The sequence below is a fragment of the Saccharothrix coeruleofusca genome (assembly GCF_017876325.1).
Taxonomy (GTDB): Bacteria; Actinomycetota; Actinomycetes; order Mycobacteriales; family Pseudonocardiaceae; genus Actinosynnema; species Actinosynnema coeruleofuscum.
This window is the reverse complement of the sequence record NZ_JAGINV010000001.1, coordinates 5,528,828-6,430,995: the sequence shown is the minus strand read 5'-3', so window position 1 is coordinate 6,430,995 and position 902,168 is coordinate 5,528,828. Positions and strand designations below refer to the sequence as shown.

894 protein-coding genes, 10 tRNA genes, 6 pseudogenes and 1 riboswitch (2 of these 911 running past the window's edge) are annotated in these 902,168 nt (G+C 72.6%); of the genes and pseudogenes, 548 read left to right on the top strand and 362 right to left on the bottom strand.

All coding sequences use genetic code 11. From position 1 onward, the window contains the following. Window positions 1-201, bottom strand: the 5' portion of a protein-coding gene (locus JOF41_RS29475; protein ID WP_189226966.1) for a hypothetical protein. The gene continues 51 nt to the left of window position 1, outside the view; only the first 201 of its 252 coding nucleotides appear in the window; it begins with the start codon at window positions 199-201; its stop codon lies off the left edge, out of view. Window positions 202-278: 77 nt separating this feature from the next. After that, window positions 279-950, bottom strand: a complete 672-nt coding sequence (locus JOF41_RS29470; RefSeq protein ID WP_209623328.1) for a hypothetical protein — start codon at window positions 948-950, stop codon at window positions 279-281. Window positions 951-1,018: 68 nt separating this feature from the next. Between JOF41_RS29470 and JOF41_RS29465 the strand changes: the two genes are divergently transcribed. The 6 genes from JOF41_RS29465 to JOF41_RS29445 all read left to right on the top strand — a co-directional run bounded on the left by JOF41_RS29465 (window position 1,019) and on the right by JOF41_RS29445 (window position 6,129). After that, the gene (locus JOF41_RS29465; RefSeq protein ID WP_189226968.1) at window positions 1,019-2,308 is read left to right on the top strand and encodes an adenylosuccinate synthase; all 1,290 of its coding nucleotides are present in this window, start codon (window positions 1,019-1,021) and stop codon (window positions 2,306-2,308) included. A gap of 75 nt (window positions 2,309-2,383) precedes the next feature. After that, the gene (locus tag JOF41_RS38700; protein WP_372448534.1) at window positions 2,384-2,464 is read left to right on the top strand and encodes a putative leader peptide; all 81 of its coding nucleotides are present in this window, start codon (window positions 2,384-2,386) and stop codon (window positions 2,462-2,464) included. Between the two features lie 45 nt (window positions 2,465-2,509). Continuing rightward, window positions 2,510-3,334: an ABC transporter permease gene (locus JOF41_RS29460; RefSeq protein WP_189226969.1), complete on the top strand. Its 825-nt coding sequence runs from the start codon at window positions 2,510-2,512 to the stop codon at window positions 3,332-3,334. Beyond that, a complete protein-coding gene (locus tag JOF41_RS29455) occupies window positions 3,319-4,059 on the top strand; it encodes an ABC transporter ATP-binding protein (protein ID WP_307867563.1) in 741 nt (246 codons plus the stop codon). The genes JOF41_RS29460 and JOF41_RS29455 overlap by 16 nt, the downstream gene beginning before the upstream one ends. Beyond that, complete coding sequence (locus tag JOF41_RS29450) at window positions 4,043-4,996, top strand: ABC transporter substrate-binding protein (protein WP_189226970.1); 954 nt, start codon at window positions 4,043-4,045, stop codon at window positions 4,994-4,996. The genes JOF41_RS29455 and JOF41_RS29450 overlap by 17 nt, the downstream gene beginning before the upstream one ends. Next, window positions 4,993-6,129 carry an LLM class flavin-dependent oxidoreductase gene (locus JOF41_RS29445; RefSeq protein WP_189226971.1) on the top strand — a complete coding sequence of 379 codons (1,137 nt, stop codon included), beginning with the start codon at window positions 4,993-4,995 and terminating at the stop codon, window positions 6,127-6,129. Before JOF41_RS29450 ends, JOF41_RS29445 begins: the two co-directional genes overlap by 4 nt. On the opposite strand, the gene JOF41_RS29440 is transcribed toward JOF41_RS29445, so the two are convergent. Beyond that, window positions 6,118-7,227 (bottom strand): glycerophosphodiester phosphodiesterase, encoded by a 1,110-nt coding sequence (locus JOF41_RS29440; protein WP_209623326.1) that lies wholly within the window; start codon window positions 7,225-7,227, stop codon window positions 6,118-6,120. The two genes, JOF41_RS29445 and JOF41_RS29440, sit on opposite strands and share 12 nt — an antisense overlap. 113 nt (window positions 7,228-7,340) lie before the next feature. Continuing rightward, window positions 7,341-8,894 carry a Na+/H+ antiporter gene (locus JOF41_RS29435; protein WP_209623324.1) on the bottom strand — a complete coding sequence of 518 codons (1,554 nt, stop codon included), beginning with the start codon at window positions 8,892-8,894 and terminating at the stop codon, window positions 7,341-7,343. A gap of 28 nt (window positions 8,895-8,922) precedes the next feature. Between JOF41_RS29435 and JOF41_RS29430 the strand changes: the two genes are divergently transcribed. The 4 genes from JOF41_RS29430 (at window position 8,923) to purD (ending at window position 13,541) form a co-directional block, all read left to right on the top strand. Then, a complete protein-coding gene (locus tag JOF41_RS29430) occupies window positions 8,923-9,186 on the top strand; it encodes a UBP-type zinc finger domain-containing protein (protein ID WP_189226974.1) in 264 nt (87 codons plus the stop codon). 99 nt (window positions 9,187-9,285) lie between these two features. After that, window positions 9,286-11,277, top strand: coding sequence for a TRAP transporter permease (locus JOF41_RS29425; RefSeq protein WP_189226975.1), 1,992 nt, complete (start codon window positions 9,286-9,288; stop codon window positions 11,275-11,277). Next, window positions 11,270-12,256 (top strand): TAXI family TRAP transporter solute-binding subunit, encoded by a 987-nt coding sequence (locus JOF41_RS29420; RefSeq protein ID WP_209623322.1) that lies wholly within the window; start codon window positions 11,270-11,272, stop codon window positions 12,254-12,256. Before JOF41_RS29425 ends, JOF41_RS29420 begins: the two co-directional genes overlap by 8 nt. Before the next feature lie 28 nt (window positions 12,257-12,284). Continuing rightward, a complete protein-coding gene (gene purD / locus JOF41_RS29415; protein ID WP_189226977.1) occupies window positions 12,285-13,541 on the top strand; it encodes a phosphoribosylamine--glycine ligase in 1,257 nt (418 codons plus the stop codon). A 456-nt stretch (window positions 13,542-13,997) separates the two neighbouring features. On the opposite strand, the gene JOF41_RS29410 is transcribed toward purD, so the two are convergent. Both JOF41_RS29410 and JOF41_RS29405 read right to left on the bottom strand, forming a co-directional pair. Then, window positions 13,998-15,239, bottom strand: coding sequence for a hypothetical protein (locus JOF41_RS29410; RefSeq protein ID WP_209623321.1), 1,242 nt, complete (start codon window positions 15,237-15,239; stop codon window positions 13,998-14,000). A gap of 16 nt (window positions 15,240-15,255) precedes the next feature. Further along, window positions 15,256-15,501, bottom strand: a complete 246-nt coding sequence (locus JOF41_RS29405; RefSeq protein ID WP_209623319.1) for a hypothetical protein — start codon at window positions 15,499-15,501, stop codon at window positions 15,256-15,258. 122 nt (window positions 15,502-15,623) lie between these two features. On the opposite strand from JOF41_RS29405, the gene JOF41_RS29400 reads away from it, so the two are divergent. The 11 genes from JOF41_RS29400 to JOF41_RS29350 all read left to right on the top strand — a co-directional run bounded on the left by JOF41_RS29400 (window position 15,624) and on the right by JOF41_RS29350 (window position 23,383). Continuing rightward, entirely contained in the window at window positions 15,624-16,475 is an 852-nt protein-coding gene (locus JOF41_RS29400; protein ID WP_209623317.1) for a helix-turn-helix domain-containing protein, read from the top strand. Beyond that, window positions 16,472-16,678, top strand: coding sequence for a DUF397 domain-containing protein (locus JOF41_RS29395; protein ID WP_307867562.1), 207 nt, complete (start codon window positions 16,472-16,474; stop codon window positions 16,676-16,678). The genes JOF41_RS29400 and JOF41_RS29395 overlap by 4 nt, the downstream gene beginning before the upstream one ends. 47 nt (window positions 16,679-16,725) lie before the next feature. Beyond that, window positions 16,726-17,319 (top strand): DUF3558 domain-containing protein, encoded by a 594-nt coding sequence (locus JOF41_RS29390; RefSeq protein ID WP_209623315.1) that lies wholly within the window; start codon window positions 16,726-16,728, stop codon window positions 17,317-17,319. A gap of 66 nt (window positions 17,320-17,385) precedes the next feature. Next, on the top strand, window positions 17,386-17,958 hold the full coding sequence (locus JOF41_RS29385; RefSeq protein ID WP_209623313.1) for a DUF3558 domain-containing protein: 573 nt from the start codon (window positions 17,386-17,388) through the stop codon (window positions 17,956-17,958). A gap of 358 nt (window positions 17,959-18,316) precedes the next feature. Continuing rightward, on the top strand, window positions 18,317-18,766 hold the full coding sequence (locus JOF41_RS29380; protein ID WP_209623311.1) for a hypothetical protein: 450 nt from the start codon (window positions 18,317-18,319) through the stop codon (window positions 18,764-18,766). Then, complete coding sequence (locus JOF41_RS29375) at window positions 18,714-19,355, top strand: DUF3558 domain-containing protein (RefSeq protein ID WP_244989725.1); 642 nt, start codon at window positions 18,714-18,716, stop codon at window positions 19,353-19,355. Before JOF41_RS29380 ends, JOF41_RS29375 begins: the two co-directional genes overlap by 53 nt. Before the next feature lie 10 nt (window positions 19,356-19,365). Next, window positions 19,366-20,661, top strand: a complete 1,296-nt coding sequence (locus JOF41_RS29370) for a PPE domain-containing protein (RefSeq protein ID WP_189226986.1) — start codon at window positions 19,366-19,368, stop codon at window positions 20,659-20,661. After that, window positions 20,658-21,419 carry an ESX secretion-associated protein EspG gene (locus tag JOF41_RS29365; protein ID WP_209623307.1) on the top strand — a complete coding sequence of 254 codons (762 nt, stop codon included), beginning with the start codon at window positions 20,658-20,660 and terminating at the stop codon, window positions 21,417-21,419. The genes JOF41_RS29370 and JOF41_RS29365 overlap by 4 nt, the downstream gene beginning before the upstream one ends. A 75-nt stretch (window positions 21,420-21,494) precedes the next feature. Then, window positions 21,495-22,025, top strand: a complete 531-nt coding sequence (locus JOF41_RS29360) for an ESX secretion-associated protein EspG (RefSeq protein ID WP_209623305.1) — start codon at window positions 21,495-21,497, stop codon at window positions 22,023-22,025. Window positions 22,026-22,051: 26 nt separating this feature from the next. Then, the gene (locus JOF41_RS29355) at window positions 22,052-23,221 is read left to right on the top strand and encodes a pyridoxal phosphate-dependent aminotransferase (protein WP_209623303.1); all 1,170 of its coding nucleotides are present in this window, start codon (window positions 22,052-22,054) and stop codon (window positions 23,219-23,221) included. A gap of 6 nt (window positions 23,222-23,227) precedes the next feature. Beyond that, window positions 23,228-23,383, top strand: a complete 156-nt coding sequence (locus JOF41_RS29350) for a hypothetical protein (RefSeq protein WP_189226990.1) — start codon at window positions 23,228-23,230, stop codon at window positions 23,381-23,383. On the opposite strand, the gene JOF41_RS29345 is transcribed toward JOF41_RS29350, so the two are convergent. Continuing rightward, on the bottom strand, window positions 23,380-23,985 hold the full coding sequence (locus JOF41_RS29345; protein ID WP_189226991.1) for an HAD family hydrolase: 606 nt from the start codon (window positions 23,983-23,985) through the stop codon (window positions 23,380-23,382). The genes JOF41_RS29350 and JOF41_RS29345 overlap by 4 nt on opposite strands. Before the next feature lie 12 nt (window positions 23,986-23,997). Further along, complete coding sequence (locus JOF41_RS29340) at window positions 23,998-25,017, bottom strand: threonine aldolase family protein (RefSeq protein WP_189226992.1); 1,020 nt, start codon at window positions 25,015-25,017, stop codon at window positions 23,998-24,000. Window positions 25,018-25,169: 152 nt separating this feature from the next. Between JOF41_RS29340 and JOF41_RS29335 the strand changes: the two genes are divergently transcribed. From JOF41_RS29335 to purB, 6 genes are read left to right on the top strand one after another with little or no spacing between them, the layout of a single operon-like run. Next, the gene (locus JOF41_RS29335; protein WP_209623301.1) at window positions 25,170-25,688 is read left to right on the top strand and encodes a SigE family RNA polymerase sigma factor; all 519 of its coding nucleotides are present in this window, start codon (window positions 25,170-25,172) and stop codon (window positions 25,686-25,688) included. Between the two features lie 17 nt (window positions 25,689-25,705). Beyond that, window positions 25,706-26,470 (top strand): hypothetical protein, encoded by a 765-nt coding sequence (locus JOF41_RS29330; protein WP_189226994.1) that lies wholly within the window; start codon window positions 25,706-25,708, stop codon window positions 26,468-26,470. A 23-nt stretch (window positions 26,471-26,493) separates the two neighbouring features. After that, entirely contained in the window at window positions 26,494-27,081 is a 588-nt protein-coding gene (locus tag JOF41_RS29325; RefSeq protein WP_189226995.1) for a TetR/AcrR family transcriptional regulator, read from the top strand. Between the two features lie 44 nt (window positions 27,082-27,125). Beyond that, window positions 27,126-27,656: an RNA polymerase sigma factor gene (locus JOF41_RS29320; protein WP_189226996.1), complete on the top strand. Its 531-nt coding sequence runs from the start codon at window positions 27,126-27,128 to the stop codon at window positions 27,654-27,656. Next, window positions 27,653-28,450: a hypothetical protein gene (locus tag JOF41_RS29315; protein ID WP_209623298.1), complete on the top strand. Its 798-nt coding sequence runs from the start codon at window positions 27,653-27,655 to the stop codon at window positions 28,448-28,450. Before JOF41_RS29320 ends, JOF41_RS29315 begins: the two co-directional genes overlap by 4 nt. 13 nt (window positions 28,451-28,463) lie before the next feature. Next, complete coding sequence (gene purB / locus JOF41_RS29310) at window positions 28,464-29,894, top strand: adenylosuccinate lyase (RefSeq protein WP_189226998.1); 1,431 nt, start codon at window positions 28,464-28,466, stop codon at window positions 29,892-29,894. A gap of 356 nt (window positions 29,895-30,250) precedes the next feature. On the opposite strand, the gene JOF41_RS29305 is transcribed toward purB, so the two are convergent. From JOF41_RS29305 to JOF41_RS29290, 4 genes are all read right to left on the bottom strand, one after another. Then, entirely contained in the window at window positions 30,251-30,700 is a 450-nt protein-coding gene (locus tag JOF41_RS29305) for a hypothetical protein (RefSeq protein WP_189226999.1), read from the bottom strand. Between the two features lie 65 nt (window positions 30,701-30,765). Continuing rightward, window positions 30,766-31,515, bottom strand: coding sequence for an amino acid ABC transporter ATP-binding protein (locus JOF41_RS29300; RefSeq protein ID WP_209623292.1), 750 nt, complete (start codon window positions 31,513-31,515; stop codon window positions 30,766-30,768). After that, window positions 31,512-32,366 carry an amino acid ABC transporter permease gene (locus tag JOF41_RS29295; protein ID WP_189227001.1) on the bottom strand — a complete coding sequence of 285 codons (855 nt, stop codon included), beginning with the start codon at window positions 32,364-32,366 and terminating at the stop codon, window positions 31,512-31,514. The genes JOF41_RS29300 and JOF41_RS29295 overlap by 4 nt, the downstream gene beginning before the upstream one ends. Then, entirely contained in the window at window positions 32,363-33,217 is an 855-nt protein-coding gene (locus tag JOF41_RS29290; RefSeq protein WP_189227002.1) for an ABC transporter substrate-binding protein, read from the bottom strand. The genes JOF41_RS29295 and JOF41_RS29290 overlap by 4 nt, the downstream gene beginning before the upstream one ends. 61 nt (window positions 33,218-33,278) lie before the next feature. Here JOF41_RS29290 and JOF41_RS29285 point away from each other — a divergent pair, with 61 nt between their 5' ends. Further along, a complete protein-coding gene (locus tag JOF41_RS29285; RefSeq protein WP_189227003.1) occupies window positions 33,279-34,163 on the top strand; it encodes a phosphoribosylaminoimidazolesuccinocarboxamide synthase in 885 nt (294 codons plus the stop codon). A gap of 75 nt (window positions 34,164-34,238) precedes the next feature. Continuing rightward, window positions 34,239-34,928 carry a DUF2334 domain-containing protein gene (locus tag JOF41_RS29280; RefSeq protein WP_209623290.1) on the top strand — a complete coding sequence of 230 codons (690 nt, stop codon included), beginning with the start codon at window positions 34,239-34,241 and terminating at the stop codon, window positions 34,926-34,928. Here JOF41_RS29280 and JOF41_RS29275 read toward each other — a convergent pair. Further along, a complete protein-coding gene (locus JOF41_RS29275) occupies window positions 34,891-35,520 on the bottom strand; it encodes an MBL fold metallo-hydrolase (RefSeq protein WP_209623288.1) in 630 nt (209 codons plus the stop codon). The genes JOF41_RS29280 and JOF41_RS29275 overlap by 38 nt on opposite strands. A gap of 42 nt (window positions 35,521-35,562) precedes the next feature. Beyond that, window positions 35,563-35,769, bottom strand: a complete 207-nt coding sequence (locus JOF41_RS29270) for a hypothetical protein (protein WP_209623285.1) — start codon at window positions 35,767-35,769, stop codon at window positions 35,563-35,565. Window positions 35,770-35,844: 75 nt separating this feature from the next. Between JOF41_RS29270 and JOF41_RS29265 the strand changes: the two genes are divergently transcribed. The 4 genes from JOF41_RS29265 (at window position 35,845) to purL (ending at window position 39,785) form a co-directional block, all read left to right on the top strand. Further along, on the top strand, window positions 35,845-36,387 hold the full coding sequence (locus JOF41_RS29265; protein ID WP_189227007.1) for a hypothetical protein: 543 nt from the start codon (window positions 35,845-35,847) through the stop codon (window positions 36,385-36,387). 229 nt (window positions 36,388-36,616) lie between these two features. After that, entirely contained in the window at window positions 36,617-36,856 is a 240-nt protein-coding gene (gene purS, locus JOF41_RS29260) for a phosphoribosylformylglycinamidine synthase subunit PurS (protein WP_189227008.1), read from the top strand. After that, a complete protein-coding gene (gene purQ, locus JOF41_RS29255) occupies window positions 36,853-37,524 on the top strand; it encodes a phosphoribosylformylglycinamidine synthase subunit PurQ (protein ID WP_189227009.1) in 672 nt (223 codons plus the stop codon). Before purS ends, purQ begins: the two co-directional genes overlap by 4 nt. Continuing rightward, a complete protein-coding gene (gene purL, locus JOF41_RS29250; protein WP_209623283.1) occupies window positions 37,521-39,785 on the top strand; it encodes a phosphoribosylformylglycinamidine synthase subunit PurL in 2,265 nt (754 codons plus the stop codon). Before purQ ends, purL begins: the two co-directional genes overlap by 4 nt. Window positions 39,786-39,866: 81 nt before the next feature. On the opposite strand, the gene JOF41_RS29245 is transcribed toward purL, so the two are convergent. From JOF41_RS29245 to JOF41_RS29230, 4 genes are all read right to left on the bottom strand, one after another. Beyond that, a complete protein-coding gene (locus tag JOF41_RS29245; RefSeq protein ID WP_189227011.1) occupies window positions 39,867-40,658 on the bottom strand; it encodes a lysozyme in 792 nt (263 codons plus the stop codon). A 368-nt stretch (window positions 40,659-41,026) separates the two neighbouring features. Next, window positions 41,027-41,875, bottom strand: coding sequence for an aldo/keto reductase (locus JOF41_RS29240; RefSeq protein ID WP_209623282.1), 849 nt, complete (start codon window positions 41,873-41,875; stop codon window positions 41,027-41,029). A gap of 68 nt (window positions 41,876-41,943) precedes the next feature. Beyond that, window positions 41,944-42,852 carry a pentapeptide repeat-containing protein gene (locus tag JOF41_RS29235; protein WP_209623280.1) on the bottom strand — a complete coding sequence of 303 codons (909 nt, stop codon included), beginning with the start codon at window positions 42,850-42,852 and terminating at the stop codon, window positions 41,944-41,946. A gap of 1 nt (window position 42,853) precedes the next feature. After that, a complete protein-coding gene (locus JOF41_RS29230; RefSeq protein WP_229796281.1) occupies window positions 42,854-44,017 on the bottom strand; it encodes a pentapeptide repeat-containing protein in 1,164 nt (387 codons plus the stop codon). Window positions 44,018-44,111: 94 nt separating this feature from the next. Here JOF41_RS29230 and JOF41_RS29225 point away from each other — a divergent pair, with 94 nt between their 5' ends. After that, window positions 44,112-44,927 carry an SAM-dependent methyltransferase gene (locus JOF41_RS29225; RefSeq protein ID WP_209623278.1) on the top strand — a complete coding sequence of 272 codons (816 nt, stop codon included), beginning with the start codon at window positions 44,112-44,114 and terminating at the stop codon, window positions 44,925-44,927. A 61-nt stretch (window positions 44,928-44,988) separates the two neighbouring features. Next, window positions 44,989-47,145: a putative bifunctional diguanylate cyclase/phosphodiesterase gene (locus JOF41_RS29220; RefSeq protein ID WP_189227016.1), complete on the top strand. Its 2,157-nt coding sequence runs from the start codon at window positions 44,989-44,991 to the stop codon at window positions 47,143-47,145. A gap of 68 nt (window positions 47,146-47,213) precedes the next feature. Here the strand turns inward: JOF41_RS29220 and JOF41_RS29215 are convergent, their stop codons facing one another. The 3 genes from JOF41_RS29215 to JOF41_RS29205 all read right to left on the bottom strand — a co-directional run bounded on the left by JOF41_RS29215 (window position 47,214) and on the right by JOF41_RS29205 (window position 51,736). Then, on the bottom strand, window positions 47,214-49,334 hold the full coding sequence (locus JOF41_RS29215; RefSeq protein ID WP_189227017.1) for an amylo-alpha-1,6-glucosidase: 2,121 nt from the start codon (window positions 49,332-49,334) through the stop codon (window positions 47,214-47,216). Beyond that, window positions 49,331-50,551 (bottom strand): glycosyltransferase family 4 protein, encoded by a 1,221-nt coding sequence (locus JOF41_RS29210; protein ID WP_209623276.1) that lies wholly within the window; start codon window positions 50,549-50,551, stop codon window positions 49,331-49,333. The genes JOF41_RS29215 and JOF41_RS29210 overlap by 4 nt, the downstream gene beginning before the upstream one ends. Before the next feature lie 123 nt (window positions 50,552-50,674). Next, window positions 50,675-51,736 (bottom strand): glucose 1-dehydrogenase, encoded by a 1,062-nt coding sequence (locus tag JOF41_RS29205; protein WP_307867561.1) that lies wholly within the window; start codon window positions 51,734-51,736, stop codon window positions 50,675-50,677. A gap of 50 nt (window positions 51,737-51,786) precedes the next feature. On the opposite strand from JOF41_RS29205, the gene JOF41_RS29200 reads away from it, so the two are divergent. The 7 genes from JOF41_RS29200 to JOF41_RS29170 all read left to right on the top strand — a co-directional run bounded on the left by JOF41_RS29200 (window position 51,787) and on the right by JOF41_RS29170 (window position 58,255). Beyond that, complete coding sequence (locus tag JOF41_RS29200) at window positions 51,787-53,844, top strand: glycoside hydrolase family 15 protein (RefSeq protein WP_209623274.1); 2,058 nt, start codon at window positions 51,787-51,789, stop codon at window positions 53,842-53,844. Between the two features lie 167 nt (window positions 53,845-54,011). Further along, entirely contained in the window at window positions 54,012-54,626 is a 615-nt protein-coding gene (locus tag JOF41_RS29195) for a DUF3558 domain-containing protein (protein ID WP_209623273.1), read from the top strand. 104 nt (window positions 54,627-54,730) lie between these two features. After that, window positions 54,731-55,120, top strand: coding sequence for a transcriptional regulator (locus tag JOF41_RS29190; protein ID WP_209623270.1), 390 nt, complete (start codon window positions 54,731-54,733; stop codon window positions 55,118-55,120). A 16-nt stretch (window positions 55,121-55,136) separates the two neighbouring features. Further along, entirely contained in the window at window positions 55,137-56,516 is a 1,380-nt protein-coding gene (locus JOF41_RS29185) for a PPE domain-containing protein (RefSeq protein ID WP_209623268.1), read from the top strand. 82 nt (window positions 56,517-56,598) lie between these two features. Further along, window positions 56,599-57,405 (top strand): ESX secretion-associated protein EspG, encoded by an 807-nt coding sequence (locus JOF41_RS29180; RefSeq protein ID WP_189227022.1) that lies wholly within the window; start codon window positions 56,599-56,601, stop codon window positions 57,403-57,405. A 50-nt stretch (window positions 57,406-57,455) separates the two neighbouring features. Further along, a complete protein-coding gene (locus tag JOF41_RS29175; protein WP_189227023.1) occupies window positions 57,456-57,833 on the top strand; it encodes a sterol carrier family protein in 378 nt (125 codons plus the stop codon). 89 nt (window positions 57,834-57,922) lie between these two features. Next, entirely contained in the window at window positions 57,923-58,255 is a 333-nt protein-coding gene (locus tag JOF41_RS29170) for a hypothetical protein (RefSeq protein WP_189227024.1), read from the top strand. Here the strand turns inward: JOF41_RS29170 and JOF41_RS38430 are convergent. Both JOF41_RS38430 and JOF41_RS29160 read right to left on the bottom strand, forming a co-directional pair. Continuing rightward, window positions 58,252-60,231, bottom strand: a complete 1,980-nt coding sequence (locus JOF41_RS38430) for an alpha/beta hydrolase (RefSeq protein ID WP_307867560.1) — start codon at window positions 60,229-60,231, stop codon at window positions 58,252-58,254. The two genes, JOF41_RS29170 and JOF41_RS38430, sit on opposite strands and share 4 nt — an antisense overlap. Then, entirely contained in the window at window positions 60,228-60,554 is a 327-nt protein-coding gene (locus JOF41_RS29160) for a DUF2563 family protein (protein ID WP_209623266.1), read from the bottom strand. The genes JOF41_RS38430 and JOF41_RS29160 overlap by 4 nt, the downstream gene beginning before the upstream one ends. Before the next feature lie 107 nt (window positions 60,555-60,661). On the opposite strand from JOF41_RS29160, the gene JOF41_RS29155 reads away from it, so the two are divergent. The 3 genes from JOF41_RS29155 to purM all read left to right on the top strand — a co-directional run bounded on the left by JOF41_RS29155 (window position 60,662) and on the right by purM (window position 64,143). After that, window positions 60,662-61,420 (top strand): maleylpyruvate isomerase N-terminal domain-containing protein, encoded by a 759-nt coding sequence (locus tag JOF41_RS29155; RefSeq protein ID WP_244989724.1) that lies wholly within the window; start codon window positions 60,662-60,664, stop codon window positions 61,418-61,420. Between the two features lie 103 nt (window positions 61,421-61,523). Continuing rightward, window positions 61,524-63,053 carry an amidophosphoribosyltransferase gene (gene purF / locus JOF41_RS29150; RefSeq protein ID WP_189227026.1) on the top strand — a complete coding sequence of 510 codons (1,530 nt, stop codon included), beginning with the start codon at window positions 61,524-61,526 and terminating at the stop codon, window positions 63,051-63,053. A gap of 16 nt (window positions 63,054-63,069) precedes the next feature. Next, a complete protein-coding gene (gene purM, locus JOF41_RS29145; protein ID WP_244989723.1) occupies window positions 63,070-64,143 on the top strand; it encodes a phosphoribosylformylglycinamidine cyclo-ligase in 1,074 nt (357 codons plus the stop codon). A gap of 55 nt (window positions 64,144-64,198) precedes the next feature. Here the strand turns inward: purM and JOF41_RS29140 are convergent, their stop codons facing one another. Beyond that, window positions 64,199-64,621 (bottom strand): ester cyclase, encoded by a 423-nt coding sequence (locus JOF41_RS29140; RefSeq protein WP_189227028.1) that lies wholly within the window; start codon window positions 64,619-64,621, stop codon window positions 64,199-64,201. Window positions 64,622-64,740: 119 nt separating this feature from the next. Between JOF41_RS29140 and JOF41_RS29135 the strand changes: the two genes are divergently transcribed. Beyond that, complete coding sequence (locus JOF41_RS29135) at window positions 64,741-65,445, top strand: TetR/AcrR family transcriptional regulator (RefSeq protein ID WP_307867559.1); 705 nt, start codon at window positions 64,741-64,743, stop codon at window positions 65,443-65,445. Window positions 65,446-65,460: 15 nt separating this feature from the next. Here JOF41_RS29135 and JOF41_RS37970 read toward each other — a convergent pair whose 3' ends face one another. After that, on the bottom strand, window positions 65,461-65,595 hold the full coding sequence (locus JOF41_RS37970) for a hypothetical protein (RefSeq protein ID WP_276515720.1): 135 nt from the start codon (window positions 65,593-65,595) through the stop codon (window positions 65,461-65,463). Between the two features lie 118 nt (window positions 65,596-65,713). Between JOF41_RS37970 and JOF41_RS29130 the strand changes: the two genes are divergently transcribed. Genes JOF41_RS29130 through arfB form a run of 5 tightly spaced genes read left to right on the top strand, consistent with a single transcriptional unit; the run spans window position 65,714 to window position 68,545 of the window. Further along, a complete protein-coding gene (locus tag JOF41_RS29130; RefSeq protein WP_209623264.1) occupies window positions 65,714-66,559 on the top strand; it encodes a helix-turn-helix domain-containing protein in 846 nt (281 codons plus the stop codon). Then, window positions 66,556-66,726 carry a DUF397 domain-containing protein gene (locus tag JOF41_RS29125; protein ID WP_209623262.1) on the top strand — a complete coding sequence of 57 codons (171 nt, stop codon included), beginning with the start codon at window positions 66,556-66,558 and terminating at the stop codon, window positions 66,724-66,726. Before JOF41_RS29130 ends, JOF41_RS29125 begins: the two co-directional genes overlap by 4 nt. 52 nt (window positions 66,727-66,778) lie before the next feature. Beyond that, window positions 66,779-67,273, top strand: a complete 495-nt coding sequence (locus tag JOF41_RS29120; RefSeq protein WP_189227031.1) for a SigE family RNA polymerase sigma factor — start codon at window positions 66,779-66,781, stop codon at window positions 67,271-67,273. Then, on the top strand, window positions 67,270-68,106 hold the full coding sequence (locus tag JOF41_RS29115) for a hypothetical protein (RefSeq protein ID WP_209623260.1): 837 nt from the start codon (window positions 67,270-67,272) through the stop codon (window positions 68,104-68,106). Before JOF41_RS29120 ends, JOF41_RS29115 begins: the two co-directional genes overlap by 4 nt. A 10-nt stretch (window positions 68,107-68,116) precedes the next feature. Continuing rightward, window positions 68,117-68,545: an alternative ribosome rescue aminoacyl-tRNA hydrolase ArfB gene (arfB, locus tag JOF41_RS29110; protein WP_189227033.1), complete on the top strand. Its 429-nt coding sequence runs from the start codon at window positions 68,117-68,119 to the stop codon at window positions 68,543-68,545. A 59-nt stretch (window positions 68,546-68,604) separates the two neighbouring features. On the opposite strand, the gene JOF41_RS29105 is transcribed toward arfB, so the two are convergent. Next, window positions 68,605-69,741, bottom strand: a complete 1,137-nt coding sequence (locus tag JOF41_RS29105) for a sensor histidine kinase (RefSeq protein WP_307867558.1) — start codon at window positions 69,739-69,741, stop codon at window positions 68,605-68,607. Window positions 69,742-69,923: 182 nt separating this feature from the next. Continuing rightward, a complete protein-coding gene (locus tag JOF41_RS29100) occupies window positions 69,924-70,928 on the bottom strand; it encodes a LacI family DNA-binding transcriptional regulator (RefSeq protein WP_209623256.1) in 1,005 nt (334 codons plus the stop codon). Window positions 70,929-71,044: 116 nt separating this feature from the next. Between JOF41_RS29100 and JOF41_RS29095 the strand changes: the two genes are divergently transcribed. Genes JOF41_RS29095 through iolD form a run of 8 tightly spaced genes read left to right on the top strand, consistent with a single transcriptional unit; the run spans window position 71,045 to window position 79,350 of the window. Beyond that, window positions 71,045-72,049: a Gfo/Idh/MocA family protein gene (locus JOF41_RS29095; protein WP_189227036.1), complete on the top strand. Its 1,005-nt coding sequence runs from the start codon at window positions 71,045-71,047 to the stop codon at window positions 72,047-72,049. Then, entirely contained in the window at window positions 72,046-72,912 is an 867-nt protein-coding gene (locus JOF41_RS29090) for a TIM barrel protein (protein WP_209623254.1), read from the top strand. Before JOF41_RS29095 ends, JOF41_RS29090 begins: the two co-directional genes overlap by 4 nt. After that, complete coding sequence (locus tag JOF41_RS29085; protein ID WP_189227038.1) at window positions 72,909-73,883, top strand: sugar ABC transporter substrate-binding protein; 975 nt, start codon at window positions 72,909-72,911, stop codon at window positions 73,881-73,883. The genes JOF41_RS29090 and JOF41_RS29085 overlap by 4 nt, the downstream gene beginning before the upstream one ends. Window positions 73,884-73,900: 17 nt before the next feature. Next, window positions 73,901-74,929: an ABC transporter permease gene (locus tag JOF41_RS29080; protein ID WP_209624504.1), complete on the top strand. Its 1,029-nt coding sequence runs from the start codon at window positions 73,901-73,903 to the stop codon at window positions 74,927-74,929. After that, entirely contained in the window at window positions 74,926-75,693 is a 768-nt protein-coding gene (locus JOF41_RS29075; protein ID WP_209623252.1) for an ATP-binding cassette domain-containing protein, read from the top strand. Before JOF41_RS29080 ends, JOF41_RS29075 begins: the two co-directional genes overlap by 4 nt. Continuing rightward, window positions 75,693-76,631, top strand: coding sequence for a 5-dehydro-2-deoxygluconokinase (iolC, locus tag JOF41_RS29070; protein ID WP_209623250.1), 939 nt, complete (start codon window positions 75,693-75,695; stop codon window positions 76,629-76,631). Before JOF41_RS29075 ends, iolC begins: the two co-directional genes overlap by 1 nt. After that, window positions 76,628-77,536, top strand: a complete 909-nt coding sequence (iolB, locus tag JOF41_RS29065; RefSeq protein ID WP_189227042.1) for a 5-deoxy-glucuronate isomerase — start codon at window positions 76,628-76,630, stop codon at window positions 77,534-77,536. Before iolC ends, iolB begins: the two co-directional genes overlap by 4 nt. After that, window positions 77,533-79,350: a 3D-(3,5/4)-trihydroxycyclohexane-1,2-dione acylhydrolase (decyclizing) gene (gene iolD / locus JOF41_RS29060; protein WP_209623248.1), complete on the top strand. Its 1,818-nt coding sequence runs from the start codon at window positions 77,533-77,535 to the stop codon at window positions 79,348-79,350. Before iolB ends, iolD begins: the two co-directional genes overlap by 4 nt. Before the next feature lie 15 nt (window positions 79,351-79,365). Here the strand turns inward: iolD and JOF41_RS29055 are convergent, their stop codons facing one another. Together JOF41_RS29055 and JOF41_RS29050 are read right to left on the bottom strand one after the other, a co-directional pair. Then, window positions 79,366-80,160: a hypothetical protein gene (locus JOF41_RS29055; protein WP_209623246.1), complete on the bottom strand. Its 795-nt coding sequence runs from the start codon at window positions 80,158-80,160 to the stop codon at window positions 79,366-79,368. 91 nt (window positions 80,161-80,251) lie between these two features. Beyond that, window positions 80,252-80,959, bottom strand: coding sequence for a Crp/Fnr family transcriptional regulator (locus JOF41_RS29050; RefSeq protein WP_189227045.1), 708 nt, complete (start codon window positions 80,957-80,959; stop codon window positions 80,252-80,254). A gap of 309 nt (window positions 80,960-81,268) precedes the next feature. On the opposite strand from JOF41_RS29050, the gene JOF41_RS29045 reads away from it, so the two are divergent. After that, window positions 81,269-82,333 (top strand): NADH:flavin oxidoreductase/NADH oxidase, encoded by a 1,065-nt coding sequence (locus JOF41_RS29045; RefSeq protein WP_189227046.1) that lies wholly within the window; start codon window positions 81,269-81,271, stop codon window positions 82,331-82,333. A gap of 72 nt (window positions 82,334-82,405) precedes the next feature. Here the strand turns inward: JOF41_RS29045 and JOF41_RS29040 are convergent, their stop codons facing one another. Continuing rightward, the gene (locus JOF41_RS29040) at window positions 82,406-82,588 is read right to left on the bottom strand and encodes a DUF3073 domain-containing protein (RefSeq protein ID WP_189227047.1); all 183 of its coding nucleotides are present in this window, start codon (window positions 82,586-82,588) and stop codon (window positions 82,406-82,408) included. A 162-nt stretch (window positions 82,589-82,750) separates the two neighbouring features. Between JOF41_RS29040 and JOF41_RS29035 the strand changes: the two genes are divergently transcribed. Further along, entirely contained in the window at window positions 82,751-83,632 is an 882-nt protein-coding gene (locus JOF41_RS29035; RefSeq protein ID WP_209623244.1) for a DUF8083 family protein, read from the top strand. 33 nt (window positions 83,633-83,665) lie between these two features. On the opposite strand, the gene JOF41_RS29030 is transcribed toward JOF41_RS29035, so the two are convergent. From JOF41_RS29030 to JOF41_RS29010, 5 genes are read right to left on the bottom strand one after another with little or no spacing between them, the layout of a single operon-like run. Then, window positions 83,666-84,823: an MFS transporter gene (locus JOF41_RS29030; protein ID WP_209623242.1), complete on the bottom strand. Its 1,158-nt coding sequence runs from the start codon at window positions 84,821-84,823 to the stop codon at window positions 83,666-83,668. Between the two features lie 43 nt (window positions 84,824-84,866). Further along, window positions 84,867-85,448, bottom strand: a complete 582-nt coding sequence (locus JOF41_RS29025) for an RsiG family protein (RefSeq protein ID WP_209623240.1) — start codon at window positions 85,446-85,448, stop codon at window positions 84,867-84,869. Between the two features lie 60 nt (window positions 85,449-85,508). Then, window positions 85,509-86,357 carry a beta-keto acid cleavage family enzyme gene (locus JOF41_RS29020; RefSeq protein WP_209623238.1) on the bottom strand — a complete coding sequence of 283 codons (849 nt, stop codon included), beginning with the start codon at window positions 86,355-86,357 and terminating at the stop codon, window positions 85,509-85,511. 36 nt (window positions 86,358-86,393) lie between these two features. Beyond that, the gene (ygfZ, locus tag JOF41_RS29015; protein ID WP_189227052.1) at window positions 86,394-87,488 is read right to left on the bottom strand and encodes a CAF17-like 4Fe-4S cluster assembly/insertion protein YgfZ; all 1,095 of its coding nucleotides are present in this window, start codon (window positions 87,486-87,488) and stop codon (window positions 86,394-86,396) included. Continuing rightward, a complete protein-coding gene (locus JOF41_RS29010; protein WP_189227075.1) occupies window positions 87,485-87,865 on the bottom strand; it encodes a Fur family transcriptional regulator in 381 nt (126 codons plus the stop codon). The genes ygfZ and JOF41_RS29010 overlap by 4 nt, the downstream gene beginning before the upstream one ends. Before the next feature lie 89 nt (window positions 87,866-87,954). On the opposite strand from JOF41_RS29010, the gene JOF41_RS29005 reads away from it, so the two are divergent. Continuing rightward, entirely contained in the window at window positions 87,955-88,797 is an 843-nt protein-coding gene (locus JOF41_RS29005) for an aminodeoxychorismate lyase (RefSeq protein ID WP_209623236.1), read from the top strand. A 66-nt stretch (window positions 88,798-88,863) separates the two neighbouring features. On the opposite strand, the gene JOF41_RS29000 is transcribed toward JOF41_RS29005, so the two are convergent. The 9 genes from JOF41_RS29000 to JOF41_RS28960 form a co-directional block, all read right to left on the bottom strand. Further along, a complete protein-coding gene (locus tag JOF41_RS29000; protein WP_209624502.1) occupies window positions 88,864-89,742 on the bottom strand; it encodes a 5-oxoprolinase subunit C family protein in 879 nt (292 codons plus the stop codon). A 23-nt stretch (window positions 89,743-89,765) separates the two neighbouring features. Next, on the bottom strand, window positions 89,766-90,371 hold the full coding sequence (gene pxpB / locus JOF41_RS28995; RefSeq protein ID WP_189227054.1) for a 5-oxoprolinase subunit PxpB: 606 nt from the start codon (window positions 90,369-90,371) through the stop codon (window positions 89,766-89,768). Between the two features lie 80 nt (window positions 90,372-90,451). Continuing rightward, on the bottom strand, window positions 90,452-91,087 hold the full coding sequence (locus JOF41_RS28990; RefSeq protein ID WP_189227055.1) for a heme-binding beta-barrel domain-containing protein: 636 nt from the start codon (window positions 91,085-91,087) through the stop codon (window positions 90,452-90,454). A 183-nt stretch (window positions 91,088-91,270) separates the two neighbouring features. Beyond that, complete coding sequence (locus JOF41_RS28985) at window positions 91,271-91,573, bottom strand: DUF1416 domain-containing protein (protein ID WP_189227056.1); 303 nt, start codon at window positions 91,571-91,573, stop codon at window positions 91,271-91,273. A gap of 1 nt (window position 91,574) precedes the next feature. After that, window positions 91,575-92,420, bottom strand: coding sequence for a sulfurtransferase (locus JOF41_RS28980; protein ID WP_189227057.1), 846 nt, complete (start codon window positions 92,418-92,420; stop codon window positions 91,575-91,577). 26 nt (window positions 92,421-92,446) lie between these two features. Continuing rightward, the gene (locus JOF41_RS28975; protein WP_209623234.1) at window positions 92,447-92,884 is read right to left on the bottom strand and encodes a DUF4395 domain-containing protein; all 438 of its coding nucleotides are present in this window, start codon (window positions 92,882-92,884) and stop codon (window positions 92,447-92,449) included. A gap of 245 nt (window positions 92,885-93,129) precedes the next feature. Beyond that, window positions 93,130-93,561: a TlpA family protein disulfide reductase gene (locus JOF41_RS28970; RefSeq protein ID WP_209623232.1), complete on the bottom strand. Its 432-nt coding sequence runs from the start codon at window positions 93,559-93,561 to the stop codon at window positions 93,130-93,132. After that, window positions 93,558-94,355: an LmeA family phospholipid-binding protein gene (locus tag JOF41_RS28965; protein ID WP_189227060.1), complete on the bottom strand. Its 798-nt coding sequence runs from the start codon at window positions 94,353-94,355 to the stop codon at window positions 93,558-93,560. Before JOF41_RS28965 ends, JOF41_RS28970 begins: the two co-directional genes overlap by 4 nt. Next, window positions 94,352-95,119, bottom strand: coding sequence for an alpha/beta hydrolase family protein (locus tag JOF41_RS28960; protein WP_229796290.1), 768 nt, complete (start codon window positions 95,117-95,119; stop codon window positions 94,352-94,354). The genes JOF41_RS28965 and JOF41_RS28960 overlap by 4 nt, the downstream gene beginning before the upstream one ends. 175 nt (window positions 95,120-95,294) lie before the next feature. On the opposite strand from JOF41_RS28960, the gene JOF41_RS28955 reads away from it, so the two are divergent. The 9 genes from JOF41_RS28955 (at window position 95,295) to JOF41_RS28915 (ending at window position 103,838) form a co-directional block, all read left to right on the top strand. Then, a complete protein-coding gene (locus tag JOF41_RS28955; protein WP_244989720.1) occupies window positions 95,295-96,056 on the top strand; it encodes a winged helix-turn-helix domain-containing protein in 762 nt (253 codons plus the stop codon). A gap of 233 nt (window positions 96,057-96,289) precedes the next feature. Continuing rightward, a complete protein-coding gene (gene mshD / locus JOF41_RS28950; protein WP_189223940.1) occupies window positions 96,290-97,171 on the top strand; it encodes a mycothiol synthase in 882 nt (293 codons plus the stop codon). A gap of 194 nt (window positions 97,172-97,365) precedes the next feature. Next, on the top strand, window positions 97,366-98,478 hold the full coding sequence (gene pstS / locus JOF41_RS28945) for a phosphate ABC transporter substrate-binding protein PstS (protein WP_189223941.1): 1,113 nt from the start codon (window positions 97,366-97,368) through the stop codon (window positions 98,476-98,478). A 36-nt stretch (window positions 98,479-98,514) separates the two neighbouring features. Next, complete coding sequence (gene pstC, locus JOF41_RS28940) at window positions 98,515-99,570, top strand: phosphate ABC transporter permease subunit PstC (RefSeq protein WP_189223942.1); 1,056 nt, start codon at window positions 98,515-98,517, stop codon at window positions 99,568-99,570. Next, window positions 99,567-100,484 (top strand): phosphate ABC transporter permease PstA, encoded by a 918-nt coding sequence (gene pstA, locus JOF41_RS28935; protein ID WP_189223943.1) that lies wholly within the window; start codon window positions 99,567-99,569, stop codon window positions 100,482-100,484. The genes pstC and pstA overlap by 4 nt, the downstream gene beginning before the upstream one ends. Before the next feature lie 10 nt (window positions 100,485-100,494). Then, window positions 100,495-101,271, top strand: coding sequence for a phosphate ABC transporter ATP-binding protein PstB (gene pstB, locus JOF41_RS28930; RefSeq protein ID WP_189223944.1), 777 nt, complete (start codon window positions 100,495-100,497; stop codon window positions 101,269-101,271). A gap of 211 nt (window positions 101,272-101,482) precedes the next feature. After that, window positions 101,483-101,851, top strand: coding sequence for a hypothetical protein (locus tag JOF41_RS28925; RefSeq protein ID WP_244989719.1), 369 nt, complete (start codon window positions 101,483-101,485; stop codon window positions 101,849-101,851). 11 nt (window positions 101,852-101,862) lie between these two features. Continuing rightward, the gene (locus JOF41_RS28920) at window positions 101,863-102,426 is read left to right on the top strand and encodes a DUF3558 domain-containing protein (protein WP_209623228.1); all 564 of its coding nucleotides are present in this window, start codon (window positions 101,863-101,865) and stop codon (window positions 102,424-102,426) included. Between the two features lie 752 nt (window positions 102,427-103,178). After that, window positions 103,179-103,838 (top strand): hypothetical protein, encoded by a 660-nt coding sequence (locus tag JOF41_RS28915; RefSeq protein ID WP_209623226.1) that lies wholly within the window; start codon window positions 103,179-103,181, stop codon window positions 103,836-103,838. 682 nt (window positions 103,839-104,520) lie between these two features. Here the strand turns inward: JOF41_RS28915 and JOF41_RS28910 are convergent. After that, window positions 104,521-104,946 carry a hypothetical protein gene (locus JOF41_RS28910; RefSeq protein WP_209623224.1) on the bottom strand — a complete coding sequence of 142 codons (426 nt, stop codon included), beginning with the start codon at window positions 104,944-104,946 and terminating at the stop codon, window positions 104,521-104,523. A 267-nt stretch (window positions 104,947-105,213) separates the two neighbouring features. On the opposite strand from JOF41_RS28910, the gene JOF41_RS28905 reads away from it, so the two are divergent. The 8 genes from JOF41_RS28905 to JOF41_RS28865 all read left to right on the top strand — a co-directional run bounded on the left by JOF41_RS28905 (window position 105,214) and on the right by JOF41_RS28865 (window position 112,520). Then, window positions 105,214-105,780 (top strand): DUF3558 domain-containing protein, encoded by a 567-nt coding sequence (locus JOF41_RS28905; RefSeq protein WP_209623222.1) that lies wholly within the window; start codon window positions 105,214-105,216, stop codon window positions 105,778-105,780. A 996-nt stretch (window positions 105,781-106,776) separates the two neighbouring features. Beyond that, on the top strand, window positions 106,777-107,178 hold the full coding sequence (locus tag JOF41_RS28895) for a DUF3558 domain-containing protein (protein WP_209623220.1): 402 nt from the start codon (window positions 106,777-106,779) through the stop codon (window positions 107,176-107,178). Between the two features lie 678 nt (window positions 107,179-107,856). After that, window positions 107,857-108,075, top strand: coding sequence for a hypothetical protein (locus tag JOF41_RS37450; protein WP_244989718.1), 219 nt, complete (start codon window positions 107,857-107,859; stop codon window positions 108,073-108,075). After that, a complete protein-coding gene (locus JOF41_RS28885) occupies window positions 107,993-108,637 on the top strand; it encodes a DUF3558 family protein (protein ID WP_244989717.1) in 645 nt (214 codons plus the stop codon). Before JOF41_RS37450 ends, JOF41_RS28885 begins: the two co-directional genes overlap by 83 nt. A gap of 521 nt (window positions 108,638-109,158) precedes the next feature. Further along, the gene (locus tag JOF41_RS28880) at window positions 109,159-109,560 is read left to right on the top strand and encodes a hypothetical protein (RefSeq protein WP_307867556.1); all 402 of its coding nucleotides are present in this window, start codon (window positions 109,159-109,161) and stop codon (window positions 109,558-109,560) included. Between the two features lie 52 nt (window positions 109,561-109,612). After that, window positions 109,613-110,125 carry a DUF3558 domain-containing protein gene (locus JOF41_RS28875; RefSeq protein ID WP_209623216.1) on the top strand — a complete coding sequence of 171 codons (513 nt, stop codon included), beginning with the start codon at window positions 109,613-109,615 and terminating at the stop codon, window positions 110,123-110,125. Between the two features lie 17 nt (window positions 110,126-110,142). Further along, window positions 110,143-111,726 carry a hypothetical protein gene (locus tag JOF41_RS28870; RefSeq protein WP_209623214.1) on the top strand — a complete coding sequence of 528 codons (1,584 nt, stop codon included), beginning with the start codon at window positions 110,143-110,145 and terminating at the stop codon, window positions 111,724-111,726. Then, window positions 111,723-112,520: an ESX secretion-associated protein EspG gene (locus tag JOF41_RS28865; RefSeq protein ID WP_189223951.1), complete on the top strand. Its 798-nt coding sequence runs from the start codon at window positions 111,723-111,725 to the stop codon at window positions 112,518-112,520. The genes JOF41_RS28870 and JOF41_RS28865 overlap by 4 nt, the downstream gene beginning before the upstream one ends. On the opposite strand, the gene phoU is transcribed toward JOF41_RS28865, so the two are convergent. From phoU to JOF41_RS28815, 10 genes are all read right to left on the bottom strand, one after another. Then, on the bottom strand, window positions 112,517-113,179 hold the full coding sequence (phoU, locus tag JOF41_RS28860) for a phosphate signaling complex protein PhoU (RefSeq protein ID WP_189223952.1): 663 nt from the start codon (window positions 113,177-113,179) through the stop codon (window positions 112,517-112,519). The genes JOF41_RS28865 and phoU overlap by 4 nt on opposite strands. A 123-nt stretch (window positions 113,180-113,302) precedes the next feature. Next, window positions 113,303-116,458, bottom strand: coding sequence for an LCP family protein (locus JOF41_RS38425; protein WP_209623212.1), 3,156 nt, complete (start codon window positions 116,456-116,458; stop codon window positions 113,303-113,305). 210 nt (window positions 116,459-116,668) lie between these two features. Beyond that, window positions 116,669-117,526, bottom strand: a complete 858-nt coding sequence (locus JOF41_RS28850) for a GGDEF domain-containing protein (protein ID WP_189223954.1) — start codon at window positions 117,524-117,526, stop codon at window positions 116,669-116,671. A gap of 160 nt (window positions 117,527-117,686) precedes the next feature. Continuing rightward, complete coding sequence (locus tag JOF41_RS28845) at window positions 117,687-118,148, bottom strand: hypothetical protein (protein ID WP_229795743.1); 462 nt, start codon at window positions 118,146-118,148, stop codon at window positions 117,687-117,689. Continuing rightward, window positions 118,141-119,277, bottom strand: a complete 1,137-nt coding sequence (gene dusB, locus JOF41_RS28840) for a tRNA dihydrouridine synthase DusB (protein ID WP_229795744.1) — start codon at window positions 119,275-119,277, stop codon at window positions 118,141-118,143. The genes JOF41_RS28845 and dusB overlap by 8 nt, the downstream gene beginning before the upstream one ends. 107 nt (window positions 119,278-119,384) lie before the next feature. Further along, entirely contained in the window at window positions 119,385-119,858 is a 474-nt protein-coding gene (locus JOF41_RS28835; RefSeq protein ID WP_189223955.1) for a GNAT family N-acetyltransferase, read from the bottom strand. A gap of 33 nt (window positions 119,859-119,891) precedes the next feature. After that, the gene (locus tag JOF41_RS28830; RefSeq protein ID WP_189223956.1) at window positions 119,892-120,371 is read right to left on the bottom strand and encodes a superoxide dismutase; all 480 of its coding nucleotides are present in this window, start codon (window positions 120,369-120,371) and stop codon (window positions 119,892-119,894) included. 100 nt (window positions 120,372-120,471) lie between these two features. Further along, window positions 120,472-120,547: transfer RNA gene (locus JOF41_RS28825), tRNA-Lys, on the bottom strand. A gap of 133 nt (window positions 120,548-120,680) precedes the next feature. Beyond that, on the bottom strand, window positions 120,681-121,049 hold the full coding sequence (locus JOF41_RS28820) for an SDR family NAD(P)-dependent oxidoreductase (RefSeq protein WP_209623210.1): 369 nt from the start codon (window positions 121,047-121,049) through the stop codon (window positions 120,681-120,683). A 96-nt stretch (window positions 121,050-121,145) separates the two neighbouring features. Then, window positions 121,146-121,985, bottom strand: coding sequence for an SDR family oxidoreductase (locus JOF41_RS28815; protein WP_189223958.1), 840 nt, complete (start codon window positions 121,983-121,985; stop codon window positions 121,146-121,148). A 90-nt stretch (window positions 121,986-122,075) separates the two neighbouring features. Here JOF41_RS28815 and JOF41_RS28810 point away from each other — a divergent pair, with 90 nt between their 5' ends. Next, window positions 122,076-122,645 (top strand): TetR/AcrR family transcriptional regulator, encoded by a 570-nt coding sequence (locus tag JOF41_RS28810; protein ID WP_189223959.1) that lies wholly within the window; start codon window positions 122,076-122,078, stop codon window positions 122,643-122,645. A 21-nt stretch (window positions 122,646-122,666) separates the two neighbouring features. Here the strand turns inward: JOF41_RS28810 and JOF41_RS28805 are convergent, their stop codons facing one another. Beyond that, window positions 122,667-123,212 (bottom strand): hypothetical protein, encoded by a 546-nt coding sequence (locus tag JOF41_RS28805; protein ID WP_209623206.1) that lies wholly within the window; start codon window positions 123,210-123,212, stop codon window positions 122,667-122,669. A gap of 79 nt (window positions 123,213-123,291) precedes the next feature. After that, entirely contained in the window at window positions 123,292-123,702 is a 411-nt protein-coding gene (locus JOF41_RS28800) for a PPOX class F420-dependent oxidoreductase (protein ID WP_189223961.1), read from the bottom strand. Between the two features lie 210 nt (window positions 123,703-123,912). Between JOF41_RS28800 and JOF41_RS28795 the strand changes: the two genes are divergently transcribed. Beyond that, on the top strand, window positions 123,913-124,740 hold the full coding sequence (locus tag JOF41_RS28795; RefSeq protein WP_189223962.1) for a glutamate ABC transporter substrate-binding protein: 828 nt from the start codon (window positions 123,913-123,915) through the stop codon (window positions 124,738-124,740). A gap of 203 nt (window positions 124,741-124,943) precedes the next feature. Then, window positions 124,944-125,147, top strand: a complete 204-nt coding sequence (locus JOF41_RS28790; protein ID WP_189223963.1) for a cold-shock protein — start codon at window positions 124,944-124,946, stop codon at window positions 125,145-125,147. Between the two features lie 64 nt (window positions 125,148-125,211). Here the strand turns inward: JOF41_RS28790 and JOF41_RS28785 are convergent, their stop codons facing one another. The 3 genes from JOF41_RS28785 to JOF41_RS28775 form a co-directional block, all read right to left on the bottom strand. Next, complete coding sequence (locus JOF41_RS28785; protein WP_189223964.1) at window positions 125,212-125,523, bottom strand: hypothetical protein; 312 nt, start codon at window positions 125,521-125,523, stop codon at window positions 125,212-125,214. A 378-nt stretch (window positions 125,524-125,901) separates the two neighbouring features. Continuing rightward, window positions 125,902-126,108: a heavy-metal-associated domain-containing protein gene (locus JOF41_RS28780; protein WP_189223965.1), complete on the bottom strand. Its 207-nt coding sequence runs from the start codon at window positions 126,106-126,108 to the stop codon at window positions 125,902-125,904. A 55-nt stretch (window positions 126,109-126,163) separates the two neighbouring features. Beyond that, the gene (locus tag JOF41_RS28775) at window positions 126,164-126,415 is read right to left on the bottom strand and encodes a hypothetical protein (protein ID WP_189223966.1); all 252 of its coding nucleotides are present in this window, start codon (window positions 126,413-126,415) and stop codon (window positions 126,164-126,166) included. Window positions 126,416-126,580: 165 nt separating this feature from the next. Between JOF41_RS28775 and JOF41_RS28770 the strand changes: the two genes are divergently transcribed. The 6 genes from JOF41_RS28770 (at window position 126,581) to JOF41_RS28745 (ending at window position 128,313) form a co-directional block, all read left to right on the top strand. Further along, window positions 126,581-126,826 carry a hypothetical protein gene (locus JOF41_RS28770; RefSeq protein WP_189223967.1) on the top strand — a complete coding sequence of 82 codons (246 nt, stop codon included), beginning with the start codon at window positions 126,581-126,583 and terminating at the stop codon, window positions 126,824-126,826. A gap of 239 nt (window positions 126,827-127,065) precedes the next feature. Further along, window positions 127,066-127,138: transfer RNA gene (locus JOF41_RS28765), tRNA-Glu, on the top strand. A 21-nt stretch (window positions 127,139-127,159) separates the two neighbouring features. Next, a tRNA-Asp gene (locus JOF41_RS28760) sits at window positions 127,160-127,233 on the top strand. 33 nt (window positions 127,234-127,266) lie between these two features. Beyond that, a tRNA-Phe gene (locus JOF41_RS28755) sits at window positions 127,267-127,343 on the top strand. A 233-nt stretch (window positions 127,344-127,576) separates the two neighbouring features. After that, the gene (locus tag JOF41_RS28750) at window positions 127,577-127,789 is read left to right on the top strand and encodes a helix-turn-helix domain-containing protein (protein WP_189223968.1); all 213 of its coding nucleotides are present in this window, start codon (window positions 127,577-127,579) and stop codon (window positions 127,787-127,789) included. Then, window positions 127,786-128,313: a Clp protease N-terminal domain-containing protein gene (locus tag JOF41_RS28745; RefSeq protein ID WP_189223969.1), complete on the top strand. Its 528-nt coding sequence runs from the start codon at window positions 127,786-127,788 to the stop codon at window positions 128,311-128,313. Before JOF41_RS28750 ends, JOF41_RS28745 begins: the two co-directional genes overlap by 4 nt. Here the strand turns inward: JOF41_RS28745 and yczE are convergent. Then, window positions 128,282-128,911, bottom strand: coding sequence for a membrane protein YczE (gene yczE / locus JOF41_RS28740; RefSeq protein ID WP_209623203.1), 630 nt, complete (start codon window positions 128,909-128,911; stop codon window positions 128,282-128,284). The two genes, JOF41_RS28745 and yczE, sit on opposite strands and share 32 nt — an antisense overlap. Before the next feature lie 61 nt (window positions 128,912-128,972). Here yczE and yczR point away from each other — a divergent pair, with 61 nt between their 5' ends. Then, on the top strand, window positions 128,973-130,433 hold the full coding sequence (gene yczR / locus JOF41_RS28735) for a MocR-like transcription factor YczR (protein WP_189223971.1): 1,461 nt from the start codon (window positions 128,973-128,975) through the stop codon (window positions 130,431-130,433). 368 nt (window positions 130,434-130,801) lie between these two features. Here the strand turns inward: yczR and JOF41_RS28730 are convergent, their stop codons facing one another. Continuing rightward, entirely contained in the window at window positions 130,802-131,680 is an 879-nt protein-coding gene (locus JOF41_RS28730) for a hypothetical protein (RefSeq protein WP_209623201.1), read from the bottom strand. Window positions 131,681-132,043: 363 nt separating this feature from the next. Here JOF41_RS28730 and JOF41_RS28725 point away from each other — a divergent pair, with 363 nt between their 5' ends. Then, window positions 132,044-133,021 (top strand): S8 family peptidase, encoded by a 978-nt coding sequence (locus tag JOF41_RS28725; RefSeq protein WP_244989716.1) that lies wholly within the window; start codon window positions 132,044-132,046, stop codon window positions 133,019-133,021. Here JOF41_RS28725 and JOF41_RS38420 read toward each other — a convergent pair. The 7 genes from JOF41_RS38420 to JOF41_RS28690 all read right to left on the bottom strand — a co-directional run bounded on the left by JOF41_RS38420 (window position 132,999) and on the right by JOF41_RS28690 (window position 141,907). After that, window positions 132,999-135,161, bottom strand: a complete 2,163-nt coding sequence (locus tag JOF41_RS38420; protein ID WP_209623199.1) for a CHAT domain-containing protein — start codon at window positions 135,159-135,161, stop codon at window positions 132,999-133,001. The genes JOF41_RS28725 and JOF41_RS38420 overlap by 23 nt on opposite strands. Beyond that, window positions 135,158-135,580, bottom strand: a complete 423-nt coding sequence (locus tag JOF41_RS28715) for a hypothetical protein (protein WP_189223974.1) — start codon at window positions 135,578-135,580, stop codon at window positions 135,158-135,160. The genes JOF41_RS38420 and JOF41_RS28715 overlap by 4 nt, the downstream gene beginning before the upstream one ends. Beyond that, window positions 135,577-136,116: an RNA polymerase sigma factor gene (locus tag JOF41_RS28710; RefSeq protein ID WP_209623197.1), complete on the bottom strand. Its 540-nt coding sequence runs from the start codon at window positions 136,114-136,116 to the stop codon at window positions 135,577-135,579. Before JOF41_RS28710 ends, JOF41_RS28715 begins: the two co-directional genes overlap by 4 nt. Window positions 136,117-136,207: 91 nt before the next feature. After that, window positions 136,208-138,433, bottom strand: coding sequence for an FtsX-like permease family protein (locus JOF41_RS28705; RefSeq protein ID WP_209623196.1), 2,226 nt, complete (start codon window positions 138,431-138,433; stop codon window positions 136,208-136,210). Beyond that, a complete protein-coding gene (locus tag JOF41_RS37965) occupies window positions 138,430-140,712 on the bottom strand; it encodes an ABC transporter permease (RefSeq protein ID WP_209623194.1) in 2,283 nt (760 codons plus the stop codon). Before JOF41_RS37965 ends, JOF41_RS28705 begins: the two co-directional genes overlap by 4 nt. After that, complete coding sequence (locus tag JOF41_RS28695; RefSeq protein ID WP_189223978.1) at window positions 140,709-141,386, bottom strand: ABC transporter ATP-binding protein; 678 nt, start codon at window positions 141,384-141,386, stop codon at window positions 140,709-140,711. The genes JOF41_RS37965 and JOF41_RS28695 overlap by 4 nt, the downstream gene beginning before the upstream one ends. Then, entirely contained in the window at window positions 141,383-141,907 is a 525-nt protein-coding gene (locus JOF41_RS28690) for a PadR family transcriptional regulator (protein ID WP_189223979.1), read from the bottom strand. Before JOF41_RS28690 ends, JOF41_RS28695 begins: the two co-directional genes overlap by 4 nt. A gap of 178 nt (window positions 141,908-142,085) precedes the next feature. On the opposite strand from JOF41_RS28690, the gene JOF41_RS28685 reads away from it, so the two are divergent. After that, window positions 142,086-142,553, top strand: a complete 468-nt coding sequence (locus JOF41_RS28685; RefSeq protein ID WP_229795753.1) for a CGNR zinc finger domain-containing protein — start codon at window positions 142,086-142,088, stop codon at window positions 142,551-142,553. Between the two features lie 60 nt (window positions 142,554-142,613). Here JOF41_RS28685 and JOF41_RS28680 read toward each other — a convergent pair whose 3' ends face one another. Beyond that, window positions 142,614-143,819, bottom strand: coding sequence for a DUF445 domain-containing protein (locus tag JOF41_RS28680; RefSeq protein WP_189224292.1), 1,206 nt, complete (start codon window positions 143,817-143,819; stop codon window positions 142,614-142,616). Window positions 143,820-143,899: 80 nt separating this feature from the next. Here JOF41_RS28680 and JOF41_RS28675 point away from each other — a divergent pair, with 80 nt between their 5' ends. Then, window positions 143,900-145,072 carry a pyridoxal phosphate-dependent aminotransferase gene (locus tag JOF41_RS28675; protein ID WP_209623192.1) on the top strand — a complete coding sequence of 391 codons (1,173 nt, stop codon included), beginning with the start codon at window positions 143,900-143,902 and terminating at the stop codon, window positions 145,070-145,072. On the opposite strand, the gene JOF41_RS28670 is transcribed toward JOF41_RS28675, so the two are convergent. After that, complete coding sequence (locus tag JOF41_RS28670; protein ID WP_307867555.1) at window positions 145,061-147,028, bottom strand: NACHT domain-containing protein; 1,968 nt, start codon at window positions 147,026-147,028, stop codon at window positions 145,061-145,063. The two genes, JOF41_RS28675 and JOF41_RS28670, sit on opposite strands and share 12 nt — an antisense overlap. 85 nt (window positions 147,029-147,113) lie before the next feature. On the opposite strand from JOF41_RS28670, the gene JOF41_RS28665 reads away from it, so the two are divergent. Next, complete coding sequence (locus JOF41_RS28665) at window positions 147,114-147,494, top strand: TFIIB-type zinc ribbon-containing protein (RefSeq protein ID WP_209623188.1); 381 nt, start codon at window positions 147,114-147,116, stop codon at window positions 147,492-147,494. 20 nt (window positions 147,495-147,514) lie between these two features. Here the strand turns inward: JOF41_RS28665 and JOF41_RS28660 are convergent, their stop codons facing one another. Beyond that, entirely contained in the window at window positions 147,515-148,642 is a 1,128-nt protein-coding gene (locus JOF41_RS28660; protein ID WP_209623186.1) for a methyltransferase domain-containing protein, read from the bottom strand. Window positions 148,643-148,753: 111 nt separating this feature from the next. Here JOF41_RS28660 and JOF41_RS28655 point away from each other — a divergent pair, with 111 nt between their 5' ends. The 5 genes from JOF41_RS28655 to JOF41_RS28635 all read left to right on the top strand — a co-directional run bounded on the left by JOF41_RS28655 (window position 148,754) and on the right by JOF41_RS28635 (window position 151,375). Continuing rightward, window positions 148,754-149,137: a helix-turn-helix domain-containing protein gene (locus JOF41_RS28655; RefSeq protein ID WP_189223985.1), complete on the top strand. Its 384-nt coding sequence runs from the start codon at window positions 148,754-148,756 to the stop codon at window positions 149,135-149,137. 5 nt (window positions 149,138-149,142) lie between these two features. Continuing rightward, the gene (locus JOF41_RS28650; RefSeq protein WP_189223986.1) at window positions 149,143-149,748 is read left to right on the top strand and encodes a hypothetical protein; all 606 of its coding nucleotides are present in this window, start codon (window positions 149,143-149,145) and stop codon (window positions 149,746-149,748) included. Window positions 149,749-149,856: 108 nt separating this feature from the next. Continuing rightward, the gene (locus JOF41_RS28645; RefSeq protein ID WP_189224293.1) at window positions 149,857-150,150 is read left to right on the top strand and encodes a DUF2516 family protein; all 294 of its coding nucleotides are present in this window, start codon (window positions 149,857-149,859) and stop codon (window positions 150,148-150,150) included. A 10-nt stretch (window positions 150,151-150,160) separates the two neighbouring features. Beyond that, entirely contained in the window at window positions 150,161-150,820 is a 660-nt protein-coding gene (locus JOF41_RS28640; RefSeq protein WP_189223987.1) for an alpha/beta fold hydrolase, read from the top strand. 9 nt (window positions 150,821-150,829) lie between these two features. Continuing rightward, on the top strand, window positions 150,830-151,375 hold the full coding sequence (locus JOF41_RS28635; protein WP_189223988.1) for a type 1 glutamine amidotransferase domain-containing protein: 546 nt from the start codon (window positions 150,830-150,832) through the stop codon (window positions 151,373-151,375). Between the two features lie 54 nt (window positions 151,376-151,429). On the opposite strand, the gene JOF41_RS28630 is transcribed toward JOF41_RS28635, so the two are convergent. Next, window positions 151,430-152,188 (bottom strand): MerR family transcriptional regulator, encoded by a 759-nt coding sequence (locus JOF41_RS28630; RefSeq protein WP_189223989.1) that lies wholly within the window; start codon window positions 152,186-152,188, stop codon window positions 151,430-151,432. Window positions 152,189-152,254: 66 nt separating this feature from the next. Between JOF41_RS28630 and JOF41_RS28625 the strand changes: the two genes are divergently transcribed. Next, window positions 152,255-152,809, top strand: coding sequence for a YbaK/EbsC family protein (locus tag JOF41_RS28625; RefSeq protein WP_189223990.1), 555 nt, complete (start codon window positions 152,255-152,257; stop codon window positions 152,807-152,809). A gap of 476 nt (window positions 152,810-153,285) precedes the next feature. Here the strand turns inward: JOF41_RS28625 and JOF41_RS28620 are convergent, their stop codons facing one another. The 8 genes from JOF41_RS28620 to JOF41_RS28585 form a co-directional block, all read right to left on the bottom strand. After that, window positions 153,286-154,356: an LOG family protein gene (locus tag JOF41_RS28620; protein WP_209623184.1), complete on the bottom strand. Its 1,071-nt coding sequence runs from the start codon at window positions 154,354-154,356 to the stop codon at window positions 153,286-153,288. A gap of 9 nt (window positions 154,357-154,365) precedes the next feature. Then, a complete protein-coding gene (locus tag JOF41_RS28615) occupies window positions 154,366-155,724 on the bottom strand; it encodes a neutral zinc metallopeptidase (RefSeq protein WP_209623181.1) in 1,359 nt (452 codons plus the stop codon). A gap of 1 nt (window position 155,725) precedes the next feature. After that, window positions 155,726-156,643, bottom strand: coding sequence for a hypothetical protein (locus JOF41_RS28610; RefSeq protein ID WP_209623180.1), 918 nt, complete (start codon window positions 156,641-156,643; stop codon window positions 155,726-155,728). 103 nt (window positions 156,644-156,746) lie between these two features. After that, window positions 156,747-157,622, bottom strand: coding sequence for a formyltetrahydrofolate deformylase (purU, locus tag JOF41_RS28605; protein WP_189223996.1), 876 nt, complete (start codon window positions 157,620-157,622; stop codon window positions 156,747-156,749). Window positions 157,623-157,646: 24 nt separating this feature from the next. After that, window positions 157,647-158,381 carry a maleylpyruvate isomerase family mycothiol-dependent enzyme gene (locus JOF41_RS28600; RefSeq protein WP_209623178.1) on the bottom strand — a complete coding sequence of 245 codons (735 nt, stop codon included), beginning with the start codon at window positions 158,379-158,381 and terminating at the stop codon, window positions 157,647-157,649. Between the two features lie 18 nt (window positions 158,382-158,399). Beyond that, complete coding sequence (locus JOF41_RS28595; RefSeq protein WP_209623176.1) at window positions 158,400-158,573, bottom strand: DUF397 domain-containing protein; 174 nt, start codon at window positions 158,571-158,573, stop codon at window positions 158,400-158,402. 28 nt (window positions 158,574-158,601) lie between these two features. Beyond that, window positions 158,602-158,775: a DUF397 domain-containing protein gene (locus JOF41_RS28590; protein ID WP_209623174.1), complete on the bottom strand. Its 174-nt coding sequence runs from the start codon at window positions 158,773-158,775 to the stop codon at window positions 158,602-158,604. Window positions 158,776-158,786: 11 nt separating this feature from the next. Further along, window positions 158,787-159,647 (bottom strand): helix-turn-helix domain-containing protein, encoded by an 861-nt coding sequence (locus tag JOF41_RS28585; RefSeq protein ID WP_189223999.1) that lies wholly within the window; start codon window positions 159,645-159,647, stop codon window positions 158,787-158,789. Between the two features lie 111 nt (window positions 159,648-159,758). Here JOF41_RS28585 and JOF41_RS28580 point away from each other — a divergent pair, with 111 nt between their 5' ends. Further along, window positions 159,759-160,031, top strand: coding sequence for a hypothetical protein (locus JOF41_RS28580; protein ID WP_209623173.1), 273 nt, complete (start codon window positions 159,759-159,761; stop codon window positions 160,029-160,031). 108 nt (window positions 160,032-160,139) lie between these two features. Here JOF41_RS28580 and JOF41_RS28575 read toward each other — a convergent pair whose 3' ends face one another. Together JOF41_RS28575 and JOF41_RS28570 are read right to left on the bottom strand one after the other, a co-directional pair. Beyond that, window positions 160,140-160,937: a class I SAM-dependent methyltransferase gene (locus JOF41_RS28575; protein ID WP_209623171.1), complete on the bottom strand. Its 798-nt coding sequence runs from the start codon at window positions 160,935-160,937 to the stop codon at window positions 160,140-160,142. Next, window positions 160,916-161,410: a DUF2505 domain-containing protein gene (locus JOF41_RS28570; RefSeq protein WP_189224002.1), complete on the bottom strand. Its 495-nt coding sequence runs from the start codon at window positions 161,408-161,410 to the stop codon at window positions 160,916-160,918. Before JOF41_RS28570 ends, JOF41_RS28575 begins: the two co-directional genes overlap by 22 nt. Between JOF41_RS28570 and JOF41_RS28565 the strand changes: the two genes are divergently transcribed. Continuing rightward, on the top strand, window positions 161,397-162,527 hold the full coding sequence (locus JOF41_RS28565; protein ID WP_189224003.1) for a UDP-N-acetylmuramate dehydrogenase: 1,131 nt from the start codon (window positions 161,397-161,399) through the stop codon (window positions 162,525-162,527). The genes JOF41_RS28570 and JOF41_RS28565 overlap by 14 nt on opposite strands. A 114-nt stretch (window positions 162,528-162,641) precedes the next feature. Next, a complete protein-coding gene (locus JOF41_RS28560) occupies window positions 162,642-163,637 on the top strand; it encodes a chymotrypsin family serine protease (protein WP_209623168.1) in 996 nt (331 codons plus the stop codon). Here the strand turns inward: JOF41_RS28560 and JOF41_RS28555 are convergent. Beyond that, window positions 163,591-164,322, bottom strand: a complete 732-nt coding sequence (locus tag JOF41_RS28555) for an SDR family NAD(P)-dependent oxidoreductase (protein ID WP_209623166.1) — start codon at window positions 164,320-164,322, stop codon at window positions 163,591-163,593. The two genes, JOF41_RS28560 and JOF41_RS28555, sit on opposite strands and share 47 nt — an antisense overlap. Before the next feature lie 79 nt (window positions 164,323-164,401). Here JOF41_RS28555 and JOF41_RS28550 point away from each other — a divergent pair, with 79 nt between their 5' ends. The 8 genes from JOF41_RS28550 to JOF41_RS28515 all read left to right on the top strand — a co-directional run bounded on the left by JOF41_RS28550 (window position 164,402) and on the right by JOF41_RS28515 (window position 172,462). Continuing rightward, entirely contained in the window at window positions 164,402-165,547 is a 1,146-nt protein-coding gene (locus JOF41_RS28550) for a L,D-transpeptidase (RefSeq protein ID WP_209623164.1), read from the top strand. A 79-nt stretch (window positions 165,548-165,626) separates the two neighbouring features. Further along, a complete protein-coding gene (locus JOF41_RS28545; RefSeq protein WP_209623162.1) occupies window positions 165,627-166,430 on the top strand; it encodes an alpha/beta fold hydrolase in 804 nt (267 codons plus the stop codon). Beyond that, window positions 166,427-167,680, top strand: coding sequence for a D-inositol-3-phosphate glycosyltransferase (gene mshA, locus JOF41_RS28540; protein WP_209623160.1), 1,254 nt, complete (start codon window positions 166,427-166,429; stop codon window positions 167,678-167,680). The genes JOF41_RS28545 and mshA overlap by 4 nt, the downstream gene beginning before the upstream one ends. Beyond that, window positions 167,677-168,177: a type III secretion system chaperone family protein gene (locus tag JOF41_RS28535; RefSeq protein ID WP_189224008.1), complete on the top strand. Its 501-nt coding sequence runs from the start codon at window positions 167,677-167,679 to the stop codon at window positions 168,175-168,177. The genes mshA and JOF41_RS28535 overlap by 4 nt, the downstream gene beginning before the upstream one ends. A 78-nt stretch (window positions 168,178-168,255) precedes the next feature. Continuing rightward, a complete protein-coding gene (locus tag JOF41_RS28530) occupies window positions 168,256-169,128 on the top strand; it encodes a DUF4349 domain-containing protein (RefSeq protein WP_209623158.1) in 873 nt (290 codons plus the stop codon). A 400-nt stretch (window positions 169,129-169,528) separates the two neighbouring features. Continuing rightward, window positions 169,529-171,091 (top strand): 4-coumarate--CoA ligase family protein, encoded by a 1,563-nt coding sequence (locus JOF41_RS28525; protein ID WP_209623156.1) that lies wholly within the window; start codon window positions 169,529-169,531, stop codon window positions 171,089-171,091. Between the two features lie 182 nt (window positions 171,092-171,273). Next, window positions 171,274-171,918, top strand: coding sequence for an SMI1/KNR4 family protein (locus JOF41_RS28520; RefSeq protein ID WP_209623155.1), 645 nt, complete (start codon window positions 171,274-171,276; stop codon window positions 171,916-171,918). Between the two features lie 64 nt (window positions 171,919-171,982). Next, complete coding sequence (locus JOF41_RS28515; RefSeq protein WP_209623153.1) at window positions 171,983-172,462, top strand: hypothetical protein; 480 nt, start codon at window positions 171,983-171,985, stop codon at window positions 172,460-172,462. Between the two features lie 4 nt (window positions 172,463-172,466). Here JOF41_RS28515 and JOF41_RS38415 read toward each other — a convergent pair whose 3' ends face one another. Next, window positions 172,467-172,601 carry a VOC family protein gene (locus JOF41_RS38415; RefSeq protein ID WP_307867554.1) on the bottom strand — a complete coding sequence of 45 codons (135 nt, stop codon included), beginning with the start codon at window positions 172,599-172,601 and terminating at the stop codon, window positions 172,467-172,469. On the opposite strand from JOF41_RS38415, the gene JOF41_RS38820 reads away from it, so the two are divergent. Then, window positions 172,589-172,870, top strand: a complete 282-nt coding sequence (locus tag JOF41_RS38820) for a hypothetical protein (protein WP_307867553.1) — start codon at window positions 172,589-172,591, stop codon at window positions 172,868-172,870. The two genes, JOF41_RS38415 and JOF41_RS38820, sit on opposite strands and share 13 nt — an antisense overlap. On the opposite strand, the pseudogene JOF41_RS38815 reads toward JOF41_RS38820, so the two are convergent. Next, a pseudogene (locus JOF41_RS38815) lies at window positions 172,798-172,947 on the bottom strand (VOC family protein); the annotation flags it as partial. The gene JOF41_RS38820 and the pseudogene JOF41_RS38815 overlap by 73 nt on opposite strands. Before the next feature lie 96 nt (window positions 172,948-173,043). Between JOF41_RS38815 and JOF41_RS28505 the strand changes: the two are divergent. Further along, window positions 173,044-173,790: a phosphoglyceromutase gene (locus JOF41_RS28505; protein ID WP_209623151.1), complete on the top strand. Its 747-nt coding sequence runs from the start codon at window positions 173,044-173,046 to the stop codon at window positions 173,788-173,790. A gap of 117 nt (window positions 173,791-173,907) precedes the next feature. On the opposite strand, the gene JOF41_RS28500 is transcribed toward JOF41_RS28505, so the two are convergent. Beyond that, the gene (locus JOF41_RS28500; RefSeq protein ID WP_209623149.1) at window positions 173,908-174,540 is read right to left on the bottom strand and encodes a helix-turn-helix domain-containing protein; all 633 of its coding nucleotides are present in this window, start codon (window positions 174,538-174,540) and stop codon (window positions 173,908-173,910) included. Between the two features lie 68 nt (window positions 174,541-174,608). Here JOF41_RS28500 and JOF41_RS28495 point away from each other — a divergent pair, with 68 nt between their 5' ends. The 13 genes from JOF41_RS28495 (at window position 174,609) to JOF41_RS28435 (ending at window position 185,260) form a co-directional block, all read left to right on the top strand. Then, window positions 174,609-175,430, top strand: a complete 822-nt coding sequence (locus tag JOF41_RS28495; RefSeq protein ID WP_209623148.1) for an oxidoreductase — start codon at window positions 174,609-174,611, stop codon at window positions 175,428-175,430. 108 nt (window positions 175,431-175,538) lie between these two features. Continuing rightward, a complete protein-coding gene (locus tag JOF41_RS28490; RefSeq protein WP_372448499.1) occupies window positions 175,539-176,714 on the top strand; it encodes a sensor histidine kinase in 1,176 nt (391 codons plus the stop codon). Continuing rightward, on the top strand, window positions 176,711-177,391 hold the full coding sequence (locus JOF41_RS28485; RefSeq protein WP_189224018.1) for a response regulator: 681 nt from the start codon (window positions 176,711-176,713) through the stop codon (window positions 177,389-177,391). The genes JOF41_RS28490 and JOF41_RS28485 overlap by 4 nt, the downstream gene beginning before the upstream one ends. A gap of 27 nt (window positions 177,392-177,418) precedes the next feature. Beyond that, window positions 177,419-178,429, top strand: coding sequence for a Ppx/GppA family phosphatase (locus JOF41_RS28480; RefSeq protein WP_209623146.1), 1,011 nt, complete (start codon window positions 177,419-177,421; stop codon window positions 178,427-178,429). Beyond that, complete coding sequence (locus tag JOF41_RS28475; protein WP_209623144.1) at window positions 178,429-179,760, top strand: Rv0497 family membrane protein; 1,332 nt, start codon at window positions 178,429-178,431, stop codon at window positions 179,758-179,760. The genes JOF41_RS28480 and JOF41_RS28475 overlap by 1 nt, the downstream gene beginning before the upstream one ends. Next, entirely contained in the window at window positions 179,757-180,557 is an 801-nt protein-coding gene (locus JOF41_RS28470) for a sugar phosphate isomerase/epimerase family protein (RefSeq protein ID WP_189224021.1), read from the top strand. The genes JOF41_RS28475 and JOF41_RS28470 overlap by 4 nt, the downstream gene beginning before the upstream one ends. A 136-nt stretch (window positions 180,558-180,693) precedes the next feature. Beyond that, window positions 180,694-180,837: a hypothetical protein gene (locus JOF41_RS28465; protein ID WP_209623142.1), complete on the top strand. Its 144-nt coding sequence runs from the start codon at window positions 180,694-180,696 to the stop codon at window positions 180,835-180,837. A gap of 8 nt (window positions 180,838-180,845) precedes the next feature. Then, window positions 180,846-181,658, top strand: coding sequence for a thioesterase family protein (locus JOF41_RS28460; RefSeq protein WP_209623140.1), 813 nt, complete (start codon window positions 180,846-180,848; stop codon window positions 181,656-181,658). A gap of 34 nt (window positions 181,659-181,692) precedes the next feature. Then, window positions 181,693-182,505, top strand: coding sequence for a pyrroline-5-carboxylate reductase (gene proC / locus JOF41_RS28455; RefSeq protein ID WP_209623138.1), 813 nt, complete (start codon window positions 181,693-181,695; stop codon window positions 182,503-182,505). A gap of 120 nt (window positions 182,506-182,625) precedes the next feature. Next, window positions 182,626-182,838 carry a helix-turn-helix domain-containing protein gene (locus tag JOF41_RS28450; RefSeq protein ID WP_189224025.1) on the top strand — a complete coding sequence of 71 codons (213 nt, stop codon included), beginning with the start codon at window positions 182,626-182,628 and terminating at the stop codon, window positions 182,836-182,838. 123 nt (window positions 182,839-182,961) lie between these two features. Next, complete coding sequence (locus JOF41_RS28445) at window positions 182,962-183,063, top strand: 30S ribosomal protein bS22 (protein WP_015105422.1); 102 nt, start codon at window positions 182,962-182,964, stop codon at window positions 183,061-183,063. Between the two features lie 188 nt (window positions 183,064-183,251). After that, window positions 183,252-184,289, top strand: a complete 1,038-nt coding sequence (locus tag JOF41_RS28440) for an NAD-dependent epimerase/dehydratase family protein (RefSeq protein ID WP_189224026.1) — start codon at window positions 183,252-183,254, stop codon at window positions 184,287-184,289. A gap of 17 nt (window positions 184,290-184,306) precedes the next feature. Continuing rightward, a complete protein-coding gene (locus JOF41_RS28435) occupies window positions 184,307-185,260 on the top strand; it encodes a lysophospholipid acyltransferase family protein (protein WP_307867552.1) in 954 nt (317 codons plus the stop codon). Between the two features lie 360 nt (window positions 185,261-185,620). Here the strand turns inward: JOF41_RS28435 and JOF41_RS28430 are convergent, their stop codons facing one another. From JOF41_RS28430 to JOF41_RS28420, 3 genes are all read right to left on the bottom strand, one after another. Continuing rightward, window positions 185,621-186,508, bottom strand: a complete 888-nt coding sequence (locus JOF41_RS28430; RefSeq protein WP_189224027.1) for an HAD family hydrolase — start codon at window positions 186,506-186,508, stop codon at window positions 185,621-185,623. A gap of 40 nt (window positions 186,509-186,548) precedes the next feature. Next, window positions 186,549-187,676 carry a DUF5667 domain-containing protein gene (locus tag JOF41_RS28425; protein WP_209623136.1) on the bottom strand — a complete coding sequence of 376 codons (1,128 nt, stop codon included), beginning with the start codon at window positions 187,674-187,676 and terminating at the stop codon, window positions 186,549-186,551. 83 nt (window positions 187,677-187,759) lie between these two features. Further along, window positions 187,760-188,413 carry a sigma-70 family RNA polymerase sigma factor gene (locus JOF41_RS28420; protein WP_189224029.1) on the bottom strand — a complete coding sequence of 218 codons (654 nt, stop codon included), beginning with the start codon at window positions 188,411-188,413 and terminating at the stop codon, window positions 187,760-187,762. A gap of 170 nt (window positions 188,414-188,583) precedes the next feature. On the opposite strand from JOF41_RS28420, the gene JOF41_RS28415 reads away from it, so the two are divergent. The 18 genes from JOF41_RS28415 (at window position 188,584) to JOF41_RS28330 (ending at window position 204,285) form a co-directional block, all read left to right on the top strand. Further along, window positions 188,584-190,053 (top strand): AMP-binding protein, encoded by a 1,470-nt coding sequence (locus JOF41_RS28415; RefSeq protein ID WP_189224030.1) that lies wholly within the window; start codon window positions 188,584-188,586, stop codon window positions 190,051-190,053. Between the two features lie 154 nt (window positions 190,054-190,207). Next, the gene (locus tag JOF41_RS28410; protein ID WP_189224031.1) at window positions 190,208-190,444 is read left to right on the top strand and encodes a glutaredoxin family protein; all 237 of its coding nucleotides are present in this window, start codon (window positions 190,208-190,210) and stop codon (window positions 190,442-190,444) included. Between the two features lie 56 nt (window positions 190,445-190,500). Further along, complete coding sequence (locus JOF41_RS28405; protein WP_209623134.1) at window positions 190,501-191,994, top strand: molybdopterin-dependent oxidoreductase; 1,494 nt, start codon at window positions 190,501-190,503, stop codon at window positions 191,992-191,994. A 198-nt stretch (window positions 191,995-192,192) separates the two neighbouring features. Beyond that, window positions 192,193-192,924: a redox-sensing transcriptional repressor Rex gene (locus JOF41_RS28400; protein ID WP_229795838.1), complete on the top strand. Its 732-nt coding sequence runs from the start codon at window positions 192,193-192,195 to the stop codon at window positions 192,922-192,924. A 34-nt stretch (window positions 192,925-192,958) separates the two neighbouring features. Next, window positions 192,959-194,296, top strand: coding sequence for a glutamyl-tRNA reductase (locus JOF41_RS28395; RefSeq protein ID WP_189224034.1), 1,338 nt, complete (start codon window positions 192,959-192,961; stop codon window positions 194,294-194,296). Next, window positions 194,293-195,234, top strand: coding sequence for a hydroxymethylbilane synthase (hemC, locus tag JOF41_RS28390; RefSeq protein ID WP_189224035.1), 942 nt, complete (start codon window positions 194,293-194,295; stop codon window positions 195,232-195,234). Before JOF41_RS28395 ends, hemC begins: the two co-directional genes overlap by 4 nt. A gap of 14 nt (window positions 195,235-195,248) precedes the next feature. Further along, entirely contained in the window at window positions 195,249-196,781 is a 1,533-nt protein-coding gene (locus tag JOF41_RS28385) for a bifunctional uroporphyrinogen-III C-methyltransferase/uroporphyrinogen-III synthase (RefSeq protein ID WP_189224036.1), read from the top strand. Window positions 196,782-196,842: 61 nt separating this feature from the next. Beyond that, window positions 196,843-197,820 (top strand): porphobilinogen synthase, encoded by a 978-nt coding sequence (gene hemB, locus JOF41_RS28380; protein ID WP_189224037.1) that lies wholly within the window; start codon window positions 196,843-196,845, stop codon window positions 197,818-197,820. Then, on the top strand, window positions 197,817-198,389 hold the full coding sequence (locus JOF41_RS28375; RefSeq protein WP_189224038.1) for a hypothetical protein: 573 nt from the start codon (window positions 197,817-197,819) through the stop codon (window positions 198,387-198,389). Before hemB ends, JOF41_RS28375 begins: the two co-directional genes overlap by 4 nt. Before the next feature lie 43 nt (window positions 198,390-198,432). Then, complete coding sequence (locus JOF41_RS28370; RefSeq protein ID WP_209623132.1) at window positions 198,433-199,095, top strand: hypothetical protein; 663 nt, start codon at window positions 198,433-198,435, stop codon at window positions 199,093-199,095. 70 nt (window positions 199,096-199,165) lie between these two features. Next, the gene (locus tag JOF41_RS28365) at window positions 199,166-199,705 is read left to right on the top strand and encodes a hypothetical protein (protein ID WP_189224040.1); all 540 of its coding nucleotides are present in this window, start codon (window positions 199,166-199,168) and stop codon (window positions 199,703-199,705) included. Between the two features lie 96 nt (window positions 199,706-199,801). After that, the gene (locus JOF41_RS28360) at window positions 199,802-200,410 is read left to right on the top strand and encodes a hypothetical protein (RefSeq protein ID WP_209623130.1); all 609 of its coding nucleotides are present in this window, start codon (window positions 199,802-199,804) and stop codon (window positions 200,408-200,410) included. Continuing rightward, a complete protein-coding gene (locus JOF41_RS28355) occupies window positions 200,407-200,946 on the top strand; it encodes a hypothetical protein (protein WP_209623128.1) in 540 nt (179 codons plus the stop codon). Before JOF41_RS28360 ends, JOF41_RS28355 begins: the two co-directional genes overlap by 4 nt. Before the next feature lies 1 nt (window position 200,947). Continuing rightward, window positions 200,948-201,391: a transport-regulating membrane protein Mce1N gene (mce1N, locus tag JOF41_RS28350; RefSeq protein WP_209623126.1), complete on the top strand. Its 444-nt coding sequence runs from the start codon at window positions 200,948-200,950 to the stop codon at window positions 201,389-201,391. 20 nt (window positions 201,392-201,411) lie between these two features. Next, the gene (locus tag JOF41_RS28345) at window positions 201,412-201,780 is read left to right on the top strand and encodes a hypothetical protein (RefSeq protein WP_209623124.1); all 369 of its coding nucleotides are present in this window, start codon (window positions 201,412-201,414) and stop codon (window positions 201,778-201,780) included. An 11-nt stretch (window positions 201,781-201,791) separates the two neighbouring features. Continuing rightward, window positions 201,792-203,087: a glutamate-1-semialdehyde 2,1-aminomutase gene (gene hemL / locus JOF41_RS28340; RefSeq protein WP_189224045.1), complete on the top strand. Its 1,296-nt coding sequence runs from the start codon at window positions 201,792-201,794 to the stop codon at window positions 203,085-203,087. Then, window positions 203,084-203,713, top strand: a complete 630-nt coding sequence (locus tag JOF41_RS28335; protein WP_209623122.1) for a histidine phosphatase family protein — start codon at window positions 203,084-203,086, stop codon at window positions 203,711-203,713. The genes hemL and JOF41_RS28335 overlap by 4 nt, the downstream gene beginning before the upstream one ends. After that, a complete protein-coding gene (locus tag JOF41_RS28330) occupies window positions 203,710-204,285 on the top strand; it encodes a TlpA disulfide reductase family protein (protein WP_209623120.1) in 576 nt (191 codons plus the stop codon). Before JOF41_RS28335 ends, JOF41_RS28330 begins: the two co-directional genes overlap by 4 nt. A gap of 332 nt (window positions 204,286-204,617) precedes the next feature. Here the strand turns inward: JOF41_RS28330 and JOF41_RS28325 are convergent, their stop codons facing one another. Continuing rightward, window positions 204,618-205,574: a M64 family metallopeptidase gene (locus JOF41_RS28325; protein WP_209623118.1), complete on the bottom strand. Its 957-nt coding sequence runs from the start codon at window positions 205,572-205,574 to the stop codon at window positions 204,618-204,620. Window positions 205,575-205,784: 210 nt separating this feature from the next. Between JOF41_RS28325 and JOF41_RS28320 the strand changes: the two genes are divergently transcribed. The 4 genes from JOF41_RS28320 to JOF41_RS28305 all read left to right on the top strand — a co-directional run bounded on the left by JOF41_RS28320 (window position 205,785) and on the right by JOF41_RS28305 (window position 210,550). After that, window positions 205,785-206,561 carry a cytochrome c biogenesis CcdA family protein gene (locus JOF41_RS28320; protein ID WP_209623116.1) on the top strand — a complete coding sequence of 259 codons (777 nt, stop codon included), beginning with the start codon at window positions 205,785-205,787 and terminating at the stop codon, window positions 206,559-206,561. A gap of 50 nt (window positions 206,562-206,611) precedes the next feature. Beyond that, on the top strand, window positions 206,612-208,105 hold the full coding sequence (resB, locus tag JOF41_RS28315; RefSeq protein ID WP_209624492.1) for a cytochrome c biogenesis protein ResB: 1,494 nt from the start codon (window positions 206,612-206,614) through the stop codon (window positions 208,103-208,105). Continuing rightward, window positions 208,105-209,091, top strand: coding sequence for a c-type cytochrome biogenesis protein CcsB (gene ccsB / locus JOF41_RS28310; RefSeq protein ID WP_209623114.1), 987 nt, complete (start codon window positions 208,105-208,107; stop codon window positions 209,089-209,091). The genes resB and ccsB overlap by 1 nt, the downstream gene beginning before the upstream one ends. A gap of 97 nt (window positions 209,092-209,188) precedes the next feature. Next, on the top strand, window positions 209,189-210,550 hold the full coding sequence (locus JOF41_RS28305) for an AAA family ATPase (RefSeq protein WP_209623112.1): 1,362 nt from the start codon (window positions 209,189-209,191) through the stop codon (window positions 210,548-210,550). 63 nt (window positions 210,551-210,613) lie between these two features. Here the strand turns inward: JOF41_RS28305 and JOF41_RS28300 are convergent, their stop codons facing one another. Both JOF41_RS28300 and JOF41_RS28295 read right to left on the bottom strand, forming a co-directional pair. After that, complete coding sequence (locus JOF41_RS28300; RefSeq protein WP_189224052.1) at window positions 210,614-210,793, bottom strand: hypothetical protein; 180 nt, start codon at window positions 210,791-210,793, stop codon at window positions 210,614-210,616. Between the two features lie 52 nt (window positions 210,794-210,845). After that, on the bottom strand, window positions 210,846-211,058 hold the full coding sequence (locus JOF41_RS28295; RefSeq protein WP_189224053.1) for a BldC family transcriptional regulator: 213 nt from the start codon (window positions 211,056-211,058) through the stop codon (window positions 210,846-210,848). Between the two features lie 306 nt (window positions 211,059-211,364). Between JOF41_RS28295 and JOF41_RS28290 the strand changes: the two genes are divergently transcribed. Further along, on the top strand, window positions 211,365-211,832 hold the full coding sequence (locus JOF41_RS28290) for an Lrp/AsnC family transcriptional regulator (protein ID WP_189224054.1): 468 nt from the start codon (window positions 211,365-211,367) through the stop codon (window positions 211,830-211,832). Between the two features lie 5 nt (window positions 211,833-211,837). After that, complete coding sequence (locus tag JOF41_RS28285) at window positions 211,838-212,098, top strand: DUF4229 domain-containing protein (protein ID WP_268248732.1); 261 nt, start codon at window positions 211,838-211,840, stop codon at window positions 212,096-212,098. Between the two features lie 21 nt (window positions 212,099-212,119). On the opposite strand, the gene JOF41_RS28280 is transcribed toward JOF41_RS28285, so the two are convergent. From JOF41_RS28280 to JOF41_RS28270, 3 genes are read right to left on the bottom strand one after another with little or no spacing between them, the layout of a single operon-like run. Continuing rightward, window positions 212,120-212,422 (bottom strand): hypothetical protein, encoded by a 303-nt coding sequence (locus tag JOF41_RS28280; RefSeq protein WP_189224055.1) that lies wholly within the window; start codon window positions 212,420-212,422, stop codon window positions 212,120-212,122. After that, window positions 212,422-212,736, bottom strand: a complete 315-nt coding sequence (locus JOF41_RS28275) for a PadR family transcriptional regulator (protein WP_209623111.1) — start codon at window positions 212,734-212,736, stop codon at window positions 212,422-212,424. Before JOF41_RS28275 ends, JOF41_RS28280 begins: the two co-directional genes overlap by 1 nt. 57 nt (window positions 212,737-212,793) lie before the next feature. Further along, window positions 212,794-213,771: an ADP-ribosylglycohydrolase family protein gene (locus tag JOF41_RS28270; protein WP_229795770.1), complete on the bottom strand. Its 978-nt coding sequence runs from the start codon at window positions 213,769-213,771 to the stop codon at window positions 212,794-212,796. Between the two features lie 22 nt (window positions 213,772-213,793). On the opposite strand from JOF41_RS28270, the gene cds1 reads away from it, so the two are divergent. Beyond that, window positions 213,794-214,888, top strand: a complete 1,095-nt coding sequence (gene cds1, locus JOF41_RS28265; RefSeq protein ID WP_189224058.1) for an L-cysteine desulfhydrase Cds1 — start codon at window positions 213,794-213,796, stop codon at window positions 214,886-214,888. Between the two features lie 78 nt (window positions 214,889-214,966). Continuing rightward, on the top strand, window positions 214,967-215,362 hold the full coding sequence (locus JOF41_RS28260) for a hypothetical protein (RefSeq protein WP_189224059.1): 396 nt from the start codon (window positions 214,967-214,969) through the stop codon (window positions 215,360-215,362). Window positions 215,363-215,365: 3 nt separating this feature from the next. On the opposite strand, the gene JOF41_RS28255 is transcribed toward JOF41_RS28260, so the two are convergent. From JOF41_RS28255 to JOF41_RS28245, 3 genes are read right to left on the bottom strand one after another with little or no spacing between them, the layout of a single operon-like run. Continuing rightward, complete coding sequence (locus JOF41_RS28255) at window positions 215,366-216,238, bottom strand: 1,4-dihydroxy-2-naphthoate polyprenyltransferase (protein ID WP_189224060.1); 873 nt, start codon at window positions 216,236-216,238, stop codon at window positions 215,366-215,368. 48 nt (window positions 216,239-216,286) lie between these two features. Beyond that, window positions 216,287-217,426 carry an o-succinylbenzoate--CoA ligase gene (menE, locus tag JOF41_RS28250; RefSeq protein ID WP_209623109.1) on the bottom strand — a complete coding sequence of 380 codons (1,140 nt, stop codon included), beginning with the start codon at window positions 217,424-217,426 and terminating at the stop codon, window positions 216,287-216,289. Between the two features lie 5 nt (window positions 217,427-217,431). Next, window positions 217,432-218,343, bottom strand: coding sequence for a 1,4-dihydroxy-2-naphthoyl-CoA synthase (locus JOF41_RS28245; protein WP_189224062.1), 912 nt, complete (start codon window positions 218,341-218,343; stop codon window positions 217,432-217,434). A gap of 133 nt (window positions 218,344-218,476) precedes the next feature. Between JOF41_RS28245 and menD the strand changes: the two genes are divergently transcribed. Together menD and JOF41_RS28235 are read left to right on the top strand one after the other, a co-directional pair. Beyond that, the gene (menD, locus tag JOF41_RS28240) at window positions 218,477-220,117 is read left to right on the top strand and encodes a 2-succinyl-5-enolpyruvyl-6-hydroxy-3-cyclohexene-1-carboxylic-acid synthase (RefSeq protein WP_209623107.1); all 1,641 of its coding nucleotides are present in this window, start codon (window positions 218,477-218,479) and stop codon (window positions 220,115-220,117) included. Window positions 220,118-220,173: 56 nt separating this feature from the next. Further along, window positions 220,174-221,667 (top strand): M1 family metallopeptidase, encoded by a 1,494-nt coding sequence (locus JOF41_RS28235; RefSeq protein ID WP_189224064.1) that lies wholly within the window; start codon window positions 220,174-220,176, stop codon window positions 221,665-221,667. 56 nt (window positions 221,668-221,723) lie between these two features. Here the strand turns inward: JOF41_RS28235 and JOF41_RS28230 are convergent, their stop codons facing one another. After that, the gene (locus tag JOF41_RS28230) at window positions 221,724-221,930 is read right to left on the bottom strand and encodes a hypothetical protein (RefSeq protein ID WP_189224065.1); all 207 of its coding nucleotides are present in this window, start codon (window positions 221,928-221,930) and stop codon (window positions 221,724-221,726) included. Between the two features lie 85 nt (window positions 221,931-222,015). Between JOF41_RS28230 and JOF41_RS38690 the strand changes: the two are divergent. From JOF41_RS38690 to JOF41_RS28220, 3 genes and pseudogenes are all read left to right on the top strand, one after another. Continuing rightward, window positions 222,016-222,318, top strand: a pseudogene (locus tag JOF41_RS38690) (helix-turn-helix domain-containing protein); the annotation flags it as partial. Window positions 222,319-222,478: 160 nt separating this feature from the next. Further along, entirely contained in the window at window positions 222,479-222,844 is a 366-nt protein-coding gene (locus tag JOF41_RS37430) for a Scr1 family TA system antitoxin-like transcriptional regulator (protein WP_307867551.1), read from the top strand. 3 nt (window positions 222,845-222,847) lie between these two features. After that, window positions 222,848-223,033 carry a DUF397 domain-containing protein gene (locus JOF41_RS28220; protein WP_209623103.1) on the top strand — a complete coding sequence of 62 codons (186 nt, stop codon included), beginning with the start codon at window positions 222,848-222,850 and terminating at the stop codon, window positions 223,031-223,033. Between the two features lie 7 nt (window positions 223,034-223,040). On the opposite strand, the gene JOF41_RS28215 is transcribed toward JOF41_RS28220, so the two are convergent. Beyond that, window positions 223,041-224,273 carry an isochorismate synthase gene (locus JOF41_RS28215; RefSeq protein ID WP_209623101.1) on the bottom strand — a complete coding sequence of 411 codons (1,233 nt, stop codon included), beginning with the start codon at window positions 224,271-224,273 and terminating at the stop codon, window positions 223,041-223,043. 11 nt (window positions 224,274-224,284) lie between these two features. Between JOF41_RS28215 and JOF41_RS28210 the strand changes: the two genes are divergently transcribed. The 7 genes from JOF41_RS28210 to JOF41_RS28180 all read left to right on the top strand — a co-directional run bounded on the left by JOF41_RS28210 (window position 224,285) and on the right by JOF41_RS28180 (window position 229,028). Beyond that, a complete protein-coding gene (locus JOF41_RS28210) occupies window positions 224,285-224,773 on the top strand; it encodes a DUF3592 domain-containing protein (protein ID WP_229795774.1) in 489 nt (162 codons plus the stop codon). A gap of 42 nt (window positions 224,774-224,815) precedes the next feature. After that, a complete protein-coding gene (gene paaA, locus JOF41_RS28205) occupies window positions 224,816-225,751 on the top strand; it encodes a 1,2-phenylacetyl-CoA epoxidase subunit PaaA (RefSeq protein ID WP_209623099.1) in 936 nt (311 codons plus the stop codon). Continuing rightward, the gene (paaB, locus tag JOF41_RS28200) at window positions 225,748-226,032 is read left to right on the top strand and encodes a 1,2-phenylacetyl-CoA epoxidase subunit PaaB (protein ID WP_189224070.1); all 285 of its coding nucleotides are present in this window, start codon (window positions 225,748-225,750) and stop codon (window positions 226,030-226,032) included. Before paaA ends, paaB begins: the two co-directional genes overlap by 4 nt. Then, window positions 226,029-226,916 carry a 1,2-phenylacetyl-CoA epoxidase subunit PaaC gene (gene paaC / locus JOF41_RS28195; RefSeq protein ID WP_209623097.1) on the top strand — a complete coding sequence of 296 codons (888 nt, stop codon included), beginning with the start codon at window positions 226,029-226,031 and terminating at the stop codon, window positions 226,914-226,916. The genes paaB and paaC overlap by 4 nt, the downstream gene beginning before the upstream one ends. Then, window positions 226,910-227,416 (top strand): 1,2-phenylacetyl-CoA epoxidase subunit PaaD, encoded by a 507-nt coding sequence (paaD, locus tag JOF41_RS28190; protein WP_209623096.1) that lies wholly within the window; start codon window positions 226,910-226,912, stop codon window positions 227,414-227,416. The genes paaC and paaD overlap by 7 nt, the downstream gene beginning before the upstream one ends. Further along, on the top strand, window positions 227,416-228,450 hold the full coding sequence (gene paaE / locus JOF41_RS28185) for a 1,2-phenylacetyl-CoA epoxidase subunit PaaE (RefSeq protein ID WP_209623094.1): 1,035 nt from the start codon (window positions 227,416-227,418) through the stop codon (window positions 228,448-228,450). The genes paaD and paaE overlap by 1 nt, the downstream gene beginning before the upstream one ends. A 107-nt stretch (window positions 228,451-228,557) precedes the next feature. Next, a complete protein-coding gene (locus JOF41_RS28180; protein WP_209623093.1) occupies window positions 228,558-229,028 on the top strand; it encodes a hypothetical protein in 471 nt (156 codons plus the stop codon). Between the two features lie 106 nt (window positions 229,029-229,134). Here the strand turns inward: JOF41_RS28180 and JOF41_RS28175 are convergent, their stop codons facing one another. Then, window positions 229,135-229,962, bottom strand: a complete 828-nt coding sequence (locus JOF41_RS28175) for an inositol monophosphatase family protein (RefSeq protein WP_189224075.1) — start codon at window positions 229,960-229,962, stop codon at window positions 229,135-229,137. 236 nt (window positions 229,963-230,198) lie between these two features. On the opposite strand from JOF41_RS28175, the gene JOF41_RS28170 reads away from it, so the two are divergent. From JOF41_RS28170 to JOF41_RS28090, 17 genes are all read left to right on the top strand, one after another. After that, window positions 230,199-230,885 carry a demethylmenaquinone methyltransferase gene (locus JOF41_RS28170; protein WP_189224076.1) on the top strand — a complete coding sequence of 229 codons (687 nt, stop codon included), beginning with the start codon at window positions 230,199-230,201 and terminating at the stop codon, window positions 230,883-230,885. A gap of 216 nt (window positions 230,886-231,101) precedes the next feature. Further along, entirely contained in the window at window positions 231,102-232,382 is a 1,281-nt protein-coding gene (locus JOF41_RS28165; RefSeq protein WP_189224077.1) for a geranylgeranyl reductase family protein, read from the top strand. A gap of 617 nt (window positions 232,383-232,999) precedes the next feature. Further along, window positions 233,000-233,365, top strand: a complete 366-nt coding sequence (locus JOF41_RS28160; RefSeq protein WP_189224078.1) for an NADH-quinone oxidoreductase subunit A — start codon at window positions 233,000-233,002, stop codon at window positions 233,363-233,365. A gap of 7 nt (window positions 233,366-233,372) precedes the next feature. Then, window positions 233,373-233,921: a NuoB/complex I 20 kDa subunit family protein gene (locus JOF41_RS28155; RefSeq protein ID WP_189224079.1), complete on the top strand. Its 549-nt coding sequence runs from the start codon at window positions 233,373-233,375 to the stop codon at window positions 233,919-233,921. Between the two features lie 53 nt (window positions 233,922-233,974). Beyond that, complete coding sequence (locus tag JOF41_RS28150; protein WP_229795842.1) at window positions 233,975-234,673, top strand: NADH-quinone oxidoreductase subunit C; 699 nt, start codon at window positions 233,975-233,977, stop codon at window positions 234,671-234,673. Next, window positions 234,670-236,064: an NADH-quinone oxidoreductase subunit D gene (locus JOF41_RS28145; protein ID WP_189224081.1), complete on the top strand. Its 1,395-nt coding sequence runs from the start codon at window positions 234,670-234,672 to the stop codon at window positions 236,062-236,064. Before JOF41_RS28150 ends, JOF41_RS28145 begins: the two co-directional genes overlap by 4 nt. Continuing rightward, window positions 236,061-236,861 carry an NADH-quinone oxidoreductase subunit NuoE gene (gene nuoE, locus JOF41_RS28140; protein WP_229795777.1) on the top strand — a complete coding sequence of 267 codons (801 nt, stop codon included), beginning with the start codon at window positions 236,061-236,063 and terminating at the stop codon, window positions 236,859-236,861. Before JOF41_RS28145 ends, nuoE begins: the two co-directional genes overlap by 4 nt. 11 nt (window positions 236,862-236,872) lie before the next feature. Next, entirely contained in the window at window positions 236,873-238,165 is a 1,293-nt protein-coding gene (nuoF, locus tag JOF41_RS28135; protein WP_189224082.1) for an NADH-quinone oxidoreductase subunit NuoF, read from the top strand. After that, the gene (locus JOF41_RS28130) at window positions 238,162-240,612 is read left to right on the top strand and encodes an NADH-quinone oxidoreductase subunit G (RefSeq protein ID WP_209623090.1); all 2,451 of its coding nucleotides are present in this window, start codon (window positions 238,162-238,164) and stop codon (window positions 240,610-240,612) included. The genes nuoF and JOF41_RS28130 overlap by 4 nt, the downstream gene beginning before the upstream one ends. Next, entirely contained in the window at window positions 240,609-241,919 is a 1,311-nt protein-coding gene (gene nuoH, locus JOF41_RS28125) for an NADH-quinone oxidoreductase subunit NuoH (protein WP_189224083.1), read from the top strand. The genes JOF41_RS28130 and nuoH overlap by 4 nt, the downstream gene beginning before the upstream one ends. Beyond that, complete coding sequence (gene nuoI / locus JOF41_RS28120) at window positions 241,906-242,472, top strand: NADH-quinone oxidoreductase subunit NuoI (protein ID WP_189224084.1); 567 nt, start codon at window positions 241,906-241,908, stop codon at window positions 242,470-242,472. Before nuoH ends, nuoI begins: the two co-directional genes overlap by 14 nt. After that, a complete protein-coding gene (locus tag JOF41_RS28115) occupies window positions 242,469-243,302 on the top strand; it encodes an NADH-quinone oxidoreductase subunit J (RefSeq protein WP_229795785.1) in 834 nt (277 codons plus the stop codon). Before nuoI ends, JOF41_RS28115 begins: the two co-directional genes overlap by 4 nt. Further along, window positions 243,299-243,598 carry an NADH-quinone oxidoreductase subunit NuoK gene (gene nuoK / locus JOF41_RS28110; RefSeq protein WP_189224085.1) on the top strand — a complete coding sequence of 100 codons (300 nt, stop codon included), beginning with the start codon at window positions 243,299-243,301 and terminating at the stop codon, window positions 243,596-243,598. Before JOF41_RS28115 ends, nuoK begins: the two co-directional genes overlap by 4 nt. Window positions 243,599-243,608: 10 nt before the next feature. Continuing rightward, window positions 243,609-245,543 carry an NADH-quinone oxidoreductase subunit L gene (gene nuoL, locus JOF41_RS28105; protein ID WP_372448498.1) on the top strand — a complete coding sequence of 645 codons (1,935 nt, stop codon included), beginning with the start codon at window positions 243,609-243,611 and terminating at the stop codon, window positions 245,541-245,543. Continuing rightward, window positions 245,540-247,102, top strand: coding sequence for an NADH-quinone oxidoreductase subunit M (locus JOF41_RS28100; RefSeq protein ID WP_189224086.1), 1,563 nt, complete (start codon window positions 245,540-245,542; stop codon window positions 247,100-247,102). The genes nuoL and JOF41_RS28100 overlap by 4 nt, the downstream gene beginning before the upstream one ends. 1 nt (window position 247,103) lies before the next feature. Further along, window positions 247,104-248,669 carry an NADH-quinone oxidoreductase subunit NuoN gene (gene nuoN, locus JOF41_RS28095; protein WP_209623088.1) on the top strand — a complete coding sequence of 522 codons (1,566 nt, stop codon included), beginning with the start codon at window positions 247,104-247,106 and terminating at the stop codon, window positions 248,667-248,669. A gap of 21 nt (window positions 248,670-248,690) precedes the next feature. Next, window positions 248,691-249,692 carry a polyprenyl synthetase family protein gene (locus JOF41_RS28090; protein WP_189224087.1) on the top strand — a complete coding sequence of 334 codons (1,002 nt, stop codon included), beginning with the start codon at window positions 248,691-248,693 and terminating at the stop codon, window positions 249,690-249,692. Window positions 249,693-249,750: 58 nt separating this feature from the next. Here JOF41_RS28090 and rarD read toward each other — a convergent pair whose 3' ends face one another. Beyond that, entirely contained in the window at window positions 249,751-250,680 is a 930-nt protein-coding gene (rarD, locus tag JOF41_RS28085; RefSeq protein ID WP_209623086.1) for an EamA family transporter RarD, read from the bottom strand. Between the two features lie 290 nt (window positions 250,681-250,970). On the opposite strand from rarD, the gene JOF41_RS28080 reads away from it, so the two are divergent. The 3 genes from JOF41_RS28080 to JOF41_RS28070 all read left to right on the top strand — a co-directional run bounded on the left by JOF41_RS28080 (window position 250,971) and on the right by JOF41_RS28070 (window position 254,701). Beyond that, entirely contained in the window at window positions 250,971-253,274 is a 2,304-nt protein-coding gene (locus JOF41_RS28080) for a sunset domain-containing protein (protein ID WP_209623084.1), read from the top strand. A 108-nt stretch (window positions 253,275-253,382) separates the two neighbouring features. Further along, window positions 253,383-253,850 carry a helix-turn-helix domain-containing protein gene (locus JOF41_RS37425; protein ID WP_244989712.1) on the top strand — a complete coding sequence of 156 codons (468 nt, stop codon included), beginning with the start codon at window positions 253,383-253,385 and terminating at the stop codon, window positions 253,848-253,850. Continuing rightward, on the top strand, window positions 253,847-254,701 hold the full coding sequence (locus JOF41_RS28070) for an IS3 family transposase (RefSeq protein ID WP_307867550.1): 855 nt from the start codon (window positions 253,847-253,849) through the stop codon (window positions 254,699-254,701). The genes JOF41_RS37425 and JOF41_RS28070 overlap by 4 nt, the downstream gene beginning before the upstream one ends. Window positions 254,702-254,770: 69 nt before the next feature. On the opposite strand, the gene JOF41_RS28065 is transcribed toward JOF41_RS28070, so the two are convergent. From JOF41_RS28065 to JOF41_RS28050, 4 genes are all read right to left on the bottom strand, one after another. Continuing rightward, on the bottom strand, window positions 254,771-255,826 hold the full coding sequence (locus tag JOF41_RS28065; RefSeq protein ID WP_189224090.1) for a 2-oxoacid:ferredoxin oxidoreductase subunit beta: 1,056 nt from the start codon (window positions 255,824-255,826) through the stop codon (window positions 254,771-254,773). Beyond that, complete coding sequence (locus tag JOF41_RS28060; RefSeq protein WP_189224091.1) at window positions 255,823-257,706, bottom strand: 2-oxoacid:acceptor oxidoreductase subunit alpha; 1,884 nt, start codon at window positions 257,704-257,706, stop codon at window positions 255,823-255,825. Before JOF41_RS28060 ends, JOF41_RS28065 begins: the two co-directional genes overlap by 4 nt. A 211-nt stretch (window positions 257,707-257,917) precedes the next feature. Then, window positions 257,918-258,679, bottom strand: a complete 762-nt coding sequence (locus JOF41_RS28055) for an enoyl-CoA hydratase (RefSeq protein WP_209623082.1) — start codon at window positions 258,677-258,679, stop codon at window positions 257,918-257,920. Window positions 258,680-258,688: 9 nt separating this feature from the next. Next, window positions 258,689-259,129 carry an Lrp/AsnC family transcriptional regulator gene (locus JOF41_RS28050; RefSeq protein WP_189224093.1) on the bottom strand — a complete coding sequence of 147 codons (441 nt, stop codon included), beginning with the start codon at window positions 259,127-259,129 and terminating at the stop codon, window positions 258,689-258,691. 75 nt (window positions 259,130-259,204) lie between these two features. Here JOF41_RS28050 and ddaH point away from each other — a divergent pair, with 75 nt between their 5' ends. The 3 genes from ddaH to JOF41_RS28035 all read left to right on the top strand — a co-directional run bounded on the left by ddaH (window position 259,205) and on the right by JOF41_RS28035 (window position 262,089). Beyond that, the gene (ddaH, locus tag JOF41_RS28045; RefSeq protein WP_209623080.1) at window positions 259,205-260,080 is read left to right on the top strand and encodes a dimethylargininase; all 876 of its coding nucleotides are present in this window, start codon (window positions 259,205-259,207) and stop codon (window positions 260,078-260,080) included. A gap of 392 nt (window positions 260,081-260,472) precedes the next feature. Further along, window positions 260,473-261,834: a hypothetical protein gene (locus JOF41_RS28040; RefSeq protein WP_189224095.1), complete on the top strand. Its 1,362-nt coding sequence runs from the start codon at window positions 260,473-260,475 to the stop codon at window positions 261,832-261,834. A gap of 114 nt (window positions 261,835-261,948) precedes the next feature. Beyond that, complete coding sequence (locus JOF41_RS28035) at window positions 261,949-262,089, top strand: hypothetical protein (RefSeq protein WP_209623078.1); 141 nt, start codon at window positions 261,949-261,951, stop codon at window positions 262,087-262,089. Here the strand turns inward: JOF41_RS28035 and JOF41_RS28030 are convergent. Beyond that, the gene (locus JOF41_RS28030; RefSeq protein WP_209623076.1) at window positions 262,086-263,123 is read right to left on the bottom strand and encodes a LysR family transcriptional regulator; all 1,038 of its coding nucleotides are present in this window, start codon (window positions 263,121-263,123) and stop codon (window positions 262,086-262,088) included. The genes JOF41_RS28035 and JOF41_RS28030 overlap by 4 nt on opposite strands. 248 nt (window positions 263,124-263,371) lie before the next feature. Here JOF41_RS28030 and JOF41_RS28025 point away from each other — a divergent pair, with 248 nt between their 5' ends. The 4 genes from JOF41_RS28025 to htpX are packed head-to-tail and all read left to right on the top strand — an operon-like array spanning window position 263,372 to window position 265,718. Then, complete coding sequence (locus JOF41_RS28025; protein ID WP_189224098.1) at window positions 263,372-263,791, top strand: NADH-quinone oxidoreductase subunit B; 420 nt, start codon at window positions 263,372-263,374, stop codon at window positions 263,789-263,791. Next, complete coding sequence (locus JOF41_RS28020; RefSeq protein ID WP_189224099.1) at window positions 263,791-264,369, top strand: NADH-quinone oxidoreductase subunit C; 579 nt, start codon at window positions 263,791-263,793, stop codon at window positions 264,367-264,369. The genes JOF41_RS28025 and JOF41_RS28020 overlap by 1 nt, the downstream gene beginning before the upstream one ends. Next, window positions 264,362-264,838 (top strand): 4Fe-4S binding protein, encoded by a 477-nt coding sequence (locus tag JOF41_RS28015; RefSeq protein ID WP_189224100.1) that lies wholly within the window; start codon window positions 264,362-264,364, stop codon window positions 264,836-264,838. Before JOF41_RS28020 ends, JOF41_RS28015 begins: the two co-directional genes overlap by 8 nt. Before the next feature lie 19 nt (window positions 264,839-264,857). Beyond that, window positions 264,858-265,718, top strand: a complete 861-nt coding sequence (gene htpX, locus JOF41_RS28010) for a zinc metalloprotease HtpX (protein ID WP_189224101.1) — start codon at window positions 264,858-264,860, stop codon at window positions 265,716-265,718. A gap of 47 nt (window positions 265,719-265,765) precedes the next feature. Here htpX and rfbA read toward each other — a convergent pair whose 3' ends face one another. Then, complete coding sequence (gene rfbA / locus JOF41_RS28005; protein ID WP_209623074.1) at window positions 265,766-266,650, bottom strand: glucose-1-phosphate thymidylyltransferase RfbA; 885 nt, start codon at window positions 266,648-266,650, stop codon at window positions 265,766-265,768. Further along, window positions 266,647-267,138, bottom strand: coding sequence for a YajQ family cyclic di-GMP-binding protein (locus JOF41_RS28000; RefSeq protein ID WP_189224103.1), 492 nt, complete (start codon window positions 267,136-267,138; stop codon window positions 266,647-266,649). Before JOF41_RS28000 ends, rfbA begins: the two co-directional genes overlap by 4 nt. A gap of 123 nt (window positions 267,139-267,261) precedes the next feature. Here JOF41_RS28000 and JOF41_RS27995 point away from each other — a divergent pair. Continuing rightward, window positions 267,262-267,342 (top strand) — tRNA-Tyr (locus tag JOF41_RS27995). 24 nt (window positions 267,343-267,366) lie between these two features. On the opposite strand, the gene JOF41_RS27990 is transcribed toward JOF41_RS27995, so the two are convergent. Further along, the gene (locus tag JOF41_RS27990; protein ID WP_307867549.1) at window positions 267,367-268,020 is read right to left on the bottom strand and encodes a TetR/AcrR family transcriptional regulator; all 654 of its coding nucleotides are present in this window, start codon (window positions 268,018-268,020) and stop codon (window positions 267,367-267,369) included. Window positions 268,021-268,081: 61 nt separating this feature from the next. On the opposite strand from JOF41_RS27990, the gene JOF41_RS27985 reads away from it, so the two are divergent. Continuing rightward, window positions 268,082-269,032 (top strand): NADP-dependent oxidoreductase, encoded by a 951-nt coding sequence (locus tag JOF41_RS27985; RefSeq protein ID WP_209623070.1) that lies wholly within the window; start codon window positions 268,082-268,084, stop codon window positions 269,030-269,032. A 156-nt stretch (window positions 269,033-269,188) separates the two neighbouring features. Continuing rightward, on the top strand, window positions 269,189-269,806 hold the full coding sequence (locus JOF41_RS27980; RefSeq protein WP_209623068.1) for a hypothetical protein: 618 nt from the start codon (window positions 269,189-269,191) through the stop codon (window positions 269,804-269,806). 97 nt (window positions 269,807-269,903) lie between these two features. Here the strand turns inward: JOF41_RS27980 and JOF41_RS27975 are convergent, their stop codons facing one another. Together JOF41_RS27975 and JOF41_RS27970 are read right to left on the bottom strand one after the other, a co-directional pair. After that, window positions 269,904-270,158 carry a hypothetical protein gene (locus JOF41_RS27975; RefSeq protein WP_189224106.1) on the bottom strand — a complete coding sequence of 85 codons (255 nt, stop codon included), beginning with the start codon at window positions 270,156-270,158 and terminating at the stop codon, window positions 269,904-269,906. Window positions 270,159-270,228: 70 nt separating this feature from the next. Beyond that, complete coding sequence (locus tag JOF41_RS27970; RefSeq protein ID WP_209623066.1) at window positions 270,229-271,032, bottom strand: GNAT family N-acetyltransferase; 804 nt, start codon at window positions 271,030-271,032, stop codon at window positions 270,229-270,231. A gap of 22 nt (window positions 271,033-271,054) precedes the next feature. Here JOF41_RS27970 and JOF41_RS27965 point away from each other — a divergent pair, with 22 nt between their 5' ends. From JOF41_RS27965 to JOF41_RS27935, 7 genes are all read left to right on the top strand, one after another. Continuing rightward, the gene (locus tag JOF41_RS27965) at window positions 271,055-271,825 is read left to right on the top strand and encodes a PhzF family phenazine biosynthesis protein (RefSeq protein ID WP_209623065.1); all 771 of its coding nucleotides are present in this window, start codon (window positions 271,055-271,057) and stop codon (window positions 271,823-271,825) included. A 175-nt stretch (window positions 271,826-272,000) separates the two neighbouring features. After that, window positions 272,001-274,610, top strand: coding sequence for a putative bifunctional diguanylate cyclase/phosphodiesterase (locus tag JOF41_RS27960; RefSeq protein WP_189224109.1), 2,610 nt, complete (start codon window positions 272,001-272,003; stop codon window positions 274,608-274,610). A 65-nt stretch (window positions 274,611-274,675) separates the two neighbouring features. Continuing rightward, a tRNA-Thr gene (locus JOF41_RS27955) sits at window positions 274,676-274,751 on the top strand. 42 nt (window positions 274,752-274,793) lie between these two features. After that, window positions 274,794-274,866 (top strand) — tRNA-Met (locus tag JOF41_RS27950). A 221-nt stretch (window positions 274,867-275,087) separates the two neighbouring features. Next, on the top strand, window positions 275,088-275,252 hold the full coding sequence (gene rpmG, locus JOF41_RS27945) for a 50S ribosomal protein L33 (RefSeq protein ID WP_189224110.1): 165 nt from the start codon (window positions 275,088-275,090) through the stop codon (window positions 275,250-275,252). 75 nt (window positions 275,253-275,327) lie between these two features. Next, window positions 275,328-275,777 (top strand): MaoC family dehydratase N-terminal domain-containing protein, encoded by a 450-nt coding sequence (locus tag JOF41_RS27940; protein WP_189224111.1) that lies wholly within the window; start codon window positions 275,328-275,330, stop codon window positions 275,775-275,777. Then, window positions 275,777-276,199, top strand: a complete 423-nt coding sequence (locus JOF41_RS27935) for a MaoC family dehydratase (protein ID WP_189224304.1) — start codon at window positions 275,777-275,779, stop codon at window positions 276,197-276,199. The genes JOF41_RS27940 and JOF41_RS27935 overlap by 1 nt, the downstream gene beginning before the upstream one ends. Window positions 276,200-276,287: 88 nt before the next feature. Here JOF41_RS27935 and JOF41_RS27930 read toward each other — a convergent pair whose 3' ends face one another. Beyond that, window positions 276,288-277,529 (bottom strand): pyridoxal phosphate-dependent aminotransferase, encoded by a 1,242-nt coding sequence (locus tag JOF41_RS27930; protein ID WP_189224112.1) that lies wholly within the window; start codon window positions 277,527-277,529, stop codon window positions 276,288-276,290. A 181-nt stretch (window positions 277,530-277,710) separates the two neighbouring features. On the opposite strand from JOF41_RS27930, the gene JOF41_RS27925 reads away from it, so the two are divergent. The 5 genes from JOF41_RS27925 to rplA all read left to right on the top strand — a co-directional run bounded on the left by JOF41_RS27925 (window position 277,711) and on the right by rplA (window position 280,385). After that, window positions 277,711-277,783: transfer RNA gene (locus JOF41_RS27925), tRNA-Trp, on the top strand. 31 nt (window positions 277,784-277,814) lie between these two features. Then, window positions 277,815-278,237 carry a preprotein translocase subunit SecE gene (secE, locus tag JOF41_RS27920; protein WP_189224113.1) on the top strand — a complete coding sequence of 141 codons (423 nt, stop codon included), beginning with the start codon at window positions 277,815-277,817 and terminating at the stop codon, window positions 278,235-278,237. 70 nt (window positions 278,238-278,307) lie between these two features. Further along, window positions 278,308-279,078 carry a transcription termination/antitermination protein NusG gene (nusG, locus tag JOF41_RS27915; RefSeq protein ID WP_209623062.1) on the top strand — a complete coding sequence of 257 codons (771 nt, stop codon included), beginning with the start codon at window positions 278,308-278,310 and terminating at the stop codon, window positions 279,076-279,078. A gap of 82 nt (window positions 279,079-279,160) precedes the next feature. Further along, window positions 279,161-279,595, top strand: coding sequence for a 50S ribosomal protein L11 (gene rplK, locus JOF41_RS27910; RefSeq protein ID WP_189224115.1), 435 nt, complete (start codon window positions 279,161-279,163; stop codon window positions 279,593-279,595). Window positions 279,596-279,668: 73 nt separating this feature from the next. Then, complete coding sequence (gene rplA, locus JOF41_RS27905; protein WP_189224116.1) at window positions 279,669-280,385, top strand: 50S ribosomal protein L1; 717 nt, start codon at window positions 279,669-279,671, stop codon at window positions 280,383-280,385. A 55-nt stretch (window positions 280,386-280,440) separates the two neighbouring features. Here rplA and JOF41_RS27900 read toward each other — a convergent pair whose 3' ends face one another. Beyond that, complete coding sequence (locus tag JOF41_RS27900) at window positions 280,441-281,157, bottom strand: hypothetical protein (protein ID WP_189224117.1); 717 nt, start codon at window positions 281,155-281,157, stop codon at window positions 280,441-280,443. Between the two features lie 273 nt (window positions 281,158-281,430). On the opposite strand from JOF41_RS27900, the gene rplJ reads away from it, so the two are divergent. From rplJ to JOF41_RS27825, 15 genes are all read left to right on the top strand, one after another. After that, a complete protein-coding gene (gene rplJ / locus JOF41_RS27895; RefSeq protein WP_189224118.1) occupies window positions 281,431-281,988 on the top strand; it encodes a 50S ribosomal protein L10 in 558 nt (185 codons plus the stop codon). A gap of 64 nt (window positions 281,989-282,052) precedes the next feature. Next, window positions 282,053-282,442, top strand: coding sequence for a 50S ribosomal protein L7/L12 (gene rplL / locus JOF41_RS27890; protein ID WP_189224119.1), 390 nt, complete (start codon window positions 282,053-282,055; stop codon window positions 282,440-282,442). 195 nt (window positions 282,443-282,637) lie between these two features. Continuing rightward, a complete protein-coding gene (locus JOF41_RS27885; RefSeq protein WP_209623060.1) occupies window positions 282,638-283,669 on the top strand; it encodes an ABC transporter ATP-binding protein in 1,032 nt (343 codons plus the stop codon). Continuing rightward, window positions 283,666-284,451 (top strand): MlaE family ABC transporter permease, encoded by a 786-nt coding sequence (locus tag JOF41_RS27880; RefSeq protein ID WP_209623058.1) that lies wholly within the window; start codon window positions 283,666-283,668, stop codon window positions 284,449-284,451. The genes JOF41_RS27885 and JOF41_RS27880 overlap by 4 nt, the downstream gene beginning before the upstream one ends. Window position 284,452: 1 nt before the next feature. After that, entirely contained in the window at window positions 284,453-285,292 is an 840-nt protein-coding gene (locus JOF41_RS27875) for an MlaE family ABC transporter permease (protein ID WP_189224121.1), read from the top strand. Further along, window positions 285,289-286,617, top strand: coding sequence for an MCE family protein (locus JOF41_RS27870; protein ID WP_209623056.1), 1,329 nt, complete (start codon window positions 285,289-285,291; stop codon window positions 286,615-286,617). Before JOF41_RS27875 ends, JOF41_RS27870 begins: the two co-directional genes overlap by 4 nt. Continuing rightward, complete coding sequence (locus JOF41_RS27865; RefSeq protein WP_209623054.1) at window positions 286,614-287,645, top strand: MCE family protein; 1,032 nt, start codon at window positions 286,614-286,616, stop codon at window positions 287,643-287,645. The genes JOF41_RS27870 and JOF41_RS27865 overlap by 4 nt, the downstream gene beginning before the upstream one ends. Next, window positions 287,642-288,661, top strand: coding sequence for an MCE family protein (locus tag JOF41_RS27860; RefSeq protein ID WP_189224124.1), 1,020 nt, complete (start codon window positions 287,642-287,644; stop codon window positions 288,659-288,661). The genes JOF41_RS27865 and JOF41_RS27860 overlap by 4 nt, the downstream gene beginning before the upstream one ends. Further along, entirely contained in the window at window positions 288,661-289,830 is a 1,170-nt protein-coding gene (locus JOF41_RS27855; RefSeq protein ID WP_209623052.1) for an MCE family protein, read from the top strand. The genes JOF41_RS27860 and JOF41_RS27855 overlap by 1 nt, the downstream gene beginning before the upstream one ends. 11 nt (window positions 289,831-289,841) lie before the next feature. Further along, window positions 289,842-291,038, top strand: coding sequence for an MCE family protein (locus JOF41_RS27850; protein ID WP_209623050.1), 1,197 nt, complete (start codon window positions 289,842-289,844; stop codon window positions 291,036-291,038). Next, window positions 291,035-292,261: an MCE family protein gene (locus tag JOF41_RS27845; protein WP_209623042.1), complete on the top strand. Its 1,227-nt coding sequence runs from the start codon at window positions 291,035-291,037 to the stop codon at window positions 292,259-292,261. Before JOF41_RS27850 ends, JOF41_RS27845 begins: the two co-directional genes overlap by 4 nt. A 17-nt stretch (window positions 292,262-292,278) precedes the next feature. After that, complete coding sequence (locus tag JOF41_RS27840; protein ID WP_209623040.1) at window positions 292,279-292,797, top strand: Rv1363c family protein; 519 nt, start codon at window positions 292,279-292,281, stop codon at window positions 292,795-292,797. 24 nt (window positions 292,798-292,821) lie between these two features. Continuing rightward, window positions 292,822-293,652, top strand: coding sequence for a hypothetical protein (locus tag JOF41_RS27835; protein ID WP_209623038.1), 831 nt, complete (start codon window positions 292,822-292,824; stop codon window positions 293,650-293,652). A gap of 409 nt (window positions 293,653-294,061) precedes the next feature. Then, window positions 294,062-297,544: a DNA-directed RNA polymerase subunit beta gene (gene rpoB, locus JOF41_RS27830; protein WP_189224130.1), complete on the top strand. Its 3,483-nt coding sequence runs from the start codon at window positions 294,062-294,064 to the stop codon at window positions 297,542-297,544. 97 nt (window positions 297,545-297,641) lie between these two features. Further along, a complete protein-coding gene (locus JOF41_RS27825; RefSeq protein WP_189224131.1) occupies window positions 297,642-301,538 on the top strand; it encodes a DNA-directed RNA polymerase subunit beta' in 3,897 nt (1,298 codons plus the stop codon). Window positions 301,539-301,651: 113 nt separating this feature from the next. Here JOF41_RS27825 and JOF41_RS27820 read toward each other — a convergent pair whose 3' ends face one another. The 6 genes from JOF41_RS27820 to JOF41_RS37950 are packed head-to-tail and all read right to left on the bottom strand — an operon-like array spanning window position 301,652 to window position 305,489. Continuing rightward, on the bottom strand, window positions 301,652-301,927 hold the full coding sequence (locus JOF41_RS27820) for a TFIIB-type zinc ribbon-containing protein (protein WP_189224132.1): 276 nt from the start codon (window positions 301,925-301,927) through the stop codon (window positions 301,652-301,654). A gap of 39 nt (window positions 301,928-301,966) precedes the next feature. Next, a complete protein-coding gene (locus JOF41_RS27815; protein WP_307867548.1) occupies window positions 301,967-302,839 on the bottom strand; it encodes a phosphotransferase in 873 nt (290 codons plus the stop codon). Window positions 302,840-302,869: 30 nt separating this feature from the next. Then, window positions 302,870-303,442 (bottom strand): LppU/SCO3897 family protein, encoded by a 573-nt coding sequence (locus JOF41_RS27810; RefSeq protein ID WP_209623035.1) that lies wholly within the window; start codon window positions 303,440-303,442, stop codon window positions 302,870-302,872. A 12-nt stretch (window positions 303,443-303,454) separates the two neighbouring features. Then, window positions 303,455-304,537 carry a WXG100 family type VII secretion target gene (locus JOF41_RS27805; protein ID WP_189224134.1) on the bottom strand — a complete coding sequence of 361 codons (1,083 nt, stop codon included), beginning with the start codon at window positions 304,535-304,537 and terminating at the stop codon, window positions 303,455-303,457. 1 nt (window position 304,538) lies between these two features. Next, window positions 304,539-304,889, bottom strand: coding sequence for a hypothetical protein (locus JOF41_RS27800; protein WP_189224135.1), 351 nt, complete (start codon window positions 304,887-304,889; stop codon window positions 304,539-304,541). Window positions 304,890-304,922: 33 nt separating this feature from the next. Continuing rightward, window positions 304,923-305,489 carry a YbaB/EbfC family nucleoid-associated protein gene (locus JOF41_RS37950; RefSeq protein ID WP_189224136.1) on the bottom strand — a complete coding sequence of 189 codons (567 nt, stop codon included), beginning with the start codon at window positions 305,487-305,489 and terminating at the stop codon, window positions 304,923-304,925. 463 nt (window positions 305,490-305,952) lie between these two features. Between JOF41_RS37950 and rpsL the strand changes: the two genes are divergently transcribed. The 40 genes from rpsL to JOF41_RS27595 all read left to right on the top strand — a co-directional run bounded on the left by rpsL (window position 305,953) and on the right by JOF41_RS27595 (window position 330,997). Next, on the top strand, window positions 305,953-306,327 hold the full coding sequence (gene rpsL, locus JOF41_RS27790) for a 30S ribosomal protein S12 (RefSeq protein WP_030473471.1): 375 nt from the start codon (window positions 305,953-305,955) through the stop codon (window positions 306,325-306,327). After that, complete coding sequence (gene rpsG, locus JOF41_RS27785) at window positions 306,327-306,797, top strand: 30S ribosomal protein S7 (RefSeq protein WP_189224137.1); 471 nt, start codon at window positions 306,327-306,329, stop codon at window positions 306,795-306,797. The genes rpsL and rpsG overlap by 1 nt, the downstream gene beginning before the upstream one ends. A gap of 87 nt (window positions 306,798-306,884) precedes the next feature. Continuing rightward, complete coding sequence (fusA, locus tag JOF41_RS27780; protein WP_189224138.1) at window positions 306,885-308,987, top strand: elongation factor G; 2,103 nt, start codon at window positions 306,885-306,887, stop codon at window positions 308,985-308,987. Between the two features lie 138 nt (window positions 308,988-309,125). Further along, a complete protein-coding gene (tuf, locus tag JOF41_RS27775) occupies window positions 309,126-310,319 on the top strand; it encodes an elongation factor Tu (RefSeq protein WP_189224139.1) in 1,194 nt (397 codons plus the stop codon). Window positions 310,320-310,641: 322 nt separating this feature from the next. Beyond that, a complete protein-coding gene (rpsJ, locus tag JOF41_RS27770; RefSeq protein ID WP_003938093.1) occupies window positions 310,642-310,947 on the top strand; it encodes a 30S ribosomal protein S10 in 306 nt (101 codons plus the stop codon). A 52-nt stretch (window positions 310,948-310,999) separates the two neighbouring features. Continuing rightward, window positions 311,000-311,650: a 50S ribosomal protein L3 gene (gene rplC, locus JOF41_RS27765; protein ID WP_189224140.1), complete on the top strand. Its 651-nt coding sequence runs from the start codon at window positions 311,000-311,002 to the stop codon at window positions 311,648-311,650. Window positions 311,651-311,652: 2 nt separating this feature from the next. Further along, on the top strand, window positions 311,653-312,345 hold the full coding sequence (rplD, locus tag JOF41_RS27760; RefSeq protein ID WP_189224141.1) for a 50S ribosomal protein L4: 693 nt from the start codon (window positions 311,653-311,655) through the stop codon (window positions 312,343-312,345). Continuing rightward, a complete protein-coding gene (rplW, locus tag JOF41_RS27755) occupies window positions 312,342-312,641 on the top strand; it encodes a 50S ribosomal protein L23 (protein ID WP_189224142.1) in 300 nt (99 codons plus the stop codon). The genes rplD and rplW overlap by 4 nt, the downstream gene beginning before the upstream one ends. 22 nt (window positions 312,642-312,663) lie before the next feature. Then, entirely contained in the window at window positions 312,664-313,497 is an 834-nt protein-coding gene (gene rplB, locus JOF41_RS27750; protein WP_189224143.1) for a 50S ribosomal protein L2, read from the top strand. Between the two features lie 18 nt (window positions 313,498-313,515). Further along, on the top strand, window positions 313,516-313,797 hold the full coding sequence (gene rpsS, locus JOF41_RS27745; protein WP_015105260.1) for a 30S ribosomal protein S19: 282 nt from the start codon (window positions 313,516-313,518) through the stop codon (window positions 313,795-313,797). Between the two features lie 35 nt (window positions 313,798-313,832). Beyond that, on the top strand, window positions 313,833-314,231 hold the full coding sequence (gene rplV / locus JOF41_RS27740; protein WP_037330377.1) for a 50S ribosomal protein L22: 399 nt from the start codon (window positions 313,833-313,835) through the stop codon (window positions 314,229-314,231). Further along, window positions 314,231-315,073: a 30S ribosomal protein S3 gene (rpsC, locus tag JOF41_RS27735; protein WP_189224144.1), complete on the top strand. Its 843-nt coding sequence runs from the start codon at window positions 314,231-314,233 to the stop codon at window positions 315,071-315,073. Before rplV ends, rpsC begins: the two co-directional genes overlap by 1 nt. A 3-nt stretch (window positions 315,074-315,076) precedes the next feature. Further along, window positions 315,077-315,496, top strand: coding sequence for a 50S ribosomal protein L16 (gene rplP / locus JOF41_RS27730; RefSeq protein WP_053715230.1), 420 nt, complete (start codon window positions 315,077-315,079; stop codon window positions 315,494-315,496). Next, entirely contained in the window at window positions 315,496-315,744 is a 249-nt protein-coding gene (rpmC, locus tag JOF41_RS27725; protein ID WP_189224145.1) for a 50S ribosomal protein L29, read from the top strand. Before rplP ends, rpmC begins: the two co-directional genes overlap by 1 nt. Then, window positions 315,741-316,019: a 30S ribosomal protein S17 gene (gene rpsQ, locus JOF41_RS27720; RefSeq protein ID WP_189224146.1), complete on the top strand. Its 279-nt coding sequence runs from the start codon at window positions 315,741-315,743 to the stop codon at window positions 316,017-316,019. Before rpmC ends, rpsQ begins: the two co-directional genes overlap by 4 nt. A gap of 61 nt (window positions 316,020-316,080) precedes the next feature. Next, a complete protein-coding gene (rplN, locus tag JOF41_RS27715) occupies window positions 316,081-316,449 on the top strand; it encodes a 50S ribosomal protein L14 (RefSeq protein ID WP_015805282.1) in 369 nt (122 codons plus the stop codon). After that, window positions 316,449-316,763, top strand: a complete 315-nt coding sequence (gene rplX / locus JOF41_RS27710; protein ID WP_121224914.1) for a 50S ribosomal protein L24 — start codon at window positions 316,449-316,451, stop codon at window positions 316,761-316,763. Before rplN ends, rplX begins: the two co-directional genes overlap by 1 nt. Window position 316,764: 1 nt before the next feature. Then, window positions 316,765-317,328, top strand: a complete 564-nt coding sequence (gene rplE, locus JOF41_RS27705) for a 50S ribosomal protein L5 (RefSeq protein WP_189224147.1) — start codon at window positions 316,765-316,767, stop codon at window positions 317,326-317,328. Continuing rightward, the gene (locus tag JOF41_RS27700) at window positions 317,328-317,513 is read left to right on the top strand and encodes a type Z 30S ribosomal protein S14 (protein WP_141980309.1); all 186 of its coding nucleotides are present in this window, start codon (window positions 317,328-317,330) and stop codon (window positions 317,511-317,513) included. Before rplE ends, JOF41_RS27700 begins: the two co-directional genes overlap by 1 nt. 108 nt (window positions 317,514-317,621) lie before the next feature. Beyond that, a complete protein-coding gene (gene rpsH / locus JOF41_RS27695; protein ID WP_189224148.1) occupies window positions 317,622-318,020 on the top strand; it encodes a 30S ribosomal protein S8 in 399 nt (132 codons plus the stop codon). A gap of 16 nt (window positions 318,021-318,036) precedes the next feature. Beyond that, window positions 318,037-318,576 (top strand): 50S ribosomal protein L6, encoded by a 540-nt coding sequence (gene rplF, locus JOF41_RS27690; protein ID WP_189224149.1) that lies wholly within the window; start codon window positions 318,037-318,039, stop codon window positions 318,574-318,576. Window position 318,577: 1 nt separating this feature from the next. Then, window positions 318,578-318,976, top strand: a complete 399-nt coding sequence (gene rplR / locus JOF41_RS27685) for a 50S ribosomal protein L18 (protein WP_229795804.1) — start codon at window positions 318,578-318,580, stop codon at window positions 318,974-318,976. Between the two features lie 34 nt (window positions 318,977-319,010). After that, on the top strand, window positions 319,011-319,619 hold the full coding sequence (gene rpsE, locus JOF41_RS27680) for a 30S ribosomal protein S5 (protein WP_189224150.1): 609 nt from the start codon (window positions 319,011-319,013) through the stop codon (window positions 319,617-319,619). 1 nt (window position 319,620) lies between these two features. Further along, on the top strand, window positions 319,621-319,806 hold the full coding sequence (rpmD, locus tag JOF41_RS27675; RefSeq protein ID WP_033428588.1) for a 50S ribosomal protein L30: 186 nt from the start codon (window positions 319,621-319,623) through the stop codon (window positions 319,804-319,806). Then, a complete protein-coding gene (gene rplO / locus JOF41_RS27670; RefSeq protein ID WP_189224151.1) occupies window positions 319,803-320,246 on the top strand; it encodes a 50S ribosomal protein L15 in 444 nt (147 codons plus the stop codon). Before rpmD ends, rplO begins: the two co-directional genes overlap by 4 nt. 130 nt (window positions 320,247-320,376) lie before the next feature. Next, window positions 320,377-320,985 carry a LysE family translocator gene (locus tag JOF41_RS27665; protein ID WP_189224152.1) on the top strand — a complete coding sequence of 203 codons (609 nt, stop codon included), beginning with the start codon at window positions 320,377-320,379 and terminating at the stop codon, window positions 320,983-320,985. Window positions 320,986-321,209: 224 nt separating this feature from the next. Beyond that, window positions 321,210-322,517, top strand: a complete 1,308-nt coding sequence (gene secY / locus JOF41_RS27660) for a preprotein translocase subunit SecY (RefSeq protein ID WP_189224153.1) — start codon at window positions 321,210-321,212, stop codon at window positions 322,515-322,517. Then, entirely contained in the window at window positions 322,517-323,074 is a 558-nt protein-coding gene (locus tag JOF41_RS27655; protein WP_189224154.1) for an adenylate kinase, read from the top strand. The genes secY and JOF41_RS27655 overlap by 1 nt, the downstream gene beginning before the upstream one ends. 53 nt (window positions 323,075-323,127) lie before the next feature. Beyond that, window positions 323,128-323,901 carry a type I methionyl aminopeptidase gene (gene map, locus JOF41_RS27650; protein ID WP_189224155.1) on the top strand — a complete coding sequence of 258 codons (774 nt, stop codon included), beginning with the start codon at window positions 323,128-323,130 and terminating at the stop codon, window positions 323,899-323,901. Window positions 323,902-323,976: 75 nt separating this feature from the next. Further along, a complete protein-coding gene (locus tag JOF41_RS27645; RefSeq protein ID WP_209623033.1) occupies window positions 323,977-324,423 on the top strand; it encodes a DUF1707 SHOCT-like domain-containing protein in 447 nt (148 codons plus the stop codon). Beyond that, on the top strand, window positions 324,420-324,797 hold the full coding sequence (locus JOF41_RS27640) for a DUF1707 SHOCT-like domain-containing protein (protein WP_209623031.1): 378 nt from the start codon (window positions 324,420-324,422) through the stop codon (window positions 324,795-324,797). The genes JOF41_RS27645 and JOF41_RS27640 overlap by 4 nt, the downstream gene beginning before the upstream one ends. A 163-nt stretch (window positions 324,798-324,960) precedes the next feature. Next, window positions 324,961-325,182: a translation initiation factor IF-1 gene (gene infA, locus JOF41_RS27635; protein ID WP_005166804.1), complete on the top strand. Its 222-nt coding sequence runs from the start codon at window positions 324,961-324,963 to the stop codon at window positions 325,180-325,182. Between the two features lie 59 nt (window positions 325,183-325,241). After that, window positions 325,242-325,355 carry a 50S ribosomal protein L36 gene (gene rpmJ / locus JOF41_RS27630; RefSeq protein WP_010148647.1) on the top strand — a complete coding sequence of 38 codons (114 nt, stop codon included), beginning with the start codon at window positions 325,242-325,244 and terminating at the stop codon, window positions 325,353-325,355. Window positions 325,356-325,565: 210 nt separating this feature from the next. After that, on the top strand, window positions 325,566-325,946 hold the full coding sequence (rpsM, locus tag JOF41_RS27625; RefSeq protein ID WP_189224158.1) for a 30S ribosomal protein S13: 381 nt from the start codon (window positions 325,566-325,568) through the stop codon (window positions 325,944-325,946). A gap of 33 nt (window positions 325,947-325,979) precedes the next feature. Then, the gene (gene rpsK / locus JOF41_RS27620) at window positions 325,980-326,387 is read left to right on the top strand and encodes a 30S ribosomal protein S11 (RefSeq protein ID WP_033428592.1); all 408 of its coding nucleotides are present in this window, start codon (window positions 325,980-325,982) and stop codon (window positions 326,385-326,387) included. Between the two features lie 23 nt (window positions 326,388-326,410). After that, complete coding sequence (gene rpsD, locus JOF41_RS27615; protein WP_189224159.1) at window positions 326,411-327,016, top strand: 30S ribosomal protein S4; 606 nt, start codon at window positions 326,411-326,413, stop codon at window positions 327,014-327,016. A gap of 145 nt (window positions 327,017-327,161) precedes the next feature. Beyond that, window positions 327,162-328,214, top strand: coding sequence for a DNA-directed RNA polymerase subunit alpha (locus JOF41_RS27610; RefSeq protein ID WP_189224160.1), 1,053 nt, complete (start codon window positions 327,162-327,164; stop codon window positions 328,212-328,214). A gap of 58 nt (window positions 328,215-328,272) precedes the next feature. Continuing rightward, the gene (rplQ, locus tag JOF41_RS27605; RefSeq protein WP_189224161.1) at window positions 328,273-328,854 is read left to right on the top strand and encodes a 50S ribosomal protein L17; all 582 of its coding nucleotides are present in this window, start codon (window positions 328,273-328,275) and stop codon (window positions 328,852-328,854) included. Window positions 328,855-328,913: 59 nt separating this feature from the next. Beyond that, window positions 328,914-329,702 carry a tRNA pseudouridine(38-40) synthase TruA gene (gene truA, locus JOF41_RS27600; protein WP_209623029.1) on the top strand — a complete coding sequence of 263 codons (789 nt, stop codon included), beginning with the start codon at window positions 328,914-328,916 and terminating at the stop codon, window positions 329,700-329,702. A gap of 53 nt (window positions 329,703-329,755) precedes the next feature. Further along, complete coding sequence (locus tag JOF41_RS27595; protein WP_209623027.1) at window positions 329,756-330,997, top strand: HNH endonuclease signature motif containing protein; 1,242 nt, start codon at window positions 329,756-329,758, stop codon at window positions 330,995-330,997. Here JOF41_RS27595 and JOF41_RS27590 read toward each other — a convergent pair. The 3 genes from JOF41_RS27590 to eccE form a co-directional block, all read right to left on the bottom strand. Then, the gene (locus JOF41_RS27590; protein WP_189224164.1) at window positions 330,967-332,529 is read right to left on the bottom strand and encodes a S8 family peptidase; all 1,563 of its coding nucleotides are present in this window, start codon (window positions 332,527-332,529) and stop codon (window positions 330,967-330,969) included. The two genes, JOF41_RS27595 and JOF41_RS27590, sit on opposite strands and share 31 nt — an antisense overlap. A gap of 241 nt (window positions 332,530-332,770) precedes the next feature. After that, window positions 332,771-333,499: a hypothetical protein gene (locus tag JOF41_RS27585; RefSeq protein WP_189224165.1), complete on the bottom strand. Its 729-nt coding sequence runs from the start codon at window positions 333,497-333,499 to the stop codon at window positions 332,771-332,773. Beyond that, window positions 333,496-334,833: a type VII secretion protein EccE gene (eccE, locus tag JOF41_RS27580; protein WP_189224166.1), complete on the bottom strand. Its 1,338-nt coding sequence runs from the start codon at window positions 334,831-334,833 to the stop codon at window positions 333,496-333,498. The genes JOF41_RS27585 and eccE overlap by 4 nt, the downstream gene beginning before the upstream one ends. Before the next feature lie 163 nt (window positions 334,834-334,996). Between eccE and eccB the strand changes: the two genes are divergently transcribed. The 3 genes from eccB to JOF41_RS27565 all read left to right on the top strand — a co-directional run bounded on the left by eccB (window position 334,997) and on the right by JOF41_RS27565 (window position 338,215). Then, window positions 334,997-336,643: a type VII secretion protein EccB gene (gene eccB / locus JOF41_RS27575; RefSeq protein ID WP_189224167.1), complete on the top strand. Its 1,647-nt coding sequence runs from the start codon at window positions 334,997-334,999 to the stop codon at window positions 336,641-336,643. Window positions 336,644-336,737: 94 nt separating this feature from the next. Next, a complete protein-coding gene (locus tag JOF41_RS27570; RefSeq protein WP_229795807.1) occupies window positions 336,738-337,067 on the top strand; it encodes a DUF2563 family protein in 330 nt (109 codons plus the stop codon). Between the two features lie 8 nt (window positions 337,068-337,075). Beyond that, window positions 337,076-338,215, top strand: a complete 1,140-nt coding sequence (locus tag JOF41_RS27565; protein ID WP_209623025.1) for a WXG100 family type VII secretion target — start codon at window positions 337,076-337,078, stop codon at window positions 338,213-338,215. 66 nt (window positions 338,216-338,281) lie between these two features. Here the strand turns inward: JOF41_RS27565 and mycP are convergent, their stop codons facing one another. Both mycP and eccD read right to left on the bottom strand, forming a co-directional pair. Continuing rightward, on the bottom strand, window positions 338,282-339,712 hold the full coding sequence (mycP, locus tag JOF41_RS27560) for a type VII secretion-associated serine protease mycosin (RefSeq protein ID WP_209623023.1): 1,431 nt from the start codon (window positions 339,710-339,712) through the stop codon (window positions 338,282-338,284). Between the two features lie 13 nt (window positions 339,713-339,725). Next, the gene (eccD, locus tag JOF41_RS27555) at window positions 339,726-341,120 is read right to left on the bottom strand and encodes a type VII secretion integral membrane protein EccD (protein ID WP_189224170.1); all 1,395 of its coding nucleotides are present in this window, start codon (window positions 341,118-341,120) and stop codon (window positions 339,726-339,728) included. A 263-nt stretch (window positions 341,121-341,383) separates the two neighbouring features. On the opposite strand from eccD, the gene eccCa reads away from it, so the two are divergent. From eccCa to JOF41_RS27500, 11 genes are all read left to right on the top strand, one after another. After that, the gene (gene eccCa, locus JOF41_RS27550) at window positions 341,384-345,382 is read left to right on the top strand and encodes a type VII secretion protein EccCa (RefSeq protein WP_209623021.1); all 3,999 of its coding nucleotides are present in this window, start codon (window positions 341,384-341,386) and stop codon (window positions 345,380-345,382) included. Window positions 345,383-345,564: 182 nt separating this feature from the next. Continuing rightward, a complete protein-coding gene (locus tag JOF41_RS27545; RefSeq protein ID WP_209623020.1) occupies window positions 345,565-347,367 on the top strand; it encodes a type VII secretion-associated protein in 1,803 nt (600 codons plus the stop codon). 14 nt (window positions 347,368-347,381) lie between these two features. After that, a complete protein-coding gene (locus tag JOF41_RS27540) occupies window positions 347,382-347,798 on the top strand; it encodes a hypothetical protein (protein ID WP_189224175.1) in 417 nt (138 codons plus the stop codon). Window positions 347,799-347,949: 151 nt separating this feature from the next. Beyond that, window positions 347,950-348,267 carry a WXG100 family type VII secretion target gene (locus JOF41_RS27535; RefSeq protein WP_189224176.1) on the top strand — a complete coding sequence of 106 codons (318 nt, stop codon included), beginning with the start codon at window positions 347,950-347,952 and terminating at the stop codon, window positions 348,265-348,267. A gap of 84 nt (window positions 348,268-348,351) precedes the next feature. Next, window positions 348,352-348,639 (top strand): WXG100 family type VII secretion target, encoded by a 288-nt coding sequence (locus JOF41_RS27530; RefSeq protein WP_209623018.1) that lies wholly within the window; start codon window positions 348,352-348,354, stop codon window positions 348,637-348,639. A gap of 243 nt (window positions 348,640-348,882) precedes the next feature. Continuing rightward, window positions 348,883-349,326 carry a 50S ribosomal protein L13 gene (rplM, locus tag JOF41_RS27525; protein ID WP_189224178.1) on the top strand — a complete coding sequence of 148 codons (444 nt, stop codon included), beginning with the start codon at window positions 348,883-348,885 and terminating at the stop codon, window positions 349,324-349,326. A 26-nt stretch (window positions 349,327-349,352) separates the two neighbouring features. Further along, the gene (gene rpsI, locus JOF41_RS27520; RefSeq protein ID WP_189224179.1) at window positions 349,353-349,886 is read left to right on the top strand and encodes a 30S ribosomal protein S9; all 534 of its coding nucleotides are present in this window, start codon (window positions 349,353-349,355) and stop codon (window positions 349,884-349,886) included. A gap of 115 nt (window positions 349,887-350,001) precedes the next feature. Further along, window positions 350,002-351,336, top strand: coding sequence for a phosphoglucosamine mutase (gene glmM / locus JOF41_RS27515; protein ID WP_209623016.1), 1,335 nt, complete (start codon window positions 350,002-350,004; stop codon window positions 351,334-351,336). Between the two features lie 128 nt (window positions 351,337-351,464). Beyond that, the gene (locus tag JOF41_RS27510) at window positions 351,465-351,758 is read left to right on the top strand and encodes a WXG100 family type VII secretion target (protein WP_189224181.1); all 294 of its coding nucleotides are present in this window, start codon (window positions 351,465-351,467) and stop codon (window positions 351,756-351,758) included. A gap of 5 nt (window positions 351,759-351,763) precedes the next feature. Beyond that, window positions 351,764-354,535, top strand: a complete 2,772-nt coding sequence (locus JOF41_RS27505; RefSeq protein WP_209623014.1) for a hypothetical protein — start codon at window positions 351,764-351,766, stop codon at window positions 354,533-354,535. Between the two features lie 2 nt (window positions 354,536-354,537). After that, window positions 354,538-354,942 (top strand): hypothetical protein, encoded by a 405-nt coding sequence (locus tag JOF41_RS27500; RefSeq protein WP_189224183.1) that lies wholly within the window; start codon window positions 354,538-354,540, stop codon window positions 354,940-354,942. 16 nt (window positions 354,943-354,958) lie between these two features. Here JOF41_RS27500 and JOF41_RS27495 read toward each other — a convergent pair whose 3' ends face one another. Continuing rightward, a complete protein-coding gene (locus JOF41_RS27495; protein ID WP_209623012.1) occupies window positions 354,959-355,792 on the bottom strand; it encodes a dienelactone hydrolase family protein in 834 nt (277 codons plus the stop codon). 123 nt (window positions 355,793-355,915) lie between these two features. Between JOF41_RS27495 and glmS the strand changes: the two genes are divergently transcribed. From glmS to tsaE, 5 genes are read left to right on the top strand one after another with little or no spacing between them, the layout of a single operon-like run. Continuing rightward, window positions 355,916-357,778: a glutamine--fructose-6-phosphate transaminase (isomerizing) gene (gene glmS, locus JOF41_RS27490; RefSeq protein ID WP_209623010.1), complete on the top strand. Its 1,863-nt coding sequence runs from the start codon at window positions 355,916-355,918 to the stop codon at window positions 357,776-357,778. Window positions 357,779-357,794: 16 nt separating this feature from the next. Next, entirely contained in the window at window positions 357,795-359,189 is a 1,395-nt protein-coding gene (locus JOF41_RS27485; protein ID WP_209623008.1) for an NAD(P)H-hydrate dehydratase, read from the top strand. A gap of 27 nt (window positions 359,190-359,216) precedes the next feature. Further along, a complete protein-coding gene (gene alr, locus JOF41_RS27480; protein ID WP_209623006.1) occupies window positions 359,217-360,317 on the top strand; it encodes an alanine racemase in 1,101 nt (366 codons plus the stop codon). Then, entirely contained in the window at window positions 360,314-361,417 is a 1,104-nt protein-coding gene (locus JOF41_RS27475; RefSeq protein WP_189224188.1) for an alpha/beta fold hydrolase, read from the top strand. The genes alr and JOF41_RS27475 overlap by 4 nt, the downstream gene beginning before the upstream one ends. Continuing rightward, complete coding sequence (tsaE, locus tag JOF41_RS27470; protein ID WP_209623004.1) at window positions 361,399-361,866, top strand: tRNA (adenosine(37)-N6)-threonylcarbamoyltransferase complex ATPase subunit type 1 TsaE; 468 nt, start codon at window positions 361,399-361,401, stop codon at window positions 361,864-361,866. Before JOF41_RS27475 ends, tsaE begins: the two co-directional genes overlap by 19 nt. On the opposite strand, the gene JOF41_RS27465 is transcribed toward tsaE, so the two are convergent. From JOF41_RS27465 to JOF41_RS27450, 4 genes are read right to left on the bottom strand one after another with little or no spacing between them, the layout of a single operon-like run. After that, the gene (locus JOF41_RS27465; RefSeq protein ID WP_209622994.1) at window positions 361,855-363,081 is read right to left on the bottom strand and encodes a carboxyl transferase domain-containing protein; all 1,227 of its coding nucleotides are present in this window, start codon (window positions 363,079-363,081) and stop codon (window positions 361,855-361,857) included. The two genes, tsaE and JOF41_RS27465, sit on opposite strands and share 12 nt — an antisense overlap. After that, window positions 363,078-364,409, bottom strand: a complete 1,332-nt coding sequence (locus JOF41_RS27460; RefSeq protein ID WP_209622993.1) for an acyl-CoA synthetase — start codon at window positions 364,407-364,409, stop codon at window positions 363,078-363,080. The genes JOF41_RS27465 and JOF41_RS27460 overlap by 4 nt, the downstream gene beginning before the upstream one ends. A gap of 46 nt (window positions 364,410-364,455) precedes the next feature. Next, window positions 364,456-364,764, bottom strand: coding sequence for a thioredoxin family protein (locus JOF41_RS27455; protein WP_209622991.1), 309 nt, complete (start codon window positions 364,762-364,764; stop codon window positions 364,456-364,458). Beyond that, complete coding sequence (locus JOF41_RS27450) at window positions 364,752-365,123, bottom strand: MerR family transcriptional regulator (protein ID WP_189224193.1); 372 nt, start codon at window positions 365,121-365,123, stop codon at window positions 364,752-364,754. Before JOF41_RS27450 ends, JOF41_RS27455 begins: the two co-directional genes overlap by 13 nt. A gap of 72 nt (window positions 365,124-365,195) precedes the next feature. Here JOF41_RS27450 and tsaB point away from each other — a divergent pair, with 72 nt between their 5' ends. Genes tsaB through tsaD form a run of 3 tightly spaced genes read left to right on the top strand, consistent with a single transcriptional unit; the run spans window position 365,196 to window position 367,370 of the window. Beyond that, window positions 365,196-365,870 carry a tRNA (adenosine(37)-N6)-threonylcarbamoyltransferase complex dimerization subunit type 1 TsaB gene (gene tsaB, locus JOF41_RS27445; RefSeq protein ID WP_189224194.1) on the top strand — a complete coding sequence of 225 codons (675 nt, stop codon included), beginning with the start codon at window positions 365,196-365,198 and terminating at the stop codon, window positions 365,868-365,870. Next, the gene (gene rimI, locus JOF41_RS27440; RefSeq protein ID WP_189224195.1) at window positions 365,867-366,325 is read left to right on the top strand and encodes a ribosomal protein S18-alanine N-acetyltransferase; all 459 of its coding nucleotides are present in this window, start codon (window positions 365,867-365,869) and stop codon (window positions 366,323-366,325) included. Before tsaB ends, rimI begins: the two co-directional genes overlap by 4 nt. After that, window positions 366,318-367,370, top strand: coding sequence for a tRNA (adenosine(37)-N6)-threonylcarbamoyltransferase complex transferase subunit TsaD (gene tsaD, locus JOF41_RS27435; RefSeq protein ID WP_209622989.1), 1,053 nt, complete (start codon window positions 366,318-366,320; stop codon window positions 367,368-367,370). The genes rimI and tsaD overlap by 8 nt, the downstream gene beginning before the upstream one ends. A 73-nt stretch (window positions 367,371-367,443) precedes the next feature. Here tsaD and JOF41_RS27430 read toward each other — a convergent pair whose 3' ends face one another. Beyond that, window positions 367,444-370,506 carry an AfsR/SARP family transcriptional regulator gene (locus JOF41_RS27430; RefSeq protein WP_209622987.1) on the bottom strand — a complete coding sequence of 1,021 codons (3,063 nt, stop codon included), beginning with the start codon at window positions 370,504-370,506 and terminating at the stop codon, window positions 367,444-367,446. Window positions 370,507-370,609: 103 nt separating this feature from the next. Here JOF41_RS27430 and JOF41_RS27425 point away from each other — a divergent pair, with 103 nt between their 5' ends. Further along, window positions 370,610-371,476 carry an NAD(P)-dependent oxidoreductase gene (locus JOF41_RS27425; protein ID WP_209622985.1) on the top strand — a complete coding sequence of 289 codons (867 nt, stop codon included), beginning with the start codon at window positions 370,610-370,612 and terminating at the stop codon, window positions 371,474-371,476. A 58-nt stretch (window positions 371,477-371,534) separates the two neighbouring features. Here the strand turns inward: JOF41_RS27425 and JOF41_RS27420 are convergent, their stop codons facing one another. Continuing rightward, complete coding sequence (locus tag JOF41_RS27420) at window positions 371,535-373,055, bottom strand: alkaline phosphatase D family protein (protein ID WP_209622982.1); 1,521 nt, start codon at window positions 373,053-373,055, stop codon at window positions 371,535-371,537. Window positions 373,056-373,291: 236 nt separating this feature from the next. Here JOF41_RS27420 and groES point away from each other — a divergent pair, with 236 nt between their 5' ends. Then, complete coding sequence (gene groES / locus JOF41_RS27415; protein WP_033428811.1) at window positions 373,292-373,585, top strand: co-chaperone GroES; 294 nt, start codon at window positions 373,292-373,294, stop codon at window positions 373,583-373,585. 77 nt (window positions 373,586-373,662) lie between these two features. Continuing rightward, window positions 373,663-375,285, top strand: a complete 1,623-nt coding sequence (groL, locus tag JOF41_RS27410; RefSeq protein WP_209622980.1) for a chaperonin GroEL — start codon at window positions 373,663-373,665, stop codon at window positions 375,283-375,285. A 96-nt stretch (window positions 375,286-375,381) separates the two neighbouring features. On the opposite strand, the gene JOF41_RS27405 is transcribed toward groL, so the two are convergent. Continuing rightward, entirely contained in the window at window positions 375,382-375,678 is a 297-nt protein-coding gene (locus JOF41_RS27405) for a WhiB family transcriptional regulator (protein WP_276515716.1), read from the bottom strand. A gap of 261 nt (window positions 375,679-375,939) precedes the next feature. On the opposite strand from JOF41_RS27405, the gene JOF41_RS27400 reads away from it, so the two are divergent. From JOF41_RS27400 to JOF41_RS27380, 5 genes are all read left to right on the top strand, one after another. Beyond that, the gene (locus tag JOF41_RS27400) at window positions 375,940-376,875 is read left to right on the top strand and encodes a MerR family transcriptional regulator (RefSeq protein WP_229795846.1); all 936 of its coding nucleotides are present in this window, start codon (window positions 375,940-375,942) and stop codon (window positions 376,873-376,875) included. Window positions 376,876-376,955: 80 nt separating this feature from the next. Further along, window positions 376,956-377,858 (top strand): hypothetical protein, encoded by a 903-nt coding sequence (locus JOF41_RS27395; protein WP_189224200.1) that lies wholly within the window; start codon window positions 376,956-376,958, stop codon window positions 377,856-377,858. 80 nt (window positions 377,859-377,938) lie between these two features. Continuing rightward, window positions 377,939-378,535: a response regulator transcription factor gene (locus JOF41_RS27390; RefSeq protein ID WP_015805222.1), complete on the top strand. Its 597-nt coding sequence runs from the start codon at window positions 377,939-377,941 to the stop codon at window positions 378,533-378,535. A 225-nt stretch (window positions 378,536-378,760) separates the two neighbouring features. Further along, complete coding sequence (locus tag JOF41_RS27385; RefSeq protein WP_189224201.1) at window positions 378,761-379,333, top strand: sigma-70 family RNA polymerase sigma factor; 573 nt, start codon at window positions 378,761-378,763, stop codon at window positions 379,331-379,333. Then, window positions 379,334-380,239: an anti-sigma-D factor RsdA gene (locus JOF41_RS27380; RefSeq protein WP_189224202.1), complete on the top strand. Its 906-nt coding sequence runs from the start codon at window positions 379,334-379,336 to the stop codon at window positions 380,237-380,239. Window positions 380,240-380,367: 128 nt separating this feature from the next. Here JOF41_RS27380 and JOF41_RS27375 read toward each other — a convergent pair whose 3' ends face one another. After that, entirely contained in the window at window positions 380,368-380,757 is a 390-nt protein-coding gene (locus JOF41_RS27375) for a DUF5319 domain-containing protein (protein WP_189224203.1), read from the bottom strand. Window positions 380,758-380,883: 126 nt separating this feature from the next. Here JOF41_RS27375 and guaB point away from each other — a divergent pair, with 126 nt between their 5' ends. The 6 genes from guaB to JOF41_RS27345 all read left to right on the top strand — a co-directional run bounded on the left by guaB (window position 380,884) and on the right by JOF41_RS27345 (window position 387,005). Next, window positions 380,884-382,395 carry an IMP dehydrogenase gene (gene guaB / locus JOF41_RS27370; RefSeq protein ID WP_189224204.1) on the top strand — a complete coding sequence of 504 codons (1,512 nt, stop codon included), beginning with the start codon at window positions 380,884-380,886 and terminating at the stop codon, window positions 382,393-382,395. Between the two features lie 39 nt (window positions 382,396-382,434). After that, window positions 382,435-383,568 (top strand): GuaB3 family IMP dehydrogenase-related protein, encoded by a 1,134-nt coding sequence (locus JOF41_RS27365; protein ID WP_189224205.1) that lies wholly within the window; start codon window positions 382,435-382,437, stop codon window positions 383,566-383,568. A 5-nt stretch (window positions 383,569-383,573) separates the two neighbouring features. After that, on the top strand, window positions 383,574-383,744 hold the full coding sequence (locus JOF41_RS27360) for a hypothetical protein (RefSeq protein WP_189224206.1): 171 nt from the start codon (window positions 383,574-383,576) through the stop codon (window positions 383,742-383,744). Between the two features lie 49 nt (window positions 383,745-383,793). Beyond that, window positions 383,794-385,524, top strand: a complete 1,731-nt coding sequence (locus JOF41_RS27355) for a GMC family oxidoreductase (RefSeq protein WP_209622979.1) — start codon at window positions 383,794-383,796, stop codon at window positions 385,522-385,524. 514 nt (window positions 385,525-386,038) lie between these two features. Then, window positions 386,039-386,440, top strand: a complete 402-nt coding sequence (locus tag JOF41_RS27350; RefSeq protein WP_307867547.1) for a hypothetical protein — start codon at window positions 386,039-386,041, stop codon at window positions 386,438-386,440. Window positions 386,441-386,453: 13 nt separating this feature from the next. Beyond that, window positions 386,454-387,005, top strand: a complete 552-nt coding sequence (locus JOF41_RS27345; protein ID WP_209622977.1) for a DUF3558 family protein — start codon at window positions 386,454-386,456, stop codon at window positions 387,003-387,005. A gap of 93 nt (window positions 387,006-387,098) precedes the next feature. Here JOF41_RS27345 and JOF41_RS27340 read toward each other — a convergent pair whose 3' ends face one another. The 3 genes from JOF41_RS27340 to JOF41_RS27330 form a co-directional block, all read right to left on the bottom strand. Then, the gene (locus JOF41_RS27340; protein ID WP_189224210.1) at window positions 387,099-387,272 is read right to left on the bottom strand and encodes a hypothetical protein; all 174 of its coding nucleotides are present in this window, start codon (window positions 387,270-387,272) and stop codon (window positions 387,099-387,101) included. Window positions 387,273-387,361: 89 nt separating this feature from the next. Then, a complete protein-coding gene (locus JOF41_RS27335; RefSeq protein WP_209622975.1) occupies window positions 387,362-388,807 on the bottom strand; it encodes an aldehyde dehydrogenase family protein in 1,446 nt (481 codons plus the stop codon). Window positions 388,808-388,842: 35 nt separating this feature from the next. Then, on the bottom strand, window positions 388,843-389,553 hold the full coding sequence (locus JOF41_RS27330; RefSeq protein ID WP_209622973.1) for a phosphotransferase: 711 nt from the start codon (window positions 389,551-389,553) through the stop codon (window positions 388,843-388,845). 52 nt (window positions 389,554-389,605) lie between these two features. Between JOF41_RS27330 and guaA the strand changes: the two genes are divergently transcribed. Continuing rightward, window positions 389,606-391,165, top strand: a complete 1,560-nt coding sequence (gene guaA / locus JOF41_RS27325) for a glutamine-hydrolyzing GMP synthase (protein ID WP_189224212.1) — start codon at window positions 389,606-389,608, stop codon at window positions 391,163-391,165. A gap of 82 nt (window positions 391,166-391,247) precedes the next feature. On the opposite strand, the gene JOF41_RS27320 is transcribed toward guaA, so the two are convergent. Together JOF41_RS27320 and JOF41_RS27315 are read right to left on the bottom strand one after the other, a co-directional pair. After that, entirely contained in the window at window positions 391,248-391,451 is a 204-nt protein-coding gene (locus JOF41_RS27320) for a hypothetical protein (protein ID WP_189224213.1), read from the bottom strand. After that, window positions 391,444-392,685, bottom strand: coding sequence for a PspC domain-containing protein (locus JOF41_RS27315; protein ID WP_229795815.1), 1,242 nt, complete (start codon window positions 392,683-392,685; stop codon window positions 391,444-391,446). The genes JOF41_RS27320 and JOF41_RS27315 overlap by 8 nt, the downstream gene beginning before the upstream one ends. A gap of 111 nt (window positions 392,686-392,796) precedes the next feature. Here JOF41_RS27315 and JOF41_RS27310 point away from each other — a divergent pair, with 111 nt between their 5' ends. Continuing rightward, window positions 392,797-394,029 carry an ATP-binding protein gene (locus tag JOF41_RS27310; RefSeq protein WP_229795817.1) on the top strand — a complete coding sequence of 411 codons (1,233 nt, stop codon included), beginning with the start codon at window positions 392,797-392,799 and terminating at the stop codon, window positions 394,027-394,029. Then, complete coding sequence (locus tag JOF41_RS27305; RefSeq protein ID WP_189224214.1) at window positions 394,026-394,676, top strand: response regulator; 651 nt, start codon at window positions 394,026-394,028, stop codon at window positions 394,674-394,676. Before JOF41_RS27310 ends, JOF41_RS27305 begins: the two co-directional genes overlap by 4 nt. 5 nt (window positions 394,677-394,681) lie before the next feature. On the opposite strand, the gene JOF41_RS37945 is transcribed toward JOF41_RS27305, so the two are convergent. The 3 genes from JOF41_RS37945 to JOF41_RS27290 all read right to left on the bottom strand — a co-directional run bounded on the left by JOF41_RS37945 (window position 394,682) and on the right by JOF41_RS27290 (window position 397,630). Further along, a complete protein-coding gene (locus JOF41_RS37945; protein WP_268248743.1) occupies window positions 394,682-396,121 on the bottom strand; it encodes a serine/threonine-protein kinase in 1,440 nt (479 codons plus the stop codon). Between the two features lie 22 nt (window positions 396,122-396,143). Next, window positions 396,144-396,554 carry an SsgA family sporulation/cell division regulator gene (locus JOF41_RS27295; RefSeq protein ID WP_189224215.1) on the bottom strand — a complete coding sequence of 137 codons (411 nt, stop codon included), beginning with the start codon at window positions 396,552-396,554 and terminating at the stop codon, window positions 396,144-396,146. Between the two features lie 179 nt (window positions 396,555-396,733). Further along, window positions 396,734-397,630, bottom strand: a complete 897-nt coding sequence (locus JOF41_RS27290) for a DMT family transporter (RefSeq protein WP_209624486.1) — start codon at window positions 397,628-397,630, stop codon at window positions 396,734-396,736. A 109-nt stretch (window positions 397,631-397,739) separates the two neighbouring features. On the opposite strand from JOF41_RS27290, the gene JOF41_RS27285 reads away from it, so the two are divergent. Continuing rightward, window positions 397,740-398,630: a LysR family transcriptional regulator gene (locus tag JOF41_RS27285; protein WP_189224216.1), complete on the top strand. Its 891-nt coding sequence runs from the start codon at window positions 397,740-397,742 to the stop codon at window positions 398,628-398,630. On the opposite strand, the gene JOF41_RS27280 is transcribed toward JOF41_RS27285, so the two are convergent. The 6 genes from JOF41_RS27280 to JOF41_RS27255 all read right to left on the bottom strand — a co-directional run bounded on the left by JOF41_RS27280 (window position 398,631) and on the right by JOF41_RS27255 (window position 405,234). Then, on the bottom strand, window positions 398,631-400,259 hold the full coding sequence (locus JOF41_RS27280; RefSeq protein ID WP_189224217.1) for a serine/threonine-protein kinase: 1,629 nt from the start codon (window positions 400,257-400,259) through the stop codon (window positions 398,631-398,633). It abuts the gene before it with no gap. Window positions 400,260-400,369: 110 nt separating this feature from the next. After that, entirely contained in the window at window positions 400,370-401,725 is a 1,356-nt protein-coding gene (locus tag JOF41_RS27275; RefSeq protein WP_209622971.1) for a serine/threonine-protein kinase, read from the bottom strand. A 283-nt stretch (window positions 401,726-402,008) separates the two neighbouring features. Continuing rightward, window positions 402,009-402,896, bottom strand: a complete 888-nt coding sequence (locus tag JOF41_RS27270) for a hypothetical protein (RefSeq protein WP_209622969.1) — start codon at window positions 402,894-402,896, stop codon at window positions 402,009-402,011. A 165-nt stretch (window positions 402,897-403,061) separates the two neighbouring features. Next, window positions 403,062-403,832, bottom strand: coding sequence for a hypothetical protein (locus JOF41_RS27265; RefSeq protein ID WP_209622967.1), 771 nt, complete (start codon window positions 403,830-403,832; stop codon window positions 403,062-403,064). Window positions 403,833-404,027: 195 nt separating this feature from the next. Next, on the bottom strand, window positions 404,028-404,717 hold the full coding sequence (locus JOF41_RS27260) for a hypothetical protein (protein ID WP_209622965.1): 690 nt from the start codon (window positions 404,715-404,717) through the stop codon (window positions 404,028-404,030). Between the two features lie 199 nt (window positions 404,718-404,916). Then, window positions 404,917-405,234 (bottom strand): hypothetical protein, encoded by a 318-nt coding sequence (locus JOF41_RS27255; RefSeq protein WP_189224222.1) that lies wholly within the window; start codon window positions 405,232-405,234, stop codon window positions 404,917-404,919. Between the two features lie 64 nt (window positions 405,235-405,298). Here JOF41_RS27255 and JOF41_RS27250 point away from each other — a divergent pair, with 64 nt between their 5' ends. After that, entirely contained in the window at window positions 405,299-406,381 is a 1,083-nt protein-coding gene (locus JOF41_RS27250) for an arginase family protein (RefSeq protein ID WP_229795821.1), read from the top strand. A gap of 26 nt (window positions 406,382-406,407) precedes the next feature. Here JOF41_RS27250 and JOF41_RS27245 read toward each other — a convergent pair whose 3' ends face one another. Then, window positions 406,408-406,734, bottom strand: a complete 327-nt coding sequence (locus JOF41_RS27245) for a chorismate mutase (RefSeq protein ID WP_209622962.1) — start codon at window positions 406,732-406,734, stop codon at window positions 406,408-406,410. 216 nt (window positions 406,735-406,950) lie between these two features. On the opposite strand from JOF41_RS27245, the gene pcrA reads away from it, so the two are divergent. Continuing rightward, window positions 406,951-409,263, top strand: a complete 2,313-nt coding sequence (gene pcrA / locus JOF41_RS27240) for a DNA helicase PcrA (protein WP_189224224.1) — start codon at window positions 406,951-406,953, stop codon at window positions 409,261-409,263. 447 nt (window positions 409,264-409,710) lie between these two features. Here pcrA and JOF41_RS27235 read toward each other — a convergent pair whose 3' ends face one another. Beyond that, a complete protein-coding gene (locus JOF41_RS27235; protein ID WP_229795824.1) occupies window positions 409,711-410,463 on the bottom strand; it encodes a M23 family metallopeptidase in 753 nt (250 codons plus the stop codon). A gap of 226 nt (window positions 410,464-410,689) precedes the next feature. Continuing rightward, window positions 410,690-411,706 (bottom strand): alpha/beta fold hydrolase, encoded by a 1,017-nt coding sequence (locus tag JOF41_RS27230; protein ID WP_229795827.1) that lies wholly within the window; start codon window positions 411,704-411,706, stop codon window positions 410,690-410,692. 243 nt (window positions 411,707-411,949) lie between these two features. Between JOF41_RS27230 and JOF41_RS27225 the strand changes: the two genes are divergently transcribed. The 11 genes from JOF41_RS27225 (at window position 411,950) to JOF41_RS27175 (ending at window position 426,649) form a co-directional block, all read left to right on the top strand. Then, window positions 411,950-413,584, top strand: coding sequence for a hypothetical protein (locus JOF41_RS27225; protein ID WP_209622960.1), 1,635 nt, complete (start codon window positions 411,950-411,952; stop codon window positions 413,582-413,584). Window positions 413,585-413,830: 246 nt separating this feature from the next. After that, a complete protein-coding gene (sucC, locus tag JOF41_RS27220) occupies window positions 413,831-415,000 on the top strand; it encodes an ADP-forming succinate--CoA ligase subunit beta (RefSeq protein WP_189224227.1) in 1,170 nt (389 codons plus the stop codon). 2 nt (window positions 415,001-415,002) lie between these two features. Further along, the gene (gene sucD, locus JOF41_RS27215) at window positions 415,003-415,893 is read left to right on the top strand and encodes a succinate--CoA ligase subunit alpha (protein WP_189224228.1); all 891 of its coding nucleotides are present in this window, start codon (window positions 415,003-415,005) and stop codon (window positions 415,891-415,893) included. A 178-nt stretch (window positions 415,894-416,071) separates the two neighbouring features. After that, window positions 416,072-416,761, top strand: coding sequence for a DUF5336 domain-containing protein (locus JOF41_RS27210; RefSeq protein ID WP_189224229.1), 690 nt, complete (start codon window positions 416,072-416,074; stop codon window positions 416,759-416,761). A 109-nt stretch (window positions 416,762-416,870) separates the two neighbouring features. Then, window positions 416,871-418,286, top strand: coding sequence for a cell division protein PerM (locus JOF41_RS27205; RefSeq protein ID WP_209622958.1), 1,416 nt, complete (start codon window positions 416,871-416,873; stop codon window positions 418,284-418,286). A 57-nt stretch (window positions 418,287-418,343) separates the two neighbouring features. Then, window positions 418,344-418,979 (top strand): phosphoribosylglycinamide formyltransferase, encoded by a 636-nt coding sequence (gene purN, locus JOF41_RS27200; RefSeq protein WP_189224317.1) that lies wholly within the window; start codon window positions 418,344-418,346, stop codon window positions 418,977-418,979. Continuing rightward, window positions 418,976-420,553: a bifunctional phosphoribosylaminoimidazolecarboxamide formyltransferase/IMP cyclohydrolase gene (gene purH / locus JOF41_RS27195; protein WP_209622956.1), complete on the top strand. Its 1,578-nt coding sequence runs from the start codon at window positions 418,976-418,978 to the stop codon at window positions 420,551-420,553. Before purN ends, purH begins: the two co-directional genes overlap by 4 nt. A gap of 213 nt (window positions 420,554-420,766) precedes the next feature. After that, window positions 420,767-421,588, top strand: coding sequence for a DnaE2-dependent mutagenesis accessory factor ImuA' (gene imuA', locus JOF41_RS27190; protein ID WP_209622954.1), 822 nt, complete (start codon window positions 420,767-420,769; stop codon window positions 421,586-421,588). Continuing rightward, window positions 421,588-423,273 (top strand): DNA polymerase Y family protein, encoded by a 1,686-nt coding sequence (locus JOF41_RS27185; RefSeq protein ID WP_209622952.1) that lies wholly within the window; start codon window positions 421,588-421,590, stop codon window positions 423,271-423,273. The genes imuA' and JOF41_RS27185 overlap by 1 nt, the downstream gene beginning before the upstream one ends. Further along, complete coding sequence (locus JOF41_RS27180; RefSeq protein ID WP_209622950.1) at window positions 423,273-423,446, top strand: hypothetical protein; 174 nt, start codon at window positions 423,273-423,275, stop codon at window positions 423,444-423,446. Before JOF41_RS27185 ends, JOF41_RS27180 begins: the two co-directional genes overlap by 1 nt. After that, complete coding sequence (locus JOF41_RS27175; RefSeq protein ID WP_209622948.1) at window positions 423,446-426,649, top strand: error-prone DNA polymerase; 3,204 nt, start codon at window positions 423,446-423,448, stop codon at window positions 426,647-426,649. Before JOF41_RS27180 ends, JOF41_RS27175 begins: the two co-directional genes overlap by 1 nt. A 96-nt stretch (window positions 426,650-426,745) precedes the next feature. Here JOF41_RS27175 and JOF41_RS27170 read toward each other — a convergent pair whose 3' ends face one another. Next, window positions 426,746-427,306: a dihydrofolate reductase family protein gene (locus JOF41_RS27170; RefSeq protein WP_189224236.1), complete on the bottom strand. Its 561-nt coding sequence runs from the start codon at window positions 427,304-427,306 to the stop codon at window positions 426,746-426,748. Window positions 427,307-427,372: 66 nt separating this feature from the next. On the opposite strand from JOF41_RS27170, the gene JOF41_RS27165 reads away from it, so the two are divergent. Further along, window positions 427,373-427,993, top strand: coding sequence for a TetR/AcrR family transcriptional regulator (locus tag JOF41_RS27165; protein WP_189224237.1), 621 nt, complete (start codon window positions 427,373-427,375; stop codon window positions 427,991-427,993). 249 nt (window positions 427,994-428,242) lie between these two features. Here JOF41_RS27165 and JOF41_RS27160 read toward each other — a convergent pair whose 3' ends face one another. From JOF41_RS27160 to JOF41_RS27145, 4 genes are read right to left on the bottom strand one after another with little or no spacing between them, the layout of a single operon-like run. Then, window positions 428,243-428,536 (bottom strand): DUF3017 domain-containing protein, encoded by a 294-nt coding sequence (locus tag JOF41_RS27160; RefSeq protein ID WP_189224318.1) that lies wholly within the window; start codon window positions 428,534-428,536, stop codon window positions 428,243-428,245. A 19-nt stretch (window positions 428,537-428,555) separates the two neighbouring features. Next, a complete protein-coding gene (locus tag JOF41_RS27155) occupies window positions 428,556-429,413 on the bottom strand; it encodes a bifunctional methylenetetrahydrofolate dehydrogenase/methenyltetrahydrofolate cyclohydrolase (protein WP_209622947.1) in 858 nt (285 codons plus the stop codon). Between the two features lie 16 nt (window positions 429,414-429,429). Then, entirely contained in the window at window positions 429,430-430,389 is a 960-nt protein-coding gene (locus JOF41_RS27150) for a DMT family transporter (protein ID WP_307867546.1), read from the bottom strand. Next, complete coding sequence (locus JOF41_RS27145; protein WP_209622946.1) at window positions 430,376-431,596, bottom strand: MFS transporter; 1,221 nt, start codon at window positions 431,594-431,596, stop codon at window positions 430,376-430,378. The genes JOF41_RS27150 and JOF41_RS27145 overlap by 14 nt, the downstream gene beginning before the upstream one ends. A 108-nt stretch (window positions 431,597-431,704) precedes the next feature. Here JOF41_RS27145 and JOF41_RS27140 point away from each other — a divergent pair, with 108 nt between their 5' ends. The 6 genes from JOF41_RS27140 to JOF41_RS37400 all read left to right on the top strand — a co-directional run bounded on the left by JOF41_RS27140 (window position 431,705) and on the right by JOF41_RS37400 (window position 443,330). Then, window positions 431,705-432,217 carry a YbaB/EbfC family nucleoid-associated protein gene (locus JOF41_RS27140; RefSeq protein WP_189224241.1) on the top strand — a complete coding sequence of 171 codons (513 nt, stop codon included), beginning with the start codon at window positions 431,705-431,707 and terminating at the stop codon, window positions 432,215-432,217. Further along, a complete protein-coding gene (locus JOF41_RS27135; RefSeq protein WP_189224242.1) occupies window positions 432,214-432,525 on the top strand; it encodes a WXG100 family type VII secretion target in 312 nt (103 codons plus the stop codon). The genes JOF41_RS27140 and JOF41_RS27135 overlap by 4 nt, the downstream gene beginning before the upstream one ends. Before the next feature lie 11 nt (window positions 432,526-432,536). Next, window positions 432,537-438,506 (top strand): WXG100-like domain-containing protein, encoded by a 5,970-nt coding sequence (locus JOF41_RS38405; protein ID WP_209622945.1) that lies wholly within the window; start codon window positions 432,537-432,539, stop codon window positions 438,504-438,506. Beyond that, entirely contained in the window at window positions 438,469-438,939 is a 471-nt protein-coding gene (locus tag JOF41_RS27125; protein ID WP_209622944.1) for a hypothetical protein, read from the top strand. Before JOF41_RS38405 ends, JOF41_RS27125 begins: the two co-directional genes overlap by 38 nt. Further along, window positions 438,936-440,468, top strand: a complete 1,533-nt coding sequence (locus JOF41_RS27120) for a TNT domain-containing protein (protein ID WP_189224245.1) — start codon at window positions 438,936-438,938, stop codon at window positions 440,466-440,468. The genes JOF41_RS27125 and JOF41_RS27120 overlap by 4 nt, the downstream gene beginning before the upstream one ends. A gap of 72 nt (window positions 440,469-440,540) precedes the next feature. After that, a complete protein-coding gene (locus tag JOF41_RS37400; protein ID WP_244989706.1) occupies window positions 440,541-443,330 on the top strand; it encodes a TNT domain-containing protein in 2,790 nt (929 codons plus the stop codon). 1 nt (window position 443,331) lies between these two features. Here JOF41_RS37400 and JOF41_RS27110 read toward each other — a convergent pair whose 3' ends face one another. Continuing rightward, window positions 443,332-443,934 carry a pentapeptide repeat-containing protein gene (locus JOF41_RS27110; protein WP_209622943.1) on the bottom strand — a complete coding sequence of 201 codons (603 nt, stop codon included), beginning with the start codon at window positions 443,932-443,934 and terminating at the stop codon, window positions 443,332-443,334. Window positions 443,935-444,094: 160 nt separating this feature from the next. On the opposite strand from JOF41_RS27110, the gene JOF41_RS27105 reads away from it, so the two are divergent. Together JOF41_RS27105 and JOF41_RS27100 are read left to right on the top strand one after the other, a co-directional pair. Continuing rightward, window positions 444,095-445,084: a malate dehydrogenase gene (locus JOF41_RS27105; RefSeq protein ID WP_189224247.1), complete on the top strand. Its 990-nt coding sequence runs from the start codon at window positions 444,095-444,097 to the stop codon at window positions 445,082-445,084. A gap of 63 nt (window positions 445,085-445,147) precedes the next feature. Beyond that, entirely contained in the window at window positions 445,148-445,963 is an 816-nt protein-coding gene (locus JOF41_RS27100) for an inositol monophosphatase family protein (RefSeq protein WP_307867545.1), read from the top strand. 123 nt (window positions 445,964-446,086) lie between these two features. Here JOF41_RS27100 and JOF41_RS27095 read toward each other — a convergent pair whose 3' ends face one another. The 6 genes from JOF41_RS27095 to JOF41_RS27070 all read right to left on the bottom strand — a co-directional run bounded on the left by JOF41_RS27095 (window position 446,087) and on the right by JOF41_RS27070 (window position 449,661). Beyond that, window positions 446,087-446,278: a DUF1918 domain-containing protein gene (locus JOF41_RS27095; protein WP_189224249.1), complete on the bottom strand. Its 192-nt coding sequence runs from the start codon at window positions 446,276-446,278 to the stop codon at window positions 446,087-446,089. Between the two features lie 70 nt (window positions 446,279-446,348). Then, window positions 446,349-446,744, bottom strand: a complete 396-nt coding sequence (locus tag JOF41_RS27090; RefSeq protein ID WP_189224250.1) for a bacteriophage spanin2 family protein — start codon at window positions 446,742-446,744, stop codon at window positions 446,349-446,351. A 38-nt stretch (window positions 446,745-446,782) separates the two neighbouring features. Further along, complete coding sequence (locus JOF41_RS27085) at window positions 446,783-447,742, bottom strand: ABC transporter ATP-binding protein (RefSeq protein ID WP_209622941.1); 960 nt, start codon at window positions 447,740-447,742, stop codon at window positions 446,783-446,785. Next, window positions 447,739-448,536: an ABC transporter permease gene (locus tag JOF41_RS27080; RefSeq protein WP_189224252.1), complete on the bottom strand. Its 798-nt coding sequence runs from the start codon at window positions 448,534-448,536 to the stop codon at window positions 447,739-447,741. Before JOF41_RS27080 ends, JOF41_RS27085 begins: the two co-directional genes overlap by 4 nt. Continuing rightward, entirely contained in the window at window positions 448,529-449,245 is a 717-nt protein-coding gene (locus JOF41_RS27075; RefSeq protein ID WP_244989705.1) for an ABC transporter permease, read from the bottom strand. Before JOF41_RS27075 ends, JOF41_RS27080 begins: the two co-directional genes overlap by 8 nt. A 110-nt stretch (window positions 449,246-449,355) precedes the next feature. Next, entirely contained in the window at window positions 449,356-449,661 is a 306-nt protein-coding gene (locus tag JOF41_RS27070; protein WP_189224254.1) for an ArsR/SmtB family transcription factor, read from the bottom strand. An 82-nt stretch (window positions 449,662-449,743) separates the two neighbouring features. On the opposite strand from JOF41_RS27070, the gene JOF41_RS27065 reads away from it, so the two are divergent. Next, window positions 449,744-450,940 (top strand): MFS transporter, encoded by a 1,197-nt coding sequence (locus tag JOF41_RS27065; protein WP_209622939.1) that lies wholly within the window; start codon window positions 449,744-449,746, stop codon window positions 450,938-450,940. Here JOF41_RS27065 and JOF41_RS27060 read toward each other — a convergent pair. The 4 genes from JOF41_RS27060 to JOF41_RS27045 all read right to left on the bottom strand — a co-directional run bounded on the left by JOF41_RS27060 (window position 450,874) and on the right by JOF41_RS27045 (window position 455,293). Then, complete coding sequence (locus tag JOF41_RS27060) at window positions 450,874-452,262, bottom strand: serine/threonine-protein kinase (RefSeq protein ID WP_209622938.1); 1,389 nt, start codon at window positions 452,260-452,262, stop codon at window positions 450,874-450,876. The two genes, JOF41_RS27065 and JOF41_RS27060, sit on opposite strands and share 67 nt — an antisense overlap. Window positions 452,263-452,271: 9 nt before the next feature. Next, complete coding sequence (locus JOF41_RS27055) at window positions 452,272-452,841, bottom strand: HhH-GPD-type base excision DNA repair protein (protein WP_189224257.1); 570 nt, start codon at window positions 452,839-452,841, stop codon at window positions 452,272-452,274. A gap of 584 nt (window positions 452,842-453,425) precedes the next feature. After that, window positions 453,426-454,256: a hypothetical protein gene (locus JOF41_RS27050; RefSeq protein ID WP_189224258.1), complete on the bottom strand. Its 831-nt coding sequence runs from the start codon at window positions 454,254-454,256 to the stop codon at window positions 453,426-453,428. 158 nt (window positions 454,257-454,414) lie between these two features. Beyond that, window positions 454,415-455,293 carry a hypothetical protein gene (locus tag JOF41_RS27045; protein ID WP_209622937.1) on the bottom strand — a complete coding sequence of 293 codons (879 nt, stop codon included), beginning with the start codon at window positions 455,291-455,293 and terminating at the stop codon, window positions 454,415-454,417. A 298-nt stretch (window positions 455,294-455,591) separates the two neighbouring features. Here JOF41_RS27045 and JOF41_RS27040 point away from each other — a divergent pair, with 298 nt between their 5' ends. Next, window positions 455,592-455,999 (top strand): hypothetical protein, encoded by a 408-nt coding sequence (locus JOF41_RS27040; protein WP_209622936.1) that lies wholly within the window; start codon window positions 455,592-455,594, stop codon window positions 455,997-455,999. A gap of 427 nt (window positions 456,000-456,426) precedes the next feature. Here JOF41_RS27040 and JOF41_RS27035 read toward each other — a convergent pair whose 3' ends face one another. Next, window positions 456,427-457,248, bottom strand: coding sequence for a type IV toxin-antitoxin system AbiEi family antitoxin domain-containing protein (locus JOF41_RS27035; RefSeq protein WP_209622935.1), 822 nt, complete (start codon window positions 457,246-457,248; stop codon window positions 456,427-456,429). A 153-nt stretch (window positions 457,249-457,401) separates the two neighbouring features. Between JOF41_RS27035 and JOF41_RS27030 the strand changes: the two genes are divergently transcribed. Beyond that, window positions 457,402-457,644 (top strand): hypothetical protein, encoded by a 243-nt coding sequence (locus JOF41_RS27030; protein ID WP_209622934.1) that lies wholly within the window; start codon window positions 457,402-457,404, stop codon window positions 457,642-457,644. Beyond that, the gene (locus tag JOF41_RS27025) at window positions 457,644-458,405 is read left to right on the top strand and encodes a hypothetical protein (RefSeq protein ID WP_209622933.1); all 762 of its coding nucleotides are present in this window, start codon (window positions 457,644-457,646) and stop codon (window positions 458,403-458,405) included. Before JOF41_RS27030 ends, JOF41_RS27025 begins: the two co-directional genes overlap by 1 nt. A 19-nt stretch (window positions 458,406-458,424) precedes the next feature. On the opposite strand, the gene JOF41_RS27020 is transcribed toward JOF41_RS27025, so the two are convergent. Then, window positions 458,425-459,534, bottom strand: coding sequence for a J domain-containing protein (locus JOF41_RS27020; protein ID WP_189224261.1), 1,110 nt, complete (start codon window positions 459,532-459,534; stop codon window positions 458,425-458,427). Window positions 459,535-459,603: 69 nt separating this feature from the next. Between JOF41_RS27020 and JOF41_RS27015 the strand changes: the two genes are divergently transcribed. The 3 genes from JOF41_RS27015 to JOF41_RS27005 all read left to right on the top strand — a co-directional run bounded on the left by JOF41_RS27015 (window position 459,604) and on the right by JOF41_RS27005 (window position 460,099). Then, a tRNA-OTHER gene (locus JOF41_RS27015) sits at window positions 459,604-459,677 on the top strand. Continuing rightward, a tRNA-His gene (locus tag JOF41_RS27010) sits at window positions 459,678-459,756 on the top strand. A 79-nt stretch (window positions 459,757-459,835) separates the two neighbouring features. Beyond that, entirely contained in the window at window positions 459,836-460,099 is a 264-nt protein-coding gene (locus tag JOF41_RS27005; RefSeq protein WP_189224262.1) for a metallothionein, read from the top strand. Here JOF41_RS27005 and JOF41_RS27000 read toward each other — a convergent pair. Together JOF41_RS27000 and JOF41_RS26995 are read right to left on the bottom strand one after the other, a co-directional pair. Then, the gene (locus JOF41_RS27000) at window positions 460,087-460,575 is read right to left on the bottom strand and encodes a hypothetical protein (protein ID WP_189224263.1); all 489 of its coding nucleotides are present in this window, start codon (window positions 460,573-460,575) and stop codon (window positions 460,087-460,089) included. The two genes, JOF41_RS27005 and JOF41_RS27000, sit on opposite strands and share 13 nt — an antisense overlap. A gap of 139 nt (window positions 460,576-460,714) precedes the next feature. Continuing rightward, window positions 460,715-461,521: a metal-dependent hydrolase gene (locus JOF41_RS26995; protein ID WP_189224264.1), complete on the bottom strand. Its 807-nt coding sequence runs from the start codon at window positions 461,519-461,521 to the stop codon at window positions 460,715-460,717. A 138-nt stretch (window positions 461,522-461,659) separates the two neighbouring features. Between JOF41_RS26995 and JOF41_RS26990 the strand changes: the two genes are divergently transcribed. From JOF41_RS26990 to JOF41_RS26960, 7 genes are all read left to right on the top strand, one after another. Further along, on the top strand, window positions 461,660-462,880 hold the full coding sequence (locus JOF41_RS26990) for an NADP-dependent isocitrate dehydrogenase (protein ID WP_189224265.1): 1,221 nt from the start codon (window positions 461,660-461,662) through the stop codon (window positions 462,878-462,880). A 179-nt stretch (window positions 462,881-463,059) separates the two neighbouring features. Further along, complete coding sequence (locus JOF41_RS26985; protein ID WP_189224266.1) at window positions 463,060-463,371, top strand: SH3 domain-containing protein; 312 nt, start codon at window positions 463,060-463,062, stop codon at window positions 463,369-463,371. A 59-nt stretch (window positions 463,372-463,430) separates the two neighbouring features. Next, window positions 463,431-464,753: a cytochrome P450 gene (locus JOF41_RS26980; protein WP_209622932.1), complete on the top strand. Its 1,323-nt coding sequence runs from the start codon at window positions 463,431-463,433 to the stop codon at window positions 464,751-464,753. Window positions 464,754-464,760: 7 nt separating this feature from the next. Next, window positions 464,761-464,973 (top strand): hypothetical protein, encoded by a 213-nt coding sequence (locus JOF41_RS26975; RefSeq protein ID WP_189224268.1) that lies wholly within the window; start codon window positions 464,761-464,763, stop codon window positions 464,971-464,973. Between the two features lie 9 nt (window positions 464,974-464,982). Then, window positions 464,983-465,777: an exodeoxyribonuclease III gene (locus tag JOF41_RS26970; protein ID WP_189224269.1), complete on the top strand. Its 795-nt coding sequence runs from the start codon at window positions 464,983-464,985 to the stop codon at window positions 465,775-465,777. A gap of 1 nt (window position 465,778) precedes the next feature. Continuing rightward, window positions 465,779-466,123, top strand: coding sequence for a nucleotidyltransferase family protein (locus JOF41_RS26965; RefSeq protein ID WP_209622931.1), 345 nt, complete (start codon window positions 465,779-465,781; stop codon window positions 466,121-466,123). Window positions 466,124-466,982: 859 nt separating this feature from the next. Continuing rightward, window positions 466,983-469,502, top strand: a complete 2,520-nt coding sequence (locus JOF41_RS26960; protein ID WP_209622929.1) for a bifunctional FO biosynthesis protein CofGH — start codon at window positions 466,983-466,985, stop codon at window positions 469,500-469,502. Window positions 469,503-469,595: 93 nt separating this feature from the next. On the opposite strand, the gene JOF41_RS26955 is transcribed toward JOF41_RS26960, so the two are convergent. Then, window positions 469,596-470,327, bottom strand: a complete 732-nt coding sequence (locus tag JOF41_RS26955) for a TetR/AcrR family transcriptional regulator (protein ID WP_209622927.1) — start codon at window positions 470,325-470,327, stop codon at window positions 469,596-469,598. A 76-nt stretch (window positions 470,328-470,403) separates the two neighbouring features. Then, a complete protein-coding gene (locus tag JOF41_RS26950) occupies window positions 470,404-471,345 on the bottom strand; it encodes an alpha/beta hydrolase family protein (protein WP_209622925.1) in 942 nt (313 codons plus the stop codon). Between the two features lie 288 nt (window positions 471,346-471,633). Between JOF41_RS26950 and JOF41_RS26945 the strand changes: the two genes are divergently transcribed. The 3 genes from JOF41_RS26945 to yhjD all read left to right on the top strand — a co-directional run bounded on the left by JOF41_RS26945 (window position 471,634) and on the right by yhjD (window position 474,003). Next, complete coding sequence (locus tag JOF41_RS26945) at window positions 471,634-471,897, top strand: hypothetical protein (protein ID WP_189224274.1); 264 nt, start codon at window positions 471,634-471,636, stop codon at window positions 471,895-471,897. 95 nt (window positions 471,898-471,992) lie between these two features. Continuing rightward, on the top strand, window positions 471,993-472,976 hold the full coding sequence (gene trpS / locus JOF41_RS26940) for a tryptophan--tRNA ligase (RefSeq protein WP_189224275.1): 984 nt from the start codon (window positions 471,993-471,995) through the stop codon (window positions 472,974-472,976). A 25-nt stretch (window positions 472,977-473,001) separates the two neighbouring features. After that, entirely contained in the window at window positions 473,002-474,003 is a 1,002-nt protein-coding gene (gene yhjD / locus JOF41_RS26935) for an inner membrane protein YhjD (RefSeq protein ID WP_189224276.1), read from the top strand. Window positions 474,004-474,126: 123 nt separating this feature from the next. Here the strand turns inward: yhjD and JOF41_RS26930 are convergent, their stop codons facing one another. After that, complete coding sequence (locus JOF41_RS26930; protein WP_209622923.1) at window positions 474,127-475,419, bottom strand: D-alanyl-D-alanine carboxypeptidase family protein; 1,293 nt, start codon at window positions 475,417-475,419, stop codon at window positions 474,127-474,129. A 60-nt stretch (window positions 475,420-475,479) separates the two neighbouring features. Here JOF41_RS26930 and JOF41_RS26925 point away from each other — a divergent pair, with 60 nt between their 5' ends. Both JOF41_RS26925 and JOF41_RS26920 read left to right on the top strand, forming a co-directional pair. Continuing rightward, entirely contained in the window at window positions 475,480-475,707 is a 228-nt protein-coding gene (locus JOF41_RS26925) for an SCO4848 family membrane protein (protein WP_189224278.1), read from the top strand. Between the two features lie 24 nt (window positions 475,708-475,731). After that, on the top strand, window positions 475,732-476,079 hold the full coding sequence (locus JOF41_RS26920) for a hypothetical protein (protein WP_189224279.1): 348 nt from the start codon (window positions 475,732-475,734) through the stop codon (window positions 476,077-476,079). A gap of 33 nt (window positions 476,080-476,112) precedes the next feature. Here the strand turns inward: JOF41_RS26920 and JOF41_RS26915 are convergent, their stop codons facing one another. From JOF41_RS26915 to JOF41_RS26870, 10 genes are all read right to left on the bottom strand, one after another. After that, on the bottom strand, window positions 476,113-477,561 hold the full coding sequence (locus JOF41_RS26915; RefSeq protein WP_209622922.1) for a hypothetical protein: 1,449 nt from the start codon (window positions 477,559-477,561) through the stop codon (window positions 476,113-476,115). A gap of 5 nt (window positions 477,562-477,566) precedes the next feature. Next, window positions 477,567-478,856, bottom strand: coding sequence for a KGGVGR-motif variant AAA ATPase (locus JOF41_RS26910; protein ID WP_189224281.1), 1,290 nt, complete (start codon window positions 478,854-478,856; stop codon window positions 477,567-477,569). Further along, window positions 478,853-479,056: a hypothetical protein gene (locus tag JOF41_RS26905; RefSeq protein WP_209622920.1), complete on the bottom strand. Its 204-nt coding sequence runs from the start codon at window positions 479,054-479,056 to the stop codon at window positions 478,853-478,855. The genes JOF41_RS26910 and JOF41_RS26905 overlap by 4 nt, the downstream gene beginning before the upstream one ends. 326 nt (window positions 479,057-479,382) lie before the next feature. Continuing rightward, complete coding sequence (locus tag JOF41_RS26900; protein ID WP_189224283.1) at window positions 479,383-480,165, bottom strand: succinate dehydrogenase iron-sulfur subunit; 783 nt, start codon at window positions 480,163-480,165, stop codon at window positions 479,383-479,385. Next, entirely contained in the window at window positions 480,165-481,916 is a 1,752-nt protein-coding gene (sdhA, locus tag JOF41_RS26895; protein WP_189224284.1) for a succinate dehydrogenase flavoprotein subunit, read from the bottom strand. Before sdhA ends, JOF41_RS26900 begins: the two co-directional genes overlap by 1 nt. Before the next feature lie 22 nt (window positions 481,917-481,938). Continuing rightward, window positions 481,939-482,349 carry a succinate dehydrogenase hydrophobic membrane anchor subunit gene (locus tag JOF41_RS26890; RefSeq protein ID WP_189224285.1) on the bottom strand — a complete coding sequence of 137 codons (411 nt, stop codon included), beginning with the start codon at window positions 482,347-482,349 and terminating at the stop codon, window positions 481,939-481,941. A gap of 2 nt (window positions 482,350-482,351) precedes the next feature. Beyond that, window positions 482,352-482,777: a succinate dehydrogenase, cytochrome b556 subunit gene (sdhC, locus tag JOF41_RS26885; RefSeq protein ID WP_189224286.1), complete on the bottom strand. Its 426-nt coding sequence runs from the start codon at window positions 482,775-482,777 to the stop codon at window positions 482,352-482,354. A gap of 205 nt (window positions 482,778-482,982) precedes the next feature. Continuing rightward, window positions 482,983-503,826 carry a hypothetical protein gene (locus tag JOF41_RS26880; protein WP_209622918.1) on the bottom strand — a complete coding sequence of 6,948 codons (20,844 nt, stop codon included), beginning with the start codon at window positions 503,824-503,826 and terminating at the stop codon, window positions 482,983-482,985. 52 nt (window positions 503,827-503,878) lie between these two features. Next, window positions 503,879-505,468, bottom strand: coding sequence for a hypothetical protein (locus tag JOF41_RS37390; protein ID WP_244989704.1), 1,590 nt, complete (start codon window positions 505,466-505,468; stop codon window positions 503,879-503,881). 55 nt (window positions 505,469-505,523) lie between these two features. Then, window positions 505,524-506,018 carry a YbaB/EbfC family nucleoid-associated protein gene (locus tag JOF41_RS26870; protein ID WP_189225724.1) on the bottom strand — a complete coding sequence of 165 codons (495 nt, stop codon included), beginning with the start codon at window positions 506,016-506,018 and terminating at the stop codon, window positions 505,524-505,526. A gap of 444 nt (window positions 506,019-506,462) precedes the next feature. Between JOF41_RS26870 and JOF41_RS26865 the strand changes: the two genes are divergently transcribed. The 6 genes from JOF41_RS26865 (at window position 506,463) to JOF41_RS26840 (ending at window position 513,300) form a co-directional block, all read left to right on the top strand. After that, window positions 506,463-507,608 (top strand): BMP family lipoprotein, encoded by a 1,146-nt coding sequence (locus tag JOF41_RS26865; protein WP_189225751.1) that lies wholly within the window; start codon window positions 506,463-506,465, stop codon window positions 507,606-507,608. 93 nt (window positions 507,609-507,701) lie between these two features. Then, a complete protein-coding gene (locus JOF41_RS26860; RefSeq protein ID WP_209622916.1) occupies window positions 507,702-509,261 on the top strand; it encodes an ABC transporter ATP-binding protein in 1,560 nt (519 codons plus the stop codon). Then, window positions 509,261-510,325: an ABC transporter permease gene (locus JOF41_RS26855; protein ID WP_189225722.1), complete on the top strand. Its 1,065-nt coding sequence runs from the start codon at window positions 509,261-509,263 to the stop codon at window positions 510,323-510,325. The genes JOF41_RS26860 and JOF41_RS26855 overlap by 1 nt, the downstream gene beginning before the upstream one ends. Then, window positions 510,322-511,587, top strand: coding sequence for an ABC transporter permease (locus JOF41_RS26850; RefSeq protein ID WP_372448497.1), 1,266 nt, complete (start codon window positions 510,322-510,324; stop codon window positions 511,585-511,587). The genes JOF41_RS26855 and JOF41_RS26850 overlap by 4 nt, the downstream gene beginning before the upstream one ends. Further along, window positions 511,580-512,005, top strand: coding sequence for a cytidine deaminase (locus JOF41_RS26845; protein ID WP_307867544.1), 426 nt, complete (start codon window positions 511,580-511,582; stop codon window positions 512,003-512,005). The genes JOF41_RS26850 and JOF41_RS26845 overlap by 8 nt, the downstream gene beginning before the upstream one ends. A gap of 20 nt (window positions 512,006-512,025) precedes the next feature. Beyond that, window positions 512,026-513,300, top strand: a complete 1,275-nt coding sequence (locus tag JOF41_RS26840) for a thymidine phosphorylase (protein ID WP_189225749.1) — start codon at window positions 512,026-512,028, stop codon at window positions 513,298-513,300. A 450-nt stretch (window positions 513,301-513,750) separates the two neighbouring features. Here the strand turns inward: JOF41_RS26840 and JOF41_RS26835 are convergent, their stop codons facing one another. Then, window positions 513,751-514,950 (bottom strand): hypothetical protein, encoded by a 1,200-nt coding sequence (locus JOF41_RS26835; protein ID WP_209624478.1) that lies wholly within the window; start codon window positions 514,948-514,950, stop codon window positions 513,751-513,753. Window positions 514,951-515,260: 310 nt separating this feature from the next. On the opposite strand from JOF41_RS26835, the gene JOF41_RS26830 reads away from it, so the two are divergent. Further along, the gene (locus tag JOF41_RS26830; protein ID WP_189225719.1) at window positions 515,261-516,325 is read left to right on the top strand and encodes an adenosine deaminase; all 1,065 of its coding nucleotides are present in this window, start codon (window positions 515,261-515,263) and stop codon (window positions 516,323-516,325) included. A 55-nt stretch (window positions 516,326-516,380) separates the two neighbouring features. Here JOF41_RS26830 and JOF41_RS26825 read toward each other — a convergent pair whose 3' ends face one another. The 5 genes from JOF41_RS26825 to JOF41_RS26805 form a co-directional block, all read right to left on the bottom strand. Continuing rightward, window positions 516,381-517,595, bottom strand: coding sequence for a SatS C-terminal domain-containing protein (locus JOF41_RS26825; RefSeq protein ID WP_189225718.1), 1,215 nt, complete (start codon window positions 517,593-517,595; stop codon window positions 516,381-516,383). A 63-nt stretch (window positions 517,596-517,658) separates the two neighbouring features. Continuing rightward, window positions 517,659-518,108 carry a YbaB/EbfC family nucleoid-associated protein gene (locus JOF41_RS26820; RefSeq protein ID WP_209622914.1) on the bottom strand — a complete coding sequence of 150 codons (450 nt, stop codon included), beginning with the start codon at window positions 518,106-518,108 and terminating at the stop codon, window positions 517,659-517,661. Beyond that, entirely contained in the window at window positions 518,105-518,482 is a 378-nt protein-coding gene (locus JOF41_RS26815) for a hypothetical protein (protein ID WP_209622912.1), read from the bottom strand. Before JOF41_RS26815 ends, JOF41_RS26820 begins: the two co-directional genes overlap by 4 nt. Window positions 518,483-518,486: 4 nt before the next feature. Next, window positions 518,487-519,656 (bottom strand): C40 family peptidase, encoded by a 1,170-nt coding sequence (locus JOF41_RS26810; RefSeq protein WP_229796053.1) that lies wholly within the window; start codon window positions 519,654-519,656, stop codon window positions 518,487-518,489. 2 nt (window positions 519,657-519,658) lie between these two features. Beyond that, window positions 519,659-519,982 carry a hypothetical protein gene (locus tag JOF41_RS26805; RefSeq protein ID WP_189225715.1) on the bottom strand — a complete coding sequence of 108 codons (324 nt, stop codon included), beginning with the start codon at window positions 519,980-519,982 and terminating at the stop codon, window positions 519,659-519,661. A 157-nt stretch (window positions 519,983-520,139) separates the two neighbouring features. On the opposite strand from JOF41_RS26805, the gene JOF41_RS26800 reads away from it, so the two are divergent. The 7 genes from JOF41_RS26800 to JOF41_RS26770 all read left to right on the top strand — a co-directional run bounded on the left by JOF41_RS26800 (window position 520,140) and on the right by JOF41_RS26770 (window position 525,298). Beyond that, the gene (locus JOF41_RS26800; protein ID WP_189225714.1) at window positions 520,140-520,676 is read left to right on the top strand and encodes an SMI1/KNR4 family protein; all 537 of its coding nucleotides are present in this window, start codon (window positions 520,140-520,142) and stop codon (window positions 520,674-520,676) included. 58 nt (window positions 520,677-520,734) lie between these two features. Further along, on the top strand, window positions 520,735-521,076 hold the full coding sequence (locus JOF41_RS26795; RefSeq protein ID WP_209622910.1) for an SRPBCC family protein: 342 nt from the start codon (window positions 520,735-520,737) through the stop codon (window positions 521,074-521,076). A gap of 60 nt (window positions 521,077-521,136) precedes the next feature. Then, on the top strand, window positions 521,137-521,661 hold the full coding sequence (locus JOF41_RS26790; RefSeq protein ID WP_189225712.1) for an RNA polymerase sigma factor: 525 nt from the start codon (window positions 521,137-521,139) through the stop codon (window positions 521,659-521,661). Then, window positions 521,658-522,458, top strand: a complete 801-nt coding sequence (locus JOF41_RS26785) for a cupin domain-containing protein (protein WP_189225711.1) — start codon at window positions 521,658-521,660, stop codon at window positions 522,456-522,458. Before JOF41_RS26790 ends, JOF41_RS26785 begins: the two co-directional genes overlap by 4 nt. A gap of 17 nt (window positions 522,459-522,475) precedes the next feature. After that, window positions 522,476-523,294, top strand: a complete 819-nt coding sequence (locus tag JOF41_RS26780; protein ID WP_189225710.1) for an ATP-binding cassette domain-containing protein — start codon at window positions 522,476-522,478, stop codon at window positions 523,292-523,294. Then, a complete protein-coding gene (locus JOF41_RS26775) occupies window positions 523,288-524,655 on the top strand; it encodes a hypothetical protein (protein WP_209622906.1) in 1,368 nt (455 codons plus the stop codon). The genes JOF41_RS26780 and JOF41_RS26775 overlap by 7 nt, the downstream gene beginning before the upstream one ends. A 91-nt stretch (window positions 524,656-524,746) precedes the next feature. After that, window positions 524,747-525,298 carry a hypothetical protein gene (locus JOF41_RS26770; protein WP_209622904.1) on the top strand — a complete coding sequence of 184 codons (552 nt, stop codon included), beginning with the start codon at window positions 524,747-524,749 and terminating at the stop codon, window positions 525,296-525,298. A gap of 123 nt (window positions 525,299-525,421) precedes the next feature. On the opposite strand, the gene JOF41_RS26765 is transcribed toward JOF41_RS26770, so the two are convergent. From JOF41_RS26765 to deoC, 3 genes are read right to left on the bottom strand one after another with little or no spacing between them, the layout of a single operon-like run. Then, a complete protein-coding gene (locus JOF41_RS26765; protein ID WP_189225707.1) occupies window positions 525,422-526,288 on the bottom strand; it encodes an aldehyde dehydrogenase family protein in 867 nt (288 codons plus the stop codon). Further along, complete coding sequence (locus JOF41_RS26760; RefSeq protein ID WP_189225706.1) at window positions 526,281-527,708, bottom strand: aldehyde dehydrogenase family protein; 1,428 nt, start codon at window positions 527,706-527,708, stop codon at window positions 526,281-526,283. Before JOF41_RS26760 ends, JOF41_RS26765 begins: the two co-directional genes overlap by 8 nt. Before the next feature lie 3 nt (window positions 527,709-527,711). Beyond that, the gene (gene deoC, locus JOF41_RS26755; protein WP_209622902.1) at window positions 527,712-528,677 is read right to left on the bottom strand and encodes a deoxyribose-phosphate aldolase; all 966 of its coding nucleotides are present in this window, start codon (window positions 528,675-528,677) and stop codon (window positions 527,712-527,714) included. A gap of 239 nt (window positions 528,678-528,916) precedes the next feature. Here deoC and JOF41_RS26750 point away from each other — a divergent pair, with 239 nt between their 5' ends. After that, window positions 528,917-529,438 carry an RICIN domain-containing protein gene (locus tag JOF41_RS26750; protein ID WP_209622893.1) on the top strand — a complete coding sequence of 174 codons (522 nt, stop codon included), beginning with the start codon at window positions 528,917-528,919 and terminating at the stop codon, window positions 529,436-529,438. Between the two features lie 3 nt (window positions 529,439-529,441). Here JOF41_RS26750 and JOF41_RS26745 read toward each other — a convergent pair whose 3' ends face one another. From JOF41_RS26745 to JOF41_RS26735, 3 genes are read right to left on the bottom strand one after another with little or no spacing between them, the layout of a single operon-like run. After that, window positions 529,442-530,080, bottom strand: a complete 639-nt coding sequence (locus tag JOF41_RS26745; protein WP_229796046.1) for a DUF1707 SHOCT-like domain-containing protein — start codon at window positions 530,078-530,080, stop codon at window positions 529,442-529,444. Window positions 530,081-530,134: 54 nt separating this feature from the next. Then, window positions 530,135-530,302 (bottom strand): DUF397 domain-containing protein, encoded by a 168-nt coding sequence (locus tag JOF41_RS26740; RefSeq protein WP_189225703.1) that lies wholly within the window; start codon window positions 530,300-530,302, stop codon window positions 530,135-530,137. 17 nt (window positions 530,303-530,319) lie between these two features. Further along, window positions 530,320-531,156 (bottom strand): helix-turn-helix domain-containing protein, encoded by an 837-nt coding sequence (locus tag JOF41_RS26735; protein WP_189225702.1) that lies wholly within the window; start codon window positions 531,154-531,156, stop codon window positions 530,320-530,322. A gap of 96 nt (window positions 531,157-531,252) precedes the next feature. On the opposite strand from JOF41_RS26735, the gene JOF41_RS26730 reads away from it, so the two are divergent. Together JOF41_RS26730 and upp are read left to right on the top strand one after the other, a co-directional pair. Continuing rightward, complete coding sequence (locus JOF41_RS26730) at window positions 531,253-531,441, top strand: hypothetical protein (RefSeq protein ID WP_189225701.1); 189 nt, start codon at window positions 531,253-531,255, stop codon at window positions 531,439-531,441. A 49-nt stretch (window positions 531,442-531,490) separates the two neighbouring features. Then, on the top strand, window positions 531,491-532,114 hold the full coding sequence (upp, locus tag JOF41_RS26725) for a uracil phosphoribosyltransferase (RefSeq protein WP_189225700.1): 624 nt from the start codon (window positions 531,491-531,493) through the stop codon (window positions 532,112-532,114). Window positions 532,115-532,165: 51 nt separating this feature from the next. Here upp and JOF41_RS26720 read toward each other — a convergent pair whose 3' ends face one another. Further along, complete coding sequence (locus JOF41_RS26720) at window positions 532,166-532,786, bottom strand: DUF4352 domain-containing protein (protein ID WP_209622890.1); 621 nt, start codon at window positions 532,784-532,786, stop codon at window positions 532,166-532,168. A gap of 193 nt (window positions 532,787-532,979) precedes the next feature. Further along, window positions 532,980-533,807, bottom strand: coding sequence for an SDR family oxidoreductase (locus JOF41_RS26715; RefSeq protein WP_209622888.1), 828 nt, complete (start codon window positions 533,805-533,807; stop codon window positions 532,980-532,982). Between the two features lie 207 nt (window positions 533,808-534,014). Between JOF41_RS26715 and JOF41_RS26710 the strand changes: the two genes are divergently transcribed. After that, window positions 534,015-535,271 (top strand): glycoside hydrolase family 18 protein, encoded by a 1,257-nt coding sequence (locus JOF41_RS26710; RefSeq protein ID WP_307867543.1) that lies wholly within the window; start codon window positions 534,015-534,017, stop codon window positions 535,269-535,271. Between the two features lie 101 nt (window positions 535,272-535,372). Here the strand turns inward: JOF41_RS26710 and JOF41_RS26705 are convergent, their stop codons facing one another. Continuing rightward, the gene (locus JOF41_RS26705; RefSeq protein ID WP_189225696.1) at window positions 535,373-535,966 is read right to left on the bottom strand and encodes a TetR/AcrR family transcriptional regulator; all 594 of its coding nucleotides are present in this window, start codon (window positions 535,964-535,966) and stop codon (window positions 535,373-535,375) included. A gap of 80 nt (window positions 535,967-536,046) precedes the next feature. Between JOF41_RS26705 and JOF41_RS26700 the strand changes: the two genes are divergently transcribed. From JOF41_RS26700 to JOF41_RS26685, 4 genes are read left to right on the top strand one after another with little or no spacing between them, the layout of a single operon-like run. Then, complete coding sequence (locus JOF41_RS26700; protein ID WP_229796045.1) at window positions 536,047-536,247, top strand: type II toxin-antitoxin system VapB family antitoxin; 201 nt, start codon at window positions 536,047-536,049, stop codon at window positions 536,245-536,247. 40 nt (window positions 536,248-536,287) lie between these two features. Further along, window positions 536,288-536,683: a type II toxin-antitoxin system death-on-curing family toxin gene (locus JOF41_RS26695; protein WP_189225694.1), complete on the top strand. Its 396-nt coding sequence runs from the start codon at window positions 536,288-536,290 to the stop codon at window positions 536,681-536,683. Between the two features lie 43 nt (window positions 536,684-536,726). Continuing rightward, window positions 536,727-537,110, top strand: coding sequence for a MerR family transcriptional regulator (locus JOF41_RS26690; protein ID WP_189225693.1), 384 nt, complete (start codon window positions 536,727-536,729; stop codon window positions 537,108-537,110). 44 nt (window positions 537,111-537,154) lie between these two features. Next, complete coding sequence (locus JOF41_RS26685) at window positions 537,155-538,063, top strand: aldo/keto reductase (RefSeq protein WP_189225746.1); 909 nt, start codon at window positions 537,155-537,157, stop codon at window positions 538,061-538,063. A gap of 419 nt (window positions 538,064-538,482) precedes the next feature. Here JOF41_RS26685 and JOF41_RS26680 read toward each other — a convergent pair whose 3' ends face one another. Next, window positions 538,483-538,926: a flavodoxin family protein gene (locus JOF41_RS26680; RefSeq protein ID WP_209622884.1), complete on the bottom strand. Its 444-nt coding sequence runs from the start codon at window positions 538,924-538,926 to the stop codon at window positions 538,483-538,485. A gap of 49 nt (window positions 538,927-538,975) precedes the next feature. On the opposite strand from JOF41_RS26680, the gene JOF41_RS26675 reads away from it, so the two are divergent. Further along, on the top strand, window positions 538,976-539,296 hold the full coding sequence (locus JOF41_RS26675) for a hypothetical protein (RefSeq protein ID WP_189225691.1): 321 nt from the start codon (window positions 538,976-538,978) through the stop codon (window positions 539,294-539,296). Here JOF41_RS26675 and JOF41_RS26670 read toward each other — a convergent pair. The 3 genes from JOF41_RS26670 to JOF41_RS26660 all read right to left on the bottom strand — a co-directional run bounded on the left by JOF41_RS26670 (window position 539,289) and on the right by JOF41_RS26660 (window position 543,465). Further along, a complete protein-coding gene (locus tag JOF41_RS26670; protein ID WP_209622882.1) occupies window positions 539,289-540,911 on the bottom strand; it encodes a phospho-sugar mutase in 1,623 nt (540 codons plus the stop codon). The two genes, JOF41_RS26675 and JOF41_RS26670, sit on opposite strands and share 8 nt — an antisense overlap. Next, window positions 540,908-541,720: a purine-nucleoside phosphorylase gene (locus JOF41_RS26665; protein WP_209622880.1), complete on the bottom strand. Its 813-nt coding sequence runs from the start codon at window positions 541,718-541,720 to the stop codon at window positions 540,908-540,910. The genes JOF41_RS26670 and JOF41_RS26665 overlap by 4 nt, the downstream gene beginning before the upstream one ends. Window positions 541,721-541,791: 71 nt before the next feature. Next, window positions 541,792-543,465, bottom strand: a complete 1,674-nt coding sequence (locus JOF41_RS26660; protein ID WP_209622878.1) for a serine/threonine-protein kinase — start codon at window positions 543,463-543,465, stop codon at window positions 541,792-541,794. A 120-nt stretch (window positions 543,466-543,585) separates the two neighbouring features. On the opposite strand from JOF41_RS26660, the gene JOF41_RS26655 reads away from it, so the two are divergent. From JOF41_RS26655 to JOF41_RS26630, 6 genes are all read left to right on the top strand, one after another. Continuing rightward, window positions 543,586-545,391: a methylmalonyl-CoA mutase family protein gene (locus JOF41_RS26655; RefSeq protein ID WP_244989703.1), complete on the top strand. Its 1,806-nt coding sequence runs from the start codon at window positions 543,586-543,588 to the stop codon at window positions 545,389-545,391. After that, window positions 545,388-547,604, top strand: coding sequence for a methylmalonyl-CoA mutase (scpA, locus tag JOF41_RS26650; RefSeq protein ID WP_189225687.1), 2,217 nt, complete (start codon window positions 545,388-545,390; stop codon window positions 547,602-547,604). Before JOF41_RS26655 ends, scpA begins: the two co-directional genes overlap by 4 nt. After that, entirely contained in the window at window positions 547,597-548,607 is a 1,011-nt protein-coding gene (meaB, locus tag JOF41_RS26645) for a methylmalonyl Co-A mutase-associated GTPase MeaB (protein WP_189225686.1), read from the top strand. The genes scpA and meaB overlap by 8 nt, the downstream gene beginning before the upstream one ends. A gap of 40 nt (window positions 548,608-548,647) precedes the next feature. Beyond that, complete coding sequence (locus JOF41_RS26640; RefSeq protein WP_189225685.1) at window positions 548,648-548,947, top strand: hypothetical protein; 300 nt, start codon at window positions 548,648-548,650, stop codon at window positions 548,945-548,947. A 195-nt stretch (window positions 548,948-549,142) separates the two neighbouring features. Next, complete coding sequence (locus JOF41_RS26635; protein ID WP_209622876.1) at window positions 549,143-550,318, top strand: M20 family metallopeptidase; 1,176 nt, start codon at window positions 549,143-549,145, stop codon at window positions 550,316-550,318. Then, window positions 550,315-551,586: a M20 family metallopeptidase gene (locus JOF41_RS26630; RefSeq protein WP_189225683.1), complete on the top strand. Its 1,272-nt coding sequence runs from the start codon at window positions 550,315-550,317 to the stop codon at window positions 551,584-551,586. Before JOF41_RS26635 ends, JOF41_RS26630 begins: the two co-directional genes overlap by 4 nt. 124 nt (window positions 551,587-551,710) lie before the next feature. Here the strand turns inward: JOF41_RS26630 and JOF41_RS26625 are convergent, their stop codons facing one another. Then, window positions 551,711-553,450, bottom strand: coding sequence for a glycerol-3-phosphate dehydrogenase/oxidase (locus JOF41_RS26625; protein ID WP_189225682.1), 1,740 nt, complete (start codon window positions 553,448-553,450; stop codon window positions 551,711-551,713). Window positions 553,451-553,635: 185 nt separating this feature from the next. Between JOF41_RS26625 and JOF41_RS26620 the strand changes: the two genes are divergently transcribed. Next, window positions 553,636-554,376: an MIP/aquaporin family protein gene (locus tag JOF41_RS26620; protein ID WP_209622874.1), complete on the top strand. Its 741-nt coding sequence runs from the start codon at window positions 553,636-553,638 to the stop codon at window positions 554,374-554,376. A 16-nt stretch (window positions 554,377-554,392) separates the two neighbouring features. Next, window positions 554,393-555,907 (top strand): glycerol kinase GlpK, encoded by a 1,515-nt coding sequence (gene glpK / locus JOF41_RS26615; RefSeq protein WP_209622872.1) that lies wholly within the window; start codon window positions 554,393-554,395, stop codon window positions 555,905-555,907. A 60-nt stretch (window positions 555,908-555,967) separates the two neighbouring features. Here glpK and JOF41_RS26610 read toward each other — a convergent pair whose 3' ends face one another. Continuing rightward, window positions 555,968-557,371 carry an NAD(P)H-quinone dehydrogenase gene (locus JOF41_RS26610; RefSeq protein WP_189225679.1) on the bottom strand — a complete coding sequence of 468 codons (1,404 nt, stop codon included), beginning with the start codon at window positions 557,369-557,371 and terminating at the stop codon, window positions 555,968-555,970. Window positions 557,372-557,486: 115 nt separating this feature from the next. Here JOF41_RS26610 and JOF41_RS26605 point away from each other — a divergent pair, with 115 nt between their 5' ends. Continuing rightward, entirely contained in the window at window positions 557,487-557,936 is a 450-nt protein-coding gene (locus JOF41_RS26605) for a gamma-glutamylcyclotransferase family protein (protein ID WP_189225678.1), read from the top strand. Between the two features lie 18 nt (window positions 557,937-557,954). On the opposite strand, the gene JOF41_RS26600 is transcribed toward JOF41_RS26605, so the two are convergent. The 9 genes from JOF41_RS26600 to JOF41_RS26560 form a co-directional block, all read right to left on the bottom strand. Continuing rightward, window positions 557,955-558,863, bottom strand: a complete 909-nt coding sequence (locus JOF41_RS26600; RefSeq protein ID WP_209622871.1) for a DUF559 domain-containing protein — start codon at window positions 558,861-558,863, stop codon at window positions 557,955-557,957. A 78-nt stretch (window positions 558,864-558,941) separates the two neighbouring features. After that, window positions 558,942-559,754, bottom strand: coding sequence for an ESX secretion-associated protein EspG (locus tag JOF41_RS26595; protein WP_209622869.1), 813 nt, complete (start codon window positions 559,752-559,754; stop codon window positions 558,942-558,944). Beyond that, window positions 559,754-561,061 carry a PPE domain-containing protein gene (locus JOF41_RS26590; protein WP_209622867.1) on the bottom strand — a complete coding sequence of 436 codons (1,308 nt, stop codon included), beginning with the start codon at window positions 561,059-561,061 and terminating at the stop codon, window positions 559,754-559,756. The genes JOF41_RS26595 and JOF41_RS26590 overlap by 1 nt, the downstream gene beginning before the upstream one ends. Window positions 561,062-561,086: 25 nt before the next feature. After that, window positions 561,087-561,395 (bottom strand): transcriptional regulator, encoded by a 309-nt coding sequence (locus tag JOF41_RS26585; protein ID WP_229796043.1) that lies wholly within the window; start codon window positions 561,393-561,395, stop codon window positions 561,087-561,089. Between the two features lie 158 nt (window positions 561,396-561,553). After that, window positions 561,554-562,144, bottom strand: a complete 591-nt coding sequence (locus tag JOF41_RS26580) for a DUF3558 domain-containing protein (RefSeq protein WP_189225673.1) — start codon at window positions 562,142-562,144, stop codon at window positions 561,554-561,556. A gap of 6 nt (window positions 562,145-562,150) precedes the next feature. Then, window positions 562,151-562,591 (bottom strand): GNAT family N-acetyltransferase, encoded by a 441-nt coding sequence (locus tag JOF41_RS26575; RefSeq protein ID WP_189225672.1) that lies wholly within the window; start codon window positions 562,589-562,591, stop codon window positions 562,151-562,153. A 100-nt stretch (window positions 562,592-562,691) separates the two neighbouring features. Beyond that, a complete protein-coding gene (locus JOF41_RS26570; protein WP_189225671.1) occupies window positions 562,692-563,546 on the bottom strand; it encodes an HAD-IA family hydrolase in 855 nt (284 codons plus the stop codon). Further along, the gene (locus JOF41_RS26565; RefSeq protein WP_209622865.1) at window positions 563,543-563,923 is read right to left on the bottom strand and encodes a DUF1707 SHOCT-like domain-containing protein; all 381 of its coding nucleotides are present in this window, start codon (window positions 563,921-563,923) and stop codon (window positions 563,543-563,545) included. Before JOF41_RS26565 ends, JOF41_RS26570 begins: the two co-directional genes overlap by 4 nt. A gap of 10 nt (window positions 563,924-563,933) precedes the next feature. After that, window positions 563,934-565,700, bottom strand: a complete 1,767-nt coding sequence (locus JOF41_RS26560) for an acetyl/propionyl/methylcrotonyl-CoA carboxylase subunit alpha (protein WP_189225669.1) — start codon at window positions 565,698-565,700, stop codon at window positions 563,934-563,936. A 108-nt stretch (window positions 565,701-565,808) separates the two neighbouring features. Between JOF41_RS26560 and JOF41_RS26555 the strand changes: the two genes are divergently transcribed. Further along, a complete protein-coding gene (locus JOF41_RS26555) occupies window positions 565,809-566,477 on the top strand; it encodes a hypothetical protein (RefSeq protein ID WP_209622863.1) in 669 nt (222 codons plus the stop codon). A 6-nt stretch (window positions 566,478-566,483) separates the two neighbouring features. Here JOF41_RS26555 and JOF41_RS26550 read toward each other — a convergent pair whose 3' ends face one another. Further along, window positions 566,484-567,812: a dicarboxylate/amino acid:cation symporter gene (locus JOF41_RS26550; protein ID WP_189225667.1), complete on the bottom strand. Its 1,329-nt coding sequence runs from the start codon at window positions 567,810-567,812 to the stop codon at window positions 566,484-566,486. Window positions 567,813-567,994: 182 nt separating this feature from the next. Beyond that, window positions 567,995-568,600, bottom strand: a complete 606-nt coding sequence (locus tag JOF41_RS26545; protein ID WP_189225666.1) for a Maf family protein — start codon at window positions 568,598-568,600, stop codon at window positions 567,995-567,997. A gap of 88 nt (window positions 568,601-568,688) precedes the next feature. On the opposite strand from JOF41_RS26545, the gene JOF41_RS26540 reads away from it, so the two are divergent. Then, the gene (locus tag JOF41_RS26540; protein ID WP_209622861.1) at window positions 568,689-569,102 is read left to right on the top strand and encodes a hypothetical protein; all 414 of its coding nucleotides are present in this window, start codon (window positions 568,689-568,691) and stop codon (window positions 569,100-569,102) included. A 31-nt stretch (window positions 569,103-569,133) separates the two neighbouring features. Here the strand turns inward: JOF41_RS26540 and JOF41_RS26535 are convergent, their stop codons facing one another. Both JOF41_RS26535 and JOF41_RS26530 read right to left on the bottom strand, forming a co-directional pair. After that, the gene (locus JOF41_RS26535; protein ID WP_209622859.1) at window positions 569,134-569,346 is read right to left on the bottom strand and encodes an acyl-CoA carboxylase subunit epsilon; all 213 of its coding nucleotides are present in this window, start codon (window positions 569,344-569,346) and stop codon (window positions 569,134-569,136) included. Further along, window positions 569,343-570,974, bottom strand: a complete 1,632-nt coding sequence (locus tag JOF41_RS26530; protein WP_189225662.1) for an acyl-CoA carboxylase subunit beta — start codon at window positions 570,972-570,974, stop codon at window positions 569,343-569,345. The genes JOF41_RS26535 and JOF41_RS26530 overlap by 4 nt, the downstream gene beginning before the upstream one ends. A gap of 193 nt (window positions 570,975-571,167) precedes the next feature. On the opposite strand from JOF41_RS26530, the gene JOF41_RS26525 reads away from it, so the two are divergent. From JOF41_RS26525 to JOF41_RS26495, 7 genes are all read left to right on the top strand, one after another. Beyond that, window positions 571,168-571,959 carry a biotin--[acetyl-CoA-carboxylase] ligase gene (locus JOF41_RS26525; RefSeq protein WP_307867729.1) on the top strand — a complete coding sequence of 264 codons (792 nt, stop codon included), beginning with the start codon at window positions 571,168-571,170 and terminating at the stop codon, window positions 571,957-571,959. 33 nt (window positions 571,960-571,992) lie between these two features. Beyond that, the gene (locus JOF41_RS26520) at window positions 571,993-572,547 is read left to right on the top strand and encodes a PH domain-containing protein (protein WP_209622855.1); all 555 of its coding nucleotides are present in this window, start codon (window positions 571,993-571,995) and stop codon (window positions 572,545-572,547) included. Then, window positions 572,534-573,463 carry a hydroxymethylglutaryl-CoA lyase gene (locus JOF41_RS26515; RefSeq protein WP_189225659.1) on the top strand — a complete coding sequence of 310 codons (930 nt, stop codon included), beginning with the start codon at window positions 572,534-572,536 and terminating at the stop codon, window positions 573,461-573,463. Before JOF41_RS26520 ends, JOF41_RS26515 begins: the two co-directional genes overlap by 14 nt. Window positions 573,464-573,546: 83 nt before the next feature. Then, complete coding sequence (locus tag JOF41_RS26510; RefSeq protein ID WP_372448496.1) at window positions 573,547-574,011, top strand: YbaB/EbfC family nucleoid-associated protein; 465 nt, start codon at window positions 573,547-573,549, stop codon at window positions 574,009-574,011. Next, window positions 574,008-574,340, top strand: a complete 333-nt coding sequence (locus JOF41_RS26505; RefSeq protein WP_209622853.1) for a WXG100 family type VII secretion target — start codon at window positions 574,008-574,010, stop codon at window positions 574,338-574,340. Before JOF41_RS26510 ends, JOF41_RS26505 begins: the two co-directional genes overlap by 4 nt. 12 nt (window positions 574,341-574,352) lie before the next feature. Further along, window positions 574,353-576,701 carry a TNT domain-containing protein gene (locus JOF41_RS26500; RefSeq protein WP_209622851.1) on the top strand — a complete coding sequence of 783 codons (2,349 nt, stop codon included), beginning with the start codon at window positions 574,353-574,355 and terminating at the stop codon, window positions 576,699-576,701. Further along, window positions 576,698-577,006: a hypothetical protein gene (locus JOF41_RS26495; RefSeq protein ID WP_209622849.1), complete on the top strand. Its 309-nt coding sequence runs from the start codon at window positions 576,698-576,700 to the stop codon at window positions 577,004-577,006. The genes JOF41_RS26500 and JOF41_RS26495 overlap by 4 nt, the downstream gene beginning before the upstream one ends. Here the strand turns inward: JOF41_RS26495 and JOF41_RS26490 are convergent. Next, the gene (locus JOF41_RS26490; protein WP_189225655.1) at window positions 576,993-578,267 is read right to left on the bottom strand and encodes an ATP-binding protein; all 1,275 of its coding nucleotides are present in this window, start codon (window positions 578,265-578,267) and stop codon (window positions 576,993-576,995) included. The two genes, JOF41_RS26495 and JOF41_RS26490, sit on opposite strands and share 14 nt — an antisense overlap. Beyond that, the gene (locus JOF41_RS26485; RefSeq protein WP_189225743.1) at window positions 578,267-578,932 is read right to left on the bottom strand and encodes a response regulator transcription factor; all 666 of its coding nucleotides are present in this window, start codon (window positions 578,930-578,932) and stop codon (window positions 578,267-578,269) included. Before JOF41_RS26485 ends, JOF41_RS26490 begins: the two co-directional genes overlap by 1 nt. Window positions 578,933-578,970: 38 nt before the next feature. Here JOF41_RS26485 and hisN point away from each other — a divergent pair, with 38 nt between their 5' ends. Continuing rightward, window positions 578,971-579,813: a histidinol-phosphatase gene (gene hisN / locus JOF41_RS26480; protein ID WP_209622847.1), complete on the top strand. Its 843-nt coding sequence runs from the start codon at window positions 578,971-578,973 to the stop codon at window positions 579,811-579,813. A gap of 76 nt (window positions 579,814-579,889) precedes the next feature. Here the strand turns inward: hisN and JOF41_RS26475 are convergent, their stop codons facing one another. The 3 genes from JOF41_RS26475 to JOF41_RS26465 are packed head-to-tail and all read right to left on the bottom strand — an operon-like array spanning window position 579,890 to window position 583,318. Next, a complete protein-coding gene (locus tag JOF41_RS26475; protein WP_189225653.1) occupies window positions 579,890-580,438 on the bottom strand; it encodes a GtrA family protein in 549 nt (182 codons plus the stop codon). Between the two features lie 35 nt (window positions 580,439-580,473). Next, window positions 580,474-580,989 carry a GtrA family protein gene (locus JOF41_RS26470; RefSeq protein WP_244992113.1) on the bottom strand — a complete coding sequence of 172 codons (516 nt, stop codon included), beginning with the start codon at window positions 580,987-580,989 and terminating at the stop codon, window positions 580,474-580,476. Between the two features lie 34 nt (window positions 580,990-581,023). Then, window positions 581,024-583,318, bottom strand: coding sequence for a sigma-70 family RNA polymerase sigma factor (locus tag JOF41_RS26465; protein ID WP_209622845.1), 2,295 nt, complete (start codon window positions 583,316-583,318; stop codon window positions 581,024-581,026). A gap of 149 nt (window positions 583,319-583,467) precedes the next feature. Here JOF41_RS26465 and JOF41_RS26460 point away from each other — a divergent pair, with 149 nt between their 5' ends. The 7 genes from JOF41_RS26460 to JOF41_RS26430 all read left to right on the top strand — a co-directional run bounded on the left by JOF41_RS26460 (window position 583,468) and on the right by JOF41_RS26430 (window position 589,610). Then, window positions 583,468-584,265, top strand: coding sequence for a GGDEF domain-containing protein (locus tag JOF41_RS26460; protein WP_189225651.1), 798 nt, complete (start codon window positions 583,468-583,470; stop codon window positions 584,263-584,265). Window positions 584,266-584,372: 107 nt separating this feature from the next. Then, complete coding sequence (locus tag JOF41_RS26455) at window positions 584,373-584,765, top strand: GntR family transcriptional regulator (protein ID WP_189225650.1); 393 nt, start codon at window positions 584,373-584,375, stop codon at window positions 584,763-584,765. Next, window positions 584,762-585,634, top strand: a complete 873-nt coding sequence (locus JOF41_RS26450) for an ABC transporter ATP-binding protein (RefSeq protein WP_189225649.1) — start codon at window positions 584,762-584,764, stop codon at window positions 585,632-585,634. Before JOF41_RS26455 ends, JOF41_RS26450 begins: the two co-directional genes overlap by 4 nt. Beyond that, window positions 585,631-586,641, top strand: coding sequence for an ABC-2 membrane transporter-related protein (locus JOF41_RS26445; RefSeq protein ID WP_209622843.1), 1,011 nt, complete (start codon window positions 585,631-585,633; stop codon window positions 586,639-586,641). The genes JOF41_RS26450 and JOF41_RS26445 overlap by 4 nt, the downstream gene beginning before the upstream one ends. Window positions 586,642-586,702: 61 nt before the next feature. Then, window positions 586,703-587,893 (top strand): 5-(carboxyamino)imidazole ribonucleotide synthase, encoded by a 1,191-nt coding sequence (locus JOF41_RS26440; protein WP_189225647.1) that lies wholly within the window; start codon window positions 586,703-586,705, stop codon window positions 587,891-587,893. A 17-nt stretch (window positions 587,894-587,910) separates the two neighbouring features. Next, window positions 587,911-588,411, top strand: coding sequence for a 5-(carboxyamino)imidazole ribonucleotide mutase (purE, locus tag JOF41_RS26435; RefSeq protein ID WP_209624472.1), 501 nt, complete (start codon window positions 587,911-587,913; stop codon window positions 588,409-588,411). Window positions 588,412-588,446: 35 nt separating this feature from the next. Continuing rightward, complete coding sequence (locus JOF41_RS26430; protein ID WP_209622841.1) at window positions 588,447-589,610, top strand: acyl-CoA dehydrogenase; 1,164 nt, start codon at window positions 588,447-588,449, stop codon at window positions 589,608-589,610. A gap of 353 nt (window positions 589,611-589,963) precedes the next feature. Here JOF41_RS26430 and JOF41_RS26425 read toward each other — a convergent pair whose 3' ends face one another. After that, entirely contained in the window at window positions 589,964-590,302 is a 339-nt protein-coding gene (locus JOF41_RS26425) for an ArsR/SmtB family transcription factor (RefSeq protein WP_209622839.1), read from the bottom strand. Between the two features lie 130 nt (window positions 590,303-590,432). On the opposite strand from JOF41_RS26425, the gene JOF41_RS26420 reads away from it, so the two are divergent. After that, entirely contained in the window at window positions 590,433-590,846 is a 414-nt protein-coding gene (locus JOF41_RS26420) for a DoxX family protein (RefSeq protein ID WP_189225642.1), read from the top strand. Here the strand turns inward: JOF41_RS26420 and JOF41_RS26415 are convergent. From JOF41_RS26415 to JOF41_RS26405, 3 genes are all read right to left on the bottom strand, one after another. Further along, the gene (locus JOF41_RS26415; protein WP_189225641.1) at window positions 590,843-591,535 is read right to left on the bottom strand and encodes a TIGR03089 family protein; all 693 of its coding nucleotides are present in this window, start codon (window positions 591,533-591,535) and stop codon (window positions 590,843-590,845) included. The two genes, JOF41_RS26420 and JOF41_RS26415, sit on opposite strands and share 4 nt — an antisense overlap. 13 nt (window positions 591,536-591,548) lie before the next feature. Further along, complete coding sequence (locus JOF41_RS26410; protein ID WP_209622837.1) at window positions 591,549-592,742, bottom strand: LCP family protein; 1,194 nt, start codon at window positions 592,740-592,742, stop codon at window positions 591,549-591,551. 76 nt (window positions 592,743-592,818) lie between these two features. Beyond that, a complete protein-coding gene (locus tag JOF41_RS26405; RefSeq protein ID WP_209622835.1) occupies window positions 592,819-594,342 on the bottom strand; it encodes an LCP family protein in 1,524 nt (507 codons plus the stop codon). 169 nt (window positions 594,343-594,511) lie between these two features. Between JOF41_RS26405 and rfbB the strand changes: the two genes are divergently transcribed. The 3 genes from rfbB to JOF41_RS26390 all read left to right on the top strand — a co-directional run bounded on the left by rfbB (window position 594,512) and on the right by JOF41_RS26390 (window position 597,757). Then, complete coding sequence (gene rfbB / locus JOF41_RS26400; protein WP_209622833.1) at window positions 594,512-595,501, top strand: dTDP-glucose 4,6-dehydratase; 990 nt, start codon at window positions 594,512-594,514, stop codon at window positions 595,499-595,501. Then, a complete protein-coding gene (gene rfbD / locus JOF41_RS26395) occupies window positions 595,501-596,397 on the top strand; it encodes a dTDP-4-dehydrorhamnose reductase (protein ID WP_209622831.1) in 897 nt (298 codons plus the stop codon). Before rfbB ends, rfbD begins: the two co-directional genes overlap by 1 nt. Window positions 596,398-596,608: 211 nt before the next feature. Continuing rightward, window positions 596,609-597,757, top strand: coding sequence for a pyridoxal phosphate-dependent aminotransferase (locus JOF41_RS26390; protein WP_209622829.1), 1,149 nt, complete (start codon window positions 596,609-596,611; stop codon window positions 597,755-597,757). 136 nt (window positions 597,758-597,893) lie between these two features. Here JOF41_RS26390 and JOF41_RS26385 read toward each other — a convergent pair whose 3' ends face one another. The 3 genes from JOF41_RS26385 to JOF41_RS26375 all read right to left on the bottom strand — a co-directional run bounded on the left by JOF41_RS26385 (window position 597,894) and on the right by JOF41_RS26375 (window position 599,764). Next, window positions 597,894-598,334, bottom strand: coding sequence for an Imm1 family immunity protein (locus JOF41_RS26385; protein ID WP_209622827.1), 441 nt, complete (start codon window positions 598,332-598,334; stop codon window positions 597,894-597,896). Between the two features lie 354 nt (window positions 598,335-598,688). Beyond that, window positions 598,689-598,925: a DUF397 domain-containing protein gene (locus JOF41_RS26380; RefSeq protein WP_209622825.1), complete on the bottom strand. Its 237-nt coding sequence runs from the start codon at window positions 598,923-598,925 to the stop codon at window positions 598,689-598,691. Then, the gene (locus JOF41_RS26375; RefSeq protein ID WP_209622823.1) at window positions 598,907-599,764 is read right to left on the bottom strand and encodes a helix-turn-helix domain-containing protein; all 858 of its coding nucleotides are present in this window, start codon (window positions 599,762-599,764) and stop codon (window positions 598,907-598,909) included. Before JOF41_RS26375 ends, JOF41_RS26380 begins: the two co-directional genes overlap by 19 nt. A 109-nt stretch (window positions 599,765-599,873) precedes the next feature. Here JOF41_RS26375 and JOF41_RS26370 point away from each other — a divergent pair, with 109 nt between their 5' ends. Then, complete coding sequence (locus JOF41_RS26370; protein ID WP_189225632.1) at window positions 599,874-600,152, top strand: hypothetical protein; 279 nt, start codon at window positions 599,874-599,876, stop codon at window positions 600,150-600,152. Here JOF41_RS26370 and JOF41_RS26365 read toward each other — a convergent pair. From JOF41_RS26365 to JOF41_RS26355, 3 genes are all read right to left on the bottom strand, one after another. After that, window positions 600,128-601,213, bottom strand: coding sequence for a glycosyltransferase family 4 protein (locus tag JOF41_RS26365; protein ID WP_209622821.1), 1,086 nt, complete (start codon window positions 601,211-601,213; stop codon window positions 600,128-600,130). The two genes, JOF41_RS26370 and JOF41_RS26365, sit on opposite strands and share 25 nt — an antisense overlap. Next, window positions 601,206-603,674, bottom strand: coding sequence for a glycosyltransferase (locus tag JOF41_RS26360; RefSeq protein WP_307867542.1), 2,469 nt, complete (start codon window positions 603,672-603,674; stop codon window positions 601,206-601,208). Before JOF41_RS26360 ends, JOF41_RS26365 begins: the two co-directional genes overlap by 8 nt. Before the next feature lie 164 nt (window positions 603,675-603,838). Continuing rightward, window positions 603,839-604,759 carry a glycosyltransferase family 2 protein gene (locus JOF41_RS26355; RefSeq protein WP_307867541.1) on the bottom strand — a complete coding sequence of 307 codons (921 nt, stop codon included), beginning with the start codon at window positions 604,757-604,759 and terminating at the stop codon, window positions 603,839-603,841. 20 nt (window positions 604,760-604,779) lie between these two features. Between JOF41_RS26355 and JOF41_RS26350 the strand changes: the two genes are divergently transcribed. The 4 genes from JOF41_RS26350 to JOF41_RS26335 all read left to right on the top strand — a co-directional run bounded on the left by JOF41_RS26350 (window position 604,780) and on the right by JOF41_RS26335 (window position 608,397). Beyond that, complete coding sequence (locus JOF41_RS26350; RefSeq protein WP_189225629.1) at window positions 604,780-605,814, top strand: glycosyltransferase family 4 protein; 1,035 nt, start codon at window positions 604,780-604,782, stop codon at window positions 605,812-605,814. Between the two features lie 79 nt (window positions 605,815-605,893). Next, window positions 605,894-607,018, top strand: coding sequence for a glycosyltransferase family 4 protein (locus JOF41_RS26345; protein WP_209624468.1), 1,125 nt, complete (start codon window positions 605,894-605,896; stop codon window positions 607,016-607,018). A 67-nt stretch (window positions 607,019-607,085) separates the two neighbouring features. Then, window positions 607,086-607,529 (top strand): DUF4396 domain-containing protein, encoded by a 444-nt coding sequence (locus JOF41_RS26340; RefSeq protein WP_209622817.1) that lies wholly within the window; start codon window positions 607,086-607,088, stop codon window positions 607,527-607,529. Window positions 607,530-607,539: 10 nt separating this feature from the next. Next, a complete protein-coding gene (locus JOF41_RS26335) occupies window positions 607,540-608,397 on the top strand; it encodes a glycosyltransferase family 2 protein (protein WP_209622815.1) in 858 nt (285 codons plus the stop codon). Window positions 608,398-608,568: 171 nt separating this feature from the next. Here JOF41_RS26335 and JOF41_RS26330 read toward each other — a convergent pair whose 3' ends face one another. Continuing rightward, complete coding sequence (locus tag JOF41_RS26330) at window positions 608,569-608,973, bottom strand: hypothetical protein (RefSeq protein WP_189225626.1); 405 nt, start codon at window positions 608,971-608,973, stop codon at window positions 608,569-608,571. A gap of 153 nt (window positions 608,974-609,126) precedes the next feature. On the opposite strand from JOF41_RS26330, the gene manB reads away from it, so the two are divergent. After that, window positions 609,127-610,206 carry a mannose-1-phosphate guanylyltransferase gene (gene manB, locus JOF41_RS26325; RefSeq protein WP_209622813.1) on the top strand — a complete coding sequence of 360 codons (1,080 nt, stop codon included), beginning with the start codon at window positions 609,127-609,129 and terminating at the stop codon, window positions 610,204-610,206. Beyond that, window positions 610,199-611,098 carry a DNA-3-methyladenine glycosylase family protein gene (locus tag JOF41_RS26320; protein WP_209622811.1) on the top strand — a complete coding sequence of 300 codons (900 nt, stop codon included), beginning with the start codon at window positions 610,199-610,201 and terminating at the stop codon, window positions 611,096-611,098. Before manB ends, JOF41_RS26320 begins: the two co-directional genes overlap by 8 nt. On the opposite strand, the gene JOF41_RS26315 is transcribed toward JOF41_RS26320, so the two are convergent. Genes JOF41_RS26315 through JOF41_RS26300 form a run of 4 tightly spaced genes read right to left on the bottom strand, consistent with a single transcriptional unit; the run spans window position 611,095 to window position 614,694 of the window. After that, window positions 611,095-611,637: an NUDIX hydrolase gene (locus tag JOF41_RS26315; RefSeq protein WP_189225623.1), complete on the bottom strand. Its 543-nt coding sequence runs from the start codon at window positions 611,635-611,637 to the stop codon at window positions 611,095-611,097. The two genes, JOF41_RS26320 and JOF41_RS26315, sit on opposite strands and share 4 nt — an antisense overlap. Next, the gene (locus JOF41_RS26310; protein ID WP_209622809.1) at window positions 611,634-613,019 is read right to left on the bottom strand and encodes a coenzyme F420-0:L-glutamate ligase; all 1,386 of its coding nucleotides are present in this window, start codon (window positions 613,017-613,019) and stop codon (window positions 611,634-611,636) included. Before JOF41_RS26310 ends, JOF41_RS26315 begins: the two co-directional genes overlap by 4 nt. Next, window positions 612,955-613,920: a 2-phospho-L-lactate transferase gene (gene cofD, locus JOF41_RS26305; RefSeq protein ID WP_189225621.1), complete on the bottom strand. Its 966-nt coding sequence runs from the start codon at window positions 613,918-613,920 to the stop codon at window positions 612,955-612,957. Before cofD ends, JOF41_RS26310 begins: the two co-directional genes overlap by 65 nt. Window positions 613,921-613,944: 24 nt before the next feature. Then, on the bottom strand, window positions 613,945-614,694 hold the full coding sequence (locus tag JOF41_RS26300; RefSeq protein ID WP_189225620.1) for a site-2 protease family protein: 750 nt from the start codon (window positions 614,692-614,694) through the stop codon (window positions 613,945-613,947). 297 nt (window positions 614,695-614,991) lie between these two features. Between JOF41_RS26300 and JOF41_RS26295 the strand changes: the two genes are divergently transcribed. Then, a complete protein-coding gene (locus JOF41_RS26295) occupies window positions 614,992-615,261 on the top strand; it encodes a WhiB family transcriptional regulator (RefSeq protein WP_189225739.1) in 270 nt (89 codons plus the stop codon). A 68-nt stretch (window positions 615,262-615,329) separates the two neighbouring features. After that, window positions 615,330-618,716, top strand: coding sequence for a glycosyltransferase family 2 protein (locus tag JOF41_RS26290; protein ID WP_209622807.1), 3,387 nt, complete (start codon window positions 615,330-615,332; stop codon window positions 618,714-618,716). Window positions 618,717-618,951: 235 nt separating this feature from the next. Here the strand turns inward: JOF41_RS26290 and JOF41_RS26285 are convergent, their stop codons facing one another. Then, window positions 618,952-619,398 carry a metallopeptidase family protein gene (locus tag JOF41_RS26285; protein ID WP_189225618.1) on the bottom strand — a complete coding sequence of 149 codons (447 nt, stop codon included), beginning with the start codon at window positions 619,396-619,398 and terminating at the stop codon, window positions 618,952-618,954. 147 nt (window positions 619,399-619,545) lie between these two features. On the opposite strand from JOF41_RS26285, the gene JOF41_RS26280 reads away from it, so the two are divergent. The 7 genes from JOF41_RS26280 (at window position 619,546) to JOF41_RS26250 (ending at window position 626,505) form a co-directional block, all read left to right on the top strand. Beyond that, on the top strand, window positions 619,546-619,905 hold the full coding sequence (locus JOF41_RS26280; protein WP_209622805.1) for a DUF3499 domain-containing protein: 360 nt from the start codon (window positions 619,546-619,548) through the stop codon (window positions 619,903-619,905). 91 nt (window positions 619,906-619,996) lie between these two features. Continuing rightward, window positions 619,997-621,349 (top strand): phosphomannomutase/phosphoglucomutase, encoded by a 1,353-nt coding sequence (locus JOF41_RS26275; RefSeq protein WP_209622803.1) that lies wholly within the window; start codon window positions 619,997-619,999, stop codon window positions 621,347-621,349. A gap of 4 nt (window positions 621,350-621,353) precedes the next feature. Continuing rightward, window positions 621,354-621,551, top strand: coding sequence for a Trm112 family protein (locus JOF41_RS26270; RefSeq protein ID WP_189225616.1), 198 nt, complete (start codon window positions 621,354-621,356; stop codon window positions 621,549-621,551). Between the two features lie 6 nt (window positions 621,552-621,557). Continuing rightward, complete coding sequence (locus JOF41_RS26265) at window positions 621,558-622,634, top strand: SIS domain-containing protein (protein WP_209622800.1); 1,077 nt, start codon at window positions 621,558-621,560, stop codon at window positions 622,632-622,634. A gap of 16 nt (window positions 622,635-622,650) precedes the next feature. Then, window positions 622,651-623,865 (top strand): mannose-6-phosphate isomerase, class I, encoded by a 1,215-nt coding sequence (gene manA, locus JOF41_RS26260; RefSeq protein ID WP_189225737.1) that lies wholly within the window; start codon window positions 622,651-622,653, stop codon window positions 623,863-623,865. Between the two features lie 142 nt (window positions 623,866-624,007). Beyond that, complete coding sequence (locus JOF41_RS26255; protein ID WP_209622798.1) at window positions 624,008-624,928, top strand: cation diffusion facilitator family transporter; 921 nt, start codon at window positions 624,008-624,010, stop codon at window positions 624,926-624,928. 56 nt (window positions 624,929-624,984) lie between these two features. Next, a complete protein-coding gene (locus tag JOF41_RS26250) occupies window positions 624,985-626,505 on the top strand; it encodes an amino acid permease (protein ID WP_189225613.1) in 1,521 nt (506 codons plus the stop codon). Window positions 626,506-626,554: 49 nt separating this feature from the next. Here the strand turns inward: JOF41_RS26250 and JOF41_RS26245 are convergent, their stop codons facing one another. Next, window positions 626,555-627,412 carry an AraC family transcriptional regulator gene (locus JOF41_RS26245; protein WP_189225612.1) on the bottom strand — a complete coding sequence of 286 codons (858 nt, stop codon included), beginning with the start codon at window positions 627,410-627,412 and terminating at the stop codon, window positions 626,555-626,557. A gap of 106 nt (window positions 627,413-627,518) precedes the next feature. On the opposite strand from JOF41_RS26245, the gene JOF41_RS26240 reads away from it, so the two are divergent. Next, window positions 627,519-628,805 carry a glutamate mutase L gene (locus JOF41_RS26240; RefSeq protein ID WP_209622795.1) on the top strand — a complete coding sequence of 429 codons (1,287 nt, stop codon included), beginning with the start codon at window positions 627,519-627,521 and terminating at the stop codon, window positions 628,803-628,805. 12 nt (window positions 628,806-628,817) lie between these two features. Here the strand turns inward: JOF41_RS26240 and JOF41_RS26235 are convergent, their stop codons facing one another. Then, the gene (locus JOF41_RS26235) at window positions 628,818-631,199 is read right to left on the bottom strand and encodes a hypothetical protein (RefSeq protein WP_209622792.1); all 2,382 of its coding nucleotides are present in this window, start codon (window positions 631,197-631,199) and stop codon (window positions 628,818-628,820) included. Between the two features lie 128 nt (window positions 631,200-631,327). Between JOF41_RS26235 and ahcY the strand changes: the two genes are divergently transcribed. Further along, complete coding sequence (gene ahcY / locus JOF41_RS26230) at window positions 631,328-632,791, top strand: adenosylhomocysteinase (protein WP_209622789.1); 1,464 nt, start codon at window positions 631,328-631,330, stop codon at window positions 632,789-632,791. A gap of 328 nt (window positions 632,792-633,119) precedes the next feature. Here the strand turns inward: ahcY and JOF41_RS26225 are convergent, their stop codons facing one another. Beyond that, on the bottom strand, window positions 633,120-634,106 hold the full coding sequence (locus JOF41_RS26225; protein ID WP_209622786.1) for a hypothetical protein: 987 nt from the start codon (window positions 634,104-634,106) through the stop codon (window positions 633,120-633,122). A 142-nt stretch (window positions 634,107-634,248) separates the two neighbouring features. Between JOF41_RS26225 and JOF41_RS26220 the strand changes: the two genes are divergently transcribed. The 7 genes from JOF41_RS26220 to secA all read left to right on the top strand — a co-directional run bounded on the left by JOF41_RS26220 (window position 634,249) and on the right by secA (window position 644,471). Then, entirely contained in the window at window positions 634,249-634,890 is a 642-nt protein-coding gene (locus JOF41_RS26220) for a dTMP kinase (RefSeq protein WP_209622782.1), read from the top strand. A gap of 196 nt (window positions 634,891-635,086) precedes the next feature. Next, window positions 635,087-635,764, top strand: coding sequence for an MtrAB system response regulator MtrA (gene mtrA, locus JOF41_RS26215; RefSeq protein ID WP_121009184.1), 678 nt, complete (start codon window positions 635,087-635,089; stop codon window positions 635,762-635,764). A gap of 16 nt (window positions 635,765-635,780) precedes the next feature. Further along, entirely contained in the window at window positions 635,781-637,505 is a 1,725-nt protein-coding gene (gene mtrB / locus JOF41_RS26210; RefSeq protein ID WP_189225606.1) for an MtrAB system histidine kinase MtrB, read from the top strand. Next, window positions 637,502-639,259, top strand: coding sequence for an LpqB family beta-propeller domain-containing protein (locus JOF41_RS26205; protein ID WP_229796040.1), 1,758 nt, complete (start codon window positions 637,502-637,504; stop codon window positions 639,257-639,259). The genes mtrB and JOF41_RS26205 overlap by 4 nt, the downstream gene beginning before the upstream one ends. Window positions 639,260-639,512: 253 nt before the next feature. After that, window positions 639,513-640,013: a ComF family protein gene (locus tag JOF41_RS26200; RefSeq protein ID WP_307867540.1), complete on the top strand. Its 501-nt coding sequence runs from the start codon at window positions 639,513-639,515 to the stop codon at window positions 640,011-640,013. A 429-nt stretch (window positions 640,014-640,442) separates the two neighbouring features. Beyond that, on the top strand, window positions 640,443-641,126 hold the full coding sequence (gene hpf, locus JOF41_RS26195; RefSeq protein ID WP_189225604.1) for a ribosome hibernation-promoting factor, HPF/YfiA family: 684 nt from the start codon (window positions 640,443-640,445) through the stop codon (window positions 641,124-641,126). Between the two features lie 471 nt (window positions 641,127-641,597). Continuing rightward, entirely contained in the window at window positions 641,598-644,471 is a 2,874-nt protein-coding gene (secA, locus tag JOF41_RS26190; RefSeq protein WP_189225603.1) for a preprotein translocase subunit SecA, read from the top strand. A 102-nt stretch (window positions 644,472-644,573) separates the two neighbouring features. On the opposite strand, the gene JOF41_RS26185 is transcribed toward secA, so the two are convergent. Then, window positions 644,574-644,954 carry an Rv3235 family protein gene (locus JOF41_RS26185; protein WP_209622779.1) on the bottom strand — a complete coding sequence of 127 codons (381 nt, stop codon included), beginning with the start codon at window positions 644,952-644,954 and terminating at the stop codon, window positions 644,574-644,576. 71 nt (window positions 644,955-645,025) lie between these two features. Here JOF41_RS26185 and JOF41_RS26180 point away from each other — a divergent pair, with 71 nt between their 5' ends. Further along, complete coding sequence (locus JOF41_RS26180) at window positions 645,026-645,415, top strand: HAD-IA family hydrolase (protein ID WP_189225601.1); 390 nt, start codon at window positions 645,026-645,028, stop codon at window positions 645,413-645,415. Window positions 645,416-645,618: 203 nt separating this feature from the next. Here the strand turns inward: JOF41_RS26180 and JOF41_RS26175 are convergent, their stop codons facing one another. Next, window positions 645,619-646,362, bottom strand: a complete 744-nt coding sequence (locus tag JOF41_RS26175; protein ID WP_209624466.1) for a TrmH family RNA methyltransferase — start codon at window positions 646,360-646,362, stop codon at window positions 645,619-645,621. A 63-nt stretch (window positions 646,363-646,425) separates the two neighbouring features. Here JOF41_RS26175 and JOF41_RS26170 point away from each other — a divergent pair, with 63 nt between their 5' ends. The 3 genes from JOF41_RS26170 to JOF41_RS26160 are packed head-to-tail and all read left to right on the top strand — an operon-like array spanning window position 646,426 to window position 648,996. Then, a complete protein-coding gene (locus JOF41_RS26170; RefSeq protein ID WP_189225600.1) occupies window positions 646,426-647,094 on the top strand; it encodes a phosphotransferase in 669 nt (222 codons plus the stop codon). Window positions 647,095-647,104: 10 nt separating this feature from the next. Continuing rightward, on the top strand, window positions 647,105-648,496 hold the full coding sequence (locus JOF41_RS26165; protein WP_209622774.1) for a WS/DGAT/MGAT family O-acyltransferase: 1,392 nt from the start codon (window positions 647,105-647,107) through the stop codon (window positions 648,494-648,496). After that, entirely contained in the window at window positions 648,493-648,996 is a 504-nt protein-coding gene (locus JOF41_RS26160; protein ID WP_189225598.1) for a DUF6912 family protein, read from the top strand. Before JOF41_RS26165 ends, JOF41_RS26160 begins: the two co-directional genes overlap by 4 nt. A gap of 13 nt (window positions 648,997-649,009) precedes the next feature. On the opposite strand, the gene JOF41_RS26155 is transcribed toward JOF41_RS26160, so the two are convergent. The 3 genes from JOF41_RS26155 to aroA all read right to left on the bottom strand — a co-directional run bounded on the left by JOF41_RS26155 (window position 649,010) and on the right by aroA (window position 651,884). Then, the gene (locus tag JOF41_RS26155) at window positions 649,010-649,396 is read right to left on the bottom strand and encodes a VOC family protein (RefSeq protein WP_209622771.1); all 387 of its coding nucleotides are present in this window, start codon (window positions 649,394-649,396) and stop codon (window positions 649,010-649,012) included. 210 nt (window positions 649,397-649,606) lie between these two features. Then, the gene (gene rsgA, locus JOF41_RS26150) at window positions 649,607-650,617 is read right to left on the bottom strand and encodes a ribosome small subunit-dependent GTPase A (protein WP_209622768.1); all 1,011 of its coding nucleotides are present in this window, start codon (window positions 650,615-650,617) and stop codon (window positions 649,607-649,609) included. 1 nt (window position 650,618) lies between these two features. After that, on the bottom strand, window positions 650,619-651,884 hold the full coding sequence (gene aroA, locus JOF41_RS26145) for a 3-phosphoshikimate 1-carboxyvinyltransferase (RefSeq protein ID WP_209624463.1): 1,266 nt from the start codon (window positions 651,882-651,884) through the stop codon (window positions 650,619-650,621). A gap of 95 nt (window positions 651,885-651,979) precedes the next feature. Between aroA and JOF41_RS26140 the strand changes: the two genes are divergently transcribed. After that, on the top strand, window positions 651,980-652,741 hold the full coding sequence (locus tag JOF41_RS26140) for an SOS response-associated peptidase (RefSeq protein ID WP_209622765.1): 762 nt from the start codon (window positions 651,980-651,982) through the stop codon (window positions 652,739-652,741). A gap of 36 nt (window positions 652,742-652,777) precedes the next feature. Further along, entirely contained in the window at window positions 652,778-653,395 is a 618-nt protein-coding gene (locus tag JOF41_RS26135; protein ID WP_209622763.1) for an alpha/beta hydrolase family protein, read from the top strand. 4 nt (window positions 653,396-653,399) lie between these two features. On the opposite strand, the gene ybaK is transcribed toward JOF41_RS26135, so the two are convergent. Next, a complete protein-coding gene (gene ybaK / locus JOF41_RS26130) occupies window positions 653,400-653,876 on the bottom strand; it encodes a Cys-tRNA(Pro) deacylase (RefSeq protein WP_189225593.1) in 477 nt (158 codons plus the stop codon). 191 nt (window positions 653,877-654,067) lie between these two features. On the opposite strand from ybaK, the gene JOF41_RS26125 reads away from it, so the two are divergent. Together JOF41_RS26125 and rsrA are read left to right on the top strand one after the other, a co-directional pair. After that, window positions 654,068-654,694, top strand: coding sequence for a sigma-70 family RNA polymerase sigma factor (locus JOF41_RS26125; protein WP_189225592.1), 627 nt, complete (start codon window positions 654,068-654,070; stop codon window positions 654,692-654,694). Continuing rightward, window positions 654,691-655,005, top strand: a complete 315-nt coding sequence (rsrA, locus tag JOF41_RS26120; RefSeq protein ID WP_189225591.1) for a mycothiol system anti-sigma-R factor — start codon at window positions 654,691-654,693, stop codon at window positions 655,003-655,005. The genes JOF41_RS26125 and rsrA overlap by 4 nt, the downstream gene beginning before the upstream one ends. Window positions 655,006-655,065: 60 nt before the next feature. Here the strand turns inward: rsrA and JOF41_RS38685 are convergent, their stop codons facing one another. Further along, a complete protein-coding gene (locus JOF41_RS38685; protein ID WP_369299106.1) occupies window positions 655,066-655,140 on the bottom strand; it encodes a 50S ribosomal protein bL37 in 75 nt (24 codons plus the stop codon). Between the two features lie 180 nt (window positions 655,141-655,320). Here JOF41_RS38685 and JOF41_RS26115 point away from each other — a divergent pair, with 180 nt between their 5' ends. Continuing rightward, the gene (locus tag JOF41_RS26115; RefSeq protein ID WP_189225732.1) at window positions 655,321-656,799 is read left to right on the top strand and encodes a PAS domain-containing sensor histidine kinase; all 1,479 of its coding nucleotides are present in this window, start codon (window positions 655,321-655,323) and stop codon (window positions 656,797-656,799) included. Between the two features lie 133 nt (window positions 656,800-656,932). Here the strand turns inward: JOF41_RS26115 and JOF41_RS26110 are convergent, their stop codons facing one another. Both JOF41_RS26110 and JOF41_RS26105 read right to left on the bottom strand, forming a co-directional pair. Then, the gene (locus JOF41_RS26110; protein ID WP_053719541.1) at window positions 656,933-657,187 is read right to left on the bottom strand and encodes a WhiB family transcriptional regulator; all 255 of its coding nucleotides are present in this window, start codon (window positions 657,185-657,187) and stop codon (window positions 656,933-656,935) included. A gap of 250 nt (window positions 657,188-657,437) precedes the next feature. Then, window positions 657,438-658,382, bottom strand: a complete 945-nt coding sequence (locus JOF41_RS26105) for a diacylglycerol/lipid kinase family protein (RefSeq protein ID WP_189225590.1) — start codon at window positions 658,380-658,382, stop codon at window positions 657,438-657,440. A 279-nt stretch (window positions 658,383-658,661) separates the two neighbouring features. On the opposite strand from JOF41_RS26105, the gene JOF41_RS26100 reads away from it, so the two are divergent. The 3 genes from JOF41_RS26100 (at window position 658,662) to JOF41_RS26090 (ending at window position 660,893) form a co-directional block, all read left to right on the top strand. Continuing rightward, complete coding sequence (locus JOF41_RS26100) at window positions 658,662-659,057, top strand: hypothetical protein (protein ID WP_209624462.1); 396 nt, start codon at window positions 658,662-658,664, stop codon at window positions 659,055-659,057. Window positions 659,058-659,170: 113 nt separating this feature from the next. Beyond that, the gene (locus JOF41_RS26095; protein ID WP_209622760.1) at window positions 659,171-659,911 is read left to right on the top strand and encodes a S1 family peptidase; all 741 of its coding nucleotides are present in this window, start codon (window positions 659,171-659,173) and stop codon (window positions 659,909-659,911) included. Window positions 659,912-660,095: 184 nt separating this feature from the next. Continuing rightward, the gene (locus JOF41_RS26090; protein ID WP_229796039.1) at window positions 660,096-660,893 is read left to right on the top strand and encodes an SAM-dependent methyltransferase; all 798 of its coding nucleotides are present in this window, start codon (window positions 660,096-660,098) and stop codon (window positions 660,891-660,893) included. A 40-nt stretch (window positions 660,894-660,933) separates the two neighbouring features. On the opposite strand, the gene JOF41_RS26085 is transcribed toward JOF41_RS26090, so the two are convergent. Further along, window positions 660,934-661,371, bottom strand: a complete 438-nt coding sequence (locus JOF41_RS26085; RefSeq protein WP_189225587.1) for a MarR family winged helix-turn-helix transcriptional regulator — start codon at window positions 661,369-661,371, stop codon at window positions 660,934-660,936. Window positions 661,372-661,439: 68 nt separating this feature from the next. Between JOF41_RS26085 and JOF41_RS26080 the strand changes: the two genes are divergently transcribed. Next, a complete protein-coding gene (locus JOF41_RS26080) occupies window positions 661,440-661,937 on the top strand; it encodes a hypothetical protein (RefSeq protein ID WP_209622757.1) in 498 nt (165 codons plus the stop codon). A gap of 6 nt (window positions 661,938-661,943) precedes the next feature. On the opposite strand, the gene JOF41_RS37385 is transcribed toward JOF41_RS26080, so the two are convergent. The 4 genes from JOF41_RS37385 to JOF41_RS26060 form a co-directional block, all read right to left on the bottom strand. After that, window positions 661,944-662,315, bottom strand: a complete 372-nt coding sequence (locus tag JOF41_RS37385; protein WP_189225585.1) for a DUF5684 domain-containing protein — start codon at window positions 662,313-662,315, stop codon at window positions 661,944-661,946. A 67-nt stretch (window positions 662,316-662,382) separates the two neighbouring features. After that, the gene (locus JOF41_RS26070) at window positions 662,383-662,871 is read right to left on the bottom strand and encodes a GNAT family N-acetyltransferase (protein ID WP_209622753.1); all 489 of its coding nucleotides are present in this window, start codon (window positions 662,869-662,871) and stop codon (window positions 662,383-662,385) included. Beyond that, window positions 662,864-663,466: a histidine phosphatase family protein gene (locus tag JOF41_RS26065; RefSeq protein WP_189225583.1), complete on the bottom strand. Its 603-nt coding sequence runs from the start codon at window positions 663,464-663,466 to the stop codon at window positions 662,864-662,866. The genes JOF41_RS26070 and JOF41_RS26065 overlap by 8 nt, the downstream gene beginning before the upstream one ends. 27 nt (window positions 663,467-663,493) lie before the next feature. Next, window positions 663,494-664,372, bottom strand: a complete 879-nt coding sequence (locus JOF41_RS26060; protein ID WP_209622749.1) for a cyclase family protein — start codon at window positions 664,370-664,372, stop codon at window positions 663,494-663,496. Window positions 664,373-664,503: 131 nt separating this feature from the next. Here JOF41_RS26060 and JOF41_RS26055 point away from each other — a divergent pair, with 131 nt between their 5' ends. Next, window positions 664,504-667,191: an AAA family ATPase gene (locus JOF41_RS26055; protein WP_209622746.1), complete on the top strand. Its 2,688-nt coding sequence runs from the start codon at window positions 664,504-664,506 to the stop codon at window positions 667,189-667,191. A gap of 34 nt (window positions 667,192-667,225) precedes the next feature. Here JOF41_RS26055 and JOF41_RS26050 read toward each other — a convergent pair whose 3' ends face one another. The 15 genes from JOF41_RS26050 to JOF41_RS25980 form a co-directional block, all read right to left on the bottom strand. Beyond that, window positions 667,226-667,621 carry a DUF5313 family protein gene (locus JOF41_RS26050; RefSeq protein WP_189225580.1) on the bottom strand — a complete coding sequence of 132 codons (396 nt, stop codon included), beginning with the start codon at window positions 667,619-667,621 and terminating at the stop codon, window positions 667,226-667,228. Then, window positions 667,618-668,073, bottom strand: a complete 456-nt coding sequence (locus JOF41_RS26045; protein WP_189225579.1) for a MarR family winged helix-turn-helix transcriptional regulator — start codon at window positions 668,071-668,073, stop codon at window positions 667,618-667,620. The genes JOF41_RS26050 and JOF41_RS26045 overlap by 4 nt, the downstream gene beginning before the upstream one ends. Window positions 668,074-668,248: 175 nt before the next feature. Beyond that, complete coding sequence (locus JOF41_RS26040; RefSeq protein ID WP_209622744.1) at window positions 668,249-668,677, bottom strand: hypothetical protein; 429 nt, start codon at window positions 668,675-668,677, stop codon at window positions 668,249-668,251. Window positions 668,678-668,990: 313 nt separating this feature from the next. Further along, entirely contained in the window at window positions 668,991-669,290 is a 300-nt protein-coding gene (locus tag JOF41_RS26035) for a type II toxin-antitoxin system Phd/YefM family antitoxin (protein WP_209622728.1), read from the bottom strand. Between the two features lie 495 nt (window positions 669,291-669,785). Beyond that, window positions 669,786-670,106: a type II toxin-antitoxin system PemK/MazF family toxin gene (locus tag JOF41_RS26030; RefSeq protein ID WP_307867539.1), complete on the bottom strand. Its 321-nt coding sequence runs from the start codon at window positions 670,104-670,106 to the stop codon at window positions 669,786-669,788. Next, entirely contained in the window at window positions 670,103-670,417 is a 315-nt protein-coding gene (locus tag JOF41_RS26025; protein ID WP_209622725.1) for a hypothetical protein, read from the bottom strand. Before JOF41_RS26025 ends, JOF41_RS26030 begins: the two co-directional genes overlap by 4 nt. 466 nt (window positions 670,418-670,883) lie before the next feature. Beyond that, window positions 670,884-672,146 (bottom strand): tyrosine-type recombinase/integrase, encoded by a 1,263-nt coding sequence (locus JOF41_RS26020; protein WP_209622723.1) that lies wholly within the window; start codon window positions 672,144-672,146, stop codon window positions 670,884-670,886. Then, window positions 672,146-672,325, bottom strand: coding sequence for a helix-turn-helix transcriptional regulator (locus tag JOF41_RS26015; RefSeq protein ID WP_209622707.1), 180 nt, complete (start codon window positions 672,323-672,325; stop codon window positions 672,146-672,148). Before JOF41_RS26015 ends, JOF41_RS26020 begins: the two co-directional genes overlap by 1 nt. Continuing rightward, window positions 672,322-673,668 carry a replication initiator gene (locus JOF41_RS26010; protein ID WP_209622703.1) on the bottom strand — a complete coding sequence of 449 codons (1,347 nt, stop codon included), beginning with the start codon at window positions 673,666-673,668 and terminating at the stop codon, window positions 672,322-672,324. Before JOF41_RS26010 ends, JOF41_RS26015 begins: the two co-directional genes overlap by 4 nt. 86 nt (window positions 673,669-673,754) lie before the next feature. Then, on the bottom strand, window positions 673,755-674,492 hold the full coding sequence (locus JOF41_RS26005) for a hypothetical protein (protein WP_307867538.1): 738 nt from the start codon (window positions 674,490-674,492) through the stop codon (window positions 673,755-673,757). A 44-nt stretch (window positions 674,493-674,536) separates the two neighbouring features. After that, complete coding sequence (locus tag JOF41_RS26000; RefSeq protein ID WP_209622700.1) at window positions 674,537-674,998, bottom strand: hypothetical protein; 462 nt, start codon at window positions 674,996-674,998, stop codon at window positions 674,537-674,539. 33 nt (window positions 674,999-675,031) lie between these two features. After that, entirely contained in the window at window positions 675,032-676,414 is a 1,383-nt protein-coding gene (locus JOF41_RS25995; protein ID WP_209622698.1) for a P-loop NTPase family protein, read from the bottom strand. 86 nt (window positions 676,415-676,500) lie between these two features. Continuing rightward, on the bottom strand, window positions 676,501-676,722 hold the full coding sequence (locus JOF41_RS25990; RefSeq protein WP_209622696.1) for a hypothetical protein: 222 nt from the start codon (window positions 676,720-676,722) through the stop codon (window positions 676,501-676,503). A 6-nt stretch (window positions 676,723-676,728) separates the two neighbouring features. Continuing rightward, on the bottom strand, window positions 676,729-676,989 hold the full coding sequence (locus tag JOF41_RS25985) for a hypothetical protein (RefSeq protein ID WP_209622694.1): 261 nt from the start codon (window positions 676,987-676,989) through the stop codon (window positions 676,729-676,731). A gap of 387 nt (window positions 676,990-677,376) precedes the next feature. After that, the gene (locus JOF41_RS25980) at window positions 677,377-677,769 is read right to left on the bottom strand and encodes a hypothetical protein (RefSeq protein ID WP_209622691.1); all 393 of its coding nucleotides are present in this window, start codon (window positions 677,767-677,769) and stop codon (window positions 677,377-677,379) included. A 134-nt stretch (window positions 677,770-677,903) separates the two neighbouring features. Between JOF41_RS25980 and JOF41_RS25975 the strand changes: the two genes are divergently transcribed. Continuing rightward, on the top strand, window positions 677,904-678,305 hold the full coding sequence (locus JOF41_RS25975) for a GntR family transcriptional regulator (RefSeq protein WP_209622688.1): 402 nt from the start codon (window positions 677,904-677,906) through the stop codon (window positions 678,303-678,305). Between the two features lie 218 nt (window positions 678,306-678,523). Here the strand turns inward: JOF41_RS25975 and JOF41_RS25970 are convergent, their stop codons facing one another. Next, a complete protein-coding gene (locus JOF41_RS25970) occupies window positions 678,524-678,976 on the bottom strand; it encodes a hypothetical protein (protein ID WP_307867537.1) in 453 nt (150 codons plus the stop codon). Window positions 678,977-679,219: 243 nt separating this feature from the next. Here JOF41_RS25970 and JOF41_RS25965 point away from each other — a divergent pair, with 243 nt between their 5' ends. Continuing rightward, window positions 679,220-680,557: a helix-turn-helix domain-containing protein gene (locus JOF41_RS25965; RefSeq protein WP_209622686.1), complete on the top strand. Its 1,338-nt coding sequence runs from the start codon at window positions 679,220-679,222 to the stop codon at window positions 680,555-680,557. A gap of 7 nt (window positions 680,558-680,564) precedes the next feature. On the opposite strand, the gene JOF41_RS25960 is transcribed toward JOF41_RS25965, so the two are convergent. The 3 genes from JOF41_RS25960 to sodN all read right to left on the bottom strand — a co-directional run bounded on the left by JOF41_RS25960 (window position 680,565) and on the right by sodN (window position 686,489). Continuing rightward, window positions 680,565-681,212, bottom strand: a complete 648-nt coding sequence (locus JOF41_RS25960) for an HAD family hydrolase (protein WP_209622683.1) — start codon at window positions 681,210-681,212, stop codon at window positions 680,565-680,567. 608 nt (window positions 681,213-681,820) lie between these two features. Next, window positions 681,821-685,621, bottom strand: a complete 3,801-nt coding sequence (locus tag JOF41_RS25955; RefSeq protein ID WP_209622680.1) for an NACHT domain-containing protein — start codon at window positions 685,619-685,621, stop codon at window positions 681,821-681,823. Between the two features lie 448 nt (window positions 685,622-686,069). Further along, window positions 686,070-686,489, bottom strand: a complete 420-nt coding sequence (gene sodN / locus JOF41_RS25950) for a superoxide dismutase, Ni (protein ID WP_189225575.1) — start codon at window positions 686,487-686,489, stop codon at window positions 686,070-686,072. Window positions 686,490-686,566: 77 nt separating this feature from the next. Here sodN and JOF41_RS25945 point away from each other — a divergent pair, with 77 nt between their 5' ends. Beyond that, window positions 686,567-686,860 (top strand): S24 family peptidase, encoded by a 294-nt coding sequence (locus tag JOF41_RS25945; RefSeq protein WP_189225574.1) that lies wholly within the window; start codon window positions 686,567-686,569, stop codon window positions 686,858-686,860. Between the two features lie 78 nt (window positions 686,861-686,938). Here the strand turns inward: JOF41_RS25945 and JOF41_RS25940 are convergent, their stop codons facing one another. Further along, window positions 686,939-687,529, bottom strand: coding sequence for a dTDP-4-dehydrorhamnose 3,5-epimerase family protein (locus JOF41_RS25940; RefSeq protein ID WP_189225573.1), 591 nt, complete (start codon window positions 687,527-687,529; stop codon window positions 686,939-686,941). A gap of 302 nt (window positions 687,530-687,831) precedes the next feature. Here JOF41_RS25940 and JOF41_RS25935 point away from each other — a divergent pair, with 302 nt between their 5' ends. The 8 genes from JOF41_RS25935 to JOF41_RS25900 all read left to right on the top strand — a co-directional run bounded on the left by JOF41_RS25935 (window position 687,832) and on the right by JOF41_RS25900 (window position 695,889). Further along, window positions 687,832-689,010 (top strand): NAD(P)-dependent malic enzyme, encoded by a 1,179-nt coding sequence (locus JOF41_RS25935; protein ID WP_189225572.1) that lies wholly within the window; start codon window positions 687,832-687,834, stop codon window positions 689,008-689,010. 222 nt (window positions 689,011-689,232) lie between these two features. Beyond that, a complete protein-coding gene (locus JOF41_RS25930; protein WP_209622677.1) occupies window positions 689,233-692,400 on the top strand; it encodes a sensor domain-containing protein in 3,168 nt (1,055 codons plus the stop codon). Window positions 692,401-692,484: 84 nt separating this feature from the next. After that, the gene (locus JOF41_RS25925; protein WP_307867536.1) at window positions 692,485-692,997 is read left to right on the top strand and encodes a YbaB/EbfC family nucleoid-associated protein; all 513 of its coding nucleotides are present in this window, start codon (window positions 692,485-692,487) and stop codon (window positions 692,995-692,997) included. After that, the gene (locus JOF41_RS25920; protein ID WP_189225570.1) at window positions 692,994-693,299 is read left to right on the top strand and encodes a type VII secretion target; all 306 of its coding nucleotides are present in this window, start codon (window positions 692,994-692,996) and stop codon (window positions 693,297-693,299) included. Before JOF41_RS25925 ends, JOF41_RS25920 begins: the two co-directional genes overlap by 4 nt. Next, window positions 693,296-694,588, top strand: a complete 1,293-nt coding sequence (locus JOF41_RS25915) for a WXG100 family type VII secretion target (protein ID WP_209622672.1) — start codon at window positions 693,296-693,298, stop codon at window positions 694,586-694,588. The genes JOF41_RS25920 and JOF41_RS25915 overlap by 4 nt, the downstream gene beginning before the upstream one ends. Next, on the top strand, window positions 694,585-695,172 hold the full coding sequence (locus JOF41_RS25910; protein WP_209622669.1) for a hypothetical protein: 588 nt from the start codon (window positions 694,585-694,587) through the stop codon (window positions 695,170-695,172). Before JOF41_RS25915 ends, JOF41_RS25910 begins: the two co-directional genes overlap by 4 nt. A 34-nt stretch (window positions 695,173-695,206) precedes the next feature. Continuing rightward, window positions 695,207-695,755: a hypothetical protein gene (locus tag JOF41_RS25905; RefSeq protein WP_209622667.1), complete on the top strand. Its 549-nt coding sequence runs from the start codon at window positions 695,207-695,209 to the stop codon at window positions 695,753-695,755. Then, on the top strand, window positions 695,752-695,889 hold the full coding sequence (locus JOF41_RS25900) for a hypothetical protein (protein ID WP_209622664.1): 138 nt from the start codon (window positions 695,752-695,754) through the stop codon (window positions 695,887-695,889). The genes JOF41_RS25905 and JOF41_RS25900 overlap by 4 nt, the downstream gene beginning before the upstream one ends. Here the strand turns inward: JOF41_RS25900 and JOF41_RS25895 are convergent. Next, window positions 695,884-697,452, bottom strand: a complete 1,569-nt coding sequence (locus JOF41_RS25895) for a bis-aminopropyl spermidine synthase family protein (protein ID WP_189225565.1) — start codon at window positions 697,450-697,452, stop codon at window positions 695,884-695,886. The two genes, JOF41_RS25900 and JOF41_RS25895, sit on opposite strands and share 6 nt — an antisense overlap. A 202-nt stretch (window positions 697,453-697,654) precedes the next feature. Here JOF41_RS25895 and JOF41_RS25890 point away from each other — a divergent pair, with 202 nt between their 5' ends. From JOF41_RS25890 to JOF41_RS25875, 4 genes are read left to right on the top strand one after another with little or no spacing between them, the layout of a single operon-like run. Continuing rightward, the gene (locus JOF41_RS25890) at window positions 697,655-698,710 is read left to right on the top strand and encodes an ABC transporter ATP-binding protein (protein WP_189225564.1); all 1,056 of its coding nucleotides are present in this window, start codon (window positions 697,655-697,657) and stop codon (window positions 698,708-698,710) included. Window positions 698,711-698,759: 49 nt separating this feature from the next. Then, a complete protein-coding gene (locus JOF41_RS25885; protein WP_189225729.1) occupies window positions 698,760-699,362 on the top strand; it encodes an ABC transporter permease in 603 nt (200 codons plus the stop codon). Then, entirely contained in the window at window positions 699,359-700,093 is a 735-nt protein-coding gene (locus tag JOF41_RS25880) for an ABC transporter permease (protein WP_189225563.1), read from the top strand. The genes JOF41_RS25885 and JOF41_RS25880 overlap by 4 nt, the downstream gene beginning before the upstream one ends. Beyond that, window positions 700,090-700,974 (top strand): ABC transporter substrate-binding protein, encoded by an 885-nt coding sequence (locus JOF41_RS25875; protein WP_209622661.1) that lies wholly within the window; start codon window positions 700,090-700,092, stop codon window positions 700,972-700,974. Before JOF41_RS25880 ends, JOF41_RS25875 begins: the two co-directional genes overlap by 4 nt. Before the next feature lie 127 nt (window positions 700,975-701,101). Here JOF41_RS25875 and JOF41_RS25870 read toward each other — a convergent pair whose 3' ends face one another. Then, window positions 701,102-701,905, bottom strand: a complete 804-nt coding sequence (locus JOF41_RS25870; protein ID WP_209622659.1) for an IclR family transcriptional regulator — start codon at window positions 701,903-701,905, stop codon at window positions 701,102-701,104. A 44-nt stretch (window positions 701,906-701,949) separates the two neighbouring features. On the opposite strand from JOF41_RS25870, the gene JOF41_RS25865 reads away from it, so the two are divergent. Then, complete coding sequence (locus JOF41_RS25865) at window positions 701,950-702,429, top strand: SigE family RNA polymerase sigma factor (RefSeq protein ID WP_189225560.1); 480 nt, start codon at window positions 701,950-701,952, stop codon at window positions 702,427-702,429. Continuing rightward, the gene (locus JOF41_RS25860; RefSeq protein ID WP_209622656.1) at window positions 702,429-703,388 is read left to right on the top strand and encodes a hypothetical protein; all 960 of its coding nucleotides are present in this window, start codon (window positions 702,429-702,431) and stop codon (window positions 703,386-703,388) included. Before JOF41_RS25865 ends, JOF41_RS25860 begins: the two co-directional genes overlap by 1 nt. Before the next feature lie 43 nt (window positions 703,389-703,431). Here the strand turns inward: JOF41_RS25860 and JOF41_RS25855 are convergent, their stop codons facing one another. Further along, a complete protein-coding gene (locus JOF41_RS25855; RefSeq protein WP_189225558.1) occupies window positions 703,432-704,130 on the bottom strand; it encodes a CPBP family intramembrane glutamic endopeptidase in 699 nt (232 codons plus the stop codon). A gap of 112 nt (window positions 704,131-704,242) precedes the next feature. Here JOF41_RS25855 and JOF41_RS25850 point away from each other — a divergent pair, with 112 nt between their 5' ends. From JOF41_RS25850 to hutI, 9 genes are all read left to right on the top strand, one after another. After that, the gene (locus tag JOF41_RS25850) at window positions 704,243-704,827 is read left to right on the top strand and encodes a TetR family transcriptional regulator C-terminal domain-containing protein (protein WP_189225557.1); all 585 of its coding nucleotides are present in this window, start codon (window positions 704,243-704,245) and stop codon (window positions 704,825-704,827) included. 100 nt (window positions 704,828-704,927) lie between these two features. After that, window positions 704,928-706,433: a histidine ammonia-lyase gene (hutH, locus tag JOF41_RS25845; RefSeq protein WP_189225556.1), complete on the top strand. Its 1,506-nt coding sequence runs from the start codon at window positions 704,928-704,930 to the stop codon at window positions 706,431-706,433. After that, window positions 706,434-708,077, top strand: coding sequence for a urocanate hydratase (gene hutU, locus JOF41_RS25840; protein WP_189225555.1), 1,644 nt, complete (start codon window positions 706,434-706,436; stop codon window positions 708,075-708,077). Next, window positions 708,070-709,245, top strand: a complete 1,176-nt coding sequence (locus JOF41_RS25835; protein ID WP_209622653.1) for an allantoate amidohydrolase — start codon at window positions 708,070-708,072, stop codon at window positions 709,243-709,245. Before hutU ends, JOF41_RS25835 begins: the two co-directional genes overlap by 8 nt. Next, window positions 709,242-710,510: a formimidoylglutamate deiminase gene (locus JOF41_RS25830; RefSeq protein ID WP_209622650.1), complete on the top strand. Its 1,269-nt coding sequence runs from the start codon at window positions 709,242-709,244 to the stop codon at window positions 710,508-710,510. Before JOF41_RS25835 ends, JOF41_RS25830 begins: the two co-directional genes overlap by 4 nt. A gap of 52 nt (window positions 710,511-710,562) precedes the next feature. Continuing rightward, window positions 710,563-711,390: a helix-turn-helix domain-containing protein gene (locus tag JOF41_RS25825; RefSeq protein ID WP_244989699.1), complete on the top strand. Its 828-nt coding sequence runs from the start codon at window positions 710,563-710,565 to the stop codon at window positions 711,388-711,390. Between the two features lie 11 nt (window positions 711,391-711,401). Further along, window positions 711,402-711,644: a DUF397 domain-containing protein gene (locus JOF41_RS25820; RefSeq protein ID WP_209622645.1), complete on the top strand. Its 243-nt coding sequence runs from the start codon at window positions 711,402-711,404 to the stop codon at window positions 711,642-711,644. Between the two features lie 366 nt (window positions 711,645-712,010). Beyond that, entirely contained in the window at window positions 712,011-712,835 is an 825-nt protein-coding gene (locus JOF41_RS25815) for a hypothetical protein (protein WP_209622642.1), read from the top strand. Window positions 712,836-712,920: 85 nt separating this feature from the next. Next, window positions 712,921-714,069, top strand: a complete 1,149-nt coding sequence (gene hutI / locus JOF41_RS25810; RefSeq protein ID WP_209622639.1) for an imidazolonepropionase — start codon at window positions 712,921-712,923, stop codon at window positions 714,067-714,069. 3 nt (window positions 714,070-714,072) lie between these two features. Here hutI and JOF41_RS25805 read toward each other — a convergent pair whose 3' ends face one another. Beyond that, window positions 714,073-715,023: a hypothetical protein gene (locus JOF41_RS25805; RefSeq protein ID WP_209622636.1), complete on the bottom strand. Its 951-nt coding sequence runs from the start codon at window positions 715,021-715,023 to the stop codon at window positions 714,073-714,075. Window positions 715,024-715,307: 284 nt separating this feature from the next. Here JOF41_RS25805 and JOF41_RS38810 point away from each other — a divergent pair, with 284 nt between their 5' ends. Further along, window positions 715,308-715,829 (top strand): SMODS-associated NUDIX domain-containing protein, encoded by a 522-nt coding sequence (locus JOF41_RS38810; RefSeq protein ID WP_504739841.1) that lies wholly within the window; start codon window positions 715,308-715,310, stop codon window positions 715,827-715,829. Here JOF41_RS38810 and JOF41_RS25800 read toward each other — a convergent pair. The 3 genes from JOF41_RS25800 to JOF41_RS25790 form a co-directional block, all read right to left on the bottom strand. Then, complete coding sequence (locus JOF41_RS25800) at window positions 715,814-715,975, bottom strand: hypothetical protein (RefSeq protein ID WP_209622633.1); 162 nt, start codon at window positions 715,973-715,975, stop codon at window positions 715,814-715,816. The two genes, JOF41_RS38810 and JOF41_RS25800, sit on opposite strands and share 16 nt — an antisense overlap. A 212-nt stretch (window positions 715,976-716,187) precedes the next feature. Next, entirely contained in the window at window positions 716,188-716,937 is a 750-nt protein-coding gene (locus JOF41_RS25795) for a uroporphyrinogen-III synthase (RefSeq protein WP_209622630.1), read from the bottom strand. A gap of 70 nt (window positions 716,938-717,007) precedes the next feature. After that, entirely contained in the window at window positions 717,008-717,208 is a 201-nt protein-coding gene (locus tag JOF41_RS25790; RefSeq protein ID WP_209622628.1) for a hypothetical protein, read from the bottom strand. A 267-nt stretch (window positions 717,209-717,475) separates the two neighbouring features. Here JOF41_RS25790 and JOF41_RS25785 point away from each other — a divergent pair, with 267 nt between their 5' ends. The 13 genes from JOF41_RS25785 (at window position 717,476) to JOF41_RS25725 (ending at window position 729,549) form a co-directional block, all read left to right on the top strand. Then, window positions 717,476-717,979 (top strand): GNAT family N-acetyltransferase, encoded by a 504-nt coding sequence (locus JOF41_RS25785; protein ID WP_209622625.1) that lies wholly within the window; start codon window positions 717,476-717,478, stop codon window positions 717,977-717,979. 233 nt (window positions 717,980-718,212) lie between these two features. Continuing rightward, window positions 718,213-718,476, top strand: coding sequence for a hypothetical protein (locus JOF41_RS25780; protein ID WP_189225546.1), 264 nt, complete (start codon window positions 718,213-718,215; stop codon window positions 718,474-718,476). Next, complete coding sequence (locus JOF41_RS25775) at window positions 718,476-719,066, top strand: DUF6879 family protein (protein WP_189225545.1); 591 nt, start codon at window positions 718,476-718,478, stop codon at window positions 719,064-719,066. The genes JOF41_RS25780 and JOF41_RS25775 overlap by 1 nt, the downstream gene beginning before the upstream one ends. Before the next feature lie 68 nt (window positions 719,067-719,134). Continuing rightward, on the top strand, window positions 719,135-721,429 hold the full coding sequence (locus JOF41_RS25770; protein ID WP_307867535.1) for an ATP-binding protein: 2,295 nt from the start codon (window positions 719,135-719,137) through the stop codon (window positions 721,427-721,429). A 189-nt stretch (window positions 721,430-721,618) separates the two neighbouring features. Next, a complete protein-coding gene (locus JOF41_RS25765) occupies window positions 721,619-721,918 on the top strand; it encodes a hypothetical protein (protein WP_307867534.1) in 300 nt (99 codons plus the stop codon). Beyond that, entirely contained in the window at window positions 721,915-722,517 is a 603-nt protein-coding gene (locus tag JOF41_RS25760; RefSeq protein WP_189225544.1) for a DUF6879 family protein, read from the top strand. The genes JOF41_RS25765 and JOF41_RS25760 overlap by 4 nt, the downstream gene beginning before the upstream one ends. An 81-nt stretch (window positions 722,518-722,598) precedes the next feature. Beyond that, on the top strand, window positions 722,599-724,881 hold the full coding sequence (locus tag JOF41_RS25755; RefSeq protein WP_307867533.1) for an ATP-binding protein: 2,283 nt from the start codon (window positions 722,599-722,601) through the stop codon (window positions 724,879-724,881). An 82-nt stretch (window positions 724,882-724,963) separates the two neighbouring features. Beyond that, window positions 724,964-725,536, top strand: coding sequence for a hypothetical protein (locus JOF41_RS25750; protein ID WP_209622622.1), 573 nt, complete (start codon window positions 724,964-724,966; stop codon window positions 725,534-725,536). A gap of 11 nt (window positions 725,537-725,547) precedes the next feature. Beyond that, the gene (locus JOF41_RS25745) at window positions 725,548-726,660 is read left to right on the top strand and encodes a sensor histidine kinase (protein ID WP_209622620.1); all 1,113 of its coding nucleotides are present in this window, start codon (window positions 725,548-725,550) and stop codon (window positions 726,658-726,660) included. Continuing rightward, entirely contained in the window at window positions 726,657-727,340 is a 684-nt protein-coding gene (locus JOF41_RS25740) for a response regulator (protein ID WP_189225541.1), read from the top strand. The genes JOF41_RS25745 and JOF41_RS25740 overlap by 4 nt, the downstream gene beginning before the upstream one ends. Before the next feature lie 88 nt (window positions 727,341-727,428). Then, window positions 727,429-728,421, top strand: coding sequence for an aldo/keto reductase (locus tag JOF41_RS25735; RefSeq protein ID WP_209622617.1), 993 nt, complete (start codon window positions 727,429-727,431; stop codon window positions 728,419-728,421). 66 nt (window positions 728,422-728,487) lie between these two features. After that, a complete protein-coding gene (locus tag JOF41_RS25730; protein ID WP_244989698.1) occupies window positions 728,488-728,994 on the top strand; it encodes an excisionase family DNA-binding protein in 507 nt (168 codons plus the stop codon). Window positions 728,995-728,997: 3 nt separating this feature from the next. Then, on the top strand, window positions 728,998-729,549 hold the full coding sequence (locus JOF41_RS25725; RefSeq protein ID WP_209622614.1) for a PIN domain-containing protein: 552 nt from the start codon (window positions 728,998-729,000) through the stop codon (window positions 729,547-729,549). Window positions 729,550-729,621: 72 nt separating this feature from the next. On the opposite strand, the gene JOF41_RS25720 is transcribed toward JOF41_RS25725, so the two are convergent. Then, entirely contained in the window at window positions 729,622-730,467 is an 846-nt protein-coding gene (locus JOF41_RS25720) for a helix-turn-helix transcriptional regulator (protein ID WP_209622611.1), read from the bottom strand. A gap of 145 nt (window positions 730,468-730,612) precedes the next feature. Here JOF41_RS25720 and JOF41_RS25715 point away from each other — a divergent pair, with 145 nt between their 5' ends. Beyond that, window positions 730,613-731,545 (top strand): NADP-dependent oxidoreductase, encoded by a 933-nt coding sequence (locus tag JOF41_RS25715; RefSeq protein WP_209622608.1) that lies wholly within the window; start codon window positions 730,613-730,615, stop codon window positions 731,543-731,545. Window positions 731,546-731,765: 220 nt separating this feature from the next. Here the strand turns inward: JOF41_RS25715 and JOF41_RS25710 are convergent, their stop codons facing one another. The 8 genes from JOF41_RS25710 to ald all read right to left on the bottom strand — a co-directional run bounded on the left by JOF41_RS25710 (window position 731,766) and on the right by ald (window position 744,360). Further along, a complete protein-coding gene (locus JOF41_RS25710; protein WP_189227356.1) occupies window positions 731,766-731,948 on the bottom strand; it encodes a DUF6104 family protein in 183 nt (60 codons plus the stop codon). A gap of 6 nt (window positions 731,949-731,954) precedes the next feature. Beyond that, window positions 731,955-735,707 carry a multifunctional oxoglutarate decarboxylase/oxoglutarate dehydrogenase thiamine pyrophosphate-binding subunit/dihydrolipoyllysine-residue succinyltransferase subunit gene (locus JOF41_RS25705; protein ID WP_209622605.1) on the bottom strand — a complete coding sequence of 1,251 codons (3,753 nt, stop codon included), beginning with the start codon at window positions 735,705-735,707 and terminating at the stop codon, window positions 731,955-731,957. A 454-nt stretch (window positions 735,708-736,161) separates the two neighbouring features. Next, window positions 736,162-739,947, bottom strand: a complete 3,786-nt coding sequence (locus JOF41_RS25700) for an ABC transporter ATP-binding protein (protein WP_372448495.1) — start codon at window positions 739,945-739,947, stop codon at window positions 736,162-736,164. A 104-nt stretch (window positions 739,948-740,051) separates the two neighbouring features. Beyond that, on the bottom strand, window positions 740,052-740,993 hold the full coding sequence (locus JOF41_RS25695) for an ABC-2 transporter permease (protein ID WP_229796348.1): 942 nt from the start codon (window positions 740,991-740,993) through the stop codon (window positions 740,052-740,054). Beyond that, window positions 740,990-742,186, bottom strand: a complete 1,197-nt coding sequence (locus tag JOF41_RS25690; RefSeq protein ID WP_189227353.1) for an ATP-binding cassette domain-containing protein — start codon at window positions 742,184-742,186, stop codon at window positions 740,990-740,992. The genes JOF41_RS25695 and JOF41_RS25690 overlap by 4 nt, the downstream gene beginning before the upstream one ends. A 47-nt stretch (window positions 742,187-742,233) precedes the next feature. After that, window positions 742,234-742,701 (bottom strand): hypothetical protein, encoded by a 468-nt coding sequence (locus tag JOF41_RS25685; protein WP_307867532.1) that lies wholly within the window; start codon window positions 742,699-742,701, stop codon window positions 742,234-742,236. Next, a complete protein-coding gene (locus tag JOF41_RS25680; RefSeq protein WP_189227352.1) occupies window positions 742,698-742,880 on the bottom strand; it encodes a hypothetical protein in 183 nt (60 codons plus the stop codon). Before JOF41_RS25680 ends, JOF41_RS25685 begins: the two co-directional genes overlap by 4 nt. Window positions 742,881-743,253: 373 nt before the next feature. After that, window positions 743,254-744,360, bottom strand: coding sequence for an alanine dehydrogenase (gene ald, locus JOF41_RS25675; RefSeq protein WP_209622599.1), 1,107 nt, complete (start codon window positions 744,358-744,360; stop codon window positions 743,254-743,256). Window positions 744,361-744,563: 203 nt separating this feature from the next. Further along, window positions 744,564-744,655, top strand: a riboswitch (glycine riboswitch). A gap of 116 nt (window positions 744,656-744,771) precedes the next feature. Here ald and gcvH point away from each other — a divergent pair. Both gcvH and JOF41_RS25665 read left to right on the top strand, forming a co-directional pair. Then, the gene (gcvH, locus tag JOF41_RS25670; protein WP_209622596.1) at window positions 744,772-745,149 is read left to right on the top strand and encodes a glycine cleavage system protein GcvH; all 378 of its coding nucleotides are present in this window, start codon (window positions 744,772-744,774) and stop codon (window positions 745,147-745,149) included. 4 nt (window positions 745,150-745,153) lie between these two features. Further along, entirely contained in the window at window positions 745,154-746,524 is a 1,371-nt protein-coding gene (locus JOF41_RS25665; protein ID WP_189227350.1) for an L-serine ammonia-lyase, read from the top strand. 400 nt (window positions 746,525-746,924) lie between these two features. Here the strand turns inward: JOF41_RS25665 and JOF41_RS25660 are convergent, their stop codons facing one another. Both JOF41_RS25660 and JOF41_RS25655 read right to left on the bottom strand, forming a co-directional pair. Further along, window positions 746,925-747,413: a glutathione peroxidase gene (locus JOF41_RS25660; RefSeq protein ID WP_189227349.1), complete on the bottom strand. Its 489-nt coding sequence runs from the start codon at window positions 747,411-747,413 to the stop codon at window positions 746,925-746,927. A gap of 67 nt (window positions 747,414-747,480) precedes the next feature. Further along, a complete protein-coding gene (locus JOF41_RS25655; protein ID WP_209622594.1) occupies window positions 747,481-747,831 on the bottom strand; it encodes an SSI family serine proteinase inhibitor in 351 nt (116 codons plus the stop codon). Between the two features lie 130 nt (window positions 747,832-747,961). Here JOF41_RS25655 and JOF41_RS25650 point away from each other — a divergent pair, with 130 nt between their 5' ends. Beyond that, the gene (locus JOF41_RS25650) at window positions 747,962-749,275 is read left to right on the top strand and encodes an MFS transporter (RefSeq protein ID WP_189227347.1); all 1,314 of its coding nucleotides are present in this window, start codon (window positions 747,962-747,964) and stop codon (window positions 749,273-749,275) included. Here the strand turns inward: JOF41_RS25650 and rdmE are convergent. Together rdmE and JOF41_RS25640 are read right to left on the bottom strand one after the other, a co-directional pair. After that, entirely contained in the window at window positions 749,244-750,764 is a 1,521-nt protein-coding gene (rdmE, locus tag JOF41_RS25645) for an aklavinone 12-hydroxylase RdmE (protein ID WP_209622591.1), read from the bottom strand. The two genes, JOF41_RS25650 and rdmE, sit on opposite strands and share 32 nt — an antisense overlap. Window positions 750,765-750,824: 60 nt before the next feature. Then, complete coding sequence (locus JOF41_RS25640; protein ID WP_209622588.1) at window positions 750,825-751,832, bottom strand: Gfo/Idh/MocA family protein; 1,008 nt, start codon at window positions 751,830-751,832, stop codon at window positions 750,825-750,827. A 192-nt stretch (window positions 751,833-752,024) separates the two neighbouring features. On the opposite strand from JOF41_RS25640, the gene JOF41_RS25635 reads away from it, so the two are divergent. Continuing rightward, complete coding sequence (locus tag JOF41_RS25635) at window positions 752,025-753,314, top strand: bifunctional o-acetylhomoserine/o-acetylserine sulfhydrylase (protein WP_189227344.1); 1,290 nt, start codon at window positions 752,025-752,027, stop codon at window positions 753,312-753,314. A gap of 17 nt (window positions 753,315-753,331) precedes the next feature. Continuing rightward, window positions 753,332-754,435 carry a homoserine O-acetyltransferase MetX gene (gene metX, locus JOF41_RS25630; protein ID WP_209622585.1) on the top strand — a complete coding sequence of 368 codons (1,104 nt, stop codon included), beginning with the start codon at window positions 753,332-753,334 and terminating at the stop codon, window positions 754,433-754,435. Between the two features lie 7 nt (window positions 754,436-754,442). Here metX and JOF41_RS25625 read toward each other — a convergent pair whose 3' ends face one another. Beyond that, window positions 754,443-754,943 carry a hypothetical protein gene (locus JOF41_RS25625; protein WP_189227342.1) on the bottom strand — a complete coding sequence of 167 codons (501 nt, stop codon included), beginning with the start codon at window positions 754,941-754,943 and terminating at the stop codon, window positions 754,443-754,445. A 166-nt stretch (window positions 754,944-755,109) separates the two neighbouring features. Between JOF41_RS25625 and JOF41_RS25620 the strand changes: the two genes are divergently transcribed. The 4 genes and pseudogenes from JOF41_RS25620 to JOF41_RS38680 all read left to right on the top strand — a co-directional run. After that, entirely contained in the window at window positions 755,110-756,237 is a 1,128-nt protein-coding gene (locus JOF41_RS25620; RefSeq protein WP_189227341.1) for a sensor histidine kinase, read from the top strand. Further along, window positions 756,234-756,881 carry a response regulator transcription factor gene (locus JOF41_RS25615; RefSeq protein ID WP_209622582.1) on the top strand — a complete coding sequence of 216 codons (648 nt, stop codon included), beginning with the start codon at window positions 756,234-756,236 and terminating at the stop codon, window positions 756,879-756,881. The genes JOF41_RS25620 and JOF41_RS25615 overlap by 4 nt, the downstream gene beginning before the upstream one ends. A gap of 656 nt (window positions 756,882-757,537) precedes the next feature. Then, on the top strand, window positions 757,538-758,227 hold the full coding sequence (locus tag JOF41_RS25610; RefSeq protein WP_209622579.1) for an alpha/beta hydrolase: 690 nt from the start codon (window positions 757,538-757,540) through the stop codon (window positions 758,225-758,227). Beyond that, a pseudogene (locus tag JOF41_RS38680) lies at window positions 758,224-759,060 on the top strand (acyltransferase family protein); the annotation flags it as partial. The gene JOF41_RS25610 and the pseudogene JOF41_RS38680, both read left to right, overlap by 4 nt. Before the next feature lie 15 nt (window positions 759,061-759,075). On the opposite strand, the gene JOF41_RS25605 reads toward JOF41_RS38680, so the two are convergent. Continuing rightward, window positions 759,076-761,262 carry a phospholipase A2 gene (locus JOF41_RS25605; protein ID WP_209622576.1) on the bottom strand — a complete coding sequence of 729 codons (2,187 nt, stop codon included), beginning with the start codon at window positions 761,260-761,262 and terminating at the stop codon, window positions 759,076-759,078. Between the two features lie 63 nt (window positions 761,263-761,325). Continuing rightward, window positions 761,326-761,928 carry an SACE_7040 family transcriptional regulator gene (locus JOF41_RS25600; protein ID WP_189227337.1) on the bottom strand — a complete coding sequence of 201 codons (603 nt, stop codon included), beginning with the start codon at window positions 761,926-761,928 and terminating at the stop codon, window positions 761,326-761,328. Window positions 761,929-762,132: 204 nt separating this feature from the next. Here JOF41_RS25600 and JOF41_RS25595 point away from each other — a divergent pair, with 204 nt between their 5' ends. From JOF41_RS25595 to JOF41_RS25575, 5 genes are all read left to right on the top strand, one after another. Beyond that, the gene (locus JOF41_RS25595; protein ID WP_209622573.1) at window positions 762,133-762,921 is read left to right on the top strand and encodes an SGNH/GDSL hydrolase family protein; all 789 of its coding nucleotides are present in this window, start codon (window positions 762,133-762,135) and stop codon (window positions 762,919-762,921) included. 128 nt (window positions 762,922-763,049) lie between these two features. Further along, window positions 763,050-764,654, top strand: a complete 1,605-nt coding sequence (locus JOF41_RS25590) for a carboxyl transferase domain-containing protein (protein WP_189227335.1) — start codon at window positions 763,050-763,052, stop codon at window positions 764,652-764,654. Between the two features lie 5 nt (window positions 764,655-764,659). Further along, complete coding sequence (locus tag JOF41_RS25585; protein ID WP_276515715.1) at window positions 764,660-766,579, top strand: acetyl/propionyl/methylcrotonyl-CoA carboxylase subunit alpha; 1,920 nt, start codon at window positions 764,660-764,662, stop codon at window positions 766,577-766,579. A 3-nt stretch (window positions 766,580-766,582) separates the two neighbouring features. Continuing rightward, entirely contained in the window at window positions 766,583-767,734 is a 1,152-nt protein-coding gene (locus JOF41_RS25580; RefSeq protein ID WP_209622568.1) for an acyl-CoA dehydrogenase family protein, read from the top strand. A gap of 123 nt (window positions 767,735-767,857) precedes the next feature. Next, window positions 767,858-768,367, top strand: coding sequence for a hypothetical protein (locus tag JOF41_RS25575; RefSeq protein WP_209622566.1), 510 nt, complete (start codon window positions 767,858-767,860; stop codon window positions 768,365-768,367). A 91-nt stretch (window positions 768,368-768,458) separates the two neighbouring features. Here JOF41_RS25575 and JOF41_RS25570 read toward each other — a convergent pair whose 3' ends face one another. Both JOF41_RS25570 and JOF41_RS25565 read right to left on the bottom strand, forming a co-directional pair. Beyond that, window positions 768,459-769,217, bottom strand: a complete 759-nt coding sequence (locus tag JOF41_RS25570; RefSeq protein WP_189227331.1) for a crotonase/enoyl-CoA hydratase family protein — start codon at window positions 769,215-769,217, stop codon at window positions 768,459-768,461. Further along, window positions 769,214-770,806 carry an acyl-CoA dehydrogenase family protein gene (locus JOF41_RS25565; RefSeq protein ID WP_209622563.1) on the bottom strand — a complete coding sequence of 531 codons (1,593 nt, stop codon included), beginning with the start codon at window positions 770,804-770,806 and terminating at the stop codon, window positions 769,214-769,216. Before JOF41_RS25565 ends, JOF41_RS25570 begins: the two co-directional genes overlap by 4 nt. Before the next feature lie 137 nt (window positions 770,807-770,943). On the opposite strand from JOF41_RS25565, the gene JOF41_RS25560 reads away from it, so the two are divergent. Continuing rightward, complete coding sequence (locus JOF41_RS25560; RefSeq protein WP_244992050.1) at window positions 770,944-772,236, top strand: FAD-binding oxidoreductase; 1,293 nt, start codon at window positions 770,944-770,946, stop codon at window positions 772,234-772,236. Between the two features lie 13 nt (window positions 772,237-772,249). Beyond that, window positions 772,250-773,482: an SAM-dependent methyltransferase gene (locus JOF41_RS25555; RefSeq protein WP_189227329.1), complete on the top strand. Its 1,233-nt coding sequence runs from the start codon at window positions 772,250-772,252 to the stop codon at window positions 773,480-773,482. 121 nt (window positions 773,483-773,603) lie between these two features. Here the strand turns inward: JOF41_RS25555 and JOF41_RS25550 are convergent, their stop codons facing one another. From JOF41_RS25550 to JOF41_RS25535, 4 genes are all read right to left on the bottom strand, one after another. Further along, on the bottom strand, window positions 773,604-775,754 hold the full coding sequence (locus tag JOF41_RS25550) for a putative bifunctional diguanylate cyclase/phosphodiesterase (RefSeq protein WP_209622558.1): 2,151 nt from the start codon (window positions 775,752-775,754) through the stop codon (window positions 773,604-773,606). A gap of 358 nt (window positions 775,755-776,112) precedes the next feature. Further along, window positions 776,113-776,880 carry an ESX secretion-associated protein EspG gene (locus JOF41_RS25545; protein ID WP_209622555.1) on the bottom strand — a complete coding sequence of 256 codons (768 nt, stop codon included), beginning with the start codon at window positions 776,878-776,880 and terminating at the stop codon, window positions 776,113-776,115. Beyond that, on the bottom strand, window positions 776,877-778,604 hold the full coding sequence (locus JOF41_RS37935; RefSeq protein WP_209622552.1) for a WXG100 family type VII secretion target: 1,728 nt from the start codon (window positions 778,602-778,604) through the stop codon (window positions 776,877-776,879). Before JOF41_RS37935 ends, JOF41_RS25545 begins: the two co-directional genes overlap by 4 nt. A 14-nt stretch (window positions 778,605-778,618) precedes the next feature. After that, complete coding sequence (locus JOF41_RS25535; RefSeq protein ID WP_189227325.1) at window positions 778,619-779,071, bottom strand: hypothetical protein; 453 nt, start codon at window positions 779,069-779,071, stop codon at window positions 778,619-778,621. Between the two features lie 237 nt (window positions 779,072-779,308). On the opposite strand from JOF41_RS25535, the gene JOF41_RS25530 reads away from it, so the two are divergent. Together JOF41_RS25530 and JOF41_RS25525 are read left to right on the top strand one after the other, a co-directional pair. Continuing rightward, the gene (locus tag JOF41_RS25530; protein WP_307867530.1) at window positions 779,309-782,035 is read left to right on the top strand and encodes an AfsR/SARP family transcriptional regulator; all 2,727 of its coding nucleotides are present in this window, start codon (window positions 779,309-779,311) and stop codon (window positions 782,033-782,035) included. A 337-nt stretch (window positions 782,036-782,372) separates the two neighbouring features. Continuing rightward, window positions 782,373-783,152: a transposase family protein gene (locus tag JOF41_RS25525; protein ID WP_209622548.1), complete on the top strand. Its 780-nt coding sequence runs from the start codon at window positions 782,373-782,375 to the stop codon at window positions 783,150-783,152. A 25-nt stretch (window positions 783,153-783,177) separates the two neighbouring features. Here JOF41_RS25525 and JOF41_RS25520 read toward each other — a convergent pair whose 3' ends face one another. Further along, on the bottom strand, window positions 783,178-784,830 hold the full coding sequence (locus JOF41_RS25520; RefSeq protein ID WP_189227323.1) for an FAD-binding dehydrogenase: 1,653 nt from the start codon (window positions 784,828-784,830) through the stop codon (window positions 783,178-783,180). A gap of 252 nt (window positions 784,831-785,082) precedes the next feature. Then, a complete protein-coding gene (locus JOF41_RS25515) occupies window positions 785,083-785,913 on the bottom strand; it encodes a hypothetical protein (RefSeq protein WP_209622545.1) in 831 nt (276 codons plus the stop codon). Window positions 785,914-786,170: 257 nt separating this feature from the next. Between JOF41_RS25515 and JOF41_RS25510 the strand changes: the two genes are divergently transcribed. Then, on the top strand, window positions 786,171-789,410 hold the full coding sequence (locus JOF41_RS25510) for a S8 family serine peptidase (protein ID WP_209622542.1): 3,240 nt from the start codon (window positions 786,171-786,173) through the stop codon (window positions 789,408-789,410). Between the two features lie 57 nt (window positions 789,411-789,467). On the opposite strand, the gene JOF41_RS25505 is transcribed toward JOF41_RS25510, so the two are convergent. Both JOF41_RS25505 and JOF41_RS25500 read right to left on the bottom strand, forming a co-directional pair. After that, entirely contained in the window at window positions 789,468-789,878 is a 411-nt protein-coding gene (locus tag JOF41_RS25505) for a flagellar basal body L-ring protein FlgH (protein ID WP_189227320.1), read from the bottom strand. 41 nt (window positions 789,879-789,919) lie between these two features. Beyond that, window positions 789,920-791,059: a mechanosensitive ion channel family protein gene (locus tag JOF41_RS25500; RefSeq protein WP_189227319.1), complete on the bottom strand. Its 1,140-nt coding sequence runs from the start codon at window positions 791,057-791,059 to the stop codon at window positions 789,920-789,922. A gap of 723 nt (window positions 791,060-791,782) precedes the next feature. Between JOF41_RS25500 and recD2 the strand changes: the two genes are divergently transcribed. Next, a complete protein-coding gene (gene recD2, locus JOF41_RS25495) occupies window positions 791,783-793,966 on the top strand; it encodes an SF1B family DNA helicase RecD2 (protein WP_307867529.1) in 2,184 nt (727 codons plus the stop codon). On the opposite strand, the gene JOF41_RS25490 is transcribed toward recD2, so the two are convergent. Both JOF41_RS25490 and JOF41_RS25485 read right to left on the bottom strand, forming a co-directional pair. Next, the gene (locus JOF41_RS25490) at window positions 793,963-794,790 is read right to left on the bottom strand and encodes a MerR family transcriptional regulator (protein ID WP_189227318.1); all 828 of its coding nucleotides are present in this window, start codon (window positions 794,788-794,790) and stop codon (window positions 793,963-793,965) included. The genes recD2 and JOF41_RS25490 overlap by 4 nt on opposite strands. Window positions 794,791-794,856: 66 nt before the next feature. Continuing rightward, the gene (locus JOF41_RS25485; protein WP_189227317.1) at window positions 794,857-795,099 is read right to left on the bottom strand and encodes a DUF2630 family protein; all 243 of its coding nucleotides are present in this window, start codon (window positions 795,097-795,099) and stop codon (window positions 794,857-794,859) included. A 141-nt stretch (window positions 795,100-795,240) separates the two neighbouring features. Here JOF41_RS25485 and JOF41_RS25480 point away from each other — a divergent pair, with 141 nt between their 5' ends. Beyond that, window positions 795,241-796,995: a M14 family zinc carboxypeptidase gene (locus JOF41_RS25480; RefSeq protein ID WP_307867528.1), complete on the top strand. Its 1,755-nt coding sequence runs from the start codon at window positions 795,241-795,243 to the stop codon at window positions 796,993-796,995. 73 nt (window positions 796,996-797,068) lie between these two features. Here JOF41_RS25480 and JOF41_RS25475 read toward each other — a convergent pair whose 3' ends face one another. Next, the gene (locus JOF41_RS25475) at window positions 797,069-798,685 is read right to left on the bottom strand and encodes a glycosyl hydrolase family 18 protein (RefSeq protein ID WP_209622538.1); all 1,617 of its coding nucleotides are present in this window, start codon (window positions 798,683-798,685) and stop codon (window positions 797,069-797,071) included. A 293-nt stretch (window positions 798,686-798,978) separates the two neighbouring features. Here JOF41_RS25475 and JOF41_RS25470 point away from each other — a divergent pair, with 293 nt between their 5' ends. Next, window positions 798,979-800,100 (top strand): serine hydrolase domain-containing protein, encoded by a 1,122-nt coding sequence (locus JOF41_RS25470; RefSeq protein WP_209622535.1) that lies wholly within the window; start codon window positions 798,979-798,981, stop codon window positions 800,098-800,100. Between the two features lie 38 nt (window positions 800,101-800,138). Here the strand turns inward: JOF41_RS25470 and JOF41_RS25465 are convergent, their stop codons facing one another. Further along, entirely contained in the window at window positions 800,139-800,603 is a 465-nt protein-coding gene (locus tag JOF41_RS25465; protein ID WP_189227314.1) for a heme-degrading domain-containing protein, read from the bottom strand. Continuing rightward, window positions 800,600-801,619, bottom strand: a complete 1,020-nt coding sequence (locus tag JOF41_RS25460) for a Gfo/Idh/MocA family protein (RefSeq protein ID WP_209622532.1) — start codon at window positions 801,617-801,619, stop codon at window positions 800,600-800,602. Before JOF41_RS25460 ends, JOF41_RS25465 begins: the two co-directional genes overlap by 4 nt. 54 nt (window positions 801,620-801,673) lie before the next feature. On the opposite strand from JOF41_RS25460, the gene JOF41_RS25455 reads away from it, so the two are divergent. Next, window positions 801,674-802,726, top strand: coding sequence for an ROK family transcriptional regulator (locus JOF41_RS25455; RefSeq protein ID WP_189227312.1), 1,053 nt, complete (start codon window positions 801,674-801,676; stop codon window positions 802,724-802,726). A 56-nt stretch (window positions 802,727-802,782) separates the two neighbouring features. Beyond that, window positions 802,783-803,496 carry a PP2C family protein-serine/threonine phosphatase gene (locus JOF41_RS25450; RefSeq protein ID WP_189227311.1) on the top strand — a complete coding sequence of 238 codons (714 nt, stop codon included), beginning with the start codon at window positions 802,783-802,785 and terminating at the stop codon, window positions 803,494-803,496. A 1-nt stretch (window position 803,497) separates the two neighbouring features. Here the strand turns inward: JOF41_RS25450 and JOF41_RS25445 are convergent, their stop codons facing one another. After that, window positions 803,498-804,169 (bottom strand): ArsR/SmtB family transcription factor, encoded by a 672-nt coding sequence (locus tag JOF41_RS25445; protein WP_209622529.1) that lies wholly within the window; start codon window positions 804,167-804,169, stop codon window positions 803,498-803,500. Window positions 804,170-804,234: 65 nt separating this feature from the next. Between JOF41_RS25445 and JOF41_RS25440 the strand changes: the two genes are divergently transcribed. The 4 genes from JOF41_RS25440 to JOF41_RS25425 all read left to right on the top strand — a co-directional run bounded on the left by JOF41_RS25440 (window position 804,235) and on the right by JOF41_RS25425 (window position 810,592). Then, a complete protein-coding gene (locus JOF41_RS25440; protein WP_209622527.1) occupies window positions 804,235-805,503 on the top strand; it encodes an isocitrate lyase/PEP mutase family protein in 1,269 nt (422 codons plus the stop codon). A gap of 529 nt (window positions 805,504-806,032) precedes the next feature. Next, a complete protein-coding gene (locus JOF41_RS25435) occupies window positions 806,033-808,708 on the top strand; it encodes a helix-turn-helix transcriptional regulator (RefSeq protein WP_209622524.1) in 2,676 nt (891 codons plus the stop codon). A 144-nt stretch (window positions 808,709-808,852) separates the two neighbouring features. Next, window positions 808,853-809,284: a YciI family protein gene (locus JOF41_RS25430; RefSeq protein WP_189227308.1), complete on the top strand. Its 432-nt coding sequence runs from the start codon at window positions 808,853-808,855 to the stop codon at window positions 809,282-809,284. A gap of 48 nt (window positions 809,285-809,332) precedes the next feature. After that, the gene (locus JOF41_RS25425; RefSeq protein ID WP_189227307.1) at window positions 809,333-810,592 is read left to right on the top strand and encodes an RNA polymerase sigma factor; all 1,260 of its coding nucleotides are present in this window, start codon (window positions 809,333-809,335) and stop codon (window positions 810,590-810,592) included. Window positions 810,593-810,601: 9 nt separating this feature from the next. Here the strand turns inward: JOF41_RS25425 and JOF41_RS25420 are convergent, their stop codons facing one another. Next, window positions 810,602-811,834, bottom strand: coding sequence for an erythromycin esterase family protein (locus JOF41_RS25420; RefSeq protein WP_209622521.1), 1,233 nt, complete (start codon window positions 811,832-811,834; stop codon window positions 810,602-810,604). A 124-nt stretch (window positions 811,835-811,958) separates the two neighbouring features. Here JOF41_RS25420 and JOF41_RS25415 point away from each other — a divergent pair, with 124 nt between their 5' ends. Together JOF41_RS25415 and JOF41_RS25410 are read left to right on the top strand one after the other, a co-directional pair. Continuing rightward, window positions 811,959-812,675, top strand: a complete 717-nt coding sequence (locus tag JOF41_RS25415; protein WP_209622520.1) for a TioE family transcriptional regulator — start codon at window positions 811,959-811,961, stop codon at window positions 812,673-812,675. A gap of 175 nt (window positions 812,676-812,850) precedes the next feature. Continuing rightward, complete coding sequence (locus JOF41_RS25410; RefSeq protein ID WP_189227304.1) at window positions 812,851-813,621, top strand: putative protein N(5)-glutamine methyltransferase; 771 nt, start codon at window positions 812,851-812,853, stop codon at window positions 813,619-813,621. A gap of 6 nt (window positions 813,622-813,627) precedes the next feature. Here JOF41_RS25410 and JOF41_RS25405 read toward each other — a convergent pair whose 3' ends face one another. From JOF41_RS25405 to JOF41_RS25385, 5 genes and pseudogenes are all read right to left on the bottom strand, one after another. After that, the gene (locus JOF41_RS25405) at window positions 813,628-814,053 is read right to left on the bottom strand and encodes a DoxX family protein (protein WP_209622518.1); all 426 of its coding nucleotides are present in this window, start codon (window positions 814,051-814,053) and stop codon (window positions 813,628-813,630) included. Between the two features lie 328 nt (window positions 814,054-814,381). Then, window positions 814,382-814,813: pseudogene (locus JOF41_RS38675) on the bottom strand (MSMEG_6728 family protein); the annotation flags it as partial. A 115-nt stretch (window positions 814,814-814,928) separates the two neighbouring features. Then, window positions 814,929-815,123 carry a DUF397 domain-containing protein gene (locus JOF41_RS25395; RefSeq protein WP_209622512.1) on the bottom strand — a complete coding sequence of 65 codons (195 nt, stop codon included), beginning with the start codon at window positions 815,121-815,123 and terminating at the stop codon, window positions 814,929-814,931. A 157-nt stretch (window positions 815,124-815,280) separates the two neighbouring features. Then, window positions 815,281-815,475, bottom strand: coding sequence for a DUF397 domain-containing protein (locus tag JOF41_RS25390; protein WP_209622509.1), 195 nt, complete (start codon window positions 815,473-815,475; stop codon window positions 815,281-815,283). Between the two features lie 20 nt (window positions 815,476-815,495). Continuing rightward, window positions 815,496-816,350: a helix-turn-helix domain-containing protein gene (locus JOF41_RS25385; protein WP_268248880.1), complete on the bottom strand. Its 855-nt coding sequence runs from the start codon at window positions 816,348-816,350 to the stop codon at window positions 815,496-815,498. A 255-nt stretch (window positions 816,351-816,605) separates the two neighbouring features. On the opposite strand from JOF41_RS25385, the gene JOF41_RS25380 reads away from it, so the two are divergent. From JOF41_RS25380 to JOF41_RS25370, 3 genes are all read left to right on the top strand, one after another. Continuing rightward, window positions 816,606-816,806: a hypothetical protein gene (locus JOF41_RS25380; protein ID WP_209622505.1), complete on the top strand. Its 201-nt coding sequence runs from the start codon at window positions 816,606-816,608 to the stop codon at window positions 816,804-816,806. 23 nt (window positions 816,807-816,829) lie between these two features. Then, entirely contained in the window at window positions 816,830-817,123 is a 294-nt protein-coding gene (locus JOF41_RS25375) for a Rossmann-fold NAD(P)-binding domain-containing protein (protein ID WP_229796343.1), read from the top strand. A gap of 87 nt (window positions 817,124-817,210) precedes the next feature. Beyond that, on the top strand, window positions 817,211-817,843 hold the full coding sequence (locus JOF41_RS25370) for a ThuA domain-containing protein (RefSeq protein WP_209622502.1): 633 nt from the start codon (window positions 817,211-817,213) through the stop codon (window positions 817,841-817,843). Window positions 817,844-818,394: 551 nt separating this feature from the next. Here JOF41_RS25370 and JOF41_RS25365 read toward each other — a convergent pair. After that, complete coding sequence (locus JOF41_RS25365) at window positions 818,395-819,606, bottom strand: ROK family transcriptional regulator (RefSeq protein WP_209622501.1); 1,212 nt, start codon at window positions 819,604-819,606, stop codon at window positions 818,395-818,397. 177 nt (window positions 819,607-819,783) lie between these two features. Here JOF41_RS25365 and JOF41_RS25360 point away from each other — a divergent pair, with 177 nt between their 5' ends. The 5 genes from JOF41_RS25360 (at window position 819,784) to JOF41_RS25340 (ending at window position 825,963) form a co-directional block, all read left to right on the top strand. Next, window positions 819,784-821,466 carry an ABC transporter substrate-binding protein gene (locus JOF41_RS25360; protein WP_209622499.1) on the top strand — a complete coding sequence of 561 codons (1,683 nt, stop codon included), beginning with the start codon at window positions 819,784-819,786 and terminating at the stop codon, window positions 821,464-821,466. 16 nt (window positions 821,467-821,482) lie between these two features. Continuing rightward, window positions 821,483-822,472, top strand: a complete 990-nt coding sequence (locus tag JOF41_RS25355) for an ABC transporter permease (protein WP_189227613.1) — start codon at window positions 821,483-821,485, stop codon at window positions 822,470-822,472. Window positions 822,473-822,482: 10 nt separating this feature from the next. Continuing rightward, window positions 822,483-824,279, top strand: coding sequence for a dipeptide/oligopeptide/nickel ABC transporter permease/ATP-binding protein (locus JOF41_RS25350; RefSeq protein ID WP_307867527.1), 1,797 nt, complete (start codon window positions 822,483-822,485; stop codon window positions 824,277-824,279). Next, window positions 824,276-825,157, top strand: a complete 882-nt coding sequence (locus JOF41_RS25345; protein WP_209622496.1) for an ABC transporter ATP-binding protein — start codon at window positions 824,276-824,278, stop codon at window positions 825,155-825,157. The genes JOF41_RS25350 and JOF41_RS25345 overlap by 4 nt, the downstream gene beginning before the upstream one ends. Window positions 825,158-825,309: 152 nt before the next feature. After that, window positions 825,310-825,963 carry a DUF3159 domain-containing protein gene (locus tag JOF41_RS25340; protein WP_209622493.1) on the top strand — a complete coding sequence of 218 codons (654 nt, stop codon included), beginning with the start codon at window positions 825,310-825,312 and terminating at the stop codon, window positions 825,961-825,963. Window positions 825,964-826,015: 52 nt separating this feature from the next. Here JOF41_RS25340 and JOF41_RS25335 read toward each other — a convergent pair whose 3' ends face one another. Continuing rightward, window positions 826,016-828,160, bottom strand: a complete 2,145-nt coding sequence (locus JOF41_RS25335) for an alpha-galactosidase (RefSeq protein ID WP_209622490.1) — start codon at window positions 828,158-828,160, stop codon at window positions 826,016-826,018. Between the two features lie 118 nt (window positions 828,161-828,278). Between JOF41_RS25335 and JOF41_RS25330 the strand changes: the two genes are divergently transcribed. From JOF41_RS25330 to JOF41_RS25315, 4 genes are all read left to right on the top strand, one after another. Beyond that, window positions 828,279-830,723 carry a glycoside hydrolase family 2 protein gene (locus tag JOF41_RS25330; protein WP_209622487.1) on the top strand — a complete coding sequence of 815 codons (2,445 nt, stop codon included), beginning with the start codon at window positions 828,279-828,281 and terminating at the stop codon, window positions 830,721-830,723. Further along, window positions 830,720-831,556, top strand: a complete 837-nt coding sequence (locus JOF41_RS25325) for a LacI family DNA-binding transcriptional regulator (protein ID WP_189227608.1) — start codon at window positions 830,720-830,722, stop codon at window positions 831,554-831,556. The genes JOF41_RS25330 and JOF41_RS25325 overlap by 4 nt, the downstream gene beginning before the upstream one ends. Window positions 831,557-831,574: 18 nt before the next feature. Beyond that, window positions 831,575-832,555: an L-glyceraldehyde 3-phosphate reductase gene (gene mgrA, locus JOF41_RS25320; protein ID WP_189227607.1), complete on the top strand. Its 981-nt coding sequence runs from the start codon at window positions 831,575-831,577 to the stop codon at window positions 832,553-832,555. Between the two features lie 95 nt (window positions 832,556-832,650). Continuing rightward, window positions 832,651-833,613, top strand: coding sequence for an ROK family protein (locus JOF41_RS25315; RefSeq protein ID WP_189227606.1), 963 nt, complete (start codon window positions 832,651-832,653; stop codon window positions 833,611-833,613). Window positions 833,614-833,647: 34 nt separating this feature from the next. On the opposite strand, the gene JOF41_RS25310 is transcribed toward JOF41_RS25315, so the two are convergent. Further along, a complete protein-coding gene (locus JOF41_RS25310; protein WP_307867526.1) occupies window positions 833,648-834,322 on the bottom strand; it encodes a lytic polysaccharide monooxygenase auxiliary activity family 9 protein in 675 nt (224 codons plus the stop codon). A 105-nt stretch (window positions 834,323-834,427) separates the two neighbouring features. Further along, window positions 834,428-835,315 carry a bis(hydroxyethyl) terephthalate hydrolase gene (gene bdeA, locus JOF41_RS25305; protein ID WP_209624437.1) on the bottom strand — a complete coding sequence of 296 codons (888 nt, stop codon included), beginning with the start codon at window positions 835,313-835,315 and terminating at the stop codon, window positions 834,428-834,430. Between the two features lie 402 nt (window positions 835,316-835,717). Here bdeA and rsgA (JOF41_RS25300) point away from each other — a divergent pair, with 402 nt between their 5' ends. The 4 genes from rsgA (JOF41_RS25300) (at window position 835,718) to JOF41_RS25285 (ending at window position 839,858) form a co-directional block, all read left to right on the top strand. Continuing rightward, window positions 835,718-836,770 carry a ribosome small subunit-dependent GTPase A gene (gene rsgA, locus JOF41_RS25300; RefSeq protein ID WP_229796395.1) on the top strand — a complete coding sequence of 351 codons (1,053 nt, stop codon included), beginning with the start codon at window positions 835,718-835,720 and terminating at the stop codon, window positions 836,768-836,770. Then, a complete protein-coding gene (locus tag JOF41_RS25295) occupies window positions 836,767-837,498 on the top strand; it encodes a class I SAM-dependent methyltransferase (RefSeq protein ID WP_209622484.1) in 732 nt (243 codons plus the stop codon). Before rsgA (JOF41_RS25300) ends, JOF41_RS25295 begins: the two co-directional genes overlap by 4 nt. 227 nt (window positions 837,499-837,725) lie before the next feature. Beyond that, entirely contained in the window at window positions 837,726-839,108 is a 1,383-nt protein-coding gene (locus JOF41_RS25290) for a pyridoxal phosphate-dependent decarboxylase family protein (RefSeq protein WP_209622480.1), read from the top strand. A 60-nt stretch (window positions 839,109-839,168) separates the two neighbouring features. Next, entirely contained in the window at window positions 839,169-839,858 is a 690-nt protein-coding gene (locus tag JOF41_RS25285; RefSeq protein WP_307867525.1) for a DUF1062 domain-containing protein, read from the top strand. Between the two features lie 106 nt (window positions 839,859-839,964). Here JOF41_RS25285 and JOF41_RS25280 read toward each other — a convergent pair whose 3' ends face one another. Together JOF41_RS25280 and JOF41_RS25275 are read right to left on the bottom strand one after the other, a co-directional pair. Next, window positions 839,965-840,825 carry an LLM class flavin-dependent oxidoreductase gene (locus JOF41_RS25280; RefSeq protein ID WP_189227600.1) on the bottom strand — a complete coding sequence of 287 codons (861 nt, stop codon included), beginning with the start codon at window positions 840,823-840,825 and terminating at the stop codon, window positions 839,965-839,967. Window positions 840,826-840,932: 107 nt separating this feature from the next. Beyond that, window positions 840,933-842,429 (bottom strand): FAD-dependent monooxygenase, encoded by a 1,497-nt coding sequence (locus tag JOF41_RS25275; protein ID WP_209622474.1) that lies wholly within the window; start codon window positions 842,427-842,429, stop codon window positions 840,933-840,935. A 498-nt stretch (window positions 842,430-842,927) separates the two neighbouring features. Between JOF41_RS25275 and JOF41_RS25270 the strand changes: the two genes are divergently transcribed. Further along, window positions 842,928-843,410 carry an SRPBCC family protein gene (locus tag JOF41_RS25270; protein WP_189227598.1) on the top strand — a complete coding sequence of 161 codons (483 nt, stop codon included), beginning with the start codon at window positions 842,928-842,930 and terminating at the stop codon, window positions 843,408-843,410. Between the two features lie 31 nt (window positions 843,411-843,441). On the opposite strand, the gene JOF41_RS25265 is transcribed toward JOF41_RS25270, so the two are convergent. From JOF41_RS25265 to JOF41_RS25255, 3 genes are all read right to left on the bottom strand, one after another. Continuing rightward, window positions 843,442-844,440: an LCP family protein gene (locus tag JOF41_RS25265; RefSeq protein ID WP_189227597.1), complete on the bottom strand. Its 999-nt coding sequence runs from the start codon at window positions 844,438-844,440 to the stop codon at window positions 843,442-843,444. Continuing rightward, window positions 844,437-844,952, bottom strand: a complete 516-nt coding sequence (locus JOF41_RS25260; protein ID WP_189227596.1) for a SigE family RNA polymerase sigma factor — start codon at window positions 844,950-844,952, stop codon at window positions 844,437-844,439. Before JOF41_RS25260 ends, JOF41_RS25265 begins: the two co-directional genes overlap by 4 nt. 141 nt (window positions 844,953-845,093) lie before the next feature. Further along, entirely contained in the window at window positions 845,094-846,152 is a 1,059-nt protein-coding gene (locus JOF41_RS25255) for a medium chain dehydrogenase/reductase family protein (RefSeq protein WP_372448494.1), read from the bottom strand. Between the two features lie 188 nt (window positions 846,153-846,340). Here JOF41_RS25255 and JOF41_RS25250 point away from each other — a divergent pair, with 188 nt between their 5' ends. From JOF41_RS25250 to JOF41_RS37370, 3 genes and pseudogenes are all read left to right on the top strand, one after another. After that, entirely contained in the window at window positions 846,341-846,988 is a 648-nt protein-coding gene (locus JOF41_RS25250; protein ID WP_209622471.1) for a hypothetical protein, read from the top strand. Window positions 846,989-847,039: 51 nt separating this feature from the next. Beyond that, the gene (locus JOF41_RS25245) at window positions 847,040-847,765 is read left to right on the top strand and encodes an NUDIX hydrolase (protein ID WP_189227595.1); all 726 of its coding nucleotides are present in this window, start codon (window positions 847,040-847,042) and stop codon (window positions 847,763-847,765) included. A 123-nt stretch (window positions 847,766-847,888) separates the two neighbouring features. Beyond that, window positions 847,889-848,266 (top strand): annotated as a pseudogene (locus tag JOF41_RS37370) (NUDIX domain-containing protein); the annotation flags it as partial. A 61-nt stretch (window positions 848,267-848,327) separates the two neighbouring features. Here the strand turns inward: JOF41_RS37370 and JOF41_RS25240 are convergent. Beyond that, window positions 848,328-849,104 (bottom strand): NUDIX hydrolase, encoded by a 777-nt coding sequence (locus JOF41_RS25240; RefSeq protein ID WP_307867523.1) that lies wholly within the window; start codon window positions 849,102-849,104, stop codon window positions 848,328-848,330. Window positions 849,105-849,353: 249 nt separating this feature from the next. Here JOF41_RS25240 and JOF41_RS25235 point away from each other — a divergent pair, with 249 nt between their 5' ends. Together JOF41_RS25235 and JOF41_RS25230 are read left to right on the top strand one after the other, a co-directional pair. Beyond that, complete coding sequence (locus tag JOF41_RS25235; RefSeq protein ID WP_189227594.1) at window positions 849,354-850,229, top strand: 5'-methylthioadenosine/S-adenosylhomocysteine nucleosidase family protein; 876 nt, start codon at window positions 849,354-849,356, stop codon at window positions 850,227-850,229. 5 nt (window positions 850,230-850,234) lie between these two features. Beyond that, window positions 850,235-852,283, top strand: coding sequence for a hypothetical protein (locus tag JOF41_RS25230; RefSeq protein ID WP_189227593.1), 2,049 nt, complete (start codon window positions 850,235-850,237; stop codon window positions 852,281-852,283). An 86-nt stretch (window positions 852,284-852,369) separates the two neighbouring features. Here the strand turns inward: JOF41_RS25230 and JOF41_RS25225 are convergent, their stop codons facing one another. Together JOF41_RS25225 and JOF41_RS25220 are read right to left on the bottom strand one after the other, a co-directional pair. Then, entirely contained in the window at window positions 852,370-853,179 is an 810-nt protein-coding gene (locus JOF41_RS25225) for an aminoglycoside adenylyltransferase domain-containing protein (RefSeq protein ID WP_189227592.1), read from the bottom strand. A 131-nt stretch (window positions 853,180-853,310) separates the two neighbouring features. Then, window positions 853,311-853,676, bottom strand: coding sequence for an RNA-binding S4 domain-containing protein (locus JOF41_RS25220; RefSeq protein ID WP_189227591.1), 366 nt, complete (start codon window positions 853,674-853,676; stop codon window positions 853,311-853,313). 95 nt (window positions 853,677-853,771) lie between these two features. On the opposite strand from JOF41_RS25220, the gene JOF41_RS25215 reads away from it, so the two are divergent. After that, window positions 853,772-854,206, top strand: coding sequence for a nuclear transport factor 2 family protein (locus tag JOF41_RS25215; RefSeq protein WP_189227590.1), 435 nt, complete (start codon window positions 853,772-853,774; stop codon window positions 854,204-854,206). Here JOF41_RS25215 and JOF41_RS25210 read toward each other — a convergent pair. Continuing rightward, the gene (locus tag JOF41_RS25210) at window positions 854,196-855,071 is read right to left on the bottom strand and encodes an alpha/beta fold hydrolase (RefSeq protein WP_209622468.1); all 876 of its coding nucleotides are present in this window, start codon (window positions 855,069-855,071) and stop codon (window positions 854,196-854,198) included. The genes JOF41_RS25215 and JOF41_RS25210 overlap by 11 nt on opposite strands. A gap of 104 nt (window positions 855,072-855,175) precedes the next feature. On the opposite strand from JOF41_RS25210, the gene JOF41_RS25205 reads away from it, so the two are divergent. Next, window positions 855,176-858,328 carry an ATP-binding protein gene (locus JOF41_RS25205; protein ID WP_209622465.1) on the top strand — a complete coding sequence of 1,051 codons (3,153 nt, stop codon included), beginning with the start codon at window positions 855,176-855,178 and terminating at the stop codon, window positions 858,326-858,328. A gap of 138 nt (window positions 858,329-858,466) precedes the next feature. Next, the gene (locus JOF41_RS25200) at window positions 858,467-859,618 is read left to right on the top strand and encodes an alpha/beta hydrolase family protein (RefSeq protein ID WP_307867522.1); all 1,152 of its coding nucleotides are present in this window, start codon (window positions 858,467-858,469) and stop codon (window positions 859,616-859,618) included. Window positions 859,619-859,673: 55 nt separating this feature from the next. On the opposite strand, the gene JOF41_RS38670 is transcribed toward JOF41_RS25200, so the two are convergent. The 3 genes and pseudogenes from JOF41_RS38670 to JOF41_RS25185 form a co-directional block, all read right to left on the bottom strand. Further along, a complete protein-coding gene (locus JOF41_RS38670; RefSeq protein ID WP_443705755.1) occupies window positions 859,674-860,057 on the bottom strand; it encodes a cellulose binding domain-containing protein in 384 nt (127 codons plus the stop codon). 189 nt (window positions 860,058-860,246) lie between these two features. Then, window positions 860,247-861,695, bottom strand: a pseudogene (locus JOF41_RS25190) (endo-1,4-beta-xylanase); the annotation flags it as partial. 343 nt (window positions 861,696-862,038) lie between these two features. Then, a complete protein-coding gene (locus JOF41_RS25185) occupies window positions 862,039-862,311 on the bottom strand; it encodes a ribbon-helix-helix domain-containing protein (RefSeq protein WP_209622460.1) in 273 nt (90 codons plus the stop codon). Window positions 862,312-862,645: 334 nt separating this feature from the next. Between JOF41_RS25185 and JOF41_RS25180 the strand changes: the two genes are divergently transcribed. Together JOF41_RS25180 and JOF41_RS25175 are read left to right on the top strand one after the other, a co-directional pair. Further along, entirely contained in the window at window positions 862,646-862,849 is a 204-nt protein-coding gene (locus tag JOF41_RS25180) for a hypothetical protein (RefSeq protein ID WP_189227702.1), read from the top strand. Next, window positions 862,846-863,172 (top strand): hypothetical protein, encoded by a 327-nt coding sequence (locus JOF41_RS25175; protein ID WP_189227701.1) that lies wholly within the window; start codon window positions 862,846-862,848, stop codon window positions 863,170-863,172. The genes JOF41_RS25180 and JOF41_RS25175 overlap by 4 nt, the downstream gene beginning before the upstream one ends. A 24-nt stretch (window positions 863,173-863,196) precedes the next feature. On the opposite strand, the gene JOF41_RS25170 is transcribed toward JOF41_RS25175, so the two are convergent. After that, window positions 863,197-863,802, bottom strand: coding sequence for a TetR/AcrR family transcriptional regulator C-terminal domain-containing protein (locus JOF41_RS25170; RefSeq protein WP_307867521.1), 606 nt, complete (start codon window positions 863,800-863,802; stop codon window positions 863,197-863,199). Window positions 863,803-863,894: 92 nt separating this feature from the next. Then, a complete protein-coding gene (locus tag JOF41_RS25165) occupies window positions 863,895-864,764 on the bottom strand; it encodes an NAD(P)-dependent oxidoreductase (RefSeq protein ID WP_189227700.1) in 870 nt (289 codons plus the stop codon). Window positions 864,765-864,934: 170 nt separating this feature from the next. Between JOF41_RS25165 and JOF41_RS25160 the strand changes: the two genes are divergently transcribed. After that, window positions 864,935-865,249 carry a winged helix-turn-helix transcriptional regulator gene (locus JOF41_RS25160; RefSeq protein WP_229796414.1) on the top strand — a complete coding sequence of 105 codons (315 nt, stop codon included), beginning with the start codon at window positions 864,935-864,937 and terminating at the stop codon, window positions 865,247-865,249. Window positions 865,250-865,316: 67 nt separating this feature from the next. On the opposite strand, the gene JOF41_RS25155 is transcribed toward JOF41_RS25160, so the two are convergent. The 4 genes from JOF41_RS25155 to gdhA form a co-directional block, all read right to left on the bottom strand. Continuing rightward, entirely contained in the window at window positions 865,317-866,006 is a 690-nt protein-coding gene (locus JOF41_RS25155) for a dihydrofolate reductase family protein (RefSeq protein ID WP_209622458.1), read from the bottom strand. Window positions 866,007-866,082: 76 nt separating this feature from the next. Further along, window positions 866,083-867,354, bottom strand: coding sequence for an RNA polymerase sigma factor (locus JOF41_RS25150; protein ID WP_307867520.1), 1,272 nt, complete (start codon window positions 867,352-867,354; stop codon window positions 866,083-866,085). Next, window positions 867,351-867,722 carry a YciI family protein gene (locus JOF41_RS25145; protein ID WP_209622456.1) on the bottom strand — a complete coding sequence of 124 codons (372 nt, stop codon included), beginning with the start codon at window positions 867,720-867,722 and terminating at the stop codon, window positions 867,351-867,353. The genes JOF41_RS25150 and JOF41_RS25145 overlap by 4 nt, the downstream gene beginning before the upstream one ends. A 10-nt stretch (window positions 867,723-867,732) precedes the next feature. Beyond that, on the bottom strand, window positions 867,733-869,076 hold the full coding sequence (gene gdhA / locus JOF41_RS25140; protein WP_209624425.1) for an NADP-specific glutamate dehydrogenase: 1,344 nt from the start codon (window positions 869,074-869,076) through the stop codon (window positions 867,733-867,735). A 178-nt stretch (window positions 869,077-869,254) separates the two neighbouring features. Here gdhA and JOF41_RS25135 point away from each other — a divergent pair, with 178 nt between their 5' ends. The 5 genes from JOF41_RS25135 (at window position 869,255) to JOF41_RS25115 (ending at window position 874,124) form a co-directional block, all read left to right on the top strand. Further along, window positions 869,255-870,583: a sugar ABC transporter substrate-binding protein gene (locus tag JOF41_RS25135; protein ID WP_209622454.1), complete on the top strand. Its 1,329-nt coding sequence runs from the start codon at window positions 869,255-869,257 to the stop codon at window positions 870,581-870,583. A 24-nt stretch (window positions 870,584-870,607) separates the two neighbouring features. Then, a complete protein-coding gene (locus tag JOF41_RS25130) occupies window positions 870,608-871,510 on the top strand; it encodes a carbohydrate ABC transporter permease (protein WP_209622452.1) in 903 nt (300 codons plus the stop codon). 1 nt (window position 871,511) lies between these two features. Continuing rightward, on the top strand, window positions 871,512-872,351 hold the full coding sequence (locus JOF41_RS37360) for a carbohydrate ABC transporter permease (RefSeq protein ID WP_209622450.1): 840 nt from the start codon (window positions 871,512-871,514) through the stop codon (window positions 872,349-872,351). A 97-nt stretch (window positions 872,352-872,448) separates the two neighbouring features. Then, window positions 872,449-872,868: a YciI family protein gene (locus tag JOF41_RS25120; RefSeq protein WP_189227692.1), complete on the top strand. Its 420-nt coding sequence runs from the start codon at window positions 872,449-872,451 to the stop codon at window positions 872,866-872,868. Continuing rightward, a complete protein-coding gene (locus JOF41_RS25115; protein WP_209624423.1) occupies window positions 872,865-874,124 on the top strand; it encodes an RNA polymerase sigma factor in 1,260 nt (419 codons plus the stop codon). Before JOF41_RS25120 ends, JOF41_RS25115 begins: the two co-directional genes overlap by 4 nt. Before the next feature lie 46 nt (window positions 874,125-874,170). Here the strand turns inward: JOF41_RS25115 and JOF41_RS25110 are convergent, their stop codons facing one another. The 9 genes from JOF41_RS25110 to JOF41_RS25070 all read right to left on the bottom strand — a co-directional run bounded on the left by JOF41_RS25110 (window position 874,171) and on the right by JOF41_RS25070 (window position 883,263). After that, window positions 874,171-874,983, bottom strand: a complete 813-nt coding sequence (locus JOF41_RS25110) for a DUF1963 domain-containing protein (RefSeq protein WP_189227689.1) — start codon at window positions 874,981-874,983, stop codon at window positions 874,171-874,173. Window positions 874,984-875,041: 58 nt separating this feature from the next. Beyond that, complete coding sequence (locus JOF41_RS25105) at window positions 875,042-875,845, bottom strand: DUF1963 domain-containing protein (RefSeq protein WP_209622447.1); 804 nt, start codon at window positions 875,843-875,845, stop codon at window positions 875,042-875,044. 470 nt (window positions 875,846-876,315) lie between these two features. After that, window positions 876,316-877,371 carry an alpha/beta hydrolase family protein gene (locus JOF41_RS25100; protein ID WP_209622444.1) on the bottom strand — a complete coding sequence of 352 codons (1,056 nt, stop codon included), beginning with the start codon at window positions 877,369-877,371 and terminating at the stop codon, window positions 876,316-876,318. Between the two features lie 27 nt (window positions 877,372-877,398). After that, window positions 877,399-878,919 (bottom strand): alpha/beta fold hydrolase, encoded by a 1,521-nt coding sequence (locus tag JOF41_RS25095; RefSeq protein WP_209622441.1) that lies wholly within the window; start codon window positions 878,917-878,919, stop codon window positions 877,399-877,401. Next, window positions 878,916-879,527: a hypothetical protein gene (locus tag JOF41_RS25090; RefSeq protein WP_209622438.1), complete on the bottom strand. Its 612-nt coding sequence runs from the start codon at window positions 879,525-879,527 to the stop codon at window positions 878,916-878,918. The genes JOF41_RS25095 and JOF41_RS25090 overlap by 4 nt, the downstream gene beginning before the upstream one ends. 47 nt (window positions 879,528-879,574) lie before the next feature. Continuing rightward, the gene (locus JOF41_RS25085) at window positions 879,575-881,326 is read right to left on the bottom strand and encodes a sensor histidine kinase (RefSeq protein WP_209622436.1); all 1,752 of its coding nucleotides are present in this window, start codon (window positions 881,324-881,326) and stop codon (window positions 879,575-879,577) included. Continuing rightward, entirely contained in the window at window positions 881,316-882,020 is a 705-nt protein-coding gene (locus JOF41_RS25080) for a response regulator transcription factor (RefSeq protein ID WP_189227682.1), read from the bottom strand. Before JOF41_RS25080 ends, JOF41_RS25085 begins: the two co-directional genes overlap by 11 nt. 99 nt (window positions 882,021-882,119) lie before the next feature. Further along, window positions 882,120-882,923, bottom strand: coding sequence for a DUF1963 domain-containing protein (locus JOF41_RS25075; protein WP_209622432.1), 804 nt, complete (start codon window positions 882,921-882,923; stop codon window positions 882,120-882,122). A gap of 70 nt (window positions 882,924-882,993) precedes the next feature. Next, window positions 882,994-883,263, bottom strand: coding sequence for a DnaJ-like cysteine-rich domain-containing protein (locus tag JOF41_RS25070; protein WP_209624669.1), 270 nt, complete (start codon window positions 883,261-883,263; stop codon window positions 882,994-882,996). A gap of 937 nt (window positions 883,264-884,200) precedes the next feature. Here JOF41_RS25070 and JOF41_RS25065 point away from each other — a divergent pair. Further along, window positions 884,201-885,034 (top strand): helix-turn-helix domain-containing protein, encoded by an 834-nt coding sequence (locus JOF41_RS25065; RefSeq protein WP_209622429.1) that lies wholly within the window; start codon window positions 884,201-884,203, stop codon window positions 885,032-885,034. A 9-nt stretch (window positions 885,035-885,043) separates the two neighbouring features. Beyond that, window positions 885,044-885,226, top strand: a complete 183-nt coding sequence (locus JOF41_RS25060; protein ID WP_209622426.1) for a DUF397 domain-containing protein — start codon at window positions 885,044-885,046, stop codon at window positions 885,224-885,226. Window positions 885,227-885,314: 88 nt separating this feature from the next. Here the strand turns inward: JOF41_RS25060 and JOF41_RS25055 are convergent, their stop codons facing one another. Beyond that, entirely contained in the window at window positions 885,315-887,099 is a 1,785-nt protein-coding gene (locus JOF41_RS25055) for a CocE/NonD family hydrolase (RefSeq protein ID WP_209622422.1), read from the bottom strand. Window positions 887,100-887,568: 469 nt separating this feature from the next. On the opposite strand from JOF41_RS25055, the gene JOF41_RS25050 reads away from it, so the two are divergent. Further along, window positions 887,569-887,844, top strand: a complete 276-nt coding sequence (locus JOF41_RS25050) for a hypothetical protein (RefSeq protein WP_189227552.1) — start codon at window positions 887,569-887,571, stop codon at window positions 887,842-887,844. Between the two features lie 152 nt (window positions 887,845-887,996). Beyond that, window positions 887,997-889,133 (top strand): serine hydrolase domain-containing protein, encoded by a 1,137-nt coding sequence (locus JOF41_RS25045; RefSeq protein WP_209622419.1) that lies wholly within the window; start codon window positions 887,997-887,999, stop codon window positions 889,131-889,133. Here JOF41_RS25045 and JOF41_RS25040 read toward each other — a convergent pair. Next, window positions 889,115-889,705 (bottom strand): TetR/AcrR family transcriptional regulator, encoded by a 591-nt coding sequence (locus JOF41_RS25040; RefSeq protein ID WP_189227554.1) that lies wholly within the window; start codon window positions 889,703-889,705, stop codon window positions 889,115-889,117. The two genes, JOF41_RS25045 and JOF41_RS25040, sit on opposite strands and share 19 nt — an antisense overlap. A gap of 103 nt (window positions 889,706-889,808) precedes the next feature. On the opposite strand from JOF41_RS25040, the gene JOF41_RS25035 reads away from it, so the two are divergent. Continuing rightward, a complete protein-coding gene (locus tag JOF41_RS25035) occupies window positions 889,809-890,744 on the top strand; it encodes an NmrA family NAD(P)-binding protein (protein ID WP_209622416.1) in 936 nt (311 codons plus the stop codon). Then, window positions 890,741-892,012 (top strand): alpha/beta hydrolase-fold protein, encoded by a 1,272-nt coding sequence (locus JOF41_RS25030; RefSeq protein WP_209622413.1) that lies wholly within the window; start codon window positions 890,741-890,743, stop codon window positions 892,010-892,012. The genes JOF41_RS25035 and JOF41_RS25030 overlap by 4 nt, the downstream gene beginning before the upstream one ends. Window positions 892,013-892,024: 12 nt before the next feature. On the opposite strand, the gene JOF41_RS25025 is transcribed toward JOF41_RS25030, so the two are convergent. Together JOF41_RS25025 and JOF41_RS25020 are read right to left on the bottom strand one after the other, a co-directional pair. Beyond that, window positions 892,025-892,600: a TetR/AcrR family transcriptional regulator gene (locus JOF41_RS25025; protein WP_209622409.1), complete on the bottom strand. Its 576-nt coding sequence runs from the start codon at window positions 892,598-892,600 to the stop codon at window positions 892,025-892,027. Beyond that, window positions 892,597-893,469 carry a helix-turn-helix domain-containing protein gene (locus JOF41_RS25020; protein ID WP_189227558.1) on the bottom strand — a complete coding sequence of 291 codons (873 nt, stop codon included), beginning with the start codon at window positions 893,467-893,469 and terminating at the stop codon, window positions 892,597-892,599. The genes JOF41_RS25025 and JOF41_RS25020 overlap by 4 nt, the downstream gene beginning before the upstream one ends. Before the next feature lie 148 nt (window positions 893,470-893,617). On the opposite strand from JOF41_RS25020, the gene JOF41_RS25015 reads away from it, so the two are divergent. Next, window positions 893,618-894,559 carry an MBL fold metallo-hydrolase gene (locus tag JOF41_RS25015; protein WP_209622406.1) on the top strand — a complete coding sequence of 314 codons (942 nt, stop codon included), beginning with the start codon at window positions 893,618-893,620 and terminating at the stop codon, window positions 894,557-894,559. Between the two features lie 5 nt (window positions 894,560-894,564). Then, window positions 894,565-895,974: a carboxylesterase/lipase family protein gene (locus JOF41_RS25010; protein WP_209622403.1), complete on the top strand. Its 1,410-nt coding sequence runs from the start codon at window positions 894,565-894,567 to the stop codon at window positions 895,972-895,974. Between the two features lie 72 nt (window positions 895,975-896,046). Here the strand turns inward: JOF41_RS25010 and JOF41_RS25005 are convergent, their stop codons facing one another. Continuing rightward, complete coding sequence (locus tag JOF41_RS25005) at window positions 896,047-897,312, bottom strand: lipase family protein (protein WP_209622401.1); 1,266 nt, start codon at window positions 897,310-897,312, stop codon at window positions 896,047-896,049. A gap of 130 nt (window positions 897,313-897,442) precedes the next feature. Between JOF41_RS25005 and JOF41_RS25000 the strand changes: the two genes are divergently transcribed. Continuing rightward, the gene (locus tag JOF41_RS25000; protein WP_189227561.1) at window positions 897,443-898,348 is read left to right on the top strand and encodes a helix-turn-helix transcriptional regulator; all 906 of its coding nucleotides are present in this window, start codon (window positions 897,443-897,445) and stop codon (window positions 898,346-898,348) included. Here the strand turns inward: JOF41_RS25000 and JOF41_RS24995 are convergent. Then, window positions 898,297-899,088 (bottom strand): MmyB family transcriptional regulator, encoded by a 792-nt coding sequence (locus JOF41_RS24995; protein WP_209622399.1) that lies wholly within the window; start codon window positions 899,086-899,088, stop codon window positions 898,297-898,299. The genes JOF41_RS25000 and JOF41_RS24995 overlap by 52 nt on opposite strands. Before the next feature lie 119 nt (window positions 899,089-899,207). Here JOF41_RS24995 and JOF41_RS24990 point away from each other — a divergent pair, with 119 nt between their 5' ends. Further along, window positions 899,208-899,630, top strand: coding sequence for a hypothetical protein (locus JOF41_RS24990; RefSeq protein WP_209622396.1), 423 nt, complete (start codon window positions 899,208-899,210; stop codon window positions 899,628-899,630). A gap of 46 nt (window positions 899,631-899,676) precedes the next feature. On the opposite strand, the gene JOF41_RS24985 is transcribed toward JOF41_RS24990, so the two are convergent. Further along, window positions 899,677-899,886, bottom strand: a complete 210-nt coding sequence (locus tag JOF41_RS24985; RefSeq protein WP_189227564.1) for a 4-oxalocrotonate tautomerase family protein — start codon at window positions 899,884-899,886, stop codon at window positions 899,677-899,679. A 47-nt stretch (window positions 899,887-899,933) separates the two neighbouring features. Then, entirely contained in the window at window positions 899,934-900,692 is a 759-nt protein-coding gene (locus tag JOF41_RS24980) for an SDR family oxidoreductase (protein ID WP_209622394.1), read from the bottom strand. An 86-nt stretch (window positions 900,693-900,778) separates the two neighbouring features. Here JOF41_RS24980 and JOF41_RS24975 point away from each other — a divergent pair, with 86 nt between their 5' ends. Continuing rightward, window positions 900,779-901,639 carry a helix-turn-helix transcriptional regulator gene (locus tag JOF41_RS24975; RefSeq protein WP_209622392.1) on the top strand — a complete coding sequence of 287 codons (861 nt, stop codon included), beginning with the start codon at window positions 900,779-900,781 and terminating at the stop codon, window positions 901,637-901,639. Between the two features lie 19 nt (window positions 901,640-901,658). Here the strand turns inward: JOF41_RS24975 and JOF41_RS24970 are convergent, their stop codons facing one another. After that, window positions 901,659-902,168 carry the 3' portion of an FAD-dependent monooxygenase gene (locus tag JOF41_RS24970; protein WP_209622378.1) on the bottom strand. Its footprint extends 1,005 nt past the window's final position, so the window shows 510 of its 1,515 coding nt (coding positions 1,006-1,515); the start codon falls outside the window, past its right edge; its stop codon occupies window positions 901,659-901,661.

The window sequence follows — 902,168 nt, the reverse complement described above, 5'->3', positions numbered from 1 at the left end:
GTGGTCCTCCGGGGCCACGAGCGCGCACGCGCCGCCGGTCACCCGGTACCACTCGTCCGCGCCCTCGTAGCGCACCCAGGCGGTGAGCACGCACTCCTCGTCGACGGTGGTGCGCAGCTCCAGCGCCCCGGTGACCACGCCGACCTCGTCGGTCATGACGCCGCCCGGTCCGGCCGTGAAGGGCGACGAGTGTTCGGCCATCAGCACCTCCTCACCCTGTCGTGCGACGGTCTTCTCCGCGAGGGGTGCGGCCAAACCCGCCTCAGGCCGAACGCGCCTCAGGCCAGGCCGCGGACCAGCCGCAGGTCCTCGGTGTGCCGGTACCAGGTCCACTTGCCCATCGGCCGGGGGTGCGCGTGGCCGTCGGAGGTCACCTCGACCGGCAGGCAGCCCAGCTGGAACGCCCGCCCGGCGGTGACCTCGACCTTCCGGCGCAGCAGCCGCTTCTGGATCACCCGCACGACCAGGCCGAGGCCGCCGTCGGGGTCCGGGGTCACCTCCAGGCGGCCCGCCTGGCCGCGCAGCACCACGGTGTCGTCGCAGTAGCCGACCCCGCGCACCGGCCCCAGCGAGCCCAGCCCGACCAGCACGCCGCCCACGTCGTCGCGCACCAGCGGCACCCGGTCGGCCTCGCCGGAGCGGGCGAGGTCGAGGGCGTGGCCGGGATCGGTGGGCAGCCCCCAGAGCCGGGCCACCTCCGAGCGCGGTTCCACCGGCACGTAGCCCACCGCCACCTCGGTCAGGCGGTCGGTGCGCAGCAGGCGCAGCACCACCGCGTTGAGGTCCGCGTCGGTGCCCACGACGACGAGACGTCCATCACCCACATCGGTCAGAACCGGGTCGACCTCGGCCTTTCCGGGACGTGGGGGCACGGTCCGCACCGCAAAACCGTCACCCTCGGTGATCAATGGCGACTGCGAGTTTCCGCAGGCCAACACGATTCCGCGCACCTTCATCTCCTGGTCTACCCTCAAGCACCGGCATTCGCTCTTACCCGTCCAACCGCTTGGAGTTTCACATGCCGGCCGTAGTGCTGATCGGTGCCCAGTGGGGCGATGAGGGCAAGGGCAAGGCCACAGACCTGCTCGGTGAGCGCGTCCAGTGGGTGGTGCGCTACCAGGGCGGCAACAACGCCGGGCACACCGTGGTGCTGCCCGACGGCAAGAAGTTCGCCCTGCACCTGATCCCCTCGGGCATCCTCACCCCCGGCGTCACCAGCGTCATCGGCAACGGCGTCGTGGTGGACCCCGGCGTGCTGCTGGAGGAGCTGGACGGCCTGGAGCGGCAGGGCGTGGACACCAGCGGCCTGCTCGTCTCCGCCGACGCGCACCTGATCATGCCCTACCACGTGGCGATCGATAAGGTCACCGAGCGGTACCTGGGCAAGGCCAAGATCGGCACCACCGGCCGCGGCATCGGCCCCTGCTACCAGGACAAGATCGCCCGCGTCGGGGTGCGCGCCCAGGACCTGCTGGACGAGAAGATCCTGCGGCAGAAGGTGGAGGCCGCGCTGGACTTCAAGAACCAGGTGCTGGTCAAGGTCTACAACCGCAAGGCGCTGGACCCCGACCAGGTGGTGGACACCGTGCTGGAGCACGGCGCCAAGTTCGCCTCGCGCATCGCCGACACCCGGCTGCTGCTCAACCAGGCGCTGGAGCGCGGCGAGACGGTGCTGCTGGAGGGCTCGCAGGGCACCCTGCTCGACGTCGACCACGGCACCTACCCGTTCGTCACCTCGTCGAACCCCACCTCGGGCGGCGCCAGCGCGGGCTCGGGCATCGGCCCCACCCGGATCACCACGGTGATCGGCATCCTCAAGGCGTACACCACCCGCGTGGGCTCGGGCCCGTTCCCGACCGAGCTGCACGACGACATGGGCGAGCACCTGCGCAAGACCGGCGGCGAGTTCGGCGTGACCACCGGCCGCTCGCGGCGCACCGGCTGGTTCGACGCGGTGATCGCCCGCTACGCGGCGCGGGTCAACGGCATCACCGACTACTTCCTGACCAAGCTGGACGTGCTGTCCGGCCTGGAGAAGGTGCCGGTGTGCGTGGGCTACGAGATCGACGGCACGCGCGTGGACGACATGCCGATGACGCAGACCGACGTGCACCACGCCGTGCCGGTGTACGAGGAGCTGCCGGGCTGGTTCGAGGACATCAGCGAGTGCCGCACCTTCGAGGAGCTGCCCGCCAACGCCCAGGCCTACGTCCGGCACCTGGAGGAGATCTCCGGGGCGCGGATGTCCGCCATCGGCGTCGGTCCGGGCCGCGACCAGACCATCGTGCGCCACGACATGCTCGGCTGAAATATCGCTGACCGATAGATTGTCAGCATTCGGGAACCGTTGACTTCCCCCAGCGGGGCACCAAAACTCAGGCTCATGAGTGAGCGCGAAACCCTCGTCGCTCGCCTGCACGTCGACCTCCGGCGGCAGGCGAGCGCGATCTGTCGCACGCGCTGATCCACCGCTCTCACCCCCTGTTTCCGGTGTCCGCTGGGAGAAATCGTGTCGATTTCCACCGCGGGTGTTGTCGCGCGCCCAGAATCGCTCACGCCGACGCGCGCACCCGCAGCCAAGAAACGAAGAGCCCCCGATCTCCGCCGCTGGATCAGCCCCATCGGGCTGGTGCTGCTGTGGCAGGCGGCGAGCAGCACGGGCGTGCTGCCCGAGGACAAGCTCGCCTCGCCGCTGACCGTCTTCGCCACCGCCTACGACCTGATCGCCGACGGCCAGTTGACCGACGCCTTCCTGGTGTCGCTGGGCCGGGTGGCGGTCGGCTTCCTGATCGGCGCCGCCGTCGGCGGCGCGCTGGGCCTGGTGTCCGGCCTGTCCCGGTGGGGCGAGCGGCTGCTCGACCCGCCGGTGCAGATGCTGCGCACGCTGCCCCACCTGGGCCTGATCCCGCTGTTCATCCTGTGGTTCGGCATCGGCGAGGAGCCCAAGCTCGCGCTGGTGGCGGCCGGCGTGGCGTTCCCGCTGTACCTGAACCTGCACTCCGGCATCCGGCAGACCGACCCCGCGCTGCTGGAGGCCGTGCGGGTGCTGGGGTTCAGCCGGGTCGAGCGGGTGGTGCACGTGGTGCTGCCCTCGGCGGTGCCGCAGACCCTGGTCGGGCTGCGCATCGCGCTGGGCACGGCGTGGCTGTCGCTGATCGTCGGCGAGCAGGTCAACGCCGACGCGGGCATCGGCTACCTGATCAACAACGCGCGCGAGTTCCTGCGCACCGACATCGTCGTGGTCGGCCTGCTGGTCTACGCCCTGCTCGGGCTGACCACCGACGCGCTGGTCCGCGCCCTGGAGAGGAGGGTGCTGCGGTGGCGAACCCGGTGAGGAGCGCGGCGGAGAACGCGGTGAGCACGAAGGGGCTGGTCAAGGAGTTCGGCTCGCGGCGGGTGCTCGACGGGCTGGACCTGGAGGTGCGGGCGGGCGAGTTCGTGGCGCTGCTGGGTCGCAGCGGCTGCGGCAAGTCCACGCTGCTGCGCGTCCTGGCGGGCCTGGACACCGAGGTGGGCGGCGAGTTCTCCGTCCCCGGCACGGTCTCGGTCGCCTTCCAGCAGCCCAGGCTGCTGCCGTGGCGCAAGGTGTGGCGCAACGTCTCCCTGGGGCTCAAGGGAGTCGACCGCCCGAAGAACTGGCAGCGCGCGGTCGCCGAGAAGGCGCTGGCCGAGGTGCGGCTGGCCGACCACGCCGACGCCTGGCCGCTGACCCTGTCCGGCGGCGAGGCGCAGCGGGTGTCGCTGGCGCGGGCGCTGGTGCGCGAACCCGACCTGCTGCTGCTGGACGAGCCGTTCGGCGCGCTGGACGCGCTGACCCGCGCGGCCATGCACCGGCTGGTGGAGCAGCTGTGGCGGGAGCACCGACCGGCGGTGCTGTTCGTGACCCACGACGTGGACGAGGCCCTGCTGCTGGCCGACCGCGTCCTGGTGCTCGACACCGGGCGGATCGTCGCCGAGCACGTCGTGGACCAGCCGCGCCCGCGGCGGCGGAAGTCCTTGGTGGACCTGCGGGGCAAGGTGCTGTCGGACCTGGGAGTGGACGATGCCGAAGCTGCTTAGCGCACTGGTCGCGGCGACCCTGGTGCTGACCGGGTGCGGCGCGGCGGCGCAGGAGTCCGGTGGCGCGGTCGTGCTGAAGGTCGGCGACCAGAAGGGCGGCTCCAAGTCGCTGCTGACCGCCGCCGGCCTGCTGGAGGACTTCCCCTACGAGATCGAGTGGTCGACGTTCACCTCGGGGCCGCCGCTGCTGGAGGCGGCGTCGGCGGGCGCGATCGACGTCGGCGGCGTCGGCAACACGCCGCCGATCTTCGCCGCCGCCGCCAACGCCCGGATCGCCGCGGTCTACGTGGCCAAGGGCAACGTGGAGAGCGACACGATCCTGGTGCCGCCCGACTCGCCGCTGAAGGAGGTGGCCGACCTCAGGGGCAGGAGCATCGCCGTGGCCAAGGGCAGCTCCGCGCACGGCCAGGTGCTGCTGACGCTGCACGCGGCAGGTCTGTCCACGAAGGACGTCACGCTGAACTTCCTCCAGCCCGCCGACGCCTACTCGGCGTTCACCCAGAAGCGGGTGGACGCGTGGGCGGTGTGGGACCCCTACACCTCGCAGGCCGAGCAGGAGGCGGGCGCCCGCGTGCTCACCGACGGCCGGGGCAAGTCCAACGGCTACACCTTCCAGGTGGCGGGCCGGGCAGCCCTGGACGACGCGGGCAAGAGCGCGGCGATCAAGGAGTTCCTGATCCGCGTGAGCAAAGCGCAGCGCTGGGCCGACACCCACCGCGAGGAGTGGGCCCAGACCTGGGCCGCCGAGACCGGGTTGAAGCTCGACGTGGCCCGCGCGTCCGTGGCGCGCGGCCCCGACCTGCCCACCGCGCTCGACGACGCGGTGGTCGCGTCGGAGCAGGAGCTGGCCGACGCGTTCACGCGGGACGGGGCGCTGCCGGGCAGGGTCGACTTCGCCGAGTTCGTGGACACCCGCTTCCAGGGAGACCTCTCATGAGCGTCGTGACGCACTGGTTCCTGCCCACCTCCGGCGACGGCCGGACCGTCGTGGAGCGGTTCCACGCCAACAAGTCCCAGGGCGCGCCCGCGCAGCGCGACCCGGACATCGACTACCTGGCCGAGATCGCCCAGGCCGCCGAGCGCAACGGCTTCCACGGCGTGCTCACCCCCACCGGCACGTGGTGCGAGGACGCCTGGCTGACCACCGCCGCGCTGATCGCCCGCACCCGGCGGCTGAAGTTCCTGGTGGCGTTCCGGCCCGGCGTCATCTCGCCGACCCTGGCCGCCCAGATGGCCTCCACCTACCAGCGGATCTCGCGGGGCAGGCTGCTGCTCAACGTGGTCACCGGCGGCGACGAGGTCGAGCAGCGCCGGTTCGGCGACTGGCTCGACCACGACCAGCGTTACGCCCGCACCGACGAGTTCCTGCACGTCGTGCGCGCGGTCTGGTCCGGCACGCCGGTGGACTTCACGGGCGAGCACTACCGGGTTGAGGGCGCGACCGCGCTGGCCGCCCCCGACCCGGTGCCGCCGATCTACTTCGGCGGCTCGTCCCCGGCCGCCCTGCCGGTCGCGGCCCGCCGCGCGGACGTCTACCTGACCTGGGGCGAACCCCCGGCGCAGGTGGCGGAGAAGATCGCGCGGGTGCGCGAGCTGGCGGGCGACCGCCCGATCCGGTTCGGCATCCGGCTGCACACCATCAGCCGGGACACCTCGGCCGAGGCGTGGGCGGAGGCGGCCAAGCTGCTCGACGCGCTGCACCCGGAGCAGGTGCGCAAGGCGCAGGAGCAGCTGCGGCAGAGCCAGTCCACCGGCCAGCAGCGGATGCTGGCCCTGCACGGCGGCGACCTCAGCCGGGGCGTGCGCGGGCTGGAGGTGCACCCCGGCCTGTGGGCCGGGATCGGCCTGGTGCGCGGCGGCGCGGGCACCGCGCTGGTGGGCAGCCACGCCGAGGTCGCCGACCTGGTCGAGGAGTACCACGCGCTGGGCGTGGAGGAGTTCGTGCTCTCCGGCTACCCGCACCTGGAGGAGGCGTACTGGTTCGGCGAGGGCGTGCGGCCGGAGCTGGCCCGGCGCGGCCTGCTGGCGGAGCCGCAGGCCGCGCCCGAGGAGCTGGTCTCAGCGCGCTGAGCGCGCCTCCACCGCGGTGTCCGGGTTGTCGGCGAACACGCCGTCCAGCCCGGTCGCGAAGAACACCTCGTACTCGGCGAAGGCCCGGCCGTACGCGGCCGGGTCGGTCGAGCCGCGGAAGTCGGCGGGCAGGAAGGTGTTCTCGTTGCGGAACGTCCACGCGTGCACGACCAGGCCGCGCGCGTGGGCGTCGCGCACCACCGAGGTCGGCTGCCGCAGGCGGCCCGCCTCGTCGCGCGGGATGATCACGTTCTTGGCCAGCCCGACGCCCGCCGCGTACCCCGCGATCTCCTTGAGCCCGGCCGGGGTGACCAGGTCGCGGTAGGTGCGCTTGTCACCGGCCTTGACGAAGTCGTAGGGCGCGCCGGAGGCGTCGACGAGCTGCACCAGCGGCACGCGCAGCCGGTCCTTCAACGACTTCAGGTTGGCGACCTCGAAGGACTGCACGAACACGTTGGCGTCGCGCCGGTTGAGGCCGTTGCGGTTGAGCACCTCGACCAGCTTGGGCTCCAGCGCCAGGCCGATGTCCTGGAAGTAGGTGGGGTGCTTGGTCTCCGGGTAGACGCCGATGTCGCGGCCCAGCTCGCGCGACAACCTGCGGCTGAGGTCGATGACCTCCTGCAGCGTCGGCACCTCGTAGCGGCCGTCGTAGAGGCTGTTGCGGGGCCGGATCTCCGGGATGCGCTCCTTGGCGCGCAACGTCTTCAGCTCGGCGAGGGTGAAGTCCTCGGTGAACCAGCCGGTGATGGGGGCGCCGTCCACGACCTTGGTGGTCCTGCGGGAGGCGAACTCCGGGCGCGCGGCCACGTCGGTGGTGCCGCCGATCTCGTTCTCGTGCCGGGCGACCAGCGCGCCGTCCTTGGTGGGCACCAGGTCGGGCTCGATGTAGTCCGCGCCCATCCGCGCGGCCAGCTCGTACGCCGCGAGCGTGTGCTCGGGCCGGTAGCCCGACGCGCCCCGGTGCCCGATGACCAGCGGCCCCTTCGGCTTGTGGGCCTTGGCCCCGGCGTCACCGGCCGCCGAAGCCGAGGGCAGCAGCACCGCCCCGGCCACCGCCAGCGCCGCGAGCGCCGCCCCGACGATCCTCGTCCGCACCATCGTCGCCTCCTCAGTAGCGAACAGACGCGCGGCAGCCTCGTCGCGCACCGCGACGTCCCGGCCACCGTAGGGCGAACCGGGGACTGCGGAGAAGTGAACGGTGCGCTGGAGAGCTACTCGCGGGACAGCGCGGCCTCCTCCAGGTCCAGCTCGCGCAGCACGCGGACCAGCACCTCGTCGTCGATGCGGCCCTCGTCCCGAGCCTCGACGAACACCGCGCGCTCGGCTTCGAGCATGGTGCGCCGCAACCGCCGGTAGGCGGCGGCCGGGCTCTCCCGCTCCTGCCGCCCCAACCGCTCCCACGCCGCGTTGCCCCGGTGCTCGGCGATGATCCGCAGCCGCTCCACGATGTGCTCGGGGGTCCCGTCCCCCTCCTCGACCAGCGAGTCCAGCCGCTGCACGGCGGCCTGCGCGGCGGCGTGCTGCACCTGCGCCTCGGCCAGCGCGTCGGTGCGCTCCTCGTCGCCGCGGAAGCCCAGCTTGCGGATCACCCACGGCAGCGTCAGACCTTGCAGCAGCAGCGTGCCGACGGTGACCACGAAGGCGCAGAACACGATCACGTCCCGGCCGGGCAGGTCCAGCGGCAGCGCGGAGGCCGCGGCCAGCGACACCACCCCGCGCATCCCGGCCCAGGAGATCACCGTGGTGCCGCGCCACCCCGGCGACGGCTCCCGCTCCCGGATGCGCTTGAACAGCAACCGGGGCAGGTAGGCCGCCGGGTACATCCACAGGAACCGCACCGCGATGGTCGCCGCGAGCACCGCCAGCGCCGCCCACACCAGCCCGGAGGTGATCTGCACGGCGTGCGCGGTGGTCTTGAGCTGCAAGCCGATCAGCGCGAACACGAACGACTCCAGCAGCACGTCCACCGCCCGCCACACGGCGGTGTCCTGCAACCGCGTGTAGTACGAGGTGCGCGGCGAGTTGTGCCCGATGTAGAGGCCGGCGACCACCACGGCCAGCACGCCGGACGCGCCGAACTCCTCGGCCAGCAGGTACGCGCCGAACGGCACCAGCAGGCCCAGCGCGCTCTCCAGCACGCCGTCGCCCAGCCGCAGCCGGATCGCCTGCACGGCCACGCCCACGACCAGCCCGACCAGCGCGCCGCCGCCCGCCGCCACCGCGAACGTCCAGGCGCTGCCGCCCCACGACGCGGTCGCGCCCAGCGTGGCGGCCACCGCGACCTTGTAGGCGGTCAGCGCGGTGGCGTCGTTGATCAGGCTCTCGCCGGTCAGCAGCGTCATGGTGCGGCGCGGCAGGTTCAGCCTGCGGCCGATGGCCACCGCGGCCACCGCGTCCGGCGGCGCGACCACCGCGCCCAGCACCAGCGCGGCGGGCACCGACAGACCCGGCAGCACCGCGTGCGCGACCAGGCCGACGGCGACCGTGGTGGCCAGCACCAGCCCCACCGCGAGCAGCCCGATGGGCCGCAGGTTGGCCTTGAAGTTGTGGTAGGAGCTGTCCAGCGCGGCCGAGTACAGCAGCGGCGGCAGCACCAGGACCAGGATCAGCTCCGGTTCCAGGGCGAACTCGGGCAGGCCGGGCAGGAAGGAGACCGCCAGGCCCACGCCGACCAGCACCAGCGGGGCCGACCAGTTCAACCGCCGGGCCACGGCGGTGACCAGGAGGGCGCCGAGCAGCAACAGCAGCAGTTCCGGTCCGTGCATGGGGCAATCTTGCGCCACGATGGTCGCCATGACCTGCCCCCACACCGCCGACCTGCCCGCCACCGAGGTCGCCCCGGACAGCGCCGAGGGGTGCGCGGACTGCCTGGCGCTCGGCGAGCACAACTGGTCCCACCTGCGCAAGTGCCTGACCTGCGGGCACGTGGCCTGCTGCGACTCCAGCCCGCGCAGGCACGCCACCGCGCACTTCCAGGCCACCGAGCACCCGGTGATGCGCTCGGTGGAGCCGGGCGAGCAGTGGCGCTGGTGCTACCTGGACGACCGCATCGTGTGAGGTCTTTACAGTCCCTTTAGAAAGTCGGGCTACCCCTGTGACCGGCGGCACAACTAGCGTCCTGCTCACCTGATCAACGCCGCACGAGGAGGTGCGCGGGTGAGCAGTCCGACCAGACCACCGGAGCCGGTCCTGGGCCGTGAGGCCGACGTCGCCGAGCTGATCGCCGAGTACGACGAGGAACGCCCGTCGCGGCGGCTGTCGCGCCGCTGGGAGCTGGGCGTGTGGGCGGCCTGCCTGGCGGTCGCCGCCCTCGTGCTCAAGCAGGTGTTCTTCCCGTTCGCCCAGGGCAACCAGTTCTACCTGGTGGTCTTCCTCGCCACGACGCTGCCGCTGGTGTTCCTGTGCTACCGGCCGCGCCGCGGCGCCGCCGACGACCCCGGCCCGCTGGACTGGGCGCTGGCCGCGCTGGCCCTGGCGGTCGCCTGCTACCCGCTGCTCGGCGGCTTCGACGCCTTCCTCGACCGGCAGGGCCAGCTCACCCCGCTCGACGTGACCGCCGGGGCGGTGCTGCTGGTCCTGGTGCTGGAAGCGGCCCGGCGCACCACCGGCCTGGTGCTGCCCGTCGTGTGCCTGGCGTTCGTGGCGTTCGCCTACTACGGCGGCTACCTGCCGCCGAGCTGGGCCATCGCGCACGCGGGGGTGGACTTCAGCCAGATCATCAACGGCTTCTTCAACGACGCCACCGGCTTCTACGGCACCCCGCTGGACGTCGCCGCCACCTACATCGTGCTGTTCACCATCTACGGCGCGGTGCTCAACGCCTCCGGCGCGGGCGCGTTCTTCGTGGACTTCAGCTTCGCCGCGTTCCGCCGCTCGCGCACCGCGCCCGGCCGCACCGCCGCCACCGCCGGGTTCCTGCTCGGCACGGTCTCCGGCTCCGGCACCGCCACTGCGGTCAGCCTCGGCGCGGTGGCCTGGCCGGTGCTGCGCAAGGCGGGCTACCCCAGGGAGAGCGCGGGCGGCCTGCTCGCCGCGTCCGGCATCGGCGCCATCCTGTCCCCGCCCACGCTGGGCGCGGCGGCGTTCATCATCGCCGAGTACCTGGAGACCTCCTACTTCCAGGTGCTGCTGTGGGCGCTGCTGCCGACCCTGCTCTACTACCTGGGCATCGCGCTGGCCGTGGAGGTCGACGCGCGCAAGTTCGGCGCCAAGCCGGTGGAGGTCGACGCGCCCGGCGCGTGGACCGTGCTCAAGCGCGGCGGCTACCACTTCCTGTCCCTGGCGGTGATCGTCGCCTTCCTGGCGATGGACATCCCGGTGCAGTCCGCCGTCGTCTACGCCACCGGCATCGCCGCCCTGTTCGCCCTGCTCGCCCACCGCGACGACCCGCGCGGCTGGCTCAAGCTGGTCGCCGACTCGCTGTCCTCGGGCGTGCGCGGGGCGCTGCCGGTGATCGCGGTGTGCGCGGCGGCGGGCGTGATCACCTCCACCATCACCAAGACCGGACTGGGGCAGGAACTGGCCTCGGCGCTGGTCGACCTGGCCTCGGCGGTGTCGTCCAACCCCGTGGTGGTGCTGGGCGTGACCGCCGTGCTGGCCGCGCTCGCGGTGAGCGTCCTCGGCCTGGCCGTGCCGGTCACCGCGTCGTTCATCATCTCGTGGGTCGTGATCGGACCCGCGCTGGTCGAGCTGGGCGTGGCCCCCGCCGAAGCGGCCATGTTCATCTTCTACTACGCGGTGCTGTCCGAGGTGACCCCGCCGACCGCGCTGGCCGCCGTCGCCGCGGCGGCCATCACCGGCGGCGACGTGGTCAAGACGATGTGGCGCACGTGGAAGTACACGCTGCCCGCGTTCCTCGTGCCGCTGGCGTTCGTGCTCACCGACAACGGCGCGGCACTGCTGCTGCGGGCGCCCCTGACGGACGTGCTGTGGGTGTTCGCCGCGTCCGCGCTGGGCGTGGCCGCGCTGGCCGTGGTCACCGGCGGCTGGATCGTCCGCCGCGCGGGCTGGGTGGAGCGCGCCCTGTGCGTGCCCGCCGCGCTCGCGCTGCTCTACCTGCAACCGGTCGCCGTGGCCGTGGGAGCGGGCTTCCTGCTCCTCGCGGTGGCCGCGCACCTGGTCTTGAGGAGGAGGGATCACCATGCGTAACTGGCAGAAGGTCGCCGCGGCGGCGCTCGCGGTCGGACTGGTCGCCACCGGGTGCGGCGGCAAGCGCACCACGTCCGAAGCGGGCGGGGGCGGCAGCGCGGCGTGCGAGGCGGGCGACGGGCGGATCACCATCGCCACCGGCAACTCCGGCGGCGTCTACTACGTCATGGGCGGCGGCCTGGCCAAGCTGATCAGCGACAACACCAAGCTCAAGGCCACCGCGGCGGAGACCGGCGCGTCGGTGCAGAACATCCAGCAGCTCGTCGCGGGCGACTACGACATGGCGTTCTCGCTGGCCGACACCGCCGCCGACGCCGTCGCGGGCAAGGGCGCCTTCGACGGCAAGCCGCAGAAGGTCAAGGCGCTGACCCGGCTCTACCCCAACTACACGCAGGTGCTGGTGCGGACGGGCAGCGGCATCGAGTCCATCCGGGACATGAAGGGCAAGCGGATCTCCACCGGCTCCCCCAAGTCCGGCACCGAGGTCATCGCCCACCGGCTGCTGGAAGCCGCCGGACTCGACCCCGAGACCGACGTGCAGGCGCAGCGGCTCGACCTGGCCAAGACCGCCGACGGCATGAAGGACGGCAGCCTCGACGGCCTGGTCTGGTCCGGCGGCCTGCCCACCGCGCAGATCACCGACATCACCACCTCGCTCAAGGGCGAGGTGAAGTTCATCGACATCACCCCGCAGCTCGGCGCGCTGAAGGAGGTCAACCCCGTCTACGACCAGGGCACCATCCCCGCCGCCACCTACGGCCAGCCCGCCGACACCCCCACCGTCGTGGTGCCCAACGTGCTGCTGGTGCGCGACGACTTCCCCGAAGGCGACGCCTGCGCGGTGACCAAGCTGATCCACGACAAGAAGGCCGACCTGGAGCGCGTGCACCCGGCCGCCCGCGACATCCTGCGCGAGCAGGCCGACAGGACCGATCCGGTGCCCGTGCACCCCGGATCGGAGGACGCCCTGGGCGGATGAGCGCCCCGGTCATCTAGGCTGGCCCACCGTGCGCGTCCTGGTCATCGGGTCCGGAGCCCGTGAACATGCCCTAGTCCTCGCGTTGTCCCGCGACCCCTCCGTGGTCGCGCTGGCGTGCGCCCCCGGCAACGCGGGCATCGCCGGCGTCGCGGAGACCTACGGTGTCAACGTCGACGACGCGGGCGCCGTCGCCGCGCTGGCCAAGGAGTGGAACGCCGACCTGGTCGTGATCGGGCCGGAGCAGCCGCTGGTGGTGGGCGCGGCGGACGCCGTCCGCGCCCTCGGCATCCCCTGCTTCGGCCCCTCGGCGGCGGCCGCCCGCATCGAGGGCTCCAAGGCGTTCGCCAAGGACGTCATGGCCGCCGCGCAGGTGCCCACCGCCACCTCCGAGGTCGTGGACAACCCGGCCCGCCTGGACTCGGCGCTGGGCCGCTTCGGCCCCACCTGGGTGGTCAAGGACGACGGCCTCGCCGCGGGCAAGGGCGTCGTGGTCACCGCCGACCGCGCGGTGGCCCGCGCCCACGCCATGACCCTGCTCGACGGCGGCCACCCGGTGCTGCTGGAGAGCTTCCTCGACGGCCCCGAGGTGTCCCTGTTCTGCCTGGTCGACGGGGCGACCGTGGTGCCGCTGCTGCCCGCCCAGGACTTCAAGCGCGTCGGCGACGGCGACGCGGGCCCCAACACCGGCGGCATGGGCGCCTACTCCCCGCTGCCCTGGGCCCCCGAAGGGCTCGTGGACGACATCGTCACCCGCTGCGTGCAGCCCGTGGTCGACGAGCTGGCGCGCCGCGGCACCCCGTTCACCGGCCTGCTCTACGCGGGGCTCGCGCTGACCTCGTCCGGCCCGCAGGTGATCGAGTTCAACTGCCGGTTCGGCGACCCGGAGACCCAGGCCGTGCTGGCGCTGCTGCGCAGCCCGCTGGGCAAGCTGTTCCACGCCGCCGCCACCGGTTCCCTGGCCTCGTTCGGGCCGCTGGAGTGGGCCGACGGCTACGCGGTGACCGTGGTCGTCGCCGCCGAGGGTTACCCCGGCCGCCCCCGCACCGGCGACGTCGTGGCGGGCTCCGAGGCGGAGGGCGTGCTGCACGCGGGCACCCGGCGGCGCGAGGACGGCGCGGTGGTCTCCACCGGCGGGCGCGTCCTGTCCGTGGTCGGCACCGGGGAAACCCTGGCCGCCGCGCGCGACGACGCCTACGAGCGGGTGGCGCGGGTCCACCTGACTGGCTCCCACCACCGCACCGACATCGCCCTCCGCGCCGTCAACCACGGCATCCTCCTCCCCTGACCCCGCGAGTCGAACGCTCAGGTACCGCGAGTCGAACGCTCAGGACCCTTGAGTTCGTCACTCAGGACCTCTGAGCCCGTCGTTGAGGGTGGGTCAAGGGCGTGCGCTCGCCGCGCGGCAGGTCGCCAAGGACGGCGCTCGCGGGCACCTCGCTGCGCGCGCTCCGCGCGCCCCTCTGGTGCGTCGGCAAGTACTACCGGACGGGTGTGTGGGGGCCGGTAACTACTACCCGGCGCGTGGGAAGCGCGGTCCGGAGCGCAAAAGTGCGGGTGGGGTGTCCGAACGCTCGGTTCGTGGTGTCCGGGCGCGCGACTTGCGGGGCGACAGGCCCACAGGTGGGTGATGCCGGGGGCGATATGCCCGACACGCCCATAGGTGGGTGATGCCGGGGGCGGGCGTGGTGGTTCTGAGCGTTGAATTCGGGGGTCCTGAGCGTTCGACTCGCGCGGGCGGGGGTTAGAAGGCGCGGCGGACGTGGTCGGCGAGGGTTGTGGCGGTGGGGGCGAACTCGCGGGCGAAGCTGTCCGGGTCCGCGCCCGCCCAAGGCTCGTTGGGCATCATGCTGACCTCAGTGCGGCCCACCAGGAACACGTAGTTGAGGTAGCCGATCGACCGCACGCACGGCTTGCCGTCGCCGATTTCCTTGTCGACCGGAACCGGCTCCCCGAGGATCGCGCCCGCCGGGTTCTGCGGATCGCAGCCCCAGGCGTGGGCGTCGCGGGCCTGCTGTTCGGTGCGGAAGGTCTCGAACTTCACCCGGAGGGTCCGTGACTGGTCGCTGTTCCCGTACTGGTCGGTGGAACCGCGACCGCACTCCTGCTCCACGGCCTGGAGCGTGCCCAGGCCGGGGTAGTCCCGGCTGGCCTCGTGCGCCCGCGTCTCAGTGGTCTCGACCAATCCCGAGTCCTGCTTGCCGGTCAGCTCGGTGAACAACTCCGCGGTGAGCACGTCGCAGGCGAACGGGACGCCCTCGTAGCGGCCGGTGAACGCGTAGGAGCTGTGGGAGTCCGGCCCCTTGGCCAGCTTCGCGGCGGCCAGGTCGACCAGGTTGGCGAACACCTGGTGCGCGGGCACGCCGTTGACGTCGCTGGTGATCCGGCCCATGTCCAGCCTGGCGAAGAAGTTCGAGTCCTCGTTGCCGATCTCGGAGAAGAACTGGTCCCCCTCTCTCCGAGTCGACACCTTCAGACCGGAACTCACCCGCTCCTCGTCACCCCGGTGACGAACGCGCAGCTCGTTGAACGGCCGCTGCGCGATGTCGAGCACCACGTAGGCGTCGTCCGCGTCTTTGGCGTTGATCCAATAACCGCAGGTGGTCATCGGGTTGAGCTCGCTGACCTTGCTGACGGTGGCGGGAACGGTCGTCGGCAGGTAGGTCAGCTCGCGGTAGTTGATGGTGTCCTCCGGGAACCCCACCCGGGCGAGGCCGGTGCGGGGGAGCACCGCGCAGGCGTCGAAGGCCGGTGTCGACCCGTAGTTGAGCGGTCCGCTCTCGATCTTCTGGACCAGCACGTTCTTCGCAGGGGGAGCGGTGTCCTCCGGCGTCGTGGCCTTCACGGCCCGACCGCTGATGTCGGACCGGGTGAGCGCGGCAGCGGTGACCGCGACTGCCGCGACCAGCACGGTCGACAGGACGATGGCGACCTTCCCCGTCTTCTTCCTGCGGACCGGGCGTGGCTGCTGGTACTGCGTGTTCATCGAATCCCTACTGCGGTCAGGCGCTCGGTGCCGCCGGGTGCGTCCACGACGGCTCCGCATCCTCTTCGAAGACGGGCGCGTCCCGCAGGGCTTTGGCGCAAAGATCGCGGAATCGGGTTAGCGTGCTCTCGCTCATGCTGAGGCTGATCTCGAACGAGCCGAAGAACGTGACCTCCGCTCCGTTGCCGTCGGGCTCGGGCTTGATCTTGATTCGACTTTCATCGCCCAGTACTGCCCACATGCCGCCGTGGACCACGTCCATGCTTTGCCTCCTTTGGGTTGATTTGGAAGCTACTAAGTGGATATCCAGGAGCGCTATGCCACGATCGAGTGGTCATGATCGACGTGGTTACTGTGTCCCACAGGCCACCAAGGAGGATCACCGTGCCGTATCAGACGACGCGCAAGCGGCGCGTGGGATCCTTGCTGCGACAGTTCCGCGAGCGATCCGGACTCTCGGCCGAGGACGCCGCCCGCCGTATCCGCAAGGCGCAGTCGACGGTCAGCCGCGTGGAGGCTGGGCAGACCTTGCCGAGCATGGCTGAGATGGAAGTTCTGCTGGCCTACTACAACGCCTCCGACGCGGAACGCGAGCAGGCGTTGCAAAAGTGGGAGGACGCCAAGCAGGACAGCACCCGGCTGCCGATGGCGGGTGCTGTGCCGAAAAAGTTTCAGGCGTACCTGAGGATGGAGACGGAGGCCGCCGCGATCGACCTGATCACCACGACGCTGGTCCCCGGCCTGCTCCAAACGCCCGAATACGCGCTCGCGATCACCGAGAACGGTGCCGCGATCGGCGGCGTCGTCGAACCCGCCAAGTTCGTCGCGTCCCGGCTGGAGCGGCAGAAGCGGGTCACCGCGCCGGACCCGCTGGTGGTGCACGCCGTGCTGGACGAGGCGGTCGTGCGTCGGGTGGTCGGCGGGGCGGGGGTGATGGTCGAGCAGATCAGCCACCTGCTCGCGCTGATGGAACGGGACAACATCACGATCCAGGTGCTGCCGTTCGGCGCGGGCGAGTACCCGACCATAGCCGGGGCGATCAGCATTCTTCACTTCGCCGACCCCTTGGACGCGCCCTTTGTCGGTCTGGAATACGTGGGCGGCGACTCCATAGTTGATGACCCGAGTGATGTCAGAAGGCTCCAATCGGCGTTCGCTGAAACTGCGCGGCAAGCGTTGTCGCCGAACGCGACGGTGAATTTGTTGTGTGCTGTCCGACGAGAGCTGGGAGAGTGAGGAACGACATGTTCACCGAGTGGCGGAAGAGCAGCCGCAGCGGCGGGGCGAACCAGTGCGTCGAGTGCTCGGCCGCACCGGGAACCTGGGGAGTTCGGGACAGCAAGGTGCCGGGTGGTCCGGTGGTGATCGTGACGTCCGGCGCGTTCGCGCGGATGGTCGACGCGGTGAAGCACGGCCGCCTCGATGCTCCGGAGAGGTGACTGGCACCTTCGAAGAGTGAGAGTAACCACTGCTTTAGGAGCTGTGAGTGCGTTTGATCAGTGCGACGGTCCTGATGATCGTCGTGGTGAACGTATTGGGCGGTTGCGCGATCGGTGAGGACGGCACGCCGCGGCCTGTCACGTCGAGCGCAGGCATGAGTGGTTCCACCGAGTCGGTGACAAGAGCTCCCCGCCCGGAGGAACTCAAGGTCGAGGGTGTGGACCCATGTGCCACGCTGACTTCCGCGCAGCAGTCCGAACTCAAGATCGACGAAGCGCTGAGCCAGCCTCTTGATGTGCTGAACAACGGTAAGCCGGCGCCGACCTGTCGGTACCATTCCAATGGCAGGACGCTTTTCAGCTACAACATCTCGCTCGTGTCCGGCGAAGGCGTCGATTATTGGGAAGGTTCCAGCAACCTGGAAGTACGATCTGAATCCGTTAGTGGCTTCAGTGCTTACCGGTACAAGTTGAGCGGGACCTTCCAGGCGTACTGCTCATACGCTGTCGACGTGGCGGATGATCAGCAATTGGTCGTCCAGTTCCTGCCGATCGGTGAAGGCTTCAGTCAGGATCGGATGTGCCAGAACTCGGCCAGGGGTGCGGAGTTGGCGCTCGCGACATTGCAGACCTTGAAGTGAGGATCATGGCGCAATTGATAGGAGTGGTTGGTGCGGGTCGCTAAAGCCTCGTCCGCAGTCTGCATAATGGCCGTCGTCTTGATGGGCTGTTCGTCCCAGGAGTCGGGGCGGCCGACTCCGGAGCGGTCCGCGAGTGGATCGCAGAGTGATGTGCCGACGACCGGGGTTGGTTCGGATGCCCCTGTGCGTCCGGGCGACGTCGAGATCGATGACGTCGATCCTTGTGCGCTGCTGACCGCAGAGCAGCAAGCGGAGTTGAAGACCGTCAAGGTTCAGAACAACCCCTCGGAAGTCGTCAAGGGCATTACCTCGCCGTCCTGCTCATACCGGACGGCGTCCGGCGTCGAGCCCTCCTACTCGTACCGCGTCACGCTGATTTCCGGTGAAGGAGTCGACTACTGGAAAGCGCCGGGAAACCTGGATGTCTCGCCGAAGGAGGTCTCCGGTTTTCCCGCCCTTGAGGTCAGGTTGGCCGGGGTGTCCACTGCGGAGTGCTCGATGGCGGTCGATGTGGCGGATTCCCGGCAGTTGTTCGTTCAATTCCTTCCGATCAGCAGGAATTTCACCCGGGGCCAGTTGTGTCGGAACGCCGTCAGGGGAGCGGAGTTGTCACTCGCGACATTGCGGGCCTTGAAGTGAGAGATCGGTAATGAAGGTTGCCGGTTCGACGGCACACGCGGCACTGGTTGACCGACTGTCCGCCGGTGTGGGTGAGGCGTTGCGCGTCGGGCTGAGGATGCTTGGCGTCGAGCGGCAGGGTGCGACGGCCTGGAACCGGGATGGGTGATGGCCGTGTCCACTGTTCGGGTGTGGACGTGGACGCGACCGTGTCGGCGTACGAGGAGCAGGTGGTCCCGATGGCCGCCGACTACGACGTCTGGGCTTGACGGAACCGCAGAGGGGCGATCTTCGTCCAACCACAGACCTGGTTCACGTGGTCGTTGGTAGCCTGCGAACCGGGATCGAGCTGTTACCGACCGTACGGGGGTAGGACGTCGTGGCAGAGGAGAACGGCCTGCTAGGAGCCGTCGCCGCCGCCGGTGGAGCCATCGGACGAGCGGTCGGCGAGGTGTTCGCGGCGGAGAAGCGCCTCGCTGAGGCGACGTCCGCAGGTCCCGGAGGCGGGCAGAAGTTCGAGGTCTCCAGGGACACCGTTCTGCAGGCGGCCAAGATCATCCAAGATCAGGCGGGCATTCTCAGCAAGAAGTTGAACAGGGCTGGCCGGCACCTCCACGTGGAGCTGTCCCCTGGTGCCGACGACGTCAACCAGGAAATCGCCGCTGCTTGGAATTCCCGGTTGATCGGGGGCGAACACACCTACACCGGGCGCATCGAGCAGTACATCACCAGTCTGGACAACCTCTGCAACCAGCTGCGTGAAGTGGCCAAGCAATATGGGTTCACCGAAGAAGAGATCACCGCGTCGCTCGGAGCCAAGGGTGCGTAAGACAATCAGTCGTTCTCTGGGCTTGGTGGCGCTGGTGGGAGCCTTGTCCCTGGCGTGCACCAGTCAAGAACCGGGTAACCCCGGTCCTGCCGATACGGGGGCAGCACCTTCGAAGACGTCCTCGACAGCGCCAGTCGAGTCGACGCGACCGAAAGAGATCAAGCTTGACGGAATCGATCCGTGCAAGGTTCTGACCACGGATCAGATGAAGCAGTTGTCGGTCGTCCAGGCCGACCGCAACGACAGTGACCTGGTCGACACCGGTGACGTCCCGGTGTGCGACTACTCCACGAACGGCTCTCCCCGCTTTTCGTACGGCGTGGGTTTGGTGACCGCCAAGGGCATCGAATATTGGCGCGGCAGCGGTAACGTCGACGTGCGCCGGACTGACGTGGGCGATTACAACGCCGTCGAACTGACGCTGTCCGGAACCGAGAACAGTTGCGCCGTGTCGGTCGACGTGGCCGAGGGACAGCAGCTCTACGTCGATTACCGGCCCATCGGGCAGAAGCCCTCGCAAGAGCAGATGTGCCAGAACGCGAAGAAGGCGGCTGAGTTCGCGCTCGTCACCTTGCCGACTTTGGCGTGAGGAAGAAGTGATGACCGGGTACCAGCAGATCAGCGATCACCGCTTCGAGGGTTACGACAACCAGGCTCTAGCGGCGCTCGTCCAGAAGTTCCAGCAGGGGGACGCCGCGCAGAGGTTCTCCGAGGCTTCGTTCGCCCTGCGTGAGCTGGCCGCCAGCCTCGCCGAAGCCGACGAGGTGCTGCGACAGGAGTTGGGCAAGCTCGGCATCGAGTGGCAGGGCGCGGCGGGTGAGAACGCCGGGAAGACGATCACCGCCCAGGCCGACTACGCGGGTGAGGCGGACGAGGCGGCGCGGCAGAACGCCAAGGCCACGTCCGAGCAGAGCGCCAACTACAGCCAGTCGCGCAACGCGATGCCGGAGCCGCAGAAGTTGCGCGGTGACACCGACACCAACTTCATCGACGACGTGGGCGGGTTCTTCGGGTACGAGACCGACCACGCCAAGGAGGTGAAGGAGACCCAGGCGGCGCGCGAGCAGACGATCCGCAACCTCAACCAGTACACCGAGGCCAGTCGGGACGCGCTCAACCAGTTCCAGGGCATGGAGAAGCCGCCGAACTTCGAGGTCACCACGGTGTCGAGCGTGCAGACGCCGGTGCCGTCGGTGCAGCAGCCGGGTATCGGGGTCGGCGGTGTGCCCGGTGGGGTCGGGGGCGGTGTGCCGGGGTCGCTGGCGGGCGGCACGGCGGGTGGCACGGTCGGGGGTTTCCCCGGTCTGCCGGGTGGTTTCCCCGGTGGGGGCACGGTTGGCGGGCCGCAGTTGCCGGGTGGCTCGACGACGGGGCTCGCGCCGCTGGGTGGTGGGGTGCAGTCCAACCCGTTCACCGGGCCGGGGCTGGCCAAGCCGCCGGGGTCGAACTTCGGGCTGGGTCTGGGGTTGGGCCTGGCGGCGGGCACTGGGCTGGGCTTGGCGGCCACGACGGCGCGTGGCGCGCGGGTGGTGCGCGGCGGCGGTGGTCTTCCGGGGGGCGGCGGTCCCGCGGGCGGCGGTCCGGCGGGCGGTTCCGCGGAGGGCAAGGGGGCCGGTGCCAAGCCGGGCAACGTGGTGGGCAAGCCCGGTGTGTCGGCCACGATCGGCGCGCTGGAGGGTGAGGAGCGGGCGGCGAACCGCGCCGCGCCGGTGAAGAGCGCCGCGGGCAAGATCGGGGCGTCTTCGATGTTGCAGCCCGCCGCTACCGCCAGGGGCGGTCAGGACGAGGAGGACGCGGAGCACATCCGCAAGTACGGCGTCGACTCCGACGACGTCTTCGGGGATGAGCGGATGGTCGTGCAGTCGGTCATCGGTGACGAGTCCGAGCGCAAGTGACCGTCGTCCTTTCCACGCTGGAGTTCGACGTCGCCTGGGAGGCTGAGCGGCTGACCAGGCGCAACGTCGCGCTCGACGTTCCCAGCCCCGGTGTCACGCACACCGAGCGCGCCCGGCTGGTGGACCAGGCCTGGGAGTCGTTGCAGGCGCGCGGGCTGGCCGCGAGGCGGCGGCTCGACCCGGAGTTGGCCGACGCGTTCGCGCTGCTGGCCAACCCGCAGGTCTCGGTGGACATCTGGATCTGGGTGGACCGCCGCAAGATCAAGGGGCTGGCGGCGGCGTCCGGGGAGGACGCGGTGCTCGGGGTGGTCGACGGCGACGAGGTGTGGCTGATCGAGGCCCGTGCGAGCGCGTTGGCCGAGGCGGCGGTGTCGGTGGCGGGGGAGGTGCCCGCTGGCTACGGGCGGTCCATCAGCCTGCCCAACGACTTGCTGCGGGCCGCCGCCGACGAGGCGGGGCGCAACGCGGACAAGCTGGTCCTGGCGCTGGAGCGGCGTGGGTTGCCGCTGCACGAGGCGCAGGAGCTGGCGGCGATGTGCGACGGGATGGGCACGCGCGGCCAGTTCGGGGCCGAACGGGCTCGCGCGGGTGGGCCGCCTGCCCGTGCGGGGCGGGTGGTCGCCTGGCACGACACGCCTTCGGGGCGCTACCTGCACCAGGTTCGCCCGAGTTCGGACGGGCGGAGTTGGAGCACCATCACGCCGATCGACAACGCCCGCCTCGCGGGGTGCGTGTGGGAGCTGCTGGAGGAAGTCTGAGGGGAACCGGCGGGTGCGGTCGGGCGTCAACTGGGTGCCCGAGCAACACCCGCCGTCCCCGTGGAGTGACATCCGGTGACCACCGCGACTTTCCGCGCCGCCGCTTTCCGCGCCGTGTGGCAGCACCTCGACTTGGGGGCCATGCCGCTAGTCCTGCACGTCGAGGACGCTCCGGCGCCGTGGGACGAGCTGGTGCGGGGCGGTCTGGCGCGGGGCGGTGAGGTGGACCCGTGGCTGGTGGGGGCGTGCAAGCTGCTGGCCAACCCGCCGCGCTCGGCGGACCTGCGGCTGGGCATCGGCAGTTCGGCGGTGCGCGCGCTGGCCGCGTCGGCGGGGTCGGGGGTGGTGCTGGCGGTGTTGCGGGGTGACGCGGTCACGGTCCGCGAGCTGCCCCGCGCGGAGGTGCCCTCCGCACTGGTGGGGCTGTTGCCGCGAGAGGGCGACCGGGTGGGGGCGGCCGAGCTGCGCGGCCGGTTCGGCGCGGCGGTGCTGGACGCGAGCGGGCGCAGGCGTCGGGCGCGGGACGTGGTGGACTTCCACGGGCTGGTCGGCGCGGACGCGCTGCGGGCCCGCCTGGCGGCTCTGCTGGATGGGCTGTCCGGCTGACCCGTTCGGGTGTTTAGCCTGGTGTCATGGTTTCTGCTCGGGCGGACGTCCCGCCGTTCCACGTGATGGACGTGCTCTCCGCGGCGGCGGCGCGGCAGCGCTCGCACGGGGACGTGGTGTCGCTGGCCGCCGGTCAGCCGTCGAGCCGCGCGCCCCGGCTGGTGCTGGAGGCGGCCGAGCGCGCGTTGCGGGAGCAGCCGCTGGGCTACACCGAGCAGCTGGGCATCCCGGAGCTGCGGACCGCGCTGGCCGGGCACTACGAGCGGCAGTACGGGCTGGACGTCTCGCCCGAGGACGTGGTGGTGACCACGGGGTCGTCCGGCGCGTTCCTGCTGGCGTTCCTGGCGAGCTTCGACGCGGGCGACCGGGTGGCGCTGGCCCGGCCGGGCTACCCCGCCTACCGCAACATCCTGCGGGCGCTGGGCTGCGAGGTGGTCGAGCTGCCCTGCGGCCCGGACACCCGGTTCCAGCCCACGGTGGAGATGCTGGAGGAGGCGGGGCCGCTGGACGGCCTGGTGGTGGCCAGCCCGGCCAACCCGACCGGCACCGTGCTCGACCCCGGCGAGCTGGCCGCGCTCGCCGAGTGGTGCGCGGCCGGGGGAACCCGTCTGGTCAGCGACGAGATCTACCACGGCATCAGCTACGGCAGGCCGCTGGCGTGCGCCTGGGAGACCTCGCGCGAGGCGATCGTGGTCAACTCCTTCTCCAAGGCGTTCGCGATGACCGGGTGGCGGCTGGGCTGGATGCTGCTGCCGCCGGACCTTCGCCGCGCCGCCGACCGGCTGACCGGCAACTTCACCCTGTGCCCGCCCGCGCTGCCGCAGCACGCCGCGGTGGCCGCGTTCGAGCCGGAGTCCTACGCGGAGATGGCCGCGCTGGTCGACGGCTACCGGGTGAACCGGGAGGTGCTGCTCAAGGGCTTGGCCGAGCTCGGGATCGACCGGGTGGCCCCGGCGGACGGCGCGTTCTACGCCTACGCCGACGTCTCGCACCTCACCGGCGACTCGATGGCGTTCTGCCGCGCGCTGCTGGACGCCAAGGGCGTGGCGATCGTGCCGGGCGTCGACTTCGACCCGGTGCGCGGGCACGAGTTCGTGCGGCTGTCGTTCGCGGGCTCGCTGGCGGAGGTGGAGGAGGCGCTGCGACGGCTGGGCGAGTGGCTGCCGGGGGAACCGGCGGCCCGCGCCGGTCGTTGACCGGGCATGTTCCGGATCATCGCGGCGCTGCTGGTCGTCTGGTTGGCGCTGACCGTGCTGGGCGCCCTGGTCAAGGGCGTGTTCTGGCTGGTGGTCGTGGGCGGCGCGCTGTTCCTGGGCACCGCCGCCTACGGCGCGCTCAAGTCGCGGTCGAAGACCTAGCCGCCGAGCACGCTCAGCCGCACCAGCTCGTCGCGCGCCGGGGCGCTGCCGCGCCACAGCACGCCCGCCATGCCCGCCGCCACCGCGCCGTCGACGTTGACCTGCCGGTCGTCGAGGAACACGCAGTCCTCCGGTCGCGCGTCCAGCCGCCGCGCCAGCTCCCGCCAGATCCGCTCGTCCGGCTTGCCCACGCCCAGGTCGCCGGAGAACACCAGGTGCCGGAAGTGCCTGGTCCACGCCTGCCGCTCGGCCACCCGGCCGAACGACGAGGGCGCGTTGGACAGCAGCGCCAGCGGCACGCCCGCCTCGTCCAGCTCGGCCAGCAGCGCCAGCGTCGCGGGCTCGGGGTGCATCCACCCGGCCACGTCCACCTCGGTGAGCCGGGCCGCCAGCTCTTCGTCGACGGGCACCGCCGAGCCCGCGTCGGCGGCGACGACCCGCCAGTACTCCGCGTCGGGCAGGCCCAGGTCGTAGGAGTGCCGGTGCGCCCAGTAGGCGGGCGAGAGGGCTTCGGCGGTGACGCCGAGCAGACCGGCCAGGGTGGGCAGCGCCTCGGTGGGCTTGCTGATCACCTCGCCGTAGTCGAACACGATCCAGCGCACTGAGCAGCCCCTTCAGCTGGCCGACGAGATCCTGCGCAACGCCTCGGCGACGTCGTCCGCGCCCACGTCCCGGTGCGTCACGAACCGCACCTTGCCCGCCATCGACGAGGCGTGGACGCCCAGGTGGCGCAGGCCGGCCAGGGTGACCTCCAGGTCGGGCACCTCGGCCAGCACGATGTTGGTCTGCGGCTCCACCACCTCCCAGCCCAGCTCGACCAGCCCGGCGGCGAGCGCGCGGGCGTTGGCGTGGTCGGCGGCCAGGTCGTCGATCCGCTCCAGGCCGACCAGGCCCGCCGCGGCCAGCACGCCGCCCTGCCGGACGCCGCCGCCGAGCATCTTGCGCACCCGCCGGGCCTCCTCGACGAAGGTCTGCGTGCCCGCCACCACGGACCCGACCGGCGCGCCGAGGCCCTTGCTCAGGCACACCTGCACGGTGTCCACGCCCACGGTCAGCGCGGCGGGCGGCAGGCCCAGCGCCACGGCCGCGTTCCACAGCCGCGCCCCGTCCAGGTGCACCCGCAGCCCGGTCTCGCGCGCGGCGGAGACCAGCAGCGCGTGCTCGTCCGGCGGGGTCACCGTGCCGCCCGCCGCGTTGTGCGTGTTCTCCAGGCACAGCAGCCGCGAGGTCAGCGTGTAGTACGGGCCGGCGGTGCCCGCGATGGCGCGCACCGCGTCCGCCGAGACGCGGCCGGGACCGGCGTCCCACTCCAGCGGCCGGGGCATCCCGCCCGCCAGCCACGCGGCGGTGCCCAGCTCGGCGTCGAGCACGTGCGCGCCGCGCGGGGCCAGGAACTGGTCGCCCCGGCGCAGGTGCAGCACCAGGGCGATCAGGTTGCCCATGGAGCCCGACGGCACCCACAGCGCGGCGTCCACGCCGAGCAGCTCGGCGACCCGCTCCTCCAGCAGTCTCATGGTCGGGTCGTGGTCCAGCACGTCGTCGCCGACCTCGGCGGCCGACATGGCCAGACGCATCTTCTCGTCCGGCTGGGTCACGGTGTCCGAGCGGAAGTCAATGGGTGCCAGCTGGGTCACGAACGGATGACACCACACCGAGCGGCCCCTGGCCTACTCCGCGGTGCGGTACCACGATGGGGGTGACGCAAGTCTCGGTGTCCCGCCGTGCAACCGTGGGGCACCGCAGTCCCGTCCGGTAGGTGCAAGCACGACGAGCGGAGAGAGTCCGCGTGGACCAGCACGACGAGCAGGAGTTCGCGGAGTACTTCGCAGCTCGCCGGGAGGCCGTGCGCCGAACGGCGTTCCTGATGTGCGGTGACTGGCACCGGGCGGACGACCTCGCGCAGACCGCGTTCGTCGCGCTGCACCGCAAGTGGCGCAAGATCCGGGACAAGGGCGCCCTGGACGCCTACGTGCGCCGCAGCGTGGTGCGCGCGGTGATCGACGAGTCGCGGCGGCCGTGGCGGCGGGAGCGCTTCGTGGACCAGGTGCCCGACACCCCGGTCCCCGACGGCGAGGTCGGCGACGCGGTGGCCACGCGGCAGGCGCTGGTCGCGGGCTTGCGGCGGGTGCCGCCCCGGCAGCGGGCGGTGCTCGTGCTGAGGTTCCTGGAGGGCCTCGACGTGGCGGCCGCGGCGCAGGTGCTCGGCTGCTCGGAGGGGACCGTGAAGAGCCAGACCTCACGGGGTCTGGAGGCGCTGCGCGCCGCGCTGGGCGACGCGATCGACGACCTGCGACCCGCTTCGTGACCGGGAGGAGGAGGTAGGTGGACGAGCAGAAGCTCGCTGAGCTGTTCCGCGAGGCGGCCTCCGACGCGCCGCCCGCGTCCTTCGACGTGGCGGGCGTGCGGGGGGCGTCGCACCGGGCGACCGCCCGCCGGAGGGCGGCCGTCGCGCTGGGCTCCGGCCTGGCCGTGGTGGTGGGCCTGGGCGGTGTGGTGGCGGGCCTGGGCGGCGTGGCGCGGGAGGAGGGCGCGCGGCCCGCCGTGGCGGGTTCCGCTGACCGCCCGCCGTCCCCTACCCTCAGCCCGTTCGGAGCGCCTGTCGAGCCCCGGATCGACGACGGCGGGCGGGTGCCCGAGCTGAGCGGCGGAATGCCGCCCAAGAGCATCCCCGAGGACTCGTCTACGCAGGGGGACGAGCCGACGGGGAGTGCCAGCCCTCGGGCTGGCGGCACCCCTGGCGGGTGCGCAGAGGTGGACCGGGAACTCGCCGTCGCCCTCGCCGACGAGTTCCCGGTCGCCCAGGGGACGCAGCCGTCCCCGGCCGCCGCGACCTGCCCGGACGGGGCGCGCGGCGCGAGCTACCTGGTGCGCGACGGCAACGCCGTGGGCACGGTCTCGGTGATCGTGGTCCCGCCGGACGTGCTGGCCGCGGCGACGCTGGGATCGCCGCAGGCCCGCGAGTCGCGCAAGCCCGCGCGCGGCGGCGGCACCGTGCACGTGATCAGCGAACCCGCCACCGGCGCCACCACCCCGCCCTTCGCCGACCGGGTGGACGACGCCGCCACCGCGCTGGCCGGGGAGCTCTAGCCGCACCTAGTAATTTCTTCTCGGTGACAGCCGCTACCCCGAAGGGCGAGCGCCGACGGCAGGCGCTGGTGGAAGCCGCCGCGGACCTGCTGGCCGACGGCGGTTTCGACGCGCTGCGGCACCGCGCGGTGGCCGAGCGCGCGGGCCTGCCGCTGGCCTCCACCACCTACTACTTCGCCTCGCTGGACGAGCTGGTCACCGCCGCGCTGGAGCACCACGGCAACGCGGAGCTGGCCTACGGCAAGGCCCGGCTGGCCGAGCTGGACCAGGACGAGTGCGGCGGCGAGGCGTTCATCGACCTGGTGCTGGACCTGCTGCTGGGGCCGCCCGCGGGTGAGCGCGACGCCGAGGCGGTGCTGCTGCGCTACGAGCGCCTGGTGGCCACCGGCAGGCGCCCCTACCTGCGGCCGCTGATGCGCCGGATGGCGGGTGAGCTGCACGCCCTGCTGCTGGAGATCTTCGCCAAGGCGGGCCAGCCGGTCGACCTGGAGCGGGTGCGGGAGCTGATCGCCCTGGTCGACGGGGCGGTGGTGAACGCGCTGATCGAGGTCAGCCCGGACCCGCGCGGGGCGGCGCGGAAGATGCTCGGCAAGGCCATGCAACCCCGGTGACCCCCACCGCGTGAGAGGAGTGGGAGGGGCCGGAAGGGGCATGGATGCGCGAGGCGGACGAACAGGGGTTCCGCGACTTCGCCGTGCGGCAGGCCGGAGTGCTTCGGCGCACCGCCTACCTGTTCTGCGGTGACTGGCACACGGCCGAGGACCTGATGCAGGCCAGCCTGCTCAAGCTGTACCAGGCGTGGCACCGGGTCCACTGGCGGGAGAACGCGAACGCGTACGCCCGCAAGGTCCTGCTGCGCACGTGGCTGGACGAGAAGCGCAGACCGTGGCGGCGCGCGGAGCAGCGCGACGGCGAGCTGCCCGACGTCGCGGACGCCTCCGCCGACCCGGAGCTGGCGAGCAGGCAGCTGTGGGCGCGCGAGCTGGTGCGCGCGGCGCTGCTGGAGGTGCCGCCGAGGCAGCGGGCGGTGCTGGTGCTGCGCTACTTCGAGGACCTGCCGGTCAACGAGGTGGCGTTGGCGATGGGGTGCACGGAGGGCACGGTCAAGAGTCAGACGGCGCGCGGCCTGGTCGCGCTGCGCGCCGCGGTGGAGCGGTTGGAGGCGGGGACGGTGGTGGCGTCGTGAGCGAAGCGGAGTTGCGGGAGTGCCTGCGGGACGCGGTCGCCGACGAGCCGCCGCTGGACTTCGACCCGGACGCGCTGATCGAGCGGGGCGAGCACCTGCGCAAGCGCAGGCGGGCGCTGGTCGCGGTCGGCGTGGCCACCCTCGCGCTGACCGCCACCGTGCTGACGCTGCCCGGCGTCCTCGGCGGGCAGCGCTCGGCGCAGGTGGCGGGGCCGCCGCTGATCACCACGGCCGAGTCGGCCCCGTCCAGCGCGGTGGAGGTGCCCCAGGTCACGCCGACTGGTATCCCCGGTGACGCGGCCAAGACCGCGCGCGCCGAGGTGCTGTCCTCCCGCCTGCGGGTGACGTTCGCCAAGTTCTTCCCACGGACGAAGGTGGTGGAGATCGACGTCAAGGAGGTCGAGGAGCCCGCCGCCGGGCAGCGGGCGGCCATGCCCATGATGTTCGGCACGGTGGTGTTCATCGACGACTACGGTCGCGCCGAGCTGAACATCGCCATCAGCGAGCAGACCCCGATGCGCGACCCGGTCCAGTTCTGCGCGGACACGGCCTGCGAGAAGAGGCTGCCCCAGCAGGACGGCAGCACGGTGACCCTCGGCACGATCATCGACGAAGCCAGCGGGCGCATCACGGTCACGGCCGCGCACTTCCGCCGGGACGGCGTGCTCGTCCAGGTCAACGCCCACAACTTCGACCCGGCCCAGGGCACCGCCAAGGCGACCCGCCCCGGTCCCGCGGCGGACTACGACCAGCTGCTGCTGCTGGCCACCGACCGGGCGCTGACCACCTGGTGACTATCCTGACCCGGTGAGCAAGCCCCGCATCGCCAACGTCCTCGCAGGTCGCTACGCCTCCACCGAGCTGGTCACGCTGTGGTCGGCCGAGCACAAGATCGTGCTGGAGCGCCAGCTGTGGCTGGCGGTGCTGCGCGCGCAGGCCGAGCTGGGCGTGGACGTGCCCGAGGGGGCCGTCGCCGACTACGAGCGGGTGCTGGAGCGGGTCGACCTGGCCTCGATCGCCGAGCGCGAGCGGGTGACCCGGCACGACGTGAAGGCGCGCATCGAGGAGTTCAACGCGCTGGCCGGGCACGAGCACGTGCACAAGGGCATGACCTCGCGCGACCTGACCGAGAACGTGGAGCAGCTGCAGGTGCTGCGCTCGCTGGAGCACGTGCGCGGCAAGGCGGCGGCGGTGCTGGCGCGGCTGGCCAGGCTGGCCGCCGAGCACACCGACCTGGTGATGGCGGGCCGCTCGCACAACGTGGCCGCGCAGGCCACCACCCTGGGCAAGCGCTTCGCCACCGCGGCCGACGAGCTGCTGGTGGCGTTCCGCCGGGTCGACGAGCTGATCGCGCGCTACCCGCTGCGCGGCGTCAAGGGTCCGGTGGGCACCGCCCAGGACATGCTGGACCTGCTGGGCGGCGACCGGGCCAAGCTGGTCGAGCTGGAGCACCGCGTGGCCGGGCACCTCGGCTTCGAGAAGGTGCTCACCAGCGTCGGGCAGGTCTACCCCAGGTCGCTGGACTTCGACGTGCTCTCCGCCCTGGTGCAGCTGGCCGCCGCGCCGTCGTCGCTGGCCAGGACCATCCGGCTGATGGCCGGGCACGAGCTGGTCACCGAGGGCTTCCAGCCCGGCCAGGTGGGGTCCAGCGCCATGCCGCACAAGATGAACACCCGGTCCTGCGAGCGGGTCAACGGCTTCGCGGTGATCCTGCGCGGCTACCTGTCGATGGTCGGCGAGCTGGCGGGCGACCAGTGGAACGAGGGCGACGTGTCCTGCTCGGTGGTGCGCCGGGTCGCGCTGCCGGACGCGTTCTTCGCGCTGGACGGGCTGCTGGAGACGTTCCTGACGGTGCTGGACGAGTTCGGCGCCTACCCGGCCGTGGTGGCCCGCGAGCTGGACCGGTACCTGCCGTTCCTGGCCACCACGAAGGTGCTGATGGCGGCCGTGCGGGCCGGGGTGGGGCGGGAGACCGCGCACGAGGCGATCAAGGAGCACGCGGTGGCCGTGGCGCTGGCCATGCGCGAGCAGGGCCTGGCCGAGAACGACCTGCTGGACCGCCTGGCCGCCGACCCGCGCATCCCGCTGGACCGCGCCGCCCTGGACGCCCTCCTCGCCGACCGCCTGTCCTTCACCGGCGTCGCCGCCGACCAGGTCGCCGCCGTCATCGCCGAGGTCGAGGACCTCCTCACCCACCACCCCACCGCCGCCACCTACACCCCCGCCCCCATCCTCTGACCCCCACCACGCCCGCGTCCGGTGTCGCCCGGTTGCGGGCGTGTTGGGCGTGTCGCCCCCGCGAGTCGAACCTCCAGACACCACGAACTCAACATTCGCGCACCCAAGCCGCACTTCCGCGTCCCGCGCCGCGCTTCCGCCGCACCTCGGGTAGTAGCTAGCGGCCTTCGCGGCCCCGTCGGGTAGTACTTGCCGACGCACCAGGGGCGCGGAGCGGACCCGCCGTGAGCCGCCGTGAGTCGCCATCCTTGGCGACCTGCCGCGCGGCGAGCGCGCTTTTCAGCTCTCGACGACGAACTCAGAGGTCCTGAGTGACGAACTCAGGGGTTCTGAGCGTTCGACTCGCGGGGGTGGGGTCAGGCGCGGGCCCAGCGGAGGCGGCCGAGGCGGGACTCCTGGCACACCAGCGGCCGACCGGCCGGGTCGGTCGCGGTGTCCCCCTGCTGCTTGCACGGGAAGCCCTCGATGGCGACCTGCCCCCGCGTGGGCTGGGTCGACGGGGGCGGCGGCTCGACGGCGGTCGGCTGCGCGGGCGCGGGCTGGACGGGCGGCGGTTGGTTGGTCGCCGCCGGGGGCGGGGGCGCGGTGGTGCCCGCGACGGTGGGTGGTGGCGTGGTCGGAGCGGGTCGCACCGAGATGTTCTCCACCGGGGGAACGGGCGCGCTGACCGTCGTCGTGACGGTCGTGGTGCTGGGCGCGGGGGGCGGTGCGGGCGACGCCTCGGGGCCGCCGCACGCGGTGGCCAGGAGCAGCACGAGCAGCCCGCCGCTGGCGGCGGGGGTCCAGAGCGCCTTCCGTTCGACCACGGGGTGCAGAGTAAGCGCCGCACCCCGGATACCCAAGCGCCCGACCGCCACCCGCGGCTCCCGCCCTACAGCCTCCCGGCGTCGATGACCCGCCGCAGGAACTGCCGCGTCCGCTCGTGCACCGGGTCGCCCAGCACCTGCTCCGGCGGCCCGGACTCCACCAGCCTGCCGCCGTCCAGGAAGCACACCCGGTCGGCCACCTGCCGGGCGAAGCCCATCTCGTGGGTGGCCATCAGGATGGTCCGCCCCTGCCCGGCCAGCTCCCTGACCAGCGCCAGCACCTCGCCGACCAGTTCGGGGTCGAGCGCGCTGGTGATCTCGTCGAGCAGCAGCAGCCTCGGTTCGTGCGCCAGCGCCCGCGCGATGGCCACCCGCTGCTGCTGCCCGCCGGAGAGCCGGTCCGGGTAGGCCGTCGCGTGCTCGGCCAGCCCCACCCTGGTCAGCAGTTCGCGCGCCCGCCGCTCGGCCTGCTCGCGCGGCACGCCGTGCACCACGCGCGAGGCGAGCGTCACGTTGTCCAGCACGCTCATGTGCGGGAACAGGTTGAACGCCTGGAACACCACGCCCATCGCGCGCCGCGCCACGTCGGCGTCCACGCGCGGGTCGGACACGTCCCGGCCGTCGAGCAGCACCTGCCCGTCGTCCAGCTCCTCCAGCAGGTCCACGCAGCGCAGCAGGGTCGACTTGCCCGAGCCCGACGACCCGATCAGCACGACCACCTCGTGCTCGCGCACGTCCAGGTCCACGCCGTCCAGCACGGTCCGCTCGCCGTAGCGCTTGACCAGTCCGCGCACGCTGAGCACCGGCTCGCTCATCGCGCCCCCTGCCGGTCGGCGACCCGCCGCGACAGCGCGTCGGCGAGCCTGCCCGACGGGATCGCCAGCAGCACGAACAGCAGCGCGGCGACCACGTACGGGGTGAAGTTGAACGACTGCGCCTGCTGGATCTGCGCCGCCCGCACCGCGTCCACCGCGCCCAGCACCGAGATCAGCCCGCAGTCCTTCTGCAGCGCCACGAAGTCGTTGAGCAGCGCGGGCAGCACGCGCCGCACCGCCTGCGGCAGCACCACCAGCCGCATGGTCTTGCGGTAGCCCAGGCCCAGCGACCGCGCCGCGGCCACCTGGGAGGGGTGCACCGACTCGATGCCCGCGCGGAACACCTCGGCCACGTACGCGGTGTAGGTCAGCACCAGCGCGATGCCGCCGAGCACCACCGGGTCGTTGGGCACGCCGGTCAGCCGCAGGCCGGGCAGGCCGAAGCCGACCAGGTACAGCAGGATGATCAGCGGCAGGCCGCGGAACAGGTCGACGTAGCCGGTGGCCAGCGCCCGCACCGGGAACCACACCGGTCCGCGCAGCGTGCGCAGCGCCGCCACGCCCACCGCGAGCACCAGGATCAGGACTTCGCACACCACCAGCACGCGCAGGTTGAGCCACAGCCCGTCCAGCACGGCGGGCAGCGCGCGCCACGCCGTCGCGGGGTCGAAGAACGACTGGCGCACGCGCGGCCAGCCGGGTGAGCCGGTGACCGCCACCCACACCAGCGCGGCGAAGACGACCGTGGAGACCAGGGCGATCGCGGTGGACCGCCGGGACCGGGAACGCCGGTAGGCCAGCCGTTCCCGGTGCAGCTCGCTGACCACTCCGGCGCGGACCACCCCGGTCACTTCAGCTCGGGCGCGGTGCCCGCGCCCGCCAGCCACTCCCGCTCCAGCTCGGCGAGCTTGCCGTTCTCCTTGAGCCGGGTGACCGCCAGCGACACGCAGCCGGTGAGCGGGCTGCCCTTGTCCAGCACGATGCCGAACTGCTCGGGCTTGCCGTCGCCGGGCGGGATCTGGCCGACGATCTTGCCGCCCTCCAGCTCGGCGGAGGTGATGAAGAACGCCGTCGGCAGGTCCACCACCAGCGCGTCGACCTGGCCCGCCCGCAGCGCGGCCTTGGCGTCGTCGTTGGTGTTGTAGACCGCCACGGGCTGCTCGGGCTGCAGCCGCTGCGCGGCGTTGTAGCTGGTGGTGCCCACCTGGGCGCCGACCTTGACCTTGCGCAGGTCGGCCAGCGTGGTCGCGGTCGCCGCCTTGGACGAGGCCAGGGTGACCACCGCCTGGCCCACGTCGTAGTAGGGCGCGGAGAAGTCGACCGCCTGCTTGCGCTCCTCGGTGATGGAGAACTCGTTGAGGTCGAGGTCGTAGGACTTCCGGCCGGGCTGGATGGCGGCGTTGAACGGCACGCGCGTCCACGTCACGTCTTCCTTGGCGTAGCCCAGTTCCCCGGCCACCGCGTAGGCCACGGCGGACTCGAAGCCCTTGCCGTTGGACGGGTCGTCGTCCACGAACCACGGCTCGTACACGGGCTGGTCGGTGCCGAAGGTGAGCTTGCCCGGCTGCAGGGTCTTCAGCTCCGCCTTGGTGCACGCGGCGCCGTCGACCTGGTTCGGCGCGGGCTGCTGGGGCTGGTCCGCGGGCGCGCAGGCGCTGGCGGCGAACGCGGTGGCGGTGAGGATCAGAGCGGCGGAACGCATGGCGCAATCTTGCCCCGGGCGGCGAGCCGTGCCCATGAGCTGGGACAAGTAGGCTGCGCGCGTGCCTGAGCTCGCTGATTACCCCGTGGTCGCCACCGGCAAGGTCCGCTCGGTCCACGCGGTCGACGACGACCTGCTGCTGTTCGTGGCGTCGGACCGGATCTCCGCCTACGACCACGTGCTGAGCACGCCCATCCCGGACAAGGGGCGGGTGCTCACCGCGATGAGCGTGTTCTGGTTCGAGCGGTTCGCCGACCTGGTGCCCAACCACCTGGTGGCCTGGGACGACCCGCGCATCCCGGCGTCGGTGCGGGGGCGGGCGCTGCTGGTGCGGCGGCTGGAGATGCTGCCGGTGGAGTGCGTCGCGCGCGGCTACCTGACCGGGTCGGGCATGGCCGAGTACCGGGAGACCGGGGCGGTGTGCGGGGTCCGGCTGCCCGAGGGCCTGGTGGAGGCGTCCGAGCTGGAGTCCCCGATCTTCACCCCCGCCACCAAGGCGGAGATCGGCGCGCACGACGAGAACGTCAGCTTCGAGCACGTCCAGGCGCAGGTCGGCGAGGAGCTGGCCGCCGCGCTGCGCGAGGCCACGCTGCGGGTGTACTCGGCGGGGCGCGAGTTCGCCCGGTCGCGCGGGGTGATCCTGGCCGACACCAAGTTCGAGTTCGGCCTTGGCCCGGACGGCGAGCTGGTGCTGGGCGACGAGGTGCTCACGCCGGACTCGTCCCGCTACTGGCCCGCCGAGGGCTACCGGGCCGGGCACGTGCAGCCGTCGTTCGACAAGCAGTTCGTGCGCGACTGGCTGACCTCGCCCGCCTCCGGCTGGGACCGCGCGGGCGACACCCCGCCCCCGCCGCTGCCCGACGACGTGGTGGCCGCGACCAGGGCGCGCTACGTCGAGGCGTACGAGCGGATCACCGGCCTGTCGTTCGCGGACTGGATCGCCTAGGGAATTCGCCAGGTCCGCACCGGGGAGCCACCTGGCCGTCAGCTCGACGACACCGCGGTGCGGCGCACTGGTGGCATGGCTGCGCGCCTCGTGGTCTCGCTGTCCGGCATCGGGCCGAGCACGCTCGCCCGGTGCGTCGAGCTGGCCGCCGACCTGGACCGCCGGTCGGTGCCGCTGTCGCTGCTGCTGGCGCCGCGCCGGGCGGTGGAGGGGGAGGCGCTGGACTGGGTGCGGCTGCGGCTGCGCGCAGGCGACGCGCTGGTCCAGCACGGCAGCGACCTGCGGGCCGACCCGTTCTCACCGCGCAGGCGGGCCGAGTTCGCCGCGCTGCCCGCGCACGAGGCCGGGTTGCGGCTGATCGCGGCGCGGGCGGCGTTCGCCCGGCTCGGCCTGGCGACCGACCTGTTCGCGCCGCCCGGCTGGGCGGTCTCGGCGGGCGCGCTGGTGGCGCTGGCCCGGCACCGGTTCGCGCTGTGCGCGGACGCGGCGGGCGTGCGCGACCTGCGCGCCGGCGCGGTGCTGCCGGGGCGGGTGCGCCGGGTCGGCGGCGACCACTGGCGGTACCTGCTGGGCGTGCGGCGGGCGCTGCGCCGGGGCGCGCTGGTCCGGGTCGCGGTCGACGCCGCCGACCTGGACCGCCTCGGCCCCCGGCAGGCGGTCCTGGACGCGGTCGACCTGGCGCTGGCGCACGCCGCCGAGCCCACCACCTACCGCCTGCTGCTTGCGGTCACAGCTCGATCGACTCACCGCGCGGCAGCACCCTGAACTCCACGCCCTCCGGCGCGGTACCCGCCAGCACGCGGTAGTGCAGCTCCGGCACCGCCAGCACGGCCTCGTGGATGGGGATGGCCACGCGCGGGCCGACCGCCGCGAGGAAGTCCGCGCCCTCCGACACCTTCATCCACGGCCCGGCGGCGGGCAGGCCCAGCACGTCGATTCGCTGCTCGGGCACGGCCAGCGAGTCGCCGGGGTGGTAGAACGCGCCGTGGTCGACCAGGTAGCCGACGTTGGGCGGCACCGGAACGGCCGGGTGGATGGGCGCGTGGTCGGCGGCGAGCACGTGCACGGTCGCGCCCGCCAGCTCCAGCACGTCGCCCGGCCGCGCCACCAGCGGGCCCAGGTCCTCGTGCGGCTCCGCCGAGCCGTGGTCGAGCACCAGCCGCGCGCCGGGGTTGGCCGCCAGCAGCGCGGGCAGGCGCTCGGGGTCGAGGTGGTCCGGGTGCTGGTGGGTGACCAGCACCGCGTCCAGCTCCTCCACCACCTCGAAGCCGGAGGAGTACCCGCCGGGGTCGAACAGCAGGCGTGCCGAGCCGGTGTCCACCAGGAGGCACGAGTGCCCGAAGTGCGTTATCCGCATGGTCGGAGTTCTACGCCCGTGCGGGCGAGCCGCAACACGGGCTCAGCCCATCGCGGCGTGGCCGCGCGGCAGCCACAGCGGCAGCCACAGCGGCAGCCAAAGCGGCAGCGACTTCGGCCCCGACCACGGGCTGACGCCGTGGCGCGCCAGCACCTCGACCGCCACCGCCTTGCCGAGGAAGACCGTCCCGCCCAGCACCGGGGTCCGCATGACCCCGCCCTGCGGGCCGTCGCGAGGTCCCGCCACCACGTCAGCCGATGGTGAACACCACCCGATCGTGGGTATCAAGTTCGGGGGGAACGGCGTGGTGCCGATTGACCACGTGTGAGTACCCACGCGTTTGTCGACGAGTCGATCCGCAACGGCACCTACTTGCTGGCTGCGGCGATCGTCGACCCGAAGGATCTGGCACTCCTTCGCGGCGCACTGCGCACGCTGCTGCTGCCGGGACAAGCCGAACTGCACTTCAAGAAGGAAACGCCCGCCCGCAGGCGGTTGATCATGGCGAGGTTGTGCGCCGAGGGTGCGCGCGTGCGCATCTACCGGCGAACCTGCGGCAAGCACAGCGAAGTCGCTCGGCAGGAGTGCCTGGCGGCGTTGACCCGTGACCTGCTCGACTCGGGTGCCGTGCGATTGGTGCTCGACACCAGGGAGGACCGTGACATCAACGACGTGCACACCATTCGCACGGCGCTGGGCAAGCTGCCGAAGGAATCGCAGATGACCTACGAGCACATGGTCAGCACGCAGGAGCGACTGCTGTGGATCGCCGACGCGGTCGCGTGGTCCTACGGAGCCGGAGGGGACTGGCTGCGGCGTGCTCAGCGGGTGATCGCCGATGTGGTCGACCTGGACGACTGGTCCTAGAAAGCGCGAAACCCAGCCGTCGACCGTCCGGACGTTGGCTGGGTCCACTTCCTCGGCCTACGGGGCCTTGGCAAGACTTACTCTAACAAAACCCCTCCCCGGACCACCTCCTCACGATCGGGTGATTTCCGGTGAACGTGGGCCGCCCCACACCTGTGAAGTTGATGAACACCCAGCTCAGGTAGGCTTCGGCAGTACCGCCAGCCCTCCTACCTTGGAGCAGCCTGTCGTGGCCCGAGTCGTCGTCGACGTCATGCCGAAGCCCGAGATCCTCGACCCGCAAGGACAGGCGGTGGCCAACGCGCTGCCCCGCCTCGGCTTTGCCGGTGTCACCAGCGTCCGCCAGGGCAAGCACTTCGAGCTGGAGGTCGCCGACGACGTCGACGACGCCACGCTCGCCAAGATCGCGGAGAACTTCCTCGCCAACCCGGTCATCGAGGACTGGGTGGTTCGGCGGGTGGAGGCATGAGGGTCGGGGTCATCACCTTCCCCGGCACGCTCGACGACGTCGACGCGTCGCGCGCGGTGGCCTACGCGGGCGGTGAGGCGGTCGCCCTCTGGCACGCCGACGCCGACCTCAAGGGCGTGGACGCGGTCGTCGTGCCCGGCGGCTTCTCCTACGGCGACTACCTGCGCGCGGGCGCCATCGCCCGGTTCGCGCCGGTCATGGGCGAGGTCGTGGAGGCGGCCAAGCGGGGGATGCCGGTGCTGGGCATCTGCAACGGCTTCCAGATCCTGTGCGAGGCGCACCTGCTGCCCGGCGCGCTGACCCGCAACGACAAGCTGCACTTCGTGTGCCGCGACCAGTGGCTCAAGGTCGAGAACAACGAGACCGCGTGGACCACGCGCTACGACGAGGGCGCGGAGATCCTGGTGCCGCTCAAGTCCGGTGAGGGCGGCTACCAGGCCGACCAGGCCACCCTGGACGAGCTGGAGGGCGAGGGCCGGGTGGTGTTCCGCTACGCGGGCGGCAACCCCAACGGCTCGCGCAACGACATCGCGGGCATCACCAGCGCCAACGGCCGGGTGGTCGGGCTCATGCCGCACCCCGAGCACGCCATCGACGCCCTGACCGGGCCCAGCGACGACGGCCTCGGCATCTTCCTGTCCCTGCTGGACGCGGTGGTGAGCGCGTGAACCAGGTCGACACCGTCAAGAACGCCGAGGCCACGCCCGAGGTCGAGCAGCCCTACCGCGAGCTGGGCCTGAAGGACGACGAGTACGCCCGCATCCGGGAGATCCTGGGCCGCAGGCCCACGGACGCCGAGCTGGCCATGTACTCGGTGATGTGGAGCGAGCACTGCTCCTACAAGTCGTCCAAGGTGCACCTGAAGTACTTCGGCGAGACCACCACCGACGAGATGCGCGAGAAGATGCTCGCGGGCATCGGTGAGAACGCGGGCGTGGTGGACATCGGCGACGGCTGGGCGGTCACCTTCAAGGTGGAGAGCCACAACCACCCGTCCTACGTCGAGCCCTACCAGGGCGCGGCGACCGGTGTCGGCGGCATCGTGCGCGACATCCTGGCGATGGGCGCGCGTCCGCTGGCCGTGATGGACCCGCTGCGGTTCGGCCCGGCCGACGCGCCGGACACCCGCCGGGTGCTGCCGGGCATCGTGGCCGGCGTCGGCGGCTACGGCAACTGCCTCGGCCTGCCCAACATCGGCGGCGAGGTCGTCTTCGACCCGTCCTACGCGGGCAACCCGCTGGTCAACGCCCTGTGCGTGGGCGCGATGCGGGTGGAGGACCTGCACCTGGCGCACGCATCGGGCGCGGGCAACAAGGTCATCCTCTACGGCGCGCGCACCGGCCTGGACGGCATCGGCGGCGTGTCGGTGCTGGCCAGCGAGACCTTCGACGACAGCGCGGGCAAGCGCAAGAAGCTGCCCAGCGTGCAGGTGGGCGACCCGTTCACGGAGAAGGTGCTGATCGAGTGCTCGCTGGAGCTGTTCGGGTCCGGCCTCGTGGTGGGCATCCAGGACCTGGGCGGCGCGGGCCTGTCCTGCGCGACCAGCGAGCTGGCCAGCGCCGGTGACGGCGGCATGCGGGTGTGGCTGGACCGGGTGCCGCTGCGCGCCACCGGCATGACGCCCGCCGAGGTGCTCTCCAGCGAGTCGCAGGAGCGCATGTGCGCGGTGGTGCGGCCGGAGGACGTGGACGCCTTCATGGCGGTCTGCGCCAAGTGGGACGTCATCGCCACCGAGATCGGCGAGGTGACCGAGGGCGACCGGCTGGTCATCACCTGGCACGACGAGGTCGTGGTGGACGTGCCGCCGCGCACCGTGGCGCACGAGGGTCCGGTCTACCAGCGGCCCGTCCAGCGGCCCGCCGACCAGGACCAGCTGCGGGCCAACACCCCGGACGCGCTGCCCCGGCCCGCCAGGGAAGAGCTGCTGGAGCTGGTCAAGACCATGGCCGCGTCGCCGAACCTGGCCTCGCGCCGCTGGGTCACCCAGCAGTACGACCGGTACGTGCGCGGCGGCACGGTGCTGGCGCAGCCGTCGGACTCGGGCATGATCCGGATCGACGAGTCGACCCAGCGCGGCGTGGCGCTGGCCACCGACTGCAACGGCCGCTACACCAGGCTGGACCCGTACGCGGGCGCGCAGCTGGCGCTGGCCGAGGCGTACCGGAACGTGGCCACCTCGGGCGCGACGCCGGTCGCGGTGACCAACTGCCTGAACTTCGGCTCGCCCGAGGACCCGGCGGTGATGTGGCAGTTCGAGCAGGCCGTGAAGGGCCTCGCGGACGGCTGCGCGGAGCTGGGCATCCCGGTCACCGGCGGCAACGTCAGCTTCTACAACCAGACCGGCTCGACGGCGATCCTGCCGACGCCGGTGGTGGGCGTGCTGGGCGTGATCGACGACGTGCGGCGGCGCATCCCGACCGGGATCGGCGCCGAGGCGGGCGAGACGCTGCTGCTGCTGGGCGAGACGCGCGAGGAGTTCGGCGGCTCGGAGTGGGCCCACCACGTGCACGGCCACCTGGGCGGGCTGCCGCCGAAGGTGGACCTGGCGCGGGAGAAGCTGCTGGGCGAGATCCTGGTGGCGGGTTCGCGGGACGGGATGCTGTCCGCCGCGCACGACCTGTCCGAGGGCGGTCTGGCGCAGGCGCTGGTGGAGGCGTGCCTGATCGGTGAGACCGGGGCGCGGGTCTTCCTGGAGGGCGACCTGTTCACCGAGCTGTTCAGCGAGTCCGCGGGCCGGGTGCTGGTGGCCGTGCCGCGCACCGAGGAGCTGCGGTTCACCGACATGTGCACCGCGCGCGGCCTGCCGTGGCGCAAGGTGGGCGTGGTGGACCCGGAGTCGAAGGCCCTGGAGATCCAGGGGCTGGGCGAGCTGGGCCTGGACGAGCTGCGCGCCGCCTGGGAGGGCACCCTCCCGGCCCTGTTCGACTGACGCTGTTCGACTGACGCTGTTCCACTGACGGCAAAGGGGCTCCTCGGCGCGGATGCGCCGGGGAGCCCCTTCGCCGTCGGATCAGCCGTTGGCCAGTGCCTGGAGCCGGTCGTAGGCCCCGTTGAACTCGTTCTGGTCGATGGGCGTGGACGAGTACTGCCAGATCGTGTAGACGCTCCACCCTCGGGGCAGCGTGCCGACGGTGGAGGCGTAGCGGGCGACCCACAGCGGGTTGGTGCTGCTGAAGTCGCCGTTGACGCACTGGTTCCACCAGGTGGTGGAGGTGTAGATGACCGGCCAGCGCCCGGTGCGCGCGTGGTAGGTGTCGCTGAACGCGAGTATCCATCCGGTCATCGCCGACGCGGACAGGCCGTAGCAGGTGCTGCCGTACGGGTTGTACTCCACGTCCAGCGCGCCGGGCAGCGTCTTGCCGTCGCCGGACCAGCCGCCGCCGTTGTCGACGAAGTAGTTGGCCTGGGCAGCGCCCCCGGAGCGGTCGGGCAGCGCGAAGTGGTAGGCGCCGCGGATCATGCCGATGTTGTAGGACCCGTTGTACTGCTGGGCGAAGTACGGGTTGGTGTAGCCGGTGCCCTCGGTGGCCTTGACGTAGGCGAACCGCTTGCCCGCGTGCCACTGGGCGGCCCAGTCGACGTTGCCCTGGTGGCCGCTGACGTCGATGCCGTAGACCGCGGCCTGGGCGTCGGGGTCGGTGTCGATGGCGATGCGCTGGTCGCCGTGCCCCTCGTGCTTGGCGATCTGCGAGCCCATCGGGTGGTCCTCTTCGAGGCCCGCGTGGGCCGGGACGACCGCGGTGAGCAGGGCGGTGGTGGTGGTCGCGACCACCAGGGCGGCGCAGCGAAAGAGCGTTCTCATCGTGCGACTCCTCGGGTCGAGCCAGTGCAGGGGGGTGACTCGAGGCAGCAGTGTGCTGCATTCCTAACGAGATGGCCAGGGTTCGTGTTAATTGGTCACGAGGACGGAGCAATGGCGACCGGGCACGGGTGGCCATCGAGCAGGTGAAGTCCCCCTTGGTGGCTGCGCGCGCGACGAGGGGGTGGGCCGCGACACGGCCCACCCCCTCGTGGTCGGGAGTGCCGGACCTCGCGCAGCGGCCCGCCCGTGCGGGCGGACCGCGAACGCGGACGGGTGTGCGAGGTCATCGACTCCCCGTTCGGTCGGCGGCGCTGGTACTCCCGGTCTAGAGCGTCCGGTCTTTCCGCCGCCGCCGCATCCGGGGGGCGTCACCCGTCCAGGCGGTCCAGCTCTTCCTTGGTCAACTCCACCTCGGCCGCCGAGGCGGAGTCGGTGATGCTCGCGGCCCGCGAAGCGCCGGGGATCGGCACGACCTGCGGGGCCTTGGCGAGCATCCACGCCAGGCAGACCCGCTGCGGGCTGATCCCGCGCTCCCGGCCCACCTCGGCGAACGCGGTGAACCGCGAGCCCAGCTCGCCCGCCGCGCCCATGCCGCCCAGCGGGCTCCACGGCAGGAACGCGATGTCCAGCTCGGCGCACAGCTCCAGCTCCGGCTCGCTGGAGCGGAAGGCCGGGGAGAACTGGTTCTGCACCGAGGCCAGGCGCCCGCCGAGCACCTCGTTGGCCTCCCTGATCTGCGCGGGGTCGAAGTTGGACACGCCCGCCAGCTTGATCTTGCCCTCATCCAGCAGCTCGGCCAGCGCGCCGACGGACTCGGCGATCGGCACGTCCGGGTCGGGCCGGTGGAACTGGTAGAGGTCGATGGCCTCCACCCCCAGCCTGCGCAGCGACGCCTCGCACGCCGACTTCAGGTAGTCGGGGCGGCCGTTGAGGCCCCAGCCGCCGCCGGGGGTGCGGGTGTGGCCGCCCTTGGTGGCGACCATGACCCGCGCGTCCAGCCCGCGCAGCGCCTCGGCGACCAGCTCCTCGTTGTGCCCGAAGTCCCGGTCGTCGGCCGAGTAGGCGTCGGCGGTGTCGATCAGGGTGACGCCCGCCTCCACCGCCGCCCGGATGGTGCCGATCGACCGCTCGCGGTCGGGGCGTCCGTCCAGCGACATCGGCATCGCGCCCAGGCCGATGGCGCTGACCTCGACTCCTCCGATTCGGCGAGTCCGCATGTGTGGTTACCTCCGTTGGTAGTGCTGTGGGCTCCAGCCTCCGCTCGCCCCACCGCGCTGTCCAACGCTCAGCGTGTGATCAGCGCCCACCCCGTTTTCGGCCCTTTCACGTTCGTCCCCGGCAGCACCGCCAGCTCCCCGACCCGGCGCTCCGGCGGGGCGGTGTTGAGGTCGAGGAACGCGCCCACCTCGGCCCCGCTGAAGTCGACCTCGTGGTGGAACTCCGCGCTCTCGAAGGAGATCCCGCCGGTGAACCTCCCCTCGCGCAGGGCCACCCGGCCGTGGAACCGCGCGCCGGTGAACAGCGCGGGCTTGGACAGGTCGACCTCGGCGAACGCGGTGATGCCGTAGAACCGGGTGCGCCGGGCGACCAGCCTGCCCACCCGGCGGCCCTCCAGGCGCAGGTACTCCACGCTCGCGCCGGTCAGGTCCAGGTGGTAGCGGTTGGGGTCGGGGTCGCGGCCCCACGGCAGCAGGTCGGCGATCAGCCGCTGCGCGGTCAGCCGCACCTGGCGCTCGCGGTCCTCCTCCCCGACGTGCTCCCCGTCCGACCGCGCGGGGTCGGCGGCCTCCTTCGCGTAGCTGGGGTGCGAGAACGGTCGGCGCAGGTAGGCGCACAGCACGTCGAGCACGGTCTGCTTGTAGCGCGGGGTGGTGCGGGCCAGGCTGGCCAGCGCGTGCAGCGCGCCGACCCGGACCTGGTCGGCCTCGTCGCCCAGCAGCTCCACGGCGCGCGCGAACCGCTCGTCGGCGACCTTGTCGCTCTCCAGCTCGTGCCGGGCCTCCTCGGTGCGGCGGCGGCGGTCGTTGAGCCACAGCGCGTACAGCGCCACCACCGAGCCCCCGGCCAGCCCGCCGGTCTTGACCGCCTCGGCCTTGGACAGCTTCGGCTCCACCAGCAGCAGCACCGCCGTGGTCGCCGCGGTCACCAGCACCGCGGCGAGCACGCTGACCGCGAGCAGCCACCGTCCCCGCACGTCAGCTCCTCACCAGGCCGGTGCCGTCGTCCCGCCGGTCGACCACCCAGCCCTCGGGCAGCAGGTTCTCCTCGTCGGTCGCCACGTACATGGCGTGGGTGCGGGCGATGGTCGGCGTGGCGGGCCGCAGGTCGACACCCCCGAGGAAGCGGGCCTCGCTGAAATCGATCGGCTGGGTGAAAACGCAGTTCTCGAACGTGGTGGCCTCCCGGAACTCCACGCCCGCGAACTTGTGCGGGCCGAGGAAGCGGGTCCGGGAGAAGTCCGCGCGCCTGCGGCAGCGGAACCGGCTGAACCACGCCTTGCCGTGGAACACCGCGTCGTGCAGGTGGATCTTGCCGTGGCTGTAGGCGTCGGTGAACCACGCGCCGCCGCGCACCACGACGTGGTGGAACGAGTTCGACTCGTGCAGCCGCGCCGCGCGCAGCACCAGGTTGCCGACCTGCCGGTGGGACAGGTCGAAGAAGCTCAGGTAAGCCCTGGTCAGGTCCAGGTTGTAGACGGGGGCGTCGGCCTGGTCGGCGCGCGGCAGCAGGTCGGCGACCAGCCGCTGGGCGGTCAGCCGGACCTCCAGCTCCCGCTCGTCCACCCGCTCGTCCACCGGGGCCGGGCCGTCCTCGCCGGACGGCCCGAACGGCCGCCGCAGGTAGGCGCACAGCACGTCGAGCACGGTCTGCGCGTACTCCTCGCGCGACCGCGCCAGGCCCGCCAGCGCGTGCATCGCGCCCACCCGGACCTGTTCCGCCTCGTGCCCCAGCAGTTCCACCGAACGGGCGAATCTCTCGTGGGCCACCCGCGACCGGTCGTGCTCCGCCCGCGCGTCCTCCAACTGCTGCCGCTTGACCTCGATGTCCTGCCGCGCCTCGTCGGTGCGCCGCCGCCGGTCGTTGAGCCACAGCGCGTACAGCGCCACCACCGAGCCGCCCGCCAGACCGCCGGTCTTGATGGCCTCGTTCTTCGTGGTGCCGGGGTCCAGGACGAACAACCAGCCCGCCACCAGCACGAACGCCCCCACCGACCCCACCAGGGCGGGCAGCAGTAGGCTCTGCCCGCGCCGCTGTTGCACCACCAGCAGCGCGAACGCCGCCGCTACCACCACCGCGCCCACGATCCACAGGTAGTCCACAAGGGCGGCATTCTTCCGGGTGCACGACGCGGCGGTCACCGAAACGCACCTGGTAGCAACACAGCGGTGTGCTAACTCACCGGGTTGGCCCATGATGTGTGGGTCACGCGACTGCGCGAGTCGGGAGAGCCAAGTGGACGAGCGGCCGAACTGGGCACCGGGCGACATCGACCTGGAGCGTCCGAGCATCGCGCGGGTCTACGACTACTGGCTCGGCGGGGCGCACAACTTCGCGGCCGACCGCGCGGTCGCCAACAAGGTCCTCGCGGACGCGCCGATCGTGCGCGACGTGGTGCTCAACCACCGCGCGTTCCTGCGCCGCGCGGTGCGCTACCTGCTCGACCAGGGCGTGCGGCAGTTCCTCGACCTGGGCTCGGGCATCCCGACCGTGGGCAACGTGCACGAGATCGCCCAGTCGGTGGACCCGGCCGCGCGCGTGGTCTACGTCGACGTCGACGCCGTGGCGGTCGCCCACAGCCGCGCCATCCTCGCCGGGAACCCGCTGGTCAACGTGCTGCAGACGGACGTGCGCGACGTGCCGTCGGTGCTCAAGTCGCCCGAGGTGGCCGAGCTGCTCGACTTCGACCGGCCGGTGGGCGTGCTGATGGTCGCCCTGCTGCACTTCATGCCCGACGATCAGGACCCGCACGGCATGGTCGCCGCCTACCGCGACGCCGTGCCACCGGGCAGCTACCTGGCCATGTCGCACGCGGGCTACGAGGAGGGCGAGTGGGACCCGGCCTGGGACGAGGCCCGCGGCGAGTACGACCGCGGCGTCACCCGGCTGACCTACCGCACGCGGCACGAGGTGGAGGCGCTGTTCGACGGCTTCGAGCTGGTCGAGCCGGGGGTGGCCCGGCTGCCGCTGTGGCGGCCGGACTCGCCCGACGACCTCGACGACAACGCCGCCCACTTCCTGGGCTTCGGCGGCGTGGGACGGAAGTCCTGATGGTCGACTGCGCGCGGCGACCGGTCGTATCCTCTCGGTTCGTGGCGGTAGGCCGGCGGACATGACGGAACAGGTTGACCACCGGGTGGCGGCAGGACGATCGAACTTCGACCCGACCCTGCTGGCCGGGGCGGAGTCCTTCGCGCGCACGTGGGCCACGGCCGTCATCGGCAGCAGCTACGTCCCGATGACCAGGGCGGAAGTCGCCGAGCACCTGCGGGCGCTGACCGAGGTGCTGGTGCGGGCGCTGCACGCCAACCCGTTCCGCACCGCCCCCGGCTACGAGATCGGCGCCCGCCTGGTGGAGGCGCACTTCACCGGCACCGACACGCTGGGCCGCACCGTGCAGCTGCTGGGCGACGACCTGCTGGCCGCGCTGGGCATCCCCGCCGACGAGCTGATGCGCTCCCGGCTGGCCGCGTTGCAGGGCGCGCTGTCCGCCGGCTACGCGCGGGCGCTGCGCGAGCGCACGCTGGCCGAGCAGGAGGCCATCCGGGCGGCCGTGCTGGACGCCCGCGACCAGGCCGAGGCGGCGCTGCGGGCCAGCGAGGCGCGGTTCCGGGCGATGTTCACCGAGGCCGCGATCGGCATCGGCATCGCCGACATCGAGGGCCGCATCCTGGACGTGAACCAGGCGTTGCAGGACATGCTCGGGTTCAGCGTCGAGGAGATGCGCCAGTACAACATCCGCGACCTGATGCACCCGGAGGACGGCGGCGCGGCCTGGCGGCTCTACGACCAGCTCACCGCGGGCGAGTGCGACCACTACCGGGCGGAGAAGCGGTTCCGCCGGGCCGACGGCGAGCAGGTGTGGACGCACCTGACGCTGTCGCTGGTGCGTGACGACCACGGCGAGCCGCAGTACCAGGTGGCGATGATCGAGGACGTCACCGACCGGCACCTGCTGCAGAACCGGCTGCGCTACCAGGCGCTGCACGACCCGCTGACCGGCCTGCCCAACCGGGCGCTGTTCCTGGAGCGGCTCGGCCGGGTGTTCAACAACAAGCAGCGCCGCCGGGCGGGCCTGTGCTACCTGGACCTGGACGGGTTCAAGGTGATCAACGACAGCCTCGGCCACGACACCGGCGACCAGCTGCTGGTGGAGGTGGGCCGCAGGCTGGACCACTCGGTCTCCGGCGAGGGCAAGCTGGTCGCGCGGATGGGCGGCGACGAGTTCGTGATCCTGGTGGAGGGCTCGTCGGGCACCCGCGACATCGTGGAGGTCGCCGACCGGGTGCTGCGCGAGCTGGAGTCGCCGATCCGCATCGGCGGGCACGAGCTGACCGTGTCGGCGTCGATCGGCATCGTGGAGCGGGAGCTGTCCGGCACCACGGCGGCGGACCTGATGCGCGACGCGGACATCACGCTGTACTGGGCCAAGGCGGACGGCAAGTCCCGCTGGGCGCTGTACAACCCGGAGCGCAACGCCAAGGAGGTCGCCCGCTTCACGCTGTCCGCGACCATGCCCGCGGCGCTGGAGCGCGACGAGTTCTACGTGGACTACCAGCCGCTGGTGCGGCTGGAGGACGCCACCGTGGTCGGCGTCGAGGCGCTGGTGCGCTGGCAGCACCCGGAGTTCGGCAGGCTCGCCCCGGACCGGTTCATCGAGCTGGCCGAGGAGACCGGGCTGATCGTGCCGCTGGGCCGGTGGGTGCTGCGCCGGGCCTGCGAGCAGGGGCGGCGCTGGCTGGACGAGTTCGGCGACGCCGCGCCGTTCGTCAGCGTGAACCTGGCCGTGCGGCAGTCCCGCGACCCGGAGCTGGTGCGCGACGTCAAGCGCATCCTCGACGAGTCCGGCCTGCCCCCGCACCACCTGCAGCTGGAGCTGACCGAGAGCGCCATCATGGGCACCGCCGACGAGCCGCTGGAGGCGCTGCGGGCGCTGTCGGAGATGGGCGTGCGCATCGCCATCGACGACTTCGGCACCGGCTACTCGAACCTGGCCTACCTCAAGCACCTGCCGGTGCACGAGCTGAAGATCGCGGGCTCGTTCATGGAGGGCCTGCGCGCGGCGGACGAGGAGGACCCGGTGGACGCGCAGATCGTGTCCACCCTGGTCCAGCTCGCCCACGCGCTGCGGCTGGGCGTCACCGCCGAGGGCGTGGAGACCCCGGCGCAGGCCAAGCGCCTGCACCGGATCGGCTGCGACACCGGTCAGGGCTGGTTCTTCGCCAAGCCCATGAAGCCCCACGAGATCGACGAGCTCCTCCGCTCCTGACGCGGGCAAGTACTACCCGGCCCGCTCGCGCGGGCCGGTAACTACCACCCGACGCCGCCGGGCGCGGCTCAGCCCACCCGCGCCCGCCACGAGTCGGGCAGGCCGCGCAGCTCCGCGTCGGTCCCCCGCGCCGAGACGTCCACCACCACCTGCCCCAGCCGCAGCTCGGACAGCCGCAGCGAACCCCAGCGCGCGGGCACGTGCGGGCGCAGCGCCACCTCCCGCCGGGGCACGTCCGGCTCCAGCCCCAGGAACGCGCGCACCAGCAGCAGCGGCGCGGCGCTGGCCCACGCCTGCGGCGAGCACGAGGTGGGGTAGGGCACCGGCGGGGAGAACCGGTCGCGGGCGAACCCGCAGAACAGCTCCGGCAGCCGCCCGCCGAACGCGCCCGCCGCGTCCAGCAGGCCGCCCGCCAGCCGCTCGGCCAGCTCCACCGCGCCGGGCAGGTGGGCGTAGCGCAGCAGGCCCGCCACGGCGATGGCCGTGTCGTGCGGCCAGATCGAGCCGTTGTGGTAGCTCATCGGGTTGTACGCGCCCATCTCCGCGCTCAGCGTGCGCAGCCCGTAGCCGCTGTCCATGCTCGCGTCGGCCAGCCGCTCCACCAGCACCGCGGCGTGCTCGTCCAGCGCGATGCCCGACCACAGCGCGTGGGCGGCGTTGCTGGTCAGCGCGTCCACCTTGGCCTTGCCGCCGTCCAGGGCCACGGCGTACCAGCCGCGCTCGGGCAGCCAGAACGCCTCGGCGAACCGCTCGCGCAGCCGCGCGGCCAGCTCGCGCTGGCGGGCCGCGGTCGCCGGGTCGTCGAAGGTCTCGGCCAGCTCGGCGCGGGCCAGCCGCGCGGCGTAGACGTAGCCCTGCACCTCGCACAGCGCGATGGGACCGGTGGCCAGCCGCCCGTCGGCGTGGTTGATGCCGTCGAAGCTGTCCTTCCAGCCCTGGTTGAGCAGGCCCCGGTCGGTGGCGCGCTGGTACTCCACGAACCCGTCGCCGTCCCGGTCGCCGTGCCGGTCCACCCAGGCCAGCGCGGCGTCGGCGGCGGGCAGCAGCGCCCGCACGGCGTCGGCGTCCGCGCCCCACCGCAGGCACTCGGCCAGCAGCGCGACGAACAGCGGGGTGGCGTCGGCGGTGCCGTAGTAGTGGTTGCCGCCCAGCACCCGGCCGCTGTCCGGGCCCAGCCGCAGCTCGTGCAGGATGCGGCCGGGCTCCTCCTCGGTCAGCGGGTCGGTGGTGCGGCCCTGCGCCTCGGCCAGCGTCTGCAGCGTGCCCAGCGCCAGGCCCACGTCCAGCGGCAGCGTCATCCACGCGGTGAGCAGGCTGTCCCGGCCGAACAGGGTCATGAACCACGGCGCGCCCGCCGCGACGAACGGGCGCCCGCCCCGGCTGGGGTCGTGGATCTGCAACGCCCCCAGGTCGCTCTCGGTGCGCCGGAGCACCGCGGTCAGCGCCGGGTCGTCGGCCGCGACGGTGGTGCTGGCCCGCCGCCACGCCTTGATCTTGCGCGCCGGGCCGCTGCTCTCCACCCGCTCGCCCCGGCGGAACTGCGGCTCCACCCGGCGGTCGGCCACCCTCGGCGAGGCGATGATCTCGGTCGACCAGCGCCCGCGCGCGGGCACCACCACCCGCCAGCTCAGCGCGCCCGGCGCCACCAGCGGGTCGCCGGTGGCGGAGACCACCAGGCCGCGCGCGGCGTCGCCCCGGTCGCGCAGCAGCAGGTCCGAGCCCGCCGCGGTGGCCTCCGCCGACGAGCCGCCCACCCGGCCCTCCTTGACCGCGAACAGGTCGGCGAAATCGCCGTCCACGTGCAGCACCAGGGTCACCGCGGTGGCCTCGCGGCCGAGGTTGTCCAGCGTGATGGTCTCCCGCAGGCCGTCGCCGACCAGGCGCTCCCGCACCACCAGCAGGGTGCTGTCGGCCAGGCCGCCCTTGGGCGGCCTGCGCAGCACGAACCGGGCGGCGAACGCCTCCGGCCCGGTCACCGACAGCGGGTGCGGCGCGTGCCCGTCCACCCGCAGCTCCCAGCGCGAGAGCAGCCGGGCGTCGCGGAAGTAGAACCCGTGGGTGCTGCCCGGCTGGATGTCGCCGGTGCTCGCGGACAGGCAGAACGTGCTGCCCTCGACCAGGGTGACCGTGCCGCCCGCGTCCGCGGCCAGCGCGGGCTCGCCCGCGTTGAACGGCTCCGGCGCGCTCATGCCCGGTCTCCCGACGCGGCCTCCAGCCCGGTGTGGTCCAGCCCGGTGTGGTCCAGTGCCGTGTCGTCCAGCGCCGAGTCCAGCGCGGCGTAGTCGCGGCGCAGCAGGTCCAGGCTGCCCGCCGGGGACATCCGGTGCGCCTGCACGGCCTTGCGGAACGCGGCCTCGTAGCCCGCCGCCAGGTTGTCCACGTCGAAGTGCGCGGCCACGTGCGCCCGGCAGGCGTCCGGGTCCAGGTCGCGCACGTCCGCCAGCGCCCGGGGCAGTTCGCCGGGATCGTCGCAGATCAAGCCGGTGACCCCGTGCGCGACGACCTCGGGCACCGCGCCCGCCCGCAGCGCCACCACCGGGGTGCCGCACGCCATGGCCTCGATCATGACCATGCCGAACGGCTCCTCCCAGCGGATCGGGAACAGCAGGCAGCGCGCCTTGCGCAGCAGCTCGCGCTTGGCGGTGGCGTCGGCGACGCCGAAGACGTGGTCGCGCTCGGTGAGCCGGGGACGCACCTCGCGCTCGAAGTACTCCTTCTCGATCGGCTCGGCGCACTTGCCCGCCAGCACCAGCGGCAGGCCGGCGGCGTGCGCGGCCTCCAGCGCCAGGTGCGGCGCCTTCTGCGGGTGGAACCGGCCCAGGAACAGCGCGTAGTCCTCCTTCTGCCGCTGGAAGGGCCAGTCGGCCAGGCGCAGCGCGTTGTGCACGGTGGCGGTCCAGTTCAGGTCCGGGGCCAGTTCGCGCTGCCGGTCGCTGATCGCGACCAGGTGCACGTCCTGGCCGAGGCCCCGGTAGAGCCTGCCCAGGTCGTCGTCGACCGGGCCGTGCACGGTGACCACGGTGGGCACGCCCGCCGCGGCGTAACCGGCGGCGTTGAGCGGGCCGGACAGGGTGTGGTCGTGCACCACGTCCAGACCCTCGGTGCGGATCAGGTCCTCGACCGCGCGGCGGGTGGCCAGCGCGTGCATCACCTCGGGGAACGGCTCACCCAGCCGTTCGGGGACGGTGCGGTCCCACACGGGGACGAACCGGGCGGCGGTGCCGTCACGGCCCGCGCCGACGAGGGTGACCCGGTGACCGCGCGCCACCAGCGCGTCGGCCAGGTCGGCCACCACGGCCTCGACGCCGCCGTAGGCGCTGGGCGGGACGTCGAAGTAGGGGGGAGCGACCAGCGCGATCCGCAGCGGATCGGCGGTGCGCGGGGAGTGGGACGAGTCGCGACCCACCGGAACCTCCAGCAGCTCTGCACCTCGAACGTTTGGCACTCTTGCAAGGAGAGTGCTAACAAGATGATCAGGCGTTCGGCAAGGAGGTCGCCAGGCAGCGTGGCGGAGATCACCGCCCGTGGATCACCGCAGGTCCACGACCACCTTCACGTCGTCCTCGTGCTTCTCGAACGCCTCGGTGAAGCGGTCCAGCGGCACCCGCCGGGTGATCAGCCCGGACAGCCAGGAGTGGTCCGCGCGGGCCAGCGCGGCGGCGGCGGTGCGGTAGTCGCGCGGCCCGGCGTTGACCGTGCCCACGACGGCCTTGTTGCCCATGACGATGCCGTCGAACACCTGTCGCGACAGCGCCGCCGTCTGCTCGTCGCCGGAGATGCCCGCCAGCACCGCCACCGACGCGCGGGACACGCACTCCCAGGCCAGTTCGGCCACCCCGGTGCACTCGATCGCCACGTCCACCTCGGCGGCGACCCGGTCCAGCGACGGGTGGTAGGAAGCGCCCAGCGCCCGCACCAGGTCCGGCTTCACCCCGTCGGTGACCCGGTCGACCACGTGCACGTCCAGCCCGCGCTGCACGCCCAGCATGGCCGCCAGCAGGCCGATCGGCCCCGCCCCGACCACCAGCGCCGAGCGGGCGGGCACGAACGCGCGGGAGCACAGCAGCTCCACCTGCGCCCACGCCTTGGCCACCACGGAAGCGGGCTCCAGCAGCACGCCCGCGTCACCCAGCGAGGCGTCCAGCGGCACCGCGAACTCCGGCGGCACGCTCCACCGCTGCATCCCGTACCCGTCCAGCTCCTTGATGCCGCGCTCCCGGTACCGGCCGTTGCGGCAGAAGTCCCAGGCGTCGGCCGCGCACGCGGGGCACGGCTCCGGGTCGGGCCGCCGCACCACCCCGGCCACCAGGTCGCCCGGCGCGAACCCGGAGCCCTCCGGGGCGGACAGCACCCGGCCCAGCGACTCGTGGAACAGCACCAGCCCGTCCCGGCCGGGCGGCGGGGAGCCGAAGCCGTCCTCGACGATCTCCACGTCGGTGCCGCAGACCCCGACCAGCAGACCCTCCACCAGCACCTCGTCCGGGCGCTCCGGGACGGCCAGCTCCACCACGGCCGACTCGTCGGGCTCGCCGGGCACCACCCGCGCCGCCTTCACCCGGCCACCCCCGTCCACATCGGACTCCACGGTCACCCGGTCGAGCCTACGGTTTGGCCGCCCCCGCCGCTGAGCACCCAGTGGGCATGACCCCACTGTCGTTGGTCACGGTGATGCTGGCGAGCACCCTGGCGGCGGCCCCCGGAGCACCCGGCGCCCCCGCGGTCTACACACCCGCCGACAAGCAGGGCTTCGGCACCGCGAGGAGCGCGGACAGCCCGGTGTGGTTCACCATCGGGCGCACGGGCCTGAACGAGGTCTTCTACCCCGACCTGAGCACCCCGGCCACGCGGGAGCTCCAGTTAGTCGTCACCGACGGGCGCACGTTCGTCGAGCGCACGGGTGACGCGCGCACCACGCCCGTCGGGAACCTGAGGTACCGCCAGGAGTTCCGCGGCACCGGGTGGCGGGCGCGGGTGGAGTACACCACCGACCCGGCCGGGGCCGCCGTGCTGGCGGACGTGGCGGTCGAGGCGGAGCGGCCGGTGAAGGTGTACGCGGTGCACGACCCGGCGCTGTCGCGGGAAGGCGCGGACGACTCGGCGCGCACCGAGGGCGGCGCGCTCGTCGCCACCGACGCCGCAGGCGCGAGCGCGCTGGTCGCCCGAGGTGGTTTCGCCGCCACCTCCAACGGTTTCCGCGACACCAGCGACGGCTGGACCGACCTGGCCGACAAGCGGCTGGACTGGACCTACCCGGAGGCGGGACCGGGCAACGTGGTGCAGACCGGCGAACTCCGCGTGGACGGCGTGCGACACCGCGACACCACGCTGGCACTGGGATTCGGCGGCACCGGGGCCGAAGCCGCGCGCACCGCCCGCGCCTCGCTGGAGTCGGGCTTCTCCCGCGCCGCCCGCGCCTACGACCGGGGCTGGACCGACTACCTCAAGACCCTCAAGCGCCCGGAGGTCGCCGACCGGGCGTTGTACGACACGTCGCTGATGGTTCTGGCGGCGACGGAGGACAAGCGCCACCCCGGCGCGTTCGTGGCCTCGCCGAGCTTCCCGTGGGCGTTCGGCTTCGACCGGACCATCGCCCCGGAGTTCGGCTCCTACGCCCTGGTCTGGCCGCGCGACCAGTACCAGGTCGCGACCGCGCTGATCGCCGCCGGTGACCGCGCCGCCGCCGACCGCGCGCTGGACTACATGCTGCGCGTGCAGCAGCAGCCGGACGGCCACCTGCCGCAGAACACCAGGGTCGACGGAACCCCGTACTGGACCAACGTCCAGCAGGACGAGCAGGCCGCGCCCATGCTGCTGGCCTGGCTGCTCGGTCGCACCGATCCGTCCACACTGGACGGTCTGCGGCGGGCGGCGGAGTTCATGGTGAACTACCCCAACGCCCCCTTCACCGAGCAGGAGCGCTGGGAGAACCAGAGCGGCTACTCGCCCGCGACCATCGCCGCCGAGGTCGCGGGCCTGGTGTGCCTGGCCGACCTGCTGCGCGCGGCGGGCGACACCACCGCCGCCGACCGGTACCTCGCCGTCGCCGACCAGTGGGAGGCCCGGATCGAGTCGTGGACCGCGACGAACACCGGCCCGTACGGACCGAAGCCGTACTACCTGCGGCTGACCAAGGACGGGCAGCCGGACGCGGGCACCGCGTACAACCTCGGCGACAACAACCCCGGCGAGATCGACCAGCGGGCCGTGGTGGACCCCAGCTTCCTGGAACTGGTGCGGCTGGGCCTGCGCGCCCCGGACGACCCGGTGGTGCGCAACACCGTGGCCGTGGTCGACCGGCAGCTGCGCAACGGCCCGTTCTGGTACCGGTTCACCGGTGACGGCTTCGGCGAGCGCGCCGACGGCGGCCCGTGGAACCTCGGCCAGGGACGCACCTACGGCCGGTTGTGGCCGATCTTCTCCGGTGAGCGCGGGGAGTACGAGCTGCTGCTGGGCGACCGGCGGGCGGCCCGGCAGCGGTTGGCCGACATCGCCTCCACCGCCAACAGCGGGCGGATGCTGCCCGAGCAGGTCTGGGACGACCGCGCGCCGCACCGGCGCTACGGCACGGGCACCGGCTCGGCGACCCCGCTGGCGTGGACCCACGCCCAGTACGTCCGCCTGGCCTGGTCGATCGAGGCGGGTGCCCCGGTGGAACGCCCCGCCGTCGTCGCCTGCCGCTACACCGCCACTTCCTGCTGACCCGCGCCTGCAAGTACCACCCGGCGTCCTCATCGGGGCCGGTATCTACTACCCGACCCCGTGGGCCGGGTAGTAGATACCGGCCCCGTGCGGAGGGGCGGGTAGTACTTGCAGGCGCTGGGCGGAATGGGGCGTCCGGCGGGCGCTGATCCGATACGTTTACCCCCATGCGGAGTTCCTGGCACCGTGCCGCGGCCGTGCTGGCCGCCGTGACCGTCCCCGCCGCCGTGCTCGCGGGCTGCTCCGAGACCACCGGTGGCAACGCCTCCGCCGGGTCGAGCACCGGGCGGACGGAGACGAGCACGCCGGAGTCGGACGCGCCGTCGAGCACGTCCAAGGCCCCCGCCGACCGACCCAAGACGATCAACCTGCGCGACGTGGACCCGTGCACCCTGCTCACCGAGCAGCAGCGGGCGCAGCTCGGCCTGAACCGGCCCCCGCTCAAGAGCACCAACAGCGTGTACGACTCGCCCGTGTGCAACATCAGCCGCGAGGACCGGCAGTACTGGGTCGGCATCACCACGGCGACCACCGCCGGCGTCGAGTGGTACACCGACGGCAGCTTCCTCGGCGACGCGCAGAACCTCCAGGTCGGCGGCTTCCCCGCCGTGGTCGGCACCTCGAAGGACGACCAGTACGTCTGCTTCCTCGGCATCGATGTCTCCGATGGCCAGATGGTCGCCGTGCAGACGAACAGCGGGGGCGAGACGGGCCAGGCGCAGCTGTGCCAGGTCGCGCAGCAGATCGCGGGCGCGGCGATCGAGACCCTGATGAGCAGGTAGTCCGATTTCTCCTGACGGGAACCACCCGTTCGCGTCATGCATCGGAGTTACAGTCATCCCACAAGCACACGCTGGGGCAAGTGCAGCACTGAGGAGGGTGTGCCGTGTTCATCGCGGATGGTGGTGGGGGGTCCACGCGGGCTCCGCTCCCCGAGTACAGCGGGTCGCAGCAGAAGCTGAGCGTCGACCCCTCGGCGATCCCCGCCGCCCGGAAGGTGTTCACCGACGCGCTGGACCGGTTGGAGACGCAGCTGGGCGACGCCAAAGTGGCGCTGCGGGCGCGCGAGTGGGCGGAAGACCCGGTCAGCAAGGAGACCGCTCAGAAGTTCAACCAGGACACCTTCGAAGCCGGTGACAGCGCCGCGCTGACCGCGATCTTGGCCTACCGCGACCAGTTGCAGGGCGTGGTGGACCAGCTCACCCAGATCGAGAACACCTACCGCCGGGTCGAAGGCGACAACTCCGCGGTCTGGGGCCGCATCAACAACAACTGAGAGGGGGCCGTAGACCATGGGGGACCACCGCTGGCGCGGGTACGCCCACCCGGAGCTGTACAAGATGATCAACAGCGGTCCGGGCGTGGCCGCCTCCCGGCCCGTCGAGGACAAGTGGAAGGCGCTGTCCGAGGCCCTGGGCGAGATCGACACCTCCATCCACGAAGGTCTGGAGAAGATCGGCGCCAACTGGCAGGGCAGCACCGCCGACGCCACGCAGGCCGCGCTGTCGCCGCTGGCCCAGTGGGCTTCCGACGCGCAGCAGGGCTCGGACACCATGAAGGCGTCCGCGCAGCTGCAGGCGGAGTACATCGCCGACGCGCGCAAGGAGATGCCCGAGCCCGTCCCGGTCACCACCGAGGCGCCGTCCACCGGTGAGAAGGTGCTCGGCGCGCTCACCGGACCGTTCGGCATGATGCACGTCATCCAGCAGCAGAAGGACCACGAGGCCCAGGAAGCCGCTCAGGACAACGCTGAGCAGAAGGCCATCGCGGTCATGAACACCTACCAGTCCAACAGCGAGTGGAACAGCAACACGCTGGGCCAGTTCGTGCCGCCGCCGCAGGTCGTGATCGACACGCCCGCCCCCGGCGGCCCCGGCAGCTTCAACGACACCAGCGCGGGCTACACCAGCAAGCCCACCTGGACCGCGCCGTCGGACAGCAGCGGCACCACGAGCACCTCGTGGGCCACGCCCACGCCGACCGGCCCGGCGGTCAACCCGTCCGGCTACACCCCGCCGCCCGGCGGCGGTGGCGGCACCACCACCCCGACGTGGGCCCAGCCCACGCCTGCCCCGCCGGTCAACCAGCCGGTGCTGCCCAACCCGCAGCCCGGCCCGGTCAAGCCGCCGATGAACCCGCCGGTGTTCCCGCCGTCGTGGGCCCCGCCGCCGCCCAACGGCGGCACGAAGCCCCCGGCGACCGGTCCCCGGCCGGGTCTGCCGCCGAACACCCGCGTGCCCGGCGGCCCCGGTGGTCCTCGTCCCGGTGTGCCCGGCGGCCCCGGCATGGGCCGTCCCGGCATGCCGGGGATGCCCGGTGTGCCCGGCGGTCCTGGCGGCCCCGGTGGCATGAACCGGCCGGGGATGCCCGCGATGCCGGGGATGCCGGGCGGCGTGCCCGGTGCTCCGGGCGGTCCCGGCGTGCCGGGGATGCCCGGTCGCGGCGGCTCCACCGGCGTGGGCGCCTTCGGCCCCGGCGCGCCGGGCGTGGGCGGTCCCGGTGGCGCGGCCGGTGGTCGTGGCGGCGCGGGCATGGCGGGCGGCGCGGCCCCCGGCGCCCACGGCAACGGCGAGGAGGACCTGGAGCACAAGGCGGCCGACTACCTGGTCGAGACCGAGGACGTCTTCGGTGACGACCGCCTGGTGGCCCCGCCCGTGATCGGCGAGGTCTGAGTCCTGTCGAGTTGACCGCGTCCGCGAGCACCACCCGGTGCTCGCGGACGCGAGTTCGTTGGAGCGGAGGAAGACCGCAGAGGTGAACTACTTCGGGGGACCGGTGGAGCGGGAGCCGATCACTCTCTCCGCCGAGGAGTTCGACGTGCTTTGGGAGCGCCTCGGCGCTGGGCCCATGCCGCTGGTCATCAAGGTGCCCTCACCGGGCAAGACGCACCAGGAGCGGGCCGAGCTGGAGCGCCGGGTGTGGCACGCGGTGGGCAGCCGGGGCCTGGGTGGCCCGACCGGGCTGCACCCGGAGCTGGACCACCTGCTGCGGTTGTTCGTGCGGCCCGAGCGCGAGGTCGACGGCCGGTTGTGGGTCGGCAAGAGCGTCCGGGTGCTGGCCGTGGCCAACGGCGACGACGGCGCGCTGGCCACGTTGACCGACGGGCAGATCACGTTCCGCCGGGCGGCGGGCAGCGGCCTGCCCACGGCGGTGCTGTCCGCGCTGCCCGCCCACCCGGCGGGCACCGGTCATTCGGTGACCATGCCCAGCGCCGACCTGGAAGCCGCCGTGAAGGGCTCCGACGGCACGCCCAAGGGCCTGGAGTCGGCGCTGCGCGAGCGCGGTGTGCGGCAGGAGGACGCGGCCACGCTGGCGAAGATGTTCACCGGCCTGGTGCACACCGGGAACTTCGGCGCGGCGGTCCGCGACCGGTACGGCAAGCGCTGCCGCCCGGACCGGGTGGTCGCCTTCTTCGACACCGAGGAGGGCCGCTACCTCCAGCAGCGGCGGGCTTCCGGCGGCACGGAGCCGTGGAGCACCTTCACGCCCACCGACGCCCGCAGGCTCGGCCACCAGCTCGACGAGCTGCTGGCCGAGGCCGTCCGCGACGCCAAGCGCTGAAGCCGGGCGCTGAGGCCAAGCGCTGAAGCGGCCGGGGTTAGGGTGGTCGAGTGCCGTCCAAGCCCGTCGACCCCCGCGAGGCCCGCGCCGCCGTCGAAGCCGTGCTGCCCTGGTTGGCGGGTGAGGCCGACCAGCCGGAGCGCCCGGTGCTGGCCGCCGCGGTGCGGTTGAGCCTGCGCACCCTGGAGCAGGTGGCGCCGGGCCGCAGCGTGGAGGTCCGGGTGCCGCCGTTCGCCGCGGTGCAGTGCGTCGCGGGCCCCCGGCACACCCGCGGCACCCCGCCGAACGTGGTGGAGACCGATCCCCGGACGTGGCTGGAGCTGGCCACCGGCCGCCTGGACTGGGCCGCCGCGCTGGACGACGCCCGCGTCACCGCCTCCGGCAGCCGGGCCGACCTGTCCCCCCTCCTCCCCGTCCTGCGCTTCTGATCCGCGCGAATCGCACCTCCGGGTAGTGGTTACCGGCCCTCGCGAGTTCGTCGGGTAGTACTTGCAGGTGGGGCGCTACCCTCGACCGGGTGAAGAGGGTGTGCGTCGTGGTGCTCGCGCTCGGCTTTGCGCTCGCCGGGTGCGGCAGCGAGTGGGAGGGCGAGGTGCGGTTCGAGGTCACCCGGATCGCCCCGCCCTACGAGTCCATGGGCGAGCGGAAGCCCGAGCACGTCGTGCTGGCGCTGGACCAGGAAGTGCCCGACTCGGTGCGCGGCCTGCAGACCACCGGGGCCGACATCGACCAGTTCCCGGAGGGCGTCGCGGTCGGTGACCGGGTGCTCTGCCGGGTGCGGCAGAGCGACGACAACGGCCTGGACGGCGTGGACCCCACGACGACCGTCGGCCCCTGCCGCGAGGCCTAGAACCAAGAACCGACCGTGCTGTCCCAGAGGCCGCCCGCGCCCTCGACCACGTCGCGGCCGAACTCCACCACGTCGCCGACCGCGCCCACGGCCACGTCGCCCACGTCGCTCAGCGCCTCCTTGCCGGTGCTGAGCAGCCCTCCGCCCGCTTCCGACCACCGGCCCGCGACGGCGTCCCGGCCCGCCTCCCACAGGCCGCCGCCGAGGTCGCCCACCAGGTCGGCGGCGCCCGCCGCGGTGCCGCTGACCACGTCCAGCACCGGGCCGACCACCGGGACGCCCGAGCCGGGCAGCGCCGGGCCGAGCGGGCTGTCGTGCCACTCCTGCCCGGTGACCGAGCCGCCGTCGCCGTTGGCGATCCTGGCCAGGTTCTCCAGCGACTCGGTGCCCCGGTCGTAGTAGGCCGAGTGGGCGTGCTCGATCGAGGACCGGTCGGCGGTGCCGAAGGTCTTCGCGCCGAACGCCGGGTCGTACGGGCCGGTGGAGGAGCCGTCCTCGGTGAACCAGTCCGAGCTGGTGCCCTGCACGACCGGGTCGTGCTCGGTCGCGCCGACGTAGACGTGGCCGCGCCCGGCGGAGAGCTGGTCGACGCTGGACGCGCCCACGCCGGGCGAGCCGACGAACGCGATGTCGTCGGCGGCCAGGCCGTTCATGCCGGCGTAGCCGACGGTGGTGGAGCCGTAGGAGTGCCCGATCACGGTCAGGTGCTGGCCGGGCGCGCCCGCCGCGCGGTAGCCGTCCACGTCGGCGACGAGGTTCGCGCCGCCCTCCTTGGCCTGCGCGGGGTCGTCGACCTCGCCGACGGCCCAGCCGGGCGCGTCGTAGCCGAGCCACTGGATGGTGGCGCTGCCTTCAGCTCCCATCTGCGCGCGCAGGTTGCCCGCCTGGGAGACCGAGAAGCCGTCCAGCGTGGACCCGGTGCCGGGCACGCAGACGGCCAGGTTCCGCGCGGTGTCCGGGTTGCCGTAGGCGATGGCGGTCGCGCCGTCGCCGCGCGGGCCGTACGGGTCCCACGCCATGATCCGCACGTCCGGTTCGCCGCGCTCGTTGAACCACCCCTCGCGGCGGGCGATGGTCTCGGCCTCCTCGATGCTCTCGCGCACGGCGGCGGCGTTGTCGGCCTTGGTCGCGGCCTCCTGCCGCCGCTCCATCAGCGAGGCGTACTCGGGGTCGTTGAGCAGGGCGGTCTGCCCCGCCGACGAGTTCGGGTCCAGGCCCAGCTCGCGCGCCCGCGCGGCCAGCTGGGCGTCCAGGCGGTCGCGCTCGGCGGAGAAGCGCTGCGCGTCGTCCGCGATGCGGGCCCGGTTGGCCTGGTCCAGCACCGCCGACGGCAGCCCGCGCAGCTGCCCCAGCTCCTGGAACCGGGTGCGCAGCAGCTCGTCCTGCTGCTCCTTGCTCAGCGACTTCCACCACGCCGCGACCCGCTGGGGGTCCGTGCCCGGCCCCGGCACGGCGGGGGTGGCGCGCAGCTGCGCGTTCACGCTGTCCCAGCCCGCGTCGCCTGCGGCGACCTCGGCGAAGCCGGGTTTCACCTTGCCCAGCGCGGCGGCGTAGGAGCGCAGCACCCGCTCGTAGCCGTCCTTGACGTTGGTCAGCGACTCGTTGACGCGCGCCGCGAGCTCGGCGGTCTGCGCTTGGTCCAGCATCGGCGAGCGGCTGCGCCAGACCGCGATGACCTGGTCGGCGCTGCCGCGCATCCGCGTGTACGCCTGCGCGGCGGCCCGCACCACCTCCGCGCCGACGCCCAGCCGCTCCTGCGCGACGGTCGCCGAGCGCGCCGACAGCTCGGCGCGCTTGCCGAACCGCTCCGCCGAGGCGCCGGTCCACGACGCCGTCGCGGTGGAGCCGCCGGACGAGACCGCCTGTCCCGCGCGGCTCATCGCGCTCATCGCGCCGCTGATGGGGTCGGCCGCGGCGGCGACCCGCCCCGCGTCACCGGCGGCGAGCTGCCCGTAGAGGACCTCGGGGTCGATCACGCCGCACCCCCGTCGAACGCGCGGTGGATGGCGGTGAAGCCCCGCGTGGAGTCGTCGTCGGCCCGTGCGTAGGAGTCGGCGTTCTCGGCCAGGCCGTCGCCCGCGTCCCGGTACCAGGCCGAGCCCCGGCGCAGGTCCTCGGACTGCTCACCGGCGAACCGGGCCAGCGCGTCGGCGAACTCGGCGGCGGCGGGAACCCGGCCGAGCGCCTCCGCGTCAAGGCTGAGCATGGAGACCAGGTCGGCCCCGTCGCCTGCCGCGTCCGCGCCGTCGTGGAACTGCCGCGAGGCCGTCCGCAACGTCTCTGGCTGAACACCGAACACGATTCCCACCCTTCGCGCGCTGACCGGGCAGGACTGCGACGCGCGCGGCGCAGCGGCGGTTCCCGGTGTCGCGGGGAACCGCTGCGGGGGACATGCGGTGGGGCACGATGACCACGAGGAAACAGGAGGACGCCGTGTCACGAGGATGGACGACCCAGCGGTGGACCGCGGTGTTCACCGAGCAGGCGCGGATGTTCCGCGCGGCGGTCGGCCGGGCCGACCCGGCGGCCCCGGTGCCCAGCTGCCCAGCCTGGACGTTCACCGAGCTGGCGCTGCACGTGGCGCGGTTCCTGGAGACCTCGCTGGAGTACCTGCGCAGCGGCAGCCCGGTGCGGCTCAAGCTGCCGCCCGCGCCGGTCGGCGCGGTCCCGCTGGAGTACCTGGACGCCCAGCTCGCGGCGGCGGCCGAGGTGCTGCCCGAGGTGCCCGGCAACCGCGCCGCGTGGACGTTCTCGCCCGCCGCGCCGGACCTGGCGTGGGTGTGGCACCGGCGCATCGCGCACGAGCTGGACCTGCGGCGGTGGGACGCGCAGGCGGCGCTGCGCGAGCTGGTCGCCGGTGACACCGACTTCGCCGTGGACGGCGTCGACGAGGCGCTGGGCACGCTGCTGGCCGCCAAGTACGCCACCGACGTGCCGCCGACCGCCAAGGGCACCGCGCTGGTCCAGCTCACCGACGTGCCCGAGGCGTGGCTGGTCCGGTTCACCCCCGGCGAGGTGCCCGAGGTCCGGGCGGCCTGGCCGGGCGAGGAGGTGGACCTCACCATCCGGGGCGAGGCCCAGCTCGTCCACTACGGGCTGTGGGGGCGGCTGCCGCTGCGCGCGGAGGGCGACCAGGGCCTGCTGCGGGCGGTCCGACTGGACTGAACAGTGCGTTTGGTCACGTCCGGGGGGTCTTGAGGGGGGTGGTTCACCCGGCGGGGACCGTACACTCGGGAGGCAGCCCGCCTTCGTCGCTAGGGAGCACTCGGTGGTCACCGACCAATCTGACGCCGGCCGCACCGAATCCGAAAAGCCCGAACCCGAACCCCGCGAAGAGTGCGGGGTTTTTGGTGTGTGGGCGCCGGGTGAGGAAGTCGCCAAGCTGACCTACTACGGGCTGTACGCGCTGCAGCACCGCGGTCAGGAGGCGGCGGGCATCTCCGTCGGGGACGGCAGCCAGGTGGTGGTCTTCAAGGACCTCGGCCTGGTCTCGCAGGTCTTCGACGAGCAGGTGCTGTCCTCCCTGCGCGGCCACGTCGCCGTCGGCCACTGCCGCTACTCCACCACCGGGTCCACGACCTGGGAGAACGCGCAGCCGACGTTCCGCACCACGGCCACCGGCTCCGGCCTGTCGCTGGGCCACAACGGCAACCTGGTCAACACCGCCGAGCTGCTGGCCAGGGCCCGCGAGGCGGGCGTGGACACCGGTCAGGGCGCCACCACGGACTCCGACCTGGTCTGCGGCCTGCTCGCGGCCGCCGCCGCCGACGTGGGCATCGAGCAGGCCGCGCTGGAGCTGCTGCCCACCCTGCGCGGCGCGTTCTGCCTGACCTTCTCCGACGAGTCCACGCTGTACGCGGCGCGCGACCCGCACGGCGTGCGCCCGCTGGTGCTGGGCCGCCTCGAGCGCGGCTGGGTGGTGGCCAGCGAGACCGCCGCGCTGGACATCGTGGGCGCGTCGTTCGTCCGCGAGGTCGAGCCGGGCGAGCTGATCGCCATCGACGAGAACGGGCTGCGGTCCAGCCGGTTCGCCAACCCCGAGCCCAAGGGCTGCATCTTCGAGTACGTCTACCTGGCCCGCCCGGACACCACGATCGCGGGCCGCGGCGTGCACGCCACCCGCGTGGAGATCGGCCGCAGGCTGGCCAAGGAGCACCCGGCCGAGGCCGACCTGGTCATCCCGGTGCCCGAGTCCGGCACGCCCGCCGCCATCGGCTACGCGCAGGCCTCCGGCATCCCGTACGGGTCGGGCCTGGTCAAGAACGCCTACGTGGGGCGGACCTTCATCCAGCCCTCGCAGACCATCCGCCAGCTCGGCATCCGGCTCAAGCTCAACCCGCTGCGCGACGTCATCCGCGGCAAGCGCCTGGTGGTCGTGGACGACTCGATCGTGCGCGGCAACACCCAGCGCGCCCTGGTGCGGATGCTGCGCGAAGCGGGCGCGGTCGAGGTGCACGTGCGGATCGCGTCGCCGCCGGTGAAGTGGCCGTGCTTCTACGGCATCGACTTCGCCTCGCGCGCCGAGCTGATCGCCAACGGCCTGGACCTGGACGGCATCCGCCGCTCGGTGGGCGCGGACACGCTGGGCTACGTGTCGCTGGAGGAGCTGGTCGCGGCCAGCGAGCAGCCCAAGACCCGGCTGTGCACGGCCTGCTTCGACGGCGAGTACCCGATCCCGCTGCCCGAGGACGCGCTGATCGGCAAGCACCTGCTGGAGGGCGTGCGCGGTGTCGCGGGCTCGGCGACCCCGGTGTTGGTCAACGGGTACGGTGCCGAGGACGCCCTGCAGAGGCCCTGAGCAGCGGCCCCGATAGATGGAGCAAGGTGACGTGACGGACAGCGCCAAGGCGACCTACGCCGCAGCGGGTGTGAGCATCGAGGCCGGCGACGAGGCGGTGGAGAAGCTCAAGCCGTGGGCGGCGCGGGCGCAGCGGCCCGAGGTGCTCGGCGGCATCGGCGGCTTCGCCGGCCTGTTCCAGCTCAAGCTGGACCGGTGGAAGGAGCCGGTGCTGGCCTCCTCCACCGACGGCGTGGGCACCAAGATCGCCGTCGCCCAGGCGTTGGACAAGCACGACACCGTCGGCATCGACCTGGTCGCGATGGTGGTGGACGACCTGGTGGTGTGCGGCGCGGAGCCGCTGTTCATGCAGGACTACATCGCCATCGGCAAGGTCGTCCCGGACAAGGTGGCCGCGCTGGTCAAGGGCATCTCCGAGGGCTGCGTGCGGGCCGGGTGCGCGCTGCTGGGCGGCGAGACCGCCGAGCACCCCGGCCTGATGGCCTCCAGCGACTACGACATCTCCGGCACCGGGGTCGGCGTGGTCGAGGCGTCGGCGATGCTGGGCCCGGAGCGGGTCCGCGACGGCGACGTGGTGATCGCCATGGGCTCCTCCGGCCTGCACTCCAACGGCTACTCGCTGGCCAGGCACGTGCTGCTGGAGATCGCCAGGATGCCGCTGGAGGGCCACGTCGAGGAGTTCGGCCGCACCCTGGGCGAGGAGCTGCTGGAGCCCACCCGCATCTACGCCAAGGACTGCCTGGCGCTGGCCGCCGAGGCCGAGGTGCGCACCTTCGCGCACGTCACCGGCGGCGGCCTGGCGGCCAACCTGGCCCGCGTGCTGCCCAAGGGCCTGCGCGCCAGGCTCGACCGGGGCACCTGGACGCCCGCCCCGGTGTTCGCCCTGATCGCCCAGCGCGGCCGGGTCGAGCGCGCGGAGATGGAGAAGACGTTCAACATGGGCGTCGGCATGGTCGCCGTGGTCTCGCCCGAGGACGTGGACCGCGCGCTGGCCGTGCTGACCGCGCGGCACGTGCCCGCGTGGGTGCTCGGTGAGATCGAGCCGTCGGAGGAGCCGACCGCCCTGGTCGGCGACCACCCCAGGTTCTAGAGCCGGTGACGACGTCGGCGCGGCCCCTCGGCGCGGGGGCCGCGCCGACGTCGTTTCAGGCCGAGATCTTGAGCTGGGCCAGCATGACGTGCAGGTCGGAGTTGATCCAGTACTCGGCGAACTTGCCGTCGACCACCCGCAGGATGTCCATCCCGGTGAAGGCCACCTTCGCGCCCCGCTCGGCGGCGGCGCCGGGGATTCCACCGCCGTAGACGCCCGCGGCGGACCAGCGCATGGCGACCAGGTCGTCCTCCACGACGGGGCCGACCTCCAGGGCGTAGTCGAGGGTGGTGAACGCCGAGCGGGCGCCCCCGACCCAGCCCGTCAGCTCCTCGCGGCCGACGAGCGGGAGTTCGCCGCCGTCCAGCTTCGTGGCGTGCACGCGGATGTCCGGCGTGGCGACGTCCTCGACGAGGGCGAGGTCGCCGTTCCACATGCGGAACCACTTGTCGACGAGCGGGGAAACGTTCGTGGTCATGTCGGTCTCTCTGTGTTCGCTGATCGGGAAGCGGCCGCGAGACGACCATAACGACCATCAACAGAAGTGAGCAGTGCCAGTTTTGCCTAACAGTGTGAAGCGGTGTTTACACTGCTCGGGTGACAGTGCCGCTCCGCCAGCGCCGCCGCGCCGCCGCGATCCGCGAAATCCTCGACGCCGCCCGCGACGACATCGCCGCGCACGGCCCGGCCGGACTCTCCCTGCGCTCGGTCGCCCGCGACCTCGGCATGACGGTCCAAGCCCTCTACCACTACTTCCCCAGCCGCGACGAGCTGATCACGGCCCTGATCACGGAGGCGTACCACGCGCTGGCCGACGCCGTGGAGTCGGCGCTCGACGCCGCGCCGGACAGCGGGCTGCCGGGGTTCGTCGTCGCCGCGGAGGGCTTCCGGACGTGGGCGATCGAGCACCCGGCCCAGTTCCAGCTCATCTACGGCACCCCGCTGCCGCACTACCAGGCCCCCGCCGACGGCCGCACCACGGCGGGAGCCCGCCGCTTCGGCGGCCTGTTCGTGCGCGAGCTGTTCGCCGAGTTCACCGAGGAGCAGCTGACCCGCGTCGAGTTCCCGCCGCTGAGCCCGGAGCTGGGCACGCACCTGGCCGCGCTCCCGCAGGAGGCGGCGGGCGGGCTGCCGCCCTCCGCCGTCGCCGCGTTCGTCAGCGCGTGGGGGCACATGCACGGCCTCGTGGTGCTGGAGGTCTTCGGGCACACCGCGTTCATCGGCCCTGGGCAGGCGGAGATCTTCCGGGGAGCCATGCTGAACCTGGTCGCCGACCTGCGCCGCCGCGTCCCGGCGGGCTGACGCCTACTCGGCCGCCTACTCGGCGCGGGCCAGCGCGCGCGGGACCTCGCCCTCGGGCGTGATCGCCACCCAGCGGATCACCTCGGGTTCGCCCGGCCAGTCGCCCACCAGTTCGGGCAGACCGGGGGCGCGGACCGCGATATCGCTCATTCGTGTTTCTCCTCCACCTGACACACTCAGAACCGGTTCTGCATTTCAGAGCTGGTTATCGGCAGAACATGTAATTCGAGTGATTCCCCGATCGGGTGGGAGGTGGGCGGGAGTGCGGGTGGCTTTCGGTCCGAGGGTGGCCAGGCGCGTGCTCCAGTACGAACTGGAGCGGCTGCGCGAGCAGGCGGGCGTGACCCACGCCCGAGCCGGTGAGCGGCTGGGCATCTCCCGCGTCGGCTTCACCCACCTGACCAGCGGCCGCAACCTGCCGAGCAAACCCGCCGTGGAAGTCCTGATGGACTTGTTCGGCTGCCCGGACCGGGTGCCGATGATGCTGGAACTGCTGTCCAGGGCCAAGCAGCGCACCGACGGCACCGGCGCCCCGATCAGCAGCATGAACGACTTCGAGCTGGCGATCGGGCTGGAAGCCGTGGCCACCGACATCGAGGCGTTCGAGTCGATGTCGGTCACCGGCCTGCTCCAGACCGAGGCGTACGCACGAGCGCTGATCGGCTACCACGCGTCGATCACGCCTGGTGTGGACGTCGAGCAGAGCGTCGCCCTGCGGGTGCAGCGGCAGTCGGTGATCACGCGGGAGACCGCCCCGGCGCGACTCTGGTGCGTCCTCGAAGAACAGGCGCTGCGCCGCCCCGTCGCCAATGCCGAGGTGATGCGCGAGCAGTTCGAGCACCTGCTGGACATGACGGAACGGCAGAACGTCACTTTGCAGGTGATGCCACGCGAAGTGGGATTGCACCCCGCCTTGAAAGGCCCTTTCTTCCTGCTGCGCTTCGAAGATGACTGGCGAGTCGCCTACGAGGAGACCCGCCACCACGCCTACTACTACGACTCCGCTGATGCGGTAGAGGACTACGCGCAGGTGATGAATCATCTTCGTCATCTGGCCCTGAACCCGCAGCGGTCGCGGGCCTTCCTCGAGCGGTTGAGAAAGGAAGCGCAGTGATCACCAACTGGCGCAAGTCCTCGCGCAGCGTCGACAACTCCACATGCGTCGAGGTGGGCTGGACCGGGGAAGTGGTCGGCTACCGGGACAGCAAGAACCCCCGCCCCACCCTGATCTTCAGCAGGCGTGCCGCTGCCGCGTTCGTCGCGAACATCAAGCGATCCTGAGGCAACGCCCGGCGCTCGTCGCTCCGTACCAAGCGGCGACCGAGGAGGGTGAGTGAATCGCGATCGCGAGTTCGGTGAGTTCGTCGACGCCCGTGCGCTGGTGATGCGCAGGACCGCGTACCTGCTGTGCGGGGACTGGCACCGCGCCGAAGACCTGGTCCAGACCGCGCTGACCAAGCTCTACGTGGCCTGGCCGCGCGTGCGCCGGGACGGGGCGGTGGACGCCTACGCCCGCAAGATCCTGGTGCGCGCGGCGATCGACGAGGGCAGGCGCGGCTTCCGCCGCAGGGAGACGGTCGTCGACACGCCGCCCGACACCCCGGTGTCGGCGGCCGAACCCGGCGACCCGGCGGTGCGGCGGGCGCTGGCCGCGCTCCCGCCCGGCCAGCGCGCCGTCGTGGTGCTCCGCTACTGGGAGGACCTCAGCCTCACCGAAACCGCCCGCTTGCTCGGTCGCACCGAGGGAACCGTGAAGAGCCAGGCCGCCAAGGGGTTGGCGAAGCTGCGCGAACTTCTCGGCTCCCACGTCCTGGAGGAGCAGCGATGAGCGACATCAAGGAAATCCTGGGCACCGCGTTCGGCGACGAGCCGCCGTTGCGCGTCGACCGGGAAGCGATCGTGAAGTCCGGGCGGCGCAGGCTGGCGGTGCGCAGCGCGGCCACCGGCATGGCGGTGTTCGCCGCCGTGGCCGCGGTGACCGTCCCCGTCCTGCTGGGCGGTCGCGGTGGCGGCATCGGGATCGGCGGCGCACCGTCGTCGAGCGCACCCCCGCTCACCAGCACGACCGCAGGCGGGCCGTCGACCACGCTGGGCAGCACGCCGCCGAGCACGCACTACTCGTCCGCGCCCGCCAGCGCGGACCCCTCCGGAGGGCTGGAGGTGAGCGCCACCTCCAAGCCCGCGGACCCGAACCGGCCCCGGCCGCCCAAGCCGGTCACCGCCGAGCGCGCCGCCGCGCTGACCTCGCTGGTGACCTCCTCGGGCGTGCTGCCCCAGGGGCAGTACACGCCGATCCCGGCCGGGCAGCTGGAGATGCGGCCCACCCCCGACGGCTACCAGCTGGCCGCTGACGTCACCACGGCCACCGGCAGCGGTCAGCTGCGGCTGTCCCTGCGCATGGAGCGGCAGGTGGGCTGCGCGGACTCCTCGTCCATCCCCGGTCTGCAGTGCTGGGAACGCCAGGTGGACGGCAAGCGGATCATCGTGGAGGACCACCAGCTCGGCGGCGACCGCAGGCTCGCCGTGACCTACCAGCACGCCGACGGCACGCTGTTCCAGGCCAGCGCCACGGACCACACCCAGGCCGGGCCCGCCGGTCCGATGCCGCTGACGTGGGAGCAGCTGGCAAAGATCGCGACTCTGCCGGGGGTCGCGTTCTAACCTTGTCCTCGTGGCCGACGACTTGACCGTGACGCGCACGCTGGTGATCCCGGCGGGTGAGCTGCGCGAGCGCTTCTCCCGGTCGTCCGGCCCCGGCGGCCAGGGCGTGAACACGGCGGACAGCCGGGTCGAGCTCTCGTTCGACCTGGCTGCCTCGCCGTCCGTGCCGGACTGGCTGCGCACCCGGATGCTCGGCAGGTTGCACAACCGCCTCACCGGCGGTGTGGTCACCGTCGTGGCCAGCGAGCACCGCGCCCAGCTGCAGAACCGCCAGGCCGCCCGCGAGCGCCTGGCCCGCCTGCTGCGCGACGCCGCCGCCGCGCCCCCGGCGGTGCGCCGCGCCACCAAGCCCACCAAGGGCTCCCAGGAACGCCGCATCGCCGCCAAGAAGCAGCGCTCCCGGACCAAGCAGTCCCGCCGCCCCTCCAGCTGGGACTGACCCCCCGAGTTCACCCTCCAGGCCACGCGAACCGAGCGTTGGGGCCTGCCCGGTAGTAGTTACCGGCCCCCTGGGGCGCACCGGGTAGTACTTGCCGATGTGGGGAGGTGGGCGGTGAAGACGGCGCCGCCGTCGTTGTGCACGCGCACCGAACCGCCGCGGCGCAGGCAGGTCTGCCGGGTCAGGGCGAGCCCCAGGCCGCGCGCCCCCTGCTGGCCCGCCTTGGTGGTGAACCCGTGCCGGAACACCTCGTCGGCCAGCTCCGGGGCCACGCCGGGCCCGGAGTCCCGCACCACCACGAGCACCTCGTCGTCGTCCTCGCGCACGGACACCTCGACCCACCCACCGGAGCTGCCCAGCGCGTCCACGGCGTTGTCGACCAGGTTGCCCAGCACGGTCACCAGGTCCGTGGACAGCGCCTCGTCCACCTCGCCCAGCGCGCTGCCCGGCGACAGCCGCAGCCCGACGCCGCGCTCCCCGGCCAGGCCGGACTTGGCGATCAGCAGCGCCGCCACGGCCGGGTCGGCGATGTGCTCGCGGACCTCGGCGTGCCACCGGCCCTGCGCGCCGCCGATCCGCTCGATGAACCCGCGCACCTCGTCGAACCGGCCCATCTCCACCAGGCCCGCGATGGCGTGCAGGCGGTTGCTGAACTCGTGGGCCTGCGCGCGCAGCGCGTCGGTGGCGCGGCGGCAGGCGTCCAGCTCCTGCCGCAGGGCGGTCAGCTCGGTGCGGTCCCTGACCGTCACCACCGCGCTGTGCGCGTCCAGCGGCACGTGGGTCAGCACGACCACCCGGCCGCGGCCGAGCAGCAGCTGGTCCGGCCGGGGGGACCGGCCGGTGAGCGCGTCGCGGACCCGCTCGTCGAAGCCCAGCTCGTGCACCGACCGGCCGACGCAGTCGGCGGGCAGCGCCAGCAGCTCCCGTGCCCGGTCGTTGACCAGGGTGATCCGGTGCCGGGGGTCGAGCGCGAGCACGCCTTCCTCGACGCCGCGCAGCAGCGCCTCGCGGTAGCGCACCAGGGCGGTGAGCTCACCCGACCGCAGGCCGTGGTTCCGCGCGCGCGCCCAGAGGGCCAGCAGCGCGCCGACCACCAGCGCCACGCCGAGCGGCAGCGCGTGACCGGGGAAGGTGGACACGGCTAATACCGCGCCCGTCGACGCGACGACCACCAGCTGCCACGCGAGCCCACTCACTGGCACCTCCAGGACGACCACGACCGGAACCCCTGGCGCGGGAGCGGGATGTCTCCGCGCACGGGAGCGCCACGTCCGACCACGCGGATCGGGAGGTGAGGACCACAGTGCGGACCAGGCACTGATCACCTCCGGGCGAGACTACGACGACGGCGCGCGGAGGTGTGCTCCGGTCCCATTGGTCAGGAATGGTTCGGGGTTCCGCCCGGTGGCGCGGTGGTCGCGCGGACCACCAGCGACGGGCGCAGCAGGTGCCGCACGGGTTCGGCCCGCTCGCCCCGCACCCGTTGCAGCAGCGCTTGCGCCGCGAGCCTGCCGAACTCCTCGCGCGGCTGGTCGACCGTGGTCAGCGACACGTGCCGCAGCGCCGCCAGCGAGGTGTTGTCGTAGCCGACCACGGACACGTCGCGCGGCACCCGGAACCCGGCCTCCACCAACGCCGAGATCACGCCGACGGCGTTGAAGTCGTTGCAGGACACGATTCCCGTCGGCATGTCGGGCGCCAGTTCCCGCACCGCCCGCGCGCCCGCGGCGTCGGTGTACTCGCTAGCCACCACGCGCGGCGCGAGCCCGTGCCGCGCCATGGCGGCGAGGTAGCCGCGACGGCGGATCGCCGCCTGGCTGCCGCGTCCGCCGTCGAGGTGGGCGATCCGCTTGTGCCCCAACGACACCAGGTGGTCCACGGCCAGTCCGATGCCGCGCTCGCCGTCGTCGTTGACCGTGTCCACAGTGGACAAGCGGGAGGATCGTGCCACCAGTGCGACGGCGGTCTGGTCGGCCGCGCGGCCGATGGCCGACATCGGCACCACCGGGGACAGCAGGGCCAGTCCCGCCGGGCGGAACGACAGCAGGCTCTCCAGCGCGCGCCGCTCGCGCGCGGGCGACCGCCCGCCGGTGTTGATGATCAGGTCGAAGCCCTGGCTCCGCGCCACCTCGTCGATGCCGTCGACGACCTCGGCGAAGAAGGCGTTGTGCAGGTCCGACAGCATCACGCCGAGCACGCGGGAGGTGCGGCTGGCCAGCGAGCGGGCCATGGCGTGCGGCGAGTAGCCCAGCTCCTGGGCAGCCTTGAGCACCGCCGCGCGGCGCTGGGGGCTCACCTTGGGGGATTCCCGCATCACCAGCGACACCAGCGCGCGGGAGACCCCGGCCCGCCGCGCCACGTCCTCCATCGTCGGTCTGGCCACCCGGACCTCCGCGGGACGCCGCCTTGACACCAGTGTGACGCAGGTTACAGCATGAGGTGTTCCCGCAGTAGAGCGCTCTACCGAATCGGCCCTCCCACCAGGACGGAGACCAGCGGATGCGGATCGGGGTTGCCGGAGTCGGTCGGATCGGCACGATGCACGCGACCAACCTCGCGGGGTTGCCGGAGGTCGACGAGGTGCTGCTGTTCGACCCGGCGCCCGGCCGGGCGGAAGCGGCGTCGGCCCGCCTGCCGGGCACCAGGGCGGTGGGCGACCTGGACACCCTGCTCGCCGCCTGCGACGGCGTGCTGCTCGCGACGCCGACCACCACGCACCCCGCGCTGCTGCGCGCGGCGCTCGCGGCGGGCGTGCCGACGCTGTGCGAGAAGCCGATCGCCGCCCACGTCGACGAGATGCGGGCGCTGATCGCGGAGGTGGAGGCGTCCGGCGTCGAGGTGCTGGTGGGGTTCCAGCGGCGGTTCGACCCCGCCGTGGCGGAGCTGCGCCGCAGGCTGCGCGCGGGCGAGGTCGGTGAGGTGTACCTGGTGCGGGCGCTGGGCAACGACGCCAGACCGCCGGACCCCGCCTACCTGCCGCGGTCCGGTGGCATCTTCCGCGACCTGCTGATCCACGACCTGGACGCGGTGCCGTGGCTGGTCGGCGAGCCGGTGGTGGAGGTCTACGCCTCCGGCTCGGTGCTGGTGGACCGCGCCTTCGCCGACGCCGACGACGTGGACAACGCCGTGGTGCTGCTGAGGTTCGCGGGCGGCGCGCACGCCACGCTGGCGGGCGGCAGGCACGACCCGCTGGGCTACGACCACCGCATCGAGGTGCTGGGCAGCCGCGACTGCCTGGCCGTGGGGCTGGACGAGCGGACCCCGCTGACCTCGCTGGAGCCCGGCGGCCCGCAGGCGGGGCCGCACGCCTACTCCGGGTTCCCGGAGCGCTTCCACCGCGCCTACCTCAACGAGGTGGCGGTCTTCGCCGGTGTGGTCGCGGGCGGGGTGGCGAATCCGTCGCCCGCGCGGGAGAGTTTGATCAGCCTCCGGCTCGCGGAGGCGTGCGAGGCGTCCCGGCGCTGCGGCGCCCCGGTGCGGCTGAACGCGGAGGTGCCTGCGTGAGGATCGCGGGAGCGCCGATCTCCTGGGGCGTCTGCGAGGTGCCCGGCTGGGGCCGGGTGCTCGACCCCGCGACCGTGCTGGCGGGCATGGCCTCCCTCGGCCTGGCCGCCACCGAGCTGGGCCCGCCGGGCTACCTGCCGTCCGATCCCGCCGCACTCGGAGCGCTGCTGGACGAGCACGGGCTCGCGCTGGTCGGCGGTTTCCTCGCGGTCACCCTGCACGATCGGTCCACAGTGGACGAAGCGGCGGAGGTGGCCCACCGGCTCGCCGCGGCGGGCGGCGAGGTGCTGGTGCTGGCCGCCGCCACCGGCCTGGACGGCTACGACGAGCGGCCCGAGCTGACCGGCGCGCAGTGGCGCGAGCTGGTCGACAACGCGGCGCGGGTCCGCGACCGGGCGGCCCGGCACGGCCTGCGCGCGGTGCTGCACCCGCACGTGGGCACGCACGTCGAGCGCGCCGACGAGGTCGAGCGCTTCCTCGCCGACTCGGACCTGCCGCTGTGCCTGGACACCGGCCACCTGCTCATCGGCGGCGCGGACCCGGTGGAGCTGGCCCACCGCTTCCCCGACCGGATCGGGCACGTGCACCTCAAGGACGTGCGCGCCGACCTCGCCGCCGCCGTGCGCGCCGGGCGGACCGGCTACGCCGAGGCGGTGCGGCAGCGGATGTACGTGCCGCTCGGCGACGGCGACGTGGACGTGCGGGGACTGGTGGAACTGCTGCGCGACAACGGTTACAGCGGCTGGCTGGTGCTGGAGCAGGACACCGCGCTGACCGAGGGCGACGCGGTGGACGAGCCGGTGCGGGACACCGCGCGCAGCCTGGCCCACCTCACCCGGTTCACCGGACAGGAGAGACGATGACCCCTACCGGCAAGCTGGCCACCGCGGTCGCGGCCACCGCGCTGCTGGTCGCGTGCAGCGGCCCCGCCGCGGTGGACGGCACCACCACGGACGCGGCCACCGCCCCGGACGGGCAGCTGCGCGTCGCGGTGATCACCCACGGCACGGCGGGCGACGCGTTCTGGAACGTGGTCAAGAACGGCGCCACGGCCGCCGGGGAGCAGCTGGGCGTGGTGGTGGACTACAACTCCGACGGCGACCCCGGCAAGCAGGCCACCCTGGTCGACAACGCGGTCTCCCAACAGGTCGGCGGCATCGTGGTGTCGATGGCCAACCCGGACGCGCTGGAGACCTCGGTGCGCAACGCGGTCCGGGCGGGCATCCCGGTGGTCACCATCAACTCCGGTGGCGACCGCAGCGCCGCGTTCGGCGCGCTCGCCCACGTCGGCCAGGAGGAGGCGCTGGCCGGTGAGCAGGCCGGGCGCAAGCTCAGGGACGCGGGCCGGGGCAAGCTGCTGTGCGTGATCCACGAGGCGGGCAACATCGGCCTCAACCAGCGCTGCGACGGCGCGCGGGCCGGGTTCGGCGGCACGGTCGCCACGCTCCAGGTGGACATCAACAACCCCACCGACACCGAGGCGCGCATCAAGGGCGCGCTGCAGACCGACACCGCGGTGGACGCGGTGCTCGCGCTGAACCCGCAGGTGGCGGTGCACGCGGTCAGCGCGGTCGAGGGGGCGTCGGCGGAGGCGGCGGTGGCCACCTTCGACCTCAACCCGGACGTGGCCGAGGCGATCAAGGCCGGTGACGTGCTGTTCGCCGTGGACCAGCAGCAGTACCAGCAGGGCTACCTGCCGATCGTGATGCTCAAGCTGTACCGGGACAACGCCAACACCCTGGGCGGCGGCAGGCCCGTGCTCACCGGCCCCGGCTTCGTCGACCGGGACAACGTGGACAGGGTCGCCGAGTACGCCAAGCGCGGCACGCGGTGACGCCGGTGGTGGCGAAGGTGTCCGGCGCCGACGAGCGGCTGCGCGCGTCCGGGCTGCTGGACCGGCTGGTGCCGCGGCCGGAGGTCGGCGCGCTGCTGGGCGCGCTGGTGGTGTTCGCGTTCTTCTCGGTGGCGACCGAGCGGTTCCTCAGCCCGGCGGGCGTGGCGACCTGGCTGGACGACGCCTCCACGCTGGGCGTCGTGGCGGTGGCCGTGGCGCTGCTGATGATCGGCGGCGAGTTCGACCTGTCGGCGGGCGTGATGACCGCGTCCACCGCGCTGGTCACCGCCGTGCTGGCCACCAGGCTGGGCTGGAACGTGTGGTGGGCGCTGCTGGCGTCGCTGCTGTTCGCGCTGGCCGTGGGGGCGCTCAACGGGTGGCTGGTGGTGCGCACCGGGCTGCCCAGCTTCATCGTCACGCTGGGCACCTTCCTGGCGCTGCAGGGGCTGAACCTGGGCGTGACGCGGCTGGTGACCGGCACCGTGCAGGTCTCCGGGATGCGCGCCGCGCCCGGCTACGAGTCGGCGGGCTTCGTGTTCGCCTCGACGTTCTCGCTGGGCGGCACCAGGTTCCCCGTCTCCGTCGTGTGGTGGCTGGTGGCCACCGCGGTGGCCTCGGTGGTGCTGCTGCGGACCAGGTTCGGCAACTGGGTGTTCGCGGTGGGCGGCTCGGCGGCTGTCTCGCGCGCGGTCGGCGTGCCGGTGCGGCGGACCAAGGTGGTGCTGTTCACCGCCACGGCGGGCGCGGCCTGGCTGGTCGGCTCGATCAACATCCTGCGGTTCACCAGCGTGCAGGCCAACCAGGGCATCGGGCTGGAGTTCCAGTTCATCATCGCCGCGGTGATCGGCGGCTGCCTGCTCACCGGCGGCTTCGGCTCGGCGGTGGGCGCGGCGGTCGGCGCGCTGATCTTCGGCATGGCCCGCCAGGGCATCGTCTACGCCAACTGGAACAGCGACTGGTTCCAGCTGTTCCTCGGCGTGATGCTGCTGGCCGCCGTGCTGGTCAACAACGCGCTGCGGCGGCGGGTGGAGAGGGTGCGGCGATGACTCCCCTCATCGAGGTCAGGGGCGTGGGCAAGACCTACGGCAGCGTCGTCGCGCTGCGCGGCGTGTCCGCGGTGGTCAACGCGGGCGAGGTCACCTGCGTGCTGGGCGACAACGGCGCGGGCAAGTCCACGCTGATCAAGGTGCTGGCCGGGGTGCACCGGCACGACGAGGGCGAGTTGCTGGTGGACGGGCGGCCGGTCCGGTTCTCCTCGCCCCGCGACGCGCTGGACCGGGGCATCGCCACGGTCCACCAGGACCTGGCCGTGGTGCCGCTGATGAGCGTGTGGCGCAACTTCTTCCTCGGCTCCGAACCGCGCAGGGGGCCGTTCCTGGACCGGGGGAAGGCCCGCGAGGTCACCCGCCGCGCGCTGGCCGACATGGGCATCGACCTGCGCGACGTGGAGCAGCCGGTGGGCACGCTGTCCGGCGGCGAGCGGCAGTGCGTGGCCATCGCGCGGGCGGTGCACTTCGGCGCGCGGGTGCTGATCCTGGACGAGCCGACCGCCGCGCTGGGCGTGAAGCAGGCCGGGCTGGTGCTCAGGCACGTGGCGCGGGCCCGCGACCGGGGGCTGGGCGTCGTGCTGATCACCCACAACCCGCACCACGCCTACCCGGTCGGCGACCGGTTCCTGCTGCTCAAGCGGGGGCGGGCGCTGGGCTGCCACGACAAGTCCGAGATCGGCGTGGAGGAGCTGACCCGGCAGATGGCGGGCGGCGCGGAGCTGGCGGAGCTGGCCCACGAGCTGCGGGGCGTGGACCCGTGATGCCCGAGGTGCTGGCCATCGGCCGGGTGGGGGTGGACCTGTACCCGGAGCAGAGCGGCGTGCCGCTGGCCGGGGTGCGCACGTTCGCCAAGTCGCTGGGCGGCACGGCGACCAACGTCGCGGTGGCCGCCGCCCGGCTGGGCCGCCGGGCGGCGGTGCTGACCAAGGTCGGGCCGGACGGGTTCGGCCCGTACGTGCGCTCGGCGCTGGCGGGCTTCGGCGTGTCGCCGGAGTTCGTGGGCACCGCCGAGGGGTTGCGGACGCCGGTGGTGTTCTGCGCGCTGGACCCGCCGGAGGACCCGCCGCTGCTGTTCTACCGCGCCCCGCTCGCCCCGGACCTGGCGCTGGAGGACGCGGACGTGCCGTGGGACGTGGTGGCCGAGGTGCCGCTGCTGTGGGTCACCGGCACCGGGGTGTGCGCCGAACCGGCCCGCAGCACCCAGCGCCGGGTGCTGGAGCACCGGGCCCGCCGCGCGCACACCGTGCTCGACCTGGACCACCGACCGGTGTTCTGGCCGGACGCGGCCACCGCGCGCCGCGAGATCGGCTGGATGCTCGACCACGTGACGGTGGCCGTGGGCAACCGCGCCGAGGTCGAGGTGGTGGTGGGCACGGCGGACCCCGAGGAGGCCGCCGCCCGGCTGCTCGACCGGGGTGTTCGGCTGGCGGTGGTGAAGCGGGGCGCGGAAGGTGTCCTGGTGGCCACCGCCGAGGGTTCCCGCACCGTGCCGCCGCACCGGGTGGAGGTGGTGTGCGGGCTGGGCGCGGGCGACGCGTTCGGCGGGGCGCTGGCGCACGGCCTGCTGGCGGGCTGGGACGCGGTGCGCGCCGCCCGCTACGCCAACGCGGCGGGCGCGCTGGTCGCCTCGCGGCTGGCCTGCGCGGACGCCATGCCGACCCCGGCCGAGGTCGAGCGGCTGCTGGAGGTGGCCGGGTGATGCGCCTGCACCGACCGCTCGGGACGCTGGCCGACGGCGCGGACGCGGTGCGCCTGTCCCCCGACGACGCCGGGTGGGCCCGCGTCGGGCTGCGGGTGCTGCTGCTGCGCCCCGGCGTGCCGCGCACGATCCGCACCGGCGTGTTCGAGGCGTTCGTGCTGCCGCTGTCGGGTGGTTGCGCGGTCGAGGTGGACGGCGAGCGGTTCGAGCTGGCGGGCCGGGACAGCGTGTTCACCCGCGTCACCGACTTCGCCTACGTGCCCAGGGACGCCACGGTCACGCTGTCCGCGAAGGACGGTGCGGGGGGCGGCGCGGAGGACGGGGCGGAGGTCGCCCTGCCGATGGCGCGCTGCGAGCGCAGGCTGCCCGCGCGGTACGGCCCGGCGGAGGGCGTGCCGGTCGAGGTGCGCGGCGCGGGCAACGCCACCCGGCAGGTCACCAACTTCGGCGTGCCCGGCGCGTGGGACCACGCGGACCGGCTCATGGCCTGCGAGCTGATCACCCCGGACGGCAACTGGTCGTCCTACCCGCCGCACAAGCACGACGAGACCTGCCCGGTGGCCAACGAGGAGGTCTACTACTTCCGCGTGGCCGGGCGGGACGGCGTGACCCCCTCCCGCGAGGGTTTCGCGCTGCACCGCACCTACGCCGACGACGGCGCGATCGACGAGGACGTGGTGGTGCGCGACGGCGACGTTTTCCTGGTCCCGCGCGGCTACCACGGGCCGTGCGTGGCCGCCCCCGGCTACCCCCTGTACTACCTGAACGTGCTGGCCGGGTCGGGCGCCGAGCGGTCGATGGCGTTCCGCGACGACCCCGCGCACAGCTGGGTCCGGGACACCTGGGCCGGGCGGGCGGCCGACCCGCGCTGCCCGGTGACGACCGCTGGAGGGCGGGCGGGATGAGGCTCACCACGGCTCAGGCGCTGGTCCGCTGGCTGCTGGCGCAGCGCGCCGAGCTCCCCGACGGCTCCGAGGGACCGCTGTTCCCCGGCGTGTTCGCCATCTTCGGGCACGGCAACGTGCTCGGCGTGGGCGCCGCGCTGGCGGAAGTGCGCGACCGGCTGCCGGTGTGGCGCGGGCACACCGAGCAGGGCATGGCGCTGGCCGCCGTGGGCGTGGCCAAGGCCACCCACCGCCGCCAGGTGGGCGTGGCCACGTCCTCGATCGGGCCGGGCGCGCTGAACATGGTGACGGCGGCGGGCGTCGCGCACGCCAACCGGCTGCCGCTGTTGCTGCTGCCCGGCGACGTGTTCGCCAGCCGCGCCCCGGACCCGGTGCTGCAGCAGGTCGAGCACTTCGGCGACGCGACCGCGACGGCCAACGACGCCTTCCGCGCGGTGAGCCGCTACTTCGACCGGATCACCAGGCCCGAGCAGCTGGTGGCCGCGCTGCCGCAGGTGGCGCGGGTGCTGACCGACCCGGCCGACTGCGGCCCGGTGGTGCTGGCGCTGCCGCAGGACGTGCAGGCCGAGTCGCACGACTTCCCGGACGCGCTGTTCGCGCCGGTGCTGCACCGCCCGCCGCGCCCCCGCCCGGACACCGCGGCGCTGGGCCGGGCGGCCGAGGTGCTGCGCGCGGCCCGCAAGCCGCTGCTGCTGCTCGGCGGCGGCGTCCGCTACTCCGGCGCGGCCGGGCGGGCGGTGCGGTTCGCCGAGCGGCACCTGCTGCCGGTGGCCGAGACGACGGCGGGCCGCACGCTGGTCCCGCACGACCACCCGCTGCACGTCGGACCGCTGGGCGTCACCGGCTCCGCGTCGGCCAACACCCTGGCCGGTGCCGCGGACGTGGTGCTGGCGGTCGGCACCCGGTTGCAGGACTTCACCACCGCGTCGTGGACGGTGTTCTCGCCGGAGGTGCGGCTGGTGGCGGTGAACGCGGCCCGGTTCGACGCGGTGAAGCACGGGGCGCTGTCCGTGGTCGGCGACGCGGACGAGGCGCTGCGGGAGCTGACCGACCTGCTCGGCGACTGGCGCGCGGACAAGGCGTGGTCGGCCCGCGCCGCCGTGGAGCGCGCCGCGTGGGACTGCTACGTCGACTCGCTGCGCGAGCCCAAGCCGGGGCTGCCGACGTACGCGCAGGTCGTCGGCGTGGTCAACGAGCTGTCCGAGGCGGCGGACTACGTGATGACCGCTTCCGGCGGGCTGCCCGGCGAGCTGGTCGGCGGCTGGCGGGCGGTCGGGGCGGCCACCATGGACGTCGAGTACGGGTTCTCGTGCATGGGCTATGAGCTGGCCGGGGCGTGGGGCGCGGCGATCGCCCGGCCCGAGGGCGTGGTGACCACCCTGCTGGGTGACGGGTCGTACCTGATGCTGAACTCGGAGCTGTTCTCGGCGGCGTTCGCGGGCCACGGGTTCGTGGCGGTGGTGTGCGACAACGACGGCTACGCGGTCATCCACCGGTTGCAGAACCAGCACGGCGCGGCGGGTTTCAACAACCTGTACCCGGACTGCCGGACCGCGCACGCCGACCCGCCGCGCGCCGACTTCGCCGCGCACGCCGCGTCACTGGGCTGCGCCGTGTTCCCCGCAGCCGACCTGGACGCGCTGCCCGCCGCCTACCGCGCGGCCCGCGAGGCGGCCCGCACCCAGCGCCGCCCGGCCGTCGTGGTGGTCCGCACCCACCCGTCCGCCTGGACCGAGGCGGGCGCCCGCTGGGAGGTCGGCGTCGCCGACCCCGCCCTCAAGGCCCACCAGCTCGGCTACCTCACCCCGCCCTGACCCGCGCGTCCCGCGTCAGCCGCCGTCCCGGCCCGCGCCGTAGACCGGTCCGAAGTGCGAACCGCGCTGGTCGTTGCGGTCGAAGTGCTGGACCACGTCGGCGCGCTGGGTGGGCATGTGGGCGTCCCGCCCGGCCTGCACCACGGTCGAGCCGCCGCTGGCGGTGGCGTGCTGGACCACCGAGGGCGAGCTCGGCGGGGGCGCGGGCTCCTCCAGCCGCAGGGCGTGCGCGTTCCCGCTGGGCAGCCACAGCCAGGCGTGCCCGGTGAAGTCCTTCACCGACACCGCGACGCGCCGGAACGCGGCGGGGTCGAGCGTGGTGCGGCCCGCCCGCACCGGCGAGTCGTAGACCACCTCGGACAGCACCACGACCAGGTCCGCGTCGGGGGCCTGCTCCAGCGCCCGCTTGGCGACCGGGCTGTCGAGCAGCCTGCTGACCAGCACCGCGTCCTGGCCGGGGAAGCCGTTGGCGCCCTGCGCGGTCACGCCGAAGTGGACGGCCAGGCGCATCCGCAGCTTGGCCTCGGGCACCCGGTAGCGGTTGACCGAGCGCAGCTCGGCGTCCAGCTCCCGCACGTACCGGTCGACCACCAGCGGCTCGGGCGTGTCCGGCGGCAGCACGGCCCACTCCTCGTCGCCCTTGGGCTGGCGCACCCACCGGGCGCGGTCCAGGCCCGCCGCGCGCCCCGCTCTGTCCAGGCTCTGCACCAGCAGTTCCTGCAGCGCCCGCTGCAGGTGGTCGTCGGCTGCGCTGTAGCGCCGCAGGTCGCAGCAGACCAGCAGGCTGCGCCGGAACGCGGCATCGCTCATGGTCGGGCCCTTCCGCCGGGTGGGTGCGGGTTCGCACGGCCAGCGTGGGGCACCACCGCGCACACCGAGCCGTAGGAGTGCGGATTCGCGGTCAGAAGCCGGCGAATTTCCGCAGCGCTTCCAGGTCGGGCACCAGCACGTCCCGCCGCAGGTGGCTGAGCACCACCCCGGCTTTGCGCAGATCGCTGAACGCCTTCTCCGCGGTGCGCGGCTTCATCCCGGCGATGGAGGCGAGTTCCACCTTGGTGAGCGGAATTCCCAGCACCCAACCGTTCTGCTCTTCCTTGCCGTACGTCTGCACCAATTCCACCAGCACTCGCGCCACCCGTTCCGCGGCGGGGTAGGAGAGGAAATCGCGGCGGCGCTGGTTCGCCCAGCGCAACCGGTCGTTGATCATGCCGATCAATTCGACGAAGACGTCGTTGCGGCGGTGCAGGAAGCCCACCAGCTCGCCGCTGGTGATGAGTTTCGCGGTCACCTCGCCGCAGGTGACGACGGTGGCCGAGCGCGGTTTCTGGTCCAGCGCGGCCATCTCGCCGACCAGGTCGCCCGCGACCCGGATGGCCAGCAGCGCGGTGTCCCCGGTCTCGTCGGTGGTCTGCACCTTGACCACGCCTTCGAGCAGCAGGAGGACGTGGGTGTCCTTCGCGTCCTGTTCGATGACTTCGCGGTCGGCGGCGTACCGGACGCTGGTGCCCAGGCCGAGCAGCTCTTGTCGGGTCTGCTCGCGCAGACGGCCCAGCAGGCTGTTGCGGGGCCACACGGGTTCGGGCGTCGTGGTGGTCGGCATGGGCAGCATGTGGGTCCTGTTACTGTGAGACCGGCGGGAACTGAATTGAGCGGCGACCGGCGGCGGGCAAGTGATGCTCTCCCCGAACGTGATCCGGACAGTACACCCGATTGGGCGTAACTCGCGCTCTACCGATCGGCGTTTTGCCGGGTTCGCCCGCCCCCAAGATCACGTGCGAATGCACGGGCAATACCTATTCGAATGGAATGTGCCTGCTCCCGCGCAGTGGGACGGTCGTCACGACCGGGAACACCTGTCCGATCCGGGACCTTGGACCTGTAGAAGGCAACCAAAGACCCGAACTTGGAGGAGCGCTCGGTGAGTCACCTGTTCGCGCCCTTGACCATCCGCGGCACCACCCTGCCCAACCGCATCGGGGTCAGCCCCATGTGCCAGTACTCCGCGCGGGACGGCCTGCCCGACCAGTGGCACCTGGTGCACCTGGGCTCCCGCGCCATCGGCGGCGCGGGCCTGGTGCTGGCCGAGGCCACCGCGGTGCAGGCCGTCGGCCGGATCTCGCCCCAGGACACCGGCCTGTGGAACGACGAGCAGGCCGCCGCCTGGCGGCCGATCACCGAGTTCATCCGCGCCCACGGCGCGGTGGCGGGCGTGCAGCTGGCGCACGCCGGTCGCAAGGGCTCGACCTACTCGCCGTTCGCCGACGAGGACGGCGGCGTGCCCGACGAGGAGGGCGGCTGGACCCCGGTCGCGCCCAGCGCGCTGGCGTTCCACGAGACCTACCGCGAACCGGTCGCCCTGGACGAGGCGGGCATCGCCGAGGTCGTCGCGGACTTCGCCGCCGCCGCCGAGCGGGCCGTCGCCGCGGGCTTCCAGGTCGTCGAGGTGCACGCGGCGCACGGCTACCTGCTGCACCAGTTCCTGTCGCCGCTGAGCAACCGGCGCACCGACGGCTACGGCGGCGACTTCGCCGGTCGCACCCGGCTGACGCGCGAGGTCACCGCGGCGGTGCGCGCCGCCGTGGGCGAGGACGTGCCCGTTTTCGTGCGCGTCTCGGCCACGGACTGGGTCGAGGGCGGCTGGACCGCCGAGGACACCGTGCGCCTCGCCCGTGACCTGGCCGAGGTCGGCGCCGACCTGGTGGACGTCTCCACGGGGGGCAACGTCCCCACGGCCGACATCCCGGTCGGCCCCGGTTACCAGGTGCCGTTCGCGGAGGCCGTGCGCCGCAAGGCGGACGTGCCGACCGCCGCGGTCGGTCTGATCACCGAGGCGCGCCAAGCCGAGCAGGTGCTCGCCGACGGCGCGGCCGACCTGGTGCTGCTCGGGCGGGAGCTGCTCCGCGACCCGTACTGGCCGCTGCACGCGGCAGCGCAGCTCGGGGCGCGGATCACCCCGCCGAAGCAGTACGCCAGGGCGATGTGATGTGAGGCCGCGTCATAGGTCGGGCTGCCGGTGAGCACCGGCAGCCCGACCTACGACGCGGGTGTGGATTCGTCAGCGACGGTAGTCGTCGTAATCGTCGTCCGACGGATCATCGAAGCGGTCTTCGGTACGGCGACCGCTATCGGAATCGCCGGACAACTCGCGTTGCAAGGCCTCGAAGTCGGTGTTGTGAGAGCTGTACTTCAGCTCCCTCGCCACCTTCGTCTGCTTGGCCTTAGCTCGGCCGCGCCCCATGGCTCGACCCCCTCGCACAGGGACGGGGGCGGCCGGGGGAACGGCGGCCCCACTCGTCTCGACAACTAGTTCCTGGTAACTACCGTACCGTGTCGAAGGGGTTCCCCGCGACGCGGTAGGCGTGACACGTGCCGCCAAATCTCCGCGTGGGAGGATGCACAGGTGCCTCGACCGTTCGTCGCCTACCTCAGGGTGTACGAACCGCTGTCGGCCCTTGACGCACAGTTGGCGGCGCGAGTGCGAAAAGCACTGGAAGCGGGCCCTTTGAGCCGTGCGGAGGCAGGCGAGCGGGAACGTGAGCTGTGGTTGCGATCACAGTTGGCCCGTCCGCCCCGGCTGCTGCCCGGTGAGCGGTCCGACGGGGGCGTCGCCCCCGACGCCCCCTTCGACGTGCTGGCGCTGTCCCCGGCCGAGGTGCCGGGGGAGGTGGGCGAGGGCCCGCTGGTGTGCCCGCTGGACCTGAGGCCCCGCTCGGCGGTGGCGCTGATCGGCTTCCTGGCCACTGCGAGCGGCCCGCTGCGCGACCAGGCGCTGACCGTGGAGCCGGAGACGGTCCGCGCGCGGGCCACGTCGGTGATGGCGGAGCTGACCTCGGGCGCGGTGCACGTCATCTCCACCACGTGGACCGTGCCGCTGCCCTGGTTCACCCTGGTCGACCCGAACGCCCGGCGGGTGGTGCTGGCCCCGCGCGAGGACCCCGAGCGGCAGGTGTCGTGGCGGGCGTCCATGGCGGACGCCCGGCAGCGGGTGGCGCGGGCGCTGCGCGTGGTGCGGGAGTCCATCGGCGACGACGGTCCGGCCAAGGTGCTCGCCGACACCGGCCGCTGGCTGGACCACTTCGACCCGGCATCGGCGGTGGAGCTGGACTACGGCGGCCTGGTGCAGCTCATCGCCGACGAGGACCTGCTGGAGGACACCTCCGCGCAGGACGTGAACGCCATCGTGGACGCGCTGGAGGCGGGCGACGCCGAGGAGGTCGCCCTGCGCTACGAGAGCCTGCGGGAGTTCTGGGGCGAGCTGGCCCGCCGGGAGCGCCACGGGTAGCGCTCACCCGGCAGGCGTTCACCCCGCAGGCGCTCACACCACCAGCGGCGTGCCCAGCCGGTGGTCCAGCAGCAGCCGGGCCGCCACCGCCGCCACGGCGGCCAGCAGCAGCGCCACCGGCCACCCCAGGCTCACCGCCACCCACCCGGCCACCGGCGGGGTCAGCGCGGCGCCGAGGTAGTTCGCCGTGTTCTGCATCCCCAGCGCCGTCCCGCCGCGCCCCTCCGGCGCCAGCTCGCCCGCCGCGGTCACCGCCAGCCCGTTCCAGCACAGCGCCAGCGCCGCGGTCGGCAGCAGCGCCGCGCACAGCAGCCACACCGGGGCCCGGTCCAGCGCCGCGCACAGCCCGAAGCCCACCGCGACCGCCACGCTGACCAGCCGCAGCGGCCCCAGCCTGCTGGCCACCCGGTCCGACCACACGCCCACCGCGAGCCTGCCCAGCCCGCCCGCGACCTGGGCCACCGCGAACAGCCCGGCCGCCACCCCGACCGCGACGCCGCGGTGCTCGTGCAGCAGCTCCACCACCAGCGACGCGGCGGTGAACTGCGGCACCACCAGCAGGCCGCTGGCCGCGCTCAGCCGGATCAGCCTGCGGTCGGCCAGCACCACGCCGTGCCCGTGCCGGGAGCGCACCGCGCCCGGCGGCTCCCGCACCCACAGCGCCACGGCCACCGCCACCAGCGCGGTGACCCCGGCCAGCGCCAGGAACGCGGCGGGCACGCCCGCCGCGACCGCCACGGCGGGCAGCGCCACGGCGGTCAGCGCGGCGCCCAGCGGGGTCGCGGTCTGCCGGATGCCCATGGCGAAGCCGCGCCGGTCGGCGGGGAACCAGGTCATCACGGCCCGCCCGCTGGCCGCGTTCACGCTCGCGCCGAACAGGCCGACGGCCACCAGCGCCAGGCCCGCCACCACCGGGCCGTCCAGCCCGGCCAGCGCCAGGCAGCCCGCCGCGCCGAACCCGCCGACCGCCATCACCACGCGCTCGCCGCGCCGGTCGGCGACCGCCCCCCAGGGCACCAGGGCCAGCATGGTGCCCAGGTTCACCGCGCCGAGCAGCAGGCCGACCTGCGGCAGGCTCAGCCCGAAGTGGTCGCGCAGCTGCGGGGTGATCGCGGGCAGCCCGAGGAACACCGCCGCGTTGACGCCCTGCGCCACCGCGCCCACAGCCAGCACGACCCAGCGGTAGCCCATGCGGCCACGCTAGGTCGTGCGTTCACATCCTGGGAGTGTGATCTCAGCTCTTGGTACGTCCGGGGTTGGTGGGCCAGCCGCGCTCGGCCGCCAGCAGCTCGTCCACCGACGCGCTGCCGTTCTGGTAGCGGTCGGCGATCTCGGCGTTGAGCCGGTCCACCACGGCCTGCACCTCGCGCCGCCTGCCGGAGACCGACGCCTCCTCGCTGACGAAGGTGCGCAGCGCCAGGTCCAGCTTCCCGTCCGACAGCGCGCCCACGTCGGACAGGTCCACGTCCGCCACCAGCGCCTCGACGTGCCGCTGGTGCGCGTCCGCCCGCGAGGGCTCCTGGATCTGGTAGCGGCCCCGCCCGGTGGCCGGGCCGACCGCGTTGCTGGCCAGGATGGTCGCCAGCTGGTCGACCACCGCCGAGCCGCCCTCGGCCCGCCGCTGCCGCTCGGCCCGCAGGATGTCGATCCGGGCGTGCAGCAGCCGCCTCAGGTAGGAGAGGTCGGTCTCCTCCTGGGCGGCTTCGTCGCGCAGGGCGCGCACCGCGGCGAGCGGGAGCCGCTCGATGCCGTCGGTGTAGTCGGGGGCGAGCACCCGGTCAATTCGGCGGCGCCCGCCAGGACGCACCTCGATCACGTACTCATCCTGAGGTAGTTCCTGCCCACCCGCCAACACAAACCTGCTTCCAAAGTTGTCTCAAACCCGTACCGGACTGCCCACGCCCAAAAGTGCACGTGCATCTGCAACGGAGAGCGGCGGGCGCTGCGCGATTCGCGCCAATCCGGCGGCCCTGGCCACCAATTGCGCGTTGTCCCGCACCGGCTGCCCCTTCGCGTAGCTGAGGGTGTCCTCCATGCCCACCCTCAGGTGACCGCCCGCCGCCAACGCCGTCAGCATCACCGGCAGCGACGTCCGCCCGATGCCGGTGGCGGAGAAGGAAGCCCCTTCGGGCAGCAGCCGCAGCGCGGCCACCACGGTCTCCGCGTCGCCCGGCATCCCGCCCGGCACGCCCATCACCAGGTCCACGTGCACCTTGCCGCCCGCGGGCAGGCCGTGCTTGTCCAGCAGCCTGCGCAGCGTGGCGAGCTGGCCCAGGTCGAAGATCTCGTACTCCGGCACGATGCCGCGCTCCTGCATCCCCTTGTGCAGCGCGACGATGAACTCCCAGCGGTTCATGAACACGTCGTCGCCGAAGTTCACCGTGCCCATGGTGCAGGACGCCGAGTCCGGCATGGCGTCGAGCACCCGCAGGCGGTCGGCCTCCGGGTCGGTCACCGCGCCGCCGGTGGACAGCTGCACGACCAGGCCGGTGCGCTCGCGCAGCGCGGCCACGGTCTCCTTGAGCAGCCCCAGGTCCAGCGTCGGCCTGGTGTCGGCGTCGCGGATGTGCACGTGCACCATCGCCGCGCCCACCTGCTCACACGCCTCGGCGGTGCGGACCAGCTCCTCCAGGGTGACGGGGAGCGCGGGGACGTCGGCCTTCGCGTGCTCGGCCCCGGTGGGGGCGACGGTGAGCAGCGTGCCGTGCGAACCGGGTCTGGACATGCCGTGATAGTGGCACAGAACCCGAATCCGCAGCTCCTACCGGCCGAGCTTGCGCGCCGCCTCCCGGCCCAGTCCGGGGGTGTCCGGCGGCACCGAGTCCGGGTCCGCCTTGGCCTGCACGACCCGGTCCTCCGCGCCGACCAGCAGCTCGGCATCCACCGGCACCGACCGCTTGACCAGCGCCAGCGCCACCGGCCCCAGCTCGTGGTGCAGCGCCACGCTGCCCACCCGGCCGACCACCCGGTCGCCGAACACCACCGGGTCGCCGGTCTCCGGCTGCACCTCGCGCGAGCCGTCCAGGTGCAGCAGCAGCATCCGCCGCGGCGGGCGGCCCACGTTGTGCACCTTCGACACCGTCTCCTGGCCCCGGTAGCAGCCCTTGTCCAGGTGCACCGCCGAGCCGATCCAGTTCACCTCGTGCGGGATGGTGCGCTCGTCGGTGTCCACGCCCAGCCGGGGGCGCAGCGACTCCACCCGCAGCGCCTCGAACGCCCAGCTGCCCGCCGGTCGCGCGCCCGCGCCGGTCAGCCGGGACCACCAGTCGGCCAGCGCCCCGCGCGGCACCACCAGGTCCACCGCGTCCTGACCGGGCCACGGCACCCGCCGGGCGAACCCGCCCTCGGGCAGCGCCACCACGTCCAGCGCTCCGGCGGGCACCGGCAGCCCCAGCGCGGTCAGCGGCGCGGTCGCCTCGGGGCCGACCAGGGTCAGCACGGCCAGCTCGGCGGTCGCGTCGCGCGGCTCCACCTTGGACCAGAACACCATCTTGGTCAGGTACGACAGCAGCGGCGCCGCCGTCTCGGCCTCGGTGTCGAGGTAGACCACGCCGTCCAGGTTCGCCACCGCGGCGTGGTGCTCGACCCGGCCCTGCACGTCCAGGATCAGCATCTCGGTGGCCCGGCCCTCGCCCAGCGCGGTGAAGTGCTGGCTGGTCAGCGAGTGCAGCCAGGCCAGCCGGTCCGCGCCGGGCACCGCCAGCACCGCCCGGTTCGAGCGGTCCACCACCACCACCGACCTGGCCGCCGAGCGCTGCTCGGCGAACGGGTCGCCGAAGTGCCACGGCACGCCCTGGTCGGGGTTGCCGTCGAACGGCGCGACGGCGCCTGGCGTGGTCAACGTCGGTGACGTCACGGGGTCTCCTTCGAGCACTCGCGGCAGCTGCCGGACAGCGCGAGGTGGCTGGCATCCAGTTCGAACCCGTAGCGGTCCCGCAGTGTTCCCCCGACCGGCGCGAGCACCTCGCACGGCACCTCCTCCACCCGCCCGCAGCGGTGGCAGACCAGGTGCACGTGCTCGTGCTCGTCGACCGAGTAGTTGGGGGCGCCGTGACCCAGGTGGGTGTGCCGGACCAGGCCGAGCCGGTCCAGCAGGTCCAGCGTGCGGTAGACCGTGGTGATGTTGACCGCGGGCGCGGTGAGCTGCACGTGCTGGCAGATCTGCTCCGGCGTGGCGTGCCCCAGCTCGCGCACCGCGTCCAGGACGAGCTGGCGCTGCGGGGTCATCCTCATGCCGCGTTCGTGCAGGGTCCTGCGCAGTGCCTGTTGGCCGCCCACGGTCTCCACCGCTCCGATGGTAGGCCGTGAGTAGGCTCGCCGTTATGCGCCTGCTCGCACTGCTGGACGGAACGCTGGCCGACCCCGACGCCCCGCTGGTCCGGGTCGACGACCTGGGCCTGCTGCGCGGCGACGGGATCTTCGAGACGATCCTGGCCGTCGACGGCAAGCCCCGCGAGCTGGGTCCGCACCTGGACCGCCTGGCGCGGTCGGCGGCCATGCTGGACATGCCCGAGCCGGACCGCGCGGCGTTCGAGCGCGCCGTGCGGGTGGTGCTGGACAACTGGACCGGTGGCGCGGAAGTCGCCCTGAAGGCGGTCCTCACGCGGGGGATCGAGGGCGGCGACGGCACGCCCACCGGGTTCGTCATGGGGATGGAGATCTCCGCCAAGGCGCTCGCCCAGCGCGCCGAGGGCCTGGCCGCGGTGACCCTGGAGCGGGGCATCGAGCCCGGTCTGGCCGAGCGGGCCCCGTGGCTGCTGCTGGGCGCGAAGTCGCTGTCCTACGCGGTCAACATGGCGGCGCTGCGGGAGGCCGAGCGGCGCGGCGCGGACGAGGTCGTGTTCACCACCTCGTCCGGCTCGGTGCTGGAGGGGCCGACCTCGACGCTGATCGCGGCGCGCGGCCGGACGCTGACCACGCCGCCGTCGACGCTGGGCATCCTGCCCGGCACCACGCAGGCGGCGCTGTTCCAGGCGGCCGAGCGGGCCGGGTGGACCGTCGAGGTCGAGCCGATCGCGGTGGACGACCTCTACACCGCCGACGGCGTGTTCCTGGCCTCCAGCGTCCGCAAGATCACCCGCGTGCACACCCTGGACGGCAAGTCCCTGCCCGACTCCACCGCCCTGCACACCACCCTCACCACCCTCTACGAGTCCCACTACTGACGCAGGCAAGTACTACCGGGGTGGCTTTTCCCAGCGCATAACTACTACCCGTGTCCGCGCGGGTAGTTAGGCCGGGTAGTAGTCAACGGCCCGTTCCGGCGGGGCGGGTAGTACTTGCAGGCGCAGGGGGGTGCCGGGGCGGGCCTGGGCCAGGGCGGGGAGCGCGGGCTCGGGCACCACGCCGATCACCGGGTAGCCGCCGGTGGTGGGGTGGTCGGCGAGGAAGACCACCGGCTGCCCGTCGGCGGGCACCTGCACCGCGCCGGTCACCAGGCCCTCGCTGGGCAGCTCCCGGCCAAGGTGCTCCGGCGCGCGGCGCAGCGCCGTGCCGTCCAGCCGCAGGCCGACCCGGTTGCCGCGGTCCGACACCACCCACCGGCCCGCCGCGAGCTGCCGCGCCGCGCCGTCGAACCAGTCGTCGCGCGGACCGAGCACCACCGGCACGACCAGCTCGTCCGGCACGTGCGCGGGCACCAGCACGTCCACCCCGACCGGCGGCCCCACCGGGTCGCCCAGCGGCAGCTCGTCGCCGTCGCGCAGCGGGTCCGGGCCGATGCCCGACAGCAGGTCCGTGGCGCGGCTGCCCAGCTCGGCGGGCACCGCGACACCCCCGGACAGCGCCACGTAGCAGCGCAACCCCGCCTCGGGCGCGCCCACGGCCAGCTCGTCACCCGGCGCCAGGTGGCACGGCGAGTCCCGGTGCACGCCGTTGACCAGCACCGGCGCCCACGGGCCGGTCACCGCGACCGTGCACGACGTGTTCGCCCGCAGCACCAGCCCGCCCAGCAGCACCTCCAGGCCCGCCGCGCCCTCGGGGTTGCCCACCAGCCGGTTGGCCAGCGCCAGCGACGGCCGGTCCAGCGCGCCCGACGGCGGCACGCCCAGGTGCGCGTGCCCCGGCCTGCCCAGGTCCTGCACCAGCGCCTGCGGGCCGGTCCGCAGCACGGTGACCGACCTCGCGACCGCGTTCACGCGACGACCTCGAACCGCACCCGGTCACCCGGCGCGAGCAGCGCGGGCTCGGCGCGGCGCGGGTCGAACAGCGGCGCGTCCGTGCGCCCGATCAGCCGCCAGCCGCCGGGCGTGGCCCTCGGGTAGGCGGCGGTGTACTCGCCCGCCACGCCCACGGAACCGGCCGGGACCTTCGTGCGCGGGGAATCAAGGCGCGGCTGCCGCAGCGGCTCGGGCAGCCCGACCAGGTAGCCGAAGCCGGGCGCGAACCCGCAGAACGCCACCGTGTACCGCGCCGACGAGTGCAGCCGCACCACCTCGTCCACCGGCACCCCGGCGGTCGAGGCCACCAGCTCCAGGTCCGGGCCGTCGTAGCGGACCGGGATGACCACCTCGCGGGCCGCCACCGGGGCGCGGCGCGCCGGGTCGACCGCGTCGAGCACCCGCCGCACGGCCGCCAGCCCGCCGGGGCGGGTGGTCACCAGCACCGTGCGCGCGGCCGGGACCAGCTCCACCACCTCCGGCAGCGCGGCGGCGGCCACCGCGGCGCGCACCGCCTCCACCTCGTCGAGGGAGTCCACCTCGACCAGCACCGCGTCGGTGCCGCAACGCCGCAGCCGCATGGCCCCCACTGTAGGGCAAGTCGAAGGATTGTTGAACAATCCTCGGGTGCCGTGTCCCGCCCACCGGACGGGACGACGACTCAGCCGACGACGCGCTTGAGGTGCGCGGAGGTGTGCGGCTGGAGCGGCTGGCCCACCATGGCCCGCTCCTCCACGTACGCCAGGTCGCCGTTGTTGACGATGCCGTACAGCCGCTGCGCCCCGACGACCTCCTTGGCGGTCGCCGTGCGCACCACCGCGTCGGTGCCGAACTCCCACGACGTCTGGGTGCGCGGCTTGCCGTAGAACAGCTCCACGATCCCGGTGTTGTGCGTCAGCAGCACCTCGATCGTGTCATCGGCCTGCGGACGCCAGAAGCCGGTCTCGCGCGCGGCCGGGCGGATCACCGCGCCCTTGTCGTCCAGCAGCCACGACCGCGCCTCGTAGAACAGGAACGGGCGCCCGTCGTGGGCGAAGGTGATCTGCTGGCCGAACCGGTACGGGCCGTCGATCGTCGGGTAGACGACCTCGCCCTCACCGCGCCACACGCCCACCAGCGGCAGCAGCGACAGGCACGCGTCGTGCAGCGACGGGCCCTCGCGCAGGTTCGCGGTGTCGGCCGGGATCGGCAGGTCGTCGAACTGCGGCAGGTTGCGCGACCGGGTGGTCTCGGCGCGCTCGGCGGCAGCCCGCACCGCCGCGTCGCCGCTGCCCGGTGCGGGGGTGTTCTCGGCCATCACCGCTGGTCGGAGAACAGCCGGTAGACGACGTACACGGAGAACCACACGACGAGCAAGGACACGAGGACCAGTAGCCCGGTGAAGAAGTGTTCCACCAGCCGAGTTTATCGCCCCGGACCGCGACGCACCGGACCCCGGTGGCGAACGCCACCGGGGTCCGGGCGGAACTCGTCGGGCCGGTCAGGCCACCGCGACCTCGACCGGGTGCACTCCCGGCCCGTCCGCGCTGACCGACGCCTGGCCGTTGCCGGAGCGGTGCAGCGCCCGGACCGTCCACGTGCCCGGCGCCGCGTAGAAGCGGAAGTCGCCCTCCGGGGAGGACACCACCTCGGCGGTGAACTCGCCCGCGGCGTCCAGCAGCCGCACGAACGCGCCGCCCACCGGCTGACCCCCGGCGCTGACCCTGCCGGTCAGCACCACCTCGTCGGGACCGACCGCCAGGTCGACGCCCTGCTGCGGCGCGCCGCAACCGTCCAGGCTCATCTCAGTCCTCCTTGCCGGAACCCAGCTCGACCGGCACGCCGATCAGCGAGCCGTACTCGGTCCAGGACCCGTCGTAGTTCTTCACGTCCTCGTGCCCGAGCAGCTCGTGCAGCACGAACCAGCTGTGCGAGGAGCGCTCGCCGATGCGGCAGTAGGCGATGGTCTTCTTCGAGCCGTCCAGCCCGGCCTCGCCGTAGATGCGGGCCAGCTCCTCGTCGGACTTGAACGTGCCGTCCTCGTTGGCCGCCTTGCTCCACGGCACGTTGATCGCCGTGGGGATGTGGCCGCCGCGCTGCGCCTGCTCCTGCGGCAGGTGGGCGGGGGCCAGCAGCTTGCCGGAGAACTCGTCCGGCGAGCGCACGTCGACCAGGTTCTTGTTCCCGATGGCCTCGACGACCTCGTCGCGGAACGCGCGGATCGACAGGTCCTGCTCCTGCGCGGTGTACTGGGTGGCCGGGCGCTCGACCTGCTCCTTGTCCAGCGGGCGGCCGTCCAGCTCCCACTTCTTGCGCCCGCCGTCGAGCAGCTTCACCGACTGGTGGCCGTAGAGCTTGAAGTACCAGTAGGCGTAGGCGGCGAACCAGTTGTTGTTGCCGCCGTAGAGCACCACCGTGTCGTCGTTGGCGATGCCCCTGGCCGACAGGAGCGCCTCGAAGCCCGCGCGGTCGACGAAGTCGCGGCGGACCGGGTCCTGGAGGTCCTTCTTCCAGTCGATCTTCACCGCGCCGGGGATGTGGCCCCCGTCGTAGGCGGTGGTGTCCTCGTCGACCTCGACGAACACCACGCCGGGCGTCTTGAGGTTCTCCTCGGCCCACGCGGCCGAGACCAGGACGTCTTCACGGCTCATCGAGCTGCTCCAATTCGGGGTGTTTCCTACTGCGGACGTGCGAGGGACGGGACGCGGCGGCGCAGGAGCAGGAAGACCTCGCAGCCCAGGCACAGGCCGACCGCGGCGTTGAGCAGCGCGGCGACCAGTGCGGCGGAGGTGGCGACCACTCCCAGCGCGGTGAGGCCGGTGGCGTAGCCGATGGTGCCGACCAGCGCGAAGACGAAGCCGACGCCCTGCGCGAACCGCAGCGGGGCGGGCTCCTCGCGCTCGGCGGTCGGCTTGACCCTGGGCTGGACGGCGTACCGGTAGAGGTGGCCCCACGGGTTGAGCTTGAGCGAGATGAACGCGCACAGGCCGAACAGCACCGCCTGCGCCGCCAGCAGCCGCCACGAACCCGTGAGCAGCACCGCGGCGAGGACGGCCGAGGTGATCCACGCGCTGAAGCGCGGACCCCGCGGGTCTACCGGGACGTCTTTCGGCACGACGACCTCCTGCTGTGGACGTGTTTGTCAGCCCGTCAGAGGCGGTCGTAGGGGTGGCGCGGACGCGCGTCAAGGCGCGTCAGCCGTCGGGGGACCGCCCGATCAGCTCGTCGCGCGACACAGGCTGCTGCGCACGCGGCACAGGTCCACCGCGAGTCGCTTGGTCAGCAGCGTGGTCATGGTCCGAGCGTAGCCGCTCGTCCCTTCAGCCGGGAATGGCGTCCAGCAGGTGGGAGATGCCAGGTTCACCCGTTCGTGTGGGGCAGGTGTGGGCGCAGCGCCTCCAGCAGCACGTCCCGCTTCGGCACCCCGCCGACCCGCAGCACCTCCGCCCCGGAGGCGTCCAGCGCCAGCGTCGTCGGGGTGCGCAGCACCCCCAGCCGGGTCGCCACCTCCGGCTGGTTCGTCACGTCCAGCTCGACGTGGCGCAGTCCGTCCACCCGCCCGGCCAGGTCGGCCAGCAGCACGCGGGTGTGCCTGCACGGCGCGCAGAACGTCGTCGACAGCTGCACCAGCGTCACCGCCGCACCGGGATCGAGCGCCGCCCGCACCGCTGACGGCAGCTCCGGACCGCTGTCCCCGCTCACCCGAACCCTGCCCTCCCGCCACCTCAGCAGCACCCCGACGACCGCGGTGACGACCACCGCGGCCACCACCGCCCAAGCTCCCGCGCTCATCCCTGGTCCAGCGGGATGTCGTCCACGGTGCCCTCCACGGTCAGCGCCCCGCTCTCCACCCGGACCGCCGTGGGGGTCACGGTGAACGGCAGCACACCGGGGTCGATCTTCACGGCCAGCGCCTGCCGCACCGCGCCCAGCGCGTCGCCCAGCGACGCCAGCGAGGTGTCGTCCAGCTGGACGTCGCTGACCGCGATCTCGACCAGCCCGCCGACCAGCGACACCGAGCCGTACGCGGTGACCCGCAGCTTGCGGCCCGCCAGCGTGGTGTTGCCGCTGAGCTTCACCGCCGCCGTGGTGGGGCCCGCCTGCGCGGGCACGTCCTCGCGGGTGTCCGGCTCGATGGCCATGTCGGTGAACGGCGTGACCTGGTTGACCAGCCGGTTCAGGTCCGCCGCGTTGATCTTCACGCTGCCCCGGACCTGGTCGATCTTCGCCCCCCTGGTGTTGCCCGCGAGCAGGTCGGACAGGGCGATCCGGGTGTGGTAGAGGTTCGCCCTGACCTCCAGCTCGCGCAGCTGGTCGCGCACCGGCACGCCGGTCGCGCTGATCTCGATGTCCCGGTAGTCCCCGGCCAGCGCCTGGGTGATGAACGGGAAGCCGTTGATGCGCACCGACGGGTCCTCGCTGAGCGAGAGCTTGTCGCGCATCTTCTGCGCCACCTGGTACTCGCCCGCCGCGGCCAGGCCGAAGTCGGCGGCGACCAGCAGCGCGCCGAGCACCAGCACGGCGACGACGAGCTTGCGCCCCCTGCTCGGGCGGCGGGTCACGGGCGCGGGTCGGGTAGCGGTCATCGCCCTCTCCTGCTCTGCTCACTGGCACTGCGCTGACTGGCACCGGAGAGCCAGGTCGCGATCCGGTCTACCAGAGCGGGCGTCATCGCGGACTCGGCGTGCCGGGTGCCCGGCTCCAGCCACAGCTCGGCGTTCCCGCCCGCGGCCCGGTGCAGCGCGGTGGCGTGCGCCGGCCCGAAGTAGTGGTCGTCCTCGCCGTGCACGATCAGCAGCGGCGTGGGCGCGATGCGGTGCACCACCTCCAGCGGGCTCTCCGGCACGGTGGCCCACGGCGGCCCCAGCCGCACGCCCAGCGCGCGGGCTGCCAGCCTGCCGTGCGGCTGCTCCAGCAGCCAGTGCACCCGGCGCATGGCCGCGGTCTCCCGCACCCACCAGCGCGACGGGCTGCTCACCGCGGCGACCGCGTCCGGCCGGTCCTCGTGCAGCGCGGCGTGCCGCAGCGCGATCGACGCGCCCATGGAGAACCCGACCGTCACCACGCGCCGGTACCCCAGGTCGCGGGCCAGCGAAACCCCGGCGGCCAGGTCGTGCACCTCGTCACCGCCGACCGTGGAGCGGCCCCCGGAGCGGCCGTGGCCGCGGAAGTCCAGCGCGACCACCCCGCCGTGCCGGGCGAAGCGCTCCAGCACCCTGGCCACCCACGGCTTGCGCACGTGGTTGGTGAAGCCGTGGCCCACCACGAAAGCCAGGTCCTCGTGGGTCCGCACGGCCACACCACGTGACCTCACGTGCACGCCCCGCAGCAGCACGGAATCGTGTGACATGGATGTAACAGGCGTGACGCTTGTGGAAACAACTGTGACTCCCACCTGCTGACCTGGGTATTTCGCCGTGCGCACCGGTATCGTCTCCGTCATCCGCAGGCAACGGGGCCCGGTCACCGTACTTCGCCGCGAGCTGGTCCGGTGACCAGCCACGGCCGAACAGGAGGGCGCCGCGATGAGCATCGACGTGCTGCTGCTGACCACCGACTCCGACCCAGAAGCCGTTCTCCCCGCCCTGTCCCTGCTGCCGCACGAGGTCCGCCCCCTGCGCCCGGAGGTCTCGGCGCTGCTGGAAGCCGGTCCGCACGACGTCGTCCTGGTCGACGCCAGGACCGACCTGGTCGGCGCGCGCAGCCTGTGCAAGCTGCTGGACTCCAGCGGCGTGGACGTCCCCGTCGTCGCCGTGGTCACCGAGGGCGGCCTGGTCGCGGTCAACTCGGACTGGAACGTCGACGAGATCCTGCTGCCCACCTCCGGCCCGGCCGAGGTGGACGCCCGGCTGCGGCTGGTCCGCTCCCGCCGGGGCAACGCCCAGTCGGGCGGCGACGGCTCCCTGCAGCTGGGCGAGCTGGTCATCGACGAGGCCACCTACACCGCCCGGCTGCGCGGCCGCCCGCTCGACCTGACCTACAAGGAGTTCGAGCTGCTCAAGTACCTGGCGCAGCACGCGGGCCGGGTGTTCACCCGCGCGCAGCTGCTCCAGGAGGTCTGGGGCTACGACTTCTTCGGCGGCACCCGCACGGTGGACGTGCACGTCCGACGCCTGCGCGCCAAGCTCGGCCCCGAGCACGAGTCGCTGATCGGCACCGTGCGCAACGTGGGCTACAAGTTCGTCCGCCCGCCGCGCCCCGGCGGCATCCGCCGAGGCATCGAGCACCTGGCCGAGCCCGCCGACAACAACAACCCCCTCGACGAAGCCGAGCTGTACAGGGTCTGATTGACCCGGCTCCGCCGGGTCGGCTCGGCCGCCCGGAAGTCGGCTGTATCGATGGCCGCTGCTCCGCAGACGGCGGCTCGGCCGCCCGGAAGTCGGCCCATCGGCACGCGTTTCGCGGAAAATCGAAGAGCGTGATTTTCCGCGAAAGGCATCCCGACAGGCCGACGCGGCCTCGCGTGGTGGTTGGGCGTGGTGGTTGGGCGTGGTGGTCAGGGGCGAGGACAATCGGTTCCGTGGATCTGACCTGGTACGACGAGTTGACCGACGAGCGGGCGGGCGCGGTGTCCGACCTGCTCGCCGAAGCCGAGCGCGCTGACGGTGTCGCCCCGGTGGGCGAGGCCGTGCGGCTGCGGATGCGCCCCGGTGCTCGCGGCAGCGCCCACCTGCTCGCCCGCTCCGACGACGGCGCGCTGGTCGGCTACGCGCACGTCGACCTCCACGGCGACGCCGACGGCAACAAGGTCGCCGAGCTGGCCGTGCACCCCGCCCACCGCCGCCGGGGCGTGGGCACCGCGCTGGCGCGGGCCGTCGCCGAGCGCGCCGAGCCGCTGCGCGTCTGGGCCCACGGCGACCAGGTCGCCGCGCGGGAGCTCGCCGCCGCGCTGGGCTTCCGCAAGGTGCGGGAGCTGCGGCGGATGCGCATGTCGCTGGAGGCCGAGCTGCCCGCGCCGCGGCTGCCCGATGGCGTCCGGCTGCGCGCGTTCGAGCCCGGCCGTGACGAGGCGGCCGTGGTGCACGTCAACCACCGGGCGTTCTCCTGGCACCCGGAGCAGGGCGCGATGAGCGTCGAGGACCTCCAGCGCAAGCAGGAGGAGCCGTGGTTCGACGCCAAGGGCTTCCTGCTGGCCGTGGACGCCGAGGACCGGCTGCTCGGGTTCCACTGGACCAAGGCGCACGACCAGCGGCTCGGCGAGGTCTACGTGGTGGGCGTGGACCCGGACGCCCAGGGCGGCGGGCTGGGCCGGGCGCTGACCCTGGCCGGGCTGGCGCACCTGCGCGATTCCGGGCTGCGCGAGGTGATGCTGTACGTGGAGTCCGACAACGCCCCGGCGGTGCGCGTCTACACCAAGCTGGGCTTCACGGTCTGGGACGCGGACGTCCAATACGCCCAGTAGTGACGAACCCATCACGTGATGCAAACGCCCAGGTCACGTAGTCACCCGTACGGGGGTGGAGCCGGTCACCTCCCGTGTGGTGTTCACCTCCCGTTCACCCTGTTCTGGGCGGCTGTCCACCATGCCTACCTACCGTCCGTGCCGAGCGGCGTTGGTGCGCCGCGCAAACCGCTTCCGTTAGGTGGAGGACCCAGGTGAAGACCAAGCGGCACGGCGCCGTCATCGGCCTGATCGCGGCCGGCGCGCTTCTGCTCACCGCATGTGGCAGCGACAACAACGCCCCCGCGGGCGGCTCGGCGGCCACCGGCACGTCGTCCACGCCCGTCGAGTGCGGCGGCAAGAGCAAGCTCAACGCCGAGGGCTCCACCGCGCAGAAGAACGCCATCGACACGTTCATCCAGGCCTACCAGCAGCGCTGCCCCGGCTCGGACGTGGCCTACAACGCCTCCGGCTCCGGCGCGGGCGTGAAGAACTTCAACGGCGGCCAGGTGGACTTCGGCGGCTCCGACTCCCCGCTGAAGGCGGACGAGGTCACCAAGGCCGCCGAGCGCTGTCAGGGCAACCCGGCCTGGCACCTGCCGCTGGTCTTCGGCCCGGTCGCCATCGGCTACAAGCTCGAGGGCGTGACCGACCTGGTGCTCAACGGCGAGGTCACCGCCAAGATCTTCAACGGCGCCGTCAAGAAGTGGAACGACCCGGCCATCGCCGCCCTCAACAGCGGCGCGTCCCTGCCCGACAAGGACATCAAGGTCGTCTACCGCTCGGACGAGTCCGGCACCACCGACAACTTCCAGCTGTACCTGCAGGCCGCCTCGAAGGGCGCCTGGACCCAGGGCGCGGGCAAGCAGTTCAAGGGCGGTGTCGGCGAGGGCAAGGAGAAGTCCGCCGGTGTCGCGCAGGCCGCCGGTTCGGTCGACGGCGCCATCACCTACGTCGAGCTGTCCTCCGCGCAGGACAACAAGCTGTCCATGGCCAGGATCGACACCGGCTCCGGCCCGGTCGAGCTGACCACCGAGACCGTCGGCAAGGCCATCGACGGCGCCACCGTCAAGGGCTCCGGCAACGACATCGTGCTGGACCTGAACTCCATCTACGCCACCACCGCCTCCGGCGCCTACCCGCTGCTGCTGGCCACCTACGAGATCGTCTGCTCCAAGGGCTACGACGCCGACACCGCCAAGGCCGTGAAGGCGTTCCTCACCGTCGCGGCCACCGACGGCCAGGCGGGTCTGGCGGACGCGGGCTACGCCCCGGTGCCCAAGCCCTTCCAGGACAAGCTGCTGACGGCCATCAAGGCGATCGCCTGACCAGGCCGCCCACCCTTCCAGCGACACGTTGACGCGATGAACGAACGCATCGTGGCCAAGCGCCCCGCGGACACCGACACCGGTGCCCGTCGGGGCGTTCCGGCTGCTCGACCCGCCCCGGAGGCTCCGATTCCCCCGACCACGGAAGCCGAGAAGAAAGCACCGCACGTTCGGCCGGGCGACCGGATCTTCCGCGGCCTCGCGACGGGATCCGGCGTCTTCATCGTGGTCCTCATCGGGGCCATCGGCCTGTTCCTGCTGATCCAGGCCATCCCGTCGCTGGCCCTGGACAAGGTCAACTTCCTGACCAGCCGCGAGTGGTCCACCGGCGACGTCAACAACATGCGCTACGGCATCCTGGACCTGCTCCTGGTCACCGTGGTGTCCTCAGCGTTCGCCCTGCTCATCGCGATGCCGATCGCGCTGGGCATCGCGCTGTTCCTCACCCAGTACGCCCCGCGCAGGCTGGCCAGGCCCTTCGCCTACGTGATCGACCTGCTGGCCGCCGTGCCGTCGATCATCTACGGCCTGTGGGGCCTGTTCGTACTCGGGCCCGTGCTCACCCCGATCGGCCAGTGGCTGACCTCCACCCTCGGCTTCATCCCGCTGTTCGCCGAGGGCAACGTGAGCATCGAGTTCGGCGGCACGATCTTCACGGCGGGCATCGTGCTGGCGGTGATGATCCTGCCGATCATCACCGCGGTCACCCGCGAGGTGTTCGACCGCACGCCGCCCGCGCACGTCGAAGGCGCCATCGCGCTCGGCGCCACCAAGTGGGAGGTCGTGCGCACCACCGTGCTGCCCTTCGGCAAGGCGGGCTACGTCAGCGCGTCGATGCTGGGCCTGGGCCGCGCGCTGGGCGAGACGATCGCGCTGACCATCATCCTCAGCGCCACCGGCACCGCGTTCGGCTGGAGCCTGTTCGACGGCGGCGCCACGTTCGCCTCCAAGATCGCGCTGGCCGCGCCGGAGTTCAACGACCCCCGGTCGGCGGGCGCCTACATCGCGGCGGGCCTGGTGCTGTTCGTGCTGACCTTCCTGGTCAACGCCGCCGCCCGGAGCATCGTCGCGGGTCACAAGGAGTACGAATGACCACCACGCAGACGGCGGACCTCAACCGCCTGGCGACGCCTCCGACGTTCCAGAGCGTCAGCACCGCGCGCAAGATCAAGAACGGCGTCGCCACCGCGCTGGTCTACCTCGCGTTCCTGATCGCCGTCGTGCCGCTGGTGTGGGTGCTCTACACGGTCATCCAGCGCGGCTTCCCGGTCATCCTGGACATCGACTGGTGGCAGAAGTCCCTGTCCGGCCTGCTGTCCCGGCAGCAGGGCGGCGGCGTCTACCACGCCATCTACGGCACCCTCGTGCAGGGCCTCGTGTGCGGCCTGATCTCGGTGCCGATCGGCCTGTTCGTCGCGGTGTACCTGGTGGAGTACGGCGGGCGGTCCAAGCTCGCCAAGGCGACCACCTTCATGGTCGACATCCTCACCGGCGTGCCCTCCATCGTCGCCGCGCTGTTCATCTACTCGCTGTGGATCACCACGTTCGGCTTCGGCCGCAGCGGTTTCGCGGTGTCGCTCGCGCTGGTGCTGCTCATGGTGCCGGTGATCGTGCGGACCACCGAGGAAATGCTCAAGATCGTCCCGGACGAGCTGCGCGAGGCCTCCTACGCGCTGGGCGTGCCCAAGTGGAAGACCATCGTCAAGATCGTCATCCCGACCGCCCTGTCCGGCATCCTCACCGGCGTCATGCTGGCGCTGGCCAGGGTCATGGGCGAAACCGCGCCGGTGCTGGTGCTCGCCGCGTACGCGCCGTTCATCAACTACAACCTCTTCGACGGCCCGATGGCGTCGCTGCCGCTGCTGATGACCGCGGAGCGCAACAACCCCACGCAGGCGGGCTTCGAGCGGATCTGGGGTGCGGCGATCACCCTGGTCCTGATCATCACGCTGTTCAACCTGCTGGCGACCGTGATCTCGCGGTGGCTGGCCCCGAAGACCAAGTGAGCGGGCGACCATGGCCAAGCGCATCGACGTCAAGGACCTCAACCTCTTCTACGGCAAGTTCCACGCCGTGGACGGGGTCTCGCTCGCCGTGCCCCCGCGCAGCGTGACCGCGTTCATCGGCCCCTCCGGCTGCGGCAAGTCCACCGTGCTGCGCTCCCTGAACCGGATGCACGAAGTGGCGCCCGGAGCCCGCGTCGAGGGCAAGGTGCTGCTCGACGGCGAGGACATCTACGCCTCGTCGATCGACCCCGTGCAGGTGCGGCGGACCATCGGCATGGTCTTCCAGCGCCCCAACCCCTTCCCCACCATGTCCATCCGCGACAACGTCGTGGCCGGGCTGAAGCTGGCCGGGGTCAAGAACAAGAAGAAGCTCGACGAGGTGGCCGAGCGCTCGCTGCGCGGCGCGAACCTGTGGAACGAGGTCAAGGACCGCCTCGACCGCCCCGGTGGCGGCCTGTCGGGCGGCCAGCAGCAGCGCCTGTGCATCGCGCGGGCGATCGCGGTGCAGCCCGACGTGCTGCTGATGGACGAGCCGTGCTCGGCGCTGGACCCGATCTCCACGCTGGCGATCGAGGACCTGATCACGGAGCTGAAGAAGGAGTACACGATCGTGATCGTGACTCACAACATGCAGCAGGCGGCGCGGGTCAGCGACCAGACGGCGTTCTTCAACCTGCTGGGAGTCGGTCAGCCTGGGCGGTTGATCGAGGTGGACGACACGGAGAAGATCTTCTCCAACCCGAGCCAGAAGGCGACCGAGGACTACATCTCGGGCCGCTTCGGCTGACCTGTTCACCCTTTCGGGGCCCTTCCGCGTCGTGTCGCGGGAGGGCCCCTTCGTGTTACTTACTGGTACTGACGAGGCTTGCGGGGATCATCTGCTTCCGGCATGTGTCATGTCGCGTACAGCAACGGGTCGATAGCGGTACGGTGTCAGACCAAAGACCTGACCAGCGGGGGTAGTGGTGGCGTTAGAGGGCGCGTGGAGCGCGCAGTCGATGCAGGCCATGGCGTCGAGCATGCGGGGACTGAAGCAGGCTGCCGAGTCCGGCTCGTTCGCGATCAGCGAGTCCGGTGCCCAGGCGTACATCAAGGCCATCGAGGCCGCGCAGTTCGACCTCACCGACCTCGACTCGAAAATTGCCCTCATCCGGCAGGAGACGAAGCTCGGTACGAGTCCTGACGGTCGGGCGATGAGTCGCTACAACGTGGACAGTGCGCTCGGCGGAACGGGTACGACGGGCATCATTCCGGCCATTGACCAGTTGAAGACCGCCCTGGAAGACGCGAAGACGGCTCTTCAGAAGGCGATCGAGAACTACCGCGAGGTCGATGACAACGCGGCCAACACCTACAAGCATTACTGAGGGTCTTTGAAATGGGGAGCCAGTTGCCCAGGAGTCCGCTGATCCGATCAGTCCTGCCGATCGTTGTGCTCGGCTTGGTGCTGGTGGGTTGTTCACAGGAGGAGCCCGGCGCGCCTCAACCCACTAGAGGTGCTGCACCCGAGTCGGAAACGGCAGGCCGAACGACGACTGCGACGACTTCCCTCGGTGGCGGCCTGCTTGCTGACTTCGACCCCTGCGTCGAGATGAACGCCGTTGCCGCTCAGGTGGGTTTGACCGCTATCGAGGAAGACGGCACGCAGGAATGCAAGGGCAGGTACGCGGGTACCGTCTCGGTCCGGGTGAAGGCGTTCCCGGAACTGGGGATCGAGGACTACGTTCCGGGTGGCAGCTCTGAAATTTCGGAAATTGCGCTGGGTGCCCACAAGGCGAAACGTGTGACGAAACCGGCGTCGAGCACCTCGTGTGCGGTTACCGTCGAGGTGACCACCTCATCCAGGGTTGACGTGGTGGCCTCCGCAAATGCGTCACTGGACGAAGCTTGCAAGGCGGCGACAGATGTCGCTGCTGCCGTCGAACCGAAGCTCCCGAAGTAGGTGCTTACTTCCGGTAGTGCTCGACGAAGGCTATCCATGAGAGCCGGAGCCGGAGGTGACCACTTCCCATGCTGAAATTTTTACAACGCTTGAAAATTACGCTGGTTGGCGGTTGCTGCGCAGTATCGAGCCGTTGTCGGCGGGAACATGAGTGCTTACCGGAACTGCCAACCGAGGGAACTGGCTAATGAGCACTTCAACGGCTCGCTCCACACTATTGCTCGCAGTGTTGGGACTTACCCTTGTCGGTTGTTTCGGTGGGGGCGAAGGAGGTTCGCCGTCACGGCAATGACCACGACGTCAACCAGGGTCACGGGTACGTCGCGGTCATCCTCCACGATATCGCATGGGAGGAACGTGATCGTTGATTTCGATTCTTGTAAGGTGCTTGAGTCGATTGTCGGGAACTTCGGTCTTGTCGAAATCGAAGAGGTGGGCACTCAAGAGTGCCAAACCGAGTACTCGCCAGGGGCGGAGTTGCTTTGAAAGCCTGACCTGAACTCGGCATCGCGGAGGCCAAAGGAGATCCGAATGCTGAAATTTCGGATATCCAAGTCAACGGCCGCAAGGCCAAGTTGGTCGAGAAGGCGTACACCAGCAGTGCCTGCATGATCGCTACTAAGGTCGGTGTCACCTCGCGCGTGGACGTGATCACATCGGCTGACATGTCGCCGGATGTGGCTTGTGACGCGGCGACCAAGGTCGCTAGTGCTACTGAACCGGAGTTGCCCAGGTAAGCACCAAGGCGGAAATTGGAGACGGCCTTCGTCGATGTCAAAGCGGCGATGGGAAAGCGGTGGGAAAATACCGCACGATTAACGACGACCACTCGAACAACCTTCGGAGTTGCTGAGGTGAAGGTGAACTTGATCAGGGTTACTGTGGCTCGGCTGGCTTTGTCGGCTGTACTCGTGGCGTTGGCACTGACGTCGTGTAGCGCTGAACCCGGCGATCCGTCCGCCGAGACGGCGACAACCACCACTGCAAGAAGCACGGTGGAGACGACATCTGCTTCGGCGGAGGGAAGTTCATCACTGGCGGACTTCAAGCCCTGTCCAGTGTTCGAGTCGATCGCCTCTCAATTCGGGTTGACGAAGATCGAAGAGGGCGACAGCACCAGTTGCGATGCGGTGTACTCCGATTCGGTCAGCGTTCGGCTCGACATCTACCCGGACGCGGGCTTGGCAGACTACTCACCGGGGCTCAGTTCGGCGATCTCCGATACGAGCGTCCGTGGTAGGAAGGCGAAACTGGTGGAAAAGGCGCTTACCTCCTCGTCTTGTGCCGTTGCCGTCGAGGTGAGCACGTCGTCCAGAGTTGACATCGCAGCTTCTGCGGACGCTTCACTGGATGAGGCTTGTGATGCTGCGACCGAGGTCGCAGCCGCCGTTGAACCGAAGCTTCCAAGGTAGGTACTAGGGAGTTGGCTGTGGCGTCGCCGAACCCACAGTCGTCGTAGGGGGTGATCCTCTCGGCGGGTGCCTGCGCGGGTCAACGCGACGAGTGGTTGAGCAGATCACGAGTACGAGTGATTGGCCTAGTTTTCGCGATGCGGATGATGCTGCGGTGAGCATCCTACGCCGCAAGGCGGCAGGGACTGCTGCCACGAGTTGTGGTGCCGATTTGTAGAATCCGCAAGTCCCGGCCGGAGGTTCATCCGATGAGCCGCGTCGTCGATTGCTGCCTGAAGTGGGGTTTGCAGCGCAGGGAACCTAAGAGTTGATACGGGTCGCTTTGGAAGGCATTCTCCCTGCAAAGCGGCAATCTGCAGAGAACTGCCGGTTGGCAGATGATGGCAACGCAGGCGCGTGCAACCGTTACCGAGGTGAGGAACTTACCGATGAGGACTTCTGCGGCTCGACTCGTATTGCCGCTTTCCACGCTGGGACTCGTGCTCGCAGCGTGTTCTACTAGCGGTGAAGGGGGTGTAGCTTCACCTGAATCTCAGGCTGCGACAACCATCGCGAGGAGCGGGGCGACCATGACGTCTCCTTCTGTGGTGTCCAAAAAATCGCTAGCTGATTTCGACTCGTGTGCAGTTCTGAATTCGGTGGCCGGGCAGTTTGGTCTCATAGATGTCGAAGATGTGGGGAATCAACAATGTAACGCAGAGTACCCGCCGTCGGTGTCTCTTGGGTTGAAAGTGCATCCGTCTTCGGGGTTGAAGGATGTGACCGGGGTTTTCCACTCGGTGATCTCGGACACCGCAATTGGGGCGAGTAAGGCCAAGTTGGTCGAGAAGGCCTTTTCAAGCAGTGCTTGTCTCATCGCAGTCGAAGTCAGTTCAACGTCTAGAGTTGACGTCATCGCTTCCGCCAACGCATCGTTGGAGGAGGCATGCAAGGCGGCGCGGGATATCGCTGCCGCTGTTGAACCGAAGTTGCCCAGGTGAGCACCATGGGCGGTAGTCATGCTGTCGTGGCAGGCTATGGCGTCGAGCATGCTGAGTCCGAAGCAGGCGGCCGAGGCCGGTTCGTTCGCGATCAGCGAGTCTGGCGCCCAGGATTGCCGCAAAGTCATTAATTACGCCCAGGACGATTTCCGCAAACTGGACCACCGAGTGCGAGCGCACTACCTCCAGCAGAAGACGAAGTCGGATACCATCCCGGACAGTCGATCGATGAGCCGCTACAACCTGGGGAGCGCTGCGGGGGGCGCAAGCATCTTGCTGGCGATCGATCAACTCAAGGCTGCCCTCGCTGACGCTAGTGCGGCCAGGCGGAAAGCCTATGGACAACTACCGCGCTGTTAATGATGACCATGCAAGCGCCGTGAGGAGCGACCGAGGTGAGGGGCCAATTGATCATGATTGATGCGGGTCGCGGTGTCGTGCCACTTGTACTTCTGGGGGCGGTGCTGTCGGGCTGCGCCAGCGGTGAGACCGGCGGTGCATCACCCGCGGTTACTACCACTACCGTTGACGCTGGCACCGGGAGCGCAGTTAAGTCGACAACAAAGCAATCGATTGGCTCGTCTTTGGTAGATTTGAAGCCGTGCCCTGTTCTTGCGTCCATCGGGGAGCAGTTCGGGCTGACCGAGATCGAGGAAGACGGCACTGAAAGCTGTAATGCGGTGTATTCCGACTCCGTCTCCGTACGGCTGGATGTTCACGCTGACAAAGGACTGGCGGATTACGTACCGGGCCCGGATGCGGAGATCACCGAGACCAACATTGGTTCCCGCGACGCCAAGCTGGTGAAGAAGTCGGCCTCAACTACAGCTTGCGCTGTTGCCGTCGAGGTGAGCGCGTCGTCCAGAGTCGACATCGCAGCCTCTGCAGACACCTCGCTGGACGAGGCTTGTGACGCGGCGACCAAGGTCGCTGCTGCCGTTGGTCCAAAGCTGGCCAAGTAGGTGTCAAGGAGTCAGTTGTGGCATCGCCGACCTCGCGCAACCGTCATAGGTCGGCGACCTCTGCTGGTGACTCCGAAGTGGTGAGTCTGCAAGCCTTACTTGACTGGACGTTCATCCGGACAGCAGCATCATCGGCTGCGGGTGGCTGCCCAGGGGGAGATGCCAGAGCGAGGGGGCCTTGGGGCGATGTGGGTGAAGACGTCTCCCCCGTGTGGTGGTCGGTGAGATGGTTGCATCGTCATGACGTCAACGTCGTGACCTCCGTTGGTGCCGCTTGGCGAGTCGCTGTCGCTCAACCGTGGTGATCCAGTCCTGCGCTAGGGTCGGAACCGACCGCGCATGACTGGCGTCGAAGTGGGGACGTGGCGGGTCCGGTGGCGGTACCGTGCTGGGTTGAGGATGGGTGTGTGATCCGCAGGGGGTAGTGGTGGCTCTAGAGGGTGCGTGGAGCGCGCAGTCCATGCAGGCCATGACGTCGAGCATGCGGGGCTTGAAGTAGGCGGCCGAGTCGGGCTCGTTCGCGATCAGCGAGTTCGGGGCCCAGGCGTACATCAAGGCCATCGAGGATGCCAGCAGGAAATCCGCCAACTTGAACGTCACATGGTGGTCCTTCAGCAGCCGACCAGGCTCGGTGCGTCGCCGGACGGGCAGCGGATGAGCGATTACAACATGGAAAGCCGGCCGGAGGTGCTGGAACCACTGGCATCGTTCCCGCCTTGAAACAGCTCAAGATCTGCCTCGAGGATGCACGCTTGGCGATGCAGAAGGCCGTCGAGAACTACCGCGCCGTTGACGACGCGAGCGCGAGCACCTACCAGCGCTATTAACCGAGGGAACTAGTTGATGAGGATTTCGGCGACTCGCTTCACGCTGCCGTTCGTAGTATCTGGGCTCATTCTTGCGGGTTGCTCCGGCGGTGGCGAGGGAGGCTCACCGTCACCTGAAACAACTACAACGCCAAGCAGGACCACTGAAACGTCGCAGTCGTCCACCTCCGTGGCACCAGACGGTGGGGACACGCTTGCCGACTTCGACTCCTGCAAAGTGCTCGAGTCGGTTGCCGGGCAATTCGGCCTTACAGAGATCGAAGAGGTGGGCACTCAAGAGTGTCAAGCGGAGTACTCCACCAGTACCGGAGTGACCTTGAAAGCATGGCCTGAGCTCGGCATCGCGGAGGCCAAGGGCGGTCCGAATGCCGAGATCTCGGACACCCGAATTAACGGTCGCAAGGCCAAGTTGGTTGAGAAGGCGTTCACCAGCAGTGCCTGCATGATCGCTCTCGAGGTCGATGCTAAGTCACGTGTGGATGTGATCACTTCGGCCAATGTGTCACTAGACGAGGCTTGTGATGCGGCGACGAAGATCGCTGCTGCTGTTGAACCGAAGCTGCCCAAGTAGGTATTAAAGGGGCAGTCGTGGTATCGCTGGGCCCGTGGCCGTTGTAGAGTGGCGACCTCTGCTCGACGGATGCTTACGTGGGGTTGTGCAGGACCATGGGGACTGCTGTCACGAGTTGTGGCGCTGAAGCTATGGAAGCCGCAAGCCCTGGCTGGACATTCAGCCGGACAGTTGCGTCGCCGATTGTGGTTTGTCTCCGAGGTGGGGGAGATGTTCTCCTGCTGTGTTGTAGTCAGCGAGATGACCGCATCCTCATGACGCCAACGTCGTGGTCTCCGCTGATACTTCTTGGCGAGGCGTGAGGCGCGGTGATGGAGGTAGATAGCCTTTCGCGTCAGGAGTGCCTTGGCGAGTCGCTGTCGCTCAACCGTGGTGATCCAGTCCTGCGCTAGGGTCGGGAACCGGTCGCGTGCGACTGGCGTCGAAGTGGGGATGTGGCGGGTCCGGGAGCGGTACCGTGCTGGGTTGAGGGTGTGTGGTCGGCAGGGGGTAGTGGTGGCGCTGAAGGGTGCGTGGAGCGCGCAGTCCATGCAGGCCATGACGTCGAGCATGCGGGGCTTGAAGTAGGCGGCCGAGTCGGGCTCGTTCGCGATCAGCGAGTCCGGCGCCTGGGCGTACATCAAGGCCATCGATGACGCCCAAATGGATCTTCGCAGGATCGAGAGCAGTACTCACGACTTGAAGCAGGAGACCAAGCTTGGGACCAGTCCCGATGCCGTGGCAATGAGCCGCTACAACTTGGAAAGTGCTATGGGCGGAGTTGGGACCACCGGCATCATTCCCGCGATCGAGCAACTCAAGACCGCTCTTGAGGATGCCAGGGCGGCGATGCAGAAAGCGGTGGAGAACTACCGCGCTGTGGACGACGACCACGCGAACAACTTCCGGAGCTACTGAGGTGTGGGTGCACTTGATCAGGACCGCCGCAGTTCGGACTACCGCGTCGCTACTGCTGGCAGGGCTGGCGCTTGCATCGTGCTCCGATATCGAAGTCGGGGATGCGTCACCGGTGAGCACCACTACCACCACTGACGCGCCTGGGACGACTCAGTCGACTTCGAAATCGGCAGCAGGCATCACTCTGGAAAGCGTTGATCCTTGTGAGGTACTGAGCTCTATTGCGTCTCAGTTCAACCTCATCGAGATCGAGGAGGATGACAGCGACAGTTGTTCCGCTGTCTACTCGAAGACAGTGACGGTCCAGTTCGACATTCACGCGGACCGGCGCCTTGCTGATTACAGGCCGGAACCCACCTCCGAACTTTCGGACACAAGTGTCGGTGGTCGGAAGGCGAAACTGGTGAAGAAAGCCCTTACTTCGTCCTCCTGCGCGGTGGCCGTCGAAGTGAGCGCGACGTCGCGTTTCGACGTGTTCGCCTCTGCGAACGCCTCGCTGGACGAGGCTTGTGATGCGGCGACCAAGGTCGCCGTCGCCGTTGAACCGAAGCTGCCCAAGTAAGTACCGGGGAGTCAGCCGTGGCATCGCCGAACCCGCAGTCGTCGTAGGGTGGCGACCACTGTTCGACGGGTGCTTGTGTGGATCATGAGTGTGAGCGGTCCGCCTGGTTTTCGCGGTGCCGACGATGCTGCGGTGAGCACCCCGCAGCGCGGGGGGCGCAGGGCCTGGTGTCTCGAGTTGTGGAATCTGTAAGCCGTGGTTGGGCGTTCAGCTGGACAGTCGTGTCGCTGACCGTGGGGTGCGGTCCGACTTGGGATATTCCAGGACAGGGCGAGCCTTGAGTCGACGTGGGTAGAGGCGCCTCCTGCGCGGTAGTTGGCGAGATGACTGCATCTTCGTGACGTCAACGTTGTGAACTCCGTTGGTGCGGCTTGGCGAGTCGCTGTCGCTCAACCGTGGTGATCCAGTCCTGCGCTAGGGTCGGGAACCGGTCGCGTGCGACTGGCGTCGAAGTGGGGACGTGGCAGGTCCGGGAGCGGTACCGTGCTGGGTTGAGGGTGTGTGATCCGCAGGGGGTAGTGGTGGCGCTAGAGGGCGCGTGGAGCGCGCAGTCCATGCAGGCCATGACGTCGAGCATGCGGGGCCTGAAGCAGGCGGCCGAGTCGGGCTCGTTCGCGATCAGCGAGTCCGGCGCCCAGGCGTACATCAAGGCCATCGAGGATGCCCAGCAGGACCTGCGGAAGCTGAACAACCATCTGAACGACCTTCAGCAGGAGACCAAGCTGGGCACCAGCCCCGATGCCAAGGCCATGAGTCGCTACAACATTGAAAGCGCTAAGGGGGGGCCGGGTACTACCGGAATCGTGCCCGCGATAGAGCAGCTCAGAACCGCACTCGAAGACGCGCGGCTGGCCATGCAGAAGGCTGTGGAAAATTACCGCGCTGTTGATGATGACCACTCGAATAGCTTTCAACGCTACTGAGGTGAGGGTGCAGTTGATGAGGACCACTGTAGTTCGGGCTGCCGTGTCGTTCATGCTGCTCGGCGTGGGACTGGCCGGATGTGGTGGCGAGCAGGGGAATCCATCCGCTGCGAGCACGACTGCGGTGACCGGAACCAGCACCAACGCCAGTATCCCCTCGGTCAGTTCCACGTCAGGTGGCACGTCCTTGGCGGGGTTCGATCCATGCGGTCCATTCAATGATGTGGCGGGTCGGTTCGGACTCACTGAAATCGAGGAGGCCGACAGCACGAGTTGTGATGCCGAGTACTCCAAGTCGGTGTCCATTCGACTTGACGTACACCTGGACAGTGGCATTGCCGATTACAACCTGCTACCCGATGCGGAACCGTCCGACACCCAGGTCGGTTCCCGCAAGGCAAAGCTGGTAAAGAAGACGCTTTCCGCCTCGTCCTGCGCGGTGGCGATGGAGGTGACAACGTCGTCCAGGATTGACGTTGTGGCCACCGCCAACGTGTCACTGGACGAGGCTTGTGACGCGGTGACGAAGGTCGCTGCCGCCGTTGAACCGAAGCTGCCCAAGTAAGTACCAGGGAGTCAGCCGTGACATCGCCGAACTCGCAGCCGTCGCAAGGGGACAACCACCACGCGACGAGGGTCACCTACGCAGGCCAGAACGAGGCCGAGCTGCGCGCGGAGTACGAGCGCGAGCGCGATGCCAACGGTCCGTTCGGTGTCCTCACCACGTTCGACGACTACATCCGGTACAAGCAGCAGTCGGCGCAGTACCACCAGCAGCAGGAGCAGAACCTCGAGCAGGTAGTGGAGAGCTACCGCCCGCCGATGTCGCCCGCCGGGTCGTTCTACATGGGCTACGACCACAAGGCTCTCAAGTCCATGGTCACGGAGAACATGGACCCGGCCTCCGCCAACGAGCAGGGCGAGGCGTGGACCAAGATCGGCAACACGCTGGTCGACCTGCAGAACAACCTGACCAAGGCCACGGAGACCAGCAAGGGCGCGTGGCAGGGGCAGGCGGCCGAGGCGGCGCAGGGGTACTTCACCAGTGTCGCGGCTTGGTCGGGCAACGCCGCGCAGGCGGCGCAGCTGACGGGCAACAAGCTCTACAGCCAGCGCACCGCGGCCGAGACGGCGAAGAACTCGATGCCCGAGCCGGTGGAGTTCAGCACCGCCGACGCCTACAAGATGTTCTTCTCCGAGCCCAACCCGTTCAAGTGGGCCGAGACGATCGACAAGATCGAGCAGAAGTTCGAGGAGAAGCAGCAGGCCCACGAGCGGGCGGCCGAGGTCATGACGACCATGTCGACCTCCTTCCAGGAGGCGGGTTCGACGATGCCCGCGTTCGCCCCACCGCCTCCGATGCAGGGCACGGGCGGCAGCGGTGAGAGCGTCGGCACCGGCACCGGGGAGATCAGCGGCAGGCCGACGATGCCCAGCAGCGTCGGGACCGGCACCGGGACCGGCACCGGTACGGGTGCCGACCTGTCGAGCAGCGGTAGCGGTTTCGGCTCCGGGTTCACCGGCGGCAGCGGCACCGGCGGGACGGGCGGCAACACCAACCAGTCCTGGACGCCCGGCACGGGCGGCGGCGGCACGGGTGGCACCGGCGGCGGTGGCGGTGGTGGCGGCGGCACGGGTGGTGGCGGTGGTTACCCCGGTCCCGGTGGCTGGGTGCCTCCCGTTCCGCCCGGTCCCGGTCAGGGGCGGCCCGGTCCGGGCACGCCGACCGGACGTCCGCCGGGCCTGGGTGGGCCCGGTCGTGGTGGTCCTGGCGGCGGTGGCCTGCCCGGCGGCGGTCGCGGTGGTCTGGGCGGTGCCGGAGGCGGTGGTCTCGGCGGGCCCGGTGGCATGGCCGCGGCGGGTGGTCGTGGTGGCTTCGGTCCCGGTGGCCTGGGTGGCGCGCCCGGTGCGGGTGTGCTCGGCGATGCCGGGCGTTCCGGCGCGGCGGGTTTCGGGCCCACGGGTTCAGGGCCTGCCGGTGGTTTCGGGCCCGCGGGCGCGGGTCGCGGTGGTCCCGGTGGCATGGCCGCGGGTGGCATGGGCGGTGCGCCCGCCAGGGGCCAGGGCGACGAGGACAAGGAGCACAAGTCCGCGTCCTACCTGGTGGAGACCGAGGACGTCTTCGGGGACGGCACGATGGTCGCGCCTCCCGTCATCGGCGGGTGAGCGTGTTCTCGTTCGCCTTGTCCCACGCGGCGGCCGACGTGCTGTGGGAGGACCTCAAGCTCGGCAGCCGTCCCTACCCGTTCGACTTCCCCTACCTCGGCCAGACGCTCGACGAGCGGCGCGGCATCCGCAACGCGGTCTACCGCGACCTGGAGTCGCGCGGCCTGGCCGCGCGCGGTCGGGTGTCGGCCGAGGTGGAGGAGGCGCTCACCATGTTGGTGCGCTTCGACTTCTCGCTCAACGCGGTCGCTTCGCTGGACGCCCGCAACGTGGAGCGCCAGCTGCTGGTCCGCGCGGGCGCGCGGGGTGAGGCGGCCGCGCTGGCGACGTTGGACGAGCGGCAGCTGAAGGTCCAGGTGCTGCGCTCGGCCGGGCTGGTGCGCGCGGTGGTGGACCTGGTGCCTCCGGGCAGGCCGGGTCCGGGCCAGTCGGTGACGGTCGCGGTGCCGTCGGCCGCGCCGCCGCCCCCGCCGCGGCGGGACGAGGACTTCGGCCAGAGCACGTTCACCCGCGCGGTGGCACCGCACTCCACGGGCTCCGCGCAGGTGCGGGCGCTGGAGGCGGTGTTCGAGCGGCCGAAGCTGCGCGCGGGCCAGTTCGGCGTCACGGTGCGCGGCAGGCACGGCCGGGAGCAGCGCGCGCCGCAGATCGCCTGGTTCGACAACGACCAGGGCCGCTACATGTCGCAGACGCGGCAGGGGCAGGACGGCCAGAAGTGGCTCACCCACGCCCCCGCCGACAACGCGCGCATCGCCGCCCAGCTCACCCAGGAGCTGAACGGTCTGCTGAACTAGGCGTCGTCGCCGCCGTAGCCGGGCATCTTGCCGGTGACCACGAAGACGGTGCGCTTGGCCACGGACACCGCGTGGTCGGCGAACCGCTCGTAGAAGCGGCCCAGCAGGGTGGTGTCGACCGCGGACGGCACGCCGTGCGGCCAGTCCTTGTCCATCAGCACGGTGAACAGGTGGCGGTGCAGGTCGTCCATGGCGTCGTCCGCGTCCTCCAGCGAGCGGGCGCGGTCGACGTCCTGGGTGCGGATGATGTCGGTGGCCTCGCGCGCCAGCTCGACGGCGATGCGGCCCATCTCCGCGAAGTACGGCCGCACGGTGTCGGCCAGCACCGGGTTGGGGTGCCTGCGCCGGGCGGCCTTGGCCACGTGCAGCGCCAGGTCGCCCATGCGCTCGACGCTCTCGGCGGCGTGGATCACCGCGAGCACGGTGCGCAGGTCGGTGGCGACCGGGGCTTGGAGCGCGAGCAGCGCGTACGCCTGCTCCTCGATGCTGGCGCGCACGTCGTCGATCTTGACGTCGTCGCCGATCACCTGCTCGGCGAGACCGAGATCGGTCTCCAGCAGTGCCCTGGTGGCGTTCTGCATCGCCTCGCCCGCCATGCCGCACATGTCGGCGAGCCGGTCCGCGAGTTGTCCGAGCTGGTCGTGGTAGGCCTCACGCATGGGGGCAGCCTACGTCCCGGCGGTCGCGCGGGCGACATGCGCCGGTGAACCGGAGGTGAACCCGGAACATCCAGTCCGTGGTGGGATCGGCCCCTTGGAGCTGGGGCGATCCCACCACGTGCGCTAGGCGCAGGGGTCGGCGTTGCCGTTCACGACGGGCAGGTTCGACGGCAGGGCGTTCTCGCCGGGGTCGGCGCCCTGCTGGCCCTGCTGCGGCTGCTGGATCACCTCGTCCCAGTCGGGGCCGATGACGAAGGCCACCGCGCCGCCCATGCTCTCGTCGACCTCGAGCTGGGCGCCGGGCACCGCGGCCTTGAGGGTGGCCGCCGCGTCCTCGTTGCCGGTGGCGTACTTGATGACGGTCTTGTCGGACGAGCCCCTGCTCGCGTTGACGACGGTGAAGCCCAGGTTCTTCAGGTTGTTCGCGGTGCGGGTGGGCGTCGCGTTGTTGGCCCTGTCGCCGTTGATGACCTGGATCTTGATCGTCTTCGGGTCGACGACCTTGCCCTCCTGCTTGGTGGGCGCGGCCTTCTGCTCGGTGGCGGGCGGGGTGGACCCGGCGTCCGGGGTCTCGCCGGGCAGCGGGGTGCCGTCGATGATGGCCTGGAACAGCTTGCGGGCGTCTTCCTCCTGCAGCATCTCCAGGTTGTCGCCGGTGTCGAGGGTCGGGCCCTCGTCGGTGTAGTGCGGGACGGTGACGAAGCTGACCCGCCCGGCTTCCAGGCCCTGCAGGGACTGGCCCAGCATCAGCATGTCCTCGACGCCGATGTTCTGGCCGACGGTCGACGCGGCGAACGCGTTGAGGAAGGCGTTGAGCTTGCTGGGGTTGAGCAGCATCTCCTTGGACAGCGCCTCGCGCAGCAGCGCGGACAGGAACATCTGCTGGCGCTTGATGCGGTCGAAGTCACCGTTGGGCTCGGTCTTGACGTACCGGGCGCGCACGTAGTCCAGCGCCTTCTGGCCGTCGAGCTGGTACTTGCCCGGCTTGTCGAAGATCATGCCCAGCTCGCCGTCGTCCATCACGTGGGGGACGCAGACCTCGACCTTGCCGACCGCGTCGACCATGCCCTTGAAGCCGTTGAAGTCGACGCTGATGAAGTGGTTGATGGTCAGCCCGGTCAGCTCGGTCATGAACTTGCTGACGCACTTCGGGCCACCGTCCGCATAGGACTGGTTGGCCAGCACGCCTTCCGCGGGCTCCAGCATGGTGCCGGTGTAGGTGTTGGTGTTGGGGTCCCACTGCTCGCACGCGGGCCGGGTGACCCGCAGGTCGCGCGGCACGGAGACGATCACCACGCGCTTCCGGTCGGCCGGGATGTGGGCCAGCATCAGCACGTCCGAGCGCGCGCCCTGGGTGTTCTGCGCGTCGCCGACGCCGTCCTGCGGCTTGGCGCCCGCGCGGGTGTCCGAGCCGACGATGAGGAAGTTCTCGTCGCCGAGCTGCTTCTCGGCCTGGTGCACCGCCTGGCTGTTGGCGCCCAGGGCGTCGATCTCGGTGAACTTGCTGTCCACGTAGAGCATCGCGCCCCAGCCGAGGCCGGTGGCGATGAACACGATCGCCGAGGCGGACAGCGACAGGCCCTTGATGATGCGGACGATCTTGCTGTGCTTGGGCGTGCGGCCGCGCCTGCGCGGGGTGTCCGGGTCGTCCGGGTCGTCGTCCTCGACGGGCGCGGCGTACTCGGTGGCGTCCTCGTCGTGCTCGGCCTTCCACGGCATGAGCTTCTGCCTGCGCTCCTTGCGCAGCCGCTCCTGCTCGGCCAGCTCGTCGTGGACGGCGGAGAACCGGGCGAGGGTGTGGTCCACCTCGCGCCGCTTCTTCACGTCCTCGCTGATGGCCTCCATCTCGGTGGTGAGGCTCATCGGGTCGATCTGCTCGCGTGGTTCGGGGCCGGGCCGCGCGCCCAGGGCGGGTTCGCCTGCTGGCGGACCGGGGGGCGGCACGGGGCGCGGCTGCCGGGTGCCGGTGCCCTCGGGAGCGCCCGCGTCGCCGGGGACGGGGCGTGGGGTGCGGTTGCCGGTGGCCTCGGGTGCCAGCCTGCGGGGGCCCTCGGGCTCACCGGGGACGGGGCGTGGCGTGCGTGCGCCGGTGGCGTCGGGTGCCAGCCTGCGGGGGCCCTCGGGCTCACCGGGGACCGGACGGGGTGTGCGTGCGCCGGTCGCTTCGGGCGCGAGCCTGCGGGGGCCCCCGGGCTCACCGGGAATGGGGCGTGGGGTGCGGTTGCCGGTGGCCTCGGGCGCGAGCCTGCGCGGACCTTCGGGCTCGCCGGGGATGGGGCGTGGCGTGCGTGCGCCGGTGGGCTCGCCGGGGACCGGGCGCGGATGGCGTGCGCCGGTGGGCTCGGGGGCGAGCCTGCGGGGGCCGTCTGGTTCGCCGGGAATGGGGCGTGGCGTGCGGTTGCCGGTGGCCTCGGGTGCCTGCCTGCGCGGACCGCCCTCGGCGGCGGGGAGGTCGTGCTCGGGGCCGTCCTCGCCCGGAGCCAGGCGACGGGGGCGGCGCGCGGCGTCCTCGCCCGGCGGCACGGGGCGCGGCTGCCGCTGGCTCGGCTCACCCGCGAGGCGGCGGGCGGCGTCACTCGGCGGGACGGGCCTGGGCTGGCGGTTGCCGGTGGCCTCGGGGGCGCTGCGGCGCGGGGGCTCCTCGTCCGGCAGCGCGCGGCGGGCGCGGCGGCCGGTCTCCTCGGGGCGGCCCGTGTGCGGGGGGCTGTCGGGGCGCGCGCGCCTGCCCGTGGGTTCCCCGGCGGGTTCCTCGGGACGGGCGCGGCGGCCCGTGGGCTCACCGGGGGCGGGCGGACGGGGACGGGTGCCGGTGGCGTCCGGCGCCTGCCTGCGCGGGCCGGGCTCCGGGGGGTAGGGCTCACCGCTCGCGGGCGGGGTGGGGCGTGGGCGCGCGGCGCGGCGGCCGGTCTCGTCCGGTCGCGGGGGCGCGGGGGGCCGCTGCGCGCTGCCGGGAACCGGGTGCGGACCGGCTTCGCGCGGCGGCGCGGGTCTGCGTCCGGGGTCGGCGGGCGGTGCCGCGGGGGGCGGGGCGGCGCGGCGACCGGTGGGCTCGGCGGCCGGAGGCGGGGTCGGGGCGGCGCGCCGCCCGGTGCCGGGCTCGGGCTGGGCGGGCGGAACGGGCCTGGGGATGTTCGTGCGGCTGTGCCGCTCCACCAGGTCGGACACGCTCAGCCCGCCACCGGTCTCCAGCGACCTGCGGCGACGGCCGGTCGGCTGGTCGTCCTGCGGCGTCTGCTCGCCTCGGGGTCCGGTGCCGCCACGGCGGGGCTCGTCGGGCACCCGATCTCCCTTCAGCGTCGGTCATTAGCGGGTCGTCATCACGAGTTGACGACATCAAGGACACAGTGGTTGCACCAACGGCGTGTCACTTGCGCACGCGATACTACGGATGAGCGCCAGTCCTGACGACCACTGCCGGTGATACAGGGGTCGTCAGTAGCCAAGTACGCGCAGCAGGCTACGCCCGAATGGGTGAGTTGTCCTCGTTGCTCAGTAACCAACGACGCGGGATTCGGCGATTCCCCGTCGCCCAGAAGCGGGACCGGCGAGACGCACCCGACCGCCCTCCCGGTACGCCACGGCGTTCCGCCCGGACTGCTTCGCGGTGTAGAGCAGGCTGTCTGCCCGCAACAACTGCTGCTCCGGTGCCACCGGGGGCCGCGACACCGCGTCCCCGGCGGGCGGCTCGTAGGCCAGGCCGATGCTGACGGTCACCCGCAACCCCGGCGCGAGCGAAGCCCAGGCGTGACGCTCGACACGCATCCTCGCCGCTTCGGTGATCTCCACCGCGCTCGCCGGGTCGACGTCGGGCAGCACGAGGACGAACTCCTCGCCGCCGTAGCGGGCGCAGAACCCGCCCTCGGGCAGGTCTTCCTGCAGCAGTTCGACCACGCGCTGGAGCACGCGGTCGCCCAGCAGGTGCCCGAAGGTGTCGTTGACCTGCTTGAACCAGTCCAGGTCGATCAGCGCGATGGCCAGCCCGCCGCGGGTGGCGCCGCGCTCGCTGACCATGGCCACCAGCCGCTGGTCGAGGTAGCGGCGGTTGTAGCTGTCGGTGAGGCTGTCCCGCAGGCTCTGCTCGCGCGCCTCGGCGTGCTCGCGGCGCAGCCGGTCGACCTCGCGGCGCAGCTGCTCGGGGATCTGCGGCTCCTCCTCCTGGTCGGCGCAGACCAGGTCGAACGCGGACCGCAGGTGCTGGTACGCCTGGCGCCACTGGCCTCGGGAGGCGAGCAGCGCGGCGATGGACTCGTGCAGCTGCACCAGGTCCGTGCCCCCGGACGCCGATGGCGCCCCGTCGGGCTGGCGGGCGCGGTCGGATTCGGCGACCTCTGGTCGCAATGCGGTCATCGTGCTCACCTCCCTACTTGCCAAGGTGTCGTCCCTCATGAGTCGGCGCTTGAGCCGGCGGGACGCGTCACAGGTTGATTTCCCTCGACTGGCTGACTGTGCACTGCCCCGAAACGGTGACGTTCGATGATCGAGTTGGCGGAGCGTGATCGCCGGTTGCTCAGCCCGCGCAGGGCGCGAAGCCGTACGCCTTGCCGTTGAGCAGCACGACGTGCTGGGAACCGATCTGACTGCCCAGCTCAGCGCCGTCCTGCAGCAGGGTGACGGTCACCGCGACCACCAGGACCACCCCGCGTGGGTGCTCGTCCTCCCCCGGTGGTGTCCAGTCCGCGTCCAACCGCAGCGTGGACATGGTCGGCTGGACCCTGAGCGTGCCGCTGGGCAGCTCGCACTCGTCCTCCCGGAAGTCCGGGTGCTGGGTGTCGCGCAGCAGCTCGCGCTGCTCGGCCATGCCCTGCCCGCCCGCCTCGTTGAGGTCGGTGAAGTAGCCCTCGACCAGTTGGCGCTCGACGTCGGTGACCCGCAGCGGGCGGGCCGCGCCCGGCACGGCCGAGCCGCACCCGGCCAGCAGCAGCGCGCAGACGGTCAGCAACGCGCCCCGCAAGCGGCCTCTGTCACCCACCCGAGTGCATCTCTTCGGTGTCGGGGACCATGGCGTCCTCCGGGTCGTCCAGCCAGCCCTCCGGCAGCACGACCTTCGCGGGCGAGCCCTGCCGCCCGCGCGGCCCCTCGGCGTCCTGCGGGTAGGGCGCGGTCGGGTCCAGCTGGCCGATCAGGTCCTCCAGCTCCGCCACGGTGCTCACCATCGCCAGGGACCGGCGCAGCTCCGCCCCCACCGGGAAGCCCTTCAGGTACCACGCCATGTGCTTGCGCAGGTCGCGGATGCCCTTGTCCTCACCGAGGAACGCCGCGAGCAGCACGCCGTGCCGCCGCAGCACCTCGGCGACCACGCCCAGGTCCGGCCCGGCCGGGACCGGCTCGCCCCGGAACGCCGCCTGCAGCTCGCCGAACAGCCACGGCCGTCCCAGGCAGCCGCGCCCGACCACCACGCCGTCGCAGCCGGTCTCGGCGACCATGCGCAGCGCGTCGGCGGCGCTGAAGATGTCGCCGTTGCCCAGCACCGGGACGCTGGTCACGGCTTCCTTCAGCCGTGCGATGGCCGACCAGTCCGCCTGGCCCGAGTACCGCTGGGAGGCCGTGCGCGCGTGCAGCGCAACCGCTTGCGCGCCCTCCTCCTCGGCGATGCGACCCGCGTCGAGGTAGGTGTGGTGCTCGTCGTCGATGCCGATGCGGAACTTCACCGTCACCGGCACCCCGGCGGGTTCGGCGGCGCGCACCGCCGCGCGCACGATCCGGCGGAAGAGCTGCCGCTTGTAGGGCAGCGCCGCGCCACCTCCCTTCCTGGTCACCTTGGGCACGGGGCAGCCGAAGTTCATGTCGATGTGGTCGGCGCGGTCCTCGCCCACGATGAACCGCACCGCCTCGGCCATCGACGCGGGGTCGACGCCGTAGAGCTGCATCGAGCGCGGGTGCTCACCCTCGCCGAAGGTGATCATCTGCATGGTCTTGGGGTCGCGCTCGACGATCGCCCGAGCGGTGATCATCTCGCACACGTACAGCGAGCCCGCGCTGCCGAACTCCCGGCACAGCTGCCGGAACGCCACGTTCGTGATGCCCGCCATGGGCGCGAGCACGACCGGCGGGTCGACCGCGTACGGGCCGATCTTGAGCGGGGGGATCGCAGGAGCCACGCTCCCAGGCTAGCCGCTGCGCACCCGGTGAAAGGCCGTTGTGCGCGGCGCTACCCGAACCCCGTGCGCGCAGGCGGGGCGGGTGCTGCTCGGGGCGCTCACCCGGCTCATCCGGCCACCACCCAGTCGTTGCAGCGGATGGGGTTGCCCGGCGGGTACTCGAAGTCGCACTCGCCGAGCAGGGTGAAGCCCGCCTTGCGGCACACCGCGTTCGACGCCGGGTGGTCGACGCGCGGGAAGGCGTGCACCGGTCTGCCGCCCGCGCGCCGCACCACGGCCTCGGCGGCGGCCGAGGCCACGCCCCGGCCCTGGAACGCGGGCAGGACGCTCCAGCCCACCTCGTGGACCTCCGCGTCGTGCCGGCTGCGCGGCCAGTACCCGACGCAGCCCGCCTGCTCACCCCCGACGCTGACCCGGTACATCCGGCCCCCGGTCAGCGCCAGGTAGCGCCGGTGCCGGGCGAGGACCTGCTCCGCTGTCTCGGGGCCGCCCAGCTGCGCCGTCAGCTCGGGCGCGTTGAGCAGGCGGAGGAGGTCGACGTCGCCCTCGGACCAGGGCAGGAGTTCGATCTTCGCGGTCATGGCGGACACCCTGCCCGAGGGGTGCGACAGTTCTCAGAAGCGGACCGTCAGGCAGCCCAGCCGGGCGCCCGCCGTGCCCGCGTGACCGGGCTCGGTGTGGGTGCGCTCCGCGTGCAGGACGATCGAGTTCGCCCGCCGATCGGTGAACTGCCACGGCACGACCGTGTGAGCGATGCCGCGACCGCGACCGTCCGTGGTGAAGTCGAGCCAGATCTCGTTGCGCGGGTTCGCGAACGAGGGATCTGTGGAAGGGCTCACCGGATCGGGGACGTTCTGGTAGTGCGGGCCCGCGTCCTCGGGCTTGGGGCCGCACGGGTTGACGTGCGCGTGCGTGCCGTAGTCGCGGTGCGGCAGCAGGCCGGTCACGCGCAGCGCCACCGCCGTGCGGCCCGCGACCGGCAGGACCATGACGGTCGCCCGCGCGCCCGCGGGGACCCGCTCGTCGTAGCTGATCAGCTCGCCGGGAGCGGGCGCGAACGAGGCGGCGAGCGCGAACGCCATCAACAGGTGCATGGTTCCTCCCTAGTGGGCAGCGGGGCCGCTCACCAGCGGTGCCACCCGTTCCGGTGGGGTGGCACCGCGCCGAATGCGTCCGTTCCGGCGGAAGGGGCTTTGGTGGGCCGCCAGGGACTCGAACCCTGAACCCGAAGATTAAAAGTCTCCTGCTCTGCCAATTGAGCTAGCAGCCCTCGGCCACAGCTTACCGAGGCAGCGGACCGCCGTGGGGGAGCGGTGGTCGGCGGGTGGATGTGGTCGCGGTCACGTGCCCGGCCCGCGCCGTCGAGCGCGAGTCCACTGTGGATGGTCCGAGCCGGTGCGCGGTCAGGACATGGGACCGAGCCCGAAGCCGCCGTCGGCGACGATCTCGGAGCCGGTGGCGAAGCGCGCCCGCTCGGAGGCGGCGAACAGGATGAAGTCGGCGATCTCGTCCGGGGAGGCCATGCGGGGGATGGCGAAGTCGTCGACCGGGACCAGTTCCCGGCCATCGGGGCCGTAGGCCGGTGGCGTGTCGATGATGCCGGGGTGCACGGCGTTGACGCGGATGCCGTCGGGGGCCAGTTCCTTGGCGGCCGTGCGGGTCAGGCCGCGCAGCGCCCACTTGCTGCTGCTGTAGGCGGCCAGGCCGGGCGCGGCGGTGAGCCCGGCGATGGAGTTGACGTCGACGATCGCGCCACCGCCCGCCTTGCGCATCGAGGGGCCGCGGCGCGGATGCCCACCAGCGCGCCGGGGGCGCCGGTGACGAGGACGGTCTTGCCGGTGAAGTCGAACACGGCTCCGCTCCTCGGTTCAGCTGTCGGCGTCGGTGGAGTGGGCCAGCTCCCGCTGGGCCTCCAGGGCGCGCAGGCGGTTCCCCAGCGCGTCGGTGGCCAGCGCGTAGGCGTCGGAGCCCAGCGTCAGGCGCAGCGGTCCGCCCGCCTGGTCGGCGCGGGCGATGATGGCGGCGGCGATCTTGGCTGGGTCGCCGGGCGCGGGCAGCGGGGGCAGTTCCCCGGCGGCCATGCGGCGCAGCTGACCCGAGGGGCCGTCGGCGTACTCGGGCAGCGGCGGGCCGAGCACCGAGCCGCCCGCGCCGAAGTTGGTGCGGGACACGCCGGGCTCGACGATGGTCACGTCGATGCCGAACGGCGCGAGCTCGGCGGCGGCGGACTCCCAGAAGCCCTCGATCCCCCACTTGGTGGCGTGGTAGAGGCTCATCGCGGGGAAGGCGATCTGGCCGCCGACGCTGGCGATCTGGACGAACCGCCCGCCGCCCTGGCGGCGCAGGTGCGGGGTGGCGGCGCGGGCGAGCTGGATGGAGGCGGTGAGGTTGGTCGCGATCTGGCGGTCGATCTGCTCGTCGGTGAGCTCCTCGGCCGCGCCGAACAGCCCGTAGCCCGCGTTGGAGACCACGACGTCGATCCGGCCGAGTTCGGCGAAGGCGCGGTCGACGACCTCGCGCAGCGCGGTGGTGTCGGTGATGTCCAGGGCGGCGCGCCAGAGCTGGTCGCCGTGGCGGGCGGCGAGGTCGTCGAGGGTGTGCGGGCGGCGCGCGGTGGCGGCGACGCGGTCGCCGCGGCGCAGCAGCTGCTCGGTGAGCTCGCGGCCGAAGCCGGAGGACGTGCCGGTGATGAACCAGGTGCGGGTCATGTGCGCTCCCCTGTAGGTAACTAACTAGATACATTCGTACACGAACGCGCCGCCTCTGTAAACATCTGGATGGTTATGTACGGTGACCCCATGCCACCTGACGCCACCGAGACCAAGCGGCGACTGCTCAGGGCGGCGGTCGAGGAGTTCGCCACCCACGGCCTGGCGGGCGCGCGCGTCGACCGCATCGCCGAGACCGCCGCGGCCAACAAGCGGTCGATCTACATGCACTTCGGGACCAAGGAAGAGCTGTTCGACAGGGTCGTGGCGGAGAGCATGACCGAGCTGGCGGAGGCGGTCGCGATCGACGCGGGCGACCTGCCCGCCTACGCGGGCGCGCTGTACGACCGGCTGCGGCAGCGGCCGCACATCACCCGGCTGTACCTGTGGGCGGGGCTGGAGCGGCAGCGGCCGGTCGAGGCCGAGGCGGCGGAGTACCGGCGCAACATCGCCGCCGTCGAGGCCGCCCAGCGGGCGGGCCGGGTCCGCGCCGACATCCCGGCGGTGGAGCTGATGGCCATGGTGATCGCGCTGGTGATCAGCTGGGACACCGCCTCCTGGTCGCTGAAGGCGCTGCCGGGGGCGGCCGGTCGGGAGCCTGCCCCCGAGCACCGGGCCGCGGTGCTCGCCGCCGTGGCCGCGCTCGTCCGACCGCTCTGAGCGCGCCGCCCGCCGGGACGGCTAGCGCGGGGCGCAGCCCACGCCGTCGCGGTTGGTGTCGAGGTGGTGCCGGTCGCGGCCGGGCACCTCGACGCGCGTGATGCCCTGCTCCCGCAACCACAGGCAGGTCCACCACACGTGCCGGGGGAACTCCCACGGGACGCACCCGGTGTTGGTGACGTAAGCGTGGTCGCACCCGTCCGACCCTTCCGGCGGCGCCTGCTGGACCTCGGAGGACGGCGGGGCGGTGGTCGTGGTGGGCGGCGGCGCCGTCGTGGTGGTGGTCACGGTGACCGGGTGCGGCGGCGTGGTGACCGCGGGCGGCTGGGCGGGCAGCGGCGCGGGGAACGACCGGGGGAGCGGTGGTGGCGCCACCTCGGTGGAGCGGACGGCCTGGACGCTGGTGGCCAACGTGGCGCTCAGCACGTCCGGCCCGGTCGGACCGGTGTCCACCCGCCGCACGTCCACCGGCCGCGGTTGGCCGCCGTTGACCAGCACGACCAGCAGTGCGCTCGCCGCCAGTGCCGCTACCGAGCCCACCACCAGGGCATGTCTGCCACTGCTCATCTCGCGCACCTGCTCCGCCGCATCCCCAAGTGTCACCTGGAATCGTTCGACGAACCGGGGGCGTTACCGCGCGACCCGGTCAGCCGCTGCGGTCGGGGCCCGCCCGGTGCGGTTCCACGCGCAGCAGGACGCGCCGCTCGGCGACCATCGACGCCCGGTAGTCGGCCCAGTCCCGGTGCTCGCCGGAAATGGCGCGGTAGTAGGAGATCAGCCCGTCCATCGCCGCCGGGAGCGACACCACCTCCGCGATCCCGTCGACCTGTATCCACCGGCCGAAGAACTGGTCGGGCAGCACGCACAGCCAGACGCGCGGGTCGTTGCGCACCTGCCGCACCTTGTAAGCGGTTTCCCGAGTGCTGATCACGATCCTGCCCCCGTCGTCGAGGGCGGCGAGCACCGGTGACATCTGGGGCGTGCCGTCCGACCGCATGGTGGCCAGCACCGCCCGGTGCTGCTTCCTGATGACGTCGCGCGCGTGATCCAGGTCCATCGGCCCATCATCCCGGCGGGGCCGGTGAACGGCTCGGTGCGCGATCGTGACCACGCGGTTACGTGGGCGCCCACCTCCGCCGCGCCGGGCCGGAATTGCGACGCATCCCACGCTTGACCGTGCAAGTAGGCCCTTTTTCGCTGCTTAGCATGTTGGCGCTCGGTGCGCAGATCCGCACCACGACACCCACCATCGAGAGGTGCGCAGCTGATGCTGTTCCGACGACTGCTGCCCGCGACCGCCGCGGTCGCCGCCCTGGTGCTCACCACCGCCTGCGGCGGGGCGGACGAGAACACCCTGGAGGGCCGGGCCCAGGACGGGAAGCTGACCATCGGCATCCGGTTCGACCAGCCCGGCATGGCGCAGCGCAGGCTCGACGGCAAGTACGTCGGGTTCGACGTCGACGTGGCCAAGTACGTCGCGGGCGAGCTCGGCGTGCCCGAGAACGGCATCACCTGGGTGGAGGCCCGCTCCGCCGACCGGGAGAGGCTGATCACCACCGGCGCGGTCGACTTCGTCGTGGCCACCTACTCCATCACCGACAAGCGCAAGGAGCAGATCGCCTTCGCCGGTCCGTACTTCGAGACCGGGCAGGGCCTGCTGGTCCGCTTCACCGAGGAGGCGATCAAGGGCCCGGAGACGCTCAACGGCAAGCGGCTGTGCTCGGTCACCGCGTCGACCTCGGCGCAGAAGGTCAAGGACCAGTTCGCGCGGGACGTGACGCTGGTGGAGTACGGCCAGTACTCCGACTGCGTGGTGGCGCTGCTGGCGGGCAACGTCGACGCGGTCACCACCGACCAGGCGATCCTGGCCGGGTACGTCGCGGAGAACCCCGAGCTGCTCAAGCTGGTGGGGCAGAAGTTCACCACCGAGCGCTACGGCATCGGCCTGGCCAAGGACGACCAGGCCGGGCGGGCCAAGATCAACCAGGCCATCGAGAAGATGGTCGACAGCGGCGCGTGGCGCGGCGCGCTGGAGCGCAACCTCGGCGAGGCCGAGGTCGAGCTGCCGGAGCCGCCCGAGATCACGGAGAAGTGAGCCGACCGCCCGTCAGCGGTAGTGCTCGCTGTGATCAACCGATACGCTCGGCCACGCAGGCCGTGGTTTCTGTGTTCGTGTCTCACGCTCGCGGAACGACACGCGGGCGTGCTGTCTCCCGCCCCACCGGTGGGGGGAAACGCCCCGGGACGGCCGGGGCTGCACGGTGCAGCCCCAAGCTTTCCTGCGATGGAGGCAGGCAGATGGCAGAGGGCACTGTGAAGTGGTTCAACTCCGAGAAGGGCTTCGGCTTCATCGCCCAGGCCAACGGGGGGCCTGACGTCTTCGTGCACTACTCGGAGATCCAGGGTTCCGGCTTCCGCACCCTGGAGGAGAACCAGAAGGTCGAGTTCGAGATCGGGCAGGGCACCAAGGGGCCGCAGGCCCAGAACGTGCGCGCGGTCTGATCCAAGGCGTGGCGCAGGCCCCCGACCGCTCACCGCGGTCGGGGGCCTGCTCGCGTGCGGGGGACTAGTAGCCGCGCTGGCGGGCTTCCCACTCCAGCCGCTGCATGACCCACTCGGTGGCCAGCGCCTGGGGGGAGGTCTGCCGCTCCGCGGCCAGCTCCTTGAGCTGCTCGTTGGCCATGAGCTGCAGGCGGAGCTGGTAGACCTGCGCGTTGCCGAAGCTGCTGCCCGAACCCGTCGTCTCCGGGTCGGCCGTCTCGGGGGCCAGCGCCGCCAGGTAGGACTGCAGCTCCTCGTCGGGAACCAGTTCTTCCTGTTCGCGGGCGGGGGGCCGGTGACGGCCGGACTTCGAGCGTCCAAGGGGACCTAGAGGCACCGCGTCACGATAACGGTTGGATTGCGGAAGACCGCAAAGTGTGGCGCTGGTCACAGGTGTGTGCATGGAGAGGCCCCCGCGCCAGGGGGAGGAACGCGGGGGCCTGGAGGGGATCTCCACAGGCGCTGACCGGGGGTGTGTCAGCAAATCGGATTCTTGCACGCGCGGCAGGGCGGCGGGAGTGGGTTGAGGGGAAATCTTGGACCCGCGGTGGCGCGGGGGCGCGCCACCGCAGGTCGCGGGTCGTCCGGGCGGCGTCGGACCGGACCTCGGCGTGCCCCGTGAGCACGGCTTTCGGCATTTCGCGGGGTCGCGGCGGCAAATCCGCCACGGTGCGCGCCCGTGTCGGGAAAACATTTCCCCGACGCGGGCGCGAGGTCAGCCCGCCAGTTCGTAACCCGCCTCGGTGACCGCCGCCTTGACCTCGTCCAGGCCCAGCTCGCGGGTGCTGGTCACGGTGACCGCCCCGGTCTCCAGCCGCACGTCCACGCCTGTGACGCCCTCCAGGGCGGTCAGCTCCTCGGTGACCGAGCTGACGCAGTGGCCGCAGGTCATGCCGGTGACGGTGTAGGTGGTGACTGCCATGTGCCCTCGTTTCCTCGTGACTGGTCAGTCCGAGGATACCCGTGGGGGGTAAGGGTTACGCGGGCGGCTCATCGGGCAGGTCCTCCAGTTGGCTGATCTCGCCCTCCAGCCGGTCGACGAGCTGCTCCAGGCCCGCGAGCATCCCGTCGAGCTCGCCCATCTTCTCGTTCATCAGCGCGTCGAGGTCGGCCTCGAAGGCGGCCATCGACGGGGCCGGGGGCGGTTCCGCGCCCGCGGCGGGCGGGGTCTGCCCAAGGGGCTGCTCAGGCGTCTGCCCAGGGGTGGGGTCGGGTTGGGGCTGCGTCATGGGTGCGCGTCCTTCCTGTTCGCCACAAGCACATCACGCCCCACTTGACACCGGGGTACCTGCACGGAAAGTGACACTCCGTCGGCTTCGAATCACTCTCCGGGGGGCTGCGGTACTTCGCAGGGCTCACTTAATCTCGCGCCAACCTCAAGTCGGGGAGGCGTCATGAGCGGGTCCCTAGAAGTTCGCCAGTTCCTGTGGAACCAGGACGACATCGTGTCCAGGCCGGGCAGCGGAGGCGTGCCCGCGCAACGAACCGGGGAGCCCTCGCGCATCTCCGACGAGCAGGTCCACCGGGCTCGGCTGTCCGTGGCGCGCGGCGCCACCAGCGCCGAGGACTGCCGGCTGCTGCTCGACATGCTCGGCCTGGTGCCGGGCGAGGACGGCGGGGTCCCGCCCGTCCAGCGGTAGGCGCGCCAGTGGCGGCCCACCCCGGACGCGCCCCCGAGGTGCGTCCGGGGTGGGCCGCTCGCCACCAGCCCGGTGGGGGCGACGGCCGTCCGGGGGTGGAGAAATTGCAGGTCAGAAAGTTTTGACCCCCCCGTTTTGGAGTATCGGGGGGACGTGTCATATGCTTACGATGCTTCCACCGGACAGCGGTTGGAGGGCCTGGGAAGAAGGTGGCCCACACGGGCTGCTGGAGGAACGAGGTCCCCATCGTCTAGCGGCCTAGGACCCCGCCCTTTCAAGGCGGTAGCGCGGGTTCGAATCCCGTTGGGGGCACGTAGTACTGTAAGAGAGCAAGGCCCAGTGGCGCAGTTGGTTAGCGCGTCGCCCTGTCACGGCGAAGGTCGCGGGTTCAAGTCCCGTCTGGGTCGCAAGGCTGTTCGGCTGAGGCCGGGCCGCTACCTGGCCAGGTAGCTCAGTTGGTACGAGCGACCGCCTGAAAAGCGGTAGGTCGGCGGTTCGACCCCGCCCCTGGCCACCAGCACGTGGAAAGCCCCACTCGCCTCCGGCGGTGGGGCTTTCGCCATTTCCGGGTTCGCCACCAATCCAGGCCCCCACCTTTCCACGTGATGTGCGCCACTTCCCGCCAATCGCCGCGCCCGAATTCCTTGATCCGCCCGGCAGGCCACTCGCCGGAGGGGTGAAGCGGCCCGATGGGTGGAATCGTGTCAACCTGGGTTGACACGAGGGCTGTTGTCAACCAAAGTTGACGTCATGGCGGAGGCAACGGAACTGGCGGTCGCGGCGGGCGACCAGGACCCCCGCGTCGGGCTCCGGGCGGTCAGCGCGCTGCGCAGGCTGCTCGAACAGCTCGAAGCGGTGCAGGTCCGCAACGCCCGCGCGCGTGGGTGGTCGTGGCAGGAGATCGCCGCCGAACTGGGTGTGAGCAGGCAGGCGGTGCACAAGAAGCACGGGGGAAGCCGATGATCGCGGAGCGGTTCACCAGGCAGGCGCGGCAGGCGGTGCGGGAGGCGGTCCGCGAGGCGGAACGCCGGGACGCGGACCGGATCGAGCCGGAGGACCTGCTGCTGGCGGTGCTGGACACACCGGTGCTGGCGGAGTTCGGGCTGGCGCGCGCGGAGGTCGAGGCGGCCTTCGAGCGGGCCCGGCGCAAGGGCGGGCTCAGCGACGCCGACACCGAGGCGCTGCGCGGCCTGGGCATCGACGTGGACCAGGTCGTCGACTCGGTCGAGGCGGCGCTGGGGGAGGGCGCGCTGGCGCGACGCCCCCGGCGCGGGCGGGCGCTGTTCGGCCTGCCCTTCGACGCGGCGGCCAAGCAGGCGCTGGCCCGCTGCCTGGTGGAGGCCAAGGACCTCGGCCACCGCACCCTCGACCGGGAGCACCTGGTGCTGGCGCTGCTGTCCGGGCGGGGACTGGTGGCCGAGGTGCTGGCCGGGCTCGGCGTGGACTACACCGAGGTCAGGCGGCGGGTCGTGGCCGCACCCAGGTGACCGGGGGCAGGAACGCCTGGGTGAGCGGCCCGATGGCCAGCGCGTAGAGGACCGTGCCGACGCCGACGGTGCCGCCCAGCAGCCAGCCCGCGGCCAGCACGATCACCTCCACCGCGGTGCGCACCAGGCGCAGCGAGGTCCCGGTCCGCGCGCAGAACCCGGTCGTCAGGCCGTCGCGCGGGCCGGGGCCGAGCCGGGCGCCGATGTAGACGGCGGCGGCCAGGCCGTTGAGCACGACGCCCCCGGCCAGCAACAGCACGCGCACCGCCAACCCGGTGGGCGCGGGCAGCAGGGCCAGCGTCACGTCCACCGCGACGCCGATGACCAGCACGTTGCTCACCGTGCCCACCCCTGGGCGCTGGCGCAGCGGCAGCCAGCACAGCAGCACCAGCACGCCGACCAGCGCGGTCACCGTGCCGAAGCTCAGCCCGGTGCGCTCGGCCAGTCCCTCGTGCAGCACGTCCCACGGGTTCAGGCCCAGCGCGGCGCGGATCTGCAGCGCCATGCTCGCGCCGTAGAGCCACAGGCCCACCAGAAGTTGGATGATCCGACGTGTAGGTGCGATGGTGACCGGGACCGGCGTGAGAGCGGCAAGCACTTGGCCATCTTGAGCGCCCTTTGGCTTCCTTATCCATGACCAATACTCAATAATTGGCCTTGTGGAGCTAGGTTTCCCAGCAAGTGGACGTATTTCCGGGTTCCGGCTCGCCCGGCTGCTCGGCGAGTGGCGGCGGCGCGGCGCCCGCCAGGGCTCGGCCGACCTCGCCGCGGCCATCCGGATGCTGATCCTGGACGGCAGGCTCCCGGCGGGCACCCGGCTGCCCGCCGAGCGGGAGATGGCCGACGCGCTGCCGGTCAGCCGGACGATGATCACCGCCGCGCTGGACCAGCTGCGCGCCGAGGGCCTGGTGGCCAGCAGGCGCGGCGCGGGCACCTGGGTCAGCCTGCCCACCGGCCACCTCGGGATCGCGCCGGACACCCCGCTGGTCGGGCACAGCATGGTCGACTTCGCCCGCGCCGCCCCGCCCGCGATCCCCAGCACGCTCGCCGCGTTCGACGCGGTGCGGCTGCGGATGCCCGAGCGGCTGGCCGACCACGGCTACTACGAGCACGGCCTGCCCGACCTGCGGCAGCGCATCGCAGCCCGGTACGAGGCGCGCGGCCTGCCCACCTCGCCGGAGCAGATCCTGGTCACCAGCGGCGCGCAGCACGCGCTGGCGCTGGTGCTGCGGCTGCTGACCGGGCCGGGCGACCGGGTGCTGGTGGAGCAGCCCAGCTACCCCAACGCGCTGGACGCGATCAAGGCCGTGTCGGCGATCCCGGTGCCGGTGGCGATGACCGAGACCGGCTGGGACCTGCCCGGCATCGCCGCCGCGCTGCGCCAGGCCGCGCCGAGGATGGCGTACCTGGTGGTCGACTTCCACAACCCCACCGCGCACCGCATGGGCGCGGCCGAACGCGCCGAGCTGGTGGAACTGGCCCGGCGCGCACGCACCCCGCTGGTGGTCGACGAGACCGTGGTGGAGCTGGACCTCGACGGCGACCCGCTGGACGGCCCGCCGCCGGTCGCCTCGTTCGGCGAGGACCTGGTGATCACCCTGGGCTCGGCGAGCAAGTCGCACTGGGGCGGTCTGCGGATCGGCTGGATCCGCGCCACGCCGGAGGTGGTGCACCGGCTGGTGGCGGGCCGCACCGCGCTGGACCTCGGCTCCGCGGTGCTCGACCAGATGGTGCTGGCCGAGCTGCTGGCCGACCCGGAGCCCGCGCTGGCCGCGCGCCGCGCGCAGCTGGCCGACCAGCGCGACGTGCTGATGGCGGGCCTGCGGGAGCACTGCCCCCGGTGGCGCTTCCGCAGGCCGTCGGGCGGGCTGAGCGTGTGGTGCGAGCTGGACGCGCCGGTGAGCACGCGGGTCGCGGTGGTGGCGCAGAACCACGGCATCCGGCTGGTGCCCGGCTCGCGGTTCGGCGCGCACGGGGGCTTCGAGCGCTGGCTGCGGCTGCCGTACGTGCTGCCCGCCGAAGTGCTGCGGGACGCGGTGCGCAGGCTCGGGCTGGTCGCCGCGACCGTGTCCGGCACGGGCGTGGAGGGCGACGCGGAGGTGGACGTCCCGGTCGCGTGACCCCCGGTCGCGTGACCCCCGGTCGCGTGACCCCTGGTCGGGTGGTCGCTGCCGCCGGACCCCGGCGCAGCCCCTCGATGGGCCGGGGTCCGGCGGCGCGCGGACCGGAGACCTGCGGCGGAACGCTCCAGGGAGGGCGTTCCGCCGCAGGCTTCGGCGTGGTCCCAGCGCCACGGGGGCAGCGTGGCGACGGGACCTGCCCCGTTCCTGCCGGGGCGCGGTCGGCAGGACGGGAGTGCGAGGTCGTGCCGGTACTGCGGGTGGGTGCTACCGCGAGACGACTGCCGCGGTGTGCCCGGAGGAGTGCCGGAGGTGCGCGCAGGGGTGTCCTCGGGGCACACGGGTGCCGCGGCACCCGGTCGGGTCGCTCAGTCGGGTGAGGTGCTCGGCAGGCCGGGAACGCTGCCGGGGGACCGCCAGTCGTCGCGCCGCTCGACCGACCACGCGGTGGCGGGCTGGAGGGCGGACTGGGCGGTCAGCAGGGCGACGGTGCCGCCGCCGCGGTGGCCGTTCGAGCTGTCGTGCGTGCTCGACGAGGCGATGGGCGCGCTGGGCGCGGCCGGGGCGTGCTGCGAGGCCGGAGAAGGAGCGCCGGGCTCCGGGTTCTCCCAGGTCAGATCAGGTGTCGCAGGTGTATCCGGCACGGCCGGGACGGCCGGGGCCACGGGGGCCGCCGGGGCGGGTTCGGCGGGCGCGGTGCGCACCGGGGCGGCGGGTGGGGCGTGCGCGGGCGGAGGTGGCGGGACGGGGGCGGTCGCCTCGGGCACCGGCGGCGCCAGCGCCAGCGCGGCCTCCGCCCGCGCGGCCACCTTGGCCTGGTACACCTCCGGGGGCACGGTGTTGGACACCGCGCCGGTGCGGCCGGACACCTGGAGGTTCCCCGAGTGGAGGCCGACCGAGTGGAAGCCCGCCGCGACGGGTTCCCACTCCGGCTCGGCGGGGTCGGCGGGATGCTCGACCGGCACCACCTGCTCGGTGGGCACGACCTCCAGCACCGCCAGCCGCGGCGGACCGGGCAGCCGCTGGTCGAGCAGCGCGGCGATCAGCTCGTCCTGGTGCGCCGCCTGCTCCTGGTGCGCCGCCTGCCGCACGGCGTCCAGCGCCGCCCGCACCTCGTCCGCCGGGTCGTCCGAGACCGCTGCCGCGACCCCCGACCCGAGCAGCCACGCGGCGCCCGCGAACCCGCCCACGGCCGCGGCCCGCAGCAGCAGCGACCCGGTGCGGCGCACGGCGTTGCTGATGGCCACGGGATCACCACCGTTCGGGACTGCGGCGAACGGGCGGACCGTTCGGAGGGGCGACGTGGTGCTATGTCTAGCACTGGTCACCGCTTTTGCGAACGCCGCGAGCCCTAACCCACTCGGAAGGGCGGTCTGTTGCGGCTGTCCGGGGCGCGGGCGGGGAACTCGAACACCGTCCGTCGTGGTCACCGCATCAGGTGACTACCCGGGACGTCCGCTGTGGACGGAGCGCGAACCCGGCACCCTGTCCGCTGTGGACATTGGACTAGCGCAGGGTGCGGGCCTGGAACCGGTCGTCGAGCTGGTGGACCGCTGGCGCCGGGAACGGCCCGACCTGCTGGTGCACGACCCGGCGGACCGACGGAGTGCTTGGTCCGTTCAGGTGAGGTACTGATACCTCCGGATGGACTCCCGGAGGCGGTCGACCGGCTGCGCCGGTGGGTGGACCGGCTGGCCGAACCCGCGGCCTCCGGGTTCACCCGCGTCCGGCTCCGCCCCGCCGAGCGGGACCAGCCGGTGCGCATCGCGCGCGAGGTGGGCCTGGGCATCGCCCCGAACCACGTGCACGTGGGCAGCCCGATCATGATCGGCACGGCGCACCCGCTGCCCGCCTCGGCCGCCCCGCCCGCGCCGCCGTCGGACGAGGCCTGGGCGGTCACCGCCGCGGTGCTGGACACCGGGCTGGACCCGCACCCGTGGTTCGCCCACCGGGCGTGGTTCGCCGAGGGCGGCCACCCGCCGGAGGTGCTGGACGCCGACGGCCGCCCCGGCCAGGACCGCCAGGCCGGGCACGGCACGTTCGTCACCGGCGTGCTGGTCCGGCACGCGCCGGGGGTGCGCGTGCGGCACCGCCGGGTGCTGTCCTCGCTCGGCCTGTCCGACGACGTCACCGTCGCGCGTGGACTGAGGTCGGTGCGCGGGGCCGACGTGGTGGTGCTGAGCTCGGGCTGCCGGACCGCCGACGACACCTGCCCGCCGGTGCTGCGGCACGCGGTGGCGCGGCTGGCCGGGTCGGTGGTGGTCGCCGCGGCGGGCAACGGCGCGAGCGAGCGGCCGACGTGGCCCGCGGCGCTGCCCCGGGTGGTGGCGGTGGGCGCGGACGCGCCGTTCAGCAACCGGGGGGACTGGGTGGACGCGGTGGCGCCGGGGGTGGACGTGGTGAGCAGCTTCGTCCGGCTCGTCCCCGGCTCGGCGGCGCGCGAGTACGGGTTCGCGCGGTGGAGCGGCACGTCGTTCGCCGCGCCGAGGGTGGCCGCCGAGGTGGCCCGCCTCCGCCACGCCGGGGAGCCCGCCGAGCGGGCCCGCGCGGCGGCGGTGCGGCGGTTCAGCCCGCGCCGAAGCAGCTGAACCCGAGATCGCCGTGCTCGGCCTGGGCGTCGGCGAGCGCCTGGGCCGGGCCGGTGCCCAGCGCGGCGTGCAGGGTGGCCATCAGCGCGGGCGCTCGGGCGTCGGGCACGTCGCGGACGCAGGCGATCACGGCCCGCGCGCCGCGCCGCAGCAGCAGCGGGGCCAGTCCGGAGTGGCACGCCGACAGCACCACCACCGCCGGAGCCCGCTCCAGGCGGTCCAGGTCGTGGCCGTGCAGCGGGCCGTCGGCCAGGCGCAGGTGGGAGAACAGCGGACTGCCCGCGCGGAACTCGCCGTGCGCGGCGATGTGCGCGACGTCGGCGCGGGCCAGCGCGTCCAGTGTGGACTCCACGGTGGAGCGCTGGGCGCCGCCGTGCCGCCGCCGCAGCGCGCGGACCTCGGCGACCGCGTGCCGCAGGCCCGGCCCCGCGACCCACAGGCGGCGGTCGAGCGCCAGCGGTGTGCGCGCCGCGCGCAGCCAGCACGCCGCAGAGGGGGCGACGGAGACGGCGCGGCCCCGGCACGAGGGCAGCGCCGCCCACGGCAGGCGCTCCAGCTCGGGGCTGGGCACGACGACCAGCGGGCGGTCGCCAGCCGGTGCGGTGAGGCCGTCCAGCTCGCGGATCGCGGTCGCGTTGCGGCCCAGGGCCAGCGCCCGGACGTGGTGGTCGAACCGGCGCGCGTCGCCCGCGTCGCGCAGGCGGACCCGGCCCGCCACGACCGACACCGCGACCAGGCGGCCCCGGTGGCTGGTGAAGTGGAGCAGGGCCCGCTCGCCCAGCGCCGCCGGGTCGGGGAACGCGCGGTGCCGCCGGTCGGTGCCCGCCGCCAGCGACAGCCTGCGGATCTCCCGCTCCAGCCGGACGATCCCGTCGTGGTCGTCGCGGGCGCGGGCCAGGCGCAGCTCGGCGGAGGGGCGGGCGGTGGCGGGGACCGGTGCGGGCGGGTCGGCGCGGCGGTGCTCGGCCCAGCGGACCACCGCCATGGCGTCACCGGCCGCCAGCGCGTGGTCCAGGGCGATGGCGACCAGCTCGGGGCCGGGGTGCTGGTCCGGTGGCTGGAGGGCCAGCCCGGCGCGGCACGCGGCGACCGCCGCCCGGCGGTCGCCCGCCAGCCGGGCGCGGGCCAGCCAGCCGAGCGCCCGCGCGCGGGCGGTGCCCCGGTGCCTGCGCGCGGCGGCCTCGACCAGGGCCCCGGTGGCCAGCCGCAGCTCGGCGGCGTCCTCGTGGTGGCCGTGGGCGTCGCACGCCGCGGCGATCTCGACAGCGGTCTCGACGGCCTGGGCACCGGCCCGCAGCGCCACCGCCGTCGCGGCGGGCACCCAGGCCGCCCGCCCCTGCGCGCGGAACATCGTCGCAGCCCGCGCCGCCAGGTCGCGGGCCGCCGCCGGGTCGTCGTCGCGCAGCGCGCAGCGCCCGGCGAGCAGCAGCGCCTCGGGCAGCCGTGAACCCCGGTCGCACCGGTCCAGCAGCGCCACGGCGGGCCGCAGCACCTCGCGCGCCTCGGCCACCAGACCGGCCGCGAGCAGCGCCTGCGCCCGGTCCACCAGCGCTTCCGGCTTGCTCGCCACGCGCAGCCCCTCCCTCGCGGCCCGCTCGTAGTGCCGCAGCGCGGCCGGGTGGTCGCCCGCGAGCACCGCCGCGAAGCCCCGGTTGTGCAGCGCCATCGCCGCCCGCTCCGGCTCGCCGATGGACAGCAGCAGCGCCCGCGCGGCGGCGAAGTCGGCGTCCGCCTCGGCCGGGCGCACCGCGTAGCACCGCGCGATCCCGCGCCCGATCAGGGCGTTGGCCTGCCAGCGGTGGTCGCCCCGCAGCCGCCGCACCGCCGCGGTCAGCGCCTTGACCGCCAGCCGGGGGTCGGCCTGCTGGCACAGCAGCAGCCCGCGCAGGCAGCGCGCCCGAGCCAGGTGCCGCACCGTCGCCCCGGCCTCGGCCGCCACCGCGTCCAGGTGCCGCGCGCACGCCGCCGGGTCGCCCCGGTCCAGCGCGATCCAGGCCAGGGTGAGCCGGAAACCGGCCCTGTCCCCGCCCGCGTCCCCATCCGCGTCCCCGCTCGCCGCGCGCAGCCCCTCCTCGGCCACCCGCTGGGCCCGCGCCAGCTGGCCGGACTCGACCAGCGCCAGGCAGTCGTCGTGGCTCACGCGACGAACCACCCGGTGCCCCGGTCCGCCCGCCCCGGCCCGCGCAGCACGAACGCCACCGGCCCGCACGGCACCCCCTCGAACTGGAACCACCCCCGCTCGGCGGCCGCCCACGCGCCCCCGCCCGGCCAGCGCACCACCGCGTCGGCCGCCTCCCGCGCCCGCCCGACGACGTGCACGGCCCGCCGCCCGCGCGGTTCCAGGCGCAGGTCGAGGTCGGCGAACCGCAGCGTCCGCGCGCCGCCGACGCCGCGCACGCCCTCGGGGTCCTCCAGCGCGGAGTCGGCGATCAGCGGCAGCGGCACGGCCGGGTCCAGCCGCTGCGCCAGCGCCGCCGCCGCGGCGTCGGCCAGCGGCGCGGGCACGGGGTCGACCCGGTTGAGCAGGTCGGCCAGGTCGGCCAGCAGGTCGCGGGTCATCCGACCAGCTCCGGCACCAGGCGGCGGCGCAGGGTGGCCAGGCAGCGGCTGCGCATGGGGCCGAGGCTGCCGGTGGGCACGCCCAGCGCCGAGGACACCTCGGCGTAGGACAGCTCCGGGGCGTGCGCCACCAGGCGCAGCACCTGCCTGCACCGGTCGGTCAGCGAGGAGTACGCGGCCCACAGCGCCCGCGCGCGGTCGTTGTCCAGCGCCACGTCCTCCGGCGTGGGGTCCGGCGGCCCCCACAGGTCCACCGGCTCCTGCCTGCCGCGCAGGGCCAGCACCCGCACGGACTCGTGACGGGCCGTGATCACCAGCCAGGCGCTGAGCTTCTCCGGTTCGCGGATGCGGAACAGGTGCTGCGCCAGCGCCAGCCAGGTCGCCTGGCAGACGTCCGAGGCGTCCTCCGGGGCCAGCCGGTGCGCCCGCGCCACGCCCCACACCAGCCGCTCGTACCCGCGCACGATCCGCCGCCACGCGCCCGCGTCGCCCGCCCGCGCCATGGCCAGCAGCTCCGCGTTGAGTTGATCTCGCATGACGGCTGGGAGGGGCAGCGGGCCGGTCCGGCTCCCCAGGTCACACGATCGTGCGGCCGGGAGGACCGGTCAGGGGAGCGGAGGGCCCGCCTCACTCGGTGCGCAGGGCGCTCGGGCGGATCGCCGAGCGCAGCGCGGGCAGCGTGCACAGCGACACCGCCAGCACCACCACCGCGGCCGTCCCGACGGTGACCACCACCTCGCTCCAGTCCACCCGGAACCGCTCGGAGGGCACCAGCAGCCACGCGGTGCCCAGACCCAGCGGGGTGGCCAGGGCCAGGCCCAGCGCGGTCGGCACCGCCGCCTGCCACGCCGCGGCCGCCGCCAGCGTCCGCCTCGGCACGCCGTTGGCGGCCAGCACCGCGACCGGGCGGCGGCGCTCCCACACCTGGTCCACCGCCGCGGCGGCCAGCCCGACCACGGCCAGCAGGGTCAGCAGCACCGACGCGCCGATCACGCCGCTGCGCAGCGAGGTGAACAGCTCCACCTGCGCGCTCTGCCCCGTCGACAGCCGCACGGCCCGGTCGACGCGGCCGGTGGCGGCCAGCAGCCGATCGGCGAACGCCGCGTCCGGGTCGCCCTCGACCACCAGCTGGTAGGGGCGCAGCGCGCTCAGCACGGGGTCCGCGCCGCCCGCCACCAGGAGCCCCGCGGGCAGCCGGGAGTCGGAGGGGGTGTCGATGAGCACCTGGTAGTCGGGGATGGTCCAGTCCCGGCCCGCCAGGACCGTCCGGGTGCCCGGACGCGGCGCGTCGCGCCCGTCGTGCACCCAGTAGGCCCGGCCCGGCGCGCAGTCCCGCACGCCCAGCATGTGCGCCAGCTCGGCGCAGTCGGTGCTGACCACCCCGTGCGGCTTCCCGCCCGTGGTGGCGCCCCAGCGCACCTCGCTGATCCGGCGCACCCCGCCCACCAGGGCGATGGCCTCCTCCAGCTCGCGCAACGGGGTCGGCTCGGACAGCGCCAGCGTCCAGCGGCCGGTGCCCTCGTCGGCGGTGCCCGCGCCGAAGCTGTCCGCGGTGAAGTCCGCCGCCGCGGACAGCAGCACCTGCAGGGTCAGCGAACCGGTCAGCACGACCACCACGCCCGCCAGCACGCGCGGGGTGTTCCGGTCGTGGCGCAGGCCGCGCAGCGCCAGCATCGGCGCGATGCCCTCCACCTGCCCGCGCGAGACCCGGCCGACCAGCCACGGCAGCACCGCGCCGGTGCCCACCAGCACCAGCCCGATGCCCGCGCCCAGCGCCAGCGTCACGACGGGATCGGTCATCACGCTCCAGAAGTCGCTGGTCAGCGAGATCGACACGAGCACCAGCGCGCCCGCGCCGACCAGCGCGAACCGCCACCAGCCCCGGCGCGCGGGCACCTCGGTGCGACGGCTCAGGCCCAGCGGGCCGATGTCCACCGCGCGCAGCCCCAGCAGCGCCGAGCCGACCGCCACCACCGGCACGCCCACCGCGATCAGCACCCCCAGCAGCGGGTCGGGCAGCAGGTCGGTGGGGAAGAAGCCGACCCCCTCCACCTCGATGAAGCGGGCCAGCGGCCGGGCCGCGAAGTACAGCGCCACGCCCACCAGCAGCCCGAGCAGCGCCCCGGCCAGCGTCTCCCCGCTGGCGATCCGGTGCACCTGCGCGCGGCTGCCGCCCGCCAGCCGGATCGCCGCCAGCCGCTGCTCCCGGCCGGTCGCGCCGAGCCGGGTCGCCACCATCACGAAGATCGCCAGCGGCACCAGCAGCGCCACGATCGCGGCCACCACGAGCAGCCCGTAGACCAGGGGCCACTGCTGCCGGTAGTACTCGCCGCCGAAGCCCAGGGCGGGCGCGGCCGCGGCGGTGTCCGCCAGGCCCGCGTAGAACAGCAGCGACTTGGGGCGCGGCAGGCCGACCTCGCCGATCACGCCGATCACCCGCTCGGGGAACCGGGCGCGCGCGGAGTCGTCGGCCGCCATCAGCTCCAGCAGCTCGGGCGAGACGACCACCTCGCCGGGCAGCGGGAGGCGCCCGACCCCCGGCGGCGGCGCGGCGCCCTGGCCGACCGCCGCCACCTCGACGCCGGAGATCTTCCGGCCCTGCCAGTCCACGAACACCTGCCGCACCCGCAGCGGCGCGGACTCGTCCTGGACGTAGGACGGCGCGGTGGCCGCGACCCGCGCGGACTTCGCCTCGCGGGCCGGGCCGATCGACGCCGCCAGCAGCAGGACCGTCACCCCCAGCCCCACCCCGGCGGCGGTGAGCGCCAACCTGGCCCACGACGTCCGGCCGCCCCCGACAGCCAGCCGCACGCCGAGGACCAGGTCGGCGGCCCACCGCATCCGCGCGCTCATTCCGAGCGCAGCCCCAGCGCGCCCGTGGCCCGGCGCAGGGACGGCAGCGTCAGCGCCGTCACCACCAGGCCCAACCCCGCCGCGGCGGCGCTGAGCAGGCCGATGCCGCCCCAGTCGAGCGCGACCGGCAGGTCGAGCACGCGCAGCAGCAGCGCCGCCAGACCGGTGCCCACCGCCGTCGACACCACCAGCGCCAGCAGCAGCGGCACCGCGTTCTGCCACAGCAGCGACCGGCCCAGCGCGCCGCGCGGCACGCCGCTGGCGGCCAGCACGGCCAGTGGCCGCCTGCGCTCGCGCACCTGCTCCAGCGCGAGCACCAGCAGGCTGGCCCCGGCCAGCAGCAGGGTGATCAGCGAACCCGCGAGCAGGGCTTGGCGCACGCTCATGAACTGCACCACCCGATCCGCCATGTCGATCTCCCCCACGAAGCTGACGAACGTCCGCCAGGTTAGCGGTGCGACCGCGTTGCGCACGTGCTCGACGGCGTCGGCCTTGCTCTGGTCGAGTTCGACCATGATCTGGGTCCGGCCTGGCGGCAGGTCCGCGCCGCGCACCGCGGCGGGCGTGAGGAACAAGCCCGACGTGTTGCGCGTCACGATCTCGGCCCGCACCAACTCGTACCGCGGGACGGTCCAGCTCTTCGTGATCTCCTCGTCCTCGCTGAAGGCGGTGACGGTGGTGCCCGGTGCGACGGCAGGGTTCCCGGTGGCCGCCTGGTTGACGACCATGAAGGCGTCGCCGTCCTGGCAGTCCGGCAGGGCGGTCAAGGCGGTCATCGCCTCGCACGTGCCGATGGTGATCCCCTGGTAGTTGCGGGTGTCCGTGCGGTAGGCGAGCGACTGCGTCGTGTGCACCCGCTTGACGCCCTCGGCCCGCTCCAGCATGCCCACCGCCTGCGGGGCCAGGTCCTGCGGCTCCTGGCGCAGGCTGACGTGCACCTTGCCGCGGTCGGCCTCGGACAGCGGCTCCTCGATGATCTTGGCGGACACGCTGGTCAGCACCGACTGGAGGGCGATCGCGCCCGCCAGCACCACCGCGACCCCGCCGACGACCCGCGCCGCCGTGCCGCTCTCCAGCTGCAGCCTGCGGATGGCCAGCTGCCACGACGGCGCGCCGCCGCGCAGCCTGCTCACCGAGCGCTCGACCACCCACGGCAGCATCGTGGGGATGCCCAGCAGCAGCAGGACGATCCCGCCGATCAGCACCTCCTGGTTGCCCGCGCCGCCGGAGGACTCGCCCATCGAACCGGCCTGGGTCAGCAGCGCGACCGCGCCCAGCGCGATCGGCACCAGGCGCCACCACAGCACCCTGCGCACCGGCTTGGTGTGGCGCACCACGCCCAGCGGCTCCACCACCGTGCGGCGCATCGCCAGCACCGAGGTGACCACGGCCAGCACCGGGACCAGCGCGCTGATCAGCACCGCCAGCCACGGCACGGGGGTCAGGTCGCCGGTGAACACGCTGAGCCCCAGCAGCCGCACGTCCTCGACGAACCGCCTGCTGATCATGAACAGGCCGGTGCCCACCGCCAGCCCGATGACGGCGCCCAGCAGCGCCTCGCCCGCGGCGATCCGGCGCACCCGCTGGGCGCCCGCGCCGACCAGCCGCAGCGCGGCCAGCCTGCGGTCGCGCTGGGCCCCGGCCAGCCGGGTGCTGATGCCGACGAAGACCAGGATGGGGAACAGCAGGACGACGCAGCCCACGATGACCAGCAGCGTCAGCAACGGGCCGAGGTCCTGCGCCTGCGTGGGGCCGCCGAACCTGGCGATGGGGTCGGCGGAGTCCCGAGGCATCCTCGGATCGCCCACCATGGCCACCAGGTCGTGCGGCGCGGTGAGGGCGTTGTCGCCGATGCTGCCGATGACCTTCTGCGGGAAGCGCTCGCGCAGCAGCTCGCCCTCGGGCGAGTCCAGCAGCTCCCGCAAGGCGGGGGAGACGTACATCTCGCCGTCGCCGGGCACGGCGGGGATGCCCGGCGGCACCGGCGCCTGCGGCCCGCCCGCCATCATGTACCGGACGTCGACCGTCTCGGCGCGGTACTCGGTTATCCACCACCTGAGGTACAGGGCGCGGTCGTCCGCCTCGCCGGGGATGGCCGCCTGCTGTGAGCTGCGCTCGGCGCGCTCGGCGAAGATCGTGGGCACCGACGACGCGGCGAGCAGCACGGCCACGCCCAGCCCGATGCCCGCGCCGGTCAGCACGAGCCGCACCCACGAGGTCCGGCCGCCGCCCAGCGCCAGCCGCACGCCGAGGGCGAGGTCGGAGAACCAGCGCTTCACCTCGCGGGCTCCACTTCGCGGGACTTGCCGTCGCGCACCACGACCTCGCGGTCGGAGTACGCGGCCACCCGCGCCTCGTGGGTGACCAGCACGACCGCCGCGTTGGTCTCCCTGGCCGCGGCGGTCAGCAGCTGCATCACCCGCTCGCCGTTGAGCGAGTCCAGCGCGCCGGTCGGCTCGTCGGCGAACACCACGCTCGGCCCGGTGACCAGCGCGCGGGCCACCGCGACCCGCTGCCCCTGGCCGCCGGAGGTCTCGCCGGGGCGCTTGTCGGCGACGCCGGTGACCTCCAGCCGCTCCAGCCACTCGCGGGCGCGGGACTCGGCCGCGCGGCGCTTGATCCCGCCCAGCCGCAGCGGCAGGGCGACGTTCTCCAGGCAGCTCAGCTCGGGCACCAGCTGGCCGAACTGGAACACGAAGCCGAAGTCGGTGCGGCGCAGCTCGCTGCGCTGGGCGTCGGGCATCGAGCTGAGCTCGGCGTCCCGGTAGCGCACGGTGCCCGAGTCGGGCTGGAGGATGCCCGCCAGGCAGTGCAGCAGCGTCGACTTGCCCGAGCCGGACGGCCCCATGACCGCCACGACCTCGCCCGCCCGCACGGACAGGCCCGCGCCGTCCAGCGCGGGCGTCGGCCCGAACGACTTGCGCAGGTTGGTGGCTTCCAGCAGCGCCCTCATCGGACGACCTCCGTCTTGAGCCGGTCCAGCCGGGCGGCGGTGAGCTCCAGCCACCGCAGGTCGGCTTCCAGGTGGAACAGGGCGTGATCGCAGATCAGCTGGTCGGCGAGGTCACCGGCGGCCTTGCGCTTGGTCAGCTCGCGCATGGTGACCAGGTGCGCCGAGCGCTGGGTGTCCAGCACGTCGCCCGCGTCGCGACCGGACAGCAGGGCCAGCACGACCTTGGAGTAGAGCGTGTTCTGCAGGTAGGGCTCGGGCTTCTCGGGCGTGCTCAGCCACTTCTCGACGTCGGTGACGCCCGCGTCGGTGATGGCGTACCGCTTGCGCTCGGGACCGTCGCCCGCCTCCACCCCCGCTTCCTCGACCAGGCCGTTGCGCAGCAGTCGGGACAGCGTTGTGTAGACCTGCCCGTAGTGCAGCGGGCGGTCCTGCCCGAAGCGCTCGTCATAGGCCCGCTTGAGGTCGTAGCCGTGTCTTGGGCCCTTTTCGAGCAAGCCCAGCAGGGTGTGTCCGATCGACATGGGCGCCACTATACACACGGGGTATACACACTATGTATACGCAGGTCAGAGCGTATGTGAGGTGAGGTCGCGACACGAGGTCGCGGCGACGCCTACAGTGGTAAGGGTGACTGGTCTGGCGGCCGGCTTGGACCACGCTGCTATGGCGCACGGTCGAGTCAGCGATGCGGAACACGATGTGGAACTGCTGCTCGCCTTCCTCAACACCCGAGATCCGGGACTCGGCACGGACGTGCTGGACAGCGCGGCCTCGTGGCGCGCGTGGGTCGCCGAGCGCGACCTGGGCGAGGCGGGGGACCTCGACGAGGTCCGCGCCGTGCGCGCGGCGCTGCGGCACTCGCTCGGCGAACCCAGGGAGCGGCCCGACCCGCTGCCCGCCACCGGCGTGATCACCGTCGACCTCAGCCACGGGGTGCCGACCCTGGCCAGCGCGGAAGCGGTCGGCGCGGTGCTCGGCGCGGCGGCCAGGCTGGCCGTGCTGGGCTCGTGGGAGCGGTTCAAGCTCTGCCAGGCGGAGGGCTGCGGCTCGGCCTTCTACGACCGCTCCCGCAACCGCTCGCGCACCTGGTGCTCGATGCAGGTCTGCGGCAACCGCGAGAAGGCCCGCAACTGGCGCGAGCGCGCCAGGGCGCTGAGCATCACCTGACCCGCGAACCGAGCGCTCGGAGACCGCGAACCGAGCGCTCGGACACCGCGAGTCGCGCGTTCAGACCAGCAGTTGGCCGATCGAGTAGATGACCAGCCCGGCCAGCGCGCCCACCACCGTGCCGTTGATCCGGATGAACTGCAGGTCCCGCCCGACCTGCAGCTCGATCTTGCGCGAGGTCTCCTCGGCGTCCCAGCGCTCGACGGTGTCCGTGATCAGCGTGGTGATCTCGTCCCGGTAGTTGCTCACCACGTAGCCCGCCGCGCTCTCCAGCCAGCCGTCGACCTTGGCCCGCATCGCCTCGTCGGACACCAGCCGCGCGCCGAAGGACACCAGCCCCTCGCGCACCCGCTTGCGCAGCTCGCTGGACGGGTCCTCGGCCGCGTCCAGCAGCATCCGCTTGGCCGTGCCCCACGCCGAGCCGATCACCCGCTGCACGTCCGGGTGGTCGATCACCTGCTGCTTGACCTGGTCGGCCCGCCGCATGGTGGCCGGGTCGTGCTGCAGGTCCGCGGCGAACTCGATCAGGAAGTGGTCCACCGCCTGCCGCATCGGGTGGTTGACGTCGGTCTTCACCGCCCACGCGAAGTTCAGCAGCTCGCTGTAGACCTTGTCCGCCAGCAGCGAGTCCACGAACTTCGGCGACCACGTCGGCGCGCGGTTGGACACCACGTCCATGACCCGCTGGTGGTTGTCCCGCACCCAGTCGTAGGACCGGTCGCACACCAGGTCCACCAGCTTGTGGTGCGCGCCGTCGACCAGCACCTGGCCCAGCAGCTTGCCCAGCGGCGGCCCCCACGGCCGGTCCACCAGCCGGTGCACCACCGCCTGCTCGACGATCGCCTGCACGTCGTCGTCGCGCAGCACGGTCACCGCGGCCTTGGCCACGTTGGCCACCTCCGAGGTGACCCGCTCGGCGTTGTCCTCCTGGGCCAGCCACCCGCCGAGCCGCCGCGCGATGCCCACCCGGCGCAGCTTGTCCCGCACCACGTCCTCGGCCAGGAAGTTCTGGCCGACGAACGTGCCCAGCGCGTCGCCGAAGCTGTCCTTGCGGGTCGGGATGATCGCGGTGTGCGGGATCGGCAGCCCCAGCGGCCTGCGGAACAGCGCGGTCACCGCGAACCAGTCGGCCAGCGCGCCCACCATGCCCGCCTCCGCGGCGGCGCGCACGTAGCCCACCCAGGCCGGGCCGTCGTCCTCGAACAGCAGGGACACCAGGAACACCACCGTGGCCGCCAGGAAGAACAGCGTGGCCACGATTTTCATCCGGCGCAGGTCGCGCCGCTTGAGCTGGTCAGCCGCCGTCAGTTGCTCCACCCCGCCATTGTCCGTGAAGATTCCCGGTTGTGCGGGTACCAGCGCTTGTCCCCAGATTGCGGCCGTTCACCTCGACGATCTTCGCGGAGATGACCGCGTTGGCCACCCGCACCGGGGCGGTGAACCTGGGCCAGGGCTTCCCGGACACCGACGGCCCGGCCGGGATGCTCCAGGCCGCCAAGGACGCCATCGACGCGGGCGCGAACCAGTACCCGCCCGGCCCCGGCGTGCCCGAGCTGCGGCAGGCCGTCGCCGAGCACCGCACCCGCTACGGCACCCACTACGACCCGGACACCGAGGTCCTGGTCACCGTCGGCGCGACCGAGGCCATCGCGGCCACCCTGCTGGCGCTGGTCGAGCCGGGCGACGAGGTGCTGCTCGTCGAGCCGTACTACGACTCCTACGCGGCGTGCGTGGCCATGGCGGGCGCGACCCGGCGCGCGGTGGGCCTGGTGGAGGACCCGGAGACCGGCAGGCTCGGCCTGGACGTCGCCGCGCTGCGGGCCGCGATCGGCCCGCGCACCAGGGCGCTGCTGCTGAACTCCCCGCACAACCCGACCGGCACCGTGCTCACCCGCGCGGAGCTGGCCGAGGTGGCGCGGCTGTGCGTCGAGCACGACCTGGTCGCGATCACCGACGAGGTCTACGAGCACCTGGTCTTCGACGCCCACGAGCACGTGCCGCTGGCCACCCTGCCCGGCATGGCCGAGCGGACCGTGACGATCTCCAGCGCGGGCAAGACGTTCAACTGCACCGGGTGGAAGATCGGCTGGGTCTGCGGGCCCGCCGAGCTGGTCGCCGCGGTGCGCGCGGCCAAGCAGTTCCTCACCTTCGTGGGCGGCGCGCCGTTCCAGCCCGCCGTGGCGCACGCGCTGCGGCACGAGCTGGCGTGGGTCGAGGGGCTGCGCACCTCGTTGCAGGACAAGCGGTCCCGGCTGGCCGAGGGGCTCACCGAGGCGGGCTTCGCGGTGCGGCCGTGCGAGGGCACCTACTTCATCACCGCCGACGTGCGCCCGCTGGGCTTCACCGACGGCGCGCGGCTGTGCCGGGAGCTGCCCGAGCGGATCGGCGTGGCCGCCGTGCCGGTGCAGGTGTTCACCGACCACCCCGACCGCTGGCGGCACCTGGTCCGGTTCGCGTTCTGCAAGCGGGACGAGGTGCTGGACGAGGCGCTGCGCAGGCTGGCGCGGCTAAGCCTGTGACCGCACCGGTTCCCGCGCGCCCGCCAGCCGGTCCTGGACCAGGGCGTGCCGGAACTGGTAGCAGGCGCCCGCCTGGCGCAGCACGCCGAGCTTGCGGGCGTCGTCCAGGAACACCATCAGCTCCCACGGCAGCTTCCCGCGCAGCGCCAACCAGATCCGCGCCACGGTGAACCACCACCAGCGCAGGTGCAGCACGCTCAGCGCGAAGCCCAGCAGCAGCCCGGAGGCCAGCCCCAGGCCCACCATCCCGCTCTGGTGCGGCCCGAACACCAGCCCCGCCGCCGCGCCGAACACCACGGCCAGCACCAGCGACCCGGTCCAGGTGGCCACCCGGTCCCGCGCCATCGTCCACTTCGGACTCGACGGCTGGGTCAGCTCGGCCGCGCTGCCCAGCGCGAAGCGCAGCGCGGTGGCCACGGCCAGCCCCAGCCCGACGACCAGGCCCGCGGACAGCCCGTAGAGCGCGCCGAACACCAGCCCCGCCGCCGTGCCCAGCACGGCGCTGGTCAGCAGCAGGCTGCGCCACGCGCCCAGCCGGGGCTTGGCGGTGCGCTGGCGGGACGCGGACAGCGCGGCGGCGGCCACCAGCAGGCCCGCGACCAGCCCGGTCAGCGGCGCCAGGTCCGGCGTGCTCGCGTAGGCCATCAGCCAGGCCACCCCGAACCCGCCGATGGAGCCCAGCGCCAGCGCCCCCAGCAGCGCCAGCCACGTGCGGCCCACCGCCCGCCGCAGCTCCCACCAGGCCAGCTCGCGGATGCCGCGCGCGTGCAGGTGGGTGGCCAGGAAGGTCAGCCAGCGGTGCGCCTTGTCGCGCGGCCAGACCTGGCTGGCGCGCACGTCGTGGGCCACCGCGCGGTCGCCGAACGCGCCGGAGACCAGCGCGTCCACCAGGTGGTGCTCGACGGCCCTGCGGTCCGGGAAGCGGTTGCGGTCCAGCAGCTCGCTGGGCTCGCCGGAGCCGTAGACGACGCCTGCCAGCCACACCGCCAGCGGCGTGGACAGCGCCTCGGCCAGCCGCCCGTCCGGCTCGGCGCGCAGGTGCAGGAAGATCGGCTCCCAGCGGGCGGCGTGCAGCGGGTCGGTGGAGGCGCGCAGGTAGCCCGCGATCTCCTCGTGGTCCAGCGGGTGCAGCTGCACCACGTCGGCCCCGGCCACCGGACCGGCCGCGGCCACCGCGTCGGCGAACTCCGCCACCCGGCTGGTCAGCACCAGCGGCGTGGCGGGCGGGAACGCCCGGTTCAGCCGCGCCAGCGCGTCCGCGCGCTTGGCCGCCGGGAGCTGGTCCAGCCCGTCGAGCACCGGGAACACCAGCCGCTGCTCCACCAGCAGGTCGGCCGCGTAGCTGCCGTACAGCTCGGTGTTGCGCAGGGCCGGGTGGTCCTCGTAGAGCCGCCGGGTCATCCAGGTCCGCACGTCCTCGGCGTCGGGGTCCCAGGTGGACAGCGGCAGCAGCACCGGCACCGGGCCGTCGCCCCGCCGCTCCAGCAGCCCGATGGTCAGCAGCAGGGCCGTGGTGCTCTTGCCCGCCCCGGCCTCGCCCAGCACGACCAGGCGTCCGCGCGGCTGCCGCTCGAACGCCTCGACCACCGCGTCGCTGCGTCCCGGCGGCGCGGCGGGCTGGTCGCCCAGCGGCGGCTCCGGTGCGCTCCAGTGCAGGTCCAGCAGCTCGCCCCGGCGCAGCCCCCTGGCGGTGAACTCCTCGGTCCACTGGCCGCGCAGCGCCGTGGCGAGCGCGGCGCGCGCGGCGGCCAGGTTGGCGTCGGTGGCCAGGCCCGCGGCCTTGCGGCGGTGCAGCCAGGGGTCCAGGGCGGCGAGGAAGAGCACGAACCCCAGGGCCAGCACGATCAGCCAGAGGTCGGGGTCGATGCCGTAGTCGGTGGCGAACAGGCCGGCCGCCGCGAGGAGGGCGGCCAGCACGCACCCCGCGAGCACGGCGCGCTGGCGAAAACTGGACACCCCGGCATCATGGCTCACCGGTCACCGCCGGTGTCGACGCGGCTACCCCTGTGTCGCGCCCCGCGCCGTGCGTACCCTCGATCGCGTGATCTGCCCGAAGTGCCAGGACCTGATGCGCACGCTCACCCGTGGAGCGGTCCACATCGAGCAGTGCGACAACTGCCACGGCGTGTTCCTCGACGGCGGCGAGCTGGAACAGATCATCGCCGCCGAGCGGGAGCACTACGCCCAGCCGCCCGCCGCGCCAGCCCCGACGGCCACCCTGCCCGTCGACGCCCCGCCACCAGGCGCCCCGCCCGCTGGTGCCCCGCCCGCGTACCAGCCACCGCCGCCGTACCAGCCGCCGCCGGGCACGCCTCCCCCCGGAGTGCCCGCCCCGTCGCCGTACGGGGGCGGTCACCCCGGCTACCCCGGCCACTACGGGCACCCGCGCAGGCGCAGCTTCCTGGAAGAGCTGTTCGACTGACGCCGCGCGGGTGGAGCGGGTCAGAGCGGCCAGCGGTGCGGTGAGTCCGGGGCGTCGAGCCAGAACCACTGCGCGTCGGGCGTGACGGTGATGCCGAAGCGCTGCCTGCGGGGCCGGTCCAGGGCGCGCCACCGGCGGTACCCCTCCTCGGCCAGGTCCCACAGCCGCCGGGGACCGCCCTGCTCGACCACGCCGTGCCGGTGGCGCGCCCACGACCCGTCCGGGTGCGCCAGGCGCACCGGGTCGAACCCCACCACCACGTCCCCCAGCACCAGCCCGGCGAAGAACTCGAACCCGCTGGACGCCTCCACCACCGACCGCGCCGACAGCTCCGTGGTCCGCGAGTCCTCCGGCGGCGCGGTGCGGGCGTGCTCCAGGGCGGCGCGGGACCAGGTCGGGGCGTGCGCCCGCAGCGGCATGAACCGCCCGTCCTCCCGCAGCACCCGCCCGACCCCGCCGCCCGCCCCGTCCGACTCGACCCGGACCAGCCCGGCCCCCAGCGCCCGGTTGAGCGTGGTGACGACCAGCCCGCCGGGCCGGGTCTGGGCCAGCCAGGCCGTCGGCACGCGGGACACCGCGCAGGTCCCCAGCACCCGGTCGTAGGGGGCCCGCTCGGGGCAGCCCCGCTCGCCGTCGCCCAGCACGCAGGCGGGCCGGTACCCGGCGAGCGCGAGGTGGCGGGCGGCCCGCGCGAGCACGCCGGGGTCCACGTCGACCGTGGTGACCCGCTCCTGCCCGAGGAAGTGGCACAGCAGGGCGGCGTTGTAGCCGGTGCCCGCCCCGATCTCCAGGACGCGGTGGCCCTCGTCCAGCTCCAGCGCCTCCAGCATGATCGCCATGATCGTCGGCATGCTCGACGAGCTGGTGGGCACGCCGACCGCGCCGCCGCGCCGGGCCCGCTCCCAGGCCGAGTCGTCACCGTCGAGCTGGGTCACGCACACCTGGTTGCGGTACACCGCCGTCAGCCAGTCGGGTGAGTCCGGGGTCATCGCGGACCAGGTGCCGTCGTGCCGCTGGACGAAGAAGCCCGGCAGGAACACGTCGCGCGGGACCTCGCGGAACGCCCGCACCCAGCGGGGATCGCGCAGCACCCCGGCGTCCACCAGGGAGTCGACCAGCCGTGCGCGCAGCTCCGTCGCCAAGTCCACGCCCCCACCGTAACGCCGGTGTGGTCGAGCACACGCCGAGGTTGCAAGCACTCCGCTTGCAGCTGCTAGCACCTCGCCGTACCGTGGAAGTCGGACCGAGGAGGTGCGCGAGTGGACAAGCCGCTGGACAAGGCCGTCGCGGACCTCGGCCGCGACATCGGCGAGTACATCCGCCAGCAGCGCAGCACCGCCAAGATCTCGCTGCGCCAGCTGGCCAAGCTCGCGGGCGTGTCCAACCCCTACCTCAGCCAGATCGAGCGGGGCCTGCGCAAACCCAGCGCGGAGATCCTCCAGCAGATCGCCAAGGGGCTGCGGATCTCGGCCGAGGCGCTCTACGTCCAAGCGGGCTTCCTGGAGCAGCGCGAGGGCGGCGCGCTGGCCGACGCCATCGCCACCGCACCCGACCTGACCGAGCGGCAGAAGCAGGTGCTGCTCGACGTCTACGAGTCGTTCCGGCGGGAGAACACCGCCACCCAACCCAAGCCCGAGGAGTGAGCTCCATGCCGAACCTGCCCACCACCGAAGAGCTGCGCAAGGCGGGCGAGCAGGTGGCCGCCGCCGCCCGCACCCCGCTGCTGGCCGCGCTGGGCGCGGGCGACCTGGCCGCCAAGGCCGTCATCGACGCGCTGGCCAAGGCCAAGGAGCGCGCCGAGGCCGCCCGCACCGCGGGCCGCGACCTGCCGACCGAGCTGAAGGACCTCAAGGAGAAGTTCGACCCGGCCGAGCTGCGCAAGATCGTCGACGCCTACACCCAGTCGGCGCTCAACCTCTACCAGTACCTGGCCCAGCACGGCGAGCAGGCGCTGGAGAAGATCAAGACCCAGCCGCAGGTCCAGGAGGCGCTGCGGCAGGTCGACACCGCGACCGACGAGGTCCGCGACGCCGCCGACGACGTGCTCGGCAAGGTCACCCGCCGCACCCGCGAGGTCGGCGAGAAGGTGGCCGACCAGGTCGACGACGCCACCGAGAAGCTGGCCGTCAAGGTCGAGGAGGTCGGCGGCGACGTGGCGCAGGAAGTGCGCACCACCACCCGCAAGGCCGCTCCCCGCAAGACGACGGGCACCGCCCGCGCCACGGCCAAGAAGGCCACCGACACCGCCGAGTGAGCCCACCGGAACGGGGCGTCCCACCAGGGACGCCCCGTTTCGGGTGTACCCCGCGCGCCCGGCGCACGTAGTCTGGAACCCGTGTTGCTCTTGCCCCCACCGCTCAGCCTGGAGTACCTCGACTTCTGGGTCCTCTTCTTCGTGCACTACGCCGGGCTGTTCACCGGCGTGTTCGCGTTCGCGCACGCGCTGTCGCAGCGGGCGGACGCGTACACGGCGGCGGAGCGCCTGACCAAACCCGCGTGGCTGGGCATCACCGGCGGCGGCACGTTCGCCCTGCTGCTGTTCCACCTCTACGGCGCGGGCGGCATGTTCTGGCTGGCCGGGCTGGTCGCGGTCACCGTCTACATCGTCGACGTCCGGCCAAGGCTGATCGAGGTCCAGCGCGGCCCCAGGTGGTGACCGCGAGGTGGTGACCTGGCACCGCCACGGCACCGGCTCGCCGGTCACCCTGGTGGGCCACGGCCTCGGCGCGACCCCCGGCGAGGCCCGCCTGCCCACCTCCGGCGTGCCGGGGACCAGGGTCGTGGTCACCCTGCCGGGGCACGGCGACGAACCCGACCCCGAACCGGACTACTGGACCTACCCCCGCATCGCCGCCGACCTGCGCGCCGCCGCCGCCGGGACGGGGGCCACCCGCGCCGTCGGCGTCTCGCTGACCTCCGGCGCGCTGCTGTCCCTGCTGGCCGACCAGCCGGACGCCTTCGAGCGCGTCGTGCTCCTCCTGCCCGCCGTGCTGGACACCCCGCGCCCCGCGCTGCCGCGCGAGGAGGCCATCACCGCCGTCGGCGGGCCACCCGAGTACCAGGCCCAGCGCCGCGCCGCGTTCGCCCGCCTCGACCACGCCCTCGCCCGGCTCCCCGGCCAGACCGCGGTGCCCGACCGCGCGCTCCTGGCCCGCGTGCGCGCCCCCGTGCTCGTGATCGGCGCGACCGAGGACCCGCTGCACCCGGAGGAGGTCGCCAAGGAGGTCGCGGCGGCGTTCCCGCGCGGGCGGCTGGAGCTGGTGCCCTCCTGGCTGGCGCACCGCGCGCCGGTCCGGCGGTGGTTGACCGACTTCCTGGCCGGGTAGCCGACCGGCATGGCCGAACAGAAGAAGATCGCGTTCCTGGTCGACACGGAGGGCATCGAGCAGGTCGAGCTGACCGACCCCTGGCAGCAGGTGGAGAAGGCGGGCGGCCTGCCCCGGCTCATCGCGCCGCAGCTCGGAGAGGTGCGGGGCTTCCACCACCTGACCCCGGCGGACACCTTCGAGGTGGACCTGGCCTACGCCGACGCCGACCCCGCCGACTACGACGGCGTCGTGATCCCCGGCGGCGTGGCCAACGCGGATTTCCTGCGGATGAACGCCGACGCCGTGCGGTTCGTGCAGGAGGTCACCCGCTCGGGCAAGCCGGTGGCGGCGATCTGCCACGGCCCGTGGCTGCTGGTCGAGGCGGACGTGATCCGGGGCAAGGCGCTGACCTCGTTCCAGAGCCTGGCCACCGACATCCGCAACGCGGGCGGCCAGTGGGCCGACGAGGAAGTCCGGGTCTGCCCGGCCAACGGCTACACGCTGGTCACCAGCCGCACGCCCGACGACCTGCCCGCGTTCAACCGCGAGGCGTTGACGGCCTTCGGCCTGTGACAGCCGGCCCGTGCCACCCGGCTGCGGGGATCTGCAGCTCCCCGCAGCCGAGTGTCACAGCCGAACCCGCGCGTACGCCGCGATGGCGTCGCGCGCGTACTCGGCGACCCCCTCGGCGTGGGCGTCGAGCTGGGCCCTGAACTCGGGCTCGTCGACGTAGAGCCTGCCCAGGCCGGTGTAGGACTCCCGGTCGGGCGTCCAGCTGCGGCAGATCCACCGGTAGTGCCGGTCGGTCAGCTCCAGCGCCCTCGGCGCGTCCACCGCGACGCCCGCGCCGGACAGCTCCGCGTAAGCCCTGGTGATGTCCTCCCACTCGGCCAGGTACGCGCTCGCGTCCGCCTTGGTCCAGCCGCGCATCCGGCGCCTGCCCTCGTCGATGTGCTGCCGCGCGCCCTCGCCGAAGCGCTCGACCAGCTGGGCCTCGTACCGGGCCTGCCGGTCGGCGTCGATGCCGTCGAACAGCTCCGCCATGTCCACTTCCGCACCTCCTTCCACTTCCTCGATGGTCCGGGCGACGGTGCTCGCCAGCCGGGCCAGCCGCTCCTGTTCGGCGCGCAGCCACGCGTGGTGGGCGCGCAGCACGTCCACCACGCGGTGCCGCCCGTCCAGGACCTCGGCCACGGCGTCGAGGCCGAGGCCCAGGTCGCGCAGCAGCAGGATCTGCTGCAACCTGAGCAGCTGCTCGCGCTCGTAGTAGCGGTAGCCGTTGCTGCCGACGTGGGCGGGCGTGAGCAGGCCGATCGCGTCGTAGTGCCGCAGCGTCCGCGACGTCACCTTGGACATCCGCGCCACCTCGGTGATCGACCAGGCCATCCCGCCTCCTCCGCCTGTTCGACGGTAGAGCTTGACGCTGCGTCAACGTCAAGGCGAGCCGGCAGGATGGGTGTCGTGTGGAGCATCGCTGGATCGCTGACGCCCGTCCCCGCGCTGGACCGGTTGGACCTGGTGGCCGAGCCGGTGGCCGCCGCGCTGCGCGCCCTCGACCCGGCCGACGCGGCCCGGCTCGCGGTCACCGGGATCGACCCCTCGCTGGCCGACACGGCGGAGTTCTGCGCCCACTACGGCTCGCCGCTGTCGGCGTCGGCCAACTGCGTGGTCGTCGCGGGCAAGCGGGGTGACGCGGTGCGCTACGCGGCGTGCGTGGTGCTGGCCACCACGCGGGCCGACGTCAACGGCGTGGTGCGGCGCAGGCTGGACGCGCGCAAGGCGTCGTTCGCGCCGATGGACGACGCGGTGACGCTGACCGGCATGGAGTACGGCGGCATCACCCCCGTCGGCCTGCCCGCCGAGTGGCCGGTGCTGCTGTCGCCCGAGGTGGCGGCCGCGCCGGAGCTGGTCATCGGCTCGGGCGTGCGGGGCAGCAAGATCCTCATCCCCGGCGAGGTGCTGGCCAAGCTCCCCGGCGCCGAGGTCGTCGAAGCCCTCGCCCGCTGACCCGCGAGTCGAACGCTCAGGTACCGCGAGTCGAACGCTCAGGTGCCCTGAGTTCGACGTTCGTGTCGGGTTATCCAGCACAAAGGTGCGCTCGCCGCGCGGCAGGTCGCCCAGGACGGCGGGTCGCGCCGCCCCCGCTGCGCGCGCTTCGCGCGCGCCTGGTGCGTCGGCAAGTACTACCCGACGGGGTTGGGAAGGCCGGTACCTACTACCCGACGTGGGCGGGTCGGTGGTGCGTCGGCAAGTACTACCGGAGGCCGCCGCGAGCGCCGGTACCTACTACCCGAGGTGCGGCGGAAGGGCGTGTCAGGGGGCGAAAGTGCGGGTCGGGTGCGCGAATGTTGAGTTCGGGGTGTCTGAGCGTTCGACTCGCGGGGGCGGCATGCCCGACACGCCCATAGGTGGGTGACGCCGGGGGCGGGCGTGGCTGTCCTGAGCGTTGAACTCGGGGGTTCTGAGCGTTCGACTCGCGGGCGTCAGAGGGTGCTGGCGTAGTCGGTGAGGAAGGCGACGGCTTCGGCCACGTCGTCGGTGACCAGGACCCACCGCTCGGCCTCGCGCCCGCGCGCCAGCTGCTGCACCAGCGGCGCGGCGGGGATCTCGTCGACCCAGAACTCCTTGCCCAGGAACACCATCGGCGCGGCGGGGCCCACCGAGCCGTAGTGGTTCTGGGTGTAGTCCTGGAAGACCTCCTGCACGGTCCCGGCGCTGCCCGGCGTGTAGATGATGCCGCCGGTGGCCACGGTCAGCAGGCCCTCCTCGCGCACGGAGTTGGCGAAGTACTTGGCGTGCAGCTCGCACGCCGGGGTGGGCGGCTCGTGGCCGTAGAACCAGGTCGGGATGCCGATGGTGCGCGGCCGGTCGAACTCGGGCAGCGGCGGGCAGGCGGCGATCCAGCGGCCGATGGACTCGGCGTCGTGGCCGAACCCCGGCACGCGCGCCAGGTCGCGCAGCACGGACTCGTCCACGCCCGCCCGCACGCCCAGCGGCACGGCCTCCATCGCGCCCGGTCCGCCGCCGGTCAGCACGGTGAACCCGGCTTCGCCCAGCGCCGCGCCCAGCGCCACCGCGCGCCGGTAGCCGGGGGTGTCCCGGCCCAGGGCGTGCCCGCCCATCACCGCCACCGGCGACCCGGTGAGCGCGTCGCCCAGCGCCTCGGTGATGGCGTGGTCGTGCAGCCGCTCGGCCAGCGCGTGCAGCGGGTCCGGGTGGTGGCCCTGCTGCTTGCTGTGCCGGTAGGCGCGGGCGTCCAGGGTGTCGCCGTAGGACTCCGGCCGGGCCGGGTCGAAGCCGTCGAACAGCTCGGCCGGGGTGTACAGCCGCGACCGGTACACCTCGTAGGGCAGGTCGGGGATGGCGGGGAAGACCAGCGCGCCTGCCGCTTCCGCGCGCCGCCGGGTCAGCGGGCTGAGCGCGCAGCCGAGGAACAGCGCGCCGTCCAGCGGCACGCGCAGGTCGACACCGCTGAGGTCCAGTCCGACGAGCACCGCGCCGCGCAGGTCGCCCGCTTCGCGGGCCTGGTCGACGTCGAGGATCTGGGTGCGCACCGGCGCAGCCTACGTGGGCCGGAACCGGGTGGCGCAGGTGTCGGCGGAACCGGTGAGGAACCCCTCGCGGAACGCCTCCACCCTGGCGAAACCGGACGGGATGGTCTGCCCGCGCACGTCGCCCGCGATGAGGCTGTTCCGGCTGAGCAGCTCGACCACGGCCTCGTCCAGGTCACCCGGCGACAGCTCCAGCGCCGCGCCCTTGCCGCGCACGATCGTCGAGGCCCACAGGCCGGTCAGGCACGCGGTGCGCTGGCCCGCCACCAGACCTTCGACGGGCAGCCCGGCGGCGTCCTGCACGGCCAGCGCGTACCGGGACGCCACCGCGCCGAACGCGGCGAAGTCGCCGATCCGGCTCACCCCGACCAGGGCCCTGAGGTCCACGCCCACCGCGCCCTGGCAGTACGCGGCGGGCGAGGTGCCCCGGCAGGAGGCGTCGAAGCGCACCGGCACGTCCGGGAACGCGGCGGCCAGGCTGTCGCGCAGGTCGGCCAGCGCCTGCTGGTCGTCGACCTTGATGTTGCCCCGGCCGAAGCCCTGGTCCTTGTCGGCCTCGCCGAACGCCTGCTGCGTGCTGCGCCGCTGGATCTCCGCGAAGTCGATCTCCGCGCACCGCCCCGGCTCCTCGGCGAAGCCGAACTGGAACGCGGTCACCCGGTCGAACGCGGTGCCGTGCGCGCCGGCGGAGTCGAAGGTGGTGCCCGCCGAGTCCCGGATGGCGAACAGGGTGGCCAGGATCTGGTTCAGCCCCGGCCCGGTGGACAGCTGGAACCGCTGGGACTTCCCCTCGGCGACCCAGCGGAAGTAGTTGCCGGTGTAGCAGTCGGCCTGCTGCTCCTTGACGATGGTCGGGGTCTGCCCGTCCACGCCCAGCCGGAACTGCACCGCGTGGCCGATCTCGTGCGCCAGCACGGCGACCACGGAGATGTCGTCCAGCGACGGCAGCAGCTCGCCGCGGTCCCAGGCCACCAGGTCCTGCTCGCCGGAGCAGTAGAAGGCGTTGACCAGGCCCGCCGTGTCGGTGCCGCACAGCCGCTGGTTCGGGCCGCGCGAGTCGTAGGACACCAGCCTGCCGACCGGGGCGAAGTCCTCGTCGAAGACCTCGGGGAAGCGCTTGCCCCAGTACTGCTCGACGTCGGCGACGGCGGCGGTGGCGAGCTGGTCGATCCGGCCGCCGTCGGAGTTCTGGGCCTGCCGGTCCGGTGCGGGCGCGCCGGGCTTGAGGCCGCTGTCGCCGGTGGTGATGGCCAGGCCCGCCACCTTGGTGGGGTCCAGCCGGGGGGAGTCGACGGCCGTGCCGGGCACGCTCTGCGGAGCGCACCCGGCCAGCGCCGCGGCGGCGACCGCCGCCACAACCGCGGTCTTCACGTCAGCCCGCGAAGCGGACGGACTTCGGGCCGTTGGGGAAGCCCAGGGCGGTCAGGTCGCGGGCGTCGTCGTCGACGACCACCGAGGTGCCCTTGCAGCCGGGCTCGGCCCACAGCTTCACCGGGCCGGACGGGACGGCGGACAGGAACGTGCCGCGGATGTCCTTGCAGCCGGGGCCGGTGATGCCGGTGGCGAAGTTGTTGCCGCTGAAGTCGTCGAAGTCCTTGCCGGTGAACAGGGTCACCTGGTCGCCGAGCTCGGCGTCGTCGGCGGGCGGCGCGCTGCTCGGGGCCGTGGCCGGGGTGCTGGGCTTGGCCGCGTCACCGGCCTTCTGGCCGTCCGGGCGCACGCCGAACCACGTGCCGCCCACGCCCTGGCCGTTGGTGTCGCCGGGCTTGGCGTCCTTGTTGAACCGGTAGACCGGCCACCCCTTGACGGTGAGCTGGAGCTGGCCGTCGTCACGGGTGACCGCGCCGATGTCGGCCTTCTTGATGCCGCTGAAGAACACCTTGCCGCCCTTGGCGATGGTCACCGGCGGCCAGGTCTTGGCGCAGTCGCCGTTGCAGGTGGACTTCGAGGGGTTGGCCGTGTCCTTGTCGAAGCGGTACAGCGTGAATCCCGCGCCATTCACCACGACGGGATTCAGCTCGCCCGCTTGGGCGGCCCGCAGCTGCACCCACTTGTTCTTCACTTCCCGGGGTGCGGAATCCGGCGCGAGATCGCCCGCCTGCTCGTCGGCCTTGTTCGACCTGGCTGTGCCCGACAGCAGCGACACGTCCCCGGAGCTGCCGGTTTCCTGCTGCTGCGAGGGCGATGACGACGGCGACGGCTGGGCCGAGCCAGTGGTGCCGCAGGCGGACAACGCGAGCGCACCGGCGGCCAGGAGAGCAGCGAGGGGCGCGACATGCTTGCGCAGCATGGGATTTACTCCGTGGGGTTGTTTGCCGATCGTGAGGACACCGGGAGCACGAGCGCGGTCCCGGATCGGTTCGAACTTTTTTCCAGCGGAGTGAAATCGCAGGTCAGAAGATGACGGTCTGGTTTCCGTGCACCAGCACCCGGTCCTCCAGGTGCCAGCGCAGCCCGCGCGCCAGCACAACCTTCTCGATGTCGCGGCCCTTGCGCACCATGTCGGCCACCGAGTCGGCGTGGTCGACCCGGATCACGTCCTGCTCCACGATCGGCCCGGCGTCCAGGTCGGCGGTGACGTAGTGGCAGGTCGCGCCGACCAGCTTCACGCCCCGGCGGCGGGCCTGGTGGTAGGGCCGCGCGCCGACGAACGAGGGCAGGAAGCTGTGGTGGATGTTCAGCGCCCGGCCCGCCCACTCCTGGCACAGCTCCGGCGGCAGGATCTGCATGAACTTGGCCAGCACCACGGCGTGCGGCTGGTGCTCGGCGACCAGCTCGCGCACCCGCGCGAACGCGGCCTGCTTGGCCGCCGGGTCGTCGGCCGGGAACGGCACGTGGTGGAACGGGATGCCGTGCGCCCTGGTGATGCCCGCCAGGTCGGCGTGGTTGCCGACCACGGCGGACACGTCCACGTCCAGCTCCCGCGAGGTCACCCGGCCGAGCAGGTCGTACAGGCAGTGCGCCTCCTTGGACACCAGGATGACCACGCGCCTGCGCTCGCCGGTGTCGGTGACCCGCCAGTTGGCCTGGCCGCCCAGCTCCTCGACCACCTCGGCGAACCGCGCGCGCAGCTCGTCGGCGTCGAACGGCAGCGAGTCCGCGCGCACCTCCTGGCGGGTGAAGAACCAGTTGGTGTCCGGGTCGGTGTGGTAGGCCGCTTCGACGATCCAGCCGCCGTGCTCGGCCAGGAAGGACGAGATCCTGGCCACGATGCCGGTGCGGTCGGGGCAGCCGAAGGTGATCACGTAGCGGCGTTCAGGCTGGGGCACCCAGGCAGTATCCCCCGGTGCCCGCTACGCGCGCGGCAGGGACTCGAACAGCGACCGGTCGCCGGTGACGACGGCCCCGCTGGGCCTGCCCCACACCGCCCGGTAGACCGCGTCGGCGGTGCCCGCGACCGTGACGTCCTCGGCGGTGCCGGAGTCCACCACCGGGCCGACGCGCGGGGCCTCGCCCGGCGCCAGCTCCACCTGCCAGGTCCGCTGGGCGTCGGCGGCGTGGAACAGCAGGCGGCCCCCGCGCTCGACGGGCTTGCGCTCGGCGGCGCGCACGAGCATCCGCGTCAGGTACTCGTCCACCCCGTCGGCGGCGAAGGCGGTGTCGAACAGCAGCGTGGGCACCTCGGGTCCGCGCAGCGCGTGCTCGGCGTCCAAGCGGTGGATGGCGGTCTCGTGCGCCAGCCTGCGTGCCCAGAAACCAGCGTTGTTCGGGCCGGTGAACGTCCAGGAGGGCTTGAGCGGGCTCTCGGTGGCGAGGGTGTCCTCCAGCTCCTGGAACGTGAACTGCCACCACTTGAGCAGCTCGTCCCAGTCGCGGGGGCGTTCCTCGGGCTTGGGCCGCTCCGCGTCCGGGGCGGTCCGCACGGCCTTGAGCGCCCAGGCGTGCGTGCCCGCGAGGTGGTGGCACAGGTCGAGCACCGTCCACTCCGGGCAGGTGGGCACCCGCGCCTCGGGGCCCGCCGAGCGCGCGGCGGTGAGCAGGGCGTCGTACTGGGTCCGGAGCTGTCGCACGAAGTCCGCGTGTTCCACGGAAAGCAGCCTAGGGACTCAGCGCTGCGCGCGGAGGAAATCCGTCCAGGCGGAGCGGGGGAAGTCCAGGGTGGGGGTGGGGTTCTTGGAGTCGCGGACGCCGACGCGGGTGGTGGTGACCGCGCATTCGACGCACTCACCCTGGTTCTGACTGCGGCTGGATTTGCGCCAGGTCGTTCCTGTTGACGTCATGGTGTCCTCCGCTGCTTCAGTCGGGTGGTCAGCGCTGTGCGCGGAGGAAATCCGTCCAGGTGGAGCGGGGGAAGTCCAGGGTGGGGGTGGGGTTCTTGGAGTCGCGGACGCCGACGCGGGTGGTGGTGACTGCGCATTCGACGCAAGCGCCCTGGTTCTGGCTGCGGCTGGATTTGCGCCAGGTCATCGGGGTGGGCGTCATGGTGTCCTCCGCTACTTCAGTTGGGCGATCAGCTTCCTGATGAACTCGGCCGAGCGGTGTTCGTCCAGTGCCTTGGTCTGAAGTTCTTTCGCGATCATCATATAGGTGGACGCCAGTTCCGGGGCCTCCACGTCGTAGCGAGCGCCGACCACGGGCGGGTGTTCCAAGTAGACGCCGGGGTTGTAGTCGGCGAACTCCAGCACGATGAAGTTGTTGGCGGCCATGCCCGAGTGCGCGCCGACCTCGGTCAGGATCACCTGCACGCCTACGTTGGGCAGCTCGCCCATGATCAGCAGGTGTTCCAGTTGCGCGCGTCGCACCGCGGGGCTGCCGATCGGGCGGCGCAGGGCGGTCTCCTCGACCACTGCGGTCAGGGCCAGCGGCTCGTCCTCGTGCAGTCGCCGCTGCCTGGCCAGCCGCAGGTCGACGACCTTCTGGCGGTCCCTCATGCGCACGGTGTTGCTGGCTTCGGTCACGGCCTCGGCGTACTCGGGGGTCTGCAGCAGGCCGGGGATGACCTGCTGCTCGTAGTTGAACTCGCGAATGGCCTCGCCCTCGGACCCGAGGAAGAACGCGAACCAGTCCTCCACGACCTCGGCGTACGGCTCCCACCAGCTCGGCAGCGCGGAGTCCTTCGCCATGCCGACCAGGCGCTCGACTTCCTCCGGTGGCGCGCCGTAGAACAGCAGGAGGTCGCGCACGTCGCGGAAGTGGAGCCGGTAGAAGCCGATCTCCATCTGGCTGATCTTCCCGCGTGAACAGCCCAGCTCCTCGGCCGCCTCGTGGGCCGAGCGCTTGGCCAGGTAGCGGTGCCTCTTCAATTCCGTGCCGATTCTCTTGCGCAGGGCGATGGGGTCCGGCTTGGTCGCCAAGGTGTCGCCTCCAGATCGGGGATGCGGCGAGTCTGCCGTTCCTAGCCGACGGATGACATCACCCGATCGTTTAATTCCCTGGGATAGCAGCTAGCCGATACGTTGCCGTCCATGGATGAGAACACGCGGTATTGGACCCTGGACGGCGCGGAGCGCGCGGTGATCGGTGAACTGGCCGCGCCAAGGCTGTTCGCGGTGTGCGAGTTGGAGCGCGACGACATGGGCGAATTGCTCAGCGGCACGGTGCAGGCGTGGGGAATGGAATTCCCCGACCGCGTCCTGTGGGCGAGTCCGAGCGGGACCGAACAGGGCGTTTCCGAGTCGGTCGACGCGGCGGTGCGCCGCTGGTCGGCCACCGCTGAAGTGGGTCTCGTCTGGCCGTGACCGCAGGACATGCGTAAGGCCAGGGTCCCGGTCTGCCCCAGGTGCACCTGGCCTTGCGACTCGCTCGGCACCCGCGGTGCCGAACTTCGACACCAGGGTAGGGGATGGTCAGGGGGCCACGGAGTCCCACGGGACGGTGACCTCGCCCAGGCGCCAGCGCTTGCGGTCGTCCAGGACGGGCCAGCGGGCCGACAGCAGGCGCACGGCCTCCACCCACCGGGCTCGCGGGCCGAAGGGGGCGAACGGGGCGGCGGTGGCCCAGCAGGCGTCCAACTCGGACAGCAGCGCGTGCACCCGCTCGCCCGGCACGTTGCGGTGGATCAGCGCCTTGGGCAGCCGCTCGGCCAGGTCGCCGGGGGTGTCCAGGTCGGCGGGCAGGCACGACAGGGTGAAGGTCCGCGGCCCCTCGGCGGTCAGCGACACCCACGAGCACCGGCGGCCGATCTCGTCGCAGGTGCCCTCGACCAGCACCCCGCCGGGCGCGAGCCTGCCGAGCATGGTCGTCCACGCCTCCAGGGCCTGCTCCTCGGTGTACTGCCGCAGCACGTTGAACGCCCGCAGCAGCACCGGCCTGGCCCCGGCCAGCTCGAACCCGCCGCGCCGGAACTCCAGCCACGGCGGGTCGGCCACGGCCTTGCCCGCCTCGACGCGCTCGGTGTCCAGCTCCAGCCCGAGCACCCGGACCTCCGGGCACACCGCGCGCAGCCGCGCGGCCATCTCCACCGTGGTCACCGGCGACGACCCGTAGCCCAGGTCGACCACGAGGGGGGAGCCGCGCAGCAGGTCGCGGTGCGCGGAGACCACCCACCGGTCCACTCGGCGCAGCCGGTTGGGGTTGGTGGTGCCCCGTGTGGGCAGGCCGAGCGCGCGGGCCCGGCCCGCCGCTAGGCGTGGCGCGCGAGCCATGCGGAGGTGAACTCGTTCTCGCGGTCGAGCAGCTTCACCACCTGCTCGGCGATCATCGCCTCGATCTTCCCGCCGACCAGCGGGATGCTCACCTTGATCTGGCCGGTCAGCGTCAGCGCGCAGCCCTCGCCCCGGTCGGCGACGGTCAGGGTGCCGTCGAGCCTGCCGGGCACGCCGTCGATGGTCACCTCGGCGGTGCCGGTGCGGCCCGCCTCGGTCCACGCCTCGGCCCGGTGGATGACCAGGTCGCCGCCGAGCACGCCGCGCGCCATCGACGGCAGCTGCTCGGCGGACAGGCCCTGCCGCAGCTGGTAGGACGTGGTCCCGCCCGCCGAGGTGTACGCCTCCAGGGCGGCGTCCTTGCCGCCCAGGACCTCCAGGCGCTCGCGCAGGTAGTCCTCGTCGACCAGCGCGGCGAAGACGTCCCGCGCGGGCCAACTCGACGTGGTCAGGTGCTCGATGCGGCGTGCCATGTCGCGGAGGCTACCGTTGACGCCCGTGACCACCCCGCTGTCCAGTGCCCAGGTGCGCGCCCGCGTGCCGCTCGCCGAGCGCACCACGCTACGGCTCGGTGGCCCGGCGGCGCGGTTCCTGCGCGCCACCTCGGCCGCCGAGCTGGTCGACGCCGTCCGCGAGGTGGACGCCGCCGGTGAACCCCTGCTGCTGCTGGGCGGCGGGTCCAACCTGGTCGTGTCCGACGCGGGCTTCCCCGGCACCGTCGTGCAGGTCGGCACGCTGGGCCGGAGCGCGGAGCCGCTGGGCGACGGCCTGGTGCAGCTGACCGTCGAGGCGGGCGAGGACTGGGACTCGGTGGTGGCCGAGGCGGTGGCGCAGGGCCTGGGCGGCCTGGAGTGCCTGTCCGGCATCCCCGGCCTGGTCGGCGCGACGCCGGTGCAGAACGTCGGCGCGTACGGCGTGGAGATCTCGCAGGTGCTGACCTCTGTGGACCTGCTGGACCGGCGCACCGGCCGGGTCCGCCAGATGCCCGCCGAGGAGCTGGGCCTGGCCTACCGGACCAGCGTGCTCAAGGGCACCGACCGGGCGGTGGTGCTGCGCGCCCGGTTCGCGCTGACCTCCGGCGGCCAGTCCGCGCCGATCCGCTACGCCGAGCTGGCCCGCGTGCTGGGCGTGGCGCAGGGCGCGCGGGTGCCCGCCGACGCCGCCCGCGAGGCCGTGCTGGAGCTGCGCCGGGGCAAGGGCATGGTGCTGGACGCGGCCGACCATGACACCTGGAGCGCGGGCTCGTTCTTCACCAACCCGATGCTGGACGAGTCGACGCTGGCGGGCGTGCTGATCCGCATCGCCGAGCGGCTGGGCAGGCACGTGGACGTGCCGACCTACCCGGCCGGGCCGGGGTACCGCAAGCTGTCGGCGGCGTGGCTGATCGAGCGGGCGGGCTTCGGCCGCGGCCACCGGGGGCCGGGCGGGCGGGTGTCGCTGTCCACCAAGCACACCCTGGCGCTGACCAACCGGGGCGGGGCGTCCACGGAGGACCTGCTGGACCTGGCCCGCGAGGTGCGCGACGGCGTGCGCGGGGCGTTCGGCGTCGAGCTGCACCCGGAACCGGTGCTGGTGGGCTGCGAGCTGTAGCGAACCTACCGCCGGGTCGTTACCCGCAATCCGAACGGCCGTTCGGGTGACTCGGTGTGACGAATCCTCACTCCGCGCGTTTCATGGAGTTGAGGGATTCCCGCGGAGGTCGTCATGGCCCATCCCGACCACGAGAGAGCATCGATCAGACCGGTCAAGCAGCTGGTCGAGGACGACTTCCTGAGCAGGCCGGGAGTCGTCGGAGTCGACATCGGGGAGAAGGTCGCGGGCGGTGAGCCCACCGGCAGGCTCGCCATCGTCGTCTACGTGACCGAGAAGCGCGGCGCGGGCCGGTTCGGCGTGCCGCCGGACGTGCTGGGCGTGCCCACCGACGTGGTGGAGGACGTCTTCGTGCCGCACCACACGCTGGCCTCGCCGGGCGGCGTGTCCGGCGCGGAGCGGCACGACCCGGTGGTGGGCGGCATCGGCGTCGGGCCCAGCCGGGCCATCCGGTTCGTGCCGCCGGACGTGCCCACCGCCGACGACTACCTGGTCGCGGGCACCCTGGGCGCGCTGGTCCGGCCGCGCGGCAACTGCCAGGTCATGGCGCTGACCGCGTTCCACGTGGCCTGTGTGGACGACGCGTGGGCGGTCGGCGACCCGATGGTGCACCCGTCCAGGGTGGACGGCGGGCACCCGGTGCGCGACCGGGTGGGCTCGCTGGCCCGCGCGGCGCTGTCCAGCCGGGTGGACGCCGCCGCGCTGCTGCTGCACACCCGGCACGTGCGGCCCGAGGTGGTCGACCTGGGCCCGGTGACCGGGCACGCCGAGGCGCGGGTGGGCGCCAGGGTGCGCAAGCGCGGGCGCACCACCGGGCTCACCGAGGGCGTGGTGGCCTCCACGGACGCGGCGATCACGCTCGACTTCGGCGTGGGCATCGGCGTGCGCACGCTGCACGACCAGATCCGGGTGGAGACCGCGCGCTTCGGCGACCACGGCGACTCCGGCGCGGTGCTGCTCGACGACGCCAACCGCGTGGTCGGCCTCTACTGCGCGGGTTCGGCCTCGCGGGTGTTCGCCAATCCCATCGGGCCGGTGCTCGACCAGCTCGACGTGGACGTGCTCACCCCCGGTGCACCCGACTCGCAGACGCTTGGGCGCGGGGCTTGAGCACGATCTGGTCCAGGTTCACGTGGGAGGGGCGGGTCACCGCGAAGGCGATCACGTCCGCGACGTCGTCGGCGGTCAGCGGCGTCACGCCCTGGTAGACCGCGGCGGCGCGCTCGGCGTCGCCGTCGAACCGGTTGACCGAGAAGTCGGTCTCCACCATGCCGGGCAGCACCTCGGTGATCCGCACCGGCTGCCCCAGCAGCTCGCCGCGCAGGGTGCGGTGCAGCGCGGACTGCGCGTGCTTGGCGGAGGTGTAGCCGGAGCCGTTGTCGTAGGCCTCGAACGCGGCGATCGAGGTGACCGTGACCACGTGCCCGTCACCGGAGGCGATCAGCGCGGGCAGCAGGGCCTTGGTGACCCGCAGCGTGCCCAGCACGTTGGTCTCCCACATCCACCGCCACTGCTCCTCGTCGGCCTCCAGCACGGGGTCCAGGCCGCGCGCGCCGCCCGCGTTGTTGACCAGCACGCGGGCGCCGTCGATCGCGGCGACGAATTCCGTCACGGACCGCGCGTCGGTGACGTCCAACTCGATCGCGGTTGCGTCGATCTCGGCGGCGATAGCCTTGATTCGGTCCAGGCGTCGTGCGCCGAGCACGACGTGGAAACCCTCGGCGGCGAGCCTGCGGGCGGTGGCTTCACCGATTCCCGCGCTGGCCCCGGTGACGACTGCGGTGGGACGGTTCACGCCGCGATCCTAGGCGTGTGACAGGGCTCACCCGCACCGGTCGTCGTTCAGCACGTCTCTTGGTCGGGAGGTCGACAACGTGCGCAGGAAATTGGTGGTTCTGCTGCTCGGCGGTGCGCTGCTGGCGGGGTGCTCGGCGAACGGCGAAGCGGGCAGCCCCGCGCCGGTCGGCGGGGACGCCCCGCCCGCGGCGAAGGTCACCACCGCGCCGGCGGACGGCGCGAAGGACGTTCCGGTCAACGTGCCGGTCCAGGTCACCGTGACCGACGGCACCATCGACCAGGTCAGCCTGACCAACTCGGAGGGCAAGGCCGTCGCGGGCGCGGTCGCCGAGGACAAGAAGTCGTGGTCGAGCACCGAACCGCTGGGCTTCGGCAAGAGCTACACCTACTCCGGCCGCGCCACCGGCGCCGACGGCAAGCCCGTCGAGCTGACCGGCGCGTTCACCACGGTGACCCCGGCCAGCCAGGTGCGCGCGACGCTGTTCCCCGACGACAACCAGACCGTCGGCGTCGCCATGCCGATCATGATCAAGTTCGAGGCCGACGTGGCCGACCGGGCCGCGGCGGAGAAGGCGCTCAGCGTCACCAACTCGGCCAACGTGCAGGGCAGGTGGGCCTGGCTGAACTCGCGCGAGGTGCACTACCGGCCGGAGACCTACTGGCCCGCCAACACCCAGGTGCGCGTGGAGGCCAAGCTCTACGGCGTCCACTACGGCAACGGCGCGTACGGCCGTGCCGACGTCACCAGCGACTTCACCATCGGCCGCAACCAGGTCGTGAAGATCCACACGCCGTCGCACCAGCTCGTGGTGCAGCGCGACGGGGCGACCGTGGCCACCTACCCGGCCAGCTTCGGCAAGGACGACGACTCGGAGCTGACCACGCCGAACGGCACGTTCGTGGTGATGCAGAAGAACGAGCAGTTCAGCTTCGACAACCCCCGCTACGGCTACACCAACGTGCTGAAGAAGTGGGCCGTGCGGTTCTCCAACCACGGCGAGTTCATCCACGAGAACAACGACAACGCGGCCAACATCGGCCGGAACAACACCTCCCACGGCTGCGCCAACCTGCTGGAGGCCGACGCCAAGGCGTACTACGACAGCGCGCTGGTGGGCGACCCGGTCGAGGTGACCGGCTCGATCACCACGCTGCCGCCGCAGTACGACTGGTACGACTGGCAGATCCCGTGGTCCCAGTGGCAGACCATGTCCGCCCTCTGACCCGACCAACGGCAAGGGGTTGACGGGATCACCTGCCCATAAGGGAAGCGTTGGTGCCCTCGGCGCGTTGAGGTAGGTCGTGCAGACATCTCTCCTCACCGCCGAGGGCGTGCGGCTGTCGCTCCGCGAGTCCGGCGGCGACGGTCCCGCCGTGGTCCTGGTCCACGGGTGGGCCCAGTCCGGGGAGGTGTGGACCCACCAGCTCGCCGTCCCGCCGTTCCGCGCCACCGCGCCGGACCTGCGCGGCCACGGCGACTCCGAGGTCACCGAGGACGGCTACCGCGACCCGGCCGCGTGGGCGGCGGACCTCAAGGCCGTGCTCGACCGCGTCGGCGGACCCGCCGTGCTGGTCGGCTGGTCCTACGGCGGCCTGGTGGTCACCGACTACCTGCGCGTGCACGGCACCGCCGCGGTCGCCGGGCTGGTGCTGGTCGGCGCGATCACCGAGATCGGCCGCGACCGGCCGGGCGGGGCGACCGGGCCGCTGATGCGGCGGGCGCTGCCCGACGCGCTGTCGGAGGACCCGGCGGTGGCCGTGCCCGCGCTGACCCGCTTCATCACCGACCAGGCCCCCGGCCTGGACGGAGCCGTCGCGCAGCGGATGATCGGCGCCGCGCTGCGGGTGCCGCCCTGGGTGCGCCGCGAGCTGTTCCGCCGCGACGTGGGCAGCGCCGACGTCCTGCGGTCGGTGGACCGGCCGACCCTGGTGCTGCACGGAACCGCCGACCAGGTGGTCGACCCCGCCGCGGGCGAGTACGCCGCGGCCCTGATCCCCGGAGCGCGGTCGCACCGCTACCCGGACGTCGGGCACGCGCCGTTCCTGGAGCGCCCCGAGCGGTTCACGGCCGACCTGGCCGCGTTCGCGCGCGAGGTCGCCCGGTGAAGCGCGTGGCGGTGCTCTCGGTGCACACCTCGCCGCTGGAGCAGCCCGGCACCGGCGACGCGGGCGGCATGAACGTCTACATCGTGCAGACCGCGACCCGGATGGCCCGCCGCGGCGTCGAGGTCGAGATCTTCACCAGGGCCACCTCCTCCGAGCTGCCGCCGGTCGCCGAGCTGGCGCCGGGGGTGAAGGTGCGGCACGTGGTCGCCGGGCCGTTCGAGGGCCTGGGCAAGGAGGAGCTGCCCGGCCAGCTGTGCGCGTTCACCGCGGGCGTGCTGCGCGCCGAGGCCCGCCACGACCCCGGCCACTACGACGTGGTGCACTCGCACTACTGGCTGTCCGGTCAGGTCGGCTGGCTGGCGCGGGAGCGCTGGGGGGTGCCGCTGGTGCACACCGCGCACACCCTGGCCAAGGTCAAGAACCTGGCGCTGGCCGAGTGCGACACCCCCGAGCCGAGGATGCGCGTCATCGGCGAGGAGCAGGTGGTCGCCGAGGCCGACCGGCTGGTGGCCAACACCGACGTGGAGGCGGGCGAGCTGATCAAGCTCTACGCCGCCGACCCGGACAAGGTGCTGGTGGTGCCGCCGGGCGTGGACCTGGAGCGGTTCACCCCCGGCGACCGCGCCGCCGCCCGCGCCGCGCTGGGGCTGCGGCCGGACGCGGCGGTGCTCGTGTTCGTGGGTCGCATCCAGCCGCTGAAAGCGCCGGACGTGCTGGTCAAGGCCGCCGCCGAGCTGCTGGTGCGCGATCCGGGGCTGCGCTCCCGGCTGGTCGTGCTGATCGTGGGCGGGCCGTCCGGGTCCGGCATGGAGACCCCGCGCAAGCTGGTGGAGCTGGCCGCGCAGCTGGGCGTGTCCGACGTGGTGCGGTTCCTGCCGCCGCAGGGCGGCGACGCGCTGGCGCGCGTCTACCGGGCCGCCGACGTGGTGGCCGTGCCCAGCCACAACGAGTCGTTCGGCCTGGTCGCCCTGGAAGCACAGGCGTGCGGCACGCCGGTGGCCGCCGCGGCGGTCGGCGGCCTGCCGATGGCGGTGCGCGACGGCGTGTCCGGCGTGCTGGTCGACGGCCACGACCCGGCCGCGTGGGCGCGCGCGCTGGGCGAGGTGGCGCTGCGCCCCGCCTACCGGGAGGAGTTGGCGAGCAACGCGGTCGGACATGCGCGAAGGTTCTCCTGGGACCGCACGACCGACGCGCTGCTGGCCGGGTACGAGCAGGCGCGGCAGAAGTTCCGCGAGGAGGTTTTCGCTTGAGCTCGGACCTGGACGCCGACCTGGACACCGTCATCCGCTCGACCCTGGACGACCGGGAGCTGGCCTACGAGAGCAAGGAGCCGGGCAAGTTCTTCGTGACCCTGCCGGGCACCAAGAAGCTGCAGACCAACTGCTGGGTGGTGGTCGGCAGGCACGCCGTGGTGGTCGAGGCGTTCGTCTGCCGCAGGCCCGACGAGGCGCACGAGGAGGTCTACCGCTTCCTGCTGCGCCGCAACGCCAAGCTCTACGGCGTGCACTACACGATCGACACGCAGGGCGACATCTACCTGGTCGGCCGCGTCGCCCCGCACGCGGTGACGCCGGAGGAGCTGGACCGGGTGCTGGGCCAGGTCGTCGAGGCCGCCGACGGCGACTTCAACACCCTGCTGGAGATCGGCTTCGCCAACGCCATCCGGCGCGAGTGGGACTGGCGGGTCTCGCGCGGCGAGTCGCTGGCCAACCTGAAGGCGTTCCAGCACCTGGTGTCCGAGTCCTGATCGTGATCGCGGCCGGGCAACTGGCCCGCCCGCCCCTCCCGTCCTAGCCGTGACGCGACCACGGGAGGGGGAGGCGGCATGGTTCGGCGATGGGGTGCGGCGGTCGTCGTGGCCGGTCTGGTCTCGCTGGCGGGGTGCACCGCCGGGAGCGGCGGCACGGCCGACAGCGGGGCGGCGGCGCGCGTGGCGGAACCCCCGCCGCGGTCCGCCCCGGAACAGTCCGCCCCGGAGCAGCCCGCTCGCGAGCAGGGCTCGGCCAAGGCCGGTGAGGTGGACCCCGCCGCGCGGAACCGGCAGCTGGTGCGCACCGCCAGGGTCGACCTGCGGGCGGGGGACGTGGCGGACGCGCTGGCGCGGGTCAAGGACGTGGGCGCGGCGCAGGGCGGGTTCGCCGAGCGGGAGGACTCCTCGCGCGACCGCGCCTCGGTGACCCTGCGCGTGCCCGCCGACCGGCTGGACGCGGCGCTGAAGGCGGTCGACGAGCTCGGCGTCGAGGTGACCCGGCGCGAAGTGCGCACCGAGGACGTGACCGACCAGGTGGTCGACGTGGAGGCCCGACTGGCGAGTCAGCGGGCCGGCGTGGACCGGGTGCGGGCGCTGCTGGAGCGGGCGGGCAGCACCGCGGAGATCACCCAGGTCGAGGGCGAGCTGACCCGGCGGCAGAGCGAGCTGGAGTCGCTGCAGCGCCGCTACGACGCGCTCAAGGGCCAGGTGGCGCTGTCCACCTTGACGATCTCGATCAGCCGCGCCGAGGCGACCGCGGGGCCGGTGGCGGAGGACCGCCCGGACTTCCTGACGGCGCTGGCGGGCGGCTGGGGCGCGCTGGTCGACGTGGCGGCGCTGCTGCTGGCCGCGCTGGGCGCGGTGCTGCCGTTCGCCGTGGTGCTCGGCGTGCCCGGAGGGGTGTGGCTGTGGCTGCGGCGCAAGCGCAAGGCCGCCACGACCGGCTGACGCCTGTTCGGGGGAACGCCTGCGCGGAGTGATCTCCGAGGGGAGCGCGGGGCGGCTTGGGAGAGAGGGGGAGTCGCGAGCTCAAGCCGCCCCACGTCAGTCCCCGCTGAGGTGGATCAGGGTGGGGGGAACCCTGGAATCCGAGCGGGCCCGCGGTTCGACGGGGGGAGTGCGCACCGCGGGTTCGCCGCTCGGGTCGGCGGAGTGCGTGGGAGCCGACCCGTTCGGCCCTGCCAACTTGGCAGATCGGTATTGATCACCACAAGAGCCGTTACTACTCCGTTCGAGTGTTCTTGCTCCGGATGAGTAACGCCTGCCCGGACACCTGGAGTGCCTTGACCTCCACTGTGGCGTGACTCACGATGGCGTGATCACAGCCGCCGAGCGAATGAGGCAAGGCATGGTCTTCCGCAGTCCGTTCCCCGACGTCGAGGTCCCGGACGTTCCGCTGCACGAGCTGTTGTTCGCCGACCTGGGGGAACGGGCGGACCGCACCGCGCTCGTGGACGGCATGACCGGCGCCGCCATGACCTACGCGCAACTCGCGGGCGCCATCGACCGCACCGCCGCCGCACTGGCCGAGCGCGGCATCGGCAAGGGCGACGTGGTGGGCATCCTCAGCCCCAACACGCCCTACTACGCCGTCGTGTTCCACGGCATCCTGCGCGCGGGCGCGACCGCCACCACCATCAACGCCCTCTACACCCCCGACGAGGTCGCCCACCAGCTCTCCGACGCGGGCGCGAAGATGCTGTTCACCGTCTCCGCCCTGCTGCCCAACGCGGCGCCGGGCGCGGAGAAGGCGGGCGTCCGCGACGTCGTCCTGCTCGACGCCGCCGAGGGCTACCCCAGCCTCGGCGAGCTGCTCACCACCACCGCGCCCACCCCCGAGGTCACCATCGACCCGGCCGAGGACGTGGCCGTGCTGCCCTACTCCTCCGGCACCACCGGCCGCGCCAAGGGCGTCATGCTCACCCACCGCAACCTGGTCGCCAACGTCGTGCAGTGCATGCCCATGCTCGACGTGCACCAGGACACCCGCATCCTCGCCGTGCTCCCGTTCTTCCACATCTACGGGATGCAGGTGCTCATGAACATGGGCCTCAACGTCGGCGCGCGCGTGGTCACCCTGCCCAAGTTCGACCTCGCCGAGTTCCTGCGCGTCATCGCCGAGCACCGCACCAACCGCGTCTACATCGCGCCCCCGGTGGCCGTGGCGCTGGCCAAGCACCCGCTGGTCGACCAGTACGACCTGTCCCCGCTGGAAGTCCTGTTCTCCGGTGCCGCGCCGCTGGACGCGGACCTGGCCGAAGTCGTGCGCGAGCGCCTGGGCTGCCGCGTCGCGCAGGGCTACGGCATGACCGAGATGAGCCCGGTCAGCCACACCATCCCCGACTCCATGCCGGAGATCCCCGTCGGCACCGTCGGCGTCATCGTGCCCAACATGGAGTGCCGCCTCATCGACCCCGCCACCGGCCAGGACGTCGGCGTCGGCGAGCGCGGCGAGCTGTGGTGCCGGGGGCCGAACGTGATGAAGGGCTACCTGAACAACCCCGAAGCCACCGCCGCCACCCTGGACGACGAGGGCTGGCTGCACACCGGCGACGTGGCCACCATCGACGAGAACGGCTACGTGAGCATCGTCGACCGGGTCAAGGAGCTGATCAAGTACAAGGGCTACCAGGTGCCGCCCGCCGAGCTGGAAGCCGTGCTGCTGACCCACCCGCAGATCGCCGACGCGGCCGTGGTGGGCGTGCGCGACCAGGACGGCGAGGAGGTGCCCAAGGCGTTCGTGGTCCGGCAGGCCGGGGTGGAGCTGGACGAGACGGGCGTGATGTCGTTCGTGGCGGAGCGGGTCGCGCCGCACAAGAAGGTGCGCGTGGTGGAGTTCATCGAGGCGATCCCGAAGTCGGCCTCGGGGAAGATCCTGCGCAAGGACCTGCGGGCGCGCGAGACCCTGTGATCCCGGTTCCAACGGTTCCCTTGGGCCGTTCGCGGGTGGGGTCCTGGCGGTCGTCGCCGTCGGGACCCCGCCGTTCGCGGCGTCGCACGGCCGCCCCTCCGGTGCGCCCGTCATCCCTGTCCATAGGGGCAGGTCCGGCGAACGGCCCAACGCGGACGTCCTCTCGGCGCTAAGTTGCGATCATGACCGGAGATCCACTGGCCGAGTTGAAAGACCTGGTCCCGCCGCCCGACGACGTCGGCTTAGGCTCGCTGACCTGGGAAGAGCTGCACGAGGCGCTGGGCACCGCGCTGCCTTCGGACTACGCGGCGCTGATGCGCGCCTACGGCGCGAGCCCGCCCGGCGCGCAGGGCTGGCTGCGCTTCCCCGATCCGCTCGCCCCGAGGGGCGGGCTGCTGGACGCGTGGCGGCGCAGCGCCCCCGGTTTCCAGCGCTTCCACCTCAAGCACCCCGACGCCTGCCCCCGCCCGATGTTCCCCGAGCCGGGCGGCATGCTCTTCTGCGCCGACACCATCGACGGCGACCAGCTCGGCTGGGTCACCGAGGGCGCGCCCGACGAGTGGCCCGTGGTGGTCTGGCCGCGTCACACCGACGGCATCCGGGAGCTACCCGGACCGCTGACCTCCGTGCTGCTGCGCTGGTGGCGGGGCGAGGTGGACCTGCCGGGGCTGAGCCGCGAGGCGGCGGCGGAGACCCGCGCGCAGCACGCCGAGCACGGCGTCGGGCCGGGGCGGTGGTCGCTGCCCGAGCCGACGAGCGGGGCCACGTCCGCGATCGTGGGGTGGGCGGAGAGCCAGGGGCTGCGGGTCACCAGGGCCGTGGACTGAACGAGTACGGCCCATCGGGCGAACGGCCTGGTCGCCAGCCCGTCGGTCGGTGCCACCATGGGGTATGGCCGGGTGGAGCGATGACACGTCCGAGCGGGACCGGTTCGCCGTCATGCGGGACCGGCCCGCCGAGACGCGGGACCGGGCGGCGGAGGCGCGCGACCAGGCGGCGGACCGGAGGGACCGGTCGGCCGAGGCGCGGGACCACGCCGCCGAGGACGGCGACGAGATCGCCGAGGCCATGCACGAGAGCGCGCTGGCCGAGCTCGCCGCCGTGTCCGAGCGCCTGCGGGCCGCCGACGCCCGTGGGCGGCCCGACCACGAGGCGGACGCGGCCGACCGGAAGGCGATGCGGGACTACCTGGCCTCCGTCTCCGCAGGCTGGAACACCGCGATGCGCGACCGGCGTTCGGCGGCCCACGACCGGGAGGCCGCCGCGCGCGACCGGCACGCCGCCGAGGACGACCGGACCGCGGCCGCCGTCGCACGCGACCAGGCGGCCGTGGAGCGGGCCATGGCGCACCCCGACGAAGAGCGGCGGTGAGCGGTCAGATCACGCAGAACTCGTTGCCCTCCGGATCGGCCATCAGCACGCGGTCGGGCTTGCCGCCCATGTCGTACTGGCGGATGACCGCGCCACCCGCCCTTGCCGCCCATGTCGTACTGGCGGATGACCGCGCCACCCGCCGCGACGAGGCGTTCGACGGCTTCGAGGACGCGCGGCCAGCGCACCTCCCACGGCGTCTCCCGGCCGCCGCCGACCTGGACGTCCAGGTGCAGCCGGTTCTTCACCACCTTGGCCTCCGGCACCCGCATGAACGAGATGCGCGGCCCGCGCCCGTCCGGGTCGGCCAGGAACGCGACGTCGCCCCACTTGGACTCGGGCACGCCGCGGGCGGTGAACCACTCCGCCCAACTGGCCGCGCCGCCGGGCGGCGGCTGCTCGACGTAGCCCAGCGCCTGCGCCCAGAACGCCGCCAGTTCGGCGGGGTGGGCGCAGTCGACGGCCAAGTCCCAGGTGACGGCCACGGAGTCCTCCTTCGCGAGCAGCGGGTCCGGTGCGGTTCTACACCGATTCAGCCCCGGCGTCGCGAGCGATCCGGCGTCATCTGGCAGGCTGACCGCATGGCTGTCGGAACCCTGGTGCTGCTCCGCCACGGCGAGAGCGTGTGGAACGCGGAGAACCTGTTCACCGGTTGGGTGGACGTCCCCCTGTCGGAGAAGGGCGTGCGGGAGGCCCAGCGCGGCGGTGTGCTGCTGCGCGAGGCGGGCCTGCTGCCCGACGTGGTGCACACCTCGCTGCTGCGCCGCGCGATCTCGACGGCGAACCTGGCCCTGGACGCCGCCGACCGGCACTGGATCCCGGTGCGCCGCGACTGGCGGCTCAACGAGCGGCACTACGGCGCGTTGCAGGGCAAGAACAAGAAGCAGACGCTGGAGCAGTTCGGCGAGGAGCAGTTCATGCTCTGGCGCCGCTCCTACGACACCCCGCCGCCGCCCATCGAGCCGGGCAGCGAGTACAGCCAGGACGCCGACGCGCGCTACGCGGACCTGGGTGCGCAGATGCCGCTGACCGAGTGCCTGCTGGACGTGGTGAAGCGGATGGTCCCGTACTGGGAGTCGGCGATCGTCCCGGACCTGCGGGCCGGTCGGACGGTGCTGGTGGCCGCGCACGGCAACTCGCTGCGCGCGCTGGTCAAGCACCTGGACGGGATCTCGGACGAGGCCATCGCGGGGCTGAACATCCCGACCGGCATCCCGCTGCGCTACGACCTGGACGAGTCGCTGAAGCCGGTCACGGCGGGTGGCACCTACCTGGACCCGGATGCCGCCGCGGACGCCATCAAGGCCGTCGCCAACCAGGGCCGCTGACCACGTCTGCAAGTACTACCCGACCCGTCCGGGGTGGCCGGTAACTACTACCCGGCCGCCCCGGCTCGGGTAGTAGTTGAATGCCCGCGCGGGTGGCACGGGTAGTACTTGCAGACGTCAGATCAGGCCGAGGTCGCGGGCGCGGGCGCCCGCCTGGAAGCGGGAGGACGCGCCCAGCGCGGTCATCAGCTCCGCCACGCGGCGGCGGTAGGTGCGCAGCGACATGTCCAGCCGCCGGGCCGCCGTCTCGTCGGTCCAGCCCTGGTTGAGCGCGTCGAGGACCACCGGCACGAACGGCCGCAGCTCGTCCATCCCCGCCTCGTGCACGGCCAGTTCCGTGCCCGCCCGCCACGCGGCCTCGAACAGCGAGCTGATGCCGTGCACCACCTCGGGCTGGGTGATCACGCTGTAGCCGCGCGGCCCGTGCGACTGGTCGCCCGCCAGGATCGCCACCCGCCCGTCGAACACGATCGTCTCGTTCACCTCGTGCGCGCTGATCCGCACGTGCGCGCCGTGCGAGGCGACCAGCCGCGCGTGCTCGCCCCAGTGCGGGTCGAGCAGGGCGCTTAGCCGGAACAGCTTGCGCATCCGCACCCCCGGCCTCCGCCCCAGGGCGCGGGCGTGGGGGTTGGCGTGCACCCACGCGCTCAGCGCGTTGGCGGCGCACGCCAGGTCGGTGGTGGACGCGAACAGGTGCGCGGTGCGCTCGAACAGCTCCGCCTCGCCGCGCACGACGGTCACGGTGTCCATGCCGCCGAGCATGGCAGCTAACTGCCAATCCGAGCGCCGCCGACCGCCGGGGCGCGATCGTCGACGCCATGCTGAACCTGAACCGCGTCGGCTACGGCGCGATGCAGCTGGCCGGTCCCGGCGTCTACGGCCCGCCCGCCGACCCGGACAACGCCAAGGCGGTCCTGCGGCGGGCCGTCGAGCTGGGCGTGGACCACCTCGACACCAGCGACTTCTACGGCCCGCACGTGGTCAACCAGCTCATCAAGGAGGCGCTGCACCCCTACCCCGAGAACCTGGTGATCGTCACCAAGATCGGCTTCCTGCGGACCCCGGACAAGGCGTGGGTGCCCGCGCACGAGCCGAGGCAGCTGCGCGACGCCGTCCACGACAACCTGCGCAACCTGGGCCTGGACCGCCTCCAGGTGGTCAACCTGCGCCTGGACCCGGCCGAGGGGCCGAGGGAGCGCGACATCGAGCGCGAGTTCACCGCGCTGGCGGAACTGCGCGAGCAGGGCCTGGTCGAGCACCTGGGCCTGAGCAACGCCACCCGCGCGCAGCTGGACCAGGCCAGGGCGATCGCACCGGTGGTCTGCGTGCAGAACATGTTCAACATCGCCGACCGGCGGGACTCCGAGCTGGTGGACCACACCGCCGAGGAGGGGATCGCCTACGTGCCGTTCTTCCCGCTGGGCGGCTTCGGCCCGCTCCAGCACGCGGCCCTGGCGGAGGTGGCCGCGCGGCACGGCGCCACCGAGCGGCAGGTCGCCCTCGCGTGGCTGCTCCAGCGGTCACCCAACGTGCTGCTCATCCCCGGCACGTCGTCGGTCCGTCACCTGGAGGAGAACCTGTTGGCCCGCGAATTGCGGCTGTCCGATCAGGACCTGACTCAATTGGACACGAGTGGGTGAACGGCGGTCGTCCGGCGGGAGAACATGTGCCCGTTGTGGTGTCGCAGGCATCACGAACCACGCGAGCGGGCTAGGCCCCACCGGGTCTGAGCTGCTTACGATGCGCCCGTGACCGCATGGGGTTACCTCGTCGCGTCGATCGGCGTCCTGCTGATCGGCGCCGGGGCGTTCTTCGCGGGCCGGACGACCGCGCGCCGCCGCGCGGACCGGCCCGCCGGGCTGACCGTGGCCGACCTGATGGGCATGGTGGTGCAGTCCTCCCACGACGGGATCGCGGTGCTCAACGGCTTCGGCGACGTCGTGCTGCACAACCCGCGCGCCGAGGAGCTCGGCGTGGTGCGCAACAACCGGGTCGACGACCGGGCCCGCCGGGCCGCCGAGCTGGCCCGGCGCGACGGCGGCCTGGTCCAGGTGGACCTGTCGCCGCTGGAGGTCAAGGGGCGCCAGCCGGAGGCGGTGCACGCCGAGGTCCGGGTGCTGGTGGAGAACTTCGTGGTGGTGGCCGCCTCGGACGAGTCCGAGGCGGTCCGCCTGGAGGCCACCCGGCGCGACTTCGTGGCCAACGTCAGCCACGAGCTCAAGACCCCGGTGGGCGCGCTGGCGCTGCTGGCCGAGGCGGTGCTGGACGCCGCCGACGACCGGGAGGAGGTCCGCCGGTTCAGCGCCAAGATCATGCAGGAGGCCACCCGGCTGGGCACCCTGGTCACCGAGCTGATCGCGCTGTCCCGCCTGCAGGGCGCGGAGAAGCTGCCCGTGCTCGACACCGTGGACGTGGACGTGGTGGTCACCGAGGCGCTGGGCCGCTCCAAGCTGGCCGCCGAGAGCGCCGACATCGAGATCACCACCGACGAGCCCAGCGGTCTGCAGGTGGAGGGCGACCGGACGCTGCTGGTCACCGCGCTGAGCAACCTGCTGGACAACGCGGTGGCCTACTCGCCGCCGGGCAGCCCGGTCACGGTCAGCCGCAAGCTGGTCGACGGGTTCGTGGAGATCGCGGTCACCGACCGCGGCATCGGCATCGCCGAGGACCAGCAGACGCGGGTGTTCGAGCGCTTCTACCGGGTCGACAAGGCCCGCTCGCGGGCCACCGGGGGCACCGGCCTCGGCCTGGCCATCGTCAAGCACGTGGCCGCCAACCACGGCGGCGAGGTCAAGCTGTGGAGCCTGCCGGGCACCGGCTCGACCTTCACGCTGCGCATCCCGGCGCACCCGGACCGGGACGCGCCGACTCCCGACCCCGCCCAGCAGGAGCTGGCGGCGACCCCCCTCGGAGGAGAGCTGTGACCAGGGTGCTGATCGTGGAGGACGAGGAGTCGTTCGCCGATCCGCTGGCCTTCCTGCTGCGCAAGGAGGGCTTCACCGCCGCGCTGGCGGCCACCGGGCAGGAGGCGCTGGAGGAGTTCGACCGCAACGGCGCCGACATCGTGCTGCTGGACCTGATGCTGCCCGGCATGAGCGGCACCGACGTGTGCAGGCAGCTGCGCCAGCGCTCGGCCGTGCCCGTGATCATGGTCACGGCGCGGGACAGCGAGATCGACAAGGTGGTCGGCCTGGAGCTGGGCGCGGACGACTACGTCACCAAGCCCTACTCGGCGCGCGAGCTGATCGCCCGCATCCGCGCGGTGCTGCGCCGCGGCGGCGAGTCCGAGGAGCTGCTGCCGCAGGTCCTGGAGGCGGGCCCGGTGCGGCTGGACGTCGAGCGGCACGTGGTCACCGTCGACGGCGCCGAGGTCAGCCTGCCGCTGAAGGAGTTCGACCTGCTGGAGTACCTGCTGCGCAACGTGGGCCGGGTGCTCACCCGCGGCCAGCTCATCGACCGGGTGTGGGGCGCGGACTACGTCGGCGACACCAAGACCCTGGACGTGCACGTCAAGCGGCTGCGCTCGAAGATCGAGCCGGACCCCTCGGCGCCCCGCCACCTGGTCACCGTGCGCGGTCTGGGATACAAGTTCGAGTCGTGATCCCCCCGACCGGGTACGGTGCACCGCGTGCGCCTAGGGGTGCTTGATGTCGGGTCCAACACCGTCCACCTACTGGTGGTGGACGCCCATCGGGGTGCCCACCCCACGCCCGCCAGCTCGGACAAGACCGTGCTGCGGCTGGCCGAGCAGCTGGACGGGCAGGGGCGGCTGAGCCGCGCGGGCGCGGACCAGCTGGTCCGCGCGGTCGCCGCGGCCAAGGCCGCGTCGGTGGAGCTGGAGTGCGAGGAGCTCATGGCCTTCGCCACCTCGGCGGTGCGCGAGGCGGCCAACTCCGCCGAGGTGCTGGGGCGGGTGCGCGCCGAGACCGGCGTGGACCTGCGGGTGCTCAGCGGCGAGGACGAGGCCCGCTACACGTTCCTGGCCGCCCGCCGCTGGTACGGCTGGTCGGCGGGCAGGCTGCTGTGCCTGGACATCGGCGGCGGGTCGCTGGAGCTGGCCACGGGCGTGGACGAGGTGCCCGAGCTGGCCGCGTCGGTGCCGCTGGGCGCGGGCCGGGTGACCCGCACCCGGTTCCGCGCGGACCCGCCCGGCCGCGCCGAGGTGCGCGCCACCGCCGAGTGGCTGGACGAGCAGCTCGCCCCGGTGGTCCAGCGGTTCCGCCGCGACGGCACCCCGGACCGGGTGGTGGGGACCTCGAAGACCTTCCGCACGCTGGCCCGCCTCACCGGCGCCGCGCCGTCCTCGGCCGGGCCGCGCGCCCGCCGGGTGCTCACCGCCGCGGGGCTGCGCCAGCTGATCGCGTTCATCTCGCGGATGCCCTCCGCCGACCTGGCCGAGCTGGAGGGGGTCAGCCCGGCCAGGGCGCCCCAGCTCGTGGCGGGCGCCCTGGTGGCGGAGGCCACGATGCGAGCCCTGTCACTCGGTGAGCTGGAGATTTGCCCTTGGGCCCTCCGGGAAGGTGTCATCCTGCGTCGTCTGGACCACACTGATGGCCCGGATCACAGCACCCCTAACACTGCCTCCGAGCGGTCGGGTGACACTGGACGGACTGGCCGCCACGGGGCACGGTGGAGTTGATGAGTCGAGAAAGCGAGTCGGAGCAGACCCAGCGCACCGTCGCGGAGTTGCTCGCCCAATACGGCGGGGGTTCCGGTGAGGTGGCGCCGCGTCGGCGTCGCCGGCGCGCGGAGGACGTCTCGGAGACCGCTCCGCAGGCGATCATCGACCGGGTCAACTCGGACAGCGGCAGGCTCCTGCCGGTCCGCGACGAACCCCCTCCCGCGGAGCCCTCCGGGCCTCCCCCCGCGCCTCCTGTGGCGCCCCCTGCGGCACCTCCGGTGACGCCCCCCTCGGCGTCCCCTTCGGCGTCCCCGCCGCTGCCGTCCCGCTCCGCGCGCGCGGCCAAGCGCGCGGCGGCGGAGGTCGAGGCCGAGCGCACCGCCTACGCGCCGCCCCCGGTAGCCCCGCCCCCGGTGGCCCCGCCCCCGGCGACCCCGCCCGCGCCGCCGCTGCCGACGCGCCCGTCGCGCGCCGCCGAGGCCGAGCGGACGACCTATGCGCCCGCGGTGGACCCGGCCGAGGAGACCCGCGTGGTCCCGCCGATCACCGACGACCGCGCGGGCGAGCCGTCCCGGCCGCAGGTCCGCCCGGTGGTGGACCGGCCCTCCGGCGAGCACCCGGTGCCCGAGCCGCCGCGCTCGCCGCTGACCGAGCCCACCCGCGTGGGCATCGACCCGAGCAGGCTCAACCCGGACGCCGCCCAGGCCACCCGCGTGGTGCGCCCGGCCGTCCCGCCGCCCACCCGCGAGCCGGTCACCGAGGTGCTGCCGAGGATCAGCGACCAGCTCACCCCGAACGTGCCGCTGGAAGCGCTGCCGACCGAGTCGGTGCTGATCGTGCCGCCCGCCCCGCCCGCGCTGCCCGCGCCGCTGCCCGACCAGACCCCGGAGGACTGGTTCGGCGAGGACGAGGAGCCGGAGGAGGAGCGGCCCGCCGGGGAGAGCACCCAGTTCCACCCCTACGTCGACCTCGACGAGGAGGACGAGGAGGAGGACTACCCGCCGCCGCGCCGCCTGGAGGACGACGAGGAGCCCGCCGGACTGGCCGACATCGGTCAGGACGACGAGGACGAACCCGCCGAGCGCTCGCCCGGCCGCGAGTGGCTGATCATGATCGGCCAGCTCGCCGTCGGCGTCGTCGGCGGCGCCGCGCTGTGGCTGGGCTTCAGCTTCCTGTGGCGCACCCTCGCGCCCGCCGCGCTGGTGGTGGCGCTGGCGGTGACCGTGGGCCTGGTCATGCTGGTGCGCCGCATCCGCCGCGCGGACGACCTGCAGACCACCGTGCTCGCCGTGCTCGTCGGCCTGATCGTCACCGTGTCACCAGCGGCGATGCTGCTGGTGAAGTCTTGACCCCGGCTATCCCGGTCGGCCTGTCCACCGCCGCGGTGTGGCCGCAGCCCGCGGGCGCGGCGTTCGAGGTCGCCGGGGAGCTGGGCTACGACGGCGTCGAGGTCATGGTGTGGGCCGACCCGGTCAGCCAGGACGTGCGCGCCCTGGGCAGGCTGGCCGAGCGCACCGGCGTGCCGGTGCTCGCCGTGCACGCCCCCTGCCTGCTGATCAGCCAGCGGGTCTGGTCGCCCGACCCGGCCGAGCGGCTGCGCCGCAGCGTGCGCGCGGCGGCCGACCTGGGCGCGCGGACCGTGGTGCTGCACCCGCCGTTCCTGTGGCAGCGCCGCTACGCCGAGGGCTTCGCCGAGCTGGTGGCGCGGCTGGAGGACGACAGCGGCATCGCCATCGCCGTGGAGAACATGTTCCCGGTCCGCCGCGAGCTGGGCCGTGGTCGATCGGTGCAGGTCACCGCCTTCCGCCCGTCGATCGACCCCACCGACGTCGGGCACCGGCACTACACGCTGGACCTGTCGCACACCGCCGCCGCGTCGATGGACGCGCTGGAGCTGGCCAAGCGGATGGGCGACGGCCTGACCCACGTGCACCTGGCCGACGGCAGCGGCGCCCCCAAGGACGAGCACCTGGTGCCCGGTCGCGGCGGCCAGCCGTGCGCCCGGCTGTGCGAGAGCCTGGCGCGCGGCGGGTTCCGGGGGCAGGTGGTGCTGGAGGTCAACACCCGCAAGGCCCGCACGGCCGCCGCCCGCGCCGAGATGCTCGCCGAGTCGCTGCGCTTCGCCCGGTCGCACCTGCGCGCCTGAAGTCCCGGTGTCCCGCGCGACACCACCGGACCCCTCTGGGACGGCAAGGAGTCGGAGACGGTTCGCCCGCCTTCCTCAACGCGCTCAAGGACTCCGCGCGGCCGGGGCCCGCGTAGGCGCGGGTAGGGTCGTTCCCGTGAACCCGTTGCGGACGCCGGTCCTCGCCGCCGCGGGCACCGACGCGACGCGCCGGGCGGGGATCGTCGGCGGACCGGTGCGCGCCCCCGAGCGCCCAGCCGACGTCGCGTCCTCCCCGCGTCCGCCGGTCCGCCGTTCCTGAGGAGCCCTGTGTCGTTCTCCCTCGCCAGTGCCGTGCGCCCGCTCGGTGATGGCACCTACACCGCCACCCTGCCCGCCGAGTGGACCGTCGGCCCCAAGCCGCACGGCGGCTTCCTGCTGGTGATCCTGGCCAGGGCCGCCGTGGACGGCGCCGCTCGGGCCATGCCCGGCGCCGAGGGCCTGGCCCCGCTGGCGGTCAGCGCCCAGTTCCTGCGCGCCCCGGAGGTGGGGCCGGTGCTGCTGCGCACCGAGGTGCGCAAGACCGGCCGCACGGCCACCGTGGTGGCCGCCTCGCTGGAGCAGCGCGGGCGCTGCTGCGTCGAAGCCTCGGTGACCGTGGGCCGGATGCCGTCCCAGGAGCCGCACTACGCGGACCTGCCCGACGTCCAGGCCGCGCCGCCCGCCGACGCGGTCGACCTGGCCTCGCTGCACTCGGACGGGGTCTACAAGCTGGGCGCGGTGTGCGACGTCCGGCTGGACCCGCGCGGCGCCGGGTTCCTCACCGGCCGGGTCGGCGACCCGCTGGAGCTGCGGCTGTGGGCCCGCCCGATCGGCGAGCGGCCGGACCCGTACTTCGCGCTGCTGGCCGGGGACCTCTCCATGCCGGTGACGATGAACCTGGGCCGGTTCGGGTGGTCGCCGACGGTGCAGCTGACCGCGCTGCTGCGGGCCGACCCGGCGCCGGGCTGGCTGCGGATGCGGGTCTCGGCCAGCGCGGTGCACGGGCAGTGGTTCGACGAGGACGCCACCGTCATCGACGCCGCGGGCAGGCTGGTCTGCCAGGCCCGCCAGCTCGCCCTCACCCCGGCCGCCCGCGGGTGATTCCCGGTTGCGGACCCGTGGCAGGCTTGGCCGCATGACGACCATCGCCGTGCTGGGGGCTGGCAGGATCGGTGAGGCGCTGCTGTCCGGCCTCCTCCAAGGGGGCCGCCCGGCGGCCGAGCTGGTGTTCACCGAGAAGCACCCGGAGCGCGCCGCCGCGCTGAGCGAGCGGTACGGCGTGCGGGGGCTGAGCGTCCCCGACGCCGCCGCGCGCGCCGACGTGCTGGTGGTCGCGGTCAAGCCGCAGGACATCGAGCCGCTGCTGGACGAGCTGGCGCCGGTGGTCGAGCCGAGCACCCTGGTGGTGTCGCTGTGCGCCGGGCTGCCCACGTCGCTGTTCGAGAAGCGGCTGCCCGAGGGCACCCCGGTGGTGCGGGTGATGCCGAACACGCCCATGCTGGTCGGCCAGGCCATGAGCGCGGTGTCCGCGGGCAGCCACGCGGGCCCCGAGCACCTGGACCTGGTGGAGGAGCTGCTGTCGCCGGTCGGCAAGGTGGCGCGCGTGCCCGAGTCGCAGCAGGACGCGGTGACCGCGCTGTCCGGCTCCGGCCCCGCCTACTTCTTCTACCTGGTCGAGGCGATGATCGACGCGGGCATCCTGCTGGGCATCCCGCGCGACCTGGCCGGGCAGCTGATCATCCAGTCCGCGGTGGGCGCGGCGGCCATGCTCGCCGAGGGCGGCCAGCACCCGGTGATCCTGCGCGAGGCGGTCACCTCGCCCGGCGGCACCACCATCATGGCCATCCGGGAGCTGGAGAAGCACGGCGTGCGCGCCGCGATGCTCGCCGCGATCGAGGCCGCGCGCGACCGTTCGGTGGAGCTCGGACGCGCCCATGAGGACCACTGATCCCGCTGTTGGCCGTCGCAGGAGTCCCACTGGTCCCGTTACCCTCGGAGCAGCACGTGCGTGTCGAACCGTCGGTGGGGAAGCCGACGGCACGACGCGTGTCGAAGGACGCGGTGGCTCATGCCTGCGGAGGAGAACGAACGCGCCGGACCGGCACAGGTGAAGTTCCTGACGGTGGCCGAAGTGGCGCTGATCATGCGCGTGTCGAAGATGACGGTGTACCGGCTGGTGCACTCCAAGGCGCTCGCCGCGGTGCGGGTGGGCAAGTCGTTCCGGGTGCCCGAGCGGGCGGTGCAGGAGTACCTGAACAACGCCTACTTCGACGCCGGGTGAGGGCGGGTCCGACCAGCCGGGTAAACTCATAGGCCGTTCGTGCCTGGGGTTGGCGTGCCCTCGTGACGGGTGTGCCGCCGGCGCATGGAGCAGCACCCACTGTCTAGTAGCTAAGGAACCCGCATGGGCTCGGTCATCAAGAAGCGCCGCAAGCGCATGTCGAAGAAGAAGCACCGCAAGCTGCTGCGCAAGACCCGCGTCCAGCGTCGCAAGCGCGGCAAGTAGCCCCTGCGGGGTTCTGACGGCGCGCACCGCCGGTCCTGTGCTGGACCGGCGGTGCTCTGCTTCACCCCGCCATCCGGGTGATTCCCCGGTGGAACGCCTGTGACCTGCGTCGGAGCCGCGTTCCCCGGCGATCGCGCACCCGGTGCGCTGGGTAGCATCCAACCGTCGCAGCACCCGCAGGGAGTCGCATGGCGCCGAAGGTCGTCCTCGTCACCGGTTGCAGCCGCTACCTCGGCGGCCACCTCGCCGCGCGGTTCGCCGCCAACCCCGATGTCGAGCGCGTGCTCGGGGTGGACACCGAACCGCCGTCGCGCGACCTGCGGCGCAGGATGGGCCGGGCCGAGTTCGTGCGCGCCGACATCCGCAACCCCCTCATCGCCAAGGTCATCGCCACCGCGGGCGTCGACACGGTCGTGCACGCCTCGGTGTCGGCCAACCCGGCGGGCCCGTCCGGCCGCACGGCGATGAAGGAGATGAACGTCATCGGCACGATGCAGCTGCTGGCCGCGTGCCAGAAGTCGCCGCACGTGCGCAAGCTGGTGGTCAAGTCCACCAGCGCGGTGTACGGCTCCAGCTCCCGCGACCCGGCGGTGTTCACCGAGGAGATGGGCCCCAAGGACCTGCCCTCCAGCGGCTACGCCAAGGACGCCGTGGAGGTCGAGGGCTACCTGCGCGGCTTCTGCCGCCGCCGCCCGGACGTGTCGGTCACCACGCTGCGGTTCACCAACTTCATCGGCCCGCGCATCGACAGCGTGCTGACCAGGTACTTCGCCCTGCCGGTGGTGCCGACCGTGCTCGGCTACGACGCCCGCGTGCAGCTGCTGCACTCCGAGGACGCGCTGGCCGTGCTGGAGCGGGCCACCATGCACGACCTGCCCGGCGTGTTCAACGTGGGCGCGGACGGCGTGCTGCTGCTGTCCCAGGCCATCCGCCGCGCGGGCAAGCTGCCGCTGCCGGTGCCCAGCGGCGCGGTGCCGGGAGTGGGCAGGCTGTTCCGCAGCGCCCGCCTGGTGGACTTCTCGCCCGACCAGATGCGGTTCCTCAACTGGGGCCGGGTGGTCGACACGACCAGGCTCAAGCGCGACTTCGGCTTCACCCCCCGGTGGACCACCCAGCAGGCGTTCGACGACTACGTGAGCGGGCGCGGGATGCGCCCGGTCATCGACCCCGAGCTGGTGACCTCGGTCGAGCGCGGCGTGCTCGACCTGGCCGCCCGGCTCCGCTGATCCCCGAGGAGGCGCACGTGGCGGAAGCGCGGGTCATCCCGCTGCACGGCCCGGACGGGGAGCGGTCGCGCCCCCGGCCGCGGGCCGTTCCGGACCCCGAGCCTGGGTCCGAGTCCGGGGCACCCGCCGCCGAGTGGGAGCGCAGGCTGGCCGACCTGCTGGCGTTCGTGCGCAGGCGCATCGAGGGCGACTACCAGGTCGACGAGTTCGGCTTCGACCCGGACCTGACCGACCACGTGATCATGCCGCCGCTGCGCCCGCTGTACGAGAAGTGGTTCCGGGTGGAGACCATCGGCCTGCACCACGTGCCCGCCGAGGGCGGCGCGCTGATCGTGGCCAACCACTCCGGCACGCTGCCGCTGGACTCGGTGATGACCGCCTACGCGGTGCGCGCCGAGCACCCGGCGCACCGGCACCTGCGGATGCTGGGCGCGGACCTGGTGTTCCGCACCCCCGTGCTGGGCGCGCTGGCCCGCAAGTCCGGGCAGACCCTGGCGTGCAACCCCGACGCCGAGCGGCTGCTGCGCTCCGGCGAGCTGGTCGGCGTGTGGCCGGAGGGGTTCAAGGGCATCGGCAAGCCGTTCAAGGACCGCTACAAGCTCCAGCGGTTCGGCCGGGGCGGGTTCGTCTCCGCCGCGCTGAACACCGGCGTTCCGATCATCCCCTGCTCGATCGTGGGCGCGGAGGAGATCTACCCCAAGATCGGCGACCTCAAGGCGCTGGCCAGGCTGTTCGGCTTCCCCTACTTCCCGATCACGCCGCTGTTCCCGTGGCTGGGGCCGCTGGGGGCCATCCCGCTGCCGTCGAAGTGGTACATCGAGTTCGGCGAGCCGATCACCACCGACGGCTACGGCGAGCACGCCGCCGACGACCCCATGCTGGTGTTCAACCTGACCGACCAGGTGCGCGAGACCATCCAGCAGACCCTCTACCGCCTGCTCATCCAACGCCGCAACGTCTTCCTCGGCTGACCCCCACCCCTCCTCCGCGAGTCGAACGCTCAGGACCCCTGAGTTCGTCGTTGAGGGTGGAAGAGCGTGCGCTCGCCGCGCGGCAGGTCGCCAAGGACGGCGCTCGCGCGCGCCCCGTCTCTGGTGCGTGGGCAAGTACTACCCGGCGGGGTTGTGAGGGCCGGTAAGTACCGCCCGAGGTGGGTGAGAGCGCGGGCCAAGGCGCGAAAGTGCAGGTCGGGGTGCGTGAACGCTCGGTTCGTGGTGTCGGAACGCGCGACACGCCCAACACGCCCATGAGTGGGTGACGCCGGGAGCGGGCGTGGCTGTTCTGAGCGTTGAACTCGGGGGTGCTGAGCGTTCGACTCGCGGAAGAGAGGGTCAGCCGAGCCAGCGCTTGCGCCAGGAGAGGCCGAGGGCCACCGCGCCCGCCAGGGCGCCCGCGCCCAGCACCGAGGGCACGCCGATGCGGGCGGCCTTGCGGCCGGTGCGGAAGTCGCGGATCTCCCAGCCGCGCTTGCGGGCGGTCTCGCGCAGGCCGGAGTCCGGGTTGACCGCGACCGCCGTGCCGACCACCGACAGCATCGGCACGTCGTTGACCGAGTCCGAGTAGGCGGTGCAGCGCCGCAGGTCCAGGCCCTCCTTGGCGGCCAGCGCGCGGACCGCGTGCGCCTTGGCCCTGCCGTGCAGCAGGTCACCGACCAGCCTGCCGGTGTAGATGCCGTTCTCGCTCTCCGACACGGTGCCCAGCGCGCCGGTCAGGCCGAGCCGCCGGGCGATGATCGAGGCCAGCTCCACCGGGGTGGCGGTGACCAGCCACACCCGCTGCCCGGCGTCGAGGTGCATCTGGGCCAGCGCCTGGGTGCCCGCCCAGATCTTGTCCGCCATCAGCTCGTCGTAGATCTCCTCACCGAGGTTGATCAGCTCGGCCACGCTGCGGCCCGCCACGAACGACAGCGCCTGCTCGCGGCTGGCCTTGACGCTCTGCGGGTCCTCCCGGCCGCCGACCCGGAACTTGATCTGCTGCCAGGCGAAGCCCGCCAGGTCGGAGTTGCGGAAGTACTTGCGCGCGGCCAGGCCGCGGGCGAAGTGGAAGATCGACGCGCCCATCATCATGGTGTTGTCCACGTCGAAGAACGCGGCCGCGGTGAGGTCGGACGGCACCGACAGCGGGGACGTGGCCAACGCGGCGCGGGCCGAGGCCTCACCTGCCAGTTCGGCGAGCCGTTCCCGCTCGGCCGAGCTCTCCACCACACGCCTTGCCGCCACGCCAGCGCCTCCCGCCAGTCCGATGGGACCAGGGTAGCGATCAGCCGCCGAGCCGGAGGCCGGGCAGTCCGGGCAGGGGCAGCGGGAGCGGCAGCTGCGGTTGCTGCGTGCTCGGTTGCGGCAGCAGCGAGGTGATCGGGGGCAGGGGCAGCGGCAGCGTCGGCAGGCCCGGCGCGGTGCCGGTGGGCGCGGGCTGAGGGTGGGTGGGCTGCGGCTGGGTGGGGACGGGGGCTGGGTTCGGGGTGGGCTGGGGCGCCGCGGTCGTGGCGGGCGGGGGCTGCTGGGTGGTCGGCGCGGTCGTGGTCAGCTCGGTCACCGAGCCGGTCGGGCCGGGCTGCGGCGAGGTGCACTCGCCGGTGGCGGGCAGGGGGCCGATGTCGTCGGACTGCCCGGAGGTGATCGCGGTGCAGCCCGAGCGGGCCCGCAGGTCGGTGGCGCGCCGCTCGATCCGGTCGAGCAGCTCCAGCGAACCCCCGGCGCGCTCGGCGGCCTGGGCGGGCAGGTCGTCGCGCAGGTCGGTGAGCCGGGCGCGCTGCGCGCCCGCCCAGTCCACCAGCGACGTCAGCGCGCGCTGGTCGGAGTTCACGCCGAACGCGGTCAGGGCGCGCGAGCCCGCCGCGGCGTCGGCGTCGTGGTCGGCCAGCGCGGTCAGGTAGCCGCTGACGGGGCCGCCGTCGGAACCCCGGTGGCGGTGCGCCAGCGTCTCCAGCTCGGTGAGCCGGGCCGCGGCGAACTCCAGCCGCTTGAAGCCCTTGGACTCCTCGCCGAAGGTGAGGCCGAGGCTGGCGTCCTCGGCGGTGCGCTTGACGCCGTACAGCGCGTCGCCGGGCAGCGCGTCCCTGCTCAGCAGCAGGCTCATGCCCGCGAGGGAGAACACCAGGCACAGCGCGGCGGCCAGCGCCACCACCAACCGGCCGCGCGCCCCGCCGCGGCGCGAGTCGGGCTCGCCGACCGGGGCGGCCCGCGCGCCGAGCACGCGCTCGCGCATCCGCGCCCTGGTGGCGTCGTCCGGGCCGCTGGTGCGGGCGGCTTCCCGCAGCAGCGCCACGACGGCCAGCTCGTCGGCGAAGCGGGGGTCCGGGTCGTTCGCGGGCAGCGCGTCCACGGCGCGGGCGAACTGCTCGCGCTGCCTGTGGCGCCCTAGTGGCGTGATCCCTCTGCCCACCATTTCCGCACCGTCTCGAAACGGACCTCACCCGGAGCAACGAACCGGTGCGCTCCGGGTTACGCGGGTGGGCGGTGCGACGGCGGTCACCGCAGCCAGGGCGGCAGCAGTTGGGCCAACCGGCGCACCGCCCTGTGCTGCAGGGCCTTGATCGCGCCCTCGTTGCGCCCCATCTTCGCGGCGGTCTCCGCCACGGACAAGCCCTGGATGAAGCGCAGCGTGATGCACTCGCGCTGGTCATCGCCCAGTTGGCGGACGCAGCGCAGCAGTTCCTCGTTGGTGGCGTGGGTCAGCACCTCCTGCTCCGGCCCGCTGGTGACCTCGCGGTTGTCGGCCGGTTCGGCGGTGGTGACCTCCAGCCGGTAGCGGCTGGACTTCACGTGGTCCAGGACGATGTTGCGGGCGATGGTGACGAACCACGCGCCCACGTCGCGGCCCTGGTAGCTGATGGAGCCGATGCCGCGCAGCGCGCGGAGGAAGGTCTCGCTGGTGACGTCCTCGGCCAGGGTGCGGTCGCCCACGCGGAACAGCACGTACCGGTAGACGACGTCGACGTACTTGTCGTACAGCGCGCCGAACGCGTCCGTGTCGCCCTCCTGGGCGGCACGGACCAGGTCCCACGGCTCGTCCGCCGCGTCGTTGCCCACGTTGCCGATCGTGCTCGAACGCCCTCCGGTGCTCCACACCCCGCGGAGGCCCCGACGGGGTCGGGTGGTGCTCTCTCGTGCCCTGTCGGTCATCGGCCTGCGGCACCTCCACAGAGTCGACGTCCAGGCAGCATACGTGTTGTTACTCCGTAGTAGGTAGCGGCATCCGGCCGCCTGCCGACCGGGCTTTCGGACGCACTGCCCGACGCCGTCCGCGCGTGACAGACTGCGCGGGAGTACGCCGGGTCAGCCAGGAGGTCGCCTTGCCCTCTCCCGCACGCAACGTCGCCGACCTGGTGCGCGCCTCCGCGCACCGGGGACCTCAGCACGTCGCGCTGGTGGACGTCGCCACACGGACGAGCTTCACCTGGTCGGAGCTGGACGCGGCGGCGGACGCCGAGGCGCGCAGGCTGACCGCGGCGGGCCTGCGCCCCGGCGACCGGGTCGTGGTGCGGCTGCCCACCGGCCCGGAGTTCTGCGCGGCCGTGTTCGGCGTGCTGCGCGCGGGCGGCGTGCTGGTGCCCGCCGGGCCCGGTCAGCCCGAGCGGGAACTGGGGCGGCTGCTGGCCGACAGCGGCGCGCGGCTGCTCGTCGGCGACGGTGGCGGTGCGGATGTCGACACGCTGCCCGCCCCGGCGTTGGCTCCCGGTGAGGCGGGCGGGGAGCCGTTCGAGGCGGTCACCGGGGGTGAGGACCTGGCCGTGCTCAGCTACACCTCCGGCACCTCGGGCGTCCCGCGCGGGGTGATGCTGTCGCACCGGGCCCTGCTGGCCAACGTGGCCCAGTGCGCGGCGCTGCGCCCCGCGCCGGTCACGGCGGGCGACCGGGTGCTGCTGGCGCTGCCGCTGTTCCACGTCTACGGGCTGGGGCCGGGCCTGTTCCAGGTGGCGGGCGCGGGCGCGACGGCGGTGCTGCTGGAGCGCTTCGACCCGGACGCGGCGCTGGACGCCGTCCGCGAGCACCGGGTGACCGCGCTGGCGGGCGTGCCGCCGATGTACCGGGCGCTGCTGACCCGGCCGATCGAGAAGCTGCGCGAGGACCTGGCCACGGTGCGCCTGTTCACCTCGGGCGCGGCCCCGCTGCCCGCCGCAGTGCAGGCCGCCGTGCGGCAGGCCGTCGGCCTGCCCGTGTACGAGGGGTACGGCCTCACCGAGACCGGTCCGGTGCTGACCTCGACGCTGGTCGGCGGCCTGCCCAAGCCGGGGTCGGTGGGCCGCCCGCTGCCCGGCGTGCGGGTGCGCCTGGTGGACAGCGACGGCAGGCCGCTGGACGTGGACGAGGACGAGCCGGGCACCGGCCTGGTGGCGGCCAAGGGCGACAACCTGTTCAGCGGCTACTGGCCGGACGGGGCGCACGGCCCCGACGCGGACGGCTGGTTCCGCACCGGTGACGTGGGCTACCTCGACGAGGACGGCGACCTGCACCTGGTGGACCGGGCGGGGGACCTGATCATCGTCAACGGCTTCAACGTCTACCCGCACGAGGTGGAGCGGGTGGTGGGGGAGCTGGACGGGGTCGCCGAGGTCGCGGCGGTGGGCGTGCCGGACGAGCGGACCGGCGAGGCGGTGAAGGTCGTGCTGGTGCTGGAGGAGGGCGCGGAGCTGACCGAGGAGCGGGTGCGGGAGCACTGCGCCCAGCGGCTGGCGAAGTTCAAGGTGCCCGCGGTGGTCGAGTTCGCGCAGGTCCTGCCGCACTCGCCGACCGGCAAGCTGGCCCGTGCCCTCCTGCGCTGACCCCGCGCCTGCAAGTACTACCCGACCCCCCTGTGGACGCCGGTAACTACTACCCGCCCGGTGACAGCCGCCGACCCCAGTCGGGGCGGGTAGTAGTCATGCGCTCGGAAGTGGGCCACGGGTAGTACTTGCCGGTGCGGTTTAGGGTGGTGGGGTGAGTCACCGCGTCACTCTCATCACCAGGGTCGACTGCCACGCGTGCGAGCGGGCCGCGGCCGACCTGGAGCGCATCTGCGGCGAGCTGGGGGTGCCCTGGGAGACCCAGGACGTCGACTCGGACCGGGAGCTGCGGGCCGAGTACGGCGACCGGGTGCCGGTGATCCTGGTGGACGGCGAGGAGCACGGCTACTGGTCGGTCGAGGAGGACCGGCTGCGCGCCGCCCTGGCCTGATTACCAGGTGCTTACGGTTCGGTCCGCCGAACCCGATCGGGTGTGGAATCGGGGGCATGAACCGCTGGACCGCCGCCCTCGTCGGACTGCTCGGCCTGGCCGCCGCCCTCGCGGCCGGTCACCTGGTGGCGGCTCTCGTCGGCCCGTCCGCCTCGCCGTACCTGGCGGTGGGCGACGCCGCGATCGACCTCACGCCGCAGGCGGTGAAGGACTTCGCGATCAGCGCCTTCGGCACCCACGACAAGCTGGTGCTGCTGCTGGGCATGGCGGTGGTCCTGGCCGCGTCGGCGGCCGCCGCCGGGCTGCTGTCGCGCCGCAGCCCCCTGCCGGGCACGGTGGTCGCGGTGGTGCTGGGCGCGCTCGGCGTCGTGGCCGTCCTCAGCCGCCCCGACCTGGGGCAACTGGGTGTCCTGGCACCGGCCGCGAGCCTGCTGGTCGGCGTGTTCGCCTTCCGCCTGCTGCACGGCCTGGCCACGCGCGGGAGCACACCGCCCGACGACGCCCGGCGCGGGTTCCTGATCACCGCCGGCGCCGCCGCGGCGGCCGGGGTGGCGGGCCAACTCGTGGGCGGCCGGGTGGACGTGGAGGCGTCCCGCCGCGCCGTGGGCGAGCTGACCCCCGCCCGACCGGCCCCCGCCATCCCGGCGGGCGCGGACTTCGCCGCCGACGGCACCCCGACGTTCATCACCCCGAACGCCGACTTCTACCGCATCGACACCGCGCTGAGCGTGCCCCGGCTGCGCGCCGAGGACTGGTCGCTGAGGGTGCACGGCATGGTCGAGCGGGAGCTCCGGCTGAGCTACCGGGACCTGCGCGAACGGGACCTGGTCGAGCGCACCGTCACCATGACCTGCGTCTCCAACGAGGTCGGCGGCCCCTACGTCTCCACGGCGGACTTCGTCGGCGTGCCGCTGCGCGACGTGCTGCTGGAGGCGGGTGTGCGGCCCGGCGCCGACCAGCTGCTGTCCACCAGCTCCGACGGCTGGACCGCGGGCACCCCGGTGGACGTGGTGCTGGAGCCGGACCGGGGCGCGCTGATCGCGCTGGGCATGAACGGCGAGCCGCTGCCGGTGGAGCACGGCTTCCCGGCCCGCCTGGTCGTCCCCGGCCTCTACGGCTACGTCTCGGCCACCAAGTGGGTGGTGGACCTGGAGCTGACCACGTTCGCCGCCAGGCGCGCCTACTGGCTGGAGCGCGGCTGGGCGGAGCGGGCCCCGGTCAAGACCATGTCCCGGATCGACAGCCCGCGCCACCGGTCGACCGTCGGGGCCAGGCCGGTGGTGGCCGGGGTGGCGTGGGCGCAGCCGCACGGGGTGGCCGGGGTGGAGGTCCGCGCGGACGGTGGCCCGTGGCGGGTCGCGGAGCTGTCCGCCGAGGTCAGCGGGTCGACGTGGCGGATGTGGCGGGTCGAGCTGGACCTGCCGCCGGGCGGCCACACCGTCGAGGTGCGGGCCACCGACCGCGCCGGGCGCACGCAGCCGCAGGCCCGGCTGGCGCCCGTGCCGGACGGGGCGACCGGGTGGCACTCGGTGTTCTTCACGGTGGCGTGAACCCGCCGCGTGGCGGGATTCACCCGAAGGTGAGTTCCGTCCCACTGGAGCGCCCCGGTGGAATTCCGCCGACTTTGTGCAAGCGTTCACAAGCGGTACGGTGGGCGCATCACTCCGCTGGTGGCGGCACCCGGCGGTCAAGTGCGGCGAACGTCGAGGAGTACCAGCGTGGCGGCTCAGCGGGGCGAGGGTGACGCGGTGGTGGCCACTCCCAGGAACCCCGCGGACGCGGAGGTCCGGGAGCGCGCCCGCGCCATCCCCGAGGCGGCGGTCGCCCGGCTCGCGGTCTACCTGCGCGTGCTGTCGGGCATGGTCGACCAGGGCGTGACCACCATCTCCAGCGAGGAGCTCTCCAGCGCCGCCGGGGTCAACTCGGCCAAGCTGCGCAAGGACCTGTCCTACATCGGCTCGTACGGCACCAGGGGCGTCGGCTACGACGTCGAGGTGCTCGTGAGCCACATCGAGCGCATCCTCGGGCTCACCCGCAAGCACAGCGTCGCGGTGGTCGGGATCGGTAATCTTGGTCACGCGCTGGCCAACTACGGCGGCTTCCCCAGCCGGGGTTTCCCGGTCGCCGCGCTGTTCGACATCGACCCCGACCTCACCGGAGTGCCGGTAGGCGGCATACCCGTCAACCACATCGACGACATCGCGACCGTCTGCGCCGAGCGCGAGGTCTCCATCGGCGTCATCGCCACGCCCCCGCAGGCGGCGCAGGCCGTCTGCGACCGTTTGGTATCCGCCGGAGTCCAGTGCATCCTGAACTTCGCACCCGTCGTCCTCCAGGTCCCGGACAACGTCGAGGTGCGCAAGGTCGACCTGGCGGTCGAGATGCAGATCCTGTCGTTCCACGTCGCGCGACGGGCTGACGAGGCCGCCGGGGAAGTGGTCAACGGAGTCGGCGTGGACGGGGTGGTGATTCGCCCGTGATCGTGCGGGTAGTGGAGTGGGGCGTGGTGCCGGCATGAGCCTGCTCGCCGTCGGTCTGTCCCACCGCACCACACCGGTCCCCGTGCTGGAGCGCGCCGCCGTCGCCGAGGCCGACCTCGGCAAGGTGCTCGACCAGCTGCTGTCCGCCCCGAGCGTCTCCGAGGCCGTGCTGCTGTCGACCTGCAACCGGGTCGAGGTCTACGCCGTCGTCGAGACCTTCCACGGCGGTGTCAACGAAGTCGTCGAGGTGCTCGCGCGCCAGGCGGGCGCGGAGCCCGCCGAGCTGCACGAGCACCTGTACGTGCACTACGCCGCCGCCGCGGTCGAGCACCTGTTCTCCGTCGCGGGCGGGCTGGACTCGATGGTGGTCGGCGAGGCGCAGATCCTCGGCCAGCTGCGGTCGGCCTACGCCGCCGCGGACGCCGCCGGCGTGGTCGGCCGCACCCTGCACGAGCTGGTCCAGCAGGCGCTGCGGGTCGGCAAGCGGGTGCACACCGACACCGGCATCGACCACGCGGGCGCGTCGGTGGTGTCCGAGGCGCTGGCCGACGCCGAGCGCGCCCTCGGCGGCCTGACCGGCCGCCGCGCGCTGGTCGTCGGCGCGGGCTCGATGGGCGGGCTGGCCGTGGCGCACCTGCGCCGCGCGGGCATCGGCGAGGTGGTGATCGCCAACCGCACCGCGAGCAACGGCGCCCGGCTGGCCGCCGCGCTGCGCGCCGACGGCGTGCCCGCCCGGTCGGTGGGCCTGGACGTGCTGGCCGACGAGGTCGAGCGCGCGGACGTGCTGTTCGCGTGCACCGGCTCGGTGGACACCGTGGTCGGCGCGGAGCTGATCGGCGACCGCGCCCCGGACCGCCCGCTGGTGGTCTGCGACCTGGGCCTGCCCAAGGACGTGGACCCGGCCGCCGCGCTGCTCGCGGGCGTGCGCGTGGTGGACCTGGAGACCCTGCAGCGCAGGCTGTCCGACGCCCCCACCGGGCAGGACGCCGCGCGCGCGGCGGAGATCGTGGCTGAGGAGGTGCGCGGCTACCTGGCCGGGCAGCGCTCGGCCGAGGTCACCCCGACCGTCACCGCGCTGCGCAAGCGCGCCGCCGAGGTGGTGGACACCGAGCTGCTGCGGCTGGACTCGCGGCTGCCCGAGCTGGACGCCGCGGTGCGCGACGAGCTGGCCAACACCGTGCGGCGGGTGGTGGACAAGCTGCTGCACACGCCGACCGTGCGGGTCAAGCAGCTGGCCGCCGCGCCGGGCGGCGCGGGCTACGCCGAGGCGCTGCGCGAGCTGTTCGGCCTCGACCCGCAGGCGCCCACCGCCGTGAGCGCGCCCGCCACCGGCATTCCCCCTCTGACTCAACCCGAAGGTGACAAGCGGTGAACCGCACCCTCAGGATCGGCACCCGCGGCAGCGCGCTGGCGCTGACGCAGACCGGTCACGTGGCCGACGCGCTGCGCGCGGCGGGCGCCGAAGTGGAGATCGTCACGATCGCCACGCCCGGCGACCGCTCGCACGCGCCCATCGCCGAGATCGGGATCGGGGTGTTCACCTCCGCCCTGCGCGACGCGCTGGCAGGCGGCGAGGTGGACGTCGCCGTCCACTCCTACAAGGACCTGCCCACCGCCCCGGACCCGCGGCTGTCGCTGGCCGCGGTGCCGCCGAGGGAGGACCCGCGAGACGCGCTGATCGCCCGCGACGGGCTGACCCTGGGCGAGCTGCCGCCGGGCTCGCGGGTGGGCACCGGCGCGCCGCGCCGGGTGGCGCAGCTGGCGGCGCTCGGGCTGGGCATCGAGCTGGTGCCGCTGCGCGGCAACGTGGACTCCCGCATCCGCAAGGTCCGCGACGGCGAGCTGGACGCGGTGGTGCTGGCCCGCGCGGGCATCGCCCGGCTGGGTCGCACCGAGGAGATCACCGAGACCCTGGACCCGATCCAGATGCTCCCCGCGCCCGCGCAGGGCGCCTTGGCGGTGGAGTGCCGGGTCGACGACGTCGACACCGAGCACCTGCTGCAGTCCGTTCTTGACGACTCGGCCAGTCGGGCCGCGGTAGCCGCCGAGCGCGCCATGCTGGCCGCGCTGGAAGCGGGCTGCAGCGCGCCGGTCGGCGCACTGGCCGATGTGGTGGAAGACCTCGACGACGACGGCGCGGTCGTGCTGCGCCTGTCCCTGCGCGGGGTCATGGCGACGGAGGACGGCGACCTCCTCCGGGCGTCCGCCACCGGTGACTTGACCGCAGCAGAGGAACTCGGCCGCGCGCTGGCCGCCGAGTTGCTCGACCTCTCCGGCCTCGCCCCCGCGCGGTCGGAGGGGCGTAGTTGATGGGGAGTGCCCTGATGACCCGCGTGCGCAAGACCCCCGGCCGCGTCGCCTTCGTGGGCTCCGGCCCCGGTGACACCGGGCTTCTCACGGTCCGGGCTCGCGACCTGCTCGCCAAGGCGGAGCTGGTGGTGACCGACCCGGACGTACCGGCCGAGGTGGTGGCGCTGGTACCCGAAGGGGTCGAGGTGCGCCCCGCTGTCGGCGACCCGGCCGACGTGGCGAAGGACCTGGTGGCCGAGGCCAAGAACGGGGCCGCCGTGGTCCGGCTGGTCGCGGGCGACCCGCTGACCCTGGACTCGGTGGTCAAGGAGGCCCACGCGGTCTCGCGCACCACGATCGCCTTCGACGTGGTGCCCGGCGTGCCCGCGGGCACCGCGGTGCCCGCCTACGCGGGCGTGGCGCTGGGCGCCGTGCACACCGAGGCCGACGTGCGCGGCGCGGTGGACTGGGCGGCGCTGGCCGCCGCGCCGGGCACCCTGGTGCTGCACGCCACCGGCGGCCACCTCGCCGAGGCGGCCTCGTCGCTGGTGGAGCACGGCCTGGCCCCGCAGACGCCGGTCGCGGTGACCGCCGACGGCACCGGCTTCGGCCAGCGCACCGTGGACACCACGCTGGCCTCGCTGGCGCAGGACGCGGGCGAGCTGGGCGGCCCGCTGGTGGTCACCGTCGGCAGCGCCGTCGCGGGCCGGACCAAGCTGTCCTGGTGGGAGTCGCGCGCCCTGTACGGCTGGCGCGTGCTGGTGCCGCGCACCAAGGAGCAGGCGGGCGCGATGAGCGACCGGCTGCACTCGCACGGCGCGATCCCGGTGGAGGTGCCGACCATCTCGGTCGAGCCGCCGCGCAGCCCGGCGCAGATGGAGCGCTCGGTCAAGGGCCTGGTCGACGGCCGCTACCAGTGGGTGGTGTTCACCTCCACCAACGCGGTGCGCGCGGTGTGGGAGAAGTTCCGCGAGTTCGGCCTGGACGCGCGGGCGTTCTCCGGGGTGAAGATCGCCTGCGTCGGCGAGTCGACCGCGGCGAAGGTGCGCGGCTTCGGCATCATCCCGGAGCTGGTGCCCAGCGGCGAGCAGTCCAGCGAGGGCCTGCTGGCCGACTTCCCGCCCTACGACGACATCCTCGACCCGGTGGACCGGGTGCTGCTGCCCCGCGCCGACATCGCCACCGAGACCCTGGCGGCGGGCCTGCGCGAGCGCGGCTGGGAGATCGACGACGTGACCGCCTACCGGACCGTGCGGGCGGCCCCGCCGCCCGCCGACACCCGCGAGATGATCAAGTCGGGCGGGTTCGACGCGGTGTGCTTCACCTCCTCGTCCACCGTGCGCAACCTGGTCGGCATCGCGGGCAAGCCGCACGCCCGGACCCTGGTCGCCTGCATCGGCCCGCAGACCGCGGAGACCGCGCGGGAGTTCGGCCTGCGGGTGGACGTGCAGCCCGAGGACGCCAACGTGCCCGCGCTGGTGGACGCGCTGGCGCAGCACGCGGCGAGGCTGCGCGCGGAGGGCGCGCTGCCGCCTCCCCGCAAGACCAAGCGCCTGCGGCGTTCCTGAGTCGAAAGCCCAGGTCGGGACCACCTCGCGTGGTCCCGACCACGTCAGGGAGTGCATCACCGTGTTTCCCGCCCACCGGCCCCGCCGACTGCGCACCACCCCCGCGATGCGGCGGCTGGTCAGCGAGACCGAGGTCCGGCCGCGCCAGCTCGTGCTGCCGATGTTCGTCAAGGAAGGCGCGTCGTCGCCGGTCGGGATCAAGTCCATGCCGGGCGTGGTCCAGCACACCCGCGACTCGCTGCGCGCGGCCGCCGTCGAGGCGGTGCAGGCGGGCGTGGGCGGCATCATGCTGTTCGGCGTCCCGGCCGAGCGCGACGCCGTGGGCTCCGGGGCCACCGACCCCAAGGGCGTGCTCAACGCCGCGCTGGCCGACCTGCGCGCCGAGCTGGGCGACAGCACCGTGCTGATGGCCGACACCTGCCTGGACGAGTTCACCGACCACGGCCACTGCGGGCTGCTGGCCGCCGACGGCACCGTGGACAACGACGCCACGCTGGAGGTCTACGGCGAGATGGCGGTGGCCCAGGCGCAGGCGGGCGCGCACGTGCTGGGCCCCAGCGGGATGATGGACGGTCAGATCGGGTTCATCCGCGCGGCGCTGGACGAGGCCGGGTTCACCGACACCGGCCTGCTCGCCTACAGCGCCAAGTACGCCAGCGCGCTCTACGGCCCGTTCCGGGAGGCGGTGGAGTCGCAGCTGCAGGGCGACCGCAAGACCTACCAGCAGGACCCGGCCAACGCCCGCGAGGCGCTGCGGGAGGTCCAGCAGGACCTCGCCGAGGGCGCGGACATGGTCATGGTCAAGCCCGCCCTGCCCTACCTGGACGTGCTGCGGGCGGTGGCCGAGATCTCCGACGTGCCGGTGGCCGCCTACCAGATCTCCGGCGAGTACGCGATGGTCGAAGCCGCCGCGGCCAACGGCTGGATCGAGCGCGAGCGCACCATCCTGGAGACGCTGACCTCGATCCGCCGGGCGGGCGCGGACATCGTGCTCACCTACTGGGCGGTCGAGGCCGCGGCGTGGCTGGACCGGGGATGACCCGGCCCACCCGGTCCGGCCCCGGACAGCCGGGGTTCGGACAGCCGAAGCAGCCCCAGCCCGCACCGCCCCGCTGGGTCGACCTGTCCCGGTGGCTGTGGATCACCAGCGCGCTGGTGGGCGCCGCCCGGTTCCTGGTGGAGCTGGCCGACCGGGGCAGGCTGATCGACGAGCTGCGCAGGCAGCAGCCCGGCCTCGGCCAGGACGAGCTGGACGCCGCCGCCACCGGCGGGGTGACCTTCGGCGTGCTGCTGGGCGTCACGATGGTGCTGCTCTACGCGCTGCTGGCGAACCGGATGGCGGGCGGGCGCAACTGGGCGCGGGTGGTGCTGACCGTGCTCGGCGGCGCGGGCATCCTGTTCGGGGTGTTCCGGCTGATCGTCGTCGCCTCCGGGGTCGGGGCGATGTTCGGCCTGGTCGTCAGCCCGGTGGAGGTGCTGTTCGGGATCGCCACGATGCTGCTGGACGCGGTGGCGCTGACCCTGATGTACCTGCCGTCGGTGGCCGGGCACTTCCGCGCGCGGCGATCCGTCAGCGGTCCACCACCACGGGTAGCTAACGGATTGTGATTTCCGGTCGACTGCGGCCCCGCGTCCTCCTACCGTCCGCCGCATGACCACTCCGAACGGTCCCCAGAACCAGCCGCCCGGTGGGTATCCGCAGCAGGGCGGCTATCCGCAGCAGCCCGGCGGGTACCCCCAGCAGGGCGGCTACCCCCAGCAAGGTGGCTACCCGCAGCAGGGTGGCTACCCGCAGGGCGGCGGCTACCCGCCCCAGGCCCCGCCGCTGAGCCCCGGCGAGCTCAACCGCCCGCCCCGGCCCAAGTCCGTCGACACCGCCTTCCTGCTGTGGCTGGTGGCCGCGGGCGTCAGCATCGTGTCCAACATCTTCGGGATGCTGACCGCGCAGGCGATCTACGACAAGACCGTCGAGCAGCTCGGCGGCGACCTCGGTCCGGAGTTCCAGCGCGCGCTGGCCGACACCGGCCCCAGCTACACCAGCTACTTCGTCTCCTTCGCGCTGTCCGCGGTGTGGATCGCCGTGGTGTTCATGATGCGCAACGGCGCCAACTGGGCGCGCATCCTGCTCACCGTCCTGGGCGGCCTGGCCGTCCTGCTGGGGCTGTTCGGCCTGCTCGCCATCGGGGTGCTGTTCAGCATCGGCGTGCTGGGCGCGATCCAGGCGCTGCTGAGCCTGGTCGCCCTGGTCGCGGAGATCGGCGCGATCATCTTCATGTTCAAGTCGGACGCCAACTACTACTTCAAGGCGAGCTGACTGCGCCGGGTGCGCTGTCCACGTCCGCCCCGGTGGACAGCGCACCCGCGCGGTTCTAGCGTTTTCGATCGTGACCACGCCACAGGACCCGTACCAGGGCCAGCAGCCTCACGGGCAGCAGCAGCCCTACGTGCCCGCGCCGCCGCCGCTGAGCGAGTCGGAGGTGCGCGGCCTCGACCGCCCGCCCGCCCCCAAAGAGGTGCAGATCTCGTTCTGGATCTGGATCACCGGGGCGGTGCTGTCGGCGCTGGGCTCGCTGCTCGCGCTGACCGAGCGCGACGCGCTGGTGGACCAGCTGCGCAGGACCGGCCAGGGCAACGGGCTGTCCGAGGAGGAGTTGCAGTCGGTGGCCACCGCGAGCCTGATGTTCGCGGTCGTGCTGGGCCTGCTCTTCGCGGGCCTGTACGTGCTGTTCGCGTTCAAGGCGCGGGCGGGCCGCAACTGGGCGCGGCTGGTGCTGACCGTGCTCACCGGCCTGAACCTGCTGGTGCTGCTGCTCGGCGCGTCGTGGCTGGGTCTGCTCACCGCGCTGATCAGCGTCGTCGCCGTGGTCCTGCTCTACACGCCCAACGCCAAGAGCTACTTCGACGCGGTGAAGCGGCAGGGCTGACCGCGACGCGGGTGGTGTCCACCCGGCGGCGCGGTGCGGCAGAGTGGTCGGCGCGGCGGTAACCCCCGCCGCGCCCGCCCCACCGCCGGAGTCCCGATGTCCGAACCCGACCCGTTCGCCTCCCCGTTCCACCCGGTGCACCTGCCGGGGGAGCCCAGCGGGCCCGTCCCGGCGGGCTACGGCTACCCCGCGCCGATGCCCGCCGCCCAGCCGGGGCCGCTGGCGCAGCGACCCGTCACCACCACCGCCTCGTTCTGGTCCTGGATCGCGGGCGCGCTGCTCACCGTGCTGGTCCTGCCGGGGCTGTACTACCTGAGGCTGGACCTGCTCGGCGCGGACCTGCACGCGGAATCGCAACTCGACCCGACCCCGCTGACCAGGGCCGAGGCGGACCTGCTCGCGGCGTTCCTGCCGCTGATCTACGGCGCGGGCCTGGCGGTGGCGTCCGTGCCGTTCGTCGTCGCCGCGTTCAAGATCCGCTCCGGCCGCAACTGGGCGCGCGTCACGCTGGCCGTGCTCGGCGGCGTGGCGATCGTGTTCGGCCTGCTCATGCTGGGCCTGTTCGCGTCGGGGACGATCACCTACGTGCCCTGGCTGGTCGGCGTCGCGTGGTCGCTGGCCTTCCTCGCCTCGGTGCTGCTGGGCATCGTGGCCATGTTCCTGCCCGCGTCCAACGCCTACGTGAGATCGGTGTACCCGAGATGACCCAGCCACCGCCCCCGCACGACCCCTACCAGGGCCAGGTGCGGCCCGTGCAGCCCCAGCAGTTCGACCAGCGGTTCGGCGGCCAGTTCCCCGGCTTCCCCGGCCAGATGCGCGGCGTCGACCAGTACACGACCTCGGTGCCCCGGCCGGGCGCGGTCGTGGCGGCGTTCGCGCTGTGGCTGCTGGCCGCCCTGTCCTGGCCGCTGGGCACGGTCGTGCGCGCGCTCGCCGAGGGCGACGCGCTGACCGGCTTCGGCCCGGTGATGACCCTGTTCGGCACCTCCTGCCTGGCCGTGGGCGGCGTCTGGGGCGCGGTCGCCTTCCTCAGGGGCGGCTACCAGGCCCGGCTGGGGCTGTGCGGCGGCGCGCTGGTGACCGGCTTCCTGACCGTGGGCGCGGTGGTGCTGGCCGCGCGCGACGGGGCCGAGCCGCTGTCCTGGGTGGTGATCGTGCTGCGCCTGGTGCTGCCCGCCGTCGCGGCGGTGCTGAGCTTCCTGCCCGGCACGCGCGCCTACTTCGCGGGGAACCTCGGCTGACGTGGAGCAGCCCACCCTGTACTCCGAACCCGGCGCGTCCTGGTGGCCGCTGCTGTGGGGCCCCGCCTTCGGCCTGGCGGGCTTCCTGCTGGAGGCGCTGACCGGCGCGGCCCACGCGGGGCTGTGGGCGGCGGTCGCCGCGGGCCTGTTCCTGCCCACGCTGCTGTGGGTGCAGGCCCGGCGGCGCCTCTACGAGGTCCGGCTCACCCCGGTGGCCCTGCACCAGGGCCGCGAGGAGCTGCAGCTGCGCGACATCGCCGAGGTCGAGGGCGTCGAGCCGAGGGCGGGTGCGCGCGTCCTGGGCGGCGGCTGGACGCTGCCGCGCGGCCGGGCGGAGGTGCCCATCAAGCTCGTCGACGGCATGGTCGTGGTCGGCTGGGCGCGCGACCCGGAGGCGCTCGGCACCGCCCTGGGAGAGCTGCTGCGGCGACGACCGCTAGCGTGACCGCCGTAAGCTTCACCACCGTGACGACGATCGCCCCGGAACCCGCGCTGCACCGGCCGAAGCGCGCCCTGGTCGCGGCGGGCGAGGTGGCGCTGGCGGTGCTGCTCGGGCTCGCCGCGGCGTGGTGCTGGAACCGGGGCGTGCTGCGGCTGAGCTACCCGGTGCCCGACCACCCGCCGCTGCGGGCCACCCGCTACCTGGGCAACTGGATCGGCACCTCGATCGCGCTGGGCACCGCGGCGGGCGCGCTGCTGATCGACGCGGTGCGGCAGACGGTGCTCGCGGTGCGCGCCCGCGCCAGCGCCCCCGCCGGTGCCCCCGCCGGTGTCCCGGCCGGCGCCCCCGCCGGTGCCCCCGGTCCCGAGGAACCCGCCGAAACGGACGTGTGAGACTGGACGGCGTGACAGCTACGCGATCCCAGGCGCTGTTCGAGCGCGCGGCGGCGGTGACCCCCGGTGGCGTGAACTCCCCGGTCCGGGCCTTCCACTCGGTCGGCGGCACGCCGAGGTTCATGGTGCGCGCCGCCGGGCCGCACCTGTGGGACGCCGACGGCAACCGGTACGTCGACCTGGTCTCCTCGTGGGGGCCGATGATCCTCGGCCACGCCCACCCCGACGTGGTGGAAGCGGTCCGCTCGGCCGCCGTGCACGGCCTGTCCTTCGGCACCCCCACCGAGGGCGAGATCGAGCTGGCCGAGGAGATCATCGACCGGGTCGCCCCGGTCAACCAGGTGCGGTTGGTCAACTCCGGCACCGAGGCAACCATGAGCGCCATCCGGCTGGCCAGGGGCTTCACCGAGCGCCGCAAGGTGGTCAAGTTCGCGGGCTGCTACCACGGCCACGTCGACGCGCTGCTGGCCCAGGCCGGGTCCGGGGTGGCCACCCTGGGCCTGCCCACCACCCCCGGCGTGACCGGCGCGCAGGCCGCGGACACCCTGGTGCTGCCCTACAACGACATCGACGCCGTGCGCGCCGCGTTCGCCGCCAACCCCGGCGAGATCGCCTGCGTGATCACCGAGGCCGCGGCGGGCAACATGGGCGCGGTCGCGCCCAAGCCCGGCTTCAACGCCGCGCTGCGCGACCTGTGCCACGCCGAGGGCGCGCTGCTCGTCGTCGACGAGGTGATGACCGGCTTCCGGGTCTCCCGCGCGGGCTGGTTCGGCCTGGAGAACGTCGCGGGCGACCTGTACACCTTCGGCAAGGTCATGTCCGGCGGCCTGCCCGCGGCGGCGTTCGGCGGGCGCGCCGAGGTGATGGCGAAGCTGGCCCCGTCCGGCCCGGTCTACCAGGCGGGCACGCTGTCCGGGAACCCGGTCGCGGTCGCCGCGGGCCTGGCCACGCTGCGCGCCGCCACCGACGAGGTCTACCGCACCCTGGACGCCAACGCGACCAGGCTGGGCGCGCTGCTCACCACCGCGCTCAGCGAAGCGGACGTGCCGCACCGGGTGCAGTTCGCGGGCAACCTGGTCAGCGTGTTCTTCACCGAGGACGAGGTCACCGACTACGCGGGCGCGCAAGCCGCGCAGACGTGGCGCTTCCCGCCGTTCTTCCACGCGCTGCTGGAGCGCGGCGTGTACCCGCCGCCCAGCGCGTTCGAGGCGTGGTTCGTCAACGCCGCCATGACCGAGGAGGACTTCGACCTGATCGCCGACGCCCTCCCGCACGCCGCCCGCGCCGCCAAGGAGGCGCAGCGGTGAGCCGCACCGTCGTCCACCTGCTGCGGCACGGCGAGGTGCACAACCCCACCGGCATCCTCTACGGCAGGCTCCCCGGCTTCCGGCTGTCCGACCGGGGCAGGCAGCAGGCGCTGGTCGTGGCCGAGCACCTGGCCGACCACGACGTGGTGCACGTGGTGGCCTCCCCGCTGGAGCGCGCCCAGCAGACCGCCACCCCGATCGCCGACTCGCACCGGCTGGACCTGGCCACCGACGCCCGGCTCATCGAGGCGGACAACCAGTTCGAGGGCCTGAGGGTCGCCGTCGGCGACGGCGCGCTGCGCTCGCCCCGGCACTGGCCCAAGCTGGTCAACCCGTTCCGGCCGTCGTGGGGCGAGCCGTACCTGGAGATCGCGCACCGGATGCTGGGCGCGGTGCAGCGGGCCCGCGCCGCCGCCGAGGGCCACGAGGCGGTGTGCGTGTCGCACCAGCTGCCGATCTGGACGCTGCGCCGGTTCCTGGAGGGCAAGCGGATGTGGCACGACCCGCGCCGCCGCGAGTGCTCGCTGGCGTCGCTGACCAGCCTGGTGTTCGACGGCGAGGAGCTGGTCCGGCTGGTCTACACCGAGCCGGCCGGCGCGACCAACCCGAGGGTGACCGGGGCATGAGGACCGTCGCGCTGCTGCTCGCCGGGCTGGCCCTGCTCACGGGGTGCAGCACCGGCTCGGACGCCGTGGTCACCGGCTCGGAGTTCGAGTTCGTCGCGCCCGGCGGGCAGCTGCGCATCCGGTACGAGGGCGACGACCGCAAGGTGGTGCGCGGGCTGTCCGGGCCGAGCCTGATGGAGGACGGCAAGACCGTCTCGCTGGAGGACTTCGCGGGCAAGGTGGTCGTGGTCAGCGTGTGGGGCTCGTGGTGCCCGCCGTGCCGCACCGAGGCGCCCGAGCTGCAGCGGGTCCAGGACGAGACCGGGCCGCTGGGCGTGCAGGTGCTGGGCGTGGACGTGAAGGACCCGGTGATCGAGGCGCCGCGCGACTTCGTGCGCGACCGGGGGCTGACCTACCCGTCGATCCACGACGACGCGGGGCGGGCGATGCTGGCCTTCCGCGGCTACCCGCCCAACGCCGTGCCGTCCACCATCGTGCTGGACAAGCAGCACCGGGTGGCGGCGGTCTTCCTGGTCTCCGTCATCGCCTCCGACCTGCTCCCCCTGGTCAAGGACCTGGCCGCTGAATCCTGACCCCTCCCCGCGAGTCGAACACCCAGGTACCGCGAGTCGAACACCCAGGACCCCTGAGTTCAACGCTCAGGTTGGGTTGTCCAGCAAGAGGTGCGCTCGCCGCGCGGCAGGTCGCCAAGGACGGCGGGTCGCGCCGTCTCTGGTGCGTGGGCAAGTACTACCGGACGGGTGTGTGGGGGCCGGTAAGTACCGCCCGAGGTGGGCGAGAGCAGGGGCGGGGTGCGCGAATGTTGAATTCGTGGTGCCTGGAGGTTCGACTCGCGGGGGCGACACGCCCAACACGCCCGTAGGTGGGTGACGCTGGGAGCGGGCGTGGTGGGCGTGTCGGGTGGTCAGCGGAGTTCGGGGATCTTGGCCTTGAAGGCGTTGACCATCACGTCGCGGCCGATCGAGTTGAACTCGCGGCCCAGGGTGCGCATGATCGAGTCCTCGGTCGGGCGGTAGAGGCCGTACTTGTAGTACCGGGCGCCCTGGTAGACACCGACCACGCCGCCGTCCGGGGACGGCTGCCCCAGGTAGGCCGACCACTTCGCGCCGGTCGGGTCGGCGGTGACGTTGGGCTCGCGCGGCTCGGCGCCGGTGTAGGTCTCGTACGGGTAGTCGTACTCGTCGGCCAGCCCGCCGATGGAGTGGCCCAGCTCGTGCACCGCGATCTGCCCCGCCAGCGCGTTCGCGCCCGCCGCGGTGGCCACGCCGCCGCCCGCGCCGCCGTACTTGGCGGTGTTGCCCAGGGCGATCACCTGGTCGGCCTGCGGGGCCAGCGCGGCGAACTGGTTGGCCTTGGTCTGGTTCACGCACAGCAGGCGCTCGGTCTGGGTGTCCCGGCCCTGGCACCAGAACCCCATGTCCAGGGCGGTGTCGCGGTTGACGCCCAGCGCGGGGTCGTTGTCCACGCCGGACTCGGCGGAGACCACGTTGACCTGCCAGACGTTGAAGTACTGCTTGTAGGACCGGAAGGGCTCCACGGCGGAGAGCTCCTCCCACTTGGACACCACGTGCTGGTGGTAGGAGGCCAGCTCGGCGGAGGTGTAGCCGTCGCCGACGAAGACGAGGTCGAACCGCGCGTCGGGAGCGCCGGTCTCCTGCACGGGGACCACGTCGGCGGCCACCGCTTCCGGGGACGCCTGCGCCTCCACCGTCGTGGGGACGAGGACCTGGGTGATCGTGCCGTCCGGGGAGAAGACCTCGCGCCACTCCGCGGGCGCGTCCCCGACCGCGCCGCCTGCCGGCGGGGCGACCAGGGTGAGGAGCACTGCCAGCACGGGCAGGGTGAGCCGGTGAGCGCGCATGGAGTCACGTAAGCAGCCGTCCGGGGCCCTCACAAGCGTGCTTTCGTCGGTACCGCGTGGGCTTTTCGCCGGTCAGCGGCAGATCACCCGTCTGGCAACGGTGAATCGCGCCTTCGGGAACGCCGGGTGGCGGATTCGGTGGTGTGACCCCGGTCGCGACTAGGGGAGTCCGGTGACGAGGCGGTCGGTGGGGGTACCTACCCTGAATTCGTGAACCCGACCGACCTGGCCATCTCGGGACCGCTGGTGCTGGCCGTCGGCGTGGCCGTGCTGGCGGGGGCGATCTCGTTCGCCTCGCCGTGCGTGGTCCCGCTGGTGCCCGGCTACCTCGCCTACCTGGCGGGCCTGGTGGGCGCGGAAGCCCCCGCCGTGGTGGAGGGCGAGGCGCGCCGGGGCGGGCGCTGGCGGGTCGCGGGGGCGGCCGGGCTGTTCGTGCTCGGCTTCACCGTCGTGTTCGCGCTGACCTCGTTCCTGGTGCTGGGTCTGAGCGACGTGCTGTTCTTCAACGCCGACGTGCTCCAGCGCATCGGCGGGGTCATCACCATCGCGATGGGCCTGGTGTTCCTCGGGCTGGTGCCCGCGCTCCAGCGGGACGTGCGGCTGCACCGCACCCCGCGCGCCGGGCTGGTCGGCGCGCCGCTGCTGGGCGCGGTCTTCGCGCTGGGCTGGACGCCGTGCGTCGGCCCCACGCTCGGGGGCGTGCTGGCGCTGGCGCGCGGCACGGAGATCGGCTCGGCCACCGCCCGCGGGGTGGTCCTGGTGTTGGCCTACTGCCTCGGCCTCGGCCTGCCGTTCGTGCTGATCGCGCTGGGCGCGCGGTGGGCGGTGCGGGTGACCGGCTGGCTGCGCGCCAACGTCCGCCGGGTGCAGCTGTTCGGCGGCGGGCTGCTGATCGCCGTGGGCATCGCCCTGGTCACCGGGATCTGGGGCGACTTCGTCGCGTGGATGCAGATCGCCGTGATCAACGACCTAGAACTGCCGTTGTAGTGCGCGCCGCCCTCGCCTTCCTGCGCAACACCTGGCGCGGTCTGACCGCGATGCGCACCGCGCTGACGCTGCTGTTCCTGCTGGCGCTGGGCGCGCTGCCGGGCGCGCTGCTGCCGCAGCGGTCGCTGAACCAGCAGAAGGTCGTCGAGTACATCGAAGAGCACGGCTGGTGGGGTCGGCTGCTGAACCGGCTGCAGTTCTTCGACGTCTACGCCAGCACCTGGTTCGCCGCGATCTACGTGCTGCTGTTCGTGTCACTGGTGGGCTGCCTGCTGCCGCGCACCTGGGAGTACGCCAAGCAGATGCGGGCCAAGCCCGTGCTCACCCCGCGCAACCTGGCCCGCATGCCGCACCACGGCACCGCCGAGACCGGCGAGTCCGTCGAGGACGTGATGGCGCGGACCCGCGAGCGGCTGCGCGGGTGGCGGCTGGTGGAGCGGGAGGAGGCCGACGGGGCGCGCAGCGTCAGCGCCGAGCGCGGGTTCCTGCGCGAGACCGGCAACCTGGTGTTCCACTTCGCCCTGCTGGGCCTGCTGATCGCGTTCGCGCTGGGCAAGATGTTCGGCTACGAGGGCCAGGTCATCGTGCAGGCGGGCGGCGGCCAGTTCTGCAACTCCGGGGTGTTCAACTACGACTCGTTCCGGCCCGGCCTGCGGGTCGACGGCACGCGGCTGACCCCGTTCTGCGTCAAGGTCGACCGGTTCCACGCCACCTACCTGGACAACGGGCAGGCGGAGAGCTTCCAGGCCGACATCCAGTACCAGTCCGGCGCGGACCTGGAGTCCGGCACCTGGCGGCCGTACCCGCTGCGGGTCAACTCCCCGCTGCGCACCGCGGGTGACCGCCTCTACCTGCTGGGCCACGGCTACACGCCGCTGTTCACGGTCACCTTCCCCAACGGGGAGACGCGCACCGGGGCGACCCAGTGGCAGCCGGTCAACCAGGTCACCCTGGCCTCGGAGGGGGCCACCAAGTTCGACCCGCCGGGGGTCACCGACGCCGAGCGGCGCCGCCGCGAGCAGCTGGCCATCACCGGCCTGCTCGCGCCGACCGCGGCGTTCCACGGCGAGCTGCTGGACTCCGGCTTCCCCGAGGCGCGCGACCCGGCCGTGGCCGTCGACGTCTACCGCGGCGACCTGGGCACCGACTCCGGGCGCGGGCAGTCCATCTTCTCCATCGACCAGAAGCAGGTGCGGGACGGCAAGCTGGTGAAGGTGGCCAGGCAGAACCTGCGCCAGGGCGAGCAGCTGACCCTCGACGACGGCACCGTGATCCGGTTCGACGGGGTGCGCGACTGGGTGTCCCTGCAGGTCTCGCACGACCCCGCGCAGGTGTGGGTGCTGGTGTTCGCCGTGCTGGTCATCCTGGGGCTGCTGGTGTCGCTGAGCGTCAAGCGCCGCCGCGTCTGGGTGCGCGCGAAACCGTCGGGGGACGGGCGTACCGTCATCGAGGTCGGCGGCCTGGCCCGCACCGATCAAGCCGGGTACGGCGCCGAGTTCACCGCGCTGTCCCGAGACCTGCTCGCGCACGAGGAGAAGAGCTGATGCCGGTCAACCAGGCGCTCGCCACCTACAGCGACTGGACCTACGCCGCCGCCGTCGTGGTCTACGTCGTCGCGGCCGTGCTGTACCTGTGCGAGCAGGCGTTCAGCCGGGCCAAGGCGCCACGGCGGGAAGCGGTGGCCGCCGGTGTCGGGGCCGGCGTCGGGGCGGGTGCCGGGGGCGATGTGCGGGTCGCGGGCACCGGCGCGGACGGCACGTGGACGCCGGGCCGGGTCGTCGCCGCGCCCCGGCCGTCGCGCGCGGAGCGGCTGGGCCGCATGGGGTTGGCGCTCAACGTGCTCGGCGCGCTGCTGCACCTGGCGTCGCTGGTGCTGCGCGGGCTGTCCACCGGGCGCGCGCCGTGGGGCAACATGTACGAGTACGGCTCGCTGCTGACGCTGGCGGCCGTGGTGACGTGGCTGATCCTGGTGCGGTCGCTGCCGGTGCGCAGGCTCGGCGGGTTCGTGCTCGTGCCGGTGGTCGTGCTGATGTTCATGGGCGGCACCGTGCTCTACGCCGACGCGGGCCCGGTGACGCCGCCGCTGCAGTCGTACTGGCTGGCCATCCACGTCTCGATCATCGCGGTGGGCAGCGGCGTGCTGCTGGTGCCGGGCGTGGCCAGCGTGCTGTACCTGCTCAAGTCCTCGGGCCGGGCGCGGTTCGCCAGGCTGCCCGACGCCGACGCGCTGGACCGGGTGGCCTACCGCAGCACCGTGTTCGCGTTCCCGCTGTTCACCATCGGCATCATCTGCGGCGCGATCTGGGCCGAGGCGGCGTGGGGCCGGTTCTGGGGCTGGGACCCCAAGGAGACGGTGGCGTTCGTGTCCTGGGTGGTCTACGCGGCCTACCTGCACGCGCGGGCGACCGCCGGGTGGCGGGGCAGGCCCGCCGCGTGGATCAACACCCTGGGCTTCGCGCTGACCGTGTTCAACCTGTTCTTCATCAACCTGGTCACGACGGGGTTGCACTCTTACGCGGGAGTGAGCTGATCCACGACCCAGTGTCGTGGAACCGAGGGTTCCCGGCTACCGTCCCAGCAGGGGGTCGGGGAGGTCTCGATCCGCATCCTCAGGGAGGACCCCAGCGGTGACCGGTCGCTACGAGAACCCCGATCCGTCGTGGCAGCCACAGGCCGGGGCGGAGGGGCAGCCGCAGCCCAACCCGAACCAGTCCGGCGGCTACCAGGTGGACCCCGGCTCGGGCGGCTACGCCGAGCCGAACACGGTCTACCTCGATCCGACGACCTCGGGGCCGCTGCCGGTCAGCGGCGGCGCCTCGGGTCCGTACCCGGTGAGCGGTCCGCCATCGGGGCCGTACCCGGTCGGCGGTGGCCCGTCCGGCCCGTACCCGGTGGGCGGCGGCCCTTCGGGGCCGTACCCGGTCGCGGGCCAGCCGCAGTACGGCGACCCGGCCGCGTCCGGGCCGCACCAGTACCAGGGCGGTTTCCCCAACAACTTCCCGCAGAGCGTCGTGCCGCAGGCCCCGCAGCCGGGCCCGCAGCCCGGTCCGCAGCAGCGCAACCGGCAGGGCAACGCCAACGAGGTCACCTCGCAGCAGCTGATCAAGCGCGCGAAGCGGCCCCCGCAGTCCGGCTGGCGCAAGACCCTGCACTCGCTCAGCGGTGGCCTGATCAACCTCGGCGAGAGCCCGGCCGACCTGCGCCGCCGCGAGCTGATCACGCGGATCAACCAGCCGCTGCGCGGCTGCTACAAGATCGCCATGCTCAGCCTCAAGGGCGGCGTGGGCAAGACGACCACGACCACCACGCTGGGCTCGACGTTCTCGTCGCTGCGCGGTGACCGGGTGATCGCGGTCGACGCCAACCCCGACCGCGGCACGCTGGCGCTGAAGGTGCCCAGGGAGACCACGGCGACCGTGCGGCACCTGCTGCGCGACGTGTCCAGGATCACCAAGTACAGCGATGTGCGCGCCTACACCTCGCAGTCGCCGAGCAGGCTGGAGATCCTCGCCTCCGAGCAGGACCCGGCGGTGTCCGAGGCGTTCAGCGACCAGGACTACCTGCGCACCGTGACGCTGCTGGAGCACTTCTACAACATCGTGCTCACCGACTGCGGCACCGGCCTGATGCACTCGGCGATGAAGGGCGTGCTGGACACCGCGGACTCGCTGGTGCTGGTGTCCTCCGGCTCGGTGGACGGCGCGCAGACCTCGGCGGCCACGCTGGACTGGCTGGAGGCGCACGGCTACCGCGACCTGGTGGCGCGGTCCGTGGCGGTGATCAACTCGGTGCGACCCGGCTCGGGCAAGGTCGACCTGGACAAGCTGGCCGCGCACTTCGCGCAGCGCTGCCGCTCGGTGGTGCGCATCCCGTTCGACGCGCACCTGGAGGAGGGAGCCGAGATCGAGCTGGACAAGCTCGGCCCGGAAACCCGCCTGGCGCTGCTGGAGCTGGCCGCCACGGTCGCGGACGACTTCCCCAACCACTGACCGGTCCCGGACGAACGCGCGGGGGCCTCCCGACGAGGCCCCCGTCCGCTACCACCCGCCGGGTTACTCGTCCTCCGGGCGCTTCTGCTTGCGCTGCTCACTGAGCTTGCGCAGGAATTCCGGGTCGTCGTCCGGTGCGACGAACCGGCCGCTCGGAGCGGTGCCGACCCGATCTGGCCCGAACGCGCGCCACAGCAGCACGGCGATGGTGAGGGCACCGATCACCGCGAGCACGTACAGCATGGCCGCCACCTCCTTTGCAACGAGATTACCCGTGTCGTGGAGGTGTACGGGCTCACTGCCGCACGGGTTCGGTCGCCTCGGTGGTCAACTGCGAGAGCAGCGCCTGCACCTCGGACTCGCGGAAGCGGCGGTGACCACCGGGCGTGCGGATGGAACCGATGCGGCCCGCCGTGGCCCAGCGGGTCACGGTCTTCGGGTCGACGCGGAAGAGGCTGGCGACCTCGCCGGGCGTCAACAGCCGTTCGCCCTGGTGTACCTGCGTCACAGTGTGCCTCCCTGGCGATCAGACGTACCGGACGCATCGTGGCATCCCGACCATCGGGTACTCGAACACTTGGCTGATGGTAAAGAGGTAGTAAGGGACGAAGCGGACAGTGTTGGATTGCCGCGCCTGCGGCGCGGCGGGCGAGGCCGCCTCGGAAGTCGGCCCATCGGCACGCGTTTCGCGGAAAATCACGCTCTTCGATTTTCCGCGAAACGCGTGCCGACAGACCGACGCGGCCTCGCGTGTGGGGCGCGGGGGAGGCAGGGGCCGACGTGGGGGTTGTGGGCACGGCCTAGGCTTGGGGCGGTGGACGCTCTTGATCGTCAGATCATCGCCGCCCTGCGGGTGAACGGCCGGGCCACCTACGCCGACCTGGGGCGCAAGGTCGGGCTCTCGGCTTCCGCCGTGCACGAGCGGGTCGGCAAGCTCGAAGCCACCGGGGTCATCGTGGGCTACCACGCCGTGGTGGACCCGAGCGCGGTCGGCCTGGGGGTGACGGCGCTGGTGAGCATCCACCCCACCGACACCGCGGACGACGACGAGTTGGCCGACGCGCTGGCCGAGCTGGTCGAGGTCGAGTCGTGCTACCGGGTGGCGGGCGACGAGTCGTTCATCGTCAAGGTCAGGGTGGCGACCGTCGACGACCTGGAGCGGGCGCTGGGCAGGTTGCGGCGCATCGAGGGCGTGGCGCGCACCCGCACCACGGTGGTGCTGTCCACCCGCTTCGAGGGCAGGCCCAACACCGCGGCGGTGGACCCGGCGGACGGCGCGTAACCTGGGTGACCGTGCACTTGGGTCGTGATGTGGCGCTGTACGTCGGAGCGCGGTTGGGCATGGTCGCGGTGGTCACCGCGCTGCTCATGCTGGTGAACGTGCCCCTGCTGGTCGCGCTGGCGGTCGGCGTGGTCGTCGCGCTGCCGCTGTCGCTGTTCGTGCTGCGCGGGCTGCGCACGCGCGTGGCGCGCGGGCTGGAGGAGCGGCAGGCGGCGCGCAACGCCGAGCGGGAGAAGCTGCGCGCGCAGCTGCGCGGCGAGAGCTGACGGTCCGGGTGATCCGGGCGGTCAGGTCACGAACAGCAGCGCGGTGCCGCCCAGCTGGGCGATGAGCAGGACCGCGAACACCGCGCCGACGTGCCTGCTCTCACGCAGCCGCAGGGCCAGGGCGAGCACCCCGACCGGCGGCCAGAGGGGTTTCTTCAGGCGGAACGCGGTGCGGGCCGCGCCGAGGGCAACGCCCAGCGGCGACAGCCCCAGTTCCGCCGCGCCGAGCACGTCGGCGCGCCACTGCTCCAGGTAGCGGGCGCGATCGGCGGGCCACAGCAGCGCGGCGGCGCACCGCACGAGCATCAGGGCGAGGCGGGGCATCAGACCTCCCGTGGTCGCGGCGCCGCCCGGCGCCCGGTCTCGGTGGACTTGCGGGCGCACACCTTGGCCGCTTCCACCGCGCCGTCGGGCGTGAGCCGGTACAACCGCCGCCGGGGGCCGCGGCGCTCGCTGTCGTCGTCCCACGACGAGGTGACCCACCCGGCCCGCTCCAGCCGGTCCAGCAGCGGGTAGACGCTGCCCGACGGCCTGCCGGTGAGCTTGATGACCTCCAGGCCCCAGCGCGGCCGGTCGGCGTCGAGCAGCACCGCCAGCACGTCCGCGGTGGCGCGGCCGATCCTCCCGAGCGGTTCCACGCGCTCAAGCTACCTATGTAGATTAAGCCGGGTCAAGCGGGCCCGACCCGGTTCCCACTACCGGCCGAACACCTCCACGGCCTCGTCGGCCAGCCTGCGCACCACCTCGGCCAGCTCCAGCTCCTCCAGCCAGTGCTCGGGAATGGCCTCGACGCCGTCGCGCGCGCCGAGCAGGTTCCCGCACAGCGCGCCGGTGGAGTCGCTGTCCCCGGAGTGGTTGACCGCCAGCAGCAGCCCGTCCGCCAGGTCGCGCGCGGCCAGCGCGGTCAGCACCGCGATGGCCAGCGCCTCCTCGCCCACCCAGCCGCCGCCCAGCACGGTCTCGATCAGCTCCGGCGTCGGCCGCCGGTCGCTGCCGCCCAGGCCCACCGCCAGGTCCAGCAGCGCCAACTGCTCCTCGTGCCCGTCCCAGCCGACCAGCTCGGCCCGCGCCACCTCCACCGCGGCCACCAGGTCCGCGCCCGCCAGCACCTGCTGCACCAGCACCGCCAGCACGCCCGCCGACAGGTAGCCGCTGGGGTGGCCGTGGGTGATCGCGCCCGTCGCCGCCGCCAGCGCGAACACCTCGTGCACGTCGTCGGACCACAGCGCCACGGGCGCGGCGCGCATCACCGCGCCGCAGCCCTTGGAGTCGTTGACCGGGTTCTCCAGCGTCCCCGGACCGCCCGCGTGCAGGGCGGTGAGGCAGGTGTTGCCCGGAGCGCGCTGCGCGTGCAGCTCCGGCACGTCCAGCAGCCACCCGTCCGAGGGAACTTCCGGACCGCCCTGCGTGCGCAGCCAGCGCCCGTAGGCCGCGCGCACCTCGTCCAGCGGGTCGCTGCCCCGCCGCCGCGCCAGCACCAGCCCTTCGAGGGTGAACAGGGTCATCTGGGTGTCGTCGGTGATGGCACCCGACCTGCCGTAGGCGGGCGCGTAGTCGGTCAGCCCCGATGGGCCGAACCGGCCGCGGATGCGGTCGATCCGGTCGAACTCGATCGCGGCGCCCAGCGCGTCGCCGACGGCGCCCGCGAGCAAACTGCCCGGAAGTGAGGTCACGGCGCAGAAGTATCGTGCCGGCGTGACCACTTCGGTAGACCGATGTTGCTCCCGCACCAGGGAATGGGTCTGCGAGGCCGTCCGCATCATCGAAGCGGACGCCAATCGCAGCGCCGACACGCACCTGCTGCACTTCCCGCTCCCGCCGGAGTGGGGCATCGACCTGTACCTCAAGGACGAGTCGACCCACCCCACCGGCTCGCTCAAGCACCGCTTGGCGCGCTCGCTGTTCCTCTACGCCATCTGCAACGGCTGGGTGGTCGGCGGCACCCCGGTGATCGAGGCGTCCTCGGGGTCCACGGCGGTCTCCGAGGCGTACTTCGCGCGCCTGCTCGGCCTGCCGTTCATCGCCGTCATGCCCCGATCCACCAGCCGCGAGAAGGTCGCGCTGATCGAGCGGCAGGGCGGCCAGTGCCACTTCGTCGACGAGCCCGGCGCGATCTACGACGAGTCCCGCAGGCTGGCCGCCGAGCTGGGCGGGCACTTCATGGACCAGTTCACCCACGCCGAGCGGGCCACCGACTGGCGCGGCAACAACAACATCGCCGAGTCGATCTTCCAGCAGATGGCGCTGGAGGCCGCGCCCGAACCGGACTGGATCGTGGTCGGCGCGGGCACCGGCGGCACCAGCGCCACCATCGGCCGCTACATCCACTACCGCAAGCTGCGCTCCCGGCTGGCCGTGGTCGACCCCGAGCACTCGGTGTTCTTCGACGCCTGGCGCGCGGGCGACCCCACCCTGGTCGGCACCGAGGGCTCGCGGATCGAGGGCATCGGCAGGCCGCGCGTGGAGCCGTCGTTCATCGGCCAGGTCATCGACCGGATGATCAAGGTGCCCGACGCGGCGTCCGTGGCCACCATCCGGCACGTCGAGCAGCTGCTCGGGCGGCGCGTCGGCGGCTCGACCGGCACCAACCTGTGGGGTGCCTTCCAGCTCATCGCCGAGATGCGGGCCTCCCGCCAGCGCGGCAGCGTGGTCACCCTGCTGTGCGACGGCGGCGAGCGCTACTCCAACACCTACTACGACGACGACTGGGTGGCCGGGCAGGGCATGGACCTGTCGCCGCACCTGGCGACGCTGACCCGGTTCCGCGCCACCGGCACCTGGTCGGGCTGACCGGGAACCCGCGGGAACGCCGACCGGGGCCGCCGCGTCGAACCGGGATCGACGTGTCGGTGTCGGAAGGGGTGGCACGTGAGCGCGTGGCGCACTGCGGAGGTGCTGACCGCGGAGGAGGTGCTGGCCAGGGCCGCCGCGGACGCCGAGCGGTCCGTGCGGGAAGCCGCCCGCCGCCTGGTCCGCGAGCCCTCGGCCGAGGACGTCCGCCGGGTGATGGCGTTCGCCAAGTCCAATGAGGCCTCGCCCGCGTTGCAGGCGTTGCAGCGGCGCATCGCCCGAGGCGAGCTGAGCTGGCGGCAGGTGCTGATGGGCGAGGCGGCGGGCGACCAGGGCGTGCGGGCCGCCCTGGAAGCCGACCGCGACCGGCTGGCCGCGCTGTGCCGGGGCGAGCAGCCCGAGCCCGCGCGGCGACCCGAGCCCCGGCGCGCCGACGACGAGGAGCCGATGTCGTTCACCGAGGACGCCTGGTAGGCGCTACCCCAGCGCCAGGGCGACGGCGACCACGACCGCCCACAGCAGCATCGCCAGCCCGGTGTCGCGCAGCACCGGGATCAGCTCCCGGCCCTTGCCGCCCCTGGCGACCCGGCGCGCTCCCAGCGCGGTCAGCGGCAGGGCCAGCAGGCCCAGCAGGGCCAGCGGCTCGCGCAGGCCGAAGGCCAGCGTGATCAGGAACGGCACGGCCACCAGCGCCAGGTAGAGCCTGCGGGTGTCCCGGTCGCCCAGCACCACGGCCAGCGTGCGCTTGCCCGAGACCGCGTCGGTCGGGATGTCCCGCAGGTTGTTGGCGACCAGCACGGCGGTGGAGAACGCGCCCATCGCGATGGCCCCGCCGATGCCGATGCCGGTGACCTCGCCGGTCTGCACGTAGAGCGTGCCCAGCACGGCGGCGGGACCGAAGAACAGGAACACGGCGACCTCGCCCAGCCCCGCGTACCCGTAGGGCTTGCTGCCGCCGGTGTAGAACCACGCCGCCGCGATGCACACCGCGCCGAACGCGATCAGCCACCAGTACCCCGACAGCGCCACCAGCACCAGGCCCACCACGGCCCCCGCGCCCAGCGCCGCGAACGCCGCGGTGCGCACCGCCTTGGGGTTGGCGGCCCCCGACCCGACCAGCCGGAACGGGCCCACCCGGTCGGCGTCGGTGCCGCGGATTCCGTCGGAGTAGTCGTTGGCGTAGTTCACGCCGATCTGGAGCGCGACCGACACCAGCAGCGCCAGCGCGGACCGGAGCGGGTCGAACTCGTCGATGTGGTGCGCGGCGGCCGCGCCGACCAGCACGGGGGCGATGGAGTTGGGCAGGGTGCGCGGGCGGGTCCCCGAGATCCACTGGGCGAGCGTGGCCATGCCGCTCATCCTCCGACATGGCCCGCGACGCCCCGCCCGCAGGTGGGGTCAGGGCTGGGGGTGGTGGGCCGTGGCCGGGGTGGTGGTCAGGGCGGTGGCCACGGCCGTGCGGTCGACCTTGCCGGGGCCGCGCAGCGGCAGGCGCGGCAGGAACGCCACGGACTTGGGCGCGGCGGAGCGCCCCACCGCCGCCCGCACGGCCTCCCGCAGCCCGTCCGGGTCCGGCGGCGCGGCCGGGTCGGCGGGCACCACCGCGGCGGCGACCACCTGCCCCCACTCCGGGTGCGGCAACCCGACCACGCAGACCTCCAGCACCCCCGGCTGGGCGGTGAGCACCCGCTCCACCAGCACCGGCGGCACCTTCTCCCCGCCGGTGACGATGACGTCGTCCGCGCGCCCCAACACCTCCAGCGCCCCGTCCGGGCCGAGCCTGCCCAGGTCACCGGTGCGGAACCACTCGCCGAACCGCTCCCCGCCCCGGTAGCCCAGCGCCAGCACCGGACCCGCCAGCTCGACCCGACCCCCGTCCAGGCGCACCCGGACACCGTCCAGCGGCACCCCGTCGTAGACGCAGCCGCCCGCCGTCTCGCTCATGCCGTACGTCGTCACGACGTTCACCCCGAGCCCGCGCGCCCGCGCCAGCAGCGAAGGCGGGGTGGCCGCGCCGCCGATGAGCACCGCGTCGAACCGCCGCAACGCCGCCAGACCCGGCCCGTCGGCGGCGACCAGCCGGGCGAGCTGGGTCGGCACGAGCGCGGTGTAGTGCCTGCCCGGCACGGCCAGCACCGGCTGCGCGGCGGCGGCGAACCCGGTGGCCCGGAAACCGGGGCTCAGGTCCATGACGCCCGGCTCGGTGCCCGCGACCAGCGAGCGGACCAGGACCTGCACGCCCGCGATGTGGGTGGTGGGCAGCGCGAGCAGCCAGGTGCCGGGACCGCCCAGCCTGCGGTGGGTCAGCTCGGCCGAAGCCCGCAAGGCGTCGGCCGAGAGCAGGACCGCCTTGGCCTCCCCGGTGGAGCCGGAGGTCGGCACGGCCAAGGCGGCGTGCCGTTCCCACTCCCGGTCGCCGGTGGGCTCCCGGTCGCCGGTGGGCGGCACCGCCCCGTCCGCCTGCGAGGGCGGGGCGGCCGTGAGGTCCACGACGGTGTGGCCCGCCAGGGCGGCGCGGAGGTCGTCGAGGGTCGCCATGGCGGTCAGTAGTGGTAGGGGTAGTTCGACCAGTCGGGAGCGCGCTTCTCCAGGAATGCGTCCCGCCCTTCGACCGCCTCGTCGGTCATGTACGCCAGCCGCGTTGTTTCGCCCGCGAACAACTGCTGGCCCACCAAACCGTCGTCGATCAGGTTGAAGGCGTACTTCAGCATTCGCTGCGCGGTCGGGGACTTGCCATTGATCTCCTTCGCCCACTGCAGGGCGGTCGATTCGAGTTCGGCGTGGGGCACGACCGCGTTCACCGCGCCCATGCGGTGCATTTCCTCCGCGCTGTAGGTCCGGCCGAGGAAGAAGATCTCCCTGGCGAACTTCTGCCCGACCTGCCGCGCCAGGTACGCGCTGCCGTAACCGCCGTCGAAGCTGCCCACGTCCGCGTCGGTCTGCTTGAACTTGGCGTGCTCCTCACTGGCCAGCGTGAGATCGCACACCACGTGCAGGCTGTGGCCGCCACCCGCCGCCCAGCCCGGCACCACGGCGATGACCACCTTCGGCATGAACCGGATCAGCCGCTGGCACTCCAGGATGTGCAGCCTGCCCGCCCGCGCCGGGTCGATGGTGTCGGCCGTGTCGCCGGAGGCGTACTGGTAGCCGCTGCGACCGCGAATGCGCTGATCGCCGCCCGAGCAGAACGCCCAGCCGCCGTCCCGAGGGGAAGGGCCGTTGCCGGTCAGCAGCACGCACCCCACGTCGGAGCTCATCCGCGCGTGGTCCAGCGCGCGGTAGAGCTCGTCCACGGTGTGCGGGCGGAAGGCGTTGCGCACTTCGGGGCGGTTGAACGCGATGCGCACCGTGCCCTGGTCCACCGCCCGGTGGTAGGTGATGTCGGTGAAGTCGAAGCCCGCCACCGGCTGCCACGCGGACGGGTCGAACAGCTCGGAAACTGCCTGGTCTGCCACGGTACGGACAATATGCCCGCGAAGGCTTCGGAGCGGTCCGAGGGCGCTGTGTCGGTGTCATGAACCCATTCTTCGAACACCTGTTCGAAGGCGCAAGGGAAGTCACCTGGTCGTGTTGGGTGACAATGGCGAGGTGAACCCGTCCACCGCGCAGGCGAGGGTGCTCGTCGACGAGCTGATCCGCAACGACGTCAGGCACGTCGTGCTGAGCCCCGGATCGCGCAACGCCCCGCTGTCCTTCGCCCTGCACGAGGCCGCGGTCGCCGGACGGCTCACCCTGCACGTGCGCGTCGACGAGCGCAGCGCGGGCTTCCTGGCCCTCGGCCTGGCCAGGGGCAGCGGCCAGGTCACCGCCGTGACCTGCACCTCCGGCACCGCCGTGGCCAACCTCCACCCCGCCGTGCTGGAGGCGAGGCACGCGGGCGTCCCGCTCATCGCGCTCACCGCCGACCGCCCCGTCGAGCTGCACCGCACCGGCGCCAGCCAGACCGTGGACCAGCACGGCATCTTCGGCGTGGACACCCTCGACCTGCCCGTCGCCGAGCGCCGCGCGGGCCAGAACGCGCTGTGGCGCTCCCTGGTCTGCCGCGCCGTCGCCGCCGCCCGCGAGAACGCCCCGGTGCACGTCAACGTGCCGCTGAGGGAGCCGCTGGTGCCCGAACCCGGCGACTGGGTGGAACCGCTGGAGGGCCGCCCGTTCGGGATGCCCTGGACGCGCGTGGCCACCCGCGCCACCTCCTCGCTGCACCCCGCCGACCACCTCGGCCCGCGCACCCTGGTCGTGCTGGGCGACACCGACGACCGCGAGGTGGCCGAGCTGGCCGAACGGGCGGGCTGGCCGGTGGTGGCCGAGCCGACCGCCGCCGTCCGTGGCCTCGCGCACGGCTCACTGCTGCTCAACGCGGGCGAGCTGCCGGAAAGGCTCAAGCCCGACGCCGTGGTGGTGGTGGGCCGCGCCACCCTCTCCAGGGGCGTGCAGCGCCTGATCGCCGCCACCCCCGTGGTGCACGTCATCTCCCAGGACCCGAACTGGCCGGATCCGCAGTTCGCCGCCACGCACGCCTCCACCGCGCTCGCGCTGGGCGAGCACGAGGTGGACCCGGACTGGCTGGCGGGCTGGCGGCTGGCCGAGAAGACCGCCGTCGCCGCGGTGGCCGACCTGCTGGCCGAGCGGTCGTGGCCGACCGGCCTGCACGTGGCCCGCGACCTGGTGGCGCTCCTGCGGCCGGGCACCAACCTGTTCGTCGGCTCCTCGAACCCCATCCGGGACGTCGACCTCGCCGCCACGGCCGGGCCGCACCTGAGGACCTACGCCAACCGCGGCACCGCGGGCATCGACGGCAGCGTCTCCACCGCCGTGGGCATCGCGCTGACCGCGGGCCCGACCTGTGCGCTGATCGGCGACTTGACGTTCCTGCACGACACCAACGGTCTGCTCATCGGCCCCGACGAGCCGCGCCCCGACCTGACCGTGGTGGTGCTCAACGACGACGGCGGCGGCATCTTCGCGCTGCTGGAGCAGGGCGGCCCCGAGCACGCCGCGAGCTTCGAGCGCGTCTTCGGCACCCCCCACGGCGTCGACCTGGCCGCCTTGTGCGCCGCGCACCACGTGCCGCACGCGCTGGTCGACAACGCCGCCGCATTGGGGCGCGAACTCGCGCACGCGGGCGGAATCAAGGTCGTGGAAATTCGGGCGGAACGTACCGGATTGCGCGATCTCCACGCGCGGTTGAAGTCGGCCGTGTCAAGCGCTTTGTCGGCCGCGTTCCAATAACCAGGAACCTACTGACGGGGGTACAGCGCCGCGCATTCCGTGGTTAGCGTCCCCCCATGTCCCTGAGAGCGAAGCTCACGACCGGCACCGCCGCCGCGGCATCCCTGCTGCTGCTCGCCGGCACCGCCGCAGCCAAGCAGCCCGGAGCGCCGGGGATCGGCGACCCGTACTACCCGAACGCGGGCAACGGCGGGTACGACGTGTCCCACTACGACATCCGGCTGAACTACCAGCCCGCCACCGACAACCTGTCCGGCACGACCACGATCCTGGCCAGGAGCACCCAGGACCTGAACCGGTTCAACCTGGACTTCGTGCTCAAGGCCAGCTCGGTGCGGGTCAACAACAAGGTCGCCTCCTTCACCCAGGCCGACGGCGAGCTGGTCGTCGACCCGAAGGGCACCCTGCGCGAGGGCAGCGACCTGACGATCGTGGTGACCTACTCCGACGTCCCGTCGAGCCGCTCGCTGGGCGGCTTCACCGCCTGGAAGCGCATCCCGGACGGCGCGCTGGCCATCGACGAGCCCGACATCGCGCCGTGGTGGTTCCCGAGCAACAACCACCCGACCGACAAGGCCACCTTCGACGTGTCGGTGGCCGTGCCGGACGGCGTGGAGGTGCTGTCCAACGGCATCTTCAACGGCACCACCAAGCAGATCAACGGCTGGACCCGCTGGTGGTGGCGCAGCCTGAAGCCGCAGACCACCTACCTGGCGTTCATCGCGATCGGCCAGTTCGAGATCCGGCGCTCCACCGCGCCCAACGGGCAGCCGGTGATCAACGCCTACTCCGAGCGGCTGGGCGAGGACGCCGGAGCGGCCAAGGCCAGCGTCGAGCGCACGTCCGAGGTCGTGGAGTTCCTGGAGGAGAAGTTCGGGCCCTACCCGTTCGAGGCGCAGGGCGGCGTGGTCACGCCGGGCATCGGCTTCGCGCTGGAGAACCAGACCCGCTCCACCTACGACCCCGCGTTCTTCCGGCGCGGCACGAACACCTACGTCGTGGCGCACGAGAACGCGCACCAGTGGTTCGGCGACTCGGTGTCGGTGCACGGATGGAAGGACATCTGGCTCAACGAGGGCTTCGCCAGCTACGCGGAATTCCTGTGGTCGGAGCACGTCGGTGAGGGCACCGCGCAGGAGAACGCCGAGTTCATCTACGACCTCTACGCCGCGGATCACCCGTTCTGGACCGTCCTGCCGGGCGACCCCGGTCCGGAGAACCAGTTCGACGGCGCGGTGTACGACCGGGGCGCGCTGGCCGTGCACGCGCTGCGCGTGGCCGTGGGCGACGAGGACTTCTTCTCGATCCTGAAGGGCTGGACCGCCCACAAGCGGTACGGCAACGCCAGCGTCGAGGAGTTCATCGCGTTCGCCGAGAAGGTGTCCGGGGAGCAGTTGGACGAGCTGTTCAAGACCTGGCTGTTCACCCCGAGCAAGCCCGCCGCCGCGCCGGGGCGCGACGGTGAGTTCTCCGCGCGGGCCGCGGTGGCCGAGCCCAAGTCGCGGCAGAAGATCAAGGAGACCCACGAGCTGCTGGCCGCGGGTCACTGAGCGACTGCACGGGGGCCACTTCGCCGCGGCGAAGTGGCCCCCGTGCCGTTTGCGGCTCAGCTGCTCCGCATGGTGCGCAGTGCCTGCTGCGCCGTGCGGACCAGGTCTTCCAGTGCGTCCTCGGTGAAGAGCACTTCCAGCGCGAACGACTGCTCGGAGCCGAACCGGACCTGCGCCCGGCTGTCGCCGACGTCGCAGGTGATCGGGCAGCTCCCGGTCACCGACACCCACGCCTCGACGCTGGTCCCGTTGCTCTTGATCACGTTCGACTCCTCGGCGTCCGGAGCCCTCGCCAGGTCCGGATGGCGGGTCTCTATGCTCCACCTGCTGTAGTTGATCGGCTACCGAATGGCAGATGGGCGAAGCCTAAGAGGAAACTTCTCTTCGAGGCAGCCGCCAGATCGAGTGGATCACTTCCCGCAGCACGCGACCACGTGGAGGCTTCGACTCATGGGCGCTCGGCAGACCTTGGAGCGACGACAGCTCGGCTTGTCGCTCAAGCGCTACCGGAGCCTCAAGGGCGTCTCGCAAGCCGAAGTGGGCGCGACGATCGGCCGCAGCGACTCGCGGATCAGCAAGGTCGAAGACGGCGTCGCCACGCTCAGCGCCGACGAGTTGTCGCGCGTCATGGACTACCTCGACGTGCCCGACGCCGAGCGCGCCACCATCCTGAAACTCGGCGCACGAGCGCGGAAGCGCTTGCGCCGCAGCGCGGCCGATCCGCAGCCCTGCACCGACACGCTGCCCGGCTCGTTCCAACGGCTCGCGGACCTGGAAGCGGACGCGGTGGCGATCCGCTCGTACGAGCCGGGTGTGGTGCCGGACTCCTCCAGTCCCCCGGCTGCATCCGGTCCATCATGGCCGGCGGCGCGGGTGTGTTCTGGGAGTCGGAGGTCGAGACGCGAGATCGGTGTGCGTTCTGCGGGGAGCGCCAAACCCGAGTGCTGGGTGCCGACGAACCCAAGCGGTTGGAGTTCGTCACGGCGGGTTGACCGTGCTGGATTTCGGTGGCACCGCATCCGATGTCGCCTTCGCCCCGACCACCTACGGACCGTCGACCTACTTCGACGACAAGGCCGACACGGCGACCCTGTCGCGGGCTTTCAAGAAGGTCCAGGGGCTCGCCCGCGACCACGAGGCTTCACTCGACCTCATTCGAGGCAAACCGGAGGGCTGATCGATGAACGACACCGGTTGGTTCAAGAGCAGCCGCAGCAACGCGGGCGGTGATCAGTGCGTGGAGTGCCGGATCGTCGCCGGACACGGCGTGGGTGTGCGGGATTCGAAGAACCCCGGCGGTGGTGTGCTCCGGGTGGGTCCGGTGGCGTGGTCGTCTTTCGTCACCGCCCTGAGGAACGGGCGGTGACCAGGGCTCACACGCCTTCCAGGGCCTCCCGGACCGGCAGCATCTTGGCGTGCGCCTCGCGCACCTCGGTGTCCGGGTCGGACTCGGCCACCAGGCCGCAGCCCGCGAACAGCCGCGCGGTGCGGCCGTCGACCTGGGCGCAGCGCAGCGCGATGCCGAGTTCGCCGTCGCCGTTGCCGTCGATCCAGCCGACCGGGCCCGCGTAGCGGCCCCGGTCCATGCCCTCCAGGGCGCGGATCAGCGCCACGGCTTCGGCGCGCGGTGTGCCGCCGACGGCGGCCGTGGGGTGCAGCGCCTCGCCCAGGCGCAGCAGCGACGGGTCGCCGCGCAGCGTGCCGATCACGTCGCTGGACAGGTGCGACACGTTCGGCAGCCGCAGCACCGACGGGCCGTCGACCGACATGGTGGTGCAGAACGGGCTCAGCGTGTCCACCAGCGACGCCACCGCGTACTCGTGCTCGTCGCGGTTCTTGCCCGACGACAGCAGCGCCCGCGCCAGTTCGTCGTCGCCCACGCCGTCGTGCGGCCAGGTGGTGCCCGCCAGCACGCGCGAGTCGACCATCGGGCCGGTGCGCCGCAGCAGCAGTTCCGGGGTGGCCCCGATCAGCCCGTCCACCGCGTACACCCAGCACTCCGGGTACCGCCTGGCCAGGCCGTTGAGCACGAACCGGTGGTCGATGGCGGTGTCGGCCACGGCCAGCAGGTCGTGCGCCAGCACGACTTTGGCCAGTTCGCCCGCGCGCATCCGGGCCACCGCTTCGCGGACCGCTTCCCGGTAGGCGGTCACCGGCAGCTGCCCGTCGGCGTAGCGGACGGTGGACGGGCGCGTGACGGGCGACACCACCGGCGTCTCCTCGCCCTCGCCGATGGTGGTCACCCAGGCGCGGCCGTCGCGGCGGCCGACCACCACTCGCGGCACCACCAGCACCGAGCGCCCCGGCTCGTCGGCGAAGGCCATGCTGGCGAACGCGACCGGCCCGCTGCCCGGCACGCCCAGCTCGTCGGCGACGTCCAGCTCGGCGGTGAACTCCCGCCACCAGCGGTCGGCCTCGGCGAACCGGTCGGGGCCGGAGACCTCGAACCGCGCCGCCTCTCCCCAGCCGACCAGCCCTTCGCCGTCGCGGACCCAGGCCAGCGCGCGTTGCGGGTCGGGCAGCCTGCGCAGCAGGCCGCCGCCCGTGACCGGTCGGGTGCGCACGCGCAGCCGCTGGCGAATCCGGGAGGCAGGAGCTGAGGTCACGGGTCGAGGGTATGGAGTCGAGGCTGAGATTCCGCCGCCGGCCAGCCCTAGACTCCTCAGTTGTGGTGGACAACGCAGTGCGGACCGGGGTGGCCGGGCGGGTGCGTCGGCTGGCCGCTCGGGCGCTGCTGGTCGTCGGCGGGGTGATCACGCTCGTCGGCGTGCTGCTGCTGGTGGCCTGCTGGCGGGACGACCAGGCCATCGAGGCGCGGCTGGGCCGGGCCACCGCGGAGGTGGTGTCGGTCTCGCTGCAGCGCACGGTGGTGCGCTTCGCCACGCCGGACGGCGCGGTGCACAGCCCGTCGCAGGGCGTGCTCTACCCGGAGGGGTTGGCTCCGGGGCAGCTGGTGCGCATCGAGTACGACACCGACAACACCGAGTTGGCGCGGGTGGCGGGCCGCACGGCGCGGTTGGCGCTGCTGCCGGTGGGGACGTTCCTGCTGGCGGTGTGGGCGGTGCTGGGGCCGCTGGTGTGGTGGCTCCGCCGACGTCCTTTGTGACAGTTATCCCGCGAACGGCGTCTCGGGTGTAACATCGGCCTCATGGACCTGGAGGCCGAGTTCGAGCGCGCCGTCGCCGCCGAGCGGCGCGTCGAGCCGAGGGACTGGATGCCCGACGGCTACCGCAGGACGCTGATCCGGCAGATCGCCCAGCACGCCCACTCCGAGATCATCGGGATGCAGCCGGAGGGCAACTGGATCAGCCGCGCGCCCTCGCTGCGGCGCAAGGCGATCCTGCTGGCCAAGGTCCAGGACGAGGCGGGCCACGGCCTCTACCTCTACGCCGCCGCCGAGACCCTGGGCGCCGACCGCGGCGAGCTGACCGACAAGCTCATCGACGGCAAGCAGAAGTACTCGTCGATCTTCAACTACCCGACGCTGTCCTACGCCGACGTCGGCGTGATCGGCTGGCTGGTCGACGGCGCGGCCATCTGCAACCAGGTGCCGCTGTGCCGGACCTCCTACGGCCCCTACGCGCGGGCCATGATCCGCATCTGCAAGGAGGAGTCCTTCCACCAGCGGCAGGGCTACGAGCTGCTGATGACGATGATGTCCGGCACCGACGCGCAGCGCGCCATGGTGCAGGAGTCGGTGGACCGCTGGTGGTGGCCGTCGCTGATGATGTTCGGCCCGCCGGACGCGGAGAGCGCCAACACCGAGCGGTCGATGGCGTGGCGGATCAAGCGCAACACCAACGACGAGCTGCGGCAGAAGTTCGTCGACATGACCGTGCCGCAGGCGGAGAAGCTGGGCGTCACGCTGCCCGACCCCGAGCTGCGGTGGAACGCCGAGCGCGGCCACTACGACTTCGGCCAGCCGGACTGGCGGGAGTTCTGGCAGGTGGTCGGCGGCAACGGGCCGTGCAACGCGCAGCGCCTCGCGCACCGGCGCAAGGCCCACGAGGACGGCGAGTGGGTGCGGCAGGCCGCCGCGGCGCACGCCGCCAAGCGGGCAGGCAGGCGGGAGGAGGTCGCGTGAGCTCTTCATGGCCGCTGTGGGAGGTCTTCGTCCGCGGCAAGCGCGGGCTCAACCACGTGCACGTCGGCTCGCTGCACGCGCCCGACGCCGAGATGGCCCTGCGCAACGCGCGCGACGTCTACACCCGGCGCAACGAGGGCGTGTCGATCTGGGTCGTGCCCGCCGAGGCGATCACCGCGTCGTCACCGGACGAGAAGGACCCGTTCTTCCAGCCCAGCGGCGACAAGGTCTACCGGCACCCCACGTTCTACGCGATCCCCGAGGACGTGCCGCACCTATGAACGCCGACAGCGTTTACGACGGGCTGGTCGACCAGGAGGACGCGCACTGGGCGTTCGGCACGGGCTTCCACGAACCGCTGGCGGGCGTGGACCGCGCCGTCCCCGACGTGGACCGGGCCGATCTCACCGCGTACTGCCTGATGCTGGGCGACGACGCGCTGGTGCTGTCCCAGCGGCTGGCCGAGTGGTGCTCGCGCGCCCCCGAACTGGAGGAGGACGTGGCGCTGGCCAACATCGCGCTCGACCTGCTCGGGCAGGCGCGGCTGCTGCTGACCCGCGCGGGCGAGGTCGAGGGCGCGGGGCGGGACGAGGACGCCCTGGCCTACCTGCGCGACGAGCGCGAGTTCCGCAACGTGCACCTGGCCGAGATCGAGTGCGGCCCGTTCGCGGGCGGCGACTTCGCCACCACCATCGCGCGGCTGCTGGTGTTCTCGTCGTGGAAGCTCGCCCAGTACTCGCGGCTGCGCGGCAGCGCCGACCCGGTGCTGGCGGCGGTCGCCGCCAAGGGGCTCAAAGAGCTGGCCTACCACCGCGACCACGCGGCGCAGTGGACCGTGCGGCTCGGCGACGGCACGGAGGAGTCGCACCGCCGGATGCGCGCCGGGCTGCACCGGGTGTGGCCGTTCCTGGACGAGCTGTTCACCGCGCACCCCGTGGAGCTGCGGCTGCCGGGCGTGGCCGTGGACCCGGCCGGGTTGCGCTCCGAGGTGGAGGACGTGCTGGCCGAGGTGTGCCGGGCGGCCGGGCTGGAGCTGCCCGACCCCGTGCCCGCCGCGCGGGTGGCGGGCAAGGCCGGGCGCGACGGCGTGCACACCGAGGCGATGGGCTACCTGCTCGCCGAGATGCAGCACCTGCACCGGTCGCTGCCGGGGGCGAAGTGGTGACCGCGCCGGAGATCACGGCCCTGGAGGTCGCGGCGCGGGTGCGCGACCCCGAGCTGCCCGTGTTGACCCTGGCCGACCTGGGCGTGCTGCGCGAGGTGGTGGAGCGGGACGGCCGGGTCGTGGTGACCATCACCCCCACCTACTCCGGCTGCCCGGCAGTCGAGGAGATGGGCGCGGACCTGCGCCGCGCGCTGCGCCGGGCGGGCTTCGCCGAGGTCGAGGTGCGCACGTCGCTGCACCCGGCGTGGACCACCGACTGGATCACCGAGGACGGGCTGCGCAAGCTGCGCGAGGCGGGCATCGCGCCGCCGTCGCGCCTGGGGCCCCGCGCCGCCGGACCGGTGCCGCTGAACCTGGCGCCGCCGTCGCGGCGGGTGCCGTGCCCGCGCTGCGGGTCGCCGCGCACCACCGAGCTGTCCCGGTTCGGCGCCACCGCGTGCAAGGCCCTGCGCCGCTGCGAGGACTGCGCGGAGCCGTTCGAGCACGTCAAGGAGATCTGATGGCGCGCAACGAGTTCCACAAGCTGACCGTGGCCCGCGTCGACCGGCTCTGCGACGACGCCGCGGCGATCACCTTCGACGTGCCGCCCGAGCTGGCCGGGCAGTTCGCGTTCCGGGCGGGCCAGCACGTGACCCTGCGCAGCGGCGACGAGCGCCGGTCGTACTCGATCTGCGCGCCCGTCGGCGCACCGCTGCGGATCGGCGTGCGGCGGGTGGAGGGCGGGCTGTTCTCGGTGCACCTGGTGGACCGCGTGCAACCCGGCGACGTGCTGGAGGTGCAGCCCCCGCAAGGCCGCTTCACGCCGTCCTCCGGCGACCACCACGGCCTGGTGGTCGCGGGTTCGGGCATCACCCCCGCGCTGTCCATCGCGGGCACCGCGTTGGCCCAGGGGGCGCGCGTGACGCTGCTGTACGGCAACCGGCGCACGGACACGGTGATGTTCGCCGAGGAGCTGGCGGACCTGAAGGACCGCTACCCGGCGCGGTTCCAGCTCGTGCACGTGCTCTCCCGCGAGCCGCGCGACGTGGAGCTGTTCAGCGGTCGCCTGGACGCGGCGAAGCTGTCGGCGCTGCTGGACACCGTGGTGCCCGCGGCCGACGTCGACCACTGGTGGCTGTGCGGGCCGTACGGGCTGGTCCGGGACGCGCAGTCGGTGCTGGCCGCGCGCGGGGTCGACCCGTCGCGCGTGCACCACGAGCTGTTCTACGTCGACGAGCCGCCGCCCCCGCCGCGCAGGCCCGAGCGCGTGCTGGAGGCCGCCTCGCAGGGCACGGTCGTGCTGGACGGCCGCAGCACCCCGGTGCCGCTGCCCGCCGACGTGCCGATCCTCGACGCGGCCCAGCGGGTCCGCTCGGACCTGCCGTTCGCCTGCAAGGGCGGGGTGTGCGGGACGTGCCGGGCGCTGGTCACCGAGGGCGCGGTGGACATGCGGCGCAACTACGCGCTGGAGCCGGGGGAGGTCGCGGCGGGCTTTGTGCTGACCTGCCAGTCGGTGCCCGCCACCCCACGGGTGACGGTCGACTTCGACGCCTGATTGAGCCGAATGGAGTATGCGAATGCTCCTAAGGGATCATCTTCGGCATGTCTTGGCACGCTTTCCTCGACGAGTCCCGTCGGGGCTCCACCTACCTGGTCGCGGTCGTGATCGTTCCGATCAGGAAGCTCGACGTCACGCGGTGCGCGATGCGGCGGCTGACCAAGCCCGGACAACGCCGGGTCCACTTCAACGACGAGGGGGATCGCCGTCGTCGCGAGGTGCTCAGCAGGATCGAGGATTTCGGTTTGCGAGGACTGATCTGGCACTGCCGCGAGAGCAACGACGTGCGGGCGCGACAGGTGTGTCTCACCGACGTGGTGCCCCACCTGGTCGATCCCGGGGTGTCCCGGCTGGTCCTCGAAAGCTGCCAGCATCAGGACGCCGAGGACCGGAGAGTCCTCGCGGGTGCTGTTCGGAAAGCGGGCGGTGGGTTGAGCTACGCGCACTTCAAGCCTGCTGAAGACCCCGTGTTGTGGATCAGCGACGCGCTCGCCTGGTGCTACGGGGCAGGCGGTGATTGGCGGCGTCGGGTGAGCGGCCTGCTCGACGGGGTGATCGACCTGAATCGGTCCTAGACAGCGCGAAACCCGGCAACCGGTCGTCCGGCCGGTGAACCGGGTTCACTTCCAGCCCCTATTGGGGCTGGCGAGGATCACTGTAGTGCATTCGGAGCAGCGCTGTCTACCGGCTCGTCGAGGACTGCCACCAGCCCAGCACCTCCTCGGCCACCTCCGGCATGGCCACCAGCAGCCCGTCCACCGGCAGCGGCGCGTCCGCGCCCCGCCGGTCCAGGACCGTCGCGCCCGACTCCACGGCCAGCGCCACCGCTCCGGCGACGTCCCACTCGTGGTAGGTGTGCAGCACGGCCGCCGCCGCGTGCCCCAGCGCCACCTGGGCCACGGCCAGCGCCTTGGACCCCAGCACGCGCACCCAGGTGCCCGCCGCCGCCGCGTGGGAGATGAACTCGCCCATCCCCGGCCACGGCCCGGTGCGCGTCATCTCGGTGCACACGATCGAGCTGCGCGCCCGGTCGGGCAGCTTCACCGGCATCCCGTTGGCGCGCATCCCGCGCCCCCGCGCCGCCGCGTAGATCTGCGCCCGGTACGGGTCGGCCACCACGCCGACCACCGGCCCCCAGCGGTCCACCAGCGCCAGGCTGTAGGCGCACCAGGGCATCCCGGCCACGTAGTTCGCGCCGCCGTCCACCGGGTCGACCACCCAGCGGTACTCGGCGTCCCCGGTCACCCCGGCGTCGGAGTCCTCGCAGAACACCGGGATGGTGGGGAACTCCTTGGCCAGCACGCGCCGGGTGTGCCGCTCCAGGGTGCGGTCGGTGTCGGTGACCCAGTCGAACGGCGAGCCGTCCTCGGCGCCCGGCCTGGCGCCTCGGCCCGCGGTGGCCATGATGACGTCGGAGGCGTCGTTGGCCAGACCTCCCGCGACTTCGAGCGCTATCGACACCAGCGCGGGGTCGACGGGCTGGACGGGTCGGGACGACAAGACGGTCATGCCGCATTAGTGTCACCGCCCTCGGTGTCCGAGACACGTCCTCCAGGTGAAGCGGGGACCAACGTCGCCCCTGACGCGCGGATTTGGGCGGCCGTTCCCCGAGTTGTCACGCCCGCGTGGACTCATCATCCCGTGAATCGCGCGTTCCGGCACCGATCGGGGACGCGGCTCGCCGTGCTCGGGCGCGTGACGCGCGCGGTGTGCCGGGCTCGCGGGGTGTCACCTAGTCTTCCCCCATGGCGCGTGCAGGTCTGGACAAGAACCCCCGCGAGGTCGCCGAGATGTTCGACGGCGTGGCCAAGGGCTACGACCGGACGAACTCGGTCATGACACTGGGGTTCGACCGGCGCTGGCGGGAGTGGAGCAGGCGGGTGCTGGACACCCGGCCGGGGGAGAAGGTGCTGGACCTGGCGGCGGGCACGGCCGTGTCGACGGTCGAGTACGCGTCCTCGGGCGCGTGGTGCGTGGCCGCTGACTTCTCGCTGGGGATGCTGCGGGGCGGGGCGCACCGGCCGGTGCCGAAGGTGGCCGCCGACGCGCTGCACCTGCCCTTCGCCGACGGCGCGTTCGACGCGGTCACGGTGTCCTTCGGGCTGCGCAACTTCTCCGACACGGAGGCCGCGCTGCGCGAGATGGCCCGCGTGGTGCGGCCCGGCGGGCGGTTGATGATCTGCGAGGTCTCCACGCCCACGTTCCGCCCGTTCCGGTACGTCTACATGCGCTACCTGCTGCGCATCCTGCCCTTCATCGGCCGGTTCGTGTCGTCCAACCCGGAGGCGTACCACTACCTGGCCGAGTCGATGCGCGCGTGGCCGGACCAGCGGGCCCTCGGCGAGATCATCGCCAAGGCGGGCTGGGAGGACGTGGCCTGGTTCAACCTCACCGGCGGCATGGTCGCGCTGCACCGCGCCACGAAGCCCTGATCGCCGCGCCGCCGGGGCGGCCTCGCGGGGTGGTCCCGGGGTGCGTCACCTGATCCGGTGGGACGGGTGGGGGTCGGGTGGTGGATAGCGGCCCCCGGAGGGGGTGTCGGGTAGTACTTGCAGGCGCCTTGGAGTGGGCGTGAGCAGGTGGGTGGTGTTATCGGGCGCAAGTAGACTCGCGCCTGGACTTTGTGAACACGTGCACAAGGAGCGGGGATGACGACTCCCAGCCGCCGCAAGGCAGGCGAGGACGCCGAGGTGATCGTGGTGGGCGCGGGCCCGGCGGGCTCCACCGCGGCCACCTACTTGGCTCGCGCGGGCCTGGACGTGCTGCTGCTGGAGAAGGGCAGCTTCCCCCGCGAGAAGGTCTGCGGCGACGGGCTCACCCCGCGCGGCGTCAAGCAGCTCATCGACCTGGGCATCGACACCCGCGAGGAGGCGGGCTGGCTGCACAACCGCGGCCTGCGGGTGGTCGGCGGCGGCGTCACGCTGGAGCTGGACTGGCCGGAGCTGGCCACGTTCCCGCCCTACGGCGTGGTGCGCCCGCGCCAGGACTTCGACGAGATGCTGGCCCGCACCGCGCAGCAGGCGGGCGCCCGGCTGCTGGAGCAGACCAACGTCACCGGCGCGGTGGTCGAGCGCGGCCGGGTGGTCGGCGTCACCGCCAAGGTCGGCCCCGACCGCAAGCCGGTGACCTACCGCGCGCCGCTGGTGCTGGGCTGCGACGGGGTGTCCGCGCGGCTGGCGCTGTCGGTGGGCATCCAGAAGGACGACGCCAAGCCGATGGGCGTGGCGGTCCGCCGCTACTACGCCAGCCCGCGCACCAAGGACGACTACCTGGAGTCGCACCTGGAGCTGTGGGACCGCGCCAACGACGTGCTGCTGCCCGGCTACGGCTGGATCTTCGGCATGGGCGACGGCACGGTCAACGTCGGCCTGGGCATCCTGTCCACGTCCAAGGCGTACGGCACCACCGACTACCGCGCGCTGCTGCGGTCGTGGTTGGACGGCACCCCGGAGGAGTGGGGTTTCCGCGAGGAGAACGCGACCAGCCGGATCGGCGGCGCGGCGCTGCCGATGGGCCTGAACCGCAAGCCGCACTACCGCGACGGCCTGCTGCTGGTGGGCGACGCGGGCGGCATGGTCAACCCGTTCAACGGCGAGGGCATCGGCTACGCGATGGAGTCGGCCAGGATCGCCGCGGAGAGCGTCGTGCAGGCGCTGGCCAGGCCGGAGGGCGCGAGCCGGGAGCGGGCGCTGCACGGCTACCCGGTGCGCATCGAGCAGGCGCTGGGCAGCTACTACCGGCTGGGCAACATCTTCAGCAAGCTGATCGGCAACCCCACCATCATGCGCACCGCCACCAAGTACGGGCTGCCGCGCAAGACGCTGATGCGGCTGGTGCTCAAGCTGCTGGCGGGGCTGTACGACCCGAAGGACGGCGACGCGTTCGACCGCGTCATCACCGCCGCGACGAAGCTGGCCCCCACGGCCTGAGCGGGACCGCGCGACCGGACCGGTGGCCCGCCTGAGCGGACCACCGGTCCGGTCGATCTTTTTTGACCGATCCTCACGTTCCGCAGTCGTTTCGGACGTGTCCCAGGCCACTCGGCACCGCCTTCGCCCTGGTGATCCACCACACCTTCGCGCAGGCCGTTGAGCTGCGCAGACGTGCCTCTCGGCGGCATCGTCCGGGAATTCGCCATTTTCGACAATCACCAGATAAACGGGCTGCGGATACCGCTGCGAAATGAGACGCGGACCGACTGGCGTGCTCACCTGAACGGACTAATGCCGGCGCACTGGTGGTGATCATCGTCGCGACCGGCGGGCGGGAGCGTCCGGGGGCCGCTGTGAGCCCCGTCGCACACCGTTGAACCCGCAGGTCAGGCACATAGCCGGGGGTGTGCGTCAGGCCTCTGTGTGACGTTCTACACTAGCTGGCGGTCTTGTGAATCACTTCACAACCGAGTGGGATGGCTTGTGAAGTGTTTCACAAGCGACCTGCGGATTGTTAGGCCCGCCTAACTTCCGGAGGCGGCAAGAACACCCTTTAGGGTGCGCAACAGTCAGCGGTTCACAGCGCCGTGACAGCGAGGAAAGGACGACGGAGCGTGCTTGACCCCTACCTCCCCCTCGTACTGATGTTCGCCCTCGCCGCGGCGTTCGCGCTGTTCTCGGTGACGGCCGCGCCCTACATCGGCCCCCGCCGCTACAACCGGGCCAAGCTCGACGCCTACGAGTGCGGGATCGAGCCGTCGCCGCAGCCGATCGTGGGCGGCGGCCGGATGCCGGTCGCCTACTACCTGACGGCGATGCTGTTCATCCTGTTCGACATCGAGATGGTGTTCCTCTACCCCTTCGCGGTCTCCGCGAACCGGCTCGGCCTGTTCGGCCTGGTGGAGATCGCCCTGTTCATCGCGACGGTCGGCTTCGCCTACGCCTACGTGTGGCGTCGCGGCGGCCTGGACTGGAACTGAGGGAATCATGGGTCTCGAGGAGAAGCTCCCCAACGGCATCCTGCTGACCAGCGTCGAGAAGCTGGTCAACTGGACCCGCAAGTCCTCGCTGTGGCCTGCCACCTTCGGCCTGGCCTGCTGCGCGATCGAGATGATGACCACCGGCGGCCCGCGCTACGACCTCGCGCGGTTCGGCATGGAGGTCTTCCGCGCCTCGCCGCGCCAGGCCGACCTGATGATCGTCGCGGGCCGGGTGACCAACAAGATGGCGCCGGTGCTGCGCCAGATCTACGACCAGATGCCCGAGCCGCGCTGGGTGCTCGCCATGGGCGTGTGCGCCTCCAGCGGCGGCATGTTCAACAACTACGCGGTCGTGCAGGGCGTGGACCACGTCGTGCCGGTCGACATGTACCTGCCGGGCTGCCCGCCGCGGCCGGAGATGCTGATGGACGCGATCCTCAAGATCCACGCGAAGATCATGGACGAGCCGCTGGGGCCGACCAGGGCCGCGCTGCTGGCCGAGCAGGGCCACCGCACCGAGCTCATCCCGTCCTCCCAGCGCTTTGCGAAGAAGTGAGCGGCATGGCTGACGACGACAACAAGCACCCCGAGGCGCTCAGCTCGGCGAGCATGGGCGAGGCCGAGCACGAGGAGCACCTGGAGCGCGGCGGCGTGGTCGCGGGGCGCAACCGCACCGGCATGTTCGGCGTGTCCGGCAGCGGCGACACCTCCGGCTTCGGCGGCCTGAAGCTGCCCGCGCACGTGGCCGCGCCCTCGGAGCGCCCCTACGGCGGCTGGTTCGACGAGGTCGCCGACGAGCTGCTGGCCGCGATCCGGGAGCGGGGCCTGCCCGCCGACACGGTCCAGCAGATCACCGTCGACCGCGGCGAGATCACCTTCTACCTGCGTCGCGAGCACCTGGTCGAGGTCGCCCGCATCCTGCGCGACGACCCGGCGCTGCGGTTCGAGCTGTGCAGCTCGGTCTCCGGCGTGGACTACGGCCCCGAGGCCCCGCAGCGGCTGCACTCGGTCTACCACCTGACCTCGATGACCTACCGCAGGCGCATCCGGCTGGAGGTCGCGGTCGAGCTGGACGACCCGCACGTGCCCAGCGTGGTCGCGGTCTACCCGACGGCGGACTGGCAGGAGCGCGAGGCCTGGGACATGTTCGGCATCGTCTACGACGGCCACCCTGGGCTGACCCGCATCCTCATGCCGGACGACTGGGACGGCCACCCGCAGCGCAAGGACTACCCGCTCGGCGGCATCCCGGTGGAGTACAAGGGCGCGGAGATCCCCCCGCCAGACCAGAGGCGGTCCTACTCATGAGCGAACGGCTTTCCGACGTCACCACGGGCACCGACACCAGCGGTCCCGGCCGTGACAGCGACTCGTACGACGCCAACCAGGGCGGCGACCCCTACGCCGAGTCCCGCGAGACCACCGAGGGCCGGGTCTACACGGTCACCGGCGGCGACTGGGACGAGGTGCTGGCCGAGGCGGCGGGCGACGAGCGCATCGTCATGAACCTGGGCCCGCAGCACCCGTCCACGCACGGCGTGCTGCGGCTGGTGCTGGAGCTGGAGGGCGAGACCGTCACCCAGGCCCGCAGCGTCATCGGCTACCTGCACACCGGCATCGAGAAGAACTGCGAGTACCGCACCTGGACCCAGGGCGTCACGTTCGTGACGCGCATGGACTACCTGGCGCCGCTGCACAACGAGGCCGCGTACTGCCTGGCGGTGGAGAAGCTGCTGGGCGTGACCGCGCCGCAGCGCGCCCAGGTCATCCGGGTGCTGCTGATGGAGCTCAACCGGATCAGCTCGCACCTGGTGGCGCTGGCCACCGGCGGCATGGAGCTGGGCGCGCTGACCGGCATGACCGCCGGCTTCCGCGAGCGCGAGGAAGTGCTGCACCTGCTGGAGTTCCTGACCGGCCTGCGGATGAACCACGCCTTCATCCGCCCCGGCGGCGTGGCGCAGGACCTGCCGCAGGGCGCCGAGGACCGCATCCGCGAGTTCATCCGGGTGATGGACTCCCGGCTGCCGGACTACGACAAGCTGCTCACCGGCCAGCCGATCTGGCGCAACCGCCTGGCGGGCGTGGGCTACCTGCCGGTGGACGCCTGCCTGGCGCTGGGCGTGACCGGTCCGGTGCTGCGCTCCGCGGGCCTGCCGTGGGACCTGCGCAAGGTCGAGCCGTACTCGGGCTACGAGCAGTACGAGTTCGAGGTGCCCACGGCCACCGAGGCCGACTCGTTCGCCCGCTACCGGCTGCGGGTGGAGGAGATCCACCAGTCGCTCAAGATCATCCGGCAGGCGGTGGACAAGCTGGCCCCCGGCCCGGTCATGGTGGAGGACGCCAAGATCGCCTGGCCCGCGCAGCTGACCATCGGCCCGGACGGCATGGGCAACTCGCTGGAGCACGTGCGCAAGATCATGGGTCAGTCCATGGAGTCCCTGATCCACCACTTCAAGCTGGTCACCGAGGGCTTCCGGGTCCCGCCGGGCCAGGTGTACGTGCCGATCGAGTCGCCGCGCGGCGAGCTGGGCTACCACCTGGTCTCCGACGGCGGCACCCGGCCGATGCGCGTGCACGTGCGCGAACCCAGCTTCGTGAACCTCCAGTCGATGCCCGCGATGTGCGAGGGCGGCATGGTCGCCGACGTCATCGCGTCGGTGGCCTCTATCGACCCGGTGATGGGTGGTTGTGACCGATGAGCACTTCCGAAGAGGTCTACGCGGCCTCGCCGCTGGACCCCGTCGAGACGCAGCGGCTGGTCCAGGAGACCCCCGCCGACACCAGCGTGTTCGACGAGCTGACCGAGCAGCGCGCGCGGGAGATCATCGCGCGCTACCCGGTGCCGCGCTCGGCGCTGCTGCCGATGCTGCACCTGGTGCAGTCGGTGGAGGGCCACGTCAGCCAGGCGGGCATCGCGTTCTGCGCGGACCTGCTGGACCTGACCGCGGCCGAGGTCAGCGCGGTGGCCACCTTCTACACCATGTACAAGCGCCGCCCCTGCGGCGAGCACCTGGTCAGCGTGTGCACCAACACGCTGTGCGCGGCGCTGGGCGGTGACGCCATCTACGCCAAGCTGCGCGAGCACCTGGGCAGCGACGGCAAGCCGCTGGGCCACGAGGAGACCTCGGGCGAGCCGGGCGCGCCCGGCTCGATCACCCTGGAGCACGCCGAGTGCCTGGCCGCGTGCGACCTGGGGCCGGTGCTGCAGGTCAACTACGAGTTCTTCGACAACCAGACGCCGGAGAAGGCGCTGGAGCTGGTCAAGGCGCTGCAGGCGGGGGAGAAGCCGAACCCCACCCGCGGTGCGCCGCTGACCGACTTCCGGCAGGCCGAGCTCCAGCTCGCGGGCTTCTTCGAGGGGCGGGAGGCGGACCTGGACGGCCCGTCGGCCGCGCCGGAGACCGTTCGCGGGGCCAGGATCGCCGCCGAGCGCGGGTGGACCGCCCCGGCCATGCCGGACCACGCGGAGTTCCCGCCGCTGCCGGAGAAGAAGTAGGGGAGGGTGACGTGGTCGACCAACTGACTCCCGTCCTGACCAAGCGCTGGCTGTCGCCGCGCTCGTGGACGCTGAAGACCTACGAGCAGCTGGAGGGGTACACGGCGCTGCGCAAGGCGCTGGCCGCCCACCCCGACCAGATCATCCAGCAGTGCAAGGACTCCGGGCTGCGCGGTCGCGGCGGCGCGGGCTTCCCCACCGGCATGAAGTGGGGCTTCATCCCGCAGGGCGACGGCAAGCCGCACTACCTCGTCATCAACGCCGACGAGGGCGAGCCGGGCACCTGCAAGGACATCCCGCTGATGATGGCCGACCCGCACTCGCTGATCGAGGGCATCATCATCACCTCGTACGCGATCCGGGCGAACTTCGCCGCGATCTACGTGCGCGGCGAGGTGCTGCACTGCATCCGCAGGCTCAACGCGGCGGTCAAGGAGGCCTACGCGGCGGGCTACCTGGGCAAGGACATCCTGGGCAGCGGCTTCGACCTCGACGTGGTGGTGCACGCGGGCGCGGGCGCCTACATCTGCGGCGAGGAGACCGCGCTGCTGGACTCGCTGGAGGGCCGCCGGGGCCAGCCCCGGCTCAAGCCGCCGTTCCCGGCCACCGCGGGCCTGTACGCCTCGCCGACCGTGGTCAACAACGTGGAGACCATCGCCAGCGTCCCCTACATCGTCAACGGCGGCGCGGACTGGTTCCGCACCATGGGCCGCGAGCGCTCGCCCGGGCCGAAGATCTACTCGATCTCCGGCCACGTGGAGAAGCCCGGCCAGTACGAGGCGCCGATGGGCACCACGCTGCGGCAGCTGCTGGAGCTGGCGGGCGGCATGAAGGACGGCATCCCGCTGAAGTTCTGGACGCCGGGCGGCTCGTCCACCCCGCTGTTCACCGCCGAGCACCTGGACGTGCCGCTGGACTTCGAGGGCGCGGCCGAGGCGGGCTCGATGCTGGGCACCACCGCCGTGCAGGTGTTCAACGAGACCGTGTCCGTGCCGTGGGCGGTCATGAAGTGGACCGAGTTCTACAAGCACGAGTCGTGCGGCAAGTGCACCCCGTGCCGCGAGGGCACCTACTGGCTGGTGCAGATCCTGCAGCGGATGGTGCGCGGCGAGGGCACCCCCAGCGACATCGACACGCTGCTCGACGTCTGCGACAACATCCTGGGTCGCTCGTTCTGCGCCCTGGGTGACGGCGCGGTCAGCCCGATCACCAGCGGCATCAAGTACTTCAAGGACGAGTTCCTGGCCTTGTGCGACCAGAACGCCAAGTACGAGGCCACCGAACTGGCGGGAGCAAGCGCATGACGATCGCCCCTGACAAGAGCTCGGAGGTCGTGGTCCCCGAGGGCCACGTGAAGCTCGTCATCGACGGCGTGGAGGTCGTCGCGCCCAAGGGCGAGCTGCTCATCCGGACCGCCGAGCGGCTGGGCATCGTGGTGCCGCGGTTCTGCGACCACCCGCTGCTGGACCCGGCGGGCGCGTGCAGGCAGTGCCTGGTCGAGGTGGAGATGGGCGGGCGGCCCATGCCCAAGCCGCAGGCCTCCTGCACCATGACCGTGGCCGACGGCATGGTGGTCAAGACCCAGCTGACCTCGCCGGTGGCGGACAAGGCGCAGCAGGGCGTGATGGAGCTGCTGCTGATCAACCACCCGCTGGACTGCCCGATCTGCGACAAGGGCGGCGAGTGCCCGCTGCAGAACCAGGCGATGAAGCACGGCCGGGCGGACTCCCGCTTCCACGAGCGCAAGCGGACCTTCCCCAAGCCCATCCCGATCTCCACGCAGGTGCTGCTCGACCGCGAGCGGTGCGTGCTGTGCCAGCGCTGCACCCGGTTCTCCGCGCAGGTCGCGGGCGACCCGTTCATCGAGCTGCTGGAGCGCGGCGCGCAGCAGCAGATCGGCGTGGCGCAGGAGAAGCCGTTCCAGAGCTACTTCTCCGGCAACACCATCCAGATCTGCCCGGTGGGCGCGCTGACCAGCGCCGCGTACCGGTTCCGGGCGCGGCCGTTCGACCTGGTGTCCACGCCCAGCGTGTGCGAGCACTGCGCGTCGGGCTGCTCGACCCGCACCGACTGGCGGCGCGGCAAGGTGCAGCGCAGGCTGGCGGGCGACGAGCCCGAGGTCAACGAGGAGTGGACCTGCGACAAGGGCCGCTTCGCGTTCCGCTACGCCACCGCCGCCGACCGGATCACCCGGCCGCTGGTGCGCGACCGGGAGTCCGGCGAGCTGCGCGAGTCGTCCTGGACCGAGGCGCTGCAGGTGGCCGCCGAGGGGCTGGCCAAGGCCCGCGACGGCCGGGGCGCGGCGGTGCTGGCGGGCGGCAGGCTGACCGTCGAGGACGCCTACGCCTACTCGAAGTTCGCCCGGATCGCGCTGCGCACCAACGACGTCGACTTCCGCGCCCGGCCGCACTCGGCCGAGGAGCTGGAGTTCCTCACCAGCTCGGTGCTGGGCGCCACGCCGGACAACGGCGGGGTGACCTACAAGGGCGTCGAGGCGGCCCCGGCCGCCCTGCTGGTGGCCTTCGAGCCGGAGGAGGAGTCGCCGATCGTCTTCCTGCGGCTGCGCAAGGCCGTGCGCAAGCACCGCGCCAAGGTCTTCCACCTGGGCCAGTTCACCACCCCCGCGGTGGAGAAGACCAACGGCACGCTGCTGGCGTGCGTGCCCGGCGGCGAGCCCGCCGCGCTGAACGCGCTGCCCGAGCACGCCCCCGACGTGGTCGAGGAGCTGGCCAAGCCCGGCTCGGTGATCCTGGTCGGCGAGCGCGCCGCCGAGGTGCCCGGCCTGTTCTCCGCGGTCGCGGCGCTGGCCGGGCGGACCGGCGCGCGGGTCGCCTGGGTGCCCCGCCGCGCGGGCGAGCGCGGCGCGCTGGAGACCGGCCTGCTGCCCACCCTGCTGCCGGGCGCCCGCCTGGTCACCGACGCGGACGCGCGGGCGCACGTGGAGCGGTCGTGGGGCCTGGAGCCGGGCGCGCTGCCCGCCGCGCCGGGCCGCGACACCACCGGCATCCTCACCGCCGCCGCGAGCGGCGAGCTGGACGCGCTGGTCGTGGGCGCGGTCGACCCGTTCGACCTGCCCGACCCGGCGCTGGCCGAGCGGGCGCTGTCGCGGGCGCCGTTCGTGGTCAGCCTGGAGATCCGGCACAGCGCGGTCACCGCGCACGCCGACGTGGTGCTGCCGGTCGCCCCGGCGGTGGAGAAGTCCGGCAGCTACCTCAACTGGGAGGGCCGCCGCCGCCCGTTCGCCACCACCCTGGAGGGCACCGGCGCGCTGCCCGACGGCCGGGTGCTGGACACCCTGGCCGTGGAGATGGACGCCGACCTGTTCACCCAGACCCCGGCCGCCGCGGCGGCCGACCTGGAGCGGCTGGGCGCGGCCACCGTGCGGGCCGCCGCGCCGACCGTGCCCGCGCCGCTGCTGAGCCAGCCCAAGGCCGGGCAGGCCGTGCTGGCCACCTGGCGGCGGCTGCTGGACAACGGGTCGCTGCAGGACGACGAGCCGAACCTGGCGGGCACCGCCCGGCCGGTGGTGGCCAAGCTGTCCGAGGCCACCGCCCAGTCGCTGGGCGTGGTGCTGGGCGGTGAGATCACCGTCGCCACCGAGCGCGGCGCGGTGGTGCTGCCGGTCGAGGCGGCCGACCTGCCCGACGGCGTCGTGTGGCTGCCCGGCAACTCGGGCGCGGTCGCGGTGCGGCGCTCCCTGGCCGCGGGCCACGGCTCGGTGGTGGCTGTTTCCCCCGGAGGCAACGCATGAGCAAGACAGCGGAACTGCTCGCGGACGACCCGCTCTGGCTGATCATCGTCAAGGTCGTGGGGATCTTCGCGTTCCTCGTGGTGATGACCCTGTTCATGATCAACTGGGAGCGCAAGGTCGTCGCGCGGATGCAGCAGCGGCCCGGCCCCAACCGGGTCGGCCCCGGCGGCTGGCTGCAGTCGCTGGCCGACGGGCTGAAGCTGGCGTTCAAGGAGGACATCCGGCCGGTACTGGCCGACAAGTGGGTCTACTTCCTGGCCCCGGTGATCTCCTGCGTGCCCGCGTTCCTGGCCTTCGCGGTCATCCCGATCGGCGGCGAGGTCTCCATCTTCGGCGAGCGCACCGCGCTGCAGCTGGTCGACCTGCCGGTGGGCGTGCTGGTGGTGCTGGCCTGCTCCTCGGTCGGCGTCTACGGCATCGTGCTGTCCGGCTGGGCCTCCGGCTCGCCCTACCCGCTGCTGGGCGCGCTGCGCTCGGCCGCGCAGGTGATCTCCTACGAGATCGCGATGGGCCTGTCGATCGTGGCCGTGGTGATGAACTCCGCCTCGCTGTCCACCGCCGACATCGTCGAGGCCCAGGCGGGCGGCTGGTACTTCTACCTGCTGCCGGTCAGCTTCGCGATCTACGTGATCTCCATGGTCGGCGAGACCAACCGCGCCCCCTTCGACCTGCCCGAGGCCGAGTCGGAGCTGGTCGGCGGCTTCCACACGGAGTACAGCTCGCTGAAGTTCGCGCTGTTCTTCCTCGCCGAGTACATCAACATGGTCACCGTCTCGGCGCTGGCCACCACGCTGTTCCTGGGCGGCTGGCGCTTCCCGTTCGTCGGCGACGACCACCTGCTCAACAGCGGCTGGTTCGGCCTGCTGTGGTTCGTGCTCAAGACGCTGGCCTTCCTGTTCCTGTTCATCTGGCTGCGCGGCACGCTGCCCCGCCTGCGCTACGACCAGTTCATGCGGCTGGGCTGGAAGTTCCTGGTCCCGATCGCGCTGGTGTGGTTCGTGGCGGTGGCCTTCGCCCGCTACGTCCGCCAGGAGATCGAGGCGGGCGGCCTGGCCACCGGCACGGTGCTGGCGGTGTTCGGCGCGGTGCTGGCCGCCGTGCTGCTGATCGCCTTCCTGCTGCCGGACCGGCGCGAGGAGCGCGACCCCAACGCGGTGCCGGTCACCGGCGGCGGCTTCCCCGTGCCGCCGCTGGACCTGGCCGTGCCCAAGGCGCCCCCGCGCCGCCGCGACGTCGAAGTGGCGCGGCTGCCCAAGGAACCCGCTGCAGTAACCACCGGCAAGGAGGCTGGCGATGGGGATGCTTGATCCCGTCAAGGGCTTCGGCGTGACCTTCGGGACGATGTTCAAGAAGGTCGTCACCGAGGAGTACCCCGAGGTCAAGAAGGTCACCGCGCCGCGGTTCCACGGCCGCCACCAGCTCAACCGGCACCCGGACGGGCTGGAGAAGTGCGTCGGCTGCGAGCTGTGCGCCTGGGCCTGCCCGGCGGACGCGATCTTCGTCGAGGGCGGCGACAACACCGAGGACGAGCGCTACTCGCCCGGTGAGCGCTACGGCGCCGACTACCAGATCAACTACCTGCGCTGCATCGGCTGCGGCCTGTGCATCGAGGCCTGCCCGACCCGCTCGCTGACCATGACCAACGAGTACGAGCTGGCCGACGACAGCAGGCAGAAGCTGATCTTCACCAAGGAGGACCTGCTCGCCCCGCTGCTGCCCGGCATGGAGCAGCCGCCGCACCCCATGCGGCTGGGCGAGAACGAGCAGGACTACTACGTCAACGGCCCGGCGCTGGCGCGCGAGGCCGGGGTGCCCAAGGGCGCGACGGTGGAGACCGGGTCAGAGGAGGCGCGCAAGTGAGCCTCACGCTCCTGGCCCAGCCGGGGATCACCCAGCAGGTGGCCGACACCGTCACCACCGGCGAGGCGGTCGCGTTCTGGGTCCTCGGACCGCTCGCGCTGGCGGGCGCGCTGGGGATGCTGTTCGCCCGCAACGCGGTGCACTCGGCGCTGTGGCTGGTGCTGACCATGCTCAGCCTCGGCGTGCTCTACATGGTCCAGCAGGCGCCGTTCCTCGGCTTCGTGCAGATCATCGTCTACACCGGCGCGATCATGATGCTGTTCCTGTTCGTGCTGATGCTGGTCGGCCGGGACAGCTCCGACTCGGTGGTGGAGGTGCTGCGCGGCCAGCGGTTCGCCGCCACGGTGCTGGGCATCGGCTTCGCGGGCCTGGTGGTGGGCGCGCTGGGCCGCGCGCTCACCGACGTCACCCCGGTCGGCCTGGTCACCCCGAACACCACCAACGGCGGCAACGTGGCCAACATCGGCCAGCTGCTGTTCACCGACTACCTGTTCCCCTTCGAGCTGACCTCGGCGCTGCTGATCACCGCCGCGATCGGCGCGATGGTGCTGGCGTTCGCCTCGCGCGCCAAGCAGACCCGCAAGACCCAGCGCGAGCTGGTCGAGGAGCGCTTCCGGGGCGAGCGCCCCGGCTCGCTGCCCGGCCCCGGCGTGTTCGCCACCGCCAACTCGGTGGCCACGCCCGCGCTGCTGCCCGACGGCTCGGTGGCGCGCGAGTCGCTGTCCGAGATCGTCGAGCCGACCGCGAAGGAGCGCCTGGACGACGACGTCGCCGAGGTCTCCGGCACCGGTCACCGGCCCGACGCGCGCGCGCTCAAGGGAGAGTCGTGACCCCTACCTACTACCTGCTGCTGTCCGCGCTGCTGTTCAGCCTCGGCGCGGTCGGTGTCCTGGTGCGGCGCAACGCCATCGTGGTGTTCATGTGCGTGGAGCTGATGCTCAACGCGGTGAACCTCAGCCTGGTCACGTTCGCCCGCATCAACGGCGAGCTGGACGGCCAGGTCATGGCGTTCTTCGTGATGGTCGTGGCCGCGGCCGAGGTCGTGGTCGGCCTGGCGATCATCATGGCGATCTTCAAGACGCGTCGCTCGGCCTCGGTCGACGACTCCAACCTGCTGAAGTACTGAGGGGTCACCGGTGACGGAACCTGTTGCCGCCAGCGGGATCGCGGGTCTCGCCTGGCTGTTGCTCGCCCTGCCCGCGCTCGGCGCGGCGGTGCTGCTGCTCGGTGGCAAGCGCACCGACCGGTGGGGACACCTGCTGGGCTGCGCCACGGTCATCGCCACGTTCGTCTACGGCGCCGCGCTGTTCTTCACCACGCTGGGGCAGAGCCCCGAGGCGCGCACCAGCGAGCTGCACCTGTTCGACTGGGTGCCGGTCAACGCGCTCACCGTGGAGTTCGCGCTGCGGCTGGACCCGCTGTCGCTGACCTTCGTCCTGCTGATCACCGGTGTCGGGTCCCTGATCCACATCTACTCGATCGGCTACATGGCGCACGAGGCGGGCAGGCGGCGGTTCTTCGCCTACCTCAACCTCTTCGTCGCCGCGATGCTGCTGCTGGTGCTGGGCAACGGCTTCGTGACGCTGTACTTCGGCTGGGAGGGCGTGGGCCTGGCCTCCTACCTGCTCATCGGCTGGTACCAGCACAAGCCGGAGGCCGCCTCGGCGGCGAAGAAGGCGTTCCTGATGAACCGGGTCGGCGACCTGGGCCTGGCGATCGCCATCTTCATCATGTTCAAGGAGCTGGGCACCACCCAGTACACCGAGGTCTTCGCCCGCGTCGGCGAGCTGTCCTCGGCCGAGGTGCTGGCGATCACCTTGCTGCTGCTGCTCGGCGCGTGCGGCAAGTCCGGCCAGTTCCCGCTGCAGGCGTGGCTGCCCGACGCGATGGCCGGTCCCACGCCGGTCTCCGCGCTGATCCACGCGGCCACCATGGTCACCGCGGGCGTGTACCTCATCGCCCGCTCGAACCCGATCTACAACCTCAGCGCCGACGGCCGCCTGGTCGTCATGATCATCGGCGCGTTCACGCTGCTGATCGGGTGCGTCATCGGCTGCGCCTACGACGACTTCAAGAAGGTCCTGGCCTACTCCACGGTCAGCCAGATCGGCTACATGATCCTGGCCGTGGGCCTGGGGCCGCTGGGCTACGCGCTGGGCATCATGCACCTGCTGACCCACGGCTTCTTCAAGGCCGGGCTGTTCCTCGGCGCCGGTTCGGTCATGCACGGCATGAACGACGAGGGCAACATCCGCCGGATGGGCGGGCTGGCCAAGCTCATGCCGATCACCTTCGTCACCTGGACGCTGGGCTACCTGGCGCTGATCGGCTTCCCGTTCCTGTCCGGCTACTTCTCCAAGGACGCCATCATCGCCGCGGCGTTCTCCCAGGAGGGCTGGCGCGGCTGGGTCTTCGGCGGCGTGGCCGCGCTGGGCGCGGCGATCACCGCGTTCTACATGACCCGCCTGCTGCTGCTGGTGTTCCTGGGGCAGCCGCGCTGGAAGGAGCTCAAGTCCGAGGACGGCCGCGAGTACCACCCGCACGAGTCGCCGCTGAGCATGACGGTGCCGATGATCGTGCTGGCGTTCGGCTCGGTCGGCGCGGGCTTCTTCTTCTCCTCCGGCGACAACCTGGCGGGCTGGCTGGCCCCGTCGCTGGGCGAGCTGCAGGAGCAGCACGGCGTGCTGGGCCACACCGCGGTCAACTTCCTGACCCTGGGCCTGTCCGCGCTGGGCGTGCTGGTGGCGTGGCTGCTGTTCGGCCGCAAGCCCCAGCCGGTGCGGCGACCCGAGCGGGTGTCGTTCCCGGTCCGCGCCGCGCGCGCCGACCTGTACGGCAACGCGCTCAACGAGGCGCTGTTCGCGCGGCCGGGCACCTGGCTCACCCGCGCGCTGGTGTTCGTGGACAACAAGGGCGTCGACGGCCTGGTCAACGGGACCGCGGCGCTGCTGGGCGGTAGCTCGGGCCGGCTGCGCCGGTTGCAGACCGGGTTCGTGCGCTCGTACGCGCTCTCCATGCTCCTGGGCGCGATCTGCGTCCTGGGCGCGCTGCTGATGGTGAGGTTCTCGTGAGCTGGACGCTGATCGCGCTGCTCCTGCTGCCGCTGGCCGGCAGCCTGGTGGTGGCCTTCCTGCGGGGCAACGACCGGCTCGCCAAGCTGGTCGCGCTCGCGGTCTCCTTGGTGGAGCTGGTGTTCGCGGTGCTGGCCTGGGTCGCCTACGACCCGGACGGCGCCCGCCTGCAGCTGACCAGCTCGGTGGAGTGGATCCCCGCCTTCGGCGTGCGCCTGTCGCTGGGCGTGGACGGCATCGCGCTGGTGATGATCGCGCTCATCGCGTTCCTGGTGCCGGTGGTCATCGGCGGCTCGTGGGCGGACAAGCTGCCCGAGGGCCGCAGCGCGGGCGGGTTCTTCGCGCTGCTGCTGGCCATGCAGACCGGCATGGTCGGCGTGTTCGCGGCCACCGACGTGTTCCTGTTCTACGTGTTCTTCGAGGCCGTGCTGGTCCCGATGTACTTCCTGATCGGCCGCTTCGGCGGGCCGAACCGGCAGTACGCGGCGATGAAGTTCTTCCTCTACTCGCTGCTGGGCGGCCTGGTGATGCTGGCGTCGGTGATCGGCGTCTACGTCGCCGCCGCCGACAAGCTCGGCGAGGGCACGATGGACTGGGCCACCCTGGTCACGGTGACCCGCGACCTGCCGCTGTCCACCCAGATCTGGCTGTTCCTGGGCTTCTTCGCGGCGTTCGCGATCAAGGCGCCGCTGGTGCCGCTGCACACCTGGCTGCCCGACGCGGGCGCCGAGGCGCCGGTGGGCGCGGGCGTGCTGCTGGTCGGCATCCTGGACAAGATCGGCACGTTCGGCTTCCTGCGCTACTGCCTGCCGCTGTTCCCGCTGGCCAGCCAGGAGCTCGCGCCGCTGGTGCTGGTGCTGGCCGTGATCGGCATCCTGTACGGCTCGCTGCTGGCGGTTGGCCAGTCGGACATGAAGCGGTTCGTGGCCTACACCTCGATCGCCCACTTCGGCTTCATCGCGCTGGGCATCTTCGCGTTCAGCTCGCAGGCGGGCGCGGGCGCGGTGCTCTACATGGTCAACCACGGCATCTCCACCGGCATGCTGTTCCTGGTCGTCGGCATGGTGATGGCACGGGGCGGGTCGCGCCTGATCGAGGACTACGGCGGCATGGCGAAGCTGACCCCGGTGCTGGCGGGCCTGTTCTTCGTGGCCGGTCTGTCGTCGCTGGCGCTGCCCGGCACCAACTCGTTCGTCAGCGAGTTCCTGGTGCTGGTCGGCTCCTTCCCCAACGAGCCGGTGTTCACCGTGCTGGCCGCGGTGGGCATGGTGCTGGCCGCGCTGTACGTGCTGTGGCTGTACCAGCGGGTCTTCCAGGGCCCGGTGCGCGGCACCGCGCTGGTCGACGCCACCGGCGGCCCCGGCGCGGCGGTCGACCCGGAGCGGGCCGCCCTGCCCGACCTGGGCAAGCGCGAGCTGGCCGTGCTGGCCCCGCTCGTAGCGCTGATCTTGGTGCTCGGCTTCTACCCGAAGCCGGTGTTGGACGTGATCACCCCGTCGGTCGGGGCGACGCTCAGCGAGGTCGGGGTGGCCGACCCGGTCGCGCAGGAAGGCAAGTGACGTGACGATCCTCGCCCAGGCAGAACGGCTGCAAGCGCCGGAGATCGACTACGCGGCGGTCGCGCCGGTGCTGATCGTGCTCGGCGCGGCCTGCCTCAGCGTGCTGCTGGAGGCGTTCCTGCCCAAGGCGCAGCGGTGGGCGGCCCAGGTCGTGCTCACCCTGCTCACGCTCGCCGCGGCGGGCGCCTCGCTGATCGGCTACGCGGCAGCGGAGGACAACCCCGAGCGCGGCACGGTGACCTTCGCGGGCACCATCGCGGTGGACCGGCCGGTGCTGTTCCTGTGGGCCACCCTGCTGGTGCTGGGGCTGGGCGCGGTGCTGCTCATCGCCGACCGCTCGGTCGAGCCCGGCGGCGCGTTCGTCTCCGACGCGGCGGTGCCGCCCGGCACGCCGCAGGACCGCGCGCGGGCGGGCCGGTTCGGGATGCAGACCGAGGTCTTCCCGCTGACCCTGTTCGCGCTCGGCGGCATGCTGGTCTTCGTCGCGGCGAACGACCTGCTGACCATGTTCATCGCGCTGGAAGTGCTGTCCCTGCCGCTGTACCTGCTGTGCGGCCTGGCCCGCCGTCGCCGCCTGCTGTCGCAGGAGGCCGCGGTGAAGTACTTCCTGCTCGGCGCGTTCGCGTCGGCGTTCTTCCTCTACGGCGTGGCGCTGCTGTACGGCTACTCGGGCTCGGTGAAGCTGGCCGACATCGCCACCGCCACCGCGGGCACCGACCGGTCGGACACGCTGCTGTACGCGGGCTTCGGCCTGCTGGTGGTGGGCCTGCTGTTCAAGGCGTCGGTCGGCCCGTTCCACGCCTGGACCCCGGACGTCTACCAGGGCGCGCCCACGCCGGTGACCGCGTTCATGGCCGCCTGCACCAAGGTGGCCGCGTTCGGCGGCATCCTGCGGGTGCTGTTCGTGGCCTTCGAGCGCTCCAGCTGGGAGTGGAACGGCGTGCTGTGGGGCGTGGCCATCGCGTCCATGGTGATCGGCGCGGTGCTGGGCCTGACCCAGACCGACGTGAAGCGGATGATCGCCTACTCCTCGGTGGCGCACGCGGGCTTCCTGCTGGTCGGCTCCATCACGCTGTCCGACGAGGGCCTGTCCGGCACGATGTTCTACCTGCTGGCCTACGGCTTCACCACGATCGCCGCGTTCGGCGTGGTCAGCCTGGTGCGCACGGGCGAGGGCGAGGCCACCCACCTGTCCCAGTGGGCGGGGCTGGCCAAGCGGTCGCCGGTGGTCGCGGGCGTGTTCACGTTCCTCCTGCTCGCCCTCGCGGGCATCCCGCTCACCAGCGGCTTCGTCGGCAAGTTCGTGGTGTTCGCGGCGGCGGTGCAGCAGGGCATGGCGCCGCTGGTGGTGATCGCGCTGGTGGCCAGCGCGGTGGCCGCGTTCTTCTACCTGCGGGTGATCGTGCTGATGTACTTCAGCGAGCCCGCGGCCGACGGCCCCACGGTCAGCGTGCCGGGCGCGTTCACCACGGTCGCCATCACCCTCGGCGCGGCGATGACGCTGCTGCTGGGCGTCTACCCGGCTTTCGCCCTCGATTGGGCGGGGTCCGGCCAGTTCGTCTTCTAGCCGGTACGTAGGCTTTCGGCTGTGACCAGTAGCGAGCGGGCGGGGACGGGGTTCCGGTTTGCGGACCCCGTGCTCGCGGAGTTGGTTGAGGGCGGGCTGTCCGAGGTGGAGGAGCTGCTGCGCAAGGCCGTGCGCAGCGAGTTCCACCCGGTCGTGGAGACGTCCCTGCACTTGGTGGACGCGGGCGGCAAGCGCATCCGCCCGCTGTTCACGATCCTCTCCGCGCAGTTCGGCACCACCTGGGACCGGGAGAGCGTGCTCAAGGCGGCGGCCGTGGTGGAGCTGACCCACCTGGCCACGCTCTACCACGACGACGTGATGGACGAGGCCACCATGCGCCGCGGCGCGGCCTCGGCCAACGCCAAGTGGGACAACAGCATCGCCATCCTCACCGGCGACTACCTGTTCGCGCACGCCTCGGCGCTGGTGGCGGACCTGGGCACGGACGCGGCCCGGATCATCGCCGAGACCTTCAGCGAGCTGGTCACCGGCCAGATGCGCGAAACCGTGGGCCCGCGCGAGGGCGAGGACCCGGTCGAGCACTACCTGACCACGATCGCGGAGAAGACCGGCTCGCTGATCGCCACCGCCGCCCGCTTCGGCGCGATGTTCTCCGACGCCACCCCCGAGCAGGTCGAGGCGCTCAGCGCGTACGGCGAGGTGATCGGCGCGGCGTTCCAGATCTCCGACGACGTCATCGACATCGCCTCGCCGTCGGAGGAGTCCGGCAAGACGCCCGGCACCGACCTGCGCGAGGGCGTGAAGACGCTGCCGATGCTCTACGCGCTGCAGGACGAGCCGGACTCGCGGCTGGCCGCCCTGCTGGCGGGTCCGATCACCGACGACGCGGAGGTCGTCGAGGCGCTGGAGCTGCTGCGCGCCTCGTCCGGCCTGCGGCGGGCCCGCCACACCCTGGACGAGTACGCCGACCGGGCTCGCGCCCTGCTCGCGCCGCTGCCCGAGGGCACCGCGCGGGACGCCCTCGAATCCGTCAGCGAGTACGTCGTCACCCGCACCCACTGACGCCTGCAAGTACTACCCGACGCCCCCGCCGGGGCCGGTAACCACCACCCGACGCGCGCTACTCCACCGACGCGAGCAGGTGCGGCTTGCGCCTGCGCGAGCGCAGGGCGTCGGTGGTGAACACGGCCAGGGCCACCCACACCAGGGCGAAGCCGAACCAGCGGGACGCGGGCATCGGCTCGTGCTTGACGAACACGCCCCAGGCGAACTGGAGGACCGGCGCGAGGTACTGCAGCATGCCCATGGTGATCAGCGGGACGCGCCGGGCGCCCGCGCCGAACAGCATCAGCGGGATCGCGGTCACCAGGCCTGCGGAGGCCAGCAGCAGCGCGTGCCCGGCACCCAGGTCGAGGAACGTGCCCGCCGGTCCGAGCCAGACCAGGTAGCCCACGGCGACGGGGGCCAGCACGACGCTCTCGGCGGTCAGGCTGGCCGTCGAGTCCAGCGGCACGGTCTTCTTGATCAACCCGTACACGCCGAACGAGCAGGCCAGGACCAGCGACATCCACGGCAGCCGCCCGTAGTCCACGGCCAGCACCACGACCGCCAGCACGGCGATCGCGATCGCCGCACCCTGGAGCGCCCGCAGGCGCTCGCGCAGCACGACCACCCCCAGCAGCACGCTCACCAGCGGGTTGATGAAGTACCCGAGCGCGGCCTCGACCACGTGGCCGGTGTTGACCGCGTGGATGTAGACGCCCCAGTTCACCGCGATCAGCGCCGACGCCGCCGCCACCATGCCCCAACCGCGCCACGACAGCCCGCGCAGCGCGCGCCACCGCCGCAGCACGGCGGTGATCAGCAGCATGAACGCCAGTGACCAGGCGATGCGGTGGGCCAGGATCTCCACCGGACCCGCCGGTTGCAGCAGGGGCCAGAAGGCGGGCACGAGGCCCCACAGGACGTACGCTCCGGCCCCGTAGACGACGCCCCGATTCGGTGAGCGGACGTCTGCTGGGGACGTGGTGGAGGAGGTCAAGGGGGGCACGGAGCAACTGTACGCGGCCCACTACACCGATCGGGTTAACCAACCGGGGTGGCCATCCTCTCCCGCGAGTTGAACCTCCGGAACCCCTGAGTTCGCCGTTCGCGCGCATCCGGCGGCCATCCGACCGGGCGACACGGCCTAGTATTCGATCGCGGCCGGACGTCCGGACGGCCGGGCGCACCCGGCCGCGTGGTCAGGGTAGTTTGGCACCGCTTGGCCGACCGGGGAGCCCGGCGCTGGCGGAGCGTGTCGGGGTGTACGCGGTCTTGGCGGTGGGAGGGTCTCCCGTGGTGTCGCTGTTCGGACAGGTGTGGCTGTGGAGCCTGCTGTCGTTCCTGGCGGGCGTCCTGCTCACCTGGCTGGTGCTGGTCCGCCCGGCCAAGCGCGAGCTGCAGGACCTGGAGCAGCGCCTGCTGCTCTCGCCGCGCCCGGAAGCCGAGCGCGCCCAGGCCGAGCGCACCCAGGTCGAGGTGGCCGCCCCGGCGACCGTCGCGCCCGCCGACGACTTCGACGACTGGACCACCTCCTCCCGCGCCGAGGTGCTGACCCGGCCCGCGCGCCAGGCCCCGCCCCTGTACGACGTGTCCGGCATGCGGCTGGACGACCGCGACTCGCTGCTGGAAGAGCTGGACGACGAGCACCGCCCGCTGTCGGACTTCGAGGAGGAGCACGACTTCCCCGAGTTCGAGCCCGAGGAGCCGCGCTCCCGGTTCGAGCTGCTCAACCCCACCGAGCGGGCCCGCACCCAGGACGCGGTTCGGGGCAATGTCACCCCGGAGGCGGCGGGCGAGGAGAAGGCAGCCCCGGAGAAGGCGGCGGTCCCGGAGAAGACCGGTCCGGAGAAGGCCGGTCCGGAGAAGACCAACCTGCTGCCGCCGGTGGCCGAGGTCGCCCGCGTGCCCGAGGCGCCGACCGCGCCGCCGGAGGTCCCCCCGTTCCAGCCGCGCGAGGTGTGGCGCGGCGAACCCGTGGCGGAGGAGGAGCCGGTCGAGCGCGAGGCTCCGCGTCCCGCGCCGCCCTCGGCGTCCGAGGAGACCACCCTCATCCCGGCGACCGCGCTGGCCGAGGCCATCGCCGAGGTCGACCGGCACCCGCGCGACGAGCAGGCGTGGCCCGACCACGACCTGACCGGCGAGTACCCGGCGGTGCGCGACGAGGACCACGCGCCGACCGAGATCACCCCGGCGGTCCGCGACGAGGACCACGCGCCCACCCAGATCACCCCGCCGGTCGAGGTTCCCGCGCCCCCGGCCCGGTCCGACCGCGCCCGTGCCGACGACGCCGCGTTCGAGCAGTTCCTGGCCGAGCAGCGGCGCTCCGGTGAAGTCGAGCGGCCCGCGGCGGCCCCGCGGCACGAGGTCGAGCCGGAGGAGTCGGAAGCCGAGCGCACCGAGGTGGCCGGACTGGCCCCGGTCGTGCCGCCCGCGTCCGAGCAGGACACCGCTGTCCAGCCCGCGCTGCCCGCCGACACCGCGCCCCTGCACGGCGAGGTCGAGGCGGAAGCCGAACCCCGTCACGCCGAGCCGGAGCCCGTCGAGAGCGAGCCCGAGCCCGCTGAGCCCGAGCCCGCTGGGCCCGAACAGGTGGTGCCCGCGCAGGCCGCACCCGAGCAGGGCACGTCCGAGCAGTCGCCCATGGCGTCCAACCTGGCGGATTTCTGGCGCGAGGCGGCCAAGGACGTGGAGGGGGCGGAGCCCAAGCCGATCAGGTCGTGGCAGGCCAAGCCCGAGCCCGTCCAGGCCGCGCCCGTCCAGGCCGCGCCCGTTCCGCCCGCGCCCGCCGAGCGGCCCGAAGTGGTCGAGGCCGCGCCCGCCGAGCCGACGCCGGAGCCCGATCCGGTCGCCGAGACCAGGCCCCAGCCCAAGGTCGAGGCCGCACCCGTCCAGGCCGCTGCCGCCGAACCCGAGCCCGCGCCCAAGCCCAGGCCCGAGCCCAGGCCCGAGGTCAAGCCCAAGCCCAAGCCGGAGAAGAAGGCCGACAAGAAGCCCGAGCCCGCCCGCTCCCGGTCGCTGTTCGAGCCGCTGGTCAACCCGGAGGACGAGGCGGAGGCCGAGCAGCTGTCCTCGGTCACCAAGCCCACCCCGCCCCCGACCAACGACCAGCCGTTCGTGCCCAAGCTGGCCCCGGAGCTGCTGGCCTCCTCCGGCAACGGCCTGCCGCAGCGCCCGACCCGCCAGCCGGGCAGCAAGCGCGTGCCGCCCACGCCGACCGCGCCGCCCACCGCATCTCCCGCCGCGCCGCCGACCGCGCCGTCCAGCCCCGCGCCCTCGGCCAAGCCCGCCACGCCGCCCCTGCCGCGCCCGGTGCGGCCGAGGCCGGTCGGGTTCAGCCCGAGCACCGGCGGCCGCCCGGTGCCCAGCACCACGCGCTTCCAGCAGCCCGAGGGCTTCAACCCGCGCTCGCCGTTCGGGCCGGGCTCGGTGCTGCCCAAGTCCGACGGCAAGGCGCCCGCCCCGGAGTTCCAGATCAAGGCCACGCTGACCGGCCGCCGCTACTTCACCGCCGAGTCGGCGAACTTCCGGGAGACCAGGGCGGACGTCTGGTTCCGCACCACCGCCGACGCCGAGAAGGCCGGGTTCCGCCCCGCCCCGTGACGCGGGTGCGAAAAAGGGGCTCCCCGTGGCTGAACCGCTCCCCGGAAGTTGGACTGGAAATTCAGTTCCGACTCTCCGGGGAGCGGTTTGGTGCATCCAGGAAGTTCGTTGTCCGAGCGGCAGCGGGAGACCGCTGTGGCGTTGTTCGAGGCCGGGTATGGCGCGAAGGCCGTGGCGACCCGGTTGGGCGTGTCCAGGACCGCGGTGCGACGCTTGCATGATCGTTGGAGGCTGTGGAGCGCGGGAGCGCTGATGGACAAGCCGGGCAAGCGGTCGTTCACGTTCGAGTTCAAGCTCGGGGTCGTGCGCCGGTTTGTGGGCGGTGAGGCGACCGCGGCCGAGTTGGCGCGCGAGCATGATCTGTCCTCGCCCAAGCTGGTGGAGAACTGGGTGCGGGCGTATCGGCGTGAGGGCGAGGACGCCTTGCGGCCCAAGCCGAAAGGTCGTCCGGCGGCAGCCCCGGACCCGTCCGGGCCCAGTGAGCTGGAGCGGTTGCGGGCCGAGAACCTGCGGCTGTCCGCGAAGGTGGCCTACCTGGAAAAATTGCGGGCCTTGAGGGAACAGGGGCGAGGGTGAAAGCACAGGTCGTCGCCACTCTCAAGGCCGAGTATCCGCTGGCGGTGCTGCTGGAGGTCGCGGGCCTGGCCCGGTCGACGTTCTTCTACCACCAGGCCCGGCTCACACGACCCGATCCGCACGCCGACCTCAAGACCGCGATCACGGAGGTGTTCGAGCAGGCCCGTGGCCGCTACGGGCATCGGCGGGTGCACACGGTGCTGACCCGTCAAGGCCGGCGGGTGGCCAAGAAGACCGTGCTGAAACTGATGAACGTCCTCGGCCTGGTCTGCAAGGTGCGGCGTCGGCGGCGGTACCGGTCCTGGCTCGGGCAGACCGGCACGGTCGCCGAGAACGTGCTGAACCGCCGGTTCGGCGCCGAGGCACCGGACACGAAGTGGGTCACCGACGTGACCGAGTTCCGCATCGGGGACCGCAAGGTCTACCTGTCACCGGTGATCGACCTGTTCGACCGGTCCGTGGTGGCCTATTCGCACGGCCCGTCCCCGACGCTGGAGCTGACGAACTCCTCGCTGCGCGGGGCCATCGCCACCCTGCCCGCCGGCAGGACTCCCCTCGTGCACTCCGACCAGGGCTTCCAGTACCAGCACTCCTCCTGGCGCATTCTGCTCGACGACGCGGGCCTGACGCAGTCGATGTCCCGCCGGGCCAACTGCCTGGACAACTCGATCGCCGAAAACTTCTTCGGCCACGTGAAGGAGGAGCTGTTCCACCACACCAGGTTCGACACCGTCGAGGAGTTCACCACAGCCCTGGACGACTACCTCGCCTGGTACAACACCACCCGCATCTCCACCACGCTCGAGGGCCTGAGCCCGGTCGAATACCGAGCCCAGGCCCTCGCGGCCTAACCTTCAGTTAGCCAGTCCAACTTCCGAGGACCAGTTCACAGGCGGGGAGCCCCTTTTTTCGCGCTGGGATCAGCCCGCCACGGTCCAGGTGTCGTTGCCGTGCAGCAGCTTCGCCAGGTCCGGCGTCTTGGCCTCGCGGGCCTGCGCCACCTGGGCGCGTGCCGCGTCGTCGTACGTGGTCCGCGCGACGTTGCGGAACACGCCGGTGACGGTGTGCTGGAGGTCCTGCGTCGACAGCCGCGACAGCGCGAACGCCAGGTTCAGGTCCGAAGCGTCGTGCACCACGACGTCCTCGGGCGCGACGTCGGCCGTCTTGGCCACGGTCAGCCCGAACCCGTCGCGCACCACGGCCAGCTCGCCGCCGCCGAAGGTGATCGGCTCGCCGTCGACCACGTTGATGATCCGCCGCGCCGCCGAGTCCGCGTCCTTGAGCACGTCGAACGCGCCGTCGTTGAAGATCGGGCAGTTCTGGTAGATCTCCACCAGCGCCGACCCCCGGTGCTCGGCGGCCTGCCGCAGCACCGAGGTCAGCCCGGCCCGGTCGGAGTCGACCGCGCGCCCGACGAACGTGGCCTCCGCGCCCAGCGCCAGCGACACCGGGTTGAACGGGTGGTCCAGCGACCCGAACGGCGTGGACTTGGTGACCTTGCCCTCCTCGGAGGTGGGCGAGTACTGGCCCTTGGTCAGCCCGTAGATCCGGTTGTTGAACAGCAGGATCTTGAGGTTGACGTTGCGCCGCAGCGTGTGGATCAGGTGGTTGCCGCCGATGGACAGCGCGTCGCCGTCACCGGTGACCACCCACACCGACAGGTCCGGCCGGGCCACCGCGAGACCGGTGGCGATGGCCGGGGCGCGCCCGTGGATCGAGTGCATCCCGTAGGTGTTCATGTAGTACGGGAACCGCGACGAGCAGCCGATCCCCGAGACGAACACGATGTTCTCGCGCTTGAGGCCGAGCGTGGGCAGGAACGACTGGACGGCGTTGAGCACGACGTAGTCGCCGCAGCCGGGACACCACCGGACCTCCTGGTCCGACTTGTAGTCCTTGGCCTTCTGCGGCTGGTCGGCCGTCGGCACCCCGTCCAGGCCCCCCAGGCCCGGCAGACCCAGATCGATCGCCGTCACGCGGGCACTCCCTTGATCACGTCGGTGAGCACGTCCTGCAGCTCCTCCGCCTTGAAGGGGAGGCCCTGCACCTTGGTGTAGGAGATGGCGTCGACCAGGTACTTGGCCCTCAACAGCAACGCCAGCTGCCCGAGGTTCATCTCCGGCACGATCACCCGCTCGTACCGGCTGAGCACGTCGCCCAGGTTCTTGGGGAACGGGTTGAGGTGCCGCAGGTGCGCGTGCGCCACGGGCATCCCCTGCTTGCGCACCCGGCGCGCGGCGGCGCCGATCGGGCCGTAGGAGGAGCCCCAGCCCACCACCAGCACCCGCGCCTGGCCGGACGGGTCGTCCACCACGACGTCGGGCACCTCGATGCCGTCGACCTTGCGCTGCCGCAGCCGCACCATGAAGTCGTGGTTGGCCGGGTCGTAGGAGATGTTGCCGGTGCCGTCGGCCTTCTCCAGCCCGCCGATGCGGTGCTGCAGCCCCGGCGTGCCCGGCACCGCCCAGGCCCGCGCCAGCGTCTCCTGGTCGCGCAGGTAGGGCCAGAACGCGCCGTCCGGGCCGTTGGGCTCGGTGGCGAAGTCCACCCGCAGGTCCGGCAGGCTGTCCACGTCCGGGATCAGCCACGGCTCGGAGCCGTTGGCGATGGCCCCGTCGGACAGCAGCAGCACCGGGGTGCGGTAGGTCAGCGCGATGCGCACCGCGTCCAGCGCCGCGTCGAAGCAGTCGGCGGGCGACTGGGGGGCCACCACCGGGACCGGGGACTCGCCGTTGCGGCCGAACATGGCCTGCAGCAGGTCGGCCTGCTCGGTCTTGGTGGGCAGGCCGGTGGACGGGCCGCCGCGCTGCACGTCGATGATCACCAGCGGCAGCTCGGTCATCACGGCAAGGCCGATGGTCTCGGACTTGAGCGCGATGCCGGGGCCGGAGGTGGAGGTCACGCCCAGCGCGCCGCCGTAGGAGGCGCCCAGCGCCGCGCCGATGCCCGCGATCTCGTCCTCGGCCTGCAGCGTGGTGATGCCGAAGTGCTTGTGCTTGGACAGCTCGTGCAGGATGTCCGAGGCGGGCGTGATCGGGTAGGTGCCCAGCACCACGGGCAGCTCGGCGCGCTGGCCCGCGGCCACGATCCCGTACGCCAGCGCGGTGTTGCCGGTGATCTGCCGGTAGGTGCCCAGCGGCAGCTTGGCCGGGGCGACCTCGAAGGTCACCGCGAACGACTCGGTGGTCTCGCCGTAGTTCCAGCCCGCGCGGAAGGCGAGCACGTTGGCCTCGGCGATCTCGGGCTTGCGGGCGAACTTTTCGCGCAGGAACCGCTCGGTGCCCTCGGTCGGCCGGTGGTACATCCACGACAGCAGGCCCAGCGCGAACATGTTCTTGGCCCGCTCGGCGTCCTTCTTGCCCAGGCCGGTGTGCTCCAGCGCGCCGATGGTCAGCGTGGCCATGGCGACCTTGTGCACCTGGTAGGCGTCGAGGGAGCCGTCCTCCAGCGGGTCGCCGTCGTAGCCGACCTTGGTCAGGTTGCGCTTGGTGAACTCGTCGGTGTTGACGATCAGCGTGCCGCCGTGCGGCAGGTCGCCGATGTTGGCCTTGAGCGCCGCCGGGTTCATCGCCACCAGCACGTCCGGCCGGTCGCCGGGGGTCAGGATGTCGTAGTCGGCGAAGTGCAGCTGGAAGCTGGACACACCGGGCAGGGTGCCCTGGGGCGCCCGGATCTCGGCCGGGAAGTTGGGCAGTGTCGCGAGGTCGTTGCCGAAGGCCGCGGCCTCGGAGGTGAAGCGGTCGCCGGTCAGCTGCATCCCGTCGCCGGAGTCGCCAGCGAACCGGATCACCACCCGATCCAGCTTGCGGATCTCGACGCCCTCCGCCGAGGCGCCGTTACCCAGGTCGGTAGTCATCTCCTACGCCGATCCCTCTCTTCACGAAGGAGCGAGCTGCTGCCTGCCCCTAGGCGAGGGTAGTCGTGGACGCGGTGGGGCCGGTTCTCCCCATACCACTGTGCGGGATGATCCGTTCCACTCCACGTCGTGGCGGGAAGTGCGAGGAAAGTCTCACCGCCGACCGGTAACTGCTGCTTCACGTCGTGTCCTTCGGGCGGTGGCGGCCAGGTCAGCCGCGACCGCTGATGCGGGCCTTCATGGCCTGGAGTTTCGCCGCGAACTCCGGTGTCGCGATCGAGGCGACCTGGGGGACCAATTCGGTGTCCACGGCCTGTGCACGACTGGTCAACGCTGCGGTGGTCCGCATAGTGCCCTTGGAGGTGCGCAGCAGTTCGCGGGGCGCTTCCGCGGCGGCGCGGGCCAGCGCCACGGCCGCGGCGACCAGCTCGTCGTGCCCGCCGTCCACCCGTTCCCAGGCCAGCCCGCGCCGCACCGCCGCGTCGGCGTCGAGGGCCTGGCCGAGCAGCGTCATCGCGGCCGCGGTCTGCGGGCCGACCAGGCGCTGCAGCATCCAGGTCATGCCGCCGCCGGGGTGGATGCCCAGTTGCAGGAACCGCGCGTCGAACCGCGCCCGAGGGCCCGCCAGCCGCACGTCGCAGGCCAGCGCCAGGTTCAGGCCCGCGCCCACCGCCGCGCCGCCCACGGCCGCGATGGTGGGCAGCGAGCAGTCCGCCACGGCCAGGAACCCGGCGTAGATCCGGCGCAGCCCCTCCTCGCGGGCCTCGCCGAGCGCGGTGAGGTCGGCGCCCGCGCAGAACGCCGGGGGAGCGCCGGTGACCACGACGGCGTTGACCTCCTCGTCCCGCTCGCACGCGCGCACCGCGTCGGCCAGCCGGTCGGACAGGTCCGGGGTCAGCGCGTTGCGCCGGTCCGGGTCGTGCACGGTGATCACGGCGACGCGGTCGGAGCGGTCCAGCAGCACCTCGGGCATGGCGCGACTCTACGGAGCGGGCGGCCGGTCCAGCAGGCGGGACAGCACCACGGTGGAGACGGTGCGGTCGATGATCTCCACCGCGCGCAGCCGCTCCAGCGCGGTCTCCAGGTGGTGGATGCTGCCCGCGCGCAGGTGCACGATCGCGTCGGCCGCGCCGGAGACCGTGTAGGCGGCCATGACCTCGGCCATCGGCTCCAGCCGCGACTGGATGTCGTGCGGCGCGACGTTGCCCTTGCAGTGCACCTCCACGAACGCCTCGGTGCCCCAGCCCAGCTGCTCCGGGTCGACCACCGCGGTGAACCCGCGCAGCACGCCGGTGTCCAGCAGCTTGTCCACCCGCCGCTTCACCGCGGGCGCGGACAGGCCCACCTCCTTGCCGATGTCGGCGTAGCTGGAGCGGGCGTTGGCCATCAGGCACGAAATGATCCGCTGGTCGATCGAGTCCACACGCAACATTCTGCACCAGCCAACGCAAGACTGCGGCGTTGTTCGCTGGTCAGGCGCTCATTTACATTTCGATCCATGACTTCGGTGTCCATCTTGGGCGGTGCGGAGCCGGTCGTGCTCGACGTCGCCGCCCCCGCAGCGCCCGCCCGCGTGCCGACCGCCCGCCGGTACCTGATGTGCGAGCCGGAGCACTTCACGGTCGAGTACCGGATCAACCCGTGGATGGACCCGAGCAGGCCGGTCGACACCGGCTTGGCGGTCGAGCAGTGGACGGCGCTGAAGGAGACCTACGAGCGCCTCGGCCACCGGGTCGACCTGATCGACCCGGTGCCCGGCCTGCCCGACATGGTCTTCGCCGCCAACTCCGGCACCGTGGTGGACGGCCGCGTGCTGGGTGCCCGCTTCCGGGCCCCGCAGCGGGCCGCCGAGGCCGAGCACTTCCGCCGCTGGTTCCTGGCCAACGGCTACCGGGACGTGGTGATGCCGTCGCGGATCAACGAGGCCGAGGGCGACTTCGCGTGGACCGGGTCGCTGCTGCTGGCGGGCACCGGGTTCCGCACCGACCCGCAGGCGCACGCCGAGGCCCAGGAGGTGCTGGGCGTCCCCGTGGTGTCGCTGCAACTGGTGGACCCCCGGTACTACCACTTGGACGTGGCGCTGGTCGTGCTGTCGGAGGACCTGGTGGCGTACTACCCCGAGGCGTTCTCGCCGGGGTCGCGGCGGGTGCTGCGGCGGCTGTACCCCGACGCGGTGCTGGCGACCGCCGACGACGCCGCCTGCCTGGGGCTCAACGCCGTCTCCGACGGGCGCAACGTGGTGCTGCCGGTGGAGGCGACGCATTTGGCCGAGCAGGTCGCGCGGCGCGGTTTCGAGCCGATTCCGGTGGACATCTCGGAACTGCGCAAGTCCGGCGGCGGCCCCAAGTGCTGCACGCTGGAAATCCGGGACTGAACCGGTTCACCCGCAGCTCCGCCGCACTGCTTTCCAAAATGCCCATCCTTCCGCCCAGGCCCGCGTGGACCTGGGCGGAAGTGTGCGGTGCGGCGGACTGAACGCTACTGAACGGAGAGTAAGGATTCCTGATTTCGTCGGCACTCTGCCGAATGAGGGATTTCACTCGCGAAGCTTTTCGAAAGCTTTCGACAGTCGTTGACAACTCATTGCGCCAGTCGAACACTGATCGCGCAGGCAGAGTGTGAGTGACTCTGCTGACCTGGTCATCCGCCGCGCCCGGTCCGTCCGGTCGCCGACCGCCCGAAGACCGGCCGAACCGCCCCTTGCGTGACCGCGCAGTGCCCCGCGCCGCCATCCAGACACCGGTCACACCTCGTGGAGGGCATGTGATGCACGTTCGACCACACCGGTCCCGCTTACTGTCAATAGCGGCGATCACCGCGCTGGCGGTCGGCGGCGGGGTCGTCGGGGCCAGCGCCGCCCCGCCCGCCGACAACCCGGACTGGGGCAGGGCGCTGCCCCCGGCGTCCGCGCCGACCAGCATGGCCTACGACCTGATCACCAAGGCGGACGGCAACGGCTACACCCCGCGCGGCAACGAGTGCTCGCGGGAGGTCCACGCGCGCTACTGGACCTACGGGCCCGACGGCAAGGTCTACCCGACCTGGCACCCGGCGCGCGACCCGAGCGGCTGCTCCTTCGGCCACGAGCACGGCGACGACCCGCGCTCCTCGGAGCTGTTCTCCACGGTGAAGTGGCCCACCTTCGGCTACACCAGCGAAGTGATGATGACCAGCAAGCCCGGCGGCGTGCACCGGCACGAGGACCACGTCGGCCACAAGGTGCTCGCGGTCAACAACTCCAACGTCATCCAGGGCGACAACGGCTTCAGCTTCTTCCCGCCCAACGGCCCCACCATCGCCGTCTGCGACGTCCTGCTGAAGTTCCACCAGGGCACCCACTCGCCCGACGCGTTCACCAACAACGCGCACGAGCTGGTCTACAACAACCGCTGCACGCACAACAGCAACGGCCAGGTCAGCGAGGCCCGGTTCACCGCGCTGATCCCCAGCGGACGCCCCGGCGGCTTCGGCAGCACCGACTGCCCCGGCCCCAACCTGGGCGGCAAGTTCACCTCGGTGGGCCAGGCCGTGCCGCCGGACTCCCCGTCGGACACCCGCTCGCTGGGCAGGCTGATCACCGACCCGAGCTGCGTCCAGGCGATCCGCGAGGGCAAGACGCACTACGAGGTGATCACCGGCCGGGAGGTGCCGTTCGACACCAACGACCTGCACGAGTTCTGGTTCTCCGACGTCACGGTGAGCAACTCGCAGCTGTCGTTCACCGTCGCGCCGCTGTTCTACGTGCTCAACCCGAGCCGCTACTACAACGCCTCGGCGCCGGACAAGCTGTCCCGCCAGGTCGACCTGTGCTACGAGGGCATCCGCGGCGCGTACTGCGACCAGGTCCGCCAGATCACCCAGCAGACCGGGCAGCGGGTGGCCTGGGACGACACGCGGTCGCCGTTCAAGGGCACGCTGCGCGAGTTCCGGCCCGGCACGTTCAGCGTGCGCAACAGCGGACCGGCGAAGGTCTACACCGACGTGTACGGCCGCAACCCGTCGACGACGCCGTTCACCGGCTCGATCGAGCAGTACTTCTCCGGCAACCAGAACACGCAGATGTACGTCCGGGGCGCTACGCGGGACTACAACGCCAATCCGGCGGACGGCATCCACGCCCCGAACTGATCTACCACCGATCCGCCGAAGGATGTCACCCAACCGGCTGAGCGGTCTAGCGCCCACGCCCCCGCAGTGCTCGGATCGACGGCGACCCGCTGTCGAACAGGTAGGGAGCGTGCCGTGAACGACCTCGACGCCCAGCGCTCGGCGCCTCAACCGCGGCAGGAGGCACGCGAGGAGGACCGCAAGGTCGCCCCGCGGCCGCCGAGCGGGCTGGAGTGGCTGGTCCGCCAGGCCCAGCGGCAGAGGCACCCGCGCTAGTCGGGCACCTCCCGCTGGAAGGCGGCCCACAGCAGGTTCAACGGGTGGTCGGTCGGGAACTTCGCCCGCTCCTCCTTGCGGGCGAAGACCCCGACCAACCGCTCCAGCCTCGGCTCGCGGTCGTCGGCCAGCTCCACCACGCGCAGCCCGGAGCCCTCGCGCAGCTCGTTGTTGGCCGCCACCACGCCCAGCCCGGACGTGACGATCATGCAGCCCTCCACCAGCCCGGACCGCAGCAGCGACATGCCGTACTGGATCTCGTCGATCTCCGCGGCGATGTCGAGCTCGTTGCGGTAGTCCGGGCCGAACCAGCCGCGCAGGAACTCCGCGATCAGCCCGTCCGAGGGCACCACCAGCGGCAGCTCCGGCAGGTCCCCGGTGGCCGCGCGGGGGCCCAGCCGGTGCTCGGGCAGGTTGGTCAGCAGCGCCAGGCCGCCGCGCCGCCACTCGATCACGTCGAACTCCTCGAAGCCGCCGCTACGGCCTGCGGGCGTGACCACGCTGCCGCAGACGATGTCGACCTCCTTGCTGGCCAGCTTGCGCCAGATGTCCTTGGTGCGGATGTGCACCACCTTCAGCTCCACGTCGCGCCGCCGGAAGTCGTCGGCGACGTGGTGCCACGCCTTGGCCAGCGAGTCGAGCATGAACCGCGTCGTGCCCACGGTGAGCGTGGTGCCCAGCTTGCGGCGGCACTCGTGAATCGAATCCAGCCACTCGCGCAGCGTGGTGCGCGCCAATGCGACCAGCGCTTCACCGGTGGGCGTGATCAGCACGTCTTTTCCGCGTCCCTGCTTGACCACCAGCGGTTCCCCGCACAACTGCTTGAAGTTGCGGTTGAGCGTGTCGATCTGCTTCTGCACGCTGGACTGCTCGCGGCCCAGTACCCGCGCCGCGCGCAGCGCGGACTTCGTCTCGTACACCGCGATCAGCGTCCTGAGCTGGTCGAACGTGGTGTCCAGCAGCACTGGCGATGCGTGCAGCAACCGGCTGAGCGGGTTGCCCGCGGGGAGGAGCAGCTGGGCCGAAGCGGACATGAGTGCCTCTCGGGTCGGCGAGCCTGCACGGTCGATGATCTACCGATTAGTTGTACTGAACTTGACCACAGTTCACGATGAAATTATCCGAAGATCTTTGCGCATTCGTCTGGACTGCACACCCGATCCGTTGGAGACTCGTCACGCGACCGGGGGCGAGTTCACCGGAAGCAATGAGGGGGGTTTGGGGGGTTGGGGGCCCGCCGGGCGGCAGCCGGGCGGGCCCCCACGTATTAACCTCATCGGTCGTGACGGTTTCCACGCTCGACTGGGGCACGACGTACCGGGTCACCGTGCTCGACCTCGGCCTGGCCTGCTGCGGCGTCGAGGTGATGACCGCGCTGGAGGGCCACCGCCCCGAGGACCTGGCCAGGCTCGGCGTCGACCCGGTGCACGCCGCGGGGGAGGCCCACGTGCTCGTCGTGTCCGGAACGGTCACCGACGTGATGCTGCCCGCCGTGCTCGCCACCTACCGGGAGATGCCCGAACCGCGCTACGTGCTCTCGGTCGGCGCGTGCAGCAACACCGGCGGCCCGTACTGGGACTCCTACAGCGTCACCAAGGGCATCGACCAGGTGCTGCCCGTGCACGTCGCCGTCCCCGGCTGCCCGCCGCGCCCCGAGGCCCTGCTGGAGGGCCTGGCCGCGCTGCACCGGCTGGTGTCCTGATGGGCGCCGCGTCCGCCGAGCTGGCGCAGCGGGTGCCCGGCGCGCAGACCAGGACGGCCTTCGGGCAGACCACCGCGCACGTGCCGCTGGACGGCTGGGTGGCCGCCGCCCGGTTCGCCCGCGACGAGCTGGGCTGCGCGGCCTTCGACTGGCTGGGCGTCGAGGACGCGGGCAGGCCGGGGGCCAGCGGCAGCAGGCACGCCGTCCTGCTGCACGTGCTGCACCCGGAGACCAAGGACGGCCTGCTGCTGCGCACCGAGGTCGCCGACGGCGAGGAGCTGCCCAGCGTCGCCGGGCTGTGGGCGGGCGCCGCCTGGCACGAGCGGGAGGCCGCCGAGATGTTCGGCCTCGCGCTGGCCGGTCAGCGGCCCGCGCGCCTGCTGCTGCCCGACTCGTTCGCGGGCCACCCGCTGCGCAAGGACTTCGTGCTCGCCTCCCGCGTGGTGCGGCCGTGGCCGGGCCGCCTGGAACCGGGGGAGGACGGCACGTCCGCCCCCAGCCGCCGCCGCGCCGCCCCGCCCGGCGTGCCCGACCCGTCGTGGGGACCACGACCCGAACAGGAGGACGACCGTGGCTGAGCTGCCGCCGCGCAGCCGCGGGGTCATCGCGCTGCTGGAGGCCAACTGCACCGTGTGCATGATCTGCGCGCGCGAGTGCCCGGACTGGTGCATCCACATCGACTCGCACACCGAGGTCGAGCAGCAGCCCGGATCGGCCCGCCCGCGCGCCCGCAACGTGCTCGACCGGTTCGCCATCGACTACGGCCAGTGCCTGTACTGCGGCATCTGCGTCGAGGCGTGCCCGTTCGACGCGCTGCACTGGGCCCCCGACTTCTCCTACCCCGGCACCGGCTCGCCCGACGGCTCCGGCGCGGTCGCCGAACTCGTCCACGAGCGCGACGTGCTGGGCACCTGGGTCGCCCAGGTGCCGCCGCCCCCGCCGCTGGACCCGCGGGCCGAGCCCGCCCCGGAGAGCACCGCCACACGCCCGGCACGCGGCGGTGCCGGAACCCCGCGCAGGCCGGGGACGTTGAGGGAGAGGACTTAACGACCGGAGGCGAAGCGACGTGCACAAGCACTACAACGGGGTGAAGACCGCGTTGCTGCTCGGTGCGATGAGCGCGCTGATCGTGGCGATCAGCTCGTTCTTCGGCCGCACGGCCCTGGTCATCGGCCTGCTGGTGGCGCTCGGTGTCAACGCCCACGCCTACTTCAACTCCGACAAGCTCGCGCTGCGGGCCATGCGCGCGCGGCCGGTGTCGGAGGTCGAGCAGCCCGCGATGCACCGCATCGTCCGCGAGCTGGCCATGGCCGCCCGCCAGCCCATGCCCCGGCTCTACCTCAGCCCCACCATCGCGCCCAACGCGTTCGCGACCGGGCGCAACCCCCGCAACGCGGCCGTGTGCTGCACCACCGGCATCCTGGACCTGCTCGACGAGCGGGAGCTGCGCGCCGTGCTCGGGCACGAGCTGTCGCACGTCTACAACCGCGACATCCTCATCTCGTGCGTGGCGGGCGCGCTGGCGGGCGTGATCAGCGCGCTGGCCAACCTGGCCCTGTTCGCGGGCATCTTCGGCGGCGACGACGAGGACCGCCCCAACCCGCTGGCGGTGCTGCTCACCGCGGTCCTCGGCCCGGTGGCCGCGAGCGTGGTGCGGATGGCGGTCAGCCGCTCCCGCGAGTACCAGGCCGACGCCTCCGGGGCGGAGCTCACCGGCGACCCGCTGGCGCTGGCCTCGGCTCTGCGCAAGATCGAGGACGGCGCCAAGGCCGCCCCGCTGGCCCCCGAACCGGCCGTCGTGGCCCAGTCGCACCTGCTGATCGCCAGCCCGTTCCGGCCGGGCGAGCAGCTCGCGCGGCTGTTCTCCACCCACCCGCCGATCGCCGACCGCGTGCGCCGCCTCGAAGAACTGGCCCGCCGCCCCTGACCGCGCCCGCAAGTACCACCCGACCCCCGCCCAGGGGCCGGTAACCACTACCCGGCGCGGCCGCCGACCTCTCGGGCGACGTTCATCAGGTACTGGCCGTAGCCGGACTTGGCCAGCTTCTCGCCCAGCGTGTAGCACTCGTCGGGGGTGATGAAGCCCATCCGCAGCGCGATCTCCTCCGGGCACGCGATGCGCACGCCCTGCCGGTGCTCCAGCACCTGCACGAACTGGCCCGCCTCCAGCATCGAGTCGTGCGTGCCGGTGTCCAGCCAGGCGAACCCGCGCCCCAGGTCGACCAGCCGCGCCCGGCCCCGCCGCAGGTAGTGCAGGTTGACGTCGGTGATCTCCAGCTCGCCCCGCGCCGAGGGCTGAAGCCCTCGGGCGATCTCCACCACCTCGTTGTCGTAGAAGTACAGCCCGGTGATCGCCTTGTTCGACTTGGGCCGGGCGGGCTTTTCCTCGATGCTGACCAGCCTGCCGTCCGCGTCCACCTCGCCCACCCCGTAGCGCTCGGGGTCCTTGACCGGGTAGCCGAACAGCACGCAGCCCTCCAGCGTGGCGGCGTGGTGCTGGAGCAGCCTGGAGAAGCCCTGGCCGTAGAAGATGTTGTCGCCCAGCACCAGCGCCACGTCGTCGTCGCCGATGAAGTCCGCGCCGATCACGAACGCCTCAGCCAGCCCGTTCGGCGCGGCCTGCTCGGCGTACTCGACGCGCAGGCCGAACTGCCCGCCGTCGCCCAGCAGGCGGCGGAACAGCGGCAGGTCGGTCGGCGTGGAGATGACCAGCACCTCGCGGATGCCCGCCAGCATGAGCACCGACAGCGGGTAGTACACCATCGGCTTGTCGTAGACCGGCAGCAGCTGCTTGGACACCGCCTGCGTGATCGGGTGCAGCCGCGTGCCGCTGCCACCCGCCAGGATGATGCCCTTCATCGGTAGTTGGTGAACTGCAGCGCGATCCCGAAGTCGGAGTTCTTGAGCAGGGCGATGACGTCCTGCAGGTGGTCCTTCTTCTTGCCGGAGATGCGCAGCTGGTCGCCCTGGATCTGCGCCTGCACGCCCTTGGGGCCCTCGTCGCGGACCTTCTTGGCGATCTCCTTGGCCTTCTCCGAGGAGATGCCCTGCACCAGCGTGCCGGTCACCTTGTAGACCTTGCCCGACACGGCCGGGTCGCCCACCTCGAACGCCTTCATCGAGATGCCGCGCTTGACCAGCTTCTCCTGGAACACGTCGATCGCGGCGCGGCAGCGCTCCTCGGTCTCGGCCTGGAAGGAGATGGCCTCCTCGCCCGCCCAGGCCACCTGCGCGCCCGTGCCGCGGAAGTCGAACCGGGTGCTCAGCTCCTTGGCCGCCTGGTTGAGCGCGTTGTCGACCTCCTGGCGGTCGACCTTGCTCACCACGTCGAACGACGGGTCTGCCACGTGCCTGAACCTCCGCGTGCGCTGGGTCTGGTGCCACCCGAGAGCCTACTGGGGTAACCCGGTTGCAGGGGGCCGCACGGGCTTATGTATTGTTCCCACCGCACCCGGCACCACCGGGAGCGGGGCGGGTTGCCCGAGCGGCCAATGGGAGCGGACTGTAAATCCGTCGCGAAAGCTACAGAGGTTCGAATCCTCTACCCGCCACGCGAGCCAGAACACCCCCTCGACCTAGAACAGGTCGAGGGGGTGTTCTCGTCTTGTCCTTTCGGGACCGGCGGGTCGCAGTGGCAACCGGACAGCCGGTGGGAGCGGTGCCCGCTCCGGTCCAGCCCGGAATGACTGGATCATCAGCGCCGCTAAGCGGCGGGCGGCGGCCTGGCGGTCGTCGGGTGATCCGGCTCGCATCCCCCGGTTCGCCATCAGCGCCAGGATCAGGTCCTCCAGGACGAAGTCGGCCCGCAGTTCCCCTGTTCTGCGCGCGCGGCGGACGAGTTCGGCGAGCATCCGCAGCGTCCGGGCGTGGTCGGCGGCGAAGCCCGCTTCCGGTGGAAGCCGGGGGACGAGGGCGCGGATGAAGTCCCGGCCGGAGGCGTGTGCCCGCACGAGTTCCTCCAGCACCAGGCGGAAGCCGAGCCAGGCGTCGGGCTGGGCCAGGCCCTCCTCGACCACCGCCGAGCACAGGACCGGCTGCGCGGCGAACGCCTCGGCCAGCAGCGCGTCCTTGTCGGGGAAGTGCCGGTAGACGGTGGCGACGCCGATCCGCGCGCGTCGTGCGATCTCCCGGATCGGCACGTCGGGGCCGTCGGTGGCGACCGCCAGGCGGGCGACAGCCAGGATGCGCTCCCGGTTGTCGCGCGCGTCCGAACGCCGCGGTCGTCCCACTTCGGCCCTCCTCGCTCTCACTTCAGTCAACCGGACCGCACGCTCCGTTACGGTCCGGCCCATGAGAGCTGTCGTGTTCACCGGGTTCGGGTCGCCCGATGTGGTGCGCGTGGTCGAGGTCGAGGCCCCGCACGCCGGGCCGGGGGAGATCCGCGTCGCCGCGCGGGCGTCCGGGCTGTCGACGGGGGAGGTGCTCATCCGCTCCGGCGCGCTGGGCGACGCGGTGCCCGTCACGTTCCCGCACCGGACCGGCTTCGATGCGACGGGCGTGGTGGACGAGGTCGGCGAGGGCGTCACCGGCGTCGCCGTCGGTGACGAGGTGTTCGGCATGGCTTCGACGGCCACGCGCGGTGCCAACGCCGATCACGTGGTGCTGAGCGCGTGGGCGGCCAAGCCCGCGGCGTGGAGCTGGCCGGAGGCGGGCGGGGCGGCGGGCGGCGTGGAGACGGCCACGCGCGTCCTGGACCGGCTCGGGGTCACGGCGGGGCAGACAGTGCTGGTGAACGGCGCGGCGGGCGCGGTCGGCGGCGTCGCCGTCCAGTTCGCGGCTGCTCGCGGTGCCGTGGTCATCGGCACGGCGAGCGAGCGCAACCACGACTTCCTGCGGTCGCTGGGCGCGGTGCCGACGACGTACGGTCCGGGGTTGCCCGGCCGGGTTCGGGAGCTGGCGCCGCGCGGGGTCGACGCGGTGTTCGACTGCGCTGGGGGAGCGCTGCCCGACCTGATCGCCATCGCGGGGGACGCGGCGCGCGTGGTGACGATCGCCGACTTCGACGCCGCCGCCCACGGCGTCCACATGTCGCACGGCGCCCCGGCGGAGCGGACCGGCGATGCCGTGGGGTCCGGTGCCGATCCGCTCGCGGTGCACGGTCTCGACATCGCGGTCCGCTTGGCCGAGGCGGGCGGGCTGCGGATTCCCGTCGCGGCGACGTTCCCCCTCACCGAGGCCGCCGCCGCGCACGAGTTGAGCGAGACCCGCCATGCGCCGGGGAGGATCGTCCTGGTCAACTGAGGCCAACTGCTGTGATCTCGATCACTGAAAACGAACGTGGCTGATCCACTTCACGTCACTCAGGGTGACGCCGATCGCGTCGATCCAGCCACGGCCCGGCGCCACACCGCGCGGGGCCTGTGATCAGGGGAAGCCGCAGTTATGAAGAAGTTTCGCGTGCCTTTGCTCGTGCTCCTCGCCGCCGCGTCCGCGCTGCTGGGGACGGCCCCCGCGAGCGCGACCGCCCAACCCGCCGCCACGGGAGCGGACGTCAACGGCGACGGGGTCGAGGACCAGGTCGTGCTCCAGCGGGTCGAGGACGAGCCCGAGAACCAGGAACTGGTCGTCACCGTGAACGGCGAGCGGCTCGTCGCCAAGCTCCCCGTCGACCCCCACGTCGGCGTGCGGCCCCCGCGCGTCGTCGACCTGGACGGCAACGGCAGCCACGAGATCGCGGTGGTCGAGCAGGCGAGCGGTGACGTGCTGGCGTTCAGCGTCTGGGGCCTGTTCGACGGGCTGCGGGCGGTCAGCCTGGCCGACGGCACCAAGCTCTACGCCTTCGAGGGCGGCGGCGCGAGCGCCCTCAACGGCTACGGCTGCGCGCAGGGGCCGGGCGGGCGCGAGTTCGTCACCGCGGGCGGCTGGCTCCGGGACTGGAACGAGCCGAGGGTCTACGAGGGCGACCGCACCACCTACGCCGTGCGGGACGGCATCGCCACGCGCCTGTCCGCGACCCCGGTCGTGGGCGAGCCAGGCGCCCCCGGCTACCAGGTCGACCCGGCGGCCTGCGACTGAGATCGCCGCACGGGTGGGGCCGACGCGCAAGTGCTTCCTCTCACTTGCGTGCCGGCCCCATGTGCAGCATAACCTATCTCGAACACATGTTCGAGGGTCAGCTGAGAGCGGCTTTCCCGGCCTCGGTGAGCTCGGCGTCCGCTCGTTCCCCCAACCCCACCACCGCGCGTGCCCGCAGCAGGCCCGCGTGCACCAGGTCGTGCGTGACCATCTGGTCGCAGCAGGGCAGCCCGTCGACGTAGAGATCGGGCTCCCGTCCCCCGGACAGCTCCGCCCGACCCGCCGCGACCGCCCGCAGCATGGCCCTCGCCCTTCCCGACAGCTGGCCCACCGGTTCGCTCACCGTTGTCATGGCGACCCCCTTCGCCCGTTTACCGCTAAGAGGCGCTTCGCGGGCGTCGAGTACCTGTCGCCCCCGCGGTTCACCCGGCCGGGCGACGTCCGCCGGAGCGCGTCCACGTCGTCCACAGGGGTCGGTAGCCGTGGGAGTACCAGAACGGGGTGGACAGCGGGTTGAGCGGCGCGTGGTGCAGCAGCGTCACCGCCACCCCCGCGCCGTCCAGCAGACCGTGGACGTGGCGCACCAGAGCGCTGCCGACGCCCGTGCCGCGCGCCTCGGAGCGCACCCCCAGCATCGGGATGTAGGCGGCGGGCGCGAGCGAGGTGCGGTCGGCGATCCAGTCGGAGTGCCCCGGCCAGTCCAGGTACAGCGCCCCGAGCACGTCGCCGCCGCGGTGCGCCACCCACGCGCACGGCCGGTCCCGCTCCAGCAGCGACGCGACGCGCTCGCGCAGCCGGGCCGCGCTGCTCGGCCGCTCGGTGACCATGCCGAAGCGGCTGTCGTACCGGACGACCTCCAGGTTCAGCTCGGTCACCACGTCCACGTCGGCCCCGGCCAGCTCCCGGACGGCCACCTCCGACGGCCGCGCGGGACCTCGGCCCGCCCGGCGGGCGGCGATCACCACCGAGGGCGCGAAGCCGTGCGCCCGCAGCGTCCGGGGCGCGTCGGCGGCCCGGCTCGGCACGACCACCACGGCGGCGGTGTCGGGGTCGTCCGCGCCGCTGAGCGGCCAGCGCCGCAGCAGGTCGTCCAGGTCGGCGTCGGGGTGCCAGGTCAGGGAGTGCACGCGCAGCGCGCCCCAGGTGGCGTTCAGCTCGTCGGGGGACAGCTCCGTTAAGGAGTACCGGGCTTCCACGTCGTGGAAAGGGGGCAGCAGGTCGTCCATGCCTGACCGTAGCCTCTGGGCCGTGGAAGTCCAGGTGGTCGACGCGTTCACCGACCGGGCGTTCGCGGGCAACCCCGCGGGCGTCGTGCTGCTCACCGCCCCCGCCGACGAGGCGTGGATGCAGGCCGTCGCGGCCGAGATGAAGCACGCCGAGACGGCGTTCGTCGAACTGCGCGACGACGACGAGCCGCTGGGCCTGCGCTGGTTCACCCCGGTCCGCGAGGTCGACCTGTGCGGGCACGCGACCCTGGCCGCCGCGCACGTGCTGGGCGGCGACCGCCGGTTCCGCACCCGCAGCGGCGTGCTCACCTGCGCCGCCCGCGACGGCTGGGTGGAGATGGACTTCCCGGCCGACCCCGCCGAACCCGCCGAGGTCACCGCCGAGCTGCGCGCCGGACTGCCCGGCGTCACCGTCGAGGCGGTCGGCCGCGCGGTGTCCGACGTGCTGGTGCAGGTCGCGTCGGCGGCGCAGGTGCGCGCGCTGGAGCCGGACCTGGCCGCGCTGGCCGCGGTGCCCGGCCGGGGCGTCATCGTCACCGCCCCCGGCGACCGGCCGGGCCTGGACGTGGTCAGCCGCTGCTTCTACCCCTCCTACGGCGTCCAGGAGGACCCCGTCACCGGCTCCGCGCACTGCACGCTGGCGTCCTGGTGGGCACCCCGGCTGGGCAAGCCCGAGCTGTTCGCCGAGCAGTGCTCGCCGCGCGGCGGGCAGGTCCGGGCGACCCTGGTGGGCGACCGCGTGCGGCTGGCCGGACGGGCCGTTACGGTGCTGCGCGGGCGGCTGATCGTGTGAGCGGCTGCGTTACTTGTGGTGGCAATTGCCCGCGCGACCTGCCATTTCGTCGCCCAACCGGGGTACATTGAGACCGCTCGAGGGGTCTCGGTCGGTGTTCGAGACCCCTCTGTCACGCCAGGAGCTCGTAGGCCGCGACCCGGCCCACCGCGACCACGGCCGACGAGGAGGCTGGATGTCCGACCACGTGTCGGCCACGGCGCCCAACGCCCCGACCCGGTCCACCAACCGCGCTTTCAGCACCTTCGCGGGCGCGCTGCTCGCGGCGGGCGTGCTGTCGGCGATCGCCGTCGGCTGGTGGCTGCCCGAGGACCCGGCCGAGCCGCGGCTGCTGTGGACCGGTCCGCTGCTGGTGATCGGCTTCCTGCTGGCCGAGCAGCTGGCCATCAACGTCGACGTGCGCAGCGGTGTCGCGTGGACCATCTCCTTCACCGAGATACCGCTGGTGCTGGGCCTGCTGGTCGCGCCGTTCGAGGTGGTGCTGGCCGCGCACGTGGTCGCGGGCGTGGGCACGCTGCTGGGCAGGCGCGTGCTCGACCGCGCCGTCTACAACGCGGGCCTGATGTTCATGGAGATCTCGGTGGCCTTCGCCGCCGCGGAGGCCGTCAAGCGGCTCATCGGCGACGTCGGCCCCGTCTGGGCGGGCGCGTTCGTCGGCACCATCGCGGTGCCGCTGCTGGCCAGCGTGCTCGGCCTGACCGCGCTGCGGCTGATGGGCAAGGGCATGCGGGTCGCCCCGAGCGTCCGGCTGGTGCTGCAGACCCTGGTCGTCGCGCTGCTGAACACCTCGGCGGGCCTGGCGGGCTACGAGATCGCCAGCCGGGGCCTGTGGGGCATGGTGCTGATCGCGCTGGTCTTCGCCGGCATCACCGCCATCTACCTGGCCTACTCCGGCCTGCTGCGCGAGCAGCGCGACCTGGAGGCGCTCAGCGAGGTCTCGCTGCGGGTGGCCCGCTCCGGCAGGCACGCCACCGGCCCGCGCGGCCCCGCGCCGGACAGCGCCGACGGCCGCGCCGAGGACGACGACGACGAGTGGCAGCTGATCGCCGAGCGCATCCGCGAGCAGCTCAACGCCAACCGGGTCGTGCTGCGGCTGCGCACCGACCCGCAGGCGCCCATGCGCACCCTGGTCGCGGGCGAGCCCCTGCCCTCGTCACTGCGCCGCGACGAGCAGCGCCTGCCGCGCGAGGACGCCATGCTCCAGCTGCCCGGCACCCAGGTGCGCTACTTCCGCGCGGCGGAGGCGGGCGAGGAGGTCGCCGAGGCGCTGGTCCGCCGCGACGCGCAGGAAGCGCTGGTGGTGCCGCTGCGCGGGGCCACCCAGCTGCTCGGCGCGGTCGAGGTGCACGACCGGCTCAGCCGGTGGCGCGGCTTCGGCCGGGCCGACATCCAGCTGCTGGGCACGCTGGCCAGCCACCTGTCCACCGCGGTGGACAACCGCAGGCTGCTGGCCCGGCTGCGGCACGACGCCTACCACGACCCGCTGACCGGGCTGCTCAACCGCACCGGCTTCCGGGAGGCCGCGGCCGAGCCGCTGCGCGAGTCCGACACCGCCGCGGTGGTGCGCGTCGACCTGGACGTGCTGTCCACCGTGCTGGACGCGCTGGGGCAGGCGTGGGGCAACCGGATGGTGGTCGCCGCGGGCCGCAGGCTGCGCGACGAGCTGGGCCCGGAGGTGCCGCTGGCCAGGCTGGAGGGCGGCGCGTTCGCCGCGCTGCTGGTCGACCGCCAGGCCGAGCGCATCCGCGAGATCGCCGAGCGGCTGCGGGCCTCGCTGTCGGTGCCCTACCCGGTGGACCGGCTCACCGTGGAGGCGGGCGCGGTGGTGGGCTGGGCCTCGACCACCGACGTCGAGGCGGAGGACCCGGACGCGGACGCGCTGCTGCAGGGCGCGGACGTGGCGGTGCGGGCGACCAACGAGAACGAGCCGCTGCGCGCCTACGCGCCCAGCATGGGCCAGATCTTCCTGCGCCGCTTCCAGCTGGTCACCCAGTTCCGCTCGGCGCTGGAGAGCGGCCAGATCTCGGTGCACTACCAGCCCAAGGTGGCGCTGCCCAGCAAGCAGGTGATCGGCGCGGAGTCGCTGGTGCGCTGGAAGCACCCCGAGTTCGGCCGGGTCGACCCCGACGAGTTCGTGCCCGCCGTGGAGGCCACCGGCCTGGTCGACGTGCTCACCGACTTCGTCATGGACAAGGCGCTGGAGCGGGTCCGCCGGTGGATCGACCGCGGCCTGCGCATGTCCATCGCGGTCAACCTGTCGGTGCGCACGCTGGCCGACGAGGAGTTCCCCGACCGCGTGGCCGCCGCGCTGGCCCGCCACGACGTGCCGCCGGAGCTGCTGACCTTCGAGCTGACCGAGTCCGGCGTGATGGCCGACCCGGAGCGGGCGCTGCCGGTGCTGCGGCGGCTGCACCAGATGGGCGTGGTGCTCGCGGTGGACGACTTCGGCACCGGCTACTCGTCGCTGGCCTACCTGCGCCAGCTGCCGGTGGACGAGGTCAAGATCGACAAGAGCTTCGTCCTCGGCATGGGCACCGACCTGGGCGACATGGCGGTGGTCCGCTCCATCGTGGAGCTGGGCCACTCGCTGGGCCTGACGGTGGTTGCCGAGGGCGTGGAGGACGACGCCGCGCGCGACCAGCTGGTGGGCATGGGCTGCGACGTGGCGCAGGGCTACCTGATCTCCAGGCCGCTGTCCGAAGATCGCTTCGAGGCTTGGTTGCACGCACGAACCGTGCAGGTCAGGGGTGCGCGGGATGAGACGGTGCTCACTCTTGTGCACTGAACCCACCCCCCGATTTCACTCTTCGGCCGGGAGTGTGTAGAGTTCACCTCGCTCCGCAAGAGCAAGCCCCTTTAGCTCAGTCGGCAGAGCGTCTCCATGGTAAGGAGAAGGTCTACGGTTCGATTCCGTAAAGGGGCTCCACAACTGGCCGCGGTGCGTGAGCATCGCGGCCGTGTTGTGTGAAGCGGTGTAGCTCAGTTGGCAGAGCAAGCGGCTCATAATCGCTGTGTCGCCGGTTCAAGTCCGGCCACCGCTACGCGAGTGGGCGAGGCATGTCCGCGGAAAGCGCGGACCGGGCTCGCTCCGCATCACACCGGGGGCGCAGCCCCCGGACCCCGCCCGGGGAGGGCTTCGCCCCCCTGGACCCCCTGATCCGGTGGTTGGGTCGGGTGGTGCCGGCGGGGTTGCTTTATCCCGCCGGGGTGGTAAGCCTGCCTCGGGTTTTCGGGGCCACCGAGCTCTAGAAAGGCAAGGACCGTGGCTGCTACCGACGTACGCCCCAAGATCACCCTCGCGTGCGAGGTGTGCAAGCACCGGAACTACATCACCAGGAAGAACCGGCGCAACGACCCGGACCGCCTGGAGATCAAGAAGTTCTGCCCGAACTGCAAGACGCACCGGGCGCACAAGGAGACCCGCTGAGGGTCGTCCGATCCCTGGTTCGCGCGAGGCCCGTCCCCCGGTGGGGGCGGGCCTCGTTGCGTATAGCCTGCTGCGGTGGCTCTTGACTTGTCGTTCGTCGGACGGACCTACCCGGCTGCGGAGCCCTACGAGGTGGGGCGGGAGAAGATCCGGGAGTTCGCCGACGCGGTGGGGGCGGGCAGCGCCGTGCACCGGGATGTCGAGGCGGCTCGGGCCGCCGGGTACCAGGACGTGATCGCGCCCCCCACGTTCGCGACCATCCTGTCGATGAAGGCCAGCGACCAGCTGATCGGCGACCCCGCGCTGGGCCTGGACTACAGCCGGGTGGTGCACGGGGACCAGTCGTTCGTGCACCACCGGCCGATCCGGGCCGGGGACCGGCTGTCGGTGGTGCTGCACGTCGACGGGATCACCTCCCGCATGGGCAACGACATGGTGTCGCTGCGGGCCGAGATCACGGCCGAGGACGGGGAACTGGTGACCACCGGGCGGTCCACGCTCGTGGTGCGCGGGGAGGGTGCGTGATGGTGCTCGCAGCTGCTGACGTGTCCGTGGGGGACGAGCTGCCGCCCGTGTCGCTGCGGATCACCCGCGCCGACCTGGTCCGGTACGCGGGGGCCTCGCTGGACTTCAACCCGATTCACTGGAACGAGCGGTTCGCCCGCGAGGTGGGGCTGCCCGGCGTGATCGCGCACGGGATGCTGACCATGGGGATGGCCGCGCGGATCGTCACCGAGTGGGCGGGCGACCCCGGAGCCGTCGTGGAGTACGGCGTGCGGTTCGGCAGGCCCGTACCGGTGCCTGACGACGACGAGGGCGCTCTCGTGGAGGTCACCGGGAAGGTGACCAAGGTCCTGGAGGACGGCACGTTCAAGGTGAACGTGACGGCCTCGTTCGAGGGCAAGTCGGTCCTGGGCGGCGCCTTCGCCCGCGTCCGCCTCCCCTGACCGCGCCTGCAAGTACTACCCGGCACCCGCTCAAGGGCCGGTTACTACCACCCGGCCGCCCCGATGGAACCGGGGCGGCCGGGTGGGGTCAGCTCACCTCGCGGAGGAGTTCACCCATGCGGGTGACGCCGGTCTTCAGGTCGTCGTCGCCCAGGGCGTAGGACAGGCGCAGGTAGCCGGGCGTGCCGAAGGCCTCGCCGGGCACCACGGCGACCTCGGCGTGCTCCAGGATCAGCGCGGCCAGCGTGACCGTGTCGGTGATGGTGGTGCCGCGCAGCCGCTTGCCGATCAGCTCCTTGACCGAGGGGTACACGTAGAACGCGCCCTTCGGCGTGGGGCAGGTCACACCGGGGATCGCGGACAGCAGCTCGACGATGGTGCGCCGCCTGCGGTCGAACGCCTCGCGCATCTCGTGCGCGGCGTCCAGCGGGCCCGACACCGCCTCCAGCGCGGCGCGCTGGGAGACGTTGGCCACGTTCGAGGTCAGGTGCGACTGGAGGTTGGCCGCGGCCTTGACCACGTCGGCCGGGCCGATCAGCCAGCCGACCCGCCAGCCGGTCATCGCGTAGGTCTTGGCCACGCCGTTGAGCACGATCGTGCGGTCGGCCATCTCGGGCACCGCCACCGGCAGCGACACCGACTCGGCGCCGTCGTAGACCAGGTGCTCGTAGATCTCGTCGGTGATCACCCACAGGCCGTTGGCCAGCGCCCACTGGCCGATCGCGGTGATCTGCTCGCGGCTGTAGACCGAACCGGTGGGGTTGGACGGCGAGCACAGCAGCAGCACCTTCGCGCGCGGCGTGCGGGCCGCCTCCAGCTGCTCGACGGTCACCAGGTAGTCGGTCGACTCGTCCGCGGTGACCTGCACCGGGACGCCGCCCGCGAGGGTGATCGCCTCGGGGTAGGTGGTCCAGTACGGGGCGGGCAGCAGCACCTCGTCGCCGGGGTCGACGATGGTGGCGAACGCCTGGTAGACGGCCTGCTTGCCGCCGTTGGTGATGAGCACCTGGCTCGCGGGGACCCGGTAGCCGGAGTCGCGCAGGGTCTTGGCGGCCACCGCCTCGCGCAGCTCGGGCAGGCCCGCGGCGGGCGTGTAGCGGTGGTTGCGCGGGTCGGCGCACGCGGCCTGCGCGGCGGCCACGATCGCCTCGGGCGTGGGGAAGTCCGGCTCCCCCGCGCCGAAGCCGATCACCGGCCGCCCGGCGGCCTTGAGCGCCTTGGCCTTCGCGTCCACCGCGAGGGTCGCGGACTCGGCGATGCCGCCGATCCGCTTGGAGATCCTCGGGAAGTCGGGGGTGCCGGTCGCGGGGGTCGTCTCAGGCGTAGCCATGCCGCCAATCGTGGCAGACGACACCACCGGTTTTGCCGCCGGCACCCCCGCTGACCGGGCCAGTTGGAAGAGTGCCCCCGCTGTGCCGTATGCTTCCGGTCTTGGGACGCCATGCCGCTGCCTCACGAGCCACGTGAGGAGGGTGCAAGACGTCCGCAGCCAGGGAGTCCGAGGGCTCCAAAGGGGTGTAGCTCAACTGGCAGAGCAGCGGTCTCCAAAACCGCAGGTTGCAGGTTCAAGTCCTGTCGCCCCTGCGTCGAATCGCGATGGTGAGCGGAGGACGGCATGAGCGAGGGCCGCGAGCAGGACCAGCCGGACGAGCGCGAGCGCGCCTCCCGGCCGGTCACCGCCGCCGCGCGCCGCGAGCGCCGTGGTTCCGCGCGTCCGGCGGGCCGCAAGGACGCCGCGCGCTCCGCCGAGGCGAAGCCGTCGAAGGAGGCCGCCAAGGCCGACTCCGACGCGGAGGCCACCCGCAAGGGCAAGCCGACCAGGGCGCGCGAAGACCGGGAGAAGCGCCCCTCGATCTTCGCGCGGCTCATCCGCTACGTCCGCGAGGTGGTCAGCGAGCTGCGGAAGGTCATCTGGCCGACCCGCAAGCAGATGGTCACCTACACCTCGGTCGTGTTGGTCTTCGTGGCCTTCATGGTGGCGTTGGTGTTCGGCTTGGACGCCGCCTTCGCCTGGGGCGTGTTCAGGCTGTTCGGCTGAGGCCGGACCGGCTGACCCGCTCGCGGGCGGGGGCTGGACACGTGATGCACGAAAGGAAGCGAGACCCACAGTGACCTCCGAGAACGGCGTCGACGCCCAGGAGCTGGACGACCTGACCGACGAGCGGGAGCTCACCGCCGAGCAGGACGGTGACGACACCGGGGACGTCGAGGTCGCGACGCCGGAGGACACCGACGGGACCGCGGTGGCCGAGGACGTGGCGGTCGACGAGGACGAGGTCGACCCGGCCGCGGAGATGCGCGAGGCGCTGCGCCGCGCGCCCGGCGACTGGTACGTCGTGCACTCGTACGCGGGCTACGAGAACAAGGTCAAGACCAACCTCGAGACGCGCATCCAGACCCTGGACATGGAGGACTACATCTTCCAGGTCGAGGTGCCGACCGAGGAAGTCACCGAGATCAAGAACGGCCAGCGCAAGCAGGTGCAGCGCAAGGTGCTGCCCGGCTACATCCTGGTCCGGATGGAGCTCAACGACGCCTCGTGGAGCGCGGTGCGCAACACGCCGGGCGTGACCGGGTTCGTCGGCGCGACCTCCAAGCCGTCGCCGCTGACCATCGACGAGGTGCTCAAGTTCCTGCTGCCGCAGGTCGAGCAGAAGCCGGCCGCCGGGAAGAAAGCGGCCGCCGCACCGGTTAAGTCCACCGTCGAGGTCGACTTCGAGGTCGGCGAGTCGGTCACCGTCATGGACGGCCCGTTCGCCACGCTGCCCGCGACGATCAGCGAGGTCAACGCGGACGGCCAGAAGCTGAAGGTCCTGGTGTCGATCTTCGGCCGCGAGACCCCGGTCGAGCTGTCGTTCAGCCAGGTCTCCAAGATCTGATCCGGCTTCCTCCGGGGAGCCGGGCAGCCACGCTGCGGCTGGCAGGGCCGCGCGCGGATACCGCGATAGAGGAAGCACGGACATGCCACCCAAGAAGAAGAAGCTCGCAGCTGTCATCAAGCTGCAGATCAAGGCCGGGGCCGCGAACCCCGCGCCGCCCGTCGGCCCCGCCCTGGGCCAGCACGGCGTCAACATCATGGAGTTCTGCAAGCAGTACAACGCCGCGACCGAGTCGCAGCGGGGCACTGTCGTGCCGGTCGAGATCTCCGTGTACGAAGACCGCTCGTTCGACTTCAAGCTCAAGACCCCGCCCGCCGCGAAGCTGATCCTCAAGGCCGCGGGTGTGGAGAAGGGCAGCGGCGAGCCGCACCGCGCCAAGGTCGGCAAGGTCACCATGGACCAGGTCCGCGAGATCGCGCAGACCAAGATGGTCGACCTCAACGCCAACGACGTCGACCAGGCCGCGAAGATCATCGCCGGCACCGCCCGCTCCATGGGCATCACGGTCGAGGGCTGACCACTTCCCGCAGCACGTGGGAGAGCCACGCGCTGGCTCGCACCACAACTGATCCACATCGAAGGACAGAAGCATGAAGCGCAGCAAGGCGTACAAGAACGCCGCCGAGCTGGTGGACCGGGAGCGGCTGTACTCGCCGCTGGAGGCCGCCAAGCTCGCCAAGGAGACCTCCAAGGTGAAGCTGGACGCGACCGTCGAGGTCGCCATCCGGCTGGGCGTCGACCCGCGCAAGGCCGACCAGATGGTCCGCGGCACCGTGAACCTGCCGCACGGTACGGGCAAGACCGCCCGCGTGATCGTCTTCGCCACCGGTGACAAGGCCGCCGAGGCCGAGGCCGCCGGTGCCGACGCGGTCGGCTCCGAGGACCTGATCGAGCGCATCCAGGGTGGCTGGCTCGACTTCGACGCCGCGATCGCGACGCCGGACCAGATGGCCAAGGTGGGCCGCATCGCCCGCATCCTCGGCCCGCGCGGCCTGATGCCGAACCCGAAGACCGGCACCGTGACGCCCGATGTCACCAAGGCCGTCTCGGACATCAAGGGCGGTAAGATCAACTTCCGCGTCGACAAGCAGGCCAACCTGCACCTGGTCATCGGCAAGGTGTCGTTCGAGCCGGAGAAGCTGGTCGAGAACTACGCCGCGGCGCTGGACGAGATCCTGCGCGCCAAGCCGTCCGCGGCCAAGGGCCGGTACCTGAAGAAGGTCACCGTCTCCACCACCATGGGCCCCGGCATCCCGGTCGACCCGAACCGCACGCGCAACCTGCTCGTCGACGAGGCCGCTGTCTGACGCCTCGCCCCGAGCGACGAAGAGCCCCCGGCCTCCCGCCGGGGGCTCTTCGCGTTCACCGGCCCGCGCAGGTCTCGGCCCGGTAGCCGCTGATCACCCAGGCGCCGCTGGGGGAGAGCTTGGTGAGGGTGAAGCGGCCCAGTCGCGGCCCGCCCGCCACGGCCAGCTCGCACGAGCTGACCTCGGTGGTGCCGCCCGGCGGCGTGCCGAGCATGTGCTGGGGGAACTGCGGCTGCTCGTACTGGGCCACGTTGGTGACCTGCTCGTGCAGCCGGGCGACGGCGGCCTTGCAGTCGGCGGCGCCGACGGAGGCGGTGAACGCCTCGCGCGCCACCCCGTCCTCGGCGAACAGCCTGCACGCCTCGTCCTGGTTGTCCAGCGCCACGTGCCCGTAGAGCTTGGCCACCGTGCCCAGGTTGCCCCACGGGGTCTGCGGGGCGATCGGGTTGTTGGTCACGCCGCCGCTGTCCACGGCCACGTCGCCGGGGTCGTCGCCGCCGAAGTACCGCTCGTAGAAGTACATGCCGACGAGCAGGGCGATCAGCAGGTACACCAGCCTGCGGACCAGCTTGCTGCCCAGCAGGACCTGCCACAGGGGTTTGCGCGCGGGGGCGGGTGGCGGGGCGGGTTGGCCCGGTGGGAGGGCCTGACCGGGTGGCAGGGCGGTGCCCTGCGCCTGCTGGAAGCGCTGGAACTCCTGGAAGCGCTGGAACTCCTGGAACTGCCGCAGCTGTTCGGGGTCGAGGTCCGGGGGCCGCTGCTCGTCGGTCACGGATCACATCATGGCCGATTTTGCGGTCGGAATGCGGTCGGCTACGCTGGGGGTGTTCCACCAAAGACCGCTGGTCTCCTCACGCCCTCGTGGCGGGGGGACGAAGGTCCCGCGAGCACCGCGGGCGGCCCGCGCAGGAGGACGAGGAGAGCTTGGCGCGTTCGCACGCGCCTGTCCGCCCTTGTGCTGCTGCGCAGGGGCGTTTTTCGTGCCTGGACGCGGAACCTCTCGGCTCGACCGGCGTCACCTCGAAGCCCTAGAGAGGAGGCGATCATGGCGAAGCCCAGCAAGGTTTCGGCCGTCGCCGAGCTCACGGACAAGTTCCGGGGCAGCTCGGCCGCTGTCGTCACCGAGTACCGTGGCCTCTCCATGGCGCAGCTCACCACGCTGCGTCGCGCTCTCGGCGCGGGCACCACGTACACCGTTGCGAAGAACACGCTGGTCAAGCGTGCCGCTGAGGACGCGGGCGTCGCGGGTCTGGAAGACCTGCTCGTCGGTCCGACCGCCATCGCCTTCGTCGAAGGCGAGCCGGTCGACGCGGCGAAGGCCCTGCGCGACTTCGCGAAGGACAACAAGGCCCTGGTCATCAAGGGCGGCTTCATGGACGGCCGCCCCCTCACGGTCGAAGAGGTCACCGCGATCGCGGACCTCGAGACCCGCGAGGTGCTGCTCGCCAAGCTGGCGGGCGCGATGAAGGGCAACCTGGCCAAGGCCGCGGGGCTGTTCAACGCCCCGGCTTCCCAGGTCGCTCGCCTGGCCGCCGCTCTGCAGGAGAAGAAGCAGTCCGCCGAGGGCGCCGACGCTCCCGCCGCAGAGCCCGCCGAGAGCTGATCAACACCCGACCACACTCCGCGTCCGGCCGCAGTACGGGCGTTGACTAGAAAGGACCGCCACCATGGCGAAGCTCAGCACCGACGAGCTGCTCGACGCGTTCAAGGAGATGACCCTCCTGGAGCTGTCGGCGTTCGTGAAGCAGTTCGAGGAGACCTTCGAGGTCACCGCCGCGGCTCCGGTCGCCGTGGCCGCCGCCCCGGCCGCCGGTGGCGCCGCTGCCGCCGCCGAGGAGGAGAAGGACGAGTTCACCGTCGTCCTCGAGGGCGCTGGCGACAAGAAGATCCAGGTCATCAAGGTCGTCCGCGAGGTCGTCTCGGGCCTGGGCCTGAAGGAGGCCAAGGAGCTGGTCGAGTCCGCTCCGAAGCCGCTGCTGGAGAACGTGGCGAAGGACGTCGCCGACGCCGCCAAGGAGAAGCTCGAGGCCGCCGGCGCGAAGATCTCGCTGAAGTGAGCCGAGGCCCTCAGGGCCTCTGACCAGGGCGGGCACCCATCGGGTGCCCGCCCTGGCGCTGTTTCCGGGGACCGTTACTGGTCTGCAACCCCGCGAACCCGACTGGCCAGTAACCACGGCGTCGCGGGCTCGTTGCACCGTCATGACACCCGTCACGCGGGCGTCGCGGCGAGGTGGCCGGGAGCGGGAGGTGCGATGGGCGTCGAGGTGGTCGTCGAGGGCCTGACCAAGTCCTTCGGCAAGCAGACCATCTGGCGGGACCTGACCCTCACCCTGCCCGCGGGCGAGGTCAGCGTGATGCTGGGGCCGTCCGGCACGGGCAAGTCGGTGTTCCTGAAGTCCCTGGTCGGCCTGCTCAAGCCGGAGCGGGGCAGGATCGTCATCAACGGCGTGGACCTGCTGCGCTGCTCCGAGCACAAGCTCTACGAGATCCGCAAGCTGTTCGGCGTGCTGTTCCAGGACGGCGCCCTGTTCGGCTCCATGAACCTGTTCGACAACGTGGCGTTCCCGCTGCGCGAGCACACCCGCAAGACCGAGGCCGAGGTCCGGCGGATCGTGCTGGAGAAGATGGAGATGGTCGGCCTCGTCGGCGCGGAGAAGAAGCTCCCCGGCGAGATCTCCGGCGGGATGCGCAAGCGCGCCGGGCTGGCCCGCGCGCTGGTGCTGGACCCCGAGATCATCCTGTGCGACGAGCCGGACTCCGGGCTGGACCCGGTGCGCACCGCCTACCTCAGCCAACTGCTGATCGACCTGAACTCGCAGATCGACGCGACCATCCTGATCGTCACGCACAACATCACCGTGGCTCGCACGGTCCCGGACAACCTGGGCATGCTGTTCCGCCGCGAGCTGGTCATGTTCGGCCCCCGCGAGGTGCTGCTGACCAGCGACGAGCCGGTGGTGGAGCAGTTCCTCAACGGCCGCAGGCTCGGCCCGATCGGCATGTCCGAGGAGAAGGACCAGGCCACCATGGCCGCCGAGCTGGCGCACAAGCAGGCCGGGCACTCCGACGGCTCGCCGGACGAGGACGTGCGCGGCGTGGTGCCGCAGCTGGAGCCGACGCCCGGCCTGCCGCCGCGCGGGGCGGTGCGCCGCCGCAAGGACCGGGTGATGAAGATCCTGCACACCCTGCCGCCGCAGGCCAGGGAGGGCATCATCGCCAGCCTCACCCCCGAGGAGCGGCAGCGCTACGGCGTGTCCGCCGGGCAGCCCGAAGGGGTGCGGTGAGCGGGCGGGCGGCCTTCCCCGGCGCGGGCGCGCTGCGGGAGGCGGGGCAGCTGTTCGGGCTGGGCGCGGACGTGGTGCGCAACACCTTCCGCCGCCCGTTCCAGCTGCGCGAGTTCATCCAGCAGTGCTGGTTCGTGGTCAGCGTGACGGTGCTGCCCACCGCGCTGGTGTCCATCCCGTTCGGCGCCGTGATCGCGCTCCAGATCGGGTCGCTGACCAGGCAGATCGGCGCCCAGTCGTTCACCGGCGCGGCCAGCGTGCTGGCGATCATCCAGCAGGCCAGCCCGATCGTGACCGCGCTGCTGATCGCGGGCGCGGGCGGCTCGGCGATCTGCGCGGACCTGGGCTCGCGCAAGATCCGCGAGGAGATCGACGCGATGGAGGTGCTGGGGGTCTCGCCGATCCAGCGCCTGGTGGTGCCCAGGGTGCTGGCCGCGATGCTGGTCAGCGTGCTGCTCAACGGCATGGTCAGCGTGGTCGGCGTGATGGGCGGCTACTTCTTCAACGTGATCCTGCAGGACGGCACGCCCGGCGCGTACCTGGCCAGCTTCTCCGCCCTGGCGCAGCTGCCGGACCTGTGGATCAGCGAGATCAAGGCGCTGGTCTTCGGCTTCATCGCGGGCATCGTGGCCGCCTACCGGGGGCTCAACCCGGCGGGCGGGCCCAAGGGCGTCGGCGACGCGGTCAACCAGGCCGTGGTGATCACGTTCCTGCTGCTGTTCTTCGTGAACTTCGTGCTCACCACGATCTACCTGCAGGTCGTGCCCGCGAAGGGGAGCTGACGTGGCCACGATCAACGACCGGCTGCGCCGCGTCGCCCGCCGCCCGCTGGAGGTCCTGGACACCCTCGGCGACCAGCTGTGGTTCTACCTGCGCGCGCTGCTGTGGACGCCGCGCACGCTGACCCGCTACCTGCGCGAGACGCTGCGGCTGCTGGCCGAGGTCAGCTTCGGCAGCGGCGCGCTGGCGGTCATCGGCGGCACCATCGGCGTGATGGTCGGCCTGTCGGTGTTCACCGGCACGGTGGTGGGCCTGCAGGGCTTCACCGCGCTCAACCAGCTCGGCACCTCGGCGTTCGCGGGTTTCGTCTCGGCCTACTTCAACACCCGCGAGATCGCGCCGCTGGTGGCGGGCCTGGCGCTGTCGGCCACGGTGGGCTCGGGGTTCACCGCGCAGCTGGGCGCGATGCGGATCTCCGAGGAGATCGACGCGCTGGAGGTCATGGGCATCCCCAGCCTGCCGTTCCTGGTGACCACCCGGATCATCGCGGGCTTCGTGGCGATCGTGCCGCTGTACGTGATCGGCCTGCTGACCTCGTACCTGGCCGCGCGGACCATCACGGTGGAGTTCTACGGCCAGTCCGCGGGCACCTACGACCACTACTTCACCCTGTTCCTGCCACCGGTCGACGTGCTGTGGTCGTTCGGCAAGGTGCTGGTGTTCTCGGTGGTGATCATCCTGACGCACTGCTACTACGGCTACCGCGCCAGCGGCGGCCCGGCGGGCGTGGGCGTGGCGGTCGGCCGCGCGGTGCGCACCGCGATCGTGACGACGAGCCTGCTGGACTTCTTCCTCAGCATGGCGATCTGGGGCACCACGACCACGGTGAGGATCGCGGGATGACGATTCGGCGCAGGCTCCTCGGCGTCACCCTGCTGGTGGTGATCGCCCTGTTCCTCACCTTCACGGTGGCGCTCTACAACGACGCGTTCACCGAGGTCGTGAAGGTGACGCTGAAGACCGACCGGGTGGGCAACCAGCTCCAGCCCTCCTCCGACGTGAAGGTGCGCGGCGTGGTGGTGGGCGAGGTCCGCGCCATCCGCACCACCGGGGACGGCGCGGAGCTGGAGCTGGCGCTGCACCCCGACAAGGTCGAGCGCATCCCCGCCGACGTGTCCGCGCGGCTGCTGCCCAAGACGCTGTTCGGCGAGCGGTACGTCAGCCTGGTGCCGCCCCGCGCCACCACGGCCGCCCCGCTGGCCGAGGGCGCGGTGATCGAGCAGGACCGCTCCAGCGGCGCGGTCGAGCTGGAGCGGGTGCTCGACGACCTGATGCCGGTGCTGCGGGCGGTGCAGCCGGAGAAGCTGGCGACCACGCTCACCGCGGTGTCGCAGGCGCTGGAGAACCGGGGCGAGCCGCTGGGGGAGACCCTGGTGGCGCTGGACGACTACCTCGGCGAGTTCAACCCGCAGCTGCCCGCGCTCAAGGCGGGCATCAGCAGGCTGGCCGACGTGTCCGACGTCTACGCCGACGCCGCGCCCGACCTGGTGCGGGCGCTGGGCGACGCCACCACCACCAGCCGCACCCTGGTCGAGCAGCGCGACAACCTGCTGACCATGTACGGCTCGCTCACCACCACCTCGCTGGACCTGCACAGCTTCCTGGCGGTGAACAAGAACAACATGATCCAGCTGGCCGACTCCAGCAGGCCGACGCTGGAGCTGATGGCCAAGTACGCGCCCGAGTACCCCTGCCTGCTCGACGGGCTGGCCAGGTTCAAGCCGGTCATGGACGAGGTGTTCGGCAAGGGCACCGACGAGCCCGGCCTGCACATCACGCTGGAGGTCACCGCCGACCGCGGCAAGTACGTGCCGAACCAGGACGAGCCGGAGTACGCCGACAAGCGCGGCCCGCGCTGCTACGACATCACGCCGAGGCCGACCCCGTTCCCGCAGTACCCGCCGGAGGGGCCGGTGCGGGACGGGGCGGTCGCGCCGCCCGCCGGGCGCAGCACCGGCGACGGCGTGCTGCCGCCGACCGCGGCCCAGGGCACCACCTCGCCCTCGGCGGTGGCGTCGACGCCCAGCCTGGCCAACTCGCCGGAGGAGCAGGCGTTCCTCGCCGCGCTGCTGGCGCCGCGCTTCGGCGTGCCCGCCGAGCAGATGCCCGGCTTCACCGCGCTGCTGCTGGGCCCGCTGTACCGGGGGGCGGAGGTGGAGCTGCGATGAGGGACCTGGCCGCGCCGCTGGTGAAGCTGCTGGTCTTCGCCGCGGTCACCATCACGGCGACCGCCCTGCTGGCGGTGACCATCTCCAACGCGAGCTTCACCGACGCCACCGCCTACACCGCGCGGTTCACCGACGCGACCGCGCTGCACGAGGGCGACGACGTGCGCATCGCGGGCGTGCGGGTCGGCCAGGTCGAGGAGGTCCGGGTGGTCGACCGCCGGGTGGCCGAGGTGGAGTTCTCCCTCGACGGCGAGCGCGTGCTGCCCGCGTCGGTGACCGCGACGATCAAGTACCGCAACCTGGTCGGCCAGCGCTACGTCGCGCTGGAGCAGGGCGTGGGCCAGGCCAACGCGGTGCTGCCGCCGGGCGGGGTGATCCCGCTGGAGCGCACCAAGCCCGCGCTGGACCTGACCGTGCTGTTCAACGGGTTCAAGCCGCTGTTCCAGGCGCTGAACCCGGAGGACGTCAACAAGCTCTCGTACGAGATCATCCAGGTGCTCCAGGGCGAGGCGGGCACCGTGGACAGCCTGCTGCGGCACACCGCCTCGCTGACCTCCGCGCTGGCCGCCCGCGACCAGGTCATCGGCGAGGTGGTGGACAACCTCAACGCCGTGCTGGACACGGTGAACTCCCGCGGCGAGCAGGTCACCCAGCTGGTGGACACCCTGCAGCGGCTGACCAGCGGCCTGGCGGGCGACCGGGAGCCGATCGGCGAGGCGATCAGCGCGCTGGGCGAGCTGACCGGCACCACGGCGGGCCTGCTGGAGGACGCGCGGGCGCCGCTGAAGGAGGACATCGCCCAGCTCGGCCTGGTGTCGCGGACCCTGGCCGACCACGAGGCGGTGGTCGAGGGCGTGTTGAACAACTTCCCGCGCAAGCTGGAGACGCTGTCGCGGACCGCCTCCTACGGCTCGTGGTTCAACTTCTTCCTGTGCGAGGGCACCGGGCAGGTGGCCGTGCCGCCGGTCATCCGCGACCCCGTCCCGATCACCGCCCTGCCCGTCACCCAGCCGAGGTGCCGCCCGTGAAGCCCCAGCGCAACCCGGTGACCACCGGACTGGTCGGCCTGACCGTGATCGCCCTGCTGCTGCTGGCCGCCTTCCACTCCGACGACCTGCCGGTGATCGGCGGCGGCACCACCTACGCGGCCGAGTTCAGCGAGGCCGCGGGCCTGGTGCCGGGCAACGAGGTGCGGGTGGCGGGGGTCAAGGTCGGCGCGGTGACCAAGGTCCGGCTCGACGGCGACCGGGTGCGGGTGTCGTTCAAGGTCAAGGACGCCTGGGTGGGCGACCGCTCCACCGCGGCCATCCGGATCAAGACGCTGCTGGGCCAGAAGTTCCTGGCGCTGGACCCGCAGGGCGGGCAGCCGCTGGACCCCGGCACGCCGATCCCCAAGGAGCGCACGCTGGCCCCTTACGACGTGCAGGAGGCGTTCAACGGGCTGGCCGCCACGGTCGGTCAGATCGACACCAAGCAGCTGGCGGACAGCTTCCAGGTGCTGACCGAGACCTTCGAGGGCTCGGCGGAGAGCGTGCGCGGCGCACTGGACGGCCTGTCCGCGCTGTCGAAGACGATCTCCTCCCGCGACGAGCAGCTGGCCCGCCTGCTCGACGGCACCAGGCAGCTCAGCGGCACCCTGGTCGACCGCAACGAGCAGTTCGAGAAGCTGCTCGCCGACGGCAACCTGCTGCTGGCCGAGCTGCGCAAGCGGCGGGACGCCATCAGCGCGCTGCTCACCGGCACCCGCGAGCTGGCCGAGCAGCTCGGCGGGCTGGTCGCGGACAACAGCGAGCAGCTGCGGCCCGCGCTGGAGCAGCTGGACCGGGTGGCCGCGGTGCTCCAGCGCAACCAGGACGACCTCGACCGGGGGCTGGCGCTGATGGCGCCGTTCTTCCGGGTGTTCGCCAACACCCTGGGCAACGGCCGCTGGTTCGACGTCTACATCTGCGGCCTGCTGCCGCCGTCGGTGAACCTCGGCGCGGTGGGCTTCAACGAGGAGGGCTGCCTGCCGCCCGGTGTGCGGCGCAGCGGAGGTGGGGGCTGATGGCCACCAGTCGGATCGGCCGCGACCTGACCCGCGCGGTGGTGATCGCGATCGTGCTCGCCCTGGTCGCCGCGACCGCGATGTGGTGGGCGTTCAGCGGCGCGGGCAGCCGCCGGGTGACCGCGCTGTTCGGCTCCGCGGTCGGCGTCTACCCCGGCTCGGACGTGCGGGTGCTGGGCGTGCGGATCGGCTCGATCGACCGGGTCGAGCCGCAGGGCACCGCGGTGCGGGTGGTCATGTCGATCGACCGCACCGTGAAGGTCCCGGCGAACGCGCAGGCCGTGGTGGTCGCGCCGAGCGTGGTCAGCGACCGCTACGTGCAGCTGGCCCCGGTCTACCGCACCGGCCCGACGCTGGGGGAGAACGCGCTGATCCCGCGCGAGCGCACCGCGACCCCCGTGGAGCTGGACGAGCTGTACGACAGCCTCAACCGGCTCACCGCCGCGCTCGGCCCCAACGGGGCGAACCGGGACGGCGCGCTGTCGGACCTGCTGGACAGCTCCGCGCGGGTGCTCCAGGGCAACGGCAAGGCGCTGGGCGAGACGATCGAGCGGCTCGGCGACGCCACCCGCACGCTGTCCGGCTCGCGGGAGGACCTATTCGCCACGGTGGACAACCTCTCCGGGTTCACCGCCATGCTGGCCGCCAACGACAGCCAGGTGCGCGACCTCAACCGGCAGCTGGCCGAGGTGGCCGGGTTCCTCGCCGACGAGCGGGAGGACCTGGGCGCGGCGCTGGCCGAGCTGGCCACCGCGCTGGGCCAGGTGCGGGACTTCATCCGGGACAACCGCGCCGCGATCAAGGCCAACGTGGACAAGCTCACCGGCATCACGCAGGTGCTGGTGGACCAGCGGGCCGCGCTGGCCGAGGCGCTGGACGTGGCCCCGCTGGCCCTGGGCAACCTGCAGAACACCTACAACGCCGCCTCCGGCACGCTGGACACCCGCGCGAACATCAACGAGCTCAACCAGCCGCCGATCGTGCTGGTCTGCAAGCTGCTCCAGCAGGTCGAGCCGGGCACCGCGCCGCAGGCGCTGGCGCGGGTCTGCGACCAGCTCGGCCCGGTGCTCAGCGGCGCGGTGCCGCTGCCCACGCCCGCCGACGTGATCGGCGACCTCAACCAGGGCAAGCTGCCGCTGCCCCTGCCGCTCGCGGGGGTGCCCCAGTGATGAGGCCAGTGATGAGGCCGGTGACGGGCTTGGCCGTCGTGGGGGCGCTGCTGGCGGGCTGCGGGTCCGGCGGGTTCAACGGCGTGCACACCCTGCCGCTGCCCGGCGGCGCGGACCTCGGCGACCACCCCTACCGGGTGACGGTGCGGTTCGCGGACGTGCTGGACCTGGTGCCGCAGGCCGGGGTGAAGGTCGACGACGTGCCGGTGGGCCGGGTGGAGCGCATCGCGCTGGCCCCGGACGGCTGGACCGCGGAGGTGGTCGTCGCGGTCAACGGCGGGGTGTCGCTGCCCGCCAACGCGGTGGCCCGGCTGCGCCAGTCCGCCCTGCTCGGCGAGAAGTACGTGGAGCTGGACGGTCCCGCCGAGGGCCGCGCCGAGGGCGCGCTGGCCGACGGCGCGGTCATCCCGGTGGAGCGGACCAACCGCAACCCCGAGGTCGAAGAGGTGTTCGGCGCGCTGTCGATGCTGCTCAACGGCGGTGGCGTGGCCCAGCTCCAGGACATCAGCCGGGAGCTCAGCGCCGCGCTGGAGGGCAACGAGGCGCAGGTCAAGTCCCTGCTGGGCAGGTTGAACGCGCTGGTCGCCGACCTGGACTCGCACAAGGCCGAGATCACCAGGGCGTTGGACGGGCTCAACCGGCTCGGCGGCGTGCTGGCCGCCCAGCGCGACCAGGTGGGCGTGGTGCTCGACGACCTGGAGCCGGGGCTGCGGGTGCTCAGCGAGCAGCGCACCCAGCTGGTGACGCTGCTGCAGTCGCTGGACGCGCTGTCCGACGTGGCGGTGGACACCGTCAACCGCAGCCGCGACGACCTGGTGGCCGACCTCCAGGCGCTGGTCCCGACGCTGCGCGCGCTCGCGGAGGCGGGCGCCAACCTGCCCAACGCGCTGGAGCTGCTGCTGACCTACCCGTTCCCGGACTCGGCGGTGGCCGGCGTCAAGGGCGACTACACCAACCTCTACGCCGACATCGACCTGAACCTGGGCACGATCGTGGAGAACCTGGGCCGGTCCCGGCAGAGCCCGCTGCCGGGCGCGGCGCTGCCCGGCATGGGCCAGACCGCACCGAGCCTGCCGCTGCCGCTGCCCAATCAACCGCTGCCCGCCCAACCGCTGCCCGTGCCGTCCCCGTCCGCCCCGCTGCCCGGCGGCGCCACCGGCGGCGGGTTGGGCGGCCTGCTGGGTTCACTGCTGGGAGGTGGCCGGTGATCCCCCGCGCGACGAAGGTCCGGATCGGCGCGTTCGTGCTGATCGCCCTGCTGGGCGTCAGCTACGTGGGCGCGGAGTACGCCGGGCTGGGCCGGGTGTTCGGCTCGACCGGGTACGTGGTGACGATGCGGCTGGCCGAGTCCGGCGGGATCTTCACCAACGCCGAGGTCACCTACCGCGGTGTCACCGTGGGCCGGGTGGGGCAGCTGCGGCTGACCGCCGACGGCGTGGAGGTGGACCTGGCCGTCGACCCCGACGCGCCGCCCATCCCGGCTGACCTGGAGGCGGTGGTGGCCAACCGGTCCGCGGTCGGCGAGCAGTACGTGGACCTGCGCCCGCGCCGCGAGGACGGCCCGCACCTGGGCGAGGGCTCGGTCATCCCGCGCACCGCGACCAAGGTGCCGCCGCCGGTGGACGGCCTGCTGACCAACCTGGACGAGTTCGCCCGGTCGGTGCCCGAGGACTCGCTGCGGACCGTGGTGGACGAGCTGCACCTGGCCTTCGACGGCGCCGGGCCGGACCTGCGAGCGCTGCTGGACGGCACCCGCTCGGTCACCGACGCCGCCACCCGGCACCTGCCGCAGACCAGGGCGCTGATCGACAACGGCCTGGTGGTGCTCACCACGCAGGCGGAGCAGGGCGGCGCGATCCGCTCGTTCAGCGGCGACCTCAGGGCGCTGGCCGAGCAGCTCAAGAGCTCCGACGGGGACCTGCGCAGGCTGATCGGGGTGTCCCCGCAGGCGGCCGAGCAGGTCTCGGCGCTGCTCGCGGAGAGCGGCCCCGGCTTGGGCGTGCTGTTCGCCAACCTGCTGACCACGGCGAACATCCTGGTGACGCGGCGGGACGGCCTGGAGCAGATCGCGGTGACCTACCCGCTGGTGGTGGGCGGCGGGTTCACCGTCGCACCGGGTGACGGGCGGGCCCACTTCGGGCTGGCGCTGAACGTGTTCGACCCGCCGCCGTGCACCGTCGGTTACGAGGGCACCACGATCAGGCAGGGCACCGACACCTCGGCGGCGCCGCTGAACACCGGGGCTTACTGTGCGTTGGCCAGGGGCAGTGCCACCAGCGTGCGCGGCGCGCAGAACGCGCCCTTCGGCGGCGTGCCGAGCACGCCGACCGGGAACGCGACGGTCCAGCCGGGCCAGGAGCGCTCCGGCGGCCAGGCCGCCGGGGTGCCGGTGCTGACCAGCCTGGGACAGCTGCTCGGCCTGCCGGGCTGAGCGGGGCGGAGGAGAAGATGGGCACGGGTGTGCGGCGCTGGGCGCTGCCGGTGGCCGCGGTGCTGGCGGTGCTGGCCGCCGGGTACGCGGTGTGGGCGGGTGTGTCCTGGTGGGGCGCCTCGAACAGCGACTCGGTGGCCTACGCGCGCGAGCGCGACGAGGTGCTGCGGGTCGGCCAGGTCGGCATCGCCAACTTCACCACGCTGGACTACCGCGAGGTGGACCGGGACCTCGACCGCTGGCTGGACACCTCGACCGGCGCGCTGCGCTCGGAGATCGAGTCGGACCGGGCCGTCCGCGCCAAGCAGCTGGCGGACGCCAGGACGGTCACCGAGAGCCGGGTGCTCGACGCGGCCGTCACCGAGCTGGACGACCGCGCGGGCCGGGCACGGGTGATCGCCGTGGTGGAGACCTCGGTGATGCCCGAAGGCGGGCAGTCGGTGAAGAAGGTCGACCGCTATCAGACCGAGCTAACCCGCACCGACGCCGGTTGGAAGCTCAGCGCGCTGGGGCCGGTCCGAGCCGGCGGCGCGTGATCCACGACAGGATTGGACAAGCCCGTGCCCCCCATCCGCCGCCGCCCGGTCCCCACCCCGCCGACCACCCGTCCTCGGGTCGCGGGCCTGCGCAAGCGCACCGCCCCGCAGCACGTGGTCGAGCCCGAGCCCGCCGTTGAGCTTCCCGCCGAGGTCCCCGCCGAGCCGACCGCCGTCGAACCCGCGAATGACGCGCAAGCGTTTGCGGACCCCGCCGGGCCCGCTGAGCCCACTGAGCCCGTGGAGCCCGTCGAGCCGGAGGAGGAGCCCGCTCCCCGCGTCGCCGAGGACGAGCGGGCGGACGGGGAGTCCTCCGCGAGGCGGTCCGGCTGGGCGCTGCCGGTCGCCCTGGTCGTGCTGGCCGCGCTGCTGGTGGGCCTGGGCGCGTGGTTCCAGACCCGCGCGGGCCAGGTCTCCTACAACCGGGCGCTGGTCGACAGCGCGGCCACCACCGAGGTGGCGGGCGTGGCCCGCGAGGCCGTGGAGAAGTCCTTCTCCTACAACTTCGCCGACGTCGCGGCCACCGAGAAGGCCGCGGCCGAGCTGCTCACCGGCAAGGCCCAGTGCCAGTACAGCGCGATCTTCGAGCCGGTCCGCGCGCTGGCCCCGGAGCAGAAGCTGGTGGTCACCGTGAAGGTGGTCAGCAGCGGCGTCACCTCGCTGGAGGGCGACCGGGCCACCGCGCTGCTGTTCGTGGACCAGGTCACCACCCGGACCACGGACAACCAGAGCGGCGGCGGCATGGCGATGATGCGGGTCGGGGCCCGGCGGGTGGACGACCGGTGGAAGATCGACAACATGGAGATGTTCGGCCAGGGCGGGGACCGGTCGGCCGAGCTGGCGGAGTGCCGCTAGCAAGCCTTGTGAACGTGATGTCGGTCACACTTTCTGGTAAGTCACTTAACGGAACCGCGGAGGTCGTCCTTCGGCGCCTGGACACCCGCCTGCGGTTCACCGCTGCTTGCACCGGTGTATTTCTCCTGGTCAAGGCCGTTACATCGAGTAAACGGGGCTTGCGCCACAGGGGTGATCGCCGTGTGGCATCTTGACTGGGAGCGTCGTCCGGGTCACTCTGTCGGTGAGCACGAGAAAGGTCCTTCCAGGTGCCTCTCGACAGTTGCTGCGCGCGTGGCTAGACTGCCCCTTTGCGCTGCCCTCTTTCCGTTTGCCCTTCGCCGAGAGCTGGATTGCCGGGCATCGCCGCACCCTTGACAGCCGTGCTAGTCCGCTGCTAGCCAGCTACCTGTCCCTGGAAGGACGCATCTTGGCGATCTCTCGCGCGACCAAGGCCACTGCTGCGACCAACTCCACGTCGGGGATTCCCGGAGCGCCGAAGCGAGTCTCTTTCGCGAAGATCCACGAGCCGCTTCAGACGCCCAACCTGCTCGACCTGCAGATCCAGTCCTTCGAATGGCTCACCGGCGACGAGGCGTGGTTCCAGCGCCGCGTCGACGAAGGTGACGAGGCGCCGACGGGCGGCCTCGAAGAGGTGCTCAACGAGATCTCGCCGATCGAGGACTTCTCCGGCTCGATGTCCCTGTCCTTCTCCGACCCGCGCTTCGACGAGGTCAAGGCCTCGACCGAGGAGTGCAAGGACAAGGACATGACGTACGCGGCCCCGCTGTTCGTCACGGCGGAGTTCACCAACCACACCACCGGCGAGATCAAGAGCCAGACGGTGTTCATGGGTGACTTCCCGATGATGACGGACAAGGGCACGTTCATCATCAACGGCACCGAGCGCGTCGTGGTGTCCCAGCTCGTCCGCTCGCCCGGTGTCTACTTCGACACGGCGATCGACAAGACGACCGACAAGGACGTCTTCAGCGTCAAGATCATCCCCTCCCGGGGTGCCTGGCTGGAGTTCGACGTCGACAAGCGCGACACCGTCGGTGTGCGCATCGACCGCAAGCGCCGCCAGCCGGTGACCGTGCTGCTCAAGGCCCTGGGCTGGAGCGCCGAGCGGATCCGCGAGCGGTTCTCGTTCAGCGAGACGCTGCTGACCACGCTGGAGAAGGACCACACCGCGGGCACCGACGAGGCGTTGCTGGACATCTACCGCAAGCTGCGTCCGGGCGAGCCGCCGACGAAGGAGTCCGCGCAGGCCCTGCTGGAGAACCTGTTCTTCAAGGACAAGCGCTACGACCTGGCCAAGGTGGGCCGCTACAAGGTCAACAAGAAGCTGGGCCTGGACATCCCGATCACCACGGGCGTGCTGACCGAGGACGACATCGTCACGACGATCGAGTACCTGGTCCGCCTGCACGCGGGCGAGACGACCATGAAGCCGGGCGAGACCGAGGTGCCGGTCGAGGTCGACGACATCGACCACTTCGGCAACCGCCGCCTGCGCACCGTGGGCGAGCTGATCCAGAACCAGATCCGGGTCGGCCTGTCCCGCATGGAGCGCGTCGTGCGCGAGCGCATGACGACCCAGGACGTCGAGGCGATCACGCCGCAGACCCTGATCAACATCCGCCCGGTGGTGGCGGCGATCAAGGAGTTCTTCGGCACCTCCCAGCTGTCCCAGTTCATGGACCAGATCAACCCGCTCGCGGGGCTGACCCACAAGCGCCGCCTGTCGGCGCTGGGTCCGGGCGGTCTGTCCCGTGAGCGGGCGGGCATGGAGGTCCGCGACGTCCACCCGTCGCACTACGGCCGCATGTGCCCGATCGAGACGCCGGAAGGCCCGAACATCGGCCTGATCGGCTCGCTGTCCTCCTTCGCGCGGGTCAACCCGTTCGGCTTCATCGAGACGCCGTACCGCAAGGTCGTCGACGGCCGGGTCACCGACCAGATCGACTACCTGACCGCCGACGAGGAGGACCGGTACGTCAAGGCGCAGGCCAACGCCAAGATCGACGAGGACGGCAACTTCACCGAGGACCGCGTCCTGGTCCGCAAGAAGGGCGGCGAGGTCGAGTTCATCGACCCGCGCGACGTCGACTACATGGACGTCTCGCCGCGCCAGATGGTGTCCGCGGCGACCGCGCTCATCCCGTTCCTGGAGCACGACGACGCCAACCGCGCCCTGATGGGCGCGAACATGCAGCGCCAGGCGGTGCCGCTGCTGCGCAGCGAGTCGCCGCTGGTGGGCACCGGCATGGAGCTGCGCGTCGCGGTCGACGCGGGCGACGTCGTGGTGGCCAAGAAGGCGGGTGTGGTCGAGGAGATCTCCGCCGACTACATCACCGTCATGGCCGACGACGCCTCGCGGCAGACCTACGCGCTGCACAAGTTCCGCCGGTCCAACCAGGGCAGCTGCATCAACCAGAAGCCCATCGTCAACGAGGGTGACCGGGTCGAGGTCGGCCAGGTCATCGCCGACGGGCCGTGCACCGAGAACGGCGAGATGGCGCTGGGCAAGAACCTGCTCGTCGCGATCATGCCGTGGGAGGGCCACAACTACGAGGACGCGATCATCCTCTCCCAGCGGATCGTCCAGGACGACGTCCTGACCTCGATCCACATCGAGGAGCACGAGATCGACGCCCGCGACACCAAGCTGGGCGCCGAGGAGATCACCAGGGACATCCCGAACGTCTCCGAGGAGGTGCTGGCCGACCTCGACGAGCGCGGCATCATCCGCATCGGCGCCGAGGTCCAGCCGGGCGACATCCTGGTCGGCAAGGTCACCCCCAAGGGCGAGACCGAGCTGACCCCGGAGGAGCGCCTGCTGCGCGCGATCTTCGGCGAGAAGGCCCGCGAGGTGCGCGACACGTCGCTGAAGGTGCCGCACGGCGAGTACGGCAAGGTCATCGGCATCCGCGTGTTCAGCCGCGAGGACGACGACGAGCTGCCCCCCGGCGTGAACGAGCTGGTCCGCGTCTACGTCGCCCAGAAGCGCAAGATCCAGGACGGCGACAAGCTGGCCGGCCGGCACGGCAACAAGGGCGTCATCGGCAAGATCCTGCCGGTCGAGGACATGCCGTTCCTGGAGGACGGCACCCCGGTCGACATCGTGCTGAACACGCACGGCGTGCCGCGTCGTATGAACATCGGCCAGGTGCTGGAGACCCACCTCGGGTGGATCGCCAAGCAGGGCTGGAGCATCAACGGCGACCCGGACTGGGCGAAGAACCTGCCCGCCGACCTGTACGAGGTGGAGCCGGGCACGAAGACCGCCACGCCGGTGTTCGACGGCGCGCGCGAGGACGAGCTGATGGGCCTGCTCGGCTCGACGCTGCCCAACCGCGACGGCGAGCGCATGGTGAAGGAGGACGGCAAGGCGGTGCTCCTGGACGGGCGCAGCGGCGAGCCGTTCCCGTTCCCGGTGTCGGTCGGCTACATGTACATCCTCAAGCTCGGCCACCTGGTGGACGACAAGATCCACGCGCGGTCGACCGGCCCGTACTCGATGATCACGCAGCAGCCGCTGGGCGGTAAGGCGCAGTTCGGCGGTCAGCGCTTCGGTGAGATGGAGTGCTGGGCGATGCAGGCCTACGGCGCCGCCTACACCCTGCAGGAGCTGCTGACCATCAAGTCCGACGACGTGCTGGGTCGCGTGAAGGTCTACGAGGCCATCGTCAAGGGCGAGAACATCCCGGAGCCGGGTATCCCGGAGTCCTTCAAGGTGCTGCTCAAGGAGCTGCAGTCGCTGTGCCTCAACGTCGAGGTGCTGTCCTCGGACGGCGCCGCGATCGAGATGCGCGACGGCGACGACGAAGACCTGGAGCGCGCGGCCGCGAACCTCGGCATCAACCTGTCGAGGACCGAGTCGCCGTCCGTGGACGACGTCGTCAACTGACCCTCGCCGGTCACCGGGGGGCGCCTCCCGCGCCCCCCGGTGACCCCGCCACCAGCTCCTCCCAAGCACCGATTCGAAAAAGGGGAAGAGAGTAGACGTGCTCGACGTCAACTTCTTCGATGAGCTCCGCATCGGTCTCGCGACCGCGGACGACATCCGCCAGTGGTCCTACGGCGAGGTCAAGAAGCCCGAGACCATCAACTACCGCACGCTCAAGCCGGAGAAGGACGGCTTGTTCTGCGAGAAGATCTTCGGTCCCACCAGGGACTGGGAGTGCTACTGCGGCAAGTACAAGCGCGTCCGCTTCAAGGGCATCATCTGCGAGCGCTGTGGCGTCGAGGTGACCCGCGCCAAGGTGCGCCGCGAGCGGATGGGCCACATCGAACTGGCCGCGCCCGTCACGCACATCTGGTACTTCAAGGGCGTCCCCAGCCGGTTGGGCTACCTGCTCGACCTGGCCCCCAAGGACCTCGAGAAGATCATCTACTTCGCCGCCTACGTCATCGTGGGCGTCAACACCGAGCTGCGCCACAACGACCTGCCCACGCTGGAGAGCGAGATGCAGGTCGAGCGCAAGCGCGTGGAGAACCGCCGCGACGCCGACGTGGAGGCGCGCGCGCAGAAGCTGGAAGCCGACCTGGCCGAGCTGGAGGCGGAGGGCGCCAAGTCCGACGTCCGGCGCAAGGTCAAGGAGGGCGGCGAGCGCGAGATGCGCCAGATCCGCGACCGGGCCCAGCGCGAGCTGGACCGCCTGGACGAGATCTGGAGCACCTTCACCAAGCTGGAGAAGGCCCAGCTGATCGCCGACGAGCTGCTCTACCGCGAGCTCTACGACCGCTACGGCGACTACTTCACCGGCGCCATGGGCGCCGAGGCCATCCAGAAGCTGCTGGGTGACTACGACGTGGACGCCGAGGCCGACGTGCTGCGGGAGACCATCCGCAGCGGCAAGGGTCAGAAGAAGCTGCGCGCCCTCAAGCGGCTCAAGGTCGTGGCCGCCTTCCAGGCGACCCGCAACAACCCGCAGGGCATGGTCCTGGACTGCGTCCCGGTCATCCCGCCGGACCTGCGCCCGATGGTGCAGCTCGACGGTGGCCGCTTCGCCACCTCGGACCTCAACGACCTGTACCGCCGGGTCATCAACCGCAACAACCGCCTCAAGAGGCTGATCGACCTCGGCGCGCCCGAGATCATCGTCAACAACGAGAAGCGGATGCTGCAGGAGGCCGTCGACGCGCTGTTCGACAACGGCCGCCGCGGCCGTCCGGTCACCGGTCCGGGCAACCGGCCGCTGAAGTCGCTGTCCGACCTGCTCAAGGGCAAGCAGGGCCGGTTCCGCCAGAACCTGCTCGGCAAGCGCGTGGACTACTCTGGCCGCTCGGTCATCGTGGTCGGCCCGCAGCTGAAGCTGCACCAGTGCGGCCTGCCCAAGCAGATGGCGCTGGAGCTGTTCAAGCCGTTCGTGATGAAGCGGCTGGTGGACCTCAACCACGCGCAGAACATCAAGTCCGCCAAGCGCATGGTCGAGCGCGCCCGCCCGGCCGTGTGGGACGTGCTGGAAGAGGTCATCACCGAGCACCCGGTGCTGCTCAACCGCGCGCCCACGCTGCACCGGCTGGGCATCCAGGCGTTCGAGCCGCAGCTGGTCGAGGGCAAGGCCATCCAGCTGCACCCGCTGGTCTGCGAGGCGTTCAACGCCGACTTCGACGGTGACCAGATGGCGGTGCACCTGCCGCTGTCGGCCGAGGCGCAGGCCGAGGCGCGCGTGCTGATGCTGTCGTCGAACAACATCCTCTCGCCCGCGTCGGGCAAGCCGCTGGCCATGCCCCGCCTGGACATGGTGACCGGCCTGTACCACCTGACCCGGCACAAGGAGGGCGACCTCGGCGAGGGCCTGGCGTTCTCCTCGCCCGCCGAGGCGCAGATGGCCTTCGACCGCAAGGTCCTCGGCCTGCAGGCGATGGCCAAGATCCGCATCTCGGACAAGAACCCGCCGAAGGGGCAGGAGCCGGAGGGCTGGGAGCCCGGTCAGCCGTGGCTGGCCGAGACCACCCTGGGCCGGGTGCTGTTCAACGAGATCCTGCCGCAGGACTACCCCTTCATCAACGAGGTCATGCCCAAGAAGCGGCAGGCCACGATCATCAACGACCTCGCCGAGCGGTACCCGATGGTCACCGTCGCCCGGACGCTGGACAAGCTGAAGGACGCCGGTTTCCACTGGGCCACCCGCTCCGGCGTGACCGTGGCGATCTCCGACGTGCTGATGCCCGCCGCCAAGCAGAGCATCCTCGACGAGTACGAGAAGCTCGCCGACGCGGTGGAGAAGCGCTACCAGCGCGGTCAGCTCTCCTACACCGAGCGCAACAACGAGCTGGTCAAGGTGTGGACCAAGGCGACCGAGGAGGTCGCCGAGGCGATGGAGGCCAACTTCCCCGAGGACAACTCGATCCGCATGATCGTGAAGTCCGGGGCGGCGGGCAACATGACCCAGGTCCGCTCGCTGGCCGGTATGCGCGGTCTGGTGACCAACCCGAAGGGCGAGTACATCCCGCGGCCGATCAAGAACTCGTTCCGCGAGGGCCTGTCGGTGCTGGAGTACTTCATCGCCACGCACGGCGCCCGCAAGGGTCTGGCCGACACCGCGCTGCGCACCGCCGACTCGGGTTACCTGACCCGTCGTCTGGTGGACGTCTCCCAGGACGTCATCATCCGCGAGGTCGACTGCGGCACCAGCCGCGGTGTGAACATGACCGTGGGCGAGCGCCAGGGCGACAAGGTGGTGCTGGCCGAGTTCGCGCAGACCAGCGTGTACGCCAGGACGCTGGCCGAGGACATCACCGACGCGAACGGCAACCTCGTGCTCAACCGCGGTGACGACCTGGGCGACCCGGCGCTGGCCACGCTGGTCGAGGCGGGCGTGACCCGCGTCAAGGTCCGCTCGGTGCTGACCTGCGAGTCGGCGGTCGGCGTGTGCGCGTCCTGCTACGGCCGCTCGATGGCGACCGGCAAGCTGGTCGACGTCGGCGAGGCCGTGGGCATCGTCGCCGCCCAGTCGATCGGTGAGCCCGGCACGCAGCTGACCATGCGCACCTTCCACCAGGGTGGTGTCGCCGGTGACGACATCACCACGGGTCTGCCCCGCGTGCAGGAGCTGTTCGAGGCTCGGGTGCCCAAGGGCAAGGCGCCCATCGCGGACGTCGACGGCCGGGTGCGGATCGAGGACAACGACCGCTTCTGGAAGATCACCCTCATCCCGGACGACGGGTCCGAGGAGATCGTCTTCGACAAGCTGTCCAAGCGCCAGCGCCTGGCCAACACCCCCACGGGCCCGCTGCAGGACGGCGACCACGTGGCCGTCGGCCAGCAGCTGCTGGAGGGCACGCCCGACCCGCACGAGGTGCTGCGCATCATGGGTCCGCGCGAGGCCCAGCTGCACCTGGTGCAGGAGGTCCAGAAGGTCTACCGGGCCCAGGGCGTGGCGATCCACGACAAGCACATCGAGGTCATCGTGCGGCAGATGCTGCGCCGCGTGACGATCATCGACTCGGGCGCGACGGAGTTCCTGCCCGGCTCGCTCGTGGAGCGCGCGGAGTTCGAGTCCGGCAACCGCCAGGTCGTGGCCGAGGGCGGCGAGCCCGCCGCCGGTCGCCCGGTCCTGATGGGCATCACGAAGGCGTCGCTGGCGACGGACTCGTGGCTGTCCGCGGCCTCCTTCCAGGAGACGACGCGCGTGCTGACCGACGCCGCCATCAACGGCCGGTCGGACAAGCTCATCGGCCTGAAGGAGAACGTGATCATCGGCAAGCTGATCCCGGCGGGCACCGGCATCAACCGGTACCGGAACATCCAGGTCCAGCCGACCGAGGAAGCGCGCGCCGCGGCCTACGCCATCCCGAGCTACGACGACGGCTACTACACGCCGGACGTCTTCGGCACGGGCACCGGCGCGGCCGTGCCGCTGGACGACTACGACTTCGGCCGCGACTACCGCTGACCGGAGCCAGTCACGGGAAAGGCCCCCGGAGCACCTGCTCCGGGGGCCTTTCCCCTACTCCGAACACCCCACCCGGCGCGGTCGGGCGTCCCCGACGCCGCCTGCGCGGCGATTCAGGACGAGAAGAACAGGCCACCGAGGCCGCGGTGCTTGCGGTGGCCGTAGTGGCCGCCGTAGTGCGGCTGCGCGCCCCAGCCGGGCTGGGCGTAGCCGGGGGCCGGAGCGGCGGGCGGCGGGGGCGGCGGAACGGCCATCTGGGTCTCCAGCCGGGTGATGGCCTCCAGCTCGCCGTAGTCCAGGAAGACCCCTCGGCAGCCGTCGCACTGTTCGATGTGCACGCCCATGCGGTCGTAGGTGCGCATGTTCGCATGACACTTGGGACACTGCATCGTGTTGAGCCTCCTGCTCTCGGTGCGGTATGCGCGATATTAGCCACGTTGGCCGATGCCGGTGGCGGAGATGATCCGTCCGCAGGCGTCGATCAGGGCTTCCTGCTCGTCGGTCAACGCCGTGCCGTCGCGGTCCGCGGCGGCGAGGGCACGTGCTGCCATCTGCACCACCAACGCGCGGGCCGGGACGTCCAGTTCCGCCCACGGGTCGTGCGGTGACACGCCGGTCCCGCCCGCGGCGAGGTAGGCGTCCAGCAGCCGCCCCCACAGCTCCGGGTCCAGCACGCCCGCCGCGTGCAGGGCGGCGGGGCGGGCCAGGTCCCACGCCGGGTCGCCGGTGCCGAGGTCGTCCACGTCGATCAGCCGCCACCCGCCGTCCCGGCGCACGAGCTGGCCCAGGTGCCAGTCGCCGTGGATGAGGGTGGTCGCCGCGGTGTCCAGCGGGGGCAGCGTGGCGAAGGCGCGCAGCACCCGCCGGGCCGCCGCGGAGCCGCGCGGCAGTTCCCGCACCGCGCGCTCCAGCCGGGGCCGCGCGCCCGAGGGGGGCAGCGGTCCGGCGAAGTCCGCGGCGGTGAAGCGGTGCAGCGCGGCCAGCATCGCGCCCGCTTCTTCCAGCGGCACCGCGTCGGGGTCGCGCGGCGGCACCGGTTGCCCCAGCGGCCACGCGGTCACCACCCGCCCGGCGACCACGGCCGGGGCCGCGCGGGGGGCGAGCAGCAGCCCGCCCAGCCGCGGGTCCCCGGCCAGCCGCAGCCGGGCGGACAGCGCGCCGAGGTCGGTGCCCGCCTCGTGCGCCTTGAGCACCACGTCGCCCACCCGCACCACCACGACGTCCCCGCGCACCGCGAGGACGACGGGCTCGGCGTCGGCCGCGACCAGCGCGGCCATGCCCGCGACGAGATCGGAGTTCACCCGATCAGTGTGACCGGGCCCGGACCGCGCTCAGGTGGCGGTCAGGCACACGGTCGTGGCGGGCTCCGAGTAGACGCGCGGCGTGGCCGGGGCCGCGCACGCCGTGGCGTCCGCCTTGCCGCGCACCACCTTGGTGACCTTCTCCACCGACGGCCCGCAGGCCACCTTCGAGTACAGCTTGGCGGCGCGGTAGGTGTCGAGCTTGAGGCACTCGCCCTCGTTGACGTTGAGCATGAAGCACTTGCGCAGCTTCCGGGTGGACTTGCGGCCCGACCGGCCGGTGTCGGCGAAGTAGTCGCCGTCCGGGCAGCGCGGGTTCGCCGAGGTCTCGCTGTAGCCGACCTTGTAGGCCGCCTTCGGCGCGGCGCAGTCCACCTTCACCAGGTCGTAGTCGTCGCGCGACTTGCTCCTGGGCTCCGCGCAGTCGCCCACGCCCGGCGAGGTGCGGGAGATGAAGAAGAACATCGCGCCGATGGCCACCACGACGACCGACGCCACCACGATCCCCAGCTTGGTGGCCCGGCGGCGCTTGTCCGGCGGTGTGCGCATGTGCGCCTGCCACTCCGGCGGTATGGGGTGGCTGCTGCTGGTCACTCCGGTCACGGGTGTCCCCCCTCAGATGGACAGCTTGCGGTCGACGTCCGCGGCGTTGGGCGGTTCGTCGGCAAGCATGTCGTAGACGTCCTTGCCGCCCGCCTTGGCGTTGTCCACCAGCGTGGTCCCCGCGTTGGTCAGCGCGTCCCGGCCGAACTGCTGCGCGGAGCCCTTCCAGCCGCCGGGCCCGAGCACGTTCCCGGCGGCGTCGCGCCCGCGGAAGACGTCCATGGCGTCCTTGCCCGCGAACTTCTCCGCGGTGGTGCGCCACCACTTGGGGCCCGCCAGCCTGCCGCTGAGCACCTTCAGCGCCTTGCTGATCTTCTGCAGGATGGCGGTGACCTTCTGCACGATCCGCGTGACGCGGGAGGTGGCCACCGCGATCTCGGCGGTGGTGGCCGCCGCGGCGGCGACCTCGGAGGCGCCCAGCGTGGGCACGGCCGCCGCCTGCGCGGCCAGCCAGGTGATGATCAGCCACTCGACCAGGCTGGCGATCAGGTCCATGACCAGGTCGTAGGCGGTCTTCATGAGCGCTTTGCTGCCGTTGAGGATGTCCACCACGCCGGCGGCCTCGCCGCTGGTGCCCATGATCCCCTCGGCGAACTCGGCCAGCCGCTCGCGACTGGCCCCCGACGCCGCGCCCTGCCAGGACTCCAGGCCGGTCTCCACGGTGGTGGCGAACTTCTTCGCCAGCCCCTCCAGGTCCTTGCTGACCTTGTCGAACTTCTCCGCGGCGATGCCCAGCTGCTCCTCGTCGCCGGTGACCAGCTTGAGCGCGTCGTCCAGCGGCTTGATCAGGTCGACCAGGAAGCCGAGCCCGAAGGTGAGCAGGGTGTGCAGCGGGTCGACGACCAGACCCGCGATGGGCAGCTCGGCGACGAAGCCCTGGATCTCGCCGACCGCCGCGTGCACCTCGGCGGGGTTGCCGCTGGTCAGGTCGCCGAGGGCGGACCAGGCCTTCTGCCCGCTCTCGTAGAGCCCGCTCTCCTGCAGGGTGCCGACGAACCCCTCGCCCTTGAGGAAGCCGTCGCCGCCGTCCTCGCTGGTCCAGTAGTTGTCGTCGCGAACTTCCTGCTCGGTGCTGACCGTCTTCTCCTCGGTCACCTCACGCCCCCGATCCGACCGAGGGCGGCTTGGCCGCGCCGCCGAGCTGCCTGCCGATGTCCTCCAGCGCGTCCGCGACGGCCTGGTTCACGTCGCGGTAGTGCTCACCGGACAGCGACAGCTGGTCGCCCAGGTCGGTCATCCGCTCGACCATCTTGTCCATGTGGTCCATGAAGGTGTTGGTCAGCTCGACGTAGTCGCCGTAGGTCAGCGCCTGGCCCAGCAGGCCCCAGGAGATCTCCGGCACCACGGCCGCGCTCGCCTCCTGCTTGATCTTCTCCGCGTCGGCGGCCAGTGCGGTCACGTCCCTGCCGCACTTGGTCACCGCCGCCGCGTCCACTCCGAATGCCATCGGTGCTCCTCCTCAGTGGGATTCCGGCGGGTCTCAGCGCAGGATCGGGCCGAAGCCCTCGTCGGGGTCCTCCTCGTGCGGCGGCGCCGGTCGGCGCGGCGGCGCGGGTGGCTGGACCCGAGGGGGGAAGTGCGGCGCCTGCGGCGGTGGCGGCGGCGCGACCGGTGGGCGGGCGCCCGCCTGCTGGAGGAACGTCGCGCCCGGCGCGGGCGGGGGAGGGGGCGGCGGGGCCTGCTCGGCGGGGTTGACGCCGAAGACCTCCTCCTGCACCTTGTTCACCCGCGCGGCGATGTCGATCTGGTCGCCCGCGAACTGCTGCACCAGCTCCGCCGAGCGGCGTGCCGAGTCGGCGACGGCGGTCCGGATGGTGCTCATGATCGTGCGGGACAGCGCGGGCGGTGGCATGCGCTGCGCCTCCGGGCCGAGCTGGAGGTCCAGGACCGCGCCGCCCGGACCAGCCACCACGGTGACCGCCCGATCGGGTGAGATAGCGGTCACGCGCAGTTGTGCCATCTGCTCTTTCATCTGCTGGTAACCCGCGAGCCGCTGCTCGGCCTTGCGGCCTGCCTCGGCGATCTCGCGGACGCGCTGGTCGGACACCTGGCCCCCGTGGTAGGTCGTGCGATTGCCCGCTCTGTCTACTGCATTCGGCCGCTCGTGGGAGTAGTTTTGATCGCGGACGGCGCTGTGAGTTGGACTGGTCCGGGTGCGTGACGGACCGCGCGGAAAGCGCAGGCAGCGGGCCCGACTCGGGCCAAGCCCGGCGGTGGTGACCCCGTTTTGACCAGTGAGAGCGGCGGGGGGTATCTTTGGTACTCGTGCCCGACCCATGTCGGGCCGCTCCGCGTGCCTACGCGCCAGTGGTGCTGGAGAGCCGGCCGCGGTGACCTCCACTCGTAGGGGCATCCTGGGATGTCGCCTGCGGACCCGGGGACACAGTGCTCGGCCGCCTCGGCTTTCGGCGAGGGGCGCGACACGCCCGACCTCGGGTGCAGAGAGGGACCAAGTAAACAGTGCTCGGCCGCCCCGCGGGCGAGACGTGAACGGAAGAAGCAGCCGGCGTATGCCAACGATCCAGCAGCTGGTCCGAAAGGGCCGCCAGGACAAGGTCGCCAAGCAGAAGACCGCGGCGCTCAAGGGCAGCCCGCAGCGGCGCGGTGTGTGCACCCGCGTCTACACCACGACGCCCAAGAAGCCGAACTCGGCGCTGCGCAAGGTCGCCCGCGTGAAGCTGACCAGCGGCATCGAGGTCACGGCTTACATCCCGGGTGAGGGTCACAACCTGCAGGAGCACTCGATGGTGCTCGTGCGCGGTGGCCGTGTGAAGGACCTCCCCGGCGTCCGTTACAAGATCATCCGCGGCTCGCTCGACACGCAGGGCGTGAAGAACCGCAAGCAGGCTCGCAGCCGCTACGGCGCGAAGAAGGAGAAGAGCTGATGCCCCGCAAGGGACCGGCCCCGAAGCGGCCGCTGATCTCCGACCCGGTCTACAGCTCTCCGCTGGTGACCCAGCTCATCAACAAGGTGCTGGTCGACGGCAAGCGCTCCGTGGCCGAGCGGATCGTGTACGGCGCCCTGGAGGGTGCCCGCGAGAAGACCGGCACCGACCCGGTGGTGACGCTCAAGCGCGCCCTGGACAACGTCAAGCCCGCGCTGGAGGTCAAGAGCCGCCGCGTCGGTGGCGCGACCTACCAGGTGCCCGTCGAGGTGAAGCCGGGTCGCTCGACCACGCTCGCCCTGCGCTGGCTGATCACCTTCTCCCGGCAGCGCCGTGAGAAGACCATGGTCGAGCGCCTGATGAACGAGCTGCTCGACGCGAGCAACGGCCTGGGCGCGAGCGTCAAGCGCCGCGAGGACACGCACAAGATGGCCGAGTCGAACAAGGCCTTCGCCCACTACCGCTGGTGATCCGACGCCCGGCCGGGGAACACCCGGCCGGGCTCTCCCAGCCCTAGTGAGCCTGCTACCAGCTAGCTCAAGACAGGGGAAACACCCGTGGCACAGGACGTGCTCACCGACCTGGCCAAGGTCCGCAACATCGGGATCATGGCCCACATCGACGCGGGCAAGACCACGACGACCGAGCGGATCCTCTTCTACACGGGGATCAACTACAAGATCGGCGAGGTCCACGACGGCGCCGCGACGATGGACTGGATGGAGCAGGAGCAGGAGCGCGGCATCACCATCACGTCCGCCGCGACGACCTGCTACTGGAAGAACCACCAGATCAACCTCATCGACACGCCCGGCCACGTCGACTTCACCGTCGAGGTGGAGCGCAACCTCCGCGTGCTCGACGGTGCCGTGGCGGTGTTCGACGGCAAGGAAGGCGTCGAGCCCCAGTCCGAGCAGGTCTGGCGGCAGGCGAGCAAGTACGACGTGCCGCGCATCTGCTTCGTCAACAAGATGGACAAGCTCGGTGCGGACTTCTACTTCACCGTGCGCACCATCTCCGAGCGCCTCGGCGCCAAGCCGCTGCCGATCCAGCTGCCGATCGGCGCCGAGAGCGACTTCATCGGCGTCGTCGACCTGGTCGAGATGCGGGCGCTGACCTGGCGCGGCGAGGTCCAGAAGGGCGAGGACTACGCGGTCGAGGAGATCCCGGCCGACCTGGTCGACCGGGCCAACGAGTACCGCGAGCAGCTCATCGAGGCCGTCGCGGAGACCGACGACGCCCTGATGGAGGCCTACCTCGGTGGCGAGGAGCTGACCGTCGAGCAGATCAAGGCGGGCATCCGCAAGATCGTCAACGACGGCACTGCCTACCCGGTGCTGTGCGGCTCGGCGTTCAAGAACAAGGGCGTGCAGCCCATGCTCGACGCGGTGATCGACTACCTGCCGTCGCCGCTGGACCTGCCGCCGGTCGAGGGCACGCTGCAGGACGGGGAGACCCCGGCCACCCGCCGCGCCGCCAGCGACGAGCCGTTCTCGGCCCTGGCGTTCAAGATCGCCGCGCACCCCTTCTTCGGCAAGCTGACCTACATCCGGGTGTACTCGGGTCGGGTCGCCTCCGGCACCCAGGTCATCAACTCGACCAAGGACCGCAAGGAGCGCATCGGGAAGATCTTCCAGATGCACGCCAACAAGGAGAACCCGGTCGACGAGGCCATCGCGGGCCACATCTACGCCGTGATCGGCCTGAAGGACACCACCACCGGTGAGACGCTGAGCGACCCGCAGTCGCCCATCGTGCTGGAGTCGATGACCTTCCCCGAGCCGGTCATCCAGGTGGCGATCGAGCCCAAGACGAAGGCCGACCAGGAGAAGCTGGGCACCGCGATCCAGAAGCTCGCCGAGGAGGACCCGACCTTCCGGGTCAACCTGGACGAGGAGACCGGGCAGACCATCATCGCGGGCATGGGCGAGCTGCACCTGGACATCCTGGTGGACCGGATGCGCCGCGAGTTCAAGGTCGAGGCGAACATCGGCAAGCCGCAGGTGGCCTACCGGGAGACCATCCGCCGCAAGGTGGAGAAGTACTCCTACACCCACAAGAAGCAGACCGGTGGTTCGGGCCAGTTCGCGAAGGTCCTGATCGACATCGAGCCGCTGGAGAAGAACGCCGAGGGCGCGCTCTACGAGTTCGTCAACGCGGTCACCGGTGGTCGCATCCCGCGGGAGTACATCCCGTCGGTCGACGCCGGTGCCCAGGACGCGATGCAGTACGGCGTGCTGGCGGGCTACCCGCTGGTCGGCATCAAGGTGACGCTGGTCGACGGCGCCTACCACGAGGTCGACTCCTCCGAGATGGCGTTCAAGATCGCCGGTTCGATGGCGCTCAAGGAAGCCGCTCGCAAGGCCGACCCGGCACTGCTCGAGCCGATGATGGCGGTCGAGGTGACCACGCCCGAGGAGTACATGGGCGACGTCATCGGCGACCTGAACTCCCGCCGTGGCCAGATCCAGGCCATGGAGGAGCGCAGCGGCACCCGCGTCGTCAAGGCGCTGGTCCCGCTGTCGGAGATGTTCGGGTACGTCGGCGACCTGCGGTCCAAGACCCAGGGTCGCGCGAACTACTCGATGACGTTCGACTCCTACGCCGAGGTTCCCACGAACGTCGCGAAGGAGATCATCGCGAAGGCGACGGGCGAGTAACCCCAACCGGAGCACCGCAGCACCACGCGGGCTCTCCGGGGTCTCTCGTCCCTGGGGTCCGCAAAACCCTGACGTGACGCCCGGCGGGTGGCCGACCACCCGCCGGGCACAGCACCAGAAGTCCAGGAGGACAATCCAGTGGCGAAGGCGAAGTTCGAGCGGACGAAGCCGCACGTCAACATCGGCACCATCGGTCACATCGACCACGGCAAGACGACGCTGACCGCGGCGATCTCCAAGGTCCTGCACGACAAGTACCCGGACCTGAACCCCTTCACGCCGTTCGACCAGATCGACAAGGCGCCGGAGGAGAAGCAGCGCGGCATCACCATCTCGATCGCGCACATCGAGTACCAGACCGACAAGCGCCACTACGCGCACGTCGACTGCCCCGGTCACGCCGACTACATCAAGAACATGATCACCGGTGCGGCGCAGATGGACGGCGCCATCCTGGTGGTCGCGGCGACCGACGGCCCGATGCCGCAGACCAAGGAGCACGTCCTCCTGGCCCGCCAGGTCGGTGTGCCCTACATCGTGGTGGCCCTGAACAAGGCCGACATGGTGGACGACGAGGAGATCCTGGAGCTCGTCGAGCTCGAGGTCCGCGAGCTGCTCTCCGAGTACGAGTTCCCCGGTGACGACCTGCCCGTCGTCCGCGTCTCCGCGCTGAAGGCGCTGGAGGGCGACGCCGAGTGGGGCGAGAAGCTCATCGGCCTGATGGACGCCGTGGACGAGAACATCCCGGAGCCGGAGCGCGAGGTCGACCGGCCGTTCCTGATGCCGGTCGAGGACGTCTTCACCATCACCGGCCGCGGCACCGTGGTCACCGGCCGCATCGAGCGCGGCATCATCAAGGTCAACGAGGAAGTCGAGATCGTCGGCATCAAGGACCAGTCGCGCAAGACGACTGTCACCTCGATCGAGATGTTCAAGAAGTTCCTCGACGAGGGCCAGGCGGGCGACAACGCCGCCCTGCTGCTGCGCGGCATCAAGCGCGAGGAGGTGGAGCGCGGCATGGTGATCGTGAAGCCGGGCACCACCACCCCGCACACCGAGTTCGAGGCGCAGGTCTACATCCTGTCCAAGGACGAGGGCGGCCGCCACACGCCGTTCTTCAACAACTACCGCCCGCAGTTCTACTTCCGCACCACCGACGTGACCGGCGTGGTGACCCTCCCCGAGGGCACCGAGATGGTCATGCCGGGCGACACCACCTCCATGTCCGTGAAGCTGATCCAGCCGATCGCGATGGACGAGGGCCTGCGGTTCGCCATCCGCGAGGGTGGCCGCACCGTCGGCGCGGGCTCGGTCACCAAGATCATCAAGTGATCTAGCTCTACAACTCCACCCCGGATTTGGCGCACGCGCTGGCGTGTGCGACCATTGACGGGTTGCTCGTCGGGGCGGCCGGTTCGAGTTCGGAACTCGGCCGCCCCGCCACGAGCGGGGTTTGGCAAGACAATCCCACAAGCTGCATCAGTGGGACTGGTCTGTGCGGGCGGCGCGACACGCCCGACCGCGTGGACCGGGCACCGTGACACCGCTCGGTGTCAGTCCTGAATAGGGGGCGGAGCGCGCCGGGGGTACCCAGTTGCCCCGCCAGAGGCACCGCACCGCGGCGGTACTACAAGCAGAGGAACGGCAAGCCATCATGGCGGGACAGAAGATCCGCATCCGGCTCAAGGCCTACGACCACGAGGCGATCGACGCGTCCGCGCGCAAGATCGTCGAGACCGTGACGCGCACCGGCGCTCGGGTCGTCGGGCCTGTGCCGCTGCCCACTGAGAAGAACGTTTACTGCGTCATCCGCTCGCCGCACAAGTACAAGGACTCGCGCGAGCACTTCGAGATGCGCACGCACAAGCGTCTGATCGACATCCTCGACCCGACGCCGAAGACGGTGGACGCGCTCATGCGCATCGACCTGCCGGCGAGCGTCGACGTCAACATCCAGTAAGCGTTGGACGCGGCAGTGTTGATCCCATTTGGGGCGGAGAGCAAAGAGACCCATGTCTGACAGGCAGGTAAAGGGCCTCCTGGGCACCAAGCTCGGCATGACTCAGGTCTTCGACGAGAACAACCGGATCGTCCCGGTGACCGTCGTCAAGGCCGAGCCGAACGTGGTCACCCAGGTTCGGACCCAGGAGAACGACGGCTACTCGGCCGTGCAGCTGGCCTTCGGCGCGATCGACCCGCGCAAGGTCAACAAGCCCGTTGCGGGCCACTTCGCCAAGGCGGGCGTCACGCCCCGCCGTCACCTGGCGGAGCTGCGCACCACGGACGCCGCCGAGTACCAGGTCGGCCAGGAAGTCACCGCTGAGGTGTTCGAGGCCGGCGCGGTTGTCGACGTGGTCGGCACCAGCAAGGGCAAGGGCACCGCGGGTGTCATGAAGCGCCACGGCTTCGGCGGCCTCGGGGCCAGCCACGGCACGCAGCGCAAGCACCGCTCGCCCGGCTCCATCGGCGGGTGCGCCACGCCCGGCCGCGTGTTCAAGGGCCTGCGCATGGCGGGTCGCATGGGCCACGTGCGCGTGACCACCCAGAACCTCAAGGTGCACAAGGTCGACGCCGAGTCGGGCCTGCTGCTCATCAAGGGCGCGGTTCCCGGTCCCAAGGGCGGCCTCGTGTTCGTCAAGACCGCTGCGAAGGGTGGTGCCTGATCATGACCTCCGTTGAGGTCCGCACCCCGGACGGCAAGACCGACGGCACCGTCGAGCTGCCCGCCGCCGTCTTCGACGCCCAGGCCAACGTCGCGCTGCTGCACCAGGTCGTCGTGGCCCAGCAGGCCGCGGCCCGCCAGGGCACGCACAAGGCGAAGACCCGCGGCGAGGTCTCCGGCGGCGGCAAGAAGCCCTACCGCCAGAAGGGCACCGGCCGCGCCCGCCAGGGCTCGACCCGCGCCCCGCAGTTCGCGGGCGGCGGCACCGTGCACGGTCCCGTGCCGCGCGACTACAGCCAGCGCACCCCCAAGAAGATGAAGGCCGCCGCCCTGCGCGGTGCCCTCTCCGACCGGGCGCGCGCGGGCCAGGTGCACGTGGTGAGCGGCTTCGTCGAGGGCGACGCCCCGTCGACCAAGACCGCCCGCAAGGTGCTGGAGTCGGTCACGCAGGCCCGCCGCGTGCTGGCCGTGCTGCTGCGCACCGACGAGGTCTCGTGGGTCAGCCTGCGCAACCTGCCGCACGTGCACATCATCGCCCCCGACCAGCTGAACACCTACGACGTGCTGGTCAACGACGACGTGGTGTTCACCAAGGACGCACTGGACGTGTTCCTGGCGAGCAAGGCCCAGCAGGGCAAGGGCTCCGCCGAGGCCACCGCCACGTCGTCCGCAGTGGACGAGGAGGCCGCGAAGTGATCCCCGACCACAGGGACGTCCTGCTCGCACCGGTCATCTCCGAGAAGTCCTACGGGCTGCTCGAGGAGAACAAGTACACCTTCGTGGTGGCGCCGGGCGCGAACAAGACCCAGATCAAGATTGCCGTGGAGAAGGTCTTCGGCGTCAAGGTCGTCAGCGTCAACACGATCAACCGCCAGGGCAAGCGCAAGCGCACCCGGACGGGCTTCGGCAAGCGCAAGGACACCAAGCGCGCCATCGTGACGCTGTCCGCCGAGAGCAAGCCGATCGAGATCTTCGGCGGCCCGGCCGCCTGATGACGACGAGGACTGCGTAGAGATGGGCATTCGCAAGTACAAGCCGACGACCCCCGGTCGTCGCGGTGCGAGCGTCTCCGACTTCGCCGAGATCACTCGGTCGACGCCGGAGAAGTCGCTGATCCGCCCGCTGCACGGCCGCGGTGGCCGCAACGCGTCGGGCAAGATCACGACGCGGCACAAGGGTGGCGGTCACAAGCGGGCCTACCGCCTGATCGACTTCCGCCGCACCGACAAGGACGGCGTGCCCGCCAAGGTCGCGCACATCGAGTACGACCCCAACCGCACGGCGCGCATCGCGCTGCTGCACTACGCCGACGGCGAGAAGCGCTACATCATCGCGCCGTCGAAGCTGCAGCAGGGTGACCGGATCGAGAACGGCCCCAAGGCCGACATCAAGCCGGGCAACAACCTGCCGCTGCGCAACATCCCGGTCGGCACCGTGATCCACGCGATCGAGCTCCGCCCCGGCGGCGGCGCCAAGATCGCCCGCTCGGCCGGTGCCAGCGTCCAGCTCGTCGCCAAGGACGGCCCCTACGCCCAGCTGCGGATGCCCTCGGGCGAGATCCGCAACGTGGACGTGCGCTGCCGCGCCACGGTCGGCGAGGTCGGCAACGCCGAGCACCAGAACATCAACTGGGGCAAGGCAGGCCGCATGCGGTGGAAGGGCAAGAAGCCCACCGTCCGCGGTGTCGCCATGAACCCGGTCGACCACCCCCACGGCGGTGGTGAGGGCAAGACCTCCGGTGGTCGCCACCCGGTCAACCCGGCTGGTAAGCCCGAAGGCCGCACCCGCCGCCGCAAGGCAAGCGACAAGCTCATCGTCCGGCGTCGTCGCACCGGTAAGAAGCGCTGAGCAGGGAGGGAGTGAAGGATGCCTCGCAGCCTTAAGAAGGGCCCCTTCGTGGACGACCACCTGCTCAAGAAGGTGGACGTCCTCAACGAGTCGGGCAAGAAGACCGTCATCAAGACCTGGTCCCGCCGGTCGACGATCATCCCCGACATGCTGGGCCACACGATCGCGGTGCACGACGGCCGCAAGCACGTGCCGGTGTTCGTGACGGAGGCGATGGTCGGGCACAAGCTCGGCGAGTTCGCCCCGACCCGCACGTTCAAGGGTCACATCAAGGACGACCGGAAGTCGCGCCGCCGCTAGGCGACGAACTAGGAAAAGAGCAAGGGGAAGCAGCGATGAACGCCCGCAACGAAGCCGAAGCGCCGGAGTACCCGCGCGCCGTGGCTCGGGCTCGCTACGTCCGCGACACGCCCATGAAGGTGCGCCGCGTCGTCGAGCTCATCAGGGGTCGTAGCGCCAGCGAGGCCCTGGCCGTGCTCCAGTTCGCGCCGCAGGCGGCAAGTGAGCCGGTCCGCAAGGTGCTCGCGAGCGCCGTGGCCAACGCCGAGAACAACCTGTCCCTCGACCCGGACACCCTGTGGGTGTCCAAGGTCTACGTGGACGAGGGTCCGACCCTCAAGCGGTTCCGCCCGCGGGCCCAGGGCCGCGCGTACCGGATCCGCAAGCGGACGAGCCACATCACCGTCGAGGTGGAGTCGCGTCCGAAGAAGACCAGCGCGAAGGGGAACCGGTAGTGGGCCAGAAGATCAACCCGCACGGCTTCCGGCTGGGGATCACCACCGACTGGAAGTCCCGCTGGTACGCCGACAAGCAGTACGCCGAGTACGTGGCCGAGGATGTCAAGATCCGCAAGCTGCTCTCGCGTGGCATGGAGCGTGCCGGCATTTCCAAGGTGGAGATCGAGCGCACCCGCGACCGGGTCCGCGTCGACATCCACACCGCCCGGCCGGGCATCGTCATCGGCCGCCGCGGCGCCGAGGCCGACCGCATCCGCGGTGAGCTGGAGAAGCTCACCAAGAAGCAGGTGCAGCTGAACATCCTCGAGGTCAAGAGCCCCGAGTCGGACGCCCAGCTCGTCGCGCAGGGCGTGGCCGAGCAGCTGTCCAACCGCGTCGCCTTCCGCCGCGCGATGCGCAAGGCCATCCAGTCGGCCATGCGCTCGCCGCAGGTCAAGGGCATCCGCGTGCAGTGCGGTGGTCGTCTCGGCGGCGCCGAGATGTCCCGCTCGGAGCACTACCGCGACGGCCGCGTGCCGCTGCACACGCTGCGCGCCGACATCGACTACGGCTTCTTCGAGGCCCGCACCACGTTCGGCCGGATCGGCGTGAAGGTGTGGATCTACAAGGGTGACGTGGTCGGCGGCCTCAGCGCCAAGCGCGAGCGCGACGCCGCCCCGGCGCCCGACCGCGGCGCCCCGCGCCGCGACCGCGGCGACCGCCCGAACCGCGCCCGTCGCTCCGGTGCCAGCGGCACCACCGCGACCAGCACCGAGGCGGGTCGGGCCGCCCAGAGCGACCAGACGACCGGCGACGTTGCCACCGACAACGCCCCGGCCGTCGCGAAGACGGAGGGCTGAGTAGTGCTCATCCCGCGCAGGGTCAAGCACCGCAAGCAGCACCACCCCGGCCGGTCCGGTGCTGCCAAGGGCGGCACGAGGGTCACCTTCGGCGAGTACGGCATCCAGGCCCTGGAGCCCGCCTACGTGACCAACCGGCAGATCGAGTCGGCTCGTATCGCCATCACCAGGCACATCCGCCGTGGTGGCAAGGTCTGGATCAACATCTTCCCGGACCGCCCGCTGACCAAGAAGCCCGCCGAGACCCGCATGGGTTCGGGTAAGGGTTCGCCGGAGTGGTGGGTCGCCAACATCAAGCCGGGCCGCGTGCTCTTCGAGATGAGCTTCCCGAACGAGGCGGTGGCCCGCGAGGCGCTGCGTCGCGCGATCCACAAGCTCCCGATGAAGTGCCGCATCGTTACGCGTGAGGGTGGTGAGTTCTGATGGCAGCGGGTACCACCGCTTCCGAGCTGCGTGAGCTCACCGAGGAAGAGCTCGTGCTGCGCCTGAGGGAGGCGAAGGAGGAGCTGTTCAACCTCCGCTTCCAGATGGCCACCGGGCAGCTGGACAACAACCGCCGCCTGCGCACGGTCCGGAACGAGATCGCCCGGATCTACACCGTGATGCGGGAGCGGGAGCTGGGTCTCTCCGCCTCCCCGGACGCGGTTTCCACTGGTGAGGGTGCGGCATGACCGAGAGCAACGAAGTGACTGAGACTCGAAACGACCGCAAGGTCCGCGAGGGCTACGTCGTGTCCGACAAGATGGACAAGACGATCGTGGTGGCGGTCGAGGACCGCAAGAAGCACCGCCGCTACTCCAAGGTCATGCGCTCCACCACCAAGGTGAAGGCGCACGACGAGCAGAACACCGCCGGTGTCGGCGACCGCGTCCTGCTGATGGAGACCCGGCCGCTGTCGGCCACCAAGCGCTGGCGCCTCGTCGAGATCCTCGAAAAGGCCAAGTAGTTCAGACCGAGCCCGTCAGGTCGGAAATCTGGCGGGCCAGGAATGGTCAGGAGACAGGTAAGTGATCCAGCAGGAGTCGCGGCTGCGCGTCGCCGACAACACCGGTGCGAAGGAGATCCTCTGCATCCGTGTTCTCGGTGGCTCGGGCCGCCGCTACGCGGGCATCGGGGACATCATCGTCGCCACGGTGAAGCAGGCCATCCCCGGCGCCGGTGTGAAGAAGGGTGACGTCGTCAAGGCGGTCGTCGTCCGCACCGTCAAGGAGAAGCGCCGTCCCGACGGCTCTTACATCCGGTTCGACGAGAACGCCGCGGTGCTCATCAAGAACGACAACGAGCCGCGGGGCACCCGCATCTTCGGCCCGGTCGGTCGTGAGCTGCGCGACAAGAAGTTCATGAAGATCATCTCGTTGGCGCCGGAGGTGCTCTGATGAAGGTGAAGAAGGGCGACACCGTCGTCGTTATCGCCGGCAAGGACAAGGGCGCGCGCGGCAAGGTCATCCAGGCCTACCCCGCCGAGAACCGCGTCCTGGTCGAAGGCGTCAACCGCATCAAGAAGCACACCCGGATCACGCAGACCCAGCGCGGCGCGCAGTCGGGCGGCATCGTGACCCAGGAGGCGCCCATCCACGTGTCCAACGTGATGGTGGTCGACTCCGACGGCAAGCCGACCCGTGTGGGCTACCGGACGAACGACGAGGGCAAGCGGGTCCGCATTTCCCGTCGCAACGGGAAGGACATCTGAGATGACGACCGCAGAGAAGATCGCGCCGCGGCTGAAGACCCGCTACCGCGAGGAGATCGTGGCCGAGCTGCGCAAGCAGTTCGACTACGCGAACGTGATGCAGATCCCCGGCGTCGTGAAGGTCGTCGTCAACATGGGCGTCGGCGACGCCGCCCGTGACGGCAAGCTGATCGAGGGCGCCGTTCGGGACCTGTCCATCATCACCGGCCAGCGCCCCGAGGTCCGTCGGGCCCGCAAGTCCATCGCGCAGTTCAAGCTGCGCGAGGGCATGCCCATCGGTGCGCGCGTGACGCTGCGCGGCGACCGCATGTGGGAGTTCCTGGACCGGCTGCTGACCATCGCGCTGCCCCGCATCCGCGACTTCCGCGGCCTGTCGGGCAAGCAGTTCGACGGCAACGGGAACTACACGTTCGGCCTCAACGAGCAGTCGATGTTCCACGAGATCGACCCGGACGCCATCGACCGCCCGCGCGGCATGGACATCACGGTCGTCACCACCGCCACCAACGACGAGGAGGGCCGGGCGCTGCTCAAGCACCTGGGCTTCCCGTTCAAGGAGAACTGATGGCCAAGAAGGCGCTGATCAACAAGGCCGCGGCCAAGCCGAAGTTCAAGGTGCGGGCCTACACCCGCTGCCAGCGCTGCGGGCGCCCGCACTCGGTGTTCCGCAAGTTCGGCCTGTGCCGGATCTGCCTCCGCGAGATGGCCCACCGGGGCGAGCTGCCCGGTGTGAACAAGTCCAGCTGGTAGTACCGGCTCGGCGGCAGGTTTTTCAAAATCCACTTCGCTGTAGGCCCGCTCACGACCGATCCGGACCCTGACTGGGGAACCGCAGCGAGAAAGGTTGACCAGGTCACCATGACGATGACCGACCCGATCGCAGACATGCTGACGCGTCTGCGGAACGCGAACTCGGCTTACCACGACAAGGTCGTGATGCCGCACTCCAAGCTGAAGGCCAACATCGCCGAGATCCTCAAGCGCGAGGGTTACATCGCGGGCTACCGCGACGAGCAGGGCGACGTGGCCAAGAACCTGGTCATCGAGCTGAAGTACGGCCCGAACCGGGAGCGCAGCATCGCCGGCCTGCGCCGCGTGTCCAAGCCCGGTCTGCGGGTGTACGCGAAGTCGACCAACCTGCCGAAGGTGCTCGGCGGTCTGGGCGTGGCGATCATCTCGACCTCTGGCGGTCTGCTGACCGACCGCCAGGCCAACAAGCAGGGCGTGGGCGGAGAAGTCCTCGCCTACGTCTGGTGAGGAAGGGGGACTAGGCATGTCGCGCATCGGAAAGCTGCCGATCACCGTCCCCGCCGGGGTCGACGTGAACATCGCCGGCCGGGACGTCAGCGTGAAGGGCCCGAAGGGCACCCTGTCGCTGACGATCGCCGAGCCGATCATCATCGAGAAGGCCGAGGACGGCACTCTCGAGGTCAAGCGCCCGAACGACGAGCGTCGCAGCCGTTCGCTGCACGGGTTGTCCCGCACGCTGGTGCAGAACATGGTCATCGGCGTGACCCAGGGCTACGAGAAGAAGATGGAGATCCACGGCGTCGGCTACCGCGTGGCGCTCAAGGGCTCCGACCTGGAGTTCGCGCTGGGCTACAGCCACCCGGTGAAGGTCGAGGCCCCCGAGGGCATCACCTTCGCGGTGGAGACCCCCACCAGGTTCTCCGTCTCCGGCATCGACAAGCAGCTCGTCGGCGAGGTCGCCGCCAACATCCGCAAGCTGCGCAAGCCCGACCCGTACAAGGGCAAGGGCGTGCGTTACGCGGGCGAGAAGATCCGCCGCAAGGTCGGAAAGACGGGTAAGTGACATGAGCGAGACTGCAACGAAGCGCAAGCCGGTGGGCAAGGACATCTCGACCACTCGCCGCATCGCCAAGACCCGCCGTCACTTCCGCCTCCGCAAGAAGGTCAGCGGCACTCCCGAGCGCCCGCGCCTGGTGGTGCACCGCTCGTCGAAGCACATCACCGTGCAGATCATCGACGACCTGGCCGGTCACACGCTGGCCGCGGCGTCCTCCGTCGAGGCGGACGTCCGCGCGGTCGAGGGCGACAAGAAGGCCAAGGCCGCGAAGGTCGGCCAGCTGGCCGCCGCCCGCGCCAAGGAAGCGGGCATCAGCAAGGTCGTGTTCGACCGCGGTGGCAACGCCTACCACGGCCGGATCGCGGCTCTGGCCGACGCCGCTCGCGAGGCGGGGCTGGAGTTCTGACAATGATCATCACTGGAATTGAGAGGGACGCCTGATGCCAGGACGCACGCGTCGCGAAGGCGGCGGGGGCGAGCGCGGAGAGCGTCGCGACCGTCGTGACGGCGGCCGCGGCGGCGCGGCCCAGGAGAAGACCCCGCACCTGGAGCGCGTGGTTGCCATCAACCGCGTCTCCAAGGTCGTGAAGGGTGGTCGTCGGTTCAGCTTCACCGCCCTGGTCGTGGTCGGCGACGGCGACGGCATGGTCGGCGTCGGCTACGGCAAGGCCAAGGAAGTGCCCGCGGCCATCGCCAAGGGTGTGGAGGAGGCGAAGAAGAACTTCTTCCGCGTCCCCCGCATCGCGGGCACGATCCCTCACCCGGTGCAGGGCGAGAAGGCGGCGGGCGTCGTCCTGCTGCGCCCGGCCTCGGCCGGTACCGGTGTCATCGCCGGTGGTGCGGTCCGCGCGGTGCTGGAGTGCGCCGGTGTCCACGACGTGCTGAGCAAGTCGCTGGGCTCGGACAACGCCATCAACATCGTGCACGCCACCGTGGAGGCCCTGAAGGGCCTGCAGCGTCCGGAGGAGGTCGCGGCGCGTCGCGGCCTGCCGCTGGAGGACGTGGCCCCCGTCGGCATGCTCCGCGCTCGCGCGGGCCAGGGGGTGTGACGTGGCGCAGCTCAAGGTGACCCAGGTCAAGAGCAGCATCGGTACCAAGCACAACCACCGGGAGTCCCTGCGGACCCTGGGGTTGCGCAAGATCCGCCAGTCGGTGGTCCGTGAGGACACGCCGCAGGTGCGCGGCCTGATCCACGCCGTGCGCCACCTGGTGGTCGTCGAGGAGGTCCAGTCGTGACCATCAAGATCCACCACCTGCGTCCGGCCCCCGGCGCCAAGACCGCGAAGACCCGCGTGGGTCGCGGTGAGGGCTCCAAGGGCAAGACCGCGGGTCGCGGTACCAAGGGCACCGGAGCGCGGAAGAACGTCTCGCCGCGCTTCGAGGGTGGCCAGATGCCGCTGCACATGCGGCTGCCGAAGCTGAAGGGCTTCCGCAACCCGTTCCGCACCGAGTACCAGGTCGTCAACGTCGGCGACATCGCGCGGGTCTTCCCCGACGGTGGCCGCGTCGACGTCGAGGCCCTGGTCAAGGCGGGCCTGGTCCGCAAGGGCCAGCTCGTCAAGGTGCTGGGCAACGGCGACCTCGCGGGCGTCAAGCTGGAGGTCGTCGCCAACAAGTTCTCGGGCAGCGCGGTGGAGAAGATCGCCGCCGCCGGTGGCACCACCACCGTGCTCTGAGTTCACGGCACGTCCGAAAGGGCCCCGGAGCACCCGCTCCGGGGCCCTTTCGACGTTCCGCGCGCCCACGAGTTGAGACGTGTTCTCGCAGGGCGTAAATCCGCTTGGGCGGCGGGTTAGCGTTCCTGGCATGTGGCTCGTGGTCTTCTTCGGCGCCGCCGTCCTGGTGGCACTCACGCCTGGCGCCAACAACCTGCTGGGGATGCACCACGCGGTGCGGCACGGCCCCGCGCGGGCCGCCACGGCCCTCCTGGGGCGCTTGGCGGCCTTCTCCCTGATGGTGGCGGCGGTGGTGGCCGGGCTGGGTCCGCTGCTGGCCGCCTCCCAGGTGGCGCTGACCGTCATCAAGTGGCTCGGCGTCGCCTACCTGGTCTACCTCGGCGTGCGCATCCTGCTGTCCGCCAGGACCGCCGCGGACTCCGGGGACGAGGCGCCACCAGCGGGTTCCCCGCTGCGCAAGGAGTTCATGGTGGCCATCACCAACCCCAAGGCGCTGCTCATCTTCACCGCCTTCGTGCCCCAGTTCGTCGACCCGGACCGGGGGCCGGTGGCCGCCCAGCTCGCCCTGCTCGGCGCGGTCTACCTGGTCGCCGAGGCGCTGGCGGGGACCGGCTACGTGGTGGTCGGCGCGGTGATCCGGGCGGTCCGGCTCAGCGGGCGCGCGCGGCGCGGGCTGGACCGGGGGACCGGTGTGCTGCTGCTGGGCATGGCGGGTCTGCTGGCGACCAGCCGAACTTGATCCGTTCGGCGGATTGCGAACATGAAAGCCCGAACGGGTGTGAACGGACAACGGTGACTGGCTACGGCGATGAGGCCCTTGGCTGTTAAAGTCGCGGGCTGAACCCGGATGTCCTCCGGGTCGATCGCGGTTACCCGCCGCGAACGATGCCACCGTGCCGGCAACACTGCCGGTACCGCACGGATGCCGACCCCTCGCGGGCGGCAACGCTTCAGGAGGTTCGCGTGCTCGGCGCATTCCGCTCGGCTCTCGCGACGCCGGACCTGCGCAAGAAGATCCTCTTCACACTGGGGATCGTCGTGGTGTACCGGTTGGGCGCGACCATGCCCGCGCCGGGCGTCTCCTTCGTGAACGTCAAAAAGTGCGTCGAGCAGGTCGACCAGCAGGGCATCTACTCGCTGATCAACCTGTTCAGCGGCGGTGCGCTGCTGAACCTCTCGATCTTCGCGCTGGGCATCATGCCCTACATCACCGCCAGCATCATCATCCAGCTCCTCACCGTGGTCATCCCCCGGTTCGAGCAGCTGAAGAAGGAAGGCCAGGCGGGCCAGGGCAAGCTCACCCAGTACACGCGCTACCTGACGATCGCGCTCGCGGTCCTGCAGTCCACCGGCATCATCGCGCTGGCCGTGCGCGGCCAGCTGTTCCAGAACTGCGACGTCCCCGTCATCCCCGACGACAGCATCTTCTCCCTGGTCGTCCTGGTCATCGCGATGACCGCGGGCACCAGCGTGATCATGTGGCTCGGTGAGATCATCACCGAGAAGGGGATCGGCAACGGCATGTCGCTGCTGATCTTCACCGGCATCGCGGCCCGCATCCCGGCCGAGGGCCAGATCATCCTCAGCCGCGGCGGCCTGACCTTCTTCCTGGTCTGCGTGGCGGCTCTGCTGATCATCGCCAGCGTCATCTACGTGGAGCAGGCCCAGCGCCGCATCCCGGTCCAGTACGCCAAGCGCATGATCGGCCGCCGGATGTACGGCGGCACGTCGACCTACCTGCCGCTGAAGGTGAACCAGGCCGGTGTCATCCCGGTCATCTTCGCCTCGTCGCTGCTGTACCTGCCCGACCTCATCTCCCGGCTGACCGCCTCCACCGACGGCACGCCGAGCTGGTGGGAGACCTTCGTGCAGACGCACCTGGTGTCGCAGTCCAGCCCGGTGCACATCTCGCTGTACTTCCTGCTGATCGTCTTCTTCACCTACTTCTACGTCGGCATCACGTTCAACCCGGACGAGCGCGCCGACGAGATGAAGAAGTTCGGTGGGTTCATCCCCGGCATCCGACCGGGGCGGCCCACCGCCGAGTACCTCCGCTTCGTCCTGGGGCGGATCACGCTGCCCGGCTCGCTCTACCTCGGCATCGTGGCGATCCTGCCGAACCTGTTCCTCGACCTGACCGGTCAGGGCCAGAACCAGAACTTCCCGTTCGGCGGCACCGCCGTGCTGATCATGGTCGGTGTCGGCCTCGACACCGTGAAGCAGATCGAGAGCCAGCTCATGCAGCGCAATTACGAAGGGTTCCTCCGCTAGTGCGACTCGTTCTCGTCGGCCCGCCCGGAGCGGGCAAGGGCACCCAGGCCGCGATCCTCCGGGACAAGCTGGGCGTGCCGCACATCTCCACCGGGGACCTCTTCCGCGCCCACATCAGCCAGCAGACCGAGCTCGGCAAGGAGGTCCAGGAGTACCTGGACTCCGGCGAGCTGGTGCCCGACGCGGTCACCAACGAGATGGTCCGGACCCGCCTGGCCGAGGCGGACGCCGCGGGCGGCTTCCTGCTCGACGGCTTCCCCCGCAACGTCGCCCAGGCGGGCGTGCTGGGCGAGATCCTGGCCCAGCACGGCCACCGGCTCGACGCGGTGCTGGAGTTCCGCATCCCCGAGGACGTGGTGGTCGAGCGCCTGCTGGCCCGCGGCCGCACCGACGACAAGGAGGAGGTGATCCGGCACCGGCAGCAGGTCTACCGCACGGAGACCGCGCCCCTGCTGGACCACTACTCCGACATCGTGCTGACCATCGACGCGGTCGGCGAGGTCGACGAGATCAGCGAGCGCGCGCTCACGGCGCTGCGCGCGCTTGGCGAGAAGTGACCGGAGGACTGCTCGATGCTGTTCGCCGTGTCGTGCCGGGCGGTCGCGACCGCATGATCGAGATCAAGAGCCGCGGCCAGCTGGAGGCCATGCGGGCCGCAGGCCTGGTCGTGGCCAAGGCGCTGACCCTGATGGCAGGCCACGCCAAGGCCGGGGTCAGCACCGCCGAGCTGGACGAGCTGGCCGAGCAGACCATCCGCGACGCGGGCGCGATCCCGTCGTTCAAGGGCTACCACGGCTTCCCGGCCAGCATCTGCGCGTCGGTCAACGAGCAGGTGGTCCACGGCATCCCCAGCCGCACGCAGGTGCTCGCCGAGGGTGACCTGGTCTCCATCGACTGCGGGGCCATCCTGGACGGCTGGCACGGCGACTCGGCCATCACCCTGCCCGTGGGGACGGTGACCGAGGCCGAGCTGAAGCTGTCCGAGGCCACCCGCGAGTCGATGCTCGCGGGCATCGAGGCCGCCGTGCCCGGCGCGCGGCTGACCGACATCTCGTTCGCCATCGAGTCGGCCACCATCGCGGCGGGCGAGCGCGACGGTGTCGAGTACGGCATCGTCGACGGCTACGGCGGCCACGGCATCGGCACCAAGATGCACATGGACCCGTTCCTGCCGAACTACGGCAAGCCCGGCAAGGGCCCGAGGCTCAAGGTCGGCATGGCCATCGCCATCGAGCCGATGCTGACCCTGGGCAGCGAGCGCACGGTCGAGCTGGACGACGGCTGGACCGTCATCACCGCCGACGGCTCGCGCGCCGCCCACTGGGAGCACAGCGTGGCCATCACCGACGACGGCCCCTGGGTGCTCACCGCGCCGGAGGCGTGACCCGGACACCAGGTGCAGTCCCATCCGGGGGCTAGCCCCATGTCCGTCGGGCCCTGGGCGGGTCACCATGGGGTGGTGACCCAGCCTGTGCGGCCCGAGGACATCCGGGCCTCAGACGTCGAACGGGAGCTGGTGCAGCAGCGACTGCACGGGGCGCACGCCGACGGCCGACTCGACCTCGCGGAGTTCGACGCCCGAGTGGTGCGCACCTGGCAGGCCAAGACCCGCGGCGAGCTGGCCGCCCTGGTGGCCGACCTGCCCGAGACGCCACTGGCGGGCCCCCTGACGGCGCCGGTGCCCGCTTCCGCCGCCGAACCCGTGGTAACCATCCGATCGGGTGGTCGGACCGCCCTGCGGGTGCTCACCGCGATCTGGCTGAGCGTGAGCGCGCTGAACTTCGCCATCTGGCTGCTGGTGAGCCTGCTGGGCGGTGGGGGCCTGGTGTACCCGTGGTTCCTGTGGGTCGCCCTGCCCAGCGGGTCCGTGCTGGGCGCGGTCTGGTTGGCCACCAAGCCGCGGTGAGCGGGTTCGAGCGGGCGGTGGAGCGCGACCGGGCGGCGGTCGCCGAGGAGCTGCGCCGGGCACTGGCCGAGGGGCGTATCACCCGAGCGGAGTACGACCAGCGTGTCGCCGTCGTCCCGACCGCCGCCTCCTACGCCGAGTTGGCGGCTTTGGTCGCCGATCTGCCCACGGACGTCCCGGCGCGGGCGGCCGAGCGCCCCCGCAGGCGGGTGCTGCGGGCGTTCACGCTGCTCTGGCTGGTCGCGAGCGTGGTCAACTTCGCGGTGTGGGGTGTCATCGCCCTGGTCGACGAGCCCCCGTACCCCTGGTGGCTGTGGGTGGCGGGCCCTTGGGGTGTGCTGCTGCTGGCGGCCCGATTTGGGCGTTCGGGCTGAGGTGCGTACTATGGAACGGTGGCGCACGTCGCGCCGGTTCCGTCATGCGCATGCGTAGGCAAGCCTTCCGCGGGTGACACGGGGTTCGCAAGGGCCTCCCAGGAGTCGGGGTGCCGCGTGCCCGCGAATCCGGAAGCACCCACCGTCACGAAACGCGGAGGACATGGGCAAGAAGGACGGGGCCATTGAGGTCGAGGGCCGCGTAGTCGAGCCGCTCCCCAACGCGATGTTCCGCGTCGAGTTGGAGAACGGGCACAAGGTCCTGGCACACATCAGCGGCAAGATGCGTCAGCACTACATCCGCATCCTCCCAGAGGACCGGGTTGTCGTGGAGCTCTCGCCCTACGACCTGTCCCGCGGGCGCATCGTCTACCGCTACAAGTGACCTCCACGGTGCCGGGGGCAGCCGCCCCTGGCACTCGGTTGAAGCAGGAGAGCTCAGGCGTGAAGGTCCAGCCGAGCGTCAAGAAGATCTGCGACAAGTGCAAGGTGATCCGCCGCCACGGCCGGGTCATGGTGATCTGCGAGAACCTGCGCCACAAGCAGCGCCAGGGCTGAGCAGGGCACTAGTCGCGGAGGCTTCGCCGACGCAGACGTGAAGCAAGTCTCCTCGCACCTGCCCAGCCCACCGGCTGGGCCTACCCCCGGACTCCAGGCCGGGGCCGGGACACCGCGCCGCGAGAGCGGCCGGAACGACACAGCGAGTCGGTCTCGGAACCGGGCGAGGAGCAGACCTGGAGCGACACCACCGTTAGGAGCAAGCGCCGTATGGCACGACTCGCTGGCGTCGACCTCCCCCGCGACAAGCGGATGGAGATCGCGCTCACCTACATCTTCGGCATCGGCCGCACCCGGTCCAAGGAGCTGCTGACCGCCACTGGCGTCAGCCCCGACCTCCGGGTGAGGGACTTGAGCGACGACGACCTCGCCAAGCTGAGGGACTACGTCGAGAACAACTTCAAGGTCGAGGGTGACCTCCGCCGCGAGGTTCAGGCCGACATCCGTCGCAAGATGGAGATCGGCACCTACCAGGGCCTGCGCCACCGTCGCAACCTGCCCGTCCGCGGGCAGCGCACGAAGACGAACGCGCGCACCCGCAAGGGTCCGAAGAAGACCGTGGCGGGCAAGAAGAAGGCCGGCAAGAAGTAAGACCTCGCGTACCCAAGTAGGAGATCACCCAGAATGCCACCCAAGTCCCGCCAGGGCGCCGGGGTCAAGAAGGTCCGGCGCAAGGAGAAGAAGAACGTCTCCCACGGCCAGGCCCACATCAAGAGCACGTTCAACAACACCATCGTGTCCATCACGGACCCGATGGGCAACGTGATCAGCTGGGCTTCCGCAGGCCACGTCGGTTTCAAGGGCTCCCGCAAGTCGACGCCCTTCGCCGCCCAGATGGCCGCCGAGAACGCCGCCCGCAAGGCCGCCGAGCACGGCATGCGCAAGGTGGACGTGTTCGTGAAGGGCCCCGGCTCCGGCCGGGAGACCGCGATCCGTTCGCTGCAGGCCGCAGGCCTCGAGGTCGGCACCATCCAGGACGTGACCCCGCAGCCCCACAACGGCTGCCGCCCGCCCAAGCGGCGCCGGGTCTGAGGCACGGGGAGGAGTAAGAACACATGGCTCGCTACACCGGACCGGCCACCCGCATCTCGCGGCGCCTCAAGGTCGACCTCGTCGGCGGGGACCAGGCGTTCGAGCGCCGTCCCTACCCGCCCGGCCAGCACGGCCGCGGTCGGATCAAGGAGTCGGAGTACCTGCTCCAGCTCCAGGAGAAGCAGAAGGCCCGCTACACCTACGGCGTGCTGGAGAAGCAGTTCCGCCGGTACTACGAGGAAGCGGTCCGCCGCACCGGCAAGACCGGTGAGAACCTGCTGCAGATCCTGGAGTCCCGCCTGGACAACGTGGTGTACCGCGCGGGTCTCGCGCGCACCCGCCGCCAGGCGCGCCAGCTCGTCAGCCACGGGCACTTCCTGGTCAACGGCCAGAAGGTGAACATCCCCAGCTACCGGGTGTCGAAGTTCGACATCATCGACGTCAAGCCGAAGTCGCTGCCGACGCTGCCCTTCGAGGCCGCCCGCGCGTCCTTCGGTGAGCGGCCGATCCCGGCCTGGCTGCAGGTGGTCCCGTCGACCCTGCGGATCCTGGTGCACCAGCTCCCGGAGCGGGCGCAGATCGACACGCCCGTGACCGAGCAGCTCATCGTCGAGCTCTACTCGAAGTGATCCTCCTGGAGGGGCCGCCGCCGGTGGCCCCTCCAGTCGGGTCCCGCGGCGGCACGAAGGGTGTGCCGCACGCGTTCGCCGGTCTCCGCGACCGGTGTTCTGACGACGTCATATGGCGGGCGTCGTGTAGGAGAGGAAGAACCCAGTGCTGATTTCCCAGCGCCCCTCGCTCAGCGAGGAAGCGGTCAACGAGACCCGCTCCCGGTTCGTCATCGAGCCGCTGGAGCCGGGCTTCGGCTACACCCTCGGCAACTCCATCCGCCGCACCCTGCTGTCGTCCATCCCCGGCGCGGCCGTGACCAGCATCCGCATCGACGGTGTGCTGCACGAGTTCACGACCGTCCCCGGTGTGAAGGAAGACGTCACCGACATCATCCTCAACCTCAAGGAGCTGGTCGTCAGCTCCGAGGAGGACGAGCCGGTGACCATGTACCTGCGCAAGCAGGGGCCCGGTGCGGTGACCGCAGGCGACATCGTGCCCCCGGCCGGTGTCACCGTGCACAACCCCGACCTGCACATCGCGACCCTGAACGGCAAGGGCAAGCTGGAGATCGAGCTCGTGGTCGAGCGCGGTCGCGGCTACGTCCCGGCTGTGCAGAACAAGCAGGCGGGCGCCGAGATCGGCCGCATCCCCGTCGACTCGATCTACTCGCCCGTCATGAAGGTGACCTACAAGGTCGAGGCCACCCGTGTCGAGCAGCGGACCGACTTCGACAAGCTGATCCTCGACGTGGAGACCAAGCCCTCGATCACGCCGCGTGACGCGGTGGCGTCGGCGGGCAAGACCCTGGTGGAGCTGTTCGGTCTCGCCCGCGAGCTGAACGTCGACGCCGAGGGCATCGAGATCGGCCCCTCGCCCGCCGAGGCGGACACCATCGCGGCGTTCGCGATGCCGATCGAGGACCTGGACCTCACCGTCCGGTCCTACAACTGCCTCAAGCGCGAGGGCATCCACACGGTGGGCGAGCTGGTCTCGCGCAGCGAGGCGGACCTGCTGGACATCCGCAACTTCGGCGCCAAGTCGATCGACGAGGTCAAGATGAAGCTCGTCGGCCTCGGCCTCGCGCTCAAGGACAGCCCCCCTGGGTTCGACCCGTCGGCTGCCGCGTCCGACTACCCCGCCGAGGGCTGGGGTGCGGACACGGGCGTGGACTCCCACGACGACGGCCAGGACTACGCGGAGACCGAGCAGCTCTGAGGCCGCTTAGCGGCCGGGCCGGAGCAGAGGATCAGAAAGCAATCCGAGGAGCAATTCGATGCCCACCCCCACCAAGGGACCCCGTCTCGGTGGCTCGCCGGCCCACGAGCGGCTCATGCTGGCCAACCTGGCCACGTCGCTGTTCACCCACGGTCGGATCACCACGACCGAGGCGAAGGCGAAGCGGCTGCGCCCGTACGCCGAGAAGCTGATCAGCAAGGCCAAGGTCGGTGACCTGCACAACCGTCGCGAGATCATGAAGGTGATCCGCGACAAGGACGTCGTGCACAAGCTGATCGCCGAGATCGGTCCGTTCTTCAGCGACCGCCAGGGCGGCTACACCCGCATCACCAAGACGCTGCCGCGCAAGGGCGACAACGCCCCCATGGCCGTGATCGAGCTGGTGCAGGAGAAGACGGTCACCTCCGAGGCCGAGCGCGCCCGCAAGACCAAGTTCGCCAAGGACGAGGCGCCCAAGGCGGCTGAGGCCACCGAGGAGACCAAGTCCGAGGAGGTCGTCGACCAGGACGCCGAGGCGCCCGAGTCGGCCACCAAGGACGCCACCGACGAGCCCGCCGAGGGTGCCGACGACGAGTCCGCCGAGCCCACCAAGGCCGAGGACAAGAAGGACGAGTCCTGACGGACGAGTACTTCGCCGACGAGCCCGCCGCTCCCCTCGGGGACGGCGGGCTCGTCCGTGTGCGTTTGGACCTGGCCTACGACGGCACCGACTTCTCGGGTTGGGCGCGTCAGCCCGGCCGTCGCACGGTGTGCGGGGTGCTGGAGGACACCATGTCCACGGTGCTGCGCGAGGACGTGACGCTCACGGTGGCGGGCCGCACGGACGCGGGCGTGCACGCCGCGGGCCAGGTGGCGCACGTCGACCTCCCGTCCTCGGTGGACGTCGAGGGGCTGCCGAAGCGGTTGGCGCGGGCTCTGCCCCCCGACGTGCGGGTGTTCGCCGCGCGAGTGGTGCCCGCCGCGTTCGACGCCCGGTTCTCTGCGTTGCGCAGGCACTACGAGTACCGCGTCTCCGACGCCCCGCACGGTGCGCACCCGCTGCGGCGCCTGGACACCCTGTCCTGGCCGCGCCCGCTGGACCTGACCGCGTTGAACGAGGCTTCCGCGCTGCTGCTGGGCGAGCACGACTTCTGCGCCTTCTGCCGTCGCAGGGAGGGTGCCACGACCATCCGCGAACTGCAGCGGCTGGAGTGGGCACGTGACGGCGATGTGCTGACCGCTTTCGTCTCAGCGGACGCGTTCTGTCACTCGATGGTGCGCAGTCTGGTGGGTGCCCTGCTGGCCGTCGGGGAGGGCCGCAAGCCGCCTTCCTGGCCGGCGTCGCTGCTGTCGCTGACGGCGCGTTCCAGCCAGGTGACGGTGGCCCCGCCGCACGGCCTGTCGTTGGTCCGGGTCGACTACCCGGCCGACGACGAGTTGGCCGCGCGCGCGGAAGTCACGAGAAACGTTCGGGTGAAGACGATCTAGCACCAGTCGTTCGAGTGACGACTTCGAACCACGGTTCGAATACCGTCGCGATCATGACATCACTCCCCGCACTGCTGTCCGACAACGAGGTCCTCGCCGCCTTCTCGGAGGTCGAGGCCGCCATGCGATCGCTGCACCGCCGCCGCCTCGACCTGCTGGCCGAAGTGCTGCGGCGCGGCCTGGACGTCGAATCCTGCCGCCGGGCCGTCCGCGTCGACTCGGCGGTGATGAAGCGCTGGATCACGCAGGTGAAGTGGTTCCTGCCCGGACGAAGTCCGACCGGGCAGCCGCTGGGGCCTGCGCATCCGGCGGTCTCGGCGGCGCTGGCGGAGCTGTCCGAGGAGCACCTGGTGGAGCTGTCGCGGGCCATCAGGCGGCGGCTGCCGCAGGGCGCCGAAGAGGCATTGGTGCGGACCGCGGTGTCGGCGGAGCCCAAGGCGGTCAAGGAGTTGGCCCGCAGCCTCCGCGACCGCGCCGCGTCCGCTACCGGCCAGGGGGACGTGCTGCGCCTGCGGAACCTGGCCGACGGCAGGCTGGAGTTGCGGGGCAGGCTGTCGGTGGAGGCGGGAGCGGAGTTCCGCGCCGCGCTGGAGCCGCTGTCCCGGCCACGCGCGGGCGACACGCGACCACTGGCCCAGCGCCAAGGGGAGGCGTTCGGTGAACTGCTGGGCCTGGCGCTGCGGTCCGCCGAGCTGCCGTCGGAGGCGGGGGAGCGCCCGCACGTGAACATCACCCTCGACTACGCCGCGCTGCGCCGGGGCGTGGGACGCGCGGCACTGGACGGCGGGCGGCAGCTGTCGGCCGCGCAGGTGCGCCGGATCGCGTGTGACGCGAAGGTGGTGCCGGTGGTTCTCGGCGGCCGATCGGAAGTGCTCGACGTCGGGCGCGCCAAGCGGGTGCTGACCCTGGCCCAGCGTAGGGCGCTGCACGCCCGCGACGGCGGCTGCGCGTTCCCCGGCTGTGATCGTCCGCCGAAGTGGTGCGAGGTCCACCACGTGGTCCACTGGGTCGACGGCGGCCAGACCGACGTGGCGAACCTGGTGCTGTTGTGCAAGAAGCACCACGCGCTGGCGCACGGCTCGCAGTGGCGGATCGTCATGGACGGCGGGGTGCCGTTCTTCGTGCCGCCGCGCCAGGAGGACCCGCGACGGCACCCGCGACGCACCCCCGGCCGTCGGACGCCGGTCATCGGGGCGCGACACGCACGGCGGCCCCCACCGCGCAGGATGGGGGCCGCCGGAAGCGCGCTACCTCACAGAGGAGCTCAGAGGTCGAGGGTCCAGCTGTCGATGTAGCCGGTGTCCTGGTTGTACCAGTCGCGGACCCGCAGCTGCCAGTTGCCGTTGGCGTCCTCGGTGGACAGGTTCACCGTGTAGGTGGCATCCAGGTTGTCCGTGCCGTCCGAACCCGACTGGGCCCTGAGCTGGCGCACCGCGCCGCTCGGGGTGACCAGGTGCACGGACAGGTCACCGCGGTAGGTGTGCTTGACGTGCACCTCGATGGTGACCGCCGTGCTCGCCTTGCCCGCGCAGTCGGTCACCGCGATGGTGCTGACACCAGTCCCCAGGTCGGGCACGGCCACGTCGGCGTCGTTGGTCTTGGCCGGGCAGCCGATGGGCTGCGGGCCGGTGCCCCCGACCACGCGCAGCAGCTTGTTCGGCGAGCCGTTGCCGGGGCTGGTCACCACGTCCGAGGTGGCCCCGTCCACCAGGCCGTCGCGGACCTGCTGCGGGGTCGCGGTCGGGTTGGCGGCCAGGAACAGCGCCGCGGCGCCGACCACGTGCGGGGTCGCCATCGAGGTGCCGCTGATGGTGTTGGTGGCCGTGTCGCCGGTGTGCCACGCGGAGGTGATGTTCGAACCGGGCGCGAAGATGTCGAGGCAGGTGCCGATGTTGGAGAACGACGAGCGGGCGTCGGTGTTGGTGGTGGAGCCGACCGTGATCGCCTCCGGGGTGCGGGCGGGTGAGAACCCGCAGGCGTCCGCGCCGCTGCTGTTGCCACCCGCGAGGCCGTAGGTCACGCCCGAGGCGATGGAGTTGCGCACCGCCTGGTCGACCGTGGCGTCCGCCCCGCCGCCGAGGCTCATGTTGGCCACGGCGGGCTTGACCGCGTTGGCGGTGACCCAGTCGATGCCCGCGATGACACCCGCGTAGGTGCCGGAGCCGGAGCAGTTCAGCACCCGGACGCCGACCAGCTTCACCTTCTTGGCCACGCCGTAGGTGCTGCCGCCGACGGTGCCCGCCACGTGCGTGCCGTGGCCGTTGCAGTCGGTGGAGTCGTCGTCGTTGTCCACGGTGTCGCGACCGGAGCTGGCGCGGCCCGCGAAGTCGCTGTGGGAGAACCGGATGCCCGTGTCGATGATGTAGGCGGTGACGCCCTCACCCTCGTTCGGGTAGGTGTAGGAGTTGTCCAGCGGCAGCGCGGCCTGGTCGATGCGGTCCAGACCCCATGAGGGGGTCGGCGCCTGTGTGGCGGAGATGCTGACCTCGGCGTCCTGCTGGACGTAGGCCACCGCCGGGTCCGCGGCCAGCTTGCGGGCCTGCGCTTCGGACATGGTGGCCGAGAAGCCGTGGAGGGCGCGCGTGTAGGTGTGCTTGACCGTCGCCTGGTATTTGGCGCTCAACGAACTGGCGCTGGCGGTGCTGACGTCCTTGAGCACCACGATGTAGCTGTCCTTGACCGCCTTCTCCGTACCCAGGCCGCGGATTTCGCCCTCGGCGGCGGAGGAGGTGAAGGTGGTCAGCGCGGCGGTGACCGCGAAGGCCGTGCCGGTGGCCAGCCCGACACCGGCCAGCCGTCTCGTCCAGGAAGTGCGAAGTTCTGCCATAGCGGAGGTCTCCTCTTCGCAGGGTCTGCGCCGGTGGTGCAGCCCCGAACCCCCGGTCGCGTGACTCGTTCTTAGTTAGCTCCGCAGGTGGCGCGCAACGATTTGCGCGGACAATGCGGCATTCGGCTCCTCAACAGTTTTTGTTCGCGCTGTCAACGAAGTGCTTCGGTGGACGCCTGGACGGGCGCAAAGAAACGTGCCCCGGACCGGGGTCCGGGGCACGATCTTGCGGTGGTGGTCTTCAGTCGCCTCGGCGCACCGCGCCCAGGATCTGCTGCTCTCCCGGTGTGGTCACCAACCGCAGCGGGCGCCACAGGTTGGCGCCCAGCGCGATCACCTGGTCGTCCTTGAGCGTGGTCAGCTGGTGGGCCATCTGGGGCGGCAGCCGCCAGATCTGGCTCGCCAGCTGGGCCTGGCCGACCGGCAGGCGCTGGAGCAGCACCAGGTCGGCGGAGTTCGCCGTGGCCGCCGCCTGCGGGTGCAGGTAGGGCAGCACGTACATGGTGGTCTGCCACGGCGAGCGCGGCGGGAACAGCTCCTGCGGCACGTGGCCGCCGTCGTGCACGACCAGCAGCGGGCTGTCCTCGGACGGTCGGGGCAGCTCCACCGGGCTGAGCCTGCGCAGCTGCACCAGCGGCGAGGGACGCCCGTCCGGGCCCGCGCCCGCCGCCCGCACCACCGGCTGCCACGCGGCGGGGCGGCCGGTGGCGATGGTGATCCACGCGCCGGTCGCCATGGCGCGCAGCGCGATCTGGCGGGCCAGGTACAGGCCGCCGACCACGACCATGCGGGTCGGCGTGGAGCGCAGCACCGAGATGGTCAGTGGCTCGCCCTGCAGTCCGGAGCCGAGCACCATGCCGCCGCGGTCGCCCGACGGGCTGACCACGTCCAGCAGTTGCGGGTCGACCAGGAACTCGGGGGCGACGCCCTTGTTGTGGCCCTGCGCGTCCATCAGGCGGGAGGCGCTCATGCCACACCTCCCAGCGGCAGCGTGGCGGCCAGGCCGGAGACCTGCAGGCCGTTGAGCGGGGTCAGGGTGATGTCCAGCTTGTCCGCCAGCGCCTTGAGCCGGTCGTCGGCGCGGTCCAGCTCGGTGGGGGTGCGGGCGCTGACCCGCACCAGTCCGCGCAGGCCGACCTGGCCCTGCTCGCCGCTGGGGGAGATGGACATCGCCAGCGTGGAGGACAGCGCGCGCACGCCGGTGAGGGCGTTGAGGTTGTTGCGCATGCCCTTGGCGGGCCAGCCGGTGATCGCGTAGCTGGCGTGCCCGACGCCGCCCGCGGTCACCCCGGACCACTTCTCCCGCAGCGACACCGCCTTGTTCGAGCCTGCCACGGAGGTCAGCTCGGCCGCGGAGATGCCCGCGCGGATGAGCTCGTCGGAGTCCAGCGGCCGGATCGACACGCCCGCGGACTCCAGGGCGTTGCGCACCCGCGACAGGGCGCCGATCAGGGCGCGGTGCGCGCCCACCACACCGCCGCCGCGCTCGCGGATCGCCGCGGCGCAGCGCCGGGGGTCCAGCCGCACCGCGATCCACGTGGTGCGCCGCGCCGCCGCGGGCAGCGGGCCGAGCACTTCCAGGTACGAGTTGAGCGCGGGCGAGTTCGAGGGCAGCGCCGCGCTGCCGGGGTAGCAGTGCCAGATCACCGAGATGGCGTCGAGCACCACGCCGCGGTCCTCCAGGCACGGCGCGAGGGCGCCCAGGGGCAGGCTCGGCGCGCTGCCGACCGCGTTGATCAGGCCGGGCGCCGGGTCGACCAGCAGCACGGCGGTCCACGCGCCCTGGTGCCAGGCCATGCCCAGCGGCCTGCGCTCGTGGTCCACGCCCTTGGCCACCACCAGGTCCGGCACGGCCAGCCGCAGCAGCGCCACCCGCGGGTCGTCCGGGCCGATCACGGAGGCGTCCTCCTCCGACGGCGGCTTCATCTCCACCGGGCCCGCGCTCTTGGCGGTGCGGCTGTGGGAGCGGAAGTTGTAGCGGACCACCAGGGTGATCCACTGGGTCAGCCAGCGGCCCCTGGACCGGGTGAACGCCAGGATCAACGCGATCAGCACGATGCCGCCCGCGATGTACAGCGGCACGGGCGCGATGGAGTCGCCGGTCGCGCCGACCGCTATCAGGATCAGCGCTATCGCGACACCGGTTTCCAGGACGACCAGGTTCGCGACGGGCAGCGCGCCGAGGCTGGCCCCGGCGGTGCGCCTGCGGGCCCGCAGCGCGGCGGCGCGCACCGCGCCCGCGGCGGCTTGGGCGCGCGCCATCGCGGGGTTGGGCTGGCCAGGGTGTGGGGTGGTGACGGCCATACCGATTCGGTCTCTTTCCCCTCGGTGTTCGGTGCGCCTCGGGCGGCGAGGAGGATGCGCGGCGGGGGGAGGTCCCTCGGGTCTGCGGAACCCGCACACGGACCACCCGCCGTCCGGCTATCGTGCAGAACCGTACCGCGACTGGGAGAGCAGCGAGCCGATAATGGCATCAACACCCACCACCAAGTCACAGGTCCAGGCCTACCGCTTCGTGCTGCGCAGGATGCAGTCCGCGCTGGTGCGCAGAGACGCAGTGATGCTGCACGACCCGATGCGCACGCACACGCGCGCCACAGCGGTCGGTGTCATCCTCGGTGTGATCGGCCTGATCGGCTTCCTGGTGTTCGGTTTCTTCTCGCCGGATCCGCAGGTCGACCAGAACACCCAGATCGCGATCAGCAAGGAGACCGGCCAGGTCTACGTGGTGCGGCGCAACCCGACCCAGCTGATCCCGATGACGAACCTGGCCTCCGCGCGGCTGCTGCTGTTGCAGCAGCAGAACCCGGACAAGAGCCAAGGCGCGCAGGAGGGCGGTGACGCGGCGGCGGGTTCGATCGCCACGCAGGGCGCTCCGCAGGTCGCGGGCGGCGAGCCCAAGCTGGTGACCGAGAAGGCGCTGGCCAAGCTGCCCAAGGGGCGGCTGACCGGCATCCCGGACGGGCCGGACGTGCTGCCCACCAACCCGGAGGACCGGATCGGCGCGGAGTGGTCGGTGTGCGACAAGATCGAGATCGACGAGTCGCTGCCCAACAGCACGGCCAAGGGCAAGTTCACCACCACCGTGCTGGCGGGTGTCAGCGGCGGTGGGCAGCCGCTCGACGGCAACAAGGCGCTGCTGGTGCAGGCGGGCACGGACGCCAAGGACACCTACCTGATCTACAAGGCCCCGGTGAACTCGAAGATCACCTCGACCAGCACGGTGCGGGCCAAGGTGGACCTGACCCGCAACGAGGTGGTCACCGCGCTGAACCTGCGCGGCAAGACCGTGCGGGCGATCAGCGCGGGTCTGCTCAACGCGATCCCGGAGGCCAAGCCGCTGCGCGCGCCGACCATCCCCGGCCAGGGCGACCGGGTGAACTACATCACCGGCGAGAACCTCAAGGTCGGTGACGTGATCGAGGTGGAGCGCACCGGTTCGGTCGAGGTGTTCTACGTGGTGCTGGAGGACGGCCTGCAGGAGGTCAGCCGCGCGGCGGGCGACCTGATCCGGGCCGCCTACGCGCAGGGCGCGGAGCCCAAGAAGGTCGACATCGCGCGGATCAACGACACCCAGAAGCCCGCCCAGCCGCTGGACCTGGCCGACTACCCGACCGAGGTGCCGGACACCCTGCAGCCCAACCAGAACAACGTGGTCGTGTGCCTGGGCTGGCGGGCGGAGAACGTCACCGCGGACAACAAGTCCCAGCACACCCAGGTGACCATCGCGCCGTCGCTGCCGATGCCCGCCGAAGCGGTGCCGGTGACCATCAACCAGGTCGGCGCCACGGGCGAGGTGGTCAGCCAGTTCATCATGGCCTCGGGCAAGTCGGCCGTGGTGCGCTCGGCGACGTCCACCCAGGACTTCGCCAGCGGCCCGATCCACTTGATCACCGGTCGCGGCGTGAAGTACGGCATTCCGGACACCCTGACCAGCGCCGCGCTCGGCTTGGGCGACGGCGGCTTCGTGCCGGGGCCGGAGTCGATCCTGCGGCTGCTGCCCAACGGGCCGCAGCTCAACCGCAACGACGCGACGCGCAGTTGGGACTCGATCCCGACGCCGAAGGAGCTGGGCGTGCTGCCGGAGGACACCCGGCAGGCGCAGGGCGGCTGACCCGGGCGGAACCGGCCAGGGCCCGGCGTCGTCTACAGCGTCGTCTGAAGCACCGTTCGCGGGACGGGTGGCCGGACGGTTGGGAGGTGCCGGGGTGAACCAGGTCGGGGCGGGGCGGATCGAGGTCGATCCGCGATGGCTGGAGCTGTACGCGCGGCGCGTCGAGGAGTCGGCCGAGGAGCTGTCCTCGGCGCGCGCCGAGCTGCGCCGGGCGTCGGTGCGGCCGCAGAGCTTCGGCGAGCTGGGTCGGGCGCTGCGCAGCGCGGAGGCGTACGGCCGCGCGGCCGAGCTGCTGCACCAGCAGCTCGACCGCGCGTGCCAGGTGCTGTCCGCGGCGGCGTCGGGGCTGCGTGACGTGGCCGAGCACTACGGCGCCCAGGACGAGGACGCGGTGGCGCTGATCGAGCGCGCCGGTCGGCGCTAGGGGGTCCGGTGCGCGAGGACGGTCGGCGGATCGCCGCCGAGGTGGAGCCGGAGCTGGCGTACCTGTCCGGTGTCAGCCGCAGGCTCGGTGTGCGGGACCTGGTGCGGGACTGCTTCACCCCGCTGGTGGGCGAGTGGAACGACCTGCACGACGAGGCCGAGCGGTGGCGCCGGGCCGGGGTAGCGGCCGAGCAGGTGACCCGCGACCTGACCGGGCCGCTGGGCAAGCTGGACTCGGCGTGGCAGGGCCGGGACGCGGATTCCTTCGTCGAGCACATGCGGCAGGTCGGGTTGGCCGGGCACGACATGTCCGACGCCATGCACGCCATGGCGGAGGCGCTGGAGCTGACCGCGGAGGGCGTGCGCGGGATCGTGGCGGACATGGCCCGGCTGCTGGCCGACGCGGCGGAGGTGGTGTCCGGGGCGGCGGCACTGCCGCTGGACGGCGACCGGCGGGTGGTCGAGGCGCTGGAGGAGCTGCGCGACCCGGTGGAGGAGCTGCACGAGTCGGCGCGGGACGTGCTGGAGGCGTTCCTGCGGCTGTGCGAGGGCGTGTCGGGGGCCGACGGGTTCGCCGCGGTGCGGATGGAGCACCGCTATCCCGAGCGGGATTGGGAGTTCACCGAGCCCGGCACGACTTCGCCCGTGGGCGTCATGGGTGTTTCCGCCCAGCAGGACGCCGTGAAGGGCGCTGAGGAGCCCGCTGTGGCGGTTGCCGCGTCCGGTGGTGGTGCTGCGGTGGGTGGCCTGCCCGGTGGCGCTGGCGCGCCTTCTGGCGGTTCACCGGGAGCGGCTGCCGGGGGTGCCGCTGGCGGTGCTGTCGGGGGTGCTGTCGGGGGTGCCGGCAACGGCGTCGAGCAGGCGGAGCGGTTGCAGCCGGGTGGGTCGACCGCGGTGCAGGAGCCCCGGCACGTCGAGGCGCCCGCGCGCCCGGCCGCCGCGACGCAGGCGGCGGGCCATACCGGTGGCATGACCGGCGGGATGGTCGGCGGCATGGGCATGGTCGGCGGGGGCGTGATGGGCGCTCCCGGTGGTGGTCAGCAGGGCGGCGACAAGGAGCACAAGGCCAAGGTCCGCGTCACCACCACGACCGAGGACGTGTTCGGCAAGCCCAAGAGGACAGTCCCGCCGGTGCTGGGCGAGGACTGATCAGGGGACTGACCGGGGAACTGGCCCTGATGCGTGAAGGGCCGCCCAGTGGGGCGGCCCTTCACGTCACATCGCCGGGCGTCTGACCGGCGTGCCGCGCTTCTCGCGGTTGCGGTTGACCGTGCGCACCACGAACAGGGTCAGCAGCAGCAGGCCGATGCCCACGCCGGTGCCCGACAGCGCCACGATCAGCGGCGTGTTGTCCGGCGGGTTGATCGGGTCGAGGTCGGTCATCAGCTGCTCGGGCTCGACGGGCTTGGCGCCCGGCTGCTCCGAGGGCAGCTCGGCGGTCAGCGCGGCCACCGGGTTGATCATGCCCGCGCCGACCTTGTGGTCGCGGCCCTCCGGGTTGCCGGGGTGCTGGGCCGTGGCCTTGATCCGCTCCATGACCTGCCGCGCGGTCAGGTCCGGGAACCGCTCGCGCACCAGGGCGACCACGCCCGCCACGTAGGGCGAGGCGAAGCTGGTGCCCTGGATCAGGGTCAGCGCGCCGCGTTCGTCGGCGTTGGCGTTGGTCAGCCCGGTGCCCGCCGGGTCCAGCGTCACGATGTCCTCGCCCGGCGCGGCTACGCTGACCCACGGTCCCCACACCGAGAACGACGACACCGCGCCGACCCGGTTCATCGACGCCACCGACAGCACGTCGTCGGCGTACCAGGGCGGCGACGCCACGACGTTGACGTTCTCCGGGTTCTGGTTGTCGTTCTGCGTGGCGCAGCCGCTCTCCGGCGTGCCGAGGTTGCCCGCCGCGGTGACGACCACGACGTTGCGCTCGTTGACCGCCCAGTGGATCGCCGCCTGCAGCGCGCGCTCCTGGTCGCTGGGGGGCTTGGGCGGTTCGCAGGCGGTCAGCGAGATGTTGATGACCTTCGCGCCGCCTTCGACCGCCATCACGATCGCCTGCGCCAGCGTGCCGACCTTGCCCGCGGTGGCGCGGTTGTCGCGGCCCGTCGGGTCCTTGAACTCGAAGTGGTCGCTGGTCTGCCGGAAGGCCAGGATCTCCGCGTCCGGGGCGGCGCCGACGAAACCGGTGGCCTCGTCCCGGCTGGCCGCCGCGACGCCCGCGACCTCGGTGCCGTGGCCGTCGCAGTCGACCACGCCGCCCTTGCCGTCCTCCACGTAGTCGCCGCCGGGCTTGACCCGGCCCTTCAGCCGCGGGTGGTTGGCGTTGACGCCGGTGTCGATGATGGCCAGCCGGATGCCCTTGCCGGTGGCGAAGCGGTGCGCCTCCTCCAGGCGCAGCTGCATCTGCCCCCACGGCCGCTCGGCGATGGTGCGGTTGCCCGTGTTGGAGGTGATGCACCCCTTCTTCGGTTTGTAGGGCACGTCCGGCTTCGGCGTGGCCGGGGCGGGCCGAAGCGCCGGGTTCACCGGCGGCGGCTCGGAGTTGGGCCGCGTCGGCGCGGGGTTGCCGCTGGGCTGCGCGTAGCCCAGCGGCGAGGTCACCAGGGTCAGCGCGACGGCGACCAGCGCGGCGGCTTTCCGTGTCCTGCGCATCGCTTCCGCCGCCTCAGGCCGGGATCAGCTGGCGCATGACCACGTAGAGGTCCATCACCGCCAGCGCCAGCGGCAGCACCACGGCGATGAGGATGGCCTCCAGCACGTCCACCGTGCGGCGCAGCACCGGCGAGAACTTCTGGTGCGGGAAGATCACACCCAGCACCAGGGCCACCGCGCCGAGCAGCACGAGCGCGCCGAAGACGTAGAGCAGCCGCTCGGTCGGGCTCGACGAGACCAGCCAGCCGATGAGCACCCCCGCCGCCGCGACCATGCCGCTCACCAGCAGCGCCACCGCCTGCGCGCCGTTGGCGTAGGCCCGGCCGCGCAGCATCAGCACCAGCGACACCACGATCGCCAGGATGGGGCCGAAGATCGAGCCGTCGCCCGCCGCGATCACCGCGAACAGCGCCGCGATGCCGCCGCAGCCGATGATCATGCCGGTGAGGTACTCGTGCGCGTTGGCGGTGCGCCGCTCGATGACCGCGTACTCCGGGAAACCGGTGTCCTCCTTGAGGTCCTCGGCGCTGCCCGGCACGGTCGGCAGCGGCAGCTTGGCCAGCTGGATGGTCAGCCGGGGCAGCGCCGACAGCGCCGCCAGCGACACCGCTGCGGTGGCCGCCGCGATGCCCTGCACCGGGTGGTCGACGAAGATGCCGATCAGGAACGCCACCGCGGTCAGCGCGCCCGCCGTGGCGGCCGCGATGAACACCGTGATGCCGCGGCCGATCAGCATGATCGCGGCCGAGGCGAAGATGAGCACCAGCACGCTGGCCAGCAGCAGGTTGGGGCGCTCGATCGGGCCGGGCACGATGTACAGGCCCGCCACGTAGGCCATCGGCAGGCTGCCCGCCGCGGTGATCAGCACACCGGTGTCGGTCGCGCCGTAGGCCCGCGCCACCACCGCGCCCGCGGCCAGCGCCGCGACCGCCGTGACACCCGCGCAGATCGCCGGGGCCAGGCTCGAGCCGCCGGTCAGCGGACCCGCCATGAGCACCGCCACGGCCGCCGCCAGCAGCGCCAGCGCGCCCGCCAGGTGCCCGTACTTGCGCGCGGTGTCCTTGGTCCACGGGCGGAAGCTGTCCGGGTCCGACTCGGCGATCGCGTCGACCACGTCGTCGTACAGCGGCGGCGGAGGGTTCTCGTTCCGCTTGCGCAGCTGCAGCAGCTCGCCGTCGACCACGCCGAGCGAGGCGAGCGTGCGGCTGGGGTCCAGCGGGCTGTCGCCCAGCTTGGCCAGGCACCACCCGCCGTGCCGCACACCACCGTCCGGAGTGGCCTCCTTGGCCATGTCCAGCAGCATCGGCAGCAGGTCGGCCACCGACACGTCGGCGGGCAGCGCGACGTCGATACGCGTTCGCGGCGCAACCACCGTGACCCGGCTGAACACCGTCGTACCGGTCGCCACCAGCGCCCCCTAAGTCGAGAGATGAATCAGTGCTTGTGGACGCCGCGACCCTATTGGGCCGTCCGTTCGTCCAGTGGGCGGCCCCAAGTATGGCCGCAGCGGGGCCGCCGCAGGGCTGAACCGGGGAAGCTGTTGCGCGATGTTTTCCCGACCCACCGTCGCGCGCTCGCACGATGCGCCATAGTGTCGGTTGCTACTGCCGGCGCACGCCCGCCTGCGCCGCGGGATGTTTCTGACGAGTTGGGTGAAGAGGTGCCTGTTCGGTGAGCACGCTGCAGTTCAAGCGCACGGCACGCCTTGCTGCTCCCCGTCCGCCCGGCGGCGAGGTCCACTTGGAGCCGCCGCCCGAGGTGCCTCGGGTGATCCCCGGCAACATCATGATGAAGGCGATGCCCGTCGTCATGATCGTGTCGTCCGTGGGCATGATGGTGCTGATGTTCAGCTACAGCGGGCGCAGCCCCGCTGCGATGATCATGCCCGGCATGATGCTGGTCTCGACCATCGGCATGATGGCCGGCGGCATGGGCGGGGGCAAGGGCCAGAAGAAGGCCGAGATGAACGAGGACCGCAAGGACTACCTGCGGTACCTGGGCCAGATGCGCGACCGCGCCCGCGAGGCGGCCAACGAGCAGCGCGCCGAGCGCGAGTGGGTGCACCCGGACCCGCAGATGCTGTGGTCGCTGGCCACCACCCGGCGCATGTGGGAGCGCCGTCAGAACGACCCCGACTTCTGCCACCTGCGCGCGGGCCGCGGCTCGCAGCGGCTGGCCACCCGGCTGGTGCCGCCGCAGACCGGGCCGGTGGAGGAGCTGGAGCCCATCGCGACGCTGGCGCTGCGCCGCTTCGTGCGCGCCCACTCGCTGGTGCCCGACCTGCCGATCTCCATCGCGCTGCGCGGGTTCGCCGCGGTGGGCCTGATCGGCGAGACCGAGGCCAAGCGCGGCCTGGCCCGCGCGCTGGTCGCGCAGATGGCGACCTTCCACTCCCCGGACGACCTGCTGATCGCGGTGGTCACCACCGGCCGCACCAAGGCCGAGTGGGAGTGGGCGAAGTGGCTGCCGCACGTGCAGCACCCGACGATCGTCGACGGCATCGGCCAGATGCGCATGATGGCGAGTTCGCTGGCCGAGGTGGAGCAGATGCTCGACGAGCAGCTGCGTGAGCGCCAGCGGTTCACCCGCAACGCGCCGCCGCCCACCGACCAGCCGCACGTCGTGATCATCATCGACGACGGCGACGTGACCAGGGAAGAGCAGATCATCCTCGAAGAGGGCCTGGTCGGGGTGACCCTGCTGGACCTGTCGGAGTCGCTGGGCAACCTGACCGCGCGGCGCGGCCTGCGGCTGGTGATCGAGGACGGCAAGCTCGGCGCGCGCAGCGCCAGCGGCGTGGAGTGGTTCGGCAGCCCGGACTGGCTGAGCCTAGTGGAGGCCGAGGCGCTGGCCCGCCGCCTGTCGCCGTACCGGGTCGGCGGTGTGGCCTCGGGCGGCAGCGACGAGGACCCGCTGTCGTCCAACCCGGCGCTGCTGGAGCTGCTGGGCATCCCCGGCGACCCGATGACCTTCGACATCCAGCAGGCGTGGCGGCCCCGCCCGGTGCGCGACCGCTACCGGGTGCCGTTCGGCATCGGCGAGTTCGGCCAGCCGGTGGAGCTGGACATCAAGGAAGCGGCGATGGAGGGCATGGGCCCGCACGGCCTGTGCATCGGCGCGACCGGTTCCGGCAAGTCGGAGTTCCTGCGCACGCTGGTGCTCGGGATGCTGGCCACGCACTCGTCGACCACGCTGAACATGATCCTGGTCGACTTCAAGGGTGGTGCGACGTTCCTCGGCCTGGACGCCGCGCCGCACGTGGCCGCCACCATCACCAACCTGGCGGGCGACCTGACCCTGGTCGACCGCATGAAGGACGCCATCGCGGGCGAGGTGGCGCGGCGGCAGGAAGTGCTGGCCAAGGGCAACTACAAGAACGTGTGGGACTACGAGAAGGCCCGTGAGAACGGCGCCGACCTCGACCCGCTGCCCGCGCTGTTCATCTGCATCGACGAGTTCTCCGAGATGCTGACCGCCAAGCCGGACTTCATCGACATCTTCCTGCAGATCGGCCGCGTCGGCCGCTCGCTGCAGATGCACATGCTGCTGGCCTCGCAGCGCCTGGAGGAGGGCAAGCTGCGCGGTCTGGACACGTTCCTGTCCTACCGGATCGGTCTGAAGACGTTCTCCGCGGCCGAGTCGCGGGCCGCGATCGGCGTGCCCGACGCCTACGAGCTGCCGCCCATCCCCGGCTCGGGTTACCTGGGTGTGCAGGGCTCACCGCTGACCCGGTTCAAGGCGCTGTACGTCTCCGGCCCGTACCGGCCCGCGGGCATGCAGGTCTCCGGCCCGGCCGCGCCGGTGAGCAGCGACAAGCGGCCCCGGTTCTTCGTGCCGGACTACATCGAGATCCCCAAGGAGCCGGTGCGGCCCGCCGAGCCGGTCCCGCAGCAGAAGAAGGAGGAGGACAGCAACGAGCCCAGCGAGCTGGAGGTCATCGTCAGCAGGCTGGTGGGCCAGGGCCCGCCCGCGCACGAGGTGTGGCTGCCCCCGCTGAACGAGCCCCCGTCGCTGGACACGCTGCTGCCCCCGCTGCAGCAGACCGACGACCGCGGCCTGTGCTCGCCGGGCTTCTTCGCCAACGGCAAGCTGCAGGTGCCGCTGGGCGTGGTGGACAAGCCGTTCGAGCAGCGCCGCGACCTGCTGTGGGCGGACTTCTCCGGCGCCGCGGGCCACGGCGCGATCGTGGGCGGCCCGCAGTCGGGCAAGTCGATGATGCTGCGCACGCTGATCACCGCGATGGCGCTGACCCACACGCCGGAGGAGGCGCAGTTCTACTGCCTCGACCTCGGCGGCGGCACGCTGGCCGCGCTGGAGCACCTGCCGCACGTCGGTGGGTTCGCCAGCAGGCTGGACGTGGACAAGGCGCGCCGCATGGTCGCCGAGCTGAGCGGGTTGATCTCCGAGCGGGAGCAGCGCTTCCGCGCGCAGGGCATCGACTCGATGGTGGAGTTCCGCAACCGCAAGCGGCGCGGCGAGATCCGCGACGACGACTTCGGCGACGCGTTCCTCATCGTCGACGGCTGGATGAACTTCCGGCAGGAGTTCGAGGCGCTGGAGCCGCAGGTGCAGGCGCTCACCGCGCAGGGCCTGTCCTACGGCGTGCACGTGATCGTGGCGGCCAACCGGTGGGCGGAGATCCGGCCCGCGATGAAGGACCTGCTGGGCACCCGGTTCGAGCTGCGGCTGGGTGACCCCAGCGAGTCCGATGTGGACCGCAAGGTCGCGGTGAACGTGCCCGCCGGCCGCCCCGGCCGCGGTCTGTCGCCGCAGAAGCTGCACTTCCTGACCGCGCTGCCGCGCATCGACGCGTCCTCGGACGCGGAGAACGTGGCCGCGGGCGTGCAGGACATGATCACCAAGGTGCGCGGTTCCTGGCGCGGCAGGCAGGCGCCGGCCGTGCGCCTGCTGCCCGACCTGCTGCCGCACCAGGAGCTGATGACGGCGGTCGCCACCACCAACCCCAACCGGGGCCACCTGGTGCCGATCGGCGTCAACGAGGACGAGCTCGCCCCGGTGTACCTGGACTTCGACGCCGACCCGCACTTCATGTGCCTGGCCGACGGCGAGTCCGGCAAGACCAACCTGCTGCGCACCATCGTGCGCGGCATCATGACCAGCTACACCTCCAGCGAGGCGCTGATCATGCTGGTCGACTACCGGCGCACCATGCTCGGCTACATCGAGACCGACCACCTGCTGTCCTACGCGGTCTCGTCGGCGCAGCTGACCGACATGATCAAGGACGTGCGCGGTTCGATGGCGGGCCGCCTGCCCGGCCCGGACGTCACCCAGGAGCAGCTGAAGAACCGCTCCTGGTGGAAGGGCCCGGAGCTGTTCGTCGTGGTCGACGACTACGACCTGGTGGCCCCGCAGGGCGGCACGAACCCGCTGCAGCCGCTGGCGGAGTTCATCCCGCAGGCCAAGGACGTCGGCCTGCACATCGTGGTGGTGCGCCGCATGGGTGGCGCGTCGCGGGCGATGTACGACCCGATCCTGGGCAAGCTCAAGGAGATCTCGGCGCCGATCATGATCGGCAGCGGCTCGAAGGAGGAGGGCGCCATCGTGGGCAACCTCAAGCCGTCGCCGCAGCCGCCGGGCCGGGGCACGCTGGTCACCCGCAAGCTGGGGCAGCAGCGCATCCAGGTCGCCTGGATCCAGCCGGACTGAGGCCGCTGGTGGAGCACGGGCGAAGGGGTTCCCCCCGCTGGGGGAGCCCCTTCGCCTTTCGGGCGAGTCGTCCGCCTCGGGGTGTGAAGCGGGGCGTTGACCTGGTGAGTCCTCGCTCTGCCGCGGCGGCGATCGGGTATGCATATGCGGGCAGGCGACCCCGGCCGACGAGGGGATGACGGATGAGCTTGCACGTCGCGGTCGACTTCGGCACGTCCAGCACCTGCGTCGCGATCTCGCTGCACGGGCGGGAGCCGCAGGTCGTCGTGGTGGACGGTCAGCCGATCATGCCCTCGGCGGTGTTCGCGGCGGCGGACGGGACGCTGTTCGTCGGGCAGGAGGCCGAGCGGCAGGCCGCGGTGGACCCGTCGCGGTACGAGCCGCACCCCAAGCGCCGGGTGGACGAGGGCGAGCTGCTGCTGGGCACCAGCGTGCTGCCGGTGCCGGACGTGGTGCGCGCGGTGCTCACCCGCGCGGTGGACGAGGCGCGTCGGGTGGCCGGTGGCGCGCGGGTCGACCTGCTGGTGCTGACCCACCCGGCGGACTGGGGCGCGCTGCGCACCCGCGTGCTGCTGCAGGCCGCGCAGGGGCTGGGGCGGGAGGTGCGGCTGCTGCCCGAGCCGGTGGCCGCGGCGGTGTTCCACTCGGCGACCCGCTCGCTGGCCGAGGGTGCCGCGCTGGCCGTGCTGGACCTGGGCGGCGGCACCGCGGACGCCAGCGTGGTGGTGCGGCAGGGCGGGACGTTCCGGGTGCTGGCCACCAAGGGCGATCCGGGGTTCGGCGGGGCGGACATCGACCAGGCGCTGCTGGAGCACGTCGGCTCGCTGGTCTCCGGTGAGGACCCGGAGGCGTGGCGGCAGCTGGTGGAGGGGCGCGAGCTGGCCGACCGGCGCAAGCGCCGCGTGCTGCGGCAGGACGTGCGGGGCGCGAAGGAGACGCTGTCCCGGCACTCCTACACCGACGTGCCGATGCCGCCGCCGTTCCCCGACGCGCACGTGACCCGCACCGACCTGGAGCGGCTGGTCAGCGCCCCGCTGACGCGCGCGGCCGGGCTGGTGGCGGCCGCGGTGCGGGAGGCCGGGGTGGACCCGCGGGCGCTGGCCGGGGTGTTCCTGGTGGGCGGCACCAGCCGGGTGCCGCTGGTGGCGCGGCTGGTGCTCGAGCAGGTGGGGGTGCTGCCGACCAGCATCGACCAGCCGGAGACGGTGGTGGCCCGCGGCGCGCTGCGGGCGGTGGGCGGTGATCCGCTGCGCGCAGGCGCGCTGCCCGGCCAGGACGAGGTCACCCGCAAGATCGACGACCGGGACACCCGCAGGATCACCCGGCGGATGACGCCGCCCGCCCCGCTGCCGGGGCGTCCGCCGCCCGCGTTCTTCCCACCGCCGCAGCAGCAGGCCGCCCCGCCGCCGCGCAAGCGGCGCACCGGTGTGGTGGTCGGCGTGGTCGTGCTGCTGCTGGCCGCCGTGGGCGGGTCGGTGGCTTATGCGCTGATCAGGGGTGATGACCGGGACGGCGGGCGAGCGACGTCGACGCGGACTTCGGCGGCGGTGCCGGGCCGGACGGTCGCGCAGTACGACTACAGCTTCACCGCGCCGGAGGACTGGGAGCAGACGGGCAGCGACGCGCCGACGCGGAAGGTGCAGCTGCGGCCGAGCCCCGTCGATCCGGCGGGGGACGACCTCATCGTCGTGCAGGAGCAGAAGCTCGCCTACGACGCCACCGAGGACCGGTCCCGCGCGGAGGCGGAGTTGCGCGCGCTCTACCAGAAGGGCGCGAACCTGTCCGATTTCGACACCTCCGTCGACTTCGCGGGCAAGAATGTCGTCCACTACCGCGAAGCGGTGAACTCGGCGACCGTCGACTGGTACGTGCTGTTCCAGGGGGACGTGCAGGTCAGCGTCGGCTGCCAGTACACCGGGGCGGGCAGCGGGCGGGTCCGCCCGGCGTGCGACCAGGTGGTGCGCACGATGACCGTGAACAGCTGATTTCGGGGACGACGATGACCGGCACGCAGGACGCCTTCGCCCGGTTCCGCGCCGATGTCGAGGCCGCCGTGACCAGGGGCCGTCGCGCCGCCGCCGAGGGCGGTGCGCGCGCCGCGGCCCTGCGCGGTGGCAACCGGGAGCTGGCCGAGCGCGCCAGGGGCGGGCGGGTGCCCGCGGAGCGGCACGCGGCCACCTCGGCGGACCTCCAGCGCGTCGCCGCCGGGTTCCGGGCCGCGCGGGGGCTGCCGGTGGAGCGGCTGCCCGCCGCCGAGGAACTGCTCGCGCCGCCCGCGGAATCGCAAGAGCAAACGCGCGCGAATGCAAATCCGGTCGCGCCGCTCGGTTCTCGTCCACCGGCTGGCCCAAAGGGGCAACTACCCCTCAACAGCGACGATGACGAGGACTTTTCGCAAGCGCGAATCCTCTACTGACGTTCGCGGTCGCGGCGCGGGCATTTACTAGCGCAACTACTTCGCGGAAGTCCGCGACAACGGGGGAACCGGTCTGGCAAGGTCTGCGTCGGAAGAGGCGTACGGACCCAGTACGGCACGCCTGATCTCTACGACCTAGGGGGTCGCACCCATGGCTGGTTACGCAACCGGAACTCCGCAGCTGCAGCAGGCTGCGAAGGACATCACCAACACCAACGCCAACGTCCAGGGCATCCTGGGCCAGCTGCGGTCCACTGTGGACGGCCTGGCCGGCGTGTGGGTGGGCACCGCGGCCGACTCGTTCAACAAGCTGATCGAGCGCTTCAACGAGGACGCCCGCAAGCTGAACGAGGCGCTGCTGGCCATCGCGGGTCAGATGGACGAGACCGCCGTCACCTACATCCAGCAGGAAGAGGAGCAGGCGCAGGAGATGTCGAAGATCGCCGGGCGTCTCGCGGGCGGCTTCTGATTCACCGGGAATCCACTTCCCGCATTTCTCCGCTTCACCTGCCAGTCCATTCCCGCTTTCTGACCAGACCTCCAAGGGGAGACCATGAACGACCAGATCAAGGTTGACTTCGCGCAGCTGAGCGGCGCCGCGGGCGACATCTCCGGCCACGCCGCCAAGGTGCAGTCCGAGCTCGACGAGCTGAAGTCCCGCATCGCGCCCGTCGTGGCCCAGTGGGAAGGTGGCTCCTCGGGCGCCTACCAGGAGGCCCAGGCCAAGTGGGACACCTCCGCCGCCGACCTGCAGCAGGTGCTGGCCTCCATCGGCTCGGCCGTCGCCGCCGCCACCGAGGCCTACCAGGCCGCGGAGCAGAAGAACACCAACCGCTGGTGACCAGCGCTTCCGGGTGACCCTCGCGGGCCCCGCGACCTCCCCGGTCGCGGGGCCCGCGTACGTCCCACCACCGGTTGACGGGCCCCGTTTTGACCCGCTAGGCACCGACCCGGTATCTTCCTACGTTGTTGTGCGGTACTCGGCATGCTCATGCGTGCCTAGTGTTCTGGTCTTCGCCCACTGGGGTCCGGCCTGAGCAACCGCCGCAATGACCCCAGACGCAAGTGACGACGAGGTAGACCCGTGCGCACGTACAGCCCGAAGCCCGGCGAGGTGACCCGCGCCTGGCACGTGATCGACGCCCAGGACGTGGTGCTCGGCCGGCTCGCCACCCAGGCCGCGACGCTGCTGCGCGGCAAGCACAAGCCGACTTACGCACCCCACGTGGACACCGGCGACTTCGTCGTGGTGATCAACGCGGACAAGGTGGCGCTGACCGGCAAGAAGCGCGACCAGGAGTTCGTCTACCGGCACTCCGGCTTCCCCGGCGGCCTGCGCCAGCAGTCCTTCGGCGACGTGCTGGACACCCGTGCGGACCGGCTGGTCGAGAAGGCGATCAAGGGCATGCTGCCCAAGAACCGCCTCGGCCGGGCCATGGCGGCCAAGCTCAAGGTCTACACCGGCCCGAACCACCCGCACGCGGCCCAGCAGCCGCAGCCGTTCGAGATCAAGAAGGTCGCGCAGTGACCGAGCCGTACACCGAGGAAGACTCCGTGAGCACCCCTGAGGCCGTCGAGGCCGAGTTCGACGCCGTCGAGGCGGAGGCCACCGAGACCGACGTCGCCGACACCTTCGAGGGCGACGACGAGGCCGCGCAGGACGAGGCCGCGCCCGTCGTGCGGCACCAGCTGAACGGCGCCCACCACCTGGCGCAGACCGTCGGCCGCCGCAAGGAGGCCATCGTCCGGGTGCGCCTGCTGCCCGGCACCGGCAAGTTCACCCTGAACGGGAAGTCGCTGGAGCAGTACTTCCCGAACAAGGTGCACCAGCAGCTCATCCGCGAGCCCCTGGTGACCACCGAGAAGCCCGAGACCTTCGACGTCGTGGCCAACCTGCGCGGCGGCGGCACCACCGGCCAGGCCGGTGCGCTGCGCCTGGCGATCGCCCGCGCGCTGGTGGCGGTCGACTCCGAGGACCGCCCGGTGCTGAAGAAGGCCGGCTTCCTCACCCGCGACCCCAGGGTCAAGGAGCGGAAGAAGTACGGTCTGAAGAAGGCCCGCAAGGCGCCTCAGTACAGCAAGCGCTGACCCTCACCCGGTCCAGCGAGCAACACCCTGCGGGAGCAGCAGTTCAACGCGAACTGCTGCTCCCGCAGTGCATTGTGCGATCGATCACCCGGTTGACCACGGAGGCGCCCACATCATGGCCCGGCTGTTCGGCACCGACGGCGTGCGCGGTCTCGCGAACGCCGACCTGACCCCGGAACTCGCCCTGTCGGTGGCCGCCTCGGCGGCGCGGGTGCTCGCCGAGCACGACCGCTCGCACCGCCCGGTCGCGGTGGTCGGCCGGGACCCGAGGGCCAGCGGCGAGATGCTGGAGGCCGCCGTGGTGGCCGGGTTGGCCTCGGCGGGCGCGGACGTGCTGCGCGTCGGCGTGCTGCCCACTCCCGCGGTGGCGCACCTGGTGGGCGCGCTGGGCGCGGACGTGGGCGTGATGATCTCCGCCTCGCACAACCCGATGCCCGACAACGGCGTGAAGCTGTTCGCCGCGGGCGGGCACAAGCTGCCCGACGCGGTCGAGGACGAGATCGAGCAGAAGCTGGCCGCCCCCGCGCACCGCCCCACCGGCGCGGCGATCGGCCGGGTCCGCGACGTCGCGGACGCGGAGGTCCGCTACGTCGACCACCTGCTCAAGATCACGCCGCACCGGCTGGACGGCATCAAGGTCGTGGTGGACTGCGCCAACGGCGCCGCCTCGGTGGCCGCGCCGGACGCCTACCGGCGCGCGGGCGCCGAGGTGGTCGAGCTGCACACCGCGCCGGACGGGCTCAACATCAACGACGGCTGCGGCTCGACCCACCTCGACCAGGTGCGCGCGGGCGTGCTGGCCCACGGCGCCGACCTGGGCATCGCGCACGACGGCGACGCGGACCGCTGCCTGGCGGTGGACGCGCAGGGCAACGACGTCGACGGCGACCAGATCATGGCGGTGCTGGCGCTGGCCATGAAGGAGTCCGGCGAGCTGGTCGAGGACACCCTGGTCGCCACCGTGATGAGCAACCTCGGCCTGCACCTGGCCATGCGCGAGGCGGGCATCGCCCTGCGCACGACCGCGGTGGGTGACCGGTACGTGCTGGAGGAGCTGCGCGCGGGCGGGTACTCGCTGGGCGGCGAGCAGTCCGGGCACGTGGTGCTGCCCGCGCACGCCACCACCGGCGACGGCCTGCTGACCGCGCTGCGGCTGATGGCGCGGATGGCCGAGACGGGCAGGTCCCTGGCCGACCTGGCGGGCGTGATGCGGCGGCTGCCGCAGGTGCTGGTCAACGTCACGGTCGCGGACAAGGCGGCGGTGGCGCGGGCCGAGGCGGTCAACGAGGCGGTCGCCGCGGTCAGCGCGGAGCTGGGCGACACCGGCCGGGTGCTGCTGCGCCCCTCCGGCACCGAGCAACTCGTGCGGGTGATGGTCGAGGCGTCGACCCACGAGCTGGCCGAGTCGGCCGCGCGTCGACTGGCGGGTGTGGTCTCCTCGGTGCGGTGATCCGGTGTTTGCTTAGGCACCGCGATCCGGCGTTCGGCCCCCTCGCGGCTTCCGCAGCCGGCACCCTGTCCGGCGGAACCCAGGGGTGCCGCCGAGCGTCGGACCGGGGACCAGGGGAGGCGGAGGCGATGGCAGGCTTCGGCGTAGGGCCGGGCGAGCTGCAGAACGTGGCCAAGCAGTACGAGGACCACAGCGCGGACATCACCGGGCTGAAGAGCACCGTGACCCCCGCGGTGGGCGCGGGCCAGGTCGGGCGCAAGTTCCGGGGCACCGAGACCAAGTACAAGGTCTACTTCGACCGCCTGCAGGCGAGCGTGGAGACCTTCGGCCGTGAGACCGGCAACGTGGCCCTGCGGCTCAACGACGTCGCCAAGTCGTACGAGAGCAACGAAGCCGCCACCGCCGACCAGTTCAAGGGGTGACGGGCGTGGCCGACCAGAACGAGATCAAGCAGCTCCTCGACGACCCCAACGTCACCGCGGACACCAAGAAGGAGCTGGTCCGCGCGCTGGCGGGGGCGGGTGGCAGCGAGGAGGACGTGCGCCGCTACGCGGAGGCCAACGGCGTCGACGTCCCCAACGACCCCGGTTTCTGGCAGCACGCGGGCGGCGCGCTGCTGGCTCCCGTCACCGGTGGCGCGAGCGTGGCCTTCAACGTCGGCCAGGAGGTGCGGCACGGCGCCTGGACGATGGAGGGCGAGACCGCCGACAAGCTGGTGAACAAGGCCAAGGAGGAGCGCGAGCTCGGCAGCACCCAGAAGGTGCTCAACGAGACCGGCGACTTCCGCACCTCCGACGAGCTGCTCGACGCCGGTTCCCCCGGACTGCGCTTCTTCGAGAAGTTCATCCCGATCTACCAGGAGGCGGCGCCGCTGGCGGGCCACGGCGGCCGCGCGCCCGACCTCAACGGCGAGATCTACAAGAACTACGACGAGGTCCGCGAGATCGACCTCGGCAAGTTCCGCGAGGACGCCGATAAGATCAACAAGCTGGTCGCCGAGCTGGACAACCACGAGAACGGCCTGGGCACCGCGTGGAACGCGCTGGGCGCCTGGGAGGGCGAGGCGGCGCAGGCGGCCAACCAGTACAACGGCAAGTTCCTCAACACCGCGGGCGCCTTCATCCAGGACGCGAAGGGCGCGCCCGGCACCATCACCGCGGGCGCGAGCACCATCCAGCAGCAGGTCAAGGAGTTCGCCCAGCACGTCCACGACCTGTACTCCGAGCAGTGCGGCGGCCTGTCGGTGGACGAGGCCAAGAAGCAGATCCGGATGGCGCGCGGGGACATCAACCAGAGCGACTTCAGCCTCGGCGACTGGTTCTCCGGCATCCCGGACATGCTGGTGGGCGGTGCGATCGGCATCGTGGTGGGCGGCCCGGTGGGCGGTCTGATCGGCAACTTCATGGGGTGGGCCGACCACGCCAAGGAGGTCCGCCAGCGCCTGATGGAGGAGGCCAAGCAGAAGCTGCAGGTCCTGTGCCAGGAGTTCGACAGCAAGAAGCAGGCCTTCGACGGGTACTGCCAGGCCGTGCAGACCGGTGTGCAGAGCACCTACGACACGATGTTCGGCCAGTTGGAGGGGCAGCTCAAGGACAAGCCGTTCGGCCAGGTCGGCGACCCGCCGCCGTTCACCGGCGAGCAGGGCGGCCGGGAGAAGGCCAAGCAGCCGCCCGGTGGCGGTGGTGACCAGCCCGGCGGTGGCGGCGGCACGCCCGGCGGTGGTGGCGGCACTCCGGGTGGGGGCGGCGGCGCGCCGGAGATCCCCAAGCCGGAGAACCCGCTGGACAAGGATGGCGACGGCAAGCCCGACGTGCCCGGCGACACCGACGGCGACGGCAAGCCCGACGACCTCGACGGCGACGGCAAGCCCGACGACCAGACCAAGCCGGACGGGCTCAAGGGCGAGGAGCAGCCCGAGGTCGTCACCATCCGCAGCGGCGAGAACGAGATCCAGGTCACCGAGCCGGATGCCAACGGCCACGTCCAGATCACCGTGGACACGCCGACTGGCGAGCCGAAGACCTACGACGTCGACTTCAGCAAGAACCCCGACGCCTACAACGCCCTGGTGGGTCAGAACGGCGGCGGGGCAGCGCTGGCGGGCGCGCTGGCGGGCGCGGCCCCCGCGGCGGCCGGTGCCGCACCCGGCTCCGGTGCCGCACCCGGTGCCGGCGCCGCCCCGGCGGCGGGTGGCGCGATCCCGATCCAGGCGGGTGAGGACGGCAAGGCGCTGATCGAGGCGGACGGGCTGGCCATCACCGCCCAGGTCGACCCGCTCACCGGTGAGATCACCCTGTCGGTGGACAACGGGGACGGCACGCCCGAGGAGTACGGCGTGGCCTTCGGCGAGGACGAGGCGGACCGCACGCCGAGCATCCCCGGCATGGACGACGCGGTGTCGCGGCCCGCCGCGGCCGAGCCGTCCTTCACCACGATGCCCGCGCCGGATTCCGGTGTGTTCCAGCCGGAGCAGCCCGTGACGACGATGCCCGCGCCGGATTCCGGCGTTTTCCAGCCCGAGCCGCCCGTGACGACGATGCCCGCCGCGGACACCAGCGGGTTCCGGCCGGAGCCCCCGGCGGGCTTCACCGCGCCCGCCGCCGCGGCACCCACGCCCGCGTTCGGCGTCGAGCAGCCGCAGTTCGGCCAGCAGCAGTTCGCGCAGCAGCAGCAGTTCGGCCCGGCCCAGTTCGGCCAGCAGCAGTTCGCCCAACAGTTGCAGTTCGGTCAGCCCCCGGTCGACTCGGCGTTCGCGGCCTCGTCCACCGGGGGCACCACCAGCACGTCGGGCGCGTCGCTGTTCGGCGGCGGTGGCGGCGGCTTCGACGGGGCCGACTCGGTGCTCGGCGGCAAGCCGGACAGCGGGGCGGGCGACAGCCCGTGGAGCAGCCCCGGCTCGGCCTCGGCCGACCAGAGCCTGGCCGACACCAACGCCTCGCAGGCGGGCCAGCCCGGCTCCGCGACCCTGCCGTCCATGCAGGACGGCGCGCACTCCGGTGGTTCGCCCGCAGGCGGCGGCATGATGGGCGGCGGGATGATGGGCGGCGGCATGGCCGGTGGCATGGCGGGCGGCGGTCAGCAGCAGGGCGGGGACACCGAGCGCAGCCCGAGCCAGTGGCGCACCACCGGTTCGCTGTTCGACGACGACCTGAGCCTGAGCCGGGTGCAGGGCGTGCTGGGCGATGAGGGGAGCCGGTAGCCGTGAGCGTCATCGAGGTCGACCCGAGGGTCCAGGCGGCGTTCGACGAGCGGGTCGCCGCCGCCCGGCGGGCCAACGCCGAGGTCGCGGGCACCCTGCAGGCGAGCCGGGAGCGGTTGGCCGCCGAGGCGCGCGAGCGCGAGGAGCGCTTCGCGGCCGAGCGCGCGCGGATGCGGGAGAAGTCGCAGCGGTTGGTGGCGGAGGCGGAGAAGCCGCAGCGGCCGCAGTGGGAGCGCCCGCAGAGCTCGGGCGAGCTGGCGTTCGGGCCGGAGGAGGACGACGCGCCCCCGCCGCCCGCCGCCGCGCCGACCCCGGTCTACGCGCCGCCGCCCGCCCGGCCCGCGCCGCGGCGTCCCGCGCCGGTGGACGACGACGAGGACTTCGGCACCCAGAGCTGGCTGACCTGATCGGCGCTCCGGCGGGTCAGACCTCGCTGATCCCGCCGGAGCGGGCCAGCGCCGCGCGCCGGTAGGTCAGCGCGGCGCCCTTGACGTCGCTGTCCAGCAGCGAGTCCCACTGCCGCTCGCCCTTGAGGACGCGCAGCAGGAAGGCGGTCACCAGGCCGCGGGCCAGCCGCTGCGCGTCCCGCTCGCCCTTGCCGTCGAGCAGCAGCTCGCTCCAGTGCCTGCCCTCGGCGAAGCCCAGGTGGGACGCCTTGGGCAGGGACCGCAGCTGCACCGGCCCCTGCCACGCCTCGGCGATGGCCTCCGCGTGCCCGACCGGCGGGGCGATGCGGTCCTCGCCCGCCGCCAGGTGCAGGCCGGGGACGGTCACCCGGCGGGCGGCGTCCAGTGCGGACGGACGGGTCTCGGTCGCGGCCAGCGTGACCACCGCGCGCACCCGCTCGTCCTCGGCGGCGGCCAGCACCGCCGCGCCGCCGCCCATGGAGTGGCCCGCGACCGCCAGCCGCTCGGGGTCGACGCTGATGCCGCCGTCGCCCAGCCGCACGCCGGTGCACACGTCCAGCGTGGTGCGCAGGTTGCCCGCGAGCAGCCGCGCGGACATCAGCGGTCCGCGCTGGGTGCCCGGCGCCGCCGCGACGATGCCCCACGAGGCCAGGTGGCGCAGCAGCGCCCGGTAGCGGGTCACCGGCTGCAGCCAGCCGTGGCCGAACGCCACGGCGGGCAGGCCGAGTCCGGAGGCGGGGGTGTAGACGAGGCCGGGCAGGCCCACCAGGGCCAGGTCGCCGCGCAGGACCTGGTGCCCGCCGGGCCTGCTGAGCTGGTCGAGCACCTGCTTCGCCGGGATGCCGCTCACCGGGGCAACGGTAGTCGATCGCGCACTCCCTCCGCACACCTCGATTGGTCTACACCAAAGTGGGGTGTGACCAGCGCAAACGTGCGGTCGAAGCACCGCCCTGGTCTGGTTACGCTGTGCCCCGTGTGCGGAATCGTGGGATACGTGGGCCACCGCCCGGCGCTGGACGTCGTCCTGAACGGGCTGCGGCGGCTGGAGTACCGGGGGTACGACTCGGCGGGCGTCGCGGTGCTCGACGGCGCGGGCGGCCTGGCCGTCGAGCGCAAGGCGGGCAGGCTGGCCAACCTGGAGGAGCTGCTGGACCAGGTCGGCCGCGAGTCCTTCGCGGGAACGGCGGGCATGGGCCACACCCGGTGGGCCACGCACGGCGCCCCGGTCGACCGCAACTCCCACCCGCACCGCGACGCCACCGGCCGCGTCGCCGTGGTGCACAACGGGATCATCGAGAACTTCGCCGCGCTGCGCGCCGAGCTGGAGGCGCTGGGCGTGGAGATGTCCAGCGACACCGACACCGAGACCACCGCGCACCTGATCGCCATGGCCTACGCCGAGGGGGAGACCAGCGGCGACCTGGCGGCCAGCGTGCGCGCCGTGGTGCGCCGCCTGGAGGGCGCGTTCACCCTCGTGGTGACCCACGCCGACCAGCCCGACCTGGTGGTGGCCGCGCGCCGCTCCTCGCCGCTGGTGGTCGGCGTCGGCGTCGGCGAGACGTTCGTGGCCTCGGACGTGGCGGCGTTCATCGAGCACACCCGCGAGGCCGTCGAGCTGGGCCAGGACCAGGTGGTGGTGATCACCAGGGACGGCTACCGGGTCACCGACTTCGACGGCGCGGACGCCGCCGCCAAGCCGTTCACGGTCAACTGGGACCTGTCGGCCGCCGAGAAGGGCGGCCACGAGTACTTCATGCTCAAGGAGATCGAGGAGCAGCCCGAGGCGCTGGCCAACACGCTGCGCGGGCACTTCCGCGACGGCCGGGTGGTGCTGGACGAGCAGCGGCTGTCCGACCAGGACCTGCGCGACGTGGACAAGGTGTTCGTGGTGGCTTGCGGCTCGGCCTACCACTCCGGCCTGGTCGCCAAGTACGCCATCGAGCACTGGACGCGGCTGCCCGTCGAGGTGGAGCTGGCCAGCGAGTTCCGCTACCGCGACCCGGTGCTGGACCGCGACACCCTGGTGGTGGCGGTGTCCCAGTCCGGGGAGACCGCCGACACGCTGGAGGCGGTGCGGCACGCGCGGGCGCAGAAGGCGCGCGTGCTGGCGGTGTGCAACACCAACGGCGCGCAGATCCCGCGCGAGTCCGACGCGGTGCTCTACACCCACGCGGGCCCGGAGATCGGCGTGGCCTCGACCAAGGCGTTCCTGGCCCAGATCGCGGCCAACTACCTGGTGGGCCTGGCGCTGGCGCAGGCGCGCGGCACCAAGTACCCCGACGAGGTGGCGCGCGAGTTCCAGGAGCTGGAGGCCATGCCCGCCGCCGTGGAGCGGGTGCTGGCCACGGTGGAGCAGGTGCGCGCGCTGGGCCGCGAGCTGGCCGACTCCAAGGCGGTGCTGTTCCTTGGCCGCCACGTGGGCTACCCGGTGGCCCTGGAGGGCGCGCTCAAGCTCAAGGAGCTGGCGTACATGCACGCCGAGGGCTTCGCGGCGGGCGAGCTCAAGCACGGTCCGATCGCGCTGATCGAGCAGGGCCTGCCGGTCGTGGTGGTGATGCCCTCGCCGAAGGGCCGCGCGGTGCTGCACTCCAAGCTGGTCTCCAACATCAGCGAGATCCAGGCGCGCGGCGCGCGGACCATCGTCATCGCCGAGGAGGGCGACGAGACGGTGCGGCCGTTCGCCGACCACCTCATCGAGGTGCCCGCGGTGTCCACGCTGCTGCAGCCGCTGATCTCCACGGTGCCGCTGCAGGTGCTGGCGGCGGAGATCGCCCGCAGCCGCGGCTACGACGTGGACAAGCCGCGCAACCTGGCCAAGTCCGTCACCGTCGAGTAGGGCAGGCTTGATCCCCATGCGGGGTCTGTGGACGACGGCACGGGTCAGGGCGGCCGAGGAGCGGGTGATGGCCCGCGTGCCCGCCGGGTCGCTGATGCGGCGGGCGGCGTTCGGCGTGGCCACCGCGGCGCTGGAGCTGCTGGGCGGCAAGCGCCGGGTGGGGCTGCTGGTGGGCGCGGGCAACAACGGCGGCGACGCGCTGTGGGCGGGGTACTACCTGCGCAGGCGCGGCGTCGCGGTCCGGGCGGTGCTGCTCGCCCCGGAGAAGGCGCACGCCGAGGGGCTGGCCGCGTTCCGCCGGGTCGGCGGCCGGGTGGTGGACCGGCTGGGCGAGGTCGACCTGGTGGTGGACGGCATCGTCGGGCTGTCCGCGCGCGGCCCGCTGCGGCCCGACGCCGCCGAGCACGTGGCGCACCTGGACGCGCCGGTGCTGGCGGTGGACCTGCCCAGCGGCATCGACCCGGACACCGGCGCGATCACCGGCCCGGCGGTGCGCGCCGCGATGACGGTGACCTTCGGCTGCCTCAAGCCGGTGCACGCGCTGGCCGACTGCGGCGAGGTGCGGCTGGTGGACATCGGGCTGGGCCCGGAGCTGGCGGGCCCGGACCTGGCCGAGCTGGACGACGCGGAGGTCGGCGCGCACTGGCCGGTGCCCGGCCCGCAGGACGACAAGTACACCCAGGGCGTGACCGGGGTCGCCGCCGGTTCGGCGACCTACCCCGGCGCGGCGGTGCTGGCCACCGGGGCCGCGCTGCTGGCCACCTCGGGCATGGTGCGCTACGCGGGCGCGGCGGCCGACGGGGTGCGGGCGCGCTGGCCGGAGGCGATCTGCACCGGCTCGATCACCGACGCGGGCCGGGTGCAGGCGTGGGTGGCGGGTCCGGGCCTGGGCACCGGCCTGAGCGCGGAGGCGGTGCTGCGCACCGTGCTGGAGGCGGGCGTGCCGGTGTGCCTGGACGCGGACGCGATCACCATGCTGGCCAACAACCCGGACCTGTGGGACGCGCGCGACCCGGACACCCCGGTGGTGCTGACCCCGCACGACCGGGAGTACGAGCGGCTGGCGGGCGAGGTCGGCCACGACCGGGTGGCGGCGGCGCGGCGGGCGGCGGAGAAGTTCCGCGCCGTGGTGCTGCTCAAGGGCCACGTCACGGTCGTCGCCGGGCCGGACGGCCGGGTGCTGGTCAACCGGGCGTCGGGCTCGTGGGCGGCCACCGCGGGCTCGGGCGACGTGCTGTCCGGGCTGATCGGCGCGCTGCTGGCGGCGCGGCTGGACCCGGTGCTGGCGGCCGGGTGCGCGGCCCGGCTGCACGCGGTGGCCGCCGAGCGGGCCTCCGGCGGCGCGCCCATCCCGGCTTCGGCGCTGCTGGCGGCCGTGCCGGACGCCATCCGGGCACTGCGGTCCGGGTGATCCCCGCTGTGCCACCATGGGGGCGTTATGGCTGCTCCTCGCGCTGAGGTCGTGATCGACCTCGACAACCTCCGGCACAACACCGCCTACCTGGCCGCCCTCGCGCCGGGCGCGGCGGTGATGGCCGTGGTCAAGGCCGACGGCTACGGGCACGGCGCGGTGGAGGTGGCCAGGGCGGCGCTGGAGGCGGGCGCGTCGTGGCTGGGCTCCTGCTCGCTGGCCGAGGCGCTGGCGCTGCGCGCGGCGGGCGTGACCGCGCCGGTGCTGGCGTGGCTGGACCCGCCGGGCACCGACTTCGCCCCAGGGCTGGAGGCGGGGGTGGACCTGTCGGTGGCCTCCTCGCGCGCCCTGGACGAGGTGGTGGACGCGGCGCGGCGCACCGGCAGGCGCGCGGCCGTGCACCTGAAGATCGACACCGGGCTGTCCCGCAACGGCTGCCCGCCCGAGGACTGGCCCGCGCTGGTCGAGCGCGCCGCGAGCACGCCCGAGGTCGAGGTGCGCGCGGTGTGGTCGCACCTGGCGTGCGCCGACGAACCGGGCCACCCGGCCACCGACGCGCAGGCCGCCCGGTTCGCCGAGGCGCACGCCGCCGCGGTGGCCGCCGGGCTGTCGCCGCGCAGGCACATCGCCAACTCGGCGGCCCTGCTCACCCGCCCCGACCTGCACTTCGACCTGGTCCGGCCGGGCATCGCCCTCTACGGGCTCAACCCGGTGCCGGTCGAGCACGACCTGCGCCCGGTGATGACGTTCCGCTCGTCGGTGGTGCTGACCAAGCGGGTGCGCGCGGGCACGTCGGTGTCCTACGGGCACACCTGGACCGCCAAGGCCGACACCACGCTGGCGCTGGTCCCGGTCGGCTACGCCGACGGCGTGCCGCGCGCGCTGTCCAACCGGATGCACGTGTGGCTGGCGGGCGCGCGGCGCCCCGTGGTCGGCCGGGTCTGCATGGACCAGGTGGTGGTGGACTGCGGTGACGACGCGGTGGCCGAGGGCGCGGAGGTCGTGCTGTTCGGCGACGGCGCGCACGGCGCCCCCACCGCCCGCGAGTGGGCCGACACCACCGGCACCATCGACTACGAGATCGTCACCGGGATGTACCGGCCGAGGGTGACCAGGACCTACCGGTGAAGACGCTGTGGAAGGCCGTCGGCGTGGTCGGCGGCGTGCTGGGGGCCGCCGCCACGGGCGTCGCGGTCGGCGTGGCCGCCAACCACAAGAAGGTCTCCCACGACCGGCGGGAGATCGACCCGCTGGCCGACGAGCCGCTGGGCAGGCTGGTGCCCGACCGCGAGTCGACGGTGGCCGCCGACGACGGCGTGCCGCTGTCGGTGGAGGAGGTCGACCCGGCCGACGGCGGCGCGCCGGAGCTGACCGTGGTGCTGGTGCACGGGTTCGCGCTGGACCGCCGCTGCTGGCACTTCCAGCGCCGCGACCTGGCCGAGCTCACCGGGCCGAGGGTCCGCCAGGTGCTCTACGACCAGCGCAGCCACGGCCGCTCCGGCCGCTCGGCCGCCGAGTCCAGCACCATCGAGCAGTGCGCGAAGGACCTGGACGCGGTGCTGCGCGCGATGGCCCCGGAGGGGCCGCTGGTGCTGGTCGGGCACTCCATGGGCGGCATGACGATCATGGCGCTGGCCGAGCAGCGGCCGGAGCTGTTCGCCCAGCGGGTGCGCGGCGTGGCGCTGGTGGGCACCGCGGCGGGCGCGGTCGGCGGCGCGGGCCTGCCCAGGTCGGTGCTGTCCCGGTACAACCCGGTGACCATGGGCGTTGGCAGGCTGGCCGGGTTCCAGCCGGGCGTGGTGGAGTGGGTGCGCCGCCGCGCGGGCACGCTGACCTGGAGCGGCATCCGGCTGCTGGCCTTCGGCGACCGCGCGGTCAGCACCTCGCTGGTGGACCTGATGGACCGGATGATCGGCGGCGTCACGGTGCGGGCGCTGACCGAGTTCCTGGAGACCCTGGGCACCCACGACCGGTACAAGGCGCTGGCCGGGCTCAAGCACTGCGAGGTGCTGGTGATCAGCGGCGACGCGGACAAGCTGACGCCCTTCTCGCACGCCGAGCGGATGGCCGAGGAGATGCCGCACGGCGAGCTGGTCCGCGTGCCCGGCGCGGGCCACATGGTGATGATGGAGCGGCCCGAGGTGGTGACCGGGCACGTGATCGGTCTGATTCGGCGCAGTGCCGCCGAACGAGGCGGAGGCAGGCGGCGGTGGTATCGACGAGCGTGAAGCTGCCCACGGTGGCGGACACCGAGGGGTTCGGGCGCAGGCTGGGCGGGCTGGTGCGGGGCGGTGACCTGCTGCTGCTGGCCGGGCCGTTGGGCGCGGGCAAGACGGCGCTGGTGCGCGGCCTGGCCGAGGGCCTGGGGGTGACCGGCCGGGTCAGCTCGCCGACGTTCGTCATCGCGCGGGTGCACGAGCCCGCGCCGGGCGGGCGGGGCGTGCCGCTGGTGCACGTCGACGCCTACCGGCTGGGCGGGCACCTCGACGAGCTGGACGACCTGGACCTGGACACCGACCTGGTGGACGCGGTGGTCGCGGTCGAGTGGGGTGAGGGCGTGGCCGAGCGGCTGTCCGAGGACCACCTGCTGATCCGGCTGGAGCGGCAGGACGACGACGTGCGGGTGGCGCACCTGGTCCCGCACGGCGCGTGGGCGGAGCGGGAGCTACCGAGCTGAGCTGTCCCCGGCGATCCCCCGCACCACGCCCAGCTCGACCAGGTCCTGCGGGCGCAGCTTGAGGTCCTCGGCGAGCGCGCGCACGTCGTCGCGCTTGAGGATCGCGGCGGCCGGTTCCGGGGCGATGACCGAGAAGTAGGCGTCGGGCGCGATCCAGGTGTGCTCGGGCGCGGACAGCGCGAGCGCCCCGCCCGAGCCGCCCTCGCCGATGACCAGGGTGGTGATCGGCACGCGCGCCTCGGCGACCGCGGCGAACAGCCCGGCGATGGCCGAGCCGACGCCCGCGCGCTCGGCGGCCGGGTCGTTGGCCGCGCCGGGGGTGTCCACCAGGGTCAGCACCGGCAGCGCGAACCGCTCGGCCAGCCGGATCAGCCTGGTCGCGGTGCGGAACCCGGCGGGCGTGGTGGCCGAGCCGGTCTGCGCGGCGTAGGCGATGGCCCGCCCGCCGCGCCGCCCCAACCCGCACAGCATCCCGGGGTCGACGCCGCCCGCGCGGTCGCCGCTGAGCGCGACCCGCTCGTCGAAGTAGTCGTCGAGGTAGGCGGCGGCGCGCGGCCGTCGCGGGGACCTGGCCCGCAGCACCGCGTCCCAGCCGGTCGCGGGCAGATCGGTGGCGCCCAGCGGCCGGGGCACCTCGGCGGGCACCGCGTCGCCTCGGGTGAGCAGGTCCAGCACGCGGGCCAGCACGGCGTCCAGCTCGTCCGGCGGCACGACCGCGTCCACGGCGCCCGCGGCGAACTGGCCCTCGGCGGTGTAGGCCGGGTCGTCGACCGGGCGGACCCGGCTGCCCGCGAAGCCGACCTGCGCGCCGGGCAGCGCGAGCACCACGTCCGCGCCCGCGCCCAGCGACGCCCACACCCCGCCGGTGGTCGGGTCGCGCAGCACCGCCACGTGCGGCAGCCCGGCGGCCCGGTGCGCCGCGCACAGCCGCGCCACCCGCTGCAGCTGGCGCAGCGACAGCATCCCCTCCTGCATCCGGCTGCCCCCGGTGGCGATCAGCGACACCAGCGGCAGCCCGGCCGCGCGGGCCTGGCCGAACGCCTCCTCGACGAGCGCGCCGGTGGCGGTGCCGACCGAGCCGCCGAGGAACCGGAAGTCGAAGGAGAGCACCACCGCGTGCTGCTCCCGCCGCCAGGACACCGACTCCGGGCCACCGGTGCGCTCGCGCGCCCGCGCGAGCTGCGCCTCGTAGCCGGGCCAGCCCAGCGGGTTCACCGCAGTTCCCGCTTGAGCACCTTGCCCATCTCGTTGCGCGGCAGCGACTCCACGTACCGCACGACGCGGGGCCGCTTGTGCGGGGCGAGCAGGCGGGCCACGTGGTCGCTGAGCTCACCTTCGGGCGCGGGCTCGCCCGAGGGCACCACCCACGCCACGATCCGCTCGCCGAGGTCGTCGTCCGGCTCGCCCACCACCGCCACCTCGGCCACCGCCGGGTGCTCCAGCAGCGCGTTCTCGATCTCGCCCGCGCCGATCTTGTAGCCGCCGCTCTTGATCAGGTCGGTGGCGCGGCGACCGACGATGCGCAGGTAGCCGTCGGGTTCGAGCACGGCCAGGTCACCGGTGCGGAACCAGCCGTCGCGGAACGCCTCCCGCGTCGCGTCGGGCCGGTTGAGGTACTCCAGGAACAGGTTCGGCCCGCGCACCTCGACCTCGCCGATCTCGCCAGGCTCGGCCACCACCCGCACCTCGACCCCGTCCAGCGGGAGCCCGACCGTGCCGGGGCGGCGGTCGCCGGAGGCGCGCACGCTGGTGTTCATCAGCGTCTCGGTCATGCCGTAGCGCTCCACCACGCGCTGCCCGGTGAGCCGCTCGATGCGCTCGTGCACGGTCGCGGGCAGCGCCGCCGACCCGGACACCAGCAGCCGGGCGCGGCCGAACGCCGCGGCGTGCTCGGGCGCGGCGGCGATCCGGTGGTACATGGTCGGCACGCCGAACACCACCGTCCCGCCCTCGTCCAGCGCCTCGGCCGCCGCGGCGACGCTGAACGAGCCGAGGTGGCGCACGGTCCCGCCGCGCCGCAGCGGCCCCAGCACGCCGACGACCAGGCCGTGCACGTGGAACAGCGGCAGCCCGTGGACCACCACGTCGTCGGCGGTCCACTCCCACGCGGCGGCCAGCGCGTCCAGGTTGGACGCCAGCGCGCGGCGCGGCAGCACCACGCCCTTGGGCGGCCCGGTCGTGCCGGAGGTGTAGACGACCAGGGCGGGGACCTCGCCGTCGGGCTCGGGCAGCTCCACCGGCTCACCGGCGGGCAGCTCGTCGTCGATCACCAGGTCGGGGGCGCTGTCGGAGAGGATGTGCGCCAGCTCGCGCTCGCCGATCCGGGGGTTGAGCGGCACCACGGCCGCGCCCGCCAGCAGCGCGCCAACCACCGCGACGCAGGTCCGGGCGTCCGGCCGGGCCCACACCGCGACCCGCCGCCTGCCGACCAGGCCGTGCGCGACCGCGCGGGCCTCGTCGGCCAGCTCCCGGTAGGTCAGTTCCCGGTCGGGGAAGCGCAGGGCCGTGCGGTCGGACGGGGAAGCCAGCGCGGGCAGCAGCATGACCTCACTGTGTCCGACGCTGTGTCCGACCGCACGGTCGCGCGCGTCACAAGTGCGGTTCGAGCCACGCCATCAGCTGGGTCCTCGGCCGGGCCCCCACCAGCTGCGCGACCAGCTCGCCGCCCCGGTAGAGCTGGAGGGTGGGCACGGACATGATCCGCTGGTCCCGCGCGGTCCCCGGCGAGGCGTCGGTGTCGACCTTGACCACGGTGAGCTGGGGCAGCTCCCGGTCCAGCTCGGCGAGCACCGGCTCGACCATCCGGCACGGGCCGCACCAGTCGGCGCGGAACTCCACCAGCACGGCGGGCTCCGCGCCCACCACTTCGGCGAACGTCTCATCGGTCAGCGTTTGCACGGCCTGCTCCTCCGCTCGGCGTCGTCCAGCTGCGCGCGCACCCGGTCGCGGGCGGCCGTGAGCCGCCCGATGAACTCCTCCAGCTCGGCGAGCTTGCGCCGGTAGACCGCCACCGACGCCGGGCAGGCGTCCCCGCTGGCGTGCCCGGTCCGCAGGCACTCCACGAACGGGCGGGTGTCCTCCAGCGCGAACCCGATGTCGGTCAGCGAGCGGATCTGCGCCACCAGCCGCAGGTCGGACTCGTCGTACTCGCGCTGGCCGTTGGCGGAGCGCCGCGCGGTCAGCAGCCCGAGGGACTCGTAGTAGCGCAGCGCCCTGGTGGTCGTGCCACAGCGCTGGGCCAGTTCTCCGATGCGCACGACGCCGATCCTCCACGTTGACGTGGACGTCAAGTCCAGGGCGAGTTGGCCGACGCCGTACCCTTGTCCGTTGTGCTCGTGCTCGCAGTGGACACCGCCACCCCCGCCGTGACGGCCGGTGTCGTGGACCTGACGCCCGGTTCGCCGCCCCGCCTGCTCGCCGAGCGGGTGACGGTCAACGCCAAGGCCCACGGCGAGCTGCTGACCCCGCACGTCCAGGAGGCGCTGGCGCGGGCGGGCAAGCGGCTGGCCGATCTGGACGCCGTCGTGTGCGGCTCGGGGCCCGGCCCGTTCACCGGGCTGCGGGTCGGCCTGGTCACCGCCGCCGCGCTGGGGCAGGCGCTCAACCGGCCGGTCTACCCGGTGCCCACCCCCGACGCGATCGCCCTGGACGCGCGCACCGGCAAGCCACTGCTGGTGGCCACCGACGCGCGCCGCCGCGAGGTGTACTGGGCCGCCTACGACGCGGCGGGCAGGCGCACCGACGGCCCGCACGTGGACCGGCCCGCCGACCTGGCCGCGAAGCTGCCCGCCGTGGCCTCGGCGGCGGGCGAGGGCGCGGAGATCTACGCCGAGGTGCTGGGGCTGCCGGTGGTCGAGGCCCGCTACCCCTCGCCGGTGTCCCTGGTCGCCGCGGCGGCCGAGGAGCTGCTGGCGGGCGCCCGCCCGGCCGCGCTGACCCCGCTGTACCTGCGCAGGCCCGACGCGGTGGAGCCGGTCGGGCGCAAGAGGGTGACCAAGGGGTGAGCGCGGGCACGGTCACCATCGCGCCGCTGCGGCACGAGGACGTGCCGCGGTGCGTCGAGATCGAGCGGGAGCTGTTCCCCGGCGACGACCCGTGGAGCGAGAACGCCTTCCGCGGCGAGCTGGACAGCGGCCACTTCTACGTCGGCGCCCACCTCGACGGCCACCTGATCGGCTACGCGGGGCTGGCGCTGACCACGTTCGAGGCCAGCGTGCACACCATCGCCGTGGACAAGCAGCACCAGGGCCTCGGCGTGGGCAAGCTGCTGCTGCGCACCCTGCTGGCCAGGGCCGACGAGCACGGCGTGCCGGTGTTCCTGGAAGTCCGCACGGACAACGCCCCGGCCATCGCCCTGTACCTGGCGCACGGCTTCGAGCACCTGGGCCTGCGCCGCCGCTACTACCAGCCGTCGGGCGCCGACGCGTACACGATGGGAAGGCCCGCGAACCGTGACTGACCGGCTCATCCTCGGGATCGAGAGCAGCTGCGACGAGACCGGCGTCGGCATCGTCCGGCTCGGTCCGGACGGCGCGCTGGAGCTGCTGGCCGACGAGGTCGCCTCCAGCGTCGAGGAGCACGCCCGCTTCGGCGGCGTCGTGCCGGAGGTGGCCAGCCGCGCCCACCTGGAGGCGATGGTGCCCACCATGCGCCGGGCGCTGGAGAAGGCCGACGTCGAGCTGTCCGACATCCACTCCATCGCGGTCACCGCGGGGCCCGGCCTGGCCGGGGCGCTGCTGGTGGGCGTCTCGGCGGCCAAGGCGTACGCGGCGGCGCTGGACAAGCCGCTGCTGGGCGTGAACCACCTGGCGGGCCACGTCGCCGCGGACACCCTGGAGCACGGGCCGCTGCCGAAGCGCTGCCTTGCCCTGCTGGTCTCCGGCGGCCACTCGCAGCTGCTGCTGGTGGAGGGCCTGGCCGAGCGGATCACCGAGATCGGCTCGACCGTGGACGACGCGGCGGGCGAGGCCTACGACAAGGTGGCCCGGCTGCTGGACCTGCCCTACCCCGGTGGTCCGCCCATCGACAAGCTGGCCAAGCAGGGCAACGGGTGCGCCATCGCGTTCCCGCGCGGCCTGACCGGTCCGCGCGACGCCAAGTACGACTTCTCCTTCTCCGGGCTGAAGACCGCCGTGGCGCGGTGGGTGGAGCGGCAGGAGCGGGCGGGCGAGGAGATCCCGCTGGCCGACGTGGCGGCGTCGTTCCAGGAGGCCGTGGCGGACGTGCTGACCGCCAAGGCGGTCCGGGCGTGCAAGGACCTCGGGGTGGACACGCTGGTGATCTCCGGCGGGGTGGCGGCGAACTCCCGGCTGTCCGGGCTGGCCGCCGAGCGCTGCGCGGAGGCGGGCATCCAGCTGCGCGTGCCCCGGCCCCGGCTGTGCACCGACAACGGCGCGATGATCGCCGCGCTGGGCGCCCACCTGGTCGCCGCGGGCGCGAAGCCGTCCCCGCTGGACCTGTCCACCACCCCCGGCCTCCCCGTGAGCACCGTCCAGGTCTTCTGACCGCGTCGGCAAGTACTACCCGTGCGCCGTTTCCGGGCAGCTTGCCACTACCCGCCCCGGCGCCGGGTAGTGGCTAACCGCTCTCGGGAACGGGGCGGGTAGTACTTGCCGACGCGGGGGTGAGGCGGTGGATGGCAGCGGTGATGCGGTCCACGTCGTGGCGCTCGGCGGCGGGCAGCGGCACGCCGACGGACTCGCGCAGGGCCGCCGCCTCGGCCAGCAGGCGGGCGGCTTCGACGGGATCGCCCTCCAGGACGCGGACCCCTGCGGTGCCCTCCAGCGCGAGCGCGACGGCGCGCGGGTCGCCCACCTCGCGGGCCAGGGCGAGCCCCTCGGCGTGCCAGGCGCGGGCGGCGTCCAGGTCGCCGCGCAGCTCGGCGACGAAACCCAGCTCGGCCAGCGCCAGCGTGCTGCCCGCCGCGAAGCCGACGGAGCGGTGCCAGCGCAGCACCCGCAGCAGGTGGCGCTCGGCGGCGTCCAGGTCGCCCCGCCTGCGCGCGCCCAGCGCCAGGCCGGTCTCGGCGTACACCTCGCCCGGCCCGAAGCCCAGCTCGGCGGCCAGCCGCCGGGCGCGCTCGTGGAAGTCCCGCGCCCGGTCGTGGTCGCCGCGCAGCAGCGAGACCCGGCCCAGCCAGGACAGCGTGTACGACACCTCCGGCCACGACTCCAGCTCCTCGGCCAGCCGCAGGCCCTCCCGGTGCACCCGCGCGGCCCGCTCGTAGTCGCCGCCGATCTGGGCCAGCGTGCCCAGCGCGAACGACGCCTGCAACCGGCCCCAGCGGTCGCCCAGCTCGGTGAACAGCCGGTCGCTGTGCTCGGCGGAGCGGTGCGCCACGTCCAACCTGCCCTGGGTGAGGGCCTGGCTCACCCGGTCGCTGAGCGCGGCGGCCTCGCCCCAGCGGTCGCCCAGCCGCCGGAACCCGGCCAGCGCCAGGTCGGTGAGCCGCTCGCCCGCGGCCATGTCGCCGATGGTGGTCAGCACGTAGCCGAGGAACCAGTGGGCGCGGGCCCGCGCCGCCGGGTCGGCGATGGCGCTCGCGCCGTCGACCGCGGCCTGGTCGACGGGTTCGCCCGCGAGCACCCCGAACCCGGCGTGCCAGGCGGCGGCCTCCGCGCCCGGCGCGGCCCGCAGCGCCCGCCTGGCCTCGGTGATCCGCCCGCGCAGGAACCAGTACCAGGTCAGGGCGCGGGTCAGGCGGGCGGCGGCGTCGCCGTCGAGCACGTCCAGCGCGGCCCGCAGGTTCGCCGTGTCGGCGTCCAGCCTGCGCAGCCACTCCAGCTGCCGGTGGCCGCGCAGCTCCGGGTCGGCGCGCTCGGCCAGCGCCAGGTGGAACGCGGCGTGCCCGCGCCGGATGGCCTCCTGCTCGCCCGCCTGCCGCAGCCGCTCCCGCCCGTACTCGGCGATCGACTCCAGCAGCCGGTAGCGCGGCCCGCCCGGCCCGTGGTCGGCCACCACCAGCGACCGGTTGACCAGCCGGTCCAGCGCGTCGAGCACCTCGTCGGCGGGCACGCCCGGCCCCGCGCACACCGCCTCGGCCGCGTCCAGCGGGCAGCCGTCGACGTGCGCGGACAGCCTGCGCAGCACCACCCGCTCCCGCTCGGCCAGCAGGTCCCAGCTCCAGTCGACGACCGCCCGCAGCGTGCGCTGGCGGGCGGGCGCGTCGCGGTGCCCGCCCGCCAGCAGCCGGAACCGGTCGTCCAGCCGCTCCAGCAGGCCCGCCACGCCCAGCGCGCGCACCCTGGTCGCGGCCAGCTCCAGCGCCAGCGGCAGCCCGTCGAGCCTGCGGCACACCGCCGCCACGGTGCGAGCGTCGTCCGGGCCGGGGGTGAAGCCCGCGGCCCGTGCCCGCGCCACGAACAGCCGCACCGCGCCGCTGGCGCCGGTGTCGTCGTCCGGACCGGGCACGTCCAGCGGCGGCACCGCCCACAGCGCCTCGGCGGCCAGCCCGAGCGGTTCCCGACTGGTCGCCAGCACGCGCAGCCCCGGCGCGGCGGCGAGCAGCCGCGACACCAGCGCGGCCACCGGCTCGACCACCTGCTCGCAGTTGTCCAGCACCAGCAGCAGCTCGCGGGCGCGCAGCGCCTCCGCCACCCAGTCCGCCAGGTCGTCGAACGCGCCGGGCAGGTCCTCCCGCACGCCCAGCACGGCGGCCACCGCGGCCACCACCCGCTCGGCGCGGTCCGCGCCCGCCAGCTCGACCAGCAGCACCGTGCCCGGCACGCCCCTGGCCACCTCGACGGCCAGCCGGGTCTTGCCCACCCCGCCCGGCCCGGTCAGCGTCACCAGCCGCGACCGGGCCAGCAGCTCGCGCACCTCGCGCAGCGCGTCCGCGCGACCGACCAGCTCGGTCACCGGGGCGGGCAGGTTGGTCCGGGGCCGCCCCGCCCAGGCGGCCTCGACGCGCCGCCCGCCCACCTCGTGCTTGAGGATCGACTCGTGCAGCGCGGCCAGCTCCGGGCTGGGTGACAGGCCGAGTTCCTCGTTCAAGGCCCGGCGCAGCGCCGTGTACGCCTCCAGCGCCTCGACCTGCCTGCCCGCCCGGTACAGCGCGCGCATGTGCAGTCCGACCAGCCGTTCCCGCAGCGGGTGGCGGACGACCTCGGCGGTGAGGTCGTCGGGCTGCTCGCCCAGCGCCAGCAGGGCTTCGGCCCGGTCCTCCACGGCGGCCAGCCGCTCCTCGGCCAGCCGCCGCGCGAACGGCGCGGCGAACGGCTCGTCGGCGAAGTCGGCCAGCGGCTCGCCGCGCCACAGCGCCAGTGCCGCGCCGAGCAGCGACGCCCGCGCGCGGGGGTCGGCGGTCCGGGCCCGCGCCACCAGGTCGCGGAACTCCAGCAGGTCCAGCGCGTCCGCCCGCAGCAGGTAGCCCGCGGGCCCGCGGCGGACCAGCGCGCGACCGCCGGGCTGCCCGGCCTCCAGCGCCCGGCGCAGCTGGGAGACCTTGGTCTGCAGGGTGTTCACCGGGTTGCCCGGCGGCCTGCCCGCCCACAGGTCCTCGGCGAGCCGGTCCGCCGACACCGGTTGCCCGTGGTGCACCAGCAGGTCCGCGAGCAGCGCGCGGACCTTCGCCTCGGGCACCCGGACCGGCTCGCCGCCGTCGGTCCACACCGCCAGCGGCCCCAACACGCCGAATCGCACGATTCGAACGTAGCGGTGATCACCGGCGCCGTGCGCGAACCCCCAGCGGACCGTGCGCGGGCACGCGCACCGTGGGGTGATCCGAGCGGAACGGAGAGAGCGCATGACTGGGGAGAAGACGCCGCTGACCCTGATCGGCCTCGGGCCGATGGGGCGGGGGATGGTGGCGAAGTTCCTGGAGCACGGCCACCCGGTGACGGTGTGGAACCGCACCGCGAGCCGGGCGGACGAGCTGGTGGCCAAGGGGGCGGTCCGGGCGGAGACGGCCGCGGCGGCGGTCGGGGCCAACCGGCTGGTGCTGCTGAGCCTGACCGACTACGCGGCGATGTACGAGATCCTCGACGGCACGCCGCTGGCGGGGCGCGTGGTGGTCAACCTCAGCTCGGACACCCCCGAGGAGACGGTGCGGGCGGCGGCCTGGCTGGCCGAGCGCGGCGCCGAGCTGATCACCGGCGGGGTGATGGTGCCCGCGCCGCTGATCGGCACGGAGTCGGCCTACGTGTTCTACAGCGGCCCGCGCGAGGTGCTGGAGCCCTACGAGCCGACGCTGTCGGTCATCGGCAGGCCGGAGTACGTCGGCGCGGAGCACTCGCTGGCGCAGCTGTTCTACCAGGCGCAGCTGGACGCGTTCCTGACCGGCCTGGCGGGCATCCTGCACGCGTTCGCGCTGGTCGGCACGGCGGGCGTGCCCGCGCGGGACTTCGTCCGGTACCTGGCGGACAACGTCGACTCGCTGGGCCTGTACCTGGACGAGACGGTCCGCCACCTCGACGAGGGCAACCACCCCGGTGACGAGGCCAACGTGCTGATGATGGGGGCCACGGCGCGGCACGTGGTGGGCGCCAGCGAGGCGGGCGGCATCGACGCCGAGCTGCCGCGCGCGGTCCAGTCGCTCTACGACCGTGCCATCGCGGCCGGGCACGGCAGGGAGAGCTGGACCTCGCTGATCGAGGTGATCCGGAAGCGGTGAACCCCACGGGGTGAACCGGGGGTGCGGCGCCGCGCGGTCGCGGCGCCGCACCGGCCGGTCAGACCGGGTTGAGGCCGGGGTTGCGGTCCTCGACCACGAACGACTTGAGCGTGCTCGCCTCCGCGCCCGGCGTGCTCACCCGGGGCAGCACCCGGAAGTCCGCCCGCATCTCGCGCGCGGTGAACTTCGTGCGCACGTAGCCGCGACGGCGGCTGTGCAGCTTGATGTGCGGGTTGAGCCGCAGCTGCACCTCGTCCACGGTGTCGTTGCCGTCGCGCCCGGAGGTCACCGAGGTGCACACCAGTTCGGTGCCCACGGTCCTGGACGACGCGGGGTCGTTCCAGTCCTGCTTGATGTCGGCCGCGTAGTGCGCGTGCACGTCGCCGGTGAGCACCACGGCGTTGCGCACCTTGGCGTCCACCCAGCCGCGTGTCACCCGGTCGCGGGAGGCCAGGTAGCCGTCCCAGGAGTCCATGGACAGCTCCTTGTCGGGGCCGTCCTTGCGGTCCCGCTCGGCGAAGAACACCTGCTGGCCGAGCACGTCCCAGCGCGAGCGGGACCGCCGGAACCCGTCGAGCAGCCACGCCTCCTGCTCGGCGCCGGTGATGGTGCGGGTCGCCGAGCTGGTGTCGGAGCAGGTCTTCCACCCGTCGCCGCACGCCTGGTCGTCCCGGTACTGCCGGGTGTCGAGCATGTGGAAGGTGGCCAGGCCGCCCCACCGCACCCGCCGGTACAGCCGCATGTCGCCGCCGTCCGGGCGCGCGGCGCGGCGCAGCGGCATGTTCTCGTAGTAGGCCTGGAACGCCGCCGCCCGCCGATCGGGGAACGCCGGATCGGGTTGTTCGGGCGTGTCGTCGGCCCAGTTGTTCTCGATCTCGTGGTCGTCCCACACCACCAGCCACGGCGCGACCGAGTGGGCCAGCTGGAGGTCCGCGTCGGTCTTGTACTGCGCGTGCCGCAGCCGGTAGTCCGCCAGGGTGCGGGTCTCCGGGCCGACGACCTGGCGCACGTCGCCCGCCTTGGCGGCGTACTCGTACTGGTAGTCGCCCAGGTGCAGGACCAGGTCCGGGTGGTCCTCGGCCAGCCGCCGGTAGGCGGTGAAGTAGCCCTCGCCGAAGTGCGCGCAGGAGGCGAAGCACATGGTCAGGTCGGTGCTGAGCACGCCGGGCGCGGGCGCGGTCCTGGTGCGGCCGACCGGCGAGAGGTGCCCCTCGGCCCTGAACCGGTAGTAGTACTCGCGACCGGGGCGCAGGCCGAACGGCTCCACGTGCACGCTGTGCCCGGACTCCGGCCGGGCGACCTGCGTGCCGCGCCGCACCACGTGCCGGAACCGCTCGTCCTCGGCCAGCTCCCAGTGCACCGGGACGGGCCGGTCGGGCATGCCGCCGAGGCCGTCCTCGTTGAGCGGACGGGGGGCCAGCCGCGTCCACAGCACCACTCCGTCGGGGGTCGGGTCGCCCGAGGCGACACCGAGCGTGAAGGGGTCGGTGAGCCTGGCCCACCCGGCGCCCGCCGTGGTCCCCGCCGCGGCGAGGGCCATGCCGCCGATGATCAGCGATCGTCGCGTCACCCTGGTCATGGGGCACCACCGTGGTCCACGATCGTGGACACCGGGTGAACCGCGGGCGGACGGCGGACGTGGGGTGGGCGACCCTGTGGGGTGGTCCTCCGGGGGCTCGTTGAAGCGTTGGCACTCGCATGGGTAGAGTGCTAGATGCACGGCACCAGCAACCGCCCCGACCCCCGCGACGGCGGGGTGGCAGGAGCCGTAAACGCAACCTGCCAACGCTTTCGACGACCGTGGAGGTCAGCCCGGTGAGCGTGAACATCAAGCCGCTCGAGGACAAGATCGTCGTCCAGGCCAGCGAGGCCGAGACCACGACCGCTTCCGGCCTCGTGATCCCGGACACCGCGAAGGAGAAGCCCCAGGAGGGCAAGGTCCTCGCGGTCGGCCCCGGCCGGATCGACGACAAGGGCAACCGCGTTCCGGTGGACGTGGCTGTCGGCGACGTCGTCATCTACTCGAAGTACGGCGGCACCGAGGTCAAGTACAACGGCGAGGAGTACCTGATCCTCTCCGCCCGCGACGTGCTGGCCGTCATCAACTGACGTTCGGCTGACACGCAGAGCGCCCCGGCGACCCCTTCCGGGGCCTTCCGGGGCGTTTCGCACCAGAGAGGTTGGGTATGGCCAAGCAGATCAGCTTCGACGAGGACGCTCGTCGGGCGCTCGAGCGCGGCGTGAACAAGCTCGCGGACACGGTCAAGGTGACCCTGGGTCCGCGCGGCCGCCACGTCGTGCTGGACAAGAAGTTCGGCGGGCCGACGGTCACCAACGACGGTGTGACCATCGCCCGCGAGATCGAGCTGGAGGACGCCTTCGAGAACCTGGGCGCCCAGCTGGCCAAGAGCGTGGCCACCAAGACCAACGACGTGGCCGGTGACGGCACCACCACCGCCACCGTGCTGGCCCAGGCGATGGTCCGGGTCGGCCTGCGCAACGTGGCGGCCGGTGCCAACCCGACCGCGCTGGGCCGGGGCATCCAGGCCGCCGCCGACGCGGTGGTCGACGCCCTCAAGGCCAAGGCCACCCCGGTCAAGGGCCGCGACAACATCGCCCAGGTCGGCACGGTGTCCTCGCGCGACGAGTCGATCGGCTCGCTGCTGGGCGAGGCCATCGAGAAGGTCGGCGAGGACGGTGTGATCACCGTCGAGGAGTCCTCGACGCTGGCCACCGAGCTGCAGATCACCGAGGGCGTGCAGTTCGACAAGGGCTACATCTCGGCGCACTTCGCCACCGACCTGGAGGCCCAGGAAGCGGTGTTCGAGGACGCCCGCATCCTGCTGCACCGGGAGAAGATCTCGGCGCTGGCCGACCTGCTGCCGCTGCTGGAGAAGGTCGCCGAGGCGGGCAAGCCGCTGGTGATCATCGCCGAGGACGTCGAGGGCGAGGCGCTGTCCACCCTGGTGGTCAACGCCCTGCGCAAGACCCTGCGCGTGGTCGCGGTCAAGGCGCCGTACTTCGGCGACCGCCGCAAGGCGTTCCTGGACGACCTGGCCGTGGTCACCGGCGCGAAGGTGATCTCCGCCGAGGTGGGCCTGAAGCTGTCCGAGTCCGGCCTGGACGTGCTGGGCACCGCGCGCCGCGTGGTGGTCGGCAAGGACGACACCACGATCGTCGACGGCGGCGGCACCAAGGCCGACATCGCCGCCCGCGCGGAGCAGCTGCGCCGCGAGATCGAGGCGACCGACTCCGACTGGGACCGCGAGAAGCTGCAGGAGCGGCTGGCCAAGCTGTCCGGCGGCATCGCCGTGATCAAGGTCGGCGCGGCCACCGAGACCGAGCTCAAGGAGCGCAAGCACCGCATCGAGGACGCGGTGTCGGCGACCAAGGCCGCGGTCGAGGAGGGCATCGTGCCCGGCGGCGGTTCGGCGCTGGTGCACGCCTCCAAGGTGCTCGACGGCGACCTGGACCTGACCGGCGACGAGGCCACCGGTGTCGCGGTGGTCCGCGAGGCGCTGGGCGCCGCGCTGTTCTGGATCGCCGCGAACGCGGGCCTGGAAGGCGCGGTCGTGGTGAACAAGGTCCGCGAGCAGGACTGGGGCTTCGGCCTCAACGCCGCCACGCTGCAGTACGGCGACCTGCTCGACGCGGGCATCATCGACCCGGTCAAGGTCACCCGCTCCGCGGTGGCCAACGCCGCTTCCATCGCCCGCATGGTGCTCACCACGGAGAGCGCCGTCGTGGAGAAGAAGGAAGAGGAGCCCGCGGCCGCGGGTCACGGGCACGGCCACGGTCACGGCCACTGAGCCGAGCCGCTGAACCGAGCCGCTGAGCCGGACTGCTGAGCCGGAGGCGAGTCGATCCAGGGGGCGGTACCCGAACGGGTGCCGCCCCCGGCGCGTTCAGGTGAGGGTGTACTGCCGCTTGCGGGCCCGGATGATGCCGTCCCGCTCCGATTCCGACAGCCCGCCCCAGATGCCGTACGGCTCCTGCACGGCTAGGGCGTGCTTGCGGCACATCTCCAGCACCGGGCAGGTCTGGCAGACCGCTTTGGCCCTGGCCTCCCGCCTGGCCCTGGCGGGGCCGCGCTCACCGTCCGGGTGGAAGAAGAACGCGCTGTCCATTCCGCGGCACGAGCCGCGCATCTGCCAGTCCCACAGGTCGGCGTTGGGACCGGGAAGCCTTCGGGTGTCCGCCATCGAACCGCCTCCTTGGCCGACTGCACTGCTCCGTTCGGCGTAGCGATGATCCACCGTAAAACCGCGTCAAAGCTTGTTCAAGGGGTCGGGGAGCGCTTCCGTGTCAATTCAGCCCATGGGCTGGTACCGGTCCACCGACCCGGATTTGCCGGTGACCGCAGGTGAACGGACCATGTCTGCGTGACGACCCCCCGCGAGCACCCCCTCCCGCACCTCGGCGGTGAGCGGGAAACCGTTGTGCCACAAGAAGAGTCACCGCACCTGGTGCTGCTCTCGGTGGCCGCGGTGGCACGCAGGCTGGGGGTGGCCCCGGCTACTCTGCGCACCTGGGACCGGCGTTACGGACTGGGGCCCAGCAATCACACTTCCGGGCGACACCGGAAATACGCGCCGGGTGACGTGGCGCGGCTGGAGCTGATGCAGCGGGCACTGCAGCGCGGCGCCTCGTCGGCCGAAGCGGCCAAGTACGCGCTGACCGCGCCCCGCGAGTCCGCCGCGGCGCCGCTGCTGACCGGCGGCGAGTTCGCCCCGGCCGGTTCGTCCCCCGGTGAGCCCTCCTCCGATGGGCGCGACCTGCGGATGTCCGGCGCGGGCCGCCGGGCGCGTGGGCTGGGCCGCGCGGCGCTGGCCATGGACGCCACCGCCGCGCAGCGGCTGCTGGCGGACTCGATCGAGGCCGACGGCGTGATCGCGACCTGGGACGAGGTGGTCCGCCCCGTGCTGGCCGCGGTGGCGGCCCGGTGGGCGCACTCGGGCGCGGGCGTGGAGGTCTCGCACCTGCTGGACGAGTGCGTGCTGGCTGCGATGGTGCGCGCCACGCCGCTGGTGACCGAGCCGCGCAACCACCGCCCGGTGCTGCTGGCGTGCCTGCCCGAGGAGCGGCACGTGCTGCCGCTGTACCCGCTGGCCGCGGTGCTGGCGCGGCGCGGGATCGGGGTGCGGCACCTGGGGGCGGCGCTGCCGCTGGACGCGCTGACCTCGGCGGTGCGGCGCACCGCGCCCTCGGCGGTGGTGCTGTGGGCGCAGCTGCCGCGCTACGCCGATCCGGGCGCGGTGTCGGCGCTGCCCAGGACGCGGCAGCAGGTGCGGGTGTTCGCGGCCGGTCCTGGCTGGGAGCGCGGCGTGGTGCCCGCGCCCGCCGAGCGGGTCAACGACCTGAGCTCGGCGGCGGACGCGGTCGAGCGCGCGGTCTGCTGAAGCGGTCCGCCGGAGCCGTTTGCCGGAGCCGTTTGCTGAAGCCGGGCGCGTTCGACGCACGGGGCGGCTAGGTTCAGCGCGTGGACGAGGGGCGGTTGCGCGAAGCCGCGTTCGGGGGTGATCCCGGCGCCGAGGTGTGGGCTGGGCTGCGCGGCACCCGGACCGAGCGCTGGCTGGCCGCCGTGGTGCTGGGGGCGCGGGGCCACTACGCGGCGGCCGCCGCCGCGCTGGGCGAGCTGCTGCGCGGCGACGACCTCGTGGCCTCGCTGGCGGCCAGCGCGCTGGCCTCGCACCGCCGCCAGCTCGGCGCCCACGCGGCGGCCCGGCGGCTGGACGCGGTGGCGCTGGCCAAGGCCCCCGGCGGGGCGGGCGGCGACCCGCACGGCGTGGACCCGGCGGGCGCCAGGGCCGACGCGCTGCTCGGGCTGGCCGCCGACGCGCTGGGCGCGGGCAGGCTGGGGGAGGCGCGGCGGCTGCACGCGGCGGTCGAGCCCGTGGGGTGGCGGGCGCGGGTGCGGCACGGCTGGGTGGCGGCCGAGATCGAGCTGGCGAGCGGTCGCCCGGAGGCGGCGGAGCCGTTCGCCGGACTGGCCGTCGAGGCGGCCGAGCGGGCGGGCGCGACCCGGCACCTGCTCAAGTCCCGGCTCGTCCTGGGCACCGCGCTGGTCGTCCGGGGGACCCCGGAAAGCGTCCGCGCGGGTCTCGAAGTGCTATCGTGTGACCTAAATCACACCACTGATCTCGGGCTCCTCTCGTTGGTCTGGCCGACGGCGCTGGTCTTGGCAGAGGGAACCGCGGGCCGCAACATTGCGGAGAGTGAACAAGTCCGTGAACACGCCGTCAACGCGCTGAGCTGCGTGTTACGCAGAGCTGACCCGATCAGCCGACGATGGGCGGTCGCTTCCCCTTGGATCCCGACGGCGCTGCTCCGTTCCGGGGAACCCCCGAACGCAGACGCTGAGACGAACTTCTTGACGGATTAAGCACCAGATCGTGTCAAGGTTCGGCCGCTAGCGTCCGATAGGGGAAGTGGAACGTCACTCGGCTGCAGGAAGGAGTCCCCGTGACCACGGTCCTTATTTGCGACGACCGGCGCAGTGTGCGGGAGGGTCTCACCCGTGTGATGTCGGCTGTCCCCGGGGTTAGCCGCATCGACTGCGTAGCGCACGGTGACGAGTTGTTGGCTCGCTTCTCCAGGCAGCCGGTCGACGTCGTACTGGTGGGTACCCAGCGCGCCGTTCCGACCGGGGTCGAAGCGACCCGGCGGCTCGTCTCGGCCAACCCCCAGGCCAACGTCATAGTCTTCGGCGCCCCCGACGACGCGGGCAGCATCGCCGCCGCCATCGCGGGCGGCGCCCGCGGCTACCTCCGCTGGGACGCCTCGCGCCCCGAGCTGGTGGCCGCGCTGGCGCACACCCTGGCGAGCACGTCGGTGCCCGCGCCGCGCCAGCCCTCCGATCCGGGGGTCCAGCTCACCGAGCGGGAGCTGCAGGTCCTGCGGGGCATGAGCCAGGGCAAGAGCAACGGCCAGATCGGCCGCGAGCTCTACCTGTCCGAGGACACGGTGAAGACGCACGCGCGCAGGCTGTTCCGCAAGCTCGGCGTGCGCGACCGCGCGCAGGCCGTGGCGCACGGCTTCCGCCGCGGCCTCGTGTCCTGACCCGGCGGCGTCGACGGGTGCTCCTTCCTCGACCGGTCCGGTGACACCACTGTCACCGGGCCGTTTCGCCGTCCCGGCGTGTCGCCAGGTCAGAGACCTTGTTCACACCCGTCGCGCCCAGGCGCGACGCCCTACCGGTACGGTGGGGCACCGGCGCGGGCGTCGATCGTCCCGTGCCGTTCCTTGCTGGTAAGCCAACTCGTAACGCCAGGGCTGTTGTCTGCGATGAGCAACTTGGGGGACGGACTGGATGCCGATGTGGGCGCAGCTGTCGATGGCGACCGCCACGCGATCGAGCGGCTGCTGGCCTCCGTCCGACCCCTCGTGGTGCGGTACTGCCGCGCCCGCGTAGGCAGGCAGGAGAGGTCATTCGCTTCGGCAGACGACGTGGCCCAGGAGGTGTGTCTCGCCGTGCTGACGGCGTTGCCCAGCTACCGAGACCAGGGTCGGCCGTTCTTGGCGTTCGTGTACGGCATCGCGGCGCACAAGGTGGCCGACGCCCACCGGTCGTCGGCCCGGAACCGGTCGGAGCCGGTCCCGGAGATCCCGGACGCGCCGGAGACCGAGGCGGGCCCGGAGCAGCGCGCGATGCAGGGCGAGCTGTCGGAGCGGATGGCGCACCTGCTCAAAGTCCTGCCGGACAAGCAGCGGGAGATCCTGCTGCTTCGAGTAGTGGTCGGCCTGTCGGCCGAGGAGACCGCCGAAGCGGTGGGCTCCACGCCCGGCGCGGTGCGGGTCGCCCAGCACCGTGCCCTCGCCCGCCTCCGCAAGACGCTGGCAGCGGAGGAGGTGGTCTGAGTGGCCGACCAGCACGAGAAGGGCAACGGAGAAATCGTGCGCGGAAAAGACGGGAGACCCCCGCTCACCTCGGATGATCCAGCGGTTGAGCCAGGGGACGACCTCGCGGGCATCAGAGCGGATGACGCGCTGCTCGACGCACTCGGCGGACGTGCCGGTGAGCAGCCCGACTCCCTCGCAGACGACGAGCTGAACGCGCTGCTGCTGGCGTGGCGGCGCGAGGTGGACAGCCGCCCGGTGGGCGAGCTGGTGGACACCGACACCGCGGTGGCGACGATCGCCGCCGCCCGGCCGGTGCCGCGCAGGCACCGGTTCCTGATCCCGCTGGCGAGCGCCGCCGCCGTGCTGGCGATCGCCTTCACCGGCGTCAGCCTGGTGGCCCGCGACGCCCGGCCGGGCGACACGCTGTGGGGCCTGACCAGGGTGCTGTACTCCGACCACGCGCGATCGGTGGAAGCCGCCGTCGCGGTGCGCACGGACCTGGACACCGCCCGCGCGGCACTGCGCGAGGGCAAGCTGGAGGAGGCCAGGGACGCGCTGCTCAAGGCGGGCATCGCGCTGCCGGAGGTCTCCACCGACGACGGCAAGGAAGCGCTCGTGGAGACCCACGAGTCGCTGCTGGAGGAGCTGACCAGCACCCCGGCCCCTGCCGGGACCCCGTCTGCGGGCGCTCCGGCCCCCACGACCACGACACTGGCGCAGAGCACCACGCTCCCCACCACCACCGAGCCGACCAAGGCCACCACGGAGCCGAGCACCGCCCCGCCGCCGACCACGACGACGGAGCAGAGCGGCCAGGTCACCGAGGAGCCGCCCCCGCCCGCCCTGCCGACGACCGGCGGCGAGTCGCGCGGGCAGGCCGAGAAGCCGGCCACCGAGACGAACTCCGAGACCGCGGCGAGCTAGCTGACGCGCGGGGTGTGACGAAGCCCGCTCCCGCACCGGGGGCGGGCTTCGTCGCGCCTGCAAGTACTACCCGGCGCCCGCCAGCGGGCCGGTTGCTACCACCCGACCGCGCGGTCCGCGAGGCGGGGCTAGCGGGCGCTCTCGGTGGCGGTCACGCCGTCCGCGTAGCCGCGGCAGTACTCCCAGCTCACATAGGCGGCCGGGTCCGGGTCGTAGGCGGGTTCGTGCGGGCGCATCCGGCCGTCCGACAGCAGCTGCTCCAGGCTGGACCGCAGCAGCGCCCAGTCGTGGTAGTGCGGCTCGTCGCACTCGCCGCAGTCGACCACGATCCCGCGCACCCCGCGGGGTTCCAGCAGCGCCTGGTAGACGGCCAGGTCGCTGAGGTCCCCGACGAGCTCGGCGCGTTCGACGTCGTCCATCGGCGGGTGGTCGTGGTCGTGGTCGGGCTCGCCGAGCTCCCTGGCCGGGTCCTCGGGGTCGCCCGCGAACGGGTCTGGTGGCAAGGCGTCGTGCGGCACGACCCCGCACGGTACCGGGCGGACCCCCGAAGCCGTCCAGATACCATGGGTGGAACCCGTCGCCGACTGCGGAAACCACCTCCGCAGCGGCGGGATCACCGCACGACGGAAGGCAAGCCTGCTGCCATGACCAGCGAGCTCAACGCTGACGGAGTCCCGAGCAAGTTCGCGATGCTGGGACTGACCTTCGACGACGTCCTGCTGCTGCCCGCTGAGTCCGAGATCGTGCCCAGCGGTGTCGACACCAGCACCAGGCTGTCCCGCAACATCACCCTGCGCGTGCCGCTGGCCTCCGCCGCGATGGACACTGTCACCGAGGCCAGGATGGCCATCTCCATGGCCCGCCAGGGCGGTATCGGCGTGCTGCACCGCAACCTGTCCGTCGAGGAGCAGGCCCGCCAGGCCGAGACCGTCAAGCGGTCCGAGGCGGGCATGGTCAGCGACCCGGTCACCTGCTCCCCGGACGACACGATCGCCCACGTCGACGAGCTGTGCGCGCGCTACCGCATCTCCGGCGTCCCGGTGACCGACGCGGACGGCAAGCTGGTGGGCATCATCACCAACCGCGACATGCGCTTCGAGGTCGACCACAGCCGCCCGGTGCGCGAGGTGATGACCAACGGCCCGCTGGTCACCGCGCAGGTGGGCGTGTCCGCCGAGGCCGCGCTGGGCCTGCTGCGCAGGCACAAGGTGGAGAAGCTGCCGATCATCGACGGCGACGGCAAGCTGCGCGGCCTGATCACGGTCAAGGACTTCGTCAAGACCGAGCAGTACCCCAACGCCTCCAAGGACCCCGACGGCAGGCTGCTGTGCGCCGCCGCGATCGGCGTCGGCGAGGACAGCTTCACCCGCGCGATGGCGCTGGCCGACGCGGGCATCGACGTGATCATGGTCGACACCGCGCACGGCCACCAGCGCAACGTGCTGGAGATGGTGGCGCGGGTGAAGAAGGAGCTGGGCGACGAGGTCGACGTGGTCGGCGGCAACGTGGCCACCCGCGCGGGCGCGCAGGCGCTGGTGGACGCGGGCGCGGACGGCGTGAAGGTCGGCGTCGGCCCCGGCTCGATCTGCACCACCCGCGTGGTGGCGGGCGTGGGCGTGCCGCAGATCAGCGCGATCTACGAGGCGAACCTGGCCTGCGCCCCGGCGGGCGTGCCGGTGATCGGCGACGGCGGCATCCAGTACTCCGGCGACATCGCCAAGGCCATCGCCGCGGGCGCCAGCGTGGTCATGCTGGGCAGCCTGCTGGCGGGCACCGCCGAGGCGCCGGGCGAGCTGATCCTGGTCAACGGCAAGCAGTTCAAGACCTACCGGGGCATGGGCTCGCTGGGCGCGCTGCGCGGTCGCGGCCAGGGCAAGTCCTACTCCAAGGACCGCTACTTCCAGGACGACGTGCTGTCCGAGGACAAGCTGGTGCCCGAGGGCATCGAGGGCCGCATCCCGTTCCGCGGCCCGCTGGCCCAGGTGGTGCACCAGCTCAACGGCGGCCTGCGCTCCGCGATGGGCTACACCGGTTCGAAGACGATCGCGGAACTGCAGCAGGCGCAGCTGGTGCGGATCACGGCGGCGGGCCTGAAGGAGAGCCACCCGCACGACGTCACCATGACCGTCGAAGCCCCGAACTACACCACCCGCTGACCCAGCTGCTTCGCTGATTCGCTGAGAAGAGGACAACAAGTGCGCGATCTGGTCGAGATCGGCATGGGCCGGACCGCCAGGCGGGCCTACGAGCTGGACGACGTCGAGATCATCCCGTCCCGCCGGACCCGCTCGTCCAAGGACGTCTCGACGGCGTGGCAGATCGACGCCTACCGGTTCGAGATCCCGCTGATCACCCACCCCACCGACGCGATCGTCTCGCCGGGCACGGCGGTGGCGGTCGGCGAGCTGGGCGGGTTGGGCGTGCTCAACGCCGAGGGCCTGTGGGCGCGTCACGCCGACGTCGACGAGGCGCTGTTCCGGCTGGTGCAGGCGGTGGAGGACACCGACGACCCCGGTGCGCCGGTGCGGGTGCTGCAGGAGCTGCACTCCGCCCCGGTGCGCATCGACCTGATCGCCGAGGCGATCAAGCAGGTGCGCGAGTCGGGCGTCACGGTGGCGGTGCGGGTCAGCCCGCAGCGGGCGGCCGAGCTGACCCCGGACCTGCTCGCGGCGGGCGTGGAGATCCTGGTCGTGCAGGGCACGATCATCTCCGCCGAGCACGTCTCGCGCGACGGCGAGCCGCTGAACCTCAAGTCGTTCATCGCCGACCTGGACATCCCGGTGATCGCGGGCGGCGTGGGCGACTACCGCACGGCCATGCACCTGATGCGGACCGGCGCGGCGGGCGTGATCGTCGGCTACGGCTACACGCCGGGGGTGACCACGACGGACTCGGTGCTGGGCATCGGCGTGCCGATGGCGACCGCGATCGCCGACGCCGCCGCGGCGCGGCGGGACTACCTGGACGAGACCGGTGGCCGCTATGTGCACGTCATCGCCGACGGCGGCGTGCTGACCAGCGGCGACGTGGCCAAGTCGATCGCGTGCGGGGCGGACGCGGTGATGCTGGGCGAGCCGCTGGCCGCCGCCGCGGAGGCGCCCGCCCAGGGCCTGTACTGGACCGCGGCCTCGGCGCACCCGTCGGTGCCGCGCAGCCACGTGTCCACCGGCGTGGACCAGGTGGTGGACCTGCGCAGCCTGCTGTTCGGGCCGTCGGTGGACCCGAGGGGCGTCACCAACCTGTTCGGCTCGCTGCGGCGGGCCATGGCCAAGACGGGGTACTCCGACCTCAAGGAGTTCCAGAAGGTCGGCCTGACCATCCGGGGGTAGTGGGCGTGGGAGTCGAGGAGTTCTTCGACAGCGACGTGGCGGACGAGGCCGAGGCGGCGCCGGGGGGAGCGGGCACGCGGAAGCAGGCGCCCCGGTGGGCGCACCCGGCGGTGCTGGTCTCGGCGGGTCTGGTGGTCGCGGCGCTGATCTTCACGGTGGGTGTCCTGCTGGTCTGAACCGGTCGAGGACTAGGCGTTACCGGAAGTTACATCTACTGTCGTGCGCATGGGTGAACTCGCCGGTAACAAGCAGGCGGCGGACTACGACGTCGTGGTGGTCGGCTCCGGGTTCGGCGGCAGCGTGGCCGCCCTCCGGCTGACCGAGAAGGGCTACCGGGTCGCCGTGGTGGAGGCCGGGCGCCGGTTCGCCGACCACGAGTTCGCCAGGACGTCCTGGGACCTGCGCCGCTACCTGTGGGCGCCGCTGCTGGGCTGCTACGGCATCCAGCGCATCCACGCGCTGCGCAACGTGGTGGTCCTGGCGGGCGCGGGCGTCGGTGGCGGGTCGCTGGTCTACGCCAACACGCTGTACCGGCCGCTCAAGCCCTTCTACCGGGACCGGCAGTGGGCGCACATCACCGACTGGGAAGCCGAGCTGGCCCCGTTCTACGACCAGGCCAGTCGGATGCTGGGAGTGGTGGAGAACCCGACCACCACCCCGTCCGACGAGGTGATGCGCGCCGTCGCCGAGGACATGGGCGTGGCCGACAGCTACCACCCCACCCCGGTCGGCGTGTTCTTCGGCGAACCGGGCCAGCCCGCCGAGGACCCCTACTTCGGCGGCGCGGGACCGGCCCGCACCGGCTGCACCGAGTGCGGCTCGTGCATGTCCGGCTGCCGCGTCGGCGCGAAGAACACGCTGGTCAAGAACTACCTGTACCTGGCGGAGCGCAACGGCGCGCGGGTGCTGCCGCTGACCACGGTGACCGACCTGCGGCAGGCCCCGGACGGCACCTGGGCGGTCACCACCCGGCGCACCGGCGGCCTGCGCCGGGGCACCCGCGTGCTCACCGCGGGCCAGGTCGTGCTGGCTGCGGGCACCTGGGGCACCCAGCGACTGCTGCATCGGATGCGGGACGAGGGCGCGCTGCCCCGGCTCTCACCCCGGCTGGGCGAGCTGACCCGCACCAACTCCGAGGCGATCATCGGCGCGGGCCGCTTCACCGTCGACCCGGAGCGCGACTTCACCAGGGGTGTGGCCATCACCTCGTCGATTCACCCGGACGAGACCACGCACATCGAGCCGGTCCGCTACGGCAAGGGCAGCAACGCCATGGGCCTGCTCCAGACGCTGGCCACCGACGGCGCGAAGGCCACGCCGAGGCTGGTGCAGTTCCTGGTCCAGGCGGTCCGCCACCCGCTGCGGCTGGCCAGGGTGCTGTCGGTGCACCGGTGGAGCGAGCGCACGGTGATCCTGCTGGTGATGCAGAGCCTGGACAACTCCATCACCACCTTCACCCGCCGGAGCAGGTTCGGCAGGCGCAAGCTGACCTCCAAGCAGGGCCACGGGCAGCCCAACCCGACGTTCATCCCGGCGGGCCACCGGGCGAACCTGCTGGCCGCCCGGCACATCGGCGGCGTCCCCGGCGGCACGTGGGGCGAGCTGTTCAACATCCCGCTGACCGCGCACTTCATCGGCGGCTGCCCGATCGGCGAGGACGCCTCGACCGGTGTCATCGACCCCTACCACCGGGTGCACGGCTACCCCGGCCTGTCCGTGGTGGACGGCTCGGCGATCTCGGCGAACCTGGGCGTGAACCCGTCGCTGACCATCACCGCCCAGGCCGAGCGCGCGTTCGCCGCGTGGCCGAACAAGGGCGAGGCCGACCCCCGGCCCGAGCAGGGCGCGCCCTACCGGCGCGTCCCACCCGTGCCGCCGGTCAAGCCCGCCGTGCCCGCCTCCGCGCCCGGCGCGCTGCGGCTGCCGATCGTGGAGATCAGGACCGCCGACCGCTGAGCCCCGGCGTCAGGCGATCGGGCCGACCTGACGCGGTTCGCGGACCAGGTCGTGAGGTTCGGGGGAGTGACACCTCGGTGTTCATCCCGCGGTAGGCGTCAGCGGCCGTTCTCAAGTGCTCGTGCTCAATGGGAGTCACCCGGGTGGACGCGTTGTTGTGGCCGCCTGCTTGCTGGCGGGGTTGCTGCGTTCATTCCACTTGGCGTGTCCCCGAACCGGGAACTCGGGATTGCTCATGAGCTCGAACGTGAAGGGCTTCGAGATTTTCATCGGTGCGCGAGGTGAAGTTCGTCGGTGTGGCGCTGGAGGCGAGTGGTCCGGTGCTGTGATGAGGATGGCTGTCGCTAACACGTCTGGGTTGATCTGATGCGCTGATCGTGGCGTTCTGCTTGGTCGTGGTCTGAACTGCGCTATGGTCGGAATCCAGCTGTGCGTTGCCTGCGTCGAAGCGGAAACGTAGCGGTCCGCCGGCAATGCCATGTCGAGTTGAGGGGGTGATCGGCAGGGAGTAGGAGTGGCGGTAGAGGGCGCGTGGAGCGCGCAGTCCATGCAGGCGATGACAGCCAATGCGCAGGGCTTGAAGCAGGCGGCGGAGTCCGGTTCATTCGCGATCAGCGAGTCGGGTGCTCAGGCGTACATCAAAGCCATCGACGATGCTCAGAGCGAATTGCGCATTATCGAGTCGCAGGTGTTCTACCTCCAGCAGGAGACCAAGCTCGGCACAAGCCCTGACGCCAGAGCGATGAGTCGTTACAACCTGGAAAGCGCCACCGGGGGAGCAGGCACGATCGGTATCGTGCCTGCGATCGAGCAACTCAGAGCGGCGCTCGCTGACGCCGAGGCGGCCATGCGGAAAGCGGTGGAGAACTACCGCGCTGTTGACGACGATCACGCTGACAACTTCCAGAGCTGCTGAGGTGAGGATTCACTTGATCAAGTCGATCGTGGCTCGGACCGCCGCACTGCTCACGTTCGCTGGACTGGTACTGGCGTCGTGCGGCAGTGGTGAGCACGGGAACCCGTCGCCCGCGAGCACTACCACTGCGGTGAGTGCGGCGGACGCGCCTGAATCGGCATCGACTTCACCTGCCGGCGGTGCGTCGTTGGTCGGGTTCGAGCCGTGTTCGGTGTTCACTTCCATCACCGCTCAATTCGGCTTGACGGGGATAAAAGAGGACGGCAGCGCCAGTTGTCTCGCCGTGTACTCCGACGGCGTGACGGCCCGGCTCGACGTCCGTCCCAGCAGGGGCCTCGACGACTTCGTGCCGGGGGCGAACTCCGAAATTTCCGAGACTTCAGTCGGAAGTCGGCAGGCCAAGTTGGTCAAGAAGCCCGTCACCTCGACTTCCTGTGCGGTGGCGATCGAGGTGAGCGTGACGTCCAGGGTGGACGTCTTCGCCACATCGGACACGTCGCTGGACGAATCGTGCAAGGCGGCGACCGACATCGCCGCTGCCGTTGAACCGGAGCTGCCCGAGTGAGCAGCGGGGAGTCGGTGGTGACATCGCCGAACTCACGGTCGCCGGGTAGTAGTTACCGGCCCTGGGGAGCGGGGCGGGTAGTACTTGCAGGCGTCAGGTGGTGAGGTGCTGGAGGAAGGTGGCGAGGGCGTCGGCGGCCCGGCTCAGCAGCACCAGGGCTTCCCGCGCGAACGCCAACGCCTGGTCCGGGTGCTGGTGGGCGTAAGCCACGAAGCCCACCAGCACCAGCACCGTCACGCAGCCGCCGATTCCCCCGCGCGTGGACATGGCACCCTCCCTGGTTCGCCGCGACAACGGTCGCCGCACCAGCGTGCGCGCCGTCGGCCGAGGCGAACAGGGAGAAATGCGGGTTCGAGCTAGAGAGCGATACCGGTGAGCACCATGGTGCGCTCCTCGGTGAAGTCCTCCATCGCCGATCGCACGCCCTCACGCCCGGTGCCCGAGCCCTTGACCCCGCCGTAGGGCATCTGGTCGGCCCGGTAGGACGGCACGTCGCCGATGATCACGCCGCCGACCTCCAGCTCGGCCGCCGCCTCGAACGCCACCCCCACGTCACGGGTGAACACGCCCGCCTGCAGGCCGTAGTCGGTGGCGTTGGCCTGCTCGAACGCCGCGGCCACGCTGTCCACCACGGACACCACCAGCACCGGCCCGAACACCTCCTGGCGCCACAGGTTCGCCTCCGGCGGCACGTCCTGGACCACGGTGGGCTCCACCGAGGTGCCCGTGCGCCCGCCGCCCACGTGCAGCGTCGCGCCCGCCGACACCGCCTCGGCCACCCACTCCTGGACCCGCTTGGCGTTGTCCTCGTCGATCAGGGGCCCGACCTCGACCTCCGGGTCGTGCGGGTCGCCGGTGCGCAGGGCGCGCACCTTCTCCACCAGCTTCGGCACGAACTCCCCGGCCACGTCCCGGTGCACCAGCACCCGCTGCACCGCGATGCAGGACTGGCCCGCCTGGTAGTTGCCGAACGTGGCGATGCGCGCGGCGGCCTGGTCCAGGTCCGGCCAGTCCGGGCAGACGATGGCCGCGCTGTTGCTGCCCAGCTCCATCACCACGTGCTTGCGCGGCGCGGCCTCGGCCAGCGACCAGCCGACCGAGGTGGAGCCGGTGAACGAGATGACCGGCAACCGCTCGTCGGTGACCAGCGACTTCATGTCCGCGCCGCGCACCGGCAGCACGGAGAACGCGCCCTCGGGCAGGTCGGTCTCGGCCAGCAGCTCGCCCAGCAGCAGCGCCGACAGCGGCGTGGCCGAGGCGGGCTTGACGATCACCGGGGCGCCCACCGCGAGCGCGGGCGCGACCTTGTGCGCCACCAGGTTCAGCGGGAAGTTGAACGGGGCCACGGCCAGCACCGGGCCGCGCGGCACCCGCCGGACCACTGCCAGCCTGCCCTCCCCGTTGGCGTCGGTGTCCAGCCGCTGGAGCTCGCCGGTGAACCGGCGGGCCTCCTCGGCGGCGAACCGGAAGGTGTTGACCGCGCGGGTCACCTCGATGTTCGCCCACTTCAGCGGCTTGCCGTTCTCGGCGGTGATGGTCTCGGCGATCTCCTCGGCCCGCTCGGCCAGCGCGGCCGAGACCCGCATCAGCGCCTCGGCCCGCAGGTGCGCCGGGGTGCGCCGGAACGGCTTGGCCGCCGCCGCGGCGGCGGCGACGGCCCGTTCCACCTGGTCGGGTCCGGGCACAGCGACCGAGGCGACCTCGGTGCCGTCGAAGGGGTGGAACACGGTGGTGGCCTCGGCGCCTTGTTCGGCGCGTCCGGCGATCCAGCAGGGCCTCGGCTGCGGGGTGAACGCGTCCATGTCACCCACCGTAGGCCGCCGGGGGCCGGTTGGCTTTACCGATCTTGGAAGTGCGCGCGCACGTACTCCGCGTGGCGCGAATACAGCAGGTCGTGACCCTCCTCGCGCTGCCGGTGGAACTCCGGGAGTTCGCGGATCATCCGGACCATGTCGTCCAACCGGGCGAGGACGTGGCGGCCCAGCCCCTCGGCGGTGGTGCCGTAGGCGGCGCAGAACAGCTCGGCCCGCCGCCACTGCTCGTCGGGGGTGCCGAACTCCGGCGACAGCGGCGCCAGGCAGTAGGCGGTGTAGGCCAGGTCCCACCAGCGCGGGCCGGGGCGCGCGGTGTCGAAGTCGATCAGGCCGACCGGCTCGGCGCCGTCGAAGACCACGTTGTAGGGCGCGAGGTCGTTGTGGCAGATGACCTCCACCGGCTCGATCGCGGGGAACCGCCAGCCGTCGCGCTGGTCGGCCAGCTCGGCGGTGGCGTCGTGCAGCACGCGGACCAGCTTCGCCACGGCGACGAGGGTGTCGTCGCCGCGCAGGTGCTCGGGGATCGGCGGGTGACCCACCTCTCCCTCCAGGTAGGTGAGCACCTCGCGGCCCTCGTCGTCGAACCCGTGCACCAGGGGCGCTATGCCCAGCGGCGCCAGGTGGTCCAGCAGTCGGTGCACCATCGGCGTCCACGGGCCGGTGGGGCGGCGGACCGTGCCGCCGACCCGAACCACCTGGTTGAGCCCGCCTCCGGTGAGCAGTTCCTCTTCCACGTCTGCGATTCTTTAACAGCGCGGACTCGCCCCTACAGGAGGTTTGCCCCCAGTGGCCGACAGCAGCAACCGCCCCGTTCTGGTCATCGACTTCGGCGCGCAGTACGCGCAGCTGATCGCCCGCCGCGTGCGCGAGGCGCAGGTGTACTCCGAGGTCGTCCCGCACACCGCGTCGGTGGCGGAGCTGCTGGACAAGGACCCGGCGGCGATCGTGCTGTCCGGTGGTCCGTCCAGCGTCTACGAGCCGGGTGCGCCGCAGGTGGACCCGAAGCTGTTCGACGCGGGCGTGCCGGTGTTCGGCATCTGCTACGGCTTCCAGGCCATGGCGGGCGCGCTCGGCGGCACCGTCGAGCACACCGGCACCCGCGAGTACGGCCGCACCGAGCTGGGCGTGCGGCAGGGCGGTGGCCTGCTGCACGACGAGCTGCCCGACACCCACCCGGTGTGGATGAGCCACGGCGACTGCGTCACCAAGGCCCCCGACGGCTTCACGGTGACCGCGACCAGCGACGGCGCCCCGGTGGCCGCGTTCGAGGACCCGGAGCGCCGGTTCGCGGGCGTGCAGTACCACCCGGAGGTCGGCCACTCGCCGCACGGCCAGGAGGTGCTGCGCCGCTTCCTGCACGAGATCGCGGGCCTGCGCCCGCAGTGGACCACCTCCTCGATCGTGGACGAGCAGGTCGCGCGCATCCGCGAGCAGGTCGGGGACGGCAAGGCCATCTGCGGCCTGTCCGGCGGGGTGGACTCGGCGGTGGCCGCGGCCCTCGTGCAGCGCGCCATCGGCGACCGGCTGACCTGCGTGTTCGTCGACCACGGCCTGCTGCGCGCCGGTGAGCGGGCGCAGGTGGAGCGCGATTTCGTGGCCGCGACCGGCGTCAACCTGGTGACCGTGGACGCGCGGGAGCGGTTCCTGACCGCGCTGGCCGGGGTCACCGACCCGGAGCAGAAGCGCAAGATCATCGGCCGGGAGTTCATCCGGGTCTTCGAGCAGGCCGAGCGCGACCTCAAGGCCGAGGGCGACTACCGGTTCCTGGTGCAGGGCACCCTCTACCCCGACGTGGTGGAGTCCGGCGGCGGCGCGGGCGCGGCCAACATCAAGAGCCACCACAACGTCGGCGGCCTGCCGGAGGACCTGCAGTTCACGCTGGTCGAGCCGCTGCGCGCGCTGTTCAAGGACGAGGTGCGCCGGGTCGGCACCGAGCTGGGGCTGCCGGAGACGATCGTGCAGCGCCAGCCGTTCCCCGGTCCCGGCCTGGGCATCCGGATCATCGGCGAGGTCACCGCGGAGCGGCTGGAGATCCTGCGCAAGGCCGACGCCATCGCCCGCGAGGAGCTGACCGCCGCCGGGCTGGACCGGCAGATCTGGCAGTGCCCGGTGGTGCTGCTGGCCGACGTGCGCAGCGTCGGCGTCCAGGGCGACGGCCGCACCTACGGTCACCCGGTGGTGCTGCGGCCGGTGTCCAGCGAGGACGCGATGACCGCGGACTGGACCCGGCTGCCCTACGAGGTGCTGGAGCGCATCTCCACCCGGATCACCAACGAGGTGGCGGAGGTCAACCGGGTCGTGCTCGACGTGACGAGCAAGCCGCCGGGCACCATCGAGTGGGAGTGAGGACGTGAAGAGGGCCACCCCCGCGGGGGTGGCCCTCTTCACGTCTCCGGCGCCGTCTCCGGCGTCGTTCTCAGCGTCGTCCTCAGCGCCTGCGCCGCATCGACCCGGCGAGCAGCCCGATCCCGATCACCATGGCGCCGCCCGCGAGCAGCAGCCGCAGGTCCAGGAAGTCGGGCCAGATCCGCCCGTCGGTCAGCATGTAGGCGGAGGCGAGCAGGGTGCCGATGCCGAACACCAGCCCCACCACGTCCACCCCGCGCTTGTCCCGCAGTTCCGACTCAGCCACGGAGCACCTCCACGCTGCCGACGTTGGTCCGCACCTCGAGCTCCACCTTCGGCCCGCCTTCCCCGTCGGGGCCGTTGTCCTCGGCCCGCACCGACCCCTTGGGGCCGTCGTGCTGCTCACCGAGGCACTCGATCGACCCGAGCCCGTTCTCGCAGCTGACCTCCACGTCGGCGTTCGCGGGCACCCGGATGACCGCGCTGCCCACGCCCACCCGCACCTCGGTCCTCACCTCGCTGGTGGCGGGCAGCGCGGTCAGGTCTAGCTCGACCTGCCCCGCCTTGGTGTGGTACTCGTCCAGCACCGCCTCGGCGGTCGTCGGCCGGGCGCTGATGTCGCCCATCCGGTCGCTGTTGTCGAAGTCGTCGAACCCCGCCGTGGTCAGCACCAGGCCGATCGCGCTCAGCGGCACGGCGAGCCAGATCAGCCCGCGTCCCGCGTTGCCGCGCAGCGCGCCCGCCACCAGCCCCAGCCCCAGCACGGCCACCACCAGGCCGAGCGTGTGCTCGGCGGTGAACCAGTCGCCGTAGGCGGAGTCGAAGTCCGCGGAGATCACCGCGCCGCCCAGCACCAGCAGGGCCAGCGCGAACGTCGCCGCACCCACCCGCGACCGGGGCCGCCGGGGCCGGTGCGCGGGCTGCTCGGGCGCGGGCGGCGGACCGCTCGGCTCGGGCAGGTCCCACGCGAAGGGCGCCGCGCCCAGCGGGTCCCAGGCGGGCGGCGTCACCCGCTCGGTCTGCTGTTCCGATCCCGTCACACCAACCCCCGTGGTGAAGTCGCCCGTCAGGCCCCCGGTGGGCCGCGGGCGGTTGAGCTGGCCCCTGCCGCGGTGCAGCAGGTAGACCGCGCCGACCGACAGCAGCACTCCGCCGACCATGGTGAAGCCGCCGTCGATGAAGAAACCGCTGGTGGGCAGCAGGCCCAGGCACAGCAGCACGGTGAGCGGGGCGGGCGTGGCGCTGCGGCCCCGGCCGAACAGCGACTCCACCGCGGAGACCTCGTCATCCTCTTGGGCGAAGCACAACCACCCCAGCAGGTACATGAGGATGCCCGCGCCGTTGCACAGCGCCATGGCCACGAACGCCACCCGCACGATCACCGGGTCGATCTGGTACCGCTGCGCGATACCGGCGGCGACACCGGCGACCTTGCGCCCGCCGTGCGGCCGACGGGGCCTGCTGGCCCAGAAGTCCTTGAGCGTCTCCTCGACGCCCGCTGCGCTCACGTTCCCGCTCACGGTGATGAGGATGCGCCGCCGGGCCCGCCCGGCACATCGGGGGCGCACCCTGAACCGGGCATCGGGTGGAACCCTGATGACCGGGCCCCGCCCGCGTGTGACGATTCCGGGGTGGGTTCGCAGGTGGAGACGGTCTCGGACCGGACGGTGGAGCCGGTGCGCAGGCGCCGCGGCGGGCGCGTGGTGGCGGGCGTGGCCGGGGGCGTCGCCGAGCACCTCGGCGTCGAGGTGTTCTGGGTGCGGGCGGTGTTCGCCGCGCTCACCGCGCTCAACGGCGTCGGCGTGATCGCCTACGGGCTGCTGTGGCTGTTCGTGCCGCAGCGCCCGGTCGGCTCGCCGGAGCCCGACGAGCAGCCCAGGGAGCGCCAGCAGGCGCTGGGCCTGGTGGCGCTGGGCATCGCCGCGGCCGCGCTCAGCGGCCTGCTGACGGGCCCGCTCAGCGGCTGGATCGCGGGGCCGCTGGCGGTGGCGCTGGTCGGCGCGGCGGTGGTGTGGCGCGAGGCGGACGAGGCGCAGCGCAGGCGGTGGCGCGACGGCGCCCGCAGCGGCTTCCTGGGGGCGGGCCGCACCGGGCTGATCCGGGTGGTCGCGGGCGTGGCGCTGGTGGCCGTCGGCATCGGCGTGCTGCTGATCAACAGCTACGGCCTCGACCAGATCCGGTTCGCGCTGCTGGCGGTGGTGGCCACGCTGGGCGGTGTGGCGGTGCTCACCGTGCCGCTGTGGATCAAGCTGATCAACGACCTCGGCGAGGAGCGCCGGGTGCGCATCCGCACCGAGGAGCGCGCGGAGATCGCCGCGCACCTGCACGACTCGGTGCTGCAGACGCTCGCGCTGATCCAGAAGCAGGCCGAGCAGCCGCGCGAGGTGCGCAGGCTGGCCAGGGGGCAGGAGCGGCAGCTGCGCGACTGGCTGTACGGCCGGGAGGTGGGGGAGGCGGGCAAGCCGACGACGCTGTCCGCGGCCGTCGCGCGGGCCGCGGGCGAGGTGGAGGACACCTTCGCGCTGACCGTGTCGCAGGTCGTGGTGGGCGACTGCGACCTGGACCACAACCTGCTGGCGATGGTGCAGGCCGCGCGGGAGGCGATGGTCAACGCGGCCAAGCACGCGGGCGTGGCCGAGATCAGCGTCTACGGCGAGGTGGAGCCCGAGCAGGTGGCGGTCTTCGTCCGCGACCGGGGCAAGGGCTTCGACCCCGACCTGGTTTCCGCCGACCGGCATGGCCTCGCCGACTCCATCCGGGGGAGGATGGACCGGCACGGTGGGGAGGTCCGGCTGCGCACGGCCCCCGGTGAGGGCACCGAGGTGCAGCTGAGGATGCCGAGGAAGACGGAGGCGGGGACGTGACGGTTCGGGTGTTCCTGGTGGACGACCACGCGCTGTTCCGGGCGGGGGTGCGGGCCGAGCTGGACTCGATCACCGACGAGATCGAGGTGGTCGGCGAGGCGGGCTCGGTGGGCGAGGCGGTGGCGGGCATCGCGCGGCACCGGCCGGACGTGGTGCTGCTGGACGTCCACATGCCCGACGGCGGCGGGGCGGAGGTGCTGCGGCAGGTCCGCACGGCGCTGCCCGAGGTGGTGTTCCTCGCGCTGTCGGTGTCCGACGCCGCCGAGGACGTGATCGCGGTCATCCGGGCGGGCGCGCGCGGCTACGTGACCAAGACGATCTCCAGCCAGGAGCTGGTGCGCGCGGTGGTCCGGGTGGCCGAGGGCGACGCGGTGTTCTCGCCGCGGCTGGCGGGCTTCGTGCTCGACGCGTTCGCCGACCGGCCGGGCGCGGCCCCGATCAGCGACCCCGAGCTGGACCTGCTGACCCCGCGCGAGCGGGACGTGCTGCGCCTGCTGGCCCGCGGCTACGCCTACAAGGAGATCGCCTCCGAGCTGTTCATCTCGGTGAAGACGGTGGAGACGCACGTGTCCAGCGTCCTGCGCAAGACGCAGCTGTCCAACCGCTACGAGCTGTCCCGCTGGGCCTCGGACCGCAGGCTGGTCTAGCCGGTTCAGACGCGCGTGGAGCTGGTGATCAGCAGGCCGCCCGCCGGGTTGTCGCGCAGGGTGAGCCGGTAGCGCTCCACGGTCTTGCCGCCGCCCTGCGCGAAGATCAGGTCCACCAGCGCGACGTACTGCCCGCCGTGGTGGCCGACCTCCACCGCGTCGGGCTGGACCAGGTCGTACTGCTTCCAGAACGCCACGTACTCGTCGAAGCTGGGCCGCATCCGCTCGTCCAGGTGACGCCAGGCGGCCTCCGGGTCGGTGTCGATCTCCAGGTAGTGGTTGGTGACGAACTCGGCGACCTGGTCGGTGGTGTGCGCGCTGCCGGGCGGGGCCGACGGGTAGCCGGAGGACGACCCCGTCGCCGGGGTCGTCAGCGGGGCAGGCTCGGTGAGCTCCGGGCCGTCCGGCCGGACCAGCGAGAAGGCGGTGACCGCGGCGGCGGCGACCACCAGGATCGCGGTGGCCACGGCGGGGGCCAGCCAGCCGCGCCGGGACCGGGGGCGGGCGGCCTCGGCGGGGAGCGGCTCGGCGGATGCCCCGGCGGACACCTCGGCAGGTGCCTCGGCGGAGGGCTCGGGCGCCGTCTCGGGAGGGGCCTCGGGAGTGGTCGAGTCGACCGCGGGGACCGTTCCGGGAGCCGTTTCGGGAGGCAGGTCGGCCAGCAGCCGCACGACGTGCTCGGCGGTGGGGCGCGCGGCGGGGTCGACGGCGAGCAGCTCGCCGAGCGGGCCGGTCAGCGCGCCGGAGCGGACGGGCGGCTGGATCCGCCCGCTGGCCGCCCTGAACAGCAGGCCGAAGCTGTTCTCGCTGGACCCGAACGGCGGCTGCCCCTCGGTCGCCGCGTACAGCGTCGCGCCGAGGGAGAACACGTCGGAGGCCGCCGAGGGGTCCTCCCCGCGCGCCACTTCCGGGGCCAGGTAGGCGGGCGTGCCCGCGATCATGCCGCTGCCGGTGAGGGTGCCGTCGTCGAGCGCGCGGGAGATGCCGAAGTCGGTGAGCTTCACGGTCCCGTCGTGGCCGATCAGGACGTTGGACGGCTTGACGTCCCGGTGCACCAGGCCCGCCGCGTGGGCCGCCGCCAGCGCCGCCGCCACGCGTCCGCCGATCCGCGCGGCCTCGTGCGGGGGCAGGGGGCCGTGGTCGGCCACGACCTGCGCCAGGCTCCGCGCGGCCAGGTGTTCCATGACCAGCCAGTGCTGGTCGTCCTCGACGACCACGTCGAACACGGTGATCGCGTCGGGGTGGTGCAGCCGGGCGGCGTTGCGCGCCTCGCGCATCGCCCGCGCCCTGGCCAGCCGCGCCCGCTCCGGGTCCAGGTCGGGCAGCCGGAGCTGCTTGACGGCCACCTCGCGGCCCAGCAGCGCGTCCCGCGCACGCCAGACCACGCCCATCGCGCCGCTGCCGATGCGCTCCACGAGCTGGTATCGACCGCCGACCGTGCGCACGGTGCGAGGGTAGGCGACCCGATCAGTTGGTGGACACCAGCTTGGCCAGTTCGCGGTCGAAGTCGATCCACAGGTCCTCCTCGCCGGGCTGGACCACGTCGTAGGTCAGGTCCAGGAACTCGGCGACGTGCTCGGCCACGGCCGACAGGATCGCGAACCCGGTCGGCGCGTTGAGCTCCAGCAGGACCCGCTCCGGGTCGTCGGCGGCCGGGCGGACCAGGATGTCGCCCTGGCCGGACGGGGTCAGCAGCCCGTCCGCCAGCAGGTCGCGGGCGAAGATCCACTCCACCTTGCCCTGCCCGGTGTGGAACAGGACGGCGACCGCGTACGGGTCCTCCGGCTCGTAGTGCAGCTCGGCTTCCACGGGCGCTGGAGCGACGCCTGGGGCCAGCAGGTGGAACGTCGTCGCGGTGGTGATGCTCTCGGTGCTCATCTCTAAGACCTTCCCGATTCGGCGGTTCTCATGTGAGCAGACGTCCGAGAAGCCCGATCGGGACGTGGATTGGGAGAAGACCACGCGTTCGGGGGAGACGTGGATCCCATCTCCACCCGTTTGCCCAGGTGAGCTGTCTCAACTGGGCGGAACCGCCTATCACCCTCCGTTACTGAAGGTCACTTGAGGGTAGTGGCAGGCTCTCGCTCAGGGGTGGTCGGGACGAGCGCGGTCGCGGGTTGGCGTCGGGTCAGCGCGACACCCACGAGGACCACGACCATGCCCAGCGCCACCCGCGCGGTCAGCGCCTCGTCCAGGAAAGCGGCGCCCAGCAGCACCGAGACGACCGGCAGCAGGTAGCCCACCGTCGTCGCGTTGGTCGGCCCCTCGTCCTCGATCAGGCGATAGTTGAGGATGAAAGCCACGCCGGTGCCGAACACGCCCAGGATCGCCACCGCCAGCAGCGGCGGCCAGCCCAGGTGCACCGGCTGGAGCCCGCCGACCGGCACCACCAGGGCGGTCAACCCGGTGGCGGTCACCAGCTGCGCCGAGGACAGCTGGAACGGCGACAGCCCGCGCCCGGACAGCTTGCGGCCGATGTAGGTGTAGCTGACCGCGTAGGACGCCGCCGCGGCCAGGCACGCGGCCGCGCCCCAGCTGACCAGCCCGGCCTGCTCCCAGGGCGCGAAGATCAGCAGGGTGCCCGCGAAGCCGAGCACCAGGCCCGCCAGCCGGGCGGGGTTGCGCTGCCGCTCGGTGCCCAGCGCCAGGCCGATGAGCAGCGCCCACAGCGGCGTGGTGGCGTTGAGCACCCCGGCCACGCCCGAGTCCACGGTCTGCTCGCCCACCGCGAACAGCACGAACGGGATCACGTTGCCGAACACCGCGGCCACCGCCAGGTGCCCCCAGGCGGCCGGGTCGCGCGGCAGCCGCTGACCCCGCCCGTAGGCCAGGGCCACCAGCACGGCGGCGCCGAGGACGGTGCGGACCGTGGCGATCTGGACCGGTGAGAGGCCGGTGAGCGCGATCTTGATCCACAGGAAGCTGGAGCCCCAGAGCAGGGCGAGGAAACCCATTCTGATCAGCGTGCCTGGCTTGTTCACGAAGACCACCTTGCGCCGCTCGAAGCGACAGCACAAGTGAATAGAACTGCACGACGTTTAAGCAGAACTGTAAGATCGGGGCATGTTGGACGTGCGACGGATGCAGGTGCTCCGAGCCGTGGTCACCACCGGCTCCATCACGGCCGCGGCCACCAACCTCGGCTACACCCCCTCCGCCATCAGCCAGCAGGTGGCCTCGCTGGAGAAGCAGGCGGGCCTGCCGCTGCTGGAGCGGGTGGGCCGGGGCGTGCGACCCACCCTCGCGGGCAGGCTGCTCACCGAGCACGCCGCGCACATCACCGAGCGGCTGGCCGAGGCCGAGGCGGCGCTGGCCGACCTGCGCGCGGGCCGCACCGGCCGGCTGCGGGTGCGCTACTTCGCCACCGCGGGCGCGGCGCTGGTGCCGCCCGCCGTGGCCGCCTTCCGCGCCCGGCACCCCGACGTGCGGCTGGACCTCAAGCTGACCGAGCCCGACGACCCGGTGGTCGAGGTCGAGGCGGGCCGCGCGGACGTCGCCGTCGTGGTGGTCCACGACGCCGAGCTCGCCCGCGGCGTGCACCTGGTGCACCTGCTCGACGACCCGTACCTGGCGGTCCTGCCGCGCGGCCACGAGCTGGCCCGCAAGCGGGTGCTGGACCTGGCCGACCTGGCCGACGAGCCCTGGGTGGACGCGGCGGTCCCGCCCGGCCCGTGCCAGGCCATCGTGCTTGACGCCTGCGCCGCCGCGGGCTTCTCGCCCGGCTACGTGGTCCAGGCCGACGACTACCCGACCGCGCAGGGCTTCGTGGCCGCCGGGCTGGGCGTGGCCATCGTGCCCAAGCTCGGCCTCGGGGTGGTCAACCCCGGTGTGGTGGTGCGGCGGCTGCGCCACCCCGAACCCGTCCGCACGATCTGCGCGGCCGTGCGGGAGGAGGGCATGGGCACGCCCGCCGTGGTGAGCCTGCTGGAGGCGCTCAAGACCGCCGCCGGGTGATCACGGCTTGGCCAGCGGCTGCTCCCGCTGGAGGAGCAGGTGCGGGCCCTGCCACTTCAGCACGATGAGCTTGCGCTCCTGGCTGGTCGCGCCGCTCTTCATGCGGTAGTTGAGGTCGACCACGTAGGCGAAGTCGTCGTTCTGGCTGATGCTGCTGACCTCGACCGACTCCACGCTGCTCCACCAGCCCGCGTAGCTGGAGTACCCGCCGCTGGCGCTCTGCATCTCCGGCAGCAGGCGCTGGAACCCCTCCTGAGGGGCGCCGGGCAGCAGCGCGAAGTAGTCCCGGATGGCCTGTTCCTGCTGCTGCTGGGTCGGGTGCGCGGTGTAGGTGACCGGTGGCTTGACCGGCGTCGAGGAGGTCGTGGAGGGGGCTTGGCCGCCGCCGTCGACCGGCTGCGCGGAGGTGGGGCCGCCCGCGAGGTCGTTGCGGTTCTCGTCGCCGCCGCTGGACAGCACGCTGGCCAGCAGGATGCCCACCACGGCGGCGGCCACGATGGCCAGGGCGGTGACCACGGTCGACCGCTTGCTGCCGACGGCCTGGGCGGCAGCGGCGGCGGGCTTGCGGAACGCGGCGGGGCGGTAGGCCGCGGGTCTGGACGGCGGCGCGGGCGCGGCGGGCCGGGCGGAGGCCGGGGCGGCGGAGGCCGCGCGCGAGTCCACCCGCGTGGCGTTCGGCGGCGCGGGCGCGGCGGCCGGGGGCATCGCGCGGGTGGCGTTGGGCGGCGGGGGCGGCGGCGTGACCGGGGTGCCCTGCCACGACGGCGGGTGCGTCTGCGAGACCTTGATCGGGAACTCCGGCGCGGAGTGGCCCGCGGCCACCGCGGCCAGCGCCTCGCGCGCCTCGGCCATGGTGGGCCGGTCCTCGGGCTCGGCGCGCAGCAGCCGCATCAGCAGCGCGGTCAGCGGGCCCGCCTGCTTGGGCGGGGTGACCTTGCCGGAGGCGACCTGGTGCAGCAGCGCGATGGTGTTCTCGTTCAGGCCGAACGGGGGCATCCCCTCGATCGCCGCGTACAGCGTCGAGCCCAGCGAGAACACGTCCGAGGGCGGGCCTGGGTCGTAGCCCTTGGCCACCTCCGGCGCCAGGTAGGCGGGCGTGCCCGCGAGCATCCCGGTGGCGGTGACGGTGACGTCGCCGGTGGCCCGCGAGATGCCGAAGTCGGTGATCTTGACGGTGCCGTCGTTGCCGAGCAGCACGTTGCCGGGCTTGATGTCCCGGTGCACGATGCCCGCGTTGTGCGCGGCGGCCAGGGCGGAGGCCACCTGCGAGCCGATCGAGGCGACGTCGCGCGGCGGCAGCGTGCCGCGCTCGGAGAGCACGGTGGACAGGCTGCGCGAGGGCAGGTACTCCATCACCAGCCACGGCTGGCCGTCGTCCTCGGCCACGTCGTAGACCGCGATCGCGTGCGGGTGCTGCAGGCGCGCGGCGATGCGGCCCTCCCGCATGGCGCGGCGCTTGGCCTCGTCGGTGTCCGATTCGGCCAACCCCGGCTGCAGCAGCAGCTGCTTCACGGCGACGGTGCGGTGCAGGCGCTCGTCGTGCGCCTGCCAGACGATGCCCATCGCTCCGCTGCCGATCCGTTGGCCGAGTCGGTAACGGCCGGCGATCAGGCGGCCATCGTCGGTCACGGCTGCTCCCAGTGCTGCTCTCGCTTCTTCAGTGGCGAACACCGGAGACATCGCCACTAGGACAAGAATGTTGCGTCACCCGAACGGGTCGGGGTCCACCTTACGAGGTCTCACTGCCCCACGGTCGGCTCGGTCGCCGATGACGGCGGGACGCTGGGCCTCGTCGTCGTGGTGGTCGTGGTCGTCGTGGTGGTGGTCGTCGTTGTTGTCGTGGTCGTCGTGGTGGTCGTCGTGGTCGTGGTGGTGCGCTCGGTCGTCGGCGGCGGCTGCTGCGCCTCCGTCGTCCGCACCGGGGCCTCGCTCGTGGTCACCTGCTGCGACGTGGTCGTCGGCGCGGGCGAGCTGGGCGGGGTGCTGCTCGTCGTCGGCGTGACCTGCCGGTTGCTGTCGAAGACGTCCAGCGCGACCAGCAGCGTGCCGATCAGCAGGATGAGGCCCAGCGCCACGGCGGCGATGGCCAGCGGGCGGGTGTTGCTCCGCGGCGGCGGGGCCACCGGCGGCGCGGTGCCCGTGCCGGTGCGCGGACCGGGCCGCACCACGCGGGTGCGGTCGGCCGACTCCGCGGGCTCCACGACCGTGGTCGCGCCCGCCACCGGCAGCAGGCCCGCCGCGGTCGCGGGCCGCAGGCCGGTCAGGCTGGGGCTGCGCCCGGTCGCCACGGCGTGCAGCATGTCGCGGGTCTGCGCCATGGTCGGCCGGTCGGCGGCGTCGTAGGACAGCATCCGCAGCAGCACGTCGGTCAGCGGGTGCTCGACGGTGGGCGGGTTGATCCGCCCGGCCGCGACCGCGTGCAGCACGCCGAGGGTGTTCTCGCTCAGACCGAACGGCGGCTCGCCCTCGGCCGCGGCGTACAGCGTCGAGCCGAGGGAGAACACGTCCGAGGCGGGCGTGGGGTCCTGGCCGCGGGCGATCTCCGGGGCCAGGTAGGCCGGGGTGCCCGCGATCAGGCCGGTCTTGGTGACCGTCACGTCGTCGCTGGCCCGCGAGATGCCGAAGTCGGTGATCTTGACCAGGCCGTTGTCGGCCAGCAGCACGTTGCCCGGCTTGACGTCGCGGTGCACGATGCCCGCCGCGTGCGCGGCGGCCAGCGCCGCCGCGGCCTGCGCGCCGATCTGCGCGACCTCGACCGGGTCCAGCGGGCCGTGCTCGGCCATGGTGTCGGCCAGGCTGTAGGAGGGCAGGTACTCCATGACCAGGCACGGGGCGCCGTTCTCCTCCACCACGTCGTAGACCGCGATGGCGTTGGGGTGGTGCAGCTTGGCCGCGATGCGGCCCTCCCGCATGGCGCGCTGGATCGCCTCGTCCTGCTCCCTGGCGTCCAGGCTGGGCTGCAGCAGCAGCTGCTTGACCGCCACGATCCGGCCGAGGCGCTCGTCCTGGGCGCGCCAGACCACGCCCATGGCGCCGCTGCCGATCCGGTCCAGGAAGCGGTACCGCTCGGCGATCAGCCGACCGTCAGTGCTCACCCGGACACCTCGCCGGGGCGCTGCGCGACCGCGGCAACGGCAGCTGGTCTCACGCTCGGGGCTCCTCGTCGTGCGGATCGGTGCGGGGCAGGGCTGGGCCACTGGACGGGCCGTTGGCCGGGCCACTGCACGCCCGCAGAGCCTACCCCGGAGGTGACGACGGCTTTCGAACCGTCACGCGGCCGGTCGCCGCGGGTCACCGCTGCCCGCCGAGGACGCCGAGACTCGTCCTTTCGGACGCGCACTGCCTGATCCTGGGCCGTCCGTCCGGCCTGCGCGGCCCTCAGGACGCCGGGGAGAAGAAGTCGAAGCCGCCGATCGGCCGCAGCACGCCGCCCAGGTCGAGCCCGATGCCGATGCCGACGCCGCCCTGCTCGCCCGAGGTGGGCGGGGTGGAGGTGCCGGAGGAGGGCGTGGAAGAAGGCGGGGTGGCGGGCGGGGTGGAGGTCGAGGGGGTGGCGCTCCCGCTGCTCGACGGGGGCGTGGTCGTCCCGGCCGACGGCGGCGTGGTGGCCGGCTGGCCGGTGCTGCTGCTCGGCGGCTGCTCGGTGGTGCTCGGCGGCTGCTGCTCCGTAGTAGTAGTGGTCGTCGTCGTAGTGCGCGGTGCCTGCTGTCCTGCCTGAGGAGCCTTCTGGGCGGTCCGGGACGGGGTCGTCGTCTCGGGCGCCGCCTGAGCCCGCTGTTCCGGCGTCCGCTGCTCCGAGGTCTGCTCGCCCTGGGGGGCCTGCGCCTGCTGGCGGGCGGCCGCGGCGGCGGCCAGGCCGTCGGTCAGCGCGTTGCCGTTGCGCGCGGCCGGGCGGGTGTCGAAGCGGACCTCGGCCAGCGGGCGCTCGTCGGGGGAGGACAGCCACTGCGTCGCGCCGAAGGCGACCGAACCGCACAGCACGACGCCGCCGCTGGCCATCGCGACCAGCTTGGGCACGGACACCCCGCCCGCGACGGCCTCCTCGGCCGGGCGGCCCTCGCGGCGCAGCAGCTCGGTGATGTGCAGCTCGTGGCCGGAGAGGTTGGTGTCGGGGCGCGGGAAGCGGACGGTCTGCTCGTCGGGGACGACCTCGTCGGTGATCCGGGGGATCGGCTGGGTCTCCGCTTCGCGCCGGGCGAGCAGCTCGGCGACGGAGAGCTGAGCCGTGGAGCCATCCCGTCGACGGCGATTGTCCTCGTTCGGCACCGCGGGTCACCTTTCCGGAGAGCGCGTTTGCTGCTGACCGGGATCATGGATACCGAATCGTGACCGAGCGCGTAACCCCTTTGGGGGAACTTTTCCTTTTAATACTACTCACATTGAACGCTGGGTAGCGATCACGGGAACATTTCGCTACGCACCGTGAAAATTTCAGCTGCGCTGGGCGGACAGCACTTCGGAGCCGACGATGCGCGGCGTGGTCGTGTCGGTCAGCCGGAACAGCTGCTCGACCCGCATCCAGCGCCCGTCCGCCTCCTGCACCGACACCACCGCCAGCACCGAGCCGTCCGGTCGCAGCGAGGCCGACTCGACGCGGACCGCGCGGACGCGGCTCCACGCCGCGGCGAAGTCGGCGGTGCTGCCGCCGACCAGCTCCGCCGACAGCAGCCCGGCCGCCGCGGCAGGCTCGGCGGGCAGCAGCTCGTAGAACCGGCGCACCACGTCGACCTGCGGCTTCGGGCCGGTGACCAGGTCGGGCGGGGGCGTGATCCGCGACGGGCCCGCCTGCCCGGTCGGACGCGCCGCCCCGGCCGACCCCGGTGCGTCCGCGCCGGGGCCGCCCAGCTCCGCGCTGAGCAGGTCCGGTCGCAGCGCGGCCGAGCCGTCGATGTCCACCGGCGGCTCGGCGCTGGGCGGCACCGGACCCGCCGCGCGGTGGCCCGCCAGCACGGAGACGATCGCGACCACGGCCAGCAGCGCCAGCGCCCCGCCGACCAGGCCCACCGCCCTGGCGGCCCGGTTGACCCGGTGGGGCGGCGGCTCCGGCGGGTCCTCGCCGAGCAGCTCCGCGAGCAGCGCCTCGGTGGCGGCCCGCTCCCCGGACGGCAGGCGGGGCGGGGTCGGCTGCTTGCGGATCAGCTCGGCCACGCTGACCGACCCTGCGCGGTCACGCCTGCGACCGCTCGTCGTGGGACGCTGCACGGGAGACTCCTCGGTACCGTCGTCGCGTGCACTCGTACCGCGCCTGACCGGCGGTAATCCAGCACCGCGGCGCCGAGTTCACCCCTTCGAGGCGGCAGGCGGTCGCCCGCTGTCACCCGACCGGAGCAAGGTGTACGCGCCGTGCGCGCCGCCTACCGCTGCGCCCGCCACGGGCCGCTGCCGGTGGCGCCGTCCTCAGCGGGTGATCCGCAGCGTGCCCGCCGGGTCGACCGCAGGGTCGACCGCCACATCGGCGACCCGGACCCGCGACACCTCGACGAACCGCTGCCGCAGCAGCGCCCCCGCGCCCGCGCGGAAGTCGTCGGTGGCCAGCGCCAGCGCGGTGTCGGCGTCGGCGACCACCCCGGCGTAGAACCGCTCGGTGCGGGTGGCGATGGCCTTCCCGTCCACCACCGGCGACGCGCCGGACGGCCTGACGGCCGCCACCGGGGTCGGCGCGGCCACGCCGGGCGGTTCGACGGGCGCGCCGCGAACCGGCGCCCCGTCCGACGGACCCGCCGCCTCGGCGCCCGCCGCCGGGGTCTGGTCGTGCCGCCGGTCGCGGAGCTGGTCGGGGAACCGCCCGGCGGCCGGGCCCGCGAGCCCGCCGGTGAGCCTGCCCGCGATCCCCGGCAGGTGGACCGCGGGCGGCGGCGTGCTGGTGGTCAAGACGGGCAGCAGCGGCCCCTCCGGGGGGTAGCCCGGCAGCGCGATCCGCTCGTCCGGGCCGGAGCTGACCAGCTCCGCGGCGGCCACGGCCAGCCCGACCAGCACGGCCGCCGAGGACAGCACCGCGAACCAGGCCGCGCGCCTCCAGGTCTTCGGCGGCGTCACCGACGCGGGCACCAGGCCGATGTTGAACTTGCCGAGGCCCACGGCTGCCAAGTCCGGGTCCTGGTCCACCTCGGGCGGCCCTCCGCACGCGGGCCGGTGCCTGTCAGGTCGTGGTGCTCCCGCCTCGTTGCCCATGCTGCGCAGCCCTCTCCACCCCTACGGTCGGACGCCCGCTCAGATTAGGTCGGACGAGGGGGAACAGCGCCTCGGATCAGCCTTGTGACGCGGAGTGACACACCTCCGTGTGAATTCAGCCCCCGCTGTTCAGCCGCTTGCGGGTGCCCTGCAGCGCGTTGGTGGCGGCCAGCCCGGCGCCGCCCGCGACCAGCGCGCCGATGATGTCGGCCGAGACCGTCTCACCGGAGTTGATCAGCAGGCCGAGCAGCGCCGCGGCCGTGGTCACCCCGGCGACGGTCCAGCGCCCGCGCACGTACTGCGCGATCGGGGCGCCCGCCGCCCGCTTGGCCTTGGCGGCCGACCCGAGCATGGCCAGGTAGCCGTCGTGCGCCAAGGCGGCGAGCACGCCCACGATGGCGATGAGTGCGGTGATCAGGCCGATGACGTCCATGCGACCAGTGTGCCCCGCCCGGAACCCGCTGGACCATCCGTGATCGCCCTGATATCCCGTCCCGGTGGAACTGTTCTGGCACGACGCCTGCCTGGCGCACGACACCGGGACCGGGCTGTGGGAGCTGCCCGGCCGGTGGGAGTGGCTGGACCTGCCGGAGCCGCACCCGGAGAACGCCGCCCGCCTGCGCACCTTCCGGCACGCGCTGCGGCACGGCCCGGTCGCCCCGCACCTGACCTGGTGCGCCGGTCGCCTGGCCACCGACGAGGAGCTGCGGCGCGTGCACACCCCCGCCTACCTGGCCGCCCTGGAGGCCGCCTGCGCGGGCCCGGACCCGGTGGCGCTGGAGGTCAACACCGTCGTCGGCCCCGGCTCCTGGGACGCCGTGCGCGCCGCCGCGGGCACCGCGCTGGCCGCCTGGGAGGCGGTGGCCGACGGCCGCACCCGGCTGGCCTACGCGCTGGTCCGCCCGCCCGGCCACCACGCCCAGCCCGCCGCGGCCGACGGGTACTGCCTGGTCAACAACGCCGCGCTGGTCGCCGAGACGGCCCGGCGCGCGGGCCGCCGGGTGGCCGTCCTGGACTGGGACGTGCACCACGGCAACGGCACCCAGGAGGTCTTCCGCGCCGACCCGGACGTGCTCACCGCGTCGATCCACATGCGGCACGGGCCGTGGGGCGAGAACCACCGGCAGACCGGCGCCCCCGAGGAGGAGGCCGAGGCCAACATCAACGTCGAGCTGTCGCTGGGCGCGGGCGACCGCGCGTACGCGCGCGCGTTGGACGAGGTCGTCGTCCCGGCGCTGCGCGAGTTCGGCGCGGACTTCCTGGTGTGCGCCTCGGGATTCGACGGGTCGGCGTTCGACCCCAACGGCAGGCACAACCTCACCGCGGGCGGCTACCGGGCGATCGGCCGCCGGGTCGCGGCGCTCGACCTGCCCACCGTGCTCACCCAGGAGGGCGGCTACCTGCGCGGGTACGCGGCGCTGTGCCTGCACGCCCTGGTCGAGGGCCTGCTGGGGCTGGAGCTGCTGGAGGACCCGCTGGCCTACGTGCCCGACGACACCCAGCTGGTGGACCGCGACCTGGCGCGGGTGCGGGCCGCGCTGGCCGGGCGGTGGCGCTTCGCCAGGGCGCCCCGGAGCTGAGGGGCGCCCTGGCCGCGGCGCGGCCCCTACCGGCCCAGCGCGCCGCGGCCGAGGCGGAGCAGGATCAGCGCCAGGTCGCGCCCCTCCGGACCGAGGTCCTTGTAGCGGTTGATGACGTCGATCTCCCGGTTGTGCACGATCTTGGGGCCGCCCGCGGCCATCCGGGCGGCGCCGATCAGCTTGGAGACCTCGACGCGGCGCTTCACCAGGCGCAGCAGCTCCGCGTCCAGGTGGTCGATCTCCCGGCGCAGCGCGTCGATGTCCTGGGCGGGGGCGCTGTCCCCGGTGTTGCCCGCGGCGTTCTCGGTGGCGCTCTCGGCGGCGCTCTCCGGGGCGGTGTCGGTGCTGTTCATCGTGACCTCTCGACTCTGCTGGGGGAGTCCCTGGTCCGGAAGCGGCGAAGCCCCGGGTCCGAGGACTCCGGGGCTTCGTGGTGGCTTGATCGCGCTAGCGGGCCACGGGAGCCGGAGTCCGGTTCCCGTAGAAAAAGTCGAATGCGGCCGCGAGCACGACGCCATCATGCCACAAGCGCTCGGGGCGGCGCGGTCAACCGGTAACGTGGAACCACGATGAGCGCCTTGTTCGACTTGCCCGCAAGTCCCCCCTCCCCCCGGTCCGGTCGGCTGCTGGAGGACCTCAACCCGGCCCAGCGCAGGGCGGTCGAGCACGCCGGTTCGCCGCTGCTGGTCGTCGCGGGCGCGGGGTCCGGCAAGACCCGCGTGCTCACCCGCCGCATCGCCTACCTGCTCGCCGAGCGCGGCGCGCACCCCGGCGAGATCATGGCCATCACGTTCACCAACAAGGCCGCCGCGGAGATGAAGGAGCGGGTGGCCGACCTGGTGGGGCCGCGCGCCCGGTCGATGTGGGTCTCCACGTTCCACTCGATGTGCGTGCGGATCATGCGCCGCGAGGCCAAGACCCTGGGCATGTCGTCGAGCTTCTCCATCTACGACTCCGACGACACCCGCAGGCTGATCACGCTGGTGGCCCGCGACCTGGACCTGGACCCCAAGCGCTACCCGGCGCGCACGCTGGCCGTGCAGATCTCGAACCTGAAGAACGAGCTGGTCGACGCCGAGACCGCGCGCGAGCGCGCCACCAACGACCTGGAGCGCCGGGTCGCCGAGGTGTACGCGAGCTACCAGCGCAGGCTGGTCGAGTCCAACTCGCTGGACTTCGACGACCTGATCATGCGCACGGTCGAGCTGCTGCAGGTCTTCCCGGACGTGGCCGAGCACTACCGCCGCCGCTTCCGGCACGTGCTGGTCGACGAGTACCAGGACACCAACCACGCCCAGTACACGCTGGTCCGCGAGCTGGTCGGCACCGGAGCGGGCGGCGTCCCGCCCGCCGAGCTGTGCGTGGTGGGCGACGCCGACCAGTCGATCTACGCCTTCCGGGGCGCGACGATCCGCAACATCGTGGAGTTCGAGCGCGACTACCCGCAGGCGACCACCATCCTGCTGGAGCAGAACTACCGGTCCACGCAGACCATCCTGACCGCCGCCAACGCGGTCATCTCGCGCAACCCGGACCGGCGCGACAAGCGGCTGTGGAGCGACCTGGGCGACGGCGAGAAGATCGTCGGCTACGTCGCCGACAACGAGCACGACGAGGCCGCGTTCGTGGCCGGGGAGATCGACCGGCTGGTCGACAGCGGCGAGGTGGCCAACGGCGAGATCGCCGTGTTCTACCGGACCAACAACCAGTCCCGCGTGTTCGAGGAGATCTTCATCCGGCTGGGCCTGCCCTACCGGGTGGTCGGCGGTGTCCGCTTCTACGAGCGGCGCGAGGTCCGCGACGCGCTGGCCTACCTGCGGGTGCTGGCCAACCCGGAGGACACGGTGTCGCTGCGGCGGGTGCTCAACGTGCCCAAGCGCGGCATCGGCGACCGGGCCGAGGCGTGCGTGTCGACCTACGCCGAGCGCGAGCGGATCAGCTTCGCCCAGGCGCTGCGCGAGGCCGTGCGCGGCAGGGTGCCGCTGCTCAACCCGCGCTCGCAGCGCGCCATCGCCGGGTTCGTCGAGCTGCTGGACGAGCTGGGCGCGATGGTCGAGCGCGGCGACGACGTGGCCGACGTGCTGGAGGCGGTGCTCGACCGCACCGCCTACCGGGCCGAGCTGGAGGCCAGCGACGACCCCCAGGACCACACCCGCGTGGAGAACCTGAACGAGCTGGTCACCGTGGCCCGCGAGTTCGGCGACCTGAGCGCGGCGGTCCCGGTGCCCGACGAGGACGAGGGGCTGCCGCGAGAGGGCTCGCTGGCGGCGTTCCTGGAGCGGGTGTCGCTGGTGGCCGACGCGGACTCGGTGCCGGACGCGGAGTCCGACGGGGTGGTCACGCTGATGACCCTGCACACCGCCAAGGGCCTGGAGTACCCGGTGGTGTTCTGCACCGGGTGGGAGGACGGCGTCTTCCCGCACCTGCGGGCGCTGGGCGACCCGGCGGAGCTGTCGGAGGAGCGCAGGCTGGCCTACGTGGGCATCACGCGGGCCCAGCGGCGGCTGTACCTGTCGCGGGCGCTGGTGCGCTCGGCGTGGGGCCAGCCGTCGGCCAACCCGGCGTCGCGGTTCCTGGACGAGATCCCGGCCGACCTGGTGGAGTGGCGGCGGGTGGAGCCGAGGCGCTCCGCCCCCTCGACGGCCACCACGTGGACCCGCCGCGCCGAGCCGACGCGCCCCGCCCCGTCGGCGAAGGGCTGGCAGGACACCCCGGCGATCAAGCTGGAGGTGGGCGACCGGGTCAGCCACGACAAGTACGGGCTGGGCTCGGTGGTGGCGGTGGACGGCTCAGGGCCGCGCGCCACGGCCACCATCGACTTCGGCTCCTCCGGCACGGTGCGGCTGATGCTGATCGGCGGCGTCCCCCTGGTGAAGCTCTAGCCCCGGACCCGCGCGTCCGGGCAGGCCGGGCGGTGTTCACGGGCACTTTCCGACGACCACGCAACCTCCGCGGCACCCGCGCGTCTGTAGGGGTGTTCCAAGCGGGTTGGCCGGCGTGTTCGGGGCGCGCCGGTCAGGGGGCCGGTTGGGGCGTCGAGGGGGAGGCGGGCACCGCGCGGGGGCGGGGTCCGCGACGAGAGGGGATGACCCCAGGGGGGACCGCGCAGGAGGGTCCACAGGGGTTGGGGCCGGGTCGCATCGCGACCCGGCCCCTTTCGCTGTCCCGGAATTGTCGTACCCCTCTGCTTTGATGGCGATCAAGGGGAACGACGGGGGTGTGCGGTGTGGACGACGTGGTGGCCGGGCTCGGGGGAGGCGGGCCGATCACGTGGTCCGCACGCGCGTGGGGGCCGCACCGGGTCGGTGCGGCCCCCACGCGGGCGCTTGTCAGACGCTGATGCCCTTGGAGTTCAGCCAGGTCAGCGGGTTGATCCGCCTGCTGTCCGCGTCCCAGACCTCGAAGTGCAGGTGCGGGCCGGTGGAGAAGCCGCGGTTGCCCATCCTGGCGATCTGCTGGCCCGCCTGGACCCGCTGGCCCTTGCGGACGGAGTAGGTGTCCATGTGGCCGTACACGGTGACCATGCCGTCGTCGTGCTGGATCTTGACCCACAGGCCGTATCCGCTGGCCTCGCCCGCCTCGATGACGACGCCGTCGGCGGCGGCGTAGAGGGGGGTGCCGATGGGGCCGGCGATGTCGATGCCGTAGTGCATCTCGCCCCAGCGGCCGCCGTAGCCGGAGGTGTACGAGCCCTTGGCGGGCAGCGCGTACTTGGGGCGGCGGGCCTCGGCCTCGGCGGCCTCGCGGGCCTCGCTGATGCGCTGGCTCTTGGCGAGCTTCTGGGCTTCCACGGCCGAGTCCACCGTCTTGGCGACGGGGAGCACCTGGGGCGCGGCGGCGCCGGAGCCGCCGACGCCGAACGCGGCGGCGCCCTCCTTGGCGTTGGCCAGCGGGGTGACCTCGTCGGTGGAGGAGGAAGGGGTGCCCAGCGCCTGCAGCGTCTGCGCGGCGCCCGCCGCGGCGAACGCGCCTACCGCGACGGCGGCGACGACGATGCGGCCGCGCAGGGCCGACGGAGGCGGCGGCAGCCGGTGCGTGGCGACAGCGCGCGTGGACGCGCGGTCGACCGCCTCGTCGAGCACTTCCGAACCTGCCTGGCCGCCGGGGGAGCGGTGTCGGGACAAAACCTGGCCTTCCGTCTTCGGGGAGTCCGGTCGGGGGGACACCGGGCGGGGGATCCCGGTTGAGCCGGTCGGGGTACCGACTCGTTGTCCAGCTCGTGACCAGACCGTGACAACGGACCGGGGGAAGATAACGGGACGGAAGCCCGGAGAGCAATCCCCTGTGCCGATGTCTACCGAATAGCCGTCATACGGATGGCCCAGTGGCGACGGCGTGACCGCCCGTCGATCCCTTAGGGGTAAACCCCGTGGGTACAGGCACGATGGGGTGCGGTTCGACGTCGTCCGGACGGGTGATGGCGGTCACCACTGCGTGCACGGTGCGGCTGTCGACAGGCAGCGAAAGGTGACCCGAATCACGTATCTGGTGCTCCTCGACGTGCAACGCCGGGTGCTCCAACCGGGCGTTGCGCTGCGGGATGATCACCTGGTCCATCTCGCTCCACACCACGACGAACCGCGTGCGGCACGGCCGGGTGCACTCGGCCAGCTCCCGCAGCAGTTCCGACCCCGGCCTGAGCTGCCTGGTCAGCGAGGTGGGGAACAGGTAGGCGGCCAGCGTCCCGCCGTGCGGCGACCCCAGGGTCACCAGCGTCTTCACCCGCGCGTCGCCACGCAGGCGCTGCACGTAGTAGCGGGCGATGAGCCCGCCCAGCGAGTGCCCGACCACGTGCACCCGGTCGGCGCCCGTCTGCTCGCAGACGCGCTCGACGTGCTCGCCCAGCAGCGCGGCCGCGCGCCGGACGTCACCGGTCAACGCGGTGAGCACGCTGTAGTTCACCGCGTGGACCACCCCGAAGCCCCGCCTCCGCAGCGCTCCCGACAGCACCGCGAAGGCGGAGCGGTTGTCCCCGATACCGTGCACCAGCACGATGGGGGTGCCCGCCGCGTCCATGGCCGAAACGACCAGGCCCCGCTGGCGCGGCGGCAGCCGGTCGGTCCGGTAGTGCCGGAGGGGTCCCTCCGGACGCAGTCGCTCCTCCAGCGCTCCCCACGGGTAGAGCACCGAGTGGGCCGCCAGCCACGCCGCCTCGACCGCGACACCGCGCAGCCCACCAGGCGATACGACGGTCCGGAAGATCGACGCGGCTTTGTCCGCCGCCGCCAGCGCGACCTTCGCCCCGAGCCCGGCACGGGCCCGGACCTCGCCCAGGCCGCGCAGCCCGATACCACCCGTACGGGTGAAAGTAGGTGACGGTTCCACGAACAGCGGATACCCGCCGCCAAACCTCGACCCCCGTCGCGGCGCCCCCCGGCGCCACCGCTCCTCCCGCCCCTCGCCAGTCCTGCCGAGCACCGCCAGGCCGGTGCTCCCCCGATGTGGAATTTCCCCGTTCCACCCCGCCCAACGAGCCGTCGCGGCGATCCATTCCCACCGGCGGGGGGACTTTCGGGCAAGGTTTCCGGGGGGATTCCACGGGACCGCCGCTTTGCTAGCGTCGGGCCGATGATCGGAACCGCTGAGCCGGTGTCCCCGGCCACCACCCGGCTCCGCGCGGCCCTCGCCACGAGCGTCGCGGGCGCGCTGCTGACCGCGCTGGGCCCGGTGCTGCGCGTGGTCGACCCGAGCGCCCCGCCCGCCTTCACCGCGTGGCCGCTGCTCGCCCCGCTGGCACTGGCCCCGGTCGCCGCCGCCGCGCTGCTGCTCTCCAGGGGGCGGACCAGCGCCGCCGCGGCGGCACTGGTGGCCATCGGCGCCTTCGCCCCCGGCGCGGCGCTGCGCGACCTCCAGCTCGCGGTGGCCCCGACCGGCGCGGCCCGCCCCGAGCTGTTCCGCCAGACCAGCCTGACCGCCCCCACCCCGACCACCGGCCTGTGGCTGCTGCTCGCGGGCCACGCCCTGATCCTCGTCGCGGCGCTGCTCGCGGCCACCGCGCCGGGCGAGCCGGACGGCGGCGCGGGCCGCGCCCGGTTCGGCCGCACCGCGACCGCGGGCGTGATCGCGGCGGTCGGCCTGCTCATGGCCCCCTTCACGGCCACCGACGCGCTGATCCCGGTGCGGGGCGCGCTGGACTCGCCCGCGCTGGTCATGGCGGGCGGCGCGCTGCTGGCCGCGGCGGCCGCCCTGGTGGGCGTGGTGGCGGCCAGCGCGGCCGACGCCGAGCGGCGGCGCGGCGCGCTGCTGGGCGGGGCCGCGGTCCTGCTGGGCCTGGCGCTGCCCCCGGTCGCGGCCGGGCTGCTGGTGGACGGCCTCGGCCTGGCGGCGGGCCCGTTCCTGGTGCTGGTGGGCGCGGTGGTCTTCGCGTGGCCGGAGACCGAGCGGCCCGACCGCGCGGTGGAGCTGCCCGGCGGGCGCCGCCTGCACCGGGTCGCCGCCGGGCTGGGACTGCTGGCCGCCGCGGCCGCCGCGGCGGGCGCCGCCGCGCCGCAGCTGACCCTGCCCGAGGGGCTGGCCCAGCCCAACGACTACGCCGCCCGCCCGCTGTGGCCCGCCGCCGCGCTGGTCGCCGCGCTGGCCCTGGCCCTGCTCGCGCGCACCGCCGTCCGCCCGGCGTTCGCGGTCGCCCTGGTCGTGCTGCCGATGACCGCGGCGGGCGCGCTGGACGCGGCGTTCGCCGCCACGCGGGTGCAGTCGGTCCAGCCCGGTCCCGGCGTGTGGTTCACCGCGCTGTCGGTCCTGGTCGCCGCGGTCGCCGCGGTCGCCGCCGCGGTGGCGGGCTCGGTCGAGCGCGACGAGGACGGCGCGGCACCACGGGGCCAGGTCCCGCTGCCGCCGCTGGCCGCCACCCTGATCGCCGCGCTGCTGGCCGTGGGCGCGTTCGTCCTGCCCGTGCTGCGCGCGGCCGACTTCGTCGCCATCGGCGCGCTCGACCTGCGGATCGGCTCGTGGGGGCTGCTGCTGGCGCTGGCCACCGTGCTGGCCGCGGCGGCGGTGGCGCCGCGAGCCCGACCGGGGCGCGGCGCGGCCGTGCTGCTGGGCGCGGCGCTGGTGCTGGCCGTGCGCGCCCTGGAGTACCCGCTGACCGCCGCCCGCGCCCAGGACGCCACCCCCGGACCGGGGCTGTGGCTGGCACTGGCGGGCGCGCTGGCGTTCACGGCCGCCTGCGCGCTGAACACGACCCGGCGCACGACCTCACGCTGATCTGAACCGGTGTGGTGATCGACCTCACCACCCGTTATGACCCACCTCACGGGCAGCGGATGCGGCTGGGTCCGGCCCGGTCGATAGTGTCTTGCGCAGCCGCGTCGAGCCGGTCCCCACCACGGCTATGCCGGCGTTCCAGGTGATGCCTGGTACGTGTGGGCACCAGGCTCCAGCCTGGAGCGCCGGACCAGCGAGGACCGCACCCGGACGCGGCGTCCGACACCGACGTCGCAGGAGACCCGAGTGGACCTGTACGAGTACCAGGCGAAGGACCTCTTCGCCGCCCACGACGTCCCGGTACTTCCGGGCGACGTGGCGAGCACCCCCGCCGAGGCCAAGGCCATCGCCGAGCGCTTCGGCCAGACCGTCGTGGTCAAGGCCCAGGTCAAGACGGGTGGCCGGGGCAAGGCGGGTGGCGTCAAGCTCGCCGAGACCCCGGACGAGACCGAGGCCAAGGCCGAGGCCATCCTCGGGCTGGACATCAAGGGCCACGTCGTGCACCGCGTGCTGGTGACGCCCGCGTCCGACATCGCCGAGGAGTACTACTTCTCCTTCCTGCTCGACCGCGCCAACCGGACCTTCCTGGCGATGGCCTCGGTCGAGGGCGGCATGGACATCGAGGAGGTCGCCGCCACCAAGCCCGAGGCGCTGGCCAAGGTCCCGGTGGACGCCGCCAAGGGCGTCGACCTGGCCAAGGCCCAGGAGATCGTGGCCGCGGCCAAGTTCCCCGCCGAGGTCGCCGACCAGGTGGCCGAGGTCATCGTGAAGCTCTGGGACACCTTCGTGTCCGAGGACGCCACGCTGGTCGAGGTCAACCCGCTGGTGCGCGACCCCGAGGGCAAGATCGTCGCCCTGGACGGCAAGGTGACGCTGGACGACAACGCGTCCTTCCGCCACCCCGCGCACGCGGACCTGGTCGACAAGCAGACCGAGGACCCGCTGGAGGCCAAGGCCAAGGCCAAGGACCTCAACTACGTCAAGCTCGACGGCCAGGTCGGCATCATCGGCAACGGCGCCGGTCTGGTCATGTCCACCCTCGACGTGGTGGCCTACGCGGGCGAGAAGCACAAGGGCGTCAAGCCCGCGAACTTCCTCGACATCGGCGGCGGCGCGTCCGCCGAGGTCATGGCCAACGGCCTGGACATCATCCTGGGCGACCCGGACGTGCGCAGCGTGTTCGTCAACGTCTTCGGCGGCATCACCGCCTGCGACGCGGTGGCCAACGGCATCGTCAAGGCCCTGGAGATGCTGGGCGACGAGGCGAGCAAGCCGCTGGTCGTGCGCCTGGACGGCAACAACGTGGAGGAGGGCCGCCGCATCCTGGCCGAGGCCAACCACCCGCTGGTGACCGTGGTGGACACTATGGACAACGCGGCCGACAAGGCCGCCGAGCTCGCGGCTGCGGGGGTCTGACGATGGCGATCTTCATCAACAAGGACAGCAAGGTCATCGTCCAGGGCATGACCGGCGCCGAGGGCACCAAGCACACCAAGCGGATGCTGGCCTCGGGCACCACCATCGTCGGCGGCGTGAACCCGCGCAAGGCGGGCGAGAAGGTCGACTTCGACGGCACCGTGCTGCCGGTGTTCGGCACCGTGGCCGAGGCCATGGAGGCCACCGGCGCGGACGTGACCGTGATCTTCGTGCCGCCCGCGTTCGCCAAGGCCGCGGTGATCGAGGCCATCGACGCGGGCATCGGCCTGGCCGTGGTGATCACCGAGGGCATCCCGGTGCACGACACCGCCGCCTTCTGGGCGCACGCCGTGGCCACCGGCAACAAGACCCGGATCATCGGCCCGAACTGCCCCGGCCTGATCAGCCCCGGCCAGTCCAACGCGGGCATCATCCCGGCCAACATCTCCGGGCCGGGCAAGATCGGCCTGGTGTCCAAGTCGGGCACGCTGACCTACCAGATGATGTACGAGCTGCGCGACTTCGGCTTCTCCACCGCCATCGGCATCGGCGGCGACCCGATCATCGGCACCACCCACATCGACGCCCTCAAGGCCTTCCAGGAGGACCCGGAGACCGAGGCGATCGTGATGATCGGCGAGATCGGCGGCGACGCCGAGGAGCGGGCCGCGGCCTACATCAAGGACAACGTGACCAAGCCCGTCGTGGGCTACGTCGCCGGCTTCACCGCCCCCGAGGGCAAGACCATGGGCCACGCGGGCGCCATCGTCTCCGGCTCGGCGGGCACCGCCCAGGCCAAGAAGGAGGCCCTGGAGGCGGCCGGCGTCAAGGTCGGCAAGACGCCCAGCGAGACCGCCGCGCTCATGCGCGAGATCATGAGCTCGATCGGCTGATCGCAGCCCAGCGCTGACCGCAGGGGCCGTTCCCACCGGGAGCGGCCCCTGTCGTCGTGATCACCCGAAGTGTCCGGGGCCGGGGGGAACCAACCAGGTCCGGTCATCGTCGGAGAGTGCGCATCGGCTAGCGTTCTGCCGTCGCTAGTAGTCCGTCGGTGGAGGAGGAGACCTCACCATGTCCGTGCCGTACGGCGCCCCTCAGCAGCAGCCGGGTCCGGCGCAGCCGGCGGTGGGCCTGAACCTGAACCTGATCCTCCCGCTGGTCGGCGCGGGCTTCGGCGCCATCGCCTACCTGCTCGCGTTCGCCGATGACGCGCGCGGGCTCGGCGGCCTCGAGTTCCTGCTCGCCGCGGCCGTGCTGGCGGGCCTGTCGGTGCTGCCCAAGGCCCCCCGGCTGCTGCCCGCCGCCGCGGTGCTGTCCGTGGTGCCGACGCTGCTGCTCCTGCAGGGCCTGATCGCCAGCGAGCTGGACGTCAAGGGCATGCAGATCGTCATGCTGATCGTGGCGCTGCTGGAGAGCGCGGCGATCGTGCTCGCCCTGCTGATGGACGCGGGCGTGGTGAAGTTCGAGCCCAAGCCCGCCAACCCGTACGGCGGTCAGCCGGGTGGGTGGAACCCGCAGTCCGGTGGCTTCCCGCAGCAGGGGCAGCCCGCCCCGCAGCAGTACGGCCCGCCGTCGGGCCAGTTCGGCCAGCAGCAGCCGCCGCAGCCGCAGGCCCCGCAGCAGGCCCAGGCCCCGCAGCCGACCTCGTACATGCCGCAGCCGGGCCAGTTCGCCCAGCCCACCCAGCAGCCGGGCCAGCAGCAGCCGGGCCAGCAGCCGGGCACGCCGCCCGGTGGGTTCGGCGGTCAGCAGCAGAGCTGAGACCGGGCATGTGAGCCGGGAGAGGGGTGGCACCGCGTCGGTGCCACCCCTCTCCGCGTTTCCGGCGTGCCTCACCCGAACGGCCCATCGCGACTGAGACAGTGAGAAGATGTCGGTGCTGCAACCCACCTCGCACGGCGCCGTGACCGATTCCGTCCGGCCGCCCGAGTTCTCCCGCGCCGAGCACGCGCGGGTGCTCGCCACGACCGCGGCGGGTTCGGTGGTCGTCGGCTACGCCGCGGTCGCCGCGCTGCTGGCCCTGGTCTCCTCCACCGCCGCGCACGCCTCCTTCTCCACCACCGGGGTGCTGGCCGCCGCCGCCCCCGGCTGGCTGGTCGCCCACCACATCCCGGTGCGCTTCGACGGCGGCCAGCTGGGCGTGCTGCCGCTGCTGCCGACCGCGCTGGTGATGCTGCTGGTGTCCCGCGCGGCGGCGGGCGCGGCGGACCGGCTGGGGCTGTTCGAGCCGCTGCAGGCCAGGTCGGTGGTGTTCACCATCTCCGGCGCGCACGCCGTGGTGGGCGGGCTGATCGCGTTCCTGATGGGCGAGGCGGGGCCGGTGCGGGCGACGCCCGCGGTGGCGTTCTTCGGCTGCGCGGCGGTGTCCGGGGTCGCGGCGGTGGCGGGCGTGGCGCAGCGCTGCGGCCTGGTCGAGGTGCTGTTCGACCGGGTCGACCCGGTGGCCCGGCGCGGCTTGCGGGCGGGCGCGCTGGCGCTGTTCGCGCTGGCCGCGGCGGGCGCGCTGCTGCTGGCGGTGGGCCTGGCCACGTCGTGGCCGACCACCAGCGCGCTGTTCGACCAGGGCGGCGGCACGGTGGGCTCCGGCCTGGGGATCTGGCTGCTGTGCCTGGGCTACCTGCCCAACGCGGTGGTCGGCGCGATGTCGCTGACCACCGGCGCCGGGTTCTCCCTCGGTGCGGTGGTGGTCAGCCCGACGGCGTTCAGCGGTGGACCGGTGCCCGCCATCCCGCTGCTGGCCGCGCTGCCCGAGCAGCAGCTGGGCCTGCTGCCCGCGGTGTTCGCGCTGCCCGGCGCGATCGGCGTGCTGGTGGGGCTGGCGCTGCGCACCGCGGCGAAGAGCCCGGCCACGCGGGTGCGGGCGGTGCTGGTGGCGGCGATGACCGCGGGTGTGGGGATGCTGGTGCTGGCCGCGGTCGCGGGCGGCAACCTCGGCAGCGGGGCGTTCACCCCGGTGACCGTCCCGGCGGGGCTGGCCGCGGTGCTCACCCTGGCCTGGATCGGCCTGCCCGGCGCGCTGGTGGCCTGGCTGGCGGGTCCGCGCCCGGCCGCCCCGCCCGCTCCGGTGCAGCCGCCCGTCGTCGTCGCCGCTGAAGCGGACGAGGACGACGAGGACGACGAAGACGACGAGGTGGAGTACGAGGAGGACGCCGAAGAGCTCGAAGAGGTCGCCGAGGAGGAGGAGGACGACTTCGACGAGCCCGACGGCGAGCCCGACAGCGAGCCCGCAGCCCCGGAGGACGATGAGGCGCGGGACGACCCGCCCCTGGCGGACAAGCCCGACTAGGCAACGCCTAGGCTGCTTCCTGAGCTGCTGTGACAGTCCCCAGCAAGGAGAAGCACGCTGAGCGCCGCGACCACACTCCGGCTTCCCGTCCCCGCGAGGGTCGTCGTCCTCGTCTCCGGCTCCGGCACCCTGCTGCAGGCGCTGCTGGACGCCGCGGCCGACCCCGGCTACCCGGTCGAGGTGGTCGCCGTCGGCGCGGACCGCGACGGCATCGAGGGCCTGGCCCGCGCCGAGCGCGCCGGGGTGCCCGGCTTCGCGGTGAAGCTGCGCGACCACGCCGACCGCGCCGCGTGGGACGCCGCGCTGGCCGAGGCGGTCGCCGCCCACGAACCCGACCTGGTGGTCTCCGCCGGGTTCATGAAGATCCTCGGACCGGCCTTCCTGGCCCGCTTCGGCGGCCGGATGGTCAACACCCACCCCGCCCTGCTGCCCGCCTTCCCCGGCGCGCACGGCGTCCGCGACGCGCTGGCCTACGGCGTCAAGGTCACCGGCGCGACCGTGCACCTGGTCGACGGCGGCGTGGACACCGGGCCGATCCTGGCCCAGGAGGCGGTGGTCGTCGGCCCCGAGGACGATGTCGAAAGCCTGCACGAGCGCATCAAGGTGGTGGAGCGGCGGCTGCTGGTCGAGGTGGTCGCGCGCCTGGCCCGCGAGGGCTGCACCGTGGACGGACGAAAGGTGAGCATCCCGTGACCACTCCTGCCGAGAGGCGACCGGTTCGTCGGGCCCTGATCGGGGTGTCCGACAAGTCGGGGCTGCTGGAACTGGCCGCGGGCCTGCACGCGGCCGGAGTCGAGGTCGTGTCCACCGGCGGCACCGCCAAGGCGCTGGCCGACGCGGGCGTGCCGGTGACCTCGGTGGAGCGGGTGACCGGCTTCCCGGAGGCGCTGGACGGCCGGGTCAAGACGCTGCACCCCAACGTGCACGCGGGCCTGCTGGCCGACACGCGGCGGCCCGAGCACGTCGCGCAGCTGGAGTCGCTGGGCATCGCGCCGTTCGACCTGCTGGTGGTCAACCTGTACCCGTTCGCGCGCACGGTCGCCTCCGGCGCGTCGCCCGACGAGTGCGTGGAGCAGATCGACATCGGCGGCCCGGCGATGGTGCGGGCGTCGGCCAAGAACCACGCCAGCGTCGCGGTCGTGGTCGACCCCAGCCGGTACGACTGGGTGCTGGAGCAGGTCAGGGCGGGCGGTTTCACGCTGGCCGACCGGCAGCGCCTGGCCGTGGACGCCTTCCGGCACACCGCGTCCTACGACGTGGCCGTGGCGTCCTGGATGGGCGACGTGCTCACCCCCGACGAGTCGGGCCTGCCCGGCTGGGTCGGGGCGACGTGGCAGCGCAAGCAGGTGCTGCGCTACGGCGAGAACCCGCACCAGCTGGCCGCCCTCTACACCGGCGGCGACGGCCGGGGCGGACTGGCGACCGCGGAGCAGCTGCACGGCAAGGAGATGTCCTACAACAACTACATCGACTCCGACGCGGCGTGGCGGGCCGCCTGGGACCACGAGCTGCCCTGCGTGGCGATCATCAAGCACGCCAACCCGTGCGGCATCGCGGTGTCCTCTTTGGATGGTGCCGCGGCGATCGCCGAGGCGCACCGCAAGGCGCACGCGTGCGACCCGGTGAGCGCGTTCGGCGGGGTGATCGCGGCCAACCGCGAGGTCACCGTGGAGATGGCCGAGCAGGTCGCCGAGGTGTTCACCGAGGTGATCATCGCCCCGTCCTACGCCGACGGCGCGGTGGACGTGCTGATGCGCAAGAAGAACGTGCGCATCCTGGTCGCGCCGGAGCCCGTGCGCGGCGGCGCGGAGATGCGCGCGGTGTCGGGCGGCCTGCTGGTGCAGACCGCGGACACCATCGAGGCCGACGGCGACGACCCGGCCAAGTGGACGCTGGCCTGCGGCACGGCGCTGGACGAGCGGGAGCTGGCCGACCTGGCGTTCGCCTGGCGGGCCTGCCGCGCGGTGAAGTCCAACGCGATCCTGCTGGCGCACGACGGCGCGACCGTCGGCGCGGGCATGGGCCAGGTCAACCGGGTGGACGCGGCCAGGCTCGCGGTGGCGCGGGCCGGTGACCGGGCGCGCGGCGCGGTGGCCGCGTCGGACGCGTTCTTCCCGTTCCCGGACGGGCTGGAAGTGCTGCTGGAGGCCGGTGTGCGGGCGGTCGTGCAGCCGGGCGGCTCGGTGCGCGACGCGGAGGTCATCGCGGCGGCCGAGGCGGCGGGCGCGACGGTGTACCTGACGGGCACGCGGCACTTCGCGCACTGAGGACAGCGGGCGTCGGTGGGGATCGCCTGCGGCGGTCCCCACTTCCGCGTGCGCGTACGGATCACCCGGTCCGGGGCATTGACACCCGGCGGGTGCTCCGCGATACGATCATCACGTCGTTCGAACACGTGTTCGACAAGACAGGTCGCCGGACTTCCCACGGCGGTCCGCGCACAGGGGTGCGCGCGGACTCGTTGGGGAGGGAGGGGCCGGGTGTCCAGGTCGGCAACGGCGACGCTGTCCGCGCTCGGGGTAGGCGCGGCCGGCGAGCTGACCGCGGACCCGGCCGGGGTCCTGCCGGTTCGCGGGGAACTGGCGGACCTTCTCCCTCGGGGCGGCCTGCGGCGGGGCAGCACGGTGTCGGTGCGCGGGTCGACATCGTTGCTGCTCGCGCTGCTGGCCGAGGCGACCGCCGCAGGGTGCTGGGCGGCCATCGCCGGTCTGCCGCGGTGCGGTGCGCTCGCGGCGGCCGAGTTGGGGGTGGCCGTGCACCGACTGGCTCTGGTCCCACGTCCAGGGAGGGACCAGAGCCAGGTCGGGCGCACCGTGGCGGCCCTGCTGGACGGCTTCGACCTGGTGGCCGTCGGCAGCCCGGTGTCCCCCTCGGCGGCCCGCAAGCTGTCCGCGCGGGCACGCCACCGCAGGAGCGTCCTGCTGCCGCTGACCGACTGGCCCGGCGCCGACCTCGCCCTGCACGCCGAGTCGGGCTCCTGGACCGGGCTGGGCCGTGGTCACGGCCTGCTGCGCGAGCGCGAGCTCGTCGTGCGAGCCACCGGGCGCGGCACCGCGGCCCGTCCCCGGCGCACCACCCTCCTGCTGCCCGCCCGCGACGGCGGTGTCGCCGCCCACGTCGCGGAATCGCGCCACGTCGCGGAGCCGGGCCATGTCGCGGAGCCGGGCCATGTCGCGGAGCCGGGCCACGGCTTAACCCGCCGCCCGCCCACCCGCGGTCCGGCCCGCTCCTCCGCGCCGTCCCGCGCCCCCGCCCCAAAACCCCTGCGGCGCAACGCGCGCCTCGCCGTGCACCGCGCCTGATGGCAGGTCCCGCCTCCCGGCGCAGTCCCCGAACCGGCCCCGTGGCGTCCCGGCGGCCCGGCGAACCGGAGGTCCGCTTGAGCTCCTACACCCTGGTCGTGTGGTGCGCCGACTGGCCCGTCGTGGCGGCGTCCGCGCAAGCCGCCCTGCCGCCGCACGTGCCCGCCGCGGTGGTGCGCGGTGGCGAGGTCGTCGCCTGCTCCGCCACGGCGCGGGCGCAGGGCGTGCGACGCGGGCAGCGCAAGCGGGCCGCCCAGGGGCGGTGCCCCGAACTGGTGCTGTTCGACCACGACGACGCGCGCGACGCGCGGGCGTTCGAACCGGTGGCCCAGGCCGTGGAAGAGCTGGCTCCCGGCATCGAAGTGGTCCGCCCCGGCCTGATCGCCCTCGACGCGCGCGGCCCGGTCGGCTACCACGGCTCGCCCGAGCGGGCCGCCGAACTCCTCGTCGACCACGTCGCGGCCCGCGTCGGAGTGGAAGCCCAGGTCGGCTTCGCCGACGGGTTGTTCGCCGCGACCCTCGCCGCGCACCGCGGCGTGGTCGTGCCGCCTGGGGGCGCCGCCGAGTTCCTCGCGCCGCTGGGCGTGCACGAACTGGACCAGCCCGCCGAGCACCGCGCGGACCGCGCCGAACTGGTCGACCTGCTGCGCCGGTTGGGCCTGCGGACGCTGGGCGCGTTCGCGGCCGTGCCGGAGCGCGACGTGGCCTCCCGCTTCGGGCGGCAGGCCGTGCTCGCCCACCGGATGGCCCGCGGCTTGGAGGAACGGCCGCGAGCACGCCGCACCCCGTCGGTGGAGCTGGCGGTCACCGGCTCCTTCGACCCGCCCGTGGACCGGGTCGACGCGGCGGCCTTCGCGGCCAGGGGACTGGCCGAGGAGCTGCACGCGCGCCTGGTCGACCGCGGCCTGGCGTGCACCCGGCTGGGCATCCTGGCCACCACCGAAGCGGGCGAGGAGCTGCGCCGGGTGTGGCGGTGCGCGCACCCGCTGACCCCGCAGGGCATCGCGGACCGGGTGCGCTGGCAGCTCGACGGCTGGCTGACCGGCGCGGCCCCCACCACAGGCCCCACCGCGAGTCCTACTGCGAGTCCTACTGCGGGCGTCCACCTGCTCCGGCTCGACCCGGAGGAGGTGGTCGACGCCACCGCGCTGCAACCGGGTCTGTGGCCCGGCGCGGGGCAGGAGGGCGGCGAGTCGGCCGAGCGCGCGGCCCGCGCCGCGGTGCACGTCCAGGGCCTGCTCGGGGCGCAAGCCGTCCTCACCCCGGTCCCCCGCGGCGGCCGGGGCCCGGTGGAGCGGATGCGGCTGGTGCCCTGGGGCGACGAGCCGACGCCCACCGACGACCCGGACCTGCCGTGGCCGGGCAGGCTGCCCGCGCCGTCACCCGCGACCGTGTTCGCCGAACCGGAACCGGTGGCGCTGCTGGACGGCTCCGGCGGTGACGTCGGTGTCACCGGCTACGCCGAGCTGACCGTGCCGCCGAGTCGGATCGTGCACGCGGGCCGGACGCGGCGGGTGCTGGCCTGGGCGGGACCGTGGCCGGTGGACGAGCGGTGGTGGGACGGGCATACCGCGGTGCGCGCCGCGCGTTTGCAAGTGCTGGGGGCCACCTCGAACGGGGAAGAGCTGGCGTTCCTGCTGATCCGCACGGGCGGTCGGTGGGCGGTGGAAGGGGTTTACGACTGATGGCGACATCCGACGACTTCCGGGGACTGGCCGACTGGTGGGCCGGGTTCGAGGCGCCCGAGCGGGCGGGCGAGCCTGCGTACTCGGCCAACTTCGGGTGGCTGCCCTCGCCGGTGCAGGCGCTGCCCTCGCTGATCCCACGGCCGCGCGGGGCTCGCGACGACACGCTCTGATGGGGCGGCGCGAGCGCTACGCCCCGCCGCCGGAGCTCGCCGTCAAGGTCGACGAGCTGGGTGCGACGCGCGCCCGCGTGCCCTACGTGGAACTGCACTGCCACTCCAACTTCAGCTTCCTCGACGGCGCGAGCCACCCGGAGGAGCTGGTGGAGGTCGCGCGGCAGCTGGGGCTGGACGGCTTGGCGCTCACCGACCACGACGGCATGTACGGGGTGGTCCGGTTCGCCGAAGCGGCCGGGGAGCTGGGCGTGCGCACGGTGTTCGGCACCGAGCTGGGGCTCGGCCCGGTCGAGCCGCGCACCGGTTCCCCGGACCCCGGCGGCGAACACCTCCTGCTGCTGGCGACCGGCGCGGACGGCTACCACGCGCTGTGCCGCACGATCACCACCGGCCAGCTCGCCGAGGGAGCGGAGAAGGGCCGCCCGGTCTACCGGCTGGAGGAGGTCGTCGCCGACACCCGCGACGAGTGCGTGGTGCTCACCGGCTGCCGCAAGGGCGCGGTGCGCCGGGCGCTGACGCGGCACGGCCCCGAAGCCGCGTTCGCCGAACTGCGTCGCCTGACCGGGTTGTTCGGCGCGGACCGCGTGTTCGTGGAGCTGACCGACCACGGCTACCCGGAGGATGGCCCGCGCAACGACCTGCTGTGGGGGATGGCCCACGAGCTGGGGCTGCCGACGGTGGCGACCAACGCGGTGCACTACGCGGTCCCCGCGCGCGGCAGGCTGGCCGCGGTGATGGCGGCGGTGCGCGCACGTCGCGGCCTGGACGAGATGGCCGGGTGGTTGCCGCCCGGCCGCACGGCGTGCCTGCGCTCGGGGGAGGAGATGGCGCGCCGGTTCGCCCGCTTCCCCGGCGCGGTGCACCGCGCCGCCGTGCTGGGCCTGCAGTGCCAGTTCGACCTGCGCCTCATCGCGCCCCGGCTGCCCCCGTTCGACGTGCCGCCCGGCCAGGACGAGAACAGCCACCTGCGCGAGCTGACCTACCGGGGAGCGGCCCGGCGCTACCGCTCACCCGACGAGAACCCCAAGGCCTACCAGCAGATCGAGCGCGAGCTGAAGGTCATCGAAGAGCTGGGTTTCCCCGGCTACTTCCTGGTGGTGCACGACATCGTGCGGTTCTGCCGCGAGAACGGCATCCTCTGCCAGGGCCGCGGTTCGGCGGCGAACTCCGCGGTCTGCTTCGCGCTGGGCATCACCAACGTCGACGCGGTGCGCTTCGACCTGCTCTTCGAGCGCTTCCTGGCCCCGGCCCGCGACGGACCGCCGGACATCGACCTCGACATCGAGTCCGACCGGCGCGAGGAGGTCATCCAGTACGTCTACCGCAAGTACGGGCGCAGGCACGCCGCCCAAGTCGCCAACGTCATCAGCTACCGCGCCCGCTCGGCGGTGCGGGACGTGGCGCGGGCGCTGGGTCACTCGGCGGGTCAGCAGGACGCGTGGACCAAGCAGATCGAGCGCTGGGGTCCGCTGCGGTCCACCGTCGAGGACCACGACATCCCCCGCCCGGTGCTGGAGCTGGCCGCGCAGCTGGAGAACACCCCGCGACACCTGGGCATCCACTCCGGCGGCATGGTCATCTGCGACCGCCCGGTCAGCGAGGTGTGCCCGGTCGAGCGCGGTCGGATGGCGGACCGCACGGTGTTGCAGTGGGACAAGGACGACTGCGCCGCCATCGGCTTGGTGAAGTTCGACCTGCTGGGACTGGGCATGCTCTCCGCGCTGCACCACGCGATCGACCTGGTGCGCGAGCACGAGGGGATCGAGGTCGACCTGGGCGCGCTCGACCTCGAAGACCCCCGCGTCTACGAGATGCTGCGGCGTGCCGACTCCATCGGCGTGTTCCAGGTGGAGAGCCGCGCCCAGATGGCGACCCTGCCCCGGCTCAAGCCCAGGCGGTTCTACGACCTCGTGGTCGAGGTCGCGCTGATCCGCCCCGGCCCCATCCAGGGCGGCTCGGTGCACCCGTACATCCGCCGCCGCAACGGGCAGGAGCGGTGGCGGCACGACCACCCGCTGCTGGCGAGATCCCTCGGCAAGACCTGCGGCGTCCCGCTGTTCCAGGAACAGCTGATGCAGATCGCCGTGGACGTCGCCGACTTCACCCCCGCCGAGGCCGACGAGCTGCGCCGCGCCCTGGGCGCCAAGCGCTCCGCATACCGGGTGGAGCGCCTGCGCGAGCGCTTCTACCGCGGCGCGGCGGCCAACGGCATCGGCGAGGAGCTGGCCGGACGCATCTACGCGAAGCTGCTCGCGTTCGCCGACTTCGGCTTCCCCGAGAGCCACGCGCTGAGCTTCGCGCACCTGGTGTTCGCCAGCGCCTGGTTCAAGCTCTACCACCCGGCGGCGTTCTGCGCCGCGCTGCTGCGGGCGCAGCCCATGGGGTTCTACTCGCCGCAGTCCCTGGTCGCCGACGCGCGCAGGCACGGCGTGCGGGTGCTCGGCCCCGACGTCAACGCCAGCCTCCCGCACGCCACAGTCGAACGGGTCGACGGCGTGCAGGCGGTCCGCATCGGCCTGGCAGGCGTGCGCACCATCGGCGTCCGCGTCGCGGAAACCGTGGTGGCGCACCGCGAAGCCCACGGTCCCTTCCGGGACATGGCCGACTTCGGCGCACGGGCACGCCTGACCACCCCGCAGGTGGAGGCCCTCGCCACGGCAGGCGCGTTCGGCTGCTTTGGCGTGGACCGCCGCGCGGCCCTGTGGGCGGCGGGCCCGGTCGCGAAGGCGCGGCCGGACCGCCTGCCCGGCACGGTCGTCGGCACCGCCGCCCCGCCCCTACCCGGCATGGACGAGGTCGAACTCGCTGCCGCCGACGTCTGGGCGATGGGCCTGTCCCCGGACAGCTTCCCGACGCAGTTCCTCCGCGACCGGCTGACCGCGCTGGGCGCGCTGCCCATCGCGGCACTGGTCACCGTGCCCCACGGCCGCCGGGTGCTGATCGGCGGCGCGGTCACCCACCGCCAGCGCCCCGGAACCGCGGGCGGCGTCACGTTCCTCAACATCGAGGACGAGACGGGCATGGTCAACGTCGTGTGCACGACCGGTCTCTGGGCGCGCTACCGCCGAGTCGCCAGGACGAGCCCCGCACTGCTCGTCCGCGGCGTGGTCGAGTCGGCCGACGGAGTGGTCAGCCTCCGCGCGGACCGCTTGCAGCACTTGGACTTGCGCATCCCCTCCCGTTCTCGTGATTTCCGCTGACGGCGGCGCGTCGAGCGCCGCGGAGGCGGTGGCCATCCGCTCCGCGAGCAGCTCGTACCGCGCCGCTACCCGGCGATCCGGCTTTTCCGGACCACCTCAGGGCCGCGTGTAGACCATGGACACCACGCCGCTGGTGAACGGTCTGCTCGCGACGTGCCGGAACCGGGTCATCGGGAACGCCCCGTCGAACAGCGGGATGCCCTGGCCCAACACGATCGGGTGGACCTTGAGGTAGAGGTCGTCGATCTCCGGCAGGATGGCGGCGGCGAGCTTCCCGCCGCCGCACAGCCAGATGCCCAACCCGTCCTCGGCCTTCAGGGCGCGCACCTCCTCCAGCACGTCGCCCCGGATCACCGACACGTCGTCGGGGGTGTCGGTGATCGTCCTGGACACGACGTACTGGCGCAGGTGCGGGTACGGGCTCGGCAGTCCGTCCGGAACCTGGTAGGTGGCCCGCCCCATGAGCACCGTGTCGAAGTTCCGGTTGGGCACGTCGATGCCCAGCGCTTCGCGCCCCTGCGCGGGCAGCGTGTCGGGGAACTTCTCGATCAGGGCCGTCATGTGGTCGCCCTCGAACAGGAAGTCGCCGAAGCCGCCGTCCGGGTCCGCGATGAACCCGTCCAACGAGGTGGCGACGAAGTAGGTCAGTTTTCGCATGGTTCCCTCTCCCCTAGACCACGACAACTGTAGTACTATGGCTGTAGTGGTTGTCAAGGAGGCAGCATGACCAGGAATCCGGCCAGGCGAATCTCGCTGGTCAACGCCGCGATCGAGGTGTTGGCCCGCGATGGCGCGCGCGGTCTGACCTTCCGCGCGGTCGACGCCGAGGCGGGCGTGCCCACCGGCACGGCGTCGAACTACTTCGCCAACCGCGACGACCTGCTGCGGCAGGTCGGCGAGCACATCCACGTGCGCTTCACGCCCGACCCGGCGAAGGTGGCGGACACCATGCGGGCGCCCGCCGATCGCGGGCTGCTCGTCACCCTGATGAAGGACCTGCTCGACAGGTTGAGGAAGGACCGCGCGGCGTACCTGGCCCTGCTGGAACTGCGGCTGGAGGCGACCCGCCGTCCCGAGCTGCAGGCCGCGCTGACCAAGACGATCAGCGACACCCTGGAAGACAACGTGCGCTTCCACGTCGACTACGGGCTGCCCGGTGACCGCACCACCGTGGTTTCGCTCTACCTGGCGATGAGTGGGCTCGTGGTGGAACACCTCACCCTGCCGGAGGTGCTGCCGGAGTCCTCGTTGGAAGGTCTGGTCGAGGCGCTGGTCGACCGCACCCAGGCGTCGGCCGGGGGCGCGGGCGGCGGGACGGGGAAGGAGGTGGTGCGGGAGCCGTAGGCGAGCGCCGGGAAGGCGCGGCGCGCGGAGACGGCACGCGCGGAGGCAGCCTGCGTGGAAGCAGCCGGCGGTCGCCCTGGCGGTAGTCGACTCGGCGGTAGTCGACTCGGTGGTAGTCGACTCGGTGGTAGTCGACTCGGTGGTAGTCGACTCGGCAGCGGTCGGGCCGGTGCCGAGTCGGCCTGGTACCGATGGGCTCCGGTATGGGTGGGCTCTGGTAGCGGTGGGCTCGGGTGGTGGCTGGACCTGCTAGCGGTCCAGCGGCCCGCCGATGATCGTCATGGCCACGACGATCACGGCGAACCCGAAACCGGAGTACAGCAGCGCGTCGATGCTGCGGCTGCGGATCGCGATCAACCCGGCCTGCTCGTCGGTCACCAGGACCCGCAGCAGCGCGGCGATCAGCAGCGCCAAGCCGATCAGCACGACGCCCTGCCGCCAGTGGTACTGCACGATCCGCACCAGGCCCAGCACCGTCACGCCGAGCACCAGGGCGAACGGCAGGTGCTGGCCCGCCGCGGACCGCCAGCGCTGCTCCGGCATCGTCTCCACCGCTCTGCCCTCAGCCGTTCGCGAGGTCGCGCTCAGCCGCCTCGACCGTGTTGGTCAGCAGCATGGCGATGGTCATCGGGCCCGCGCCACCGGGAATCGGGGCGAGGTACCCCGCGACCTCGGCCACGTCCGGGTGAACGTCGCCCACGAGGCCCTGGTCGGTGCGGGTGATGCCGACGTCGACCACGGCCGCGCCGGGCTTGACCATGTCGGCGGTGATCAGGCCGGGGCTGCCCGCGCCCGCCACGACGATGTCCGCGCGGCGGACCTCGGCGGCCAGGTCCTTGGTGCCGGTGTGGCACAGGGTCACGGTGGCGTTCTCGCTGCGGCGGGTCAGCAGCAGACCGATGGGCCTGCCGACGGTCACGCCGCGGCCGACGACGGTGACGTTCGCGCCCGCGAGCGGCACGTCGTAGCGGCGCAGCAGTTCCACCACGCCGCGCGGCGTGGCGGGCAGCGGGGCCTCGTCGCCGAGGACGAGCTTGCCCAGGTTGACCGGGTGCAGGCCGTCGCCGTCCTTGCGCGGGTCGATCCGCTCCAGGATCGGGTTCGGGTCGAGGTGCTTCGGCAGCGGCAGCTGCACGATGTAGGCGGTGCAGGCCGGGTCGGCGTTGAGCTCGTCGATGACGGCTTCGAGCTGCTCCTGCGTGGTGTCGGCGGGCAGGTCGCGGCGGATGGAGGTGATGCCGACCTTCTCGCACGCCTTGTGCTTGCCGCGCACGTAGGAGTGCGAGCCGGGGTCGTCGCCGACCAGCACGGTGGCCAGGCCGGGCGTCACGCCCCGCTCGGCCAGCGCGGCGACCCGCGCGCGCAGGTCGTCGAAGATCGCGTCCCTGGTGGCCCTGCCGTTGAGGATCGTCGCCGTCACGCGCCCCATCTTCGCATCACCGCCTGCCGGGCAGCGCGGCGACCACCACCGCCGCCAGGGTCAGCGCGGTGCCCAGCACGGTCACCGGCGCGAGCTGCTGACCTGCGGCGGGGACGACCAGGTCGACCGCGAGCGCGCCGACCAGCTGTCCCGCGACCTGGCACAGGCCGACCAGCAGCACCCCGATCCAGCGGACCGCGAGGACCGCCGTGCTGATGGTGACCACGCCCAGCGCGCCGCCCAGGTACAGCCACGGCTGGTCCGGCGCGGTCGCGGGCAGGCCGCGGGCGAGCAGGTCGACCGCGCACACCGCGAGCAGCACCGCGGTGCCGGTGGCGAAGTTGACCGCGGTGGTGACCGGTGTGCTGCCCGACGCCTCGCGCACCAGGCCGTTGACCGCCTGCTGCCAGCCGAGGCCGATGCCCGCCAGCGCGGGCAGCAGGGCGGGCCACAGCGCCGACGGCGAGCCGAGGTCGTCCGACACCGCCACGCCCACCGACAGCACGGCGAGCAGGGCCCCGGCCACCCTCGGCGCGGTCAGCGCCCGCGGTCCGGCCGGGCCGATGCCCGCCCGGTCGACCAGCAGGCTGCTGGTCGCCTGCGCGGCCACCACCGCGACGGTGAACACCGCGACGCCCAGCGCGGCGACCGTCAAGCCTTGCGTGGCCACGAAGAACGCCCCGCACGCCCCGCCGACGCACTGCCACCAGCGGATGCGGTGTTCCCGCAGCGCCGTGCGCAGCGCCCGGAAGCCCGCGCGCCCCCGCCGGGTCGTCGGCACGGCCAGGAGCAGCAGCACCAGGCCGCCGCCGAAGGACACCAGCGCGGCGAGGAAGCCGTCCCCGAGCACGTGCCCGAGTTCGCCGTTGATCCGCCCCTGCGCGGCCAGGAACACGCCGCCCGCGAACGCCACGCCCGCGCCCAGCGCCTGGCGGGCCACGGCGGGACGGGCCGGATGAGCTTCAGTTGATCGCACCGTCCACCTGTTCCGCTCGCGGTTCGCGCACCAGCGCGGCCACCAGTGTGCCCAGCAGCGCGGCGGCGGTCGCCGCGCCCGCCGCCGCGGCCGGGCCGACGTGGTCGAGCAGCCACCCGGTCATCGGCAGCGCCGAGGTCGCGCCCGCCGTGGTGAAGGTGCTCATCCAGCCGAACGCCTCGGCGGTGCGGCCGTCCGGGGCCAGCGCGGCGATCCGCGTGTTGCCCGCGGCGATGGCGGGTGCGATCGCCACCCCGCCCACCACCAGCACCCCGCCGATCAGCCACACCGACGAGGGCTGGGTGAGCGGCGGCAGCACGGGCACCACGGCCGCCACCCCGAGGGTCAGCAGCAGCATCCGCCGGGCGAACCGGGCCTGCCCGGTCAGCCCGCCCACCACCAGGCCGCCCACCGTCGAGCCGATGCCCCACAGCGCGGCCAGCACCCCCGCCATGGCCGGGGTGCCCTGGTCGCGGGCCCAGGCGACGATCACCATGTCGATCGACGCGAGCGCCGCGACCAGGCACAGCGCCGCGCTCAGCGCGAGCACCAGCGACCGGTCGGCCAGCAGGGTGCGCCCGCCGTGGCGGCGCGGGACGGTGGCGGGCTCGTCGAGGCAGGCCCGGCGCACCGCGTGCCGGAACCCGAGCGCGCCCAGCACCGCGAGCGCCCCGCTCAGCCACGTCGCGGTCGGCGCGCCCGCCACCGCCACCGCGGTCGCCGCCAGCGCCGGGCCGACGATGTAGAGGACTTCCTGCATGGACGCCTCGACGGTGAACACCGCCTGGTGCGCGGGACCGGTCGCCAGGCGGGGGAAGGCCGCCCTGCCCAGCTGCGTCACCGGGGGCGTGCTCAGTCCGGTCAGGAACGCCACCGCCGCCGCGAGCGGCCACGCCGCGCCGGGCAGCAGCACCGGCAGCAGCCCCAGCGCCGTGATGCCCGTGCCGTAGCCCGCGGCGGTCGCCAGCAGCAGCCTGCCCGCCGGGCTGCGGTCCGCCGCCCGGCCGCGCAGCGGGCCCGACACGCCCATGCCCAGGGTCAGCGCGCCGCCCACGACACCCGCCGGTCCGTACGACCCGGTCCACCCCGCGATCAGGAACGACACCGCCAGCGGTGTGCCCGGCAGGTGGACGCGTCCCAGCAGCGACCAGAGCAGCAGCCGGGGCAGGTGCGGGACGGCGGCGAGTTCGCGGTAGGGGCGGAGCACGGGACCACTCTGCCCCGTGACCTCGCCGCGGCTTGCCGAATATCCATGGGAACCGGGAGGCCCGGGTTAGCGTCAGCACCTCCGAGACGCACGAGCGAGGGGTGCACTGTGACCGATCCGAGCGGACGCCGGGCGGAGCTGGAGGCGCGCAACGCGGCCATGCGCGAGCAGGTCGACTCGCTGCTGTCCGAGTTGCGGAAGAAGACGGCCGAGCTGCACGAGACCGCCGCGCGTGCGCAGGCGATCACGGCCAGCGTGACGTCGCCGGACGGTTCGGTGCGCGCGTCGGTGGACTCCACCGGGGCGCTGACCGCGCTGGAGTTCTCGCCCAACGCCTTCCAGCGCGGCGCCACGCCGGAGAAGCTGGCCCGCGTCACGCTGGAGACGATCCAGCAGGCCGTGGCCAAGTCGCGCACCGAGCTGAACGACGTGCTGCGCCCCGCCCAGCAGGGCGCGAGCGTCGACCTGTCGGAGTTGCTGCCCGGCGTGCCGTCGCTGTCCGACCTCATCCCCAAGCCGCCCGTCGTCCCGCAGCCGCCGTCGGCGCCCCCGCGCCGCGCGCCCGCGCGGGACGACGACGAGGAGGGCGGCGGCAGCATCATGGAGAGGAGCAGCTGGTGAGCGGCTTCGAGGTGGACGTCCCCGGCCTGCGCCGGGGTGCCGCCCAGTTCGGCGCGTCGAGCGATTCCCTGGACGCGGTGTTCCAGGCGCTGAACTCGGCGCTGCAGGCGGAGGGCCAGTGCTGGGGCGGTGACGAGTCCGGCCAGGCCTTCGCCAAGGAGTACGTGCCCAACTCCACGGCGACCCTGGACGCCTTCCGGAACCTGACCAAGGCGCTGGACGACATCAGGGCGGGCGTCGAGCAGTCCGCCGACGAGTACGAGGGCACCGATCAGGGCAACGCTTCCGGGATCTCCCGGGTCTACTGAGGGGCGCGGGCGTGGGAATCGAGATCCCGAGCGAGGTCACCTGGCTGTTCCCGATCGTGGTCGGGCAGAGCTGGCCGGAGGGCGACGAGACGGCCTTGCGCCGGATGGCCGACGCCTACCGCACGGCCGCGCAGGGCGTGAAGGCGGTCATCGACGAGGGCGGCGGCGCCGCGTCGACGGTGACCGCCAGCCAGACCGGCGAGGCGGCCAGGCACTTCCAGGAGTACTGGGACAAGTTCGCCGCGGGGGACGACTCCTACCTGCCCAAGCTGCAGAAGATCTGCGAGCAGCTGGCCGAGAGCTGCGACAACACCGCCCTGGAGGTGGAGTACACCAAGCTGTCGATCATCGCGTCGCTGATCATGCTGGCGATCGAGATCGCCGCGCTGGTCGCCGCGGCGTTCGGCACCTTCGGCGCGTCCACGGCGGGCATCCCGATCGCCCAGCAGGCGACCCGGTTGATCGTGCAGTTCACCTTCCGCCAGCTGGTCATCGCGATCCTGCGCGAGGTCGCCATCTCGGTCGGCATCGACGTGGCGATCCAGGCGGTGCAGGTCGCCCGCGGCGACCGGAAGGACTGGGACTGGGGCAAGACCGGCGAGGCGGCCGTGTCCGGCGCGGTGTCCGGAGTGGTCGGCGGCTTGTCCGGCGGGCTGAAGTTCGAGGGCGGCGGGCTGGCGGGACAGGTGGCGGCGGGCGCCACCCGAGGCGCGGTCGAGGGCGCGGTCAGCACCGTGGGCACGGCCGCGGTGATGGGCCAGGACATCAGCGCGAAGGACGTGCTGTTCGGGGCCACCTCCGGGGCCGTGTCGGGTGGTGTCGGCGGGGCGAAGGACGGCCTGACCGTCGAAGCGCCGCGGGTGACCGCGGGCGGCCCGGACGGCGGCCCGCCCGACCTGGGCGGCCCGGTGAGCAGGCCGCCGGACGTCGGGCCCGCAGGCGGCGGCACGCCGGGAGGCACACCAGGGGGCACACCGGGGGGCACACCGGGTGGTGCGCCCGCTGGGCCGAGCGTGAGCCGCGACGGGTTCGAGCGGGTGGGCGGCTCGTCCGGCACCACCGCGACCTCCGCCGTGGCCGCGCCGCCCGCGCCGGGCACGGTGGCCGCTCCGCCGCCGTCGGTGGGCGGCGGTGACCACGGGCCCGCCGGGACTCCGACGGGTGGTTCGCTACCCACGACGACCACGGGCGGTGGCGGCTCCTCGATCACCGGCCGCCTGGGTGCGGCGCCCAACGGCACCACTCCCAGCGGGACCACGCCGAGCGGCAACGCGCCGAGCAGCACCCCGTCGAGCAACACCTCATCGGGTGGCCGCGCCCCCGGTGGGTTCCCCGGTGGCGGCCCGACGCCGGGCGGTGCTCCGGCCGGGGCCACGCCGGGTGGCGCGCCCGCTCCCACGCCCGGTGGGCGTGCTCCGGCGATGACGCCCACCGGATTGGTGGGCGGCCCGACGCACGCGGGTGGACTGCCCGGTCCCACCCCCGGTGGTCCCACCCCTGGTGGTGCCGTGCCGGGTGGTCCGGGAGCGGGCAGCCCCGCGCACGCGGGCTCGGCTCCGACCGGTTCGGCTCCGGCTGGCTCGCCCGCAGGCGGCCCCGCTCAGGGGACGACCGCACCTGGCGGTCCAGCGGGAGGTGCGCTGCGGCCGGGTGGTCCGATCCCCGGCAGCCCGTTCCCCGGCGGCCCCCTGCCCGGTGGACCGGTGCCCGGTGGACCGACTGCGGGTGGACCGACTCCTGGCGGGATGCCTTCGGGTGCACCACTGCCCGGTGGAATGCCTCCCGGTGGAATGCCTCCCGGTGGAATGCCACCCGGTGGTTCGCTGCCCGGTGGTTCGATCCCCGGCGGTTCGGTCCCCGGTGGGCCGATCCCCGGTGGCTCGCCCGCCGGCGGGCCGGTGCCCGGCGTCCTGCCCACCGCTGGTGGGCCCGCACCCGCTGCGGGCGTCGTGCCCCCGGCCGCGCACAGCGCCCCGACCGCCGTGCCGCCCTCGGGTGGTCACGCGCCTTCCGGTGGCATGGGCGGACCCGTCCCCGGTGGCGGTGGGCTCATGCCCCCGCCCGGCGGGATGCCCGCGCCGAGCGGGGGTGGCCGTGGCCCGTCGATGCCCACCAGCGGCGGTTTCTTCACCGACGACCACGCAGGCGGGCACAACCGTCCGGTTCAGGGCACCGACGCGGTCGCCGCCAGTTCGACCACCGGGACGCCGGTCCAGCCGGTTCGCGACGTCGGTCCCGCGCCGCAGCACAGCGCGCCGGTCATGCCCGAGCAGCGCGGTCCCGTCGCGCCCCCGGCGGGCGGGTTCGGTCCCCAGCCGGGGTTCGGTCCCCAGCCGGGGTTCGGTCCGCAGCCCGGCGGTTTCGGTCCGCAGCCGGGTGCTCCCGCGCCGCTGCGTCCGGACGGGCCGGTCGCCCGTGGTGCCGACACGGCCCCGCCGCGCCCGGACGCTCCCGTCGCTCGCGGCACCGACACGCGCCCCGACACGCGCCCCGACACGCGCCCCGACACGCGCCCCGACAGCCCGGTCCGGCGTCCCGAGGCACCTCCGGTCGCCACCGGTCCCGCTCCGGCGGCACGTGGCTCGGACGGCCCGACGCCGCCCCCGGCTCCGACGCCGAACGGCTCCACACCGGACGGTCCCGCGCCGAACCCCCCTGCCGACACCACCGGCGCACCGGGGGACGAGCACACGCCCGCAGCCAGCCACGAGTGGCCGCAGGACACCACGCCGACCACTCCGGACACCACCACTGCGGACACCAGCACGCCGGACACCACCCCGGCGACCGACTCGGCGACCGACTCGGCGGCGGACCCGTTCCCGCACCGCAACGGCTGGGGCCAGCCGGACGGCGTGGTCCCCGGCTTCTCCCAGGACGGCCCGTACCACTCCGTCCACGAGAGCACCGGCCCCACCGACCGCGAGGTGGGCACCTACGACCAGCGCGCCGCCGCCCTGGTCGAGCCCACCTACCAGCCCTACGGCCCGCACGGTGGCTACGAGCCGTTCATCCAGGCCCACAGCACCCCGGACGGCAACATCGCCTGGCCGCCGAACCAGGGCGCGGACGGCCCGCGCGTGGTCGTCGAGCTCCCGGCGGGCACGGTCCTGGACCGCTTCGGCAGCCCTTACGGCAACTTCCTGTCGCCGCTGCGCCCGGACGGCCAGCCCTACGGCTTCGGGCAGCGCGCGATCCTGCCCGACAGCCTGGGCAAGGGCTACCACGTCTACGTCCTGGACGCGCCGCTCACCGTGGAGCTGGCCTCGGTCGCCCCGGCGTTCGACCAGCCCGGTGGCGCGCGTCAGCTCCAGCCGGTGTTCGACGCGGACCTGGCGGACCCGACCACGGGCCAGATCAGCGTCCAGCGCCTGATCGACCTGGGCGTGATGCGCGAGGTCGCCACCCCGCCCGCGGACGGCCGGGTGCTGCCGCCGGACTTCGGCACGTTCGACGCCAACGGCAACGTGCGCACGCCGGAGACGGCGTCGGTGGCCGAGGCGCAGGCGGGCGCGTTCGACGGCTACACCAGCGGGGACGGGCCGGGGGACCTGGCGCCGAACCCGGACCTGGGGCCGGTCAGCCACACCGGGCCGATCCCGCTGGGCGAGGTGTCCCAGCGGGTGGACCAGGCGATCCGCAACAGCCAGGTCACCGACGCGGGTGTCGCGCTGCACACCGAGGACCGGCTGCGCGAGCTGTCCGGCCGCATCCCGGCCAGCGACGGCCAGGTGGTGCTGGACGTGCACACCGACGGCGACGGCGTGCGGATCGGCGGCACCCACTACAGCCGCGCCGAGCTGGTCGAGCTGATCAACAACCACCCGAACCTGGCCGACCGGACGATCGTGTTCGTCGGCTGCGAGGCGGGCGCGGGCGGCGAGAACAGCCTCGCCGCGCACGTGGCCCGCGAGACCGGGCAGCGGGTGATCGCGCCGGACGCGCTGGCGTGGTCGGACCAGCACGGCAACGTCTACGCCAGCACGCGCGACGACAGCGGCGGCCCGCGCATCCCGCCGGACGGCGGCTGGCACGCCTTCGGCCCGGACGGCACGATCACGCCGACCGGCGAGCACGGGATGCCGCCGGGCCACGAGCCCAGGGGCGACCTGGCGGGCGCGGACGACTCCGCGCACCGGGCCACCAGCGACTTGGAGCCGCAGCGCCAGACGCCGTGGGCCGAGCCGTCGACCACGCACCGGCAGACCGTGCAGCTGCCCGAGCACCAGCCCCTGTTCGACGGCCGGGACCTGCCCCGCGACACCCGCATCGAGGTGCGCAACCCCGATGGCCAGGTGCGCAGCGTGGTGCACGTGGACGCGCAGGGCCGGATCTTCGTCGACGCGGTCGCGCCGAACACGCGGCACGGTGTCAACCCGGAGGTCTCCTTCCCGCCGCGCGGCGAGGCGCACTACCGGGTGCAGGTCGGCAACCGCAACGACGTGTTCGTGGCCAACGCCGACGGCACCCGCCAGTACCAGGCCGACCGGGTCAGGGTGGGCAGCCGGACCATCACGGTCAACCGCCTGGTCACCATCGACGACGTGGTGCCGCCCGCCAACGGCAGGCAGACCGTCGGGGCCGACCACCCGATGGCGCCGCGACCGGGGGAGGCGTTCACCCAGCGCACCGACCTGCCGCCGAACACGCGGATGGAGGTCACCGACACCGAGGGCAACTACCGCGGCACGGTGCAGACCGACGGCGACGGCAGGCCGAAGTGGATCAGCGCGCCCGACTACATCGGCGACCGGCCGAACCCGGAGCTGACCACGCCGATCCACGGCGCGAACTACAACGTCGACCGGGGTCCGCACTACCAGGAGTACCGCACGGACTCCGACGGCCACCCCGAGCCGGGCGTGGCCGCCGTGGTCCCGCCGACCACGGGCGAGCCGATCCGGGTCGACGACGTGCGGCAGGGCAAGCCGTTCGCGACCGACCCGAGGCGGACGTTCGAGCCCAACCGCGAGTACCTGGTCACCGAGAACAACGGCCAGTACCGGGGCCGGTTCATCACCGGCGACGACGGCAGGGTGATCTACCAGGAGTCGTACTCGGGCCAGCGCGGCCGGACCAACCCGGAGGTCACGCACGCCCCCGACGGCGCGAACGTCACCACCGACGGCTTCTACGGCACGCGCAGGCAGCTGGACCCCGGCTGGCCCGCCCCGCCCAACGGCGAGGTGCGGGTGGTGCAGGAGGTCAGCGGCAACCCGCCCACGCGCACGGTGCGCGTCGAGGGCGACACCAGCGGGTGGACGCCGCAGCAGTTGGCCGAGGTGGAGCGCCCGGTGGGCAACCGCACGCCGTTCGCGGGTCGCGACCTGCCGCCGGGCACCCGGTTCACGCTGGTGGACGAGGAGGGGCGCGGTTACGGCACGTTCCAGACCGACGAGTCCGGCGCGGCGCGGCTGATCCACACCTACAACCCGTTCAACCCGGACATGAACAACGCGCCGCCGAACGCGGTGATCGTCGCCGACGACGGCATGTGGCGGGGGCGCACGGACTCCAACGGCCGCGCGGTGGCCGCGACGGGCGTGCCGGACTTCGAGGCGGGCGGCGAGATCCGCCGCGACACCAAGGCGCAGACCGACGAGGGTTCCTACGGCGGCAAGGGCCCGGACGGCAAGAACCTCTCCGACGGCGGTCACCTGCTGGGCAACGAGGCGGGCTTCCCCGCCGAGGGGGCCAACATCGCCGACCAGCAGCGGGACCAGAACCAGGGCAACCAGCGACCGGCGTTCCTGCCGGAGGAGACCTGGTACCAGATGGAGCGGGACCGAGCCGAGTTCGTCCGCGGCGGTGGCGGTACGGTCGAGTTGATCGACACCTTCGCGCTGCGGGAACCGGGTCAGCTGCACCCGCACACCTACCAGACCCGCTGGCGCGAGACGCTCGCCGACGGCACCACCAGGATTCACGTCAGGAGCTACCCGAATGACCACAACGCAGCCCTCTGGCCCGCCGACTTCTGAGCAGCGCCACCAGGAGCTGATGCAGCGGATCGGCGGGATGCTGCTGGACGTGGCCCCCGAGGGGTTCCGCCGCGTCGACGTGGTGGTGCGGATGAACGTCGCGGTGCAGGACGTGACGATCACCGTCTACATGCCCGACGGCTCGACGCCGGAGGTGTTCCCGCCGGAGGGGCTGGTGCCCGCCTTCGCCGAGCTGCGGCAGGTGGTGCACGCGCCCGGCCGCGGCACGTGGTTCTCCGCGCGGTGCGTGATCAACGCCCCGACCCGCATCGACATCAGCTACAACATGGACCACGACCCGCAGTGGAACCCGCCGATCCCGGCCGCGCACTTCGCGCGCGACCTGGAGGTCTTCCCCCGTGACGAGGCGTTCGTCCCGGACTGGCTGCGCGAGAAGCTCGCCGAGGCACGCAACGAGGAGCAGAACGGATGACCGCGCCGCAGCAGCTCGGCCTGGACGAGCAGAACGTCGTGCTGGGGTCGGTGACCACGCTGCTGGTGCACCGGCTGCCGGGGGACTGGGAGCGGCTGTTCCTGGACCTGCGGGTGGTGGGCGGCTACCTGGAGGCGCCGACCTCGGTGCTGACCATCTTCGGCCAGTCGGTGGAGTGGGAGCTGCCGCCGGAGGCGCTGCCGTTCTTCCTGCACCTGCGCCAGGGCATGTACGACCCGGACAAGGGCACCTGGTACTCGATGAAGTACCAGCTGACCCACCCCAACCAGTACTCGGTGGAGTACGAGTGGGACGCCGAGCCGGACTGGACGCACCGGCCCCCGGAGCGCTTCTACCTGGAGGAGCTGGACTCCTTCCCGCGCCCCGACGACGCGATCCCGCGGTGGCTGCGCGAGCGCGCGGGCCTGCCGTCGCCGGACGCGCTGTTCGAGGCCCCGGTGTTCGACGGCGCGGACGCGCAGGGCAGGCCGGTGCACGACCGGCCCCCGGTGCACCCGCAGGAGCGCGACGACGTGCTGGCCTACCTGGAGAGCGCGCCGGTCGTGCTGTCCGCGCGCAGCTTCGGCCAGGACGCGCTGGCCCCGGACGCGCCCGCCGACGTGCCGCTGACCTACCACACCGACGGCACCTGGGTGTGGTCCGGCGCGGTCGCGCACTACCTGCGCAAGCACCACGTGCCGCCGGTGCCGCAGCTGGTGCAGCACATCCGGGACAACGACTACCGGGTTCCCGAGGTGGGGACGGCGGCGGAGAACGCGGCTTCGGCGGTGGCGATGGGGCAGGCCGAGTCCGCCCCGCTGCCGGAGTACCGGCCGCCGGTGGTCTCCGAGGCCGACCGGCGCGCGCTGGAGCACCTGCGCGGCAGGCTGGAGCACTTCGGGGTGCTGCCCGCCGAGTACGGCATCGGCGAGCCGAAGCCGGACGCGCTGGTGGTCGAGCCCGCGCCGGGCGGGCGTGGCTGGCAGGTGCAGTTCTGGGACGCCAACCGGGGGCCGCAGGGCAGGCCGAGGGTCTACGAGCACGCGGTGGACGCGGGCAAGGCGCTGCTGGCGGAGCTGCTGTGGCGCGACGACATGGACCAGGCGCGCGGGCAGCGCCCGGCCCCCGTGGACGCCTCGCCCGCCACGGGTCCGGTTCGGACGGTCGCGGAGATCCAGCCGCTGCCCGACGAGCCGCCGCTGTCGCTGTTCCGCGACCGCGAGCCGGTGGTGCTGCCGGTCGGGGCGGAGATCGACCGGTTCGGGGCGGAGGAGGGCAACCTCGTCTACGCGGCGCGCACGATGTACGGCAACCGCTCCCTCCCACCCGATTGGCTGAACCGCCGCTACCACGTCTACCGGGTGCAGCGTCCGGTCCCCGCGCTCAAGGGCATCGCGGTGCCCTGGTTCGGGCAGGTCGGCGGCGGCACGGGTTTCTTCCTGGCCAGGTCGGTGCGGGAGTTCCTGGCCGACGGCAGCCTGGTGGAGATCCAGGAGGCGACCACGGAGCCGCCCGCGCCGCAGCTCTGACGCCCTCACTCGAACGATTGGACCGTTCGGGGTAACGGGGGCGTGTGCGGGCACCCGGTGTCGCGGGGGAAGATGGTGCACGTGTCCGAGCCGAAGCCGCTGAACCCGACCGAGCAGGACGCCCTGGTCAAGCAGATCGGCCTCACGCTGATGCGGGCTGCCCCGGAGGACTGGCAGCACGTGACGGCGGAGTACCGCGCGACCGGCCGGTACTTCGAGCTGTCCGCCGAGGTCCGCTCGGCGGACGGCGACGTCCGCGCCTGGTCCCCACCGCAGGAGGTGGCCGGGCTGTTCGCCCGGTTGCGCGCGGGCATGTACCGGGACGGCCGGGGCACCTGGTCCAACGCCCGCTACCAGCTGGACCACCCGTCCAGCTACAACCTGGACTTCGACCGCGCGGAGCCGTCCTGGCACACGCCTCCGCCGCCGCAGGCGTACCTGGACGAGGTGCGGTTCTTCCCGCGCACCGACGAGAACCTGCCGGACTGGTTGCGGCGCAGGCTCCAGGCCGTGCAGCCCCAGCCGCCCACGCCGCCCGCCGTGGTGCCCACCGCGGCGACCGCGGTGGTGCCGTCGGTGCTGCCCCCGGTGTCACCCGGCGCGGTGACCGCCCTGGTGCCCGCCGCGGTGGTCACCGCGGCGACCACCGGCGCGACCCCCGTGCCGACGCCGGTGCCCGCTCCTGCGCCCGCTCCTGCGCCCGCCCCGGTGCCGCAGGGCTACCGGACCGCGCGGGTGTTCGACGGCGCGGGGCCCGGTGGCCGCCCGGCGGTGAACCGCCCGCCGGTGCCGGAGGACGAGCGCGAGCTGCTGCTGTCCTACTTGGACCGCGCGCCGGTGGTGGTGTCGGGCCGCGGCTTCGACGCCGACGTGCTGGACCCGGACCTGCCGCAGGTGGTGCCGGTGGCGTTCCAGACCGACGGGCACTGGATCTGGCCCGCCGCGGTCGGCTACTACCTGCGCGCCTACGGCGTGCCGCCGGAGCCGGAGCTGGTCGAGCGGGCCCGCGCGCACGACTTCGTGGTGCCGGAGGTGACCGAGGAGGCCCGCGTGGCCGCCGCGGCCAACCTCGGGGCCGCCGCCGCGCCCCGCGACACCCCGCTGCCCCGCCCCCCGGCACCCGCAGGCCCCGCCGAGGACTACGCCGAGGACTACGCCGAGGACTACGCGGACGACCACGCGGACGAGCCCCCGGTGGAGCCCGTGGACGTGCGGGCCGCCGAGCCGGAGCGGCAGCCCGCCGCGGTCCAGGAGACGGTGAGCCTGGCGACGCCGGGCTCCACCGCGCTGAACTACCAGGGCGGCCCGCCGTACCGGGTGACCTTCGACGAGGACGGCCCGGTGATCGACGACCGGTACCGCCGCGAGTCCTACGGGGAGGACGTGGACCTGTTCGCGCCGCCCAGGTACGACCGCGACGCGCAGGACACCCAGGCGTGGAGCCCGTTCTCCGACGATGAGCCGGAGGAGGCGGAGCGCACCGCCGAGCAGCCGCGCGCGACCGAGCCCGCGCCACCGGAGCCGCAGGGCGGGCTGGGGCTGGAGGAGCGCCGCTTCGGCTCCGCCGAACCCCGTGCCGAATCGCGCGCCGAGCGCTTCGAGGAGGAGCGGCACCAGGAGGAGCGCTTCGAGGACGACCGGTACGAGGAGGACGAGGAGGAAGAGGACGAGCCGCTGCGCTCGGCCCAGGAGACCCAGATCCTCGAACCGGAGCCCGCGCCCTCCACCGCCCAGGACACCCAGGTCTTCGACCCCGTCGAGCACTTCGAGGACGAGCGCTTCGAGGACGAGCGCTTCGAGGACGACCGCGCCGAAGCCGAGCCGCACCCCGAACCGGAGCCGGAACCCGAACCGCACCCGGAGCCCCGCCCGGAGCCCCACCCCGAGCCGAGGGCCGAGGCGCCGCAGGGCGACGACCCGGCGGAGACCGAGGAGACCACCGAGTTCGAGGTCGATCAGGACGAGCTGTACGCGCCGGAACCCCCGGCGCAGGCTCCGGCTCCCGCACCGGTTCCAGCACCGGTTCCCGCACCGGTTCCCGCGCAGGCTCCCGCGCCGCCGCCCGAGCCGCGCAAGGTCACCCCGGAGGAGGAGCGCGAGCTGGTGGGCGTGCGCCGCGCGCTGGACGAGCTGGACGTGCCGCCCAGCGCCTACCGCTTCGGCGAGCCCGCCGACCGCACCTGGGTGCTGCGCACCGAGGGCCAGGACTGGGAGGTGGCCTGGTTCGACCACGGGCCCGCCCACCCGGTCCGCTTCGATCGCCTGGAGGACGCCGCGGCCTACCTGGTCGGCAAGCTGGTGCTGACCGGCAGGCGGGTGCCCCGCCCGCTCCCGCCGCCTCCGCCGCCCCGACCGCAGCAGCCGCGCCCGCCGATGGTCGGCAACGGCTTCCGCGAGGAGCAGCGCCGCCCGCTGCCGCCGCCGCGCCCCACGGCGGGGCCCGCACCGGCACCGGCGCCCGCGCCGGAACCGGTGGCCGCCGAGGCGGGCGGCGCGAAGGCCGCCCGCGGCTGGCCGATCAGCCCGATGAGCGGCGAGCCGCCGCTGACCCTGTTCCGGCACAAGAAGATGGTCGAGCTGCCCGCCGGGGTGGAGGTGGACCGCTTCGGCGACGGCTCGGGCAACCTGGTCTACGCGGCGGGCACGCCGTTCGCCGAGCGCTCGCTGGTGCCCTCGTGGATCAACCGCCCGTACCGGGTCTACCGGCTGCGCAGGCCGGTGGAGGCGCTGACCGGGGTGGCCGTGCCGTGGTTCGAGCAGCCCGGCGGCGGGACGGCGTACCTGCTGCCCAAGGCCATCGACGAGATGCTGGCCGACGGCGTGCTGGTGGAGGTCGCCAACCAGGAGGCCCCCACCCGCTGAGTCACCCCACGACGAGGCCGTGCGCGGCGGCGAAGGCGACCGCGGTGTCGAGGTCGACCTTCGCCCCGAACAGGGACGCCTGGACCAGCGCGTTGGCGTCCAGCCGCGCCCCGCGCAGGTCCGCGCCCGCCAGCCGGGCGCCGGTCAGCCGCGCCCCGGTCAGGTCGGCCTCGCGCAGGTCCGCGTCGCGCAGGTCGGCGTCGGTGAGGTTGGCCTCGCGCAGCCGCAGTCCGCGCAGCGCGGCCTTGGCCAGCTCCGCGCCGCTCAGGCTCACCAGGGTCAGGTCGGTCTCGACCAGGGTGAGCGAGCGCAGCCCGCACTCGGCGAACCGGGAGCCCAGCAGCGAGCACGAGGTGAACGACGCGCTGCCGAGCACCGCGCCCTCGAACCGGCACGACCGGAACGCCGAGGCGGTGTGCTCGGAGTCGCCGAGGTCGGTGCGCGCGAAGACGCACTCGGTGAACGTGCAGCCGCGGGTCACCAGGCCCCGCATGTCCGCCTCGGAGAAGTCGCAGCCCACGAACGACCTGCGCTCCCACACCTGTCCGCGCAGCACCGCGTCGGCGTAGTCCTCGCCGGTGATCTCGCCGGTGGGGTTGTCCACTGTCACACCTTGCCGCCGTTCGTCAGTTGGTAACCTCCGACCTGCCGGGCAACCGCCCGGTGCGCGGTCCCGGTGTAGAGACCGCCGCTGACAGGTCAGTCCTGCCTAGTGGTCGTGCGCCCGAGGATCGAGGCCCAAGGATCGTCATTCGGGAAGGCTCATGACCCGCACGCCCGTGAATGTCACCGTAACCGGTGCGGCCGGCCAGATCGGCTACGCACTGCTGTTCCGCATCGCCTCCGGTCAGCTGCTGGGCCCCGACGTCCCGGTGCGGCTGCGCCTGCTGGAGATCCCGCAGGCGGTCAAGGCCGCCGAGGGCACCGCCATGGAGCTGGACGACTGCGCGTTCCCGCTGCTGGACGGCATCGACATCACCGACGACGCGAAGACCGCGTTCGACGGGGTCAACGTGGCACTGCTGGTCGGCGCCCGCCCGCGCACCAAGGGCATGGAGCGCGGCGACCTGCTGGAGGCCAACGGCGGCATCTTCAAGCCGCAGGGCGAGGCGATCAACGCGGGCGCGGCCGACGACGTGCGCGTGCTGGTGGTCGGCAACCCGGCCAACACCAACGCCCTGATCGCGCAGCGGCACGCGCCGGACGTCCCGGCCGAGCGCTTCACCGCGATGACCCGGCTGGACCACAACCGGGCGCTGTCGCAGCTGGCCAAGAAGCTGGGCGTCAGCGTGACCGACATCAAGAAGCTGACCATCTGGGGCAACCACTCGGCCACCCAGTACCCCGACCTGTTCCACGCCGAGGTCAACGGGCGCAACGCGGCCGAGGCCGTGGGCGACCAGGCGTGGCTGGAGAACGAGTTCATCCCGACCGTGGCCAAGCGCGGCGCGGCGATCATCGAGGCGCGCGGCGCGTCCTCGGCGGCGTCGGCGGCCAACGCGGCGATCGACCACGTCCACGACTGGGTCAACGGCACCGCCGAGGGCGACTGGGTGTCCATGGCCGTGCCGTCGGACGGCTCCTACGGCGTGCCGGAGGGCCTGATCTCGTCCTTCCCGGTGACCGTGCGGGACGGCAAGTACTCCATCGTGCAGGGCCTGGAGATCGACGAGTTCTCCCGCGCCCGCATCGACGCCTCGGTCGCCGAGCTGGTCGAGGAGCGCGACGCGGTGCAGGCCCTCGGCCTGATCTGAGCGTGAACCCCAACGGGGGAGGCGGCCCTTCGCGGCCGCCTCCCCCGTGGCATGTTGGGGGTCGTGACCGTGAACCCGTGGCCCGTGCCCGATCCCGACCTGCCCGCCGACGTCCACCCGGCGCTCGCGCTGACCGCCCGCGCCGCCGCCCGCGCCTACGGCACCGCGCGCGCCCGGCACACCCGAGCCGAGCTGCGCGAGGAGATCGCCGACGGCGCGGACGGGACGCCCACCATGCGGGTGGACCGCTACGTCGAGGACGCCATCGCGAGCGCGGCCGCGCGGGCGGGGGTGAACCTGCTGTCCGAGGAGGCCGGGTTCGTCGACAACGGCTCGGCGACGACGCTGGTGGTGGACCCGGTGGACGGCTCGGCGAACGCGGCGCTGGGCGTGCCGCTGTCCTGCTTCGCGGGCGCGCTGGTGCTCGACGAGGAGCCCAGGGAGGCGTTGACGGTCTGGTTCGACACCGGCCGCGCCTGGCACGCCAAGGCTGACGTGCCCACGCCGTTCCGGACCACCGGCCGCACCGGGCTGCGCGGGGCAAACGTTTGCCTCATGCGTCCCAAGCGGGGCACCGAGGAGGCGTGGCTGCGGGTGGCGAACCAGGCCGACCGCGTGCGCGTGCTGTGCACGACCTGCCTGGAGGCCGTGCTGGTGGCGGAGGGTTCGGTGGACGCGTTCGCCGACCCCGGCTCGGACACCCACCGGTTGATGGACCTGATGGCCGCGCTGGTGACCGTGCCCGCGGCGGGCGGCGCGCTGCTGGACCTGCGCGGGCGCCCGCTGACCTTCGGCCTGGACCTGTCCCGCCGGTGGTCCGGCATCGCCGCCGCCACGCCCGAGCTGGCCGACGAGCTGATCGCCACGATCCTGGGCTGACGGTCCAGGGCTGACGGTCCCAGGCTGACGGTTCCGCGCTGGACCCCGCCGGAAAATCACTCGATCGAGTGACAGCCTCGCCGCACCGCGGCGCGCCCGCGCCGCGGTGCCCGGGGGTGGCGGTCAGTCGCCCTTGCGGGGCTCGACCAGGCTGTCCGGGCCGGGGAAGACCAGCCCCTCGTGGCCGTCGGGGAAGCGGACCAGGTAAGGGGGAGCGCCCTCCTGGCCGCGCACTTCGAGGATTTCGCCGACGCGGTCCTCAAGGCCCACCGCGCGGCTGTGGATGTGCAGCCGGTCGCCTGCTGTCGCGTGCATACCGCAAACACCTCCCGGTGCGTCACAGCGTAGGACGCTTCAGAAGGTACCGAGACCGCGGCGTTTCCGCTCAGGAGCAGGCTTGGGAGAGCTTGGCGACCTGGTCCAGCTTCTGCTGCGTCCAGGTGGCCAGCGACTGCGGGTCGAGGTCCTGCAGGGTCACCTGGCTCATCGTGGTGGACACGCCCTGGATGGCGTCCTTGAGCGTGGTGTCGCCCGCCTTGGCGGCCAGGTCGTTGAGCTCCTGGGCCTTCTTCTGGGTCTCCTCCAGCGCGGCCTGCGGGTTGGCCGTGTCCGGGGTGTACCCGGCCAGCTGGAGGGCCTGGACGCACAGCTGCGCCTTGTCCGCGGCCTGCCCGACCTGGTTGGCCGTGTCGGAGGCCTGCTGCACGGCCTCGCAGCCGGACACCGCCCCGATCAGCCCCAGCGCCAGCAGTGCGGTGGCCACCGGACGACCTGCGCGCATCGCCTACCCCGATCTGTCGTTGCCCGTTTCGCCCGACTCTACCGACGCGCGTAGAGGCGACGCACCACTTCGTCGATCTCGGGTTCCTCCACCGACAGGTCGTGCACCGCGGCCCGCCCGGCCACCGCCGCGATCAGCGCGGCGGCGGTGGTGTCGGCCCGGCGGAACGACAGGTGCTGGCGCAGCCCGCCCAGCTCGGCGCGCACCGACACCACGCCGGGCAGGTCGTCCAGCGGCGCGGCGGGCGGCCGTTCCAGGTCCACCACCAGCACCCGCTCCGGGCTGACCTCGGCGCGCAGCGCGTCCAGCGGCCCGTCGGCCAGCACCCGGCCCCGGTCGATCACCACCAGGCGCGGGCACAGCCGCTCGATGTCGTCCAGGTCGTGCGTGGTCAGCAGCAGGGTGGTGCCGCGCGAGGTGTGCAGCTCGGCCAGGAACTCCCGCAGCCGCTCCTTGGACTCCAGGTCCAGCCCGATCGTCGGCTCGTCGAGCACCAGCAGCTCCGGCCCGTGCAGCAGCGCGGCGGTGATCTCCCCGCGCATCCGCTGCCCCAGCGAGAGCTGGCGGACCGGGGTGGCCAGGAACGGGCCCAGCTCCAGCAGTTCGACGCACTCGGCGCGGCGGCGCGCGTAGTCGGCGGCGGGCACCCGGTAGACGGCGCGCAGCAGGTCGAAGCTCTCCGCCAGCGGCAGGTCCCACCACAGCTGGCTGCGCTGGCCGAACACCACGCCGATGCGCCTGGCCAGCTCGCGCCGCTGCCGCGCCGGGTCCACCCCGCACACCCGCACGTGCCCGGAGGTGGGCACCAGCACGCCGGTGAGCACCTTGATCGTGGTGGACTTCCCGGCCCCGTTCGGCCCGACGTAGCCGACCGCCTCGCCCGCCGCCACGGCGAGGTCGACCCCGTCCACGGCGACCACCCTGGTCCGCTCGCGCCGGAACCGGCCCAGCTTGCGGGTCCGCGTGAACTCCCGGCGCAGGTCGCGCACCTCGATCATGATCCAGTCCCCCGGTAGTGCCGCACGGCCCACCGCCACACCAGGCCCGCCGCGCAGGCGGCGGCCAGTGCGACCAGTGGCGAGATCCAGCCCAGCCACGCGGGGCCGCCCAGCGGGTCCGGGCGGCCCAGCAGCGCCAGGCCGGGGTAGTACGAGACGAAGGCCAGCGGCACCACGAAGGCCATCAGCCTGCGCGTCCAGTCGCCGTAGACGGTGATCGGGTAGGAGGCGAAGGCGCTGCCGCCGTAGGTGAACGAGTTGGTCAGCTCCTGGCCGTTGACGAGCCAGAAGCACGCCGCGCCGCCCACCACCCACACCGAGCCGAACAGCACCGCGCCCGCCAGCGGCGCCACCGCCGCGAGCACCGCGGTCCACGGCGACCAGGCGATGTCGTTGCGCGCCAGCGCGTAGCCCAGCAGCGCCAGGCCCGCGACCACCCGCCCCAGCTTGCGCAGCTGGATGTCGGACACCGCCAGCTGCGGCAGGGTGCCCAGCGGGCGCAGCAGCAGCGCGTCGAAGGAACCGCTGAGCAGGTAGGTCGGCAGGCGCTCCAGCTGCCCCGCGACCGCGTCGGCGAGGCCGAACGCGAGGCTGGTCAGCGCGTAGAGCAGCAGCACCTCCTCCACGGAGAACCCGCCCAGCGCGCGGACCCGGTGGAACAGCACCAGGATCACGGCCAGCTCGCTGACCTGCGCCAGCGCCTGGGCGAGGCAGTCGAGGACGAAGGAGAGCCGGTAGGACATCTGGCCGCGCAGCCGGGCGGCCACCAGCTTGGCGTAGACCCGCTCAGCCACCCTGCACCACCACCTTGCGCATCGCCCGCAGCAGCACGAAGTAGCCCAGCGCGGCCAGCGCGGCGGCCCAGAACGCCTGGTGCGCCAGCACCGCCCACGGCGACCCGCGCTCCAGGAAGACGTCGATCGGGGCCTGGATCATCGCCGGGAAGGGCGTGGACCACAGCGCGTCGCGGGCCCAGCCGGGGAAGAAGTCCAGCGGCACGGCCAGCCCGCACAGCACCGGGGTGAGCACGTTGTACACGCTGAGCAAACCCCGGTTCTCCAGCAGCCAGAACGTGCTGGCGTTGAGCAGGAAGCGCACGGCGAAGCTGGTGGCCAGCGCCAGCACCGCGCTCACCGCGAACAGCGGCAGCACCACGGCGTCGGGCCAGCGGAAGGGGAACAGCAGGGCACCCAGCGCCACCGGCGGGACCAGCCGGACCAGCACCGCGAACCCGGCGCGGCCCACGTCCTCGGCGAACAGCGCGGCCTGCAGGTGCCACGGCCGGTAGAGGTCCACCACCACGTCGCCGGTGCGCACCCGCTCGGCCAGGTGGGTGTCACCCCACAGCACGACGAACGCCAACAACCCCTGCCCCAACCACACGTAGACCGCGCTGGTGGCCGTGTCGTAGCCGGCGATCGGGCCCGCGGCGGACACCGCGGCGACCAGGACGGTCATCCGGATCACGCCGAAGACGACGTTGGTGGCCAGTCCGGCGAACATGGCCCCGCGATAGATGGAGTGACGTCGGAAACCGGCCAGCGCTAAGCGGGCGTAGGCGCGCACGTCTACCCACCCTAGGAAGACGGGCAACCGGTTTTTACCCCGGTCGTTCAGCGGGGGGCGGCCAGGATGCCGCCGAGCAGGCCGGGGTAGAGGGCCTCCAGGTCGTCGCGGCGCAGCGTGCTGATCCGCGCCGTGCCCTGCGGGTGCACCCGCACCACGCCGGCCTCGCGCAGCGTCCGCACGTGGTGGGTGAGCGTGGACTTGGTGATGCCCAGGTCCATCGCGCCGCACTGCAGGCCGGTGTCCGCCGCGGCCAGTTCGCGCACGATGCGCAGGCGGACCGGGTCGGCCAGCGCCTGGAGCACCAGCTCGATCCGGATCTCGTCCCGCTCCGGGTGGGGCAGCGTGGTCATGGGTCCATAGTACGAAACCTGTCGAAGTTTGATGATTTTCGTAGTACGGTCACCGTCGAACTTTCGTCTACTGGGGGAGCCCATGCCCACCCGCACCCACCTGCTCGCCGCGGGCACCTTCGCCGTCGGCACCAGCGGCTACATCGTCTCCGGCGTGCTGCCCGCCGTCAGCCGCGAGCTGCACGTCTCCAGCGCGACCGCCGGGCAGCTGCTGACCGCCTTCGCCATCGCCTACGCGCTGTCCTCACCCGTCCTCGCCGTCGTCACCGGCCGGTGGGAGCGGCGCGACCTGCTCGTGGCCGCCCTGGCGGTCTCCGCCGTCGGCAACGCGCTGGCCGCCGTCGCGCCCAACTACCCGCTGCTGCTGGCCTCCCGCGTGCTCAGCGCCCTCGGCGCGGCCGTCTACACCCCCGCCGCGACCATGGTCGCCACCGTCCTCACCCCACCCGAGCGGCGCGGACGCGCCGTGGCGCTGGTGTTCGGCGGGCTGACGTTCTCCCTGGTCCTCGGCGTGCCGCTGGGCAACCTGCTCGGCGAACCGCTGGGCTACCGGGGCGTCTTCGCGCTCATCGCCGCGGTGACCGCGCTGGCCGCTGTGGCCGTGCGGGCGGGCCTGCCCCGCGTGGCCGCCCCGCCCGTCGTCGGGCTGCGCGAGCGCCTGGCGGTGGCGGCCGACCGGCGCGTGCTCACCGTCCTGGCGCTGACCGTGCTGGCCTGCCTCGCGGTGTTCGCGGTGTTCAACTACATCGCGCCGCTGCTCACCGCCACCGCCGGTGTGCGCGGACCGGTGATCAGCGCGCTGCTCGTCGCCTACGGCCTCGGCAGCGTCACCGGCAACTGGGTCGCCGGCCGGCTGGCCGACCGGTTCGCGGCGCGGCGGCTGCTCATCGTGCAGTTCACCCTGTTCACCGCGGTGCTGGCGACCCTGCCGCTGACCACCACCACGGTGCCCGGCGCGGCGCTGGCGCTGTTCGCCTGGGGCGCGCTGACCTGGTCGGCCAACCCGCCCATCCAGAGCTGGCTGATCGCGCTGGCACCGGCGAACAGCGGCCTGCTGCTCTCGCTCAACGCCTCCGCGATCTACCTCGGCGTCGGCCTGTCCGGCGTGTTCGGCGGCGTGGTGATCAGCACCGTCGGCCTGCTGCCGCTGGCCCCGATCGCGTCCGTGCTGGCACTGGTCGCCCTCGGGCTGCTGGTCTTCGCGCTGCGACCTCAGGAACCGAAGGCGCTGGTCGTCGTCTCCCCGACCTCGGGGTCGCTGGCCAAGCAGTGGAAGTAACTCTGATCGCCCTCGGTGACGCCGATGGCGGTGATCTCCCACGATGAGGTGTCCACGGTCGGGCGAGTGTTGGCCTTCATCGCCTCGACCGTGCACACCCCCGCCACCTCCGGGGCCTTGGCCAGCTCGTCGTTGTCCACCTTCGGCACCGGCCCCGACAGCCAGCCGCCCGCGAACGCCTCCCAGTAGTGCTGCACCGAGCAGTCGGCGGTCCGCCGCGCGGTCGCGGCCATGCCGCCGATGGACGTGATGCCCCGGTAGCAGGTCGGCTCGGCCACGCAGTAGCCCGTGGGGCACGCCTTCAACCCCGGCGGCGGGAGCGCATCCTCCTTGGCGCCGTCCTGCCGGGGAGCTTCCTGCTGGGGAGCCTCCTGCTGGGGCAGCTGCGCGTTCGTCGCGGCGGTCGTGTCACGGTTCCACCACCACAGACCCGCCCCCGCGACGACCAGCAGGACCGCCGCCACCGCCGCCGCCAGCCGCACCTTCCGCTTCGGCCGCTGTTCCCGCTGCGGTTCCGCCGGTCGTGTCTCGTGCGCCAGCTCGTCCCGGAATTGCGCCGCGCTCGGCGTGCGGTGCGCGGCGTCCGGGTGCAGCGCCCGCTCCAGCGCGGCGTGCAGGTACGGCGACACACCGGCCACCGGCGGCACCGGCGACCGCAGCACCGCCGCCAGGTGGTCGAACGACTCGATCGGCCACGGCACCGGCCGCGGCGGCTTGCCCGCCATCAGGTCGTACAGCGTCGCCGCCAGCGCGTACACGTCGGCCGCGGCGGTCGGCTGGGCCATCGCGAACGCCTCCGGCGGCGCGTAGCTCGGGCTCAGCGCGTCGCGCGTGACCGTGCTGCCGCCCTCGGCGTCCAGCAGCGCCGCCAACCCGAAATCCGCCAGCTTGGGCGTGCCGTAGCGGTCCAGCAGGATGTTGCCCGGCTTGATGTCCCGGTGCAGCACCCCCTCCGCGTGCGCCGCCGCCAGCGCGTCGGCCAGCTGGACGCCCAGCCGCCGCACCCGCTCCGGGGGCAGCGGACCCTCCCGCTTGGCCAGATCCGCCAGCGACCCGCCCGTGCACAGCTCCATCACCAGGTAGGGCGTGCCCTCCGGGGTGACGCCCGCGTCGTGCACCGACACCACGTGCGGGTGCCCCGACAGCCGCGCGGCGGCGTGCGCCTCCCGCAGGAACCGCCGCCGATCGCGCTCGTCGCGCAGCACCAGGTTGTTGACCTTCACCGCGACGTCGCGGTCCAACCGCACCTGCCGCGCGCGGTACACCGTCGCGAAACCGCCCTGGCCCAACGGCGTGAGGTCGACCAACCCAGGCAACTGCACGCCGGGACTCTAGCCCGGCGCACCGACAGCCTTGGCCGCCTTCTTGAAGGCCCGCACGGCGTCCAAACTGGCCGAGTCCACCACGTCCGCGACGCTGCGCGTCGCCCCCTCCTCGCCGTAGTGCCCCGCCGCTTCACGCCACCCGTCCGGCTGAACGCCGAACTGCTTGCCCAGCAGGGCGAGGAAGATCCGCGCCTTCTGCTCCCCGAAACCCGGCAGCGCCTTCAGCCGCTTGAGCACCTCCTCGCCGTCCCCGTCGGCCCAGATGCCCTCGGGACGGCCGTCGTAGTGCTCGACCAGGTAGCGCGCCAACTCCTGGAGGCGCTTGGCCATCGAACCGGGGAAGCGGTGGACCGCCGGCTTCCGGGCGACGACCGCGGCGAACTCCTCCGCGTCGGCCTCGGCGATGCGGTGCACGTCCAGGCCGCCCATGCGGTCGGCGATGTCCCTCGGCCCCTTGAACGCCTTCTCCATGGGAATTTGTTGATCAAGCATCATGCCCAGGAGCAGGGCGAACATGTCCGTGGCCAGCAGTTCGTCGGCTCGGGGATCCTGGGCGAGGCACACGGTGCGCTTCATGGGCACATGATGACGTGTGGCGCAGGGCTTGGCCGCAGCAGTCGGAGGCAGCTTGCCGGGCTCACTCCGGAGCGGCTGCGCTGTCGTATGGCGTCGTTCAGCATCTAGCCATGTTCAACCGGGATGAACATGGCGGTTTTTGAACAACGGCGGGATCGGGTGAACTTGTCGTTGACCGGCGGTTCGCCTGGTCAGGTCCTGACATGACGCCTCTTGCGGATCGAGACGCCCTGTCGGCGGTTCCGCGCGATGCCCGCTCGTGATCGTCAGGTGTTGTGGGAACGTTGGTGTCGACAGCACGAACAGGCGGGGACACCATGGCTCGGCGCACGCTGTCGCCGGAGGACGGCATGGGGCGCGGGGTGGAGCAGCACGCCGAGGCGTCGGAGTGGGGGTTGGTCCAGCAGGCCGGACGGGACATCCACAACACCTGGTACCCGGCGGTGGTGGCTCGGTGTGCTGGTGCCCAGGGCGTTGGTCTGCGGCGCGCTCTGGTGGGTCTCCGCTTCCTTGCTCTGAGCGGTGGCGGGCGTGGGTCCTCCAGTCAGGGGCGTCGATCACGCGACCGGCGGATTCGGGCGGCGTCAGGTGATGCGCAGCGCGATGGCGGCGTGGTCGGACATCCACCCGTCGTGAACGCCAGAGGAGCCGTCGTAGTCCATCGTGTTGGCGTACGCCGTCGGAACCGGGGCGGGGACACCGTTGTCGACCAGCGGTGTCCGCAGGTTCGGGTCGATGTCGGCGAACCAGTAGTCGTACAGGCTTCCTCGGAACGTCGTGCCGGAGGGGACGGTGCCGTGGAAGAACGCGGGTCCCGCGACGCGCGCGGAGTAAGGCCAGATCTCGTGCTGCCGGTCGCCCGTGGACCGGCGGCGGGGTTTGACGTTGAAATCACCTCCGAGGTACACGTGGCTCACCGCGACGCCATTCGCCGCCATCGCCGCCACGGCTGCCGGGAGGGTCTGCATGAAGACGTCGTTGGTGTTCAGCGTGTACGTGTTGTGGACGAAACCCACGGCTATGGTCGGGCCGACGGCGCCCGCGACGGGAATCCGCACCTTGACGTAGACGATTCCCCGGTAGTCGGCGATGGAAGTCTCGGGCAGGTTCTCCTGCCACGGCGGCCGGAGCAGCGGGGGCGGTGGCACGGCGACCGCCGTCTCCTCGCAGATCTGAGTGGAGTGGTATCCGGCGGTGATCCGGCCGACGGCCAGCACGGTCGCGCCGTTCACCGCGATCGCGACGTACTCCTTGCCGAGCAGCGCGCTGCTGTACGACTTGATGACGGAGCGAGTGGTGGGTGCCGCGCCGAAGATGGTGGTGAAGATGGGCAGCACCGCGCCCGCGGCGGTCGCGCTGTTCGTGATCTCCGTCAGGCCCGCCACGCACACGGTGCCCGGTAGCCCCCCGATCATCGGGGCGAAACCGTTCGCCGGAGGAGGAGTGCCACGCCAGGTCGCCGGGCGCGGGTCCGGTAGGGGCCCAGTGCCGGTGAAGGCGTTGTTCCGCTCCGACTGGGAACCGCCGTAGACGCGCATGTTCTGGTGCAGGAGGTAGAGGGGAGGCACGGGATCTACCCCTGCAGCAGTTCGGTCCGCGTGTGTCCCCCCGGCGAGTCGACGCTGGGCGCCCGCTCCCGCTCCTCCGCGGTCATCCGGGACCTCCGCCGCGGCTCCGCGAGCTGGTCGGGGTGGTAGGCGTACGCCAGGATCGGCTGCAACCCGGTGATCGAGGACGCCTGCGGCACCAACGAGTCGTTGGAGTCCTTGGCGAACACGGTGATCACCTCGGTGAGCTGCCAGTACAGCGTCGTCCTCGCCTCGCTGGCCGGTTCGAGGGTGCGGGACACGAACGTCGTCTGCTGGCTGGACAACGTCACCTGCTGGAACGTGGACGTGTTGCTGCTCAACGAGGCGGACACGCTCGCTGACACCGGGCCCCACCCGGCGGTGGCCGAGACGTTCAGCGACTGCGCCAGGGACTGCTGCTCCGATGTCGTGGACTCCATGCCGGAGGTCTGGGTGTAGCTGACCGTGCGCGTCTCGTCGGGGCCGATCGAGTAGGAATCCGGGGCCAGCCGCCAGAACTGCTCGCGCACGATCACGTTCGGCAGGCCCTGCGCCATGCCGCAGCCGACGACGACCCTGGGGGAGTCGGGTGGGATCGGCCGGGCGCTGTCCGGCACCGGGATCGGGCCGACGTCACCGGGGTCGAGGAAGTCGGCACAGGTCATGGTGGCTCCACCCTGGTGGTCGCTGTCCCTGGCGAACACCCCGGCCAGCCCGCCGGACGGCGACATGGCGATGAAGTAGTTGTCGAGTTCCGAATATATTTCGATTCCGCCGTTGCCCGGCAGCGCGATTCCGGGATAGCCCTCCTCGAAGTTGTTCGTGTCCGGGTTCAGGCCGGCGTGCGCGCCTCCGGGGGTGATCCAGTACAGCACAACGCTCATGCAGGTGTCGTTTCGGAAAATCCACTTCTCGGTGGGTTCTCGGGGATTTGATCGGAGGGTGCCCGACAGTGCCTTGAAATAGAGTTCGGTATTTGCCATGTGACCGAGGGTACCGCCGCCGTTTAAAGCCGGGGACGCTCGAGGGGGTGAGAGCATAGTGCTGGCGGGTGATGGTCGTGGCTTGATGTCGTCCGCAAACACCACTCGAACGAGGACCTGCTCGGTGATCGGCGCTCCCGGAGCCGTGGGGGGCGAGTCGCGGTACTCGATGGGCGGACGGCCCTGCTCACCTCATTGAGTGAGGCTCGGCGCTCGATGGGCGGGCGTCGTTGTCGAACTATTGCGGCGAGTCATTTCGCTGGGCATGCTCGGCCTCGTCGCCTTGCGGGACCGACCGGCTGCGGGAGTGGATATGCCGAACGTGACGAACATTATCTGCGGTATTGTCAACCCGGACGGCTCGATCTACTCCGGTTCCGGCTTCCAGGTGGAGAAGCGAAGTAACGGGCAGTATCTGATCACCTTCTCGGTCGCCTACGCGAAAGTCCCGGCCGTGGTGGCCAGCACCTGCACCTTCTCGACTCTGTGGAATGGCCTGGACGTGTCGAGCGTGGCTCACCCGTCCACCTCGTCCTGCACGGTGCTGACTCACGACAACGTCGGGAACCTCGCGGATCGGCCCTTCACGTTCATGGCGGCGGGGTGACCTGTCGTGCCCGACGCGGTCCGATCAGGGCCGCACGACGGGCACGACCTGGCGGAGGATGAGGCGCAGCGCCTCCCGGTCGACCGTGGCCGGGTCCTCGGCCAGCCAGTCGCCGATCTCCTCGACGAACTGGGCGGGCGTCATCGGCGGCACCACGGCGTCGGCGTCGTCCTCGGTGGTGACCTCGCCCGCCCGGCTGGGGTAGATCAGCAGGGCGGTGCGGGGCGGCCCGGAGGTCGCTCCCGGACAAGGGTTCGAGTTGGGCGGTCAAGACCAGGCCCACAGGATCGCGGTATCGGTGCTCGCTCCTTGTGGCGTTCGTAGAACCTGCTGAGCAGGTCGCCAGGCGGCCTCCCGGTGCTGGTACTTTCGCGTTTGGTGCGATCCCGAAGTGCCCGGCTCAGTGCCTGATGCGATGAGTGAACCACTATCCGAATTCCGTTTCGGATTGGTTCTCGTTCGGCGCGGTTATCGCCAGTTCCACTGCCTTTTTCATCATTTCCAACTGGTCCGGGTCCATTCCGGCGAGCTGGGAAGCGATGGCGTGGACGGTTGCCGTCGCTTCGCCTTTCGCCTGGACGGGGGGCGCATGTTCCGTTCCGATATTCGGCTGGTCCAACAGGTGTTGGACCAGCCGGCGTCCGCTACCGAGGGCCAGGCCGTAGGCAGGCGCGTAGATCGCCGCGGTCGCCGCCAGGCGGTCCGGGTCCACCAGGTGGCGGCGCAGCGCATCGGCGAGGACTCCGCCGAGATGGCCTCCGTCGACCTGATCGGCCAGCAGGTCCTCGATGGTGCGTTCGACCGTTGTCACGGGCAGGCCGTCCCGCGTCGTGGTGATCTCATCCGCGGCCAGTTCCGCCCGGTGCAGACGTATGCCCGTGATGCGCGTGGTGCGACGCCGAGGCACTGTGATCTCGACTTGGGGGGCGGGCACGTCGCCGAGTTCGTGCAGGAGGCAAGCGGTGCGGTGGGAGAAGACCCCGTTGTCCTCGTCGGTGGCGCGTCGCTCCCGGGCTCGACGTGCAGGTGAAAGACGGAGCCAGGCCGCTCGTTCCTCCAGGTTGGTCGGCGTTCCCGCTGCCACGACGAGGTGAACTCCACGGGAGACCTGCTCGATCAGGCCCGCTGAGGCCAGTCGGGTCAGCGTGGTGCGGTCGACGCCTTCAGCTTCTGCCTGTGCTGTCGTGAACAGCCCCCACTGGTCGGAGGCGATATCACCTACGACCTGGAGGGCGCGCACTCGCTCCACGCGGCGGATGCTACTTCGGTACAGCGTTTGCTACGTCTAGGAGGTTGCAAATGCTGCGCTGGCGAGGTGTAGAACCCGCCGCCGTTGACGACGTCTGGTACCCGAGTACCCTGAGGTACCAGGAGGTGTGCCGTGGCAGTTCACTCTGCTCCAGTGAAGGTCGACCAGGAAACGCATACTTTGATCACCCATGCGGCTACCGCGCTGCACATGTCGCAGAAGGACCTCCTCGCCGCAGCGGTCCGTGAGTACGTGGGTGCTCGACGGGACGAGATCAACGCGGCGCTGCGTCGGGCGATGCAGGTGATCGACGGTACGGAGGCCAGCCAGGTGGCTGCCTTGACGGGCATGTCCAGAGAACGTCTCGACGAACTCGGGGGAATCCGAGAGCTCTGATGACCGTTCGCCCCACGCTGCGGTGTCTGCGTGAAGACCTGGGTGTTCCGCTACCGCCGATCGATGATCCCCTGGACGAAATCGACCATCCGCTGGTCAGAAAAGCCAACGAGCAGTTCGCGTCGCGGACCGGCCCTCGTGAGCGCATTCGCGCGATAGACGACGAGGTCGTGTTCAAGGTCAAGGCGCAGCGTTGGCGAGGGGCTGTGGTCGAGACGGGTGAGCCCAGTTGGCTGGTAGCGGCGGGAGTGCGGGAGGAGGGTAGTCGGGACGACTTCTACGAGGCGCTCGCAGCCACCGCAGCGGCGGCCCGTGCCCGTTACAACGCCGAGCACAGGACGCCTTTGAAGTCGGAGACGTTCTGCGGCCAGTGGCTTCCCCGCGAGGACGACCGCGATCGCTATCGCGCGGAGGCGGCGGTGCGGACCTTGCGCGCGATGCGCGCCACCGTGCACCGGTTGGTGTGCGCCTCGCTGCTCGACGGCCACGAGCACATCGGCGCAGCAGCGGGCGTCGAACTCGGCGTTCTGGTCCAAGGGGCGGAAGAACGCGGAACCTACGTGGCCCTGCGGATCGTCGGCTCGGTCGCGGACAACATCGTCGTCGTGGTGCTCAGCCTCGTGCCCGGCTGCGACCGGGACGGCTGGTACCCGGAGTTCGCCATGCCGGGCAGGCTGCTGCGCCCAGGTGAGCAGGTGTACTCGAACCTCATGGACCCCGTCGAGGCGGCACGACTGCTCGAAAGCCAGGAGCCGGTCTGATCATGCCGACGCGGTCCGATCAGGGCCGCACGACGGGCACGACCTGGCGGAGGATGAGGCGCAGCGCCTCCCGGTCGACCGTGGCCGGGTCCTCGGCCAGCCAGTCGCCGATCTCCTCGACGAACTGGGCGGGCGTCATCGGCGGCACCACGGCGTCGGCGTCGTCCTCGGTGGTGACCTCGCCCGCCCGGCTGGGGTAGATCAGCAGGGCGGTGCGGATCTCCAGCCACGGCAGCAGTTTGCGGTACACCGCGAGGCTGCGCGGCAGCCGCATCCCGCCGCCGCGGAACGGGTGGCCGTTGCGCCACAGGGTGCCGTCGTCGTCGGCCGCGTAGTGGCCGGGCAGCCAGGACTTGGACTCGATCAGCACCAGCCGCCGCCCGCACAGCACGGCGTGGTCGACGTCGGCGAACACCGAGCCGGGCCAGGCCAGGCCGTGGAAGATCCGCGCGCCGGGCAGCCGGGTCAGGTAGCGGCTGAGCAGGTCGGCGGTCAGCCGCTCGCACACCCGGTCGTCGACCGTGCCGCGCACGACCTGCTGGTCGTACTCGGCGGCGAACGCCCGGTCCGCGCGCACGGCGGTCAGGTACCGCTTGACGACCTTGAACGCCGCCGCCGCGGCGGCGGCCACGACGGCCAGCCAGACGCCGAGCGCCAGCGGTGAGAAGTCGACCGCGACGACGGGCAGCAGGAGCAGGAACCAGGCGAGCACGGCGGCCAGCGCGGGTGCGTGGCCGGGGCCGCCGGACGGGGCGTAGCGGACCCGCTGCGCCCGGTCGACCAGGTGCCACCAGCTGACGCCGTCCAGGTCGACGGTGGGCTTCGGAGGTACGAAGTCGGGATCGTCGCCGAGGTCGCGCACCCGGCCGGTGCGCGCGGAGCGCGGTGGGCGGGTCGGCGTGCTCGGCCGGGACGCGGGGCGGGGGGAGGACCAGCCGCGGTCGTACTCGCGGCGCCGGACCGGATCCCGCAGCGTGTCATATGCCTCCTGCAGGATGCGGAAGGTGCCGGATGACCCCCCGGCGTCGGGGTGCATGACCTTGGCCAGCGACCGGTATGCGGATTTGATCTCCGCCGTGGACGCGTTGCGGCCCACCCCGAGGAGCTCGTAGAAGTCGACCCCGCGCACGCGGCTGACCTTATTCGTCCCCCTGCGGACCTGTCTCGACAGGTGGGGTCGTGGTTACTGTTGTGGCGGGAGCCTGGTAGCGCAGTGGTTGTCGCGCCCCCCGCCTCGGGGGGAGGACGTCGGTTCGAATCCGGCCCGGCTCGGGACCTGTAGCGCAGCGGTTGACGCGCCCCAAACCCTCGTGGTGGCGGGAGGACGCCGGTTCGAATCCGGCCTGGTCCGCTCCCGCGACGTGCTCGGGCGCGACCGGATCGGGCTAGGTCGAGTTGCCCGCCCCACCGCCCCGGCGCAGGCTGCGCCCATGGCGACATGCGACGTCTGCGGCAACGACTACTGGATGGCCTTCGAGGTGCGCACGGTCAGCGGCGACGTGCACACCTTCGACAGCTTCGAGTGCGCGATCCAGCGCTTGGCGCCCCGGTGCGAGCACTGCGACTGCCGCATCCTGGGGCACGGGGTGGAGGTCGAGGGCCGGTTCTTCTGCTGCGCGCACTGCGCCCGGCAGGGCGCGGAGGGCGGGCTGGGTTCGCAGATCAAGGACACCGTGGGCGCTCACCCCGGCTGAGCGCAGGTCAGCACCAGCCGTCCGTCGCGGAAGGACGGCTGGAGGTCGCCGCGCGCGTCGACGCTCTTGACGCCGTGCGGCAGGACTTCGTCGATCTCGCTGAAGGCGAGGATGTCCGACACCCCGTACCGGCCGCGCAGCACGCGCTGGCCGGGGAACCGCAGCGCCCGCCCCTCGCGGCGGTCGCGGTGGGCCAGCGCGGCCCGCAGCGCGCCCCGGTGCAGCTCCTCCGGCCCCGCCAGCCGCCGCAGGTCGCCGTTGTGCACGGCGACGCCGTAGCCGCGCTCGATCAACGTGGACAGGGTGTTCTCCGACGGGGCCGCGTCCAGCCGGAACGACAGCGCGTGGTGCTGGTCGACCACGTGCACGCACACCACGGTGGCGTCGTAGAGCAGCGACTCGTGCAGCGCCAGGGCGACCGCGTCCGCGGTGGCGGGGTCCTCGTGCCCCGCGTCCAGGCCCAGCCAGGTGGTCATGCGGTCGCCCGGACGGCCAGGGCGGGCGTGCGGTGGGCCACGGGTCCTCCTCAACGCGGGTCGGCGTGCGGCGGCGGTGCGTGGAGACTAGTCCGATCGGGTGATATCGAGGTAGTCGTCGGGTGGCGGCACCGCGAATCTACAGCGGCAGCAGGTCGAAACCGCCGAGGAACGGCAGCGTGCCCGCGTTCTGCAGCGCGGCGGCCGACAGCCACACCGACAGGATGGTGATCAGCGGCCCGACCACGGTCATCTCCACCTTGCCGCCGGTCTGCATCCGCATGATCTTCGGCGGCGCGATCGGGTACCAGGTCTTGCCCGCCAGCGGGATCGGCCACAGGATCGGGCAGCCCTGCTCGGTGATGGCGTCGCCGAGGTAGTGGGCCACGCAGCCGATGCCCACCGCCACCCCGCAGGCCGCCGCGCTGGCCGGGGTCTGGTCGATCCAGGCCAGGCACACGGCGGTGACCGCCGCGGACACCACCGTGATGAGCAGCGCGTCCCGCTTGGGGCACCAGTCGTTCATGATCCCGCGCACGGCCAGGCCCGCGAACACGAACACCAGCGCGGGCAGCGCCCACTTCTGGGACTGCTGCACCACCGCGGTCGTGCCCAGGGCGGCGCTGAGCGCGAACACCAGGGTGTGGGTCAGCGCGCGGTGCCCGCCCTCCCGCTTGGAGTCGCGGCGGGTGCGCGTGGCGCGGTAGACCGCCGAGCTGATGGTGCTCACCGCGCCGGACACGCCCTGGCTGACCGGCCCGAACGCGCGGGCGATGGTCGAGGACGGGTGGTCCAGGTCGGGCAGCAGCGCCGCGCCGGTCGCCAGCACCGCCCCGACCGCCCAGCTCTGCGGGGTGAGCTGACCGATGGGATGGTTGTCGGCGAGCGCGGTCACCGCCGCCCAGGCCAGCAGACCGCTCATGGCGTGCGTGGGTCCGGTCGACAAGGTGCCCCCCTCCGAGATCGCACCCGGAGGCTAGGGCATTGTGACCCCGTTCCCTTTTTTCCGTGCGGTGAGCACACGCAGCCGGACATAGCAGTACGCTTGTCTTGCTTGCACTGTCGCGAGAGGAGCGCCCTGAGTATGGGCAAGATCAAGGTTCAGGGGACGGTCGTCGAGCTCGACGGCGACGAGATGACCCGGATCATCTGGCAGTTCATCAAGGACAAGCTGATCCACCCGTACCTGGACGTCAACCTCGAGTACTACGACCTGGGCATCCAGCACCGGGACGCCACCGACGACCAGGTCACCATCGACGCCGCGCACGCCATCAAGCAGCACGGCGTGGGTGTGAAGTGCGCCACCATCACCCCCGACGAGGCGCGCGTCGAGGAGTTCGGCCTGAAGAAGATGTGGGTCTCGCCCAACGGCACGATCCGCAACATCCTCGGCGGCGTGGTGTTCCGCGAGCCGATCATCATCTCCAACATCCCGCGGCTGGTGCCGGGCTGGACCAAGCCGATCATCATCGGCCGCCACGCCCACGGCGACCAGTACAAGGCCACCAACTTCAAGGTGCCCGGCGCGGGCAAGCTGACGGTGACCTTCACGCCCGAGGACGGCTCCGAGCCGATCGAGCACGTCGTGGCCAACTACGGCCCCGACGGCGGCGTGGCCATGGGCATGTACAACTTCAACAAGTCGATCGAGGACTTCGCGCGGGCCTCGTTCTCCTACGGCCTGCAGCGCAACTACCCGGTCTACATGTCGACCAAGAACACCATCCTCAAGGCGTACGACGGCGCCTTCAAGGACATCTTCCAGAAGGTGTTCGAGGAGGAGTTCAAGGCCGAGTTCGACGCCAAGGGCCTGACCTACGAGCACCGCCTGATCGACGACATGGTCGCCGCGGCGCTGAAGTGGGAGGGCGGCTACGTCTGGGCCTGCAAGAACTACGACGGCGACGTGCAGTCCGACACCGTGGCGCAGGGCTTCGGCTCGCTGGGCCTGATGACCTCGGTGCTGATGACCCCGGACGGCAGCACCGTCGAGGCCGAGGCCGCGCACGGCACGGTGACCCGGCACTACCGCCAGCACCAGGCGGGCAAGCCGACCTCCACCAACCCGATCGCCTCGATCTACGCCTGGACCGGCGGCCTCAAGCACCGCGGCAAGCTGGACAGCACCCCCGAGGTCACCGGCTTCGCCGAGACCCTGGAGAAGGTCGTCGTCGAGACCGTCGAGAGCGGCAAGATGACCAAGGACCTGGCGCTGCTGGTCGGCCCCGAGCAGGAGTGGCTGACCACCGAGGACTTCCTCGGCACGCTGGACGAGAACCTGCAGAAGCGGATGGCGGGCTGACGCCGCGCCGACGCGCCCGACGTGAAGGGGACCGCCTCCGGGCGGTCCCCTCTCGCGTTCGGTGACCACCCGCCGCCCCCGCGGTGTCCCGGTCGGGTGGAAAACCGCTGCTCGACCGCCGTCGCGCCGGTCGCGGCGCTATACCTGCACCCCAGGGCGGTCTGCGGGAGGTGCGGGCGATGTGGGGCATCCCGACTCGGGGCGTCATCGTGCTGGGCGTGCTGGCGACGGCGGGCGCGATGTACGTGGCCAACGGCGGCGAGCGGCTGGGCACCCGGCCCGCGCCCGAGGGCTGCCGGGTGGTCGTGATCACCGACACCCTCGACGTGCGCTCGGGCCCCGCCCGCACCCAGCCCATCGTGTCCACCCTGCGCCGCGGCACCGTCGTGCCCGCGGGCGCGGCGGTGCACAACGGGTTCCGGCGGCTGGCCGAGGGCAAGTGGGTGGCCGACGAGTTCGTCACGCCGACCGAGGACAGCGCCTGCGGGTAGTCCCCCGGATGACGCGACTGGCGGTGCACCGGTCGCGGCCGCGCTGCCACCGTGGGGGAATGGACCGATTTCCTCCGCCAGTCTCCGGTGCCCTGCCGTTAGCGGGGCACCTGGTCGAGTTCATCCGCGAACCGGTCGAGCTGATCCGGCGCGGCCACCGCGAGGTCGGCAAGCTGTTCTCGCTGCGCATGCCCGGCCGCCGGGCCGTGGTGCTGCTGGGCAACGAGCACAACCGGTTCTTCTTCGCCGAGACCGACAAGAAGCTGTCCATCCGCACCGCGTACCCGTTCTTCGTGCGCATGTTCTCGCCCGAGTTCTTCTTCTTCGCCGAGATGGACGAGTACCAGCGGCAGCGCAAGCTCGTCCTGCCCCGGTTCCAGGGCGCCCAGCTCGACGGGTACGTCACCACCATGCGCGAGGAGACCGCCGAGTTCCAGCGGCGGCTGGGCGACTCCGGCGAGTTCGACCTGATCTCGGAGTTCGGCCCGCTGGTCATGCGGATCGCGGCCCGCTGCTTCCTGGGGCCGGACTTCGGCACGCGCATGGACCGCGACTTCTTCGCCGAGTTCCGCCGCTTCTCCGCGGGCATGAACCCGGTCGTGCCCGCCGGTCTCCCGCTGCCGTCGGTGATCCGCAGCAACCGGGCGCGAGACCGGCTGCGCGCCGTGCTGGGCGGCATGATCCGCGCCCGCCGCGAGCACCCCGTCGACCCGCCGGACTTCCTGCAGGCGCTGGCCGGGGCGACCTACGAGGACGGCACGCCGGTGCCGGACCTGATCCTGATCAACCTGATCCTGCTGTTCACCTGGGCGGGGCACGAGACCACCGCCGGGCACATCTCGTGGGCCATGGTGGACCTGCTCAGCAACCCCGCCGAGCTGGCGCGGGTGCGCGCCGAGACCGCTGAGGGGCCGATCGACATGGCCGCCGTGAGGCGGCTGTCGCACCTGGACGACTGCCTGCACGAGAGCGAGCGGCTGCACCCCGTGGCGCACGTGCTGCTCCGGCAGGCCGCGGAGACCTTCGAGCTGGACGGGCACGTCATCCCCGAGGGCACCGTGGTGTTCGCCGCGCCGTCGGTCAGCCACCGGCTGCCCGAGGAGCACAGTCACCCGGACGAGTTCCGGCCGTCGCGCTACGCCGAGGGCCGCGAGGGCAAGCTGGAGCGGCAGGCGCTGATCGGCTTCGGCGGCGGCCTGCACCGCTGCCTCGGCGTGCACTTCGCCTACCTGGAGATGAAGGTCGTCCTGGCCACGCTGCTGCGCGACTACGACTTCGAGCTGCTCGACCCCGACCCGCGCCCGGTGCCGGGTCCGCACACCAAGTGGCCCGACTCGCCCTGCCGGGTCCGCTACACCCGCAAGGTGCCCGCGGTGGTGTGATGGGCGCATGTTCTTCAGGTGGCGGTCCGGCCGCGGGGCCGTGACGACGTGCGCGTGCGAGCCCGAGTGGCCGGGCCTGCGGGCCTCGCTGGACGGGCACGAGGTGGTGGGCGTGCCCTCGCCCGAGGGCTCCAGCCCGATGGTGCACATGCTGGGCCTGGTCGCGCGCTGCTCCGGGTGCGGCGCGCACTACCCGCACGGCTGGGTGGTCGCCGGATAGGCTCGGCGGGTGCTGACCGTCTCCACCGTCAACGTCAACGGCCTGCGCGCCGCCGCCAAGAAGGGCTACCTGGAGTGGCTCGCCGCCACCCCGGCGGACGTGGTGTGCCTGCAGGAGGTGCGCGCCGAGCCGGGCCAGCTGCCCGACGAGGTGCGCTCCCCCGAGGGCTGGCACGTCGCGCACGCCCACAGCGAGGTCAAGGGCCGCAACGGCGTCGCCGTGCTGACCAGGGCGGCGCCCACCGCGGTGCGCGTCGGCTTCGGCGCGCCGGAGTTCGAGCACTCCGGGCGCTACGTGGAGGTGGAGCTGCCGAACCTGGTGGTGGCCAGCCTGTACCTGCCCAGCGGCGACGTGGGCACGCCCCGGCAGGACGAGAAGGACCGCTTCATGGCGGCGTTCCTGCCGTACCTGGTGGAGCTGCGCGACAAGGCCGCGGCGGGCGGGCGCGAGGTGCTGGTGTGCGGCGACTGGAACATCGCCCACCGCGAGGTCGACCTGAAGGCGTGGAAGACCAACCAGAAGTCGTCCGGGTTCCTGCCGTCGGAGCGGGCCTGGCTGGACCGGGTGTTCGGCGAGGCGCGGTACGTGGACGTGGTGCGGTCGCTGCACCCGGACGCGGTCGGGCCGTACACCTGGTGGTCCTACCGGGGGAAGGCGTTCGACAACGACTCCGGCTGGCGGATCGACTACCAGGTGGCGACCGAGGGGCTGGCGGCGCGGGCCACCTCGGCGGTGGTGGAGCGGGCGGCCACGTACGCCGAGCGCTGGTCGGACCACGCCCCGGTGACGATCACCTACGCCTGAGGTGCACGAGCTCATCGCGGCCGAGCTGCCCGGAATCGGAGAGCTGTGCCGTTCGCTGGGGGTTCGCCGCCTCGACCTGTTCGGGTCCGCGGTGGATGACTCCTTCCACATCGCGTCCAGCGATGTGGACGTTCTCGTGGAGTTCGACGTCCCACCGGACTTCGACCGCTTCTTTGCCCTGAAGGAGGGGTTGGAGCGAATCCTGGGCCGACCGGTCGACCTCGTGAGCGGTTCGAGCATCCGCAACCCGTACTTCCGGCAGCGGGTGATGGAGACCAGGGACAGCTGTACGCGGCCTGACCCTCGTGCCTACCTCTGGGGTGTGTTGAACGCCGTGGACTGCTGAGCCGGTTCAGCGCGGGCAAGTCGTTCGCGGACTGCTCGATCAGGCGGGTGACTGATGGGACGGCCCATCCCGGTGAATTCCGCTTCTCTTGTCGAGTCGTGCTCGGCAGGAGATCTGTCGGGGTCGATATCGGTTCGAATCAGTCAATGCGCTGATCGGGCTGAGGCGTGTCCTCCCCGATAGCGCTCGGCGGGACGGCGGCGTGCCGCGAAATACGTCTGTAGCCATCATGTTTGACTGATCTGCCGGTGGCTGACATGGTCGTGGCGTGGAGAGCCGCTGCACCAGGTGCGACCTGCTGATCGGTCAGTGCGAGCACACCCGCGCCGCTCCGCCCCGACGTGCTCGCACCTACGACCTGGTCCTGATCAGCCCGGCTTCGGTCGCCCACCTGCCTGATTGTCCGCACAACACCGAATCGGACATTCCGAGGTACTGGGGAGAGATTTCCGGCGACCCGAGGGCGTGGGAGCGGGTCGGCAACGGGATTCCCGTCCCCGCGAACGGGGGTGGCAATCCGGCGTTGGTGGCCAAGAGGCGGTGTTCGGACTGCGAGGCCAGGAGCTGACCCGGTGTCCGGCGCCATTCGCAGGCGGGGCGCCGCCTCGACCTGTTCGGGTCCGCGGTCGGTGACTCCACCTGATCCGCTCCGGTCGTCCACGTCCGAGTGACGCGGACGCGGGGCCGGGGTGCTTGAGCGCGGGGTTCGGGGTGCGCGAACGCGCAGTTCAGAGTGCCTGAACGCCGGGTTCGGGGTGCGCGAACGCGCAGGTCGTGGTGCCTGGGGGTTCGACTCGCGGGGTGGGGGGAACGTCACGGTTGCGGGTGGGCGGAATTTCCTCGCTCTAGGGTCGTTGACGTGGCCGTGGACATCTCGATCACCCCGCCGGAGCCCGCACCGTCCCCGTCGGCGATGCGGCGCGCGTTGCGCCGCGCCGCGGACGGGGCCGTCTTGGACGCGACCGAGGCGGCGGTGCTGCTGCACGCGCGCGGGGAGGACCTGGACGCGCTGCTGGCCGCCGCGGGCCGGGTGCGCGACGCGCACCTGCTCGCCGAGGGGCGGCCGGGGGTGGTCACCTACAGCCGCAACGCGTTCATCCCGCTGACCAGGCTGTGCCGGGACCGCTGCCACTACTGCACGTTCGCGACCGTCCCGCACAAGCTGCCCGCCGCGTTCCTGGAGCGCGACGAGGTGCTCGACATCGCCCGCCGGGCCGCCGCGCAGGGGTGCAAGGAGGCGCTGTTCACCCTCGGCGACCGGCCGGAGGAGCGCTGGCCCGCGGCGCGGGAGTGGCTGGAGGCGCGCGGCTACTCGTCCACCCTGGACTACGTCCGGGCCTGCGCGATCGCGGTGCTGGAGGAGACCGGGCTGCTGCCGCACCTCAACCCCGGCGTGCTGAGCTGGGAGGAGCTGCAGCGGCTGCGGCCGGTGGCGGCCAGCATGGGGATGATGCTGGAGACCACGGCGGAGCGGCTGTGGAGCGAGAAGGGCGGCCCGCACTACGGCAGCCCGGACAAGGAGCCCGCGGTCCGGCTGCGGGTGCTCACCGACGCGGGCCGGGTGAACGTCCCGTTCACCACGGGCGTGCTGATCGGCATCGGCGAGACCCTGGCCGAGCGCGCCGACTCGCTGCTGGCCATGCGCGCGGTCGCCCGCCAGTACGGGCACGTGCAGGAGGTGATCATCCAGAACTTCCGGGCCAAGCCGGACACCGCGATGCGCGGGATGCCCGACGCCGACCTGCGCGAGCTGGCCGCCACGATCGCCGTGGCGCGGCTGGTGATGCCGTCGTCGGTGAGCGTGCAGGCCCCGCCGAACCTGGTCGGCGAGGAGTTCGGGCTGATGCTGCGCGCCGGGATCGACGACTGGGGCGGGGTGTCCCCGGTGACCCCCGACCACGTCAACCCGGAGCGGCCGTGGCCGCAGGTCGACCGGCTGGCCGAGGTGACCGCCGAGGCGGGCTTCGAGCTGCGCGAGCGGCTGGCGGTCTACCCGCGCTACGTCCGCGCCGCGGCGGGCCAGTGGATCGACGCCCGGCTGACCGCCCACGTGTCCGCGCTGGCCCGCGAGGACGGCCTGGCCGACCCGGACGCCGAGGTGGTCGGCCGCGAGTGGCAGGAGCCCGACGGCGGCCTGGACACCTACGGCCGCGCCGACCTGCACACCGCGATCGACACCGAGGGCCGCACCGGGGACCGCCGCGGTGACTTCGACAGCGTCTACGGCGACTGGAGCGCGCTGAGCGTGCCCAAGGCGGTGGAGCGGCTGCCGGGGGACGCCGTCCGCGCGCTCAAGCTGGCCGCGGACGACCCGGCCGGGCTGCTGGAGGACACCGACGCGGCGATGGCGCTGCTGACCGCGGACGGCGCCGCGCTGGAGGCGATGACCCGGCTGGCCGACGAGCTGCGCGCCGAGGTGGTCGGCGACGACGTGACCTACGTGGTCAACCGCAACATCAACTTCTCCAACGTCTGCTACGTCGGCTGCCGGTTCTGCGCGTTCGCCCAGCGGGAGCGCGACGCCGACGCGTTCCGGCTGTCCGTGGAGGAGGTGGCCGACCGCGCCCAGGAGGCGTGGGACGCGGGTGCCACCGAGGTGTGCATGCAGGGCGGCATCGACCCGAAGCTGCCGGTCACCTACTACGCCGACGTGGTGCGGGCGATCAAGCGGCGGGTGCCGGGCATGCACGTCCACGCGTTCAGCCCGATGGAGGTGGTCAGCGCGGCGGCCAAGGCGGGCGTGAGCGTGCGCGAGTGGCTGACCGAGCTGCGCGCGGCCGGGCTGGACACCATCCCCGGCACCGCGGCGGAGATCCTGGACGACGACGTGCGCTGGGTGCTGACCAAGGGCAAGCTGCCCGCCGCCACCTGGCTGGAGGTCGTGGCCACCGCGCACGAGGTGGGCATCCGCTCGTCGTCGACGATGATGTACGGGCACGTCGACCACCCCGGCCACTGGCTGGGGCACTTCCGGACCCTGGCGAAGCTGCAGGACCGCACCGGCGGCCTGACCGAGTTCGTGGGCCTGCCGTTCGTGCACCGCAACGCGCCGATCTACCTGGCGGGCGTGGCGCGGCCGGGGCCGACCCGGCGGGACAACCGCGCGGTGCACGCCTTCGCCCGGCTCGCCCTGCACGGCCGGGTGGACAACATCCAGTGCTCGTGGGTGAAGCTGGGCGACGAGGGCACCGCGGAGGTGCTCCGGGGCGGCGCGAACGACCTGGGCGGGACGCTGATGGAGGAGACCATCAGCCGGATGGCCGGGTCCGAGCACGGCTCGGCGCGGACCGTCGCGCAGCTGGCCGCCACCGCCGCGCTGGCGGGCAGGCCCGCCCGCCAGCGCACCACCACCTACGGCCGGGTGGACCCCCAGCGCTAGCACCACGGCGCCTGCAAGTACTACCCGAGGGTCGCCCCAGGGCCGGTAACTACTACCGGGGTGCGTGAACGCTCGGTTCGGGGTGCTTGGCGCTCAGTTCGGGGTGTCCGGCGCGGCGGTGGTGATGCGCGAGAGCCAGTCGCGCAGCAGCGCGAGCTCCTGGTCGCTCAGCCCCGGCACGCCGGTGTCGGGCAGGGCGCCGAGCAGCTGGCGGGCGGCGGGCCCGTGCCCGAGCTGCCCGTCCTCGCGGGTGGTGCCCGTGAGCCGCGCGATCACCGCGTCCCTGAGCTGCCGCGCGTGCGGCGCGTCGGAGCCGCCGCCGTGCCGGATGAGGTGGAGGGTGGCGCCGGTCGCGGCGGCTTCCAGCAGGGCGACCGCCTCGTCCACCGGGACGACGAGCAGCCCCGCGTCCCGCAGGGCGAGCAGGCTCGACCGCAGCTCCTCGCGCGCCATCCGGGCGGCGGGCACCTCGCGCCGAGGCTCGGCGGGGGCGTACATGAGGCGGTACAGGACGGGCTGGTCGAGGCCGAACCCGACGTGCAGGTCCCAGCCGACCCGCAGCGTGCTCAGCGGGCTCAGACCCGCCACCGACTCGCGCTTCTCGGCGAGGTAGCGGGCGAAGGCGTCCTCGATGACCGCCTCGACGAGCCCGGTCTTGTCCTTGAAGTGGTGGTAGAGCGTCGGCGCGGTGACCCCGGCCAGGCGCTGGACCTCCCTGGTCGAGACGTCGGTGGTGGCGGACCGCTCGAACAGCGTCGCGGCCGCGCGCAGGATGCGCTGCCGCGGTGGCAGCTGGTCCAGGGGGGTGCTGTCGGGGGCGGTCATCTCGCGGGCCAGTGTAAGGGCGGCGCCCCCGGCGGCCGTGTGGGCGAGTCCGGGGGCGCGACCCGTGGCGGCACCGTCAGCCCATGTGCTCGGCGAACCAGGCGAGCATGGGCTCCGGGTTGCGCTGGAACTCCAGGTAGCCGTCCCAGCGGGCGGTGGTGCCCTCGATCCACATCAGCCGCTTCTCCGCGATCGGGATGGCGTCGAAGATCGTCTGCACGTCGTCGGGCGTGGTCATCAGGTCGTCGCGCACCTGGTACAGGAAGGTCGGCACGCGCACCGAGGCGGCGGCCGGGATCGGCGTGGTCACCTCGCGGGTCAGGCCGCTCACGAGCTGGATCTCGCGCTCCAGCTGGGCCAGCCGGTCCGGGATGCCCATCGCCTCCAGCGCGCGGGCGAGGGTCGCGTGCACCGACAGCGGCTGCGGGGCGACCATGCACCGGACGTCGTCGAACTGCTCGGGCAGGCGGTGCATCGCGTACATCGAGGCGTTCGCGCCCTGGCAGCGGCTGAACAGGCCGATGGTCAGCCCCCTGGTGCGCGGGTCGGACCGCGCGAACAGCAGGGAGCCGACGACGTCGCGCGCCATGAACCCCTGCCCGCCGAGGCCGCCGTTGGCCTGCCCGGACTGCCCCTGGTTGCGGAAGTCGTAGGTCAGGACGTGGTAGCCGGCGTCGTGCAGGATGCGGTAGTCCGCCATGTAGTCCACCTCGAAGGTGTTGCCGCCCGCCGCGCCGAACGCCTGCCAGCGCTCCAGGTGCGACGGGTAGCCGTAGCGGTTGAAGTTGAGCGGGTGGTTGGCGATGACCAGCTTGTCCGAGCCCTCGCACGGGATGTACCAGGCTTCCAGCGGAATCCCGTCGGCCGAGGGGAAGGTGACCTCCTCGTAGTCGAGCCCGACGTCCTCCGGCGTGCGGAGCACGGGGGAGCGCTGCGGGTAGGCGACCTGCGTCGCCAGCTGCGTGAGCAGCTCGGCGATCTGATCCTCGGACAGCCGGGTCGCGGTGTCGGTCGTCATGGTGGTCCTCCTCGTTGACTTCTATAGCCATGCTATACCCGCTTCGGTGTCATGTCTAGCGGTGCTATAGAGATGCCGGGCGCGCCCGTGCGACCGGCACTGAGCCGCAGTTCGGCGGAGAGAGGTGGCCCCGGAGGACGCGGGATGATCGGGCACGGCTAGTCTCTGCGCCCGGTCGCGGTTTACCTGAAATGAACACGACAGCCCATCAGCTTCGATAGGTTCGCGGCCGTCCGTCAACAAGGTTCACCCCAAGCGGTGACGCGATGTTGGTGAGGAGGCTGGGCGGTGCGCGGTCCTGGGGCAGCACTGGGTCTGGTCGTGGGAACGACGTCGGCGCTGGCGGCGCCGGGCGTCGCGGTCGCGGCGGACGGCACGGTCGCGGCGGGCCTCGGCCCGCTCAACGCGCCGGTCGGTCTGGCCGCGGTGACCTTCGGCGCGGTGGGCATGGTCGCGGGCCTGGTCCGCAGGCGCCGCGCGGTGCTGCGCGCGGCGGAGGTCCGGACGTCCGAGCCGCAGCCGGAGACCCAGCCCGCCGCCAGCCAGGTCTGACCGCCTGGGAGAATCCCGGCGTGGCCGCAGAGACCGAGAACCCAGCAGCGTCCCCGGCAGCGACTCCCGCAGCGCCGCCCGCCAGCCGACCGCGCGTGCTGTCCGGCATCCAGCCGACGGCGAGCTCGTTCCACCTGGGCAACTACCTCGGCGCGCTGCGGCAGTGGGTTCCGCTGCAGGACACGCACGACGCGTTCTACTCCGTGGTCGACCTGCACGCGATCACCGTCGAGCAGGACCCCAAGGTGCTGCGGCAGAACACCCGGCTGTCCGCCGCCCAGCTGCTCGCCCTGGGCATCGACCCGGACCGGGCGACGCTGTTCGTGCAGAGCCACGTGCCCGAGCACGCCCAGCTGAGCTGGGTGCTCCAGTGCATCACCGGCTTCGGCGAGGCCAGCCGGATGACCCAGTTCAAGGACAAGTCGGCGCGGCAGGAGACCCAGGTCGGCGTCGGCCTGTTCACCTACCCGATCCTGCAGGCCGCCGACATCCTGCTCTACCAGGCGCACCACGTGCCCGTCGGCGAGGACCAGCGCCAGCACCTGGAGCTGACCCGCGACCTGGCGCAGCGGTTCAACACCCGCTTCGGCAAGACCTTCCGGCTGCCCGAGCCGCACATCGTCAAGGACACCGCCAAGATCTACGACCTGCAGGACCCGACGTCGAAGATGAGCAAGTCGGTGCCCGCGGGCGTGGTGGAGCTGCTGGAGGACCCGAAGCGGTCGGCCAAGAAGATCCGCTCCGCGGTCACCGACACCGGCCGCGAGATCGTCTACGACCCGGAGAACAAGGCGGGCGTCAGCAACCTGCTGGTGATCTACTCCGCGCTCAGCGGCCGGAGCGTCGACGAGCTGGTGGCCTCGTACGAGGGCAAGGGCTACGGCGACCTGAAGAAGGACCTCGGCGAGGTGTTCACCGAGTTCGTCACGCCGATCCAAGCGCGCGTGCGGGAGTACCTGGACGACCCGGCCGAGCTGGACAAGGTGCTCGCCAAGGGCGCGGAGCGGGCCAGGCAGGTGGCGTCGGTGACGCTGCGGCGCGTCTACGAGCGCGTCGGCTTCCTGTCGAGTGGCGAGTGATCACCTCCCGCACTAACTTCTGCACGTGGCGGAATCGAAGCTCGCCCGACTGAGGGCCGAGCACAGGTGGTTCGATCACCTGATCAGGGCGGGCTCGCGGTACACCGAGCAGTACGGCGCGCACTACGCAGCGGCCGTGACCTACTTCAGCGTGCTGTCGCTGGTGCCGCTGCTGATGATCGGCTTCGCCATCGCGGGCATCGTGCTGACCTCGCAGCCGGGACTGCTGGCCGAGCTGCAGGCGGGCATCGCCGAGGCGGTGCCCGGCCCGCTCGGCGACACCATCAACGACGTGGTCAAGCAGGCCATCGACTCCAAGGGCACGGTCGGCGTGTTCGGCCTGCTCGCCGCCGTGTACTCCGGGATGGGGTGGATCACCAACCTCCGCGACGCGCTGACCGCCCAGTGGGGGCACGCCAAGGCGGACCTGCCGCTGCTGAAGACCACGCTGAAGGACCTGCTGGCGCTGCTGGGGCTGGGCGTCGCGCTGGTGGTCTCGTTCGGCATCACCGCGGCGGGCGGCTGGTTCGCGCACGAGGTGCTGGAGTTCGTCGGCCTGGCGGGCGCGTGGTGGGCGCAGGTGCTGCTCAAGGCCAGCAGCATCCTGGTCGGCCTGGTGGCCAACTGGCTGGTGTTCCTGTGGGTGCTGGCCAAGCTGCCGCGCAAGCCCGTGTCGTGGCGCAGCGCGGTCAAGGGCGCGGCGGCGGCCTCGGTCGGGTTCGAGGTGCTCAAGCAGGCCGGGTCGCTGTACCTGTCGACCGTGACGACCTCACCGGCGGGCGCGGCGTTCGGGCCGGTCATCGGCGTGCTGTTCTTCGCCAACCTGGTGGCGCAGTTCCTGCTGTTCATCACCGCGTGGACCGCCACGGCCAGGGAGAACGCGCTGCGCGACCCGCCGAGGCCGCCGCCCCCGGCGATCATCAGCCCGGTGGTGGAGGTCCGCTCCGGCCCGAACCCGCGCACCGCGCTGGGCCTGGTCGGCACCGGTCTGCTGCTCGGCGCGCTGTTCCGCCGCCGTTCCCGCTGACCGGCCGCGCGCTCGGGTAGTGGTCACCGGCCCCAGGGAGCGGGTCGGGTAGTACTTGCGGACGCGGTCGGGGGCCTGGGCGCGTGAGCGGCCAGGCCCCCGGATCGACGGCTCAGGTGCGTTCTAGGTGTTCTGCTGGCTCGCGGCGGCGGCGGCGGCGCGGCGGGCGCGGGCCGCCTTGGCCCGGCGGTTGCGCAGGTACATCACCAGGCCCAGCAGCAGGCCGAGCCCCGCGGCGGCCGTGATCGGCCCGCCCACGTTGCCGAACGCCGTGGTCATCGCCGAGGCGCGGGTGTCGTCCTGGGACTTCGCCACCTCGCCCACCGCCGCGTCGGTCGGCGTCGGCTCGGTGGTCTTCTTGCGCACCTGCTGCGCCCCGTCGACCAGCTTGCCCACCGGGTTGTTCGACGCGCTGGGGCCCAGCCCGAACCCGTAGTCCAGCAGCCTGGCGGCCTGGTTGGCGATCGTCAGCGGCTGCTGCTGGCCGCGCAGCAGCACCACCACCAGCCGCCTGCCGTCCCGCTGCGCCGCGCCCACGTAGGTGTACTGGGCGTCGTCGGTGAAACCGCCCCGGCCGCCCAGCGCGCCCTGGTAGGCGGTCAGCAGCGGGTTGTCGTTGACGACCAGCGTCGTCCCCCGGCCGCTGGGGTGCGGGAAGTTGATCCGCTGCGTGGCCACCGCCTTGGCGAAGTCCGGGTACTTCATCGCCGCGCGGAAGATCAGCGCCACGTCGTAGGCCGAGGTGCTGGTGCCCGGCGCGTCCAGACCGGACGGGGTGATCGCGCGGGTGTCCAGCGCGCCCAGCTCGGCGGCCAGCGCGTTCATCTTGCGCACCGCGCTGGGCACACCGCCCAGCCTGCGGGCCAGCGCGTGCGCCACGTCGTTGCCCGAGGCCATCACCAGCGCCTGCAGCAGCTGCTCGACGGTGTACTCCCCGCCCACGCGCAGACCCACGCAGGTGCACTCCTGCGCCACGTCCTCGGCCGTGGCCGCCACCTTGGCGTCCAGCGGCAGCTCCTTGGCCACGACGGTGGCCAGCAGCACCTTGATGACCGACGCGGGCCGCTGTCGGCCGTGCGGGTCGTAGGCGGCCAGCACGGCACCGCTGTCCATGTCCGCCAGCAGCCAGCTGCGGGCGGTGATGTTGTCCGGCAGCTTCTGGGCGTTGGGCGGCAGCACCAGGCCGCACTCGCCCAGCCGCTCGCCGCCGACCGGGTTCTCCGGCACCTCCAGCGGGCGCGGTGCCTGGGTGCCGGGCGGCACCTGTTCGGACGTGTCGACCGGGGGAGGCGGCGACACCTTGTTCTCGCAGGGGGCGGGCTGCTGCGCACCGGCGACCGGCGCGGCGAACGCCGTGGCCATCAGCGTGCAGGCAGCCAGGACCAGAGCGACTGCGGGCCGTCGGGAGGAACGCACGCACTCAGGCTAGCCACCCCGGTTGAGTGACGTGCACCCGCCACGTCCGATACTGCTCCGGTGAAGCTCTCCCGAGGCATGTCGACGTTCCTGCTGGCCTTCGGGGTGTGGTCCTGGGTGATCTGGCCGACCTTCCTGCGCAACATCTGGAAGGACCCCCGCTCCTGGGACGCCGGTCCGACCGCGTTCTTCACCGTGCACCTGCTGCTCGTCATCGCGTCGCTGACCTTCGGCACGGTCATCGGCCTGCTGGGGCTGCGCGGCCTGCGTGCGCACCGCAAGAAGTAACCCACCACACCTGGAGGCTCCGCCGTGGAGTTCGTGCGCCTGCTGCTGGTGTTCCTGCACCTGCTCGGCATGGGGATGCTCGTCGCCATGTTCTTCGTCCAGCGCCGCGCGGGCGCGGACGCGCCGCTGAACAAGGGCTGGCTGCACGGCAGCGCGCTGCAGCTGCTCACCGGCGTGGCGCTGGTCGGCCTCGCGCCGCTGACCGACAAGGACTACGACCACTTCAAGATCGGCCTGAAGCTGCTCGTCCTGGTGGTCATCGCGGGCCTGGCGGCGGCCAACGTGAACAAGCCCAGGGCCGCGAGCTGGCTCGCGCCCACCATGGCGGGCCTGGTCGTGCTGAACACGGCCGTGGCGGTCTTCTGGGTCTGAGCTGGTCGAGGGAGCGCCGCTCGCGGCGCTCCCTCAGCGGACTCGCGGCACGCCGCCCTTGCGGCCGATGTCGAAGGCGATGCGGTACACGTCGGGCAGGTCGAGCTTCCCGTTCGCCCGCCTGCTCATCACGCCCAGCTCGATCAGCTCCGCGATGAGCTTGCCGTAGTCGGTGCTCAGCGGACCGGTGGGAGCTGAACGCTCCTCGTTCCCCTCGGCGGTCTGCTGGGACAGTTCGTCCAGCGCGGTCCGCAATTTGCGCTCCTCCCACCGCTGGACCACGTCCGACTCCTCGATTGGCACCTGAAGACCGCCCAGCGGGGCGATCGCGGTGGCGACCCAGGGGATGTCCTCGCGAATCTCCACGACCCGGATGCCCGACGCCTCCTGCACTCCTTGGCGGATGCCGTCCCAGTACAGCGCGAACTCGTAGGTCGAGTGGCGTTCCCCGGTGATGTCGGTCGCCTTGCGCAGCGCGGCGAGGAAGCTGCGTGGGCTCACCTGGCCGATTCCGTCCGTCAGGTGGTTCGGCAGCCAGGTGTAGGTGATCCCCTTGCGGCGGTCCGTGCCCATGTAGGGACCCGCGATCGCGGTGAAGACCTGCTTCTGGTGTTCGCTGTCGCCGACCAGAGAACGCGGTGGCGTGCGGCGTTCCCCCTGGGTGTCCCACTCACCGGTGTCAGCGATGAACTGCGCCGAATGCGGGTTGTCGGAGTTGCCCATGCGGTGGAACAGCAGGCCGTACAGGCTGGTCGGTGACCAGGTCAGGTCGGCGGCGTTGGCCACGAGCTTCGACGCGTCCGGGAAGTTCAACCTGATCCCGTCGAACATGTCCGGACGGATGAACACCTTCGCCCGCAGGTTCCGGGTGCGTGTCCGCAGGTCCAAGGCGACCTGCAGGATGCCGCGCACGAGGCTGTCGTTGACGTCGCGGCTGCTGTGCAGCCGGTCGAGCCCGTCGAAGAGGAACAGCATGGTGACGCCGTGGCGGCCCGCGTTGTCGTCAGCCTTGGCGAGTGCCCTCTCGCTGGCGTCCGGGTGCTCCAGCAGCCAGCGGACCCGATCCGACCACTCGACCAGTTCGCTGATCCCCTCGGCCCGGACCGCGCAGAGGACGACCGCGGTCCAGATGTCCTCGGGCTTGGCGATCCGCTGGAGGTGGTCGAGCGCTCGTTGACTGGGGTACTGGTCGGGTCGCAGCGCCGTTCCATAACCGGCCAGCGGCGTGACCCGGTTCAGCCGGGGAAGCTGGTACTCGGCGGCGGCGAGCTGCCGAAGCCGGTCGTTCTGCAATGCCTTGAACCACACGGTCTTGCCAACGCCACGGCCCCCTTGCACCACCGTGACGTCCGGTTCGAGCGCTTTGCGGTGGTTGGCGGGCGTGAACAGCGTGCGGACGTCGGGGTCCAAGGTGTCCGAGTCGGTCGCGACCGGCAGGGCGGCGGCCAGCAGTTCGCGGTAGTGGTGGGGGCTGAGCGACATCAGACCTACCCGGTGATCAGCTCGGTGGCAGTGGCGAGGAACGACTCGTACGCGGCTCTGATCAGTGGTTGCGAGTGCCAATCCCCTTGCCGCTTGGCGTTCAGGCCGACCAGCTCCGACGTGAAGAGGATGGGCAGTGGGCTGTGCGGTGCGTCCGCGTCGCCCGGTGCGAAGTTGAAGGAGCCCGGATCGGACGAAGTCGTGTCGTCGTACAGGAAATCCGCGAAACACTGCTGGGCGTTGTCCCGAAACGCTTCGAGGTAGCTGCTCGCCTGAGCGGGTGGCACCATCGAGGCGACCATGCGCAGCCGTTGGCGCACCCGGTCCAAGTCGGCCGGGGTGAGGTTGTCGCGCCACTGCTTGAACAGGAAGCCGTAGCCGGTCCACGTGTGCGTGTTGTCGGCGGCGAAGAGCAGGCTCAGATCGCTGAGCTGGGTGATGGCGACCGCCGCGATGTCGTGGATGCCCGCGCGGCTGTCCAGCAGGACCACGTCGGGGCGTCGGCTTCGGCTCTCCACCTGGTCCTCGCACGCGCTGATGGCGTCGTCGAGCCGATCGCCGAACCCGCGCGTCCGACCGTCCGGGCCAGGGGGGAGATCGGTGTAGACGCGGTTGAGCTTGGCCATGTAGTCGTGCGCCGGTGAGGGGCGTCCCGCCGCGGCGGCGACCCACACCTCGCCGTTCCCGGACGTGAGGAGCACCTGGCTCTGGGAGACCAGGTCCAGGCCGTCCTCGTTGCCCACCGCGGCTTCCACGAGGTGGTCGATGATGCCGTGCTCGGGGAGGTTCTCCTCGTGCTGGAGCAGGGCTCCCACACCGGGTGATTCGAGGTCCAGGTCGACCACCAGGACGCAGTGGCCCAGCGCGGCCAGGTGCTCGGCCAGCACCAGGGTGGCGGTCGAGCGGCCGACGCCGCCCTTGAAGCCGTACAGGGTGGTGCGCTTGCGCGGCGGGGCGTCGTCGGGCCTGGTCCAGTCCGCTCCGACGACGCTCCGCTCCAGGACCGCCAGGCTGCCCCGGTCACCGCTGCGCGCTTCGCGGACGTGCAGGTCGGGCGAGTTCAGCACCGAAGTCCGGTCGAACATGTCGTGCGTGGACAGGATCGGCGCGGGGGCGGCGAAGCGGCCGGTGCCCTCGCGGAACCTCTCGACCGCCCCGGCGGGCACCGGGCCGTCCACCACGAGGGACACCCGGCCGATCAGGTCCCTGACCAGGACGACGTCGGACCCTCCTCGACGCACCTCGTCGGCGGAAGCCAGGGCGTGCGCCCACGCGTCGTCGAAGCGGATCGTCATGGCAGCGCCCCGTCGATTGTCGCCCGTTCGTGGATCGCGATGATCCGAGCCGCGCTCGCCAGGTGTTCCGCCGCCCTCGTCGCGGTGATGTGGGTGCCGTCGCTGTAGCGCTCGCTCACGTCCCATCGCGAGAAGGGGTTCTCGTCCGTGATGAGCGCGACGAACTGCGCGCCGTTGCGCCCCCGCGCGACCAGGGACACCTGGTTCCAGAGGTCGGGGAGGTGGCCGAGTTCGTCTTGAGCCAAGGTGTGCTTGGGTTTCCCGTCGGAGTCACCACGCCGCCCAGGTGCTCGACGATGATCGCCTTCAGGCCGCACTCGGCCGCGACTCCGGCCAGGTGGTCGGCGTTGCCGTGGCGGCCCAGCTCGGAGAGTGCTCGGGCGTCGGCGTGGTGGCGGCGCGCGGCGTCGCCGAACGCGCTCCAAGGTGGCCCTGACACCGGCACAGACTACCGCGCTGATCACCCGCGCCAGGTGCGCGAGAAGGGGGTGTCCGGGAATCCCGGACACCCCCTTCTCGCGGGTGGTCAGACGCGCTTGAACAGCAGGGCGCGCTTGACCTCCTGGATGGCCTTGGTCACCTGGATGCCGCGCGGGCAGGCGTCGGTGCAGTTGAACGTGGTCCGGCAGCGCCACACGCCGTCGACGTCGTTGAGGATGTCCAGCCGCTCCTCGGCGCCCTCGTCGCGGGAGTCGAAGATGAACCGGTGGGCGTTCACGATCGCCGCCGGGCCGAAGTAGGAGCCCTCGGTCCAGTACACCGGGCACGACGTGGTGCAGGCCGCGCACAGGATGCACTTGGTGGTGTCGTCGAAGCGCTCGCGGTCGGCGATGGACTGCACCCGCTCGCGGGTCGGCTCGTTGCCGTAGGTGATCAGGTACGGCTTGACCGCCCGGTACGCCTCGAAGAACGGCTCCATGTCGACCAGCAGGTCCTTGTGCACCGGCAGGCCCTTGATGGGCTCCACGGTGATCGTGGTCGGCTTGCCGCCGCCCGCCAGCAGGTCCTTGAGCAGCACCTTGCAGGCCAGCCGGTTCACGCCGTTGATGCGCATGGCGTCCGAGCCGCAGATGCCGTGCGCGCAGGACCGGCGGAAGGTCAGCGTGCCGTCCAGGTACCACTTCACGTAGTGCAGCAGGTTCAGCACGCGGTCCGAGGGCAGCGCGGGGATCTCGAACGAGTCCCAGCGCGGCTCGTCGTCGAACTCCGGGTTGAACCGGCGGACCTTCAGGGTGATGGTGATCGCGCCATCCGGGACCGGCGGCTGGGCGCCGCGCGAGCCGGTGGGGGCTTCAGCGGTAGCGGTCATCAGTACTTGCGCTCCATCGGCTGGTACCGGGTGAACGTCACGGGCTTGTAGTCCAGCCGGATGTCGGCGGACAGGCCCTCACCCTGCTTGTAGTACATGCTGTGGCGCATGAAGTTCGTGTCGTCGCGGTTGGGGTAGTCCTCGCGCGCGTGGCCGCCGCGGGACTCCTTGCGCGCCAGCGCGCCCACCACCAGGACCTCGGCCAGCTCCAGCAGGAAGCCCAGCTCCACGGCCTCCAGCAGGTCGGTGTTGAACCGCTTGCCCTTGTCCTGCACGGTGATCCGCTGGTACCGCTCCTTCAGCGCCTGCACGTCGTGCAGGGCCTGCTTGAGCGTGTCCTCGGTCCGGTACACCGACGCGTTGGCGTCCATGGTGGCCTGCAGCTCGGTGCGGATGTCGGCCACCCGCTCGTGGCCGTGCTCGGACAGCGCCAGCTCGATCTGCGCCTGCACGCCCGCGGCCGGGTTCTCCGGCAGCTCCACGTGGTCGTGGGAGAGCGCGTACTCCGCGGCGGCGATGCCCGCGCGGCGGCCGAACACGTTGATGTCCAGCAGCGAGTTGGTGCCCAGGCGGTTCGCGCCGTGCACCGACACGCAGGCGCACTCGCCCGCGGCGTAGAGGCCGGGCACGATGTTGTCGTTGTCCCGCAGCACTTCGCCGTGCACGTTGGTGGGGATGCCGCCCATGGCGTAGTGCGCCGTCGGGTACACCGGCACCGGCTCCTTCACCGGGTCCACCGCCAGGTAGGTGCGGGCGAACTCGGTGATGTCGGGCAGCTTGGTCTCCAGGACCTCCGCGCCCAGGTGCGTGCAGTCCAGCAGCACGTAGTCCTTGTTCGGCCCCGCGCCTCGGCCCTCCAGCACCTCCAGCGCCATCGACCGGGCCACGATGTCGCGCGGCGCCAGGTCCTTGATGGTCGGCGCGTAGCGCTCCATGAACCGCTCGCCGGAGGCGTTGCGCAGGATCGCGCCCTCGCCGCGGGCGCCCTCGGTGAGCAGGATGCCCAGGCCCGCCAGGCCGGTCGGGTGGAACTGGTAGAACTCCATGTCCTCCAGCGGCAGGCCCTTGCGGAACACGATGCCCATGCCGTCGCCGGTCAGCGTGTGCGCGTTGGAGGTGGTCTTGAAGACCTTGCCGAAGCCGCCGGTGGCGAACACCACGGACTTGGCCTGGAACACGTGGATCTCGCCGGTGGCCAGCTCGTAGGCCACCGCGCCGGTGCACACCGGGCCGTCGGCGGTCTCGGTCAGGCAGATGTCCAGGACGTAGAACTCGTTGAAGAACTCGATGCCGTGCTTGACGCAGTTCTGGTACAGCGTCTGCAGGATCATGTGGCCGGTGCGGTCCGCGGCGTAGCAGGCGCGGCGCACCGCGGCCTCGCCGTGGTTGCGGGTGTGGCCGCCGAACCGCCGCTGGTCGATCTTGCCCTCGGGCGTGCGGTTGAACGGCAGGCCCATCTTCTCCAGGTCGAGGACCGCGTCGATGGCCTCCTTCGCCATGATCTCCGCGGCGTCCTGGTCGACCAGGTAGTCACCGCCCTTGATCGTGTCGAAGGTGTGCCACTCCCAGTTGTCCTCCTCGACGTTGGCCAGCGCGGCGCACATGCCGCCCTGGGCCGCGCCGGTGTGGGACCGGGTCGGGTACAGCTTGGTCAGCACCGCGGTGCGGGCGCGCTGGCCGGACTCGATGGCCGCGCGCATCCCGGCGCCGCCCGCGCCGATGATGACGACGTCGTACTTGTGGAACTGCATGTCGGCGTACTCCCGCGGCCGGTCAGTCGGTGATGTTCGGGTCGAAGGTGAAGATCACGTACGTGCCGAGGCCGATGACCAGCACCATGGACGTGAACAGCAGCACCTTCAGCCAGAACCGGGTGGCGTCCTTGCGGGCGTAGTCGTTGATCACGGTGCGCAGGCCGTTGCCGCCGTGGATCTGCGCCAGCCACAGCATCAGCAGGTCCCAGAACTGCCAGAACGGCGAGGCCCACCGGCCCGCCACGAACCCGAAGTTGATGCGGTGCACGCCGCCGTCGAGGATGTTCATGATGAACAGGTGGCCCAGCACGAGCACCACCAGCGCCACGCCGGAGATCCGCATGAACAGCCAGCTGTAGAGCTCGAAGTTGCCGCGGCGGGCGGCGGGCCTGCGCGGCGAGCGGGGCTTGTCGAGAACCAGGTCGCTCATGGTCAGTGCCCTCCGCCGAGCAGGTCGGTCACCGTGCGGACCATCATGAAGTAGGTGCCGGGGATCATGACGGCGACCCAGATGCCGAGGATGGCCCACAGCATGGGGCGCTGGTACTGCGTGCCCTTGGACCAGAAGTCGACCAGCATCACCCGGATGCCGTTGAGCGCGTGGTAGAGCACCGCGCCGACGAGGCCGACCTCGAACAGGTTGACGACCGGGTTCTTGTAGGTCTCGATGACCTTGTCGTAGGCGTCCGGCGACACCCGCACCAGCGCGGTGTCCAGTACGTGCGCGAACAGGAAGAAGAACGTCAGCACACCGGTGATGCGGTGGGCGACCCAGGACCACATGCCCAGGTCGCCGCGGTAGAGCGTTCCGCCTCGCCGTGAGGTGCCCTCCCGCTCGGTGGCGGTGGTGCCGGCCATCAGCAACGGCCTCCAGCGTCAGTGGTGGACTGGTCCAGGTACGTGCGTACGGGACCTTGACTCACGGAATGCTAGTCCCGCCCCCTGCGGCCGACCCCATGGCCTGACCTCTCTGTGACTGACGAGACACGCCCTGGTGGGACGCGGTTCACTGGACCGGTTCACCAGGGCGTGACGTGTGCCACCCGAGGGGGTGAAGCCCCCCTCAGAACGTCTCGTAGCCGACCACCTGGCGCTGCTCCACCGTGCCGTCCGGGTGCGTGACCGGGGTGATCACCAGCACCGCCCGCAGCCTGATCCGCTGGGTGGCCTGCCCGCTGAACGGCCCCAGCTCGGCGACCGGCCTGCCCGGCTCGTGCAGCTCCACCACGGCGCGCAGCTCGGTGGCGATGAGCCGGGCGGTGAGGTCGCGGGCGTTGCGCCACCCGGCGTCCTCGGCCGCGTCCCGCCCCGGCGTCCAGTGCCGCTGCTCGACCAGGGCGTTGTAGAGGTGCCCGTTGTGCGCGGGCCGCTGCACCGTGTGCCGCGCCACCTCGGTGAGCACGGTGGTCTGGCCCAGCGCGCCCGCCACGACGTTGCCGCGCAGCCCGGCGGGCGTCTGGCCCGCCGCCTGCGCCAGCACGGCGTACAGGCCGTGCTGCGCGGGCTGCGGAACCTGCGGCAGCAGGTCGTAGTAGACGTGGCGCATGGTCTGCTGCGCGGTGCTGAACGGGTCCGACACCGCCACGTTGTGCATGGCGTGCACCTTGTGCGCCGGGTCAACGCCGCCGTAGCCGCCGTTGGTGATCGGCTGCGGCGGGAACGGCGGCAGCGGCGCGGGCTCGGGCTGAGGCTCGGCGTTCTCGTCCACCGGGGGCGGCTTGGGCGCGAACGGCTCGGGCAGCGGCGTGGAGATGGCCACGCTGAGCCCGTTCTTCTCGGGCTCGCCCAGCCCCCGCCGGGTGGCCTCGTCCGGGGTCCACTCCTGCGGCGCGCCGTCGGCGTCCGGACCCCGGTAGGGGCCGGTGAACCCGTTCGCCGGGTCGTTGACGGCCTTGCGGTAGTCGGCGGCGCGTACCCCGTTCTTGTCCTCCCTGGTGTTGAAGACCTGGTTGAGCGGTCCGCCCAGGGTGGTGTGCGACTGCAGCTTGACCGCCTTCGCGCCCGGCTTGACCAGCGGCATCGCCAGCCGGGACAGGTCGGTCTCCACCGCGCCGTCCACGAAGTCCACCAGGAACACCTCGCCGCGCACCGGGTGCTCGACGCGGGCGCCGTCGATGCGGGCCTCCTGCACCAGCTCCTCGTACAGCTCCACCGCGTCCTCGTAGTCCTGCTCCGAGGCGTGCTCGACGCTGTCCGGGTGCGGGGGCAGGAACACCTCGTGGTGGGCGGCCAACTCCTTGGCGTAGAACAGGTTCAGCGACTTGGACAGGGCCACGAACTCCGCGCCCGCGTCGCCGAACCGCACGCCGGGGTCCACCAGCGGCGGCAGCGCGTCGATGAACAGGTTCGGCTCCGGCGTGTACGGCAGCAGCGGGTGCGTGGCGGCCATGTTCTGCCGGGCCGCCATGTCGGCCTGGATCTCGGTGCGGAAGTCCTCGACGAACTGGTCGGAGTTCAGCTTCTCCCTGGCCTTGACCTGCTTGCCCTTGCCGAGCCTGCCCTCCACGCCCTGCCGGAAGGCGTCGGTGTCGCCCACCCGGTAGCCGCCGCCCACCAGCAGCGGGCGGGACGGGTCGGTGCCCATCTCCGGGTCGGAGACGAGCTTGCGCACGTGGGCGAAGATGTGGTCGCCCGACGGCACCGCCCGGCTGCCCGTGTCGAAGTCCATGACGGACACGTACGGGTAGGTCTTCCTGGCCACCATGGACTGCACGGCGAAGCGGTGCGCGTCGCTGTCCAGCGTCCGGTTGCGCATCTCGCCGTGCTTGAAGCCCTTGCTGCCGTGCACCAGCCCCACCAGGGCGATCGGCTCGGACCGGCCCGCCAGCACCGGCTCGGCCAGGGCCAGCGCGGTGTCCACCGCCTGCTGGTCCTTGGCGTTGACGCCGAGCACGAACGCGATCCGGCCGCGCTCGTGCTCGTCCAGCCCGGCCATGACGCTGTCCACGACCGCGTCGAGCTGCCCGAGCTCCTTGGTCGGGACGATCACGCTGACCACGAAGGACAGCGGGTGGTCCTCGCGGATGCTCAGCTCGGTGTGCGCCAGGTAGTTCTCCGGCGTCACCGGGGCCACCGGCACCCCGCCCGGCGGCAGGTCGGCGAACGCCTGGTTGTGCACGCCCTCGTCGGTGCGCACCACCGGGGCCAGGTCGAGGTCGGCCAGCTCGGCGGTGGGCACGTCCAGCTCGTGGCGGGCGCGCTTGGTCGCCGGGCCGGGCTCCCCGTCCGGGTCGGTCGAGTCCACGTCCATGGCGTCGGGCTCGGGGGTGGTGGCCACCTCGTCGTGGGGGCGCTTGGGGGGCGCCTTCGGCAGCGCGGCGTCGGCCTCGAACTCGTAGGCCGAGCCCAGCGCCCGCATCCGGTTCTCCACCAGCCACAGGCTGCGCGGCACGAGCGGGCCCGGCTGGGCGCTCATCGGCCCGGCCGCCGCCACGCGGGTCGCGCCCTCCTCGTGGGTGAACACCGGCCTGGCGCCGGTGCCGTCCACCGCGTCCTCCGCGTACTCGTCGTGCAGGCCGAGGAAGTGGCCGACCTCGTGCGCCAGCCGCGCGGGGTCGGTGTCGGCGGGCCAGTTGAGCTGGTCGGGCCTGCTGCCCGGCTCGGTGATGGTGATCCGCGCGTGGGCGTCCGCCGGGTCCTGGGTGAACTCCACCGTGACGTGGAACTGCTCGCCGCTTGGCAGCCGGTTGCCCCGGTTGAACAGCGCCTCGACCCCCTGGCGGGTGCGCTCCCGCAGGTTGGCGTCGGGGACGTGCAGCTTGACGGTGAAGTCCCTGACCGGGACGCCGTCGACCTCCAGCGCGCGGGTGTCGTAGGCGATCTGGCCGCGCCACGGGTTGAGCCGCACGCCGTCGGGGGTGACGGTGGAGTCGGTCATGACCCCGCTGTCCTCGCCGCGGACCCGGCTGGTGACCGGGGTGTCGGCGCGGGCGGCCCGGATGTCGGCGCTGGAGACCGGGGAGACCGCGTCGAACCACGGCGCGGTGGTCGCGTCGCTGTGCCGCCAGGACGGGTCGTCCAGGACCGGGTGCGGTCCCTGCGGCTCGGGCGAGGTGATCACCGTGTCGGTGACCTTCTCGCCGACCGGGGGCGCGGGCGGCACCCAGCCCTCGGGGCGCTTGAGGTCCCAGTCCACGCGCACGTCGGTGGTCGCGCCACCGGTGTCGCGGACCGTGCCGGTGATCCCCTTGTCCGCCAACGCTCCCGCGACCACCTGCGCGTTCGGGCCGGACACCTCGACCACCGGGGGCAGGTAGCCCATGCGGTCGCGGGTCGCGGTGGTCTCGGCCAGGTCGGTGGCCAGCGAGTCGAGCTGGGCGGCCTGCTCCGGGGTCAGGTCGGCGTTCGGCGCGAGGTCGAACGACCGCTCCGCAGCCGGGGCGGCGACTTCCGGTGACACCTCAGGGGACGTCTCGGGGGACGTCTCGGGGGACGTCTCGGGGGACGTCTCGGGGCTGTCGGTCAGCGCCTCCACCGCCGCCGTCGCGGCGTCGAGCTGGGACCGGGCGGTGGCCAGCTCGGCTTCCAGCGCCCTCGCGGTGGCGTCCCAGGTGGCCTGGGCGTCCGCGTTCCGCGCGTTTTCGAGCTGGGTGCGCGCGGTGTCCAGGCGGGTGCTCACCTCGGCGACCGCCTGGCGACGCGACCGCTCGGCTTCCCGTGCCTTCGCCAGGTCCTCCGCACGGGTCGCCCCGGTGTCCGCGGTCGTGTCCGCGGTCGTGTCCGCGGTCGTGTCCGCGGTCGTGTCCGCGGTCGTGTCCGGTGCAGGCGGGGCGGGCGGTGCGGGCGTGGCGGCGGGCGACGCGTTGAAGCCGTCGACCTGCTCCTCGACCCGCTGCTTGGCCTGCCACCACTCCAGCTGCTTGAGGTCGGCCTCGCGGCGGCGGTCGCCGAGCACCCGCTCGGCCTCGACGACGCGGGCCTCGTGGGCGGCCCGCTCGCGGGTCGCCTCGTCCAGCCGGGCCTGCGCCTCGGCGCGGGCCTCGGCCGCCTCGCGCGCGGACCGCTGCTGGTCGCGCAGGGCGTCCTTGGTGGAGCTCAGCTCGTCGCGCGCGGCGGTCAGGTCCGCCCGCGCCCGGCCGAGGTCGCGCTGCGCCCGGTCGAACTCCGCTCGACCGCGGTCGGCCTCGGCCCTGGCGTCGCGCTGGGTCGCCAGCGCGGTCTCCTGGTCCCGCTGGGCCTCGGCCAGCTCCCTGGCCAGGCCCTCCGAGCCGGGGGTCCGGGCGAGCTTGTCGGTCAGCTCGGCGACGGCGTCCGCCGCGTCGTTGACCTCCCTGGTCGCGTCGACCAGCGCCCACTCGGCGTCCTGCGCCGCGATGTCCAGCTCCGTGACGCGCACGCCCAGCTCGCGGACGGCCTCCTGCGCGGAGGTGATCCGCTCGCCCGCCTCCCGCGCCGCCCGCTCCAGGTCGGCCACCCGGCCCGACGCGGCCTGGTCGGCCTGCACGGCGGTGTCGAGCGCGGCCTGTGCGAGAGTCTGCGCCTCCTTGGCCGCCGCCAGTCGCGGGGCCACGTCGTTGATGACCGCCTGCGCGTCGTGCCGGGCGCTGTCGACGGCCACCTCCGCGTCGCGCCACGCCTTCGCGGCGTCCTTGACCGCGGTCTGCGCCTGGCTCAGCTCCTGGCCGAACTCCCGGCCCAGCACGGCCTCGGCCTCGGGCGCGGGCATCCGCACCGCCGCCGAGGACGGCACGGCCAGGTCCACCACGCCGGTCCGGCCGCCGACCGTGGCGACCACCCGGTACTCCACGTCGAACTCGACCAGGCCGGTGCGGCCCTGCGGCTTGAGGTTGTTGACCTTGTTGTCCGACGCGCCGCCGGACACCGCCTCGGACGCCTCGCCCGCGTGCCGGGCCTCCACGCCGCCGAAGCCCGCGTTCACCGTGGTGGCCGGGTCGGCGTCCTGCTTGACCGCCGCGCTGCCGGTGGCCGCGACCACGGAGAAGTCGCCGGTCTCGCTGACCTTGGCCTCGCCGCTGGTGGTGGTGACCGACGTGCGCGGGTTCTCCAGGTCGACGCCGTCGCTCAGGCCGCCCAGCCGGGGGTTGACCAGCTTGGCGTAGACCTTCACGTCCGCGTCCTGGCCGAAGGTCAGCGCGGCCTCGTGCAGGCCGGGCACCTCCAGCGGGCCGTCGAGCATCCCCGGCAGGTTGGGCTGCAGGCTCTCCGAGCCCAGCGCGGACAGCAGGGTGTGCAGCGAGCCGGTGCCCTTGCCGGTGATGCCCTTGCCCGCGCCCGCCTCGGTCAGCGCGCGCACCGCCGCGTCACGCAGGTCCCCGGCGCCGCGCAGGTTCTCCACCGACGCGGTGGGCGGCAGGGTGGCCGGGTCGCCCGACCCCTGCCACGTCGCCGCGGCCTCGGCCGTGCCGTGCTCGGGGCCGCGCCGGATCGCCGCGGCCATGTAGGGCTGGGGCGTGCCGGTGACCCGCTGGTTGTCCGCGTGCAGCCGCACGCCCATGTCCTTCGGGTCGCTCTTGACCGCGGCGACGACCTCGCTGCCCTTCTCCACCACCAGCTCGAACTGGATCGGCACGGTGTACTTCACCGCCGGGCCGCTGCCCACGTGCACGTGGCCGACCTGGGTCGTGGTGGAGGTGGTGACCGAGCTGTTCCTGGACTGGCCCACGTTCACCGCCGCCGCCGCGCCTGCGGTGCCGGTGACGTTGGGGTTCGCGCTGCCCGGCTGCGCCAGGCCCGGAGCCTTGAGCCCCACGCCGACACCCGTGCCGCGCCCCTGGCTGTCGGTGAGCTTCTCCGCGCCCGTGACGGAGTGCGCCATGACGACGCCGTCGTTGACCGCCTGCGCGAACTGCGGCTCGCCGACCGCGGCCTTCAGGGTGACCTGGAACGAGTCCTTGCCGAAGGTGCCCGGCTGGTGCAGCAGCAGCGGAACGCCGCCGTCCAGCGCGCTGTCGATCATCGACTTCACGCTCGTCGGCGAGGTCAGGTCGACCAGCCGCTGGAGGTTGTTCATCGAGTCCTTGAGCACCGAGTCCGGCACCAGCGGGTCGCCGACGACCTTGCCGGTGCGCCGGTTCAGGTCCGCGACCAGCTTGGACACCTCGGCGGACAGGTCGGGCACCCGCTCGACGGCGCTGAGCCCCAGCGCCCCCGGCTCGCCGGGGGCCAGCGTCCTGGGCGGCGCCATCGTCGGCAACGCGGGCGGCGGCACGTCCGCCGCCACGTCGGGCAGCAGCCCCATCTCGCGCGCCACGTCCTCGCTGACCCGCGCGAACACCGCGTTGGGCAGCTTGACGTCCACGCCCACCGCGTGCGGCGTGCCGCCGTGCACGACGTTGACCGACCGGCTCTCCCCGACCAGCCGCACGTTCGCGTCCAGCTGCACCAGCACGGTGCGCGCCGTGGACGGCGTGGCGGTGGTGCGGTCGACGCTGCCGCTGATCTCGCGCACCCCGCTCCTGGAGTCCGACCAGGGGGTGACCTTGCCGGTGGCCGCGACCCCGCCGGAGCCCTTGGGGTCCGTGTTCGGCTTCACCCCGACGTTGACACCCGCGGTGAGGTCCACCGACCGGCTCACCGACTTGTCCTCCCCGGCCTTGTAGCCGCCGGTGAGGGTGTTCTCGGTGCTGGTGTCGTCGGCGATGCTGACCAGCTTGGCGTCGCCGAACCGGATGGACACGCCGATCGCGCCGGTGCGGTCGGCGACCCGCCGGTCGTAGGTCAGACCGGTCTCCTGCATCCCGGTCTCGGCCAGCTTGCGCAGGTTGGCCTTGATGTTCTCCGGGCTGAACAGGCGGTCGATCTGGTGCCGCGACTCGGTGCCCGGCACGGTCAGCGCCGTGTCACCGCCCGCCGCGGCGTTGAGCACCTTGATGGCCTCGTCGCGCAGCGCCGTGGTGTTGGCCACCGCCTCCACGTGCAGCAGCTCCGGCGCCTTCGGGCGCGGCGTGCCGGGGTTGAGCAGCTGGTGCACGGTCGGGGCCTCGGCCAGCGGGGTGACCTGCGGCTCGCCCGGCTTGAACGCCGACGGGTCCACGGTCAGCGCGGAGCTGTCCGACACCCACAGGTTCACCTTGCCGCTGATCGGCGGCAACGCCTGCGGGGCGCCGGGGTCGCCGGTGCGCGCGACGACCTGCGGCCTCGGCGCCTGGGCTCCCGGCAGACCGGGGGTGACCCGCTGCACCCAGTTGCGCGGCCGGGTGAACGTGGTGATCTCCACCTCGAACTCGACGTCGTGCTGGAACACCTGCGCGTTCGGGCTGCCCGCGTTGAGCGAGGTGCTGTTCACCGCCGGACCCGCGGCGTTCTTGGTCGACCACGAGTGGTTGTACTTCGCGCCCACCTGGGGCGCGGAGGACACCGCGGCCAGGGAGGTCTTGGCGGGCACCGAGACCTTGCCCTCGACACCGCCGCTCCAACCCTTGGTGGTGGTCGTGGAGCTGTCCAGCTTCGGACCGCTGGAGGACGAACCGCGCACGTTGCGCGCGTCGGCCTGGCCCAGGTGGGTGCCCTGGCCCAGCTTCGCCTTCACGGTGATGTTGACGTAGGTGTTGGTCGTGGTGCCGGAGTTCTTCAACCGCACCTGGACACCCGGCCCCACCAGGCTGTCCATGCTGGCCCTGAGCGCGGTCGGCGACAGCTGCGCCAGCTCGCGCTGGTTGGCCAGCCGCTCGGCCACGTCGGCGAAGTCCTGGCCCTTGCCCCGGCGCGGGTCCGCGGTCGGGTTGTTCCAGTCGGGCAGGAACTCCTCGAAACCGGGCACCTTCTTCAGCGCCGCCTCGACCTGCGCCTGCACCTGGTTGGCCGGGGCGAACTCGCCGACCTTGGCGTTGCCCGCGGCCAGCGCGGCGTCCAGGTAGGGCGGCTCGAACCGGGTGCCCGCGGTGCCGGGCTTGACGAGGTCGGTCGACGTGCCCGGCGGCACCGGCAGGCCCAGGGCGGCGGCCTCGGGCAGCCCCATCCGCAGGTAGGTGGTGACCGGCACGGTGATCGGGTCGCCGCTGGGCGTGCGCACCCGGAGGTCGGCGGTCACCTTGTACAGGCCGGTGTCGCCCCCGACCTGGATGCCGGTGCGGTTGCTGGTGTTGGTGCCCGCGGAGGCGCTCTCCGCCGTGCGCGCCGAGTAGCCCGCCGTCACCCCCACCGTGCCGCCGACCGCGCCGGGCACCCCCGCGTTGCCGCCGACCCCGGCGCCCGCGTCGAAACCGGTCTTGGTGGTGGCGGTGACGCCGGTGCTGCCGGAGTTGGTCTCGTGCAGCTGCAACTGGGCCGAGCCGTGCGTGCCGACCAGTTCGGCGGTGCGCAGCGTCGCCGTCATCTGCACCGCGCCGCCCTTGCTCGCGTGCGGGCTGACCAGGTCCGGCGAGGTCACCCAGCCGTTGAGCATCGCGCCGAGGTTGTCGCGGATCGTGGTGGGGCTGAGGAAGTCCTGCAGCGCCGCCCGACCCGGCGCGCCGATCTTGGTGATCGACGGGTGCAGCCGGGAGGCCACCTCGGTGAACGCCTGGCGGGTGTCGACGTCGGTGACCGCCTCCGGCACCGGGTGCTCCAGCTTCGCGCCGATCGCGGGGTCGGTCAGCGTCACCGGGCCGGTGCCGGTGCCGGTGCCGGAGGTGGCGATCGTGCCGAGGTCGTCGGGGATGCGGAGGGTCACGCCGCCGCTGGTGCTGACCGCCTGCGGGACGTTGCCGCTCGCGTCGGTGAGGGTGATCTGGAAGTTCACCGGCACCTGCGCCTGGACCGACCCGTCGCCGGACCTGATGGCGCGCTGGTCCGCGGTGGACGTGGACGTGGTGACCGTCGCCGCCGGGGTGGCCAGCTGCGCCTTGCCGCTCGCCGACCCGTACGGGCCGACCGCGGTGCCCGCGGTGACCGCGCCGCCGATGTCGTTGGCGGTGGCGACGGTGGTCGCGGTGGCGGTGGTCGTGCCGCTGACCGCGGCCATGTCCAGCTTGACCTTGGTGCTCGGCGTGGTGATCGCGGCGTCCGGGTCGGCGGGCGGCAGCATGGTGGCCTGGACGTTGGCCTCGAACCACTTGCCGTCGATCTGGACCTGGAAGTTGCGGCCGCTGCCCAGGAACGACTCGAAGTCGTCGCGCAGCGCGCTGTCGATCGCCGCCGCGTCGCCCGGCTTGAGGCCGGTGATCGCGCCGGTGACGTTGTCCACGCCCTGCACGTCGGTGGGCGCGATGGTGCCCAGCGCCTGGTTGGACTGGAAGAAGTCCGGCAGGGCGCGGGTGGCCAGCACCGGGGCCGGGTCCGGGTTGGCCACCGGGGCCAGCGGGATGACCGGGTTCGGCGTGCGGCGGAACGGGTTGCGCAGCGGCGCGTTCGGCGCCTGCGCGTCGCCGTTCGCACCCGTCGTGTCGGGTGCCACGTCCGGTGCCACGTCGGTCGTCACGTCGACCGGAGCCGTGTTGAACGACTCCAGCGCGTGCATCCGGTTCTCCACCAGCCACAGGTTGCGCGGCAGGACGCCGGTGCCCTGCGCGTCGAAGCCCTGCGTCATCGGGCCGTCGTCGTTGACGACGCGGCCCTGGCCGTCCTTGTGGTTGAAGATCGGCTTGACGTCGCCCGCTTCCAGGTACTCGTCGTGCAGGCCCAGGAAGTGGCCGACCTCGTGGCCCAGCACCGCCGGGTCGGAGTCCACCGGCCAGTGCAGCTGGTTGGCCCGCCCGTCGGGCGCGGTGACGGCGATGGTGCCGTGCGCGTCCTTCGGGTCGTTGGTGAACTCCACCGTGACGTGGAACTGCTCGCCGCTGGGCAGCCGGTTGCCCTGGTTGAAGAAGGCGTCCACACCCTGGCGGGTGCGCTCCTGGAGGCCGGCGACCTGGTCGGGCGTGGCGTTGCCGTTGGGGTCGAGGAAGACCTTGACGGTGAAGTCCCGCACGGGCGTGCCGTTGACGTCGAGCACGCGGGTGTCGTAGGCGACGGTGCCGCGCCACGGCTGCATGGCGATGCCGTCGGGGCCGACGGTCGTGGTGTTCAGGACACCGGCGTCCTCACCGCGGACGGTGCTGGTGACCGGGGTGTTCGCCCGCGCCTCGCGGATGTCCGCCTCCGGCGCCGCGCCGGGCTGCGCGTCGAACCACGGCGCGGTGGTGGCGGTGCTGTGCCGCCAGGACGGGTCGTCCAGGACCGGGTGCGGTCCCTGTGGCTCGGGCGAGGTGATGACGGTGTCGGTGACCTTCTCGCCGACCGGCGCCTCGGGCGGGGTCCAGCCCTCGGGGCGCTTGAGGTCGTAGTCCACGCGCACGTCGGTGGTCGCGCCACCGGTGTCGCGGACCGTGCTGGCGATCCCCTTGTCCGCCAGCGCTTCCGCGACCACCTGCGCGTTCGGGCCGGACACCTCGACCACGGCGGGCCGGTAGCCGGTGCGGTCGCGCATCGCGTTGGTCTCGGCCACGTCGGCGGCCAGCGAGTCGAGCTGGGCGGTGTGCTCCGGCCCCAGCGGCGCGCCCGGCGGCAGGTCGAACGACCGCTCCGGGGCGGGACCGCGGGCGCTCCGCTCGGCAGGCGTGACGGACGGCGCGGACGGCGCGCCGCGGGTGCCGGGCGCGTTCGGCGGGGCGGCCTCGGGCGTGGTCGGCCGCGACGGGTCCGCCTGCCGGGACCGCTCCGCGTCGGCCTGGGCGGTGTCCTGCGCCGGGGTGTTCTGCGCCGGGGTGTCCTGCGCCGAGGCGGGACGCGGGACACCCAGGTCGTCGGCCTGCTTCTGGGCGTCGACCTCCCCGATCCGGTCGCGGTGCGCGGTGATCGTGTCCGGGTCGGCGAACATGGCGCGCAGCTGCTCGATCTTCTGCGCGGAGTCGCCGGTGTACTCGAAGTGGCGGCCGTCCTCGGTGCGCTTGATGCCGTTCTCGTCCGCGACGAAGCGGTCGGTGAACGCCTTCGGACCGGGCTTGGTCTCGCCGTCGACGTTGGTGAACGTGCTGTGCGTGGTGTAGGACGAGAAGTCCGCCTGGTAGTACTGGTGGAACTCGTCGAACAGCTTCTTGGCGTTCTCCGGCTTCGGCGGGCCCGAGTAGTTCGGGTCCGGGTCGCCGACCCGCGCCGCCAGGTCGTGGATGAACTTGAACGTCTCGTCCACGGACATCTTGCCGCGCAGGTAGAACCCGAACGGGTCGGAGTCCACGATGGCCTTGGCGGCGGTGAACTCCCGCTGGTCCGGCCACAGCCCCTGGTAGCGGTCCATCATCTGCACCGCGAGCTTGTGCTCCGGCTCGCGGTCGTGCTGGCCCTGCCCGTCGCCGAACTGGTTCTTGGCGTTGTTCTTCTCGATGTCGTGGAACAGGATCGCCTTGGCCAGCGCGTCGGTGGAGATGAACCGGGCGTCAGGGTCCTCGCCCTTGGTCAGGTCCAGGTACTGGCCCAGCACCATCTGCGCGTGCTCGTAGAAGGTGTACCCGTCCGCGGAGCCGGGCTTGCGGTACGGCTCCAGCTGCGGCTTGGTGGCCACCTCGTCGAACTTCGGCTTCAGCTCGGGGAACTTCTCGATGAGCTGGTCCACCACCGGCTTGGCGTCCGGCTTGCCGTCCGCGTTCACCGCGTCCTGGATCGTCACGCTCAGCGCGTCACCGGCCTCGCGCTGCCGCTGGTGCTGCGCCGGGGCCTCGGACTTCCACTGGTCGTAGGCGTTGAGGAACGGCCCGTCCTCCTGCGGGCGGGTGTTGAAGTCCACCGCGATCCGGTCGGAGTCCGCCGCGATCAGCGCGCCGATCTCGGCCTGAGTGGCGATCTCCGGCACGTTCGCCATGAACGCCTCGACGTCGGCCGGGTCGACCTCCGCGAAGGTGAACCCGGCCAGCGCCTGCTGCGACTGGGCGGTCGCCTCGGCGGCCACCGCGTCCGCGATCGAGTCGCGGAAGGCGGGGTCCGCCAGCGCGAGCGCCGGGTCCTGCCGCAGGCTCGCCGCGATGTCCGCCGACAGCTTGGGCAGCACGTCGCCAGCCACCGTGGCCTTCAACGCGTCCGGCGCGGTGTTCACCAGGTCCTTGCCGGTGAACGAGCCCAGCGCCTGGTCCACCACGGGACCGAGCACCTTCTGCTGCGCGACCTCGCTGAGCGCCTTCGGGTCGATCGCCACCTGCACGTCCGACGGGAGCTGGCCCCGCAGCCGTTCGGCGACCAGCCGCTGGAACTCGGCCTTGCGCTCGCCGCTGAACCAGCCCGCGTTCTTGCCCCGGCCGCCGGACAGGTCCTCCAGCTTGCCGATGTCGCCGAACTCGGCCTTGATCGCGTCTTCGGCCTTCTGCCTCAGGTCGCCGGCCACGGTCTGCCTGCTGGGACCGTCGAGCAGCTTCAGCCCGTCGCTGTTCGCGACCTGGTTGACGAAGGAGTCCACCAGCGGGGTGACCACCGCGTCGTCGAACGAGGTCTTGGTCTTCTTGGTCTTGAAACCGTCGTTCACGGCGGCGGTGAACTCGGCCGCCGTCTTGGGCACCTTGCCGCCGTTGGCGCCCCTGATGTTCTTGTCCACGTCGCGCAGCGCCGAGCTCAGCGAGTCCGGCACGACGGTGGAGTCCACCGCGTCCCTGAGCGCCTGCGGGTCCACGCCAGGCGGGGTCACGGTGCTCAGCTTCGCGTCCAGCACGCCCGGTGCGGTCGACAGCACCTCGGTGGTGATCTTGCCGACGTTGACCGACGGCGGGCCCACCGAGTTGAGGAACTGGTTGAGCCGCTCGTAGCGGGCAGGGAAGCTGGTGTCGCGCGGCGGCGCGGGCGCGCGGCCCGGCGCGGTCTCCGCGTCCGGCTCGACCAGCGCGTTGGGCGTGCGGTCAGCCGGGTCCTGCTTGGACTGCTCCCACGTGACGTAGTGCTCGCGCAGGTTCGTGGCGATCTCGTGCAGCTGCTGGGGGTTGTTGTTGAAGCCGTCGAACTGCCAGTTGCCCGAGGCGTCCTTCTTCCAGGAGAACCACGGGTCGTTCTCCTTGCCCAGGGCGTCGGTCTGGAAGTCCGGACCCATGCCCAGCCGCTCGTAGAGCTTGGCGACCGGCTCCACCCGGCCCGCCGCGTCCGAGTGCGCGAACGGCACCGCCGGGTCGGGCGCGTAGGTCACCAGCGACCCCGGCGTGGCGTTCTCGATCAGGTCCGCCAGGTGCTGGCCGCCGATGCCGAACTGGTTGGTGTCACCGCGCTGGTCGACGTTGTACGTGTTCTCCTGCGCGGACACGTTCGGCCCGTGCTCGACCGTGGCCCCGGAGGTGATCCGGTCGAAGGTCTCCAGCGGCACCAGGAACGAGCGCAGCACCGGGCGCTTGAGGTCCGGGCTGTTCGGGCCGACCGGCTTGCCGCCGTCGGTGTGCTGGTACTTGGCCAGCCACTGGATGGCGCGCTGCGGACGCCCACCGCCCGCCCACAGCTGGGCGTTGTTGCCGGTGGAGATGCTCAGCTTGCCGCTGTTCGGGTCCGGGTCCTGCTGGATGTCCTTGAACGGCGAGGTCGGGTTGCCGTCGGCGTCGGGCGTGAACGTGGCCGGGTTGACCACCGCGGTGTAGATCCGCACGTGGTGCTGCCCGGCGATCGTCTCGACCTCGTACTCGCCGCGGTGGACCGTGTACTTGTTGTTGCCGTTGCTGACCGTCGTCGGACCGGGGTAGGCCACGCCCGGCCGTCCGATGTGGACCTCTTCCTTGGTCCCGTCGTAGCGCGGGCCGTCCGGGGTGTCGCGCTGGACCACGTGCACCGGCGCGCCGGTGATCGGGCCGTGCGAGGTGAACTGCCCGTCCGGGCCGAGCACGTGCACCCGGATGCCCGAGGCGTTGGCGATGTCGGCGATCGAGGGATCGGGCGTGCCCGGCACCTGCGGCGTGATCGACGGATCGGTGGCGGTGATCGCGTTGACCAGGCTGTCGGTCGGCGTCGCGCCGGGAACCTGGACGGGGACGACGCCGTGCACGTCCAGCATGCCCTGCTGCGCGTCGGTGACCGTCCTCGGCTGCTGCGCCGGACGGCTCGGCCGGGGCGCGTTGGGCAGCTGCGGCGCCGCCTGGACGGGCACGACCACGACCGGCTGGACATCGGGTTCCGCCGAGCGGGTGCGGGGGACCTCCGCCGCAGGCGGCTGGGCACCCGGCGGCTGGACGGCGGGCGGCTGCGGGGCGACCGTCGCCGTGGGACCAGCGGGCGGCGGCACCGGCGCGACCGACGGCGTCTTGGCCGCAGGCGGGTTGACCGCCGGACTGCCAGCGGACGGGGTGTTGACCGCCGGACTGCCAGCGGACGGGGTGTTGACCGGCGGGGTGTTGACCGGCGGGGTGTTGACCGGCGGGGTGTTGACCGGCGGCGTGTTCGCGGTCGGGTTGTTGACCGGTGCCGGGGTCGGGTTGGGCATGCTGGCCGCAGGCGCGTTGACCGGCGGCGCGCTCGTGCCAGGGGCGTTGACCGGCGCGGGCTGGGCGCCGACCGGGTCCGGGCTCTGGACGTTCCCGGCAGGCGGTGCGCTCGGCGGGGGCGACGCCGGGGGCGGCGCGTCGACCAGCGAGGTGTTCGTGTCCGAGGCGTTGGCCGCCGGAGTTTCCACCGCAGGCGTGCCAGCAGCGGGCGGCGGGACGTCGGCAGGCGGCGTGTTCACCGCCGGAGTGCTCACGGGCGGAGTGCTCACGGGCGGAGCGCTGGTGACAGGAGTGTCCGCAGGAGGAGCGCTGACCTGCGGGTCGTTCGCCACCGGGCTGTCCACGCCGCGATCACTGGTGAGGGCGGGCGGCTGCACGTCCGGCGTCGGCGTGGTGTCGAGGCCGGGTTTGGTGTAGAGGACGGTCCGTTCGCCGGTGTGGGGGTTGACCTCGATGACGCGGTCGACGTTGGGGTTGGCTTGGAGTGCGGGAAATTCCTTGGTGTCGAAGACGTTGCCTTCGCGGCGGTTGACCCCAAGCGCGACGTAGACGTCGCCGCTGGCGTTTTCGGCGAAGAATTGGGATGCGTTTTCCCAGATGCGTTGTGATTCGGGGTCGCGCATGGTGAACGTGGGCATTTCCACGTTCGCGTCGTCGAGTCGGTCTTCGAGGGTGGTGCCTGCGTTGCCGAATGCTTCCCATCCGGCGATGTTCATGATGGTGTGGTTCTTGTTGTCGAAGCCGACGAAGTTGCCCGACCAGAACCACGCGCCGTCGGTCTTGGTGTCGAGTAGTGCCTTGAACTCCGCGTCGGTCAGCGTCGCGGGATTCACGATCGGGTCGGAATCCACGTCGGCGTCGTAGCCGGGGTCGGTCTCGCCCATGGTGCTCGGGTCCGGCTGCACGTCCGGGACTACATACGGCTCGGGCTTTGGCGCGGGAGACGGCGCTGGGTCGTCGAAGTCGAAGTCCGAGTCGTAATCGGAGTCAGAGTCGTAGTCGGAATCCGAGTCCGAGTCGACCTCGTAGCCCGCGTCCTCGTCGGGCAGGTTCATCCACGAAGGCTTGGCGTCCCTCGGCGTGTCGGCCGCAGGGGTGTCCGTCGCGGGCGCGGAGCTGTCCACACTGCGATCGCTGATAGGTCCGGTCGACGGGTTCGCAGGTGGCGGGGTACTGGAAGACGACTGGTCCGGCGTCGCGCCGCGCGTGCCATCCGGGGCCGGGGACTGAACATCCGGTGCGGGAGCGGGTGTGGTGTCGAGGCCGGGTTTGGTGTAGAGGACGGTGCGTTCGCCGGTGTGGGGGTTGACTTCGATGACGCGGTCGACGTTGGGGTTGGCTTGGAGTGCGGGGAATTCTTTGGTGTCGAAGACGTTGCCTTCGCGGCGGTTGACGCCGAGGGCGACGTAGACGTCGCCGCTGGCGTTTTCGGCGAAGAATTGGGATGCGTTTTCCCAGATGCGTTGTGATTCGGGGTCGCGCATGGTGAACGTGGGCATTTCCACGTTCGCGTCGTCGAGTCGGTCTTCGAGGGTGGTGCCTGCGTTGCCGAATGCTTCCCATCCGGCGATGTTCATGATGGTGTGGTTCTTGTTGTCGAAGCCGACGAAGTTGCCCGACCAGAACCACGCGCCGTCGGTCTTGGTGTCCAACAGTGCCTTGAACTCCGCGTCGGTCAGCGTGGCCGGATTCACGATCGGGTCGGAGTCGACATCGGCGTCGTAGCCGGGGTCGGTCTCACCCATCGTCGTGGGGTCCGGCTGCACGTCCGGGACCACGTAGGGCTCGGGCTTCGGCGCGGGTGAGGGTGCCGGGTCGTCGAAGTCGAAGTCCGAGTCGTAATCGGAGTCAGAGTCGTAGTCGGAATCCGAGTCCGAGTCGACCTCGTAGCCCGCGTCCTCGTCGGGCAGGTTCATCCACGAAGGCTTGGAATCCTTCGGCGCGTCGGCGGAGCGCGTATCGACGGCGGGCTTGTCCGTCGGAGCTGCGTTGGTTGGAGGCGTGTTGGCCGAAGGCGGAGTGTCCGGGCCGCGATTGCTGGTCGGCGCAGCCGTGTCCGGGGACGGGGTGTTCGCAGGCGGCGGAGTGTTGGTGGGGGATTGGTTCGGCGTCGCACCACGCTCGCTGCTCGGGGGCGGAGTGGTGTCCGAGGCGGGGATCGTGTCGGAGGCCGGAGTGGTATCGGGCGTGGTGTCGAGGCCGGGTTTGGTGTAGAGGACGGTGCGTTCGCCGGTGTGGGGGTTGACCTCGATGACGCGGTCGACGTTGGGGTTGGCTTGGAGTGCGGGGAATTCCTTGGTGTCGAAGACGTTGCCTTCGCGGCGGTTGACCCCAAGCGCGACGTAGACGTCGCCGCTGGCGTTTTCGGCGAAGAATTGGGATGCGTTTTCCCAGATGCGTTGTGATTCGGGGTCGCGCATGGTGAACGTGGGCATTTCCACGTTCGCGTCGTCGAGTCGGTCCTCCAGCGTGGTGCCTGCGTTGCCGAATGCTTCCCATCCGGCGATGTTCATGATGGTGTGGTTCTTGTTGTCGAAGCCGACGAAGTTGCCCGACCAGAACCACGCGCCGTCGGTCTTGGTGTCGAGCAGTGCCTTGAACTCGGCATCGGTCAGCGTCGCGGGGTTGACGATCGGGTCGGAGTCGACATCGGCGTCGTAGCCGGGGTCGGTCTCACCCATCGTCGTGGGGTCCGGCTGCACGTCCGGGACCACGTAGGGCTCGGGCTTCGGCGCGGGTGAGGGTGCCGGGTCGTCGAAGTCGAAGTCCGAGTCGTAATCGGAATCCGAGTCATAGTCCGAGTCGGAGTCGGAGTCGACTTCGTAGCCCGCGTCCTCGTCGGGCAGGTTCATCCACGAAGGCTTGGAATCCTTCGGTGCGTCCGTCGTGGGGGCGGAGTTGTCCACGCCGCGGTCGCTGGTGGGGCCAGTCGAGGTGTCCGCCGGGGGCGGGGTGCTGGTGGACGGCTGGTCCGGCGTCACACTGCGATCGCTGGTGGGCGGGGCCGTGTCCGGCGTCGGTGTGGTGTCGAGGCCGGGTTTGGTGTAGAGGACGGTGCGTTCGCCGGTGTGGGGGTTGACCTCGATGACGCGGTCGACGTTGGGGTTGGCTTGGAGTGCGGGAAATTCCTTGGTGTCGAAGACGTTGCCTTCGCGGCGGTTGACCCCAAGCGCGACGTAGACGTCGCCGCTGGCGTTTTCGGCGAAGAATTGGGATGCGTTTTCCCAGATGCGTTGTGATTCGGGGTCGCGCATGGTGAACGTGGGCATTTCCACGTTCGCGTCGTCGAGTCGGTCCTCCAGCGTGGTGCCCGCGTTGCCGAATGCTTCCCATCCGGCGATGTTCATGATGGTGTGGTTCTTGTTGTCGAAGCCGACGAAGTTACCGGACCAGAACCACGCGCCATCGGTCTTGGTGTCCAACAGTGCCTTGAACTCTGCGTCGGTCAGCGTGGCCGGATTCACGATCGGGTCGGAGTCGACATCGGCGTCGTAGCCGGGGTCGGTCTCACCCATCGTCGTGGGGTCCGGCTGCACGTCCGGAACCACATACGGTTCGGGCTTCGGCGCGGGTGAGGGTGCCGGGTCGTCGAAGTCGAAGTCCGAGTCGTAATCGGAATCCGAGTCGTAGTCCGAGTCGGAGTCGGAGTCGACCTCGTAGCCCGCGTCCTCGTCGGGCAGGTTCATCCACGAAGGCTTCGAATCCTTCGGCGCGTCGGACGACGGCGGCTGCGAGGCAGGGGTTTCGACCTTCGGGCCGCCCTTGTTGTCCGCAGCCGGAGGCGTGGTGCCCGCCGGCGGTTGGGTGCTCGGCGCAGGAGCGTTGGGTGAAGGCGTGCCGGGAGTGGGCGTGCTGGGGGACGGCACGCCTGCGGGCGGCACGTTCACGCCGCCACGGCTGCCAGGAGGCGTGGTCGACGGGGTGGCGCCGGGCTTGTCGGGGCCGGCGGGTGGTGCCTTGGTGATGGTGCCGTCGCCCGCGACGGGCTTGGGGGTGTCGAAGACGCCCTTGGGGGTGCTGGGCTGGTTGAACTTGGTGCTGCGGTCACCCTCTGGGGACGGCGGGGTAGCTCCGGCGGCAGGGGGCATCCCGCCTGCTGCGGGCGGGGTGATGCCTGCTGCGGGAGCCACCGGCGTGCCCGGCTTGACCGTGGACGGCGGAGGCGTCGCGGTTGACGGCGGAGGGGTGGCAGCCGACGGCGGGGGCGTAGTAGCCGACGGCGGGGGCGTAGTAGCCGATGGCGGAGGTGTAGCGGTTGATGGCGGAGGTGCGGTGGGCGTGCTGGGGACACCGGGGACGGGCGGCATGGCGCCGGGTTTGATCGGCGTGGCCGATGCTCCGCCGGGCTTGTCGGGGCCGGCGGGTGGTGCCTTGGTGATGGTGCCGTCGCCCGCGACGGGTTTGGGGGTGTCGAAGACGCCCTTGGGGGTGCTGGGCTGGTTGAACTTGGTGCTGCGGTCGCTGCCTGCGGGGGGTGGGGTGGCTCCGGCTGCGGGCGGCACGCCGCCTGCCATGGGCGGAGTGGTTCCCATTCCCGGCGGGACGGGCGTGCCCGGCCTGGCCGTGGGGGCGCTCGACGGCGAGGACGCGCCGCTCGACGGTGGAACCGCGCCGGTGGACGGCGGAGGCGTCGTGGTCGACGGCGGAACTGCGCCGGTGGGCGGCGGGGTCGCGGTGGAAGTGGACGGCATGCCGGGGATCGGCGGCATGGCGCCGGGTTTGATCGGCGTGGCCGATGCTCCGCCGGGCTTGTCGGGGCCGGCGGGTGGTGCCTTGGTGATGGTGCCGTCGCCCGCGACGGGTTTGGGGGTGTCGAAGACGCCCTTGGGGGTGCTGGGCTGGTTGAACTTGGTGCTGCGGTCGCTGCCTGCGGGGGGTGGGGTGGCTCCGGCTGCGGGCGGCACGCCGCCTGCCATGGGCGGAGTGGTTCCCATTCCCGGCGCGACGGGCGCGCCCGGCCTGGCCGTGGGGGCGCTCGACGGCGAGGACGCGCCGCTCGACGGCGGAACCGCGCCGGTGGACGGCGGAGGCGTCGTGGTGGGGATGGACGACATGCCGGGAATCGGCGGCATGGCACCGGGCTTGATCGGCGTGGCCGACGCACCGCCGGACGGTGCCTTGCTGATGGTGCCGTCACCAGCCGCCGGCTTGGGGGTGTCGAAGACGCCCTTGGGGGTGCTGGGCTGGTTGAACTTGGTGCTGCGGTCACTACCGCCCGCCGCACCGGGCGCACCCGCCGCGGGCGGCATGGCAGCGGGCGGCGTCATGGGCGGCATCGCGCCGGGCTTGGGCGTCGACGGCGTGGACACCGGCGGCATACCGCCGGTCGGCACCGTCGTCGAGGTCCGGGGACCACCGCCGGGCGGCGTGGTGGAGCCGGGTGGGACGGACATGTTGGGCAGCGGGGGCATGCTGCCCTTGGGGATGTTGACCGATCCCGCGCCGCCCTTGGGGGTGTTGATGGGGCTGACGTTGGGGCCGCCTGGGGTCTTGCCGCCGCCGGGGGTGGTGGTGCCGGTGCCGCCCTTGGGGACGGTGGAGCCGGGTGGGACGGACATGTTGGGCAGCGGGGGCATGCTGCCCTTGGGGATGTTGACCGATCCCGCGCCGCCCTTGGGGGTGTTGATGGGGCTGACGTTGGGGCCGCCCGGGGTCTTGCCGCCGCCGGGGGTGGTGGTGCCGGTGCCGCCCTTGGGGACGGTGGAGCCGGGTGGGACGGACATGTTGGGCAGCGGGGGCATGCTGCCCTTGGGGATGTTGACCGATCCCGCGCCGCCCTTGGGGGTGTTGATGGGGCTGACGTTGGGGCCGCCTGGAGTCTTACCGCCGCCGGGGATGGTGGTGCCCGCGCCGCCCTTGGGGGTGTTGATGGGACCGACGTTGGGGCCGCCCGGAGTTTTACCGCCGCCGGGGATGGTGGTGCCCGCGCCGCCCTTGGGGGTGTTGATAGGGCTGACGTTGGGGCCGCCGGGGGTCTTGCCGCCGCCGGGGACGTTCGGCCCGCCACCCTTCGGCGTGGTCACCTGCGAGACGTTGGGCCCGGCGGGGCCCTTGGCACCAGTGGGGTTGGGCCCGGTGCCGCCGTTGATCTGGTTGATCGGCGTGACGTTCGACCCGCTGGTGGTCGAGTTCTTGATCTGGCCGCCCGCCGCCCCCGGCGGCTTCACCGCGCCCGAGTCGGGGTTGATCTTCTGGAACTGGTCCCGGTTGAACTGGTCGAGCTGGACGTGCGTCTGCTGGGTGGCCTTCAGCCCCGCCTGCACGTTGCCCATCGCGGTCGACGCCTTGTTGGCCTGCTCGACCGACTTGGCGTTGGAGTTGTTCAGGGCGGGCACCGCGACCAGGCCGATCGGGCCGAGGGCGTTGGGGGCCAGCTGGAGCCCGGTCAGCTTGGACGAGATCGCGGCCAGGCGGGACTGCAGGTCGCCCGCCTTGTTCTGCAGGTTCTCCATGGAGGACCCGCTCATGGAGAACCCCGAGTTGCCGGTGGGCCCACTCGGCGCGGACGGCGTGGACGGCGTCGACGTCGAGGGGGTGCCCGAGGGGTTCGCGTTCGGGGACGGGTTGCCCGACGGGGTCGGGTTCGGGTCGGAGTTGCCGCCACCGAAGCGTGCCATGAGCGAGTCTCTCCAGTGCTGCTTGAACTAGGTCGAACCGGATTGCCGCCTGCTAGTTGGCGGTCGGGGCGTCCGGGGCCTTCAGCGTGTGCTGGGCGGTAGCCCTGACAGGTGCTTCGGCCCTGCTGAAGGCGATGGGTGCCTCTTGAGCCTCGCCGGTCCTGAAGGTGGACGTGAGCGGTGCTTCGGCCCTGCTGAAGGCGATGGGTGCTTCCTGAGCTTCGCCGGTCCTGAAGGTGGACGTGAGCGGTGCTTCGGCCCTGCTGAAGGCGATGGGTGCTTCCTGAGCTTCGCCGGTCCTGAAGGTGGACGTGAGCGGTGCTTCGGCCCTGCTGAAAGCGGTGGGGGCCTCGTGTGCGGTGTGCATGGCGGCGGACGAGACGCTCGTCGTGCCCGAGGCCCGGACCGCATGTTCCGCAGTGGGGGCGATCGGGGCGTCCATTCGCTCGACGACGTGCTGGGGGGTTGCGATCGCCGTAGGGGCGTCCATCTGCCTGACGGTGTGGTCGGCGGTGGGCGCGGTCAGCGTTTCCATCTGCCTGACGGTGTGGTCGGCGGTGGGCGCGGTCAGCGTTTCCATCTGCCTGACGGCGTGGTCGGCGGTGGGTTCGGCCAGTTTTGCCATCTGCCTGACGGCGTGGTCGGCGGTGGGCGCGTCCGGTGCCTGTGAGGTGACGAAGCCGGTGGGCGCGTCCATTCGCTTGAGGGTGTGCTCGGCGGTCGCCGTCGCCGTCGGGGCGTCCGGGGCCCGGACCGTGTTGTCCGCGGTCGCCGTCGCAGTCGGGGCGTTCTGGCCGTTCTGGGCCAGCGCCTTGTCGATCTTGCGGTCGACGCCTTCCTGCGCCTTCCACGCCTCGTAGCCGACCTCGGCCACGTCGGCGATGTTCTCGAACCGCTGCCAGCCCTTGCCGACGCTGTCGGTGATGTCGTCGAGGTTCTTGATCCGGCTCATCTGGCGGCCCAGCGCCGCGATCAGCCGGGCGATCCGGGAGCCGATGTTGACGCCCAGCGCCACGGCCTTGCCCACGGCGTAGCCGATGAAGCCCGCGATGGAGGCGCCGAAGGTGAAGAACGCCGCCGCGGCGGCGGCGATCGCGCCCGCCAGCAGCGAACCCAGGAACTGGGCGATCATGTCGCGGACGATGTCGCGCAGCACCTGGACCAGCATGCCGCAGATCGCGACGATCTTGGCCTTCTGCTCCACCGCGTTGGCCAGGGAGTCCAGCTCCTTGCCCATGGCTTCCATGTTCTTCTGGAACGCCTCGGAGGACTGCCCGGTCCAGCCCTCGGGCTGGGTCAGCCCGTTGCGGTGGTCCTCGGCCAGCACGCGCAGCTCGGCCGCCTGCGTCTTGGTCGCCTCGACGTTGGCGTTGATCTCGTCGGGGTCGCCCATCAGCTGGTCGAGCGGCTCCTTGAGGAAGCTCACGTGCTCGATCAGCCAGCCGATGCCCGCGCCCAGCAGCGTGCCGAACGGGTCCACCGCCAGCATGGCCATCGACGAGGCCGTGCCGATCGCGGCGAAGGTGATGTCGAGCACCTTCTCGGTCTCGGTCTCGGCGTCCTTGCCGATGGTCGTGATCATCTCGTCCCACGCCGAGATGAACAGCGAGCCCTTGAACTTGTTCTCCTCGGTGATCTCCATGCCAGGAGGGGAGGCGATGGGTGTTTCGGGGGCGGTCATGCTCGGGCCTTCCTGGTCACCACGGCTGGTTGTCGTCGTCCTCGTCGTCGGCCGGGCGCGACGGGCGCGCCGGGCGCGACGGGGCTTGCTGGACCGGCTGCGGCCGCGCCGGGGCGCGCTCCGGCTCCGGCTCCGCGTAGTCGCGCTCGTCGTCGTCGTCCTCGTCCTCGGTCCCGTCCGACGGGATGGAGTCCATGACGAACTGCATGGCCTCGGTGCCCTCGCCCAGGGGTTCGAAGGCCGCCACGACCTTGCTCGCGGCCTGCTTCTGCGCGGCGCGGGCGGTCTCCATGATCACCGCGGTCAGCCGGGAGGGCCCCAGGTCGCACGCCCGGTGGCCGAGTTCGATGTTCTGCAGGCCGCCGTTGGGGCCGACCGTGACCGTGACCGAGCCGTCGCGGCTGGAGACCGTGGCGCTGGCCGCCGCGTAGTTCTCCTGGAGGTCCGCCGACTTCTGCTGCAGATCGGCCAGCTTGGCCTCGAAGTTGTCGAGCCACTGCTGGGGGTCCAAGGTCAACCTCCTGGGGTGGATACCGGTGCACCCTTCAGTGCACCGGTATCCGCCAACGTGGCCCCAACGCGCCACCAACGGAGCAGTGGGTGCGGCCGACCAGGGCAGGAAGTGGTCGTGATGTGCGCCACGGGGGGAGAGCCGACCTGGAAACGGGGAGGTCGGGACCCCGCCGTTGGTCCCGACCTCCGCTGGGGACTACGGGTGAACACGCCACCCGGTTCACCGCTTGACAGCGCGTGACCGATCACTACGCGGTGATTCCGCCGGGTCACCATAAGTGGCGGAGTCGCCTGATGGCACCAACGATTAGGTCACGTGCGAGCCGGCACGTGCGCGAGCGTCGTTACCACGGGGTACGGTTCGCGACTCGGAGGCCCGACACCGCCGTCGGGATGTGTCTGCTCACCAGAGCAGGGAGGGAGACGAGCTGTGCGTCGTCGAATGCGCGGCGTCGCGGTGGCCGCGATCGCGCTGACCAGCGTTATGTCGATGGCCGCGTGCGCCAAGGACAACGGCGGCAACTCCGCCGGGTCCGGTTCGACCGGCACCGAGGGCGGCTGCAAGCTCAGCGAGAAGCCCCCGGCGGCGGCCGCTGCCAACACCACCAGCAGCGCCGCGGGCCAGAAGGTCGACGGCAGCTCGCTGAAGGTGGGTCTGGCCTACGACATCGGCGGTCGCGGTGACGCCTCGTTCAACGACTCCGCCGCCGCGGGCCTGGACAAGGCCAAGGCCGAGCTGGGCATCAAGCCGGAGAACATCCGGGAGCTGACCGCCGCCCCGAACGAGGCCGAGGACGCCAAGCTCACCCGCCTGCGCCAGCTCGCGAGCGAGGGCTTCAGCCCCATCATCACGGTGGGCTTCGCCTACGCCGAGTCGCTGAAGACGGTGGCCCCGGAGTTCCCGAACGTGAAGTTCGCCATCGTGGACGGCACGGTGGAGGGCGCGACCAACGTCACCCCGCTGGTGTTCGCCGAGGAGCAGGGCTCCTTCCTGGCTGGCGTCATCGCCGCCTACCAGTCCAAGAACTGCCACATCGGCTTCGTCGGCGGCGTGGAGACCCCGCTGATCGGCAAGTTCGAGGCGGGCTACGAGCAGGGCGCGAAGGCCGCCGCCCCGGACATCAAGATCGAGGAGAAGTACCTCACCCCGGCCGGTGACTTCTCCGGCTTCCAGGACCCGACCAAGGGCCAGGTCGCCGCGCAGGGCCAGATCGAGTCCGGCGCGGACGTGCTCTACCACGCGGCGGGCGCGTCCGGGAAGGGCGTGTTCTCCGCGGCCAAGGCGGCCAACGCCAAGGCCATCGGCGTCGACTCCGACCAGTACAACCAGGCCACCGTCGCCGAGTCCAAGGACGTGATCGTCTCGTCCATGCTCAAGCGGGTGGACGTGGCGGTGTACGACTACGTCGAGGCGGTCGCCAAGAACGACCTCTCCAGCCTGCCCAAGGTGTTCGACCTGAAGGTCGACGGCGTCGGCTACGCCACCTCCGGCGGCAAGATCGACGAGGAGCTCAAGGCGGTCCTCGAGGGGTACAAGGCCCAGATCATCGAGGGCAAGATCACCGTGTCGGACAAGCCGAGCAGCTGATCAGCCACCACCGCACCGGGCCCTGCGAGCACCACTCGCGGGGCCTGGTGCGTGGTTAGCCCCGGCGAAGGCCGGGAACCAGGAGTCCTTCCCATGAGCACTACGACCCCTGCCGTCGTCCTCTCCGGCATCACCAAGCGCTTCCCCGGCGTGGTGGCCAACAGCGACGTGCACCTGACCGTGAGAGCGGGCGAGGTGCACGCCCTGTGCGGTGAGAACGGGGCGGGCAAGTCCACCCTGATGAAGATCCTCTACGGGATGCAGCACCCCGACGAGGGCACCATCGAGGTCAACGGCAGGCAGGTCAGGTTCCGCACCCCGGCCGACGCCATCAAGGCGGGCATCGGGATGGTGCACCAGCACTTCATGCTGGCCGACAACCTGACCGTGCAGGAGAACGTCGTGCTGGGCGCGGAGTCGCTGCACGGCATCGGGGGCAAGGCCCGCAAGCGCATCCAGGAGTTGGCGAAGGCCACCGGGCTGACCGTCGACCCCGGCGTGCTGGTGGAGCGCCTCGGCGTGGCCGACCGGCAGCGCGTGGAGATCCTCAAGGTGCTCTACCGGGGCGCCAAGGTGATCATCCTGGACGAGCCGACGGCCGTGCTGGTGCCGCAGGAGGTGGACGAGCTGTTCGCCACCCTGCGCTCGATGCAGCAGCAGGGCTTCACCTTCCTGTTCATCTCGCACAAGCTGGACGAGGTGCGCGCGATCGCCGACTCCGTCACGGTGATCCGCCGCGGCACCACCGTCGGCACCGCCGACCCGAAGGCGGTCAGCTCCCGCCAGCTCGCCGAGATGATGGTCGGCAGCGAGCTGCCCAGCCCGGAGACCCGCGAGTCCACGGTCACCGACCGGGTGGTGCTGCGGGTGGAGAACCTGGGCCTGGTCGCCGAGGAGGGCACCCGCCCGGTGCTCGACCGCATCGACCTGGTGGTGCGCGCGGGCGAGGTGGTCGGCATCGCGGGTGTCGAGGGCAACGGCCAGACCGAGCTGGTCGAGACGATCATGGGCATCCGCAAGGCCCACCACGGCCGGGTGCTGCTGGGCGACCGCGACCTGACCAAGCTGGGCACGCTGGCCCGGCGCGAGGCGGGCATCGGCTACGTGCCCGAGGACCGGCACCGGCAGGGCCTGCTGCTGGAGCAGCCGCTGTGGGCCAACCGCGTCCTGGGCCACCAGACCCGCGAGCCCGTCTCGCGCGGCCAGTGGCTGGACCTGGACGGAGCCAAGCGGGACACCCGGCGCATCGTCGAGGAGTTCGACGTGCGCACGCCGGGCATCGACGTGGCGGCGGCCGCGCTGTCCGGCGGCAACCAGCAGAAGTTGGTGGTGGGCCGGGAGCTGTCCGGCGCGCCCTCGCTGCTGATCGCCTCGCACCCCACGCGCGGTGTCGACGTGGGCGCGCAGGCGCTGATCTGGGACGCGATCAAGCGGGCCCGCGCGGCGGGGCTGGCGGTGCTGCTGATCTCCGCGGACCTGGACGAGCTGATCGGCCTGTCCGACACCATCAAGGTCATGCTGCGCGGCAGGCTGGTCGCCGACGCCGACCCCGGCACGGTCACCCCGGAGGACCTGGGCAGCGCGATGACCGGCGCGGGCGCCACGAGCGACGCGGTCCATGAAGCGGCGCAGGAAGTGGAAGGCGAGCGGTAATGGGAATCTTGCGCGGCAAGTTGCTGCCGCCCGCACTGGCGATCCTGTTCTCCGCGCTGCTGTGCGGGATCGCGCTGGTGGTCTCCGGCGCCAACCCGGCGCGGGCGTTCGGGGCGATGGTGTCGCAGGTCGGCCAGGGCACGACGCTGGTCGACATCATCAACAGCACCGGCACGTACTACATCGCGGCGCTGGCGGTGGCGATCGGGTTCCAGATGAACCTGTTCAACATCGGCGTCGAGGGCCAGTACCGGGTGGCCGCGGTGGTCGCCGCGGTGTTCGGCGGCTCGGTCGTGCTGCCGCCCGGCCTGCACGCGCTGGCCATCATCGTGGTCGCCGCGCTGGTCGGCGCGGCGTGGGCGGCGATCCCGGCGATCCTGAAGGTGACCCGCGGCGTCAACGAGGTCATCTCCACGATCATGATGAACGGCCTGGCGCTGGGCCTGGCCGCGTACCTGATCGGCGACGACGTCTTCGGCGAGCTGCGCGGCAACAACATCCGCACCCCGGAGATCGCCGAGAGCGGCTGGGTGCCCGGCATCTCGCTGGGCAGCTCGGGCACCATCTTCGGCCTGGTCTTCCTGGCCGCGCTGCTGGGCATCGGCTACTGGGTGATGATGAACCGCACCCGGTTCGGCTTCGAGCTGCGCGCCTCCGGCGAGTCCGCCACGGCCGCCGCGGCGGGCGGCGTCAACGCCAAGAAGATGGTGCTGATCGCGATGCTGCTGTCCGGGGCCATCGCCGGGCTGGTGTCGATGCCCGAGATCCTGGGCCGCGACCACACCTACAACCTGAACTTCCCGGCGGGCATCGGCTTCTCCGGCATCGCCATCGCGCTGCTGGGGCGCAACCACCCCGGCGGCATCGCCTTCGGCGCGCTGCTGTGGGCGTTCCTGGACAAGTCGGGGCTCGCGCTGGACAACGTGGGCGTGCCGAGGGAGATCGTGACGATCATGCAGGGCTCGATCGTGCTGTCGGTCGTCGTGGCCTACGAGGTGGTCCGCCGGGTCGAGCTGACCGCGCAGCAGCGCCGGGTCGGTCGTGAGCTGGAGGCCGCGTCGTGAGTACGTCGTTGATGAACCCCTCCGAGGCGCCCACCACGGTCCCGCCGCCGCGCAAGGCGCGCAGGCTGCCCGGCTGGGCGGTGGGCATGCTCGGCGTCGCGGGCGCGATCGTGCTGATGTCGACCACGTCCTACCTGACCGACGTGCCGCAGCTGACCTCGACCGGCACCATCCAGACCGCCGTGCGGCTGGCGCTGCCGATCCTGCTGGCGGGCCTGGGCGGGCTGTGGGCGGAGCGCGCGGGCGTGGTGAACATCGGCCTCGAAGGCATGATGATCATGGGCACCTGGGGCGCCGCGTGGGCGGGCTACCAGTGGGGCCCGTGGACGGCGCTGATCGCCGCCGCCGTGTTCGGCGCGCTGGGCGGCCTGCTGCACGCCATCGCCACGGTCACCTTCGGCGTCAACCACATCGTCTCCGGCGTGGCGATCAACCTGCTCGGCGCGGGCCTGACCAAGTACCTGTCGACGCTGCTGTTCTTCCCGGTCTCGCACAACCCGCGCGAGTCGCCCGCGGTGCCCAAGTTCGACACCTACTCGGCGGCGGGCCTGTCGGACTGGCTGGGCGAGCTGGAGGCCGAGCAGCGGGTGGGCCTGTCCGACGTGGCGGGCATCCTGCGCGGCCTGCTCACCGGCGTCTCGCCGCTGACCATGCTGGCCGTGGCCCTGGTCGTGGGCAGCTACCTGGTGCTCTGGCGCACCCGGTTCGGCCTGCGGCTGCGCTCCTGCGGCGAGAACCCGGTGGCCGCCGAGTCGCTGGGCGTGAACGTCTACCTGTACAAGTACGCTGCGGTCATCGCCTCCGGCGCGCTGGCGGGCATCGGCGGCGCGGCACTGGTGCTCAACCCCGGCCAGCCCGGCTACCTGGAGGGCCAGACCAACGGCCGCGGCTACATCGGCCTGGCCGCGATGATCTTCGGCAACTGGCGGCCGGGCGGCCTGCTGGGCGGCGCGGCGCTGTTCGGCTACGCCGACGGGCTGCAGCTGCGCAGCGGCGGGCAGACCTTCCTGGCCCTGGTCTACGGCGCGGTGCTGCTGCTGGGCGCGATCGTGGTGTGGCAGCTGGTGCGCAGGCGCTGGTTCGCCGCCGCGGGCGGCATCGTCGCGGCGGTGCTGCTGTACGCGATCTACTACAGCCTGGACGAGGTGCCCGGCGAGCTGACCACCTACGCGCCGCACCTGGTGACGCTGGTGGTGCTGGCGGTGGCGTCGCAGCGGCTGCGGATGCCCGCCGCCGACGGGGTGGTGTACCGCCGTGGTTGACGTCGTGGCGGATGGCGCGGTCGACGGCGCGCCCGAGGTCGACTGGGAGCTGCTGCGGGGCAAGGCCGTCGAGGCGGCCCAGTCGGCCTACTGCCCCTACTCGGGGTTGCAGGTCGGGTCGGCCGCGCTGTGCGACGACGGCCGGATCGTGGTCGGCTGCAACGTCGAGAACGCCGCGTACGGCGTCGGCCTGTGCGCGGAGTGCACCATGGCCGGGCAGCTGCGGCTGACCGGCGGCGGGCGGTTCGTGGCCGTGGCCTGCCGGAGTGGTCTCGGTGAGCTGCTGATGCCGTGCGGCCGGTGCAGGCAGATCCTGTACGAGCTGGGCGGCGCGTCGTGCCTGGTGGACACCCCGTCCGGGGTGCTGCCGATGAGCCGCGTGCTGCCCGATGCGTTCGGACCGGAGGACCTGCCGTGACCCACCCCGTGACTCACCCCGTGATTCACACCGCCGTGGACGTCATCAGGGCCAAGCGGGACGGCCTGCGGCTGACCGACGACCAGATCGACTGGGTCGTCGACGGCTACACCCGCGGCGTGGTGGCCGACGAGCAGATGTCCGCGCTGGCCATGGCCATCTACCTCAACGGCATGGACGCGGCGGAGACCGCGCGGTGGACGCGGGCGATGGTGCTGTCCGGGACCAGGCTGTCGCTAGAGGTCGGGCGGCCCACCGTGGACAAGCACTCCACCGGCGGCGTGGGCGACAAGATCACCCTGCCGCTGGCCCCGCTGGTGGCCGCCTGCGGCGCGGCGGTGCCGCAGCTGTCCGGGCGCGGCCTCGGGCACACCGGCGGGACGCTGGACAAGCTGGAGGCCATCCCCGGCTGGCGGGCCCAGCTGTCCGAGGACGAGGTGGTCGCCCAGCTGCGCTCGGTCGGCGCGGTGATCTGCGCGGCCACCACCGGTCTGGCCCCGGCCGACCGCAAGCTCTACGCGCTGCGCGACGTGACCGGCACGGTGGAGTCCATCCCGCTGATCGCCGGCTCGATCATGTCCAAGAAGATCGCCGAGGGCGCGCAGGCGCTGGTGCTGGACGTGAAGGTCGGGTCGGGGGCGTTCATGAAGTCCCTGGACCAGGCGCGGGCGCTGGCGCACGCGCTGGTGGACATCGGCGTGGACCACGGGCTGCGGGTCTCGGCGCTGCTGACGGACATGTCCGTGCCGCTGGGGCGGGCGGTCGGCAACGCGGTCGAGGTCGCCGAGTCGGTCGAGGTGCTGCGCGGCGGCGGCCCCGAGGACGTGGTGGAGCTGACCCTGGCGCTGGCGCGGGAGATGCTGGCCCGCGCGGGCGTCGACGCCGACCCGGCGGCCGTGCTGGCCTCCGGCGAGGCGTACGAGACGTGGGCGCGGATGATCCGCGCGCAGGGCGGCGACCCGGACGCGCCACTGCCCGTCGGGGCGCACAAGCACGTGGTCGAGGTGCCCGAGGACGGCGTGCTGACCACGCTGGACGCCTACGCGGTGGGTGTGGCGGCGTGGCGGCTGGGAGCCGGTCGGGCGCGCAAGGAGGACCCGGTGCAGGCCGGGGCCGGGGTGATCTGCCTGGCCAAGCCGGGGGACGTGGTGGTGGCGGGCCAGCCGTTGCTGGAGCTGCGCACCGACACGCCCGAGGCGGTGCCCGCGGCACTGGAGGCGCTGCGGGGCGGCATCGTCATCGGCGACACCCCCGTCCCCGCCACCCCTCTCATCCGCGAGACCCTCCGCGGCTGACCCACCCCCGCGAGTCGAACGCTCAGGTACCGCGAGTCGAACGCTCAGGACCCCTGAGTTCGTCGTTCGGGTTGGGTTGTCCAGCAAAGCGGCACTCGCCGCGCGGCAGGTCGCCAAGGATGGCGCTCGCGGGGGCCCCGCTGCGCGCGCCCGTCCTGGTGCGTGGGCAAGTACTACCGGAGGCCGTCGTGAGGGCCGGTAACTACCACCCGAGGGGCGTGGAAGCGCGGGTCGGGCGCGAAAGTGCGAGTCGGGGTGCGTGAACGCTCGGTTCGGGGTGTCCGGGCGCGCGACTCGCGAGGGCGACACGCCCATGATCGGGTGACGCCGGGGGCGGGCGTGGTGGTCCTGAGCGTTGAATTCGGGGGTTCTGGAGGTTCGACTCGCGGGGGTGGGAAGGGCGAAGGCCCGGCCGCGTGAGCGGGCCGGGCCTTCGGGAGGTGCGGGGGATCAGGCGCCTTCGGCGGCGAGGTCGTCGTCGTGGTTCTCGCCGGGCTTGGGGCCGTTCTTGCGGGTGCGGCGCTGCGGGCGGGGCAGGGCGGTGGGCGGGGGCGGCGGGGTCGCCGAGCCGCCGCCGAGGATCAGCTCGGCGAACGTGGCCATCGCCTCGTCCAGCTGACCGCCGATGCGCAGCTCCGACTCCTGGTTGCTCTTGCGCACCAGCGACGCCAGCGAGTCGGCGTCCGGCCTGCTCGACAGCGTGCCCTCGACCTTGGCGATGCCCTGCTCCACCACGCCGGACAGCTCGCCCAGCCGGGCGGCGAAGTCGTCCTCCACGGCGTCGAGCCGGGTGGTCATGGTGTCCAGGCGCGAGGTGACCTGCTCCAGGCGCTGCGCCAGCGCCTCCAGCCGGTCGGTGGCGTCGACCCGGTCGCGGGTCTCGTCCAGCGCCGCGTGCAGGGCCTCGCGGGCCTCGTCGAGCTTGCCGGTGACGGCGCCGCGGGTGTCGTTGAGGGCCGCGTGGAACCCGTCGCGGGTGTCGTTGAGCGCCGTGTGGAAGCCGTCGCGGGTGGCGTTGAGGTTGTCGCGGGTCTCGTCGAGCCTGCCGTGCAGGGCGCTGGTCGAGTCGCCGAGCGAGCGCTGCAGCGCCTCGCGGGTGCCGTCGAGGTGCTCGTGCACGCCCTCGTCGACCTCGTCCAAGCGGCTGCGCAGGGCGGCCTCCAGCGCCTCGATGCGCTCGCGCAGCGGGGCGGTCACCGCGCCGGGGATCTGGTCGGTCTTGCCGTCCTGCTTGTCCAGGTGCAGTTCGAGGTCGTCGAGCCGCTTGTGGATGTGGGAGAGCTTGTCCTCCAGGCCGTCCATCCGGCCCGCCACGCCCTCGAACCGGCCCGCCACGCCGTCGAGCCTGCCGTCGAGCTGGGCGAACGGCTTGGCCAGCTTGTCGACCAGGCCGTCGACCGCGCGGCCGATGCCCTGCACGGCGTTGTCCTGCGCCTCCAGCCGCGACAGCGCCTCGTCCAGGCGCTCGGCCAGCACGCTGACCTCGGTGCGGTCGGGCAGCTCGGACAGGCGCTTGCGAACGGAACCCAGCGACTCGAGCGGGGACATCCGCGCGTGGATCTCGTCCAGTGCGTCGAAGATCTGCTGCTGTTCGCTCTCACGGATCTCCGCGGCGCGCGTGAGCATGTTGCGCATCCGATCGAAGGACATCGTGGAGTTGTTGTTCTCGTTCACGGCTCGGGTGCCTTCGTCCAGGGGAGGGGGAGACCTCCGGGAGCCTAACCGCGCCGGGTGGTGGGCCAGTACCACCCCCTGACGCGGACCGCCTGTTCCGGCGTCATTGCCGCTTCGTGGAGTGACAACGAGTGACCATACCCGGAGGTGACGGCCCGGCTACCTGTGAGTGCTCCGCGTGAGCATCCGCCGAGAGGGTGACCGGCGGCGGGGGGCGATAGCGGAAAGTTCTGCATCACGAGTGCACAACGGCCTCCGGGCCGGTGATCGGTATACGGTGTCGACCATGCCGACCCCGCTTTCCCAGGAGGCCATCCGCACAGCGCCGAAGGTGCTGCTGCACGACCACCTCGACGGTGGCCTCCGCCCCCAGACGGTGATCGAACTCGCCGAGGCCTGCGGCCACCAGGGCCTGCCCACCACCGACCCGGTGAAGCTGGGCGCCTGGTTCCGCGACAACGCCAACTCCGGTTCGCTGGTGCGCTACCTGGAGGGCTTCGCGCACACCTGCGGCGTCATGCAGGACGAGGCCGCGCTGGTCCGGGTCGCCTCCGAGGCCGCGCAGGACCTCGCCGCCGACGGCGTGGTCTACGCGGAGGTGCGCTACGCCCCCGAGCTGTTCACCGAGCGGGGGCTGAGCCTGGAGCAGGCGGTCGAGGCCGTGCAGGAGGGCTTCCGCCAGGGCGAGGCCGCCTCCGGCGGGCGGATCAGGGTGCGGGCGCTGCTGTGCGCGATGCGCCAGAACGACGACTGGCAGCGGATCGCCGACCTGGTGGTGCGCTACCGCGACGCCGGGGTGGTCGGCTTCGACATCGCGGGCCCCGAGGCCGGGTTCCCCGCGACCAGGGAGCTGTCCGCGTTCGAGTACCTGCGCCAGCAGAACGCGCACTTCACCATCCACGCGGGCGAGGCGGCGGGGCCGGAGTCGATCTGGCAGGCCGTGCAGTTCTGCGGGGCCGAGCGGCTGGGCCACGGGGTGCGGATCGTGGAGGACATCCAGGACGGCGAGGTGGGCCACCTCGCCGCGTACGTGCGGGACCGCCGCATCGCGCTGGAGACCTGCCCGACCTCCAACGTGCACACCGGCGCGGTCGCGTCGCTGGCCGAGCACCCGATCGCGCTGCTGGACCGGCTGGGCTTCCGGGTCACCGTGAACACCGACAACCGGCTGATGAGCGACGTGACGGTGAGCGGCGAGTTCGCCGCCGTCGTGGAGCAGTTCGGGTTCGGCTGGGACGACCTGCGCCGCTTCACCACCAACGCGGCGAAGGCGGCGTTCCTGCCGCTGGACGAGCGCCGCGCGCTGATCCGGGACGTCATCGAGCCCGGCTACGCGGCACTGCGGGACTGACGAGAGAACGAGGGGGGCGTTCCCGACACCGGGAACGCCCCCCTCGTTTTTCGCGTCAGTGGACGCGGAGCCGGTCCTCGAAGTTGGCGACCAGCGTGCGCCACGCGGCGACCTCGGCGTCGTACGGGGCGCTGGGCGCGAGCCGCGTGGGGTCCGGCTTGAGCACGTAGGACACCAGCCAGCCCAGGCTCTCGGACTGGTTGAGCGCCAGCTTCACGCTGTCGTCGCCCGCCCACTCGGCGGCGTCCTCCAGCAGCTCCACCACCAGGTCCAGCTGGGTGGGGTCGACCGCGTCCGGGCCGTCGGCGATGTCCTCGTCCAGGCCGGTGAACACGTAGACGTTGTCCGGGTCGACCTCGACCTCCAGGTCGCCGCCGGTGGCCTTGACCACCAGCTCCTGCCAGGTGGAGACCTCGGTCAGGTCGTTGTCGTCGGCCTCGACGATGAACCGGGACAGCGCGCGCGGCGAGCCGAACACGTCGATCCTGCCCTTGCGGCCCAGGAACAGCGGCTGGTCGTCGAGGTAGCAGCGCAGCGTGTAGTACTCGCCCGCGCTGGTGAGGATCTTGATCGGGTCGATGCCGACCTCGCCCCAGAAGCCGGGGACCGCGTCGTCGGCGTCGTCCTCGTCGTCCGAGTCGTCCTCGTCGGCGACGGCCGCCGTGGCCTCCTCCAGCGCGGCCAGCTCCTCCTGGGCGGTGGCCAGCGTCGCCGCGTCCACCTCGGGCGTGGTCACGACCTCGTCGATCGCGTCCAGCACCTCGTCCCACTTCTCCGAGACGACCTCGCCCAGCTGCGCCCACAGCGCCTTGCCCTCGCGGCCGGTGAACGGCAGCGTGCCCTGCGGCAGCAGCGCGAAGCCCTCCGCCGAGTCCAGCACCTCGTGCACCTTCTCCAGGTCGCACACGTCGGCCAGGGAGCGCACGATCGACACCACGTCGGCCAGCTCGCCGATGACCCAGGTGTCGGGCTCCTCGGCGACCAGCTCCGGCACGCCGACCAGGTCGAACTGGTGGTTGTCGTCCGGCGACAGCTCGGCCACCGACAGCGCGGGCACCACGTGCCACGCCGGGTGGTCGGTCAGGTCGTGCTCCTCGGCCCCGCGCACGAACGCCGCGAGGTGCGCGGCGTCGGGGAAGGCGTAGAGGTCCTCTTCGTGGCCGAGGAACGCCTCCCACTCCTCGCCCTCCTCCCGCCAGCGGGGAGCCCACAGGGTGACGACATCACCCTGGGTGAGTCCCAGCTCGATCGGGACGATGTCCTGCGCCATCAGACCTCCCGGTCTCCCCATGCCCCTTTGCGATGCGGAACTAGAGGGTACGGGGTCGATCACCTAGCGCTGCCGCTGGCCACGGAACGGGTCGGCGAAGTACTCGTCGTCGTCGATCTCGGCCGGTGGGCGGGGCCGTGCCGGCGGCCTGGCGCGCGGGGGAGCGACCGGGGGAGGGGGTGGGGCCGGGGCGGGTGCGGCGGGCGGGGGCGGTGGTGGTCCGGCGAAGGACTCCACCGCCATGGCCATGCTGTCGCCCAGCGCCTTGGCCACCTCGTTGTAGCTGGTCCGCACGGCCGCGTCGGTGGCGAGCGCGCCGGTCTCCACGACCATCCGGCCCACCGCGTCCGGGCCGTGCCCCAGCGCGGCGGGCAGCAGCCGCACCGCCCGCAGCTCACCGGTGGCGGTGGCGGTGACCTCCACCAGGCCGCTGGGGTGCCGGGCGGTGCCGGTGACCCGCGCCAGCACCTCGGTCAGCCGGTCCGCGGCGAACCGCCGCGCCTCCAGCGTCATCGGGAACCCCCGAAGGGGTGACCGCCGAAGTCGTCGTCCTCCGGCGCGCCGGGCGGGAAGCCGATCTCGGCCAGCGCCCGCGCGGTCGCCGGGTCCACCACCCGCGCCAGCGAGGCGTGCAGCCGGGCCGCCGCGTCGCGGGACGCCCGGCCCGCCACGCGCACGATCTCCGCGCCCAGCGCGTCCGGGCCCAGGCGCAGCGCGGCCGGGCTGATCCGGATCTCGTGCGGCGGCGCCGCGGGCGCGGTGACCACGGTGACCGCGCGGTCCGGTGAGCTGGCCCGGCCCAGCACCGGACCGGTGCGCACCAGGTGGTCGGCCACCCGGTGGCCGGTGTCGGCGACCCGCTGGGCCGCCCGCGTCGTCTCGTCCACGTCCTCAGCCCGTCGGTCGGTAGAAGCCCATGAAGCCCATGCCGCTGTTGGTCGTGCGGATCGGGTTGACCTGCACCGGGTCGCCCGCCTCGACCATCTGCCCGTTGCCGATCACCATGGCCACGTGCCCGTCCCACACCACCAGGTCGCCGGGCAGCAGCTGGTCCGGCGGCACGGAGGCGCCCATCGCCTGGGACGACGCGGGTCGGGGGATGTCGAAGCCCGCGCCCGCGTAGGCCCACTGGGTCAGGCCGCTGCAGTCGGTGCCCTGCGGCGGGTTCGCCCCGCCCCACACGTACGGGGTGCCCAGCGCGGACAGCGCCCTGCGCACCGCCTGCGCGGCGATCTCGTTGGGGGCTTCGGCGGAGCTGCCGTCCGGCAGGTTCACGCCCACGCCGGTGCCCGGCTGCGGCGGGATGGCCACGGGCAGCCGGGGACCGGTCGGGCCGCCACCGCCGCCGCCTCCGCCTCCTCCTGAGCCGCCGCCTGTGCCGCCGCCACCGCCTCCGCTTCCGTCACCGCCGCCACCGCCGATCGACGGCGGGGCGGACGGCGTGGACGTGGTGCCCGTCGCGCTGGAGGTCGACGTGGTGCCGCCGCCCTCCACGCCCAGCGGGTCGCCGACGCCCGCGAAGTCCGGCTTCTCCAGCGCGCGCAGCCGCGCCGCCACGGCGGTCAGCTCGTCGCGGACCCGCTGCAGCTCCTGGGCGGACCGGCCCTCGTACTCGCGCGCCTTCGCGGTCACGTCCGCGGCGACCGCCAGCACCGCGCCCGGCCCGCCGACCAGCGACGCCGCGACCGCCGCCGCCAGCCGGGGCGTGGCCCAGCCGGTGAACTCGTCGATCAACCCCTGCACGGCGGTCCGGCCCGCGCTCACCGCGGCCACCGCGGTCGTCGCCGCGGACTGCGCGGCGGTGGCGTTGCGGCTCAGCGCGGCCACCCCGCCGGAGAACCGCGCCACCCGGTCCTGGAACGCGCCCGCCTTCTCCCCGTACCAGGTGCCCAGCGCAGCGTTGGCCGCGCCGGTGTGCCTGCCGCCGACCTCGGCCAGCGCCGAGGAGGCCCGCCCGAGGGCGTCGGCCGCGCGGGTCGCGCCGCCGGTGTCGCCCTCCAGCCGGGCCAGGTCCTCCTTCATCGGCCGGACCAGCGCCGCGACGAACCCCGAGACGTCCACGCTCACCCCTGGTAGGCGCGGGTGAAGTCGGCGCTGTGCCGCGCCTCCTGCTCGACGTAGGCCGCGCCGGTGCGGGAGACCTCGCCCGCCAGCGCGGACAGCCCGGCCGCCGCGGCGGCCACACCGTCCACTTGGGCCCGCGCCGCCTCCCGGAAGGCCGCGCCGAGGCCGACCTCCTCGCCGATGCGGCCGAAGCTGTCGGCGGGCAGCGCGTCCACCCCGGAGAGGGTGGCCGTGCCGATCGCCGCGACCTCGTCGGCCAGCCCGGAAGCCGTTGTGCCGTAAGCCGACAGCGCCGCCGGGTCGACGCCGAATCCCCGTTCCACCGCTTCCCCCTCAGTAGGACGAACAGGGGAGATCCTGCCCGAATCCACCCGGCTGCGCGGCGTTTTGACGCGGATCCTGCCCCGATGAGCGGTACCCTGCGCGGCGTTCTGAGGTGATCATGTCGTTGTGGGTGTTCTGCGCCATTGGAGAAGAATCGTGGCGTGGCTCGACGACCACGCCCCCCTGACCGCGGCCGTGTTCGGCCCCGCCGAGGAGCACTCGGCCGTCGCGGAACTGGCGGCGGTGACCGGCCTGGAGCCACCGGCGGACCTGCGCGCGTGGTGGTCGGTCTGCGGCGGGACCGAGGACCTGGCCTTCGCCGAGGTGCTGCCGCCCTTCTACACGCCGCTGGGGCCGACCAACGCGCTGCGCTCGTGGCGGCTCAAGCAGGGGTTCTGGCCCGCCGACCCGGTTTCGGAGGCGGGCTCGCCCACGGCGGGCTTCCACCCGAGCTGGCTGCCCATCGCCTTCGACGGCTGCGGTGACGCGCTGGCCGTGGACCTGCGGCCCGGCGCGCTGACCGGGTGCGTGGTCGAGTGGGACCGGGAGAGCCGCAAGATGCTCAAGCCGGAGTGGGCCAGCCTGGTGGAGATGCTCGACCAGGTCGCCACGGCGCTGGAGCACCGCAGCAGGCTCGGCCACTGCGAGCCGCTGATCACCACCGACGGCCGCCTGGGCTGGCGCACCACCTGAAGCGCTTAGCCGGGACCCGGCGGGGTACTCCAGCGGTCCCGGCAGCCAGGAGGCGGATGTGGCCAGCTACGAGTACCACGCGCCGGTCGACGTGCCCGCGCGGCAGCTGTTCGACCTGCTCGCGCAGCCCGAAGCGCTGCCCCAGCACCTGCCTGGCCTGGTCGCCGACGACGCCAGCCTGCGGGTCGACCACGACCGCCGGGTGCTCACCTGGAGCGAGGGCTCGCTCGCGGTCGTCGACGAGGAGGAGGCGGGGCGCAGCCTGATCACCCTGACGGTGAACTCCGAGCGGGGCCCGGACACCCAGCGCGAGCTGGAGGAGGCGGTCGCCGCGCTGTCCCACCGGGCCGCCTCGCAGGCCGACGCGACCGAGACCGAGAGCGGCAACGCCTGGTACTGAGCGTGACCCGGATCACTCCGGGCTGAGAACCGTTCCGCCGACGCGCGCGTCTTGCCGGGTGTGAACGAGGAGCGGTTGGTGCGCGCGGTGGCCAAGGGCGACCGCGCCGCCTTCGAGGAGCTCTACCGGCGCACGTCGCCGTGGCTGGCGGTGCGCCTGCGCCGCCGCTGCGCCGACGAGCAGGTCGTCGCCGAGGTCATGCAGGAGACCTACCTGGCCGTCTGGCGCGCGGCGGGCACCTTCGCCGGCGTGGCCGCGAACGGCACCGCCGTCGGCTGGCTGTGGACGATCGCCGCCCGGCGGCTGGTCGACGCCTTCCGCAGACGCGCCCACCACGCCCAGCCGCTGCCGGTGGCCGAAGCCGTCGCGCCCGCCGCCGAGGACGAGGCCCTGGCCCGCTCGCTGGGCGACGACGTGGGCGACGCGCTGCGCGCCCTCGCGCCCGAGCTGCGGCAGGTCCTGCAGGCCATGGTGCTGGACGGGCTGACCGTCCGGGAGACCGCGGTGCTGCTCGGCGTGCCCGAGGGAACGGTGAAGACCCGCGCCCGGCGGGCCCGGATCGCGCTGAGGGAGGCACTGACGTGAACCGCGACGAGCACGCGTCCGCCGAGCTGGTCGCCCGCTACGCGGCGGGTGACCCGGACATCCCGCCGGACCGGCTGTGGGCGGTCGAGTCGCACCTGGAGGGCTGCGAGGTGTGCCGGGTGCGGCTGGCCGACGTGGCCCCGCCGCCGGTCGCGGCGCTGAGCGCGGCGGTCTGGGCCGCCCTGGAGCCCGAGCTGACCGCCCCGCCCGCGCGGGTGCGGCACTGGACCCGGCTGGCCACCTGGGCCACGCCGTCGCTGGTGCCGTGGCTGATCATGACGCTGCTGGTGCTGTTCGCGGTGGTGGTGCTGGAACTGGTGCTGCCCAGCGACGCGATGCCGTCGGCGGTCCTGCTGCTCGCGCCGATCGGGCCGGTGCTGGGCGTGGCCGTGGCCTGGTCGCGCGGCCTGGACCCGGCCCACGAGCTGATCGCCTGCACGCCCAGGGCCGGGCTGGAGCTGGTGCTGCGCCGCACCACCGCGGTGCTCGTGGTGGTGCTGCCGGTGCTGCTGCTTACCGGCTGGCTCACCGGTGACTCCGCCGCGTGGTGGCTGCTGCCGTGCCTGGGGCTCACCTCGGCGGCGCTGGCACTGGGCGGCCTGGTCGGCGTGCGCCGCGCGGCGGTGGCCACCTCGGTGCTGTGGGCGCTGCTGGTGGTCGGCCCGGCCGTGGTGCGCAACGCGGTCCCGGTGGTGTTGGTGCCCGCCGCCGGTCCGTGGTGGGCGGCGGTGCTGGTGGCGGGCGCGGTGGTGGTGCTCATGAGGTCGCGGGCGTACGTGCGCGTGGACAACTGGTGATGGAGGGAAGGACTGTGATGGCGCGTGCGACGAGCGCGGCAGAGGTCGCGCCGACGGGGTACGCCTGGCACGTCCGCGCGGAGGGGCTGCGGGTCAAGGCGGGCCGCCGGATGGCGGTCGACGGCCTGGACCTGGGGCTGGGCGTGGGGGTGCACGGCCTGCTCGGGCCCAACGGCGCGGGCAAGACCACGCTGATCAGGTCGCTGGCGACGGTGCTGCGGCCCGCCGGGGGCGTGCTGGAGCTGTTCGGCGAGCGGGTGGCCGGGCGGGCCGACCTGCGCGCGCTGCGCCGCAGGCTGGGCTACCTGCCGCAGGAGTTCGGCTACTACAAGCGGTTCACCGTGCGCGAGTTCGTCGAGTACATGGCCTGGCTCAAGGAGGTGCCCAAGGCCGAGGTGCCCGGCGCGGTGCAGCGCGCGGTCGAGCGGGTCGGGCTGGCCGACCGCGCCGACGACAAGCTCAGGACCCTCTCCGGCGGCATGGTGCGCCGGGCGGGCATCGCCCAGGCCATCGTCAACGACCCCGACCTGCTGCTGCTGGACGAGCCGACCGCCGGGCTGGACCCCGGCCAGCGCGTCCGGTTCCGCGAGCTGCTGCACGAGCTGGGCGCGGACACCTGCGTGCTGGTGTCCACCCACCTGGTCGAGGACGTGGCCGCGGCGTGCGCCGACGTGGTGCTGTTCGAGTCGGGGAAGCTGCTCTTCCAGGGCACCCCCGCCGAGCTGGCCGCCGAGGGCGGCCCCGACGACGTGGGCGACAGCCCCATCGAGCGCGGCTACTCGGCGCTGCTGGCCAGTCGCGGGAAGACCGACGGCGGGAAGGCCGGTGCGTGGTGAGGGTGCTGGGGGTGGAGCTGCGCCGGTCGGCGGCGCCGCTGCTGGGCGTGGTGGTGCTGGTGATCGCCCTGGTGGTGCTGCGCATGGGGCCGCCGAACAGCGGCAGCGTCACCTGGACGCGGCAGTGGGGGATGCTGGCCGAGTGGGTCCGGTTCCCGCTGATGTTCAGCTGGCCGGTGGTGGTGGGGCTGGGCGCGCTGCAGGGCCTGCGGGACCGGCGCTCCGGCGTGGAGGAGCTGTTCGCCTCCACCCCGCGCCCCCGCGCGCACCGGGCGCTGGCGCTGCTGGGCGCGCTCGGCATCGGGGTGGTGACCGCTCAGCTGGTGGTGACCGCGATCGGCGCGGTGCGGGTGGACGGCTACTGGCAGTGGTCGTGGCTGCTGGTGCTGCTGGTCGGGCTGGTGGCGCTGGTGGCCGCCGCGTGGCTGGGCGCCGGGCTGGCCCGGCTGGTGCCGTCCCCGCTGACCCCGCCGGTGCTGGCGGTGGGCGCGCTGGTGCTCGTGGCGACCGCGTTGCGGGTCGGCGATCTCGACGACGACGCGCCCAGCGGGCTGGTGCTGCGGCTGACGCTGCTGCGGCCCAGCACGCCGTCGCCCCGCGACGTCTTCCACGAGCCCGCGGGCTCGTTCACCCTGGCCCAGGGCCTGTTCTACGCCGGGCTGGCGCTGACCGCGTTCCTGCTGCTGGCGGCCCGCAAGTGGTGGCAGGCACTGCTGCCGGTGGTGCTGGCCGCCGCCGTGGCGGTGCCGCTGATGCCCGGCACCCCGGAGGAGGTCCGGGTGGCGTCGGCGGTCGCGATGAGCGAGGTGTGCACCGACAGCGGGCCGCGGGTGTGCCTGACCAGGGCGCACGGGCACGAGCTGGCCGAAGTGGCCGGACCCGCGCAGGAGGCGCTGCGCCAGTTGGCGAAGCTGCCCGATCCGCCGCGGTCGGTGCGGGAGAAACCCGGACCGGTGTGGTCGGCCTCCCGCGAGGCCGAGCCGACCGACGTGGTGTGGATCAACCTCGACGAGCTGAACTACTTCCTGATCAACGAGCCCGCGCGCGGCGAGGAGCTGACCAAGCGGATGGTCGCGGGGGCGGGCACGCGCCCGTGCCACGGCATGGCCAGCCCGGAGGACCCGACGCGCGAGATCGCCGCGCGGACGGTGGCCGGGTCGTGGGTGGCGGGCAGGCTGGTGCCGCTGCTGTCCCCGCAGAGCTGGTACGCGAAGGACGTGGACGCGCTGGTCGGGCCCGCCTGGGAGGCGCTGCGCGCACTGCCCGAGCAGGAGCAGGTGGCGCGGGTGCAGGCGATGCGGGCCGTGCAGGGGGCGTGCAGCGGCGACCCGCTCACCGCCTTGACGAGCGGTGCCCTGTGAAGCGGGCGATCCTGGGAGCGCCGGGTGGCGGCGTCGCACGTCGGGGGACGCCGCCGCCCGGTCCGGTCGGGGGTGCGCGGTGAGGTGGCTGGTGCTGCACGCGCGTTCCCGCCAGGTCCCGACCAGCGCGGCGGTGGCGGTGGTCGGCGTGGCGCTGCTCGGCTGGCTGGCCCAGCCGGGCGGCAGCCCCCGGCTGGCCGCGTTCGCGGTGGCCGTCGCGGTCGCCGCGGTGTCGGTCGGGTTGGGCGGGCACGACCTCCAGCTCGACCGAACCGCCGCGTTCGGCTGGCCGCCGCGCCGGGCCGGGCACCTGCTGGTGGCCGGGGCGGTGCTGACCGGGCTGCTGCTGACGGTGGGGCTGGTCGCGGACCCGCTGGCCGACCGCGACCTGGTGCTGCGGGACCTGGCGGGCCTGGGCGGCACCGCCGCGCTGGGCGCCGTGGTGTTCGGCGCGCGGGCGGCGTGGGCGCTGCCGGTGGCGTGGACCGGGGTGACCATGGTCGTGCCCACCGGGGAGCAGTGGTACGAGCAGCTGCTGACCTGGCCCGTGCAGCCGCCGGACACGACCGTCGCCACGGTCGTCGCCCTCACCGCCGCCGGCCTCGGCCTGCTCGCCTACACCGCCCTCGGCTGCCGCCACTGACCGCACCGGCAAGTACTACCCGACCCCTCCCACAGGGCCGTTAACTACTACCCGCCGTCGCGTGGGGTGCGGCGGGTAGTAGTTAACGGCCCCGAAAGGTGGGCCGGGTAGTACTTGCGGGCGTCAGGTGCCGACGGGGTGCCAGACGGTCTTGGACTCCACGAACGCGCGCAGCCTGCCCAGGTCCGGCTCACGCAGGTAGTCCTCCGACGGCCGGGGCCGCAGCACCCGCTTGACCGTCCCCGCCGCCGAGCGCTCCAGCTCCGCCCGCAGCGCCTCCGGCGCGCCGGTCAGGTCCAGCGCGTTGACGTCGGCGTGCGAGGCCAGCCACGGGGCGATCTCCTCGGTGCGGCCGGTGAGCACGTTGACCACGCCACCGGGCACGTCCGAGGTGGCCAGCACCTCCGACAGGGTCACCGCGGGCAGCGGCCGGTCCGCCGAGGCCACCACGACCGCGGTGTTGCCCGTGGCCACCACCGGGGCGACCGCGCTGACCAGCCCCAGCAGCGACGACTGCTGCGGCGCCAGCACCGCCACCACACCGGTCGGCTCCGGCACCGAGAACGAGAAGTACGGCCCCGCCACCGGGTTCGCCGCGCCCAGCACCGTGGCCACCTTGTCGGTCCACCCCGCGTACCAGACCCACCGGTCCACGGCCGCGTCCACCAGCTGCTGCGCCTTCTTCAGCGCCACGCCCTCGGCGGCGGCCACCTCGGCGGCGAACTGCTCGCGGCGGCCCTCCAGCACCTCGGCCACCCGGTAGAGCACCTGCCCCCGGTTGTACGCGGTCGCCCCCGACCAGCCGGGGAACGCCTTGCGCGCCGCCGCCACCGCGTCGCGGGCGTCCTTGCGGGAGCCCTGCGCCGCGTTGGCCAGGAAAGCGCCCTTGGCGTCGGAGACCGGGTAGCTGCGCCCGGACTCCGAGCGCGGGAACGCGCCGCCGATGTAGAGCTTGTAGGTCTTCGCCACGCCGATCCGGTTCTCAGACATCGAGGTAGGCCTCCAGCCCCGTGCGACCGCCCTCGCGGCCGAAGCCCGACTCCTGGTAGCCGCCGAACGGGGCGGTGGGGTCGAAGCGGTTGAACGTGTTGGCCCACACCACGCCCGCGCGCATCTTCTGCGCGGCCCACAGGATGCGCGAGCCCTTCTCGGTCCACACGCCCGCCGACAACCCGTACGGGGTGTTGTTGGCCTTGGCCACGGCCTCGTCCGGGGTGCGGAAGGTCAGCACCGACAGCACCGGCCCGAAGATCTCCTCGCGGGCGATCCGCATCGCCTGCGACACGTTGGAGAACACCGTGGGCGCGAAGTAGAAACCCTTGTCCGGCAACGGGCACGAGCTGGTCCACCGCTGCGCGCCCTCGGCCTCGCCGGACGCGGTCAGCTCCTGGATCCTCGCCAGCTGCTCGGCGGAGTTGATCGCGCCGACGTCGGTGTTCTTGTCCAGCGGGTCGCCCACGCGCAGCGTCGAGACGCGGGTGCGCAGCTTGTCCAGCAGCTCCTCGGCCACCGACTCCTGCACCAGCAGGCGCGAACCCGCGCAGCAGACGTGGCCCTGGTTGAAGAAGATGCCGTTGACGATGCCCTCGACGGCCTGGTCCAGCGGCGCGTCGTCGAACACGATGTTGGCCGCCTTGCCGCCCAGCTCCAGGGTCAGCTTCTTGCCGGTGCCCGCGAGCTGGCGCTGGATGAGCTTGCCCACCTCGGTGGACCCGGTGAACGCCACCTTGTCCACGTCCGGGTGCGCCACCACGGCCGCGCCCACGTCACCCGCGCCCGGCAGGATGTTGACCACGCCCGGCGGCAGCTCGGCCTGCTGGATGATCTCGGCCAGCACCAGCGCGGTCAGCGGGGTCGTCTCGGCGGGCTTGAGCACCACGGTGTTGCCGCAGGCCAGCGCGGGCGCGATCTTCCACGCGGCCATCAGCAGCGGGAAGTTCCACGGGATCACCTGGCCCGCCACGCCCAGCGGGCGCGGGTCCGGGCCGTAGCCCGCGTAGCCGAGCTTGTCCGCCCAGCCCGCGTGGTAGAAGAAGTGCGCGGCGGCCGTGGGCACGTCCACGTCCCGCGACTCCTTGATCGGCTTGCCGTTGTCCAGCGACTCCAGCACGGCCAGCTCGCGCCCGCGCTCCTGGATCAGCCGCGCGATGCGGAAGATGTACTTGGCGCGCTCCGCGCCGGGCATCCTGCCCCACACCCGGTCGTAGGCGCGGCGGGCGGCCTTGACGGCCCGGTCCACGTCGGCGGGCGCGGCGGTGCTGACCTCGGCGAGCACTTCCCCGGTGCCGGGGTTGACGCTCTTGAGCGGCTCACCGCCGCCCTCGACGAACTCGCCGTCGACGAACATCCGGTAGTTCGGCTTGAGGTTCGCGATGTCCCGCGACTCGGGCGCGGGCGCGTATTCCCACATGTGTCAGTCCACCGTCACGTAATCGGGGCCGCTGTAGTGGCCCGCCAACTGGGTGCGCCGCTGCATCAGCAGGTCGTTGAGCAGCGTGGAGGCGCCGAACCGGAACAGGTGGGGGTTGAGCCACTCCGGGCCCGCCACCTCGTGCACCGCCACCAGGTGCTTGATCGCGTCCTTGGTGCTGCGGATGCCGCCCGCGGGCTTGACGCCCCGGCGCTCGCCGGTCGCGGTGTGCCAGTCGCGCACCGCCTGCAGCATCACCTGCGTGACCGGCAGCGTCGCGGCGGGCGAGACCTTGCCCGTGGAGGTCTTGATGAAGTCGCCACCCGCCAGCAGCGCCAGCCACGAGGCGCGCCGCACGTTGTCGTAGGTGGCCAGCTCGCCGGTCTCCAGGATCACCTTCAGGTGCGCGTCCCCGCAGGCGTGCTTGACCTGCACGATCTCGTCGAACACCTGCCCGTAGCGGCCGGACAGGAACGCGCCCCGGTCGATCACCATGTCGATCTCGGTCGCGCCGGACTCGACGGCGAACGCGGTGTCCTCCAGCTTGACCTTCAACGTCGAGCGGCCGGACGGGAAGGCGGTGGCGACGCTGGCGATCTGGATGCCGGTGCCGTCCAGCTCCTGCTTCGCGGTGGCGACCATGTCCGGGTAGACGCACACGGCGGCCACGCGCGGCACGTCCGGGTTGTCCGGGTCGGGCCTGCGCGCCTTCGCGCACAGCGAGCGCACTTTGCCCGCCGTGTCCGCGCCTTCCAGCGTGGTGAGGTCGACCATGCCGATGGCGGCGTCGATGGCCCACAGCTTGCTGGCCTTCTTGATGCTGCGCGTCCCCAACCCGGCGGCGCGCTGCTCCACGCCCACCTGGTCCACGCCGGGCAGTCCGTGCAGGAACCGCCGCAGCGACGCGTCGTCGCGGACGGCGTCCGCGAGCGACGGCGGCAGCGACGGCGATGTCGAGGGTGCAGCCATGCCGCCGAGTCTAAGCGGAGTGGGACGCCCGTCCTAAGTCAGCGGGTTCGCGCAGGTCAGGCGTAGATCGAGAGGTGTTCGACGAGCTTGCGTCCACCCGATCGCGGCCATCGGATCAGGGAGCGACGCTCCGCATGAACCGAAGATGTCTCCTGTTTAACCGAAGCATCAACGGCCTCGTGCCAGCGAACGTGAACGGCGTCTGCTGGACTCCCCGGGTCGAGCCGACAGGGGGAAGAATGTTGTTGATCAAAAGAGCGCTCCGCGCGCTGGCCGTGGCCGCCCTCGCGGCCCTCGCGCTGACCGCTCCGGCGGCGGCCGAACCGGACGAGGTCACCGCGCTGAGCGGGTTCGAAGTCATCAACTTCGCGGCGGGGGCCAACGGCAAGTGCCTGGACGTGTGGGACGCCGGGCGCGGTCCGCAGATCCACATGTGGGGGTGCAACGGCTGGAGCAACCAGGACTGGACCATCGACACCGGCCCGAACGGCGGCGCGCGGCTGCGACCGTTCTCGGACCTGTCGAAGTGCCTGGACAGCTACCGGGGCAGGGGCAACCAGGTGGTCCAGCACTCCTGCGACAACACCCGCACGCAGGAGTTCACCAGGGTCGAGGTGGGCAGCACGGGCGGGATCGCGCTGCGGTCGTTCAGCAACGGCCTGTGCCTGGACATCTACGACCACGGCCGCGGCGACGTGGTCATGATGTGGGACTGCCACTACAGCGACAACCAGCGCTGGTACTGGCGCGGCGACCTGTAGCCGTCAGTCCTCCAGTTCCGGGCGCTGCTCGCCCTTGAGCTTCTTCCGCTTGGGGCGGCGCACCTCGACCCCGGCCATCATCGCCACCCCGGTGATCCGCACCACCGGGCCACCGGGGATGGTCGGGGTCTTGTGCGTCCGGTCCTCGAAGGCGCCCATGATCCCCACGCCGTCGACGCGCACGGTGACGTCCTCGGGGACGAAGATCTCCACGCCGCCCCAGAAGGCGAACACCGTGATCGTGGTCTCGGCCTGGGCGAACCGGGCGTTGGACAGGTCGAGCTGGACCCCGCCCATGATCGCGACGGCGGTGTGCGTGGCCGGGACGACCCACTCGCCGCGCCGGTCCACCCCCGACCAGAAGGCGAAGGACACGCTGGAACCGGGAGTGCCGCCGATGCGGTCGGAGGGCAGGTTCTGCGGCATCGCGGCGGGCAGGTTCGCGGGCACCCCGAGGTCGGCGGTCAACGGGGCCAGCTCGCCGTAGGTCTTGGCCGCGTACACCGCCGCCAAGCGCTCGTCCAGCTCGTGCAGGTCGAGCCTGCCCTCCCCGTGCGCCTTCTGGAGCACCTGCGCGACCTTCTCGCGGTCGGCGTCCGAGGCGCGCATCTGACGGGGGTCCGGGACCAGCTCATCGCTCACCCGAGTGAGTCTAGGAGCAAACGGGTGGTTGAACAGCGACTTCGCGCGACTCGCTCAGCGGACGAGCGCCGCCCAGGTGATCTTGGGGAAGTGGAGGACGGGGCCGTCGGGGTTCTTGGAGTCGCGGACGGCGATGCCGGTGGGGGTGTGGGCGATCTCGACGCAGTTCGCCTGGCTGCTGCTGTAGCTGCTCTTGCGCCAGGAGAGGGGGGTGACGTCCATGGGGCGCGCTCCTCGCATCACGTCAACTCGCCGGCGAGCTTGGCGATCAGCCCCACTGACTCCTCAGCTGACAGCGCCAAGTCGCGCAGCCTCTGCCATGCGAGCTTAGCGTTTTGCAGGTGCGTTTCCTCCTCCAGGAATGTGCTCGTGCTGCGGCTCTCCACGTAGACGAGACCGGGCTGGTCGTTGAACTCCAGCCGGAGGAACGGCCCCTCCAGGCCGGGGTGGGCGGTGCTGTCGAAGGGCACCACTTGGATCAGGACGTTCGGACGGGCCGCGAGCGACACCAGGTGTTGGAGCTGGGCGCGCATCATGGCGGGGTTACCCAGCGGACGGCGTAGCACGGTCTCATCGATCAGCAGGTTGACCCAGATGCGGCCGAGGATGGCTTGTCTGCCCATGCGAATGGCGACCAGGGATTCCAGTTCGCCTTCCGACAACTGCTCGTTGCCGCCTCGGATGATCGTTCGGGCGTAGTCGGAAGTTTGTGCGAGCCCAGGTATCAGCAGCGGCTCGTAGTTGTAGAGCGCGGACGCCTGGGCCTCCAGCTCGATCAGGTCGCGCCAGTGGCCGGGCAGCTTGCCGTGGATGGTGTGCCAGTTCCGGTTCTCCCCGGCCCGGACCAGCGCCACCAGCTCCCGACGCAATTCCGGCGGAGTCTGGAGGTAGCCGAGGATGGCGGCGACCTCGTCGGCGTACAGGCCGCGCCGCCCGGTCTCCATCCGGCTGATCTTGCTCTCCGACACACCGATGGCCCTGGCCACGTCGGCGCAGCTCAGCTTGCGCGCCGTGCGCAGCGTCCGCAGTTCCGCCGACACCCGGCGCTGCCGGAACGACGCCCCCTTGTTGGTCATGAAACCGACTGTCCCGCCTTGCCAGGCGGGCAAGAAAGCATCATCACCCGATGGAGCGCGTTGCGTGCCGCGAAGGCAAGACACGACCGTGTGCCCATGCGATCTTGGAAGATCAGTGGCGTCTACGCGACGTGGGTGATGACCGTCGAACTGCTTCCGCCCGACCTGGACGAGGACGACCCGCCGCCCGAGCCCTGTCCGGAACCGAACTTCGACGCCCTGGCCGGGCACTTCCGCACCCTGGTCGAGATGGCCGAGGCGTTGAAGCGACTGGAGCTCACCTGACGGCCGCCTTCCGCGCGGCGCCCGCACCCACCGCACATACTCTTCCGCTATGGACGTCCTCGTTGTCGATCACCCACTGGCCAGGGCCCGGCTGACCACCATGCGCGACGCCCGCACGGACAACGCGGCGTTCCGCGCCGCGCTGCACGAGCTGACCGTCATGCTGGTCTACGAAGCCACCCGCGGCGCGGAGGTCGCGGAGGAGCGCGTGCACACACCGGTGGCGCGCACGACGGGGTACCGGCTGGCCAACCCGCCGCTGCTGGTGCCGGTGCTGCGGGCCGGCCTGGGCATGGCCGACCAGGCGCACAAGCTCATCCCGGACGCGCAGATGGGGTTCGTGGGGCTGGCGCGCGACGAGGAGACGCTCAAACCCACCCCTTACATGGAGTCGCTGCCGGAGAGCCTGTCGGGCAGGCCGGTGTTCGTGCTGGACCCGATGCTGGCCACGGGCGGCTCCATGGCCTACACGATCCGGTTGCTCACCGACCGGGGCGCGACCGACGTGACGGCGATCTGCGCGCTGGCCGCGCCGGAGGGCATCAAGCACCTGAGCGACTCGGGCCTGCCGGTGCGGCTGGTGACCGCCAGCGTTGACGAGCGGTTGAACGACTCCGGGTTCATCGTCCCCGGCCTCGGCGACGCGGGCGACCGCCAGTACGGGGCAGTCTGAACGGCTCGACCGGGGGAGCCGTTGGACAGCGTCCAACGGCTCCCCGCGCCATTAGAGCGTGTTCAGCCACGCGATCCGGTCGGAGCTGAACCGGAAGAACGGCTCGAGGAGCACCACGTACTGACCGGGAGGTGTTCCTTGCGGTGCGTTGAAGCACACGTCGCCGGTCGTATTGCCTCCAGGTGCCAACTGGCCTGATTGCAAAAGGTTCTTGCTTCCGGTGATCGTACTGAAGAGGATTGCCCCATTCGGATCTTGCATCTTCCAGTCGGTGGCTCCGCTGAAGTTGCTGGGCTGATCTGACTGGCTGGTGTAGGTGACGGTCGTGCAAAGCGTGTTGCCGAAAGTCTTGTCGCCGGGAACGAGTTGAGTTGTCGTGACCCGCACTCCGTCGGCATCCACCGTCTCGCCTGCCTTCGCCACCACGTCATCAGCCGTCGCACCGGCGAACGCGGGCTGAGCGCCAGGCTCTTGCGCGGTCGGCTTGTCATCACCGCCGCTAACATTCACGGCAACGATCACCACGATGGCCAGGAGCGCCAACAGCAGGATGAAGCGCTTCTTCTTGTACCAGGGTCGCTGCGCCTTGCGGTACGCCTTGTCGGCTCGGGCTTGTGCCCTCGCGTCGCGCGGGTTGTCGAATGCGGGTGACGGGCCCTGTGGTTGAGACATGAGGCTCACCCCGAATTGGGCGTGTCGAATGAGTTGGGCTGGTAGCGTACCTCCGGTTCAGGAGCACCGCAGTACATGACTTGCGGTAACGCCGCGGTTCTGCCGGGTGACCGAACAAAAGAGTGCATTCGGTGACAAAGCGCTTACCGTCCGATTCATCCCTGCCGAATTCCGATCACTCATCGGGCATTGGTCAGGACAACTCGGCGGCGTGGTCGGCCGCCCACTGGGTCAGCGTGCGCCCCTGGTGGCCGGTCACCCGCTCGAACACCGGCGACACCGAGGGCGGCTCCTGCGCGTGCTCGGACTGGTAGCCCATCAGGTACTCGGCGATGTCCCACGGCAGGCCCGCGTCGCGGATCAGCGCCGCCCTGGCCTGGCCGTAGGTCAGGGTTTCGAAGCCGATCTCCCGCCCCAGGCCGCGTCCGATGGCGGCGGCCTGCTCGCGGTGGGTCAGCGCCTCCGGGCCGGTCAGGAAGTACGCCTGTCCGGCGTGGTCGGGGGAGCGCAGCGCCAGCACGGCCACCTCGGCGATGTCCGCTTCGTGGATGGGCACGCCGATCGCGTCGGGGTAGGCGGCGCGGACCACGTTCGCGGACTTGATCGACGACGCCCACACGAGCTTGTTGGCCATGAACTCCCCTGGGCGCAGGTGGGTCCACTCCGCGCCGGACTGCTCGATCGCCTTCTCCACGGCTTCGTGCGTCTCGTAGCTGCCCGGCCGCCGCACGGCGACCGCGCTGGAGGACAGGAACACGACGCGCGGAACCCGTTCGGCGAGCGCCGCGGCGTGCTCGGCGACGGCCTCGGAGTCCAGGGCCGCCAGCAGGAACACGGCCGTGACGTCGTCCAGGGGCAGTTCGGCGGGCTTGGTCAGGTCGCCGCCGACCACCTCCACGCCGGTGGGGAAAGTGGCACGCGACGGGTTGCGGGTCAGCGCCCGCACCGGTTCCCCCAGCGCGGCCAACTGCTCGACCACGCACCGCCCGACGGTTCCGGTCGCACCGGTCACCAGGATCATGAGCCCTCCCTCGCTCGGATCGAGCCGCCGAAGCTAGCCATCACCGCCGCCGCGCGCACATGGAAACGTTTGCAGCGCCACGGCGGCGGTCGGGCGCTATGCCCGGATTCGCTCGTTCGGCTGTAGCTGTGGTCTAGACCTCTGTTCTACCTTCTGGTCTGGACCAAATTCGCACCACGTGGAGGAGCATTGGCCATCAAGAAGTGGGTGATCCCAGCGCTCCTCGCCACCGCGCTGGCAGCGTCCCTCGCGCCGCAGGCCCTGGCGCACGCGACGCCGAAGCGCGTGGTCGGCTACTACACCCAGTGGAGCGGCTACGACCGGAACTTCCTGGTCAGCGACCTGGTCAAGAACGGAACCGCCGCCAAGCTGACGCACCTCAACTACGCGTTCAGCTTCCTGGACGAGCAGGGCAAGTGCGTCAGCAGCGACCCGTGGGCCGACTACCAGCGGCCGTTCACCGCCGAGCAGAGCGTCAGCGGCAAGGCGGACGAGCCCGGCCAACCCCTGGCGGGCAACCTCAACCAGCTCAAGCAGCTCAAGGCCAAGTACCCGAAGCTGCGGGTCAACATCTCCCTCGGCGGCTGGACCGGGTCGAAGTACTTCTCCAACGCCGCGCTGACCCCCGCCTCGCGCGCCGCGCACGTGAAGTCCTGCCTGGACATGTGGATCAGGGGCGATCTGCCCGGTCTGCCGCCCGGCGCGGCCAAGGGCGTCTTCGACGGCATCGACCTCGACTGGGAGTGGCCCGCCAGCGAGGGCAACGCGGGCAACGTGGTGCGCCCCGAGGACAAGCGGAACTTCACCCAACTCCTGACCGAGTACCGCAAGCAGTTGCTGGGGTTGACCTTGCGCACCGGCCGGTCCTACGACCTGACAGCCTTCCTGCCCGCCGCGCCCGCGCAGGTCGACCGCGGCTTCGAGGTGCCGAAGGTGTTCGCGCTGCTGACCTTCGCCACCATCCAGGGCTACGACTACCACGGCTCGTGGGACGCGCTGACCAACCAGCAGTCGAGCATCCGCACCCCGGCCGGCGACCCGACCAGCCCCGCCTACAGCTCGCAGGTGGCCATCGACCACTACCTGTCCAAGGGTGCGCCGCGCGCCAAGGTCGTGATGGGCGTCCCGTTCTACAGCCGGGGCTGGACCGGCGTGCGCAACGAGAACAACGGCTTGTTCCAGCCCAACGCCGGGCCCGCCCCCGCCACCTACGAAGCGGGGTACGAGGACTACCGCGTTCTCAAGGGCCAACTCGACAAGTTCACCGTGCACCGCGATCCCAAGGCCGGGCACGCGTGGTTGTTCGACGGCACCACCTTCTGGACGTGGGACGACCCGGTGGAGATGAAGCGCAAGGGGCGCTACGCGGCCGAACGCGGTCTCGGCGGCGCCATGATCTGGTCGCTGGACGGCGACACCGCCGACGGCGAGCTGATCACCGCGCTGCGCAGCGGACTGTCCTGACAGGACAGTTCACGGAGTCCGGGGAGGGTCCTACGCGGCGGCCGACCTCCCCGGACTCTGTTGAATCACCCCGGCTCCGCCGGGGGCTCGGCAGCGCCGAGTCATGCTCGCCAACCGTCGGCCTGGGCTCGCAGGGCGCGTTCGAACACGGGGGCGATTTCCAAGCCGGCGGGGAGGTTTCCGTTGAGCTCCAAGCTGACCAGGCCGTGCACCAGGCCCCACATGGCCAGCGCGATCTGCTCCGGTGCCACGTCCTCGGCGTACGCGCCGCTCTCCACCGCCCGTCGCGCGGCGGCCACGGCGGGTCGGAACGCGCAGGCGGCCAGCGCGTCGGTCTGCTCGGACGGCTTGAAGTCCGGCACCACCTTGCTGAACATCACCAGGTAGAACTGCGGGTCGGCGAGCGCGCCGCAGCGGTAGGCCAGGCCGATCCGGACCAGGTCCTCCACCGGGTCGTCGGTGTGCGCAACGGCCTCCAGCCGTTCGGCGAAACGGCGGAAAGCCTCTTGGTACAACGCGTCCAGCAGCGCGGGCTTGCCGCCGAACAGCGAGTAGACGGCGGTGGTCGAGGTGTTGACATCGGCTGCCAGCCTGCGCAAGCTCAGTGCGCTGGGGCCCTCGGTGGACAGCAGTTCGCCCGCGCGGTCCAGCAGTCGAACCCGGAGGGCGTCGTCGTGGGTTTTCGGTCGCGGCACCGGAACATCGTATCGGGACACCGTTATAAAACTCGTCCTGGCGAGCGTGGTACCAAATTGGTACCTTCGAGGTCATGGCGATGACCCTGCGTCTGAGCGACGAGGAGAACCGGCGGCTGGACGAGCTCGCCGCCGCCGAGGGCCGGTCGAAGCAGGAAGTCGTGCGGCTGGCGCTGGCCGACCGGTGGGCCAGGCTCCAGAAGGAGGAGCAGCTCTCCGAGGTGCTCGGACGGGTGCTGCCCAAGTACCGGGGCCTGCTCGACCGCATGGGGTCGGCGTGAGCACGGGCTGACTGTCGGCCCGGTGTGATCAACTGGTGTCGTGGTCAACTACCTCGACGCAGGCGACCTGCTCGTGCTGGCGACCGCTGTCACGGGCGGCGATCTCGTCGTGCGTGACTTAGGTCTCCTCGACTCCGCCGCGCACCGCCCCAGGGCGACGGTGCTCGGGGTCGAGGCGTACGACACGCTGTGGCTCAAGGCTTCCGCCCTGCTCGACTCCATCGTGCGCACCCGTCCCCTGGCCGAGGGAAACTGGCGGCTGGGCTGGGTGGCCGCCGTGACCCTGTGCGACATCAACGGCTGGTGGGTCGACGCCGAGGACGACCAGGCGCTGGAGCTGGTCCGCGCCCTGGGCCGCGAGCAGGTCGACGTGGCGGGCACGGCCGCGCAGTTGGAGGCGTGGGCCGTGCCGAAGGAAGAGCATCCGGACGCCTGAACCGGGTTGACCTGGAGTGCACTCCAGCTCCTACCGTCGAGGGGTGACATTCTCGATCGCCCAAGCGGCCGAGCACAGCGGGTTGTCCATCGACACGCTGCGCTACTACGAACGGATCGGGCTGGTCGACCCTCCCGCTCGGGACGCGGGGGGACGGCGCAGCTACACCGAGGAGGACCTGAGCTGGCTGGTCTTCCTGACCCGGCTGCGCACCACCGGGATGCCCATCCGGATGATGCGCGAGTTCGCCCAGCTGAGGCGCCTGGGCTCGCCGACGGCGGGCAGGCGCAAGCAGATCCTGCTGGAGCACCGCGCGTCCGTGCGGGAGCGCATCGCCGAGCTGCAGTCCTGCCTGGACGTGCTGGAGTACAAGATCTCGCACTACAGCCAGCTGGAACACACCTTCGTGGAGGGGATCACCGCGTGACGAACCTGGGGGAGCTTTCGGTCGGGCCGCAGGGCCTGGGGTGCATGGGCATGAGCCAGTCCTACGGCGTCGGCGACGAGCGCGAGTCGATCGCGACCATCCACCGCGCCCTGGAACTGGGTGTGACGCTGCTGGACACCGCCGACGTCTACGGCGCGGGCGCGAACGAGGAGCTGGTCGGCCGGGCCATCGCCGACCGGCGGGACTCGGTGGTGCTGGCCACGAAGTTCGGCCTCGGCAGCGGCACGCGGGTGGTGCGCGGGGACGCGGAGTACGTGCGGTCGGCGTGCGAGGCGTCGTTGCGCAGGCTCGGCGTCGACCACATCGACCTGTACTACCAGCACCGGGTCGACCCGGAGGTGCCCGTCGAGGAGACCGTCGGCGCGATGGCGTCGCTGGTCGAGCAGGGCAAGGTCCGCTACCTGGGGCTGTCCGAGGCGGGCGCGGACACCATCCGGCGGGCGCACGCGGTGCACCCGATCACGGCGGTGCAGAGCGAGTGGTCGCTGTGGACGCGCGACATCGAGGAGTCGGTCGCGCCGACGTGCGCCGAGCTGGGCATCGGCGTGGTGCCATTCTCGCCGCTGGGACGGGGCTTCCTCACCGGCCGGGTCACCTCGGTGGACGAGCTGGCCGAGGACGACATGCGGCGCAACCTGCCCCGGTTCGCCGAGGGCAACTTCGACCGCAACCTGGCGATCGTGGCGGCGCTGCGGGAGCTGGCCGAGCGGCGGGGCGTGACCGCCGGGCAGCTGGCGCTGGCCTGGGTGCACCACCGAGGCCCGAACGTGGTGCCGATCCCCGGCACTAAGCGGGTGAAGTACCTGGAGGAGAACGTCGCCGCCGCGTCGCTGTCGCTGACCCCCGAGGAGCTGCGGGCGATCGAGGCCGCGGCCCCCACCGCCGCAGGCGACCGCTACCCCGCCGAGCACATGCGCCTCCTCGACCGCTGACCCCACCCCCGCGAGTCGAACGCTCAGCACCCCTGAGTTCAACGCTCAGAACGGCCACGCCCGCCCCCGGTGTCACCCACCTACGGGCGTGTCGGCCGTGTCGCCCCCGCGAGTCGAACGCTCAGAACCCCCGAATTCAACATTCGCGCACCTCGACCCGCGCTTCTCGCGCCCCAGCCCGCGCCCGCTTCCGTGGCTCGGGTAGTAGTCACCGGCCCTCCCAACTCCGCCGGGTAGTACTTGCCCACGCACCAGGGGGCGCGCGGAGCGCGCGCAGCGGGGTGCCCGCGAGCGCCATCCTTGGCGACCTGCCGCGCGGCGAGCGCCGCTTTGCTGGATAACCCAACCCGAACGACGAACTCAGGGGTCCTGAGCGTTCGACTCGCGGTACCTGAGCGTTCGACTCGCGGGGGAGGGGGTCAGGGGGAGAGGGTGGCGGCGAGGGTGGCGGCGAGGTCGTGGCACGCCTGGTGGTCCACCCGGCCGACCAGTTCCAGCACCGGGGCCACGGGTCGCCACCCCAGGCCGCCGGTGATGTCCCGGATGGCCTTCACCGCGCCTTCCACCCCTTGGTTCCCGTGCACGTACGCCGCGAACGGCCTGCCACGGGTAGCGTCGAGGCACGGGTAGTACACGGTGTCGAAGAAGTGCTTCAACGCCCCGCTGATGTACCCGATGTTGGCGGGAGTTCCCAGCAGGTAGCCGTCCGCCTCCAGCACGTCGGCCGCCCCGGCCGACAAGGCTGGCCGCCGCACCACCTCCACACCGCCGATCTCGGGGTCGGTGGCGCCGGACAGCGCCGCTTCGAGGGCCTCCTGGAGCGCCGGTGACGGGGTGTGGTGGACGATGAGCAGCCGGGGCATGGAACCAGTGTGGCCCCCGCGCGTCTTCAGGAGTGACCAGGAGGGAGTCATGGACACTCGCAGCATTGCCACCGTCCAGCGCAACCGGCGGATGATCTGGGGAGGTGGCGTCGGCATCAGCCTCGGCCTCATCGGCCTGCCGCTGGTGCTCATCGGCGTGTGGCCGGGCGTGGACCACAGCCCGTGGGACGCCAACACGATGATCCTGGCCACCGGCGTGGCCCTGTGCGCGGCGAGCTACATCTCCGGCCGCATCGCGGTGGTCGCCGCGACCAACGGCCGGGTGAGCCCGCCGACCAGGCGGCCGTACCTGGTGGCGGGCATCTCGCTGGCGATCGCCGTGCTCAGCCTGCTGCTCGTGCTCAGCTGAGCAGGTCGACCACCCGCGCGCGCAGCGCGGCCAGCCGCTCGACGCCGCGGGCGCGGGCCGGGGCGAGGTCGTCGGCGGAGGCCACGGGTTCCACGACCTCCAGGTACGCCTTCAACTTCGGCTCGGTCCCGGACGGGCGCACCACCACGCGCACGCCTTCGGCGGTCAGCCGCACCACGTCGGCCTCGGGGAGCAGGTCTTCGAACGCGAAGCCCTCCGGCGGCGACTGGCGCAGCCGCGCCATCAGCGCGCCGATCCGGCTCAGGTCGGTGAACCGCAGCGAGACCTGGTCGGTCAGGTGCAGGCCGTGCTCGACGGCGAGCTGGTCCAGCGCGTCGAGCAGGTTTCGCCCGGACGCCTTGAGCGTGGCGGCCAGGTCGCACGCGGCGACGGCGGCGGAGATGCCGTCCTTGTCGTTGACGTGCTCGGGGTCGACGCAGTGCCCGAGCGCCTCCTCGTAGGCGTAGACCAGGCCCTCGCCCGCGCGGACCAGCCACTTGAAGCCGGTCAGCGTCTCGGCGTACCGCGCGCCGCGCGCCCGCGCGATCGACCGCAGCAGCGATGACGACACGATCGTGGTGGCCACCAGCGGGTCGGGTGACTCCGTGGTGGACAGCACGAGCGATCCGAGCAGCACGCCGGTCTCGTCGCCGCGCAGCATCCGCCACGACCCGTCGCGCTCCTTGACGCCCAGGGCGCACCGGTCGGCGTCCGGGTCCAGCGCGATGGCCAGGTCGGCGTCGACCTCGGCGGCCAGCGCCAGCAGCCGGTCGGCGGCGCCGGGTTCCTCGGGGTTGGGGAACGCCACGGTCGGGAAGTCCGGGTCCGGCGCGGCCTGCTCGCGCACCACCCGCACGTCGGTGAAGCCCGCGCGGCGCAGCGCCTCCACGGCCGTCTGCCCGCCGACGCCGTGCATCGGGGTCAGCGCCACGCGCAGGTCGCGGGCGGTGCCGCGGGGCAGCGACGCGACCCGCCGCAGGTACTCGTCGACGTCCTCCTCGCTGACCTGCTGGTAGTCCTCGGAGGTCGGCACGGACACGGCCGGGGGCACGCGCGTGATCGCGGCTTCGATCTGGCGGTCCTCCGGCGGCACGATCTGCGCGCCGCCGCGCAGGTAGAGCTTGTAGCCGTTGTCGGCGGGCGGGTTGTGCGAGGCGGTGATCTGCACACCCGCCACCGCGTCGTGCGCGCGCACCAGGAACGCCAGGATCGGCGTCGGCAGGGGGCGGGGCAGCAGCTTCACGGTGAACCCGGCCGCCGCGAGCACCCCGGCGGCGGCGCGGGCGAAGTCCTCCGACCCGTGCCGCGCGTCCCGGCCGACGAAGACCAGGCCGCCCGCGTCGCCCCGGTCGGCCAGCCACGAGGCGAGGCCGGCGGTGGTGCGCACGACCACCGCGCGGTTCATCCCGTTGGGCCCGGCGCGCACCGGCCCGCGCAGCCCGGCCGTGCCGAAGGTCAGCGGCCCGGCCATCCGGTCGGCCAGCTCGGCCAGCGCCTCCGGGACGCCGCCCATCGCGGAGGCCAGCACCCGCTGCAGCTCGTCGCGGGTGGCGGTGTCCGGGTCGTCGGCGATCCAGCGGAACGCGGCGTCGCGCAGGGCGGGGGTCAGGCTCATGCGCGGGTCACCAGCTCCCGCAGCAGCGCGCCCATGCGGCTGGCCGCGGCCTGGCCCGCCTCCAGCACCTCCTGGTGGTTGAGCGGTTCGCCGGTGATGCCCGCCGCCAGGTTGGTGACCAGGGACAGGCCGAAGACCTCGACGCCCTCGGCGCGGGCGGCGATGGCCTCGTGCACGGTGGACATGCCGACCAGGTCCGCGCCCAGGGTGCGCAGCATCCGGATCTCGGCGGGCGTCTCGAAGTGCGGGCCGGGCAGGCCCGCGTAGACGCCTTCCTCCAGGCTCGGGTCGATCTGCTGGGCGAGCTGCCGCAGGCGCGGCGAGTACAGGTCGGTCAGGTCCACGAACCGCGCGCCGACCAGCGGCGAGGCGGCGGTGAGGTTGAGGTGGTCGCTGATCAGCACCGGCTGGCCCACCGCCATGCCCTGGCGCAGCCCGCCCGCGGCGTTGGTGAGCACCACGGTCCGCGCGCCCGCCGCGGCGGCGGTGCGCACGCCGTGCACCACCTTGGCCACGCCCTTGCCCTCGTAGCCGTGGGTGCGGCCGAGCATGACCAGCACGTGCTTGTCGCCGACGGGCACGGAGCGGACGGTGCCGCCGTGGCCGACCGCGGTGGGCGGCTCGAAGCCGGGCAGGTCGCCCATGGCCACCTCGGCGCTGGGCTCGCCGATCAGGTCGGCGGCGGGCCGCCACCCGGACCCCAGGACCACGGCGATGTCGTGCCGGTCGACGCCGGTGCGCTCGGCGAGGGCCTTGGCGGCTTCGGTGGCGAGGGCTTCGGGGGTGCTGTTCTCACTGATGGCGGTCACGGCGGGGAGCCTAACCCGCAGCTCGGGGAGGGGCCGCCCGCAGCTCGGGAAGGCGGCCGCCCGCAGCGAGGTCAGCCCGCGACCGAGAAGGTCCGGGCGATGGCGTTGAACAGCTTGTTCCGCCCCGTCTCCTCCTGCTCGGTGGGGAAGACCACCTCCACCACCCACAGGTCGTCGCCGCGCGGCAGCACCCGCGAGTACCGGGAGCGCCGCAGGTCGGTGTCGCCGTCCTCGGGGGAGCTGGCCCGCTCGGCGGTCCGGTAGCTGAACTGCACGGCGGGTTCCGGCCCGCCGGGGATCAGCGGGTCGGTGGGTTCCAGCGCTTCGGCGAAGTACTGCCCGCGCGCCCACCGCGAGCGCACCACCTCGACGTAGTCCTCGATGGTGAACCGGGGGTAGAAGGCGGGGAACCGCTGCACCGCCACCTCGTACCCGCCGGTGGGGTCGACCAGGTGCACCACGGTGCTCGGGGGCAGCCCCTGGTTGGCGCGCTGCTCCAGGAAGTTCGTCCAGTCCGCGCCGACCTCGATGGTGAACTCCGCGCCCTGCTCGCCGTTCTTGGTGGTCGCGGACAGGGTGGTGGGGCGCAGCGAGGACTCGGTGATGGCGGGCCGGGGCACCGTGCCCTCGGCGGGCGGCGGCGGCAGCAGCGGCGCTCCGGCGGCGGTCCTGGTCAGCGCGAAGCCCGCGCCGCCACCGGCGGCGAACAGCAGCAGCGCCAGCGCGGTCAGCAGCGCGGTCGCCAGCGGCCCCCGGCGGCGCGGGGGCGTCGACCGGGTGGGGGTGGGGGACAGCGCGAACGGCAGCGGGCCGGGGTCGTCGGCCAGCGGGGTGTCGCCAGGGATCACCGGCTTGGGCGTGACCAGCGGCGGCCGGACGACCTCGACCACCGGGCGGGTCTCGTCCTCCCGGTCGACGGGGAACGCGCCCAGCTCCGGCAGCAGCGGGCGGACCAGCCTGCGCACCTCGGCCAGCGGCATCCGCTCGGCGGGGTCCTTGGTCATCAGCCCGGCCACCACGGGGGCCAGCTCGCCGGCGGCCTCGGCGGGCGGCACGTCGCCGTGCACGACCTGGTTGATCGTCTGGAGCAGGTTGGCCCCCTCGTAGGGGTCCTGGCCGGTCATCGCGGCGAACAGGGTCGCGCCCAGGCTCCACAGGTCGGCGGCGGGGGAGACGTCGTCGCCGGCGGCCACCTCGGGGGCGATGAACGCGGGCGTGCCCAGCGCGATGCCGCGGCTGGTCAGCGTCGCCTCGGCGCCGTTGCGGGCGATGCCGAAATCGGTCAGCTTCACCCGTCCGTCGTCAGCGATCAGCACGTTGCCGGGCTTGACATCACGGTGCGTGATGCCTGCCCGGTGGGCCGCCTCCAGCCCGGCGGCCACCGCGTCGGCCACCGCGGCGCCCTGCTGGGTGGTCAGCGGGCCGTGGCGGCGGATCACCTCGGCGAGGCTGGCCGAGGGCACCAGCTCCATCACCACGTACGGCTCGCCGTCCAGCTGCACCACGTCGTAGAGGGTGACCAGGTTGGGGTGGGCGAGCTGGGCGGCCGAGCGCGCCTCGCGCAGCGTCCGCTCCCGCAGCAGGTCCGCCTCGTGGTCGGGCATCCCAGGGGGGCGCAGCACCTCCTTGACCGCGATGTCGCGGCGCAGCACTTCGTCGTGCGCCGCCCAAACGGTCCCCATCGAACCGCGACCCAACACGTGCCGTAGCCGGTAGCGGCCCGCGATCAGGCGCTCTGTCTCCACGGCGGCATTCTTCCCGAAGGCCACCCGTCGGTGATCGGTAACGTGGAGCCCGCAACTGCATCGTTAACGGCGGGCAAACTCACATAGCCGCCGTACTACTACTGGGTAACACTGCTGAGCATGATGGAGCCGTCAGGCGAGCTGGCGCTAGCGGCGGAGTTCCCCACGCCGGACCGGGAGCAGTGGCTCGACCTGGTCCACGGCGTGCTCCGCAAGTCCGGCGCGGACTTCGAGTCCCTGGTCACCACCACCTACGACGGCATCCGCGTGCGGCCGCTCTACACCGCCGAGGACACCGCCCCGCCCAGCGGCTTCCCCGGTCTGGCGCCGTTCGTGCGCGGCTCCCGCCCGCAGGGCACGGCGGGCGGCTGGGACGTCCGGCAGCGGCACGCGGTCGCCGACCGCGAGGCGGTCGCGGCCGACCTGGACAACGGCGTCACCTCGCTGTGGCTGGAGATCGGCCAGGACCGCGTCCCGGTCGACCGGCTGGAGGACCTGCTCGCCGAGGTCTACCTCGACCTGGCCCCGGTGGTGGTGGACGCGGGCGCGGAGTTCGCCGCCGCCGGTCGCGAGATGCTGCGCGTGTGGCGGCAGCGCTCGGTGCCCGCGGGCGAGGTCCGGGGCAACCTCGGCGCGGACCCGCTGTCGGTGCTGGCCCGCACGAACCAGGACGCCGACCTGGCCGCGCTGGTGGACCTGGTCGACCGCGCCCGCGAGTTCCCCGAGCTGAAGGCGGTCGTCGTGGACGGCCTGCCCTACCACGAGGCGGGCGGCTCCGACGCGCAGGAGCTGGGCGCCTCGCTGGCCGCCGGGGTGGCCTACCTGCGGGTGCTCACCGAGGCGGGGGTGCCCGCCGCGCGGGCCGCGCGGCTGCTGGAGTTCCGCCTGGCCGCCACCGCCGACCAGTTCCTGACCACCGCCAAGTTCCGCGCGGCGCGGCGGCTGTGGGCCCGCGTCACCGAGGTCTGCGGCGCGCCCGCCCCGCAGGCGCAGCACGCGGTCACCTCGCCCGCGATGATGACCCGCCGCGACCCGTGGGTGAACATGCTGCGCACCACGCTGGCCTGCTTCGGCGCGGGCACCGGCGGCGCGGACGCGGTGACCGTGCTGCCCTTCGACGACGCGATCGGCCTGCCCGACGACTTCTCCCGGCGCATCGCCCGCAACACCCAGTCGGTGCTGCTGGAGGAGGCGCGGCTGGCCGGCGTGATCGACCCGGCGGGCGGCTCCTGGTACGTGGAGAAGCTGACCGACGAGCTGGCGCGCGCCTCGTGGGCGTGGTTCCAGGAGATCGAGGCGGCGGGCGGGCTGCTCGCGGCGCTGCGCTCCGGTCTGGTCGCCGACCGGCTGGCCGCCACCTGGCAGCGGCGCAGCGCCAACCTGGCCGACCGGACCGACCCGATCACCGGGGTCAGCGAGTTCCCGGACCCGGCCGAGCGGCCGGTGGTCCGCGCGCCCGCCCCCGAGCGGCCCGGCGGCGGCCTGCCGCGCGTGCGCTACGCCCAGGCGTACGAGGCGCTGCGCGACCGCGCGGACGCCGCCCCCGAGCGCCCCAAGGTCTTCCTGGCCACGCTCGGCCCGGTCGCCAGGCACACCGCGCGGGCCTCGTTCGCGGCCAACCTGTTCCAGGCGGGCGGCATCGAGACGCCGCAGGCCGGGGCGACCGCGACGGTCGAGGACGTGGTGGCGCGGTTCCGGGAGAGCGGGGCGCGGATCGCCTGCCTGTGCGGCAGCGAGTCCAGCTACGCCGAGCTCGCCGCGCCGGTCGCCGCCGCGCTGCGCGAGGCCGGAGCGCAGCGCGTCCTGCTGGCGGGCCAGGACTCCGGCGCCGGATCGGCCGCCGACGTCGACGAGTACGTGTTCACCGGCTGCCCGGCGCTGCGCGTGCTGGAGCACACCTTCGAGTTCCTCGGAGTTCCGCGATGATCCCCAACTTCGCCGAGATCGAGCTCGGGGAGCCGACCGAGACCAGCGCCGACCGGTGGCAGGAGGCACTGCAGGAGGCCACCGGCAAGGGCGCGGACGCGCTGGCGTGGGAGACCCCCGAGGGCATCGGGGTCAAGCCCCTCTACACCGGGGCCGACCTGGCGGGCCTGGACTTCCTGGGCACCTACCCCGGCATCGCGCCGTTCCTGCGCGGCCCGTACCCGACGATGTACGTCAACCAGCCGTGGACCATCCGGCAGTACGCGGGCTTCTCCACCGCCGAGGAGTCCAACGCCTTCTACCGGCGCAACCTGGCCGCCGGGCAGAAGGGCCTGTCGGTCGCGTTCGACCTGGCCACCCACCGGGGCTACGACTCCGACCACCCGAGGGTGGCGGGCGACGTGGGCATGGCGGGCGTGGCCATCGACTCGATCTACGACATGCGCCAGCTGTTCGACGGCATCCCGCTGGACCGGATGAGCGTGTCGATGACCATGAACGGCGCGGTGCTGCCGATCCTGGCGCTGTACGTGGTGGCGGCCGAGGAGCAGGGGGTGGCCCCGGAGCAGCTGGCCGGGACCATCCAGAACGACATCCTCAAGGAGTTCATGGTCCGCAACACCTACATCTACCCGCCGCAGCCGTCGATGCGGATCATCTCCGACATCTTCGCCTACACCTCGCGGGAGATGCCGAAGTTCAACTCCATCTCCATCTCCGGCTACCACATGCAGGAGGCGGGCGCGACCGCCGACCTGGAGCTGGCCTACACGCTGGCCGACGGCGTGGAGTACCTGCGGGCCGGGCGCGACGCGGGCCTGGACGTGGACGCCTTCGCGCCGAGGCTGTCGTTCTTCTGGGCCGTGGGCATGAACTTCTTCACCGAGGTCGCCAAGCTGCGCGCGGCCCGGCTGCTGTGGGCCAAGCTGGTCAAGGGCTTCGGCCCGCGCAACCCCAAGTCGCTGTCGCTGCGCACGCACAGCCAGACCTCCGGCTGGTCGCTGACCGCGCAGGACGTGTTCAACAACGTCACGCGCACCTGCGTGGAGGCGATGGCGGCCACGCAGGGGCACACGCAGTCGTTGCACACCAACGCCTTGGACGAGGCGCTGGCGCTGCCCACGGACTTCTCCGCGCGCATCGCGCGCAACACGCAGCTGCTGCTCCAGCAGGAGTCCGGCACCACGCGGGTGATCGACCCGTGGGGCGGCAGCGCGTTCGTGGAGCGGCTGACCCACGACCTGGCGCGCCGGGCGTGGGCGCACATCACCGAGGTCGAGGCCGCGGGCGGGATGGCCAAGGCGATCGACGCGGGCATCCCCAAGCTGCGCATCGAGGAGGCCGCCGCGCGCACGCAGGCGCGCATCGACTCCGGCCGCCAGCCGGTGATCGGCGTGAACAAGTACCGGGTCGAGATCGACGAGCGGATCGAGGTGCTCAAGGTCGACAACGCCGGGGTGCGCGCGCAGCAGCTGGCGAAGCTGGCCCGGCTGCGCGCGGAGCGCGACCAGTCCGCTGTGGACGCCGCGCTGACCGCGCTGACCAACGCGGCCGGTGGTGACGGGAACCTGCTGGAGCTGGCGATCGACGCGGCCCGCGCCAAGGCCACCGTCGGGGAGATCTCCGAAGCGCTGGGCCGGGTCTGGGGCAGGCACTCGGCGCAGATCCGCACCATCACCGGCGTCTACCGGCAGGAGGCGGGGGCCGTGCCCGACGTGGAGGCGACGCGCGCCGCGGTCGAGGAGTTCGCCGCGCTGGAGGGCCGCCGCCCGCGCATCCTGGTCGCCAAGATGGGCCAGGACGGCCACGACCGGGGCCAGAAGGTGATCGCCACCGCCTTCGCCGACCTCGGCTTCGACGTCGACGTCGGCCCGCTGTTCCAGACCCCGGACGAGGTGGCCCGCCAGGCCGTCGAGGCCGACGTGCACGTGGTCGGGGTGTCCTCGCTGGCCGCCGGGCACCTGACCCTGGTGCCCGCGCTGCGCTCGGCGCTGGCCGGGCTGGGCCGCGAGGACATCATGATCGTGGTCGGCGGGGTGATCCCGCCGCAGGACTTCGACGCGCTGCGCGAGGCGGGCGCGGCGGCGATCTTCCCGCCCGGCACGGTCATCGCCGACGCCGCGGGCGCGCTGCTGCGCGAGCTCGCCGAACAGCTGGGGCACGGGCAGCTGGGGCACGGGCAGTCGGGGCAGGGGCAGCTCGGGCATGCCTAGGCCGGTGGTCGACGTCGGCGCGTACGCCGAGGGCGTGCTCGCGGGCGACCGGGGCACGCTGGCGCGCGCCATCACGCTGGTCGAGTCGACCCGCGCGGACCACCGGGCGCTGGCCCAGGAGCTGCTGCTGCGGCTGCTGCCGCACACCGGAGGCGCGCACCGGCTGGGCATCACCGGCGTGCCCGGCGTGGGCAAGTCGACGTTCATCGACGGGTTCGGCTCGATGCTGACCGGGCGCGGCCACCGCGTCGCGGTGCTGGCGGTGGACCCGTCGTCCACCCGCACCGGCGGCAGCATCCTGGGCGACAAGACCAGGATGGCGCGGCTGGCGGTGGACCCGGCCGCGTTCATCCGGCCGTCGCCGACCTCGGGCACGCTCGGCGGCGTGGCCAGGGCCACCCGCGAGACGATCCTGCTGGTCGAGGCCGCGGGCTACGACGTGGTGCTGGTGGAGACCGTCGGCGTCGGCCAGTCCGAGGTCGCGGTGGCCAACATGACCGACTGCTCGCTGCTGCTGACCCTGGCCCGCACCGGCGACCAGCTCCAGGGCATCAAGAAGGGCGTGCTGGAGCTGGCCGACGTGATCGCGGTGAACAAGGCCGACGGCCCGTTCGAGGCCGACGCCCGCAAGGCCGCGCGCGAGCTGGCGGGCGCGCTGCGGCTGCTGCGCGCGCCCGGCGCGTCGTGGACGCCGCCGGTGCTCACCTGCAGCGGGCTGACCGGCGCGGGCCTGGACCAGGTGTGGGAGCGGGTGCTGGCGCACCGCGAGACCCTGGAGCGGGCGGGCGAGCTGGCTGAGCGGCGGCGCGGGCAGCAGGTCGAGTGGACCTGGGCGATGGTCGACGAGCGGGTGCTGGCGCGGGTGCGGGAGGCGGTCGAGGACCTGGCCCCGGAGCTGGAGCGGCAGGTGCGCGACGGCGAGCTGACCGCCACGCTGGCCGCCGAGCGCATTCTGGCGGCGTTCGCGGCCGGAAAGCGTGAAGCTGTTTCAGACGACAGTTGACGGTGGTATCCCAGCGTGGCGATGACTACGCTAGGCGACCATGTGGCGATCTCTGCTCGCGGTGTGCCTGCTCGCCCTGGCAGGCGCTTTCAGCGTGACCGGGGCGGCGAGCGCGACCGCTCCGCAGGGCGACCACGTGGTCGTCGCCGCGCAGCCGACGGAGACGCCGACCCCGACGGGGACCGGTCCGGAGCTCGACCCGCCGCAGCAGGACAACGCCGAGGCCGAGCCGAGCGCCCGGCAGAAGATGTGGCTGGGCGGCACCGCGCTGGTGCTGTTCGCCCTGGTCTTCTGGCGCAACAAGCGCAAGTGGGCCAAGTGGCGGGCGGGCAAGGGCTGAATTCCCCTAGAACGGGTGTATCCCAGCTTCTGGGAGCACCTCATCGTTATATGGTCCCAGTGTAGGGACGTCTGCGCAGACTTGATCGGTCTGGCCGAAGTTCGCACACCGCTTGTCGTTCCCGTGCGACCGGCCGCCGGTTGACCCGCGTCAGGTGCGTCCTGCCCGCGGGCGGTGATGCAGGATGGAACGCAAATGAGTACCGACTTCAAGATGAGCACGCGCTCGACCGTCGAGCGGTACTCGACCGCGCTGGTGGACCTGTCCCGCAGCATCCACGCGGAGCCCGAGCTGGCGTTCGCGGAGCACCGCAGCGCGGCGAAGGTGTCCGGCCTGCTGGAGGCCGAGGGCTTCGAGGTCGAGCGCGGCGTCGCGGGCCTGGACACCGCGTTCACCGCCACCTACGGCTCCGGCGAGCTGGTGCTGGGCCTGTGCGCCGAGTACGACGCGCTGCCCGAGGTCGGGCACGCCTGCGGGCACAACGTCATCGCCGCGGCCGCCACCGGGGCCGCGCTGGCGCTGCGCGAGGTGGCCGACGCGCTCGGCATCACCGTCCGGGTGATCGGCACCCCCGCCGAGGAGGTCGGCGGCGGCAAGGTGCTGCTGCTGGAGCGCGGCGTGTTCGACGGCGTCGCGCTGTCGATGATGGTGCACCCCGCCCCGTACGAGGCCATCGCGGCGCGCTCGCTGGCGCTGGCCGACCTGGAGGTCCGCTACACCGGCAAGCCGTCGCACGCCGCCGCGGCCCCGCACCGCGGGGTCAACGCGGGCGACGCGCTCACCGTGGCCCAGGTCGCCATCGGCCTGGCCCGCCAGCACCTGGAGCCCGGCCAGATGGTCAGCGGCATCGTGACCAAGGGCGGCGCGGCGCCGAACATCATCCCGGCCAGCACCTCCGCCGTGTTCGACCTGCGCGCCGACGACCTGGACTCGCTGCGCAGGCTGGAGCAGCGGATCGACGACTGCTTCCACGCCGGGGCGCTGGCCACCGGCTGCTCCTACGAGGTCGTCCGGGTGTCGCCCCCCTACGCGGAGCTGACCCCCGACCAGTGGCTGGCGGAGGCCTACCGGCGTGCCGCGGTCGAGCTGGGCCGACGACCGCTGAGCCCCGAGGAGGAGCTCCGCGAGAAGATCGGCAGCACCGACATGGGCAACATCACCCGTGCGCTGCCCGCCATCCACCCGACCATCGCCATCGACTGCGGAGACGCGGTGAACCACCAACACGAGTTCGCGACAGCCTGTGCGTCGGCCTCGGCCGACCGAGCGGTGCTCGACGGAGCGCTCGCCCTCGCCTGGACGACCATCGCCGCGGCGACGGACGACCGGCAGCGCGAGCGGCTCCTGGGCGCAGTGGCAGGTGCGTCGTGACGGTCCTCGACTCGCGTCCCGAGCTGCCGAGTGAGGAGGACCCCGAGGTGCTGTTGTCCGAGCGGGGGGTGAGCATTGCCCCTGTGCGCGATCTCGGGGAGGGGCGGGGCCCGTCGTGGCTCGACGACTGGCTGGCGGCCAACGCCACCGAGGTCGTGGCCTGGCGGCGGCACATCCACGCCCACCCCGAGCTGTCCCGCAAGGAGCACCGCACCACCGAGCTGATCGAGCAGGTGCTGCGCTCCGCGGGCCTCAAGCCCAGGCTGCTGCCCGGCGGCACCGGGCTGGTCTGCGACGTGGGCAGCGGCCCGCGCTGCGTGGCGCTGCGCGCGGACATCGACGCGCTGCCGCTGACCGAGAGCACCGGCGCGTCGTACGCGTCGACCGTGGAGGGCGTCTCGCACGCCTGCGGGCACGACGCGCACACCACCGTGCTGCTGGGCGCGGCGCTGGCCCTGGCCTCGGCCACCGAGCTGCCCGGCCGGGTCCGGCTGGTGTTCCAGCCCGCCGAGGAGGTCATGCCCGGCGGCGCGCTGGACGTGCTGGCGGCGGGCGGGCTCGACGGCGTGGAGCGGATCTTCGGGCTGCACTGCGACCCCCGGCTGGAGGTCGGGCGGGTGGGCACCAGGATCGGCCCCATCACCTCCGCCTCGGACATGCTGGAGCTGCGGCTGACCTCGCCGGGCGGGCACACCTCCCGGCCGCACCTGACCGCCGACCTGGTGCACGCGCTGGGCACGGTGATCACCGGGCTGCCGTCGCTGCTGTCCAGGCGGGTGGACCCGAGGTCGGGCACGGTGCTGGTGTGGGGCGCGGTGCACGCGGGCGAGGCGCCCAACGCGGTGCCGCAGGACGGCGTGCTGCGCGGCACCCTGCGCACCGGCGACCGGGACATCTGGGCCGAGCTGGAACCGCTGATCAAGGAGCTGACCGCGGCGCTGCTGGCGCCCACCGGGGTCGGGTTCGACCTGCACCACCGGCGCGGCGTGCCCCCGGTGGTCAACGACCGCGAGAGCACCGTGCTGCTGCGGGCGGGCATCGAGGCCGCGCTCGGCGAGGACGCGCTGGCCGGGACCGAGCAGTCCTCCGGCGGCGAGGACTTCGGCTGGTACCTGGAGCACGTGCCCGGCTCGTTCGCCCGGCTGGGCGTGTGGGACGGCGTGGAGCGGCAGCGCGACCTGCACCAGCCCGGTTTCGACCTGGACGAGCGGGCCCTGCTGGTGGGCGTGCGGGTGATGGTCCACGCCGCCCTGGCCGCCCTCGCCTGACGCCTGCAAGTACTACCCGACCCGCCGCGACGGGCCGTTGACTACTACCCGGCCTCATGTCCTCTTGGCACGGGTAGTAGTTATGCGCTCAACGGGGCGCGTCGGGTAGTACTTGCCGACGCGGTCAGGAGACGGGGTCGGTGATGCGGGGGCGGGCCTCGGGGGCGGACGAGCGGACCGCGTCCGCCGACTGGTCGTTCGGCTCGCCCTGCGAGGCGCGCTCGGCCTCCACCCGCGCGGTGTAGACCGACACCTCGTGCTCCACCCTGGCCTCGTCCCAGCCGTGCACCCCGGCCATCAGCCGCGCCACCGGCAGCGCGCACTCCACGCCCCGGTGCGGGTACTCGATGGAGATCCGGGTCCGCCTGGTCAGCACGTCCTCCAGGTGCAGCGCGCCCTCGTGCGAGGCCGCGTAGACGACCTCCGCCTGCAGGTAGTCCGGCGCGGCCGGAACCGGCTTGAGCAGCTCGGGGTTGTCCGTGGACAGCTCCAGCACCTCGTGCACCAGCGAGCCGTAGCGGTCCAGCAGGTGCCGCACCCGGTAGGGGTGCAGCCCGTACGCGCCCGCCAGCTGGTCGGCCTGGTTGACCAGCGCGTGGTAGCCGTCCGCGCCGACCAGCGGCACCTTGTCGGTGATCGACGGCTGGATGCGGCCGGGCACGTCCACCGCCGCGGCGTCCACCGCGTCCGCGCCCATGACCCGGTAGGTGGTGTACTTGCCGCCCGCGATGGCCACCAGCCCCGGCGCCACCCGCGCCACGGCGTGCTCCCGCGACAGCTTCGAGGTCGACTCGCTCTCACCGGCCAGCAGCGGGCGCAGCCCGGCGTAGACGCCCTCGATGTCGTCGTGCGTCAGCGGCGTGGCCAGCACCGAGTTGACGTGGTCGAGGATGTAGTCGATGTCCTTCTCGGTGGCCGCCGGGTGGGCCAGGTCGAGGTTCCAGTCGGTGTCGGTGGTGCCCACGATCCAGTGGTTGCGCCAGGGGATGACGAACAGCACCGACTTCTCGGTGCGCAGGATCAGGCCCGACTCGGAGACGATCCGGTCGCGCGGCACCACGATGTGCACGCCCTTGCTGGCCCGCACCCGGAACCGGCCCCGGCTGCCGGACAGCCGCTGCAGCTCGTCGGTCCACACGCCAGTGGCGTTGATCACGGCGTGCGCCCGCACGTCGGTCTCCCGCCCGTCCTCCACGTCGCGCACGCGCACGCCGGAGACCCGGTCGGCCTCCCGCAGGAAGCCGACGACCTGGGTGGAGGTGCGCACCACCGCGCCGTAGTGGGCAGCCGTGCGGCCCACCATCATGGTGTGGCGGGCGTCGTCGGCCTGGGCGTCGTAGTACCGGATGCCGCCGATGAGCGCGTCCCGCTTGAGCGCGGGCACCATGCGCAGCGCGCCTGCCCTGGTCAGGTGCTTCTGGCCGGGCACCGACCGGGCGCCGCCCATGGTGTCGTAGAGCAGCAGGCCCGCCGCGGTGTACGGGCGCTCCCACACCCGGTGCGCCAGCGGGTACAGGAAGCTGACCGGCTTGACCAGGTGCGGAGCGATCCTGGTGAGCATCAGCTCGCGCTCCCGCAGCGCCTCGCGGACCAGCCCGAACTCCAGCTGCTCCAGGTAGCGCAGGCCGCCGTGGAACAGCTTGCTGGACCGGCTGGACGTGCCGGAGGCCAGGTCGCGGGCCTCCACCAGGGCCACCCGCAGGCCGCGGGTGGCCGCGTCCAGGGCGGCCCCGACCCCGACCACACCACCACCGATGATCACCAGGTCGAACGTGTCCGCGCCGAGCCGCTGCCAGGCCAGTTCCCGCTCGGCGGGGCCGAGGCGACCGGTGGCGGCGGGGTGAGCCGGCTTGCGCGTGACCAAGGGGAACGCCTCCTCGCGTGCCGCGAAAATGTCCGACCAGGACTGACCAGATCACGTTACCCGCTGGTACGCCACTGTAGACAAACGATCAGCGGGCGAACTAGCTTCACGGCACAGTGTGGGGTGGGCAGCGCCGCCGAACCCGTGACGAGCGCCACCACCTGCTTAGGCGAGGAGGTCGGCGAGTGAGCAGTGCCTCGATCTTCGTGTGGGAGACCCTCGGCACGGCGATCCTGATCCTGATGGGCGCGGGCGTCGTGGCCAACGTGGTCCTCAAGGACACGCTGGGCAGCGGCGGCGGCTGGTTGTTGATCAACTTCGGCTGGGGTTTCGCGGTGTTCGCGGGCGCCAGCATCGCCGCCCCCAGCGGCGCGCACCTCAACCCGGCGGTGACCCTGGGCCTGGCCGTCGCGGGCAAGACCGAGTGGGCGCAGGTGCCGGTGTACTTCGCCGCCCAGCTGCTCGGCGCGTTCCTGGGCGCGGTGCTGGCCTGGCTGACCTACAAGCTCCAGTTCGACGCCCACGACGACCCGGCGGGCACCCGCGGCATCTTCTGCACCGCGCCCACCGTGCCCGGTCGCGGCTGGAACGTGCTCACCGAGGTCATCGGCACGTTCGTGCTGGTCGCGTGGGTCCTGCTGAGCCCGGCCGCCAAGGCCGCCGCGGACGGCGTGCCGCAGCTGGGCAACGCCGCGCTGGGCTACGCGGGCGTGGCCTTCGTCGTCATCGGCATCGGCAACTCGCTGGGCGGCCCCACCGGCTACGCCATCAACCCGGCGCGCGACCTCGGCCCGCGCATCGCCTACGCGATCCTGCCCATCAGGGGCAAGGGCAGCGCGGAATGGGGGTACTCGTGGGTCCCGGTGGTCGGCCCGCTCCTCGGCGCCGCCCTCGCCGGCCTGCTCTACCTGGCCCTCCCGGTCTGAAAGGACGTCCCGCACGATGACCAAGTACGTGGCCGCGATCGACCAGGGCACCACGTCGACCCGCTGCATGATCTTCGACCACTCCGGGCGCGTGGTCTCGGTCGATCAGAAGGAGCACGAGCAGATCTTCCCCAAGGCCGGGTGGGTCGAGCACGACGCGACCGAGATCTGGGCCAACACCCGCCAGGTCGCCGCGGGCGCGCTGGCCAAGGCCGACCTGACCGCCGCCGACATCGCCGCGGTCGGCATCACCAACCAGCGCGAGACCGCGCTGGTGTGGGACCGCACCACCGGGCAGCCGATCTACAACGCGATCGTGTGGCAGGACACCCGCACCGACCGCATCTGCCAGGAGCTGGCCGCCCTGGGCGGCGGCCAGGAGCGCTACCGAGCCAAGACCGGCCTGCCGCTGGCCACCTACTTCTCCGGCCCCAAGGTGCGCTGGATCCTCGACAACGTCGAGGGCGCGCGGGAGAAGGCCGAGGCGGGCGAGCTGCTGTTCGGCAACATGGACACCTGGGTGCTGTGGAACATGACCGGCGGGGTGAACGGCGGCCTGCACATCACCGACCCGACCAACGCCTCCCGCACCCTGCTGATGGACCTGGACACGCTGGACTGGGACGCCGACATCGCGGCCGACATGGGCATCCCGCTGTCCATGCTGCCCGAGATCCGCTCCTCCTCCGAGGTCTACGGCAAGGTGCGCGAGCGCGGCGCGCTCGCGGGCGTGCCCATCGCGGGCGACTTGGGCGACCAGCAGGCGGCCACGTTCGGCCAGGCGTGCCTGTCGCCGGGCGAGGCCAAGAACACCTACGGCACCGGCAACTTCCTGCTGCTCAACACCGGCACCGAGAAGGTGATGAGCGACAACGGCCTGCTCACCACGGTCTGCTACAAGATCGGCGACAAGGCCCCGGTGTACGCGCTGGAGGGCTCCATCGCGGTCACCGGCTCGCTGGTGCAGTGGCTGCGCGACAACCTCGGCATGATCAAGGACGCGGCCGAGATCGAGGAGCACGCGCGCACCGTGGAGGACAACGGCGGCGCGTACTTCGTGCCCGCGTTCTCCGGCCTGTTCGCGCCGTACTGGCGCTCCGACGCGCGCGGCGCCATCGTCGGTCTGACCCGGTTCGTCAACAAGGGCCACCTGGCCCGCGCGGTGCTGGAGGCCACGGCGTTCCAGTCCCGCGAGGTCATCGACGCGATGAACGCCGACTCGGGCGTGCCGCTGAAGTCGCTCAAGGTCGACGGCGGCATGGTGATCAACGAGCTGCTGATGCAGTTCCAGGCCGACATCCTGGGCGTGCCGGTGATCCGGCCGGTGGTCAACGAGACCACCGCGCTGGGCGCGGCCTACGCGGCGGGCCTGGCCGTCGGGTTCTGGCAGGGCGAGGACGACATCCGGCAGAACTGGGCCCAGGACAAGCAGTGGGACCCGCGGCTGGACGAGGCGGTGCGCGAGAAGCAGTACCGCAACTGGAAGAAGGCCGTGACCAGGACCTTCGACTGGGTCGAGGACGACGACTGAGCCGAGGACCGGGCCGGGACCGGCGCGGCCACGCCCACCGGCGTGGCCGCGCCGCCCGCGTCAGTCCAGGTCGTCGTGCCGCATCAGCTGGCGGCCCGCCTCGGTGATCGAGCCGGTCAGCGACGGGTAGACGGAGAACGTGGTGGCCAGGTCCTCCACGGTGAGCTGGTTCTGCACCGCCATCGCGATGGACAGGATCAACTCGCTGGCGTTGGGCGCGACCACCACGCCGCCGATCACCACGCCGGTGGCCGGGCGGCAGAACAGCTTCACGAAACCGCGCCGCAGGCCCTCCATCTTGGCCCTCGGGTTGGTGGTCAGCGGCAGCATGATGGTGCGCGCGGGCACCTCGCCGGAGTCGATGGCCTGCTGGCTGATGCCGACGCTGGCGATCTCCGGGTTGGTGAACACGTTCGCCGCGACCGTCTTGAGCTTGATCGGGCTCACGCCCTCGCCCAGCGCGTGCCACATGGCGATGCGGCCCTGCATCGCGGCCACCGACGCCAGCAGCAGCACGCCGGTGCAGTCGCCCGCCGCGTAGACGCCGGAGATGTTGGTCCGCGACACCCGGTCGACCGGGATGTAGCCGCCGCGACCCAGCTCGATGCCGATCTTGTCCAGGCCGATGTCGCTGGTGTTGGGCACGCTGCCCACGGTCATCAGGGCGTGGCTGGCCTCGATCGTGCGGCCGTCCTCCAGGTGGATCAGCACGCCGTCGCCGACGTTCTCCACCCGGTCCGCGCGGGCGTGCTTGACCACCGACGTGCCGCGCTCGGCGAACACGTCCTCCAGCACCACGGCGGCGTCCGCGTCCTCGTGCGGCAGCACCCGGTCCCGGCTGGAGACCATCGTCACCTTCACGCCCAGCTCGGTGTAGGCGGAGGCGAACTCCACACCGGTGACGCCGGAGCCGATCACCGCCAGGTGCTCGGGCAGCTCGGGCAGGTCGTAGATCTGCCGCCAGGTCAGCACGCGCTTGCCGTCGGGCTCCGCGCCGGGCAGCACGCGCGGCGTCGCGCCGGTGGCGATGAGCACCACGTCGGCGGGCAGCACCTCCTTGGTGCCGTCCTCGGCCAGCGCGACCACCTGGTGCTGGGCCAGGCCGCGCGCGTCGTCGCAGAACTTCGCGGTGCCCTTGATGATGCGCACGCCCTCGCGCTGCAGGCGGGCGCGGATGTCGGCGGACTGCGCCAGCGCCAGGCCCTTCACCCGGCCGTGGACCACCGGCAGCGACACCTCGGCGGCCACGCCGTCCATGCGGATGCCCAGCTCACCGGCGTTGCGGAAGGCCGAGCGGCCCCCGGCGGAGGCGATGAAGGTCTTCGAGGGCACGCAGTCGTAGAGCACGCACGCCCCGCCCAGGCCCTCGCGCTCCACCACGGTCACGTCGGCACCGTGCTGGGCCGCCACCAGTGCCGCCTCGTAACCTGCGGGGCCACCGCCCATGATGACGATGCGGGTCACGACACGTCCTCCTCCAGTTCGACAGGCAGGCACAACCGTACGCGGTCGGGTGTCGGGGCGTGTCGTCCGGTCTTCTGGTTCCTCCCGGTGATCGCGGGGTCGCTAGGCTGTCGTCGTGCCGCTCTATGCCGCGTACGGGTCCAACATGGACCCGAACCAGATGATGGAGCGAGCCCCGTACTCCCCGATGGCCGGGACCGGGTGGCTCGCCGGATGGCGTCTGACGTTCGGTGGCGAGGACCTCGGCTGGGAGGGCGCGCTCGCCACCATCGTCGAGGACCCCGACTCGCAGGTGTTCTGCGTGCTCTACGACGTGAGCCCGCGCGACGAGGCCACCCTCGACCGCTGGGAGGGGGCGCTGGGCCTGTACCGGAAGATCCGGCTGCGGGTGCAGACCCTGGAGGGCTCGGTCGTGGCCTGGCTGTACGTCCTGGACGCCTACGAGGGCGGCCTGCCCTCGGCGCGCTACCTCGGCGTGGTCGCCGACGCCGCCGAGGCGGCGGGCGCCCCGGACGACTACGTCGCCGACCTGCGCACCCGCCCCTGCCGAGGCATCGGCTCCTAAACCCCGCGAGTCGAACGCTCAGGTACCGCGAGTCGAACGTCCAGGACCCCCGAGTTCGTCACTCAGGCGCCGGAACAGCCGGGTCGGGTCGCGGAGGTCCGAGACGTCGGCCCGGATCACCGTCCACCCGCGCCTGCGCAGGTCCTCGTCCCGCACCCGATCCTCGGCCCGCTTGCCGACGTGGGCCGCGTAGCCGTCGTACTCCAGCGCCACCCGGCGGTCCGGCCAGGCGAAGTCCAGCCGCCAGACCAGTCGCCCGTCCAGGTCCCGCACCGGGTGCTGCGCCTCGGGCACCGGGAAGCCCGCTTCGACCACCTTGAGCAGCAGGCCGCTCTCGGGCGGCGACTCCGGCAGGCCGGTCGCCAGGTCCAGCAGGAACGCGCCCCGGCGTCGTCCGCGCGGGTCGGGGCGACGCGCGATGCGCACCGCGAGGTCGGCCTTGGCCTCGGCCCGCTGGTCAGGGCGCAGGAACGACAGGGCCTGGTCCGCGCAGGCCAGAGCGGTGTGCCGGACCGCGCGGCAGAGCAGGTCGCCGATCGCGTGCTCCAGCGTCACGCAGGGCAGGCCGTCGAGTTCGACCACATCAGCGGGGTCGAGGTTCTGGTAGTGGACCGCCAGGTCCGGTCGCGGCCGCAGCTTGCGGTCGTAGCCCAGGAACAGGTGGACGCGTTCGGTCTCGGCCGCCGTGCAGCCGTGCAGCCAGGCCGAGGTGTGACCCGCGAGCACCGCGCCGCGTCCGGCGGCCAGCAGCGCCGCCGCCGCGCGGGTGCGGAAGTCGGCCATCCTCGCCCGCGCGACCACGACGGTGCGCGAGTAGCTGACGAGGCTGCCCTCCGCGATGGCGCGGCGCAGTTCCAGCGGGCCGAGGTGGGCGAGCAGGTCGGTGCGGGCGTGGGCGCCGTGGAGTCCTTCGGGAATCTCGATCATGTACTACTCGATCGCCGAGCCCGGAAATCCGGTCATGGTTCACCCGAAGGTGGAAACCGCCGAACCTGAGCGTTGAACTCAGGGGTTCTGGGCGTTCGACTCGCGGAAGAGCTCGTCGAGGTGGTGGGTGAGGCGGCGGAGGTCGACGGGGGAGACGGTGCTCCACGGCTGCTGGCCCGGCGCGGCCCGGCGCATCTGCACGTAGCGCCCCTTGGGCGTGTCGAAGAACGCCACCACGCGCTCCGGCCGCATCCGCTTGCCCCACTTGTCCCGCGCCGCCACGCCGAACTGCCCCCGGTGCCCGGCGTCGCGGAACATCTCCGCCAGCGTCCGCGCGTCCTCCGCCCGCACCCCGCGCCCGCGCAGGGCGGTCTCCAGCTCCTCCGGCGTCGACGCCCCGGCCGCCGCGGCGTCCAGGTCCGGGCTGGGCAGCGTCACCGAGTGCCCGGCCCCCGGTCCCAGCGGCGGCAGCACCGACAGCGCCTCGCGCGGCAGCCCCTCGCCGGAGGCGGGCCGCAGCGTGAGCTGGTCGCCGTCCAGCACGGCCAGCACGCCCGAGCGCCCCTTGGCCGCGGCCAGCACGCGCACGCTGCGGCCCAGCCACAACCTGCCGTCCACCTCCTGCTGCGGCCGGTTGAGCAGGTGCAGCAGGTCCTCCAGCGCCGGGTCCAGCGACACCGGCCTGCCGAGGCCGCGCCGCTCCAGGTCCGCCCACACGCGCCGCACCAGCTCGGCGCGCTCGCCGTGGGTCTTGCCCGGCGAGGGCACCTTGAGCACCAGCGGCATGGTCTCCAGCCGCAGGTGCTCCCAGAGCACGTCGAACTCCAACGCCGAGATGGTCACCGGTTCGCGCAGGTCGGGCGCGTCCGGGTCGAGGCCGAACAACGTCATCAGAAGGGCCGGCTCTCCCCGATCACCGGTGGCGAGATCATCCCGCCGATGCCGTAGATGTCGTCGGTCTCGCGCAGGTAGTCGGCCGCGTCGTGGAAGGTGTCCTCTTCCTCCTCCGCCGACCGCGCGCCCATCCCGCCGAACGGGTCGAACGCGGGCTGCTGCGGCGCGGCCTGCACGGTCCGCTTGTGCACGGTGTCGCCGCCCGACTGGGCCGCGCCGGGCAGCGCGCCGGACGCGCCGCCGGGGGCGACCGCCGCGGTGTGCTGGGCGTTGGCGCTGGTCGCGATGGCGCCGAACTCGGCCGAGCTGATCGACGTGGTGCCGCTGCTGTGCCCCGCCGCCGCGGCCGATTGGCCGTTCTGAGCGGACGCGGCGGTGTGCTCGGACGCGGCGGCGCGCTCGGACTCCGACTCGGCCCTGCGCCGGTCCTGCGCGCCCCGCCCGCCGATCACGCCGGGCGCGAACGTGCTGCCGCCGCTGCCACCGCCGCCGGACGGCGTGGGCGTGCCGTTCGCGGTCCGGGTCGTGGCCCCGCCCTGCGCCGGGCCCGCCGCCGACGTGCCCGTCGAGGGTCCGCCGGACGAGGGCCGGCCCACCGCGGAACCCCCTGCGGGCGGTCGCGGTGCGGGCACCACGCCACGACCGCGCCCACCCCGGCCACCACCGCGGCCCCACCGGCCGCCGTGCCCGCCGCGCGGGCCGCCGTAGAAGCCGAAACCGGGTGCGCCGCCCGCGCCGGGCGCCTCGTTGCGCACCACCTCGGTGGCGTTGACCACCAGCTGCGGCGGCTGGTGGAACTGGCCGAGGGTGCTGGTGTTCGTGGTCGTGCTGGAGGCGTAGGTCGCCATGACCTCGCGGGCGCGCTGCTCGGCGGCGTTGTGCGCCTTCTCCTGCAGCTCGTAGTCGGTCTGCCCGCCCACCAGGTGGGTCAGCGCGCTGATGAAGGTGCCGGGGTCCTCGGCGGTCACCTTCACCGGCGGCGGCATGTCGGCGCGGGCCTTGGCGATGAAGTCGGCCTGGAGCTCGGCGGACACCCGCATGACGTCGGCTCCCGCGCGGGCGTCGTCGGCCCACGCGGCCAGGGGGCTGATGCCCGCGCGCGCCTGGTCGGCCGCGCTGCCCTCCCAGTGCGCCCCGGAGCGGGCCACGCCCGCGTGCAGCTCGGCGTTGATCTCGGTCAGCGCGGCGGCGATCCCCTCCCAGCGCTCCACGGAGGCGTGCGACGCCTGTGGACCAGGGCCGGAGTTGATCTTCTGGTAGAGCTCTTCGTGGCTGTACCCGCTCCAGCGGTGTCCATCGGGCATGAAGTTCCCCTTGCCTGCCGCGGCCTCAGCAGCCGCCCTGCTGCTCCATCAACCCGGTGTTGTCGTCCTCGATGGCGTGGTACTGCCGCTCGACCAGGGTCAACGCGTCCATCGCCGCCTTGAGCTGCTGCTGGTAGCTCTGCAGCGCGCCCAGCGCCGAGTCACCCGACTCGAACGAGCGCTCGTTGAACTTCTCCGCGGCCTCGGTGCTGACCGGGTCGCCCGCCCACGGGCGCACGCGGACCTCGTTGATCGCCAGCTCGATCTGCTTGTCCAGCTTCGTCAGCGCGCCGGAGAACGCGGTCTTGAGGCTGGGGATCGCGGTGGGATCCACGTTCAGCGTGTGCGACACGGGCGGTGAACCCGCGTCGGCACCCCAACCGTGGTCTTCCGACGGCATGGGTCGACCTCCCGACTCTCATCAGCGCACGGTCACTGTAGCCGGCCGATCCGACAGCGGGGAGTGCTTGGACGCTACTTCCCCCGTGCGGGTCAGCCCCGCTGCAGCAAACTGGCCACCGCCGCCTCAGCCGCGCGCTGCGCGCCCTGGCACAGCGCGTCCTGGCCGAGGGCGGTCCGGTTGCCGCCGTCGCGGAACATCACGTCCAGGAACTGCCCGTCCGCCACGTCGACCTCCACGTTGCACACCTCGTCCAGCTGGGGGGTGCGCACGATCAGCGCCGGAAAACCCATGATCCGGGTCAACCTGGCGTCGACCTGGGCGTCCTCGGTCAGCCACACCCGCGCTCCCTCCACTACGACGAGGGCCAGCCGCACCACGTTCCCGCTGATGTTGCTGCGGATCGTGCACGCCTTCGCGTTGCCGAAGGTGGTCTCCAGGTACGGGCTGGGCGGGTTGTCCAGGCTCAGCTCGGCGCGCTGCTCGGGGGTGAGCACCGCGCACGGGTCGACGTCGTCCAGGCGCACGTCGCGGGGTCTGGGCGGCAGCGCAGGCGCGGTCGTGGTGGTCGCCGCGAGCGGTTCCTCGACGGGGCCGTCGGCGTTCCTGGCGGCGGGCGCGGGCGTGCACGAGACCAGCGCCAGCGCGCAGAGCGCGGAGACGATCAGGCGGGTGGCCCTCATGCGCGCCTACCGTAGCCGCGTCCACACGCCCGGCCGAGCGCCGGGGGAGAACCCGCACCGGCCCGCCACCCGCCGCCCGGCCTCGTCGGTCGGGGCGCAGGTGATGGCGGGCAGCTCCAGGAAGCCGAAGCCGAACCGCAGCACCGCCGACGTGGCGTGGGTGGCGATGCCCCTGCCCCGGTGGTCGGGGGTGGTCCAGCAGGTCAGCTCGCCGGTCATGGCCAGCGCGACCTCGCCGACCGCGGTGCCGGTGAGCTGCTCGCACACCGCCCACGTGCACCGCTCGTCGTCGGCCCACTCGCGGTCGCGCTCGGCGATGTGCGCCGAGGCCGCCGCCATGTCCGCGACCAGGCCGCCGCCGACCAGGGCGACCCGGTCGTCCACGCGGTCGTCGGCGCGCAGCTGCCGCAGGTAGAACTCGCCCGCGTTGATCTCGACCGGTTCCATGCCCCCCGACGCTAGCGCCCCCTGCCCCGGAACACCCAAAGCGGTGAACGCCCGGCTCGTCCCACCGGACGCCCGGTTCGCGTGATCGGGTGAGCCGAGCTCAATACAGCACACCGAGGGTGGACAGGTGGGGACGGTGGGCGGAGGCGGGGCGGCCGTCGGGGGCGGTGGTCAGCTCGACGAGCCAGTCAGCGTCTTCGGCGTCGTCCTCGCCCGCCAGGAGGTCCTTGTGCACGTGGCAGGGGGCCCAGCCCTCCGCGGCGAGCCGGTCGGCCAGCGCTTCGGCCTCGTCGCGGTCGTGCAGGACCAGCAGGACCGGGACGGGGGCGGGCGCGTCGCCGGTGGGCGCGGGGTCGTCCAGCAGGCCGCGGGTGGTCAGCGCCTCGTGCAGGGCGGGGTAGTCGGGGACGTGCACGCCGTCGATGCCGACGGAGCGCGCCGCGGCGGCGTTGTCCGGGTCGTCGTCGCAGAACAGCGTCCTGGACGGGGAGTGCTGCAGGACGCGCAGCGCGCGGCGGAACGCCTCGGGGGCGGGCTTGGCCACGCCGATGCGGCTGGACGAGACCACCGCGTCCACCTCGCGGTCCAGGCCCAGCGCGCGCAGGTCCTCGGGCAGCCTGCTGGTGGCGTTGGTCAGCAGCGCCACCCGGCACCGCCGCCGCACCCGCCGGACCAGCTCCAGCACCTCGGGCACCACGGTGCCCGGCCGGGTCCACGCGGCCACCGCCGCCTCGGCGGTGGCGCGGGGGAGGCCGTCGGCCGCCAGCCGGTCGCGGATCGCCTCCCGCCACCGCTCGTCGGGCACCTCGCCGACCAGCGCGGGACCGGCCAGCTCGAACGCCACCCGCGCCAGCGCGCCGCGCGGCAGCCCGTGCGCGTCCTCGACCGGGTCGTCCGGCCCGTGCCGCCGCAGCACCCCGTCCAGGTCGAGCAGCAGCAGCGTCGGCGCGCTCACCGCCGCCTGCCCATCCCGCCGAGCAGCAGCACCGCGACGGGGATGAGCAGCAGCACCTGCGGAATCCGCACCAGCGCCCACAACCCGACGCACGCCAGCACCACCAGGGGCACCACCACGCGCGGGTCCGGGCGGAACGACCGCCGCACCGGCGGCTGCGCCGTCGGCAGCGGCGCGATCCGCTCGAACGGGGGACGCGGCGGGGGCAGGTCGGCGAACAGGGCCATCAGCTCACCGCGCGTCCTGGCGGTGCTCACGCGGGCCGAGCGCTCGCCGTACTCCTCGACGTCCAGCCTGCCCTCGCCCAGGTGCTCGCCGAGCAGCTCCAGCGCCTGCGCGCGCTCGGCGTCGCCGATCCGGATGTCCCGCTCATCCACGCGGCCGGGCTCAATCCTTGATCTCGCAGAGCACGGTGCCCTGCGTGACGGGCGCGCCCGGCTCGGCCGCCAGGCCGGTCACCACGCCCGCCTTGTGCGCGGTCACCGGGTTCTCCATCTTCATGGCCTCCAGCACGACGATCAGCTCGCCCGCCTCGACCCGCTGCCCCTCCTCGACGGCCACCTTGACGATGGTGCCCTGCATCGGCGCGGACACCGCGTCGCCGGAGGCCGCCGCGCCGCCCTTGCCGCCGCCGCGCTTGCGCGGCTTGGCCTTCGCGCCCGAGGCCCGGCCGCCGCCGGTGGCGGGCGCGAGGTCGCCGGGCAGCGACACCTCCAGCCGCCTGCCGCCGACCTCGACCACCACGGTCCGCCTCGGCTGCTCCTCCTCGGCCTCGGCCGGGTCGGTGAACGGGGGCACGGTGTTGTCGAACTCGGTCTCGATCCACCGGGTGTGCACGCTGAAGCCGCTCTCGTCGCCGACGAACGCCGGGTCGCGCACGACCAGCCGGTGGAACGGCAGCACGGTGGCCATGCCCTCCACGACCATCTCGTCCAGCGCCCGCCGGGCCCGCTCCAGCGCCTGGGCGCGGTCTTCACCGGTGACGACGAGCTTGGCCAGCAGCGAGTCGAACTGGCCGCCGATGACGGTGCCGCTCTCCACGCCCGCGTCCACCCGGACGCCGGGGCCGGACGGCGCGACGAACGAGGTGACCGTGCCGGGGGCGGGCAGGAAGTTGCGGCCCGCGTCCTCGCCGTTGATGCGGAACTCGATGGAGTGACCGCGCGGCGTGGGGTCCTCGGTGAACCGCAGCGGCTCACCGGCCGCGATCCGGAACTGCTCGCGCACCAGGTCGACGCCCGCGGTCTCCTCGCTGACCGGGTGCTCCACCTGCAGCCGGGTGTTGACCTCCAGGAACGAGATGGTGCCGTCCAGCGCGACCAGGTACTCGACGGTGCCCGCGCCGTGGTAGCCGGCCTCCTTGCAGATCGCCCGCGCGGAGGAGTGGATGGTGGCGCGCTGCTCGTCGGTCAGGAACGGCGCCGGGGCCTCCTCGACCAGCTTCTGGTGGCGGCGCTGCAACGAGCAGTCGCGGGTGCCCACGACCACGACGTTGCCGTGCTGGTCGGCCAGCACCTGGGCCTCGACGTGCCGCGGCTTGTCCAGGTAGCGCTCGACGAAGCACTCGCCCCGGCCGAACGCGGCCACCGCCTCGCGCACCGCGCTGTCGTACAGCTCGGGGATCTCCTCCAGCGTGCGGGCCACCTTCAGGCCGCGCCCGCCGCCGCCGAACGCGGCCTTGATGGCCACCGGCAGGCCGTGCTCCCTGGCGAAGGCCACGACCTCGTCCGGGCCGGACACCGGGTCCTTGGTGCCGGGCACCAGCGGCGCGCCCGCGCGCAGCGCGATGTGCCGGGCGGTGACCTTGTCGCCGAGGGCGCGGATGGCGTGCGGGGTCGGCCCGATCCAGGTCAGGCCCGCGTCCAGGACGGCCTGCGCGAAGTCGGCGTTCTCGGACAGGAAGCCGTAGCCGGGGTGCACCGAGTCCGCGCCCGACCGCTTGGCCACGTCCAGCAGCTTGTCCACCGACAGGTAGCTCTCGCCGGGCGTGCTGCCGCCCAGGGCGAACGCCTCGTCGGCGAGCCGGACGAACGGGGCGTCCCGGTCGGGGTCGGCGTAGACCGCCACGCTGGCCAGCCCCGCGTCCCGGCAGGCCCGGATGACCCGGACGGCGATCTCGCCGCGGTTGGCGACGAGGACCTTGCGCAGCGACACGACGTCCTACCTCCTGGCAGCGCTGGTGGTGGCGATGGGGCGAGTTTAGTGACCCCCTGGTGCGCATCAACCGAGAGACAGCTCACGTGCGAGTGCGAGAATCCGCCCGTGACACGACCTCCCGCCACCGTGTTGAGCACAGCCTGCGCGGCCGTCGCGATCACCGTCGCGGGTGTGCTCTACGCCTGGTCCACCCGCCCCGCCGCCCTCTCGGACGCGGACCTCGCGCCGCCGAGGGACGAGCTGATGTGCGGCACCACCGCGTGCCGCTCGGTGGCCGAGGCGGTGGTGGTCGGCGACGAGGTGGAGGTGCTGGCGGGCCAGGGCTCCGGCTACACCCGCACCAGCGGCACCTCCGGCCGGTACATCTTCGAGCTGACCGTCGCCCAGTCCGGCGCCGAGCTCAACGACGAGTCGCTGAGCTGCGTGGACGCCGAGACCAGCGTCTGCCTGGTGCGCGGCAAGTCGGGCACCGAGGAGCTGGGCGAGGTGCTGGTGCGCCGCGGCGCGGTGTGGACCAAGGCCCCCAGGCCCTACGTGTCCAGCGGCGGCCACCTCGGCCTGCACGACGTGGACGGCGACGGCGTGGTCGACGTGGTGGCGGTGCAGCGGGCCTGCCCGGCGGGCCAGGAGTGCCTGCGGCGGTTCGCGCAGGTGTTCACCCTGGCGGGTGAGACGGGGGAGCTGGGCTGCACGGCCATCGTCGCGGAGCCCGAAGCCCTGCCGGGGTGGCCGATCGTGCGGCCGCCCCAGGCAGGGCTTCGTCCGTGCGGTTAGCGGGGGTCAGGCGGGCAGCGGCTCCCGGACCGGGCCGCCGTCGAGCAGCGGCGGGGCGCTGGGCGCGTTGAGCACCTCGTCGTCGATGAGGCCCTCGCCGCGGGCGACCAGCACCGGCACGGTGATCTGGCCCGCCACGTTGGTGGCGGTGCGGACCATGTCCAGGATCGGGTCGATCGCGTAGACCACGGCCACGCCGGTGGCGATGACCTCCGGCGGCATGTTCACCGCGCCCAGGGTCAGCGTCAGCATGGTGAACCAGCCCGTGGTGCCCGCGGTGGCCAGCGCGCCGAACACCGCGACCGCGACGATCGCCACGTACTGCCACACGCCCAGCTGCACGCCGAACAGGTTGGCGATGAACACCGTGGCGATGGCCGGGTAGACCGCGGCGCAGCCGTCCATCTTGGTGGTGGTGCCCAGCGGCACGGCGAAGCTGGCGTAGTCCGAGTCCACACCCAGGTTGGCGGCGGTCTGCCTGCTCAGCGGCAGCGTCGCGCCCGAGGAGCGGGACACGAAGGCGAACTGGATCGCGGTCCACGCCTTGGCGAAGAACACGCGGGGGCTGACCTGGCCGACGAACCGCAGCAGGACCGGGTAGACCACGAACAGCACCAGCAGCGTGCCCCCGTAGACCGCCGCGATCAGCGAGAACAGCGGGCGGACGAACGAGTTGCCGTAGGTGGCGAACGCGGTGCCGATCAGGCCGAACACGCCGATCGGGGCGAGCAGCACGATCCAGCCGACGATCTTCTGGATCAGGTCGAACGCCGAGCGGGTGAGGTTGACGAAGGGCGCGGCCTTCTCGCCCAGCGCGTACGCGGCGAAGCCGACCAGCAGCGAGATGAACACGACCTGGAGCACCTCGCCCTCGGTGAAGGCGGTGAACAGGTTCGACGGCACCAGCGAGTCCAGCAGCGCGCCCCACGAGCCGGTGGCGCGGGCGGACAGCCGCTCGACGGTGGCCTCGCTCGGCGTCACCTGCACGCCCTTGCCCGGCCCGAAGACCAGCGCGATGGCCAGGCCGATGAGGACCGCGACCAGCGAGGTGGCGGCGAACCACAGCAGCGTCTTGCCGCCCAGCCGGGCGGCGGTGCGGGAGCCGCCGAGCTTGCGCAGGCTGGTGATGCCCACCACGATCGCGGTGAACACCAGGGGGATGACGGTGAGCTGGAGCAGGCTGGTGAACACGTCACCGACCTTGTCCAGGGTGGTGACCAGCCAGGACTGGTCGGTGGCCTGGGCCAGGTAGCCCGCGAGGGCGCCCAGGACCAGCGCGGCCAGGACGGTCGCGCCGAAGACCTTCGGCTTGGTGTAACTGCGGACGAACGACACTGCGGTGCTCCGGTGGGGTGCGCAGGGGGACGGGGGGTCGAGGGCGGATCAGCCCCGACAGCCCGTGTTCGTCCTGCGCCCGAAGTCGATGTGACGGCGGCGCGTCAGCAGTTCGTTCATCGCACCTCCCAACGCCGGGGGCTGCCAGGGAGCTTCCCGAACGCGGGCAGGTGTGACAACCGCTACCAGATGTCGGACACGGTGACGCCGACCTGGCGCAGCAGGCGGCGGGTCAGCGGCAGGCTGATGCCGATGACGCTGGACGGGTCGCCGTCGATGCCGTCCACGAACCACCCGCCCAGGCCGTCGAGGGTGAACGCGCCCGCGACGCCCAGCGGCTCGCCGGTGGCCAGGTACGCCTCCAGCTCGTCCTCGGTCGGGGTGCCGAAGCGGACCGAGGTGGCCTCGTGCGCGGCGGCGCGGTCGGCGACCTGGCCGTCCTTGAGGCGCAGCACGGCGTGCCCGGTGAGCAGGGTGCCGGTGGTGCCCGCCATGCGCTGCCAGCGCTCCCTGGCCACCTCGACGGTGCCGGGCTTGCCCTGCAGCCTGCCGTCGGCGGTGAGCAGCATCGAGTCGCAGCCGACCACCACGGCGTCCCGCTCGTCGCCCGCGACGGCCTCGGCCTTGGCCACGGCCAGCGCGGTCACCAGCTCGGCGGGGGAGGGGTCGACCAGCGCGGCGGCCACCGCGTCCTCGTCCACACCGGACACCCGGACCACGGGTTCCACCCCGGCGGCGCGGAGCACGGCCAGGCGGGCGGGGGACGCGGAAGCCAGCACGAATCGCACCCGCCAACTCTAACCAACGCGGTCCCGGCCAACGCGGTGCGTAGAACTACCGATGCGGCCGGGGCCGGGCGGCGGGCACCCTCGTGGTGTGCAGCGTTGGGCCCTGGTGGTCCGCCGGACCGACCTGGCGGCGGGTCGGCGGCGGTGGTGGTGGTTCGCCGCGCCCGCGGTCGTCGTCGCGGCCGTGGTGCCGCTGGTGGTCGCGACCGACCCGGTGGGCTACGGCGTGGTGTTCTGGCCGTTCGCGGGGGCCGACGAGCAGGTCGAGCACCGGGTGATGGACGCCGTCACGGCCGCCGCGCGGGCGCAGGGCGACGTGTCGCGGGTGCCCGCCGCGGTCGCCGCCGACGGAGTCGAGGTGCTCGACACCCGGTTGGGCGAGACGGCGGACAGCGTGTGGATGCGCCTGCGCCTGCGCGTCCCCGGCGGCGTCCGCTGCCGCGAGGTGATCGTGCTGGGCGAGCGCGGCGTCGAGATCGGCAGCCGCCGCGTCGACTGCTGACCTCGACGCACCCCAACGCTCGGTTCGCGGGTCAGGCCAGGCTCCAGCGCCAGGCGGCGGGGCCGTGCGGGAGGGGGCCCCTGGTCTGGCGCGACCGGTCGGCCCAGGCCGAGGTCCGCCTCGGCGGCTCCGGCCGCTCGGGGGCGGCGGCGGTGACCAGCGCCACGGCGGCGACCAGCGCCGCCAGCTCCACGTCGTCCGGGTTGCCCCGCACGACCTCCAGGTGCGGCTGCTCGGCGTTCACAGCGGGATGTTTCCGTGCTTCTTGGGCGGCAGCGCCTCCCGCTTGTCCCGCAGCACCGCCAGCGCCCTGGCCACGTGCGCCCTGGTGTGCGACGGCGGGATCACCGAGTCGACGTAGCCGCGCTCGGCCGCCACGTACGGGTTGCACAGCGCGTCCTCGTACTCCTGCTGCAACCGGGCCCGCAGCGCGTCCACGTCCTCGCCGTCCTCCGCCGCCTTGGCCAGCGTCTTGCGGTGCACGATGTTGGCCGCGCCCTGCGCGCCCATCACGGCGATCTGCGCGGTCGGCCACGCCAGGTTGATGTCCGCGCCCAGGTGCTTGGAGCCCATCACGTCGTACGCGCCGCCGTACGCCTTGCGGGTGATCACGGTGACCAGCGGCACGGTGGCCTCCGCGTAGGCGTAGATCAGCTTCGCGCCGCGCCGGATGATGCCGTTCCACTCCTGGTCGGTGCCGGGCAGGAAGCCGGGCACGTCCACGAAGGTCAGCACCGGCACGTTGAACGCGTCGCAGGTGCGCACGAACCGCGCTGCCTTCTCCGAGGCGTCGATGTCCAGGCAGCCCGCGAACTGGGTCGGCTGGTTGGCCACCACGCCGACCGAGTGCCCGTCCACCCGGCCGAAGCCGACCAGGATGTTGGGCGCGAACAGCGGCTGGACCTCCAGGAACTCCCCGTCGTCGAGCACGCGGGTGATGACCTCGTGCATGTCGTAGGGCTGGTTGGCCGAGTCCGGGATGAGGGTGTCCAGCTCGCGGTCGGTGTCGGTCACCGACTCCTCGACCGACCCGTGCACCACGTCGTCCGGCGCGTCGAACACCGGCGGCTCGGACATGTTGTTGGCGGGCAGGTAGGACAGCAGCTCCTTGACGTAGGAGATGGCGTCCTCCTCGTCGGCCCCCAGGTAGTGCGCGTTGCCGGACTTGGTGTTGTGCGCGCGACCGCCGCCCAGCTCCTCGAAGCCCACGTCCTCGCCGGTGACGGTCTTGATCACGTCCGGGCCGGTGATGAACATGTGGGAGGTCTGATCGACCATCACCACGAAGTCGGTCAGCGCGGGGGAGTAGACGTGCCCGCCCGCGTTCGCGCCCATGATCAGCGAGATCTGCGGCACCACGCCGGAGGCGGCCACGTTGCGGCGGAAGATCTCGCCGTACAGGCCCAGCGAGACCACGCCCTCCTGGATGCGCGCGCCGCCGCCCTCGTTGATGCCGATGATCGGCCTGCCGGTCTTGATCGCCAGGTCCATCACCTTGACGATCTTCTCGCCGTAGACCTCGCCCAGCGAGCCGCCGAAGACGGTGACGTCCTGGCTGAACACACACACCGGGCGGCCGTCCACGGTGCCGTAGCCGGTCACCACGCCGTCGCCGTAGGGGCGGTTGCGGTCCTGGCCGAAGTTGGTCGAGCGGTGCCGCGCCAGCTCGTCCAGCTCGACGAACGAGCCGGGGTCGAGCAGCAGGTCGATCCGCTCGCGGGCGGTCCTCTTGCCCTTGGCGTGCTGCTTCTCCACCGCGCGCGCCGAGCCCGCGTGGACGGCCTCGTCCATCCGCCGGTAGAGGTCGGCCAGCTTGCCCGCTGTGGTGTGCACGTCCGGCTCCTCGCCGGTGGGGGCGGTCGCACTGCTCATGAACGGGCAGCTTAGCGACGGTGTGACGGCCCGGCCTCCGATCAGTTGCCCAGGTCTCACCGGCCCGCTGTTGACCTCCACCGCACTGGAGGTTGCAGGCTGGTGCCAGCGGCCCGCCCCGCCATCCACACCGCTCCGACAAGCGCGCGGGACGGGCCGCTCCCGCGTTCCGGGCCTACGCTGCGAGGTTGTGATCACGCCTCTGGACGCCGGGCCGCTGCGGGCCCGGCTGGTCGCCCCCCACGGCCCGTACGCCGCGCTGGACGTGGTGGCCAGCACCGGTTCCACCAACGTCGACCTGGTCGCCGCCGCCCGTGACGGCGCGCCGGACCGCACCGTCCTGATCGCCGAGGAGCAGACCGCCGGGCAGGGCCGCCGGGGCCGCGGCTGGGTCTCCCCCGGCGGGGGCCTCTACCTCAGCGTCCTGCTGCGGCCCGACGTGCCGCCCGCCCGGCTGCCCTGGACGACCCTGCTCGCGGGGGTGGCGCTGGTGCGCACGGCCCGCGCCTTCGGCGTCGAGGCGGCCGTGAAGTGGCCCAACGACCTGCTCGTCGGCGAGGCCAAGGCGGCGGGCGTGCTGGCGGAGACCGTCGTCGGGCAGGGCGTGGTGGTGGGCGTCGGCGTCAACGTCGGCAGGTTGCCCGCCGAGGTGCGGCCCGGTCCCGGCGGCTTGCCGCCGACCAGCTTCGCCGAGGCGGGCGCGGACGCCGACCGCGCCGAGGTCGCCGCGACCCTGCTGACCGAGCTGGCCGCGCTGGACGCGGCGTGGCGGGCGGGCGGCGGCGAGCCGGGCCCGCTGCTGGACGAGTACCGCGCCCACTGCGCCACGCTGGGCAAGCCGGTCCGGGTGGAGCTGGCGGGCTCCGCGCCGCTGCTGGGCACGGCGGTCGACGTGCGCGCCGACGGCACGCTGGTGGTGCGCGGCGAGGCGGGCGACGAGCACGCCGTTTCCGCCGGGGACGTGGTGCACCTGCGAGTACGGTGAGGCCAGCACCAGCGCGCACCTGAGAGGACCGCCGTGGCCTACCCGGACGACCTGCTCGGCCCAGGCGAGCGCGTCGTGATCCACCACCACCCGCACTGGAAGGTGCTGCTGTGGCCGGTGGTCGTGCTGCCCGCCGTGGTCGGCGGCGGCGCGTACCTGGCGGCGCTGGTAGCGGGCAACTCGTGGGCCGAGGCCGCCTGGGTGGCGCTGGCCCTGGTCGGCGCGGTGCTGCTGGCCTGGCTGGTGCTGGCGCCGCTGGTGCGCTGGCGCACCACGCACCTGGTCGTCACCACCGACCGCGTGCTGTACCGGGAGGGCGTGCTCAAGCGCACCGGCCTGGACCTGCCCAGGTCGCGGATCAGCGGCGTGCGCTGCCGGTGCGGCCCGCTGGACCGGCTGCTCGGCTGCGGCACGCTGATCATCGACTCGGCCCCGGACGAGCCGCTGGAGCTGGACGACATCCCCGGTGTCGAGCGGGTGTGCTCCGCCCTGCACCGCGAGCCCGGCGGCAGGCCCGGCGGCAACCCCGGCGGCAACCCCGGTGACGACTTCCACCCGGACAGGAGGCTGGCTGATGGGCTCGCGTGAGGTGGGTCTGCCCGAGACCGTTGGCGCGTCGGGGCTGCCCGACCGCGTGACGATCTGGGAGGTGGGCGCGCGCGACGGCCTGCAGAACGAGTCGTCGGTGGTGCCGGTCGGGGTGAAGCTGGAGTTCCTGGACCGGCTGGCCGACGCCGGGCTGACCGTGCTGGAGGCGACCAGCTTCGTGCGCCCCGAGTGGGTGCCGCAGCTGGCCGACGCGGAAGAGCTGCTGGCCGGGCTGGCCAGGCGGCCCGGCGTGAGCTACCCGGTGCTGGTGCCCAACGAGCGCGGCCTGGACCGCGCGCTGGCGGCGGGCGTGCGGCACGTCGCGATCTTCGCCAGCGCCACCGAGACCTTCGCCCGGCGCAACCTCAACCGGTCGCTGGACGAGCAGTTCGCCATGTTCGAGCCGGTGGTGGCGCGGGCGCGGGCGGAGGGGCTGGACGTGCGCGGCTACGTGTCCATGTGCTTCGGCGACCCGTGGGAGGGCGCCGTGCCGCGCGAGCAGGTCATCGGCGTGGGCAAGCGGCTGCTGGACATGGGCTGCTCGCAGCTGTCCCTGGGCGACACCATCGGCGTGGCCACCCCCGGCCAGGTGACCGCGCTGCTGGCGGGCTTCGACGACGTGGGCGCGCTCGCCGTGCACTTCCACGACACCTACGGCCAGGCGCTGGCCAACACCCTCGCCGCCCTCCAGGCGGGCGTGCGCACGGTCGACTCGTCGGCGGGCGGCCTGGGCGGCTGCCCCTACGCGGAGTCGGCGACCGGCAACCTCGCCACCGAGGACCTGGTGTGGATGCTCGACGGCCTCGGCGTCGAGCACGGCGTGGACCTGGACGCGCTGGCCGACACCAGCGCGTGGCTGGCAGGCGTGCTGGGCAGGCCCAGCCCGTCGCGGGTGGTGCGGGCCCTGCGGGGGTAGCGCGAACCGGTGGGAACCGGCGTGGCGCGCGTGACGTCCAACGCCCGACCGACGACCATGCCCGGCGACGGCGAGGACCGGAGGTGGCCGTGACGACCGAGCACCGCGCGCAGGTGGACCAGCTGCTGGCCGACTACCGGCGCGGCCGCGAGCAGCTGGCGTCCGTGCAGCGCGAGCTGGCCGCGGTCAGCTGCTCGGCGGACAGCCCGGACGGCGAGGTCACCGCCACCGTCGGCGCGCACGGCGAGCTGACCGACCTGGTGCTGGCCGACCACGCCTACCGGCTGCGGCCCGCGCAGCTGGCTGAGCTGGTCGTGCGCACCGCGCGGGAGGCGGCGCGGCGGGCCGCCGAGCGCACCGCCCGCACCCTGGCACCGGTGCTGCCCTCGGCCACCGACCCGGAGGCGCTCGTGCGCGGCACCGCGGACCTGCGCCCCGAGGAGATCACCCCGCCCAAGCCCGCGCGCCGCGCGCCCGTCGACGACGACGAGGACTTCGAGCAGCGCGACTGGCTCGACGCCGACGCCCCCGTGAGGAGACTGCGATGAGCGGCTTCGCGACCGACCCGGCCCGGCTCGACCGGGGTGCGGCCGACTTCGGCTCGTTCGCCGAGCGCGCGGCGCGGATCAGCGCCGACCTGGGCGCGGCGCTGGACTCGCTGGGCGCGTGCTGGGGCGACGACGCGATCGGCCGCGGCTTCGCGCAGGGCCACGTGGGCCCGGCCGCCGACGTGCTGGGCAAGCTGGACGGCTTGGCGTCCGCGCTCGGCGGGGTGGGCGAGCGCTTCGCCGAGACCGCGCGCACCTACCGCGAGGTCGACCAGGGCAACGGCACCGCGCTCGGCGCTGTCACCGGCGCTGTCACCGGCGCGGTCTGACGAGGGGGCGGGATGGGGATCGAGCTGCCTGCCGAACTGGCCGAGGTCGCCGCGCGAGCGGGCGTGGTGTGGCCGAAGGCCGACGAGGACGCGATGCGCGCCTCCGCCGCGGCCTGGCGCGAGGCCGGGACCAAACTGGCGGCGCTGGCGAGCGAGTCCGACGGGGCGGCGGGCGCGGCGCTGCGCGGCGCGACCGGCGCGACCGCCGACGCGGCGCGGCGGCACTGGAACGCCTTCGTGGCCCCCGACGGGCACCTCAGCGAGGTCGTGCGGGGCTGCCGCGCGGCGGCCGACCGCCTCGACCACGCCGCCGAGCGGATCGGCGCGGCCAAGGTCGAGCTGGTGCGCGAACTGGTCGACCTGGCCAAGAACACCGACGCGGCCAACACCGCCGCGAAGGCCGGGCACCCCACGGCGCTGCTGGGACTGGACACGGCGGTGCGCGGGGCGTCGGTGAACGCGGCGCACCTGACCCAGCGGCTGGCCGAGGCGGTCCGGCTGGACGGCGAGGTGGGGGCCGGGCACGGGCAGACCCCGGTCAGCGCCGACCCCGGCGCGCGCGGCGGGCTGCTGGGCGGCTTGCTCGGCGAGGTGGTCGCCCCGGTCGCGGGCGCGGTGACGGCTCCGGTGGCCGGTGTGGTCGCCCCGGTGGTGGGCGAGGTCGTCGCGCCCCTGGTGGGTGATGTGGTCGCCCCCGTGGTGGGTGGGGTAGTCACTCCGCTGGTGGGTGACGTGGTGGCTCCGCTGGTGGGTGACGTAGTCGCTCCGGTGGTGGGTGAAGTCGTTGCCCCCGTGGTGAACGAGGTCGTCGCCCCTGTGGTGGATGACGTGATCGCGCCAGTGGTGGGCGAGGTCGTCACCCCGCTGGTGGGTGATGTGGTCGCGCCCGTGGTGGGCGAGGTCGTCGCCCCGGTCGTGGATGAGGTGGTCGCCCCCGTAGCGGGTGAAGTTGTCGCCCCGATCGTGGGTGGCGTTGCTGCGCCCGCCGTGACGGCTCCAGTGACCGACGCGGTGGCCGGTGCGGTCGCCCCGGCGGTGAACCCGATCGCCGCGCCGCTGGTGGGCGATGTCGCCGCGACCGGGGCCGTCCAGCCGGACGTGCCCGCGAGGGGCGCGGACACGGTGTCCCAGTCCGCGGCGACGCTGCTGGAACGACCGGTGCTGCCCACCGAGGCCGCGCCCCCGCCCGCCCAGCCCGCGCAGGCTCCCGCCGCGTCGGGACAGGGCGGGTCGTCGTTCGGCGGCCCGGCGTTCGGCGGTCAGGGCGCGGCACCCGCGAGCGGCGGCACGCCCGGTGCGGGCGCACCGCCCGCGAGCGCGCCCGCGCAGGCCGCCCCGGCCCAGCAGGCTCCCGGCCAGCGGGCCGAGCCGCGCGGTGGGCAGCCGCTGCCCAAGGACCCCAGGGCCGGGCAGAGCATCGGCGCCGCGCTCAGCGGCGAACCCAAGCCCACCCAGGCAGGCGCCGACCCGAAAGCGGTCGCCGACGCGAAGACCGGCCACGACGCGAAGACCGGCCACGACGCGAAGACCGGCCCCGACACGAAGACCGGCCACGACGCCAAGCCGGACCGGGACCTCAAGCCGGACCGGGAGCCCGTCCCCTCGGCGGCCGAGGACAGCGCGGTGGCGGTGCTCCCCGGTGCGGGCGGCCTCGGCGCGGTGGTGCCGACCGAGCTGGTCACCGCGACCGCGACCCCGAGCGCGACCGCGCCCGCCGAGCCGCGCGACGAGCCCACCGCCCTGCTCCTGCTGTCGATGTTCCCCGGCGGCACGCTGCCCGCCCCGCGACGCGCGCCCGCCCGGCAGCTCCCCACCCCGTCCGACGACCGGGACTTCGCCGCCGGCCTGCGGTTCGAGCCCGGCGGCCACCCCGACGGCCACCTGGTCGACGCCACCGCCCGACCCCTGCCGCGCCGCGTCCCCGGACCGGGCCGGGACGACATCGCCCACCTGGTCGAGGGCTACGACCCGCAGGCCGGGATGCACGAGCGGGACTGGGACCACCGGTTCCTGGTCCGCGCCGACCCGCCCGAGTACGCCTGGCCGCCCGGCGAGCTGTTCCCCGAGGGCGGCTACGAGCAGGGGCAGCCCGGCGTCCTCGCCCCCGGCACCGAGGTCGACCGCTTCGGCACGCCCGAGGGGCGGGTGCTGTCCGAGGCGGGCACGCCGTTCGCCGCGCGCGCCCTGCCGCCCGCGCTGCTGACCGCCGGGTACCGCCGCTACCGCGTGGTCCGGGAGCTGCCGGTCTGGTTCACCCTGTCCGCCCCGTGGTTCGGGCAGGACGGCGGCGGCGTGCGCTACCGGACCACGCACCCGGTCGTCGAGCTGGTGGCGCTGGGCCACCTGGAGGAGCTGTCGTGAACGCCGAGTCGATCCAGGGCTGGCTGCTGGCGGTGGGCGTGCCCGCCGAGGTGGTCTCGGTGGGCGTCGAGGCGGACAACACCTGGTGCCTGCTGGCCGACGACGAGGGCTTCGAGGTGTTCTGGCGGGAGCAGGGCAACCGCTACGACTGGGCCCGCTTCACCAGCGAGGAGGTCGCCTGCTACTACCTGTTCGGCCGCCTGGTGTGGTCGCAGGTGGTGCGCGGCGCGGTGGGTCCGCTGCCCAAGGAGCCCGCCGGGGAGTCCGCTGGGGAGTCCGCCGGGGAGCCCGCTACCGGGGCGTGAGGTCGGTCCGCCAGCTCACGCCCACCACGTCCTCGGCCCTGGGCACCGGCAGGAACACCGCGAACGTCGCGGGCCGGGCCGCGGACAGCTCCAGCCGCCCGCCGTCGGCGTCCACCAGCGCGCGGGCCAGCGCCAGCCCCACGCCGGTCGACCCGCCGCCGGACACGCCGCGCTCGAAGATGTGACCGGCCAGCTCGTCCGGCACGCCCGCGCCCGCGTCGGCCACCTCGACCACCACGGTGCCCTCGTCGCGCCGCGCCGACACCACGACCTGGCCCTCGCCGTGCCGCAGCGCGTTGTCCAGCAGCACGCCGATCGCCTCGCGCAGCCGGGCGGGCGTGGCGCGGGCCAGCAGGCCGTCGGGCACCCGCACCCGCAGGGCGCGTCCCTTGCTGCGCAGGGGTTCCCGCCACTCCTCGGCGATGGCGGTCAGCTCGGCGCGCAGGTCCAGCGGCTCGGCCCCGATGGCGCGGGCCGCGCGGGCGGCGGCCAGCAGCTCGTTGAGCACCTCCGCCAGCCGCTCGGCCTGCTCCAGCGCCGCCCGCGCCTCGCTCGCGGTGTCCGGCTCGGGGTGCTCGGCCAGCGCCTCCAGCCGCAGCTGCAGCGCGGTGAGCCTGCTGCGCAGCTGGTGCGACACGTCGCCGACCAGCTCCCGCTCCCGCTGCACGAGCTGGGCCAGCGCCGCCGCCGAGCGGTCCAGCGCCTCGGCCACCAGGTCCAGCTCCGGCACGCCGTGCCTGCGCTCGTCGCGGCGGAAGTCGCCCGCGCCCAGCCGCGCCGCGCGCGCCGCCACGTGCCGCAGCGGTTTGGCCAGCTCGCGGGCGGTGACCGTGGCCACCACGGTGCCGGTGCCCACCGACAGCACGACCAGCAGCACCACCAGCGCCGCCATCTGGTACTGCGTGGTGCGCTTGGGCGAGGACGACACCTCCAGCCGCACGGTGCCCTGGTGCGCGATCGGCACCTCCACGCTGAGCGCGTCCGGCCCCGGCGAGCTGCCCAGCTCGCGGCTGCCGCCGCCGGAGGTGACCACCAGGTGCCCGCCCTCGGGCACGCCGATCTCCGCCTTGGCCAGGTCGATCGGCTGGTTGTTGGCGATCTGCTCGTCGATCAGCGCGGCGATCCGCTGCGCCCGGCTGGCCAGGTCGCCGCGCGCGCCGTCGTCGACCAGCCGCAGCGCGGTGTAGCCCAGGGGCAGGCCGAGCACGAAGCCGGTGACCGCGACGGCCACCAGGATGGCGCGCAGGATGCGGCTGCGCATCAGTCGCTGGTGTTGAAGCGGAAGCCGACGCCGCGCACCGTGGCGATGCGGCGCTCCACCGAGCGCACGTCACCGAGCTTGCGGCGCAGCCAGGACATGTGCATGTCCAGCGTCTTGCTGCTCTTGAGCTCCGGGTCGTTCCACACCTCGGACAGGATCTCGTCCCGGTTGACCACCTGGCCCGCGCGCTGGATGAGCACCCGCAGCAGCTCGAACTCCTTGTTCGCCAACTGCACCTCCTGCCCGTCCACGGTCACCCGGCGGGCGGCCAGGTCCATCCGCACGCCGTTGACCTCCAGCGTGCCGGGGGCGCGGCGGCGCAGCAGCGCGCGGATGCGGGCCATCAGCTCGGCCAGCCGGAACGGCTTGGCCACGTAGTCGTCGGCCCCCGCGTCGAGGCCGACCACGAAGTCCACCTCGTCCGAGCGCGCGGTCAGCATCAGCACCGGGATGCCGCGCCCGCCCGCCCGCAGCCTGCGGCACACCTCCAGCCCGTCCATGCCGGGCAGGCCGAGGTCGAGCACCAGCAGGTCGACGCCGCCGTGCGCGGTCGCCTCCAGCGCGCCGGGACCGTCGCCGACCACGTGCACCTGGTAGCCCTCCCGCTGCAGGGCGCGGGAGAGGGGCTCCGCGATCGCCGGATCGTCCTCGGCCAACAAGACCACGCTCACGGCACCCAGCCTAGGCGTGGCACGATCGCGATGTGCCAGACCACAGCGCCGACCTCAGCACCGACCACAGCGCCGACCTGCTCCTCGCCCGCGCCCTCGCCGACACCGCCGACGCGATCACCACCGCCCGGTTCCGGGCCCACGACCTGGCCGTGGAGCGCAAGCCCGACCGCACCCCGGTGACCGACGCCGACGTGGCCGTGGAGGACGCCATCCGGGCCGTGCTGGCCGCCGAGCGGCCGGGGGACCGGATCGCGGGCGAGGAGCGCGGCGGTGCGGTGGAGGGCGGCCGGACCTGGGTGCTGGACCCGATCGACGGCACCAAGAACTTCCTGCGCGGGGTACCCGTCTGGGCGACCCTGATCGCGCTCGTGGTCGACGGCGCGCCGGTGGTGGGCGTGGTCAGCGCGCCCGCGCTGGGGCGTCGCTGGTGGGCGGCGGCGGGCGCGGGGGCGTTCACCTCGGACGCCACCGGCCAGCGCCGGATCGGCGTGTCCGGCGTGCGGGAGCTGTCCGACGCCTACCTGTCGACCACGCACCTCGGCTCGTGGGTGGAGCACCACTCGCGGGAGGCTTACCTGGCGCTGGTGGACGCGACCTGGGAGAACCGGGCGTTCGGCGACTTCTGGCAGCACTGCCTGGTCGCCGAGGGCGCGATCGACATCGCCGCCGAGGCGATCGTCAACCCGTGGGACGTGGCCCCGTTCCAGGTGCTGGTGACCGAGGCGGGCGGCCGGTTCAGCGACCTGACCGGCGCACCCCGCTACGACGGCGGCAGCGCCCTGTCCACCAACGGCCACCTCCACGACCCCGCCCTCACCCTGCTCCGAACCGCGTCGGCAAGTACTACCGGGGTCGCCTCCGAGGGCCGTTGACCACTACCCGACTCCGACGGGCCGGGTAGTAGTCAACGGCCCCCTGCGGTGGGTCGGGTAGTACTTGCCGACGCAGTCAGGAGTGGCCGAGGGACTCGTCGTCGGCGGAGTCGTAGGAGGGCACGCGCTTGCGCGGGCGGGCGTCCGCATCGGGGAACACCCACTTCTTGTAGCCGTACCAGCGGAACACCATCGCGACCAGGGTGCCCACGATCTGCGCGCTGGTGAAGTCGGCGATCTCCTCCACCAGCCTGCTCACGTGCGGCTCCTGGAGGTGCAGCAGGTAGCGCGACACGCCCAGCGGCAGCGAGTTCAGCCCGATGCCGATGCCGTTGACCAGGAAGAACAGCGCGGCCTCGTGGTGGCGCTCCCGACCGCCCCTGGTCCGGAACGACCACTCGCGGTTGAGCACGTAGGACACGATGGTGGCCACCAGCGTGGCCACCACCTTCGCGGTCACCGGCTTCTCGGTCAGCACGACCGTCTTCAGGCCGAAGAAGATGACGGTGTCGATCACGAAGCAGATGCCGCCGACCACGGCGAACTTCAGCAGCTCGCGGTGCTTGAGGGCGACCGAGCGCAGCGGTTCGGGCAGGCGGTGGACGACGTTTTCGACTACGGACACCCAGGCAGTCTACGGAAAACGGGTGAACGCGCTGTTCAGGCCACTTCCCGCTGCCCGGCCACCACGCTCAGCCCGCGCACCTCGGGCCGGGCGTCCGCCTCGGGGAACACCACCCGGCGCATCGCCCAGAACTTGAACCCGGTGGCGATCAGCATCCCGATCACCGAGCCGCTGAGGAAGTCGGCGATCTCGGCGTGCAGGTCGAACACGTGCCGCGAGACGTACAGCGGCAGCAGGTTCAGCCCGATGCCGATCCCGCTGACCAGGAAGAACAGCGCGGCCTCGTGGTGGCGCTCCCGACCGCCCCTGGTGTGGAAGGACCACTCGCGGCTGAGCACGTAGGACGAGATCACCGCCACCAGCACGGCGATCGCCTTGGCCGTGACGACCTTCTGCTCCAGGACGGTCAGCTTCAGCGCGTACCAGACGCCGTTGTCGATCACGAACGTCGTGCCGCCCACGACGGCGAACCGGATCAGCTCGCGGTGCTTGCGGAGCAGGAAGCGGACGGGTTCCGGAAGACGGCCCAAAGCCCTGCGGACGACTGGCAGCACCGGGGCAGTCTAGTGATCGGCGACCGGCTGATCAGCCAGGGGTGCGGCAGGGTGCGGGCAGCAGGTCGTCCAGCGGCGGGGGCAGCCACGGCAGCAGCGGGCGGCACGGCGCGGGCGGTTCCGACGGCCGCTCCGGCTCGCTCGACGGCGGGGACGTCGGCGTGGACGTCGGCGGGGACGGTGGCGTGGGCACCGTCGTCGGAGGGGCCTCCGGGGGCGTGGACGGCGGTGTGGTGGTGATGGTCGTCGGCGGCCGGGAGGGCTCGGTCGACGGTGGCCGCGTGGTCGTGCCGGGTGCCGTGGTCAGCGTGGTCAGCGTGGTGGTCGGGGTGGGGGACGGCCCGGTGGTCGGCGGGTCGGGCTCGTCCGGCGGGTCGGGCCGGTGGCCGGGCCACCGGGGCACCGGCACCACGACCGTCTTCGTCACGTCGCCCAGCGTGGCGGTGACGCGCACGGCCGCGTCCCGGTGGGGCCGCCCGAGCGCCCACACCGACACCCGGTAGGAGCTGTCCAGGGCCAGGTCCGCCGAGCACCGCAGGCTGTGCTCGGACCGCTCGCAGTCCTCGGGACCGCCGAACAGCCGCACGCTCCGGTCCGCCTCGACCGACAGCGCGAGCGGACCCGCGAGGGTGCCCCGGTTGGTCGCGGTGAGGTCCAGCCGGGGCGTCCAGAAGCCGTGGTGCCACTTGCGCGCGTCCAGGTCCATCGCGAAGGACTTCTTCGGCTGGATGGTCACCTCCACCCGCACCGCCACCGACAGCGCGGAGCCCGCGGTGGCCGTCCCGGTGATCGTGCCGCCGGTCGCCTTGGGGCCCGCGAGCAGCCGGAAGATGAACGTCACCGAGCCGCCGGGGGCCAGGCCCCGGTCCGTCGAGCAGGTCACCGTGCCCTTGCCCGCCGGGCAGCCCACGGTCTGCCCGTCCGCGCCGTCCAGGCGCACCGCCTTCCGGCCGACCAGGTTGTTGCCGGGCCCGACCACCTGCACGTCGTCGGGCAGGGACAGGGTCAGCGTCGCGGGCGGCGAGGTCGACTGGCCGGTGTTGCGCACGGTGATGGGCAGTTCGCTGGGCGGGCCGCCGGTGGACATGGAGAACCCGTCGGGCACCGTGGACACCAGCGCCGGAGGCGGCGGTTCGGTGGTGGGTTCCCCCCGCTGCTGACCCGCCTGGCCGGGCGCGGGGTTCGCCGGTTCGCCGCCGGGGGCGGGGGCGCTCGGCCCGGTGGTGGTGGTCGTGGTCGGCGGGGTCGTGGCGGGGGAGGTGCCCGGCTCGGACGAGCCGGTCGGCGGGGGCGCGCTGGGCTGCCCCGGCCCGGCGGTCGGCACGGGCGAGGGGGACTGCGCCGCCGGGGGCTGCTGCGGGGCGTCGGTGTTCATCCCGACCACCAGGGCGACGGCCAGCGCCACGGCCGAGGCCGCCACGCCGAGCACCTGCCGGGGCGCGGAGGTCAGCGCGTTCACCGCGCCGTCCGCCCCGTTCGCGCCGCCTGCCGCCAGCGCCGCCGTGCCCGCCTTGGCCGCGCCCGCCGTGGCGGCCAGGTAGCCGCTCGCGCCCAGGCCCAGCACCAGCGGCGCGACGACCGCCCGCAGCGCGCCGTTGACGTCGGCCAGCTCCGCCGCCAGCGACCGGCACCGCACGCACTCGTCCAGGTGCGCCTCGACCTGGGTGGTCTCCCGCTTGGACAGGCCGCCTCGGGTCCACGCGCCCAGCTTGCCCACCGTGGCGCGGCAGCGCTCGGAGCCGCTCTCCGCCAGGTGCGCCTGCAGGTACGCCTGGCGCAGGCCCTCGCGGGCCCGGTAGGCCAGCGCGGACACGCCGTTGGCGGTCAGCCCCAGGATCGGGGCGACCGCCGCCGGGGTCTGGCCCTCGATCTCGGTGTGCCACAGCACCGTCTGCCAGCGCTCGGGCAGGCTGGCGAACGCCTTGGCGGCCAGCGAGCGCTCCAGCCCGGCCAGCGCGGTGTCGCGGAACGGCACGCTGGTGACGGCCTCCGCGCCGGACACCGCCGTCACGTCGTCGGCCAGTTCGAGCCTGCGGTCGCGCCGGGTCTTGTCGTAGGCGGTGTGCCGCAGCGCGGTGAGCAGGTAGGCGCGGAACGCCTCGTCCGGGCCGCGACCCGCGCGCAGCGCGTCGAGCACCTTGGCGAAGGCGTCGGAGACCAGGTCGTCGGCCTCCGCCGAGGACCTGGCGAGCTGCCGGGCGAGGTTGTGGGCGGCGCCCACGTGGCGTTCGTACAGCTGCCCGTACGCCTTGACGTCCCCGTTGCGCACGGAGCTGATCAGCTCCGCGTCGGATGGTCCCTGGACGCCGGCAGGAACTGTCGCCACGTGTCCCCCTCCCTCGGTGGCGGTCAGTCTTACCGACCGAATCGGGCAGCGTCACGCGAAAACCCCCAACTGTGTCCGGGAAGTGCCGTCATGGCGCAACGTCCCCGCCGTCTCACGGTCGAGGACCGACCGGGCGAGGAGGCAACCGGGTGAGTGCGGGTGGAGCTGCGGCGCGGCGCTCGGTCGCCGAGGGGCCGCGGTCGCTGAAGTCGCGGTGGCGGGCCGCCACCCTGGCCGCCGGGTGGGCGTTCCCGGCGGACTGGCAGTCGGCGGCGGTGGACGACGTGTGCCGGGCGGTGCTCGGCCCGGTGGACCCGTGCCCGGCGCTGGCCGGGCTGGGGGCCGCGCGCGCCGAGGCGGGCGTTGGCCTGGCCGAGACGCTGCTCGACCTGGCCGCGCTGCACGCCGTGCTGTCCGAAGCGGACGCCGGGGAGGGCGGGGTGGCGGCGAACGTGGACTCCGTGCCCGCGCGGATGCTGCGGGCGACCGCGCTGGGCTGGGCCGACGTGGTGCTGGAGCGGGCGTCCACGACCACCGCCGAGGACCCGCTGACCGGCCTGGCGACCGGTTCCTACCTGCGCACCCGGCTGCGCGAGGTGTACGCGGCGGACACCGCCGGGGACCACGCGCTGGTGCTGGTCTCGCTGGAGCTGTCCCGCGCGAGCGGCTGGTCCCGCGTGGTGGCCAGGACGCTGCTGGCGGACGCGCTGCGCGAGGCGTTCGACGGCGGCGAGACCGTGGCCACGCTGGGGCCGTCGGTGGCCGCGGTGCTGCTGCGCCGGGACCGGGGGCTGGCCGCGCGGGTGGCCGACCTGCGCGCGCTGATCGGCCACCGGCTAGCGGCGGACCCGCACGTGCGCCCGACCGGTCCGGCGCGGGTCCGGTCGGTGTCGCTGCCCGCCACCTACGAGGAGGCCGGGCAGCTGCTGACCCGCTTCAGCCGCTGATCCCGCCCCACCCGTCCCGCCCCCCGCCGATCCCCCGTTCGGTTGACACCCTCCCCGGCGTTCTGCTCTCCTAGTGTTCTAGTCAAGTAGAACACTTTGGAGGCGCGGTGGAGTTCCGCATCGACCGGTCCAGCGGCCTCCCCGCGTACCTGCAGCTGGTCCGCCAGGTCCGCGAGGGGCTGCGGCTGGGCTGGCTGTCCCCCGGCGACCGGCTGCCGACCGTGCGCGACGTGGTGGCCAGCAGCGGCGTCAACGCCAACACCGTGCTCAAGGCCTACCGCGAGCTGGAGATGACCGGCCTGGTGGAGGCGCGCCAGGGCTCGGGCACGTTCGTCAAGGCGGGCCTGGGCACCGCCGACCCCGAGGTCATGGGCAGGTTGCGGACCCGGCTGGCCGAGTGGGTGCGCGAGGCGCGCGAAGCCGGATTGGACGACGAGGACATCGACGCCCTCGTGCGCTCGGTGCTCTCCAACGACGGAGAAGGGGTGGCGGTCCGATGACGACCGTGGTCGAACCCGTGGAGGCCGCCGCGACCGCGGTGCGCGCGCAGGCGCTGGGCAAGCGCTACAAGGACAAGTGGGCGCTGCGCGACTGCACGTTCGAGCTGCCCGCCGGCCGGGTCGCCGCGCTGGTGGGGGCCAACGGCGCGGGCAAGACGACGCTGATGACCGTGCTGGCGGGCCTGCTGCGGCCGGACGAGGGCGCGGCGGGCGTGGCGGGCCGGGTCGCGTTCGTGTCCCAGGAGAAACCGGTCTACCGCCACTTCACCGTCGCGGAGATGCTGCGCATGGGCGCGCGGCTGAACACCGTGTGGGACCAGGACCGGGCGGGGCGCTGGCTGGAGCGGTTCGAGATCCCGCTGGACCGGCCGTGCGGCAGGCTCTCCGGCGGCCAGCAGGCGCAGGTGGCGTTCGCGGTGGCGATCGGCTCCCGGCCCGACGTGCTGATGCTGGACGAGCCGCTGGCCAACCTCGACCCGCTGGCCCGCCGCGAGGTCACCGCCGAGCTGCTCGGCGAGGTGGCCGAGACCGGCATGACGGTCCTGCTGTCCACCCACGTGGTGGCCGAGCTGGGCGGTGTCGCCGACCACCTGCTGCTGCTCGCGCACGGCAGGCTGCTCGCGGGCGGCGACCTGGACGAGCTGCTGGCCAGGCACGTCGTCTACACGGGCCCGCGCTCCGACGTGCCGCCCGCGCTGGGGAAGGTCGTCGAGGCCCGGCACCGCGGCGGCCAGTCCACGTTCCTGGTCGAGCTGCCCGAGGGCAGGCCCCGGCCGGTGGTCGCGGGCCAGTGGGCCGAGCGCCCGGTGACCTTGGAGGACTACGTGCTGGCCCAGCTCGCCGCCACCCGGAAGGGGTTGAAGGGATGACCACCACCACGACCACCACCACGGCCGAGACCCCGGTGCGCGTCCGCGCGGCCGTGGGGTGGGGCGACCTGCTGTGGCTGACCTGGCGGCAGCACCGCTGGGTGATCGGCGGCACCGCGCTGGTCGTCGCGGGCACCGCGGCGGTCATGGCGCTGGTGCGGTGGATGGCCCTGACCGGCCGCATCGAGCAGCCCCTGCCGCTCGTGGTGGTGACGAACGGGATGCAGCTCGTCGCCATGTCCGCCGTCGTGCCCTGGCTCCTCGGCATGCTGTTCGCCGCGTTCTGGGGGGCACCGCTGCTGTCCCGCGAGTACGAGCAGCGCACCCACCTGGTGGCCTGGAGCCAGGACCTCACGGCCGCCCGCTGGCTGGTGGGCAAGCTCGTGCTGCTCGGCGCCGCGGCGGCGGGACTGGCCGCCGCGCTCGGCGCCGTGACGGGCTGGATGATCACCGGGGTCAACTCGGCGGTCGACCCGGACGAGGGGTTCGGCAGGTCCAGCCCGCTCGTGTTCGACACGGCGCCCGCCCTCCAGGTCGTCTACGCGCTGTTCGGGTTCGCGCTCGGCGTCGCGCTCAGCGCGCTGATCCGCCGCACGATGCCCGCCGTGGCGCTGGCGAGCATCGGGTTCCTGGTGGTCCGCGTCCTGGTCGGAGGCGTGTGGCGGCTGTACTACCAGGCCCCGCTGCGCCACATCCAGCCGATCAGCGGATCGTCGTCCAGCTACTGGGCAGAGGTGAACAGGGACGCGATGTACGTGCAATCCGGCCACCTCGACGCGGCGGGCAACGTCGTGGAGTACCCGACGGACTGCGTCGTGCGCTTCGACACCGAGGAGGAGTACGACCGCTGCCTCACCGACCGGGGCATCGTCGAGTACTTCACCGACTACCAGCCCGCCGAGCGGATGACCACGTTCCAGTTCATCGAGTGCCTGATCTTCCTGGTGATGGTCGTCGGCCTGCTGGTGCTCGCCTACTTCCGCGTCCGCCGCTCCCAGCGCGTGTGACCGGAGGCGGGCTCGGGGGTGCGCGGTAGCGGCCCGTTTGTGCAGGTAGACTCCAGGTCCCGTGGACTCCCGTACTCGTCTCCCCGTGGTCGGCATGATCGGGGGCGGGCAGCTGGCCCGCATGACGCACCAGGCCGCCATCCCGCTGGGCCAGTCGCTGCGCGTGCTGGCGGAGTCCGAGGCCGACCCGGCCGCCCTGGTCGCGCGGGACGTGGAGCTGGGCAGGCACACCGACCTGGACGCCCTGCGCGCGTTCGCCAAGTCCTGCGACGTGATCACCTTCGACCACGAGCACGTGCCGCAGGAGCACCTGCGCGCGCTGGTCGCCGACGGCGTGCGCGTCCACCCCGGCCCGGAAGCCCTCCAGCACGCCCAGGACAAGCTGGTCATGCGGGTCCGGCTGGCCGAGCTGGGGCTGCCCGTGCCGCCGTTCCGGGAGGTCACCGACCCCGCCGACGTGCTCGACTTCGGCGCGCGGCACGGCTGGCCGTGCGTGCTCAAGGCGATCCGCGGCGGCTACGACGGGCGCGGCGTGTGGATGCTGAACACGCCGCAGAGCGCGCGTCGGGTGGTCCCCGAGCTGCTGGCCGCGGGCACCCCGCTGATGGTGGAGCAGTGCGTGCCGATGCGCCGCGAGCTGGCCGCGCTGGTGGCGCGCTCGCCGTTCGGGCAGGGGGCGGCCTGGCCGGTGGTGCAGACCGTGCAGTCCGAGGGCATCTGCGTCGAGGTGCTGGCCCCCGCGCCGGACGCGCCGCTGGCCGAGGAGGCCCAGGCGCTGGCCCTGCGCGTGGCCGACGAGCTGGGCGTGGTGGGCCTGCTGGCCGTGGAGCTGTTCGAGACCGACACCGGCCTGGTCGTCAACGAGCTGGCGATGCGCCCGCACAACTCCGGCCACTGGACCATCGAGGGCTCCCGCACCTCCCAGTTCGAGCAGCACCTGCGCGCGGTGCTGGACTACCCGCTCGGCGCGACCGACCTGGTCGCCCCCGCCGTGGTGATGGCCAACGTGCTCGGCGCGGCCGAGCCCCCGGAGATGGGGCCCGACGAGCGGCTGCACCACCTGTTCGCCCGGTTCCCCGACGCCCACGTGCACCTGTACGGCAAGGCGGAGCGGCCGGGGCGCAAGATCGGCCACGTGACGCTGCTGGGGGAGCGGATGGAGGACGTGCGCGAGCGGGCCAGGCTGGCCGCGCGCTGGCTGTCCGACGGCGTGTGGCTGGACGGCTACGACATCCACGGAGGACAGGCGTGACCCACGTTGGCGTGATCATGGGCAGCGACTCGGACTGGCCGGTGATGCAGGCCGCCGCCGACGCGCTGGCCGAGTTCGGCGTGCCGTACGAGGTGGGCGTGTACTCCGCGCACCGGACCCCGCAGCGGATGCTGGACTACGCGCGCGACGCCGCCGGGCGCGGCCTGCGCGTGATCATCGCGGGCGCGGGCGGCGCGGCGCACCTGCCGGGCATGGTGGCCTCGGCGACGGTGCTGCCGGTGATCGGCGTGCCGGTGCCGCTCAAGCACCTGGACGGGATGGACTCGCTGCTGTCGATCGTGCAGATGCCCTCGGGTGTGCCGGTGGCCACCGTCTCGGTCGGCGGGGCGCGCAACGCGGGCCTGCTGGCGGTGCGGATGCTGGCCGCCACCGACCCGGTGCTGCAAGGGCGCATGGCCGAGTTCCAGGCGTCGCTGCAGGAGATGGTGCTGGCCAAGGACGCGGCGCTGCGGGCTGTTGCGGACGGCACAGCGGACAGCGCGGTGAACGCGCGCTAACATCGCCGGTAGCTGTCCTACTGGGAGGTAACAAGGTGGACCCGAGCTTCGGCACCTACCAGCTCGCCGAGGAGCACGAGGCGCTCCGCGAGGCCGTCCGGGCGCTGTCGGACAAGGAGATCGCCCCGCACGCGGCCGACGTCGACGAGCAGGAGCGCTTCCCGGTCGAGGCGCTCAAGGCGCTGACGAAGTCCGGCTTCGCCGCCGTCCACGTGCCCGAGGAGTACGACGGCCAGGGCGCGGACTCGGTGGCCACCTGCATCGTGATCGAGGAGGTGGCGCGCGTGTGCGCGTCGTCCTCGCTGATCCCGGCGGTGAACAAGCTGGGCACCATGCCGATCATCCTGGCCGCGTCGGACTCGCTCAAGCAGCAGGTCCTGCCGTCCATCGCGTCCGGAGAGGCGATGGCCTCCTACGCGCTGTCCGAGCGCGAGGCGGGCTCGGACACCGCGTCGATGCGCACGCGGGCCCGGCTGGACGGCGACCACTGGGTGCTCAACGGCACCAAGTGCTGGATCACCAACGCGGGCGAGTCGACCTGGTACACCGTGATGGCGGTGACCGACCCCGACGCGCCCAAGAAGTCGCAGGGCATCTCCGCGTTCGTGGTGCACAAGGACGACCCCGGTTTCGTGGTCGGCTCGAAGGAGCGCAAGCTCGGCATCAAGGGCTCGCCCACGCGGGAGATCCACTTCGAGAACTGCACCATCCCGGCGGACCGCATCATCGGCGAGCCCGGCACCGGCCTCAAGACCGCTCTGCGCACCCTGGACCACACCCGGCCGACCATCGGCGCGCAGGCCGTGGGCATCGCCCAGGGCGCGCTGGAGGCGGCGCTGGCCTACGTCAAGGAGCGCAAGCAGTTCGGCCGCGCCATCTCGGACTTCCAGGGCGTGCAGTTCATGCTCGCCGACATGGCGATGAAGATCGAGGCCGCGCGGCACATGGTGTACGTGGCCGCCGCGAAGGCCGAGCGCGGCGAGCCGAACATCGGGTTCATCACCGCCGCCGCGAAGTGCTTCGCCTCCGACGTGGCCATGCAGGTAACCACGGACGCGGTGCAGCTGTTCGGCGGCGCGGGCTACACGCGCGACTTCCCCGTGGAGCGCATGATGCGCGACGCGAAGATCACCCAGATCTACGAGGGCACCAACCAGATCCAGCGCGTCGTGATGAGCCGCGCCCTGCTCAACGGCTGACGTTCCCCCGCGAGTCGAACGCTCAGGACCTCTGAGTTCAACGCTCAGGACCTCTGAGTTCGTCGTTGGGATGCGGTGGGTGCGCTCGCCGCGCGGCAGGTCGCCAAGGATGGCGCTCGCGGGGTCCGCTGCGCGCGCTTCGCGCGCGCCCGTCCTGGTGCGTGGGCAAGTACTACCGGAGGCCGTCGTGAGGGCCGGTAACTACCACCCGAGGGGCGTGAAAGTGCGGGTTGGGGTGCGCGAATGTTGAGTTCGTGGTGTCTGAGCGTTCGACTCGCGGGGGCGACACGCCCAACGCGCCCATAGACCGGTGACACCGGGAGTGGGCGTGTTCGGCGTGTCGGGGGTCGAGTTCACTCAGGGGGCTGGTTCGCCTGGAGGTGGGCGAGGTAGTCGTCCAGGCGGCGGTAGCTGGCGTCCCAGAACTGGCGGAAGCCGTCGGCCCACTCGCTGACCTGGCGCAGCGGGGTGGCGTCCAGCTCGCACGGCCGCCACTGGGCGTCGCGGCCCCTGGTGATCAGGCCCGCACGCTCCAGCACCCGCAGGTGCTTGGACACCGCGGGGCCGCTCATGTCGAACGGCGCGGAGAGCTCCTTCACCGTGGCCGGGCCCTCGGTCAGCCGGGCCAGGATGGCCCGCCGCGTCGGGTCGGCGAGGGCGGCGAAGGTGAGGCTCAGCGGATCGGTAGCCACATCATGCCTAACCACTTGGTTATTTAACTACAAGGTTTTCTTACGCTCCCTGTCGGAACCCTGTCAAGGAGCCGAGGAAGTTGAAAGTTCATATAACGTCGCTCGGGAGGGAATCGGTCGGAGGAGGATCATGGTTCGGGACGTGACGGCGCTGGTCGGCCGCATCGGCATCGGTGTGGTGTTCATCGCCCACGGTTGGCAGAAGGTCGCCGAGTGGGGCCTCGACGGCACCGCTCAGGCGTTCCAGGGCATGGGGGTGCCGATGCCGACGCTGTCGGCGTGGTTCGCCGCGATCGTCGAGCTGGTCGGCGGCGCCATGCTCGTCGCGGGCGCGGCGCTGCCGGTGGTCGGCGTGCTGCTGGCGCTGAACATGGCGGGCGCGCTGGTGCTGGTGCACCTGCCCAACGGGCTGACCGGCCAGGGCGGGTACGAGCTGGTGCTCGCGCTCGGCGTGGCCGCGCTGGCGCTGGGCTTCAACGGCGGCGACCTGTCGGTGGACCGCCTCGTGCGCTCCCGCCGCGCTCCGGCGCGGGCGAGCGCCTAGCCCGCCAGGTCCAGGGTGGTCTGCTCGCTGTCGCGGCGGGCGGGCAGCAGGTCCGGGGCGGCGTTGCTGCACTGGACCAGCGACCCGCCGCCCGCCAGCACGGCCAGCAGGCCGTTGAGCAAGCCGTCCGGGTGCGTCCACTCCACAGTGGACAGCACCCGCGACTGGGGGCCGATGCCCAGCGTCGCCGCGCGCGTGCGGGCCTCGGCCACCACCTCGTCCACTGTGGACCAGCCCAGGGCGGGCGTCGAGCCGGGCACCGGCTGCCACGGCGTGAAGTCGTCGCCGAACACCCGCACCTCGTCCAGGTAGTCCACCGGCGCGCCGCAGCCCAGCCCCATGGGGTGCAGCGAGGCCACGGCCGTCAGGTCGGCCCCCGGCGCCTCGCCGCCGGGCGGCACGAACGCCACCTTCGCGCCCGCCGGGGCGTCCACCACGGACGCGCCGCACCACCACGCGCCCAGCAGCACGCCGACGGTCTGCCAGTGCGCGGGCAGCAGCACGGCCACCGGGTCGCCCGGCGCCACGTCGTGCTCGTCGCGCAGCCAGTTCGCGGTCTTGGCCGCCCAGTTGGCCACCGTGGCGCGGGACAGCTCCACCCTGGTGCCCGCGGCGTCGTCGTAGTGGGTGATCAGCGGCCGCGCCGAAGCGGTCAGCAGCGGGACGAGCAGGGCTTCCGTGACGGTCAAGGCGGCCACTCCACTAGTCGACGCAAGGCGGTCCTTGCTGCGCGACAGCCCGCGGGCCGCCGTCCAGCGACACAACCTTGCCACCCCCGAAGCGCTCTGTCGTGCCGGGGGGCGCGGGGCTGGTGGCAGCGGTGGTGGCAGCTGTGGTGGGAGTGGGGGTCTTCTCGCCGAGCACCTGCGCCACGAACGCCTTCACCTGGGCGGGGTCGACGGTGATGATGCTCTGCCCCCGGTCGTTGCGGGCGCCCACCCCGGTGACCGGGATGGTGGCGAACTCGACGTTGCCGCCCGCCAGGCCCTGCGCCTGCTTCGCCAGCGTGGCCAGGTCCAGGCCGTCGTCCACCACCACCGACTTGCTCACCGCGTCCAGCAGCCCGGACAGCTTGGCCGGGTCGGTGAGCGTGCCCGCCGACAGCAGCCGCGACACCGCCGCCGACAGGAACACCTGCTGCCGGGTGATGCGGCCCAGGTCCCCGTTGGGGATGTTCTTGCGCTGCCGCACGAACGCCAGCGCGTCGCCGCCGGAGATGGTCTGCGGGCCCGCCGGGAAGTCCGCGCCCGAGTCCGGGTCGCTGGTGGCGTGGTTGAGGCAGACGTCCACCCCGCCGATGACCTGGGTGAGCAGGTAGAAGCCGTAGAGGTTGACCTCGGCGTAGTGGTCCACGCGCACGCCGGTCAGCTCCTGCACCACCCGCACCAGCACCCGCCTGCCCGCCTGGTCGCCGCGCTTCTCCCGCTCGGCCAGGTCGTGCACGCCCTCCTGCTGGAGGCGCTGCATGGTGAAGAACTTGGTCACCCCGTACGCGGAGTTGATCTTCTCCTCGCGGTGGTCCGGGATCGGCACGTAGGTGTCGCGCGGGATCGAGATGGCGTGCGCCTTGGAGCCGTCCCTGGGCACCCGCAGGATGATGATCGTGTCGGTGTTGACCGTGTCGGTCGCCTCGGTGCGCAGCTGGCGCAGCACGCGGTCGGGCAGCGGCCTGCCCTGCGCGTCGGTGCGGCTGTCGCTGCCCACCAGCAGGATGTCCACGGCGCCGTCGTTGGCGGGCGGGGCGTTGGGCACGTCCGACATGACGGTCAGCACGTCGGTGGTGTTGACGCTCTGCTCCACCCGCTGCAGGGTCGCCCAGGTGTAACCGGTCACCGCGAGCACTGCGGCGGACAGCAGCGCCAGCAGCGCCCGCCCGGTGATGACGGCGGCTTTCACTGTTCCTCCTCCACGCGGTCCGTCCGGTCGGGCAACCACCGCCGCCGGGCGGACCGGCCGCGCAGGAGGTGGTGGTTCAGTTCACGCAGGCCAACCCGTCGGCGGTGATCGGCGGGGCGGAACCCGTCGTCGGCGCCGTCGTCCGGGTGCCCGCCGCGGACGCCGGGTCGGACTCGTCGGACGCCCGGTAGTCGGCGCCGACGTGGACCTGAACCTGTCCTTCAGGCACGGAGTCGTCCTCCTCGACCCCGGCGTTACCGCCCAGCGCTTCGACCACGCGCAGGGCGACCGCCCGCTCGCCCGGCGCGTGCCGCACCAGCGAGCTGTCCCGGTAGGTCCCGGTCAGCGCCTGGCCTCGGGCGAAACCCTTTTGCACCAACGTGTTGAGCACATCGGAGGCGAGGTTGTTGATGCCCGCGGCGTTGTAGACCTGCACCGTGACGGCGGAGTTCGGCGGGCCGGACGGAGTCGTGCGGGGTGACGAAGATGACGCCGGGGGCTCGTCGGAGGCGAGCTCCTTGATGAACCGGCGCACGCCCGCCGGGTCTACCGGCAGCACGTTGCCGTCGCTCCAGGTGTCCACCGGGTCACCCACCGGGATGGTGCGGAACTGGATGTTGCCCGAGGCCAGGTCGCGCATCTGGTCGGCGAACTCGGTGATGTTCCAGCCCTGGTTGAGCACCACGGACTTCTTCACCGCCTCGACCAGCGCCCCCAGCTTGGTCGGGTCGGTCAGCGTGCCGGTGGAGAGCACCTTGCGGGCCAGCGCGCCGATGAACACCTGCTGGCGCACGATCCGGTCCAGGTCGCCGCCGGGCAGCCCGCCGCGCTGGCGCACGAACGACAGCGCCTTGGCGCCCTCGACGGTCTGCCTGCCAGCCGGGAAGTCCGCGCCCGAGGCGGAGTCCTTGGTGGGGGCGTTCAGGCACACCTCCACGCCGCCGATGGCCTTGGTGACCTCGTAGAAGCTGGCCAGGTTGACCTCGGCGTAGTTGTCCACGGTGATGGCACCGCCGGACAGGTCCTCGATGGTCTTGATCAGCGTCTTGCGGCCCGCCTGGGTCGACTCCTGCGCGATGCGGGCCTCGTCGGTCACGCCCTCGGCGCGCAGCTGCTCGGCGGTGGTGTTCTTCTGCCGCGCCAGCGCGGAGTTCAGCTTGTGCTTGCCGAAGCCGTCGGCGATCTCCACGTAGGCGTCGCGCGGGAAGGAGATGGCCACCGCGCGGGTGCCGTCCTGCGGGATGTGCACCAGGATCATCGTGTCGGTGTTCAGGCTGCCGTCCGCGACACCGCCGTTGAGCAGGGCCAACACCTCCCGCGACAGCGGGTTGCCCTGCGCGTCGGTGCGGCTGTCCACGCCCACCAGCAGGATGTCCACCGCGCCGTCGAGCGGCTTGCGGGCCCGGCCCTGCTCGGCCACCGTGGAGGAGATCACATCGGTGGTGGTGATGCCCTCGTCCAGGTCCCGCAGGTAGTTCCAGCCGTACCAGGTGACGAGGAGCACAGCGGCGGACACGAGCGCGAGGAGTGAACGCCCGGTGAGCAGGAGGAAGCGCAATGCGGCCGAACCACCGGCCTTCCTGGGCGGACTGGCGTCCACTGGTGCTGCCTCCCCCGCGTCACGGTCGTATCGATCCAGAGTAATGGCGGACCGGCGCGCGGAACCGCGATTCCCCTATATACGGGAGACGCTGTAACAACCGGGTGGGTTGCACGGTAAACAACGGTGACACACTGCGATGGGGTGTCCACGGCTGAGAGGTGTTGCGATGCGGGTGCTGGTGACGGGTGGAGCCGGGTTCATCGGCTCGCACTACGTGCGGGAGTTGGTGGGCGGCGCGTACCCGGCCTACGCCGACGCCGAGGTGGTCGTGCTGGACAAGCTCACCTACGCGGGCAACGAGGCCAACCTGGCGCCGGTCGCCGACAGCCCCCGGCTGCGGTTCGTGCGGGGTGACATCTGCGACCGCGAGCTGGTCGCCGAGCTGATGACCGGCACCGACGTGGTGGTGCACTTCGCCGCCGAGTCGCACGTGGACCGGTCGATCTCCGGCTCGGCGGACTTCGTGCTGACCAACGTGCTGGGCACCCAGACGCTGCTGCAGGGCGCGCTGGAGGCGAACGTGGCCAAGTTCGTGCACGTCTCCACCGACGAGGTCTACGGCAGCATCCAGGAGGGCTCCTGGACCGAGGAGCACGTGCTGGAGCCGAACTCGCCGTACTCGGCCTCCAAGGCGTCCTCGGACCTGCTCGCACGGGCGTTCCACCGCACGCACGGCCTGCCGGTGTGCATCACGCGGTGCTCGAACAACTACGGTCCGTACCAGTTCCCGGAGAAGGTCATCCCGCTGTTCGTGACCAACCTCCTGGACGGCAAGAAGGTCCCCCTCTACGGCGACGGGCTCTACGTGCGCGACTGGCTGCACGTCGACGACCACTGCCGGGGCATCCAGCTGGTGCTGGAGGGCGGGCGCGGCGGTGAGATCTACAACATCGGCGGCGGCACCGAGCTGACCAACCGCGAGCTGACCGAGCGGCTGCTGGCGGCCACCGGCCGCGACTGGTCCTCCGTCGAGCAGGTGACCGACCGCAAGGGCCACGACCGGCGCTACTCGGTCGACATCACCAAGATCAGCCAGGAGCTGGGCTACGCGCCGAGGGTGGACTTCGCCGAGGGCCTGGCGGCCACGGTCGCCTGGTACCGCGACAACCGCTCGTGGTGGGAGCCCCTCAAGCAGCGCGCGGCGCTGGCCGGCTGATGGCGCTCGCACTGCTGGTGCCCGGCGGCCGCGGCCAGCTCGGGCACGACCTGGTGGCGGTGGCCCCGTCCGAGGGCCTGGTGCACGCGCCGTCGTCGGCGGAGCTGGACATCACCGACGCGCAGGCGGTGTCCGACGCGGTGGCGTCGTTCGCCTGCGCGGCCCGCGACGACTCGCTGCGGCCGGTGGTCGTCAACGCCGCCGCGTACACCGCGGTGGACGCGGCGGAGTCCGATGAGGACCGCGCGTTCCTGGTCAACGCCAAGGGACCCGAGCTGCTGGCGGCGGCGTGCCGCGAGCACGACGTGCCGCTGCTGCACGTGTCCACGGACTACGTGTTCCCCGGCGACGGCACGCGCCCGTACGAGCCGGACGACGAGACCGGCCCGCGTTCGGCCTACGGGCGGACGAAGCTGGCGGGCGAGCAGCGCGTGCTGACCTGCTGGGAGCGGTCCTGGGTCGTGCGCACCGCGTGGGTCTACGGCGCGGGCGGGCCGAACTTCGTCAAGACCATGGCCCGCTTGGCGAACGAGCGCGACCAGCTGTCCGTTGTGGACGACCAGCTCGGGTCGCCGACGTGGGCGCTGGACCTGGCCGGGGGGCTGGTGGAGCTGGCCGCCCTGGTCGCGGCGCGGCGCGGCCCGGCGCGGCGGGTGCTGCACGCCACCGGCGGCGGCGAGACGACGTGGTGCGGCTTCGCCAAGGCCGTCTTCGCCGAGCTCGGCCTGGACCCGGAGCGGGTGAAGCCGTGCGGCACCGCAGACTTCCCGCGCCCCGCGCCCCGCCCGGCGTACTCGGTGCTGTCCGGCCGCGCCTGGCAGGAAGCGGGCCTGACCCCGCTGCGCCCCTGGCGTGAAGCCCTGTCCACCGCCTTCGCGACAGGAGCGGTGCCGTAACATGGCCGCTGCTCCGCAGACGGCGGCTCGGCCGCCCGGAAGTCGGCCCATCGACACGCGTTTCGCGGAAAATCGAAGGGCGTGATTTTCCGCGAAAGGCATGCCGACAGGCCGACGCGGCCTCGCGTGGTGCCCGCCTGGCCTGAACCACCCCCACGAGCCGCACGTAGACCCCGGTGACACCGGCGACGGACGAGCGGGGAGTGGTTGCGTGCGGCACAGCATCGACACGGACGTGTTTCGGCAGACCGCACACAGCCCGTCGTTCTTCGAGCTCTCCCGGCGGATGGGCGACGGCGCGCGGGACCTGGTCGACTTCTGCATCCCGTGCAACCCGTACTTCCCGACCCCGGAGATGTTCGCCGAGCTGGCCGACAACCTGGAAGCGGTGCTGAAGTTCTACCCCAGCGATTCGAGCCGGATCGCTGGCCAGCTCTCGTCGGTGCTGGGGTTCAACCCGGCCACCATCGCGATGTCCAACGGCTCCACCGAGCTGATCACCTGGCTGGACCACCTGTGGGTGCGCGAGTCGATCGCGGTGCCCATCCCGACCTTCGGCCGCTGGACCGACCAGCCGATGGAGACCGGCAAGCGGGTCGACATGTTCCTGCTGCAGGAGAGCGAGGGCTTCGGCCTCGACGTCGACACCTACATCAAGTTCATCCGCTCGCGCGGGTCGCGCGTCGCGGTGCTGTGCAACCCGAACAACCCCGACGGCGGCTACCTGCCCCGCCGCGAGGTCATCCGGTTCATGGACGAGCTGTCGGACCTGGACCTGGTGGTGATCGACGAGTCGTTCATCGACTTCGTGGAGATCGAGCGCAGCCCGTCGGTGGCCGCGGAGGCGTCCATCCGGCCCAACGTGCTGGTGCTCAAGAGCCTGGGCAAGAACTTCGGCCTGCACGGCGTGCGGTTCGGCTACTGCGTGGCCAACCCGGCGCTGGCCAGGAAGATGGCCGCCGCGCTGCCCAAGTGGAACCTGAACTCGCTGGCCGAGGCGGTGGTGTTCATGTTCCAGGAGCACGCCGAGTCGTACGCGGCGAGCTTGGTGAAGCTGTCCATGGACCGCTACCGGATGAGCATGGAGCTGGGGCGGGTGCCGGACCTGGAGGTGTTCCCGTCGCAGGCCAACTTCCTGTTGGTGAAGCTGCCCAACGAGGTCAGCGGCGGTGAGATGCGCGACCACCTGCTCAACAAGCACCAGGTGTTCGTCCGCGAGTGCTCCAACAAGCTGGGGCTCAGCGGCCAGTTCCTGCGCTTGGTGGTGCGACCGGAGGCCGACGTGGAGCGGCTGGTCAGCGGGATGCGGTCCTACTTCAAGTCCCCCTGGGAGGTGGAACGCCCCACTCTCGTCTCCTAGGCGTCGGCAAGTACTACCCGGTCCGCCCGTGAGGGCCGTTGACTACTACCCGGCGCACGCGGGCCGCCGCCGCGGCGGGCCGACACGGGTAGTAGTTAAGTGCTCGAAAACGCTGTACGGGTAGTACTTGCAGGCGTCAGGTGGTGTGCCAGGGGACGTGGGTGGGGCGCTGGGCGGTGGTCAGGAACTCCTTCAGGGCCTCGGCGAGCACCCGCGGCGGGACGCCCGAGCCCGCCGGGTAGTCGACGTAGTCCGAGCGGTACTCGGGAGAGGCGGCCTCACCTTGCAACGTTGCGTAGTCATGATCGGGGTCGGCGTAGGTGAGGTAGCCGTAGCCCGCGTGCACCGCCACGGCCACGTCGTGGTCGGGGATCTTGGTCCGACCGGGCTCGCCGAGCAGGCCCTCGGTGTCGTCGAGCAGCGGACGGTCCTGGTGCTCGATCACCGCCGGACCAGCGCCGGGCTCGTTGAGCCTGGTCAGGAGGGTGTCGACGTCCTCGGGAGCCTGGACGGTCATCTCGTCGGCGGACTCGGCGCCACTGGCGTCGCGGATCGGCCACACGGCGGTGAAGCTCATGCCCGCATGATGGCAGCGACCACGCCGGGTGCCCGCGTCGGGCCCGCGTTGCTCCGTTGGAGTGGAAGGGTGCAAATGCACTGGTGACCATGCATCCAGCGGAGGATTCTGTGCTTCATGCCCGAGAAGTTGGGTACTCCCGAAGCGACCGCCCGCTCCGAGGAGCGGCAGCGGTTCCTGCGCTGCGCTGTCGCCGTGACCCGATCACGGCAGGTCTCGTGGTCCGTCCTCGCCACCCCCGCGAGTCGAACCTCCAAATACCGCGAGTCGAACCCCCAGAACGCCTGAATTCAACGCCCAGGCACCACGAACTGAGCGCTCGGACACCACGAGCCGAGCGCTCAGACCGCTGACCTACCGCAGGGCCGCCAGGAAGGCCGCCCAAGCACCCCTGGAGACGGTGACCACACCCGCCCTGGGCTTCTTGCTGTCCCGAACGCCCACCAGGGCGGCCCCGTGAGCGACTTCGACGCAGTTGGAGTTGCCGCCGCTGTGGCTGGACTTGTTCCAGGCGACTTCGACGCAGTTGGAGTTAGCGCCGCTGTAGCTGGACGTGTGCCAGATTCCGAAGATCAGCTCGGACTTTGCCATTCGCTGCGCTCCTTGTTGGCGTGCTGGCGTAGCAGGGCCAGCGAGTCCTGCGGACTCAGCGCGGCGCTGCACAGGTGTTGGAAGGCCAGCCTATACCGCTCAACGTCCGCGTCTTCCTCCAAAAAGAGGGTGCCGGTGAGGTGGTCGATGGCTACCGCGCCGAATCCGTCGTCAAAGCGGAAGCAGGAGAACGGCACACCCATCGCCATATGGCTGCCCGCGCGGGTCGGGACGACTTGGAATTGCACATTGGGCAGGTCGCTGAGTTCGGTCAGCCGGGAGATCTGGGCAAGGTGGACTTCCCTGCCGCCGATCGGGCGGATCAAGGCCGCTTCGGTGACCACCGCCCACACCGAAAGGTCGCCGTCGAGCACCCGCTGCTGACGGGTGGTGCGCAGTTCGACTCGCTGCTCAATGGTGTCGTTGGTAGCTCCTGGAAGGCCCGCGCGGAAGATCGCTCGGGCGTAGTCCTGGGTTTGGAGCAGCCCCGGGATGAGATCGATCTCGAAGTTCGACACGCTGACGGAGTCGGTTTCCAACTCCACGAAGTCGATGTTCTCCGGGTTCGCCACGCCGTGGTAGCTCTGGTACCAGCCGCGCTTCTTGGCGTTGCGGGCCAGCGTGACCATGCTCTCGGTGGTGTGGTCGCTCGCGCCGTAGAGCCGGCAGAGCAGTTGGACCTCGTCGGGCTTGACGCCCAGCAGGTTGGTTTCGATCTTGCTGATCTTCGGGTGTTTGCAACCGATCTGGCTCGCCGCGTCATCGACGGTCTTCCCGGCTTGGAGCCGCATCCGGCGGAGGCGGCGGGCGAGGCGGCGCTGCTTGGCGGTGGGCGTCACGGTGTCCCCGATCGGGTGCTTTTAGGAACTCTGTTCCTTCTCAGCTTGCCCATTCGTAATGCCATGGCCAAGCTAGCGGAACATTTTCCACCCAATCGAGGAGGGTGTCATGGCTGCTCAGGCGATCCGGGTCGAGGTCGGCACGCCGGTAGAGGTGCGTGGCGACGAGGCGTCGGCGACCGTGTTCCTGTCAGTCGGCGAAGTCCGGCTCAGCTTCACCGAGGACGCCGCCCACGACCTGCTCGACGCCGTGCGCCGCGAGCTGAACGCCCTCGACCCCTTCGGCTACGACTGCGCCGACTGCCAGGACACGGGGGACCGCTGGGTCGGGATCGCGCGCGGCGCGGTGTCGCGCCGCGCGTGTCACTGCCCGGCCGCGCGCCGGTAGGCCGCCACCGTCTTCTCCGCCGTCCGCCGCCAGGTGAACTCCGAGGCGTGCGCCCGCCGGGCCGCCTGGGCGGCCGGGGAGGGCTCCGCTTCCACGGTGTCCACCAACGCCTGCGCCAGCGCCTCCACGTCGCCCACCGGCACGTGGACGGCGTGCCCGCCCGCCACCTCGCGCAGCGCGGGCACGTCCGAGCAGACCACGGGGACGTTGCACGCCAAGGCTTCCAGCACCGGCAGCCCGAACCCCTCGTCGCGCGAGGGCAGCACCAGCGCGGTCGCCCCGGCCACCACGCTGCGCAGGTCGACGTCGTTGAGGTAGCCGGTCCGCCGCACCCGTTCGTCCACACCGGACGGTCCGGGTCCGGCCAGCACCAGCGGCGGCAGCTCGGGCCGGGACTCGTGCGCGGCCAGCAGGGTGTGCAGGCCCTTGCGCGGCCCGCCCGCGCCGATGAACAGCAGGTACTCCGAGGGCAGCGCCAGCCGCGACCGCAGCGGCACGGACGGCGGGCGCGCGGCGAACCACGCCGGGTCGACGCCCAGCGGGGTCACCGCGATCTTGTCCGGCGACACCTCGAACCGCTCGGCCACCACCGACGCCACGGCTCGCGTGGGCGTGCAGATCACGTCCGCGCGGTGGGCGGACTGGCGCACCAGCTCCGGCAGCCGCCGGTCGGAGGGCGGCAGCTCGTTGGGCGCGTCCAGGAAGGCCAGGTCGTGGATCGTGGTCACGCCGCCCGCGCGCAGGGTGGGCGGCAGCACGAAGTTGGTGGCGTGCATGACGTCGGTCGGCCCGGCCAGGAACTCCACCGGGGGGAAGGGGAAGCGCAGCCAGGACTGCCGCAGCAGCCGCGCCGACACCGGCAGGCCGCGCGCCACCACCTCGTGCGGCAGCACGGTCCGCAGCGCCCGCCAGCCGCGCAGGGTGAACGCGACCGCGCGCACGTCCACGTCGTCCTGCATCGAGGCCAGCTCCTCGGCCAGCGCCGCGGTGTAGCGGCCGATGCCGGTGCGGTCGCCGAGCAGGGGTGTGCCGTCGATGAGCACCCGGAGCGCTTTAGCCATGGCCGCGCAGCTTCTTGAGCACCCGGCCGGTCGCGCGCCGCGCCACCTCGCCCGGTCCGCCCGCGTCGAGGTACTCCCGTATCAGCTTGATGTCGCGCTGCACCTTCTCGCGCGTGCCCAGCACCGGGTTGGGCACCAGCGGGGCCGTGCCGGGCAGGCGGTCGGCGGCCGGGCGCGGGTTGCGGCAGAACTCGACCAGCGGGGCCAGCGCGACCTCCCAGGTGAAGCGCTCCCGCACCACGGCGATGCGCTCGGCGCAGGCGGCGGCGAACTCCTCGTCGTAGAGGACCTTCTCCAGCGCGGCGGCCAGCGCGTCGGTGTCCTCGGCGGGCACCACCACGCCCAGTCCCTCGCGGGAGACCAGGTCGGCGAACGAGTCGCCGTCGGTGGTCACGATCGGCAGTCCGGACCACAGGTAGTCCAGCACCCTGGTGCGGAACGCGAACGTGGTCTCGACGTGCTCGAAGTGCGTGGTGACGCCGCAGTTCGCGTCCAGCAGCCAGTTCTGCCGGTCCTGGTAGGGCACCCAGGACTCGTTGAAGAACACGTGCGAGCCGACCAGGTCCAGCCGCTTGGCCAGCGCGCGGGTCTGGCCCGCGATGCCCATGTCCGGCACGTGCGGGTTGGGGTGCTTCATGCCCAGGAACACCAGCCGGACGTCGGACCGCTTGCCGCGCAGCCGGTCCACGGCCTGCACGAGGGTCAGCGGGTCGAACCAGCTGTAGACGCCGCCCGCCCACAGGATGACCTTGTCGTCGGCGTCCAGGCCCAGCGCGTCGCGCAGGCCGGGGCCGGTGCGCTGCGGCGGCTTGCCGGGCAGGCCGAACGGCGCGACCGCGAGCAGGGAGCGCACGGTGGGGTCGTTGTCGTAGAGGGCGGGGGTCAGCCTGCCCAGCGCGGTGAGGTGGCCCAGCCAGAAGTGCCGCTGCCGCTCGGAGGCGCACAGGAAGAAGTCGCCGCGGGCGAGCTGGTTGTTCAGCACGGCGGTGACCGACACCAGGTGCTTCTCGCGCTGCTCGTCGGTGTCGTCCTTGCTCTGCTCCAGCAGCTCCAGGTGCATCGGGTCGTAGATGTCGCAGACCACGATCTTGGTGGAGGCCCTGTCCTTGAGCGTGCCGGTCTCCTCCAGCCCGTGGCCCTGCAGCACCACCACGTCGGCCCAGTCGACGTGCGCGCCCAGGTCGCGCGAGCGCGCCTGGGCGATCGGGAACGGCGCCTCCGGCGGCGAGCACAGCGGGTTGGTGGTGACCAGCCGCACCTCGTGCTCGGCGGAGAGCACGTCGGCCATGTGCCACGCCCGGATCGCGGGCCCGGCCATCCGGTCGGAGATCGCGTCGCCGGTGAGCACCAGCACCCGGCGCGGCCTGCCGAAGGCGGCCTCCAGCCCGAACACCTCGACCAGCACGTCGTGCGCGGCCAGGTAGCGGGGCAGCGGGTAGGCGGGCTCCATCGCCTTGCGCATCAGCGGCAGCAGGTCGGCGTCGGTGCGCCTGCGCGCGGCCTGCTCGACCTTGCGCGACTCCGCCAGCGACGGCAGCATCTCCACGAACTGGTCCACGGCCAGGAACCCGGCCAGCGCCTGGCGCGGCACCGGGACCGGCGCGGCGTCCTGGGCCGGGTCGGCGGGGCGGCGGGTGATCTCCAGCTGCTTGGGGTCGATGTCCCCGCGCGCGGTGGCCCGGCGGGTCACCAGGGCGAGCGCGGCGGGCAGCACCTTGGCCAGCGTCTCGTCGGAGAAGTTCTTGTACAGCGAGGCCAGCGCGTTGCGCTCCAGCAGGAACAGCTCGCGACTGCTGTCCACAGTGGACATGGAGGCGTGGTGCTTGTGGAAGGTCAGCGACTTCGGCTCGTACCGCACGCGCCAGCCGCGCAGGTTCATCCGCCAGCCGAGGTCGACGTCCTCGTAGAACATGAAGAAGCGCTCGTCGAAGCCGCCCAGCTCGGCGAACAGCGAGGCCCGCACCACCAGCGCCGACCCGGTGCCGAACAGCACGTCGCGCGGCTGGTCGTGGCGGCCGTCGTCGACCTGGCCCGCGTGCCGCTTGTAGCCCATGCCGAACCAGGTCAGCCCGGCGTCGACGAAGTCGATCTCGCGGCCCTCCCAGTCCAGCACCTTGCTGGCCACCGCGCCCACGGTCGGCTCCTCGCGCAGCACCCGCACGGCTTCGCGCAGCCAGCCGCGATCCGGGCGGGCGTCGTTGTTGAGGAACGCCAGCACCGCGCCGCGCGCGTGCTTCACCCCCAGGTTGCAGCCGCCCGCGAAGCCCAGGTTCTCCGGGGCCTCGACCACCTCGGCGCGCGGCACCGCCGCCCGGACGCGCTCGGCGCTGCCGTCGCCGGAGGCGTTGTCCACGCAGATGACCTGGAGCAGTTCGGACGGGTAGTCCAGGTCGTCGAGCAGCGCGCGCAGGCAGGTCGTGGTGTCGTCCGCGCCGCGGTAGTTGACCACGACGACGGACACGGCAGGCAGGCTGACTGGCTCCACGGCCTAAGCCTGCCTCATCACGCTCCGCAGTGGGCGGCGAAGGTGCCAAACACCTCCGAGTTCGCAGCCGGTGATCGCCGGACCACCCGCCGCCGGGCTGCCCGAACGGTCAGTCACCATGCCCGAACGCACCGTGCGCGCTAGCGCCCCGCCCAGTTCCGCCACACCTCGGCGCGGGACACCTTCGCACGCCTGCCGATCCGGGCGCGCTGGAAGAGCACCGCGGGCAGCCGCAGCAGCACCTCGCCCAGCACCCGCAGGCGCAGGCCGACGCGGAAGTTCGCCGCGTCCGGGACGCCGCGCCGGACCGGCAGCAGCGCGGTGATCACCGCGAACCGGGCCAGCTCGCGCAGCGCCACCGCCGAGGGCGCGCAGCGCAGCAGCATCAGCAGCCGGTTGCGCTCGTTCCACCGGTGGAACAGCGGCGAACCGGGGTGCGTGCTCGCGCCGTGCCGGTGCCGCACCCGCGCCGGGCCGACGGAGATCACCGAGTGGCCCGCCAGGCGCAGCCGCCACGCGGTGTCGGTGTCCTCGTAGTAGCAGAAGAACTCGGCGGGCACGCCGCCCGCCTCGGCCAGCCGGTCGGTGCGCAGCAGCGCCGCGCCGCCGCAGAAGCCGAACACGTCGCGGCCCGCCAGCACCAGGTCCCGGCCGTGGCCGTCGGCGGTCAGCGCCACGCCGACCGACTGCGTGGCCCCGTCCGCCAGCAGCATCGACGACGTGGCGGCGGCGGCCTCGGGCGCGGCGTCGAGCGCGTCCTCCAGGGCGGCCAGCCAGCCGCGCTCCGGCGCGGCGTCGTCGTTGAGCCAGGCCACGTAGCGGGTGCCGACTCGGGGCAGCACGGCGGCCAGACCGCCCGCGTAGCCCGCGTTGCGCGGCAGGCGCAGCACCTCCGGCGCGCTGGGGTGCGCCGCCACCAGCGCCGCGGTGCCGTCGTCGGAGGCGTTGTCCAGCACGATCGTCCGATGTGGACGCTGCGCGGCCAGCGCGTCGAGGCAGGCCGTGATGTGCTCGCGACCCCGCCAGGTCACCACGACCACCGTCGTGCTCGGGTTCACCACGGCGTGAGACGGTACGCGACGTGCCCAACCTCGTTGTGCTGACCGAGCAGTTGCTGGCCCCGGTGCCCGGCGGGACCGGCCGCTACACCCGCGAGCTGGCCGCCGCGCTGGCCGCCACCGCCCCCGCCGGGTGGACCGTGACCGGCGTGGTGAGCAGGCACGCCGACCCGAGCGCGGCGGTGATCCCCGGCGTGGAGGGGCCGCGCGTGCTGCCGCTGCCCCGCCGCGCGCTGATCGCCGCCTGGGAGCGCGGCGTGCCGTACTGGCCGGGCGGCGACGCGGTGCACGCCCCCACGCCGCTGGCCCCGCCGCGCGGGCGGGTCGTGGTCACCGTGCACGACACCGTGCCGTGGACCCACCCCGAGACGCTCACCGCCCGTGGCGCGGCATGGCACCAGCGGGTGATCAGCCGGGCCGCGAGCCGGGCCGCCGCGCTGGTGGTGCCGACCGAGGCGGTGGCGGAGGACCTGCGCCGCCGGGTGCCCGTCGGTGCTCCGGTGCACGTCGTCGGCCACGGCGTGACGGCGTTCGGCGCGGAGGAGCCGGTGGACGTGCCCGAGCGGTACGTGCTGGCCGTGGGCACGGTCGAGCCGCGCAAGGGGTTCGACCTGCTGGCCGGGGCCACCGCCGAGGTGGGCGTGCCGCTGGTGGTGGTCGGGCCGCGCGGGTGGGGCGGGGTGGAGCTGCGCGCGCCGCACGTGCGGCTGCTGGGCAGGCTCAGCGACGCCCAGTTGGCGTTCGTGCTGCGCCGGGCGGCGGTGCTGGCCGCGCCCAGCCTGGCCGAGGGGTTCGGGCTGCCGCTGCTGGAGGCGATGGCCCAGGGCGTGCCGGTGGTGCACTCCGACGCGCCCGCGCTGGTGGAGGTGGCGGGCGGCGCGGGGGTGGCGGTGCCGCGCGGGGACCGGGCCGCGCTGGCCGCCGCGCTGCGCTCGGTGCTGGCCGACCCGCGTGAGGCCGGTCGCATGGCCGAGGCGGGCCGCCGCCGCGCCGAGCGGTTCACCTGGGAGAATGCCGCGTCCGCCGTGTGGGGGATACACCTGGGGGTGACCCGTTAGCGCATCGGTTACCGGAATCCGGCACAACCGGTCCGGCGTGAGCCGTACGCTGCACCGCGTGTCACCCGTCGAACCCGCTGTGCTGATTGACGCCACTGCCGTCCCAGCCGACCGCGGTGGTGTCGGGCGGTACGTGGACTCGCTCGTGGCGGCGCTGGACGCCGACGGGGCCAGGCTGAGCGTGGTGTGCCAGCCGCGCGACGCCGCGCTGTACGGAGCGCTGGCGCCCAGGTCGCGGGTGGTGCCCGCGGCCGACGCGGTGGCCACCCGGACGGCCCGGCTGACCTGGGAGCAGACGTCCCTGCCGCGCCTGGCCGCCCGGTTGGGCGTGCAGGTGGTGCACTCGCCGCACTACACCGTGCCGCTGGCCAACCGCACGGCGTCGGTGGTGACGCTGCACGACGCCACCTTCTTCACCGACCCGGTGCTGCACTCGTCGGTCAAGGCCCGCTTCTTCCGCGCCTGGACCCGCGCCTCGCTGCGCCGGGCCGCGCTGTGCGTGGTCCCCAGTCGGGCGACCGCCGATGAGCTGACGCGGGTGGCGGGGGCGGACCGGCGGATGCTGCACATCGCCCAGCACGGCGTGGACACCGAGCGGTTCCACCCGCCGACGCCGGAGGAGGTCGCGGCCGTCCGCGCGACGCTGCGCCTGGGCAGCACGCCGTACGTGGCGTTCCTCGGGGCGCTGGAGCCGCGCAAGAACGTGCCCGCGCTGATCCGCGGCTTCGCGCAGGCGTGCCGGGGCCGGGCGAACCCGCCCGCGCTGGTGCTGGCAGGGCAGCCGGGGTGGGACGGGCAGGTGGAGCGGGCGCTGGACGCGGTGCCGCACCGGGTGCGCGTGATCCGGGCCGGGTACCTGCCGTTCGAGCAGCTGGCCGGGTTCCTCGGCGGGGCGGAGCTGGTGGCCTACCCGTCGCTGGGGGAGGGCTTCGGGCTGCCCGTGCTGGAGGCGATGGCCTGCGGGGCGGCGGTGCTGACCACCCGGCGGCTGAGCCTGCCCGAGGTGGGCGGCGACGCGGTGGCCTACTGCGGGGTGGGCGCGGGCGACATCGCCGCGGCGCTGACCGAGCTGCTGGACGACCCGGCGCGGCGCGACGCGCTGGCGGCGGCGGCGCTGGTGCGGGCCAAGGACTTCTCCTGGGCCACCTCGGCGGCGCGGCACCGGCTGGCCTACGAGCGGGCGGCGCGGGCGTACCGCCGCTGAATCCTTGAGGCGTCGATCGAGTGATTCGGCTTGCCTTCTACATACCCCCTGCGGGTATCTTGTCGGTGTGAGAGGGAACTGGTCGGCGGCGGTGTCCGCCACGTTGCACTGCCTCACCGGGTGCGCCATCGGCGAAGTGCTCGGCATGGTCATCGGCACCTGGCTCGGGCTGCCCGCCTGGGGGACCGTGGTCCTCGCGGTGGCGCTGGCGTTCCTGTTCGGCTACGCCCTCACGCTGCGCGGCGTGCTCAAGGCGGGCGTCGGCTTCACCGCGGCGGTCAAGCTGGCGCTGGCCGCCGACACGGTGTCCATCGCGGTGATGGAGGTCGTGGACAACACGGTCATGCTCGTCGTGCCCGGCGCGATGGCGGCGGGGCTGACCTCCGCGCTGTTCTGGGGCGCGCTGGCCTTCTCGCTGGCGGTGGCGTTCGCGCTGACCGTGCCGGTGAACCGGTGGCTCATCGCGCGGGGCAAGGGCCACGCGGTGATGCACCACGTCCACCACCACTAGGGTGGCGCGCGTGACGCGCTACGGAGACGAGCTGGCGGTGGTCACCGTCACCTACTCGCCGGGGGAGACCCTCGACCGGTTCCTGGCGACGCTGACCAGGGCGACCACCCGCCAGGTCCGGGTCGTGCTGGCCGACAACGGCTCCACCGACGGCGCGCCGGAGCGCGCGGCGGCGTCGGCGGACAACGTGGTGTTCCTGCCCACCGGGGGCAACCTCGGCTACGGGGCGGGGGCCAACCGCGGCGTCGCCGAGCTGGGGCCGGAGTACGGCTGGGTGGTCGTGGCCAACCCCGACCTGGAGTGGGGCGAGGGCAGCCTCGACGCGCTGCTGGCCGCCACCAAGCGGTGGCCGAGGGGCGGCGCGTTCGGGCCGCTGATCCGCGAGCCCAGCGGCGAGGTCTACCCGTCGGCGCGGCTGCAGCCCTCGCTCGGCCGGGGCCTGGGGCACGCGGTGTTCGGCAAGGTGTGGCCGGGCAACCCGTGGACCCGCGAGTACCGGCAGGAGGGCGCGGAGATCGGCGAGCGCACCGCCGGGTGGCTGTCCGGGTCGTGCCTGCTGCTGCGGCGCGAGGCGTTCGACTCGGTCAACGGGTTCGACCCCCGCTACTTCATGTACTTCGAGGACGTGGACCTGGGCGACCGGATCGCGCGCGCGGGCTGGCTGAACGTGTACGTGCCCGACGCCGAGGTGGTGCACATCGGCGGGGTGTCGACCGCCAAGTCGTCCAACCGGATGCTGGCCGCCCACCACAGCAGCGCCTACCGCTACCTGGCCGACCGCCACCGGGGACCGCAGTGGGCCCCCCTGCTGCTGGCCGTCCGGCTGGGGCTGGGCCTGCGCCTGCGCCTGCTCACCCGCCGCCGCTGACCCCGCGAGTCGAACGCTCAGGTACCGCGAGTCGAACGCTCGGGTCGGGTGAATTCGTCGTTCGGGCGCGCGAGGCGGTGCACGAACGGGTGATCTTCGCCCTGAGCGTTGAACTCGGGGGTCCTGAGCGTTCGACTCGCGGTGCCCGGAGGTTCGACTCGCGGGGGTGGGTCAGTCGCCGTTGAGGCGGTTGGCCAGGCCGGGGGGACGCTGCTGGTCCTGGCCGCCGGACAGGCGCTGGGCCAGCGAGGGCCTGCCGCCCGCCACCTGCTGCACGGTGGGCACCGGGCCCGGCGCGACGCGCAGCTCCGGCTCGGGCTCGCGGACCGGCTGGGGCGGGGGCGGCGGTTGCTGGGGCCGCGCCTGGGGAGCCGCCTGACCGGCCGCGACCTGCGACGACAGCACCATGGTCGAGTCCGGGTCGACCCGCCGGGGGTCCACCGCGTCGACCACGGTGCGCGGGATCTGCTGGGTCGCCGAGGAGTCCATCGGCGAGGTCATGTTGTCCGGCGTCACGACGTTGCCGCGTGCGCGGGCACGGGCGAGTGCGGCGTCGGCCCGAGCGCGGGGGTCCATCCGGATCTCTCCTGCGTTGCCTTGGACCGGCTGAGCGCCGGCGTTGCCGATCGAGGGCGCTCGACGACACGGGCCCACCGCCCGCGCCGCCGGAGCACTTCTGCCAGAGTATTCGCATCCACGGGCGGAAGTAAGCGGAGGAGGAAAAACGGCATGTCGGAGCCGCAAGGAGCGGAGGCGGTGGTTCTGGTCGGGGGCAAGGGAACCCGGCTGCGCCCACTGACCCTGTCCGCCCCCAAGCCCATGCTGCCGACCGCCGGGGTGCCGTTCCTCACCCACCTGCTGTCGCGCATCAGGGAGGCGGGCATCACACACGTGGTGCTCGGCACGTCGTACAAGGCCGAGGTGTTCCAGGAGTACTTCGGCGACGGCTCCGGGCTGGGGCTGGAGCTGGAGTACGTGGTGGAGGACGAGCCGCTGGACACCGCGGGCGCGATCCGCAACGTGGCCCACAAGCTGCGCGAGCCGGACGTGATGGTGTTCAACGGCGACATCCTGTCCGGTGTGGACCTGCGCGGGGTGCTCACCACCCACCGGCAGGCGCGGGCGGACGTGACGCTGCACCTGGTCAAGGTGGACGACCCGCGCCGGTTCGGCTGCGTGCCCACCGACGAGGACGGCCGGGTCACCGCGTTCCTGGAGAAGACCGAGAACCCGCCGACCGACCAGATCAACGCGGGCTGCTACGTGTTCCGCCGCGAGGTGGTCGAGGCCATCCCGCAGGGGCGGCCGGTGTCGGTGGAGCGCGAGACCTTCCCCGGCCTGCTCGCCGCGGGCGCGCGGCTGCAGGGCCACGTGGACGCCTCGTACTGGCTGGACCTGGGCACGCCCGCGGCGTTCGTGAAGGGCTCGGCGGACCTGGTGCGCGGCATCGCCCCGTCGGCGGCGCTGGCGGAGGGCACCGGCGAGGCGCTGGTGCTGGCGGGCGCGTCGGTCGACGAGGGCGCGACGCTGTCCGGCGGCACGACGGTCGGCGCGGGCTGCACCGTGGCCGGGGGCGCGGTGGTCGAGGGCTCGGTGCTGTTCGACGGCGCGGTGGTCGGCGAGGGCGCGCGCGTGGAGCGCAGCGTGCTGGGGGCCAACGCGCTGGTCCAGGCCGGTGCGGTGGTCTCCGACGCGGTGATCGGCGACGGCGCGGTGATCGGCGCGCGGTGCGAGCTGCGGCACGGGGCGCGGGTGTGGCCGGGGGTGGTGCTGCCGGAGGCGGGGGTGCGGTTCTCCACCGATGTCTAGGACCTGGCGGCCACCGTTCGCGCTGGACCTCGGCGCGGTGCTGGCCCCGCTGCGCCGGGGGCCGGGCGACCCGTCGTTCCAGCTCGACGCGGACGGCGCGGTGTGGTTGACCGCGAACACCCCGGCCGGGCCGGGGACGCTGCGCCTGCGCCGCCCCGGCGATGAGGTCGAGGGTCAGGCGTGGGGTGACGGCGCGCGGTGGCTGCTGGACGGGCTGCCCGCGCTGCTGGGCGGCTTGGACGACGATTCGGCGTTCCGGCCGCACCACCCGCTGATCGCGGAGAGCAGGCGGCGCAGGCCGGGCATCCGGCTGGGCGCGAGCGGCCGGGTCTGGGACGCGCTGCTGCCGTCGGTGCTGGAGCAGAAGGTCACCGGCACCGAGGCGCACCGCTCCTACCGGCAGCTGTGCCTGCGGTTCGGCCTGCCCGCGCCGGGGCCCGCGCCCGCCGGGATGCGGGTGCCGCCGACGCCCCGCGCGGTGCTGGGCATCACCGACTGGCAGTGGCACAAGGCGGGCGTGGACGGCGGGCGCAGGCGCGCCCTGGTCGCGGCGGCGCAGGTCGCCCACCGCCTGGAGAACGCGGCGGACCTGAAGGGCGAGCCGGGCCGGGCGCTGCTGTGCAAGGTGCCCGGCGTCGGGCCGTGGACCGCCGCCGAGGTGGCGCAGCGGGTGTGGGGCGACCCGGACGCGGTCAGCTTCGGCGACTACCACCTCGCCGCGCACGTCGGGTGGGCGCTGGTGGGCGAGCCGGTCGACGACGACGGGATGGCCGAGCTGCTGGCCCCGTGCGCGCCGCAGCGGCACCGGGCGGTGCGCTACCTGCTGGCCTCGGGCGTGCGCAAACCCCGCTTCGGCCCCCGGTTCGCGGCGCGCGACTACCGGGCCATCTAGAGGGCCGTCCAGGTGGCCTGCTGACGGGCCGCTCGGACCAGCGGCGCCAGGTCGTCGGTGTCCGGCGGCAGCGCGTCCAGCGGCCACCAGCGCAGGTCGTCGGACTCGGCGCTGCGCACCGGCTCGGCCCCGGCCGGGGCGCGCACCACGAAGCGCACGTCGAAGTGCCGGGTCGGCACGCCCAGCGAGCACGTGATCGGGTGCACGTCCAGGTGCACCGGCACGGGGTCGATCCGCAGCCCCTCGATGCCGGACTCCTCGGTGGCCTCGCGCAGGGCCGCGCCCGCCAGCGTCCGGTCCGACGGCTCGCAATGGCCGCCCAGCTGCAGCCACCGGCCCACCCTGGGGTGCAGGGTCAGCAGTGCCCGCGTGCCGGTCGAGTCCAGCACCAGCGCGGAGGCGGTGATGTGGCCGGGGACGCAGGAGCGCTCGCAGGCGTCCTGCCTGGCGGCCAGGAACCCCAGGTACGCCTCGCGCAGCGCGTGCTGCGGCCCCGGCCAGCCGCGCAGCGCGGCGACCACGTCGTCGTGCAGGCTCACAGCTCCACCAGCCCCCCGTCGACCGGCGGGCGGGGCGCCAGCGGCTCGGTCGGGTGCCCGACCGCCACCGCGCCCAGCGGCTCCCACGACTCGGGCAGCTCCAGCACCGCGCGCACCACGTCGGCGCAGAAGATCGTCGAGGACACCCAGCACGACCCCAGGCCCTCGGCGGCCAGCGCCACCAGCAGCCCCTGCACGGCCGCGCCGCCCGCGATGGTGAACATGGTCCGCTCGGCGGAGGACCGCCGCTCGTCCGGGTAGCTGTGCGCGCCGGTGCGCTCCAGGAACGGCAGCACGATCTCCGGCGCGGCCCGCAGGAAGTCCCCGCGCGCCACCCGCCGCGCCACCGCGGCCTCGTCCAGCCCGTCCGCCCGCAGGTCGGCCTCCCAGCGCTCCCGCATGGCGTCCAGCAGCGCCGTCCGCCGCTCGCGCGGCAGCACGAACCGCACCGGCCGGGTGTGGTGCGGGGCGGGCGCGGTCAACGCCGCCCCGACCGCCCGGCGCACCGCCGCCAGGTCCACCGGCTCGGCGGAGAACGACCGCACCGAGCGCCGCAGCAGCACCGCCTCGGCCCGGCCCCGCGCCACCGCCTCCGCCGTGCCCAGCCGGAACAGGTCGTCCTCGACCGGCCGGGCCAGCTCCCGCGCCGTCGACCCGTCGTCGACCACCGGCAGGCCGCGCACGACCGCCACCGGCACCCCGCCGAGCTTGCCCTTGACCAGGTCCGCGGCGGCGGCCACCTCGTCGGCCACGGCCACCTCGGTGACCACCAGCGGGTTGCCCTGCCGGTCCACCGAGCCCGCGTACCGGTGCAGCACCGCCAGCCCGGCCGCGCCGATCGCGGCGTCGGTCTGGCCGACCCGCCACGCGCGGCCCATCGTGTCGGTGACCACCACGGCCGTCGTCACGCCCAGCAGGGCGCGCAGCCGCTCCCGCAGCGCCGCCGCCGAGCCGTCCGGGTCCACCGGCAGCAGCGCGATCTCGTCGCCCGCGACGTTGGAGGCGTCCACGCCGGAGGCCGCCTGCACGATGCCGAGCTTGTTCTCGGTGATCAGCGTCCGGCCCCGGCGGGCCAGCACCCGCACCGCCTCGGCCTCCACCCACCGCCTGCGCACCGCGTCGCGCGCCTCGGGGTCGGCGGGCACGCCGATCAGCCGTCCCTCCACTTTGGACAGGACTTTGCTGGTCACCACGACCACGTCGCCCTCGCGCAGCCACGGCGCGGCGGACGCGATCGCGCCCGCCAGGTCGTCGCCGGGGCGGAACTCCGGCAACCCGGTGACCGGGATCAGCTCGATCGGCTCGGGGGCCGCGTGGTCAGCCAACGTCGATACCGGCCATCTCCAGCGCCACCCGCGCCATCTCCGCGGTGGCGTCCACATCGGACATCAGCAGCGGCACCGCCCGCACCGCCACGCCGGGCACGTCGCAGCGGTCGCCGGTGTGCACCAGCCACGCGTCCAGGATGCCCGTGTCCGAGGTCTTGCGCGAGCCGTAGTAGCGCCCGACGGCCTGGGCCGAGGTCTCCACGCCGATCGCGGTCAGGCAGGCGTCGGCCATCCCGCGCAGCGGCTTGCCGCCGACGATCGGCGACAGCCCGACCACGTCCGCCTCGGTCTTGCGCAGCGCCTCGCGCAACCCCGGCACGGCCAGGATGGTGCCCACGCTCACCACCGGGTTGGACGGGGCCAGCAGCACCGCGTCCGCCCCGGCGATCGCGTCCAGCACGCCCGGCGCGGGGGCGGCCTTGTCCGCCCCGACCGAGGCGAACGAGCGCGCCGCCAGCGCCGCGCGGTGGCGCACCCACCACTCCTGGAAGTGGATGGCCCGCGTCTGGCCGTCGGTCTCCACGACCACGTGGGTCTCCACCCGGTCGTCGGACATCGGCAGCAGCCGCACGCCGGGCTGCCAGCGGTCGCACAGCGCCTCGGTCACCGCCGACAGCGGGTAGCCCGCGTTCAGCATCCGGGTGCGGATCAGGTGCGTGGCCACGTCCCGGTCGCCCAGCCCGAACCACGTCGGCTCGGCGCCGTAGGCGGCCAGTTCCTCCTTCACCGCCCACGTCTCGCCCGCCCGACCCCAGCCGCGCTCGGCGTCGATGCCCCCACCCAGGGTGTACATGCAGGTGTCCAGGTCCGGACAGATCCGCAACCCGTGCATCCACACGTCATCACCCGTGTTCACCACCGCGGTGATCTCGTGCTCGGGTCCGCTGAGCAGGGCTTTGAGCCCCACCAGGAACCGCGCCCCGCCGACCCCGCCCACCAGTACGACGACCTTCACGGGACGTGATCCTGCCACCGGCGCTCAGCGCCAGAACATGAAGGTGGCCTGGCCGTAGGCCGCCCACAGCGAGTTGCCCCCGACCAGGTCGAACACCGTGTCGGCGAGCTGGAAGAACAGCCGCGCGATGCTCGGGAAGCCGATCAGCACGGCGAACAGCACGAACGGCGCCCACTGCCGGGCCTTGGCCCCGAACTGCCGGGCCGAGTAGGACATGTACGGCTCGATGGCGCCCCAGCCGTCCAGGCCGGGGATGGGCAGGATGTTCAGCACGAACGCGAACACCTGCAGCAGGGCCAGGTAGGACATCGCCGCGGCGAGCCCCGCGGGCGGTTGGAGCAGCAGCACCGCCGCGCTCAGCAGCGCGCCCAGCACCAGGTTGCTCAGCGGCCCGGCCAGCGACACCATGGACTCCACCCGCTTGGACCGCAGGGCGTGGTGGTTGATCCACACCGCGCCGCCGGGCAGCGGGATGCCGCCGAAGGCCAGCAGCACCAGCGGCAGCACGATGCTGAGCACGGGATCGGTGTAGTGCCGGATGTCCAGCGTCAGGTAGCCCTTGGCGCGCACCGCGTAGTCGCCGCCCCGGTAGGCCACGATCGCGTGGCCGAACTCGTGCAGGCACAGGGAAACCGCCCAGCCGCCCAGCACGAACAGCACGGTGCCGCCGATCACGGCGGCTTCGGACTCCAGCACGGTCAGCACGGCGCCCGCCACCGTGGCCGCGAGGAGGCTGAGGAACAGTGGACTCGGTAGCACCGCTGATCTCTTCACCCCACCAGTGTGGCCCGCCCGGCGCGTCCGGTCATGGGCCGCCCGCCCAGGCGATATCGCTCGGAGCAGCAGACCAATCACCGTCTGTGCTGCTAGTCAAGGCTTTAGCCGCCATCTGCGCGAATATCCCCCGTCCTGTGTACTCAGCTTGACCGGGTGTTGTGACACAGGTGTAATCACATCGGTGTCATTCGTCGTTGTGGGGACGGCGAGTGGTGTCCGCCAACCGGGGAGAGCGGAAGGCGAGGAGGCGGACGGTTGCGGGAAATCGACGGGGGTCGTGGCGAGGGCGGTGAAGTGCCTGCGCGGGAGCTGAGCGCGTTCACCGACCTGTTCGACGCGGCTGACGAGCAGGACTGGCAGGAGCGCGCCCTGTGCGCGCAGACCGACCCCGAGGCGTTCTTCCCGGAGAAGGGCGGCTCCACCAGGGAGGCCAAGCGCATCTGCCTCGGCTGCGAGGTGCGCTCGGAGTGCCTGGAGTACGCGCTGGCGCACGACGAGCGCTTCGGCATCTGGGGCGGCCTGTCCGAGCGCGAGCGGAGGAAGCTCAAGAAGCGCGCGGTGTGACCGCCGCGCCGCCTGCTCTGGCTTAACGTGTGCGTTCGACGGTGCCGTCGGACGAACGGGAGCGGCAGTTGACGAGCGGTGCCACACCGCGGTTGCGCACCGCGCCCGTCCTGGCCGTACTGGTCTGCCACGACGGCGCGCGGTGGTTGGGCGAGGCGCTGGCGGCGCTGCGCGACCAGCGGCCCCGACCCCGGCACGTGCTGGCGGTCGACACCGGCTCGCTGGACGGCACCGCCGAGCTGCTCGCGGAGGCTTCGGCGGGTCCGGATCGGCTGGTCGACGGGGTGCTGCCGCTGTCGCGCGACACCGGTTTCGCCGAGGCGGTGCACGCCGCGGTGGACCACGCGGTGCGGCGGTGGGGCGATCCGGGCTCCTGGATCTGGGTGCTGCACGACGACTGCGCGCCCGAGCCGGACTGCCTGTCCGCGCTGCTGACCGCCGCGGAGGTCGCGCCGTCGGCGGCGGTGCTCGGGCCGCTGGCCCTGGACTGGGCCGACCCCCGGTTGGTGGTGGAGGCCGGGCTGTCCACGGACGCCTCGGGGCACCGGCAGACCGGCATCGGCGGGGTGGCGCTGGTCGGCTCGTTCGGGTCGTTCGGGCAGGGTGCTTTCGAGCAGAGCACCGAGGTGCTGGCGGTGCCCTCGGCGGGCTCGCTGATCCGCCGCGCGGCGTGGGAGTCGCTGGGCGGCTACGACCGCGCGCTGCCGCTGCTGCGCGAGGACGTCGACTTCGGCTGGCGGGCCAACCGCGCCGGGCACCTGGTGCTGTCGGTGCCGGTGGCCCGGATGCGGCACGCCAGGGCGGTCGGCCGGGGCGAGCGCGGACTGGACGCGGTGCCCGCCCCGCCCGGTCCGACCCCGCGCGGCGTGGACCGCGCGCACGGACTGCGCACGTTCCTGGTCAACTGCTCGGCACTGTCCTATGTGCTCGGTCTGCCAAGGACCGTGCTGCTGCTCCTGCTGCGGGCGTTGGGTTTCCTGCTGCTGCGGCGGTTCTCCGACGCGCAGGCGGAGGTCGCAGCGCTGCGCTACCTGTTCGGCGGACGGGCCGGGTTGCGCGCGGGACGCGCCGCACGTCCGCACAAGGGTGGCGTGCCGGGGTTGTTCACCAGCCGGATCACCAGGCTGCGCAACGCGATCCGCGACGCTTCGGCGTACCTGGTGCGCAGGCGGGTGCAGGCGGACGCGGCACTGGGCAGGCTCCCGGAGACCGCGCCGCGCCATCCCTCCGAAGTGGACGGTCCGCGTCCGGTGGGGCCGCAGGCGCTGCCCGCCGGCGCGCTGTCGCGGCGGCGACCGGTGCGGGCGACCGGCGGCCTGCGCCGACCGGCCACGGCCGTCCCGGTGAGCGCTGCCCCGGTGAGCGCCGTCCCGGTGACGGCCGAATTGCCGTCCGGTGTCTCGCGCCCGTCGCCGCGTCCCCGTCCATCGCCGGTGCCGCGCGGCACCCCCGCGCCCGCGCCGGGGATCGTCTTCGTCGAAGTGGACCGGGCGCGGGTGCTGCGGTCGGTGGTGCTGGGGCCGCCGCTGCTGCTGGCGCTGCTGCTGACCGCGTTCGGCCTGCTGGCCAACTCCGCGCGGCTCGGCCTGGACCTGGCGGGCGGGCGGCTGCTGCCGGTGCCCGACCTGGCGGGCACCTGGTCGGCGTACCTGGCCGCGTGGCACCCGGTGGCGGGCGGCACCAGCGCGCCCGCGCCCGCGGCGCTGGCCGTGCTGGGGGTGCTGGGCGTGCTCGGCGGACCGCAGTTCGCGGTGGCCGCGCTGCTGCTGGGGGACGCGCCGCTGGCCGGGCTGGCCGCGTACGCGGCGACCCGGCGGCTGCCGGTGCGCCGACCGGTGCGGGCGGTGGCCGCCGCGGCCTACGCGCTGCTGCCCCCGGCGACCTCGGCGGTGGCCCAGGGCAGGCTGGACGCCGTCGTGGCGCACGTGCTGCTGCCGCTGGTGCTCGCCGGGCTGATGGCCGTGCTGCGCGGCGGCACCGGCGCCGCGTGGCTGCCCGTGGCGTCGGGCACCGCGCTGGCGCTGGCCGCGCTCGGCGCGTTCTCCCCGCTGGCGCACGGCCTGGTGGCGGTGGCCGCGCTGGTCGGGTTCGTGCTGGTGCCCGGCCGCGTCGGGGACGGCCGCCGCCGGGTGGCCGGGCTGTTCATCGTCGTGCTGCTGCCGCTGGCGCTGCTGCTGCCGTGGCCCGCCGTGGTGATCCAGCACCCGTCGGTGCTCCTGCACGGCGTCGGCGCGCACCTCGCGCCCGCCGGGGTCGGGGTGGCCGACCTGCTGGCGCTGCGCCCCGGCGGGCCGGGCGCGCTGCCGTTCGCCGGGGCCGTGGTGGTGCTGGCCGCCTTGGCGGCGGTGGTGCTGCGGCCCTCGCGGGCGATGCTGCCCGGCGCGGCGGCGCTCGTGGCGGCGGCGTTCGCGGTGATCGCGCTGCTGGCCGTGCCCGTGACGCCGCTGACCGGCGGGGCCGCCGAGCCCGGCTGGACCGGCGTGCCGCTGGTGATCGCGGGCTGGGGCCTGCTGTGGGTGGTGCTGGCCGCCGCCCGGCGCGACCTGCCCCCGGTGCGGTGGCCGGTGCGGCGGCTGGCCTCGGCGGCGGCGCTGGTCGGGGTGCTCGCGCTGGCCTGCGCGGGGTTCGCGGGGCTGCGGCAGGGGCCGCTGCGCGCCGAGGCGGCGCGGCTGCCGTCGACCGTGCAGCGGGAGCTGCCGAGCACCGGGCGCTCGGTGCTGGTGCTGGGCGCGCCGACCCGGCAGGTCGGCGGGCGGCTGCCCGCGTTCGGCGACGACGACCTGGTGCCCACGCCGACCAGCGCGGCGCGGCTGGAGCGCTGGCGGCGGGATCTGACGGGCGGTTCGGCGGAGGCGGCGCGGGTGGCGCTGACCCAGGCGGCGGCGTCCGGGGTGGCGTTCGTGGTGCCGGAGGACCGGGAGAGCGCCCGGCGGCTGCGCGACGCGGCGGGCGAGCTGGTCAGCGAGGCCCCGCCGCTGTCGGACGGCAGGCCCGTGCTGCGGGTGCGGCAGGCGGCGGGCGGCGCGGTGCTGCTCTCGCCCGAGCTGGCCCGCCGCGCGCGCACCGGGGGCGATCCGCCTGCCGACCAGGACGCGCCGGGCACCGCCCCGGTCGAGGCCGGGTCAGTTGAGGCCGGGTCAGTTGAGGCCGGGCCGCCGGAGCTGGGGGTGCGGGTGTCCGAGGGGCCGCAGGGGCGGCTGCTGGTGGTGGCCGCCGAGGACGAACCGGGGTGGCGGGCCACCGTGGACGGCGACCCCGCGCCGGTCGTGCGCGCCTGGGGCCACCTCGTGGCCGTCCCCGTGCCCGCCACCGCCGCCGACGTCCGCGTCGAGGCCCCCGGCGCCACCCGCGACCTCCTGCTCCTCCTCCAAGCCGCCGCCGCCCTCCTGACGGTGTGGATGGCCGCCCCACCCCTGATCACCCGACCACGCGAACTGAGCGTTCGGACACGGTGAGGTGGGCGTTCAAGCACCGTGAGTTGAGCGTTCAGAACTAAAAGCGGCGCTCGCGGGGCCCCGCTGCGCGCGCTGCGCGCGCCCCCTGGTGCGTCGGCAAGTACTACCGGACGGGTGTGCGGGGGCCGGTAACTACTGCCCGAGGTGCGCGAATGTCGAGTTCAGGGTGTCTGAGCGTTCGACTCGCGAGGTCTGGACCACGACACGCCGTGCGGATGGGGGAGTTGCGACGGGGTCAGTCGCCGTCGATGACGTCCGGGTCCAGGCCCAGGTAGTTGGCCACCTGCTCCACCAGCACGTCGTGCACCAGGTCGGACAGGTCGGCCCCGTCCTTGGCGCGCGCCTCCAGCGGACGCCGGTACAGCACGATCCGCGCTCGCCGGTCCGCGCCCGCGGGCACCAGCCGGGCCAGCGGCACGTTGCCGTCCTCGACCACGTCGCCGTCCTCGCCCGCGGCCTGCACGTCCGGCACGTCGTCCACGGCCACGTCGAGCTGGGTCAGCTCGGTGCGCCAGCGCGCCTCGATCGGCTCCAGCGCCTCCAGCACCAGGGCGTCGAACCGCTCCGCCCGGCTGCGGGCAGCCGGGAGCGTCGCCGGGTACAGCGGACCGCGCAGGCCACGCCCGTGCCGGTCGCGCCTGCGCCGCCGCGGGGCGCCCTGCCGTCGCGAACCACGAGCCATCACCACACCCCCAAGCCTAGACAGCCGCTCCGACAGCCCGTCGGCCAGTGCCGCGACCTGCGAGATCCGCGGATCACCCCGCTCTTCGTCGGGAAACACCGCGGGCAATCCAACACAGCCGACGCGCGACGCGATATCGTCCCGGACGTGCGGAGCGTGAGACGGTGCTCGCGAACCGGGTGCGCGAACCCGGCAGTCGCCACGCTCACGTACGCCTACGCGGACTCCACGGCCGTCGTCGGCCCCCTGGCCACGTACTCCGAACCGCACAGCTACGACCTCTGCGAGGAGCACGCGCTGCGGCTGACCGCGCCGCGCGGCTGGGAGGTCGTCCGGCACCAGGGCGAGTTCCGGCCCCCCGAGCCCACCGTCGACGACCTGACCGCGCTGGCCGAGGCGGTCCGCGAGGCGGGCCGGGCGGACCGGCCGGTCGAGCCGCCGGAGGTGCCGGCGGGCACCATTCGCCGCGGGCACCTGCGGGTACTGCCCGACCCGCGGGAGGACTGAGCGGGTACACCGGGGCGACCCGGCGCGATCCCGACGCGCTCGCCGGTAGGCTGCGGACCGCAGTGTCAAGAGCGTGAATGGGAGTGTGGGCGTGCGCGATCTGTCCGGCATCGTCAAGGCCTACGACATCCGCGGGGTCGTGGGCGAGCAGCTCGACGCCGACGTGGTGCGGGAGTTCGGCGCGGCCTTCGCCCGCCTGGTGGGCGGTCCGGCGGTCGTCATCGGCCACGACATGCGCGAGTCCTCGCCCGGTCTGGCCGCCGCGTTCGCCGAGGGCGTGACCCGCCAGGGCGTCGACGTGGTCAGCATCGGCCTGGCCAGCACCGACATGCTGTACTTCGCCTCGGGCAAGCTCGACCTGCCCGGCGCGATGTTCACCGCCAGCCACAACCCGGCCAAGTACAACGGCATCAAGCTGTGCCGGGCGGGGGCCGCGCCGGTGGGCCAGGACACCGGGCTGGGGCAGATCCGCGCCGACGTCGAGCAGGGCGTCGCGGACGCCGAGGGCGTCGAGCCGGGCAAGGTCACCGAGCGCGACATGCTCTCCGAGTACGCCGCCTACCTGCGCGAACTGGTCGACCTGAGCGGCAGCCGCCCGCTGAAGGTGGTGGTCGACGCGGGCAACGGCATGGGCGGGCACACGGTGCCGAAGGTCTTCGAGGGCCTGCCCATCGAGGTCGTGCCGATGTACTTCGAGCTCGACGGCAGCTTCCCCAACCACGAGGCCAACCCGCTGGACCCGAAGAACATCGTCGACCTGCAGGCGCGGGTGCGCGAGGAGGGCGCGGACGCGGGCGTGGCCTTCGACGGCGACGCGGACCGCTGCTTCGTGGTGGACGAGCGCGGCGAGCCGGTCTCGCCCAGCGCCATCACCGCCCTGGTGGCCGTGCGCGAGCTGGCCAAGGACCCCGGCGGCACGATCATCCACAACCTGATCACCTCGCGCTCGGTGCCCGAGATCGTGCGCGAGCACGGCGGCACCCCGGTGCGCACCCGCGTGGGGCACTCCTTCATCAAGGAGGAGATGGCCCGCACCGGCGCCATCTTCGGCGGCGAGCACTCCGCGCACTACTACTTCCGCGACTTCTGGCGCGCCGACACCGGGATGCTGGCCGCGCTGCACGTGCTGGCCGCGCTCGGCGAGCAGGACGGTCCGCTGTCCGCCCTGACCAGCGACTACCAGCGCTACGCCGCCTCCGGCGAGATCAACTCCACGGTCGAGGACCAGGCCGGTCGGCTGGCCGCGATCAAGGAGGCGTTCGGCGGTCGCGACGGCGTCGAGCTCGACGAGCTGGACGGCCTGACCGTCGCCCTGCCCGACGGCGCGTGGTTCAACCTGCGCGCCTCCAACACCGAGCCGCTGCTGCGCCTGAACGTGGAAGCCGCCGACGAGGCCGCCGTCGCCGCGCTGCGCGACGAGGTCCTGGCGATCGTGAGGGGATGACGTCGTGGCCGTCCAACTCGACCCCCAGCTGCTGGAGATCCTGGCCTGCCCGTGCCCCGAGCACGCGCCGCTGAAGGTCGGCACCGACGCCGACCCGGAGGCCGATTTCCTCACCTGCACCTCGTGCGGGCGCTCGTTCCCGGTGCGGGACGGCATCCCGGTGCTGCTGCTCGACGAGGCCGTCGAGCGGGCGGCTGGGTGAGCTGACGTGCTCGACGACAGCCTCCTCGACGACCAGCACCGGTTGGTCGACGCCGACTCCGGCGGCCTGCTGCGCGCCGCGGCCCGCGCGGGCGCGCAGGTCAGGGCCACCGCCGAGGTGGCCGACGAGCTGGGCGTGCGGCGGCTGCTGCAGGACCGCCCCCGCGCGCTGGTGCTGGTGACCCGGCCCGGTGTGGCGTCCGCGGTGGCCAGGCTGGTGACCGCGCTGCTGGGCCCGCAGTGCCCGGTGCCGGTGGTCGTGTCGGCGGAGGTGCCCGGCTGGGTGGGCGCGCTGGACGTGGTGCTGGCGCACACCGAGGACCCCGGTGACGTGGTGCTGGCCGAGTCGGTGGACCGGGCGGCCCGGCGCGGCGCCCGCGTGCTGCTGACCGCCGAGCCGGACGGCCCGGTGGCGGCGTCGGCGGCGCAGCACGCGCTGCTGGTGCCGCCGAGGGTGCCGGTGCCGCAGGGCTTCGGCTTCGCCCGCGCGTTCGCCGCCTGGGTGGTGGCGCTCAACGCGCTGGGGCTGCTCGGCGTGGACGTGGCCCAGGTCGCCGACGAGCTGGACCGGGAGGCCGAGCGGAACCACCCGGCGCACGAGTCGTTCGTCAACCCGGCCAAGTCGCTGGCGCTGCGGGTGGCCGAGCGCACCCCGCTGCTGTGGGGCCTGGACGAGCCCGCCTCGGCGGTCGCCGAGCACGGCGCGGGCGCGCTGGCCTGCTACGCGGGCGTGGTGTCCGACGTCACGCCCTACCCGCAGGCGCTGACCAGGTCGGTGCTGCACCGGCGGGCCGTGCACGGCACGTCCGGCGCGGACATCTTCGCCGACCCGGACGACGAGCAGGACGGCCTGGTGCGGGTGGTGCTGCTGGCGGTGCGGCAGGGGCCGCAGGCGGAGTTCGCCCGGCGGGCCGCGCTGGACGCGCTGCCCGGCGCCGACGTGCTGGAACCGGCGGAGGAGATGACCGGCGGCGACGCGGTGTGCGCCGCCGCGCTGGCGCTGCGGTTCGAGCTGGCCGCGCTGTACCTGGGGCTGGCCGCGGGGACGCTGGGCGGGCCCGGCCTCTACGCGCCCGCCGTCTGAGGGAGTGGACGTCACAGTGGATGTGCTGCACAACGCGGTGCGGTCGTACGCCTGGGGATCGCGCACGGCGCTGGCCGAGATGCTGGGCCGCGAGGTGCCCGCCCCGCACCCGGAGGCCGAGCTGTGGATGGGCGCCCACCCCGGCGACCCGTCCAGGGTCGTCGGCCCCGACGGCGCCGTCCGCTCCCTGCTGGACCTGCTCGCCGAGGACCCGCGCGGCCAGCTCGGCGAGCGCTTCGCCCAGCGCTGGGGCGGCAGGCTGCCGTTCCTGCTCAAGGTGCTCGCCGCCGAGGAGGCGCTGAGCCTGCAGGCGCACCCGTCGGCCGAGCAGGCCGCGCTGGGCTTCGCCGCCGAGAACGCCGCGGGCGTGCCGATCGACTCGCCGGTGCGCAACTACAAGGACCCGTCGGCCAAGCCCGAGCTGGTCTGCGCGCTGACCGAGTTCCACGCGCTGGCGGGCTTCCGCGACCCGCACCGCACGGTGAAGCTGCTCAGGGCGCTGGAGGCGCCGGACTTCGCGCCCTACACCGAGCTGCTGGCCGTCCAGCCCGACGCCAACGGGCTGCGCGCGCTGTTCACCACCCTGATCACGCTGCCGCAGACCGCGCTGGACGCGCTGCTGCCGCAGGTGCTCGACGCGTGCGTGCTGCACGTCAAGGAGCGCGGCGAGTTCGACGCGGAGTGCCGCACGGCGCTGGAGCTGGGCGAGGCGTACCCCGGCGACGCGGGCGTGCTGGCCGCGCTGCTGCTCAACCGGATCGTGCTGCAGCCCGGTGAGGCGATCTTCCTGCCCGCGGGCAACCTGCACGCCTACCTGCACGGCACCGGCGTGGAGATCCTGGCCAACTCCGACAACGTGCTGCGCTGCGGCCTGACGCCCAAGCACGTGGACGTGCCGGAGCTGATGCGGGTGCTGGACTTCAGCTGCGGGGACATGCCGGTGCAGCGCGGCGACGAGGTCTCGCCGGGGCTGTGGGTCTACCGCACGCCGTGCCCGGAGTTCGAGCTGTCCCGGCTGGAGCCGGGGCCGGGCGTGCCGATCCGCGTGGACCACACCGGTCCGCAGATCCTCTTCTGCACCCGCGGCGAGGTGGTGCTGACCACCGCGCGGGGCGAGCGTCAGGCGCTGCGCCGGGGCCAGTCGGTGTGGCTGGCCGCCGGTGATCCGCCGGTGCTGGTCGAGGCGGACGTGCCCGCGCAGCTGTTCCGCGCCACGGCGGGCGCCGAGTAGCCCCTGCCCCGGCGCCTGGGCGTTCAACTCGTGGTACCCGAGCGTTCGACTCGCGGTGATTTGGTGGTCCGGGGTGCTGCGCGGTCCGGGAAACACTAGGGTCACAGCGACAATTCGGACTCGCGTGCCAGAGGGAGCAACAGTGTCAGCAGGAGGCGGGACCAAGGCGATCATCGCCGCGCTGGTGGCCAACGCCGGGATCGCGCTGGCGAAGTTCGTCGGCTTCCTGATCACCGGCTCGTCGTCGATGCTGGCCGAGTCGGTGCACTCGGTGGCCGACACGTCCAACCAGGGCTTGCTGCTGCTGGGGCAGAAGACCTCGCGGCGCAAGGCCACGCCGAACCACCCGTTCGGCTTCGGCCGCGACCGGTACTTCTACTCGTTCGTGGTCGCGCTGCTGCTGTTCAGCCTCGGCTCGGTGTTCGCGATCTACGAGGGCGTCCACAAGCTCCAGCACCCCGAGGAGCTGTCCTCGCCGCTGGTGGCGGTGGGCATCCTGGTGGTCGCCATCGCGCTGGAGAGCTACAGCTTCCGCACCGCGATCGTCGAGTCGAAGGCGATCAAGGGCGACGCGACCTGGTGGCAGTTCATCCGCCAGTCCAAGACCCCCGAGCTGCCGGTGGTGCTGCTGGAGGACGCGGGCGCGCTGTTCGGCCTGGTGCTGGCGCTGCTGGGGGTCGGGCTGGCCACGCTGACCGGCGACCCGGTGTTCGACGCCCTGGGCACCCTCTGCATCGGCGTGCTGCTCGGCGTGATCGCGATCGTCCTGATCATCGAGATGAAGTCGCTGCTGATCGGCGAGGGCGCGTCCCCGGCCGAGCTGGACCTGATCGTGGACGAGCTGGCGGCGGGCAAGGTGCAGCGGGTCATCCACATCCGCACCCAGTACATCGGGCCGGACGAGCTGCTGGTGGCGGCGAAGATCGCGCTCAGCCCCGGTCTTCCGGCCGCTGATGTGGCGCAGGCCATCGATGACGCCGAGCAGAGGGTGCGAAACCGGGTACCCGCCGCTCGGCTGATCTACCTGGAGCCGGACCTGGACCGGTCGCTGACCAAGTCGTAACCCGGTCGGGGCTGCCTCTAGGCTGATCGGTCCAACCGTCGACGAGGAGGGGCACCGTGCCGGGGAACGGGTTGTGGCGCACTAAGTCGGTCGAGCAGTCGATCGCGGACACCGACGAGCCGGGCACCAAGCTGCGCAAGGATCTCACCGCGTGGGACCTGACGGTGTTCGGCGTCGCGGTGGTCATCGGCGCGGGCATCTTCACGCTGACCGCCAGCACCGCGGGCAACATGGCGGGGCCGTCGGTGTCGCTGGCGTTCGTGCTGGCCGCGATCGCCTGCGCGCTGGCCGCGCTGTGCTACGCCGAGTTCGCCTCGACGGTGCCGGTGGCGGGCAGCGCGTACACGTTCTCCTACGCCACGTTCGGCGAGTTCGCGGCGTGGATCATCGGCTGGGACCTGGTGCTGGAGTTCGCGGTCGGGGCCGCGGCGGTGGGCAAGGGCTGGTCGCTGTACCTGGAGACGGTGCTCGGCCAGCTGGGGCTGGACCTGAAGACCACCGCCCAGGTGGGCGGCCTGGACGTCGACTGGGGCTCGCTGCTGCTGGTGGCGGTGCTGACCGGGCTGCTGATCGTGGGCACCAAGCTGTCCTCGCGGGTGAGCGCGGTGATCACGGCGGTGAAGGTGGCCGTGGTGCTGCTGGTCGTCGTGCTGGGCATCGGCTACATCAAGATGGAGAACTACAGCCCGTACATCCCGCCCGCGCAGTCCGGGCCGGAGACCGGCACGGGTCTTGAGCAGTCGCTGTTCTCGCTGGTCACCGGCTTCTCCGGGAGCACGTACGGGGTGCTGGGCCTGCTGGCCGCGGCGTCGCTGGTGTTCTTCGCGTTCATCGGCTTCGACGTGGTGGCCACCACGGCCGAGGAGACCCGCGACCCGCAGCGCGCGGTGCCGCGCGGCATCCTGGGCTCGCTGGCGATCGTGACCGTGCTGTACGTGGCGGTGTCGCTGGTGATCACCGGCATGGTGCCCTACGAGAACCTGAAGACCCAGCCGGACGGCAGCCGGGCGACGCTGGCGACCGCGTTCGCCGACAACGGCGTGGACTGGGCGGCGACGGTCATCTCGGTCGGCGCGCTGGCGGGTCTGACCACCGTGGTGATGGTGCTGATGCTCGGCCAGACGCGAGTGCTGTTCGCGATGTCCCGCGACGGCCTGCTGCCGCGCGGCCTGGCCCGCACCGGCTCGCACGGCACCCCGGTGCGGATCACCCTGATCATCGGCGTGCTGGTGGCCATCGCGGCGGGCTTCTTCCCGGCGGGCAAGCTGGAGGAGATGGTCAACGTCGGGACGCTGTTCGCGTTCGTGCTGGTCTCCGCCGGTGTGCTGGTGCTGCGCAAGACCCGCCCGGACCTGCCGCGCGGCTTCCGGGTGCCGCTGGTGCCGCTGGTGCCGATCCTGGCGATCGTCGCCTGCCTGTGGCTGATGCTGAACCTGACCGCGCTGACCTGGGTGCGGTTCCTGGTCTGGATGGCGCTGGGCGTGGTGGTGTACTTCGCCTACAGCCGCCGCCACTCGGTGCTGAGCACCCGTGGCGCGACCGCCGAGCCCGTGGTGAAGCCGGACGAGGTGCCGTGACGCCGGGTGTCCCCGAGGTCGGTGCGCACCGACCTCGGGGACACCCGACTCAGTCCCGCTCCACCGGGACCCACAGCTCCGAGTCGGCTTCGGCGCCGTCCTCGGACAGCCGGGTGCTCAGCAGTTGCGGCCCCGGCCTGCTCCGGTACGGGTTGGACGGGAACCACTGGGTGTAGACGTCCCGCCACAGGTGCTGCACCGACTGCGGGGACGGACCGGAGTCCTCGAACACCGCCCACGTGCCCGCGGGCACGTCCAGGGTGTCCAGGTCGGCGGGCGGCGCGGCGCCGGTCACCACGGCGAGGTAGTAGTCCAGCTCGCTGCCCTCCTCGACCCCCTCGGCGTTGTCGGTCACGCTGAGCAGACCGGCGGGCTCGCCGTTGGACAGCCCTTTGACGCGCTCCAGCGCCTCCTTGCCGACGCCGCGGGTGAACTCCACGATCGCCGGGTTCATCCCCTCGTGCACGAGGGGCACTCGCGCCTTCTTGCCGACCAGGCGGAAGGCTTCCTTCTCCACGATGCGGTACCGCATGGTGCTGCTCCCTTCGATGATGAGGCGGAAGGACATCCGCGGCTGGGAGCGCAGGGCCGCACCCGTGCGCCGGGCCTCGCCGGGGCCGACGCCGTGGACGGCGCGGAACGCGCGGGCGAACGCCTCGCCCGAGCCGTAGCCGTAGCGCACCGCGATGTCGAGCAGCGTCTCCCGGCCCGCCAGCACCTCCGCGCCCGCGACGGTGAGCCGCCTGCGCCGGACGTACTCGGACAGCGGGATGCCCGCGAGCGCGGAGAACATCCGCCGGAAGTGGTGCTCCGACGTGAGCGCGATCCGCGCCAGCTCGGCCACGTCGACCTCCCGGTCGAGGTGGCGCTCGATGTGCTCCATGGCCTCGTTCAACCGCTCCAGCACTGGGATTTCCCTCCTCCGTAGCGCCACCGACGCTAGGGAGCCGGGGCACCGGCGGACCCGACATTCCGTGTCCGCCGCGGTCGGGTGCCGGGGTAGTTTGCCGGGCATGACGGTGCTGTGCCTGGACGTCGGCTCGACGTGGACCAAGGCCGCCCTGGTGGGCGAGGACGGCGAGCTGGTGGCCACCGCGCAGCACCCGACCACGCCGCCGGAGGTGATGGACGGCATCCGGCGCGTCCGCCTCGGCGAGCCGGACGAGGTGCTGGCCTGCTCGTCGGCCGGTGGCGGGCTGCGGCTGGCGGTGGTGGGGCAGGAGCGGCTGGTCAGCGCCGAGGCCGGGTACCGGGTGGCGCTGTCGGCGGGGGCCAGGGTGGTGCACGTGTCGGCGGGGCCGCTGCGCGACCTCGCCGCCGTGCGCGCGGCCCGTCCCGACGTGGTGCTGCTGGTCGGCGGCACCGACGGCGGCGACCGCGAGGTGCTGCTGCACAACGCGCGCAAGCTCGCCCGGATCGGCCGCCCGGTGGTGCTGGCGGGCAACGCCGAGGCGCGCGAGGAGGCGTTGGCGCTGCTCAACGCCAAGCGGACCACGGTGGCGGACAACGTGCTGCCCGATGTCGGGCAGCTGGCCCCAGGACCGGCGCGCGCCGCGATCCGGGAGGTGTTCCTGCGCCACGTGATCGGCGGCAAGGGCCTGTCCAGGGGGCGCGAGTTCCGCCGTCTGGTGCGCGCCGTGACGCCGGACGCGGTGCTCGCCGGGGTGTCCCGGTTGGCCGCGCGGGACCACGAGGGCGCGGTGCTGGTGGTGGACGTCGGCGGCGCCACGACGGACGTCTACTCCGCTGTGTCCACTGTGGACGAGGTGGAGACCACGGTCGCGCTGCCACCGGACCGCCGCACCGTGGAGGGCGACCTCGGCGTGCGCTGGTCCGCTCCCGGCGTGGTCGCCGAAGCGCTCGCCGAGAAGCTGGTCGACAAGGCGGAGGCCGCGTTCCTCCACGGGGAGGCGGAGATCCGCGCCCAGGACGTGACGTGGCTGCCGGAAGACCCGGAGGTCGACCAGCGGCTGGCCACGCTCGCCGCCGTGCTGGCCGTCCGCCGCCACCTCCGCGCGGTGGACGGCAGGCTGGGGCCGAAGGGCGCGACGCTGCTCGTGCTGTCCGGCGGGGTCTTCCGGCACGCGGAGTCCACCGAGGCGGTCGAGTCGACCCTCCGCTCCGACCCGGTGCTGCGCCCCGTGCTGCGCCGGGCGGAGATCGTGGTGGACCGCCGCTACGTGCTCGCCCCGGCCGGACTGCTCGCCGCCACTGGCCGCGCACACACCGCCGACCACCTCCTCGCCACCCACCTGACCGCGCCAGCAAGTACTACCCGACCCACCCCCACGGGCCGGTAACCACCACCCGGCTCACGGCGTCAGGTCGGACGGGCGGGGCAGGGTGAGACCACCCTCGCGGGCGGTGGGCAGCACCGGCGGCGCGGGCGTCACCCCCTCCAGCCCGGCGGCGATGGCCACCGCCCGGTCCCACTCCGGATCGGAGGTGTAGTCGGCGTGGCCGCTGACGCCGGGAGCCCACCGCCGACCGGGGAACGGCCCGCGCTGCGGGTCCGGCAGCCAGTGGTCGCCGCCCAGCACCAGCGCCCCGGTCGGCCCCGTCGTCGCGGGCGGCAGCGCGCCGCTGGTGCCGTCCGCGCGGAACCCCGCCCCGAGCAGCACCCCGTTGAACACCTGCCGCCGCCACGTGGTCACCGCGCCGCCCAGCGGGTCGGTGCCCCGGCACAGCGCCCGCCACCGCCCGCCCAGCCCACCGGCCAGCGCGGCCAGCGAGGCGTGCGGCACCACGGCGGGGAACGCCCGCGAGTACGCCCACTGCAGCTGCGCCCCCGCCGTGACCAGGCCCAGCCTGGCCGCGTCGGCGGGCGGCAACTGCTCCAGCAGCCGCGCCGCGGCCACCGCGGCCAGCAGGCTGCCCTGGCTGTGCCCGGCCAGCACCACCCGCGCGCCGGGGTCGGCCAGGTGCTCGCGCACCCGCGCCACCAGCTCCGGCACCACCTTCAGCGCGTAGCACGGCGGCACCACGGGGTGCGCCTCGCGCGGCCAGAACGCGGCCAGGTCGGCCAGCACGCCCAGCCGCCGCGCCGAGTCGGGCCGCCGGGCGGCCAGGTACACCGCGCGCAGCAGGCCGATCGCCAGCACCGCCAGCACCACCACGCCCAGCGCGGCGACCGGCCGCGCCCACGCGGGCGGGTCGACCTCGCGCAGCCGCAGCAGCGACGCGGGCACCGCGCCGACCACCAGCACCGCCGCGCCGATCAGGACCACGTGGTGGCTGTGGTGGCGCTCCCACCGCGCCCACCACCACGCCCGCGCGGCGGCCCGCAGGTCCCGCGTCCGCCCGGTGTGCAGCAGCGCCGCCTCGCGCGCCCACTCCTTGCCGCGCCGCAGCGAGCTCCACCGCACCATGCCGGTGGTGGCGGCCACGGCCAGCGCGGACAGCAGCGCCAGCACCCCCGCCACGCCCCACAGCAGCGCGATGTAGTCGTAGCCGCGCGGCAGCGCCCCGTGGCCGAGCAGGCGGCGCAGGGTCAGCGCGATGCCCGCGCCGAACCCGCCGCCCACCAGCGCGGCCAGCGCCAGCACCGGCGCGGCCATCCAGCCGCCCGCCCACGGCCGCAGCTCGCGCGGCAGCTCCGACCAGGTGCGCCGGGCCAGCAGCGCGGCGGGCGCCAGCAGCACCCCGAACAGCAGGCACACCAGCGTCAGCAGCGCGGCGACCAGCTGCACGCCCTCGTCCGCGCCGGGCAGCCGCGCGGGCAACCTGGTCAGCAGGGCCGTGGCGGCGGCGAACACCGCCCACGCCGCCGCGTGCAGCACCCGGCGCGGCCCGGCGGACAGCGCCGCGCGCAGCCACCGCCCGCCCCGGTGCGGCGCGCCACCGGTCGGGTCGTCCAGCAGCATCGCGCCCAGCGCGGCCAGGCCGACCAGCGCGACGGCCAGCAGCCTGCACACCTCGATCGCGGCGCCGTGCCAGCCGGGCGCGGCCAGCGACCGCAGCGGCCCGCCCAGCGCGATCACCGCGCCCGTGCCCAGCGCGGCGACCAGGTGCAGCACCCGCAGCGACGGCGTGTCCGGGTCGGTGGCCACGTGCGCGCCGGGCAGCACCGACGGCGCGGTCGGGGCGGAGGCCGGGCGCTCGATGCGCCAGTCCACGCTCGACACCCGGTGCAGCACCAGCACGGCCAGCGCCACCGGCAGCATCCCGACCACCGCCCGCACCCACGGCACCCGGTGCGCCCAGTCCTGGCCGAGCAGGCAGGCCGACCTCGGCGCCAGGCACTGCGCCGCCACCAGGTCCAGGCTGATCACCGCCAGCTGCGTCACCAGCAGCGCGGTCAGCAGCAGCGCGGCCAGCCGCAGCAGCGCGCGCAGGCAGATCCCCAGCAGGTGGGCGGGCAGGTTGCGCTCGGGCACCGGCGGCAGCATCCAGTGCGCCACGTTGGCCAGGCTGAACGGGAACAGCAGCGCCCACGTGGCCTTGGCCCAGCCGCCGGAGGTCATCCGGCCCCACACGTAGCCCTCGACCACGCGCGGCACCGGCCGCCCGCCCGCCTGCAGCACCGGGCCGGGCGCGGGTCTGCGCAGCCGGTCGGCGGGCCGCACCAGGCGGCCGAGGCCGTCGCCCGCCACGTCCACCGCCGCCACCGCGTCCACCAGCGACTGCGCGGTGGTGCCCTGCACGCCGTGCACCCGCAGTTCGACCACCCGCGTGTCGGGGCCGGGTATCAGCACTGGTCCTCCCGCGAACCTCGGGTCCGAGGTGGCCATAGTGGTGTATTCGCGCCGAGTTGCGGACGACCCGGACCGACCGGCGTGGCGGGCGGTAGTGTCGGATGAACCCCGAGATGGAGGAATCCTCGATGACCGCCGAAAGGCTGCAGACGCGCAACGGCATCGACTTCGCCGTGGCAGACCTCTCGCTGGCCGAGTTCGGCCGCAAGGAGATCAGGCTCGCCGAGCACGAGATGCCCGGCCTGATGGCCCTGCGGCGCGAGTACGCCGAGGTCTACCCGCTCAAGGGCGCCCGGATCTCCGGCTCGCTGCACATGACCGTGCAGACCGCCGTGCTGATCGAGACCCTGGTGGCGCTGGGCGCCGAGGTGCGTTGGGCCTCGTGCAACATCTTCTCCACCCAGGACCACGCCGCCGCTGCGGTCGTGGTCGGCCCGCACGGCACCCCCGAGGAGCCCAAGGGCGTCCCGGTGTTCGCCTGGAAGGGCGAGACGCTGGAGGAGTACTGGTGGACCGCCGAGTCCATGCTGACCTGGCCCGACGGTGGCGGCCCGAACATGATCCTGGACGACGGCGGCGACGCGACGCTGCTGGTCCACAAGGGCGCGCAGTACGAGAAGGCCGGTGTCGTCCCGCAGCCCGAGGACGACGACCCGGAGGAGTGGCAGATCGTCCTGGAGACGCTGCGCCGGTCGCTGGCGGCGGACTCCGGGAAGTGGAGCAAGATCGCCGAGGGCATCCGCGGCGTGACCGAGGAGACCACCACCGGCGTGATGCGGCTGTACCAGCTGGCCGCGGCCGGTGAGCTGCTGTTCCCGGCGATCAACGTCAACGACGCGGTCACCAAGTCGAAGTTCGACAACCGCTACGGCATCCGGCACTCGCTGGTCGACGGCATCAACCGCGGCACCGACGTGCTCATCGGCGGCAAGGTCGCGGTCATCTGCGGCTACGGCGACGTGGGCAAGGGCGCGGCGGAGTCGCTGCGCGGCCAGGGCGCCCGGATCATCGTCACCGAGATCGACCCGATCTGCGCGCTCCAGGCGGCGATGGACGGCTACGACGTGCAGCGGCTGGAGGACGTGCTCGACCGCGCCGACATCATCATCACCACGACCGGCAACAAGGACGTGGTGCGCATCGAGCACATGGCCGCGATGAAGCACCAGGCCATCGTGGGCAACATCGGCCACTTCGACAACGAGATCGACATGGCCGGGCTGCAGCGCTACCCCGGCATCCGGCGGATCAACATCAAGCCGCAGGTCGACGAGTGGGTGTTCCCGGACGGCCACTCGATCATCGTGCTGTCCGAGGGCAGGCTGCTGAACCTGGGCAACGCCACCGGCCACCCCAGCTTCGTGATGTCGAACTCGTTCTCCAACCAGGTGATCGCGCAGATCGAGCTGTTCACCAAGTACCAGGAGTACGACAAGGAGGTGTACCGGCTGCCCAAGAAGCTGGACGAGAAGGTCGCCCGCATCCACCTGGAGGCGCTCGGCGGCAAGCTCACCAAGCTGACCAAGGACCAGGCCGAGTACATCGACGTGGACGTCGAGGGCCCCTACAAGCCCGAGCACTACCGCTACTGACCTCCCGGCGTGGGCGGGCGTGGGCGGGCCCATCCCGCCCACGCCCCTTCCCCGCGAGTCGAACCCTCAGAACCCCTGAGTTCAACGCTCAGGACGCACACGCCCGTCCCCGGTGTCCACCCACCTATGGGCGTGTTGGGCGTGTCGCCCCCGCGAGTCGCGCGTTCCGACACCCCGACCCGAGCGTTCACGCACCCCGACCCGCACTTTCGCGCCCTGACCGGCGCTTCCGCGCCCCTCGGGTAGTAGTTACCGGCCCCCGCACATCCCTCTGGTAGTACTTGCCGACGCACCAGGGGGCGCGCGCGGAGCGCGCGGAGTTCGGGGGTCAGGTCCACTCGACGGTGACGCCTGCCAGGCCGGGACCGACGTCGGAGAAGTAGGCGCTGACCACCCCGCCCAGCCCGCACACCAGCTCGCCCACCTCGACGGGGGTGGCCTCGGGTTCCTGGCGGAACTGCTTGGTGCACCGCGCGGGCAGCGACCGCCGGTGGAACGCGAGCTGAAGCAGGTAGCCGCGGCAGGGGTCGCGGAAGGTGCGGTGGTGCCCCGGTGTCGGCCCGCCGGTGTCGTCGAGCACGGTGAAGCTGAACACGTGCTCCTCGCCCTCGGCCAGCTTCCGGTCGAACAGCAGCTCGAACGCCAGCCCGCGCGACGCGCTCTGCCTGCGCACCCGCCCTTGCCTGCACCCCTCGGCGGGCCGGACCAGCGCCTTGTCGATCAGGCAGCCCTCGTCGCCCTGGTGCACCGCCAGGTAGCGGTCGGGTCCGGCGCGCAGCGCGCGCACGACCATCCGCGTGGTGATCGCCCGCTGTTCCCGCTGGGCGCCGACCAGCACGGTGTCGTGCACGGCGAGCACTTCCAGGTCGGCGTTGGACCGCGCGCTGCGCGGCACGGCCTCGAACTCGGCCAGCAGCGGCGCGGGGTCAGCCCACGCCCCCGTCGATCCGGCAAACGGGGGCGCGACGTGCCGCGGGCGTGCTCGGGGCTGTGGTTCGACCAGCGCCACCAGCGATTCCGGCGGCAGTTCCAGCACGGTTTCCAGCGCGCGGACGGTCGGCACGGCCCGTGGTACTTCGGGGTGGCGCAGGCCGCGCTGCCAGTAGCTCAGCGTGGACTGCCCGACCGGCACGCCGAGCCGTTCCAGCCGGGCGCGCAGGCGGGCCAGCGACAGGCCGCGGTGGGCGATGGAGTCGCGCAGCGCCCGGTGGAACGGGCCGTAGCGCAGGGTCTCGGCGAGAGTGCCGGGGAGTTCCCCGGTCGGGTGGCCGACCGGTTCGTCCACCGGCCCGGCGTGCCCGGAATCCGCGGTCACCGCGGCACCACCTTCCGCAGGGCCCCAAGGTGCGTCCACCGTAGTCACTCATACAGGACTGGCGATCACCCGTATGGGTTACCTGTGCCCCTGATGGCGGGCAATGGGTGCCCCTCAGGGTGGTCGCTTTAGGGTGAGCGCCGTGGGAAAGCTCGTGGTGATCGAAGGACTGGACGGCGCGGGCAAGCGCACGCTGACCAAGGCGCTGACCGACGCGCTGGCCGCGCGCGGGGCGCGGGTCACCACCGGGGCGTTCCCGCGCTACGGCGAGGACGTGCACGCCGACCTGGTGGACGACGCCCTGCACGGCAGGCTCGGCGACCTCACCGACTCGGTGCACGGCATGTCGGTGCTCTACGCGCTGGACCGGCGCGGCGCCGCCGACCGCATCCGCGCCGACCTCGACTCCTACGACGTGGTGCTGCTCGACCGGTACATCGCCTCCAACGCCGCCTACGGCGCGGCGAGGCTGCGCCAGCGGGCGGACGGCGGGTTCGTCGAGTGGGTCCGCGCGCTGGAGGTCGACCGGTTCCGGCTGCCGCTGCCGGACCTGCAGCTGCTGCTGCGCGTGCCCGTGGAGGTGGCCGCCGACCGCGCCGCCCACCGCGAGGCGACCGAGGACCGCGACCGGGACGTCTACGAGTCAGACGGCGGGCTCCAGCAGCGCTGCGGCGCGGTCTACGACGAGCTGGCCGCCGCCGGGTGGCTGTCGCCGTGGGAGGTCCTCGACGGCACCGCGGACCTGCGGGTGGAGCCGTTGCTGGAGCGCCTGCTGACCCGTTAGAGCGACCTGGTTACCACCGCGGTAACGAAACGAGACACCCCCGCCGATGAGTCGCTGACGAGCGCGGCGGCGACGGCGAGGTGGGCCCGTGGAACGGCGACAGCGGCTGGTTGCGGATCGGACCCGCGTGATGACCAGCAGTGATGATCACTGGGTGGTGCGGGGGCACCGGACCGCTAGTGGGACGATGTTCGGCATGAAGGCACGCGTGCTGGTGGTGGACGACGACCCCGCTCTGGCGGAGATGCTGACCATCGTGCTGCGGGGCGAGGGCTTCGACACGGCGGTGGTCGCCGACGGCGCTCGCGCGCTGCCCGCCCTGCGTGAGTTGAAACCGGACCTGGTCCTGCTGGACCTGATGCTGCCGGGCATGAACGGCATCGACGTCTGCAAGGCGATCCGCTCCGAGTCGGGCGTCCCGATCGTCATGCTGACCGCGAAGAGCGACACCGTGGACGTGGTGCTGGGCCTGGAGTCCGGCGCGGACGACTACGTGGTCAAGCCGTTCAAGCCCAAGGAGCTGGTGGCGCGCATCCGCGCCCGCCTGCGCCGCACCGAGGCCGAGCCCGCCGAGGTGCTGCAGATCGGCGACCTGACCATCGACGTGCCCGGCCACGAGGTGCTGCGCGAGGGCAGGCCGATCCAGCTCACCCCGCTGGAGTTCGACCTGCTGGTGGCGCTGGCCCGCAAGCCGCGCCAGGTGTTCACCCGCGAGGTGCTGCTGGAGCAGGTGTGGGGCTACCGGCACGCGGCGGACACCCGGCTGGTCAACGTGCACGTGCAGCGGTTGCGGTCGAAGGTGGAGCGCGACCCGGAGCACCCGGAGGTCGTGCTGACCGTCCGCGGCGTCGGCTACAAGGCGGGTCCTCCGTGATCGGGGAGACCCGAGGATGAGCCCGCGCGCGTTGGACCCCGTTGTGCGCCTGGCGCGCCGCGCGGTCGAGCGCGCGCGGCGGCACTGGGGCGCGTTCGGCGAGCTGTGGCGGCGCTCGTTGCAGCTGCGCGTGGTGGTGAGCACCCTCGCGCTGTCGTCGGCCGTGGTGTTCGTGCTGGTCATGGTGCTGCAGGTGCAGATTACCGACCAGCTGCTGCAGACCAAGACCGATGCCGCGATCCGGCAGGCCAACGCCAGCGCCGCGGTGATCCAGCCGGACCTGTCCGGCCTCAACCCCGGCCCGGACAGCGTCAAGGCGCGGTTCACCACCGCGCTGAACAAGATCAACTCCTCCGGTCAGGAGGCGGCCAGCTCGGGCGCGGGCGCGTTCGAGCCGGTGCTGGCCGACGCGGCGCTGGTCGGCACGGACGGCCAGACCAACGCCGTCGGCCCCTACGTCGACGTGCCCGAGGGCCTGCGCAAGCTGGTCGAGGGCGGCCACGCGGGCACCCAGATCTCCACCGTGGACCGCGAGACGGGCCCCACCACGTTCCTGGCCGTCGGCCTGCCGGTGAACTCCTCGGCCCGGCCGATGCAGCTGTACCTGCTGTTCCCGCTGACCGGCGAGCAGGCCACCGCCGAGGTGGTGCAGCAGACCTTGGTGGTCGGCGGCCTGGTGCTGCTGTTGCTGCTGGCGGTGATCGCCAACCTGGTCACCCGGCAGGTGGTCCGCCCGGTGCGGCAGGCCGCCGAGATCGCCGAGCGGTTCGCCGAGGGCAGCCTGGACGAGCGGATGCCGGTGGTCGGCGAGGACGACGTGGCGCGGCTGGCCGAGTCCTACAACGAGATGGCCGCCAGCATCCAGCGCCAGATCCACCAGCTGGAGGAGTTCGGGCAGCTCCAGCGCCGGTTCACCTCCGACGTCTCGCACGAGCTGCGCACCCCGCTGACCACCGTGCGGATGGCGGCGGACGTGCTGCACGCCTCGCGCGAGCAGTTCCCGGCCGGGTTGGCCCGCTCCACCGAGCTGCTGGTGGACGAGCTGGACCGGTTCGAGTCGCTGCTGGGCGACCTGCTGGAGATCAGCAGGCTGGACGCGGGCGTGGAGGAGCTGGCCGCGGAGGTGGTGGACGTGCGGGTGCTGGCCCGGCGGGCGCACGACGCGGTGCGCGCCATCGCCACCAGCAGCGGGTCCGCCATCGTGATGGACCTGCCCGACCACGAGGTGACCGCGGAGCTGGACGCCCGCCGGGTCGAGCGCATCCTGCGCAACCTGCTGGCCAACGCCGTCGACCACGGGGAGGGCCTGCCGGTGGAGCTGACCCTGCGCAGCGACGGCGAGGCGGTCGCGGTGACCGTGCGCGACCACGGTGTCGGCCTGCGCCCCGGCGAGGCGGACCTGGTGTTCAACCGGTTCTGGCGGGCCGACCCGTCGCGCAACCGGCGCACCGGCGGCACCGGCCTCGGCCTGTCGATCAGCCTGGAGGACGCCCGGTTGCACGGCGGCTGGTTGCAGGCGTGGGGCGAGCGCGGCTACGGCGCGGTGTTCCGGCTGACCCTGCCGTGCAGGCGCGGGCACGAGCTCGCGCACAGCCCGCTACCGCTGGAGCCGCCCGACCTGCCCGCCGTGGAGGCCGAGTCGGAGCCCGAGCCCGCGGTCGAGGAGGTCGAGCCCGCCGAGCAGGAGTTCGCCTGGCAGCCCGCGGAGCCGGTGGACGGGGAGCGGGAGGAGGTCCGGTGAGCAGGCTGGTGGCCGCCGTGGTCGCGATGGTCGCGCTGCTGGCGCTGGCGGGGTGCGCGGCGATCCCGACGCAGACCTCGCCGGTGCCGATCAACCCGTCGGCGGGCAGCCCGACGCAGGCCGAGGCGCCCGCGCCGACCAGGGACATCGACCCGCTCAACCTGGTCCGCGAGTTCGTCAACGCCTCCGCCAACCCGGAGGGCGACTACGCCGCGGCCAAGGCGTACCTGACCGAGGAGGCCAGGCGGACCTGGGACACCAAGGCCACCCCGACCATCATCGAGACCACGTTCAACACCGTGCCGCCGACGGCGGAGTCCACCACCGGGTCCTCCGACAGCGACTCCCGCACGGTGCTGCTCCAGGGCCGCAACGTGGGCAGGCTGCAGACCCAGGACTACTCGTTCGTGCAGCACGTGGGCGAGCTGAACACGCCCATCGGGGTCGAGCGCGACGACGAGGGGCAGTGGCGCATCTCCGACCCGCCGGAGGGCATCTACATGCCGCTCAACGGGTTCCAGGCGAACTTCCGCCGGGTCACGCTGTACTTCTGGAGCCCGGACTTCAGCGTGCTGGTGCCCGACCCGCGCTACGTGGTGACGCCGCCGTCCACGTCGGTCCCCCGGCGGGTGACCGACCTGCTGCTGCGCGGACCGGCGGACGCCATGCGCGGCGCGCTGGCCACGGCGATCCCGGCGGGCGCGGCGCAGCGGCAGGACACCCACGAGGACGACGACGGGGCGCTGGAGGTCGACCTGGCCAAGGTCGGCGACCTCACCGTGCAGGTGCGCAAGCAGATCGTGGCGCAGGTGGTGCGGTCGCTGGCGGGGGTGTCCACCAGCCGCATCCGGGTGCTGGTGGAGGGCCAGCCGATCCTGACCGAGCAGACCGAGTGGCGCTCCGCGGACGTGCAGACCGGCGAGGCGCTGGCGATCCCGGACGCCGACCAGCACGGGCTGCTGGTCAGTGGCGGGCAGGTGCGGCAGCTGACCGACGGCAGGCCGGTGCCCGGTCCGGCGGGCGAGGGCGATTACAACGCGGTCAGCGCCGCGCAGTCGCTGGACGGCGGGGAGCTGGCGCTGGTCAGCAGGCTGGCGTCGGGCTCGGTGCGGCTGCGGGTGGGCGAGCTGGAGGGTGAGCTGTCCGTGGTCGACCTGCCCGCGACCACGCTGACCAGGCCGACCTGGCTGCTCAGCGGCCGGGCCGGGGAGCCCAGCGACGAGGTGTGGACGGTCGTGGACGGCACCAACGTGGTGCGGGTGATCCGGACCGAGCGCGGCTGGACGGCCAGCGCGGTCAACGCCTCGGAGCTGGCGGTGTTCGGCCCGATCACCGAGCTGCGGCTGTCCCGCGACGGCACGCGGGTGGCGGCGGTGGCGGGCGGCAGGCTGCTGGTGGCCGCGGTGGTGCGCGCCCAGGACTCGTCGGTGGCGATCCGGCAGCCCAGGGCGCTGCAGTCCTCGGTGCTGGGCACCAGCGCGCTGTCGCTGGACTGGCTGGCCCAGGACGTGCTGGTGGCCAGCACGTCCCTGCCGCTGTGGCCGATCGTCAAGGTGAACGTGGACGGCCTGCGCCTGGAGCGCTACAACACCTCGAACCTGACCGTCCCGGTCGGCTCGGTCAGCGCGGCGCCGGGGCGCAACGTGGTCGCGGTGGACCGCAGCGGCCTGTGGAGCGCGGGCGACCTGGGCGACGTGTGGCGGGCCAGTCCGGTGCAGGTCTCCTCGGAGGCCCAGGTGTTCTACCCCGGTTGATCAACCACGGACGATCAAACACGGATGGTCTTCTCCGGTTGATCGACTTCACCCGATCGGGAGTCACCAGGAGGGCCTCCGGGGCTCCGGAATCGTCGGTACCCGCTGGGAGAGTCGTCCCATGCTGCTCAGCCTCCTGTTCCCGTCCCGGTGCGCGGCCTGCGGAGCCGACGGGGTGCGCGCCTGCGCGAAGTGCCTGTCGGCGTTCGGCCCTCCCTTCCCTGTACCCGGTCACGGGCCACCTATGTTCGCTTTGGCGAATTACACCGGGGCGGCCCGGCAGCTCGTGCTCGCCTTCAAGGAGCGCGGGCGTCGCGACCTGGCCGCGGTGTTCGGCGGGTTGCTGACGGCGGCGCTGCCCCGGCTGCCGGGAGCGCGCTGGGACGGGGCCGGGCGGTGCTGGCTGGTGCCCGCGCCCTCCCGGCGGGCCGCCGCCCGCCGCCGCGGCGGTTCCCACGTTCTGGGAGCGGCTCGGGCGTCCGGCCTCGCGGTGGCCGACGCGCTGCGCCTGGCCCCCGGCGTACGCGATTCCGTGGGCCTGGACGGCGCGACGCGCAGGGCCAACCTGGCGGGTCGGGTGCTCCTGTCGCGCCGGGGGCTGCCGCCACCCGGCAGCGCCGTGGTGCTGCTGGACGACGTGGTCACCACGGGTGCCACGGCCGCCGAATGCGCTTCGGTGTTAAAAGGGGCCGGTTTTCGGGTAACCGCGATCCTCGCGTTCACGAGTGCCCGCATATCTAGCCCACACGGGTGATTCGGATCGGGAACTCGACCGCGTTCCCGCCCGTTGGCCGGTCATGAGGTCCTCGCGGAGGCCGTTCGACGTAGCCGGCCTGCCACCGGTCACCAGCGCACCGCTGGGCTGTTCGGGTGAATCGGGCTGGGCATCCCGGCGGCGCTCGGTCGCCGGGTCCGTCGCAGGTGGTGCCTTGTTGTCGCGCTGTGTCACCGCGAAGATTTCTTCCAGTTCCCCCGCCTCGGGGGCTGTCGCATCGGCGAATACCGGGCTAACGTGCACCGCTATCAGCGTTCCCGGCTCGCGGGGAGGAGGCGAACAGCCCATGACCCTGGCGCCGGTGGAGAACTGAGGGCAACCCTCGTCCACTGTCCGCGACAACGATCACGGAACCGGCGCCGAAACGATCCACAGGCAGAGCTCGCAGCAACGCGAGGGAGGTCGTGTATGGACATCGTCGTAAAGGGCCGCAACGTCGAGGTGCCCGATCACTACCGGGTGCACGTGACGGACAAGCTGGCTCGCCTGGAGCGCTACGACCGCAAGGTCATCCGCTTCGACGTGGAGTTGTTCCACGAGCCCAACCGCAGGCAGTCCAAGAACTGCCAGCGGGTGGAGATCACCGCCAAGGGGCGCGGACCGGTGGTCCGCGCGGAGGCGTGCGCGGGCGACTTCTACGCCGCGCTGGACGTCGCCACGGCCAAGCTGGAGAACCGCTTGCGCCGCGCGCACGACCGCAGGCGCGTGCACCACGGGCGACGAGGCCCGACATCGGTCGCCGAGGCGACCGGCGGACTGGCGGACGTCACCACCGCCGCGTCCGCGGGACAGGCCCAGGGCCGCAGGGTCGGGCGCACGGCGCTGCTCGAAGCCGCCGAGCCGGAACCCGAGTACGAGGGCGTGGCCGAGGTGCCCGCGCAGCAGCGCTGGGACGACGTCGAGGACAAACTGCCCGGCCAGATCGTGCGCGAGAAGGAGCACGCGGCCAAGCCCATGACCGTCGACCAGGCCCTCTACGAGATGGAACTGGTCGGACACGACTTCTACCTCTTCTTCGACGCCGACTGCGAACGACCGAGCGTCGTCTACCGCAGAAAGGGATTCGACTACGGCGTAATCAGGCTCGCCTGATCCCCGTTCCCGACTTTCTCCCCATCCGGACTCGGAACCCCCGGCGCTCCTGTGCGCCGGGGTTTCCCTTCGCGCGGGCCGCCGCACTGGCCGTCCGCCCGATCACGGATCGATCAAGACGTATCACGAACCGATCAAGGCGCGTCGTGATCGCGTCCGTCCGGCCGCGCGGAAATTGGCGAGGCCGTCGTGGGCGCATTCTGGCACGGGTGTGCGGTTCCGCGGGAGGAAGGCGAACGGCGTATCACGCTGCGGCATCCGGCCACCTGATCCGGTCAGACGATGATCACCCGGACGGCTTGTCCGCCGTTCGCCACGAGGTGCGCACCGGTTCCGCCGTGTGTCCGTGCACACCTCTTCACGACTTGCCTACGATGGCGGGTGGTGTTGAGGCCCGTCGCGCCCCGCGACGAGCCGCTGGAAGGCGCCCCGGGAGGGCGCGTCGCGATGAGGTAATGAGGTCGACCCGAGATGGTGCTGTCCCGACTGCTGCGCGCAGGCGAAGGCAAGATGCTCAAGCGCCTGCGCAACATCGCAGCGCACATCAACAACCTCGAAGACGACGTCGTAGACCTCTCCGATGCGGAGCTGCGCGCGAAGACCGACGAGTTCCGCAAGCGCTACGCCGAGGGCGAGACCCTCGACGAGCTGCTGCCGGAGGCGTTCGCGGTGGCGCGCGAGGGCGCCAAGCGGACGCTGGGCCAGCGGCACTTCGACGTGCAGCTGATGGGCGGCGCGGCGCTGCACCTGGGCCAGATCGCCGAGATGCGCACCGGTGAGGGCAAGACCCTGACCTCGGTGCTGCCCGCGTACCTCAACGCCATCGCGGGCAAGGGCGTCCACATCGTCACCACCAACGACTACCTGGCCAAGCGCGACTCGGAGTGGATGGGCCGCATCCACCGCTTCCTGGGCCTGACCGTCGGGGCGATCCTGGCGGAGATGACGCCGGAGCAGCGCCGCGTCGCCTACAACGCCGACATCACCTACGGCACCAACAACGAGTTCGGCTTCGACTACCTGCGCGACAACATGGCGTGGAGCCTGGACGAGACGGTGCAGCGCGGCCACTTCTACGCCGTGGTCGACGAGGTCGACTCGATCCTCATCGACGAGGCCCGCACGCCGCTGATCATCTCCGGCCCGGCCGACCAGTCCTCGCGCTGGTACCTGGAGTTCGCCCGGCTCGCGCCGCTGCTGAAGAAGGACGTCCACTACGAGGTCGACGAGCGCAAGCGCACCGTCGGCGTCAGCGAGGCGGGCGTGGCCTTCATCGAGGACCAGCTCGGCATCGACAACCTCTACGAGGCGGCGAACACCCCGCTGGTGGGCTACCTGAACAACGCCCTCAAGGCCAAGGAGCTGTTCACCAGGGACAAGGACTACATCGTCCGCAACGGCGAGGTCCTCATCGTCGACGAGTTCACCGGCCGCGTGCTGGCGGGCCGCCGCTACAACGAGGGCATGCACCAGGCCATCGAGGCCAAGGAAGGCGTGGAGATCAAGGCGGAGAACCAGACCCTCGCCACGATCACCCTGCAGAACTACTTCCGCCTCTACGAGCGCATGGGCGGCATGACCGGTACCGCCGAGACCGAGGCGGCGGAGTTCCACCAGACCTACAAGCTGGGCGTGGTGCCGATCCCCACCAACCGCCCCATGCAGCGCAAGGACCAGCCCGACCTGGTCTACAAGACCGAGGAGGCGAAGTTCGAGGCGGTCGCCGAGGACATCGCCGAGCGGCACCAGAAGGGCCAGCCGGTGCTGGTCGGCACCACCAGCGTCGAGCGCTCGGAGTACCTGTCCAAGCTGCTGGTGCGCAAGGGCATCCCGCACGAGGTGCTCAACGCCAAGCACCACGACCGCGAGGCGCTGATCGTGGCCAAGGCCGGGCGCAAGGGCGCGGTCACCGTGGCCACCAACATGGCCGGTCGCGGCACCGACATCGTGCTGGGCGGCAACCCGGACATCATCGCCGACCACGAGCTGCGCGAGCGCGGCCTGGACCCGGTGGAGAACCCGGAGGAGTACGAGGCCGCCTGGGCCAAGCTGATCGAGGAGGTCACCGCCGAGGTCAAGGCCGAGGCCGAGGAGGTCCGCGAGGCGGGCGGGCTGTACGTGCTGGGCACCGAGCGGCACGAGTCCCGCCGCATCGACAACCAGCTGCGCGGTCGCTCCGGCCGCCAGGGCGACCCCGGCGAGTCGCGGTTCTACCTCTCGCTCAACGACGAGCTGATGCGGCGCTTCAACGCGGCCATGGTCGAGATGGTGATGACCCGGCTGAAGGTGCCCGACGACGTGCCGATCGAGCACAAGATGGTCACCAGGGCCATCCGCAGCGCGCAGACCCAGGTCGAGCAGCAGAACTTCGAGATCCGCAAGAACGTCCTCAAGTACGACGAGGTCATGAACGAGCAGCGCAAGGTGATCTACGCCGAGCGCCACCGCGTCCTGGCGGGCGAGGACCTGCGCGAGCAGGTGGAGCACATGATCACCAGCGTGGTCGGCGACTACGTCGACGGCGCCACCGCCGACGGCTACGCCGAGGACTGGGACCTCGACCAGCTGTGGACGGCGCTCAAGACGCTGTACCCGATCTCGCTGAACGCCGAGGAGCTGCTGGAAGCCGACGAGGACCTCAGCAAGGAGTCCCTGAAGGCCAAGATCCAGGAGGACGCGCTCAAGGCCTACCAGGCCCGCGAGGCCGACATCGACGGCCGCGTCGGCCCCGGCGCGATGCGCGAGCTGGAGCGCCGCGTGCTGCTGTCCGTGATGGACCGCAAGTGGCGCGAGCACCTCTACGAGATGGACTACCTCAAGGAGGGCATCGGCCTGCGCGCGATGGCCCAGCGCGACCCGCTGATCGAGTACCAGCGCGAGGGCTTCGACATGTTCAACGCGATGCTGGACGCGTTGCGCGAGGAGACCGTCGGCTTCCTGTTCAACCTCCAGGTGGAGGCGGCCGAGCCCGAGCCCGCCCCGGAGCCCCCGGTGCAGGTGTCCATCAGCAACGGCGCGGGCCAGCTCACCGGCAGCCGGGCCAGGGCGCGCGCCGCCGCGGCGGCCGCCGCCGAGCAGGAGGCCAAGCAGCGGCAGCAGGCCCCGGCCGGTCCCGCGCTGGCCCAGCTGGCCAGCGGCAGCGCCATCCCGCCCGCCCTGCGCGGCAAGGGCCTGGACGCCAGGGGCGGCCAGCAGCGGCTGACCTACAGCGGCCCGTCGGAGAGCGGCGACGCCGAGACCAGTGGCGGCCAGGCGGCGGGCGACCAGCAGGGCGGCACCCGCAAGGAGCGCCGCGCGGCGGCCAGGGCGCAGGCGAAGGGCAACAAGAAGCCCCCGCGTCACTGACCTCGCGGTTGCCCTGTGGGTCTGCGGACCCCGAACGTCCCCGGACCCCGAACGCCCCCGGACCGCGAACGCCCCCGGCCCCGCGCCGGGGGCGTTCGCGCGCTACGGCAGCAGCTGGAACCGGGTGCACCGCCACGCCCCCTCCACCAGCTCGACCCGCGCCGCCAGGCCGCGCACCCGGCTGCGCTGCCGCACCGTCCCGCCGATCTCGGCCACGCCGTTGGACACCCAGCACAGGCGCACGGTCCCCAGCCGCACGCCGACGCCGGGGGAGAACAGCCGCCCGACCTCCTCCAGGGCGGGGCCGCGCAGCACGGCGCGCAACTGCCCCAGCGACCGCCGCCCGTCGACCGCCTCGACCACCGCCGACAGCAGCCGCCGGGGGTCCAGCAGCACCGGCGAGGCGTTCTCGACGCGGGGCCGGGGCAGCCGGACCGGGGTCGCCACCGAGTACTCCCGCAACGTCCACATGCGAAGTGACATGAACACTCGACCGCCGAGACGGCGAATCCGGTCAAGCTTCACCTCATAGAGTGACCCCATAGAGTGCAGGGGTGCGCGGGCTGATCCTGGACTACGGCGGTGTCCTCACCGACCACGAGCAGGGGGAGGAGCCGCCCCTGGTGGGCGCCCTGCGGGCGGCCCGGCGGCACGGCCTGCGCACCGCGCTGCTGTCCAACGCGGACGGCCGGTGGTCGCCGCCGCCGGAGTGGGCGGACCTGTTCGACGCCGTGGTCACCTCCGGGGAGGCGGGCTGGGCCAAGCCGGACGAGCGGATCTACCTGCTGACCGCGCGCCGCCTGGGCCTGACCCCCGCCGACTGCGTCTTCGTCGACGACCTGGCCGTCAACGTCCGGGGCGCCGCCGCCGCGGGCATGGTCGGCGTCCACCACCGCACCCCCGCCGAAACCCTCGCCGAACTCCACATCCTCCTCGGCATCTGACCCCGCGAGTCGAGCGTTCAAGCACCGCGAACTGAGCGTTCAGAACTAAAAGCGGCGCTCGCGGGGCACCCGCTGCGCGCGCTTCGCGCGCGCCCCCCTGGTGCGTCGGCAAGTACTACCGGACGGGTGTGCGGGGGCCGGTAACTACTGCCCGAGGTGCGCGAATGTCGAGTTCAGGGTGTCCGGAGGTTCGACTCGCGGGGTCAGCCGCGGCGGCGGACTACCTCGAAGCAGAGGACGGCGGCGGCGGAGGCGACGTTGAGCGACTCCACGCCCGCCGCCATCGGGATGGACAGCCACCCGGTCACGTGCGGGCGCACCTCGTCGGAGATGCCCGAGGTCTCCGACCCCAGCACGAACGCCGCGTGCGACGGCAGCGAGAACGAGTACACCGACTCGCGCGCCCCGGCGTCGAGGGCGAACAGCGGGTAGCCCGCCGCCCGCAGCTGCGCCGCCGCCTCACCCGCCGTGGCGCAGCGCAGCACCGGAGCCCGGAACGCGACCCCGGCCGAGGACTTCACCACCAGCGGGTCGATCGACGCGACACCGCGGCGCGGCACCACGATGCCGTCCATGCCCGCCGCCGTGGCGGTCCGCAGGATCATGCCGACGTTCGCGGGCGTGGTGATCCCGTCGAGCAGCAGCACCCCGCGCGGCCGGTCGCGCAGGGCCAGTTCCAGCGGCCGCATCCGGGGCGCGACCACGTCGGCCAGCACGCCCTGGTCGTGCCGCCCGTTGCCCGCCAGCACCTTCACCCGCTGCGCCGTGGCCCGCTGCACCCGCACCCCGCGCCGCCCCGCCGCGTCCAGGATCTCCTTGGCCGCCGGACCGCGCGCGCCCTCGGCGAGCAGCACCTTGTCGACCTCCAGGCGCGGGTCGTCCAGCGCTTCCAGCACCGGCTTGCGGCCGTAGACGGTGACGAACTTGTCCTTGGGCGAGATCTCCACCCGAACAGTCTCCCGCACCCGTTTGGCCCTTGTGCTCCGGCTGTCAATGATGATGATCGTCACATGACCTCGCGTCTGCGCAACGTCGCGCACCGTGATCGACTCCTGGCCAGCGGTCAGGAGGCCGATGTGTTCCTGCGGCCGGACGGCCTGCTCGCCAAGCGCAGTCGGGCGGACCGCGACCTGCGGCCCGAGGCCGAGCTGATGCGCCACCTGCGCGCTCACGGCGTCCCGGTGCCCAGGGTCGAGGAGGCCCACCGCACCGAGCTGGTCATGGAGTACGTCCCCGGCCCGCGCATGTCGCAGGAGCTGGACGCGCGCCCGTGGCGCGCGGCGGCGCTGGGTCGCCAGCTCGCCGAGCTGCACCGGGGCCTGGACGAGGTGCCCGCGCCGGACTTCGTGCCGGGTGAGGGCGGGCTGCTGCACCTGGACCTGCACCCCGGCAACGTGGTGCTCGGCCCGGAGGGGCCGGTGGTGGTCGACTGGGCGGACGCGGCGCGCGGGGACCGGCGGGTGGACGTGGCGCTGAGCTGGCTGGCCGTGGCGGTGGCCCCGCTGCGCCCGCTGCGCCGGTGGGCGCGGGGGCGGCTGGTGCGCTCGCTGCTGGACGGGGTGGGGGGCGAGGTGCGGCAGGCGATGCCCGCCGCCGCGCGGATCAGGCTGGCCCGCAGGCAGCGCGACGCCGCCGAGGTGGCGGCCGTGACCAGGCTGGTGCGCCGCTGCACCGGCTAGCCTGGGCCTCATGCCCGACCGACTCTCCGCGCTGGACGCCTCGTTCCTGTACCTGGAGGATTCCACGACGCCGATGCACGTCGGAGGGGTCGCGGTGTTCCGCCGTCCCCGCACGGGCTTCGACTACGACCGGCTGGTCGACCTGATCGAGCAGCGGCTGGCGCTGGTGCCGCGCTACCGGCAGAAGGTGGTGCCGGTGCCGGGCAGGCTGGCCCGCCCGGTGTGGGTGGACGACCAGGACTTCGACGTCACCTACCACGTGCGCCGCTCCGCGCTGCCCAAGCCGGGCAGCGACCAGCAGCTGCACGAGCTGGTGGCGCGGTTGATGTCGCGGCCGCTGGACCACGCCCGCCCGCTGTGGGAGGTCTACCTGGTCGAGGGACTGGCCCGCAACCGCACCGCGGTGGTCACCAAGACCCACCAGGCGGTGGTGGACGGGTTGGGGGCGCCGGAGATCGGCCAGGTGATGCTGGACGTCTCGGCGACCCCGCGCGGGCCGGTGGAGAACCTGTGGATGCCGCAGCCGGAGCCGAGCCCGGTGCAGCTGGTGGCCGACGCGGTGGCCGAGGCCGTGCAGCGGCCGGGTGAGCTGGTGGAGAACGTGCGCTCGGCGGCGATGGACACGGTGGCCACGGTGCGCAAGGTGGCGGGCGCGCTGGGCGGTCTGGCGTCGGTGGTGCGCACGGCGGCCACGCCCGCGCCGGGCAGCCCGCTGAACGTGCGCATCTCGCCGCAGCGCCGCTTCGCGGTGGCGCGGGCCCGGCTGGACGAGTTCCGCGCGATCCGCCGGGCGCACGGCGGCACGGTCAACGACGGGGTGCTGGCGGTGCTGTCCGGGGCGCTGCGGAACTGGCTGCTCTCCAGGGGCGAGGCGGTCACCGCGCACACCACGATGCGCGCGATGGCCCCGATGTCGGTGCGCGCCGAGGACGGCGCCCCGGCGGGCGGGCAGGTCGCGGCGTACCTGGTGGACCTGCCGGTGGGGGAGCCGAACCCGGTGGTGCGGCTGCACCACGTCAGCCACGCGATGCGGGCGCACCAGGAGTCGGGCCAGTCGGTGGCGGCGCAGACGCTGGTGCGGTTCTCCGGGTTCGCGCCGCCGACGCTGCACGCCCTGGGCGCCCGCGCGGCCAGCTCGTTCTCCCGGCGGCTGTTCAACGTGGTGGTGACCAACGTGCCCGGCCCCCAGGTGCCGCTGTACGCGGCGGGGGCGAGGATGATCGAGATGTTCCCCGTGGTGCCGCTGGCGAAGAACCAGGCGCTGTCGATCGGCGTGACGTCCTACGACGGCGGCGTGTACTTCGGGTTGAACGCGGACCGCGACGCCATGCCGGACGTCGACGTGCTCGCGGCCATGGTGGAGGAGTCGGTGGAGGAGCTGATGGGAACGGTGTCCGCATGAGGGTCTACCTGCCCGCGACCGTGGCGTCGCTGCGGGAGCTGGTGGAGCGGGGCGAGTTCGTCCCGGTGGGCGGCACGGGTTTCGCGCTGACCCCGGCGCTGCGCGAGTCCTACGCCACCGGCGACACCGAGGAGCTGGAGTACGTCGCGATGCTGGACGCGGCGCGGGCTTCGCTGCGCCTGCTGGCCGCCGAGCTGGCCGCCGACGACAAGGCCCCGGCGCGGCGCGCGGTGGTGTCGGTGGACGTGGACGACGTGACGCCCCGGCCGGACCTGGACTTCTCGGTGGTGAAGGTGTCCGGGGCGGTGCCGCTGAAGCGGATCGCCGCGATCCACCTGGACACCGCCGAGGCCGAGGACGCGGTGCGCGAGGCGGCCGAGGTGGTGGACGAGGCGGACCTGGGCGACCCGGACGCGGAGTTCGCCATGGGCAGCGCGGAGGACCACGAGCTGGCCTGGTACGCGCCGCAGGAGCTGAGCTTCGTGCTGGAGCTGATGTAGCCGCGCCCGGCGGTCACATGCCGGGCGCGGGTTCCCACAGCTCGATGCGGTTGCCCTCCGGGTCGACGCACCAGCCGAACCGGCCGAACTCCGAGTCCTCGGTGTCCGGCAGCACTTCCACGCCCCGCGCGCGCAGCCGTCCGAGCAGGTCGTGCAGGTCGTCCACGCGCAGGTTGAGCATGGCCCGCTGGCCCGGTTCGCCGAAGTAGTCGCTGTCCTGGGCGAACAGCGCGAAGGTGGTCGTGCCGGGGTGGTCGTCGGTGGCCGAGTCGTCCCAGTGGAACGTCACGGTGCCGTGGTCGCTCATCGGCACGCCCAGGTGCTCGCGGTACCAGCCCGCCAGTCGCGCGGGGTTGCGGGAGCGCAGGAAGACCCCGCCTATTCCGGTCACCTTGGCCACGGTCGCGCAGGCTACTACCGCGTGCCGCGCCGGTGCGGCGGACGCGGTCGAGCCGGTGCGCGGGCGTTCGAACGCACCCGTTCGGACGCGGGCCCCGGCGGCTCATGGCGGGAATCCCCTGTACGCGGGTATCACCGGTTCGGTGGTTGCGCGGCCTGCCGGGTAGTGGCTAGCGACCCCGGGAGGTGGGGCGGGTAGTACTTGCAGGCGTCAGTCGTACTCGTCGAGCTTGGCGCGGGAGGCGAGCAGGCGGCGCAGCGAGGCGAGGCGGCCTGGGGACGCCTCGCCGGTGGTGACCAGCTCGTCCAGCATGCAGTCGGGGTCCTCGGGAGCGCCCAGGTGACCGCACCCGGACGGGCACTCCTCGGCCATGGCCTTCATGTCCGGGAACGCCGCCACGATGTCGTCCGGGGTGATGTGCGCCAGGCCGAACGAGCGGATGCCCGGCGTGTCCACCGCCCAGCCGCCCTCGGGCAGCGGCAGCGCCACGGCCTGGGTGGAGGTGTGCCTGCCCTTGCCGACCCCGCTGACCACGCCCACCGCCCGGTTGGCGTCCGGCACCAGCTTGTTCACCAGCGTCGACTTGCCCACCCCCGAGTGCCCGATCAGCGCGGAGAGCCGGTCGACCAGCCGGTCCCGCAGCTCGGCGGGGTCCACGTCGGACCGCGTCACCACCACCGGCACGTCCAGCTCCGAGTACGCGGCCAGCAGCTCGTCCGGCGGCGCCAGGTCCGACTTGGTCAGGCACAGCAGCGGCTCCAGCCCGCCCGCGTAGGCGGCGACCAGGCAGCGGTCGATGAAGCCCCGGCGCGGCGGCGGGTCGGCCAGCGCGGTCACGATCACCAGCTGCTCGGCGTTGGCGACCACCACCCGCTCGAACGGGTCGGTGTCGTCGGCGGTGCGCCGCAGCACGCTGCGCCGCTCGGTCACCCGCACGATCCTGGCCAGCGTGTCCGGCTGCCCGGAGGTGTCGCCGACCAGGCCGACCTGGTCGCCCACGACGACCGGCGTGCGGCCCAGCTCGCGCGCCCGCATGGCGGTGACCAGCCTGCCGGGGTCGTCCTCGACCGCGCAGGTCCACCGCCCGCGGTCCACCCCCACCACCATCGCCGCCACGGCGTCGGCGTGCTCGGGGCGGCGCTTGCTGCGCGGCCGGGTGCCCTTGCCCGGCCGGACCCGCACGTCGGACTCGTCCAGCCGCCGCCAGTCGCCGCGGGCCACGTCAGCGCACCCCGAGCAGGTCGGCCCACATGCCGGGGAAGTCCGGGATGGTCTTGGTGGTGGAGCCGATGTCGTCCACCACCACGCCGGGCACGACCAGCCCGATGATCGCGCCCGCCGTGGCCATCCGGTGGTCGGCGTAGGCGTGCCACACGCCGCCGCGCAGCGGTGCGGGGGTGATCACCAGGCCGTCCTCGGTCTCCTCGGCCGCGCCGCCCAGGCCGTTGATCTCGGCCACCAGCGCCGCGATGCGGTCGGTCTCGTGGCCCCGGATGTGCGCGACGCCCCGGATGCGCGTCGGCCCGTCGGCCAGCACGGCCAGCGCCGCCACGGTCGGCGTCAGCTCGCTCTCGTCGCGCAGGTCGACGTCCACGCCCATCAGCCGGTCCGGGCCGCGCAGGGTCAGCCCGGCCGGGGACAGCTCCACCACGCACCCCATGCGCGCGAACAGGTCCCGCGCCGCGTCGCCGGGCTGCGTGGTGGACGCGGGCCAGCCGGGCACGGTGACCTCGCCGCCGGTCACCGCGGCGGCGGCCAGGAACGGCGTGGCGTTGGACAGGTCCGGCTCGACGTGCCAATCCCGCCCGGCGACCGGTCCCGGCTGCACCCGCCAGGTGTCCGGAGTGGAGTCGTCCACGGCTACGCCCGCTTCGCGCAGCATCGCCACGGTCATGTCGATGTGCGGCAGCGACGGCACGGGCTTGCCGGAGTGCACGACCGTGAGGCCGCTCTCGTACCGCGCGCCCGACAGCAGCAACCCGGAGACGAACTGGGAGGACGCCGAAGCGTCGATGGTCACCTCGCCGCCGGGCAGCCCGCCCTTGCCGCGCAGGGTGAACGGCAGCGCGTCGCCGTCCACGTCCGCGCCCAGGGCGCGCAGCGCGCCCAGCACCGTCCCCATGGGCCGGACCCGCGCCTGCTCGTCGCCGTCGAAGAGCACCTCGCCGGTGGCCAGCGCGGCGGCGGGCGGCAGGAACCGCATGACCGTCCCGGCCAGCCCGCAGTCCACCGACGCCGGTCCCCGCAGCGGAGCGGGCGTCACCCGCCACGACCCGTCCGGCCCGTCCTCGACCCCGACGCCCAGCGCGCGCAGCGCGGCGGCCATCAGCAGGGTGTCCCGGCTGCGCAGCGGGGCGTGCAGCGTCGCGGGGGCGTCGGCGACGGCGGCCAGCACCAGCGCCCGGTTGGTGATCGACTTGGAACCGGGCACGGGCACGGTCGCGCGCACGGGACCGTCGGCGGTGGGAGCGGACCACTGCGGAGTCATGGCCGGAGTCATGGCCAGATGATCCCGCATCGGATTCCGGATGGCTCGCACCGGGCGTCGCGACGTGCGACGATGGCGGTCGGAGGTGATCGGTTTTGTGCGGCAGGTACGCCTCGACCAAGAACCCGGCGCTGCTCGCGGCGGAGTTCGACGCGGTGGACGGGACCGAGGGCGGGGCGCCGGGACCGGACTACAACGTGGCGCCGACCAAACCGGTGCTGGCGGTGGTCGAGCGGCACCCGCGCGACGGGGACGGCGAGCCGGACCCGGAGGTCACCGAGCGCAGCGTCCGGGTGATGCGCTGGGGGCTGGTCCCGCACTGGGCCAAGGACCTGTCCACGGCCGCCAAGATGATCAACGCGCGGGCGGAGAGCGTGCTGGACAAGCCCGCCTACCGCGACTCCGCGGCCAAGCGCCGCTGCCTGGTCCCGGCCGACGGCTGGTACGAGTGGCAGCCCGGCGAGGGCCGCAAGCAGCCGTACTTCATCACCCCCGGCGACGGCTCCAGCCTGGCCATGGCGGGCATCTGGTCGGTGTGGTGGCAGCAGGACGGCGACGAGCGCAAGCCGATCGTCACGTGCGCGGTGCTGACCACCGACGCCATCGGCGAGATGACGCAGGTGCACCACCGGATGCCGCTGGTGCTGCCCCGCGACCGCTGGGAGGCCTGGCTGGACCCGGACAGCACCGACCCGAAGCACCTGCTGGAGCCGGACCTGGACCTGGTCAACGCCCTGGAGCTGCGCCCGGTGTCCACTCGGGTCAACAGCATCCGCAACAACGACCCGTCCCTGCTGGACCCGATCGCGCTGGCCGAGGACGAGAAGCCGGAGCCCACCCTGTTCGAGCTGAAATGACCGCTGAGATGACCGCGCTGAAATGACCGCGCCGAGATGACCACCAGGCTGGTCGACACCCCGCACGGCCCGGCCAGGGTCGAGATGCACTGCGCCCCGGAGGGCCGGGCGGCGCTGCTGCTGGGCCACGGCGCGGGTGGCGGCATCCTGGCCCCGGACCTGGTGGCGGCGGCCCGCGCGGCGGTCGCCGCGGGCGTGCACGTGGCGCTGGTCGAGCAGCCCTACCGGGTGGCGGGCAGGCGGGCCCCGGCCCCGGCCAAGCAGCTGGACGCGGCCTGGCTGGCGGTGGCGGAGGAGTTGGGCTCGCGCTCGTTCGACACGCTGCCGCTGCTGTTCGGCGGCCGGTCCTCGGGCGCGCGGGTGGCGTGCCGGACGGCGGCCGACGGCCAGGCGGTGGCGGTGCTGTGCCTGGCGTTCCCGGTGCACCCGCCGGGCAGGCCGGAGAAGTCGCGGCTGGCCGAGCTGGACGCGCTGGAGGTGCCGAGCCTGGTGGTGCAGGGCGAGAAGGACCCGTTCGGGATGCCGCCGCCCGGCCACCACCGGGAAGTGGTGGTGCAGCCGGGCGACCACAACCTCAAGGGCGACCTGGAGGGCCTGCACCGCGTGGTGGGCGAGTGGCTGGGCCGCATCCTGCGCCCGCTGGAGGTCGTCTGAGGGCTCAGGCCGAGATGGGGGCCACCACCGCGGCGGTCAGCCTGGCCAGCTCGGCGGGCGCGATCTCCACCTCCAGGCCGCGCCGCCCGGCCGAGCAGTAGATGGTGTCGAAGCCCTCGGCGGAGGAGTCCAGCACCAGCGGCAGCCGCTTCTTCTGCCCCAGCGGCGAGATGCCGCCCGCGACGTAGCCGGTGGCCCGCTCGGCGGCGGCCACCTCGGCCATCTTCGCCTTCTTGCCGCCCAGCGCGGCGGCCAGCGCCTTGAGGTCCAGCTGCCCGGTGACCGGCACGACGCCGACCGCGAGCTTGCCGTCCACCTCGGCCACCAGGGTCTTGAACACCCGCTCCGGCGCGACCCCCAGCGCCTCGGCGGCTTCCAGCCCGTAGGACTCGTGCCGGGGGTCGTGCTCGTAAGCGTGCAGTGCGTGCGCCACCTTCTGCTTGTCCAGCAACGCGGTGGCGGGCGTTCCACGTCCGGCCATGAGCGCGCACCCTAACCGGGAATGCCCCCGCGCCCCACCGCGTTGTCGCGGGTGTGGCAACCGAGGTGATGGACCAGCAGGTCACCAGAGCGAAGAAGGCCCGGCCGCCCCGTGGCGCGGCCGTCAGCCGACCCGGCGACCGCCGCGTATCCTCGAACGCGTTCCAGCCAGCATCAACCACGGGGAGCGCGGTGCCAGCCACCCGAACGCAGGTCACTCCGACAGATGAGACGCAGGCCGAGCGCGCCGCGCGTTTCGAGCGCGACGCGATGCCGCTGCTGGACCAGCTGTACTCGGCGGCGCTGCGGATGACCCGCAACCCGGCGGACGCGGAAGACCTGGTCCAGGAGACCTACCTGAAGGCCTACGCGGCCTTCCAGTCCTTCTCCCAGGGCACCAACCTCAAGGCCTGGCTGTACCGCATCCTGACCAACACCTACATCAACGGCTACCGCAAGAAGCAGCGCCAGCCGCTCCAGCAGCCCACCGACGAGATCACCGACTGGCAGCTCGCCCAGGCCGAGAGCCACACCTCGGCCGGGCTGAGGTCGGCCGAGGTCGAGGCGATGGACCGGCTGCCCGACAGCGACGTCAAGGAAGCCCTCCAGCGCCTGCCGGAGGAGTTCCGGATCGCGGTGTACCTCGCGGACGTGGAGGGCTTCGCGTACAAGGAGATCGCAGACATCATGGGCACCCCGATCGGCACCGTGATGTCCCGGTTGCACCGGGGCCGCAGGCAGCTGCGCGAGCAGCTGGCCGACGTAGCGCGCGAGCGCGGCTTCATCCGCGACGGCCACCGGGAGGTGGCGGGCAAATGAGCTGCGGCGAGCACCACGAGACCGACTGCTCGGAAGTGCTGTCCGAGGTCTGGCTGTTCCTTGACCACGAGTGCGACCAGCAGCGCAGGCAGCTGCTGGAGACGCACCTGAAGGAGTGCCACCCCTGCTTGGAGCAGTACGACCTGGAGGAGCACCTCAAGGCGCTGCTGGCCCGCAAGTGCGGCGGTGAGCTGGCCCCCGAGGAGCTCAAGGCCCGGCTGCGCGCCCGCATCCGGGAGACCACCGGGGGCAGCGCCGAGCCCGCCGGTGGCGCCGGGATCGGGGTCCCCACCGCGGGCAAGCGGGACTGAACACGGCCGAAGGGCCCGCCGAACGGTGTTCGGCGGGCCCTTCGCGCACCTGGTGTCGACTCAGGTGTTGGGGCGCTTCCCGTGGTTGGCGCCGCCCCTCTTGCGGTCGCGGCGCTTGCGGGCACGCTTCGACATGGGGTTCTCCTCCAGCTCGAACTGCTTCGCCCCAGTGTGACAGACCACGGCCGACGACCTCGGACGCGGGGCGGCGCCGTGGTTGGATGGCGGGGCACGGACCGGGGCGACGAGAGAGGGCACGGGCATGGTCGAGGAGGGCGTCGTCCGGCGGGGCGACCTGGACGCGGTGGTGCGGCCCTGTCCACGCTGACCGACCTGCTCGCCGAGCACACCAAGCTCTCCGGCGCCGCCGTCGACCACCTCCAGCTGGTGGTCGCCGAGTGGCAGCTGCTGTCGGACCTGTCGTTCGCGGACTTCCTGATGTGGGTGCCGCTGGACGACCGCGAGTTCCTGTGCGTGGCGCAGGCGCGGCCCACCACCGCGCCGACCGCCCACCCGGAGGACGTGGTGGGCAGCACCACCGACGTCGACGAGCACCCGCAGCTGCGCCGGGCGGTGACCGAGGTGCGGATCTGCCGCGAGGAGGACCCGCGCTGGCACCTGGGCGTGCCGGTGCGCCGGGAGGCCATCCCGGTGCGGCTGGGCTCCGAGGTCATCGCGGTGCTCAGCCGCAACACCAACCTGGCCGTGCCCAGGGTGCCCAGCCCGCTGGAGATCTCCTACCTGGGCAGCGCGGCCGACCTGTGCCAGATGATCGCCGACGGCACCTTCCCGACCACCGAGCCGTCGCCGGACGTGCACACCAGCCCGCGCGTGGGCGACGGCCTGATCCGGCTGGACGCCTCCGGGGCGGTGGTGTTCGCCAGCCCCAACGCGCTGTCGGCCTACCACCGCATGGGGCACGCCTCGGACCTGATCGGCGTGCACCTGGCGCCGCTGACCCGGTCGCTGATCGGCGACCCGTTCGACGCCACCGAGGTCGCCCAGCGCATCCGGCTGGCGCTGGACGGCCAGCCCAGCATGCGGATCGAGGCCGAGTCGCGGCGCGGGGCGGCGGTGCTGTTCCGGGCGCTGCCGCTGCGGCCCAGGGGCAGCGCGGCGGGCGCGCTGGTGCTGTGCCGGGACGTCACCGAGGTGCGCAGGCGCGACCGCGCGCTGATGTCCAAGGACGCGACCATCCGCGAGATCCACCACCGGGTGAAGAACAACCTGCAGACCGTGGCCGCGCTGCTGCGCCTGCAGTCCCGGCGGACCAGCAGCGAGGAGGCCCGCGAGGCGCTGGCCGAGTCGGTGCGCCGGGTCACCTCGATCGCGCTGGTGCACGAGACGCTGTCGATGTCGGTGGACGAGCGGGTCGACCTGGACGACGTGGTGGACAAGGTCATCCCGATGATGAGCGACGTGGCGGCCACCGAGTCGCAGGTGGTGGTGCGCCGCGAGGGCCCGTTCGGGATCGTGCAGGCGGAGCTGGCGACGCCGCTGGTCATGGTGCTCACCGAGCTGGTGCAGAACGCCTTCGAGCACGCCTACGCGGCCGGGCAGCGCGGCGAGGTGGTGGTGCACGCGGAGCGGTCGGCGAAGTGGCTGGACGTGGTGATCGCCGACGACGGCCGCGGCCTGCCGCCGGGGTTCTCCCTGGAGCGCACCGACCGGCTGGGGCTGCAGATCGTGCGGACCCTGGTGGAGTCCGAGCTCAGGGGGTCGCTGAGCTTGCGCAGACGCCCGCGCGGGGGTACTGAGGCGGTCCTGCGCGTGCCGTTGAGGGCCCGGCGTTAGACTGATCCCGTGCACACGTGACGACCTACCTCAGCGGAGTGTCACGTGGTCACGCGGGAGGGTGTGCAACAAGCGAAGGCCCCGACACCTGGCACGGTGTCGGGGCCTTCGCGCTATCGTCGGCCGGGTGGCCTCAGGCGTTGCTGCGAGCCCTGGTCCGGGCGTTGCGGCGCTTGAGGGCACGGCGCTCGTCCTCGCTCATCCCGCCCCACACGCCGGCGTCCTGCCCGCTCTCCAGCGCCCACGAGAGGCAGTCGGAGACGACGGGGCAACGGCGGCAGACGGTCTTCGCCTCGGCGATCTGCAGGAGCGCAGGACCGCTGTTCCCCACGGGGAAGAACAGCTCGGGGTCCTCGTCGCGGCAGATCGCGCGGTGGCGCCAGTCCATTGGAACTACTCCTCAGCTAGGCGCGCGCGTGGGCACGCCACTCGTCAGCGGTCGGTTTTGGGGTGCTTGTGAATGCTTTCACGAACTGCTGGGATGTCAAGGGGTTAGCACTGACCCGGTGAGTGAACTCACCCGAAAGATCGACAGCGTTCACCAGCGGTTTCGCCGTGCGACACCGCCTCCGGCGGCAACATCGCAGATCGGTAGCGCTCCGGTCACGCCACGATCACGCCGCGTCTCGCGCCACGCCTCACACTGCGACGGTCAGCGCGCCCGGCGCGGAGGTGAACTCCACCTCCGTGCACGCTCCCAGCAAGTCGCCGTCGACCTGGAGGTTGACCGGCTCCTTGCTGGTCACTCGGACGTACTCGACATCGTCGCGGCGCAGCAGGTTCTCGCCACGGGGGTTCCCGTCCGTGGCCAGAAGATGCGCGAGATACCGCAAAATTGTCGGCAGACCCAGTCCGAGCAGCGCGAACAGCCCCAGACCGGCGTCGAACGAGGTGCTCGGGTTGAGCCGGATCGCCTTGTCGCCGAGGTAGGTCCACGGGTCGGTGTTGGACACGAAGGCCAGCCTGACCTGCTCGAACGGCCCCTCGTCGGGGATCTGCACGGTCAGCTCGGGGTTGCGCCTGCGCTGGGTGGCGTAGCTGGTCAGCGCGGTCCGCGCGTACAGCAGCGGACTGGCCTCCCGGCCCTTGGCGCGCTCCTGCTCCACGCCCGCGACCACGTCGGCGTCCCAGCCGACGCCCGCGTTGAAGGTGAACCAGCGGTCGTGGTCGCCGCCCGCGCCCGCGGACGCCACCCGGCCAAGGCCCACCCGGCGGCTGGTGCCGTGCTCGATGGCCTGCAGCAGCCGGTAGGTCGCCTCGACGGGGTCGCGCGGCAGCCCCAGCGCGCCCGCGAAGACGTTCGCCGAGCCGCCGGGCACCACGCCCAGCATGGGCGCGCCCGATCCCGCGCCGTCCCGCAGCAGCCCGTTGACGACCTCGTTCACCGTGCCGTCCCCGCCGTGCGCCACGACCAGGTCGTAGCCCTCCACGGCGGCCTGGGCCGCCGCGTCCGCCGCGTGGCCCCGGTAGGCGGTCTGGACGGTGTCCAGCTTCACCTCGCTGGCCAGGGCGTGCGCCAGCACGTCACGTCCGGCAGGCGTCGTTGTCGTCGCCTGCGGGTTGACCACCAGGAGTGCGCGCACTACCGCAGAGTAGGACAACCGGCCACGCCGGGCAGGTCGCACCTCACCCGACAGGACCAGCGGACACGCGTCGAAGTGGTCCAGATCTCCTTCCCGCGCCGCAGCGCGAACCGCGGCGCAGCCGCTCCCGAACCGTCCGCGACAAGGCACCCCGGCCCGACCGCCGGCTCGCCGAAGACCCCCCGATCTTCGCTCTTGAGGCGGTCGAACGGGACTCGCCAACCGGGTGGCCTACGATGCGTGACGAGTACGCACCGTGAGGAAAGGCCCAGCGTGACGATGCAGAAGCCGGTTCCGGGGGCGGTCCGGGCGGCGGGCGCGCTGACCGCCGTGCAGGGCTTGGCCGGGCTGGGGTTCGCGGTCGCGCTGGTGGTGCGCGCGTTCAGCGCCGACGCGGACTCGGGCCGGGTGCTCGGCGAGGCCGCCTACTTCGTCGTGCTGTGCTCGGGCGTGCTGGCCGCCGGTGTCGGGCTGCTGCTGGGCAAGCGCTGGGCGCGCACGCCGTCGCTGGTGGTCCAGCTGCTGCTGCTGGGCGTGGCCTGGTACGCCTACGGCCCGTCGGGCAGGCAGCTGATCGGCGCGCTCATCGGCATCTACGCGGTCTCGGTGGTGGCGCTGCTGTTCACCGCCCCGGCCCGCGAGTGGGTGCTGGGCCTGGACGAGCCGGACGAGTAGAGCGGCTACCCCCGGTTACTCCCGACCATCGGAGGGTGCCGGATGTCACTCCAACGAGTGAAGCTGAGGGTGGTGAATTCACCACTCCCTGCGTTCGTTGAGGTGACGAATCCATGCGACTTTCCCGCGTCCTGTCCGCGGTGGTCGGAGCCGCTGCCGCGCTCGCCCTGACCGCCGTGCCGTCCACGGCGTCGGCTCAGGAGGCCGACGGCGGCGTCCAACCGTTCATCATCGGCGGCGGCACCGCGAGCAACGCCCCCTGGGCGGCCCGGCTGTTCCACAACGGCCAGGAGAACTGCTCGGCCACCATCATCGCGCCGACCTGGATCCTGACCGCGCAGCACTGCGTGGCCAACTCCGGCACCTACACCTTCCGGGTCGGCAGCCTGGACCAGACCACCGGCGGCACCGTGGTCACCGCCACCCGGATCATCCAGCACCCGTCGGCGGACCTCGCGCTGGCGCGCATCGACCGCTCCGTCTCCGCCACCTACGCGCCGCTGGGCACCAGCACGGCGGTGCGCACCGGCCAGACCGTGCAGATCTACGGCTGGGGCGCCACCTGCACCAACCGGCCCGAGATCGAGTGCCAGTCGCGCTACCTCAAGTACGCCGACACCAGGGTGACCTCGGTCAGCAGCGAGGACTACCGGGGTGGCACCGCCATCGCGGTGACCCGCGTCAACGGCATCGCCGCGGGCGGCGACTCCGGCGGCCCGATGTTCGCCACCAGCCCGGTGGACGGCCGCGCGTACCAGGTCGGCGTGGCCTCGACCAGCGACCGCTCCACCCGGTCGTACTACACCAACGTGACGCGCTACCGCTCCTGGATCCAGTCCAACGCGGGCGTCTGACCACCACCGGAGGCCGCCGGGGCACCCTGCCGCCCCGGCGGCCTCCACGTTCGGCGCACGGCGCGATCACCAGACGCAATCACCCTTCGTGTTCACGATTGGCGGATGGACACGAACGGAGTAGCCGGATACGGTTCGGCAGGCGTTTCACGCCGCTCCGGGAGCAGGCAGGGTGAGGTGCGCTGTGCAGAACCCCCCGAGACGGGTGTCGACGAGCGGTGACCTGGACCGCCCCAACGTGGCCCGGCTCTACGACTACTACCTGGGCGGGGCGCACAACTTCGCGGTCGACCGCGCCTTCGCCGAGCAGTCGATGAAGTCCCTGCCCACCGACGAGCTGGTGCAGCACAGCCGCGCGTTCCTGCGCCGGGCGGTGCGCGTGTGCGTCGCCGCGGGCATCCGCCAGTTCCTCGACCTCGGCTCGGGCATCCCCACCGCGGGCAACGTGCACGAGGTCGCCCAGCAGGCCGACCCCACCTGCCGCGTGGTGTACGTGGACAACGAGCCCGCCACCGTCGCGCACGGCCGCACCATGCTGCGCGACAACCCCGGCGCGGCGATCGTGGAGGCCGACGTCCGCGACCCGGAGGCGGTGCTGTCCTCCGCGGAGTGCCGGGCCATGCTGGACCTGACCAAGCCCATCGCCGTGCTGATGGTCGCCATCCTGCCGTACCTGCTGGAGTCCGACCGGCCCGCCGAGGTCGTCACGGCCTACCGGGACGCCATCGCGCCCGGCAGCTACCTGGTGCTCACCCACCTCACCGACGACGCGCAGCCCGACCTGGTGCGCAAGCTGCTCGACGTGGCGGCCAGCACGCAGACGCCGATCGTGGCGCGCTCCCAGGCGCAGGTGCGGCGGCTGCTGGAGGGCTTCGACCTGCTGGAGCCCGGCCTGGTGATGTCGACCCGCTGGCGGCGCGACGACGGCCCGGAGACCGGCGCCGAGTCCGTCGCCTACGGCGCCGTCGGCGTCAAGCGCTAGCAAGTACCACCCGCCCCACCCGTCGGGGGACCGCTGACCACTACCCGGCGTCCCCGGTCCCGGTCAGCCGCCGGGTCTCCCGCCGCAGCACCTCCACCGTCCTGGTGACGAAGTCCGCGATGGCGCGCTGCTCGGCCTCGTCGTAGCGGTCCACCACCTCGGCCATCGAGGCGGCCAGGCCCGCGAAGACCTCCCCGAAGGCGTCCTCGACGGCGCTGACCACCACCCGCCGCCGGTCGGCCGGGTCGGGTTCGCGCCGCGCCAGCCCGGCCCGCTCCAGCCGGTCCACCACGCCGGTGACCGCGCCGGGGGTCAGGGCGATCTCCCTGGCCAGCGCGCCCGCCGTCATCGGGCCCTTGGCGGCCAGCAGCGCGAGCGCCCGCTGGTCGACCGCGGTGACGCCCAGGTGCGCGCCCACGGCCTCGTGGAAGGCCACCACCGCGGTGCTCAGCTCGCGCCCGAACTCCCGTCCGCTCATGCCCCGACTCTAACTCGCCTGATATTTCAGTACACTGAACTAAAATGTTCGCCGACTGAGGAGTTAGCATGGGGGAGCTGAGGTTGGCCTGGGACGTGCCCGCGTGGGCGTGGCGGTTCTACCTGGGCCACTTCCCGCTGATCGCGGGCCTGTCGCTGATCGCGTCGGCGCAGCGGCTGGTGGTGGTGAACTGGGGCCTGCCGCGCGGCTGGTCGCTCGCCTCGGAGGTGCTCGTCATGGCGGCCCGCGCGGTGCTCGTCGTGGCGGTGTGGCGGCTGGCGACGAGGGACGAGCGGCTGAGCTGGGCGGCGGCCGGGGCGTTCGCCTCGCAGCACTGGCGCAGCCTGGTGGCCCAGGCGCTGCTGCTGTGCGCGGCGTTCCTGGTCTTCGACCTCGGCGCGGAGCGCGGTGTCGGCGCGCTGCTGCCGGAGGCCGCCCGGCAGCCCTACCTGGCGGCGCTGCTGTTCGTGAAGAACCCGACGGTCATCGCGTTCACGCTGGTGTGGTGGATCGGCCTGATCAGGCAGGTCTCCCGCGTGCCGGGGCACGCGGGAGCGGTGGGGTGAGCGGGGTCAGGCCGCGGCCGGGCCGCGGTACCGGGCGTCGCCGAAGGCCAGCACCGGGTAGCCGATGAAGCTGAACAGCCACAGGCCCACGACGCCGAAGCCCGCGCCCTTGCCGAAGGACTTGGCCACGTCGACGGCGACGACGAGCGAGATGACGAAGTTGACGAGCGGGATGATGTAGAGGATCAGCCACCAGCCGGGACGGCCCGCGATCTTGAGCATCACGTAGATGTTGTAGATCGGGACGATGACCGCCCAGCCGGGTCTCCCGGCCTTGCTGTACACCTTCCACATCGACGCGATCAGGAAGACCGCGATCGCCAAGCTGATGATGATCGGTACGACGCCGACGGAGGCGTCAGTCTGGTACTGGTCCACGGCGCGGAACTGTGTCACCCGAACGGGCGACGTGGGCTTTTCTGGCCGTTTCGTGAGCCGTTCGAGATCAACCGTCCACTCGGGACATGTCCACCAGGGCCTGGTCGGTCAGCCGGAACACCGTCCACTCGTCCTGCGGCACCGCGCCGATCGACTTGTAGAACGCGATCGTGGGCTCCAGCCAGTCCAGCACCGCCCACTCCAGCCGGGCGTAGCCGCGCTCGACGCACTCGCGCGCCAGCGCGGCCAGCAGCGCCTTGCCCAACCCGCTGCCGCGCCGGTCCGGCCGCACGTACAGGTCCTCCAGGTAGATGCCGTGCACGCCGCGCCACGTGGAGAAGTTGAGGAACCACAGCGCCATGCCGACCACCTCGCCGCCCACCTCGGCCACGTGGCCGAACAGCGCGGGGGAGGGGCCGAACAGCGCCGCGCGCAGCTGCTCGACGGTCAGGTGGCACTGGTCCGCCGACCGCTCGTGCGCGGCCAGCTCGTGCGCGAAGCCGACCAGCGCGGGCACGTCCTGCTCGCGGACCCGGCGGACGCGGGGGTCAGCCACCGTCGACCTCCCACGCGGGCACGTTGAGCCTGCGCACCTGCGGATCGCCCCGCTCCTCGCCGAGCACGGTGGTGCCAGCCGGGTCCAGCCCGAAGTGCACCCCCTCGCTGGGCGGCAGGTTCAGCCAGGTGGCGATGAGCACGCGGCTGAAGTGCCCGTGCCCGACCAGCACCACGTCACCGTCGGCCAGCGCGTCCCTGGCGGCCTTGACCACGCCCCTGGCCCGCCGGTGCACCTGGTCGTGCGTCTCGCCGCCGGGCACCGGGTGCGTCCACACCGTCCACTTCGGCACGGTCTCGCGGATCTGCGGGGTGGTCAGGCCCTCGTAGTCGCCGTAGTCCCACTCGGCGAGCTCCTCGGTGCGCTCCGCGCGCAGGCCCGCCAGCTCGGCGGTCCGCCAGGCGCGCTGGCGGGGGCTGCTCAGCACCAGCGCGGGCGGCTCGTCGGTGCCCCGCAGCGCGGCCAGCACCCGGCCCGCGCGCCGGGCCTGGAGCACGCCCACCTCGGTGAGCGGGATGTCGGAGCGACCGGTGTGCCTGCCGCTCTCCGACCACTCGGTCTGACCGTGCCGCAGCAGGTACACGTGAGCCGTCACGCCCCCGATCCTAGTGCCGTCGGCGGCTCAGAAGATGGCCAGCGGGTTGACCGGCACGCCGCTCGCCGCGCCCAGCCGAGGGGGAGCGGCGACGAACAGGAAGGTGGCGCGCCCCTCCTCGGCGCAGGCGGCCGCCAGCCCGGTGGGGTCGGCCACGTCGATCAGGGGCATGCCGAGCCGGGCCAGGCCCACGCGGTGCAGCGGGGCGAAGACGCCGGGCTCGACGGGCGGTCGCGCGTCACCGATGTCGCCCGCGTAGACCGCCACGTCGTGCCGGTGCATCCAGAGCACCGCGTCGAGGGTCATCCCCGGCACGCGCCGGTCGAGGCAGGCCGCGTAGTCCCAGCCGCCGCGCACCACCAGCGCGTCCCCGGCGCGGACTTCGACCCCGGCCCGCGCGCACGCCTCCTCCAGCTCCGCGCCGGTCACCCCGTGGCCCTCGGGCAGCGGGCCGTCGGCGGCCAGGTCGACCAGGACGCCGCGGGTCACCACGCCCTGCCCGAACACCGCGGTGGACCCGTGCCGGTAGCCCCCCGGACCACCGGCATCCTCCAGCGCGACCCCCGGGTACACCTTGCCGTCCACGACCTGGTGCACCAGCGAGTCGAAGTGCGTCAGCTCGGGGTGGTGCGTCAGCATCACGATCAGCTCGGCCGTGCCCACGGGGGAGGAGCCGGTGAACAGCGCGGCCTGCATCGCCCCGATCGAGTCCGCGCCCAGGGGCGCGGTGGGGCCCGCGACCAACGGCGACGTCGGCACGGGGCGCGCGATCGAGACGGTCCGCCCGCTGCGCGCCTCGGTCACCGCCCGCGCCCGCACCTCGGGGGTGATCAGGTTCAGGGTGCCCCGCTCGTCGCGCTCACCCCAGCGCCCCCAGTTGGACGGCAGCTCCGCACTCCCGCTCATGCACGGCCCTTCTCGTCATCGGATCACCGGGCACCGCGCCGCCGCGGCGCGGTGCGGCGCAACCGTCCCGCGACGGCGGGCGGCCTCGCGTCGGCAACGGGTACGTAGACGCGGGCACGTAGATTCAGCGCATGCGAACCCGCGCCCCGGCGCAGGACGTCCTCGTCGGAAGGCGGGAGGAGAGCCTGCGCTTGACCGAGCTGACGGCCGCCGCCCGCGAGGGGCGCGGTGGCGCGCTCGTCCTGCGCGGCGAGGCGGGCATCGGCAAGAGCGCGCTGCTGGAGCTGACCGCGCGGGTGGCGTCCGGGTTCCGGGTGGTCCGCGCGTCCGGGGCGGAGTTCGAGAACGAGCTCCCCTACGCCGCCCTGCACCAGCTGTGCGTGCCGGTGCTCGGCCACCTCGACCGCCTGCCCACCCGGCACCGCGAGGGGCTGGAAGTCGCCTTCGGGCTCCGCGACGGCGCGCCGGACGTGTTCCGGGTCGGCCTGGCGGCGCTGGACCTGCTGACCTCCGCCGCCCGGAACAGGCCCCTGCTGTGCCTGGTCGACGACGCGCACTGGCTGGACGCGGCCTCGGCCAGGGCGCTGACCCTCCTCGCCAGGCGCATCGCGGCCGAACCGGTCGCGGTGGTCTTCGCGAGCCGACCCAGGGAAGCGGCCACCGAGCTGGACGAGCTGCCCCGGCTGGAGGTCGGGGGGCTGGCCGACGCCGAGGCCAGGCAGCTGCTGGCGGCGCGGACTCCGCTGGCGCTCGACGAGCACGTGCGCGAGCAGATCCTCGCGGAGGCCAGGGGCAACCCGCTGGCCCTGCTCGAACCGCCCGCTGCGGGCGGGTTCGCGCCACCGGGCGCGGGGTCCGTGCCGACGGCCGTCGAACGCGGCTTCCAGGCGAGGCTGCCGGGCCTGCCCGACCAGGCGCGGCTGCTGCTGACGGTCGCGAGCGCCGACCCGACCGGTGACGCCGGGCTGCTGTGGTCGGCGGCCGGGCACCTCGACATCGACGTGTCCACGGCGGGCGCCGCGGCCGCCGCCACCGGCCTGGTCGAGTTCGGCACCCGCGTCCGCTTCTGCCACCCGCTGGCCCGCTCCGCGGTCTACCGGGCCGCCACGGGCGAGTGGCTGCGCCGCGCGCACGCGGCGCTGGCCGAGGTCACCGACCCCGACGTCGACCCGGACCGCCGGGCCTGGCACCGGGCGCAGGCCACCGCCTGGCCCGACGAGGACGTGGCCGCCGAGCTGGAGCGGTCCGCCCACCGCGCCCGGTCACGGGGCGGCATCGCGGCCGCGGCGGCGTTCGCCGAGCGCGCGGCGGCGCTGTCCCCCGACCCCGCCAAGCGGGTGGACCGGGCGCTCGCGGCGGTGCGGGCGCGACTCGACTCGGGCGCCACCGCCGCCGCGAACGCCCTCCTCGGCACCATCCCGGCGACCACCGACCCGCGCAGGCAGGCCGAGGTCGACCTGCTGCGCGGCAAGCTCGCCTTCATGTCCCACCACGACGGCAACGGACCGGCGTTCATGCTGCGCGCCGCGTCCCGGATGGCCGCCGTCGACCCCGCCGCGGCCCGCGCGCACTACCTGGACGCCCTGGAGATGGCACTGGTCGTGGGGCGGGCCAGCGGCGTGCTGGCCGAGGTGCTGGCCGCCGTCCCGCAGGCACCGCCGTCGCCGGTGCCGGACGTGCTCGACGCCCTGGTGCTGCTCGCCGAAAAGGGGCACCGCGCGGCGGTGCCGCTGCTGCGCAAGGTCCTGGTGGACGACGACCGCGCGCTGTGGACCGAGCGTCCCGCGCTCGCCGTCATGCTCGTCGGAGAGCTGTGGGACCCGCACACCCACGTGGACATCACCGAGTGGCTGGTGAAGACCGGCCGGGACACCGGCTCGGCACCCGTGCTGCGGCTCGCCCTGGCCCAGGTCGCCTCCTGCAACGCGCTGCAGGGCAACCTCGGGCGGGCGACCGAGGCCGTCGCGGAGGAGGAGGCGATCGCCGACGCGATCGGCGGCCCCCCGATGCTCTACCCCCGACTGCACCTGGCCGCGATGCGCGGCCGCCGCGACGACGCGCTCCAGCAGTTCGAGACCGCCAGGGCGACGGCGACCAGACAGGGCGCCGGGCACCTGATCGCCAACGTCCACTGGGCCGAGGCGGTCCTGGGCAACGGCCTCACCGACTACCCAGCGGCGCTGGCCGCCGCCCGCCGGGCGGTCGAGCACGGCGACCTCGTGCTCGCCGGCCTTGCCCTGCCCGAACTCGTCGAAGCCGCCGTCCGCGGCGGCGCCCCCGACGTCGCCGCCGCCGCGCTCGCCGAGCTCACCGACCGGACCGAGGCCAGCGGAACGCCGACCGGCCTCGGCGTCGCGGCGTACGCGCGCGCACTGGTGACCGGTGCCGAGGACTGCTACCGGGAGGCGCTGGACCACCTCGACAGCAGTCCCCTGATGCCCTACCGCGCCAGGGCGCACCTGCTGTACGGGGAGTGGCTGCGCCGCGCGGGCCGCAGGCGGGACTGCCGCACGCACCTGCGCACCGCGCACGACCTGCTGTCCACGGCCGGTCTGGAGGCGTTCGCCGGACGAGCCGCCGTCGAGCTGAAGGCCACCGGCGAGAGCGCGCGCGAGCGCTCCCCGCACGCGCACGACCGGCTCACCACGCAGGAGACGCACGTCGCCCGCCTGGTCGCGACCGGCGCGACGTCCGCCGAGGTCGCCTCCCGGCTGTTCCTCAGCAGGCGCACCGTCGACGCCCACCTGCGCAACATCTACCGCAAGCTCGGGATCAGCTCCCGCCGCCAGCTCAAGGACCTCCCCGGCATCGCGCCCTAGAACGCACCGCGCCGCGTCGCCCCCGGAGCACGCCTCAGCTGCGCCAGGTCTGCTCGTAGCGCTGCCGCCGCTCCTGGTCCCGCACGCTGTTGCGGGCCTTGCGCGCCTCGCTGGCGCTGTTGGCCGGGTAGCCGTACTTGGTCATCCGGTGGTCGGTGCTCTCGCTGGCGTAGGACAGCGAGAAGTACACGCCGACGATCAGCCCCAGCGACCCGCACGCGATGGCCAGCGGCACCGGCGAACCCGCCACCCAGACCAGGACCAGCGTGATCACCACGGTCAGCGGCAGCACCTGCAGGAACGAGCGCACCGCGAACCACGCCAGCCAGCTCGGCTTGGTCGCCTGCTGGAAGACCCACTCGCGGTACCGGCCGGGCAGCCTGCCGCCGAGCAGGTACCAGAACCGCAGCGGCAGCGGGGGCGTGCTCATGACCGGCTCCTCTTCGTTGCTTCGATGACCCTGGTCAGTGCCGCGTGCAGGCCCATCAGCTCCTCCAGCGGCATCCCCAGCCGCGCCACCACGGCGGGCGGGATCTCCAACGCGCGCTCGCGCAGCGCCGCGCCCTCGTCGGTCAGCGTGACCGCGAGCTGCCGCTCGTCACCCGCCGCCCGCTCACGGCGCAGGTAGCCGACCGCCTCCAGCCGCTTGAGCAGCGGCGACAGCGTGGCCGGTTCCAGCGCCAGCAGGCCGGACAGGTCCTTGACCGACAGCGGGGCGTGCTGCCACAGGGCGAGCATCACCAGGTACTGGGGGTGGGTGAGCCCCATGGGTTCGAGCAGCGGCCGGTAGAGCGCGACCACGTTCCTGGACGCGACCGAGAGCGCGAAGCAGACCTGCTGCTCCAGGGACAGCGGGTCGTCGATACTTTGTGGGCTAACCATTAGTGCACACACTACCTGATCAATTCGGTTGCCCGACCTCGCAGGTTTCGGCCGTGAACGACCTCACCGCACGACTGACAGCCAGGTTCGAGCCCCAGGTGGCCGCCTGGTGCGACGCCGCACCGGACCTCGCGGAGCCCACGACCTTCGCGAGCACGAAAGAGGCGGGGGTGGCTCAGCCGCGCTGTCGTCCGATCCACTCCACCGAGTCCACGCCTTCTGTCCAATCCGGGCCGAGAACGCCGATCACGTCATCCAGCGCGATCCCCGGTGCGGAGGTCTCGAACACGGCGAGTCCTTCCACCGAGATCGATTCGACCTGATCGTGGACATTCCGGGTGAGCCGCCCCCACGTCTCGACCTCCTTGCCGAGCGCTTGCCGAACGGTGGCGGCCAGCGCGGCCGGGAAGTGCAGCGCGACGACCTTGCCGGTTCGGCGGTCGCGCAGCGCGGCCGTGCGCTGGTGGCCGTTGTACCGGTACAACTGACCGCACACTGATCCGAGCGACGGGGCGGGCGACTGAATGTCCTCGTGCGCGTGGAGGGCGAGCTGTTCATCGATCGGCGCCAAGGTGTCCCCCACGTGCGCCTCCCCCTGCTCCACGTGACTGCCGGTAGCTCACCCTGGACGGCACCGAGCGGGCCTGGTCGGGCAACGTGTCGATGCAGAGTTGTCGGCTCGCCACCACCGCTACTTGATCACTCGGACGGGTGATCCGCGGACGGATGTCGGTCGTGTGGACCGGGCCAGGTGGCGATTACTCGCCCACGGCTCCGTCAACGCGTTGGCGCAGCAGTCACTGGAGAGCCGGGTGATCGGGAAACTGTCAGGAGGAGGAGGATCTTCCGTGCCGACCCGTCCAGGTCTCGCAAGTCCGCACGCGCATCACTGGTAAGAACGATCTCGGCCATGCGAATCAGTCCTCGTCGCCGTCCAGGTCAACACCGAACCCGGCCGCGACGTCTTCCAGGTCGTGCCGGTCGCCGGAGTCGATCAAGGCGCGAGCCCAGGCAACTGCGGTGAGCTTCAAATCCTCTTCCAGTCCTTCGAGGTACTGCAACCGTTCCATGGTCTTGATATCGACTATGGCGGCGGCTGGCTGGTTGTTCTTGAACACGATGAGCCGGCGACCCTTGCTCGCCTCGCTGACAAGCTTCGAGACTCCCCGTGCGCTGGCCTCTGGCACGCTGATCACACCGTTGGGGTCGATCTTCATGACGGTTCCCTGCAGCTCTGCACGGATATCCCTGTAGGCATATAAGTAGAAAGACTCGCCACTCGGTTGTGGTTGTGACTTGTTCATACTGTTTGCCTAGGCGTCCGAATGGGTGATCTAGGCGTTTCAAAGCTCTGGGCAGTTGCAACGTCCAAGATCGGCTCTTGTTGCGATCTTCGCCCGTTGCTCCCAGTTAAATGCGTGTGTGGCGCAGTTGGGACAAGCGTCAAGTGGGTTACTGGAGGAGGTGGTCGGCGTGCTCGGCTGCCGTGCCTGTGAACAGTTCGATGACTCGGCGGCATTGATCGGTTCGTGGGCTTGCCTCCGCGAAGGCGCGGTGCGGTGGAGCCGGAGGAAACCCAGGGGTGTGGTGCGCTCGTCGGCCTGGAACGGCGCAGGGAGTCGTGGGCGGGATCGGTGAACATGTCGATGGGCATCTGGGCATCGACGGCTGCGAGTGAGCGGGCGGGTGGCGAACGATTTCGAGCCGTGCTCCTACGGGAGCGCGAGCGCCACTTTCAGCGCCTCGCCGACAGCGGTGAGCGTGCGCGGGCTGAGCGCCCCGCAGGGCCGGACCAGATCGTCCTTGTAGAGCTGTTCCAGATCATCGGTGAGGACGAACCCGACAAGTGGGTCGGCGGAGGTCAGCGGCACCACGGTAGGCAGTCCTCGGTAGCGGTCTGTAGTGGTGATCCGCGCACTCATAATGGTGTCCAGGTTCCGGTTCCGCTGGTTGTTGCTGATCACCAACCAGGGCTTCTCGCCGTGTCCCAGGTCCGCCATGTAGATCTGACCTCGCAGAGGGATGACCGTCACGCGGACATCCTCCGGTCGCGCTGGGCCTGGCGGGCCCTCTTGGTGCTGCGTTCGGCCTGCCGGTCCTCGTCCGCGCGCTGTGCCTCGGCGAGGTGCGCGTACCCCTGCTCCAACGCCTTCTCCCGTAGTGCTTCGGCCCCTGCGCGCAGCAGGGCGCGGACCACGCCCGCCTCCGATGAGCGCACGGTCAACCCGTGCTCGGCGGCCCACGCCTCCAACGCGGCGTGTTCAGCGCGCTGCGGGTCTGCGAAGACCGACAACGCGGCCTGCTCCGCTCCTTCGAGGGTCACAGTGATGCGCTTCGTCTCCATGCATATCAAGGTACGCGTCATCATGCACCACCGCCTAGCATCAGATTGTGCATCACTGTGTGCATCGCACATGCTAGGCGAGACGAGAGGCGAACCGGGCTTCAGCGCTTGGCTATCACCAGAACGAGTTACGTTCGCGGGCGATTCGGACCGAAGAAGCGGTCGCCGGGTTCTGCGCGGCGCAGCACGGGAGCCGGTGCGTCCCCTCTCGGGCCCGGCACACCCTGATGTCCGCGTCGAGAGACGCTGAGGCGGTGCGGTACGTCGGGCATTGATGTACGGCTGCTGCACGCGGACTGAGGTGGGGCATTGGAGAACGCTCGACAGCGACCTGGGATGCGAAACGGCGCTGGCCGACGGAGAGATCTCCGCCGGCCAGCGCCGCGTCTTGGCAGGCGATCAGGCGGCCTGCTTGGTCTCCCAGAAGATCTTGTCGATCTGTCCACAAGCCCGCCCTGACCAGGCGCTAACGGCTCTGTGGAGCGTTCCGGGCCGTGCTCGGGCCGTCCGGGCCGTTGCGGCGGGCGTAGACCCCGTCGATCACGCCTCTCGTCCGCTCATCGCTGCTCGGCATCAGGTGTGTGTAGGTGCGGAGGGTGAACGAGGCGTCAGCGTGCCCGAGCCACTCGGCGACCGCCTTGATCGACTCACCTTGGTCCAGGAGCACCGAGGCGAAGAAGTGCCGGAGGTCGTGCATCCCGTTCTCATAGCGGCCGGAGGACATGCCCGCGGCTTCCAACGCCGTCTTCCAGTAGTTCCGGTCGAAGTCGTTGGCTCTGATCGGCAACCCGCGCATGGACGTGACGATCACCCGGACCGTCACCAGCTTGCCGTCAGGCACCGCCCACGGCAGCGTCACCTCCACCGGGGGAAAGTCCCGCATGTGCTGGTCAAGAGCCTGCTTGACCGGCCCGGAGAGCGGCACCTCACGAACCTTGTCGTACTTCGGCAGGTCGAACACGAGCCGGTTCCGCACCGTCTTGAGCTGTCGGCACACAGTCACCCGCCCGCCGTCCACGTCGAGGTCATCGACGCCCAGGGCGAAGCACTCACCCTGTCGAAGCCCGAGCCCGGCACCCAAGTCGGTCAGCACCCGGAAGCGCTTGGGCAGCCCACGTTGAACGGCCCAGACCTGAGCTTCCGCCCATGGCACCACCTTGTGCTTGGGGGCTTTCGGCGTCTTGACCGACTTGCCGCTACACGGATTCTTGCCGATCAGGTCGTCATCAACCGCCGCGTTGAACAGCGCTGCCAGGTTCTTGAACAGCGTGTGCCGGTACTGGTCGGACAGCCCTTGCTTGCGGAGCTTGCTGTCCCAGGACCGCACATCCGACGCCTTGACGGCCGTGACCGCCTGGCCGCCGAGGTGCGGATAGATGTTCTTGCGGAACCGCATCTCCATGATTTCGCGGGACGCCTCGTCCACATCGAGGTCAGCCAGCCACTTGCTGCCGAAGACCTCCACTGTGACGCCATCGGCAGCGGCAGGCTTGCCCCTCGGATCTACCCAGGTGCCGAGGGAGATGCTTGTCTCGGTCTTCCTGATCCACTCACGAGCAGCCTTGTACTCGCCATCTGGGAAGCTCTCCGAGACTTCCCCTTCCGGACCGACCACCCTCGCGCGGTAACGCTTGCCGACGCCGTGACGCGCGGTTGGAACGCGCTTGGTCTTGCCGGGGCGGTCCGGGTCAGGCTCATCCTTGAACCATCGGTCTTGAACATGGCCCATCAGGCAGCCTCAGACGGAAGAGCCGTAATCCAGGCTTCAACGTCGGCCGGGCGGTACCGAACGTACTTGCCGACCCGCCGACCGGGAGGACCGTACTTCTGGGTACGCCACTTGTAGATCGTGGCGACCGGAACACCGAGGTAGTCGGCCAGTTCCTGGACACTCCACAGCTTGGTCATGCCGCTACCTCCTCTGTGTACTTGCGTTGGCGTTGCGCCCGTAGGCGTTCGGCGAGTGCCGCCGCCAGCTCTCGCTCCGCGTCGTTGGCGTAGCCCGAGCCCGCATAGGCCCAGTCGTTGACGACGATCACCGAGTCCGCCTCGATGCCGAGCCGGTCGAGGACTTCGGCCGCGCGGAAGGCACGCCGGTCCTCGCGGATGCGCTTGAAGGTGGTCGAGTAGTGCTTGGACTTGGTCAGGAAGTGGCCGCGAAAGCCGAGCATGTGCGCCCACTTGCGTAGGTTCAGCTCCGCGTAGAAGCCGAGGTCACCGAGGTCCCACGCCATTTGGATCATGCGGCGGTGGTGGTCGTTGACCCTGACGTGGTCAATGTCGAGCTGCGAGCGAATCGGCCGGTCGGGGGTGTCTCGTGCCCCGGTGCCCTTGGTGGCGTACTTGGCGACGTAGGCCGCCAGGCGACTGTCGCTGACCACGCCCGCGTCGTCTTCCACCTCACTGGCCGCGCTGGCCCGGATGGGACGTACGTCGACCTGGCTGCCCCAGACCAGGCCGAGCACGCTCCCGTCGGGGCGGTGGGACTCGATCAGTACCGACCGGGCAGCGGTGCGCACGGCGTGGTCCACCAGGCCCACCGTCGCCCACGCGGGGGCACGGTCACCGGCGCCCTCGGGTCCATCGACGCGGATGACGGCGTGGAAGTGGACCAGGCCGCGCCGCTGGTACTCGGCGACCTTGGCATAGGAGACCCGCGCGTGGTGCTTGAAGTCCCGCACCGTCAGCCCCGCCCCACGGGCCAGGGCGCGCCGAAGGGCGATGGTGAACCGGTGCCATAGCTTCCCGGCGTGGGCCTGCCACAGCACCGCGCCGACGTAGTCATAGCCGTCCGGGTCGACGGGGCCGCCGATGCGCGGGTCATCGGGGTGGTGGAACTCCCCGCACCCGGTGCATGGCCGGACCTTGCCGCCGGGAGTGGTGGGCCGGTTGTGCACCGCGCCGAACGACGGGGCGGTGAGCGTGACGAACACGCGCGGTTTCTCGGCGACCGACTCGGGGACGCCCTTGCTGCCGCCGGACAGGCCCGCCCGCATCAGGTGGAACGCGTCGGCCGCGTAGCGGTCGGAGCAGGCGGGGCAGACCGAGGCACGGCGGTTGCCGCAGGGCACCATGACGTCACCGCCCAGGTGCGCCAGCACCTTGGAACTGTCGAGGTTGTGCACCTGCCAGGCCCCGAAGAGGCGGATGGGCGCGGCGCACCCGCCGATGGCGGTGACCTTGTCCCTCCAGTTCCGGTAGTCGGCCCGTTGGACCCGATCGGCGATGCGGTCTTGCAGCGTGAGGACCACGAGGGCTCCCCCCTTCCGGTAGTGGTGGTCAAAGACGGAAAGCGGGGCATGACCAGGTGTTTCGGTCATGCCCCGCAGGTGATCGGTCAGGCTGCGGCGTTGAACTGTTCGGCGAGCGCGGCGGCGAAGTCGTCAGGGACGTTCACGGCCGCTCGCACATCGGCCGGGGTGATGACGCGGCCCTGGTTTCGCACCTCAGCGACCTTCGCGCCGAGCGCGGCTTGCAGGTGCGTTGGGAGCTTGAGCGGTGTCCGCGCCGACGTGGAAGCGGACGCGGCCGGGGTGGTGGTGGCGTTGGTGACGGGCTTGGCGTCGGCCATCACCCGGTCCCGCGCGGCGTTGCAGCGGTGCTGGATCACCGGCATGACCTCGGCGATGAGGAACACCACCAGCGGGACGACCAGGTGCAGGAACACCACGCCGTACTCCACCGAGCCGGACGGCGGGCGCAGCGAGGACCACACGTTGGTGACCAGGGTCGCGCCGAGCAGGAGCCGCTTGAGCCAGACGACCGGTGCGGCGTCGACGGCCTGGCCCTGCGACAGCATCTCGGCTTCCCAGCGCAGCAGCGTGACGAGGATGCCCGCCAACGCGGGCTCGACCAGCCACGCACCCCACCACAGCGCGTCGAGCGGGGACAGGTGGCCAGCCAGAAACTCGTGCACGCCCGTGGTGGTGAACCCCAGGCCCAGTGCGAGGAAGAACCACATGGAGCGGGTGACGGAGACGCGGAAGCGCTCCAAGCGGACCGCGTGCAACAGCGGGTCCGAGGTCAGGCCGTGCAGCTGGTGGGACTCGGCGAGACGGGCGCGCAGCTTGCGCACGGCCCGAGTCTCACCGCGCGGGGCATCCTCGGGCGCAGCGCTGGTCATGCCGCAGCACGGGCACGCCGAGCGGACACCGCACGACCGAGGTGGACCAGGCGGGCGACCTCTTCGAAGGTCACCGGCTCGACCACCAGCGGCACCAGGCGAAAAGAGCCGTCGAGGGTCACCGCGGCTTTGCCGACCGGGGTGGCGTCGAGGTCGGACACGGCCGCCGAGGCCGTCAGGCCGAACGCCAGCCCTGCCCGGTTCCGTGCGGTGGCCGCCACCGTCAGCATGCGGTCCGGGCGCAGCGTCCAGGTGAGCGTGACGCCGTCGAGCCTGGAGACCCACAGCAGCAGTGCCGCCAGGCGATCCGGCGCGGTGCCGGAGGTGAACTCGGCGTGCACCGAGCCGGACCGGGTGGAGATGATCAACCGGTCCGGCCGGGGCAGCCTGTTGGTGCGGATCAGCGATCGCAGGGTGCGGATGATCCGGTCCAGCGATCGGGGGCTGTTGGAAGGCATGGCAAAGCTCCAAGAGACAGGTGGGAAGGCAGGTCAGGCGACGACGCGCAGGCTCGAACCGGAGTCGGCAGGACCGGCTTTGACGAAGGCGACCAGCTCGTCAATGTCGTGGTCGCTGGTGTAAGCCGCGCGTACTCGGCGCGGGATGCGCGAACGGCTGTCCACTCGGAAGCCGATACCGGCGCTGGACTCGTCGGCCGCGATCTCGTCAGCGATCGCGCCACGCTCGCGGGCACCTTCGCCCAGGACCATGTCCGGGTGCCGCTCGCTGGTGACCCTCAGGCACACCCGGTGAGGGAGCAGGTCCCGGATGGGCAGCACGTCCTTGGACGGCTCTTGCACGTACACGTCCAACACGTCGTTGGTCGCGCGGCCCATGCTGGAGATCACCGCGCATGCATTGGTGATCTCGTGGGCGTACTCGGAGTTGTAGGCCATCAGGAAGCCCACTTCGTCCAGGATCAGCCAGTCCACCGGGTGCTCACGCGACACCGGTACGGAGCGCTTCCCCTTGCGCTGCAATCGCTTCTGCTTGCGCTCCATGTTGTCCACGAAGCGACCGATCAACTCGGCGCAGTCCTCTGGTGTGTCGGCATAGCGGCCGTCGAGGATCGGCTTGAGCGCGACGAACTCGAACAGCTTCAGGTCGCACACCCACGGCCGCACGAGACCATCACGGATCATCGGCGCGACCGCCCGCAGCTTGGCCATCACCACGGAGTTCTTGCCCGAGCCGGTCGCACCGGCCGTCAGGTGCTGGGTGCCGATCAGCGGCTCTCGCCACTCCCCACCCAACTCGGTCTCCCCGAGGCACAGCGACCGCAGGTCGACGGCGTCGGAGGACTCGGGCATGGCCGGGGCGGGGATGACCCGGTCGAACGGTTCCCGCCACTGGATGATCAGCACGACCTCACCCGGCTTGCCCTGCTCGACGGCGACCCGCTCGGCCTTGAGGGTCGCGGCCAGCTCGGGCAGCACCTTGGCGAAGGCCCGCAGCGCCTGGCCGGGTACGAGGCGCACCCGGACCGTGTCGATCGACGGCGACCACGAGCGCACCCGCAGCACGCGCGGCACCAGGGTTTCCCCGGTGCGGTGGTGCACCGTGGTGAGCCCGCACGAGCCCATGAGGTTGGTCCAACGCCGACCGGTGTAGGCACCGGCCCAACGACGCCGCCACGCCCGCAGCACCGGAGCGGCCCAAGCGTCGAAGGTGTCCGGGTGCGCGCGGTACCAGGCCGCCGTCCCCGCAGCCAGGCCGCCCAGCGCGCCCCCGGTCGCTTCAGGGCCGAACTCGACCAGCGACGCCCCCAGCCCGCCGGGGCCGACCACCGCGCCGGGGTGGCGCACCAGCCACCGCACCGTGCGGAACTCCCACCCGACCGAACGTCGAGACGTGCCCGTTGGCACCTGCGCCATGATTGGTTCTCCTTGGTCCAGGCACGGCGACGGCCGACCACCCGAGGGATGCGGTGATCGGCCGTCGCCGTGGTGTGGTTGTGGGACTACTTGCGCGGACTGCCGCGCCGACGTCGCCGGGCGGAGGCCGGTTCCAACTGCGAGCGCGAGTAGGACAACGAAGTCCGCAGGACCGCCACCGACCGCACGAACGCGTTGTGATCAGCCTTGAAGCCCTCGCGGCGGAACGGAATGTCCACCGTTGCCCGCCGCAGTTGCCCCATCGCCTTGTCCAGGCATTCCAGAGCGGTAATCAACTCTTGAGACATGGCCGATCAGACCTTCCACTCACGGGTCTTCAACTCGGTCTCATATCGAACCGCCCGGTCTTTCAACGTGGTCAGGTTCTGCTTGACCTTGTCCATCAACCGCTTCAGCTCATCGGGAGGCGTGACCCGCCACGAGCCAGGCGGGGCCGGGTTCTCCCGCATCTTGGCGATCAGCTTGTCCAGCGGCCCGAACTGCTCTGTCACGAAGTCGATCGAGTTGACCAGGTTCGCGTACCGCTGCTCAGCCTTACCGCTGGTACCGGACATGCTCACCACCTCTCCGCGCTGTAGAGGAACCGGAACAGGGCTTGGCGCAGGTGCACGAAGTCCGCGCTGCTGTCCGCCGCGTCCGGGAAACCGTGCCGCCGCAACACTGATGCCACCTCCAATATCAACCCGAATGTGAACCGAGCGTCACCGTCGCCCGGTGGCACCTCCACCGGAAACGCACTGGTCTCCATCACCCACCTCCGAATCGGGGACCACGGCGAACCCCAGATCCGCCAACGGTTCTGGGGCCACCGAAGACCCCGGCACATCACGCGGACGCGCCGGATTCAGGCATGGCTCTACCCACTGTGGAATTGACAAGGAACAGGCAGCCCAGAAAACGGCTTGGATTAACTCAGGGGATGAACCGAGAAAGTGCAGCGATCAGGCGACGCTGCGCACCGGACGCGCCGCGGGCTTCAGCCCCGACGCCTTGAACCACAGGCCCGCCGAGGCGATCTTGCGCGGGTCCACGCGGTCAGGAATCTCGTAGGTGTTCACCACCGGGTTGACCAACTCGACGTACGTGCCCTCCTCGAACCCCTCGCCGGGGTCACCGGGCAGGTTGACGCGGATTTCCTCACCCTTGCCAGCCCTGCGGCCTTCCATCGGCACGGGCTTGGCGAACAGCGTCACCACGTACTGAACCTCGCCAGTGGCGCGGTCGACCACCGGCGTCACCGAGCCGTCCTCGGCTTCGCGCATCTTCGCCGCCGGCGCTTCCGTGATCATCAGTCGGTAGCCGTTGAGCAGCACCGGCAAGTCCTGAAGAGCCATCTCGAACCTCCAAGCAGTGAGAGCGACCCGACGCCGCTCATCCACTGCAACCAACATAGCTAGTAGAGCTAGTACAGTCATTAGGCCGATCGAGTGACTATCAACAGTGCTAGCTTTGTCGCTACAGTTGGTGTATGGCTCTCGACGCGGCGGACCCGCGACCGGCGTACCAGCAGATCGCTGACGACCTCCGCCGCTTCATCGCGTCCGAGGAGGCGCAGGTGGGGGACAAGTTGCCCTCGCTGACCGAGCTTCAGACCAAGTACGGCCGCGCGGTGATGACCTTGCAGAAGGCACTCGACGTGCTCCGCGCCGAAGGGCTGGTCCTCTCCCGTCAGGGAGAGGGGACGATCATCGTCAAAAAGCCGGAAGCCCATGCGGGGGAGGAGGAAGGCCCCTCACCGCATGAGCTTCGGCAGATGTTCGAGCGCATCAACAGCGCGTTGGACGACCTCAGCCAGCGTGTTTCCGCTGTCGAGGCTGAGCTTTTCGGGTCCACTTCAGACGATCCTCAATCCGGGTCAACCGGTCGTTGAGGTCTTCCAGGCGCGCCAGCAGCAGCTCTGTCACGGCACGCATGTCCCGCCAGTCCTCTTCCGTCCACTTGTTCTCGCCGGACACCGTGCCCCCTGGTTGTGCGTGGTCGTTCGTGGTTACTTCTGCTGATCGTTCGTTCGTGCCGCATACCGCCTGACCAGCTCGATCACCGCATAGGTGACGACGAAGGCCGTCAGCCCTTCGGCGACCGCCAGGATCACACCGAGTCCTTCGGCGACACTGGCTGACCAGCGCCGCTTTCGGAGAACCATGGCGGATCAACCACCGAGGACTGCTCCTCGGTCGGCCACTGCTCATTGAGTGCGTGACGACCCGTGGCCTTGGCGACCTCCTCGGGCGTGGTCCCGAGCGCGGCGGTCAAGGCATCGAAGTCCAACGGTGCCAACTGCGTCAGCGCCTGGCACCGGTCGGCGAACGCCTCTGCCGCCTCCGCCAGCTCCCGAGCGAACTTGATGGCCATCTCCGCGCCGCCCTCACGACCGGCGATCTGCACCGTCAGCCGCGCATCACCGGACAGGATCACCAAGGACGGGTGTCCCTGCGCGCGCTCGACCATCGACGACTCCGCGTCTTCCTCTGGTTGAAGAAGCACGTGCAACCCCATCGACTTCACCTCCACGTAGACCAGGACTTGCCTGACCAGATTCACGCGCGCGGAAGATCCATCCCATACAAATGACTATTGGCGATATCGGTGCGACCACTAACCCCAGATCAGCGCCGTAATCACAGGGCTACACTCCGCAGTAGCTGGACCTGAGGGCAGGGGGTGAACGGCGCAGTGACCACGCCCAGACGGCGGTGCCGCACGTGCGACACCTGGCTGGCCAGCGACAACCGAGGTACGCAGTGCGGCAAGTGCGCTGCGGCCTCGACACTGCACGCCCCGAAGTTGCCGCCGGAGTTCTGGACGCAGCCCACCCTGCGCGAGGCGTTCGAGTCCCGCAACATCGGCCAGGTCTTCCGCGCCTACCGCCAAGCCCAGCGCCCCACGCTGCCGCAGGCCACCCTCGCGGCCTGGCTTGACCTCACCCAAGGCCGCATCAGCGAAATCGAACGCTCCCGCCGCCCTGTCACCGACCTCGAACGCCTCGAACGCTGGTGTAACGCCCTGCACGTGCCCCAGCACCTGCGGTGGTTCAACGGCGGTGTGCGGGAAGTCCACGACGTCCAAGAGCTGTACGCGAGCCGCGCCGTCGACCCGAGCCCCACCTACCCGACTCAGCCGATATGGGCGCCGGGTGACGCAGGCGAACCAGCCGCCGCGCAGGGACTCGACATAGTCCACGTCGCCATCCCACGCCTACGCCGCTCGCTCGACATCCTCGACCTCCCCGACGACGGCCCCGTCAGAAGCCTGGCCGAGCTGCGCGCCGACGTGGCGCTGATGAATGAGCACCGCCTTGAAGCCCGCTATGGCGAACTCGTGCGCTACCTACCCGGCCTGATCGGCGAACTGGCCCGTGCCCGCCAACTGCTGCCCGCCGCCGACCGCCGTCACGTCGCGTCCCTGTTGACACTCGCCCTGCGTGCCGCTGATGGCGTGGCCTACAAGTTCCACTACTTCGACCTGTCGGCCCGCCTGATCGACCTCATGCGCCTCACAGCCCAAGAGTCCGAAGACCCGCTGCTGCCAGCGGCGGTGTCCTACGTGCGCACCGAAACGTTCTTCGCCAGCGGCGACCTGCACACCGCCGCCCGCGCCCTGGACCTGGCCGCCGACCAGATCCCCACCCGAGCCCTGAAACAGGCCCCGGTCGCCGCGGCCTTCGGTGCCCTGCACATGCGCGCCGCCGTCGTGGCCGCGCGAGCAGGCAAAGCCGACATCGCCGCCGACCACCTGCTTACCGCCCGCTACGCCGCCCACGCCGCACCCGAAGGCGTATACCACGGCACCGCCTTCGGCCCGGCCTCCCTGCGCATCCACGAACTCGCCGTGGCCGCCGAGCTGCGCGACCCGGCAGGCATCCAACGCGCCGCCACCTGGCACCCACCGCAGGAACTACCCGCCGAACGTCGCTCGCACTACTACATCGACCTGGCCCGCGCCCAGCTCGACCTCGGCCACCACGAAGACGCCCACCTCTGCCTGCAGGCCGCCCGCCAGGCCGCGCCCGAGCACACCCGCGCCCATCCCCAGGTTCGCCAAGCCCTGTCGGTGCTGCTGCGCACCCACCCGTCCCTCAGCTCCGGCCTGCTCGACCTGGCCGCGTGGGCCGGGGCACGCTGACCCTGGCTCACTGCACGTTCAGCAGCTCCGGCAGGTCGTGCAACGAGTCGATCACCCAATCGGCATCACGACGCACCAGCGGATCATCAGCCCACAGGTAGCCCCACGGCCCACGCCGGATCAACGCCGTCCGCAACCCGAACGCCTTGGCCGCCACCACGTCGTTGTCCCGATGATCACCGACGTAGAGCACTTCACCGGCAGCAGCCGCAGGTGTCATCTTCACGACCCGCTCGAAGAACTCCGGCGCAGGCTTGGCCACATCCCACTCACCAGAGGTGGCGACCCCGTCCACCGGCAACTCCAGCTCCCGCAGCAGCTCCGCTGCGCGGGCGGTCTGGTTACCTGCGATGCCCACCCACAAGCCCAGCTCGCGCAGCCGCGCCAGGCCAGTTCGTACGTCCGGGTACAAGTCATCGTCCTCGATGCGCTCGCCGAGCCCGGCCTCTTCACGCAACCGCCGTTCATGGGCCACGTCGAACCCTGGCCGGAAGTACTGGAACGTCTCAGCGTTGTCCCGTCCAGCCGCCGTGACAGCCCCTAGCACCGTCGAGAAGGTGTGACGGGGCACGCCGATCCAGTCAGCCCAGGCACCCCACTCGCGCGAGTCGTCCAACAACGTCTCCCCCACGTCGAACACCACCGCAGTCACCATGTCCTACTCCTACGCCATCCATCTCCACCTAGCGCAACGGGCACCGGCTTGGCATGCACCAGACGACCTGCTGGCGTGTTCAGAGTTTCTTTTCTTCGTCAAGGCGGCCCCCTCCGGGGGCCGCTGGCCGTTGGTGCCAGGCCGACGCCGAAGGACCGACGCCCCTGTAGTGCGGCACGCCCAAGCGGGCCTGGCGGCCCGCGGGCGTGCCACGCGAGGAAGGGCGCCGCTCCTGACGTCGGCGAGGAACGGCCAGCGACCCCCGAAGAAGACCGCAAAAGATCAAAAAATGCGCTCGCCGCGCGGCAGGCCAGCAGGATGACTAGGACGCACCGCCGGTTCGGCTATCAGCGTGGGCCGGGGTTCGTGTCATCCCGCCGACCTCCCCCGAGGGCAACCACACGCGTCAAGGGGGCAGTTCCAGCCCAGCAGTCCGCCAGGCGGAAGACACCCCCTTGACACGCGTGGTTGGGACGAGCCAGGTCGGCGGGATGACACGAAGCCCCTCGTATGGTGCGGCGGACTGGTAGCGGCCGAGCGTTCGACCTGCTCGTAACTAAGTATTCAAAGGCTAGTCGACCTCCAAACATGGATTGCGTAGGTTTGGTTCACCAGTCGAATGATTCGTTAAACCAGGCCTGATTCTTTGCAACTGTCGTGACAGGGGTGGGCGACTTCATCCGCATTCTGCCGACTTCCCATGCGAGTTGGCTGACATAAGTCGGCAAATTTCGGCAGCGTGCAATGATATCGGTGATCGGTACTCGAGCTTTGCGTAGAGCAGATCTGCTTGGAAATGTCTCTAGACGATAACTGCGCGGTGCACCAGGGAGTATAAACGGAACGCGCTCTAGTAGGTCAAGGGCTCTCTGTGAGCCGATGTGCCCTTCCGCCATCGCTGCGACAATATCCGTCGCCACGTCAGCGAGCACCTCGGGGGCTGGTTCGGATGTGAGAATCCAGCTATCAATAATATTCCAACGATGGGCTGGGTTCACTCGCCTGAGCAAAATCTGTGCCGCACGCGTGCTACTCGATGCTAGACGTGAGCCCAGTGCCGAAAGGTCTGCATCTTTACCTATATGAGGTGGGCGCACAATGTAGGCATCGATAAATGATAGGAACGTTGTGAATTGAGATGAGGAAATTCTCTTAGCTGCCTCGTCAACTTGCTCGAGAATTGCGATCAGTACCTCGGTCTTAGCCCAGATGGTGCTCGCAGTAAGGATGAGTTCGTAGTCGGCCGCACTCTTTGCTTCGCTGAATTGGTTGGTCCACCAGTCGACCGACTTCGCCTGTCGTCGAGCATAGCGTATACGACTCGGCAAGGGGAAATCTTCTGACAGAATCTGGTTGGCACGACCGCCGCGCTCAGTACTTGACGTGATCCCCGCTGCCATCACACCGAGATGCAGAGATGTGGCAGTTCGTCCATATACGCTTTCAAGTGCTGTAATAGCGTCAGACCATGGTTGCAATGTAAACGCCGCTCGCTCCGAATGTGTCCGCAACAACGTTTTGAGAATTCCTGCGGCTGCATCGTCGGATCTATTCAAATCCTTTGGGATCGGGAAGCGGCTCGCTTGCCTGTAGCGCGTGTGATCTCCTGCAGAAACCAACGTTCCCCAGAAATGGGGATGGCTAGCGGCTAGAATTGTCGCGTATATATCGCTGTTTGGCCTTACTGCCAGGGAGCGCAAAACGCTGGCATCGAGAGCAGTCTTTACATATTCCCAAATAAGGTCCGTTGTCAATAGTCGCGATGGCGCTGGTGTAGTCGCCGCTATCACAAGTGTGATTGAACGATCAATTGAATCGGCTGTTGCGTCACTTACTGGCCAGTGGAGGCCGGGCTCTTTAGAGGCTCTATCCGAGCACCCCAGCCGAAGGCCAAGAATCGTCCAAATTCTTTTTTCGTCGCCTGTGGCTGCTTGGTACTCATGAAGCCATCTGGTGTAAATTTCACTTGGAGTTCCGTAGAGTTTGATAAGATGGCAAAACTCAATCGTTCGGTGAGACTGCGGTGCCGTTACAAGTGCATTCCAAACAATTTCGAACGCTTCTTCGGCTCCGGCACCCTTTGACAATGCAAAGCTTGTTCCTGTCAAGCGCCCGCGAATACGTAGTGATGTATCTGCTGTCCAGTAAAGGCCTTCGCCTTCGAAAATGGCTGAAACGACAAGTTCGGTGGCTCTTGGTGATTGTGTGAATACCCAGTCTTGAAGCAGCGAGAAAGCGAGCTCTCTTGGATAAGATTGTCCCCGGCGACTGGGATCTTCAATGAGATCCTTCACGCGCAGTGCTAGGTCTGCCAGCTCGCCTTTTCTGAAGAATCCGGCGAAGAATCGGGTCACGTTCAACCAGTACGGATTTGCCGAGATTCCGTCGAATCGGTCTGAACGTGTTCCGCGAGCTTTCTCCCAGGGGGGTGAAGTGGGGGCAGTTTCGTAGAGGTATCGTCCTGCGAAATATTCGCGCAAAGGTTGAACTTCGAATTCGAAGGTGCCTTCGATGCGAGGCACCAGGGCTACTACACGCCCAACCACGGCATTAAAAAGCTTATCGACCATATCGTCTTTATGCTTCTGCCTGGCAAGGTAATCACGAAGCAGCGCGCGCAGGTCAGTAACACTTATACGGCCGGTTCCACGCCTGCTCTCAGCCTGTGCATGAAGGTAGTAGCCCAGGTAACCGTGGATATCAAGCAGGAGATCCCTGTTGTCCCTAACATCGGGGCTCTTCTCTGATTCACGATTAAGGAATTGTTCGAGATAGGCGGTATAGAGTTCAGTTCGTTTATCGGGCAAGCTGGACCCACGCGCCACCATCAAGCTGAGCAGAATAGTGAGCTGCATAGTATTCTTGGCAAGCTCAGCCATGTGAGGCGATTGAAGTTTATCCTCTAGGGTCTCAATCAGTTCACGGGCATCCTTAGATGGTAGTCTGCGAACTTTCGCCCATTTATGGGCGTACTCGGTTGCGATTTTTCCCGTAATCGCACCAAGTGTAAGGTGGTAGAATTTCGAATAGGGCAGGCTTGGCGCATTAGAGATTGCAGTCGGACGGCTTGTTACAATAATGACAATTTTATTGTGCCTGTCCTGATGCCTTTCTGCAAAAGCTTCGATCTGCGAGACTACTTCTTGTCGATCGGTCAGGTCGGCGACTTCATCGAGCGCATCCAGGATCAAAATTACCGGTCGCTCTGACATTATGGCGACTAGGTCGCTCACCGTAAATTGCTGTCCGCCTGAAAAGCGGGAGATATGGCCAGCGATGGCAGCTTCGAGCGTGGGAGCTTCGCCATGTTGACTACTTACTTCACGAGTCCACGGATCAAATCCGCGTAGCCAGCCAGCTACATCACGTAGTTCGAGTTTGATCGGAAGAGCGATTGGAGCATTGGAATGCGGAGTTGGCAGAGAGCGACGTTCGCTCTCCTTATTCAAAAGACGTATACGTTGGACCTGTGCCAAATATTGCGACAGCGTCGATTTTCCTTGGCCGGGGGCGCCTTCGATGACAATACGTGAAGCGGAGTTGGTAAAATCAGCATTAGTTAGTAGATCGGCTGCACCTACCGCTAGCTTGGGGTCGCCCCACGTAGTGTAACGGAAGAATTCATCGTCAGCATCGTTAGCATTGCCTCCGTCTTCAATGACGTTTGCAGGTCGAATCTTTGACCCTTTGCTAGAGCGATAGATTGAGTATGAAGCTTCCTGAAACGGTTCTAGGTCAACTATCCTTTTCCGATGCTGACTAGGAATTGCGGGCACGTCGATAAACAGATCGAGCAATGAACTTGACAAAAGTTCGACTTGTTTGAAGCGAATGGTGCGATCTCGCTCGTACTGATCGCGCAAGTAAGCCTGAAGCGCAGTTTTACGTCGCTTATCGTCTTTCGCGAAGTCTGGAGCTTCCCAGAACAGGCGAAGGATATCTGGACCGTTTAGAAGCTGTGGATATCGCAGCTTGAGTCCGAAGTTGTTGTCCAGACGACGGTCCAAGTCGTCACGCCACATAATCCGAGACGGCACGCCCAGTTGATTACGTAGATAGCTCAAGGCCTTATCCATTAGGCCTGCATCGAGATGTGAGGTGCCTTTTAGGTTTGTGACAAGAACGTATTCGGTAATTCCGCGCTCGGCCAAGAGTTGGACCTTAGCGACTTCTCCGTCGATCGCTTTGGTGAGCCACGCGTACGGGTCGGCAATTTTCGCAGGATCGCGAGCAAATTTCACTTGATATACGACAGAGCCGCCGGTTTGGGGGTCGGTCAGCATTGCATCTCGACCGCCATCTGGCATGCCGATCGGAAAGCTAACAATTTTAGGATTTTCAGCTACTAGAAGTGCCTGCACGAGTTGCTGGAAGGTGTGCTCATTGAGCGACTCGTACGGAGTGGACACGGCGACCTCTAACTTGAGAGTTACTCACATATGAATGTGACCTTGCGGGCCTCTATATCACCTTCTACGGACGCTTGTCAAGGCATGGTTCAAATCTCCTGCCATCGACTTGTTGAGCTTAACGGTTCGGGAACATACGCTAAGCCGGTATTGTGTCTTTGTCATTTCTGAAATTGCACGTCGTTAGGCACTGATAACACGAGAAGGTTATTCCGCATTTGTGTGGAAATAGTCTGACCTGACGTTTCCGTGCCGAGTCGGCTCAAAGCCTCATGAGGATGTTCAAATGCAGGTCATATGCGGATCGCCGAGGCGGGTTGTGTCCGATGCGGACTGACTTGGGCCGTCCTGGGGCCGTCAGAGGACGCTCGACGGCGGCAGCGGACGCAAAACGACGCTGACCAGCGGAAGGTGCTTCCGCTGGTCAGCGCCATGTTTCAGCAGGCGATCAGGCGGCCTGCTTGGTCTCCCAGAAGATCTTGTCGATCTGGGCGATCAGGTCGAGCAGCTCCTGCCCCTTGGCGGGGTCCATGGAGCCCTTGGTGCCGGACGCGCCCGCGGCCTTGGTGGCGCGGTTGAACAGGTCGTGCAGCTCCGGGTACTTCTCGAAGTGCGGCGGCTTGAAGTAGTCGGTCCACAGCACCCACAGGTGGTGCTTGACCAGGTCGCTGCGCTGCTCCTTGATGAGCACCGCGCGCTCCCGGAACTCCGGGTCCTCGTTCGCCTGGTACTTCTCCTGGATCGCCTTGACCGACTCCGCCTCGATCCGGGCCTGGGCCGGGTCGTACACACCGCACGGGAGGTCGCAGTGCGCGGTGGCCTCCAGGAGCGGGCGGCGGAGTTCTCGGATGCGCGACAGAAGTCGCATCGTTCCTCCCTGACAGTGGATGCTCCGACAGGCCGAACCCTACCCCCGGGCCTCGGCGGGAGCAGTCGGAGGTGATCGTGAACAACTTGGTGCGGGTGATCGGGCCGTCGATGTCCCCGACGCTCAAGACCGGTGACGTCGTCTGGGTGGACTACGAGCGCCCGCCCGCGCCGCGCGACGTGGTGCTCGTGCGCTGGCCCAGCAGGCCCGCGCAGCTGTCGGTCAAGCGGGCCGTGCGGGCCGAGGGCGACGGGTGGCACGTCGAAGGGGACAACCCGTTCGGCTCGACCGACTCGCGGGAGCTGGGGCCGGCGCTGGTGCTGGGGGTGATCCGCTTCCGGCTGTGGCCGAGGCCGCGACGGTTGGCCTGATCAGCTGCCCTGCCGCTCGACCACCACGCGAGGCCGACTTCCGGGCGGCCTCGCCGCCCCGGCGGAGCCGGGGCCATGTCACTGCAATTTGGCGTACCAGGCGGTGCACTCCTCGTAGGAGGGCAGCAGGCCGTCGGCCTGCGCCTGCTCCAGGGTGGGCGCCTCCTGGTCCTTCAGCGACAGAATCGGCGTGATGTCGGCGGGCCAGGGCAGGTCGAGGCTCAGCGGGTTGATGCCGCGCTCGGCTTTCGGGTTGAACCCCTCCGAGCACAGGTAGGAGGTGATGGTGCCGTCCTCCAGGGCCATCAGCGCGTGCCCCAGGCCCTCCGGCACGTACACCGAGTTGAACTTCGCGGGCTCCAGGACCACGGTGTCCCACTGGCCGAAGGTGGGGGAGCCGACGCGCAGGTCCACCACCACGTCGAGCAGCTTGCCGCGCGGGCAGTGCACGTACTTGGCCTGTCCCGGCGGCACGTCCGCGTAGTGCACGCCGCGCACGACGCCGCGGCGCGACTCGCTGTGGTTGGTCTGCGCGACGCGCAGGCCGTGCCCGACGGCGCGTCGGAAGGGCTCCTCCTGGAAGGGTGCCACGAACAGCCCCCGGTCGTCCGGGAAGACCGATGGGGTGAACTCGAAGGCGCCGGAAATTTTCAACTCGCGTGCCTGCATGACGGTCAGCGTAGAGCGCGCCGTTTCTTGACCGATCCTGCCTGCGGAAACTGACCGGCCGGTCCAGAAAACCGGACGTACGTTCTGTGAAAACCGCCTCTGACCTGCCACGATGGTGTGATCCTCGCCGCAGACAGCATTTCCGAACGCTGTCACACTTGATCCCACACCGCCGTTCACGGGCCGTTCCGGGCGTCGCAACTCGACGCGGGACGTGCCCGTTCCGCATCGTCAGGCCCCGCAGATCCGCGTGACAACGCCGGTGCGGTGCGCCGAGGGACGCGCACCGCAGGAGGACTCCCGTGACCGCTCTGAACGAACCCACCACCCAGCCCACCGACGAGGAGATCTTCACCGCCCACGAGGGCGGCAAGCTCGACCTGGGCGTGACCACCTCGCTCGACGGGCCCAGGGCGCTGTCGATCGCCTACACCCCCGGCGTGGCCAAGGTCAGCCGGGCCATCGCCGAGGACGCCGCGCTGGCGGCCCGGTACACCTGGGCGCACCGCCTGGTGGCGGTGGTCAGCGACGGCACCGCGGTGCTGGGGCTGGGCGACATCGGCCCGCGCGCGTCGCTGCCGGTCATGGAGGGCAAGGCGGCGCTGTTCAAGACCTTCGGCGGGCTCGACGCCATCCCGCTGGTGCTGGACACCACCGACGTGGACGAGATCGTCGAGACGCTGGTGCGGCTGCGCCCCTCGTTCGGCGCGGTCAACCTGGAGGACGTGGCCGCGCCGCGCTGCTTCGAGCTGGAGGCCCGGCTGGTCGAGGCGCTGGACGTGCCGGTCATGCACGACGACCAGCACGGCACGGCGGTGGTGGTGCTGGCCGCGCTGCGCGGCGCCAACGCGGTGCTCGGCAAGTCCGCCGCCGACCAGCGCGTGGTCGTCTCCGGCGCGGGCGCGGCGGGCGTGGCCTGCGCGAAGATCCTGGTGGCGGCGGGCGTCGGCGAGGTCACCGTGGTCGACTCGCGCGGCATCGTGCACGCGGGCCGGGCCGGGCTCAACCCGGTCAAGGAGGAGTTGGCGCTGGTCACCAACGCCAGCGGGCTGCGCGGCGGGATCGCCGAGGCGCTGCGCGGCGCGGACGTGTTCGTGGGCGTCTCCTCCGCCCAGGTGCCCGAGGAGCTGATCGCGGGCATGGCGCCGGACTCGGTGGTGTTCGCGCTGTCCAACCCCGACCCGGAGGTGCACCCGGAGGTGGCGGGCAGGCACGCCGCGATCGTGGCCACCGGCCGCAGCGACTTCCCCAACCAGATCAACAACGTGCTGGCCTTCCCCGGCATCTTCCGGGGCGCACTGGACGCGGGGGCCAGGCGCATCACCGAGGGCATGAAGCTGGCCGCCGCGGACGCCATCGCCGCGGTCGCCGCGGACGACCTGGCCGCCGACCGGATCGTGCCCAGCGCCCTGGACCCGAGGGTCGGGCCGGAAGTCGCCGCCGCGGTGGCCTTGGCAGCGCGCCAGGACGGAGTAGCCTGATCCCCTGTCGGAGTTGGGAGAGCTCTGGCCGTGTCAGTCCGTTCTCATCATGGAATAACGAATCCCCGATCGAGGCGAATCGTTAGTCCGTTGAGGGGTGGGCGATAACGCTCCGAAGCGATAGCGTCCCTCTCCTCCGGGTGCATATGCTCGGTGGAGAGGGACGACGTGCACGGGCGCTCGGGCCGGTCATCCCTGCGGTAGACACGGGAAGGTGGGACCGTGCCCAAGCGGGTTGGACGCGATCCGGTGGCGCTGGCCACCGCGCGCCCCGAGCGCTCCGCCGACCTGGGCCGGAGCGGCCTGCCGGACGCCCCCTCGCTGCTGTGCGACCCCCGTGACGTGGTCGTGCGCGCCAACGCCGCCGCGGCGGTGCTGGCCGGTTACGCCTCCCCCGAGGACCTGGCGGGCCGCGGACTGGCCGAGCTGCTCGTCGGCGACGCCGCCGACCTGCGGCTGCGCCGCGCCGACGGCGTCGAGGTGCCGGTCCGGGCGGCGCTCGCCCCGGTCGCGGGCACCGGCCTGCGCACCGTGCTCCTGGTCGACGTGTCCGACCTGGCCAGGGCCGCCGACGAGCTGCGCGACGAGCAGCGCAGGCTGCGCGCCGTCCAGCGGGTCGCCGCGATCGGCTCCTGGGAGTACGACCCGGCCACCGGCGCCACGGTCTGGTCGGAGACCCACTACGAGCTGCTGGGCCTGCGGCCGGGTTCGGTGACGCCGGGCGCGCAGGCCGTGCTGGACGTGGTGCACCCGGACGACTACGAGATGGTCGCGGGCTACTGGGCCAACCGGGAGCTGTCCGGCGCGCCGATAGACATCGTCTACCGGATCATCCGCCCCGACGGCGAGCTGCGCTGGATACAGGGGGTCGCCGAGGCCAAGCTGCGCGCGGACGGCCGCACCCAGCTCATCACCGGCTACATCCGCGACATCACCGACCAGTGGAAGGCCGACCGCGCGCTGGCCACCGAGCGGGTCCGGCTGCTGGAGGCCCAGCGCATCGCGCGGATGGGCAGCTGGAGCTACGAGGTCGCCACCCGCGTGGTGCACCGCAGCGAAGTCCTCCTGGAGATGTACGAGGATCTGGGCCTCACCGCCGACGCGGACCTGATGCGGGGCGTGCACCCGGACGACCGCCCGGTGCTGGAGGACCTGCGGCGCAAGCTGCTCAACGCCCAGGACGACCGCACCTTCGAAGCCGAGGTGCGCAGCGAGCGGGGCGAGCGCGTCTACATCTGCCGGGCGCGGGCCGAGCTGGAACCCGGTGGCCGGGTCACCCGGCTGCACGGCACCGTCCAGGACGTCACCGAGGCGCGGGCGCTGGAGCGCCAGCTGCGCGACGACCGGCGGCGGCTGGCCGACGCCCAGCGCGCCGCCCGGCTGGGCGTGTGGGAGTGGAACCTGGACACCGGCGAGGTGGTCTGGTCGGGGATGCTGGTCGACCTGTTCGGCGTCCCCCGCGAGGAGCGCACCAGCTACCGGACCTACCTGGACCTGGTGCACCCGGAGGACCGGGCCTGGGTCGACGACCTGTGGCGGCAGCTGGCCGACGGCGGCGACCCGGTGGAGTGCGAGCACCGCCTGGTGCGCCGGGACGGTTCGGTGCGCGTGTTCCGCTGCAACGGCGTGCTGCTCAAGAACCCGGACGGCAGGCGGCTGGCGGTGGGCACCGCGCAGGACGTGACCGAGCAGCGCGCCGCCGAGACGCGGGTGCAGCGGTCCAGCCAGCGCTTCGCCGACCTGGTCTCGCTCACCCCGGTGGGCGTCGGCCTGTTCGACGAGTCCGAGCGGCTGGTCGACGCCAACGACGCGCTGTGCAAGCTGCTGGGCATGGACCTGGAGCAGCTGCGCGGGATGACCGCCGAGCAGCTGACCGACCCCGACGACAACGAGGACCGGCTGCGGTCGGTGAGCAGGATGACCGCGTTCGGCGCGGACCGGGCGCACAAGGTCCCGCAGCGCATCCTGGTCCGGCCGGACGGCGAGCGGGTGTACTGCGAGCTGCACATCTCGCTGTCGGTGCAGGACGACGGGCGCCGGTTCTGGCTGATCGCCTTCCAGGACATCACCGAGCGCCGCCGCGCCGCCGAGGCGCTGCGCCACCAGGCCACCCACGACGAGCTGACCGGCCTGCCCAACCGGGCGCTGGTCAAGGAGCTGCTGGGCGACCTGCTGGAGTCGGAGAACCGGTCCAAGGTGGCCGTGCTGTTCTGCGACATCGACAACTTCAAGCGGGTCAACGACTCGCTGGGCCACGACGCGGGCGACGAGCTGCTGGTGGCGCTGGCCCGGCGGCTGGAGGGCGGGCTGCCCGAGGGCTGCACCGCGGCCCGGCTCTCCGGCGACGAGTACGTGATCATCTGCGAGAACACCGACCTGGTGGGCGGGGTGGACGCCCTGGCCGTCAAGGTCGCCGGGCTGCTGCGCACGGCGGTGCCGGTGCACGGGCAGCTGGTGCGGGTGTCGGCGTCGATCGGCGCGGCGGTGCCCAACGGCTCCCGCGCCACCGGCGCGGACCTGCTGCGCTTCGCCGACGCGGCGATGTTCGAGGCCAAGCGCGCGGGCGCGGGCCGGGTGTCGCTGGCCTCCGCGGCGCTGATCGCCTCCGCCGACCGGCAGGTGCACCTGGAGGGGCAGTTGCGCGACGCGCTGGCCCACGACGGGCTGGCCCTGCACTACCAGCCGGTGGTGGGCGAGGACGGGTCGGTGCTGACCGCCGAGGCGCTGGTGCGCTGGCCGCACCCGGACCGGGGGCTGCTGCCGCCGGACGTCTTCCTGCCCGTGGCCGAGCAGGGCGACCTGCTGCGCGAGCTGGACCGGTGGGTGCTGCGCACCGCGCTGCGGGAAGCGGTGACCTGGCCCGAGCCGGTGGCCGTGGCGGTGAACCTGGCGGGCCTGGTGCCCGGTGACCCGGAGTTCGTCGACACGGTGGCCACCGCCATCGCCGAGTCGGGCATCCCGTGGAACCGGGTGGTGCTGGAGCTGGTGGAGACCGCGCTGGTCGACCTGCCCTCGCGGGTGCGGCAGTCGATGGCCGAGCTGGTCGACCGGGGCGTGCGGTTCGCCGTGGACGACTTCGGCACCGGCTACTCGTCGCTGGCCCGGCTCAAGGACCTGCCCGCGCAGATCATCAAGGTGGACCGCAGGTTCGTCTCCGGAGTGGACCACGACTCCTCGGACTTCGCGGTGGCCAAGGCCGTGGTGGACATGGCGCGGGCGATGGGCCGCAAGTGCGTGGCCGAGGGCGTGGAGACCGAGGCCCAGTTCCAGGTGCTGCGCGACATCGGCGTGGACGCCTACCAGGGCTGGCTGTTCTCCCGGCCGGTGCCGCCCAAGGAGTTCCGCGCCGCGCTGGCGCTGGGGCCGCTGCGCGCGCCCAGAGCGGGCTGACCCGGAATACTCCCCGTCGCGGAACCGGCACGTGTCGTGGGCACGTCCAAGGTGACCTCGCAGGCAGCTCGGGAGGGCACAGGGGTGGAACCGGAACGGATGATCGCCGACCTGGAGGCGAGGGCGCAGGACCTGGCGCGGCGGTCGCAGGAGATGCAGCAGCAGATCCAGCACGCGGCGGCCACGGTGCGCTCGCCCGACGGCGCGGTGACGGTCACGGTCGCGCCGAACGGGGCGTTGCAGCACATCGAGTTCTCGCCGCGCGCGGCGGAGCTGTCGCACGTGCAGCTGGGGCAGGCCGTGATGGCGACCGTGCAGCGCGCGCAGGTGCAGGCGGCGCAGCAGGTCGCGGCGGTGGTCGAGCCGCAGTTCGGCGGCACGGCGGCGATGGACTTCCTGAACAGCTTCATCCCGAAGGCCGAGGAACCGCCGCCCCCGCCGCCCGCCGAGGAGGGCAGCGTGCTGCGGCAGGCGGCGTGGGACGCTCCGCCGTCCCGCCCGGTGCCGCCCGCGCCCGCCCCGCCCCCGCCGCCGTCGCGGCCCCGCCACGCGGCGGACCCGGACGACGAGGACGGCTTCGGACCGGTGCTGCGATGACCGGGTTCGAGGTTCAGGCCGAGCAGCTGCACAAGTTCGCGGACGACCAGCTCGGCAGGCAGGACGCGCTGGAAGCCGCCGCGAGCAAGGCCGACGGGGTGAACCTCGGCGGCGAGACCTTCGGCGTGCTGTTGCAGTTCTTCGCCGACGGGGCCGAGGAGTTCGCCCGGCAGACCGCCGACGGCATCCGCGAGCTGGCCGCCGCCGTGGGGGAGGCCGCGGCGACCACCAAGGCCACCGCGACGGAGTACCAGAACACAGAGACGGGCAACGAGCAGCGCTTCGGCGGGGGTGCGGGATGAGCGGCGACGGGTTCTGGACCGGGTTCGCCGAGCAGAAGGCGGGCGAGGAGCCGCCAGGCTGGACCGACCCGGACAACTTCGCGGGCGGCGGGGTGACGGAGTCGGTCGCGCAGGTCATCGACTCCTCCGATCGGATGATCGAGGAAGGCGACTACGCCGAGTTCGGCATGAACGCCGCTGCCATGCTCCTGGACGGCTTCGGTGTGGCTGTGGACCCGTTGGGCGCACTGGCCACAGCGGGCATCGGCTGGCTGATCGAGCACGTCAGCTTCCTGCGCGAGCCGCTGGACTGGCTCGCGGGCAACGGTGACAAGATCGAGCACGCGGTGGGCACCTGGAACGAGGTCGCCACTTCGCTGGACCAGATCGCCCAGCAGCAGCACGACGCGGTGAAAGCCCAGGCCGCTTCCTGGGAGCAGCAGGCCGCCGAGGCGTTCAGGGCCAGCCAGGGGCAGCTCGCGCAGGAGATCGCCGCGATGAGCAAGGTGTGCGTGAGCGTCGCCGAGCAGGTCGCCACGGCGGGCACGATCACCGCCGCGATCCGGGGCATGATCCGCGACCTGATCGCCATGTTCGTCTGGGAGGTCATCCGCAACGCGGTGATAGCCCTGGCGTCCTCCGTGGTGAGCCTGGGCACTTCGATGGCCGCGTTCGCCGCCTGGGCGGTCGGCCGTGGCGCGGTGGTGCTGGGCAGGATCACCCAGCAGCTCGCCAAGCTCCTGCGCGCGATCATGAAGATCCTGAGCAAGCTCAAGGGTCTGTTCGGCAAGGTCGGCGACATGCTCAAGGGCTTGGCCCGCTTCGGCCGTGGCGGTGCAGCGGCGGGCGGCACCACCAGCACCGCGGCGGCCCGAGCGGTGGACGCGCCCGGCGCGCCCCGGTTCCAGGGCTTGGAGAACGCGGGCAAGCGCGTGGAGGACTGGGGCAACGCCCGACCCTCGCTCGGTGACGTGGGCACCAAGTTCCGCGAGACCGGGCGCGATCTGGCGGGCGCGCCCGGCCGCTACCGGAACGCGGGCGACACCTGGAACCGCGCCACGGAGAACATCGGAGGCGGCCCCCAGTCGATGAGGAACGCCACCGACGCCTACGCGCCGTTCAAGCCGCTGGAGCGCGGACAGCACGTCTCACCGCACTCGGTTCCCGACGTCATGGGTGGCGGGTTCCAGGTCAAGATGGGTGCGGACGTCCTCCGGGAGACGTCCAAGCAGGACGAGTTGGAGATGCAGGGCGTCAAGAAGGAGCAACAGCGGGCCTTCAAGCGGCAGACGGGATACCTGGACGAGTGAAGAAGCCGTGGCGCGTGACGGTGGCCGTTGTGGGGCTGTTCGCCGGAATGGCCTCGCCGTTGCTGAAGGCAGCGGGGTCGGCGGACTGGCTCGCGATGGTCGCGCTCGGCATGGCGCTGGTCGCGCTGTTCCTCGGGGTGCTCAAGCTGTGGTCGAGCCCGGTGGCCTGCCTCGGCTGGCTCCTCATGACGATCGCGTCGATCGGTGTGTCGGCCGTGTTCACCCAACCGTTGTGGATGTCGGTGTTCGGTGAGGTGCGGACCGATTGCCAGGTGATCGACGAGTGGGAGGTCGAGAGGGATCGGGCTCCGTCTTACGACGTTTCCAAGGTCAGGTGTGGTGATCGGGTCGTTTCGTACAAGCCGTACCAGTCGGCGTCGGAGTACATCGGTGACGTGGGGGAGCGGACCTCGTTGGTGTTCGACCGCACCGGTTTGATCAACCCGGTGCGGCCGTCCGACCTCACCACGACCGGCGCGTGGGCGCTGCCGGGCGTGGCGTTGCTGGGGTTGCTCTTCATCGCCTTCTGCGCCACCTGGCCTGCCGAGCCCGGGAAACCGAAGGTGGAACAGGAATTCCTGTGAGTCGGAGGTCGTGCTCAGCCGCATTGGCGGTGCTGTGCGCGCTGGCGACACCGGTTGGGGGCTGCTCTACAACTCCGACAACCCCGTCGGGCCGCCCGTGCTGTTCGGCGGGATGCTCGGGTTCCCGGTCGTGGTGGGCCTGCTCACCAAGCGGCCTGCCCTCGGGGCTGTGGCGTTCGTGATCTCCTGCGTGAGCATGATCGTCGGGATTCAGCACGCCGCGCCTGCGTGGATGGTGTTCAACGGCGAGGTGCTGACCTCGTGCCAGGTGGTCGACAAGCGCGCCGTCAAGCAGCGCACGGCCCCGTCCTACAGCGTCTCCGTGGTCGACTGCGGTGGTCGGAGGTTCGACTACCAGCCGTTGAGCTCGACCTCGGAGCCGATCGGCAAGGTCGGCGCGAGCACGTCGATCGTCGTCGACCGCACCGGTCCGCTGCGACCGGTGCGGCCCTCGGACGTCACCCCGGTGGCGCCTTGGACCGTGGCGGGCACGACGTTGTTCGCCTTGCTCTTCGTCGCGTTCTGCGTCACCCGGCCGCCCGTGGACACGCGGCGGCGGAAGATCGAGAAGGAATTCCTGTGAGCCGACCGCTGTGGGTGGCCGTGCTGGTGGCCGCCCAACTGGCGCTGGACGCCGTGCTGGCCCTGGGGCACGTGATCGTGCTGCCCCGCCTGACGCGCAAGCCCGCGACCGCGCTGAAGCGGCGGTTCCTATGACGCCGATGCCCGGATGAGCGGCAGGAGGGCGGCGATCCGGTGCCGGGGCAGGTCGATCAGCCTCAGCTCCAGGTCCTCGTCCTCGCCGACCTGCTCGGCGATCCGCTCCCGCGCCTCGCGCTTGGTCAGCGCCCCGCGCGTCGCGGTCACCAGCGCCTCGCGCCACACGTTGCCCAGCTTGCCGTGCGCCCGCATGAGCACCTCGCGCACCGCCAGCCCGCCCACGTCCAGCGTCCCGGCCAGCACCTGGTCGGCGACCACGACGCAGTGCTTGCCGTCCGGCGTGGACCGCAGGTAGCGCAGCGCGAACCTGGTGCCCACCAACGACGACAGCGCGCGCTGCCCCTTCTCCGAGGCCACGTCGGGGTGGTTGTTGGGCACCAGCGCCGCCATCCGCCCCGGCGAGCACGCCAGCAGGGTGCGCAGCAACCACGGTCCGGGATCGCCGGTCAGGTCCACGGCCAGCGACGCCGCGCCGCGGCCGATCGGCTCGGCCCAGCCCGGCGCGCGGGGCTTCGGCGGCGGGGACGACTCCGGGCGCGGGGCCAGTTCCACCAGCGCTTCCAGGGCTTCCCGGCTGGGACCGGAGGTCTCGACCGACTGCGGGCCGTGGGTGTAGATCGCGGTGCGCGGGGTGGCGGCCGAGCGCCGGGAGGTCGGCCTGCACACGTAGAGGTCCGCGGCGCTGCCGATCGCCTGCGCCCCGTCGAACCGGTGGAACGCGGGCAGGATCGCCTCGAACACCAGCCCCAGCCGCTGCAGCTCCTGCTGCACCTTCAGGCCCAGCGCGGGCGTGCGGTCGCTGAACCCGTACGCCAGCAGCACCCGGCCCTTGCCGGTGTCGGCCAGGCACTCCACCGCCCGGCCCGCGAACAGCGCCATGCCCTCCGCGGTGTAGGGCGGGTCGCTGAACACCAGGTCCGCCGTCTCCAGCACGGCGGGCGGCAGGCCGAAGCGGAAGTCCGCGTGCAGGGTGCGCACGGGCAGGCCGCGGGCGTCCGCGCGGGTCGAGATGAACTCCAGCAGCCGGTCGTCCACGTCCACCACGACGACCTCGACCTCCGGGTTGACCGCGGCCACCGCCAGCGACGTCAGGTCGTGGTCGCCCAGGCACAGCAGGGTGCGGCCCGCCAGGTCGTAGGTGGTGTCCAGCCACAGCGCCCGCTTCAGCGCGGTCTCGGCGGTGGCCTGCACGTGGTCCAGCGCGGCCAGCGGCGCGGGCACCTCGGCGATGTCGGCCAGCACCGAGCGCAGGTGCTCGGTGTGCCGGGCGGCCAGCGCGTCCAGCGGGTCCACCAGCGGCTCGGCGACGGTCAGCGGCGCGTAGTCGGCGGCGCGGGCCGGGGCGAGGCGGAACCGGTCGCCGCTGGTCTCCAGGTCGTCCTGCACCGCGGTGAGCAGCTCCTGCACGGTGCGGCGGGGCACCGCGGGCAGCCGCACCAGCTCGGCCAGGGTGTGCCAGTCCTCCGCCAGCAGGGTCAGCACGCGGCGCAGCTTGCGCGCGTGCGCCCCGCGCTGGGCCAGCAGGGTGCGCACGCGGTCGATCGGCTCATGAGCTGCCACAAGCGAAACAGCCTAGGCGGTGCCCCGGCCGGGACGCATTCGGACACCGGTCGGCCCGCCCCGACTTCCCGGCGGCCGAGCCGCCGTCTGCGGAGCAGCGGCAATCCAGCACAGCGATCAACCCGTGGAACTCCGTGCCGCGAACGGGGGAACGGACTAGGGTCGATCGACGCCCGCACCAGCTGCCCAGGGAGGACCTCGGGTGATCGAGTTCCGCGACGTCACCAAGCGGTTCGACGACGGCACCGTCGCGGTCGACGGCCTCGACCTCGTCGTAGAGGCGGGCACCATCACGGTGTTCGTCGGGCCTTCGGGCTGCGGCAAGACCACGTCGCTGCGCATGGTGAACCGGATGGTCGAGGCCACCTCCGGCACGGTGCTGGTGGACGGCCGGGACGTGCGCGGCGTGGACCCGCCGACGCTGCGCCGGGGCATCGGCTACGTCATCCAGCAGGCGGGCCTGTTCCCGCACCGCACGGTGCTGGACAACGTGGCCACCGTGCCGCTGCTGTCGGGCTGGACGCGCCGCGCGGCCCGCGCCCGCGCCGCGGAGCTGCTGGAGCTGGTGGGCCTGCCCGCCGAGCTGGGCAAGCGCTACCCGGTGCAGCTCTCCGGCGGCCAGCAGCAGCGGGTGGGCGTGGCGCGGGCGCTGGCCGCGGACCCGCCGGTGCTGCTGATGGACGAGCCGTTCAGCGCGGTCGACCCGGTGGTCCGGGAGGGCTTGCAGGACGAGCTGCTGCGGCTGCAGGCGGAGCTGGACAAGACGATCGTGTTCGTCACGCACGACATCGACGAGGCGGTGCGGATCGGCGAGAAGGTGGCGGTGTTCCGCGAGGGCGGCGTGCTGGCCCAGTACGCGCCGCCCGCCGAGGTGCTGTCCCGCCCGGCGGACTACTTCGTGGCGGGGTTCGTCGGCAAGGACCGCGGCTACCGGGGCCTGTCCTTCGTGGACCCGGTGGGCGTGCGGGTCGGCGACGTGCCGACGGTGGTCGAGGGCGCCGCTGTCGAGCCCGCCGACGGCTGGCGGCTGGTGGTGGACGGCGAGAAGCGCCCGCAGGGCTGGCTCGCGCCGGGCGCGGGCGGCGAGCCGGTGCCCGGCGGCTCGCTCTACGAGCTGGGCGCGCCGGTGCGCGGCGCGCTGGACGCGGCGCTGTCCTCGCCGTCCGGGCTGGGCGTGGTGGTGGACGGGGAGGGGCGCTTCGCCGGCGTGGTCACCGCCCGGCAGGTGCTCGATGTGATCGAGGGCCGCCGTGGGTGAGGTGGTCGACTACCTCAGCGACGCGGGAACCCGCGCGGCGCTGCTGGACATGCTGCTGGAGCACGTCTACCTGTCGCTGCTGCCGCTGGTGGTCTCGGTCGTGCTGGCGGTGCTGCTCGGGCTGCTGGCGCACCGGCTGCCGTGGGCGAAGGCGGCACTGGCGGGCACCGCCAACGTGCTCTACACGATCCCGTCGCTGGCGCTGTTCGCGATCATCCCGGCGGTGATCGGCACGCAGGTCCTGGACAGCGCCAACGTGGTCATCGCGCTCACCCTCTACACCACGGCGCTGCTGGTGCGGCCGGTGGCCGACGCGCTGGACGCGGTGCCCGCGCACGTCACCGCCGCCGCGACCGCGATGGGCTTCCGGCCGGTGCGCCGGTTCCTGGCGGTGGAGCTGCCGCTGGCGGTGCCGGTGCTGGCGGCGGGCGTGCGGGTCGGCTCGGTGAGCAACATCAGCCTGGTCAGCGTGGGCGCGCTGATCGGCACCGGCGGCCTCGGCGTGCTGTTCACCGACGGGTTCCGGCAGCGCTACCTGGCCCCGATCGTCATCGGCATCGTGCTGACCCTGCTGCTGGCGCTGGTGGTGGACCTGCTGCTGGTGTGGCTGCGCGACCGCCTCGCCCCGTGGACCCTGGTGGGCAAGCCATGATCTTCGCGGACGCGTTCGCCTGGCTGGTGGACCCGGTCAACTGGAGCGGGGGCAGGTCGATCCCGGTGCGGGTCGGCGTGCACCTGCTGTACTGCCTGGGCGCGGTGCTCGGCGCCGCCGCCATCGCCGTGCCGCTGGGCCTGTTCATCGGGCACACCGGCCGCGGCGGCGTGCTGCTGGTGGGCGGCAGCAACGCCCTGCGCGCGCTGCCCACGCTGGGCCTGGTGACGTTCCTGTACCTGCTGATGGGCGGTGGTCCGGCAGGCGTGCTCATCGCGCTGGTGGTGCTGGCGGTCCCGCCGATACTGGCGGGCGCGTACGCGGGCGTGCAGGGCGTGGACCGGGGCGTGGTGGACGCCGCGCGCGGCATGGGCATGACGGGCGCGCAGCGGCTGTGGCAGGTCGAGGTGCCCAACGCGCTGCCGCTGCTGGTGGGCGGGCTGCGCAACGCGACGTTGCAGGTGGTGGCGACCGCGTCGGTCGCGGCCTACGTGGGTGTGGAGACGTTGGGACGTCCGCTGCTGGACGGTTTGCGGGTGCTGGACTACGGGCAGTTCGTCGGCGGCGCGGTGCTCATCGCGCTGCTGGCGGTGCTGCTGGACGCGCTGCTCGCGGGTGTGGGAAGGCTCGTGGTGCCGAGGGGGCTGCGGTTGTCCGCCGGGTCCCGGCGTCGCGGGGTGGAGCTGGCGGCGGCCGCCGCCCAGCCAGACGCAGGAGGAAGCACGGCATGAAGCGCACGTTGGCCGTCGCGGTCGCGGCGGCAGCCCTGGTCCTGTCCGCGTGCGGGTCCGCGGAGGACCTCGGCGGCAGTGGTCAGCAGGCCGACTCGGGGGAGGTGGTGGTCGGTTCGGCCGACTTCACCGAGAACAAGATCCTCGCCGAGATCTACGCGGGCGCGCTCAAGGCGACCGGCGCGAAGGTGACGGTGAAGTCCGGCATCGGCGCGCGCGAGCTGGTCGTGAAGGCGTTGCAGGACAAGTCGTTGGGCGTGGTGCCGGAGTACACCGGCAACCTGCTGAACTACTTCGACAAGACCAACACGACCTCCACCGCCGACGAGGTCTACGCGGCGTTGAAGGCCAAGACGCCCGCCGGTCTGGAGGTGCTGGAGAAGTCCGCCGCCGAGGACAAGGACGTGCTGGTGGTCACCGAGGAGACCGCCGAGCGCGGCGTGAAGTCCATCGCCGACCTGGGCAGCGGGCAGTACGTGCTGGGCGCGGCGGGCGAGTGGGCGCAGCGCTGGGAGAGCCGGATCAAGGAGCTCTACGGGGTGACGTTCAAGGAGATCAAGACCACCGACGCGGGTGGGCCGGTCACCGTGGACGCGCTGAAGAACGGCACCGCCCAGGTGGCCAACCTCTACACCACGCAGGCCGACATCGCGGTGAACGGGTTCGTGCAGCTGGAGGACCCGAAGAACATGTACCCGGCGCAGAACGTCGTGCCGCTGCTGCGGTCCGACGCGGTGGACGCCAAGGGCAAGCAGGCGCTGGACAAGGTCTCCGCCGCGCTGACCACGCAGAACCTGGCCGAGCTGGTCAAGCGGGTGGACGTGGACAAGGAGACGGTGGCCAACGTGGCCGCCGACTTCCTCAAGACCGTCTCCCTCTGACGCCTGCAAGTACTACCCGACCCCTCCCACGGGGCCGGTAACTACTACCCGAGCGTCGGCACTCGGGTAGTAGTAATGCGCTCGGCTCGGGGGCACGGGTAGTACTTGCAGGCGCGGTCAGGCGCGGTCAGGCGCGGTGGCCGCCGATGCGCTCGGTGAGCGCGTCGGCGGTCCGCACCACCTCGGCGGCCAGCTCGGGCCAGGTCAGGCCGCACTCCCCGGCGGGCTCCCCGGCGGGCTCCCGGTCGCACACGTGCCGGAAGGTCACCGCGACCGCCGCGATCGGCCGCCGCCCGTGGTCGAACGCCGCCGCCGCCACCGACGCGAACCCGGCGGTGACGTAGCCGTCCTCCACCGACCACCCGCGCCGCCGCTCCACCGCCAGCAGCCGCCGCAGCGACGGCAGGTCGCGCGGTCCGCGCCCGGTCCGGTCCACGAACACCGCCGGGCCGGGGAACAGCGCCCGCACCTGCGCGGCGGGCAGCCGTGCCAGCACCGCCCGGCCCGACGCGGTCAGGTGCGCGGGCAGCCGCACGCCCACGTCGGACACGATCGTCTGCGGCTGCCGGGGCTGCTCCCGCACCAGGTACAGCGCCTCGGCCCCGTGCAGCACGCCCAGCTGCGCGGTCCGCCCCACCTGGTCCACCAGCCGCCGCAGCAGCGGACGCGCCAGCCGCTCCAGCGGGTCGTGCCGCAGGTAGGCCGACCCCAGTTCGAACGCGGCCACGCCGAGCCCGTAGCGGCGCTCCTCGGGGAAGTGCGTGGCGAACCCGGCCTCGGCCAGCTCGGCCAGCAGGTGGTAGGTGGTGGACCGGGGCAGCGACAGCTCCCGCGCCACGGCGGCGGCCGAGAGCGGACCGGGGCGGCTGGCCAGCAGCTTGAGCACCGCCAGTCCCCGGCGCAACGCCGGCACGTCGCTGCTGCGCCCCACGAATTCATTGTCAACAAATCCGGGGGCGCGCGCATTGGAGGGGTATGACAAGCAGCTTCGAGGACTTCGCGGCTGAGCACGTCACCCCGTTGCTGCGCTACGCCACGGTGCTGACCTGCGACCCGCACCTCGCGCAGGACGTGGTGCAGGAGTGCCTGCTGCGCGCCCAGCAGCGGTGGGGGCGGATCGGCGTCCTCGACGCGCCCGGCGCCTACGTCAAGCGGATGGTGACCAACGAGTTCCTGTCCTGGCGCAGGCGCCTCCGGCCCGCCGGGTCCATCGAGGGGTTGGACCCGGCGGGTGAGGACCCGACCGCCCGCTACGACGAGCGGGACGCCCTGCTGCGGCTGATCGCGCGGCTGCCGCGCAAGCAGCGCGCGGCGATCGTGCTGCGCTACTACGAGGGCTGCGACGACGCCGAGATCGCCGCCTACTTGGGGTGCTCCCAGGGCACCGTCCGCAGCCACATCTCCCGCGCGCTGGCCACCCTGCGCGCCCAGGACCGGGTGAAGGAGGCGCTGTGATGGAGGACCGCGTCAGGGAGGCGCTGTTGCGCCAGGCCGAGCGCACGCCGCCCGCCGGACCCGTGCTGGCCGCGCTGCACCGGCCCCGCCGCGACCGCAAGCCGCTGCTGCTGGCACTGGCCACGGCCACCGCGGTGGTCGCGGCGATCGTGGCCACCGCGGTGGTCAGCCGCCCGGTGGCGACCCTGCCCGCCGGGTCCACCGCGCCCACCGCCGTGAGCACCGCTGTGACCACGACCAGCGGGCCGCCGCTGCCCGAGGTCGCGCTGACGCACAGCCCCGGCTGGGTGCCCGAGGGGTACTACGAGTTCGAGCGGAGCTACGAGGCGGGCGGGCTGTTCCGGCGTTGGGCGCCGCGCGCCGGGGGGATCGAGGTGCTCACCTTCCGGGTGGCACCGGCCACGCCGCAGAGCCCGGAGGCGGTGGTGCTCGCCAACGCCGCGCCGCAGGACCGGACCACGGTCAACGGGCGGCCCGCCGTGTTCACCGGGGACAGCAGCGGGCTGCTGTGGCAGCCGGACGCCTCCTGGTACGTGTCGCTGTCCTGGCAGGGCGTGGTCGACTTCCGCGCCTCGGCGACGCGCGTGGCCGAGTCGGTGCGCCCGGACGCCACGAAGGTCCGCGCTCCGCTGTCCCTGGACGGCAGCGGCTACTTCACGTTCACCACGGCGGGGGGCGCCTGGAGCGCGCAGGTCACCACGACGCGCGGAGGCGCCGGCTACACCCTCGCGCTCACGACGGGTGATGGCGGCTCGGGGACGCCGACGACCGTGCGGGCGCGCGGGCGGGACGCGGTGCACCGGGAGACGGAGTGGGGCTACCTGGCCGTCCCGCTCGCCCCGGACCGCTACCTGGTGGTGACCGGGCACAACCGGCGGGCATCGGTGGAGGAGCTGGTCGAGGTCGCGGACGCGGCCCTGGTCGACCCGCACCCGGACCTGTCCTGGCTGGGGCGCTGAGGCGAGCACTGCTCAGCGCCCCGGTCCTCGCTGGTCGCCGGTGTCAGGAGGCGAACATGAAGCCGATGTTGCTCACGCTGTTGTAGACGACGTGGACGATGACCGCGGGCCAGACCGAACCGCTCCGGCGCAGCAGCGTCGCGTTGACCAGACCGACGACGAAGGCCAGCGGCAGGATCATGTTGAGGCCGTGGACGAGGGCGAAGATCAGCGCGCTGAGCACGACGCCCGTCCAGACGCCGTGCTTCAGCAGCGTGTTGGCGACGACGCCGCGGAAGAGCAGTTCCTCGCCCAACCCGGTCAGGCCGCCTCCGAGGACGAGCGTCACCGCGAGGGAGAGGGCGCCGGCCCCGGCCGCCGCCTGGTAGTCGCCCTGAGGGGTGTCGTTGCCGAAGACGGCGATGTACCCCAGTGCGATGAACTGGTTGACCCAGTAGACGCCCGCCGCTGCCACGAGGCTGACGAGGACCCACCTCCAGCTGATCCTGCGGATGCCGAAGGGCGCCAGCGCGCGGATGCGGACGCCGACCGCGGCGGCGAAGGCGAGCACGCCGGTCGCTCCGGAGACGAAGTAGCTGATGTAGCCGCGCAGCTCGCTCCGCTCGACCGGGATGCTGTCGATCCACCAGATCCCGAGGGCGAGCGCGGTGGCGTAGGTCAGGCCGCCGACGGCCAGTTCGAGCCAGCCCGGCCGTGGCCGCGCGTCGGTGGGAGGGGTGGTCCGGTCGTGTGCGCTGACCATGGTGGAACTCCTGTTCCATGGGAGGTGGAGAAGCGATAAGTACAGTGTGCCGCACACCGTACCGCACACTGTGCGGAACGGTGTGCGGCACAGTGTGCGGTACAGTGGTGTGATGAGCGCGGGCAAACGTGAGCAGATCCTGCGGGCCGCCGTGGAACTGGCGAAGGCCGAAGGACTGGCGGCGCTGAGCGTGCGGGCGGTCGCCGCCGCCGCGGGCGTCGGGGCGACGACCCTGCGCAACTACTTCCCCTCGCAAGCCCTCCTGCACCAAGCGGTGGCTTCGGAGATCGTCACCTTCACCCTCGACGACCGGCACATCGCGGACGCGTCGCGGTCACCGGCCGAGCGCCTGGCGGAATGCCTGGAGCAGTTCCTCCCGCTTCCCGACCAGGTGGAAGCGGCACTGCACGGGTGGCTCGAGTACTACCGCCTGTCCTACGGCCCCGAGGCGAGCGAGGGTGCCAGGGAACTCCTGCTCTCCGGCAGGCAGGCGTCCGCGACGGTGCTCACCCGCTGGTTGGGGGTTCTCGCGGCGGAAGGGCACATCCCCGACGACGCCGTCGACGATCGGGTGACCGAGCTGCTGGTGATGATCGACGGCGTTCACCTGACGATGCTCGTCGACCCGGAACGGCTCGACCTGGACGGGGCGAAGCGACTGCTCCGCCGCCACGCGGCGGTGCTCCTGTCCGCGTAGGCGGTTCCACGTCGAGCGGGAGCGGTCGGTGTCTGGCATCCCAGACACCGATGCCGGTTCACGGGTCGTGCGGACGGCGGTTCCGGGTTGAGATGTGCACATGCAGCAACCCGTGCAGGTGGGGCCCAAGCCCCTGACCCGCGCAGACGTCCACGCGGTGGCCCGAGGCGGCGCTCCGGTGGAGCTGGCGGACGCGGCCCGCGAGGCGGTCACCGCCGCCAGGGCGCACGTCGACCGCCTGGCCGCCGCCGCGAAGCCGACCTACGGCGTCTCGACCGGGTTCGGCGCGCTGGCCGTGCGGCACATCCCGCCGGACCGCCGCGCCGCCCTCCAGCAGGCCCTGGTGCGCTCGCACGCGGCCGGGGCGGGCCCGGAGGTGGAGCGCGAGGTGGTGCGCGCCCTGGTGCTGCTCAGGCTGCGCACGCTGGCCACCGGGCACACCGGCGTCCGGCTGGGCACGGTCGAGGCGATGGCGGCGATGCTCAACGCGGGCATCACGCCGGTCGTGCGCGAGTTCGGCTCGCTGGGCTGCTCGGGCGATCTGGCCCCGCTGTCGGCGGTGGCGCTGGCGCTGACCGGCGAGGGACTGGTCCGCGACGCCGACGACCGGCTGCTGCCCGCCGCCGAGGCGCTGCGCGCGGCGGGTGTCGAGCCGGTGCGGCTGGCCGAGAAGGAGGGCCTGGCGCTGATCAACGGCACCGACGGGATGCTCGGGATGCTGGTGCTGGCGATCAGCGACCTGCACCGGCTGCTCGACGTCGCCGACCTCACCGCGGCGATGAGCGTGGAGGCGCTGCTGGGCACCGACCGCGTGTTCGCCGCCGAGCTGCACGCCCTGCGCCCGCACCCCGGCCAGGGCCGCTCCGCCCAGCGCATGGCGGAGATCCTGGCGGGCTCGGAGATCGTGGCCTCGCACCGGGGTCCGGACTGCGACCGCGTGCAGGACGCCTACTCGCTGCGCTGCTCGCCGCAGGTCCACGGCGCGGCGCGGGACACCGTCGCCTACGCCGAGACCGTGGCCGACCGGGAGCTGGCCGCCGCGATCGACAACCCGGTGGTGCTGCCCGACGGCCGGGTGGAGTCCAACGGCAACTTCCACGGCGCGCCACTGGCCTACGTGCTGGACTTCCTGGCCATCCCGGTCGCGGACGTGGCCAGCATCGCCGAGCGCCGCACCGACCGGATGCTCGACGTCAACCGCTCGCACGGCCTGCCGCCGTTCCTGGCCGACGACCCCGGCGTGGACTCCGGCCACATGATCGCCCAGTACACGCAGGCGGCGATCGTGTCCGAGCTCAAGCGGCTGGCGGTGCCCGCCTCGGTCGACTCGATCCCCAGCTCGGCCATGCAGGAGGACCACGTGTCGATGGGCTGGTCGGCCGCGCGCAAGCTGCGCAAGGCGGTCGATGGCCTGCGCACGGTGCTCGCCGTCGAGCTGATCACCGCCGCGCGGGCGCTGGACCTGCGCGCGCCGCTCAAGCCCGCACCCGCCACCGCGGCGGCCGTGGCGAAGCTGCGCGAGGTGGTCCCCGGTCCCGGACCGGACCGCCACCTCGCGCCCGAGATCGCCGCCGCCGAGGACCTCATCCGAAGTGGAGCGCTGTAGATGGTGAAAGCCGCTCGCGGAACCGACCTGACCGCCCGCAGCTGGCCGACCGAGGCCGCGCTGCGCATGTTCCACAACAACCTGGACCCGGACGTGGCCGAGCGCCCGGAGGACCTCGTGGTCTACGGCGGCACCGGCAAGGCCGCGCGGGACTGGCCCAGCTTCCACGCCATCAGCCGGGAGCTGGCCGCGCTGGCCGAGGACGAGACGCTGCTGGTGCAGTCCGGCCGCCCGGTGGGCGTGCTGCGCACCCACGAGTGGGCCCCGCGCGTGCTCATCGCCAACTCCAACCTGGTGCCGGACTGGGCCAACTGGCCCGAGTTCCGCCGTCTGGAGGCCGAGGGCCTGACCATGTACGGCCAGATGACGGCCGGGTCGTGGATCTACATCGGCACCCAGGGCATCCTGCAGGGCACCTACGAAACCTTCGCCGCGGTGGCCGACAAGCGCTTCGGCGGCTCGCTCAAGGGCACCCTGACCGTCACGGCGGGCCTGGGCGGCATGGGTGGCGCGCAGCCGCTGGCGGTGACCATGAACGAGGGCGTCGCGCTGTGCGTCGAGGTCGACCCGCAGCGGGCCCGCCGCCGCGTGGAGACCCGCTACCTGGACGAGATCGCCGACGACCTGGACGACGCGGTGGCGCGCGTGCTGCGCGCCAAGGCCGAAGGGCGGGCGCTGTCGGTGGGCCTGATCGGCAACGCCGCCGAGGTGCTGCCGGAGCTGCTGCGCCGCGAGGTGCCGGTGGACGTGGTGACCGACCAGACCTCCGCGCACGACCCGTTGGCCTACCTGCCGATCGGTGTGTCCATCGAGGACTGGAAGGAGTACGCGGCGGGCAAGCCGGAGGAGTTCACCGACCGCGCCCGCGCGTCCATGGCCGCGCACGTCGAGGCGATGGTCGGCTTCCTGGACCGGGGAGCCGAGGTGTTCGACTACGGCAACTCGATCCGCGGCGAGGCCAAGCTCGGCGGCTGCGAGCGGGCGTTCGACTTCCCCGGTTTCGTCCCCGCCTACATCCGGCCGCTGTTCTGCGAGGGCAAGGGCCCGTTCCGCTGGGCCGCGCTGTCCGGCGACCCGGCCGACATCGCCGCCACCGACCGCGCCATCCTGGAGCTGTTCCCCGACGACGAGAAGCTGGCCCGGTGGATCAGGATGGCGGGCGAGCGCGTCGAGTTCCAGGGCCTGCCCGCGCGCATCTGCTGGCTCGGCTACGGCCAGCGGCACCTGGCGGGCCTGCGGTTCAACGAGATGGTCGCCAGTGGCGAGCTGTCCGCGCCGGTGGTGATCGGCCGCGACCACCTCGACTGCGGCTCGGTCGCCTCCCCCTACCGGGAGACCGAGGCGATGGCCGACGGCTCGGACGCCATCGCCGACTGGCCGCTGCTCAACGCCCTGGTCAACACCGCCTCCGGGGCCACGTGGGTGTCCATCCACCACGGCGGCGGCGTCGGCATCGGCCGCTCCATCCACGCCGGGCAGGTCACCGTGGCCGACGGCACCGAGCTCGCGGCCCGCAAGATCGAGCGCGTGCTGACCAACGACCCCGGCATGGGCGTGCTGCGGCACGTGGACGCCGGGTACGACAGGGCGCGGGAAGTGGCCGCGGCGAAGGGCGTGCGGATTCCGATGAGCACCGATGGCTGACCTCGCCGACATCGCCGACATCGGCCGCGACGCCCGCCGCGGCGGCTACTCCCGGCACGGCTTCGACACCGCCGAGCTGGAGCTGCGCGAGTGGTTCACGGCCGAGGCCCGCGCGCGCGAGCTGGACGTGCGGCCCGACCGCAACGGCAACCTGTGGGCGTGGTGGGGCACTCCGGGGCCCGGCGCGGTGGTCACCGGCAGCCACCTCGACTCGGTGCCCGGCGGCGGCGCGTTCGACGGCCCGCTCGGCGTGGTCTCCGCCCTGCAAGCCTTCGACGTGCTGCGCGCCAACGGTTTCACGCCGTCCCGGCCGCTGGCGATCGTGGTCTTCGTGGAGGAGGAGGGCGGCCGGTTCGGCGTCGCCTGCCTGGGGTCGCGGCTGATGACCGGGGCGACCGCGCCCGAGGTCGCGGCCAGGCTGGTGGACCAGGACGGGATCGCCTTCGGCGAGGCCGCGCACCGGGCGGGCTTCGACCCGTGGCGGATGGGCCGCGACGACGAGGCGCTCGGCCGCGTCGGCGCGTTCGTGGAGCTGCACGTCGAGCAGGGGCGCGGCCTGGACGTCCCGGTCGGGGTGGCCAGTTCGATCCTCGCCCACGGCCGGTGGCGGTTCACCTTCACCGGCGAGGGCAACCACGCGGGCGCGACGCCGATCGAGGACCGCCGCGACCCGATGCTGCCCGCCTCCAGGGTCGTCCTGGCCGCGCGCAAGGCCGCCCGCGACGGCGCGCGCGCCACCGTGGGGCGGATCGTGCCCAACCCCGGCGGCACCAACGTCATCGCCTCGTCGGTGGACCTGTGGCTGGACGCCCGCGCCGCCGACGACCGCCGGACCAGGGCCGTCGTCGCGGAGATCACCGAAGCCGCGCGCGGTTTCGCCGCCGAGGAGGGCTGCCAGGTGCGCGTCACCGAGGAGTCGTACGGCGACACCGTGCACTTCGACGCGCGCCTGCGCGACGACATCGCCGGGGCGCTGGGCGGGGTGCCCGCGCTGCCGACCGGGGCCGGGCACGACGCGGGCGTGCTGGCCGCGCACGTCCCGACCGCCATGCTGTTCGTGCGCAACCCCACCGGCGTCAGCCACGCGCCCGAGGAGTTCGCCGAGGCCGAGGATTGCGCGGCGGGTGTCGTCGCGCTGGCGACGACGCTGGAGCACTTGACGCGATGAAGAGCTTCTGGTGCGAGCGGGCGGTGCTGCCGGAGGGCATGGCCTCCAGGGTGCTGGTGCGCGTCGAGGACGGCGTGATCCACTCCGTGTCCACAGTGGACACGATTCCGCTGGGGTCGCAACGCCTCTACGGCGTGGTGCTCCCCGGTTTCGCCAACGCCCACTCGCACGCCTTCCACCGCGCGCTGCGCGGCCGGACCCACGACGGCGGCGGCACCTTCTGGACGTGGCGCGAGCGCATGTACGAGCTGGCGGCGAGCCTGACGCCCGAGTCGTACTACCGCCTGGCACGCGCCGTCTACGCCGAGATGGTGGTCACCGGCGTGACGGCGGTGGGGGAGTTCCACTACCTGCACGACGGCGGCAACGAGATGGGCGAGGCGCTGCGCCGCGCCGCCGCCGACGCCGGAATCCGCCTCACCCTCCTGGACGCGGCCTATTTGGCGGGCGGAATCGGCCAACCGGTGCAAGGCGTCCAGGAGCGCTTTTCCGACGGAACGGCGGAGAAGTGGGCTTCGCGGGTCGCCGAACTGCGCGAGGACGAGAACACCAGGATCGGCGCGGCCATTCACTCGGTGCGCGCGGTGCCACGTGAAACCCTGTCGGAAGTAGCGAACGCATTCCCCGATCGGCCGCTGCACGTCCACCTCTCGGAGCAACCCGCGGAAAACGACGACTGCCTCCGGTCCTACGGCATGACGCCGGCCCGGCTGCTCGCCGAGGCGGGCGCCCTCACCCCGCGCACCACCGCCGTCCACGCGACGCACCTGACCGGCGAGGACATCACCCTGCTCGGCGCTTCGGGCACGGGCGTGTGCCTGTGCCCGACCACCGAGGCCGACCTGGCGGACGGCATCGGCCCGGCGCGCGAACTGGCCGACGCCGGGTGCGCGCTGTCGCTGGGCAGCGACCAGCACGCGGTGACCGACCTGCTGCTGGAGGCCCGCGCGGTGGAGCATGGCGAACGTTTGCGCACTGGTCAGCGCGGTCGCTTCGGGCCGTCCGAGCTGGTCGCCGCGATGACCAACCACGCGGCCATCGGGTGGCCCGAGGCGGGGCGGATCGCACCGGGCGCACCGGCCGATTTCGTAGCCGTTCGGGTGAACTCGGCGCGGACGGCGGGCGTTGCGCCCGAGCAACTGGTGATGGCCGCCACGGCGTCCGACGTGGCGGTGGTCGTGGCAGGCGGGCAGGTCGTGGCGCGCGACGGGGTGCACGAGAAGTGGGGCGAGATCGGTCCGATGCTCTTGGATGCCCTCACCTGATCGGGTAGCGGGATTCCCATTGTTGTCGGTCCCGTTCGCGACCATGCCCGCCATGCCGCAGCAACCGACTTTCCGCAGGAAGAAACTGGGCCACCGGGTGCGCAGGCTGCGCGAGCAGGCGGGCATGAGCATCGACGAGGCCGCCCGCGCGCTGGAGAAGCAGCGCGGCGCGCTCTACCGCATCGAAGCGGGCGAAACCCGGCTCGACGTGCACCTGGCCCGCTCGATGATGGATATCTACGACGTGTACGACCCCGGCCTCCTCGACCACGTCAGGGAAGCGCTGGAACCGGCGTGGTGGCGCAGCTACGACCTCGACGACGTCGGGTATGTCGACATGGAGACCGAGGCGGGTCGGGTGCGTGAACTCGCGCTCATCAACCTCCCGGGCCTGCTTCAGAGCGAGGGGTATGCCCGAGCGATTCTGCAGACCAGCTTCCTCAAGCGCAGCGAGGAAGAGTTGTGCACCCAGATCGAAGTGCGGCAGATCAGGCAGCGTCGATTGACCGCAGAGCAGAAGCCGTTGCGCTTGACAGCGGTAGTGGATGAGATCGCCCTGCATCAAGTGATCGACAGCCCTGGGGTCATGGTCGAGCAACTCAATCACCTGATCATGATGTCCGAGCTGTCCACGGTCAGTCTGCGGATAATACCGAGGGTTCTTGGCCCGCATCCCGGTCAGGGCGCTGCCTACACCCTCTTGGAGTTCGAGGAATACCCACCGATGTTGTACGTCGAAAACCCAGTCGGCTCGACTCACTGGGAGGAACCGGAGAAGGTCAGTCGGGCTACACTGCTGTTCGACCACCTGCTCGATCTGGCGCTCACCCCGGAGGATTCGGTGGCCCTGATCGAGCGGATCATTCCCGAACACGGATGAGGGGTGGATTTATGTCCACGGTGGACATTCGTAGTCTGGTGTGGCGGAAGAGCAGTCGCAGCGGAAGCGCCAACAACAGCAACTGCGTTGAGGTGGCGTGGCGCAAGAGCAGTCACAGCGGCGGTGGTACCAACGGAAACTGCGTTGAGGTCGCCTTCTCCGACCTGGCGGTGGCCGTGCGGGACTCGAAGAACCCGAACGCTGGCCTGCTGTCCTTCCCGGCTTCCTCTTGGCAGCGGTTCCTGCGCCCGTGACCAAGTGCCCTGATCACCAGCGCCGGTGAGCCGACCCGGTCCCCCGAGTCGGCTCACCGGCACCGCCTCCTTCCTCGCAGGCGACCGCACCGCCGGGGTCGTCGACCACTAGTCGATTTCGGTGAATCCGGTAGCGCACGAGGTGGACGCCTGCGACGGTGGAGCGAGATCCCGTCCGGAAATCCCTGCTTCCCGCCGGAGCGCGATCCGTCATCACCTCGGCGAGCGGTTCGCCGAGGGCTTCGCCGCCATGCTCTTCCGAAATGCTGGAAATACACGGGCTCACCCTGCGGAGGCGAAACTGCGATGTGGCACGTCAACAGCATCACCACGCCGACTGGTGAAGGTGGAGCGATCTGGGGAGGCATGGGGGACTCGGTGGGACCGCGATCCTTGGGCGACCGGCTCGGTCCGGAGGGGGCCGCCTACGTGGTCTCCGCGGGCGACCTGGGTTCGCTGACCATCAAGGACGTGGGCGCGGGATCGGACCCCGGCACGTGGGCACTGCAGGTGAACGGCGAGCAGAACTACCTCTACACCGGTGAGGGGCAGCTCGCGATCACCATCGACGCCGCGAACGTGGCGCACATCAGCGGCGGACTCGGATCGCTCGACATCCCGCTGCTGCGGGAGATGGACGACACCGGTCCGATCACGCGGCAGGTCATGGCGCTGGTGTCCACCGCGCCCAGCCTCTACCCGGCGTGGAACGCCGAACCGATGGCCGTCATGTACGCGGCGGGGTTCCCCCGGTCCGCCATGCTGAACCTCCGCCAGGAGATCGGCGGCGCGCCGGACTGCTGCACCCAGTTCATGGCGTGGCTCGACACCGTGCAGTTCCCGGCCGACGCCGACGCGGAGGCGCTGAGCGGCTGGCTGAACTGCGCGCTGTGCAAGGGTTTCGTCGTTGGGGCCGCCGCGGCGGCGTTCGTGGCCGTCGCCGCCGCCTGCATCGCGGCCGGGCCGGTGGGGGCGGCCGGGGCGGTCGCCGTGCTGGAGACCTCCAGCGCCGTGGCGTCGCTCGCCGGGGCCGCCGGGCTCACGGTCGGCGCGGTGGCGAAGATGGCGGTGAGCGTGTTCTTCGCCGCCGGTGCGGCGGCGTTCGTCGCGTCGATCATCGACTCGCTCTGCGCCTCGATCGGGGCGTGCGACAAATCGGCCTCGATCGACCTGCCGAGCGCGGCGGTGTGAGTCGGCAGCGACAGCCCGCTTGTAGGATCATCGCCGAACGCGGGCGAAAGGTGGGCCGGGTGTCTGTTGTGGGCAGTTCCCGCCGATGACCAGCACTCTGATCACCGGCATCGGTGAGCTGACCACCAACGACCCGGACCTGGGTCGGCTCACCGACGCCGCTCTCGTCCTGACCGACGGCCACGTCTCCTGGGTGGGGTCGGCGAGTGCCGCCCCGCCCGCCGACCAGCGCGTGGACGTCGAGGGCCGGGCCGTGCTGCCCGGCTGGGTCGACAGCCACACCCACCTGCTCTTCGCGGGCGACCGCACCGCCGAGTTCGAGGCCCGCATGGCGGGGCAGCCCTACACGGCGGGCGGGATCGCGGTCACCGTCGCCGCCACCCGCGCCGCCACGGACGCCGAACTGGCCGCGACCCTGCGCCGCCACGTCGCCGAGGCCGCCGCCCAGGGCACCACCTGCGTGGAGACCAAGACCGGCTACGGCCTGACCGTCGCCGACGAGCTGCGCTCCGCCCGGATCGCGGCCGAGCACGCCGACGAAGTCACCTTCCTGGGCGCGCACCTCGTCCCGCCCGGCGCGGACCCCGACGAGTACGTGTCCCTGGTGTGCGGCGAGATGCTCGACGCGGTGGCCCCGCACGCGCGCTGGGCCGACGTGTTCTGCGAGACCGGCGCGTTCGACGAGGACCAGTCCCGCGCGGTGCTCAAGGCCGCCGCCGCCAAGGGGTTGGGCCTGCGCGTGCACGGCAACCAGCTCGGCGAGGGCCCCGGCGTACGTCTCGCCGTGGAGGTGGGCGCGGCCAGCGTCGACCACTGCACGTACCTGTCCGCCGCCGACGTGGACGCCCTGGCGGACTCCGGCACCGTCGCCACCCTGCTGCCCGCCTGCGACCTGTCCACCCGCCAGGCCCCGGCCCCCGCCCGCCGCCTGCTGGACGCGGGCGCGACCGTGGCGCTGGCGTCGAACTGCAACCCCGGCAGCTCCTACACCACGTCCATGGCGTTCTGCGTCGCCACCGCCGTGCTCCAGTTGCGGATGACCGTGGAGGAGGCCGTCACAGCCGCCACCCTCGGCGGCGCGAAGGCGCTGCGCCGCACCGACGTGGGCCACCTCGCCCCCGGCGCGCGGGCGGACGTGCACGTGCTCGACGCGCCTTCGGTCACCCACCTCGCGTACCGGCCGGGAGTGCCGCTGACGCACGCGGTGTGGCGGAAGGGAGTCCGCGTCCGCTGATCGTCAGCTCCACCGCCGCAACGAGGCGTGCACCCCGTTCGCCCAGGTGTGCCACCACTCGGGCGACTCGGTGATGCGGACGGCGTCCACGAGGACGATGTCCCTCGCCCGCGACCCGCGCACCACCCCGTGGCTGATGTCGCCCACCCGGAACAGCGCCTGATACGCGGCGGGCCACGTGGCGGCCCGGTGCACGTCGATGTCGAGCACTTCGGCGACCTTGCGCACCACGTCCCGCCGGGACAGCAGCAGCTCGGCGGCGCGCTGGCCGATGCCGTGCGCCCCGCCGAAGTTCACGATGACCTGCTCGCTGCCGTAGGACTCCTCACCCAGGAAGTTCGGCAGCTTGGTGAGCAGCAGGTAGTCGGTCACCAGGAAACCGTCGTGCCCGACGGTGGGGAAGTAGCGCCTGCCGCGCGGCCCGACGATGCCCCAATTCGGCTCCTCCTCGGTGCGGAACCCCTTCGGCGTCTTCACGAAGCGGACCGCCTTGGCGTGGATCGCCTCCGCGTCGACGTGCCACCGGTACGGCAGCTCCACGCCGAGGCCCTTGCAGGCCAGTCCCCGGCCCGCCTGCTCGTAGCCGAAGACCGCGCGGGTGACGCCTTCCCAAGCAGGCCCGCCGACCAGCAGGACGCTGTCCCCCGTGGCCACCTCCAGCGAAGCGCACTCCTCGGCGGGTTTCCGCGACCTCACCGCGCGCACCCGGTCGTGCAGGACGGCCGCTGCGGCCGCGAGGTGATCCGGGTGGGTGACGGCGTCCTCGGTTGTGTAAGCGGGATGCAGGGAGTGGTGCCTGTACCCGGTTTTCCGCAGGTGCGTGTGGCCGATGGTGAGCGCGTCCATGGCGCCTTTGCAGTAGGTGACCTCGGCGCGGAAATTCCTGATCGCGCCCGCCAGCTGCGGGGTGATCTTGACGACGTTCGACACCAGGGCGTCAACCGAGATCAGCATGGCTCGCACCTCTTCGGCGGCGGGAAACGATAATAGCGCGACATAAGACACTCGTTGCAGTGAATTCTTGTCCGCAAAATTCGTAATTCTCTTCGATGAGGACTGCGCTTGTGGGCGCAAGCCTCGGCGTGCGCCGCTGATGGCGATATCCGTCGCCGCCTCGCGCGCCTCTTCCGGAGATGAGTTGTCGGACACCCCGACGTCAACGCGCGACGTGGACGTCACCTCCACCGCCATGGCGCAGGCCGCGCTGGGGAACGCCTTGCTGATCAGCCTCGCGTCACGTGAACCGATCTCGGTGTTCGCCACTTCTGCGTTCGGTGCCAGGGTGCCTCCGTCGACACCGATCGCGAAACCGGGGTGGTGCTGCTCGCACCCCTTCGATCCAGCACGGCACGGCGACCTTCGCTGCGGCAGCCGTGATCCAGACCACCGCCGATCTTGGCGCGAATAAAGATCATCCCAGCCGAAACGACACCATCACCGGTTCGGCTGATCGGTCCGGCCGTGGCAGTGGTGCGGCGCTTCCCGGAGATGACCGCTGGTCGGTGTTGGTCAGCACCACCAGGGGGTATGCACCGCTCGGTGGTGGCCTCCAGTACCACCGCCGATCCGAGCAGTCGCTGACGTCGCTGGGGTTCCAGCCGGAGCGCGGCGAACCGGACCTGCGGGGCCTGCTGCCTGCGGCGCACCTGCTCGAGCCGCGCGCCTGGCGCGCAACCGGCATCGGCCGGGAGACGCCCTGCCGGGGAGGTCGCGGAAGAGCTGGCCGAGATCCTCGGCCGGGGCGTCAGTACCAGCGGTAGAAGGACTTGCTGGAACCGGTGATAGTGGAGTCGAACAGTCGGTTGACCTCGATCGTCTCCGGCCCGGCGTGCCCCGGAGTGATCCAGGTGGTGCGACGGTTGAACGACTGGACCACGGCCTTCAGCTCCGCCGCGGTGGCTTCCAAGGCGGGACTCAGGAACGGGCGCAGGCAGCCGAAGGGGTCCAGACGGTCCGCCCAGTCCCACGTGTGCGGGATTTCGCGCGTGGAGATGGTGATGGTGGCGCCCGGCCCCCAGTACCGACCCGCCCGACAGTCCTGGCTGCGGTAGTTGCGGTGCGCGCGGACGAAAAACCGAATGAGTCAACCGGGTCTGACCGGTCAGCCGTCTGGCGGCCTCACAGCCGCAGCAGTCCTGCGGCGAGCGACTCACGCAATCCGGCGGGCGGCTCCTGGTAGCCCTCGTCCCACAGCGCACCGGGAAAGCCGCCGGCGGCGAACGCGGTGTTGAGATCGTCGACGAACCAGATCGCGGGCCCCACCTTGCCGTCGATTCCGGGGCCGGGCAGGTCGATGCCGTAAGGCGCGTCGCCGCTGATGTTCGCCTTGTGAAGTTCGTCGGGCGCGTAGTCGAGCTTGAACGGGATGCCGGCGTCCCGGTGCGCGGTGTCCTTGAGGTACGCGGCGTGCTCGGCCTCGTAGTAGGAGCGCGAGCCGCCCCGCTCAGCCCACTCGAACTGCACCACCAACGGATCCGCGAGCACGCTGGCCGGCCAACCCGGCAACTCCCCGACGAGCCACACATCGCCCACCTGCCGGATCCACGCGCTGATCGTCATCGGGAACGGCGCGAACGTCACCTCCAGCCAGTCGGCCAGCGCGGGCGCGCCCGGTGACGGGGGAACGTGGGCGCGGCACGGCGTCCTCTCGTCGTCGTTCTCCTGCGCACGGAAGCCTCGCGCCTGCAGCCGCTCAACGAGCGTCTCGACGTTCCTGCGGGCGCGGTCGGCGAACTCGCGCGCCACCGCCTCGGCGTCCTCGCGGTACGGGGCGTCGAAGACCCGCAGGCCAAGACCACGCAGGTCGCGCCATACGTCGTCGGGATCACCGGACACGTACCGCGCGTGGAAGCTCACCATGGCCGCCATCGTTGCAGGGAGCCACCAGCGTCGGCGGCGAGGTCTCGGTTGCCGACTCAGCTGGTGATCCGCGATGTCGTCAAGCAGCCGCGTAGGTGGTCTCGCCGGTGGTGCTGGGGCCGAACACCGCGTCGATCAGGGTGCGGGTGCCGCAGGCCACCAGGCGGAGCTGTGGGTAGCCGGTGCCGCCGTGGTTGCCTCGCCGCTTGGTCAGGCGGGTCGGCACGGCCGGTGTGTCGGGCACGGTCAAAGTGGTGCCGTCGATCGCGCGGACCAGCATGCCGTGCCACCGTGCCACCGTGTCCCGGGCAGGCTGGCCAGCAGGAGGTAGATCACGACCTGGGGCGGCAGGTCCCGCACCCTGGTCTGACCGGCTCCCGGCCACAGCGATCGTGCGGGTGATGGCAGACCGGACGTTCAACGGAGTTCTTACTGTGCGGTGCTCTTGGTCGGCACCGTTCTGGCAAGGACTCCGTTGCCCGTGCCAACCGGCTGGACAGCCGCGCCCATCCCTTGACTTCACTGCCTTGTCGCTAGCTTCTCCCCCGTGCCCGCTGCGGAACGGACCACCGCCCGCTTGCGCCTGCGTCGCGTGAGCGTGGACGACCTGGACGCCTTCGTGGCGCTCGAAGCGTCCCTGCGGCCGGAGCGGACCCCGGATGCCGTGGTCTCCGCCCGCTATCTCTCCGCGTTCACCGACGTGTGGGAGCGCGGGGAGCTCGGCTATTGGACCGTCCTGCTCCACGGCGAGGTCGTGGGCTTCGGCGGCGTGCAGCCCAAGCTCTGGCACGGCCGCCGCTGCTGGAACCTCTACTACCGGGTGTCACCCGCCCACTGGGGGAAGGGCATCGCGACGGAAGTGGCGCGGGAGGCCGTCGCGGCGGCCCGTGAGGCGCGTCCGGACTGGCCGGTGCTGGTGGAGACCCGGCCGTGGAACGCCGCCGCGATCCGCGTCGCCGAGCGCGTCGGGCTGATCAGGCGGGAGGACCGGGACGGGTACGCGGTGCTGATCGCGGAACCGGAACCGGAACCGGGACCGGGGCGCTCCTGATTTACAGGGGGTGGCGGAAGATACCGCGGGTACCGCCTCGACGGCCCCTGGACCGGGGGCGCAGCGGCGAAAAGACTCTCACTGCGGGTGATCGCGAGGGGATTTATCTGAAATATCGGGTCAACCTCTGCTACGGGAGAGTGAAACGGCGTTTCTCCGCACTCCATGGGGGGTGTCCGCGATGAGCGGCAATACCCTGGGATGGGATGTCGTGCACCGCACAGGGGGTTGGCATGGAATTTTCGTGGAAAGCAGATCCTTCGGCGATCTTCAGTCGCCCGCTGGTCGGCGCGGGGGGCGGGCGGGAGCGGTGCAACAACACCAAGACCTGCCCGGACATCTGGGAACTGGACAACGGCGATGTCGCGGTGATCGGGCACGACCTCACCACGCGCTACGCCGGGAATCTTCCTGATGGGGTGAACATCGGCATCGGTGAACGGCTGGTGGTCATTCCCGGTGCTATGTTCCGGGCCGCGAAAGCCGGTGACACGTGATGGGTGAGGCGGCCGGGGTCATCGGTGAGCGGCTTTCGCTGGACGAGTACTCCGACGACTTCGACCGCTACTTCTGGGCGGTGGGCGCGGCCGACTGCTGGAAGATCGAGCGGACGCAGGTCTTCGTGGAAGAGGACGACCCCAGTTACGACGCCTTCGCGGCGGGCGACTGGGAGCGCGCCCTGGAGCTGATCGAGCGGCGCCGCGACGAGCAGCGGGAGCACCAGCGGCGGGTCGCCGAGCACGGCGTGACCCTCCGCCGCGTGCGGGTGGTGGAGGAGCCGCTGGCCGGCTACGTGCTGTGGGAGCTGCACTCCCTGCGGCAGCGGGCCGAGCTGGGTGAGCGCATCCGGGTCGTGGACGCGACCAGCCTCGCGCGGGCGGGTCGTCCGGTCGTGGACGTGGTCGGCATCGACGAGCGGGTCGCCTACCAGGTCCTCTACACCCCCGAGGGCGCGGCCGTGGGCGCGGTCGCGGCCCGCGACCACGAGCAGGTGGCGGCGTGGCGCGGGGTGTTCGAGCGGTTGTACGCCGACGGCGAGCCGGTGGCCGACTACTTCGACCGCCGGGTGGCGGGCGAGCGCCCGTAGGCGGTGGTGGACTGATAGCCGAGCAGCCGCACTGGCGCAACGAACTCTCCGGCGCCGCCGATGACGTCGTGCAAGCGCGCGACGTCATCGGCGGCGTGCACTTCCACGGCCCGCGCCCGGCGCGGTGGACACCTCCCCGGCAGCTGCCCGCCGACGTCCGGGGCTACGTCAACCGCACCGAGGAGCTCGAACACCTGGACCGGATACTGGCCGCGCAGCGCGAGTCCCGCTCGGTCAGCCCGTGCATCGTCACGGGCACCGCCGGGGTCGGCAAGACCTCCCTCGCCGTGCACTGGGCGCACCGCATCGCGGCGGACTTCCCCGACGGCCAGCTCTACGCGAACCTGCACGGCTACGACCCCGGCCCGCCGGTGACCCCGCTGCAGGCGCTGGACGACTTCCTGCGGGCGCTGCGGGTGCCGCCCGAGCTGATCCCGGACGGCCTGGAGCCGCGCGCCGCGGCCTACCGCTCCCTGCTGGCCGGGCGTCGCGTGCTGGTGCTGCTGGACAACGCCTCCGGCGTCGCCCAGGTGCGGCCGCTGCTGCCCGGCACCGCGGGCTGCCTGGTGGTCATCACCAGCCGCAACCGCCTGTCCGGCCTGGTGGCCCGCGACGGCGCGCACCGGCTCAGCCTCGACGTGCTGACCGAGGAGCAGGCCGTCGAGCTGCTGCGCGGGGTCACCGACGGGTACCGGCCGCCGGACGACCCCGACGAGCTGCGCGAGCTGGCCCGGCTGTGCGCGCGGCTGCCCCTGGCGCTGCGGATCGCCGCCGAGCGGGCGGGCAGCCGCCCGCACACACCGTTGCGGGACCTGGTCGAGGAGCTGCGCGACGAGTCGATGCTGTGGGACGCGCTGACCTCCGGGGACGACGACGCGGACGCCGTGCGCACGGTTTTCGCCTGGTCCTACCGCGCGCTGCCCGCCGCCGCGAGCAGGCTGTTCCGGCTGCTGGGCCTGCACCCCGGCGCGGAGTTCGGCCCGGCGGCCGCGGCGGCGCTGGCCGGGGTGGAGCCGAGGGTGGCGGGCAGGCTGCTGGACGACCTGGTGGGCGTCCACCTGGTCGAGCGGGTCAGCTCGGACCGCTTCGGGTTCCACGACCTGCTGCGCGCCTACGCCGTCGACCAGGTCCGCAGGGAGGAGGACTCGGGCAGCGCGGCGGCGGCGGTCCGCAGGCTGGTGCTGTGGTACCTGCACAGCGCCGCCGCGGCGGCCCGCGCGGTCCACCCGCACGACAGGACGCCCCGGCTGCCGCCCGCCGACGGGGTGACGCCACTGGCGTTCCCCGCGCGGGAGCAGGCCGCCGCGTGGCTGGAGCGGGAGTGGGCGAACCTGGTCGCGGTGATCCACGCGGCCGAGCGGCACGGCGTGGACGAGGCCGCCTGGCTGCTGCACGCGGTGCTGCGCACGCACTTCGCCGAGACCAACCGGTTCGACGACTGGCTGACCAGCGCGGGCATCGCGCTGCGCGCGGTGCGCGGGCTCGGCGACCGCGGCGGCGAGGCGCAGGTGCTGGAGAGCCTGGGCAAGGCCGAGGTGCAGCGCGGCAGGCTGGCCGAGGGGATCGGGCTGCACCGCGCCGCGCTGGCCATCCGGCAGGAGCTGGGGGACCGCCGGGGCGTGCTGGCCTCGGCCAACGCGATCGGCCTCGCCTTCCTGCGCGAGCACCGGCCCGCCGAGGCGCTGGCCTCGTTCGAGCGGGCCAGGGGCATCGCGGTCGAGACCGGCGACCGGTACTGGGACGGCATCTCGGCGGGCAACACCGCGGCGGCGCTGGCCGAGCTGGAGCGGTTCGCGGAGGCGGAGCGGTGGCTGCGGCGGGCGCTGAAGGTGTTCCGCGAGCTGGGCGACCGCATCTGCGAGGGCGACGCGCTGCACGGCCTGAGCCAGGTGCACCGGGCCCTCGGGCGGCTGCCGGAGGCCCACGACGCCATCCGGGCCGCGGTGGACATCGCCCGCGACGGCGGGCACCTGGTGGCGGAGGCGTTCTGGCTGGTGGAGCTCGGCCGCGTGGAAGCGGCGTCGGGCAGACCGGAGCGGGCGCTGGTGGCGCACCAGCGCGCCGCCGCCCTCCAGCGCGGGCTCGGCGACGTGGAGCGGGAGGCGCTGGCGTTCGACGCGGTGGGCGAGGTGTACGCCCAGCTCGACCGGCCGCACGACGCGGCGGGGTTCCACGCGATGGCGGTGGCCGCGCTGCGCGGGCTGGGCAACCGGTGGCAGCTCGCGCGGGCGCTGGTGAACCTGGCCGCCGTCGCGGACGGTGAGCGGGCCGCCGACGCGCTGGCCGAGGCGCGGGAGCTGCTCGCCGACTTCGACGACCCGGCGGCGCGGGAGCTGAGGCGGCGGATCGAGCCGCCCGCGTGACCGGCCTGGCGGTGCCAGGACAGCGGCATACCCGGCTTGGGGGTCGCCCGACCGAGTGAGGAAAATACCGGTCATCCAGAATTCGCCTCTTCGGCTGCGGAAACTGCCGTGGAAACTTCATTCTTTGGGACGCCGCGGCGGAGGAGCACGCTTTGTGCGGACAAAGGGGCTCCGCGCGTGGATAGCCTGGTGGCGGAATGGGAGCGGCGCGGGGGTGAAATGGCGGAGCGGTGGCAGGCCGACCCGTCGGCGGCTTTTCGCCGCCGACTGGGCGCAGCGGTGTCCGGCCGGACCGGTCCCCCCTGCGCCGACGACGAGACGTGTCCCGACGTGTGGGAGCTGGACAACGGCGACGTGGCGGTGATCGGGCGCGACCTCACCGCGCAGTACGCCTCGCGGCTGCCGGAGGGCGTGCGCGTCGGCGCGGACGAGCGGCTGGTGGTCATTCCGGGCGGCCTGGTGCGGGGCCCGGAGGTGGACCCGCGATGAGGAGCGGGGCGCTGCCGGGGGTGCGCGGCGAAAGGCTTTCGCTGGACGACTACCGCCGCGATTTCCGCCGCGGGCTGTGGGAGGTCGGCGCGGCCGAGTTCTGGAAGATCGAGCGCACCCAGGTCTTCGTGGAGCGGGGCAGCGCCAGTTACGACGCCTTCGCGCGGGGCGAGTGGGAACGCGCGCTGGAGCTGATCCGGGAGGACCTGCCGAGGCAGCGCGAGTACCACGACCGGGTCGCCGCGCGCGGCACGCGCCGCCGCCGGGTCCGCGTGGTGGAGCAGCCGCTGGCCCCCTACGTGCTGTGGGAGCTGAACCTGCTCCGCCAGCGCAGCGGGCTCGGCGAGCCCGTCCGCGTCCTGGAAGCCGACCGGATCGCGGACCGGGAGCGGCGGGAGCGGCTGCCCGACGTCGTCGGCTTCGACGACCGCGTGGCCTACCAGGTGCTCTACACCGGGGACGGCGTCCCGGTCGGCGCGATCAGGTCCACCGAGCGCGAGCAGGTGCTCGGCTGGCGGGGCGTCTTCGAGGAGCTGTACGCGGCGGCCGAGCCGCTGGTCGACTACTTCGACCGCCGTCTCGCGGGTCTGCGGCCGTGACGGAGGTCCGACATCGCCGAGCAGCCGGGTTGGCGCAACGAGATCTCCGGCCCCGCCGAGGACGTCGTCCAGGCGCGGGACGTGCTGGGCGGGGTGCACTTCCACGGGCGTGAGCGCGCGGAGTGGGTGCCGCCGAGGCAACTGCCCGCCGACGTCCCCGGCTACGTCAACCGCGTGGACGAGCTGGCCCGGTTGGACGAGTTCCTGGCCGCGCGGCACGACCCGAAGTCGCCCGCGGTCTGCATCGTGGTCGGCACGGCGGGGGTCGGGAAGACCGCCCTGGCCCTGCACTGGGCGCACCGCGTCGCGGAGCACTTCCCCGACGGGCAGCTGCACGTCAACCTGCGCGGCTACGACCCAGGACCGCCGGTGACCCCGTCGCAGGCCCTGGAGCACTTCCTGCGCGCGATGCGGGTGCCGCCGGAGGCCGTCCCGGCCGACCTGGAGCCCAGGGCGGCGGCGTACCGCACGCTGCTGGCGGGCAGGCGGGTGCTGGTGGTGCTGGACAACGCCGCCACCGTGGCCCAGGTCCGCCCGCTGCTGCCGGGCACCGCGGGCTGCCTGGTGCTGATCACCAGCCGCAGCCACCTGGCGGGCCTGGTGGCCCGCGACGGGGCGCACCGGTTCGGCCTCGGCGTGCTGACCGAGGAGCAGGCGGTGGAGCTGCTGCGCGGGGTCACCGCGGGCTACCGCCCGCCCGACACCCCGGAGCAGCTCGCCGAACTGGCCCGGCTGTGCGCGCGGCTGCCGCTGGCGCTGCGGGTGGCGGCGGAGCGGGCGGGCAGCCGCCCGCACACCCCGCTGCGCGAGCTGATCGAGGACCTGCGGGACGAGTCGACGCTGTGGGACGCGCTCACCCCGGCGGGCGGCGACGACTCCGAGGCGGTGCGCACCGTCTTCGCCTGGTCCTACCGGGCGCTGTCGGCGGCGGCGAGCAGGCTGTTCCGGCTGCTGGGCCTGCACCCCGGCGCCGAGTTCGGCGTCGAGGCCGCCGCGGCGCTGGCCGGGGCCGACGTGCGGCCGGTGCGCAGGCTGCTGGACGACCTGGTGTGCGCGCACCTGGTCGAGCAGGTCGACTCCACCCACTTCCAGTTCCACGACCTGCTGCGGGCCTACGCCACCGACCAGGCCCACCGCGAGGAGACCCCGGCCAGCGCCGCGGCGGCCGTGCGGCGGCTGCTGCTGTGGTACGCGCACACGGCGCGGGCGGTGTCGCTGCTGGTCAGCCCGTCCAGGCGGGTGCCGGAGCCGCCGAGGGCGGACGGCGTCGCGCCGCTGGCGTTCACCTCCCGAGCCGAGGCGGTGCGGTGGCTGGAGGAGGAGCGGGGCAACCTGGTCGCCGCGACCCGCGCCGCCGAGCAGGCCGGGATGGACGACCTGGCCTGGCTGCTGCCCGCCGTGCTGGCGGCGTGCTACGCCGGGACCAACTGGTTCGACGACTGGCTGGCCACCGGGGAGATCGCGCTGCGCGCTGCGCGCGGGTCCGGCGACCGGGCCGGTGAGGCGGCTGTGCTGGAGAGCCTGGGCACGGCGCGCGTGCAGCGGGGCGAGCTGGCCGCCGGGGTGGAGCTGCACCGCGCCGCGCTGGCCATCCGCGAGGGGATCGGGGACCGCACCGGTCAGCTCGCCTCCGCCAACGCGCTGGGGTTGGCGTTCCTGCGCGGCCACCGGCTGGCCGAGGCGCTGGCCGCGTTCGAGCGGGCGCGGGCCATCGCCGTGGAGCAGGGCGGCGAGTACTGGCTCGGCGTCCTGGCCTGCAACACCGCGAGCGCGCGCTGCCTGCTGGGCGAGCTGGAGGCGGCGGAGGAGCTGCTCCGAGGTGCTCTGGAGGTCTTCCGCGCCACCGGCGAGCGCGTGCGCGAGGGCAACGCGCTGCACGGCCTGAGCCGGGTCCTGCGCGAGCGGGGCCGCCTGGCCGAGGCGTCCGAAGCCATCGGGGCCGCGCTGCGCATCGCCCGCGAGGAGCGGCACGCGGTCGCGGAGGCGTACTGGCTGGTCGAACTCGGCCGCGTGGAAGCGGCGTCGGGACGTCCGGAGCAGGCGCTGGAGTGCTGCCGGCGGGCCGCCGCCATGCAGCGCGGGCTCGGCGACCTGGAGCGGGAAGCCCTCGCGATCGACGCCACGGGCGAGGCGTACGCGCAGCTGGGCAGGCCCGAGGACGCGGCGCGGTTCCACGCGATGGCGGTGGCGGCCCTGCGCGTGCTGGGCAACCGGTGGCCGCTCGCGCGGGCCCTGGTCAACCTCGGTCTGACCGCGGGCGGCGACAGGGGCGCGGCGGCGCTGTCCGAGGCGCGCGAGCTGCTCGCCGACTTCGACGACCCGGCGGCGCGGGAGCTGAGGCGGCGGATCGGGTCGCCCGCGTGACCGCTCTCCCTCTCAAGGGGGAGACGCGAAACCGCCGGCACGGGCGATCACAAAGACCGCCGGAATCCGCAGGATTGCCGGCATGAACCCACGCACCGCCTTCATCGCGGCCCCGCTGCTCGTCCTGGCCTACGGCGTCATCCGGATCGTCGACGGCTTCGACGGCGTGCGCGGGCCCGGCCCCGCCTGGACCATCGGCCACCTGGCCTTCCTCGCCGCGCTCGTGCTGTTCGTCGGGATCTTCCACCAGATGCGGGAGATGATCGGTCCCAGCGCGCCGGCCAGGGCCACGGCCGCCGTCGCCACACTCGGCGCGCTCGCGCTGTTCGGGCAGTTCGCCGTGGACGTGGTGGCGGGCTTGCTGGCCGACGACCACGCCGAGCTGGTCGCGATCTCCCGCGAGGTGCGGTCATGGCCGGGCGTCCGGCCGGTGATCTACGACTTCGGCCCCTACCTGTTCTACGTGGGGCAGCTCGCCCTGGTCGTGCAGCTCGCCGCGCACCGCGTGGTCAAGGCGTGGATGCCCGTGCTGGTGCTCGCCGACCTGGTCATGCCGCTGATCGACAAGGACCTCATCCCGGTCGGCGCGGTCCTGCTGCTGGTCTCCTTCGCACCGCTGGCCCGCCGCGCGGCCCGCCGGCCGGTCCTGGTGTGATGATCTCCCCCATGCCCACCAAGTACCGCCTGGACGCCGGGTTGGCCGTGCTGGTGGCGGCGGTGCAGCTCTGGCCGTTCTTCGCCAGGGGCTTCACCTACTCCTGGTGGGGGTGCGCGGTCGTGGTGGCCTCGGCCGTCCCGGTGGTGTGGCGGCGGCGCTTCCCGGTCATCGCGCTGATCGCCAGCCTGGTCGCCACCTCGCTCTACGACTTCGTCGGCAAGGTCCCCGACCAGCCCGTCTGGTACGGCGGGATCGTGGCGATGCACGCGGTGGCCGCCCGCTCGTCCGCGCGGGCCAGGATCGCCGCCTTCGCGGTGTCCGTCGGCGGCGTGCTGCTGGCGGTCGGCTCGTCGGAGACCGCGTTGCGCGCGGTGACGCTGCTGGGCGCGGCCTACGCGCTGGGCCGTGCCACCGCCGCGGCCGAGGAGCGCGCCGCCCGGCTGGAGCGCGAGCGCGAGCTGGAGGCCGAGCGGGCCGCCGAGCGCGAGCGGGCCAGGATCGCCCGCGACATGCACGACATCCTGTCCCACGCGGTCAGCGTCATGGTCGTGCAGGCCGAAGCGGGACCGGTGGTGCTGCACGCCGACCCCGCCCGCGCGGAGGCCGCGTTCGACGCCATCGCCGCCGCCGGGCGGGACGCGATGGTGCAGCTGCGGGGCATCCTGGCCGTGCTCAAGGAGGACGACGGGCCGCGCGCCCCGCAGCCGACCATCGACGACCTGGCCGCGCTGGTCGAGCAGGTCCGCGGCGCGGGCGTGGACGTGCGGCGCACCACCACCGGCGACCCGGTGCCGCTGCGCCCGGACGTGGCGGTCGCCGCCTACCGCATCACCCAGGAAGCGCTGACCAACGTCGTCAAGCACGCGGCACCGGCCCGCGCCGACGTCCACTTCGACTGGCGGGAGGATTCGCTCGTGATCAGCATCGTCGACGACGGACCGGGCGCGGCGGCGCGGGGAGCCAGGGCACGGGGCTCCGGGACGCGGGGCTCCGGGGCGCGGGGAGCCGGGCGCGGCCTGATCGGCATCCGCGAGCGCGCGGTGGCCTGCGGGGGCAGCGCGGTCCTCGGACCGAGGCCTGACCGGCGGGGGTTCCGGGTGCTGGTGGAGCTGCCCGCATGACGATCCGAGTGGTGGTCGCCGACGACCAGGAGCTGGTGCGCGCCGGGTTCGCCATGATCCTCGACGCCCAACCGGACATCGAGGTGGTGGCCGAGGCCGGCGACGGCGCGGCGGCCGTCGCCGCGGTGCGCGAGCACCGGCCGGACGTGGTGCTGCTGGACATCCGGATGCCCGGCGTGGACGGCATCGAGGCGGCCCGCGCGGTCAGCGGCACGACGAAGGTGCTCATGCTGACCACGTTCGACGTGGACGACTACGTCTACGAGGCGCTGCGGGCGGGGGCCAGCGGGTTCCTGCTCAAGGACGTCCGCCGCGACGACCTCGTGCACGCCGTGCGCGTCGTCGCCGAGGGGGAGGCGCTGCTGGCGCCCTCGGTCACCCGCAAGCTGATCGCCCGCTTCACCACCCCGGACCACGGCGCCGGGCACGACACCGACCTCCTGCCCGCGCTGACCGCGCGCGAGCGGGAGACGCTGGCGCTGATCGCGCGCGGGCTGTCCAACGCCGAGATCGCCGAGGCCATGACGGTCAGCGAGCACACGGTGAAGACGCACGTGAGCAACGTGCTGAGCAAGCTTGGACTGCGCGACCGGGTGCAGGCGGTGATCGCCGCCTACGAGTCCGGCCTCGCGGTGCCGAGGCGGGGGCAAGCACAGCTCGGGGGACACCCGACCGAGTGAGAGGGGAGACCGGTCCTGCGGAATCCCTCCCGGTCGGCTGGAGCCGCTCCACGTGGCCGGATCGGCCGGACGGGGGCAGGCTGGGAGCATGGAGTACACGCACCTCGGCCGGTCCGGCCTGTCCGTGTCGCGGCTGTGCCTCGGCACCATGAACTTCGGCCCGGAGACCTCCGAGTCCGACAGCCACGCGATCATGGACCGGGCGCACGAGCACGGCATCAACTTCTTCGACACCGCCAACGTCTACGGCTGGCAGAAGGGGGAGGGGATCACCGAGCAGATCATCGGCCGGTGGTTCGCCACCGGCGGCGGGCGGCGCGAGAAGACCGTGATCGCCACCAAGCTCTACGGCAGCATGGGCGACTGGCCCAACGAGACGTTCCTGTCGGCGCTGAACATCCGCCGCGCGTGCGACGCCTCGCTCAAGCGGTTGCAGACCGACCACATCGACCTCTACCAGATGCACCACGTGGACCGCTCCACGCCGTGGGACGAGATCTGGGAGGCGTTCAGCGTCCTGCGCCAGCAGGGCAAGGTGCTCTACTTCGGCTCGTCGAACTTCGCGGGCTGGCACCTCGCCCAGGCCCAGGAGGCCGCCCGCGCCCGGCACTTCCTCGGGCTGGTCAGCGAGCAGTCCATCTACAACCTGCTCAACCGCTGGGTGGAGCTGGAGGTGCTGCCCGCCGCCCGGCACTACGGCGTCGGCGTCATCCCGTGGTCGCCGCTCAACGGCGGCCTGCTCGGCGGCGTGCTGCGCAAGCAGCGCGAGGGCGGCGCGTCGCGCAGCAACTCCGGCCGCTCGGCCGAAGCGCTGGAGAAGCACCGCGAGTCCATCGAGGCGTACGAGAAGCTGTGCGCGGACCTGGGCGAAGACCCGGCCAACGTCGGGCTGGCCTGGCTGCTGCACCAGGAGGGCGTGACCGCCCCGATCATCGGGCCGCGCACGGCGGAGCAGCTGGACGGGTCGCTGCGGGCGGCGGAGATCACCCTGGACGCGGAGGTGCTGGGGAAGCTGGACGAGCTGTTCCCGGCCCCGGCGCCCAACGGCGCCAAGCCCGCCCCGGAGGCTTACGCCTGGTAGGCGGTCGGCGGGGCACCCGTGCGCGCGGGTGCCCCACCCCGGTCACGTCGCCGGACTGTGTTGCGCATGCTGCGTCTGTTGCGGATAATGCGTTTGGGGGTGAGTGGGATGACGACCAAGGCAGACGCCGCCAAGGTGGCGCCAGGGGTGGTTGACGCGGAGATCGCAGGACGCGCCTTTCGCCGGGTGAAGGACTACCTGGCGTCGGCCGACACCGATCGCGAGGAACTGGAGATCCTCGTCGAGGGACGACCCGGTGAAGCGCTGGTGGTGCCACGCCAAGCCGTCGAGCTGTTCGCCTACATCCTCGCCGCGATGGCAAACGGCCAAGGTGTTCAGATCATGCCGGTCAACGCGGAGCTAACGACCCAGCAGGCCGCAGAGCTGCTCAACGTTTCCCGGCCTTACCTGATCGGACTGCTGGAACGCGGTGAGATCGAGTACCGGCTCGTCGGCAGGCATCGGAGGGTCCGGTTCGACGCCTTGATGGACTACATGCGGCGGGACGACCTCAAGCGCAAGCAGGCGGTGGACGAGCTGACCCGCCTCGACCAGGAGTTGGGAACGGACTGATCGATGGCCTTCGTCGTCGTATACGACGCCTGCGCCCTGTACGGCAACACCGTCCGGAACCTCCTCATCCGCGTGGCCCGTGCTCGGCTGGTCCAAGCGAAGTGGACCGATCGAATCCTCGATGAACTCGACCGCGCGCTGGCGGACAAGCGTGGTGTTCCGGAGGAAAAGCGACGCAGACTCCGCCAATTGATCAACGCATCGGTGGCGGATTGCCTAGTGGAGGGTTACGAATCCCTGATCCAGGGCTTGGAGCTGCCGGACCCTGATGACCGGCACGTACTTGCCGCGGCCATCCGAGCGGGTGCTCAGGTGATCGTGACGTCGAACTTGGCCGATTTCCCGGCCGACTACCTCGCACGGTGGGACATCGAAGCCAAGAGCCCCGACGAGTTCGTCCTCGACCTGATCGGGATCGAGGACCGCGTGGTTTACGCCTGCGTGCAGCAAATCGTTGACGAGCGGGTCAACCCGCCGGAAACCATCGATGATGTGCTCGCGCAGCTGGAACGCTCCGGTCTGATCGAGTCGGCGGCGTCCCTGCGCCTGGGGTGACTCCGAAGGGAGCCGCGGGCGGCTCATGACGGAGATGATCGATGTACTGGGCCGTGCGGGCCGACCCGCTGCTCAGGCGGTGCCGACCGGGGCGGGTTCGCTGGTCCAGCTCAGCAGCAGCTGGAGCCGCTGCGCGGTGGCCGACCCGGCGGGGTAGGTGTAGGCGGTGAGGTACTGGTCCCCCGCGCCGGGCAGGGCCAGCGTCTCGTAGCCGAACTCCAGGCGTCCGACGACCGGGTGGGCCACCACGGTGGTGCCGGAGTCCTTCTGCCGGACGTCGTTGGCCGCCCACAGGCGGCGGAAGGTCCCGCTGCGGATGGCCAGCTCGCCGATCAGCGCGGCCAGGTCCGGGTCGTCGGGGTGGCGGCCCGACTCCAGCCGCAGCTGCGCGCAGATCGCGGCGGCGACCTCCTCCCGGTTGACGTGCAGCTCCGCCGCCCGAGGTGCGAGGAAGGCGTGCCGGGCGGCGTTGTAGCCCAGCTCCCGCATCGACTCGACGTCGAACACCGCCTGCGCGGCCGGGTTCCAGGCGAGCACCCGCATCCGCCTGCCCAGGACCAGGGCCGGGGCGTCGGGCATCAGCTCCAGCATCCGCCGCACGCCGGGCGGGACCGCCCGCGCCGGGGGCGGTCCCGCGGTGGCGCGGGGCCTGGCCAGGTTCCACAGGTGCTGCCGCTCGACGTGGCTGAGCCGGAGCACGGTGGCGATCGCGTCGAGCACCGCGTCGGACACGTGCTTGCCCCGCCCCTGCTCCAACCGCGTGTAGTAGTCGACGCTCACGCCCGCCAGCTGGGCGACCTCCTCGCGGCGCAGGCCCGGCACCCGGCGGCGGGTCAGCCCGTCGGGCAGCCCGGCCTGCGCGGGCGTCACGCGGGAGCGCCGGTTGCGCAGGAACTCGGCGATGCGCGGATCAGCCATGCCACCGAGTCTGCCCGTCCCGGCCACGCCCAACCTGGTTCTGCCGGACCCACGGTCGCGACGTCCCTTCCCCGGTGCCGCGCGGCGGCCGGAAGCTGCCGCCGGCGGGCGGGGACTCCACCCCGCCGCCAACCGAGGAGGTCACATGCGCGCGGTCGTCGTTCGGCGGTACGGGGGACCGGAGGTCCTGGAGGTCGTCGAGACCACCCTCCCGCACCCCGGTCCCGGCGAGGTGCGGATCAAGGTCGGGGCCGCCGCCGTCAACTTCGCCGACGTGCTGATCCGTACGGGCCTCAACGTCCAGTACGGCGCGGCGGTCGGCCGCGCCCGGCACGGCGTCGGCTGCGACGTCGCGGGCACCGTCGACGCGCTGGGCGAGGGGGTGGACCGGTTCGCCGTCGGTCAGGCGGTGATCGGGCTGCAGGAGCGGCTGGACCTGCCCCTGGGCGCCTACGCCGAGTACGCGGTGCTGGAGGAGTGGGCGCTGGCCCCCGCCCCGGCGGGCGCCACCGCCGTCGAGGCCGCCACCCTGCCGCTCAACGCCACGACCGCCGACCAGGCGCTCGACGCCCTCGGCCTGCGGCGCGGGCAGCGGCTGCTGGTCACCGGTGCGGCGGGGGCGGTCGGCGGGTTCGCCACCGAGCTGGCCCGGCTGCGCGGCCTGCGCGTGCTCGCCCAGGCCGGTGCCGCCGATGAGCCGCTGGTCCGGTCATTCGGGGCCGAGTCGTTCGTCGACCGGGACGACGACCTCACCGCGCGCGTCCGGGCGCTGGTGCCCGGCGGGGTGGACGGCGTGATCGACGCCGCCAACGTCGGAACGGCCGCGCTGGACGCGGTCGCCCACGGCGGCGGCTACGTGTCCCTGCTCAACTCCAGCCCGTTCGCGCGGCGGGCCGTCCGCACCGTCGACCTGGCCTACCACACCGACGGCAAGCGCCTGTGGGAGCTGTCCGCGCTGGCGGGCGCCGGGATGCTCACCCTGCGCGTCGCCGACACCCTGCCCCTGGAGCGGGCCGCCGAGGCGCACGAACGCCTCGCCGCGGGCGGCCTGCGCGGACGCCTCGTCCTCGTGCCCTGACCCGCACCCCGCGAGTCGAACGCTCGGGTACCGCGAGTCGAACGCTCGGGTACCGCGAGTTCCGCGTTCGCGTCGCGGACCGCGCCCTCGGGTAGTAGTCACCGGCCCCGGCGCGGGCGTCGGGTAGTACTTGCAGACGCGGGAAGGGGCACCTGCCTGGGTGGCGGGTGCCCCTTCCGTCGTGCTCAGCCGTGCTCAGTCGGGCTCAACGTCGCGAGGGTCAGTCCTCGGGGTCGTCCTCGTCGTCGCGCGCCAGGTAGGTGGCCAGGCGCTCGACCGCCGTCTCGAACTCCGGGTTCGCGTCCACGAACGTCCGCAGCTTGTCGGCCAACCAGGCCAGGGTGACCTCCTCGTCACCCCGCCTGGACTCCAGCTCCTCGATGCCCCGGTCGGTGAAGTACACGGCGGCCTACTCGAACGCCTTCGCGATGATCTCGCGCTGCTCCACCTCGTGCACCTTCGACGAACCCGCCGACGGCGCGGCCATCGGCCGCCGCGACACGCGCTGCAGGCGCAGGTGCGAGGGCAGCAGGTCCGGCAGGGCCAGGCCGTAGAACGGCCAGGCGCCCTGGTTCGCGGGCTCCTCCTGGACCCAGCGGACCTCGGTGGCGTTCGGGTAGCGCTCCAGCGCCGCGGTCAGCTTCCGCGCGGGCACCGGGTACAGCTGCTCCACCCGCACCACGGCGGTGTCCTTGACACCCCGCTTCTCCTGCTCGGCGGCCAGCTCGTAGTAGATCTTGCCGCTGCACAGCAGGACCCGCTTCACCGCCTGCGGGTCGACGCCGCTCGGGTCGTCGATCACCGACTTGAAGCGCTCCTCGATGAAGTCCTCGACCGGGCTGGTCGCGGCCTTCAGGCGCAGCATCGACTTGGGCGTGAACACCACCAGCGGCCGGTTCACCCCGTCCAGGGCGTGGCGGCGCAGCAGGTGGAAGTAGTTCGCCGGGGTCGACGGCACCGCGATGGTCATCGAGCCCTCCGCGCACAGCTGGAGGAACCGCTCGATGCGGCCGGAGGTGTGGTCCGGGCCCTGGCCCTCGTGGCCGTGCGGCAGCAGCAGGACCACGTCGGAGACCTGGCCCCACTTCGCCTCGCCGGAGGAGATGAACTCGTCGATGATCGGCTGCGCGCCGTTGACGAAGTCGCCGAACTGCGCCTCCCACAGCACCAGCGCGTCCGGGTTGGCCACCGAGTAGCCGTACTCGAAGCCCAGCGCTGCGAACTCCGACAGCACCGAGTCGTACACCATGAACTTGCCCTGCTCGTCGGACAGGTTCTGCAGCGGGGTGTACTCGTCGCTCTTCTTGCGGTCCACCAGCGTGGCGTGCCGCTGCACGAACGTGCCGCGCCGCGAGTCCTGGCCCGCCAGGCGGACCGTGCGGCCCTCCAGCACCAGCGAGCCGAACGCCAGCAGCTCGCCGAACGCCCAGTCGATGCCGCCCTCGCGGGCCATCTTCGCGCGCCGCTCCAGCACCGGCTTGACCCTCGGGTGCGGGGTGAAGCCCTCGGGCAGGTTGACGTGCGCGTCGGCGATCTTCTCGATGGTGGCGCGGTCGATGCCGGTGGGCACCTTGGCCGGGATCTGCTGCTCGGCCTCGACCGGCTGGCTCGGCTTGATCGGGTGCTTCTCCAGCTCGCGGACCTCGTTGAAGACGTGCTCCAACTGGCTGGAGAAGTCCTGCAGCGCCTTCTCCGCCTCCTCGACGGAGATGTCGCCGCGACCGATCAGCGCCTCGGTGTAGGTCTTGCGCACCGAGCGCTTGGTGTCGATCACGTCGTACATGGCGGGCTGCGTCATCGAGGGGTCGTCGCCCTCGTTGTGGCCGCGGCGGCGGTAGCAGACCATGTCGATCACGACGTCCTTGTGGAACGCCTGCCGGTAGTCCACCGCCAGCTTGGCCACCCAGTAGCACGCCTCCGGGTCGTCGCCGTTGACGTGGAACACCGGCGCGCCGATCATCTTCGCCACGTCGGTGGAGTACTTCGACGACCGCGAGTTCTCCGGCGCGGTGGTGAAGCCGACCTGGTTGTTGACGATGACGTGCACCGTGCCGCCGGTGCGGTAGCCGCGCACCAGCGCCAGGTTCAGCGTCTCGGCGACCACGCCCTGGCCCGCGAACGCGGCGTCGCCGTGCAGCGCGACCGGCAGGACGGTGAAGCCCTCCTGGCCCTTGTCGAGCATGTCCTGCTTGGCGCGGACGATGCCCTCCAGGACCGGGTCCACCGCCTCCAGGTGCGACGGGTTCGCGGTCAGCGACACCTTGGTCTCGCCGTCGCCGAACATCCGGAAGTACTTGCCCTCGGCGCCCAGGTGGTACTTCACGTCGCCGGAGCCGTGCGCCTGGCCGGGGTCGAGGTTGCCCTCGAACTCGCGGAAGATCTGCGAGATCGGCTTGCCCACGATGTTGGCCAGCACGTTGAGCCTGCCGCGGTGCGGCATGCCGATGACGACCTCGTCCAGCTCGTGCTCGGCGGCCTTGTCCAGCACCGCGTCCAGCAGCGGGATGACCGTCTCGCCGCCCTCCAGCGAGAACCGCTTCTGGCCGACGTACTTGGTCTGCAGGAAGGTCTCGAACGCCTCGGCCGCGTTGAGCTTGGACAGGATGTACTTCTGCACGGTGGCCGGGGGCTTCTCGTGCGGGACCTCGACGCGCTCCTGGATCCAGAGGCGCTCCTCCGGGTCGAGGATGTGCATGTACTCCACGCCGACCGTGCGGCAGTAGGAGTTGCGCAGCACGCCCAGGATGTCGCGCAGCTTCATCCGCTCCTGGCCCGCGAAGCCGCCGACCGGGAACTCGCGGTCCAGGTCCCACAGGGTCAGGCCGTGCGAGAGCACGTCCAGGTCCCGGTGGCTGCGCTGGCGGTAGTTCAGCGGGTCGGTGTCGGCCATCAGGTGACCGCGGGTGCGGAAGGCGTCGATCAGCTCGATGACGCGGGCGGTCTTGTCGACCGCGCCCTCGGGGATGTCGGCGACCCAGCGGATCGGCTCGTAGGGCAGCCGCAGCGACGTGAACACGTCGTCGTAGAAGCCGTCCTCGCCCAGCAGCAGCTGGTGGATGCGGCGCAGGAACTCGCCGGACTCCGCGCCCTGGATGATCCGGTGGTCGTAGGTGGAGGTCAGCGTGATGATCTTGCTGACGCCCATGTCGGTCAGCGCCTGCTCGCTGGTGCCCTGGAAGTGCGCCGGGTACTCCATCGCGCCGACGCCGATGATCGCGCCCTGCCCGGCGGTCAGCCTGGGCACCGAGTGGTTGGTGCCGATGGTGCCGGGGTTGGTCAGCGAGATCGTGGTGCCGGAGAAGTCCTCCGAGGTCAGCGAGCCCGAGCGGGCCTTGCGGATCAGGTCCTCGTAGGCCTGCCAGAACTGCGTGAACGTCATGTTCTCGCAGCCCTTGATCGAGGCGACGACCAGCGAGCGGCTGCCGTCCTTGCCGGGCAGGTCGATGGCCAGGCCGAAGTTGACGTGCTCCGGGGTGACCACGTGCGGCTTGCCGTTGATCTCGGCGTAGTGCCGGTTCATGTTCGGGAACGCCTGGAGCGCCCGGACCACCGCGTACCCGATCAGGTGGGTGAAGGAGACCTTCCCACCGCGGGTGCGCTTGAGGTGGTTGTTGATCACGATGCGGTTGTCGGCCAGCAGCTTCGCCGGGACCGCGCGCACGCTGGTCGCGGTGGGAACCGTCAGCGACAGCTCCATGTTCTTGGCGATGGCGGCGGCCGCGCCGCGCAGCTGCTTCTGCTCCTCACCGGCGGGCGGCTGCACCGGCGTGGCCTTCGCGGCCTGGGCGGGCGCGGGCTTCGCGGCGGGCGCGGCCTTCGCCGCGGGGGCGGCCTTGGCGGCGGGCTTGGCGGGCGCGGCCGAGGACTGCGCGGCCGAGGACTGGGCGGCCGAGGACTGGGCGGCAGGCTTGGGCGCGGGGGCCTTCGTGGCGGTGGTGGACTGCGCTGCCGGTGCGGCCGACGGGGTCGCCTTGGAGCTCTGGCCGTTCTCCGCCTGCGCCGCCGCCGTGCCCCCGTTGCTGCGCTGCGTCGACTTGTAGTCGGCGAAGAAGTCGTGCCACGCGGGGTCTACGGATGACGGGTCGGCGAGGAACTGCTCGTACATCTCCTCGACCAACCACTCGTTGGGGCCGAACTGTGAAGCAGGGCTGCTGCTGGACACGGCTGGCGCTCGCCTCTATCCATCTCGCTCTTGGTGTTGACTCACTCATGGTCAGGCTAGTCCCCCGTCTGGTGCAGTTCACACACAGGCGGGCCTGCGCACCGAGTGCTCTCTCACAGGATCGATACGGACGCCGCCCGCGTTAGGCTCACTTGAGCAACCCTTGAGGTTGAGGCCGTGACGGGGTGTCCCGACCAGATCTACCGGCCCGCGTGTGAGGTCTTGGTAGGCGTCTCGACACGACCTGGACGGGTGACGCCCGTAGGGCTGAGCAGCCACTCGGGGTAACCCACATGGCCCACCACCCGCCGGTGCGACCCCCACCCCGCCCACCGCGAGTCACGCCTTCTCGCACCGCGAACCGAGCGTTCCGGCACCGCGAACCGAGCCTCCGGGGTGCCGGGTAGTAGTTACCGGCCCTTGGGCGCGGGTCGGGTAGTACTTGCCGGTGCGGTCAGTCGCCTGCGGCGGGGGTGAGGTGGGGGGCGGCGGTGGTGGAAGCGGTGGTGGAAGCGGGGGTGGCGGTGCCCTGGTGCCAGAGGCGGGCGTAGTGGCCGTCGGCGGCCAGCAGGGCCTCGTGGGTGCCCTCCTCGACGATCCGGCCCCCGGCCAGCACGACGATGCGGTCGGCGCGGGCGGCGGTGGCCAGGCGGTGCGCGACGACGAACGTGGTGCGCGCGCCCGCGAGGTGGTCGCCCGCCGCCAGCACGGCCGACTCGGTGGCCGGGTCGAGCGCCGCCGTGGCCTCGTCGAGCAGCAGCAGGTCGGGGTCGACCAGCTCGGCGCGGGCCAGCGCGACCAGCTGGCGCTGCCCCGCCGACAGCGACTGGCCCCGCTCGCCCACCTGCTGGCGGAACGCCGAGGGCAGCGACGCGACGGCGGGCAGCGCCCCCACCGCGCGCACCGCGCGCTCGATCTCCGCGCGCGTGGCCTCCGGCCTGCCGTAGGCGACGTTCTCCGCCACGTCCCCGCCGAACAGGTGCGCCTCCTGCGGCACCACGCCCAGGCGGGCCCGGAACTGCGACAGCTCGTAGTCGCGGACGTCCACCCCGTCCACCAGCACCTGCCCGCCGGTCACGTCGTAGAACCGCGCCACCAGCTTGACCAGCGTGGACTTGCCCGCGCCCGTCTCGCCGACCAGCGCCACGGTCTCGCCGGGGCGCACCCGCAGGTTCACCCCGGACACCGCCGTGGTCGAGGTGCCGGGATAGCTGAACGTGACGTCGCGCAGCTCCACCTCGCCGCGCAGCCGCGCCACCGGCACCGGCCGCGGCGACGGCGGCACCGTGGTGGGGGTGCGCAGCAGGTCGCCGATGCGGCGCAGGCCCACCCGCGCCTGCTGGTAGCCGTCGAACACCCCGGACAGCTGGAACAGCGGCGCGAAGAACAGCCCCAGGTACAGCACGAACGCCAGCAGCACGCCCGGTGACAGGTCGCCCGACGCCACCCGGTACGCGCCCACCACCAGCACCGCCGCCTGCGCCACCCCGGACAGCAGCGCCAGGAACGGGAAGTACGTCGCGATGTAGCGCTGCGCCCGGATGCGCGCCCGGCGGTAGGCGTCGCTGCGCGCGGCGAACGCCTCGGCCGAGCGCTCCTCGCGGGTGTAGGCCTGGGACACCCGCAGGCCCGACACGTTCTCCTGCAGGTCGGCGTTGACCGCGCTGACCCGCTCCCGCGCCTCCGCGTACGCCACCGACGACAGCCGCTGGAAGATCACCGTGGCCACCGCCAGCACCGGCACCACGGCCAGCGCCACCAGCGCCAGCTCCGGGTCGGTGGCCACCAGCGCCACCGCGATGCCGAGCACGGTCAGCACGCTGATGGCGAACGTGGTCAGCCCGGTCTGCAGAAAACTGGACAGCGCGTCCACGTCGGTGGTCATCCGGGTCATGATCCGCCCGGCCATCTCGCGCTCGTAGTAGTCCAGGCCCAGCCGTTGCAGGTGCGCGTAGCTGCGCACGCGCAGCAGGTACAGCAGGCGCTCGCCGACCCGCGAGGTCAGCACCGCGCCCGCGGCGGCCGACCACCAGCCCATGCCGACCAGCGCCAGCCCGATCGCGGCGACCACCCACAGCGCGGTGGCCGAGCCGCCACCCACGCCCCGGTCCACGCCCACCCGGATCAGGCTCGGCAGCGCCACCGCCAGCGCGGTGTCGACCAGCAGCAGCCCGCCCACGGCGAGCATCGCCCACCGCACCGGCCGCAGCAGGGTGCGCAGCCGGAACCCCGGATCGGGGGCCCTGGGATCCTCGCCGGGCAGCGAGGGGGTCTCCAGCGCGGGCGGCAGGGCGCGCACCCGCTCCACCAGCTCCGGCGTCGGCGGTGTGCCGCCCACCAGCGCGGAGGTGGCGCGCCCGCCGCCTGCCCCGCGCGACGCGCCCGCCGACCCGGGGGCGCGGTTGGCCGCCCGGACGACCAGCTCGTCCTCCTCGGTGTCCGGCCACAGCGCGGGCGTCACGCCGTCAGGACCCGGTTCCAGCCGGTCCTGCCCGCGCGGGTCGACCTGCTCGATCGCCTCGCCCGGTCCGGCCAGCAGCTCCCGGTACAGCGGGCAGCGCGCCCGCAGCTCCTCGTCGGTGCCCACGTCGACCACCCGGCCCGCGTCCAGCACGGCGATCCGGTCGGCCAGCGCCAGCGACGAGCGGCGGTGCGCGATCAGCAGCGTGGTGCGGGTGGCGGTGACCGCGGCCAGGGTGCGGTGGATGGCCGCCTCGGTGGCGTTGTCCACCGCGGAGGTGGCGTCGTCGAGCACCAGCACCCTCGGGTCGGACAGCAGCGCCCGCGCCAGCGCCACCCGCTGCCGCTGGCCGCCGGACAGGGTCAGCCCGCGCTCGCCCACCACGGTGTCGTAGCCGTCGGGCAGCGCGGAGATGAAGCCGTGCGCCTCGGCCGCCCGCGCCGCCGCCTCCACCTGCTCGTCGGTCGCGTCCGGGCGGCCGTAGGCGATGTTGGCGCGCACCGTGTCGGAGAACAGGAAGGCCTCTTCGAACACCACCCCGACGGTCCGCCGCAGCGACGCCAGCCGCAGCTCCCGCACGTCGACCCCGCCGACCCGCACCGCGCCCGCGTGCACGTCGTAGAACCGGGGCAGCAGCAGCGACACCGTCGACTTGCCCGACCCCGCCGTGCCCACCACGGCCAGCGTCTCGCCCGGCGCGACCCGCAGCGACACCCCGGACAGCACCGGCTCGCTGCGCGCGTAGCCGAACGACACCCCGTCCAGCTCCACGCCGACCGGGCCCTCGGGCACGTCGACCGCGCCCGGCCGGTCCACCACGTCGGGCTGCGAGTCGATCAGCTCGTAGACCCGCTCCACGCCCGCGCGGGCCAGCTGGGCGGTCACCATCAGGCTGGCCAGCAGCCGGGTCGGGCCGACCAGGTTGGCCACGTAGCCCGCGAAGGCCAGGAACGTGCCCAGCGACACCTGGCCGCGCAGCGCCAGCCACCCGCCCAGCGCCAGCACCCCCACCTGGCCCACGTACGGCAGCGCGGTCAGCGTCGCGGTCGGCCGGGCGGCCAGCCGGGCCGCCCGCATCCGCTCCGCGAACAGCGAGGTCGCCCGCTCCTCCAGCCGGGCGACCTCGCGCGCCTCCTGGCCGAAGCCCTTGACCACGCGCACGCCGGTGACGGTCTCCTCGACGTGCTGCGCCACGTCGGCGGCGCGCTGCTGCGCCGACCACGTGGCCGGGAACAGCGTCAGCCTGCTGCGCGCGGCGACCACCCCGACCGCCGGGATGACCACCAGCGCGACCAGCGTCAGCAGCGGGGACAGCCAGCACATGGCCACCAGCGCGGCCAGCGCGAACACCACCGTGCCGAACGCCAGCGGGGTCATCGACAGCAGGCTCTGCACCAGCTGCAGGTCGGTGATCGACCGGGACACCACCTGCCCGGTGCGCAGCGCGTCCTGCTTCTGCCCGTCCAGCCGCTGCACCGCGCCGAACACCGCCCGGCGCAGGTCGTGCTGCACGTCCACGGCCAGCCGCCCGCCCAGGTAGCGCCGCACGAACGCGGTGCCGAAGGTCAGCAGCTCCAACCCGACCAGCACGGCGGCCAGCCAGGCCAGCCGGTCGGTGCGGCCCGCCACCGCGTCGTCCACCGCGACCTTGACCAGCAGCGGGCCGACCGCCTGCAGGCCGACCCCGACCACCGCGGCCAGCACGGACCACACCACCAGCCTGCGGTGCTCCCAGCACGCGGTGGCCAGTCGGCGAATCCAGCTCTCGGTGGTCCTCACCCGATCCACAGTAGGTCGGGCCACCGACACATCCGGGGGCCGAGCACGCGACGAGGGCCGCCTTCCGGGAGGAAGACGGCCCTCGTGTGCCGAACTTCACTTGATCAGGTGATGTCCCGACGCTGCGTGGCGGCCCAGCCGCCCAGGAAGAACAGCCCCGTCCAGACCAGGAAGATCAACCCGCTCAGCCACCAGTCGAACGCGCCCAGCGCGCCCGCGATGGCCCGCAGCACGTCCTCCAGCTCGGTGGGCACCACGCCCGCCGTGGACAGGAACAGCGACGACGCCACCGAGCCGGTCAGGCCGTTGACCGCGCCGTTGGGCAGGAACCCGATCAGCTCCGGCAGCCCCTGCGTGCTCAGCACCAGCTGCAGGCCGTTCTCGATGATCAGCATGTAGAGCAGCAGCACCACGGTCGTGCCCACCACGCTGGTCATCAGCGCGCCCACGCCCACGCCGAACATCGTCATCAGGATCGACGACAGCACGCCCACGCCCGCCATGGCCAGCCAGCCGCCCGCCGAGGGCAGGGCGTCCACGTCGGAGGTGATCGCGATGCCGATGCTCACCGCGGCCACGATCGCCAGGCCGTAGATGGCCCCCCACGCGACGTAGACCAGCATCTTCGCGCCCAGCGCGGCCACCCTGGTCGGCGCGGTGAGGAAGGTGGTGGTGATGGTCCGGTGGCGGATCTCGTTGGAGATCGCCATGCCGCCGAAGATCATCGGGAAGATCGTGGCCACGTTGATGCTGCGCGCCATGCCGAACAGCGACACCTGCCACTGGTCCGGGGAGATGCCGATCAGGTCGGTCAGCTGCTCGGCGTCCTCGCTGGTGACCACGTCCATCAGGCCCTTGCCGATGGCGCCGGTGGCCAGCGCCCAGCCCAGCGCGATCAGCACGGTCGGGATCATCAGACCCCACCACAGGCCGGTGGTGGTGGTCTTGCGGAACTCGGCCTTGACCAGGTTGCCCAGCATCGACGGCTGCCGGTACTGCGGGGCCGGGCCCGCCGGGCCGGTCTGGTAGTTCATCTGCTCGGTCACGCGCCGCCTCCGAAGCCGCCCTGGCCCGGCTGCTGCTGGCCCGGTGGTGGTGGTTGTTGCTGGTAGCCGCCCGGTGGGGTGCCCGGTGGGGTGCCCGGTGGGGTGCCCGGTGGAGTGCCCTGCGGGGCGCCCTGCTGGTAGCCGGGCGGCGGTGCGTAGTAGCCGCTGCCCGCCTGCTGCTGGTAGCCCTGCGGGGGGTAGCCGGGCTGCTGGTAACCCGGCGGGGGCGCGTAGTACCCGCTGCCGCCGCCCGGCTGCTGCGGCGGGTACTGGGCCACGCCCGGCGCCGCGTACTGGCCGTTGGTGAGCTGGAAGAACAGCTGCTCCAGGTCGGCCTTCTCCTCCTGGATGCCGTAGATGGACACCCCGGCCTTGAGGGCGGTGTCGGCCACCTGCTTGGCCTCCACGCCGGTCACCGCGATGCGGCCGTCGGGCACCTGCTCGATGGCGGTAATCCCGTCCGCCTGCAGCGCCGTGACCAGCGCGCCGGTGTCCGACGGCTGCACCAGCACCCGGCTGCGCTGCGACTGGCGCAGGTTGTCCAGCGGCCCGTAGTACATGGTCTGCCCTCGGCTGACGATCACCACCTGGTCGACGGTCTGCTCGACCTCGGCCAGCAGGTGGCTGGAGACCAGCACGGTGCGCCCGCTGCGCGCGTAGGACTGCAGGAACTGCCGCAGCCAGGCGATGCCCTCGGGGTCCAGGCCGTTCGCGGGCTCGTCGAGCACCAGCACCTGCGGGTCGCCCAGCAGGGCGGTGGCCAGCGCCAGCCGCTGCTTCATGCCCAGCGAGAACCCGCCCGCCTTGCGGTCGCCCGCCGCGCCCAGGCCCACCAGCTGCAGCACCTGGTCCGCGCGCTGGTCCGGCACGCCCATCGCGGCGGCGTAGACCCGCAGGTGGTCGCGGGCCGAGCGCTTGGCGTGGAAGCCCTGCGCCTCCAGCACCGCGCCGACCACGCGGGCCGGGTTGCCGAGCTGGTGGAACGGCCTGCCGTTGATCAACCCGGTGCCCGCGGTCGGCGTGACCAGGCCGAGCAACATGCGCAGGGTCGTCGTCTTGCCCGCCCCGTTGGGGCCCAGGAACCCGGTCACCGAACCCGGTTCCACCGTGAAGCTGAGGTTCTGCACCGCTGTGACCGGACCGAACTGTTTGGTCAAGCCCTGCACCACGATGCGGCCACTGCCGTCGTGCACGCGTCCTCCCGAGTGTGCTGCTCGGGCGCCATCCTGCCCTAGGGGGGTCAGTCCGGGAGGGCGTGTCGCGGTTTCGAGACCACCGGGATCTCGGTGGTGACCTCGGCGGGGCTCTCGGCGGGCGGTTCGGCGGGTGGTTCGGCGGGCCACGTCGGACGGGTCGGGTGGGTCGGGTGGGCCTGATGGGTCTGGCGGGCCGGGCGGGCGAACGGGTTGCGCAGCGGTCCCCGGCGCTCGCCGCGCGGCAGGCTGTCGCCGATGAGGTGCTGGTGGGCCATGGTCCACACCTGGCACGGCCACCGGCGGTGCCGCAGCACGCCGGGGCAGGCGCGGCAGCGCCCGTCGGCGTCGGGCTGGTGCACGGTCAGCAGCAGCCGCCAGCCGTCGGCCAGCCGGTGGATCTCGGCGCGCGCCAGCGGCACCAGCGCTTCGGCCTCGCCCCGCTCGGCGACCTCGTCGAGCAGGGCGAGCCGGTGCAGCACCGCGTCGCGCAGCGTCTCCTCCACGGCCCTCACACCCTGTCCGCGGCCTGGCCGAGCAGCTGGCGCAGGCGCCAGGTCTGGGTGACCGACATCACGGCGGACTCACCGGGTGGGGCGACGAGGACCACCCGGTGGTCCTCGACCAGGACCGTCATCGAGCGGTCGCGCCCGAACGGGTCGTGGCAGGCGATCCAGCCCTGCGATTCAGCCATGTGCGCTCCGATCAGGGGGTGCGGCGGGCTTTGAGGGGACGCCGGTAGCTCCGCGTGCTCGTGGCGTCCCACTTGGACCATCGGCCGGCCCGGTGCGCCGTCTTAACCGCAGCTAGGACATTCACTCGTTAGCTTGACGGCGCGATCACTGTGCGTGGGTGTCGCGGCGGCGAGAGGTGGGCCGGTCCGGTGGGCCGCTGGGCAGGATGGCCCCTGGCCCGCTAGGATTGCACTGCGACCCGCTCCCAGTGACCCCCAGGCTGGTTGAGCGGGTCGCCTTTTCACGACGAGGGGCGTGCCCACCGCGGTGGGCACGCCCCTCGTGTCGTTCCCCGGCCTCGTTCCTCGGGGGTCGTTCCTCAGGCGTCGTTCCTCAGAGCTCGACCGGCGTGTGCGCCATGCCGTGCGCCTGCGCCACCGGCAGGTTCGTCAGCGCGCCGTCGTGCGCGTTCAGGCCCAGCGCCAGCGCCGCGTCCGCGCGCAGCGCCTCCCGCCAGCCCCGGTCCGCCAGCGCCACCGCGTACGGCAGCGTCACGTTGGTCAGCGCGAACGTCGAGGTGCGCGGCACCGCCCCCGGCATGTTCGCCACGCAGTAGAAGACCGAGCCGTGCACCTGGTAGGTCGGGTCGTCGTGGGTGGTCGGCCGCGAGTCGGCGAAGCAGCCGCCCTGGTCGATCGCGATGTCCACGAGCACCGAACCGGGCTTCATGTCGGCCACCAGCTCGTTGCCGACCAGCTTGGGCGCCTTCGCGCCGGGCACCAGCACCGCGCCGATCACCAGGTCGGCCTCGCGCACCGCCTGCTCGACGGCGTAGCGGGTGGAGGTCACCGTGCGCAGCCTGCCCCGGTGCTGCGCGTCGATCTGGCGCAGCCGGTCGACGTTGGTGTCCAGGACCTCCACGTCCGCGCCCATGCCGGAGGCGATCACGGCGGCGTTCAGCCCCGCCACGCCACCGCCGATCACCACCACCCGCGCCGGGTGCACACCGGGCACGCCACCGGGCAGCACACCCCGGCCACCGGAGGGCCTCATCAGCGAGAACGCGCCGACCTGGGGCGCGAGGCGGCCCGCCACCTCGGACATCGGCGCCAGCAGCGGCAGCGCCCCGCCGGGCGTCTGCACGGTCTCGTAGGCGATGGCCGTGGTGCCCGCGTCCAGCAGCGCCCTGGTCAGCGGCCGGTCGGCGGCCAGGTGCAGGTAGGTGAACAGCACCTGCCCCCGGCGCAGCCGCGGGTACTCCTCGGCGATGGGCTCCTTGACCTTGAGCACCAGCTCGCCCTCGGCCCACACGTCCTCGGCCGAGGCCAGCACCTTCGCGCCCACCGCGAGGTACTCCTCGTCCGGGATGGCCGACCCCAGGCCGGCACCCGCCTCCACGAAGACCTGGTGGCCGCGCGCGGTCAGCTCGTGGGCGCCCGCCGGGGTCAGCGCGACGCGGTACTCGTGGTTCTTGATCTCGCGGGGAACTGCGATCCGCACGGTCGCCTCCTTCAGCTGCTGTTACGCCAAAGGTCCGCGAGCGGGGTACCCGTGTCATCGTGCGGCCAACACCAACGGGACGAACCCGCGTTGTGCCGGCCGCACAACGGCGGAGGTCGGTCGCGTTGACACCCGCGCACGCGGGGACCTAGCGTCTGCCCATCAGGGCAAACTGAACATCGGCCGTGGTGCCACCCGGCACCGCAACCCGGGCGGGAGAGCCTCCAGGCGAGCTGGAGCGCCGAAGGAGCAAGCACCCCGCACACTCTCAGGCACCGAGAACCGTCCGGGCGAGGCGACTCTGGAAAGCGCGCCCCGGCGCGCACCCACGGTGCAAGCCGCGCGCGCGGCGAAGCTCTCAGGTCCCAGGACAGAGCAGGGGAACCCGTACTTCTCCTGAGGAGCGCTGCCGTGACCTACCCCGATCAGCTGCTGTACACCCCCGAGCACGAGTGGGTCGACTGGGCGCCGGGCACCCAGGACCCCGTGCCCGTCGGCATCACCTCCTACGCCGCCGAATCGCTGGGCGACATCGTCTTCGCGCAGCTGCCCGAGGTCGGCGACCGCGTCACCTCCGGGCAGGTGTGCGGCGAGCTGGAGTCGACCAAGTCCGTCAGCGACCTGTACGCGCCGGTCAGCGGCGAAGTCGTGGAGGTCAACCAGGCCGTGGTCGACGACCCGGCGGCGATCAACGCCGACCCGTACCGCGCCTGGCTGTTCAAGGTGGCCGTGGAGGAGGCGGAGGGCCTGCTGACCGCCGCCCGGTACGCCGAGCTGACCGGGGACTGACGCCGTGGCCATCAGCGTCTTCGACCTGTTCACCGTCGGCATCGGCCCGTCCAGCTCGCACACCGTGGGCCCGATGCGCGCCGCGGCCATGTTCGCCGACCGGCTGCGCACGCGCGGCCCGCTGGCGGCGGTGGACCGGGTGCACGTCGAGCTGTTCGGCTCGCTCGGCGCGACCGGGCACGGGCACGGCAGCGCCAAGGCCGTGCTGCTGGGCCTGGAGGGCCACCGGCCCGAGGAGGTCGACCCGGTGGCGGCGGGCGCGCGGGTGGAGCGGATCAGGTCCTCCGGGCGGCTGCTGCTCGGCGGCGAGCGCGAGGTGCCGTTCACCGAGGACCGCGACCTGGTGATGCACCGGCGCAAGTCGCTGCCGCTGCACCCCAACGGGATGAGCTTCGCCGCGTTCAGCGCGGGCACCGAGGTGGACCGCGCGGTGTACTACTCGGTGGGCGGCGGGTTCGTGGTGGACGAGGACGCCGCCGGGGCGGACCGGATCAAACCGGACGCGACCCCGGTCCGCCACCCGTTCCGCACCGGCGACGAGCTGCTGGCCCGCACCCGCGAGACCGGGCTGCCGATCAGCGAGGTCATGCTGGCCAACGAGCTGTCCTGGCGCGACGAGGCGTCGGTGCGGTCCGGGCTGCTGCACATCTGGGACGTCATGCAGGAGTGCGTGGAACGCGGGTGCACCGAGCAGGGCGTGCTGCCCGGCGGGCTGAAGGTCCGGCGGCGGGCGGCGGACATGCGGCGGCGGCTGATGGGCGAGCACTACGCGACCGACCCGCTGCGCGTGATGGACTGGGTGACGCTGTTCGCGCTGGCGGTCAACGAGGAGAACGCGGCGGGCGGGCGCGTGGTCACCGCGCCCACGAACGGCGCGGCGGGCATCGTGCCCGCGGTGCTGCACTACTACGCGCGGTTCGTGCCGGGGGCGACGGACGACGGTGTGGTGCGGTTCCTGCTCACGGCGGGAGCGGTGGGCGTGCTGTTCAAGGAGAACGCGTCCATCTCCGGGGCCGAGGTGGGCTGCCAGGGCGAGGTCGGGTCGGCGTGCTCGATGGCGGCGGCCGGGCTGGCCGAGGTGCTGGGCGGCACGCCGGAGCAGGTGGAGAACGCCGCCGAGATCGCCATGGAGCACAACCTCGGGTTGACGTGCGACCCGATCGGCGGGCTGGTGCAGATCCCGTGCATCGAGCGCAACGCGCTGGCGTCGATCAAGGCGATCACGGCGGCGCGGATGGCGCTGCGGGGCGACGGGTCGCACTTCGTGTCCCTGGACAAGGTCATCAAGACGATGCGGGAGACCGGGAAGGACATGAAGGACAAGTACAAGGAGACGGCGCGAGGCGGCCTCGCCGTGAACGTCATCGAGTGCTGACCCCCTCCCCCTCCGCCCCGCGAGTCGAACGCTCAGGTACCGCGAGTCGAACGCTCAGGACCCCTGAGTTCTACGTTCGGGACGGGTCAAGGGCGTGCGCTCGCCGCGCGGCAGGTCGCCAAGGACGGCGCGCGCAGCCCTGGTGCGTGGGCAAGTACTACCCGAAGCCGCCGGGAGGGCCGGTAACTACACCCGACCCACGCGACCCCGACCCGCGCGAAAGCACAGGTCGGGGCGCGAAAGGGCGGGTCGGGGTGCGCGAATGTTGAATTCAGGGTGTCTGGAGGTTCGACTCGCGGGGGCGGCACGCCCGACACGCCCGCGACCGGGTGACGCCGGGGGCGGGCGTGGTCGTCCTGAGCGTTGAACTCGGGGGTTCTGAGGGTTCGACTCGCGGGGGTCAGTGGGGGAGGACGGACTCGATCGCCTCGGTGACGGCGGGGTCCTCGGGGTCGGTGCGGGGGCGGAAGCGCGCGACCACCTTGCCGTCCGGCGCGACGAGGAACTTCTCGAAGTTCCACTGCACGTCCCCGGCCTCGCCGTCGGCGTCCGGGACCTCCACCAGCTCCGCGTAGACCGGGTGCCGGGACGGCCCGTTCACCTCGGTCTTCTCGAACAGCGGGAACGTCACCCCGTACGTCGTCGAGCAGAACGTCGCGATCTCCTCCGCGCTGCCGGGCTCCTGCCCCATGAACTGGTTGCAGGGGAAGCCCACCACGGAGAACCCGCGCTCCGCGTAGCGCTCCTGCAACCGCTCCAGCCCGGCGTACTGGGGCGTCAGGCCGCACCGGGAGGCGACGTTGACCACCAGCAAAGCCTTGCCTCCCAACGAACCCAGGCTGGTCGGCTCACCGGACAGGGTGCGGGCGGGAATGTCGAGGACGCTCATGGCGCCACCCTACGCGGACCCGGCGCGACCGCGCGGCGAGAGCCGGGCGGCGGGAGCCGGGCGCGGCTCAGAAGGCGAAGACGGGGCCGGTGCTCGCACGCAGCAGGCAGGAGTTGGCGTACTCGGAGGTGAACGTCCGCTCCCGGCCGCGCCAGGTGCCGGTGGCGGTCACCCGCACCGGGGCGTACTGGAACGTGCAGACCGCGGTCTCGGTCGCCAGGTCCTCGATGCGCCCGTCCACCTCTGACAGCGCGCCGCACGCCTCGGCGGCGTTGGCGTGGTCGCCGCCCGCGGGCTCGCAGTGCAGCCGCGCGGTGCGTATCGAGTCGGTCTGCACGGACAGCACGAACGAGGACTGCGGGACGGGCACGGCGGAGATCAGCGCGGCGGCGGCCGCGGCCATGGGAAGTAGCACCATGCGGACACAGTGGCCCGCCCCGCGCCGCCGCTCCAGCGATCTCACCGCATCGTGTGAGGGGCGGTGAACCTGATCGGGTTCACGCGGTCAGCGGCTGGTCAGACCCCGGCGCCCGGCCCAAGGTGGGGGGATGACGACCGAGACGAGGGCAGTGCGCAGGGTGGCCCTGGCCAGTTCGGCGGGCAACGCGGTGGAGCTGTACGACTTCCTGCTCTACGGCACCGCCTCCGCGCTCGTGTTCGACAAGCTGTTCTTCCCCTCGTTCGACCCGAGGATCGGCGTGCTGCTCTCGCTGGCCACCTTCGGCGCGGGTTTCCTGGCCCGCCCGCTGGGCGGTGTGGTCATCGGCCACTTCGGCGACCGGATCGGCCGCCGCTCGATGCTGGTGCTCACGCTCACCGTGACCGGTGTGTGCACCGCGCTGATCGGGTTATTGCCGACCTATGCGTCGATCGGGGTGGCCGCGCCGGTGCTGCTGGTGCTGCTGCGGGTCGTGCAGGGCTTCTTCCTCGGCGGCGAGCAGGGCGGGGCGACGCTGATGGCGGTCGAGCACGCGCCGCCGGGCCGCTCCGGGTGGTACGGCAGCTGGACGTTCCTGGGCTCGCCGGTCGGCCTGCTGCTGGCCAACGGCGCGATGGCCGCGGCGACCGCGGTGTCCGGCCCGGCGTTCCTGGCGTGGGGCTGGCGGCTGCCGTTCCTGTTCAGCCTGGTGCTCGTGGCCGTCGGGCTGTACGTGCGGCTGTCGGTGGAGGAGAGCCCGGTGTTCCGCAGGGCCCGCGCCGAGCGGGGCACCGTGCGGGTGCCGGTGGTCGAGGTGCTGCGCCGGTCGTGGCGCTCGGTGCTGCTCGGCGCGGGGGTGAACCTGGGGTTCAACATGTTCATCTTCGTGGTGGTGACCTTCGCCGTGTCCTACGGCACCCGGCAGCTCGGGTTGCCGCGCCAGCTGCTGCTCACCGCGAGCCTGGTCGGCGCGTTCGCCCAGGCGCTGGCGATCCTGGTGTTCGCCCGGCTGTCCGACCGGGTCGGCCGCCTGCCGGTGATGCTGGGCGGCAGCGTGTTCCTGGCCGCCGTCGCGTTCCCGTTCTTCGCGCTGCTGGAGACGGAGCGGACCGGGCTGGTGGTGCTGGCCATGGTGCTGGCCTTCACGGGGTCGGCGGCGCTGTTCGGGCCGATGCCCGCCTACTACGCCGAGCTGTTCGGCACGCGGGTGCGCTACAGCGGGGTGTCGCTGAGCTACCAGCTCGGCGCGGTGCTCGGCGGCGGGGTGTCGCCGGTGGTCGCGGCCTGGCTGGTGGGCTGGGCGGGCGGCGGCTCGTGGGCGGTGTCGCTGTACCTGGTCGGGGGCGGCGCGGTGAGCGCCCTGTGCGTGCTGGCGATCGGCGAGACGATGCGCCGCCCGGAGGCGAGCGCGGTCACCCCAGCAGCCGAGCCAACACGTCCCTGATCGCGCCCGCCGGGTCGTCGGGCGGTTCGGCGGTGCGCCAGGCGACCACGCCGTCCGGCCGCAGCAGGCTCGCGCCGCGAGCGCCGATGCCGAAGCGGCGGGCCAGCTCCCCGGTCGGGTCGGCCAGTTCGGGGACGCGGACCGGCGCGTCCCGCCACGCCGGGTCGAGGGTGATCAGCGTCCAGTCGCCGAAGAAGTCCGCGGGGGACCGGTCGCCCAGCGGCACGTGCGGCGCGCGGAAACCCGGACGGCCGCTGGGCTGGAACGGGTCCTCCATCGGGGCCGGGTCGTCGTCGTCGATCAGGACCGCGCGGGAGCGGCAGCGGTAGCCCAGGGTGAGCTGGTGCGGGTCCACCGGGTCGGGGATGTCCGGCCCGGCCAGGTGCGGGGCCATCCGCCGCACGTAGTTGTTCAGCGATCCGTCGGCCACCAGCCTCGCGTACGGACCGCGCTCGGCGTCGTAGCTGTCCAGCAGGCCCGGCCCGGCCTCGCCGCGCAGCACCGCCGCCAGCTTCCAGGCGATGTCGAAGCCGTCGCCGATCGCGGTGTTGCCGCCCAGCCCGCCGGTCGGCGGGGTCACCTTGGCCGCGTCGCCGACCAGGAACACCCGGCCGTCGCGCAACCGGGTGCTCACCCAGTGGGCCATCTCCCAGGTGGTGGTCTCGACGATCTCCGGTTCCAGGTCCGGCAGGCCGGTGGCCACGCGCAGCAGCTCGGCGCAGCGGCTGGGCGGGTAGTCGGCGGGGGACTCGCGCGTCGGGTCGTACTCGACGGCCATCGCGTTGCGGCGCGGGGTGTTCGAGGCGACGAACACGCCGGTGAAGGCGGGGTTGCGGAGGTAGAAGAGGGTGAACCGGTCGTGGGCGAGCACGTCGTCGAGGTCGGCGTCGAACACGATGCCGATGTGGCTGGACAGCCGCCCCCGCCCGGTGCGCTCGATGCCCAGCGCCTGCCGCACCGGGCTGTGCGCGCCGTCCGCGGCGACCAGGTAGTCGGCGCGGACGGTGCTGCTGCGGCCGGTGGTGCGGTCGAGCAGTCGCGCCGTCACGCCCGTGCCGTCCTGCTCGAAGGAGGTCAGCTCGGTCCGGAACCGCACGTCCGCGCCCAGCGCGCGGGCGCGGTCCAGCAGCACCGGCTCGACGTGCTCCTGGCCGGACAGGCCCGGCCGCTCCGGGCTCAGCGCCGAGGCCGGGTCCTCGCCGTCGTGGACGATGGTGTGCAGCACCGGCCCGCGCAGGCTCTCGGCGACCTTGATGACCAGGCCGTCCACGCCTTCGCTGCCCTGGAGCACCTCGTCGGCCACGCCGCCGGTGCGCAGCAGCTCCATGGTCCGGTGGTGCTGGCCGGTCGCCCTGGGGTGCGTCGAGGTGCCCCCGTGCTTGGAGATCCCGAGGACCCGGACGCCCCGCTGGGCGAGGAACAGGGTGGCGGACAGGCCGCCCAGCCCCGCTCCCACGACCAGTACTTGCACGCGCTCGTCTGTTGTCATGCCAAAAATCTTAGAAGCTAAGAGATTTGGCACGCAAGATGTTGGAAGGCGGTCCTGCGGTCAGAGGGAGATGGTGCGGGCGGTGCGCGCGGATTCGAAGGCGGCTTCCAGGACCTCCAGGCCCGTCACCGCGTCGGCGACCGGGACGGGGCTGCGGCCCTGCGCCACGGCGGCGTAGAAGTCCTGGTAGGCACCGGGGTCCAAGGGGACGGGGGTACCGCCGAGGGAGGCGGGGGACGCCGCCTCGCCCCAGCCGGGGCCGCCCGGCGTGGCACCCGCCTTCAGCGCGTCCTCCTGCGGGTCCATGCCGTGCGAGACGAACGCCGCCCGGTCGCCGAGCACGCGGAAGCGCGGGCCGAGGTCGTTGGCCAGCGCCGAGGCCCACAGGTGCGACACCGCGCCGCCCTCGTGGGTCAGCGCCAGGAAGGCGTCGTCGTCCGCCCGCGCGCCCGACCGCAGCACCCGCACCTCCGCGTACACCGACCGCGGCCTGCCGAACAGCGCGATGGCCTGGTCCACCAGGTGCGTGCCCAGGTCGAACACGATGCTGCCCAGGTCGGCGGGGTCGCCGGACTCCTTCCACGAGTCCTTCACCTCCGGCCGCCACCGCTCGAACCGCGACTCGAACCGGTGCACCCGGCCCAGCGCGCCCTCCGCGACCAGCCGCCGGACCGTGCGGAAGTCACCGTCCCAGCGCCGGTTGTGGAACGGCGCCAGCAGCAGCCCGCGCCCGGCGGCCAGCTCCGCCAGCGCCCGCGCCTGGGCGGCGGACCCGGCGAACGGCTTGTCCACCACCGCGTTGAGCCCGTGCTCCAGCGCGGCGCGCGCGTGCTCGGCGTGGAACCGGTTCGGCGTGGTCACCACCACCAGGTCGAACTCGTCCGCCCGCCGCCACACCTCGTCCACCGAGGCGATCACCTCGGCGTCGGGGTAGCGCGAGCGCACCTCCGCCTGCCGCTCGGGGTTGCCGGTGACCACGGCGGACAGCCGCAGGCCCTCGGTGGCGGCCAGGAACGGGGCGTGGAACGCGGCTCCGCCGAGCCCGTAGCCGATCAGTGCGGTGCGCATGCCGGCCACCCTAGGCGTCCCACGTCGTGGACGCCCTGTCGCACGTGGTGGCGCGCGGCTACGTTCAGCCCCATGAACCGCCTGGTGGCACCTCGGCACGCGCGGCGCGTGCGCGTCGCCGGCATGGCCTGTCGCCTGAGCTGAACCGCCCCCCTCGACCCGGCGTGCCGGAAAACCCTCAGGAGCACAACCATGTCCTGGTCCTTCGAAACACAGCAGATCCACGCGGGAGCGTCGCCCGACCCGGCGACCGGCGCGCGCGCCACCCCGATCTACCAGACCACCTCGTTCGTCTTCCGCGACACCGCGCACGGCGCCGCGCTGTTCAGCCTCGCCGAGCCGGGCAACATCTACACCCGCATCAACAACCCCACCCAGGACGTGCTCGAACAGCGGATCGCCGCGCTGGAGGGCGGCGTCGCCGCGGTGGCGTTCGCCTCCGGCCAGGCCGCCGCCACCGCCACCATCCTCAACCTCGCCCGCGCGGGGGACCACTTCGTCACCAGCGCCTCGCTCTACGGCGGCACCTACAACCTGTTCCACTACACGCTGCCCAAGCTGGGCATCGAGGTGTCCTTCGTGGACGACCCCGACGACCTGGACGCCTGGCGGGCCGCGGTGCGGCCCAACACCAAGCTGTTCTTCGCCGAGTCGCTGGCCAACCCGCGCAGCAACGTGCTGGACGTGGCCGCGGTGGCGGAGCTGGCCCACGAGGTCGGCGTGCCGCTGGTGGTCGACAACACCGTGCCCACGCCGTACCTGCTGCGGCCCCTGGAGCACGGCGCGGACATCGTGGTGCACTCGGCGACGAAGTACCTCGGCGGGCACGGCACCGCCATCGCGGGCGTGGTGGTCGACGGCGGCAAGTTCGACTTCGGCGACGCCGAGCGGTTCCCGGACTTCAACGAGCCCGACCCCAGCTACCACGGCCTGCGCTACTGGCCCGCCCTCGGGCACGGGGCGTTCGCGGCGAAGCTGCGGGTGCAGGGCCTGCGCGACACCGGCGCGGCGATCGCCCCGCTGACCAGCTTCCTGGTGCTGCAGGGCATCGAGACGCTGTCGCTGCGGCTGGAGCGGCACGTGGCCAACGCGCAGGCGCTGGCCGAGTGGCTGGAGCAGCGCGACGAGGTGGCGAAGGTGCACTACGCGGGGCTGCCGTCGAGCCGGTGGCACGAGCTGGCGCGCAAGTACCTGCCCAAGGGGGCGGGCGCGATCGTGTCCTTCGAGCTGCACGGCGGGGTGGAGGCGGGCCGCGCGTTCGTCGACGGGCTGGAGCTGTTCAGCCAGCTGGCCAACATCGGCGACGTGCGCAGCCTGGTGGTGCACCCGGCCAGCACCACGCACAGCCAGCTCACCGCCGAGGAGCAGCTGGTCGCGGGCGTCACGCCGGGCCTGGTGCGGCTGTCGGTGGGCGTGGAGGGCCTGGAGGACCTCAAGGCCGACCTGGAGTCGGGCTTCCGGGCCGCCAAAGCCGCCCTGTGACCGCTTCCGGGACCTCTTTGGGGACCACTGCTGGGACCACTGCTGGGACCACTGCTGGGACCACTCCGGGGAAGACCCCTCCCGCCGGCGGCGGCTGGCGGGAGGGGGACCCGGAGGGGCGTCGGCGGTGGTTGCGCGGCGCCCTGCCGGGGCTGCCCCTGCGCATCGCCTACGAGACGTGGGGGACGCTGAACGCGGACCGCTCCAACGCGGTACTGGTGGAGCACGCGCTCACCGGCGACAGCCACGTCGCGGGCCCGGCCGAGCCGGGGCACCCGACGCCGGGCTGGTGGGACGCGCTGGTCGGGCCGGGCAAGGCGCTGGACACCGACCGCTGGTTCGTGGTCGCGCCGAACGTGCTGGGCGGCTGCCAGGGCACCACCGGCCCGTGGGAGACCGCGCCCGACGGCCTGCCGTGGGGCGCGCGGTTCCCGCGCGTGTCCGTGCGCGACCAGGTGGCCGCCGAGGCGCTGCTGGCCGACGCGCTGGGCATCCGGGAGTGGGCCGCGGTGGTCGGCGGGTCGATGGGCGGGATGCGGGCGCTGGAGTGGGCGGTGACCTGGCCCGACCGGGTGCGCTCGCTGATGGTGCTGGCCGCGCCCGCGGCCTGCTCCGCCGACCAGATCGCGCTGGGCTGCGCCCAGCTGCACGCGCTGCGGCTGGACCCGGTGGCGGGCATGGGGCTGGCCCGGCGCATCGCGCACCTGAGCTACCGGACCGGGGCCGAGCTGGAGGCCCGGTTCGGCCGCCGGGTGCAGGACGACGGCCGCTACGCCGTCGAGTCCTACCTCGACCACCAGGCCGACAAGCTGCTGCGCCGGTTCGACCCGGAGAGCTACGCGGTGCTCACCGAGGCGATGAACGGCCACGACGTCGGGCGCGGCCGGGGCGGGGTGCGCGCGGCGCTGGCGAGGGTCACCGCGCGCACCGTCATCGCCGGGATCGACTCCGACCGGCTCTTCCCGCTGGCCCAGCAGGAGGAGCTGGCCGAGGGCATCGCGGGCGCGGACGGCGTGCGCGTCGTGGCCTCGCCCTACGGCCACGACGCCTTCCTGCTGGAGGTGGAGCAGGTCGCCGCGCTGCTGCGGGAACTGCTGCTGGAGGTCGGCAGCCCGAGGTGACGGGCCCTCACTCGTCCAGCGCCACCGCGATCCACGGGGTCACCGGCAGGGCCCGCGCCTGGCACTCCAGGGCCAGCTTCACCGTCCAGCGCAGCGCTTGGAGCACCACCGTGGCCAGCTCCTGGGGAGCGCCGTTGGCCAGCGCGATCTCGATCTGCTCGGCGGCGGCCTCCTGGTCGCCGTGCACCTCCGCGAGCAGGGTGCGGATCGCGGTGCGCACCGGCGGGTCCGCGTCGTCGATCGGCACCTCCTGGCCGTCCTCGTCGAAGACCTGCATCTTCACCGGGGTCGCGCCACCGGAGCCCAGCGCGGCGACCATGCCGCTGCACTCGGAGAACAGCAGCAGCACCAGCTCCCGGATCTCCTCGTCCCCCTCCGGGGAACCGCTGAGGTAGCCGGTCACGAGGTCGACCGCGACAGCGTCCTCCCCGACCTTGGTGGCGGCCAGGGCCTCACCGGCCACGGCGTGCAGCCGTGCCCAGCGATCCGGATCTTGCTGCGGGTGCATTCAGCCATCTTCCATCAGGGGGCACGGGAGCACAGTTCTGCAGTACTGCCTACCCCGTGGGCTTCGGGTGCCGCAACGGGTTGTCCTCCGGGGCACCGGAGTGCTACCCGGGTATGACGCACCGCGGACCCATGTGCGCGGCGGCGCCCCCGCCTAGCATCTGGACGTGATCCGCGCCCTGCTCCAAGTCGTGCTGCTGCCCGACCGCACGCGGGTGCTGGTCGACACCCGCTTCCGCCGCCTGTGGCAGGCGCTGGTGCTGGTGTACGCGCTGGTCGTGTCCATCCTGGTCAGCGTCGACTACGTCGAGTACAACGAGCCCGACGGCTGGTGGCCGCTGCTGTTCGGCGTGGTCGCGGGCAGCTTCGCGCTGATGGTGCTGCGCTCGCCGCTGCTGGCCTGGCGGCTGTCGCTGCCGGGACTGGTGGTCACCAGGGTGCTGCTGACCTCCGAACCGGCCATCCTCGGGCCGTGGCAGTGGTGCTGGTACCTGCCGGTGCTGGCGTCCGTGGGGCTGGTGTACTCCGGTCGTGTGGTGCTCGTGGTGGGGGTGCTCACCGGCGGTGTGCTGTACCTGGTCGGGGCCATGGGCGACCCCGGCTACTTCCCGTCCACCGCGGTCCTGCTGCTGGTGGTGCTCCTGCTCGCCTACGCCTTCGGCTCGCGCGGCCGGGCCGAGCAGCGCTACCAGGCCGAACGCGACGAGCGGGCGGCGCTGGTGGAGCGCGCCCGGATCGCGCGGGAGATGCACGACGTGGTCGCGCACCACATGTCGCTGGTCGTGGTGCGCTGCGAGACCGCGCCTTACCGGATCACCGGGTTGCCGGAGGACGGCCTGAAAGAATTCGCTGAACTGGGTGAGGCCGCCCGTGCCGCGATCACCGACATGCAGCGGCTGCTCGGCGTGCTGCGGGCCACCGACCAGCGGCCGGACCGCGCCCCGCAGCCGGGCCTGGCCGACGTCGCGGAACTGGCCCCGCAGGCGCAGGTGGCGCGGGTGGAGGTGCCCGAGGCGGTCGGGCTGACCGCGTACCGGGTGGTGCAGGAGGCGCTGACCAACGCCGCCCGGCACGCGCCGGGATCGGAGGTGTCGGTGCGGGTGGACGACGTGGGCGGCGCGCTGGAGGTCGTCGTGCGCAACACGGCGGGCGGGCCCTCGCGCGGCGGGGGCGGCGGGCACGGGCTGGCGGGGATGCGCGAGCGGGTGGGGGTGCACGGCGGCTCGGTGTCCGCCGGGCCCACCGACGACGGGGGGTTCGAGGTGCGGGCGAGGATTCCGGTGGGGGAGCGGTGATCAGGGTTCTGGTGGTGGACGACCAGGAGATGGTGCGGGAGGGGTTCTCCGCGCTGCTGGACGCCCAGGAGGACATCACCGTGGTCGGCGCGGCCGGCGACGGCGCGGCGGCCGTGCGGCAGGTGCGCGGGCTGCGCCCGGACGTGGTGCTGATGGACGTGCGGATGCCCGAGGTGGACGGCCTGACCGCCACCCGGATGCTGGCCGACGACCCGGTCAAGGTGCTCGTGCTGACCACGTTCGACCTCGACGACTACGTGTACGAGGCGCTGCGCGCCGGGGCCAGCGGGTTCCTGCTCAAGCACGCGCCCGCCAGCGAGCTGCTGGCCGCGGTGCGCGTGGTGGCGCGCGGGGAAGCGCTGCTGGCGCCCTCGGTGACCAAGCGGCTGATCGAGGACTTCGTCAAGGCCCGGCCTGCGCGGGCGGTCCGGCCCGCGGCGCTGTCGGCGCTGACCGACCGGGAGACCGAGGTGCTGGTGCTGGTGGCGCGGGGGCTGTCCAACGCCGAGATCGCCGCGCACCTGTTCCTGGCCGAGCAGACGGTCAAGACGCACGTGAGCCGGGTGCTGATGAAGCTGGGCCTGCGCGACCGCGCCCAGGCCGTGATCGCCGCCTACGAATCCGGCCTGGTCGTCCCCGGCTGACCCCGCCCGCGCGAGTCGAACGCTCAGGTACCGCGAGTCGAACGCTCGGGTACCGCGAGTCGAACGCTCGGGTACCGCGAGTCGAACGCTCGGGTACCGCGAGTCGAACGCTCGGGTACCGCGAGTTCGTCGTTGGGGTTGGGTTATCCAGCAAAGAGGGCGCTCGCCGCGCGGCAGGTCGCCAAGGATGGCGGGTCGCGCCGTCCCCGTATGACCTGCCGAAGGCAACCACGCGCGTCAAGGGGCCCAGGCTTTTGCGCGGGGTTGGTGGTGCGTTCAGGGCCCCTTGACACGCGTGGTCGGGACGAGCCCAGGTCATACGGGGACGGCGCTCGCGGGGCCCCGCTGCGCGCGCTTCGCGCGCGCCCCCTGGTGCGCGGGCAAGTACTACCCGGCGGGGTTGGGAGGGCCGGTAACTACTACCCGAGGGGCACGGAAGCGCCGGTCAGGGCGTGAAAGTGCGGGTTGGGGTGCGCGAATGTTGAGTTCGTGGTGTCTGAGCGTTCGACTCGCGGGGGCGACACGCCCAACGCGCCCATAGGCGGGTGACGCTGGAAGCGGGCGGGTTGCTGGATATTCGGCCCGCGAGGGAGGACTGGGGTAGGGGGACCGCGGGGTGACGATCGGCGCGGAGTCACCTTCCTAGCGTCGCCGCCATGGTGAAGCGGGTGGTGGCGGTGGCCGCGCTGCTGGTGGCGGTGACGCCGGGGGGCGACCCGGAACCGGTGGAGCGCGTCGCGGTGCACGGGGATCTGAAGCACGCGCGGCATGTCGCGGTGGTGGTACCGGGGTCCGATGTGGACGAACGCCGGTTCGACGCGACGGTCGGCGAGATGGCTCGCGCGGTGCACGCGCAGGCCGGGCAGGACGATCTCGCGGTGGTCGCGTGGCTGGGGTACCGGACGCCCAGCGGGGTGGGGGTGGACGCGGCGTCGGGCAGGTTGGCGCGGGCCGGGGCGCGGTCGCTGGCCCGGTTCGTCCGCGACCTGCCCGGCGAGGTGCACCTGCTGTGCCACAGCTACGGCTCGGTGGTCTGCGGGCTGGCCGCGCGCGGGCTCGACGTGGCCGACATCGCGTTCACCGGCAGTCCCGGCGTGCGCGCGGGGTCGGTGGCCGAACTGGGCACCACGGCGCGGGTGTGGGCGGCGCGGGGTGAGGACGACTGGACCCGGTGGGTGCCCGACGTGCGCTTCGGCGACCTGGGGCACGGCCGCGACCCGGTCGACCCGGCGTTCGGGGCGCGGGTGTTCGACACCGGCACCGCGCGCGGGCACGACGAGTACTACCGGCCGGGAACGGCGTCGCTGCGCGCCCTGGCCCGCATCGCCGTGGGGGAGCGGCCGTGAAGCGCGATCCGTTCATCGACGCCGTGCGCGCCATCGCCGTCGTCGGGGTGGTGCTGGGGCACTGGCTGGTGACCGCGCCGGTGCTCACCGGCGGCGGCATCGCGGTGGACAGCCCGCTGCGCTGGATGCCGGGGCTGGCTCCGGTCAGCTGGCTGTTCCAGACGCTGGGCCTGTTCTTCTTCACCGGCGGGTTCGCGGCGGCCCGTGCGGGCCGGTTCGCGCCGCGGCGGCTGGTCCGGCCGGTGGCGCTGCTGCTCGGCGCGTGGGCGGTGGTGCTGCTCGGGCTCTCCGCCAGGGGGCTGCCGCAGCAGACCGTGCTGACCGTGGCCACCCTGGTCGTGTCACCGCTGTGGTTCCTGGGCGTCTACGTGGTGCTCCGGGTGTGCACGCCGCTGTTCGAGCGGTTGGGGTGGTGGGGTGTGCCGCTGCCGGTCGCGCTGGTGGCGCTGGACGTCGGCTGGCTCAACGTGGCGGCGGTGTGGTGGGCGCCGTGGCAGCTCGGCGTGGTCGCGGCGCGGCACGGCTACCGGCGGGCGTGGGGCGCGGTGCTGCTCGTGCTCGGCGCGGTGGCGTTCGCGCTGCTGCTGAGCGCGGGCTACCCGGTCAGCGCGGTCGGCGTGCCGGGGGCGGCCGAGTCGAACCTGTTCCCGCCGTCCCCGGCCGCGCTGGCGCTGGCGCTGGCCCAGATCGGCCTGGTCGTGCTGGTCCGGCCGGGGTTCCGGGCCCGCTGGGTCAACGACCGCGCGCTGCCGATCTTCCTGCTGCACCAGAGCGCCCTGCTGGTCGTCGTGCTGGCGGGCGCGGCGGTCGGCCCGCTGCCCGGCCTGCACACCCCGCCCGACGACCCGCTATGGGTGCTGCAGCGCCTCGCCTGGCTGCCCGTGCTCGGCGGCGTGGCCCTCGCCCTGGTTGGGTATCGCCGCCAGCAGCGCCAGGCCGATGGTGGCGCCGTGCAGCGCGATCATCGCGGCGGTCGGCTCGACCACCAGCAGCGGCGGCACGCAGGCCAGCGCGGTCAGCAGCCAGGCGCGGCGGCCGTGGCAGGTGCCCGCCCTGGCGGCGTGCAGCAGGTACCAGCCCAGCAGCAGGTGGATGAGGTTCTGCAGCGGGTCGACCTTGAACACCACCAGGGTGCCCGCGTCGCCGGGGAACCCGGTGACCACGAACCCGAGCACGCCGAGGGCGCCGTAGCCGACGCCGAGGGTGGCGGCCAGCCGGGTGCGGTGGGTCTCCCTGGTGCGGCAGGGGAACAGCCGGGTGTCCCGCTCGAACCGGTGGAACGCCAGCAGTAGCGGCAGGAGCAGCAGCACCAGCAGGACCAGCCAGCGCGGCTTGGCCACCAGGTCGAACCCGGTCCAGTCCAGCCGCGCCCAGTCGAACGAGGTGGGCGCGTCCAGCAGGCCCAGCGCGCCGACCACCGCGGCCAGCGCGGTCAGGTAGCCGAGGTAGACCGTCATGGGGGCGGTGCGGGCGAAGTCGACCACGCGCCACGGGCGGGCGCCCGCCAGCCACGCCGTCGCCCGGTCGCGCGCCAGCACCGCCAGGCAGATCTGCGCCAGACCGAGCACCAGCAGGCACACCGTGGGCGGGCTGAGGTTGGACGCCCGCTCGCCGGGCAGCGCCATCATGGCGCGCGGGTAGCCGCCGAGCACGATCAGCGCCAGCAGGGCGGGGACGGCGGCCAGCGCCAGCCCGCCGAACACCCGCCGCCGCACCCGCAGCAGGCTGCCGTCGGCGTAGGCGAACCCGAGCTGTTGCAGCAGCAGCGCCCCCAGGACCAGGTTGAGGTAGCCGCCGGTGCGCCACTGCAGGCCGAGCCGGCAGGCGTCCACGGCGATCATCACCGCGCCCAGCGCCAGCGGGGTGACCAGCCGGGCGTTGCGGTGCAGCCAGGCCATCGCGGGTGTCGCGGCCACCGCGACCAGGTACACGCCCAGGAACCACAGCGGGTGGGCGATGAGCCTGCCGAAGGTCTCCACCCGCTCCTGGGGCACGTCCAGCAGCTCCAGCGGCAGCGGCAGCACCAGCCACGCCAGCACGAACGCCAGCACCGGCCGCAGCAACCAGGGCACGCGGCTGGTCAGGTACCGGCCGTAGCCGCCGCGGTCGGCCCGCACCGCCTGCCACGCCAGCAGGTTGGCGTGGCCGCCCGCGAAGAAGAACAGGGGGATGGCCTGGAGCACCCAGGTCAGCAGCCACAGCCAGGTCGCGCTCACGCCCGCCCAGTGCAGCACGGTCAGCAGCGACTGGCCCGCCACCACCAGCCCCAGGCCCGCCAGCCGCAGGAAGGTGGCGTACCGGTCGGCCACGGCGGGGTGCAGGGGTCCGGGGGTGGGCTGTCCAGGGCGCTGCTCGCGCCTGCGCGGCAGCCGGGCCAGCAGCAGGAACACCACCACCGCGCTGCCGAAGCCCCAGGCCAGCACCGGCTCGTGGCCGGGCGGCCCCCAGCGCTGCCGCCAGGAGTTGAAGGCCAGCCCGCCCGCGTACAGCTGGGCCACGGCGTGGCAGCGGGACGGCGAGCCGCGCGGGTTGGCCTCGCACTGGGCGTGCATGTCCAGCGCCAGCCGGGTGTCCAGGGACCGGCGCGCTTGCTGGTCCAGCGGCCTGCCCTTGTGCTCGGCGTAGCGGAGCAGGTCGTAGCCGAGGTCGTGGGCGCGGCAGGCGGCGCCGAAGTCCCACTCGGTGTCGCCCGCCGGTCCGGAGCAGCCGCCGTTCGGGTCGACCGCGCGCAGCGTGCCGTCGGCGGTGCGCACCGCCTCCGGGCGGCGGTGGGTGACGGCGCCGAAGTCGGCCGGGAGGTCCGCGCGCGGGTCGTGGTCGGCGCGGGGGTGGGCCATCGCCTCGACCGCCCTGGCCGCCGCGGCGACGTCGCCGGTCAGCGGCCGGTCGTCGGTGGCGCCCGCCGGGCGGGACGCGATCACCCCGCACACGAACACGGCCACGGTGACCAGCGTGAATCGGGACCAAGCGGGTAAACGGGACAGCAACCGCAGTCCCGGCCACCACGCGATGCTGTTCACCTGCGGTTCGCTCATCGGCGATTCAGGTTACGGATCGGACTCGGCGCTGCCAACCGGTCGGTCCCCCTGTCCCGGTGCTCAGGGGGTGGCCAGTGCCGGGTCGAGCACGCCCGCGGTGGTCAGCGCGGCCAGCGCCATCCGGGACAGCAGCGCGGCCATCTGCTCGCGGTCCAGGTGGGCGCTGTGCGGGGTGGAGTTGATCAGCCCGAACACCGCGTGCGCGGCGGCGCGGGCGGTGGGCTCGTCGGCCCGCGGCACGGTCCGCCGGATGGTCTCCACCCACACCTCGACGTACCGGCGCTGCAACGCGCGCACCCGGCGGCGGTCGGCGTCGGTGAGGTTGGCCAGGTTGCGGATCTGCACGGTGATCAGCGCCGGGTCGTCCAGCGCGAAGTCGACGTGCCAGCGGACCAGCTCGCGCAGCGCGTGCTCGGGGCCGTTGGCGGCCTCCACCCGGCGCAGGCCGCCGTCGAGCAGCCGCTCGCTGATGGCGGTCAGCATCTCCCCGAGCATGGCGTCCTTGCTGCGGAAGTGCCGGTAGAGCGCGGGGCCGGAGATGCCCACCGCGGCGCCGATGTCGTCGATGCCCACCCCGTGGAAGCCGTGCCGCGCGAACAGCTCCGCGGCGGCGCTCAGGATCTGGTCACGGCGGGTTTGCTTCACTCCATCGGTCGATGACACACCGCCATCCTAGAGGTTGCGCCCACCCTGCGTAAACGTGCGTTAACCACACGTTCGGACGCGCCTGCCAGGCTGGACCATTTAGGGGTTTCCGAAATGACTCATTAACTTTTGACCAGCTCTTTTTATGTGGGCATAACTGCTGGTAACAATTGCTGTGCCCCGCATCACACCCTGCGTTGCCCTCTCCCTCCGGAGGCATTGATGCGCTCGTTCAGAATCCTCGCCAGCGCGGCGCTGGCGGCCTTCGCGGCCCTGGTCACCACCGTTCCCGCCGAGGCCGCCGCGGCGAACTACGTCGCACTGGGTGACTCCTACTCCTCCGGTACGGGAACCGGCAGCTACTACAGCGACAGCGGCAGTTGCAAGCGCAGCCCCTACGCCTACCCGGCGCTGTGGGCCGCCGCGCACGCGCCCGCGTCGTTCCAGTTCGTCGCCTGCTCCGGCGCCCGGACCGGCGACGTGCTGGCCAACCAGGTCGGCGCGCTGAGCGCGAGCACCTCGCTGGTCACCATCTCCATCGGCGGCAACGACGCGGGCTTCAGCGACGTCATCACCACCTGCACCCTCAGCTCCGACTCCGCCTGCGTGAGCCGGGTCGAGCAGGCCAAGACCTACGCCACCACGACGCTGCCCGGCCTGCTGGACAACGTCTACGCGCAGATCCGCACCCGCGCCCCGTCCGCCCAGGTCGTGGTGCTGGGCTACCCCCGGCTGTACCAGGTCCCCGGCTCCTGCTCGGTGGGCCTGAGCAACACCAAGCGCTCGGCGATCAACTCCGCCGCCGACACCCTGCACACCGTCATCTCCGGCCGGGCGTCGGCCAAGTCCTTCACCTACCGCGACGTGCGCGGCGCGTTCACCGGGCACGAGATCTGCTCGTCGGACTGGTGGCTGAACAGCCTGAGCTGGCCGGTGGAGGAGTCCTACCACCCCAACCGCAACGGTCAGCGGCTCGGCTACCTGCCGCAGCTGGACGCCGTCGCGAGCTGACGTCCAGCCAGTGGGAGGGCCGGGTCCGGTCGGACCCGGCCCTTCGTTGTGGGCCTTCGTTGTGGACGCGGTGGATCGGCGCGGGCTAGCATCGCCAGTGGTTAACGACTGCTAACAGCGAGGAGTCCATGGACGCCCCCGTCCTGCGCAGCGCCGCCGACAAGTCCTCCGAGGCGTTCCGGCGGCACGCCGAGCAGCACGCCGCCCTGGTGGCCGACCTGCGCGACCGGCTGGCCCGCGCCGCGCTCGGCGGCCCGGAGAAGGCCCGCGCCCGGCACGTGGCGCGCGGCAAGCTGCTGCCCCGCGACCGGGTCGACACGCTGCTGGACCCCGGCTCGCCGTTCCTGGAGCTGTCCCCGCTGGCGGCGGGCGGCCTGTACGGCGACGAGGCGCCCGCCGCGGGCATCATCACCGGCGTCGGGAGGATCTCCGGGCGCGAGTGCGTGGTGGTCGCCAACGACGCGACGGTCAAGGGCGGCACCTACTACCCGATGACGGTCAAGAAGCACCTGCGCGCGCAGGAAGTCGCCCTGCACAACCGCCTGCCGTGCGTCTACCTGGTCGACTCCGGCGGCGCGTTCCTGCCCCGCCAGGACGAGGTCTTCCCCGACCGCGACCACTTCGGCCGGATCTTCTTCAACCAGGCCACCATGTCCGCCCGCGGCATCCCGCAGATCGCCGCCGTGCTCGGCTCGTGCACGGCGGGCGGCGCGTACGTGCCCGCGATGAGCGACGAGGCGGTGATCGTGCGCGACCAGGGCACGATCTTCCTGGGCGGCCCGCCGCTGGTGAAGGCCGCCACCGGCGAGGTGGTCACCGCCGAGGAGCTGGGCGGCGGCGAGCTGCACGCGCGAACCTCCGGCGTCACCGACCACCTGGCCGAGGACGACGCGCACGCGCTGCGCGTCGTGCGGTCGATCGTGAGCACGCTGGGGCCGCGCGCGCCGCGCCCGTGGCAGGTGCTGCCCAGCGTCGAGCCGGCGGTCGACCCGGCCGAGCTGTACGGCGTGGTGCCCACCGACAGCCGCACCCCCTACGACGTGCGCGAGGTGATCGCCCGCATCGTCGACGGCAGCCGGTTCCAGGAGTTCAAGAAGGAGTACGGGGCCACCCTGGTCACCGGCTTCGCGCGCATCCACGGCCACCCGGTGGGGATCGTGGCCAACAACGGCGTGCTGTTCGGCGAGTCCGCGCTCAAGGGCGCGCACTTCGTCCAGCTGTGCGACCAGCGCGGCACACCGCTGGTGTTCCTGCAGAACATCAGCGGCTTCATGGTGGGCCGCGAGTACGAGGCGGGCGGCATCGCCAAGCACGGCGCGAAGATGGTCACCGCGGTGGCCTGCGCGCGGGTGCCCAAGCTGACCGTGGTCATCGGCGGCTCGTTCGGCGCGGGCAACTACTCGATGTGCGGCCGGGCGTACTCGCCCCGGTTCCTGTGGATGTGGCCCAACGCCCGCATCTCGGTGATGGGCGGCGAGCAGGCCGCGTCGGTGCTGGCCACCGTGCGCCGCGACCAGCTCGGCGACGAGTGGCCCGCCGAGGAGGAAGAGGCGTTCAAGGAGCCGATCCGGCGGCAGTACGAGGAGCAGGGCAACCCGTACTACTCCACCGCGCGGCTGTGGGACGACGGGGTGATCGACCCGATGGACACCCGCACGGTGCTCGGGCTGGCGCTGTCGGTCGCCGCCAACGCGCCCCTGGAACCTGTCAGCTACGGCGTTTTCCGGATGTGATGGGGATGTTCGACAGCGTTCTGGTGGCCAACCGAGGCGAGATCGCGGTGCGCGTGATCCGCGCCCTGCGCGCGTTCGGCATCCGGTCGGTGGCGGTCTACAGCGACGCCGACGCCGACGCGCCGCACGTGCGGCTGGCCGACGAGGCGGTGCGGATCGGTCCGGCCGCCGCGCGGGAGAGCTACCTGTCCATCGAGCGGGTCGTCGAGGCGGCCCTGGCCACCGGGGCGCAGGCGGTGCACCCCGGCTACGGCTTCCTGGCGGAGAACGCGGACTTCGCGCGGGCGTGCGACAAGGCCGGGCTGGTGTTCATCGGCCCGCCCGCCGAGGCGATCGAGGCGATGGGCGACAAGATCCGCGCCAAGCTGACCGCGAGCGCGGCGGGCGTGCCGGTGGTGCCGGGGCGCACCGAACCCGGCATGACCGACGACGACCTGGCGGCGGCGGCTGAGGAAATCGGTTTCCCGGTGCTGCTCAAGCCTTCCGCCGGGGGCGGCGGCAAGGGGATGCGGCTGGTGCGCGAGGCCGCCGCGCTGCGCGAGGCGATCGAGTCGGCCCGGCGCGAGGCGCGCGGCTCGTTCGGCGACGACGCGCTGCTGGTCGAGCGGTTCGTCAGCAACCCCAGGCACATCGAGATCCAGGTGCTCGCCGACGCCCACGGCAACGCGGTGCACCTGGGCGAGCGCGAGTGCAGCCTCCAGCGGCGCCACCAGAAGATCATCGAGGAGGCGCCGTCGCCGCTGCTGTCCCCGCAGGCCCGCGAGGCGATGGGGCGGGCCGCCGTGGACGCGGCGAAGTCCGTCGGCTACCGGGGCGCGGGCACCGTCGAGTTCATCGTGGACGGCGAGACCGGCGACTACTTCTTCATGGAGATGAACACCCGCCTCCAGGTCGAGCACCCGGTGACCGAGCTGGTCACCGGCGTGGACCTGGTGGAGTGGCAGCTGCGGGTGGCCGCCGGGCAGCCGCTGGCGTTCTCGTCGGTGGACATCACCGGCCACGCCGTGGAGGCCCGCGTCTACGCCGAGGACCCGGCGCGCGGGTTCCTGCCCACCGGCGGCACGGTGCTGGCGCTGCGCGAGCCCACCGACGTGCGGGTGGACTCGGCGCTGCGGGTCGGGCTGACCGTCGGCAGCGACTACGACCCCATGCTGGCCAAGGTGATCGCGCACGGCGCCACCCGCGAGGAGGCGCTGCGCAGGCTGGACGCCGCGCTCGGGCGCACCGTGCTGCTGGGCGTCACCACGAACATCCCGTTCCTGCGCGCTCTGCTGTCCGATGTGGACGTCCGCGCGGGCGCGCTGGACACCGGCCTGGTGGAGCGCAAGCTGGACGGGCTGGTGGAGCACGGGGTGCCGGACGAGGTGCTGGCGGCGGCGGCGCTGGAGCGGCAGCTCGCCCTGGGCGGCGACGACCCGTGGGACCAGCCCGGCGGCTGGCGGGTCGGCGAGCACGCCTGGGCGCGGTGGCGCGTCGACGGCGTGGACGTGCGCGTGCGCGGCGAGGAGGTCGTCGTGGGCGACGGCGAGCCGATGCGGCTGCGGGCCGCCCTGCGCGACGGCGACCTCGTCGTGGGCACCCGCCGCTACGCGATGGCCCGCGACGGCGACGTGCTGTGGCTCGGCACCGGGGGCCGGTCCTGGGCGCTGGCCGAGACCGAGCGCTGGGACATCGCCAGCCGCGCGCGGGCCGAGGCCGCCGCCGGGCCGGTGACCAGCCCGATGCCCGGCACCGTGCTGCTGGTGCGCGCGGCACGCGGCGAGCCGGTGACCGCGGGCCAGGCGCTGTTCGTGGTCGAGGCCATGAAGATGGAGCACACCGTCACCGCACCCGTGGACGGCGTGCTCGCCGAAGTGAACGTCCGAGCGGGCCAACAGGTCGCGCTGGACCAGACCCTGGCCGTCGTCGTGCCCCACGAGGAGTGAGCGATGTTGGACTTCCGCCTGGACGAGGAGTACGAGGCGCTGCGCAAGACCGTCGAGGAGTTCGCCCGCGAGGAGGTCGCGCCGGTCATCGGCGGCTTCTACGAGCGCGAGGAGTTCCCCCACGACATCGTCGCCAAGATGGGCCGCATGGGCCTGTTCGGGCTGCCGTTCCCGGAGGAGTTCGGCGGCATGGGCGGCGACTACTTCGCGCTGTGCCTGGCGCTGGAGGAGCTGGCGCGGGTCGACTCCTCGGTGGCGATCACCCTGGAGGCGGGCGTCTCGCTGGGCGCGATGCCGCTGTTCCGGTTCGGCTCGGACGAGCAGAAGCGGCAGTGGCTGCCCAAGCTGTGCGCGGGCGAGGCGCTGGGCGCGTTCGGCCTCACCGAGCCCGGCGGCGGCTCGGACGCGGGCGCGCTGCGCACCACCGCCAGGCTCGACGGCGACGAGTGGGTCCTCAACGGCACCAAGGCGTTCATCACCAACTCCGGCACCGACATCACCGCGCTGGTCACCGTCGCCGCGGTGACCGGCCGCAAGGACGACGGGCGGCCGGAGATCTCGGCCGTGCTGGTGCCGTCGGGCACGCCGGGCTTCAGCGTGTCGAAGAAGTACTCCAAGGTCGGCTGGAACGCCTCCGACACCCGCGAGCTGTCGTTCCAGGACTGCCGGGTGCCCGCGGCGAACCTGGTCGGCGAGCGGGGGCGCGGCTACGCGCAGTTCCTGCAGACGCTGGACGAGGGCCGGGTGGCCATCGCCGCGCTGGGGGTCGGCCTGGCGCAGGGCTGCGTGGACGAGTGCGTGAAGTACGCGCGCGAGCGCGAGGCGTTCGGCCACCCGATCGGGCAGTACCAGGCGATCCGGTTCAAGATCGCGGACATGGAGGCGCGGGTGCACACCGCCCGCCTGGCCTACTACCAGGCGGCGTCGAAGATGCTGCGCGGCGAGCCGTTCAAGCGCGAGGCGGCCATCGCCAAGCTGGTGTCCTCGGAGACCGCGGTGGACAACGCCCGCGAGGCCGCCCAGATCTTCGGCGGGTACGGGTTCATGAACGAGTACCCGGTGGGCCGGTTCTACCGCGACGCCAAGATCCTGGAGATCGGCGAGGGCACCAGCGAGGTGCAGCGGATGCTGATCGCCCGCGAACTGGGCCTGTAACGCGGACCATTCCACGTCGCGGCACATCTGTGAAACTACTGTGGATAACTAAACCCCCGAATTAGGTTTGGCGGGGTCAAACTCGTGGTGCTCCACAATCCGCCGCTTGAAAGGGAGCCCCACATGTCCATCCCCACCGCCGCGAGATCCCGCGTCGCCGCCGCGCTCGCGGTTCTCGCGCTCCTGGTCGTCGGCACGGCGCAGATCGCCAGCGCCGGTCCCTCGACCGGGTCGGGCGCGCAGGGCGAGACCCGCGTGCTCGAGCAGCCGCCGCTGAGCGCGGACTCGGCCAAGCACGCCAACGTCACCTCCGGTGAGGTCAGCGCGCAGGCGTTCCGCCAGACGGTGTCCGCCGTGGTGAACTCCAACGGCACCCTCGCCGCTGGTCAGAGCTTCGGCGCCACCGCCGCCAGCCGCATCGGCGTCGGCACCTACGAGGTGTTCTTCAACCAGGTGATCACCGCGGGCACGTACGTGGCGACCATCGGCATCGCGGGCAACGTCGGCGCCTCGACGCCCGGCGAGGTCACCGTGGTGGGCCGGGTCACCGCGAACAACGGTCTGTTCATCCAGACCTACAACTCCGCGGGGACGCTGACCGACCTGGGTTTCCACACCGTCGTGATGTTCTGATCCGCCGCTGGCCGGAGTTATTTCCCGGCGGGGCGGGGCCGCCCACGCGGTCCCGCCCCGCCGGGCCGCGCCGGAAATAGCGGAAAGAATTTCAGGAAAAGCGGCCGTGCCTGCCCTCGCCCGCTCGGAAACGGCTCAGGCCCGTTTCGACTTCGGCCAGCGAGACCATTCCGCGGGCCAGCTCGTTGGCCAGCGCCTCGGATTCCGGCAGCCCCTCCTGCTCCAGCAGGGACAGCCGGTCCTGCCGCAGGCACACCTGGGGGAACGCGGCGATCTCCCGCGCCAGCCGCTCCGCCTCGGCCCGGCAGGTGCCGTTGGGCACCACCCGGTTGGCCAGCCCGATCCGCAGCGCCTCGCCGGAGTGCACCGGCCGCCCGGTGAGCACCAGGTCCATCGCCCGGCTCGCGCCGATCAGCCGGGGCAGCCGCACCGTGCCGCCGTCGACCAGCGGCACGCCCCAGCGGCGGCAGAACACGCCGAACACCGCGTCCTCGTCGACCACCCGCAGGTCGCACCACAGCGCCAGCTCCAGCCCGCCCGCCACGGCGTGCCCGGACACCGCCGCGACGACCGGCTTGGACAGCCGCAGCCTGGTCGGCCCCATCGGCCCGGACGGGCTGGCCGGGTCGTTGCCGCGCTCGGTGCCGATGGCCTTGAGGTCCGCGCCGGAGCAGAACACCCCGCCCTCGCCGTGCAGCACCGCCACCGACGCCGAGTCGTCCGCGTCGAACTCGCGGAACACCTCGGCCAGCGTGTGCGCGGTCGGCCCGTCCACCGCGTTGCGCACGGCGGGCCGGTTCAGCAGGACCGTCCACACCGGACCGGAGCGCTCCACCCGCACCGCGCTCACGACTTCGGCCGCCCGCGCTCCACGATCGCCGCGAAGTCGACGCCGCGCGGCAGCGTGCCGAACGCCAGGCCGCCCTGGCCGGACAGCCGGGAGGCGCAGAAGGCGTCGGCCACCGCCGGGTGGCCGAACCGCACCAGCAGCGCGCCCTGCAGCGCCAGCGCCATCCGCTCCACCAGCCCGCGCGCCCGCACCTCCAGGTCCTCGGCGTCGGCCAGCTCGTCCCGCAGCGCCGCGACCGCCGCGTCCAGCCGCCGGTCGCCCCCTCGGGCGGCGTCCAGCTCGGCGAAGAACGCGGCCACCGCCTCCGGCTCGCGGGCCAGCACGCGCAGCGCGTCCAGCGCGGCCACGTTGCCCGAGCCCTCCCAGATCGACATCAGCGGCGACTCGCGGAACAGCCGGGGCATCCCCGAGTCCTCGATGTAGCCGTTGCCGCCCAGGCACTCCAGCGCCTCGGCGGCGTGCGCGGGGCCGCGCTTGCACACCCAGTACTTGGTCACCGCCAGGCCCAGCCTGCCGCGGTTGGCCGCCAGCCACAGCGCCACCGTCGTGGCCGCCTCGGACTCCACCGCCAGGTCGGCCAGCACGTTGCGCATCGCGGGCTGGTCGAGGAGGTGGCGCCCGAAGGCGCTGCGGTGCGCGGCGTGGTGGGTGGCCTGGGTCAGGCCGAACCGCATCCCGGCCGCGGTGCCCAGCACGCAGTCCAACCGGGTGGAGTTGACCATCTCGATGATGGTCCGCACGCCCCGGCCCTCCTCGCCGACCAGCCAGCCCACCGCGCCGTCGTACTCCAGCTCGGCGGAGGCGTTGGACCTGTTGCCCAGCTTGTCCTTGAGCCGCTGCAGGAAGATCGCGTTGCGGGTGCCGTCCGGCAGCACCCTGGGCAGCAGGAAGCAGGACAGCCCCCGCTCGGTGCGGGCCAGGGTCAGGAACAGGTCCGACATCGGGGCGCTGGTGAACCACTTGTGGCCGGTGAGCAGGTGGTGCTCGCCCGCGCGCACCGCCGTGGTGGTGTTGGACCGGACGTCCGAGCCGCCCTGCTTCTCGGTCATCGACATGCCCGCGAGCAGGCCGCGCTTGCCCTCCGGGGCGCGCAGGCCGAAGTCGTACTCCCGCGCGGCCAGCAGCGGCTCGAACCGCGCGGCCAGCTCCGGGCTCCTGCGCAGCGCGGGCACCGCGGCGCAGGTCATCGAGATCGGGCAGCCGTGGCCCGCCTCGGCCTGGCTCCACACGTAGAACTTCGCCGCGCGGGCCACGTGCGCGCCCGGCCGGTCGTCGCGCCACGGGGCGGCGTGCAGGCCGTGCCCGACCGCGGTGGTCATCAGCTCGTGCCAGGCGGGGTGGAACTCCACCTCGTCCACCCGGTGGCCGTACCGGTCGTGCGTGCGCAGCACGGGCGGGTGCGAGTTCGCCAGCCTGGCCAGGTCGGCCACGTGCGCGGTGCCCGCCAGAACGCCCAGCTCCCGCAGCTCCGGCTCGGCCCACCCCGCGCCGCCGCGGCGCAGCCCGTCCAGCAGCGCCGGGTCCTCGGCGACGTCGTGGCCCTCCAGCGGCGGGGCCTGGTTGGTCACCCGGTGCGTGGCGTGGGTCATTCAGCCAGGGTACTACCGGTCGGTAACCGGGCGGACCGTCGAATTCGGGGGTGCTCAGCGGGCTTCGGCGGCCTACCGTCGTGCGGGTGGGCGATCACAGTCAGGCGGTGGCCGAGCTGCGCGGCCGGTACGCGGCGATGCGGGCGGGCGAGCCGGTGCGGCTGGCCAAGTCGACCTCGAACCTGTTCCGCTTCCGCGACCAGCGCCCCGGCGGGCTGGACGTGGCCCGGTTCAACCGGGTCCTCGCGGTCGACCCGGAGACCAGGACCGCCCGCGTGCAGGGCATGACGACCTACGAGGACCTGGTCGACGCCACCCTGCCGCACGGGCTGATGCCGCTGGTCGTGCCGCAGCTCAAGACGATCACCCTGGGCGGCGCGGTGGCCGGGCTGGGCATCGAGTCCAGCTCGTTCCGCAACGGCCTGCCGCACGAGTCGGTGCGCGAGCTGGAGGTGCTCACCGGCGACGGCGAGGTGGTCGTGGTGGGCCCGGAGGACGAGCTGTTCCGCGGGTTCCCGAACTCCTACGGCACGCTGGGCTACGCCCTGCGGCTGGACATCGAGCTGGAGCCGGTCAAGCCGTTCGTGCGGCTGCGGCACGTGCCCTTCCGCGACGCGGACCGGTGCGCCGAGGCCATCGCGGAGATCTGCGCTAACCGGTCCTACCAGGGCGAACCGGTCGACTTCGTGGACGGCGCGGTGTTCGGCGGCACCGAGCACTACCTGACGTTGGGCGACTGGGTGGCGACCGCGCCGTGGCGCTCGGACTACACCGGCAACCGGATCTACTACCGGTCGGTCCAGCGGCGCGGCACCGACTACCTCACCGCGCGGGACTACCTGTGGCGCTGGGACACCGACTGGTTCTGGTGCTCCCGCGCGTTCGGCGTGCAGCACCCGGTCGTGCGCAGGCTGGTGCCCAAGCGGTACCTGCGCTCGGACGTGTACCGCCGGATCGTCGCCTGGGACCGCAGGCACCGGTTCAGCGCCCGGCTCGACGCCCGGCTGGGCAGGGCGGTGCAGGAGCCGGTGATCCAGGACGTGGAGATCCCGGTGCGCGGGCTGGCCGAGTTCCTGGACTTCTTCCACCGCGAGATCGGCATCAGCCCGGTGTGGCTGTGCCCGGTGCGGTTGCGCGACCGCGCGGGCTGGCCGCTGTACCCGATGGACCCGGACGTGCTCTACGTCAACGTCGGCTTCTGGTCCACAGTGGACCTGCGTCCCGGTGAGCCGGTGGGCAGCCGCAACCGGATGATCGAGGAGCGGGTCTCCTCCCTCGGCGGGCACAAGTCGCTGTACTCGGACTCCTACTACCCGGAGGACGAGTTCTGGGCGCACTACAACGGCGAGGCCTACCGCGCGCTCAAGCGCCGGTACGACTCGGCGGGACGGTTGCCCGACTTGTACGCCAAGTGTGTCCTGCGAAGGTGAAGGGAGCCGGGCCTTGCGGTTGGCGGAGGTGTTCCAGCGGGTGACGGGCGGCGGACCGGCCGTCGGGTTCAGCGCGTTCGACGGCAGTCACGCCGGCCCCCGCGACGCGGCGACGCGGATCGAGGTGCGCTCGCCGGAAGCGCTGGCCTACCTGGCCTCCGCGCCGGGGGAGCTGGGGCTGGCGCGGGCCTACGTGACCGGGCACCTGGAGATCGTCGGCGACGTGCACGAGGCGGTGGCGCAGCTGTCCGGGCTGTCGCTGCGCGCGATCCCGCTCCCGGAGCGGGCGGCGCTGCTGGCGGAACTGGGGCGCGTCCGGCTCGGCACGCGGGTGGAGCCCCCGCCGCAGGAGCGGCGGCTGCGCGGCCTGCGGCACTCCAAGACGCGCGACCGCGCGGCCATCGCGCACCACTACGACGTGTCGAACACGTTCTACGAGTGGCTGCTGGGACCGTCCATGGCCTACACCTGCGCGGTGTACCCGACCGCCGAGTCCACCCTGGAGCAGGCCCAGTTCGCCAAGCACGACCTGGTGGCGCGCAAGCTGGGGCTGCGCGAGGGGATGCGCCTGCTCGACGTCGGCTGCGGGTGGGGCGGCATGGTCCTGCACGCGGCCAAGCACTACGGGGTGCGGGCGCTGGGCGTGACGCTGTCGCGCAACCAGGCCGAGTGGGCGCAGAAGGCGATCGTCGAGGCCGGGCTGTCGGACCTGGCCGAGGTGCGCTACCTGGACTACCGGGACGTGCGCGAGAGCGGGTTCGACGCGATCAGCTCGATCGGGCTGACCGAGCACATCGGCAAGGCCAAGCTGCCCGCCTACTTCCGCGCGCTGCTGCGCAAGCTGCGGCCCGGCGGGCGGTTGCTCAACCACTGCATCACCCGGCCGGACAACCGGCAGCGGGCGCGCACCGGCGGGTTCATCAACCGGTACGTGTTCCCCGACGGGGAGCTGGTCGGCCCCGGCCACGTGGTGTCGCTGATGCACGACACCGGGTTCGAGGTGCGGCACGCGGAGAACCTGCGGGAGCACTACGCGCTGACCCTGGCGGCCTGGTCGCGCAACCTCGACGAGCACTGGGACGAGGCGGTCGAGGAGGTGGGGCTGGGTCGGGCGCGGGTGTGGCGGCTGTACCTGGCGGTGTCCCGGCTCGGGTTCGAGCGCAACGACATCCAGCTGCACCAGGTGCTCGGCGTCCGCCTGGACGGCACCGACGCCCACATGCCCCTGCGCCCCACCTGGCCCTGACGTCCGCAAGTACCACCCGTGGCGCCCCCGCGAGCGCATTCCTACTACCCGGCAGGCGGGCTCGTCGGGACGGGTAGTAGCGATGCGCTCGCGGGGAGGGGGCGGGTGGTACTTGCAGGCGTCAGGACGAGGGGAGGGCGAGCAGGGCGTCGACCTCGGCGGCGGTCAGCAGCTCGGGGCCGAACAGCGGGCCCTGCGCCGCCCGCACCCCGAACTCGGCCAGGCGGGCCGCCTTGTGCTCGTCGTCCACGTCGGCCGCGTACAGCGGCATCCCCAGCGTCCGCGCCCAGGTGAACAGCGCCACGGCGGCGCTGTCGTCGTGCCGGTTGGCGTCCGCGGCCAGGCTCCTGACCGGCCAGCTCTGGTACTTCACGCCGTTGAGCCCCAGCTCCCGCAGCCGCTCCGGCGGCAGCGCGCCGCTGCCCTGCCGGTCCAGCAGCAGCCGCACGCCGTGCTCGCGCAGGATCGCCAGGTTCTCCACCTGCTCGTCGTTGATCGTCAGGATCAGGTGCTCGTTCAGCTCCAGCAGCAGCTTCGCCGCGGGCAGCCCGCTGGCCCGCAGCACCTCCAGGACGCTGCCGACCAGCTCCGGCTCCTGGCACTGCCGGGTGCTCAGGTCGATCTGCAGCGCGGGCGCGGCATCGCCCAGCGCGGCGTGCCAGCGACCGGCCTGGGCGCACGCCTGCTCCAGCGCCCACCGGCCCAGCAGCACCGCCATCCCGTTGCTGGCGCACACCGAGGTCAGCGAGTGCGGGTCCAGCAGCCCGTGCTCGGGGTGGTCCCAGCGCAGCTTGGCCTCCACCGCCACCAGCGAGCGGTCGGCCAGCGAGTGCACCGGCGCGTAGTCGACCCGGAAGTCGCCCTGCTCCAGCCCGCCGGGGATGGACGCGGCCAGTGCGAACCTGGCCCGGTCGCGCTGGTCGCGCTCGGGGTCGTGCAGCACCCACTGGGCCTTGCCGTCGGCCTTGGCCCAGCCCACCGCCACGTCGGCGCAGCGCAGCAGCTCCGCGGCGTCCCAGCCGCGACCCCGGCGCACCGCGATGCCGACGCTCACGCTCACCCCGACGCCGTGCGCGCCGTCCACCCACACCGGCTCGGCCAGCAGCTCGACGACCTCCTCGACCAGCGCGATCACCGACCGCAGGTCGGCCGGGTCGCGGATCAGCACGCCGAACTCGTCCGGGCCGATCCGGGCCAGCTCGCCGACGCCGTCGAACACCGCGCGCAGGTGACCGGCCACCGAGGCCAGCAGGCGGTTGCCCACCTCGTAGCCGAAGGCGTCGTTGAGCACCCGGAAGCCGTCGACGTTGAACACCAGCAGCGCCGCCGAGTCCGGGCCCTGGGAGCCGGAGGCGCCCTCCAGCCAGCCCAGGAACTGCGCCCGGTTGGCCAGCCCGGTCTGCGCGTCGTTGAGGCTCTGCTTGAGCAGCTGCGTCTGCAGCGCGCGCACCTCGTCCAGGTCCTCGATCATGGCGACGTGGTAGGCGGGCTCGCCCAGCTCGTCGCGCACCAGCGACATCGCCACCAGCGCGGGCATGGTCTCGCCGTCGCTGCGCACCAGCCGCTTCTCCACTCGCACGTGGTCCCGCTCGCCGGTGGCCAGCGTGCCCGCGATCTCGTCGATGGCGCCGCGGTCGTCGGGGTGCACCAGGTCGCGCGAGGTCATCCCGCGGATCTCGTCGGCGGTGTAGCCCAGCAGGGACAGCAGCGCCTCGTTGAAGTCCAGCAGCGTCCCGTCCGGGGAGGTCACCGCGATGGCCACCGCCGAGGTGCGGAACACCGCGCGGAACTTCGCCTCGCTGGCCCGCAGCGCCGCCTCCGCCTCGCGGATGGACATGATGGCCGCGCTCTTGCTCAGCTCCTGCTGCTCCAGCGTGCGGTCGCGCAGCGCGTCGCTGTACCCGGCGGCGATGCCGCCCAGCACGGCCATCAGCCGGTGCGTGCGGTCGGCGGGCAGGCCGAAGTGGGGCAGCAGGTGCTCGCCGACGAACGCCAGCGTGCGCTCCAGCGTCACGGTGGAGATGAAGTCGTTCTCGATCATCGCGCGGCCCAGGGCCTGCGCCTGGGCGACGCCGGGGTGCTCGCCCGCCACCGCGGCGTGCAGCTCGTCGGTGAAACCCGCCAGCAGCCGCACCACCTCCTCGCGCGACATCGCGCTCAGCACGGTGGAGCCGATGGCGGCGGCCCAGCGGTGCGCGAAGTCCTCGCGGGCGAGTTCGTACGCCCCGAGTTCCGCGCGCGACTGCTGTGCGGCTGTTGCCTGCTCGACCATCTTCACTCAGTTCTGCGGGGGCCGATCGCTCACGCATTCCGGTGTTGTCGCTCGAATTGACCGGCTGTGGTCCGCTGGTCGCGATGAGCTTACTGGGGCCGGTGCGTGCGCGCGCAAGCGATCTTTTGGCTGACCCCGAGCACGCCTCACCCGCTCGGGGGGCGATGCGGACCGCTCGGCGGATGACGCGGGGGGTGGCGCGGGGATGGCGCGGGGATGCTGCGCCGGATTGGCCTCTGCCAGCCCTATTCAAGGGGGTGTGGAATTCGCCTCCGCACAGCGGTCCGCCCCCGCGGAGAACCCCGGTCGGGGCTATCCGCGGGGGCGGAACGCCGTGTGGTCCGCGTGGTCCGCGTGGTCAGGCCACCGCCGACAGCACCGACGCGATGCGCGTGGCGATGCGGTCGTTGTCGGTCGGAGCCAGGCTGAGCCAGCCGTCCTCGCGCACCATCAGGTACCGGCCCTGGTGGGTGTCGAACCAGGTGATCAGCGTGCCCGCCCGCGTGCTGCGGTAGCCGCCGCCGACGCTGACCCCGAACTGTCCGCCCGCCACCCGGTTGGCGGCCAGCTCGCTGACCGCCGCCGCGTCGTCGCGGGACAGCCCGGCCTTCTGCAGCGCGGTGCGCTCGTCGACGTCCGAGGAGGAACCCCACGGGTCGTCCTCGTCGTCCTCGTCGGACTCCTGCTGGAACGCCACCGCGGCGCTGAGCGACTCCAGCCGCAGCGACAGCGCGTTGCCCGGACCGGCCGTGCCCTCCGGCAGCACCTCGACGATCTCGCGGGCCAGCGCGGTCGGCCGGATCTCCACCAGGCCGACCTTGCCGCTGTCGATGATCGCCAGCACCGCGCGGTCGCCGCCCGCGGCGGCCAGCGCCCGCACCGGGCGCTCGATGTGCGCCACCGCGTCCACCGCCACCCGGTGGTCGGCCAGCAGTCGCAGCAGCTCGACCAGCCGCTCGTCCGGCTCGCCAAGCTCGGCCAGCACCTCGGCGCGCAGCCGGGCCCGCTCCTCGCCGGTCTCGCCCACGCTGGGCACGTCCAGCGGGTAGGGCAGCCTGCCCAGCCCCAGGTGGTGCCACAGCACGTCCAGCTGGACCGGGGTGAGCAGGTACTGGGGCTCGATCACGACTGCTCGCCCTTCTTCTTGGGCTTCGCGCCGCCGATCACCGACGGGGGCAGGTTCTCGCCGGGCACCTCGAAGATGTCCTCGCCGCGGATGTACGCGGCGGAGCGGCGCTCCTTGTCCTCGCCGCCCTGCCCGCCGTGCGCGCCCGCCATCGGGGCGCCCGCGCCCATCGGCATGCCGGTCGGACCCGCCGGGCCGGTAGGGCCGAAACCGCCGGTGGGCATCGGGCCGCGGTTGGGCGCCACCGCGCCCGTCGAGCCGCCTGCGGCCAGCTGGCCGCCCGTGCCGCCCGCGCCGCCGCCGAAACCACCGGCACCGCCGCCGAAGCCGCCCGCGCCGCCGCCGAAGCCACCGGCGCCGCCGCCGAAGCCACCGGCACCGCCGCCGAAGCCGCCCGCGCCGCCGCCGAAGCGCGCCGCGTTGGCGCCGCCGGGACCGCCCGCGCCGCCGCCGGGGACACCGGGCCCGCCGGAGCCCTGGTAGCTGCCGGGGACGTTGGGCCCCTGGTAGCTGCCCGGCACCGGCGGCTTGATGTTCGGGTTGTAGCCGCCCTGCGGGTTCGGCGGCACGTAGCCGCCGCCCTGCTTGTTCTGCGGCGGCGTGTACTGCGTCGGGGTGTTGGTGACGGGCCGGTTCGCGGGCGGCACGTAGCCGCCGGTCGGCGGGGTGTAGGTGTTGGGGTTCGTGGACCGGGTCGGCTGCTGGTAGCTCGGCGTCGTCGACGGCGGCACGTAGCCGCCGCCCGCCGGGTTGGTGTAGCCGCTCGACGGCGGGGTGTAGCTGCTGGGCGGGGTGTAGCCGCCGCTGGGCGGGGTGTAGCTGGACGGGGTGTACGGGTTCGCCACCGGCACCGAGGCCGCCGCGGCCGCCGCCGTGGTGCCCTCCGGCCGGTAGGCGGGCGTGACCGGGGTCATCGGGCTCAGCTGCGCCGCCGGGGCGCTGCTGGTGAACGCGCCCGCGCCCGACGGCGGGGTGTAGGCCGCGGCAGCGGGCTGCGCGGCGCCGCTCATCGGGGTGCCCGTGCTCTGCGGGGTCGGCGCGTACGCGGTGGCCGCCGAGGCCGAGGTGGTGCCGCTGGGCATCGACACGGCCTGCGCGTCACCCAGGGTGGGCGCGCTCAGCGTGCGCATCATCATCGGCTGCGGCTCTTCGGTGCGGCCGGTCACCGGGTTGAACGGCGCGGTGAACTTCGGCGTGGTCTGGTCGACCCCGCGCGACTCGTTCTCCATCGTCGTCATCACGGTGACGGCGTGCTCGTGCAGCGCGCGGGCGTGGCTGTTGGCCGCCTCCACGTCCGCGGCGGAGGACAGCAGGCCCGAGATGCCGCCCGCGGTGAACACCCCGGTGGCCTGGTCCCAGCTGAACTCGACCGGCTCGGGCATGCTGGCCCGCGCGTTCTGCATGATCTGGCTCTGCGCCTGCACCCTGGTGCCGACCACCACGGCGGTCTCGGCGGTCTTGGTGACCCAGTCCGACAGCAGCCTGATCGCGGCCCGCGCGCTGTCCGCGGCGTCACCGGTCCAGCCGGACTCGCTCGACGCGACCCGCTCGTTGATCACCCGCGCGGACTCGGTCAGCTCGGTGCCGAACTGCCCCCACTCCGAGCCGATCTCACCGGTCTGACCGGGATCGTTGTTGTTGTGCACCGCCTCGTACAGCTCGCGGTGCGAGCGGGACGCCCAGTTCTGCGCGTCCGTCAGGACCAGGTCCAGTTCCTCCGCCATGACCCTCTCGCCTCTCAGTTGCCGCTCAGCCTGGTCAGCTCGGAGCCGTGCTCCTCGTCGACCAGCTGGAAGTTCCGGATCGCGCTCTGCACGGAGTCGTGCGTCTGCTGCAGCACCTCGCGGTACGCGGTCATCACCGACACGAACGACAGCGGGTCGCCGTCGGCGCGGGTCTCGAACTTGTGGGCCATCCGGTCGCCGACGGGGTTGGCGCCCAGCGGAGCCGGGCGGGCCAGCCTGCCCGCGCGCTCCAGCCAGGAGTCGACCTGGTCGATCTGCTCCAGCAGCATCCGGCGCAGCTGCTCGCCGACCACCGGGTCGAGGGAGACCCGGCCGGAGTTCACCGTCTCCTGCAGCGCCTGGACCTGCGCGCCCAGCGCGGCCTTGGTGGCCGTGACGCTCGCGGCGGTGGCGGGGACGCGCTGGCCTGAGACCTCGTTCTCGTTGCCTGCATCGGCGATGTACATCGGCTTCCCTCGCGGAGGCAGCATGGTGGACGGAACCAACCCTTCCCGGCCGCGCCAACGCCCGGCCAACGCGCCGCCAATGCGGCCGGGACGAAAGCCCGAACGGCTGTGGGAAACTCTGCGACTACACGCTGACTACGCGCTGACTACACGCTCACAACGCCGGAAGGTCTTCTGATGCGGGTCAACCTGCTGGGCCCCGTTGAGCTCGTTTCGGCCGGTGGGGAAGCTGTTCGCGTGGGCGCGGCGAAGCGCCGCACGGTGTTGGCCGCGCTCGCCCTTGAGCTGAACCGGGTCGTCTCCGGCGACCGCCTGCTGGCCCTGGTGTGGAACGGGGCGCCGCCCCCGCAGGCCAAGGCCGCCCTGCAGGGCCACATCGCGCAGCTGCGCAAGGTGCTCGACGACGGCGTCTCCCTGGTCACCCGCGCACCCGGCTACGTGCTCACCGGCGACCGCGACGCGGTCGACGTGTTCCGCTTCGAAGACCTCATCGCCGCCGCCCGCGAGGCCGACGACGAGGCCGCGGCGGCCCAGCTGACCTCGGCGCTGCGGCTGTGGCGCGGCCCGGTGCTCGCCGACGTGCCCGCCGACCAGCTGCGCGAGGCGGTGTCCGCGCGGCTGGAGGAACTGCGGCTGGTGGCCGTGCAGGACCTGGCCAGCAGGCTGTTCCGGCTCGACCGGGCGGGCGAGGCGGTGAGCGGGCTGCGGGAGGCGGTGGACGGGCACCCGCTGCGCGAGCCGCTGGTGGCCCGGCTGGTGCTGGCGCTGCACCGGACCGGGCGGCAGGCCGAGGCGCTGGAGCTGTTCCACCGCACCCGCGAGCAGCTGGCCGAGGAGCTGGGCGTGGACCCCGGCCCCGAGCTGCGCGAGGCGTACCAGGCGGTGCTGGCGGGCGACGCGCCGCCGCCGTCCCCGCCGCCGTCCCCGCCCGCCCCGGTGGAGCGGCCCACCGCGGTGCCCGCGCAGCTGCCCCGCGAGCACCGCGGCTTCGTCGGCCGGGACGCGGAGCTGTGCGCCCTCGAAGAGGCGCTGACCGGCCAGGACTCGGCGATCGGGCTGCTGGTCGGGCCCGCCGGGGTGGGCAAGACGGCGCTGGCGCTGCGCTGGGCGCACCGGGCCGCGGGCGACTTCCCGGACGGGCAGCTGTTCGTCAACCTGCGCGGGTTCGACGAGACCGAGCCGCTGGACCCCCGCGCGGCGCTGGTGGGCTTCCTGCGCGCGCTGGGGCTGTCGGACTCCCAGATCGCGGCGGACCTGGAGGACCAGGCGGCGCAGTACCGCTCGCTGCTGGCCGGGCGGCGGGTGCTGGTGGTGCTGGACAACGCGCGCTCGGCCGAGCAGGTGCGCCCCCTGCTGCCCGGCTCGTCGCGCTGCCTGGTGCTGGTCACCAGCAGGCACCTGCTCGACGACCTGGTGGTCACCGAGGGCGCGACGTCGCTGCAGGTGCAGACGCTGCCCGAGCAGAACGCGGAGGACCTGCTGGCCGCGGCGCTGGGCAGGCAGCGCATCGAGCAGGAGCCGGAAGCGGTCGCCGAACTGGTGGAGCTGTGCGACCGGCTGCCGCTGGCGCTGCGCATCGCGGGCGCCCGCCTGGCGTCACGGCCCCGGTGGACCGTGCAGTCGCTGGTGGACGAGCTGCGCGACGAGCAGGGCAGGCTGTCGGGCCTGTCGCTGGAGGCCGGTCGCGGCGTGCACGCGGCGCTGGCGGTGAGCTACCGCGAGCTGCCCGAGGCCGCCGCGCGGCTGTTGCGCAGGTTGGGCCTGCACCCCGGCACGGACCTGGACAGCTACACCGCCGCGGCGCTGATGGACATCAACGTGGTGACGGCCCGCACGCACCTGCGCACCCTCGCCTACGCGAACCTGCTGCACGAGTCCATGCCGGACCGGTACTCCCGGCACGACCTGGTTCGCCTGTTCACCCACCAGCTGGCGGCCACCGACTCCGAGGCGGACAACGCCGAGGCGACCAGCAGGCTGCTGGACTACTACCTGCACGTGGCCGACGCGGCGCGGGCCCACCTGTCCGACCACGTCCGCCCGTTCGCCCCGCCCGCCCACCGGCCCGCCAGCTCGCCGGAGCTGTCCTCGCACGCCGCCGCGCTGGAGTGGTTCACCCTGGAGGAGGCCAACCTGGGGCTGGCGCTGGACATCGCGCAGGGTGGCGGGCAGCACCAGCGCACCTGGCAGCTGGCGCTGTGCCTGGACGCGTTCCACTTCCGCCGCGGCAACCGGCTCGACCGGCTGGCGCTGTGCCGCATCGGCCTGTCCGCCGCGCGCGAGCTGGGCGACGCCCACGCCGAGGCCACGTTCCTGCTGCGGCTGGGCTCCACGCTGGCCGACATGGGCCGCATCGAGGAGGCGGTGCGGGCGTGCACCGACGCGGCCCGGCTGGCGAGCGGCGACCGGCACCTGGAGCTGGCCGCGCTGGCCAACCTCGGCTACTGCCTGATGGCCGACGGCAGGCTCGACGAGGCGCAGGAGCGCATCACCGAGGCGCTGGAGCTGGCCCGCGAGGTCGGCGACACCCGGTCGCAGGCCAGCGGGCTGAACAACCTGGCCAACGTGCTGCTGGCCAAGGACCGGCCGGAGGAGGCGCTGCGGCACGCGACCGAGGCGCTGGGCCTGTTCGGCTCGGTGGCGCCGACGAAGGCGCACACCGCGACGCTGCACACGGTGGGCGCGGCCAACCAGCGGCTGGGGCGGCTGGACGAGGCGCTGGAGTCCTACCGGGCCGGGCTGGCCCTGGCCGAGCGGCTGGGTGACCGGTACCAGGAGGCGCTGTGCCACCGGGCCATCGGCGACGTGCTGGAGCAGCAGGAGAGCGCGGAGGCCGCGCTGCCGCACTGGGTGTCGGCGCTGCGGCTGTACCGGGACCTGCGCCTGGCCGACGCCGACGACCTGGCCCGCCGCCTCGACCCCACCCCCCTCCACCCCAACCCCCTCCACCCCGCCCCCCGCTGACCCCCGCGAGTCGAACGCTCGGGTACCGCGAGTTCGTCGTTCGGGTTGGGTTATCCAGCAAAGCGGCGCTCGCCGGGCCCCGCTGCGCGCGCTTCGCGCGCGCCCCTCTGGTGCGTCGGCAAGTACTACCCGAGGCCGACTCGCGGGGGCGGCACGCCCGACACGCCCGCGACCGGGTGACGCCGGGGGCGGGCGTGTGCGTCCTGAGCGTTGAATTCGGGGGTGCTGAGCGTTCGAGCGTTATTCATAGCTTCTGAGCTGGGCTGGTAGCGCAACAGCCCTGTCCGGGTAGGGTCGGTTTCCTTCCACAGAAACGATCCACCACGAGGCAGGGCTGTTGCGCTACCAGTCTACGACCGGGCTCGACCATGATCAGATCCGGGAGTTGGTCGCCCGTGTCCACCAGCTCGTCCACTCCCGCCAACCGCCGGTGGGGCGGCCGCCGTTGCTGGGCCTGTACCGGCAGGTGCAGTTGACCCTGGTGCTGCTGCGTCAGAACCTGTCCCAGACCGTGGCCGCGGACTGGTTCGGGGTCAGCCAGCCCACCGTCTCCCGCGTCTTCCGGCGCATCACACCCCTGATCGAGCAGGCGCTGTGCCTGCACACTCCACCCCTGCCCGCAGCGCTGACCGGACGGGTGGTGCTGGTGGACGGCACGTTGATCCCGACCGGCAACCGGGCCGGGCACAAGCACAACTACAACGGCAAGCGCCACAAGGCCGGTCTGGGCGTGCAGGTACTGGCCACCCTCGACGGCGTCCTGCTCGACGTGGCCGCCCCGGTGGCGGGACGCACCCACGACCGACTGGCCTTCACCGAAGCCGGCTACGACACCCTGCCGGCCGACACCCCGACCATCGGCGACCTGGGCTACCAGGGCACCCCGGCCATCCGACCCCGCCGCAAACGCCCCGGACACAAGACCCACACCCCCGAAGACGAGGTGTGGAACACCGGCATCAAACAGATCCGCTGGGCCGTCGAACAGGCCATATCCCACCTGAAGAACTGGAAGATCCTCGCCACCGGCTACCGGGCACGTCTGGCCGAACTACCCGACATCATCCGCATCGTCGCCACCCTGGAGTACTACCGCCTCGGCTGGCAACCCCTCTGAATAACGCTCTTCGACTCGCGGGGGGTTAGAGGGCTGCGGCGACGGCGCGGCCGGCTACGCGGCCGGAGAACAGGCAGCCGCCGAGGAAGGTGCCCTCCAAGGCCCGGTAGCCGTGGACGCCACCGCCGCCGAAACCGGCCGCCTCGCCCGCCGCGTAGACGCCGGGCAGGGGGGTGCCGTCCGCGCGCAGCACCCGCGACGACAGGTCGGTGTGCAGGCCGCCGAGGGTCTTGCGGGTCAGCACGGACAGGCGCACGGCGATCAGCGGGCCGGCCTTGGGGTCCAGCAGCGGGTGCGGCTCGACCACCCGCATCAGCTTGTCGGTCAGGAAGTGCCGCGCCTCGCGCATGGCGTTGACCTGCATGTCCTTGCCCAACCCGGACAGCACCTGGCGGTCCCGCTCGACCACCAGGCGCTCCAGCGCCACCGGGTCCACCAGGTCCTCGCCGACCAGGGCGTTCATCCCGGCGACGACCTCGGCCACGGACGAGCCGAAGATGAACTCCGGGGACTTGCGGGCGAACGCCTCGACCGGGGCCACCGCGCCGGGCAGCGCGCGGCGGAGCACCTGGCGGACGTCCTTGCCGGTGAGGTCGGGGTTCTGCTCCGAGCCGGAGAGCGCGAACTCCTTGCCGATGATGCGCTGGTTGAGCAGGAACCAGGAGTGCGAGTACCCGGTCTTGACGATGTGCTCCAGCGCGCCCAGCGCGTCGAAGCCGGGGAACAGGGGGATGGGCAGCCGGGCGCCGGTGGCGTCCAGCCACAGCGACGACGGGCCGGGCAGGATGCGGATGCCGTGCGCGCTCCAGATGGGCGCGTAGTTGGCGATGCCCTCCGGGTAGTGCCACATCCGGTCCTCGTTGATGATCTCCCCGCCCGCCGAGGAGACCACCTGGAGCATCTTGCCGTCCACGTGGTCGGGCACGCCGGAGAGCATCCGCGCGGGCGGTGTGCCCAGGCGCGCGGGCCAGTTGCGGCGGACCATCTCGTGGTTGCCGCCGATGCCGCCGGAGGTGACCACCACGGCCTGGGCGCGCAGCTCGAACGCGCCCTCGGCGGTGCGGGAGCTGGGCGCTCCGCGCTCGGCCGGGTCGGCGGCCAGCACGTCGCCCGCCACGCCGTCGACGACGCCGCCGGTGGTGAGCAGGGACGTCACGCGGTGCCGGAACCGCAGGGTGACCAGGCCGCGCTCGACGCCCTCGCGCACCCGCCGCTCGAACGGCTCGACCAGCCCCGGCCCGGTGCCCCAGGTGACGTGGAAGCGGGGCACCGAGTTGCCGTGCCCGGAGGCCAGGTACCCGCCGCGCTCGGCCCACTGGACCAGCGGGAACCACCGCACGCCCAGCGCGTGCAGCCAGGCGCGCTTCTCACCGGAGGCGAAGTCGACGTAGGCCTCGGCCCACTTGCGCGGCCAGGCGTCGACGTCGCGGTCGAACGCGGCCGAGCCCAGCCAGTCCTGCAGTGCCAGCTCGGCGGAGTCCTTGACCCGCAGCCGCCGCTGCTCGGGGCTGTTGACCAGGAACAACCCGCCGAAGGACCAGAACGCCTGGCCGCCGAGCGAGGCTTCGGGCTCCTGGTCGACCAGGATCACCTTGCGGCCGGCGGCCACCAGTTCGGAGGTGGCGACCAGCCCTGCGAGACCCGCGCCGACGACGATGACATCTGCGTCCTGTGCCATCGGGCGAGTCTAGAGCGGCGAGGTCGAATCTGAAAAGATTTCATGTAATGGGGCCGTCGGCCGTCCGGATGGGGGGAGGTTCCGTTCGGCCGACGGCGGTCGGGCGTGTGCGGGCGCACCGGCAACGTCTCGGGGAGAGGTGCCGCTCGGGTTCCTGGGGGGAAGAGAACCCGGCGGGCCTGACGTCGGGCGCGGCGTCCGCTCGCCGACCACTAGTAGAACGGGTGGTGTCGAACGGGTGTTCCCGGCGTGTCAGGCATCACCCCGCAGCTCGGACAGCCGTTCGCGGGCGCGTTCCAGCTTGTTCCGCGCCACCTCCGCGCGGCGTCGGGCGCGCTCCGCCCGCGTCGCCGCCTCGTGCTCGTCCCGCTGCGCCCGGCGCAGCTCCGCGCGCAGCTCGGCGGCGCGCTCCTGGCGCTCGGCCAGCACGCCCTCGGCCTCGGTGACGGCCGACTCCGCGTGCCGGAGCCCGTCCTGGGCCGCGACCACGTCCTCCCGCGCCCGCGTGAGCGACCGCTCCCGCCGCTGCTCGCGGCGCGGCGCCAGGTCGTCGCGCACGGGCGCGCCGCCGGTGGGCTCCGGCCCGAACCCGGACCGCTCCACCGGCCGCACCAGCCGCCCGGCCCTGATCCGCGCCGCCAGCACCGCGTCCACCAGCGCCGAGGTCAGGGTGGTGCGCACCTGCTGCACCGCGTCCGGGCCCAGCGGGTGCCCGGCGGCGACGGCCAGCTCCTCCGCCCGACGCACCAGCTCGCCCAGCACGACCCGCCTGCGCTCGCCCAGCTCCCGCAGCGCGCCGCCGCGCAGCTCCTCCTGTGCGGCGCGCAGCAGCCCGCCCAGTTCGGCGGCCTCGGCCAGGTCGTCGGCGGCCTCGCGGGCGAGCAGGTTCAGCGCCCACGCGGCCCGCGTCGGCTTGCGCAGCGCGGCCACCCGCTCGGCCAGCGCGCGGTCGCCCAGCGCGGCGGCCTCGCGGGCGCGGGCGTCCCTGGTCGCGGTGAAGCGGACCGGCGGCAGGGCGTACAGCTCGTCGGCTATCCGGTCGATCGGCGCGGGCTCCACAATGCCGACCAGTGTGCTCGACATCGGGTGCGCGGGCGATTCGTTAGCCGGTGCGGCCGCGATCACGCGGTTCACCGTTGACAGAGGTTGACATACCGGCTGGTCGTCTCTTGACTTGACCTGTCGCGGCCCTCCGGCGATTCCGCGGCATTTCCGGCGTGCTCGCGCAATAGCCCTTTCGGTCCAATGTGGATTTCTTCCTTGGGCTGTTCGCACGATTGTCGGAGCCGGTGCGGGGAGATGTGCTTGCGCCAATCTTTCCCCACGAAGGGTTTTGCGCCGTGATCAACTCGGGAAACCGGTGGAGACACCGGACCAGTGCGGCCGTGCTGGCCGCCGTGCTGGGCACCTCGGGGTTCGGCTTCGCCGCCGCTCCGGCCGCCGCGCAGGAGGTCCCCCAGGGCTCCCCCGCCCCCGCTGACAAGCAGCTCGACAAGCAGGACCTCGCCCGCCTGGCCGAGGCCGAGCAGGCGGGCAGGCCCAACGTCACCCTGCTGGTCGCGGCCGAGGAGGGCAGGCTCGACGCCGCCGCCGACGACCTCAAGGCGCTGGGCGGCGTGGTCGAGTCCACCGAGCGCGATGTCGAGTACCTGAAGGTCTCCGTGCCGCGCGACAAGGCCGAGAAGGCCGCGAAGCTGGCCTCGGTCAACGCCGTGGACGTCGACGGCCTGGTGGCGCTGGACGACCCGCGCCCGGACGGCGCGGTCACCCCGCTGCCGCAGAAGGCGCCCGACGCCAGGACGCCCAAGAAGAACCCCTACATGCCGACCCAGGACACCAACGCGGCGCAGTTCACCGACGAGCACGCCAAGTGGGACGGCCGCGGCACCACCATCGCCATCCTGGACAGCGGCGTCGACCTGGACCACCCGGCGCTGGCGACCACCACCACCGGTGAGCGCAAGGTCGTCGACTGGTACAACGCCAACGCCACCAACTCCGGCGACGGCACCTGGGTGGCCATGTCCGGCCGCCACACCGGCTCGTTCACCGTCGGCGGCGTCACCTACAAGGCGCCCGCCACCGGCGGCCCCTACAGCTTCGGCACCTTCCGCGAGAGCGGGGGCGACCTGGGCCTGGCCAACAGCGAGACCGGCGGCGACATCAACCGCGACGGCGACCGCGCGGACACCTTCGGCGTGCTCCAGGACATCTCCACCAAGCAGGTCCGGGTGGACGCGGACCTGGACGGCGACTTCACCGACCAGGCCGCGATGCTGGACTACAAGTACAAGAAGGACGTCGGCCACTTCGGCGCGGACAACCCGGCCACGCCGGTGCTGGACACCGTGGCCTTCGTGGTGCAGACGGACAAGTCCGTCTACGACAACGGCGGCACCCCGTACGTCAACATCGGCATCGCGGGCAGCGCGCACGGCACCCACGTCGCGGGCATCACCGCGGCGCACAAGCTGTTCGGCGGCAAGATGGCGGGCGCGGCCCCCGGCGCGAAGCTGATGGCGGTCAAGGTCTGCCTGTCCACCCCGTCGTGCACCTCCAGCGGCCTGATCGACGGCGTGCTCTACGCCGCCCGCAACGGCGCCGACGTGGTCAACATCTCCATCGGCGGCCTGCCCGCGCTCAACGACGGCAACAACGCCCGCGCGGAGCTCTACAACCGCACCATCGCCGAGTACAACGTGCAGCTGTTCATCTCGGCGGGCAACAGCGGCGCGGGCGCGAACACCGTCGGCGACCCCTCGGTGGCCACCGACGCGGTCAGCGTCGGCTCCTACATCACCAAGGAGACCTGGCTGGCCAACTACGGCTCGGTCACCAAGCAGGCGGAGAGCCTGCACGGCTTCTCCTCGCGCGGCCCGCGCGAGGACGGCGGGTTCAAGCCGAACATCGTCGCGCCCGGCTCGGCGATCTCGACCGTGCCGCAGTGGCAGACCCCCGGCCCGGTGCCGGGCACCTACGAGCTGCCCGCGGGCTACGCCATGCTCAACGGCACCTCGATGGCCGCCCCGCAGGCGACCGGCGCGGCCGCGCTGCTGGTCAGCGCCTACAAGGCCAAGCACGGCGGTGAGCGGCCCAACGCCGCCGCGCTGCGCAACGCCATCCAGTCCGGCGCGGACTGGGTGTCCACCCTGGGCGCCTACGAGCAGGGCGCGGGCCTGTTCGACGTCAAGCGCGCGTGGTCGCTGCTGGACCGCGGCCCGCAGCCGCAGTCGGTGACCGCCTCGGTGCCGGTGCGCACCGCGCTGTCGAACCTGCTGGCCACCCCCGACACCGGCGTGGGCATCCACGACCGCGAGGGCGTGACCGTCGGCCGCGAGTACACCCGCACCTACACCCTCACCCGCACCACCGGCCCGAACCGCAACCAGCAGTTCCTGGTCGACTGGGACGGCAACGACGGCACCTTCTCGGCCAAGTCGCTGGTCAGCCTGCCGCTGAACACGCCGGTGAAGTTCGACGTCAAGGTGCGGCCCAAGACCGCGGGCGCGCACTCGGCGGTGCTGAAGCTGGACAACCCCGCCACGCCGGGCGTGGACCTGTTCACCCTCAACACCGTCTTCGCCGGTGCCGAGTTCACCGCCGCGGGCAAGTTCACGGCCACCAAGACCGGCAGCATCGCGCGCAACCAGACGCAGAGCTTCTTCGTGAACGTGCCCGCGGGCACCAGCGCGCTGAAGGTCGACATGGTCGCGGGCGGCGCGGAGAAGGGCAAGGGCCAGGTGCGGTTCCTGCGCTTCGACCCGTACGGCACGCCGTTCGACACCACAGGCTCCGCCAGCTGCTACAACCCCGAAGCGAGCGCGGGCTGCACGCCCACCAGCCGCACGGTGACCAACCCGCTGCCGGGCCTGTGGGAGATCGTGGTCGAGGCCAGGCGCACCTCCGACGCCGACTCGGCGCCGTACTCGGTGACCGCCGCGGTGCTGGGCACCGCGATCAGCCCGAACCCCGACGTGATCGCGTCGGCCACCGCGGGCACCCCCGTCGAGCGCGGCTACACCGTCAGCAACGCGCTGGCGTCGTTCAACGGCCGCCTGGTCGGCGGCCCGCTGGGCAGCGCCCGCACCGCCCGGCCCAGCGTCGCCGACGGGGCGTCGCAGACGTTCGACGTGGTGGTCCCGGCGGGGGCGACCTCGCTCAGCGCCACCATCGGCAAGCCCGCCGACGTCGGCGCGGACCTGGACCTGGCGCTGTTCAACTGCACCACCGGCACCTGCGTGCTGGCGGCCCAGCAGGCGGACGGCGACTCCGAGGAGTCGACCTCGGTGGCCAACCCGGCGCCGGGCGCGTGGAGGGTGCAGGTCGAGGGCTTCGAGGTGCCCGCGGGCACCACGGAGTACGACTACGTCGACGTCTACGTCGCGCCGAGCCTGGGCGCGGTGTCGGTGACCGACACCAACGCCGAGCGCACGCCGGGCGCGTCCTGGACGGTGCCCGGCACGGTGACCGCCAACGGCCAGGCGGGCGCGGGCCGCGTGCTGCGCGGCGAGCTGACCGTGCAGACCGCGGAGAACGTCGTGGTCGGTCGTGGCGTCGTGATCGTCGAGAACGTCGTGTGACGACCGGTTGGGCATGAGCGGGGCCACCTCCTTCGCGGAGGTGGCCCCGTCGCCGTTCTAGGGGGTCGGCTCGACCCGGTCGACGGGTTCGTCCACGTCCACCCGGCTCACCCCGTCGACGGTGGTGGCGCGCTGGACGGCCTCCAGCGGCACGGACGCCCGCACGTAGCCGACGGTCGCGTCCGACGCCTCGACCGAAGCGCCCAGGTCGCGCAGTCGCGCGGCGACCCGCTCGGTCGCGCCCGGCGCGGTGGACAGCAGCAGCACCACCGAGTCCGCCCCGTCGCGGCGGGCCCGCGTGAGCGCTTCCTTGCCCTCCGGGCTCAGCTGCGGCACCGGCACCTCCACCTTCGACGTGGCCGTCCCGCTCCACGCGGGCGGGACGGCGACCGGCGCCTCACCCGCGTGTTCCGCCCGCGCGCCGCAGCCCGCGAGCACCAGGCACCCCACCACCAGCAGCTTCCGCACGTCCCCAGGACGGACGGTCCGCGCGTGCGGGTTGCACGGGCTCACCCGCGCTGCTGGTCGGGGCCGCTGAACGCCTGCACCCGCTCCTCGCCGTCCGGGCTGTCGCCGAAGACCCGGTTGTCGCCGGAGCTGACCGCCCCGTTGGTCGTCCGGCCCGCCGTGCGCGGCAGCTCCCGCAGCCGCACCTGCGGCAACGCGGCCGGGTGGTGCTGCCGCAGCCAGTTCACCAGGTGCTCGCGCACCAGGCACCGCAGGTCCCACAGGTGCCCCGCGTCGCTGGCCGAGACCAGCGCGCGGACCCGCACGAAGGCGTTGACCGCCTCGGTCACCTGCAGCACCGAGACCCGGCCGTCCCACAGGTCGCTGCCCTCCAGCACCCGCCGCAGCTCCTGGCGCATGTCCTCCACCGGCACGGTCCAGTCCACGTCCAGCTCCACCGTGCCCAGCAGCGCGGACTGGGTGCGGGTCCAGTTCTGGAACGGGGTGCGCAGGAAGTAGGAGGTGGGCAGGATCAGCCGCCGGTCGTCCCACAGGTGCACCACGACGTAGGTCAGCGTGATGTCCTCGATGCGCCCCCACTCCTTCTCCACGATCACCACGTCGTCCAGCCGCAGCGCGTCGCTGAACGCGATCTGCACGCCCGCGAAGACGTTGCCCAGCAGGGACTGCGCGGCCAGCGCCGCGATGGCGCCGATGACACCGGCCGAGGCCAGCAGCGACGTGCCCGCCGCGCGGGCGCTGGGGAAGGTCATCAGCACGGCGGAGGCGGCCAGCACGCCGACCACCACCACGGTGACCCGGCGGACCAGGGTGATCTGGGTGTGCACGCGCCGGGCGTGCCGGTTGTCGGAGACGTCGACCCGGATGCGGGCCAGCGTCGCGTCCTCGATGACCACCAGCAGCGCCGCCAGCAGCCAGGCCCCGGCCAGGATCAGCGCTATCCCGACCACGTGCAGCGCGACCGGTCGCCAGTCGCCGTGCGCGACCACCCCCAGCGAGAACTGGACGGCCACCAGCACGGCCACCACCAGCGCGGGCCGGTGCAGGTGCTGGGCGATGCCCGCGAACAGGGCGGACCGGTGCCCGATGCGGGCGACCACCCGGTGCACCGAGGCGACGACGAGCAGTGCGATCAGCACCGATCCGGCGAACGTGAGGATCGCCGTGACGGGGGCGGGCACGTGTGGCACCTCCTTTTTGCGGGTACAGACTGGTGTTGCGTACCCGCGAACGGACGAACTCAGCCCTTCGTGCGACTTCCGTCACCGTGCGCCCCCTCCCCGCGAGTCGAACGCTCAGGTACCGCGAGTCGAACGCTCAGGACCCCTGAGTTCGTCGTTCGGGTTGGGTTATCCAGCAAAGCGGCGCTCGCCGCGCGGCAGGTCGCCAAGGACGGCGGGTCGCGCCGTCCCCGCATGACCTGCCGGAGGCGAACCACACGCGTCAAGGGGCCCGGTTCGGGTGGTGGGTTGGTTCGGGTGTTCAGGGCCCCTTGACACGTGCGGTCGGGACGAGCCCAGGTCATACGGGGACGGCGCTCACGGGCACCCCGCTGCGCGCGCTCCGCGCGCGCCCCCTGGTGCGTCGGCAAGTACTACCCGGCGAGGTTGGGAGGGCCGGTGACTACTACCCGAGGCACGGAAGCGGGCGCGGGCTGGGGCGCGAGAAGCGCGGGTCGAGGCCGCGAGAGTGTGGGTCGGGGTGCGAAAGCGCGGGTCGGGGTGCGCGAATGTTGAATTCGGGGTGTCTGAGCGTTCGACTCGCGGGGGCGACACGCCCAACACGCCCATAGGTGGGCGACACCGGGGGAGGGCGTGGTGGGGGCGTGGGTGGTGGACGGGGGGGTGCGGGGGCGACGCGCGGGGGGAGGGGTGGGTGTCGGGGGGCGTGGTTAGGGTGGCGGGGTGACTGCTGGTGGCGGTGCGGTGCTGGAAGCGGTGCTGGAGCGCATCACGTACGCCAACGAGGAGACCGGCTACACCGTCGCCAGGGTGGACACCGGGCGCGGCGGTGATCTGGTCACCGTGGTGGGGGCGCTGCTGGGCGCGCAGCCGGGCGAGTCGATCCGGATGCGCGGGCGGTGGGGGTCGCACCCGCAGTACGGCAAGCAGTTCCACGTGGACGACTACACGACCGTGCTGCCCGCCACGGTCCAGGGCATCCGCCGCTACCTGGGCTCGGGGCTGATCAAGGGTATCGGGCCGGTGCTGGCCGACCGGATCGTCTCGCACTTCGGGGTGGCCGCGCTGGACGTGATCGAGCAGCAGCCGGAACGGCTGATCGAGGTGCCCAAGCTGGGGCCCAAGCGCACGAAGATGATCGCCGCCGCCTGGGAGGAGCAGAAGGCGATCAAGGAGGTCATGGTCTTCCTCCAGGGCGTCGGCGTGTCCACCTCGCTCGCGGTGCGGATCTACAAGCAGTACCAGGACAAGTCGATCGACGTGGTGCGCGAGGAGCCCTACCGGCTGGCCACCGACGTGTGGGGCATCGGGTTCCGCACCGCCGACGTGATCGCCAAGGCGGTGGGCATCCCGCACGACAGCCCGCAGCGGGTCAAGGCGGGGCTGCAGTTCACGCTGTCCGAGGCCACCGGCGACGGCAACTGCTTCCTGCCGGAGAACGAGCTGATCGGCGCGGCGATCAAGATCCTCCAGGTGGACGCGGGGCTGGTGATCGAGTGCCTGGCCGAGCTGGTCGCCGAGGAGGGGGTGGTGCGCGAGCTGCTGCCCGACGGCGAGCCCGCGATCTACCTGGTGCCCTTCCACCGGGCGGAGATCTCGCTGGCCAACCAGCTCCGGTCGCTGCTGGGCACCGACGCCGAGCGGATGCCCGCGTTCCAGGACGTGGACTGGGACCGGGCCTTCGCGTGGTTGGGCGCGGAGCTGGCGGACGAGCAGCGCGAGGCGGTGCGGTTGGCGCTGTCCCGCAAGGTGGTGGTGCTGACCGGCGGGCCGGGGTGCGGCAAGAGCTTCACGGTCCGCTCGATCGTCCGGCTGGCCCTGGCCAAGCGGGCCAAGGTGGTGCTGGCCGCGCCGACCGGGCGCGCGGCCAAGCGGCTGACCGAGCTGACCGGGCACGAGGCGCGCACCGTGCACCGGCTGCTGGAGCTGCGGCCCGGCGGTGACGCGGCCTACGACCGGGACCGGCCGCTGGACGCGGACCTGGTCGTGGTGGACGAGGCGTCCATGCTGGACCTGCTGCTGGCCAACAAGCTGGTCAAGGCCGTCGCGCCGGGCGCGCACCTGCTGCTGGTCGGCGACGTGGACCAGCTGCCGTCGGTGGGCGCGGGCGAGGTGCTGCGCGACGTGCTGGCGCCGGGCAGCCCGGTGCCGCACGTGCGGCTGACCCGCATCTTCCGGCAGGCGCAGGAGTCCGGTGTGGTGACCAACGCGCACCGGATCAACTCCGGCGACTACCCGGTGGTGCGGGGGCTGCCGGACTTCTTCCTGTTCCCCGTGGAGGAGGCCGAGGAGGCGGCGGCGCTCACCGTGGACGTGGTGGCCGAGCGCATCCCGCGCAAGTTCGGCCTGAACCCGCGGCGCGACGTGCAGGTGCTCACCCCCATGCACCGCGGTCCCGCGGGCGCGGGAGCGCTGAACGCGGTGCTGCAGGAGGCTCTCACACCGTCCACAAAGGACGTGCCGGAACGCCGGTTCGGTGGGCGCGTGTTCCGGGTGGGGGACAAGGTGACCCAGATCCGGAACAACTACGACAAGGGCGCCAACGGGGTTTTCAACGGCACCCTCGGCGTGGTCACCGCTCTCGACGTGGTGGAGCAGAAGCTGACGGTCCGGACTGACGAGGACGAGGACGTGGACTACGAGTTCGGGGAGCTGGACGAGCTGACCCACGCTTACGCCATGACGATTCACCGCTCACAGGGCAGTGAGTACCCATGCGTGGTCATCCCAATCACGACGAGCGCGTGGATGATGTTGCAGCGCAACCTCCTCTACACCGCGGTCACCCGCGCCAAGAAGCTCGTCGTGCTGGTGGGCTCGCGCAAGGCGATCGGGCAGGCGGTCCGCACCGTGGGCGCCGGGCGGCGCCACACGGCGCTGGACCACCGGCTCGCCTGCGCGATCTAGCGCACGGGGAACGCCACGTCGCACACCGCGTCGTCGGGTCCGTTCTCGCCCCAGCCCGCGAAGTACACCTCGCGCGGCGCGGCGGCGATCTCGTGCCCGTTGGCCTTGATCCACTCCGCCACGGCGTCGTAGGCGGACAGGATCTGCGGGTACCGCACCTGCGCCTTGGTCAGCCGCACGTACGCCTCGCGGTGCTCCGGCTCGACCCGCGCGGCCGCGTCGGCGGGCGCCTCGTCCGCCTCGATCGGCACGCACACCTCGGCCGGACCGTCGCTGTCCTCGTTGACGTCGCCGTGGTAGACCACGAACGACGCGCCCGCCACGCCCCCGTGCGCCCGTGCCGCCTTCTCCAGCCGGTCCGTCGCCTCGGCGATCCACTCCGGCAACTGCTCGGGCGTGACGTGCCGCTGCTCGGTGAGCACCACCTGGCGGCCGACCGATCGTTGCGCGATCTCGTACATCTCCAACAGCCCCTTCCCTCCGGACAACACCACGCGGAGGTGCGCGGCCAGGGTCCGCTGGGCGGCCACCCGCTGCTCGACGCCGTCCCAGTACGCCGCGAGCAGGGCGGCGCGCTCGTCGGGCGGGGCGGACACGATCCGCGCCACGGTGGCCAGCGGCATGTCCAGCATCCGCAGCCGCGCCACCAGCCTGGCCACCGGCAGCTGGTCGGCCCGGTACCGGCGGTACCCGTTGCCGGGGTCCACCCGCGCCGGGACCAGCAGGCCGAGGCGGTCGTAGAGCCGCAGCGCCTTCAGCGACAGCCGGGACCGGCGCGCGAACTCACCGGTCCCCAGCAGCTCCGCCACCCGCACATCCTCCACGCCGGAGAGCTTGGGGCGCGCCCCAGGGGCAGGGTCAAGTCGCTGCCGCCAGGACTACCGCGGCGACTACTGGCGGTAGCCCTCCACGGTGCCGGGGTCGCGCGGCTGGGCGCCGTCGGGGTCCAGCCCGGCGTCCCGCCGGGCGCGGCGCTGCCGCAGCAGGTCCCAGGTCTGGTCCAGGGACACCTCCAGTTCGCGCAGCCGCCGCGCGTCGTCGTCGGAGAGCCCTTCGCCGGTGCGGGACCGCTCCAGCTTGTGCTCCTCGTCGACCAGCTCGTTGATCCGGGCGACCAGTTCTTCGTCGGTCACGTGGTTCCACCTCCGTTCGGAGCAACCTCCGGGTACCTCGCGCACGGTGACCAAAACACGCGCACGAGTGGCCGTTCGGCGGGTGTCGCGCGCGGGGCGGGGTGCTCCATCCTCGGATCACCCTGCGAGGAAGGAAAACACGTGGAGTCCAGCAGACGAACAGTGGTGACCATGGTCGTCGCCGGTGTCGCCGCCGCGGCGGTCGCCGCCGGTGGCGTGCCGAGCACGGCGGGCCCGGCCCCCGCCCCGCCCGCCGACCAGCCCGGCCCGACCTACGTCTACCAGGTCCGCGCGCCCCTCGGGCAGGCCGCCCAGGACCTGCTCGGCCGGGGTTTCGACGTGCTGGAGCACCGCGAGGGCGAGGACCTGTTCGTGCTCGGCGACCAGGCCACCGGGCAGCGCCTGCGCGAGGCCGGGTTCCAGGCCGTCGTGGACGAGGTGATGCCGCCGCCGCTGTGGCAGCCCCCGGCGCGGGAGGCGAAGGCCGCCTCGATCGACGAGACGTACTACGGCGGCTACCGCACGATCAACGCCCACTGGGCGCACCTGGACCAGGTGGCCGCGCAGTACCCCGGTTTGGCGACGGTGGTGGACTACGGCGATTCGTGGAAGAAGACCCAGGGCGCGGGCGGCCACGACCTGCGGGCGGTCTGCATCACGAAGAAGAACGACGGCGACTGCGCGCTGGACCCGAACGCGCCCAAGCCGAGGTTCTTCGTGATGGGGCAGCTGCACGCGCGCGAGGTGACCACCGGTGACGTGGCGTGGCGGTGGATCGACCACCTGACGCGGGGCTACGGCAGCGACGCCGAGGTGACGGCGCTGCTGGACAGCACCGAGGTGTGGGTGGTGCCGATCGCCAACCCCGACGGCGTGGAGATCGTGCAGCAGGGCGGCAACTCTCCGCGCTACCAGCGCAAGAACGCCAACGGCACCAACGGTTCCAACTGCTCGGGCACGTCCAGCAGCCAGCTCGGCGTCGACCTCAACCGCAACACCGACTCGCACTGGGGCGGCGACGGCACCTCCAGCAACCCGTGCGACCAGAGCTACAAGGGCCCCAGCGCCAACTCGGAGGCGGAGACCAAGGCGCTGCAAGGGCTCTGGCGCGGCCTGTACCGGGACCGCCGGGGCACCAAGGTCACCGACGCCGCGCCCGCCGACACCACCGGCGTGGTGGTCTCCATGCACAGCTACTCGAACCTGGTGCTGTTCCCGTGGGGCTGGACGACCCAGTACAGCACGGGCAACGACGCGCCGCTGCGCAAGATGGCGCAGGACCTGGTGGGCCTGGCCGGTTCCGGCTGGCAGTACGGGCAGCCCGGCGAGGTGCTCTACAACGCCGCGGGCGCGACGGACGACTGGGTCTACGACGACCTCGGCGTGGCCAGCTTCGTGTGGGAGATCGGGCCGTCCAGCGGCACGTGCGGCGGTTTCTTCCCGCCCTACTCCTGCCAGGAGAGCACGTTCTGGCCCAAGGTCAAGCCGATGCTGCTGTACGCGGCCAAGAAGGCCGCCGCCCCGTACGCGGCGCCCGAGCTGCCCACGGGGTGCGACAAGCGCGTCAACGACACCGACGTGGTCATCCCGGACCGGGGCGCGGCGGTGACCAGCTCGGTGCTGGTGACCGGCTGCGCGGGCAACGCCTCGGCCTCCTCGCAGGTGGAGGTGCACGTCAAGCACAGCTACCGGGGCGACCTGGTGCTCGACCTGATCGCGCCGGACGGCTCGGTGTACCAGCTCAAGCCCGCCAGCGGTGACGGGACGGACAACATCGACGCGACCTACACCGTCAACCTCTCCGGCGAGGCCCGCGACGGCGAGTGGAAGCTGCGGGTGCAGGACGTGTACCTGGGCGACACCGGCCGCCTGGACTCGTGGAGCCTGCTGATCTGACAACGGCTGATCTGACAACGGCGGAGGGCCCCGCGGACGTCGTGTCCGCGGGGCCCTCCGGGTGCTGCGGGGGTCAGCGCAGGCCGTTGCTCATCGCGGTGATGAGCTCGCCGTCGGACGTGTCGCCGTCCAGCGCCCAGAAGAAGGCGCCGCCGAGGCCCTGGTCCTTGGTGTAGCTCATCTTGCCGCCGATGGTGGCGGGGGTGTCGTAGCTCCACCAGTTGTTGCCGCAGTGGGCGTACGCGGTGCCCGCGACGGTGCCGGTGGCCGGGCAGGTGTTCTTGAGGACCTTGTAGTCCTCGATGCCCGCCTCGTAGGTGCCCGGAGCGGCGCCGGTGGCCGTGCCGCCCGGAGCGGACTGCGTCACGCCGGTCCAGCCACGGCCGTAGAAGCCGATGCCGAGCAGCAGCTTGGCAGCCGGCACGCCCTTGCTCCTGAGCTTGCGCATCGCCGAGTCGGAGTCGAAGCCCTGCTGCGGGATGCCGGGGTAGGAGGTCAGCGGCGAGTGCGGGGCGGTCGGGCCCTGCGCGTTGAACGCGCCGAAGTAGTCGTAGGTCATGACGTTGTACCAGTCCAGGTACTGCGCCGCGCCGCCGTAGTCGGCCGCGTCGATCTTGCCGCCGTCGCTGCCGTCCGCGGTGATCGCGGCGGTGACCAGGTAGCCGGGGCCGAACCGGTCGCGCAGCGCCTTGGACACGTCCTTGAACGCGCCGAAGCCGCTGGTGTCGCAGGTCAGGCCGCAGGCGTTGGGGTACTCCCAGTCGATGTCGATGCCGTCGAACACGTCCGCCCAGCGCGGGTCCTCGACCAGCTTGTAGCAGGACTCGGCGAAGGCGGCCGGGTTCTGCGCGGCCTGGCCGAAGCCGCCGGACCAGGTCCAGCCGCCGAACGACCACAGCACCTTGATGTGCGGGTACATCTTCTTCAGCTTGCGCAGCTGGTTGAAGCTGCCGCGCAGGGCGCCGGTGTCCCAGCTGTCGGCCACGCCGTCCACGGAGGTCTCGGCGGTGTAGCCCATGTCGTAGTCGGCGTAGGCGTCGCCGATGGCGCACTGGCCGTTCTTCACGTCGCCGAACGCGTAGTTGATGTGCGTCAGCTTCGCGGCCGAACCGCTGGTGTGGATGTTCTTGACGTAGTACTTGCGACCGTAGACGCCCCACTGGGTGAAGTAGCCCAGGTTCTTGCGGCTGCCCACCGACGGGTTGTCAGTGGTCTTGGTGGTGGTGGTCGTCGTGGTCGTGGTTGTGGTCGTCGTGGTGGTGGTCGTGGTCGGGATGGTCCCGCCCGCGTCGCACGACGCCCCGTTGAGCTTGCAGTTGGTCGGGCCGGCGTAGGAGCCGGTGTAGGTCACGTTGAAGCCGAAGCTGACCGTGGAACCGGGGGAGACGCTGCCGTTCCAGGTGTTCTTGACGGTCACGCGCTGGCCGCTGGCGGTGTAGGCGCCGTCCCACAGCGAGCTGATCTTGTGGTTGGCGGGCAGGTCGAATTCGAGGGTCCAGCTGGACAGGGCCGCGCCGCTGCCGTTGGCGATCGTGTACTTGCCCTCGTAGCCGGTTCCCCAGTCAGCGCCCTTGGTGAACGTGGCGGAGACGCCCGCCGCGCCGCTGGCGGCCGGGGCGGCGGCCAGGCCGGCGGCCGCCGTGGCCACCGCTACGGACAGTGCTGTGAGGTGCCATCGGATTCTCGACATCCATGCTCCTTGCAGGGGAGGAGGGGAGGCAGGGTGGGGAGAAGATCTGGTCCAGACCAGTTCACGGTCAAGGTCTAGACCACTTTTGTCACTCGAACGGCGTAACGGCAGGCCGGTGAAAGCGCTCCCGACCGCCATTCGGCCCTCCCTGCGGTGCGAGTCGGGTGTTCACGCACAGCGACTCGCGCATCGCATCAAACGGGAGTCGCATTCCTCACCCCTACCGGGGATGGACGAGGTGATCTCCCCGGACGGCCAGACTCGGTGGCCCGATGCCGAGGGAGGGAACACCGATGGGCAAGAGGGGATGGGCCGCGGCGGTCGTCACGGCTTTAGTGCTCGGCGCGACTGGCGCGGCGACGGCGACGGCGACGGCGACGGCGGACACGTCAGCGGACGCGGCGGCGCGGATCGACCGCGCCGCCGTGCAGCGGGCGCTGGACGCCATGACCCGCACGGGCGCGGCGGGTGTCCAAGTTCGGATCACCGAAGGCAATCGTCAGTTCGCCGCCCGCAGCGGCGTGGCCGAGTGGGGGCGGGAGCGGCCGGTGCCGCTGGACGGCCGGTTCCGGATCGGCAGCGTCACCAAGACGTTCGTCTCGACCGTGGTGCTGCAACTGGTCGGCGAGGGCCGGGTCGAGCTGGACGCGCCGGTGGGGCGCTACCTGCCGGGACTGCTGCCCGACGGCGACCGGATCACCGTGCGGATGCTGTTGCAGCACACCAGCGGCCTGCACGACTACACCGGATCGCTGCCGAGCGATCCGGTGGAGCAGCTGAAGATCCGCTACAAGCACTGGGAGCCCGCGGAGCTGGTCGCGCTGTCCACGGCCAAGCCGCTGAACTTCCCGCCGGGCACCCGGTTCGACTACTCCAACACCAACTTCGCCGTGGCCGGGATGCTGATCGAGCAGGTGACCGGCAGGTCGTACGACGTCGAGGTCGAGCGCCGCGTGCTGCGTCCGCTGGGGCTGCGCGCCACGTTCCTGCCCGGTGACCGGCCGGGCATCCCCGGCCCGCACGCGCACAGCTACGTGCGCCTGGACGGACGGGTCGAGGACATCACCCGGTTCAACCCGTCGGTGGCGGGCGCGGCGGGGTCGATGATCTCGACCACCGCCGACCTCGACCGGTTCGCGGACGCGCTGCTGGGCGGGGAACTGCTCAAGCCCGCCCAGCTCGCCGAGATGATGAAGTCCCTGCCGTTCAGCGAGGGGTACGGCCTGGGCTTCGCCGCCTACCCGATGTCGTGCGGCACGACGGCGTGGGGGCACGACGGGGTCATCTTCGGCTACTCGTCGGCGGTGCTGAGCACCGCCGACACCGGGACGCGCCTGGTCGTGTCGTTCAGCAGCGGCCCCGACGAGGGTGAGGTGGAAGGGCTGCGGGAGCTGCTCGACGAGGTGTTCTGCTGAGCACGTCGGGGCGCCCCCGGTGCGGGGGCGCCCCGCGCTCACCGCTGGAGGAACGCCGCCAGCTGCTCCACCACGAAGGCGTGGTCCTCGGCCTGCGGCAGCCCGGAGACACCGACCGTGCCGACCACGCCCACGTCCCGCACGATCACCGGGAACACGCCGCCGTGCGCCGCGTAGAGGTCGGTGTCCAACCGGGAGTCGGCGTCGAACTCCTTGCCCTGGACCCGGAAGCTGGTGCCGACGTGGTAGGAGCTGTGCCCGTACCGGTCCACCACCCGGCTCTTGCGGTCGATCCACGCGTCGTTGTCCGCCGAGGTGCCCGGCAGCGCGGCGTGGAACAGCCGCTGCTGCCCGCGCCGCACCGACACCACCACGGGCAGCCGCCGCGCGCGGGCCGCGTCCACCAGGAACAGCCCGAGCGCCAGCGCGGTCTCGTTGTCGAAGCGGGTGAACACCAGCCGCTCCTCCTGGGCCGCCAGTTCCGCCAGCAGTTCCGCGCTCATACCGCGACCACCTCTCCGGTGCGGGCGGACTCGAAGGCCGCCTCGATCAGTCCCAGCGCGTACACCGCCGACTCCGGGGCCACCGGCAGCGGCCCGCCCTCGGTCAGCGCCGCGACCAGCAGCCGGTAGAACTCCGAGTACGCCCCCGGCACGCCGGGCACGGGGGTGAACCCGCCCGCCACGCCCAGCACGGCGGGGGTGGTGAGCCCGCCGAAGGGCAGGCCCGCGGCCAGCGCGCCCTCCTGCCCGTCCAGGCCCTGGCTGACGAACGCCGCTTCGGAGCCGAGCACGCGGAACCGGGGTCCGTGGTGCGCGGCGGTGTGGCTGGCCCACAGGTGCGACCGCACGCCGTTGTGGTGCCGCAGCGCCACGAACACGTCGTCGTCGACCCGCGCGCCGGGCCGCCGCTGGTCGAGTTCGGCGTAGACCGACGCCACCGGGCCGAACAGCTGCACGGCCTGGTCGACCAGGTGGGAGCCCAGGTCGTAGAGCAGCCCGCCCGCCTCGTCGGCGTCGGCGCGCTCGCGCCAGCCGTCGTCGGGCGTCGGCGTCCAGCGCTCGAACCGGGACTCGAACCGGGCGACCCGGCCCAGCGCGCCTTCGGCGAGCAGCGCTCGCGCGGTGAGGAAGTCGCTGTCCCAGCGCCGGTTCTGGAACACCGTGACCGGCACGCCGCGCTGCTCGGCGGCCTTGAGCACCCGCCGCGCGTCGGCGACGGTGGCCGCGAAGGGCTTGTCGACCACGACCGGGATGCCCGCCTCGACGGCGGCCAGCGCGAGCGGCACGTGGGTGCGGTTGGGGCCCGCGACGACCACCAGGTCGACCCCGGCGGCGAACAGCTCCTCGGGGGTGGACAGCAGTCGCGCCGAGGGGTGGGCCGCCGCGGCGGCGGCCCGGCGGTCGGGGTCGGTGGTGACGATGGCCGAGACGGTCATTCCCGGTGTCGCCTCGATGAGGGGGGCGTGGAACACCCTCCCGGCGATACCGTAACCCAGTATTCCAGTTCGGACGGACATGGAATTATTAAAACAACACTGTTGACTAACTGCTAGACGTGCGATGATGCCCACGTGCCGAACTTGCGCTTCCTGCGCGGCTACAACGACGCGGTGGTGCTGGGCCTGACCCGGTCCGGCGCGGTGACCAGGGTGGAGCTGGCCGAGCGCAGCGGGCTGACCCCCCAGGCCGTCTCCAAGATCGTCAACCGGATGATCGCCGACGGCCTGCTGGTCGAGTCCGGCACCCGCAACGTCGGCGTGGGCAAGCCCCGCACCCTGCTGCGGCTGGTCGCCGACCGGGGGCTGGCGCTGGGCGCCCAGGTGGAGCGCGACGAGCTGCGGGTGGTGCTGGCCGACCTGGCGGGCGACGTGGTGGACCGCGCCGTGGCCCCCCTGCCGCGCGGCTTCGACCCGCCCACGTTCGTCGAGGCGCTGGCCGAGCTGGTCGACCGGATGCGCGCGCCGGTGCCCGCCGACCGGCTGCTCGGCGTGGGCATCGGGTTCGTCGGCCCGCTGGACCACCGCACCGGCGTGGTGCACGACGCCACCGGCCTGATCGGCTGGCACGACGTGCCGCTGCGCGCGCTGGCCGAGCGGCGGCTGGGCCTGCCCGTGGTCGTGGACAAGGACACCAACACCGCCGTGGTCGCCGAGTCGTGGCGGCGCGGCGAGCAGCTGCGCGACGCGGTGCTGGTGCTGGTCGGCACCGGGCTGGGTGTCGGGCTGCTGCTCGACGGCCAGGTCTACCGGGGCGCGCGGACCAACGCCGGGGAGTTCGGGCACACCACCATCCAGCTCGACGGGCCGCCGTGCGTGTGCGGGCGGACCGGGTGCGTGGAGGCCGTGCACAACCTGGCCGCCGCCCGCGGCGACCTGGCCGGGGCCACCGCCGTGGTCGGCCTGGCCGTGGCGGACCTGGTGCAGCTGCTCGACGTGGACCACGTGGTGCTGGCGGGGCGCGCGGTGCTGTCCGAACCGGAGGCGTACACCGCCGCGGTGCGCGCCCGGATGCCGGTGGACGACTGGCTGCCGGTCGACGTCGGTATCACACCTCTGGGTGATGATGTGGTCGCGGCGGGGGCCGCGATGCTCGTCCTGAGCGAGTTCTACGGCCGTCCGCGCTGACCGCGAAGGGGACAGCGCCCGTCGCCGCTGTTCGCGCGGGTGATTCACTGTGTGGCATGTATTCGCTCCGCTACGCCGTCGGCACCGATCCCGGACTGCGCCGCGAGGCCAACGAGGATTCGGTGCACTGCGGCGAGCGCCTGTTCGCCGTCGCGGACGGGATGGGCGGCCACGCGTACGGGGAGGTGGCCAGCTCGATCGCCGTGGCGGTGCTGGCCGACCTCGACGTGGACGCCGACGACCCGCTCACCGAGCTGGCAGGCGCGACCAGGCAGATCGCGGTCCGGCTGACCGACCTGGCAGAGGAGAACCCCGACATGCGCGGGATGGGCACCACGCTCACCTCGCTGCTGTGGGACGGCGAGCGGTTCGCCGTGTGCCACATCGGGGACTCGCGCTGCTACCTGCTGCGCGAAGGGCAGCTCAGCCAGGTCACCAGGGACCACACCATGGTCCAGGCGATGGTCGACGAGGGCCGGATGGCCGCCGAGCAGGCCGCCGAGCACCCCGGCCGGTCGATGCTGCTGCGCGCGTTGCAGGCGGGCGGCGAGTACGACGCGGACCTGTTCTTCCAGGACGTGCTCGCCGGTGACCGGTACCTGATCTGCTCGGACGGCCTCAGCGACGTGGTCGCGCCGTCGGAGATCGCCGAGCTGCTGGCGGCGGAGGGCGACCGGGAGCAGGTGGTGGAGGCGCTCATCGCGGCGGCCAACGCGCGGGGCGGCCCGGACAACATCACCTGCCTGCTGGTGGACGTCCTGCCCGCCTGACTCACCCCTCGGGCGTGAGGTCGAGCAGGGCGCGCAGGGCGGCGCGGCCCTCGGGGGTCACCCGGACGGCGCGGGTGCCGCCGACGCGGCGCACCCAGCCCTCGGCGTGCAGGTGGGCGCAGACGTGCGCGCCCGCGCGGCCCGCCAGGTGCGAGCGGCGCTCGGTCCAGTCCAGGCACTCGCGGGCCAGCGGGCGGGAGCCGGTGGGCACCGGCCCCAGCGCGGCCAGCCAGGCGTGTCCCGCGTCGGTCACCGCCATGCCGTCGCCGAGCAGGCCCCTGGCCGCCATCGCCTCGGTGATCGCCACGCCCAGCCGCCCGGCCAGGTGGTCGTAGCAGGTGCGGCCCTCGGCCAGCGCGGCGGAGGCGCGCACCGCGCGCAGGGCGGGCCGGGGCGGCACCGGGCCGACGTGCGAGAGCAGCGCCTCCAGCAGCGCGGCCACCTCCGGGCGGGCCAGCTGGACGTAGCGGTGCCGCCCCTGCCGCCGCTGGACCAGCAGCCCGCCCTCGACCAGCCGGGTCAGGTGCTCGCTGGCGGTGGACGGCGCGACCCCCGCCTCGGCGGCCAGCTCGCCCGCCGTCCAGGCGCGGCCGTCCAGCAGCGCCAGGCACAGCCGCGCCCGGCTCGGTTCGGCAAGCAGCCCGGCCAGGCGGGCGATCTCCTCGGCGACCACCCCGCCATTGTGCGCCCAGGACAGTTCGGTCCACGCCGAAGCGTCCCCGCCCTAGCGTGGCCGCCATGGACCCCTTGGAACTCCCCGTCCCCGCCGTGCCCGACGCCGCGTCCGGGGTGGCGTGGTTGCGCGCCCACGTGGCGCGGTTCAGCGAAGGCGAGGCGCACGAGCGCAGGCGCGCGCTCGTGCTGCGCGAATTGTCCACAATAGACCCGGCGGCGCTGGCCAAGCCGGGTGACCACGTCGCCGCGCTGGCCGAGGCGATGGGACTGCCGCGCTCGGTCACCTCCGACGTAGCCCTGGTCGCCGCCTGCTACCAGCCGCACGTCCCGGCCACCCCGGCGGCGGACGCCGCGGTGGCGCGGCTGGTCGCCACCTGCGGCGGCGCGTGGGACGAGACCACGGCCAACCGGATCGGCCTGCTGGTGCAGGCCCGCGACGCCACCGCCGCGCTGATCCGGGGCGACACCCCGCCGGTCCCGCGCACCCGCCGGGTCGCGCCGGACGGCTCGCTGGTCGAGGTCGACCTCGCGGCACGCCCGTTCGGCGCGGGCAGGCACGCCTGCCCCGGCCGCGCGCACGCGCTCGCCCTCGCCGAGGGCGCGACCGCGTTCCACCGCCTGCACCACGGCGACCGGCCGCTGCTGCTGCCCAACGCCTGGGACTTCGCCTCCGCCGCGGCGCTGGTCGAAGCCGGGTTCCCGGCCGTGGGCACGACCAGCCTCGGCGTCGCCGCCGCGCACGGCCTCCCCGACGGCGAGGGTGTGGCGCTGGCGGAGACCCTCGCCCTGGCCCGGCTGCTGGTGCGGCTGCCGGTGCCGGTCACGGTCGACGTGGAGTCCGGCTTCGGGGCCGATCCCCGCGAGCTGGCCGCGCGGCTGGCCGAGATCGGCGTCGCCGGGGTCAACGTGGAGGACGCCCTGGGCGATCCGGCCGAGCACGCGCGGGTGGTGCGCGGCTTCAAGGAGGGCGCGCCGGGGTTGTTCGTCAACGCCCGCGTGGACACCTACTGGCTGAACGCGGACCAGCCGTCCACTCTGGACCGGGCGCTGAGGTACGTCGACGCCGGGGCGGACGGGATCTTCGTGCCCGGCCTGCGCGAGCCCTCGGCGATCGAGGCGCTCGTCGCTGCGCTGCCCGTGCCGCTGAACGTGCTGGCGCAACTGGACCTGGACACCTTGGCGGAGTTGGGCGTGCGGCGGGTCAGCACCGGTTCGCTGCTGTTCCGCGCCGCCCTGGGCGCGGCGGTCGCGACCGCGCTCGCCGTGCGGGACGGCGAGCCGGTCGGCGAGGCGCCCGACTACCGGCAGGTGCAGGCGCTAGTTCGGGTTTGACGTGCGGCTCGGGTGTGCGCGACAGCGGGGCGAAGGGGTGCACCAGCATCCGGCCGCCGGTGCCGTGACCACCGCCAGGACCGCTCCGCGACGCATGGGGCGAGTCCGGTGGTCGGCACCACCGGGGTCAACGCCCTGTCGAACACGGACAGTGACGAAGATGGGGTGGCGAACGGGTCTTGATGGCGCATTCCCGGCGACCGGGAATTATTCCGTTCTGGCCACGTGTGATCGATTCCGAATTGTTGCACACCCCCTGGCGGAGAACCTGCAGAATCAATCGGTCCAGCGGCGTGCCATCCGCTCCAGCCGCTCACTTTTTCGTGAAAGACCTGGTAGACGGTCCCTTCGTCGGGCGTCTCGGGTCGTCGGGGCGACTCCGCGAGCCGGTGGAACGATTCACGTCACCAGTTCCGCGCGGAACCGGTGAAAACGCGGGGCCCGGCGGGTGAACGGGAGAAGAATCGGCGAGCGATTCACGTCGCACCGAAATCTTGTTAACAGCGAGTGAGACTTGTAGCCTGCCGGTATGCGCGCCGTCACCCTGCGCCTCCTCGGCCGCGAGCGTGAGCTGGAACGCCTGCTGGCACGGGTCGAGGACCTGGCGCAGGGGCGGGGTGCCGCGCTGCTCGTCGAGGGCGAGCCGGGCATCGGCAAGACCACGCTGGTGCGGGCGGTGTGCGAGAACGCGGCGGCGCGCGGGTTCCGGGTCTGCCGCGGCGCGGGCGACGAGCTGGGCAGGCCGCTGCCGCTGCTGCCGCTGCTGGAGGCGCTGGCCACCGCGCGGGCGGAGGACGCGGCCGTCGACCCGGTCACCGCCACCGAGGACCGGCTGCTGGCCCGCGTGGACGACCTGTGCGCGATCGGCCCGGTCGTGCTGCTGGTGGACGACCTGCAGTGGGCCGACCCGGCGACCATCGCGGTGTGGCGGCGGCTGGCGGGCCTGGTGCCCCAGCTGCCCCTGCTGCTGATCGGCGTGGTGCGCCCGCTGCCCCGGCGCGACGAGCTGGCCGCGCTGCGCGAGCCGCGCTTCACCGTGGGCAGGCTCAGCGACGTGGCCGTGGCCGAGCTGGTCGCGCACCTGGTCGGCGGCGTCCCGGACCGGGAGCTGCTGCGGCTGGCGGCGGGCGCGGGCGGCAACCCCCTCTACCTGGTCGAGCTGGTGGAGGCGCTGCTGCGCGGCGGCGCGGTGCGGGTGGACGCGACCGGCATCGCCCGGTCCACCGGCGCGGGCGTGCCCGCCTCGCTGTCGGCCGCCATCGCCGACCGCGTCGGCTTCCTGGGCGAGGGCGTGCGCCGGGTGCTGGCCGCCGCCGCGCTGCTGGGCGTGGACTTCCCCGTCGCCGACCTCGCCGCCGTGCTGGGGGCGCGGGTGGTCGACCTGCTGCCCGCGCTGCAGGACGCGACGGTCACCGGGGTGCTGGTGGACGGCCCGGCAGGGCTGTCGTTTCGGCACCCGCTGGTGCGCACCGCGCTGTACGACAGCGTGCCCGTCGCCGTTCGCGGCGCCTGGCACCTGGAGGCGGCCCGTGCGCTGGTCGACAGCGGGGCGGGGGTGAGGCGGGTGGCCCGCCAGCTGCTCGCGGGCGGTGACGACGCGCCGCCGTGGGTGGTGGCGTGGGTGGTGCGGCACGGCGCGACGCTGGTGGCGCACGCCCCGGAGGCCGCGGTCGACCTGCTCACCAGAGTGGTCGAGGCCCCGCAGGCGGAGCACTGCCGCGCGGCGCTGCTGTCGCACCTGGCCGAGGCCCGGTTCCGGCTGGGCGACCACCACGGCGCCGAGGCCGTCGCGCTGGCCGGGCTGGCGCACGGCGCGTCGGTGGACCTGCACTGGACGCTCGCGCAGTGCCGCAGCCTCACCGGCCGCTCCGCGCAGACCCTGGCCGAGGTGCGGCGGGCGCTGGAGGCCCCGGACCTGACCGAGGCCGACCGGACCCGGCTGCTGGTGCTGGCCGCGCGGGCGCACTGGGACCTGGGCGAGCTCGACGACGCGGAGCGGCTGGCCGACGCCGTGCTGGCGACCGGCACCGGCGACCGGTGGGCCACCAGCTGGGCACTGCACGTGCGCACCATCGTGGGCATGGCGCGCGGGCGGATGGCCGACGCGCTGCCCCTGTTCGAGCGGGCGCTCGCGGTCGCGATGGGCGACCCGGCCACCGCCGACCTGCGGCTGCTGCTGCAGATCAACCAGGCCGTGACGCTGGGCGAGCTGGACCGGGGCGAGGAGGCGATCGCCGCCGCGGCCGAGGTCAGGCAGGCCGCCGACCGGGCGGGCAACCTGGTGCGGCTGGCGCAGGCGCAGAGCGCGCTGGGCCAGCTGCTGCTCGACGCGGGCCGCTGGGACGAGGCGCTGGTCGAGGTCGACCTGCTGGCCGACGACCTCAAGCACCCGCTGGTGTCCCGCTGCGACCACGGCGTGGCGGCGCTGATCCACCTGCACCGGGGCGCGCCGGTCGAGGCGCGGCGGCACCTGGACCTGGCCGGGCGCGACGGCACCGGTCACGTCGTCGGCTCGCTGGCGCTGGCCAGGAGCCTGGAGCTGGAGCAGGACGGGCGCCCGGCCGAGGCGCTGCGGGTGCTCGCCGCGGGCTACCCGGCGGCGGAGGACCTGCTGCCGGAGACCGCGCGGCTGGCCGTGCGGCTGGGGGAGCGGGAGATCGCGGAAGCGGTCCGGTCACGCGCCTGGGAGCTGGTCGACGAGCTGGACGTGCCGCACCGACGCGCGGCGGCGGCGTACTGCCAGGCGCTGTGCGACGACGACCCGGCGGCCCTGCTGGCGGTGGCCGAGCAGGCGTGCCGCCCCCTGCTGCGGGCGCAGGCGCTGGGAGCCGCGGCTGTGGGGTTCGCGGCGCGGGGCGAGCGCGCGTCCGCGCGCGCCGCGCTCGGTCGGGCCGTCGAGGCGCACACCGCGCTGGGGGCCGAGTGGGACGTGAACCTGCTGCTGTCCCGGCTGCGCGAGCACGGCATCCGGCGCGGCCCGCACGTCAAGCACCGGCGGACCGCGCACGGCTGGGACTCGCTGACGCCCACCGAGCTGCGGGTGACCGAGCTGGTGGTCGCGGGCCTGTCCAACCGCCAGATCGGCGAGCGGCTGTTCATGTCCGGCCGCACCGTGGCCACCCACGTCTCGCACGTGCTGGCCAAGCTCGGCGTCCGCTCCCGCACCGACATCGCCCGCGAGGCCGTCCGCCACCGCGTCGGCTGACACCAGGCCGTTGACCTGTGGGAACACCGGTCGTAAAAAATCTTGGAAAAAGTTCGGCCGAGGTGTCGTCCCGGAGGCCGGCTCGTTCGTCGCTCGTGCAGAGGGCAGGATGAGCCGGCTCGAAGACGAAGAACGGGGACAGCGATGCGCTTCATGGTGATGGTCAAGGCGACGGCGGAGTCCGAGGCGGGCGTGATGCCCAGCGAGCAGATGCTGGCCGAGATGGCCGCCTTCAACGAGGAGCTGATCAAGGCGGGTGTGCTGCTCGCGGGCGAGGGCCTGCACCCCAGCTCCAAGGGGGCGCGCGTGCGCTTCTCCGGCGACAAGCGCACCGTCGTGGACGGGCCGTTCACCGAGACCAAGGAGCTGGTCGCCGGGTTCTGGCTGCTGGAGGTCAAGTCGCTGGAAGAGGCCATCGAGTGGGTCAAGCGGGTGCCCAACCCCACCGGCGAGGAGTCCGAGATCGAGATCCGCCAGGTCTTCGACCCCGAGGACTTCGCCGACAACGCCCCCGAGGGCCTGGTCGAGCGGGAGAAGGAGCTGCGCGAGCAGTTCGACGCCCGGCAGCGGGGCTGAGCCACCCCGCCCTTGTCGGCGCGCGTCGGGGCTGATCTCATCACGGTCGTGACAGCTCCCGACGCGCGCCGCGCCGTCGAAGCGGTGTGGCGGATCGAGTCCGCGCGGCTCATCGCGGGTCTGGCCCGCATGGTCCGCGACCTCGGCACGGCCGAGGAACTGGCCCAGGACGCCCTGGTCAGCGCCCTGGAGCAGTGGCCGCGCACGGGCATCCCGCGCAACCCCGGCGCGTGGCTGATGACCGCGGCCAAGAACCGCGCGGTGGACGGCATCCGCAGGCGGCAGAACTACCAGCGCAAGCTGGAGGAGGTCGGCCGGGGGCTGGCCGAGGAGCACGCGCCGGACGCGGGCGACGGCGTCGGGGAGATCGACGACGACCTGCTGCGCCTGGTGTTCACCGCCTGCCACCCCGTGCTGTCCACCGAGGCGCAGGTGGCGCTGACCCTGCGAGTGCTCGGCGGGCTGACCACCGAGGAGATCGCCAGGGCGTTCCTGGTGCCCGAGCCGACCGTGGCGCAGCGCATCACGCGGGCGAAGAAGGCGCTGGCCAAGGCGGGCGTGCCGTTCGAGGTCCCGGCCGAGGACCAGCGGCCCGCCCGGCTGGCCTCGGTGCTCGGCGTCATCTACCTGATCTTCAACGAGGGCTACTCGGCCACCGCGGGCGACGACTGGATGCGGCCGGAGCTGTGCGCGGACGCGCTGCGGCTGGGCCGGGTGCTGGCCGGGCTGATGCCGCGCGAGCCCGAGGTGCACGGGCTGGTGGCGCTGATGGAGATCCAGGCGTCCCGGTCCCGCGCCCGCACCGGCCCCGACGGCGAGCCGGTGCTGCTGCTCGACCAGGACCGCGCCAAGTGGGACCAGCTGCTGATCCGCCGCGGCCTGGCGGCGCTGGAGCGCGCCGAGTCGCTGGGCGGGACCTACCGCCCGTACACCCTGCAAGCCGCCATCGCCGCCTGCCACGCCCGCGCCCGCAGGCCCGAGGACACCGACTGGACCAGGATCGCCGGCCTGTACGAGGCGCTGTCCCTGGTCGCCCCCTCGCCGATCGTGGAGCTCAACCACGCCGTGGCGATCGGCATGGCGTTCGGCCCGGCGGTGGGGCTGGAGCTGGTCGACGAGCTGGTGGACGAGCCCGCGCTGAAGGACTACCACCTGCTGCCCAGCGTCCGCGGCGACCTGCTGGCGAAGCTGGGCAGGCACGAGGAGGCGAAGGCCGAGTTCGAGCGCGCGGCCTCGCTGACCCGCAACGAGCGCGAGCGCGCCCTCCTGCTCACCCGCGCCCGCGAGTCGAACGCTCAGACCCCCTGAGCTCAACGCTCAGAGCCGCTTGAGGAACGCGATCGCGTCCGAGCCGTCCAGCCGCGCCGGGTCGAGGGCGAAGTAGCTGTGGTCGCGGGAAGTCCCGACCCGCGCGGCCGGTTCCACGCCCGCCTCGCGCAGGGTCGCGGCGAGGCTCGCCGAGTCGACCAGGTGGGCCTCGCCGGGCAGGCGGGCCAGCACGTCCTCCAGCGTCCCCGCCGGGGGAGCGCCGATCCCCTGGCCCGGCGCGGTGCCCAGCGCGGTGGCCACGAACGCGTACTGCTCGCCCCGCTGCGCGCCCACGATCGCGCCGCTGCTCCACCACTCCAGCGCGTGCCGCGCGAGCTGCCACCGGCTCGGGTCCTTCTGCAGGTGGCGGTTGTGCGCGAACACCAGCGTGGGTCCGCGCTCCCACTCCGCGTCCACAATGGAGCACAGGTTCTCGGCCATCATGGCCTCCCGCAGGTCCATCAACCGGGGCAGGCGGGCGTCGGAAGTGTCGGCCATGCCCGCGTGGTAGCGCAGCAACCCGGCCGCGGCGCGCCCGCGCAGGCACGCCACCCACCAGTCGTGCCGCGACGTCGCCGCGATCAGGCGGGGTGCCTCGGCCACCAGGGCCGCCCGCAGGTCGTCCACGATCAGGCGCAGCTCGCCGACCTCGGCGCGGGCCCCGACGGAGCGGGACGGGTCCAGGGCCGCCGCCTCGTCGGTCCACCGCTCGTCGTCGCCGAGCAGCCGGTCGATCACGCCCTCCTCGCACGGCACGCGGACCGCGTGCGCGGAGAGGTAGCGGTGCAGCGCGGTAAGCGCTTGCCTAGGGCTGTGCGCCCACATCATCTCGATCGGGGCGTCGAACCCGAAGAACCTGAGCCGGTCGGCCTCGGCGCGGCCCCGGTTGCGCTCCCGCATCCACGCGACGAGTTCGCGGTTCGCCTGCGACCGCCCGAACCCGTGGCTGAAGCCCTCGCGCATCACCTGGTCCAGCGAACCCGGTGCCCCGGCGACGAACCCGTCCACCACGAGACCGGCCAGGCAGTCGCTCTCGACCGCGATGGACCGGTAGCCCTCGTGCTCGACGAGGTGGCGGAACACCCGGTTGCGCAGCCGCAGCAGCGCTTCCGCGCCGTGCAGCGCCTCACCCAGGCCGAGCAGCCGAGGCCGGTCGGGCAGCGAGTGCAGGAACTTGGCGAAGGCGGGACCGGCGTCCTCGGTGGCGAAGGGCAGGCCCACGTCCTGAAGCGGAACGGTCATGGTGAAGGTTCTCCCCAGCGATTCGGTACCTTCTACCGTATCGTTGAACCACTCGTCTAAACTCTTCCCGCGCTTTCGAGCGCTAATGCCTGAAAAGCTTCAACCGAGGGGAAAGCCGGCGCAGATGCGGCCCATCGACCTCGCGCGCGACCACGGCCTGTCCACGCAGGCGGTGCGCAACTACGAGGACGCGGGCGTCCTGCCGCCCGCCGAGCGCACGCCCAGCGGCTACCGGGTCTACGGCGAGACCCACGCCCGCGCCCTGCGCGCCTTCCTGGCGCTGGTCCCGGCCCACGGCCACCGGACCGCGACGGCGATCATGCGGGCCGTGAACGCGGGCGCGGTCGACGACGCCCTGACGCTGGTCGACGAGAGCCACGCCCAGCTCCTGCAGGACCGGCGGACCCTGGCGGCCGTCGAGGACGCGCTGCGCGACGTGTCCCCGCCGCCCACACCCCGGTCGGGGCGGTTCTTCGTCGGGGCGCTGGCCGGGAAGCTGGGCGTGCGGCCCGCGACCCTGCGCAAGTGGGAGCGGGCCGGGGTGGTCCGGCCCCAGCGCGACCCGGCGACCGGGTACCGCGTCTACACCGCCGCCGACGTCCGGGACGCCCACCTGGCCCACCAGCTGCGCCGGGGCGGCTACCCGCTGGCCCGCATCGCCCCGCTGCTCGACCAGGTCCGCAAGGCAGGCGGCGTGGTCCCGCTCGACGCCGCCCTCGCCGACTGGCGCGACCGCCTCACCCGGCGCGGCACCGCGATGCTGGCCGCCGCCGCCGAACTCCACACCCACCTGTCCCCCACGCCCGCAAGTACCACCCGACGCGCTCACACGGGCCGCTGACCACCACCCGCCTGCTCGGACGCCCACGAGGCCGTAGGACTATCGTTGAGCCGTCAACCGGACCGGCTTGAGGAGGTGGGACCGATCAACGCCAGTTCAGGTCGGGTGCTCCCACCCCGAAGCGCGGCCTAGACCCGCAGGGGGAGCGCCCGCACGGCATTCGTGGAAGGCGCTCATGACCCCTGATCCCCGCTCCTCCGTCATCGCCCGGCTGCGCGCCGCTGGCTGCGTGTTCGCCGAGGACGAGGCGGACCTGCTGCTCGCCGCCGCGAGCACCCCCGACGACCTCGCCGCACTGGTGGACCGCAGGGCAGGCGGCGAACCGCTGGAACACGTGCTCGGCTGGGCCGAGTTCTGCGGCCTGCGCGTCGCCGTGGACCCCGGCGTGTTCGTGCCCCGCAGGCGCACCGAGTTCCTGGTCCACCGGGCCGTCGCGCTGGCCCCGCCGCACCCGGTCGTGGTGGACCTGTGCTGCGGTTCCGGCGCGGTCGGCGCGGCGCTGGCCGCCGCACTGGACGTGGCCGAGCTGCACGCCGCCGACGTGGACCCGGCTGCGGTGCGGTGCGCCCGCCGCAACCTGGGGCCGGACCGGGTCCACGAGGGCGACCTGTACCGGGCGCTGCCCGCCGGGCTGCGCGGGCGCGTGGACGTGCTGGCGGTCAACGCCCCGTACGTGCCCACCGACGCCATCGGGATGATGCCGCCGGAGGCCCGCGACCACGAGCCGAAGGTGGCGCTGGACGGCGGCGCGGACGGCCTGGACGTGCTGCGCCGGGTCGCGCTGGGCGCCCCGGACTGGCTCGCCCCCGGTGGGCACCTGCTGTTCGAGGCAGGCGGTCGGCAGGTGCCCACGATCGTCGAAGCGGTGGCCGAGGCCGGGCTGGTGCCGGAGGTGACCGAGTCCGACGAGTGGCACACCACGGTCGTCACCGGCACCAGGGCGTAGCGGGGCTCAGCGGCGGAAGGCGCGTTCGACGGTGAACGCGCCCGGCCCGAGCGCGGCGATCAGCAGGAACGCCCACGCGTATAGGGCGGCGGGCTCACCCATGTTGTGCAGCGGCAGCAGCGCCTCGGGCTGGTGCACCACGAAGTAGGCGTAGGCCATCGCGCCGGAGCACAGCAGCGCCGCGATCCGGGGGAACAGGCCCACCAGCACCAGCAGCGCGCCGACCAGCTCGATCACGCTGGCCCACCAGCCCGGCCACACCCCGAACGGCACCGCGGTGCCCTGTCCGTCGATCCCGCCCAACAGCCCGAACCCCTGCGCGCCGTGGCAGGCGAACAGGAACGACACCACGATCCGGAACCCGGCGAGCACCAGGTCGTTCAGCTTGCCGGTGGCGCGGGCGGTGGTGGCGGTGATGGTCGTGTCGGTCATCTTCGGTCCCCTCCTCGGTGGTCTCACCCATGCGACGAACGGGGAGGGGCCGGATCGACATCCGCGCTCAAAATTTCTTGAACACGGTGAAACGCCTGGTCGGAGGCGGCAGCACCTGGCCGCGCCGGAAGAAGCGGACCTGACGCGGGTCGTCCGCCTCGGCCTGGATAGCGGCCAAGTCCGCCTCGTCGGGCTGCCGCGCCAGCGACGGGCCGGGCCGGTGGTCCAGCGGCACCTCCAAGGGCGGCTCATCGGGCAACGGCGGCTGGTCCAGCCAGCACGCCACCAGCCCGAGCGTGTCCTCGACCTCCATCGGGAACACCGGGTCCGGCCAGAAGTACTCCAGGTCGTCCGGCACGTCCGGGAACAGCGGCCGGTAGTGCTCCGGGTCCTTGCGCACCAGCGCGGACTGGTGGCTGCGGTGCAGCGCCTCCTCACCCAGCCACGGCGGCAGCAACCCCTCCCGCAGGCACCACGACCACTCCGGCACCCGGCCACCGGTGTAGGGCAGCAGGGCGGCGCGCACGCCGTCGCGGTGCCCGCGCCTGATCCACTCGTCGCACACGGCCACCCCGTAGGCCACCAGTGCCGGGGTGAAGCCGCGCCACATCTTCACCGCCGGGTGGTTCTTCCACCCGTACGAGGGCCAGACCAGGGCGCGCAGGATCTGCATCGTCTCCACGCGCTGCTTGCCCAGCCGCCGGGTGTCGAGCACGGCGGCGCTGCGGGCGAACGTCGGGCACGGGAGGAACGTCTGCACACCCGACGGGCTACCCGACGGCCACCGCCGAGAACCAGCAGTACCCATTCCGGGGCCGTGGCCGTCCCGTCGGCACGCCCAGACCCCTGAACCGAGCGTTCGGGCGCGCGGCGGCTCAGCCCAGCCGCCCGCTCCGCACGTCGGCGAAGAACGCGGCCAGGGCTGCGGGCGTCCAGGTGAGCACCGGGCCGTTGGGGTTCTTCGAGTCGCGCAGCGCGTCGAGCGTGTTCGCCACCTCGACGCAATCACCCCCGTTGGCGTTCGAGCGGCTCGACTTGCTCCACCTCGGTGGTTCAAGGACCGGAGTCATCGCCCGCGACCTCCTCGCTGGTCGGGCTCACAGCTGCTCGACAACCCTAACCAGCATGTCGCGCGATTCCGCAGGAGTGGCTGCGGCAGCGGCCAACTGGTCGAACGCGGCCAGGTACCGGCGGATCTGTGAACTGACCGTTCGGGCGCGCGGTGGCTCAGCCCAGCCGCCCGCTCCGCACGTCGGCGAAGAACGCGGCCAGGGCTGCGGGCGTCCAGGTGAGCACCGGGCCGTCCGGGTTCTTCGAGTCGCGCAGCGCGTCGAGCGTGTTCGCCACCTCGACGCAGTTGCCGCCTTCGCCGCCGCTGCGGACGCTCTTGCGCCACAGAACGTGGGACGGAGCTGGGGACATCCCGTGCCTCCTTCGCGCTCTCACAGGTTCGCGGCAACTGTATCCAGGAAATCCGCCGTCTTCTCCGGTGTGAGCGCCATAGCGGCGAGCTGGTCGAACATGGTTTGGTAGCGGTTCAGGTCCGCGCGTTTTTCCAAGTAGAGCGAGCCTCTGCCGTTCTCCAGGTAGACGGTGTTCATCCTCGGTTCGGCGTCGAACGCCATGAGCAGGAACGGCGCGGTCATCGCCGGGTGCGCGCCTGCCTCGAACGGCAGGACCTGCAACGTGACGTGCGGCAGTTCGGCGAGGACGGCGAGGTGCCGGAGTTGCTCCGCCATCACCTCGGCTCCACCGACCTTGCGGAGCAGCACCGCCTCGTTGATCACGGCGTGCAGCGTCGGCGGCTCTGGTTCCGCGAGGCGCTGTTGACGCGCGCGGCGCAGTTCGACCTGGGAGTCGAGTTCCGCGGCGGTCGAGTTCGGTTTGTTGGCCAGGGCGACCGCTCTCGCGTAGGCAGGTGTCTGGAGCAGGCCGGGCACGAGTTCGGACTCGTAGGAGCGGAGTGCGCTGGCGTCGTGCTCGTACCCGAGGAACAGCCGGAACCAGTCCGGCACGAGCTTGGAGTAGGTGACCCAGTAACCGGGCTGGTTCGCGGCTTCCACCAAGTCGAGCAGCCTGGCCCGTTCGACGTCGGACAGACCGTAATGGGCGGCGAGGAGTTTCACGTAGCTCGCTTTGATGGCCTGCTTGCCCGCCTCGATCTTCGACATGGTGCCGGGCTGGACTTCGATCTCCTTCGCCGCGTCGCGCAGGACCACCCCGGCGGCCTCCCGGAGCTCGCGCAGTTCGCGGCCGAGCTTCCACCGGAGGACTGTCGGGCCTGGCTTCCGGGGCATGTCGTCTCCTCGACTCGACGGACGGGGCTATCTTGCCGCGCGCCCACGTCCGGTGGTCCACAGGTTCACTCGTCCAGGTAACTGCCTGTAGGAATTTCCTGCGATAGGTTTCCTGTGCACCTCGACGCGGTGGGCGGGAGGTGCGAAGCCCTGCCGCTCCGCAGGCTCAGCAGGGCGCTCCGGCGAAATGCCGGAGGAGTAGTGGCAGTGGGACGCGGTTTGGCGTCCCGCCACCCCCATTGGCCTGGAGGTGCGGTGAACGGTGAGTTCTGGGTGACTTTGCTGATGGGCATGATCGCGGGCTTCACCGTTTCCACGACGATCGTCCCCGTACTCGCGGTCCGCAGGGTCCGAAGGCTCGTCCACGCCGAGGTTCGAGCCGCCATCCGGGGCGTGCGCCCATCGATTTCTTTCGTCCACACAGGACAACGCGGCAAACACCGCCGGGTTACCTGACCCCTTTCCGAAAGGCGTGCCACATGACCGAGTTGACCGACCTGGAACCGCTGTGGGACCGGACCGGGTTCGCCGAATTCCTCCGGGGGCTGGCCCAGGACGACGCTCCGCGCCTGTTCGCCATCGCGCACGAGTACGGCGACCGCCACGACGGCTGGATCGCCGCCTACGGCATGGCGTTCCGCGACCGCGCCGAAGTCGTCTCCACCGAAGGCGACTTCCGCACCAGTTCCGCCAGTCCAGAGGCCGCCCTCGCCACCTTCGCCCGCTTCGCCAACGCCCAGAACGTCAAGCCGCACCTGGTCTGGCTGACGTAGCCCGCGCGCCCGGGCGGTGCCGCCCGTGAGGACCGCGCCGGCCCCACGACACGTCACCGCCTGGGTCTGGCTGGTAGACCTTGAGACGTGCGAGCGCTCATCGTGCGGGGCGGGTGGCCCGGCCACAGCCCCGAGGAAGCCACCGACCGGTTCGTCCCGTTCCTGCGCGACCACTTCGACGTGGAGACGGCCGACTCGCTGGACGCCTACCTGGCGCTGGACGGCGTCGACCTGGTGGTCCAGTGCTGGAGCGACGGCACGTTGACCGACGCCCAGTCGGCGGGCCTGGTCGAAGCGGTGCGCCGGGGCATGGGCCTGGCGGGTTGGCACGGCGGCCTCGTGGACGCCTTCCGGGCGTCGCGCGACTACCTCCAGCTCACCGGCGGCCAGTTCGTGGCTCACCCCGGCGGGTTCGTCGACCACCGAGTGGAGGTGGTGTCGTCTCACCCGATCGTGGAGGGCATCGACGGCTTCTCCCTGCACACCGAGCAGTACTGGGTGCTGTCGGACGGGCTCAACGACGTCCTGGCCACCACCACCTTCACCCCCGGCCCCGACACCCCGTGGCGTGAACCGGTGACCGTCCCCGCCGTGTGGACCCGCCGCTGGGGCGCGGGCCGCGTCTTCGCCTGCACCATCGGTCACGCCCCCGCCGACCTGGACATCCCCGAAGTCCGCACCATCATCGAGCGCGGCCTCCTCTGGGCCGCCACCCCCTGACCCCGCGCAAGTCGAACGCTCAGGACGGCCACGCCCACCCTCAGCGTCGCCCACCTATGGGCGTGTTGGGCGTGTCGCCCCCGCGAGTCGAACGCTCAGAACCCCCGAATTCAACATTCGCGCACCCCGACCCACACTCTCGCGGCCTCGACCCGCGCTTGTCGCGCCCCGCCGCGCGCTTCCGCACCTCGGGTAGTAGTTACCGGCCCTGCCAACCCCGTCGGGTAGTACTTGCCCACGCACCGGGGGCGCGCGCGGAGCGCGCGCAGCGGGGTGCCCGCGAGCGCCGTCCCCGTATGACCTGGGCTCGTCCCGACCGCACGTGTCAAGGGGCCCTGAACGCAGAAACCAACCCCGGACACGAACCGGGGCCCCTTGACGCGTGTGGTTCGCCTTCGGCAGGTCATGCGGGGACGGCGCGACCCGCCGTCCTTGGCGACCTGCCGCGCGGCGAGCGCCGCTTTGCTGGATAACCCAACCCGAACGACGAACTCAGGGGTCCTGAGCGTTCGACTCGCGGTACCTGAGCGTTCGACTCGCGGGGGAGGGGGTCAGGGGAGGGGGAGGGGGGCGGGTTCGGCGGCGGCGAGGTTCTCGGGCAGGCGCAGGCCCTCGTTCAGCGGCACCAGTTCGGACTGGAGGACCAGGGCGGCGGCGCCGATGGCCGGTGCGGTGGACGCCGACCGGGACAGGCGTACGTCCACCGGGTGCGCGGCGCGCGAGAAGAACGCCCGCTCCAGCTCCTCCCGCACCACGGGCAGGTACACCGCCCCGGCGATGGCGAAGCCGGGTCCGGTCAGCACCAGCACTTCCAGGTCCATCAGGTTGGCCAGGGTGCGCGCCGCGACGGCCACGTACCGCGCGGACCTCTCCAGCAGCTCCAGCGCCGCCGCCTCGCCCCGCCGCGCGGCCCGGCTCACGGCGGCGAAGTCCGACGCCACCGACACGCCCTTCAACTCCAGCCGCAGCTCCGGGTGCGCCAGGGCCGAGGCCACCACGGCGGCGGGCCCGGCGACCGCCTCGACGCACCCGCGCCCGCCGCACCAGCACACCGGCCCGTTCGCGTCGACGCAGACGTGCCCGATCTCGCCCGCGTTGCCGCTGGTGCCCCGGTAGGTGATGCCGTTGATGACCAGGCCCGCCCCGATGCCGGTCCCCATGTACAGGGCGGCGGAGGTGGCCGTGCCGCCGATGCCGCCGGACCAGTGCTCGCCCAGCGCCGCCGCCGTGGCGTCGTTGTCCAGCACCACCGGCAGCCCGGTGGCCTGCTCCAGCGCCCGGTCCAGCGGGTAGCCCTCCCACTGCCGCATCGCGGGCGAGACCAGGCCCAGGCCCAGCACCCGATCCCGCTCCACGTCCACGCCGTCGATCAGCGCGGAGACCTCCGCGGCCATCCGCGCCACCACGGTCGGCGGGTCCTCGGCGCCCGCGCCCGCGCGGGCCAGCCGGGCGACCACGGACCCGCCCAGGTTGGTCAGCACGTAGGTGATGCCCGCGTGGTCGAGGTGCACGCCGACGGCGTACCGGGAGGTGTGGTTGAGCTGGAGCAGCACGCGGCGCTTGCCGCCGGTGGACTCGGCGCGCCCGGTCTCCACGACCAGGCCCTCGTCGATGAGCTTGCGGACGAGGGTGGAGATGGTGGCCCCGGTGAACCCGGTGGCGTTGATCAGGCCGACGCGGCTGATGGTGCCCGCCGCGCGGATGACGTCCAGCACGGTGGCCTTGCTGCTGGCGTGCGGTGTCGCTCTGGCAGGTCCGCTCACTGCTCGCTCCCGCACTTCGTTCGTTCGCTGGTCGGAGGCTACCAACCGGGGACTGCCCGACGACCGGGGCGCGTCCCACGCCTATTGACTTCCTTTCTTCATTGACTTAACAATCTGCCTCAAGTCGGCGCGGCTCGCCACCCCGACGAGCGGCCACCAGCCACGAGAGGATCAACGATGTTCCTGAGGGCAAGGCGTTCACGGGTGCGGCTCGCGGCGGCGGGCGCGACGGCCGTCGCCCTGGCCGCCACCGCGTGCGGCGGGTCGTCCTCCAGCGGCGCCGCCGCCGACACGCTGGTGGTCTACACCGGGCAGTCGGGGGACTGGCAGCTCAACTTCAACCCGTTCTCGCCCACCACGGTCGAGGGCCCCGGCACCATCTTCGAGCCGCTGTTCTTCTTCAACAACGTCCGCGACGCCGAGCCGCGCCCCCGCCTGGGCGAGTCCTTCCGGTGGAACGCCGACGGCACCGAGCTGTCGGTGGTGCTGCGCGACGACGCCAAGTGGTCCGATGGCGAGCGGTTCACCGCCCGGGACGTCGTGTTCACCCTCGACATGATCAGCAGGAACCCGGCCATGAACAACACCGGGTACAAGGGCAGGGCCACCGCGGTCGACGACACCCACGTCACCATCAGGTTCGACGAACCGTCCTACATGGAGGCTCCGCAGGTCCTCGGGCGCATCTGGATGGTGCCCCGGCACTTATGGGAGGACTTCGCCACGCCCGCCACCAACGTGGTCGAGAAGCCCGTCGGCACCGGCCCGTACCAGCTGGACGAGTTCAAGCCGCAGGCGTTCACGCTCAAGAGCAACCCCGGCTACTACGCGGGCGAGCCCGCCGTGAAGAAGGTCCGCTACCTGTCGCTGTCGGGCAACCAGGCGGGCGCGGACGCGCTCAAGGCGGGCCAGGTCGACTGGCAGACCGGCCCCGTCCCGGACATCGCCGACGTCGAGAAGAACTACCCCGGCTACCGGGCCATCACCGTCCCGATGAACCAGGCGGCCCTGTTCACCTGCTCCAACGCCGCCTTGGGCTGCCAGGGCGCGCAGACCGATCCGGCCGTGCGCAGGGCGATCTACTACGCGATCAACCGCACGCAGGTCAACGCGCTGGCGTTCGAGAACACCGCGAGCCCGATCTCGCCCGGATTCGCGCTGCCGGAGCGGGACCGGGACCAGGTGTCGGACCAGCTGCGGGAGAAGACCGCGCCCATGCAGCCGGACGAGGCCGAAGCCGTGCGGGTGCTGAAGGGCGCGGGTTACGCCAAGGGCCCGGACGGGATCTACGCCAAGGACGGCGAGCCGCTGGCCATGACCGTCAAGGTCGTCGCGGGCTGGACCGACTACATCACCGCCGTCGAGGCCATCGGCCAGCAGTTGCAGGCGGTCGGCATCAGGGTCACGCCGCAGCAGCTGTCCTGGAACGAGTGGTCCGACGCGCGCGGGCGCGGCGAGTACGAGCTGCTGATCGACGCGCTGTACCAGGGCCCCGCGCCCGACCCGTTCTACACCTACAGCTACTTCTTCAGCACCTCCACCACCGCCAGGGTCGGCGAGATCGCCAACCCGAACTTCGCCCGCGTCAGCGACCCGGCCATCGACCAGGCGCTGACCGCGCTCAAGGGCGTGCCCTTCGAGGACGCCGCCGCCCGGCAGCCGCACCTGGACACCGTGCAGACCCGCGTCGAAGAGCTGATGCCCTACATCCCGCTGCTGACGGCGGGCACCACCAGCGAGTACAACGCCAGGAAGTTCACCGGCTGGCCCACCGAGGACGACCTGTACTCGTTCCCGGCCGTGTGGTCGCGGCCCGAGCACTCCGAGATCTACCTCAAACTCAAGCCCGCGTCCCGGTGACCGGGACGGCGCGTCGATGAGGTACTACGCCCGCAAGTTCGGGTTCTACCTGGTCGCCCTGTGGGCGGCGCTGACGCTGAACTTCTTCGTCCCCAGGCTGATGCCGGGCAACCCGGTGGACGTCCTCATGGCCAAGCTCGCGCAGCGCGGCGGGACGGTGGACCCGGCGGCCCGCCGGGCGTACGAGCTGCTGCTCGGCGCGGACACCAGCGAGCCGCTGTTCCGGCAGTACCTGTCCTACCTGGGCAACATGGCGCGTGGTGACCTGGGCGTGTCGGTGAGTGCGTTCCCGGCGCCGGTGTCGCAGGTCATCGCGGACTCGCTGCCGTGGACGCTGGTGCTGGTCGGCCTGGCCACGCTGCTGTCGTTCCTGCTCGGCGTGGTGCTGGGCGCGTTCGTCGGCTGGCGGCGCGGCACCTGGCTGGACGGCCTGGTGCCCGCCACCACCGTGCTGGCGGCCGTGCCGTACTTCTGGCTGGCGCTGATCCTGGTGGCGCTGCTGGCCTCCGGGCTGGGCTGGTTCCCGCTGATGGGCGGCTACGACGTGGTCCTGGACCCCGGCTGGAACGCGGACTTCATCGGCTCCGCCGCCTACCACGGCACGCTGCCCGCGCTGACCATCGTGATCTCGTCGGTCGGCGGGTGGCTGCTGGGGATGCGCAACATGATGGTTTCCACCACCGCCGAGGACTACGTGCTGACCGCGAAGGCCAAGGGGCTCAAGGACTCCCGCGTCATGATCCGGTACGCGGCGCGCAACGCGGTGCTGCCGTCGGTGGCGGGGTTCGCCATCTCGCTGGGCTTCGTGGTGGCCGGGTCGATCATCACCGAGCAGGTGTTCTCCTACCCCGGCATCGGCTCCAAGCTGCTGCAGGCGGTGCAGAACAACGACTACGCCCTGATGCAGGGCATCTTCCTGGTCATCACGGTCGCCGTGCTCGGCGCGAACCTCGTGGTGGACCTGCTCTACGCAGTCATCGACCCGCGCACCCGCGCAGGCGGCTGAGGGAGGAACCGTGACCGATCTCGGCCCCGCCACCGTCGCGCCGCCGAGGGGCCGCGCGGGGTGGCGCTCGATGCTGCCGCGCTGGTCGCCCAAGCTGGGCGTCGGCCTCGGCCTGATCGCGGTGATCGCGCTGTTCGGCGTGCTGGGGCCGCTGTTCGTCGGCGACCCGGCCACCATCCGCGACCTCGGCCTGACCCCGCCCGGCGGCGAGCACCCGCTGGGCACCACGCTGACCGGCCAGGACGTCCTGGCGCAGCTGGCCCACTCCACCAGGGGATCGCTGCACATCGGCCTGCTGGTGGGTGTGCTGGCCACGCTGCTGTCCGCGCTGTTCGGCATCGTCGGCGGCTACGTCGGCGGGGTCGTGGACGAGGCGTTCTCCTTGTTCTCCAACGTGATGCTGGTGATCCCCGGCCTGCCGCTGGTGATCGTCGTCTCCGCTTTCGTGCCCGCCGACCAGCGCGGGTCGTGGACCGTCGCGGTGGTGCTGGCGATCACCGGCTGGGCGGCGTCCGCGCGCGTGCTGCGAGCGCAGACGCTGTCCTTGCGCACCAGGGATTACGTGGCGGCGGCGCGTGTGGCGGGGGAGAAGCCGTGGCGGGTGGTCACCGTCGAGGTCCTGCCGAACCTGCTGCCGCTGCTGGCTTCCCAGTTCGTGTTCTCGGTCGTCTACGCCATCCTGAGCGAGGCGGGCCTGTCCTTCCTCGGCCTGGGCGCGTCGAACTCCTCGACGCTGGGCACGATGCTCTACTACGCGCAGAACGGTTTCGCGCTGCAGCGCGAGGCGTGGTGGTGGTTCGTGCCGCCGGGGCTGGTCATCGCGCTGTTCGGCTGCGGCCTGGCGCTGGTGAACTTCAGCATCGACGAGATCATCAACCCCGGCCTGCGCGACATCCCGCGCCGCGCCAGGGCGGAGGCCGTCCGCGAACCCGCGCCCGCCGCGCGGACCGACGACGACGTGGTGCTGACGGTCGACCGGCTTTCCGTGGTCTACCAGGTGGACACGCCGGTGCACGCGGTCAAGGACGTGTCGCTGACCCTGCGCCGGGGCGAGATCCTCGGTCTGGCGGGCGAATCCGGCTGCGGCAAGACGACGCTGGCGTACGCGGTCGACCGGCTGCACCGCCCGCCCGCCGAGGTCACCGGCGGCTCGGTGACCTTCCACGACCGCGACGGCGAGGACGTGGACGTGCTGGCGCTGCGGCCCGAGGAGCTGCGCGCGTTCCGCTGGTCCAAGCTGTCGGTGGTGTTCCAGGGCGCGATGAACGCCCTCAACCCGGTGATCACGGTCAGGGCGCAGCTGGAGGACGTGCTCATCACGCACCGGCCGGGGATGAGCAGGGCCGCGCGTCGGGCCAGGTGCGAGGAGGTGCTCCGGCTCGTCGGCGTCGACCTGCGCAGGCTCGGCTCCTTCCCGCACGAGCTGTCCGGCGGCATGCGGCAGCGGGTGGTGATCGCGATGGCGCTGCTGCTGGACCCGCAGGTGATGATCATGGACGAGCCGACCACCGCGCTGGACGTGGTGGTGCAGCGCGGAATCCTGCGGGAGATCATGCGGCTGCGCGACGAGATCGGCTTCGCGGTCCTGTTCATCACCCACGACCTGCCGCTGCTGCTGGAGCTGGCGGACCGGATCGCGGTGATGAAGGACGGCGAGATCGTCGAGCACGGCCCGGCGGAGCAGGTCCACCGCGAGCCCCGGCACCCCTACACCCGCCGACTGCTCGACTCCTTCCCCAGCCTGACCGGCGAACGGGGCGCGTTCGTGCGCTCCGGCGAGCCCGCCCCGTCCGGAGGTGCCCGATGACCACGCTGGAAGCCCGCCGACTGGTCAAGGACTTCCCCGTCCGGGTCGGGCTGCGCCGGGTGAAGCTGCGCGCGGTGGACGACGTGTCGTTCACCCTCGTGCCGGGCCGCACGGTGGCGCTGGTCGGCGAGTCCGGCTCGGGGAAGTCCACCATCGCGCGGATGATCGCCCGGCTGGAGAAGCCCAGCGGCGGCGACATCGCGCTCACCGCGCCGGACGGTTCGCGGGTGCCCGACCGGCACTACCGCGACCACGTGCAGATGGTGTTCCAGGACCCGTTCGCCTCGCTCAACCCGTTCCACACCGTCGAGCACCACCTGGCCCGCCCGCTGAAGCTGCACGGCCGCGCGGCGGGCCGGGAGGAGACCTGGCGGCAGGTGCTGCGCCTGCTGGAGCGGGTGAGCCTGCCCGCCCGCGACGTGGTCCACCACCGCCCGCACGAGCTGTCCGGCGGACAGCGCCAGCGGGTGGCCATCGCCCGCGCGCTGGCGCCGGGCGCGAAGGTGGTGGTGGCCGACGAGCCGGTGTCGATGCTCGACGTGTCGATCCGGCTCGGTGTGCTGAACCTGTTGGCGCGCCTGCAACGCGAGGAGGGGCTGGCGGTGCTCTACATCACCCACGACCTCGCCACCGCGCGCCACTTCTCCGACGACGTCCTGGTGCTCTACAAGGGGCGCGTGGTGGAGCGGGGCCCGGCCGACGACGTGATCCTCAACCCCCGGCACCCCTACACCAAGCTGCTGGCCGCCGCCGCGCCGAACCCCGACGCGCGGGGCCGCGCGCTGGACGTGGACCCGGCCGAGGTGGAGCGCGCGGGCGCTGCCGCCGCGTACGACCACACCACCGGCCAGTGGGAGGACGTTCGCACGGCGGGGTGATCGCGGTGCCACCCGTCCGGGCGGGGCGCCCGTGTCACGGCGGGCGGCGGCGGGCGTGGTCGTGTACGAACAGGACGTAGCGCTGGGACGTCCAACGGCGGACGCGATGCGCCGGAACAGCCCTCCACGACTGTCGCGGCGAAGGCGGCCACATGAGCCTCAACGTGCTGACCCGGAAGTTCTTGTCCTTCTTCGGCGCGGTGGGAGGTTGGCGCACGATCGCCGAGGGGGTCGTGTCCCGCGCGCTGTTCCTGGTCGCCTACCTGCTCACCGACCACGTGCTGGCCTCCGCGCTGGTGGCGGTCGGCGCGGTGGTGTTGTTCGCGGCGGTGCGGGTGCTCACCGGCGGCAAGTGCTGGCAGACGACGTTCGGGCTGGTCATCGTGGCGCTGTCGGCGTTGCTGGCCGGGAGCACCGGGCAGGCGGCCGACTTCTACCTGCCGTCGGTGGTCCTCCAGGCGGGTGCCGGGGTGGTGTTCCTGGTGTCGCTGCTGGTGCGGTGGCCGCTGGTCGGCGTGGTGGTGGAGGCGGCGCGCGACCACGGGCCCGGCGAGCGGCACGGCTGGCGGCGGGACGCCCCCCGGTTGCGGCGCTACCAGGTGTGCACGGCGCTGTTCCTGGCCAAGTACGCCGTCGCCACCGCCGTGCTGGTGCCGCTGTACCTGGCCGAGTGGGTGGTTCCGCTGGGCGTCACCGCCACCCTGCTGGGCGGCGCCCCCGCCGCAGGCGTCTGCGCCTACCTCTGCTGGCGCATCCTCCGCCCGACGCCTGCAAGTACTACCCGAGCCCTCGGAACGGGCCGGTAACTACTACCCGGCTCACGGCGTCCGCCCCGCGCTCCGGCACGTCGGGTAGTAGTTACCGGCCCTGCGGGCTCCGGCGGGTAGTACTTGCGGGCGCGGGGGTGGCGCGGAGGAGGACCAGGCGGTCGGGGTGCAGGACGGGGGCCTGGACGCCCGCGACGGCGAGCACCCGGCCGGTGGCCGTCACGCCCTCCGGGGTCCACCAGGGCAGCGGCACCCCCCAGTGGTGGGCGTTGCCGTCGGGCACGTCGCCGGGCGGCAGCGGCCGGACGTGGTAGGTCCGGTCGTCGTCCAGACCCGGCAGCCGCACCGCGCCGGGCGGGTACGACTCGGAGGTCCCGGTGGCCACGATCGCGAACACCGCGTCCGAGCCGTCCGCCGCCACCACACCGTGCACGTGGATCGACGGGTCGGGGTGGTCGCCGTGCACGGCGACCCCGGTGTGCAGCAGGCCGCGCAACTCCTTGTAGAGCGCCACCCACCGCTTGAGCCGCTCCCGCTCCTCGGGCGCGGCGGCGGTCAGGTCCCACTCGATGCCGAAGTGCCCGAACAGCGCGGTGCCCGCGCGGAAGTCGATCGGGTGCCGCCGCCCGGTGGTGTGCGAGACGTCGGAGCCGACGTGCGTGCCCATCAGCTCCAGCGGGATCAGCGCGTTGGTCCACCGCTGGATGGACTGCCGCTCCAGCGCGTCGATGCAGTCCGACACCCACACGCGGTCGGTGCGCTGGAGGATCTCCAGGTCCACCCGGCCGCCGCCGGAGGAGCACGACTCGATCTCCACGCCGGGGTGCCGCGCGCGCAGCTGGTCCAGCAGCCGGTACACCGCCAGGGTCTGCTCGTGCACGCCTGCCCGGCCGGACGGCTGGTGGCCCGCTTCGACCAGGTCCCGGTTGTGGTCCCACTTCAGGTAGGAGATCGGGTAGGTCGACAGCAGCTCGTCCAGCCGCGCCAGGATGTGGTCGTAGGCCTTGGTCAGGTCCAGCACCTGCTGGTGGCGGGCGCGGCGGGGCAGCCGCCCACCGGTGGCCATGATCCAGTCCGGGTGCGCCCGCGCGAGGTCGGAGTCCTCGTTGACCATCTCCGGCTCGACCCACAGGCCGAACTCCATGCCCAGGCCGGTCACGTGGTCGACCAGCGGGCCCAGCCCGTCCGGCCACACCTCGTCGGAGACGTGCCAGTCGCCCAGCGCCCGCCGGTCGTCGCGGCGCGCGCCGAACCAGCCGTCGTCCAGCACGAACCGCTCCGCGCCGACCTCTGCGGCGGCGTCGGCCAGCGCCTTGAGCCGGTCCAGGTCGTGGTCGAAGTAGACCGCCTCCCAGGTGTTGACGACCACCGGTCGCGGTCCGGACGGGTGGTGCGGGCGGGCGCGCAGGAACTCGTGGAAGCGCGCGGACACCCGGTCCAGGCCGACGCCGTGGGAGCCGTACTGCCACGGCGAGGTGTAGGACTGGCCGGGCGCGAGCCGGACCTCGCCCGGCAGCAGCAGCTCTCCGGAGCCCAGCAGGGACACCGCGTGGAAGGTGCGCTCGGCGAACGTGCGGTGGTTGCCCGACCAGGCGGTGTGCACCGCCCAGATCTCGCCGGCGCGGTTGCCGAACCCCTCGGTGCCCGCCGCCAGCAGGTAGGCCGAGTCGTAGCCGGTGCGGCCGGTGCGGTTCTCGCGCACCCGCAGGCCGTGGGTCCACCTGGTCCGCTGCGGGCTGCGCTCGCGCAGGTGGTGGCCGGTGAAGTCGAGCAGCTCGACGGCTTCGGCGGGCACCGGCAGGGTCAGGTTGAGCGCGTCCACGGTGAAGGGAGTTCTCCCCCGGTTGGTCACGGTGGCGCGTTGGCGCACCAGGCCGGAGTCGGTCAGCTCCACCACCAGCTCCAGCGCCAGCCCGGCGGTGTCGTCCACCGCGCGGAAGGTGGTGCCGTCGACCTCCACCACGCGGAAGGCGGTGGAGAAGTCGGCCCCGTCGCGGTGCCCGACCAGGCCGGGGGTGCCCAGCCAGCCCGCGGACTGCTCGGGCAGCACGGCCACCTGGACCGGGCCGTCCACGGAGAACCCGATGGGTTGCGGAGCGCGCAGCAGCCGCAGGGCGTCCAGGTCGGCGGTTTCGCCCAGGTCCGCGCCCCAGTGCAGGACCCGGGGCAGCGTTGCCCCCGACGTGTCGAGCACCAGGCTCACCTCCGCCGCACGCAGGTGCGTCACGTCCGCCACTTGGTGTTCTCCCTCCGCCGGTGAACTCCGTTGACTTACTTTAATTGCTGGCGTAAGAATCGCCCGACGGCGAGTTCACATCGCTGAACGCGCCACCACTCGGGAGCGAGGGGACCGCATGATCCGCCGGACGGTGCACGAGGGGTGGCAGCTGAGCGCGGTGGGAGGGCCGGTGCCCGAGGCGGTCGCGGGCCGCGCGGTGCCCGCCGAGGTCCCCGGCAGCGCGCACCTCGACCTGCTCCGCGCGGGCCTGATCCCCGACCCCTACCTCGACCGCAACGAGGCCGAGCTGGCCTGGGCGCACCGCGCGGACTGGCGCTTCGCCACCACCTTCACCGCCGACGCCGCCCGGCCCGGCGAGCGCGTCGAGCTGGTCTTCGACGGCATCGACACGGTGGCCGCCATCGAGCTGAACGGCACCCTGCTGGGCCGCACCGCGAACATGCACCGCGGCTACCGCTTCGACGTGCGCGAGGTGCTGCGCGACGGCGACAACGAGCTGGTGGTCACGCTGTTCTCCGCGCTGGCCCACGCCGAGCGGGTCGAGCGGGAGCTGGGCTGGCGGGACCGCGCCTACCCGCACCCGTTCAACGCGGTGCGCAAGATGGCCTGCTCCTTCGGCTGGGACTGGGGCCCCGACCTGCAGACCGCCGGGCTGTGGAAGCCCGTCGCGCTGGAGCGCTGGGACAGCGCGCGGCTGGCCGGGGTGCGCCCGCTGGTCACCGTGGACCCCGACGGGACCGGCCGGGTCGAGGTGCACGTGGACGTGGACGCCGTCGCCGCTGCTGATCTGTCCATCGTAGCCACTGTGGACGGTCGGTGGGAGCGCGTCGCCGTCTCAGGTGACAGGGCCGTGGTCACCGTCCTGGTGCCGGGGGCGCGGCTGTGGTGGCCGGCGGGCTACGGCGAGCACCCGCTCTACGACCTGCGGGTGGCGCTGCTGGCGGGCGAGGAGGAGGTGGACTCCACCGAGCGCCGCGTCGGGTTCCGCACCATCACCGTGGACACCGAGCCGGACGGGATTGGCACCCCGTTCACCTTCGTGGTCAACGGCAGGCGGATCTTCGCCAAGGGCGCGAACTGGATTCCCGACGACCACTTCCTGACCCGGATCACCCGCGAGCGCCTGGCCAGGCGGGTGGACCAGGCCGTCGCGGCGAACATGAACATGCTGCGCGTCTGGGGCGGCGGCATCTACGAGACCGACGACTTCTACGACGTCTGCGACGAGCGCGGCGTGCTGGTGTGGCAGGACTTCCCGTTCGCCTGCGCGGCCTACGCCGAGGAGGAGCCGCTGCGCTCCGAGGTCGAGGCCGAAGCCCGGCAGAACGTGGCCCGGCTGACCGCGCACCCGTCGCTGGCGCTGTGGAACGGCAACAACGAGAACCTGTGGGGCTACGCCGACTGGGGCTGGCCCGAGCAGCTCCAGGGCCGCACCTGGGGCCTGGGCTACTACCGGGAGCTGCTGCCCGCGATCGTGGCCGAGCTGGACCCGACCCGCCCGTACGCGCCCGGCAGCCCCTACAGCCCCGGCGAGGTCCACCCCAACGACGACGCGCACGGCACCCGGCACGAGTGGGAGGTGTGGAACCGCGTCGACTACACCCGCTACCGCGACCACGCGCCGCGCTTCTGCGCCGAGTTCGGCTTCCAGGCCCCGCCCACGTGGGCGACGCTGACCCGGTGGGTGCGCGACGAGCCGCTGACGCCCACCTCGCCCGCGTTCCTGCTGCACCAGAAGGCCGAGGACGGCAACGGCAAGCTCGACCGCGGCCTGGCCCCGCACCTGCCGGTGCCCGAGTCGTTCGAGGACTGGCACTGGGCCACCCAGCTCAACCAGGCCCGCGCGGTGTCCTTCGGCGTGGCGCACTTCCGCTCGCACTGGCCGCGCACGGCGGGTGCGCTGGTGTGGCAGCTCAACGACTGCTGGCCGGTCACGTCGTGGTCGGCGATCGACGGCGACGGCCGGGAGAAGCCGCTGTACTACGCGCTGCGGCACGCCTTCGCGCCGCGCCTGCTCACCGTGCAGCCGCGCGGCGGGACGGACGTGCTGGTCGCGGTGAACGACGACGACCGGCCGTGGGCGTCCGAAGTGGTCGTGCGCAGGCTGACTTTCGCGGGTGAGGTGCTGGTGGAGGTTAGACTGCCGCTCCGGGTGCCCGCCCGCTCCGTCGCCGAGGTCGGTCTGGCGGAGGCCCTGCTGACCCCGACGGACCCGGAGGCCGAGGTGCTGGTGGCGACCACGCCGGACGCGCGCGCCGTGCACCCGTTCCGGGAGGACCGCGAGCTGGCCTACGACCCCGCGCCGCTGACCGCCGAGGTGGTCGCGGTGCCCGGCGGCTACCGGGTCGACGTGCGCGCCACGTCCTTCGCCCGCGACGTGGCGGTGCTGGCCGACCGCGTGGCCCCGGACGCGGTGGTGGACGACGTGCTGGTGTCGCTGCTGCCGGGCGAGCGGCACTCGTTCACCGTGCGCACCACCGCCGAGCTGGCCGACCCGTCGGCGCTGGCCGGGCCCCTGGTGCTGCGCTCGGCCAACAGCCTGAGCGCGGTGCTGACGTGACCGCGTCCACCGGGGCGGTCGGACTGGTGCTGGCCCGGCCGCCCCGGCTGCTGGGCGTCGAGCCGTTCTTCATGGAGTTCATCGCGGGCATCGAGGAGCGGCTGGCCGAGCGCGAGCTGTCGGTGCTGCTGCACGTGGTGGCCACCCAGGACGCCGAGATCGCGGCCTACCGGCGGTGGGGCGCGCGGCGGCTGGTGGACGCGGTGGTGCTGGTCAACCGCTCGGTGGAGGACCGCAGGCCCGCCGTGCTGCGGGAGGTGGGGCTGCCCGCGGTGCTGGTGGGCGAGCCCGCCGGGGCGTTCCCGGTGGTGCGCACCGACGACGCGGGCCCGGTCCGCGCGGCGCTGGCGCACCTGCTGGAGCTGGGCCACCGGCGCATCGCGCGGGTCAGCGGCCCGGAGTCGCTGCTGCACACCAGGGCGCGCACCGCGGCGCTGCTGGAGGGCTGCGCCGCCGCCGGGGTCGAGCCGGTGGTGGTGGAGGGCGACTACTCCGAGGAGTCCGGCGCGAAGCTGACCGCCGCGCTGCTGAGCGGCGGCGAGCCGCCCACCGCGATCCTGTACGACAACGACGTGATGGCGGTGGCCGGGCTGGGCGCGGCCAAGGAGCTGGGCGTGGCCGTGCCGCGCGAGCTCAGCGTCGTCGCGTGGGACGACTCGACCCTGTGCAGGCTGGCCTCGCCCGCGCTGACCACGATGAGCGTGGACGTGCACCGGTTCGGCGTGACCGTCGCCGAGTCCGTGCTGGAGCTGGTCGGCGGCGGCCCGGTGGCCGACCGCTGGTCGCCGTCGGCGACGCTGGTCGCGCGCGGGAGCACCGCGCCGCCGGTCTGAACGAGCACGAGGAGAACCATGTCCCACCTCGCCGCGGCGACGCGGTACGACGAGCTGCCCTACCGCCGAGCGGGCCGCAGCGGGCTCAAGCTGCCCGCGGTGTCGCTGGGGCTGTGGCACAACTTCGGCCACGACAAGGCGCTGGAGGGGCAGCGGGCCATCCTGCGCCGGGCCTTCGACCTCGGGGTGACCCACTTCGACCTGGCCAACAACTACGGCCCGCCGCCCGGTTCGGCGGAGGAGAACTTCGGCCGGGTCTTCGCCCGCGACTTCCGGCCGCACCGGGACGAGATCCTGGTCTCCACCAAGGCGGGCTACCACATGTGGGACGGCCCGTACGGGGAGTGGGGCTCCCGCAAGCACCTGCTGTCCTCTTTGGACCAGTCGCTGACCAGGCTGGGCCTGGACCACGTGGACGTCTTCTACCACCACCGGCCGGACCCGGACACGCCGATCGAGGAGTCGATGGGCGCGCTGGACACGGCGGTGCGCTCCGGCAAGGCGCTCTACGTCGGCATCTCGAACTACTCGGCGGAGCAGACCCGCGAGGCGGCGCGGGTGCTGCGCGAGCTGGGCACGCCGCTGCTGATCCACCAGCCGTCGTACTCGATGTTCAACCGGTGGGTCGAGGACGGCCTGCTCGACGTGCTGGCCGAGGTGGGCGCGGGCAGCATCGCGTTCTCCCCGCTGGCGCAGGGCGTGCTGACCGACCGCTACCTCGGCGGCATCCCGGAGGGCTCGCGGGCGGCGGGCGCGAGCCCGTTCCTCAGCGCGGAGAACATCACCGAGGAGAAGCTGGGCAGGGTCCGCGCGCTCAACGAGGTCGCCCGGCGGCGCGGGCAGACGCTGGCGCAGCTGGCGATCGCGTGGGTGCTGCGCAACGTGACCTCCGCGCTGGTCGGGGCGAGTTCGGTGCGGCAGCTGGAGGACAACGTGGCCGCCACGGCGAACCTGGAGTTCACCGCCGAGGAGCTGGCCGAGATCGAGCGGCACCTGTGAGCCCCGCGATCACCTGGTGAAGCGCTTCGGTTGATCGTCTCCGCGCCAGGCGCACTGTGCTTGACCAGCGGTTACTTAATCGGTTAACTACCGCCATGCGGCGGACGTCCGAGGTGATCGCCATCGACATCGGTGGCACGAAGCTGGCCGCCGGGCTGGTCGACCCGGACGGCGTGGTGACCGCCCGCCGGGCCACGCCCACCCCGGCCGGGGACGCCGAGGCGGTGTGGCCGGCGCTGGCGGGGCTGCTCGACGAGCTGGTGGCGCTGGGCAGGCCGGTGGGCGGCGCGGGCATCGCCAGCGCCGCCCCGATGGACCTGCGCGCGGGCACGGTCAGCCCGGTGAACATCCCCGGCTGGCGCGACTTCCCCCTCGTCGCGCGGGTGGCCCAGCGGCTGGGCGGGCTACCGGTCCGGCTCGCGGGCGACGCGGTGTGCATGGCGCTGGCCGAGCACCACCACGGCGCGGGCCGGGGCAGCGGGTGCCTGCTCGGCATGGTGGTCTCCACCGGCGTGGGCGGCGGTTTCGTCTTCGACGGCAAGCCGCACCTGGGCGCGCTGGGCAACGCGGGCCACGTCGGCCACGTCGTGCTGGACCCGGCGGGACCGGAGTGCGCGTGCGGGGCGAGGGGGTGCGCGGAGGCGATCGCCAGCGGGCCGTCCATGGTGCGCTGGGCCGTGGAGCGGGGCTGGCGTCCCGCCGACGCGGCGCGGGCCGACGCGGCGGCGCTGGCCGCCGACGCCCGCTCGGGCGACGAGGTGGCGCTGGCCGCGTTCCAGCGTTCGGGCGCGGCGGTGGCGCACCTGATCACGGTGTGCGTGGCGTTGTGCGAGGTCGACCGGGTGGTGATCGGCGGCGGCGTGGCGCAGGCGTGGGACCTGCTGGAACCGGCCATCACCGCGACCCTGCGGACCTGGGCCGGGCTGGACTTCCTGCGCCGCGTGGAACTGCGGCCCGCTGAGCTCGGCGCGGACGCGGGCCTGGTGGGGGCGGCGGCGCTGCTGGCCGGTGGGAGTCCACTGAGGGCCGTTCCGGTGCGCGCCACGACGAGCGCGTGAGGCGCGGCGGGTGGTCCCGCCGCGCCTCGCGGAACTACCGGAAGTTCACGTCGCTGCACAGGAAGTACGCCTGGTCCATGTGGCTGGCCTGCCAGATCACGAAGACCACGTGGCGGCCCGAGCGGCTGCCCGCGTCGACCTGCGTGGTGTAGACGCCGCTCGGCTCGTAGCGGCCGGTGGAGGTGACCAGTTCGAGGTCGCCCCAGCCCAGCGGCCGGGTGGCGTCGTCGAAGCCCTGGCGGGTGATGTGGACCCGCAGGAAGTCCGCGCCGTGCTTGGCCTGGTCGTCGATGGTCAGGTCGAACCGGCGCGGCTTGTCCGCCATCACCCAGTCGCCCACCGCGTCCAGCGACCGGTAGCGCCCGTTCGCGGCGTTGCCGCCGCTGCACAGCTGACCGTCGGGAATCGCGCCCCGGAAGTCGCCTCCGAGACCGTTGCGGTAAACGCCCCTCCAGATCCACATGGCGTCGGGGTCGGCCTTCCACGCCTGCGCGCACATGGGGTCGGTCAGACCCATGTCCGGGTTCTGGTGGTCGCTGCCCCAGCGCTGCCAGCAGCCGTAGCTGCGGGACGGCGGGTCGGTGGTCGAGCCGTGCGCGTCCGCGATGCCCGCGGTCACCAGCCCGAGCGTGGCGGCCACGGCCGTCAGCAGGCTCAGGAGTCTGCGCGTGAGCGACACGTTCTCCTCCTCGTCGAGGATGTGGGCCACTCCGGGCTGGGAGCGTTCCCGGAACGCACTGTAGCGACAGATTTACTTTCTGTGAAAGCAGGGGGACGCGCGCGATCCGCCGTGGATCGCGCGCGTCCGGTGTGATCAGCCCTGGTGGGGGCAGGTGTCGCGGTACTCCGAGATGGCCGTGCCGCGCGGCGCGGGGCACAGGAACTGCTCGTAGCGGGTGTCGTTGTCGATGAACCGCTTCAACCAGGAGATGCTGTACTTGGCGATCGTGGTGTTGGAGGTGTTGGGCGCGAAGTGGCTCGCGTTCGCCAGCTCCAGGTACGCCTTGTCCAGGGTCGCGGGCAGACCCTCGTAGAACCGCTCGGAGTGGGTGGCCACCGGGGCCACCGAGTCGTCCTCGGCGCCGATGATCAGCGTCGGGGTGCGCACGGTGGAGAAGGTCTTGGTGGTGTTCCACCCCGTCAGCGGGATCGCGGCCTGCAGGCTGGGCCGGTCCTCGGCCGCCTCCAGCGAGCCGCCCCCGCCCATCGAGTGACCCATCACGCCCAGCCGGTCGGGATCGATGCGGTCGCGCACCGCGCTGCTGCCGGTCAGGTAGTCCAGCGCGGCCAGCAGTTGGTCGCCGCGCGAGGCGGGCTGGTCGTAGCGGGAGTTGGTGTCGATGGTGAACACGACGAAGCCCTGCGAGGCCAGGCGCGGGCCCAGCCAGGAGATGCTGGACTGGGAGGCGGTGTAGCCGGGCGAGATCGCGACCGCGCCGAAGGTGCCCTCGGCGGTGCTGGTGGGGTAGTAGATGGTGCCGCCGCCGAAACCGCGCACGCTCAGGGACGACACGGTGGTCTGGGCGGTGGCGAACGGGCCTCGGAGGGCCTCGATGCTGGCCGTGGTCGGCGCGGGCCCGCGCTCGAACGGGTTCTCGGCCGCTTCCGCGGTGGCGGCTCCCGTGGTGAGGGCGACCGTCGCGGCCAGCGCGGCGGCGGCTCGCGTCCACTTCGGAGCGCGGTGGGTGGACGGGGTTTTCATCTGCATGGCAAGGCTCTTCCCGTGTGGCGGTGGTGCCGGACGCGCCTGCGGCGACGGTGGGAGTCCTCTGTGGACCCGAAGGCTGCGCAGCGGAGTCTGCCTACTACCTACTCCGGAGTCAAGTAGTGGTTTGAGCACTGTGCGTCACATGGCGTTCTTGGCGGCCCGCGCTTAACCTCTCGCCGCCCGCGCTTAACCTCTCGCCGCCCGCGGGCCTGGTGTGCTAGCTTCGCCCCAGGTTTCCGGCGCGAGGAGTCGAAGGGGAGGTGGGGTATGACTGCCAGGCCTGTCGTTGCCGTGCGCAACGAGCGGTGGTCCCCCCTTTCCCTTCCCCAGGGCTGACGCCGTAGCGGCACCATCGCCGCCGCCGCCCTGGGTCCTTCGCGACCAGGAGTTCCCGCGTTGTCCGACAACGTCTTTCCCGGCATGTCCGACTACGGGTGGGACGAGGCGCTGGAAGCCTCGTTCACCCCGCACCGCGAAGCGGGCCTGGTGCCCGCCCGCGTGGCGCGCGTCGACCGGGGCCGGTGCGACCTCATCACCGGCACCGGCCCGACCCGCGCCACCATCCCGACCGACCTGACCCCGTTCCCGTGCACCGGGGACTGGGTCGCCCTGCACCCCGGCGAGGCCGTCCTCGCCGAGGTCCTGCCCCGCCGCACCGCACTGGTCCGCTCGTCGGCGTCCCGCCGCTCGGACGGCCAGGTGCTGGCCGCGAACGTCGACACCGTCGTCGTCGTGGTCTCCCTGGCCGCCCGGCTCGCCCTCGGCCGGGTCGAGCGGATGCTCGCCCTGGCCTGGGAGAGCGGCGCGCGGCCGGTGGTCGTGCTGACCAAGGCCGACCTCGCCGACGACACCGAGCGGGCGCTCGCCGAGGTGGCCGCCGCCGCGCCCGGCGCCGACGTGCTGGCGGTCAGCGCCACCACCGGCGACGGCCTCGACGCGCTGCGGGCCGTGCTGACCGGCACGATCGTGCTGATCGGCCCGTCCGGCGCGGGCAAGTCCACCCTCGGCAACGCCCTGCTGGGCACCGAGCGGCTCGCCGTGGGCGAGGTCCGCGCGGCGGACGGCAAGGGCAGGCACACCACGGTGCACCGCGAGCTGCTCGCCCTGCCGCACGGCGGGGTGCTCATCGACACGCCGGGCCTGCGCGCGGTGGGGCTGTGGGACGCCGACTCCGGCGTGCGCCAGGCGTTCGCCGAGATCGAGGAGCTGGCCGAGCGGTGCCGGTTCGCCGACTGCGCGCACGGCGGCGAACCCGGCTGCGCCGTGCTGGCCGCCGTCGAGTCCGGTGAGCTGTCGCAGCGCCGCTTCGACAGCTACCTCGCGTTGCAGCGGGAGAACGAGTGGATCGCCTCGCGCACCGACGCGCGCCTGCGCCTGGCCCGCAAGAACGAGCGCAAGGCGATCACCCGCTTCCAGCGCAAGCTCTACCGGGAGCGGGGGCGGGGATGAGCGAGGCCTTCTTCGCCCTGCACCACGACCTGCCGCGCCAGGGGCCCGGCTCGGACGCCACCACCCGGCTGCTGCTCGCCTTGGCCGGTCCCCTGCCGGACCGGCCGAGGACGCTGGACATCGGCTGCGGCCCCGGCCGCTCCGCGCTGGTGCTCGCCGAGGCGGGCGCCGAGGTCACCGCGGTCGACACGCACGAGCCGTTCCTCGACCAGCTGCGCCGGTCGGCCGTCCGGCGGGGGCTGCGCGTGACCGCGGAGCACCGGTCGATGACCGACCTGCCCTACCCCGACGCCTCCTTCGACCTGGTCTGGGCCGAGGGCTCGGCGTACCTCATGGGGTTCGACCAGGCGCTGTCGGCGTGGCGGCGCCTGCTGGCGCCCGGCGGCGCGCTCGTGGTGACCGAGTGCGGCTGGACCACGCTCGACCCGGCCCCGGCCGCCCGCGCCTTCTGGGACGCGGCCTACCCGCTGCGCACCACGGCGCAGACCATCACGGCGGCGGCGCGCGCCGGTTACACCGTCACCGCCACCTACCTCCTGCCCGACCGGGACTGGTTCGACGAGTACTACGCGCCGCTGGAGCGCCGGGCGGACGCCGCCGACCCGGCGCTGCCCGGCATGGCGGAGGCGCTGGCCTGGACGCGGCGGGAGATCGACCTGCGCCGCGCCCACGGCGCGGACTACGGCTACACCGGCTACGTGCTGCGCCCAAGACCCACCACCCCCTAACCCGCGTCGGCAAGTACCACCCGAGGGCTCCGGGAGGGCCGGTAACCACTACCGGGCACCCGGAGCCCTCGGTTCGCGGTGTCCGAACGCCCAACTCGTGCGCCCGCGAGGTGGCCAGTTTCGGCGAAGTGGACCGGGACACGGCCCGGTCGCGCACCTAGTGTCCGGTCCGCAGAACCCCTTCGCCAGGACCCCTACGCCAGAACCTCTCGACGCTGGGAGCAGCCGTGGACCCCGTGCTCGCCGCCGACCTCGCCGCACTGCCGGACCTGCTGGAGACCACCGGCAGGTTCGCCGCCCACGCGCTGGGCGGCCTCGACGCGCGCCCCGTCGTGTCGAGGCCGCCGGTGCCCGGCGGGGAGCTGCCCGACAGCGGCGTCGGGTTCGACCGGGCACTGGCCGAGTTCGCCCGGCGGTGGGAACCGGGGTTCTCCGGCTCGGCGGGCCCGCGCTACCTCGGCTTCGTCACCGGCGGCGCGACGCCCGCCTCGCTCGCGGGCGACTGGCTGGCCTCCGCGTTCGACCAGAACGCCACGACCGGCGTCGACTCCGCCGCCGCGGAGCTGGAACGCGAGACCGTGCGGTGGCTGGCCGGGCTGTTCGGCCTCGGCGACACCCACACCGGGGCGTTCGTCACCGGCGCGACCATGTCGAACTTCGTCGGACTGGCGCTGGCCCGCGAGTGGCTGGGCGAGCGGGCCGGGGTGTCGGTCGCGCAGTCCGGCGTCGCCGCCCTGGGGCCGGTGGCGGTGCTCTCCGGCGCACCGCACTCCAGCACCTACAAGGCGCTGGCGATGCTGGGGTTGGGGCGCGACAGCCTGCGCCCGGTGCCCACGCTGCCCGACCGGGAAGCGGTCGACCCGGACGCGCTGGCCTCGGCGCTGGCGGCGCTGGACGGCCGCCCGGCGGTGGTGGTCGCCAACGCGGGCACGGTCAACACCGTCGACTTCGACGACCTGCGGGCCATCGCGGCACTGCGCGAGCGCTACCCGTTCTGGCTGCACGTGGACGCCGCTTTCGGGGCGTTCGCCGCGCTGTCGCCGGAACTGGCGCACCTGGTGGCGGGACTGGCCGAGGCCGACTCGGTGTGCGTCGACCTGCACAAGTGGCTCAACGTGCCCTACGACTCGGCGGTCCAGTTCACCCGCAGGCGGGACCTGCAGGTCAAGGTGTTCCAGAACGCCGCCGCCTACCTCGGGCTGCCCTCGGCGGAACCGGACTTCCTGCACCTGACCCCGGAGAACTCCCGGCGGCTGCGCGCGCTGGCGGCCTGGTTCAGCCTCACCGCCTACGGGCGCGCGGGGCACCGGGAGATCGTCGAGCGGTGCGTGGCCTCGGCCCGGCGGCTGGGTGACCACATCGCGCGGACTCCCGCCCTGCGCCTGCTGGCGCCCGTGCGGTTGAACGTCGTGTGCTTCACCCTCGCCGAGGAGCCGACGGCGCAGCGGGTGGCGCAGCTGTGCGGGCGCATCGCCGCCACCGGCGACACCTTCCTGACGCCGACCGTCTACAACGGACAGCACGCGCTGCGCGCGGCGTTCAGCAACTGGCGCACCGGGGAAGCCGACGTCGACCGCGCCTTCGCGGCCATCGCCTCGGCGTGCGCCTAGGAGCCCGCCGGCGGTGAGGCGCCGAAAACCGGTGGAACAGCGCCGCCGGGCGCCTCTACCGTGCTGTCGGACCACATCGCCCAGTCGAGGACGTGCCGTTGTACACCCTGTGAGACCTCCCGAGCGCTGAATCGTCGCGCGGTCGCGCCTGTGCGCCGCGCTTCTTCCTGCTGCGGACTTCTCACAGAAACGGTGCTTCCTGTGCCCAGGACCTGGGTGGTCGTGCCCACCTGCCTGCCATTAGTCCTCCGTCGTTGTCACACCTGCGCGTCCGGGCGGTTCCGGGCGAGCGGGAAATTCCGCGTCAACGCCAACCACAAGCTGATCGACGCATGGCTCCTGGTGCTCTGCGCCGGTTGCCGGGGAACCGTGAAGCTCACGGTCCTGGAGCGGGTGAACGTGCGCTCCGTGCGGCCGGAACTGCTGCGCCGCCTGAACGACAACGATCCCGCCCTGATCGCGGAACTGCTCCAGGACGACGCGCTCCTGCGCCGCAACCGCGTCAGCCTCGACTGGGGCACCACTTGGCGGCTCGACAGGGGCAGCCCGGACCACCAGGACGACGAGGTGGTCGACGTCCGAGTCCACTTCGCGGCCCGCATCCCCATCCGGCCCGCGCGACTGATCGCCGAAGGCTGCGGCCTCTCACGAGCCGAGGTGGAACGGCTGATCGCGGAAGGCGGGATCGTCTCGGCCACCGCACTGACCGGCAAGCTGTCCCACGACTTCACCTTCACCCTCAAGCGCTGACCCGCACGCCGCAACTCACCGCTTGGCCCGCGCAAACCCGCGCGGGCCAAGCGGGCACCACGCGAGGCCGACTCCCAGGCGGTCGAGCCGACCCGGCGCAGCCGGGTCAGTTGATGAACGCGGCCACGGTGTCGAGGATGCGCTCGTCGCCCGCGAAGACGCCGGACTTGCGCGGCCACGGGGCCGCCATGTCGGTGAAGCCGAGTTCTTCCGCGCGGCCGAGGAAGTCGCGGTAGCACTCCACACTGGACAGTGAGAAGACCGGGGCGGCGTCGGTTTGCAGGAACCGGCGCAGGTGGTCGCGCGGCAGGTCCTGCGCGGCCAGCACGTCGTCCAGTCGCGCCGACAGCTCGGCCAGCGAGGACCACCAGGCGTCGAGGGTGTCGTGCTTGGCGCCCGTGGTGATCCACCCCTGGCCGAAGCGGGCGGCCAGCCGCAGGCTTCTGGGGCCGTTGGCCGCCACGATGAACGGAATCCGGGGGCGTTGCACGCAGCCGGGGGCGTTGCGGGCCTCCACGGCCGCGTAGTACTCGCCCGACCAGGTCACCTTCTCCTGGGTGAGCAGCAGGTCGAGCAGTTCCACGAACTCGGCGAACCGCCGCGCCGGGCTGGCCGGGGGCGGGCCGCCGAGGACGGCGCGGTCGTACCCGCCGACGCCGCCCGCCCCGACGCCCAGGGTGAACCGGCCGCCCGACACCTCGTCCAGGGTGGTCAGCTCTCTGGCGTAGGGCACCGGATGTCGGAAGTTCGGCGACGCCACGAGCACGCCCAGTTCGATGCGCGAGGTCGCCTCGGCGGCGAGGGCCAAGGTCGGCACCGAGCCGTACCACGGGCCGTCGACCAGTTTGCCCCAGCCCAGGTGGTCGAACGTCCAGGCGTGCGCGAACCCGTACGCCTCGGCGGCCTGCCAGCGCGGCTTGGCCTCGGCCCAGGGGTACTCGGGGAGGATGGTGATGCCCGCCTTCATGGCACGGTCCTTTCGATCAGATCTTGTGTTCGATCGAACCGAACGCCTGTTCGTCTGTCAATCGAAATCCGCTAGCAAGATCGGGTGACGCGCGGTCGGGGCGGCGCTCAGCCGGGGCGACCGGTGCCCGTCCCCAGCCAGCGGATCAGGGCGGTTTCCAAGCCTGCGGTGTCGCCATCGGCCGACGCCCAGGCCACGACCCCATCGGGACGCACCAGCAGGCCGCTCAGCCCGCTCCCCTGCGAACCGCCCCGGATCAGCTCCAGCCGCTCGGCGTACGGTTCCGCCGCGGCTGCCAGCCGGTCGTCCGCGGCAAGGTCGACGAGCAGGGCCCGGCCGCCGTGAGCGTGCTCGGCGAGCCGGGTGCCGTCGTCCAGCCGCAGGTCGGGCATCGTCGCGCCGACCAGGGGGTGACCGCCCCCCAGGTCGTAGCGCTGCCACAGGCCGGAGACCCGCTTCACGTAGTGGGTCGCGCCGTCGCGCGTGCCGAGGAAGTCGGCGACCACTCCCCTGAGCGCGCGGGTGTCGGCGTCGCCGCGCATCACGGCCACCTGGGCGCGGGTCCAGTCGAGCACCCAGGCGCCCACCGGGTGCCTCTCGGCGGTGTAGGTGTCCAGCAGGCCCTCGGGCGCCCACCCCCGCACCGTGGCCGCCAGCTTCCAGCCCAGGTTGACGGCATCGCCCAGGCCCAGGTTCAGGCCCTGGCCGCTGAAGGGGGAGTGCACGTGGGCGGCGTCTCCGCAGAGCAGCACGCGACCGCGCCGGTAGTCGCTCGCCTGCCGCGCGTTGTCCGTGAAGCGCGCGGCGCTGATGACCTCGGTCACGCGGACGTCCACGCCGCTGACCCGTCGCAGGCTGGCCTCGATCTCAGCCGCGGTGACCGGTGCGTGCCGGTCCGCGGGCGGGCCGTCGAACTCGACGGTGCGCACGCGACCTGGCGTCGGCCCGTGCGCGTAGACCCCGGTGGGGGTGTGCTGCCACCCCTGTCCCAACCGCTCGCCCCCCTCCAGGGCGACTACCGCTTGACGGCCCGTGATGCCGGGGCCGGTGCCGGTGAACTCGAAGCCCGCCAAGCGTCGGACCAGGCTGTGGCCCCCGTCGCAGCCGACCAGCCACGCCGCGCGCACGTCGTCGCCGCCGGACAGGTGAGCGGTGACTCCTGCCCCGTCCGCGTCGAACCCGCGCACCTCGACCCCGCGCCGGATCTCGACGCCCAGTTCTGCGGCGCGCAGGCCGAGCACCCGTTCCACCTCGACCTGCGGGACCATGAGGTACCAGCCGGTCCGACCGCGGTCGCGCAGGTCGGGGTCGGACCGGTCGACGGGGTCCGCCGGGACCGGGATGCCGCCGAAGTGCCCGACGAAGGGCGGTCGCCGAGAGCCCGCGGCGCGGGGGGCTTCGGGCTGCGACCGCCGCAGCGCCGCTTCCAGGGCGGGGAGCAGGCCGCGCCGGTCGAAGGCCAGCGCGGAGGCGGTGTTGACGGCTCCCGCCTTGACGGCGGTGTCGGGTTCCTCCCGCCGTTCGACGACGAGCACCCGCGTGCCCGCCAAGCGCAGTTCGGTCGCGAGCATCAGGCCGACCGGACCCGCCCCCACCACGAGCACGTCGTAGTCCGTGCGGCTGGTGCTGGGTAACGGTGTTGTCGTGATGTGAATTGGTGTTCTCCTGTTCCGCTGGAGCCCTCCCGGCGGACCGGTCGTCGGTGATGCGGCAGGCGTCGCCCCGGTCCGAGGCCGGAGGGCCGAGTCGTGGTGGGGTGTCGAGCGGTCCGGCGGTCGCGTCCGGTGATCGAGTCCGGGGTGCGGCGCCGGGAGTTCCCCGGCGGGGCGAGTCCAGGGCGCGTCAACGCGGTGCCGTCGCGCGATGTCGCTGCGTCGACCGGCGGTCCACCGCTCGGGCCGACTGAGGTGTCGGTCGCTCGACGTGGTGAAGCTTGGCGCAGTGAAGCACATCGCGGTCCGCGGGGCAGGTGAATTTTCACCGCGCCCCGCGTCGGTCGACGTACCGCTGGCGGCCCTCGCGGAGGGGTTGACAGCGCCGACCCCCGAGGTGTTTGCTAACCGCAAGGTTAAATAACCAATCGGTTATCCAAGGAGGTCGTCATGACCACGGCGAACGAGTCCCGCACCGTCGTCACCACCCCGTCCGAGGTCGAGATCGCCATCTCGCGCGAGTTCGACGCCCCGCGCGAGCTGGTGTTCGACGCCTTCACCCGGCCCGAGCACGTCTCCCGCTGGCTGCTCGGGCCGGATGGCTGGGTGATGTCGGTGTGCGAGATCGACCTGCGCGTGGACGGCGCGTGGCGCTGGGTCTGGCGCAGGGACAGCACCGGCGAGGAGTTCGGCATGAGCGGCGTGTACCGGGAGGTCACGCGGCCCTCGCGGGTGGTGAACACCGAGGTCTACGAGGGCAACGAGTCGGTCGTCACGCTGGAGCTGACCGAGCGCGACGGCCGCACCACCGTCGTGCAGACCTCCCGCTTCGCCTCTCAGGAGGTCCGCGACGCGGTGCTGGCGACCGGCATGGCCGACGGCGTCGACGCCAGCTTCAACCGCCTCGCCGGGATGCTGCCCACCCTGGCGTGAAGCGGTGGGGGCCGCGTGGACCCCCACCGGCTCAGGCCACGCAGCCGTCGCCCCCCGGCGCTCCCCCGGCGGGCGCGTCCACCAGGAACTCGCCGACGAACGCGCGGACGGCGGCGGGGTCCACGGACAACCCCGTCCCGCGCTCGGTGCTCGTCTGCTCGCCCACCGGGATCGTCGCGGTGCGCACGGGTGCGTCCGGTCGCAGACCGCGGGCCAGGGCGAGCACGTCCCAGCCCTCGTCCACGCGGACGTGCTCGCGGACCACGCCCACCAGCGCGGGCAGGGTGTCCGGGGCGGCCAGCGCCTTGGCCGCGGCGGCGTGCAGGAACGCCTGCTGGCGCACCACGCGGTCCAGGTCGCCCTGCGGCAGGCCGTGGCGCTGGCGCACGAAGGCCAACGCCTGGTCACTGGTCAGCACCTGGCGCCCGGCGGGGAAATCGGCGCCGCTGTAGTCGTCCTCGGTGGCGTTGCGCAGGCACACCTCGACGCCGCCCACCGCGTCGTTGACGGCGGTGAAGGCCGTCATGTCCACCGCGGCGTAGTGGTCGATCCGCACACCGGCCATCGCCTCGACCGCGGTCACAAGGGCCTTGCTGCCCTCGACGCCCGAGCCCGCGCCCCGGTAGACGGAGTTCGCCTTGACCGTGCCGCCGGGAGTCTCGATCCAGGTGTCGCGCGGGATCGACACGGCGCTGATAGAACCGTCGCCGCCGAAGCGGGTCAGTGCGATCGAGTCGGTGTAGCCGTCCTCGTCCAGCCCGAACACCAGGACGTTCTGCGCCGTCGGCGACACCGCGGCCGACGACTGCGCCGCCGCGTCGGGCGAGGGCGGGGTGCCGCGACCCATGGTCAGCGGTACGACCAGGGCGACCGCCGCCGCGACGGCGGTCAGCCCGCCCGCCGCGATCAGGGCCATGGGGCGGCGGCGCGCCCTCTTCTTCTCCAACTCGGCCAACACGGCTCCAGGGTGTACGGCTCGGGCCGCTTCGGCGGCGATTGCCTCGCGGATGAGCATTTCGTGATCGGTCATCGCAGCACCTCCGCGGCGGATGAGGTATTCGTGTTCTGGTTGGCGCGCAACGTCTTCAACGCACGGGAGATGTGGCTGCGCACGGTTCCCTCACCGCATCCCAGAATCGCGGCGATTTCCGCGTCCGTGCTGTCCTCGTAGTAGCGCAGCACGAGTGCGGCGCGTTGCTTGCGGGGCAGCACCGCGATCCTGGCGCGCATCGCGTCGCGCTCCGCGTGACGCACGGCCGGGTCGTCGACCGGGGGTGAGACCTCCGCGAGTGCGCTGTGCGACGACGTGACCTCACGGGCCGCTCTGCGCCGCCACCACGACAGGTACTCGTTGGTCACCATGCGCTTGACGTAGAGGTACGGGGCGTCCAACGCCCCGATGCGGTGCCAACGGCGCTGCGCGCGCAGCAGCACCTCCTGCACGATGTCCTGCGCGAGGTAGCGGTCGCACGTCATCGCCGTGGCGTACCGCAGAAGCCGATCCAGCCGATCGGCGACGAACTGTTCGTACCCGTCCGGCACGTCGTCCCCTTCTGCCGAGGTGTCCGTTGCGGTCGGGAAACCTCGGGACGCGCCGCTGGCGTTGAACGCAGTGACGCGGCTCACACTCCGGGTGTGGTGCGCCGCGCGGTGGGATCGGCCGCGTGGCGTCCTGAAGCGGCGTCAGGGGATCAGCACGACCTTGCCGGTGACCGTACCGGACTCGGCCAGCGCGAGCGCCTCGCCCGCCTCCGCCAGCGGCACCCGCGCGGCGACCTGGGCCCGCAGCTCGCCCGAGGCCAGCAGGGCGAACACCGCGCCGAGGTCTTCGGCCAACCGGGTGCGGAACCGGGCGGCGTTCCGCTTGCCCGCCCAGATGTTGTAGAACGTGGCGGTGCGGCCGTTGGGCAGCGCGTTCCACCACATCAGGCGGGCGAGCAGCTTGAGCACCGGCAGCCGCGAGGAGCCCTGGACGTCACGGGTGGCCGCGGTGCCGTAGCCGACCAGCGTGCCGCGCGGCGCGAGCAGCCGGTAGGAGTCCACGATGCCGGGGCCGCCGACGTGGTCGAACACCGCGTCCACCCCACCCGGCGCCAGTTCGCGCACCCGGCCGGGCAGGTCAGGGTCGCGGTAGTCGACCGGCGTCGCGCCCAGGGCGCGCACCGCGTCGTGGTGGCGCGGGGAGGCGGTGCCGATGACCCGCGCCCCGGCGAGCCGGGCGAGCTGCACCAGGGTCGAGCCGACGCCCCCGTTGGCCCCGTGCACCAGCACGGTCTGCCCCGCGCGCACGCGGGCGATCCGGTGCAGCATCCGCCACGCGGTGATGCCGTTGACCACCAGCGTCTCGGCCTCGGCCGGGTCCACGCCGTCGGGCACCGGGACCAGGTCCGCCGCGTCGAGCACGACGTGGCCCGCCCAGCCGCCGGTCTTGGTCAGCGCCGCGTACCGCTTGCCGACCACCGCCGGGTCGACGTCCCCGCCGACCCGCGCCACCGTGCCGACCAGGTCGTAGCCGGGGGTGAAGGGGAACGGCGGCTGGTCGTAGTACTTGCCGCGGCGCATCTGCTGCTCGGCGAACGAGACGCCGCTGGCCTCGACCCGGACCAGGGCCTGCCCGCGCTCGGGGGCGGGCAGCTCGCGCCGCCGCAGCACCAGGCCGTCCGGCTCGACGACGCCGGGCAGCACGACTTCCAGGGTGGTCTCCACCTGCTTCTCCCATCTTGTGAGTGTCTGGTCACTCACTTATGTATGTGAGTACACACTCACACCTGGCGGATGTCAAACGGCGAACGCGCCGCCACCGGGTGGGCACCAGGCGTGACAGCGTTGGGGCGCAATGGTTTTCACCGATCCGCGCTCGTCCGATCGGCGTAGCATGGGGCCTCCACCCGCGTGGGCGGATGGATCGCCTTCTACGCCGGAAGTGCGCCATGATCGAGAATTCGCCGAGTGGTCCGGTGATGCTCGGGGCCGAAGTCGCGGTCCCGGTGACCGGGGAAGAGCTCCGCCGGGACGTGGTGGCTTCGCGTGGCGGCGGACCCGGTCGCGAGGCGGTGGTCCAGCGCGGTCGCAGGGGGCGGAACGCCTTCCCGGCCCGCGAGCCCGCGCGGATCGCCGTCGCCGTCGTGGGGCTGCTCCTGGTCGTCGGCTCGGCGAGCGGATGCGACGAGCGGACTTCGCCGGAGGGAACGGCCCCGCTCAGCACGGCCGCGACCACGACCGCGACCACGACCACGACCACCGCGGCCGTCGCCACGACGACGGCCGAACCGACCACCACGGCAACGACGGCAGAGCCGACCACCACCACCACGACCACCACAACCACGGTCGCCCCGCTGCCGCCACCCCCGCCTCCGCAAGAGCAGGCCGTGCCGAGGACGACCACGGCGCAGGTCGCGCCCGTGCCGCAGCCGGGCTGCGACCCCAACTACAGCGATTGCGTCCCGATCGCCGACGACGTGGACTGCCGGGACGGCAAGGGCAACGGCCCGGCGTACGTGGCGGGTCCGGTCCGCGTGATCGGCGACGACATCTACGACCTCGACCGCGATGGCGACGGCATCGCCTGCGAGTAGCCATCCCGGTCGATCACTCGTCCGGCGGGGGCGCTGGGTACCCTCGCCGACATGAGCCGCGCCCGGCAGAAGGTCACGCTCACCGCGGACCTCGTGATCCTGACCATCCGGGAGAGCAGGCTGTGCGTGCTGGTGGTGGAGCGCGGGAACGAGCCGTTCGCGGGCGAGCTGGCGCTGCCGGGCGGGTTCCTGCGCGGTGACGAGAGCCTGGACCAGACCGCGGCCAGGGAGCTGTCCGAGGAGACCGGGATGGACGCCGGGGCCCTGCACCTGCAGCAGGTGGGGGTCTACTCGGCACCCGACCGCGACCCGCGCACGCCGCGTGTCGTCACCTGCGCCTACCTGGCCATCGCCCCCGACCTGCCACTGCCCACCGCAGGGTCGGACGCCCGGTCCGCGCAGTGGCTGCCGGTGGCCGAGGTGCGGCGGCTGGGCCTGGCGTTCGACCACGACGAGATCCTGCGCGACGCGGTGGAGCTGGCCAGGGACCAGTTGCAGTTCCGCACCATCGCCACCGCCTTCTGCGGCGCGGAGTTCACCATCGGCGAGCTGCGCGAGGTCTACGAGGCGGTGTGGGGGGTCGAGCTGGACAAGCCGAACTTCCACCGCAAGGTCACCGACGCGGCCGGGTTCGTGGTGCCGACCGGGGGCAAGCGCCCGGCGGTCAACGGCCGCCCCGCAGCCCTCTACCGGGCGGGCGACGCGACCGCGCTGACGCCGCCGATGATGCGGCCGCGCTCGGCGGACGCCGAGCGGTCGCGCGCGCGTCGAGCTTGAGCGGGCAGCGCACCCCCCCACCGTCCGCCAGCGATCTTGTCAAAGTGACAATTGGCTCTGCGTCAAGGAAATTAGTTGCGCTCAGGGGTTGATGTCAAGATGACAACAACCTAGCCTGGCGGCATGGCAGACAACCTTGGGACGCGGCCCGTCGTCGGCAGGCTCGCGGCGGACGTGGTGTTGTTCACCAGGCGGAGCGGCGCGCTGTCGGTCCTGGTGGTGGAGCGGGGCGGGGAGCCGTTCCGGGCGGCTCTCGCGCTGCCCGGCGGGTTCGTGGAGCCGGGGGAGCGACCGCCGGACGCGGCGGTGCGGGAGCTGGCCGAGGAGACCGGTGTCGTGCTGCCGCGCGAGCGGTTGCGCAGGCTGGGGTGCTACCGGGAGCCCGGTCGCGACCCGCGCGGGCACGTGGTCAGCGTGGTCTACCACGGCTACCTGGCGGGTGCGCCCGTCGTGACCGGAGGCAGCGATGCCCGCGCGGCCCGGTGGGTCGGCGTGCTGGACTTCATGGCGCCCGGCGCGCGGGTGGCCTTCGACCACCGCCGCATCGTCGGCGACGCGGTGTTCAGGAGGTTCGGCTGGCGGCTGGCGGCTTGGGGCCCGGTGGGCGCAGCATCGCCGGGTGCAGCAGGTGGGCGGGCCCCCGGCGGTAGAGCGCCGCGGGACGACCGCCCTGACCCGAGGTCCGGGTGCCGGTCGGCACCAGGAAGTCCGCCACCCCGGTGACCTTGCGGTGGAAGTTGCGCGCGTCCAGTTCCTGGCCCCACACGGTCTCGTAGACCTGGCGCAGCTCGGTCACGGTGAACTCCGGGGCGCAGAAAGCCGCGGCCAGCGTGGTGTACTCCAGCTTGCTCCGCGCGCGTTCCACCGCGTCGGCCAGTATCCGCTTGTGGTCGAACGCCAGCTCGGCGCGCGGGCGCAGCACGGCGTCCACCGGCGTCCACGCGGCGGCGCGGGCGTCGCCGCCCGCGGTGGGGGCCGCGAGGCCGGGGACGAACGCGACGTAGCAGACGGTGACCACGCGCCCGCGCGGGTCGCGGCCGGGTTCGCCGTAGGTGCGCAGCTGCTCCAGGTGCAGACCGGCGGCGTCCAACCCGGTCTCCTCGGCCAGCTCGCGGGCCGCCGCGCGGTCGACGTCCTCGGTGGTGTCCGCGAGGAAACCGCCGGGCAGGGCCAACATCCCCCGGTACGGCTCGATCCCCCGCTCGACCAGCATCACCTGGAGGGCGCCGTCGCGCACGGTGAGCACCGCGAGATCCACGGCCAGTGCGACCAGCGGGATCTCCCACGCCTCGTCGGACGTGTCGTCGCTTCCGGTGACCTGTCCTGGTCGTCCGTCCACACGCAACACTCTACCCGCAACGTTGCGGTGCCCTCTTGTCCGCAATTTTCGTCGGTTTGACGATAAACCGGGGTGTCGGCTACGGTCTGCCCACCGCGGCGCCGTTCCCGCCCCCGCCTCTTCCGCTCCACCCCACGCGATGCGCGCTGCGCAAGTGGATCGACCCCGGCTGTACCCGCGGACTCGCCCTCCGCCGTCACCTCGGCAGACGAAGCGGACCGCCCCGGCGGACCGCGTTGGAGTGAACCGATGATCGTGATCTTGACAGCACTTCAGGTCGAACAGCGGGCCGTGTTGGAACACCTGGTCGACGTCGAACCGCACCGGCACGCGGCGGGCACCATCTTCGACGTCGGAACCCTTGCGGGCCAACGGAACCGGCGCGTGGCGCTGGGCGTGACCGGTCCGGGGGCGCTGGGCGCGGCCACGCTGACCGAGCGCGCCTTCGCGGAGTTCTCGCCCTCGGCGATGATGTTCGTCGGCGTCGCGGGCGGGCTGCGCGACTGGTTGGAGATCGGCGACGTGGTCGTGGCCACCAAGGTCTACTCCTACCACGGCGGGCGCAGCGAGGACGAGGAGTTCCTGGTCCGGCCGCGCGCCTGGGAGATCTCGCACGCGGTGGAGCAGACGGCCAGGCGGCTGCCGCGCGACAACGCCTGGGCCGCCGCGCTGCCGGAGACGCCGGGCGTGCACTTCGAGGCCATCGCCGCGGGCGACGTCGTGCTCAACTCGACGACCTCGCCGGTGGCGCGGAAGATCCGCCGCAACTTCAACGACGCCGTGGCCATCGAGATGGAGAGCTCGGGGTTCGCGCTCGCGGGCCACCTCAGCGGCAAGGTGCCCATGGTGACCGTCCGCGCCATCAGCGACCGCGCGGACGGCACGAAGTCCACCACGGACCGCGAGGGCGGCCAGCGCGTCGCGGCCCGCAACGCCGCCGCGTTCGCCGTCGCCCTCGCCGCGGCGCTGGACGACGACGAGACCCCCGGCGGGACCGCCGGCGCGCCGGGGAACGCCCCGACGCTGCCGACCATCCGGAGCACCAGCGTCGCGCGGGACAACGCCCACGTCGGTCAGCAGATCGGCGTCAACTTCGGCGCCGGGTGGCCGGGAGGTGGCCGGTGAGCGACATGTCGTTCGATCACTTCCCCCACGTGGACAGCCACATCACGGCCACCGACGGCGCGCACGTCGGTCAGCAGATCGGCGTGCAGCACGGCGACAACTACAGCGACACCGCCTTCCACTACTCGTACGTCTACAACGTCAACCAGGAGGACCCGCCCGAGCGCAGGCACGAAGTGGCCCTCAACCACCTCAATGGGGGCACACCCCGGTTCGCCGAGAAGCTGTTCGGGGAACTGCTGTGGAACGGCGACGGCACGACCGAGCGGGCGTACTACTACGTGCTGTCCGTGCTCAGCGACCGGTCGCTGCACGAGATCCGCGGCGAGCTGCTCACCGGGGTGGTCAACGCCCGCAAGATCTGCGACTCGCTGGCCAGGGACATGTGGCGCGAGGCGCTGGACGTGGTGTGGCGGCTGCTGCGGCACATGCGGCTGGAGGCGGGCGGCGAGGCGGGCGAGGAGCACCTGCGGGCGGCGCTGACCGCCTTCGGCGCGCTGCCCGCCGAGCGGCAGGACGAGATCGCGCTGCACATGGACATGGTCATCGGCGGCGTGATGCAGGAGCGGCTCGAAGCCGGGTACGCGCGCCGCGTGGTCAGCGAGCGGATGCGGCCGGGCCGCGCCGCCCGCGCCTGGAAGTTCTTCCAGCCCGAGCCCGCCAAGCCCCGGCTGTACACGCACACCGCGTCGAAGGCCGACCGGGCCGACTGGCTGCGGGCCGTCGTGGGCGGGGCGGGCGTGCTGCTGGGCGTGCTCTCGCTGCCCTCGGGGGCGTTCGGCGTCGGCGCGCTGCTCGGGGCCGCCCTGGTGGCGCTGGGCGGGTACCTGCTGCTGGGCAGGGGCATCGCGCTGGAGGCGGCGGGCCTGCGGGTGGCGGTCAAGCAGCGCGAGGTCGTGCCGCCCGAGGAGCCGGAGCAGCCGCAGTCGCCGGGGCACTGGGTGTCCACCGAGTTCGTCCACGAGATCCACCGGCTGGTCGAGGCGCGCTTCCGCGACGCCCGGCCGCACGTCGCCGGTGACTGGCCCGCCTACACCGAGGGCATCCGCGCTCACCTCAAGCAGCGCTTCGTCGACCTCTACGGCAACGCCCAGGTGACGGCGGCGGCGGTGAACTGGCTGATCCGCTGGCACGCCAAGCGGGTCGCCGCCGGGTGGGGCGAGCAGGGGCTGTTCCGGTACCAGGCGGCGCTGGCCGCGTCCGGCGGCACGGCGGCGCTGTTCCGCGTCGGCGCGGGCATCGCGGTGGCGGGCCTGCTGGTGCTGATGGGCAGCGGCCAGGGCGTCGCGGCGCTGTTCATCGCGGCGGGCGGTTTCTTCGGTGCCAAGGCGATCACCCGCATCGGGGCCCTGCGCAGCGTGGACGGGTTCCTGCGCGCGGACGCCGAGCAGCTCTACGCCGAGGAGATGCGCGCCTACGAGGAGTGGGTGGCCAAGCTCGCGGACCGGCCAACGGACGCGGAGATGGCCCGCTGGCTGGCGATGGACAAGATCCACCTGAAGACCGACGCCATCCGCCGGGCCGGGCTGAGCAACCACGACCTGGTGGCGCACGTGGTGATGACCGAGGGGGCCAAGGGCGCGATGCGCGCCCGCGTGCTGCACGGACCGCCGCGCTACTCCGCCTACGTGGTGCAGATCTTCCTGCTCACCCGCAGCGGTGTGCGCGAGGCCAGGGTCGAGCTGGACTTCCTGACCGGCGAGGCGCGCAACGAGCGGCGCAACCTGTTCCGCTACGACGCGCTGGCCTCGGCCAGCGTCACCGAGAGCGGCGTCCGGGGCACCAGGGGGGACCGGGAGGTGGAACGCCTGCGCAGCCGCACCTTCCGGCTGACCCTGGTCAACGGCCAGCACATCACCATGGTCGCGGAGAACTTCCGCAGCGCGGGCGACGCGACCCTGGAGGACGAGTCGGAGCTGTTCCTGGTCGCCCTCCAGACCTCCGGCATCGAGGGCGCGCTGCCGATCCTGGAGGCCGTGGCGTCCGAGGGCCGCGACTGGATCGTCCGGGAGCAGGAGCGCCGCGAGCGCTGGTCCCGCGCCTGGTACGAGTAGCCCCACCCCGCGAACCGAGCGTTCCGACACCGCGAACCGAGCGTTCGGACACCGCGGACCGAGCGTCCCCGCGCACCGGGTAGTAGTCACCGGCCCGCGCGGGGGCCTCGGGTGGTACTTGCCGGTGCGGGGAGGCCGGCGGCGTAGGCGGCGAACTCGAAGGTGGCGTCGAGGCTGCCGGGGCGCGGCGGCTGGGTCGGGTCCCAGCCCAGCGCCCGGTCTTCGAGGACCTGGGTCAGCAGAGGGCGCCACTTCGGGTCGAGGTGGTCCAGCGCCCACTCCAGCGCGCCGCGCTTGGAGGTGACCTCGGCCGTGCGCAGCGTGTAGAGCAGGCGGCAGTAGGTCGACACGGCGTAGCGCTGGGTCCAGGCGACGTGGAACGGCGCCCACGTCCGCAGGTCGTCCAGCAGGGTGGGCAGCGCCGCGCGCATCGCGTCGCGCAGCACCTCCGGCGGCACCTCGTCCACCAGGGTCGCGATCGGCGGGCCGTCCATCGTGATGCCGTGGTGGCGCAGTATCCACCGCGTGTGCGGGGTGTTGCAGTGCGTGTCCCAGGTCAGCTCGCGGTGCCCGTTGTCGCAGTACAGCCACGGCACCCCGAGCCCGGCGACGTCCCGCAGCGACGCGAGGTCGGCGTAGGAGCCCTCCAGGCACTGGTTCCAGTGGCCCCGGCGCGTGGGGATCTGGTCGTGCAGGGCGCGCAGCCCGGCTTCGACCGGGCCGCTGGGCGGGGCGGTCGTGACGACGATGAAGTCGCAGTCGCTGTGGACGTCGCCCGCGCCCAGGGCGAACGAGCCCTGCAGGTAAGCGCCGACGTAGGTGTCACCGAGGATGTCGCGGGCCGTGGCGACGAGGTCGGCCAGCACGGCGTCGAGGTCTTCGAAAGGGGTGAACAAGGCAGGTCTCCGTAACCCGTGGCAGGAGTGGGGCGACACGGGCGCGGCGGAGGTGCGGGACACGTCGCCGCGCTCAGGCGCGGCGGGTCCGGGTCGATGCGCTGCGACTCACGGCGGCAGCCTAGCGCGGCTCAGAGCTGGCCGGTGCGGAATTTGTCCAGCACCCGGCGCTCCCGCTTGGTGGGCCTGCCCGCGCCCCGCTCGCGGTGGGCGACCGGGGCGGCGGCGATCGGCGGCGGGGCGGGCGTCCGGTCCAGGAAGCAGGTGGCGGCGTCGGCCGCGCCGACCCGCTTCTGGATCACCCGCACCACCTCGACGATCCGGGTCGTGCCGTTCACCCTGGCGCGCACCTCGTCGCCGGGGACCACCACCGTGGCGGGCTTGGCGGGGCGGTCGTTGACCCGCACGTGCCCGCCCCGGCAGGCCGCCGCGGCGTCGTTGCGGGTCTTGGTCAGCCGGACCGCCCACAGCCAGCGGTCCACACGGGTGGACTCCACGCCCCCATCATGCCCGGTCCGCGAACTGCCGCCGACCACTGCCGACTCCTGCCAAACGCGCCCGGACCGGCGCGATCACGCCTAGGGTCGTGATCATGAGCATTCCTCGCGACACCAGGGCCACCGTCACCGAGTTCCTCGACAGGCTGGCCGCGGGCGACCCCGACCGGGTCGCCGAGCTGTTCGCCGAGCCCGTCGACTGGCAGCTGAGCTGGCCTGACGAGGGCCACCCGGCCATCCCGTGGATCCGCCCGCGCTCGACCAGGGCGGAGGTCGCCGACCACTTCCGCGCGCTGGCCGAGCACCACGTCCCGGAGCGCAACGCCACCACCGTGTCCGCGATCGTGGTCGAGGGCGGGAACGCCGTCCTGCTCGGGCGCATCGGGCAGACGGCGCGGGCGACCGGCCGGTCCTACACCGCGATGTTCGCGCTGCACCTCACCGTCGAGAACGGCCTGATCACCCGCTACCACATCTACGAGGACAGCCTCTCGGTCGCCGCCGCGCTCACCGCCGCGCCTACCGGGTGAGCAGGTCGCGCAGCGCCTTGACCACCTCGGCGGGACCCTCCTCGGCCATGAAGTGCCCGCAGGAGACGATCCGGTGGTCCAGGTCCGGGGCCCACGCCCGCCACAGCGCGGCGCCGTCGTAGCCGAGGGCGGCGCCCCAGTCCTGCTGGAGCACGGTGACCGGCATCCGCAGCCGGTTGCCCGCCTCCCGGTCGGCCCGGTCGTGCTCGACGTCGACGCCCGCCGACGCCCGGTAGTCGGCCACGATCGAGGGAATCGCCTCGCGGGACGCCTTGAGGTAGGCGGCCCGGTGCTCGGCGGGGATCGCGCTCGGGTCGGTGGCCCACAGGTCCAGGAAGTGGCCGAAGAACTCGTCCGCCGCCCCGCTGATCATGGCTTCGGGCAGGCCCGGCGGCTGGGCCATCAGGTAGAGGTGGAAGGCCACCGCGGCGGACGCGCCGCGCAGCACCTCCCACATGTCCAGGGTGGGCAGGACGTCCAGCGCGGCCAGGTGGGTGATCGCGTCGGGGTGGTCCAGGCCCGCGCGGACGGCGACCAGCGCGCCCCGGTCGTGCCCGGCCAGCGCGAAGCGGTCGTGGCCCAGCGCGCGGGCCAGCGCCACCACGTCGGCGGCCATGGTGCGCTTGGCGTAGGTCCGCCCGGTGTCGGCGGGCTTGTCGCTGTCGCCGTAGCCGCGCAGGTCCGGGCAGATGACGGTGTGGTCGGCGGCCAGGTCGGCGGCGACGTGCCGCCACATCAGGTGGGTCTGCGGGAAGCCGTGCAGCAGCACGACGGGGCTGCCCGAGCCGCCCACGGCGACGTTGAGCGCCACCCCGTCGGCGACGGTGACGCGCTGCTGGGTGAACCCGGTGATCTTCGGTGACATGGTCGCCCTCTCCGGTGGGTCGTGGTCGGTGCCCACTGTGCGGGCCGCCGATCAGCACCCGGTCAGCAGCGGCTCAGCCGGGGACGCGGTTAGGTTGTCCGGCGATGGTGCGCTTCGGGGTGCTGGGTCCGCTGGTGGCCGAGGACGAGCGCGGGCCGGTCGACCTGAAGGGGCCGCGGCACCGCGCGGTGCTGGCGCGGCTGCTGGTCGCCGGGGGCCGGGTGGTGCCGGTCGGCCTGCTGATCGACGACCTGTGGGAGGACGCCCCGGAGGGCGCGCTGGGCGCCGTGCAGACCTTCGTCGGCGCGCTGCGCAAGGCGCTGGAGCCGGACCGCCCGCCCCGCACGCCGTCCCGGCTGCTGGTCACCGCCTCGCCTGGTTACGCGCTGCGCCCCGCGCCGGAGGCGGTGGACGCCTGGCGGTTCGAGGCCGCGGTCACCGAGTCCGCCCGGCTGTTGGCGGGCGGCCGGGCCGAGCGGGCGCGGGTGCTGCTGGACGAGGCGCTGGCGCTGTGGCGGGGGCCTGCGTACGCGGAGTTCGCCGACCAGGACTGGGCGCGCGGCGAGGCGGCGCGGCTGGACGAGCTGCGCCTGCTGGCCGTGGAGCGCCGCGCCGAGGCGGCGCTGGCGGCGGGGGCGGCCGCCGAGTCCGTGCCGGAGCTGCGCTCGCACGTCGCGGACCACCCGCTGCGCGAGGACGGCTGGCGGCTGCTGGCGCTGGCGCTGTACCGGGCGGGCAGGCAGGGCGACGCGCTGGCCGCGCTGCGCCGGGCCCGCGAGGTTCTGCGCGCCGAGCTGGGCGCGGACCCCGGCCCGGAGCTGCGCGCGCTGGAGGCCGACATCCTGGCCCAGGCCCCGCACCTGGTCACCGCGCGCCCCGCGACGCCCCCGCCCGCGCGCGGACGGGCCGAGCCCCTGTTCGTGGGGCGCACGGGGGAGCTGGGCGCGCTGGAGGAGGCCGCGGCCACCGCGCTGGGCACGGGCCGCCCGCGCCTGGCGCTGCTGTCCGGGGAGGCGGGGGCGGGCAAGACCGCGCTGGCCGGTGCGCTGGCCGGGCGGCTGGCGGCGGCGGGGTGGACCACGGCGTGGGGAGCCAGCCCGGAACTGCCCGGCGCGCCCGAGGCGTGGCCGTGGACGCAGATGCGCGAGGAGCTGGGGGTGGCCGAGCCGGTGGCGGCGCGGTTCCACCGGCACCGCGCCATCGCCGCCGCGCTGGCCGGGCTCTCCCGCGCGGCCCCGGTGCTGCTGGTCTTCGACGACCTGCACTGGGCCGACGAGGAGACGCTGGCCCTGCTGACCGCGCTGGTCACCGACCTCGACCCCGGCCCGGTGCTGGTCGTGGGCACCTACCGGTCGACCGAGATCTCCGAGGGGCTGGCCGAGGCGCTGGGCCGGGCCGCCCGCGCCGAGCCGACCCGGATCTACCTGGGCGGACTGACCGAGCCGCAGGTGCGGGAGGTGGTCCGGGCGCTGACCGACCGCGAGGTGGACACCCGCGCCGTGCACGCCCGCAGCGGCGGCAACCCGTTCTTCGTCCGGGAGCTGACCCGGCTGTGGGAGAGCGAGGGCGACGCCGCCCTGCGGGCCGTGCCGACCGGGGTGCGCGAGGTCATCCGGCACCGCCTGGCCAAGCTCGGCGAGGCGACGCGGACCCACCTGCGGCAGGCGGCGGTCCTGGGGCCGGAGGTGGACCTGGACGTGCTGGTCCCGCTGGCGGGCGACGAGGAGGCGGTCCTGGACTCGGTCGAGTCGGCCCTGCTCGCCGGGTTCCTGGTGGAGCAGGACGGCGACCGCCTGCGGTTCGCCCACGCGCTGGTGCGGGAAACGCTCTACGCCGACATCCCGCGCGCCCGCCGCGCCCGGTGGCACGCCGCCGCGGCCGGGATCGTGGAGCGGGCGCGGCCCGACGACGTGGAGGAGATCGCCCACCACCTCCTGCGCGCGGGCGGGCGGGTTCCGGCGGCGCGCACCGCCCACTACGCGCGGGCGGCGGCCGAGCGCGCGGAGCGCCGGTTCGCCCCGCACGAGGCGGCCCGCCTGTGGCGGGAGACCGCGGACCGCGCCGACACCACCCGGACCCGCCTGGAAGCGCTGATGGGCCTGGTCCGGTCGCTGGCCGTGATCGGCGACCTGCGGCAGGCCCGCCTGCACCGCGCCGAGGCCGTCACCGCGGCGGAGTCCCTGGGCGACCCGGTGCTCACCGCCGGGGTGATCGGCTCCTTCGACGTGCCCGCGATCTGGACGACCAACGACGACGAGGAGCTGTCCGCGCGCTTGGCCGCCGCCGCCGAGCGCACCATGGCCGCCCTGCCCGCCGACCGCCGGGCCGACCGCGCGCGGCTGCTGATCACCACCGCCATGGAGCGCCGCGCCGACACGGGCGGGCGCGGCGGCCGGGCGGCCGAGGAAGCCGAGGGCATCGCCCGCGAACTGGCCGACCCCGGTCTGCTCGCCCTCGCCCTCAACGCCCGCTACCTGCACACCTTCCAGCGCGCCGGGCTGGCCCCGCAACGCGCCCGGATCGGCGCGGAGCTGGTCGAGCTGACCCGGCGGCACGGCCTGGTGACCCTGGAGGTGCTGGGCCACCTGGTCCTGGTCCAGTCCCGCTGCGCGCTGGCCGACTTCGCCGCCGCCGACCGCCACGCCGCCGAGGCCGACCGCCTCGCCCAGCGCCACGACCTGCCCGTGGTCGGCGTGTTCACCGACTGGTACGCGGCGCTGCGCCTGTCCGTCGCGGGGCAGCGGGAACGGGCGCGAGCCGCCTACCGCGCGGCGGCGGCCCGGCTCGCGGGCACCGGCATGTCCGGCCTGGAGCACGGCATCCTGCCGCTGGCTCTGCTCAGCCTCGGCGCCGCCGCGGACGACAGCGCTCCGGACGACGCCGACTGGGGTCCGTACCGGCCGTGGGCGCGCCCTGAGCCGGGTGAGTCCATTCCGGACTCACCGCCGGACCTCCTGCTCGAAGCGCGGACGTGCCTGCACGCCGAGGCGGCGCTGCGAACCGGTGACCGCCCGACGCTGGAACGCCTGCGCGCCAAGCTCCTCCCGGCCTCCGGCGAGCTCGCCGGGGCGGGCAGCGGTCTGCTCACCTTCGGCCCGGTGGCGCACTACCTGGGCGACCTGTCCGCCGCGCTCGGCAGGCCCGGCGAAGCCGTGGAGCACTACCGGCAGGCACTGCGCGTCGCGGAGAAAGCCCAAGCGCCGCACTGGATCGCCGCCGCGCGCGAAGCGCTGACCCGACTCCGCGACCAACGGTGACACCCCCGCACCGCGCGACTACACCACGAGGATGACCCGGAGCGCTGTCGTCCCGGAAAATGCCTCCCGCGACCGATGTCCCGGCTCGCGGATGCTCCTAGCGTCGACCACATCGGACACGACGACCCGAGGAGATACGTGCGCCAGCGGAGAACCACCGGCGGCCTGCTCGCCTGCCTGCTCGCCCTGACGGCCACCGCCCCGGCCACGGCCGCGCCCGACGCGCCGCGCCTGCTCCCCCCGACCGGCCCGCACCCGGTCGGCACCACCTCGCTGCACCTGGTCGACACCAGCCGCGCCGACCCGTGGGTGCCCGAGGCGGGGGCCAGGGAGCTGATGGTCTCCCTCTGGTACCCGGCGAAGTCGCCCAGCGGCAAGCGCGCGCGGTACATGACGCCCACGGAGTCGCGGCTGCTGCTGGAGGACGGCGGGATCACCACCGTGCCGCCCGAGGTGCTGAGCGGGACGCGGACCAACGCCTTCCGCGACGCCGAACCGGCGGGGCGCGGCCTGCCGCTGGTCGTGCTGTCGCCGGGGTTCACCAAGCCCCGCGCCACGCTGAGCGGCCTGGCCGAGGACCTGGCGAGCGACGGCTACGTGGTCGCCGCGATCGACCACACCTACGAGAACGTCGCCACCACCTTCCCCGACGGCCGGGTCACCACCTGCGCCGCGTGCGAGCGGGACCGGAGCCCGGAGTTCTGGCGGGGACTGGTCCAGGGCCGCGCCGCCGACGTGTCCTTCGTGCTCGACGAGCTGACCGGGGCGCACCCGAAGTGGCGCGGCGCGGGGCGGATCGACCCGTCCAGGATCGCGATGGCGGGCCACTCGATCGGCGGCGCGAGCGCCATCCCGGCGATGCTCGCCGACGCGCGCGTCCGGGCCGGGATCGACATCGACGGCACCACCGAGGACCTGATCCCGGACAGCGGCCTGTCGCGGCCGTTCCTGTTCCTGGGCAGGCAGTCGACCTACACCCCCGGCACGCCCGGACCGGTCGCCGACTGGGAGCGGGACTGGGCGCGCATGACCGGCTGGAAGCGCTGGTTCGTGGTGGAAGGGGCGGCGCACGCCTCGTTCACCGACGTCGGCCCGCTGGCGGAGCAGCTCGGCGTGGCCAGCGGGGCCGACCTGGCGGGGCCGCGCGGCACCGAGATCACCCGCCGCTACGTGCGGGCCTTCTTCGACCTGCACCTGCGCGGCAGGGCGCAGCCGCTGCTGGACGGGCCGTCGGCGCACTACCCCGAGGTCGGGTTCTGCGTGCCGGAGACCGGGACCTGCGCCCGATGACGGCGGATGCGCCCTCCGCGACGCTGCGGAGGGCGCATCCTGGTCCGTCAGGCCGTCACGGGGTGCGGCAGCTGACAGTCGGCGCGGCCCACTGGCCGTTGGCCATCACGGTGAAGCCGAACGTGGTGCTCGCGCCCGCGGCGAGGTTGCCGTTGCCGCTGGGCTTCATGGTCATCACGTTGCCGCTGGAGTCCCAGCTCGGCGTGCCGTTCCAGGTCGCCGACACCTTCTGCGGCGAGGTCACGGTGACCGTGGCGGTCCAGCCGCTGATCGCCGTCGAACCGGCCTGGATGGTGACCTCGCCGTTGAAGCGGTCACCCCACTGCTGGCTGGTCCGGTAGGTGGCGGTGCAGGAGCCGGTCGGGGTGGTCGGGGTGGTCGGCGTGGTGGTCGGGCTGTCCGAGGGGGCGACGGCCTGGCCGGTCGACGGGGAGATCATGCCCGCGCACAGGCCGCGGCTCTTCAGGTTCGCCGCGATCTGGGGGATGGCGTTGAGCGTGGTCTGGTAGCCGTCGTGCATCAGGATCACGCCGCCGCTCTGCAAGGTCGACGCGGCCTGCACGATCTGCGCGGTGCTCGCGCCGTTCCAGTCCTGCGAGTCGACGTTCCACAGCACCTCGGTCAGGCCGAGCTGCGCCTCGATCGACTTGAGCGTGCTGTTGGTCTCGCCGTAGGGCGGGCGGAACAGCTTGGGCGTCTCGCCGGTGGCCTGCTGCAGCGCCTGCTGGGTCCGGCTCAGCTCCGAGCTCATCTCGGCCGCGCTGAGCTGGGTCAGGTGCGGGTGGCTCCAGCTGTGGTTGCCCACCCACATCCCGGCGTCGCGCTGGCTCTTGGCCAGCGAGGGGTTCTGCTGGACCTTGTTGCCCACGTTGAAGAAGGTGGCGCGCAGGCCCGCCGAGCGCAGCGCGGTGATCAGCTGCGGGGTGCTGCCGGTGTTGGGGCCGTCGTCGAAGGTCAGCCCCACGTAGCCCGCGCGGCAGTCCGAACCGCCCGGCGTGGTCGTGGTCGTAGTCGTGGTGGGCGTCGTGCCGCCCGCGTTGAGGGCTTCGAGGACGGCGTTGTAGGCGGCCTTCTTGTTGCCGCCGCTGTCGAACAGCAGCGGGGTGCCCGAGGCGCGCCAGGAGTCGCTGTCGCGGATGCCCCACACGGTGATGCCGGTGCAGCGCGCCACGGCCAGGCAGGCCTGGGTGACGCCCTTGAACTGCTCGGCCTGGCTGGACCCCGAGCCCTCGATGTCCAGCTCGGTGATCTGCACGTCCACACCGAGGTTGGCGAAGTTCTGCAGCGTGGTGTGGTAGTTGCTCGGCACCGGGTTGCCGCTGTTGAAGTGCGCCTGGAAGCCCACGCAGTCGATCGGCACACCGCGGGACTTGAAGTCCTGCACCATCCGGTACACGCCCTGGGTCTTGGCGTGCGACCAGTTGTCGGTGTTGTAGTCGTTGTAGCACAGCTTCGCGTCCGGATCGGCGGCCCGCGCGGCGCGGAAGGCGGCCTCGATCCAGTCGTTGCCCGTGCGCTGCAGGTTGGAGTCCCGGCGCCCGCCGCTGCTGCCGTCGGCGAAGGCCTCGTTGACCACGTCCCAGGCGTAGATCTTGCCCCGGTAGTAGGAGGCGACCTGGGTGACGTGGTTGAGCATCGCCTGCCGCAGCGCCGAACCCTCCATGCGCTGCATCCACCCCGGCTGCTGGGAGTGCCAGGCCAGCGCGTGCCCGCGCACCCGCTTGCCCTGACTCCGCGCCTGGTTGACGATCCGGTCGGCGTTGCCGTAGCTGAACTGGCCCTGGTTGGGCTCGGTCGCGTCCATCTTCATCTCGTTCTCGGCCGTGACCATGTCGAACTCACGGTTGAGAATGCCGACGTAGGTGGAGTCCGAGAGCTTGTTCGCCGCGACGGCGGTCCCGAAGTAGCGGCCGCTCTCGGCCGCGGACGCGGCCAGGGTGGTGCCCGCGCTGGCGACGTTCGGCAGCACCACGGCCGCCGCGCTCAGCAACCCGAGCACACCGGTCACCACCGCGACGCGTCGCGGCCCTCCTCTTGTCACCGGCCTGCCGGCAGCGGCGACAGCAGTTTCGGACATCACTTCCTCCAACGGGTCAGCACGGGGCGCGGTGGGGCCACCGCCGTGGCGGAGCTTCGAAACTTTCGAGAACTTGAGTGACGCTTTCGTAAACTAGGCTGCGGAATGTGCGCGGTCAAGGACTATCCGTCACCAATAGAGACGCAACTCCGCAGGCAAACCCCACATTGGTGGGTCGCAACTCTCTTCGCGGGTTTACGAAAGTATCGACCTGGCGCGCCGCGTGTGATCAACGGCGGTGAGGGTGCCCGGAACGACGTCACCCCCGGCCGGATGGCGTTCCGGCCGGGGGTGACGTCGATGGGCACCGTTGACGAGCGGGGCGCACCCCGTCCCGGAAGTCTCAGATCAGCACGATCTCGCGCGTGGTGTCGCCCTGCTTCACCAGCACCTGGGCGCCCTCGACCTTGGCGGCCTGGTAGAGGAAGTCCCCGAAGCCGACGAGTCGGCGCACGGCTTCGGTGAGGCTGACGCCCTCCCGGTCCATGACGGTCTGCAGCGCCTTCACCGTCTCGGGCGACACCGCCACGTTGATCCTCTTCGGTTCGGGGCGGCCGTGGTCGCGGGACGGCTCCAGCTCGTCGCGGTCGGCGGTGGTCGAAGCGGCACGGGACATGCGAAATCCTTCGAGGAGACGGGTTGGTGGGCGCACTCGTCCGCCGCCGGGGCTTCCCCCGGTCGGGTCGTCGGAGCGCCCCGGTGGCGCTCAACTTCGGCACCTCGTGCTCGGTCCGGCGCGGCGGTGGCGGTCTTGAACATCTCCGCCACCAACCCACCAGCGATTAGTAGCATCGCACATGTCGAAGCTGTGCGCAAGACGTGTGAGCGGTGTGGGTTTGTTGTGTTAAACCCGCACGCCCGCTGTTATATTGGGACCAGCCGGCGTGGACCGGCCACTCGGGGCAGCCGAAAACCCGGTCCACCTCCCCGAGCGAAGGGGGTCCCAGCAGATGACCCGTCGACACACCGGGAAGGACTACGTCCAGCAGGACGGGACGTGGTACGACCCGACACCCAGCGCCTCGATCTCCGGGGAGCGGGTGGTCCGGTACGCCGACGAGGAGCGTCCGGACGCGCACGTGCTGCTCAGCCAGGCCCTCGAAGCCCCGCCCGGCCGCCGCGCCGGGGCGGCCGAGGTCGGGCAACTCCGGTGAGCGGGTCCGCGCGGCCCCCCGCCGGGCCGGACGTGGCGGAGGGGACCTGGACCGGGCGCGAGGACAGGGCGGGCACCGGGGAGCTGATCAGCCTGCGGCCCACGCCCGAGCAGACCCAGAAGTGGACCATGCAGAGCAGGGTCCTGTGGGGCGTGGGAGCGACCTTCTTCGGCACGCTGCTGGCCGTGCTCGCGGCGGTCGGGCTCGGGTGGATCACCCAGGACTTCGGCAGCGAGCTGGCCAGGATGATCCTGCCGAGCGTGCTCGGCTCGGCCAGCACGATCATCGGTGTGCTCTTCGTCGCGGGCAAGCAGGAGAAGTAGCCCGCGAGGCGGGTGTCCCGGCGATCACCCGCGGCCGGTGTCCCGGTCCGCGTCGGTGATCGCGGTGATGAGCAGGTCGAGGCCGAAGTCGAACTCGGCGCGGCGGGCCGCGTCGTCGGAGGCGGGGATCGCGGAGAGCTCGCGCAGCAGGGCGCCGACGAGGTAGGCCAGGCCGGTGCGCAGGACGCGCACGGCGGTCGCGGGCGGGAACCCGGCGCGGCGCAGGATGCCCAGCGCGGCTGCCACCGGACCCGGACCGGTCGGCGAGTCCGGCCTGCGGGTCAGCGCCAGGTGCGCGCAGCGGGGGTGGCGCAGCGCGGTGTCGCGGAAGGCGTGCGCCGCGGCGCGCACGTCGGCGCGCAGCCCGCCGGTGGCCGGTGGCAGGCGCAGGTCGGCGAAGACGGCCCCGGTGATCGCGTCGAGCAGCGCGTCACGGCTGTCGACGTGGTTGTACAGGCTCATGGTGTCCACGCCCAGCCGCTTGGCCAGCCCGCGCATGGTCAACCCGGCCAGCCCGGCTCCCTCGACCACGGCCATCGCCTCGGCGACGATGCGCTGCCTGGTCAGGGGCTGCCGGTCGCGCCGGGGCCTGCCCCGGCGTGGCGCGACCGTCTGGTGGATGGGGCTCACGTCCACTCCTCCCGGCCTGTGCCGCGACCCCGGTGCGAACGAGGAGCCGCCCGCCCGCCGCGCCGGGCGCACCGGCGCGGCGGGCGGCGCGGTCAGCGGGGAGCGGCGATGCTCTCGTAGATGCGGGCGAAGCCGTGCTCGTCGTAACCGGCGTCGCGCTGCTTCCTGATCAGCTCCTGCACCATGGCGAGCGGCTGGCCGCCGATGCCCAGCTCGGCGACGGCGTCGAGCATCTTGGTCAGGTCGGAGAAGGCGAGGCTCTGCTGGCCGGGGACGGTGTAGTCGCCGCCGTCGATGACCGCGCCGAAGCCCGCCAGGCCCCCGGTCATCGCGGTCAGCCAGCTCTGCGCGCGAGCCGCGAAAGCGCTTGCCGAGATGCCCGCGGTGCGCACCATCGCGGCCCCCTGCATGTAACCGGCGAACATCACGTACATCGCCGCGAGCAGCGCCAGGTCGTAGAGCGAGGCCAGGCCGGTGTCCTCGCCGAAGTAGGTGCTGGTGCCCCAGTGGTCGAAAATCTCCTTGTGGCGCTGGAAAACGTGCTCGTCGCCGCTGTAGAAGACCTCCGACCCCGCCGTGCCGATCATGGCGGGCACGGCCATGATGCCGCCGTCGAGGTAGCCGATGCCCTCGGCGGCGGCCCACCGGCCCAGCTCGCGCGCCTGCTCGGGCGAGGTGGTGGTCAGGTTCACCACCGCGCGGCCCCGCAGCCGCTGCGCCAGCGGGTCCAGCACCTCGTGCACCGAGGCGTGGTCGAACAGGCAGACGACCACCACCTCCGCGGCGGTGACGGCGTCCTCGGCGGAGGCCGCCCCGGTCGCGCCGGAGGCGATCAGCTCGTCGGCCTTGCCGGGCGTGCGGTTCCACACGGTGGTGGGGACGTCCGCCTTCACCAGGGCGGCCGCCAGCGCGCGTCCCATCTCGCCGAGGCCGAGCACGGCGACCGGTGTCGCAGTGGACAAGGCAGTTCCCTTCTCAAGTCGTCGATTCGGGCTGCCGCAATGCTTTCGCCGTACTGTGGTGGGGACAAGTACGCACTTGGAAGTCCAATACTGACTTCGTGGTCAGCATGGGGGTTGTGGTGAGCGGGGCGCCTCGGACCGGTCCGTACGTCTGCGGCCTGGACGCCGCGATGGACGTGGTGGGCGGCAAGTGGAAGTCGCTGATCCTGTGGGAGCTGCGGCAGGGGGCCCGGCGGTTCGGCGAGCTGCGCCGCGGCCTGCCGGGGGTTAGCGAGCGGGTGCTGGCCCGGCAGCTGCGGGAGATGGAGGAGGACGAGCTGGTGCACCGCGAGGTCTACCCCGTGGTGCCGCCGCACGTCGAGTACTCGCTCACCGAACAGGGGCGCTCCCTCTACGGGGCGCTGGAGTCGCTGGGTGCTTGGGGGCGCAGGCGGATCGCCCGGATCGGGGCCGCCCGGCTCGACGTGGAGCACGCGGGCGGATGATCCCCGCCCGCGTGCCGAGGGCTGGAAAGCGCTGCGCACGCGCGTTCGCCACCGAACCGCCCCGGTGTCACTCCCCGGTGCCGCTCCCGCCCCCGTCGGCCAGGAGCGGGGCGCGACCGCGCACGCGGTAGCGCAGGTGCGTCACGTCGGGGGTGTGCAGCACCCTGGTCGGGACCAGCTCGACGCCCTCCCGCTCGCCCAGGCCGAGGTCGGCGTCGAGCAGCCGCAGCCCGGTGCCCAGCACGACCGGCACCACGTGCAGCTCCAGCTCGTCGAGCAGGCCCGCCGCGAGGACCTGCCGCACCAGGCTGCCGCCGCCCGCGATCGCGACGTCCTTGCCGCCCGCGGCGTCCTTGGCCCGCTCCACGGCGTGGGCCAGGCCCTCGGTGACGTAGGTGAAGCTGGTGCCGCCCCGGCGCACGAGGGTGGGGCGCGGGCGGTGGGTGACGACGAACACGGGCGCGCGGAACGGCGGCTCCTCGCCCCACGGCTCCTCGCCGCCGTCGGCCATCCGCCGCCCCATCACGTACGCCCCGGCGGCCTCGAACGCCTCGCCGATGACCTCGGAGTTGACGTCCCGCTCGCCACCGGCGAAGCCCTGCCGCTCCCGCCACGCCGCCGCGCCGGTCATCCAGCGGGTGAGGCGGAAGAACGCCGCAGCCTCCGCTGACGCCATCCAGTCGCCGTCGCCCTCGTGGCGGGGCCCGGCGTAGAAGCCGTCGAGGGACACCGACAGCTGTGCGGTCACCTTGGTCATCGTGCTGCGCTCCTTGCTCTCCCGGCGATGCCCGGCGGGCTCGCTCGGGAGGGGATCGGAGCCGACGACGACGTTTCTACGTCGACGCCGAGAAATTTTTTCCGGCTTCAGCGGCGTCCGCGTGGCGTGCCGCCCGCAGCAGCAGGAACCGCTGCTCGGCCGCGTTGCCCGCCAGGCGCGCGGCCTGCCGGAACGCCTCGCTCGCGGCGGCGTGCTCGCCCGCCTTCTCCAGCAGGTGGGCGCGCACGGCGTGCAGCCGGTGGTGGCCCGCCAGCGGACCCCGCTCCAGTTCGGCGACGGCCTCCAGGGCGGCGCGGGGACCGCGCACCTCGCCGAGGGCGACGGCCCGGCTCAGCGCGGCGACCGGGTTGGGCGCGAGGCGCTGCAGCACGTCGTGCAGCGCCAGGACCTGCGGCCAGTCGGTGTCCTCGGCGCGGGCCGCCTCGCAGTGCAGCGCGGCGATCGCGGCCTGCACCTGGTACGGGCCCGCCGGGTGGGCGGCCAGGCTGCGGGTGACCAGCTCGGTGCCCTCGGCGATGGCCGCCCGGTCCCACCGCGACCGGTCCTGCTCGGCCAGCGGGACCAGCTCGCCGTCGGGGCCGGTGCGCGCCGCGCCGCGCGCCTCGGTCAGCAGCATCAGCGCGAGCAGCCCGGCGGTCTCACCGGAGTCGGGCAGCTCGCGGTGCAGCCGCGTGGTCAGCCGCACCGCCTCCGCGGTGAGGTCGGGGCGGCGCAGCGCGGGCCCGGAGCTGGCGCTGTAGCCCTCGTTGAACAGCAGGTACAGCACGTGCAGCACGTCCCCGAGCGCCCGCTCCCGCTCCGCCTCGGGCGGCAGCTCGAACCGGGCGCCCGCCTCCTTGAGCCGCTGCTTGGCGCGGGAGACGCGCTGCCCCATCGTCTTGTCCGGCACCAGGAACGCCGCGGCGATCTCGGCGGTGGTCAACCCGGCGACCGCGCGCAGCGTGAGCGCCATCCGCGACGCTGGGGTCAGCACCGGGTGGCAGCACAGGAACAGCAGCTCCAGCAGGTCGTCGCGCACCGGCTCGGCGTCCGGCGGCGCGGCGAGCAGCTGGTCGCGCGGCACGGCGTCGAACACCGCCCGCTCCCGGCGGGCCCGCGCCGCGTCGGAGCGCACCAGGTCGACGTAGCGGCGGGTGGCGACCGTGGTCAGCCACCCCAGCGGGTGCTCGGGGACGCCGTCGCGCCCCCACTTGTCCGCGGCGTCGACCAGCGCCTCCTGCACGGCGTCCTCGCACCGCGCGAAGTCGCCGTAGCGGCGCACGAGGGCGCCGAGCACCTGCGGCGTCAGCTCGCGCAGCAGGTGCCCGGCGTCCTCGCCCACGATCACAGGTCGCTACCGCCGGGCTCCATCAGCGGCCACACCTCGATGCCGCCGCCGAGGCCCCCGCCGTGGCGCAGGGCGGGGTAGGACCGCGCGATCTCCAGGGCGCGCCGCTCGCTGTCCACGTCGACCACGAAGTAGGAGCCGACGTGCTCCTTGGCCTCCAGGTAGGGGCCGTCGGTGACCACCGGCGCGTCCTCGACCACCCGCACCGACCGGGGCCGGGACACCAGGCCCCGGCTGTCGACCAGCTCGCCGGACTCCCGCAGGGCCGCGTTGAACGCGTCCACCTCCGCGATCAGCTCGGCGAGCCGGTCGGCGTCGACACCGGTCCACAGCTGCTCGTTGCCGTAGATCAGCATCAGGTACTTCACCGCGCGACCCTCAGATCACGCCCAGCGCCAGCATCGCGTCGGCGACCTGGATGAAACCGGAGATGTTCGCGCCCGCGACGTAGTTGCCGGGGGTGCCGTAGGTGTCGGCGGCCTCCAGGCAGCGGTCGTGGATGCCGTGCATGATGTCGGCCAGCCGCCGCTCGGTGTGGGCGAAGCCCCAGGAGTCGCGGGAGGCGTTCTGCTGCATCTCCAGGGCGCTGGTGGCCACGCCGCCCGCGTTGGCCGCCTTGCCGGGGGCGAACAGGACGCCCGCCTCGGTGAACAGGCGCACAGCGTCGGGGGTGCAGGGCATGTTCGCGCCCTCGGCGACGATGGCGCACCCGTTCTTGACCAGCGTCGCGGCGTCGTGGCCGTTGAGCTCGTTCTGCGTGGCGCAGGGCAGCGCGATGTCGCAGGGCACGTCCCACACCGAGCCGCCCTCGACGTACCGGGCGGTGTCGGGGCGCGCCTCGGCGTAGTCGGAGATGCGCGCGCGGCGCTTCTCCTTGATCTCCTTGAGCAGGTCCAGGTCGATGCCCCGCTCGTCGACCACGTACCCGTTGGAGTCCGAGCAGGCGATCACCGTGCCGCCCAGCTGCTGCACCTTCTCCACCGCGTAGACCGCGACGTTGCCCGAGCCGGAGACGACCACCTTCTTGCCGTCGAAGGAGTCGCCGCGGACCTTGAGCATCTCCTCGACGAAGAACACCGTGCCGTACCCGGTGGCCTCGGTGCGCACCTGCGAGCCGCCCCAGGTCAGGCCCTTGCCGGTGAGCACGCCGGACTCGTAGCGGTTGGTGATGCGCTTGTACTGGCCGAACAGGTAGCCGATCTCCCGGCCACCGACGCCGATGTCACCGGCCGGCACGTCGGTGTGCTCGCCGATGTGCCGGTAGAGCTCGGTCATGAACGCCTGGCAGAAGCGCATGACCTCGCCGTCGGAGCGGCCCTTGGGGTCGAAGTCGGAGCCGCCCTTGCCGCCGCCGATGGGCATCCCGGTCAGCGAGTTCTTGAAGATCTGCTCGAAGCCGAGGAACTTGACGATGCCCAGGTAGACCGACGGGTGGAAGCGCAGGCCGCCCTTGTACGGGCCGAGCGCGGAGTTGAACTCGACCCGGAAGCCGCGGTTGATCCGCACGGTGCCGGAGTCGTCGACCCACGGCACCCGGAAGATGATCTGCCGCTCGGGCTCGCACAGCCTGCGGATCACGGCCGCGTCGGTGTACTCCGGGTGCTTGGCGACCACCGGGCCCAGGCTGTCGAGGACCTCGTGCACCGCCTGGTGGAACTCGGCCTCGCCGGGGTTGCGCCGCAGCACCTCGTCGTAGATGTCGCTCAGCTTCTCGTCCAGGATCGCCACGTGCCGCTCCCCGATCGTCCCATCATCGTTCCACTGACGGGTACCCAGTCTGACCTGCGGCTGTCGGTCTCCTGCGGGCGGGTCGCACCGGACCGTCACTCTCACGGAGGGTGACGGTCCTGCGGTGAGCCGGATCACTGGTTAGCGTGGGGGCGGGTGTGAGGAGCACGACATGGCCACCTCGACAGCGGACCGGGCCGCCGACCGGCGGGGACGGTGTCGCGCGCGTGGGGTTGCGCGCAGGCGCGTGCTGGCCGCGGTGGTCGCGGCGGTGCTGCCCGGCGGCTGCGGGGCGGGAGCCTCGGACGGGGACGGCACCACGACGCTCACCTTCGTCAACGCCCAGGACCAGGGGACCTTCGACCAGGTCATCGCCGGTTTCGAGCGGGCCAACCCCGGCATCCGGATCAGGCAGGAGGTCGTCCCGTTCGACGACCTGAACTCGGCGGTGCAGTACCGGCTGCTCTCCGAGGACCCCGGCGTCGACCTGTTCGACGTGGACGCGCCGCGCCTGGCCGCGTTCGCCGCGCGCGGCTTCCTGGTGGACCTGGGCGAGCTGGGGGAGCGGGCGCGCGGGCGGGTGGACCCGGAGGCGCTGGCGGGCACCACCTACCGGGGCAGGCAGTACGCCCTGCCCCGGTGGACCTCCACCCAGCTGCTCTACTACAACCGGGGGCTGCTGGGCAAAGCCGGTGTCGCGGCACCTCCTGGCGACCCGCGCAGCCCCATGACCTGGGAGGACGTCGCGGCGGCGGGCCGCGCGGCGCAGGCCGCGGGCGCCCGGTGGGGGCTGGCCTTCGACCAGATCGACCGCTACTACCAGCTCCAGCCGCTGCCCGAGTCGCTGGGCGGCGGCCCCGGCCTGACCGGCCCGGACCTGCTCACCCCGCAGGTCGCCAACCCGGCGTGGGTGCGGGCGTTCACCTGGTACGCCTCGCTCTTCGAGCAGGGGGTGGCCCCCAGGGGCGTCAGCCCCGAGCAGACCGGGCCCCTGTTCGCGTCGGGCAACACGGCGTTCTTCGTCGGCGGGCCGTGGAACGCCGACGCCTTCGACCAGGCCAGGGGCCTGGACTACGACGTGGCGCCCTTCCCGGTCTTCGCGGGCGGCAGGCCCGCGTCCTCGACCGGCTCGTGGGCGACGGGCGTCAGCCCCTTCTCGCGGCACCAGGAGGCGGCGAAGGAGTTCATCGCCTACCTGGCGCTCGACCCGACCGGCGCGTGGGAGGCCAGTTCGCGCAACATCCCGGTGCAGGTCGACGCCTTCGAGCGGTACCTGGGCACGCTGCGCGGCCAGGGCGGCCGGTCGGCGCGGCTGGCCGAGGTCGTGGCGCACGAGCTCGCGAGCAACGCGGTGGCGCGTCCCCGCACGGTCGGCTACGTGACCTTCGAGACGGCGATGAACAAGGCGTTCGCCGACATCCGCAACGGCTCGGACCCCGAGCGGCGGCTGCGGGCGGCCGAGGCGGAGCTGACCCGAGCCATGGCCAAGTACCGCGGGTAGCCGCCCGCCTGCGAGGAGGTGGGCATGACCACCGCGACACCGAGGACCGCGGTCGGCCGCCGGGGGCGCTTCGGCGACTGGCCGATCGCGGTGACCTTCCTGGGCCCCGCCGTGCTGGCCGCCGTGCTGCTGCGGCTGTGGCCAGCGGCGCGCGCGGTCTGGGACAGCCTGCGCAGCACGCCGTTCGGGCTCGTCCCCACCACCTGGGTGGGGCTGGACCAGTACCGGTGGCTGTTCACCGACCCGGCCTTCCTCAACTCGCTGAAGGTCACCGCCCTGTTCGGCATCGTCGTCAACCCGCTGCAGATCGCCGTCGCGCTGGCGCTGGCGGTGCTGTTCAACGAGCGCATCCGCGGTGTCGGCCTCATGCGCACGCTGGTGTTCCTGCCGGTGGCCATCCCGCAGAGCGTCTCGGCGGTGATCTGGGCGGTCGCCTTCCGCCCGGACGGGCCGCTCAACGGGGTGCTCGCGCTGTTCGGCCTGGGCGGGCTGCGCTACCTCACCTCGCCCGGCCAGGCCTTGGCGTCGATCGTGGTCGTGGTCTCCTGGATCGGCGTCGGCTACTGGATGATGTTCCTCATCGCCGGGCTGAAGGAGATCGACCCGAACCTCTACGACGCCGCGGCGCTGGACGGGGCGGGCCGCTGGGCGCGCTTCCGCTACGTCACGGTGCCGCAGCTGCGCAGGCAGCTGGCCTTCGTGCTGGTCGCCGACACGGTGTCGAACCTGCTGCTGTTCGCCCCGGTGCAGATCCTGACCAAGGGCGGCCCGGACGGCAGCACCGACGTGCTGATGAACGACATCTTCGAGCGCGCCTACACCGAGGCCGACGTGGGCGCGGCGGCGGCCGCGACGGTGGTGCTGACCGCCGTCGCGCTGGCCATCGTGGTCGTGCAGTTCCGGCTGCTCTCCAGCGGGAAGGACTGACGTGGCCGCCGGGGCGCGGGGCGGCCGGGTGGGCATGGCGCTGCTCGGCGGGCTCATCGCGCTGCTGTTCTTCCTGCCGCTGTGGTGGGCGCTGGCGGGCGCGCTGCGCTCGGAGCAGGAGACCTTCCGCACGCTCTCGCCGGTGTCGCTGTGGACGCTGATCCCCGGCCGGCCGACGCTGGGCAACTTCGCGTCGCTGATCCACGGCGGCTTCGGCCGGGCCATGCTCAACTCGGCGGTGGTCACGGCCGCGACGCTGGTGGTGGGCCTGGCGATCTGCTCGACCGCCGCGTTCGGGCTCGCCGTGCTGCGCTTCCCCGGCCGCACCACCGTCTTCGCGGTCATGGTGGTGTCGTTCCTCATCCCGTTCGACGCCATCGCCATCCCGCTGAGCGCCCTGTTCCGGGACTTCGAGCTGCAGAACACCTACCTGGGGCTGGTGCTGCCGGGCGTGGGCAACGGCTTCGCCGTCTTCCTGCTGCGGGGCTTCTTCCTGGGGGTGCCGAAGGAGCTGGCGGAGGCCGCGCACGTGGACGGGCTGGGCTGGTGGGGGATCTTCTGGCGGATCTACCTCCCGCTGTCCAAACCGGCCATGGTCGGCGCGGGGCTGATCCTGTTCGTGTTCCAGTGGCAGGCGTACCTGTGGCCGCTGCTGATCGCGCCCTCACCGGCGATGAAGGTGGCGCCGGTGGCCATCGCCCAGCTGTCCGGCGAGCGGGGCGCGGACTTCGGGGCCATCTTCGCGGGCGCGGTGCTGACCGCGCTGGTCCCGCTGCTGGTGCTGCTGTTCTTCCAGCGCTACTTCACCCAGTCGCTGTCGGGCTCGGGCACGAAGGGCTGAAAAAAGTTCCGCGGGCGTGTCGATCGGGGTGTTCCCCGTTCGACCTGTGAGGTGAGAGGGTCCGAAAGGGACCCGGACCGCCCAGGGAGACACGACCGTGAAGTACATGCTGATCATGCGCGCCACCGACGAGGGCCTGGCGAAGATGGGGGAGATCGACCTCAACGAGATGATCGACATCATGGGCAAGTTCAACGACGAGCTGATCAGGGCGGGTGTGCTGATCGCCGCGGAGGGGCTCGACGACGCCGACCAGGGCGTCGTGGTGGACCACTCGGCGGAGCCGCCCGTGGTCACCGACGGCCCGTACGGGGAGACCAAGGAGCTGTTCGGCGGGTTCTACATCCTCAACGTGGCCTCCAAGGAGGAGGCCGTGGAGTGGGCCAAGCGGCTGCCGGTGCCGGGCCCCGGTTTCAAGACCGAGGTCCGCCGGGTCCCCTCGATCGACGAGTTCCCGCAGGACAACGTGTGGATTCAGAAGGAGCGGGCGTGGCGCGAGGCGACCGGCCAGCTCTGACCGGGACGGGCGACCCCACCGGCCGCGAAGCCGTCGCGGCCGTGTGGCGGATCGAGTCCGCGCGGATCGTCGGCGCGCTCGCCCGCTACACCGGCGACTTCGCGCTGGCCGAGGACCTGGCGCAGGAGGCGCTGGCCGAAGCCCTGGTGACCTGGCCGCGCGAGGGGGTGCCCCGCACCCCGGCTGCCTGGCTGCTCACGGTGGGCAAGCGCCGCGCGATCGACGCCTTCCGCAGGCGCTCGGCGCTCGAAGAGCGCTACGCCGCCCTCGCCCGCGACCTGGACGAGGGCGGCGCGCCCGAGGACGCGCCGTGGGACCCGGACCAGATCGACGACGACGTGCTGGCGCTGATGTTCACCGCCTGCCACCCCGTGCTGTCGCGGGAGGCCAGGGTGGCGCTGACCCTGCGCGTGGTCGGCGGCCTGACCAGCGACGAGATCGCCAGGGCGTTCCTGGTGCCGACCGCCACCGTGCAGGCCCGCATCACCAGGGCCAAGAAGACCCTGCTGGCGGCGGGGGTGCCGTTCGAGGTGCCGCCCGTTGAGCACCGCGCCGAGCGGCTCGGCTCGGTGCTCAACGTCATCTACGTGATCTTCACCGAGGGGTCCACGGCCAGCTCCGGCGAGCGGCTGATCCGGTTCGACCTGGCGGGCGAGGCGCAGCGCCTGGCGCGGGTGCTGGCCCGGCTGGTGCCCGACGAGGCCGAGGCTCACGGCCTGCTGGCGCTGCTGGAGCTGACCGCGGCGCGCTTCCCCGCGCGCACCGGGCCGGACGGCGAACCGGTGCTGCTGGAGCACCAGGACCGCAGGCTGTGGGACCGGGCCGCGATCCGCCGGGGGCGGGCCGCGCTGGTCCGCGCGCAGCAGGTCGGGCGCGGCCTGGGCGCGTACGGCCTGCAGGCGGCGATAGCCGAGTGCCACGCCGTCGCCCCGTCGGTCGAGGAGACGGACTGGGAGCGGGTGGTGCTGCTCTACGAGGCGCTGGGCAGGCTCGCGCCCTCCCCGGTGGTCGAGCTCAACCGGGCGGTGGCGGTCTCCATGGCCGACGGACCGGCCGCCGCGCTGCCGATCGTGGACGAGCTGGCGGCGGCCGGGGCGCTGGCGAGCTCGCACCTGCTGCCGACCGTCCGGGGGGAACTGCTCACCCGCCTGGGACGGGTGGAGCAGGCGCGTGCCGAGCTGGAGCGCGCCGCGCGGCTGTGCGGCAACGACCGCGAGCGCGCCGTGCTGGCGCGCAAGCTCGCCGACCTGGGGTGACCAGCTCCCCGCTCCCCGCGTGGTCGCGGGGAGCGGGGCGGGCCGGTCAGGGGTTCCAGTAGAGCGAGGCGAACGTGCGGTCGAAGCGCCGTGCGGCAAGGTCGTCGCGTTGGATCGCCCAGTGCATGGTGGCACCTTCCAGGCCGGTGACGTCGAGGTGCCAGTCGGCCAGCAGCACCCAGTCGGAGACCTCCGTCGAGATCGGTCCTTCCCAGTGGCCGTCTTCCATGGCCTTCTGGGCGAAGAACACGACGTCGGAGACCGGGTTCCCGCCGATGGCCGCCTCGGTGCCGTACCCGCCGAGCTGGAGCATCCCCCAGCTCGCCGTCCCCTCCCAGTTCTCCCCCCAGAGCTTGAGGAGCCGCTCGGAGATGCTGTAGCCGAGGTCTTCGGGCAGGGACACGGTGGGCGTCGCCCGCAGCGGTCCCTGCGGGAATCTCTCGAACAGCTCCCGGCTCTCCTCGTCGTCGGACCAGCGCCAGCGGTACTTGTCCCGCTCCTGCACGGCCGTGCCCGCAGGGACGTACACCGCCGCGCCCGCGCTTTCCGCGCTGTCGCTGTCCCAGGGGCTGGCGAACAGCAGCAGGTGGCCGTCGGCGGGCAGGTCGAGGTCCGTCGCGTCGGCGGGCAGGGCCGCGAGGTCGATGGTGGCGACGAAGGGGTGGATCAGGTCCGGGGTGTCGGCCGGGAGCAGGAGCGGGCCGCCGAAGTGGCCCACCACCGGCCCGTCCCCCTGTCGCGCCAGCGTCGCGCTGGGACGGGCGGCGGCCAGCCAGCGGTCCACGTCCTCGGCGGCGATCCCCTGCTCGACCGCGTCGTCGCGGAACTGGCTTAACCGGGTCTGCAGCTCATCGATCATGGCGTGCACCGTAGAGGAGGGGTACGACACAACGGTTCCGCGGGCACGACCCGTCGGGTCAGGGGTTCCAGTAGAGCGTGGCGTAGGCGCGGTCGAAGCGCCGCGCGGCCAGGTCGTCGCGCTGGATTCCCCAGTGGATGACGGCGCCTTCCAGGCCGGTGATGCCGGCGTGCCAGTCGGCCAGCAGCACCCAGTCCGTCTCCTTCTCCGAGGCAGGTCCCTCCCAGCGGCCTGCCTTCACCGCGTGCACGGCGCTTTCCGCTATCTCGGTGACCAGGTCGTAGGGGCTGATGCCCGATTCCGTGCCGTATCCGCCGAGCTGGAGCATCCCGATGTCCGCGTGCTCCTCCCAGAACTCGCCGAGCTCGTCGGAGATGTTGTAGGCGTCGTGGGGGGACAGGGACAGCGCGGGGATCGCCCGGAACGGTCCCTGCGAGAACTCCGCGAACTGCTCCCGGTACTCCTCGTCGTCGGACCAGCGCCAGCCGTACTTGTCCCGCTCCTCCACCGCAGCCCCGGCCGGGACGTGCACCACGGCGCCCACATTGTCGAAGTCGGTGACGTACCAGGGGCTGGCGAACAGCAGCAGTTGGCCGTCGGTGGGCAGGTCGAGGCCCGTTGCGTCGGCGGGCAGGGCGGCGAGGTCGATGGTTGCGACGAGGGGGTGGTCGGGGGTGGGGGTGTCGGCTGGGAGCAGTGGTGGGCCGCCGAAGCGGCCCGCCACTGGCCCATCGCCTTCGTGGTCCAGGATCAGGCAGGTGCGGGTGGCGGCCAGCCAGCGGTCCACGTCCTCGGCGGCGAAGCCCTCTTCGATCGCCGTGGCGCGCAACTCGTCCAGTTCGGTCTGAAGATCATCGATCATGCGGGCACCGTAGGGCAGGGGTACGACACAACGGTTACGCGGCCACGACCCGCCGGGTCAGGGGTTCCAGTAGAGCGAGGCGAACGTGCGGTCGAAGCGCCGTGCGGCAAGGTCGTCGCGCTGGATCGCCCAGTGCACGGTGGCCTCTTCCACGTCGGTGACGTCGAGGTGCCAGTCGGCCAGCAGCAGGTGGCCGTCGGTGGACAGGGCCGCGAGATCGATGGTGGCGACGAAGGGGTGGATCGGGTCCGGGGTGTCGGCCGGGAGCAGCAGCGGCCCACCACCGGCCCGTCCCCCTGTCGCGCCAGCGTCGCGCTGGGACGGGCGGCGGCCAGCCAGCGGTCCACGTCCTCGGCGGCGATCCCCTGCTCGACCGCGTCGTCGCGGAACTGGCTCAACCGGGCCTGCAGCTCATCGATCACAACGTCCACCGCAGAGGAGGAGCACGGCACAACCCGCCCGCAGAGGTTTCAGCCGATCGGCCGGTGAGTGGTGACCTCGACCCCTGGGAACCCGTTGACGACCAGCTGTTCGGCGGAGGTGTCGCCGAGCATGTGCAGCCGCAGGAACGAGCTGATGTAGCGGACCGTGACGTCCTGCTGCTCACGCTCGGTCCAGGTGTCCTCGGGGGCGCAGCCGCTGTCGTTGTCGTAGGCCCACTCGGAGTTGAAGAAGTTGTGGTTGGCCCCGGCCAGGTCGACTTCGTGGAAGGGGACGAGGTTGTGCCCGGCGGCGTTCCTGGCGAAGGTGCGGTGGTTCATCGCGGCCCCGCCGTCGCAGTCGCCCGCCAGCACGGCGAACGGAATCCGGGTGATGCGGTACTTGAGGTTCTCGGGTGACTCGGCGTCGGGCGCGTAGTAGTCGGCGGGCGCGATGGGTACGACCGCCCGCAGGCGCACGCCTCGGGGCAGGTCGCCCGCGTGGATGTCGGCCGCCTGCCAGACCACGCCCCGCCCGCCGCGCGAGTGCCCCACCAGGCCGACGTTGGTCAGGTCCAAGCGGTTCCGCAGCACGCGCAGGGGCCGCGCCAGCGGTCCCCGGCCCGCGTCCGCGTCGCGGAGCATCTCCAGGTGCTCGTTCACCAGCGCCCCTCGCGCCATGTCTGCGGGCTGCCCCAGCTCGCCCGCGTTGATGCCGTTGACGCTCACGGACACGACCACGAAGCCCTGTTCGGCCAGCGACTCGGCGAGGTAGTCGTAGCCGAGGTAGCTGCGCGTCGGGGCGGTTCCCGCCGGGCAGGGCCAGCCCATGGTCTCCCCGGCGCACGAGTACCACAGGCCGTGCGCGAGCATCACCACCGGCCGCCTGCCGGTGAAGTGCCGTGGGTGGCGCACGACGCCGGTCAGCTCGATCTCGGCTTCCGCCGTGCGGTCGGCGTTGAGGAATCCCGGAACCTTGAACGCCGTGTCCCCCAGGGTGTACTCGATGCGACCGGTGTCCTTTTCGGACGCGGTGGCCGGGATCGTCGGGGCGGCGACCAGCACGGCCAGCGCCGCCGTCAGGGCTCGGACCGTTTTCAGTCTCATGTGGACAGCTCCTCGGATGTTCTGGTTCTACTCGTCCACTGCGGGACAGGTGGTCCCGTCGGACGGCAGCGAGAGCGACAACAGGTAGTCGTCGCCGACCCGCCGGGTGCAGTCGCTGCGGTCGTAGACGCCGTGCCCGTCGCCCTCGTAGGTCACCAGCACGGTGGACCGGGGTTGCTGACGCCGCACGGCGACCGCCCACTCGTGCGGGGTCGAGGGGTCGTGCCCGCTGTTGAGCAGCAGCGTCGGCACGGCGGTGCGCATGGCGCCGGGCCGCTGCGGGGTGCGGGTGTCGGGGACGCCGAGGCAGCCGGTCATGGCGGTGTTGCCGCGCAAGGACCCGGCGGTGCGCGGGGAGATCCGGTTCTCCAGCCGGGTCAGCGCCGCGTACTCGGCGTGGCTCCGCACCCGGAAGCCCAGGTCGGCGCACGTGATGGCCTGGAACGCGGTCGCGAACAGGGACGGGTCGCCGCCGGCGGCGCGGGAGGCCGCCCGTGCGGCGGGAGCGCCGTCGCGCAGGGCGAGCACCCAGGCGCTGAAGCCCTCCCAGTCGGGCAGGTACGCGCTGGCGGTGAGGTTGCCGCTCAGGTCGTGCGGGGTGATCCGCCGGGTCGGGTCGTCCGGATCGGCCAGCTCACCGCGCGCGGCACTGGCCATCAGCTCGTCCCACAGCGCGCCCGCGTCCCGACCGTGCAGGGGGGAGGACGCGGTGCGCTCGTTCCACCGCAGCCACCGCGCGAGCACGTCCGCGGCGGCGCGGGCGGAGGCGGCCACGTGCTCGCGGGCGTCCACTCCCCGGTCCACCACCGAGTCCAGGAGCATCGCGCGCACCCGGTCACCGTGACGCTCGGCGTAGCGCTGGCCGATGACCGTGCCGTAGGACAGGCCGTAGTAGCTGATCCGGTCCTCGCCCAGCGCCTGGCGCAGCGCGTCGACATCGCCCACAACCTCCTCGGTGGAGACGTGGTCGATGATCGGCCCGGAGTGCCGGGCGCAGTCCTCGCGCAGCAGCCGGTTGTGCTCGCGCAGCCGTTCGAACCCGGTCCGGTCGGTCGGGTGCGTGCCGGGGCCGCCGAACTGCAGCTCGACCGAGCAGCGCACCGGCTGGCTGTCGCCCACGCCACGCGGGTCGAAGCCGACGACGTCGAACCGCGCCAGCACCTCGGGGCTGAAGTACCACCGGGCGCCGGAGGCGAAGTCGACACCGGACTGGCCCGGACCGCCGGGGTTGACCACCAGCACGCCGACGCGGCGGGCGGGGTCGGTCGCGCGGTGGCGGGCCAGCGCCATCGGGAACGTGCCCAGCTCCGGCCGTTCCGGATCGATCGGCCTGGTCAGCGTGCCGCACTCGGTCACGGGCCGGTCCGGGCACGGCGTCCAGGCGATCGCGGCGGGCTTGCCGCCCGCGATGGCCTGGGACGCGGTGACAGGGGACGCGGTGGCCGGGAACGCGGCGGCAGGGGACGCGGTGGCCGCCACGAGCGCCGTGGCGGCGAGGAACGCGCGCGGCACCCGCCCGCCAGGGCGGCGGTCGCGACCGGCCCTCACCCCTTCCCGCCCGAGGACAGCTCCTTCTCGCAGGCCGGGATCAGCCGCAGGCCGTCGCGAATGGACGCGGGGTCGTTCTCGGGGCCGCCCAGGGCCAGGGGGATGCGGTCCTCACCCGGCTCCGGGGTCGCGACCTCGACCCGCCGCACGCCCTTGTCCCGCAGGCAGAGCACCACCCGCTGGGCGAAGTCGGCGGCCTCGGGGTTGGCGGTGTCGTACTCCCACGGCGGCAGCGGCTTCTTCGTCAGGCAGGCGTCCTCGGCCTCGGCCACCGCCCGCTCGGCCTGCGGGCTCAGCGGCGCAGCGGGCACCGGCCGGTCCTCGCCGCCCGGAACGGCCGCCGCCGACGGCCGCACGCCGCTGTGCTCGACCACGCAGCGGTTGTAGTCCTCGGCGAGCCGGTCGACCTCCTCGGTGGTCATGTCCAGCCGCTCGCGCGGTCGGGCGGCCAGGTCGGTCGGGGCGGCGACCACCGGCCGGGCGTCGGCCCGCTCGGTCGTGAGCGCGTCCACGCGCGTGTCGGGCGACTGCTGCGACGCGCAGCCCGCGGTGGTCAGCACGGCGGCCACCGCGGTGGCCAGCAGGGCGGTGGTGAACGGGATTCGCATGGCCGACAGGATTCCGGCCGATCATGAAGAACCTGAGAAGACGCTGTTCAGATTCCTTGGTCGGATTCCTTCGCGGGCAGCCGCCCGGCGGGCAGCCGGACGGTGAACGTCGTGCCCTTGCCGACCTCGCTGGTCACGGTGATCGTGCCGCCGTGCGCGACCACGTGGTGCTTGGCGATCGCCAGGCCGAGGCCACGGCCGCCGGTGGCGCGGGCGCGGGAGCGGTCGGCCCGCCAGAACCGGTCGAACACGTGCGGCAGGTCCTCGGCCGCGATGCCGCGCCCGCTGTCGACGACCTCCAGCACGACTTCCCCGTCCCGCAGGCGACCGCGCACCACCACCCGCCCGTCCGCCGGGGTGTGCTGCACGGCGTTGACCACGAGGTTGCGCACCACCTGCCGCAGGCGCACCGGGTCGGCCACCAGCGGCAGCCCGCCGCCGTCCGGCAGGTCCGCCTCGACCCGGTGCGCGGCGGCGACCCCGGCCAGCAGCTCCGCGGCGTCCACCGGCTCCGGGCGCAGGCGCAGCTCGCCCGCGTCGGCGGCGGCCAACTCCTGCAAGTCGTCCACCAGGTGCTGCAGCACCAGGGTCTCCTGCAGCAGCAGGTCCAGCAGGTCCTGGTCCAGCTCCGCCACGCCCTCCTGCGCGGCCACCAGCCAGCCGCGCATCGTGCCCAGCGGGGTGCGCAGCTCGTGCGACAGGTCGTTGACCAGGTTCTTGCGCAGCGCCTCGGCGCGCGCCAGGTGCTCGGACATGTCGTTGAACGCGGCCGCGACCTCGGCGACCTCCCAGCGCGCCGCGACCCGCGCCCGCGCCGACAGGTCGCCCGCGCGCATCCGCCGCGCCGCCTCGGTGAGCGCGGTCAGCGGCCGCAGCACCCGCCCGGCCAGCAGGGAGCTCACCCCGACCGCCAGCACCAGCACCAGCGAGGCGGCCAGCGCGATCCGCGCGACCCCGGCGGCGGGCAGGCCCACCACGGTGTGGCTGCGCACCGGTTCCCCCACGAACAGCAGCGCGGCCGGGGCGACGTAGGAGGTGAGCAGGGTGCGCCGGGCCGAGGCCAGGCACTCCTCGTGCGACCGCTGCCCGCCTTCGTCGACCAGCGCCATCAGGCTGCCGTCCACGTCGAGCAGCACCGGGTGGTACGTCGTCCCGGTGTCGGCGTGGCACTGCCGCGAGTAGGCGTTGAGCAGCCGCAACGCCTTCTCCTCGGTGTCCGTCGTCCGCGTCGACGACGCGCACCCGTCGGTGGTGGGCCACGCGAAGGAGCGCCCCGCCTCGTTCGTGCGGACCTCGGCCGCGACACCCCGGCCGCGCGCGCAGTCCACGTCCTCCTGGGCGCGGGCCCGGGAGATCTCCCGCTCCTCGGCGGTGAGCCGGAACGGGCCGACCGCGCGCGGGTCGATCCGGTCCCCCGCGCCGCCCCGGCCTGCCGGGAGGTCCACGTTGAGCGGGTCGACCACCGCCGAGGGCTGCTCGGCCAGCGGCGGGTCATCCGGCCCGAACGCCCCGCCGATCAGCACCCGCTCGGGGGTGGTGAGCCGGATGCGCAGCCCCGTCTCCCGGCTCAGCTCCGCCAGCAGCGGCGCGACGCCGGTCCAGGCGGGGTGGGTGGCCCCGTAGCCGAGCACGGCGTCGTGCACGCGGGCCAACCCCTCCTGGGCGCGGCCCTGCTCGGCGCGCAACGTCTCCGTCGTGCTCTGCACCGACAGCCACGTCGTCGCCGCGATCGAGCACGCCGACACCAGCACCGTGCCCGCCAGCAGCAGCCGCCGCAGGCCACGCGGCCTACCGGGCACCACCGCTCCCGTCGACCAGCTTGTACCCCACCCCGTAGACGGTGAGCAGGTAGGCCGGGGCGGCCGGGTCGACCTCCAGCTTGCGGCGCAGGTTGCGCACGTGCACGTCGACGGTCCGCTCGGTGATGAACCCGTCCTGGCCGTAGGCCCGGTCCAGCACCTGCGCCCGGCTGAACACCCGGCCCGGCTCGGCGGCCAGCACGGACAGGATGCGGAACTCGGCCGGGGTGCAGGCCACCGGCCGCCCGGCCACCCGCACCTCGTGCCGCACCGGGTCGGCCTCCAGGTCGCCCACCCGCAGCAGCGGTGCGGCGGGTGGGCCGCCCGCGCCGGAGCGGCGCAGCAGCGCCCGCGCCCGCGCCATCAGCTCGCGCGGGTCGTAGGGCTTGACCAGGTAGTCGTCCGCGCCCAGGTCGAACCCGAGCAGCTTGTCGTCGGCCGACGCCCGCGCGCTGATCACCAGCACCGGCAGGTCGGTGTGGTCGGCGCGCAGCGCCCGGCAGACGTCCCAACCGTCCACACCGGGCAGCATCAGGTCCAGGATCAGCAGGTCCGGCCGCCGCCTGCGCACCTCGTCGAGCGCGCTGCGCCCGTCGCCGACCAGCAGGAAAGCGTGGTTCTCGCGGGCGAGGAAGCGCCCGATCAGCGCTGCCTGGTTCGGTTCGTCCTCGGCCACCAGGACGTAGGCGCACATGCCGCCCATGATGCCGGCCGCCCCGCGCCCCGCATGAACGGCGACGAGCCCACGACCGGAGGCGGCCCGCGCGCGGCGGGACGCCTCCGGTCCGCCGGGTCAGGGGTTCCAGTAGAGCGTGGTGAAGACGCGGTCGAAGCGCCGCGCGGCCAGGTCGTCGCGCTGGATTCCCCAGTGGATGGTGGCGCCTTCCAGGCCGGTGACGGGGACGTGCCAGTCGGCCAGCAGCACCCAGTCCGTCTCCTTCTCCGAGGCAGGTCCCTCCCAGCGGCCCGCCTTCACCGCGTGCACGGCGCTTTCCGCTATCTCGGCGACCAGGTCGTCAGGGCTGATGGCCTCTTCCGTGGCGTAGCCGCCGAGCTGGAGCATCCCGCCGTCGGAGTGCTCCTCCCAGAACTCGCCGAGCTCGTCGGAGATGTTGTAGGCGTCGTGGGGGGACAGCGACAGCGCGGGCGTCGCCCGGAACGGACTCTGCGGAAAGCCCTCGAACTGCTCCCGGTACTCCTCGTCGTCGGAGTGGGACCAGCCGTACTTGTCGCGCTCCTCCACCTCCGCCCCGGCCGGGACGTGCACCACGGCGCCCTTGTTCTCGTGGTCGTCGGTGTACCAGGGGCTGGCGAACAGCAGCAGGTGGCCGTCGGCGGGCAGGTCGAGGCCCGTTGCGTCGGCGGGCAGGGCGGCGAGGTCGATGGTGGCGACGAAGGGATGATCGGGGGTCGGCGTGCCGGGCGGAAGCAGGATCGGGCCGCCGAAGCGGCCTACCACCGGCCCGTCGCCTTCGTCGTCCAGGATCAGGCAGGTGCGGGTGGCGGCCAGCCAGCGGTCCACCTCCTCGGCGGCGAAGCCCTCTTCGATCGCCGTGGCGCGCAACTCGTCCAGCTCGGTCTGAAGATCATCGATCATGCGGGCACCGTAGAGCAGGGGTACGACACAACCGCCCCGCGTCCCCTCCGGGTGCCGACCCGACCGGGGCCTAAACGGGGATCACCATGCCGGGGAAGGATCTCGTCCCACGGCAGTGGGGGCACTGCCGACCGTTGTCCACGGTGCCGGGAGCACCCCGGACCGCGGCGAACACGTGGTTCGCGATGAAGCCGATGCCCCCGCAGAGCGGGCAGATCGTCCGGGGTTCCGCCGCCACCGCGAAGAGGCCGCCCCCGCCGAAGTCGTCCTCCTCGTACTCGTCGGCCGCGTCGAAGTACCGCTCGTCGCGGCCTTCGTCGCCGGTGTCGCGTTCCTTCACCCACCCACCCCGAACCATCGCGCGCAGTGCGATCTTGTCCGGCCAGACGGTACTGATCCCGCCCCCGTCGACCGGTGCCACGCGCTCCGGTTCCCCCGAAGGTGGCACAAGTCCATCTCGGGCGAAATTGATCACCTCGCACCCCACCCCCAGTGCGTCGGCAAGTACTACCGGACGGGTGTGTGCGGGCCGGTAACTACTACCCGAGGCACGGGATGGCGGGTCGAGTGCGTGAAAGTGCGGGTCGGGTGTCCGAATGCTCGGTTCGTGGTGTCGGAACGCGCGACTCGCAGGGGGCGACACGCCCGACACGCCCGTGGGTGGGTGACGCTGGGAAGGGCGTGTGCGTGCTGAGCGTTGAACTGGGGGCGCCGAGCGGGCGGCGGCGTAGCAGTGGTGGCAGTACGGCGGGCAGCCATGCCGGGGTCGATGTAGTGCGACTCGTCGGCGCGGCCACAGCGGCTCGGCAGGGTGGGGGAGGAGCCGGGTCCGGCCAAGTGCTGATGAGTGATCCCGTCTGCCAGGCATGCGCGCCAGTTCCATCCACGCCTGGTCATGATGCTCGGCGGTGTCGGGCGCGTGGGGTGGGGTGCCGCCCCCCGTCGAGGGTGGGGGCGGTACCCCGGACCGCCGTGCCGTGGCTGTGTGAGAGCGCGGTACGGCGGTGGCTTGTGGCGGGCCTGTGGGCCGGCGGGGTGGCCCGGACCCGCGCCGGCTGCGCGCGGCGCTCGGTCAGGGCCATGAAGTAGGTGACCAGCGCGAGTGCCGCGCAGGCGGCGGTCAGATAGAGGCCGAGCAGAGCGCTGAAGGCCGTCCACGTGTCCACCACTGACCTCCTGTCGTCAATGTCAACTAGACCATCGGCGTTTAATGGACATGGGATAAGTGCCCTGATCGGGTGGTGTCGCGACAGTCGCCGCTGCGTAAAGTGCTCACCGTGAGCAAACCTGCCGGTACGCCACGTACTCGCGCACTCGCGGTCGCACTGCGCCAGCTGATCACCGGTTCGGGAATTCCCGTGCGAGAACTGGGAAAGCGCGTTGGGGTCTCCCACGGCACCATCAGCCTGTGGTCGAACGGCAAGCTCGTGCCGAAGCCGCACCAGGTCGACGCACTGATGAAAGCTCTCGACGTGCCCGAAGTCGCACGGTGCCGAATTCGCGAGCTGACGGAGCACGCCCGCGACCAGGACTGGCTCACCAGCGGGCAGCCCGGCGTGACCGAACAACTGGCAGTCGTGCTGGAGTGCGAGCGCACTGCCGAACAGGCCATCGACTGGGCACCTGACGTAGTGCCAGGGCTGCTGCAAACCGGTGACTACGCCAGGACCATCCTCGGCCGACGCGGCGACGTCCCCAACCTCGATGCCCGCGTGGCATTGCGCGTCGGACGTCGTGACGTGCTGGCCCGCGCCGAGAATCCGCTGCGGTTGACGGCGTTCCTGGGTGAGAAGGCCGTCCGCCACTGCATTGGCTCACCCGCTGTGCGGAACCACCAGTTGCGGTACTTGCTGACGATGGCGGAGACCGAAACGGTCACCATCCGGGTCGTGCCGCTGGGGCACGAGTGGCACCCGTGCCGGATGGGGCCATTCATCATCTACGAGTTCGACGGCAATCCGCCGATCGTGCACTTGGAGCACCACCGTTCTGGGACGTTCCTCTACAACAACGACGACGTGGAGGAGTATCGCGCGCTCGCCAGCAGCCTCCACGAGCGCGCGATGAGCCCGGAGAAGAGCGCCGCCTTTATCGCGAAGTGCGTCAAGTAGGGAGTGGTGATGGAAGAACCACGGTGGAGGAAGTCATCCCGGTCCGGCGAGGAGTCGAGCTGCGTCGAGGTGGCGCACACGCGGGACGTGGTGCGTGACTCGAAGAACCCCGCCGGGCCGGTGCTGCGGTTCGGGCGGGCCGGGCTCGCGGGGTTCCTGAACGCGGTGCGCGCGGGCCGGTTCGACGGCTGATCCGGCGGAGGTCGCGTCCATTGTGGACGCGACCTCCGCGACAGGGCGGGCTCATCGGAGACGGCCCGCTCCGCTCAGGCGTTCGGTATCACAAGGTGAGCGCGGCGCGGCCGCCGACCACGGGCACGGTGATGCTCGTTTTGGTCAGGTCGAAGTCGATCGGGCCCGCCTCCGGGTCGGGCACGGTGTCGGAGCTGTAGTTGTCGCCGAGCAGGATCAGCCCGATGCGCTGCCCGGCGGGCACGGTCTGGTCGAGCGGGCTCATCTCCCAGGTGACCGTCAGCGTCTCACCGGGGACCAGGGGCTCCGGCCGGTAGAGGGAGTGCCTGTTCTTGAGGTCGATGAGCCCTCGGGACAGCACCTTCATGCCCTTCACCCCCTCGCGGTAGGTGACGAGGTAGGCCGAGAGCGGGGTGCTCCTGGTGGTGGGGCGGACGGTGGCGGTCATCGTGGGCGTGCCGGAGAAGCGGGTGTCCGCCGCGGCGGGCGGGGTGACCCCGAAGATCCGGTACGGCGGTTCGATCCCTGGCTGCGTCTTGAGCAGCGGGCCCACCTTGGTGTCGCGGACCATGTGGAAGTCGGCCGACGCGGACGGCTCGGTGGTGAGCGGCGCGGAGCCGTTGACCATGTCACCGGCGTGCAGCCGCACCGGGGTGGCGTCCTGCCGGGGCCAGGTGGAGGCGATCTCCGGGGGCGTGCCAGGTCCGGGGGTGGTCTGGCGCTGCGCGTCGACGGCGGGTTCGCGGTCGATGCCGTTGTCCAGCCCCAGCAGCCAGCGGTCCATCCACCTGCGCAGGGTCCGCTTCCAGTCGTCGTACCGCCAGTCCGACGGTGAGGAGCCGTGGTGACCGTTGAGCAACCACAGCTTGCGGGGGACCCCCTTGGCGCCGAGCGCGTTCCAGAGATCGGCGAACTGCACCGAGTCGACGTTGGCGTCGTCACGGGCCCAGGTGGTGAGCACGGGGGCGGTGAACCGGCTCATGTCGCGGACGTAGTCGTGCGCGTCCCAGAAGGCGTTGCGGTCCCCGCTGGCGGCGTCCTCAGCGGCGGCGAGGGAGGCGACGCGGCCTGCGCACACCTCTTTGGCGGCCGGCCCCGCGACCCTCTGGGCGTAGCCGGGCATGTCAGCCCAGTAGTTGGTGAGGCCGTTGGTGCGGACCCACTTGTACCAGTCGGCCACCGGCGCGGTGGGCACGATGGCCTTGAGCGCGGGCACGCCGGTCGATGCGGCGCCGACCTGGAGCGTTCCGTCGTAGGAGTGCCCGTACATGCCGACCGCGCCGGTGCTCCAGTCGGCGGTGGCGGGGGAGCCGTCGAGGTAGAAGGCCCTGCCGGAGCCCGCGAACCAGTTGATGACCGCGGTGACCGCCGCGATGTCGTGCGGACCGCCCAGGTCCGTGCACCCGGTGGACCGGCCCGTGCCCTGGACCTGCATCTGCGCCACGGCGTACCCGCGCGGCACGAACAGGTCGGTCCTGACGTCGCCCTGGATCCTCCAGGCGAACCCGGGGCCCGCCCCGATGGCCTGACGGAGCGGGATGTCTTCGTTCTCCGGGTTCTCGTAGCCCTCGTTGTAGGGACTGGCGGTGAGCAGGACCGGCGACTTGAGCCCCTGTTCGCCCTCCCTGGGACGCATGAGGTCGACGTAGACGTGGTCCACCACGCCGTCGCCGTCGGTGTCCTCCCCCGTCTCGACCGACAGGGACTCGACGATCGCGTCGGCGTAGGAGAAGACGGGTTGGGTCTCGTTGTCGATGATGGACAGCGTCGGCGGACCGGCCGCGGCGGCGGGGGACTGGCCTGCTAACACCAGCGTCGCCACGACCGCCAGCGAGATCGCTCCGGTACGGCGCGGCACAGCGTGTTTCCTCACGGCGCTCCTGGGAGTCGTTGTGTGCTTTACAAACCGGAGAGACGTGTGCCGGATCGAGAAGGATGCTCACCTCGGACCCATGTGACCGGCCGCACATTTCGCGGAGCGTGTGCTGCCCGCGTGCGACGCGGGACGCCGCGTGCTGCCGGAAGACCCGTTCGACTCGTGCTCATTGCCTCATCGGGCACTGTTCGCCACCTTCCCGAAGGCTCGTGTGGCCGTGCCGGGTCCGCCGTGGCACCTTCGTTTCTATAGGGTGTCCGGCTCACCCACCCGCGTGCCGCAGGTTAAGCGTTGCGTGGGCGCACTTCACCCGATCGAATAGCGTCGGGCTGCGCGGGTGCGTGTTTTACTGAGCTCGTCGGCGAGACCGTCACTTGTCGGAAAGGGCGTTCCTGATGAGTATTCCCGTTATTCGCATGACCGACGTTCCGCCGGGGGCGCGCCCCGGCCGCCGCCCCGCCTGGCCATGACCGCGCTGTCGGTCGCCAGGGCCCAGTCCGAGCGCTGGTGGAGCTACTACGACCAGGGCACGGGCGGGCGTCCGAAGCCGGGCACGCGGGTGCTGCTGCGGGACGGGCGCGCGGGCACGGTCACCGCGTACGAGGGCAGTTGGAAAGCGGTCACCTTTCCGGTGAGAATCGATCGGACGGGGCAGACGCTGATGCTGCTGCTGTCCGAAGTCACCGTGCTCGTCGTCGGCGCGGAGTCCGATCCCGAGGCGAATGCGCGGCACGCCGGGTAGTCGGTTCGCCCGGTCGAATTAAGACCGAAGGGGAACCCGGTAAAGACGTGCCCGATTGATCGTGCAAACAAATTCCACCGCGCCCGGCGCGGCGGAATCGAATGCCCTCGCGCCCGCCCGCACGCCGACGCGGACGTGCCTAGCCTGGCGGCGTGACCAACATCAACGGCAGCAACGACCCCCGGTTCGACGCCGTCCGCGCCGAGCTGGAGCGCAACCTCACCTCCGGTGAGGAGCTGGGCGTCTCCCTGTTCGTCGACGTCGACGGCGAGGCCGCCGTCGACCTGTGGGGCGGCTTCCGGGACCCGGCCCGCACCACCGCCTGGGACGAGCGCACCATCACCAACGTGTGGTCCACCACGAAGACCGTCACCAGCCTGGCCGCACTGGTGCTGGTCGACCGAGGTGAACTCGACCTGGACGCGCCGGTGGCCCGCTACTGGCCGGAGTTCGCCGAGAACGGCAAGGACCGCGTCCTGGTCCGCCACCTGCTCTCGCACACCTCCGGTGTCGCCGGGCTGGACCAGCCCGCCACCGTCGAGGACCTCTACGACTGGGACAAGGCCACCGCCCGGATGGCGGCCCAGGCCCCGTGGTGGGAGCCGGGAACGGCCTCCGGCTACCACATGACCAACTACGGCCACCTGGTCGGCGAGGTCGTGCGGCGGGTCAGCGGGAAGACGCTCAAGCGGTTCGTGGCCGAGGAGATCGCGGGCCCGCTGGGCGCGGACTTCCAGATCGGCGCGGCCGAGCGGGACTGGGACCGGATCGCGGAACTGGTGCCGCCGCCGCCGGTCGACCGCGCGGCGCTGGCGTCGGGCGGCGAGCTGATGCTCAAGGTCGTCACCGGTCCCGTCGTGCAGGCCGAGGACGCCGCCACGCCCGCCTGGCGGCTGGCCGACGTCGGCGCGGCCAACGGGCACGGCAACGCCCGCTCGGTGGCGCGCGTGCTGTCGGTGCTGGCGCGCGGCGGCGAGGTCGACGGCGTGCGGCTGCTCGGCCCCGGCACCATCGACCTGATCTTCGACGAGCAGGCGGCGGGCGTGGACCTGGGCATCGGCGTCCCGCTGCGCTGGGGTGTCGGCTACGGGCTGCGCGAGCCCGCGACCGTCCCGTGGCTCCCCGAGGGCCGGGTCTGCTTCTGGGCGGGCTGGGGCGGGTCGGTGGTCATCGCGGACCTCGACCGGAGGATCACGCTCTCCTACGTGATGAACCGGATGGGGCAGGGCCTCATCGGCTCCGAGCGCACCGCCGCCTACGTCCGGGCCGTCTACGACGCGCTGGGCTGAACCGAGCCGGGCTGACCCGTCAGGGGGCTCACCCCCGCCACGGCCAGCCGGAACAGCCGCTCGGCCTGGGCGGCCGGGTCGGGGTGCCGCTCGGTGGCCGTGGTGATGCCGACGATCAGCGTGAGCAGGTCGGCGACGGTGACGTCCTGGGCCACCACGCCGTCCCGCGCGGCCCGGCGCACCAGCGGGTCCGCCGCCCGCATCAGGTCCGCCGCGCAGGCGCTGTCGTGCACCGCCTCGGCGTCGTAGGCCAGGGCGGCGGCCAGGCCGCCCGTGGCGACGCAGTAGGCGACGACCTCGCCCAGCCACGTCAGCAGCGCTTCCCGGCTGTCGGCCTCGCCGAGCAGTTCGCCCGCGCGGACGCCCAGCGCCTCGATCTGGTCCTTGGCCACCGCTTCCAGCAGGGCGCGGCGGGTGGGGAAGTGCCTGCGCACGGTCGCCGAGCCGACCCCGGCGACGCGGGCGATCCGCTCCAGGGAGGCGTTGGGGCCGTGCGCGGCGACCTCCTCGCCCGCCACCGCGAGGATGCGCGCGTAGTTGCGCCGGGCATCGGCGCGCAGGCGGTCCGGCATGGCGCTCACCTCCGTGTTTGCTAAATGGCGGGGCCCGCCATATCGTAGCGGGAGCTAAACGGCGGACCCCGCCATTTAGCTCCCGAGTGCCCGAGGAGCACCCATGTCCCACAATTCCACGCCGAGTTCCGCACCCGTCCTGGTCACCGGAGCCAACGGCAGGCAGGGCGGCGCCACGGTCCGCGCCCTGCTCGCGGCGGGCATCCCCGTCCGCGCCCTGGTGCGCGACCCGGCCACCGACCGGGCCAAGGCCGTCGAGGCGCTGGGCGCCGAACTGGTCACCGGCGACCTGGGCGACCGCGACTCCCTGACCAGGGCCGCGGAGGGGGCGCGTGCGGTGTTCTCCGTGTCGCTGCCCGCCTTCACCCCGGACGGCTTCGACTTCTCGATGGAGGTCACCCACGGCGTCAACCTCATCGAGGCCGCGAAGGCCGCCGGGGTGCCGCAGTTCGTGCACTCCTCCGTGACCGGCGCGGACCAGCACACCGAGACCCCCGGCTGGGCCGAGGGCCGCTGGGCGGTGCTGGAGCCCGTCATGAACGCCAAGAGCGCCGTCCAGGAGCGGGTGCGCGAAGCGGGCTTCCCACACTGGACGCTGCTCAAGCCGGGCTTCTTCATGGAGAACTTCCTGCCGTCGATGGCCTTCCTGTTCCCGCGCGGCATCGACGGCGGCATCGTCAGCGTGCTCAAGCCGGACACCCGGCTGTCCCTGATCGCCGTGGAGGACATCGGCAGGGCCGCCGCCGCGGCCATCGCCGACCCGGACAAGTTCGACCGGGTCGAGCTGGAGCTGGCGGGCGAGCACCTGTCCATGACCGAGATCGCCGAAGTCCTCGCCCGCGTGCTGGACAAGCCGCTGACCGCGCCGGAGATGACCCTGGAGCAGGCGATGGCCGCCGGGATGCCCCCGATGGGCGCCTCGCACGAGTGGATCAACACGGCGGGCCAGCCCGCCCGCCCCGAGTACGCGTGGGAGCTCGGCCTGTCCACCACCTCCTTCGAGGAGTGGGTCCGGAAGAACCTGCGGGACGCGGCGTGACCGCCACGTCTCCGGTAAGCGCTTTCACCAGCGCCCGGCTGCGGCGCTTCGAGGCCGACGCCGCCACCGACCCGGACACCGCGCTGGCCGGGCTGGTCGCCGACCTGCGGGCGGCCGGTGGCCCGCTGGTGGAGCGGGTCTCGCCCGAGGAGGTCGACGTGACCTTCGTGCACGTCGCCGACGCGGGCTCGGTGGCGCTGCGCACCACCCTGCTGCGCCTGCCCTCGCACGAGGAGCACGCGCCGCTGCGGCGGATCGAGGGCACCGACGTGTGGCACCTGACGGTGCGGGCGACCTCCGACACCGCCGTCGCGTACTCCTTCCTGCACGACCCGCCGCCGGTCTTCGCCTCCCCGGCCGAGGCGCTGGCCGTGTACTCCGACGAGCGGCGGGCCGGGGAGCACCTGCTGGCCCGCGAGACCGCCACCACCGCCGACCCGCACAACCCGATCCGGGCGCCGAGGGAACTCGTCATCGGCGACGAAGAGGTGTTCGACTCGGTGCTCGTGCTGCCGGACAGCCCCTACGTCCACCTGTCCGCCGACGGTCCGACGCCCGCGCTGGACGAGCACGAGCTCGACGGCAGGCGGATCAGCGTCTACCAGCCGGAGGGCACCGCCCCCGGTGACGCGCTGCCGCTGGTGGTCGTGCTCGACGGGGAAGTGGGCATCCGGGGCGGCGTCCACCGCAGGCTGGACGCCGCGATCGCGACCGGGGAACTGCCGCCGCTGCGCGCGGTGTTCTGGCACAACCGGACGCTGACCTCCCGCATGGGCGAGCTGTCGTGCAACCCCGCCCTGGCCGACGCCCTGGCCGATGAGCTGATCCCGTTCCTCGCCGAGCGCTACGGCGTGCCGGGGGACGCCTCCCGGCGGGTCATCGCGGGGTTCAGCCTGGGCGGGCTGGCCACCGCGCACATCGCGCTCACCCGGCCGGACGCCTTCGGTGCGGCGCTGCCCATGTCCGGCGCGCTGTGGTACACCCCGGCCCCCGGCGACGAGCCGAGCGGGTGGCTGATCCGGCAGTACGAGCGGGAACCCACCCGCCCCACCGCCGTCTACCTCACGGTGGGGCAGTTGGAGGACGTCCCGGTCGACTACCCCGGCGTGGCGGCCGGGACCACGTGGGTCGGCTCCGCCCGCCAGTTCCGCGACACCTTGCGGGACAAGGGGTACGACCTGCGCGGCTACCGGGAGGTCCCGTCCGGGCACGAGCTGGTCAACCTGCACCTGGCGGTGGTCGACGGGCTGGCGGCGCTGCTGCGGTGACGCCCGCCCGCGTCACGGACGGGGCCACGTCCCGAAGGTGGCGCGCACGACCGAGCCGATCAGCTCGTCCACGTCCTGGCCCTCGTGCGGCTTGAGGGCCCCGTCCACCAGCAGCACGCTCATCCCCTGCACCACGGCCCAGATGCCGGTGCACAGGGCCTCGCCCTGCGGCTCGCCCAGGTCGACCTCCAGCGCCTCGGCGACCGCGACCACGACGTCGCGGGCGGCGGCCCGCGCCGCCGCGTTCGTGCCGCACACCCGGCTCACCATCAGGTGGAACAGGCCGGGGTTGGCCATGGCGTAGTGGATCGCCGCCGAGACGACCCGGACCAGCCGGTCATCCGGCCCGGCCTGGGCCGCCGCGGCGGCGATCCGCGCGCCCACCTGCTGGAAGCCGTGCACGGCCACGGCCGCCAGCAGGTCGTCCTTGTCGGCGTAGTGGCGGTAGGGGGCGTTCGGGGACACCCCGGCCGCGCGGGCCACCGACCGCAGCGAGAGCTGGTCCGAACCCGTGGTCTCCACCAGCTCCAGCGCCGAGCGCAGCAGGCTCGCCCGCAGGTCGCCGTGGTGGTAGGCCGCGCCCTTCACGTTGACATCGTACGCGCGGCCCGGCCTTCCACCGCCCGCGCGAGCAGGGTGAGCGCGGCCTGCGACGGCGAGCCCTGCTCGGCGGTGACGAAGGTCAGCCGGTGCTCGGGGGCGTGCGGCAGCAGCAGCGCCTGCTGCTTCACCGTCAGCTCGCCCACCAGCGGGTGCCGCATCCGGTGCTCGGTGTTGTCGCACTCGCGCACCCGGTGGTCGGCCCACATCGCGGCGAACTCCTCGCTGCCGGTGACCAGCTCGCCGATCAGCGTGCTCAGCTCGCGGTCCTCCGGGTGCCTGCCCGCCACCAGCCGCAGGTGCCCGACCATGGCCCGCGCCTTGACCTCCCAGCGCGGGTACAGCTCGCGGGTGTGCGCGTCCAGGAACACCAGCCGGGCCATGTTCGGGCGCTCGTCCGGGTGCCGCGGGGCGTCCTGGTCCAGGTGCCCGGCGAACAGGGCGTGCCCGAGCGGGTTCCACGCCAGCACGTCGGTGCGCCGCCCCAGCAGCACGGCGGGCACGTGCGCCATGCTCGCCATCAGCTCGGCGGTGGCGGGCGCGACGTGCTCGACCGGGGGCGGCGGCACGGCCCGGCGGCGCGGCCGGGCCAGCGCGCGCAGGTGCTCGCGCTCGTCGGGGTCCAGCCGCAGAGCGCGGGCGATGCCGTCGATGACCTCGTTCGAGGCGTTCAGCGACTGGCCCTGCTCCAACCGGATGTAGTAGGAGGCGCTGACCCCGGCCAGGCCGGCGACCTCCTCGCGGCGCAGCCCCGGCACCCGGCGCCGCTCGCCGTAGGTGTCCAGGCCGACGTCCTGCGGGCGCAGCCTGGCCCGACACGCCTGCAAGTACTCGGCGAGCTGTCCCGATCCGCTCATACCGCCAGTATGCGTCGCGCGCACGCGCGGAACCTGACCACGCCAGTGGTAGGAAAGACGCGATCTGGTTGGACGCGCGCTCCTCGGGCGACGGTGGACCGGTCCGCTCCGGCGGAACCGTCCGCACAGTCCCAGGAGGACCACGAGCATGACCACGACCACCGAGCGGGGCCGCGCCGCCCTCGCCTTCGGCTCCGTCACCCTGGAGCGCGTCCCGGAGTACTTCGGCACGGTCCACATACCCCCGCAGCAGTTCTTCCCCGAAGTGAGCCAGGAAACGTGGCGGGACAACGAGGACTGGTTCGCCCCGGACTTCCTGGACCCCGATTCGGGCACCGTCCGCTCCGCGCTGCAGACGTGGGTGCTGCGCAGCGGCGGCCGGACCATCCTCGTCGACACCGGCGCGGGCAACGGCAAGGAACGCCCCTACGCCCAGGTGTGGGCGCACCGCCGGACCGCCTACCTGGACCACCTCGCCGCCGTGGGCGTGCGCCCGGAGGACGTCGACATCGTCGTCAACACCCACCTGCACAACGACCACGTCGGGTGGAACACCGTGCTCGAAGGGCGGGAGTGGGTGCCGACCTTCCCCAACGCCCGCTACCTGATGCCCGCGCGCGACTTCGAGTACTGGAACCCGGTCCACCGGCGCGTCGCGGCGGGCGGCCCGCACAACCAGAACGTCTTCGAGGACAGCGTCGCCCCGGTCCACCGGGCCGGGCTGGTCGAGCTGTGGGAGGACGAGCACGTCATCGACGAGCACCTGCGCCTGGTCCTCGCGCCGGGGCACACGCCCGGCTCCTCCGCCGTCCTGCTCGACTCCGGCGGCACGAAGGCGATGTTCGTCGGCGACATGCTGCACACCCCGGCGCAGGTGCTCGAACCGCACGCCAACAGCTGCTTCTGCGAGGACCCCGAGCAGGCTCGGGCGACCCGGCGGGAGCTGCTGGCCCGCGCCGCCGACGAGGACGCCCTGGTCTTCCCCGCGCACTTCGGCGGCGCGGGCGGGTTCCGGGTGCGGGCCTGCGGCGACGGCTTCGCACTGGCCGAGTGGGCACCGTTCGCCGCCCCCGAGCTGACCGAGGACTGATCCCGTTGCGCTACGAGGAAATCACCGTCGACACGGGCGCGGTGCGCGGCTACCTGGCCGACGACGTCGCCGTGTTCCACGCCATCCCCTACGCCGCCGCGCCGCACGGGGCGGCCCGGTTCGCGCCGCCCCAGCCGCCCACCCCGTGGCAGGGCGTCCGGGACGCCACCCGCCCCGGCCCCACCGCGCCCCAGCCCAAGCGCGACGCCTTCGGCGAGCTGGACATGTCCCCGTACTTCGGGCCGGGCTGGATGCCCGGCGAGGAGTACCTGACCGTGGACGTCCGCACCCCCGCCGGACGCCACGCCGACCTGCCGGTGATGGTCTTCGTGCACGGCGGCGGCTTCACCGCGGGCTCCACGCGCAGCCCGCTCTACGACGGCACCGCGTTCGCCCGCGACGGCGTCGTGCTGGTCACCGTCAACTACCGGCTCAACGTGGCCGGGTTCCTGCACCTGCCCGACGCGCCGGACAACCGCGGCCTGCTCGACGTGCTGGCCGCGCTGGGCTGGGTGCGGCGCAACATCGCGGCCTTCGGCGGCGACCCCGGCAACGTGACGGTGTTCGGCCAGTCGGCCGGGGCCACCCTGCTCGGGGCGGTGCTGGCCGACCCGCGCTCCGAGGGGCTGCTGCGCCGCGCGATCCTGCAGAGCGGCAGCGGCACCGGGGCGTTCACCCCGGCGCAGGCGGGGATCGTCACCCGGCGGCTCGCCGAGCACCTGGGCGTGCCCGGCACCGCCGCCGCCCTCGCCGACGTGGCCGACGCCGACCTGGTGGCCGCCTGCTCGGCGCTGGGCGGGCTCGACCTGGCCGCCGACGGCACCCCGGACCCGCTGATGGGGCTCAGCCCGTTCAGCGTGGTCGCCGACGAGCAGCCCGCGACCGCGCTGGCCAGGGGCGTCGCCGCCGACGTGGACCTGGTGCTGGGCACCAACAGCGACGAGGGGCACCTCTACCTGGTGCCGGTCGGCAAGTTCACCACCAGCACCTGGCAGGACGCGCACGACACCGCCGCGCTGATGTCGGCCGACCCGGCGGCCGAGGTCGCCGCCCGCCGCCGCGCCCACCCGGACGCGACGGCGGGGCAGATCCGCTCGCGGCTGCTGGCCGAGGGCCTGTTCGGCGCGGGCACGCGGGCGCTGGCCCGCGCCCACCCGGCGCACAACACCTACGTCTACGAGTTCACCTGGCAGTCCTCGGAACTCGGGGCCACGCACACGATGGAGCTGCCGTTCGTGTTCGACCTGGCGCACCTGCCCGCGCTGTCCGGTCGGGGCAAGCTCTTCGGCACCGCCGTGCCACCGTCCGAGCTGGCCAAGGAGGTGCACGCGGACTGGGTGCGCTTCGCCGCCACCGGCACCCCCGGCTGGCCCCCCTCCCACGACGTCGGCAAGTACTACCCGACCCACCCGTGATGGCCGCTAACCACCACCCGGTGCGCGTGAACGTCGAACTCGGGGGTCCCGGGCGTTCGACTCGCGGCAGTCCTATTTGGACTGCGTGAAGCGCTGGGTCAGGAAGGCGATGGCGCCGGGGACGCCGTGCGACTGCTCGCTGCTGTGGTCCTGCGCGGCGTCCTCCACCAGCACCACCTCCGCACCGCGCTCGCGGTACTGCGCCGCCAGCCGCCGCGCCCCGGCCACGGGCAGCAGCTCGTCGCCGGTGGCGTGGTACATGTAGACCGGCGCGGTCGGCGTGCCGCCGAAGCCGAGCGGGCTCACGGCGTGGGCGAAGCGCTCGAAGGACCCCGAGGTCAACGACCCCGGCCACGCCTCGAACCGCTCCAGCGTCGCCGGCGCGGGGTGGCTCAGGATGGCGTCACCCAGGCAGCCGTGCGCCACCGCGTCGGCCTGGGCGCGTGCGGAGGCGGTCAGGTACCGGTCGACACCCGCCTTCGGGTAGGCGCCGCGCAGGGCGGCGAGCCCGAACAGCAGCCACCCGCCCGAGGACTGCTCGCCGACCGCCCGCAGGCTCGCGTTGAGATCGGTGATCACGCCGCCCTGCGCGATGCCGCTGATCCTCAGCTCCGGGGCGTAGCCGGACTGCTTCTGCGCGGCCGACGCGGTGGCGAAGCCCCCGCCGGAGTAGCCCCACAGGCCGATCGGGGCCTGGCGGTGCACCCTGGCCGGGCCGAAGGAACGGGCCGCGCGGATGCCGTCGAGGACGCCGTGCGCGGCGGCGGAGGCGCCCAGGAACTGCGACTTCGGCCCCTCGTAGTCGGGCACCACGACCGCCCAGCCCCGCCGCACGGCCGCCGCCACCTGCTCCCGGTCGAACCCGGCCTGCCGCTCGGCCAGCGGGGACACCGCCGCGCCCGAGCGCAGCACGTAGGACGGCGCGCAGAAGGTCGCCAGGCCGTCCTCGGGCGTCTGGTACGACAGCAGCGGGCGCGGCCCGCCCCCGGTCCACGGCGCGGTCGGCACCAGCAGGGTGGCGACCGTGGCCGTCGCCCGCCCGTCGTTGTCGCGGGTCTTGTAGAGCAGCTGCCACACCTCGGCGGGCGCGGGCACCGCCAAGGCGTCGGCGGGCAGCCGCCGCGACCGCAGCACCGCGCCGTCGGGCTTGGCCCCCAGGCGCGACGGCACCGCGTAGAACGGGTCGTCGTCCGGTCGCGGCAGCCCGGCGGTGGGGGAGGACGGCGCGGGGGAGGACGTCGCGGGGGCCGCCGACGCGGCGGGCGCGGCGGCCACGGCGGTGAGCGCCACAGCCGCCGCGACGACCAGCCGCGCGGCTTTCCAGCGGTGAAGGGGCATCAGGACTCCTCGTCAGGGACGGACAACGCCTCCCGACGCTAGGTCGGCCCAGGCGGACCTCCCTCGTCCCCGTTTCCCCGGGGGTGGCAGTCCTACCCACCCCCGCCGCCCACCCCGCACACTGGTCGACATGGCCGAACCGCACCCGCACGCGCGCGAGCTGGGCGACTTCCTGCGCGCCCGGCGGAACAGACTGCGCCCGCAGGACGTCGGACTCGAACCGGGCGGCAGGCGCAAGGTCACCGGCCTGCGCCGCGAGGAGCTGGCCCTGCTGGCGGGCCTGAGCACCGACTACTACCAGCGCCTGGAGCAGGGCCGCGAGGTCAGGCCCTCCGACGACGTCCTCGACGCCATCGCCGCCGCGCTGGTCCTCGACGAGCAGGAGCGCGCCCACCTGTTCGCCCTGGCCCGCGCGGCGCGACGGCCCAAGCCCACCCCGCCGCGCCGCCCGGAACGAGTCCCCGACAGCACCCGCAACCTGCTGCACGTCCTGGCCACCCCCGCGCTGGTCGTCGGCAGGCACCTCGACGTGCTGGCCTGGAACCCGCTGGCCGAAACCCTCTTCGGCGGCCCGCGCGACCACCCGCCGGAACGGCTCAACCTGCTGCTCGGCCTGTTCCTCGACCCCGAGTCCCGGCTGCGCTGCCCGAACTGGGAGGGCTTCGCCCGCCAGTACATCGGGATGCTGCGCACCGGCCTCGCCGCCGACCCCACCCACCCGCGCGCCACCGCGATCATCGGCGAGCTGAGCATCCGCAGCGACGAGTTCCGGCGGATGTGGGCCCGGCACGACGTGCGCGCGTCGGTCCACGGCACCAAGGTGTTCCGCCACCCCGAGGCGGGCGAGATGACCCTGACCTGGGACACCTACCCGCTGCCCGGCAACCCCGGCCCGCTGCTGCTGGTCTACACCGCCGAACCCGGCACCCCCGACGCCGAACGCCTCCAGCTCCTCGCGTCCCTGACCGCCACGCGGGCCGCGGGTCACCGGGCCAGCGCGCGCAACACCCGCCCGGTGACCTCGTCGAGGGGGTAGAACAGCTCGATCGCCAGCTCCGACAGCGTCACGTCGGCGGGCGCGCCGAACGTCGCCACGGTGCTGAACATCGCCAGCTCGCCGTGCGGGGTGCGGACCCGCAGCGGCACCTGGATCGGCCCCGACGGCTGGTCGTCGGCGCGCTCCTCGGGCACACCACCGGGCAGCGGGTAGCGGCGCACCTCCTCGTACAGCTCGCGCAGGCCCGCGTCCCCGGTGGCGTTGACCTGGCGCAGCAGCCGTTCCAGGAACAGCGCCCGGACCTGGTGGAAGTTGACCAGCCGCGAGGCCAGCCCCTCGGGGTGCAGGGTCAGGCGGAACACGTTGGGCCTGGGCCGCAGCAGGTGCTCCGGTGTGCCGTCCATGAGCACGGGCATGGCCCGGTTGCCCGCCAGCACGTCCCAGCGGCGGTCCACCACCACCGCCGGGTACGGCTCGTGCGCGGCCAGCATGGTGTCCAGCGCCGAGCGGACCGACGCCAGCGCCCGGTCGTCCAGGTCGCTCTCCCGGTACGCGGGCGCGTAGTCGGCGGCCAGCAGCAACGTGTTGCGCTCGCGCAGGGGGATCTCCAGCGCGCCGCACAGGCGCAGCACCATCGCCCGGCTGGGCCGGGCGCGCCCGGTCTCCACACAGGACAGGTGCCGCGCGGAAGTGCCCGCCAGCAGGGCCAGGTCGAGCTGGCTGAGCCTGCGTCGCCGCCGCCACTGCCGCAGCAGCGCCCCCGGCCCGTGCGCGTCCATGCCGGGAGGGTAGCCACCCCCGGATCACCGGGGCCATGACCTCCGAGGTCATTGAACCCGCGCCCGCCCCGGTGCGACGGTCACCGCGAACAGCGGCCCGAACACCCGAGGAGACGCCGATGAACACCGCTCCCGACACCGCCACCGACACCGCGCCCGGATCGGACCTGCTGCGCGGCAGCCTGCGCGCGGACGCCTGGGGCACCGCGGTGTTCGGCGTCGTCATGCTGGCGGGCGGGGGGTGGCTCAGCGGCCCGCTCGGCCTGCCCGCCGGGTGGTTCACCCCGATCGGGATCGCCATGCTGGGCGGAGCCGCCGCCCTCGGCCTCATCGCGGGCTACCCGCGAATCCCGCCCCGGCCCGCCGCTCTCGCCGTCGCGGGCAACGGCGTCTCCGGCGCGGCGATGCTCCTGCTCGTGGCCACCGGAGCGCTGCCGCTGACCGGCCTGGGCGTCGCCTTCGTGCTGGTCGGGGCGGCGTGGGTGACCGGCTTCGCCGCCCTCCAGCTCACCGGCCTGCGGCGCTCGCGCGCCCAGGCGTGACGGGCGGGCGTGACGGCCCGTCGAGGCCGCCACGCCCGCCCGCGCGTCAGGCGTCGCCGTTGAGCATCGCCGCGGTCAGCACGTTGCCCGCGACGCCCCAGCCCCCGTCCGGGACCTCGTCGACGAGCACGACCGTGGTCGCGCGGGCGCGCTCCCCGTAGATCTCCACGTACAGCTCGGTGGTGCGCTCGACGATCTTCTTCTTGTCCTCAGCGCTGATCGTGTCCGCCGGGACCTTGAAGTTGGCGAATGGCACGGGTTTTCTCCTTGGTTGTGTTGAGTGCTTGCTCGGTGGGTGCGGTGTCAGACCAGGCCGCCGTTGGCGCGCAGCACCTGGCCGTTGACCCAGCGGCCACGGGGACCGGCGAGGAAGGCGACCACGTCCGCGATGTCCTCCGGGGAGCCCAGGCGCTCCAGCGGCGGAGCCTTGGCCAGCGCCTCCACCTGCTCCTCGGTCTTGCCGTCCAGGAACAGCTCGGTGGCCGTCGGGCCGGGCGCGACCGCGTTGACCGTGACGTCGCGCCCGCGCAGCTCGCGGGCGAGGATCAGGGTGATCGCCTCCACCGCGCCCTTGCTGGCGACGTAAGCGCCGTAGCCGGGGAACTGCGTGCCCACCACGGAGGTCGAGAAGCCCACGAGCGCGCCGCCCGCGCGCAGCCGCCGGGCCGCCTGCTGGGCGACGACGAAAGCCCCCCGGATGTTGGTGCGGTGCAACCGGTCCAGCACGTCCAGGTCCAGCTCCGCGATGGGGGACAGGGCCAGCCGGGCCGCGCAGTTGACCACGACGTCGACGCCGCCGTACTCGGTCTCGGCGCGGTCGAACAGCGCGGCCACCGCGGTCTCGTCGGCCACGTCGGCCCGCACCGCGACCGCCTGCCCGCCCGAGGCGGTGATCGCATCCACGGTTTCCGCCGCGGCGGCGTCGTCGCCGACGTAGTTGACCACGACGGCCAAGCCGTCGTCGGCGAGCCTGCGGGAGACCGCGCGGCCGATGCCGCGCGAACCCCCGGTGACGACGGCGACCCGTCGCGTCCCTCCGGCAAAGGGGTCGGTGGTTGTCATGCCCCTACCGTGCGGCACCGCGCGGAACGGTGACAGGGGACGCCATCCCCTGTGTCGGCGGCCCGTTCCGACGCAGACTGGACGGCATGAACTCGTCGAAGTACGCCGAGCTGGGCGCGTTCCTCCGCTCCCGGCGCGAGCGCATCCGGCCCGAGGAGGTCGGCCTGGTCGCCGGGCCGCGGCGGCGCGTGCCGGGGCTGCGCCGCGAGGAGGTCGCCCAGCTCGCCGGGGCGTCCGCGGACTACTACAACGAGCTGGAGCGCGGCGCCGGCGCGCAGCCGTCGGAGCAGATGCTGGCCGCGCTGGCCCGCGCGCTGCGCCTGACCGCCGACGAGCGCGACCACCTCTACCACCTGGCCAACCGCCCGGTGCCGCGCGACGGCGGCCTCGGCTCGCACGTCCACCCCGGAATGCTGGACCTGCTCACCCGGCTGACCGGCACGCCCGCGCAGGTGATCACCGACCTGCACGTCACGCTCGTGCAGAACCCGCTGGCCGTCGCGCTGCTCGGCGACCACTCCCACTTCCGGGGCAAGCGGGCGGCCTTCGTCTACCGGTGGTTCACCGAGCCCGAGGCGCGGCGGCTCTACCCCGAGGCGGACCACCCGGCCCAGTCCAGGGCGTTCGCCGCCGACCTGCGGGCCGCCGCCGCCCGCCGGGACGCCAAGGACACCGAGGTCAGCGCGCTGGTCGCCGAACTGCTCGACCGCTCAGCCGAGTTCGCCAGGCTGTGGGCCGAGCACGACGTGGCGTTCCGCCGCGACGACCGCAAGCGCCTGCAGCACCCCGTGCTCGGCCTGGTCGAGGTGAACTGCCTCAACCTGTTCAGCGAGGACGGTCGGCAGCGCCTGCTGTGGTTCACCCCCGCCCTGGGCACCGACAGCGTCGACAAGCTGGACCTGCTCGCCGTCATCGGCACCCAGGAGTTCGCCCCCAACCCGGAGTAGACACCCCTGCAAGAGGATTTCAGCGGGGCCCGCCGAACCACGTCCGCAGCGCGTCGGCGAGCGAAGCGGCGTCCTCGCCCACCCACGCCACGTAGCCGTCGGGCCGGACCAGGAGCGCGGCGGCGGGGGCGGCGTCGGAGGTGGCGGCCACCAGGTCGACCCGGTCGGCCCAGCCCGCCGCGACCCCGGCCAGCTCCGGGCCGCCGGTCAGGTCGACCAGCAGCGGGCGGCCGGCGCGCGCCAGCTCGGCCAGCCGCACCGGGCGGCCCGCGCGGGCCAGCGGGAAGTCCGGCACCCACCGCCCGGTGAGCGGGTCGTCCTCAGTGGACGGATAGCGCACGTCCGCGCCCGCCATCATCGCCGCGATGCGCCGCGCGTTCGCGGGGTCGGCCAGCAGCTCGCCGAACACCTCCCGCAGCGCCGTGACCTCGCTGCCCGGCGCGAGCAGCGCCAGCTGCGCCTGCGAGGACACCATCACCCGCTCACCCGCGAGCCGCCGCTCCCGCTGGTAGGTGTCCAGCAAGCCGGC

Excerpts from the sequence above, each read along its gene's own strand:
- JOF41_RS29465 (WP_189226968.1), top strand. The coding sequence starts at position 1,019 with ATGCCGGCCGTAGTGCTGATCGGTGCCCAGTGGGGCGATGAGGGCAAG.
- JOF41_RS38700 (WP_372448534.1), top strand. The coding sequence starts at position 2,384 with ATGAGTGAGCGCGAAACCCTCGTCGCTCGCCTGCACGTCGACCTCCGG.
- JOF41_RS29450 (WP_189226970.1), top strand. The coding sequence starts at position 4,043 with ATGCCGAAGCTGCTTAGCGCACTGGTCGCGGCGACCCTGGTGCTGACC.
- JOF41_RS29445 (WP_189226971.1), top strand. The coding sequence starts at position 4,993 with ATGAGCGTCGTGACGCACTGGTTCCTGCCCACCTCCGGCGACGGCCGG.
- JOF41_RS29440 (WP_209623326.1), bottom strand. The coding sequence starts at position 7,227 with ATGGTGCGGACGAGGATCGTCGGGGCGGCGCTCGCGGCGCTGGCGGTG.
- JOF41_RS29435 (WP_209623324.1), bottom strand. The coding sequence starts at position 8,894 with ATGCACGGACCGGAACTGCTGCTGTTGCTGCTCGGCGCCCTCCTGGTC.
- JOF41_RS29430 (WP_189226974.1), top strand. The coding sequence starts at position 8,923 with ATGACCTGCCCCCACACCGCCGACCTGCCCGCCACCGAGGTCGCCCCG.
- JOF41_RS29420 (WP_209623322.1), top strand. The coding sequence starts at position 11,270 with ATGCGTAACTGGCAGAAGGTCGCCGCGGCGGCGCTCGCGGTCGGACTG.
- JOF41_RS29410 (WP_209623321.1), bottom strand. The coding sequence starts at position 15,239 with ATGAACACGCAGTACCAGCAGCCACGCCCGGTCCGCAGGAAGAAGACG.
- JOF41_RS29405 (WP_209623319.1), bottom strand. The coding sequence starts at position 15,501 with ATGGACGTGGTCCACGGCGGCATGTGGGCAGTACTGGGCGATGAAAGT.
- JOF41_RS29385 (WP_209623313.1), top strand. The coding sequence starts at position 17,386 with ATGGCCGTCGTCTTGATGGGCTGTTCGTCCCAGGAGTCGGGGCGGCCG.
- JOF41_RS29375 (WP_244989725.1), top strand. The coding sequence starts at position 18,714 with ATGGGTTCACCGAAGAAGAGATCACCGCGTCGCTCGGAGCCAAGGGTG.
- JOF41_RS29370 (WP_189226986.1), top strand. The coding sequence starts at position 19,366 with ATGACCGGGTACCAGCAGATCAGCGATCACCGCTTCGAGGGTTACGAC.
- JOF41_RS29355 (WP_209623303.1), top strand. The coding sequence starts at position 22,052 with ATGGTTTCTGCTCGGGCGGACGTCCCGCCGTTCCACGTGATGGACGTG.
- JOF41_RS29350 (WP_189226990.1), top strand. The coding sequence starts at position 23,228 with ATGTTCCGGATCATCGCGGCGCTGCTGGTCGTCTGGTTGGCGCTGACC.
- JOF41_RS29320 (WP_189226996.1), top strand. The coding sequence starts at position 27,126 with ATGCGCGAGGCGGACGAACAGGGGTTCCGCGACTTCGCCGTGCGGCAG.
- JOF41_RS29300 (WP_209623292.1), bottom strand. The coding sequence starts at position 31,515 with ATGAGCGAGCCGGTGCTCAGCGTGCGCGGACTGGTCAAGCGCTACGGC.
- JOF41_RS29290 (WP_189227002.1), bottom strand. The coding sequence starts at position 33,217 with ATGCGTTCCGCCGCTCTGATCCTCACCGCCACCGCGTTCGCCGCCAGC.
- JOF41_RS29280 (WP_209623290.1), top strand. The coding sequence starts at position 34,239 with ATGGCTGCGCGCCTCGTGGTCTCGCTGTCCGGCATCGGGCCGAGCACG.
- JOF41_RS29275 (WP_209623288.1), bottom strand. The coding sequence starts at position 35,520 with ATGCGGATAACGCACTTCGGGCACTCGTGCCTCCTGGTGGACACCGGC.
- purQ (WP_189227009.1), top strand. The coding sequence starts at position 36,853 with ATGAGGGTCGGGGTCATCACCTTCCCCGGCACGCTCGACGACGTCGAC.
- JOF41_RS29245 (WP_189227011.1), bottom strand. The coding sequence starts at position 40,658 with ATGAGAACGCTCTTTCGCTGCGCCGCCCTGGTGGTCGCGACCACCACC.
- JOF41_RS29240 (WP_209623282.1), bottom strand. The coding sequence starts at position 41,875 with ATGCGGACTCGCCGAATCGGAGGAGTCGAGGTCAGCGCCATCGGCCTG.
- JOF41_RS29220 (WP_189227016.1), top strand. The coding sequence starts at position 44,989 with ATGACGGAACAGGTTGACCACCGGGTGGCGGCAGGACGATCGAACTTC.
- JOF41_RS29215 (WP_189227017.1), bottom strand. The coding sequence starts at position 49,334 with ATGAGCGCGCCGGAGCCGTTCAACGCGGGCGAGCCCGCGCTGGCCGCG.
- JOF41_RS29200 (WP_209623274.1), top strand. The coding sequence starts at position 51,787 with ATGACCCCACTGTCGTTGGTCACGGTGATGCTGGCGAGCACCCTGGCG.
- JOF41_RS29195 (WP_209623273.1), top strand. The coding sequence starts at position 54,012 with ATGCGGAGTTCCTGGCACCGTGCCGCGGCCGTGCTGGCCGCCGTGACC.
- JOF41_RS29185 (WP_209623268.1), top strand. The coding sequence starts at position 55,137 with ATGGGGGACCACCGCTGGCGCGGGTACGCCCACCCGGAGCTGTACAAG.
- JOF41_RS29155 (WP_244989724.1), top strand. The coding sequence starts at position 60,662 with ATGACCACGAGGAAACAGGAGGACGCCGTGTCACGAGGATGGACGACC.
- purM (WP_244989723.1), top strand. The coding sequence starts at position 63,070 with ATGGAGCAAGGTGACGTGACGGACAGCGCCAAGGCGACCTACGCCGCA.
- JOF41_RS29140 (WP_189227028.1), bottom strand. The coding sequence starts at position 64,621 with ATGACCACGAACGTTTCCCCGCTCGTCGACAAGTGGTTCCGCATGTGG.
- JOF41_RS37970 (WP_276515720.1), bottom strand. The coding sequence starts at position 65,595 with ATGAGCGATATCGCGGTCCGCGCCCCCGGTCTGCCCGAACTGGTGGGC.
- JOF41_RS29115 (WP_209623260.1), top strand. The coding sequence starts at position 67,270 with ATGAGCGACATCAAGGAAATCCTGGGCACCGCGTTCGGCGACGAGCCG.
- JOF41_RS29095 (WP_189227036.1), top strand. The coding sequence starts at position 71,045 with ATGCGGATCGGGGTTGCCGGAGTCGGTCGGATCGGCACGATGCACGCG.
- JOF41_RS29085 (WP_189227038.1), top strand. The coding sequence starts at position 72,909 with ATGACCCCTACCGGCAAGCTGGCCACCGCGGTCGCGGCCACCGCGCTG.
- JOF41_RS29075 (WP_209623252.1), top strand. The coding sequence starts at position 74,926 with ATGACTCCCCTCATCGAGGTCAGGGGCGTGGGCAAGACCTACGGCAGC.
- iolC (WP_209623250.1), top strand. The coding sequence starts at position 75,693 with ATGCCCGAGGTGCTGGCCATCGGCCGGGTGGGGGTGGACCTGTACCCG.
- iolD (WP_209623248.1), top strand. The coding sequence starts at position 77,533 with ATGAGGCTCACCACGGCTCAGGCGCTGGTCCGCTGGCTGCTGGCGCAG.
- JOF41_RS29055 (WP_209623246.1), bottom strand. The coding sequence starts at position 80,160 with ATGAGCGATGCCGCGTTCCGGCGCAGCCTGCTGGTCTGCTGCGACCTG.
- JOF41_RS29050 (WP_189227045.1), bottom strand. The coding sequence starts at position 80,959 with ATGCTGCCCATGCCGACCACCACGACGCCCGAACCCGTGTGGCCCCGC.
- JOF41_RS29040 (WP_189227047.1), bottom strand. The coding sequence starts at position 82,588 with ATGGGGCGCGGCCGAGCTAAGGCCAAGCAGACGAAGGTGGCGAGGGAG.
- JOF41_RS29030 (WP_209623242.1), bottom strand. The coding sequence starts at position 84,823 with ATGGGCTACCGCTGGGTCGTGCTGGCTGTGGGCGCGGTGGCGCAGGGC.
- JOF41_RS29020 (WP_209623238.1), bottom strand. The coding sequence starts at position 86,357 with ATGTCCAGACCCGGTTCGCACGGCACGCTGCTCACCGTCGCCCCCACC.
- JOF41_RS29010 (WP_189227075.1), bottom strand. The coding sequence starts at position 87,865 with ATGAGGATGACCCCGCAGCGCCAGCTCGTCCTGGACGCGGTGCGCGAG.
- JOF41_RS29005 (WP_209623236.1), top strand. The coding sequence starts at position 87,955 with ATGCGCCTGCTCGCACTGCTGGACGGAACGCTGGCCGACCCCGACGCC.
- pxpB (WP_189227054.1), bottom strand. The coding sequence starts at position 90,371 with ATGCGGCTGCGGCGTTGCGGCACCGACGCGGTGCTGGTCGAGGTGGAC.
- JOF41_RS28990 (WP_189227055.1), bottom strand. The coding sequence starts at position 91,087 with ATGGCCGAGAACACCCCCGCACCGGGCAGCGGCGACGCGGCGGTGCGG.
- JOF41_RS28985 (WP_189227056.1), bottom strand. The coding sequence starts at position 91,573 with ATGAGCCTGGACGGTTGCGGCGCGCCGCAGCAGGGCGTCGACCTGGCG.
- JOF41_RS28980 (WP_189227057.1), bottom strand. The coding sequence starts at position 92,420 with ATGAGCCGTGAAGACGTCCTGGTCTCGGCCGCGTGGGCCGAGGAGAAC.
- JOF41_RS28970 (WP_209623232.1), bottom strand. The coding sequence starts at position 93,561 with ATGAGCGCGGGAGCTTGGGCGGTGGTGGCCGCGGTGGTCGTCACCGCG.
- JOF41_RS28965 (WP_189227060.1), bottom strand. The coding sequence starts at position 94,355 with ATGACCGCTACCCGACCCGCGCCCGTGACCCGCCGCCCGAGCAGGGGG.
- JOF41_RS28960 (WP_229796290.1), bottom strand. The coding sequence starts at position 95,119 with ATGTCACACGATTCCGTGCTGCTGCGGGGCGTGCACGTGAGGTCACGT.
- JOF41_RS28955 (WP_244989720.1), top strand. The coding sequence starts at position 95,295 with ATGAGCATCGACGTGCTGCTGCTGACCACCGACTCCGACCCAGAAGCC.
- pstC (WP_189223942.1), top strand. The coding sequence starts at position 98,515 with ATGAACGAACGCATCGTGGCCAAGCGCCCCGCGGACACCGACACCGGT.
- pstA (WP_189223943.1), top strand. The coding sequence starts at position 99,567 with ATGACCACCACGCAGACGGCGGACCTCAACCGCCTGGCGACGCCTCCG.
- pstB (WP_189223944.1), top strand. The coding sequence starts at position 100,495 with ATGGCCAAGCGCATCGACGTCAAGGACCTCAACCTCTTCTACGGCAAG.
- JOF41_RS28925 (WP_244989719.1), top strand. The coding sequence starts at position 101,483 with ATGCAGGCCATGGCGTCGAGCATGCGGGGACTGAAGCAGGCTGCCGAG.
- JOF41_RS28920 (WP_209623228.1), top strand. The coding sequence starts at position 101,863 with ATGGGGAGCCAGTTGCCCAGGAGTCCGCTGATCCGATCAGTCCTGCCG.
- JOF41_RS28910 (WP_209623224.1), bottom strand. The coding sequence starts at position 104,946 with ATGACTTTGCGGCAATCCTGGGCGCCAGACTCGCTGATCGCGAACGAA.
- JOF41_RS28885 (WP_244989717.1), top strand. The coding sequence starts at position 107,993 with ATGCCAGGGCGGCGATGCAGAAAGCGGTGGAGAACTACCGCGCTGTGG.
- JOF41_RS28875 (WP_209623216.1), top strand. The coding sequence starts at position 109,613 with ATGCTGCTCGGCGTGGGACTGGCCGGATGTGGTGGCGAGCAGGGGAAT.
- phoU (WP_189223952.1), bottom strand. The coding sequence starts at position 113,179 with ATGCGTGAGGCCTACCACGACCAGCTCGGACAACTCGCGGACCGGCTC.
- JOF41_RS28850 (WP_189223954.1), bottom strand. The coding sequence starts at position 117,526 with ATGACCGCATTGCGACCAGAGGTCGCCGAATCCGACCGCGCCCGCCAG.
- JOF41_RS28835 (WP_189223955.1), bottom strand. The coding sequence starts at position 119,858 with ATGACCGCGAAGATCGAACTCCTGCCCTGGTCCGAGGGCGACGTCGAC.
- JOF41_RS28830 (WP_189223956.1), bottom strand. The coding sequence starts at position 120,371 with ATGCACCTGTTGATGGCGTTCGCGCTCGCCGCCTCGTTCGCGCCCGCT.
- JOF41_RS28820 (WP_209623210.1), bottom strand. The coding sequence starts at position 121,049 with ATGCGCAAGGCGGGCGGTGGCGCGATCGTCGACGTCAACTCCATCGCC.
- JOF41_RS28815 (WP_189223958.1), bottom strand. The coding sequence starts at position 121,985 with ATGACCCGCACCTGGTTCATCACCGGCACGTCCTCCGGCTTCGGCCGC.
- JOF41_RS28810 (WP_189223959.1), top strand. The coding sequence starts at position 122,076 with ATGCCACCTGACGCCACCGAGACCAAGCGGCGACTGCTCAGGGCGGCG.
- JOF41_RS28805 (WP_209623206.1), bottom strand. The coding sequence starts at position 123,212 with ATGAGCAGTGGCAGACATGCCCTGGTGGTGGGCTCGGTAGCGGCACTG.
- JOF41_RS28800 (WP_189223961.1), bottom strand. The coding sequence starts at position 123,702 with ATGGACCTGGATCACGCGCGCGACGTCATCAGGAAGCAGCACCGGGCG.
- JOF41_RS28795 (WP_189223962.1), top strand. The coding sequence starts at position 123,913 with ATGCTGTTCCGACGACTGCTGCCCGCGACCGCCGCGGTCGCCGCCCTG.
- JOF41_RS28790 (WP_189223963.1), top strand. The coding sequence starts at position 124,944 with ATGGCAGAGGGCACTGTGAAGTGGTTCAACTCCGAGAAGGGCTTCGGC.
- JOF41_RS28780 (WP_189223965.1), bottom strand. The coding sequence starts at position 126,108 with ATGGCAGTCACCACCTACACCGTCACCGGCATGACCTGCGGCCACTGC.
- JOF41_RS28775 (WP_189223966.1), bottom strand. The coding sequence starts at position 126,415 with ATGACGCAGCCCCAACCCGACCCCACCCCTGGGCAGACGCCTGAGCAG.
- JOF41_RS28770 (WP_189223967.1), top strand. The coding sequence starts at position 126,581 with ATGAGCGGGTCCCTAGAAGTTCGCCAGTTCCTGTGGAACCAGGACGAC.
- JOF41_RS28750 (WP_189223968.1), top strand. The coding sequence starts at position 127,577 with ATGGCGGAGGCAACGGAACTGGCGGTCGCGGCGGGCGACCAGGACCCC.
- JOF41_RS28745 (WP_189223969.1), top strand. The coding sequence starts at position 127,786 with ATGATCGCGGAGCGGTTCACCAGGCAGGCGCGGCAGGCGGTGCGGGAG.
- JOF41_RS28715 (WP_189223974.1), bottom strand. The coding sequence starts at position 135,580 with ATGACCCGCGACCTGCTGGCCGACCTGGCCGACCTGCTCAACCGGGTC.
- JOF41_RS28710 (WP_209623197.1), bottom strand. The coding sequence starts at position 136,116 with ATGCGAGATCAACTCAACGCGGAGCTGCTGGCCATGGCGCGGGCGGGC.
- JOF41_RS28705 (WP_209623196.1), bottom strand. The coding sequence starts at position 138,433 with ATGAGCGCGCGGATGCGGTGGGCCGCCGACCTGGTCCTCGGCGTGCGG.
- JOF41_RS28695 (WP_189223978.1), bottom strand. The coding sequence starts at position 141,386 with ATGAGGGCGCTGCTGGAAGCCACCAACCTGCGCAAGTCGTTCGGGCCG.
- JOF41_RS28690 (WP_189223979.1), bottom strand. The coding sequence starts at position 141,907 with ATGTCGATCGGACACACCCTGCTGGGCTTGCTCGAAAAGGGCCCAAGA.
- JOF41_RS28680 (WP_189224292.1), bottom strand. The coding sequence starts at position 143,819 with ATGAAAATCGTGGCCACGCTGTTCTTCCTGGCGGCCACGGTGGTGTTC.
- JOF41_RS28650 (WP_189223986.1), top strand. The coding sequence starts at position 149,143 with ATGCCGAACCTGCCCACCACCGAAGAGCTGCGCAAGGCGGGCGAGCAG.
- JOF41_RS28635 (WP_189223988.1), top strand. The coding sequence starts at position 150,830 with ATGGCCGAACAGAAGAAGATCGCGTTCCTGGTCGACACGGAGGGCATC.
- JOF41_RS28630 (WP_189223989.1), bottom strand. The coding sequence starts at position 152,188 with ATGGCCTGGTCGATCACCGAGGTGGCGCGGATGTCCAAGGTGACGTCG.
- JOF41_RS28625 (WP_189223990.1), top strand. The coding sequence starts at position 152,255 with ATGGGTGTCGTGTGGAGCATCGCTGGATCGCTGACGCCCGTCCCCGCG.
- JOF41_RS28610 (WP_209623180.1), bottom strand. The coding sequence starts at position 156,643 with ATGCTGCGCAAGCATGTCGCGCCCCTCGCTGCTCTCCTGGCCGCCGGT.
- JOF41_RS28595 (WP_209623176.1), bottom strand. The coding sequence starts at position 158,573 with ATGACGTCAACAGGAACGACCTGGCGCAAATCCAGCCGCAGTCAGAAC.
- JOF41_RS28590 (WP_209623174.1), bottom strand. The coding sequence starts at position 158,775 with ATGACGCCCACCCCGATGACCTGGCGCAAATCCAGCCGCAGCCAGAAC.
- JOF41_RS28580 (WP_209623173.1), top strand. The coding sequence starts at position 159,759 with ATGGATGAGAACACGCGGTATTGGACCCTGGACGGCGCGGAGCGCGCG.
- JOF41_RS28575 (WP_209623171.1), bottom strand. The coding sequence starts at position 160,937 with ATGGCTCGCGCGCCACGCCTAGCGGCGGGCCGGGCCCGCGCGCTCGGC.
- JOF41_RS28565 (WP_189224003.1), top strand. The coding sequence starts at position 161,397 with ATGCGGCGTGCCATGTCGCGGAGGCTACCGTTGACGCCCGTGACCACC.
- JOF41_RS28570 (WP_189224002.1), bottom strand. The coding sequence starts at position 161,410 with ATGGCACGCCGCATCGAGCACCTGACCACGTCGAGTTGGCCCGCGCGG.
- JOF41_RS28560 (WP_209623168.1), top strand. The coding sequence starts at position 162,642 with ATGGCCCATCCCGACCACGAGAGAGCATCGATCAGACCGGTCAAGCAG.
- JOF41_RS28530 (WP_209623158.1), top strand. The coding sequence starts at position 168,256 with ATGGTTCGGCGATGGGGTGCGGCGGTCGTCGTGGCCGGTCTGGTCTCG.
- JOF41_RS28525 (WP_209623156.1), top strand. The coding sequence starts at position 169,529 with ATGGTCTTCCGCAGTCCGTTCCCCGACGTCGAGGTCCCGGACGTTCCG.
- JOF41_RS28520 (WP_209623155.1), top strand. The coding sequence starts at position 171,274 with ATGACCGGAGATCCACTGGCCGAGTTGAAAGACCTGGTCCCGCCGCCC.
- JOF41_RS28515 (WP_209623153.1), top strand. The coding sequence starts at position 171,983 with ATGGCCGGGTGGAGCGATGACACGTCCGAGCGGGACCGGTTCGCCGTC.
- JOF41_RS38820 (WP_307867553.1), top strand. The coding sequence starts at position 172,589 with ATGACCGCGCCACCCGCCGCGACGAGGCGTTCGACGGCTTCGAGGACG.
- JOF41_RS28505 (WP_209623151.1), top strand. The coding sequence starts at position 173,044 with ATGGCTGTCGGAACCCTGGTGCTGCTCCGCCACGGCGAGAGCGTGTGG.
- JOF41_RS28500 (WP_209623149.1), bottom strand. The coding sequence starts at position 174,540 with ATGGACACCGTGACCGTCGTGCGCGGCGAGGCGGAGCTGTTCGAGCGC.
- JOF41_RS28495 (WP_209623148.1), top strand. The coding sequence starts at position 174,609 with ATGCTGAACCTGAACCGCGTCGGCTACGGCGCGATGCAGCTGGCCGGT.
- JOF41_RS28475 (WP_209623144.1), top strand. The coding sequence starts at position 178,429 with ATGAGTCGAGAAAGCGAGTCGGAGCAGACCCAGCGCACCGTCGCGGAG.
- proC (WP_209623138.1), top strand. The coding sequence starts at position 181,693 with ATGACGACCATCGCCGTGCTGGGGGCTGGCAGGATCGGTGAGGCGCTG.
- JOF41_RS28450 (WP_189224025.1), top strand. The coding sequence starts at position 182,626 with ATGCCTGCGGAGGAGAACGAACGCGCCGGACCGGCACAGGTGAAGTTC.
- JOF41_RS28445 (WP_015105422.1), top strand. The coding sequence starts at position 182,962 with ATGGGCTCGGTCATCAAGAAGCGCCGCAAGCGCATGTCGAAGAAGAAG.
- JOF41_RS28440 (WP_189224026.1), top strand. The coding sequence starts at position 183,252 with ATGGCGCCGAAGGTCGTCCTCGTCACCGGTTGCAGCCGCTACCTCGGC.
- JOF41_RS28425 (WP_209623136.1), bottom strand. The coding sequence starts at position 187,676 with ATGGTGGGCAGAGGGATCACGCCACTAGGGCGCCACAGGCAGCGCGAG.
- JOF41_RS28420 (WP_189224029.1), bottom strand. The coding sequence starts at position 188,413 with ATGACCGACAGGGCACGAGAGAGCACCACCCGACCCCGTCGGGGCCTC.
- JOF41_RS28405 (WP_209623134.1), top strand. The coding sequence starts at position 190,501 with ATGAACCGCTGGACCGCCGCCCTCGTCGGACTGCTCGGCCTGGCCGCC.
- JOF41_RS28395 (WP_189224034.1), top strand. The coding sequence starts at position 192,959 with ATGAGCCTGCTCGCCGTCGGTCTGTCCCACCGCACCACACCGGTCCCC.
- JOF41_RS28385 (WP_189224036.1), top strand. The coding sequence starts at position 195,249 with ATGACCCGCGTGCGCAAGACCCCCGGCCGCGTCGCCTTCGTGGGCTCC.
- JOF41_RS28375 (WP_189224038.1), top strand. The coding sequence starts at position 197,817 with ATGACCCGGCCCACCCGGTCCGGCCCCGGACAGCCGGGGTTCGGACAG.
- JOF41_RS28370 (WP_209623132.1), top strand. The coding sequence starts at position 198,433 with ATGACCACTCCGAACGGTCCCCAGAACCAGCCGCCCGGTGGGTATCCG.
- JOF41_RS28360 (WP_209623130.1), top strand. The coding sequence starts at position 199,802 with ATGTCCGAACCCGACCCGTTCGCCTCCCCGTTCCACCCGGTGCACCTG.
- JOF41_RS28355 (WP_209623128.1), top strand. The coding sequence starts at position 200,407 with ATGACCCAGCCACCGCCCCCGCACGACCCCTACCAGGGCCAGGTGCGG.
- JOF41_RS28330 (WP_209623120.1), top strand. The coding sequence starts at position 203,710 with ATGAGGACCGTCGCGCTGCTGCTCGCCGGGCTGGCCCTGCTCACGGGG.
- JOF41_RS28325 (WP_209623118.1), bottom strand. The coding sequence starts at position 205,574 with ATGCGCGCTCACCGGCTCACCCTGCCCGTGCTGGCAGTGCTCCTCACC.
- resB (WP_209624492.1), top strand. The coding sequence starts at position 206,612 with ATGCGCACCGCGCTGACGCTGCTGTTCCTGCTGGCGCTGGGCGCGCTG.
- ccsB (WP_209623114.1), top strand. The coding sequence starts at position 208,105 with ATGCCGGTCAACCAGGCGCTCGCCACCTACAGCGACTGGACCTACGCC.
- JOF41_RS28300 (WP_189224052.1), bottom strand. The coding sequence starts at position 210,793 with ATGCTGTACGTGCTCGCGGTGATCGGTGCCCTCACCATCGCCGTGCTG.
- JOF41_RS28280 (WP_189224055.1), bottom strand. The coding sequence starts at position 212,422 with ATGCCCCGCCTCGCCCTGATGCTCGTGCGGTGCGCCGCCGCGCTGCTG.
- JOF41_RS28255 (WP_189224060.1), bottom strand. The coding sequence starts at position 216,238 with ATGGCCACGCTCGCCCAGTGGATCTCGGGGACCCGCCCGCGCACCCTG.
- menE (WP_209623109.1), bottom strand. The coding sequence starts at position 217,426 with ATGGCGACCCTCGACGACCTCCGCGCCGCCCTGGCGGGCCACACCGTC.
- JOF41_RS28235 (WP_189224064.1), top strand. The coding sequence starts at position 220,174 with ATGTCCCTGAGAGCGAAGCTCACGACCGGCACCGCCGCCGCGGCATCC.
- JOF41_RS28220 (WP_209623103.1), top strand. The coding sequence starts at position 222,848 with ATGAACGACACCGGTTGGTTCAAGAGCAGCCGCAGCAACGCGGGCGGT.
- JOF41_RS28210 (WP_229795774.1), top strand. The coding sequence starts at position 224,285 with ATGGAGTCGAGGCTGAGATTCCGCCGCCGGCCAGCCCTAGACTCCTCA.
- paaA (WP_209623099.1), top strand. The coding sequence starts at position 224,816 with ATGGACCTGGAGGCCGAGTTCGAGCGCGCCGTCGCCGCCGAGCGGCGC.
- paaC (WP_209623097.1), top strand. The coding sequence starts at position 226,029 with ATGAACGCCGACAGCGTTTACGACGGGCTGGTCGACCAGGAGGACGCG.
- paaE (WP_209623094.1), top strand. The coding sequence starts at position 227,416 with ATGGCGCGCAACGAGTTCCACAAGCTGACCGTGGCCCGCGTCGACCGG.
- JOF41_RS28175 (WP_189224075.1), bottom strand. The coding sequence starts at position 229,962 with ATGACCGTCTTGTCGTCCCGACCCGTCCAGCCCGTCGACCCCGCGCTG.
- JOF41_RS28170 (WP_189224076.1), top strand. The coding sequence starts at position 230,199 with ATGGCGCGTGCAGGTCTGGACAAGAACCCCCGCGAGGTCGCCGAGATG.
- JOF41_RS28165 (WP_189224077.1), top strand. The coding sequence starts at position 231,102 with ATGACGACTCCCAGCCGCCGCAAGGCAGGCGAGGACGCCGAGGTGATC.
- JOF41_RS28155 (WP_189224079.1), top strand. The coding sequence starts at position 233,373 with ATGGGTCTCGAGGAGAAGCTCCCCAACGGCATCCTGCTGACCAGCGTC.
- JOF41_RS28150 (WP_229795842.1), top strand. The coding sequence starts at position 233,975 with ATGGGCGAGGCCGAGCACGAGGAGCACCTGGAGCGCGGCGGCGTGGTC.
- JOF41_RS28145 (WP_189224081.1), top strand. The coding sequence starts at position 234,670 with ATGAGCGAACGGCTTTCCGACGTCACCACGGGCACCGACACCAGCGGT.
- nuoE (WP_229795777.1), top strand. The coding sequence starts at position 236,061 with ATGAGCACTTCCGAAGAGGTCTACGCGGCCTCGCCGCTGGACCCCGTC.
- JOF41_RS28130 (WP_209623090.1), top strand. The coding sequence starts at position 238,162 with ATGACGATCGCCCCTGACAAGAGCTCGGAGGTCGTGGTCCCCGAGGGC.
- nuoH (WP_189224083.1), top strand. The coding sequence starts at position 240,609 with ATGAGCAAGACAGCGGAACTGCTCGCGGACGACCCGCTCTGGCTGATC.
- nuoI (WP_189224084.1), top strand. The coding sequence starts at position 241,906 with ATGGGGATGCTTGATCCCGTCAAGGGCTTCGGCGTGACCTTCGGGACG.
- JOF41_RS28060 (WP_189224091.1), bottom strand. The coding sequence starts at position 257,706 with ATGACTACCGACCTGGGTAACGGCGCCTCGGCGGAGGGCGTCGAGATC.
- JOF41_RS28055 (WP_209623082.1), bottom strand. The coding sequence starts at position 258,679 with ATGCCCGAGGTGCTGCTGGACCGCTCCGACCGCGTCGCCGTGATCACC.
- ddaH (WP_209623080.1), top strand. The coding sequence starts at position 259,205 with ATGACTTCGGTGTCCATCTTGGGCGGTGCGGAGCCGGTCGTGCTCGAC.
- JOF41_RS28040 (WP_189224095.1), top strand. The coding sequence starts at position 260,473 with ATGCACGTTCGACCACACCGGTCCCGCTTACTGTCAATAGCGGCGATC.
- JOF41_RS28030 (WP_209623076.1), bottom strand. The coding sequence starts at position 263,123 with ATGTCCGCTTCGGCCCAGCTGCTCCTCCCCGCGGGCAACCCGCTCAGC.
- JOF41_RS28020 (WP_189224099.1), top strand. The coding sequence starts at position 263,791 with ATGGGCGCCGCGTCCGCCGAGCTGGCGCAGCGGGTGCCCGGCGCGCAG.
- rfbA (WP_209623074.1), bottom strand. The coding sequence starts at position 266,650 with ATGAAGGGCATCATCCTGGCGGGTGGCAGCGGCACGCGGCTGCACCCG.
- JOF41_RS27985 (WP_209623070.1), top strand. The coding sequence starts at position 268,082 with ATGAGAGCTGTCGTGTTCACCGGGTTCGGGTCGCCCGATGTGGTGCGC.
- JOF41_RS27975 (WP_189224106.1), bottom strand. The coding sequence starts at position 270,158 with ATGACAACGGTGAGCGAACCGGTGGGCCAGCTGTCGGGAAGGGCGAGG.
- JOF41_RS27970 (WP_209623066.1), bottom strand. The coding sequence starts at position 271,032 with ATGGACGACCTGCTGCCCCCTTTCCACGACGTGGAAGCCCGGTACTCC.
- JOF41_RS27960 (WP_189224109.1), top strand. The coding sequence starts at position 272,001 with ATGTCCGACCACGTGTCGGCCACGGCGCCCAACGCCCCGACCCGGTCC.
- JOF41_RS27935 (WP_189224304.1), top strand. The coding sequence starts at position 275,777 with ATGGTGCTCGCAGCTGCTGACGTGTCCGTGGGGGACGAGCTGCCGCCC.
- JOF41_RS27930 (WP_189224112.1), bottom strand. The coding sequence starts at position 277,529 with ATGGCTACGCCTGAGACGACCCCCGCGACCGGCACCCCCGACTTCCCG.
- secE (WP_189224113.1), top strand. The coding sequence starts at position 277,815 with ATGAGCGAGGGCCGCGAGCAGGACCAGCCGGACGAGCGCGAGCGCGCC.
- rplK (WP_189224115.1), top strand. The coding sequence starts at position 279,161 with ATGCCACCCAAGAAGAAGAAGCTCGCAGCTGTCATCAAGCTGCAGATC.
- rplA (WP_189224116.1), top strand. The coding sequence starts at position 279,669 with ATGAAGCGCAGCAAGGCGTACAAGAACGCCGCCGAGCTGGTGGACCGG.
- rplJ (WP_189224118.1), top strand. The coding sequence starts at position 281,431 with ATGGCGAAGCCCAGCAAGGTTTCGGCCGTCGCCGAGCTCACGGACAAG.
- rplL (WP_189224119.1), top strand. The coding sequence starts at position 282,053 with ATGGCGAAGCTCAGCACCGACGAGCTGCTCGACGCGTTCAAGGAGATG.
- JOF41_RS27885 (WP_209623060.1), top strand. The coding sequence starts at position 282,638 with ATGGGCGTCGAGGTGGTCGTCGAGGGCCTGACCAAGTCCTTCGGCAAG.
- JOF41_RS27870 (WP_209623056.1), top strand. The coding sequence starts at position 285,289 with ATGACGATTCGGCGCAGGCTCCTCGGCGTCACCCTGCTGGTGGTGATC.
- JOF41_RS27865 (WP_209623054.1), top strand. The coding sequence starts at position 286,614 with ATGAGGGACCTGGCCGCGCCGCTGGTGAAGCTGCTGGTCTTCGCCGCG.
- JOF41_RS27855 (WP_209623052.1), top strand. The coding sequence starts at position 288,661 with ATGGCCACCAGTCGGATCGGCCGCGACCTGACCCGCGCGGTGGTGATC.
- JOF41_RS27850 (WP_209623050.1), top strand. The coding sequence starts at position 289,842 with ATGAGGCCGGTGACGGGCTTGGCCGTCGTGGGGGCGCTGCTGGCGGGC.
- JOF41_RS27840 (WP_209623040.1), top strand. The coding sequence starts at position 292,279 with ATGGGCACGGGTGTGCGGCGCTGGGCGCTGCCGGTGGCCGCGGTGCTG.
- JOF41_RS27820 (WP_189224132.1), bottom strand. The coding sequence starts at position 301,927 with ATGCAGTGTCCCAAGTGTCATGCGAACATGCGCACCTACGACCGCATG.
- JOF41_RS27800 (WP_189224135.1), bottom strand. The coding sequence starts at position 304,889 with ATGGCATTCGGAGTGGACGCGGCGGCGGTGACCAAGTGCGGCAGGGAC.
- rpsL (WP_030473471.1), top strand. The coding sequence starts at position 305,953 with ATGCCAACGATCCAGCAGCTGGTCCGAAAGGGCCGCCAGGACAAGGTC.
- rpsG (WP_189224137.1), top strand. The coding sequence starts at position 306,327 with ATGCCCCGCAAGGGACCGGCCCCGAAGCGGCCGCTGATCTCCGACCCG.
- rpsJ (WP_003938093.1), top strand. The coding sequence starts at position 310,642 with ATGGCGGGACAGAAGATCCGCATCCGGCTCAAGGCCTACGACCACGAG.
- rplC (WP_189224140.1), top strand. The coding sequence starts at position 311,000 with ATGTCTGACAGGCAGGTAAAGGGCCTCCTGGGCACCAAGCTCGGCATG.
- rplD (WP_189224141.1), top strand. The coding sequence starts at position 311,653 with ATGACCTCCGTTGAGGTCCGCACCCCGGACGGCAAGACCGACGGCACC.
- rplB (WP_189224143.1), top strand. The coding sequence starts at position 312,664 with ATGGGCATTCGCAAGTACAAGCCGACGACCCCCGGTCGTCGCGGTGCG.
- rpsS (WP_015105260.1), top strand. The coding sequence starts at position 313,516 with ATGCCTCGCAGCCTTAAGAAGGGCCCCTTCGTGGACGACCACCTGCTC.
- rplV (WP_037330377.1), top strand. The coding sequence starts at position 313,833 with ATGAACGCCCGCAACGAAGCCGAAGCGCCGGAGTACCCGCGCGCCGTG.
- rpmC (WP_189224145.1), top strand. The coding sequence starts at position 315,496 with ATGGCAGCGGGTACCACCGCTTCCGAGCTGCGTGAGCTCACCGAGGAA.
- rpsQ (WP_189224146.1), top strand. The coding sequence starts at position 315,741 with ATGACCGAGAGCAACGAAGTGACTGAGACTCGAAACGACCGCAAGGTC.
- rplX (WP_121224914.1), top strand. The coding sequence starts at position 316,449 with ATGAAGGTGAAGAAGGGCGACACCGTCGTCGTTATCGCCGGCAAGGAC.
- rplE (WP_189224147.1), top strand. The coding sequence starts at position 316,765 with ATGACGACCGCAGAGAAGATCGCGCCGCGGCTGAAGACCCGCTACCGC.
- JOF41_RS27700 (WP_141980309.1), top strand. The coding sequence starts at position 317,328 with ATGGCCAAGAAGGCGCTGATCAACAAGGCCGCGGCCAAGCCGAAGTTC.
- rpsH (WP_189224148.1), top strand. The coding sequence starts at position 317,622 with ATGACGATGACCGACCCGATCGCAGACATGCTGACGCGTCTGCGGAAC.
- rplF (WP_189224149.1), top strand. The coding sequence starts at position 318,037 with ATGTCGCGCATCGGAAAGCTGCCGATCACCGTCCCCGCCGGGGTCGAC.
- rplR (WP_229795804.1), top strand. The coding sequence starts at position 318,578 with ATGAGCGAGACTGCAACGAAGCGCAAGCCGGTGGGCAAGGACATCTCG.
- rpsE (WP_189224150.1), top strand. The coding sequence starts at position 319,011 with ATGCCAGGACGCACGCGTCGCGAAGGCGGCGGGGGCGAGCGCGGAGAG.
- JOF41_RS27665 (WP_189224152.1), top strand. The coding sequence starts at position 320,377 with ATGTGGCTCGTGGTCTTCTTCGGCGCCGCCGTCCTGGTGGCACTCACG.
- map (WP_189224155.1), top strand. The coding sequence starts at position 323,128 with ATGATCGAGATCAAGAGCCGCGGCCAGCTGGAGGCCATGCGGGCCGCA.
- infA (WP_005166804.1), top strand. The coding sequence starts at position 324,961 with ATGGGCAAGAAGGACGGGGCCATTGAGGTCGAGGGCCGCGTAGTCGAG.
- rpsM (WP_189224158.1), top strand. The coding sequence starts at position 325,566 with ATGGCACGACTCGCTGGCGTCGACCTCCCCCGCGACAAGCGGATGGAG.
- rpsK (WP_033428592.1), top strand. The coding sequence starts at position 325,980 with ATGCCACCCAAGTCCCGCCAGGGCGCCGGGGTCAAGAAGGTCCGGCGC.
- rpsD (WP_189224159.1), top strand. The coding sequence starts at position 326,411 with ATGGCTCGCTACACCGGACCGGCCACCCGCATCTCGCGGCGCCTCAAG.
- rplQ (WP_189224161.1), top strand. The coding sequence starts at position 328,273 with ATGCCCACCCCCACCAAGGGACCCCGTCTCGGTGGCTCGCCGGCCCAC.
- JOF41_RS27595 (WP_209623027.1), top strand. The coding sequence starts at position 329,756 with ATGACATCACTCCCCGCACTGCTGTCCGACAACGAGGTCCTCGCCGCC.
- JOF41_RS27590 (WP_189224164.1), bottom strand. The coding sequence starts at position 332,529 with ATGGCAGAACTTCGCACTTCCTGGACGAGACGGCTGGCCGGTGTCGGG.
- JOF41_RS27585 (WP_189224165.1), bottom strand. The coding sequence starts at position 333,499 with ATGAGCGCCTCCCGCCTGATGGACGCGCAGGGCCACAACAAGGGCGTC.
- eccE (WP_189224166.1), bottom strand. The coding sequence starts at position 334,833 with ATGGCCGTCACCACCCCACACCCTGGCCAGCCCAACCCCGCGATGGCG.
- eccB (WP_189224167.1), top strand. The coding sequence starts at position 334,997 with ATGGCATCAACACCCACCACCAAGTCACAGGTCCAGGCCTACCGCTTC.
- mycP (WP_209623023.1), bottom strand. The coding sequence starts at position 339,712 with ATGCGCAGGACACGGAAAGCCGCCGCGCTGGTCGCCGTCGCGCTGACC.
- JOF41_RS27545 (WP_209623020.1), top strand. The coding sequence starts at position 345,565 with ATGAGCTTGCACGTCGCGGTCGACTTCGGCACGTCCAGCACCTGCGTC.
- JOF41_RS27540 (WP_189224175.1), top strand. The coding sequence starts at position 347,382 with ATGACCGGCACGCAGGACGCCTTCGCCCGGTTCCGCGCCGATGTCGAG.
- JOF41_RS27535 (WP_189224176.1), top strand. The coding sequence starts at position 347,950 with ATGGCTGGTTACGCAACCGGAACTCCGCAGCTGCAGCAGGCTGCGAAG.
- JOF41_RS27530 (WP_209623018.1), top strand. The coding sequence starts at position 348,352 with ATGAACGACCAGATCAAGGTTGACTTCGCGCAGCTGAGCGGCGCCGCG.
- glmM (WP_209623016.1), top strand. The coding sequence starts at position 350,002 with ATGGCCCGGCTGTTCGGCACCGACGGCGTGCGCGGTCTCGCGAACGCC.
- JOF41_RS27510 (WP_189224181.1), top strand. The coding sequence starts at position 351,465 with ATGGCAGGCTTCGGCGTAGGGCCGGGCGAGCTGCAGAACGTGGCCAAG.
- JOF41_RS27485 (WP_209623008.1), top strand. The coding sequence starts at position 357,795 with ATGCGGGGTCTGTGGACGACGGCACGGGTCAGGGCGGCCGAGGAGCGG.
- alr (WP_209623006.1), top strand. The coding sequence starts at position 359,217 with ATGGCTGCTCCTCGCGCTGAGGTCGTGATCGACCTCGACAACCTCCGG.
- JOF41_RS27460 (WP_209622993.1), bottom strand. The coding sequence starts at position 364,409 with ATGCTGCTGCCCGCGCTGGCTTCCCCGTCCGACCGCACGGCCCTGCGC.
- JOF41_RS27425 (WP_209622985.1), top strand. The coding sequence starts at position 370,610 with ATGACTGGGGAGAAGACGCCGCTGACCCTGATCGGCCTCGGGCCGATG.
- JOF41_RS27420 (WP_209622982.1), bottom strand. The coding sequence starts at position 373,055 with ATGACCAGGGTGACGCGACGATCGCTGATCATCGGCGGCATGGCCCTC.
- groL (WP_209622980.1), top strand. The coding sequence starts at position 373,663 with ATGGCCAAGCAGATCAGCTTCGACGAGGACGCTCGTCGGGCGCTCGAG.
- JOF41_RS27405 (WP_276515716.1), bottom strand. The coding sequence starts at position 375,678 with ATGGCGGACACCCGAAGGCTTCCCGGTCCCAACGCCGACCTGTGGGAC.
- JOF41_RS27385 (WP_189224201.1), top strand. The coding sequence starts at position 378,761 with ATGAGCAACTTGGGGGACGGACTGGATGCCGATGTGGGCGCAGCTGTC.
- guaB (WP_189224204.1), top strand. The coding sequence starts at position 380,884 with ATGACCAGCGAGCTCAACGCTGACGGAGTCCCGAGCAAGTTCGCGATG.
- JOF41_RS27355 (WP_209622979.1), top strand. The coding sequence starts at position 383,794 with ATGGGTGAACTCGCCGGTAACAAGCAGGCGGCGGACTACGACGTCGTG.
- JOF41_RS27340 (WP_189224210.1), bottom strand. The coding sequence starts at position 387,272 with ATGTCCACGCGCGGGGGAATCGGCGGCTGCGTGACGGTGCTGGTGCTG.
- JOF41_RS27335 (WP_209622975.1), bottom strand. The coding sequence starts at position 388,807 with ATGGACGCGTTCACCCCGCAGCCGAGGCCCTGCTGGATCGCCGGACGC.
- JOF41_RS27295 (WP_189224215.1), bottom strand. The coding sequence starts at position 396,554 with ATGAGCACCGAGAGCATCACCACCGCGACGACGTTCCACCTGCTGGCC.
- JOF41_RS27290 (WP_209624486.1), bottom strand. The coding sequence starts at position 397,630 with ATGGGTTTCCTCGCCCTGCTCTGGGGCTCCAGCTTCCTGTGGATCAAG.
- JOF41_RS27285 (WP_189224216.1), top strand. The coding sequence starts at position 397,740 with ATGTTGGACGTGCGACGGATGCAGGTGCTCCGAGCCGTGGTCACCACC.
- JOF41_RS27255 (WP_189224222.1), bottom strand. The coding sequence starts at position 405,234 with ATGGACGTCATCGGCCTGATCACCGCACTCATCGCCATCGTGGGCGTG.
- JOF41_RS27245 (WP_209622962.1), bottom strand. The coding sequence starts at position 406,734 with ATGAACAGCACCGACACCGCCCCGGAGAGCGCCGCCGAGAGCGCCACC.
- pcrA (WP_189224224.1), top strand. The coding sequence starts at position 406,951 with ATGAGCGCCTTGTTCGACTTGCCCGCAAGTCCCCCCTCCCCCCGGTCC.
- JOF41_RS27225 (WP_209622960.1), top strand. The coding sequence starts at position 411,950 with ATGATCGGAACCGCTGAGCCGGTGTCCCCGGCCACCACCCGGCTCCGC.
- sucD (WP_189224228.1), top strand. The coding sequence starts at position 415,003 with ATGGCGATCTTCATCAACAAGGACAGCAAGGTCATCGTCCAGGGCATG.
- JOF41_RS27210 (WP_189224229.1), top strand. The coding sequence starts at position 416,072 with ATGTCCGTGCCGTACGGCGCCCCTCAGCAGCAGCCGGGTCCGGCGCAG.
- JOF41_RS27205 (WP_209622958.1), top strand. The coding sequence starts at position 416,871 with ATGTCGGTGCTGCAACCCACCTCGCACGGCGCCGTGACCGATTCCGTC.
- JOF41_RS27185 (WP_209622952.1), top strand. The coding sequence starts at position 421,588 with ATGGCAGGTCCCGCCTCCCGGCGCAGTCCCCGAACCGGCCCCGTGGCG.
- JOF41_RS27180 (WP_209622950.1), top strand. The coding sequence starts at position 423,273 with ATGGCGACATCCGACGACTTCCGGGGACTGGCCGACTGGTGGGCCGGG.
- JOF41_RS27175 (WP_209622948.1), top strand. The coding sequence starts at position 423,446 with ATGGGGCGGCGCGAGCGCTACGCCCCGCCGCCGGAGCTCGCCGTCAAG.
- JOF41_RS27170 (WP_189224236.1), bottom strand. The coding sequence starts at position 427,306 with ATGCGAAAACTGACCTACTTCGTCGCCACCTCGTTGGACGGGTTCATC.
- JOF41_RS27165 (WP_189224237.1), top strand. The coding sequence starts at position 427,373 with ATGACCAGGAATCCGGCCAGGCGAATCTCGCTGGTCAACGCCGCGATC.
- JOF41_RS27160 (WP_189224318.1), bottom strand. The coding sequence starts at position 428,536 with ATGCCGGAGCAGCGCTGGCGGTCCGCGGCGGGCCAGCACCTGCCGTTC.
- JOF41_RS27125 (WP_209622944.1), top strand. The coding sequence starts at position 438,469 with ATGACCACAACGCAGCCCTCTGGCCCGCCGACTTCTGAGCAGCGCCAC.
- JOF41_RS27120 (WP_189224245.1), top strand. The coding sequence starts at position 438,936 with ATGACCGCGCCGCAGCAGCTCGGCCTGGACGAGCAGAACGTCGTGCTG.
- JOF41_RS37400 (WP_244989706.1), top strand. The coding sequence starts at position 440,541 with ATGGTGCACGTGTCCGAGCCGAAGCCGCTGAACCCGACCGAGCAGGAC.
- JOF41_RS27105 (WP_189224247.1), top strand. The coding sequence starts at position 444,095 with ATGACCCGCACGCCCGTGAATGTCACCGTAACCGGTGCGGCCGGCCAG.
- JOF41_RS27095 (WP_189224249.1), bottom strand. The coding sequence starts at position 446,278 with ATGCACGCGACAGCAGGCGACCGGCTGCACATCCACAGCCGCGCGGTG.
- JOF41_RS27090 (WP_189224250.1), bottom strand. The coding sequence starts at position 446,744 with ATGCGCGCAGGTCGTCCGGTGGCCACCGCACTGCTGGCGCTGGGGCTG.
- JOF41_RS27085 (WP_209622941.1), bottom strand. The coding sequence starts at position 447,742 with ATGATCGAGGTGCGCGACCTGCGCCGGGAGTTCACGCGGACCCGCAAG.
- JOF41_RS27075 (WP_244989705.1), bottom strand. The coding sequence starts at position 449,245 with ATGTTCGCCGGACTGGCCACCAACGTCGTCTTCGGCGTGATCCGGATG.
- JOF41_RS27070 (WP_189224254.1), bottom strand. The coding sequence starts at position 449,661 with ATGACCACGCTGCCCCACCCGGAGCGGGACGAGATCCGGATCGAGCTG.
- JOF41_RS27065 (WP_209622939.1), top strand. The coding sequence starts at position 449,744 with ATGCCCACCCGCACCCACCTGCTCGCCGCGGGCACCTTCGCCGTCGGC.
- JOF41_RS27055 (WP_189224257.1), bottom strand. The coding sequence starts at position 452,841 with ATGAAGCGCACCGTGTGCCTCGCCCAGGATCCCCGAGCCGACGAACTG.
- JOF41_RS27050 (WP_189224258.1), bottom strand. The coding sequence starts at position 454,256 with ATGATCGGGGGGCTACCGGGCACCGTGTGCGTGGCGGGCCTGACGGAG.
- JOF41_RS27045 (WP_209622937.1), bottom strand. The coding sequence starts at position 455,293 with ATGAGCGTTGTGCTGTACTGGATCACCCCCGGAGGCGCGCACGCCGGC.
- JOF41_RS27025 (WP_209622933.1), top strand. The coding sequence starts at position 457,644 with ATGACCGTTCGCCCCACGCTGCGGTGTCTGCGTGAAGACCTGGGTGTT.
- JOF41_RS27005 (WP_189224262.1), top strand. The coding sequence starts at position 459,836 with ATGGCGACATGCGACGTCTGCGGCAACGACTACTGGATGGCCTTCGAG.
- JOF41_RS27000 (WP_189224263.1), bottom strand. The coding sequence starts at position 460,575 with ATGACCACCTGGCTGGGCCTGGACGCGGGGCACGAGGACCCCGCCACC.
- JOF41_RS26990 (WP_189224265.1), top strand. The coding sequence starts at position 461,660 with ATGGGCAAGATCAAGGTTCAGGGGACGGTCGTCGAGCTCGACGGCGAC.
- JOF41_RS26985 (WP_189224266.1), top strand. The coding sequence starts at position 463,060 with ATGTGGGGCATCCCGACTCGGGGCGTCATCGTGCTGGGCGTGCTGGCG.
- JOF41_RS26980 (WP_209622932.1), top strand. The coding sequence starts at position 463,431 with ATGGACCGATTTCCTCCGCCAGTCTCCGGTGCCCTGCCGTTAGCGGGG.
- JOF41_RS26975 (WP_189224268.1), top strand. The coding sequence starts at position 464,761 with ATGTTCTTCAGGTGGCGGTCCGGCCGCGGGGCCGTGACGACGTGCGCG.
- JOF41_RS26955 (WP_209622927.1), bottom strand. The coding sequence starts at position 470,327 with ATGACCGCCCCCGACAGCACCCCCCTGGACCAGCTGCCACCGCGGCAG.
- JOF41_RS26950 (WP_209622925.1), bottom strand. The coding sequence starts at position 471,345 with ATGACGACCGACACCGCGACCCGGCTGTCCGAGGATCAGATCGCCGAG.
- JOF41_RS26915 (WP_209622922.1), bottom strand. The coding sequence starts at position 477,561 with ATGTCGCTCAGCCCCCACCACTACCGCGAACTGCTGGCCGCCGCCCTG.
- JOF41_RS26910 (WP_189224281.1), bottom strand. The coding sequence starts at position 478,856 with ATGACGATCCGCTTCGACGACGCGTGGGCGCACGCCCTGGCTTCCGCC.
- JOF41_RS26900 (WP_189224283.1), bottom strand. The coding sequence starts at position 480,165 with ATGACCGCTACCGCTGAAGCCCCCACCGGCTCGCGCGGCGCCCAGCCG.
- sdhA (WP_189224284.1), bottom strand. The coding sequence starts at position 481,916 with ATGCAGTTCCACAAGTACGACGTCGTCATCATCGGCGCGGGCGGCGCC.
- JOF41_RS26890 (WP_189224285.1), bottom strand. The coding sequence starts at position 482,349 with ATGAGCGACCTGGTTCTCGACAAGCCCCGCTCGCCGCGCAGGCCCGCC.
- sdhC (WP_189224286.1), bottom strand. The coding sequence starts at position 482,777 with ATGGCCGGCACCACCGCCACCGAGCGGGAGGGCACCTCACGGCGAGGC.
- JOF41_RS26880 (WP_209622918.1), bottom strand. The coding sequence starts at position 503,826 with ATGGCACGCTTCGGTGGCGGCAACTCCGACCCGAACCCGACCCCGTCG.
- JOF41_RS37390 (WP_244989704.1), bottom strand. The coding sequence starts at position 505,468 with ATGGAGATCACCGAGGAGAACAAGTTCAAGGGCTCGCTGTTCATCTCG.
- JOF41_RS26865 (WP_189225751.1), top strand. The coding sequence starts at position 506,463 with ATGCGCGGCGTCGCGGTGGCCGCGATCGCGCTGACCAGCGTTATGTCG.
- JOF41_RS26860 (WP_209622916.1), top strand. The coding sequence starts at position 507,702 with ATGAGCACTACGACCCCTGCCGTCGTCCTCTCCGGCATCACCAAGCGC.
- JOF41_RS26855 (WP_189225722.1), top strand. The coding sequence starts at position 509,261 with ATGGGAATCTTGCGCGGCAAGTTGCTGCCGCCCGCACTGGCGATCCTG.
- JOF41_RS26835 (WP_209624478.1), bottom strand. The coding sequence starts at position 514,950 with ATGTCCTTCGATCGGATGCGCAACATGCTCACGCGCGCCGCGGAGATC.
- JOF41_RS26830 (WP_189225719.1), top strand. The coding sequence starts at position 515,261 with ATGCCGACCCCGCTTTCCCAGGAGGCCATCCGCACAGCGCCGAAGGTG.
- JOF41_RS26825 (WP_189225718.1), bottom strand. The coding sequence starts at position 517,595 with ATGGCGCAGGACATCGTCCCGATCGAGCTGGGACTCACCCAGGGTGAT.
- JOF41_RS26820 (WP_209622914.1), bottom strand. The coding sequence starts at position 518,108 with ATGACGCTGGAGGCGCGGCGGTTCGCCGCGGACCGGCTGACCGAGGTG.
- JOF41_RS26780 (WP_189225710.1), top strand. The coding sequence starts at position 522,476 with ATGGCGCGTGCGACGAGCGCGGCAGAGGTCGCGCCGACGGGGTACGCC.
- JOF41_RS26765 (WP_189225707.1), bottom strand. The coding sequence starts at position 526,288 with ATGTCTGAGAACCGGATCGGCGTGGCGAAGACCTACAAGCTCTACATC.
- JOF41_RS26760 (WP_189225706.1), bottom strand. The coding sequence starts at position 527,708 with ATGTGGGAATACGCGCCCGCGCCCGAGTCGCGGGACATCGCGAACCTC.
- deoC (WP_209622902.1), bottom strand. The coding sequence starts at position 528,677 with ATGGCTGCACCCTCGACATCGCCGTCGCTGCCGCCGTCGCTCGCGGAC.
- JOF41_RS26750 (WP_209622893.1), top strand. The coding sequence starts at position 528,917 with ATGTTGTTGATCAAAAGAGCGCTCCGCGCGCTGGCCGTGGCCGCCCTC.
- JOF41_RS26740 (WP_189225703.1), bottom strand. The coding sequence starts at position 530,302 with ATGGACGTCACCCCCCTCTCCTGGCGCAAGAGCAGCTACAGCAGCAGC.
- JOF41_RS26735 (WP_189225702.1), bottom strand. The coding sequence starts at position 531,156 with ATGACCAACAAGGGGGCGTCGTTCCGGCAGCGCCGGGTGTCGGCGGAA.
- JOF41_RS26730 (WP_189225701.1), top strand. The coding sequence starts at position 531,253 with ATGCGATCTTGGAAGATCAGTGGCGTCTACGCGACGTGGGTGATGACC.
- upp (WP_189225700.1), top strand. The coding sequence starts at position 531,491 with ATGGACGTCCTCGTTGTCGATCACCCACTGGCCAGGGCCCGGCTGACC.
- JOF41_RS26720 (WP_209622890.1), bottom strand. The coding sequence starts at position 532,786 with ATGTCTCAACCACAGGGCCCGTCACCCGCATTCGACAACCCGCGCGAC.
- JOF41_RS26715 (WP_209622888.1), bottom strand. The coding sequence starts at position 533,807 with ATGATCCTGGTGACCGGTGCGACCGGAACCGTCGGGCGGTGCGTGGTC.
- JOF41_RS26700 (WP_229796045.1), top strand. The coding sequence starts at position 536,047 with ATGACCCTGCGTCTGAGCGACGAGGAGAACCGGCGGCTGGACGAGCTC.
- JOF41_RS26685 (WP_189225746.1), top strand. The coding sequence starts at position 537,155 with ATGGGCATGAGCCAGTCCTACGGCGTCGGCGACGAGCGCGAGTCGATC.
- JOF41_RS26680 (WP_209622884.1), bottom strand. The coding sequence starts at position 538,926 with ATGCCCCGGCTGCTCATCGTCCACCACACCCCGTCACCGGCGCTCCAG.
- JOF41_RS26675 (WP_189225691.1), top strand. The coding sequence starts at position 538,976 with ATGGACACTCGCAGCATTGCCACCGTCCAGCGCAACCGGCGGATGATC.
- JOF41_RS26670 (WP_209622882.1), bottom strand. The coding sequence starts at position 540,911 with ATGAGCCTGACCCCCGCCCTGCGCGACGCCGCGTTCCGCTGGATCGCC.
- JOF41_RS26655 (WP_244989703.1), top strand. The coding sequence starts at position 543,586 with ATGATGGAGCCGTCAGGCGAGCTGGCGCTAGCGGCGGAGTTCCCCACG.
- scpA (WP_189225687.1), top strand. The coding sequence starts at position 545,388 with ATGATCCCCAACTTCGCCGAGATCGAGCTCGGGGAGCCGACCGAGACC.
- meaB (WP_189225686.1), top strand. The coding sequence starts at position 547,597 with ATGCCTAGGCCGGTGGTCGACGTCGGCGCGTACGCCGAGGGCGTGCTC.
- JOF41_RS26640 (WP_189225685.1), top strand. The coding sequence starts at position 548,648 with ATGTGGCGATCTCTGCTCGCGGTGTGCCTGCTCGCCCTGGCAGGCGCT.
- JOF41_RS26635 (WP_209622876.1), top strand. The coding sequence starts at position 549,143 with ATGAGTACCGACTTCAAGATGAGCACGCGCTCGACCGTCGAGCGGTAC.
- glpK (WP_209622872.1), top strand. The coding sequence starts at position 554,393 with ATGACCAAGTACGTGGCCGCGATCGACCAGGGCACCACGTCGACCCGC.
- JOF41_RS26600 (WP_209622871.1), bottom strand. The coding sequence starts at position 558,863 with ATGATCGAGATTCCCGAAGGACTCCACGGCGCCCACGCCCGCACCGAC.
- JOF41_RS26595 (WP_209622869.1), bottom strand. The coding sequence starts at position 559,754 with ATGACGTTGTTCGGCCTCGACCCGGACGCGCCCGACCTGCGCGAACCG.
- JOF41_RS26590 (WP_209622867.1), bottom strand. The coding sequence starts at position 561,061 with ATGCCCGATGGACACCGCTGGAGCGGGTACAGCCACGAAGAGCTCTAC.
- JOF41_RS26580 (WP_189225673.1), bottom strand. The coding sequence starts at position 562,144 with ATGAGGGCCACCCGCCTGATCGTCTCCGCGCTCTGCGCGCTGGCGCTG.
- JOF41_RS26575 (WP_189225672.1), bottom strand. The coding sequence starts at position 562,591 with ATGGAACCGGTCGAGATCAACGCGGGCGAGTTCTACCTGCGGCAGCTG.
- JOF41_RS26530 (WP_189225662.1), bottom strand. The coding sequence starts at position 570,974 with ATGAGCAGTGCGACCGCCCCCACCGGCGAGGAGCCGGACGTGCACACC.
- JOF41_RS26515 (WP_189225659.1), top strand. The coding sequence starts at position 572,534 with ATGGGCTCGCGTGAGGTGGGTCTGCCCGAGACCGTTGGCGCGTCGGGG.
- JOF41_RS26505 (WP_209622853.1), top strand. The coding sequence starts at position 574,008 with ATGAGCGGCTTCGCGACCGACCCGGCCCGGCTCGACCGGGGTGCGGCC.
- JOF41_RS26500 (WP_209622851.1), top strand. The coding sequence starts at position 574,353 with ATGGGGATCGAGCTGCCTGCCGAACTGGCCGAGGTCGCCGCGCGAGCG.
- JOF41_RS26490 (WP_189225655.1), bottom strand. The coding sequence starts at position 578,267 with ATGCGCAGCCGCATCCTGCGCGCCATCCTGGTGGCCGTCGCGGTCACC.
- JOF41_RS26450 (WP_189225649.1), top strand. The coding sequence starts at position 584,762 with ATGACGACCGTGGTCGAACCCGTGGAGGCCGCCGCGACCGCGGTGCGC.
- JOF41_RS26445 (WP_209622843.1), top strand. The coding sequence starts at position 585,631 with ATGACCACCACCACGACCACCACCACGGCCGAGACCCCGGTGCGCGTC.
- purE (WP_209624472.1), top strand. The coding sequence starts at position 587,911 with ATGGGCAGCGACTCGGACTGGCCGGTGATGCAGGCCGCCGCCGACGCG.
- JOF41_RS26420 (WP_189225642.1), top strand. The coding sequence starts at position 590,433 with ATGGTTCGGGACGTGACGGCGCTGGTCGGCCGCATCGGCATCGGTGTG.
- rfbB (WP_209622833.1), top strand. The coding sequence starts at position 594,512 with ATGCGGGTGCTGGTGACGGGTGGAGCCGGGTTCATCGGCTCGCACTAC.
- rfbD (WP_209622831.1), top strand. The coding sequence starts at position 595,501 with ATGGCGCTCGCACTGCTGGTGCCCGGCGGCCGCGGCCAGCTCGGGCAC.
- JOF41_RS26385 (WP_209622827.1), bottom strand. The coding sequence starts at position 598,334 with ATGAGCTTCACCGCCGTGTGGCCGATCCGCGACGCCAGTGGCGCCGAG.
- JOF41_RS26380 (WP_209622825.1), bottom strand. The coding sequence starts at position 598,925 with ATGGCAAAGTCCGAGCTGATCTTCGGAATCTGGCACACGTCCAGCTAC.
- JOF41_RS26370 (WP_189225632.1), top strand. The coding sequence starts at position 599,874 with ATGGCTGCTCAGGCGATCCGGGTCGAGGTCGGCACGCCGGTAGAGGTG.
- JOF41_RS26365 (WP_209622821.1), bottom strand. The coding sequence starts at position 601,213 with ATGGCTAAAGCGCTCCGGGTGCTCATCGACGGCACACCCCTGCTCGGC.
- JOF41_RS26330 (WP_189225626.1), bottom strand. The coding sequence starts at position 608,973 with ATGGACCCCCGCGCTCGGGCCGACGCCGCACTCGCCCGTGCCCGCGCA.
- manB (WP_209622813.1), top strand. The coding sequence starts at position 609,127 with ATGTCGGAGCCGCAAGGAGCGGAGGCGGTGGTTCTGGTCGGGGGCAAG.
- JOF41_RS26320 (WP_209622811.1), top strand. The coding sequence starts at position 610,199 with ATGTCTAGGACCTGGCGGCCACCGTTCGCGCTGGACCTCGGCGCGGTG.
- JOF41_RS26310 (WP_209622809.1), bottom strand. The coding sequence starts at position 613,019 with ATGTGGACGCCACCGCGGAGATGGCGCGGGTGGCGCTGGAGATGGCCG.
- JOF41_RS26285 (WP_189225618.1), bottom strand. The coding sequence starts at position 619,398 with ATGGCTCGTGGTTCGCGACGGCAGGGCGCCCCGCGGCGGCGCAGGCGC.
- JOF41_RS26240 (WP_209622795.1), top strand. The coding sequence starts at position 627,519 with ATGACGGTGCTGTGCCTGGACGTCGGCTCGACGTGGACCAAGGCCGCC.
- ahcY (WP_209622789.1), top strand. The coding sequence starts at position 631,328 with ATGACCGCCGAAAGGCTGCAGACGCGCAACGGCATCGACTTCGCCGTG.
- mtrA (WP_121009184.1), top strand. The coding sequence starts at position 635,087 with ATGAAGGCACGCGTGCTGGTGGTGGACGACGACCCCGCTCTGGCGGAG.
- mtrB (WP_189225606.1), top strand. The coding sequence starts at position 635,781 with ATGAGCCCGCGCGCGTTGGACCCCGTTGTGCGCCTGGCGCGCCGCGCG.
- hpf (WP_189225604.1), top strand. The coding sequence starts at position 640,443 with ATGGACATCGTCGTAAAGGGCCGCAACGTCGAGGTGCCCGATCACTAC.
- secA (WP_189225603.1), top strand. The coding sequence starts at position 641,598 with ATGGTGCTGTCCCGACTGCTGCGCGCAGGCGAAGGCAAGATGCTCAAG.
- JOF41_RS26185 (WP_209622779.1), bottom strand. The coding sequence starts at position 644,954 with ATGTCACTTCGCATGTGGACGTTGCGGGAGTACTCGGTGGCGACCCCG.
- JOF41_RS26170 (WP_189225600.1), top strand. The coding sequence starts at position 646,426 with ATGACCTCGCGTCTGCGCAACGTCGCGCACCGTGATCGACTCCTGGCC.
- JOF41_RS26165 (WP_209622774.1), top strand. The coding sequence starts at position 647,105 with ATGCCCGACCGACTCTCCGCGCTGGACGCCTCGTTCCTGTACCTGGAG.
- JOF41_RS26160 (WP_189225598.1), top strand. The coding sequence starts at position 648,493 with ATGAGGGTCTACCTGCCCGCGACCGTGGCGTCGCTGCGGGAGCTGGTG.
- aroA (WP_209624463.1), bottom strand. The coding sequence starts at position 651,884 with ATGACTCCGCAGTGGTCCGCTCCCACCGCCGACGGTCCCGTGCGCGCG.
- JOF41_RS26135 (WP_209622763.1), top strand. The coding sequence starts at position 652,778 with ATGACCACCAGGCTGGTCGACACCCCGCACGGCCCGGCCAGGGTCGAG.
- ybaK (WP_189225593.1), bottom strand. The coding sequence starts at position 653,876 with ATGGCCGGACGTGGAACGCCCGCCACCGCGTTGCTGGACAAGCAGAAG.
- rsrA (WP_189225591.1), top strand. The coding sequence starts at position 654,691 with ATGAGCTGCGGCGAGCACCACGAGACCGACTGCTCGGAAGTGCTGTCC.
- JOF41_RS26110 (WP_053719541.1), bottom strand. The coding sequence starts at position 657,187 with ATGGACTGGCGCCACCGCGCGATCTGCCGCGACGAGGACCCCGAGCTG.
- JOF41_RS26100 (WP_209624462.1), top strand. The coding sequence starts at position 658,662 with ATGCAGAAGCCGGTTCCGGGGGCGGTCCGGGCGGCGGGCGCGCTGACC.
- JOF41_RS26095 (WP_209622760.1), top strand. The coding sequence starts at position 659,171 with ATGCGACTTTCCCGCGTCCTGTCCGCGGTGGTCGGAGCCGCTGCCGCG.
- JOF41_RS26085 (WP_189225587.1), bottom strand. The coding sequence starts at position 661,371 with ATGAGCGGACGGGAGTTCGGGCGCGAGCTGAGCACCGCGGTGGTGGCC.
- JOF41_RS26080 (WP_209622757.1), top strand. The coding sequence starts at position 661,440 with ATGGGGGAGCTGAGGTTGGCCTGGGACGTGCCCGCGTGGGCGTGGCGG.
- JOF41_RS26060 (WP_209622749.1), bottom strand. The coding sequence starts at position 664,372 with ATGAGCGGGAGTGCGGAGCTGCCGTCCAACTGGGGGCGCTGGGGTGAG.
- JOF41_RS26055 (WP_209622746.1), top strand. The coding sequence starts at position 664,504 with ATGCGAACCCGCGCCCCGGCGCAGGACGTCCTCGTCGGAAGGCGGGAG.
- JOF41_RS26050 (WP_189225580.1), bottom strand. The coding sequence starts at position 667,621 with ATGAGCACGCCCCCGCTGCCGCTGCGGTTCTGGTACCTGCTCGGCGGC.
- JOF41_RS26045 (WP_189225579.1), bottom strand. The coding sequence starts at position 668,073 with ATGGTTAGCCCACAAAGTATCGACGACCCGCTGTCCCTGGAGCAGCAG.
- JOF41_RS26035 (WP_209622728.1), bottom strand. The coding sequence starts at position 669,290 with ATGAAGATCGACCCCAACGGTGTGATCAGCGTGCCAGAGGCCAGCGCA.
- JOF41_RS26025 (WP_209622725.1), bottom strand. The coding sequence starts at position 670,417 with ATGGAGACGAAGCGCATCACTGTGACCCTCGAAGGAGCGGAGCAGGCC.
- JOF41_RS26020 (WP_209622723.1), bottom strand. The coding sequence starts at position 672,146 with ATGGGCCATGTTCAAGACCGATGGTTCAAGGATGAGCCTGACCCGGAC.
- JOF41_RS26015 (WP_209622707.1), bottom strand. The coding sequence starts at position 672,325 with ATGACCAAGCTGTGGAGTGTCCAGGAACTGGCCGACTACCTCGGTGTT.
- JOF41_RS26000 (WP_209622700.1), bottom strand. The coding sequence starts at position 674,998 with ATGCCTTCCAACAGCCCCCGATCGCTGGACCGGATCATCCGCACCCTG.
- JOF41_RS25995 (WP_209622698.1), bottom strand. The coding sequence starts at position 676,414 with ATGGCGCAGGTGCCAACGGGCACGTCTCGACGTTCGGTCGGGTGGGAG.
- JOF41_RS25990 (WP_209622696.1), bottom strand. The coding sequence starts at position 676,722 with ATGTCTCAAGAGTTGATTACCGCTCTGGAATGCCTGGACAAGGCGATG.
- JOF41_RS25985 (WP_209622694.1), bottom strand. The coding sequence starts at position 676,989 with ATGTCCGGTACCAGCGGTAAGGCTGAGCAGCGGTACGCGAACCTGGTC.
- JOF41_RS25980 (WP_209622691.1), bottom strand. The coding sequence starts at position 677,769 with ATGGCTCTTCAGGACTTGCCGGTGCTGCTCAACGGCTACCGACTGATG.
- JOF41_RS25975 (WP_209622688.1), top strand. The coding sequence starts at position 677,904 with ATGGCTCTCGACGCGGCGGACCCGCGACCGGCGTACCAGCAGATCGCT.
- JOF41_RS25960 (WP_209622683.1), bottom strand. The coding sequence starts at position 681,212 with ATGGTGACTGCGGTGGTGTTCGACGTGGGGGAGACGTTGTTGGACGAC.
- sodN (WP_189225575.1), bottom strand. The coding sequence starts at position 686,489 with ATGCGACTTCTGTCGCGCATCCGAGAACTCCGCCGCCCGCTCCTGGAG.
- JOF41_RS25940 (WP_189225573.1), bottom strand. The coding sequence starts at position 687,529 with ATGCAGGCACGCGAGTTGAAAATTTCCGGCGCCTTCGAGTTCACCCCA.
- JOF41_RS25920 (WP_189225570.1), top strand. The coding sequence starts at position 692,994 with ATGACCGGGTTCGAGGTTCAGGCCGAGCAGCTGCACAAGTTCGCGGAC.
- JOF41_RS25915 (WP_209622672.1), top strand. The coding sequence starts at position 693,296 with ATGAGCGGCGACGGGTTCTGGACCGGGTTCGCCGAGCAGAAGGCGGGC.
- JOF41_RS25885 (WP_189225729.1), top strand. The coding sequence starts at position 698,760 with ATGCTGCTGGAGCACGTCTACCTGTCGCTGCTGCCGCTGGTGGTCTCG.
- JOF41_RS25880 (WP_189225563.1), top strand. The coding sequence starts at position 699,359 with ATGATCTTCGCGGACGCGTTCGCCTGGCTGGTGGACCCGGTCAACTGG.
- JOF41_RS25875 (WP_209622661.1), top strand. The coding sequence starts at position 700,090 with ATGAAGCGCACGTTGGCCGTCGCGGTCGCGGCGGCAGCCCTGGTCCTG.
- JOF41_RS25865 (WP_189225560.1), top strand. The coding sequence starts at position 701,950 with ATGACAAGCAGCTTCGAGGACTTCGCGGCTGAGCACGTCACCCCGTTG.
- JOF41_RS25860 (WP_209622656.1), top strand. The coding sequence starts at position 702,429 with ATGGAGGACCGCGTCAGGGAGGCGCTGTTGCGCCAGGCCGAGCGCACG.
- JOF41_RS25855 (WP_189225558.1), bottom strand. The coding sequence starts at position 704,130 with ATGGTCAGCGCACACGACCGGACCACCCCTCCCACCGACGCGCGGCCA.
- JOF41_RS25850 (WP_189225557.1), top strand. The coding sequence starts at position 704,243 with ATGAGCGCGGGCAAACGTGAGCAGATCCTGCGGGCCGCCGTGGAACTG.
- hutH (WP_189225556.1), top strand. The coding sequence starts at position 704,928 with ATGCAGCAACCCGTGCAGGTGGGGCCCAAGCCCCTGACCCGCGCAGAC.
- hutU (WP_189225555.1), top strand. The coding sequence starts at position 706,434 with ATGGTGAAAGCCGCTCGCGGAACCGACCTGACCGCCCGCAGCTGGCCG.
- JOF41_RS25835 (WP_209622653.1), top strand. The coding sequence starts at position 708,070 with ATGGCTGACCTCGCCGACATCGCCGACATCGGCCGCGACGCCCGCCGC.
- JOF41_RS25830 (WP_209622650.1), top strand. The coding sequence starts at position 709,242 with ATGAAGAGCTTCTGGTGCGAGCGGGCGGTGCTGCCGGAGGGCATGGCC.
- JOF41_RS25825 (WP_244989699.1), top strand. The coding sequence starts at position 710,563 with ATGCCGCAGCAACCGACTTTCCGCAGGAAGAAACTGGGCCACCGGGTG.
- JOF41_RS25820 (WP_209622645.1), top strand. The coding sequence starts at position 711,402 with ATGTCCACGGTGGACATTCGTAGTCTGGTGTGGCGGAAGAGCAGTCGC.
- JOF41_RS25815 (WP_209622642.1), top strand. The coding sequence starts at position 712,011 with ATGGGGGACTCGGTGGGACCGCGATCCTTGGGCGACCGGCTCGGTCCG.
- hutI (WP_209622639.1), top strand. The coding sequence starts at position 712,921 with ATGACCAGCACTCTGATCACCGGCATCGGTGAGCTGACCACCAACGAC.
- JOF41_RS25805 (WP_209622636.1), bottom strand. The coding sequence starts at position 715,023 with ATGCTGATCTCGGTTGACGCCCTGGTGTCGAACGTCGTCAAGATCACC.
- JOF41_RS25795 (WP_209622630.1), bottom strand. The coding sequence starts at position 716,937 with ATGGCGGCCATGGTGAGCTTCCACGCGCGGTACGTGTCCGGTGATCCC.
- JOF41_RS25790 (WP_209622628.1), bottom strand. The coding sequence starts at position 717,208 with ATGCTGGTCCGCGCGATCGACGGCACCACTTTGACCGTGCCCGACACA.
- JOF41_RS25780 (WP_189225546.1), top strand. The coding sequence starts at position 718,213 with ATGGAATTTTCGTGGAAAGCAGATCCTTCGGCGATCTTCAGTCGCCCG.
- JOF41_RS25775 (WP_189225545.1), top strand. The coding sequence starts at position 718,476 with ATGGGTGAGGCGGCCGGGGTCATCGGTGAGCGGCTTTCGCTGGACGAG.
- JOF41_RS25760 (WP_189225544.1), top strand. The coding sequence starts at position 721,915 with ATGAGGAGCGGGGCGCTGCCGGGGGTGCGCGGCGAAAGGCTTTCGCTG.
- JOF41_RS25750 (WP_209622622.1), top strand. The coding sequence starts at position 724,964 with ATGAACCCACGCACCGCCTTCATCGCGGCCCCGCTGCTCGTCCTGGCC.
- JOF41_RS25745 (WP_209622620.1), top strand. The coding sequence starts at position 725,548 with ATGCCCACCAAGTACCGCCTGGACGCCGGGTTGGCCGTGCTGGTGGCG.
- JOF41_RS25740 (WP_189225541.1), top strand. The coding sequence starts at position 726,657 with ATGACGATCCGAGTGGTGGTCGCCGACGACCAGGAGCTGGTGCGCGCC.
- JOF41_RS25735 (WP_209622617.1), top strand. The coding sequence starts at position 727,429 with ATGGAGTACACGCACCTCGGCCGGTCCGGCCTGTCCGTGTCGCGGCTG.
- JOF41_RS25730 (WP_244989698.1), top strand. The coding sequence starts at position 728,488 with ATGCTGCGTCTGTTGCGGATAATGCGTTTGGGGGTGAGTGGGATGACG.
- JOF41_RS25725 (WP_209622614.1), top strand. The coding sequence starts at position 728,998 with ATGGCCTTCGTCGTCGTATACGACGCCTGCGCCCTGTACGGCAACACC.
- JOF41_RS25720 (WP_209622611.1), bottom strand. The coding sequence starts at position 730,467 with ATGGCTGATCCGCGCATCGCCGAGTTCCTGCGCAACCGGCGCTCCCGC.
- JOF41_RS25715 (WP_209622608.1), top strand. The coding sequence starts at position 730,613 with ATGCGCGCGGTCGTCGTTCGGCGGTACGGGGGACCGGAGGTCCTGGAG.
- JOF41_RS25680 (WP_189227352.1), bottom strand. The coding sequence starts at position 742,880 with ATGGCTGAATCGCAGGGCTGGATCGCCTGCCACGACCCGTTCGGGCGC.
- JOF41_RS25660 (WP_189227349.1), bottom strand. The coding sequence starts at position 747,413 with ATGAGCGTCCTCGACATTCCCGCCCGCACCCTGTCCGGTGAGCCGACC.
- JOF41_RS25655 (WP_209622594.1), bottom strand. The coding sequence starts at position 747,831 with ATGGTGCTACTTCCCATGGCCGCGGCCGCCGCCGCGCTGATCTCCGCC.
- JOF41_RS25650 (WP_189227347.1), top strand. The coding sequence starts at position 747,962 with ATGACGACCGAGACGAGGGCAGTGCGCAGGGTGGCCCTGGCCAGTTCG.
- rdmE (WP_209622591.1), bottom strand. The coding sequence starts at position 750,764 with ATGACAACAGACGAGCGCGTGCAAGTACTGGTCGTGGGAGCGGGGCTG.
- JOF41_RS25640 (WP_209622588.1), bottom strand. The coding sequence starts at position 751,832 with ATGCGCACCGCACTGATCGGCTACGGGCTCGGCGGAGCCGCGTTCCAC.
- JOF41_RS25635 (WP_189227344.1), top strand. The coding sequence starts at position 752,025 with ATGTCCTGGTCCTTCGAAACACAGCAGATCCACGCGGGAGCGTCGCCC.
- JOF41_RS25625 (WP_189227342.1), bottom strand. The coding sequence starts at position 754,943 with ATGCACCCGCAGCAAGATCCGGATCGCTGGGCACGGCTGCACGCCGTG.
- JOF41_RS25610 (WP_209622579.1), top strand. The coding sequence starts at position 757,538 with ATGGTGAAGCGGGTGGTGGCGGTGGCCGCGCTGCTGGTGGCGGTGACG.
- JOF41_RS25605 (WP_209622576.1), bottom strand. The coding sequence starts at position 761,262 with ATGAGCGAACCGCAGGTGAACAGCATCGCGTGGTGGCCGGGACTGCGG.
- JOF41_RS25595 (WP_209622573.1), top strand. The coding sequence starts at position 762,133 with ATGCGCTCGTTCAGAATCCTCGCCAGCGCGGCGCTGGCGGCCTTCGCG.
- JOF41_RS25590 (WP_189227335.1), top strand. The coding sequence starts at position 763,050 with ATGGACGCCCCCGTCCTGCGCAGCGCCGCCGACAAGTCCTCCGAGGCG.
- JOF41_RS25585 (WP_276515715.1), top strand. The coding sequence starts at position 764,660 with ATGTTCGACAGCGTTCTGGTGGCCAACCGAGGCGAGATCGCGGTGCGC.
- JOF41_RS25580 (WP_209622568.1), top strand. The coding sequence starts at position 766,583 with ATGTTGGACTTCCGCCTGGACGAGGAGTACGAGGCGCTGCGCAAGACC.
- JOF41_RS25575 (WP_209622566.1), top strand. The coding sequence starts at position 767,858 with ATGTCCATCCCCACCGCCGCGAGATCCCGCGTCGCCGCCGCGCTCGCG.
- JOF41_RS25565 (WP_209622563.1), bottom strand. The coding sequence starts at position 770,806 with ATGACCCACGCCACGCACCGGGTGACCAACCAGGCCCCGCCGCTGGAG.
- JOF41_RS25560 (WP_244992050.1), top strand. The coding sequence starts at position 770,944 with ATGCGGGCGGGCGAGCCGGTGCGGCTGGCCAAGTCGACCTCGAACCTG.
- JOF41_RS25550 (WP_209622558.1), bottom strand. The coding sequence starts at position 775,754 with ATGGTCGAGCAGGCAACAGCCGCACAGCAGTCGCGCGCGGAACTCGGG.
- JOF41_RS37935 (WP_209622552.1), bottom strand. The coding sequence starts at position 778,604 with ATGGCGGAGGAACTGGACCTGGTCCTGACGGACGCGCAGAACTGGGCG.
- JOF41_RS25535 (WP_189227325.1), bottom strand. The coding sequence starts at position 779,071 with ATGTACATCGCCGATGCAGGCAACGAGAACGAGGTCTCAGGCCAGCGC.
- JOF41_RS25520 (WP_189227323.1), bottom strand. The coding sequence starts at position 784,830 with ATGGCACAGGACGCAGATGTCATCGTCGTCGGCGCGGGTCTCGCAGGG.
- JOF41_RS25515 (WP_209622545.1), bottom strand. The coding sequence starts at position 785,913 with ATGTCGAGCACACTGGTCGGCATTGTGGAGCCCGCGCCGATCGACCGG.
- JOF41_RS25475 (WP_209622538.1), bottom strand. The coding sequence starts at position 798,685 with ATGTCGAGAATCCGATGGCACCTCACAGCACTGTCCGTAGCGGTGGCC.
- JOF41_RS25470 (WP_209622535.1), top strand. The coding sequence starts at position 798,979 with ATGGGCAAGAGGGGATGGGCCGCGGCGGTCGTCACGGCTTTAGTGCTC.
- JOF41_RS25465 (WP_189227314.1), bottom strand. The coding sequence starts at position 800,603 with ATGAGCGCGGAACTGCTGGCGGAACTGGCGGCCCAGGAGGAGCGGCTG.
- JOF41_RS25460 (WP_209622532.1), bottom strand. The coding sequence starts at position 801,619 with ATGTCCGTCCGAACTGGAATACTGGGTTACGGTATCGCCGGGAGGGTG.
- JOF41_RS25450 (WP_189227311.1), top strand. The coding sequence starts at position 802,783 with ATGTATTCGCTCCGCTACGCCGTCGGCACCGATCCCGGACTGCGCCGC.
- JOF41_RS25440 (WP_209622527.1), top strand. The coding sequence starts at position 804,235 with ATGGACCCCTTGGAACTCCCCGTCCCCGCCGTGCCCGACGCCGCGTCC.
- JOF41_RS25435 (WP_209622524.1), top strand. The coding sequence starts at position 806,033 with ATGCGCGCCGTCACCCTGCGCCTCCTCGGCCGCGAGCGTGAGCTGGAA.
- JOF41_RS25430 (WP_189227308.1), top strand. The coding sequence starts at position 808,853 with ATGCGCTTCATGGTGATGGTCAAGGCGACGGCGGAGTCCGAGGCGGGC.
- JOF41_RS25420 (WP_209622521.1), bottom strand. The coding sequence starts at position 811,834 with ATGACCGTTCCGCTTCAGGACGTGGGCCTGCCCTTCGCCACCGAGGAC.
- JOF41_RS25415 (WP_209622520.1), top strand. The coding sequence starts at position 811,959 with ATGCGGCCCATCGACCTCGCGCGCGACCACGGCCTGTCCACGCAGGCG.
- JOF41_RS25410 (WP_189227304.1), top strand. The coding sequence starts at position 812,851 with ATGACCCCTGATCCCCGCTCCTCCGTCATCGCCCGGCTGCGCGCCGCT.
- JOF41_RS25405 (WP_209622518.1), bottom strand. The coding sequence starts at position 814,053 with ATGACCGACACGACCATCACCGCCACCACCGCCCGCGCCACCGGCAAG.
- JOF41_RS25395 (WP_209622512.1), bottom strand. The coding sequence starts at position 815,123 with ATGACTCCGGTCCTTGAACCACCGAGGTGGAGCAAGTCGAGCCGCTCG.
- JOF41_RS25390 (WP_209622509.1), bottom strand. The coding sequence starts at position 815,475 with ATGTCCCCAGCTCCGTCCCACGTTCTGTGGCGCAAGAGCGTCCGCAGC.
- JOF41_RS25385 (WP_268248880.1), bottom strand. The coding sequence starts at position 816,350 with ATGCCCCGGAAGCCAGGCCCGACAGTCCTCCGGTGGAAGCTCGGCCGC.
- JOF41_RS25375 (WP_229796343.1), top strand. The coding sequence starts at position 816,830 with ATGACCGAGTTGACCGACCTGGAACCGCTGTGGGACCGGACCGGGTTC.
- JOF41_RS25360 (WP_209622499.1), top strand. The coding sequence starts at position 819,784 with ATGTTCCTGAGGGCAAGGCGTTCACGGGTGCGGCTCGCGGCGGCGGGC.
- JOF41_RS25355 (WP_189227613.1), top strand. The coding sequence starts at position 821,483 with ATGAGGTACTACGCCCGCAAGTTCGGGTTCTACCTGGTCGCCCTGTGG.
- JOF41_RS25345 (WP_209622496.1), top strand. The coding sequence starts at position 824,276 with ATGACCACGCTGGAAGCCCGCCGACTGGTCAAGGACTTCCCCGTCCGG.
- JOF41_RS25340 (WP_209622493.1), top strand. The coding sequence starts at position 825,310 with ATGAGCCTCAACGTGCTGACCCGGAAGTTCTTGTCCTTCTTCGGCGCG.
- JOF41_RS25330 (WP_209622487.1), top strand. The coding sequence starts at position 828,279 with ATGATCCGCCGGACGGTGCACGAGGGGTGGCAGCTGAGCGCGGTGGGA.
- mgrA (WP_189227607.1), top strand. The coding sequence starts at position 831,575 with ATGTCCCACCTCGCCGCGGCGACGCGGTACGACGAGCTGCCCTACCGC.
- JOF41_RS25315 (WP_189227606.1), top strand. The coding sequence starts at position 832,651 with ATGCGGCGGACGTCCGAGGTGATCGCCATCGACATCGGTGGCACGAAG.
- bdeA (WP_209624437.1), bottom strand. The coding sequence starts at position 835,315 with ATGAAAACCCCGTCCACCCACCGCGCTCCGAAGTGGACGCGAGCCGCC.
- JOF41_RS25295 (WP_209622484.1), top strand. The coding sequence starts at position 836,767 with ATGAGCGAGGCCTTCTTCGCCCTGCACCACGACCTGCCGCGCCAGGGG.
- JOF41_RS25280 (WP_189227600.1), bottom strand. The coding sequence starts at position 840,825 with ATGAAGGCGGGCATCACCATCCTCCCCGAGTACCCCTGGGCCGAGGCC.
- JOF41_RS25270 (WP_189227598.1), top strand. The coding sequence starts at position 842,928 with ATGACCACGGCGAACGAGTCCCGCACCGTCGTCACCACCCCGTCCGAG.
- JOF41_RS25265 (WP_189227597.1), bottom strand. The coding sequence starts at position 844,440 with ATGACCGATCACGAAATGCTCATCCGCGAGGCAATCGCCGCCGAAGCG.
- JOF41_RS25250 (WP_209622471.1), top strand. The coding sequence starts at position 846,341 with ATGATCGAGAATTCGCCGAGTGGTCCGGTGATGCTCGGGGCCGAAGTC.
- JOF41_RS25245 (WP_189227595.1), top strand. The coding sequence starts at position 847,040 with ATGAGCCGCGCCCGGCAGAAGGTCACGCTCACCGCGGACCTCGTGATC.
- JOF41_RS25235 (WP_189227594.1), top strand. The coding sequence starts at position 849,354 with ATGATCGTGATCTTGACAGCACTTCAGGTCGAACAGCGGGCCGTGTTG.
- JOF41_RS25230 (WP_189227593.1), top strand. The coding sequence starts at position 850,235 with ATGTCGTTCGATCACTTCCCCCACGTGGACAGCCACATCACGGCCACC.
- JOF41_RS25215 (WP_189227590.1), top strand. The coding sequence starts at position 853,772 with ATGAGCATTCCTCGCGACACCAGGGCCACCGTCACCGAGTTCCTCGAC.
- JOF41_RS25210 (WP_209622468.1), bottom strand. The coding sequence starts at position 855,071 with ATGTCACCGAAGATCACCGGGTTCACCCAGCAGCGCGTCACCGTCGCC.
- JOF41_RS25205 (WP_209622465.1), top strand. The coding sequence starts at position 855,176 with ATGGTGCGCTTCGGGGTGCTGGGTCCGCTGGTGGCCGAGGACGAGCGC.
- JOF41_RS38670 (WP_443705755.1), bottom strand. The coding sequence starts at position 860,057 with ATGATCTCCCCGTCGACCGGCCAGGCCGTCGCCCCCTCGGACAGCCCG.
- JOF41_RS25185 (WP_209622460.1), bottom strand. The coding sequence starts at position 862,311 with ATGTCCCGTGCCGCTTCGACCACCGCCGACCGCGACGAGCTGGAGCCG.
- JOF41_RS25180 (WP_189227702.1), top strand. The coding sequence starts at position 862,646 with ATGACCCGTCGACACACCGGGAAGGACTACGTCCAGCAGGACGGGACG.
- JOF41_RS25160 (WP_229796414.1), top strand. The coding sequence starts at position 864,935 with ATGGACGTGGTGGGCGGCAAGTGGAAGTCGCTGATCCTGTGGGAGCTG.
- JOF41_RS25155 (WP_209622458.1), bottom strand. The coding sequence starts at position 866,006 with ATGACCAAGGTGACCGCACAGCTGTCGGTGTCCCTCGACGGCTTCTAC.
- JOF41_RS25135 (WP_209622454.1), top strand. The coding sequence starts at position 869,255 with ATGGCCACCTCGACAGCGGACCGGGCCGCCGACCGGCGGGGACGGTGT.
- JOF41_RS25130 (WP_209622452.1), top strand. The coding sequence starts at position 870,608 with ATGACCACCGCGACACCGAGGACCGCGGTCGGCCGCCGGGGGCGCTTC.
- JOF41_RS25110 (WP_189227689.1), bottom strand. The coding sequence starts at position 874,983 with ATGATCGATGAGCTGCAGACCCGGTTAAGCCAGTTCCGCGACGACGCG.
- JOF41_RS25105 (WP_209622447.1), bottom strand. The coding sequence starts at position 875,845 with ATGATCGATGATCTTCAGACCGAACTGGACGAGTTGCGCGCCACGGCG.
- JOF41_RS25100 (WP_209622444.1), bottom strand. The coding sequence starts at position 877,371 with ATGAGACTGAAAACGGTCCGAGCCCTGACGGCGGCGCTGGCCGTGCTG.
- JOF41_RS25090 (WP_209622438.1), bottom strand. The coding sequence starts at position 879,527 with ATGCGAATCCCGTTCACCACCGCCCTGCTGGCCACCGCGGTGGCCGCC.
- JOF41_RS25080 (WP_189227682.1), bottom strand. The coding sequence starts at position 882,020 with ATGTGCGCCTACGTCCTGGTGGCCGAGGACGAACCGAACCAGGCAGCG.
- JOF41_RS25075 (WP_209622432.1), bottom strand. The coding sequence starts at position 882,923 with ATGATCGATGATCTTCAGACCGAGCTGGACGAGTTGCGCGCCACGGCG.
- JOF41_RS25060 (WP_209622426.1), top strand. The coding sequence starts at position 885,044 with ATGGAAGAACCACGGTGGAGGAAGTCATCCCGGTCCGGCGAGGAGTCG.
- JOF41_RS25050 (WP_189227552.1), top strand. The coding sequence starts at position 887,569 with ATGACCGCGCTGTCGGTCGCCAGGGCCCAGTCCGAGCGCTGGTGGAGC.
- JOF41_RS25040 (WP_189227554.1), bottom strand. The coding sequence starts at position 889,705 with ATGCCGGACCGCCTGCGCGCCGATGCCCGGCGCAACTACGCGCGCATC.
- JOF41_RS25035 (WP_209622416.1), top strand. The coding sequence starts at position 889,809 with ATGTCCCACAATTCCACGCCGAGTTCCGCACCCGTCCTGGTCACCGGA.
- JOF41_RS25020 (WP_189227558.1), bottom strand. The coding sequence starts at position 893,469 with ATGAGCGGATCGGGACAGCTCGCCGAGTACTTGCAGGCGTGTCGGGCC.
- JOF41_RS25015 (WP_209622406.1), top strand. The coding sequence starts at position 893,618 with ATGACCACGACCACCGAGCGGGGCCGCGCCGCCCTCGCCTTCGGCTCC.
- JOF41_RS25005 (WP_209622401.1), bottom strand. The coding sequence starts at position 897,312 with ATGCCCCTTCACCGCTGGAAAGCCGCGCGGCTGGTCGTCGCGGCGGCT.
- JOF41_RS25000 (WP_189227561.1), top strand. The coding sequence starts at position 897,443 with ATGGCCGAACCGCACCCGCACGCGCGCGAGCTGGGCGACTTCCTGCGC.
- JOF41_RS24995 (WP_209622399.1), bottom strand. The coding sequence starts at position 899,088 with ATGGACGCGCACGGGCCGGGGGCGCTGCTGCGGCAGTGGCGGCGGCGA.
- JOF41_RS24990 (WP_209622396.1), top strand. The coding sequence starts at position 899,208 with ATGAACACCGCTCCCGACACCGCCACCGACACCGCGCCCGGATCGGAC.
- JOF41_RS24980 (WP_209622394.1), bottom strand. The coding sequence starts at position 900,692 with ATGACAACCACCGACCCCTTTGCCGGAGGGACGCGACGGGTCGCCGTC.
- JOF41_RS24975 (WP_209622392.1), top strand. The coding sequence starts at position 900,779 with ATGAACTCGTCGAAGTACGCCGAGCTGGGCGCGTTCCTCCGCTCCCGG.